The organism is Ensifer adhaerens (genome assembly GCF_028993555.1).
Lineage (GTDB): Bacteria > Pseudomonadota > Alphaproteobacteria > Rhizobiales > Rhizobiaceae > Ensifer > Ensifer adhaerens_I.
Map to the genome: position 1 here is coordinate 2,301,671 of NZ_CP118610.1, position 658,330 is coordinate 2,960,000.

The 658,330-nt window shown below is 62.6% G+C and carries 630 protein-coding genes, 3 tRNA genes, 2 rRNA genes, 2 other RNA genes and 2 riboswitches (2 of these 639 cut by a window edge); of the genes, 269 read left to right on the top strand and 368 right to left on the bottom strand.

Features of this window, described 5'->3' with window-relative positions; genetic code table 11:
- From PWG15_RS11320 to PWG15_RS11330, 3 genes are all read left to right on the top strand, one after another.
- Window positions 1-2,057, top strand: partial view of an ATP-binding protein gene (locus PWG15_RS11320; protein WP_425536698.1) — the 3' portion only. It extends 16 nt beyond the left edge of the window; the window shows 2,057 of its 2,073 coding nt (coding positions 17-2,073); its start codon lies beyond the left edge, outside the window; the stop codon is at window positions 2,055-2,057.
- 158 nt (window positions 2,058-2,215) lie between these two features.
- Entirely contained in the window at window positions 2,216-2,911 is a 696-nt protein-coding gene (locus tag PWG15_RS11325; RefSeq protein WP_275019877.1) for a class I SAM-dependent methyltransferase, read from the top strand.
- A gap of 127 nt (window positions 2,912-3,038) precedes the next feature.
- Window positions 3,039-3,440, top strand: coding sequence for a VOC family protein (locus tag PWG15_RS11330; RefSeq protein WP_275019878.1), 402 nt, complete (start codon window positions 3,039-3,041; stop codon window positions 3,438-3,440).
- Window positions 3,441-3,460: 20 nt separating this feature from the next.
- On the opposite strand, the gene miaA is transcribed toward PWG15_RS11330, so the two are convergent.
- On the bottom strand, window positions 3,461-4,372 hold the full coding sequence (miaA, locus tag PWG15_RS11335) for a tRNA (adenosine(37)-N6)-dimethylallyltransferase MiaA (RefSeq protein WP_275019879.1): 912 nt from the start codon (window positions 4,370-4,372) through the stop codon (window positions 3,461-3,463).
- On the opposite strand from miaA, the gene serB reads away from it, so the two are divergent.
- Window positions 4,371-5,258, top strand: a complete 888-nt coding sequence (serB, locus tag PWG15_RS11340) for a phosphoserine phosphatase SerB (RefSeq protein ID WP_275019880.1) — start codon at window positions 4,371-4,373, stop codon at window positions 5,256-5,258. The two genes, miaA and serB, sit on opposite strands and share 2 nt — an antisense overlap.
- The gene (locus tag PWG15_RS11345) at window positions 5,255-5,830 is read left to right on the top strand and encodes a GNAT family N-acetyltransferase (protein ID WP_275019881.1); all 576 of its coding nucleotides are present in this window, start codon (window positions 5,255-5,257) and stop codon (window positions 5,828-5,830) included. The genes serB and PWG15_RS11345 overlap by 4 nt, the downstream gene beginning before the upstream one ends.
- Before the next feature lie 299 nt (window positions 5,831-6,129).
- On the opposite strand, the gene PWG15_RS11350 is transcribed toward PWG15_RS11345, so the two are convergent.
- The 10 genes from PWG15_RS11350 to PWG15_RS11395 form a co-directional block, all read right to left on the bottom strand.
- On the bottom strand, window positions 6,130-7,026 hold the full coding sequence (locus tag PWG15_RS11350; protein ID WP_275019882.1) for a LysR substrate-binding domain-containing protein: 897 nt from the start codon (window positions 7,024-7,026) through the stop codon (window positions 6,130-6,132).
- A gap of 622 nt (window positions 7,027-7,648) precedes the next feature.
- Window positions 7,649-9,115, bottom strand: coding sequence for a DegQ family serine endoprotease (locus tag PWG15_RS11355; protein WP_275024405.1), 1,467 nt, complete (start codon window positions 9,113-9,115; stop codon window positions 7,649-7,651).
- 365 nt (window positions 9,116-9,480) lie between these two features.
- Window positions 9,481-9,867 (bottom strand): ACT domain-containing protein, encoded by a 387-nt coding sequence (locus PWG15_RS11360; RefSeq protein ID WP_113536086.1) that lies wholly within the window; start codon window positions 9,865-9,867, stop codon window positions 9,481-9,483.
- 6 nt (window positions 9,868-9,873) lie between these two features.
- On the bottom strand, window positions 9,874-10,059 hold the full coding sequence (locus tag PWG15_RS11365) for a DUF2065 domain-containing protein (protein ID WP_113536087.1): 186 nt from the start codon (window positions 10,057-10,059) through the stop codon (window positions 9,874-9,876).
- Between the two features lie 7 nt (window positions 10,060-10,066).
- Window positions 10,067-10,990, bottom strand: coding sequence for a protease modulator HflC (gene hflC, locus PWG15_RS11370; protein ID WP_275019883.1), 924 nt, complete (start codon window positions 10,988-10,990; stop codon window positions 10,067-10,069).
- Window positions 10,987-12,096, bottom strand: a complete 1,110-nt coding sequence (hflK, locus tag PWG15_RS11375) for an FtsH protease activity modulator HflK (protein ID WP_275019884.1) — start codon at window positions 12,094-12,096, stop codon at window positions 10,987-10,989. The genes hflC and hflK overlap by 4 nt, the downstream gene beginning before the upstream one ends.
- A 156-nt stretch (window positions 12,097-12,252) precedes the next feature.
- Window positions 12,253-12,789, bottom strand: a complete 537-nt coding sequence (locus tag PWG15_RS11380; protein ID WP_275019885.1) for a dihydrofolate reductase — start codon at window positions 12,787-12,789, stop codon at window positions 12,253-12,255.
- Entirely contained in the window at window positions 12,782-13,387 is a 606-nt protein-coding gene (locus PWG15_RS11385) for a glutathione S-transferase (protein ID WP_275019886.1), read from the bottom strand. Before PWG15_RS11385 ends, PWG15_RS11380 begins: the two co-directional genes overlap by 8 nt.
- Before the next feature lie 159 nt (window positions 13,388-13,546).
- On the bottom strand, window positions 13,547-14,341 hold the full coding sequence (locus PWG15_RS11390) for a thymidylate synthase (protein ID WP_275019887.1): 795 nt from the start codon (window positions 14,339-14,341) through the stop codon (window positions 13,547-13,549).
- Window positions 14,342-14,548: 207 nt separating this feature from the next.
- Window positions 14,549-14,857, bottom strand: a complete 309-nt coding sequence (locus tag PWG15_RS11395; RefSeq protein ID WP_065375037.1) for a DUF2853 family protein — start codon at window positions 14,855-14,857, stop codon at window positions 14,549-14,551.
- Between the two features lie 146 nt (window positions 14,858-15,003).
- Here PWG15_RS11395 and ssrA point away from each other — a divergent pair.
- The 5 genes from ssrA to PWG15_RS11420 all read left to right on the top strand — a co-directional run bounded on the left by ssrA (window position 15,004) and on the right by PWG15_RS11420 (window position 17,740).
- Window positions 15,004-15,362, top strand: a transfer-messenger RNA (tmRNA) gene (gene ssrA, locus PWG15_RS11400).
- A gap of 131 nt (window positions 15,363-15,493) precedes the next feature.
- Window positions 15,494-16,006, top strand: a complete 513-nt coding sequence (locus PWG15_RS11405; RefSeq protein ID WP_275019888.1) for an SspB family protein — start codon at window positions 15,494-15,496, stop codon at window positions 16,004-16,006.
- A 124-nt stretch (window positions 16,007-16,130) separates the two neighbouring features.
- Window positions 16,131-16,343 carry a DUF4169 family protein gene (locus PWG15_RS11410; RefSeq protein ID WP_275019889.1) on the top strand — a complete coding sequence of 71 codons (213 nt, stop codon included), beginning with the start codon at window positions 16,131-16,133 and terminating at the stop codon, window positions 16,341-16,343.
- Window positions 16,344-16,536: 193 nt separating this feature from the next.
- Window positions 16,537-16,773: a ribbon-helix-helix domain-containing protein gene (locus PWG15_RS11415; protein ID WP_275019890.1), complete on the top strand. Its 237-nt coding sequence runs from the start codon at window positions 16,537-16,539 to the stop codon at window positions 16,771-16,773.
- 178 nt (window positions 16,774-16,951) lie between these two features.
- Window positions 16,952-17,740 carry a hypothetical protein gene (locus PWG15_RS11420; protein WP_425536699.1) on the top strand — a complete coding sequence of 263 codons (789 nt, stop codon included), beginning with the start codon at window positions 16,952-16,954 and terminating at the stop codon, window positions 17,738-17,740.
- A gap of 128 nt (window positions 17,741-17,868) precedes the next feature.
- Here the strand turns inward: PWG15_RS11420 and PWG15_RS11425 are convergent, their stop codons facing one another.
- The 4 genes from PWG15_RS11425 to tet all read right to left on the bottom strand — a co-directional run bounded on the left by PWG15_RS11425 (window position 17,869) and on the right by tet (window position 26,481).
- Window positions 17,869-19,203 (bottom strand): TadE/TadG family type IV pilus assembly protein, encoded by a 1,335-nt coding sequence (locus tag PWG15_RS11425; protein ID WP_275019891.1) that lies wholly within the window; start codon window positions 19,201-19,203, stop codon window positions 17,869-17,871.
- A gap of 364 nt (window positions 19,204-19,567) precedes the next feature.
- Complete coding sequence (locus PWG15_RS11430) at window positions 19,568-23,302, bottom strand: AsmA family protein (RefSeq protein ID WP_425536757.1); 3,735 nt, start codon at window positions 23,300-23,302, stop codon at window positions 19,568-19,570.
- 346 nt (window positions 23,303-23,648) lie between these two features.
- A complete protein-coding gene (locus tag PWG15_RS11435; protein WP_275019893.1) occupies window positions 23,649-25,055 on the bottom strand; it encodes an FAD-binding oxidoreductase in 1,407 nt (468 codons plus the stop codon).
- 202 nt (window positions 25,056-25,257) lie between these two features.
- On the bottom strand, window positions 25,258-26,481 hold the full coding sequence (gene tet, locus PWG15_RS11440; protein ID WP_275019894.1) for a Tet(A)/Tet(B)/Tet(C) family tetracycline efflux MFS transporter: 1,224 nt from the start codon (window positions 26,479-26,481) through the stop codon (window positions 25,258-25,260).
- 80 nt (window positions 26,482-26,561) lie between these two features.
- Here tet and tetR point away from each other — a divergent pair, with 80 nt between their 5' ends.
- Window positions 26,562-27,179: a tetracycline resistance transcriptional repressor TetR gene (gene tetR / locus PWG15_RS11445; protein WP_275019895.1), complete on the top strand. Its 618-nt coding sequence runs from the start codon at window positions 26,562-26,564 to the stop codon at window positions 27,177-27,179.
- A gap of 171 nt (window positions 27,180-27,350) precedes the next feature.
- Window positions 27,351-27,785: an anthrone oxygenase family protein gene (locus tag PWG15_RS11450; protein ID WP_275019896.1), complete on the top strand. Its 435-nt coding sequence runs from the start codon at window positions 27,351-27,353 to the stop codon at window positions 27,783-27,785.
- A gap of 26 nt (window positions 27,786-27,811) precedes the next feature.
- Here PWG15_RS11450 and PWG15_RS11455 read toward each other — a convergent pair whose 3' ends face one another.
- Window positions 27,812-30,877, bottom strand: a complete 3,066-nt coding sequence (locus PWG15_RS11455; protein ID WP_275024407.1) for an efflux RND transporter permease subunit — start codon at window positions 30,875-30,877, stop codon at window positions 27,812-27,814.
- A gap of 107 nt (window positions 30,878-30,984) precedes the next feature.
- Entirely contained in the window at window positions 30,985-32,169 is a 1,185-nt protein-coding gene (locus tag PWG15_RS11460) for an efflux RND transporter periplasmic adaptor subunit (RefSeq protein ID WP_275019897.1), read from the bottom strand.
- Between the two features lie 317 nt (window positions 32,170-32,486).
- Between PWG15_RS11460 and PWG15_RS11465 the strand changes: the two genes are divergently transcribed.
- The 6 genes from PWG15_RS11465 (at window position 32,487) to PWG15_RS11490 (ending at window position 41,004) form a co-directional block, all read left to right on the top strand.
- Complete coding sequence (locus PWG15_RS11465; protein WP_275019898.1) at window positions 32,487-33,308, top strand: cyclase family protein; 822 nt, start codon at window positions 32,487-32,489, stop codon at window positions 33,306-33,308.
- Window positions 33,309-33,366: 58 nt separating this feature from the next.
- On the top strand, window positions 33,367-33,774 hold the full coding sequence (locus PWG15_RS11470) for a carboxymuconolactone decarboxylase family protein (protein WP_275019899.1): 408 nt from the start codon (window positions 33,367-33,369) through the stop codon (window positions 33,772-33,774).
- Window positions 33,775-33,907: 133 nt separating this feature from the next.
- Window positions 33,908-36,373, top strand: a complete 2,466-nt coding sequence (locus tag PWG15_RS11475) for an ATP-dependent helicase (protein WP_275024408.1) — start codon at window positions 33,908-33,910, stop codon at window positions 36,371-36,373.
- 104 nt (window positions 36,374-36,477) lie between these two features.
- Window positions 36,478-36,879 carry a YkvA family protein gene (locus PWG15_RS11480; protein WP_275024409.1) on the top strand — a complete coding sequence of 134 codons (402 nt, stop codon included), beginning with the start codon at window positions 36,478-36,480 and terminating at the stop codon, window positions 36,877-36,879.
- Between the two features lie 588 nt (window positions 36,880-37,467).
- Window positions 37,468-39,159, top strand: coding sequence for an adenylate/guanylate cyclase domain-containing protein (locus PWG15_RS11485; protein ID WP_275019900.1), 1,692 nt, complete (start codon window positions 37,468-37,470; stop codon window positions 39,157-39,159).
- Between the two features lie 594 nt (window positions 39,160-39,753).
- Window positions 39,754-41,004: an adenylate/guanylate cyclase domain-containing protein gene (locus PWG15_RS11490; RefSeq protein ID WP_275019901.1), complete on the top strand. Its 1,251-nt coding sequence runs from the start codon at window positions 39,754-39,756 to the stop codon at window positions 41,002-41,004.
- Between the two features lie 64 nt (window positions 41,005-41,068).
- Here PWG15_RS11490 and PWG15_RS11495 read toward each other — a convergent pair whose 3' ends face one another.
- From PWG15_RS11495 to PWG15_RS11505, 3 genes are all read right to left on the bottom strand, one after another.
- Window positions 41,069-41,530: a GNAT family N-acetyltransferase gene (locus PWG15_RS11495; protein ID WP_275019902.1), complete on the bottom strand. Its 462-nt coding sequence runs from the start codon at window positions 41,528-41,530 to the stop codon at window positions 41,069-41,071.
- Between the two features lie 59 nt (window positions 41,531-41,589).
- Window positions 41,590-42,225, bottom strand: coding sequence for a cysteine hydrolase family protein (locus tag PWG15_RS11500; RefSeq protein ID WP_275019903.1), 636 nt, complete (start codon window positions 42,223-42,225; stop codon window positions 41,590-41,592).
- Between the two features lie 164 nt (window positions 42,226-42,389).
- Window positions 42,390-43,058, bottom strand: a complete 669-nt coding sequence (locus PWG15_RS11505) for a phosphoribosyltransferase (RefSeq protein ID WP_275019904.1) — start codon at window positions 43,056-43,058, stop codon at window positions 42,390-42,392.
- A 394-nt stretch (window positions 43,059-43,452) separates the two neighbouring features.
- Between PWG15_RS11505 and PWG15_RS11510 the strand changes: the two genes are divergently transcribed.
- Window positions 43,453-44,697 (top strand): GGDEF domain-containing protein, encoded by a 1,245-nt coding sequence (locus tag PWG15_RS11510; protein WP_275019905.1) that lies wholly within the window; start codon window positions 43,453-43,455, stop codon window positions 44,695-44,697.
- 157 nt (window positions 44,698-44,854) lie between these two features.
- Window positions 44,855-45,352, top strand: coding sequence for a CreA family protein (locus tag PWG15_RS11515; protein ID WP_275019906.1), 498 nt, complete (start codon window positions 44,855-44,857; stop codon window positions 45,350-45,352).
- A gap of 245 nt (window positions 45,353-45,597) precedes the next feature.
- Here PWG15_RS11515 and PWG15_RS11520 read toward each other — a convergent pair whose 3' ends face one another.
- The 3 genes from PWG15_RS11520 to PWG15_RS11530 all read right to left on the bottom strand — a co-directional run bounded on the left by PWG15_RS11520 (window position 45,598) and on the right by PWG15_RS11530 (window position 48,710).
- Window positions 45,598-45,900 carry a hypothetical protein gene (locus tag PWG15_RS11520; RefSeq protein ID WP_275019907.1) on the bottom strand — a complete coding sequence of 101 codons (303 nt, stop codon included), beginning with the start codon at window positions 45,898-45,900 and terminating at the stop codon, window positions 45,598-45,600.
- A gap of 240 nt (window positions 45,901-46,140) precedes the next feature.
- Window positions 46,141-46,605 (bottom strand): chemotaxis protein CheW, encoded by a 465-nt coding sequence (locus tag PWG15_RS11525; protein WP_113540693.1) that lies wholly within the window; start codon window positions 46,603-46,605, stop codon window positions 46,141-46,143.
- 2 nt (window positions 46,606-46,607) lie between these two features.
- The gene (locus PWG15_RS11530; protein ID WP_275019908.1) at window positions 46,608-48,710 is read right to left on the bottom strand and encodes a methyl-accepting chemotaxis protein; all 2,103 of its coding nucleotides are present in this window, start codon (window positions 48,708-48,710) and stop codon (window positions 46,608-46,610) included.
- 368 nt (window positions 48,711-49,078) lie between these two features.
- Here PWG15_RS11530 and PWG15_RS11535 point away from each other — a divergent pair, with 368 nt between their 5' ends.
- From PWG15_RS11535 to PWG15_RS11550, 4 genes are all read left to right on the top strand, one after another.
- Window positions 49,079-49,237 carry a hypothetical protein gene (locus PWG15_RS11535; RefSeq protein ID WP_275019909.1) on the top strand — a complete coding sequence of 53 codons (159 nt, stop codon included), beginning with the start codon at window positions 49,079-49,081 and terminating at the stop codon, window positions 49,235-49,237.
- A 232-nt stretch (window positions 49,238-49,469) separates the two neighbouring features.
- A complete protein-coding gene (locus PWG15_RS11540; protein ID WP_275019910.1) occupies window positions 49,470-50,069 on the top strand; it encodes an SCO family protein in 600 nt (199 codons plus the stop codon).
- Between the two features lie 160 nt (window positions 50,070-50,229).
- Window positions 50,230-51,105: a 50S ribosomal protein L11 methyltransferase gene (locus PWG15_RS11545; RefSeq protein ID WP_275019911.1), complete on the top strand. Its 876-nt coding sequence runs from the start codon at window positions 50,230-50,232 to the stop codon at window positions 51,103-51,105.
- A gap of 744 nt (window positions 51,106-51,849) precedes the next feature.
- Window positions 51,850-53,685, top strand: coding sequence for an aminopeptidase P family protein (locus tag PWG15_RS11550; protein WP_275019912.1), 1,836 nt, complete (start codon window positions 51,850-51,852; stop codon window positions 53,683-53,685).
- Between the two features lie 78 nt (window positions 53,686-53,763).
- Here PWG15_RS11550 and PWG15_RS11555 read toward each other — a convergent pair whose 3' ends face one another.
- The 4 genes from PWG15_RS11555 to panC all read right to left on the bottom strand — a co-directional run bounded on the left by PWG15_RS11555 (window position 53,764) and on the right by panC (window position 56,704).
- Window positions 53,764-54,078 carry a branched-chain amino acid transport AzlD family protein gene (locus PWG15_RS11555; protein ID WP_275019913.1) on the bottom strand — a complete coding sequence of 105 codons (315 nt, stop codon included), beginning with the start codon at window positions 54,076-54,078 and terminating at the stop codon, window positions 53,764-53,766.
- A gap of 2 nt (window positions 54,079-54,080) precedes the next feature.
- Window positions 54,081-54,797 carry an AzlC family ABC transporter permease gene (locus PWG15_RS11560; protein ID WP_275019914.1) on the bottom strand — a complete coding sequence of 239 codons (717 nt, stop codon included), beginning with the start codon at window positions 54,795-54,797 and terminating at the stop codon, window positions 54,081-54,083.
- A 208-nt stretch (window positions 54,798-55,005) separates the two neighbouring features.
- A complete protein-coding gene (gene panB / locus PWG15_RS11565; protein ID WP_275019915.1) occupies window positions 55,006-55,827 on the bottom strand; it encodes a 3-methyl-2-oxobutanoate hydroxymethyltransferase in 822 nt (273 codons plus the stop codon).
- Between the two features lies 1 nt (window position 55,828).
- A complete protein-coding gene (panC, locus tag PWG15_RS11570; protein ID WP_275019916.1) occupies window positions 55,829-56,704 on the bottom strand; it encodes a pantoate--beta-alanine ligase in 876 nt (291 codons plus the stop codon).
- A gap of 249 nt (window positions 56,705-56,953) precedes the next feature.
- On the opposite strand from panC, the gene PWG15_RS11575 reads away from it, so the two are divergent.
- Window positions 56,954-57,253, top strand: a complete 300-nt coding sequence (locus tag PWG15_RS11575) for a hypothetical protein (protein ID WP_275019917.1) — start codon at window positions 56,954-56,956, stop codon at window positions 57,251-57,253.
- Between the two features lie 310 nt (window positions 57,254-57,563).
- On the opposite strand, the gene PWG15_RS11580 is transcribed toward PWG15_RS11575, so the two are convergent.
- From PWG15_RS11580 to PWG15_RS11590, 3 genes are read right to left on the bottom strand one after another with little or no spacing between them, the layout of a single operon-like run.
- Window positions 57,564-58,541 carry an aldo/keto reductase gene (locus tag PWG15_RS11580; protein WP_275019918.1) on the bottom strand — a complete coding sequence of 326 codons (978 nt, stop codon included), beginning with the start codon at window positions 58,539-58,541 and terminating at the stop codon, window positions 57,564-57,566.
- 15 nt (window positions 58,542-58,556) lie between these two features.
- Entirely contained in the window at window positions 58,557-60,029 is a 1,473-nt protein-coding gene (locus tag PWG15_RS11585) for an MFS transporter (protein WP_275019919.1), read from the bottom strand.
- Between the two features lie 8 nt (window positions 60,030-60,037).
- A complete protein-coding gene (locus PWG15_RS11590) occupies window positions 60,038-60,442 on the bottom strand; it encodes a (R)-mandelonitrile lyase (RefSeq protein WP_275019920.1) in 405 nt (134 codons plus the stop codon).
- A gap of 135 nt (window positions 60,443-60,577) precedes the next feature.
- Here PWG15_RS11590 and PWG15_RS11595 point away from each other — a divergent pair, with 135 nt between their 5' ends.
- A complete protein-coding gene (locus PWG15_RS11595) occupies window positions 60,578-61,471 on the top strand; it encodes a LysR family transcriptional regulator (protein ID WP_275019921.1) in 894 nt (297 codons plus the stop codon).
- Here the strand turns inward: PWG15_RS11595 and gcvA are convergent.
- A complete protein-coding gene (gcvA, locus tag PWG15_RS11600) occupies window positions 61,459-62,355 on the bottom strand; it encodes a transcriptional regulator GcvA (RefSeq protein ID WP_275019922.1) in 897 nt (298 codons plus the stop codon). The two genes, PWG15_RS11595 and gcvA, sit on opposite strands and share 13 nt — an antisense overlap.
- Window positions 62,356-62,553: 198 nt before the next feature.
- Between gcvA and PWG15_RS11605 the strand changes: the two genes are divergently transcribed.
- Window positions 62,554-63,960, top strand: coding sequence for an amidase (locus PWG15_RS11605; protein ID WP_275019923.1), 1,407 nt, complete (start codon window positions 62,554-62,556; stop codon window positions 63,958-63,960).
- A 1-nt stretch (window position 63,961) separates the two neighbouring features.
- A complete protein-coding gene (locus PWG15_RS11610; RefSeq protein WP_275019924.1) occupies window positions 63,962-65,203 on the top strand; it encodes an MFS transporter in 1,242 nt (413 codons plus the stop codon).
- A gap of 146 nt (window positions 65,204-65,349) precedes the next feature.
- Here PWG15_RS11610 and PWG15_RS11615 read toward each other — a convergent pair whose 3' ends face one another.
- Window positions 65,350-65,709 carry a hypothetical protein gene (locus tag PWG15_RS11615; RefSeq protein ID WP_275019925.1) on the bottom strand — a complete coding sequence of 120 codons (360 nt, stop codon included), beginning with the start codon at window positions 65,707-65,709 and terminating at the stop codon, window positions 65,350-65,352.
- Window positions 65,710-65,967: 258 nt separating this feature from the next.
- Here PWG15_RS11615 and PWG15_RS11620 point away from each other — a divergent pair, with 258 nt between their 5' ends.
- Together PWG15_RS11620 and PWG15_RS11625 are read left to right on the top strand one after the other, a co-directional pair.
- A complete protein-coding gene (locus PWG15_RS11620) occupies window positions 65,968-66,375 on the top strand; it encodes a VOC family protein (RefSeq protein WP_057253499.1) in 408 nt (135 codons plus the stop codon).
- A 206-nt stretch (window positions 66,376-66,581) separates the two neighbouring features.
- Window positions 66,582-67,235: a CatB-related O-acetyltransferase gene (locus PWG15_RS11625; protein ID WP_275019926.1), complete on the top strand. Its 654-nt coding sequence runs from the start codon at window positions 66,582-66,584 to the stop codon at window positions 67,233-67,235.
- Window positions 67,236-67,271: 36 nt separating this feature from the next.
- Here PWG15_RS11625 and ligA read toward each other — a convergent pair whose 3' ends face one another.
- The 10 genes from ligA to aqpZ all read right to left on the bottom strand — a co-directional run bounded on the left by ligA (window position 67,272) and on the right by aqpZ (window position 80,399).
- The gene (ligA, locus tag PWG15_RS11630; protein ID WP_275019927.1) at window positions 67,272-69,425 is read right to left on the bottom strand and encodes an NAD-dependent DNA ligase LigA; all 2,154 of its coding nucleotides are present in this window, start codon (window positions 69,423-69,425) and stop codon (window positions 67,272-67,274) included.
- A gap of 118 nt (window positions 69,426-69,543) precedes the next feature.
- Complete coding sequence (locus tag PWG15_RS11635) at window positions 69,544-70,074, bottom strand: 2'-5' RNA ligase family protein (protein WP_275019928.1); 531 nt, start codon at window positions 70,072-70,074, stop codon at window positions 69,544-69,546.
- Between the two features lie 195 nt (window positions 70,075-70,269).
- Window positions 70,270-71,943 carry a DNA repair protein RecN gene (gene recN, locus PWG15_RS11640; protein ID WP_275019929.1) on the bottom strand — a complete coding sequence of 558 codons (1,674 nt, stop codon included), beginning with the start codon at window positions 71,941-71,943 and terminating at the stop codon, window positions 70,270-70,272.
- Window positions 71,944-71,979: 36 nt separating this feature from the next.
- Complete coding sequence (locus PWG15_RS11645; RefSeq protein WP_275019930.1) at window positions 71,980-72,846, bottom strand: outer membrane protein assembly factor BamD; 867 nt, start codon at window positions 72,844-72,846, stop codon at window positions 71,980-71,982.
- A gap of 174 nt (window positions 72,847-73,020) precedes the next feature.
- Window positions 73,021-73,974 carry a UDP-3-O-acyl-N-acetylglucosamine deacetylase gene (gene lpxC, locus PWG15_RS11650; protein ID WP_275019931.1) on the bottom strand — a complete coding sequence of 318 codons (954 nt, stop codon included), beginning with the start codon at window positions 73,972-73,974 and terminating at the stop codon, window positions 73,021-73,023.
- A gap of 332 nt (window positions 73,975-74,306) precedes the next feature.
- Complete coding sequence (gene ftsZ / locus PWG15_RS11655; protein ID WP_275019932.1) at window positions 74,307-76,103, bottom strand: cell division protein FtsZ; 1,797 nt, start codon at window positions 76,101-76,103, stop codon at window positions 74,307-74,309.
- 105 nt (window positions 76,104-76,208) lie between these two features.
- Complete coding sequence (gene ftsA, locus PWG15_RS11660; protein ID WP_113540714.1) at window positions 76,209-77,540, bottom strand: cell division protein FtsA; 1,332 nt, start codon at window positions 77,538-77,540, stop codon at window positions 76,209-76,211.
- A complete protein-coding gene (ftsQ, locus tag PWG15_RS11665; protein ID WP_275019933.1) occupies window positions 77,537-78,487 on the bottom strand; it encodes a cell division protein FtsQ in 951 nt (316 codons plus the stop codon). The genes ftsA and ftsQ overlap by 4 nt, the downstream gene beginning before the upstream one ends.
- Window positions 78,475-79,401 (bottom strand): D-alanine--D-alanine ligase, encoded by a 927-nt coding sequence (locus PWG15_RS11670; RefSeq protein ID WP_275019934.1) that lies wholly within the window; start codon window positions 79,399-79,401, stop codon window positions 78,475-78,477. The genes ftsQ and PWG15_RS11670 overlap by 13 nt, the downstream gene beginning before the upstream one ends.
- Before the next feature lie 311 nt (window positions 79,402-79,712).
- A complete protein-coding gene (gene aqpZ / locus PWG15_RS11675) occupies window positions 79,713-80,399 on the bottom strand; it encodes an aquaporin Z (protein WP_275019935.1) in 687 nt (228 codons plus the stop codon).
- Window positions 80,400-80,719: 320 nt separating this feature from the next.
- On the opposite strand from aqpZ, the gene PWG15_RS11680 reads away from it, so the two are divergent.
- Window positions 80,720-82,030 (top strand): MFS transporter, encoded by a 1,311-nt coding sequence (locus PWG15_RS11680; protein WP_275019936.1) that lies wholly within the window; start codon window positions 80,720-80,722, stop codon window positions 82,028-82,030.
- 200 nt (window positions 82,031-82,230) lie between these two features.
- On the opposite strand, the gene PWG15_RS11685 is transcribed toward PWG15_RS11680, so the two are convergent.
- The 18 genes from PWG15_RS11685 to PWG15_RS11770 all read right to left on the bottom strand — a co-directional run bounded on the left by PWG15_RS11685 (window position 82,231) and on the right by PWG15_RS11770 (window position 102,073).
- Window positions 82,231-82,815 (bottom strand): hypothetical protein, encoded by a 585-nt coding sequence (locus PWG15_RS11685; RefSeq protein WP_275019937.1) that lies wholly within the window; start codon window positions 82,813-82,815, stop codon window positions 82,231-82,233.
- A gap of 191 nt (window positions 82,816-83,006) precedes the next feature.
- Window positions 83,007-83,981: a UDP-N-acetylmuramate dehydrogenase gene (murB, locus tag PWG15_RS11690; RefSeq protein WP_275019938.1), complete on the bottom strand. Its 975-nt coding sequence runs from the start codon at window positions 83,979-83,981 to the stop codon at window positions 83,007-83,009.
- 2 nt (window positions 83,982-83,983) lie between these two features.
- On the bottom strand, window positions 83,984-85,393 hold the full coding sequence (murC, locus tag PWG15_RS11695) for a UDP-N-acetylmuramate--L-alanine ligase (protein WP_275019939.1): 1,410 nt from the start codon (window positions 85,391-85,393) through the stop codon (window positions 83,984-83,986).
- Window positions 85,390-86,514, bottom strand: a complete 1,125-nt coding sequence (gene murG, locus PWG15_RS11700) for an undecaprenyldiphospho-muramoylpentapeptide beta-N-acetylglucosaminyltransferase (protein WP_275019940.1) — start codon at window positions 86,512-86,514, stop codon at window positions 85,390-85,392. Before murG ends, murC begins: the two co-directional genes overlap by 4 nt.
- Before the next feature lie 3 nt (window positions 86,515-86,517).
- Entirely contained in the window at window positions 86,518-87,672 is a 1,155-nt protein-coding gene (gene ftsW, locus PWG15_RS11705) for a putative lipid II flippase FtsW (RefSeq protein ID WP_275019941.1), read from the bottom strand.
- 100 nt (window positions 87,673-87,772) lie between these two features.
- The gene (gene murD, locus PWG15_RS11710; RefSeq protein WP_275019942.1) at window positions 87,773-89,164 is read right to left on the bottom strand and encodes a UDP-N-acetylmuramoyl-L-alanine--D-glutamate ligase; all 1,392 of its coding nucleotides are present in this window, start codon (window positions 89,162-89,164) and stop codon (window positions 87,773-87,775) included.
- A gap of 7 nt (window positions 89,165-89,171) precedes the next feature.
- On the bottom strand, window positions 89,172-90,272 hold the full coding sequence (gene mraY, locus PWG15_RS11715) for a phospho-N-acetylmuramoyl-pentapeptide-transferase (protein WP_275019943.1): 1,101 nt from the start codon (window positions 90,270-90,272) through the stop codon (window positions 89,172-89,174).
- 251 nt (window positions 90,273-90,523) lie between these two features.
- Window positions 90,524-91,963, bottom strand: coding sequence for a UDP-N-acetylmuramoylalanyl-D-glutamyl-2,6-diaminopimelate--D-alanyl-D-alanine ligase (locus tag PWG15_RS11720; protein ID WP_275019944.1), 1,440 nt, complete (start codon window positions 91,961-91,963; stop codon window positions 90,524-90,526).
- A complete protein-coding gene (locus PWG15_RS11725) occupies window positions 91,963-93,426 on the bottom strand; it encodes a UDP-N-acetylmuramoyl-L-alanyl-D-glutamate--2,6-diaminopimelate ligase (protein ID WP_275019945.1) in 1,464 nt (487 codons plus the stop codon). Before PWG15_RS11725 ends, PWG15_RS11720 begins: the two co-directional genes overlap by 1 nt.
- Before the next feature lie 66 nt (window positions 93,427-93,492).
- Complete coding sequence (locus PWG15_RS11730) at window positions 93,493-95,241, bottom strand: peptidoglycan D,D-transpeptidase FtsI family protein (protein WP_275019947.1); 1,749 nt, start codon at window positions 95,239-95,241, stop codon at window positions 93,493-93,495.
- A complete protein-coding gene (gene ftsL / locus PWG15_RS11735; RefSeq protein ID WP_275019948.1) occupies window positions 95,241-95,627 on the bottom strand; it encodes a cell division protein FtsL in 387 nt (128 codons plus the stop codon). The genes PWG15_RS11730 and ftsL overlap by 1 nt, the downstream gene beginning before the upstream one ends.
- Window positions 95,628-95,633: 6 nt before the next feature.
- Window positions 95,634-96,659 carry a 16S rRNA (cytosine(1402)-N(4))-methyltransferase RsmH gene (rsmH, locus tag PWG15_RS11740; RefSeq protein WP_275019949.1) on the bottom strand — a complete coding sequence of 342 codons (1,026 nt, stop codon included), beginning with the start codon at window positions 96,657-96,659 and terminating at the stop codon, window positions 95,634-95,636.
- Between the two features lie 14 nt (window positions 96,660-96,673).
- Window positions 96,674-97,114, bottom strand: coding sequence for a division/cell wall cluster transcriptional repressor MraZ (mraZ, locus tag PWG15_RS11745; protein ID WP_057253455.1), 441 nt, complete (start codon window positions 97,112-97,114; stop codon window positions 96,674-96,676).
- A gap of 587 nt (window positions 97,115-97,701) precedes the next feature.
- An RNA gene (rnpB, locus tag PWG15_RS11750) (RNase P RNA component class A) lies at window positions 97,702-98,102 on the bottom strand.
- A 104-nt stretch (window positions 98,103-98,206) separates the two neighbouring features.
- Window positions 98,207-99,397: an NAD(P)/FAD-dependent oxidoreductase gene (locus PWG15_RS11755; RefSeq protein WP_275019950.1), complete on the bottom strand. Its 1,191-nt coding sequence runs from the start codon at window positions 99,395-99,397 to the stop codon at window positions 98,207-98,209.
- 455 nt (window positions 99,398-99,852) lie between these two features.
- On the bottom strand, window positions 99,853-100,380 hold the full coding sequence (locus PWG15_RS11760; protein ID WP_275019951.1) for a lytic transglycosylase domain-containing protein: 528 nt from the start codon (window positions 100,378-100,380) through the stop codon (window positions 99,853-99,855).
- 224 nt (window positions 100,381-100,604) lie between these two features.
- The gene (locus tag PWG15_RS11765; protein ID WP_275019952.1) at window positions 100,605-101,369 is read right to left on the bottom strand and encodes an N-acetylmuramoyl-L-alanine amidase; all 765 of its coding nucleotides are present in this window, start codon (window positions 101,367-101,369) and stop codon (window positions 100,605-100,607) included.
- Window positions 101,366-102,073, bottom strand: coding sequence for a J domain-containing protein (locus PWG15_RS11770; RefSeq protein WP_275019953.1), 708 nt, complete (start codon window positions 102,071-102,073; stop codon window positions 101,366-101,368). Before PWG15_RS11770 ends, PWG15_RS11765 begins: the two co-directional genes overlap by 4 nt.
- Window positions 102,074-102,504: 431 nt before the next feature.
- Here PWG15_RS11770 and PWG15_RS11775 point away from each other — a divergent pair, with 431 nt between their 5' ends.
- From PWG15_RS11775 to PWG15_RS11785, 3 genes are all read left to right on the top strand, one after another.
- A complete protein-coding gene (locus PWG15_RS11775) occupies window positions 102,505-103,722 on the top strand; it encodes a pyrophosphate--fructose-6-phosphate 1-phosphotransferase (RefSeq protein ID WP_275019954.1) in 1,218 nt (405 codons plus the stop codon).
- A 134-nt stretch (window positions 103,723-103,856) separates the two neighbouring features.
- Window positions 103,857-104,492, top strand: a complete 636-nt coding sequence (locus tag PWG15_RS11780; RefSeq protein WP_275019955.1) for a LysE family translocator — start codon at window positions 103,857-103,859, stop codon at window positions 104,490-104,492.
- 116 nt (window positions 104,493-104,608) lie between these two features.
- Window positions 104,609-105,655, top strand: a complete 1,047-nt coding sequence (locus PWG15_RS11785) for a lytic transglycosylase domain-containing protein (protein WP_275019956.1) — start codon at window positions 104,609-104,611, stop codon at window positions 105,653-105,655.
- 44 nt (window positions 105,656-105,699) lie between these two features.
- Here the strand turns inward: PWG15_RS11785 and PWG15_RS11790 are convergent, their stop codons facing one another.
- Window positions 105,700-107,052, bottom strand: a complete 1,353-nt coding sequence (locus tag PWG15_RS11790; RefSeq protein ID WP_275019957.1) for a serine hydrolase domain-containing protein — start codon at window positions 107,050-107,052, stop codon at window positions 105,700-105,702.
- Window positions 107,053-107,270: 218 nt separating this feature from the next.
- On the bottom strand, window positions 107,271-108,821 hold the full coding sequence (locus PWG15_RS11795; protein ID WP_275019958.1) for an EAL domain-containing protein: 1,551 nt from the start codon (window positions 108,819-108,821) through the stop codon (window positions 107,271-107,273).
- A gap of 175 nt (window positions 108,822-108,996) precedes the next feature.
- Here PWG15_RS11795 and PWG15_RS11800 point away from each other — a divergent pair, with 175 nt between their 5' ends.
- The 5 genes from PWG15_RS11800 to PWG15_RS11820 all read left to right on the top strand — a co-directional run bounded on the left by PWG15_RS11800 (window position 108,997) and on the right by PWG15_RS11820 (window position 114,673).
- Window positions 108,997-110,247 (top strand): BtaA family protein, encoded by a 1,251-nt coding sequence (locus PWG15_RS11800; protein ID WP_275019959.1) that lies wholly within the window; start codon window positions 108,997-108,999, stop codon window positions 110,245-110,247.
- Between the two features lie 4 nt (window positions 110,248-110,251).
- Window positions 110,252-110,920 carry a class I SAM-dependent methyltransferase gene (locus PWG15_RS11805; protein WP_275019960.1) on the top strand — a complete coding sequence of 223 codons (669 nt, stop codon included), beginning with the start codon at window positions 110,252-110,254 and terminating at the stop codon, window positions 110,918-110,920.
- A gap of 247 nt (window positions 110,921-111,167) precedes the next feature.
- The gene (locus PWG15_RS11810) at window positions 111,168-111,953 is read left to right on the top strand and encodes a glycoside hydrolase family 25 protein (RefSeq protein WP_275019961.1); all 786 of its coding nucleotides are present in this window, start codon (window positions 111,168-111,170) and stop codon (window positions 111,951-111,953) included.
- Window positions 111,954-112,208: 255 nt separating this feature from the next.
- Window positions 112,209-113,438 carry a lytic murein transglycosylase gene (locus tag PWG15_RS11815; protein ID WP_275019962.1) on the top strand — a complete coding sequence of 410 codons (1,230 nt, stop codon included), beginning with the start codon at window positions 112,209-112,211 and terminating at the stop codon, window positions 113,436-113,438.
- Window positions 113,439-113,734: 296 nt separating this feature from the next.
- Window positions 113,735-114,673, top strand: a complete 939-nt coding sequence (locus PWG15_RS11820; RefSeq protein ID WP_275019963.1) for a DMT family transporter — start codon at window positions 113,735-113,737, stop codon at window positions 114,671-114,673.
- A 626-nt stretch (window positions 114,674-115,299) separates the two neighbouring features.
- Here the strand turns inward: PWG15_RS11820 and metF are convergent.
- The 4 genes from metF to PWG15_RS11840 form a co-directional block, all read right to left on the bottom strand.
- The gene (gene metF, locus PWG15_RS11825; protein ID WP_275019964.1) at window positions 115,300-116,250 is read right to left on the bottom strand and encodes a methylenetetrahydrofolate reductase [NAD(P)H]; all 951 of its coding nucleotides are present in this window, start codon (window positions 116,248-116,250) and stop codon (window positions 115,300-115,302) included.
- A gap of 2 nt (window positions 116,251-116,252) precedes the next feature.
- Complete coding sequence (locus tag PWG15_RS11830) at window positions 116,253-117,272, bottom strand: ArsR/SmtB family transcription factor (protein WP_275019965.1); 1,020 nt, start codon at window positions 117,270-117,272, stop codon at window positions 116,253-116,255.
- Window positions 117,273-117,502: 230 nt separating this feature from the next.
- Complete coding sequence (gene ettA / locus PWG15_RS11835) at window positions 117,503-119,152, bottom strand: energy-dependent translational throttle protein EttA (protein WP_113540747.1); 1,650 nt, start codon at window positions 119,150-119,152, stop codon at window positions 117,503-117,505.
- A 173-nt stretch (window positions 119,153-119,325) separates the two neighbouring features.
- On the bottom strand, window positions 119,326-120,108 hold the full coding sequence (locus PWG15_RS11840; RefSeq protein WP_275019966.1) for a ribonuclease T2: 783 nt from the start codon (window positions 120,106-120,108) through the stop codon (window positions 119,326-119,328).
- A gap of 186 nt (window positions 120,109-120,294) precedes the next feature.
- Here PWG15_RS11840 and PWG15_RS11845 point away from each other — a divergent pair, with 186 nt between their 5' ends.
- The 3 genes from PWG15_RS11845 to PWG15_RS11855 all read left to right on the top strand — a co-directional run bounded on the left by PWG15_RS11845 (window position 120,295) and on the right by PWG15_RS11855 (window position 123,907).
- Entirely contained in the window at window positions 120,295-121,230 is a 936-nt protein-coding gene (locus PWG15_RS11845; protein WP_275019967.1) for an alpha/beta fold hydrolase, read from the top strand.
- Between the two features lie 11 nt (window positions 121,231-121,241).
- The gene (locus tag PWG15_RS11850) at window positions 121,242-122,195 is read left to right on the top strand and encodes a DMT family transporter (protein WP_275019968.1); all 954 of its coding nucleotides are present in this window, start codon (window positions 121,242-121,244) and stop codon (window positions 122,193-122,195) included.
- A 65-nt stretch (window positions 122,196-122,260) separates the two neighbouring features.
- Window positions 122,261-123,907 carry a thiamine pyrophosphate-binding protein gene (locus PWG15_RS11855; RefSeq protein ID WP_275019970.1) on the top strand — a complete coding sequence of 549 codons (1,647 nt, stop codon included), beginning with the start codon at window positions 122,261-122,263 and terminating at the stop codon, window positions 123,905-123,907.
- 58 nt (window positions 123,908-123,965) lie between these two features.
- Here the strand turns inward: PWG15_RS11855 and PWG15_RS11860 are convergent, their stop codons facing one another.
- From PWG15_RS11860 to PWG15_RS11870, 3 genes are all read right to left on the bottom strand, one after another.
- Window positions 123,966-124,319 (bottom strand): cupin domain-containing protein, encoded by a 354-nt coding sequence (locus tag PWG15_RS11860; RefSeq protein WP_275019971.1) that lies wholly within the window; start codon window positions 124,317-124,319, stop codon window positions 123,966-123,968.
- A gap of 62 nt (window positions 124,320-124,381) precedes the next feature.
- On the bottom strand, window positions 124,382-124,720 hold the full coding sequence (locus PWG15_RS11865) for a protein tyrosine phosphatase family protein (RefSeq protein WP_057253408.1): 339 nt from the start codon (window positions 124,718-124,720) through the stop codon (window positions 124,382-124,384).
- 102 nt (window positions 124,721-124,822) lie between these two features.
- Window positions 124,823-125,668: a DUF4432 family protein gene (locus PWG15_RS11870; protein ID WP_275019973.1), complete on the bottom strand. Its 846-nt coding sequence runs from the start codon at window positions 125,666-125,668 to the stop codon at window positions 124,823-124,825.
- Between the two features lie 164 nt (window positions 125,669-125,832).
- Here PWG15_RS11870 and PWG15_RS11875 point away from each other — a divergent pair, with 164 nt between their 5' ends.
- Together PWG15_RS11875 and PWG15_RS11880 are read left to right on the top strand one after the other, a co-directional pair.
- Window positions 125,833-127,260, top strand: a complete 1,428-nt coding sequence (locus PWG15_RS11875; RefSeq protein WP_275019974.1) for a L,D-transpeptidase family protein — start codon at window positions 125,833-125,835, stop codon at window positions 127,258-127,260.
- Between the two features lie 504 nt (window positions 127,261-127,764).
- Window positions 127,765-129,054 carry an NAD(P)/FAD-dependent oxidoreductase gene (locus PWG15_RS11880; protein WP_275019975.1) on the top strand — a complete coding sequence of 430 codons (1,290 nt, stop codon included), beginning with the start codon at window positions 127,765-127,767 and terminating at the stop codon, window positions 129,052-129,054.
- A gap of 695 nt (window positions 129,055-129,749) precedes the next feature.
- Here PWG15_RS11880 and PWG15_RS11885 read toward each other — a convergent pair.
- The 8 genes from PWG15_RS11885 to PWG15_RS11920 all read right to left on the bottom strand — a co-directional run bounded on the left by PWG15_RS11885 (window position 129,750) and on the right by PWG15_RS11920 (window position 140,199).
- The gene (locus tag PWG15_RS11885) at window positions 129,750-131,270 is read right to left on the bottom strand and encodes a globin-coupled sensor protein (protein ID WP_275019976.1); all 1,521 of its coding nucleotides are present in this window, start codon (window positions 131,268-131,270) and stop codon (window positions 129,750-129,752) included.
- Between the two features lie 462 nt (window positions 131,271-131,732).
- Window positions 131,733-132,452 (bottom strand): AAA family ATPase, encoded by a 720-nt coding sequence (locus tag PWG15_RS11890; protein WP_275019977.1) that lies wholly within the window; start codon window positions 132,450-132,452, stop codon window positions 131,733-131,735.
- A 190-nt stretch (window positions 132,453-132,642) separates the two neighbouring features.
- Entirely contained in the window at window positions 132,643-133,389 is a 747-nt protein-coding gene (locus tag PWG15_RS11895; RefSeq protein ID WP_275019978.1) for an AAA family ATPase, read from the bottom strand.
- A gap of 240 nt (window positions 133,390-133,629) precedes the next feature.
- Window positions 133,630-134,775 (bottom strand): iron-containing alcohol dehydrogenase, encoded by a 1,146-nt coding sequence (locus tag PWG15_RS11900; protein WP_275019979.1) that lies wholly within the window; start codon window positions 134,773-134,775, stop codon window positions 133,630-133,632.
- Window positions 134,772-136,157 carry an aldehyde dehydrogenase family protein gene (locus tag PWG15_RS11905; protein WP_275019980.1) on the bottom strand — a complete coding sequence of 462 codons (1,386 nt, stop codon included), beginning with the start codon at window positions 136,155-136,157 and terminating at the stop codon, window positions 134,772-134,774. Before PWG15_RS11905 ends, PWG15_RS11900 begins: the two co-directional genes overlap by 4 nt.
- A gap of 86 nt (window positions 136,158-136,243) precedes the next feature.
- Window positions 136,244-137,608, bottom strand: coding sequence for a glutamine synthetase family protein (locus PWG15_RS11910; protein ID WP_275019981.1), 1,365 nt, complete (start codon window positions 137,606-137,608; stop codon window positions 136,244-136,246).
- Between the two features lie 150 nt (window positions 137,609-137,758).
- Window positions 137,759-139,312 (bottom strand): amino acid permease, encoded by a 1,554-nt coding sequence (locus PWG15_RS11915; protein WP_275019982.1) that lies wholly within the window; start codon window positions 139,310-139,312, stop codon window positions 137,759-137,761.
- 113 nt (window positions 139,313-139,425) lie between these two features.
- Complete coding sequence (locus tag PWG15_RS11920; protein ID WP_275024410.1) at window positions 139,426-140,199, bottom strand: N-formylglutamate amidohydrolase; 774 nt, start codon at window positions 140,197-140,199, stop codon at window positions 139,426-139,428.
- Window positions 140,200-140,374: 175 nt separating this feature from the next.
- On the opposite strand from PWG15_RS11920, the gene PWG15_RS11925 reads away from it, so the two are divergent.
- From PWG15_RS11925 to PWG15_RS11950, 6 genes are all read left to right on the top strand, one after another.
- Window positions 140,375-141,253 (top strand): MurR/RpiR family transcriptional regulator, encoded by an 879-nt coding sequence (locus PWG15_RS11925; protein WP_275019983.1) that lies wholly within the window; start codon window positions 140,375-140,377, stop codon window positions 141,251-141,253.
- 204 nt (window positions 141,254-141,457) lie between these two features.
- The gene (locus tag PWG15_RS11930; protein WP_275019984.1) at window positions 141,458-142,564 is read left to right on the top strand and encodes an ABC transporter substrate-binding protein; all 1,107 of its coding nucleotides are present in this window, start codon (window positions 141,458-141,460) and stop codon (window positions 142,562-142,564) included.
- Between the two features lie 185 nt (window positions 142,565-142,749).
- Window positions 142,750-143,631 carry an ABC transporter permease gene (locus PWG15_RS11935; protein ID WP_275019985.1) on the top strand — a complete coding sequence of 294 codons (882 nt, stop codon included), beginning with the start codon at window positions 142,750-142,752 and terminating at the stop codon, window positions 143,629-143,631.
- Window positions 143,628-144,410 (top strand): ABC transporter permease, encoded by a 783-nt coding sequence (locus tag PWG15_RS11940; RefSeq protein ID WP_275019986.1) that lies wholly within the window; start codon window positions 143,628-143,630, stop codon window positions 144,408-144,410. Before PWG15_RS11935 ends, PWG15_RS11940 begins: the two co-directional genes overlap by 4 nt.
- 11 nt (window positions 144,411-144,421) lie before the next feature.
- Window positions 144,422-145,483, top strand: a complete 1,062-nt coding sequence (locus tag PWG15_RS11945; protein ID WP_275019987.1) for an ABC transporter ATP-binding protein — start codon at window positions 144,422-144,424, stop codon at window positions 145,481-145,483.
- 121 nt (window positions 145,484-145,604) lie between these two features.
- A riboswitch (FMN riboswitch) is annotated at window positions 145,605-145,755 on the top strand.
- Between the two features lie 91 nt (window positions 145,756-145,846).
- Window positions 145,847-146,320, top strand: a complete 474-nt coding sequence (locus PWG15_RS11950; protein WP_275019988.1) for a 6,7-dimethyl-8-ribityllumazine synthase — start codon at window positions 145,847-145,849, stop codon at window positions 146,318-146,320.
- A 350-nt stretch (window positions 146,321-146,670) separates the two neighbouring features.
- Here PWG15_RS11950 and PWG15_RS11955 read toward each other — a convergent pair whose 3' ends face one another.
- From PWG15_RS11955 to PWG15_RS12045, 19 genes are all read right to left on the bottom strand, one after another.
- Complete coding sequence (locus PWG15_RS11955) at window positions 146,671-147,954, bottom strand: low temperature requirement protein A (protein WP_275019989.1); 1,284 nt, start codon at window positions 147,952-147,954, stop codon at window positions 146,671-146,673.
- A 265-nt stretch (window positions 147,955-148,219) separates the two neighbouring features.
- The gene (locus tag PWG15_RS11960; RefSeq protein WP_275019990.1) at window positions 148,220-148,663 is read right to left on the bottom strand and encodes a D-erythrulose-4-phosphate isomerase; all 444 of its coding nucleotides are present in this window, start codon (window positions 148,661-148,663) and stop codon (window positions 148,220-148,222) included.
- A gap of 43 nt (window positions 148,664-148,706) precedes the next feature.
- Window positions 148,707-149,474, bottom strand: a complete 768-nt coding sequence (locus tag PWG15_RS11965) for a triose-phosphate isomerase (RefSeq protein WP_275019991.1) — start codon at window positions 149,472-149,474, stop codon at window positions 148,707-148,709.
- The gene (locus tag PWG15_RS11970; protein ID WP_275024411.1) at window positions 149,471-150,250 is read right to left on the bottom strand and encodes a DeoR/GlpR family DNA-binding transcription regulator; all 780 of its coding nucleotides are present in this window, start codon (window positions 150,248-150,250) and stop codon (window positions 149,471-149,473) included. Before PWG15_RS11970 ends, PWG15_RS11965 begins: the two co-directional genes overlap by 4 nt.
- 106 nt (window positions 150,251-150,356) lie before the next feature.
- Window positions 150,357-151,289: a sugar phosphate isomerase/epimerase family protein gene (locus PWG15_RS11975; protein ID WP_275019992.1), complete on the bottom strand. Its 933-nt coding sequence runs from the start codon at window positions 151,287-151,289 to the stop codon at window positions 150,357-150,359.
- Between the two features lie 14 nt (window positions 151,290-151,303).
- A complete protein-coding gene (locus PWG15_RS11980; protein ID WP_275019993.1) occupies window positions 151,304-152,149 on the bottom strand; it encodes a TIGR01459 family HAD-type hydrolase in 846 nt (281 codons plus the stop codon).
- Complete coding sequence (locus PWG15_RS11985; RefSeq protein WP_275019994.1) at window positions 152,146-153,432, bottom strand: FGGY-family carbohydrate kinase; 1,287 nt, start codon at window positions 153,430-153,432, stop codon at window positions 152,146-152,148. The genes PWG15_RS11980 and PWG15_RS11985 overlap by 4 nt, the downstream gene beginning before the upstream one ends.
- Window positions 153,429-154,481: a class II aldolase/adducin family protein gene (locus PWG15_RS11990; protein WP_275019996.1), complete on the bottom strand. Its 1,053-nt coding sequence runs from the start codon at window positions 154,479-154,481 to the stop codon at window positions 153,429-153,431. Before PWG15_RS11990 ends, PWG15_RS11985 begins: the two co-directional genes overlap by 4 nt.
- 11 nt (window positions 154,482-154,492) lie before the next feature.
- Window positions 154,493-156,028, bottom strand: coding sequence for a glycerol-3-phosphate dehydrogenase (locus tag PWG15_RS11995; RefSeq protein ID WP_425536758.1), 1,536 nt, complete (start codon window positions 156,026-156,028; stop codon window positions 154,493-154,495).
- Window positions 156,029-156,040: 12 nt separating this feature from the next.
- The gene (locus PWG15_RS12000; RefSeq protein WP_275019998.1) at window positions 156,041-156,703 is read right to left on the bottom strand and encodes a class II aldolase/adducin family protein; all 663 of its coding nucleotides are present in this window, start codon (window positions 156,701-156,703) and stop codon (window positions 156,041-156,043) included.
- A gap of 10 nt (window positions 156,704-156,713) precedes the next feature.
- Entirely contained in the window at window positions 156,714-157,751 is a 1,038-nt protein-coding gene (locus tag PWG15_RS12005) for a 2-hydroxyacid dehydrogenase (RefSeq protein WP_275019999.1), read from the bottom strand.
- Entirely contained in the window at window positions 157,748-159,325 is a 1,578-nt protein-coding gene (locus PWG15_RS12010; RefSeq protein ID WP_275020000.1) for an FGGY-family carbohydrate kinase, read from the bottom strand. The genes PWG15_RS12005 and PWG15_RS12010 overlap by 4 nt, the downstream gene beginning before the upstream one ends.
- Window positions 159,325-160,449: an ABC transporter ATP-binding protein gene (locus tag PWG15_RS12015; RefSeq protein WP_275020001.1), complete on the bottom strand. Its 1,125-nt coding sequence runs from the start codon at window positions 160,447-160,449 to the stop codon at window positions 159,325-159,327. The genes PWG15_RS12010 and PWG15_RS12015 overlap by 1 nt, the downstream gene beginning before the upstream one ends.
- Window positions 160,446-161,564 (bottom strand): ABC transporter ATP-binding protein, encoded by a 1,119-nt coding sequence (locus tag PWG15_RS12020; RefSeq protein WP_275020002.1) that lies wholly within the window; start codon window positions 161,562-161,564, stop codon window positions 160,446-160,448. The genes PWG15_RS12015 and PWG15_RS12020 overlap by 4 nt, the downstream gene beginning before the upstream one ends.
- Before the next feature lie 3 nt (window positions 161,565-161,567).
- Window positions 161,568-162,425 (bottom strand): carbohydrate ABC transporter permease, encoded by an 858-nt coding sequence (locus PWG15_RS12025; protein ID WP_275020003.1) that lies wholly within the window; start codon window positions 162,423-162,425, stop codon window positions 161,568-161,570.
- A gap of 11 nt (window positions 162,426-162,436) precedes the next feature.
- Window positions 162,437-163,360 carry a carbohydrate ABC transporter permease gene (locus PWG15_RS12030; RefSeq protein ID WP_275020004.1) on the bottom strand — a complete coding sequence of 308 codons (924 nt, stop codon included), beginning with the start codon at window positions 163,358-163,360 and terminating at the stop codon, window positions 162,437-162,439.
- Window positions 163,361-163,545: 185 nt separating this feature from the next.
- A complete protein-coding gene (locus PWG15_RS12035) occupies window positions 163,546-164,988 on the bottom strand; it encodes an extracellular solute-binding protein (RefSeq protein ID WP_275020005.1) in 1,443 nt (480 codons plus the stop codon).
- Between the two features lie 117 nt (window positions 164,989-165,105).
- A complete protein-coding gene (locus PWG15_RS12040) occupies window positions 165,106-166,071 on the bottom strand; it encodes a sugar-binding transcriptional regulator (protein WP_275020006.1) in 966 nt (321 codons plus the stop codon).
- Between the two features lie 232 nt (window positions 166,072-166,303).
- Window positions 166,304-167,074, bottom strand: coding sequence for a helix-turn-helix transcriptional regulator (locus tag PWG15_RS12045; protein WP_425536759.1), 771 nt, complete (start codon window positions 167,072-167,074; stop codon window positions 166,304-166,306).
- A 219-nt stretch (window positions 167,075-167,293) separates the two neighbouring features.
- On the opposite strand from PWG15_RS12045, the gene PWG15_RS12050 reads away from it, so the two are divergent.
- The 5 genes from PWG15_RS12050 to PWG15_RS12070 all read left to right on the top strand — a co-directional run bounded on the left by PWG15_RS12050 (window position 167,294) and on the right by PWG15_RS12070 (window position 172,342).
- Window positions 167,294-168,376, top strand: coding sequence for an ABC transporter ATP-binding protein (locus tag PWG15_RS12050; protein WP_275020008.1), 1,083 nt, complete (start codon window positions 167,294-167,296; stop codon window positions 168,374-168,376).
- A gap of 68 nt (window positions 168,377-168,444) precedes the next feature.
- Window positions 168,445-169,605, top strand: coding sequence for a polyamine ABC transporter substrate-binding protein (locus PWG15_RS12055; protein ID WP_275020009.1), 1,161 nt, complete (start codon window positions 168,445-168,447; stop codon window positions 169,603-169,605).
- Between the two features lie 286 nt (window positions 169,606-169,891).
- Window positions 169,892-170,758 (top strand): ABC transporter permease, encoded by an 867-nt coding sequence (locus PWG15_RS12060; protein WP_275020010.1) that lies wholly within the window; start codon window positions 169,892-169,894, stop codon window positions 170,756-170,758.
- The gene (locus PWG15_RS12065) at window positions 170,758-171,576 is read left to right on the top strand and encodes an ABC transporter permease (protein WP_029742634.1); all 819 of its coding nucleotides are present in this window, start codon (window positions 170,758-170,760) and stop codon (window positions 171,574-171,576) included. Before PWG15_RS12060 ends, PWG15_RS12065 begins: the two co-directional genes overlap by 1 nt.
- A 4-nt stretch (window positions 171,577-171,580) precedes the next feature.
- Window positions 171,581-172,342: an SDR family NAD(P)-dependent oxidoreductase gene (locus PWG15_RS12070; protein ID WP_275020011.1), complete on the top strand. Its 762-nt coding sequence runs from the start codon at window positions 171,581-171,583 to the stop codon at window positions 172,340-172,342.
- Between the two features lie 7 nt (window positions 172,343-172,349).
- Here PWG15_RS12070 and PWG15_RS12075 read toward each other — a convergent pair whose 3' ends face one another.
- Window positions 172,350-173,153, bottom strand: a complete 804-nt coding sequence (locus tag PWG15_RS12075) for a class I SAM-dependent methyltransferase (protein ID WP_275020012.1) — start codon at window positions 173,151-173,153, stop codon at window positions 172,350-172,352.
- Between the two features lie 163 nt (window positions 173,154-173,316).
- Window positions 173,317-174,906, bottom strand: a complete 1,590-nt coding sequence (locus PWG15_RS12080; protein WP_275020013.1) for a winged helix-turn-helix domain-containing tetratricopeptide repeat protein — start codon at window positions 174,904-174,906, stop codon at window positions 173,317-173,319.
- 110 nt (window positions 174,907-175,016) lie between these two features.
- Here PWG15_RS12080 and PWG15_RS12085 point away from each other — a divergent pair, with 110 nt between their 5' ends.
- Entirely contained in the window at window positions 175,017-175,460 is a 444-nt protein-coding gene (locus tag PWG15_RS12085) for a cupin domain-containing protein (RefSeq protein ID WP_275020014.1), read from the top strand.
- Window positions 175,461-175,496: 36 nt separating this feature from the next.
- Here the strand turns inward: PWG15_RS12085 and PWG15_RS12090 are convergent, their stop codons facing one another.
- The 6 genes from PWG15_RS12090 to PWG15_RS12115 form a co-directional block, all read right to left on the bottom strand.
- Window positions 175,497-177,155: a thiourocanate hydratase gene (locus PWG15_RS12090; protein WP_275020015.1), complete on the bottom strand. Its 1,659-nt coding sequence runs from the start codon at window positions 177,153-177,155 to the stop codon at window positions 175,497-175,499.
- Window positions 177,156-177,627: 472 nt separating this feature from the next.
- A complete protein-coding gene (locus tag PWG15_RS12095; protein ID WP_275020016.1) occupies window positions 177,628-177,957 on the bottom strand; it encodes a TfoX/Sxy family protein in 330 nt (109 codons plus the stop codon).
- A 12-nt stretch (window positions 177,958-177,969) separates the two neighbouring features.
- Entirely contained in the window at window positions 177,970-179,067 is a 1,098-nt protein-coding gene (locus PWG15_RS12100) for a thiohydantoin desulfurase (protein WP_275020017.1), read from the bottom strand.
- A 1-nt stretch (window position 179,068) separates the two neighbouring features.
- Window positions 179,069-180,349, bottom strand: coding sequence for a Zn-dependent hydrolase (locus PWG15_RS12105; RefSeq protein WP_275020019.1), 1,281 nt, complete (start codon window positions 180,347-180,349; stop codon window positions 179,069-179,071).
- Window positions 180,346-181,725: a hydantoin-5-propionate amidohydrolase gene (locus PWG15_RS12110; protein ID WP_275020021.1), complete on the bottom strand. Its 1,380-nt coding sequence runs from the start codon at window positions 181,723-181,725 to the stop codon at window positions 180,346-180,348. Before PWG15_RS12110 ends, PWG15_RS12105 begins: the two co-directional genes overlap by 4 nt.
- A 29-nt stretch (window positions 181,726-181,754) precedes the next feature.
- Window positions 181,755-183,293: an aromatic amino acid lyase gene (locus PWG15_RS12115; RefSeq protein ID WP_275024412.1), complete on the bottom strand. Its 1,539-nt coding sequence runs from the start codon at window positions 183,291-183,293 to the stop codon at window positions 181,755-181,757.
- 219 nt (window positions 183,294-183,512) lie between these two features.
- Here PWG15_RS12115 and PWG15_RS12120 point away from each other — a divergent pair, with 219 nt between their 5' ends.
- Entirely contained in the window at window positions 183,513-184,739 is a 1,227-nt protein-coding gene (locus PWG15_RS12120) for a LysR family transcriptional regulator (protein WP_275020023.1), read from the top strand.
- Between the two features lie 48 nt (window positions 184,740-184,787).
- Here PWG15_RS12120 and PWG15_RS12125 read toward each other — a convergent pair whose 3' ends face one another.
- The gene (locus tag PWG15_RS12125; protein WP_275020025.1) at window positions 184,788-185,759 is read right to left on the bottom strand and encodes a GlxA family transcriptional regulator; all 972 of its coding nucleotides are present in this window, start codon (window positions 185,757-185,759) and stop codon (window positions 184,788-184,790) included.
- A gap of 108 nt (window positions 185,760-185,867) precedes the next feature.
- Here PWG15_RS12125 and PWG15_RS12130 point away from each other — a divergent pair, with 108 nt between their 5' ends.
- The 9 genes from PWG15_RS12130 (at window position 185,868) to PWG15_RS12170 (ending at window position 197,973) form a co-directional block, all read left to right on the top strand.
- Window positions 185,868-186,770, top strand: coding sequence for a 3-dehydrocarnitine:acetyl-CoA trimethylamine transferase BcoG (locus PWG15_RS12130; protein WP_275020027.1), 903 nt, complete (start codon window positions 185,868-185,870; stop codon window positions 186,768-186,770).
- Window positions 186,771-186,787: 17 nt separating this feature from the next.
- Complete coding sequence (locus tag PWG15_RS12135; RefSeq protein ID WP_275020030.1) at window positions 186,788-188,281, top strand: carnitine 3-dehydrogenase; 1,494 nt, start codon at window positions 186,788-186,790, stop codon at window positions 188,279-188,281.
- Between the two features lie 138 nt (window positions 188,282-188,419).
- Window positions 188,420-189,580 (top strand): acyl-CoA dehydrogenase family protein, encoded by a 1,161-nt coding sequence (locus PWG15_RS12140; RefSeq protein WP_275020032.1) that lies wholly within the window; start codon window positions 188,420-188,422, stop codon window positions 189,578-189,580.
- 7 nt (window positions 189,581-189,587) lie between these two features.
- Window positions 189,588-191,645: an acetate--CoA ligase family protein gene (locus tag PWG15_RS12145; protein WP_275020034.1), complete on the top strand. Its 2,058-nt coding sequence runs from the start codon at window positions 189,588-189,590 to the stop codon at window positions 191,643-191,645.
- Between the two features lie 5 nt (window positions 191,646-191,650).
- Entirely contained in the window at window positions 191,651-192,433 is a 783-nt protein-coding gene (locus PWG15_RS12150) for a carnitinyl-CoA dehydratase (RefSeq protein ID WP_275020036.1), read from the top strand.
- A gap of 387 nt (window positions 192,434-192,820) precedes the next feature.
- Complete coding sequence (locus tag PWG15_RS12155) at window positions 192,821-194,410, top strand: ABC transporter substrate-binding protein (protein ID WP_275020038.1); 1,590 nt, start codon at window positions 192,821-192,823, stop codon at window positions 194,408-194,410.
- A complete protein-coding gene (locus PWG15_RS12160) occupies window positions 194,410-195,525 on the top strand; it encodes an ABC transporter permease (RefSeq protein WP_275020040.1) in 1,116 nt (371 codons plus the stop codon). Before PWG15_RS12155 ends, PWG15_RS12160 begins: the two co-directional genes overlap by 1 nt.
- Window positions 195,522-196,349: an ABC transporter permease gene (locus PWG15_RS12165; protein WP_275020042.1), complete on the top strand. Its 828-nt coding sequence runs from the start codon at window positions 195,522-195,524 to the stop codon at window positions 196,347-196,349. The genes PWG15_RS12160 and PWG15_RS12165 overlap by 4 nt, the downstream gene beginning before the upstream one ends.
- Window positions 196,342-197,973, top strand: a complete 1,632-nt coding sequence (locus tag PWG15_RS12170; protein ID WP_275020044.1) for an ABC transporter ATP-binding protein — start codon at window positions 196,342-196,344, stop codon at window positions 197,971-197,973. The genes PWG15_RS12165 and PWG15_RS12170 overlap by 8 nt, the downstream gene beginning before the upstream one ends.
- Before the next feature lie 139 nt (window positions 197,974-198,112).
- Here the strand turns inward: PWG15_RS12170 and PWG15_RS12175 are convergent, their stop codons facing one another.
- Window positions 198,113-198,370, bottom strand: a complete 258-nt coding sequence (locus PWG15_RS12175; protein ID WP_275020047.1) for a DUF1127 domain-containing protein — start codon at window positions 198,368-198,370, stop codon at window positions 198,113-198,115.
- Between the two features lie 148 nt (window positions 198,371-198,518).
- Between PWG15_RS12175 and PWG15_RS12180 the strand changes: the two genes are divergently transcribed.
- Window positions 198,519-199,949 carry a LuxR C-terminal-related transcriptional regulator gene (locus tag PWG15_RS12180; RefSeq protein WP_275020049.1) on the top strand — a complete coding sequence of 477 codons (1,431 nt, stop codon included), beginning with the start codon at window positions 198,519-198,521 and terminating at the stop codon, window positions 199,947-199,949.
- 57 nt (window positions 199,950-200,006) lie between these two features.
- On the opposite strand, the gene PWG15_RS12185 is transcribed toward PWG15_RS12180, so the two are convergent.
- Both PWG15_RS12185 and PWG15_RS12190 read right to left on the bottom strand, forming a co-directional pair.
- Window positions 200,007-200,348 carry a PAAR domain-containing protein gene (locus PWG15_RS12185; RefSeq protein ID WP_275020051.1) on the bottom strand — a complete coding sequence of 114 codons (342 nt, stop codon included), beginning with the start codon at window positions 200,346-200,348 and terminating at the stop codon, window positions 200,007-200,009.
- Between the two features lie 58 nt (window positions 200,349-200,406).
- Window positions 200,407-201,201 (bottom strand): helix-turn-helix domain-containing protein, encoded by a 795-nt coding sequence (locus PWG15_RS12190; protein ID WP_275020052.1) that lies wholly within the window; start codon window positions 201,199-201,201, stop codon window positions 200,407-200,409.
- A 209-nt stretch (window positions 201,202-201,410) separates the two neighbouring features.
- Between PWG15_RS12190 and PWG15_RS12195 the strand changes: the two genes are divergently transcribed.
- The 7 genes from PWG15_RS12195 (at window position 201,411) to PWG15_RS12225 (ending at window position 209,023) form a co-directional block, all read left to right on the top strand.
- Complete coding sequence (locus PWG15_RS12195; RefSeq protein WP_275024413.1) at window positions 201,411-202,967, top strand: ABC transporter substrate-binding protein; 1,557 nt, start codon at window positions 201,411-201,413, stop codon at window positions 202,965-202,967.
- A gap of 131 nt (window positions 202,968-203,098) precedes the next feature.
- Window positions 203,099-205,093, top strand: a complete 1,995-nt coding sequence (locus PWG15_RS12200) for a CocE/NonD family hydrolase (RefSeq protein WP_275020054.1) — start codon at window positions 203,099-203,101, stop codon at window positions 205,091-205,093.
- Window positions 205,094-205,211: 118 nt separating this feature from the next.
- On the top strand, window positions 205,212-205,706 hold the full coding sequence (locus tag PWG15_RS12205; RefSeq protein ID WP_275020055.1) for an HPP family protein: 495 nt from the start codon (window positions 205,212-205,214) through the stop codon (window positions 205,704-205,706).
- Window positions 205,703-206,269 carry a TetR/AcrR family transcriptional regulator gene (locus tag PWG15_RS12210; protein ID WP_275020058.1) on the top strand — a complete coding sequence of 189 codons (567 nt, stop codon included), beginning with the start codon at window positions 205,703-205,705 and terminating at the stop codon, window positions 206,267-206,269. Before PWG15_RS12205 ends, PWG15_RS12210 begins: the two co-directional genes overlap by 4 nt.
- 169 nt (window positions 206,270-206,438) lie before the next feature.
- Complete coding sequence (locus tag PWG15_RS12215) at window positions 206,439-206,903, top strand: SRPBCC domain-containing protein (protein ID WP_275020060.1); 465 nt, start codon at window positions 206,439-206,441, stop codon at window positions 206,901-206,903.
- The gene (locus PWG15_RS12220; RefSeq protein ID WP_275020062.1) at window positions 206,896-208,494 is read left to right on the top strand and encodes an MFS transporter; all 1,599 of its coding nucleotides are present in this window, start codon (window positions 206,896-206,898) and stop codon (window positions 208,492-208,494) included. Before PWG15_RS12215 ends, PWG15_RS12220 begins: the two co-directional genes overlap by 8 nt.
- Before the next feature lie 109 nt (window positions 208,495-208,603).
- Entirely contained in the window at window positions 208,604-209,023 is a 420-nt protein-coding gene (locus PWG15_RS12225; RefSeq protein ID WP_275020064.1) for a GFA family protein, read from the top strand.
- Between the two features lie 22 nt (window positions 209,024-209,045).
- On the opposite strand, the gene PWG15_RS12230 is transcribed toward PWG15_RS12225, so the two are convergent.
- Window positions 209,046-209,447, bottom strand: coding sequence for an ACT domain-containing protein (locus tag PWG15_RS12230; protein ID WP_275024414.1), 402 nt, complete (start codon window positions 209,445-209,447; stop codon window positions 209,046-209,048).
- A gap of 154 nt (window positions 209,448-209,601) precedes the next feature.
- Between PWG15_RS12230 and msrA the strand changes: the two genes are divergently transcribed.
- Complete coding sequence (gene msrA, locus PWG15_RS12235) at window positions 209,602-210,324, top strand: peptide-methionine (S)-S-oxide reductase MsrA (protein WP_275020066.1); 723 nt, start codon at window positions 209,602-209,604, stop codon at window positions 210,322-210,324.
- Between the two features lie 42 nt (window positions 210,325-210,366).
- Here msrA and PWG15_RS12240 read toward each other — a convergent pair whose 3' ends face one another.
- The gene (locus tag PWG15_RS12240; protein WP_425536760.1) at window positions 210,367-211,281 is read right to left on the bottom strand and encodes an alpha/beta hydrolase; all 915 of its coding nucleotides are present in this window, start codon (window positions 211,279-211,281) and stop codon (window positions 210,367-210,369) included.
- A 160-nt stretch (window positions 211,282-211,441) separates the two neighbouring features.
- Here PWG15_RS12240 and PWG15_RS12245 point away from each other — a divergent pair, with 160 nt between their 5' ends.
- The 10 genes from PWG15_RS12245 to PWG15_RS12290 all read left to right on the top strand — a co-directional run bounded on the left by PWG15_RS12245 (window position 211,442) and on the right by PWG15_RS12290 (window position 221,549).
- Window positions 211,442-212,350, top strand: a complete 909-nt coding sequence (locus PWG15_RS12245) for a LysR family transcriptional regulator (RefSeq protein ID WP_113540408.1) — start codon at window positions 211,442-211,444, stop codon at window positions 212,348-212,350.
- A gap of 160 nt (window positions 212,351-212,510) precedes the next feature.
- Window positions 212,511-213,671: an ABC transporter substrate-binding protein gene (locus PWG15_RS12250; RefSeq protein WP_275020071.1), complete on the top strand. Its 1,161-nt coding sequence runs from the start codon at window positions 212,511-212,513 to the stop codon at window positions 213,669-213,671.
- A 249-nt stretch (window positions 213,672-213,920) separates the two neighbouring features.
- Window positions 213,921-214,919, top strand: coding sequence for an ABC transporter ATP-binding protein (locus PWG15_RS12255; RefSeq protein WP_275020073.1), 999 nt, complete (start codon window positions 213,921-213,923; stop codon window positions 214,917-214,919).
- Window positions 214,916-215,866 carry an ABC transporter permease gene (locus PWG15_RS12260; RefSeq protein WP_275020074.1) on the top strand — a complete coding sequence of 317 codons (951 nt, stop codon included), beginning with the start codon at window positions 214,916-214,918 and terminating at the stop codon, window positions 215,864-215,866. The genes PWG15_RS12255 and PWG15_RS12260 overlap by 4 nt, the downstream gene beginning before the upstream one ends.
- Window positions 215,856-216,668: an ABC transporter permease gene (locus PWG15_RS12265; RefSeq protein WP_275020076.1), complete on the top strand. Its 813-nt coding sequence runs from the start codon at window positions 215,856-215,858 to the stop codon at window positions 216,666-216,668. Before PWG15_RS12260 ends, PWG15_RS12265 begins: the two co-directional genes overlap by 11 nt.
- A gap of 24 nt (window positions 216,669-216,692) precedes the next feature.
- Complete coding sequence (locus tag PWG15_RS12270; protein ID WP_275020078.1) at window positions 216,693-218,120, top strand: gamma-aminobutyraldehyde dehydrogenase; 1,428 nt, start codon at window positions 216,693-216,695, stop codon at window positions 218,118-218,120.
- Window positions 218,121-218,183: 63 nt separating this feature from the next.
- The gene (locus PWG15_RS12275) at window positions 218,184-218,678 is read left to right on the top strand and encodes an ester cyclase (protein ID WP_275020079.1); all 495 of its coding nucleotides are present in this window, start codon (window positions 218,184-218,186) and stop codon (window positions 218,676-218,678) included.
- Between the two features lie 241 nt (window positions 218,679-218,919).
- On the top strand, window positions 218,920-219,675 hold the full coding sequence (fhuF, locus tag PWG15_RS12280) for a siderophore-iron reductase FhuF (RefSeq protein ID WP_275020081.1): 756 nt from the start codon (window positions 218,920-218,922) through the stop codon (window positions 219,673-219,675).
- Window positions 219,676-219,714: 39 nt separating this feature from the next.
- On the top strand, window positions 219,715-220,818 hold the full coding sequence (locus tag PWG15_RS12285; protein WP_275024415.1) for an ABC transporter substrate-binding protein: 1,104 nt from the start codon (window positions 219,715-219,717) through the stop codon (window positions 220,816-220,818).
- 206 nt (window positions 220,819-221,024) lie between these two features.
- The gene (locus PWG15_RS12290; protein ID WP_275020083.1) at window positions 221,025-221,549 is read left to right on the top strand and encodes a hypothetical protein; all 525 of its coding nucleotides are present in this window, start codon (window positions 221,025-221,027) and stop codon (window positions 221,547-221,549) included.
- Window positions 221,550-221,666: 117 nt separating this feature from the next.
- Here PWG15_RS12290 and PWG15_RS12295 read toward each other — a convergent pair whose 3' ends face one another.
- Complete coding sequence (locus PWG15_RS12295; RefSeq protein WP_275020086.1) at window positions 221,667-222,251, bottom strand: isochorismatase family protein; 585 nt, start codon at window positions 222,249-222,251, stop codon at window positions 221,667-221,669.
- Window positions 222,252-222,365: 114 nt separating this feature from the next.
- Here PWG15_RS12295 and PWG15_RS12300 point away from each other — a divergent pair, with 114 nt between their 5' ends.
- Window positions 222,366-222,809: an Lrp/AsnC family transcriptional regulator gene (locus PWG15_RS12300; protein WP_275020089.1), complete on the top strand. Its 444-nt coding sequence runs from the start codon at window positions 222,366-222,368 to the stop codon at window positions 222,807-222,809.
- A gap of 29 nt (window positions 222,810-222,838) precedes the next feature.
- On the opposite strand, the gene PWG15_RS12305 is transcribed toward PWG15_RS12300, so the two are convergent.
- From PWG15_RS12305 to PWG15_RS12320, 4 genes are all read right to left on the bottom strand, one after another.
- Window positions 222,839-224,071, bottom strand: coding sequence for an aromatic ring-hydroxylating oxygenase subunit alpha (locus PWG15_RS12305; RefSeq protein WP_275020091.1), 1,233 nt, complete (start codon window positions 224,069-224,071; stop codon window positions 222,839-222,841).
- Between the two features lie 439 nt (window positions 224,072-224,510).
- The gene (locus tag PWG15_RS12310) at window positions 224,511-226,055 is read right to left on the bottom strand and encodes a trimethylamine methyltransferase family protein (RefSeq protein WP_275020092.1); all 1,545 of its coding nucleotides are present in this window, start codon (window positions 226,053-226,055) and stop codon (window positions 224,511-224,513) included.
- Window positions 226,056-226,120: 65 nt separating this feature from the next.
- The gene (locus tag PWG15_RS12315; RefSeq protein ID WP_275020094.1) at window positions 226,121-228,568 is read right to left on the bottom strand and encodes a GcvT family protein; all 2,448 of its coding nucleotides are present in this window, start codon (window positions 228,566-228,568) and stop codon (window positions 226,121-226,123) included.
- Window positions 228,565-231,012, bottom strand: coding sequence for a GcvT family protein (locus PWG15_RS12320; protein ID WP_275020096.1), 2,448 nt, complete (start codon window positions 231,010-231,012; stop codon window positions 228,565-228,567). The genes PWG15_RS12315 and PWG15_RS12320 overlap by 4 nt, the downstream gene beginning before the upstream one ends.
- A 124-nt stretch (window positions 231,013-231,136) precedes the next feature.
- Between PWG15_RS12320 and PWG15_RS12325 the strand changes: the two genes are divergently transcribed.
- Window positions 231,137-232,012, top strand: a complete 876-nt coding sequence (locus PWG15_RS12325) for a LysR family transcriptional regulator (protein ID WP_275020098.1) — start codon at window positions 231,137-231,139, stop codon at window positions 232,010-232,012.
- Here the strand turns inward: PWG15_RS12325 and PWG15_RS12330 are convergent.
- The 4 genes from PWG15_RS12330 to PWG15_RS12345 are packed head-to-tail and all read right to left on the bottom strand — an operon-like array spanning window position 232,009 to window position 234,556.
- The gene (locus PWG15_RS12330; RefSeq protein WP_275020100.1) at window positions 232,009-232,680 is read right to left on the bottom strand and encodes an amino acid ABC transporter permease; all 672 of its coding nucleotides are present in this window, start codon (window positions 232,678-232,680) and stop codon (window positions 232,009-232,011) included. The two genes, PWG15_RS12325 and PWG15_RS12330, sit on opposite strands and share 4 nt — an antisense overlap.
- Window positions 232,681-232,701: 21 nt before the next feature.
- Window positions 232,702-233,517 carry a transporter substrate-binding domain-containing protein gene (locus tag PWG15_RS12335; RefSeq protein ID WP_275020103.1) on the bottom strand — a complete coding sequence of 272 codons (816 nt, stop codon included), beginning with the start codon at window positions 233,515-233,517 and terminating at the stop codon, window positions 232,702-232,704.
- Window positions 233,518-233,531: 14 nt separating this feature from the next.
- Window positions 233,532-233,831 (bottom strand): GYD domain-containing protein, encoded by a 300-nt coding sequence (locus PWG15_RS12340; RefSeq protein WP_275020105.1) that lies wholly within the window; start codon window positions 233,829-233,831, stop codon window positions 233,532-233,534.
- Between the two features lie 59 nt (window positions 233,832-233,890).
- Window positions 233,891-234,556: a cysteine hydrolase family protein gene (locus PWG15_RS12345; RefSeq protein WP_275020107.1), complete on the bottom strand. Its 666-nt coding sequence runs from the start codon at window positions 234,554-234,556 to the stop codon at window positions 233,891-233,893.
- 127 nt (window positions 234,557-234,683) lie between these two features.
- Between PWG15_RS12345 and PWG15_RS12350 the strand changes: the two genes are divergently transcribed.
- Window positions 234,684-235,610, top strand: a complete 927-nt coding sequence (locus tag PWG15_RS12350) for a LysR substrate-binding domain-containing protein (protein WP_275020110.1) — start codon at window positions 234,684-234,686, stop codon at window positions 235,608-235,610.
- On the opposite strand, the gene PWG15_RS12355 is transcribed toward PWG15_RS12350, so the two are convergent.
- The gene (locus PWG15_RS12355) at window positions 235,594-237,285 is read right to left on the bottom strand and encodes an alpha/beta hydrolase (RefSeq protein ID WP_275020112.1); all 1,692 of its coding nucleotides are present in this window, start codon (window positions 237,283-237,285) and stop codon (window positions 235,594-235,596) included. The two genes, PWG15_RS12350 and PWG15_RS12355, sit on opposite strands and share 17 nt — an antisense overlap.
- Before the next feature lie 157 nt (window positions 237,286-237,442).
- On the bottom strand, window positions 237,443-237,901 hold the full coding sequence (locus PWG15_RS12360; RefSeq protein ID WP_275020114.1) for an Lrp/AsnC family transcriptional regulator: 459 nt from the start codon (window positions 237,899-237,901) through the stop codon (window positions 237,443-237,445).
- 126 nt (window positions 237,902-238,027) lie between these two features.
- Between PWG15_RS12360 and PWG15_RS12365 the strand changes: the two genes are divergently transcribed.
- Window positions 238,028-239,311 (top strand): cystathionine gamma-synthase family protein, encoded by a 1,284-nt coding sequence (locus tag PWG15_RS12365; protein ID WP_275020115.1) that lies wholly within the window; start codon window positions 238,028-238,030, stop codon window positions 239,309-239,311.
- Window positions 239,312-239,410: 99 nt separating this feature from the next.
- On the opposite strand, the gene PWG15_RS12370 is transcribed toward PWG15_RS12365, so the two are convergent.
- Both PWG15_RS12370 and PWG15_RS12375 read right to left on the bottom strand, forming a co-directional pair.
- Window positions 239,411-239,761, bottom strand: a complete 351-nt coding sequence (locus PWG15_RS12370) for a VOC family protein (protein ID WP_275020117.1) — start codon at window positions 239,759-239,761, stop codon at window positions 239,411-239,413.
- 127 nt (window positions 239,762-239,888) lie between these two features.
- Window positions 239,889-240,509: a TetR/AcrR family transcriptional regulator gene (locus PWG15_RS12375; protein ID WP_275020119.1), complete on the bottom strand. Its 621-nt coding sequence runs from the start codon at window positions 240,507-240,509 to the stop codon at window positions 239,889-239,891.
- Between the two features lie 82 nt (window positions 240,510-240,591).
- Here PWG15_RS12375 and PWG15_RS12380 point away from each other — a divergent pair, with 82 nt between their 5' ends.
- From PWG15_RS12380 to PWG15_RS12390, 3 genes are read left to right on the top strand one after another with little or no spacing between them, the layout of a single operon-like run.
- A complete protein-coding gene (locus PWG15_RS12380) occupies window positions 240,592-241,428 on the top strand; it encodes a crotonase/enoyl-CoA hydratase family protein (protein ID WP_275020121.1) in 837 nt (278 codons plus the stop codon).
- Window positions 241,429-241,460: 32 nt separating this feature from the next.
- Window positions 241,461-241,823: an ArsR/SmtB family transcription factor gene (locus tag PWG15_RS12385; protein ID WP_275020123.1), complete on the top strand. Its 363-nt coding sequence runs from the start codon at window positions 241,461-241,463 to the stop codon at window positions 241,821-241,823.
- Window positions 241,820-242,386 (top strand): SRPBCC family protein, encoded by a 567-nt coding sequence (locus PWG15_RS12390; protein WP_275020125.1) that lies wholly within the window; start codon window positions 241,820-241,822, stop codon window positions 242,384-242,386. The genes PWG15_RS12385 and PWG15_RS12390 overlap by 4 nt, the downstream gene beginning before the upstream one ends.
- A 69-nt stretch (window positions 242,387-242,455) precedes the next feature.
- Here the strand turns inward: PWG15_RS12390 and PWG15_RS12395 are convergent, their stop codons facing one another.
- Window positions 242,456-242,935: an anthrone oxygenase family protein gene (locus tag PWG15_RS12395; protein ID WP_275020127.1), complete on the bottom strand. Its 480-nt coding sequence runs from the start codon at window positions 242,933-242,935 to the stop codon at window positions 242,456-242,458.
- Window positions 242,932-243,762, bottom strand: coding sequence for an NAD(P)H-binding protein (locus PWG15_RS12400; RefSeq protein WP_275020129.1), 831 nt, complete (start codon window positions 243,760-243,762; stop codon window positions 242,932-242,934). Before PWG15_RS12400 ends, PWG15_RS12395 begins: the two co-directional genes overlap by 4 nt.
- A gap of 104 nt (window positions 243,763-243,866) precedes the next feature.
- Between PWG15_RS12400 and PWG15_RS12405 the strand changes: the two genes are divergently transcribed.
- The 3 genes from PWG15_RS12405 to PWG15_RS12415 all read left to right on the top strand — a co-directional run bounded on the left by PWG15_RS12405 (window position 243,867) and on the right by PWG15_RS12415 (window position 246,032).
- Window positions 243,867-244,559, top strand: coding sequence for a TetR/AcrR family transcriptional regulator (locus tag PWG15_RS12405; protein WP_275020130.1), 693 nt, complete (start codon window positions 243,867-243,869; stop codon window positions 244,557-244,559).
- Window positions 244,558-244,819, top strand: a riboswitch (cobalamin riboswitch). Its footprint overlaps the gene before it by 2 nt.
- Before the next feature lie 41 nt (window positions 244,820-244,860).
- Entirely contained in the window at window positions 244,861-245,037 is a 177-nt protein-coding gene (locus PWG15_RS12410; protein WP_034791966.1) for a CbtB domain-containing protein, read from the top strand.
- A 197-nt stretch (window positions 245,038-245,234) separates the two neighbouring features.
- Complete coding sequence (locus PWG15_RS12415) at window positions 245,235-246,032, top strand: CbtA family protein (protein WP_275020138.1); 798 nt, start codon at window positions 245,235-245,237, stop codon at window positions 246,030-246,032.
- A 51-nt stretch (window positions 246,033-246,083) separates the two neighbouring features.
- Here the strand turns inward: PWG15_RS12415 and PWG15_RS12420 are convergent, their stop codons facing one another.
- Entirely contained in the window at window positions 246,084-246,932 is an 849-nt protein-coding gene (locus PWG15_RS12420) for a (2Fe-2S)-binding protein (protein ID WP_275020140.1), read from the bottom strand.
- Entirely contained in the window at window positions 246,929-248,236 is a 1,308-nt protein-coding gene (locus PWG15_RS12425) for a glucoamylase family protein (protein ID WP_275020142.1), read from the bottom strand. Before PWG15_RS12425 ends, PWG15_RS12420 begins: the two co-directional genes overlap by 4 nt.
- A 158-nt stretch (window positions 248,237-248,394) precedes the next feature.
- On the opposite strand from PWG15_RS12425, the gene PWG15_RS12430 reads away from it, so the two are divergent.
- The 3 genes from PWG15_RS12430 to PWG15_RS12440 all read left to right on the top strand — a co-directional run bounded on the left by PWG15_RS12430 (window position 248,395) and on the right by PWG15_RS12440 (window position 250,432).
- Entirely contained in the window at window positions 248,395-249,189 is a 795-nt protein-coding gene (locus PWG15_RS12430) for a DUF1194 domain-containing protein (protein WP_275020144.1), read from the top strand.
- 202 nt (window positions 249,190-249,391) lie between these two features.
- Window positions 249,392-250,108 carry a GntR family transcriptional regulator gene (locus PWG15_RS12435; RefSeq protein WP_275020146.1) on the top strand — a complete coding sequence of 239 codons (717 nt, stop codon included), beginning with the start codon at window positions 249,392-249,394 and terminating at the stop codon, window positions 250,106-250,108.
- A gap of 84 nt (window positions 250,109-250,192) precedes the next feature.
- Window positions 250,193-250,432 (top strand): DUF982 domain-containing protein, encoded by a 240-nt coding sequence (locus tag PWG15_RS12440; protein ID WP_275020148.1) that lies wholly within the window; start codon window positions 250,193-250,195, stop codon window positions 250,430-250,432.
- Between the two features lie 120 nt (window positions 250,433-250,552).
- On the opposite strand, the gene PWG15_RS12445 is transcribed toward PWG15_RS12440, so the two are convergent.
- On the bottom strand, window positions 250,553-251,569 hold the full coding sequence (locus tag PWG15_RS12445) for a glycoside hydrolase family 26 protein (protein WP_275020150.1): 1,017 nt from the start codon (window positions 251,567-251,569) through the stop codon (window positions 250,553-250,555).
- 168 nt (window positions 251,570-251,737) lie between these two features.
- A complete protein-coding gene (locus PWG15_RS12450) occupies window positions 251,738-252,091 on the bottom strand; it encodes a hypothetical protein (protein ID WP_275020152.1) in 354 nt (117 codons plus the stop codon).
- Between the two features lie 1,792 nt (window positions 252,092-253,883).
- Between PWG15_RS12450 and PWG15_RS12455 the strand changes: the two genes are divergently transcribed.
- The gene (locus PWG15_RS12455; RefSeq protein ID WP_275020154.1) at window positions 253,884-254,759 is read left to right on the top strand and encodes a glycosyltransferase family 2 protein; all 876 of its coding nucleotides are present in this window, start codon (window positions 253,884-253,886) and stop codon (window positions 254,757-254,759) included.
- A 130-nt stretch (window positions 254,760-254,889) separates the two neighbouring features.
- Window positions 254,890-255,756 (top strand): hypothetical protein, encoded by an 867-nt coding sequence (locus PWG15_RS12460; protein ID WP_275020156.1) that lies wholly within the window; start codon window positions 254,890-254,892, stop codon window positions 255,754-255,756.
- Window positions 255,757-257,181: 1,425 nt separating this feature from the next.
- Here PWG15_RS12460 and dgt read toward each other — a convergent pair.
- Together dgt and PWG15_RS12470 are read right to left on the bottom strand one after the other, a co-directional pair.
- Complete coding sequence (gene dgt / locus PWG15_RS12465) at window positions 257,182-258,648, bottom strand: dGTP triphosphohydrolase (protein ID WP_275020158.1); 1,467 nt, start codon at window positions 258,646-258,648, stop codon at window positions 257,182-257,184.
- Between the two features lie 19 nt (window positions 258,649-258,667).
- Window positions 258,668-258,862, bottom strand: a complete 195-nt coding sequence (locus tag PWG15_RS12470; RefSeq protein WP_275020160.1) for a hypothetical protein — start codon at window positions 258,860-258,862, stop codon at window positions 258,668-258,670.
- A 356-nt stretch (window positions 258,863-259,218) separates the two neighbouring features.
- On the opposite strand from PWG15_RS12470, the gene PWG15_RS12475 reads away from it, so the two are divergent.
- Window positions 259,219-260,220, top strand: a complete 1,002-nt coding sequence (locus PWG15_RS12475; protein WP_275020162.1) for a S49 family peptidase domain-containing protein — start codon at window positions 259,219-259,221, stop codon at window positions 260,218-260,220.
- A gap of 105 nt (window positions 260,221-260,325) precedes the next feature.
- Here the strand turns inward: PWG15_RS12475 and ligD are convergent, their stop codons facing one another.
- Entirely contained in the window at window positions 260,326-261,330 is a 1,005-nt protein-coding gene (gene ligD / locus PWG15_RS12480) for a non-homologous end-joining DNA ligase (RefSeq protein WP_275020164.1), read from the bottom strand.
- A gap of 1,914 nt (window positions 261,331-263,244) precedes the next feature.
- Here ligD and PWG15_RS12485 point away from each other — a divergent pair.
- Both PWG15_RS12485 and PWG15_RS12490 read left to right on the top strand, forming a co-directional pair.
- Window positions 263,245-263,427, top strand: a complete 183-nt coding sequence (locus tag PWG15_RS12485) for a hypothetical protein (RefSeq protein WP_275020165.1) — start codon at window positions 263,245-263,247, stop codon at window positions 263,425-263,427.
- A 548-nt stretch (window positions 263,428-263,975) separates the two neighbouring features.
- Window positions 263,976-264,473, top strand: coding sequence for a hypothetical protein (locus tag PWG15_RS12490; RefSeq protein ID WP_275020166.1), 498 nt, complete (start codon window positions 263,976-263,978; stop codon window positions 264,471-264,473).
- A gap of 165 nt (window positions 264,474-264,638) precedes the next feature.
- Here PWG15_RS12490 and PWG15_RS12495 read toward each other — a convergent pair whose 3' ends face one another.
- The 4 genes from PWG15_RS12495 to PWG15_RS12510 are packed head-to-tail and all read right to left on the bottom strand — an operon-like array spanning window position 264,639 to window position 266,222.
- Window positions 264,639-264,971 carry a phage holin family protein gene (locus PWG15_RS12495; protein WP_275020168.1) on the bottom strand — a complete coding sequence of 111 codons (333 nt, stop codon included), beginning with the start codon at window positions 264,969-264,971 and terminating at the stop codon, window positions 264,639-264,641.
- A 1-nt stretch (window position 264,972) separates the two neighbouring features.
- Window positions 264,973-265,218, bottom strand: a complete 246-nt coding sequence (locus PWG15_RS12500) for a hypothetical protein (protein ID WP_275020171.1) — start codon at window positions 265,216-265,218, stop codon at window positions 264,973-264,975.
- Window positions 265,115-265,333 carry a hypothetical protein gene (locus tag PWG15_RS12505; RefSeq protein ID WP_275020173.1) on the bottom strand — a complete coding sequence of 73 codons (219 nt, stop codon included), beginning with the start codon at window positions 265,331-265,333 and terminating at the stop codon, window positions 265,115-265,117. Before PWG15_RS12505 ends, PWG15_RS12500 begins: the two co-directional genes overlap by 104 nt.
- Window position 265,334: 1 nt before the next feature.
- Window positions 265,335-266,222, bottom strand: coding sequence for a chitinase (locus tag PWG15_RS12510; protein WP_275020175.1), 888 nt, complete (start codon window positions 266,220-266,222; stop codon window positions 265,335-265,337).
- 69 nt (window positions 266,223-266,291) lie between these two features.
- Between PWG15_RS12510 and PWG15_RS12515 the strand changes: the two genes are divergently transcribed.
- Window positions 266,292-266,414, top strand: a complete 123-nt coding sequence (locus tag PWG15_RS12515; RefSeq protein WP_275020177.1) for a hypothetical protein — start codon at window positions 266,292-266,294, stop codon at window positions 266,412-266,414.
- Window positions 266,415-266,421: 7 nt separating this feature from the next.
- Here the strand turns inward: PWG15_RS12515 and PWG15_RS12520 are convergent, their stop codons facing one another.
- From PWG15_RS12520 to PWG15_RS12555, 8 genes are read right to left on the bottom strand one after another with little or no spacing between them, the layout of a single operon-like run.
- Window positions 266,422-266,961, bottom strand: a complete 540-nt coding sequence (locus PWG15_RS12520) for a hypothetical protein (RefSeq protein ID WP_275020179.1) — start codon at window positions 266,959-266,961, stop codon at window positions 266,422-266,424.
- Window positions 266,962-266,975: 14 nt separating this feature from the next.
- Window positions 266,976-268,331: a hypothetical protein gene (locus tag PWG15_RS12525; protein WP_275020181.1), complete on the bottom strand. Its 1,356-nt coding sequence runs from the start codon at window positions 268,329-268,331 to the stop codon at window positions 266,976-266,978.
- Window positions 268,332-268,343: 12 nt separating this feature from the next.
- Window positions 268,344-269,864, bottom strand: coding sequence for a hypothetical protein (locus tag PWG15_RS12530; protein ID WP_275020183.1), 1,521 nt, complete (start codon window positions 269,862-269,864; stop codon window positions 268,344-268,346).
- Entirely contained in the window at window positions 269,864-272,611 is a 2,748-nt protein-coding gene (locus PWG15_RS12535) for a phage tail tip fiber protein (RefSeq protein ID WP_275020185.1), read from the bottom strand. Before PWG15_RS12535 ends, PWG15_RS12530 begins: the two co-directional genes overlap by 1 nt.
- Window positions 272,612-272,619: 8 nt before the next feature.
- The gene (locus PWG15_RS12540; protein ID WP_275020188.1) at window positions 272,620-273,024 is read right to left on the bottom strand and encodes a DUF6950 family protein; all 405 of its coding nucleotides are present in this window, start codon (window positions 273,022-273,024) and stop codon (window positions 272,620-272,622) included.
- A gap of 3 nt (window positions 273,025-273,027) precedes the next feature.
- A complete protein-coding gene (locus PWG15_RS12545; protein WP_275020190.1) occupies window positions 273,028-273,621 on the bottom strand; it encodes a DUF2163 domain-containing protein in 594 nt (197 codons plus the stop codon).
- Window positions 273,618-274,271, bottom strand: coding sequence for a hypothetical protein (locus PWG15_RS12550; RefSeq protein WP_275020192.1), 654 nt, complete (start codon window positions 274,269-274,271; stop codon window positions 273,618-273,620). Before PWG15_RS12550 ends, PWG15_RS12545 begins: the two co-directional genes overlap by 4 nt.
- On the bottom strand, window positions 274,271-276,154 hold the full coding sequence (locus PWG15_RS12555; protein ID WP_275020195.1) for a phage tail tape measure protein: 1,884 nt from the start codon (window positions 276,152-276,154) through the stop codon (window positions 274,271-274,273). Before PWG15_RS12555 ends, PWG15_RS12550 begins: the two co-directional genes overlap by 1 nt.
- An 88-nt stretch (window positions 276,155-276,242) precedes the next feature.
- Here PWG15_RS12555 and PWG15_RS12560 point away from each other — a divergent pair, with 88 nt between their 5' ends.
- Entirely contained in the window at window positions 276,243-276,551 is a 309-nt protein-coding gene (locus PWG15_RS12560) for a zinc ribbon domain-containing protein (RefSeq protein WP_275020197.1), read from the top strand.
- On the top strand, window positions 276,548-276,859 hold the full coding sequence (locus PWG15_RS12565; protein WP_275020199.1) for a hypothetical protein: 312 nt from the start codon (window positions 276,548-276,550) through the stop codon (window positions 276,857-276,859). Before PWG15_RS12560 ends, PWG15_RS12565 begins: the two co-directional genes overlap by 4 nt.
- Before the next feature lie 18 nt (window positions 276,860-276,877).
- Here the strand turns inward: PWG15_RS12565 and PWG15_RS12570 are convergent, their stop codons facing one another.
- The 19 genes from PWG15_RS12570 to PWG15_RS12660 all read right to left on the bottom strand — a co-directional run bounded on the left by PWG15_RS12570 (window position 276,878) and on the right by PWG15_RS12660 (window position 292,322).
- Window positions 276,878-277,129 (bottom strand): phage tail assembly chaperone, encoded by a 252-nt coding sequence (locus PWG15_RS12570; protein WP_342457052.1) that lies wholly within the window; start codon window positions 277,127-277,129, stop codon window positions 276,878-276,880.
- Entirely contained in the window at window positions 277,126-277,527 is a 402-nt protein-coding gene (locus PWG15_RS12575) for a hypothetical protein (RefSeq protein ID WP_275020201.1), read from the bottom strand. The genes PWG15_RS12570 and PWG15_RS12575 overlap by 4 nt, the downstream gene beginning before the upstream one ends.
- A 12-nt stretch (window positions 277,528-277,539) precedes the next feature.
- Window positions 277,540-277,950 carry a phage tail tube protein gene (locus PWG15_RS12580; protein WP_275020203.1) on the bottom strand — a complete coding sequence of 137 codons (411 nt, stop codon included), beginning with the start codon at window positions 277,948-277,950 and terminating at the stop codon, window positions 277,540-277,542.
- A gap of 33 nt (window positions 277,951-277,983) precedes the next feature.
- Window positions 277,984-278,448, bottom strand: coding sequence for a hypothetical protein (locus PWG15_RS12585; RefSeq protein WP_275020205.1), 465 nt, complete (start codon window positions 278,446-278,448; stop codon window positions 277,984-277,986).
- A 1-nt stretch (window position 278,449) separates the two neighbouring features.
- Window positions 278,450-278,743 carry a hypothetical protein gene (locus PWG15_RS12590; RefSeq protein ID WP_275020206.1) on the bottom strand — a complete coding sequence of 98 codons (294 nt, stop codon included), beginning with the start codon at window positions 278,741-278,743 and terminating at the stop codon, window positions 278,450-278,452.
- A 1-nt stretch (window position 278,744) separates the two neighbouring features.
- Window positions 278,745-279,074, bottom strand: coding sequence for a head-tail joining protein (locus PWG15_RS12595; protein ID WP_275020208.1), 330 nt, complete (start codon window positions 279,072-279,074; stop codon window positions 278,745-278,747).
- Complete coding sequence (locus tag PWG15_RS12600) at window positions 279,071-279,514, bottom strand: hypothetical protein (protein ID WP_275020210.1); 444 nt, start codon at window positions 279,512-279,514, stop codon at window positions 279,071-279,073. Before PWG15_RS12600 ends, PWG15_RS12595 begins: the two co-directional genes overlap by 4 nt.
- A gap of 81 nt (window positions 279,515-279,595) precedes the next feature.
- A complete protein-coding gene (locus PWG15_RS12605) occupies window positions 279,596-280,624 on the bottom strand; it encodes a major capsid protein (protein WP_275020212.1) in 1,029 nt (342 codons plus the stop codon).
- 28 nt (window positions 280,625-280,652) lie between these two features.
- Window positions 280,653-281,009: a head decoration protein gene (locus PWG15_RS12610; protein ID WP_275020214.1), complete on the bottom strand. Its 357-nt coding sequence runs from the start codon at window positions 281,007-281,009 to the stop codon at window positions 280,653-280,655.
- A gap of 4 nt (window positions 281,010-281,013) precedes the next feature.
- Entirely contained in the window at window positions 281,014-281,568 is a 555-nt protein-coding gene (locus tag PWG15_RS12615) for a hypothetical protein (RefSeq protein ID WP_275020216.1), read from the bottom strand.
- A 24-nt stretch (window positions 281,569-281,592) separates the two neighbouring features.
- On the bottom strand, window positions 281,593-282,501 hold the full coding sequence (locus PWG15_RS12620) for a S49 family peptidase (RefSeq protein WP_275020218.1): 909 nt from the start codon (window positions 282,499-282,501) through the stop codon (window positions 281,593-281,595).
- Complete coding sequence (locus tag PWG15_RS12625; protein WP_275020220.1) at window positions 282,498-284,219, bottom strand: phage portal protein; 1,722 nt, start codon at window positions 284,217-284,219, stop codon at window positions 282,498-282,500. Before PWG15_RS12625 ends, PWG15_RS12620 begins: the two co-directional genes overlap by 4 nt.
- Window positions 284,216-284,452 (bottom strand): gpW family head-tail joining protein, encoded by a 237-nt coding sequence (gene gpW / locus PWG15_RS12630; RefSeq protein ID WP_275020222.1) that lies wholly within the window; start codon window positions 284,450-284,452, stop codon window positions 284,216-284,218. Before gpW ends, PWG15_RS12625 begins: the two co-directional genes overlap by 4 nt.
- An 8-nt stretch (window positions 284,453-284,460) precedes the next feature.
- Window positions 284,461-286,506: a phage terminase large subunit family protein gene (locus PWG15_RS12635; protein WP_275020224.1), complete on the bottom strand. Its 2,046-nt coding sequence runs from the start codon at window positions 286,504-286,506 to the stop codon at window positions 284,461-284,463.
- Window positions 286,503-287,165, bottom strand: a complete 663-nt coding sequence (locus PWG15_RS12640) for a hypothetical protein (RefSeq protein WP_275020226.1) — start codon at window positions 287,163-287,165, stop codon at window positions 286,503-286,505. Before PWG15_RS12640 ends, PWG15_RS12635 begins: the two co-directional genes overlap by 4 nt.
- 144 nt (window positions 287,166-287,309) lie before the next feature.
- A complete protein-coding gene (locus PWG15_RS12645; RefSeq protein ID WP_275020229.1) occupies window positions 287,310-288,056 on the bottom strand; it encodes a hypothetical protein in 747 nt (248 codons plus the stop codon).
- A gap of 170 nt (window positions 288,057-288,226) precedes the next feature.
- Window positions 288,227-289,021 carry a hypothetical protein gene (locus PWG15_RS12650; RefSeq protein WP_275020231.1) on the bottom strand — a complete coding sequence of 265 codons (795 nt, stop codon included), beginning with the start codon at window positions 289,019-289,021 and terminating at the stop codon, window positions 288,227-288,229.
- A gap of 276 nt (window positions 289,022-289,297) precedes the next feature.
- The gene (locus PWG15_RS12655) at window positions 289,298-291,091 is read right to left on the bottom strand and encodes a DNA primase family protein (protein ID WP_275020233.1); all 1,794 of its coding nucleotides are present in this window, start codon (window positions 291,089-291,091) and stop codon (window positions 289,298-289,300) included.
- A gap of 1 nt (window position 291,092) precedes the next feature.
- Complete coding sequence (locus PWG15_RS12660; protein WP_275020234.1) at window positions 291,093-292,322, bottom strand: DUF7146 domain-containing protein; 1,230 nt, start codon at window positions 292,320-292,322, stop codon at window positions 291,093-291,095.
- 83 nt (window positions 292,323-292,405) lie between these two features.
- Here PWG15_RS12660 and PWG15_RS12665 point away from each other — a divergent pair, with 83 nt between their 5' ends.
- Window positions 292,406-293,710: a DUF6161 domain-containing protein gene (locus PWG15_RS12665; protein ID WP_275020236.1), complete on the top strand. Its 1,305-nt coding sequence runs from the start codon at window positions 292,406-292,408 to the stop codon at window positions 293,708-293,710.
- 8 nt (window positions 293,711-293,718) lie between these two features.
- On the opposite strand, the gene PWG15_RS12670 is transcribed toward PWG15_RS12665, so the two are convergent.
- Genes PWG15_RS12670 through PWG15_RS12680 form a run of 3 tightly spaced genes read right to left on the bottom strand, consistent with a single transcriptional unit; the run spans window position 293,719 to window position 294,939 of the window.
- Window positions 293,719-294,042, bottom strand: coding sequence for a hypothetical protein (locus PWG15_RS12670; protein ID WP_275020238.1), 324 nt, complete (start codon window positions 294,040-294,042; stop codon window positions 293,719-293,721).
- Window positions 294,042-294,554, bottom strand: a complete 513-nt coding sequence (locus tag PWG15_RS12675) for a hypothetical protein (RefSeq protein WP_275020240.1) — start codon at window positions 294,552-294,554, stop codon at window positions 294,042-294,044. Before PWG15_RS12675 ends, PWG15_RS12670 begins: the two co-directional genes overlap by 1 nt.
- A gap of 13 nt (window positions 294,555-294,567) precedes the next feature.
- Complete coding sequence (locus PWG15_RS12680; protein ID WP_275020242.1) at window positions 294,568-294,939, bottom strand: hypothetical protein; 372 nt, start codon at window positions 294,937-294,939, stop codon at window positions 294,568-294,570.
- Window positions 294,940-295,037: 98 nt separating this feature from the next.
- On the opposite strand from PWG15_RS12680, the gene PWG15_RS12685 reads away from it, so the two are divergent.
- Window positions 295,038-296,084 (top strand): hypothetical protein, encoded by a 1,047-nt coding sequence (locus PWG15_RS12685; protein ID WP_275020244.1) that lies wholly within the window; start codon window positions 295,038-295,040, stop codon window positions 296,082-296,084.
- Window positions 296,085-296,131: 47 nt separating this feature from the next.
- Here the strand turns inward: PWG15_RS12685 and PWG15_RS12690 are convergent, their stop codons facing one another.
- The 4 genes from PWG15_RS12690 to PWG15_RS12705 all read right to left on the bottom strand — a co-directional run bounded on the left by PWG15_RS12690 (window position 296,132) and on the right by PWG15_RS12705 (window position 297,442).
- A complete protein-coding gene (locus tag PWG15_RS12690) occupies window positions 296,132-296,311 on the bottom strand; it encodes a hypothetical protein (RefSeq protein WP_275020246.1) in 180 nt (59 codons plus the stop codon).
- Window positions 296,308-296,586 carry a hypothetical protein gene (locus PWG15_RS12695; protein ID WP_275020248.1) on the bottom strand — a complete coding sequence of 93 codons (279 nt, stop codon included), beginning with the start codon at window positions 296,584-296,586 and terminating at the stop codon, window positions 296,308-296,310. Before PWG15_RS12695 ends, PWG15_RS12690 begins: the two co-directional genes overlap by 4 nt.
- Window positions 296,587-296,590: 4 nt before the next feature.
- A complete protein-coding gene (locus PWG15_RS12700) occupies window positions 296,591-297,091 on the bottom strand; it encodes a hypothetical protein (protein WP_275020250.1) in 501 nt (166 codons plus the stop codon).
- A gap of 141 nt (window positions 297,092-297,232) precedes the next feature.
- Window positions 297,233-297,442 carry a transcriptional regulator gene (locus PWG15_RS12705; protein ID WP_342457039.1) on the bottom strand — a complete coding sequence of 70 codons (210 nt, stop codon included), beginning with the start codon at window positions 297,440-297,442 and terminating at the stop codon, window positions 297,233-297,235.
- Between the two features lie 82 nt (window positions 297,443-297,524).
- Here PWG15_RS12705 and PWG15_RS12710 point away from each other — a divergent pair, with 82 nt between their 5' ends.
- The 7 genes from PWG15_RS12710 (at window position 297,525) to PWG15_RS12740 (ending at window position 301,703) form a co-directional block, all read left to right on the top strand.
- A complete protein-coding gene (locus PWG15_RS12710) occupies window positions 297,525-298,220 on the top strand; it encodes an XRE family transcriptional regulator (RefSeq protein ID WP_275020252.1) in 696 nt (231 codons plus the stop codon).
- Window positions 298,221-298,626: 406 nt separating this feature from the next.
- Entirely contained in the window at window positions 298,627-298,863 is a 237-nt protein-coding gene (locus tag PWG15_RS12715) for a hypothetical protein (protein WP_275020254.1), read from the top strand.
- A 1-nt stretch (window position 298,864) separates the two neighbouring features.
- On the top strand, window positions 298,865-299,056 hold the full coding sequence (locus PWG15_RS12720) for a hypothetical protein (protein WP_275020256.1): 192 nt from the start codon (window positions 298,865-298,867) through the stop codon (window positions 299,054-299,056).
- Window positions 299,057-299,059: 3 nt separating this feature from the next.
- Complete coding sequence (locus tag PWG15_RS12725) at window positions 299,060-299,740, top strand: hypothetical protein (protein WP_275020258.1); 681 nt, start codon at window positions 299,060-299,062, stop codon at window positions 299,738-299,740.
- A 5-nt stretch (window positions 299,741-299,745) separates the two neighbouring features.
- Window positions 299,746-299,985, top strand: coding sequence for a helix-turn-helix transcriptional regulator (locus tag PWG15_RS12730; protein WP_275020259.1), 240 nt, complete (start codon window positions 299,746-299,748; stop codon window positions 299,983-299,985).
- A complete protein-coding gene (locus tag PWG15_RS12735) occupies window positions 299,895-301,091 on the top strand; it encodes a tyrosine-type recombinase/integrase (protein ID WP_275020261.1) in 1,197 nt (398 codons plus the stop codon). Before PWG15_RS12730 ends, PWG15_RS12735 begins: the two co-directional genes overlap by 91 nt.
- Before the next feature lie 9 nt (window positions 301,092-301,100).
- Entirely contained in the window at window positions 301,101-301,703 is a 603-nt protein-coding gene (locus PWG15_RS12740) for a hypothetical protein (protein ID WP_275020263.1), read from the top strand.
- Window positions 301,704-301,760: 57 nt separating this feature from the next.
- On the opposite strand, the gene PWG15_RS12745 is transcribed toward PWG15_RS12740, so the two are convergent.
- Window positions 301,761-301,836, bottom strand: a tRNA-Ile gene (locus tag PWG15_RS12745).
- A 257-nt stretch (window positions 301,837-302,093) separates the two neighbouring features.
- On the opposite strand from PWG15_RS12745, the gene PWG15_RS12750 reads away from it, so the two are divergent.
- Window positions 302,094-302,834 carry an SIMPL domain-containing protein gene (locus tag PWG15_RS12750; RefSeq protein WP_275020265.1) on the top strand — a complete coding sequence of 247 codons (741 nt, stop codon included), beginning with the start codon at window positions 302,094-302,096 and terminating at the stop codon, window positions 302,832-302,834.
- 497 nt (window positions 302,835-303,331) lie between these two features.
- Here PWG15_RS12750 and PWG15_RS12755 read toward each other — a convergent pair whose 3' ends face one another.
- The 5 genes from PWG15_RS12755 to PWG15_RS12775 form a co-directional block, all read right to left on the bottom strand.
- The gene (locus PWG15_RS12755; RefSeq protein WP_275020267.1) at window positions 303,332-303,718 is read right to left on the bottom strand and encodes a hypothetical protein; all 387 of its coding nucleotides are present in this window, start codon (window positions 303,716-303,718) and stop codon (window positions 303,332-303,334) included.
- A gap of 365 nt (window positions 303,719-304,083) precedes the next feature.
- Complete coding sequence (locus PWG15_RS12760; protein ID WP_275020270.1) at window positions 304,084-304,443, bottom strand: hypothetical protein; 360 nt, start codon at window positions 304,441-304,443, stop codon at window positions 304,084-304,086.
- 42 nt (window positions 304,444-304,485) lie between these two features.
- The gene (locus PWG15_RS12765; protein ID WP_275020272.1) at window positions 304,486-304,890 is read right to left on the bottom strand and encodes a ketosteroid isomerase-related protein; all 405 of its coding nucleotides are present in this window, start codon (window positions 304,888-304,890) and stop codon (window positions 304,486-304,488) included.
- A 97-nt stretch (window positions 304,891-304,987) separates the two neighbouring features.
- Window positions 304,988-305,410, bottom strand: coding sequence for a secondary thiamine-phosphate synthase enzyme YjbQ (locus PWG15_RS12770; protein WP_275020274.1), 423 nt, complete (start codon window positions 305,408-305,410; stop codon window positions 304,988-304,990).
- 125 nt (window positions 305,411-305,535) lie between these two features.
- Complete coding sequence (locus PWG15_RS12775) at window positions 305,536-305,889, bottom strand: DUF1428 domain-containing protein (protein WP_275020276.1); 354 nt, start codon at window positions 305,887-305,889, stop codon at window positions 305,536-305,538.
- A gap of 153 nt (window positions 305,890-306,042) precedes the next feature.
- Here PWG15_RS12775 and PWG15_RS12780 point away from each other — a divergent pair, with 153 nt between their 5' ends.
- The gene (locus PWG15_RS12780; protein ID WP_275020278.1) at window positions 306,043-306,495 is read left to right on the top strand and encodes a VOC family protein; all 453 of its coding nucleotides are present in this window, start codon (window positions 306,043-306,045) and stop codon (window positions 306,493-306,495) included.
- Window positions 306,496-306,589: 94 nt separating this feature from the next.
- Here the strand turns inward: PWG15_RS12780 and PWG15_RS12785 are convergent, their stop codons facing one another.
- A complete protein-coding gene (locus PWG15_RS12785; RefSeq protein ID WP_275020280.1) occupies window positions 306,590-307,159 on the bottom strand; it encodes a transglycosylase SLT domain-containing protein in 570 nt (189 codons plus the stop codon).
- 93 nt (window positions 307,160-307,252) lie between these two features.
- On the opposite strand from PWG15_RS12785, the gene PWG15_RS12790 reads away from it, so the two are divergent.
- Window positions 307,253-308,062: a DUF2066 domain-containing protein gene (locus tag PWG15_RS12790; protein ID WP_275020282.1), complete on the top strand. Its 810-nt coding sequence runs from the start codon at window positions 307,253-307,255 to the stop codon at window positions 308,060-308,062.
- 28 nt (window positions 308,063-308,090) lie between these two features.
- Here the strand turns inward: PWG15_RS12790 and PWG15_RS12795 are convergent, their stop codons facing one another.
- Both PWG15_RS12795 and rpoD read right to left on the bottom strand, forming a co-directional pair.
- Window positions 308,091-308,384, bottom strand: a complete 294-nt coding sequence (locus PWG15_RS12795; RefSeq protein WP_275020284.1) for a GYD domain-containing protein — start codon at window positions 308,382-308,384, stop codon at window positions 308,091-308,093.
- A 192-nt stretch (window positions 308,385-308,576) separates the two neighbouring features.
- Window positions 308,577-310,634: an RNA polymerase sigma factor RpoD gene (rpoD, locus tag PWG15_RS12800; protein WP_275020286.1), complete on the bottom strand. Its 2,058-nt coding sequence runs from the start codon at window positions 310,632-310,634 to the stop codon at window positions 308,577-308,579.
- A gap of 718 nt (window positions 310,635-311,352) precedes the next feature.
- Between rpoD and PWG15_RS12805 the strand changes: the two genes are divergently transcribed.
- A complete protein-coding gene (locus PWG15_RS12805) occupies window positions 311,353-311,811 on the top strand; it encodes a GyrI-like domain-containing protein (protein ID WP_275020289.1) in 459 nt (152 codons plus the stop codon).
- Between the two features lie 37 nt (window positions 311,812-311,848).
- On the opposite strand, the gene tdh is transcribed toward PWG15_RS12805, so the two are convergent.
- The 3 genes from tdh to recQ all read right to left on the bottom strand — a co-directional run bounded on the left by tdh (window position 311,849) and on the right by recQ (window position 316,163).
- Window positions 311,849-312,883: an L-threonine 3-dehydrogenase gene (gene tdh, locus PWG15_RS12810; protein WP_275020291.1), complete on the bottom strand. Its 1,035-nt coding sequence runs from the start codon at window positions 312,881-312,883 to the stop codon at window positions 311,849-311,851.
- Between the two features lie 11 nt (window positions 312,884-312,894).
- Window positions 312,895-314,082, bottom strand: coding sequence for a glycine C-acetyltransferase (locus PWG15_RS12815; protein WP_275020292.1), 1,188 nt, complete (start codon window positions 314,080-314,082; stop codon window positions 312,895-312,897).
- A gap of 203 nt (window positions 314,083-314,285) precedes the next feature.
- Entirely contained in the window at window positions 314,286-316,163 is a 1,878-nt protein-coding gene (gene recQ, locus PWG15_RS12820; RefSeq protein WP_275020293.1) for a DNA helicase RecQ, read from the bottom strand.
- Window positions 316,164-316,365: 202 nt separating this feature from the next.
- On the opposite strand from recQ, the gene PWG15_RS12825 reads away from it, so the two are divergent.
- Window positions 316,366-317,205, top strand: coding sequence for a glycosyl transferase (locus PWG15_RS12825; RefSeq protein WP_425536700.1), 840 nt, complete (start codon window positions 316,366-316,368; stop codon window positions 317,203-317,205).
- Between the two features lie 55 nt (window positions 317,206-317,260).
- On the opposite strand, the gene dnaG is transcribed toward PWG15_RS12825, so the two are convergent.
- A complete protein-coding gene (dnaG, locus tag PWG15_RS12830) occupies window positions 317,261-319,273 on the bottom strand; it encodes a DNA primase (RefSeq protein WP_275020294.1) in 2,013 nt (670 codons plus the stop codon).
- A gap of 213 nt (window positions 319,274-319,486) precedes the next feature.
- Here dnaG and PWG15_RS12835 point away from each other — a divergent pair, with 213 nt between their 5' ends.
- Window positions 319,487-320,392, top strand: coding sequence for a hypothetical protein (locus PWG15_RS12835; RefSeq protein WP_275020296.1), 906 nt, complete (start codon window positions 319,487-319,489; stop codon window positions 320,390-320,392).
- Window positions 320,393-320,399: 7 nt separating this feature from the next.
- Here PWG15_RS12835 and PWG15_RS12840 read toward each other — a convergent pair whose 3' ends face one another.
- The gene (locus PWG15_RS12840) at window positions 320,400-320,849 is read right to left on the bottom strand and encodes a GatB/YqeY domain-containing protein (protein WP_275020297.1); all 450 of its coding nucleotides are present in this window, start codon (window positions 320,847-320,849) and stop codon (window positions 320,400-320,402) included.
- A gap of 325 nt (window positions 320,850-321,174) precedes the next feature.
- Here PWG15_RS12840 and carA point away from each other — a divergent pair, with 325 nt between their 5' ends.
- Window positions 321,175-322,380 (top strand): glutamine-hydrolyzing carbamoyl-phosphate synthase small subunit, encoded by a 1,206-nt coding sequence (gene carA / locus PWG15_RS12845; RefSeq protein ID WP_275020299.1) that lies wholly within the window; start codon window positions 321,175-321,177, stop codon window positions 322,378-322,380.
- A gap of 110 nt (window positions 322,381-322,490) precedes the next feature.
- Here carA and PWG15_RS12850 read toward each other — a convergent pair whose 3' ends face one another.
- On the bottom strand, window positions 322,491-323,381 hold the full coding sequence (locus PWG15_RS12850; protein WP_275020300.1) for a LysR substrate-binding domain-containing protein: 891 nt from the start codon (window positions 323,379-323,381) through the stop codon (window positions 322,491-322,493).
- Window positions 323,382-323,494: 113 nt separating this feature from the next.
- Between PWG15_RS12850 and PWG15_RS12855 the strand changes: the two genes are divergently transcribed.
- Window positions 323,495-324,256, top strand: coding sequence for an SDR family oxidoreductase (locus tag PWG15_RS12855; RefSeq protein WP_275020302.1), 762 nt, complete (start codon window positions 323,495-323,497; stop codon window positions 324,254-324,256).
- 93 nt (window positions 324,257-324,349) lie between these two features.
- Window positions 324,350-324,655 carry an XRE family transcriptional regulator gene (locus PWG15_RS12860; RefSeq protein WP_275020304.1) on the top strand — a complete coding sequence of 102 codons (306 nt, stop codon included), beginning with the start codon at window positions 324,350-324,352 and terminating at the stop codon, window positions 324,653-324,655.
- A 128-nt stretch (window positions 324,656-324,783) separates the two neighbouring features.
- Here the strand turns inward: PWG15_RS12860 and PWG15_RS12865 are convergent, their stop codons facing one another.
- Both PWG15_RS12865 and PWG15_RS12870 read right to left on the bottom strand, forming a co-directional pair.
- Complete coding sequence (locus PWG15_RS12865; RefSeq protein ID WP_275020306.1) at window positions 324,784-325,986, bottom strand: pyridoxal phosphate-dependent aminotransferase; 1,203 nt, start codon at window positions 325,984-325,986, stop codon at window positions 324,784-324,786.
- A 219-nt stretch (window positions 325,987-326,205) separates the two neighbouring features.
- Window positions 326,206-326,457, bottom strand: coding sequence for a DUF7660 family protein (locus tag PWG15_RS12870; protein ID WP_275020307.1), 252 nt, complete (start codon window positions 326,455-326,457; stop codon window positions 326,206-326,208).
- A gap of 310 nt (window positions 326,458-326,767) precedes the next feature.
- Between PWG15_RS12870 and PWG15_RS12875 the strand changes: the two genes are divergently transcribed.
- The 3 genes from PWG15_RS12875 to PWG15_RS12885 all read left to right on the top strand — a co-directional run bounded on the left by PWG15_RS12875 (window position 326,768) and on the right by PWG15_RS12885 (window position 331,051).
- Window positions 326,768-329,122, top strand: a complete 2,355-nt coding sequence (locus PWG15_RS12875) for a marine proteobacterial sortase target protein (protein WP_425536701.1) — start codon at window positions 326,768-326,770, stop codon at window positions 329,120-329,122.
- A complete protein-coding gene (locus tag PWG15_RS12880; protein WP_425536702.1) occupies window positions 329,094-329,780 on the top strand; it encodes a class GN sortase in 687 nt (228 codons plus the stop codon). The genes PWG15_RS12875 and PWG15_RS12880 overlap by 29 nt, the downstream gene beginning before the upstream one ends.
- An 83-nt stretch (window positions 329,781-329,863) precedes the next feature.
- Window positions 329,864-331,051, top strand: a complete 1,188-nt coding sequence (locus tag PWG15_RS12885; protein WP_275020311.1) for a PQQ-dependent sugar dehydrogenase — start codon at window positions 329,864-329,866, stop codon at window positions 331,049-331,051.
- A 12-nt stretch (window positions 331,052-331,063) separates the two neighbouring features.
- On the opposite strand, the gene PWG15_RS12890 is transcribed toward PWG15_RS12885, so the two are convergent.
- The gene (locus PWG15_RS12890) at window positions 331,064-331,495 is read right to left on the bottom strand and encodes a hypothetical protein (protein WP_275020313.1); all 432 of its coding nucleotides are present in this window, start codon (window positions 331,493-331,495) and stop codon (window positions 331,064-331,066) included.
- Between the two features lie 90 nt (window positions 331,496-331,585).
- On the opposite strand from PWG15_RS12890, the gene PWG15_RS12895 reads away from it, so the two are divergent.
- The 3 genes from PWG15_RS12895 to PWG15_RS12905 all read left to right on the top strand — a co-directional run bounded on the left by PWG15_RS12895 (window position 331,586) and on the right by PWG15_RS12905 (window position 333,994).
- Window positions 331,586-332,482 carry a DMT family transporter gene (locus tag PWG15_RS12895; protein ID WP_275020315.1) on the top strand — a complete coding sequence of 299 codons (897 nt, stop codon included), beginning with the start codon at window positions 331,586-331,588 and terminating at the stop codon, window positions 332,480-332,482.
- A 703-nt stretch (window positions 332,483-333,185) separates the two neighbouring features.
- Window positions 333,186-333,401: a cold-shock protein gene (locus PWG15_RS12900; RefSeq protein WP_057253168.1), complete on the top strand. Its 216-nt coding sequence runs from the start codon at window positions 333,186-333,188 to the stop codon at window positions 333,399-333,401.
- Window positions 333,402-333,547: 146 nt separating this feature from the next.
- Complete coding sequence (locus PWG15_RS12905) at window positions 333,548-333,994, top strand: BA14K family protein (protein WP_275020320.1); 447 nt, start codon at window positions 333,548-333,550, stop codon at window positions 333,992-333,994.
- A gap of 170 nt (window positions 333,995-334,164) precedes the next feature.
- On the opposite strand, the gene PWG15_RS12910 is transcribed toward PWG15_RS12905, so the two are convergent.
- Both PWG15_RS12910 and PWG15_RS12915 read right to left on the bottom strand, forming a co-directional pair.
- Window positions 334,165-334,806: an MBL fold metallo-hydrolase gene (locus tag PWG15_RS12910; RefSeq protein WP_057253164.1), complete on the bottom strand. Its 642-nt coding sequence runs from the start codon at window positions 334,804-334,806 to the stop codon at window positions 334,165-334,167.
- A 172-nt stretch (window positions 334,807-334,978) separates the two neighbouring features.
- Window positions 334,979-335,143: a hypothetical protein gene (locus PWG15_RS12915; protein ID WP_275020324.1), complete on the bottom strand. Its 165-nt coding sequence runs from the start codon at window positions 335,141-335,143 to the stop codon at window positions 334,979-334,981.
- A gap of 148 nt (window positions 335,144-335,291) precedes the next feature.
- On the opposite strand from PWG15_RS12915, the gene PWG15_RS12920 reads away from it, so the two are divergent.
- Complete coding sequence (locus PWG15_RS12920; RefSeq protein ID WP_425536703.1) at window positions 335,292-335,915, top strand: DUF1236 domain-containing protein; 624 nt, start codon at window positions 335,292-335,294, stop codon at window positions 335,913-335,915.
- Window positions 335,916-336,267: 352 nt separating this feature from the next.
- A complete protein-coding gene (locus tag PWG15_RS12925) occupies window positions 336,268-336,534 on the top strand; it encodes a hypothetical protein (RefSeq protein WP_275020326.1) in 267 nt (88 codons plus the stop codon).
- Between the two features lie 180 nt (window positions 336,535-336,714).
- Here PWG15_RS12925 and PWG15_RS12930 read toward each other — a convergent pair whose 3' ends face one another.
- Window positions 336,715-337,605, bottom strand: a complete 891-nt coding sequence (locus PWG15_RS12930; protein WP_275020328.1) for a branched-chain amino acid aminotransferase — start codon at window positions 337,603-337,605, stop codon at window positions 336,715-336,717.
- A 270-nt stretch (window positions 337,606-337,875) separates the two neighbouring features.
- Here PWG15_RS12930 and PWG15_RS12935 point away from each other — a divergent pair, with 270 nt between their 5' ends.
- From PWG15_RS12935 to PWG15_RS12950, 4 genes are read left to right on the top strand one after another with little or no spacing between them, the layout of a single operon-like run.
- Window positions 337,876-338,352 carry a MarR family winged helix-turn-helix transcriptional regulator gene (locus tag PWG15_RS12935; protein ID WP_275020330.1) on the top strand — a complete coding sequence of 159 codons (477 nt, stop codon included), beginning with the start codon at window positions 337,876-337,878 and terminating at the stop codon, window positions 338,350-338,352.
- 55 nt (window positions 338,353-338,407) lie between these two features.
- Complete coding sequence (locus PWG15_RS12940; RefSeq protein ID WP_275020332.1) at window positions 338,408-339,109, top strand: response regulator; 702 nt, start codon at window positions 338,408-338,410, stop codon at window positions 339,107-339,109.
- Window positions 339,110-339,141: 32 nt separating this feature from the next.
- Window positions 339,142-340,524, top strand: coding sequence for an ATP-binding protein (locus PWG15_RS12945; protein WP_275020334.1), 1,383 nt, complete (start codon window positions 339,142-339,144; stop codon window positions 340,522-340,524).
- A gap of 56 nt (window positions 340,525-340,580) precedes the next feature.
- The gene (locus PWG15_RS12950) at window positions 340,581-341,084 is read left to right on the top strand and encodes a tetratricopeptide repeat protein (protein ID WP_275020336.1); all 504 of its coding nucleotides are present in this window, start codon (window positions 340,581-340,583) and stop codon (window positions 341,082-341,084) included.
- A gap of 3 nt (window positions 341,085-341,087) precedes the next feature.
- Here the strand turns inward: PWG15_RS12950 and PWG15_RS12955 are convergent, their stop codons facing one another.
- The 6 genes from PWG15_RS12955 to PWG15_RS12980 form a co-directional block, all read right to left on the bottom strand.
- Window positions 341,088-341,651 carry a protein-tyrosine phosphatase family protein gene (locus tag PWG15_RS12955; RefSeq protein ID WP_275020338.1) on the bottom strand — a complete coding sequence of 188 codons (564 nt, stop codon included), beginning with the start codon at window positions 341,649-341,651 and terminating at the stop codon, window positions 341,088-341,090.
- Window positions 341,652-341,656: 5 nt separating this feature from the next.
- Window positions 341,657-341,998, bottom strand: a complete 342-nt coding sequence (locus PWG15_RS12960) for a tRNA-binding protein (protein ID WP_223725101.1) — start codon at window positions 341,996-341,998, stop codon at window positions 341,657-341,659.
- 37 nt (window positions 341,999-342,035) lie between these two features.
- Entirely contained in the window at window positions 342,036-342,995 is a 960-nt protein-coding gene (locus tag PWG15_RS12965) for a LysR family transcriptional regulator (RefSeq protein WP_275020342.1), read from the bottom strand.
- Between the two features lie 351 nt (window positions 342,996-343,346).
- Window positions 343,347-344,165: a pyrroline-5-carboxylate reductase gene (gene proC / locus PWG15_RS12970; protein ID WP_275020344.1), complete on the bottom strand. Its 819-nt coding sequence runs from the start codon at window positions 344,163-344,165 to the stop codon at window positions 343,347-343,349.
- 2 nt (window positions 344,166-344,167) lie between these two features.
- Window positions 344,168-344,668: a type III secretion system chaperone family protein gene (locus PWG15_RS12975; protein WP_043618087.1), complete on the bottom strand. Its 501-nt coding sequence runs from the start codon at window positions 344,666-344,668 to the stop codon at window positions 344,168-344,170.
- 448 nt (window positions 344,669-345,116) lie between these two features.
- Window positions 345,117-345,377 carry an accessory factor UbiK family protein gene (locus PWG15_RS12980; RefSeq protein WP_275024421.1) on the bottom strand — a complete coding sequence of 87 codons (261 nt, stop codon included), beginning with the start codon at window positions 345,375-345,377 and terminating at the stop codon, window positions 345,117-345,119.
- 214 nt (window positions 345,378-345,591) lie between these two features.
- Here PWG15_RS12980 and lgt point away from each other — a divergent pair, with 214 nt between their 5' ends.
- The 7 genes from lgt to PWG15_RS13015 all read left to right on the top strand — a co-directional run bounded on the left by lgt (window position 345,592) and on the right by PWG15_RS13015 (window position 352,354).
- Window positions 345,592-346,431: a prolipoprotein diacylglyceryl transferase gene (gene lgt / locus PWG15_RS12985; RefSeq protein ID WP_275020350.1), complete on the top strand. Its 840-nt coding sequence runs from the start codon at window positions 345,592-345,594 to the stop codon at window positions 346,429-346,431.
- A gap of 59 nt (window positions 346,432-346,490) precedes the next feature.
- A complete protein-coding gene (locus tag PWG15_RS12990; protein ID WP_275020352.1) occupies window positions 346,491-347,594 on the top strand; it encodes a class I SAM-dependent methyltransferase in 1,104 nt (367 codons plus the stop codon).
- 150 nt (window positions 347,595-347,744) lie between these two features.
- Entirely contained in the window at window positions 347,745-348,539 is a 795-nt protein-coding gene (gene pgeF / locus PWG15_RS12995; RefSeq protein WP_275020354.1) for a peptidoglycan editing factor PgeF, read from the top strand.
- Between the two features lies 1 nt (window position 348,540).
- Window positions 348,541-349,692 carry a M24 family metallopeptidase gene (locus tag PWG15_RS13000; protein ID WP_275020356.1) on the top strand — a complete coding sequence of 384 codons (1,152 nt, stop codon included), beginning with the start codon at window positions 348,541-348,543 and terminating at the stop codon, window positions 349,690-349,692.
- Window positions 349,693-349,872: 180 nt separating this feature from the next.
- Complete coding sequence (locus tag PWG15_RS13005; protein WP_275020358.1) at window positions 349,873-350,691, top strand: hypothetical protein; 819 nt, start codon at window positions 349,873-349,875, stop codon at window positions 350,689-350,691.
- A 207-nt stretch (window positions 350,692-350,898) separates the two neighbouring features.
- Complete coding sequence (locus PWG15_RS13010; RefSeq protein ID WP_057253136.1) at window positions 350,899-351,831, top strand: ribose-phosphate pyrophosphokinase; 933 nt, start codon at window positions 350,899-350,901, stop codon at window positions 351,829-351,831.
- Between the two features lie 91 nt (window positions 351,832-351,922).
- A complete protein-coding gene (locus PWG15_RS13015; protein ID WP_275020361.1) occupies window positions 351,923-352,354 on the top strand; it encodes a hypothetical protein in 432 nt (143 codons plus the stop codon).
- Between the two features lie 74 nt (window positions 352,355-352,428).
- Here PWG15_RS13015 and PWG15_RS13020 read toward each other — a convergent pair whose 3' ends face one another.
- Window positions 352,429-353,457, bottom strand: a complete 1,029-nt coding sequence (locus PWG15_RS13020) for an aldo/keto reductase (RefSeq protein WP_275020363.1) — start codon at window positions 353,455-353,457, stop codon at window positions 352,429-352,431.
- Window positions 353,458-353,573: 116 nt separating this feature from the next.
- Here PWG15_RS13020 and PWG15_RS13025 point away from each other — a divergent pair, with 116 nt between their 5' ends.
- Both PWG15_RS13025 and PWG15_RS13030 read left to right on the top strand, forming a co-directional pair.
- Window positions 353,574-354,479 carry a LysR family transcriptional regulator gene (locus PWG15_RS13025; RefSeq protein WP_275020365.1) on the top strand — a complete coding sequence of 302 codons (906 nt, stop codon included), beginning with the start codon at window positions 353,574-353,576 and terminating at the stop codon, window positions 354,477-354,479.
- Window positions 354,480-354,593: 114 nt separating this feature from the next.
- Entirely contained in the window at window positions 354,594-355,295 is a 702-nt protein-coding gene (locus PWG15_RS13030; RefSeq protein WP_275020367.1) for an NYN domain-containing protein, read from the top strand.
- A gap of 9 nt (window positions 355,296-355,304) precedes the next feature.
- Here the strand turns inward: PWG15_RS13030 and PWG15_RS13035 are convergent, their stop codons facing one another.
- The 3 genes from PWG15_RS13035 to PWG15_RS13045 all read right to left on the bottom strand — a co-directional run bounded on the left by PWG15_RS13035 (window position 355,305) and on the right by PWG15_RS13045 (window position 358,701).
- On the bottom strand, window positions 355,305-355,703 hold the full coding sequence (locus PWG15_RS13035; protein ID WP_275020370.1) for a DUF779 domain-containing protein: 399 nt from the start codon (window positions 355,701-355,703) through the stop codon (window positions 355,305-355,307).
- 159 nt (window positions 355,704-355,862) lie between these two features.
- Window positions 355,863-357,371: an aldehyde dehydrogenase gene (adh, locus tag PWG15_RS13040; RefSeq protein WP_275020372.1), complete on the bottom strand. Its 1,509-nt coding sequence runs from the start codon at window positions 357,369-357,371 to the stop codon at window positions 355,863-355,865.
- Window positions 357,372-357,744: 373 nt separating this feature from the next.
- Window positions 357,745-358,701, bottom strand: coding sequence for a helix-turn-helix domain-containing protein (locus PWG15_RS13045; protein WP_275020373.1), 957 nt, complete (start codon window positions 358,699-358,701; stop codon window positions 357,745-357,747).
- 248 nt (window positions 358,702-358,949) lie between these two features.
- Between PWG15_RS13045 and PWG15_RS13050 the strand changes: the two genes are divergently transcribed.
- The 6 genes from PWG15_RS13050 to PWG15_RS13075 all read left to right on the top strand — a co-directional run bounded on the left by PWG15_RS13050 (window position 358,950) and on the right by PWG15_RS13075 (window position 366,265).
- The gene (locus tag PWG15_RS13050; protein WP_275020375.1) at window positions 358,950-360,131 is read left to right on the top strand and encodes a benzoate/H(+) symporter BenE family transporter; all 1,182 of its coding nucleotides are present in this window, start codon (window positions 358,950-358,952) and stop codon (window positions 360,129-360,131) included.
- 155 nt (window positions 360,132-360,286) lie between these two features.
- The gene (locus tag PWG15_RS13055; RefSeq protein WP_275020377.1) at window positions 360,287-360,895 is read left to right on the top strand and encodes a 50S ribosomal protein L25/general stress protein Ctc; all 609 of its coding nucleotides are present in this window, start codon (window positions 360,287-360,289) and stop codon (window positions 360,893-360,895) included.
- Window positions 360,896-361,156: 261 nt separating this feature from the next.
- Window positions 361,157-363,541 (top strand): putative bifunctional diguanylate cyclase/phosphodiesterase, encoded by a 2,385-nt coding sequence (locus PWG15_RS13060; RefSeq protein ID WP_275020379.1) that lies wholly within the window; start codon window positions 361,157-361,159, stop codon window positions 363,539-363,541.
- Window positions 363,542-363,635: 94 nt separating this feature from the next.
- Window positions 363,636-364,370: a substrate-binding periplasmic protein gene (locus tag PWG15_RS13065; RefSeq protein WP_275020380.1), complete on the top strand. Its 735-nt coding sequence runs from the start codon at window positions 363,636-363,638 to the stop codon at window positions 364,368-364,370.
- Window positions 364,371-364,437: 67 nt separating this feature from the next.
- Window positions 364,438-365,157: an aminoacyl-tRNA hydrolase gene (gene pth / locus PWG15_RS13070; protein WP_275020382.1), complete on the top strand. Its 720-nt coding sequence runs from the start codon at window positions 364,438-364,440 to the stop codon at window positions 365,155-365,157.
- A gap of 70 nt (window positions 365,158-365,227) precedes the next feature.
- The gene (locus PWG15_RS13075; protein WP_275020384.1) at window positions 365,228-366,265 is read left to right on the top strand and encodes a squalene cyclase; all 1,038 of its coding nucleotides are present in this window, start codon (window positions 365,228-365,230) and stop codon (window positions 366,263-366,265) included.
- On the opposite strand, the gene PWG15_RS13080 is transcribed toward PWG15_RS13075, so the two are convergent.
- On the bottom strand, window positions 366,262-366,891 hold the full coding sequence (locus PWG15_RS13080) for a TetR/AcrR family transcriptional regulator (protein ID WP_275020386.1): 630 nt from the start codon (window positions 366,889-366,891) through the stop codon (window positions 366,262-366,264). The genes PWG15_RS13075 and PWG15_RS13080 overlap by 4 nt on opposite strands.
- A 118-nt stretch (window positions 366,892-367,009) precedes the next feature.
- On the opposite strand from PWG15_RS13080, the gene PWG15_RS13085 reads away from it, so the two are divergent.
- Window positions 367,010-367,564, top strand: coding sequence for a GFA family protein (locus PWG15_RS13085; protein ID WP_275020388.1), 555 nt, complete (start codon window positions 367,010-367,012; stop codon window positions 367,562-367,564).
- Window positions 367,554-367,856, top strand: coding sequence for a DUF6958 family protein (locus tag PWG15_RS13090; protein WP_275020390.1), 303 nt, complete (start codon window positions 367,554-367,556; stop codon window positions 367,854-367,856). The genes PWG15_RS13085 and PWG15_RS13090 overlap by 11 nt, the downstream gene beginning before the upstream one ends.
- A 43-nt stretch (window positions 367,857-367,899) precedes the next feature.
- Here PWG15_RS13090 and clpS read toward each other — a convergent pair whose 3' ends face one another.
- Together clpS and PWG15_RS13100 are read right to left on the bottom strand one after the other, a co-directional pair.
- On the bottom strand, window positions 367,900-368,211 hold the full coding sequence (clpS, locus tag PWG15_RS13095) for an ATP-dependent Clp protease adapter ClpS (RefSeq protein WP_275020391.1): 312 nt from the start codon (window positions 368,209-368,211) through the stop codon (window positions 367,900-367,902).
- A 194-nt stretch (window positions 368,212-368,405) separates the two neighbouring features.
- Window positions 368,406-368,972, bottom strand: coding sequence for a hypothetical protein (locus tag PWG15_RS13100; protein ID WP_275020393.1), 567 nt, complete (start codon window positions 368,970-368,972; stop codon window positions 368,406-368,408).
- Window positions 368,973-369,159: 187 nt separating this feature from the next.
- Here PWG15_RS13100 and ychF point away from each other — a divergent pair, with 187 nt between their 5' ends.
- Window positions 369,160-370,263 carry a redox-regulated ATPase YchF gene (gene ychF, locus PWG15_RS13105; RefSeq protein ID WP_104667533.1) on the top strand — a complete coding sequence of 368 codons (1,104 nt, stop codon included), beginning with the start codon at window positions 369,160-369,162 and terminating at the stop codon, window positions 370,261-370,263.
- A 39-nt stretch (window positions 370,264-370,302) separates the two neighbouring features.
- Here ychF and PWG15_RS13110 read toward each other — a convergent pair whose 3' ends face one another.
- Window positions 370,303-371,409, bottom strand: coding sequence for a hypothetical protein (locus tag PWG15_RS13110; RefSeq protein ID WP_275020399.1), 1,107 nt, complete (start codon window positions 371,407-371,409; stop codon window positions 370,303-370,305).
- A 177-nt stretch (window positions 371,410-371,586) separates the two neighbouring features.
- Here PWG15_RS13110 and PWG15_RS13115 point away from each other — a divergent pair, with 177 nt between their 5' ends.
- The 3 genes from PWG15_RS13115 (at window position 371,587) to PWG15_RS13125 (ending at window position 372,905) form a co-directional block, all read left to right on the top strand.
- Window positions 371,587-372,039 (top strand): MaoC family dehydratase, encoded by a 453-nt coding sequence (locus PWG15_RS13115; protein WP_275020401.1) that lies wholly within the window; start codon window positions 371,587-371,589, stop codon window positions 372,037-372,039.
- Window positions 372,039-372,509, top strand: a complete 471-nt coding sequence (locus PWG15_RS13120; RefSeq protein ID WP_275020403.1) for a MaoC family dehydratase — start codon at window positions 372,039-372,041, stop codon at window positions 372,507-372,509. Before PWG15_RS13115 ends, PWG15_RS13120 begins: the two co-directional genes overlap by 1 nt.
- A 183-nt stretch (window positions 372,510-372,692) precedes the next feature.
- Complete coding sequence (locus PWG15_RS13125) at window positions 372,693-372,905, top strand: hypothetical protein (protein WP_275020405.1); 213 nt, start codon at window positions 372,693-372,695, stop codon at window positions 372,903-372,905.
- 54 nt (window positions 372,906-372,959) lie between these two features.
- Here the strand turns inward: PWG15_RS13125 and PWG15_RS13130 are convergent, their stop codons facing one another.
- On the bottom strand, window positions 372,960-373,502 hold the full coding sequence (locus tag PWG15_RS13130; RefSeq protein WP_223725125.1) for an adenine phosphoribosyltransferase: 543 nt from the start codon (window positions 373,500-373,502) through the stop codon (window positions 372,960-372,962).
- A 194-nt stretch (window positions 373,503-373,696) separates the two neighbouring features.
- Between PWG15_RS13130 and PWG15_RS13135 the strand changes: the two genes are divergently transcribed.
- A complete protein-coding gene (locus PWG15_RS13135; RefSeq protein ID WP_223725126.1) occupies window positions 373,697-373,882 on the top strand; it encodes a DUF1059 domain-containing protein in 186 nt (61 codons plus the stop codon).
- An 89-nt stretch (window positions 373,883-373,971) separates the two neighbouring features.
- Here PWG15_RS13135 and PWG15_RS13140 read toward each other — a convergent pair whose 3' ends face one another.
- Genes PWG15_RS13140 through PWG15_RS13150 form a run of 3 tightly spaced genes read right to left on the bottom strand, consistent with a single transcriptional unit; the run spans window position 373,972 to window position 376,480 of the window.
- Window positions 373,972-375,231 (bottom strand): CCA tRNA nucleotidyltransferase, encoded by a 1,260-nt coding sequence (locus PWG15_RS13140; protein WP_275020410.1) that lies wholly within the window; start codon window positions 375,229-375,231, stop codon window positions 373,972-373,974.
- Window positions 375,228-375,860: a CoA pyrophosphatase gene (locus PWG15_RS13145; protein WP_275020412.1), complete on the bottom strand. Its 633-nt coding sequence runs from the start codon at window positions 375,858-375,860 to the stop codon at window positions 375,228-375,230. Before PWG15_RS13145 ends, PWG15_RS13140 begins: the two co-directional genes overlap by 4 nt.
- Window positions 375,857-376,480 carry a DUF1285 domain-containing protein gene (locus tag PWG15_RS13150; RefSeq protein ID WP_275020414.1) on the bottom strand — a complete coding sequence of 208 codons (624 nt, stop codon included), beginning with the start codon at window positions 376,478-376,480 and terminating at the stop codon, window positions 375,857-375,859. The genes PWG15_RS13145 and PWG15_RS13150 overlap by 4 nt, the downstream gene beginning before the upstream one ends.
- 171 nt (window positions 376,481-376,651) lie before the next feature.
- Between PWG15_RS13150 and PWG15_RS13155 the strand changes: the two genes are divergently transcribed.
- Genes PWG15_RS13155 through PWG15_RS13180 form a run of 6 tightly spaced genes read left to right on the top strand, consistent with a single transcriptional unit; the run spans window position 376,652 to window position 384,394 of the window.
- Window positions 376,652-377,665 (top strand): AAA family ATPase, encoded by a 1,014-nt coding sequence (locus PWG15_RS13155; protein WP_275020416.1) that lies wholly within the window; start codon window positions 376,652-376,654, stop codon window positions 377,663-377,665.
- Window positions 377,666-377,668: 3 nt separating this feature from the next.
- Complete coding sequence (locus PWG15_RS13160; RefSeq protein WP_275020418.1) at window positions 377,669-378,589, top strand: DUF58 domain-containing protein; 921 nt, start codon at window positions 377,669-377,671, stop codon at window positions 378,587-378,589.
- Window positions 378,586-381,411, top strand: a complete 2,826-nt coding sequence (locus PWG15_RS13165; protein WP_275020419.1) for a DUF4159 domain-containing protein — start codon at window positions 378,586-378,588, stop codon at window positions 381,409-381,411. The genes PWG15_RS13160 and PWG15_RS13165 overlap by 4 nt, the downstream gene beginning before the upstream one ends.
- A gap of 10 nt (window positions 381,412-381,421) precedes the next feature.
- The gene (locus tag PWG15_RS13170) at window positions 381,422-383,491 is read left to right on the top strand and encodes a hypothetical protein (protein WP_275020421.1); all 2,070 of its coding nucleotides are present in this window, start codon (window positions 381,422-381,424) and stop codon (window positions 383,489-383,491) included.
- Entirely contained in the window at window positions 383,488-383,961 is a 474-nt protein-coding gene (locus PWG15_RS13175) for a GNAT family N-acetyltransferase (RefSeq protein WP_275020423.1), read from the top strand. Before PWG15_RS13170 ends, PWG15_RS13175 begins: the two co-directional genes overlap by 4 nt.
- Before the next feature lie 10 nt (window positions 383,962-383,971).
- Window positions 383,972-384,394, top strand: a complete 423-nt coding sequence (locus PWG15_RS13180; RefSeq protein WP_275020425.1) for a GNAT family N-acetyltransferase — start codon at window positions 383,972-383,974, stop codon at window positions 384,392-384,394.
- A 2-nt stretch (window positions 384,395-384,396) separates the two neighbouring features.
- Here the strand turns inward: PWG15_RS13180 and PWG15_RS13185 are convergent, their stop codons facing one another.
- Window positions 384,397-384,942, bottom strand: coding sequence for a GNAT family N-acetyltransferase (locus PWG15_RS13185; RefSeq protein WP_275020427.1), 546 nt, complete (start codon window positions 384,940-384,942; stop codon window positions 384,397-384,399).
- Between the two features lie 259 nt (window positions 384,943-385,201).
- Between PWG15_RS13185 and PWG15_RS13190 the strand changes: the two genes are divergently transcribed.
- Complete coding sequence (locus PWG15_RS13190; protein WP_275020429.1) at window positions 385,202-386,179, top strand: glutathione S-transferase family protein; 978 nt, start codon at window positions 385,202-385,204, stop codon at window positions 386,177-386,179.
- A gap of 9 nt (window positions 386,180-386,188) precedes the next feature.
- Here PWG15_RS13190 and PWG15_RS13195 read toward each other — a convergent pair whose 3' ends face one another.
- Window positions 386,189-386,698 carry an NUDIX domain-containing protein gene (locus PWG15_RS13195; RefSeq protein ID WP_425536704.1) on the bottom strand — a complete coding sequence of 170 codons (510 nt, stop codon included), beginning with the start codon at window positions 386,696-386,698 and terminating at the stop codon, window positions 386,189-386,191.
- A gap of 70 nt (window positions 386,699-386,768) precedes the next feature.
- On the opposite strand from PWG15_RS13195, the gene PWG15_RS13200 reads away from it, so the two are divergent.
- A complete protein-coding gene (locus PWG15_RS13200; RefSeq protein WP_275020431.1) occupies window positions 386,769-387,671 on the top strand; it encodes a metallophosphoesterase family protein in 903 nt (300 codons plus the stop codon).
- 234 nt (window positions 387,672-387,905) lie between these two features.
- Window positions 387,906-388,457, top strand: a complete 552-nt coding sequence (locus PWG15_RS13205) for a tetratricopeptide repeat protein (protein WP_275020434.1) — start codon at window positions 387,906-387,908, stop codon at window positions 388,455-388,457.
- Between the two features lie 96 nt (window positions 388,458-388,553).
- Here the strand turns inward: PWG15_RS13205 and PWG15_RS13210 are convergent, their stop codons facing one another.
- Complete coding sequence (locus PWG15_RS13210) at window positions 388,554-389,405, bottom strand: DUF3313 domain-containing protein (protein ID WP_275020436.1); 852 nt, start codon at window positions 389,403-389,405, stop codon at window positions 388,554-388,556.
- Between the two features lie 381 nt (window positions 389,406-389,786).
- Between PWG15_RS13210 and PWG15_RS13215 the strand changes: the two genes are divergently transcribed.
- A complete protein-coding gene (locus PWG15_RS13215; RefSeq protein ID WP_275020438.1) occupies window positions 389,787-390,305 on the top strand; it encodes an RNA polymerase sigma factor in 519 nt (172 codons plus the stop codon).
- Window positions 390,306-390,308: 3 nt separating this feature from the next.
- Window positions 390,309-391,136 (top strand): anti-sigma factor family protein, encoded by an 828-nt coding sequence (locus tag PWG15_RS13220; RefSeq protein ID WP_275020440.1) that lies wholly within the window; start codon window positions 390,309-390,311, stop codon window positions 391,134-391,136.
- A 246-nt stretch (window positions 391,137-391,382) separates the two neighbouring features.
- Here PWG15_RS13220 and leuA read toward each other — a convergent pair whose 3' ends face one another.
- Complete coding sequence (gene leuA / locus PWG15_RS13225) at window positions 391,383-393,092, bottom strand: 2-isopropylmalate synthase (protein ID WP_275020443.1); 1,710 nt, start codon at window positions 393,090-393,092, stop codon at window positions 391,383-391,385.
- Window positions 393,093-393,503: 411 nt separating this feature from the next.
- Window positions 393,504-394,091 (bottom strand): ATP-dependent Clp protease proteolytic subunit, encoded by a 588-nt coding sequence (locus PWG15_RS13230; protein WP_275020445.1) that lies wholly within the window; start codon window positions 394,089-394,091, stop codon window positions 393,504-393,506.
- Window positions 394,092-394,330: 239 nt separating this feature from the next.
- Between PWG15_RS13230 and PWG15_RS13235 the strand changes: the two genes are divergently transcribed.
- A complete protein-coding gene (locus tag PWG15_RS13235) occupies window positions 394,331-394,909 on the top strand; it encodes a HupE/UreJ family protein (protein ID WP_275020447.1) in 579 nt (192 codons plus the stop codon).
- A gap of 11 nt (window positions 394,910-394,920) precedes the next feature.
- Complete coding sequence (locus tag PWG15_RS36545) at window positions 394,921-395,442, top strand: chloramphenicol phosphotransferase CPT family protein (protein WP_425536705.1); 522 nt, start codon at window positions 394,921-394,923, stop codon at window positions 395,440-395,442.
- 15 nt (window positions 395,443-395,457) lie between these two features.
- Here PWG15_RS36545 and queF read toward each other — a convergent pair whose 3' ends face one another.
- The 3 genes from queF to PWG15_RS13255 all read right to left on the bottom strand — a co-directional run bounded on the left by queF (window position 395,458) and on the right by PWG15_RS13255 (window position 398,604).
- Entirely contained in the window at window positions 395,458-395,922 is a 465-nt protein-coding gene (gene queF / locus PWG15_RS13245; protein ID WP_275020450.1) for a preQ(1) synthase, read from the bottom strand.
- Between the two features lie 136 nt (window positions 395,923-396,058).
- Window positions 396,059-396,976: a cation diffusion facilitator family transporter YiiP gene (locus PWG15_RS13250; RefSeq protein ID WP_275020452.1), complete on the bottom strand. Its 918-nt coding sequence runs from the start codon at window positions 396,974-396,976 to the stop codon at window positions 396,059-396,061.
- A 125-nt stretch (window positions 396,977-397,101) separates the two neighbouring features.
- Window positions 397,102-398,604, bottom strand: coding sequence for an MFS transporter (locus tag PWG15_RS13255; protein ID WP_275020454.1), 1,503 nt, complete (start codon window positions 398,602-398,604; stop codon window positions 397,102-397,104).
- 248 nt (window positions 398,605-398,852) lie between these two features.
- Between PWG15_RS13255 and PWG15_RS13260 the strand changes: the two genes are divergently transcribed.
- Window positions 398,853-399,779: a LysR family transcriptional regulator gene (locus tag PWG15_RS13260; RefSeq protein WP_275020457.1), complete on the top strand. Its 927-nt coding sequence runs from the start codon at window positions 398,853-398,855 to the stop codon at window positions 399,777-399,779.
- 103 nt (window positions 399,780-399,882) lie between these two features.
- On the opposite strand, the gene PWG15_RS13265 is transcribed toward PWG15_RS13260, so the two are convergent.
- The 3 genes from PWG15_RS13265 to PWG15_RS13275 form a co-directional block, all read right to left on the bottom strand.
- Window positions 399,883-402,072 carry an anthranilate synthase gene (locus PWG15_RS13265; protein ID WP_275020459.1) on the bottom strand — a complete coding sequence of 730 codons (2,190 nt, stop codon included), beginning with the start codon at window positions 402,070-402,072 and terminating at the stop codon, window positions 399,883-399,885.
- A 112-nt stretch (window positions 402,073-402,184) separates the two neighbouring features.
- Window positions 402,185-402,229, bottom strand: coding sequence for a trpE operon leader peptide TrpLE (trpLE, locus tag PWG15_RS13270; RefSeq protein ID WP_178385070.1), 45 nt, complete (start codon window positions 402,227-402,229; stop codon window positions 402,185-402,187).
- 124 nt (window positions 402,230-402,353) lie between these two features.
- Window positions 402,354-404,459, bottom strand: coding sequence for a TonB-dependent receptor, heme/hemoglobin family (locus PWG15_RS13275; protein WP_275020460.1), 2,106 nt, complete (start codon window positions 404,457-404,459; stop codon window positions 402,354-402,356).
- 399 nt (window positions 404,460-404,858) lie between these two features.
- Here PWG15_RS13275 and PWG15_RS13280 point away from each other — a divergent pair, with 399 nt between their 5' ends.
- Window positions 404,859-405,773 carry an extensin-like domain-containing protein gene (locus PWG15_RS13280; protein ID WP_275020462.1) on the top strand — a complete coding sequence of 305 codons (915 nt, stop codon included), beginning with the start codon at window positions 404,859-404,861 and terminating at the stop codon, window positions 405,771-405,773.
- Window positions 405,774-405,802: 29 nt separating this feature from the next.
- On the opposite strand, the gene PWG15_RS13285 is transcribed toward PWG15_RS13280, so the two are convergent.
- Complete coding sequence (locus PWG15_RS13285) at window positions 405,803-406,255, bottom strand: thioesterase domain-containing protein (RefSeq protein ID WP_275020464.1); 453 nt, start codon at window positions 406,253-406,255, stop codon at window positions 405,803-405,805.
- 260 nt (window positions 406,256-406,515) lie between these two features.
- Between PWG15_RS13285 and PWG15_RS13290 the strand changes: the two genes are divergently transcribed.
- The gene (locus PWG15_RS13290) at window positions 406,516-407,025 is read left to right on the top strand and encodes a DUF1993 domain-containing protein (RefSeq protein WP_275020466.1); all 510 of its coding nucleotides are present in this window, start codon (window positions 406,516-406,518) and stop codon (window positions 407,023-407,025) included.
- 92 nt (window positions 407,026-407,117) lie between these two features.
- On the opposite strand, the gene PWG15_RS13295 is transcribed toward PWG15_RS13290, so the two are convergent.
- The 8 genes from PWG15_RS13295 to PWG15_RS13330 form a co-directional block, all read right to left on the bottom strand.
- Complete coding sequence (locus tag PWG15_RS13295; RefSeq protein ID WP_275020467.1) at window positions 407,118-408,797, bottom strand: formate--tetrahydrofolate ligase; 1,680 nt, start codon at window positions 408,795-408,797, stop codon at window positions 407,118-407,120.
- Between the two features lie 171 nt (window positions 408,798-408,968).
- Entirely contained in the window at window positions 408,969-410,195 is a 1,227-nt protein-coding gene (locus PWG15_RS13300; RefSeq protein WP_275020470.1) for a DUF2333 family protein, read from the bottom strand.
- A gap of 3 nt (window positions 410,196-410,198) precedes the next feature.
- On the bottom strand, window positions 410,199-411,488 hold the full coding sequence (locus tag PWG15_RS13305; RefSeq protein WP_275020472.1) for a DUF6638 family protein: 1,290 nt from the start codon (window positions 411,486-411,488) through the stop codon (window positions 410,199-410,201).
- 19 nt (window positions 411,489-411,507) lie between these two features.
- Complete coding sequence (locus PWG15_RS13310) at window positions 411,508-413,424, bottom strand: AAA family ATPase (protein WP_275020475.1); 1,917 nt, start codon at window positions 413,422-413,424, stop codon at window positions 411,508-411,510.
- Between the two features lie 2 nt (window positions 413,425-413,426).
- Window positions 413,427-414,575, bottom strand: a complete 1,149-nt coding sequence (locus PWG15_RS13315) for a hypothetical protein (RefSeq protein ID WP_275020478.1) — start codon at window positions 414,573-414,575, stop codon at window positions 413,427-413,429.
- A gap of 58 nt (window positions 414,576-414,633) precedes the next feature.
- Window positions 414,634-415,722: a coiled-coil domain-containing protein gene (locus tag PWG15_RS13320; protein ID WP_060606673.1), complete on the bottom strand. Its 1,089-nt coding sequence runs from the start codon at window positions 415,720-415,722 to the stop codon at window positions 414,634-414,636.
- Between the two features lie 166 nt (window positions 415,723-415,888).
- Window positions 415,889-416,275: a c-type cytochrome gene (locus PWG15_RS13325; RefSeq protein WP_425536706.1), complete on the bottom strand. Its 387-nt coding sequence runs from the start codon at window positions 416,273-416,275 to the stop codon at window positions 415,889-415,891.
- Between the two features lie 106 nt (window positions 416,276-416,381).
- Window positions 416,382-416,969 carry a thymidine kinase gene (locus PWG15_RS13330; protein ID WP_275020487.1) on the bottom strand — a complete coding sequence of 196 codons (588 nt, stop codon included), beginning with the start codon at window positions 416,967-416,969 and terminating at the stop codon, window positions 416,382-416,384.
- A 244-nt stretch (window positions 416,970-417,213) separates the two neighbouring features.
- Between PWG15_RS13330 and PWG15_RS13335 the strand changes: the two genes are divergently transcribed.
- The 6 genes from PWG15_RS13335 to PWG15_RS13360 all read left to right on the top strand — a co-directional run bounded on the left by PWG15_RS13335 (window position 417,214) and on the right by PWG15_RS13360 (window position 422,671).
- Complete coding sequence (locus PWG15_RS13335) at window positions 417,214-418,170, top strand: choline ABC transporter substrate-binding protein (protein WP_275020489.1); 957 nt, start codon at window positions 417,214-417,216, stop codon at window positions 418,168-418,170.
- Between the two features lie 83 nt (window positions 418,171-418,253).
- The gene (gene choW / locus PWG15_RS13340) at window positions 418,254-419,099 is read left to right on the top strand and encodes a choline ABC transporter permease subunit (RefSeq protein ID WP_113535522.1); all 846 of its coding nucleotides are present in this window, start codon (window positions 418,254-418,256) and stop codon (window positions 419,097-419,099) included.
- On the top strand, window positions 419,096-420,145 hold the full coding sequence (choV, locus tag PWG15_RS13345) for a choline ABC transporter ATP-binding protein (protein ID WP_275020493.1): 1,050 nt from the start codon (window positions 419,096-419,098) through the stop codon (window positions 420,143-420,145). The genes choW and choV overlap by 4 nt, the downstream gene beginning before the upstream one ends.
- Before the next feature lie 95 nt (window positions 420,146-420,240).
- Window positions 420,241-420,984 (top strand): HugZ family pyridoxamine 5'-phosphate oxidase, encoded by a 744-nt coding sequence (locus PWG15_RS13350; protein WP_275020495.1) that lies wholly within the window; start codon window positions 420,241-420,243, stop codon window positions 420,982-420,984.
- Window positions 420,985-421,103: 119 nt separating this feature from the next.
- On the top strand, window positions 421,104-421,448 hold the full coding sequence (locus PWG15_RS13355) for an ArsR/SmtB family transcription factor (RefSeq protein ID WP_275020497.1): 345 nt from the start codon (window positions 421,104-421,106) through the stop codon (window positions 421,446-421,448).
- Window positions 421,449-421,636: 188 nt separating this feature from the next.
- Window positions 421,637-422,671 (top strand): Gfo/Idh/MocA family protein, encoded by a 1,035-nt coding sequence (locus tag PWG15_RS13360; protein ID WP_275020499.1) that lies wholly within the window; start codon window positions 421,637-421,639, stop codon window positions 422,669-422,671.
- A 40-nt stretch (window positions 422,672-422,711) separates the two neighbouring features.
- Here the strand turns inward: PWG15_RS13360 and PWG15_RS13365 are convergent, their stop codons facing one another.
- Together PWG15_RS13365 and PWG15_RS13370 are read right to left on the bottom strand one after the other, a co-directional pair.
- Window positions 422,712-423,800, bottom strand: a complete 1,089-nt coding sequence (locus PWG15_RS13365) for a Gfo/Idh/MocA family protein (RefSeq protein WP_275024423.1) — start codon at window positions 423,798-423,800, stop codon at window positions 422,712-422,714.
- Window positions 423,801-423,962: 162 nt separating this feature from the next.
- Window positions 423,963-426,215 (bottom strand): glycoside hydrolase family 9 protein, encoded by a 2,253-nt coding sequence (locus PWG15_RS13370; protein ID WP_275020500.1) that lies wholly within the window; start codon window positions 426,213-426,215, stop codon window positions 423,963-423,965.
- A 274-nt stretch (window positions 426,216-426,489) separates the two neighbouring features.
- Between PWG15_RS13370 and PWG15_RS13375 the strand changes: the two genes are divergently transcribed.
- The 3 genes from PWG15_RS13375 (at window position 426,490) to PWG15_RS13385 (ending at window position 430,527) form a co-directional block, all read left to right on the top strand.
- Window positions 426,490-427,815 (top strand): omega-aminotransferase AptA, encoded by a 1,326-nt coding sequence (locus PWG15_RS13375; protein WP_275020503.1) that lies wholly within the window; start codon window positions 426,490-426,492, stop codon window positions 427,813-427,815.
- Window positions 427,816-427,945: 130 nt separating this feature from the next.
- Entirely contained in the window at window positions 427,946-429,643 is a 1,698-nt protein-coding gene (ade, locus tag PWG15_RS13380; RefSeq protein ID WP_275020504.1) for an adenine deaminase, read from the top strand.
- A gap of 92 nt (window positions 429,644-429,735) precedes the next feature.
- Window positions 429,736-430,527, top strand: coding sequence for a hypothetical protein (locus PWG15_RS13385; protein ID WP_275020505.1), 792 nt, complete (start codon window positions 429,736-429,738; stop codon window positions 430,525-430,527).
- Window positions 430,528-430,534: 7 nt separating this feature from the next.
- Here the strand turns inward: PWG15_RS13385 and aac(6') are convergent, their stop codons facing one another.
- Both aac(6') and PWG15_RS13395 read right to left on the bottom strand, forming a co-directional pair.
- Window positions 430,535-430,999, bottom strand: coding sequence for an aminoglycoside 6'-N-acetyltransferase (aac(6'), locus tag PWG15_RS13390; protein WP_275020508.1), 465 nt, complete (start codon window positions 430,997-430,999; stop codon window positions 430,535-430,537).
- Window positions 430,999-432,633 carry a beta-galactosidase BglA gene (locus tag PWG15_RS13395; protein WP_275020510.1) on the bottom strand — a complete coding sequence of 545 codons (1,635 nt, stop codon included), beginning with the start codon at window positions 432,631-432,633 and terminating at the stop codon, window positions 430,999-431,001. Before PWG15_RS13395 ends, aac(6') begins: the two co-directional genes overlap by 1 nt.
- Window positions 432,634-432,798: 165 nt before the next feature.
- Here PWG15_RS13395 and PWG15_RS13400 point away from each other — a divergent pair, with 165 nt between their 5' ends.
- Entirely contained in the window at window positions 432,799-433,716 is a 918-nt protein-coding gene (locus tag PWG15_RS13400; protein ID WP_275020513.1) for a sugar kinase, read from the top strand.
- 17 nt (window positions 433,717-433,733) lie between these two features.
- On the opposite strand, the gene der is transcribed toward PWG15_RS13400, so the two are convergent.
- The 3 genes from der to PWG15_RS13415 all read right to left on the bottom strand — a co-directional run bounded on the left by der (window position 433,734) and on the right by PWG15_RS13415 (window position 436,933).
- The gene (gene der, locus PWG15_RS13405) at window positions 433,734-435,167 is read right to left on the bottom strand and encodes a ribosome biogenesis GTPase Der (RefSeq protein ID WP_275020515.1); all 1,434 of its coding nucleotides are present in this window, start codon (window positions 435,165-435,167) and stop codon (window positions 433,734-433,736) included.
- Window positions 435,168-435,498: 331 nt separating this feature from the next.
- Complete coding sequence (locus PWG15_RS13410) at window positions 435,499-436,167, bottom strand: tetratricopeptide repeat protein (protein WP_275020519.1); 669 nt, start codon at window positions 436,165-436,167, stop codon at window positions 435,499-435,501.
- 178 nt (window positions 436,168-436,345) lie between these two features.
- On the bottom strand, window positions 436,346-436,933 hold the full coding sequence (locus PWG15_RS13415; protein WP_275020521.1) for an NnrU family protein: 588 nt from the start codon (window positions 436,931-436,933) through the stop codon (window positions 436,346-436,348).
- Window positions 436,934-437,158: 225 nt separating this feature from the next.
- Here PWG15_RS13415 and PWG15_RS13420 point away from each other — a divergent pair, with 225 nt between their 5' ends.
- Window positions 437,159-438,166, top strand: coding sequence for a polysaccharide deacetylase family protein (locus PWG15_RS13420; RefSeq protein ID WP_275020523.1), 1,008 nt, complete (start codon window positions 437,159-437,161; stop codon window positions 438,164-438,166).
- Between the two features lie 21 nt (window positions 438,167-438,187).
- Here PWG15_RS13420 and sbmA read toward each other — a convergent pair whose 3' ends face one another.
- The 5 genes from sbmA to glpK all read right to left on the bottom strand — a co-directional run bounded on the left by sbmA (window position 438,188) and on the right by glpK (window position 444,663).
- Window positions 438,188-439,447 (bottom strand): peptide antibiotic transporter SbmA, encoded by a 1,260-nt coding sequence (gene sbmA / locus PWG15_RS13425; RefSeq protein ID WP_275020527.1) that lies wholly within the window; start codon window positions 439,445-439,447, stop codon window positions 438,188-438,190.
- Between the two features lie 164 nt (window positions 439,448-439,611).
- Complete coding sequence (locus PWG15_RS13430) at window positions 439,612-440,811, bottom strand: MFS transporter (protein WP_275020530.1); 1,200 nt, start codon at window positions 440,809-440,811, stop codon at window positions 439,612-439,614.
- A gap of 288 nt (window positions 440,812-441,099) precedes the next feature.
- A complete protein-coding gene (gene map, locus PWG15_RS13435; protein WP_275020532.1) occupies window positions 441,100-441,849 on the bottom strand; it encodes a type I methionyl aminopeptidase in 750 nt (249 codons plus the stop codon).
- 101 nt (window positions 441,850-441,950) lie between these two features.
- Window positions 441,951-443,009: an LLM class flavin-dependent oxidoreductase gene (locus tag PWG15_RS13440; RefSeq protein WP_275020534.1), complete on the bottom strand. Its 1,059-nt coding sequence runs from the start codon at window positions 443,007-443,009 to the stop codon at window positions 441,951-441,953.
- A gap of 166 nt (window positions 443,010-443,175) precedes the next feature.
- Window positions 443,176-444,663 carry a glycerol kinase GlpK gene (glpK, locus tag PWG15_RS13445; protein ID WP_275020536.1) on the bottom strand — a complete coding sequence of 496 codons (1,488 nt, stop codon included), beginning with the start codon at window positions 444,661-444,663 and terminating at the stop codon, window positions 443,176-443,178.
- 258 nt (window positions 444,664-444,921) lie between these two features.
- On the opposite strand from glpK, the gene PWG15_RS13450 reads away from it, so the two are divergent.
- The 3 genes from PWG15_RS13450 (at window position 444,922) to xdhB (ending at window position 449,666) form a co-directional block, all read left to right on the top strand.
- Window positions 444,922-445,698, top strand: coding sequence for a 3-hydroxybutyrate dehydrogenase (locus tag PWG15_RS13450; protein WP_275020538.1), 777 nt, complete (start codon window positions 444,922-444,924; stop codon window positions 445,696-445,698).
- A gap of 153 nt (window positions 445,699-445,851) precedes the next feature.
- Window positions 445,852-447,327 (top strand): xanthine dehydrogenase small subunit, encoded by a 1,476-nt coding sequence (gene xdhA, locus PWG15_RS13455; RefSeq protein ID WP_275020540.1) that lies wholly within the window; start codon window positions 445,852-445,854, stop codon window positions 447,325-447,327.
- Between the two features lie 2 nt (window positions 447,328-447,329).
- A complete protein-coding gene (gene xdhB / locus PWG15_RS13460; protein WP_275020542.1) occupies window positions 447,330-449,666 on the top strand; it encodes a xanthine dehydrogenase molybdopterin binding subunit in 2,337 nt (778 codons plus the stop codon).
- 18 nt (window positions 449,667-449,684) lie between these two features.
- On the opposite strand, the gene PWG15_RS13465 is transcribed toward xdhB, so the two are convergent.
- Window positions 449,685-450,023: a hypothetical protein gene (locus tag PWG15_RS13465; RefSeq protein WP_275020544.1), complete on the bottom strand. Its 339-nt coding sequence runs from the start codon at window positions 450,021-450,023 to the stop codon at window positions 449,685-449,687.
- Between the two features lie 12 nt (window positions 450,024-450,035).
- On the opposite strand from PWG15_RS13465, the gene PWG15_RS13470 reads away from it, so the two are divergent.
- The 4 genes from PWG15_RS13470 (at window position 450,036) to PWG15_RS13485 (ending at window position 454,823) form a co-directional block, all read left to right on the top strand.
- Window positions 450,036-450,950 (top strand): LysR substrate-binding domain-containing protein, encoded by a 915-nt coding sequence (locus PWG15_RS13470; protein ID WP_275020546.1) that lies wholly within the window; start codon window positions 450,036-450,038, stop codon window positions 450,948-450,950.
- Window positions 450,951-451,022: 72 nt separating this feature from the next.
- Window positions 451,023-452,261: a urate hydroxylase PuuD gene (puuD, locus tag PWG15_RS13475; RefSeq protein ID WP_275020549.1), complete on the top strand. Its 1,239-nt coding sequence runs from the start codon at window positions 451,023-451,025 to the stop codon at window positions 452,259-452,261.
- Window positions 452,258-453,571, top strand: a complete 1,314-nt coding sequence (gene guaD, locus PWG15_RS13480; RefSeq protein WP_275020551.1) for a guanine deaminase — start codon at window positions 452,258-452,260, stop codon at window positions 453,569-453,571. Before puuD ends, guaD begins: the two co-directional genes overlap by 4 nt.
- A 115-nt stretch (window positions 453,572-453,686) precedes the next feature.
- Window positions 453,687-454,823, top strand: coding sequence for an alpha-hydroxy acid oxidase (locus PWG15_RS13485; protein WP_113535677.1), 1,137 nt, complete (start codon window positions 453,687-453,689; stop codon window positions 454,821-454,823).
- Between the two features lie 261 nt (window positions 454,824-455,084).
- Here the strand turns inward: PWG15_RS13485 and uraH are convergent, their stop codons facing one another.
- The 4 genes from uraH to puuE all read right to left on the bottom strand — a co-directional run bounded on the left by uraH (window position 455,085) and on the right by puuE (window position 457,537).
- A complete protein-coding gene (gene uraH / locus PWG15_RS13490) occupies window positions 455,085-455,447 on the bottom strand; it encodes a hydroxyisourate hydrolase (RefSeq protein WP_275020554.1) in 363 nt (120 codons plus the stop codon).
- Window positions 455,448-455,510: 63 nt separating this feature from the next.
- Window positions 455,511-456,008, bottom strand: a complete 498-nt coding sequence (locus PWG15_RS13495; protein WP_275020556.1) for an ureidoglycolate lyase — start codon at window positions 456,006-456,008, stop codon at window positions 455,511-455,513.
- Window positions 456,009-456,104: 96 nt separating this feature from the next.
- Window positions 456,105-456,608, bottom strand: a complete 504-nt coding sequence (gene uraD / locus PWG15_RS13500; RefSeq protein ID WP_275020558.1) for a 2-oxo-4-hydroxy-4-carboxy-5-ureidoimidazoline decarboxylase — start codon at window positions 456,606-456,608, stop codon at window positions 456,105-456,107.
- Window positions 456,608-457,537 carry an allantoinase PuuE gene (gene puuE, locus PWG15_RS13505; RefSeq protein WP_275020560.1) on the bottom strand — a complete coding sequence of 310 codons (930 nt, stop codon included), beginning with the start codon at window positions 457,535-457,537 and terminating at the stop codon, window positions 456,608-456,610. Before puuE ends, uraD begins: the two co-directional genes overlap by 1 nt.
- A 192-nt stretch (window positions 457,538-457,729) precedes the next feature.
- Between puuE and PWG15_RS13510 the strand changes: the two genes are divergently transcribed.
- Entirely contained in the window at window positions 457,730-458,218 is a 489-nt protein-coding gene (locus PWG15_RS13510; protein ID WP_275020563.1) for an NUDIX domain-containing protein, read from the top strand.
- Here PWG15_RS13510 and PWG15_RS13515 read toward each other — a convergent pair.
- Window positions 458,187-458,987 carry a DUF1045 domain-containing protein gene (locus tag PWG15_RS13515; protein ID WP_275020565.1) on the bottom strand — a complete coding sequence of 267 codons (801 nt, stop codon included), beginning with the start codon at window positions 458,985-458,987 and terminating at the stop codon, window positions 458,187-458,189. The genes PWG15_RS13510 and PWG15_RS13515 overlap by 32 nt on opposite strands.
- A gap of 268 nt (window positions 458,988-459,255) precedes the next feature.
- On the opposite strand from PWG15_RS13515, the gene PWG15_RS13520 reads away from it, so the two are divergent.
- Window positions 459,256-459,645, top strand: a complete 390-nt coding sequence (locus tag PWG15_RS13520) for a PRC-barrel domain-containing protein (RefSeq protein WP_275020567.1) — start codon at window positions 459,256-459,258, stop codon at window positions 459,643-459,645.
- 81 nt (window positions 459,646-459,726) lie between these two features.
- Here the strand turns inward: PWG15_RS13520 and PWG15_RS13525 are convergent, their stop codons facing one another.
- On the bottom strand, window positions 459,727-460,869 hold the full coding sequence (locus PWG15_RS13525) for an NAD(P)/FAD-dependent oxidoreductase (RefSeq protein ID WP_275020570.1): 1,143 nt from the start codon (window positions 460,867-460,869) through the stop codon (window positions 459,727-459,729).
- Window positions 460,870-460,908: 39 nt separating this feature from the next.
- On the opposite strand from PWG15_RS13525, the gene mnmD reads away from it, so the two are divergent.
- The gene (gene mnmD, locus PWG15_RS13530; protein ID WP_275020572.1) at window positions 460,909-461,625 is read left to right on the top strand and encodes a tRNA (5-methylaminomethyl-2-thiouridine)(34)-methyltransferase MnmC2; all 717 of its coding nucleotides are present in this window, start codon (window positions 460,909-460,911) and stop codon (window positions 461,623-461,625) included.
- A gap of 164 nt (window positions 461,626-461,789) precedes the next feature.
- Window positions 461,790-463,376 (top strand): trimethylamine methyltransferase family protein, encoded by a 1,587-nt coding sequence (locus tag PWG15_RS13535; RefSeq protein WP_275020574.1) that lies wholly within the window; start codon window positions 461,790-461,792, stop codon window positions 463,374-463,376.
- Between the two features lie 63 nt (window positions 463,377-463,439).
- Here the strand turns inward: PWG15_RS13535 and PWG15_RS13540 are convergent, their stop codons facing one another.
- Together PWG15_RS13540 and PWG15_RS13545 are read right to left on the bottom strand one after the other, a co-directional pair.
- Window positions 463,440-463,889, bottom strand: coding sequence for a host attachment protein (locus PWG15_RS13540; RefSeq protein WP_275020575.1), 450 nt, complete (start codon window positions 463,887-463,889; stop codon window positions 463,440-463,442).
- Window positions 463,890-464,016: 127 nt separating this feature from the next.
- Entirely contained in the window at window positions 464,017-464,691 is a 675-nt protein-coding gene (locus tag PWG15_RS13545) for a helix-turn-helix transcriptional regulator (protein WP_275020578.1), read from the bottom strand.
- Between the two features lie 148 nt (window positions 464,692-464,839).
- Between PWG15_RS13545 and PWG15_RS13550 the strand changes: the two genes are divergently transcribed.
- The 3 genes from PWG15_RS13550 (at window position 464,840) to PWG15_RS13560 (ending at window position 468,119) form a co-directional block, all read left to right on the top strand.
- Entirely contained in the window at window positions 464,840-465,139 is a 300-nt protein-coding gene (locus PWG15_RS13550; RefSeq protein ID WP_275020579.1) for a hypothetical protein, read from the top strand.
- A 33-nt stretch (window positions 465,140-465,172) separates the two neighbouring features.
- On the top strand, window positions 465,173-466,273 hold the full coding sequence (locus PWG15_RS13555) for a DNA alkylation repair protein (protein WP_275020581.1): 1,101 nt from the start codon (window positions 465,173-465,175) through the stop codon (window positions 466,271-466,273).
- A 295-nt stretch (window positions 466,274-466,568) separates the two neighbouring features.
- Window positions 466,569-468,119 carry a DEAD/DEAH box helicase gene (locus PWG15_RS13560; RefSeq protein WP_275020582.1) on the top strand — a complete coding sequence of 517 codons (1,551 nt, stop codon included), beginning with the start codon at window positions 466,569-466,571 and terminating at the stop codon, window positions 468,117-468,119.
- Between the two features lie 111 nt (window positions 468,120-468,230).
- On the opposite strand, the gene PWG15_RS13565 is transcribed toward PWG15_RS13560, so the two are convergent.
- The 3 genes from PWG15_RS13565 to PWG15_RS13575 all read right to left on the bottom strand — a co-directional run bounded on the left by PWG15_RS13565 (window position 468,231) and on the right by PWG15_RS13575 (window position 470,694).
- Window positions 468,231-469,109, bottom strand: a complete 879-nt coding sequence (locus tag PWG15_RS13565; RefSeq protein WP_275020583.1) for a DMT family transporter — start codon at window positions 469,107-469,109, stop codon at window positions 468,231-468,233.
- A gap of 178 nt (window positions 469,110-469,287) precedes the next feature.
- Entirely contained in the window at window positions 469,288-469,743 is a 456-nt protein-coding gene (locus PWG15_RS13570; protein WP_275020584.1) for a GyrI-like domain-containing protein, read from the bottom strand.
- An 81-nt stretch (window positions 469,744-469,824) separates the two neighbouring features.
- Window positions 469,825-470,694, bottom strand: a complete 870-nt coding sequence (locus tag PWG15_RS13575) for a LysR family transcriptional regulator (protein WP_275020586.1) — start codon at window positions 470,692-470,694, stop codon at window positions 469,825-469,827.
- Window positions 470,695-470,775: 81 nt separating this feature from the next.
- Here PWG15_RS13575 and PWG15_RS13580 point away from each other — a divergent pair, with 81 nt between their 5' ends.
- The 4 genes from PWG15_RS13580 (at window position 470,776) to PWG15_RS13595 (ending at window position 475,274) form a co-directional block, all read left to right on the top strand.
- The gene (locus PWG15_RS13580; protein WP_275020588.1) at window positions 470,776-471,861 is read left to right on the top strand and encodes a YeiH family protein; all 1,086 of its coding nucleotides are present in this window, start codon (window positions 470,776-470,778) and stop codon (window positions 471,859-471,861) included.
- A gap of 236 nt (window positions 471,862-472,097) precedes the next feature.
- Window positions 472,098-473,492, top strand: coding sequence for a circularly permuted type 2 ATP-grasp protein (locus PWG15_RS13585; RefSeq protein ID WP_275024424.1), 1,395 nt, complete (start codon window positions 472,098-472,100; stop codon window positions 473,490-473,492).
- A gap of 3 nt (window positions 473,493-473,495) precedes the next feature.
- The gene (locus PWG15_RS13590) at window positions 473,496-474,434 is read left to right on the top strand and encodes an alpha-E domain-containing protein (RefSeq protein WP_275020591.1); all 939 of its coding nucleotides are present in this window, start codon (window positions 473,496-473,498) and stop codon (window positions 474,432-474,434) included.
- Window positions 474,435-474,449: 15 nt separating this feature from the next.
- Window positions 474,450-475,274, top strand: coding sequence for a transglutaminase family protein (locus tag PWG15_RS13595; protein ID WP_275020592.1), 825 nt, complete (start codon window positions 474,450-474,452; stop codon window positions 475,272-475,274).
- Window positions 475,275-475,709: 435 nt separating this feature from the next.
- Here the strand turns inward: PWG15_RS13595 and araD are convergent, their stop codons facing one another.
- From araD to chvE, 6 genes are all read right to left on the bottom strand, one after another.
- On the bottom strand, window positions 475,710-477,455 hold the full coding sequence (gene araD / locus PWG15_RS13600; RefSeq protein ID WP_275020594.1) for an L-arabinonate dehydratase: 1,746 nt from the start codon (window positions 477,453-477,455) through the stop codon (window positions 475,710-475,712).
- A gap of 53 nt (window positions 477,456-477,508) precedes the next feature.
- A complete protein-coding gene (locus PWG15_RS13605) occupies window positions 477,509-478,942 on the bottom strand; it encodes an aldehyde dehydrogenase family protein (RefSeq protein WP_275020596.1) in 1,434 nt (477 codons plus the stop codon).
- Between the two features lie 58 nt (window positions 478,943-479,000).
- On the bottom strand, window positions 479,001-479,996 hold the full coding sequence (araD1, locus tag PWG15_RS13610) for an AraD1 family protein (RefSeq protein WP_275020598.1): 996 nt from the start codon (window positions 479,994-479,996) through the stop codon (window positions 479,001-479,003).
- A gap of 168 nt (window positions 479,997-480,164) precedes the next feature.
- Window positions 480,165-481,373, bottom strand: a complete 1,209-nt coding sequence (gene mmsB, locus PWG15_RS13615; protein WP_275020600.1) for a multiple monosaccharide ABC transporter permease — start codon at window positions 481,371-481,373, stop codon at window positions 480,165-480,167.
- Entirely contained in the window at window positions 481,373-482,908 is a 1,536-nt protein-coding gene (mmsA, locus tag PWG15_RS13620; RefSeq protein WP_065773433.1) for a multiple monosaccharide ABC transporter ATP-binding protein, read from the bottom strand. The genes mmsB and mmsA overlap by 1 nt, the downstream gene beginning before the upstream one ends.
- A 99-nt stretch (window positions 482,909-483,007) precedes the next feature.
- On the bottom strand, window positions 483,008-484,075 hold the full coding sequence (chvE, locus tag PWG15_RS13625; protein WP_077960110.1) for a multiple monosaccharide ABC transporter substrate-binding protein: 1,068 nt from the start codon (window positions 484,073-484,075) through the stop codon (window positions 483,008-483,010).
- Between the two features lie 277 nt (window positions 484,076-484,352).
- Between chvE and PWG15_RS13630 the strand changes: the two genes are divergently transcribed.
- The gene (locus tag PWG15_RS13630; RefSeq protein WP_275020607.1) at window positions 484,353-485,333 is read left to right on the top strand and encodes a LysR family transcriptional regulator; all 981 of its coding nucleotides are present in this window, start codon (window positions 484,353-484,355) and stop codon (window positions 485,331-485,333) included.
- 98 nt (window positions 485,334-485,431) lie between these two features.
- Window positions 485,432-485,881 (top strand): hypothetical protein, encoded by a 450-nt coding sequence (locus PWG15_RS13635; protein ID WP_275020609.1) that lies wholly within the window; start codon window positions 485,432-485,434, stop codon window positions 485,879-485,881.
- A gap of 3 nt (window positions 485,882-485,884) precedes the next feature.
- On the opposite strand, the gene PWG15_RS13640 is transcribed toward PWG15_RS13635, so the two are convergent.
- Window positions 485,885-486,139, bottom strand: a complete 255-nt coding sequence (locus tag PWG15_RS13640; protein WP_275020611.1) for a hypothetical protein — start codon at window positions 486,137-486,139, stop codon at window positions 485,885-485,887.
- Between the two features lie 336 nt (window positions 486,140-486,475).
- Here PWG15_RS13640 and iolG point away from each other — a divergent pair, with 336 nt between their 5' ends.
- Entirely contained in the window at window positions 486,476-487,468 is a 993-nt protein-coding gene (iolG, locus tag PWG15_RS13645; protein WP_275020613.1) for an inositol 2-dehydrogenase, read from the top strand.
- Window positions 487,469-487,559: 91 nt separating this feature from the next.
- Here iolG and PWG15_RS13650 read toward each other — a convergent pair whose 3' ends face one another.
- Together PWG15_RS13650 and PWG15_RS13655 are read right to left on the bottom strand one after the other, a co-directional pair.
- The gene (locus tag PWG15_RS13650) at window positions 487,560-489,920 is read right to left on the bottom strand and encodes a bifunctional diguanylate cyclase/phosphodiesterase (protein WP_275020614.1); all 2,361 of its coding nucleotides are present in this window, start codon (window positions 489,918-489,920) and stop codon (window positions 487,560-487,562) included.
- 129 nt (window positions 489,921-490,049) lie between these two features.
- A complete protein-coding gene (locus PWG15_RS13655; protein WP_275020616.1) occupies window positions 490,050-491,264 on the bottom strand; it encodes an ROK family transcriptional regulator in 1,215 nt (404 codons plus the stop codon).
- Between the two features lie 347 nt (window positions 491,265-491,611).
- Here PWG15_RS13655 and xylF point away from each other — a divergent pair, with 347 nt between their 5' ends.
- The 5 genes from xylF to PWG15_RS13680 all read left to right on the top strand — a co-directional run bounded on the left by xylF (window position 491,612) and on the right by PWG15_RS13680 (window position 496,289).
- Window positions 491,612-492,649 (top strand): D-xylose ABC transporter substrate-binding protein, encoded by a 1,038-nt coding sequence (gene xylF / locus PWG15_RS13660; RefSeq protein ID WP_275020618.1) that lies wholly within the window; start codon window positions 491,612-491,614, stop codon window positions 492,647-492,649.
- 228 nt (window positions 492,650-492,877) lie between these two features.
- The gene (locus PWG15_RS13665; RefSeq protein ID WP_275020620.1) at window positions 492,878-494,203 is read left to right on the top strand and encodes a sugar ABC transporter permease; all 1,326 of its coding nucleotides are present in this window, start codon (window positions 492,878-492,880) and stop codon (window positions 494,201-494,203) included.
- Window positions 494,204-494,215: 12 nt separating this feature from the next.
- Window positions 494,216-495,001, top strand: coding sequence for an ATP-binding cassette domain-containing protein (locus PWG15_RS13670; protein WP_034793927.1), 786 nt, complete (start codon window positions 494,216-494,218; stop codon window positions 494,999-495,001).
- A 197-nt stretch (window positions 495,002-495,198) separates the two neighbouring features.
- A tRNA-Arg gene (locus tag PWG15_RS13675) sits at window positions 495,199-495,275 on the top strand.
- 318 nt (window positions 495,276-495,593) lie between these two features.
- Complete coding sequence (locus tag PWG15_RS13680) at window positions 495,594-496,289, top strand: alpha/beta fold hydrolase (protein WP_275020632.1); 696 nt, start codon at window positions 495,594-495,596, stop codon at window positions 496,287-496,289.
- A 480-nt stretch (window positions 496,290-496,769) separates the two neighbouring features.
- Here PWG15_RS13680 and PWG15_RS13685 read toward each other — a convergent pair whose 3' ends face one another.
- The 7 genes from PWG15_RS13685 to PWG15_RS13715 all read right to left on the bottom strand — a co-directional run bounded on the left by PWG15_RS13685 (window position 496,770) and on the right by PWG15_RS13715 (window position 502,310).
- The gene (locus tag PWG15_RS13685) at window positions 496,770-497,324 is read right to left on the bottom strand and encodes an OmpA family protein (RefSeq protein WP_275020634.1); all 555 of its coding nucleotides are present in this window, start codon (window positions 497,322-497,324) and stop codon (window positions 496,770-496,772) included.
- A complete protein-coding gene (locus tag PWG15_RS13690; protein ID WP_275020635.1) occupies window positions 497,321-497,998 on the bottom strand; it encodes a L,D-transpeptidase in 678 nt (225 codons plus the stop codon). Before PWG15_RS13690 ends, PWG15_RS13685 begins: the two co-directional genes overlap by 4 nt.
- A 406-nt stretch (window positions 497,999-498,404) precedes the next feature.
- Entirely contained in the window at window positions 498,405-498,725 is a 321-nt protein-coding gene (locus PWG15_RS13695) for a hypothetical protein (protein WP_275020637.1), read from the bottom strand.
- A gap of 223 nt (window positions 498,726-498,948) precedes the next feature.
- Complete coding sequence (locus tag PWG15_RS13700; protein WP_275020639.1) at window positions 498,949-499,419, bottom strand: aminoacyl-tRNA deacylase; 471 nt, start codon at window positions 499,417-499,419, stop codon at window positions 498,949-498,951.
- A 209-nt stretch (window positions 499,420-499,628) separates the two neighbouring features.
- On the bottom strand, window positions 499,629-500,399 hold the full coding sequence (locus PWG15_RS13705; protein ID WP_275020642.1) for a cephalosporin hydroxylase family protein: 771 nt from the start codon (window positions 500,397-500,399) through the stop codon (window positions 499,629-499,631).
- Window positions 500,392-501,459 (bottom strand): class I SAM-dependent methyltransferase, encoded by a 1,068-nt coding sequence (locus PWG15_RS13710; protein ID WP_275020643.1) that lies wholly within the window; start codon window positions 501,457-501,459, stop codon window positions 500,392-500,394. Before PWG15_RS13710 ends, PWG15_RS13705 begins: the two co-directional genes overlap by 8 nt.
- Window positions 501,460-501,482: 23 nt before the next feature.
- Window positions 501,483-502,310 (bottom strand): NAD-dependent epimerase/dehydratase family protein, encoded by an 828-nt coding sequence (locus tag PWG15_RS13715; protein WP_275020646.1) that lies wholly within the window; start codon window positions 502,308-502,310, stop codon window positions 501,483-501,485.
- Between the two features lie 253 nt (window positions 502,311-502,563).
- On the opposite strand from PWG15_RS13715, the gene rfbC reads away from it, so the two are divergent.
- A complete protein-coding gene (gene rfbC / locus PWG15_RS13720; RefSeq protein ID WP_275020648.1) occupies window positions 502,564-503,097 on the top strand; it encodes a dTDP-4-dehydrorhamnose 3,5-epimerase in 534 nt (177 codons plus the stop codon).
- A 53-nt stretch (window positions 503,098-503,150) separates the two neighbouring features.
- On the opposite strand, the gene PWG15_RS13725 is transcribed toward rfbC, so the two are convergent.
- A complete protein-coding gene (locus tag PWG15_RS13725) occupies window positions 503,151-503,999 on the bottom strand; it encodes a glycosyltransferase family 2 protein (RefSeq protein WP_275020650.1) in 849 nt (282 codons plus the stop codon).
- 313 nt (window positions 504,000-504,312) lie between these two features.
- On the opposite strand from PWG15_RS13725, the gene rfbF reads away from it, so the two are divergent.
- The 4 genes from rfbF (at window position 504,313) to PWG15_RS13745 (ending at window position 508,303) form a co-directional block, all read left to right on the top strand.
- The gene (gene rfbF / locus PWG15_RS13730) at window positions 504,313-505,080 is read left to right on the top strand and encodes a glucose-1-phosphate cytidylyltransferase (protein WP_275020652.1); all 768 of its coding nucleotides are present in this window, start codon (window positions 504,313-504,315) and stop codon (window positions 505,078-505,080) included.
- Window positions 505,077-506,144 (top strand): CDP-glucose 4,6-dehydratase, encoded by a 1,068-nt coding sequence (rfbG, locus tag PWG15_RS13735; RefSeq protein ID WP_275020654.1) that lies wholly within the window; start codon window positions 505,077-505,079, stop codon window positions 506,142-506,144. The genes rfbF and rfbG overlap by 4 nt, the downstream gene beginning before the upstream one ends.
- 8 nt (window positions 506,145-506,152) lie before the next feature.
- Complete coding sequence (locus tag PWG15_RS13740) at window positions 506,153-507,385, top strand: class I SAM-dependent methyltransferase (RefSeq protein WP_275020656.1); 1,233 nt, start codon at window positions 506,153-506,155, stop codon at window positions 507,383-507,385.
- A gap of 180 nt (window positions 507,386-507,565) precedes the next feature.
- On the top strand, window positions 507,566-508,303 hold the full coding sequence (locus tag PWG15_RS13745) for a glycosyltransferase family 2 protein (RefSeq protein ID WP_275020658.1): 738 nt from the start codon (window positions 507,566-507,568) through the stop codon (window positions 508,301-508,303).
- A gap of 179 nt (window positions 508,304-508,482) precedes the next feature.
- Here the strand turns inward: PWG15_RS13745 and PWG15_RS13750 are convergent, their stop codons facing one another.
- Genes PWG15_RS13750 through PWG15_RS13775 form a run of 6 tightly spaced genes read right to left on the bottom strand, consistent with a single transcriptional unit; the run spans window position 508,483 to window position 514,867 of the window.
- Complete coding sequence (locus tag PWG15_RS13750; protein WP_275020660.1) at window positions 508,483-509,250, bottom strand: ABC transporter ATP-binding protein; 768 nt, start codon at window positions 509,248-509,250, stop codon at window positions 508,483-508,485.
- Window positions 509,247-510,080 (bottom strand): ABC transporter ATP-binding protein, encoded by an 834-nt coding sequence (locus PWG15_RS13755; protein ID WP_275020662.1) that lies wholly within the window; start codon window positions 510,078-510,080, stop codon window positions 509,247-509,249. The genes PWG15_RS13750 and PWG15_RS13755 overlap by 4 nt, the downstream gene beginning before the upstream one ends.
- The gene (gene nikC, locus PWG15_RS13760; protein ID WP_275024425.1) at window positions 510,077-510,982 is read right to left on the bottom strand and encodes a nickel transporter permease; all 906 of its coding nucleotides are present in this window, start codon (window positions 510,980-510,982) and stop codon (window positions 510,077-510,079) included. Before nikC ends, PWG15_RS13755 begins: the two co-directional genes overlap by 4 nt.
- A 35-nt stretch (window positions 510,983-511,017) precedes the next feature.
- Complete coding sequence (locus PWG15_RS13765; RefSeq protein WP_275020664.1) at window positions 511,018-512,079, bottom strand: ABC transporter permease; 1,062 nt, start codon at window positions 512,077-512,079, stop codon at window positions 511,018-511,020.
- Between the two features lie 42 nt (window positions 512,080-512,121).
- Window positions 512,122-513,762: an ABC transporter substrate-binding protein gene (locus tag PWG15_RS13770; protein WP_275020666.1), complete on the bottom strand. Its 1,641-nt coding sequence runs from the start codon at window positions 513,760-513,762 to the stop codon at window positions 512,122-512,124.
- Window positions 513,763-513,811: 49 nt separating this feature from the next.
- The gene (locus PWG15_RS13775; RefSeq protein WP_275020667.1) at window positions 513,812-514,867 is read right to left on the bottom strand and encodes a dipeptidase; all 1,056 of its coding nucleotides are present in this window, start codon (window positions 514,865-514,867) and stop codon (window positions 513,812-513,814) included.
- Between the two features lie 286 nt (window positions 514,868-515,153).
- On the opposite strand from PWG15_RS13775, the gene PWG15_RS13780 reads away from it, so the two are divergent.
- Window positions 515,154-516,428, top strand: coding sequence for an alpha/beta hydrolase (locus PWG15_RS13780; RefSeq protein ID WP_275020669.1), 1,275 nt, complete (start codon window positions 515,154-515,156; stop codon window positions 516,426-516,428).
- A 200-nt stretch (window positions 516,429-516,628) separates the two neighbouring features.
- On the opposite strand, the gene PWG15_RS13785 is transcribed toward PWG15_RS13780, so the two are convergent.
- From PWG15_RS13785 to PWG15_RS13810, 6 genes are all read right to left on the bottom strand, one after another.
- Window positions 516,629-517,672: a Gfo/Idh/MocA family protein gene (locus tag PWG15_RS13785; RefSeq protein ID WP_275020671.1), complete on the bottom strand. Its 1,044-nt coding sequence runs from the start codon at window positions 517,670-517,672 to the stop codon at window positions 516,629-516,631.
- Window positions 517,673-517,677: 5 nt separating this feature from the next.
- Entirely contained in the window at window positions 517,678-518,463 is a 786-nt protein-coding gene (locus tag PWG15_RS13790; protein ID WP_275020673.1) for a ThuA domain-containing protein, read from the bottom strand.
- 106 nt (window positions 518,464-518,569) lie between these two features.
- On the bottom strand, window positions 518,570-519,598 hold the full coding sequence (locus tag PWG15_RS13795; RefSeq protein ID WP_275020675.1) for an ABC transporter ATP-binding protein: 1,029 nt from the start codon (window positions 519,596-519,598) through the stop codon (window positions 518,570-518,572).
- Between the two features lie 12 nt (window positions 519,599-519,610).
- Window positions 519,611-520,441: a carbohydrate ABC transporter permease gene (locus PWG15_RS13800; RefSeq protein WP_275020676.1), complete on the bottom strand. Its 831-nt coding sequence runs from the start codon at window positions 520,439-520,441 to the stop codon at window positions 519,611-519,613.
- A complete protein-coding gene (locus tag PWG15_RS13805) occupies window positions 520,441-521,427 on the bottom strand; it encodes a carbohydrate ABC transporter permease (protein WP_275020678.1) in 987 nt (328 codons plus the stop codon). The genes PWG15_RS13800 and PWG15_RS13805 overlap by 1 nt, the downstream gene beginning before the upstream one ends.
- Window positions 521,428-521,602: 175 nt before the next feature.
- Complete coding sequence (locus PWG15_RS13810; RefSeq protein WP_275020680.1) at window positions 521,603-522,865, bottom strand: ABC transporter substrate-binding protein; 1,263 nt, start codon at window positions 522,863-522,865, stop codon at window positions 521,603-521,605.
- A 362-nt stretch (window positions 522,866-523,227) separates the two neighbouring features.
- On the opposite strand from PWG15_RS13810, the gene PWG15_RS13815 reads away from it, so the two are divergent.
- On the top strand, window positions 523,228-524,250 hold the full coding sequence (locus PWG15_RS13815; protein ID WP_275020682.1) for a substrate-binding domain-containing protein: 1,023 nt from the start codon (window positions 523,228-523,230) through the stop codon (window positions 524,248-524,250).
- 19 nt (window positions 524,251-524,269) lie between these two features.
- On the opposite strand, the gene PWG15_RS13820 is transcribed toward PWG15_RS13815, so the two are convergent.
- Together PWG15_RS13820 and PWG15_RS13825 are read right to left on the bottom strand one after the other, a co-directional pair.
- Window positions 524,270-524,611 carry a DMT family transporter gene (locus tag PWG15_RS13820; RefSeq protein WP_058320832.1) on the bottom strand — a complete coding sequence of 114 codons (342 nt, stop codon included), beginning with the start codon at window positions 524,609-524,611 and terminating at the stop codon, window positions 524,270-524,272.
- 17 nt (window positions 524,612-524,628) lie between these two features.
- Complete coding sequence (locus PWG15_RS13825; protein ID WP_275020685.1) at window positions 524,629-525,189, bottom strand: TetR/AcrR family transcriptional regulator; 561 nt, start codon at window positions 525,187-525,189, stop codon at window positions 524,629-524,631.
- 141 nt (window positions 525,190-525,330) lie between these two features.
- On the opposite strand from PWG15_RS13825, the gene PWG15_RS13830 reads away from it, so the two are divergent.
- Together PWG15_RS13830 and PWG15_RS13835 are read left to right on the top strand one after the other, a co-directional pair.
- A complete protein-coding gene (locus PWG15_RS13830) occupies window positions 525,331-525,723 on the top strand; it encodes a group II truncated hemoglobin (RefSeq protein WP_275024426.1) in 393 nt (130 codons plus the stop codon).
- A 6-nt stretch (window positions 525,724-525,729) separates the two neighbouring features.
- Window positions 525,730-526,098: a DUF423 domain-containing protein gene (locus tag PWG15_RS13835; protein WP_275020686.1), complete on the top strand. Its 369-nt coding sequence runs from the start codon at window positions 525,730-525,732 to the stop codon at window positions 526,096-526,098.
- Window positions 526,099-526,192: 94 nt separating this feature from the next.
- Here the strand turns inward: PWG15_RS13835 and PWG15_RS13840 are convergent, their stop codons facing one another.
- The 5 genes from PWG15_RS13840 to PWG15_RS13860 all read right to left on the bottom strand — a co-directional run bounded on the left by PWG15_RS13840 (window position 526,193) and on the right by PWG15_RS13860 (window position 529,078).
- Window positions 526,193-526,507 (bottom strand): heme-degrading protein HmuQ, encoded by a 315-nt coding sequence (locus PWG15_RS13840; protein WP_275020688.1) that lies wholly within the window; start codon window positions 526,505-526,507, stop codon window positions 526,193-526,195.
- Between the two features lie 222 nt (window positions 526,508-526,729).
- Window positions 526,730-526,999 (bottom strand): hypothetical protein, encoded by a 270-nt coding sequence (locus tag PWG15_RS13845; protein WP_275020690.1) that lies wholly within the window; start codon window positions 526,997-526,999, stop codon window positions 526,730-526,732.
- Between the two features lie 28 nt (window positions 527,000-527,027).
- The gene (locus PWG15_RS13850; RefSeq protein ID WP_275020692.1) at window positions 527,028-527,441 is read right to left on the bottom strand and encodes a DUF2325 domain-containing protein; all 414 of its coding nucleotides are present in this window, start codon (window positions 527,439-527,441) and stop codon (window positions 527,028-527,030) included.
- A gap of 208 nt (window positions 527,442-527,649) precedes the next feature.
- Window positions 527,650-528,564, bottom strand: a complete 915-nt coding sequence (locus PWG15_RS13855) for a cell envelope integrity protein TolA (RefSeq protein WP_275020694.1) — start codon at window positions 528,562-528,564, stop codon at window positions 527,650-527,652.
- Window positions 528,565-528,640: 76 nt separating this feature from the next.
- Window positions 528,641-529,078 (bottom strand): hypothetical protein, encoded by a 438-nt coding sequence (locus tag PWG15_RS13860; protein ID WP_275020696.1) that lies wholly within the window; start codon window positions 529,076-529,078, stop codon window positions 528,641-528,643.
- Window positions 529,079-529,286: 208 nt separating this feature from the next.
- Between PWG15_RS13860 and hemP the strand changes: the two genes are divergently transcribed.
- The 7 genes from hemP to PWG15_RS13895 all read left to right on the top strand — a co-directional run bounded on the left by hemP (window position 529,287) and on the right by PWG15_RS13895 (window position 534,535).
- Window positions 529,287-529,466, top strand: a complete 180-nt coding sequence (hemP, locus tag PWG15_RS13865) for a hemin uptake protein HemP (protein ID WP_275020697.1) — start codon at window positions 529,287-529,289, stop codon at window positions 529,464-529,466.
- Window positions 529,467-529,476: 10 nt separating this feature from the next.
- Complete coding sequence (locus PWG15_RS13870) at window positions 529,477-530,538, top strand: hemin-degrading factor (protein WP_275020699.1); 1,062 nt, start codon at window positions 529,477-529,479, stop codon at window positions 530,536-530,538.
- A gap of 21 nt (window positions 530,539-530,559) precedes the next feature.
- Entirely contained in the window at window positions 530,560-531,510 is a 951-nt protein-coding gene (locus PWG15_RS13875; protein ID WP_275020701.1) for a heme/hemin ABC transporter substrate-binding protein, read from the top strand.
- Window positions 531,497-532,615, top strand: a complete 1,119-nt coding sequence (locus PWG15_RS13880; protein WP_275020702.1) for a FecCD family ABC transporter permease — start codon at window positions 531,497-531,499, stop codon at window positions 532,613-532,615. Before PWG15_RS13875 ends, PWG15_RS13880 begins: the two co-directional genes overlap by 14 nt.
- An 8-nt stretch (window positions 532,616-532,623) precedes the next feature.
- On the top strand, window positions 532,624-533,415 hold the full coding sequence (locus tag PWG15_RS13885) for a heme ABC transporter ATP-binding protein (protein ID WP_275020705.1): 792 nt from the start codon (window positions 532,624-532,626) through the stop codon (window positions 533,413-533,415).
- A 200-nt stretch (window positions 533,416-533,615) separates the two neighbouring features.
- The gene (locus PWG15_RS13890) at window positions 533,616-533,981 is read left to right on the top strand and encodes an ElaB/YgaM/YqjD family protein (RefSeq protein ID WP_275020706.1); all 366 of its coding nucleotides are present in this window, start codon (window positions 533,616-533,618) and stop codon (window positions 533,979-533,981) included.
- A 122-nt stretch (window positions 533,982-534,103) separates the two neighbouring features.
- Window positions 534,104-534,535 carry a hypothetical protein gene (locus PWG15_RS13895; RefSeq protein ID WP_275020709.1) on the top strand — a complete coding sequence of 144 codons (432 nt, stop codon included), beginning with the start codon at window positions 534,104-534,106 and terminating at the stop codon, window positions 534,533-534,535.
- Window positions 534,536-534,574: 39 nt separating this feature from the next.
- Here PWG15_RS13895 and PWG15_RS13900 read toward each other — a convergent pair whose 3' ends face one another.
- From PWG15_RS13900 to PWG15_RS13910, 3 genes are all read right to left on the bottom strand, one after another.
- Window positions 534,575-536,077, bottom strand: a complete 1,503-nt coding sequence (locus PWG15_RS13900) for a sensor histidine kinase (RefSeq protein ID WP_275020710.1) — start codon at window positions 536,075-536,077, stop codon at window positions 534,575-534,577.
- A gap of 214 nt (window positions 536,078-536,291) precedes the next feature.
- Window positions 536,292-536,846, bottom strand: coding sequence for an RNA polymerase sigma factor (locus tag PWG15_RS13905; RefSeq protein ID WP_113535624.1), 555 nt, complete (start codon window positions 536,844-536,846; stop codon window positions 536,292-536,294).
- A gap of 8 nt (window positions 536,847-536,854) precedes the next feature.
- Window positions 536,855-537,049 (bottom strand): NepR family anti-sigma factor, encoded by a 195-nt coding sequence (locus PWG15_RS13910; protein WP_058320782.1) that lies wholly within the window; start codon window positions 537,047-537,049, stop codon window positions 536,855-536,857.
- 135 nt (window positions 537,050-537,184) lie between these two features.
- Here PWG15_RS13910 and PWG15_RS13915 point away from each other — a divergent pair, with 135 nt between their 5' ends.
- Window positions 537,185-537,979 carry a response regulator gene (locus PWG15_RS13915; protein WP_275020715.1) on the top strand — a complete coding sequence of 265 codons (795 nt, stop codon included), beginning with the start codon at window positions 537,185-537,187 and terminating at the stop codon, window positions 537,977-537,979.
- Between the two features lie 469 nt (window positions 537,980-538,448).
- Here the strand turns inward: PWG15_RS13915 and PWG15_RS13920 are convergent, their stop codons facing one another.
- The 9 genes from PWG15_RS13920 to PWG15_RS13960 form a co-directional block, all read right to left on the bottom strand.
- A complete protein-coding gene (locus PWG15_RS13920; protein ID WP_275020716.1) occupies window positions 538,449-540,032 on the bottom strand; it encodes an FGGY-family carbohydrate kinase in 1,584 nt (527 codons plus the stop codon).
- A 146-nt stretch (window positions 540,033-540,178) separates the two neighbouring features.
- On the bottom strand, window positions 540,179-540,847 hold the full coding sequence (locus PWG15_RS13925) for an HAD family hydrolase (RefSeq protein WP_275020718.1): 669 nt from the start codon (window positions 540,845-540,847) through the stop codon (window positions 540,179-540,181).
- Window positions 540,848-540,954: 107 nt separating this feature from the next.
- Entirely contained in the window at window positions 540,955-542,439 is a 1,485-nt protein-coding gene (locus PWG15_RS13930; RefSeq protein WP_275020719.1) for a mannitol dehydrogenase family protein, read from the bottom strand.
- A 41-nt stretch (window positions 542,440-542,480) separates the two neighbouring features.
- On the bottom strand, window positions 542,481-543,254 hold the full coding sequence (locus tag PWG15_RS13935; protein WP_275020721.1) for an L-iditol 2-dehydrogenase: 774 nt from the start codon (window positions 543,252-543,254) through the stop codon (window positions 542,481-542,483).
- Window positions 543,251-544,252: an ABC transporter ATP-binding protein gene (locus PWG15_RS13940; protein ID WP_275020723.1), complete on the bottom strand. Its 1,002-nt coding sequence runs from the start codon at window positions 544,250-544,252 to the stop codon at window positions 543,251-543,253. The genes PWG15_RS13935 and PWG15_RS13940 overlap by 4 nt, the downstream gene beginning before the upstream one ends.
- Window positions 544,253-544,263: 11 nt before the next feature.
- The gene (locus PWG15_RS13945; protein ID WP_275020726.1) at window positions 544,264-545,094 is read right to left on the bottom strand and encodes a carbohydrate ABC transporter permease; all 831 of its coding nucleotides are present in this window, start codon (window positions 545,092-545,094) and stop codon (window positions 544,264-544,266) included.
- Window positions 545,095-545,099: 5 nt separating this feature from the next.
- Window positions 545,100-545,972, bottom strand: coding sequence for a carbohydrate ABC transporter permease (locus PWG15_RS13950; RefSeq protein WP_104668038.1), 873 nt, complete (start codon window positions 545,970-545,972; stop codon window positions 545,100-545,102).
- Window positions 545,973-546,126: 154 nt separating this feature from the next.
- The gene (locus PWG15_RS13955) at window positions 546,127-547,437 is read right to left on the bottom strand and encodes an ABC transporter substrate-binding protein (protein WP_275020728.1); all 1,311 of its coding nucleotides are present in this window, start codon (window positions 547,435-547,437) and stop codon (window positions 546,127-546,129) included.
- A 199-nt stretch (window positions 547,438-547,636) separates the two neighbouring features.
- Window positions 547,637-548,590: a sugar-binding transcriptional regulator gene (locus PWG15_RS13960; protein ID WP_275020730.1), complete on the bottom strand. Its 954-nt coding sequence runs from the start codon at window positions 548,588-548,590 to the stop codon at window positions 547,637-547,639.
- Between the two features lie 203 nt (window positions 548,591-548,793).
- Here PWG15_RS13960 and PWG15_RS13965 point away from each other — a divergent pair, with 203 nt between their 5' ends.
- The gene (locus PWG15_RS13965; RefSeq protein WP_275020731.1) at window positions 548,794-550,155 is read left to right on the top strand and encodes an NAD(P)-dependent oxidoreductase; all 1,362 of its coding nucleotides are present in this window, start codon (window positions 548,794-548,796) and stop codon (window positions 550,153-550,155) included.
- Window positions 550,156-550,173: 18 nt separating this feature from the next.
- Window positions 550,174-551,487 carry an NAD-dependent dihydropyrimidine dehydrogenase subunit PreA gene (gene preA / locus PWG15_RS13970; protein ID WP_104668042.1) on the top strand — a complete coding sequence of 438 codons (1,314 nt, stop codon included), beginning with the start codon at window positions 550,174-550,176 and terminating at the stop codon, window positions 551,485-551,487.
- 90 nt (window positions 551,488-551,577) lie between these two features.
- Here the strand turns inward: preA and PWG15_RS13975 are convergent, their stop codons facing one another.
- Window positions 551,578-552,600 carry a zinc-dependent alcohol dehydrogenase family protein gene (locus PWG15_RS13975; protein WP_275020733.1) on the bottom strand — a complete coding sequence of 341 codons (1,023 nt, stop codon included), beginning with the start codon at window positions 552,598-552,600 and terminating at the stop codon, window positions 551,578-551,580.
- 108 nt (window positions 552,601-552,708) lie between these two features.
- Here PWG15_RS13975 and PWG15_RS13980 point away from each other — a divergent pair, with 108 nt between their 5' ends.
- From PWG15_RS13980 to PWG15_RS13990, 3 genes are all read left to right on the top strand, one after another.
- Window positions 552,709-553,608, top strand: coding sequence for a LysR family transcriptional regulator (locus tag PWG15_RS13980; RefSeq protein ID WP_275020735.1), 900 nt, complete (start codon window positions 552,709-552,711; stop codon window positions 553,606-553,608).
- Window positions 553,609-553,870: 262 nt separating this feature from the next.
- Window positions 553,871-555,547, top strand: coding sequence for an adenylate/guanylate cyclase domain-containing protein (locus PWG15_RS13985; protein WP_275020738.1), 1,677 nt, complete (start codon window positions 553,871-553,873; stop codon window positions 555,545-555,547).
- Between the two features lie 150 nt (window positions 555,548-555,697).
- Window positions 555,698-556,627: a DMT family transporter gene (locus PWG15_RS13990; RefSeq protein ID WP_275020740.1), complete on the top strand. Its 930-nt coding sequence runs from the start codon at window positions 555,698-555,700 to the stop codon at window positions 556,625-556,627.
- A 12-nt stretch (window positions 556,628-556,639) separates the two neighbouring features.
- On the opposite strand, the gene rutR is transcribed toward PWG15_RS13990, so the two are convergent.
- A complete protein-coding gene (rutR, locus tag PWG15_RS13995; RefSeq protein ID WP_275020742.1) occupies window positions 556,640-557,293 on the bottom strand; it encodes an HTH-type transcriptional regulator RutR in 654 nt (217 codons plus the stop codon).
- Window positions 557,294-557,576: 283 nt separating this feature from the next.
- Here rutR and PWG15_RS14000 point away from each other — a divergent pair, with 283 nt between their 5' ends.
- Both PWG15_RS14000 and hydA read left to right on the top strand, forming a co-directional pair.
- Window positions 557,577-558,827, top strand: coding sequence for a Zn-dependent hydrolase (locus PWG15_RS14000; protein WP_275020744.1), 1,251 nt, complete (start codon window positions 557,577-557,579; stop codon window positions 558,825-558,827).
- 82 nt (window positions 558,828-558,909) lie between these two features.
- A complete protein-coding gene (hydA, locus tag PWG15_RS14005; protein WP_275020746.1) occupies window positions 558,910-560,364 on the top strand; it encodes a dihydropyrimidinase in 1,455 nt (484 codons plus the stop codon).
- 93 nt (window positions 560,365-560,457) lie between these two features.
- On the opposite strand, the gene PWG15_RS14010 is transcribed toward hydA, so the two are convergent.
- Window positions 560,458-560,871 carry a cupin domain-containing protein gene (locus PWG15_RS14010; protein WP_275020748.1) on the bottom strand — a complete coding sequence of 138 codons (414 nt, stop codon included), beginning with the start codon at window positions 560,869-560,871 and terminating at the stop codon, window positions 560,458-560,460.
- 121 nt (window positions 560,872-560,992) lie between these two features.
- Here PWG15_RS14010 and PWG15_RS14015 point away from each other — a divergent pair, with 121 nt between their 5' ends.
- The 9 genes from PWG15_RS14015 to PWG15_RS14055 all read left to right on the top strand — a co-directional run bounded on the left by PWG15_RS14015 (window position 560,993) and on the right by PWG15_RS14055 (window position 571,291).
- Window positions 560,993-561,784: an ABC transporter ATP-binding protein gene (locus PWG15_RS14015; protein WP_275020749.1), complete on the top strand. Its 792-nt coding sequence runs from the start codon at window positions 560,993-560,995 to the stop codon at window positions 561,782-561,784.
- A complete protein-coding gene (locus PWG15_RS14020; protein ID WP_275020751.1) occupies window positions 561,774-562,238 on the top strand; it encodes a GNAT family N-acetyltransferase in 465 nt (154 codons plus the stop codon). The genes PWG15_RS14015 and PWG15_RS14020 overlap by 11 nt, the downstream gene beginning before the upstream one ends.
- Window positions 562,235-562,570, top strand: a complete 336-nt coding sequence (locus PWG15_RS14025; protein WP_275020753.1) for a hypothetical protein — start codon at window positions 562,235-562,237, stop codon at window positions 562,568-562,570. The genes PWG15_RS14020 and PWG15_RS14025 overlap by 4 nt, the downstream gene beginning before the upstream one ends.
- A 2-nt stretch (window positions 562,571-562,572) precedes the next feature.
- A complete protein-coding gene (locus tag PWG15_RS14030) occupies window positions 562,573-563,457 on the top strand; it encodes an ABC transporter permease (RefSeq protein WP_275020755.1) in 885 nt (294 codons plus the stop codon).
- Window positions 563,454-564,323: an ABC transporter permease gene (locus PWG15_RS14035; protein WP_275020757.1), complete on the top strand. Its 870-nt coding sequence runs from the start codon at window positions 563,454-563,456 to the stop codon at window positions 564,321-564,323. Before PWG15_RS14030 ends, PWG15_RS14035 begins: the two co-directional genes overlap by 4 nt.
- A gap of 96 nt (window positions 564,324-564,419) precedes the next feature.
- Window positions 564,420-565,412 carry an ABC transporter substrate-binding protein gene (locus PWG15_RS14040; RefSeq protein WP_275020759.1) on the top strand — a complete coding sequence of 331 codons (993 nt, stop codon included), beginning with the start codon at window positions 564,420-564,422 and terminating at the stop codon, window positions 565,410-565,412.
- Window positions 565,413-565,929: 517 nt separating this feature from the next.
- Window positions 565,930-567,117 carry an efflux RND transporter periplasmic adaptor subunit gene (locus tag PWG15_RS14045; protein ID WP_275020761.1) on the top strand — a complete coding sequence of 396 codons (1,188 nt, stop codon included), beginning with the start codon at window positions 565,930-565,932 and terminating at the stop codon, window positions 567,115-567,117.
- A gap of 14 nt (window positions 567,118-567,131) precedes the next feature.
- The gene (locus PWG15_RS14050; protein WP_275020763.1) at window positions 567,132-570,449 is read left to right on the top strand and encodes an efflux RND transporter permease subunit; all 3,318 of its coding nucleotides are present in this window, start codon (window positions 567,132-567,134) and stop codon (window positions 570,447-570,449) included.
- 161 nt (window positions 570,450-570,610) lie between these two features.
- Window positions 570,611-571,291, top strand: a complete 681-nt coding sequence (locus PWG15_RS14055; protein WP_275020765.1) for a Crp/Fnr family transcriptional regulator — start codon at window positions 570,611-570,613, stop codon at window positions 571,289-571,291.
- A 39-nt stretch (window positions 571,292-571,330) separates the two neighbouring features.
- Here the strand turns inward: PWG15_RS14055 and ureG are convergent, their stop codons facing one another.
- From ureG to PWG15_RS14130, 15 genes are all read right to left on the bottom strand, one after another.
- Window positions 571,331-571,942, bottom strand: a complete 612-nt coding sequence (gene ureG, locus PWG15_RS14060) for an urease accessory protein UreG (protein ID WP_275020768.1) — start codon at window positions 571,940-571,942, stop codon at window positions 571,331-571,333.
- A gap of 26 nt (window positions 571,943-571,968) precedes the next feature.
- Entirely contained in the window at window positions 571,969-572,640 is a 672-nt protein-coding gene (locus tag PWG15_RS14065) for an urease accessory protein UreF (RefSeq protein ID WP_275024427.1), read from the bottom strand.
- The gene (ureE, locus tag PWG15_RS14070) at window positions 572,633-573,106 is read right to left on the bottom strand and encodes an urease accessory protein UreE (RefSeq protein ID WP_275020770.1); all 474 of its coding nucleotides are present in this window, start codon (window positions 573,104-573,106) and stop codon (window positions 572,633-572,635) included. The genes PWG15_RS14065 and ureE overlap by 8 nt, the downstream gene beginning before the upstream one ends.
- 2 nt (window positions 573,107-573,108) lie before the next feature.
- Window positions 573,109-573,405: a putative quinol monooxygenase gene (locus PWG15_RS14075; RefSeq protein WP_275020772.1), complete on the bottom strand. Its 297-nt coding sequence runs from the start codon at window positions 573,403-573,405 to the stop codon at window positions 573,109-573,111.
- A 171-nt stretch (window positions 573,406-573,576) separates the two neighbouring features.
- Window positions 573,577-574,116 (bottom strand): peroxiredoxin, encoded by a 540-nt coding sequence (locus PWG15_RS14080; protein ID WP_275020773.1) that lies wholly within the window; start codon window positions 574,114-574,116, stop codon window positions 573,577-573,579.
- A 290-nt stretch (window positions 574,117-574,406) separates the two neighbouring features.
- Complete coding sequence (locus tag PWG15_RS14085; RefSeq protein WP_275020774.1) at window positions 574,407-575,078, bottom strand: TIGR02117 family protein; 672 nt, start codon at window positions 575,076-575,078, stop codon at window positions 574,407-574,409.
- A gap of 16 nt (window positions 575,079-575,094) precedes the next feature.
- On the bottom strand, window positions 575,095-576,807 hold the full coding sequence (ureC, locus tag PWG15_RS14090) for an urease subunit alpha (protein ID WP_275020776.1): 1,713 nt from the start codon (window positions 576,805-576,807) through the stop codon (window positions 575,095-575,097).
- 3 nt (window positions 576,808-576,810) lie between these two features.
- Window positions 576,811-577,455 carry a Urease operon accessory protein gene (locus PWG15_RS14095; protein WP_425536707.1) on the bottom strand — a complete coding sequence of 215 codons (645 nt, stop codon included), beginning with the start codon at window positions 577,453-577,455 and terminating at the stop codon, window positions 576,811-576,813.
- A gap of 3 nt (window positions 577,456-577,458) precedes the next feature.
- Entirely contained in the window at window positions 577,459-577,878 is a 420-nt protein-coding gene (locus PWG15_RS14100; protein ID WP_275020778.1) for a lysozyme inhibitor LprI family protein, read from the bottom strand.
- Complete coding sequence (locus PWG15_RS14105; protein WP_275020780.1) at window positions 577,875-578,180, bottom strand: urease subunit beta; 306 nt, start codon at window positions 578,178-578,180, stop codon at window positions 577,875-577,877. Before PWG15_RS14105 ends, PWG15_RS14100 begins: the two co-directional genes overlap by 4 nt.
- A gap of 10 nt (window positions 578,181-578,190) precedes the next feature.
- Complete coding sequence (locus tag PWG15_RS14110; RefSeq protein ID WP_275020782.1) at window positions 578,191-578,445, bottom strand: DUF1272 domain-containing protein; 255 nt, start codon at window positions 578,443-578,445, stop codon at window positions 578,191-578,193.
- Between the two features lie 55 nt (window positions 578,446-578,500).
- The gene (locus PWG15_RS14115; RefSeq protein WP_275020784.1) at window positions 578,501-578,803 is read right to left on the bottom strand and encodes an urease subunit gamma; all 303 of its coding nucleotides are present in this window, start codon (window positions 578,801-578,803) and stop codon (window positions 578,501-578,503) included.
- A 122-nt stretch (window positions 578,804-578,925) separates the two neighbouring features.
- On the bottom strand, window positions 578,926-579,759 hold the full coding sequence (locus tag PWG15_RS14120; RefSeq protein ID WP_275020787.1) for an urease accessory protein UreD: 834 nt from the start codon (window positions 579,757-579,759) through the stop codon (window positions 578,926-578,928).
- Between the two features lie 175 nt (window positions 579,760-579,934).
- Complete coding sequence (locus PWG15_RS14125; RefSeq protein ID WP_275020790.1) at window positions 579,935-580,909, bottom strand: 2-hydroxyacid dehydrogenase; 975 nt, start codon at window positions 580,907-580,909, stop codon at window positions 579,935-579,937.
- 141 nt (window positions 580,910-581,050) lie between these two features.
- Window positions 581,051-582,076 carry an alpha/beta fold hydrolase gene (locus PWG15_RS14130; protein ID WP_275020791.1) on the bottom strand — a complete coding sequence of 342 codons (1,026 nt, stop codon included), beginning with the start codon at window positions 582,074-582,076 and terminating at the stop codon, window positions 581,051-581,053.
- 197 nt (window positions 582,077-582,273) lie between these two features.
- Here PWG15_RS14130 and PWG15_RS14135 point away from each other — a divergent pair, with 197 nt between their 5' ends.
- Window positions 582,274-582,723 (top strand): MarR family winged helix-turn-helix transcriptional regulator, encoded by a 450-nt coding sequence (locus tag PWG15_RS14135; RefSeq protein ID WP_275020794.1) that lies wholly within the window; start codon window positions 582,274-582,276, stop codon window positions 582,721-582,723.
- A 198-nt stretch (window positions 582,724-582,921) separates the two neighbouring features.
- On the opposite strand, the gene PWG15_RS14140 is transcribed toward PWG15_RS14135, so the two are convergent.
- The 12 genes from PWG15_RS14140 to PWG15_RS14195 form a co-directional block, all read right to left on the bottom strand.
- Complete coding sequence (locus PWG15_RS14140; protein WP_275020796.1) at window positions 582,922-584,040, bottom strand: branched-chain amino acid ABC transporter substrate-binding protein; 1,119 nt, start codon at window positions 584,038-584,040, stop codon at window positions 582,922-582,924.
- A gap of 116 nt (window positions 584,041-584,156) precedes the next feature.
- The gene (locus tag PWG15_RS14145; protein ID WP_275020798.1) at window positions 584,157-584,501 is read right to left on the bottom strand and encodes a DUF6867 family protein; all 345 of its coding nucleotides are present in this window, start codon (window positions 584,499-584,501) and stop codon (window positions 584,157-584,159) included.
- 24 nt (window positions 584,502-584,525) lie between these two features.
- On the bottom strand, window positions 584,526-585,251 hold the full coding sequence (locus PWG15_RS14150; RefSeq protein WP_275020800.1) for an ABC transporter ATP-binding protein: 726 nt from the start codon (window positions 585,249-585,251) through the stop codon (window positions 584,526-584,528).
- Window positions 585,248-586,135, bottom strand: a complete 888-nt coding sequence (locus tag PWG15_RS14155; RefSeq protein WP_275020802.1) for an ABC transporter ATP-binding protein — start codon at window positions 586,133-586,135, stop codon at window positions 585,248-585,250. The genes PWG15_RS14150 and PWG15_RS14155 overlap by 4 nt, the downstream gene beginning before the upstream one ends.
- Window positions 586,135-587,520 carry a high-affinity branched-chain amino acid ABC transporter permease LivM gene (gene livM / locus PWG15_RS14160; RefSeq protein ID WP_275020804.1) on the bottom strand — a complete coding sequence of 462 codons (1,386 nt, stop codon included), beginning with the start codon at window positions 587,518-587,520 and terminating at the stop codon, window positions 586,135-586,137. Before livM ends, PWG15_RS14155 begins: the two co-directional genes overlap by 1 nt.
- A 4-nt stretch (window positions 587,521-587,524) precedes the next feature.
- Window positions 587,525-588,427: a branched-chain amino acid ABC transporter permease gene (locus tag PWG15_RS14165; protein ID WP_275020806.1), complete on the bottom strand. Its 903-nt coding sequence runs from the start codon at window positions 588,425-588,427 to the stop codon at window positions 587,525-587,527.
- A 92-nt stretch (window positions 588,428-588,519) separates the two neighbouring features.
- Window positions 588,520-588,747: a hypothetical protein gene (locus tag PWG15_RS14170; RefSeq protein WP_275024486.1), complete on the bottom strand. Its 228-nt coding sequence runs from the start codon at window positions 588,745-588,747 to the stop codon at window positions 588,520-588,522.
- Window positions 588,719-591,145 carry a GcvT family protein gene (locus tag PWG15_RS14175; RefSeq protein WP_275020808.1) on the bottom strand — a complete coding sequence of 809 codons (2,427 nt, stop codon included), beginning with the start codon at window positions 591,143-591,145 and terminating at the stop codon, window positions 588,719-588,721. Before PWG15_RS14175 ends, PWG15_RS14170 begins: the two co-directional genes overlap by 29 nt.
- A gap of 253 nt (window positions 591,146-591,398) precedes the next feature.
- On the bottom strand, window positions 591,399-591,953 hold the full coding sequence (locus PWG15_RS14180; RefSeq protein ID WP_275020810.1) for a sarcosine oxidase subunit gamma: 555 nt from the start codon (window positions 591,951-591,953) through the stop codon (window positions 591,399-591,401).
- Between the two features lie 10 nt (window positions 591,954-591,963).
- A complete protein-coding gene (locus PWG15_RS14185; RefSeq protein WP_275020812.1) occupies window positions 591,964-594,921 on the bottom strand; it encodes a sarcosine oxidase subunit alpha family protein in 2,958 nt (985 codons plus the stop codon).
- A complete protein-coding gene (locus PWG15_RS14190) occupies window positions 594,918-595,196 on the bottom strand; it encodes a sarcosine oxidase subunit delta (protein WP_275020814.1) in 279 nt (92 codons plus the stop codon). The genes PWG15_RS14185 and PWG15_RS14190 overlap by 4 nt, the downstream gene beginning before the upstream one ends.
- A 74-nt stretch (window positions 595,197-595,270) precedes the next feature.
- Window positions 595,271-596,521 (bottom strand): sarcosine oxidase subunit beta family protein, encoded by a 1,251-nt coding sequence (locus PWG15_RS14195; protein WP_275020816.1) that lies wholly within the window; start codon window positions 596,519-596,521, stop codon window positions 595,271-595,273.
- A gap of 232 nt (window positions 596,522-596,753) precedes the next feature.
- On the opposite strand from PWG15_RS14195, the gene cysQ reads away from it, so the two are divergent.
- Window positions 596,754-597,530, top strand: coding sequence for a 3'(2'),5'-bisphosphate nucleotidase CysQ (gene cysQ / locus PWG15_RS14200; protein WP_275020818.1), 777 nt, complete (start codon window positions 596,754-596,756; stop codon window positions 597,528-597,530).
- Window positions 597,531-597,553: 23 nt separating this feature from the next.
- On the opposite strand, the gene PWG15_RS14205 is transcribed toward cysQ, so the two are convergent.
- Window positions 597,554-597,940: a response regulator gene (locus tag PWG15_RS14205; RefSeq protein WP_275020819.1), complete on the bottom strand. Its 387-nt coding sequence runs from the start codon at window positions 597,938-597,940 to the stop codon at window positions 597,554-597,556.
- A gap of 304 nt (window positions 597,941-598,244) precedes the next feature.
- Here PWG15_RS14205 and PWG15_RS14210 point away from each other — a divergent pair, with 304 nt between their 5' ends.
- Window positions 598,245-598,757: a Dps family protein gene (locus tag PWG15_RS14210; RefSeq protein WP_275020821.1), complete on the top strand. Its 513-nt coding sequence runs from the start codon at window positions 598,245-598,247 to the stop codon at window positions 598,755-598,757.
- A 78-nt stretch (window positions 598,758-598,835) separates the two neighbouring features.
- Here PWG15_RS14210 and PWG15_RS14215 read toward each other — a convergent pair whose 3' ends face one another.
- Window positions 598,836-599,591, bottom strand: coding sequence for a Crp/Fnr family transcriptional regulator (locus PWG15_RS14215; protein WP_275020823.1), 756 nt, complete (start codon window positions 599,589-599,591; stop codon window positions 598,836-598,838).
- Window positions 599,592-599,779: 188 nt separating this feature from the next.
- Here PWG15_RS14215 and PWG15_RS14220 point away from each other — a divergent pair, with 188 nt between their 5' ends.
- Both PWG15_RS14220 and PWG15_RS14225 read left to right on the top strand, forming a co-directional pair.
- On the top strand, window positions 599,780-600,637 hold the full coding sequence (locus PWG15_RS14220; protein ID WP_275020825.1) for an SDR family NAD(P)-dependent oxidoreductase: 858 nt from the start codon (window positions 599,780-599,782) through the stop codon (window positions 600,635-600,637).
- Window positions 600,638-600,830: 193 nt separating this feature from the next.
- On the top strand, window positions 600,831-602,387 hold the full coding sequence (locus tag PWG15_RS14225) for a VOC family protein (RefSeq protein WP_275020827.1): 1,557 nt from the start codon (window positions 600,831-600,833) through the stop codon (window positions 602,385-602,387).
- A gap of 172 nt (window positions 602,388-602,559) precedes the next feature.
- Here PWG15_RS14225 and PWG15_RS14230 read toward each other — a convergent pair whose 3' ends face one another.
- From PWG15_RS14230 to speB, 11 genes are all read right to left on the bottom strand, one after another.
- Window positions 602,560-603,123: an NADPH-dependent FMN reductase gene (locus tag PWG15_RS14230; RefSeq protein ID WP_275020829.1), complete on the bottom strand. Its 564-nt coding sequence runs from the start codon at window positions 603,121-603,123 to the stop codon at window positions 602,560-602,562.
- Between the two features lie 153 nt (window positions 603,124-603,276).
- A complete protein-coding gene (locus PWG15_RS14235; RefSeq protein ID WP_275020831.1) occupies window positions 603,277-604,230 on the bottom strand; it encodes a ring-cleaving dioxygenase in 954 nt (317 codons plus the stop codon).
- Between the two features lie 181 nt (window positions 604,231-604,411).
- Window positions 604,412-605,191: a carbon-nitrogen hydrolase family protein gene (locus PWG15_RS14240; protein ID WP_275020832.1), complete on the bottom strand. Its 780-nt coding sequence runs from the start codon at window positions 605,189-605,191 to the stop codon at window positions 604,412-604,414.
- Window positions 605,188-605,988 carry an ABC transporter permease gene (locus PWG15_RS14245; protein WP_057249008.1) on the bottom strand — a complete coding sequence of 267 codons (801 nt, stop codon included), beginning with the start codon at window positions 605,986-605,988 and terminating at the stop codon, window positions 605,188-605,190. The genes PWG15_RS14240 and PWG15_RS14245 overlap by 4 nt, the downstream gene beginning before the upstream one ends.
- Window positions 605,985-606,839, bottom strand: coding sequence for an ABC transporter permease (locus tag PWG15_RS14250; RefSeq protein WP_275020837.1), 855 nt, complete (start codon window positions 606,837-606,839; stop codon window positions 605,985-605,987). The genes PWG15_RS14245 and PWG15_RS14250 overlap by 4 nt, the downstream gene beginning before the upstream one ends.
- A complete protein-coding gene (locus tag PWG15_RS14255; RefSeq protein ID WP_275020839.1) occupies window positions 606,836-607,873 on the bottom strand; it encodes an ABC transporter ATP-binding protein in 1,038 nt (345 codons plus the stop codon). Before PWG15_RS14255 ends, PWG15_RS14250 begins: the two co-directional genes overlap by 4 nt.
- A gap of 119 nt (window positions 607,874-607,992) precedes the next feature.
- Window positions 607,993-609,072, bottom strand: a complete 1,080-nt coding sequence (locus PWG15_RS14260) for an ABC transporter substrate-binding protein (RefSeq protein WP_275020842.1) — start codon at window positions 609,070-609,072, stop codon at window positions 607,993-607,995.
- Window positions 609,073-609,179: 107 nt separating this feature from the next.
- Window positions 609,180-609,827, bottom strand: a complete 648-nt coding sequence (locus PWG15_RS14265) for an amino acid ABC transporter permease (RefSeq protein ID WP_275020844.1) — start codon at window positions 609,825-609,827, stop codon at window positions 609,180-609,182.
- Entirely contained in the window at window positions 609,824-610,492 is a 669-nt protein-coding gene (locus tag PWG15_RS14270; protein WP_275020846.1) for an amino acid ABC transporter permease, read from the bottom strand. The genes PWG15_RS14265 and PWG15_RS14270 overlap by 4 nt, the downstream gene beginning before the upstream one ends.
- Before the next feature lie 59 nt (window positions 610,493-610,551).
- Window positions 610,552-611,346 (bottom strand): transporter substrate-binding domain-containing protein, encoded by a 795-nt coding sequence (locus tag PWG15_RS14275; RefSeq protein WP_275020848.1) that lies wholly within the window; start codon window positions 611,344-611,346, stop codon window positions 610,552-610,554.
- Window positions 611,347-611,438: 92 nt separating this feature from the next.
- Window positions 611,439-612,500, bottom strand: a complete 1,062-nt coding sequence (gene speB / locus PWG15_RS14280) for an agmatinase (RefSeq protein WP_275020850.1) — start codon at window positions 612,498-612,500, stop codon at window positions 611,439-611,441.
- Between the two features lie 223 nt (window positions 612,501-612,723).
- On the opposite strand from speB, the gene PWG15_RS14285 reads away from it, so the two are divergent.
- On the top strand, window positions 612,724-613,770 hold the full coding sequence (locus PWG15_RS14285) for a LysR substrate-binding domain-containing protein (RefSeq protein ID WP_275020852.1): 1,047 nt from the start codon (window positions 612,724-612,726) through the stop codon (window positions 613,768-613,770).
- Between the two features lie 18 nt (window positions 613,771-613,788).
- Window positions 613,789-614,967: an aminotransferase gene (locus PWG15_RS14290; protein ID WP_275020854.1), complete on the top strand. Its 1,179-nt coding sequence runs from the start codon at window positions 613,789-613,791 to the stop codon at window positions 614,965-614,967.
- 77 nt (window positions 614,968-615,044) lie between these two features.
- On the opposite strand, the gene PWG15_RS14295 is transcribed toward PWG15_RS14290, so the two are convergent.
- The 7 genes from PWG15_RS14295 to PWG15_RS14325 form a co-directional block, all read right to left on the bottom strand.
- Window positions 615,045-615,890, bottom strand: coding sequence for a DMT family transporter (locus PWG15_RS14295; RefSeq protein ID WP_275024429.1), 846 nt, complete (start codon window positions 615,888-615,890; stop codon window positions 615,045-615,047).
- Window positions 615,891-616,087: 197 nt separating this feature from the next.
- The gene (locus PWG15_RS14300; protein ID WP_275020856.1) at window positions 616,088-617,521 is read right to left on the bottom strand and encodes an aldehyde dehydrogenase family protein; all 1,434 of its coding nucleotides are present in this window, start codon (window positions 617,519-617,521) and stop codon (window positions 616,088-616,090) included.
- A gap of 16 nt (window positions 617,522-617,537) precedes the next feature.
- Entirely contained in the window at window positions 617,538-618,272 is a 735-nt protein-coding gene (locus PWG15_RS14305) for an MBL fold metallo-hydrolase (protein ID WP_275020857.1), read from the bottom strand.
- Between the two features lie 4 nt (window positions 618,273-618,276).
- Window positions 618,277-619,377, bottom strand: coding sequence for an ABC transporter ATP-binding protein (locus PWG15_RS14310; protein WP_275020859.1), 1,101 nt, complete (start codon window positions 619,375-619,377; stop codon window positions 618,277-618,279).
- Window positions 619,374-620,165, bottom strand: coding sequence for an ABC transporter permease (locus PWG15_RS14315; RefSeq protein ID WP_275020861.1), 792 nt, complete (start codon window positions 620,163-620,165; stop codon window positions 619,374-619,376). The genes PWG15_RS14310 and PWG15_RS14315 overlap by 4 nt, the downstream gene beginning before the upstream one ends.
- 2 nt (window positions 620,166-620,167) lie before the next feature.
- Entirely contained in the window at window positions 620,168-621,052 is an 885-nt protein-coding gene (locus PWG15_RS14320; protein ID WP_275020862.1) for an ABC transporter permease, read from the bottom strand.
- 108 nt (window positions 621,053-621,160) lie between these two features.
- The gene (locus PWG15_RS14325; RefSeq protein ID WP_425536761.1) at window positions 621,161-622,255 is read right to left on the bottom strand and encodes an ABC transporter substrate-binding protein; all 1,095 of its coding nucleotides are present in this window, start codon (window positions 622,253-622,255) and stop codon (window positions 621,161-621,163) included.
- Window positions 622,256-622,373: 118 nt separating this feature from the next.
- Between PWG15_RS14325 and PWG15_RS14330 the strand changes: the two genes are divergently transcribed.
- On the top strand, window positions 622,374-622,991 hold the full coding sequence (locus tag PWG15_RS14330; protein WP_275020865.1) for a TetR/AcrR family transcriptional regulator: 618 nt from the start codon (window positions 622,374-622,376) through the stop codon (window positions 622,989-622,991).
- Window positions 622,992-623,043: 52 nt separating this feature from the next.
- On the top strand, window positions 623,044-623,436 hold the full coding sequence (locus PWG15_RS14335) for a YybH family protein (protein ID WP_275020867.1): 393 nt from the start codon (window positions 623,044-623,046) through the stop codon (window positions 623,434-623,436).
- A gap of 11 nt (window positions 623,437-623,447) precedes the next feature.
- Here the strand turns inward: PWG15_RS14335 and PWG15_RS14340 are convergent, their stop codons facing one another.
- The 4 genes from PWG15_RS14340 to PWG15_RS14355 all read right to left on the bottom strand — a co-directional run bounded on the left by PWG15_RS14340 (window position 623,448) and on the right by PWG15_RS14355 (window position 627,573).
- Window positions 623,448-623,597, bottom strand: a complete 150-nt coding sequence (locus PWG15_RS14340) for a hypothetical protein (protein ID WP_275020869.1) — start codon at window positions 623,595-623,597, stop codon at window positions 623,448-623,450.
- Between the two features lie 125 nt (window positions 623,598-623,722).
- Window positions 623,723-624,637 (bottom strand): transglutaminase-like domain-containing protein, encoded by a 915-nt coding sequence (locus PWG15_RS14345; protein ID WP_275020871.1) that lies wholly within the window; start codon window positions 624,635-624,637, stop codon window positions 623,723-623,725.
- A 258-nt stretch (window positions 624,638-624,895) separates the two neighbouring features.
- Window positions 624,896-626,209 (bottom strand): NAD(P)/FAD-dependent oxidoreductase, encoded by a 1,314-nt coding sequence (locus tag PWG15_RS14350; protein WP_275024430.1) that lies wholly within the window; start codon window positions 626,207-626,209, stop codon window positions 624,896-624,898.
- Window positions 626,206-627,573, bottom strand: coding sequence for a glutamine synthetase family protein (locus PWG15_RS14355; protein ID WP_275020873.1), 1,368 nt, complete (start codon window positions 627,571-627,573; stop codon window positions 626,206-626,208). Before PWG15_RS14355 ends, PWG15_RS14350 begins: the two co-directional genes overlap by 4 nt.
- 223 nt (window positions 627,574-627,796) lie before the next feature.
- Between PWG15_RS14355 and PWG15_RS14360 the strand changes: the two genes are divergently transcribed.
- Entirely contained in the window at window positions 627,797-628,489 is a 693-nt protein-coding gene (locus tag PWG15_RS14360) for a GntR family transcriptional regulator (RefSeq protein ID WP_275020875.1), read from the top strand.
- 333 nt (window positions 628,490-628,822) lie between these two features.
- Entirely contained in the window at window positions 628,823-629,926 is a 1,104-nt protein-coding gene (locus PWG15_RS14365; RefSeq protein ID WP_275020876.1) for a M24 family metallopeptidase, read from the top strand.
- A gap of 80 nt (window positions 629,927-630,006) precedes the next feature.
- Here the strand turns inward: PWG15_RS14365 and PWG15_RS14370 are convergent, their stop codons facing one another.
- Complete coding sequence (locus PWG15_RS14370) at window positions 630,007-630,261, bottom strand: hypothetical protein (protein ID WP_275020878.1); 255 nt, start codon at window positions 630,259-630,261, stop codon at window positions 630,007-630,009.
- A gap of 145 nt (window positions 630,262-630,406) precedes the next feature.
- Between PWG15_RS14370 and PWG15_RS14375 the strand changes: the two genes are divergently transcribed.
- The 12 genes from PWG15_RS14375 to PWG15_RS14430 all read left to right on the top strand — a co-directional run bounded on the left by PWG15_RS14375 (window position 630,407) and on the right by PWG15_RS14430 (window position 642,050).
- Window positions 630,407-631,123, top strand: a complete 717-nt coding sequence (locus PWG15_RS14375; protein ID WP_275020880.1) for a FadR/GntR family transcriptional regulator — start codon at window positions 630,407-630,409, stop codon at window positions 631,121-631,123.
- Window positions 631,120-632,292, top strand: coding sequence for a PLP-dependent transferase (locus tag PWG15_RS14380; protein ID WP_275020882.1), 1,173 nt, complete (start codon window positions 631,120-631,122; stop codon window positions 632,290-632,292). The genes PWG15_RS14375 and PWG15_RS14380 overlap by 4 nt, the downstream gene beginning before the upstream one ends.
- A 68-nt stretch (window positions 632,293-632,360) precedes the next feature.
- Window positions 632,361-633,623: an ABC transporter substrate-binding protein gene (locus tag PWG15_RS14385; protein ID WP_275020884.1), complete on the top strand. Its 1,263-nt coding sequence runs from the start codon at window positions 632,361-632,363 to the stop codon at window positions 633,621-633,623.
- A 149-nt stretch (window positions 633,624-633,772) separates the two neighbouring features.
- On the top strand, window positions 633,773-634,708 hold the full coding sequence (locus PWG15_RS14390) for a carbohydrate ABC transporter permease (RefSeq protein ID WP_275020886.1): 936 nt from the start codon (window positions 633,773-633,775) through the stop codon (window positions 634,706-634,708).
- Between the two features lie 4 nt (window positions 634,709-634,712).
- Window positions 634,713-635,546 carry a carbohydrate ABC transporter permease gene (locus tag PWG15_RS14395; protein ID WP_275020889.1) on the top strand — a complete coding sequence of 278 codons (834 nt, stop codon included), beginning with the start codon at window positions 634,713-634,715 and terminating at the stop codon, window positions 635,544-635,546.
- A 9-nt stretch (window positions 635,547-635,555) separates the two neighbouring features.
- Complete coding sequence (locus tag PWG15_RS14400; RefSeq protein WP_275020890.1) at window positions 635,556-636,623, top strand: ABC transporter ATP-binding protein; 1,068 nt, start codon at window positions 635,556-635,558, stop codon at window positions 636,621-636,623.
- A gap of 203 nt (window positions 636,624-636,826) precedes the next feature.
- Window positions 636,827-637,213 carry a c-type cytochrome gene (locus tag PWG15_RS14405; protein ID WP_275020892.1) on the top strand — a complete coding sequence of 129 codons (387 nt, stop codon included), beginning with the start codon at window positions 636,827-636,829 and terminating at the stop codon, window positions 637,211-637,213.
- A gap of 241 nt (window positions 637,214-637,454) precedes the next feature.
- Window positions 637,455-638,297 carry a cytochrome c oxidase subunit II gene (locus tag PWG15_RS14410; protein WP_275020894.1) on the top strand — a complete coding sequence of 281 codons (843 nt, stop codon included), beginning with the start codon at window positions 637,455-637,457 and terminating at the stop codon, window positions 638,295-638,297.
- Between the two features lie 157 nt (window positions 638,298-638,454).
- Window positions 638,455-640,230: a cytochrome c oxidase subunit I gene (ctaD, locus tag PWG15_RS14415; protein ID WP_275020895.1), complete on the top strand. Its 1,776-nt coding sequence runs from the start codon at window positions 638,455-638,457 to the stop codon at window positions 640,228-640,230.
- The gene (locus tag PWG15_RS14420) at window positions 640,227-640,931 is read left to right on the top strand and encodes a cytochrome c oxidase subunit 3 (RefSeq protein WP_275020897.1); all 705 of its coding nucleotides are present in this window, start codon (window positions 640,227-640,229) and stop codon (window positions 640,929-640,931) included. The genes ctaD and PWG15_RS14420 overlap by 4 nt, the downstream gene beginning before the upstream one ends.
- Before the next feature lie 12 nt (window positions 640,932-640,943).
- Complete coding sequence (locus PWG15_RS14425; RefSeq protein ID WP_275020899.1) at window positions 640,944-641,666, top strand: heme-copper oxidase subunit III family protein; 723 nt, start codon at window positions 640,944-640,946, stop codon at window positions 641,664-641,666.
- Window positions 641,667-641,675: 9 nt separating this feature from the next.
- The gene (locus PWG15_RS14430) at window positions 641,676-642,050 is read left to right on the top strand and encodes a cytochrome C oxidase subunit IV family protein (RefSeq protein WP_275020901.1); all 375 of its coding nucleotides are present in this window, start codon (window positions 641,676-641,678) and stop codon (window positions 642,048-642,050) included.
- 48 nt (window positions 642,051-642,098) lie between these two features.
- On the opposite strand, the gene PWG15_RS14435 is transcribed toward PWG15_RS14430, so the two are convergent.
- The 7 genes from PWG15_RS14435 to PWG15_RS14465 all read right to left on the bottom strand — a co-directional run bounded on the left by PWG15_RS14435 (window position 642,099) and on the right by PWG15_RS14465 (window position 649,886).
- On the bottom strand, window positions 642,099-642,857 hold the full coding sequence (locus PWG15_RS14435; protein WP_275020903.1) for an ATP-binding cassette domain-containing protein: 759 nt from the start codon (window positions 642,855-642,857) through the stop codon (window positions 642,099-642,101).
- 11 nt (window positions 642,858-642,868) lie between these two features.
- The gene (locus PWG15_RS14440) at window positions 642,869-644,068 is read right to left on the bottom strand and encodes an alanine racemase (RefSeq protein WP_275020905.1); all 1,200 of its coding nucleotides are present in this window, start codon (window positions 644,066-644,068) and stop codon (window positions 642,869-642,871) included.
- A gap of 11 nt (window positions 644,069-644,079) precedes the next feature.
- Window positions 644,080-645,060 carry an ABC transporter permease gene (locus tag PWG15_RS14445; RefSeq protein WP_275020907.1) on the bottom strand — a complete coding sequence of 327 codons (981 nt, stop codon included), beginning with the start codon at window positions 645,058-645,060 and terminating at the stop codon, window positions 644,080-644,082.
- A gap of 147 nt (window positions 645,061-645,207) precedes the next feature.
- On the bottom strand, window positions 645,208-646,272 hold the full coding sequence (locus PWG15_RS14450; RefSeq protein ID WP_275020909.1) for a substrate-binding domain-containing protein: 1,065 nt from the start codon (window positions 646,270-646,272) through the stop codon (window positions 645,208-645,210).
- Between the two features lie 58 nt (window positions 646,273-646,330).
- The gene (locus PWG15_RS14455) at window positions 646,331-647,392 is read right to left on the bottom strand and encodes a substrate-binding domain-containing protein (RefSeq protein WP_275020911.1); all 1,062 of its coding nucleotides are present in this window, start codon (window positions 647,390-647,392) and stop codon (window positions 646,331-646,333) included.
- 26 nt (window positions 647,393-647,418) lie between these two features.
- Complete coding sequence (locus PWG15_RS14460; protein WP_275020913.1) at window positions 647,419-648,675, bottom strand: M20 family metallopeptidase; 1,257 nt, start codon at window positions 648,673-648,675, stop codon at window positions 647,419-647,421.
- Window positions 648,675-649,886, bottom strand: a complete 1,212-nt coding sequence (locus PWG15_RS14465; RefSeq protein WP_275020915.1) for an ROK family transcriptional regulator — start codon at window positions 649,884-649,886, stop codon at window positions 648,675-648,677. Before PWG15_RS14465 ends, PWG15_RS14460 begins: the two co-directional genes overlap by 1 nt.
- A 357-nt stretch (window positions 649,887-650,243) precedes the next feature.
- Between PWG15_RS14465 and PWG15_RS14470 the strand changes: the two genes are divergently transcribed.
- Window positions 650,244-652,805 carry a GcvT family protein gene (locus PWG15_RS14470; RefSeq protein ID WP_275020917.1) on the top strand — a complete coding sequence of 854 codons (2,562 nt, stop codon included), beginning with the start codon at window positions 650,244-650,246 and terminating at the stop codon, window positions 652,803-652,805.
- Window positions 652,806-652,890: 85 nt separating this feature from the next.
- On the opposite strand, the gene PWG15_RS14475 is transcribed toward PWG15_RS14470, so the two are convergent.
- Together PWG15_RS14475 and PWG15_RS14480 are read right to left on the bottom strand one after the other, a co-directional pair.
- Window positions 652,891-653,820 carry an aldo/keto reductase gene (locus PWG15_RS14475; protein WP_275020918.1) on the bottom strand — a complete coding sequence of 310 codons (930 nt, stop codon included), beginning with the start codon at window positions 653,818-653,820 and terminating at the stop codon, window positions 652,891-652,893.
- 222 nt (window positions 653,821-654,042) lie between these two features.
- Window positions 654,043-654,831 (bottom strand): SDR family NAD(P)-dependent oxidoreductase, encoded by a 789-nt coding sequence (locus tag PWG15_RS14480; RefSeq protein ID WP_275020919.1) that lies wholly within the window; start codon window positions 654,829-654,831, stop codon window positions 654,043-654,045.
- Between the two features lie 96 nt (window positions 654,832-654,927).
- On the opposite strand from PWG15_RS14480, the gene PWG15_RS14485 reads away from it, so the two are divergent.
- Window positions 654,928-655,488: a TetR/AcrR family transcriptional regulator gene (locus tag PWG15_RS14485; RefSeq protein ID WP_275020920.1), complete on the top strand. Its 561-nt coding sequence runs from the start codon at window positions 654,928-654,930 to the stop codon at window positions 655,486-655,488.
- 246 nt (window positions 655,489-655,734) lie between these two features.
- Here PWG15_RS14485 and PWG15_RS14490 read toward each other — a convergent pair.
- The 3 genes from PWG15_RS14490 to PWG15_RS14500 all read right to left on the bottom strand — a co-directional run.
- Window positions 655,735-655,811, bottom strand: a tRNA-Met gene (locus tag PWG15_RS14490).
- 286 nt (window positions 655,812-656,097) lie between these two features.
- Window positions 656,098-656,212: ribosomal RNA gene (gene rrf / locus PWG15_RS14495) — 5S ribosomal RNA — on the bottom strand.
- A gap of 133 nt (window positions 656,213-656,345) precedes the next feature.
- Window positions 656,346-658,330, bottom strand: a 23S ribosomal RNA gene (locus PWG15_RS14500); it runs 812 nt beyond the window's last position.

Below are 658,330 nucleotides of genomic sequence, written 5' to 3' on the forward strand. Positions count from 1 at the left end.
CCGGGGTTTTTGCGTTGCTAAACAATGAACTTCATTCCTCCATCCGCGCAGGCGAGCAGGATCGCCGTGACGACCTGAAGCCTGGCAACCGGTTCCTGGGGCGGGTCGTCGCGTGCAACGGCGCACGCGCCACCATCGCTGCCGTCGCCGAAAACGGCGAAACGTCGCTGACCGAGCTCTGGTCCGTCGGGCGGCTGATCTCGATCTCCGTCGGCAGAAACCGTGTCGTGGCGCTGGTCTATTCCATGCAGACCGTCTCCGACGAATGGGGCGAGGACGCCAACAACACTTTCCGCATCGAAGTCGAGCTGATGGGCGAGGTCCACAAGGGGGCCGATGGACGCGAGACGTTTTCCGCCGGCATCAGCCAATATCCCTATCTCGGCGCGCTCGTGCACCGCATTCGCGCGGCCGACCTTGCCCGCATCTACGATTCCGGCCGCAACGATAGCTGCATCATCGGCAAGCTCACGCAGGACGAGAGCCTCGACGCGACGATCCACGTTCCCTCGATGCTGGCCAAGCACTTCGCCATTGTCGGCACGACCGGTGTCGGTAAATCGACCGCTGTCACGCTGCTGCTCAACAAGGCGATCGCCTCGGATCCGAAGTTGCGCGTGCTGATCCTCGACCCGCACAACGAGTTCGCCGCCGCCTTCCCGGAGCTTGCGGTCGTCATCGACACCGACACGCTCGACCTGCCCTTCTGGTTCTTCCGCCTCGAGGAATTCGCCGAGGTGATCTTCCGCGGCCGCCCGGCACCGCCGGACGAGCTCGACATGCTGCGCGACATCATTCCCGAAGCGAAGAAGGCTTTCCGGGGTGGCGAATCCGGTCTCATGCGGCGCCAGACAGAGAAAAGCTCGATCACCGCGGATACGCCGGTGCCCTACCGCATCGCCGATCTCCTGGCGCTGATCGACGAGCGCATCGGCCGGCTCGAGGGCCGCAACGAGAAACCGCATCTGCGCTCGCTGAAGGTCAAGATCGTCTCGGCGATCAACGATCCGCGCTACCATTTCATGTTCTCCTCGAACACGATCACCGACACGATTCAGGACACGATCGCCAAGATCTTCCGCATTCCCGGCGATGGAAAGCCGATCGCCACCTTCGAGCTTGCCGGCATTCCCTCGGAAGTCGTCAATTCCGTCGCTTCGGTGCTCTGCCGCATGGCCTTCGAAATCGGCCTGTGGAGCAATGGCGGCATTCATATGCTTGTCGTGTGCGAAGAGGCGCACCGCTACGTGCCGGCCGATCCCTCGCTCGGCTTCCTGCCGACCCGCCAGGCGATCGCCCGCATCGCCAAGGAAGGCCGCAAATACGGGGTCTCGCTCGGCGTCATTACCCAGCGCCCCGGCGAGCTTGACCCGACAATCCTGTCCCAGTGCTCGACGGTCTTTGCCATGCGGCTTGCCAACGACCGCGACCAGGAGATCATCCGTTCGGCCATTCCGAACTCTTCGACCTCGACCACCAGCTTCATCTCCTCGATCGGCAACGGCGAAGCGATCGCCTTTGGCGAGGCCGTCGCGGTGCCGATGCGCATGCGTTTCAATCGTATCGCCGAAGAGCGCCTGCCGCGCGCCCACGGTATCGTCGACCGGATCGACGAGGATGCGCCGCCGACCGTCGATCTGCGTTCGATCGTCAGCCGCATGCGGTCGATCAACGGGCCGGATATTTCCGGCTTCCAGCAGAGCTACATAGCCGCAACGACCGGCAGCGAAGAGCGACTGTGGGACAGCGAACTTGGCGCCACAGCTGCGAGCGAGGCGGAGCATGGCTTCGCCGACGCGGCGCTTGCTGCCGAACCCTACCGCCCGGACATGCTGCCGCGCAGCACCATTTCCCCCAATCCCGAGCTGGAGCGCTTCAACCAGATCCGTGAGCAGCTTCTGAACGAAAAGCCCGCGGCCGGGCAGCCCGCGCCTCGCTTCGGGGCGGCGCCCACAACGCACGGTTCGCCGCCCGCTGCGGGCGATCGACCGCGCGAAGGGTCACTCCGGGAAAGCCTGCTGAAGCGGCCGCTCGGCAGCATCATCCGCAAGACTTAAGGCGCGCGCGGTCTTTTAGATTCTCCCCATGCACTTCCGGAAAAGTCCCGGCGCGATACCGGCCTTGCCAGCGGAATCGCGCCGCCGCTAGAGTACCGGTTTTGATTGTCTGGTGACCCGGCCGCTCATCCAGAGATGAGCCCGCGCGGAGGAAGATCTTGCCCGAGAATGACTATGATGCGTTTGCGGCCGCCTATGATGCCGACAACGAAAACAACGCCTGGAATGCCTATTACGAGCGGCCGGCCGCCCTTGCGCTCGTCGGCGACGTCACGGGGTTGCGGGTGCTGGACGCCGGCTGCGGTGGTGGCGCCCACGCCGCGGCGCTGCTGGAGCGCGGAGCGACGCTCACCGGCATCGACAGAAGTGCCGGCCTGCTCGAAATCGCTGAGCGCCGTCTGGAAGGCCGCGCGCGCCTGTTGGTTGCCGATCTGAGCGAACCGCTGCCCTTTGAGAATGACGCCTTCGACATCGTGCTTGCGTCCCTCGTCATGCACTACCTCCACGACTGGTCGGCCCCTCTCCTGGAGTTCAATCGCGTGTTGAGGAACGGCGGTCGCCTGGTCTTTTCGACACATCACCCGTTCATGGATCATCAACTCTCCGGCCACGACAACTATTTCGAGACCTACAGCTTCGACGACACCTGGGAGCGCGGCGGCAGGACCATCGAAATGCGCTTCTGGCATCGGCCGCTTCATGCCATGATCGACGCGCTCACATCGGCCGGGTTTCGCATCGAGACGATCAGCGAGCCGCAGCCGGATCCGCACGCCCGCACGCTCTTTCCGGAGGCGTACAGGAGCCTGACGACCAGGCCGCGTTTCCTCTTCTTCTCGGCGGCGAAGGCATGAACGCGGCGGTCGCAAGGGTTCTTGGAATGCCACGGAACCTTTGCAGCGCCCCGTCGTTGGTCTGTGTGTTCCTGCAGCGCATTCCGTTGGCGTGTGTTCAAACAGGCAGAGAGAGCGGGAGGCCGCGATGGTCGCAAGTGTTACCCCCTTCTTGATGTTCCAGGATGGCGTGGCCGAGGCAGCCATGGCCTTCTACATCTCGCTCTTCCCGAATGCCGAGGTACTGGAGATCGAGCACTATGGCCCGGGCGAACAGGGTGCTGAAGGCAGCATCAGGGTCGCGCTCTTCCGGCTCGGCGCTCAGAGGGTCAGGTGCATCGACAGCCCGGTCAAGCACGCCTTCGGTTTCACCCCGTCCTTCTCCTTTTTCGTCGAATGCCAGAGCGAGGACGAGATCATCACCCTCGCGACCATGCTGGCCGAAGACGGCGCGGTGCTGATGCCGCTCGACAACTACGGTTTCAGCCAGCGCTTCACCTGGATCAACGACCGCTTCGGCGTGTCCTGGCAGCTGAATTTGGCCGACTGATCGGCCCAAACGCCGAGCGCTCAGAGCACTTCGTCGGCGCGCTCGATGCGCTGCCAGCTCTCGTCGAGTTGGTTGCGAAACCAGGTCATCTGGCGCTTGGCATATTGCCGCGTTGCCGCAGCGCCCATTTCGATCACCTCGGCCTCGTCGAGTTCGCCCCTGAGAAGAGCCGCAATCTGGCTGACGCCGATCGCCTTCATGAGGGGCATTTCCGGCGAAAGCTCGAGCGAAAGCAGCGTGCGCACTTCGTCGATCGCGCCACCTGAAAGCATCAATTCGAACCGGCGATTGATGCGGTCGTGCAGAAGTTTGCGCTCCGGCAGCACCACGTATTTTTCCGCCCGGTCCGGATCGACGATCATCGGGCCGTTCTGCTTTTGGAAGAAGCGGATCGGCTTGCCGGTCGCCTCCACCACCTCGAGCGCCCGGACGATCCGCTGGCCGTCGCCGACGTTCAAGGTCGCGGCCGTCTCCGGATCCTTGGCCTCGAGCGCGCGATGCAGGGCTTCGGGCCCATCCGCCTTCAGCCGTTCGCGCAGCCGCTCGCGGATCGCGGCCGGGATTTCGGGCATGTCCGAGAGACCACCGGTCAACGCCTTGAAATAGAGCCCGGTGCCGCCGACGAAGACCGGCAGCCGGCCTTCCTGCCTGAGCCTCGCAACAAGCGCTTGCGCATCGCGCAGCCAGGCGCCCGTAGAATAGGCTGATGCCGCCGGCACGTGGCCGTAGAGACAGTGCTCCACGCCCCCCATATCCTGTTCATCCGGCCGCGCCGTCAGCAGCCGCAGCGTGTCATAGACCTGCATGCTGTCGGCATTGACGACCACGCCGTCATGCCGACGCGCCAGTTCGACCGCAAGCGCAGACTTGCCGCTGGCGGTCGGCCCGGTTATCAGGATCGCGTCGCTCTCGGTATCAAGGTTGTTGTCCATGGCTCTCGTTGCCACGCTTATCGCCAATCCGTCAAATCCTGTTCTGACGCCAGCACTCGCGGAAGCCGCCGCTGACGCCGTCAAGGCGTCCGGCCTCTACTGGCTGGCAGATGGTGTTGCCTGCGACATCGCCTTGACGGACGGCACGGACCCGGATGCGGCGGAAGCGCTGCTGCGCGGTGTAATCGGCAGTGCGCCGGTCGATGTCGCCGTGCAGGACGCCGAAAGCCGCCGCAAGCGGCTTTTGATCGCCGACATGGATTCGACCATGATCGGCCAGGAATGCATCGATGAACTGGCCGCCGAAGTCGGCCTCAAGGACAAGGTGGCGGCCATCACGGCGCGCGCCATGAACGGCGAGATCGCCTTCGAGCCGGCGCTGATCGAGCGCGTCGGACTTCTGAAGGGCCTGCCGCTCGGCGTCGTCGACGAAGTGATCGCCAGGCGCATCACGCTTACACCTGGCGGGCGCACGCTGATCGCGACCATGAAGAGCAAGGGGCACTACACCGCGCTCGTTTCCGGCGGTTTCACCGTATTCACCGGACCGATTGCCGAAATGCTCGGCTTCGACGAGAACCGCGCCAACACGCTGATCGCCGAAGCGGGCATCCTCACCGGCGAGGTCGCCGATCCCATTCTCGGCAAGCAGGCCAAAGTCGATGCCCTCATCGACATTGCCGGCCGCCTCGGCATCTCGACGGACGAAGCCCTTGCCGTCGGCGATGGGGCCAACGATCTCGGCATGATCCAGCTTGCCGGCACCGGTGTCGCGCTTCATGCCAAGCCCGTGGTCGCCGAACAGGCCAAGGTTCGCATCGACCACGGCGACTTGACCGCCCTCCTCTATCTCCAGGGCTATCGCAAGACGGATTTCGTCGGATGATCATCTCCGAGACCGAGCGGCTGCGTATCCGGACCTGGAAGGAGAGCGATCGCGATCTTTTTCACGAGATCAACAGCGATCCCGAGGTCATGGAATTCTTTCCCTTCCGCCGCAGCCGCGCGGAAGCCGACGCGCTGTTCGATCGTGTCGGCCGCGGCATCGCCGAGACCGGTCTCGGTTTCTTCGCGATCGCGCTGAAGGCCGACGATCAGCCGATCGGTTTCTGCGGCCTCGCCTTGACCGACCTGGAGCCGCATTTTCCCAACGGCACGGTCGAGATCGGCTGGAGGCTCGCCACACCCTACTGGGGCCAGGGCTATGTCACGGAAACGGCCTTCGATCTGCTGCGCTACGGTTTTGAGCAAAAAGGTCTGAGCGAGATCGTCTCCTTTGCCGTCGCCGCCAATGCCCGCTCGACCGCGGTCATGCAGCGGCTCGGCATGCGCCGCGACCCGAGCCGCGACTTCAACCACCCCCGCGTGCCCGCCGACCATCCGAAGCTTATCCGCCATGTGCTTTATGCGATCAGCGCCGAGGAATGGCGGCAGCAGCGCGCGGCGGCGGCGAAGTAACCGCCTCCGCTCATGGGCTGCCCCATCATCCACACGGTGAGGCCCCTTCTTCCGCAGCGATTGAAGTGCCCCTCACCCCGCAAGCGGGAGGAGGGACGCAAGAGGCAAGCTTGGCGATCACACTGAGCCGGCGCTTTTTGGCGGCATCTTGTCCGCATAATTCTCCTTGACGGCCCGCTATGGCGGCGCGGCATAGTCGGCCTTCGGTCCGGTCAGCGCCGGCGCTCTTTGCCTCTCCGCTTGGCCGGGAGAGACATCCGGCAGGACAGTGAGGGGCCGGTCGCAAGCGCGATGCAAATTTACCGCCCTGCACCCGGATAGCTCCGCCCGATCCAGTCGACGAAAGCCTGCGCCGCATCCGACAGCGTATCGAAGCGTCGCGCCACGAGAAAGAACGCCCCATAGGGCACGGAGACGTCAAAGGGTTGCACCAACCGCCCGGCGGCAACATCGTCGCGCGCATGGTCGCGGTCGATCAAGCCGACGCCGCTTCCCCTGAGCGTGGCCTGCAGCACCATCGAGCCATCGGCAAAGATGGCGCCACGGTCAAACTTCACGGGTGCGGCGCCTGCGGCGGCAAACCACTCTTCCCAGAGCTGCCGGCTGTCCTCATGCAAAAGCGCGTGCTGCTTCAGATCCTCGGGCCGGTCGAGAGGCGATCCGGCAGCGGCGAGCGCCGGTGCGATCACCGGTATCATCTCGACCTTCGCCAGCGGCCGCACTTCCACCCGCGGCCAGCGGTCGGTGGTCAGGCTGTGGCGAATGGCGATGTCCGCTTCGCCGCTGCGAAACTCGGAAAGCCGCGGATCGGCATCGATCACCAGATCGATCTCCGGATGCTCTTCCTGGAAACCCTGCAGATGCGGCACCAGCCAGCAGCCGGCAAAGGAAGGCTCGGCACTCACCTTCAGCGTCTGCGAGAGCCGCCGCCCCGAAAGCGCGTCCAGTCTCTCGCCCACCATATCGAAGGCTGCCGTCAAAGTGCCAAGCAGCGCCCGGCCATCAGCCGTCAGCCGAACGCTGCGGTGATGCCGTTCAAACAGCGGCCGACCGATCAGATCCTCGAGCTCGCGCACCTGCCGACTGATCGCCGCCTGCGAGACGAAAAGCTCGGCGGCAGCCAGCGTGAAGCTCTCCAGCCGCCCGGCCGCCTCGAAACTCCGCAACGCTGTCAGGGGCAGACGGCCGCGCTTCATGCATAACCTCAAGTCATCCGAAGTCGACAGTAAACTCGTTTGAGGGATGCGGGCAAGTGCGATGAAATACAGGACAGAAAGGAGGTGCGGCCATGCTGACGATCATCGAAATCCTGTTCGAAGCCCTGCGGTTGGCGACCTTCCAGCCAGCACGCAAGTCGCCCCACCCGCCTGCCTCGGCGACAGCAAGTGATCACTGTTGATCACCGCATCGGTGCAGTCACCGGGCCTTCCGTTTGCGATCTGCCCCTCGCCTCGGGTTTAACCCGAGGACTAACCCTCTCCCGCTTGCGGGGAGAGGGAATGAGGACCGTCGCTCGACCTGTGTTCGGAGCGGCACGCGGAATAGAAGAGACTGAGAAGCGCGTACGTCAACGTCCGGTCTCCCTGTTTGGTGGGGAGACGGTGCCGGCAGGCGGATGAGAGGCTTCCCTCACGCCGCAGATGAGGCGCGGAGTTCGGCGCAATTGAAGATGGCAAACGCCTGAATCAAAACCTGAAGAACCGGAATCGACTTTTCAGCCGAACGGGCGATGCATCTGAAGAGATTCCGGAAATCCCGTCACACACCAGTGCGCTGCGACACCCGAACGATGCCGCAGTCGCATCTCGGAAATCTGGCCTACTCCACCCGCACGGTGACGAAACGCAGTTCGCCGGTCTTGCTGGAGAGCATCAGGAGCGCGTTGCGGCGGCCGTTCGATTTGAGCTCCTCCACCCGGTCGGCAACGTCGCCGGGCGTGTCCATCGCCTCCTGGCCGACCTCGACGATGACGTCGCCCGGCTCGACACGGCGCTCTGCCGCTGCCGAATTCGGCGAGACCTCGGTGATGACGACGCCGTCCACGTCTTCGGCAATGCCGTATTTCTTGCGCGTCTCCTCGTTCAGCGTCGCAAGCTTCATGCCGAGCACGACATCGGTCGCAGGCAGCGGCGCAGCTTCGGGCTTGTCCGGCTTCTGCGTCTCATCTTTGGTTGTCGCCGCCGGCGCGGCGGCGACCTCATCACCATCTTCGAGGCGACCGAGCGTCACCTTGACCGTCTGCTCCTTGCCGTCACGCACCACCACCACGTCGACCGCCTTGCCGACAGGGCTTTCGGCGACGGCACGCGGCAGGTCACGCATTTCCGTGACGTCGCGACCATCGAACTTGATGATGACGTCACCGGCCTTGATCTCGCCATGCGCAATCGGTCCGCCCTCGATGATGCCGGAGACGAGCGCGCCGTGCGGCGTCGCCATCTTCAGGCTCTCGGCGATATCGTCTGTAACCGGCTGGATACGGACACCGAGCCAGCCGCGCCGGGTCTCGCCGAAATCCTTGAGCTGCAGCACGACATTGGCGGCAAGCTCCGTCGGCACCGAGAAGCCGATACCGATCGAGCCGCCCGAGGGAGAGATGATCGCGGTATTGATGCCGATCACCTCACCCTGCATGTTGAAGAGCGGCCCGCCGGAATTGCCGCGATTGATCGCCGCGTCCGTCTGGATGAAGTTGTCGTAGGGGCCGGCATTGATGTTGCGGCCGCGGGCCGAGATGATGCCGACGGAGACCGAGCCGCCGAGGCCGAAGGGATTGCCGATCGCCATCACCCAGTCGCCGATGCGCATCTTGCGGGAATCGCCGAAGGGCACCGCCTTCAGCGGCGTCTTCGGCTCCACCTTCAGCACGGCCAGGTCGGTCTTGGTGTCCTTGCCGACGAGCTTGGCCTTCAGCTTGCTGCCATTGGCAAAGTTGATCTCGATATCGTCGGCGCCTTCGATCACGTGATTGTTGGTGACGATGAAGCCCGTCGGATCGATGACGAAGCCGGAGCCGAGCGAATCGACGGTGCGCTGGCGGTTACCGCCCTGGCCGCCCTGTCCTTTGAAGAACTCGTCGAAATAGGGCTGGTAGGGCGAGCCCTCCGGCACCTGCGGTGCCGGCGCATCGTCATCGTTCTTGACCTTCTGGGAGGTCGAGATGTTGACGACCGCATCCAGCAGCCCGGCGGCGAGATCGGCAACGGACGCGGGACCATTCGTCGGCGGGCGTATGGCGGTGTTCTGGGCGAGCGCCGTATTGCTGAAAACAAGCGCGCTTGTCAGCGCCAGGGCGCCCAAGGTGGTGCCAAGCGAGTGAGCTCGGGATTTCGTTCGCGTGGACAAGTCGCTTAAGCTCCTCTCGCTGTTCGATGGTCGACCACGTCTCTTGGCCGCCACCTCTGCTGCATACGGCGCCGGACGCCATAGCACTTTGATTCTTCGCACAATTTTGCGTCAACCGAAACCGGCAAGAGCGCTTATGCGGCAGGAACCGTCGACGCAATCTGCAAATCGCGCGACTTTCGATTTTCACCTGAAGATAAGGCGGAATTCGGAAGCGTCCACACACGATTTCCTGATCCCCGCGCAGAGAACTGCGAAAGGTTGGAAGGTACCGGCTGCGCGTTCTTGGAAGGAGGCGCGACGTGTCAGGTCGTCAGGTCGTGCCCGTGGTCTTTCAGGGCCTGCACCGCCTTGTCGAGATCGGAACCGGCGACGAAGACATAGTCGGTGCTGAAGGTCGAATTGGCGAAGACGCCGACGCCGGCAGCCGAAAGCGGCCTGAGCACGGACGAAAGCACGCCGGGAACATCAAAGGCAAAGTGCTGTTCGACGCGGAAGCAGCGCCAGCCGAGCGAACTCTGGACGCTGGAAGGCACGCGGGCGGCTCGGCAGACCAGCGTCATCTCCTCGCGGGAGCTCGACACGGTCCAGAAGCCTGGCCCCGGCAACCATTCGGGTATGCTGGAGCCGATATTGAGGCGGGTGATGGCGTATTCGGCATCGACCAGCCGGATCAGCAGTTTATGTGGCATTTCGCATTATCCTCGAAGCAACCATACAAGTCCGACCCCGGCAGCCACGGAAACGAGCCCCGCCAGTCGAAGCTGATGTTCGGGGACATACGGCAAACGCTTCGCCATTTCCACCAAAACCAAAGGGGCCAGTGCGTACACCAGCCCCTCGATGATCAGGAAGAATGCGATTCCCGTCAGGAAATCTGACATCGCCCGCCTAGTTCCCGGTTGTTGCTTGCGGCGCCGCGGCAGCCGGAGCAGTGCCTTCGGAGTCGTTGAAGAAACGGAAGAATTCCGAATGCGGCGACAGCACCAGCGTCGTGTCGGGGCTGCCGATCGACTGGGTGTAGGCCGACATCGAGCGGTAGAATTCGAAGAACTTCGGATCGCGCGCAAAAGCGTCGGCGAAGGTCCTCGTCCGTTCGGCTTCGCCCTCACCGCGCAGGATTTCCGAATCGCGCTGGGCGTCGGCGACGATCTCGACGACCTGACGGTCGGCGATGGCGCGGCGGCGCTGGCCCTCTTCGTTACCGCGGGCGCGGATGAGTTCGGCTTCCGCCAGACGTTCGGCCTTCATGCGGTCGTAGGTCTGTTGCGAAACTTCCTGCGTCAGGTCGGTGCGGCGGATGCGGACGTCCTCGATGTTGAGGCCGAGCGACTCGGCGTCGCCTTTGAGGTCGGCGCGAACTTCACGCATCATCGATGCGCGCTCGTCCGACAGCGCCGCCTCGAAGCCACGCAGACCGTAGACGCGTCGCAGAGACGCATCGAGACGGGTCCTGAGGCGCGACTCCGCAGCGTCGCGATCGCCCGAAACGGTCTCGCGGAAGCGGCGGGGATCGGCGATCTTGTAGACGACGAAGGCGTCGACTTCATAGAACTTGCCGCCCGAAACCTGGACACGGATGTTGTCGAGGTCAAAGCGCAGCGCCTGGTCTTCGACATACTGGACACGGTCGGCATCCATGAAGGCGAAGGGCAGCTTGAAGTAGAGGCCCGGCTGGCTCTTGACGTCCTTGATCTGACCGAAGCGCACGACGATTGCCTGCTGGCGCTCGTTGACCACGAAGACCGAGGAATAAATACCGACGAAGACGACGGCGAGCAGGATCAGGATAACGGAGGTACGGTTGTTGATCACTGTGCTGCTCCCGAGACTGCTGCGGCACCCGACGTGGTCGGACGGCCGATTTCATTCAGCGGCAGATAGGGCAGAACGCCCTGCCCGTTCTTCTCGTCGAGGATCACCTTCTTCGACTTGCCGAGAACGCCCTGCATTGTTTCGAGATAGAGGCGCTTGCGGGTCACTTCCGGCGCCTTGGAATATTCGTCGTAAACCGAGATGAAGCGCTGCGCTTCACCTTGTGCTTCCTTGACGACACGGTCCTTGTAGGCCGCTGCCTCTTCGCGGATCTGCGCACCCTGACCGCGGGCCTTGCCGAGCACCTGGTTGGCATACTGGTTGGCTTCTTCGACGAAACGGTCTTCGTCCTGTTCGGCACGCTGCACTTCGTCGAACGCATCGGCCACTTCGCGCGGCGGGGCTGCGTCTTCGATCGCGACCGTGTTAACGGAAACGCCGGCACCGTAGGTGTCCATCGTCGCCTGGATCGTGCTCTTCACGTCGGCAGCGATCGCCTGACGGTTGTCGCGGAAGATGTCCTGTGCCGGACGGCGGCCAACCACTTCGCGCATGGCGCTTTCGGCCACCTGCTGCAGCGTGTCGGACGGGTTCTCGACGTTGAACAGATAGGCTCTGGGATCGGTGACCGAGTAGAGCACCGAAAACTGCACGTTGACGATGTTCTGGTCGCCGGTCAGCATCAGGCCGGAATTCGCCTGGCCGCTGGCGCGCCCACCGATATTCTGCTGCTGCTCGGTGATCTTGACGAACTCGACGGTCTCGAATGGCCAGAAATGATAGTGCAGGCCGGGCATCGAGATCTCGTCCTTCGGCTTGCCGAAGCGCATCTCGACGCCACGCTCGTCCGGCTGGACGGTGTAGATCGAGTTGATCAGGATGAAGCCGACGATCAGCAGGCCGACAATGGCGAAGACGCCGCCGTTGAAACCGCCGGGAACGACGTTCTTAAGCTGGTCCTGGCCACGGCGGATGATCTCTTCCAGATCCGGCGGGCCGCCCTTGCCGCCGCGCGGCCGGTTTGGCCCCTGGCCCCAGGGCCCCTGATTGCCGCCGCCGCCGCCGCCCCATGGGCCGCCGCCGCCATTCTGATTGCTCCAGGGCATCAAAACCTCTCTGTTGAATACTTCCCACGCCAAACGGCCGCGCCACCGCACGGTCGTTTATGATGTGAAACCGTTATAGGTATCACCCGCACCGCTTTCAACGCGATAGGCCCGAGTTCACCGTAAATGGTTCAAAATAGTTGGCGATCCGGCGCGTCAGGCTGTCGCACGCCGCCTGAAGGTGACGAAATGCATGGCATGACTGTCCTTTTCACCCTGCGGCAGGTCCTCTTCGAACACCTTCTCGAAGACCTGCGCGTCGATATCAGGGAAGCGCGTATCGCCGTCGACCTCCGCCTGAACCTCGGTCACATGCAGGATGTCGGTTACCCCGATCGCCTGGCGATAGATCTCGCCGCCGCCGATAACGCAGATCTCATCGGCGCCGGTTGCCGCCGCCTCGCGGTTGGCAAGCGCGATCGCCGCATCGAGCGATGGCACGACACGAGCGCCTTCGGCGACAAAATCCGTGTTGCGGGTGATGACGATGTTGGCGCGGCCCGGCAGCGGCCGCCCGAGCGAAGCCCAGGTCTTGCGCCCCATGATGACCGGTTTGCCGATCGTCAGCGCCTTGAAGCGCTTGAGATCGGTCGAAAGCCGCCAGGGCAGATCGCCGTCACGGCCGATGACGCCGTTGGCGGCAACGGCGACGACGATCGATATCTTCGGATGGGTGCTCTTCGTTTCAGTCATGGAACCCGTTCGGTTTGCTGTCGATTTCCCTTGCCCGGTCATAGGCTGCCCGATCGGTCACCACGCGGATGTAGCGATCGACCACCGCGCTCTCCGGCAGGATCTTGCGCATCCATTGCAGCGCGCTTGCAAGCAGCAGGTCGGCCGCACTCATCGTCTCGCCGAGCAGATAGGTCCGGCGGGTGAGTACGTCGATCACATGCGCGCACATCTCGCTGTAAAGCCGCGCCTGCGCCGGATTGTTGATGGTGGCGCCGGAGATATGCGCGAGCGCTGTCGGCTCGATCACGCCGGCATAATAGGCAAGCCACGAGAGATAGGCGCCGCGCTCCTTGTGTCCCGGCGGCCGGCCGAGGCTGCAAGCGGGATAGAGGTCGGTCAGATATTGCACGACCGCCGCCGACTCCCAGATCACCGCGCCGTTGTGAATGAGTGCCGGCACCTGCTTGTGCGGATGCGGATTGTTGTCATCAGGCTCGCCGGAGCCATCCCAGCGGCGGATCGACACGTAGCGGATCTCGTATTCGGCACCCAGTTCCTCGAGCAGCCAGACGATACGCGACGACCGCGACAGGGGCGCATGGATCAGTGTGAGCATCATACCTCCCTTGAGGGCCAGCCCTCCCCGGTCACTCTTTGCCGCAGCGTCGTCAATTGACCTCACGGCCACGCCCGTGCCGTTCCGCAACGCTGATAACGAGTCTCGCTGCCCACGCCGGGACGTCGCTTGGCCGCGGACGGATCCGCGCCGCGTGCCTTAGACGGCGATCGGCGCCTTGATCGTTGAATCAGCTTCGTAGCCGATGAGCGTAAAGTCTTCGAAGCGGAAAGAAAACAGGTCCTTCACGTCAGGATTGATTTCCATCCGCGGCAACGCCTTCGGCGTGCGGCTCAGTTGCAGCCGGGCCTGTTCGAAATGGTTGTGATAGATGTGCGCATCGCCGAGCGTGTGCACGAAATCGCCGAGCTTGAGACCTGCCACCTGCGCCACCATCATCGTCAAAAGCGCATAGGACGCGATGTTGAATGGCACGCCGAGGAAGATGTCGGCGGAACGCTGGTAAAGCTGGCAGGAAAGCTTGCCGTCGGCCACATAGAACTGGAACAGGCAATGGCAGGGCGGCAGCGCCATCTCGTCGACCAGCGCCGGGTTCCAGGCAGAAACGATGTGGCGGCGCGAGTTCGGATTCGTCTTCAGGCTTTCGACGAGGCCTTCGATCTGGTCGATATGGCGCCCGTCTGGCGCCGGCCAGGAGCGCCACTGGTAGCCGTAGACCGGGCCGAGATCGCCGTTCTCGTCGGCCCATTCGTCCCAGATGGTGACGCCGTTTTCCTTGAGGTAGCGGATATTGGTATCGCCCTTCAGGAACCAGAGCAGTTCATGGATGATCGAGCGCAGATGCAGCTTCTTGGTCGTCAGGACCGGGAAGCCCTCGGAGAGATCGAAGCGCATCTGGTGGCCGAAGACCGAACGCGTGCCCGTTCCCGTCCGGTCGCCCCGGTCGGTTCCGTTGGTCATCACATGGTCGAGAAGGTCGAGATATTGCTGCATGGTCTGGCGCCGCCGATTCGTACTTTCCTCAAATTTAGGACGAAGCCGGCGGCGAACCAATGACCAAGGGACGATTATCCCGGATAATTCGGCTGCCCTAGAGGGGATGAGGAAAAGTGCGCGCGCTTTTCCGCCCGCATCCCGCTCCAACCAGGCGAAGCGATCACGTTTATGGTTTTGGGTCGATCGACCCAAAACCATCGTGATCTACAGCGCTTGCAGCTTCCCGAGGTTCTTCGCCACCAGGTAATAGAAGGTAACGCGCGACTTGGAGCGATCGGCAGACATCTCCTTGACCGTGGCGGCAATCGCCGTATCCGCGTCGGCACCGCTGATGCCGAGCTTCTTCTCGCACCATTTTTCCTTGACCCGCTCGAGTTCCTTGGGATCCGTCGCCGAAACGAGCGAGGAATCCTTGTTGCGAAGCGCAATGCCAAGGTGACGCACGATCTTGTTGACGATCGCCTCGTCGGCGCCGCTGTCGTATTTCTGCACATCTGCGAGGTAGTCCGTCATGAAGCCTCCAGGTTGCTTTGTTTCGCGAAACTGCGGCCCGACATTACCGGCCGCATGCAGCAGCGGGAGTTTTTCATGGCTGTCGGTCAAGTCAAGGCGGTTCGGCGGACACCCGACCCGGGACAAAGTCATATAACCGCTACATCCCCCTTTTCTTGGAGACCGGAAAGACCTATATGAACGGTGCCGTCTTCGGGCGGCTATGGCAATAAACGGGCGATGAAATAAACCCATTGGACCCGGGGGCGGTACCCGGCGCCTCCACCAAAAACCGATCCCTGGCGATCGGCTTTTGATGGGGGCGAAATAGGATCGACAAGGGCGTAAAGATCGACTTTTTGCTCGGCATTGTACCACCGTTATCGGGCTAAACTTATAGTTGCAAACGACAACTATGCTGAAGCACGTCTCGCTGCTTAATCGCGGTGCGACACTTCAAATCAAGTCCTTCCGGGTAGCACCGTAAGGCGGGGTCCGAAGGCACCTGGCAACAGAAGCCTTCACCTTCTCCCCCGCCTCGAAATGGTCTATAGATGCTCAAATAATTGACTCGTCCCTAGTGGATGGGTGATGAAAAGTGACGGCGTTAGCCGGCAGCAAGCAGTAAGATTGAGTTCGAGGAAAGACGGGACACTCATGGGCCAGGACCACATCCGCTACGACATTCTGGCACAGGACGCGCTCCGCAGCGTCATCCGCAAGGTCTTGACCGAGGTCGCCACGACAGGCCATCTGCCGGGCGAACACCACTTCTTCATCACCTTTCTGACCGGCGCGCCGGGCGTACGCATCTCGCAGCACCTCAAGGCGAAATATCCCGAACAGATGACCATCGTCGTCCAGCACCAGTTCTGGGAACTGAAGGTCACCGAGACTGGCTTCGAGATCGGGCTTTCCTTCTCCGACACCCCGGAACGCCTGGTGATCCCGTTCAACGCCATCCGCGGTTTCTACGACCCCTCGGTCAATTTCGAACTGGAGTTCGATGTCGCCGCCGGCGAGGAGGAGGAAGTGGAATCGGCAGAAATCACCGCCTATCCGGTTCCGGAAGAAAACGGCGAAGCCACGGCCAAGGAAGACAAGCCTACCGAACCGAAGAACGGCGGTGGCTCCGTCGTTTCGCTCGATTCCTTCCGCAAGAAGAACTGATCACCACCGGCTGCACGCTCCCTCCGGTCGCAGACGATCAGGGAAGCAGGAACGTGCGGCCACGCGAAGTGCTACAGCGACCTTTGCGCGTTGAAGGCGCGCTGCGCTGAAGGAGCATCGGATCATGACCGGCGACGTCGTCAATCTGCGCCAGTTCCGCAAGCGCCGTGAGCGCACGGAAAAGGAAAGGCAGGCCGAACAGAACCGTATCTCCTTCGGCCGAACCAAGGCCGAAAAATCCCTGACGAAAGCGCTGAACGACAAGGCCGAGACCCGCCTCGACCAGGGCCGTATCGAGCCGCCGACCAAGGACGAAGGCGGCGACAGCAAGGACTGAGCCGCCCTCCCCGAAGAAAACGATTCCGGAGCAAGGACTTGCGGCCGCTTTCAGAATCGAATTGCCAGGCAGTTGAATCGATCCTTCAGCCGCGTGTGGCAACTTTCCGCCCGAATCCCGCTCCAACCTGCTGCAGTCGATTCCATTTTCGGGGCGCTCCGCCCCAAAGTCATTTTGATCCAGAGACCGGACAATGATCCGCAAGCACTCCGCGACCCTGCACGGCCACCGCACCAGCTTCTCGCTCGAGGATGCCTTCTGGCAGGAGTTGAAAGAGATCGCTGTGGCAAGGGCTATGCCGCTTGCCCAGCTCATCGCCGAGATCGACGACGAGCGCAGCCCCGACAGCAACCTTTCCTCGGCCCTGCGGGTCTATGTGTTCGAATGGCTGAAATCGAAGATCGTGCCATCGTCGCGCGACGAGACCTGACTGCGAAAAATCGCCTAGCGGACACGGCCAAACTGTGTGCAGTCTGCAACAGCACAACCCGTTTCTTCCCTCATCAGCCCGCATCGTCGGCTGAAATCAGTTGTTTTCGAACAAACTTATATAAAAATGTCCTGATCGGGAGGCGGTTCATGCCGCTGTCTCACAGCGGGGGCGTTTCATGAGTATCACTACGCGACTGGGCCTTGCGGCCTGCCTGAGCCTGGTACCCTTTCTCTCAGCCAACGCGGCAGACATCACGCCGCTGATGGCCCCAGCCGCACCGGTCGAAGAAACCGAGAGTGGCTGGCAGTTCACCGTCGCCCCGTATTTCTGGATTGCCGGGCTCTCCGGCGATACGGCGCAGTTCGGTCTGCCGACCGTCCATATCGATTCCGACTTCAGCGATATCTGGAACAATCTCGACTTCGCCGCCATGGCGACCGCCGAGGCGCGCAACGATCGCTTCAGCATCTTCGGCGATCTGATCTATACGAAGCTTTCCGGCGACGGGAAGGCGCGCGGAATTCTCACCGACACGGTGGATGTCGATTCCGAGACCTTCGCCGGGCTCATCGCCGTCGGCTACACGGTGTTCGAGGACCAGCAATCGCATCTCGACGTCGTTGGCGGCGTGAAGATCTGGTCGGTCGATACCACCATCTCCTTCCATGGCGGACCGCTCAACGGCGTCAGCCGCGACGACAGCAAGACCTGGGTCGACGGTTTGGTGGGCCTGCGCGGCAACTACTTTTTCACGCCGGAAATCTATTTGACGGGCTGGGGCATGGTTGGCGGCGGCGGCGCCGACATCGACTGGGACGTCGGCCTTGGCCTCGGTTACCGCTTCAACGACACGATCTCGGCGATTGCCGGCTACCGTGCACTCGGCGTCGACTACGACAATGACGGCTTTATCTTCGATGTGGTGCAGCAGGGCCCAATTCTCGGCCTTTCCATCCGCTTCTGAAGCGTTCTCAAGAAAAAGAACCCGGTTGTCATGCAACCGGGTTTAAGAGGTGGTGATCCAGTCGTCACGCTTGTCAGCACTTCTCGCAACCGTCGTATTCGACGTCAAACAGCACGATTGGTCGCAGACTATCTGACCAGGCGAATTGCGCCCGGATTGTTGATGGTGTTGTTGGCAAGCGCCGCCTTGCAATCCAGTTTGAAGCTGCTGTTGCCGATCATGGTGATCTCCTGCGCGACGATGCGCACGCATTCGCCGCCGGTGGAGCCGTTGCCGGCATACTGGATCTCTTTCGATGCCGACATGTAGATGATGCCGGCAAGCGACGAGGCGCTGTTGCCGTTGATTGTCGCCGGCGCCGTATTGTTCCTGGCGGCAACGATTGCGAAACCTGCCCACTCACCGGTCAGCGATGGCGTGACCTTGAAGGTCGAGCCGCCGTGAATGTCGAGCTCGGCGCCGTTCATCAGAAAGAAGGTGACGCCTTCGCCGGTTATCACGGACTGGCTGGTGAATTTCAGCGCGCCGCCGTCGATGATGTAGGAGCCCGGCCGCAAAAGGACCTTGCCCTTGATCTCCAAGCCGCCGTAAGTGCCGGGTTTCAGTTCGACCGTATAGCCTGCGGGTGCGTTGTTCGGCGTTTTGCTCGTGCCGTTGCAATTGCCATTGCCGCCGCCGCCCGCAACGAAGTTCTGTCCGCATCCGGCGAGGTTCACCCAGCTCCCCGTCGTCGGCATTTTCTTTGACAGAAAGGGGTCGGGGATTGGCGGTACATCTTCCACCGCCTTGCCGCAGGCGAGTTCGAGATGGGCAAGCGTCGCCGAGACCTTGCCCGTGGCATAAAGACACTCGGCCTTCAACGTGGCCGAACCGCTGAGATAGATCGACTGTGTGTCGCTCGAATCCGACGTGATCGTACAGCCTGACGTATCGACGCTGGCACTGCCGCTCACTTCGAAGGCCCGGGTTGCGGTCGGGTGGAGTGCCAGAATGCACGCCTCCCTGCCCGGCATGCGCGCGGCGACGCTTTCTCGATTGATCGTATAGGGTCGAAGGCCCCAGAACAGTGGAGCGTATTTGAGCGCATAGGTCGTCGTCGCCGTGCTTTCGACGCCAGCGGTGCCGAAAGCAACCTTGATCGCCTGCGTCTCGACCGGCGTCGAGCCCCCCGATCCGATCTCGTCTATGATCTCCGGTATGCCGAAGTTGGCGAAGAAGGTGTTGTTCGCCAGATCCTTCGCCTTGGCTTCATCCTCCCCTTCGCCATACGACTTGACCGCGGAAAAGGCAGCCGCATCGAGCGCGGCCTGCATCTTGGCGGATTCGAGATTGATGCGGGCGAGATTGATGGCGATGGAAGCTCCCGTGAACAACGGTAGCATCACCAGAGCAGTCATGACGGCAAAGTTGCCGTTTTCGTCCTTAAGGATGCGGACGAGCGTGTTCTTCAGATTGCATAGCATCTTGTTTGTTGCCCCCTCAACAGATCACGACGACTTCGGAGCCCCGTGGCCCCAAAGCAAAAGATGTCATCGATTCCAATGAGTTGGAGCTAGACGTCGCCAGCAGGCCACGCCTCGCCCTGCGCTCCAAAACAGTTCGCTAATTTAGCGATCATTCGTAGCGAAAGAGCTTCTGAAATTGTTAAACTTTGTCGCATCCGGTCCGGCGCTGGGGATAATCCCCAGCGAAAACCGGAAGCATCGCTGAGATCCGGGCGGCGAGCACATTTGCGGATGTATTGGGCCTTGCCACGCATGCCGGACCCGCACGGGCGCAAGCGCAAAAGGCGCTGCCAAGGCGAGGCGATCCGGATCTGAATGTCGGCTATTGCACCGTGACGTCGGGCAGCACGTCGAAGTCCAGCTTCTGGCCAGATGGCCGCCCCGTGCCGCCCTGGGCATCGTCGGGACTACTCTGAGGCAGGATCGGCTGCTGTTCCGGGCCGGCGCCTCGTACCCGTGCCGGTCCCTGCTGCGCCCCACGGGCAGCTTCGGCCTGCCGTTCGGCTTCGGCCCTGCGCTCCGCCTCGGCCTTGCGTTCGGCCTCGGCGCGCGCTTCCACTTCTGCCTTGACGCGGGCCGCTTCCGCAGCCCCGGCAGCACGCCGGCGCTCTTCGGCAATGGCACGTTGCCGTTCCAGCCCGCGTGCTTCCGCCTTCGCCTTGTAAAGTGCCACTTCACGGCGCAGCCGCTGCTTTTCCAGCACGTTCGCCTGCAGGATCTCGACCCGGCGACGCTCGCGCTCGAAGGCGCGCAGCGACAGGAAATTGGCCAGGTCGGCAACGTCGAGGCTGACGCCCGGCGCCTCCAGCAGCCCGGCATAGCCGATGCGAACACGCGGTTCGCTACCGGCGAGCGCATCCTCGCCGGGCCGGAAGGTCAGGTCGATGCCGCCATCGATCCGGCCGGCCGCCAGGTCAAGCGCAGCTCCGCCCATGAAGGTGGCGTTGCCATCGCCAGCCGTAACGTTCTGCGCCCTCAAGACGCCGCCGGCGACGCTGAAGGGTGCCTTGACGACGCCAACCACCGATTGCCCCGAGAACACCGCTGCCTCCGCCGCGCTGCGAATGCTATCGGCGGAGATCTGGGTCTTCTGGCCGTCGGCGGCGGCAATCAGTTGCGGCAGAGCCGCACTGTTGATGCCGTTCAGCGTCATGCCGTTGAAAGTCGCGGTACCGGAACCGCTTGCCGAATGGGCCATCGCCTCCGGTGTTGCACCGGATGCTTCCAGAGCGACAGAAAGGTCGAACGTCCCGGTCGCCACCGGTGCGCCGGCATGGGTCCAGCCCGCCTGGGTCAGGTCGCCGCCCTTGACGTCGAGGCGCGAGCGCAGGAACCCGGAGCCGTTGGCGTTTCCGACCTGCACTCGGCCCGCAAGCTTGCCCCCCAGCCAGTCGCCGGTGGCATCGGTCAGCGAAAGCTCGTCGCCCTTCCATTCCATCTTGCCGGCAAAGCTGGTGACAGCCCCATAGACGCCCGGCCAGAACTTTCCGGCCTGCACATCGAGTGCCACGTTGAGACCCGTCCAGGCCGGCTGCGCAAGCGCGCCCTTCGAGAACGCGCCGTTCGCATCCTCGACCGGACCCAGGATGCCCTCGCCCAACCAGGCAAGATCGAGCGTGTCGAGTGTGATCTGGCCGGTGGCGGCGCCAGGCGTCTTGCGGTCGACCGTCAGGGTGCCGGTAAAGCCGTTGCGGTCCGCCTTGCCCTCGACCGCCGTCAACGCGATCGCTTCGGGGCTGGCGGCGACATCGGCCGAGATCGTCAGTGGCAGGCCGCTCCCCATCTGCGGCAGCGCGACCCCCTGCAGCAGCAGGTAGGGCTCCAGATCCTGGGTCTGGAGCGTCACCTTGGCCTGCCCCTCGAGGAAGTGATCGCGGGAAAGATCGACATTGCCCTTGGCGGCCAGCGACGACTTCTCGGTGGTAAACGTCACCGTGCCATTGGCCTTCGAACCTTCGGTGCTTTGCAGCTTGACCGAGAGAATGCCGTTGGCATCCGCATCGAAAGGCAAGGGATCGAAACCGGTCTGCCCGAGCAGCAGGCGCGTTTCTGGATTTTCGAGCGTCGCTTCGAGCAGGATGGCCTTGCCGGTCAACGCCTGCGCCATGTCAGGCGCCTGGTAGCTGGCTGCAATCTTGGTGCCGTTGGCCGTGCCGAAGATGCCGAAGGTCGCCGGCGCATTGCCTTCCTTGTTGCCGGCCGTCAGCGTCACGTCGAATGCGGCGTCGCTATAATAGGGGCCGGCCTTGATCAGCTGCCTGAGCGCCGGGTGGTTGACAGCGTGCCGGCCGATCATTTCCAGGAACGGCGTCAGGTTCTTGGCGGCAAGCTTCATCTTCGCCGAGACGACGGGCTTTTCCAGGTCGCCGCTGGCCCGGCCGGAAAAGGCGAGCTGCGCACCGGCCAGCGAACCGATCGCCACCCGTTCGGCCTGGAGCTGGCCGTTCTTCAGCGTCAGCACCGCCTGCACGTCCTTGGCTTCTTCACCGAAGGCGGAGAACTCGTCGGCCGAAAGGTCGGCGGCGATCGCGTGCTGCAGCAGCGTGTCGGTGGAGGCGTCGCCAGCCACCAGTCCGGTCAGTGCCTGAAGCGCCCCGAAATCGATGCGGTTGCCCTTGAGCTGCAGCGAGATGTTCGGCTGCTGCTCGGCAAAGGATTGCCGTTCGAGTCGGCCCTTCAGGCTCGCCTCACCGGCCGCCAGTTCGAGGTTTTCGAACTGCTGCAGCGTATCGGTCAGGTTCACCTTGGCCGAAAAGCCGGCGGTCTTCAGCTTGCGGATCGCCGGATCGACTGAGCCCGCCAGCCAGTTCGCAAGGCCGGAGGGCTGGTTGGAGGCAAGCAGCAGGTCGCCGCGGAAGCTGCGCTGTCCCTTGAGGTTCAGCCGCCCCGTGGCCTCGAGCTGGGTGCGCCCCGGCAGGAGCGCCACGACATTGTCGATCACCCAGCCGGCGCCGTCAGGCTGCACGTCGATGCGCACGTCGCGCACCGTCGTATCACCGACCACGATCGCCGGCAGCTTCAGGCTGGCGCGGCCCGGCACCTGCGGAATGGGAATCTCGGCCGCAATCGCCAGCATCGCATCCAGCCGCTGACGCATGGAAATCGCCGGATCGCGGCCGGTCTTGGCGTTGCGATTGGGGCCGATGCGGCTGACGTCGATCTGCTGGCCATCGGCAATCAGCAGGAACTTCTGGTCCTTGCCGGTATCGAGCGTTGCCTCGCCGGTCACCACATAGGGATCATCCGTCGCGCCGACCTCGAAGCGATAGTCGGGAACGCGGATGCTTTCGTTGGTAAGCTGGAAATCACCGTTGATGCGCAACGGCGCCCGCGCATCATCCTTCTCCTCGCCCTGCCGGTTTTCCGTCAGGGTGAAGCGGCCGCTGTAAACCGGCTTGAAGTCGACGATCTTCAATGCGCCGTCGGTCTCGACGCCGAAGGGGCGCTTGTCGGGCGTTACCCGCGCCTTGAGGCTGAGTGCGCCCGCTGCGTCGACTTCGTTGCTGGTAAAGGAGAAGCTGCCGACTTCGCCGTCGAGCGCCGCACGCCCCTCCACTTTCCAGGGTCCGGTCAGCGAACGGGCCGAGACGTCGGCGGCAAGCCCGCTCACGCGGCGGGTGCGGCCTGTCTGCTCGTCGATAAACTCGATCTGGCCATTGGTGATCTCGACGTTTTCAAGCACGACGGTCTTGGCCGGGATCGAAGTGCGGCGACCGCGGGCCCAGTCGAGCGTGCCGTCCGGCAGCAGCCTTACCTTGGCCTTCGGCCGATCGAGGCGCATGTCGAAGATCAGCGCCTCGCCGCTCAGGAAGGGGGCCAGTTCCGCAGCCATGGAAAACTGCGCCACCTGGATCAGCGGCTCGCCGTCATCGCTGGCGCCGACGCGCACGTCGTTGAGCGTCACCGTCGGGAACGGGATCAGCCGCGCATCGACGCTGCCATGCACGACGACAGGCTTGCCCATGATGCGGCTTGCTTCGCGCTCGAATTCCTTGCGAAAATCCGTCCAGTCAATGAACCACGGAGCGATCAGCGCCGCGAAGAGCGCAACGACCACAAGTCCACCGACAGCAAGCAATATTCGCGAAAGCACCGTGCCTACATTCCATCCAGTTCATCGGCGCATATGTGCGCCGCATGTCAGTTTGCGCGCCAGAGATTGGCGCCTGCAGCGCTGCGCGTCCTATCCGACGTGCAAGGGGGCGCGGCAGCACTTTGAAGTCCTGCATGTTCCTCGCCTCAAACCGGAAACGATCCAAGGAAACACGCAGTCCCGCTCTCATTTTCCGCATATTTCGGCCAGGGTCGATTCCGACTTCAGAACTATGCAGTAGCACACTTTGGCGCTGGCGCATTGCCCGAAAAATTGGGCCAAAAGCTGACGCGCGCCACGGGTTTCCGCCTCAGGCGAAGATCTTGCCCGGGTTGAAGATATTGTCCGGATCGAGCGAACGCTTGACCTGCCGCATGAGGTCCAGCGCATCACCTAGCTCGGCTTCCAGAAACGGCATCTTTCCCTGGCCGATGCCGTGTTCGCCGGTGCAGGTTCCGTCCATTTCGAGCGCCCGGGCATTCAGCCGCTCGACGAATGCCTCGGCACGCGCCACGTCGGCCGCGTCCTTGTCGTCAAACAGCAGGCCGACATGGAAGTTGCCGTCACCGGCATGGCCGACGATCGGCGCGGTCAGCCCGTGGGCGGCGCTGTCTTCCTGGGTCGCCACGACGCAATCGGCCAGCCTCGAGATCGGCACGCAGACGTCGGTCGACAGGATCGCCGCACCCGGGATCAGGCTCTTCTGTGCCCAATAGGCATTGTGCCTGGCCTTCCAGAGCCGTGCCCGCTCCTCCGGATTGGTCGTCCACTGGAAGCCCGAGGAGCCGAACTCCGAGGCGATTTCGCCAAACTGGCGCGATTGTAGTTCGACGCTCTCGGCGTTGCCGTGAAACTCGACGAAGAGCGTCGGCGTTTCGGCATAGGAGAGACTGGAATAGCTGTTGCAGGCCTTCATCTGCAGCGCGTCGAGAAGTTCGATGCGCGCCACCGGAATGCCCGACTGGATGGTGAGGATCACCGCGTTGCAGGCGTCTTCGATTGTCGGGAACGGGCAGACGCCGCCGGAAATCACCTCCGGTATGCCCTGCAGCCTGAGCGTGATCGAGGTGATGATGCCGAGCGTGCCTTCGGCGCCGACGAAGAGCCGCGTCAGGTCATAGCCCGCCGAAGACTTGCGCGCCCGGTGGGCCGTGCGGATCTCGCGCCCGTCTGATGTCACCACCGTCAGTGCCAGCACATTGTCCTTCATCGTGCCGTAGCGCACCGCATTGGTGCCCGAAGCCCTGGTCGAGGCCATGCCGCCGATCGAGGCGTTGGCGCCGGGATCGATCGGGAAGAAGAGACCGGTGTCGCGCAGATAGGTGTTGAGCTCCTCACGGGTGATGCCCGGCTCGACCCGGCAGTCGAGATCCTCGGCATTGACCTCCAGCACCTTGTTCATGCGGGCAAGATCGACCGAGATGCCGCCATTCGGCGCGTTTATATGGCCTTCGAGTGAGGAGCCGGTGCCGAAAGGAATGAGCGGCACCTTGTGGCGGGCGGCGATCTGGACGATCTCGCGCACATCCTGTGAGCTTTCGGCAAAGACGACGCCGTCGGGAAGCTGTGCCGGAATGTAGGTGGTGGTGTGGGCGTGCTGGGCGCGGATCGCCTCGCCCGTCTGGAACCGATCGCCGAAGCGGCCGGCCAGTTCTTCCTTCGCCGCCTTGATGCCGGCCTCGTTCCTCACGCCAGCTCTGATCGCCTTCAATGCCACGGAAAACGCCCTTCCTGTTGCATGCGCCGCCCTCCCGAAGCGGTGCTTCGGAAGCGCAGTCATTTCAAGGCGCTACTGTGCAAATCGGAATCACTTTGTCCAGACGCTCGCGCCCTTCATTGGCAGGCTAGCGCAGGAAAACGCCTGACGTGAGACCGGAGTGTCACAGGACCGTATGACAGGGTGGAAAACAGTGGGCCTTTCAGCGCGGCAGGCGCCTCAGCGCCGGCACGCAGAGGAGATAGAGCGCAATGCCCGCAACCCAGACCCAGCCGTCCCAGGAGGCGAGCGTCAGCGAATAGAGGCCGATGAAGAGCAACGGCCCGACGATCGACGCCAGGCTGGTGAGGCTCGCAAGCGCGCCCTGCAGCCGGCCCTGCCCCTCCTCGTCCACCGTGCGTGACAGCAGCGCCTGCAAGGCGGGCGAGCCGATGCCGCCGGCGGCGAGCAGCAACATGATCGGCAGCACCATCCAGCTTGCCGTGGCGAGCGCCAGCAGCCCATAACCGAGACTGTCGAGCAGGATGCCGAGCTGCAGCGCGCGGCGCTCGCCGAGGCGTGCTGCCGCCGGCCCGGAGATGACACCTTGCGCCACGGCATGCAGCAGACCGAAGATGGCGAGCGACAGGCCCGTCATCCGCGCATCCCAGCCGAACCGATGTTCGCCGAAGATCACCCAGAGCACGGCCGGCACCTGACCGACGAGCTGCATAACGAAGAATACGGTGACGAGCCGCATGAGAAGTGGACCGCGCAGGGTCTGGCGCAACCCCGCCAGTGGGTTGAATCCACCACCGGCAGCGACGCTCGCCGGGCCCATTCGACGGCTCTCCGGAAGGAAAAACAGGGCGAAGAGAAAACCGAAGCCGTTCATGACGGCGGCAGCGGCGAAGGGTGCATGCAAGCCAACCGAGCCTAGCAGCCCGCCGACGATCGGCCCCGCAATCATGCCGACCCCGAAACAGGCACCGAGCGTTCCGAAGTGCCGCGCCCGCTCCTCGCCTTGCGTCGTGTCGGCGATCGCCGCCCCGGCGACGGCGCCGGTCGCTCCCGTGATGCCGGCAATCATGCGGCCGAGATAGAGCACCGCCAGGCTCGGCGCCGTTGCCATGATCGAATAGTCGACCGCCGCACCGGCGAGCGAGATGATGAGCACCGGACGGCGACCATAGCGGTCGGAGAGAATGCCGAGCACGGGTGCGAAGGCAAACTGCATCACGGCATAGAGCGAGACCAGGATGCCGTAGTGCCCGGCGACCTCATCGGCATGAGTGAGGTTGCGCAAGAGACCCGGCAGCACCGGCATGACGAGGCCGATGCCGAACGCGTCGAGCGACCCCGCCGCAAAGAGCACCCAGAGCGCCTTGCGCCCTGCCCTCACGCCGCTTGCAGGCGGCGTTCCGCCGTCCGTCTTTTCAAGCGTCATCTTCGATTCCTTATCATTGATAAATTAATGCACAGGAAACTTATCAATGATAAATTGTCAAGCGACAGATGGAGCCGGACATGACGAAGCTGCAACGGGACGCCGTGGTGCGCACAGCACTGACATTGCTGAACGAGGTGGGACTGGACGGCCTGACGACCCGGCGGCTCGCCGAGCGGCTGGGCGTGCAGCAGCCGGCGCTTTACTGGCATTTCAAGAACAAGCAGGCGCTGATCGCAGCACTCGCCGAAGCGATGATGGCCGAGAACCACGATCGCTCGGTGCCGCAGCCGGACGAGGACTGGCGGGAATTCCTGACAGCAAACGCCCGCAGCTTCCGAAAGAGCCTGCTTGCCTACCGCGACGGCGCCCGCATTCACGCCGGCACCCGGCCAAGCGCATCGCAGATGACTGCAGTGGAAGCGCAGATCCGCTTGTTGCACGCAGGAGGGTTCGCGCCGGCCGACGCCGCCTCCGCGCTGCTCGTGATCAGCCACTATGTCGTCGGCGCGGTGCTGGAACAGCAGACCGCATTGGAAGCGGCCGAAGGAAAGGCCGATGCCGAAACAGCAACCGTGGAGACGGCACCACTCCTTGCAGCCGCCATGGAGGAACTCGACAGAAGCGGACCGGACGCGACCTTCGAATTCGGCCTCAGCACGATCATCGAGGGCTTGGCACCGCGGCGCGAGAGCTAGGCGACCCGCCGGACGAAATCAGTGCGGAAAGCGATTCAACTTCAAGGCACTGCCAGCGAAATCGGAATCAGTTTCAGAAGATCCGGACCCACCTATGAGGGTGAAAGCGCAGAAAACACCTGCTCAATTGCCGGCGTTGGATTATCATGTTGGGGTGAAGGGAGAGAGGCAATGCTGGGTCTCACCGCTTTGCTCACCGCGTCGATCTTTTTCGGCGCCGCCGTCTACATCAATCTGGTCGAACAGCCCGCAAGGCTCCATCTCGACGATCGCGCCGCGCTGGCGCAATGGGTTCCTTCCTACCGCCGCGCCTTCGAGATGCAGGCGACGCTCGCCCTTCTCTCGGGCCTGCTCGGCGCGGCCGCCTGGGGAAGGACCGGCCATGTTCTCTGGGGCATGGGGGCCGCGATCATCATCCTGAACTGGCCCTATACGCTGCTCTTCGTCATGCCGGTCAATCGCAAGCTGGAGGCAACGCGGCCGGAGGAGACCGGGGAAGAAAGCCGCAGCCTGCTCAAGCGCTGGGGCAGGCTCCACGCCGGCCGAACCGCGCTCGGCGGGCTGGCGGCAACGATTTTCCTCATTGCCGCCTGGCTCGAAATGTAGCGTAGGACTGACCGTCAGCTACCGACTTAGTGCGCCTCCAGCGCCGCTGCCGCGTCCATCTCCTCGTGCAGCTTGCGCTCTTCGTCCGCATGCGGCTTGGTAAAGCGGGCAATGACGAGATAGGCGACCGGCGTCAGGTAGAGCGTGACGATCACCGCAAGACCAAGACCACCGACCAGAACCCAGCCGAGCGCGATGCGGGCTTCGGCACCCGCTCCGCTTGCGAGCACCAGCGGCACCGCGCCGACGATGGTAGCGATCATTGTCATCATCACAGGGCGGAGGCGGATGTTGGCGGCGTTCTCGATCGCCGAGCGCACATCCTGGCCGCGGTCGCGCAGCTGGTTGGCGAATTCGACGATCAGAATGCCGTTCTTCGCCATGATGCCGACAAGCATCACGAGACCGATCTGGCTGTAGATGTTGAGCGTGTTGCCGGTCATGATCATCGCAAAGACTGCACAGGCAAGGCCGAGCGGCACCGTCGACATGATGATCAGGCCGCTGACGAAGCTCTCGAACTGGGCGGCCAGCACCAGGAAGATGATGACGAGGGCAAAGCCGAAGGTGACAAACAGGCCGTTGGCGTTTTCGTTGAGCGTTGCGGCTTCGGCAAGCGGCATGATGCGCGAGCCCGGCGGCAACAGCGGTTCGGCCATCTGCTCGACCATGGTCAGCGCCTCACCGAGCGCCAAGTCCGATTTCAGGCCCGCCGAAAGCGACACTGCGCGAAGCTGCGATTCCCGCGACAGCTGCGGCGCCACCGCCATCTCCTCGACGCTGGCGATCGTCGACATCGGCACGATCTTGCCGTCACCGGCCTTCAGGAAAATGTTCTGCAGGTCGGTCGGGTCGTTGACCGGATTGGTCGAGGACAGAAGCTTCACCGGATAGGATTCGCCGTCGACATAGACGTCGACGACGCTGTTGCCGTCGAGCATGGCCTGCAGCGCCCAGGCAAGGCCGCCGATATCGACGCCCATGTCGGAGGCACGCTCGCGGTCGATGGTAATCGAAAGCTGCGCCTGGTTGGCCTCATAATTGAGCCGCACGTTCTCGAAGCGGCCGCTGTCTTCCATCTGGCGCACCAGCTTTGCCGCCGCATCGCCGAGCTTGTTGTAGTCGTTGCCGACCAGCGCCACCTGCAGGCCGCTGCCGGCGCCGCGAATACCGAGGCTGTTCGGCTGCATCGCAAAGACGCGCACCGAAGGAATGCGCCCCGTCACCTTGTTGATATCGGCGACGATCTGCTGCTGGCTGCGGTCGCGCTTGTCCCAGGGAGCCAACGTCAGCACCATGAAGCCGCTGTTGACCGAACCGCCCTGCCCAGAGATCGAGAAGATGTTGTCGATCTCGCCGGATTTCACCAACGGCTGCAAGCCGTCCTCGATGCGGCGCATCTGGGCCTGGGCGTATTCGAGCGAGACACCCTGCGGAGCGTTGATGCGCATCATGATCTGCGAACGGTCTTCCGTCGGCGTCAGCTCCGATTTCAGCGTCAGGAAGCCGGCAGCCCCCATGGCGGTGAAGAACCCTGCGACGACGAAGACGATCAGCGGCGAGTTGAGGCAGGCGCGCAGCGTCACCCGGTAGAAGCCGGCTGCCCGCGCGCCGAACCGCGCCATCGGCCCCGGAACGGTGTGCGTTTCCTTGGTCAGCATGCGCGAGGCAAGCATCGGGCAGAGCGTCAGCGACACGAAGGATGACAAGAGGATCGCGAAGGCGAGCACGAAACCGAATTCGCGGAAGAGACCGCCGGTCTGCCCCGGCAGGAACGACAGCGGCACGAAGACGGCGGCAAGGGTCGCGGTCGTTGCCAGCACCGCGAAGAACACTTCGAGCGTGCCGTGCACGGCTGCCGCCCGGGGGCCAAGCCCCTCGGCGCGCCGGCGCACGATGTTCTCGAGCACCACGATCGCATCATCGACCACGAGACCCGTCGCCAGCACGATCGCAAGCAGCGTCAGGATGTTGATCGAGAAGCCTGCGAGATAGATCGCCGCCACCGTGCCGATCAGCGCGATCGGCATGCTGATCGTCGGAATAAGCGTCGCCCGCCAGTCGAGCAGGAACATGTAGATGACCAGCGTCACGATGAAGACGGCGACGATCAGCGCGATCTCCACCTCATGGATGGCGCCGTTGATGAAGACGGCATCGTCGCTGGTGATCCGGAGCTGCGTGCCCTCGGGCAGGATCTGCGTCTGGATCGTATCGACGACCTTGCGCACGCCCTCGGAGATATCGACGGTGTTGGACTGCGCCTGGCGGACGATGCCAAGACCGATGCCCTGGCGGCCGTTGGAGCGCAGTGCTGTCGTGCCGGTATCGGGACCGAGCGTCACGGTGGCGACGTCGCGCAGGCGCACATTGTTGACGAGGATCAGGTTTTCGAACTGCTCCGGCGTCTGCAGGTCAGCCGTGGCGCGCACCGAGATGTCCTGGCTGGCGCTGGTGAGCTTTCCGGCCGGAACGTCGTAAGAAGCGTTGGCAAGCGCCGTCCTGAGGTTTGCCACCGTCACCCCGCGCCCGGCGAGCTTCGCCTGATCGAGGTCGATGCGGAAGATCTTCTCCTGGTCGCCGTAGACGGCGACATCGGCAACGCCTTCGACGGCCGCCAGCCGGTCGCTGATCTCGTTTTCGACAAGCAGCGTCATGTCTTCCATCGACATCGTGTCGGAGGTGAGCGCGAGGCGCATGATAGGCTGGCTGTCGGCATCGGCCTTCACGATGCTCGGCTCGTCGACGTTGTCGGGCAGTTGGTTACGCACCCGGCCGAGCGCGTCGCGAATGTCGTTCGAAGCCTGGCCGATATCGGTGGTGTCGGAAAACTGCAGCGTCACCCGGCTGCGGCCAAAGGACGAGGTCGACGAGATGTCGCGAATGCCCTGGACGCGCGACACGGCACCCTCGACCACCGAGGTCACCTCGCGGTCCATCGTCTCAGGTGCTGCACCATCAAGCGTGGTCGTCACCGAAATCACCGGCTGATCGACCTGCGGCAGTTCGCGGATTTCGATACCGTTCCAAGCCGCAAGCCCGGCAACGACGATCAGCGTGTTGACGACGAGCGCAAAGATCGGCCTGCGGATGAAGAGTGCGGTGAAGCCGGTCTTGCCGCGCTCGCGGGCGGACGTTTTGCCTCCTGCGCTCCCGTGGCTTCCGCTTCCATGGCCACTTGCCTGACTGTCGCCCCCGCTCACTTGGTTTCCTCCGCGACCTTCTGGGCCTGGTCCTGCTTGCGCTCGCGGCCGGCGATGCGCACATCGCCGCCATCGCGCAGGCGCTGCACGCCCTCGGTCACGATCTCGTCGCCTTCGTTAAGGGCCGCGTCGACAAGTACCTTGTCCGGATTGCGCTGGATGATCTTCACCGGCACCTTTTCGCTCTTGTCGCCGGCAACGCGCCAGATGTAGGAGCCTTCCGAGCTCCACTGGATCGCCAACGGATCGACCGTCGGATAGGTGTCGCCGTCAAACGCGACGGTGACGGAGAAGGACATGCCCGCCCTCAGCCTATCGTCGGGGTTTTCGAGCCGCGCCCGCACGCGCAGCGTGCGGCTTGCCTGGTCGAGACGGTTGTCGATCGCATGGATCGCGCCGTCGAGCTGGTTTGCCGGCTGGGCGATCGCAAAGGCGGTGACCGGCTGGCCGACGGTGATCTTGTTGGCGAAGCGCTCCGGCACCCAGAAATCGACGAGGATTTCCGAGCGGTCGTCGACGACAGCGATCGGCGCCGTCGTCGTGACGTAGTCGCCAACATTGACGGTGATGATGCCGACGACGCCCTTGGAGGGTGCAACGATGTCGCGGCGTTTCAGGTCGAGCTCGGCGGTCTTCAAGGCCAGTTCCGCTGTCTGCATGGCGATTTCCGCGTCGCGAACCTCGACGGCGGTCACCGCCCGTGCCGTGCTGAGGTTGCGATAGCGCTCGACCTTTTCGCGCGCGCTGTCGCGGTTCAGCCGCGCCTGGTCGGCGGCAATCTTCTGGTCGTCGCTGTCGAGCCTTGCTATCACCTGGCCCTCGGCCACCCTGTCGCCGGAGCGCACGAGAATTTCGGTGAGATTGCCGGTTGCCGTCGGCGTGACGGTGACGGAATGGATCGCTTCGCCGTTGCCGATCGCGTTCAGCCGGTCGTTGACGATGGATGTGCCCGAAGGCCGGACCATGACGAGGATGGCATTGTTGCCGCCCTGGCCGCGGCCATTGCCGCGCTCGCCGCCCTGGCCGCCACCGGAGCCGGGCTTCGACAAGGCATCGATCAACGGGTGAGAAACGCCGATAGCGGCGAGCGTTTCACCTGCGCCGGGCACGAACCGCACCCAGACGGTTGCGCCCACGAGAAGCACAGCGGCGCTTACCGCAAGCTGTTTCCAAACCCGCATTCAAGTCTCCAGATTAAGCATAAAACACGCCCCAGCGCGGCGCGGCCGGCGGTTCGTTCCGATTGCGCGAAGTATCCCTGTTCGCGCGCGCCGGGGCAATGACGGAATGCCATCATTACGCAATTGTAATAAAAGCGAATTTGGTGGCGGCATGATGACGCGCGGAGCAATTGTGCCGCAGCTTTCAGCGTGAACCGCACTTTGCTGCATAAGCCGGCATTTACAGCGGCCTCGGTCGCGCTATCCTGCAACCGCCGGCCGCTTTTTCGAGCGGTTTCGCCGTCTGGTTTTCAATTTTCTGGAAGGGGAGAAGAACGATGTGCGATGCCTGTGTGATGGAAACGGTCAAGGCGCGCATGCTGTCGCGCCGCAACTTCTTCAAGGCGGCAGCGGTTGGAACCGCGGGGCTTGCCGCGGCAAGCGTCGGTGCGGCACCGCCCGCCCTGGCTCAAGGGCACGGGAGCGTCACCGATCTCACCCACGAACTGCACGAGGATTTCCCGACCTTCTTCGGCCAGCAGCAGTTCTTCCGCGAGGAAAAGTTCAACTACGCCAAGGACAAGTTCAACCTGTTCGAGCTCAGGGTGAACGAACACACCGGTACCCATGTTGACGCGCCTCTGCACTTTTCGGCCGATGGTCTCTCGGTTGCCGAACTCCCGGTCGAAAAGCTGGTCGTGCCGCTCGTGATCGTCGATATCCGCGCGAAGGCTGAGGCCGACGCCGATGCACAGGTCACGCCCGATGACATCAAGGCCTGGGTCGCCACCAATGGCGAGATCCCGGAAAACGCCTGCGTCGCCATGCTCTCGGGCTGGGGTGCCCATATGGGCACGGACAAGTTCCGCAATGTCGATGGCAACGGCAAACTGCACTTCCCTGGCTTCCATGTGGAGGCGGCGAAATATCTCATCGAAGAGAGCAAGGCTGCCGGCATCGCCGTCGATACGCTTTCGCTCGATCACGGCCCCTCCCCGGATTTCGCCACACACTATGCCTGGCTGCCGGAGGGCCGCTGGGGACTGGAGGCCGCCGCCAATCTCGACAAGCTGCCGGCCAAAGGCGCAACGCTCATCCTCGGCGCGCCGAAGCACCGCGGCGGCACCGGCGGCCCGGCGCGCGTCTTCGCCCTTGCTTGATCCATCTTCTTCAATCCGGCGGCGCAGGGCCGCCGGCAACACCCTTTAAGGGAAAACCATGAGCACCGTTACCCCGCCGAAGAACCCGGAAACCGACCCGCGCGTGAAAGCCGTGTTCGACGATATCCGCGCGACGCGCAAATCCGATTTCATCAACAATATGTGGCTGTGGCTCGCCTTCGATCCGGACCTGCTGGAGCAGACCTGGCGCGACGTCAAGGCGGTGATGGCGACACCTTCGGCGCTCGATCCGCTGGTCAAGGAGATGCTCTATATCGCCGTTTCCGTGACCAACGGCTGCGGCTACTGCGCCCATTCCCATACGGCGGCGGCGAAGGCGAAAGGCATGAGCGATGCCGAGCATGCGGATCTGCTGCGCGTCATCTCGCTTGCCGCCCGCACCAACCAGCTGGCGACGGCGCTACAGGTGCCGGTTGATACCGTGTTCGACAGGACGGCAGACTAAACGACGGTGCCAAGAATAAGCGGTCTCGAAATCGCCTGTCTTTCCACAGGCTTGGTGCGTCCGGCGCAGAAAACGGAATAAAAGAAGAACATCCTTTCTGGCCTTTCCCCACCGAATCACTACATTGAGCCGCATGATGAGTGGTTTCGACGACATTCCCTTCTTCGACGAGGAGCCGGCGCCGCGCAAGCAGCCACCAGCCTCCGGAGGTGTTCCTGCTGCCGGCGGTATCGCCGCACGCGCCATGGCCGCGCGCGATCGCGCCCAGCCGCGCCCGGATTATCTTTCCGGCCTCAATCCGGAACAGGCGGAAGCCGTCGAGACGTTGGATGGTCCCGTGCTGGTTCTCGCAGGTGCGGGCACCGGCAAGACCAGGGTGCTCACCACCCGCATCGCCCACATCCTTTCCACCAACCGCGCCTTCCCTTCGCAGATCCTGTCGGTGACCTTCACCAACAAGGCGGCGCGCGAGATGAAGGAGCGCATCGGCGTGCTCGTCGGCCATGCGGTCGAAGGCATGCCCTGGCTTGGCACCTTCCACTCGATCGGTGTCAAGCTGCTGCGCCGCCATGCCGAGCTCGTCGGCTTGCGTTCCGACTTCACCATTCTCGACACCGATGACGTGGTGCGGCTGATCAAGCAGCTCATCCAGGCCGAAGGCATCGACGACAAGCGCTGGCCCGCCAAGCAGTTCGCCGGCATGATCGACGGCTGGAAGAACAAGGGGCTTGATCCCGCCCAGATCCCCGAGGGCGATGCCCGCGCCTTTGCCAATGGCAAGGGCCGCGAGCTATACGCCGCCTACCAGAACAGGCTGTTGACGCTGAACGCCTGCGACTTCGGCGACCTGCTGCTGCATCCGATCCGCATCTTCCGCATGCATGCGGATGTGCTGAAGGACTATCACGACAAGTTCCGCTACATCCTCGTCGACGAGTACCAGGACACCAACACCGCGCAGTACATGTGGCTGCGGCTGCTCGCCCAGCGTCCCAAGGGCGTGCCGCAGAACGTCTGCTGCGTCGGCGACGACGACCAGTCGATCTATGGCTGGCGCGGCGCGGAAGTCGACAATATCCTGCGCTTCGAGAAGGATTTCCCGGGCGCCAAGGTGATCAAGCTCGAGCGCAACTACCGCTCGACTGAACATATCCTCGGTGCTGCCGGCCATCTGATCGCCCACAATGAGGGCCGCCTCGGCAAGACGCTCTTTACCGACCGCACCAATCCGGATGACGAGAAGGTGCAGGTGCACGCCGCCTGGGATTCCGAAGAGGAAGCCCGCGCCGTCGGCGAGGAGATCGAGCAGCTCCAGCGCCAGAAGCACAATCTGAACGACATGGCGATCCTGGTGCGCGCCTCGTTCCAGATGCGCGAGTTCGAAGACCGCTTCGTCACGCTCGGCCTCAACTACCGCGTCATCGGCGGCCCGCGCTTTTACGAGCGCCTCGAAATCCGCGATGCCATGGCCTATTTCCGCCTCGTCTGCCAGCCGGCCGATGATCTCGCCTTCGAGCGCATCGTCAACACGCCGAAACGCGGGCTTGGCGACACCACCGTGCGCACGCTGCACGACTATGCCCGCGCCCGCGACATTCCGATGCTGGCGGCCGCCTCCGAGATCATCGAGACCGACGAGCTGAAGCCGAAGGCGCGCAAGGCCCTCTTCGACGTCGTCACCGATTTCCGCCGCTGGCAGACGCTGCTTGAAACCACCGTTCACACCGAACTTGCCGAACAGATCCTTGAGGAAAGCGGCTACACCGACATGTGGAAGGCCGACAAGTCGGCCGAAGCCCCCGGGCGGCTCGAAAACCTGAAGGAACTCATCCGCTCGATGGAAGCCTTCGAGAGCCTGCGCGGCTTCCTCGAACACGTTGCCCTCGTCATGGATGCCGAGCAGAACGAGAATCTCGACGCCGTCTCGATCATGACGCTGCACTCGGCCAAGGGCCTGGAGTTCGATACCGTCTTCCTGCCCGGCTGGGAGGAAGGCCTCTTCCCGCACCAGCGCGCGCTCGACGAGGGCGGCCGCTCCGGCCTTGAGGAAGAACGCCGCCTTGCCTATGTCGGCATCACGCGGGCCAAGCACCGCTGCCACATCTGGTTCGTCTCCAACCGCCGCATCCACGGCCTCTGGCAGTCGACCATGCCGTCGCGCTTCCTGGAGGAGCTGCCGCTCGCCCATGTGGACGTCGCCGAAAACGAGCAGTCCTATGGCGGTTACGGTCGCGGCGGCTACGGCCAGTCGCGCTTCGACAAGGCCGATCCGTTCCAGAACACGTATTCGACCCCCGGCTGGAAGCGCGCCCAGCAGCACCGTTCCGACGCCACCCGCGACAACTGGGGCACCCGCTCCGGCCACGCGGTCGAGCGCATCGGCTACGGCGAAAGCGGCCCGCGCGGCCGCACCATCGACGGCGAGCTGGTGGCAAAATCGACGGCCACCGAACCTTCACGCTTCTCGATCGGCGACCGCGTCTTCCACATGAAGTTCGGCAACGGCAACATCGCCGCCATCGAAGGCAACAAGCTCACCATCGACTTCGACCGCGCCGGCCAGAAGCGGGTGCTGGACGGGTTTGTCGAGAAGGTGTGAGTAGACCTGGCCGCTCTTTCCGTTCCTTTGAAGAAGAACGCCAGGGGCAGTTAATCCTCCGATTGTGAGGAATGCACTCGGCCTGACGGAACGAAACGATGTCCATGCACGCCTCTCCCCCTCGCGGCATCCAGAGCGTCAAGCAGTGGGCGCGTCAGTTAAAGCGAGACGTAGTGGCGCTTTGGTTCGCTGCCCGGGACCCTCGCACCCCGCTGTCGGCAAAGCTTGTCGCGGGGGCGGTGGCCGCCTATGCCCTTTCGCCGATCGACCTCATCCCCGATTTCGTCCCGGTGCTAGGGTATCTCGACGATCTGCTCATCGTCCCGCTTGGTATTCTGCTGGCGATACGGCTTGTGCCTTCGCCGCTCATGCAGGAATTCCGCGCGCGGGCTGCAGCCGCTGAAAATCGCCCGACGAGCCGAGGCGGCCTCATCACGATCATATGCATCTGGCTTTTGACGGCCGCCCTGACGGGCTGGCTGGTGTGGGATTTACTCTCTGCCTAACCCACTGGCTCGCTGCGGAACGAGGTCCACCAGGATTGCAGCCAGGTATGGCGCCAGACTTTGACGGCGGAGATTAGCAAAAATCACCGCGAGCAACGGCAATCGGAACTCGGTACCGCTCAAACCGATGCGGCGCTGTGTAGCAAATGCCACCAAAGAACAGCGATGTGGCATTGGCGGCGTTGCGCCAAAAGCAGACATCTGGTCCGCGGAGAGCGGTGACCGATATGGGGCCGGAAGCTGACTGTCGCTTCGGGCTGCGAATCTTCCTAAGCGGACATTCAGGTTGACGTTCGTATCGTCGCGATGTGACCCTTTCAAGACGTTTGCCTGCGACGACATGAAGGTCACGAACTGGCCCAACTGCGACATGGTTGGATGCGTAGGTCGACCCTGAGTAGCCATATGGCCAGCTGGCGAATTACCGGAGAACCCGAGCCTGTGGTACATTGTGAGCGACTGTGACGCTGGTCGCGCCCGCCATGCGGCGTGACCACCACCCCAGGGTATGACAGTCAATCGGACTTCGCCATGGACCGCAAGCTTGCTGCCATTCTCGCCGCGGACGTCGTGGGTTACTCGGCCCTCATGGAGGCGGACGAGGCGGGGACCTTCGACCGGCTGAGGGCGGGGCGCAAGGAACTGTTCGAGCCCGAGATAGCCCGTTACCGCGGACGAGTGTTCAAGCTGATGGGCGATGGGATGCTGGCCGAGTTCGGTTCGGTGATCAATGCAGTCGAATGCGCGGTCGCCTTGCAGCGCGGGCTTGCCGAGCGCAACGCCAGCATCTCCGAAGACAAGCGGTTCGAGGTTCGCATCGGGATCAACCTCGGAGAAGTGATCGTCGAAGGAGACGATCGCTACGGCGAAGGCGTCAACGTGGCAGCCCGTCTGCAGCAACTCGCCGAGCCTGGTGGCATCTGTGTCTCGGAGAAGGTAACGAGGGAAGTCGAGAAGAAGCTTGCGTTCGGCTTCGAACCCATGGGCGAGCAACGAGTCAAGAATATCGCGGAGCCGATATCCTGCTTCCGCGTAACCCTGCAGATTCCGGAATCGGCTCAATCTGATCAAACGTCGCAGAAACCACCCAAATTGCCCGACAAGCCGTCGATTGCCGTCCTGCCATTCCAGAACATGAGCGGCGATCCGGAGCAGGAGTATTTCTCGGACGGACTCACCGAGGACATCATTACCGAATTGAGCCGGTTCAAGAGCCTGTTCGTCGCCGCACGCAACTCGGCGTTCCAGTACAAGGGAAAGTCGCCGAACATCCGGTCGGTGGGCCGTGAACTCGGCGTGCGCTATGTGGTCGAGGGCAGCGTGCGCAAGTCCGGCAACCGGGTGCGGATCACGGCGCAACTCATCGACACCGCGACCGGCGGTCATCTCTGGGCGGAACACTACGATCGCGATCTAGCCGACTTCTTCGCCGTGCAGGACGAGGTCGTTCATACCATTGCAGGCGTTGTACCGGGGCAAATCAACCGTGTCGCCGTCGAGGAGATCAAGAGCAAGCATCCGGCAAACCTGACCGCCTACGACCGGGTGCTGCGGGGGCGTTGGGCATTCAATCACTGGAGCGAAGGTCTGGCCAAGGCCCGCGACTGGTTTGAAGGGGCAATCGCTGCCGATCCCGAATCCGGGCTGGCCCATGCCTGTCTCGCCAATACGTATTCACTCGGCGTTTTCGTTCTCGGGCTTTCACCGGACGACGCACTCGCCCGCGCTCGCGAGCACGCCGAGCGCGCCACCGTGCTCGATCCGGCCAACGCCCAGGTCAACGCCTATGCCGCGTGCACTTACACGCTGTGCGGCGACAGCGGGCGTGCGGTATCCCATGCCAAGCACGCAGTGGCCCTCAACCCGAACGATTCGAGATCGCTGAATGCCCTGGGACAGGCATTGGCCTACGCGGGCGACAAAGAGGGAGCCCTGGAGTGGTTTGCCCGGTCGGAAAAGCTCGATCCCTATTTGCCCGACGACGATCGGCTCGATTTCATCTGCGATTGCCACTACATGCTTGGCAACTATGACAAGGTGGTTGAAATCCATCGAAACTACCAGGCGGTTCCGGCAGGACTGTTCCTGATTCTCGCCGCGGCCCATGCCCAGCTGGGGCAGATGGAGGCCGCAAAGGATGCCCTTTCCAAGTATGAGCGCGATCGTCCCCGCGAGCATGACGCGGCAACCATGGCCAGGTACCAGGCTCGCATGTGCGCCAAGCCCGAGGATCGCGACCGCTGGTTGGAAGGCTATCGCAAGATCGGCCTCGACGTATGAGCGCCTTCCGCCGCCTCGCCGCCGTGGTAGGGTACTCGCACCTCAGGCCGACACGGGGGCGCGAAGCCGTCAGCCAGTAGCCGGACCATCTATGCCCGTTATGGGCCAAAAGTTGCCATTGGTGGCATTGGCCACATAATTCCGAACCGCTGCGACCACCGAGCACACCAATAATCACTCCTCCGCCGAATGCGGCCGGCGCGTTACGTGTAGCTCAGTTTGTCGGCGGAGGTTTCCGACGAGCTTCGCGAACTGGCCACAGGGATCACAGCTCTAGGCCTAAAGTCGATAGGCTCCCCTGCCAATACACCAAGCCCCCCGACCTCCCCGCCACCTTGTTGCAAAGCGCCATCGCTCCTTCTCGTTGGCATCGTCCGTCTGCCAGTTGACGCGCGGCGAACCAGCGGCTCCGCAGCCTCATAGACGCCCGCGATCTCGCCCATCCGCATCCCTCCTCACGTGCACTCCCCAGTGACCGCGCAACCATCGATCTCATGGCGCCGAACGGCGAAGTGCACTAATAATTGCAGGCACAATTCTCGCGTTTGAACGAAACCTTGTAGCGATCTCCCTCGACGCGAAGTGGTTGGAGACATGTCCTGGACGAGCGCTGTTCGCGGCCTGCTGGAAGTAGGCGCTTCAAATGCTGCCGAGGGTGACCGCGAAGGCATTCTCGTCGCGAATGTCGCGGCGTGCGTGATCGTCGTTACCACCACCAGTTTTGCCCTCATCTACGCGCTCCACGGCGAGCCTAGTCTGGTCCCGCTCGTTTACGCCAATCTCGCCCTGGCGGCAGCGGCAGCACTGACGCCCCTCTTTCATCGGTTCGGGCGCGTCGCGTCAGCACTCTGGGAATTCGGGATCTGCGTCGCGATTCTCGTGTGGATCGCCTCCTATGTCGGCAGAGACTCGGGCGTCCTGTTGACCTTGCTCGGCGTGACGCCGGTCGCCTTTGCAATCCTTGGATTTGAGAATATCGCCCTGGTGGCGGTCTTGAGCGCCACCGCCACGATCACGGTCATCGCGGCTTCCATCGCGTTCCCGGAAGCGCGGTCAGGTGTCTATGACGCGAGCGGCTTCCTGCAGCTCATCTATTCCTCTTCGATCGTCACCCTCACCCTGATGTGCTTCGCCACGATCTACTATGCCTTCCACCTGGCGAGAGAAGCACAGGGGCGGCTGGCCCGCCTCATGGCATCGATCATGCCGGACGAGATCGTGGCGCGCCTGCTCAGAAACGAGCGGGAAACGGTCATCGACGAATTCGAGCACGCGACCGTGGTCCTGACGGACATCGTCCAGTTCGTGAGCCTGTCAAACAGCCTGGGACCGGAAAGGACGGTAAACCTGCTCAACGAACTGTTCAGCGAGTTCGATCGTCTGGCGGCGGCGGCCGGTGTTGAGAAGATCAAGACCATCGGCGATGCCTATCTTGCCGTGGCTGGCGTGCCCGTCCAACACCCTGCCCCCGAAAAGGCGGCCGCTTCGTTCGGCTTCGGCGCCATCGCCGCGGCGGGCGAGATCGGCCAACGCTACGGTGTCATCCTGAGGCTTCGCGTCGGCATGGCATCGGGATCGGTAACCGCCGGCGTGCTCGGGCGAACGAAATACGCCTATGACGTCTGGGGTGCGCCGGTGAACCTTGCCGCGCGCCTGGAAGCGATCGGCAGGCCCGGCTGCATTACAACGACCACGGAGATCAGGCGCCGCCTGAACGAGGACTTCCAGTTCGAATGCTCGGGTCGTGAAGACATCAAGGGCTTCGGCTCGACCGAAATCTGGAACATGCAGTTGCCGCCCCCCGGTGTTGCCGAAATCGGCACGCTGGCGCAGGCGGATATGTGAGGTGCCGCATCGCTCTGCTGCACCGTCGCACGGCCCTAATGCATGTCGCGCAAAAGTGCGCGGCTCAGACCATCTTGCGATAGACGAGAAATCCCGACTTCTCAGCCACCTTGTCGTAGAGCGCCATCGCTGTCTCGTTGGTCTCGTGCGTCTGCCAATAGACCCGCGGCGATCCGGCTGCCCGCGCCGCCTCGTAGACGCCCTCGATCAGCGCCCGCCCGACACCCTTGCCGCGGGCTTTCGTGTTGGTGAAGAGGTCCTGCAGATAACAATTCGGCTGGATCGCCGTCGTGCTGCGGTGAAAGAGATAATGGGTGAGCCCGATCAGCCGCCCCTCACTCTCGGCCACCAGCGCATGAACAGGCTCGTAGGCGTCGAAGAAGCGCGACCAGGTCATGGCGGTGATTTGGGGATCGAGCGCGGTTTCGCCGGAGCGGCCGTAAAAGGCGTTGTAGCCATCCCAGAGCGGGAGCCATTGATCATAGTCGGCCTTGGCAAGCGGGCGGATGCGAAGATTGTCGGTCATTACTGGTCCTGTGGTCGATTGGATGGAGGGGCGTGGCTGGTTGGAGGGGGACTGGCGCCCTAACGCTTGGTCATCGCTGCTGTAATTGCCTGAACATCGGTCATGATCGCGTCGCCCATGAAGACGATGTTTTCCATCGAGCGCTCGCCGGCCTCGTGATGCCCTGCCCCGCAGGCGTCGCGAACGACGATGGGCACGAGGCCGAGATCGGTGGCGTGGCGCACGGTCGGGTCGATGCCGATCTCGGTGGCAATGCCGCAGATGGCAAAGGAGGTGAGCCCGAGGTCGCGCAGGATCATGGCAAGCGGTGTGCCCTCGAAGGCGGAGAACGTGATCTTGTCGAGGATGGCCTCGTCCTCGCGAGGCTGAAGCTCCGGCACCAACTCGAAGCCCGGCGTGCCGCGCAGGAACCAGGGGTGCACCGCATCCGGATCATCGGTCCGCTGCCACGCCATCGCCTGGCGCATCTGGAAGGCGCCCATCAGCGGCTTGGGCATCGAGAGATGCCTGAGGAAAATCACCGGGAACCCACCGGCCCGCGCTGCGTGAAGCACCTTCAGCACCTCGCCGGTGATCTCGGCGCCATTCTTCATCTGCCTGGTGATGCCCACCTGCATGTCGTAGACGACGAGCGCCATGCGCTCCGGACGGCAGAAATCCTCGAGCGTCTTTCCAATTTCCAATTTCGCGGCCATAGCCTCTCCTCGGGGTCGCCTCCTCCGGCGCCCACCCCACCAACATCTCGCGCCGGGAATGTGGCGCGCGAGGCCCGCCGTTGCAATATGGTCGAGCGCGCTTCATGCAACTATTCGGACAGGTCCCGGCGATCAAGGCAACCGACGCGCCAACGTCGATGCCTTCAACGCTCGTCCCCCGGCCGTGCCTTCTTCATCAAGGCGATCACCTCCTCATCGCTCGTCTGCTCGAAGTCGCGGTAATGCAGGCCGACGGCGCGGAAGGCAAAGGGGGTGGCGAGGCAGATGATGCGGTCGACGGAACTGTGCAGCTCGGTGATTTCGCTTTTCGGCGCTACCGGAACGGCAAGAATGAGGCGTCGTGGGCCTGCCCGGCGCAACGCCCTGATCGCCGCGCGCACGGTCCCGCCGGTGGCAATGCCGTCGTCGACGAGGATCACGTCGCGATCCCTGGGCGAGATCGGTTCGCGATCGCCGAAATAGAGCGCGCGGCGACGCAGGATTTCGGCGTGCTGGCGTGTGGTCTCCGCCTCCAGATAGCCCTTTGCCGGACGCACAAGCCGGATCGCCTCGCGGTTGAGAACCAGTTCGGGCTCCTCGCCGTCGACCAGTGCGCCGAGCCCGAACTCCGCGTGCCCCGGCGCGCCGATCTTGCGCACGATCAGGATGTCGAGCGGCGCGCCGATGCGCACCGCAATCTCATAGGCAACCGGCACGCCGCCGCGCGGCAATGCCACCACCAGCGGATCGACAAGCGTCTCGTCCTCGATCACTTCTGCGAGCTGCCGTCCGGCATCCGCCCTGTCTTCGAAGAGCCATGTTCCCGTAAACACTTCATCTCTCCCAGGTTCCACCGTCAACCGCGACCCCGCTCCGTAGACGAGAAGGAATTTGGCCCGCAGACGCTGGATGCGGAAAGCCCGGTCGGGTTCCTTCGCCGTCCGGTGCTTCCCGTCAGGGTGTCCAGGTCGTCTCGCGCGGCCCTCGCATCAGCCAAAGGACAGCTATCGATCTGTCATCCGGACGTGCCTGAAGGCGTGTGCAATCCGTCATCTGCCGGTTGCCGGGGTACCGCTGTGAACAACCGTACCAATCCTGACCAATCGGTAAAATTGCAGCGGATTTCGCCGGGTTTCGTTAAGGCGCCCTCGCTACCAATTGGCGCTTGCATATCTGGCTGAGACGCAAGCCGCCTTTGTTGATTTTAGCACGACAGGCCGTTTCGAAATGAGCTTTCTCCCTGCCATATCGATCATCGCCCTCCTGGCGATGCTCCCGGTCCTGATTTCGCTGCGCGCCTCGATGGTCGAGGGCGGCACGGAGTTCGCCGCCGCCTGTGCGGTGGCCAGTGCCGCGACCCTGTTCATGATGCTCTCCGAGTTTCCGGCGCTGCAGCCATTGTCCATCATCGGCTTCGTTTTCCTGGCCGGCGCGTGCCTGCTGGTGCTTTGCGGCTTTCACCACGCGCTCGGCGTTCAAAGGCGCACCTCGACGTCGCTTGTCGCGGCCGCCTCGATGGCGTTCGTCGCGCTGTTGATCGCCGCATTCGGCGCACAAAATGCCACCTTGCACGCGCTCTCCGTCATCGGCATCACCACCGCCTTCGTGCTGATCATCGCCGTCTGTTCGCAGCACCGGCGCCAGGCGCCCGGGCCGGTGGAGCGGCTCTGCGTCATCGCCTGTGCGGCAACCGGCTGTTCGACGCTGCTAGCGGTCACCGTGTTTTCGCCCGCCGTCCACGCAACCGCACCGGTCCCACCGACACCCGTCAGCTGGGATTTCGCCTGTGCCGTGATGCGCTACTTCTACCTGCCAGCGCTGTTCCTGGGCGTGATCCTGATGATCCAGAACCGGGTGATCACCGACCTCAAGACGGCGATCGCCCGCGATGAGCTGACCGGCGTTCTGTCGCGGCGCGCCCTGCTCGATCTCGGTCAGCGCGCCCTTGCCACCAGCCTCGCGCGGCAACAGCCGGTATCCTTTCTGCTGCTCGATCTCGACTACTTCAAGCAGATCAACGATCGCTATGGCCACGCGGTCGGCGATGCCGCCCTCGGCCACTTCGCCGGCACCGTTGCCGCCTGTCTCACCGGCCGCGGTACGCTCGGGCGCATCGGCGGCGAAGAGTTCGGCATCGTCCTGCCCAATTGCACGGAGGACGCCGCCTTTGCGCTTGCCGAGGAGATCGGCCGCGTCGTGCGCGACACGCCGATCGGCCGTTTCGACCGGCCGATCCGGCTGACAGTGAGCATCGGCCTTGCCGAAGCCGTGCCGGGCGACACGATCAGCGACATCATGATCCGCGCCGACATGGCGCTCTATGATGCCAAGGCCGACGGACGCGACCGCTGCACCATTGCCGGTCGCTTCCAGCCGGACGCAAGCGCCCGGGCGCTCACCGGCGCAGCCGCGCAGCTGCGCGCTGCCGATAGCCGAAGCTTCGAGCCGCAGCTGCTGCGCGATACCGGGTGACCCCCCGGCTTGTAATGCCGCTTCCCGAACCTATGTGAGCTTGGCCCAGTACCTGCCTCCGTGGACCGCAGCCGGTCCACGGAGGCAGGTAGCCATTCTAAACGCTTCGGCGACCTCTCACGCGTCACCGTGACGCCCGTCGCTGCAGGAGGACATCATGTTGCGTGCCGTTCGTGCTCTCTTTGTTGCCAGTCTCGCCGGCTTTGCGGCGACCGCCTTGCCAGCCCGCGCCGAAACGGTCGGTGAGGTCGGCGTCGACTGGCTCGGAAACGATATCATGATCGATGCCGTCACCGACCCGAAGATCAAGGGCGTCACCTGCCACGTCACCTATTTCGACCGCAGCGTCATCGACAGGCTGAAGAACGGCAACTGGTTCGAGGACCCGTCGAACAACTCGATCGCCTGCCGGCAGACAGGCCCGATCGAAATCGGCGATATCGAGCTGTCGAAGGAAGGCGAGGAAGTGTTTCGCTCAGGGCTGTCGCTTGTCTGGAAGAACCTGCTGGTCACACGGATTTACGATCGCAAGAACGATACGCTGATCTATCTCGCGCATTCGCGTGAACTGACCGACGGATCGGCGAAGATGTCGATCACCACCATTCCGCTCTACGGCCAGACGGTGACCTGGCAGAATGGAAAGCCGCAGTAGGCACCGCCCTGCCGATTGCGTCAGCCTGCAAGGATGTCCGTCGCAAAGGTGCGAAGCGCCCGCCTCTTCACGGACGCTTCCGAAACTCATCAGAGCGGAACAGGGCGAAGTCTCTGGGAGCACCCTATCCCGCTTCAACGTGCTTAGAGCGCCGTGCGTTCGCATGAACGCACAAAGGACGCTCTAGTACTTTGATTCTAGGCCATCTTTCCGCCTCCAGTGACTCCACTTGAGAGCGGGATGCTCTAGTAGGAGTTCGGCGGTACGATGCCCTGATAGTAATCGCCATCACCGCCCTGATAGCCGCCGAAAGGCTGACGTTCGCGATAGACGGGGGTCGGCGTAGCGGTTCTGCTGATGCTGCCCGTCGACATCGTATCAACCGGCGCGGCATACCGGTTCGTCATCGGCATGGCCTTGCGCGTGTTCTGCGTTCCGGGAGGATTGTTGGCGTCGATGCCCTGATAGTAGCTGTCGGCCAGAGCCGGACCGGCCATCAACATCGTTACGGAGAGCGCGGCTACGAGTTTCCTTACAGAGATTGTCATGAGTTCAACTCCTGTTGTCGGGACTGAGCACCCGGCCTCCGTTCGGGCACTCAGCAACAACGGTAAATTAGTACAAGTATTCTGGCGCGCCACATGACGTTTTGTCACAATGGCATCGCCCAAGCGTGAAGATCATTGCCGAAGTTTAACTTGACCGGCGCGATCCACTACCTGCCGAAACGCAAAACACCCCGGCGGAGAACCCACCGGGGTGCCTGTCAATTCTGTCTGTGGTCGAGCTCAGGCGGCCTGGGCCAGTTCGTCGGCAATGACCGTGTCGAGATTGAGGAAGCAGACCATCGTCTTTTCGAGCGCGACGATGCCGCGGCAGAAGGCACGCTGCGCTTCCGGAATGATCTCCGGCGCCGGCTGCAGTGCTTCGCTCTTGATCGTCATCATGTCCGAGACCTGCTCGACGAGCAGGCCGACGAGCTTGCCGGCGATGTCGGTGACGATGATCGCCGAGCGTTCCGACGGCTCTGTCATCTTCATGCCGAGGCGTGCTGCCATGTCGATGACCGGGATCACCGCGCCGCGAAGGTTGATGAGGCCGAGCACATAAGGCGGCGTATGCGGCATCGGCGTTACCGGCGCCCAACCGCGGATTTCGCGGATCGCCATGATATCGATGCAGAATTCCTGATCACCGAGATGAAACGACACGATTTCGAGATAGGCACCGGACTGCTTGATTGCGTTGGTCATGATCAGAATTCTTCCCAGTTCTCACCGGAAGCCGTCGTCGACGGCACAGAGCCCGGTTTGTTGCCGAATGCGCCCGCCAGCTTGCCCATCAGGGCCTTTGCGGGAGATGGAGTTGGAAACGAAGCCATTTTGGCGCTGCCGATCTTGCGCAGAGGGACCGCTTCGCTGGTACCCTTGGCGACCGGCCGTTGAACGGCGGAAGCCGACGGTGTTTTCGCCTGCACCGGCGTAACTGCCGCCCTTGACGGTTGCGCCACCGGCGCCGGCGCCAAGGTGGGCATTGCGCGCTGCATCGTGTGGCCCTCGCGGAACTGGCCGACGAGGCCCGTCAGGCGCTCGGCGTCCTGCGCCAGCGTGTGGCTCGACGCGTTGGTCTGCTCGACCATGGCGGCGTTCTGCTGCGTCATCTGGTCCAGCTGGCCGACAGCCGTGCTGATCTCGTTGAGGCCGGTCGACTGTTCGCGCGCGGCCATCACGATCGACGTCATGTGTTCGTTGATGCGCGCCACGTCGGCGCCGATCCGGCCGAGGGCCTCGCCCGTCGCCTGGACGAGCTTGACGCCACTGCCGACCTCGTTGCCGGAGCGGCTGACCAGCGCCTTGATATCCTTGGCGGCACCGGCGGCACGCTGCGCCAGTTCGCGCACTTCCTGTGCCACGACCGCAAAGCCCTTGCCCGCTTCACCGGCACGCGCCGCCTCGACGCCGGCATTCAGCGCCAGAAGGTTGGTCTGGAAGGCAATCTCGTCGATGACATTGATGATCTTGCCGATCTCGTTCGAGGCACCTTCGATCCGCGCCATGGCAGCGATCGCCTCGCCGACGATGCGGCCGGACTCTTCCGCATTGGTCCGTGTCTCGTCGACCATGCGGCTTGCCTCTTCGGCGCGCTGGGTCGCGGTGCGGACCGTGACGGTGATTTCGTCGAGTGCTGCCGACGTCTGCTCCAGCGATGCGGCCTGCCGCTCGGTGCGGCGCGCCAGGTCGTCGGCGGCCGAGCGCATCTGGCGGCCGTTCGATTCGATCGAAAGTGCGTTCTCCTTGACGCTCGAAAGCACCACGCGCAGCCGCTCGACCGTCTGGTTGAAGTTCTGGCGAAGCTGATCGAGGTTGCCGTCGAAGGGCCGGTCGATCGCGACGGCAAGATCGCCGTCGGCAAGCTGCGTCAGCGCACGACCGAGATTGTCGATCGCCGCCTGGATGCGGCGCACCGCCTCCTCGCGCTCGCTCTGCTGCTCTTCGCGCTCCTTCTCGATTTCGCGACGGCTGAGTGCGGCACTCTGTTCCAGCGACTGCTTCTCGATGGCCGAAAGACGGAAGAGATCGACCGAGCGCGCCATCGCGCCGATTTCGTCGCCGCGGTCGAGTGCCTCGACCTTGGTCGAAAGATCGCCGTTCTGGATGCGCTGCATGCCGTTGCGCAGGCCGAGGATGCCGGCGCGCAGGGTGCTGCCGTGGAACCAGAGCAGGTAAAGCAGCGTCGCCATTGCCAGCAACCCGGCCGCCACCTGAAGCTGGAACGCCTTGTCGGACACGGTGCGCGCCTCGGCAACGCGCGTCTGCACCAAATCGGTCGCCGCTTCGGAAAGTCCGGTCAGGGCCGTGGCGACCCGTTCGCCGGCACCGTCGATCGCATCGTCGATCTTGCCGAAGTCGTCGGCCGAAGCCTTGCCTTCGATAAGCGTCTTCAGGTCGGCACCGATCGCCTTGCGCAGTTCTGCGACATCGGCGTCGAAGGTCGAAAGCACTTCGCTGCGCCCGAGCAGCGTGGCGAGCGCCTTGATATCGGTCGATTTCGTCTCGAGCAATTTCAGGATCTGGGCGATGCTGGCGGCGCGTGCCGGCTGGATCGCGCCCTCTTCCCTGTCGATGATGCTGTCCATCGCGTTGAGCACGAGATTGGTCGTCGCCAGACGGACCTCATCGACGGTCGTCAGCCCGTTCTGCGCCGCGATCGCGCCCTGCAAGGCGCTGTTGGCCTGGCTGCCCTGGTACCAGCCCACCCCAAGCACTGAGCCAAAGCCGACAAAAGCGGCACCGGCAAGGGTCGCCAGCCGCTGGCTCACGGAAAGATTGCGTTTCAGGGAAGGAGATGTGGCAGTCATAGGGAGTCCATGGTCACGGATCCGCGTGAAGCGGAGTCCTCCTACGATCGATACGGAAAACCGGGGCCGACAGAGCCGGCTGACCTCATGTCATATCGGAGCGCGAACACTCCTCCCGCGTAGAAAAACAGTGTCAAACAGACCTTAAACATTCGCTAAGGCGGCCGCCCAATCCCCAGCGGAAGCAGTTATTTCAATATTTGCGCATATGCGCTGCAAGCTCCGGTTTCCCGGCATTTGCGGCCACAATCGACGGGAAGCACAGGCGCGGTTTTCCACCGTTTCCAGTACCGACCAAACACACCGGCGACCGCACCTGGTAAATCGCCCGGCTTCCCCTTGCCGCGCGAGATGTTATGATCGTCCGCATGAACACGAAGACCCAGCGTTCGATCCGCCTTCCCCTTGCCGCAACCCTTGCGGCTGCGATCGCGGTTGTGCTCCTGCTCGCCTTCCGCGGCTGGATGGAAAATGGCGCCGAAATGTTCCTGGCGCTTGCCCAGTCCGGCCTTTCCTGGTGCTTCTAGCGCGATCGAGCGCCTTTGAGGCGCGCGCGCCCTCCGCGTAAGCTTCGCCCCTCACCCTAAGCCTCTCCCCTCTTGCGGGGAGAAGGAGGCCGTCAGGCCGGACGAGTGCCGCCGACGAGCGCCACCACAACCTGCGGCAATTGTCCCATTTGCGCGGCCCCTGTGAAGGCGGTATCAAGGGCCGATCAACCGGACATGGCCGTCCTCGGCCCCAACAAAATCGGTAGCACGCATGAAAACCATCCGCATCGTCCTCTGGGCCGCCGTCGTCGTCATGGCGGGCATCCTCGGCTGGCTGACCTACGAAATGACCCAGTCGAAGCAGCAGGCCGCCGCCGGCCCCTTCGGCGTGCCCTTCACGCTGGTCGCCCAGGACGGCAAGGAAATCACCGAGAAGGCCTTCACCGGCAAGCCGACGGCGCTCTTCTTCGGTTTCACCCATTGCCCGGAAGTCTGCCCGACGACGCTGTTCGAGTTGAACGGCTGGCTGGAAAAGGTCGATCCCGAGGGCAACAAGCTGCAGGCCTATTTCATCACCGTCGATCCCGAGCGTGACACGCCCGAAATCCTTGGCCAGTACGTCTCCAACGTCTCCAAGCGCATCACCGGCATTTCCGGCCCCGCCGACAAGGTGATGGAGATGGTCAAGGGCTTCCGCGTCTACGCCAAGAAGGTGCCGGTCGACGCAGCCCAGCCGAATGGCGACTACACCATGGACCACACGGCCTCCGTTTTCCTGCTCGATGCCAACGGCCATTTCTCCGGCACAATCGCCTATGAGGAAAACCCGGAAACCGCGGTCAAGAAGCTGGAAAACCTGACCAAGGGCTGAACCCCGTCGATCGCGATGTGACGTTGCAAGCGCCGGCCCTGCCCGGCGCTTTGCCTTTGTGGGGCAATCGTGATAGCGCACAGCGCACGATTGCCGTGCCCGACGCACCGCCATGGCGGCCTGATGCGGGCGGCGGATTTGCCAGCCGAAGGACAGAGCCTTGAGCGAGATCAGACTTTTCGTCACCACCACCGAGAAGCAGGCGGAAGCCGTACTCGACCGCCTGAGCGAGGTCTTCGGCGAAGAGGACTTTGCCATCGGCACGACGGAAGTCGACGAGAAGCGCGACGTCTGGGAAGCCTCGATCTATATGATGATCATCGACGAGGCGGGTGTGAGCGAACGCCTCACCGAGGCGCTTGCCGCAGACTTCGCCCATCTTCCGATCGAGCGCGAAGTGCTGCCGGACATCGACTGGATCGCCAAGTCGCTGGAAGGCCTGGCGCCAGTGCGCGCCGGCCGCTTCGTCGTGCACGGCTCGCATGACCGCGACAAGGTGAAGACCGGCGAGATCGCCATCGAAATCGACGCCGGCCAGGCCTTCGGCACCGGCCATCACGGCACGACTGCGGGCTGCCTCGAGGTGCTCGCCTCCGTTGCCCGCACCCGCACCGTGCGTAACGTGCTCGACCTCGGCACCGGCAGCGGCGTGCTGGCGATTGCCGCCTGGAAGCTGATGCACGTGCCGGTGCTTGCCACCGACATCGACCCGATCGCCACCCGCGTCGCCGAAGAAAACGCCCGGGTCAACGGCGTCGTCACCGGCATGACCTTTGCCACCGCGCCGGGCTTCCATTCGACCGCCTTCAGCACCAACGGCCCGTTCGACCTCATCATCGCCAACATCCTCGCGCGGCCCTTGATGAAGATGGCGCCGCAGCTCGTCGCCAACCTCGCTGCCGGCGGCTCGGTCATTCTCTCGGGCATTCTCGCCGAACAGCGCTGGAAGGTGCTCGCCCACTACAACGGCCAGCACCTTCGCCACGTGCGCACCATCTGGCGCAACGGCTGGGTGACGATCCACCTGGAGAAGTGAGGGCGGGTCCGGCGCAGCAGACCCCGCCGTCCGGGACAACCCGACCTGATCTTCCTCACTGAAGAGACAGCCCCCTCGTCCGCCTGCCGGCACCTTCTCCCCGCCCGTGGGGAGAAGCGACGCGTGGCAACGCGCCACCCACAGATCAGGCGCCGCCCCCCGACGTTGCCGTCGGGCAGGTCGTCTCGGCCGCCTGCGGGGAGAGGGTTAGGGTGAGGGGCAATCTTTTGGAATGCAGCTGACGCTAACAGAAACCAAAACAAATCCGGAAAACGAAAGGCCGCCACGTCTATCATGACGGGCGGCCTTTCGAAACAAAGGCGATGCCAAGGGCATCGCCTGCTGGCTGGCTTTTGGCCAACCATGCCCGCGAGCCTGAGGAGGAGGAGTGCTCGAGCGGGCGTCTACTGTTCCGAAGCTGACCACCCTTGAGGGAGGAGGAGAACAGAGTGACCAACTATTCTCGGAACCGCAGCTTTTTGAACCACCGGATGTTCGTCCGTGTTCGTTGAGGCGGCTTATAAACTATTATTCCGATAGAGAAAGGGTTTTCTTGGCATGGGTGCCATGCGCTGAGCGCATATGTATGATAGATGGGCAATTGCCCTCTCATCGCACTGCAACCAGAAGCGTCACTGCGTATGGGATCGCAGGATATCGCCTCTTTCCCGGCAAGGGCGATTTCCGCTAACATGGGCCCATGTCTTTCCCGCGGTCTACCGCTCACTCTACCGGAATTCCCTCATGTTTCAGTCTTTTGAAGTCACCTCCACGCCGCAGTTCGGCAAGGAGCGCACCGAAGCCCTGCGCGCGTCCTTCGCAGCTCTCGGCATCGACGGCTTTCTCGTACCGCGCGCCGACGAGTTCCAGGGCGAGTACGTGCCCGCTTCGTCCGAGCGCCTGTCCTGGCTGACCGGCTTTACCGGCTCGGCCGGTGTCGCGCTCGTTACCCGCCGTGAGGCCGTGGTGTTCGTCGACGGACGTTACGTCACCCAGTTGAAGGAACAGGTCGACGGCCAAGTCTTCACCGGTGGCGATCTCATTGGCGAGCCGCCGCATCTCTGGCTCGAAAACCATGCGGCCAAAGGCTTCAAGCTCGGCATCGATCCCTGGCTGCACACCGGCGCCGAAGTCCGCAGGCTGGAAAAGGCGCTGGCGGTCATTGGCGGCTCGCTCGTCTTCCTCGACCATAACCCGCTCGACAAGATCTGGGCGAACCGTCCGGCCGCCCCGCTCGGCAAGGTCGCCATCCAGCCGATCGAGCATGCCGGCGAACTCGCAAAGGACAAGATCGCAAGAATCGCATCGGGCCTTTCCAAGGCCGATGCCAGCGCCGTGGTGCTGACCGACCCCTCCTCGGTCGCCTGGACCTTCAACATCCGCGGCAGCGACGTGCCGCACACGCCGCATCCGCTCGCCCGCGCCATCATCCATGCCGACGGCCGCGCCGAGATCTTCCTCGACAAACGCAAGACCGGCATCGAGCAGGAAGCCTATCTCACCCAGATCGCCGAGATCGTCGCGCCCTCGACCTTCGACGATCGCCTGGCAGCACTCGGTGCCGCCGGCGCCGCGGTCATGCTCGATCCGGACCTCGCCTCTTTCGCCATCTCCGAGCTCATCCGTTCAAAGGGCGGAAAGGTGGTCGAAGCGGTCGATCCTGCCCGCCTGCCCCGTGCCCAGAAGAACAAGGCCGAGATCGAAGGCTCGACCCGCGCCCACCTGCAGGATGGCGCCGCCATGGTCGAGTTCCTCGCCTGGCTCGATAGCCAGCAGCCGGGCACCGTCACCGAGATTGCCGCCACCAACCAGCTGGAAGCCGCCCGCGCCACCGTCGGCGAGCGCATGCAGAACCCGCTGAAGGATATCTCTTTCGACACGATTTCCGGCGCCGGCGCGCATGCGGCAATCATGCACTACCGCGTGACGACCGCCACCGACCAGCCGATCGAAGCCGGCACCATGTTCCTGATCGATTCCGGCGCGCAGTACATCAACGGCACCACCGACATCACCCGCACGGTGGCAATTGGAGCCGTACCGGAAGAGCAGAAGCGCTTCTTCACTTTGGTGCTGAAGGGCATGATCGCCATCAGCCTGGCTCGCTTCCCGAAGGGTTCGCGCGGTGTCGATCTCGATCCGCTCGCCCGCATCGCGCTCTGGAAGGCAGGTGCCGACTACGCCCACGGCACCGGCCACGGCGTCGGTTCCTATCTCTCGGTGCATGAGGGCCCGCAGCGCATCGCGCGGCTTTCGACCCAGGAGCTGCTGCCCGGCATGATTCTCTCCAACGAGCCCGGCTACTACCGCCCCGGCGCCTTCGGCATCCGCATCGAGAACCTCGTTGTGGTGCAGGACCCGGCAATGGTCGACGGCGGCGATCTGCCGATGCTCGGCTTCGACACGTTGACCTTCTGCCCGATCGACCGCCGTCTGGTGCTGCCGGCGCTTCTGACCGACGAGGAACTCGGCTGGCTCAACGCCTACCATGCCGAGACGCGCGAAAAGCTGCTGCCGCTTCTCGCGAGCGACGAAACCCGCAACTGGCTGAAGGCCGCAACGGAAGCGCTTTCACGCTGAGTCAGGCAGGACGCTGAAATGAAAACGCCGCGCTCTTGAGGGCGCGGCGTTTTGCATTTCCGGTCTGATGCGTGTGGTTCACATCACCACGTGGCGGATCACCATCACCACCACCCAGCCGATGACAAGCATGCGCAGCGTCGAGAGGTTGAGGCCGAGCGCAACGGCGAAGGCGACGAACATGGCGATTGTCACGTCGAGCCCACCATAGACGAAGGCGGGTGCGACCAGCGTCGTCAGGACCGCCGCCGGAACGGCGTTGAGGGCTGCTTCCAGTCGCGGCGGAATCTGCTTCATCTGGGTGATCAGGATGTAGCCGCCGACGCGCGTCAGGAAGGTCGCAGCTGCCGCCGCGATGATCAGGTAGATGAGGTTGAGGTGTTGCGGATCCATGCTCACGCCTCCTTTTGGACGCCGGTCGGCGCCGGTGCCTGATTGGTCGGCGGCAGGCAGGCGGCAAGCAGGATGCCGGCAAGCGCGCCGATGCTCACATGCCAGGGCGAGCCGACGAAATGCATACCGGCGACGGAGGCGAGTCCCGAGACGGTGACGATCGGCAGGAAGCGGTCACGCTTGCGGAAGCCCATGACCAGCCCCATGAAATAGACTGGCAGAAGCACGTCGAGACCGATCGCCTTGGGATCGCCGATCATCTGCCCGAAGATCGCGCCGACCAGCGTGTTGATGATCCAGGGAATGTAGATGACGAGGCCGAAGCCGAGATACCAGGCAAAGGTGATCGGCAGGCCGCGCTCGCCGCGTTTTTCGGTCTCGGCATATTGCGGATCGACCAGCAGGAAGAAGGCGAGGAATTTTTGCCCGAAGGTGAAGTGCCGGACATATTTGGCGATCGACGCCGAATAGAGCACGTGGCGGAAGTTGACGGCAAAGACCGAGAGCACCACCAGCCAGGGCTGGACATGGTTGCCGAAAAGCTCGATGCCGACCATCTGGCTGGCGCCGGCATAGACGGTCGCGCTCATGAATACCGCGTCGGCAATGGTGAAGCCGTTGTCGACCGCAAGCGCTCCGAAGAGCGCGCCAAAGGGCGACGCCGCGAGCATGATGGGAAAGCCGCCGCGTACGCCTTCCCAGAAATCGTTTTTTGTCATGGAAACCTCCGCCGGCCGAGGCGATGAAGCGCTATGCGGCCGGTGCCGGACTGATAGGCGCTTGCGCCCCCGGCAACAATTCAAATGCGCTGATACATTGATTGAATTTTATGATGCCTTGGCGAACGAGGCTTGAACAAAAGGCGCACCGATCGGGAAAACCGGTGCGCCTTGTCTGTAAATTTCAACGGCCGGCCGGACTGGCGTCCTACTTCTTGACTTGGAACGTGTGCTCGATGCCGGGGAAGGTGCGCGCCTTCACTTCGTTGGCATAGTCCTCGGCCGCCCTGGAGATCGCCGGCGCGAGTTCGGCGAAGTGCTTGACGAAGCGCGGCTTGAAGTCGTTGAAGAGGCCGAGCATGTCGTCGGAGACGAGGATCTGGCCATCGCAGGCCGGCGACGCGCCGATGCCGATCGTCGGCGAGCGGAGTTCCGCGGTGATCTCGCGGGCGACCGGCTCGACCGTGCCCTCGATGACGATGCCGAACGCTCCGGCATCGTCGATCGCCTTGGCGTCGCGGCGGATCTTGGCCACTTCCTTGTCGTTGCGGCCAACCGAGCGGTAGCCGCCGGTCGTATTGACCAGCTGCGGCATCAGGCCGACATGACCCAAAACTGGAATGCCGCGGCTGACGAGGAACTCGACCGTCTCAGCCATCTCCGCGCCGCCTTCGAGCTTCACCGCACTGCAGCCGGTTTCCTTCAGAATGCGCGCGGCACTGCGGAACGCCTGTTCCTTCGATTCCTGATAGGAGCCGAAGGGCATGTCGACGACGACGCAAGCGCGCTCCGCCCCGCGCATGACCGCCTGGCCATGGGCGATCATCATCTCGAGCGTCACGCCGACCGTCGTGTCGAGACCGTAGAGCACCATGCCGACGGAATCGCCGACCAGCAGAAAGTCCACATGCGGATCGAGCAGCCTTGCGATCGGCGTCGTATAGGCGGTGAGGCTGACGATCGGGCGTTCGCCCTTCAGCGCTTCGATATTGGCAGGGCTGAGGCGACGCTTGGCGGTCTGCACGCTCATGTCAGGCAACCTTTGAAAGGAACGCGGATTTCGGGGCGATCACGCGGTTGTCGAGCAGCTTGGTCGTGCCGAAGCGGACGAAGAGCAGGAGCAGAACCGGTCGGTCGCCGATGGTCTCGATCGTTTCCAGAGTCTCGGGATCGCGCACGGCAACGACCTCGGGCTTGGCCAGCGGCTCGCTTGCCAGAAACTCGGTGACGGCCTTTTCAAGCGCCGCCACGTCGCTGATGCCGGATGCGACGAGACGCGCAGCTTCGTCGAGCGCCATCGGCACGATCGCCGCGGCGCGGCGCTCGTCGGCCGAGAGATAGACATTGCGCGACGAGCAGGCCAGGCCATCGGCCTCGCGCACCGTCGGCACGCCGATGACGGTGACCGGCTGGGCAAGGTCTTCCACCATGCGGCGGATGATCTGCAGCTGCTGGAAATCCTTCTCGCCGAAATAGGCGCGCCCCGGCTGGACGATGTTGAAAAGCTTGGTGACGACGGTAGCAACACCGGCGAAATGGCCAGGACGGACCGAGCCTTCGAGCTCGCTGCCAAGCGTCGGCACGTCGACGACCGTTTCCATCGGCCGCGGATACATGTCGGCAACGCCAGGCGCGAAGAGATAGTCGACGTTCCCCGCTTCGAGCATAGCCTGGTCGCGGGCGAGGTCGCGCGGATACTTGGAGAGGTCTTCGTTGGCGCCGAACTGCAGCGGGTTGACGAAGATGCTGGCAACGACGACGTCGTTTTCCTCGCGCGCACGCCGCATCAGCTCCATATGGCCGACATGCAGATAGCCCATGGTCGGCACGAAACCGACCGTCTTGCCCGCCCGCCTGTGTTCGGCAAGCGCTGCGCGTAGCTCGGTTATCGTGGTGAAAGTCTTCATCTCCGGACCCTCCAATCCGCGCCGGCGCCTGCCCTTTGGGGATGCTGGCGCGCTACCCTCGGGGACAGCGACGACCCTGCTCCGAGAAAAGGCATTTGCACAAAATTCGGCTGCAATCCTCTATCTTGTGCAGCGCAAAAAAACAATCGGATTGATGACAGCTTGATGACGCCTGGTCGCGCTTGACTTCGCTCTGCGGCCTGTCACGGTGGTCCGGCGACACGATTGCAACCCACGCTGGAGACCGAGATGAAAACCGCACTGCGCCTGTTTGGCATCGTGGTCGCGGCACTGGCTTTTGCTGGTGCGGCCGAAGCGAAGATCCCGCTCATCAACGCCAGCTGCCCCGGCAAGATCGAGGTCCACGCCGACGAAGGTGGCCCGGTCTATATCAATGGCAAGGAAGCCAAGCTGAAGGTGTTCAACGAGAACTATTACGAGGTGCATGGCGCCGGCGTCACCATATCGCTGAGCATCAATCCGGATGGCTCGCCCAGCGTGTCCTACACCGGCAAGGGCGGCGCCAATGGTGTCTGCACGCTGAAGTAACTGGCAAGGCGCGAGGTACTTCCCTTCTACCAAGCGCCTCTCCCAAAGCCCCCACGATGGCTGCTTGGCGCTAATGGCGCCTCCTTCTCCCCTCATCCTCGCCCTCATGGCGGGGATCCAGCGACCCGACGTCGGTCGGGTCAAAGGACCTCTCAGCCCAAGGACTTGGGCTGACTCCGCAGCTCCAACGGAACTGCTAGAGATTCCCGTGACGAGCACAGGAATGGGGGAGGATGCTACCGGCCCAGATCCCCCTCTTCGCCGAGGAAGGGGGCGCCAGTTCAACAATCCGCAGCCCCTAGTTCTCGGCCTACTTCCCGACCCGCTGCTGCAGGTGCTGCGGATAGCGGGCGCCCTGCACCTCGACGGCGGAAAGCGCGGTCTGGATATCGCCCAGTTCCTCGGCCGTGAGGGTGACACCAGCCGCCCCCAGGTTTTCCTCCAGCCGATGCCGCTTCGTTGTCCCCGGGATCGGCACGATCCAGGGCCTTTGCGCCAGCAGCCAGGCAAGCGCGATCTGCGCCTTGGTCACGCCCTTGGCATCGGCAATCGCGCCCAAAAGATCGACCAGAGCCTGGTTGGCCCGTCGCGCGTCGGCTGAGAACCGCGGCACGATCATGCGGAAATCGCTTTGGTCGAAGGTCGTGTTCTCGTTGATCGCGCCGGTCAGGAACCCCTTGCCGAGCGGGCTGAAGGGCACGAAGCCGATGCCGAGTTCTTCCAGCAGCGGCAGGATCTCGGCTTCCGGCTCCCGCCACCAGAGCGAATACTCGCTCTGCAACGCCGTCACCGGCTGCACCGCATGGGCGCGGCGGATCGAGGAGGCGCCCGCCTCCGACATGCCGAAATGCCCGACCTTGCCCTCGGCGATCAGTTCCTTGACCGTGCCGGCGACATCCTCAATCGGCACGTTGGGATCAACGCGATGCTGGTAGAAGAGATCGATCCGATCGGTTCGCAGCCGCTTCAACGCCGTTTCGGCCACTTCACGGATGCGCTCCGGCCGGCTGTCCATGCCCTGGCTGACATCGCCGTTGACGAAGCCGAACTTGGTGGCGATCACCACCTCACCGCGGATCGGCGCCAGCGCCTCGCCGACCAGATCCTCGTTGCCGGTATAGGCCTCGGCGCTGTCGAAGAAGGTGACGCCCAGTTCATGGGCTGCGCGAATGAGCTTGATCGCCTCAGAGCGCTCCGTCGCCGGACCGTAACCGTAGCTGAGGCCCATGCAGCCAAAGCCGATGGCCGAGACTTCGAGAGTGCTTTTTCCAAGCTTGCGTTTCTGCATTGTGATGCTCCTTGATCAGGCCGCGAGGTCTTGCGAAACCGAGCGGCAATTCTGGCAGGCGAGCGAACGGTCAGTTGCCGGACGCTCTACCCGCCTTGCGGTGTGTGGCCGAACGATCAGCGCGACGACGGCAAGTGCTGCCGCCAGCAGGATCGTGCAGCCGATGAGGACATTATCGACCCGGTGGGCGAGCAAGGCACTGCCAGCAAGTCCATCGGCGCCGCGTGCTGCGACGGCGACCAGCACGCTGAGGCCGAGCGAGTTGCCGAGCTGGTGGGCGACGTTGACGACACCGCCGGCAGCCCCCGCGTCTCCCGGCGCAACACCGGCAATGCCGGCAACTGTCAGCGGGCTCAGCGTGAAGCCCTGGCCGAGCCCGATCAGCATCAAGGGCGGTGCCATGCCGAGGAGAAAGGAGGTCTCGGCCGAGATCTGGCTGATCCACAGCATGCCGATCAGCGCCGAAATCAGACCAAAGCCCAGCAGGCGCTGATTGCCGAAGCGAGGCACGAGCCGCGGCACCGAGATCGCCGCGACGAAGTTGACGAGCGTTGCCGGGATGAAGGCAAGCCCGGAGGCCAGCGGATCGAAGTCAAGAACGCCCTGCAGATACTGGGTGAAGAAGAAAAAGAACCCGATCATCGCCGCCAGGAACAACACCCGCGCCAGATAGGCCCCGACCCGCTCGCGGCTGGCAAAGAGCCTCAGCGGCATGATCGGCTGCCGAGCGCGCCGCTCGTTGACGACGAAGACGGCAAGAAGCAGAAGGCCGAGCGCAAGGGCCGCGAGCGTCAGCGGATCATGCGCCCCCTCCTCCGCCGAGCGCACGATGCCATAGACGAGCGCCGTCATGCCGAGGGTCGAACTCACCGCGCCGGCGAGATCGAATTCGCCGGTGCGCCGCTCCGTCTCGCCGACATACCTGCGCGCCGCGAGCATCAAGGCGATGCCGATCGGCAGGTTGATGAAGAAGCCGACCCGCCAGCTGAGCCAGCCGGCGAGCAGTCCGCCAAGCACCATGCCGAAGCTGGCGCCGATGCCGGCGACCGAGCTGTAATAGGCAACCGCCCGCGTGCGCTCCGGTCCCTCGGCAAAATGCGTCTGGATCAGCGCCAGCGTGGCGGGCGCCAGGATTGCCGAACCGAAGCCCTGCACGGCGCGTGCGCCAAGCATCCACGCCGGCGATGGCGCAAAGCCGATCACCACGGAGGCGGCTGTGAAGATCGCAAGCCCGGCCATGAACAGGCGGCGCCGGCCGAGAATGTCGCCGGCCCGCGCCCCGAGCAAAAGGAAGCCGCCGAAGGCCAGCGTATAGGCGCTGTGCACCCAGGAAAGCCCGGCATCGCTGAACTGCAGCTCGTCGCGGATCTTCGGCAGGCCGGTGATCACGATCGAGATGTCGAGCACGATCATCAGGTAACTGACGATGATGATCGCCAGGATCGCCGTCTTGCGGGTAGATAGGTTCTTAACCGACGTGACGTCCATGGCGGTGCCTATTTCGCCTCCGCGCCATACTGCGCGTCCGTTACCTTCTCCATCCAGTCGACCGCCTTGCCGTCGAGCGATTCCTGAATGGCGATATGGGTCATGGCCGTCGTCGGACCGGCGCCGTGCCAGTGCTTCTCGCCGGGTTCGAACCAGACGACGTCACCCGGCCGGATCTCCTCGATCGGCCCACCCGCCCGCTGCACGCGGCCGAAGCCGGAAACGACGATCAGCACCTGGCCAAGCGGATGCGTGTGCCAGGCGGTGCGGGCGCCGGGCTCGAAAGTGACGGCATTGCCGGCGGCGCGCGCAGGGTCGCGCACCGGAAACAGCGGGTCGATACGCACGGTTCCGCTGAACCAGTCCTGCGGACCTTTGGCCGAGGGTTGCGAGCCGCTTCTTCTGATCTCCATGAATTCTCTCCTTGGCAAGCCGGGGCGCAGACCTGTCAGTTCGCCACCTGTTCTGTTGCTGTGCACAATCTAGCGATGGCCGCCGCCTGCGATTAGATGGTATAAACGGCATGGACCTATGAGAAGGATTCATGAATGCTGCGCGAGAATATCAACGACCTCCTCGCCTTCTCGGCCGTAGCGCGCGAGCGCAGCTTCACGAGGGCCGCCGCCCAGCTCGGCGTCTCACAATCGGCCCTCAGCCACACCATGCGTGCGCTCGAAGCCCGGCTTGGCGTCCGACTGTTGACCCGCACCACCCGCAGCGTCTCTCCGACCGAGGCCGGTGAACGGCTGCTTGCCACTCTCGTTCCGCATTTCGAGCAGCTGGAAACCGAACTGACGGCGCTGAGCGAGATCAGGGACAAGCCGGCAGGCACGGTGCGCATCACCACCGCGGAACACGCGGCCGAGACCGTTCTCTGGCCGAAGCTTGAAAAGCTGCTGCCCGATTACCCTGATATCAAGGTCGAGATCATCATCGACTATGGCCTCACCGACATTGTCGCCGAGCGCTATGACGCCGGCGTTCGGCTGGGCGAACAGGTCGCCAAGGACATGATTGCCGTGCGCATCGGGCCGGACATGCGCATGGCCGTCGTCGGCACGCCGGGATATTTCGCGGAACATCCCAAGCCCGTCGTTCCCCAGGACCTGACGCAGCACCGCTGCATCAACCTGAGACTGCCCACCTATGGCGGCATCTATGCCTGGGAGTTCGAAAAGGAGGGTCGAGAACTGAAAGTCCGTGTCGACGGACAACTTGTGTTCAGTCGCCTGTCGCACCGGCTGACCGCCTGTCTCGCCGGCTTCGGTCTTGCCTTCGTGCCGGAGGAAACGGCGCTCACCCACATCGCCGACGGCCGCCTTATCCGGGTGCTCGAAGACTGGTGCGACCCGTTTCCCGGCTACCACCTCTATTACCCCAGTCGCCGCCAGTCCTCACCCGCCTTTGCAGTGCTGGTCGAGGCGCTGCGCTATCGCGGGTGAGTGCTCGAAGCACTCGATCGGACGGCATCGAGAACCCACTCTCGAAACGCTGCAATCTTCGGCTGCTCGGCATTTGCTTCCGGATAGACGAGATAGTAGGCAAAGGCCTCGATATGCGTCTCGCCGGCCAACTGGATCAGGCGCCCCGCTTCGATCTCCGGCGCCACCATCGCGGCGGGAAGCAAGCCTGCGCCAAGACCTGCAAGCACCGCCTGCTGGAGCAGAGCCGTATCATCGAAGGAAGGTCCGGTCGGCAGCGTCGCCTCGGCCAGGTTGTTTGCCTGCAGCCACAGGCTCCACCCCTTCCTGTCCGCGTCCTGCACCTTGGGCCAGGCCACCAACGCAGCAGGGCTTGCCGGCTGCCCCAGGCGCTCGACCAGCAAAGGCGCGGCGACAGGCACCATTTCCACCGCCAGAACGTGATCGCTGCGAAGCCCGGGGTAGTGACCGTAGCCATGGCGGAAAGCAACGTCGACGCCGGCGCGCGAAAAATCGACGAGCGCATTGCTGGTGACGACCTGCAGATCGATCTGCGGATGCGCATCGCGAAATGACGCCATGCGCGGCACAAGCCAGGCGGAGGCAAAGAACGACGTGGCGCTGACGGTAAGGACGCCGCTGTCCGCCGAACCGACGACACGCTTCGATGCCTCGGAAATCTGACGAAAGGCGTTGCGCACCGGCGGCAGGTAATCCCGCCCCGCATCAGTCAGGAAGATGCCGCGGTTCACCCGGACGAACAGCCGCACACCGAGATGCTGCTCCAGCACCTTCAGCATCTGGCTGACCGCACCCGGCGTGACGCACAGCTCCCCGGCCGCGTCCTTCACCGAAAGATGACGGGCGGCCGCTTCGAACGCCCGCAGCGCATTCAGAGGGGGCAACTTCGCCTCTATCATTTAGATATTCTAACTCGAATTCCACAGAATTTATGGTTTGTTCTTTGTCATTCTAACCGGGATATTCGATCGAAAGCAATCGCATTGCATCGGACAGAACTCACGTTCGACATAAGCAAATCTGATGCGATTGAGACGCGTAAACCCGCTGATGTGAACGGTTCATCCAGGAGAACGACAGACATGAAGAGCGACGCCGCCAGCCTTGCCTATCTCGGCCTGACAGAGGTTGGAGCCTTGATCAGAGAGCGGTCCGTTACCGCGAAAGAGGTGGTCGAAGCACAGCTTCAGCGGATCGCTACGCTCGACAAGGATCTGAACAGCTACGCGCTCGTGCTTGGCACGTCTGCCCGCGCGCAGGCCGATGAGGCAGACAGGGAAATCGCCGCAGGGCGGCATCGCGGCCCGCTGCACGGCGTGCCGATCGCCGTCAAGGATCTGTTCTGGCTGAAGGGCGCGCCGACGGCCGCAGGCACCACCGTCCACGGCGCTTTCGTGCCAAGTGAGGATGCAACGGTCGTGCGGCGCCTGCGCGAAGCGGGTGCAGTACTGATCGGCAAGACGCAGCTGACCGAAGGCGCCTATTCGGATCATCACCCCTCGGTGACGCCTCCGAGAAACCCCTGGGACAGCGCCTATTGGCCGGGCATTTCTTCGAGCGGCTCGGGCGTGGCAACGGCGGCGGGTCTTTGCTATGGCGCGCTCGCCTCCGACACCGGCGGCTCCATCCGCTGGCCGGCGGCGGCAAACGGCGTCACCGGGCTGAAACCGACCTGGGGCCGCGTCAGCCGTCACGGCACCTTCGCGCTTGCCGCCTCGCTCGATCACGTCGGAACCATGGCACGCAATACGCTCGATGCCGCCACCATGCTTGCCGCGATCGCCGGCAGCGATCCGCGCGACCCGACCGCCCTTCAGGATTCGGTTCCCGACTATCGCGCCGCCGCCGACATGGGCGTGCGTGGTCTGAGAGTGGGCATCGACCAGGCGTGGAACAGCGCTGACGTCGATCCCGAAACACAGGCCGCCCTACAGGAGGCCCTGCGCGTCCTGGCAGATCTCGACGCACAGATTCTTGAAGTCCGGTTCCCCGACGTGCCCCAGATCGTCGCCGACTGGGTATCGAACTGCGCGGTCGAAGCCGCTGTTGCGCACGAGACGAGTTTTGCGGCGCACAGGGAACAATATGGCGCGGTGCTCGCCGGCGTCATCGAAACCGGCCGCGCGCTTTCCGGCATCGACTACCAGAAAATCCTTTTGCGGCGCGCGGCGTTTCGCGGTGAAGTCGACGCGCTCTTTTCCTCGATCGACCTGCTGCTGACCCCTGTCCAGCCATTCGCGCCGCTGACGCTCAAGACCATCGCGACACTCGGCGAACAGCCGGAACTGATCACCAGGCTGCAACGCTACACCTGCCCGTTCGACATGAGCGGGCACCCGACGCTGACCTTCCCCGGCGGCTTCAGCAACACCAGCATGCCGATCGGACTTCAGCTTGTCGCAGGGCGCCTGAAAGAGGCCAACCTTGTGGCGGGCGGCGCGGCCTTCCAAACGGCAACATCCTGGCATCAGCGCCATCCGGAGATCTGACATGCGCACCGACACATCGAACAAAGGCGTCTTCTATGGCTGGGTGGTCGTCGCCGCCGCCTTCACCGTCACCTTCGTCGGCTTCGGCAGCGCCTATACGTTCAGCGCATTCGTCGAGCCGCTGCAGCGAGACTTCGACGCATCGCGCGGCTCGGTTTCGCTCGTCTTCTCGCTGGCGGGTTTCCTCTATTTCGGGCTGGGCATCGTCTCCGGCCCGCTTGCCGACCGTTGGGGCGCGCGGCGGCTTGCCATGCTCGGCATGCTCCTCGTCGGCCTCGGCCTTGCGCTCGCCAGCCAGGCGCGCAGCATCGCCGAAGTCTACGCCGCCTACAGCCTCGGCATCGGCCTTGGCGTTGGGCTTGCCTATGTGCCGGTGATCGGCACGGTGCAGCGCTGGTTCGTGGCGCGCCGGGGGCTGGCCTCAGGGCTTGCCGTCAGCGGCATCGGCGTCGGAACGCTGGTCATGCCGCCGCTCGCCACCTGGCTGGTTGCCTCGCTCGGCTGGCGCGAAACCTATCTCGTTCTCGGCGCGCTCGCGGCCCTCCTCGGCATCGGCATGTCCACCCTGATTGTTGACAGTCCGAAAGACCGCGGCACGGGTCCGGACGGCGCCCCGATCGCCATACAGGCAACGGCAAAGGCCCCGTCCGGCGTCCCCATGCGCGAAGCCATCCGCACCCGGCGCTTCATCGGCCTTTATGCCGCCTGCCTGCTCTCAGCCTTCGGCGTCTTCGTGCCCTTCGTGCATCTGGTGCCCTATGCTCTCGACCACGGCCTTACCCAGGCTTCCGCCGTGATGCTGCTTGGAACCATCGGTGTTGGAAGCACGCTCGGGCGCTTCCTCCTCGGCAGCCTCGCCGACCGCATGGGCCGACAGGTCTTCCTCGTCGCCATGTTCGCAGGCATGGCCGCCTCCCTCGCCTTTTGGGCTTTTGCCGGCAGTTTCCTGCCACTCGCCATCTTCGCGCTCACCTTCGGCGTCGTTTATGGCGGATGGGTCGCCATTCTGCCCGCCGTGGTGATGGATTATTTCGGCGGACGCCACGTCGGCAGCATCATCGGCGCGCTCTACACCAGCGTTGCCATCGGCACGCTCGTCGGGCCGAGCGCAGCCGGCTTTGCCTTCGATTTCAGCCACAGCTACACCCTGCCGATCCTGGCGGGCGCGTTGGCAAACGGACTGGCGACGGTCATTGCGATGGCGACGGTACGATCACCGGCAGCACCGATGCTTGCGAACTGACCGGATGCCGCCGCCCGGTCGGTGTTCCACGCAGCAGAGGAATCCAAGGGCGGAGAAGAATGGTCGGGCCGTTCCGGTGCCGCCACCAGTCCTCACGGCCTCTGCGGTGGCGGCGGACGTGTTGTCTGTTACGGGGTGAGCGACACCTAGTCGAAATCGAACAGATCGCCGAGAGCCTGACCTCCGATCTCGTTCGAAGAGTGCCAGGAGACCCAGATCGGCTCTGAGAGCACCCCATGATCGACCAGCGCCTTCAGAACGAGCTGAGCAAGTTGTTCCGGTTTGGACACGAGCCTTCGTTCGCTGACGAAGCAATCGAGCCGGGTATGCGGGTGGACGCCCTCGGCGGGAACCGCAGGACGTGAGACGTAAAACCGCGCAACGGTTGTGGAAACTGAGCCCGCCCCGCGTGCGTTGCGCACACTGTGATAAACCTCCCCGTGTTGCAGGGAATTCCTGTCGCCACCTTTCAGATAGTACTCGGAGGAAAGGTCAATCTTGGTCATGATCCAGCGGCTCGCATCTCAAACGCATTTCCGTACCTTGCGTAGATTCGCCGTAGGTGCCCTCACAATCAAGCGCCGATGGCCCTCGTCACGAACTTGCCGAGCCCTTCGCCGGCGATCTCAGCCGAACACCCTTTAATACCCGGGGTTGCGCCCCACATCAGCCGGGCTCAAAAAAACTTTGAGCCCGTGTCGGATTCGTCGGTCGGCATTCGTCCTTCGTTCGTAAAACACAAAATCCATTCCAAGGAGCATTTCATGCGCATGATTTTCGTGAACCTGCCGGTCAAGGATCTGAAGGCTTCGCGCGCGTTCTTCGCCGCCCTCGGCTTCACCTTCAACGAGCAGTTCTCCGACGACACCGCCGCCTGCACGGTGATCTCGGACAATATCTTCGTCATGCTTTTGACCGAGCCGAAGTTCCGCGACTTCATCACCGGTGAGATCAGCGACGCCCGGAAAGGCACCGAAGTCATCACCGCGCTTTCGGCCGGAAGCCGCGCCGAAGTCGACGACATGCTCGCCAAGGCACTCGCCGCCGGCGCCAAGCCCTGGAAGCCGGCGATCGACTACGGCTTCATGTACGGCATCTCCTTCCAGGACCTCGACGGTCACGTCTGGGAATTCATGTGGATGGACCAGGAAGCAGCCCAACAGCAAGGCTGATGAACCCAGGCAAAGCCACTGGCCAGCGCCCGCCGCCGAAAGCGGCGGGCGTTTTTGTGTGGTCGAATGATCGCAGCACCGGCCAGAAGCACCCGCCGGCATCCGATTTGAGGCGAAACTGCTCGAAAAATCCGATAGTTGGGAGCGGATACGAATAGCGAGCGAGCCGTAGCTTGCGCTTGCAAGCATGCAGATTGAGGAACCCCATGTCGAGCGACGTCGAAGCCAAGCACTGGTCGAAGGTCGAGCTTCTGCACGAGACCGTGCGTAACCCGAATATCCACGTGCGTGGCACCAACAGCTACTACAGCAACGCCTGGACCGGATCATTCGAAGAGAGCGTCGTTCGCTACCTCTATGGCGACGACTACAGCCTCAAGGCCTGGGAGCCGCAATGGCCGATCGACCAGCTGCGGATCGGCGACTATGTCGCGATCGGCGCGGAAGCGGTGATCCTGTTGGGTGGCAACCACACCCACCGGACTGATTGGGTGAGCCTCTACCCGTTCCTGGACATGATTGGCGAAGCTTATATCGGCAAGGGCGACACCATCATCGGTGACGGCACCTGGATCGGCATGCGCGCCATGATCATGCCGGGCGTCACCCTTGGTGAAGGCGCAGTCGTCGCTTCGGATGCGATCGTAACCAAGGATGTTGCGCCCTATACCATCGTTGCCGGCAATCCGGCCCGACCGGTTCGCCAACGGTTCCCCGGGGCCGATATCGAGACGCTGCTCGCACTCGGCATCTACCGGTGGGAGAAGTCGAAATTCGACGCGCTGCGTCGCTTCATCTGCGGCGGCGACATCGCCGCGCTGAAGACCGCATCCGAAGCCTACGACACCGAGCGGGCGTAACCACGCCGCCCGCCCATCGCGCCTGATCGGCGGGCATCACCCGCCAACCAGCGCCAGCCACTCGTCCTCGTCCATGGTCTGGACGCCGAGTTCGCGGGCCTTGTCGAGCTTCGATCCCGCGCCCGGGCCGGCAACGACGATATCGGTCTTCTTCGACACCGAACCCGCCACCTTGGCGCCGAGGCTTTCCGCCTTGGCCTTGGCTTCGTCGCGCGTCATCTTTTCGAGCGAGCCGGTAAAGACGACGGTCTTGCCTGCAACCGGGCTGTCGCTCGCGACCGGCGCTTCCGCCGCCTCCGGCGTTACCTCGGAGAGCAGCCGGGTGACCACCTCGAGGTTGCGCGGCTCCTTGTAGAACTCGACGATGGCGCGGGCGACGACCTCACCGATGCCGTCGATGCTGTTCAGCTCGTTCCAGGCGTCACCGGTGAAGGTCGAAGCCTCGCTCATCGCCGTGCCGAAATGCTCGTAGTTGCCGTAGGAACGCGCCAGCAGCTTCGCCGTCGTCTCGCCCACATGGCGGATGCCGAGCGCGTAGATGAAGCGGTGAAGTGCGATGGAGCGGCGCGTGTTGATCGCCTCATAGAGCTTGCGTACGCTGACCCGGCCGAAGCCGTCGATGTTTTCAAGCTTGGTGAGCGACGCCTCCTGGCGCTTCTCCAGCGTGAAGATATCAGGCGCCGTGCGGATCATCAGCGTCGGGTCTTCGCTTTCGAAGAAGAACTCGATCTGCTTCGAGCCGAGACCCTCGATGTCGTAGGCGTTGCGCGAGACGAAGTGCTTCAAGTGCTCGACGGCTTGGGCGCGGCAGACGAAGCCGCCGGTGCAGCGGCGCACCGCATCGACCTTGCCGGTCTTCTCGTTGATGTCGCGCACCGCATGGCTGCCGCAGACCGGGCATGTGGTCGGGAAGCGATAGGGCTCGGCGCCCTCTTTGCGCTCGTCCATCACCACATCGACGATCTGCGGGATGACGTCGCCGGCGCGCTGGACGATCACCATGTCGCCGATGCGGATGTCGCGGCCCTCGCGGATCGCCTCGCCCGAATTGCCAAGCCCCTTGATGTAATCCTCGTTGTGCAGCGTCGCATTGGTAACGACAACGCCGCCGACGGTGATCGGCTCCAGCCGTGCCACCGGTGTGAGCGCGCCAGTGCGCCCCACCTGGATGTCGATCGCCGTCAGCCGGGTAAACGCCTGCTCGGCCGGGAACTTGTGCGCGGTTGCCCAGCGCGGCGAACGTGAGCGGAAGCCGAGGCGGGACTGCAGGTCGAGCCGGTCGACCTTGTAGACCACGCCGTCGATATCGTAGTCGAGATCCGGCCGCTCGCGCTCGATGTGATGATAGTGTTCGAGCAGTGCGTCGGCCGAAATCAGCCGCTGCATCAGCGGGTTGACCGGGAAGCCCCAGGCCTTGAACACATCGACCATGCCCATCTGGGTGTCGGCAGGCATCTCCGAGATCTCGCCCCAGGCATAGGCGAAGAAGCGCAGCTTGCGGCTTGCCGTCACCTTGGCGTCGAGCTGGCGGAGCGACCCCGAGGCGGTGTTGCGCGGGTTGACGTAGAGCGGCTTGCCCTGCGCTGCCATTTCGGCATTGAGCGCTGCAAAGTCGGACTTCGCCATGTAGATTTCGCCGCGCACCTCGACGACATCGGGCGCCCCCGCCGGCAGCGTCTGCGGGATCATGCCGATGGTGCGGATGTTGGCGGTGACGTTTTCGCCGGTCGTGCCGTCGCCGCGCGTCGCGGCCGTTACCAGCCGGCGGTTCTCGTAGCGCAGCGACATCGACAGGCCGTCGATCTTCGGCTCCGCGGTAAAGGCAATGGAATTGTCGGGAAGTTGCCCGAGGAACCGGTAGACGGACGCTACGAAATCACGCGCGTCTTCGTCGGAAAACGTGTTGTCGAGCGACAGCATCGGCCGGGCGTGAACGACCGGCTGGAAGGTGACCGAAGGTGCCGCCCCCACCTTCCTCGATGGGCTGTCCTCGCGGATGAGTGCCGGAAAGCGCGCCTCGATCGCATCGTTGCGCCGCTTCAGCGCATCATAATCCGCGTCCGAAATCTCCGGCGCATCCTCACCGTGGTAGAGCGCATCGTGCCGGGCAAGCTCGGCGGCGAGAAAGGCGAGTTCCCCTGCGGCTTCCGTTTCGGTGAGATTCTCGACGGGTTTCAGTTCATTGGCCATACGCGACGACTCCGGATTCGGAGTCGTTTTGTAGAGCAACCGGTGAGAAAGAAAAGAGCGCGGCATACAGACACAACCAGCTTGGCGAGAACGCGGGCAGCGTCGTCACGACGACCGGTCACACCAGTGCCAGCCTCTTTTCGTGTAGAACGTTAACCGGCGGAAATTGCACACAGTCGCAAGCGTCGAAGGTGAGTGAAAAGTCGATCCGCTTTTGCAACGCCCATTTGATCGCCGCGTCCGACGCTGCCGCCGGTATCGTTGCCGCAATCGTGCAATGCGGCACCCAACTGGCTGGTCGATAGTGTTCGTGGCAGTTCGATGGATCTATCTCTTTGTGCACGCCGGCATGCGCTTCCAAAAGCTCATCCGTCACTTCCGGCTTTGCCCAAAGGATCAACGAATTGCTTCTGAAGAAACGGACCGCCGAGAAGCTCAATGTCACGGCGGATCGGGCCAAGAAAACCCGATCGACAACCTCGGCCAATAACCCTGTTGGGCAGGTTTGGTACAGTGCAAGTGTCAGATGCGGCGGATAGTTCAACGCCTGCATGGATGGGGCAGCTTCAAATGCCGCAGCTTCATCCCAGAGCTGGCGAACAGGCGCGCCGGTCTCGTTCGAACACCTCAGTACTATCCCATAAGCCATTGCTTACCCCGTATACCGAGCCACGACGCCCCCTATACGGATTGCATTTGATACGGAATACCGACCGAAAACAACCATTGCTGGTGGCTGTCTGTCGCCGCTGTTCTCACATGTCGAAACTCACGTCTCCACATAAAACACCCCACAGAGACACGCACGTGACCGGGTGGCACTCTGGCGAGGAAGCATTGAGCCCTAGCCGTTGCCCGCCAGCAGGCGCGCTGCAGCCGCCCTCGCCTCTTCGGTGATCGAGGCGCCGGCGAGCATGCGAGCGATTTCCTCTGTGCGCGCCTTGTCGTCCATGCGGGCAACGCGGGTCGCGATCGTCTCGGCCTTTTCGGCCGAGGGACCCTTGGAGATCAGGAGATGCGTTGCGGCCCGTGCTGCCACCTGCGGTGCATGGGTGACGGAAAGCACCTGCACGGTGCCCGAAAGCCGCTTCAGCCGCTGGCCGATGGCATCGGCCACCGCACCGCCGACGCCGGTGTCGATTTCGTCGAAGACGAGCGTCGGCGCCGAGCCGCGATCGGCAAGCGCCACCTTCAGCGCCAGCAGGAAGCGCGAGAGCTCGCCGCCCGAGGCAACCTTCATGATCGGCCCTGGCCGCGTGCCAGGGTTCGTCTGGACATGAAACTCGACGAGGTCGATGCCTTCCGCCGTTGCCTGCGCCGGATCGCTCTGAACTTCCACCATGAAGCGTGCGCGTTCGAGCTTCAGCGCCGGCAGTTCGGCCATGACGGCGGCGGAAAGGGCCGAGGCCGTGCGGTGGCGCTTTTCCGAAAGCGAGCGCGCCGACGCGTCGAAGGCTGCCTTGGCAACGCCGACCTGACCTTCGAGCTGCTTCAGTTTTTCCTCGCCGGCATCGAGATCGGCAAGATCAGAGATCATGCGCACGGCAAGTGCCGGCAGTTCGGCGACCGGCACGGAGTATTTGCGGCTGGCGGCGCGCAACGCAAACAGCCGCTCCTCCACCCGCTCCAGCTCTTTCGGGTCGAATTCGGTGTTGCGCAAGGCGCGCTCGACGGCCATCTGCGCGTCGGAAAGCTGGTTCAGGGCACCGTCGAGCAGTTCCACCGTCTCTTCGAGCAGTCCCGGCGCCTCCTGGCTCTTGCGCTCGAGACGGCGCACCAGCGAGGCGATCAGCGGAACCGGCGAGGCGTTGCCGTTGAGGAACTCCGAAGCCTCGTTGATGTCGCCGGCGATGCGCTCGGACTTCATCATCCGCGCCCGCTTTTCGGCAAGCTCGTCCTCTTCGCCGTCACGCGGGCTGAGCTTTTCCAGTTCCTCGACCGAGGAACGCAGGAAATCCGCCTCGCGCGCGGCAGCCTCGACGCGTTCGCGATGCTTCTTCAGACCGCGCTCGGCATCTTTCCAGGCGCGATAGAGGTTGCCGACATGGTGCGCCTCTTCGGAGGTGCCGCCGAACGCATCGAGCAGCGTGCGGTGCGCGTCGATGTCGACAAGCGCCCGGTCGTCATGCTGTCCGTGGATTTCGACGAGCGTCTGCCCGAGCTGGCGCATCAGCTGGACGCTGATCGGCTGGTCGTTGACATAGGCCTTGGTGCGGCCATCAGCGGACTGGACACGGCGGAAGATCAGGTCGCCATCATCATCGATGCCGTTCTCGTGCAGCATCAGCCGCGCCGAATGCCCGATGGGCACGTCGAACACCGCCGTCACCTGGCCCTTGTCGGAGCCGTGGCGCACCAGCGAACCGTCGCCGCGGCCACCAAGGGCCAGCGACAGGCTGTCGAGCAGGATGGATTTGCCAGCGCCGGTCTCACCGGTCAGCACCGAGAGCCCGGCGTCGAACGCCAGATCAAGCCGTTCAATCAGGACGATATCGCGGATCGAAAGCTGGGCGAGCATCCGGGTTCGTATCTTCCTTGACGGGCGCCGACGGGATCAGGCGCCGATGAGGTTCTTGGCAGCGCGCGAAATCCAGGAGTTGCCGCTTTCACGCGGCTCCAGGCCACCAGACTGCAGCAACTTGAAGGAATCGGCGTACCACTGGCTGTCCGGATAGTTGTGGCCGAGAACGGCGGCAGCAGTCTGCGCCTCTGCGGTCACGCCCATCGCGAAATAGGCCTCTGTCAGACGCGCCAGCGCTTCTTCCACCTGGTTGGTGTTTGGATACTGCTCGATGACGACGCGGAAGCGCGACACGGCTGCCAGGTATTCCTTGCGCTCGAGATAATAGCGGCCGACCTGCATTTCCTTGCCGGCGAGCTGGTCGCGGGCAAAGCGGATCTTCGACTTGGCGTCATCGACATATTCGGAGTCCGGATAGCGATCGACGACAGCCTGCATGGCCTCGATCGCCTTCATTGCCGGCTTCTGGTCCTGCGTTACAGCGGGGATCTGCTTGGTATAGGCCAGCCCCTGGATGTACTGCGCATAGGCCGCGTCTTCCGACTGCGGATAAAGATTGAGGTAACGACCGGTGGCGTTGATCGCCTCCTGGTACTGCCCGTTTCGGTAGGAAACAAAGGCGTTCATGACCAACGCCTTGCGGGCATATTCCGAGAACGGATGCTGGCGGTCGAGCGCTTCGAACTTGCGCGACGCTTCCGTCGTCTTGCCGGCATTGAGGTTGGCAAGGCCCTGATTGTAGAGCACTTCCGGCGGATCGGTTTCCGCCGTCAACTTGGTGATGTCGATATCCGGATCGTTCTGGCAGGCGGTAATCAGGGCGCTGCCGGCAATGGCCGCGACGATCACGGCGGCGACGCGCGCTGACTTTCTCAGATCAACAGAAACTGCAAGAACCATCGGATATTCCCGTTCCACTCTGCGGGCATGGACCCCGCCAGACATGCGCTTTTAGAGCAAGTTACCTTGAGACCGCAACGTCATGATCGGTGATTCATGCAAATTTGTGGCGGCCCTATCATGAAAATGCCGGCCTTTCGGCCGGCGACTGGAGGAGATGATGACTTTTCTTAGTTATGCGGACCAGGGCGCAAAGCCCGGAACTGCAACAGCAACCATATCGCGCGCGCGGGTGCGCTGACGCGGGGTCGCCGTTTCGACCACTTCGTAGGCGGTCGGATCGCTGAGAAGCGCTTTCAGCGCGTTTGCGTTCATCTTGTGACCACCGCGATAGGAGCGGTAGCAACCGATGAACGGCGCGCCGGCGAGCGAGAGATCGCCGACCGCATCGAGCGTCTTGTGGCGAACGAACTCGTCCGTGTAACGCAGGCCCTCGACGTTGATCACCGTGTTATCGTCGGAGATGACGACGGAGTTTTCGAGCGAGGAGCCGAGCGCGAAGCCGGCAGCCCAGAGGCGCTCGACATCACGCATGAAGCCGAAGGTGCGGGCGCGCGACAGTTCGTTCTTGAAGACGGACGGTGTCATATCGCCCTTCCAGGCCTGGCGACCGATCAGCGGGCAATCGAAATCGATCTCGACCTCGAAGCGCATGCCGTCATAGGGCGTGAACTCCGACCAGGACGCACCCGATTCGATGCGCACCGGCTTGACGATGCGGATGTAGCGACGCTTGACCGCAAGGGCGCGAACGCCCACCTGCTCGATCGCGTCGATGAAGGGTTCGGAGCTGCCGTCCATGATCGGCATTTCGGCGCCGTGAACTTCGACCGTCAGGTTGTCGAGGCCGAGCGCATAGATCGCAGCCATCACGTGTTCGATCGTGGCGATCGAGGTGGCGGGCGACATGCCGAGAACGGTGCAGAGATCGGTGTTGCCGACCTGCGATGAAACCGCCTTGTATTCACTGACCCGGCCGTTGGCGAGAACGCGCTGGAACACGATGCCCGCATCGGCTTCCGCCGGATGGAAGGTGATCGACACTTCCGCACCCGAGTGAACGCCAATTCCCTTCAGCGTTACCGGGCTTGCAATCGTCGTCTGAAACCCGAGCAATTCGATTCCCATTCTCGTCACTTTCAATACCTGTGGCCGTAGGCCAAAATCTGCTGGCGGACGCAGCGATCAAGGGCACAAACAAGGCGCCCGAGAGTCTCGGAGCAAAATCCGATCCTCTGCGTTTCGAACAGACAGCGCTTGATCGAATCGCATGCGTCCCCAATTCCGACCTTGAAAATAGGAGTTTGGAGGCACCATTCCAAATCACTGTTCGTTTCGCTTTGTTACGTATTTACGACGGTCCGTAACATTGGACCAAGCATCTGAAATAATGAAGAAAATGCAAAAATGCCCGGGCAGTTGCCCGGGCATTCGGCAAGGTGAAGGAACGGGCCTTCCAATCAGTTCGACTGACGGCGCAGGAACGCCGGGATTTCGAGCTGATCATCTTCGTGCGGGCGCGCCTGCTGCGAAACGCGACCGTGATCGTCAAGCTGGCCGCGACGCGGCGCATAGAGGCTCGCTTCCGGCGAGAGCGGCCGGCGCTGCTGGGAAGCAGCAGTCGGTGCGGAAGCCGTCATGTCGGCGGCCGCCGGGGTCTGTTCGCGGTCACGCAGGCCGAGCGAGCTGGTGATACGGTTGAGGAGACCCATCGGGCCACGCTCTTCCGCGATCGGGGCAGCTGGCTGCGCGCGGCGGTCCATCTCGGCCTTCACAACCGGCGGAAAGTCTTCGACCTTCGGCATGCGAACCTGTTCCGGCTGCTGGCGCATGACCGGAGCAACGGGCTCCTGGCGCATGACCGGCTGCGGCTGAGGCTGGACCTGAACCGGCTGCATCTGCGGCTGCGGCTGCGGCTGGCGCATGACCGGAGCGGCCTCTACCGGTGCTGCACCGGCGAAAAGCTTGCTCTGGGGACGGAAGTTCTCTTCATGCGCCGGCTGAACCGGGGCCGAAGCCTGTGCCTGGGCCGCGCGGGTCGCGATGTCCAGTTCCCGCTCCATTTCGGCTTCGCGGATGGCAGCTGCGATCTGGTCGGCGGTTGCCTGCGGCTGTACCGGCTGCTGCACCGGCTGGGCGACCGGCTGCTGCATTACCGGCTGGTGAACCGGGGCCGGCTGGTGCTGGGCGACCGGCTGGTGCTGCGGGGCCGGAACGGCGGCCGAGGGGCGAACGACAGGCTTGGCTGCTACCGGACGAAAGTCGGCGGAACGACCCGCCACCTCCGCGGCCGTACGGTCGATGCCGGTGGCAACGACCGAGACGCGGATCAGGCCTTCGAGTTCTTCGTCGAAGGTCGCGCCGAGGATGATGTTGGCATCCGGGTCGACTTCTTCGCGAATACGGGTTGCGGCTTCGTCGAGTTCGAACAGCGTCAGGTCACGGCCACCGGTGATCGAGATCAAGAGGCCCTGGGCGCCCTTCATCGAGGTTTCGTCGAGCAGCGGGTTGGCGATCGCGGCTTCGGCAGCGGCCAGTGCGCGGCCTTCGCCAGAAGCTTCGCCGGTGCCCATCATGGCGCGGCCCATCTCACGCATCACCGAGCGGACGTCGGCGAAGTCGAGGTTGATGAGGCCTTCCTTGACCATGAGGTCGGTGATGCAGGCAACGCCCGAGTAGAGAACCTGGTCGGCCATCGCAAACGCGTCCGCAAAGGTCGTGCGGTCGTTGGCAATGCGGAAGAGGTTCTGGTTGGGGATGACGATCAGGGTGTCGACCGACTTCTGCAGTTCGGCAATGCCCTGGTCGGCGAGACGCATGCGGCGCGCGCCTTCGAAATGGAACGGCTTGGTGACGACACCGACCGTCAGGATGCCCTTGTTGCGGGCGGCCTGGGCGACGATCGGAGCTGCACCGGTACCGGTGCCGCCACCCATACCGGCGGTGACGAAGCACATATGAGTGCCGTTCAGGTGATCGATGATCTCATCGATGCACTCTTCGGCGGCCGCGCGGCCGACTTCCGGCTGCGAACCGGCACCGAGACCTTCGGTAACGGCAACACCCATCTGGATGATGCGTTCAGCCTTGGTCATGGTCAGTGCCTGGGCGTCGGTGTTGGCGACGACGAAATCGACGCCCTGGAGGCCTGCAGTGATCATGTTGTTGACGGCGTTGCCACCGCCACCACCCACGCCAAAGACGGTGATGCGCGGCTTCAGCTCCGTGATATCCGGCTTCTGCAAGTTGATAGTCATTGTACCCGTTCCTTCTGTTTTCTGGCCGCCTTGCCGAGCCGGCCAAATCTTTCAAAGTCCTAGTTTGTCTTCACCCGGCCCCGTCCCTGTCGGTACCGGACACACTCAAAAGCTCTCTTTCAGCCACTGGCCCATGCGGGCGATGCGACCGTTGCCGGCGCCGAGCGCCGAGAACATGCCGCCGTGGGAGGCATGGGTCTCAAGGTCGGCGACCTGCGGATAGATCATCAGGCCGACCGCCGTGGAGAAGGCCGGTCCCTTGGCAGCCGCCGGCAGCCCGGAAACCCCGAGCGGACGGCCGATGCGAACATTGCGGGCGAGGATGCGGCGCGCCGCTTCCGGTAGGCCCGTCAGTTGGCTTGCGCCGCCCGTCAAAACGATGCGCTTGCCGACGATCGGGCTGAAGCCCGACCGCTGGATGCGATCGCGGATGAGTTCCAGCGTCTCTTCGATGCGGGCGCGCACAATGCGCGAGACAAGCGCGCGCGGCACGTGCGTCGGCTGGTCGCGGTCGTCTTCACCGATCGGCGGAACCGAGACGATGTCGCGCTCATCGGCGCTGTTGGGGAGCGCCGAGCCGTGCACGACCTTCAGCCGCTCGGCATCTTCGATGCGGGTCGAAAGACCGCGCGCGAGATCCGTCGTCACATGGTGACCGCCCAGGCTGACGGCGTCCGCGTGAACCAGCTTGCCTTCGGCAAAGACCGAGATCGTCGTCGTGCCACCGCCCATGTCGATCGCCGCGCAGCCGAGTTCGACTTCATCGTCGACGAGAGCGGCAAGACCGCTGGCATAGGGGGTCGCCACCATGCCCTCGACCGAGAGGTGCGCGCGGTTGACGCAGAGTTCGAGGTTCTTGAGCGCCGCGCGCTCGGCCGTCAGCACATGCATGTCGACGCCGAGAACGTCACCAAACATGGCGAGCGGATCACGGATGCCGCGCTCGCCATCGAGCGAGAAGCCCGTGGGCAGCGAGTGCAGGATGGCGCGGTCGGAACGCAGCGACTGCTGGCCGGCGGCCGAGAGCACCTTGCGCAGATCGTTGGCGTCGACTTCCTGGCCACCGAGATCGATCGTCGCGGTATAGACGTCGCTCTGCAGCCGACCGGCCGAAACGTTGACGATCATGCTGTCGATGGTAAGGCCGGCCATACGCTCGGCCGCATCGACCGCGAGCCGCACGACGCTTTCGACCGCATCGAGATCGGCGACGACGCCGTTCTTGACGCCCCGCGACTTCTGATGGCCGATGCCGATGATTTCGACATTGTGTGTGCGGTTCGGCAGGATCTGGCTTTCGGCGCGCGGCGTCAGCCGGCCGATCATGCAGACCACCTTGGTCGAACCGATATCCAGAACCGAGACGACGTGAGACCGCTTCGAAGAAAGCGGCTTCAGGCGCGGCAGGCCAAAGCTGGAGGACCCGAACAAACTCATATCCGCCCCTCTTTCTTCTTTTCGGTCTCCTGCGCCTTCAGCATTTTGTCCCTCGCCTTCAAGGCAACTTCGCGCCGGGTGACTGCACCCGGCGTCAACTGAACTGTGGTTCGATCCTGCAGCCTCAGATCCACGGCAGCGATGTCGCGCTCCAGGAGCTGATGCTGGCTTTCCATGTCGGAGAGCACCTGCATCGCCTGGGCGACGTCGTGCTCCGGCAACTTGACGATGATGCCGTTGTCGAGGCGCAGGTCCCAACGGCGACCGGCGACGCGAACGAAGGCCCTCACCCGCGAGCGGATCTCCGGCCAGCGGGAAAACTCGTCGTAGAAATCGGCAGCGGCCGTTTCGGCGTCGCGGCCGACGAAGAGCGGCAGGGCTGCAAACTTGTTGTCGCGCAGCGGTGCAATCACGCTGCCGCTGCGCTCGATCAGCGAAAGATCGGAGCCGTGCTGCCAGATGCCAAAGGCCTTGCGTTCGGTGAGGTTGACCTCGATCGTGCCGGGATAGACCTTGCGCACCGTCACACCCTGAACCCAGGGCATTTCCGCAATCAGCTTGCGGGCCTCGGCGATATCGAGCGCCACCAGCGACGTCGTGCCGTCAAGACCCAGCTGCTGGAGGATGTCGATCTCTGACGTCTGGTCGTTGCCGGAAACCTTCACGTCTTCGATTGCAAACCCCGCGGCCGTGGTCGAGGCCTGCGCGAAGTTCTGCGTATGACCGCCGAGCGACATGCCGTAGAAGCCGGTGGCGGCAAAAAAGGCGAGCGCCGAGATCGTGCCGGTATGGGCCGGAAAGCGAATGCGGCCAGCACCAAGGCTGACGAAGAAGCGCACGACACGGCGGAGCGGACGCGGCAGTACACGGCCGCCGTCCACGTCGACGGCTGCATCGCCATCGAGGTGACGAACCCTCTTGCCCCTTCTGCCCCTCAACGCAAACACGACGCTTCCTCCACCATCCAACTCAAAAACTCACCGAAACTGTAGCCGGCATGTGCCGCCATCTCGGGCACCAGGGAGGTAGGCGTCATGCCGGGCTGGGTGTTGATTTCCAGCCAGATCAGCTCGCCCTCATCGGAGGAACTGTCATCGAAACGAAAGTCGGATCGGCTGACGCCCCGGCAACCGATTGCCTGATGCGCCTTCAGAGCGAGTGTTTGTATTTTTTGGTAAATATTTGGTGAAATCTGTGCCGGAATGACGTGGCGGGAACCACCTTTTACGTACTTGGAGTCGTAATCGTAGAAGGCATGCCCTTGCGGGATGATTTCGGTTACGCCAAGGGCCTTGTCGCCCATGACACCACAGGTCAATTCGCGTCCGGCGACATAACGTTCGACCATGATTCGGTCGCCATATCGCCATTCGCTCGAGGTCACCACCTGCGGCGGATGCGACTGATCTTCCTTGACGATGACGACGCCGAAGCTCGAGCCCTCACGAACCGGCTTGACGACATAGGGCGGCTTCATCGGATGCTTCGGGCCGAAAGCGTGGCGATCCATCACCTGCGCGTCAGCAACCGGAATGCCGGAGGCGGCCGCAACGTGCTTGGCCTGCGCCTTGTCCATGGCAAGCGCCGAGGCGAGCACGCCGGAGTGCGTATAGGGAATTTCCAGATATTCGAGGATACCCTGGATCGTGCCGTCCTCGCCGAACGGACCGTGAAGAGCATTGAAGGCAACGTCCGGCCGCAGTGCCGCGAGCACCTCAGCCACATTGCGATCGACATCGATTCGGGTGACGCGATAGCCGGCAGCCTCCAGGGCATCCGCACAGGCAGCCCCGGACGACAGGCTAACCGGTCGCTCCGAAGAAAATCCGCCCATCAGGACAGCCACATGCTTGCCGCTCATTCAAACCCCCAGACAATACGCCACTATCGCAAGGTTTCCTTGCGTCTGGCTGATTCCGGTCCCCGCGAGTCACCGGTGCCATTGGGATCAGTAGAACGTCATTAAGGTTAACGAAGCGTTTACTTTCGTTAACCTTAGTCAGGAAACGAAACACGCGCCGCCTGTGTACTTGCGCGGGCGAAAACGCATTTTAGCGAGAGATCAAAGGGTTGCGAAGCAATCCTGAATCGAATGCATAACAAGCAAAAAAAAAATGTAAAACCCGCTGCGCAGGGCAGCGGGTTCGTTGCCTGAACGCATCTGAACCTTGATCAGTCGTCGTCGCCGACGATCTTCCAGACGATGCCGGCGATTGCCGCACCGACGATCGGCGCCACCCAGAACAGCCACAATTGCTGAATGGCCCAGCCGCCGACGAAGAGCGCCTGGCCGGTCGAGCGGGCAGGATTGACCGACGTGTTCGTGATCGGGATCGAGACCAGGTGAATAAGGGTGAGCGCCAGGCCGATGGCGATCGGTGCGAAGCCGGCCGGCACGCGGCCATGGGTGGAGCCGAGGATGATGAACAGGAAGAAGAAGGTCAGCATCACTTCGGCGACGAGTGCTGCGGTCAGCGAATAGCCGCCCGGTGAATGCTCAGCGAAGCCGTTGGCCGCGAACCCGCCGAGCTCAAAACCGGCTTTGCCGCTGGCAATCAGATAGAGCACGGCGGCAGCGGCAATCGCGCCCAGCACCTGGGAGATGACGTAGCCGACGAGCTTGTGAGACGGAAATTTGCCGGCAACCATCAGCCCAACCGAAACGGCCGGATTGAAATGCCCGCCAGAAATGCCGCCGACGGCATAGGCCATGGTGAGTACGGTGAGACCGAAAGCAAAGGAAACGCCGAGCAGGCCGATACCGACCTCTGGAAAAGCAGCAGCCAGCACCGCACTGCCGCAGCCGCCGAAAACGAGCCAGAATGTACCAAGAAATTCCGCAGAAAGCCTTTTGAACATGCATTTGCTCCTGAAAAACGAAGCCGATCGCTTCGGTTGCCGAGAGTTTGCCACAATTTGATTCTGGTCAAGCCGGGTTGTCCGGCAGAGCCGAGCGCCCGCAAAAGGCGAGAATGCGTCGCTGCAGGCCCACATTTGCCTTAAGAAAAGGCAAGCCAAGACCCGTTTCAGGAGAGCTATGCGCTGACGGAATATTGCTGCGCGCGACGCCGTAATCGTTCGCATTTCTTACGAATTCGGGGTTTCGTCATGCCGAAACTTGCGTTAAGACGCCCGCAACCGCCTCCCAAGACGGCCTTATATCCATAGGAACTCTGATAATGACAGACGCGACAACCTCCCTGTCGCCGAAGGACAATGCATCGAAGCACGCGGCAGTGAACTCTCCTGCCCGGGTGCTGTTCGCAAGCCTCGTCGGCACGACCATCGAATTCTTCGACTTCTACGTTTACGCCACCGCTGCGGTGCTGGTGTTCCCGCACCTGTTCTTCCCGACCGCCGACCCGACCTCGGCGATGCTGCAATCCTTCGCGACCTTCTCGATCGCCTTCTTTGCCCGCCCATTCGGCGCCGTGGTCTTCGGTCACTTCGGCGACAAGGTCGGCCGCAAGGCGACGCTGGTGGCGGCACTGATGACCATGGGCATTTCCACCGTCGTCATCGGCCTGCTGCCGACCTATGCATCCATCGGTGTTGCAGCACCGCTGCTCCTGGCGCTGTGCCGCTTCGGCCAGGGCCTCGGCCTTGGCGGTGAATGGGGCGGCGCCGTGCTGCTCGCCACCGAAAACGCGCCCGAAGGCAAGCGCAGCTGGTACGCCATGTTCCCGCAGCTCGGCGCCCCGATCGGCTTCATCCTTTCGGCCGGCACCTTCCTCATCCTCGGCGAAGTGATGAGCGACGAAGCCTTCCTCGCCTGGGGCTGGCGCGTGCCCTTCATCGCCAGCATCCTGCTTGTCGCCGTCGGCCTCTATGTCCGCCTGAAGATCACCGAAACGCCCGAATTCCAGAAGGCGGTCGACAAGCACGAGCGCGTGCAGGTGCCGATCGCCGAGATTTTCCGTTCGCACAAGCGCAGCCTGGTGCTCGGCACCTTCGTGGCACTCGCCACCTTCGTGCTCTTCTACCTGATGACGGTGTTCTCGCTGTCCTGGGGCACGGCGAAGCTCGGCTACTCGCGTGAGCAGTTCCTGGTCGTGCAGATGACCGGCGTCGTCTTCTTCGGCCTGATGATCCCGGTTGCCGGCATCCTTTCGGACCGGTTCGGCCGCCGCCTGGTGCTGATCCTCACCACCATCGGCATCGGCGTCTTCGGCCTCTTCATGGCACCGTTGCTTGCGGGCGGCCTTGGCGGCGCCTTCCTGTTCTCGATCATCGGCCTCGGCCTCATGGGCCTGACCTATGGCCCGATCGGCGCAGCGCTCGCCGCCCCCTTCCCGACCTCGGTGCGCTACACCGGCGCCTCGATGACCTTCAACCTCGCCGGCATCTTCGGCGCGTCGCTGGCGCCTTACATCGCCACCTGGCTCGCCACCAACTACAGCCTGGAATATGTCGGCTACTACCTGCTGGCCGCCGCCGCCATCACGCTGCTTTGCCTGGTGCTGTCGACGGAAGAAGAGGTCTCGGCCTGATATCGGACTGGCTGTGCAACGCGCGGCCGCCAATAAACAGGAAGGGCCGCAGCGGCAACGCTGCGGCCCTTCATTTTTCGCCGGCTCATTCGGGAGTTTCCAGCCGTCGGCCTAGCCTGAATTAGCTCCGCTGGCGATGGCTGCATGCCCAACGGATGAGCGAAAGCGTCCCAGCACCGGACGGCCCCCTGTAAGCCAGTTCACTGTGCCCCCAAGAGGTCTGGATCCTCGCCGCAGTCGCCAGTCATTGCGCAACTTGAGCCGATCTGACGCGCAGTCTTGGGAAGTCGGGCAACCAGCTCGCAACGATGCATTGATTCAGCAAAAAGGCTATCGACTTGTGTGCCGTCGATCACGATCACGCCGTTTCGAATAGCTGGTTGAATGCCCTTCGAGATCGATATTGCAATAAGCCTGATTGCAATATTGGCGTAGTGGCATGGTCCCATAGAAAGCCCGATCCGCTGCCAGTTGGGGTCCGTTGCCAAGGTGACTGTTAGCCCCTCCGGCCGGTCGTAGACCTTGGCCATAAGGTCCAGGAAATCGCCGTCCTTCACCTGGATCTGCTCGGCCAATTTGGTGAGTTCGACCCGGTCGCCTGATTTCACGAAGTCGGCAATCTTGGCTTCGAGAGGTTGCGCTTCAGCACCGTCAGCAAGCGAAGCCACAGCAGCTTGCAGCCGAACCTCATCCATAGCCTGGGCCGGCACAAAGAGTGCGAAATTGACCAAAAGAACGCCAAAAAGGAGCGACTTCGCGTACGATCGTTTCAGCAGGTAACTCACTAGGCCTTCTCTCCCTGGTCGCCATAGCTGTATGTACGAGACAGCACACTCCGCCAGAAAGTAGAGAGCTGTTGAATGGATGCTCGGGTCAGGCACGCGCATGACAGAGTGTGAACGAACACGACTACCCCAAAAGCAAAAGGGCCACAGCGTCTTCGCTATGGCCCTCCGCAATCATTTCTCAAAGCCGTTCAGGCGATGCCGCGGCCGAGGAATTCCTTGATCTCGTAGCCCGGCATGAAATTGCCGATGCGCTTGATCTCCCATTCGAGCCGGACGCCCGAATGTTCGAGCACCTGCTGGCGCACGGTCTCGCCGAGATATTCGAGCTCGTAGCCGGTCGCCTGTCCGGTATTGATCATGAAATTGCAGTGCAGCGGCGACATCTGCGCGCTGCCAACCATGAGCCCCCGGCACCCCGCCTCGTCGATCAGCTTCCAGGCCGAGTGGCCCTCCGGGTTCTTGAAGGTCGAACCGCCGGTCTTTTCGCGGATCGGCTGGACCGTCTCGCGATGTTGGCGCACGGCATCCATGTCGGTGCGGATCTTGTTCTTGTCCTCGGCGTAACCTTCGAAGACCGCGTGGGTGAAGATCAGGTCCTTTGGTGCCGACGAATGACGATAGGCGTAGCCCATGTCGGCATTCGACAGCACATGCTGGTTGCCCTGGCGATCGATGGCATGGACTTCAACCACACGCTCACGGGTCTCCGTGCCGTTGGCGCCGGCGTTCATGCGCAGCGCGCCGCCGAGCGAGCCGGGAATGCCGTAGAAGAAGTAGAAGCCGCCGATGCCGTGATCGAGCGCCATGGCCGCGATGTTCTTGTCCGGGCAGATGGCACCGGCCTTGATGCGATTTTCGCCGACGAGCTCGAGATCGCCGAAGCCTTTGGCCGAGAGACGGATGACGACGCCCGGAATGCCGCCGTCTCGCACGAGCAGGTTCGAGCCGACGCCGACCACCATGACCGGCACTTCGGCCGGAACCAGCTTCAGGAAGGTGACGAGATCATCCGTGTCGTGCGGCTGGAACATCAACTCGGCAAGGCCGCCGGCGCGGAACCAGGTGACACGATCCATCGGTGCATCGGGCGTGATGCGGCCGCGCACGGCGCTGACACCATTTCCGAGCGATTCCAGTAGTTTCTGACCGTTGACCTGTTTCATGCTCAAATTCCTGAAATATCCGCGAGTTCCTTGGGCAGGGCAGCCGCCCAGTAGGTGATGCTGCCAGCCCCCAAGAGAACCACAAAATCGCCGGGCTGTGCAATCTTGCTGACAACCGGTGCGATTGCTTCCGCACCGGAGACGTAACGGGCGTCACGATGACCGCCGGCCTTGATGCGATCCACCAGCTCCTCGGCCGTCGCGCCCGGGATCGGCTCTTCGCCGGCCGCATAGACCGGCGCGATCAGGATCGTGTCGGCATCGTTGAAGCAGGCGGAGAATTCCTGGAACAGGCTCGAAAGACGGCTGTAGCGATGCGGCTGGTGCACGGCGATGATTCGGCCCTGGCAGGCCTCGCGCGCGGCCCTCAAGACCGCCTTGATCTCAACCGGATGGTGGCCATAGTCGTCATAGACGCGCACGCCGTTCCATTCGCCGGTCAGCGTGAAGCGGCGCTTGACGCCGCTGAAGGAGGCAAGGCCCTTGGCGATCGCTTCCGGGCTGATGCCGAGGCGCTGTGCAACTGCAATCGCCGCGGTCGCGTTCGATACGTTGTGGCGCCCGGGCATCGGCAGGCGCAGATCCTTCATCGGGATCACCTGGCCAGTGCGGCGACGACGGATCTCGATGTCGAAGATCGAAGTGCCGTTCTCCATGCGGATGTTGTGGAAGCGCACGTCGGCCTGCGGGTTTTCACCGTAGGTGACGACCTTGCGGTCCTCGATCTTGCCGACCATGGTCTGCACTTCCGGGTGGTCGAGGCAGAGCACGCCGAAGCCGTAGAAGGGCACGTTCTCGACGAACTGGCGGAAGGCCGCACGCACCGCGTCGAAATTGCCGTAGTGGTCGAGATGTTCGGGATCGATATTGGTGACGATGGCCACGTCGGCCGGCAACTTCAGGAAGGTGCCGTCGGATTCGTCGGCCTCCACCACCATCCACTCGCCCTCGCCCATGCGGGCATTGGTGCCATAGGCATTGATGATGCCGCCATTGATGACGGTCGGATCAAGGTTGCCGGCTTCGAGCAGCGCCGCGACCATGGAGGTCGTCGTCGTCTTGCCGTGCGTGCCGCCGATTGCGATCGCGTTGCGGAAGCGCATGAGCTCGGCGAGCATTTCGGCGCGGCGCACCACCGGCAGGAACTTTTCCCGCGCGGCGATCAGTTCCGGATTGTCCTTCTTGATCGCGGTCGAAACGACGATCACTTCGGCGTCGCCGAGGTTTTCAGCCTTGTGGCCGACGAAGACCTCGATACCCTTGGCGCGCAGGCGCTGCACATTGGCGCTGTCGGCCTGGTCGGAGCCCTGCACGCGGTGGCCGAGATTGTGAAGAACCTCGGCGATGCCGCTCATGCCGATGCCGCCGATACCGATGAAATGGACCAGCCCGATGGTTTTCGGCATTTTCATGAGCGTGTTTCCCTGAATTTCTCGACTGTCAAACCGCTGGCAATAGCCTCTACGAGGGATGCAAGCAAGCTTGCTGCATCCGGCTTGCCGGTTTCGCGGGCGTTTGCGGCCATCTGGGCGAGCGATTGCGGGTTGCCGATCGCGTCCTTGAGGATGCCGGCGAGACGGTCTGCGGTAAGCTCGCTCTGCGCGATCACCCGCGCGCCGCCCTTGGCGGCAAGCGCTGCGGCATTGGCCGCCTGGTCGTGGTCGAGCGCGTAGGGATAGGGCACCAGGATCGCCGGACGGCCGATGACCGAAAGCTCCGAAACCGTGGAGGCGCCGGAGCGGCAAATGACGAGTTGCGCGCCCGCGATACGCTCGGCCATGTCGGTGAAGAATGGCGAAACCTCGGCCGGAACGCCAAGCTGCTGATAGGTCGCGATCACGCCGTCCCTGTCTTCCGGCCGCGCCTGCTGCGTCACCTTGAACCGCTGGCGAACGTCGTCCTCGAGCCGGCAGATCGCCTGCGGGACCGCCTTGGAGAAATACTGCGCGCCCTGGCTGCCGCCGAAGACGACAAGATGGAACGGCGCGGCGCCGCTGGCGACGGCATAGGGCGAATTGGCGGCGGCCAGCACGGCCGGTCTCACCGGATTGCCGGTTGTCACGGTCTTCGCCGCAAAGGCGCCGGTGCCCTCGGGCAGGAAACCGCCGGCAATCGCCTTGACGCGCGAGGCCAGCGCCTTGTTGGCACGGCCCATGACCGCATTCTGCTCGTGGATGATCGACGGCACGCCCATGCCGGTGGCGGCCAAGAGCGGCGGCACTGTCGGATAGCCGCCGAAACCGACGACGGCCTTGGGCTTCAGCCGCGCGATCAGCTTTCGCGCCGCGCGCATGCCGGTCCACAGCGTCCACAGCGATTTTGCCACGCTGATCGGGTTCTTCGAGCCGATCGTCGCCGAGGGCACCACATGCACCTCGTCGGCCGGGAACTTGCCGGCATAACGCTCGGCGCGGCTGTCGGTGACGAGATGGACCGAATAGCCGTTGGCCTTCAGTTCGTGGGCCAGCGCCTCCGCCGGAAAGAGATGGCCGCCGGTACCGCCGGCTGCGAGCAGGATGATGCCTTTAGTCATATTTTACTCCGCCGGCACGCCAATGCCGGACCGAAACAGGCTGCGCTCCACGGCGCGCTTCTCCGGACGGTGACGGGTCAGCGCCAGGATGAAGCCGGCGGTGACGCAGATCGCCACCATGGACGAGCCACCATAGGAGATCAGCGGCAGGGTCATGCCCTTGGCCGGGAGCAGTTCGAGGTTCACGCCGATGTTGATCATCGACTGGATGCCGATCTGGAGAACCAGGCCGGCAACCGCGAACCGGTTGAAGTCGTTGCGTTCGCGGAATGCATGATTGAGGCCGCGCATCACCAGGAAGGCGAAGATCATGACGATCACCATGCAGAAGACGATACCGAATTCCTCGGCCGCAACGGAAAAGACGAAGTCGGTATGGCTGTCCGGAATGATGCGCTTGACGATGCCTTCGCCGGGTCCCCGGCCGAACCAGTCGCCACGAATGATCGCCTCGCGCGCCGTATCCATCTGGAAGGTATCGCCCTCGCCGGTCAGGAACTTGTCGATACGCGCGGCCACGTGCGGCAGCATCGTATAGGCGACGAAGAAGCCGCCGAGCGCCGCACCACCAAGCAGGATGATCCAGAGCCAGGGCATGCCGGCCATGAAGAACATGCCGCCCCAGACCGCGGTCGTCAGGATCGTCTGGCCAAGGTCGGGCTGGGCGACGAGCAGGGCTGCGACGATGCCGAAGAGCAGGATGGCAAAGAGATTGCCGGGGATTTCCGGCTGGCGCGCATGTTCGGAGAAGAGCCACGCGCAGACGACGACGAAGGCCGGCTTCATGAATTCCGACGGCTGGATCGAGATGCCGGCGATCGAGAGCCAGCGCATCGAACCCTTCACCTCCTCGCCGATGAAGAGTACCAGCACCATCATCGCGAGCGATCCGCCGAGAAGCAGGATCGCAGCGCGCCTGACCTGGCGCGGCGAGAGGAAGGAGATGCCGACCATCACCACCAGTGACGGCAGCAGGAAGAGCGCGTGGCGCTTGACGAAGTGGAAGCTGTCGAGGCCGATGCGCTCGGCGACGGCGGGGCTTGCGGCGAAGGACAGCATGAAACCGACGCCCATCAACAGGATGAAGGTCGCCAGAAAGAACCTGTCGATCGTCCAGAACCAGTCGGCCACGGGGCCACGTTCGGCTCGGCTTACCATCTTGTCAGTCCCCTTCTCCGGCGCCGTTCGCGCCCCACGTCCGAAACCCCGGTATCATCACCGCCCACCGCGCGCCGGATGGCGCGCCGCACCGGCAGCGTCAGATCAGCATCGTCACGCCATCGATCGCGCGCACATGGCCGACGAAGGCATCGCCGCGCACTTCGAAATTCTTATACTGGTCGAAGCTTGCGCAAGCCGGGGATAGCATCACCGCCGAGGCGCCGGCTTCGTCCTTGCCTGCCTCTGCCGCCGCATGTGCCACCGCCTGCTCCAGCGTGCCCGAAATCTCGTAAGGAACCGCCTCGCCGAGCGTTGCCGCAAAGGCGGGAGCCGCCTCGCCGATCAGATAGGCCTTGACGATCTTCGGGAAGAACGGCGCAAGCGTCGTGATGCCTCCCTCCTTCGGCAGACCGCCGGCAATCCAATAGATCCGCTCGTAGCTCGAAAGCGCCGGTGCAGCGGCATCGGCATTGGTCGCCTTGCTGTCGTTGACGAAGACGACCGCACCCTTGCGGCCAACCGGCTGCATGCGGTGCTTGAGGCCCGGGAAGCTCGTGAGCCCATCGCGGATCTCCGCCGCGCTGACGCCGACCGCAAGGCAGGCGGCGATGGCGGCTGCCGCGTTCTGGGCGTTGTGACCGCCGCGCAGCGTCTGGATGCCGTCGAGATCGACGAACAGGCTGGACGTGCCGCCCTCCGCCTTCAGGATGCGCGAGCCCTCGGCGTAAAAGCCGCTTGCGAGCACGTGACGGCGCGAAATGCGCACGACCCTGGTACCAGCCCGCTCGACACGATCGGCAATCAAGGCAGAGAAACTATCATCGACGCCGACAATCGCCGTGCCGCTGCCGGCAACGAGGCGCTCCTTGATGTCGGCGTAATGCTGCATCGTGCCGTGGCGATCGAGGTGATCGGGCGTGAGGTTCAGGAGAATACCAGCCGTCGGGTTCAACGTCGGCGCCAGGTCGATCTGGTAGGACGAGCACTCGACCACATAGAAGCGGCCGACCTTGGGCGGATCGAGCGTGAGGACCGCCGTGCCGATATTGCCGCCGAGCTGGGTGTCGCGACCGCTCTGCTTCAAGATATGCGCGATCAGCGCCGTCGTCGTCGACTTGCCGTTGGTGCCGGTAATCGCGATGAACGGGCAATCGGGCGCATGCGCGCGGCGCTCGCGCACGAAGAGCTCGACGTCACCGATGATCTCGACAGCCGCCGCATGGGCGAGATCGACCGTCCAGTGCGGCTTCGGATGGGTGAGCGGCACGCCCGGTGAAAGCACGAAGGCGGCAAGGCCGGACCAGTCGACCGTGCGCAGGTCCGCCGTCGGCACGCCGGCAGCAGAAGCCTTGGCGACGCTATCCGGATTGTCGTCCCAGGCGGTGACTTCGGCGCCGCCGGCGACCAGTGCCTCAGCGGTTGCGAGCCCCGAACCGCCGAGACCGAAGAGAGCGACTTTCCTGCCCTTGAAGGTGGTGACCGGGATCATCGTCCGCTCACCGCAGCTTGAGGGTGGAGAGGCCGACCATCGCCAGGATGACGGCAATGATCCAGAAACGGATCACGACCTGGCTTTCGGTCCAGCCCTTCTTTTCGAAGTGGTGGTGGATCGGCGCCATCAGGAAGACGCGGCGGCCGGTGCGCTTGAACCAGAAGACCTGGATGATGACCGACAGCGTTTCCATGACGAAAAGGCCGCCGATGATGACCATGACGATCTCGTGCTTGACGGCAACGGCAACGGTGCCGATCAGGCCGCCGAGTGCCAGCGACCCGGTGTCGCCCATGAAGATCGCGGCCGGCGGCGCGTTGAACCAGAGGAAGCCGAGGCCGGCGCCGATGACGGCGCCGAGGATCACGGCAAGCTCGCCCGTGCCGGGCACGAAATGGATCTGCAGGTAATTCGCAAAGACCGCGTTACCCGCGAGATAGGCGATCAGGCCGAAGGCGGCGGCGGCGATCATGACCGGTACGATCGCAAGGCCGTCGAGACCATCGGTCAGGTTCACGGCATTGCCGGCGCCGACGATGACGAAGCCGCCGAACAGCACGAAGAAATAGCCGAGATTGAGAATGAGGTCCTTGAAGAAGGGGAACGTGACCGAGGAGCCGAAGGTCGAGCCGGCCGAACCGCTCGAGAGCGCTGCCTGCATCATGAAGAAGACGGCGATCGCCGCGATCACGAATTCGAAGCCGAGGCGCGCCTTGCCGGAAAAGCCCTTGTCCGACTGCTTGGTGACCTTGAGGTAATCGTCATAGAAGCCGATGGCGCCGAAACCGAGGGTGACGAGCAGTGTCGAGACGACGTAGACGCTGGAAAGGTCGGCCCAGAGCAGCGACGAGACGACGATGCCGGCCAGAATCATCAGGCCGCCCATGGTCGGCGTGCCGGCCTTCTTGAAATGCGTCTGCGGCCCGTCGGCGCGGATCGGCTGGCCCTTGCCCTGGCGGATGCGCAGCGAGGCGATCATCGCAGGGCCGAACAGGAACACGATCATGGCCGAGGTGAAGAGCGCCGCGCCGGTGCGAAATGTGATGTAGCGAAATAGATTGAAAAACTGAAAGTGGTCCGCCAGTTCCACGAGCCAAATGAGCATAAGGGACCTTTCCCCAAAGGTTTCCTGCACAATCCCTCAAATCGGAATCGATTTAAGGACGAAATTATGCAGCCGTTTAAAATGTTACAGCGACCTTTGCGCGTCCTGTAAGACGCGCGGCGCTGTGTAATCAGAACGTCGTCCAACAGAATCATCTGAAAAACGATACGCGCATGCATGCGAAAGTGTTAGGGCGCGCCACCTAACTCCAGGCTGTATCCACCGCGCCCATCATGGGCGGTGTCGCCGGCTTATTCCTCGGCTTCGGGTCCCTCGGCATTCGCTGCCGGATAGGTCTCGATCAGCGCCTGCACGATCTTTGCGCAGCCGGTCCCCTTCGACGACTTGATCATGACGACATCACCGGGCGCGACCGCGGCCAGTGCATAGGACTTCAGGTCCTCGACGCTCTCGCGATAGATCACCGAAACCTCGGGCGGCAGTGCATCACGCAGGTGCGCCATCAACGGCCCGGCGAGCCAGACATCGGTGATGCCCGCTTCGACGAGCGGGCGGGCGAGTGCGGCATGCACCTCGACGGCGTGTTCGCCCATCTCCAGCATGTCGCCGAGCACGGCGATGCGACGGCCGCCGACCGGCGGCTCACTGTCGCGAAGCAGCGCGATCGCCGCCCGCATCGAGCTCGGATTGGCATTGTAGCTTTCATCGATCAGCTTCAGCGTGCCGGTGCCGATCGCCAGAGTATGGCGTCGCCCCCTGCCCGTTTCGGCTTGCATGGTCGCAAGAGCCGAAGCCGCAAAGTCGAGATCGCCGCCGGCAAGCTTGACTGCTGCGAGAACTGCGACCGCGTTCTCGGCAATGTGCCGTCCGGGCGCGCCGATCGCCACTTCCAGCGTGCGACCGCCGATGCCGGCCCAGAGAACGGAGCCTTCCGGACCACCGCTGAATTCGACCAGGCGGAACTCGGCCTTGGGATTGGCGCCGAAGGAATGGATGTGGCTGACGCCGGCTGCAGCCGCGGCGTTTTCCAGCAGCTTGTATTGGGGGCTGTCGTGAATGATCAGCGCATGGCCGCCATTGACCACACCTTCGAAGATCTCGGCCTTGGCCTCGGCGATCTCGTCAAGGCTCTTGAAGTTGCCGAGATGGGCGGCGGCGATGCTCGTCACCATAGCCACATGCGGGCGCACCATGGCAGTCAGCGGCCGGATCTCACCCGGATGGTTCATGCCGATCTCGAAGATGCCGAAGTCGGTTGCTTCGGGCATGCGCGCAAGCGTCAGCGGCACACCCCAGTGATTGTTGAACGAGGCGACCGAAGCATGCACGCGGCCCTGCGGCTTGAGCACATGGCGCAGCATCTCCTTGGTGGTCGTCTTGCCGACAGAACCGGTGACGGCGATGATCTTGGCGGCGCTGCGGTCGCGCGCCGCGCAGCCGAGACGGATCATCGCCTCGAGCACATCGTCGACGACGATCATCGGCGCATTGAGGCGCCCGAGGGCCGGAAGCTTGCCTTCGCTGACGACCAGCACTGCCGCGCCATTGGCAAGCGCGATGCCGGCATAGTCGTGACCGTCGACACGATCACCCTTGATCGCAAAGAAAGCTTCGCCCTTGCCGATCGAGCGGCTGTCGATGGAGATCCCGCTGATGCCCTCCGGCAGATTGCCCATCGGCCGACCGTTCATCGCGGCCAGGAGATCGCTGCTTGTCCAGAGCCAGTTCATCACAAACCTCCCAGGGCCTTGCGGACCTCCGCATGGTCCGAGAAGGGTAGCGTCACGGAACCGACCGTCTGCCCCTCCTCGTGCCCCTTGCCGGCAACGATCAGCGTGTCGCCGGTCTTCAGCATGCCGACCGCGGTGCGGATCGCCTGGGCGCGGTCGCCGATCTCGATCGCGCCCTTGGCAGCAGTCATGATTTCGGCACGGATCACCTCGGGAACCTCCGAACGCGGATTGTCGTCGGTGACGATCGTCACATCGGCGAGCCGTGTGGCGATCTCGCCCATGATCGGGCGCTTGCCCTTGTCGCGGTCGCCGCCGCAGCCGAACACCACGACGACGCGGCCAGTGGTGAACGGGCGCACCGAGGCCAGCACGTTTTCAAGCGCATCGGGCTTGTGGGCGTAGTCGACATAGGCAAGCGCGCCGTCCTTGGTCTGGCCGACCAGCTCGAGGCGGCCGGAGGCGCCCTGCAGCTTTTCAAGCGCCGAGAAGGCAGCCTTGGCGCTGATGCCGGTCGACATGGCAAGACCCGCCGCAACGAGCGCGTTCGCCACCTGGAAATCGCCGGCGAGCGGAATGTGGATTTCGAAGATGTCGTCGCCGACATGGACTTCCGCCGACTGCTTGTGGCGGAAGTGCTCGACGCGCTTCAGCGAGATGAAGTCGCCCTTGCGGCCGACCGTGCGCACATCGAGCTTTGCCTTGCGGGCAGCCGCGATCGCCTGGTCCGACCACTGGTCGTCGGCGAAGATCACCGCCGGCGCACCCTTCGGCAGCAGGGCGTTGAACAGCCGCATCTTGGAGGCCATGTAGTGCTCGACCGTCGGATGGTAGTCCATGTGGTCGCGGCCGAGATTGGTGAAGGCGGCAGCCGAAAGGCGCACGCCGTCGAGACGGCTCTGGTCGAGGCCGTGGCTGGAGGCTTCCATCGCCGCATGGGTGACGCCGGCATCGGCAAGCTCGGCCAGGAGCTTGTGCAGCGACACCGGGTCGGGCGTCGTCAGCGAACCGTAGTCGTTGCGGCCGGGGGCGACGACGCCTGTCGTGCCGATCATCGCGGCTGCGAAGCCCGAATACGCCCAGATCTGGCGGGTAAAGGAGGCAACCGAAGTCTTGCCGGCGGTACCGGTCACGGCAACCATGGTTTCCGGCTGGCGGCCGTAAAAGGCGGCAGCGGCGCGCGCCAGGAAAGCGCGGGGTTCAGAGAGCTTCAGCATCGGTACCGATGCGGCATCGACGTCCGAGCCCGCTTCGGTGACGACAGCGACCGCGCCGCGCTTCAGTGCGTCGGCGATGTAGCTGCTGCCATCGGCCTTGCTGCCCGTAACCGCGACGAAGAGATCCCCTGGCTGAACCTGCCGACTATCGGCCGTCAGTCCGGCAACGTCGATATCGGCGGCAGCGCCGCTCAGTTGCGCCGAAAGTTCCGGGAAGTTCGATCCCGCCAGCTCTTTGATCTTCATGAACGCACGTCTCGCATCGATTTCGATCCGCAAGAATCGCGAATCGTCCGCTTTCTCATTTCATGTCTAATAAGACACAAGCAAGGCAGAACCGTCTTCTCCAAACTTTGGTTCGACACCCAGCAGCGGCGCGGAGCGGCTGATGATGTCGCGAACCATGGGAGCCGCGTTCGAGCCTGCCGTGCGCCCGCCACCCTCGCCGGTCTTCGGCGCGTCGATGAAGGTCAGCACGATGTATTTCGGGTTGTCGATCGGGAACGCCGCCAGGAAGGCGTTGAAGTTCTGGTCGCTGGCGTAGCGGCCGTTGACCACCTTGTCGGCCGTGCCGGTCTTGCCGCCGACGTTGAAGCCCGGCACCAGCGCCCGCTTGCCCGAGCCGGCAATGCCGTTCCAGCGCAAGAGGAAGCGCATGTCGTCGCTGGTGCTCTTCTTGACCACCGGCGTGGCGACTGCGTTGGCCTGCTCCTCGGTGCGCGGCAGGAAGGTCGGCTCGATCAGCTTGCCGCCGTTGACGAGTGCAGCACCCGCAACCGCCGTCTGCAGCGGCGTCGTCGAGACGCCGTGGCCGAAGGAGATGGTGACCGAGTTGATCTTCTTCCATTCGCGCGGCTGCGTCGGGGATTTCACTTCCGGCAACTCGGTCGGCAGTTTCGACAGCAGGCCGAGGCGCGTCAGGAATTCCTTGTGGCCGGGGATGCCGACGAGGTCGGCGATCTTGGCGGTGCCGATGTTCGACGAATACTGGAAGATTTCCGGAACCGTGAGAACGCGGCGCTTGCCGTGGAAGTCCTTGATGGTGAAGCCGCCGATGCGGATCGGCGCCGAGGCGTCGAAGCTGTCGTTCAGCGTCACCTTGCCGGAATCGAGCCCCATGGCGATGGTGAAGGTCTTGAAGGTGGAGCCCATTTCGAACGTGCCGTTCGACATGCGGTTCATCCAGCCTTCTTCCGCCCCTTCGGCCGGCTTGTTCGGGTCGTAGTCGGGAACGGACGCCATCGCCAGGACTTCACCGGTGTGGACATCGAGCACGACGGCACCGGCGGCTAGCGCCTGATAGTTCTTCATGCCGGCGTCGATGACGTCACGCACGATATTCTGAACGCGCACGTCGATCGACAGCTTCACCGGCTCGAGCTTGGCGTCGCTGGTCATGCCGATCGCGGCAAGGTCGGCCAGCCCCTGGCTGTCGATATAGCGTTCCATGCCGGCAACGCCGCGGTTGTCGATGTTGACGTGGCCGAGGATGTGCGCGGCGGTGTGCCCGCCGGGATAGAAGCGGCGCTTTTCCGGACGGAAGCCGACGCCAGGAATGCCGAGCGCCAGAATCTCGCTCTGCTGCTTCGGCGTCAGCTGGCGGCGCAGCCACTGGAAGCGCGATTTCGACTTCAGCTTGTTGTAGATCTCGCGGGTATTGATGTCAGGCAATACCGTCGCCAGCCGCTCCACCGCCTCGTCGGCATCGACGATCTTGTGCGGCTCGGCATAGAGCGAAACGGTGCGGATGTCGGTTGCGAGGATTTCGCCATTGCGGTCGAGAATGTCCGGTCGCGATGCCATCAGGTTGTCGGCGCGGCCGATGCTGGAAACCGTTTCCGGCTGCGCCATGCCGTATTGCACGAGGCGGCCGCCGATGACGGCGTAGACGATGCCGAAGCTCGCGATCACGATGGCGACGCGGTTCTTCGCCTGGTTGGTGGTCTTCTTGCGCGTCCCCTGAAAGGTAACGTTGAGGCCGCTTTCCGCCGGTCGGTTGTTGCCGCCTGCCGAGAAATGCGCCTTGCTCTTCAATACCATGATGCGGGAGAGAAACGACATCAGCGCGCCACCGAGCCAGTTGCCATGTTATCGGTCTTGTTGATGATGGCCGCGACACCGTCCTTCGCAGCCTTTTCGTCTTCAGGCACCGGCAGATCCGCCTTCAGCATCGGCAGCTCCTTCGGTTGAGCGAGCTGCGTCGAAGGTGTCGGCGCCAACTGCAGATCGGCACCGAAAGCACCAACCAGACGCTCCAGCCGGTTCGGCTGCGTCAAGAGCGCCCAGTCGGCGCGCAGCAGGTCGATCGTGTCTTCTTCAAGCTTGATCGCCACGTCGAGCTTGCGGACTTCCTCAAGCTTGTTTTCGGCACGGTGCTTGATCGTATAGGTCACTGTCGCGGCGGCCGTCATGACGACGATCAGAACGATATCGAGCGTTCGAAGCATGTCTTGTCAGCCCCCCAACCGTGCAAGGCTTGCCAGTTCCGGCAGATTGAAAATGGATAGATCGTTTCCCGGCGACGCGGCCTGCGTGCGGATCCCGGCGCGCAGCTTTGCAGAGCGGGCGCGCGGATTGAGGGACGCTTCTTCCTCGCTGGCTGCCACCATAGGCTTGCCAACTGGCGTGAAGGTTGCGGCGCGCGCGGAAACCATGGGCAGGTGGCGGGAGCCGCTGGCCTTACCGGAACGATCCTGGAAGAACGCCTTGACGATCCGGTCCTCGAGCGAATGGAAGGTCACGACGACGAGACGACCGCCAGGCTTCAAGGCCTTTTCGGCGGCAAACAGCGCCTGAGCCAGTTCGCCGAGTTCATCATTGACGAAAATGCGCAGCGCCTGGAAGACCCGGGTTGCCGGATGAATCTTGTCCTTCGCCTTGCGCGGCGTCACCACCTCGATCAGACCCGCGAGATCGCGGGTCGTCTCGAACGGCTGCTCGGCACGGCGCTTCTCGATCGCACGCGCGATACGGCCCGCCTGCTTTTCTTCGCCGAGAAAACCGAAGATGCGGATGAGATCGGACACCTTGGCGCGGTTGACGACATCGGCCGCCGAAACGCCGGAGGCCGACATGCGCATATCGAGTGGCCCCTTCTTCTGGAAGGAAAAGCCACGCTCGGCCTCGTCGATCTGCATCGAGGAAACACCGATGTCGAGCACGACACCGTCGAGCCCACCATCGGGCGCATGGGCGGCAAGCTCGGAAAACTGCGCATGGATGAGCTTCAGCCGGCCACCCCACTCGGCGACCTGCGTCTGGCCGGCAGCAATTGCCGTCGGATCGCGATCGAGCGCGATCACATCGGCACCAGCTTTGAGGATTGCGGAGCTATAGCCGCCGGCACCGAAGGTGCCATCGAGAATGACCTTGCCGGGCGCAGGCTCAAGCGCCGCAAGAACCTCCGACAAGAGGACGGGAATGTGACGAACCGGTCCGCCTTCGGCTTCAGGAATACCTCCGCCTTGTTCCGTCACCATTCCGCCTCTCCATTCTAGTCTGGACGCAACCCCCGTGATTTGCGCCCTTCCCGGGCCACCGCCTGTGCCTTGACAAAGGCTTGCGGCTCCCAGAGCTGAAAATAATCGCCCCGCCCGACGAACATCACGTCGGTCGAGATGCCGGTGAAGTCGCGGATGAAATCCGTCACCATCAACCGACCTTCCGGATCGAGCTTCACGAAGACGCCGCCCCCATGAACGAGCAGCGACATCTCGTTGGCCTCCGAGGAAAACGGATCCTCGGCCGCCATCTGCTTCTCGAACCGATCCAGGAGCTCCGGCCCGCCGACGCTGATCGCCGGAAAGACGAAATCCTGAAAACAGTATAGCTCCCGGACGCCCCCATCCGACAGCACGGAACGAAACGCCGAGGGAACGGAAACCCGCCCCTTCGCATCGATCCGATTGGCAGCATGTGACAAGAAGCGGTTCATAACGCGAAACGGCCGCCCAAGACTGACGGGCCACGATCATCGACCCGCGAGAACACGTAACCGCACACACAAGACAGCCTTGCCGAACATTGGAATGTCCGCCCACCCTCCGAAGCCGGAAGGCACTGGAATCTTGCGATGTTGGGCCGCGAAGCAGCCCCTGCGCAGTGCCATTATGGGATATCATGGGACCATATGGGCGTCAATGGGAATGGGTTCGTAAACAGCCGTCGGACTGATCAAATATTGATAGGTTGTTAAGTTTAACGAAGGGTTACGAAGAGACCCCCACCGTGCGGGAATAGGACGGCGGAACGGCTTCAAATCGTTGGAAAATCAGAATGTGAGGAAGAGCGCAGCAATGCCGTTGCGCAAAAGCGTTTACGCGTCATCGCATGCCAAGAAAGCGCAACAGCAACGACAAAACCGCCTAAAGCGGCTCCGCTGAATGCTGTGAAAATGGCGTGCGGATCAGCCTGATTTGCAAGACTTGATCCGCAAGTTCGAGCAAAGCGAAATCGCCACGATGAGGAGTGCTCTGCCGCGCGAGCTGAACGCGTGCCCCGCGCATTTGCACAGGGAGAGAAATCGCCAGTTGGCCTGTAAGCCGGGTTCTGTATGGCCCCGTTACCCGAGGGCAACGGAACGTGGCAGCCATTCATCTGGGACTGCGCTTGCACGCAGCCTCTTGCAACCCACCCGGATGACTGGCCCGGAAACAGGCTGGGCGCTTGCGCGCCCGCGTCATCCCTATTCGGTCTTGCTCCCGGTGGGGTTTGCCGTGCCGTCCATGTCGCCATGTCCGCGGTGGGCTCTTACCCCACCCTTTCACCCTTACTCCGGCAAGCGGAGCGGTTTGCTTTCTGTGGCACTTTCCCTGAGGTCACCCTCGCCGGACGTTATCCGGCACCGTGCTTCCGTGGAGCCCGGACTTTCCTCCCCCCGCGACCTTTCGGCACTTGCGGAGAGCGGCTGCCCGGCCAACTGGCAGGCGCTCCTTAACCCAGCGTGCCGCCCGGCGCCAGAAAAAACGGCAGGGTTTTTCGAGCCGCCAACAGGCAGATCGGGTCGGTGCGGCCTTGGCGCACCCGACTAACGGAACACGACGGAGAAATCCGCGCCGTATTCGGGCTCGTCGATCCACCCGTTGAGCACGAGGACCGCGCCGAGGCGGCCGATCTCGTCCGAGCTCTTTGCCGCCTGGCCGTTGCCGCCGGTAACGACAGCGATACGGCTCCCCTCTGCAAAGCCGATATAGGGCAGCCCGTGCCGGGTGAACGAAGTGACGCAGGGCGAAAAGTGAGTGGAGACCGGTTGCAAGCCGGGCATCACCTCGCCGAGCAGTCCGCCCAAATGCGCCGCCGCCGCCGCGCCGCCCGAGCCGCGGAACCATTGACGCACCGCCGGTTCGCCTTCGAGGATCCGGTCGGTCGGATCGCCGCCGATCTTGATGTAGTGCTTGCCGTCCGCGTAGCCGACCGGCGGCAGCAGGTAGTAGCTTCTCTCCTGCTCCGCCGCCGCACCGATGAGGGAGGGCATGCCCTGGAAATCTGGCAGATCCCGGCTCGCCACCTCGGCAAAGAACACGGTGCGCGCCTTGACGGTGAGATCGATCGGCCTCGGCAGCAGTGCTGCAGATATCGAGAACCCGCCGGCAGCAACGATCACCCGGCCCGCGGCGAACCGCTTTCCGTCGACGGTCGCGACAACCACGCAATCGCCCTCCTCCGCCACGGCCGCGACCTCGCTGCACACGATCCGGGCGCCCGCCTTCTCGGCACACACCGCTTGTGCCGCGACCAGAGCCCGCGGGTTGATGTAGCCGGCCCCACGCCTCTCGTGTACGCCGGCAGTGCCATCGGGGAAACGGAACCAGGGAAACCGCTGCGACAACGCCTCGCCATCGTAGAGCGGCGCCTCGACGCCAAGCGCGTCGCGCGCCTTCTCCACCTGCTCGATATAGTCGTAGGAAGATCCGGGCGCCGGCCCGGCGATCAGGCAGCCGACTTCATGGTAGAAGGTGATGCCGCTTTCGCCTTCGATTTCGCCGTAGCGCTCGATCGAGCGCCTGGCGAGCCGCGCCCAGACTGGATCGTCGTCAATCGTGCGGGTGATGCGGGCATTGTCGTAGTGGCTGGAAAAGACGCCGGGATGATTGACCCAGTCCGTCGGCTCGTCCGGGCCGATCAGCGCGACCTTGGCCCCTGAAAGGGCCAGGTGGCGGGCGGCTGCAGCCCCCATCATGCCCTTGCCGACGACAATGAAATCAAAGCTTTCCGACATGCCGTTCCTCATCCCTTTTGCTCAAGGGGAGATAGCATGCCGGAGCCGATATGGCACCACGATGGTTGTAGGAAATTCCGTATGCGCCGGAACGCGAGACCTGTCCGGCTACTGCGTGTCTCCTTAAATCGACCTCGATTTAAGGACAAAGACATGCAGAAAATCAAAGGGCTACAGCGACCTTTGCGCGTCTGATAAGACGCGCGGCGCTGTAGAGCATCCGCCATCGCCGGGCGCGGCTGGCGGATGAAGCTCTTCGCTGAGTGCATGCTTCCTGGATCGCACCGGATCGATTGCATGTTTCCTCCAACCGTATCCGGTTAGAGGACAAAACCATGCAGCAATTCAAAGTGCTGCAGCGACCTTTGCGCGTCTCAAAAAGACTCGGCGCTGAAGGGACGATGCGCGACGCTATGGCTGACCAAAGAACGCGCCGGCGCTTGTCATGCAGTCGATCAGTCGATGATGTCCTGGACCTTGCCGCAATAGCGCTTGGAAACCGGGTTCATGCGCTTGGCACCGTGGCCGGCATTGTACTTGAGAACCGTGCCGCAGGTCGTGCCACCGGACAGTTCATGCGCCATGGCAAGGTACTTCATGCCGAACTTGATGTTGGTTTCCGGATCGTAGAGACCCTTGGAGGAACCGGAATAGCCCATCATGCGGGCGGTGGAGGGCTTGATCTGCATCAGGCCGATTTCGCCGGCGCTGCCGCGTGCCTTGGGATTGAAGTTGCTTTCGACCTTGACGATCGCATGCGCCAGATCGATCGGAACGCCGTACTGCTTGGCGTAGGTCTTGATCAGACCCGTGTACTGGACGTTCTGGACGAGATCCGGCTTGGGATAGCCTGTGGTACGGGTGACGGACTGGATGGACGAGGTCTTGATGGTCTTATCGACACTCCCCGCATACGACGTACCCATCCCGGCGAAGAACATGCCAAGGCATGCCGCCACCGCAGCAACAGACGAAATTCTCATGTAGTTTGAATTCTCCGGTCTGGGGAATGGACCGAAGCGCACCCCGCTTCGAACCTCACTTCCCGATCGTTTCATTCACAGGAAGTGAGCGTTGCGCCCTGATGCTCCTGCAGTTCCAATGGGGCGGGAAATGAATGCCGCATCATGGTAAACATGTGGCAAAGCTAAAAAAACATGCCAAAAATATCTGCAGAAGTGCCGTTTTGACGAAAAAATCTTCCGCGTCAGGCGGTGAATCGCGGCAGTCCGGAGAGCAACCGGTGCAGCGTATCAAGGGTTGAGATGTCGGCGATGCCATCCACCCTTTGTTGTCGGAAGTGCCGCTGGAACGCGGCTATCGCGCCTTCTGTCTTCTCACAGAATTCGCCATTCACATCAATGCCATAGCCATAAAGGGACAGCATCGACTGGATGGCTTCCACCGGCTGGCCCTGGTCGCCGCGCTGGAAAAAGCGTCCGCCGCCGATCGGCGCCGGTTCGACCCAGTGTCCGACCCCTTCGCGATGAAGAATGTGCCAGGGAAATTTTTCTCCCGGGTCGACCTTGCGAATGGGGGCAATATCGCTGTGTGCGAGCACTCTTTCAGGCGCGATCGACCAGCGATCGCCGCAGTCCCGACACAATTCCACAACTGCTGCTATCTGTTTCTCCGGAAAGTCCGGCAGCCCGCCCGGGTGACCCGGGTTGGCGATCTCTATTCCGATCGAGCAGGAGTTGATGTCGGTCTCGCCCTTCCAATAGCTCTTGCCGGCATGCCAGGCGCGGCGCGCCTCCGGCACGAGCTGATCGACACGCCCGTCCTCGTGGACGAAGTAATGGCTGGAGACCTGGCTTTCCTCGCGACAAAGCCATTCGAGCGCCGAAGCGCCCGTCGGCATGCCGGTGTAATGCAGAACGATCATATCCGGCGCGCGCTGGTCGACGCGGTCGCCGAAATTGGGCGACGGCATGAAGCGTGCACCCGGATAGTCGCAGTATTTCGAGGTCATGCGGCTCGGCGTTCTTTCTCGATCGCCTCATAGGCGGCATTCAGCGCCGCCATGCGATCATTGGCGATCGCGTGGAATTCTTGCGGTACGCCGCGCGCAACCAGCATGTCCGGGTGGTTCTCGGAAACGAGCACCCGGTAGCGCCTGCGGATATCGGCGAAGTCATCCTTACGCGAAACACCGAGCACCTGATAGGGGTCACGGCCGTCACCATGGACATGACGGGCCATGATGCGTTCGAAATGTCCCTCGTCCATGCCGAAGATGTCTGCCACGCGCAAAAGGAAGGCGAGCTCGCGCTCATGCACCGCGCCATCCGACTTGGCGATGTGGAAAAGGCCGTCGACGATGTCCTCGAGGATCGGGCAGTTCTTTTCGCAGGACGAACACAGCGACGCCATCTTCTCCGCATAGGCCTCGTAACCGGCGACGTCCTGGCGCGCCAGATTATAGAGACGCGCGACATTCTGCGCCTGATCCGGCGGAAACTGGAAGATATCGCGAAAAGCCGCGACCTCGGCCTCGGTCACGATGCCGTCGGCCTTGGCCATCTTGGCCGAAAGCGCGATCATGGCGACCGAGAATGCCACCTTGCGCCGTGTTTCCGGATCGCCCTCGAACAGGGTACGCACGGCCTCAACCACGCCGGCAAGTGCATTGCCGGTGGCGGTAACGATCTTGAGGAGACTGTCCCAAAATGACATGCGAGGTTCCCTGTATCTCCACTCTATAGCATGGACCGATGTGGTGGCAAATTGCAAGCGGTGGACGGTCCGAACCACGAGGATGACGAATTTGTGATGGCCCCTCACTATTGTCAATCCATCGATTGGAACTTGCGACAACCAGCCGACGGAAAGCTGTTCCCGCGGGAACAGCCATTCAACTAAGAAGAAATGTCATTTCGGCCCGCAAAGGCGGCAATTCCGCCTTCTGCAATATCCGGCCTGCGCGCCGCGCCGGCGTCGCTCCCTGCGACAATCCGCGCCGGCCCGTCCTGCCCCGGCCTTCCGGCGCTCGATGGCTCCTTGCGCGGGCAGTTCGACACAACATCCACAGGGCCGTCATTTAATTTCCATCCGATTTGCGTTATGGAGGCCCCACCCATCGCATGCCAAAGTCCCGAGGAGGAAACATGGCCAAGAAAAAAGTCGCAATGCTGACGGCCGGCGGGCTCGCGCCCTGTCTGTCATCGGCGGTTGGGGGCCTGATCGAGCGCTACACCGACGTCGCGCCCGAGTATGAGCTGGTCGCCTATCGCTCCGGCTACCAGGGCGTGCTCTTGGGCGACCGCATCGAGATCACCCGCGACATGCGCGAGAAGGCGCATATCCTGCACCGCCATGGCGGCTCGCCGATCGGCAACAGCCGCGTCAAGCTCACCAACGCGGCCGACTGCGTCAAGCGCGGCCTCGTCAAGGATGGCGAGAACCCGCTGCGCGTCGCCGCAGAACGGCTGGCCAATGACGGCATCTCGATCCTCCACACGATCGGTGGCGACGACACCAACACGACGGCGGCGGATCTCGCCGCCTATCTCGGCGCCAACGGCTACAACCTGACTGTGGTCGGCCTGCCGAAGACCGTCGACAACGACGTCGTGCCGATCCGCCAGACGCTCGGCGCCTGGACGGCCGCCGAATACGGCGCCCGCTTCTTCGATAATGTCAGCAACGAGCAGAGCGCCGCACCGCGTACGCTGGTCGTCCATGAAGTCATGGGCCGCCATTGCGGCTGGCTGACGGCGGCCACCGCCCGCTCCTATGTCCAGGCGATCGACGACAAGGAGTTCGTCGACGGCTTCATGATGAACCGTCAGATGAAGAACATCGACGGGCTCTATCTGCCGGAGATGAAGTTCGACCTGCAGGGCGAAGCCGATCGCCTGCGCCAGGTCATGGACCGCACCGGCTTCGTGACGCTGTTCGTCAGTGAAGGCGCCTGCCTCGATGCAATCGTCGCCGAACGGGAAGCGGCCGGCGAAACGATCAAGCGCGATGCCTTCGGCCACGTGAAGATCGACACCATCAATGTCGGCAACTGGTTCTCCAAGCAGTTCGCAGCCCTGCTCGGCGCCGAGCGCGCGATGGTGCAGAAGTCCGGCTACTACGCCCGCTCCGCTCCGGCCAACGGCGACGACCTGCGCCTGATCCAGAGCATGGTCGACCTCGCCGTCGAAAGCGCGCTCAACAAGGTCTCTGGCGTCACCGGTCACGACGAGGACCAGGGCGGCAAGCTGCGCACGATCGAATTCCCGCGCATCAAGGGCGGCAAGCAGTTCGACACCTCGGTCAAGTGGTTCGGCGACGTGATGGACGTCATCGGCCAGAAGTGGCAGGCGCAGAAGCACTGACTTCAGGTATTCCGGCGAGTGCGGGTGCGTCCGCCACCGCCGACAACCACTGATTAGACGTTGACGGCTCCGCGTTTCCGTGGCTGGCTCGGCAAAATTGATTGCCGAGACCACCTCAAACGCGGAGCCTTTTCATGTCTTTCGAACATTGGTTTGCCTTTGCCGCAGCTTCTGCCGTGCTGCTCGCCATCCCAGGCCCCACCATTCTTCTCGTCATTTCCTATGCGCTCGGCCATGGCCGCAAGACTGCCGGCGCCACGGTCGCCGGCGTGGCCCTCGGCGACTTCACCGCGATGACCGCCTCGATGCTCGGCCTCGGTGCGCTGCTTGCGACCTCGGCGGCGATCTTCACCGTGCTGAAATGGGTGGGTGCTGCCTATCTCATCTGGCTCGGCATCAAGCTCTGGCGCGCGCCGGTTTCAGCCGGCGGCGAAGCCGACATCGAAACCACCCCCACCGAGCGGCCGCTGCGTATCTTCTTTCATACCTATGCGGTGACCGCGCTGAACCCGAAAAGCATCGTCTTCTTCGTCGCCTTCCTGCCGCAGTTCCTCGATCTCAGCCAGCCGCTCTTTACCCAGATGGCAATTTTCGAGCTCACCTTCCTGACGCTCGCGATCCTCAACGCCAGCCTCTACGCGGCCCTTGCGACCGCTGCGCGCAGCACGATTTCCAGGCCGAATATCCGGCGGATCGTCAACCGCGCCGGCGGTTCCATGCTCATTGGTGCGGGGCTTCTGACGGCGACGATGAAGCGCGCCACGGCGTGAAATACACCCTCGCGCTTGCCGCCGCCAGCCGCATAGGTTAATGGAGATTCACTCTTGGCGGCTGGCAACCGCTGATTTGCAGGGGCTACGGGGCCCAGAAGCACGAAAGTGACAGAATGGCGAAGTACCGTATTTCCCTTACCAAACAGACGTTTGGCGTGGCCGCTATACTGTCGGCGACCATCGTCTCGGGATGCTCAACGGTAGAGCACACGTCGCTTGAAGAACTGACGGCCGTGCAGACGGTCACCCCGCTCGCAAAGCCCGGCACTGAAATGACGGCCTACGCGCTGCCCACGCCTGACGGCGTGGCCACCGCGACGAGCGCTGCGCTGACGGCGCAGACGGCCGCCCAGGCATCGGGCATGGCGGTCACCTATCCGGTCGCGACTGACCTGGCGCAAGGTGCCGAAGCCGCCCCTTCGATGGTCGCGGTTCCCGCGACCAAGCCGGGCGACACCATGGCGCTTGCGATGGTTGCACCGACGACGCAAACCGGCGCCACGGCGGCGATCGCCGCGGCCGAAGCTCCGGCCTCGGCCGAGGCAATGCAGATGGCCGCAGTTGCCCCCTCTCCCGCAGCGATGAAGACGGCCCGCGTCCAGGACCTGCCGGTCTCGACGCTCGCGGTTGCCGCGGCGATGGAATCGGACTTCGACACCGGCGAGCCCGTCGGTCTCGAAACGCTGGTCGCCAACCGCATGATCGTTCCGACCGAGCGTCCGAAGACAGGCGTCATCGGCTCGACGGTCGCAGCCGTGGCCAGCGTCATTCCGGATTCAATGAAGCTCAGCAATGCGCCGACGAGCTCCCGTCCCGACCTCGACAAGCTGATCAAGTACTATGCCGACCTGAACGATATTCCGGTCGAACTGGTTCACCGCGTCGTCAAGCGCGAGAGCAACTACAATCCGCGTGCTTACAGCAGGGGCAATTACGGCCTTATGCAGATCCGCTACAATACCGCCAAGGGCCTCGGCTATGACGGCCCGGCGGAAGGCCTGTTCGACGCCGAGACCAACCTCAAATACGCGACCAAGTATCTGCACGGCGCCTGGATGGTGGCCGACAACCAGCACGACAGCGCGGTCAAGCTCTATGCCAGCGGCTACTACTACCACGCCAAGCGCAAGGGCCTTCTCGACGACCTCGGCATGAAGTGAGCTAAATCAGCACCGCTGATTGTCCAGACCGATCTACGAGGCGCTCAATCGAGCGCCTCTATTATTTTGGCGTTGAGCTTCTGCACGTCGTAGCCGAGGCGTGAGGGCGTGAGCCCCAGCCGGACCACCGCGAGCTTCAGCGACGGCACCAGCATGATCGCCTGGCCGTCATGGCCGAGCATCCAGAAGGCGTCCGCCGGGAAACTGCCGGAACCGGCGCGCACGCCGTTTTCTTCGAGCCACACCTGGCCCTGGCCATATTTGCCGCCAGAAGCCTTGGTCGGTGCGCGCATGAAGGCGACGTAATCCTTCGGCAGCATCGCCCTCCCCTTCCACACGCCATCCTGCAGCAGGAACTGTGCGAAGCGCGCCCAGTCCTGCGCTGTGGCATACATATAGGACGAGCCGACGAAGGTGCCGCTCGCATCGGTTTCGAGCACGGCGCTACTCATGCCCAAAGGGGCGAACAGTTGATCGTGCGGAAAAGCAAGGGCTTCTGCCGGATCGTCGAAGGTCCGCATCCAGATGCGCGACAGCAACGTGCTCGTGCCGCTCGAATAGCTGAACTTCGCGCTGGGATCTGATGTCAGCGGCTTGGCCGCCGCATAACCCGCCATATCCTTCTCCAGATAGAGCATGCGCGTCACATCGGTAACGTCACCATAGTTCTCGTTGAATTCGAGGCCGCTCTGCATACCCATCAGGTCGGCAAGCGTGATGCTGGCCCGTTTGTCGCCCGCCCATTCCGGCAGGAGCCCGGCGCGCGCCACGTCCATTTTACCTTCGGCCACACGCAGGCCGATCAGCGCCGCCGTGATCGATTTCGTCATCGACCAGCCGAGCAAGGGCGTCGAACGATCGAAGCCCTGGCCATAGGTCTCGGCGACCAGGCGGCCATCGCGGATGACGGCAATCGCCCGCGCGCCCGGACCGGCGAGATCGGCATCTTCGATAAGCTTCTGCAAGGTAGGATCGATCGCAGCGCCCTCACCTTCCGGCCAGGGAGTCTCGGAAGCAGGCGCAGCCACGGACGTCGCGGTCTTGATCGACAGCAGGCTCGTGCCGTCGCCATCCGGCAGGCTCGTACATCCTGCGCCCGGTCGATAGGCAGCAGTGCCCGCCGCTGCAAAGCCGAGAATCCGCGCGGTCACCATCTGTCTTTCCGGTTCAACGGCAACCTTGACCAGCTTCAGCAAGGGGTGTCCCGGCGCCTGGACATCATCGGCCAGCACCGACTGGGCATCCCGTTTCGCGATGAAGACATTGGAGCAGACGATCTTCGCGGCGTACCCATCACCGACCTTGAGCAATTCCGGCGGCGCGATCGCGAGCCAACCGAAGAGGGCGACAACACCCAGCCCCAGCGCCGCGCCTGATATCCTCAACATGCGTCTCATGCGTTCCCTCCGGCCGTCTCATGCATCCTTGGAGGGCCGCCCAAGGACAGAAACATGCAGCAATTCAAAGTGCTACAGCGCTGGCGCTGGTCCGATGGAACGCACGATCGCTGTCGAGTTGCAGAGAGAACCAGCATTTCGCGGACAGGAAAAGCCTGCAGACTGCAAATTTCCAATTTCCGGGGAATGGAGAGCCTGGAGAGCGCTGGGCCTCAGCCTTAGGCCGAGCGGCGCAGATCCGCCGCTTCGCCTGCCTCAAGTAATGCCGCCACATCCGTAAGCGCCGGCGATATCCACGGGCCGCGGACTTCCACGGCGCCGCTGGCCTGCGCGCAATCCATCTCGCTTTCCTTTTCGATGCCGCGCACCGCAATCGGCAGGCGCAGTACATGCCCGGTCTTGATCAGGCAGGCGAGCAGCGCAACGCTGCGTTCGCTGCCGTGGGTCGCCCGGATGGCGGTCAGATCGATGGTCACCTGGTCGGGCTGCAGTTCGGCAATCATGTTCAAGGGCAAGGATGAACCGGCGCCGCCGCCAAGCGCAATGCGCACACCCAGCGCCTGCAACCCCTGGAGATTTTCGGAAATCAGGGCGAGATCCTCTGTCGAAAAGTCCGCGGTGATCTCGATCGTCAGGCGTCCCGGCGGCAAGCTTGCTTCGGCGAGGCATTGGCCGACCTGCGCAACGAAGTCTCGATCCTTGAGTTGCGGAGCGAAGGGCGCGACGGTCAGCCCGGTCGGCGAAGCCCAGCGGGCAGCTTCTGCACAGGCCGCCTGAAGTGTCCAATAGCCGAGCACAAGCGCGCTCGTGCTCTGCTCCGACGGCTCGACGATGGTTTTCGCACTGATGACGCCGCGAAGCGGGTGCCGCCAGCGCAGCAGCGCCTCGAACGCGCGGATGGATCCGCTTGCCGTCCCGCCGATCGGCAGGAATTCGAGGAAGAATTCTCCGTCTTCGAGCCCGCGCGCCACATCGCGCTCGGCCTCCGCCCGCTGCCGGGCGGCATGGGTCAGTGTTTCCGAATGGAAGGCGTGGCTGTTGCCGCTCACCGCCTTCGCCTCGTAGAGCGCCAGATCGGCACGCTTCAGCACCTCGCCCGTCGCGGTATCGCTGCGCTCGACGAAGGCGATGCCGATGCTGCAGCCGGAAGCGACCCTTGCATCGCCGAGATCGAACGGCGCTTCGAACAGCGCCTTTACCCGCATTGCGAGTGTTTCCGCCTCGGCCTGCGATGATGCGCCAGCAGCTGTGAGCACGAACTCGTCTCCCCCCAGCCGGTAGATGGTCGCCTCTCCGGAAAAGGCACGCCTCAGACGCGCACCGAAGAGCGCCAGCAGCCGGTCGCCGGCATCGTGACCCATCGTATCGTTGATCGCCTTGAACCGGTCCAGATCGAGAAGGAGCAGCGCGTTGCGTTCGAAGGCGGCCCCTTCTGCGCAAAGCGCCTGGCGAATGTCCGCCTCCAGCGCCGCGCGGTTGGCAAGCCCGGTAAGTTTGTCGCGGTGGACTTCGTGGCGCAAGCGCCGCTCGGCGCGGCGCGCTGCATGCAACTCGTGTTCGAGGCGGCGCGAGTAGCGCCAGCGATAGAAAGATCCGCCGAGGAGGAAGGGCATGGCGCCAGCCGCAAGCATTGCCGGAACATCCCAATGCGATTGTTTTGCGAACACGGTTTCGGTCGCCAGCCACGCCGCAGAAACCAGAGCCCCCAATGCCGCGCCGGCAGCCGCAAATCGCTGCTCGGGCTTCGGCAGAAACGTTCTTAACATCATGTCGACGCCCCCGAATATAAGCCGGTGCTAGCACGCCAGGGTTTAATGATTTCTTATGGGTGAAAAATTGTATTGCGACCATCTGAGCGCGCGCTGGGGCTGTGGAAACCTCGTCATCAAAGTGTAGCGGAGTCACTTTAGAAGCGGCTAAGTTTCAACTGGATGACCGGCAGAGATGACCGAACTAGCCCCCGACGTTGGCTTTGGCAGAAAAAATCCGAAGCTGAAAAACGCCCTGCTCCAGCACAAGACCTTCTCCCTTGCCGGCCTTTCGGAACGTCTCTTCGGCCTGCTGTTTTCCGGTCTTGTCTACCCGCAGATCTGGGAGGACCCGATCGTCGACATGGAAGCGATGCAGCTCGGCCCGGAGCATCGGATCGTCACCATCGGCTCCGGCGGCTGCAACATGCTGACCTATCTGTCGGCCGGCCCGCGCAGGATCGACGTGGTCGACCTCAACCCGCACCACATCGCGCTGAACCGCCTCAAGCTCGCGGCCTTCCGCCACCTGCCGAGCCACAAGGACGTGACGCGGTTCCTGGCGACCCAGGGCACGGCCACCAACGTCCAGGCCTTCGATCTCTTCATTGCGCCGAAGCTCGACACGGCAACGCGCAGCTACTGGAACGGCCGCGACATGACCGGCCGCCGCCGCATCGGCGTCTTTGGCCGCAACATCTATCGCACCGGTCTGCTCGGCCGCTTCATCGCCGCAAGCCACCTGCTTGCCCGCCTGCATGGCGTCAACCCGGAAGAGTTCGTCCGGGCCGGCTCGATGCGCGAGCAGCGCCAGTTCTTCGACGAGCGCCTGGCGCCCCTTTTCGATCGCCCCGTCATCCGCTGGATCACCGGCCGCAAGAGCTCGCTTTTCGGGCTTGGCATCCCGCCGCAGCAGTTCGACGAGCTTGCAAGCCTCAGCAGCGAGAAGTCGCTCGCCGCCGTGCTGCGCCACCGCCTGGAAAAGCTTACCTGCCACTTCCCGCTGCGGGAAAACTACTTCGCCTGGCAGGCCTTCGGCCGTCGCTATCCGCTGCCGCACGAAGGTGAGTTGCCACCCTACCTCAATGCCCGCGCCTATGAGGCGATCCGCAACAATGCCGAGCGTGTCGAGGTTCACCACGCAAGCTACACCGAACTCCTGGCCAACAAGCCGGCCGCTTCCGTCGACCGCTACATCCTGCTCGACGCACAGGACTGGATGACTGACCAGCAGCTCAACGACCTCTGGACCGAGATCACCCGCACGGCGGATGCCGGCGCGATCGTCATCTTCCGCACGGCGGCAGAAGACAGCATCCTGCCCGGCCGCGTCTCCTCGGCCCTGCTCGACCAGTGGCATTACGATGCCGAAGCATCGGTCAAGCTCGGTGCCGAAGACCGCTCCGCCATCTACGGTGGTTTCCACATCTACCGGAAGAAGGCTTGAGCCGATGCCTGAGACCGGGATTTCGCACGCGCGGCGCATGGACCACATGTACCGCTACCAGCGGCACTTCTACGATCTGACGCGGAAATACTATCTCTTCGGCCGCGACACGCTGATCCGGGAGATGAACCCGGCCCCCGGTGCCTCTGTGCTCGAAGTCGGCTGCGGCACCGGGCGCAATCTGGCGCTCATCGGCCGCTGCTTCCCTTCGGCCCGTCTCTTCGGCCTCGACATTTCCCAGGAAATGCTGACCTCTGCCGACACGAAGCTCAACCGCAGCGGCAAGCGCCGCGCCGCGCTTCAGGTCGCCGATGCCACGGACTTCAACCCGGCCATCTTCGGCGAACGCGGCTTCGATCGCATCGTCATCTCCTATTCGCTATCGATGATCCCCGATTGGCAGAAGGCGATCGATGCGGCCATCGCCGCGCTCAATCCCGGCGGGTCGCTGCACATTGCCGATTTCGGCCAGCAGGAACGCCTGCCGGCAAGCTTCCGCCGGGCGCTGCACGGCTGGCTCGATCGCTTCCACGTCACACCACGCGCAAACCTGTTCGACGTGCTGCGCGAGAAGGCCCGAGAGAACGGCGGCGATCTCGAACGCCGTGCGATCGGCCGCGGCTATGCCTGGCTTGCGGTCTATCATCGTCCAGCCGTCGCAATCGCCGCCTGAAGCCGGGAACCAGTCGCGCAGACGGCCGCCCCTGCCTCACTTCGCCAGAGCGCGCCGAAATCACGAAGGGGACTTCGCGCTGGGGTAGAAGTCGGTGCGCTCCCACCCCACCTGCAATTCTCGCTTGAGCTAACCCAATTTTTACGATGATATGGTGAAGATGGGGTTCACGCCTCGCGGGGGAAATCACCGATATGGAAGCCATCGTGTGAGGCAGGATCGTCGCTCGTCTCTAGACAGGTACCTCATGCGCCGGCTTCTCCTGGCTCTACTGCCCATTGCCACTCTCCTTTCCGCCTGTTCCTCGACCGATTACGACCTGATGCAGACGGCATCGATCCCGCCGCGCTTCCAGGATACGGACCCGCAGGACTTCGGTGATCGCACGCCACAGCGCCACAACATTCACGGCATCGACGTTTCGAAATGGAATGGCGATATCGACTGGATGAAGGTGAAGAACTCCGGCGTCTCCTTCGCCTTCATCAAGGCGACCGAAGGCAAGGACAGGGTCGATACCCGCTTCAACGAATACTGGCAAAGGGCGCGCGCCGCCGGCATCCCCTACGCGCCCTATCACTTCTATTATTTCTGCTCGTCCGCCGACGAACAGGCCGACTGGTTCATCGCCAATGTGCCGAAGACCGCCGTCTACCTGCCGCCGGTACTCGACGTCGAGTGGAACGGCGAATCGAAGACCTGCCGCCACCGCCCGACGCCGGACGAAGTGCGCGTCGAGATGAAGCGCTTCATGGATCGCCTCGAAGCCCATTACGGCAAGCGGCCGATCATCTACACCTCGGTCGATTTCCACCGCGACAATCTCGTCGACCAGTTCAAGGAGCACCACTTCTGGGTGCGCTCGGTCGCCAAGCATCCGGGCGAAGTCTATGTCGAGCGCCGCTGGGCGTTCTGGCAGTACACCAGCACCGGCGTAATCCCGGGTATCGATGGCGCCACCGATATCAATGTCTTCGCCGGCTCGGCGAAAAACTGGAAGAATTGGGTCGCGGCGGTCTCACAGCCGAAGTAAGACCGCCATTCTTGCCGGCAGCTGCGGCAAGGCACCCCATTTTCTTCTTTCGGTCATAATGCTCTGAAAGAGCAACAGCAGATTTTACAGCGCCGCACGTCTGCAAGGATGCGCAAAGGTCGCTGTAACATTTTTGAACCGCCGCATGATTTGTCCCTAAATCGATGACGATTTATGGCGTTGTGCAGGCCTTCCAGCAATTTGGCTGTCCGTGGTGGTGTCTCCCGCACCCTGCGGCCAAAGAAAGGAATTATGATGATCCGGACTACCCGGCACGCCCTGGCCTCCGTCGCCCTCCTGGCACTTACCGCCTCCACCGCCTTCGCCCAGACCGCGACGCAGACGGGCACGCAGGCAGCAGCCCCGACGGTTGCCTGCGGCGGCGACCTCGGTGCGTTTCTTCAAGGCGTGAAGGCCGAAGCTGTCACCAAGGGTGTTCCGGCCGATGTCGCCGACCGTGCGCTTGCGGGTGCTGTCGTCAACGAGAAGGTGCTGAGCCGCGACCGCGCTCAGGGCGTGTTCAAGCAGACCTTCACCGAATTCTCCAAGCGCACCGTCAGCAAGTCGCGGCTCGATATCGGCCAGCAGAAGATGAAGGAATTTGCCGACGTCTTTGCTCGCGCCGAGAAGGAATTCGGCGTGCCGGCCCCGGTCATCACCGCCTTCTGGGCCATGGAGACCGATTTCGGCGCCGTTCAGGGCGACTTCAACACCCGTGATGCGCTGGTGACGCTGTCACATGACTGCCGCCGTCCGGAGATGTTCCGCCCGCAGTTGATCGCAGCGATTGAGATGGTCCAGCACGGCGACCTCGATCCGGCAACGACGACCGGCGCCTGGGCCGGCGAGATCGGCCAGGTGCAGATGCTGCCGGAAGACATCATCGCCTATGGCGTCGATGGCGACGGCGACGGCCACGTCAACCTCAAGAAGAGCTCGCCCGACGCGATCCTGACGGCCGCCAAGTTCATCCAGAGCCTCGGCTTCAAGGCCGGCCAGCCCTGGATCCAGGAAGTGAGCGTTCCCGAACAGCTGCCGTGGGAAAAGACCGGCCTGCAGCCGGGCATGAAGGCTTCGGACTGGTTCGCGCTCGGCGTCACGCCGCGCGACGGCAACACCGCCAACGGCAATCTCGAAGCCTCGCTGGTGCTGCCGCAGGGCCGCAAGGGCGTGGCCTTCCTCACCTACCCGAACTTCAACGTCTATCTCGAGTGGAACCAGTCGTTCATCTACACGACCTCGGCCGCCTACTTCGCAACCCGCCTCGCCGGCGCTCCGACCTATGAAGGCGGCAACCCGGAACCGGGCCTCGACGATGTCGGCATGAAGGAGCTGCAAACCAAGCTCCAGACGCTCGGCCACGACGTCGGCAAGGTCGACGGCATCCTTGGCTCCGGCACCCGCGCCGCGCTCCAGAAGGAGCAGCTCCGCCTCGGACGCCCGGCGGATGGCTGGGCGACGCTGGAACTCCTCAACGCCCTCTGAGTGAACTCGGACCACGGATGTGGCTCGTGCGCAGGATTTGTTGCCCCGGGGATCGGAACCGATCCCCGGGGTTTCTTGTATCGGCGGTCCAGGCACGATAACCGCCCGGGACCGCCCGCGCCCGCTTGCTCACGAACACGACAAGAACCGGGTGGTCCCGGCGCGGACACCGGGCTATGAAATGTCGTCAGATCGCAACCGGTCCGGGAATGTCGGGCGCAGCTTTTGCGCCACGCTCCCCATTCTCCGCCCGGACGAGGCTGGCAGGCGACCAATCACCACGGACAGGCACACCCATGAATGCGCGAACCACAGTCGACGGCCATCAGATGAGCGTTAGAACCTGGGCACTGCTCGCCCTGCTCGGTCTCATCTGGGGCGGGTCCTTCTTCTTCGCCCGCGTGGCCATTGCCCATGTGCCGCCATTCACGCTGGTGGTGCTGCGGTTGGGCCTCGCAGCACTTGCCCTGCATCTCTATATCCGCGGCCGGTTCGGCATCTATCAGGCGCTTTCCGGCCGCTGGCGCGAATTTGCGCTGATGGGGCTGATCAACAACGCCATTCCGCACGCCTTCATCTTCCTCGGCCAGACTGAGATCGGCGCCGGGCTGGCGGCGATCCTCAACGCCACGACGCCGGTCTGGACCGTCATCATCGCCAATATGGCGACCGAGGACGAAAAGCTGAGCTCCGGCAAGATCGGCGGCTGCCTGCTGGGGCTTGCCGGCACCGTGGTGCTGATCGGGCCGAGTGCGGTTGCGGGCCTCTTCGGCACCACGAGCGGCATTCCGCTCTGGGCGCTGCTGCTTCCGGTGCTGGCTGCCGTCAGCTATGGCCTTGCGGCAACCTACGGCAAGCGCTTCCGAAATCTCGCACCGCCGGTGACGGCCGCCGGCCAACTCACCGCATCGACGCTGATGATGCTGCCCGTTGCTGCCTTCACCGATGCGCCCTGGACCCTACCGATGCCGCCGATGGAAGCGATACTTGCCATCCTCGGCCTCGCGCTCGTCTCCACCGCCTATGGATACATCCTCTTTTTCCGGATCATGGCGGAGGCCGGCGCCACCAATGCCTCGCTTGTCACCCTGCTGGTGCCGCCAAGCGCGATCCTGCTCGGCTATCTCTTCCTCGGCGAAACGCTGCAGGCGGCCGATGTCGGCGGAATGGCACTGATCGCCCTTGGGCTTGCCGTGCTTGATGGCCGCATCCTGCGGCTCAAGAACGCCGCCTGAACGGGGAATCGGGGCGCCGAATTCGTGCCCTTCTGATGCGCTCACGCACGGTTACGGACGTTTATATTAACCTTGCAGAAGCAATTGTGAAAAAAATGTGGCAGCCTGAAAAAGATAAATATCTCAATATTATAGCCCTGTGAATAAGGCCGCCCTCCCTCACGGATTTCGCACTGCAGCACAAGTTTCGCTTTAACACATCGTGATTTCGCCCTATGTTTTAACGCGTCAACGCAGGGAGGGTCATCCATGGGCCTTACACATTCGCTGAATGTCCTCATGATCAGTGCAGCGTTCGTATTCGTGGCCACGATGCTCTTCATCTGATGAGCGGCCGCTGAGAGTCCAAACCGAATAGGGACTTAAATTTCCGGAAATCCATTTTGCAGCACCAAGGAAGCTAGACCGCCAAGAGAGCATAGGGTCTAATCGCTGCGACAGAAAAGAAAGCGCATGAAGGCAACCCTTCATGCGCTTTCTTGTTTTCGGATGTCTCTTGCCTGGATGGGTTACTGCATGTGTCCTTTAATCGTAGCCGATTAAAGGACACATGCAGCAATTCAAAGTGCTACAGCGACCTTTGCGCGTCTCATAAGACGCGCGGCGCTGTAGGTCGCCTCAGGAACTCAGGCCGCCGCTCCTGCCGCCACCGGGAGCCGCGCATCGGGGAGCAATACGCTCGGCTCCGCCGCGCCCCGCTCGAAGCCGACGAGATCCAGGACCGCCGTCACCAGGGGCGAACGGTTCATCGTGTAGAGGTGGAAATCGCGCACGCCGCGCCGGGCGAGATCGACGATCTGTTCGGCGGCGATATGGGTCGCCTCCTTGAAGCGCTCGGCCGGCTGATCCTCCAGATGCACGAGCCGGGTGACGATCGCCTCCGGCACGCTCGCGCCACAGAGGCCGGCAAATTTCTGCACTTGCGCCAGATTGTTGATAGGCAGGATGCCCGGCACGATCGGAATGTTGACGCCGGCGCGACGCACCCGTTCGAGGTAGCGCTCGAAATCGTTGTTGTCGAAGAAGAACTGGGTCAGCGCCCGGTTGGCTCCGGCATCGACCTTGCGCTTCAGCATGTCGATATCGGCAGCCACGTCAGGGCTCTCGGGATGCTTCTCCGGATAGGAGGAGACGGAAATCTCGATATCGCCGCCTCGAGCGCGGATCGCCCGCACCAGATCGGTGCTGCTCGCGTAGCCATCCGGATGCGGCTGATAGGTGCTGCCGATGCCGCCTTGAGGGTCGCCGCGCAGCGCCACGAAATGGCGGACGCCATAATCGATGTACTCGTCGATGACCGCATCGACTTCTGCCTTCGGTGCACCGACGCAGGTCAGGTGCGCGGCCGTATTGGCAAACCCCTTCTCCTCGATCATCCGCCTGACCGTCGTCAGCGAACGCGCCTTGGTCGAACCGCCCGCGCCATAGGTAACGGTCACGAAGGCGGGATCGAAGATGGAAAGATCTTCCGCCGTCTGGAAGAGCTGCGCTTCCATTTCGTCGGTCTTGGGAGGGAAATACTCGAAGGAGAGCCTCAGATTGCCACGCTCGGCCGGATAAAGCGTCTGTGCCGTCATTCTCAAACTCCCCCTGCATGAACGCGCGGCCGCGGCGTTTCATTCTCATTCACGGCGCGCCGATCGCGCGCCAGCCAGATCGTCACCGTCAGCTTTTCTTCCTCGGCCCCTTCCGGCGAAAGGTCCGTGGTCTTTTCGAGCACCAGGCCGGCCTTGGCGAGCCAATCGGCAATCGCCTGGTGCGAGAATCCGAGGCGCGCATGGGCATGCTCGTCGCGCAGATGTTCAAGCGCGTGCGGCGCGAAGTCGATGATCACGAGGCGACCGCCCGGCATCAGCATGCGCGCCGCTTCCGCGATCGCCGCCTCCGGCTCCTCGAGGAAGTGCAGCACCTGGTGAATGGTGACGAGATCGAAGGCCTGGCCGTCGAGCGGCAGGTTGAAGATATCGCCGTGCCGGATCGACGCCTTGGTGATACCGGCACGATCGAGGTTGGAGCGCGCAACGGCCAGCATGTCGCGGCTGGCATCGACACCGACGCCGCGGCGGTAGAGCCCTTCGAAGAGCTGCAGGATCCGCCCGGTGCCGGTTCCCAGATCAAGCAGGCTCTCGACAGGCTCGTCTCCGACCATCTCACGCAGCTTGGCCTCGACATCACGCTCACTGACATGCAGGCGGCGAAGCTCGTCCCAGCCGGCGGCGTTGCGGCTGAAATAGGCCTGCGCCTTCTCGGCCCTCGCCTTCTTCAGGGTGGTCAGCCGCGCCGCATCGCGCGAAAGCACGGCGTCGTCAGCAGACGCAGACGCCAGCATGGCCCGCACGAGCCCGACGCGGGCACCGTCCTGCCTGAGACGGAAATAGGCCCAGGCGCCTTCCTGATAACGGTCGATGAGCTCGACTTCGGCAAGCAGCTTCAGGTGCCGCGAAATACGCGGCTGCGACTGCCCGAGAATTTCGGTAAGATCGGTAACGGTAAGGTCGCCAGCGGCAAGCAAAGCGACAAGACGCATGCGGGTCGGCTCTCCCGCCGCCTTCAGCACGTCCACCAGCGCATCCAGACCGAGTTCTTTCTGAACTGCCATCACGATCCCCATCAACACATAAAGATATGTTTATGTGATTTGCGATGTCGGTGCAAGCGGATTTGCGCGGAGAGGCCAAACAATGGCGCTTGCGGAACAGGGCATGCAAAGGAAAACGGGCGGAGCCTGCGCTTCGCCCGTTCCCGCAACAATGGACTTTCAATTCCCGCCTTCGCGGCGTTGCCGCGATGGGTTGGGCGCCGCAAGAAAGGCGAGCGCCCTTGCCCTGATCAGCGCGTCAGGCGCTTGTAGGTGACGCGCTTCGGGTTGACCGAATCCGGGCCGAGGCGACGGATCTTGTCCTTCTCGTAGTCTTCGAAGTTGCCTTCGAACCACTCGACCTGGCTGTCGCCTTCAAAGGCGAGGATGTGCGTTGCCAGGCGGTCGAGGAACATGCGGTCGTGGCTGATGATAACGGCGCAGCCGGCGAAGTTTTCGAGCGCGACTTCAAGCGCTGCCAGCGTCTCGGTGTCGAGGTCGTTGGTCGGTTCGTCGAGCAGCAGAACGTTGCCGCCGGCCTTCAGCATCTTGGCAAGGTGAACGCGGTTGCGCTGACCACCCGAGAGGTTGCCGACCTTCTGCTGCTGGTCGCCGCCCTTGAAGTTGAAGGTCGAGCAATAGGCGCGCGAGTTCATCTCGTGCTTGCCGAGCTTGATGACTTCGGCGCCGCCGGAGATTTCCTCCCAGACGGTCTTGTTGCCGTCGAGCGCGTCGCGGCTCTGGTCGACATAGCCGAGATGGACGGTCTCGCCGATGCGGATCGAGCCACTGTCGGGCTGTTCCTGGCCGGTGATCATGCGGAAGAGCGTCGTCTTACCGGCGCCGTTCGGGCCGATGATGCCGACGATGCCGCCCGGCGGCAGCTTCAGCGACAGGCCGTCGATGAGCAGGCGGTCGCCATAGCCCTTGGTGACGCCTTCCATCTCGATGACCACCTGGCCGAGACGTTCGCCGACCGGAATGATGATCTGCGCGTCGCCCGGACGCTGGTTTTCCGCCGCGTTGACCAGTTCGTCGTAGGAGCGGATACGCGCCTTGGACTTGGCCTGGCGAGCCTTCGGGCTCGACGCAATCCACTCCTGTTCACGAGCAATCGCCTTCTGGCGGGAAGCCTCTTCGCGGCCTTCCTGCTGCATGCGCTTGGCCTTCGCAACGAGGTAGGCCGAATAGTTGCCTTCGTAAGGAATGCTGCGGCCGCGGTCGAGTTCGAGGATCCAGCCGGTGACGTTGTCGAGGAAGTAGCGGTCGTGGGTGATCATCAGCACGGCGCCCGGATATTCGCGCAGGTGCTTTTCGAGCCAGGCGATCGTCTCGGCGTCGAGGTGGTTGGTCGGTTCGTCGAGCAGCAGCAGGTCCGGCTGCGACAGAAGCAGCTTGCAGAGCGCAACACGGCGTTTTTCACCACCGGAGAGATTGGTGACTTCCGCGTCGCCCGGCGGGCAGCGCAGCGCTTCCATCGCCATTTCCACCTGGCTTTCGAGATCCCAGAGGTTCTGGCTGTCGATGATATCCTGGAGCTTGGCGCCCTCTTCCGCCGTCTCGTCGGAATAGTTCATCATCAGTTCGTTGTAGCGGTCGACGATCGCCTTCTTCTTGGCAACGCCTTCCATGGCGTTTTCAAGAACCGTCTTCGTCGGATCGAGCTGCGGCTCCTGCGGCAGGTAGCCGACGGTGGCACCCTCGGCGACCCAGGCCTCGCCGGTGAATTCCTTGTCGAGGCCGGCCATGATGCGCAGAACCGTCGACTTACCGGCGCCGTTCGGGCCGAGGATACCGATCTTGGCGTCCGGATAGAACGACAGATGAACGTTCTCGAGAACCTTCTTCGCGCCGTAGGACTTATTAAGTCCGGCCATATGATAGATGAACTGACGTGCCATGAGGGAATGCTCCGCAGGGAAAGGAAATTTGCCCGCTATGTAGGCGAATTATAGGAAGGGGGCAATGAGCAAAGGCGTTCACCCCGGCTTGTCCCCCCACCTATCCCATGCGGCTGCCCGCGTCGGCAGCGCACTGGCTGCCGTAGAACGGTGCCCGCGGAAGCGGGAGCGGGTCAGCTTCGCCCGGCCGTGTCGGCAATACCCTTGGCGCATTTGAACTCGGTCGGTCCCGCCGCCTGGATCAGCGGCGCGAGGCTCGAGGCCTTCATGACGTCGCCAGTGAGCCCGATCGTCAACCCGGTGATGATGTTGCGCCCCTGAACCGTCTGGCAGCGCATGCGCACCCGGTCGCCGGCGCCAGTGCCAAAACTCTGGTCGAACGCCTGCTTGATCGACTTCTCATCGAGCTCGGAGCCGATGCGCTGGCGAAAGAGCGCGCCGACTGCGGAGCGATTGAGTTCCTCCAGCATGCGCAGCTGCGCCAAGAAGTAATCGTCGACCGAGCCACTCTGGCAGGTGCCGCTGCGCAGCCACTGGTGCCGGTCGAGGCCCGATTGCACGCCGGGCATGGCGATCAGCAGCCGCGCCGCCGTGTCGTCGGCCATGGCGAGTTTCGGCAGTTCAAGCCAGCTGCCCTTGCGATCCTGCGCCCGTACATCGGCCGTTACCCCGCAATAGCTCTTGCGCAGCGGCCAGAGGCCATGCAGCGAGAGATTGGTGGCATCGAACCGCTCTGCCGTCTGGCTTTCGCATTCCTTGCGCTGCGGCCGGGTTTCGCAGAAGCCGGGCTGCCAGCTCACCGCCAGCACGTATTCCGTGCGGGTGGCCGCGCCTTCGGAAGACCCCTGATCCGCCGCTTCCTCGCCGGCGGCAAAGGCGGCTGGCGCAAGGAAAAGCGCCAACGCCGCCAGCATCCCTGCCATCGGACCCGATATCGCCTTACAGAAACTAACCATGGCATCCTCCCTCCGAAACAAAACAGGAACGAATATCGCTCAAAACGGGAAAATTGCAACTCTTAATTCATACGAGCGCACATTCGCTTGTGACCTCATGCGCAACGAGCAACAAGCGGCGATTGCCTTTGCCTTGCAAATCGATTTGATATCGGAATTGGTTTGTCGTTGTTGCCGGGGGAAATCGTGTTCGGGCAGGTGAAGACACATCAAAGCCCGACCGGAGCCACCTTGAGCTGGCGCCATTTCCCGGCGACCGCCGGTGCCCGCGGCATCCTCCTCATCAGCCACGGCCTTGCCGAACATTCCGGCCGCTATGCCCGCTTTGCCGAAGCGATGGCCGGCCACGGGTTCCACGTCTACGCCCATGACCATCGCGGCCACGGCGAGACGCGCGCGCCGGACGCCCAGCTCGGCATGTTTTCCAACCGCGAAGGCCTCGACAAGGTTTTCGCCGATATCCGGGCCGTCAGGACGATCGCAACCGCCGCCCACCCTGATCTGCCGGTTATCCTCTTCGGCCATTCCATGGGCGGGCTGATAGCGCTCAACGCCACCGAGACCGATCCCGGCCTCTACGATGCGCTCGCCGTCTGGAACTCCAATTTCCGTCCCGGCCTTGCCGGTCGCGGCGGCCAGATGATCCTCAAGATCGAGAAGGCTCTGAAAGGCTCTGACGTGCCGAGCCCGCTGCTCACCAAGCTTACCTTCGGCATGTGGGGCGGTGCCATCAAGGACCGCAAGACCGATCTCGACTGGCTCTCGCGCGACGATGCCGAGGTCGCGAAATACGCAGCCGACCCGCTCTGCGGCTTCGATGCGACGGTCTCGCTCTGGCTCGACCTCTTCCGCCTGTCCTTCGGCGGTGCCCGGCCCGAACGGCTGGCGCGGCTCCGGAAGGACCTGCCCATTCATCTCGTCGGCGGCAGCGCCGACCCCTCCACGGAGATGGGCGGCGCCATCCGCTGGCTCGGCGCCAAGATGAAAGCGGCCGGCCTGACCAATGTCACCGTCACCGTCTATGACGGCATGCGCCATGAAACCCTGAACGAACTCGGCCGGGAAAAGGCGACAGCAGACTTCGCCGCCTGGTGTTTACGCGCCGTCGAAAGCAGGCGCTGACCGGAAATATCATGGCCGACATGTCCCTTCAAAAGATCGCCACGGACCATAGCCGCATCTCCTTCGGGCTGACGCTGATGGTGATCTCGGTGCTCCTGTCGCCGTTGATCGATATCTTCGCCAAGCTGGCAATCGCCACCGTTCCCTCGGCCGAAATCACCGCAGTCCGCTTCCTGCTCCAGGTCGTCTTCATCCTGCCGATTGTTCTTGTCCGCGGCAGCCTCTTCGATCTCTCCTGGAAGAGGACCGGGCTCCATGCGTTGCGCGGCGGTCTTCTGGTCGTAACGATGCTCTCCTTCATCACCACGCTGAAGGTGATGGAGGTCGCCGACGCGATCGCGATCTTCTTCGTCGAGCCGATCATCCTGACGATCCTCGGCAGCATCTTCCTCAAGGAAACCATCGGCTGGCGGCGCTACACCGCCTGCGGCGTCGGCTTCTTCGGCGCGCTGCTCGTCATCCAGCCGAGCATGCAGGAGGTCGGCTGGATCGCGCTTTTGCCTGTTGTCGCCGCCTTCGGCCTTGCCGTGTTCCTGCTCGTCACCCGCATGGTGGCGCAGAACGAAGACCCGTGGTCGATGCAGTTTCACGCCGGCGTGTGGGGCGCGCTCTTCTGCCTCGTGCTCCTCTATTTCGGCGAAGGCAGCGGTTCCGGCATCTTCGACCCGGTCTGGCCGCAAGGGTATACCTGGTACTATCTGCTCGGCGTCGGCGTGACCGCCACCATATCAGGCGTGCTCGGCGTCTATGCCTATCGTGCGGCCCCTGCTTCGGTGCTGGCGCCGCTGCAATATCTGGAAATCGTTTCGGCAACGATCTTCGGCTGGCTCGTCTTCGGCGATCTGCCGGATGCGCTGAAATGGCTCGGCATCGCCATCATCATTGGCTCCGGCCTCTACATCATCTGGCGCGAGCGCCGCATACACAAGGACACCAGCGTCGCTGCGGTGTCGCCAGCAATCTGACAACAAAGCCATCTGAAAACAAAAGCCAATCTGAAAACAAAAGAAAGACCATCGGGAGGAAGATCATGAAAACTGGAGGCCAGCTCGTCGTCGACGCACTCGTCGCCAATGGCGTGAAACGCATCGCCTGCGTGCCAGGGGAAAGCTACCTGGCCGTGCTCGACGCGCTCTACGACACCGACATCGACGTGCTCGTCTGCCGCCAGGAAGGCGGTGCTGCGATGATGGCGGATGCCTGGGGCCGGCTGACCGGCGAGCCCGGCATCTGCATGGTGACCCGCGGCCCCGGCGCGACCAACGCTTCGGCGGGGTTGCATGTCGCAAGACAGGACTCGATCCCGATGATCCTCTTCATCGGCCAGGTCCAGAGCGATGCGCGCGAGCGCGAGGCCTTTCAGGAGATCGAATACCGCCGCGCCTTCACGGAAGTCGCCAAGTGGGTGGGTGAGATCGACGATCCCGCCCGCATTCCGGAATTCGTCACCCGCGCCTTCGCCGTCGCCACGTCCGGTCGCCCCGGCCCTGTCGTGCTGACGCTGCCAGAGGACATGCTGACCCGCAGCGCCGAGGCGCCGGCCGCCAAGCCCTACCAGCCGGTCGAGGGTCATCCGGGCCCGGCGCAGATAAAGCGGCTGGGCGAGATGCTGACCACCGCCAAACGGCCGATCGCCATCCTCGGCGGCACCCGCTGGACCGCGGAAAGTGTTGCTCAATTCCAGAGCTTCGCCGAGCGCTGGAAGCTGCCCGTCGGCTGCTCCTTCCGCCGCCAGATGCTGTTTGATCACCTGCATCCGATGTATGCCGGCGATGTCGGCATCGGCATCAACCCGGCGCTTGCCAAGGAGATCAAGGAAGCGGATCTCGTTCTGCTGCTCGGCGGCCGCTTCTCGGAAATGCCGTCCTCAGGCTACACATTGATGGATAGCCCCTACCCGCGCCAGACATTGGTGCATGTCCATCCTGACAGTTCCGAACTCGGCCGCGTCTACCGGCCGGAGCTGGCGATCGCCGCAAGCCCGAGCGACTTCGTCGCCGCCCTCGAAGGCCTTGCGCCCCAGGGCGAACCGGCCTGGTCCGAACGCACCGAGATCATGCACGCAGCCTATCTCAAATGGTCGACCCCGCCGGAGACCGGACCGGGTGCGGTGCAGATGGGGCCGATCATGAACTGGATCGAGGCGAACACCCCGCAGGATACGATCTTTACCAACGGCGCCGGCAACTATGCCACCTGGGTGCATCGGTTCCATCGCTTCCGCCGCTTTGCGACGCAGGCCGCACCTGCTTCCGGCTCGATGGGCTACGGCCTGCCGGCGGCGGTTGCCGCCAAGCAGCTTCATCCGGATCGCGAAGTCATCTGCTTTGCCGGTGACGGCTGTTTCCTCATGCACGGACAGGAATTCGCGACTGCCGTTCGCTACCGCCTGCCGATCATCACCGTGGTCGTCAACAACGGCATCTACGGCACTATCCGCATGCACCAGGAACGTGAGTATCCCGGCCGCGTCAGCGCCACCGATCTCACCAACCCGGATTTCGCCGCCCTCGCCCGCGCCTATGGCGGCCACGGCGAAACTGTCGAGAAGACGGAAGAGTTTGCCGACGCGTTCCTCAGGGCACGCGCCAGCGGCAAGCCGTCGATCATCGAGATCAAGCTCGATCCCGAAGCGATCACCCCGACGCGCACGCTGACCGATATCCGCAACGGCTGATCGATTGGGAAATGATTGCGACCGCTGCCAACTGCGGCGGTCGCAGGCGACCGTCGCCCTATTCTTCCAGCCATTCCGTCGAAAACGCACCGGCCTCATGCAGGTCGGTCGTCTCCAGACGCCCCGGCCCGAGATTCTCGAACTTGTGCGGCACGTTGGCCGGCGCCACGATGATCTGGCCGGCCTCCGCGTCGATCGTGCGATCGCCCACGGTGAACCGGGCACGGCCGACGCGCACGATGAAGGTTTCGGGATAGGGATGACGGTGAAGCTTCGGCCCGTAGCCGATCTCGTCCGTGGAAACGAAGATCACCGAGAGCCCCGCGCCATAGGCACCGCCCTCGAATTCGCCCTTCCACCGGTCGGGTTCATCTGCCCATTGCTCACGCGAAATGAGATGCGCTTCGGCCATGCCGATCCTCCACTGTCAGATGGAACGAAACGACCGAGCGCGAGAGTTTGGATTCGCCTGGCTCAGCCGCGGATATGCTGGGTCTGCTGGTAGACGGCCGTCGAGCGCGCGCCAGAACGGCAATAACCGAGCATCGGCCGCTGGAACTCGTCGAGCGCATCGACCATGCTCGTTACCGCGTCTGCCGTCACGCCCATCGGGCCGACGGGGATATGCTTGGTTTCGATGCCGAGCTCTTCGGCGCGTGCGGCAATAGAATCGAAGGTCGGCTGATCCGGCGCCTCGAAATCCGGGCGGTGGCAGACGATGGACTTGAAGCCGAGCGCCTTGATCTGGTCGAGATCCTCGACGGTGATCTGGCCGGAGACCGAGTATTCGTCGTTGATCTGGCGGATGTCCATGGTCGTCTTCCTCAGGAAATGTGGTGGCCTCTGATGTAGGCGCAGCACTTCTCCGCGTCAATTCAAAAGCCGCGCCTCGAAGGCCCGGGTTCTGAAGCTGGATCAGAGGACCGAGAAGGCGATCGCGTAGTCCCGCGCGTCGCCCGGCAGCAGCGGGATCAGTTCCTCGGCAGCCGCGAGATCCGGACGCCTGGCGATGCGGTGCGACACAGGCTCGATGCTGATCACATCGGCTTCACCGCGCTGGCAGCGCCACATCTGCAGGAACGGCAGCGTGTCGGCGCGAAACCGCACCTGGAGATTTCGGCCACCGAGACCGGCAAGGCCCGCAAGGGTGACGTCCGACCAGCCATCGGCGCCGGTGGTCGCGGGCAGGCAGAAGTGCGCGCTCTCGCCATTGCCGAAGCGCCAGGCGCACTCCCCGCCTTCAAGCGAGGTGCTGACGATGCGGGTGTCAGTCCCGAGCAGCCGGCCGCCGATGTTGAGGTGATACATCATCATCGGCGGAAAGGCCGAGGTCCCCGCGTTGACCACGCGATCCTCGAGCACCACTTCGTGCCGCCCGGCATCGATCCGCCACCGCCGCTCGATCCGCGCCTGCCCGCCATCGGCGAGCGCCACCGCGATCGTCGCCGTGCACGCGGTACCGTCGCTCGCCATCTCCGTATGGCTGACTGCTGATCCGGCCAGCGACCCATGCAGCGGGTAGCGCGCGCCTTCTGCTCCGCCCTCGATCGCTTCGGGGTGGCGGATGTGATCGGGGCCGCAGGTGAAGAGAAAGCCTGCAAGCGCCCGGTCTATTCGCGGGTCGCCGTCCGAGGGGATCGCAGCACCCGGCGACAGATCGACGCCATCGACAACAAAAGCGGCGATGTCGAGCGCCGAGAGGCGATCGAACAGCACATGATTCTCCTGGGCATCCCGAGGTTCTTCGAGCGTTCTCAACATGTCCTCTTCCTCAAATCGGCCGCAGAATCACTGCAATCACAAAGAGATGATAGCTGAGGAGAGAAGCATTTCACCGGTTGAAGCCCGGGACCGCGCCGCTTAGATAGAATTTAACCGCTTATTCATGATGAATTCATTTTTTTCACATTAACGTCGAAATCCAAATGTACCGCGCCACATTCACTACAATGAAAACAGGTTCTCACGTGACGTCAGCGACCCGCATAGGCCTCTCGCTTCTCGCCGCAGCCGGCTTTCTCGCCGTGGATTTGACGGCCGCTTTCGCGCAGGATTATCGCGGCAGAAATCGCTATGGCGACGACGTCATGCTGGTCACGCCCGAAGGCGAAATCCTCGATTACGTGCCGCGCGCCGATGAGGTGCAGACCATGCGCGACAGCCGCGGCCGTACGCTGCTGATCGACAGCTGGGGCAATGTGGTGGCGACCGTCGTGCCCAATCGCGGCCGACAGGGTGGTTATGGCGGCTATCGCCGCGAGGGCGATGTCGACATCTATTCGAACCGACGCTCCCGCGACACCGAGCGCGGCTACGGCTATTCCGAGCCTGGCGAAGTCACCGGCTCCATCCCCGATTACCGCGACGTGGTGCCGCCATCCACCGATGGCAACGACTTGCCGAACAGCCTGCCGGGCCTGATCGACGGCACCGAAGAGGCCGCGATCGATCCGAATGACGGCAATCCGATGCGCCCGTCGATGCCGCCGGCAATGTCGGTCAAGTCGAAGTCGCGCGCCGAGATCACCGCGCTGCAGGTCTTCCTCGACCGCGAGGGCTTCTCGCCCGGCGTGATCGACGGCAAGATGGGCTCGAACGTGACCAAGGCGATCGAGGCGTGGCAGCAATCGACCGGCGAGACGCTCGACCCCAACAACACCGAGGACATTCTCGAGCGGCTGCGCATGAGCGGCGGCATGCCGATCACCAGCTACACGATCACGGCTGCCGACGCTGCCGGCCCCTATGTCGCCTCGATCCCGGAGGATTACGCACATAAGGCGATGCTGCCGCATATGTCCTTCACCTCGACGACCGAAATGCTCGGCGAGAAGTTCCACATGGACGAAGCCTACCTGCGTGAACTGAACCCAGGTGTCGACTTCACCATCCCGGGCACCATCATCAAGGTGATCAATCCGGGTGCGAACAAGGCCGGCAAGGTCGCCCGCATCCTCGCCGACAAGGCGCGCAAGCAGGTACTCGCCTATGACGACGCCGGCAAGCTGATTGCTGCCTACCCGGCAACGATCGGCTCGTCCGATACGCCGTCGCCTTCAGGCACCGTCAATGTCGAGCGCATCGCGCTCAATCCGGGCTACACCTATAACCCGAAGATCAACTTCAGGCAGGGCAACAACGACAAGATCCTGACGCTGCAGCCCGGCCCGAACGGCCCGGTCGGCACCGTCTGGATCGCGCTCTCGAAGCCGACCTATGGCATTCACGGCACGCCCGAACCTTCGAAGATCGGCAAGACCCAGAGCCACGGCTGCGTGCGCCTGACCAACTGGGATGCGACCGAACTCGCCAAGATGGTCAGCCCCGGCGTCACCGTCGAATTCGTCGATTGAAGCCGTTGTCTGCGGCTACCGCATGTTTCTTTCGTCGTGACCGATTGAAGGACAAAACATGCGGCAGTTGCAAGCGCTGCAGCGACTTTCGCGTGTCCCGACAGGACGCGCGGTGCTGCAGGCCAACCGCCACGGCCGGAAGCATTTTTGCCTGCTTCCCCCAATTGGGTGAGTGACTTCCACCAAAAGGCGTAGAACATTGATATTGCCTGATTGACCGTCCACGGCAGGCACTTTTTAAAGGTGTATCGCCGAAGCAGGACGACGTTTCGGTAAAGATTTTTCAGACGTATAAATTTACAAGACCGCAGCTGCCGACGACCCAGCTGCGGTTTTTCTTAAGTAGCCCCTCCCGCACCGCGCCCCGATGCCTCCGGCCCTGCCCCGGCCTTGCATCATGACTTCATGAAACATTGTCATGAGAATTTTCTCCGCAATCGGCTATCACCGAGAGAACCCTGACCTATAGGCCGAACTTCCGGCCGCACTTGAAGGATTGCCGCGATGGCGACGGAGCGCACCCTGCCCAACCTCTGGCATGCAACGGCACCGGCCGCGCCCGAAACCAGGCCGCTCAGCCGCGACCTTGCGACCGATGTCGCGATCATCGGCGGCGGCTTCACCGGCCTCTCGGCGGCCCTGCATCTCGCCGAAAAGGGCGTGAAGGCGACGGTGATCGAGGCGAAGATGATCGGCTTTGGCGGCTCCGGCCGCAATGTCGGCCTCGTCAATGCCGGCATGTGGGTCAAGCCCGATGATCTCATCTCGACGCTCGGTCCGGCCGCCGGAAACCGACTGCTCACCGAACTCGGCGACGGCCCGTCGATGGTCTATGCCCTCGTCGAGAAACACGGCATGCCTTGCGAGGCTGTACGCAACGGTACGCTGCACATGGCCGTCGGCAGCGAAGGCGTCACGGAAATCAAGGATCGTGAAGCGCAGTGGCAAAAGCGCGGTGCGCCGGTCGAGGCGCTCTCTGCCGAACGCGCCCATGCGCTGACGGGTGCCGAAGGCTTTTCCGGCGCGCTGCTTGATCGCCGCGCCGGCACCATCCAGCCGCTCGCCTATGCCCGCGGGCTGGCCCGCGCTGCCCTTGCCGCCGGTGCCGAAATCTACACCGATACGCCGCTCACCGGTGCCGAGCGAAAGGGCGACAGCTGGGTTCTGAAGGCCGGCAACAGCGTCATCCGCGCCAAGCAGGTAATCCTTGCCACCAACGCCTATGGCGGCCTCTTCGCAGAAAGCCCGTGGCAGGCGCACACGCAGGAACTGACGATCCTGCCCTATTTCCAGTTCGCCACCAATCCGCTGCCGGACGCGGTCGCCAGCCGTATCCTGCCGGAACGCCAGGGCACCTGGGACACCGGCCTCGTCATGACCTCCTTCCGCATGGACCAGCAGAACCGGCTGATCTTCGGCTCGATCGGAAGGCTCGACGCGATCGCTGAAGGCACGCACCGCGCCTTTGCCGCCCGCTCAGTCCGCAAACTCTTCCCCTTCCTCGGCGATTTCCGCTTCGAATACTGGTGGGACGGCCGCATCGGCATGACCACCAACAACCTGCCGGCCATGCACACGCTCGCCCCCGACGTGGTCTCCGTCAGCGGCTACAACGGCCGCGGCATTGCGCCGGGTACCGTCTTCGGCCGTGCACTCGCCAACCATGTCACCGGCGAGGCTTCAGCGATCCCGCTTGCCGAAACGCCTGTAACACCGGACACCTGGCGTGGCGTAAAGTCGGCCTTCTACCACGCTGGCGCCCAGGCGAAGCACTTCATCGACCGGCGGTTTTGAGGGTATTCTAGGGGTGCTCAGGATCGGCAATGCCGACTGCGACCTCGACCGCGATCTCCCTTTCTTGGTCACCCGAGAGGAGAACGCGCGACTACTCTGGGGCAGTTCCGACAGGTGCGAAGTGACTCAGCGATAGGCTGTATGATCACTCTCGGCCCAAAGCAGACGTCAATCGCTCTCTCGAGACCATCCGCAAGTTCACGAAGGTCTATCCCTATGAGACCAAAAGGGTTGGTTCGTGATCCTTCGCTCTAAAGTCCGCTGGAGACCTTCTTCGACAAGTCCTGGCGGCCGGGCGAGATCGAAGTAGTGAAGTGAGGCGTTACCGACAGGGGGCGAATAGTGCCCGTGACCAAGCCGCCAGAGCGCGCGTTAGGTCACGGGGACTACGAGTTCTGGCCGCGAGGTCCGTAAGCTGGTGACGGCATACTTCTGGCCGAAAGCGCTGCGCTGCAGGCGCGGTGACCGCCTTTCAAAGCAGAAAAGTGCTTGGTGATTGCCGAACGTTTATCCGGCTTGCGTCATCAAAGAGGTTTGCCCCACGCCTCCTTCGTGATGTCCGCTGATGGCGCAAAGAAGCCCTCGCCCGTTCCGGAATTCGTCTCATTCGGTCGGCCCGCCTCGCTTCCCACAAACCAAAAACGCCCCGGATCATCCCTGACCCGAGGCGTGGTCTCACAAAACGCTAAGCTCGTTCACGCCGCCGCGCGATAGCTCGAACCTGCGCCGACCTGCACGTAACCCGACGTGCGGAACGCTCTAAGCCGCGTCGCGATCGTCTCAGCCTCGCCCGTCAGCGCCTGGCTCGCGGCATTGGCCTGCTCGACCATCGCGGCATTCTGCTGGGTGATCTGGTCCATCTGGGTGATGGCAGTGTTGACCTCCTGCAGACCGGTCGCCTGTTCGGCGGTGCTGGCGCGGATGGCGCCGAAGACGGAGCTGACTTCGACCACCTGGGCGACGATCTGCTGCAGCGACTGGGCCACCTGATTGACCGAGTTCACCCCGTCGTCCACCTGGCCGCGCGACTTGGCGATCAGCCCCTGGATGTCCTTGGCGGCTTCGGCGCAGCGTTGCGCCAGCGCGCGGACTTCGGAGGCAACAACGGCAAAGCCCCTGCCCGCCTCCCCGGCGCGTGCTGCCTCGATGCCGGCGTTGAGCGCCAGAAGGTTGGTCTGGAAGGCGATCTCGTCGATCACGTCGACGATGCGGGCAATGCTCGCCGACGACGTCTGGATCTCCTGCATCACCTCGATCGCGTGGCTGACGATCTCACCGCTCTGTTCGGCATTGGCGCGAGCGGCAACCACGGTCGAGTTCGCCTGGTTGGCGCCTTCGGCCGTCTGTTTGACGGTGCGTGTCACCTGTTCGACTGCTGCCGCGGTCTCCTCGAGGTTGGCCGCCTGGCGTTCCGTACGCTTTGCAAGGTCGTTGGCCGCCGCCGCAATTTCCTTGGCGCTGGTGTGGATCTGGCTCGCACCGGCTTCGATGCCGCCGATCGCGCGCGAGAGTTCACCGATCGCGTGGTTGAAGTTTTCACCAAGCTCCTGATAGGCGACCGGCAGATCCGAGCCGATGCGCGCGGTCAGGTCGCCGTCGGCGATCTTCTTCAAGGCGGCGCCGAAAGTCTTGCTGATGAGAGCGCGTTCGCCCGCAAGCACTTCTTCCTGCACGGCGCGCTGCTTGGTGACGTCGGATGCGTCCATATAGACGGAGATCGACAGATCCATGTCGAGGAAGACGCCCTTGACGAGGCTCGACAGCATGGCGCTCAGCTCTTCGGCCGAGGTGGTGCGGCGCGAGAACAGGCCAGCCTTCGGCCAATGCGCCCTAACGATTTCAGTGATCAGGTGCTCGGCGATCAGCGCATAGCCGCCGATGTACCAGCGCGGTTCAAGGCCGATGCGGGCATGCACCTGGCCGATCGTGCGGACCTTGGCGCTGTAATCTTCATTGAAGTTGGCGTCGGCGATATTGGCCCAGTGGCCGACCTGCGCACCCTTGGCGCGGTCGATATGGCTATCGGACGAAAAGAAGCGCTTCGTCTCGGGAGTCGCCTTCACCTTGCCATAGAATTTGTCGAGCGCCGGCTTCAGCTCCTTCTCGAGGATCGGCTTCAGCGCCTTGAGGCTCGCTCTGGCGGCATCATCGAGCGCCATGAAATTCAGACGACCGGCGACGTCCTGCGTGCCGGCAGCGGTGTGTTCCGTTTTCATGCGCGAACTTCCCTGCATGCTCTGCTGCATGTCGAGTTAAGGACAAAATCATGCAGCAGTTCAAAGTGATACAGCGGCCTCTGCGCGTCGCGCGCGGCGCTGTTGTGGATCATGGAGACAGGATCGACGGCGCAAAGCGTCTGAGATCATGGCCGCAGTCATGGCGGCAAATGCCCCGTTGCGATCATCGCGATGGGCAAGCTGTATCCAGGCTCTGTGATAGGGGCGCGTGGTAAAGGAAGCCTTACGGCCGACAGCCATTTCGCGAGGACCGGCATGGGACTCAACCGGAACTGACGAACGTCAATTCCGGTTGCGCCACAGAAATACGGCGGAAGCCTAGGGCGACCTCCCGGACAAAACTACGTTATTTCAATATTTTATGGATATTCCAGGCAAACCCTGGGGTGGATCTTCCCCAGGAAGCGGCAGTGCTACCGTGGATCACCCTGCGTCGAAACATCACGCCGCGCGGCGCGAAGCCCAGGACGGCATGCGCGCAGCCCACGAGCGGCGGGCCTTGACCGGCATCAACGCCTGCACTTCGCTCGCGAGAGCTGCCGCGTTCTCGCAGGCCTTGTCGAGATTGCTGACCCGGAGCGGATCCATCGAGTGCAGCGTACCGCCGCATTCGAAGATCTCGCGATAGGCGGCGCGCTCGACGATCGGCGTGTCGAGCACCGAGACGCCGCGTTCGGCAAGCATCGCCTTGATCGTCTGCAGCGCGCGCGTGGTGACAAGCGAATTGACGCGGGTGAGAACGACCGAATGGTTGATGCGAAGACCCGAGCGGTCCTGGATCTGGCGGATCAGCTCAAGAATTTGCACCGCACCCTTCGCGTCCATGGCACAGCCCTGCACCGGAATCAGCACCTGGTCGGAGATGGCAAGCGCCAGCGTGACGATCTGGTCCTTGGCACCCGCGAGATCGATGACGATGTAATCCGCCTCGTCCTTCATCTCGCGGATATGACACTCGAGCGAGCCGGGCGTGATGTGCGAAATGACCGTGAGGTTGGCGATATGGCCCGAGGCTTCGGCCCAACTGGTGATCCAGCGCTGCGGATCGGCATCGAGAACCACCACCCGGTGTCCCTGCCGCGCCAGCTCGGTTGACAGGATCAGCGCCGCGGTCGTCTTCCCCGCACCACCCTTTGCATTGGCGAAAGTGATGACCGCCATGATATTCCCCATTCTCTGCATGTTTCGCGCGAACCATTCGGCCATGGCCGGTGGTTCGCTTCTTAACGAAACCTTTCAGAAGATGGTTAACGAAACGGTAACGGCCGGACGTCAAACCTGACAGTGGGGTCGGGAAGCACCGCTTTGGCAGCGCCGTGACGCGTTCGAAAAAGGGGGCACCGATCCGGCTTCAGGCCGGCATCACGGCCGGCTCCGCCGTCCGCCGCGTGCGGTAGCACATCGACGAAAACGGCCCATGTCGCACCGCCTCGCCTGTCGGAGTGAGCAACCGCAGCACGTCATCCGCAAACGTGTGGGCGTTGGCCTGCGCCTTCGCGAGATTGCTGACCTTCGCGGGGTCGAGCGAATAGAGTGTGTGGCCTTCTTCGAACAGTTCGCGGAAAGCGGTACGTTCCACAAGCGGCGTATCGACAAGCCGGATGCGGCTTTCGGCGAGCAGCAGCTTGACCTTGCGCATTGCGCGCGTCGTCACGATCGGGTTGACGCGCGTCAGCAGCACGGCGTGGTTGATGTCGGCGCGCGCATTGTTCTCGATGTAACGGATCAGTTCGAGTACCTGGATGGCGCCGCGCGCATCCATGACGCAGCCCTGTACCGGAATCAGCGTCAGGTCGGAAAGGCCGATCGCCAGCGCGACCAGCACGTCGGCGGCACCCGAGAGGTCTATCACCACATGCTCGACCTGACCGCGCAAACGCCTGAGATGGTCGCTGAGGGTGGTCGTCGCTACCCCTGAGATGACACTGACATTGACATCGCTTCGACCGTGACGGAACCAGTCGGTCATGCACGCGAGCTGGTCGCAATCGAGAACCGCGACCCTTTCCCCCCGGCGGGCGAATTCGCAGGCCAGCAGCAAGGCTGCCGTCGTCTTGCCCGCGCCCCCCTTCGCATTCGCGAGGGAAATAATCGCCATCGGTCGACCCTAACTCAACTCAGGTCCGTGCGCTGACGGACCCATACATACGCACACCCTAATGGAAGCGTTTCAGATCGGGGTAAACGAAGCGTGAAGATCGCGTTCCACGGAACCAAATCGTAACAGTTCCGTGACAATTAGGTGACAAACCCGCTGCAATGGCAAGTGGTATTTTCGACCCACCTAAACCAAGGGGGATCTGGCGCCTCACAGGGGCGAGGCGCCAGAGACACTCTGTCAAATGCACTCGCGGAAGAGCTTCTTTGCAGCGTCCAGCGTCAGTTCGACCGGGTTGCCGCCGGCCGTCGGGTCGACGATCGCCATCTCGGACATTTCGTCAATGCGGTCCGTGCCGACGCCAAGTGCCGACAGCTTGTCCGGAACGCCGAGTTCCTCGCGCAGCTTCAGCACGTAGTCATAGAAGCCGTCGAAACCACCGGAAATGCCGAGATAGGCGGCGGCGCGCGCGATCTTGTCTTCGATCGCCGGGCGGTTGAAGCGCAGCACCGGCGGCATCACCACGGCGTTGGTCATGCCATGATGGGTGTTGTAGATCGCGCCCACTGGATGCGACAGCGAGTGGATGGCACCAAGACCCTTCTGGAAGGCAACGGCACCCATGGCGGCCGCACTCATCATGTTGGCACGTGCCTCGATGTCGGTGCCGTCCTTGTAGGCGCGGGGCAGGTATTCCTTGACGAGCCGCATGCCTTCGAGCGCGATGCCCGCCGACATCGGATGGTAGAAGGGCGAGGAATAGGCTTCCAAGCAATGGGCAAAGGCATCCATGCCGGTGCCGGCGGTGATCACTCTGGGCATGCCGACCGTCAGTTCCGGATCGCAGATCGTCACTGCCGGCAGGAACTTCGGGTGGAAGATCACCTTCTTCACGTGGCTGGCCGAATTGGTGATGACGCTGGCGCGGCCGACTTCCGAGCCGGTGCCGGCCGTCGTCGGCACGGCGACGATCGGCGCGATGCCCTCAACGCTCGCGCGCGTCCACCAGTCGCCGATGTCCTCGAAGTCCCAGACGGGCCGGGTCTGCCCGGCCATGAAGGCCACGCACTTGCCGAGGTCGAGGCCCGAGCCGCCGCCGAAAGCGACGACGCCGTCGTGGCCGCCATCCTTGAACGCCTTCACGCCGGCTTCGAGGTTGACGTCGTTCGGGTTCGGATCGACGTCGGCGAAAATCGCCCGGCCAAGGCCGGCGGCCGAGAGGATATCGAGCGCGTTCTGGGTGATCGCCATCGGCGCGAGGCCCCGGTCGGTGATCAGTAGCGGCTTCTTCATGCCCGCTGCCTTGCAGTGGTCGGCGAGTTCCTTGATCCGGCCGGCACCGAACTTGATTGACGTCGGATAGCTCCAGTTGGCGGTGATGGTCATGCGGTGACTTTCTTCAGATGGTAGGATTTCGGGCGGGTGAGGTTCTGGAAGCCGATGACCGAGAGCGAGCCGCCGCGGCCGGTTTCCTTGACGCCGGTCCAGCAGAGCGCCGGGTCGAGATAGTCGGCGCGGTTCATGAACACGGTGCCGGTCTCGATATCGGCGCCGATGCGCGCGGCGCGCTCGGCATCCCTGGTCCAGAGCGACGCGGTGAGCCCGTACTGGCTGTCGTTCATCAGTTCGATCGCCTGGCTGTCGCTCTTCACCTTCATGATGCCGACGGCAGGACCGAAGGTTTCTTCGCGCATGAAGGCCATGGAGTGGTCGACATTGACGAGAATCTGCGGTGCGAGATAGGCGCCGCCGTCATCCTGCGGGAAGAGCTTCGGATCGATCAACGCCTTGGCGCCCTTGGCAACGGCATCGGCGATCTGCTCGCGCACGGTCGCGGCAAAGCGCTTGTTGGCCATCGGCCCGAGCGTCGTTTCCGGATCAAGCGGGTTGCCGAGCTTGTAGTTGGAGACCCAGGCGACCGACTTCTCGACGAAGGCGTCATAGAGCTTTTCATGTACATAGATGCGCTCGATGCCGCAGCAGCACTGGCCGGAATTGTAGGTAGCGCCGTCCATCAGCGTGTCGACGGCGGCATCGAGGTCGGCGTCTTCCATGACGTAGCCCGGATCCTTGCCGCCGAGCTCGAGGCCAAGCCCGGTAAAGGTGCCGGCGGCAGCCCGTTCGATCGAGCGTCCGCCTTCGACCGAACCGGTGAAGTTGACGAAGTCGAAGCTCTTGGCGGCGATCAGCGCCGCTGATGTCTCATGGTCGAGGAAGATGTTCTGGAAGACGTCCGAGGGAACGCCGGCTTCGACGAAAGCGCGCACCATGCGCTCGCCGACGAGGATCGTCTGGCTCGCATGCTTGATGATGACGGTGTTGCCGGCCATCAACGCCGGAGCGACGGTGTTGATCGCGGTCATGTAGGGGTAGTTCCACGGGGCGACGACGAAGACGACACCGTGCGGCTCGCGGGCGATGCGGCGCTCGAAACGGTCGCTCTCCTCGATCACCAGCGGCTTCAGCGCATCGGCGGCAATCGTTGCGACATAGTTCGAGCGCTCGTTGAAGCCTTTGAACTCGCCGCCGTAGCGCACCGGCCGGCCCATCTGCCAGGCAAGCTCCGGCACAACTTCGTCGACCATCTCGTTGAGGCGGGCGACACCGGCAAGCACCAAATTGACGCGCTCGTCGAGAGGACGGCGCGCCCAGGCCTTCTGCGCCTGGCGGGCGCGGGAGACCACCTGTTTGGCCAGGTCCAGCGGCATCGCCGGGCGTTCTGCGTAGACTTCGCCGTTCACCGGCGAAATGCACTTGATCATGCTCATGATCGTCTTCCTGCTTTCATTGCGAATGATACGGTGGCCGCTCCGGTCAGGAACGGCCACCCTTGTGAATGGCAAGGCCTTGAGGATCAGGCCCGTTCGAAGCCGCGCGCGACCTCCCAGTCGGTGACGCGGCGGTCGTATTCTTCCTGTTCCCAGCGCCCTGCCCGCGCATAGTGCTCGATGACCTCGTCGCCAAAGGCTTCGCGCAGCATCTTGGATTCCTCAAGCGCAGCCGTGGCGTCGCGCAGCGTGCGCGGGATCTCGCGCACGTCCTTGCCGCCATAGGCGTCGCCGACGAAGGGCGCTTCCAGTTCCATCTTGTTCTCGATACCGGAAATGCCGGCGGCGATCAAAGCGGCAAAGGCGAGATACGGATTGAGGTCGGAGCCGCCGACGCGGCATTCGATACGGATCGCCTTGGTCTCCTCGCCGCACAGGCGATAGCCGGCGGTGCGGTTGTCCTTGCTCCAGACCGCCTTGGTCGGCGCGAACGTCCCGGCCATGAAGCGCTTGTAGGAGTTGATGTAGGGCGCCAGAAAATAGGTGATCTCGCTCGCATGGGTCAGCAGACCCGCCACATAGTGGCGCATCATCTCCGACATGCCGTATTTTCCGCTCTCGTCGTAGAACTTCGACGACTTGCCGTCGGCGCTCCAGAGCGACTGGTGGATATGCGAGGAGGAGCCGGCGGCAGAATAATTCCACTTGGCGAGGAAGGTGATGGCCTTGCCGCGCGACCAGGCGATTTCCTTGCAGCCGTTCTTGATGATCGCGTGCCGGTCGGCCATCGTCAGCGCGTCGGCATAGCGCACGTTGATTTCTTCCTGACCGGCAGACGCCTCGCCCTTGGAATTTTCGACCGGGATATCGGCGCCCTGCAGGCCGTTGCGGATTGCCCGCATCACGTCCTCTTCCTTGGTCGTCTGGAAGATATGGTAATCCTCGTTGTAGCCGCTGACGAGCTGCAGGTCGCGATAGCCGGACTGGCGCGCGTCATCATAAGACTGGTCGAACAGGAAGAATTCGAGCTCGCTTGCCATATAGGCCTTGAGCCCCATCTTCTCCAGCCGCGCCACCTGCTTCTTCAGGATCGCGCGCGGCGAATGCGGCACTTCCTCGTGGGTGTGATGGTCGAGCATGTCGCAGAGCACGAGTGCGGTGCCTTCGAGCCAGGGGATACGACGAAGCGTCGAAAGATCCGGCTTCATCGTATAGTCGCCGTAGCCCTTTTCCCAGCTCGTCGCCTTGTAGCCAGGAACGGTCTCCATCTCCATGTCGGTCGCAAGCAGGTAGTTGCAGCTATGCGTTTCCTTCCAGGCGCTATCGACGAAGAACTGCGCATGGAAGCGCTTGCCCATCAGCCGGCCCTGCATGTCGACCTGGCAGGCGAGCACCGTATCGATGCGCCCGGCGGCGACGTCTTGCTTCAACTCATCAAACGTATAGCTCATCAACTTCCATCCCATGTTTGGTCACGCGGCCGTTCCCTTGAGTGACGATATTTTGCGCCGCGTGAACGTGTTCCGTTCAGGTAACCGGACAGGTTCCGGCAAAAGAAAAGGCGGAAGTCGCGGTCGCGCTCCCGCCCATTGTGTCGTTGATCAGATCTGGCCGACGGCCTTTTCGGCAGCGGCGATTTCGGCCTGGCGGCGTGCCACTTCGTCGCCGATCGGCGGGCCACGGAAACGGCGTCTTTCGAGGCCGAACCAGATCACGCCGGTCAGCACCAGGAAGCCGACGGTCACATAGAGTGCCGGATCGTTCGGCGGCTGAACGCCGAGGATGAAGATCAGCACCATGGCGATGATCGAAAGCACGGCGAAGAGCTTGAACATGGCCTCGCCGAGGTTCCACGGCCCCATCTTGTCCCACTTCGACGTTCCCCAGGCGAAGAGGCCGAGCGTGATCGGGATCGCGAAGGAGAAGAACAGGAAGATGACCGTGCACGAAACGACGATCGTGTAGACCGGTGTCTCACCGACCTTCATGAAATCGAGCGAGGTGAACCAGACGAACAGGACCGACAGGATCGAGCCCGTCCAGATCGCGGCAACCGGCGTGCGGTAGTTCGGGCTCACCTTGGCAAGCGCCTTGGAGGCCGGCAGGCCGCCGTCACGCGAAAACGCGAAGATCATGCGCGACACCGAGGTCACCGTCGCCAGGCCGCACAGCCACTGGCTGACGAGGATGGCAAGGTAGAGGATGTCCTTGATGATGGGGCTTACCTGCGCATCCATCGCCCAGAAGAACACGTTCCAGCCCTGCTTGGCGGCTTCATCCATGTTCGGGATCATCAGCACGAACGAGCACAGCATGATGTAGCCGAACAGCGCCGACCACAGCACCGAGGAAACCATGCCGCGCGGCACGGAATGCGCGGCTTTCACCGTCTCTTCCGAGGTGTGCGCCGAGGCATCGTAACCGGTGATCGTGTAGATCGGCAGAAGCAGACCGAGCAGGAACACCCAGGTGCCCGAGGTCTCAGGCCAGACATTGCCGCCGGCTTCGCCGGAATAATTGGAGAAGGTGAAGAGACGGGCGATGTCGTAGCTGTCGGCAGCCGTGAGGCAGACGAGCGCCAACAGGATCGCCGTTGCGAAGATCAGGTAACCGGAGAAGTCCGTGAGCTTGGCGGTCAGCCCGATGCCCATGTGGTTCACGAGCGCCTGAGCGCCGGTGATGATCGCGAGGAAGACGATACGCGTCGTGATCGTGTCCTCCAGTGCGAAATAGGGCGTGCCGAAGGAACCCATGAAGAAATAGTAGGTGCCGACGTTGATTGCGCCGAGAACGGTGACGAGGCCGAGCAGGTTGAACCAGGCCGTCAGCCAGCCGGTGAAGCGATTGCCGAGGATCGAGCCCCAGTGATAGAGGCCGCCGGCCGTCGGATAGGCCGAGCTGATCTGCGCCATGGCAACAGCGAACACGAAGGAAATGAAGCAGCCGAGCGGCCAGCCGATACCGATCGCGGCGCCCCCTGCGCCAGCGGTCGCCTGGGCGAGCGAATTGATACCGCCCGAAAGAATGCAGATGATCGAGAACGACACCGCGAAGTTCGAGAACTGGCTCATGCGCCGCTCGAGCTCCTGGGCGTAGCCCATCGAGTGCAAGACACTCATGTCCTGCTTTTTGTCCAAATCACTGTAGTCTGACATTTTTCTTCCCCTGATTTCTTCAGACCAGGCCGCCCCATTGCGACTGGGTCCCATCAACCACCTGCCCCGGTGAACCGGCACAGGACCGCGGCCATGCCGCTCCCCAGGGTCTTTTATTGTGCTGAAAGTGCCGCTGCGCCCTTGCGGAGCAATCCTTCCAGATAGTCGGCCATGACCCTTTGGCCGATGTCGTTGCGAATGAGATCGTTGCGGATCTCGATCATCACATTCGGCAGTCCATTGCGGACGCCGTATTCGATCAGGCTATGGGTGACGCCGTCGGCCGGGCCGTAGGGCTCGTTGCGGCGAATGTCGTAGGCGACCTGGCCCCTCGTCGCGGCGGTCAGCATGTGGTCGGCAAGGCGGCTGTCCGCATCGTGCAGGATTCCGACCTCGACGGCCCGCTGCTTGCCGAAATAGACGGGCGTGAAACTGTGCATCGTCACCAGCACAGGTGGCCTGCCGGCGGCCTTGCGCTCGGAAACGAAGTGCGCGACGGAATCGTGGAACGGTCGATAGATCTCATCGACCCGCGCCTGCCGCTCGTCGTCGGTCATCGTCCGGTTTCCCGGGATCTCGTAGACTTCGCTCAGAACCGGCATCGCCGCCTCAGCCTCCGGCGGGCGGTTGCAATCATAGGCAAGCCGCGAGAAGCGCTGGTAGATCAGCGCCGCATCGAGCTTGGCGGCAAGAAGCCTGGCGACGGCAAGCGCGCCCGGGTCCCAGGCGATGTGGCTTTCGAGCGCCTGCTCGGTAAGCCCGAGGTTTCCCAGCCGCTCCGGAACCCGGCGTGAGGCGTGCTCGCAGACGAGCACGACGTCGCCCTTGCCTGCGGCGTTTTCGATCGCAACCGGATCGCCATCTGCTTCGGTCAAAAGTCGCGTCAACACCGGCATCCCCTCTTGCCCCGTTAGACGTTCGTTAATGAAAAGAATTCTTCAGAGATTGGCGAGTGTCAATCGAAATCTGAAACGATCTCTTCAAAATTGCGATTGACTCCAATTATGACAGCGATGTTTAATCTGTCACAAACCGGCTCTAGATCGGTTCAGGGGAGACAATTTGACCAGCAAGGCTGCATCCACGACGGTGTCGGATGTGATCACTGCCCACTTCACTGCGCTGACCCGCGCGGAGAAACAGTTGGCAGAGACGCTTCTCGACAATTATCCCGTCTCGGGGCTCGGCTCGATCACAACGGTCGCCGAGAACGCCGGTGTTTCGACACCGACCGTCGCACGCATGGTGCAAAAGCTCGGTTTCCGCGGTTTTCCGGATTTCCAGGCAAGGCTGCACCAGGAACTGGAAGCGACGATTTCCAATCCCATCACCAAGCATGACCGCTGGGCCGCCAATGCGCCCGGCACCCATACGCTGAACCGCTTCGCCGATGCGATCACCAGCAATCTTCGCGAGACGCTGACGCAGATCGAACCTCAGGATTTCGACGAGGCCGCCGCCCTCATCGCCGATCGCAAGCGCAGCATCTACCTGCTCGGCGGCCGTATCACTCACGCCCTTGCCGATTATCTCTTCACCCACCTCCAGGTTATCCGGCCGGGTGTCACCGAGATCGCCGCCAATGCCAGCGCCTGGCCGCACTACGTGCTCGACATGCGTCAGGGCGATGTTCTGATTCTCTTCGACATTCGCCGCTACGAGCAGGAAATGGTGACGCTCGCCAAGTCCGCCCGCGAGCGTGGCGTCGAGATCGTGCTCTTCACCGATCGCTGGAGTTCGCCGGTCGCCAAATCCGCCTCCCGGGTGTTCCGCTCGCAGATCGAGGTGCCCTCGGCCTGGGACAGTTCGGTGGTGATCCTGTTCTTGATCGAGGCGCTGATCGAGGCGGTGCAGACTTCGAACTGGGAAGAAACCCGGGATCGGATGAAGACGCTCGAAGGCCTTTTCGATTCCACCCGCATTTTTCGCAAACCTGTCTAGGAGAACTCGCCGACACGTTCACCGACTTTCATGCAGTTATGCGACAGTTGCCCGCCCGCTCAAAAAAACAAATGTTCTTCCAACGACATACGCGGCGCGAACGGAAAAACAGCTGTCACATTACTTTCATCGCATCTCTTTAACAGCCTAGCCGAAATCGACTGAAACCCCGCGAATTTGACTAAACCCATAAGGAGAACACCAGTGATTTCAAGAACCCAACGCCTGCTTTCGCTCTCCACCGCCATTTTCCTGGCGACGACCGCAATTGCCGCTGCCGAGCCGAGCGCCGAGCTCATCGCCGCCGCCAAGAAGGAAGGCATGCTGACCACCGTCGCCCTGCCCCACGACTGGTGCGGCTATGGCGACGTCATCGCGTCCTTCAAGGCCAAGTATCCGGAAATCCAGGTCAACGAACTGAACCCGGACGCAGGCTCGGCCGACGAAGTCGAGGCGGTCAAGGCCAACAAGGACAACAAGGGCCCGCAGGCTCCTGACGTTGTCGACGTCGGCCTCGCCTTCGGCCCGCAGATGAAGGCCGAAGGCCTGCTGCAGCCCTACAAGGTCTCCACCTGGGACGAGATCCCGGACAGCGTCAAGGACGCCGAAGGCTACTGGTACGGTGACTACTACGGCGTCATGTCCTTCCTCGTGAACAAGGACCTCGTAAAGGACTCTCCGAAGGACTGGACTGACCTCCTGAAGCCGGAATATGCCGGTCAGGTCGCTCTCGCCGGCGATCCGCGCGCCTCCAACCAGGCGATCCTCGGCGTTCTCGCTGCTGGTCTTGCCAAGGGCGCGAAGGCCGGCAAGGAAGCCGGTGAAACCGGTCTCGGCTACTTCGCCGAGCTCAACAAGAACGGCAACTTCGTTCCGGTCATCGGAAAGTCCGGCACGCTCGCCCAGGGCTCGACCCCGATCGTGGTTGCCTGGGACTACAACGCGCTCGGCTGGGCAAAGACGCTCAACGGCAACCCGCCGACCGAAGTCGTCGTTCCGGCCAGCGGCGTTCTCGCCGGTGTTTACGTCCAGGGCATCTCGGCCTACGCGCCGCACCCGAACGCTGCCAAGCTGTGGATGGAGCACCTCTATTCCGACGAAGGTCAGCTCGGCTGGCTCAAGGGCTTCTGCCACCCGACCCGCTTCAACGCCATGGTCAAGGCTGGCAAGGTTCCGCAGGCCCTGATCGACGCCCTGCCGCCGGCAGCAGCCTATGAAAAGGCCTACTTCCCAACGCTCGAAGAAGTCGACGCCAACAAGGCCGCCGTCACCGGTGGCTGGGATGCCGTCGTCGGCGCGAACGTTCAGTAAGCCTTTCCACAGACATGTCGCCCCGGCCGGTTTTCCGGCCGGGGCGACATGGGTTATTCCTAAGAAATTCAAGTCTTTGGACCGGGATGAGGACAGTGTGTGCGGGTTCCCGCCAGCATCCCGCTCCAGCTTGCAACTATCAATAACGCCCGCGTCGATAACGCGGCTTCAGGGGCGCGAACGGAATGTCATCTGCTAAACCCGACGCCAGCCCGCCGGCGCGTCGCCTACCGCTTCACTGGCTGGGCATACTGCCCTTTGCCGCCTTCGTAACGCTGTTCCTGTTATTGCCGACGATGAAGATCGTGGTCGGCGCCTTTCAGACGCCGGAAGGCGGCTTCACGCTGGCAAACATCCGGGGCCTGTTCACGCCTTCAATCCTTGCAGCCTACTGGATCTCGATCAAGATCAGCATCGCCTCGGCGCTCCTCGGCTGCCTGATCGGCTTTGCAATGGCGTCCGCCATCGTCTTCGGCGGGCTGCCGAAGGGTATCCGCGGACCGCTCCTGACATTCTCCGGCGTCGCTTCAAACTTTGCCGGCGTGCCGCTCGCCTTCGCCTTTCTCGCGACCCTTGGTCCGGTCGGTATCGTCACCGTGTTCCTGCGCTCGAACTTCGGCTTCGACTTGAGGATGCTCGGCTTCAACCTCCTGTCCTTCTGGGGGCTGACGATCACCTATCTGTTCTTCCAGATCCCGCTGATGATCCTGATCATCACGCCGGCGCTCGACGGCCTGAAGCGCGAATGGCGCGAGGCAGCCGAAATTCTCGGCGCGACCGGTCTCCAATACTGGCGCATGGTCGCCTTTCCGATCCTGCTTCCCTCGCTACTCGGCACGCTGGCGCTGCTTTTCGCCAACGCCTTCGGCGCCGTCGCCACCGCCATCGCGCTCACCGGCTCGTCGCTGTCGATCGTACCGATCCTGCTCTTTGCGCAGATCCGCGGCGACGTGCTCGGCAATCCGCACCTCGGCTATGCACTTGCCTTCGGCATGATCGTCGTTACCGGCATCGCCAATGCGATCTACATCTGGCTGCGCAGCCGCAGCGAAAGGTGGCTGAAATGAAGAAGATCTGGGCCTGGGGGGCCCTCGTTTTCGGCCTCCTCTATTTCACCCTGCCGCTCATCGGCATGACCAACTTTTCCTTGAAGATGCGCCGCGGCGAGTATTCCTTCGACGCCTATCAGAAGGTCTTCGCCGATCCGCGCTTCCAGGAGACCTTCACCTACTCGGTGATGCAGGCGCTGTTCACCATCGTCTTCGGCGTGCTGCTCGTCGTGCCGACGGCCTATTGGGTCCGTCTGAAGCTGCCGCGCCTGCGCCCGGTTGTCGAGTTCATCACGCTGCTGCCGCTGGTCATTCCGGCGATCGTCATCGTCTTCGGCTACATCCGGCTCTACAACACCTCGAGCTGGCTGCCACTGACGGGCTCGCTCACCGGCACCAACATCCTCCTGATGTTCGGCTATGCGACGCTTGCTCTGCCCTACATGTATCGTGCGGTGGATACGGGGCTGAGGACCATCGACGTCGCCACCCTGACCGAAGCCGCCCAGAGCCTCGGCGCCGGATGGGCGACGATCCTTGCCAAGATCATCCTGCCGAACGTGCTCGTCGCCGTGCTCTCCGGCGCCTTCCTGACCTTCGCCATCGTCATCGGCGAGTTCACCATGGCGGCGCTGCTCAACCGCCCGGCCTTCGGTCCGTACATGCAGCTTCTTGGCGCCAACCGCGCCTATGAGCCGGCAGCACTCGCCGTTATCGCATTCGGCATCACCTGGGGCTGCCTCGGCCTCATCCAGCTTGTCTCGCGCTTTCAAAAAAGCGCGCCTCCTAAGGCCTGAGGACCGCACCTATGAGCTTTCTGTCACTCACCAGCATCAAGAAGTCCTTCGGCCCGGTTCACGTCGTGCACGATTTCAACATGGACATCGAGAAGGGCGAATTCGTCTCCTTCCTCGGTCCGTCCGGCTGCGGCAAGACGACCGTGCTTCGCATGATCGCCGGCTTCGAGACACCGTCTGCCGGCTCGATCGTGATCAACGGCAAGGACCAGGGATCGCTGAAACCCAATCAGCGCAACATCGGCATGGTGTTCCAGGCCTATGCGCTGTTTCCCAACATGAACGTGCACGACAACGTCGCCTTCGGCCTGAAGATCGCCGGCACGGACAAGTCGGAGATCGACGCACGGGTGAAGCAGATGCTCGGGCTGATCAAGCTCGACCATCTGGCGGACCGCTTCCCCTACCAGCTCTCCGGCGGCCAGCAGCAGCGCGTGGCGCTTGCCCGCGCCATTGCGGTCAAGCCGCAGGTGCTCTTGCTCGATGAGCCGCTGTCGGCGCTCGACGCCAAGATCCGCGTGTCGCTGCGCGAAGAAATCCGGCAGATCCAGCAGCAGCTCGGCATCACCACGGTTTTCGTCACCCACGACCAGGAAGAGGCCCTGTCGATCTCCGACCGCATCGTCGTCATGAATGCCGGCCGCGCCGACCAGATCGGCACGCCCTTCGAGATCTACAACACGCCGTCGACGCGCTTCGTCGCCTCTTTCGTCGGCACGCTCAGCATCATCGAAGGCAAGGTGGCGGATCCGGCATCCGGCGCAGTGACGATCGGCAACCAGCAGATCGCATTGAAGGACCCGATTGCCGGCATGAAGGGCGGCGACAGCATTTCGCTGGCGCTCCGTCCGGAAGCCGGCTCGATCGCCGAAGGCGCCAAGGGCGATACGGCGCTTGCCGGCGAGGTCGTCTCGACGAGCTTCCTCGGCTCGGTCATCCGCACGCGACTTCGTGTCGGCGGTGACGTCATCTCCTTCGACATGTTCAACAATCCGGGCGTCGCCCCGCCGGTCTCCGGCGACAACGTTACGCTGCGGTTTGCCGCCAAGGACCTGCTGGTTATCCGCGAGTAGCAGATTTATGCCATCGGAACGATTTCTTCCGATGGCGTCAAACCCTGGAAAATTCTGTCGTGATTTCCAGCATTTTCGTCGCACCGTGCGTTTGACCACGCGCGGGCGAGCTATATAGTCGCGTTGTTCTCAGGGCGGGGCGAAATTCCCCACCGGCGGTAGCGAGGGAAACCTCGAAGCCCGCGAGCGCTTTGGAGCTCACGCTTCAGGGGTCAGCAGATCCGGTCGAATTCCGGAGCCGACGGTCACAGTCCGGATGGAAGAGAGCAAGCAGGAACGTGGCCCCGCGACGGGACCCCGCGCGCATGCATGTTCGCCCGACGGGATCATTGGAAAACGCCAAACCCTGAAAGGCTTGAGACCATGACCATTCTTTCCCACCCCGCCGCCAAGATCGCGATCGTCCGTGCCCGTTGGCACGCCGATATCGTCGACCGTTGCGTCGATGCCTTCGTCAAGCAATGGACAAAGCTCGGCGGCTCAGCCGCCGACGTCGAGATTTTCGACGTGCCGGGCGCGCTCGAAATCCCGCTGCATGCCCAGACGCTGGCAAAGACCGGCCGCTATGCCGCGATCCTCGGCACCGCCTTCGTCGTCGACGGCGGCATCTACCGCCACGACTTCGTCGCCGGCACCGTGCTCGACGGCATGATGCGCGTCCAGCTCGACACCAATGTTCCGGTGCTTTCCGCCGTACTGACGCCGCACAATTTCCAGGAAAGCGAGCCGCTGATCGCCTTCTTCCGCGAACACTTCGTCACCAAGGGCACCGAAGCGGCCAACGCCTGCGCCCAGATCCTCGACGCCCGCGCCAAGCTGGCGCTGATCAACGCCTGATCGGCAAGGCGGCTGCGCAACGCGCCGTCTCCGCGGCCGCCCCTCATCCGGCCTGCCGGCCACCTTCTCCCCGCGCGCGGGGAGAAGGGCACCTGTGGCGCCCTTGTCGCCCGAACGCACCCTTGGCTATCGAGAGAGACCGTCCACATCGGGTCAATCAGAGGCTCCTGACGACGAAAGAAGCTCGTCCCCTCTCCCGGGGAGAGGATCAGGGTGCGGGGCAAGGCTCTCCGAACGCTCCAGGCTCGCAGGTCGCACGACCACATACCCGTTGAATCAACCTCTGAACCACTTGAATCAAACCGGCAGCGCCAGCCGCCAAGCCCCTGTTCCAGCTCTCGAATTCTCTCCTACCGTACCGTCTTACCGTCCTGCAGACTGCGCTCCAGCGCCGCCATGCGGTGGCGGTGTCCAGCCGCCTCATAGCCGACGATGGTGACAACAGGCGCGAACATCAGGATGATCAGACACATCGCCATATCGAGCCCGGCCATCGCCGCAACGACGGACGCCGCCAGCACCAAGGCCGTGCCTGACAGCAGCCAGAGATGCAGCCGCTCCGTCTGCCGCAAGAGATAGGCGTACATCGCGTAGAGTAGTCCGATGTAGAACGCGACCGGCACGGCGACCGTCAGTACAGTCGCGACCGAACTGATGTGCGCCTTGTGCTCGATGTAATAGGCCGCCACGTGCAGGCCGGCGCCGGTGGCAACGATCGAGGCGAAGATCGGTATGTGGCCATAGCCCCAGACGAAGGACCGCTTGAGGCGGTGGTGGTGCAGCACCTCGGCGCTCGGCAAAAGGAAATAGATCCACCACATGCCGAACGTGAGCCCGGTGCCGGCAAGGCAGACGAGCGCGACATCGAGGTTCCAGCCCTCGCCCTCGACCACCGCCGAGATCGAGGCGACCGTGCCGACCACCCCCTCCCCGAGCGCGATGATCGCCAAGAGCCCGTAGCGCTCGGCGATATGGTGCGCATGCCAGGGTGTGCCGCCATAGCGCATCTCGGCAACATAGGGACCCAGCATCTCGATCGCCGTCAGCGCGACGACCATGGCAAAGGTCACCGCCAGCGAGAAGTCGAAGAAGATCAAGATGATCCAGCCAAGCTGAGCGACGCTGATCGCCCATACATAGGCCATGCAGGCCTCTCGCCGTGTCGGATCCTGCCGGCTGGCGCGCAGCCACTGGATGACCATCGCAAGGCGCATGACCACATAGCCGAGCACCATCACACCGTTGTTGAGATGCTCGCCCTTGTCGATCGATTCGAACATCGGCGGCAGGCCGATTGCGAGGATGAGCACGCCGACCATCTGAACCATGGTGACGCTGCGATAGATCCAGTCGTCCGTGTCGTAGGCCGATGCGAACCAGCTGAAATTGATCCAGGCCCAGCAGATGGCGAAGGTGGCAAAGCCGAAGCCGACCAGGCCGGCGCCAAAATGCCCCTCGGCGAAGAGATGCGCCAGCTGCGACGCCGCCAGGCTGAAGGCGATCACGAAGGTGAGATCGAACAGCAGCTCGAGCGTCGTCGCCGTCCTGTGATGCTCGTGGGTGTCGCGGCCGCTCATGCGCGCCACGTGGTGATGGCTGCTCGGATGCGGCTCAGTCGAGGTAGTTTCGCTCATGCGGTGACGCCCCTTTATTGACGATCCGCAAGCATATTCAAATATTTGCGGAAGCGTCGTCAAGGCAGGTGCAAGCCGGATGTTAAAAACGCCCGGCATCTCTGCCGGGCGTTTCGTCACGATGCCTGAGGGAGGATCAACGGGCGTCGCGATTTGGTGTTCAGGCCCTAGATCACGATGATTTGCGTCGGGACGACCAAATCATGAACGTGATCGATTCCCTGGTGAGAGCGGAATGCGGGCGGAAAACCGCACACACTTTTCCTCATCCCGCTCTAACGGAGTCGAGCCGGTCGATCGCCTCGACGTTGCCGGCCGAAGGACCACCCGGATCGAATTCGGACGCAAGCCAGGTATCGACGATCGACTTTGCCAGCTCCGGCCCGATGACGCGGGCGCCCATGGTGATGATCTGGGCGTTGTTGGATTTGGCCGCACGCTCGGCCGAATAGGTGTCGTGGGTCAGCGCCGCGCGAATGCCTGGCACCTTGTTGGCCGAAATGCAGACGCCGATGCCGGTGCCGCAGAACAGGATGCCGCGCTCGTTTTCACCGTCGACGACCGTCTGCGCCAGCTTCTGCGCGAGATCCGCATAGTAGCCGGACTGACTAAGGTCCACGACCTCCACATCGCTCCTGCCCGCCAGGTGGGCGGCGATGACATCCAGCAGGGGCTTGCCGGCGCTGTCTGCCCCGATTGCAATCTTCATGATTGTTCCTTTCCATTCTTCAGGAACTGCCGCGGCCGAAGGCTCAGATCGCCTTTGCAACCCGCTGCAGAATGTCGAGATAACCAGTGACGTCCCAGGCGGAGCGGCCGATGAAGAGACCGTCGATATGCGTCTCAGCGATCAGTTCTTCGCAATTGCCGGGATTGACGCTGCCGCCGTAGAGCACCGGCACACGCCGTCCGAGTGCGGCTTCCGCCACGTCGGCGATGCGCTTGTGGCGCTCGTTCGCATAGTCCGACGTCGCCGGAATGCCGTTGACCCCGATCGCCCAGACGGGCTCATAGGCAAGCAGGATCGTCGCCGACGCCGCCTCGCCGTCGAGAAGCGCCAGCGCGCCCTCGACCTGGCGCTTCAGCACCCGATCCGCCTCACCTGCCTCGCGTTCGGCAAGCGTCTCGCCGATGCAGATCAGCGGCACCAGCCCATGGCGCACGGCAGCCGCCGTCTTCAGGCCGACGGTGCGATCCGTCTCGCCGAAATGTTCGCGACGCTCGCTGTGGCCAAGCTCGACCACATCGAGGTTGCAATCCGCAAGCATCAGCGGCGACACCTCACCGGTCCAGGCGCCGGCATCGTCCCAATGCATGTTCTGCGCACCGACCTTGACGCTGGTTTCAGCAAGCCGCGCCTTGACCTCACGCACCGCCGTAAACGGCGGAATGACGAAGCGCTGGATGCGTTCGTCGCGCGACGCGTCGGCAGCCACAAGGCCGTCGGCAAAGGCCATCGCCTCCGCCAGCGTCTTGTTCATCTTCCAACTGGTGCCGACCCAGAGCCCGGACTTGCTCATGCTTTCTCCTTGCGACTATCGACCCTGACCAGCCGGATGCCCGCCTCTTCAAGCGGCGCGGCATGCTCCGCCGAAACTTCGGCGCCGGTCAGCACCGCGTCGAAGGCATCGAGCCCGGTCAGGAAATGGAGCGCCGAGCGCCCGAATTTGTCGTGGTCCACCAGCAGGTACTTGCGCTTCGCCGCTTTCACCATCAGGCGCTTGGCCTGCACCACCTCCTGGTCCTGGTGGAAGGCGGTCGTGCCCTCGATCGCCGAGCTCGACAGAAAGGCGATATCGACGCGCAGCGAGCGCAGCGCCTCGTCGGTAACGATGCCGAAGAAGCCGTTGAACTTCTTGCTGTACTGCCCGCCGAGCGCGATGACGTTGATGCCCGCCGCGCCCGAAAGGCCGGTGATCACGCCGAGATTGTTGGTGATGACCGTCAGCGGGCGGATGTCGCGGATGCACTCGGCGATCGCGCCGGTCGTCGAGCTGTCGTCGATCAGGATGCTCTGCCCCGGCTCGATCAGCGAGGCCGCATGCTCGGCGATCCGCCGCTTTTCGGCGGTGGCGATCTTCTCGCGGTAGCGGAAATCGCTTTCGAATTGCGGGCTCGACTGGATCGAGGCCCCGCCATGGACCTTGCGCAACAGACCGGCCTGCTCGAGGTCGTCGAGATCGCGATGCACGGTCATCTTGCTGACGCCGAAGCGCAGGGACAGGTCTTCGACAGAAGCGGTTCCCGCCTCCATCAGCACATCCATGATCGCCTGTCGCCTGTCTTCCGGCTTCATCGTCTCTGTCCCGATCACGCGCAGCCTCAGCCGCGCTCACAGTGAGAAGATAACACCTATTTGTGATATTTCAATTTTCCATGTGTGATTTTGTTATCTTTTAATGTTATTTCTGTGAATGATTAAAACCCGTATCGATGTGGGGCTCCCAGAATTCGACGGATTCCCGGATCATCTCGACGACGTTGTGATCGGTCGGCTCGCGCTCGCGGAAGGACAGCTCCAAGCAGATCTCGTTGTCGGTGCCGCCACCGGCCTTGACCGCGCCGATGAGCTTCTCCGGCGTGATGCGGCCGTCCCTGTTGTAGGCGGCGGTAAACGGCCAGTGGCCGCCCTTGTTCATCGACGACTGCTTGATGTGGATGATCGGCGAGCGCTCTGGGAACGCACCTGCCCAGGCATAGGGATCGATGTCGTCGGGGTTGTCGGAGGTGACGTCGCCGTGGTCGATGTCGACCATCATCTTCATCGGGATCGGCAGTCCTGCCTCGGCCAGCCGCCGGTCGAGCGCCCGGCACTCGGCGATCGTGTGACCGAATTCGCGGCCGACCGACATCGGCTCCCAGAAGACATAGGAAAGCCCCGCCGCCTTGCCGTGCTCGGCGACTTCACGCCAGCAATCGATGGCGATCCGCATCATCTCCTCACGCCGCGCGGGGTCGTCATAATCCTTCAGCGTAAAGATCGCGAACTGCGTCCCCATGCCGGAGGCGCCGAGCTCGGCGGAAATATCGGCAAAGGTCTTGAACCAGTCGACGTAGTAACGCCGCACGTCCGGGTCCGGATGGCCGAAATGGTTGAGCCGGCCATAGGGCCCGGTCATGCCCGAGGTAATCTTCACGCCGGTGCGATCCAAAGCCCTGCGAAACTGCCGGATGCTCTTGGCGATCGTCGCCGCCGGCCAGCCCGGATTGACGAATTCGTGGGTCAACTGCACGTAGCCGATGCGGATCTTCTCGGCGATCGTATCGATCAGGTCGTCAGGCTCGGCGAAGCGGTTGACCAGCGGATTGGTGTTGAGCGACAGCGTGAAGGCCACGACCTTACTCCCGGCTACCAGAGAAATTTCGGAAGGATGAAGTCGGGGCTGGCGCCATGTTCGGCAAAAAGCTTGCGGCGCTCCTCATCCGAGGCATGATCGAGTATCCCGGTCGTCACCAGCACGGAATGAAGCCCGGCGCTTGCTGCACCTGCGATATCGTGCTCGATGCTGTCACCGATCGCACAGACCCGTGCCGGGTCGGGGTGACCGAGGAAATCGAGGGCCGCGGCATAGATGTCGGCGAAGGGCTTGCCGATCCAGCGCACCCGGCCGCCAAGTTCCTCGTAAAGTTCGGCGATGCGGCCGGCACCGAACGCGGTCCCCGTCTTCGTCAGCATCACCTTGTCCGGATTGGTGCAGAGGCAGGGAATGCCGCGCTTGGCCGCCGGCGCCAAAAGCGCCTCGTAGTGGGAAAGCGGATGAACGTCACCCTCGCTCGCCGAGAGCAGCACGACATCGGCATCCGCGCCGCTGCCGGTGCGCTCAAGATCAAGCCCCTTGATTGGCGAGAGATCATTGTCGCGACTGATCAGCAGGCACCGGCGCGGCGTGCCTGTGCTGCCTGCATCGTCTCGTTTGAGGATCTGCCAGGCGACCTCGCCCGAGGTCAGGAACCAGTCCCAGCTGCCGGCGGCAAAGCCGATGTCGACAAGGCGGCGGTCGTTCTCCGCCGAGCGTTTTCCCGAATTGGACAGGATGACGATGCGCTTTCCGGCATCCTTCAGCCGCACCAGCGTTTCGGCCGCCCCCGGATAGGGCCCGCGCCCGTCGCGCAGCACGCCGAACTGGTCGATCAGGAAGGCGTCGTAACGGTCGGCGATCGCGCCAAGCCCGGCGATGGTTTCGAGACCGGTCACAGCACACCTGCCTTCCTGGCACCGGCGAGCGCAAGCCGCGCCGTGCCGGCGGCAGCCTCTTCGGAGAGAACCGACAACAATGGCACCCCGAGTTTGCGAGCACGGATCGCCGTCCAGGCGGCATTCTTGGCGCCGCCGCCGACGCTGCGCAGCGAACGGAGCGGCGGGCCGCCAAGTGCCGTCAGCCGCTGATAGGCAAGGCTCTCGACCCCGGCAATACCTTCGAAAATCGCCTTCAGGAAAGTGGCATCATCGGCCGGCCGCGGGCTCATGCGTGGCGGATAGTCCGGATCGGAGATCGGAAATCGCTCACCGGGTTTGATGAGCGGATAATAGTCGAGCCCAGCATCGACAGCCGGATCGATCTCCTCCGACAGTGCTGCGATCCGCTCTGGCGAAAAATGTTCGGCAAGAACCACGCCGCCCGTGTTCGAAGCCCCACCCGCAAGCCACATCTCACCGATGCGATGGCTATAGAGCCCGTATTCCGGGGCAAACAGCGGTCGGTCGGAAAGCAGCTTCACCGTGAGCGTCGTGCCCAGCGCGCTGACACCGTCACCCGGCTGCTCCGCCCCCGTTGCGAGAAACGAGGCGCACCCGTCCGTGGTGCCGGCAACGATCACCACATCGCCGGAAAGGCCGAAGGCTTCGGCCGCGGCCGGGCTGATCGTGGCGACCGGCGCACCGGCGGGCAGCACGTTCGGCAGCAGATCGACACGCGCGCCCGTCTTCTCGATCCAGTCTGGCCAGGACCGCGTTACCGGATCGTAGCCGGTCTTCAACGCGTTGTTTTCATCGGAGACATCGTAAAGCCCGCTGAAATGACCGGCGAGCCAATCCGCCTGATGGATCACGCGAAACGCACCCGGCACCATCTGGAAGACGAGAAATTTTGCAAGGCCGGATGTCGCACCATGCGCAGCGCTTTCGCGCGGCGCATGAGCAGAGACGGCATCGAGGAGCGCGCGGTCGGCAACCGGATCATTGTACATCATCGGTGTCGCCAGCGGCGCGCCGTTTTGATCGACCGGCAGCGTCGTGCCGGAAGTGCCATCGACCGCGACTGCTGCAACGTTCCGCCTGTCGATGCTCCCGAGCGTTTCCTCGAGGGCGGCCTGCACCGCCTTCCACCAGCCGATGGGATCGCGGTGATCCGCGGAGAAGGACGAGAGTTTCGCCGCGCCAGATGCGACCGCACGCCCATCCGCAGCCATAGCAACCGCCCGTGCACCCGAGGTACCGATGTCAATGCCAATAACAAGTTTGCGATCGTCACCGCTCATTGCAGCACCTGTCCGGCGCGGTTGAGCTGCTGGCGGTACTTCTCCGCATCCCAGCCGAGAAGTTCCGCGTTTTCGGCTTCCGTCAGGTAGCGCAGCCGCGCGTCCGCCGGAATGCGCGCTGTCACGTCGGCGAGGCACCGCGCCATCGCGAGGGCGCCGGCGGAAATCTCCTTCTGTACCAGCACGCCCTTGCCGGGGAAAAGCAAGAGAGGAGACAGGCTCTCGCCGGCCGCGCGCCGCTTCTCCTCGATCGACAAGGCAGTCTCTCCGGGAGCAGCGACCACGACGCCCTTGCCGAGAAAAATCACATGATCGGGATAGAGGCTGCCGCCGGCCGCAAGCCGGCAACTGTCGAGATCAGCGGCAACCGTGTGCAGGCAAGCATCTTCCGGCAGCCGATAGTCGCTATCGACAGCAAGCCGCGAAAGCGCGGCGAGATCGGCCGTCGGCGCTTGCCGCCGCTGCCCGGTCAGGCGGCGCGTGATGTCGGTCAAAAGGATCGACGCATCCGCAACAGTTTCTGCGGCGACGACGAGGCCATGGTTGCCGAGGACCAGCACTGACGTATTGTCCTGCAGCCGCTCGGCTATCGCCCTGGCAAGCGGCAATCCCGGCCGAGCATAGGGCACGAAGACATGTGGATAGCCGGCAAGCCGCTCGGCGGCGATTGCGGCACCATTGGTCTGGACTGCAGCCGCGATCGTTTCAACGCAATGGACGTGAACGATGACCCTCTGCGGCATCAGCGCATGCACCGTCGTCTCGATCGAGGGACGCAAACCGGACGGGTTCTGCGCGGCGATGACGAAATCCTGCGCCTTCTCCGTTGCCGGATCACCGCGCTCCAGCGCATCGAGCAACGGATCGAGCGCCACAGGCACCATCACGTCGCGCTGGCGGGCATGGGCGAGCCACAGGCCCGAGGCCTTGATCCAGAGCGCCCCGCCCTCCTTGATCGAGGTGTTGCCGCCCGCCCCCTGCACCAGCAGCGGGTCGGCCCCGACGCGGGCCGAAAGATCGAGAAGCGCTTCGAATTCCAGGCTTCGCATCCATGTCTCCTTCAAGCGGCCGCCTGCTGGCGTTCAAGCCAGTGAGTAAAGGCCTGCCGTTCAGCCGGCGTCATGTGCAGACCATGCTTTGTCCGGCGGTCGAGAATGTCGTCCGCCGTCAGCGCCCATTCGTTTTCGATGAGGAAACGCGCTTCGCGTTCGCGCAAATGCGGACCGAAAGCCGGCCCGAGATCGTCGAGCGATCCCGCTCCGGAAAGCAACGCATGCGCCCTGGTGCCATAGAGCCGCGCATAGTGCTTGACGAGATCGGTCGGCAGAAAGCGGTAGCGCGCCTTGAGATCACCCAGGAACTGCTCGAAATCGGCATCCGCCATGTCACCACCCGGCAGGTGCGCCGAAGCCGTCCAGGCCGGCCCCATCTTGGGGAAAAAGGGCTTCAAACGCTCCAGCGCGTGTTCGGAAAGCTTGCGGAAGGTGGTGATCTTGCCGCCGAAGACCGAGAGCAGCGGCGCCTGGCCATCGGCCGCATCGACCTCGAAAATGTAGTCGCGGGTGACTGCCGAAGGGTTCTCGGCATTGTCGTCGTAGAGCGGACGCACGCCGGAGAAGCTGTAGACAATATCGTCAGACGTAAGCTGCTGCTTGAAGTAGCGATTCACCGATTTCAGCAGATAGGCGATCTCGTTGTCATCGGCGACCACATCCTCCGGCCGCCCCTCATAGGGGATATCCGTGGTGCCGATCAGCGCCAGGTCGTTCTGGTAGGGATTGATGAAGATCACCCGCTTGTCCGGGTTCTGCACCAGATAGGCCTGTCGCCCCTCCCAGAATTTCGGCACGACGATGTGGCTGCCCTTGACCAGGCGCACGCTACGGCTGGAGTTCAGCCCGCCGATCCGGCCGATGACGTCGTTGACCCAGGGACCGGCGGTGTTGACGACGCACCGCGCCTTCACCTCGGTCTTCACGCCGGTGCGCGTATCGGTCATCTCGATATGCCAGAGCCCGTCCCGCCGGCGGATCGCGCTGCAGGCGGTGCGGGTCAGTACCCGGGCGCCGCAGGCGCGGGCGTCAAGTGCATTCAGGACGACGAGGCGTGCGTCATCCACCCAACAGTCGGAATATTCGAACGCCTTGCGGTATTCGCGCTTGATCGGCGCGCCCTCCGGCGCGGTCGAAAGGTCGAGGCTGCGCGTCCCCGGCAGGCGCTTGCGTCCGCCGAGATGGTCGTAGAGGAAGAGCCCTAGACGCACGAGCCAGGCCGGCCGATCTTCAGGGTTATGCGGCAGCACGAAACGCATCGGCCAGATGATGTGCGGCGCGGAGTTGAGCAACACTTCACGCTCGATCAGCGCCTCGCGCACCAGGCGAAACTCGTAGTACTCGAGGTATCGCAGGCCGCCATGCACCAGCTTGCCCGAGCGCGAACTCGTCCCCTGGGCCAGATCGTCTTTCTCGCACAAGAGAACCGAGAGCCCTCGCCCGGCGGCGTCGCGCGCGATGCCCGCGCCATTGACGCCGCCGCCGACGATGAACAGATCATATACTCCGGTCTCGGAACTCAACGCTGTCGCTCCTGTCGCCATCGCAGCCATGCCTCACGCCGCCTTCGTCTTGTCCTGCAGGCCATAGGTGGAGAAGGCCTCGATCACACCGGATATCTCGGCCTCCGACAGGATCACCGGGCCGCCGATCAGTAGCGTGTGATAATATTGCTTGGCGATCGTCTCGAGCTCGACCGCTGCCCACATCGCCTTCTCCAGGCTGGCGCCCGTTGCAATCATGCCGTGGTTCGCCATCAGGCAGGCGGTCCGGCCGTCGAGCGCCCTGAGCACGCTTTCGGAAAGCGCCTTGGTGCCGTAGCGCTCGTAGTCGGCGACGCGCACGTCACTGCCGCCGAAGGCCGCGATCATGTAATGGCAGGCCGGGATCGGCTTGCGGGCGATCGCCAGGATGGTCGAATACATCGCGTGGGTGTGCACGACCGCGCCGACTTCCGGTCGTGCCCGCAGGATATCCAGGTGGAACGGCCATTCGACCGAGGGTTTCTTCGGACCATCCCAGGCGCCGTATTCGCCGTCGATCGGCATGGCGACGATCATGTCCGCCGTCATCTCGCCATAGGGGATGCCCGAGGGCGTCACCAGCATGGTGTCGCCGTGGCGCAGGCTGATGTTGCCCGAGGTGCCCTGGTTGAGCCCGATGGCGTTCATGTGACGGCAATGGTCGACGATCGACTGGCGCAGTTCGCGTTCGCTCATGGCCGTCACCTCAACAAGGATGAACCGGCGGCAGGCCGGCGATATAGCGGCGGACTTCCTCGGCCGCCATTTCAGCGGCGAAGGTCACGGTGCGCACCGAGGCGCCGGCGATATGCGGCGTCAGCGTCACGTTCGGGAGCTGCAGCAACGGCCAGTCCTCCGGCACCGGCTCTACGGCAAAGGTCTCCAGCATCGCCGCCGAGAGATGCCCGTTCGCCAGGTTCTCGTAGAGCGCATCGTAGTCGCAGAGCGGCCCGCGCGCCGTGTTCACGAAGATCGCGCCCGGCTTCATCTTCGCAAAGGTCTCGGCATTCATCATGTTCCGGGTCTCCTCCGTGACGCGCGGATGCAGCGTGACGAGGTCGGAATGGGAGAGCAGAGTGTCGAGCGAGGCCTGTTCGACACCGGCATTGAGATCGTCGGCCGACAATTGCACATAGGGATCGTGCACCAGCACCTTGGTGCCGAAGGCGCGCAGCAGCCGCACGACCTTGGTGCCGATATTGCCGTAGCCGATGACGCCGACGGTCATCTCCGAGAGTTCGCGACCGGTGCGGTCGGCTCGGTAAAGATCGCCGCGCCATTCACCCTTGCGCAGCGCCTCATGGCCGGTGCGGATCAGCCGCGTTTCGGCGAGGATGGCGCCGAGCGTGAATTCGGCCACTGCGCTCGCATTGCGGCCGGGCGTGTTGACGACGCGAACCCCGGCGTCGCGCGCCGCCCCCATGTCGATGTTGACCGGGCCGCCGCGCGAAACCGCGACGAGCTTCAGACCGGGCAGTGCTGCCAGCATCCCCCGGGACAGTGGCGCCAGTTGCGTCACCAGGATTTCCGCGTCACCGATGAATTCGACGATATCCTCGGGCTTGCCGAGGTACTCCTTGAGCCCATCCATGCCTTCGACGGCATAGCCGTGCTCCATCGGCACATCCGGCCAGGGCAGCTCGAGCGTGCGGATGTCATGGCCGTTGCCGGTCGCCTCGACGATCTTGTCGCGGAATACGTCCGGCAGCATGAACCGGTCGCCGATAATGGCTATCTTCTTCATTTCGGTCTTTCCTGTTGGTTTCCGGCGTCAGCACTTTGGGAGAGTGCGTGCCAGACGGGTCTGAGCGCTGTTCGCGACTGCTGGTAGGCGGGGAAGAGATCGTCGTAGCGGCTGCTAAGCACCGGATCGGCGGCTTCCGCCGGTCGTTGATAGGGGGTGACCCAATCTCCAAGGCAATCGGCCATCGAGGGATAGATGCCGAGCGAGACGGCAGCGATCATCGCAGCGCCCGCGGCCCCCGCCTCTTCCCGCTCGCTCGTCTGGACGCTGGCGCCGAGCGCCGCTCCAAGGATGCGGCGGAGCGATGCGCTGCGCGCGGCACCGCCCGTCAGCCGGATACGCGACGGCAGCGGCCCCATTTCCGCGTAGCAATCGCGCGCCGCCATGGCGAGCCCGTCGAAGACCGCCTTCACCATGTCGGGAAAGCCGTGGGTGATCGAGAGGCCGACGAAGGACGCGCGCGCCGAAGCGTCGACGAACGGCCCTCGCTCGCCGGCATCCGAGATATAGGGCTGGAAGATCAGCGGCGTCTCCTTCGCCTCGGCCAGCCAGCCGTCGACGTGGGCGAGCAACTCGCTCTTGGATTTTTCGACGCCCATGCCCTTGAGCAGGCCTGATGCCACCGACAGGATCCAGTCGATATTGAGCGTCGCCGCCATGTTCGACTGCATCTGCGCATAGGTGCCCGGGATCGGCATGCACATGGTGTAGCCGGTCAGATCCCGGTTGAGCCGCACGTCGTCGGCGCCATTGGCAAGCCGCATGTGCATGCCTGTCGAACCGACGATCGAGCAGCCGGTATCCGTGCCGGGATCATAAAGCCCTGCGCCTAGCGCCGTGCAGACGACATCGACGTAACCGAGCACAACAGGCGTGCCCTCAATGAGGCCCGCAATGCGGGCCGCTTCGGCCGAAAGCAGGTGGTGGGTGGAGGCGCCGTCGACGATCTCCGGCAGCACGTGTTTCAGCTTTTCGAGGCCGAGGAAGGCGATGACGTCGTCGTTGTAGGTCCGGGTGCGGAAATTACCGAAGCTGAAATTCGCTTCGGACGGATCGGTCGCACGCTTGCCCGTCAGTTTGAAATACAGCCAGTCCTTGCAATGGAACGTCGTTGCGACGCCCGAGAGCATCTCGGGCGCATGGTCGCTCATCCAGCGCAGTTGCGGCCCCTGCTGGCAGGCGGCAAGCCCCGCGCCGGTGCTTTGAAAGCGGGCGATATCGCCGCAGTCGGCGCGCAGCCGCTCCACCGTTTCGCCGGCGCGCGCGTCGAGCCAGAGCCAGCCCTTGCCGACAGGCTCACCCGTCTTGTCGATCATCCAGGTGCCATCGCCCTGACCGGTGACCGCGATCGCGGCAACGCGGCCGGCGAGGTTTTCGATCTTGTCGGAGAGCTGCTTCAGCGTCGCAGCGGCGTCCACCCAGGTGCGTTCGAGATCCTGGACGCTGCCGGCACGGCCGACCGCCTCATAGGCGTTCGGCAGCGCCGCCATCGCGATCTGTCGGCCGCGGAGATCGAAGGCCACCGACTTGATGACCGACGTGCCCGCATCGATGCCGATGAGGATGTCCCGCATCAGGCAAGCTCCTGTCCATGGCTGATCGCCCGGCCGCTCTCGCCGTCAAAGACATGCAGGCTCGACGGATCGAGATGAATGCCGATCGGCTGGCCGACATCAAGCTCGGTGCGATCATGCTCGACCAGCACCATTGTCCCACCGGCAAAATCCGCCGCGATATGGGTCTGGTCGCCGAGCCACTGGTTGACGGCGACGCGGCCGGTCACGCCGTCGGCGCTGCGGCGCACCGAATAGGGACGGATACCGAGCACGACCTTCTGCCGCTTTACCAACGCATCGCGCACCGCATGCGAAAAATCGGAAGCCGGATATTCGAGCCGCACGCCATCCTTGAGGCCGAAGGCGACCTTGCTCTCCGAGCCGGAAACGCTGGCCTCGAAGACATTCATCGGCGGCTCGCCGACAAAGGTTCCGGTGAACAGATTGGCCGGCCGTTCCTTGATCTTCTGCGGCGTATCGAACTGCTGCAGCACACCGCCTTCCATGACGGCAATACGGTCGGCAAGCGCGTTGGCTTCCGTCTGGTCATGGGTGACGAGGATCGCCGTCAGCCCGCGCTCCTTGATGTAATGCTTGATGCGGCCTCGAAGCAGCGCGCGCAGCTGAGGCTCGAGCTGCCCCATCGGCTCGTCCAGCAGATGCAGGTTGGCATCGCGGATCAGCGCCCGGCCGAGCGAGGCGCGCTGCTGCTGCCCGCCGGAAATCGAGCTCGGGTAGCGCCCGAGAATGTCCTCGATTTCGAGCAGCTTGGCGATGCCCGCCACCTTCTCGTCGACGACGGCTTGCGAGAGCTTCGAGGCCTTGAGAGCGAAGGCAATGTTCTCGCGCACGGTCAGCGGCGGATAGAGCGAATAGCCCTCGAACGCCATGGCGACGTTGCGGCGCACAGGCGGCAGGGTGTGGACCGCTTTGGCTGCAAGCGAGATCGTGCCGCGCGAGACCGCCTCGAAGCCGGCGATCATGCGCAGCGTCGAGGTCTTGCCGCAGCCGGAGGAGCCGAGCAGTGCGATGATCTCACCCTTCCTGACATCCATGTTCAGCTTCTTCACGGCATGCACGCCGTAATCGACGGGGCCGTAGAACTTGTCGACGTCCTTGATCAAAAGAGCGGTGTCGGTCATGCCGCTTCTCCATTGCGCTTGGCTGCGATGTCGGCGCGCGGCAGCAAGGTGCCGCTCGTCTTGTCGAAGAGAAAGGCCTGGCTGCCATTCACGGCAATATGGGCAGGTCCCGTGGTCGGACCAGGCGTTCCGGCCGGTCGCGACACCAGGATTTCACGGCCACGGGCGGTGAGCGCCAGCGTCACGGTTTTCTCGTTGAGTGGGGTCTCCGCCTCCACCGTCACGGGAATTGCGCCTGACACTGCGGCATCGACAAAGCTGATCGCCTCCGGGCGCAGGCCGAGCACGCACGGACTGCCGACGACATCGGCGCCGTAATCGGCCAGCCGCACCCGGACATTCGACAGTTCGACGAAGACACCCTCGCCGCCGCGCTGCGGCGTAACCTCGAGCAGGTTTATGGTCGGATCACCGAAGAGCCGTGCGATCTCGATATCGGCCGGCGCGTTGTAGATTTCCTGCGGTGTGCCGATCTGGCGGATGCGGCCGGCCGCCATCACCGCGATCCGGTCGCCGAGCGCCATCGCTTCCTTGTAGTCCTGCGTGACGTAGACGACGGTGGCGCCTTGCGCTGCAAGCAACCGCGGCAGTTCCAGCCGCATCTCGAAGCGCAGCTTGGCATCGACGTTGCGCAAGGGATCGTCGAGGAGAAGCAGTGGCGGCGAGCCGACGAGCGCGCGGGCAAGTGCCGTGCGCTGCTTCTGGCCGTTCGACAGCGCCTTCGGGTGATGCGTCAGCACGTGGTCGATCTTGAGGAGCTTCGCGACCTTCTGCACGCCCGCCGCGATCTTCTCCTTCGACGATCGCGTTGCCGTCAAGGGGCTCGCGATGTTGTCGAAAGCGCTCATGTGCGGGAAGAGCGCGAAGTTCTGGAAGGCCATGCCGACACCGCGGTGCTCGGCATCGACATCGGTCATGTCTTCGCCGCCGATCAGCACCCGGCCCTCGTCCGGCTCGATGACGCCGGCCACCAGCCGGAGCAGCACGGTCTTGCCGGCGCCCGACGGGCCGAAGAGCACCAGACGCTCGCCATCGGCGACGTCGAGCATCAGGTCGTCGAGAACCGTCTGGCTCTTGTAGCGCTTGACGATGTTCTTCAGTTGCAGCGTGGTCATGAGTTACCCTTTCACCGCGCCGAGCGACAGGCCTTCGACGAGGTAGCGCTGGGCGTAGAGTGCAAGTGCGAGCGTCGGCGTGACCGAAAGCACGATGGCGGCCGCAATCTGTCCGTACTGGATGCCCGAGGAGGTGACGAAGGCGAGCGCGCCGACCGTCACCGGCTGCTTGTCGGCAGATGCCAGCACCAGCGCGAAGACGAAGTTGTTCCAGGCAAAGATGAAGGCGAGCAGACCGGCAGCGGCAATGCCGGGCCCGGCAAGCGGCAGCGCGATCTTGCGGAAGGTCGCAAACCAGGAATGGCCGGCGATGCGATAGGCATATTCAACGTCGGCGGAGATGTCCTCGAAGTAGCCGCGCACGATCCAGAGGATCAGCGGCAGGCAGATCAGCTGGTAGACCCAGATCAGGCCGAAGTAGGTGTTGGAGAGGCCGAGCCACTGGAAATACTGCGTCAGCGGCAGCAGAACCAGCAGCGGCGGCGCGAAGCGGAAGGAAAGCAGCGTGAATGCGATGTCTTCCGATCCCTTGAACTTGTGGCGGGCAAAGGCATAGGCCGCGGGCACACCGAGCACCAGCGACACCGCAACCGACGCCACCGAGAGGAAGATCGAGTTGCCGAGATTGCGCATGAAGGCGATGTCGAGCGTACCGGCCGCCGTCTGCAGCTTGCCGGTGATCAGCGCCGCATAGTTCGAAAGCGTCGGTGAGAACACGACAGACGGCGGGATCGCCAGGATCGTCTCATTCGTCTGGAACGACATCAGGAAGATCCAGAAGATCGGGAACATGAAGAAGACGACGACCAGCGTGAGGGCGAGACCGCGTAAGATCCGTTCGAGCGGAGACATGGTTTCCATTGGTCCCTCCCTTAAGCTTCGCCGCGAGCGCGTTCGCGCAGCCGCAGCCAGTTCTTGATGAAGACGTTGGACAGCGTGTAGGTGATCGCCCACAGGATGATCAGCAGTGCCGCCGACCGGCCGACATTGGTCGACTGGAAGAAGTTGAGATAGGCCTCGACCTGGAAGACGGTGAGCGTGTTGCCGGGTCCGCCCTGCGTCATCGCGTAGATGATGTCGAACTGCTGGATGCTGTCGAGCAGCCGGAAGAGCGTCGCCGTCAGGATATAGGGCGTCAGCATCGGCAGGGTGATGCGGAAGAACACGAAGCTGCGCGGCACGCCGTCAAGGGCTGCGGCCTCGAAAGGCTGCGTCGGCAGCGAACGCAGGCCGGCCAGAAGCAGGATCATGATGAACGGCGTGTAGACCCAGATGTCGACGAGGACGACGGTCAAGAGTGCCGTGTCCGGCGAGGACGCCCAGCGGAAATCATGCAGCCCGATCAGGCTCGCGAGATAGCTGAGGATGCCGAAGCTCGGATTGGTCATCAGCTTCCACATGAGCGCGGCCAGCGCCGGCGCGATCATCAGCGGCAGGAGCAGCATGATCGAGATGAAGTTGTTGACCGTCGAGCGCCGCTGCAACAAGAGCGCGATGCCGAGACCGAGCAGCAATTCCAGCGTCACGGTAATGCCGGCATAAAGCAGCGATACCTTCAGCGTGTTCCAGAAGGCCGGGTCGGTGAAGAAGTTGAGGTAGTTTTCGCCCCAGTTGAACTGGCGGCTCCAGGGCTGGCTCAGCCGGTAGCGCTGGAAGGAATAGATCACCGCCGTGAAGAACGGGATGAGGATGCCGATGCACACAAGCAGCGCCGGCAGGCTCAGCACGTAAGGAAGCATCTTCCTGCTGATCCTGAAACCGGAGGCCGGTCTGCGAAGGGTTTCTGTTGAAGCCATGTCGAGCTCCGTTCCTGAAGTCTTTAAAGAGCACGCGGCACGCGGGAGCCCTCAGGCGCCGCGCCAGTCCCTCGGCATCTCGGATTGATTTCGGTGCGACCTCAAGCGGATCGCAACAGGCCGGCTCAGCCGGCATCTCGGGATGCCCGGCGCTCGCAAGCGCCGGGCATCGCTTGGGAGGCCTATCAGCCGAGACCCGCCTCTTGGAGCTGGCGGTTGATGCTTTCTGCAAGCTGGTCGAGCCCTTCATCGATAGGCACCTGCTTGGCGACCATCTTCTGCAGCGTCGCCGCCCATTCGGTGGTGACGTCGAAGAACAGCGGCTGCGGTGTGAACTTGATGGAGGCGCCGGCGGCCGAGGCGTCGAACATTTCGACATAGCCCGGATACTTGCCGTTCAGCTTCTCGCGGAAGATCTCGTCCTTCCAGATCGACTGGCGAACCGGATCGACGAAGTCCATCTTGGTGGCACCGAACAGCGCATGTTCCGGACCGGAAGCCCACTGCAGGAAGTACCAGGTGGCGTCCTTGTCCTTGGAGAAGTTGGACATGGCCAGCGACCAGATCCAGATGTTCGGCGTCGAGGCCGTCGCCTCCGGGTTGGCGGCAAAGGCGGCATAGCCGAGCTTGCCGGCCATTTTGTTGTCGCCGCCGTTCATGAAGTAGCCTAGGCAATCGGCGTCGAAGATCATGGCCGATGCACCGGCGCCAAGGTCGGTGCCGACCTGGTACCAGGTATAGGTCGACCAATCCTTCGGACCGCTTTCCTGGATCATCTGCACGAACTTGGCGTGATAGGCCTTGGATTCGGCGGTGTTCATCGCCGCTGAAAGCTTGCCGTCGGCGCCGACGTTCAGATCCTTCTGGTTGAAGTTGGCGTAGCCCGACAGGAAGCCCGGATGGATCGTCGCCCAGGAGCGCGAGCCGCGCACACCGATGCCGTAGATGCCGCCGATGTCCTTCTGCAACTTGGCTGCAACCGAAATCATGTCGTCGAGGTTCTTCGGCAATTCGACGCCGGCCTTGTCGAACATCTCGCGGTTATAGGTGATGTTGTTCTGTTCGAACGCCCACGGAATGCACCATTGCTTGGCATCCGCCGAACCGAGTGCTCCGCCCGGCTGGCCGTTCCAGGCGCAGGAGTTCTTCACGCCTGCGAGGAAATCGTCCCAGTTGTAGTTGGGGTTGGTCTTGGTCGGGTCCTTGATCCATTCGTTGAGGTCGGCAATCCAGCCGGCCGGACCATAGGTCCAGGTCATGTAGGCACCGGTCATGAAGGCGTCGTATTCGGCCGAGCCGGACGAGAGCGCCGCGGTCACCTTGTCGAAATAGACATCTTCCGGGAACACGTCATAGGTGACCTCGATGCCGGTCAGGTCCTTGAAGGCCTGCAGGTTGGCGATCATCGCGTCAGCGTAAGGGTGCTTGTTCAAAAGCAGCTTCAGCGACTTTCCGGAATGCGCCTTCCAGTCGAAATCGGCGGCGAGCGCCCGGGTCGACATCATGTTGAACAACGTGCCGGCCGTGCCGGCCGTCAAGCCTGCCGCGCCCAATCCCTTGAGCATGCCGCGGCGGTCCACCTCCCCACGCAGGAATGCGCTGATGAGGTCCTTCTCCTTCTCGTACATTCGTCTTCTCCTCCGTTGCGGGTATGATTGCGACTGCCGGCTACCCCACCGGTATTCCTCCCTTTGGAGCAGACGGCAGATCCTCCCTGCCCTCCCATGCCCCGAATTCTCAGCGCCTCATGCGCCGTCCGCGGCAAGCGCCCGCGCAGTCCGCTCGTCGGTGATGAGCCCGCTCAAATGCCCGCTGGCGAGCACGGCGCGAATGGCCGGCACCTTGATCTTGCCGCCGGCAACGGCGACCGTGCGGCGGTTCTTCAGGTCGTCGCGGCTGAGCGTGAAGGTTCGGTCCGACAGCGCGGTCTCTACCGGCCGGCCGTTCTCGTCGAAGAAATGTCCGAGCAGTTCGCCCATCGCCCCGCCCTTCTGGATTTCCTCGATCTCGCTCATTTCGATCATGCCGGTCGAGACCAGCGACGCCTCGCGCTCGACGGTGCCGATGCCGACCATCAGCAGGTCGGCGGTCTTGGCGAGATCGAAGACCTCGCGCACGCCGCGCTGGCTGAAGAGCACGTCGCGATCCTCGACGGTGTTGGCGAAGAACGGCACCGGCATGACATAGGCCTCTGCTCCCGTGCGCTCGGCGAGCCGGTGGATCACGTCATGCGGGTTGGCCGAGAACTTGCGGGTAAGACCGCCGAGCAGCGAGACGAAGCGGGTGTTGCCGCTCGCCATGCGCGGCAGATATTCGACGCAGGCCGCAAGCGTCCGGCCATGGCCGACGCCGACCAGCGCCGTCTCGCCGCGTTCGATCTCGCGCTTCAGGAACTGCGCGCCGGAGATGCCGAGCGCCTTCAACGGCAGCTCGTCGGAATCGAAGTCCGGCACCACCTCGCAATAGTCGAGGCCATAGCGCGCCGAAAGCGCCTGTTCGAGCTCGACGCATTCGGAGACTTCGCCGTCGATATAGACCTTCACCAACCCTTCCTGGTTGGCCTTCATGATCAGCCGGTGAGCCTTGAGCGAGGTGAGGCCCAGGCGCTTGGCAACCTCCGCCTGGGTCAGGCCTCCGGCATAATGCAGCCAGGCCGCCCGCGTCGCCATGCTGGTCTCGTCGTCACGAATGCCTGTCCCACCAATCGTCATTGTCTCCACCCGGCTTTGTTGCGTTGCATGATATTTTTTGCAGCGCGTGATATTTTTATCCGTTGATGAAAGAAATTTCATGGCGTGAAAAAAATGTCAATAGCGATCGACAGCGCGATCGATCACGTTTGTGGAGGAATGGGATTTGGGAGAGCCGGCATCGACGGGCGTGGCGCGCGTCGGGGCACCGCTTTGGGCGAACATGCAGTGTGATGGGCGCGTTTTGGCGCGGCTACTGCCCGAGGTTTCTCAGATAGAGCGACAGCAATTGCGTCTGCGAGGAAATACCGAGCTTGCGATAGACGTTGCGGCGGTGAACTTTGACTGTGCCGGTGGAGATGCCGAGCCGGAGGCCGATCGATTCCGACGAATGGCCTTGCAGCACCAGTTCGATGATCGCGGATTCCCGTTCCGTGAGGTTCAGATGCTGCCAAACACCATCGGCCGGGGGATGCGTCGCCTTGCGCTTGCTGCGCCCGGTTTTTGCCAGCGCCGCATCGAACCGGCGGCCAAGCCCCCCCCAGTGGTGACGTACCAGCGCCGAGACCAGCGGCTCGACCTTCTTCAACAGGGCGAACTCAGCGGCGCTGAACGTGCCGGTCGCCTCGCGCCGCATCAGCGAGAGCACGACGGTAATCTGCTCGTCGACCGGCACGAAGAAGCCGACTTCCTCCGCGAGCCCCGTCTGCACATAATAGGTACGGTAGTATTCGCTCGAGAAGAACCGGTCGGGCGCAAGCTCCCGCATCCGCCACACACCCGGCTTGCCCTGCGACGCCGCGTGGTAGAACGGATCGAGCAGGTACGGTCCCGCCTGATAGAGGCTGACGAAGAGCACATGATCTTTGGCGTTGAAGGTGCTGAAGAGATCGATCGGCCGCTCCTTGCCGCGATAGGCGAAAACAACGACGTAGTCGAACGTCATCAGCGTCGACATCAGCTGGCGATAGGCCGTGCCGACGGCCTCGTCCTCCAGCGGCGTACCCGCCACCAGCGGCGCCATGGCCTGAAATAGTCCTTCGAGATCGACGCTCAAACCGCTCCCCCGGCCGATGCCAATTGGTTCAGGGTATACTCCTCACATAAGGCATATCGCGTTGAAATACCTCTCTCGGGGTATATACCGGCAGGGCGCGCGGTGACTAGGCTGCGTATCAATGACGGTGGAGCGCCGGGGCGGGAGATTCCTGGCGACATCCGAAAACAACCGCAGGGAACAGACGTGACATCCGCTTCGACGAACGACATCGAATTCCGTTCGGTCGCCAAACGTTATGGCGCCGTGACGGCCGTTTCCGACATCAATCTTGAAGTGCCGCGCGGCGCCTTCATGGCGCTTCTCGGCCCGTCGGGCTGCGGCAAGACCACGTGTCTGCGCATGATCGGCGGCTTCGAGCAGCCGAGCGAAGGCACGGTCTTCATCAGCGGCGAGCCGATGAACGGCGTCGCCGCCTACCGCCGCCCGGTCAACATGGTGTTCCAGCACTATGCGCTGTTTCCCCATCTCGATGTCGAGCAGAACGTTTCCTACGGCCTGAGGCAGATGCGCCCGCGCATCGCCAGTTCAGAGATTTCGCGCCGCGCCAAGGAAGCGCTGGAGATGGTGCGGCTCGGCGGCTTCGGCAAACGCCGCATCCACGAAATGTCCGGCGGCCAGCAACAGCGCGTGGCGCTTGCCCGCGCCATCGTCAACAAGCCGAAGGTGCTGCTGCTCGATGAGCCCTTGGCCGCCCTCGACAAGAAGCTGCGCACCGCCATGCAGATCGAGCTGCAGACGCTACAGCGCGAACTCGGCATCACCTTCGTGCTCGTCACCCACGACCAGGAAGAAGCGCTGTCGATGAGCGATTTCGTCTGCGTCATGAATGCCGGCCGCATCGTCCAGGTCGGACCGCCGCAGGAAATCTACGACCGGCCCGCAAGCCTGTTCGTCGCCGATTTCGTCGGCAAGACCAACCGCATCGATGCCACCGTCGACGGCGCTTCCTCGCTCGTCCTTGCCAACGGCGCCCGCTTTGCCGCCCCCGCCGTCAACGGCGCAAAAGGCGCGGCAACTGTGGCGCTCAGGCCCGAGGCAATCCGCTTGACGCGCAATGGCGCGGCAAGCGCGGAAGCGTTGGCCGGCACCGTCACCCACCGGATTTTCCTGGGCTCGGCGGTCGAATACTCCGTCGCGGTCGACGGGCTTGGCGACTTCCTGGTCACGGCCGACCGCCGCACGCTCGGCGACAGCGAGCTGGTCGAGCCCGGCGAAAAGGTCGGCCTCGCCTTCGATCCGAACGCGCTGCACGTCTTTCCAGCCTGAACTCTCCCGGTCTCACCACCGGTTCTGCCGCCTACGCATGAACGTCAAACGATAAAGGGAACAGCGTCATGAGCAAATGGTACAGAGAAAATGCCCCGATCACCGCCGATCAGCTCGCCGACGAACTGATGCGCCTGAAGCGCGGCTCGGTCACCCGCCGCCACTTCCTCGGCGTCACCGGCCTCGGGCTTGCAACCGCCGTGCTCGCCCGCCAGCCGGGCCTCTTCAATTCCACCGCCTTTGCCGGCGATCTCGGCACGCAGATGTCGATCGCCACCTGGCCGAATTATCATGACCCCGCCACCTTCGAAGCCTTCCAGGCAGCAACCGGCGTTGCCGTCGAGGTCAACGTCTTCGGCTCCAACGAGGAAATGCTCGCCAAGCTCCAGGCCGGCGGCACCGGTTGGGACCTCTTCGTTCCCACCAACTATACGATCTCGACCTATGTGAAGCTCGGCCTGATCGACGAGCTCGATATGTCCAAGCTTCCGAACTACGACGCCGCAACCGAGACAGCACGTTTCACCAACGAAGGCACCGTCGACGGCAAGACCTATGCCGTGCCGAAGAACTGGGGCACGACCGGCATTGCGCTGAACTCCAGCAAGATCAAGAAGCCCGTGACCAGCTGGAAGGACTTCTTCGAGATCGCCATGACCGAAGCAGACGGCCGCGCCATGGTGCATGACTACCAGCTGACAACCATCGGCAACGCGCTGGTCTCGCTCGGCTACTCCTTCAACTCGATCAAGCCGGACGAACTCGCCAAGGCCGAGGAGCTGCTGATCAAGGTGAAGCCGCATCTCTACGCCATCAACAGCGACTACCAGCCGTCGATGCGCGCCACCGATGCCTGGATGACCATGTGCTGGACCAATGACGGCGCCCAGCTCAACCGCGACATGCCGGAGATCCAGTTCGTACTCGGCAAGGACGGCGGCGAGATCTGGTCGGACTTCTACGCGATCCCGAAGAGCGCGGCCAACAAGGCGGCCGGCTACGCGCTGCTCAACTACCTGATGGCGCCGGAAAACGCCATGAAGGAGCACATCGCCAACGGCGCGCCGACCACCGACAGCCGTGTGATGAAGCTGCTGCCCGCCGATGTCACCGGCAACAAAATCGTCTATCCGGACGAGGCCTCGCTCACCCCGCTCGAATTCGGCGCTGCGGTCACCCTCACCGACCCTGGCCGCGCCGAACTGATGGCGCGCTTCAAGTCGGCTTGAGCGAAAAGCTGGCGTCTCCCGGCGAGGGAGCGCCCCTTCGACTGCGCCGTGAGGAAATTGCCCCTCATCCGCCTGCCGGGACCTTCTCCCCGTTCTGACGGGGAGAAGGGACAAGCGGCGGACTCCCCGCCCCCTCGCTTCTGCCGGAAGAGAGGGACCGAGCGCGCCGCAAGTCTCCTTCTCCCCACCTGCGGGGAGAAGGTGGCCGGCAGGCCGGATGAGGGGCCTCCCTCACCGGGCAGCAAGCGGCCGAAAATACGACTGAAACTCGAACGGATACCATTTCATGACCGCGGCAACGAACACGAAGAGAAACCTGGTAACGGCGGCGCTGGTGGCGCCGGCTGCGGCCTGGCTGATGATCTTCCTCGTGCTGCCCTTTATCGCCATGCTGGTCTTCGCCTTTGGCGAGCGCGCACCGGAAGGCGGCTATCAGGCGGCCTTCACCTTTGCCCAGTTCGCCAACCTGCCGACCCGTGCGGCGGCCTTCTGGAACACGCTGATCCTGGCACCGGTCGGCGCGCTCGCCTGCCTGCTGATCGCCTATCCGGTCGCCTACTACCTCGCGGTCAAGGCCAACCCGCGCTATCGGCTAATTCTGGTGTCGCTCGTCGTCGTACCCTTCTGGACCAGCCTGCTCGTACGCACCTACGCCTGGATGTACATCCTCGGCTCGCGCGGCATCCCGAACCTGCTCTCGATGATCGGCATCGAGGACGTCAGGATGCTGAACACGCCCGGCGCAGTGCTCCTCGGCATCGTCTACGGCTACCTGCCGCTGATGATCATGCCGATTTACGTGAGCCTCGAAAAACTCGACCGCCGGCTGCTTGAAGCCTCCGCCGATCTCGGAGCCAAGCCGGTCTCCACCTTCTTCGGCGTCACCCTGCCCTTGTCTCTGCCGGGCGTGATGACCGGCGTCGCACTCGTGACCATTCTGCTGCTCGGCGAGTATCTGATCCCGCAGTTGCTCGGCGGCGGCAAGGTGTTCTTCATCGGCAATGCGCTGGTCGATCTCTTCCTGCAATCGCGAAACTGGCCGTTCGGCTCGGCGATCGCCGTCACCCTCGTCGCCGTCGTCGTGGTGATCCTGATGGTGGCGATGCGCATTGCCTTCCGCGTCGCCGGCACAAGACAGGTGGATCTCGTCTGATGCGCGCCTTCATCTCCTCCGTTTACCTCTTCCTCTACGCCCCGATCGCGCTGGTCGTGCTGTTCTCCTTCAACGCCGGGCGCAACGCCAGCGAGTTCACTGGGTTTTCGACCGCTTGGTACGGCAAGGCGCTTGGAAACACCTTCCTCGTCTCGGCGCTGCAGAACAGCCTGCTGATCGCCTTTACCAGCGCCACGCTTGCCGCGATCTTCGGCACCATGGCCGCCCTTGGCATGGAGCGGATGGCGCCGCGCAACCGGGCGATCTTCGATGCGCTCTTTGCAGCCGCAATCGTCGTGCCCGGCGTCGTCATCGGCATCGCGACGCTGGTTGCCCTCGTCGCCGTCTTCTCCTTCGTCAATCCGGCGCTGGCAACGATCTGGCCCGGCGACCAGCCGCCGCAGCTCGGCCTTGGCTACGGCTCGATCATCGCCGCCCACGGCCTGTTTTCCATGGCGCTGGTGACGATGATCGTTAAGGCCCGCATCGCGAGCCTCGGCCGCGATATCGTCGAGGCATCGAGCGACCTTTACGCGACGCCGCTCACCACCTTCCGGCTGATCGTGCTGCCGCAAATCCTGCCCTCGATCCTCGCGGGCTTTCTTCTGGCCTTCACCTTCTCCTTCGACGATTTCATCATCGCCTTCTTCGTCGCGGGCTCGAAGACCACGCTGCCGATCTACGTCTTCGCCTCGATCCGCCGCGGCGTGACGCCCGAGATCAACGCGATCGCGACGCTGGTGCTCGTCGCCTCGCTGCTTCTGATCCTGACCGCCCGCATCCTGATGCGGGAAAAGAAAACGAAATCCGGGGAGTGAAACCATGATCCTGAAAGAGCGGGTCGCGATCGTGACCGGAGCGGGCTCCGGGATCGGTCAGGCGGGTGCGGCCATCATGGCGCGCGAAGGCGCCCATGTCGTCGTCGTCGACCGCAGCCTCGCGGCAGCCGCGACCGCCGTCGAGGCGATCGCCGCCAACGGCGGCAGCGCCGAGGCGCTGGCGATCGACGTGACGGACGACACGGCGCTTTCCGACGGCATTGCCGATATCCTCTATCGCCACGGCCGCATCGACATCCTGCACAATCATGCCGGCGCCCAGGTTGCGGGTGATCTCGAAGAGGTCGAGGTCGCGGGTTTCGATCGCTCGTGGAACCTCAATGTGCGCGCCCATTTCATGGCCGCGCGCCTCGTCATGCCGTCGATGCGGGCCGCCGGCCGCGGCGTCATCGTCAACACCTCCTCATCTTCGGGCGTGCTCTACGACCGCGAGATGATCGCCTATACGACGACAAAACACGCCGTCATCGCCATGACCAAGCAGATGGCCGGCGACTACGCCCGCCACGGCATCCGCGTCAACGCGCTCTGCCCCGGCTGGGTCGACACCCCCTTCAACGACCCTTTCATCGCGCAAATGGGCGGCCGCGGGGCAATCGAATCCTATATCCGCGAGAAGGTGCCGCTCGGCCGCTGGGCCAGCGTCGAGGAGATCGCCGAGTCGATCCTCTTCCTCGTTTCCGACCGCTCCTCCTACATGACCGGCCAGATCCTGGTGGTCGATGGCGGCGAGACGGTGGTGTAGCGAGCCGTTAGGACGGAACGATACCCCGGCAGGCCCACGCAACCGCCGCAAAGGACCGCGGCCCGTCCGGCTGGCCGGCTTCGTAGGCGGCGCGAATGGCCGCGTCGAGCTTCGTCCGCATCCCCGCATCCAGTGAGCCGACATACTTGCCGAGCGGCCCTTCGCCTGCGGCAATCGGCTCCCAGAAATCGGCGAAGGACTGATAGTCCATGCGGATCAGGAGCGAGGTCTGCCGGACGTCCGCGAGGCCATTCGCGACAAAGCTCTGCATCATCTCGCCCGGCCGCATCATCGGCTGGAAACAATAGCGACTGCGAACCTGCTCGGCATTGCCATCGAGCATCGCCGCCACATCGAGTACCATGCGCATGCCCGGCATGCCGCCGAAGTGATCCCAGACAGCGGCGGCAACGACGCCGCCCGGCCGTACGACACGGCGCATCTCGGCGACCGCCTTTCCCGATTCCGGCACGAAGTGCAGCACCAGCAGCGCCATCGCCCGGTCGAAGGATGCATCGGCAAAGGGCAGCGCGCAGGCATCGGCCTGCTGGACTTCGATCCGCGGATCGCTGTTCGCCTTGATCGTCGCCTCGACGAAGACGGGCGAGAAGTCGATCGCGGTAATCTCGCTGATATCGGCTGCATGCGGCAGCGCAAAGGTGAGGCTGCCCGTGCCGCAGCCGACGTCCAGCACCCGCTCTCCGTCGGCAACACCCGCAAAGTCGATGAATGGCGGCGCAAGCTGCCGGCTCCACCGACCCATCAACTGTTCGTAGCCGGCAGCACTCTGCACATTGAAGCTCGATGTCATGATCGCCTCCGGGCAGTGAGGCGTGCATTGTAACGTGTGGCAGGCGCGACACCAAGACACCGGCTCACCGCTCGAGCGCCGTCAGCAGAAACGGTGGAAGGTACGTCGTCAGATCGCCTGCGTGAGCGGGCGTGATTTTTGAGAATGGCAAGCAGCAAGGAAGTCAGGAAGGTTGAGGCGTCTGAAGCAAGTTGCCCGGGATTTGTTGCAACAATTCCGTCAATCGTTTCTGCCAATGCGGATTGCGCTGTCTTAGCGGCTCTAGAGCGTCGCCTGACACGTTCTCCATTTCGCTCATCAAGGCGCGCGATGATCGAGCCTCTGCAAGACGCCCGGCAGCCGCATAACAGCAGGCCAGCGTTTCTTGGACCGGCCGCCATCCGGGGCGCACCTTTTGGGCCTTCACGGCAGCAGCGAGCGCGTTTGTTCCATCGCCTGCAAACAGGTGGGCGAGCGCCAGAAAATTCAGCCAGACGAAGTTCTGCGGGTCATTGGCGTTCAACATGAGACCGTGTTCCAGCGACGCTATGGCACCGGACGCGTTCCCCCTGAACAGCTCCGCCATTCCCAGGACAAGATGGCCAAGGGCGAAACTCGGGCTGATCTCGATCGCCCTTTCGGCGGCAAGGACCGCCTGCTCGGGCGCATTCGCATACGCGCTGCAGATTGCCAACGCATAGTGTGTGTACGGGTTCTTTTCGTCGAGCCGAACGGCCGCCAGGGCAGCGTCCAAACCCTCCCTGATGTCCTTGGAAGCATGCTCGCTCCATTCATAGGCGACGATGCCTGCGCTCACGCGACCAAGCCAGAGATGCGCTTCGGCAAGCTCGGGATCAAGCCGACGCGCCTCCCTGAATAGCTCTCGCGCCATTAAGTGGGTCTGCTGGCCAACCTGGTGAAAATACCAGGTCCCCTGCCGCACGATCTCCCATGCCGTCAAATTTCCCGTGTGCCGCGACGCCGCGGGGAGTGACGCCGTCTTCAGCAGTTCTGGTTTAATCGCGCCTGCAACTCTCTCTGCGATGGCGTCTTGAACTGCGAATGCCTCTTCCATTTTCAGGTCGTACCGTTCGGCCCAGACCTGGCTGGCCGAGGTGGTCTCGACCAGTTGCGTGGAGACCCGAAGACGGCCGCCGGAGCGGCGCACGCTTCCTTCGAGCACGTAATCGACATCCAGGTCTCGGCCCACCTGCTTGGCACTCACCGACTTGTGCTTGTAGACGAAACTTGAATTGCGCCCGATGACTCGAAACCACCGAAATCTCGTGAGCGCGGTGATCACATCTTCGGTGATGCCATCGACGAGATACGACTGTTGCTTGTCACTGCTCAGATTCGCAAACGGTAGGACCACGATCGATGGTCTGCCCCGGTTCGCGGGCGAACTTGGCAGTGCCGGCGACGCATCAGCGGCAACCGGATGCAGGCTATTCACCCGGGCGGCAAAACGATACCCCGCACGCGGCACGGTGGCGATCCATTCGTTACCCTCCGGTTGAGGGCCCAGCATCTTGCGCAAGGCAGCGATCTGAACCGAGAGATTGCTCTCCTCGACGACAGCCGCGGGCCAGGCTGCTTCCATCAGCGCGGACTTGCTCACGACCTGCATCGACGCTCGCACCAGCGCGTGCAACAGCAACAAGCCCTTATGGCCAATCGCGACACGCCGCCCTTTACACGTCAGTGCGCCGCGCTGCATGTCGAGGATGAATGTCCCGAACGCGAACAGTTGCGGCTCGACGCTATCGGCCACGACGTCTTCGGAAGAATTCGGAACTTTTCGCCCTCCCATTCAGGACTCCAGCCGGTCTTCTTGCGATCCTTTGCGTAGGTCGACCAGACTACCACAGAGGAGACCGAAACATGACGATTTCAGAAGAACGAACCGACGCGCGTCCAGGCTTCTCGCGGGGCAAGGCCCTCGTATCCAAAGGGGACGCCGGTTACCAAGCTGAACAGGGGCCCGATTACCTGCCCGGCATTAGTGCAGAGTCAGTTGGCTCTACCGCACTGTGGCTCGGCATCGCTACGATCCCGCCCGGAAAGCGCACCAAGGCGCATGTGCATGAGCGCCACGAAACTGCCTTCTACATGTTGAGCGGTGAAGAGCTGGAACTATGGAGTGGCGATCAACTCCAGCACCGGGATGTGATGCACCCAGGAGACTATCTGTACATCCCCGCCAACGTGTTGCACGTGGCCGTCAATCGAGCTGCCCAACCAGCGGTATTTGTCGGGGCGCGCAACGAGCCAACCGCGCAGGAGAGCGTTGTTCTTTATCCTGAAATGGATTCCCGAGTGCCGTGACAGGTGTGAGACTGCTTAGAGCAAAGCCACAGGTCCTTACACCTTCACATGCCCGATGCCCTTGGTGGCGATCTCCTCGAAGCTCTCGTCATAGCCGGCATCGGCATAACGGATCACGCCGAGAGACGTATCGTTGGTGAGCGCATGGTCGAGCCGTTCGTCGGCCTCCACCGTACCGTCGGCAACGACCGTCACGCCGCAGCTCGTCATGTAGCCGGCATAACCACCACCACCGGAATGCACCACCACGAGGTCGGCCATCGAGGAGCAGAGCAGCATGGCGTCGAGAAGCGGCCAGTCGGCGATCGCGTCCGATCCATCCTTCATCCGCTCGGTCATGATGTTCGGATGCGCCATGGCGCCAGCATCGAGGTGGTCGCGGGAAAAGGCGATCGGCCCCTTGAGCTCGCCGGATGCCACCAGTTCGTTGACGCGCCGCGCCAGTGCGGTGCGCTCACCGTGGCCGAGCCAGGCGATGCGCGCCGGCAAGCCCTCGAAGGGGATATGCTCACGCGCAAGCCTGACCCAGTTGGTGACGATCCGGTTGTCCGGGAACATGTCCAGAAGCAGATTGTCGATGCGGGCGATGTCGCTTTCTTCGCCCGAAAGCGCCATCCAGCGGAAGGGGCCGATGGCGCGCGCAAAGAGCGGACGCAGATAGGCTTCGGTGAAGATCGGAATGTCGAAGGCGTTGGCAACGCCGCCCTCGCGCGCCTGGGTGCGGATGAGGTTGCCGTTGTCGAAGACTTCCGCGCCTTTCTGCTGGAAGTCGAGCATCGCCTTCACGTGCTCGACGATCGAGGCGCGGCTTGCCGCCATCAACTGCCCCTGGCCATCGTCGCGCAGCGACTTCACCTGGTCGAGGCTCATGCCCTTCGGCACATAGCCGTAGACGAGATCATGTGCCGAGGTCTGGTCGGTCACCACATCGGGCACGATGCCGCGCCGCGCGATCTCCGGATAGATTTCGGCCGCATTGCCGACGAGGCCGACGGAAAGCGCCCGCTTGTCCTTCACCGCCGCATCGATCATCGAGAGTGCCGCGTCGAGATCCGGCGCGATCTCCTGCAGATAGCCGATCTCCCGGCGTTTCTTCGCCCGTTCCGCATCGATATCGACGCAGAGGATCGCCGCCCCCGCCATGCGGCCGGCAAGCGGCTGCGCCCCGCCCATGCCGCCGAGCCCCGCCGTCAGCACGAAGCGGCCGGAGAGATCGCCGCCGAAGCGGCGCTCGGCGATGCGCATGAAGATCTCGTAGGTTCCCTGGATCACACCCTGGCTGCCGATATATTGCCAGGCGCCGGCCGTCAGCCCGCCCCAGCAGATCAACCCTTTCCGCTGCAACTCGTAGAACACTTCGGCCTTCGCCCACTGGCCGACGATGTTGCAATTGGCCATGATGACCAGCGGCGCCTTGGCATGGGTCTTCAACAGTCCCACCGGCTTGCCCGACTGGATGATCAGCGTCTGGTCCTCGTCCATCTCGATCAAAGTCTTGACGATGGCCCGATGCGCTGGCCAGTTGCGCGCCGCCTTGCCGAGCGCCGCATAGACGACGAGATTGTCCGGATCCTCGCCGACCGAAAGCACGTTTTCCAAGAGCCGCAGCAGCGCTTCCTGCCGCCAGCCCTTGGCGCGCAACTCAGGCCCGCCGGGGATCGGAAAGTTCGGGTGACGGGGATTGGCCTTGGGCATGGTGTCGTTCCTCTTTGTTGTGTCGGTGAGCGGTGTGGGCGGCCCTCTCACTTACGGCTGCGGGGTGGTTGCCCCTCTCATTCATGGTGGCGGAGGTAACGGCCTCCTCTGATTCATGGCGGCGGAGGTCGCTGCCCGTCTCGTTTATCGTGGCTGGAGTTCGCCGCCCCCTTGCATTTGTGCGTCGCAGGTGGCGGCCCCTCACGCTTGTGGTGACGGGCGACAACGGCCCCTCACCCTAACCCTCTCCCCGCTTGCGGGGAGAGGTGATCGCGTTGTGCTCGCCGCGCCGACCCACACCACCGCGACATTCCGAGTCCTGTAATGGCTGCGCAAATGCTCAGTACTTGCCACACGCTCTGCAGCTAGCCGCCGACCTCGTCCCCTCTCCCCGCAAGCGGGGGAGGGTCAGGGTGAGGGGCAAATCACCAACCCTCCTTGGTGAGGTGATGGCGAACCCGCCCGCACAAGTTCACTTCGGCGGCAACGTCTCCACGAACGCGATCGCCCCATCGAGCAGCCGCTTGCGCAAGCCATCGTCGCCATAGGCCTCCGCCCCTGCCCGCACCCAGCCGTGCATCGCTCGCCCGTTCATCACCATCAGCTCGATGTCGGGCAGATCGAGCGCCCAGCCGTCATTGCCCTTGCCGATCCGGACAAGCAGCGAACCCTCGCGCGCACCACAAAGCAGGTTGCCATGAAGCAGATAGGCCCAGCCGCCGAACATTGCCTTCTCCGAGAGCCCGGCGCGATCGCCGAGTTCTTCGCGGATCAGCTCTTCCAGTCCGGCATCGCGCGCCATCGCTCCGTCCCGTCAGGTCCGGCCGGAAAGCGCGTAGCGGGCAAGCTCGATGCCCATGGCTTTCTCCACCGAGGGGTAAACCGTCGGGTCGAGCACACTGGAGGACAGCGGGATCACCGTCTTCGGCACATGCAGAACGAAGATCTTCATGCCCACCTGCAACTGCCCGACGCTCAGAGGTTCGCCCTCCGGCGACAGCGTGGTGATGACGTCGGGGAAGGTCGCGAGCCTTTGGCCTTCCGCAGAGTCAACCGCCATATACTCGTTCATCACGTGCAATACCGTCGAGTCAGTGCCCTTCCCCAGCGTCACCGTGCCGATATCGAAGGCTTCCTTGGTGTAGACGACGGATTTGTCGGTGATCGTGCCTCCGGCAAGGATCGCGCCATTGGTGGTCTTGACGATCGCATCGATGATGGCGCTGCCGCCTCTGGCCTCGGCCGCAATGATCGCCTCGCCCAGCGCCAGCGCCAGCGAGATGCCGCCGAGTGCCGCGTTGTCCCGGACGTATGATGCGCGCACCGGATTGCGGCACGAGGCGATGAAGCCGCCCGACATGTCGGACGCGGTACGCAGGACCGGCGAGACCTTGGCGGTGGCGCCGCGCACCACCAGCTCGATGTAGCGGTTCTCCTCGCGGTTTCCGCCGACGGCCGTCTGGATCATCGGCTCGGGCGAGCCGGCAAGGCCGATCGAGCCCATGTCGCCGGTCGGATGCGCACGAATGTCGCCGACCGCGTCCACCACCTTGGTGCCGAGGATTGCCGAGGGCAGCCAGCCGTTGAGCGTCGAGGACTTGCCGTTCTGGCCGATGATCAGGCCCGAGAGCTTCTCGCCAAGCGCCTCCTGCAGAAGCTGCACCGCCTTGACGTAGTCGACGCCGCGCATTTCCCATGGCGTGGTCGAGGCCGGCGCACCGATGGCCGCCGCCGTCGCCACCCAGTCGTCGGCGTTAAGCTCGTCGATCGACACCAGTTCCGGCTTGCCGATCGAGACCGCGGCATAGCCGAGCATGCGCCCATGATCGGCCCACCCGCCACCGCCGGCGGCATAGACCGACCCGCCCTTGACCGCCGCCTCGACGTCCTTTTCCTTCAGTATCCGGCCCATGTCACACCTTCTCCTGCAATCTCTTATCGAGCCTCTTCACCGCGTCGAAGAGAACGGCGGCGCCAAGCGCGATGTCGTCGTTTTCGGCCCATTCCTCGGGCGCATGCGACCGTCCGCCGAGGCAGGGAATGAAGATCATCGCCGAGCGGGTGATGCGCCCCATCCAGGCTGTGTCATGCCCGGCGCCGGACGCCATGCGCCGGTGCTTCGCGCCGATCGCGTCGCAGCTGTCTTCCAGTGTCGAAAGCAGCAGCGCATCGCCCGGCGTCGGGTGGTTGTCGGAAATCACATTGGCGGGCGCGATCGCCACGCCCGATGCCTCGGCAACGCTCCCGCAAAGCGGCCCAAGCTCAGCGAGGAACCGCTCCATCTGCGGCCTGAGCTCGGCGCGGGCGTCGATCAGCAGCCGCACGCGCGACGGCACGACGTTGGCGGCATTCGGTTCGATCGCGAATTCGCCGACCGTCGCGGTGAAATGCCCTTCGCCTTTGGAAAGCTCTGTTGCCAGCCGCTCGATCTCCAGCACCAGCCGGGAGGCCGCGACCAGCGCATCGCGCCGGTGACCCATCGGCGTCGTGCCGGCGTGATCGGCCTGTCCCTCGACGATGATCTCGATGCGGGTGATGCCGGAGATCGCGGTGACGACGCCGATATCCAGACGGCCGGTTTCGAGCACCGGCCCCTGCTCGATGTGCAATTCCAGAAACGCCTTGATGTCCGAACGCTTCGAGCCCGACAGCCGCGACGGGTCGCCGCCGACTTCGACGATGCCCTGGCGCAGGCTCAAATCACCCTGCGTCCGGCTCAGCCAGCCATCCGGCAAAACGCCCGCCATGCCGCGGCTGCCGACGCAGGAGACGCCGAAGATCGACACTTCCTCGGCGAGGAAATCGACGATCTCCAGGTCATGATCGAGTTCGATGCCGTTATCGGTCAAGGCGCGTGCCACTTCGAGCGCCGCCGCCACCCCAGCAATACCGTCGAAACGGCCGCCATCCGGCACCGTGTCGGAATGGGAGCCGAGCAGGATGGTGCCGAGCGCCGACTTTTTGCCCTTGCGCCTGCCGATCAGGTTGCCGGCGGCATCGATCCGGGTTTCGAGGCCTGCCGCACGGAAGCGCCGGTCGAGAAAGGCGCGGCCTTCGAGGAAGAGCGGCGTGAAGGCGCGGCGCGTATAGGGCCGGTCCGGCTCGGTGATCCCCGCAAGGCCATTGACGATGCCGGCGATGCGGCTGGCATTCACAGGCAGATTGGTCGGGACATTTTGAGCAGCCTTGCTCATTTCGCCTCCTGCAAGGTCAAGGTCGGCAGCGGCCGGACAAATTGGCCGACGCCGGGTTCGGCCAGAACCTGCCGGCCATCGAAGGCAAGCCTTCCGCGCAGATACGTCGCCGATACCCGCCAGGGCAGCCGGATGCCGTTATAGGGCGACCAGCCGACGACGTTGTGACCGCTTGTCGCCGCATCATAGACATAGGGCTCGGGCGTCATGACGATGATATCGGCATCCTTGCCGGCTTCCAGCGCGCCTTTCTGGTGGTCGAGGCGGAAATGCCGCGCCGGGTTCAGCGTCATCAGTTCGGCTGCCCGCGTCAATGGGATGCCACGCTCCAGCGCACCCTTGACGAAAAGCGGCACCATGACTTCGAGACCGGGCACGCCCGAGGCATTGGCCAGCATGTCCGGATTGGTCTTGCGGTCTTCCGACCAGCTGACGTGATCGGTCGAGACCATCGTCACCGTGCCATCGGCCACGTGCCGCCAGAGCTTTTCCACCTCGGCGCGCGGCCGGATCGGCGGATTGATCTTGGCCTTGCCGCCGAGCCGGCGGACGTCGTTTTCCTCGTCGAGCGTCAGATAGTGGATGCAGCACTCGATCGTCGCGGCATGTCCTTGCGCGCGGTAAGCGGCAGCAATCTCATAGCCGCGGCCGAGTGAGCAATGCACCACATGCGCCGGGCATCCGGTGGCCGCACCCGTCTCGTAGATCTGGTTGGTGGCAAGAAGTTCCGTCAGAGGCGGACGCGACAGCCCATGGGCGCGGTAGTCGGTGATCCCGCCTGCCTTGACCTTGTCGATCGCGGCACGCACCGCCTCGTCATCCTCGTTGTGGACGCCGGCGGCAAGCCCGGTTGGCGCAATTGCCCGGAAGCAGTCTTCGAGAAGCGCGGCCGGAATGCGCGGAAAGCGTTTCGGATCGGTGCCGAAGGTGGAGAATTTGAAGGCGGCGACACCCGCTTCGACCATCTCGCCGATGCGCGCCGGCCCCTCCTCGGGATCAACGGTGCCATAGAGCGCGAAATCGACGCGCGCCTGCGGCCCTGCATGGTCGATCTTGCGGCGCAAAGCCTCAGCCGAGCAGACGAGATTGCCCTCGTCATAGGGCATGTCGACGATGGTGGTAACGCCGCCGGCCGCTGCCGAGCGGGTCGACCAGATGAAATCCTCCTGATTCTTCTGCGACAGCGAGTGCACCTGCGCATCGACCGCACCGGGTAAGATCAGCGCGTTGCCCAGATCATGCCGCTCGCGCGCCGCCGGTGCCGCCCCCTGCCCGACATGCACCACCTTGCCGTCGCGAACCGCCACATGGCCGCCCTCAACGATCCGGTGCGGGAGAACGACGGTGCCTTTCAGAACGAGATCGAAATCGGACATGCTGTTCTCCCAATTGGATCACGCGTGGGTTACTTTCCGAGCGCGAAGAAGTCGTCGAATTCCGGCATCGGCGCGGTGGCAACGAAGGAGCGCAACAGGTCGTGGCAGGTAAACGCGTCCTGCAGCGCCTCGATCTCCTTCGAGAGCGGCCGGTCCTTGAGATAGATAGGGCTGACCGAGCGGGTCTGGTCATAGGCGCGCTTGACGACGCCTTGCGGCTGGTCGCCAACGAGGTCGATCGCCTGGGCCGACAGCATCGCCTCGATGGCGGCGAGCTGACGCAGGTCGCGCACCTGCGTTTCCATGCGCTCGACGATCAGCGGCAGGAAGGTTGCTTCCTCTTCGAGACCACCGGCAACCACGATCGATTGCGCCGAAAGCGGTACGGCGAGCGACTGCACCCGCATGTAGAGCTCGACGGCAAGCTTCATCAGCGGGCCGAGCCCCGTTGCCACCTCGCCGGGCGCCACGAGATTGACCGAGAGATTGCGGCGCCCGCCGTTCGACAGCAGGATGCAACGGTTCAAGACGTTGCGTGCTGCATGCGAAAAGGCGATCTGCGCCGCTTCGATATAGAGCGTCGTCGTCAGCGGCAGTGACGCGCCGGAGGAATGGACCTGCCCGCCAAGCACGACGGGGTTGTCGTCGGAGAGATAGGTCTGCTCCATCAGCCGGCCGGCTGCGACCAGCAACGTATCGACGACCGCGCCGAACACCTGGGCCGTCATGCGCAGGCTCAAGGGATCGTGGATTGCCGTCGGCACTGGCCAGTCGGCAACGCCGGACTGACCATAGAGCCAGGAGCCGACCAATGCCTCGCCCCGGGTCGACAATGTCGCCGCCACCCGCCAGGGATCGGCGGACGCACCAAGCGCCAGCGACGACATCACGCCGGTGACGAGCAGCACACGGATCGCCGATGCCGCCTCGCGCAGGACGTTGGTGGCGGCGGCAAAGGCGATGGCATTGACGCTGAGCGCCGCCAGCGCGTCGCGCGGCTGCATGATGAAGGGATCCAGCCCCGCTTCGGCAAGCGCAGTTTCGGCCGAGACGAGCCGCCCCTGGTAATAGGCCTCGCCGACGCCCGTCAGCACCGAGGCGATCTGCCCCATCAGGCCGATGTCGGCGCAGCCCATCGAGCCGTGACGGCGCACGGCCGGAATGATGTCGGCTTCGAGCAGCGAAAGGAAAGCCCGGATCAGCTCCGGGCTGCAGCCGGTGTGGCCGCGCATCGCGGTGTTGACGCGGATGGCGATCGCCATCCGCACGATCGCCGGCGCGAAGAACTCGCCGGTTCCGAAATGGTGGGCGCGCACCAGCGAATTGTTGAATTCCGCGAGGTCACCGGCGGTCCACAGCCGGTCCTTCATCGAGCCGACGCCGGTGTTGGAGCCATAAACGGGCAGCCCCATCGCGATGCGGTCGGCGATTACCTTGTGGGCGGCGTCCACCCGCTCCATGCCGCCATCGTCCGCCACAGGCCGCGCCCGTCCTGCGCCGATTTCCCCGAGCGTCGCGAAGTCGAGCGGTTTCCCGCAGAGAACGATGGTTTTGACCTGTTGCAGCATGCCGGACACGAACCTTTCCGCGCGTCGCGCCTCGACCTCGAGACTGCCCGCGGATGCCTGGATTTACACGCAACCGCCGCTCGAAAACGTCCGGATGCTTGATGCATGCTATGCGCTTATCGCCCGCTCGTGCTATATCCCAAATCTGGAACAAGTGATGCCGGATTGTGGACACGCAATCGGCGCGCGTGGCCGCTCGTTCGGCAAGAGGACCGCCCGATGGACCTGGCAACGATCGTGATCGTCGATGCGGTACTGCGTGAAGGCGGTATCCGCGCGGCCGCAGTCCGCTGCCAGCGGGCGCCATCAAGCGTCAGCGCTGCGGTCAAGAGGTTCGAGCAGGCGGTCTCCATGCCCCTCTTCCGGCGAGAGGGTGCCGCTCTCATCCTCACACTCGAAGCCCGCACGCGTTCCACCGACATCGGACAGGCGACGGCCAAAATCGCGGCGATTCTTGCCGCGGTGGGCCGGGACGTGCCCGCGCCACCGATCGGCCTCGTGGCACTCGATCGATTCGTCCGGATCGCCCGCTCCGGCAGCATCCGCGCAACGGCCAAGGCGCTCAGCCTCGGCCAGCCGCAACTGACGCGCCAGATCGCGGATCTCGAACGCCATCTCGGCGTCCGGCTGTTCGAGCGATTTCATGGCGGCATCCTGACAACGGCAACCGCCGAGCGGATCATCCCTCTCGTCGAAGCGCTGCTCGATATCTGGGCGCGGCTGACGCATGCCTCTGCCGATCGCTTCCGCCGCGACGTTGCCACCTGGCGCCTCGGCGCCGTCATGCCGCTTGGTCCGGAAAGCGAGATCGCCCGCATGCTGGCGGCGCTGCTGGCCAACTGGCACCGCAGCCGCCCGCGCCAGCCATTGTTCATTTCCAGCACCACGGCCGACGAGCTCCTGGCCGGGCTTCGCAGCCGCCGCTTCGATGCGGCGCTGCTCGATGTCGCCGAAATTCCCGCCGATTGCGACGGACGGCTGGTATCGCAGACACCGCTGGTGCTGGCCGGCCCCGCGTCCGCCCTTTTCGAAATGGGCGGTGATCTGCCACGGCTGCTCGCCACCTGCCCGATCGCCGTGCCCAGCGTCAGGAGCGGTCTGCGGCGGGAAGCCGCGCGCTTCCTCGACGACACGCTTGATGAAGCCGAACGGCGGCGCATCACGCTGGTCGAGGTCGATTCCATTCCTGTCATCATCAACCTCGTCGGCCAGCACGGCTACCTCTCGGTGCTGCCGGAAACCTCGCTCTCCCGCATGCACAGCCCGCCGGCAATGATCCGACTGGGCGCCGCCTACCGGCAATCCCTGACGCTCGCCTGGCCGCGTGTTGCTCTTTCGGGCGAAATCGGCGACCTGATGATCTCCATGATGCGGGCGGGCGCACAGACCCAGGAACGGCCGTCCTCGGTGGAATCAGTTTCCGACCTTCCCGCACCAAAGCCCTGAAACGAATCCGCAAACCGCCCTTCTTGAATCACTGCGCGAGGAACGATCTCAGGTCTTCAGTTTCAGCCGCCGGCGGGTCTCGCTCGGGCTTTCGCGGTAATGCGCGCGGTAGCTGCGCGAGAAGGACGACGACGAATTGAAGCCGGAGATCGCGGCGATGTCGGCAAATTCCAGACGCGTCTCGATCACCTTGCGCCGCGCCGCATTGAGACGCAGCGCCAGGTAATGCTCGTGCGGCGCAACGCCCATCGTGTCACGAAAGAGGTCCTGCAGATGGCGCGTGCTGACGCCAATGCGACGGGCAAGCCGCGCCAGCGTCAAGGGCGCCTCCACCGTTTCCTCCATCAATTTCACGGCCGCGCCGACGCGCGGATCAAGGATGCGCATGTTGCCGATCGCCGGCATCTGCAGCAGGTCGCCGCGGGTGCGCTCCTGCTCGTAGATGAACAGGCGCGAGACTTCGAGCGCCAGCGAATAGCCATGCGCCCGACGAATGAGCTCCAGCATCAGGTCGAGCGTCGGCAGGGATCCGCCTGTGGTAATGCGCTTGCCGTCGATGACGAAGCGCTCGCGCACCATCGTCACCTGCGGATAGCTGGTGGTGAAGTCCTCGAAATCCTCCCAGTGGGTCGTCGCTCTGAAATTGTCGAGCAGGCTGGTTTCGGCAAGCAGCCAGGAACCCGATTCGATGCCGGCCATCAGTTCACGGTGCCGGGCGGTCTGCGACAGGAGCATCTTCAACTGCGAGGTGGCGCTGCGCTCCCAGTTGTAGCTGGAGAGGATGAAGAGAGGTGATGTCTCGCGCTGCGGCCGAAAGGCACCCGAGACCGGAATGGGAATGCCGCTCTTCGTCTCGATCGGTTCGCCATCCGGGCTGTAGATCGTCCAGTCGTAGAGCGGTCTCCCGGCGATGCGGTTGGCGGCGCGCATCGGCTCGATGACCGAGGCGACGAGGATCAGATTGGTCTCCGGCAGCACCAGGATATCGACGTGCTGCACCTGCGAAACGTTCTGATCCATGCCCAAACTTCTCCGCCCCATCGCCGATAATGTATAAGATGAAGCCGATAATGAAAAGCAGTGCAGTCTTTCTTGGCTCGTAATGGGGTCAATAAAAGGGAGACAGCAATGCCGCTCAGCATGAACCGCGAGGTATTCATCACCTGTGCCGTCACCGGCTCGGGAGACACCGTTTCTAAATCCAGCCACGTTCCGATCACGCCGAAACAGATCGCCGAAGCGGCGGTCGAGGCGGCCAAGGCGGGTGCTGCCGTGATCCACTGCCACGTTCGCGATCCGGAGACCGGCGCGCCGTCCCGCAGGCTCGATCTCTACCGGGAAGTGACCGACCGCATCCGCTCCGCCGATATCGACATCGTCTTGAACCTGACCGCCGGAATGGGCGGCGACCTAGTGTTCGGCAATGTCGAAAGCCCCCTGCCCGTCAACGAGAAATTCACCGACATGGCCGGCGCCACCGAACGCGTCGCCCATGTCGCCGAATGTCTGCCGGAGATCTGCACGCTCGACTGCGGCACCATGAACTTCTCGCTGGGCGATTATGTCATGACCAACACGCCGTCGATGCTGCGCGAAATGGCCCGCCAGATGACCGCCCTTGGCGTGCGCCCCGAAATCGAAGCCTTCGACACCGGCCACCTCTGGTTCGCCAAGCAGCTCGCCGAAGAAGGCCTGATCGAGGATCCGGTGCTGATCCAGCTCTGCATGGGCATTCCGTGGGGCGCGCCTGATGACCTCAACACCTTCATGGCGATGGTCAACAACGTGCCCGCCAACTGGACCTTCTCGGCCTTCTCGATCGGCCGCAACGCGCTTGCCTATCCGGCAGCGGCGGTCCTTGCCGGCGGCAACGTCCGCGTCGGCCTCGAAGACAACCTTTATATCGGCAAGGGTCAGCTCGCCACCAACGGCCAGCTCGTTGAAAAGGCCGTCGGCGTCATCGAGGGCATGGGCGCCAAGATCATCGGACCGAAAGAGGTCCGCGAGAAACTGAAGCTGACGAAGCGCTGAGCAGGGACAGAACAATCATGAGCTTTATCACCAAAGCAGCCTGTGTCGGCGGCGGCGTCATCGGTGGCGCCTGGGTGGCGCGCTTCGCGCTTGCCGGCATCGACGTAAAGATCTTCGATCCGCATCCGGAAGCCGAACGCATCATCGGCGAAGTCATGGCCAATGCCGAGCGCGCCTATGCGATGCTCACAATGGCGCCGCTGCCGCCGAAGGGAAAACTCACCTTCTGCAAGAGCATCGAGGAAGCGGTCGAAGGTGCTGACTGGATTCAGGAAAGCGTGCCGGAACGGCTGGAACTGAAGCGCGGCGTCATCACCAAGATCGACGCGGCCGCAAGGCCGGATGCGTTGATCGGCTCCTCCACCTCGGGTCTGCTTCCCTCCGATCTCCAGTCCGAGATGCACCACCCCGAACGCATGTTCGTGGCGCATCCCTATAACCCCGTCTACCTCCTGCCGCTGGTCGAACTCGTCGGTGGCAAGAAGACGAGCAAAGCGACGATCGAGCGCGCCATGTTGGGCGTCGAGCAGATCGGCATGAAGGGCGTCGTCATCGCCAAGGAGATCGAGGCCTTCGTCGGCGACCGCCTGCTCGAAGCTCTGTGGCGCGAGGCGCTCTGGCTGATCCAGGACGACATCTGCGATACCGAGACGCTCGACAACGTCATGCGTTACTCCTTCGGCATGCGCTGGGCGCAAATGGGCCTGTTCGAGACCTACCGCATCGCCGGTGGCGAGGCCGGCATGCGCCACTTCCTCGCCCAGTTCGGTCCGTGCCTCAAATGGCCGTGGACGAAGTTTACCGATGTCGTCGACCTCGATGATGCGCTGGTCGAAAAGATCGGCGCCCAGTCGGACGCGCAGGCCGCCGGCCGCTCGATCCGCGAACTCGAGCGCATCCGCGACGAAAACCTCGTCGGCATCATGCATGCGCTGAAATCAGGCAATGGCGGCGAAGGCTGGGGTGCGGGCAAGCTGCTCGCCGATTTCGAAGCCAAGCTCTGGGCGAACGCCAAGAAGCCGGAAGCCGACCTCGGCGACGTCAAGCCGCTGCGCATCGTCGACACCAAGGTCAGTGCTGCCTGGGTCGACTACAACGGCCACATGACCGAGCACCGCTATCTCCAGGTCTTCGGCGACACGACCGACGGCCTGCTGCGCCTGATCGGCGTCGATCTCGACTATGTGCGCGACGGCCACAGCTACTACACGGTCGAGACCCATATCCGGAACCTCGGCGAGGCCAAGCTCGGCGACGCCCTCTATTCGACCTGCCAGGTGCTCTCCTCCGATGAGAAGCGCCTGCACATCTTCTCGACGATCTACAACGCCGAGACCAACGAGGCGGTCGCAACCGCAGAACAGATGGCGCTGCATGTCGACAGCAAGGCCGGCAAGGCGGTGCCTGCACCGGCGCACGTGCTGAGCAAGCTCGCCGCCATTGCCGAAGCGCATGCGCAACTGCCGGCACCGGACGGTGTAGGCCGCTTCGTCGGCCAGAAGCGCGCCTGACCGCAACAGCGGCAGGCAACCAACAAGCAGCTTCGCCACCGGCGGCGGGGCTGCGCACCGCAAGGAAGGGAGGCTTGAGGAGGCATATCTCTTTTGCGGCATGGACGTCAGCGGCGCGAAAACGAGGGGTAGAGAACAATGAATTTCGCACTGACCGAAGAACAGCAGATGATCGTCGACACGGTCAGGAGCTTCGTCGAAACGGAAATCTATCCGCACGAGGACGAGGTCGAGCGAACGGGTATCGTGCCGCGCGAGCTTGGCCAGGAAATCGCCCGCAAGTGCAAGGAGATCGGTTTCTTCGGCTGCAACTTCCCCGAAGAAGTCGGCGGCGCCGGCCTCGACCACACCTCCTTTACCCTCGTCGAGCGCGAGCTTGGCCGCGGCTCCATGGGCCTCACCGTATTCTTCGGTCGCCCCTCGGGCATCCTGATGGCCTGCAATGCCGAGCAGCGCGAGAAGTATCTGCTGCCCGCGGTCAAGGGCGACAAGTTCGATGCACTCGCCATGACAGAGCCGGATGCCGGCTCCGACGTGCGCGGCATGAAGTGTTTTGCCCGCAAGGACGGCGACGACTGGATCGTCAACGGTACCAAGCATTTCATCAGCCATGCCGACATCGCCGATTTCGTCATTGTCTTCATCGCGACGGGTGAAGAGGACACGCCACGCGGCCCGAAGAAGAAGATCACCTGTTTCCTCGTCGACCGCGGCACGCCCGGCTTCGAGATCCGCAAGGGTTACAACTCCGTTTCCCACCGTGGCTACAACAACTGCATCCTGACCTTCGACGATTGCCGCCTGCCCTCGTCCCAGATCCTCGGCGAGGTGCACAAGGGTTTTGACGTCGCCAACGACTGGCTGTTTGCCACCCGCCTCACGGTGGCGGCAACCTCGGTCGGCCGCGCGCGTCGCGCCTTCGACTATGCGCTCAACTATGCCGCCGACCGCAAGCAATTCGGCAAGCCGATCGGCGCCAATCAGGGCGTCTCCTTCAAGCTCGCCGACATGATCACCGAGATCGACGCCGCCGATCTCCTGACGTTGTCGGCCGCCTGGCGGCTCGACAACGGCCTGCCGTCGAACCGCGAGATCGCGTCCGCCAAGGTCTTTGCCACCGAGATGCTTGCCCGCGTCACCGACGAGGCGATCCAGATCTTCGGCGGCATGGGCCTGATGGACGACCTGCCGCTCGCCCGCTTCTGGCGCGACGCCCGCGTCGAGCGCATCTGGGACGGCACATCGGAGATCCAGCGCCACATCATCAGCCGTGACCTGCTTCGGCCGCTGGGAGCGTGATCGGCCGATGACCCGCTCCCTCGACCGCCTGATCCGCCCGCGCTCGATCGCCGTCTTCGGCGGCAAGGAAGCGCGGCGCGTCATCGAACAATGCGACAAGATGGGTTTTACCGGCGAGATCTGGCCGGTGCACCCGCGCGAGGCCGAGATCCTCGGCCGCAAGTGCTACCGCTCCGTTGCCGAACTGCCCAGCGCACCGGATGCCTCCTTCGTCGGTGTCAACCGGCAGCTGACGATCGACATCATTCGCGATCTCTCTGCCCGCGGCTCAGGCGGCGCCGTCTGCTACGCCTCCGGCTTTCGCGAGGCGGCCAGCGAACTTGACGACGGCAACGACATGCAGGAGGCGCTGGTGCTGGCTGCCGGCGCCATGCCGATCGTCGGACCGAATTGCTACGGCTTCATCAACATGCTTGACGGCGCCCTGCTCTGGCCGGACCAGCACGGCATGCAGCGCGTCGAAAAGGGCGTTGCGATCCTGACGCAATCCTCCAACATCGCCTGCAACATCTCGATGCAGACGCGCGGCCTGCCGCTCGCCTATGTCATGACCGCCGGCAACCAGGCGCAGACGGGCTTGTCCGACATCGCCTGCGCCGTGCTTGAGGATCCGCGCGTCACCGCCGTCGGCCTGCATATCGAAGGCTTCGACAGCGTGGCCGCCCTCGAGCGGCTGGCGACGCGAGCACGCGAACTCGGCAAGCCCGTCGTTACGCTGAAGGTCGGCAAGTCGGAAGCAGCCCAGCTTGCCACCGTCTCGCACACCGCGTCGCTTGCCGGCAACGACCGTGTCTCCTCGGCGCTGCTTGCCCGCCTCGGCATCGGCCGCGTCGACACCTTGCCCGCCCTGTTGGAAACGCTGAAGCTGCTGCATGTGGCAGGCCCGCTCGACAGCCGCGACATTTCCTCGATGAGCTGCTCCGGCGGTGAGGCCTCGCTGATGGCGGATGCCGGCGAGCGCTACCGGGTCAACTACCGCCCGCTGCGCGACGAGCAAAAGAAGCCCCTGAAGGACGCGCTCGGCGAGATGGTGACCATCGCCAACCCGCTCGACTACCACACCTTCGTCTGGGGCAACCGCGAGAAGCAGACGACCGCTTTCACCGCCATGATGAAGGGCGGTTATGCGATCAATCTGCTCGTGCTCGACTTCCCCCGCCTTGACCGCTGCGACCCGGCCGACTGGGAGACCACCTGCCATGCGGTGATCGACGCGGCACGGGCGACCGGCGCCCGCGCCGGTATCGTCGCAAGCCTCGGCGAGAACATGCCGGAGGCAACCGCCCTCTTCCTGATGAAGGCAGGCGTCGTACCCTTCTTCGGCATCGAGGAGGCACTGGCTGCGATCGAGACCGCGGCTGACATCGGCGCTGTCTGGGCAAGGCCCGTCCCGCCGCGTCTGCTCGACGGCGGCGGTAGCGCCGCTGGCGAACCCATAACGCTCAGCGAGCATCAGGCCAAATTGGAGCTTGCTGCCGCCGGCCTCGCCGTGCCGAAGGGCAAGACCGCGGCAACCGCCGAAGAGGCCGCAGCGGCTGCCGAAGCGCTCGGTTTCCCGGTCGTGCTGAAAGGCCTCGGTGTCGCTCACAAGACCGAAGCGGGTGCCGTGAAGCTCAACCTTTCAAGCCGCGACGAAGTACACGCGGCGGCTGAGGCCATGGCCGCGGTCGCCTCGGGCTATCTGGTCGAGAAGATGGTCGCCAAACCCGTTGCCGAACTCATCATCGGCGCCATGCGCGATCCGGTCGCCGGCCCCGTGCTGACGATCGGCGCCGGCGGCATCCTCGTGGAACTGCTCGACGATTCCGCCATCCTGACGCTGCCGACGACGCCGGAAGCGATCCGCGAGGCGATCGGCGGGCTGAAGATCCACAAGCTCATCGACGGCTATCGCGGCGCTCCGGCCGGCGATTTCGCTGCATTGACCGACGCTGTCGCCGCAGCGGCATCCTATGTCGTTGCAAACGCTTCGAATCTCGAAGAACTCGATATCAATCCATTGATGGTGTTGCCGAACGGCCAGGGTGCCGTTGCCGCCGACGCTCTCATTCGCCGGAGGAACTGACCCTCATGACCGGACCGATCCTTACACGCCGCGAAGGCGGCATTCTCGAAGTCACGATCGACCGGCCGAAGGCCAATGCCATCGATCTCGCGACCAGCCGGGTGATGGGCGAAATCTTCCGCGACTTCCGCGACGACGACAGCCTGCGTGTCGCGATCATCACCGGCGCCGGCGAGAAATTCTTCTGTCCGGGATGGGACTTGAAGGCGGCTGCCGACGGTGACGCGGTCGACGGCGACTATGGCGTCGGCGGTTTCGGCGGCATGCAGGAGTTGCGTGACCTCAACAAGCCGATCATCGCCGCCGTCAATGGCATCTGCTGCGGCGGCGGCCTAGAGATCGCGCTTTCGACCGACCTGATCCTGGCCGCCGAACACGCCACTTTCGCGCTGCCCGAGATCCGCTCCGGCACGGTTGCGGATGCCGCCTCGATCAAGCTGCCGAAGCGCATCCCCTACCACATCGCCATGGACATGCTTTTGACCGGCCGCTGGCTCGACGTGGCCGAAGCGCATCGTTGGGGTTTCGTCAACGAGATCCTGCCGGCAAGCAAATTGATGGAACGCGCCTGGGAGCTCGCGCGCCTGCTCGAAAGCGGCCCGCCACTGGTCTATGCCGCGATCAAGGAAGTGGTCCGTGCCGCCGAGGGCGAAGCATTCCAAACGACCATGAACAAGATCACCCAACGACAGTTCAAGACGGTCGACGTTCTCTATTCGAGCGAAGACCAGCTGGAGGGCGCACGCGCCTTCGCCGAGAAGCGCGACCCCGTGTGGAAGGGTCGCTAAAGCGGGGTGAAGAATGTGGGCAGTTTTTTGCCCGCGTTACGCCTTGAGCAGTACCCGCCAACCCTTGGCGGCGCAGGCAACAGAGCCGGACAACCGGCATCGGGACGTGACGAGACGCGCGGGCAACATCGCGCGCCATTGAACACGCATCCATAAGCCTAGCTTATGGAAATAAATTGTAATTTAGGGCGTTACAAGAACCGTTCCAGCGATTACGCTTATCGATCTGAACGAGACGCGCCCGGTCGAAGGAAGGAGAAAAGGCACCCAGACCAGCAACAAGCGGCCGTCCGGGCCGATCCGAAAGCCATCGATACAATGGCGATACGCAGCAATCTCTAACAACCACAACGAACGGCGAATGCCGACACAGAAGGGAACAGGGGAATGAGCGATTACAAGGATTACCTCACACGACAGGTCATGCTCGGCAAGATGAACCGGCGCGAGTTTCTCGGCCGCGCGGCTGCTGCCGGCATTCTCGCCTCGACGGCCGGCACTTTGTTTGCCACCAGCGCTGCAGCGCAGGAGCCCAAGCGCGGCGGCCATCTGAAACTCGGCCTTGAAGGTGCAGCGGCCACCGACTCGAAGGACCCGGCCAAGGCACTGTCGCAGTTCATGTTCGTCGTCGGCCGCAACTGGGGCGACATGCTGGTCGAAAGCCATCCGACAACGGGTGCACCGGTGCCGGCGCTTGCCGAATCCTGGGAGCCGTCCGCCGACGCATCGACATGGACCTTCACCATCCGCAAGGGCGTGAAATTCCATGACGGCAAGGAACTGACGCTCGACGACGTCATCAAGACCCTGCAGCGCCATACCGACGAAAAGTCGGAGTCCGGCGCGCTTGGCGTGATGAAGTCGATCAAGGAGATCAAGGCCGACGGCGACAAGCTGGTGCTGGTGCTGACGGAAGGCAATGCCGACCTGCCGCTGCTTCTGACCGACTACCACCTGATCATCCAGCCCGGTGGCGGCATCGACAAGCCGGACGCGATGATCGGCACCGGCCCCTTCAAGGTCACGAGCTTCGAGGCCGGCGTTCGCGCCACCTTCGAGCGCAACGCCGACGACTGGCGGACGGACCGCGGCTACGTGGATTCGGTGGAACTGATCGCCATGAACGATGCGACCGCTCGCATCGCCGCCCTTTCGTCCGGCCAGGTGCACTACATCAACCGCGTCGACCCGAAGACGGTCAACCTTCTGAAGAAGGCGCCGACGGTCGAGATCCTGAACACGTCAGGCCGCGGCCACTACGTGTTCATCATGCATTGCAACACGGCGCCTTTCGACAACAACGACCTGCGCATGGCGCTGAAATATTCGATGGACCGCGAAACCATGGTCCAGCGCATCCTCGGCGGCTACGGCAAGGTCGGCAACGACTTCCCGATCAACGACACCTATGCCCTCTTCCCCGAAGGCATCGAGCAGCGGGCCTATGACCCGGACAAGGCGGCCTTCCACTACAAGAAGTCCGGCCACAGCGGTCCGGTCCTCCTGCGCACCTCCGACGTCGCCTTCCCGGGTGCGGTCGACGCGGCCGTGCTCTACCAGGAAAGCGCCAAAAAGGCGGGCATCGAGATCGAGGTCAAGCGCGAGCCGGGCGACGGCTACTGGACCAACGTCTGGAACGTCCAGCCCTTCTCGACGTCCTACTGGGGCGGCCGTCCGACCCAGGACCAGATGTACTCGACCGCCTATCTTTCGACTGCCGACTGGAACGACACCCGCTTCAAGCGCCCGGACTTCGACAAGCTCCTGCTCGAAGCCCGTGCCGAGCTCGACGAGGCAAAGCGCAAGGACATGTACCGTACCATGGCCATGACGGTGCGTGACGAAGGCGGCCTGATCCTGCCGATGTTCAACGACTTCGTGAACGCCTCCACCAAGCAGGTGAAGGGCTACGTGCACGATATCGGCAACGACATGTCGAACGGCTACGTCGCAACCCGGGTCTGGCTGGACGCATGATGATGGAAAGCGGACCGCTCACTGGTCCGGTTTCGACGGATGGAACCGCGGGTGCAACACACCCGCGGTCTGCCGAACTTTCCGGAGTACCAGCAAAACCCAACCCTGCCGCCAGCCAAAGCGAAATCGGTGGCACCTTCTGGCGGCGCTTCACCTTCCGTCGCCCTCTCGCGGCGCTGATCCTGCAGCGCCTCGGCTTGAGCGTCGGCCTTCTCTTTGCCGTATCTCTGATGATCTTTGGCGGCATCGAGGCGCTGCCGGGCGACTTCGCCACCACGTATCTTGGCCAGTCGGCAACGCCGCAGGCGGTTGAAAACATCCGCAAGGATCTCGGCCTCGACAAGCCCTGGACCGAGCGCTACCTCTCCTGGCTCGGCGGCGCCGTTCAGGGCGATTTCGGCACCTCCTGGGCCAGCAAGAACTCGGTCGGCGAGCAGATCAGCAAGCGGCTCGGAAACTCGCTGTTCCTCGCCTTCTTCGCGGCCTTCGTGTCTGTACCGCTCGCCGTCGGCCTCGGCATGCTGGCGGTGCAGTTCCGCAACCGGCTGCCCGACAAGATCATCAACGTCGTCTCGCTTGCGGCCATATCCCTGCCCGAGTTCTTCGTCGGCTATCTGCTGATCATGTTCTTCGCGGTCAAATACGGCGTCGCGACCTTCCCCGCGACCGTCTATGACAGCATGAGCTTCACCGAGCGGCTCTCGGCGATCGCGCTACCTGTCGCAACGCTCGTTCTCGTCGTTCTCGCCCATATGATGCGCATGACCCGGGCTGCGATCCTCAACGTCATGTCCTCGGCCTATGTCGAGACGGCGGAGTTGAAGGGCCTCGGCATGTTCCGCATCATCGCGCGCCATGCGGCTCCCAACGCCGTGGCGCCGGTCATCAACGTCATTGCGCTCAACCTTGCCTATCTCGTCGTCGGCGTCGTCGTTGTCGAGGTGGTCTTCGTCTATCCCGGCATGGGGCAATACATGGTGGATGCGGTGACCGTGCGTGACATGCCGGTCGTTCAGGCCTGCGGCCTGATCTTTGCCGCCTTTTACATCTTCCTGAACATGGCGGCCGACATTCTCGCGATCATCGCCAACCCGAGACTGAGGCATCCGCGATGAACCTGAGATCCATCCCCTTCAGCGCCTGGATCGGCATCGCCGGCATCGCGATTGCGATCTTCTGCGCCGTCTTTGCACCCGTCATCGCCCCCTTCGGCGAACGCGACGTCGTCGGCGACGTCTGGCTTCCGGCCGGCGGCGACTTTCTGCTCGGCACCGACAATCTCGGCCGCGACCTGCTCTCGCGTCTGATCTATGGCGCCCGTACCACGATCTTCGTGGCGCTGGCGGCAACCGTGCTCTCCTTCTCGCTGGGCATGCTCCTGAGCTTCACGGCGGCCGTCGTCGGCGGCTTCACCGACCAGCTTTTCTCCCGCTTCAACGACCTGATGATGGCGATCCCGACACTGATCTTCGCCCTCGTCGTTCTCGCCGTGCTGCCGCAGCATCTGTGGATCCTGATCCTGGTGATGGCGGTGCTCGACAGTACCCGCGTCTTCCGCATCGGCCGCGCCGTTGCGCTCGATGTCGCGGTCATGGAGTTCGTCGAAGCGGCACGGCTGCGCGGCGAAGGTTCGCTCTGGATCATCTTCCGCGAGATCCTGCCGAACACGCTGTCGCCGCTCTTGGCCGAGTTCGGCCTGCGCTTCGCCTTCTCGATCCTGTTCCTCTCCACCCTCTCCTTCCTCGGCCTCGGCATCCAGCCGCCGGCAGCGGACTGGGGCGGCATGGTCAAGGACAACAAGGACGGCATCATCTTCGGTATCTCGGCAGCGCTCATCCCGGGGGCCGCGATCGCCACACTCGCGATCTGCGTCAACCTGGTGGTCGACTGGCTGATGAAGAGAACCTCCAGCCTCAAGGGAGGACGCGGCGATGCCTGAGATGCTCTCCGTCAAGAACCTCAAGATCGAAGCGACCAGCTATCCGCCGGGCGAGCCGCCCAAGGTCGTCACCCTCGTCGAGGGCGTCTCCTTCGACGTTGAGAAGGGCAAGGTGCTCGGGCTTATCGGCGAGTCCGGCGCTGGCAAGTCGACCATCGGGCTTTCGGCGCTCGCTTACGGCCGCGGCGGCGTGCGCATCACCGGCGGCAAGGTCCTGCTCGACGGCAAGGACATCCTGACGCTCGACAGGAACGGCATCCGCTCCATCCGCGGCGCCCGTGTCTGCTACGTCGCACAGTCGGCGGCCGCCGCCTTCAACCCGGCCCACAGGCTCGGCGACCAGGTGATCGAGGCGTCGCTCCGCCACGGCATCATGAGCCGCGAGGAGGCAAAGAAGCGGGCGCTCTATCTCTTCCGAGTGCTGGGTTTGCCCAATCCCGAAACCTTCGGCGAGCGCTATCCGCATCAGGTCTCCGGCGGCCAGCTGCAGCGTGCCATGACCGCCATGGCGCTCTGCCCCAATCCGGAGCTGATCGTCTTCGACGAGCCGACGACCGCACTCGATGTGACGACCCAGATCGACGTACTGGCCGCAATCAAGCATGCGATCGAGGAGACGCATACGGCGGCACTCTACATCACCCATGATCTCGCGGTCGTCGCCCAGATTTCCGACGACATCATGGTGTTGCGCCACGGCAAGACAGTGGAATACGGCAGCACCCAGCAGATCATCGAGGCGCCGCGGGAAGATTACACCCGCGCGCTCGTCAGCGTGCGTCAGACCAAGCGTGATGAAGCGCCTGATCAGACCGGGACGCAGCTGAAGATCGAACATATCAGCGCCGGCTACGCCAATGGCTTCAAGGTGCTGCACGACGTTTCGATGCATCTACCGAAGGGGCAGACCCTGGCGATCGTCGGCGAAAGCGGCTCGGGCAAGTCCACCCTTGCCCGCGTCATCACCGGCCTTTTGCCGCCGACCGAGGGCCGCATCACCTTCGAGGGCAAGGAACTGCCGCGCGCCCTGAAGGGCCGCAGCAATGACGAGCTGCGCCGCATCCAGATGATCTACCAGATGGCGGATACCGCGATGAACCCGCGCCAGACGGTGCGCGACATCGTCGGCCGGCCGCTCTCCTTCTACTTCGGCCTGCACGGCCAGAAGAAGACGGAGCGGGTGAACGAGCTCCTGGACCAAATCGAGATGGGCAGCCGCTTCCTCGATCGCTATCCGGCCGAACTTTCCGGCGGGCAGAAGCAGCGCGTGGCGATCGCACGCGCCTTGGCGGCCAAGCCCGAGCTGATCCTATGCGACGAGCCGACCTCGGCGCTCGATCCGTTGGTGGCCGAAGGCATCCTGAATCTGCTTTTGAAGCTTCAGGAGGAAACCGCTGTTTCCTATGTCTTTATCACCCACGACATCGCCATCGTCCGTGCGATCGCCGACAGCGTAGCGGTCATGCACCGCGGCCGCCTCGTGCGCTTCGGGCCGAAGTCGAAGGTGCTGTCGCCGCCCTTCGACGATTATACCGACCTCCTGTTGAAGTCGGTACCGGAGATGGAGATCGGTTGGCTGGAGCGTGTCCTGAAGACGCGAAGGATGGAGAGCGCCGGAAACTAAGGGCGCCGAGGAAAATGCGCGTCGCCCGTTACAGGGCGAGATCGGAAGGGAAGCCGACCGTGTATGGGCGATCGGCTTCCCTGCCCCCAATGCCGCGTCAGGACGCGACCGGCGCATTCACGCTTCGCGTGAGCTCGCGTCAATGCTCCCAGAAATGCTTCTTCACCTCGCTATCGACCTGCTTTTCGGTCAGGCCGATATCATCGATCAGCTCCGGCGCATCGACCGCCATATGGGCAAGCTGGTCGCGGTAGTGCTGGCGATCGTCCCACATGGCAAACAGACGCTTTGGATGAAACCACCTGGTGATGCGGCCATCGCCGGGCTCGGACGTCTGTTCGACGTCCTCGGATACGGCGTGGTAGAAGTCGGACATGCCTGACAGTAGCTTGCTCATGGTCGTCCTCCCACGTGATGTTCAGCGCAAACTCTAGCCTCATAGGGCTATGCGGCAATCGCACATGTGCGGTGTTTTGCGTCCAGCATTTGTAGTATTTTGCTTAAGCCGCAGCAGAACGAACAGCTGGAACGACAAGGAGGCAGGTATGGCCCGCATCCTGACGCGTCGCTTTGTGCCTGCGGTCCTGTCGGATCGCGAGCGCGCGGTCGCCGAGCGCTTTGCTGCCGGCCTGACCTATCGCCAGATCGGCGAAGCGCTCTGCATCGCGCCATCGACGGTGCGTAGCCACCTTGCGACGATCTATGGCAAGCTCGGCGTTCGCAACAAGATCGAGCTGGCGTCGGAGATAGCGGGGCCACCGGAGGGAACGATCGAGGCGGCGGCCGAGCAAGGACCACCGGTCCTCGCCCTGTTCCCGATCGAAAGCCTCAACGAGGAGCAGCGCTGGAACCGGTTTGCCGACGGCCTGTCATCGGATATCTGCGTCGATCTTGCGCGTTACGCGGATGTGCCCGTCGTCGCCTTCCACACCATGAAGCAGTTGGGCAACCGTGCGGAGAGCTACGACGACCATGTCCAGGCCGTCGGCGCGACCTATGCGGTGACCGGCCAAGTGCGCGCCGACGAGCGACAGGTGCGGCTGACGATCCAGCTCTCGGAAACGCGCTCCGGCATGACGCTCTGGAGTGAGCGCTACGACCGGCCGATCGGTGACATACTCGCGCTTCAGGACGATTTGACGGAGGGCGTCGTCAACGCGCTGGCGGGCTGCTTCGGCAGGCTTGCCGCCCTTGGACGCAATGCGAGCCGCAAGAAGGCGCCCTCGAGCCTGCACTCCTACGATTATTACCTTCTCGGGGTCGAAGAGCTCAACCGGTTCAGCCCGGAGGGAAACGCCGCGGCGATCCGCCTCCTCAGGCGGTCGCTGGAATTGGACCCCGCACGGGTAAGGGCCTGGACCGAACTGGCCTATGCCCACGCCGTCCAGGCGTGCAACGGCTATGGCAGCGATCTTGATACGACCATCGGGAACTGGCGATCGGCGATCGAACAGGCCATCAGGCTCGATCCGACGAACCCGTTCGCCCACACCTGCCTTGGCGATCTCAAGGCCTGCATGGGTGATCTCAAGGGTGCGGCCGACGCCCAAGATGTCGCCTTCCGGCACGGCAAGCACAATGCCGACACGCTGGCGCTGCTCGCCGGAAGCAAGGCTTTGGTGGCCGGAGATCCGGACGAAGCACTATCGCTGATCGAAAAGGCGATGTCCCTCAATCCCCTGGCGCCGCCCTGGTACTACGGCATGCTCGGCCGCACCCTGTTCGTCGCCGGACGCCATGCGGAGAGCCTGTCGGCGCTGGGACGCAGTTCGCAGGAAGCGCCGAACACCCTCATGTTCCAGGCGATGGCCCAGGCGTTTGTCGGACAATCATCCGAAGCGGCAAGCACCGCGCTGAGGCTTAAGACCGAGTTTCCGCTTTTCTCGGTCGAACGCTTCATCGCCGGCTACCCGGTCACCAACCCTCCGGCCCTGCGGGCGGTGCAGGAAGGATCCCGGCTGGCAATGTTCGACTAGGCGGCAGACAACGTGGAGCACGCGGCCGAGCGGCCTCGGCAGAACTGTGGGCAGTACCTACTTCTGTCGGCAGTCGACGTCGCCCACCCTCTGCGCCGCCTCACCTTCAAAGGTCACCGTCGCCTCGGCCTTCGCCACGCAATCGCCCTTGGCGCCGCTGCCGGCACGGAAATGCACGACGGGCTGGCCCTCGATCATGATGCTTGGCACCACCTCGTAAAGTTCAGGCGGGCAATTGGCGACGTCGGAGAGCCTGAGCGCCGGCTGGCCGCCGATCATGACGCTGGAGGCGCCCGAAAGCGCGCAGGACGGGATCGGCGCCCACGCCTCGTCAGCCATCACGGACGGAGCCGGCACGGCAAACCAAAGGCAGGCGGTGACGGCCGCTACAGCTTTCATGACCTCTTCTCCAATTGTCCCCTTGCCGGTGCAACCATCGCACGGCCGCGCCCCCGCCTCAATATTCGCTCGGCACGGTCAAAAGCTCGGCACCGGGCGCATCGAGGAAAGCGCGGACCGTCTGCGGCATATGACGTGAGGCGAAGGACAGCACACCGCAGCGCGAGAGCATCTGGCGCAGGTCCGGCTGGGCCCCAAGAGATCGCCAGATCATCCGGGACGCATAGGGCAGGTTCTCCTTGCGCCAGGAGACACCCATGGTGGTGCCGCGCAGATAGACGCGCTGGTGCACCTCGAACGGCAAAAGGATCGTCTGCGCCAGCATCGGTTCGCGCCCGATGCTGCGCTCGGCGACGAAGATGCGGTTTCGCCAGAAGGTGACGAGACCGACATATTTCGAAAACTGCTGGATCTCGTTGGCAGGGTCGCGGATGCGCTCGATGGATTTGACCCGGATCGAGCCTGCCTCCTCGTAGATCCGGGCGCAGGAGCACACGACCAGCCCCGGCCAGGAGAGCGAAACATGGTAAGTCTGATAGTAGCCGATATGGCGCCTCAAGCCCGCGATGTCGCCGGGGAAGCCTTCGAGCAACAGGCTGGCATCCGAGCGATCGCGGTCCGGTCGCGTCATGCGCGCCTCGAACTGTTTTGCCGGCAGCGCGAAGTCTTCTGCCGCCAGTCCGAAGAAGCGGGCGATGCGTGCGACATTGTGCGCTGACGGCCGCGCTTCGCCACCGATGTAGCGATTGAACTGCTGCCGGTTGATGCCGATCTCGCGGCAGATCTGCGAGATCGAACGTCGTGTCGCGCAGGCGAACCTGAGGTTGGCCGAGAAGATTTCGATGTCCTGCACTGTGCTATCTGCCCTCACCCTGGCGCCAGCCGCCTTGACGCAAGCAGGCGGCGAAGGCGGCAGCGTAAAACCGCGTAAAAAAGCGTCAAGTCGCGAAATTGTGCACGCTCCTGCAGCCGCTAGGTTTTCCCGATAAACATTTCACCAAAGGGAACCCTAGAATGACCGAATTCACGAAGCGACCCGACGGCCTTCTCGTCCCCGCGAGCATGGCTTCGACCGGCATCAGCCGGCGCGGCTTTCTGGCGGGTACCGCAGCGCTTGGCCTTGCGGCCGGCCTCGGCGCAACGCTTGGCGCAAGCGACGCGCGGGCTGAGGAGCCGAAGCGCGGCGGCCATCTAAAGCTCGGTCTCAAGGGCGGCGCCACCACCGATTCGCTCGACCCGGCCACCTATAGCGGCTCGGTCCTGTTCGTCATCGGTCATCTCTGGGGCGATACACTGGTCGAATCCGATCCGAAGACCGGTGCGCCGCTGCCGGCCCTTGCCGAATCCTGGACCCCTTCGGCGGATGCGTCCGAGTGGACCTTCAAGATCCGCAGCGATGTCAGCTTCCACGACGGCAGCAAGCTGACGGTTGCCGACGTCGTTGCCACGCTGAAGCGCCATGCGGACGAAGGCTCGAAGTCCGGCGCGCTCGGGCTGATGCGCTCGATCAAGACGATCGAGGAAAAGGCAGGGGCGCTTGTGCTGACGCTGACCGAAGGCAATGCCGACCTGCCGCTGCTTCTGACCGACTATCACCTGATCATCCAGCCAAAGGGTGGCGTCGACAATCCGGCCTCGCCCATCGGCACCGGCCCCTACAAGCTTACGAGCTACGAAGCGGGTCTGCGCTCGACCTTCGAGAAGAACGCCGACGACTGGCGCTCGGACCGCGGTTTCGTCGACAGCGTCGAGATCATCGTGATGAACGACACGACGGCGCGCATTGCGGCGCTTTCCTCCGGTCAGGTTCACTTCATCAACAACATCGACCCGAAGACCGTGCCGCTCCTCAAGCGCGCGCCGCGCGTCGAGATCCTGCGTACCGCCGGCAAGGGCTTCTACAGCTTCCTGATGCATTGCGACACGGCGCCCTTCGACAACAACGACCTGCGACTTGCGCTGAAATACGCGATTGACCGTCAGGCCATCCTCGACCGGGTGCTCGGCGGTTTCGGCACGCTCGGTAACGACTATCCGGTCAACGGCAACTATGCGCTTGCACCCGAAGGCATCGAGCAGCGGGCCTATGACCCAGACAAGGCCGCCTTCCACTTCAAGAAGTCGGGCTACGACCGGTCGATCCTGCTGCGAACCTCGGACGCGGCCTTCCCGGGTGCCGCCGATGCGGCTGTTCTCTTCCAGGAAAGCGCCAAGAAGGCCGGCATCGAAATCGAAGTGCGGCGCGAGCCCGAGGACGGCTACTGGACCAACGTCTGGAACGTGCAGCCCTTCTGCGCCTCTTACTGGGGCGGCCGGCCGACGCAGGATTCGCGCTACTCGACGTCGTACCTGTCCACCGCCGAATGGAACGACACGCGCTTCAAGCGCGAGGATTTCGACAAGCTGCTGCTTCAGGCCCGCTCCGAGCTCGACGACGCAAAGCGCAAGGAGATGTACCACACCATGGCAATGACGGTGCGCGACGAAGGCGGCCTGATCCTGCCGGTCTTCAACGATTACGTGAACGCCGCTTCGGCCTCACTCAAGGGCTTCGTCGACGACATCGGCAACGACCTTTCCAACGGCTACGTCGGCAGCCGCGTCTGGTTCGACAGCTAGGCAATTCCAGCGAAAGTGCCGCGCGGTTTCGTATCCGGGATCGCGAACAGCAATGGAACAACTCCAGAAAATGCGGGACGCGATTTTGCGTCCCGTATTGCCCAAGAGAACAAAGAGATAGCTAGAACGACATGTCCGAACGTGAATTCACTGTGATCGAAAACGAATGGATCCGGCTGAAGGACGGCACCGAACTCGCCGCCCGCATCTGGATGCCCGCTGGCGCGGAAGCCGACCCGGTTCCGGCTGTGCTTGAATACCTGCCCTATCGCAAGCAGGGCGGCACCAGCCTGCGCGACGAATCCACCTATCCCGTCTTTGCCGCCGCCGGCATTGCCGGCGTTCGCGTCGACATCCGCGGCTCCGGCGAGAGCGAAGGCGTCATCGATGGCGAATATACGCCGCGCGAGCTTTCGGACGGCTGCGAGATCGTCGAATGGATCGCCGCGCAGCCGTGGTCCAACGGCAAGGTCGGCATGATGGGCATCTCCTGGGGCGGCTTCAACTGCCTGCAGGTCGCAGCCTTGAGGCCACCGGCACTGAAGGCCGTCATCTCGATCGCTTCCACCGTCGACCGCTACAACGACGACATCCACTACAAGAACGGCTGCCATCTCTCCGCCCAACTGTCCTGGGCGGCGACCATGCTCGGCTACCAGTCGCGCTCGCCCGACCCGGCGATCGTCGGCGACCGCTGGAAGGAAATGTGGCTGGAGCGGCTGGAGAACGAGCCCTTTTTCATGGAGGAGTGGCTGGAGCACCAGCGCCGCGATGCCTTCTGGCAGCACGGCTCGATCTCAGACGATTTCGACAAGGTCGCGATCCCGGCGCTCGTCATCGCCGGCTGGGCCGACGGCTATCGCAACACACCGCTGAAGGCGGTCGCGGGCCTCGGCGGCAAGGCGAAGGCTCTCATCGGCCCCTGGGTGCACAAATATCCGCATTTCGCCTTCCCGAAGCCGCGTGCCGATTTTCATGGCGAAGCGATCCGCTGGTGGAACCGCTGGCTGCGCGACGAGAAGAATGGCGCCGAGGAAGGGCCGCAGGTGCGTGCCTATATTCTCGACGGGCCACGCCCGTCGCTCCGCCGCGACAGCGATCCCGGCCGCTGGGTGGCAAAGGACGCCTGGGCATCACCGGAAATGCAGCTCTTCGGCATCTCCCATGATGGCCGGCTGACGCCCTCGTCCGGCGGTACCGGCGTCGGCGAGATCTACCTGAAATCGCCGCTCGATACCGGCACGGCATCCGGCGAGTACTTTACCTTGAAGCCCGACGCCGAAATGGCGGGCGACCAGCGCATCGACGATGCCGGCTCGCTCACCTTCGAGACGGCACCGCTGCTTGCATCCGCCGACTATCTCGGCCAGCCGACGCTGACAGTCGACGTCACCTGCCAGGCGCCAACGGCCAATCTCGCCGTCCGCCTCGTCGACGTACATCCGGATGGTACCGCGACCCGCGTCGCCTTCGGTGTCCTCAATCTGGCGCATCGCGACGGCAACGCCAGCCCGCGGGCAATGGAGCCGGGCCGCAAGACGCGGATCACGCTTGTGCTCGACGCCTGTGGCTATCGCTTCCGCCCGGGCAACCGCATCCGCGTGTCGCTCTCCACCTCCTACTGGCCGCTGATCCTGCCATCGCCCACCGATCCGGGTCTCACGATCGACACATCAAGCCTGTCGCTGGCGCTGCCCCTGCTCGGCGCGCACCGCGAGATCGTGGTGCACGAGCCGGAAAACCCAGATCCGCTGCCGAAGTACCGCGAACTGACACGCGGTACTTCGAGCCGCACCGTCGAGCGCGACATGACCCACGGCATGACGCACTATCGGATCTACGAGGATACCGGCCTCTCCGAGCATCCACAGACCGGCCTTTCAACGCAGGACATCCGCGATGAAACCTGGTCGATCGCGCCCGACGATCCGCGCTCGATGATCGGGACCTCGACCTGGACCTGCGTTGCCAAGCGTGACGGCTGGTCGGTGCGCACGGTTTCGACCTCGACGCTCCACTGCAGCGAAAGCGAGTGGATCACCGAGGCTGAAGTGGTCGCCTACGAAGGCGAAACGCGGATCTTCGAGAAGCACTTCAAGAAGCGCATCCCTCGCGATTTCATGTGAGGTTCGCCTGGAACGGGCCGGCGGTTGGCCGCCGCCGCGTCCAGTCCGGCAGCACCCTCTTGACTTCATTGGCGCGCCATTGTACCAATCGGTAAACACTTGACCGATTGGTACACACATGCGTCACTTCTTCTCGCGTCACCAGCCTCCCGTTCATATCAACCGCGGCCTCATCGCCGGCATCGGTGGCCTTGTCGCCATTGCCGCCGTAGGCGCGCTCACCAATCTTGTCGGCCATCCCATGCTGATGGCGCCCTTCGGCGCCAGCTGCGTGCTGATCTTCTCGGTCGCATCAAGTCCCCTGTCGCAGCCGGCCAATGTCGTCGGCGGTCATGTCGTCGCGACGCTCGTCGGCCTAATCCTGAGAGCGATTTTCCCCAACGAATGGTGGGCCGTCGCGATCGCCGTGGGCGCGGCAATCGCGCTGATGGCGGCACTGCGCATCACCCACCCCCCGGCAGGCGCCAATCCGCTCGTCGTCTTTGCCGCCGATCCCGGCTTCGAGTTCCTGCTCTTTCCGGTGCTGACCGGCTCGCTGATCCTCGTTGCCGTCGGCGCCCTCTTCCATCGCTTCGCCAAGGTGGAATATCCGCTGGTGAGGAAACCGGCATGAGCCGCATCGTCACTGAGCGAAAGGACGTTATCGCGACGCTCGCGGAGACCTTTCGCGAACATGGCTATGATGGCACGAGCCTCAGCCTGATCACCGAGAAGACCGGCCTCGGCAAGGGCAGCCTCTACCACTTCTTCCCGGGCGGGAAGGAGGAGATGGCCGAAGCCGTGCTTGGCGACATTGCAGCCTGGTTCCGCACCCACATCTTCGACGCGCTGCGCGACACGGAAAGTCCTGAGCAAGCGCTGGAGACGATGTTTGCCGGCGTCGACAGCTATTTCCGCCAGGGCCGCAGACTCTGCCTGATGGGGGTGATCGCGGCAAGCGGTGCCCACGACCGCTTCGCGCGCGAACTCAACGGTTACTTTTCCGATTGGCGCGCCGATCTCGCCGCAACGCTCGAACGCGCCGGTACGCCAAGGGCGGAATGCAACGCACTCGCCGAGGAAATCGTTGGCGGCATTCAGGGCGCGCTGATCCTCGCTCGCAGCCTCAACGACCCCGGCGCCTTCGGCCGGGTGCTTGCCCGGCTGAAGACGCGGTGCCTGCCCGCAGCCTCGTGAAAAGTAAGCGACGGCTAGGACCACTGTCCCTGCCCGCCAAATTGACAAAAATCAGATCGCCGTTTGACCCTGCCTTGACAAGCGCCTTTGCGCCCAGATATTAACCGACAAGTTAAATAACTATACGGTTAAAGGCTGGGCGCATTGGGGCGCCCTGGGAGGAGGCTTCATGACAGCGGCGACCGCGAACGCAACGCGCAAGGATATCGGACTGGAAATCGTGCGCGACTTCGAAGCGCCGGTGAGCCTCGTCTTCAAGGTCTGGTCGACGCCCGAGCACATGCTGCGCTGGTGGGGACCACGTGATTTCACGCCGCATTCGGTCAGCATGGACTTCCGTCCGGGCGGCGCGTGGCGCGCCTGCATCCGCTCGCCCGAAGGCCAGGACTACTGGATGAGCGGCGTCTATCGCGAAGTGCGCGAGCCGGAAAAGCTCGTCTTCACCTTCGCCTGGGATGAAGACGGCGCGCCCGGCGCCGACACGCTGATCACCGTTTCCCTCGCCGATATCGGCGGCAAGACGCGGCTGGTCTTCCAGCAAACACCATTCGAGACTGTCGAAGAGCGCGACTCGCACCAGGAAGGCTGGGGCGAGTGCCTCGAGCGGCTCAGGGACTTTGTCGAACATGTCTGAGATCGCAAACCCGCAAAACCTTTCTGCGCCCGGTCCGAAGGCGACCCGGCGCGAGTGGATCGGGCTGGCCGTGCTGGCCCTGCCCTGCATGCTCTATTCCATGGACCTGACCGTGCTGAACCTCGCGGTCCCGCAACTGACCGAGGAACTGAAACCCTCAGCCGCCCAGCTCCTCTGGATCATCGACATCTACGGCTTCATGGTCGCTGGCTCCCTGATAACAATGGGAACGCTCGGTGACCGTATCGGCCGCCGGCGCCTGTTGATGATTGGTTCGATCGCCTTCGGCCTCGCCTCGATCTTCGCCGCCTTTGCCTGGAACGCCGAGACGCTGATCCTCGCGCGTGCCGTGCTCGGCATCGCCGCGGCAACGCTTGCGCCCTCCACTCTCTCATTGATCCGCAACATGTTCCTTGACGACAGGCAGCGTACCTTCGCGATCGGAGTCTGGCTTGCCAGCTTCTCCGCCGGCGGCGCCATCGGCCCCGTCGTCGGCGGGCTCATGCTGTCGCAGTTCTGGTGGGGCTCGGTTTTCCTGCTGGCAGTCCCCGTCATGGTGCTGATCCTGGTTCTGGGCCCGATCCTGCTGCCGGAGTTCCGCGATCCCGAGGCCGGCCGGATCGATCTCACCAGCGCCGCCCAGTCGCTCGTCGCCGTGCTTTCGGTGATCTACGGCGTGAAGCACATCGCCGAGGCAGGGCTCGACACGACGGCGATCTTCTTCATTCTGCTCGGAATTGCCGTCGCGATCCTGTTTGCACGGCGCCAGCTCCGTCTTGCCGACCCCCTGATCGATCTGGCGCTGTTCAAGACGCCAACCTTCAGTGCAGCACTCGGCGTCAACATCCTCGGCATGTTCGTCGGCTTCGGCGCTTTCCTGTTCGTTGCGCAGTATCTGCAGCTGGTGCTCGGGCTTTCGCCTTTCGTTGCCGGCCTCTGGTCGGTGCCGACAGGCGTCGCGATGATCCTCGCCTCCATGGGGGTGCCGGTGCTTGCGACACGCTTTGCCGCTTCCAATCTGATCGCCTCCGGTTTCGTTCTGGCGGCCGTCGGTTTTGCGATCTGCACCCAGGTCGGCACAACGAGCAGCCCGCTGCTCGTCACGACAGGTCTCGTCATCCTCTGCCTCGGCTTCGCCTCGATCGGCACGTTGACGACGGACATGATCGTCGGTTCCGCGCCGCCGGAACGTGCGGGTGCGGCCTCGGCGATCTCGGAAACCAGCTTCGAATTCGGCGGCGCGCTCGGCATCGCCGTGCTCGGCAGCCTGCTGACCTCGGCCTATCGCGGCCGCATGGACGAGCTGGTGGTGACCGGATTGCCGGAAGAAACGATCGCGGCGGCACGACAGACGCTGGGCGGCGCTGTCGCGGTCGCATCCGGCCTGCCGCCGGCAGACGCCGAACGGCTGCTGACGGCGGCGCGCGGCGTCTTCACCCAGTCCTTCGCCTTCACAGCTTCGATCTGCGTGTTCCTTTCGCTCGCCACCGCGCTCATGGCCTTCCTGCTCCTGCGCAAGGCGAGCGACGACGGCACGGGCGGAGATCCTGCGCTCGTCGATAAGGCGTCGCCGTCGGCCAACGTCGGATAGCCCCGCGGCGCAAACTGCCGCGGCATCGATACGGAAACAAGGCAGCGCCTCGGCGCCGGCAATCCTGCCGGCGAAAGGTGACGCGCGTCCAGAATCAGGGAGGAAACCGATGAAGAAGCTCTATCGCGGCAGCTGCCATTGCGGCGCCGTTACCTTCGCATGCCAGCTCGACCTTGCCGAGGGCATCCGCCGCTGCAACTGCTCCTTCTGCGCCAAGACGCGCATGCAGAAGGCCTTTGCCCTTCGTGAAGAATTCGAGATCACCGCCGGCAAGGACAGGCTCACGAGCTACCGTGCCGACAATTCGAGCTGGATCGAGGGCGATGTCGACCATTATTTCTGCAGCCGGTGTGGCGTCAGGCCCTTCTCGCGCGGCTACCACAAGGACTTCCTCGGCCACTTCTACGCGGTCAACGTCGCCTGCCTCGACGGCGTCAGCGACGCGCAGCTCGCCGAAGCGCCCATCATCTACGAGAACGGCCGCGCCGACGACCATTTCAATGCACCGGAAGACACGCGCTTCATGTAGTCGCCCGGCGAGCTCTCGAAAATCAGGCGATCGTCAGGGAGCGCAGGGCTGCCAGTGCGCGCTCGGCATCCGCTTCCGGCACGAAGATGTGGTCGTGATAATAGGCAGCGATCACATTGGCGCTGATGCCCTCGCGCGTCAGCGCCGCCGAAACCGCCGCCGTCAGACCAACGGCCTCGAGTGCTGAATGCACGTTGAGCGTAATGCGCCGAAGCAGCGGACCGTAATCGAGCCCCGCCTCGTCGGCGGCATCGCGGGCAAGCACCAAGGTGAGCCCTTCATCCTCGCGATAGGTGGCGAGCGGTTCCAGCATCTGGTAGCGCGCGGCATCGCGGTAGGCGACCGTGCAGTAGACATAGGTCTGCGGAAACAGCACCGGGTTCATCGTCGCCAACAGCTTCGCGAGATCCGTTTCTCCGGCCATGTCATTTCCCTGCATTGAAACTCTTCTGCTCGTGAAGTGGTAGCGGATCGTCACGTTGGCGTGAAGCACGCGATCGCGATTTGACCATTGTCATTCCCATGAAAACATGAGGTCATCGAAGCCCGGGCATGACGTCCGGCGATGGGAGGAAGCGATGGCGCGTAGCAGCAAATCGGCACATATCTCGGGCAGACCCGTCGTCACCTTGGCAATCGCCTTCGCCGCCCTGCTGGCATCTGCACCGCTTGCCGCCGCCCAGGAACCGCCCGTGGTCATCCCCCCGCCATCGCTCGATGAGAAGGCAGCCGTGTCGACGGAGATTGCCGTCTTCGCCGGTGGCTGCTTCTGGGGCGTGCAGGGCGTCTTCCAGCATGTGAAAGGCGTCCGCAAGGCCGTCTCCGGCTATTCGGGCGGCACGGCCGCGACTGCCGATTACGAGACCGTGAGCGGTGGCAAGACCGGCCACGCGGAATCAGTGGAAGTGACCTACGATCCGCGCGAGGTCACCTATGGGCGGCTGTTGCAGGTCTTCTTCTCCGTCGCCCACAATCCGACACAGCTCAACTACCAGGGGCCGGATCATGGCACCCAGTATCGATCGGCCGTTTTTGCAGTGACGTCGGAGCAGAAGCGCATCGCCGATGCCTATGTGGCCCAACTCGGCAAATCAGGCGCCTACCCGGCAGCGATCGTGACGGAAGTCTCGCCATTCAAGGGCTTCTACGCAGCCGAGGACTATCACCAGGATTTCCTGACACGAAACCCGACCCATCCCTACATCGTCTACAACGACCTGCCCAAGATCGAGAACCTCCGGGCGCTCTTCCCGCAAGCTTTCCGGACAAACCCGGTGCTCGTCTTCAAGGCGAAGAGCTAAGCCCCTTTTTCTCGGTAGACCTCCGTTGCACTGTTTCCTGCGTCAACGGGTGCCGACGAGAACCGCCACACCTTCCGCCAGCCGCCGAAAACCTTCGCGCGCGCCCTCGCTCATGTGCCGGGCCCGAAGCCAGGCATGGATCATCTGCGGCTCCTCGCGGAAGGTGACGTTGACGCCGGCGGTCGCAAGCCGCGCCGCATAGATGCGGGCATCGTCGCGCAAGGGATCGAAGAAGGCACCGGTGATATAGCTCGGCGGCAGGCCCGAAAGGTCCTTTTCCGCCAGAGGTGCGGCGAAGGGATTGTCGGCGGGCGCTTGCAGAATCTTGCGATAATAGCTGGTGTCGGCGGTCGTCAGCCCCGGTGCTTCGGCCATTTCTTCATAGGAGCCCGAGACCAGATCGCCACCAAGGCCCGGATAGATCAACACCTGGCCGACAATGCCCTTGAGCCCTTCCGCGCGGGCCTTGAGCACTATACCCGCCGTGAGATTGCCGCCGGCACTGTCGCCGGTAACGACGACGGGACGGCCGTCGGACAGAAGCGCCTGAAGCGCTGTGTAGCAGTCATCGAAGGCCGCCGGCCAGACATGCTCCGGCGCGAGCCGGTAGTCGACCGACACCAGCTCGGCCTTGGCAAAATCCGCAAGCTCGGCGCAGATCGCATCATGGCTGTCGAGCGAGCCGACGACGAAGCCGCCGCCATGGATGTAGTAGATCCGGGTATTGGTCGAAACCGTCGCCGGCCGATAGCGCCGGACCTTAATGCGACCGTCGACAAGCGTATCCTCGCGGGTGAGCCCGGCCGGGCTCGGTGCATCGAATTCGGCGCAGAGCGCGTCATACCATTTTCGCTGCTGCTCGATCGAGGCATCGACCGCATCGGTCGGATAGAAGTCCTCGCAGCGGCGGTGAAAGGCGAGTATCCCCTCTTCCGTCGGCATCGGCCGCTTGGTCATCTGGTCCACGTCATCCTCCCGCTGCTCCGCTTCCGCTCGCAGCTTAGCATCGGCAATCCCGCTGCCTGTCCGAAAACCGACATGACAGGAAAAAATCAGCGATCGATCCGCTTGCGTTTCGGCGCTTGCCAGCCTCGCCCCGCACCTATTAACTCGCGCCATGGCCTTCACATTTCGACAGTTGCAGTATTTCGTCGCCGTCGCCGAACAGGGTTCGATCACCCGTGCGGCACAGAACCTCTCGATCTCGCAATCCTCGATCACCGAAGCGATCAAGGAGCTGGAAGGCGATCTCGGCGTCGAGCTCTTCGACCGGCATCCGCGCGGCCTGTCGATCACCCACAATGGCCACCAGTTCCTGCGCCACGCCACCAAGATCCTCGCCAATGTCTCCGACGCCCGGCGCAGCTTTTCCGACAGCCGCGAAGAGACCGGCGGCAAGCTCAATCTCGGTGTTACCTCGCTGGTTGCCGGTTACGTGCTCTCCGATCTGCTCGCCCGCTATCGCCGCGCCTGCCCCGGCGTCGAAGTCAGCGCCATCGAGGACAACGGCTCCTATCTCGAACATCTCTTGATCGGCGGCGAGCTCGACGTCGCCGTCATGGTCATCTCCAACCTGCGCGATCGCATGGCACTGCAGGCCGAAATCCTCGAAACCTCGCCCTATCGCCTGTGGCTGCCGATCGGACATCCCTTGGTCAGTGCCGACATCATCTCCGTCAGCGATATCGCCAAGGAACCGCTGATCATGCTGACGGTGGATGAAATCGAGGAGAACACCGGCAAGCTTTTGACCGCACTCGGCGCCCGCCCGCACGTGGCGTTCCGCACCCGGTCCGTGGAAGCGGTGCGCAGCCTGGTCGCAACAGGCGCCGGGATCGCACTGCTGCCGGATCTCGTCTACCGCCCCTGGTCGCTTGAAGGCGACCGCATCGAAAGCCGCGATGTTTCGGGCGCGCTCCCCGTCGTGCAGGTCGGCATGGTCTGGCGCAAGGGTTCCGGGCTGCCGCAATCGGCACGCGATTTCGTCGGCATCGCCGAGGCGCTTCGAAGCGCCCGCCCGCGCTAACCCGCTGGTTTTTCTTGCTTTCAGGCGATTTCACGAGTTTGATATCGGAAAATCCGAAAGCGTCATTCTGTTTAATGAATTTGCGAATACGGTGAAACCAAGGCACGCTTCATTCTGGGAACGAAGCCGCAAAACGCGGCTCAAAACTGGGAGAATTCAGATGAAGCAGATGCTCAAATCCTGCACGGCATTGACCCTGTCGCTCGGCCTTGTCGCCCCGGCATTCGCGCAGGAGCCGCTGAAGGAACTCGGCAAGGGTGAAGGCGAACTCTCCATCGTCGCCTGGGCCGGCTACATCGAGCGCGGCGAGACCGACAAGAGCTACGACTGGGTCACGGATTTCGAAAAGCAGACGGGCTGCAAGGTCTCGGTGAAGACGGCCGCCACCTCGGACGAAATGGTGGCGCTGATGAACGAAGGCGGCTTCGACCTCGTCACCGCCTCGGGCGACGCCTCGCTCCGCCTGGTTGCCGGCAAGCGCGTCCAGCCGATCAACACCGATCTCATCCCCAGCTGGAAGACCATCGACGAGCGCATGCAGAACGCGCCGTGGTTCACGGTCAACGGCGTGCACTACGGCACGCCCTATGTCTGGGGCCCGAACGTGCTGATGTACAACAAGGACGCCTTCAAGGGCGACGCGCCGAAGAGCTGGAACGTCGTCTTCGAGGAAATGAACCTGCCCGACGGCAAGTCCAACAAGGGCCGCGTCCAGGCCTATGACGGCCCGATCCACGTGGCGGACGCTGCCAACTACCTGATGGCGCACAAGCCGGACCTCGGCATCAAGGATCCCTACGAACTCAACGAAGATCAATACAAGGCGGCCCTCGAGCTGCTTCGCGGCCAGCGCAAGCTGGTCGGCCGTTACTGGCACGACGCGATGATCCAGATCGACGACTTCAAGAACGAAGGCGTCGTCGCCTCCGGCTCCTGGCCGTTCCAGGTCAACCTGATGGAAGCCGAAAAGCTCCCGATCGCCTCGACTATTCCGGAAGAAGGCGTGACCGGGTGGGCCGACACGACTATGCTGCACGCCGATAGCCAGCATCCGAACTGCGCCTATATGTGGATGGAGCACTCGCTGTCGCCGAAGGTTCAGGGCGACGTTTCCGCCTGGTTCGGCGCCAACCCGTCCGTCGGCGCAGCCTGCAAGGGCAACGAGCTTCTGACCGATGCCGGCTGCAAGACCAACGGCTACGAGGACTTCGACAAGGTCAAGTTCTGGAAGACACCGGTGACGAAGTGCGCAAGCCAGGGTGAATGCGTGCCCTATCACCGCTGGGTATCCGACTATATCGGCGTGATCGGCGGCCGCTGAGCCGTCGCGACATATCGCAAGCATTTGCCCCTCACCCTGACCCTCTCCCCACGTGGGGAGAGGGAATGCCCTCGGCCAATCCGCAGGGCGTGACCTTGAGGCAAGAGGCCCGCCGCACGTCCCCTTCGCCCCGCTTGCGGGGAAAAGGTGCCCGGCAGGGCGGATGAGGGGCCCTTCCCTCGCCGTGGGGATGAGGGGCGCTTCCCCTCACCGCGGGAATGAGGGGCCACACTTTCTGGAGTATCTTGAATGACCACCGCCGTTCTCTTCGACAATGTTTCCCGCCACTTCGGCGCCGTGCGCGCCGTCGATGGCGTGAACCTCGAGATTGCCGAGGGCGAGTTCTTCGCCATGCTCGGCCCCTCCGGCTCGGGCAAGACCACGTGTCTCCGCCTGATGGCCGGCTTCGAGCAACCGACCGGCGGCCATATCGAAATCTTCGGCGAAACGGCCGAGGGTGTTCCGCCCTACAGGCGCAGCGTCAACACCGTCTTCCAAGATTACGCCCTCTTCCCGCACCTTTCGATCCTCGACAATGTCGCCTACGGGCTGATGGTCAAGGGTGTCGGCCGCGAGGAGCGGCGCAAGGCGGCCGAAGACGCGCTCGCCATGGTCAAGCTGCCGGGCTACGGCACCCGCCGCCCCGGCCAGCTCTCCGGCGGCCAGCGCCAGCGCGTCGCGCTCGCTCGTGCGCTCGTCAACAAGCCCAAGGTTCTGCTCCTCGACGAGCCGCTCGGCGCGCTGGACCTGAAGCTGCGAGAGCAGATGCAGGAGGAACTGAAGAGCCTGCAGAAATCGCTCGGCATCACCTTCGTCTTCGTCACCCACGACCAGGGCGAGGCCCTGTCGATGGCCGACCGCATCGCCGTCTTCAACGACGGACGCATCCAGCAGCTCGGCCGCCCGGAAGACGTCTACAAGCAGCCAAAGACCCGTTTTGTCGCCGATTTCGTCGGCTCGTCCAACGTGCTGCCCGCCAAGCTTTGCCAGCGCCTCGGGTTGAAGGCGCCATTCGCCAGCTTGCGCCCGGAAGCGATCGCCATCGCAGCACCCGCCAATGGCGCGCTCAGCCTGACGGGCACCGTCGCCGCCCATAGCTTCCTCGGCGCCGTAAACCGCGTTGTCGTCGATGTCGATGGCGCCCGTGTCGCCGTCGCCAGCCCCGCAGCCCTTGCCGTCCCGGCCCTCGGCAGCCCCGTCACCATCAGCTTCGCCGCACACGAGCTGCACCCGATGGAGGACGCATGACCGCCTTTGCCGAACCCCTCGTCCTGCCCAAACGCCGCGGCCCCGCCGGCCGCCTGTCGGACTTCTTCTGGCGCCATCCGCATCTGCTTTTGACGCTGATGCTCGCGCCGCCGCTCCTCTGGCTCGGCGTCGTCTATCTCGGCTCGCTGTTTGCGCTGTTGCTGCAGAGCTTCTTTTCGATCGACGACTTCTCGGGCCTGATCAATTACGAATTCACGTTTGCGACCTATCGCCAACTCCTCAGCGAAACCAATCTCGATATCATCCTGCGCACCGTCCTGATGGCGGCGACCGTCACGCTCGCCTCCGCCGTCATCGCCTTCCCCATCGCCTATTATGCGGCGCGCTATGCGCAGGGGAAATGGAAGGTGCTGTTCTATCTCGGCGTCATGCTGCCGCTCTGGTCGAGCTATCTCGTCAAGATCTACGCCTGGAAGCTGATTCTTGCCAAGGAAGGCATCCTCACCTGGTTCTTCGAGAAGCTGCACCTGCTCTGGCTGCTCGACGCCTGGCTGGCGCTGCCCGTGGTCGGCGGCAACTCGCTTTCGGTCAGCTACACCGGCACCTTCATCGTCTTCGTCTATGTCTGGCTGCCCTTCATGATCCTGCCGATCCAGGCAGCACTCGAGCGCGTGCAGGGCAACCTGATCGAAGCCTCCTCCGACCTCGGCGGCACGCCGGCCCAGACCTTCCGCTACGTGCTTTTCCCGCTGGCGCTGCCCGGCATCGTCGCCGGTTCGATCTTCACGTTTTCGCTGACGCTCGGCGACTACATCATTCCGCAGATCGTCGGCTCGTCGCGCCTCTTCATCGGCCAGGCGGTCTATGCCCAGCAGGGCACCGCCGGCAACATCCCGCTCGCCGCCGCCTTTACCGTGGTGCCGATCGTCATCATGGGCGCCTATCTCTTCGTCGCCAAACGCATGGGGGCCTTCGATGCGCTCTGAACGCAACCGCTCGCCGATGGGCCTGAAGATCGCGGCCGGCGTCGGCCTCGCCTTCCTGCACCTGCCGATCCTCTTGATCTTCCTCTACGCGTTTACGACAGAGGAAAAGAGCTATCAGTTCCCGCCGCCAGGGCTGACGACGCAATGGTTTGCCGTTGCCTGGAACAGGCCCGACGTCTGGGCCGCACTGATGCTCTCGGTCAAGGTCGCCTCGATCGCGACCGCCGTCGCGCTGGTGCTCGGCACGCTCTGCGCCGCCGCCGTCAGCCAGACGCGCTTCTTCGGTCGCGAGACGGTCTCGCTGCTCGTCATCCTGCCGATCGCGCTTCCCGGCATCATCACCGGCATTGCGCTTCGCTCCGCCTTTTCGATGGCCGACATCCCCTTCTCGTTCTGGACCATCGTGCTCGGCCACGCGACCTTCTGCATCGTCGTCGTCTACAACAATGCCGTCGCCCGCTTCCGGCGGATTTCCGGCTCGCTGATCGAGGCATCGATGGACCTCGGCGCCGACGGCTTCCAGACCTTCCGCCACATCATCCTGCCGAACATCGGCACGGCGCTTCTGGCCGGCGGCATGCTCGCCTTCGCGCTGTCCTTCGACGAGGTGATCGTCACCACCTTCACCGCCGGCCAGCAGTCGACCCTGCCGATCTGGATGCTCGAAGAGTTGATCCGCCCGCGCCAGCGGCCCGTGACCAACGTGGTCGCCATGGCCGTGGTGCTCGTCACCTTCCTGCCGATCCTCGGCGCCTACTACCTCACCCGCGATGGCGACCAGATCGCCGGCGCCGGCAAATAACTCGACTTTCAAGGGAGAACAGACATGGACACCCAACTGCTGATCGGTTCGCGCTTCGAGGCCGGAACCGAGGCCGACGAACACATCCTGAACCCGCGGACGGGCGGCAAGATCGTCGACCTGCCGGAAGCCTCGCATGCTCAGGTCGAGGCAGCCGTCGACGCGGCCGAGCAGGCGTTTACCAGCTGGTCGCAGACCACGCCCGGCGAGCGCTCCAACTATCTCCTGAAAATCGCCGACGCGATCGAGAAGGATGCGGACGGTTTTGCAGCGCTCGAAGCGCTCAACTGCGGCAAGCCGATCAATGCGGTGAAGAACGACGAACTGCCGGCCATCGTCGACTGCTGGCGCTTTTTTGCCGGCGCGGTGCGCAACCTGCACGCGCCGACATCAGGTGAGTATCTGCCGGGCCACACCTCGATGATCCGCCGCGACCCGATCGGTATCGTCGGCTCGATCGCGCCCTGGAACTACCCGCTGATGATGATGGCCTGGAAGCTGGCGCCGGCGATCGCCGGCGGCAACACCGTCGTCTTCAAGCCGTCCGAGCAGACGCCACTGACGGCGCTGAAGCTCGCGCGCGTGCTCGCCGACATCCTGCCCGAAGGCGTGGTCAACGTCGTTTCCGGCCGTGGGGAGACCGTCGGCAACGCGCTGATCAACCACCCGAAGATCTCGATGGTCTCGATCACCGGCGATATCGCCACCGGCAAGAAGGTGCTGGCCGCTGCCGCCAAGACCGTCAAGCGCACCCATCTGGAACTCGGCGGCAAGGCTCCTGTCATCGTCTATGACGACGCCGATCTGGAAGCCGTGGTCAACGGCATCCGCACCTTCGGCTATTACAATGCCGGCCAGGACTGCACCGCCGCCTGCCGCATCTATGCCGAGGCCGGCATCTACGAAAAGCTGGTCGCCGACCTCACGTCGGCCGTCTCGACCATCCGCTACAACCTCGCCGACGACACCGAAAACGAGATCGGCCCGCTGATCTCGCGCCGCCAGCGCGACCGTGTCGCAAGCTTCGTCGAGCGCGCTGCCGACCAGAAGCACATCGAGATCACCACCGGCGGTGCCGCCGGCAGTTCGGACGGCTTCTTCTTCCAGCCGACGGTCGTGGCCGGCGCCACCCAGGAAGACGAGATCGTGCGCCGCGAAGTCTTCGGTCCCGTCGTCTCCGTCACCCGCTTTACCGGCAAGGACGATGCGATCGCCTGGGCCAATGACAGCGACTATGGCCTTGCCTCCTCCGTCTGGACCAAGGACATCTCCCGGGCGATGAAGGCGGCGTCCCGCCTGCAATACGGCTGCACCTGGATCAACACCCACTTCATGCTGACCAACGAGATGCCGCATGGCGGCGTCAAGCAGTCGGGCTACGGCAAGGACATGTCGGTCTACGCGCTCGAAGACTACACCGCCGTTCGCCACATCATGATCAACCACGGCTGACACCGCACTCAGGCGTGGTTCCGCAAAAGCATGCAAACAAAAACAAAACGGGAGGAGTTTGCCATGTACCGTCGTCAATTGCTTGTTGCTGCTGGGGCGCTTAGCCTCAGCGCCCTCGTGCTCACGCCGGCGGCCTTCGCCGCCGAGGCGGCACCGGATGTGGTCGCGGCCTATGTCGCGGCTTGGAACGCCCATGACTCGGCCAAGGCAGCCTCCTATTTCGCCGACGACGTGACCTACTACGACGCGTCCGTCGGCAAGCCGGTCACCGGGAAAGACGCCGCCAAGACCGGCGTCATCGACAATTTCCTGAATGCCGTTCCCGACGTCGCGTGGACAATGAAGGGCGATGCCATCGCCGCCGGCGACAAGGTTTCCTTCGAATGGGAATTCTCCGGCACCAACACGGGCGCCTGGAGCGATGGCACGGCCGCGACGGGCAAGAGCTTCAAGATCACCGGAGCCTCGGTCTTCACGGTCAAGGACGGCAAGATCGCAACTCAAAGCGATTATTATGACGCGCTCGGCTTCTACAAGCAGCTGGGCTTGATGCAATAGGCGGCGCACAGCCTGCGTTCCGACGCTTCAACGGCCGCAGGCTTCGGCTTGCGGCTTCCCGCGCCTTTTGCTCGCAAATCATGATTGCAAAACTCATAAATGACTTGCGTCGCGCAAAATCTTGAGTAACACGATCACCTTATGAGTTTCTGACCGCGCTCAGAAGGTGTTGCATGCTTGCGGGATGGCGTTCTTCCACGGCTGGGTTTTCGATCGGGCTTGCCCGGATGCGGATGACGTCATGACGGCTGCCGCTTCCGAACCGGTCGTCGCAACGGGCGGCCCCAAGGCGCTATCCGCCGCCTTTGCCGGCACCCATGCCTGGTGCAACGAGAAGATGGTGCTTTCGGATGAACTCTCCGACGGCGTGGCGCTGCCGGACTTCTTCGCTTCCGGCGCCTTCGACAGAGCGCTCGACATCTACACGGAAAAATCCGGCGCCAGCGACCGGCGCGCCGTCGCCTCCATGTGGTCGCTCTACTATTTCTCTAGCCTCACCATCCCCTATCTGGTGGCGCGCGTCCTTGACCATCAGGTGCTGCCTGTCACCTTCGATCGGATGAAAGTGGCGCTTGCCGAAGATGGCCTGCCCCGGACCTTCGGCGTCGCAACGTCGGGTGACTGGCAAGACACCGACGACGCCGATGTTTTCGCAACGCTTGGCCCCCTGATGCAGGGGCATCTGCGGGAGGTCGTCGGCTACCTCAAGTCCGTCGGCGGCATCGCCCCGAAACTCGCCTGGAACAATGCGCTCGTCTATATCGACTATGCGCTCAGGGCCTCCGGTATCGAGCCGCTGAACGCCCAGGCCGATGCGCTCATCGGCAGCAAATCCCTGCCGGACGGCACGCCCAACCCCTTCTTCGATTGCCTGCGCCACGAGGAAGACGACGGTGCCCGCGTCTGCCGGCGCAAGATCTGCTGCCTGCGTTATCTGCTGCCCGGCGTGCCAAGCTGCGGCAGCCTCTGCGCCCTTCCCAGCCAAAGGAACCAATAGGTTTTGATTTTTCGCCGCTTCTTCCCGGCCGCCCTGCGGCTGATACTCGTTCTCGCCACCACCCTGCTCTTTGCCTTGTCCGCCCGCACCGAAGGCCACTGGCCGATGACCGTTACCGATGCGGTCGGGCGTGAGGTGACGATCCCGGCAAAGCCCAAGGCGATCCTTCTCGGCAGCGGCTTCAATCTCGTCGCGCTGTCGCTGATCCATCCCGATCCGGTCAGCCTGCTGGCGGGCTGGTCCGGTGACATGAAGGGCGACAATCCGGAAATCTACGAGAGCTTCCGGCGGAAGTTTCCTGATATCGCCGATGTCCCGCAGATCGACGACGGAACCGGCCCGGGCCTGTCCTTCGAGACGCTGCTGACGCTGAAGGCCGACCTTGCCATCCTCGCCAATTGGCAGGCCGACACCGAACCCGGCAAGCGTGCCATCGACTATCTGACCGGCATCGGCGTTCCCGTCATCGTCGTCGACTTCAACAACGATCCGCTGACGAGCACGCCGCGCATGATGCGTCTGCTCGGCAAGATCTTCGAAAGGGACGAACAGGCGGAAGCCTTCGCCCGGTTCTACGAGGACAAGCTGGCGCTCATTCAATCACGCGTCGCCACCAAACCCGAGCCGCGGCCGCTGGTGCTGATGGACGCCTTCCCCCAGGCCGACCGCTGCTGCTGGGCCTATGGCACCGGCGGTCTCGGCGAATTCCTGACGATCGCCGGTGGCCGCAACATTGCCGAAGGCGTGCTCCCCCGACCGGGCGGCACGGTCAACGCCGAGGCGATCATGGCGGCAAACCCCGACATCTACATCGCGACCTCCTCGCCCGGCGGCAAATACGGCACGCTGTCGATCGGCCCCGGTGTCGGCGAGGACGAAGCGCAGCAGACGCTCGCCCGCACCATCGAGGCGCCCGCCCTGTCCAGCATCCGCGCCGTGCAGGAAAAGCGCGTCCATGGTCTCTGGAACTTCTTCAACGCCATCCCGCTCAACATCATCGCCGCCGAAGCCTTCGCCACCTGGATCCGGCCGGACCTGTTTGGCGATCTCAACCCGAAGAAGAGCCTTGCCGAAATCAACACCCGGTTCGCCGCGGTTCCGTTCGAAGGCACCTATTGGGTGGATCTGAAACCGGCGGACTAGTTTGCCGGCAAAAGGCCCATCATCGGCCAAATGGAACCATCGGCTGCTGCCTATGGTCGCGTGTTGTCAGCCGTCGGGCACCCTGTATAAGTGCCGTCACGGCCTCGACTATTGAGGGCAGAGACCGTCTAACGCTTTGATCGGCTGCATGGTTTCCCTCTTGCATCGAATCCGATTCAAGGAATGATGCGGTGAGGAGGATCCGGATGCTTTGGTTGATTGCGTTACCGCTGGGGCTCGTCGTTGTGTATCTGGCAGCACGCTTCAGCCGTTTTCGCCAATGGGCGGAACCGATCCTCTCGGTTGCCGTAGCGGTCGGCCTGCTCGTCGCCTTCATCATCTGGTTCAGCGACCGCGACGGCCGCAAGCCCGCAGCACCGGAGCCGGCCCAGACGACGCAGCCCGCGGGCCTGACCGCTGCCGACGTTGCGCTTGATGGCCTGACCTTCGAGCAAAGCCAGCCGGAACGAAGCTTCCGCCTGCGGGGCACGGTGACGAACAAGGGCCAGACCATGCTGGAATACTTCCGCCTCTCCGTCACGCTGGAGGATTGTCCCGACGATACCTGCCAGACGATCGGCGACGATGCGGCCCTCATTCTCGCCCGGGTGCCGGCCGGCCAGAGCCGGCCGTTCGAGACCTTCCTCACCTTTCCGAACCGCGAAGGCCAGAGCCTGATGGCGCCGAAATGGACGACCGAGATCGTTGAGGTTCGCGGCACAAACCGGTGAACAGCGGGTGCACTGCCCGGAATGCGACACAATTCCGGCGGAAACCCGCTTCACAGTTTATCAGGAATCGCTTGTAAATAGCGCGCGCTCGGCGATTCGACAGGAGAGTGGGATACTCTAGGCGGCGTCCGGACGGCGTAGGGCTTCGACGAAAGCAACTGTTGTCGTCACCTCGGCGAATTCGGCGCGCAAGGTCGCGATATGGGCTCGGTGGACGTCCCGTGCCGCGATTACCGTTCCATCTCCATCCGGCTGATCGAAGCAATCGCACGCATCCTCCACGAGGATCATGCGGTAGCCCAGATTGGCGCCGACGCGCACCGAGGTGGAGACACACATGTCGGTCGAGATGCCGAACGCAACAACTGTATCGACGCCGAGACGCCGAAGCCTGAGGTCGAGATCGGTGCCGATGAAGGCCGCGTTGACACTCTTGGTGACGAGTGGCTCGCCGGGTTGCGGCTCGAAGCCGGGCCGGAAGGCATTGCCGGACGCACCGTGTCCAAGCGTCGAGCCCGGCATGACGCTTTCATGGCGAACATGGATCACCGGCCGACCGGCCGCGCGCCAGGCGGCAAGCAGAGCAAGACCGTTCCGGTCGATATCGTGGTTCCATCGGCGCGGCCAGGGGGCGCTGTCGAAAGCCTGCTGCATGTCGATCGGCAGCAGCACGGCATTGTCGGGTACAACTGGTAATTTCATGGCAAAGCTCCTTCGTTGCGAGAAGGAAGCTATCTGTCCTATCGTCCGGTTTCACTGGACAAGATGGCGCCAAACCGGACAATCGTCCGGACATCGCACAAAAGGAGATACAATTTGACGGAACTCGACGACAAGGATCGGCTGCTACTGGCAGCGCTTCGCCAGGATTCACGCCAGAGTCTGGTGGCGCTTGCCCGACATGCCGGCCTCTCGCGCAGCGGCGTGCATGAGCGCCTGCGGCGCCTCGAAGCCAAGGGCGTCGTCGCCGGCTACACGATCCGTCTCGGTGTCGAGGACAAGAACCCTACGGTCAGGGCACTGGTCGCCATCAGTTTCCAGTCCGGCAAGAATTGCGACCACATCGTGCCGCACCTTTCCGCCATGCCGCCCGTCGTCACCTGCTGGTCGCTCGCCGGCACCACCGATCTGATGGTACTTGTTGAATGCGCCTCCAATGGCGACCTCGACACGATCCGTCGGCAGATTTCATTGATCCCGGGTGTCGCCACGGTGCAGACGCATGTGGCGCTCCGGACCCATTTCGATCGCAGGGATTAGAGGAACGCCTCGTTCAACGAGGCGCCGTATCAGACCGGCCGGCTGATCTCGTCGAGATACCAGTTGATGTAGCGCAGTTCGTTGTGCTCCATCGGCGCGATCGGGCCCGGCACGAAATAATGCGAGCGCACACCGCGCGACGTGTGCTCGATAATCGCCTTGTCTTCCTCGGTCGTCACCTTCCACAGCCACGTCAACCGGTCGAGATCGTAGTCCCGCCCCTCTTGCGCATCGGCGTCGACCAGCCAGATCAGCTCCATCTCCGAGGTCTCGGCCGTCTTCGGAATGAAGCGGTAGATCATGCCGTGGTCGGGATAGCAGACGAGGAAAGTGGTGCCGCCGAGATGGATCGACGTGACGCCGCCGTCGAAATCGGAAAAGCGGCCCATCAGCTTGCTCAGCGCCTGGCCATCCTTGCTGCCGGTCTTGGCACCGTCATAGAGCGGATAGCGGAAGGCGTGCACCGCCTCCTTGCCGGCTGCGGACGTCTGCCAGTGGTTGCCGGAGCCGACCTCGATGCCGAGCGCGCAAGTGCGCGCCTCCATCCGGGCATTCAACTCTTCGATCATGTGCAGCGGCTGCTCCAGCGCATGCGTCTGCGAATACTCGGGATGCGCCGGGCCGCAGTGGTAGCACTCGACATAGTTCTCGACCGCAAGCTTCCAGTTGGCATCGACAGGATAGGTCTGGCGATGCGCGATCTTCGCGGATCCCCAGCCATATTGCCCGCAGGTTGCGTGCAGCAGGTGCTCGACATCGGAAAAATCGAGCGGCTCCTCGGCAAAGGAAATGAAGATCAGGCCTTCGGCAACGCGCACATGGAGCTTCTTCAGCCCATGATCCTCGCGCTTGAAATCCTTCGGCATCAACCGTGCGGCCTTCAGCGCCCCGTCATTACCATAGGTCCAGGCGTGATAGGGGCAGACAAAGGCGCGGGCATTGCCCTTATCCTTGGTGCAGACCTCAGCACCTCGGTGGCGGCAGACATTGAGCATCGCGTGGATCTCGCCGCTCGCCGTGCGGGTGACGATTACCTGCTCGGACGCCATGCGAAAGACCTCGAAGTCGTTGGCGTTCGGGATCGTGCTCTCATGCGCGACACAATGCCAATGGCGGCGGAAGACGCGCTCCAAATCGCGCTCGTAGATCTTCGCGTCGAGATAGAAGGCGCGAACGAGCCCGTGGCCCGGGCGGTGAGCGGCAACCAGTTGGTCGATGCGATCGCCGGTGACAGTGGTCGTCTTGAGCTCCGAAACGAGCATGGGGATAAACTCCAACAATGGACCGGAAGGACCGCGTTCCGGCGCGCGTGTATTTCGTCTTCGCGGGTGCCGAGTGGCTCCCGTTTAATCGTTGGAGCGAGAACCCTCCCTCACCAGAACCCTCTCCTCGCGCGGGGAGAGGGGAAAGCACCTTCTGCGCCAGCCGGCTGCCCCATCGGCCGGCACTCGCAGCGCCGCGCAGCCCCCGGCCTCTTCTCTTGAGGCACGAAGGTGGCGGTCAGGCCGGATAAGGGGCGCTTCCCTCGCAGCGCCAAAGACGAGCAGCACCAAGCACTTGCGTCTCTCAAGGCACGGTCCATCGCTCGTGGGCTTCGGCCGACACCTCCGCCCGGCGCATTTCCTTGCAATCTGTAGAGGACGAGCGGCCAGACCTGGCCGCCCGTTGCCCTCGCCCCCGCGATCGGGGCGAAGCGTCAACTCAACAAAAGATCTGGAACTTCTCCCGGATCATCCGGTCGATCTCCGGCGCGATCACCGAGGGGGCCGCTTCGGCGAGAATCCGGTTCTTCTTCTCGATCGCCTTTGCCACCAGATCTGGACGGCCGATCTCGACCCATTCCTTCGGGCTCGTGCGGTCGGCAACGGCCGGATAGATGTACTCCGTCTGCATCAGCCCCAGCGTCTGCGGATGGCCGAGATAGTGGCCGGGGCCCTCCAGGCAGACCGAGCGCATGGTGTCGAGCGAAACCGAATCCTCGGTCACGTCGATACCGCGGATGCAGCGCTGCACCTGGCCCAAGAGATCGTCGCCGAGCACCAGCGATTCCAAGCAGAAGCCGAGCAGCGAGGCATGCATGCCGACGGCCTCGTACACCATGTTGAGGCCCGAGAGCCCGGCCATGACATTGGAGATCGCCTGCTCCCAACCGGCCTGCATGTCCGGCAGCTTGGCGTCGGCAATACCGGCCGCAGCGCCCCCGGGCAGACGATAGAACTGGTGCATCTGTGCGCAGCCCGCCGTCAGCAGTGCCTGTTCGCCGGAGCCGCCGGACATCGCGCCGGTGCGCAGGTCCGAAACGAAGGGCCAGGTGCCGAAGACGGCCGGATGGCCGGGCGACATGGCATTGACATAGACGACACCTGCCAGGCACTCGGCCACCGCCTGGACGATCGCGGTTGCGAGCGGCGCTGGTGCTGTCGCACCCGCCTGGCCGGCCGAGAGCAGCAGGATCGGCATCCCGGCACGGATGCACTTTTCCATGGTGATGCAGCTTTCCTCGGCAAACTTCATCGGCGGCACCACGAAGCAGTTCGAGTTGGAAACGAAGGGCCGCGCCCGCCACTTGTCCTCGCCGCCGGCAATCATGTGGATCAGATCGAAGCAGCCGTCGACATGCGAGGGATCGGAGAAGCTAGTGCCGACATGTTTGGTCGTACCGGCGCAGCAGGCATAGAGCGTGTTGACGTCCATCAGGAAGTTGTCGGCCACATCCCGGCAGACCATGGCGCGCTGGAAGAAATGCACGTTGTCGAGGTGATGAACGAGCTGTGCGGCGTTCAGCAGATCCTTGGCGGTGGATTCGCGATACTCGCGCTTCTCGACGTCGACGATGTGCACGGCAGCCCCGGCTGTGCCGTAGTAGACGCGGGTGCCGCTCAGTTCGAGATCCTGCTTCGGGTCGCGGGCATGAAGCGTGATGTCGCGTGCGGCGATCGCAAGCATGTCCTCGACCAGCGCGCGCGGAAAGCGGATCCGCCCGTCATCGCCGAGGATCGCGCCGGCACCGGTCATGATCTCGATGCCCGACTTCGGCGCGTTGGCAAGGCCGATCTGTTCCAGCGCATCGAGTGCCGCCTCGTGGATGCGCTTCACATTGGCATCGGTCAGCGGCTTGTATTGCCCGCCGGAAAGGCCCGGACGGACCGGCCGGATATTTTCGGCCAAGGGTGCTGCGCGCAGCGCCACCCGCGCCGCCCGTCCGCCGGACCGTCTCGAAGCCGCAACTGCACAATCGTCAGCCATCATCATCTCCCAATGGGGCTGGTGCCCCTCATCCACGCGGTGAGGGGCAGCCACAAATTCTCACCCTACATCCGCACCCGCTCGGCCCGCGGGTCGTACATCGGTTTCAGCGACGCCTCGGCCTTCACCCGTGTTCCGGCGATCTCGATCTCGAAACGCGAGCCAAGCACGTCGTCGGCGCTCTCGCCTTCCGACGGGACGTAACCGAGGCCGATCGCGCCGCCGAGGTGGTGGCCGTAATTGCCCGAGGTGATCGTGCCGACGATCTTGCCGTCGCGGACGATCGCCTCGTTGTGGAAAAGCAGCGGCTCCGGATCGGAAAGCCGGAACTGCACCATCCGGCGCGACAGCCCGCGATTGTGCTTGGCCAGCACCGCCTCGCGGCCGATGAAGTCGCCCTTGTCGGCTTTCACCGCAAAACCGAGCCCGGCTTCGAGCACGTGGTCTTCGTCGGTGATGTCGTGGCCGAAGTGGCGGAAGGCTTTTTCGATGCGGCAGCTGTCGAGCGTGTGGATGCCGCAGAGCTTGAGGCCGAGCCCCTCGCCCGCCGCTTCCAGCGCCTCGAACACATGCGCCGTCTGGTCGGTCGGGACATAGAGCTCCCAGCCGAGTTCACCGACATAGGTGACGCGGTGCGCCCGCGCGAGGCCCATTCCGACCTCGATCTCGCGCGCCGTGCCAAAGGGATGAGCGGCGTTGGAGAAATCGTTGGGGCTGACCTTCTGCATGAGGTCCCGCGCCTTCGGCCCCATGACGCAAAGCACGCTTTCGCCGGCGCCGACGTCGGTGATGACCACGAATTCGTCAGTGAGATGCTTGCGCAGCCAGGCCAGGTCGCGCTGCAGCGTGGCGCCGGGCACGACCAGCAGGAAGGCGGTTTCCGAGAGACGCGTCACCGTCAGGTCGCTTTCGATGCCGCCGCGGGCGTTCAGCATCTGGGTGTAGACGATGCGTCCCGGCTCGACGTTCATCTCATTGGCGCAGAGCCGCTGCAGGAAAGAAAGCGCATCGCGCCCCTCCACCCGGATCTTCCCGAAGGAGGTCATGTCGAACAGGCCGACGCCATTGCGGACAGCGAGATGCTCGGCCTTCTGGTTCTCGAACCAGTTCTGCCGTTTCCAGGAATAACGGTATTCGCGCTCCTGGCCCTCGTTCGCAAACCAGTTTGCCCGCTCCCAGCCGGCTACTTCGCCGAAGACGGCGCCACGGGCCTTCAGATGTTCATGCAGCGGCGAACGGCGTACGCCGCGGGCCGTTGCCATCTGGCGATAGGGGAAGTGGTCGGCATAGAGCAGGCCGAGCGTTTCCGAGACGCGGTCCTTCAGGTAGGCGCGGTTCTTCTGGAACGGCTGCGCCCGGCGGATATCCACCTCCCAGAGATCAAAGGGCGGCTCGCCGTCGTTCATCCATTGGGCGAGCGCCATGCCGGCGCCGCCGGAGGAGACGATGCCGATCGAGTTGTAACCGGCCGCCACCCAATAGCCCTTCACTTCAGGCGCTTCGCCGAGATAGTAGCGGTCGTCGGGCGTGAAGCTCTCCGGGCCGTTGAAGAAGGTGTGGATGCCCGCCGTTTCCAGCATCGGCATGCGGTTGACCGCCATTTCCAGGATCGGCGCGAAGTGGTCGAAATCGTCCGGCAGCTGGTCAAAACAGAAATCCTCGCGGATGCCGTCCATGCCCCAGGGCTTGGCCTTGAGCTCGAAGGCGCCGATCAGCATCTTGCCGGCATCCTCCTTGTAGTAGGTGCACTCATCCGGCACGCGCAGCACCGGCAGGCGCTTCAGCTCCGGGATCGCCTCGGTGACGATGTAGAAATGCTCGCAGGCATGCAGCGGCACGGTGACGCCGGCCTGCCGCGCGAACTCCCTGCCCCACATGCCGGCGCAGTTGACGACATGGTCGGTCTCGATCGTGTAGGTCTCGCCGTTCTGCTCGCAGGTGACACCCGTCACCCGACCGTCCTTCTTCAGCACCGACGTCACCTTGACGCCCTCGATGATCGTGGCGCCGTTCTGGCGTGCGCCCTTGGCCAGCGCCATGGCGATGTTGGCCGGGTCGCACTGGCCATCGAGCGGCAGATGCACCGCCGCCTTCACATCTGATGTATTGAGGTGCGGATACATCGCCTTCACTTCGTCAGGCGTGATCTCACGCACATCGACATTGAAGGCACGCGCAAGCGAGGCCTGCCGATAGATCTCCTCCTTTCGCTCGTCCGTCAGCGCCACCGTGATCGAGCCGTTCTGGCGCATGCCGGTGGAGATGCCGGTCTCGGCCTCGAGCTTGACGTAGAGGTCGGCCGAATATTTCGCGAGCCGCGTCATGTTCTGCGAGGCGCGCAGCTGGCCGATGAGGCCGGCGGCATGCCAGGTGGTGCCGGAGGTCAGTTGCTTGCGCTCCAGCAGCACCACGTCGGTCCAGCCGAGCTTGGCCAAGTGATAGGCGACCGAACAGCCGGACACGCCGCCGCCGATGATAACCGCGCGGGCTTTCGAGGGAATGGGCTTGCTCATGCACGCAGTCTTTCGTTGGAGGGATCCCAGAGCGGCTGGTCCGCCTCAACCGTCGCCTTGAAGCGGTCGCCGAAGATCTCGACCTCGATTTCCTTGCCCGGTACGGCAAGATCGGCCCTGAGCATGCCGAGCGCGATCGACTTGCCGACGCGGTGGCCCCAGTTGCCCGAGGTTGTCTCACCGACCACCTGACCGTCGGACCAGAGCGTCGACATGTAGGGCGCGTCGCAACCGTCGGCGGCGACCGTCAGCGTGACGAAGCGCTTGGAAACGCCCTGCTGCTTCTCCCGTTCCAGCGCCGCCTTGCCCTTGAAGCCCGGCTTGCCCCAGTCGACGAAGCGTTCGAGCCCGCCCTGCAGGATGGTGTAGTCGGTCGAAAGATCGCCCTTCCAGGCGCGGTAGCCCTTCTCGATGCGCAAACTGTCGAGGGCCTCCATTCCGAAGGGTTTGAGCCCATGCTTCTGGCCTGCCGCCCAGACGGCGTCGAAGATCGCAGCGGCATCGTCCACCTTGCTGTGGATCTCCCAGCCGAGTTCGCCGGCAAAGGAGACGCGCACCAGCTGGCAATAGCGCCCGGCGATCTGAGTGGTCTGGTGCGTGAGCCAACCCTTGGAAAGGTCCGCTTCGCTGACCTCGGAAAGGATCGCACGCGACTTCGGCCCGGTGAGAATCTGGCAGGAGAAGGACTTGGTCACGTCGTCGATGGTGAAGGCGGCGTTGTCAGGCCGATGCTTCGTCAACCATTCGAAGTCGTGCCACTGCGCCGTGGCCGCCGTGATCAGGAAGAAGAAATCCTCGTCGATCATCATCACCGACATCTCGGTGACGATCCGGCCCTTGTCGTCGGAGAAGTAGGCTAGGCCGATGCGGCCCGGCTTCGGTACGCGACCGGTGATGAGCCCAGAGAGCCATTCGGTCGCCCCCTCGCCCTTCACCCGGAAGCGCGAGAAGCCCGGCAGGTCGAGAATGCCGGCGGCATCGCGCACGGCCAGGCACTCCTCCTTGATGCGCTCCGCCCAAGGTCCTTCGCGTCCCCAGGTCTGCGTCGCCTCCTCGGACGTGTCGTCGCCGGGCTTGGCGTACCACATGGCACGCTCCCAGCCGTTATAGGGCTTGAACTGGGCGCCAAGCGCTGCGATGCGATCATGGATCGGCGACAGCTTCCTGCCTCGCCCGGCGGGCCAGTAATGCTTCGGAAAGTGCATCGCATATTCGTGGCCGTAGATCTCCATGCCCTTTGCGATGCAATAGTCCTGATCGGTATAATCGGTGTAGCGGCGCGGGTCGCAGGACCACATGTCCCACTCGGTCTGGCCCTCGGTGATCCATTCGGCGAGCACCTTGCCGGCGCCGCCCGCCTGGCAGATGCCGAAGGTAAAGACACAGGCCTCGAACGCGTTCGGCACGCCCGGCATCGGGCCGATCAGCGGGTTGCCGTCGGGCGCGTAGGGGATCGGGCCGTTGATGATCCGCGACAGGCCGGCCGTTCCGAGGATCGGCACGCGCTCGACCGCATCGTTCAGGTACCATTCCAGCCGGTCGAGATCGTCGGGGAAGAGCTGGAACGAAAAGTCTTCCGGCATCGGGTCGTCTGGTGTCGTCCAATGGGCGCGGCAGTTGCGCTCGTACGGCCCGAGGTTCATGCCGTTCTTCTCCTGGCGGAGATAGTAAGAGCTGTCGACATCGCGAAGCAGCGGCAGCTTGTGGCCCGCCTCCTTCGACCAGGCGGCAAGCTCCGGGATCTCGTCGAACAGGATGTACTGGTGGCTCATCACCATCATCGGCACGTCGCGGCCGAACATCTTGCCGACCTCACGGGCATAGTAGCCGGCGGCGTTGACGACATATTCGCAGCGGATCTCGCCCTGCGGCGTCGAAATCACCCATTCGTCGTTTTCGCGCCGTGCCCCAGTCACGGGACAGAAGCGAATGATCTTGGCGCCCATGTCGCGCGCACCCTTGGCGAGCGCCTGTGTCAGCTGCGCCGGGTCGATATCGCCGTCATAGGGATCGTAGAGCGCGCCGGTCAGTTCGTGCGTCTCAAGGAAAGGATAGCGGGCGCGCATCTCGTCGGGCGAGAGAATGTCGAGATCCATGCCCTGGTAGCGGCCCATGCCGACGACGCGCTTGAATTCCTGCAGCCGCTCCTTGGAGTGGCCAAGGCGGATCGAGCCGGTGACGTGGTAGTTCATCGGATAATCGACCAGCGCACCGAGGTCGCGATAGAGCGACGCCGAATAGCGCTGCATGTTCATGATAGACCAGGAGGACGAAAAGGTCGGCACGTTGCCGGCCGCATGCCAGGTCGAGCCGGCCGTCAGCTCGTTCTTTTCCAGAAGCACGCAATCGGTCCAGCCGGCCTTGGCAAGATGGTAGAGCGAGGAAGCACCGATCGCTCCCCCTCCGATGATCACGACGCGTGCGTGCGACGGCAAATTCGACATTAACTGTTCCCTCGTTTTGGCCGAATTCTTGCCGGGGAAGCAGGGCGCCATCAAGCGACGGAAACAGGCTTTATTGATCGACAAATTCGATTAGATTGAAGCGATTGCGGAGGGAGTACACGACATGCAGGTGGAGCTGATCGAGACCTTTCTCGACCTGATGGAAAGCCGCTCCTTCAACCGCACCGCCGAGCGGTTGAACATCACCCAATCCACCGTCTCGCACCGGGTGAAGGCGCTGGAAGCGCAGTTCAACCGCAAGCTCTTTACCCGCAACAAGGGTGGCACCGTGCCGACGGCCGCTGGACTGCGTTTCCTCGATTATGCAAAAGCCCTGCAGAACCAATGGCATGAGGCAACGCGCGCGGTCACCAGCGCCGGTGCGCTGGAGCGCTCCATGCGGCTCGGCATTCAACATGATCTGGCCGAGGCCTTTGCTGGCGAATGGATGGCGGCGATCAGGCAAGACCTGCCCGCAACCGAGGTTTATATGGAGGCCGACTACTCCAACCAGATGAACCGCGATCTCGGCGCTGGCGACCTCGATCTCGCCATCCTCTACACCCCCCACTATCTGCCCGATCTCTACTATGAACGGATCGGCGATCTGCATTACGTGCTGGTCAGCACCGAAGCGCGGGCTCTCGCCGATATCCGCTCGGAAACCTATATCCGATCGAGCTATTCGCCGACCTTCGACCGTGCCCACCGGCTGGCCCTGCCGCATCTTTCCGCCGCCCTGCTTTCAGCCGGCCAGAACATGGCGATCACCCGGTTGCTCTCGGCACTCGGCGGATCGGCCTATGTGACGGCGGCAACAGCGGAGCGGCTTTCAGCGGACGGATCTGCATTTCGTGTTCAGGATGCGCCGGTTATCGCCCAGACCGTCTATGCCGCGACGAGCCTTCGCACCCGCCACGCCCACCAGCACCGCAAGATCATCGGTGCCATGGGTGCGCTGCTTTCAACCTTGCCGGCACCGGGTTCGGAAACCCCTTAAGCCATGCGGCGCTGGATCAGCCGCTGCAGAAACATCAGGATCGAGACGATCGCGAGATAGTAGATCAGCGCTGCCGAATACCACTCGACGAAGCGGAAGCTTGAGGCGATCGCGTCGTTGACGACGGCCATGATCTCTCGCATCGAGATGACATAGGCAAGCGAGGTCAGCTTGATCAGGTTGATGAACTCGTTGACGAGCACCGGCATGACGATGCGCAGCGCCTGCGGCAGGATCACCAGGAAGAACGTCTGCCAGCGGTTGAGGCCAAGTGCGCGAGCGGCATCCGTCTGTCCCTGGCCGATGGCCGAAAGCGCCCCGCGCATCGCTTCGGCCATGTAGGCGGCAGTCACCAGGGTGAAGGCGATGAAGGCGGCGACGAAGGGCGTGTACCAGGGCGCCCGCGTCAGCCCCGGAAAGAGCTGCGGAGCGCCGTTCCAGACGATCAGAAGCACGAGGATCAGCGGTGACGAGCGGAACAGCCAGACATAGAGCTGTGCCGCCGTCCGCCTGACTGTCGCCATCGAGTTGAGCGCGACGGCCAGCGGCAGGCAGAGCAGGAACGACGCGGCCTGAACAAGGATGGAGAGCAGGATCGCAATGCCCGCTCCCTGCAGCATGACCGGCATGGTCAGGGCATCGAAAAACAGTCTGGTGTCGAAGTTCATGCCCTGCCCCCGCCTTCGAGATTAGGAGTCGTAGTCGACATCGAAGAGCGCCGGATCGAGGCCGTACTTTTTCGCGAGGTCACCGAAGAAACCCTTCTCCTTCAGCGCCTTGAGCCCCGCCTTGACGGCGGCCGCATCGGCGGCGTCGCGTCGGCTGTAGATGCCGTACTTGAAATCGGAGGCCCAGATACAGGGGAGCTGCAGGGCGCCATCGGAGCGCGAGGCGCGATAGGCGCCCTCGGCCTCTTCCGTTACCGTCGCATCGACCCGGCCGACCAAAACCTGCTGGTAGGCGGCCTGCTGCGTCGGATATTCCTGCACCTCGACCGGCGGCAACCCCTTGGCTGTCAGCGCCTCGTTCAGCGGCCCGATCCGCTCTTCCTTGTAGTAGGCGCCGGCTTCGAGCGCGATGACCTTGCCGCTCAGGTCCTCCGGCACCTTGATCGTGTTGCTGCCCACCTTTGTGACCATGGCGGTCGCCGATTTCATGTAGGGCACGCCGTCATAGGTCTCGCGCCGCTTGGCGTTGATGTAGATGCCGCTGACGATGACGTCGCAGCGCCCTGCCCCGAGCGTCGGTAGCAGGCCGGCAAATTCGGTGACTGTGTAGCTCACCTTCGCATTCCATTGCGCCGCCAGGGCCTCGGCGATCTCGATGTCGATGCCGGTCGGGGCTGCATCGGCCGGATGCGCCTTGAACGACAACGGCGGGAAGGCTGCCGTGGTACAGACGCCAAGCTCGCCGTCGGCGGCAAAGGCCGGGATCTCAGCCTGTGCGATACCGGCCGAAAAGAACGTGGTTGCAAGAAGGGTTGCGCAGGATGCCAGTCTGATCATCGTCATTCCCCTTATTATGCTGGTGAAACGCGGCCGACGATGTCGCCATAGGTATGGCTGTCGAAGGCCGGAAGGATGAGCGGGTCCACGAAGCCGTCACGCCGCGCCGTCAGCACGTATTGCATCATCGACGCATTGTCCGGCATCTCGAAAACCTGAACGAAATCATAGGGTCCGAGCGTGGCGTAGAAGGCGACCGAGCGGCCGCCGAGCGCGGCGACGCGATCCTCGCTCACCTTGCGCCGTGCGCCGCTATCGGCAAGCTCGGCCAGTCCCTTGGCGGTCAGTCGCATCAGCGAGATATATCTTTGCATGGGGCATCATTCCGTTGAAACGGTTGGCAAAAGGCTGGATTTTGAGTGTGCGGCGACGCTTAGCGCGTGGCCTTTGCAAAGCCGGCGATGACGGCGTCGCTGGTCGCGACCGTGCCGAAGATGCCGTTCTCGATCGAGATCATGTTGATCGCCGCCTCATGCGCCCACTGCTCGCCGCTGGCGCAGCAGTCCGAGATCGTCAGGCACTGGAAATTGCGGTCGCAGGCTTCGCGCAGCGTCGTGTGCACGCAGACATCCGTGGTGCAGCCGGTAAAGAGCATATGGGTAATGCCCTGCGCCCTGAGCACGTGCTCGAGGTCCGTGTAGGTGAAAGAGCTGTTGCAGGTCTTGTCGATGATGACGTCGGTCTCGGCAACATCAAGCTCGGGCAGCAACTGGAAACCGGGGCTGGAGCGCAACAGCACCTGCGTATTCTCCAGACCCGAGCGCTTGCGGCGCCATTTCTCGTAAGGCGTCATGTCTGCAAGGTCAGCGCGATAGCCCTGACGCGTGTGGATGATGAGACAGCCGGCTTGCCGTGCTGCCGCAATCACGCGATTGACCGCCGGCACGATGGCGGCAAGCGGCGCCGGGTCGTAGCCCATCGAGGCGAAGTAGCCGTTGGGCGAGCAGAAGTCGATCTGAAGGTCGATCACCATCAACGCGGTCTGTGACGGAACCAGCTTTCCGTCATAAGGAAAATCAAACGGTTGTGCCTCGATCATGGTGTTACTCCCTCTCTCCGCACCGATTCATAGGTGCAAAAATCGATTGGGAATAGCGATTTTTTATGCTTGATATTGTGCAGTTTAGCTAAACGATTTCGCGATCCGATCCTGGGGAGAATGACGGATGAAGGCGCTGCATTTCCTGCCCTATATCCGGGCATTCGAGGCGGTCGCGCGGATCGGATCCGTGCGCCAGGCAGCGGACGAGCTGGGCCTCAGCCCCGGCGCCGTGTCGTTGCAGCTGCGCCGGCTGTCGGAGACGACCGGGCTGACGCTGCTTGAAAAATCCGGCCGTAATATCCGGCTGACGGCGGCCGGGCGCGACTTCGCCCAGACGGTCTCCCACGCCATCGGCAATCTCGCTGCAGCCGTCGAGGACGGCACCGACCGGCGTCTCGAAAGCCAGAGGAGCAAGCTGACGGTCGCCTTGCCGCCAGCACTCGCCATTGCCTGGATGGCCGGCTTGCTGGTGCAGTTTGCCGGTGCCCGTGGCCTCACCGATCTCTCCATGCGTAATTGCATCCGGGCCAGCGACGTCGTCTGGGACGATGTCGATCTTGCCATCGTCTACGACAATCCGCCGTTCGACGGTCTGTGGTGGCAGGCGGTCAGCGACGTGAAACTGCGCACCGTCTGCTCGCCGCTGCTGTTCCCGCGTCTGGAAGGGCCCTTGCGCGAAAAGAAGCTTCGCGACGTGACGCTGCCGCATGAGGATGACGGCCGCGAATGGACGCGCTGGTCAGCCGCCTCGCGCATTTCGCTGGAAGGAAGCCGCAGTGTCCGGGTGCCCTCGGTCGCGATCGCCGTTGCGTCCGCCCTGCAGGGCCAGGGCATCGCGCTCGTCTCCGACGTGCTGACCCGTTCCTATCTCTTGGAAGGCCGGCTGATCCAGCCCTTTGCCACCGCCATCCCGGCGTCGGCGGGCTACTACCTGCTCTGCTCGACGGAAAAGGCGGAGGAGCCGCTGATCCAGGCCTTCGCCAACCAGATCGCCGCACACCTGCGCGGCGAACGATCGGCCAACAAGCCGCCGGTCAATAGCGGCCCTTGAGCTGTGTCTTCAGCCGCTCGGCATCGGCCTCGGTCACGCCTTCAGGTGCCATCACCTGCATCCAGGCGTCGATATAGTGTTCGGGCGCATAGACGTGGCCGTAGCCGATCGGCGACGTGGTCGCGAGCGCCATGTCGGCCAGCAGCTGGAACATGGTGACGACCGGGAACCAGCGAAGCGCGGGCGAAACGTCGGCACCACGCGGCGCCTTCATCCAGTCCGGCTCACGGTAGAAGGAATGGGGATCGAAGAAGGTGATCGGGTCGCTCGCATATTGCAGGTAGACGATGCGGACATTGCCCCACTGGGCGCCCGGAATGTTGAGCGCGTTTTCCTGGTTGGTGAAGCGGATCACCGAGCCATCGCGATAGAGCGGCCGCCATTCCGGTGAGCCGGGATTGCGATTTCGCGTGATCTGCAGCCAGGTCCTGGTCGGGAACGGCGAACCGACCCAGAGAGCGCCCTGGAACGGATCGCTGATGATATCGAAGGGATCGACCGAGCCCTGTGAGTTCATCGAGCCGAGACTGAGGCCATAGAGATAGAGCTTCGGCCGCTTGTCCCTGGGCAAGGTCGTCCAGTAGCCATAGACCGCATCGAACAGTGCATCGGCCGTTTCCGCGCCATATTCGGGCTCGACCAGCAGCGACAGCCAGCTTGTCAGATAGGAGTACTGCACCGCGACGCTCGCGACATCGCCCTTCAAGAGATATTCGAGCGAATCAAGCCCCGGCGGGTCGATCCAGCCGGTGCCGGTCGGCACGACGATCACAAGGTTGGTCCGCTCGAAGCCGCCGACGCGCTTCAGCTCTTCCAGCGCCAGCTTCGCCCGCTCCTTGGCGGTTTCGGCCGAGTTGAGCCCGGCATAGACGCGCAAGGGTTCCTTCGCTTCTCCGCCGAAGAAGCTGCCGATGTCCTTTGCCGCCGGCCCCGATGCGATAAACTGCCGGCCCTGCCGGCCAAGCTCGTCCCAGGTCATCAGCGACGCGCTGCTGCCGGTCTTCAAGGGATCGGCGGGCGGTGCGACGTCAGGGTCGATCAGGGCATCGAGCCGCTGGAACGAGCTGTCGGCCGCGTGCAGCGCGAAGCGGAAGATGACGCCGTCGACGGCCGACCAGAAGAGCGCAACGGCGGCAACGACGGCTGCGACCTTGGCCAGCGGCCGGGTCAGCACATATTCGAAACGACGGCTTAAAAACCGGAAGGTCAGCCGGAACAGACGAGCCAGCAGCACGATGGCGACGAAAACAAGGGCGGCGATCAGCCCGAGCTTGAAGGGTTCGGCGCTTTCGACCGGGTCGAGCCCCATGATCTGACGCACCGTGTTCTGCCAGTAGGCCGTGCGCCAGAGGAAGGCGAGCGCAACCGCAGTACAGCCGAGCGCTGCCAGAACCTTGACGATAAGCCCGGTGCGTCCACGGATCTCCGGCAGATCGAGCAGCGACCAGACCCAGCGCAACAGCACGCCGATCGCATAGCCGGCGCCGAGCGACATGCCGGATATCACCGCCTGCACCACATAGGGCCGAGGGATGAGGCTCGGTGTCAGCGACATCGCGAAAAAGAAGACGCCGACGATCAGCCCGGTGGTCGAGAACGATGCGAGCAGCGTCGAGAGAAAACGCGGCACCGGCCATTTCGATTGGCTCAGGTCCGTCTCTTGCAGGTGATCCACGGGCTTGCTCCTCTCCGGGACGTTCGGCACGACTGGCACGATCCGGAAGCACTGTCGCCTTCCGGTTGCGGCGCGTCAACCGTGACCAGGCAAGACTGGTTCGTGAGCAACTTGGAAGCGCACTGAGTCTAAGACCTTGAAATGACGGCGCTCCGGATCAGACCCGCCGCTCCTTGATCGTGTTCATGACGAAGCTCGTTTCGATCGAGGCGACGCATTTCAGCCGCGCGATCTTCTCCTTGATGAAGCGCTCGTAGTGATCGAGCCCGGCGCTCATCACCTTCAGCACGTAGTCGCGCGAGCCGGTCACCAGATGGCATTCGAGCACCTCGTCCCAGCCGCGCACCGCGTCTTCGAACATCACGATCTCATCCTCATGCTGACGACTGAGCCTGACGGTGGCAATCGCCGTCATCGTCCAACCGTCGATCGACGGATCGATCAGTGCCGTATAACCCCTGATGACGCCGGTTTCCTCCAGCCGCCGCAGCCGCCGCAGGCAAGGCGAAGCCGAAAGCCCGACCCGCTCGGCAAGCTCGTTGTTGGTGAGCCTGGCGTCGGCCACCAGCTCCTTCAAAATCCTGCGATCGGTCTCGTCGGCAATTTTCTGCGCCATATCTTTCCATTTCAGCCAAATCTTTGCGCAACTCAAGAACATGAAGCCGGAAATAGCAAGGATCGGTCCAAGCATCTGATATAATTTGCCTGTCAGTCGAGTCCGCTTCCCTTCAGGAGACAAGTCATGACCGCACCACACCCCTCCAAGACCCACATCGGAAACCACAAGCTGCATCCGGAAACCCTGATGCTAAATTATGGCTACGATCCGGAACTGTCGGAGGGCGCCGTCAAGCCACCGGTCTTTCTGACCTCGACCTTCGTTTTCCGTTCAGCCGAAGAGGGCCGCGACTTCTTCGACTTCGTTTCCGGCCGGAAGGAGCCGCCGGCAGGCGTCGGCGCCGGCCTCGTCTATTCGCGTTTCAACCATCCAAACAGCGAAATCGTCGAGGACCGCCTTGCCGTCTATGAGCGCACAGAGAGCTGTGCACTGTTTTCGTCCGGCATGTCGGCCATCGCCACCACCTTGCTCGCTTTCGTCAAGCCGGGAGACGCGGTGCTGCACAGCCAGCCGCTCTATGGCGGCACCGAAACGCTGCTGGCGCGAACCTTCCTCAATCTCGGCGTTGCCGCTGTCGGCTTTGCCGACGGTGTGAGTGAGGCGGCCGTCAGCGCGGCTGCCGAAGAGGCGATGGCCAAGGGCCGGGTCTCGGTGATCCTGATCGAGACGCCCGCCAACCCGACCAACAGCCTTGTCGATGTCGCCATGATCCGCCGCGTCGCCGATGCGATCGGGCGCAAGCAGGGCCACACGCCGATCATTGCTTGCGACAACACCCTGCTCGGCCCGGTGTTCCAGCGCCCGATCGAGCACGGCGCCGACATCTCGCTCTATTCGCTGACCAAATATGTCGGCGGTCATTCCGACCTGATCGCCGGTGCAGCCCTTGGTTCAAAGGCGGTGATGAAGCAGGTGAAGGCGCTGCGTGGCGCGATCGGCACGCAGCTTGACCCGCATTCCTGCTGGATGCTCGGCCGCTCGTTGGAAACGCTGTCGGTGCGCATGCAGAAGGCCGACGACAATGCCCGCATTGTCGCGGAATTCCTGCGGGAGCACCCGAAGGTCGAGCGCATCCACTACCTGCCCTTCCATGGCGAGGACACGCCCGTCGGCCGCGCCTTCAAGGCGCAGTGCACCGGCGCCGGCTCGACCTTCTCCTTCGACATCACGGGCGGCCAGGAGGCGGCCTTCCGCTTCCTCAATGCACTGCAGATCTTCAAGCTCGCCGTCAGCCTCGGCGGCACCGAATCGCTTGCCAGCCACCCGGCGGCCATGACCCATTCCGGCGTGCCGATCGAGGTGCGCCATCGCATCGGCGTGCTGGAATCGACGATCCGGCTGTCGATCGGCATCGAGCATCCGGATGATCTGGTCGCCGATCTCGCCAATGCGCTGACGCTCGCCTGACAAAAGGCGCTCTGCCGCTCGCCGGCGGCGGGGCGCCTCCTTTTGATCACCTTGAATGGGCACGACACTCTTCGACCGAGCCTGCGCCCCGGATGTGCATCAGTGCGTCAGGATATTGACGATGTTGCCGAAGGGGTCGCGCATGAAGAAGCGGCGCACGCCCCAGGGTTCGTTGGTGATCTCATAAACGATCTCGACCCCGGCCGCTCTCGCCCGCTGATAGATCTGGTCGACGTCGTCAACCTCGATCGAAAGCACCGGCACCGGTGTGTTGTTGCCACCCTCGCTGGCAATGCTCACCTGCGGCATCGCGGCTTTGCCCTCGGCGGCAAAGGTCAGGATCCAGCCGTGATCCATCACCACGTCGAGCTCCAGCAGGTCGCCGTAAAACGCGCGCGCCACCTGCGGGTCCGGGGCGTAGAGGTTGGAAACAATACGCTTCACGGTCATGGCTTTGCTCTCCCTCCTGCGAGCCGTAACGGAGGCCGCACGGCGCGCCTACTGGTTGTTCGGCTGTTAGCGGTACAGCCTATACTGCCCGCCAGTGACATTCGATTGAAGCGGAAATCGCATCGCTTCAGAATGAAGCCGACGCATGCTCCGACGACGCTTTCGCGCCGGAGGCGGCAAGTGCCACCTGCACCAGCGTCGCCGCTGCCTTGCCCGCCATTTCCATGTAGCTGGCATCCCGGTGCAGCAGCACCACGGCAAAACTGCCGTCGAGCAGCAGCAGGATCTGTTTTGCAAGCGTTGCGGGTTCGGATGCACCTGCTTCGGCAAAGGTCTCGGCCATCCACGCCTCGAACTTCTTTTTGTGGGCGGCCCCGATACGGATCGCCGGATGGCCCGGCATGTTGGCAAGTTCGGCCGAGGTCCGCAGGAAGCCACAGCCCTTCCATTTCGGGTGGCGCGCCGCCCGTGCCAGATTGACGAACATCGCCTCGACCTTGATCGGCAGATCCCCTTCCGCTTCGCCGTACCATTTCCGAAAGAGCTTGAGATTGGGCTGGTCGCGACCTTCGAGATAGGCGGCAATCAGTTCGTCCTTGCTCTCGAAATGATAGTAAAGCGTGCGTTTGGTCACGCCCGCCTCCTCGGCCACCGCATCGACGCTGACGGCGCGGATGCCCTCAGCATAGAAGAGTTTTGCCGCAGCGGCGACGATCGTGTCCCGGGTCGATTTCTCTGCTTGCGCCATCGCGATGTATACCGACTAGTGAATATACATGACATCCTCCTTCACCTAGCGTCTCCGTGTCAACACTTGCCGGAGAGCAACCATGTCCAACACCGTGCTGATGCAGATTTCCGAGGGCATCGCCCTGCTCACGCTCAACCGCCCACAGAAGCTCAATGCCCTGAACTACGAACTGATCGACTGGCTCCTCACCCTTCTCGACACGATCGAGGTCAACGACAAGGTTGGCGCTGTGATCATCACCGGCGCCGGCGAGCGCGCCTTTTCCGCCGGCGGCGATATTCACGAGTTTTCCGAAAGCGTGCGCCAAGGCGTGAACCCCGCCGTGCGCGATTTCGTCAGGCGCGGCCAGCGGTTGACGGCGCGGCTCGAGGCCTTTCCGAAGCCGGTGATCGCCGCCGTCAACGGTATCGCCTATGGCGGCGGCTGCGAGATCACCGAGGCCGTGCATCTGGCCATCGCCAGCGAACACGCCCGCTTTGCCAAGCCGGAAATCAAGCTCGGCATGCCGCCGACCTTCGGTGGGACGCAGCGGCTGCCACGCCTTGCCGGCCGCAAGCGCGCACTCGAACTGCTGCTGACGGGAGAGGATTTTTCGCCCGAGCGCGCCCTGGACCTGGGGCTCGTCAATGCGGTCGTCGCCCACGAGGACCTTATCCCCGCCGCCCGCGATTTGGCCAAGCGCATTATGCATCACTCCCCCCTCGCCGTTCGCTCAATCATCACGGCCGTGACCCGCGGCCTCAACATATCGATCGCCGAGGGCCTGCAGATGGAAAGCGAGCAATTTGCCCAGGTGGTGCCGACCGACGACCTTTCGGATGCGCTTGCCGCCTGGAAGGGACGACGCATCCATGAAGACGGCCCAAGCACCGACTTCTTCTCGTTACTCAGGAGAAACGTTCAACCTAACGGTTGACAATTGCGTCGACCGAAGAGATATTCAACAACATGGTTGAATATCAGAATGAACGTCTCGATGCCGTGTTCCACGCGCTTTCGGATCCGACGCGCCGCGCCATGCTCCAGAACCTTTCGCAAGGCGAGAGACTGGTCGGCGAGCTTGCGGCGCCCTTCTCGATCTCGCTGGCCGCGGCATCGAAGCACATCAAGGTGCTGGAAGGAGCAGGTTTGGTGCGCCGCGAAGTGAAAGGCCGCACGCATGTGTGCCGGCTCGATGCCGCGCCGATGCATGCCGGCATGGAGTGGATGCGCCACTACGAAGCCTTCTGGCGCAGCCGCATCGACGCACTCGAGGCACTGCTTCTCGCCGAAGACGCAACTGCTCAAACAGACCCGGAGGAAAAGCCATGACTTCGCGTTCCACAGCCTTTGCCAGCGCCGACTACGGCCGTGTCGTTGCGCCCGATGCGGTGCGCATCGAGCGCCTTCTGCCCGGCCCGATCGAGCGGGTCTGGTCCTATCTGACCGACGAAACCAAGCGCCGGCTCTGGATGGCATCGGGCACGATCGGCTCGACCGAGGGGGCTGCTGTCGAACATGTGTTCCGCCATTCGGAACTGACGACGGCCGACGACCAGCCGCCACAAAAATACGCCAGCCACGCCGGCGAGGTTCGCAATCACGGCCACATTCTCGCCTGGGAGCCGCCTCGCCTGCTCGCCTACAGCTGGAACGAGGAAACCGACACACCGTCGGAGGTCCGCTTCGAACTCAGCCCGCGCGGCGACAAGGTGCTACTCATGGTCACCCATACCCGCATCGCCAATCGCGGGATCATGACCAGCTTCTCTGCCGGCTGGCACGTGCATCTCGACCTGTTGCGCGATCTCCTGGAAGGAGAACCGCCCGCAGCCTTCTGGAGCAAGTTTACAGCGCTCGAACAGGAATACGACGCGCGGATCCCGAAAGGCTGACCGCCTGACACGAGAGGACTCCGCAGAGGATACGCCGGCAAGGATAGACCGCCTTGCCGACGCTTTTCGTCAAGCGCGGGCGAAGCCGAGGATGAAGAGCGCCAGTGACCCGATCGATGCGAAGGTACGCACGTGGTTCCACCAGACCCAGTCGGTCAGGTACCGCCCAAGCCAGAGGTCATTTGCCGCCTGCCCGGGAGCGGCGGCCCCAAGTGCGTCGTTCATCGGCACGTTGAAGACAATCGTCACCAGAAGCACGCCGACGACGTAGAAAATACCGCCTGCGGCCAGCAACCACCGGCCCTCGCCGCCAGAGAAGAAGGCGACGACGATAAGCGCCAGAGCAAGCAGCGCCGTGCCCATGAAGGCGCTGAGGAAGATCGGGTTCTGGATCACGACATTGATGGCGTTCATCGCGGCGATCCCCTGCTCCGGCGGCAGCCGCGACAGGGCCTGCATGATGCAGACCGAGAAGATGAAGAACAGTCCGGCCATCAGGCCGGAACCGATCGCGGCGGCAAACGCCAGAGCGGGGATCAGCGGGATCATGCGGCAATACTCCATACACCGGTTGCTGCGGTCTCCCGGGCGTAGGTTGCAAAGTCACGCGGACGCCGCCCAAGCACGCGCTCGACATCGGACGTCACACTCGAATTGCGCCCGTCGAGCACCGAGGTGAAGAGATAGCGGATGAGTTCGACATAGTCATCAGGCACACCGTCTGCCTTGAGCTGTGCGACGAAGTCGGCAATCGGCACAGACTGATAGGAGATCGGGCGGTTGGCAGCCGCGGCAATTTCGGCCACGGCGTCGGCAAAGGTCATGAGCCGTGGACCGGTCAGCGAATAGACCTTGCCGACATGGCGCTCGTCGAGAAGAGCTTCAACCGCGACGTCGGCAATGTCATCGCAGCTGACGAACGGCTCGGTAACTGTGTCCGCGGGCAGGAACACGGAACCGCTCAAGACGCCATCGGCGAGGAAGCCTTCGTCGAAGTTCTCGAAGAACCAGCTCGCCCGGATGATCGTGCACTCAGCGCCGGAAGCCTGCAGCGCACGCTCGGCCGCTTCCGCCTCGTCCTCGCCGCGCCCCGACAGAAGCACCAGCCGCTTGATGCCCGCACCGACGGCAAGGTTTGAGAACTTGCGGATGGTCTCGACGGAGCCCGGCACCGCCAGGTCCGGCTGGAAGCAGACATAGATACGATCGACATTTTCAAGCACCGGCGCCCAGGTCGCCTCGTCCGTCCAGTCGAAGGAGGGTGACGCCGAACGGGCGCCGATGCGCACCGCAACACCACGCTCCTGGAGACGCTCGGCAACGCGCCGCCCCGTCTTGCCGGTACCACCCAGAACCAGTGTGATCTTCTGAGACATCGTTTCCTCCTTAGGGCTCATCAATAAATGTGAGTATCGCTCACATTTGCAAATGTGATAAATCCTCGTATTTTAAGAGTCAAGACAAAATGTGAGCATTCCTCATGATTTCAGACGTAAGCCCGTCCGCAATCCCCGCCGAAGACGAGACCGCGTTGCGCCGGACACCCAGCCAGAAACGCAGCCGCGAGCGTGTCGAACAGATCCTCGCCTGCGCGACGGCGCTCATTCAGGAGAAGGGCAGCGACGCCATGCGCATGAGCGAAGTTGCTGAAAAGGCTGGAATTTCGATCGGATCGCTCTACCAGTACTTCCCCGACAAGGCGGCGATCGTGCGCACGCTGGCCGAGCGCTACAATGCGGTGTGCAACGAGTGCATCGGCGCTGAGCTCGCCAAGGTCACATCGCTCGAAGAATTGCGTGATGCCTTCTGCGTGCTGTTCGACATCTATTACGACATGTTCCTGGCCGAGCCCGTAATGCGCGACATCTGGTCGGCGATGCAGGCCGACAAGGCGCTGCGCGAGGTCGACCTGCTGCAAAGCCGCGCCGGCGGAAAGCTTCTTGCCGACGTCTGGGCCCGGCTTGTGCCCGATACGCCGCGCGAAACGATCGACAGTGCCGCCTTCCTGATCATGCATCTTGGCGACTGCACGATGCGGCTTGCCGTCTCGGTGGAGCGCCCGGAGGGTGACCAGATCGTCGAGGCCTATAAACGCATGATCATCCGCGATTTTGTCGCGGATGGACCGGGCGGCGGCGCAAGTCCAATTGACATCTTGGGGGTGCGCTCCTAATCATCTGAGATCGATTGGTTCCCGGGACGCGAACGTGTTTCGGGAGTAAACGGGAATGTGACGGATGGACCCAAGCTGGGCATTCAAATCACGGCCGACCCCGCGACTGTAGAACGACGTTGACCTGCCATTCCGGGGCGCCCCGGAAGAAGCCACTGGAAAGACCGCGAGAGGGCGGCCGGACTGGGAAGGCGAGGCAGATCCAGGGCTTCCCGCCCAGCGCCGTGAGCCAGGAAACCTGCCACTCGATGCGGGCATAGGGCCCAACCGGGAATTTCCCGATGCCATCACGGAGGTTGTCATGGCTACGTCTACCATTTCGAGCACCCCGCTCTCCCTCAGCGATCGTCTGACCGCTGGCGTCATTGCGCTTTTCATCGGCGCATTCCTCGTGTTCGGCGCCGGCCTTGCCAACTCGGCCGTGCTGCACGACACCGCACACGACACCCGCCATTCCTACGGCTTCCCTTGCCACTGACCGATGTGCCGGAACGTAACGCACGTTCCACATCGAAAAATCTGCGGACCTGAACGCATCCGGCCCGTGCCGGATGTTGGCGCATGCATTGTCCGGTTCATCCGGCACACGCCAGCCACCCGCAGAGCAGATAAAATGGGAAGGCTTGCAAACCACGCCGCAGCGCGTGGCTTTTGCCGTTATCGAGGGACTTCAAGATGATTGTCAGAACGCTTCTGGCCGCGATCGTGGCTGGAATGATTGCCGGTGTCTTCATGACCGGCGCCCAGGAACTTAGGGTCACGCCGCTGATTCTGCATGCGGAAGAATTCGAGGGCGAGGCTCCGGCGGCCACCGAACAGCCCGCGACCCAGCCTGGAACCACGCAGCCTGCCGCCGAGGGGCACGACCAGCATTCGTCGCTGAAGGCGGTTTCGCCGCTTTCCGCCATGCTCGACGCCCTGTCGCCGATCACCCCGGCCTACGCACATGAGGGCGAACACGAGGAAGGCGGCATCATGTTCGGCATGAGCCGCTTCTCCGGCACGCTGATCGCCAACCTCGTCACCGGCTCCGGCTTCGGCCTGCTTTTGGCCGGCGTCAGCCTGGTGATCGGCTACCCGATCACGCTCAGGAACGGTGCGCTCTGGGGCGCCTGCGGCTGGCTTGCCGTGCACATGCTGCCGGCAATCGGCCTGCCGCCGGAACTTCCGGGCTTTCCGGCCGCCGAACTCGGCGACCGCCAGACCTGGTGGCTGGTGACGGTGGCGCTTTCAGCCGTCGGCCTCTACCTCGTCGTCCTGCGCGAGGAGATCGTGTCGAAGGTCGTCGGCCTGGTGCTGATTGCCGCGCCCCACGTCTACGGCGCGCCGCAGCCGGTGGATATCACCAGCAACGTTCCGGCTGTGCTCGGCGCTGAATTTGCCGTTGCCGCCCTTGCCACCACGCTCGCCTTCTGGATCGTGCTTGGCGTCGTCTCCGGCTTCATCAACGAGCGTTTCGTCAAGGCGAACTGATCCGGCCGCCCCCTGCCCTCCGTGGGCAACTGAATAATCAGACGGCGGGGTTCAGGCCCCGCCGTTTTGCATGAGATGGGCTGCGAGCCGCGCGCGGCGATCGGCCGGCTCCAGCAGGACACAAGTATCGCAGAAGCTGCCGCCTTCCGTCCGGAAGTACAGGCAACAGCCGCAGCGGATCCGATACTGGCGCGACAGCCGCTCGCCGCCTGCCGGATCACTGGCAGTGATTTCCTCGTAACAGAGCTCCTCCGAGAACAGCCGCGAGCCCCGCCGCTTGACGATCGCCAGCGCCTCGGCCATGCCGCGCGCCTCATCGCCGAGCGCGCGCCCGAGCTCCAGGAAGGCGCCGGCAAGGGCATCCGCCGCCAGCCGCCACTGCGCCCCGGAGGAAAGCCCGGTGCGCTTCTTCAGCACCGTAATGATCGGCGCCAGATGAGCGGTGAAGCGGCGTTCAAAAGCGCTGATGCTGCCCACCTCCAACGGCCGTTCCAGCCGATCGAGGCGGAAATGGTAACGCTTGCCGACAACTTCCCGGTCTTGATGGAGCCGGCTCCAGTCTTCAAAGCGAATGCCGGCGATCTCGACCTGAAAACCCGCGCCAAGATGGAACGCGCCGAGAACGACGCTCAGTTGGCGGCCATAGAAGGCAATCAGATGCGCTGCCCGGATGCGGTCCGTCATGCCGATTGCGAAACAATCCTGATAGGCAAGGCCCGTCGCGATGCCTGCCCCGCCGTCCGCCCAGAAGGCCTCCGGGACGTCGAATGCGCTGTCAGCCGGGCCAAGCGAGACACCGGCGTCCGGAAACTGGGCCTGCAACCGCTCGACCACGGCCAGCGCCTGCGGCGGATTTCGCTCCACCGTCTGCGCCGTCCGCTGGTGGTCTCTCGAACTCATCTTGTCTCCGTCGCCAGCCAGCCGCCACTAAAACCCGCGCGCTGAAGACCACGCCGGATCGCAGGCAGGCTCCGTGTCAGCTCCCACACGAAGCCGCTTCGCCAGTTCTCGATCATCATCACGACGAGCCCTTGGTCAAGGCCGACGACGCGGTCATCGACCCACCCTTCCGGCCCATCGCCGGGAAGGCTCGGATTGAAGCCACCGGGAAAGCGCCCTTCTCTCAAAAGCCCGGGATAGGCGGCCGCGACATGGTCGAGGGCCGATAGTGACGCATCCGGCTCGAAAGGCAGACAGGCCACCGCTGCCCAGGGCACGAGCGTACCGTCATCCGGACCGAAGGGTGCGCCGCGATTGGCGTAACCCAAAAGCCGCTGCCAGCGTCCGTCCTTCAGGCGCAGCCGGCCGCGTGGCGCGTGGCAGGCACTGAGACCCCAGAGATGCCAACCATAGCCGGCAAACCGGCCGGGATTTCGCCGCGCATGGTCACGCTGAAACGCGATGGCGCGCCGGGTATTATCGAAGCAATCCGTGCCCTTCTCCCGCATCGACCGATCGCCGAGACCGCGAAGATCGAGCCATGCCTGTGGGAACAGGTGGATGAACAGCGGCGCCGCATGGAGATGAGGCTCGCCATTGGCCGCGATCCAGTCGTAGCCCTCCGCAAAGGCGGCGTAGTGCTCCGGCCCGATCGCATGATCACCTGCCCCGAGCGCCAGCACATGGAGCAGCAGCGCCTCGCTGTAGCCCCGCCAGCGGTGTTTGAGAAACCGCCCGGGCGGACGCCAACCCATCGTCAGTGTGTCACCCCTGTTCAATGCCCAACGCCAGTCGACCCGCGCATAGAGCTTTTCGGCAAGCATGCGAATCTCGCCTTCATCCGCATCCGTGCAGGAGAAATAGGCGGAAACCGTCAGCACGCCGGCTATCAGCAGCGCCGTGTCGACAGTCGAGAGTTCGCTCCGCCAGGTGCGCTCGCCGGTCCGCATGTCGAGAAAGTGATAGTAGAAACCGCGATGCCCGCTCGCCCGCTGGTCGCGAGACTGCGGGCTCTCGGCCAGGAAGCGCAGCACCGTCAAAACCCGTCCGATCGCCTCCCGGCGCGATATCCATCCGCGCTCGACACCGATGGGATAACAGGAAAGGCCGAAACCGGTCGCCGCGACGCTCGATGGCGCAGCCCGAAGCGACGTATCCGCGATCAGCCCGGTCACCGGATCGGCATGATCGAGAAAGTATCCGAACGCCGCCCTCTGCAGACTATCGATCTGAAATATATCGGTATTTTCCGTCGGCCTCAACATTCCGCTCTTCCGGACCCTGGCCCCAGTCACAAGCATTTCTGGGCAAGCCCCGGCAAAATCACTCTTTATTGAAGGCCAACTACACCCAAAGGGTCCCCGAAAGCCAATCCTGTGTTACATTCTTCTAATCTGACCGCGCGCAATGACTGGTTGAAGCGATGTTGAGCGTGTTGGCGTTGATCCTCTCATTGAGTGGCGGCCCGAGCCCATCGACCGCCGCGTCGACGGATGTCGATGTCGAACTGATCCTGGCCGTCGATATGTCCGGCTCGATGGATCTCGATGAGGCGCGCATCCAGCGCGCCGGTTACGTGGAAGCGCTCCGGCACCGCGATTTCCTCGATGCGGTCGCAAGCGGGCAACTGGGCAAGATCGCCATCGGCTATTTCGAATGGGCCGGCACGGTCAATGAATCTTCCGTCGTCGCCTGGCAAGTAATCTCCACCGCCGCCGACGCCGATGCCTTTGCCAAGCTGATCGAGGCGCGACCGGTCGGCACCCGGCGCGGCACGTCGATCTCGAATGCGATCACCTACGGTACGATGCTGATCGATTCGAACGCCTTCAACGGCATACGCCGGGTCATCGACGTCTCCGGCGACGGCCCGAACAATATCGGCCCGCCGGTCATTCCCGCCCGCGAGACGGCGGTCGCCCGCGGCATCACCATCAACGGGCTGGCGATCCTCATTCGCCCCTCGGTCTCGACCGGCCCGCTCGACCAGTATTACGCCGAATGCGTCATCGGCGGCCCCGGGTCCTTTGTACTGCCGGTGCACGAGCCGGAGGATTTTTCGATCGCAATTCGTCAGAAGCTGGTGCTCGAAGTCAGCGGCCTGCCGCCGCCGCCCACCGTCCGCCTGGCCGACGCCCTTCCGGCATCCGACTGCCTGATCGGCGAGAAGCTCAGGCCCGGTTTCCTAGACCGCGTCTATCCCGAACTCGACAAGTAACCCTCGCCCCCTGCAGCACCGTGCGTGCTATCAGACGCGCAATGCTCGCTGCAGCACTTTGAAGCACTGCATGTCTTGTCCTTAAATCCGATGCGCTTCAAGGAAACACGCAGTTGTCAGCGCGCAACCCCTACGCGTCAGATTGTCGTTTCCCTTCGCTTCGCCCGGCGATAAGATGGGATGTTGTTTCGCGGATCGATTCATGTCCTTGACCACCACGCCTCCACCGGCCGACATGGCCACCGACACCGATATTGGTAGTCAGCATATCCGCGACACCTTGCGCGATGCGATTGTCGAGCGGCGGCTTGCCCCCGGCACCAAGCTTTCGGAAAGCGATGTCGGCGAGCTCTTCAATGTCAGCCGTACACTGGTGCGCGCAGCCCTCCAGGCACTCTCCTACGAAGGCCTCGTCAGCGTCGAGAAGAACCGCGGCGCCTTTGTCGCCCACCCCTCGATCGACGAGGCACGCCAGATTTTCGCGACCCGCCGGCTGATCGAGCCCGGCGTCGTGCGGGCTGCAGCGCCGAATGTCGGGAAGGCCGAGCTCGCCGAGCTTCGGCGCATGCTGGCAGCGGAGCGGCAGCTCACCGAACAGCGCGGCCACTCGGCCCGCCGCGCCGAAATCAAGGCATCTGGCGATTTTCACCTGGCGCTCGCCGAGCTTAGTCGCAATGCCATCCTTCACCGTTTCATGGATGAACTCGTCGCCCGCTCCTCGCTGGTGATTGCGCTTTACGGCCAGTCCACAGTTTCGAGCTGCGGCCACAACGAACACGACGAGATCGTCAACGCGCTGGAACGCGGCGACATCGACGCGGCCGCCAAGATGATGGTCCATCATATCGACCACATCGAAGCCGACCTTGACCTTCGCACCCATAAGTCGAGCGACCTCAAGGCCGCACTCCAGCTTTAGAAAAAAGTCGGCAATCCGACGGAACCATTCCCGCGCCACAGCGTTGGCCTCGCGCTCGAAAAAGACTGAGAACGAGGAATGCAAATGAGCGAGAAGTTATTCGCCACTCCCATCCCCCTCCGATTATCCGCAAAACGGCAGACCGTCGTCAGAACGGTCTTCGAAGCCGTCGAGTTGCTGCGGCAATGGCCGGGGCGTCGCGGACGGGAGTACCGCGCGGCTCTCAGGCGCTGCCTGGACGCGCTGGATGGATTGACAAGCACGGACCGGGCCAGCCGCTGCTTTGCTGCCGCTGCCCGCGAATCGGGCCTGCTTCTGGCCTGACGTGGAGCCCCCAAGGTCCGTGGATCGGGTCTCTCACGATGCGCCGAAGGACGATCGGCGCATCGCTCTCCCAAAAAGCGCACGGAACAAGCGCGGCTGCACCTTTGACGAAACAGGCGATCAGTCGTCGAGTTCGGCCGCTTCCTTCGTCCGACGGTCGGCAAGCGCCTTCAGCGCTTCCTTGTCGAGACGCCAGTCCGGCGAGCCGTAGCGGAGCGGCCATTTGTAGGGCTCCTTGTCGTTGAAGAACACGACGGTGGTGAGTAGCGGAAAGGCCCGGCGATAGGTCTGCTGGTCAAGGATTTCCCTGTACCAGGCGCGCCTGTAGTCGGCCGAGCCGGAGACGCCGAGTTCAGCGATCATGACCGGTTTGCCGAAGCCCGCGACGCGCCGGTACTTTTCGCTCAGCGCTTCGCCGAAGCGACGCTCGCGGCCCCAATAGTCGACATCCATCTTCTGCAGGCCCCAGACGGGGATCCCGATCACATCGACGACGTCGTCGCCCGGATAGTAACCGGCGAGATTGCGGTGGCCCTTCGGCGACCAGACGAACCGCGCCTCCGGCGCCAGCGCCCGGCATTTGGCGACGAAGTAACGAAACGCCTTCTTGTAGCCTTCCTTGTCGCGACGCGCCCAGGGATAGCGGCCGTCGGGGTCCTCCATCTCGTGGCCCCAGCGCACATAGACCGGGCCATCGAAGGCGGCAGCGCGGGCACAGACGTCGCCGATCTCGCGATCGAAGCGACCGTTGCCGATATCGGCAAACAGCCTTTCGCCGCCGGCGCGCCAGTCGGCCGCGTGGGTATAGGGCTCGACCGAGAGCATCAGCGCCCGCCCCTGCCGCGCCGCGATCGCGATCTTGCGCTTCAACAGCGCCCTATCCGGCTTCTGCCAATAGACGAAGACGTGTTCGAGCTCGAGCGCATCGCTGTCTGCAACGGCGTCATGCGGATCGTAGACGCCGACGACGACCGCCCGCTCCCTCGCACTCTTTGTCGGCGGCGAGATAGCCGCAGTCATCAGCGCCCGGTCGATGCCATCGGCCGGATCATCCGCGCGCGCTGTCGGTGATCCGGCGGCGGCAACAAGCGCCAGCGTTCCCGCAACAAGGGCTGATCTCAAAAGTCTGGCGGACAACGCACATTCTCCGGCGGATCGTCTCGCGACGCCGCAAATGAAACCGGACACGTCACGCGTGCGGCGGTGAGAAGCTCACCGCCCAAAAGGGGATCGCCCCGATCCCCAAACGATCCGAGGCGGTCTCACCGCCCTGGAATTACGCAGACTTGAACAGAGACAGTCCCGCTAGAGCGAAGCTCTCAGGAAGCAGTGCGACGTGCGACCGAAGCCGCTCGGCGAGCAGATATAGGGAGCACGACCCAGATAGCTGGCCGCACTCTTCTTCACCGGCTTCGGCGCGACCACACCCTCGTCAGCCTCGGCGACCCGCAACTGCTTCTCTTCCTTGCGGATCTTCACCGAAGGGCTTGCATAGGCGCTGGAATGGCTCGACGAAAACAGCGGCGTTTCACCGATGACCGTCGACGAGCAGCCGGCGGACACGAGCAGAAGGCCAAGAATGGAAGCGGTCGGTACGAGATACTTGAAACCCGAAATGGTGGTTCGGCATTCGCCGGCACATGCGGTCTTATCTCGCATAAGCATCCTTTCGAATTAGCGGCTATTGCCGCCTGGTGCCTCCTTTGGGGGATATGGCGGCATTGTTCAACCCCCTCTCCATTATAAATTGCTTAAATTAACAAACTCTTTCTTAGGGTTTCTTCCAAGGGTTGCAGCTGAGGGCACTGACCCAAGCGCCAACGCGGCCGCAGATTGACCGCACACCACGCTCGGGAGGCAGCATCAGGATCGGGAAGACAAAGCAGAAAAACCAGATGCTTGCCCGGCAGAGAACGCGAAGGCGACGCGTGCTCCATCAGCCAGCCCGCCCACTCCACCGACCACTACGCCCGGTGGCAGATGCGACAACAGCAACGCCGGAGGGTTCGCAAGGAAAAATGCCGCACGAAAGCGGAAAATCGGCGGCAAGGTCGCCGCAAACGCCGCACCGACCGCTCAGGCGGCACGCCATGGAAACGCAAGCAGCGCCATATTCCTCATTTTTAGCTATCGCGCATTTACAGTTCCTTGACCTCTGACAGCCATTTTGGTGCCAGGCGCAACATGTTTGAGCGTATGCGCCCACTCCAAAACTGCCCGCGTCCTGCGGGCATTTTTTTGCCGTGCGCTGGCTTCGCCAAAAGTCCCGGAGCGTCCGTAGCTGCACGCACCTTCCTGCCCCTTGCCGACTTTTAGTCTTCTCCTTGAGATCGACCTCAGACCTAGGTCCGGTGCGCCCTCGCAAAGGTCCGAGCTGCGTTGCCCGTTCCGAACGCTTTCGCCATGTTGATTGAGCGCCACGCCCGAATCGGACTGCCCTCCGTCGTCGGCGCTAGCGATCCCAGAGCGCACGCCCCAGCCCCAAGCGATGAGGCGCTCTGGGATCCACCCACCCGCGGCACCTTTCCCGAAATCGTCCTGGCATTTCTGCGTTTGGCGACCCGCCTGGATCGCGGGCCTCCCGACCGAACGGGAGAACCTGAGATGAGCGAAACCAGCAGCGCCGGACGAAGGCGAGCAAAAATTCCCGCGTGCGAGGTCGTCCTAGTGGGTCCGAAGATGTTAAGGAAATCGTAAAAGATCAATCAGTTACCGAAAAGTTGGACAAAAATCGTTGTGCTGATCTTCTTATGTTTTCTGTTTGGTTCTGTCCCACAAATCGGCGCGAAATTCTCCGTCTGGCTATGAGTTACCTTCACAATCACTGAGGGAAATTGCGGCAACGCTAGAAGCGAGAAACTAGTTGTTGGAAGCGGTTTCTCTCTACACCTTTCAACCCTTTCCACTTCAGAAGAGCGCACTGGATGGACGAACTTAAGCGCACCCTCACCCGCGAAGAGCTTCATGAACTCGTCTGTTCAAGACCGATCCTGAAGCTCTCCCAGGAGCACTGTCTATCCGACAGGGCTCGGTAAGATCTGCGAGCGCCATCTCGTACCCACTCCCCCCGCGGGGCTACTGGGCGAAGCTGGAAACTGGACAGCCAGTCAAGAAGACACCGCTTCGAAGCGTGGAAAACAAGGATCTGCGCACGGTCCACATTGGACACCGAAGCAGATTAGCGAGATTATATTGGCAGCGCTGGCGTCTGCAAAGGCGGAACGAAAACCCACTGCCAAGGAACGCAAAAAGCAGGCTGAATCGCAAGTGCTCAATGCGAAGAGTTTCGAACTGCCCGATGTTGACCAGCCGATACATGTCTACCACCAGTCAATCGCTGCGACCGTCCAGAAGCTTCAGAAGGCAAAGCCCAGGTCACAGATTGCTCTTTTCAACACCCTAATATAACCAGACCTCAAATTAGGGGTTCCGGTGCCAGATGAAACTTGTAATGACCTTGTTGGTGAGGAATGAGGCCGACATTATTAAGGAGAACTTGGACTTTCATTTTCGCAAGGGCGTTGACCATGTTATTGCTACGGACAACGGCTCAACCGACGAAACCGTTGACCTGTTGCTGCCGTACATCCATTCGGGTGTTCTGACACTCCTTCACGAACCGGAAGACAATTACGATCAGGCCAAATGGGTCACGCGAATGGCCATGATAGCCGCGCGGGACATGGGAGCAGACTGGATTCTCAACAATGATGCGGATGAGTTTTGGTGGTGTGCGGACGATAGCCTGAAAGATCTTCTCGCGAACGCCCCCGGCAACGTCAGCTATCTTCCGCGGCAAAATATGTTGCCATCGCCTCGATGGGCGACCGGCAACCCGTTGGTCCATATGACATATGCCGTGGTCAAGCCGATCGATACGGGCTCGTCGTTACCGACACTGAACAGAATTGGGCGCAAAGCGATTGTGCGCTCCGAGGGGCTGCTATCCATCGGAATGGGCAATCACGATGCCAGTTTCAGCGTCGAAAAGGTTTTGTTCGATGCGCCAATAATCGGATTTCACTATCCTATTCGTAGCTTCGCCCAGTTTGAACAGAAAGTTCGCCAAGGCGGGGCAGCGCTTGAGCGAAACACCGAGTTGTCCCCGGCTATGGGCGCCCATTGGCGCCGTTGGTTTGACATGTATAAAGATGGTGAATTGCGCAGGGAGTACGAGCAGTTGGCACCTACAGCGCAGAAACTCAAGTCGCTTAGGGCTGGCGGCATCGTCGGGCAAGACAGAAGAGTTCTAAACGAATTTCTGTCGACCAAGGGGCCCGCGGTACGCGCCCTGTTAAAAGCGAAGAATAGATTTCAAACATTTTGATTGGCACTGATCGCTTGGCTGCCTATGCGAACCCTTGCAGCTTTGCATATTGACTGAGCCGCAAAAACGAATTTAGGGCTGGTGTAGTTCCGCTGATTGCGGCAACAAAACGCGAGGCGGGGGCTTCACAATGAACCTACTAACAGGGCTCGCCCGACTAATCCGGCGCGCCAAGGCACCGGACCTCGTTTCCTTTTGGCATGGTCCCATTGATGCAATGACTTACGGTTGCCTTGCTTCTTTCCCCTACTATGGCGCGCGCCTTCGCGTTTATTCCTACGATGACAGCATCCAAGTCCCTCCGGGGATTGACCTGGCTGACGCGCGCGAGATTTGCTCAGACGCGAGCTTAGTCGACCGTTACATAGTCGATGGAAAGGTTGAATTCTCGAAATTTTCCAATCTCTTCCGCTATTTGCTGGTCCAGAAAACAGGATGCTGCTGGGTCGACTGCGACTTTATTTGCTTAAGGCGCCCTGAATTTCAGAAACACGAGATGGCCTTCGGATATCAGTTGGGCAAAGACCATCCGGCAGCCATCAACGGAGCAGTGCTCAAGCTCCCGCGAGAGCACGCTGTGCTTACCGAGCTGATCGAGCATGCGCGCGGCGTCGTGGACCTGGACCAGCACTGGGGCGTTATTGGGCCACGGCTAATCACCCCGAAATTTAACGAAGCCGGTTTATCGAAGTTTGCAAGCTCGACGGTTGACTACTACCCGATATCGCATCTCCATTTCTGGAAACTGCTGCTGCCCGAAGAGCGAGAAAACGTCGAAGCCGCCACCCGTTCTTCCAAGCTACTGCACCTTTGGCATCACATGTTCGAAGTCGCAGGCTACAACAAGGAACTTGCTCCCCCCAAGGGGTCCTACGTATACGATGCATTGGAGCGCGTTGGCGCATTGCACCGCTTCAGTGGAGCTTACGATACCGATCACCTGAAGATACAGCTCAACGGCTGGCTGCCCGCAGAATCGAAGTTGCTGGGCAGCTAGGAGGCGACGGTCTTCTTCTCGGGAGGAACACGCATGTCAGAGGCGACCCGCTATGAGATGGAGATGAGCGAATGTCGCCAAGGGACCGCTCCTCTGAGAGCGCCCCGCCGACAGAGAGAGCGGTGTTGACCGTAACATCGCTGGTAAACGTCTTTTCCGCTAAAGAGCTTGGCAACCGAGCGACCGCGATTGTGCCCGTCGCTAGGTCGCTTGCGACCCAGAGGACGCCACCGCCGCGAGCCCAAGCGCTGGACGACGAAATAGCAGTCCACCCTTTCCACGGCAAAAGCGAACTGGCGCTGCAGGAAACTAGCACATCGCTCTGGAACAAAACGACGACAAAATTGCCCCACCGCCTCAAAAACCGAGACAAAAATCAGCAATAAAATCTAATAAATCAATATCTTAAAGGGGATATGTGGCCCGCCACAAACGTCTGAACTGACGCCTACCGTGAATCAAGCACTTAGCGTCGCGGCCACCACAACCAGTTAGACCAGCCGCCACATACCTTTGATCAGATGATCTCTCACCGCCACATTCCCTTGAACCTTGATACAGAGCCTGACAATAAAAGGAATAATCGCGGGGTCTTCTGCGAGCCACGATATCGACACTTCGTTTGAGGCCTTCGAAGCGAACGAGGCATTGGAAGAACTCGTTGCCTCTATCCGACATGATCTGGACGCGAGAAAGCCGCACGCGGCATTGGACAGACTTCACACATATTGCATGAAGCGGCTCGCATCGCTTTTGAGCAAGCACGGTGGCGGAAATGAAGAACTCGAGTCCCAAAGCGATGTCTTGGATTTCCGGGAAGCAGCCATCTCTCCGCGGGAAATATCAAAGACTCCGAAAGGTGGAAGGCCGTCAGCACCGCAAGCATGAAGTCGCGACGAATGCACATTTTCGATTAAATTTCAATTAGTTGATGGTGATTCAGATTTATGCCAATCACCCCTCACTGTGGAAAATCACTATTTTGTGAGTTGACGGATTTTCCCTAAAATCTCGCCTATCGTCCTCACTTCGGAACCACCTCGGGTCATCCCGTGGCGGTCTTTTTTTGCCTAAAGCGTTCAGATGTTGATGGCGGCCAATTCAGACGTTCGTGGCGCGCCAGAAGGTATTGGTGGGCCCGGAGGGCCTGCGAAGATCGAAAGAAATCAATTGGCTACCAGATCGGTTAGCCAACGCAGTTCAGCGAATGTTCTCGGTTTTTGGCGAACCCCAGAATGGTAGCGCTGGACCGTCTCACACCGTCCCCCCGCTTTTCGATCCGTAAATCTATCGCGTAGTGGTGGGGCCTGGAGCTATATGCGACAAGGAAAATGTATCGCATTTTGTGCTCCAATTGCCTGGAAAGGTGCAATCGGCACCCACCCGTCCCTTGACTAGTTTGGAGGGACTCTGAGAGCGGTTCGCCTATAAAGGCTTGTGCATTGTCATTCCGTTTGCGCCGAACAACCGGCTGTAAAACTCCACTGCATACCTGTCGGTCATTCCGGCGATGAAGTCACATATCGTCCGGTGGCGGTTCACGTCATCACCCTGTTGATAGACTTCGCGAAAATCCTTCGGCAGTAGACGGTCCCCACCGTCAGCCTTGATCGCATCGAAAATCTTGATGATAATATCTTTTCCTCGAAACTCTACGACTTGCAGCGCAGGATCCCGAATAACGGCTTCGTATGTAATGTTCTTCAGGACTTCGACTATAATGAAAGTCTCATACTCTAATCGCACATTGCTAAGTTGAGGATACTTTTCGTTAGGGATTACTTCAATTCCGTTTAGGAACATCTGTATCAACGAGGAAGTGAGTGCGGTGCGATGATAGCCGTTTTCTGCCATCAACTGTGATCGCTGCTGAGCATCAACCGCAAAGTACATTTTCTTTGCTTCTGGCTCAATGTCTCTATCTTTCAACAAGCGGCGGTCATCGGTACTGAAAGCGAAAACCTCAAAGAATACATAGTGCAATATTTGATGCACATCGCTTTGCGTTATCGACCCATCAGTCTCAGGGTACTGTTTCTTAATTCTAGAGTTGATGGTATTGACAACAGCCTCATATATCTTCGGATTTAGGGCAAACAGATCGAGAGGCCTCAGAAAGCCGCTCTTAAATACATCCTCAAGATCATATGTAGAGTACGCGATATCATCCGCGATATCCATAATTGTGCATTCGACGGTCTTGAATTTACCTTCGAAATCGTCGCCTACAACCGCCCTTTTTATATCTTCAACTATTAGGGCGTCACTCTTATAGTATCCCTTGACGACTTTATGCGGACCACTGGCCCGATCGTTCGCCCGTTCAGGGATGATCGAATCGTATTTAAGAATAGAAGCGAGGCTGCGGTACGACAGATCGAGCCCAGCGCGATCATCAGCGCCATCCTGCCCGAACGGACTATAATCGCCCGCTGTGGTCAGCGTAGCCTTTTTCTCAAGCCGCGTCAGAATGCGAAGCGTTTGAGCGTTGCCTTCAAAACCGCCATGATTTTTCATGCATTGGTCGAGAGCCTCTTCACCGTTGTGCCCAAACGGCGGATGGCCCAGATCGTGGGCCATGCCGGCAAACTCTACCAAGTCTGGTTGAATATTTCGGCCAGGCTCTTTGAAGAACTCATTTTCGTGATTCAGCCTGATGGCAATAGACTTTGCAATCTGCGCGACCTCCAAAGAGTGCGTCAAGCGATTGCGAAAGAAGTCGCCTTCGTGGCCAGGGAAAACCTGCGTTTTTCCTTGGAGGCGCCTGAAACTCGCGCTGTGAATTAGCCGAGCGTAGTCTCGACGCCAAGCGGTTCGGAATGTCTCTGAGCCACCGGCCTTTTCGAGGCCCGCAACGCGCCCCTCATCTTCAAGGGAATACAAAGGGCGCATTGTCTACTCTGCTCTACAATTACTTATGCTTGGATGTTACGAACATACCGGCTTCGGCAGCCTTGTCCTTAATGATTGTCCACCGCCCGGATGAAGCATTCTCGGCGGCATCCTTCAATGTGCGCAGTTCACGCATTACGGTACGGTAGATAGGATTGTTGTCGGTTTCAGTGGCTATTTCGCCCTTCGACCGTGACGCGGCTTGCTTCGTCATGAATCAATCTCCCTTCCCTGACGTTCCAACGCTAGGCTACACTCCTGGCCATTGGAAGCACTTTTCACTTACCTCGGCAGTTTGATCGCGCGTCGTGTAAATCGCGTTAACTACGTACGCACAATGCCCGACGCGTAATCAGGTTCCGACTAGTGGCCACAACGCGATACTCCGGAGCGCAAACGCACGTCAAGCGGCGCATTGCACGACAAATCGTCGCTGACGCAATCGACAGATGCTGGAACTCCTTCCGCCGCCGCAGCATCTATTCGATGAACATAGCGCGTGGACCATGTTGACGCGCGCGTGTTACGCACTAAAGATGCACCCGAGGATAGTGGCACAGGTGGGGCATTTTGATAGACGTAGTTGAGGCCGAGTTCGAGCGGTCGATAAAGGCTGTTGCCGAAACATATGATGCGGACATTTATCTTTATTCAGGCACCATAGATCACGCGGGATTTGGCAAAGTTGTAGAGGCTTTCGCACCCGGTGGGCGTACGAACGCATTGCTCATCTTGACCACGAATGGGGGGCTTGCCAACTCCGCCTATAAGATCTCGCGGTTCTTTCAATGCCAATATGAGCGCTTCATTATCTTCATTCCGAGTGTGTGCAAGAGTGCTGGAACTCTCCTCGCGATCGGAGGACATCAACTGCTGATGAGCACTTTTTCCGAGCTGGGCCCGCTTGACGTCCAATTGTACGAGCGTGACGAGATTAGCGCGCGAAAATCGGGCCTACTTAGCCACTCGGCTTTCGAAGCGCTGAAGTCGGAGACATTCGCTCTCTACGAACACTTTCTGCTCTCGATTAAGCAACGGAGTTCAGACAATATCAGCTTTCCGATCGCATCGGAGGTTGCCGGAGAGATGGCGTCAAAGGTCATGACACCCATTTTCGCCCAGATATCGCCATCGATACTCGGCAGTGACTATCGAGACCTGCAGGTCGCGATAGAATACGGCGACCGCCTCGCTTGGCATAGCGAAAACATTTCTCCTGTTGCGGTTCGGTTCTTAACGGAACAATATCCATCGCACGACTTTATTATAGACAAGCAGGAAGCCGAGAAATTATTCGATGAGGTCGACGGCCCGAGCCCTGAATTATGGACGCTGATTAAGCACCTGAAGGATTTCGTGTTCACCCCGCACGAACCAACTATTGTCATTAATCTTAACTCGTTTCTGGAGGTCGAGGAAGATGAGCAGCCAACTGACGAAAATGTCGCATCCTCAGCGGAAGAGGTCGACGGAGCCGGAATGGATGGTAGCGAAAACCCAGATCGCCCTAGGTCTAATAGAACGCGCAAGCAAAGACGTGGCCCTTCAGAACCTGATACGCCCGAGGAGTAGTGCCGAGCACTTTCGACATCACGAAAGCCTCTACGGGCTGGTCAAACACTGAACATGAAAACCCCGCCTCGGCGGGGTTTTTGTTCGTGCAATTTGTTGCACCGGTCACCGTTCCGCCGAGGCAGCGGACCCGATATCCTTCATCTCGTAAACTTCAGTTGGCCCCTCCATCTCCCTCACACCCTTGAACGAAGGGTGTCGAAGCTTTCCATCTTGTGTCCAGGCGCGATACTCGATGTCGGCCACCAGCAGCGGCCGCACGAAGACAGCGCCCTTTCGCTTCAGGGCAACAGGCGGCCGATCGACCGGGATCGCGTTTAGCAGCTCGCGGAGTATCGTCGATTCCTGATTACTCCAACCTGTGCCGCACCCTCCGACATAGGCGAGATCATCGCCCCTCCTCGCTGCGAGCAGCAGACGACCGATTGCCCCTGGCACCGTCGACGGCTCGTATCCTACGATCACAAAACTGTCGCGCCGCGCGCATTTGATCTTGAGCCATTCCGGCCGACGCTCCGATCGGTATGGCGCGTCCCGCCGTTTGGCGATGATGCCTTCAAGCCCGTGTTCGCACGCGACCCGGAAGAATTCGGCGCCGTCGGCGTGCATTTCCTCGGAGAACCGTATCGCGCCAGTCCTGCCGGCGACGATCGGCTCGAGCAAACGTCGGCGCTCCGCCAGCGGCAGTGACCGCAAGTCGTGGCCGTCCAGGTAGAGGAGATCGAAGGCATAGAAAATGATCTCGCTCGATTCATGCAGGCTCGGCTTCTTGCCGACCGCACGCTGCAGCAGCTCGAAATCCGATCGGCCATGGTCATCGAGAACGACCGCCTCGCCGTCGATGATCATGGAGGAATGGCCAAGTTGGCGCGCCTCTTCGACGATCGGGCCGAACTTCTTCGTCCAGTCATAACCGCCGCGCGTGATCGCCCTCACCTCTCCCGACTCGACATGGACGGCGAGCCGGTAACCATCCCACTTCACCTCAAAGGCCCACTCCGGTCCTTTCGGCGGCTTGTCAACGAGGGTCGCGACGCATGGCTCGACGCGCCGCGGCATCGGATCTGCCGGCGGAGCTGGTGGCGGCTTCTGCTTCGCTGTTCTGGCCATGCAGCCATTAACGCACAGTTCCGCGAAATCGTCTCATTGACTCTCGCGATCACGAGAACATAGTAAGAACATTCAAATGAGGTACCGAACATGAGTGACGAAGGCGGCCCAACAAAAAAGACCGAAAGTGGCCCTGTTACGCACCTCTGCGAACTTCCAGGCTGCAAGAAGTGGGGCGGCTTCGGCTTCGCAAACGGTAGAGCGGCGCCAAACTGGTACTGCTTTGAGCACAAGCCGGAATGGAAGAAGGCCAATGCCTAGAGGCGACGCCTGGTGGCTGTCCGAACTCGTCTTCAAGGTGCAGATCGAGTGCGAATGTGGGCTCAAGAAGCAGTACGACGCTAAAGCCCTCCTCGACCGGATCGGCGATGAGCGCATGCCCAGCCTACTCCCCCGGCTCGCGCGCGCAAACGGATGCACGAAGACGGAAAATCAGATCCGCGAGCGTTGCAAGCTTCATTACACCCACGCGCTCCCCGAGGAACAACCGCCCTCCCGACGGCTCCGGCCGGCAATAGCGCGGCGCCGGCCGGGAAACCCGAGGAAATCACCTTCGCCAATCTGCCGGAGTGGTATGACCTATTCTGCCACTGCAAGCGCTGCGGGCGCGTGCGCCGGATAGACCGGAATGACCTCGCGCGCCGGTTCGGCAAGGCTCAGTCGATCATGGCTCTGGAGCGACGCATGCGGTGCACGACGTGCCGAAACAGCGACGGCAATACGATCAAGGTTGGGAAGCTGAAGCGCTAGTGTTCAGCGATGAAACAAACGCGCTGGAACCAGTTGCCGCTACGACCGTTTACAGGAACGGCGCCCCGAGTGTCCCCTTCCCCCTACTTCGGGCCCTGTATATCAGCACACTCTCTCTTGGCCCCTTAGTCGCATTCGGGGCCATTTTTCTGAGCGAGCTGCAGCCGCAATCGAGTACTCACTCAAGGAACCACATCCCGCTCAACGAGTTTGAACTTCACAAGGAGTTCCGACGATGATTTTAATTCCGCCCAAGTTTGACTGCCGAGGAGGCGAAGGCTCTGACGCCTCAGGGCTGATCGCTTCCATCAGGTATGCGTTGGCTGCCGAGGCGCCGTTCGATACGCGAGGACTCTGCTTGAGGTCGCTTGGAACCATCGTGGTTATCGAAGGCCAAGTTACGGAGCCCGATGGCGACGACTTCGTTCGGCGGGTGGCTGAGGACATCGCCGGGGCAGATCGGGTCGTCGTGCGAGTTGGTTGCCCGCGGCCCTCTCAGTCGTAATTTCCGAACCGCTGCGGAACCTTTCCGCCTGATTTGCGTTCCAATTGTCTTGATCCCACAACCCCCGCTCGGGATCAATGCTTGCAGACGTCACTCTCCATCCCCAGAGTGAGATCCAAGAGTAGCCTCTGGCCTCGTCAAGCCCCCTCGACGAGGCCTTCATTTTTGCTCGACTCGAAATAAAGGAGCCTCCTCCGGGGTGGCGGAGGCTCCCTGGGGCTGTGCGCGACTACAAGCAATATATGCAGCCGCCCCTCATATGCTACGCCTCAGCGTTAACACCACAACTCATCCATTCTGGGTAAAAAGACAACTCCGACAGTGCGGAGGAACTACGCAACGCCCTCGGTAGGCCCCATCTAGCGGGGACACTGATGGCAGGTGGGGCCCAGAGGCGCCTTGATCGGGTCGATGATCAAGAGCATATTTAAAACTTGGGTCAGCGAAAAAGGTTCCTCCATCGGACCTCAGTCCCACAGAGACCTCGCATAGGTCTTAGTTTCGTTGTCGCGCGTCCTCCCAGCGTTAGTTTTCTTCTCAGCCCACGGCAGCACAGCCCTTAACTGCTTGGGCGGGCAACGACGCCGGAGCACGCGCCTTTCAGTTCAGCCAATGGACCGAACTCTGGTGCCGTTGTTCAATTGGAGGAGGAATTGCGAATGTACGAGCGATACACTTACGACGCGCCGGAGCGCAAGTTTACGACGGGCTTGCCAGTCGGCGTGATGCTTCTCTCGATGGTGGTGATCGCTGCTTACCTACTGTTCGGAGGCGCTTCAATCGACAGCAAGCAGACAACCTCCGTCGTCCTTCCCAAGTCCGCCGCGGACACCTCGCGATAGCCCAATGCCGATCGACACGGCTCTGGCCTCACAACGCCAGCACCTATTTTTTGAGAGTTGTCTCGGACTTAGGTCTGATACTTCCCCCCGCAAAGGTCCTAATCCGTTGTCGAGCCCAAACTCCTCTGCCATTGCTGGTTGAGTAATCAACCGGCACGCGATGACAGTAGATGACGTCTAATGAAATCCCGGATTTCGTGAATGAGTTGATCGCGGCTGGGTGCGAGATCACGGCCATTGGCCAGAAGATGTACGTGATAAGCGAGCCGAAGGCTTCCGCAACCGAAGAGGTTCGTCGGATAACAGAAAAATACGGCGACCGAGACCCAATCAGGCTGGAGATTGTGAACTACCTCTGGTCGATCGGCCGATACGTGGAGCTGGCGTCCGAATGCCCGCGGCACTGATGGCGGGGCTGGTTCGTGCGACTCCCTGGCGTTGCATTCTGGCCACATTGGCGCATACTTTCTTTATCGCCGGGCTGTTGATCAGGGCCCCGGCGGCTGGAAGATAATCCGCGCTTTCGCCCCAGTATAGGAGGTCGCGCGATGTCTTCCACGACCAGGCAAATGGCGCTTCTCCCTCATGAAATGAATGAGATCGATCAGATCTTTCAAGACGTCCTGCGCGAACGCGGGCTGTCGCGCGATTGCGAGACGGCAGAAGCTATCGCAAGACGGATTCTCAATTGTTATCAAAAAGGCATCCGTGAGAGTGCCGCCGTGAAATGCGAAATTGGCCTTGAAAGGCGCGCGCAAGCGAACGCGGGCATGGTCGACCAAGTCAATCCGGAGGTTTCCATGCAGGAGATTGCTGCCGGACCAACCGTCCAGATCAGCCCCGACGAACTCGATATGCTTCAACGGACATTCGACCGAGTGTGCATCTGGTGCAGCATTCCACGCTATGGCAAACGCGCCGAACGGTTGGCGTGGCATATTACCGATCAGTTCCGCAAAGGAATGACCGACGAGGCTGCCCTGTTCGATAGCGCCATGTGGTTAGAGAGGATTTCTGACAGCGCTCGCAATCGGCCGGACGCATAAGGCATGCTCCTACAGTCACTCGGCGGAACGTTTTTGGCGCCCATACGTTCCCGTATTGCCAGCGATTACTCCCGCTGCGCAACGAGGCCGGGCTCCAAGTACCTTAAGTCCCTATCTTGGAGCCCGTTGCACCACATCCTGTTAGGCCCCACATGACGTCGGGGCCTATTTTCTTTCTTCGAGCACCTTTGCCCCAAACCATCGCATGAAGAGCACTTCGGATCCGCGAGGCCCGAGGTAGGCGAGTGCGGCGATCATTCCCGTCGCCATCGGTTGGCCCAGAGCAAGCCAAGTCGCCAGCCCTTCGCCGATGAAGGCCATGCCGACAGCGATCGGCATCTCCCACAGCAGTTCCTTGCCAAAAAACTTGCGTCGCATCTTTCGCACCTCGTTTGTGTGCCACATGAGGCGACCGGAGAAGACCGCGATAAGGGTGGTCGCCGCGCCGCCGAACCAGGCATTGAGCAGCTCGATAAGAGACGTGTACTTTTCCTGCATGTCAGCGATTTTCCCCGTGTCGCTCGCATTCCGCCTTCGTCCAGATCGCCGCGGCACAAATGCCGACGGCGGTCCGATCTATTTTCCGCTGATCTTCGGGCGTCGCCCCTCGCGCGCCGATCAGGTCTGTTCCGACGATGCTTCTAAGGGCCGTCACACTCGCCGGCGCCGAAGTTCCACAGCCCGCCAGCATCAAGGCAGGAATCGTAATCAGTGCGCTTCGAATGAGCGCGGCTCGCCGCTTCATTGTTCTGCCTTTCAATCTTGGTGGTGACGGACTGCGCGCCGTCCTCGCGGATCTCGACAACGAGCCAGGTGAGACCGGCGAGCACGAGCCCGCCGATGACGATGCGCGGCCACATATCAGCGGGCCTGCACGCGGTTCACCGACCAGCGGCCGGTGAAGAACATGAAAAGCGCGATGGAGCCGATGACGATCAGCAGCGCGGCGATGCCGCCGGCGTAAGGATTGTTGACGCCGAGAACCGCAGAAAGGCCAGCGCCGCCAAAGAGGCCGCCAACGGTTGTCACCGCCGTTCCGCTCTTCGCCACCGGCACATCGTCAGCCTTCGCCGCTTCCGGCTTCACGTCCGGCAGCTCCGCCGACGTCCGCGACGCCTCGAGCGCGTCAAGGAAGTTCCGATAGTAGCCGGCGATCAGCTTCGCCTTGTCGGTCCCGTTGATGATGGCGCGCGCGCCGACAGGGTCATTGGCGACCTGATTGAAATAGTCGCCGAGCTTGTTGCCGGTGAAGAGCCCTTTGATCATGCCGTCGAAGAGGATGCGAATGGCCGTTGCCATCTCTGCAGCCTTCTCCGGCGTTTTGGCTAGGCCGAACTTTTCATAGTTCTCCAGGCCGGTGATCTGCGGCAGACCCCGGCCGCGATAGAGCCAGCCGTCGTTGGGCGCCTTGTTGCCCATCCGACCGCCATAGACCTTGTTCGCCAGCTTCTGCGGATTGCGGGCGAAGGGCGTTGCACTGGCGAGCGTCGGGAAGCGAGACGGCCAGACCTGAGTGAGACGCTCGGCTGAGTAGCTGAGGTTCTCGGTCACCGGCTGCATCGTGCCGCCGGTCTCGTGAAAGACGGTCGCCAACATGTAGGCGAGATGCCGGTTATCGATCACCTTGCCGGTCGACTGGCGCCGATCCCACTCGTCGAGGATGGCATTCATGCCATCGATCTGGGATTGCATCAGGCGGCCGCCGAAAGGCGCGCGCCTCGCATAAGCGAGGAACGTGGTTCTATTCATCGGATTTACCTCTTCGTTAGGAAAACAGGCCACCATCCCGCACGGCATGATGCCGGCAGGGGGAGCATGATGGGTTACGATTGGAATGGCGCTCGCGGGCGCCGCATGAAGATCGTGCGATTTGGAACGGCCGTCGCACTGGCGGCCTTACTGGTATCGGTCGCGGCTCAGGTGGTGACGCGAGCGATCTGAGCGCGATCTAGAGCTTCAACGCCGCGACCCACATCGCATCGAATTGTTCGGCCGAGATACCGAGCTGAGCCGCGATCGTCGTTAGCAACGGATGATCACGCTCGAAATTCCCCGCATATTGCCATTCGATCTTGGCTTCGTCTTTCTCTTGGCCATCCGGCATCGCGTCGAGCGCGGCGTCGACCTGGACGATGGAAAAGCCGTTCTTGACTAGCCCAAGACGAAGCTGACGCGCGGTGAGCGGGCCCCTGTTGGCGGCCGCCTCGCGCTCGGCCTCCTCGGTGGCGAACTTCACCATGGCCTCGGCGTGACGCGCGTCGGCATCGGGCAATTGGTAGGTTGACAGAATAGTGTCATCCGGTTCGGTCAACGCGATACCAGTCGCGAGCGCCGCCGCTTTTGCATCCCTCACAAATTCGTCACGCGCGCTATTGATGACACCGCGCAAAACTGACTCCAGCGTCCACTGCTGCAGATCAGCGGTGAACTTGTGATGGAACGCCTTTTCGTCGATCTCGCTAAGGTCAAGCTCAACAATTCTCTTCACTTCCAAACCTCCTTTTACGGGTGCAGCCACTGCGCCGTCAGTCGGGTGTTCCACCCGGTGAACAGAAACGGATTTGATGAAACTCGGTAGGCGAACCAGTCGTTGGGGGACATTCTGGTCAGGATGGTCATCGTCTGGGTCATGTACCCCGGCCCAAGAACCAGCGCGCCCAGGACGCCGGTCCCGTTGCGAAGAAGTTCAACCGCAGTTTGGACACCTGCCCCCTGCACCGATCCGGCTATGAACATGCTGATAAGATACCAGCCGTCGAGCGGTACATGCACAGCATTCCTGCCGTTCAAGCTACCCCCAAGGGAGAAGCCGCCGCGATTGAAGAGAAATCCGCCCTCGCTAACGCCTACGAGCGTGTTTCCACCCGCGATCGTTATGTCAGCGCCCATGTTCGTGCATAAGAGTGGGGTTTCAGGGGTATGAACGGCTCCGCTTTTTCGCTCGGCGACCATCGACGTACCCAAATACTGGTTCGCGTCGCCCCAGCGCATAAGGGCCATATCAGCGCCAACGTTGCCGCCGGGCTCACCGATTCCAAAGCCGCGCTTCACCCATGCCCAGCGATTGTAGGTTGCTCCAGCAACTACACCCGTTTGGAAGTACAACGCGCCGTCGGCGTTGGCTGCGCTGATGTTGTAGATAAGGTTCCCGGTGACGCTTCCCATTGAGGACAGGTTGCCTGTCGCGTGAACGCTGCCTGATACGGTCCCGCCGCTCGCCGAAAAGGCTCCGATCTTCGATCGTATGTCAGCAGCCCCAACGGTTGTAGCGTAATAGTCTGTCCAGACCTTGCCGAGTTGGACCGCATCAATCTGGGCGATTAACTGCCCTTCGGTGGAGTGCCATCCCAGCATGACGTCATTGCTGGCACCCATGTTCGCGCCGCCAGAACGACGCACCACCTTTGCAGCGGTGGCGAAGGTCGCATCGGTGGTGGCCGCCACCAGCGTTCGGCCGTAGCTGGTGAACGTCGCCCACGCCATAGCCGCATTGCTCGTTGCATAGGGCACTTTGTCGGCGAGCATCGACGGCCCGAGGGCATTCAGGGCGGACAGCGTCGCCGTGTCCAGCCGCGTGAGATAGGTCGCAAGCGCCTGCGCGTTCGCAACCGTCTGCTGCCCATAGGCCGTGTCGCGCATGATCGCATACGGATAGGTGCCGGAAGCCCCCTTCCATTTGATCGCGGCGGTGATCTGGGTGTTGCTATCCACAGAGAGGATAGGCAACGGATTGCCGTCCGCTTCTGCAATCAGGATGCCGCCAGCGATCAGCGCTGTTTGCCAGGCCGTTCCGATGCCAGTGATCACAGCGCTGCCGTTCGTCAGGGTGACGGTCCCTGCCGTGTAAGAAGTGGTCATGTTGGGAGCTTCCTAAGCTGGAATGCCGAAGATGTAGTAGCGAATGCCACCAGGCGCGTAGGCGCCCGAAGTTTGCCAGGTTCCGGGGCTGTCGCCGCGATTGTAGTAATCGCCGACGTTGCCGGCGAAGGTGTAGAACCGGGCATTGTTCGCCGTTAGTTCACAGAAAGTGCTTTCCCCGGCGTGGGCTTGGCCGTTGTAGGGATATTTCAGCCGCTTCACGAACGGCAGGCGCCACATCGCGCCCCACGACATCGGCAGGTTGTTCTGCCCGAGGCTCGCACCGTTTCCGGCGCCGTGGTGTGTGAGGTATTTCACCATCGGGAACATGCCGGTCCCATCAAAGGGGATGTCCGTGATGACACCGTTGCCGGCGCCGAAGGTGAAATAGCCTTCCTTCAGGATCTGGACCTGCGGCCAGCGAGTATCGATGACGATATCTGCCCAGCCCGGCGGATCTGCAGAGCCAGGACGAAGGAACTGTACGACACGCCCGCCATCTTGGAACTGCCGAAGTACCTTGTTAGACCCGCCAGTTGGACCGCTAACGTCCTCCATGTAGAGCATGAAGCGCGCCCGCATCGCCTTCGAGGCTTCGAAGCCGATCAGGCTTCCGTCAAACCAGTACTCTCCGCCGAAATCGAGGACTTGTGGGTTTGATGGATACATGATCGTAGCGCTGTCGTAGAAGTGAACGTCAAGCGCAACGGTGTCAGGCAAAGGGATGCCAGTCTGGTAGTAGCTCACCCCGGCAGGAAGCGCGAAGTCATCCGCAGCAATGACCTTCACCGGCATCTTTGAGGCATCAAAGGCCATTTGCTGAACGGTGGCGGTATCGACGTTGTAACCGGGTTTGGCGATTTTCAACGCGGTCGATGATATCTTGATGGTCTTCGTCCCGTTCGGCGCCAAGACCGGAGCGTCATCCGGTGCGACATTGTTCCCCGGCAAGTTCCAAACGTTCAAACGCTTGTCGCGCGATCTGAACTTGTTGAAAGCATCAATTCCGTCATTCGGCGTGACGATGACGGGCATCCCGTATGCGAAGTTCCCCAGATTATTGTTGAGAACCATGTTTTCCGCCCATCCCATTTGGGCGTAGTTCCCCACGGCATAGAAACCACCCTGACCACGGTAGTATTCGCCGCTGTCGGTCCAGGCGACCATCTGTTGATTATAGCGGTTGCTGCCACCCCCCTTCTTCGCTTTCACGTCGAAGAGGGGAACGTTGTACCGAAGCGTAGGGAACGCCGCATTGCGAAAGCCCCAGAGCGTTCCCTGAGGAACGGTCAGCGACATGTAAGTGAACGTCGCGGCATTGGCGCCCGGCGGATAGTATGTGACGCCGTTGCCAGCCTGGAAGGTGTTCACGGCCCAGATGTCACACAAGCTCGCCTGAATGCCGAGCTTGCTGTTGTAGAGGAACTTCCACCGCTCACTATCCGGCGTCGTGCGCGGATCGTCTGCGCTATTCTTCATGATTTTGATGCAGGCGGAACCCGAAGAATCGATGCCTATCATGGTGCGGACCATCAGCTGTAGAACTCCAGAGTTGCGAGATTGAGGTTGAAATCGACCTTGCCGTTTTCGGAAAGAAACCTTCCAGCGCGGATCAGTCCCGCGTTTAGGACATTCAGACGCAACGCACCGTTCTCAAAGACGAAAGGGAGAAACGTCGGGCTTCCGGGGTTCCAGACGACGAACTGATCGGCCTTGACTGCAAAGCGGGATTTGAGCACCCCGCCTTCCGTGTAGATCTCGACGTAGAAGCCGCTGTCCTTGAACGCGTCCGCAAGGTTCGCGCGCAGCATCACCGAGAAGCGCGAGGTGACGCCCGACTGATCGGCGGCCGCCTCGAACTTTACCAGCCCCTGCGCAAACCGGCCGTTGAGATCGGCGCTTACCCCGTTGACGCTGGTCGTTAGTGCGCTGTCGGCGTTCGCACGGGCTTGCTCCTCGGCAATCAACCGAGCGAGATTGTTCCCGACCGTCGATGTCAACACCGTCGTGTTCAAGGCCAAGGCGCTGTCGGCGTACGCGCGCGCCTGCGCCTCAGAGAAAATGGCCGCCTTGTTATCTGCGGCCGAGGCCTTCAAGGACGTGATGTCTGACGCAAGCGCTCCATCTGCGTTGACGCGAGCCACTTGCTCTTTCGTCACCTCAGCCCGAACGTCACCGATCTGCGCAAGCACGGTGGAGATGCGAGCCGCAAGCGCCTCATCCTCCCTTGCCCTGACCAGCGTTTCGTCGGCGATCTTCGCAAGCGATGAGCCGACTTGCGCCGTGATCTCGTGGCGCTGTGTCTGACCGAGGGCGCTTTCCACCATCCACGCGACGGCTAACTCTTCGATCCGAGGCCGGAAGAAATTATCCAGCTCGGATTGAATGTCTTCAAAGCGGCTTTTTACATCGTCGCGGACCTGACCGAGACCGACCTGCAGCGTGAGAGAGCCCGTAGCCGTCGCCGTTGTCCGCCAGGCGGTAAAGGTGCGGAGGCGATCGGGGTTCGTCTTGATCGTTGCCCGCGCGACATAGACCTTCTCCGAGATGATGTTTTTGGTGGTCCGGTACCGACCACCCTCCGGCTCGCCGCACAGGTCAGTGAACTCTTCGGCCGAGCCGTCGACGCGATAGACAAAGAGCACATCGGTAATCGTCGGATCATCCGGAGGGTCCCAGACGAATTCGAGTGCCGGAACGTCGAAGCCGTTGCCGCCTTGGATCATGCCGGCGTGCACATCGAAGTTCTGCACCGTGAAGAGCTGCGACGGATTGATCGGCGCGACCGGCGGGATGATCACCGGGCCAGGCGCGATATCGCCGTCATCATAGATATCGGGGCCGGTCTCGGTCAGCATAAATGTGAGCCGAAGATCCGCGTCGCATCGCCACCCGGAAACCATCCAGGACTTGCCCTGGTACGTGACCCACTCACCCTCCATCACCTTCAGGCCGACGCGACGGCTGACGGGCACCGTCGCGGTACCGCCCTTGCGGTTCTGGCGATAGCGGATGTTGAGCAGGTACTGCGCGATGTCGGCATCGGACACCTGCAGGAAGTCGATCGATGTCTGCCGCGCGCGCTTGTCGGCGGCGACGTCAGCGTTGACGACGATCGGCTTCAGGCTCTCCGGGTTCCACATCGAATCTGGTGAGGTGAACTGGCCCGAGAGATGGTTGAAGAGATCGAAAGCCGACTTGCGCGGCTGGCGCGGCTTCGGCCGATCACTCGGAATGTCCGCATCCGTGATCGTCAGGACAGGGATCTGCGGCGCGCCGACGACGACACCCGAGAGCCCGCGGCGGTTCAAGCCATAACCAGCCATCGCATCGTCAAAGGCCGACAGCGCCTCGGTGTGATCGGTCTCAGAATTGACCCAGAGCGAGCACTGATAGATCGGCTTGCCCTTGCGCAGCGTCCGGCAATAGTTGATCGCGACGAAGTAAGATGACAGGTCAAGCTGTCCGAGCGACTTGCCCTCGCCGATCAGGGTACGGCCGGAGCGCAAGCCCTTCAGGCCGAGCTGGTAGTTGAGACGATGCACTGCCGGGCTCAGCGTGTGCGCCCAGGTCGAAGGCGTATTTAGCCGCTGCGGGCCATTGCCGCCCGCCACTGTCGAATCTTTCGTCGGGTCATACTCGCGCAGACCGCGCAGCATCCACTCGATGTCCGGCCGCCCCCTACCCGCATCGCGGAAGAACTGCAGGTGATAGTAGCGATAGACGACGACATAGCAGAGGCCGGAGAGCCGGCTGGTTGCCTTCCATGAATTGCCAAGTGCCGCCGTTTTCGCGACAAGCTCAGCATCCGCCACCTGCCCCGAGCGACCATCGTAGAAACGGATGTCGATTGAGCTGTTGCCATCACCATCGATAAAGCCCTCGACGAAGTAGCGCGCAGCCTCGCCGCCCGCGACCGGCTTCGCGACCAGATTGTACTTCTGGCCATACATATAGATGTAGGGCTCGAGGCCATCACACCAGCCGTTCGCCAAGATGAAGACATCGGCATTCATCTTGTTGCCTTTGTCCCACTTGGCGTAGTAGGCGCGCTGACCCTTCGTCTTGCCGATGCCGTAGAGCGTGCTTGCAGGCACGTCGCCGCCCATCTGGACTTCGCCCTGAACGGCCGTGAACTTCTGCTTCTTCTGCTGCTTTTGGCCGAGCTTCGTCAGCCCCAGCTTCGCGCCGAACGCCAGCGCTCCACCCACAAGATTGCCAATAACAGTCGAGCCGAACAGGGCGCCAAGCCCTGTCGTGACCAACGAGAAAATTGCCATGGAAGGGATTACCCGAGATGGAAAGTCGCGACGACGTCGGAAAGGCCGTGGTCGCTACGGCCCCTCTCGGTTTTGGTGATGAAGCGATTGCCGATGCAGACACCGACGTGCTCGGCGCCATCAGCGAGGCGCAGGATGACCAGGTCGAAGTAGCGCGCCGAGGCGGCGCCATCCGCATCCTGTGCCAGCTCGGCCGACCAGAAGTCGACAAGGCTCGAAAATCCGCGCCGGCGGAGCGCTATATGCGCGCCCCTCAGGGTCTTATAGGCGTCCTGGTATTTCTCGACGAGCGAGGTGCTGTGCAAGGCATCCGCCATGGCGCAGCCGAGGTGGAAGCAATCGGCCGGGCCATAGGCATAGGGGGTCGACAGCTCACGCTCGAGCGTGGCCGATCCGATACGAAACCGCTCCATGGCTTATCTCGAAACCTGTCCCCATTCCTCGGGGATCGTGCCGACGGTCGCGACATATTCGAGCCCGGTGTCCGTCTCGTCATTGTCGAACTGCTGGTCACCGGAGCTTCGCTTGATCAGCGTCTGTCCTCGCGCCGAGCGGCCGGGCGGCTGTAGCTCGATCGTCAGCGTCAGCAATCCGGAGCCCTTCGCGTCGAGCGCGTCGTCGTTGAAGCTGATCCGGTCGATCTCATAGAGGTTCGAAACGAGAATGCCGACAACCTCATTGGTGTTCGGCACGCCGGCGAGGTGCGTGATGATGACGGGCGAGTTCGGGTAGTCATATTCCTCGATCTTCGCGACCGCATCGTCCGGGTCTGTGACCGGGATATTCGAGAACTGGATTGTCCGGGTCGTCACAGCGACGCCGACATCGCTGTTGATGTCGCCGGCCTCGAGGAATCTATTTGGCAGGTACTTCAGGCCGTTATAGGTGAACGGACGCCCGCCACGATGATAGCCGACCGTCTTGCCCGGCAGATCGAAGCGGATCAGGTCAAGCGTTACGAACTCGCCGCTTTCGACGATCGCCTCGACTTCAGGAGAAAGCACGCTCATGAGAAGAACAGCTCCGTAGCCGTGAACTGGACATTGTAGTTCGGCCAGGACTTCGGAAGGCTGTAGCTGCCCTCGTCCATCTCCATGATGCAGGCCGGTTTCTCGAAGTGGACCGTATTCCCTACGGCAAAGGTCTGGGTGTCGAGCGCGAAGCGGATCGACAAGGTGACGACGCCGGCGCCGTTGGCCGTCGCCGGCGCTGTGATCCGATGCAGCGAGCGCACCAGCGGCGATTTGCGCACCTCGACATAGTCGCCGAGCGACAGCTGAAAGCCAGCCGGCAGCCCGTTGACGACGATCGCCAGTGGGCTCGTGATCGACTGAAGTAGAGCGTCCCCTACGAAGGCGCCCCCGCCAGCCTTCACACCGGAAAGCGGTGTGTCGCCCTGGTAGGCGATCGGTCGAGGCCTCTGCGGATCGTAGCCGGCGAACACACCGCCATCGCTCGCCAGCATGTTGAAGGCGTCGAATGCCGCAACCTCGGCCGTCGTCAGCTTGCCCGCGGCATAGGTCGCCACCCAGAACGGCGTGCCGCGAAACAGCGTCTCGGTGCGCCGGCCGAGCATGCGCGAAGTGCTACGGGTGCGGATCGGGTCGAAGGAAATCGACGGACCATAGACGACGGCGGGAAGCGCGATCAGATCCGGCATCAGTAGTCCCCGCCGTTCTGGCGGAGATTTTCCCGCGCGGCCTCGTTTCGTTTCATCAACTGGACGGTCTGCCCGCTCGCCTGTTGCAGGATCTTGGCAACCAGACCCTCGCTCAGTTCAAGCTGGATAACGGTGCGGCTATCACCGCTATCCCCGTTCCCGTTGTCGCGGATCTTCGAAGGCGCGATGATCCTGCCGTGCTGGGTCGGCGCGAACAACTCGTCCTCGTATTCGTTTATCTGGTAGATGCGCCCTGGTGACACATCGCCACCGCCGGCTCGCGCTCCGCCCTTGAGGAAATCACCAAGGGTCGTATTGGGCACAAAGCTCGGGGAAAAAAGCCCCTTGTTGCCGCCGCCAAACCCGTCAGAGACCGCTTCGATCAATGAACCGAAGAGACCCTTGCCATTCGTCTGAACGTTGATCAGTTCCGTGAGCACCGCCGCCAACGCTTCCTTGAGATCGAAGGTTCCGTCGATGGCACGAGTAAGCTGATCATCGAGCGTGTCACCCACACGCTGCGCCGCATCGCGCATCCTGTCTTGCTGATCAATCAGCTCTTCCTCGGCCGCCATCTGCCGATACTTCTGGTCGATCAGCTTGGAGATTTCCTGCCCCTCTTTCGAGGCGTAGGTGACACCCGCTTCGCGCAGCGCGATCGTCCGCTCGCGTTCGATATCGGTCAGCCCCATCACCGCCAGCTCGTCGCGCAACGACTGGATGACGTTCTCGATCGCCTTCTGTTCTTTCTCCGCCTCGCTGGTCGCCTTGGATCGGCCGCCGCCTGAACTCTTCGACGAAGATGAACCGGAAGAAAACGCGTCCTCGATGCGCTGTTGCGCCATCGCGCCGCGCATGATGTCGGCGGCAGACTGTACTCGACCGCCCTTCGGTGAAGCTTTTTTTTCGGCGCTGTCCGCAATCCCTGCCCGCTTGTCGATAAGGCTCTGGATCTCGTTCATCTCCTTGTCGATGCGGGAGATTTCCGAGGCACTGTCGCGACCAAAGATCGAGAGGAAGCTGTCTTCAGTCGTACCCTTCATGCTCAGCGCTTTATCGCGCGCCTGCTTCAGCATGGACTGCCGATAGAGAAGACTGCCGGTCTGCTGCTGCTCGAATGCGCGGAAGGAATCTGTGAAGCTCATGAACGCGCCGGCGGCGTCGACGATCGCTGACTTCAGGTTCGTGCTAACCGTCGTCGCGATCAGATTGAACTTCCGGTCGATCTCCTCGGCCCGCGCGACCAGCTCTTTATCCATCACCAAGCCAAGGTCATGAGCCGCCTTGATCTGGTCTCGAATGCCCTCCTCGCCCAGCCTGATCAATTGAAGGAACTGTTCGCCGCCGGCCCCGCCGAACACCTCATCCAGAATGCGGATCTGCGCCGCCTTATCGAAGTCCTGCAGCTTACCGATGATCTCGGTAAACAGGGCTGATGGGTCCTTCAGCTTGTCTTTCAGCTTTTCCGCATTATAGCCGAGGCGCCGGAAGGCCTCGGCCGCTGAACCGCCTCCCGTCTCGATAAACTCATCGGCGCGCAGGTTCAGTTCCTTGAGGCCATCCGTCAGGCCATCGACGGCAACGCGGTTCTGTTCTGCCACGAATTTAAGTTCCTGGAAGGCCTCGATCCCGACGCCCGCACGACGAGCTTCTTCCCCTACTGCCGCTATTGCACTCGCGGCGTCTTTGACCACGGCAACCGCCGACGCAGAGATAATGCTGGCGCCTAGGCTCGCCGCACCGCCGATCATACCCTTGATCCGGTTGAAGGAGGCCGCAATGTCGGTCGCCGACGATTTGGAAAGAGCCCGGATACGAGCAAGGGCAGATTCGAACCCCTTCGGGTCACCGGAGATGGTGACGGGAATATCAGGACGGCTCATCGGAGACCTCGCTCAATTAACGGGAACACTCGACCTTTCCTCCCCATAGGACTATGAGAAGTTGCAAACGCGGCACGGGAGGAGCGCTATGGAATTGTTGGTTATCTGGATAATCTGCGGCTTTGTGACCGCGATCATCGGAGCTTCAAAGGGACGAAGCTTCGCTGGCTGGCTTATGATCGGCCTGCTTCTCGGAATTTTCGGCATCATCCTGGTTGCTTGCATGCCAGCCGTTGCCAACGACGCGCCAAGAACCCAACCGCAATACTCCGCCATCCGGGAGGAACCCCGCCTAGAGAAGAACTGCCCTGACTGCGGCGAAACCATCCTTGAAGTTGCGAAGGTATGCAAACACTGCGGCTACCGCTTCGACCATACACAGGCGCTCAAAGCATGAAGGGATTGATCGCTATATGCGTTGCGCTTGCCGTGATTTTGATCGTTTGGCTCGGCGGCATTCGCATCTTCGTCATTCAACCGATAGGCGCAATTCCAGAAGGCGTGACAGCGATCGTCGTCAACATCCGCGGCCTGAATTTCATCGACAGCCCGGATGCCTTTTGTGCCCGACAGGGTCAGCCCAACCTGATTTGCCGAGGCATGAGTGCGGCGCGCGTAGCGCAGGAGGGCACCGTCGTTCTCCGGCTCCCCTATAGTCAGGCGCTATACGATCTGAGCGGCGCGCCAGACTATGGACCCCAGTAGGGCGTGACAGGAGACGGGTTAGCCCTTCCGCGCCCCGATCACCTGGTGATTGGGATTGGTCTTCAGCGAAGGACGCACCCCATAAGCGGCCGCGGCGCGACGAACCTCCTCGCGAGAGATAAACGGCGCACCGCTGAGTTTCCCGGTAAGCCCCTCCAGTGCCATCTCAAATTCGGCGGCCGTCGCCTTCCAGAAGACTTCCGGCGACCAGCCGAGCAGCTTTGGAGAGGTGGCGACGCGAAACGCCGTCTTCAGATGGCCAGAGATCAGGAGGGGCTGACGGGCTTTCCCAGGACGGCATCCGACGCGATATCGTTCGCCGTCCGCTCATCGCGGCGGATGCGCCCCGCTTCGATATGGCCGGCAAGCGCGACCTCCACCGCGTCGCGCCAGCTTGCCTGGTCGGCGATCGAGATGTTGCTGTCGTCGAGGATCTTGGCAACCAGCGCGTCGAGCTGGTCGGCATCGTCAACGACAATCAGGCAGCGCACAGCACAGGCAACAGCCTTCGGCTCGAAGCCGAGGAGCCGGGCATAGATCTCGTCAATGGTTTTGGCGCCAAGCGCCTGAGACAACCGGGCAAGGCCCGAGAAGGTGACGGCGATGCGGAAGTCGATGGCGCCGATCTTGACCGACGCCTCGCCACGGATGGGATTTGCTGTTTCCACTGTCCGCCTCCGTCACACCGCCGGAACGAAGGTAATGACGCCGGTCATCGCCGCGCGGATATCCGCCTGAAGTTCGTTCGTCTTGTCGCCGGAGAACGTGATCGAAAGGAGCGCATCTCCTTCGAACGTGCCGACGCCCGGCACGGTCACCTGGTACTCCCTGACGACCTGGTTGATGGCGTCTGCCGCAACGTCCTTCATGACGGCGCTGCTGACGAAAGCGCCCTGTCCGCTGAAGCGGATGGACTGGATGCCGTACATCAGCGCGAGGGTGAGTTTTTCCCCGGGATCTGTGCAGTTCGGCTTGGTGATATCGATCTCCTCGTTATTGATTTCGAGGGACCGCTGTTCGGTGATGCAGGCAAGTGTGAAGGCGCCCGCAAGCGCAGAGCGGGCAAGGGTAAGCTGACGGCCGAGAGCCATGGCAAAATCCTCTGTTTGTCGTGAGGGGAAGCGCTAGAGCGCGAGCTGCTGCGGATCGGCGGCAAGCGTCTTGTAGTCGATCCGGTAATTGAGCGTGCCGGCACAGAGAGAGGTGCCGGTCTGCGGGTTCACGTAATGCCGCTCCGATTCGAGCAGAGCTTCGATCACGAGGCCGTCGAGTTCGATGGCTGCACCCATGGCCGCTTCGATCTCGACGCAGATGTCGTCGAACTCAAGCTCCGGATCGTTGTCGCGAAGATGGACCACGATCGAGAGCGGAAGACGACGATCGTAACCGTTCTCCCCATTCGGGCCCGAGCAAGGGCGGAGATCGGTGACTTCGTTGCTGTCCGACCATGTCAGTGTCAGCGCTGGCAAGCTTTCCTGCTTGATCGCTCCCTTGCGACCACGAACGACCTTGTCGGCATCGGAGAAGCGCTGGATGGCGACTAGCCGGGCCTTAACCGCATCGAAGATCCGGGTGCGAACGTGCGCCATCTCAGGCGATCTTCCTGCCCAGGTCGCGAAGCGCCTGACCGAGGATCTCGACCGAATAGCCAAGCGCCACGATCTGCTCGCGCGTCTTATGGTCGGCAAGGTGGCCGACGTCCGAGCGGATCGCCGAGCGCAGGCGCGACGGCAACTGCTGCCACGGCCGCTGGGTCATGGCGCCGACGGTCTTGCGCGCGGCACTCTTTTTGGCGCTTTCCTCAGTTTCAAAGAGCGCCTGGCAGATGTCCTCGATCGGGTTGATCGTGAGCGTCACTTCGGGCGCTGCCTGTTCCTGTTTCATGTCAGATATCTCCTGAAAGCGAGAGCTTGAGCATGGCCCGGGCGTCGTCGCTCACGTTGATGATGGGATAGGTCACGCCGTCGATCGCAACCGTGTCGCGCTGGCTTTCGAGGCCGGGAACGTCGGTCGCGGCAACGGAAAGAACATGCGTGGTGCCTTCGACCGCCTGGTCCGCTTCGTCGACCAGATCGACCCCGCGCCAGACGCGGAAGATGCCCCGAACAGCCTTCGGGCTGACGACGCCGGCGATAGTAAACACGGCATCGACGCTACCGAAGGCCTTCGCGAACTTCGGCCCCATGCGGGCGAAGATTTCGGGGCGCCGCGTCATTTCGTGATCAATTTTGCGACGTCGGCCTCGAGGGTCTTCACCTGACCCTGAAGAGCCTTGACCTGATCGGCGAGGACCTGGTTGTCCTTGCTCAACTGGTCGCTCTCGGTTTCAAGGCCCTCGTTCTGCTTCTGCAGCGCCTTGCTGTTCTCGATCGCCGTGTCTCGTTCGGCGGTCAGGCGGTCGACCTTGCCGAGCAGGTCGTCCCGCTCGCTGGTGAGCTTGGTGAACTCGTCACGGATTTTCGCGAGATCGGCATTCGAGGGCGACGGCCCTTCGGATACTTCCGGGCCGCCGGTGTAGTCGCCGAAGTTGATGCGAAGGTTCTTCACCTCGTCCTCGGACAAGCCGCTGGCGCCGACCGGGACAGGCTCACCCGGCTTGTAGACCTTCTTACCGAGGGTCACGGTAACATTGAACTGCTCTGTCTTCTTGCTCATCTGAGCCTCCAAATTCCGTCACGCTCCGCCGTCGCGAAGACGGCGGAGATGATCCGGGATGCTGTGGGTTTCAGGGATGGATCAGCGGACCAGCGCGAAGAGGCTGGCGTCGGGCTCCGGCATGATCGGCAGCGGGGCCGACTGCGTCTGCACGATCGTGCGCGACGGGTTCTTTTCCTTCCACATGTCCGGGAAGCGTTCGAGGGAGATCAGGGCGTCGTTGTCTAGAATAGCGCCATAGGCGAAGTGCCCCAAGAAGCCGAAGGGATCGAAGATGCCGACGCCGAACGAAGGCCAGAAGTTCTGCTTTGCCCCGCCAGCCGTGTAGGGCTGCGAATACTGGATGAAGGTCAGCTCGCCGATCGTGCCGAGAACGGTGTAGTACTTGTTCTCCGCGCCGGTCGAGACAGGACCAAGCTGCATGATGCCGCCGTCCTGGCGCCGGTTATCCAGCATCTCCTGGAAGCGAGGCGACTTTTTCAGGAGACCTCCGGCGCCCGGGCCCAGCAAGACTTCCCGAGCGTTAAAGCCGCCGGTGTCACCCAGCAACTGAGCCCACTTTTCAACGTCGTCCATCGGATCGACACCGGCCTCGCCCCAGCGGGCCGCTCCGGCGAGCGCGATCGTCAGCGCCGCATCGCGACCGTAGGCAATCGTCTGTGTCGGGTAGTCCTCGCCCTGCACGACGACCTGACCGGTGCGCAGTGCCTGCGAGCACATGAATTCTTCACGGCGGGTGATGCGCTGATCCTGGTCGTCGATGATTGTCGCGAGGTTGTATGCATAGCGCGACGCCGGCGTGTCGCGGCCGCCAATCGGCTCGCCCGGGATGCGGATCATGTTGCCGCGCGGACGCAACGTGTTCTGCGGCTTCACATAGGCGGGCGTAAAGCTGGTCGCCTTGAAGCCGCGGTTGGAGGAGTCCTTGCCCGGAACGTCCGGATGTACGAACGGAGCGAGTTCGCGATCGGGCAGGATTTTATCAAAAACGATCTCTTCCATGTCGGAAAGAACGGTCGTCGAGAAGTAGCGGTCGCGCAGGAAGGCCTCTGGCCGATCGCGAGGCGGCAGAACCTGAATGAGTTCTGCAGTGTTGAGAAGCATATCCATGTGTCAGGAACCTTTCAGGTCTTTGCCGTCACTTCAGCGTGCGGACGTAGAGCGGTGCGCCTGCCTTGCGGAAAGCGGCTTCTACGGTCGCGGCTGTGTGGCCAGCGCCAAGGATGAGTTTCGATGCATCGAGGCCGGCGCCCGCATAGGCGGGTGCAACGACGTCACCGGCGGTTGCGTCGCAGTCGATCGCGAGCACGAGGCCCGGCGTCTGCGAGCCGTCGGCTGCGGCCGAGGCGGACAGGATGTACTTGTCCGAAGCGGTGATGTTGCCGATCACGGCGCCGCGCTTCAGGTTCTGGCCGCTGGCGATCGTGATATTGCGGGTAACGACAGGCACGTCGGAGACGAGCAGATCGTTCGGGGCGAAGGTTGCTTCAGCCATTGGGTCAGGCTCCCTTGCGGTTACGGCCGTGGATGGCCTTGATGGTGTTGCCGATGCCGGCGATGACGGCCTGGCGCTCGGTAGTCTTGCCGCCGCCAGGGGTGCCCGCGCCGAGTTTCGGGGTCTTGCCCTTCATGCGGGCGCCAAGGCTGGAACCGCCACCGCCAGCAGATGAGAGCAGCGCGCCGGCTTCCTTGGCCGAGTAGAACTTCGAGCCGAAGGCCAATTCGTTCGCCAGGCCGGGATTGCTCTCGGCTTTCGGGTGCGTAAGGATCGAGCGGATGCGGCCCTGTTCAGCGCGACGGATCGCACTGGCAGAAGTGGTCTTGCCTTCGTCCGCCTCGTCCTCGTCGGTTTCGGCAGAAGTGTCTTCTTCCTCGGCGTCGGCCTCAGGGTCCGTCACGTCATCTTCGGCAGAGGTTTCATCCTCGGTGCCTTCGGCGGTTTCTTCTTCTTCGAATTCTTCCGGCCGTTCTTCTTCCAGCCGGGAGCCCTTTTTGCCGCTAATGGCGGCGAGCACGCTCCGCGTGAGCGCGCTAGTGCGCGTCAAGTTCGACATTCGTCGTCTCCGTATGATGGTGGGTTAGCCGGCTGTCCGGCTCAGTTCCGCTTCGAAGGCCGCAAGGACCTGCGAAGGACGTGCAACCGCGTCGGCGAGGCCGGCATCAACCGCCTTTTGTCCGCGATAGACCCGCGCCTCGGTGGCGAGCGCGGATTGCTGGGTGAGGCGGCCGGCGCGGAAGCGCGCAACGGTCGCCGCAAATTCGACCCGAAGCTCTTCGAGCTCGGCGAGTTCCTGTTTCAAGACATCTTCGGGGATGGCCTGATAGGGATTGAAGTCGGCCTTGTGTGCGCCAGCAGAAAGTATCGTGACGTTCAGACCTTCCTTTGCCAGCCAGGCGCTCATGTCGACATGCATGGAAATGACACCGATAGAACCGCAGATCCCGGTCTGAGGAATGACGACCTGTCGGGCCGGCGATGCACACAGATAACCGGCAGAGCAAGCATGATCGGTAAGCACTGCGATCGTCGGCTTCATCTGCGAAAGCTCGAAGATCTGCTCGGCGCAATCGAAGGCGCCAGTCACCTCGCCGCCAAAGCTGTCAACCTCTAGCACCACCGCCTTGACGTCGGCCCTCTCCATGCAGTCGCGAACCTGAAGCGAAATCGCTTCATAGCTCGTCATACCGCACGACTGGCCGATCCACTTGCCCTTGTTGACCAGAGAGCCCTCGATCTCGATCAGCGCAATGCCACGTTCGGACAACATCTTGGGACCTTTGTAGACGTCGTCTCCCCAATAGTCCTTCGCGTCCCGCAGCTTCTCGCCGATCAGGCCCATCTCTTCGCCACCCGCCACATGCGCGGCAACATCCGGCGCACCGAGGACCCGTGGCCCGAAGGCACGGGCAATGATGTCGCCCTTTGCAGGATGCAACATCAGCGGCGTACCGAACATGCGGCTGGCGATTTCGGGATAGTTCCTCATGCCGGCTTCCTTCTGGTAATCGCAGGGATGCCGACCGGGTGACGGCGGGCAGACTTGCGGCCGTTGACCTCCTCCTCGGTATCCTCGCCGGGTTCGCGGTCATCAGCCGGGTTCGCTCGGGGACGCGGTGGAGCGTCGGTCGGCCCCATGGGCAAGCCCAGTTTTTCATAGAAGCTGCGCTCGCGTGCCCGCTGCAGCGCGTCCATTTTCCAGTCCCGACCCTGCTCTGCCGATTCCTGCTGGAGCGTCGTGAGGTTGTTTTCGATGCGCTCGCCGGCAGCCTGCGCTTCGCGCAACGGATCAATCCAACCACGGCCAGGGCCGATCCAATCCGCATGGCACCACGCCGCCGGGTTCTGGTCGAACCGAACGGCGCCGGCGGGAAGTTCGATCAGGCCCTTGTCGAAGATCTCCTCAAGGAACGCACGATAGATCGGGGCCATGAACTGGGCTGCAAAACCACCCTTCTTCGCCGTCAGTCCGCGCCAGATTTCGAGCAGGGCCGCGCGTGCCGACGAGTAATTGACGTTGCTCCAGTCCATCGTCAGCTGCTCGTAGGTGATGCCGATCGCGCTCGCGACTTTGCGCAGCGCAGCATTCACGAAGGCCTCAAAATTCGCATTCGGATGCTCCGGCTTTGTCAGGGTCGCTTTCTCCCCCGGCTGGAGCATGTTGACGCGAACGCCGGGAAGGTCGATCGGGGCGGCGCTGTAATACGCCTTCTGCGCGTCCGACATCTCGCCGTAGACGCTCGCGACTTTCTGGGCCGACACGTCTTCACCCATGGCATCGAGAAACTCTTCCGGATCGAAGGGCGTCTCGATGAAGGCGGCCATGACTGCGTTCAATGCCGCCGCCTGGCTTTCGAAGTCCTCATAGTCCGTCGACTGTTTGATCGAGCGTATGATGGGCGCCCAGTCCGAAACCCCGCGCGTCATGCCGGCGCGCTTCTGTTCGAAGGCATGAACGACGATCGGGCGGCCCCATTCGGTTTCGCGCTCGACATATTCCCACTGCCACAATCCGGTGTTGCCGGCGAAGACTTCGCCGGGATGCGACTTGCGGAAATGATAACCCTGCGGTGCGCCGTAGCCGTTGATCACGACCCCGTCGCGCAGGAACTCGTCATCCATGCGCCCGTTCGGGTTCGAGCACCGTGCCGGATCGACGACATGAACAGCGGTCTGGAACAACGGGGCGTTGTCGTGCCAGACGATGACGCCCATCGCCTCGCCCTCAGGGCCGAACCGCTGACGGGCGGCAAGGCCGAGAATACCGGCCATCGTTTTCGTCCGCTCGGCATCGCACCACTTGTCGACGTCCTGCGTGTAATCGCGCCACAAGGCCTCGATCCTGTCGGAGATCGCATCGGCTTGTTCGAACGTCATGTTGAGAGAGACGTGGTTCGGCCTGGCGGCAAGCGTCCAGCCCGAACCGATGATGTTGTCAACGAGACGCGACGTACCGGCAGCACCCCAGCCGTCATTGCGGGCGACGTCGTTGAGACGATCGACCAGGTCGACGCGGTTCCACGACAACGCCGACTGGCCCGACCAGGTGCCCGGCCGCCATTTGGCAAGCGCCGGATGATCGCTGGCGGCACCCTGGTAGGCGGTCGACGCCATCATCCGGTTCTTCGACATCTGCACGCGGGCGGCCGCGCGCATGGCATCAGGCAGCGGCTTGTCATCCGGGCCGTAAATCGCAACATCGCTCATCCGAAGATCACCCCTCGGCTACGGGCCCGACCCATTCGACGCTGGCCAAGCTGTGCCTCAAGACTGCGCACGTACTGGCGCAGGTTCCCGGCATTGGCGGCGACATAGGTAATCGCCTCGCCGTTATAGTTCAGGCTGACTTCCGCGCGCCCGATCTCCAATTGGTGAAGTGCCTCGCGCGCTTCTGCGAGCCGCGCCTGCAGCACGGCGCTTTCCTGTTCGGTCAAAGCCATCTGAGATCCTAGCGATTGTTGCGCTGGCGAGCCCGCTCCGCACGCGCAAGCGCGGCGGCGAGCCGCGATGATGCTTCGGTTGGCGCCGTTTCTGCCGGCGTTACCGTTTTCACCTCAACCCGGTTGAGATGGTCTTCGAGGTCACCTTGCTGCGGCGCTTCGATCCGGCCGAGGCGGTCGGCGATTGCGTCCCACTCTTCGTCCGTCCAGTACGGCACGCCCCAGCGATACGCACCGGCAAGACTCTGGTTGAGCATGTCGATGATTTCGTTGCGGCGACCGTCGAGAAGCTTCCAGACATAGCGGACATGACCGCTACGGGTCTTCTTCTTTTCGGGGACGCGCGCTTCCGACGTCGCCTGGTGAAAGAAGTCGTCACCGAAACCGCGCGCGAAGCGAATGTAGCCGGCGCTTTCGGGATCGGTCTTTTTGTAGTCGCGATAGAGCCGCAGCTTGAACGCCGAGGCATTGAACGTGAAGAAGCGTGACGACCACTTCTGCTTTTTCGGCTTGCCGCGCCTGTCGTACTCTTTCGTCTGCACGATCGGCGGCGCGGCGTCTGTGTTGCCACCGCGAACCATGATGACGCGAGATTTCGGATGCTTGCGAACCCAGTTCCACACGTCGTCGGTGTATGCGTTGCCGTCGATCGCGAGACGATCGGCCAGGCGCTTGCGGCCCAGCTCATCAGTCCATTCCCGCTGCAACAGCTTGTCGAGCGCTGCCCGAACCTCAGGCTCCGAGATGTGGCCCGAGTGTTCCTTGTAGCCCGGCAGGTGACTTCCCGCCCGATTGTCGACCACGCCGTGATCGATGACGGCGCGGTATCGATTGCGGCCGTATCCGACGAGTAGCCATTCGACACGATCACCCTGAACGTCGAGACCGATTACCAGCGCAAGCGCTTCTGCCGGTACAACACCACGGCGGAAACCCTCTTCCTCGGCACGGTCGCGCAATACTTCCCAATCGACCGCTTTATTATCGGCCTCATAGGCGAGACCGAGCCAGTCGTTGAAGAACGTTTGATCGGCACCGGCGCCATTGTCCCGCTTCTCCGGCCCGCCCGCCTGCAGCGAGAGCCACTCGCGCGCCAGGTTTTCCCAGCGTTCGAACGGCGAATATGCCATCCAGATCCGGAATGAGCGATGGCGACGCGCCCGCTCGGGATACTTCGCAATCCACTTCGCGCCGTTCTCCGGCCGCACCATCCATTCACGATGATGCTCGTGGATCTCGCAGCCGCAACCGATGCAAACGAAGTGCGCATTTTCCGGATGCTCGGGATCGATGTGATCCCGCATGTTTTCCCAGCGCAGCCCCTGCAGCTCACTGCAGTGCGGGCAAGGAACGTAATAGCTCTCCTGCGTTCCCTCGCGATAGTTCGCCGTGATCTTGCATCCCGGCTCGACCATCGGCGTCGAGATCTTGAAGACCTTCGCGTTGAAGAAGGCCTTGCTGCGACTGTCCGCCTGGGCTTCCGGGTCGCCGGCCTCGTTCATCTGCCACTTGGCAAGGTCGTCTTGGACCTGCTTTCGCGGCGAGATCATCGACAGGCCTGCCGGCGAATTGGCGCCGGCCGCCTGGATGGCGCCGCGTCCGTCGATGCGCTCCTTGTAGAGCACCGAGTTGCTGGCATCACGGCTGTTCTGCGAGAACAGCTTGGCGACGGCCGGCATCTCCCGAACCAGCGGCATCAGTTTCGTCTTCGACCAGCGGGCGGCGTTCTCTTCCGTCGGGTGGACGTAGAGGAAATCGCCGGGCGCCATGTCGAGCGAGCCGAGCGTGAAGATGTTGGCGCAGATGGTGCCACCGATCTGCGCCGACTTCGCCAGGCTGACGATATTGCACGGGTCCTCTGGCGACAGCGCCTTGAGGATCTCCGAGAAGAATGGGACCAGGTCCTCGTTGTACGGGCCGGGATGGTCCGTGATGCGTTCCGAGAACACGATGTTCCGCTTGGCCCAGTCGAGATAGTCGACGGTTGGCGGCGGCTCGCAGATCTCGGCAAGAACGTCCAGTGCAAGCCGCGCCGGGTTGAAGAGCATCGTCATGGCTGCGCTTCGTCCTCGACATGCTCGGGTAACTCGGCGGCAGCCGTGGCGAAATCCTTTGAAGCGTTCAACCGAGACTGGCGGAACGCCTTGAGCAAGGCGTGCATCGCGTCGTGCATGGGAACGCCGAACTCGGCTGCCATCACCTTCGCCATGGTCGGGATGCTGAGCTCCATCACCTTGAACGCTTCGACTGCCGTCTTCACGATCTGCCGGCGTGCTTCCTCGGCCAGAACGTAGCGGCCGACTTCGAGTGCCTCTTCGCGCTCCAGCTGCGCCGTCTTGATCTGCTGCTGGCGAAGACGTTCGGCCGCCAACTTGTCGGCGACGTCGTCCTTGATCAGCAAATCCGGCTCGTCCGGAAACGACGATCGCGGAGCCATGGGAGACCGCACCCGTCCCGACAGATCCATCGCGGACTGCCGCATGGGTGTGTTCAACGCCGCCTGGCCATTTGCACCGAAGCGCTGTGACGGCTCCAACGTCTTCTGCAGCTGGCGCTGCGCGATGGCCGGTCGAATCTTTGCCGCCCTGCCCTCACCTTCGAGCGCCTCGCCGTAGATCTTGCCTTCGGCGATGTATTGCGAAATGCGCCCGGCGCTCACGCCAATGTGCGCGGCGAAGGCACCCTTCGTCATCGTGTCGAGAGAGACGTTCATTTTAGGGTTCGACTTTAGCCGCGCTCTTTAGTTTAGGCTCTGACTTTAGGCTTCAAAAAGTCGCTCAGACTGGGCAACCGCCGCGGTGCCAAATACCCGTAGGCCAGACTTCGCCAGGAAGGACCCGCGAACCGGGTTGACCGGTCATCGGGCCGTCCGAACCGCCCTTTCGAAGGCGGCGGCGAAGTGATCGTGAATGTTCGCAGTCACATAGCGCTCGACAACCTCGCGAAGGTGTAGGCGGACGCGGTACGCGCTCTGCGACACGAACAGTATGACCGGGAAGATCGCCTGTGTGGTCGGGTCTCGTTGGTAGACGCCCGGAAAGAGATGGCTCGGGCGTTTCGCGGCGAAGAACCGCGCGTTCTTGTAGTTCTTGTTCCGCTTGACCGATTTGTCGGAGCGGACGCGGGTAGCACCAGCGCCCCGATAATCGATCTGCAGGTCCGCCATGACACGGTTGAGAAACCCTTGCGTCATGTTGCCATATCGATCGAGAGGCGCGCGCTTGGCAGGAACGGCGACTTCGTTGCGCTTCATGGCGCCTCGGTCGATCAACTGCCGCTCAAAAGCCTTATGCGTGCGCATCCCGCCTTCGATCTGGGGTCCGAGGAACGCAGTTGCCGGCAACCCGCCCTTGGTTCGATCGCCAGTCACCACGACAGCGGCCTGCAAGTTCTGCCTGGTCGCCCTGTCATAGACCACACCACGCTTGGCATAGGGAGTAGGCCGATCAAACACGCGATCCATCTCGCGTTGGACTTCCAACCGCCCGCCCTTTGCTGTTTCGTTCAGCGTCAGCATGATCGCGTAGGGCAATTGCTTGCGCTCGACATCGCGCAAAGAACGCTCGAAACCCGACAGATCGAACTTGATGTGTGCGTCGATCATCGTGCGCCTGCCTTTGCCGCCATTACAGCGGCGGGGTTCATGGCCGCCTCCATCATCTGGAAAAGCAAAACCCGCCGAGCTTGCGTCCAGCGGGTTGAACCTGATCTTTTTTACTGTGGGCAAGCTATGTCAACTTTCTGCCGCGCGCAACAACATGCAGAAATTTCTATTTATCCAACGTTGTCAGTTGCTTGCGCAATTCCGACAGTCAAATTCCATGGTGCACGGATCGGGCGGAATGGCACCAGTTCATGCGAAGCGAGGCACTTCGGAGCCGAAAGGCGGAGGTGCAGCAGTTCAAGAGCAGACTGCCAAAGCTGCCAATCGAGGCGGGAAAGGATGTCGCCGCGGATAGAGCGATCAAGGCACCACTTGCGATAGGCGCCCTTGAAAGGCCGCTGGCGACGCTGGTCGAAGCCATTGTCTTCATACTCGTAGATCTTGCCGGTGCGATCCTTTGCCTTGCGCATGACAAACCAGGCCGGCTTGCCCCGATGCGAGACCATTACCGTCTTCGGGCCATCTGCATGCCAGGACGGACCACGGCCAAGCACAGCCGAGGTGACGACGAGGGACAGGATGTGTCGGCCGCTTAAGCGATCGGCGCGCTTGCGCTGCTCGGCAGCCAGCTTCTCGACCGCATCGGCGATCAGCCCCAGCTCATCGGACCAATCAGGGACAGGGTTCCACCCATCCGCAATCTCGAAACCCTCATGCGCCAACGCACGCACAGCATCACCAACCACAACCGCATCCGGGTTCGGCTCACCCTCGTAAACGAAGTTCGGGATCGCGCCGTAGACGTTCGGACTGCGGTCGACCATCGTTCCGAGTGCCGCCATCTCCAGCATGCCGCTCCAAGCGACGCTGTATCCTGGCCCAGCGTAAGTGCCGTCAGAGCCAACCTTGCCGAGTTCCTTCGTAAAAGCCCAGGTCAGGAGAGCTTCGATGGTTATTTTCTTCATCTTCAAATCCTTCTGACCAGTTCTGACCAGTAGATGACTAGTTGAATGTAGGGTTTTAGATATAGAAATCAGTTAGTTAGATCAGTCTGACGAGTTTACGTAGCATCACCCATGCTTTTCCCTCCGAACCTCCCCAACCCCATATATGTGAACGTGCGTAAACTCGTCACAACTCATCATCCCCATTGTTTTCATTGAATTTTCCGCCTTTGAGAATTCATCATCAACTCGTCAGAAACTGGTCAGAACTGACCCGGAATGAGGGGTTACGGGGAGCTATTCGGGCCACCGCTCGTCATGAGCGAACCGGCCAGGCGGTGGCTCGCGTGCGCCAGACGGCACGTTCTTGAGCCTGATGCCGTAGTAGACGACGCCGGTCGCGGTTCGCTCCTTGCGGAACTTCTTCGACATGACGCGGCCGAAGGCCGTGACGTTCATGGGCTTGCCGCCCTGGTCGACCGTGTCGTCGCAATAAGCCTGATAGAGGTCCTTGCCCTGTAGCTGGTCGGCATTTGCGTCCCGCTCGATGCATCGGCCGACAAAGCCCGCCGTGCGGTCCATGTCGTCGCGATACTCTTGCGTCGCCTTCTCGACCGCCTCCGGGATCACGAGGCCTTCGCGCAGGAAGATGTGCACGCCCTCAATCAGCCAGTTGAGGATACCGGGATGCTCGGGCTCGAACGATGACACGATCTCCTCAAACTCGCGCCGGTCCTCTTTGGCGATCTTGTTCGGCCAATGGATAACCGCCATGCGTCTCCAGATACCATCGTCGGTGCCCGTGATGCGGGGATAGCCGTTACCGCTCATGATGGCGATGAAGATTGGCAGGAAGTCGGTGTAGCCTGAGAAGAGGTCGCGCGCGGTGATCGTCTCGCCGCCCGTCAGCTCCTTCACGAGGTTCTCGCGAAGGTCCTCGCCCTCGGGCAACTCCTTGACGCGCAGGAGGCGCCGGCCATGCAGACGCGCAAGGTCAGGGCTGGCACTGCCGGATGATCCGCCTTCGCCGATCAAGCTCGTCGCCGGCAGCGTTACCGCGACATCGCCGAGCAGTCGGCAGAGTGTTTCCATGTAGACGGATTTGCCGTTGGCACCGTCACCGTAATGGAAGAACAGATATTGCACCGTGATGCCCAGCAGGCCGAGGCCGGAGCTAACCTGCACCAGGCGGCGGACATCCTTGTCCGGCAGCTTGCTGTCAATGAAGGCCATCCACTTCGGGCACTTCGCTTCCGGCCGGTATCGCACCGGAACGATATGGGTGATCATATCCCGTCGACGATGGCCCGGGATAACCTCGAGCGATGAATCTACGCAGGCGTCGATGTATTCCGGTGCATCCGGCGTCTCGCTCACACTTCTGTGACGCGGGTTCTTCCGCCGCTCGGTTTTCCGGTGAAAGACCAGCGTCGCATTCTGCACCGCCACCATCATCCGGTTTGCGTTGAAGTCGTTCGGCGAGCGCATGATATGCGGGGCGGCGCAGGAGAGCGCCGCCTGCATCTTCGCCACGTTCTTCGAGGTCACAGCGTGGTCGAGCCGGCGCTTGACGCGTTTGCCATGCGCCTCCTCGGCCTTCTCGGCCGCGATCGCGAGCCGTTTTTCCGTCGGGTTGCGATCCTCTTCCGGTTTCTTTCGTGCCTCGATCGCCTTGTCGATGAACATCTGCTCAAAGGCGTTCGGCTTGATGTAGGAAACCTCGCGAGCAATCCGATCGCCGAGCCGTTGAGCAATGGCCGTCGCCTTCGGCCCGCCATTGGAAACGTCCCAATGCGAACCGGTCCAGACGGCGAAGGCCGGCTGTTTTGCCTTCTCCTGCGCCAGGACGATGAAGTCCGTGCCGAAATGCGTGATCAGCCGCTTGCCATTGTCGGTGTCGGAGTGATCAAACTCGGCGCAATACTCGACGGCCGCTTCGTCCGGCTCCAGATCGGCCGATAGGTGAGCCGGCGGCTCGTCCGAAGGACCAAGAGGGGTTTCGGGGTTTTCAGGCTCCCGCTGCGCGGCGAATTCTTCCAGTTTTTGCGCCACGTCCTCAGGGAGGGTCGGTCGCTTCTTCCGTTCCGCCACGTCAATACCTCGTCATCAATGCTGAGAAATCCATGCCGACCGGTGGGCACCAGGTCTCGATCGTCCGGCCGTCTCGGGCCAGGCGCTTTTCGGCGCGCACCATCGCGGCCGCGGTAAAGATCGCTTCGCTGTCGCCGTCGGCGAGCAGCACGAGCTCGGCGACGTGATCAGCCACCTGCATGGCTTCATCGGGCGCCTGGTCGGCCTTAGGGACCGACCCCGCCACCATCACGCGCCTTTGCTTGCCTTTTTTGTCCGCCTTCGTCAGGCTCGGATGCGCAAAACGAGATTCCGGATCAGCCGGACCGGTCAGGTTGCCGAGGTCGCCGGCCGCGAAATAGAAGGTGTCCTGCCGGAACCGCTCGGCGCCGGCGATAGCAAGGCCGTTCTCGATGCCTTCACCGCCAACCCATCGCGTCGACGACATCAGGCCGAAAAGCGGGATCAGGGAGCCGCGTTTCGTGCCTCGCATCTTTTTCGTCGGCAGAGGCTCACCTTTGGCATCTTGGCCAAGATCCGGCCGAAACTTCGGCCCGTGGTTCATGTCGATCCATGTCTGGTGGCAACCGGTGACGTGCCCTTCCAGGTCGACGAAGGGCGCGACCATCGCGACGCCGACATGACGCGCGATTTCATGACCGCGATCGTCGCGTCCGTGCCAATAGGTGCAACGCCCATTGCTGCGCAGATAAGCGAACACCTCGGCCGGCATATCGTAACCGGTGCGTGCCTTCAGATAGGCGGCAACATCCGGATGCGGCTCGGCCGAGGCATTGAAGAAGATGCCGCGCGACTGCTTCACCTCGCGTTCGCGGTAGGCGTTGTCCTGCTTTTCGCGATCGGCGGCCGCGGCTTCGTTCTTCGCCTTCTGCGCCTCGATCCGCTGGCGCCGCTCGGCAATCTGCTCCTCGGTCTCGCGCTCGGCCTCATCCGGCAGCGCCTTGCCCAGAGCTTCGGCGCAAGCAGCCAGAAAGCCGGCGCGCGACCGCACGTCGATATGCCCGGCATGGGCAACGAGGCTGATCCCGTCTTTGCCGCCGATCCCGCAGTTTCGGCAGTTCCAAGCGCCCTTGATGCTGCTGATCGCAAACCGGTCCTTGCCCTGACAAACCGGACACGGTCCCGCGTGATTGCCCTTGAAGGTCGGCCCGACGAGGCTGAGCGCGATGGCAGCATCAACAACGGTCACGCCGCGGGCTTCTTCGATGAAGAGATCGATGGGCGCGCTCATTGCATTACCTTCCGGAGCAGCTTGAAGCACGATCGGGAAAATGCAATCTGCGGGAGAAGAGGCAACCTTCGCGGGGAGCGGGAATGGTAGATATATCCGAGATCGGGCAAGTGCCCTTGGTATTGGATCGAGCAAAGTGGGAGGTGATCCAACACTCCTTTGCACGTCGATCCCTTACCTCGGGCGGCAGTAAGCCAGACGTAGAAGCGCAAGGGTGGTCGTCTGCTCAGAAGTCGCTGCATGAGCGAGTCTTGGCGCTGGTGCACACCCTTGCTTCGAGTTCGGGACACAAGTCGGCAGCGCAAGGTGTTGCGACCGCGCTTAGAAGATACGTCGAAGAGACCGAGGCCCACAGAAGTTATCAAATTACCAAGAACTCTGATGGAACCGCGACTTTGGCAGGAAGTGTCGCGATACTCGACAGCCGAGACATTGAACAACTTTCTCAGGAACTGATCGAAAATCCCACCCGCTTGCGGAGCAACCCTAAGTTCGTCGATGACGCTATTGCTTCGGTCGTTCTCGCTTACGTCGAAGCCTTTCCGGGCAGAGGAACTCGCTTCAACTTTGATGGACACGCAGAACTCACGCTGGCGTTCCAACGCGCGCTGGCCCGATCGGAAATCTTCAACGTACAAGCCGAGGAAGAGGGCTCGAGCGTTTCGGAAATTGGCAAGATGAAGCTTCAACAGGCTTCCATCGAACAAAAGGTAGATGCCGCGAACAATGAATATGCGGAACTTAGGCGAACGCTTGATGCGCTGAGACTTGAAGAGCGCACGGTGACTGAGCGCGTTGCCAAAGCAATGGAGAACATCGAAAACCTCGATAACAAGGTCGATTCTGCATATCAGTCGTTGATCGAGAGCGTTGGTCTCAGAGAGACCGATAAACTCTGGCAAGAAGAGGCGAGGCGTTCCAAGTCTGAGTACTACTACTCGCTGTACATAATTCTTGGAGCGTTCATATTCCTCATTTTGTCGATAATACTCGGATCCGGCTACATTCTCGATGTCATTAAAAACATTGAAACGACTGCGGCGAGCCTGTCGCAAAACAACCAACATATAGCGGCCACCGCCTCGATAATCGGTCGAGTGGTAATCCTTACGCTCCCCATCGGCCTCATCGTCTGGGCGATCAAAATCGGTGTGCGCTTTAACGTCCGCTCCATGTTGTTGATGGATGATGCAAATCATCGCGTGGCGATGTTGAACACGTATCTGTTCCTGATCAGACAGAACGCGGCAACAATCCAAGATCGCGGCGCAATCTTGGAGGCGCTCTTCCGCCGAACGCCTGGCCATGGGCCGGACACGGTGGAAGCCCCCAACATGACCGATCTGATGAAATACGGCACTCAGATTGATAAACAGGCCGCGGGCTGACGATCTCATTACGCCCCCGCCATGATTGGGCGACGCTCGGCGCCGGCAAAGCGGAGCGGCGCCAGATCGTGATCGCTGGCCGCCCGAAAGTGGCCGCAGCGATCAAGGGACATGAGCGCAAGATAAAGCGGATGGCGGCCGGGCATCGGCCAGAACAGGCGGCCAAGGCTGATGAAGGCAGTGCCCTCATGCCAGCCGAGCAAGCCATACAAGGTGCTGATCAAGCGGATGCGGTTGAAGTTCGTTTCGACATCGATGCCGAAGGCTTGAGCCGTGCGGATGCATTCCGGCCGCGACGGCGCAACGACGAGGAGGATGTTCGGCCGCTCCATCACGCCGCCTCGCGCCAGCGGGTGAGCGCAGCTTCACCCTTGAGCGTCAGGCGCAGCACAGCCGGAACGCTCATACGGCCCTCGCGCAGCTGGTCGACATAGCCGCCATCGCGCATCTTCTGCAGGATCGACAGCATGGCCTTCTGGCGCAAGCCGATGGCGCGCGAAAGATTGGCATAGGTCACGGTGACGGTCTTGTCGTCGCCAGCCTCGATGTGACCAAGCAGCGCGATGCGGTACTTGCGGGCGAGCGTGCTGCGGTTCTCAACCGCCGCCTCGTCCTCGGCCTGGGCGCCACCCCGGAAGGGATTGTGGTTGAAATTGAGCACGATGGCGGAGCGGACAGCAGCGGCCGGCACGCGCATCATGTCGGCGACATCGGCAACCGCGATCCCGGCTTCAGCGGCCAGCAGGCAGAACTCGGTACGCTGGTAGGGCTCGAAGCGCGCGAAGTTGGCGGCGGTCACGAGACCCGGCTCGAAGAAACCTGTCTTGGCGACTTGCTTTCCCATGGTTCGGTTCCTTTCAGGTGAATTGCTGGACGAGGTTCGGGCGGGTAGCGGCGGCCGGCGGCGGCATGCCTGGGCGTTCGGGTTTGGCGACATCAGCGCCGCCCTTCCGCTTTGCAATCCAGGCGGAGAGGCCCTGCCAGTCGTCGTCGGAGAGGAAGACGATGCCGCCGAACATCCGGCGCTCACGCCAGGCAGATTCCTGCGCCGACGCACCGAGACCGAACCAGGCGCCGACGCACTTCGCGCCATTGGGAAGGCGGAGAATTTCGACAGGGTCACTAACGACGCGGCACCACTCCGGCGCATTGGTCGTGGCGCAACCGAGCGTCTCGCCGAGGGCGCGCTCCGGATTGTTGGTGATGATGAACAGGCGGATCTGGCTCATTTCGTCCCACCCAAACCTGTGGAGGGTAGTCGGGCAGACGCTGCTAAACGCTCAGTTGAATGATAGCTTTCAAGAAACAGGGGGCGAGGATAGTCGCAGTGCAAGAAATTGAGCAAAGCCGCCTTGGCGGGGATGGACCAAGAATTAGAGCCGAGACCTGGTTCGCTCTTGCTATTGCAAGCTTCATCATCACCATTTCGGCAGGAGCGTTTTTCGCCCTTTGGGTGTTCGATGCGGGCTCCGACGCGCTGATGGTACAGCGCGCCCAGGCGTTTACGCCGTTCGGCGCTGCCATGTTGGCTATCGTCACTTTTTGCACAGTTGCCTGGCGCGGGGTGCTGAATACGACTCAACTGCAGCAAACAGGCGAACAGCTGAACCAGTCTCGTCGGCAAAATGATGCGAAAGACGATGAGAACCTTGCGAAGCTGCTTATGGACGGCACGACGCTCATTGGTGAGGACAAAGAAACGCACATACTTGCCGGCGTTGCCGCCTTGTCCGCAGTAGTCTCCTCGCCCAAAGGCACATTCGCCCCCCAGGCGATGGACATCCTGGGGGGCGTCGTCAGATCCACGTACAATCTTGCAGATAAGCGCGATCTGTTTGAAGCTGCGAAGAGTGCAATGGACCTGGGCGTCGAATTGAAGCGCTATGGCACCCGTGATCTGGTCATTGACGTCTCTGGGGTTCAGGACAAGAACGGAGTGGCTATCAACGGCCTTCGCTCCATCAAGTATGTGGGTGCGAGATTCAGGCGCTGGCAGTTTGAGCAGTTTAAGAAGCCGTCGTCCGTACAGTTCAATTCTTGCCGATTTACTGACATCAGAGAGGTCAAGGTCGACATAAGGCAAAGCGGTTGCACGTTCGTCCGCTGCAAAATCAAGTCGTTTACAGAATTGACTATTTCTTACAACGAGTTTGAAGATTGCGACTTCTCCGGAGCAGTGCTTCGCCGCCCCCCCCGAACAGGTCGCCGGGGAGTGCCGTTCGCAAATCTGAGCGGCAAAGGGAACTTCTTCCGGGATGGGGAGGCGCCACAGGGCAGTGACGATATCGACTGGACTACAATTCTCACTGTCGCGCCGAAAACCAACAACGACGATGAACCTACCCTGCCCCTGGATGACCGAGTAGAAGCTTAACCAAGCGTTAAATGGATGCGGGAGCTCTCGCGGGGTTAACGGCATCATCACTGCGCCTTTCCGTCCATGAGGTCGGCAATGCGCTGCATGCTCGCCTCGACGTCGGCGCCATCGCGCCAGGCTTTCACCGTCTTGCGGATGGCGCGCAGAAGCTCCTTCCGCTGAAGGCCCTTTTCGGAGCGAAGGCGATCACGATCGCGGCGGGTCTGATGATGCGGATCGTTCATCGCGAGCCCTCCGCCTGCCATGGCGGCGTCACGCCAGCGATTGCATAGATGGCATCCGCCTCGTCGCGCAGGCGGGTCAGCGTCGAGAGGTTGTAGTCACCGGAGGCGAGCCCTCCGGCCGCGATAGCGTGCCGCTCGTCAGCCATGGCAAGCGCCTGGGCAACAGGCACCCTGCCCTGCCCTTCGCAACGCGGACACGTGCCGCTGATCCAGCCGAGCTTCCCGGCGCCCTTGCATCCGAGGCAGATGATTTTGATGACACGAGCCTTGGACATGGTCTCAGTCATCCTCGCCAACGACGCGAAGACCGGTGCGCTCGCCGCCCTTCGCCTTGATGGAGGCCAGCGCCGCGCGCATGTCGTTCATGGCGTTCTGCATGGAGGCCGCGATGCGGTCGATCGTCTGCGCTTCCGTCGGCGTCACGCGGCTGTCGGCAATTGCCATCGCCATCCCGTTCGCCAGCTCCGCTGTGTGCCGCAGCAGCTCGGAATGCGAGGCCATGACACAGACGTCAGCCACCCTGTCTTCGCTGGGATCGGAGAGACGGCGACCATTCACCTCGGCGAGAGCGCTGGTGACGAAAGGCCGGCCGCAATCACTCTCGAGCGCGACGACGGCGCCGAGCGGCATCAGCGTCGGGTCGTTGCCATCGTTCCACCGGCCGACCGTGCTCTTGCCGTAGTTGAAACGGGTCTCTACCCGCTTGATACCGCCGCAGGCCTCTATCAGGTCGCGTTGCGCCGCCTTCACGCGGAACATCCATGCTTCGGAAACGGACATCGGAACTCTCCAGTTTAGACAACGCAAAGGCTTCCCGCGCCGGGAATTTCCGGCGGGCTTTCCCGTGGTGGGAACGGTTCGAAAATGTGAATTTCAGTTCGTCAGCAGATCACGGGGGACCGCATGGCCAGGACAGCACCATCATTCAGCAGCCTCCGAGGGCGGATAGAAATCCGGCCGAAGTTCGTGACGCGAGACACCGCTGATGCGTTCAACGGAAAGGACACGGTTCACCGGTACGCGCCGCCATTGAAGAACAGCCGCCGGAGTAATGCCGAGTTTTCGCGCCAGTTCGCTCGCGCTTCCCACGCGATCGATCGCCAACGCCAGTGAAGGGTCAATCGTCATCATGCGCAGATATAAGCAGAACTTAGAAAGTTACACAAGTGATAATTACATAGACCAAGAAGGCGCAATTAAGCCAGTTATAAGCATGGCTAAAGGCGAACTCGCGATCCAAATCGGAACTGCTATCAGGACGGCGCGCAAACGCCGCGGCCTCGTCCAGCGCAACATTGCCGAGCATTTGGGGATTGATGTTGCCGCAGTCGGCATGTGGGAAGGCGGGCGCAATCTTCCAAGCACCGAGAATTTGCTAAGCGCTGCGCTCTTTCTTGGTATCAACCCGGTCGCCTTGGCCCGCGGCGAACTCGTCTACATCGATGGCACCGACGATCTCGCCGACGCCGAAATCATATCAGATCCAGCGCCGCCGCCGACTGGACCGATGGATGTAAAGCTGCTCGGCGTCAGCTATGGCGGCGATGATGGAGACTTCACGTTCAATGGCGAAGTCGCCGGCTACGTGCGCAGGCCGCCTGGCATCGCCTCATTGCACAACGTTTTCGCGCTGCACGTGCTGAGCGACAGCATGGTCCCGCGCTACGATCCAGGCGACATCATCTACTGTGGCGGACGCGACGCGGTACCCGGAGACCATGTGGTGGTCGAGATGTTCGGAGAAACCGAAGATCAGCCCGGCAAGTCGTTTATCAAGAGGCTCAAGCAGCGCACGACGAAGGAAATCATCGTCGACCAATACAACCCTGCCAAGGAAATAACCTTTGACCGGTACCAGGTCAAAAACCTTTGGCGCGTGATCCCACTGAAAGAACTGCTTGGTTTCTAAGAACCTCCGCTTCGGCGCGCATCCTATCCGCATCGTGGTTGAAGTACACCTGAACCGACACATTCTTTCCGGGCAGCCCGCTCTCACGACACGCTGAGCAACTGAATTTCTTCGCAACGACGGATAGCGCTGTGTGCAGGGTCACGCCGTGGCAGAGCATCTGTTCCGGTGTCCGCCACCGGTTGCGCCCGCAGTCCGCACACTCAATACCTAGCCGACTGGCCTGCCCCAACAAAACTCCCGCTGACATCGTCGCCGCACCTCACGTTCCCCATCTGTTCGCATAATTGATTCTTTACGATTGAGAGTCCAGAGCGAACCGACCTAAGTTTCGCTTATAATTTTCGCTTGCTAGTAAATGTAATTATCGCTTATATCTGTGAGCCTCAAAACGGAGGCTCCCGATATGATCCGAATTCAACGCCATTCCGAAACTGCCGCCGCCAAGATTGCCGCGGCACCTCGCTGCATTCGATCACTCGAAGAACGCCTGGCCGACGACATGCGCGAACTGGCCTTCTCCGGCCAGAACGCCAGCATCGAGACCTTGCAGCAGCGCGGCTGGTCCGAGCCGACACTGAAGCGCCTCCTGCCTGAAGCCGCAAAGATCGCGCGCCGTCAGTCCGTCCGCCAGGTCGCCTGACATGGACAATTACTTCACCCCCTTCGGCGGTCGCGCTGATCCTCCCAAGCAGATCACCCTGCGCGAACCGCCCCTCCGGACACGCCGCATCGTCGCGACCCTGTTCGCGATCAGCTGCGTGGCCGGAGGCTGGATGCTCAACGATGCGGTCGACGTTTTGGTGCGTGCCGTCGCCTCGTTTGAGTGGAGGTGACGGATGGCAGTCAGCACGCGCCTCGCTCCCCAGCCTGTCTGGTCCTTCGTTCCCGATGGATCGGTGATCGACATCGCCGCACCGGATGCCGCCGAAGTCTGCTTCCTCGAAATGGGCAACTCTCTCTCGAAGATTGCGCGCTTCGACGGCCGCAATCCCGGCCCGGCTCTTTCTGTCGCCCAGCATTCAGTGATGGGCGCGCACGCAATCATGAATGAGGGCGGCACCCGATGGGATGCCGCCCTGTTCCTGCTTCACGACGGGCACGAATACATCGTCGGCGACCAGTCGAAGCCGTCGCAGGAGCTTTACTCCTCGGTCGCCATCGATCTCTACGGCGAAGCCCGGATGCGCGACGCTGTCGCCACCTGCAAGGCCGCCTGGGATGAGGTGATTTATTTCGCGGCCGGCCTGCCAGGTCCCGAGGCCTGGACCCGAAAGCAGGCGAAGCTCGTCAAGGAAATGGACAATCGCATGTGCCGCGCCGAGGCGATCGCGCTCTTCGGTTCGCGCGCCGGCCACGAAATGCCGCCTTCCACCACTCCAAAGCTGACCGGCGCCGTCAAACCATGGGCACCGATGAAGGCTGAGGAGGAGTTCCGAAAACTGGCCTACCGCCTGATCGGTGAGGATCTCGTGCTCGAACGCGCCTCGATCGTCGCCACCAAGCGAGCACTGAGGTAAGGGTGATGGCGAAATCAGATCAAATTGCTTACGCCCCTCGCGGGCTTAGCCGTCCCGAGGCTGCACGCTACATTGGCGTTGGCGAGACGAAATTCGATGAGATGGTGGCTGATCGCCTTATGCCGCGCCCGAAGCGTGTCGGCGGTCGTGTGATTTGGGATCGTATCGCCCTCGATGTCGCGTTTTCCGCTCTCCCCGACGAAGGAAGCAACCGAATCGACGACTTATTGTCAGGACGTGCATAGGCGCATATCTTCCCGCCATGAGCGAAGACCAAGACCCCCGACCCTATCTCTCCTCCTACGAAGACCGCCACGGAAAGACCCGCTGGCGGTTTCGTCGCGCCGGCAAGACCATCCAGATCAAGGGCCTTCCCGGCCAGCCAGAATTCGAGGCGGCCTATCAAGCGGCGATCGAGGGTCGAGAATACAAACCGGCCCTGGTCATCAACTTGCCGGGCAAGGCTATCCCCGGCAGTTTCCGCGACGCGTGGAAACGCGTGCAGAAGACGCCAGAGTGGCTCGCCTTCGATCCCGCCACCAAAGACCAAAACATTCGCCTCGCTGACGAGTTCCTAAAACTTCGCGTGGTGGAGACGCATCCCGATGTCTGGGCTGACATGTTGGTGAAGGACGCGAAGCGGCGTCACATCAAAGGCATCATCGCCCATTTCAGCGGGACGCCCCACAAGGCGAAACACCTGCTGACGACGATCCGCAAGATGATCTATGTCGCCCTCGACGAAGAATGGATCGAGGCCGATCCGACATGGAAGATGAACTACCGGCCCGAGTACAAAGGCTGGCGGGCATGGACGGTTGAGGAGCGCGAAAAGTTCGAGGCCCGCTGGCCGCTCGGCAGCACACCCCGCACGGCCTATGGCCTGGCGCTCTGGCTCGGCAATCGTCGATCGGACGTCGCGCGCGTGCGATGGGACTGGTTCGACTTCCGCCGCGGCGTTGTGACGGTCAAGCAAAAGAAAGGCGACAAGGAGCTGACGCTTCCAATCACCCCCATGCTGCGCGAGATCGTCGAGCCGCTGGAGCGCAAGGGCGAATACGTGCTCATCACCGCCTATGGAAAGCCGTTCTCGGAAAAGTCCCTCACCGGCCGCATGGCCGACTGGACGAACAGCGCCGACATGCCGAAAGGCTGCACGCTTCACGGCCTCAGAAAAACGCTTGGAAAAATGCTGGCCGAGACCGGTGCGACGACTCGGCAACTCATGGATACTCTCGGCCATGACGATATCGCGCACGCTGAGTTGTACAGCCGCGAGGCCGAGCAACAGCGTCTAGCACGGGATGCAATGACGCGGCTAACCAAATCTCTCCAGCCTAGAAAGAAGTAGCGCCATCCCATGTCACAAAAGCTCGAAAAATGGATGGAGGATATTTTCCCAGGTCGCGACCAGATCTATGAAAAGTACAGCGACCTACCGCCGCGAGAGCTAGGCATTGTCGCGGCTTCTGTTCTCGATATTGCGCTAGCCGAATTACTTTCGCGGCGGTTGATAGACCATAAGAAAGAAATCGAATCATTCGTGGGGCTTGATGGCGACGGCCGGGCACCTTGCGGCACCTTTTCTGCTCGCATTCAGCTAGCCATCCTCACCGGCGTTATCATGCCAGATGACGGAGAGATCCTTCGATGCATTCAGAAAATTAGAAACATTCTGGCTCATCGAGTGAACGTCGATTTCCTGACCAAAGATGTCGTCACTCAGCTACGAAAGCTGCATGCCCGCCTTATCAACAAATACGTTGTCTTCAATGCTTCCGGCACGCTCTGCGTCTCTCCAACACCTCTAAAGGAGGTAGGCGATTCTCTCGGCAAAATCGCAGAGGCCGGCGAAGGCCTCCTGCTTGCTACTTTCTGCGTTTATCAGGCGTACTTCCACTCATTGCACGGTCAAATCAAGAGAATTGAGCGCTTGGAAGTACGGCGGGAGGTAGCTGGCTAACCGGCTGGCTAACCTGGCTGGCTAACCGCGTCCTAACCATCTGAAATCGTTGCATTTTGGTGGGCCCGGAGGGACTCGAACCCCCAACCAAGCGGTTATGAGCCGCCGGCTCTAACCATTGAGCTACAGGCCCACTCTGGATCTGCAGGCGTCCTCAAATCGTAATGATCCGAGGATAAGACATGCAGCAACTCTAAGTACTACAGCAACCTTTGCGTCTCTGATAAAAACGCGTGGCGTCGTAGCGATCCAGGTCCGCGAACCAATGGCAGTTCGCGGTGGCAATGGCTCTAGCGGAAAACCTTTTTGCGGACAAGCCATTGCCGCAATGCTCACACAATCGCCGGCCAAGAAGACGCCAGGGACGGAACAACCGGAGAGACATAGGCCATGATTTCCACACGCACTGCCCGCACGCTTTCGATCGCCGCTTTTGCCGCCGCTTTTGCCGGCGTAGCCGCCGCTCAGGCGCAGGAAACGGACAAGGACAAGGCGACCATCGTCGTTGCCGGCGAAGGCCGCGCGACCGTCGCGCCCGACATGGCGGTCCTGCAGCTGAGCGTCGTCAAGGACGCCAAGACCGCCCGCGAGGCGCTCGACGCCAACAACAAGACCATGGCCGAAGTGCTGAAGGCGCTGAAGGACGGCGGCATTGCCGATCGCGACCTGCAGACGAGCGGCTTCATGCTGAACCCGCAGTACAACTACCCGACCAATACCGATGGCGGCAACCGCGCGCCGGAACTGATCGGCTACCAGGTGACGAACGGCGTCAGCGTGCGCGTGCGTGACCTCGCCAAGCTCGGTGAAGTCATCGACAAGTCGGTCACTCTCGGCGTCAACCAGGGCGGCGGCGTACAGTTCACCAACGACAAGCCGGAAGCCGTCATCACCGAAGCGCGCAAGGCTGCCGTTGCCGACGCTGTGGAAAAGGCCAAGGTGCTTGCCGAAGCTGCCGGTGTCTCGATCGGCAAGATCCTCAACATCTCGGAACAGGGCTTCCGCCCCGAACCGGTCCCGATGATGCGCGCCGGCATGGCCAAGGAATATGCTGCCGACGCCGTTCCTGTCGCAACCGGCGAGAACAGCTACAACGTCACTGTCAACGTGACCTTCGAAATCAAGCAGTAAGTTTGGCAAACCCGCCGCAACCACGCGCGGGCTTCGCTCATTCCTCGCCCCCGGCGCCGGAGATCGGCACCGGGGGCGACGTGTTTTACGCGACACGTCGTGCGTGCGCCTGCGGATGATGACGGAGGGTACGAAGCAGGCGGCCGCTGTGGCGGCGGCTGGCCAACACACAGTGCGGCAACGGAAGCCTCCGGTTCGGCCTGAGTTCCGTCGTCTTCGCGCCCAAGACGAGCAGCCAGATATTGGCGCCAGAAGTGTGAGGCCCCGGGTCAGGTGTTCAGTCCGGGGAGATGATTGACGCACCATAGGCCGGATTTGGCCTTGAGGAGCGACTTCCCCCAAAACTGGCGGCATCCTGGGCGAGACGTCTCGCAGCTCGCAGCGCCGGGAGCGCCGCTCGTACCCCACAAAACAAAAAAGCCCCCCATGCCGAAGCATGAGGGGCCATTCTTCCGCCGGCCGGGGGAGACAAGGCGGGAAGATTTCAGGATCGACGCTTACCAGCGACCGATCGTCGGGCAGCCGCGGGCATTGGCGAAAACGATCGTTTGGCGGTAGCCGTGGCGGCGGCCTTCGACGACGACGCGGCGCGGCGTCACGTCGGCGACATAGGCGCGGCGCAGGCCGCGGTCGCGGGCCTTGTCGACGGCCATCCACGGGGCGCAGCCGCCGCGGCGATCACGATCCCAGTGGCGGTCACGGCCACGACCCCAGTCGCGTTCGTCACCGTAGCCGCCGTTGTAGTCGCGGTACTGCACATCGATACCGTCACCCGGGCCGAAACCAAATTCGATCGATTCGGCCGAAGCGGCGGAAGCTGCACCCAGCAGGCCAGTCAATCCAATGACGGCGGCGGCAGCGGCGTTAAAAAAGCGGTTCTTCATGGCATCTCTCCAAGCTTGAAGGGTTCAATGGGGCAATCACCGTCCCAAGCGATTGAGCAAAGAATAGGTTCCTGAAGCTGAACGACAGCGAAACCCGGCGTTCATGGGAGGTTCAGATTGCCGGAGCGTTATCCCGCCCCGCTTTGGCGCAGGATTCGCCCTGCACGGAAGGCGGACCGACGGAACGCTCATGATGATAAGGTACTGATAAGAATGGTTTATTGAGATCAACCCGCGCAACGACGCGGCTTGGAACGCAAGGAGCAAATCGGCCGCACGATCATGGCGTCAAAGGCAAATCAGGCTCCGCCAGGTCGGCCGCGCCCAATGAACGCGGAGGTATTTTCTGGTGTCGAGGGTGGTGGTCAGCCGATTCGCGGGCGGCAATAGGCATTGGCGAAGACGACTCGGCTGAAGTATCCGCGGCGCCAACCGACCACGACGACACGGGAATGGGTGACCCGCTCCACCCGGGCGCGATGGAAGCCCAGGCGCCAGGCCCTGCGTAGCGCTTCGCGCGACGAGCAGTAGCCGCGATGGCGAGCGAGATCGACGTCGCGACGCTCCATCGTCAGCGGCGCCATCGGCGCCGCAGCCTCCGCCGGCAGGCTCGCGAAGCTCGTCACGGCGAGCGCAATAGCCAGGATCTTCTCCTGGTCAACGCCAAACAACAATCCGGTGGGCAACCGGTGCCATGCCATAGGCAGCCGCGCACCTGCCACCATGAATTTCCGCCATTGCGCAATTCCTGCCATCCCGGGCCCTTGTCAACCAGCGAGCGCCCGTTCGAAAACGCGAATGTTGCGATAGTGGCTGAGGCGGGTAATGGCGCCGTCTTCGATCTCGAAGATCAGCACGCTTGGAATGGAATAGCTCTGGCCGGAGGCCGCGGGGAAGCCCTCCATGGTTTCGCGATAGGTGCCCCGCGCAGTCAGGTCCGCCGCCACCCGCTGGCCGAAGGCATCGCGCATCAACACCACATCGCCGAACTGTTCGTCGAAACGGCGCAGATAGTTCATCAGCCAGGCGCGCAAGGGATCAGCGCCGACGGTGCGCTGGCCGGTCATCGAATCGAGTTCGACATCCTCGTGGACGAGCCGCGCCAGCGCCTCGAAATCACGCTGGTTCAGCGCTTCGATGAAGCGATTGGCAATGGTCTGTGCATCCGTCATTGCTGTCCCTTTCAGGCACCGAGCGCCATCTCATGCTCTAACTAGAACGGATCCGGTTCCGGTCAATTGCGCCCTGTCACATCGATCGATGCGGCGGTCAGGCGCCAAGATGCAACACGATCTCGCGTCGGTGCGGCCGGTCGCGATGTTCGAAGAGGTAGATTCCCTGCCAGGTGCCGAGCGCCATGCGGCCACGGGCAACGGGAATGCCGAGCGAAACGGGCGTAAGCGCCGCCTTGATATGCGCGGGCATATCATCCGGCCCCTCCTGCGTGTGCACGACCCAGGTCATCGACGGATCGGAGGACGGCGGCACGAGGCGGCGAAAAAAGGCGTCGAGGTCGCGTCTCACATCCGGGTCGGCATTTTCCTGGATGAGAAGCGAGCAGGACGTGTGCCGGACGAAGACGGTCAAAAGCCCCTCTCCGTCCGTATTGGCCCGCACGAAGGCAGCCGCCTCGTCGGTGAACTCGTAAAGCCCCTGGCCGCGGGTGGAAATGGTGATGCTCGTCTGTGGCATGTCGATCTCCAGCGGGCAACTGCACCCGCCGCAAGGCGAGTGCAGCGCGTTGATTTGCCCAACGCTTCTACCGCCGGACCGTTCCCGGACCAAGGCAGGCCACCACAGGAAAAGGCACCGCGCGCCTACATTTCCAGGAAGGTCTGGAAGCCGCCATAAATCATGCGCTTGCCGTCGAAGACTTCCTTCCAGGCATCGCCCTGCAGCCGCGGATCGGCCATCACCCTGGCGACGATCGTGTCACGGTCGGCGCGGGACTTGTAGGCGATCCATGAGAAGACCACGGTCTCGTCGTCCTTGGCCTGCACGGAGCGGGGGAAGGACGTGACCTCGCCATAGGGCACGTCGTCCGCCAGGCATTCGTTGTAGGAGAGCGCGCCATATTCCATCCAGACATCGCCCGCCGCCTTGGCCATCGCCTTGTACGCCTCGATATTCGCCTTCGGCACGGCGACGACAAACCCGTCCACATAGGTCATTGAGAAATCCTCCTTAGTGCTTTCGACCACCATAGGACGCGTGGGGCGCAAAGGTTCCGACATGTCCGCCGATTTTTTTTCGAGCAGTACCTGTCGGAGCGGGCTCCACCCGTTCGTCCTTGATTGGTACCAATCACCACGGGAGACATATCCATGCAGAAGATCACGCCTTTCCTCTGGTTCGACGATCAACTGGAGGAAGCCATCGGCTTCTACACCTCCATCTTCCGCAACGCCCGCGTCAGCGACATCCAGAAGGGGCCTGATGGCAAAGCCTTCACCGCGAGCTTCGAACTCGACGGCCAGCACTTCATGGGGCTGAACGGCGGCCCGCATTTCAGGTTCAGCGAGGCGGTATCGTTCTTCGTGCGCTGCGCCGACCAGACGGAGGTCGACTATTATTGGAACCGGCTGCTTGAAGGAGGCACGCCGCAGCATTGCGGCTGGCTCAAGGACAAGTTCGGCCTTGCCTGGCAGATCATTCCCGACGCGTTGATGCGGCACCTCAGCGATCCCGACCCGGCACGCGCCGCCCGCGCCCAGCAGGCGATGATGGGCATGATCAAGATCGAGGTTGCCGAACTCGATCGGGCGGCAGCTGGCTAGACCAACTCCAGCGAACGCGTGAAACGGTTTGCGTCTGGAATTGCGTAAAAAACAGCTGGAGCGTTTCCACGCGCCCGTTTTGACCCGAAACGCTCTAGCTGCCGCAGCCGCGCAGTTGTCGGTTATAGAGCGAAGCCATGCCGGCCGCCCGCTTGGCGCCGGTCTTGGCCGTATCGCTCCAGTTGCCCCGCGTATAGCCGGCATGGCCGTGGTAGTAGGCAATGTAGAGCCGGTAGGCGTCGTTGAGCTGAATGCCGTTCTGCTGCGCGCTCTCGCGGTGATACCAGGCAATGAAGCGGATTGCGTCGCCGAAATCCGAGCGTCGTGCCGCCCAACGGCCGGTCTCGCTCTGGTAGCGCGCCCAGGTGCCGTCGAGCGCCTGGGAATAGCCGTAGGCGGTGGAGACGCGCGTCCAGGGGATGAATCCGAAGAGCTTGGTACGCGGTGGCCGCGCGTTATGGCGGAAGCCGGACTCGGTGTAGATCGTCGCCATCAGGATCGGCACGGGCACGCCGTATTCGCGCTCGGCGCTATAGGCGGCACGACGCCAATTGTTGAAAAGGCCATCTCGCTGCTCGAAAACCGCACAGGCATTCCGGGTGTCTCTCGGCACCGTTCCGCAGCCGGCCAGCAACAGGAGGACGACGACAAATACGCAACGCATCGCAGAACCTCGGGTTTCCGAGAGATTGATAAAGTGTAAACGTTAAGGATCCCTTTTGATTCAAAGGCAAACGATCGGGAGAACGGCATAGCGATGTCACGAATGCTGCTGCCACTCCTGTTCGCCGCGAGCCTTGGCGGTGCGGCAAACGCCGGCGACATCGACCGGCTTTATCAGAGCGATGCGATCGTAACCGGCACCGGCGAGGTCAACCGGCAGACCGGCTTTCGCGAATGCCTTGCCGAAGTCTTGGTCAAACTGTCCGGTGATCCGACGATCAAGGACGCGCCCGGCTTCGCAGCACTCGAGGCTGAGGCCGGCAGCTTCGTCTCGTCCTTTTCCTACCGCGACCGGCTCGAAGGTATCCCGATCCACGACGAACAGGGCACCCATGACCGGCCGCATGATCTCACCTGCCGCTATGCCCCGGCGACGCTCGATCCGCTTCTCGCAAAGCTTGGGCGAAAGCCGTGGCTTGCGCCTCGCCCCGTGATCGCCGTGTTGCTGGCGGTCGAGGATCAGAGGCGCCGTTTCGTGCTGGCGCGCGACGGCGATGAAAGCCCCTATATGGCGGATTCGCTGCAGGCGGCTGCGACGCCGCTCGCGCTTTCCGTCGTCCTGCCGGACAGGGCGATCGTCGCCGGCGAGCAACTGGACTTTGCCACGATGGCACAAGCAAGCCCGGAGCGGCTCGCCGAACTCGCGTTGCTCAGCAAGGGAAACGCCACGCTTGCCGGCACACTGGTCTGGTCCGATCAAGCGCGCGGCTGGATCGCAAATTGGCGGATGGTCTTCACCGGCAAAAGCTATGCGTGGCAGGTCAGCGGGGTCAGCTTCGACGACGCTTTCCGCAATGCGCTACGCGGAGCGGCACGCATCCTCTCGGGAAACGGGTCGCCCTGAGCAGCTTCAGCATTGCTGCCCGTTCAGCCTATCCGAGCGAGGCAATCAGTTCGCGATAGGCGGCCTCGGGAAATGCCTTGAGCGTGGTCGAGCGCACATTGCCGGCCATGCCGAGGTTCAGCGCGAAGCGTGCGGCGACGGCATCATCAGGCGCTTCGACGACGGCCACCATGTCATAAGTACCCATGGTCAAGAAGAAATGTTTGAAGGAGCCGCCCATGTCGGCGAGCATCTTCTTGGCCGCGTCGAGGCGCTTCGGCGACTCGCGCACATTCTTCACGCCCTGCTCGGTCCAGTTGAGGAGCACGACATAAGTGGTCATTTCACACCTCCACGGGGGCACGCTTCACGCCCGCGGTGCGATTGCTCCCGCGTCTCAGACGGGGTGCCCCAATTGCTCCGAAAGCGCGAATATACTCCTGGGCGCAGGGCCTCACAATAAATCGCTTGGGTGAGGCAGAAACGAAAAAGCCGGGCGATCTGCCCGGCTTTCCTGTTTCTCCGATGTCCCGACTTAGCTGTCGAGGAAGCTTCTGAGCTTCCTGGAGCGGCTCGGATGCTTGAGCTTGCGCAGCGCCTTCGCTTCGATCTGGCGGATACGTTCGCGGGTAACCGAGAACTGCTGACCGACTTCTTCGAGCGTGTGGTCGGTGTTCATGCCGATTCCGAAGCGCATGCGCAGCACGCGCTCTTCGCGCGGCGTCAACGAGGCGAGAACGCGGGTGGTCGTCTCGCGCAGGTTCGCCTGGATGGCGGCGTCGATCGGCAGCAGCGCGTTCTTGTCCTCGATGAAATCGCCGAGGTGCGAGTCTTCTTCGTCACCGACGGGCGTTTCGAGCGAGATCGGCTCCTTGGCGATCTTCAGGACCTTGCGGACCTTTTCGAGCGGCATGGCGAGCTTTTCGGCCAGCTCTTCCGGCGTCGGCTCGCGGCCGATTTCGTGCAGCATCTGGCGCGAGGTGCGGACGATCTTGTTGATCGTCTCGATCATATGCACCGGAATACGGATCGTACGGGCCTGGTCGGCGATCGACCGGGTGATCGCCTGACGGATCCACCAGGTGGCGTAGGTCGAGAACTTGTAGCCGCGGCGGTATTCGAACTTGTCGACCGCCTTCATCAGGCCGATGTTGCCTTCCTGAATGAGGTCGAGGAACTGCAGGCCGCGGTTGGTGTACTTCTTGGCGATGGAGATGACGAGGCGCAGGTTGGCTTCGACCATTTCCTTCTTGGCGATGCGCGCTTCGCGCTCACCCTTCTGCACCATGGAGACGATACGGCGGAATTCGGCGATCGAGATGCCGGTTTCGGTCGCGAGATTCTGGATCTCCTGGCGGATGTCGCGGATCGTCTGGTTTTCGCTCTTGGCGAATTCCTTCCAGCCCTTGCCGGCGAGATTGCTGATCGACTTCATCCAGTTCGGGTCGAGTTCGGCACCCGAATACTGCTCCAGGAACGAGTCACGCTTGACGCCGTAGCTTTCGGCAAGGCGCAGCAGGCGGCCTTCGTTCTGCATCAGGCGCTTGGAGATGTCGTAGAGCTGCTCGACGAGGCTGTCGACGCGGTTCTGGTTGAGCGACAGCGACTTGACCGCCTTGATCAGCTCGTCCTTGAGCTCCTTGTAGCGGCGCTCCTGGGCGGGCGACAGCGTGCCGGTGGCAGCAAGGCGGGCTTCCACCTGCTGGTCCTGCAGCTTGCGCAGCTTCTTGTAGGTCTCGGCGATGATGTCGAGGGTTTCCATGACCTGCGGGCGCAGTTCCGCTTCCATGGCGGCGAGCGAGAGGTTCGACTCGTCGTCGTCTTCCTCTTCTTCCTCGGCCGGCATGACATCGCCGCCGACATTGGTGATGTCGTCGTCGTTGGCGGCCGTGCGCACCTTGCGGGTCTTTTCCTTTTCCTCGGCAGCCTTCCGGTCGGCCTCGATCTTTTCGGGGCTCTGGAACTGCGGGGCAGCCTTGGCCTCTGGCCCGGAATAGGTGGTTTCGAGATCGATGATCTCGCGCAGCAGCGTCTGGCCCTCGTTCAGTTCGTCGCGCCAGATGATCAGCGCCTGGAAGGTCAACGGGCTCTCACAGAGACCGGCGATCATCGTCTCGCGGCCAGCCTCGATGCGCTTGGCAATCGCGATTTCGCCTTCGCGCGACAGGAGCTCGACCGAGCCCATTTCGCGCAGGTACATGCGGACCGGATCGTCAGTACGATCGGTCGGTTCCTTCTTCTTGCTGGTCGCAAGCGCCGTGCCGCCGGAAGGCGCGAGTTCGCCGCCTTCGCTCTCGCTGTCGTCGTCGCTGGCCTCGTCGTCACCGCCGCCGGCAGCCTCTTCGGCTTCCTCGTCCTCGATCACGTTGATGCCCATGTCGGACAGCATCGCCATCGTGTCTTCGATCTGTTCGGAGGTGACTTCCTCGGACGGAAGGACGGAATTGAGCTCGTCCATCGTCACGTAGCCGCGCTTCTTGGCGGCCTTGATCATCTTCTTGACAGCGTCGTCGGAAAGATCGAGAAGCGGACCGTCCGGAGCACCTTCGCGTTCTACGTCAGCTTCTTCGTTTTCTTTGACTTTGGTTGCCATTTAGTTCGTCGCTTTCCTTGTCGCAACCGGCGTGAGCCCGGTGCAAATGCCGCTCGAAGGTTCGGGCGCGCCGCGCACCCGCCACCGAATCATTTCCCCTGACGTAACGGGATGATGTTTAATTCCTGTTTAACCACGAGTACGATCGTGGCAAAGCGGGCAAGCTTCGACAGTCCTGCCACTGAAACGCCTCTGGCATGATTCCCTAACCGCCGTGTCATTTCGCCATTTCTTATTCGGAAATGGTGATTCCCAGAATTTTCGATCCCGTCAAGCATTTCCGCTGAAAAACCGGCTGATTCGGCAAAAATCACCGTTCCTATCGCTTTTTGGGGTTTATCAGCTTCCGCTGAAGATGTAGGCGCTGCCCGCCAAAAGACAAGGGTGCCCCCGATTTAATCGGCAAGGTCCCGTTGTGCCATATCCGCACCGCAACCAGAACTTCATCTTTCCCCTGCTCCTAAACCGAACGGCCGTCATATTTGACGATCCCGACCGCCTCCGGATCGCCCCCCGGCAGGCGACCACCCTCGTGATCTCCGGCCAAGATAGAGCGGCGATGCGTTCAGGCAAGCAAGGCGACACCACGGTGACGGGCACGCAAAACAATTCTCCGAACGGCCCATTTCCACCGAATGTTTGCAAGTTTATTCCGGTCTTTCGCTTGCGTCCGACCCGATCGCGGACGACCTTCGCCGCCAATCTCATGGAGGCTCGAATGCTCATCAAGGAAACCGACGCCATGCGCGTGCTAGCGATCGCACGGCGCCTCACCATTCCCGACATCAAAAGAGAAAGCGCCGCACTGGCGCCTGTCATCGAGGCGGAAATGGAACGCTCTGGCCTCGCACCCGCCGGCCCGTGGATCTTCATCGCGCAGAACCTGCCGAAAAACGCCAAGACCCTGTTCGACTGGCGCATCTGCCGCCCGGTCACAGGCGAAAACGCCTATCGCGGTGACCTTGAGCTGATCGATCTGGAGCCGATCATGGTCGCCTCCACGCTGCATCAGGGGCCGATGCGCAGCCTTTTCACCCAGGGCTACGCGCCGCTCGTCGAGGAAATCGAGATGAGCAGACACAACTTCTCCGGCGAGAGCCGCGAGATCTATCATCGCTGGGCGGGCCAAGGCGCCCGCTACCACGAGATTGAGATCCAGTTCGGCCTCGCCAACTGAGCCCGCCACGCATCACGCGTGCGGGCTCCCCTTTGGCCTACCAGTCCATCACCACCTTGCCGGAGTTGCCGGAGCGCATCGCCTCGAAGCCGTCACGGAACTCGTCGATGGTGATGCGGTGGGTGATGACCGGGGCAAGGTCGAGGCCGCCTTGCACGAAGGCGATCATCTTGTACCAGGTCTCGAACATCTCGCGGCCGTAGATGCCCTTGAGGTTGAGCATCTTGAAGATCACCTTGTTCCAGTCGATCTCGAAGCCGGCCGGCGCAATCCCGAGGATGGCGATCTTGCCGCCATTGTTCATCTTGTCGATCATGTCGCGGAAGGCCGGTGCGGCACCGGACATTTCCAGCCCGACGTCGAAGCCCTCGGTCATGCCGATCGCCTTCATCACGTCGGCCAGGTTTTCCTTCGAGGCGTCGACCACATGGTCGATGCCGACGCTCTTGGCGAGTGCCAGCCGCGTCGGGTTGATGTCGGTGATCACCACCTTGCGCGCGCCGGAACGCTTGGCGACCAGTGCCCCCATTATGCCGATCGGGCCGGCGCCGGTGACAAGCACGTCCTCGCCGACGAGATCGAAGGAAAGGGCGGTGTGCACGGCATTGCCGAACGGATCGAAGATCGCCGCGACCTCATCCGGAACGTCCTCCGGGATCGGCACGACGTTGTACTCCGGCAGGCAGACGAACTCGCCAAACGAGCCCGGGCGGTTGACGCCGACGCCGAGCGTGTTGCGACACAGATGCCCGCGGCCGGCACGGCAGTTGCGGCACTTGCCGCAGACGATATGGCCCTCGCCCGAGACCCGCTCGCCGACATGGTACTTGGTGACGGCCGAGCCGACCTCGGCGATCTCGCCCATGAACTCGTGGCCGACGACCATCGGCACCGGAATGGTCTTCTGCGCCCACTGGTCCCAGTTCCAGATGTGCACGTCGGTGCCGCAGATCGCCGATTTCTTCACCTTGATCAGCACGTCGTTCGGGCCGATCTCCGGCACCGGCACCCGCTCCATCCACAAGCCCACTTCGGCCTTCGACTTGACCAGCGCCTTCATCATGTTCGTCATCAGTCCCTCCCTCAGATCACGCCGAGGTCGCGACCGACCTCTTCGAAGGCGGCGATCGCCCGGCGCACGTCGTTTTCGCTGTGGGCCGCCGACATCTGCGTGCGGATGCGCGCCTGACCCTTCGGCACCACCGGGAACGAGAAGCCGATGACATAGACGCCCTTCTTCAGCATGCGCGCCGCCATCTCCTGCGCGAGTGCGGCATCGCCGAGCATGACCGGAATGATCGGATGGCCTTCGCCGGCAAGCGTGAAGCCGAGCTTCGACATCTCGCTGCGGAACAGGCTCGCATTGGCATAGAGCCGCTGCCGCAGCGCGTCGCCATTGTCGATCAGGTCGAAGACTTTCAGCGAGGCGGCGGCAATGACCGGCGCCAGCGTGTTGGAGAACAGATACGGACGCGAGCGTTGGCGCAGCCACTCGACCACCTCGGCCTTGGCCGAGGTGTAGCCGCCCGAGGCGCCGCCGAGCGCCTTGCCGAGCGTGCCGGTGATGATGTCGATCCGGCCCTCGACGCCGCAATGTTCGGCCGAGCCGCGGCCATGTCTGCCGACGAAGCCGACCGCGTGGCTGTCGTCGACCATGACCATGGCGCCATACTTGTCGGCGAGATCGCAGACACCACCGAGATTGGCGATGATGCCGTCCATCGAGAACACGCCGTCGGTGGCGATCAGCTTGAAGCGGCTGCCTTCGGCCTTCTTCAGCTCCTCCTCCAGCGCCGCCATGTCGTTGTTGGCGTAGCGGAAGCGCTTGGCCTTGGAGAGCCGCACGCCGTCGATGATCGAGGCGTGGTTGAGCGCGTCGGAGATGATCGCATCCTCTTCGCCAAGCAGCGTCTCGAACAGGCCGCCATTGGCGTCGAAACAGGAGGAATAGAGGATGGTGTCTTCCAGACCGAGGAACGACGAGATGCGCGCCTCGAGTTGCTTGTGCTCCTCCTGCGTGCCGCAGATGAACCGCACCGAGGCCATGCCGTAGCCATAACGGTCGAGCGCCTGCTTGCCGGCCTCGGCCAGTTCCGCGTTGTCGGCAAGGCCGAGATAGTTGTTGGCGCAGAAGTTGAGCACGCGCTCGCCCGAGGCGACCGCGATCTCACCCGCCTGTTTCGAGGTGATCACACGCTCCGACTTGTACAAACCGGCCGTCTTCAGGCCTTCGAGTTCGGAACGAAGATGGGACAGAAAGGCTGAAGTCATGGCACTCTCGCTCAAAGATAACATCGCGTGCCTGACGAGTATCATGACGGCTTTTGACTTGCAGCAAAATCCAGCGCGCCGGGGAGGCTGGCGCGAAAACGACAGGGCATTTCACGGCGCGATGGCAGCCGGTCATATTGTGTCGCCCAGGACGGCCGCTCAGAAAGATTCAATCGCCACCTCGATGCCCGTCCTGTCCGCCCTCACCCGTCCACATACCCGTCAATGACCGCCAGGAACGCTTCGCCATAACGCTCGCGTTTACTTTCGCCGATACCGGGAATGTCGAGCAGTTCGTCGAAACCGCGCGGGCGTTCCTTGGCAAGCGCAATCAGCGTCGCGTCGGGGAAGACGACATAGGGTGGAACGTTCAGGTCCTTGGCGATCGAGAAGCGCTCGGCGCGAAGCAATTCGAACAATTCGAGATCGGAGCCGGCAAGATCGGCGCGCTCGCGCTGCGAGCCCGACTTGGCGCCGCGCGCGGCTTTGCCCGAGGTCGGCCGGTCCTTGCGAAAGAGCACCTGACGTTCGCGCTTGAAGACGGCACGCGCGTCCGGTTCGAGCTTTATCGCGCCGAAGGCGGCGTGGTCGACGCTGATCAGCCCAGCCGCCAGCAACTGCCGAAACACCGATTGCCAGGTGCGGGCAGGAAGATCCTTTCCAGCGCCAAAGACCGGCATATCGACATGGCCGAAGCGCTCGGTCTTCTCGTTGACCGTCCCCATCAGCACGTCGACCACATGGCCTGTGCCGAAGCGCTCGCCGGTGCGATAGACCGCCGCCAGCGCCTTGATCGCCGCTTCCGTACCGTCCCAGGTCTCGACCGGCTTCAGACAGGTGTCGCAATGGCCGCAACGCCCGGGATGGGCTTCGCCGAAATGCGCGAGGATCGCCTGGCGGCGGCAGCCGGCAGTCTCGCAGATCGCGAGCAGTGCATTGAGCTTGCCGCGCTCGATGCGCTTGATGTCGTCAGCCGCCCCACCCTCGTCTATCATCCGGCGGCGCTGCAACACGTCGGCCATGCCATAGGCCATCCAGACCTCCGACGGCTGGCCGTCGCGGCCGGCACGGCCGGTCTCCTGATAGTAGGCCTCCACCGACCCCGGCAGGTCGAGATGGGCGACGTAGCGCACATCGGGCTTGTCGATGCCCATGCCGAAGGCGACGGTCGCGACGAGGCAGAGGCTCTCTTCCTTGAGAAACGCGTCCTGGTGCTTGTCTCTGAGCGTTCGGTCCATGCCGGCGTGATAGGGCAGCGCCCGGATGCCCTGGGCGTTCAGCCACTCGGCGGTATCTTCGACCTTGGCGCGCGACAGGCAGTAGACGATGCCGGACGCCCCCTTGAAGCGCGAAAGAAAACGCAGCAATTGCTGGCGCGGCTGGTCACGCTCGACGATCTCATAGGCGATGTTCGGCCGGTCGAAGCTGGTGGTGAAGACCTTGGCATTGGTCAGAGCCAGCCGCTCGACGATATCGTCACGTGTGTGCGGATCGGCAGTGGCCGTGAGCGCGATGCGCGGCACGCCGGGATAACGCTCCGCCAGCAACCCGAGCGCGCGGTACTCGGGGCGAAAATCGTGCCCCCATTGCGAAACGCAATGCGCCTCGTCGATGGCAAACAGCGCGATGCGGGCATCGCCGAGAAGATCGGCGAAACCATCGGTGACGATCCGCTCCGGCGTCACATAGAGAAGATCGAGCGTGCCGTCATAGATCTGCCGCCGCACGGCGATCGCTTCCTCGCGGGTCAGCGATGAGTTGAGGGCAGCCGCATTGACGCCGAGCTGCCTCAGCGCCTCCACCTGGTCGCGCATCAGCGCAATCAGCGGCGAGACGACCACGCCGAGCCCGGGACGGCAGAGCGCCGGGATCTGGAAGCAGAGCGATTTTCCGGCACCGGTCGGAAAGAGAACGACGGCATCGCCGCCGCCTGTCACGTGCTCGACCACGTCCTGCTGCTTGCCACGAAAGGCGGAATAGCCATAGACACGCTTCAGCACATCGAGCGGCGCCGGACCGGCGTCGTCGAAGAAATGGCTGGCAGCGCTTGCGGCGCGCTTCGCCCTTTCGACAAACTCCATCACGTCTCCTTCACGGGAATCACTGCTTGCAATCATCGCAAGATGCGGCCGCAATGCCATAGGCGTCAGGGCAAATGAAGAGAAAGTCGCAATTATCCCGCGCCATCAGCAGGCTTTTCAAGGTCGGGGATTGAGCCTTTTGCCAGCTTGACCTTGACAACGCACCAGTACTTTAGTGGCTCGCAAAAATCGGGAAGTCATTATGGCGAACATTCTAGCGGCGAGCGGCGGCGTCAAGCAGATCATCTGCATCAACTGGGGTACGAAGTACGGCGCTCCGTTCATCAACCGGCTTTATGCCATGGTCGCGCGCAATATCACCCCACCCTTCACCTTCACCTGTTTTACCGACAGTTTCGAAGGGCTGCGTCCGGAAATTCTCTGCGAGGACCTGCCGCCGCTCAACCTCGACGAGATGCCGACGAACACACCCGGCATCTGGCAGAAGTCGCGACTTTGGGGGCCGAAGCTTGGCAATCTCAAGGGGCCGGTTCTGTTTCTCGATCTCGACCTCGTCATCGTCGGATCGCTCGATTCCTTCTTCGAGGTTGGCGAGCCAGACGACGTGATCCTTGCCAAGAACCAGACGACGCCATTCGAGCGGCTGGGGCAAACGTCGCTGTTTCGTTTCCAGGTGGGCAAGCTCGTGCCGCTGCAGCAGAAGTTTACCGCCAACCCGCAAGGCATTGCAGACGAGTACCGATTCGAGCAACGCTTCGTCACGCGCAATGCGCCGGGCGGGGTGAAGCTGTTTCCGCGCCGATGGGTCCTGCACTTCCGGCAGGATTGCCACTGGACCTTCCCGCTGAACTACTTCTTCGCGCCGCGCCTGCCGGCCAATGCGCGTGTCGTGCTCTTCCCCCGCAGCCTGCTGCCACAGCACGCGATCGACGGGCAATACGGCTATCGCGGCCGCGTCGACACGCCGCTTGGGCATATTCGCCGTCTGTTCAACGGCGACCGCCGTGAGAAGAATCCGCTCCGCTACCTGCGCCACTATATCCGCCCTGCTCCGTGGGTGGCCGACCATTGGCGCGAATAGTCGGCGTCCTGTTAAGACCGGGCAGGACTTCAGCGTGGCAGCGTAAGTTTTCAGGCTAACGCGCTGCCGGCCCCTTCACGCGACCGGACAACACCCCGAAACCCTCGATGATCGCTTCCTGGTTCTCAAGCCGCGTGACTTCGAGCTGCACTTCCTGAAGCGTGCGCAGCAATTGCGGCACCACCTCGAGATCGCCCTCCTCCGTCGCATGCGCAAGCTCACGCTCGAGTTCGCGCCTCTGCCAGTGCAGTGCCTTGGACCGCTGGTGCAAGGCCAGCGCCTGCAGATAGCCTTCGCGGGCATCCTCGGGGGCTGCGGCCGTCGTCGCGGTCCAGAGCCGCGCATAGCGGATCTGCTGGTCGATCGCGCCGATGAGCGCGCCGAAGCCTTCCCCGCCCAGTTGTTCGACCAGCCCTTCACGCGTCAGGCGCGGCCCATGCGCGGCAGCAGCATTCAGCACCGCCGCCCAGCAGCGCTGCAGGTCACGGTGATCGAACTCGATCGTCGAGATCTCGTCGTACTCGTCGAACAGCAACTGCGGATGATTGACGATGGTGAGCGCCAGCACGCTTTCGCGCAGGAGCGGCGCGATCTGCTGCCCGCTGACAAGCGAGGATCGCGCCAGCCGATCGGAGATCGCCGTCGGTCCAGCTGCATTCGGCCCTTTTGGCCCGCCGGCACCGCGCGGCCCATTGCCTGGCCGGCCGCCACGCTCGAACGGGCGCCGCTCTCCCCGCCCCGCCCCTGACGATTGCAAGAACGCGTTCAGTCGGTCGCGCATGTCCTGGCCGTAGTGGCGGCGCACGCTTTCGTCGGCGATGACGGCGGTGACCTGCTTCAACCGCGCTTCGAGCTCGGCACGTTTTTCCGGTGTGTCGAACGATCCACCCTGTATCTCGCGCTGCCAGACCATGTCAGCAAGGGACCGCGCATTGGCGAGCACCTTGTCGAAGGGCGCGCGGCCCTCGTGGCGCACCAGATCGTCCGGGTCCTTGCCGTCGGGCAGCATGGCGAAGCGCACCGAGCGGCCAGGCTTCAGATGCGGCAGCGCGAGATCGACGCCGCGGTTGGCGGCACGAATTCCGGCACCATCGCCGTCAAAGCAGAGCACCGGCTGCGACGTCATCTTCCAGAGCAGGTCGAGCTGGTTTTCGGTGAGCGCCGTGCCGAGCGGCGCAACTGCGTTTTCGACGCCCGCCTGGTGCAGCGCGATCACGTCCATGTAGCCTTCGACGGCAATGATCGTTCCGGCGGCATCGTCCGGCCCGGCATCACCCAGACGGGCTGCCCCTTGCGAAGCCCGGCGCGCGCGGGCGAAATTGTAGAGCACGTTGCCCTTGTGGAAGAGCTCGGTCTCGTTGGAGTTCAGATACTTCGCCGGCGCATCCGGCGACATGGCCCGACCGCCGAAGGCAATGACCTTCTCGCGTGACGACAGGATCGGGAACATGATGCGGTCGCGGAAACGGTCGTAGGAAACCGGCACATCGGGCCCATGCACGACGAGGCCGCAGGCTTCGATCTGCTCCTTGCCGATGCCCTTGCCGGCTAGAAATTCCTTGAGCGCATTGCGGCTGTCCGGCGCAAAGCCCAAGCGGAAGGTCTCGATCGTGCGACCCGTCAGGCCGCGCTCGCGCAGATAGGCGCGCGCCTTGGCGCCGCCCGCGGTCTGGAGCTGATCCTCAAAAAAAGCCGTCGCCAGTTCCATGACGTCGAGAAGGCTGGTGCGTTCCTTTTCCCGTCGTTCGGCCTGCGGGTCGGGCTGCGGCATCGCAACACCCGCCATGTCGGCGATCTGCTGCACTGCTTCCGGGAAGCTCAGGCCTTCGAGATCGGTCAGGAAGCGAAAATGGTCACCGGAAACGCCACAGCCGAAACAATGATAGCGACCCTTGCGGTCCTCGCAGTGGAAGCTCGGCGACTTCTCCCCATGGAAGGGGCAGCAGGCCCAATAGTCACCGCGCGAGACATTGGTCTTGCGCCGATCCCAGGTGACGCGCTTGGCGATCACGTCCGAAATCGGCACGCGATCGCGTATCTCGTCAAGAAAGGATGGTGAAAAGCGCATGAAAACCTCTGGTCGATCCTCCATATAGGCGGCAAGGCCGCTGGACGCCACAACAGTGATCCGGCTTACCCGCAATTCACAGGACGGAAACGGGAATCACACCCATCAATGCAACCAAAAGACGTGGCCATAGCCTTCCAGAGACCAAAAGTAGCGCTTGACTCGCCGATGGCGAACAGCGTCAATTCGGTGTGCCGAATTGGAACACCCATCATGGCCATCGCCGCCAAAGCGCTCGCGTCCAGTCCCGTCTTCTTCAGCGCCGTGCTGGATTACGCCCGCGGCATGGTCTCCATGTATGGGGACAACCCGCGCCTCGCTTCGATCTTTGCCTCGCAGCAACGCTGGCTGATGGCCCAATCAGGCCTTGCCCTCCATCACGACCGCGATCCTGAAGATCTGTCGAGCGGCCTCTATAGCGGTCGTTTCATCAACTATGTCGTCGCCAACGATATCGCTAGCCGCAACACCGCGGCCTCCTTCGTGCAGGAGATGATCGCCTATCGCTTCGCGCAGTATACGCCGTCACCACCCACCAAGCGCAATCGGCCGATCGAGCCGACGGAAGCCGCGCTCGACTATGTCTCGAAATGGATGCTGGCGCACCTTGCCATTCTCGACGTGCTTGATGGACAGTCGCGCGTGGCAACGCTGACGGAGGACGCAACTCAGTTTGGCCGACTGCAGGCGGCGGTCGCCCACGCTCTCGTTGGAAACGACAAGGTCCGCCGTCCGGGTCCGACCTTTAATCTTTTCACCTGGGTTAATTCCGGCGGCGTGGTCATGGACGATCTGTTCTCGCGGATCAGAAGCTTCAACCCTGACGCCGACCGGCTGGCGATCGGTTCGGTTTCGCCCGGCGACCTCAGCGAGCGCTTCATGATCTCGAAGACGCACCTCAAGCGGATCTTCGACAAGGCGGCCCTGCTCGGCAGCATGGGTTGGGAGCGAACGCCCGGGCGCGGCAGCGTCTGGCTGTCCAAGGCCTTCATCCGGGAGTATTGGGATTATCAGGCGGAGAAGTTCGCGCTGATTGATCGCGCGTTCGAAAACGAAATCCTTGCGAACGCCGAGGGAGCGCCGCCCGTTACCTATGGACGGGCGTGCGCAGCTACTTGAACGAACTCTACTTGAGCAGTTCCTTCACGAGACCGGACGCCTTGGCGAAGTCCATCTGGCCCGGATAACGCTCCTTGAGCACGTTCATGCACTTGCCCATGTCACGCAGGCCGTGGGCACCGGTTTCCTGGATCACCGAGGCGCAGAGTTCGCGCACCTTCGCTTCCGGAAGCTGCGCCGGAAGGAACTGGTTGATGATCACGATTTCCTGGCGCTCCTGCTCGGCAAGCTCCGGCCGGCCGCCTTCGTCGTAGATGCGGGCCGACTCCTCGCGCTGCTTGATCATCTTGGCGAGGATCTGCAGGATATCGTCGTCGCTGACCGGGTCCTTGCCCAGGCCGCGATTGGCGATGTCCCGGTCCTTGATCGCCGCCTGGATCAGCCGCACGGTCGAGGTACGCCGTGTGTCCTTGGCTTTCAGGGCTTCCTTGAGGGCGTCTGCGAACTGGTCGCGCATGTCCATACTCCATGTCGAAACCGGCCCGCGGTGCTCCGCCCGGAACCGGTTCGAAATCATCATTGTTGTCGTCGTCTTAAACCAGTGTGACAGGCGCAATCAAACGGAATACGCAACCGCTTGAATTAAAAGGAATTTTATTTCCAGACAATTCACAGCGGCCGGTTGACCCGGAAGAGCGCTTTGGCTATTTTCCCGCACCTGCACGACATCGGCATGAGAGCACTTTCCGCGGGGATTCCGCGCGTCCATGCCTGAGCACATGAAATGGCGATCGACGGCCGGGCTTTCAAGCCCCGCTTCACGCCGCAACGGGATAGGAACGATGACCGCGACACCCGCATGGACCACTGAAAAACCAACCGCACTGCTCGTTCTGGCCGACGGCACCGTGATCGAAGGCAAGGGCATCGGCGCGACCGGCAAGGTGCAGGCGGAAGTCTGCTTCAACACGGCGCTGACGGGCTACCAGGAAATCCTCACGGACCCCTCCTATCTCGGGCAGATCGTCACCTTCACCTTCCCGCACATCGGCAACATCGGCGCCAATGACGAAGACATCGAAGACCTGACGCCGGCAGCACGCCACGGCGCGGTCGGCGTCATCTTCAAGGCCGACATCACCGAGCCGTCGAACTACCGCGCTGCCAAGCACCTCGACGCCTGGCTGAAGGCACGCGGCATCATCGGCCTCTGCGGCATCGACACCCGCGCGCTCACCGCCTGGATCCGCGAAAACGGCATGCCGAACGCCGTCATCGCCCATGACCCCCAGGGCGTCTTCGACATCGACACGCTGAAGGCCGAAGCCAAGGCGTGGAGCGGACTTGAAGGCCTTGACCTCGCCAAGGTCGCAACCTCGGGCCAATCCTCGCGCTGGGGCGAGCAGCCCTGGGTCTGGAACGAAGGTTACTCGACGCTCGGCGAAACGGACGCCGCCTACCACGTCGTCGCGCTCGACTATGGCGTCAAGCGCAACATCCTGCGTCTCTTTGCCGGCCTCAATGCCCGCGTCACCGTGATGCCGGCAACGACGAGTGCCGAAGAGGTACTCGCCCAGAAGCCGGACGGCATCTTCCTCTCCAACGGCCCAGGCGACCCGGCGGCAACCGGTAAATATGCCGTGCCGGTCATCCAGGACCTCCTGAAGAGCGATATCCCGGTGTTCGGCATCTGCCTCGGCCACCAGATGCTGGCGCTGGCGCTCGGCGGCAAGACCGAGAAGATGCACCAGGGCCACCACGGCGCCAACCATCCGGTGAAGGACCACACGACGGGCAAGGTCGAGATCGTCTCGATGAACCACGGCTTCGCGGTCGATTCGAAGTCGCTGCCGGAAGGCGTTGAAGAGACTCACATTTCGCTCTTCGACGGCACCAATTGCGGCCTGCGGGTTGCCGGCAAGCCGGTCTTCTCCGTCCAGCACCACCCGGAAGCCTCGCCCGGCCCGCAGGACAGCCACTACCTCTTCCGCCGCTTCATGAACCTCGTGCGCGAGAAGAAGGGCGAACCGGCATTGGCCGAGCGCTGAGCGCAATAATCATTCAGACAAAAGGCCCGCCTCGCGCGGGCCTTTTTGTTTGGCTGCACGGCGTCGGTCGATATCGCCAAGGCGGGGATGCTGCCCCTCGCCTTTGCGTGTCAACAGTCCGCGAGACGGTCGGCAATGAAGTCGACGACCGCCCGGACCGACGGCAGTTGCCCGCGCCGGTGCGGCATCAATAGCGTTGTCGTGACCAACCCCGCCAGCCAGTCGGGCAGCACCCGAACGAGGCTGCCATTTTCGATTTCGGCGCAGCAGAGCTTACGCGGCAGGGCGGTGACACCAAGCCCGGAAAGCGCCGCCTCGAGAAGGACACGCGATTCATCTGCGACGAAGCGTTGCTGCGGCTTCACCGCGACGGTGGCGTCGTCCGGATTGCGCAGCGTCCAGCCATCGCTCGCGAGCGAGGTGAGCAGGCCATCGTGGTCCTTGAGGTCGTCCGGCAGCGATGGCGCACCACGTCGGGCAAGATAGCCGGGCGCGGCAACCAGCCAGATGACCTCGGAGGCGACACGCCGCTGGACGAGACCTGAATCGGGCAAGGGTGCGAAATGATCGCGCACGGCAATATCGAAGCCTTCCTGCACAAGATCGACGAAGCGGTCGGTCGCATGCAGCGCTACCCGCATCTTCGGATAGGCGAGCGCCAGTTGCGGCAGCAGTCCCGAAAGCGTCATCTGCGCCGTCGGCACCGAAGCGGTGATGCGCACGGTTCCGCTCGGCTCTGCGAGCCTGCCCTTCACCACGGCTTCGGCTGCTTCCGCCTCGATCAGCATCGCGGCCGCGTGGCGATAAAAGTCCTCGCCGATCTCGGTTACCGTAAAGCGCCGGGACGTGCGGTTGATCAGTCGGACGCCAAGCTTTTTCTCCAGTTCCGCCACCCGCTTGCTGAGCGTCGATTTTGGCACGTTGAGCGCGCGCGCCGCCGGCGCGAAGCCCCTGTGGTCGACCACATGGGCGAAGACGATGAAGTCATTGAGATTGCGCATCGTGACTACTGTCTACAAACATGAACGATAGATCCATGAATGGCAATCTTTTGCCTCGTCGTCCACGGATTTATCTTTTCTCCATCAGAGTTCAAAACCAAAAGGACATCACGATGGGTATCTATCAAGGCAAGAAGGCAGTGGTTATCGGCGGCACGCATGGCATGGGGCTGGCAACTGTCGAACGCCTTGTCGAAGGCGGCGCAGAGGTGCTGCTCACCGGCAACAACGAAGCGAACCTTGCCAGGATCCAGGAGCGGTTTGGCGCACGCGTCCACGCGGTGAAGTCCGACATCACCGACATGAACGAGATTGCTGTCCTCGGCGCGACGGTCGGGCAGCGGCTCGGCGAGATCGACCTCTTGCACGTCAATGCAGGCACGTCGATCCTCGAACCCTTCGACCAGGTGAGCGAGGCCAGCTACGATCGCCAGTTCGCGATCAACACCAAGGGCGCCTTCTTCACCGTTCAGCGCTTGGCACCGCTGATCCGCGCGGGCGGCTCGATCGTTTTCACTTCATCGGTCGCCGACGACGGCGGTTATGCGGGGATGAGCGTCTATAGCGGCAGCAAGGCGGCGCTGGTCTCCTTCGCCTCGGTCTTTGCCGCAGAGCTGCTACCGCGCGGCATTCGCTTCAATTCGGTCAGCCCGGGTTTCATCGACACGCCAACCAAGGGTGTGGCCGGCATCACCGACGCCGAGCGCGCCGAGTTCAAGGCGCTTGGAAACAGTCTTACGCCGATGGGGCGAAACGGCACCGCCGACGAGGTGGCGCGCGCCGTGCTGTTCCTCGCCTTCGACGCCACGTTCACCACCGGTGCGCGACTGACGGTCGACGGTGGCCTCGGGCAGCAACTGACGCTTGCTGCCTGAGACTGCCGCCGGAGAGAGGGAGCGGCATCCGCCCCCCTCATCGGTTGACCCTTGGCCGGGCTTCGCGCATCCTCACTGCAACTGGAGGTGACGATGATTACAGGTCCACAGTGCCGCGCCGCCCGGGCGCTGATCGAAATCTCGCGAGAGATGCTGGCAAGCTTTTCCGGTGTCGATGAAGACACGATCCTCAGGTTCGAGCGCAAGTTGGAGACGCCCGCCGACGCGGTGATCCTGTCGCTGAAGCACGCGCTCGAAAATGCCGGTGCGGTGTTTCTGCCGGAGGGCGAACGCGGCATCGGCGTGCGGCTAAAGTTCACGCGCTCCGAGGCTCGCCGCCTCTCCATTCTGGAAAGCGAAGGTGGCGTCGTCGGCGACGACGAGGTTCCGGGCGCCTGAGGTTCCGTCCTGATTTCAACGCCTTGGTCGGCGCGCTTGAATCAGAATGGCCGCCCCTTGAATCACCTTGCGAACAAAAAAACCCGCCGTTGCCGGCGGGCTTTTTCATTGAATGTAATGCCTGAAGCTTACTTGCAGGCGGCGCAGAAGCGCTGGATGCGGCGGCAAGCTTCTTCGAGCTGTGCTTCCGAGGTCGCGTAGGAGATGCGGAAGTTCGGGCCGAGACCGAAGGCCGAACCGTGCACCACGGCGACGCCTTCCGATTCCAGCAGTTCCGACACGAAGTCTTCGTCCGTCTCGATGACCTTGCCCGACGGCGCAGTCTTGCCGATGAGACCGGCGCAGGACGGGTAAACGTAGAAGGCGCCTTCCGGCGTCGGGCACGCGATGCCCTTGGCCTGGTTCAGCATCGAGACGACCAGATCGCGGCGGCCTTCGAAGATCTTCTTGTTTGCGGGGATGAAATCCTGCGTGCCGTTCAGCGCCTCGACGGCAGCCCACTGCGCGATCGAGGTGGCGCCCGAGGTCTGCTGGCCCTGGATCATGTCCATGGCCTTGATGAGCTGCAGCGGGCCGGCGGCGTAGCCGATGCGCCAGCCGGTCATGGCATAGGCCTTGGAGACGCCGTTCATCGTCAGCGTGCGGTCATAGAGACCGGGCTCGACTTCGACCGGGGTCGCGAACTTGAAGTCGCCATAGGTCAGGTGCTCGTACATGTCGTCGGTCAGGACCCAGACATGCGGATGCTTCATCAGGACGTCCGTCAGCGCCTTCAGCTCGGCATGGCTGTAGGCCGCGCCCGAAGGGTTGGACGGCGAGTTGAAGATGAACCACTTGGTCTTCGGTGTGATCGCCTTTTCGAGATCTTCAGCCTTGAGCTTGAAGTTGTTTTCCTGCTTGGTCGAGACGGTGACCGGCGTGCCGCCGCAGAGCGCCACCATTTCCGGATAGGAAACCCAGTAGGGTGCCGGGATGACGACTTCGTCGCCTGCGTTCAGCGTCGCCATGAAGGCGTTGAAAAGAATCTGCTTTCCGCCCGTGCCGACGATCGTCTGGGCGGCGGTGTAGTCGAGGTTGTTCTCGCGCTTGAACTTCTTGGCGATCGCTTCGCGCAGTTCCGGAATGCCGGAAACCGGCGTGTACTTCGTCTCGCCGCGGTTGATCGCGTCGATGGCGGCCTTCTTGATATTGTCGGGCGTATCGAAGTCCGGCTCTCCGGCGCCAAGGCCGATGACATCGCGGCCTTTCGCTTTCAGCTCACGGGCTTTCTGCGAAACGGCGATGGTGGCGGAAGGCTTTACACGGGAAAGGGCATCGGCAAGGAAGGCCATGGGTGAAGGTCCTGATCGTTTCGAGACGAGGTGATCGCTACGGAACGTAAAAAGCCAGGCTCCATAGCGGTTAGGTCTATGTCGAAAGACGCCCGGTCTTGCAAGCGCCGGAAAGCCAAAAACGCCGGAAACGCGGGCAAAAAGCGTCACCATGACAAAGTTTCATGAGTACGATCAGCGTTGTCGATGACTTCGACGGCGCACCTCCAACCGCACACCCTATTCGTAGATCGCCGCTGAATGGAACATTCGAGCGATGTCTCGCCAGGTCAAGGATACCGCTTCCTGTTTTCCTTGGCTCCGCTCGTGATCCCCCATATCGCTGACCCACGCCTCCAGCGCTTTGAGAAAATCGTCCAGGTTGACGTTCTCCCAGTTCTCCGAGTCGTCACGCAGGCTTAGCCGCAACGCGCTAGCAAAGTCGCAGAACTCCTGACGGGTCTTAATCTTGCTGTAGTCGACGTCACTCATCTTTCACCTCACACTGAAGACGCTCTTCGGCAACGACCGAAGGCGTCTGGCAATGCCCATACTCGGTCGTCATTCGAGCGTTGCCAAAATGGAATTATGGCGGCCACTTGATCGACCACGAAACGTATCAGCCAGAAACGGTTCTTGATTGAGATTTATTCAAAAAAATCAGCGACGTTCGGCATTTTTCGAAATGCCATAATTTAGCCATCACAACTGTCGCGGACCGCCGCAATTCCGTCCTGCAACAGCCGGTTTCCGGGCCTTTTCTTCGATGATCCGAACACATTCGCATTACGGGGGTTATGCAATGTTTCTCGACGACGAAATTGCCTCTTCCAGGACAGGACGGAACGAAGCGCGCTGGGGCATGTACCTGGCGCTCGCAGCGCTTGCCGCCTGCATCCTGATGTTCATCGGCCTGATGACCCAGGCCGCCGCCGAAACGGCGGGCGCCAAGCCGCAGCAGATGGCGGGCTACGTTCGCCCCAACGACATTGGCACAGGCGCCCTGCTCTTCCCATCCAAGGAACCCGGCTATTTCGTCGAGGCGCCACGGCTTGCGACCGACGTTCAGATCGACGTCAACGGCCCGATCATGCGCACCCGCGTGACCCAGCGCTTCGAAAACCCGAGCAAGGGCTGGGTCGAAGGCACCTATGTCTTCCCCCTGCCCGAGGATTCGGCCGTCGATACGCTGAAGATGCAGATCGGCGACCGCTTCATCGAAGGCGAGATCAAGGCGCGCCAGGAAGCCAAGGAAATCTACGAGCAGGCGAAAGCCGAGGGCAAGAAGGCGGCACTGCTCGAACAGCAGCGCCCGAATATCTTCACCAACCAGGTTGCCAATATCGGCCCCGGCGAAACGGTGGTCGTGCAGATCGAGTATCAGAGCGCGGTCCGCCAATCGAACGGCCTCTACTCCCTGCGCTTCCCGATGGTGGTCGCGCCCCGCTACAATCCCGAGCCGATCGTTCAGACCGTCGATCTCGATAGCCGCACCGGCTATGCCGTCAGCGATCCAGTCCCTGATCGCGAAAAGATCGAAGCGCCGGTTCTCGACCCGAAGGCAAATGCGAAAATCAATCCGGTCACGCTGACCGTCAACCTCAAGGCCGGCTTCCCGCTCGGCGAGGTCAGGTCCGCCTATCACGACGTCGACATCGCCAACCTCGACGATCTCAGCCGCCGCATCGCGCTGAAAGGCGAAAGCGTGCCGGCCGACCGTGACTTCGAACTCACCTGGAAGGCGATCGAGGGCAAGAGCCCCTATGCCGGACTTTTCCGTGAGACGGTGGGGAACAAGACCTATCTGCTCTCCTTCGTCACGCCACCGGCAGCCGCAACCGATGCCGATGCCAAACCGGTCAAACGTGAGATCGTCTTCGTCATCGACAATTCCGGTTCCATGGCCGGCCCCTCGATGGAGCAAGCCAAGGAGAGCCTGGCGCTGGCCATTTCCAGGCTGAAGCCCGAGGACCGTTTCAACGTCATCCGCTTCGACGACACCATGTCGGTGCATTTTCCAGAACTCACCGAGGCGACACCGGACAAGCGTGAAAATGCCATTGCCTATGTCCGTGGGCTCACGGCCGATGGCGGCACGGAAATGCTGCCGGCGTTGGAAGCAGCCCTGCGCACCCAGGGGCCGGTTCAGGCCGGCGCGCTTCGCCAGGTCGTCTTCCTCACCGACGGCGCGATCGGCAACGAGAGGCAGCTCTTCGACGAGATCCAGAAGAACCGCGGCGACGCCCGCGTCTTTACCGTCGGCATCGGCTCGGCCCCGAACAGCCACTTCATGACCAAGGCCGCCGAATACGGTCGCGGTACGTTCACGCTGATCGGTTCGGAAAGCCAGGTGGCGACACGCATGGGCGAGCTTTTCACCAAGCTCGAAAGCCCCGCAATGACCGATATCTCCGCGAGCTTCGAGGCCGCGTCGGCAAGCGACATCACCCCGAACCCGATGCCCGATCTCTATCGCGGCGAGCCTGTCGTGCTGACCGCCGAACTCGACGGCACGGCGCCTCAGGGCAAGCTGCAGATCCTCGGCAAGGCCGGCGACCAGCCCTGGCGGGTCGAGATGGACATCGCCAAGGCTTCGACCGGCCAGGGCATCGCCAAGCTCTGGGCCCGCCGCAAGATCGACGACCTCGAAGCGAGTGCGGCGACGATCGCCGACCCCGCCACGCTCGACCAGCAGATCGAGACCGTGGCGCTTACCCATCACCTCGTCTCCCGCGTCACCAGCCTCGTCGCGGTCGACGCAACGCCGTCGCGCCCGGCCGGCGAACCACAAGCCGAAACCAGGCTGCCGCTCAACCTTCCGGCTGGCTGGGACTTCGGCAAGATCTATGGGGAACAGTCCGGCAAGGCCGTGCCCGAAAAGGTTGACGAACGTGACGCCGCGCTCGAAAGCCGAACCAAGCTGGCCATGGTGACGGCCGACCGGATGCTGGCGGCACCAACCGCGCGGGCGGCAGGCCTGATCGCAGAGGCCAACAACCAGGTCACCCTGCCGCAGACGGCGACGGAAGCGGACAAGCAGATCCTGATCGGCCTGATGCTCTTGGCCTTTGCCCTCCTCGCCGGCACGACCTTCGTCTTCTGGCGCGCGCCGATCGCCACCATCGTGCTTGCGGGAGTGCGCCGCCGTGGCCGCTGACAACGAAAGGCCCGAGCCACGCCCGGGCTTTCTCGCCCGCCTTTCGGCGGTCGAAACGATCGTGCTTGCTGTGATCGCGCTGATTGCCCTTGCCGGTCTCATGCTGATCGGCAAGGGCTTCTACATGAAGGCCAAGGCCGAAGTCTCGCAGGTGCTCCTGAAACGCACGTTCGAGGCACAGTTGCACGGCAACCCTGACGGTAAGCCCTGGCCCTGGGCAGACTTCCAGACCGCCGCCGAAATCACCGCGCCTCGATTGAACCGCTCGGCAATCGTGCTTGAAGGCGCGAGCGGCGAAGCGCTCGCCTTCGGTCCAGCCTGGCTGAAGACGACGCCGATGCCCGGCGATGAAGGCACCTCCGTGATCGCCGCGCACCGCGACACGCATTTCCGCTGGCTGAAGGACGTTAACCCCGGCGACCTCCTGGTGTTGACGCGCAAAGACGGCCGCCGGTTCCTGTTCCGGGCCGGCGAAAGCCGCGTCGCCCGCTGGGATGAGAGCGGCATCAACGCATCCGCCACCGGCCACCATCTTGCACTTGCCACCTGTTGGCCCTTCGATGCGATCGAACAGGGACCGATGCGCTACATCGTCAATACCGAACTCATCGGCGAACAGCGCCCGGTGCCGCTGACGACAGGCTCGATCTCGAAATAAACCGCTTTTGATCGGATGTGACTTGAACCGCTCCTTTTCCCGCCCCAGCTTGCCTGATGAACGAATCGGCCCGGAGAAGCGCAATGCGGCGAGCGGATGCAGGAACGTCGAAACAGGTAGGCACGCGGCGGCACAGCCCGGCACTCACAGCGCTTGTCGCTCTGGCCGCGATCGCCGCCCCTTCGGGCGCTCACGCCCAGGAAGCGCGTGAATTCCCGAGCCAGCACGGCACCCTGCGGGTGGAAACCGTGGCGACCGGTCTCGAACATCCCTGGTCTGTCGAGGCGCTTCTGGGCGGCGGCCTGATCGTCAGCGAGCGTCCCGGCCGACTGCGGATCTTGCGCGACGGCAAGGTGTCGAAACCGCTGAAAGGTGTGCCCAAGGTCGCCGCGCGCGGCCAGGGCGGCCTGCTCGACATCGCACTCGACCCTGGCTTCGCAGAGAACAGGACGCTCTACCTGACAATGGCCGCCAATGGCAAAGGCGGCTACGGTACCGCCGTCGTGCGGGCGAAACTCGCCAAAGACGAGAGCGGTCTCACCGACGTCAAGGAACTCTTCCGGATGAGCAAGTTCACCGGCAAGGGGCAGCATTTCGGTTCGCGCATCGCGATCGCACCCGACGGCAGCCTGTTCTTCGGCATCGGCGACCGGGGCGAAGGCGGTCGGGCACAGGACCCGCGTGATCATGCCGGCGCAATCCTGCATATCAATGCCGATGGCAGTGTTCCAGGTTCCAATCCCTATCGCGGCGGCACCGGGGGCCTGGCGGAGATCTGGTCGAAGGGTCACCGCAATCCGCAAGGGATTGCCTTCGACCCGAAGGACGGCACGCTTCTGACGGTCGAGCACGGCGCCCGCGGTGGCGACGAGGTCAACAATCCGCAGGCCGGCCACAATTACGGCTGGCCGGTCATCACCTACGGCAAGGATTATTCCGGCGCCGAGATCGGCGAAGGCACCGCGAAGGACGGCCTCGATCAGCCCCTCTTCTATTGGGATCCCTCGATCGCCCCTGGGGCGCTTGCCGTCTATCGCGGCAAGATGTTTCCCGAGTGGGACGGCGATCTCCTGGTTGCCGCGCTGAAGTACCAGCTTGTCGCACGACTGGAGCGCGACGACAGCGGCGCCATCGGCTCCGAAGAGCGGCTGTTCGATGGCGAGTTCGGCCGCATCCGCGATGTCGTCGTCGCGCCCGATGGCGCGCTGCTGATGGTGACGGACGAGGAAGACGGCGCCGTTCTTCGGGTCTCCAAAGGCGCGACGCAGTAACAATTCAGAGCTTCACGACAACTGGTCACGAAACTCCCGGCGGAACATGAACTTCAGCCCGGACCAGACTGCATCGACCGCGCAGACCTTCACATCGACGAGGCCGAGCGGCAGGAAGACGTCGCGCAGCACATCCTCCGTCAGTGTCGTCGGCACTTTCGACGCCTTCTTCGGCCAGGAAATCCAGAGCATGCCGTCGGGCCTGAGCCGGGCCGCGACCTCCGGAGCGAGCCCTTCCAATACGGTCCTCTGCGTCTCGAACACATGGATATAGTCGAAGCTGCGCCCAGCAGTCGGACTGAGCACGGTTTCGCACGTCGAGAAGCCGGAAAACTGCGTGATTTCGCCGAGCCCGGGCGGCACACCGAGAAGCAGCGCGGCCTTTCCATCCTTCAAACCCAGCTTGCGGGCAAGCGGCGTGCCGGAATATCCGCTGTCATTCATCGCCATCTCCGAGCGCCATGACGCCGACGATGAGCCTTGCCCGCCCAGAAGGCAACTGCTAGACGGCGCCTGTCCGAGGAGAGAACGAACATGCCCCGCATTCAGGCCAATCTGCTGCTGTTGATATCAGGCGCGATCTGGGGCGCCGGCTTCGTTGCGCAGTCGACGGCCATGGATGCGATCAGCCCGCTGTGGTTCATCACGCTCCGTTTCGCCATCGCGACGCTGGTTGCCATGCCCCTGGCCATCATCGAGACGAAGCGCGCGACCGAGCCGCTGCGGCTGACGACCGTGCGCAACTTCGTCTTCATCGGCCTTGCGCTTTTTGCCGGAGCGGCGACACAGCAATTCGGTCTCCTCGATACCAGCGTCACCAATTCCGGTTTCCTCACTGGTCTTTACGTCGTCTTCGTTCCGGTGCTGAGCGTCATCTTCCTGCGTCGCAAGCCGCACTGGGTCATCTGGCCGGGCGCGCTGATGGCGCTGTTCGGCATATTCCTGTTGAGCGGTGGCACCCTGTCGGCACTGACTGGCGGCGATTATCTGACGATCGTCTGTGCTCTGTTCTGGGCGGTGCAAATGCTGCTCGTTGGCCTTTTCGCGCCCAGCAGCGGCCGGCCGATGTTGCTGTCAATGACGCAGTTTGCCGTCTGCGCGGTGCTCGGCTTGCTCTTCGCCGTGTCAACGGAGCCGCTGAGCTTTGCGGCGATCGAAGGCGCGCTCTTCGAAATCCTCTATGCCGGCATCTTCTCGAGCGGCCTCGCCTTCATTCTGCAGGTGGTGGGCCAGCGCTATACCACGGCGCCGCAGGCGGCCATCTTCCTGTCGAGCGAGGCGCTTTTTGCCGCCCTCTTCGGTGTCCTGTTGCTCGGTGAGATCATCACCCCGATCGGTTATGCCGGCTGCGCGATCATCTTCGCGGCAATGCTTGCGGTCGAAATCATTCCCGAACTGACCAAATATCGGCGCGCGGAAGCTGCGGTCTGAAACTGGCGCTTGCGAGCGCAACCGACAGCGCGCCATGAACTATATCAGCGACCGGTCCAAACGCCGGACTGGCGCTTTACTTGCTATTGTACCCGGCAGCCAATTCGTTGCTTCGGCACCAGGGACGCGACAGGGCGCAATCGACCGGTCCAATTCAATACCTCTAGATTTTCTGCAAGAATCCAACGTAAGAAACGAGCGACGCGAGAAGCATCAAACATATCAGAGAGTTGCGAATGCCGGGCGATGCCGGCATTCAATGGGCCTTCTCGCGGCTGCATCGAAAAACAGCAAAAACCCACTCAAATTTGCGGCATTCATTTTCAAAAAGCTGTGATTTCAACAGCTTGCGATATATCTTGAAGGAAGGGCAACAACCGGCGAAATGACCGATTTTTGAGCAATGACAAGACGCAATACCACGCTCGAAAAGTTTTGCTTGCCAATTCAAAATAAACCCATCACTCTTACTCTGTTCGGGCAATCTGCGAACACGGGAAGATCTTGAAATAAAAGCGGGCCGGAGACGCAAAACTCCGGGCGGCCAGACCGGGAAGACGCATGAAAATGCAACTTCTCCAATGGCTGGCTGCGGTAACAGGACCCTTTCCTCAAACGTCGAGAACTGCCTGCCAACGCCCAATCGGGCAAAACTGCAATGCTGCCCGTCCGTCAAACGGGTGGAGAGAAAAGGACCTGACGCATGGCCGAAACTGGCACTGTAAAATTCTTCAACACCGACAAGGGCTTTGGCTTCATCAAGCCTGACAACGGTGGTGCAGATATCTTCGTACACATTTCCGCAGTACAGGCCTCCGGCCTGAACGGGCTGACGGAAAACCAGAAGGTGAGCTTCGACACCGAACCGGATCGCCGCGGCAAAGGCCCGAAGGCGGTCAACCTGCAGATCGCCGGCTAACGCCGACTTCTGCTGACAGATTCAAAGTTGAAGCCCGGCAGACTTGCCGGGTTTTTTTTGTTCAGGCTCGGTTCACAGTGGCGGCATTAACTTCCTCTCATCATGAAATCCGGATTGATCCGGTCCATGCGATAGGATTGAAGCTCATGAACAAGTTCGTCAAAGCCGCCGTTCTTTCGGTCGCCGCAGCCGCCATGGTCATCCCGACGTTCGGCGTTGCTGAAGCGGGCGGCCGTCACCACCACAACAATGACGATGCGTGGGCGGCTGGCGCAGCGGGCCTCGTCGCCGGCGCACTGATCGGCGGCGCGATCGCCTCGCAGCCCCGTTACAACAGCGGCTACGGCGAACGCGTCTACATCGATCCGGAACCGGAATACGACTATTACGAGCCGCGCCCGGTCTACCGCCCGCGCCCGGTCTACCAGGCCCGTCCGGTCGTCGTTGACAGCTACGGCGGCGGTTACCGCTCGCTCGAACCCTGGACGCCGACCTGGTACCGTTACTGCTCGCAGCGCTACCGCTCGTTCAACCCGGACAACGGCACCTTCCGCGGTTACGATGGCCGCAGCTACTTCTGCACCGCCGGCTGATCAGCGCCGCGGCAGCACTGAACAAGAAAACGCATGGCTCTCACGAGCCATGCGTTTTTTGATTCTACTGCATGTGTCCTTTAATCGTCGCAGATTGAAGGACAGCAACCTTTGCGCGTCTCATAAGACGCGCGGCGCTGTAGGCCGCTGATGCAGCTTGCTCGAGCGGATCAGAGCCCGCGCAGATACGGATTGGTGCGGCGCTCCTCGCCGATCTGCCCGCCCGGGCCGTGGCCGCAGATAAAGCCGACAGTGTCACCTAGCGGCAGAATCTTGTCGCGAATCGAATCGAGCAGTTGCTGGTGATTGCCGCCCGGCAGGTCGGTGCGGCCGATCGAGCCGTGGAAGAGAACATCGCCGACATGGGCGAAGTTCTGCGCCCGGTTGAAGTAGACGACGTGGCCGGGAGCATGGCCGGGGCAATGCAGGACCTCGAAGACGTGGTCGCCGAACGAAACGGTATCGCCCTCTTCGAGCCAACGATCGGGAATGACGTTCTGGACCTTCATCGCCAGTCCAAAACGCTCGGCCTGGCTCTCGAGCCGTTCGAGCAACGGCAGGTCATCCTTGTGCGGGCCGATGATTTCGAGCCCGAGCGCATCCTTCAATTCCTTGGCGCCGCCGGCGTGGTCGATATGGCCGTGGGTGATCCAGATTGCCTTCAGCGTGATGCCGTTCTCGCGAACCGTCTGCAGGATGAGATCGACATCGCCACCGGGATCGACGATCACGCCTTCCTTGGTCTCGCTGTCGAACAGCACCGTGCAATTCTGCTCGAAATGGGTAACCGGAATAATGCCCGCCTGTAACATGTGCGCCTGCCTCTATAGGATCTACTGCTTGTTTCCCTCGATCGTGGCCGATCGAAGGATAAGACATGCAGCAGCACTTCAAAATATTGCAGCGACCTTGGCGCGCCCGTCAGGACGCGCCTCGCTGTCGTATCTCTCCTATAGCGGCAATTGGCGTCGGTGACAGCGGCAATCAGCGCAGAACGGCGACTTGGCCGGTGGCGGGTTGCGGCGCCGGCCATTGCACCGTCGTCATCAGCAACGCCGAAATCGCCAGCTCCGCAGCAACCACGATCCGCACCACCGGCTTGAGGCTGCGGGCAGTGAAATTGTTCTGGTCCGGCTGAATATTCTGCATCGTCGTCCCTCTCCCGCCGCCTGTTCTCCTGGCTCATGGGCCTTGGCAGCGGGGGAAGAATGTCACGGCGTCACATTTCGTGACGTTCCCGGGGGAACATCCGCGCGCGCGGAGACGTTTCGCCCTCGTCAATAAGAGGAGAAAGATGATGGTGAAGCTTACCCGCCCCCTGTTGCGAGCCGCTGCGGCCGCGGGTTTGGTGTTGACGGTCGGCATGCCGGCCGCCTTTGCAGCCATGACCGCAACCACAGTCACGGACCTCAACATCCGCACGGGTCCGGGCCCCCAATATCCGACGGTGGGTCTTGCGACCCGCGGGAGCACCGCAGTCATCGACGGCTGCATCGAAGGCAGCAAATGGTGCCGCATCGATATCGATGGCGTGCGCGGCTGGGTCTATGCGCAGTATCTGACGACCGACTTCGACGGTTCGGCCGTCGTGGTTCAAGAACGTCGCGCCGACCTCGCCATTCCGGCAGTCACCTACGAGGCGCAACCCAATGATCCGGTGATCGTCAGGAGCGGCGATGAGTTGATCGGCCCGGTCGAAGAGATCGATCCGATCGTTCCGCCGGATACCGTGCGCACCTACGTTACGTCGAACCCCGGCGAGACGGTTTATCTCGACGGCGAGGTCGTGGTCGGCGCGGAGCTGCCGCAGACCGTCGCGGTCCAGCGCGTGCCCGACTATGACTACGACTATGTCAGCATCAACGGCCAGCCCGTGCTGGTCGAGCCGGCGACGCGACGCATCGTCTACGTCTATCGGTAAGCATTGATACTCCGGCGACCGGGCGGTCGCCGGAGTCCGAGGGCCTTCGGCAGACGCCTCTCCCACGGCATTGCCGCATGCACGAATCATTCGCTTCACGACGCGAAGACTGAAACCGATCCTTCTTAACGCCGGCGCACCCTTCTCCCTTTGGCGCCACGAAACGCCGATTTCAGCTGAAATCAAACCATTTCAATAGGCTAGGGTACGGTTGCCTGGGCGGTCATTTCATTCAACCTGGGCGGTCATTTCATTCAAATTGACAACAATCCAGATTCGGCTTCAACCTATCGGTGCCGGATCATCGGCTTTTAGTGGCCCGTCCACGACGAGCCACGACACGGAGGGATCAATGGAAGCATTAATGCCTATCATTACCCAATTGATCGCGGGGGCGGCCGGCGGCAACGCGGCCAGCGCAGTGTTGAAGCAGCAGGCATTCGGTGTCGTCGCACGGACCATCGTCGGCGCGATCGGCGGCCTGGGCGGAGGTTTCCTCATTCAGATGCTCGGCGGCGAAGCAGCCGCGACAGGCCTTGCCGTGCAGGCCATCGGCAGTCTCGTCGGCGGTGGCGTGCTGAGCGGTATTGTCGGGCAATTCCTCGGCAAGACGGCCTGAAACCGGCGATCATCTCCGTAGTAAGACAAAAGGCGGCCAATGGCCGCCTTTTCTGCATTCGAACCACTGCATGTTTCCCTCAATCGTAGCCGATTGAAGGACAAAACATGCAGCAATTCAAAGTGCTACAACGACCTTTGCGCGTCTCATAAGACGCGCGGCGCTGTAGGTGCGGAGCCGTTACTCGGCGGCCGCAGCAACCGGATAGACTTCCTTCATGTAGTCGTTCATCAGCGTTTCCGAAATCGTCGCCGGTGTGAAGCGATGGGGACCGATCTCGGAAACCGGCGTCACTTCGGCAGCGGACCCCGTGAGGAAGCACTCGCTGAAGCTCGGCAGTTCGTCCGGCATGATCGCCCGCTCGACAACCTCATAGCCGCGGCGCTTGGCAAGCTCGATGACCGTGCGGCGAGTGATGCCGTCGAGGAAGCAGTCCGGCACCGGTGTGTGGATGACGCCGTCCTTGACGAAGAAGATGTTGGCGCCGGTCGCTTCGGCTACCCGGCCGCGATAGTCCAGCATCATCGCATCCGCATAGCCCTTGGCTTCCGCCGCATGCTTGGAGATGGTGCAGATCATGTAGAGGCCGGCCGCCTTGGACTTCGAAGGTGCCGTCTGCGGATCTGGGCGACGGTACTCGGCGATGTCGAGGCGAATGCCCTTCAGCTTCTCGGCCGGGTTGAAGTAGCTGCCCCATTGCCAGATGGCGATGGCCACGTTGATGCGGTTGTTCTGGGCCGAAACGCCCATGCTTTCGCTGCCGCGCCAGGCGATCGGCCGCACATAGGCCTCGGAGAAGCCCTGGCGCTTCAGAAGCTCGACGCTCGCGGTATCCAGTTCTTCCACCGAATAGGGAATCTTGAAGCCGAGGATACCGGCCGACTGATGAAGGCGCTGGTTGTGCTCGTTCAGCTTGAAGATGCGTCCGCCATAGGCGCGCTCGCCCTCGAAGACCGCGCTCGCATAATGCAGGCCGTGGGTCAGCACGTGAATCTTGGCGTCCTTCCATGCGACGAACTCGCCGTTGAACCAGATTTCTCCGTCCAACTGATCAAAAGGAACCGCTGCCATGGTGTCATCCTCCGGCGCATATACGCCATTCTTAGTTGATTATCGTCCTGCTTTCAGTTTATCGGCAAACTGATTGAGGGAAAATTCAATTTCGTGATTTTGGATTTGCGATCGGAACGGCGCGGCATATCCTTTTGAAGGTGTTGCCAACGCCAAATGTCTCGCTTACCGAGCAAGGACGCTAATGGTGCGGTAAAAATATGTCAATAAAGCTGACGTATTTTTCCGAATGTTTCGCAAGTTGCAATCTGGCTGAAAGGAAATGACCGCGTGGCCGGCCAATCCAAAGAGAACACCCGGTATCTCACCGATGCCGCCGCCGATGATGACACGATCGATTTCGAAATCATCGAGCTGCTCTTCTTTGCCTATCGCGACTTCACCTCCGATCCCGACGCGATCCTTGAAAAGAGCGGCTTCGGACGGGCACACCACCGGGTCGTCCACTTCGTCGACCGCGAGCCCGGCATGACGGTCGCCGACCTCCTGGAGACGCTGAAGATCACCAAGCAGAGCCTGGCGCGCGTGCTCAAGCAATTGATCGATTCGGGCTATATCCGCCAGGAGACCGGCCCTGAAGACCGGCGCCAGCGCATGCTCTATACGACAGAGGAAGGCCAGGCGCTGGCGCGGGCGCTGGCCGAGCCACAGTCCCGCCGCATAGCCGATGCATTGGCAAGAACGGGTCCGGGCGCGCGGGAAACGGTCAAGCGCTTTCTCGCCGGAATGAAGAACGCCGAAGACTGACACGAGGCCCACCGCCGGCAGGCGGCTCGGAAGCCTGGAACCAGGGAAGCGTGGAATGACGACAAAAGCGACTGTCTCGGACGATGCGGCTCACCTTCTGGTCGTTGACGACGACCGGCGCATCCGCGACCTGCTCAACCGCTATCTGGTCGAACAGGGATTTCGCGTGACGACCGCGTCCGATGCGGACGAGGCGCGGCGCAAGCTCGTCGGCCTCGACTTCGATCTCCTGATCGTCGACGTGATGATGCCGGGCGAAAGCGGCATCTCGCTGACCCATAGCCTCCGGCAGATCAAGACCGTGCCGATCCTGATGCTGACGGCGCTGGCGGAATCGAATTCCCGCATCGAAGGCCTCGAGGCCGGCGCCGACGACTATCTGTCGAAGCCCTTCGATCCGCGCGAACTGGTCTTGCGCATCAACAATATCCTGCGCCGCAACCAGCCGGCCCAGGCGCCCAAGGTCGATCAGGTGATCTTCGGCCCCTACACCTTCTCGGTGGTGCGCAAGGAGCTTCGGCGCGGCGCCGATCACATCCGCCTCACCGACCGCGAGCAGGAGATCATGACGCTCTTTTCGCAGCGCGCCGGCGAAACCATCCCGCGCCACGAGCTGATCGGCGACGACGCCGAGGTCGGCGAGCGCACGATCGACGTGCAGATCAATCGCCTCCGGCGCAAGATCGAGGACGATCCATCCAATCCCGTCTGGCTGCAGACGGTGCGCGGCATCGGCTACCGGCTGAGCGTGGACTGAGATGGCAGTCCTTCCGATGAGTGCGGCGTCCCATGGCAAGCTTTGACGGCATAGAGCGCGGAGCGGCAGGCTCCAGCGACAACGCCTGGAGGCGCTTCACGCGCTGGCTGCGCCGCCGCCTGCCGATGGGTCTTTATGCCCGTTCGCTGCTTATCGTCATCATCCCGATGGTGCTCTTGCAGTCCGTCGTCGCCTTCATCTTCATGGAGCGCCACTGGCAACTGGTCACACAACGCCTGTCGGCCGCCGTGACCGGCGACATCGCCGCGATCGTCGACCTCATCGATACCTTCCCGGACGACCGCAACATTGCCGAAATCATCCGCATCGCCCGCGAGCAGCTCGACCTCAGCATTTCCGTCGAGCCGCCCGGCGAACTGCCGCCGCCTCGGCCGAGCCCGTTCTTCGAAATCCTCGACCAGATCCTCGGCGAAGAGATCTCCAACCAGGTCCGCCGCCCCTTCTGGATCGATACGGTCGGCAACTCCAAGCTCGTCGAGATTCGCATCAAGCTCGACGACGGCCGCATCCTGCGTGTCTATGCCCGGCGCAACCAGGCCTATGCCTCCAACACCCACATCTTCCTCGTCTGGATGGTGGCCGCATCGCTGGTGCTGCTGGCGATCGCGATCCTGTTCCTGCGTGGCCAGATCCGGCCCATCCTGGCGCTGACCAAGGCAGCTGAAAGCTTCGGCAAGGGCCAGAAGATCGACGACTTCGCGCCGCGTGGGGCCGACGAGATCCGCCGCGCCGGCCTTGCCTTCATCCAGATGCGCGAGCGCATCGAACGCCAGATCGAACAGCGGACCGCGATGCTGACCGGCGTCAGCCATGATCTCCGAACCATCCTTACCCGTTTCAAGCTGCAGCTGGCGCTCGCCGGTAACAACCCGGATCTCGACGGCCTGAACCAGGATGTCGAGGACATGCAGAACATGCTGGAGGGCTATCTCGCCTTCGCCCGCAGCGAGGCGGAGGAAGATGTCGGCCAGCTGAAGCTCAGCGACCTGATGACCCGGTTTGCGGCGGAAGCCGAACTGCTCGGCAAGACCCTGACCACATCCATCGAGGGCGAAGACGAGGTTCGTGTCCGGCCGAACGCCTTTACCCGCCTGGTCGCCAATCTTGCCTCGAACGCCTATCGCTACGCCAACACCGTCAACATCGACGCCCGCCACAGTGCCAAGTGGCTCACCATCACCGTTGACGACGATGGCCCAGGCATTCCCGAGCGCTCGCGCGAGGATGTGTTCAAGCCGTTCTTCCGTCTCGATGAAGCCCGCAATCTCGACAGTTCCGGCACCGGCCTTGGCCTCGCCATCGCCCGCGACATCGCCCGCAGCCACGGCGGCAACGTCACTCTTGGAGACAGCCCGCTCGGCGGCCTCAGGGCAACGGTGCGCGTGCCGGCTTGACGTCGCTGCGCTGACGGGCCACTGACTCGCCCGGGGAATGGACGAGGGAGCGCGCCGTGTCGAACGGTATCGACTGGGACGACTGGGAACGACGGCTGGCCGAGCTGTGGGCTGCCTTCGACACCGTCGACGCCATAACCTTCATCGCTCGCGTCGAGGCGCTTGCAGCCGAACTGCCGGCGGGGCACGCCATAGGCCTGTTCGAACGAGCCTCAGCGCAGGATTCGACCGGCCATGAGACGGAAGCCGAACCTCTCTATCGGCAGGCGCTGGAAAACGGCCTCAAAGGAATTCGCCGGCGGCGCGCAACCATCCAGCTTGCCAGCACGCTGCGCAATCTCGGGCGGGCCGGCGAAGGCGTCGCCTTGCTCACCGCCGAACGGAGCAAGCCGTCGGATGAACTCGACGATGCGGTTGCCGCGTTCCTGGCGCTTTGCCTGGTCGACGCCGGTCGCACGAAAGAAGCGGCCGCGCTTGCGCTCGGCAGCCTGTCGCGCCACCTCCCCCGCTATAATCGTTCGCTCAAGCGCTACGCCGAGACGCTTCTGGCTGACCAGTAAACGCTAACGCTTATAGATCGACGTCAGGCCACGCCGTTCGTTGAAGCGGTGCCAGGCGTCGATGCGGCGCGGATGGCGCGCGCGCATGGCATCAAGCGGCGCGAGCAGCTGCCCGTCGCGGCCAAGCGCCGCGTCGAGGATCTCGATGATCCGCCGGTTTGGCCAGGGCTTGCGGGTGATCGACAGCAGCGCCTGGAAGGCTTCATCCTCGCGGCCGGCGCCAAGCTGATGGGCGATCAGCCCATAGGCAAAAGCGGTGGATCGGCTGACGCCGGCGTGGCAATGCACGAGAATGCGGCTTGAAGCATCCTCGGCTGCGGGGCGCATCGTCTCGAACACTTCCAGGACCAGATCCGGAAAGTGCTGGGTGGCGGTCGGGTTTTCCTGATCGCGCATGCGCACGACCCGGTGGCTCGCCTCAGTGATGACGGGCACGTTGGCATCCGGCAATTCCGGATCGAGCAGAGACAGCACGTGGCTCGCGCGCCAGTCGCGCGCGGCATCGGCAGCGCGCCAGAGGCACGACACCTTGACGCGCTCGGGGATCAGTTCGAATGCAATGGTCATGGGGATCACATCAATTTTTTGCCGTTGGGGACCGGCCGTTCGGTGGCAGCCAGCACGATCGCGCCGGCCTCGTCTTCAAAGCCCAGCGTCAGCACTTCAGAGCGGACAGGCCCGATCTGACGCGGCGGAAAATTGACCACACCCAGCACCTGCCGCCCCACGAGATCTTCCGGACGATAGTGCACCGTGATTTGTGCCGATGACTTTTTTATGCCGATCTCAGGGCCGAAATCGATTTTCAGCTTGAAGGCAGGCTTGCGCGCTTCCGGAAAGGGTTCTGCCTCGACGATCGTGCCCACGCGAATGTCGACACGCTCGAAATCAGCAAATTCAATAGTTTCGGCCATGGCAATTCCCTTTGTGAAAAGTCCTCAGCCGCCGGGCTTAAAGCATCGGGGGAGATTCCGGAAGCGCACCGGCATCGGCAGGCTCCCCGTGAAATCTTGCCTCTTCCCAGGGGAGACGCGCGAACTGCTCGGCAAGGAAATCGACGAAGACGCGCACACGTGGCGACAGGAAACGCCGGTGCGGGTAGACCACGGTGATCGGCTCCGCCTCGGCGTAATTGCAACCGGTCAGAAGCGGCACCAGCAAGCCCGCCCTGATATCTCCGCCGACAAGGATTTCGGAGAGCCGCACGATCCCGATGCCCGCAAGCGCGAGCCGCCTCAGCGCCTCCGTGCTGTTGGCCTCGACGGAGCCACGAACGCGGATCGCATGCCGGCCGGTGCCATCCTGGAACTCCCAGACGTTGAGGCGGCCGTGGGCGGTAATGGCAAGGCAGACGTGCCGCTGCAGGTCGTCGGGTGTTCCGGGAACGCCGTGCCTTTCGAGATATCCCGGCGCCGCACAGATGACGCGGCGGTTTGATGCCAGGCGTCGCGTCACCAAGGTACTGTCGTTTTGCGCGGCAACCCGTATGGCGACATCCGCATCACCGTTCATGAGATCGACGATCGCGTCGCTGAAGTCGAGTTCCAGATCGATCGCGGGGAACCGCGCGATGAAATCAGGCAGCATGGGGACGATCAGGCGATGGCCGAAGGCGCTCGGCAGGCTGACCCGCAGACGACCGCGCGGCTCGGCGCCCGGCTGGATCGCGAACTCCGCATCCTCGATGTCGCCGAGGATGCGACGGGCCGATTCTGCATAGGCACTGCCTTCGCTGGTAAGGCTGATGCTGCGCGTCGATCGCTGCAGCAGACGCACGCCGAGGCGCGCCTCCAGTCGGCCGATGATCTTGCTGACCGCCGACGGCGTCATGCGCAGCCGCCGCGCGGCCGCCGAGAAATCCCCCTCCTCGACGACGGCGAGAAACACCGCCATGGCTTCCTGCCGGTCCATTCGATCTATTCCATATCGTCACAGATGAACGGAATTTAACATGGATTATCGCGGCAGACGATAGGCGGTAGCCTGGACCACAAATTCAGGCAGCCGAGCTTGAGGGGGTGCGCGAGATGGAAGAACAGCGGAATGACGTACCGGTGAGCTACCAGCTCCATTCTTTGGCGCGACGCCAGCGCAGCACCGCGATCGGCAACATGTGTCACCGGTCAGTCCGCGCGATCTGGAGGCTGCTGTTCAGCCGGCAATCGCGGCATGAACGTGATACATGCGCAGGCGCCTTCTCCACGCGCACGCCATAGGGCACTCCCCTTATCGGGGGCTTGCGGCGGCTGACACCTTGTGCGCTCAGCCAGCCAGTTCTTCCGCCCGCTTGCGCGCGGCTGCGATCGCCTTGTCGAACAGCGGCTGCATGCCGTCGTCAGCCATGAGAACGGAGAGCGCCGCAGCGGTCGTACCACCGGGCGAGGTCACGTTCTGGCGCAGCCGCGCCGCTTCGTCCGGGGACTGGTGCAACAATTCGCCAGCCCCCGCGACGGTTTCCCGCGCAAGCCGCATGGCGAGGTCCGCCTCGAGGCCAGCCTTGCGGCCCGCCTCCGCCATGCACTCGACGAGGTAGAAGACATAGGCCGGACCACTGCCGGAGACGGCGGTCACGGCGTCGATCTCCGCTTCTGTCCTGACCCATTCGACCGGACCGCTGACCTTGAGCAGATCGTGAACCTGGGCGCGCTGGGCTTCGCTGACGCGTGCATTGGCAAAGGCACCGGTAACGCCGCGGCCGATCATCGCCGGCGTGTTCGGCATGGCGCGAACCGTGGCAGCAGCTCCGAGATGCGTCTCGATGAAAGCGAGCGTCTTGCCGGCAGCGACCGAGACGATGACGGTATCCGGACCAACGAGCGACTTCAACGGCGGCAAGACGACGTCCATCACTTGCGGCTTGACCGCAAGGAAGATCACGCCAGCCTGAACGCCTGACGGCGCCGAGGTCGCATGTGTCACGCCATTGTCGGCAATGAGCTTGGCCATGGCCGGCGGCGGACCGGGGTCGACGACGAGCACGTCGGCACCCTTGACGCCGCTCTTCAGCCAGCCGGAAAGCATGGCGCCGCCCATGTTGCCGGCGCCGACGAGTACGATGGGACCGGAAGCGGCGTTCGCCATGATCAAGCCTCTCCAACCGTTTCGAACAGGACCGCATCGACCGCGCGCTGCGCGTCCATGCCGGACCAGACGACGAATTGAAACGCCTGATAATAGGATTCGCAAGCGTCGAGTGCGCTCGAAAGCAGGACTTCGACCTGCTGGTTGGTGGGCTCTGCCCCGCCGGCAAGCAGCAGCGACTGGCGGAAGATCACCACTTCCTCCTGGCGCCACAGGTCGAAGTGGCCCATCAGCACCTGCCCGTTGATATGGGAAAGCAGACGGATGACTTCGTTGACCCGGCTTTCGGGAACCTTGATGTCGAAGGCGCAGGCAAGGTGCAGAGCTTCGAACTCCTCCATCCAGGAGAAGGAAACGTGGTAGTCTGCCCACTTGCCTTCGACCGTCATGGCGATTTCGTCTTCGCCGGATCGTTCGAACGACCAGTCGTTATTGGCAGCCACGAACTCGATCATATCGACCGGGTTGGATTGGCGCTCGACTTCCATTTCCAAAAGGCTCATGCATCACCCTGCATAGGTGTGGAGCAGGCACGCATCATCACGCTCACAAGACGCAACGCTGCAAACCCAACACCGATTACAAACACACTATGATTGCTGAACTCACATCCATCCTGGCTGACTTACCCTGCCCGGAGCTTGCGTGGTTCGTTTCGAATCATCATTTAAAATCAGTGTATAATGGCGGAGTCAGGCTGCCAGCCCCCGGGCCGAAAAATAGCCGGGATGAATCGCGTCCACGTTGTCATTTGGATGAAGCGCTGGAGCTTAACCGACTCTGCCATAAGGGTTTTTTGGCAGTGTCCACAGGTGGAAAACTTTTCAGGTTTTATTAACCTGCCTTAACGCCGCTTCAATCGCCCCAGGATTAACGACAGCAAAACGCCCGCGAAACCAGTTCGCGGGCGAAGTAAAAACGCCGAAACACCGTTATTTCGGCGGAATCGCGTTACTTGCCGGCCTCGGCGAGGCGCGCTTCCAGAGCCTCAATGCGGGCGAGCAGCGCATCGTTTTCCTCGCGCGCCTTGATCGCCATTTCCTTGACCATCTCGAACTCCTCGCGCTTGACCACGTCGAGCGAGTTCAACGCACGTTCGGCCTGTGCGCGGAAGGCAGTCTCGACCTCGCGGCGCACACCCTGGGCGGCACCTGCGGCATCGGTCATCATCTTGGCAAAGTCATCCAGAATGCGGTTGGCGCCTGTGCTCATCGTCGCGATCTCCATTTCAGCCATCGCCTCGCATTGCGATGCGGTCATGAATTTCAGGTAGGATCAGCGGCGAGCGGATGCAAGGAAAATCACATGCCAGATCACGTCGCTGTGTCCGAAGCCCGCGCATCGGCGCCTTGACCCGGCGGAAATCGCTCGCCATGTTCCGCCGAAACGATCGGCCCCTGTACGAGAATAGGCACGAGAACATATCTTGGAAACTCTAGCGACCCGTCTCGCCATCCTTCCCTTTCCCGAAATCGACCCCGTCATCTTCCAGATCGGGCCTCTCGCCGTCCACTGGTACGGGCTCGCCTATGTCGCGGGCATCCTCATCGGCTGGTTCTATGCACGCCGCCTGGCGATGAACACGACACTCTGGCGCAACGAGACGCCCGCAGTCACGCTGCAGCAACTCGACGACTTCCTGCTCTGGGCCGCTGGCGGTATCGTTCTCGGCGGCCGCATCGGCTATATCCTCTTCTACGATCTCGGCTCCGTGCTCGCCAATCCGATCCGCGCCATTGAAATCTGGAACGGCGGCATGTCATTTCATGGCGGCTTCCTCGGCACGACGCTTGCGATGATCCTGTTTGCAGCCAAGAACCGGATCGCCCTCTGGAGCCTGTTCGATATCGTCGCGGCCGTCGTTCCGATCGGCCTGTTCTTCGGCCGTATTGCCAATTTCATCAATGGCGAGCTCTGGGGCCGTCTCTCCTCGATGCCCTGGGCCATCGTCTTCCCGACCGGCGGCCCCTTCGCCCGCCATCCGAGCCAGCTCTACGAAGCCGCACTCGAAGGCCTTGTGCTTCTCTGTGTGCTCGCCTGGTTCATCTACCGTCGCCAGGCGCTGAAGTCGCCGGGCCTCGTCACCGGCATCTTCGTGCTTGGCTATGCCTTGAGCCGCATTTTCGTCGAATTCTTCCGCGAACCGGACGCGCAGATCGGCTATCTTGTCGGCGGCTGGCTGACGATGGGCATGGTGCTCTCGCTGCCGATGGCGCTCGCCGGCATCTGGGCGATAACCCGGGCGCGCCGCGCGGCTGCCGCTTGAGAAGCGGACGAGGCAAGGTATGTGGCTTTCCGGCCGCTTACCGCTAACTGGACGAAGGCATGACGACACCACTTGCGGACAAGATCAAGGCGCTGATCAAGGCTCACGGGCCGATCAGCATCACCGATTATTTCTCGCTTTGCCTGGCAGACCCGGAGCACGGCTACTACCGGGTGCACGAGCCGTTCGGCAAGGAGGGCGACTTCACCACGGCGCCGGAGATCAGCCAGCTCTTTGGCGAGATGATCGGCGTCTTTCTCGTCCACGCATGGCAGCAGCACGGCAAGCCTGAAGATGCCGTGATCGCCGAGGTCGGCCCCGGCCGCGGCACGATGATGGCCGACATGCTGCGTGTGGTGCGCCGCCTCGCACCCGAACTCTATGCCTCCGCCGGCGTGCACCTCGTCGAAACCAGCGAGCGCCTGCGCAAGATCCAGTCCGAAACCCTTGCCGCCCATGGCAACAAGGTCGAGTGGCACGCAAGCTTCGAGACTTTGCCCGAAGGTTTCCTGCTGCTGGCCGCCAATGAGCTGTTCGATGCCATTCCGATCCGGCAATTCGTGCGCACCGCACAAGGGTTCCGCGAACGCATGGTCGGGCTTGATGCCGATGACGAACTGACCTTTGCCGCCGGCGTCGCCGGCATCGATCCGGACCTGCTGCCAACGCCGGCGCAAGGTGTCGCAGAAGGCACGATCTTCGAGATCGCCCCCGCCCGCGATGCTGTCATGTCCGCCCTTTGCGAACGGCTGAAGATCAGCGGCGGCACCGCCGTCATCATCGACTATGGCCATCTGGCGACCGGCTATGGCGATACGCTGCAGGCGGTGCGCGACCACGAATATGATCCGCCGCTCGCAAGTCCGGGTCGCGCCGATCTCACCAGCCATGTCGATTTCGAGCAACTCGCCCGCCGTGCGAAGACCGACAACGTGCAGATCAACGGCCTCGCCCACCAAGGCGATTTTCTAGTCGGCCTCGGTCTTCTCGACCGCGCCGCGGCCCTTGGCCGCGACAAGGACGCGCTCACCCAGGAAGGCATTCGCCAGGACGTGGAAAGGCTCGCAGGTGCAGGGGTCGGAAAGATGGGGGAACTCTTCAAGGTTCTCGCCGTCAGCAGTCCGCCGGTACCCCTGTCGCCCTTCCGCAAACCGAAGTCGTGACGCCTCTCCGGACGGCACTCCACCGTTCGGGAATTGACAGCCCAGCCGTCGCGGGTCAACATCGCGCCGGCAAATCAGCCGCCAGTCGCCGGGCCGCAGCGCGCCCCCAAACCCATTGAATTTCTTCATAAAGCAAAGGCAAATATACCGATGCAGCATGACGCCGCGCTTTCTCCCGTGCAAAGCTCGCTCTTCGGCGAGAGGGCCGGGCCGGCAATCGCCCACGGCTATTTCACCCGAAAGGGCGGCGTTTCCGAAGGGCTCTATCGCGGCCTCAATGTCGGCCTCGGTTCGAAGGACGAAAGAGCCCATGTCAACGAGAACCGCACCCGCGTCGCCGGCTGGTTTGGCGCGCCGTTGGAGCGCTTGGCGACGTTGCATCAGGTCCATTCCCCAGACGCCGTCATCGTTGACGGAACCTATGACGGCACGCGCGCCGAGGCCGACGCGCTGGTGACGGCGACACCGGGCATCGTGCTCGGCGTCCTGACCGCCGATTGCGGCCCCATTCTCTTTGCCGACGCGAAGGCCAAGGTCATCGGCGCGGCCCATGCCGGCTGGAAGGGTGCGCTCGGCGGCGTTCTTGAAAGCACGATCGACGCGATGGTCACGCTCGGCGCCCGGCGCGATCGCATCGTCGCCTGCCTCGGCCCGTCGATCAGCCGTCGCAACTACGAAGTCGGCGCCGAGTTCGTCGAGCGCTTCGTTTCGGCGAACGACAGCTACGCCTCCTATTTCAGGCCGTCCGACCGCGACGGCCACGCAATGTTCGATCTGCCGGGTCTGACGATCCGGCGGTTGACCGAAGCCGGCGTTACCGCCGAAAATCTCGATATCTGCACCTATGCCGACGAGGAGCGCTTCTTCTCCTACCGCCGGACGACACACAGGCAGGAACCGGACTACGGCCGACAGATTTCCGCCATTTGCATACGGGGGACCTGACATGGCGCTTCAATTTGCCCAGGAAGAATATGCAAGCCGTCTTGAGCGGCTGACGGAGAAGATGCGCGAAGAGAAGCTCGATGCGGTGCTGCTCTTTGCCCAGGAAAGCATGTACTGGCTGACGGGCTACGATACCTTCGGCTACTGCTTCTTCCAGACGCTTGTCGTGAAGAAGGACGGCTCGATGGTCTTGCTGACGCGCTCGGCCGACCTGCGCCAGGCACGCCACACCTCCAACATCGAGCGCATCGAGATCTGGGTGGACCGGGCCAATGCCGATCCGACCCTGGATCTCAAGAACCTGCTCAGCGAACTCGATCTGCTCGGCTGCCGCATCGGCGTCGAATACGACACCCACGGCATGACCGGCCGTGTCGCCCGCCTGCTCGACCGCCAGCTCCAGACCTTCGGCGAGCTGATCGACGCTTCGTACCTCGTCAGCCGCCTGCGCCTCATCAAGAGCGACGCCGAGATCGCCTATGTCGAGAAGGCGGCAAGCCTTGCCGACGATGCGCTCGATGCTGCACTGCCGCTGATCCGTCCTGGCGGCAACGAAGCCGCCATCCTCGCGGCGATGCAGGGCAGGATTCTCGCCGGCGGCGGCGACTATCCGGCCAACGAATTCATCATCGGCTCCGGCGCCGACGCGCTGCTTTGCCGCTACAAGTCCGGGCGTCGCGTGCTCGACAGCCAGGACCAGCTCACACTCGAATGGGCCGGCACCAGCGCCCACTATCATGCCGCGATGATGCGCACCGTCGTCATCGGCGAGCCGACCAACCGTCACCGCGAACTCTACAGCGCCTGCCGCGAAACCATCCAGGCGATCGAGATGGTGCTCCGTCCCGGCAATACCTTCGGCACCGTGTTCGACATGCATGCCAAGATCATGGACGAGCGCGGCCTTGCCCGTCATCGCCTCAACGCCTGCGGCTATTCGCTCGGCGCCCGCTTCTCGCCCTCCTGGATGGAGCACCAGATGTTCCACCTCGGCAACCCACAGGAGATCGAGCCGAACATGTCCTTGTTCGTGCACATGATCATCATGGATTCCGACAGCGGCACCGCCATGACCCTCGGCCAGACCTACCTCACCACATCAGACACGCCGCGTACGCTGTCGCGCTACGGCCTGGACTTCATTTCTGCTTAGGGAAATCCGCCTAGAATTGCTTTGAACTGGCAGACGACAGGAGACGGTTCAGAGCAATTCCAGGTGTGAAACGGTTTCCGTCCGGAATTGCGTGGTTTCGAAACGCTCGATCATTCCTTGTTTCGGCGAAACAAGGAAATGATCTGGGAAAACTGCCGCGACGAAACGGACGGTTTGAACATGCGAAAGCTCTCAACGCCCCTTCTTGGCCTTGGCCTTCTCGTTGCCCTGGCCGGCTGCAACAGCACCGACATGCTGACGCCGCAGGTCGACGTCGGCGCGGGAACCTTTCGCTCACCGCCTGTGACGCAATCCGACCTCGACTCCATGTCGGCACAGAGTGTGCCAGTACAGCGCGAACCCGTCAGCGAGACGACCGCCTACTCTCCTCAGCCGGCCCCTTTGAACACCCCGACGGCCTATGCCAGCGGGGATGCAACCTATACCGATCCGGCCGGCACGTTCGAAGCCCAGGCAAGCCGGCTCGCCGCCGGTTCCGAGCCCGTCCAGAACACGATCCAGAACCAGCCGACCCCAGTGGAACAGACGCCAGTGCAGCAGACGGCGGCCGCTGCCGAAGAGATCCAGAACCAGCCGAGCGTCGCTTCGCTGCCGAAGGCAAGTGCCGCCGCCAGCGGCACGATCCGGTTCCTGCCGATCATCGGCGCGCCAGTCCAGGCCGTCACGCCGCTCTCCAAGCAGCTTGGCGCCGAGGCGCGCGCGCACGGCCTGACGATCAAGGGCTCTGGCGATGCCAGCAGCGAACATATCCTCAAGGGCTACTTCTCGACGCTGAAGGACGGCGACAAGACCACCGTCGTCTATGTCTGGGATGTGCTCGACGGCAGCGGCAACCGCCTTCACCGGATTCAGGGGCAGGACTCCGTTCCCGGCGGCGGCACCGACTTGTGGAGCGGCGTGCCGGCGGCAACCATGCAGGGAATCGCGACGAAAACCATCAACGCCTACCTCGAATGGCGGCAATCTCAGGCCGGTTGACACAAAGTTTTTAGGATATTGGCCTTCGCGGCGCAGCATTCCCCTTGCATTCAAGTTCAGTCTCGCTAAAAAGCGGCCGATCAGCTCTGAACGGCGGCCATCCGCAAAGAATGTCCGCGATTGGAATGGCTCTCGGAATCTGCGCGGAACACACCGCTCCCGGAAAAGTACCGGACGGTGACCGCGCCAGCTCAAGGCGGTCCGTCAATGAAGGTTTTCGCAGGCAATTCGAACCGGCTGCTGGCCGAAGCGATCTGCAACTATCTCAACCTGCCTCTCGGCAAAGCAGCGGTGCGCCGCTTCGCCGATCAGGAGATCTTCGTCGAGATCGGCGAAAACGTGCGCGGCGAGGATGTGTTCATCATCCAGTCGACTTCTTTCCCCACCAACGATCACCTGATGGAACTGCTCATCATGATCGACGCGGTCCGCCGGTCCTCCGCTCGCCGCATCACCGCCGTGCTTCCCTATTTCGGCTATGCCCGCCAGGATCGCAAAGCAGGTCCGCGCACGCCGATCTCCGCCAAGCTCGTCGCCAACCTGATCACCGAAGCCGGCGCCGACCGCGTGCTGACGCTTGATCTTCACGCCGGCCAGATCCAGGGCTTCTTCGATATCCCGACCGATAACCTCTATGCGATCCCGATCCTGGCGCGCGACGTCAAGGAAAACTACGATCTCAAGAACGTCATGGTCGTTTCGCCCGACGTCGGCGGCGTGGTGCGCGCCCGTGCGCTGGCCAAGCGCCTCGACTGTCTGCTGGCAATCGTCGACAAGCGCCGCGACCGTCCGGGTGAATCGGAAGTCATGAACGTCATCGGCGACGTGAAGGGCAAGGACTGCCTGCTGATCGACGACATCGTCGATTCCGGCGGCACGCTCTGCAACGCGGCCGAAGCGCTCCTGAAGAACGGCGCGACCAGCGTCACCGCCTACATCACCCACGGCGTCCTCTCCGGCGGCGCGGTTGCCCGCGTCACCTCGTCGATGCTGAAGGAACTGGTCATCACCGACTCGATCCAGCCGACCACGGCCGTCCAGTCCGCCCACAACATCCGGGTGATCACGACGGCGGGCCTGCTCGGCGAAGCCATCAGCCGCACCAGCCAGGAAGAGTCAGTCTCGAGCCTCTTCGACTGAGATCACCGCAACACGCGAGTTCATGAAACGCCGGCGCCATGCGCCGGCGTTTTTCGTTAAGCGACCAGTAGCGCAATCGAGGCGAGTCTGAATGAGAGCTGCAACAATCTATGAGCACGCGGGCATGCTCTACGTTCACAGTTCATCAAAGACGACTGTAGGGCTTTGGATTCTCAATGCTCCAGTTTTGAGTATGGACAAGACTGATGTCGGAGAAGTGGGTCGCGCGATTAGGGAGTGCCTGGCAGCATCTTGCGAGAATGTCCCGCACCCGAGGTTGTTCACAAACCTATTCGATCCGGTGCTCGCCCTAGCGGGGGTGAAATCGGCCGGCGGGTTCTTGAAAACAGCGAAATGCGTAGAGGTCGAAACGAGCGGTGAGGCAACGGTAAGCCTGATCCCGACACGAAATGAGGGCATCAAGAGCGGGCTCGTTCCGCTACCGGGCAAGACGGTAAGCGTCATTGGTTCAGATGACGAGCTAGGTTCTGCAGCGATTGAGGCACTCGCAACATCGGAATGACGAGACAAGCTCGCGAATTCCCCCAAATTTACGCCGGCGCCAAAGCGCCGGCGTTTTTCGTTGCGGAGACGCTGCTACTTTCCGAGAGCCTGCACCAATGGCTGGTCGACAAGATTATCGATGAACCAGTTGGGATAAACCGGCATCGGCACGGTCTCGGCGTCGAGCGTCGCGATTTCCGCCTGCGTCAGGACGAGTTCGGCTGCACCGAGATTGTCCATGAGCTGATGCGGCTTGGAGGCCCCGAGCAACACGCTCGTCACGGTTTTCTTCGAAAGCAGCCACGCGATCGCCACCTGCGCCACGCTTGCCTCGTGATGATCGGCGATCCCGCGCATGCGTTCCACCAGCTTGAATCCCTGCTCCTTGTCGAAGGGCAGGATGTCGAAGCCGGAATAGCGGTTGTCCGGATCGCCGAGATTGTCGCGGGTGTACTTGCCCGAAAGGAAGCCCGATGCCAGCGGGCTCCAAACCGTGAGCCCCAGCCCGTAGCGCTGCATCATCGGGATGACATCGCGCTCCACGTCGCGGCCGAGCAGCGAGTAATGCATCTGGCCGTGGGTGAAGGGCGCCAGCCCTTTGGCCTTCTGGATCTCGGCTGCTGCCGCCACCTTCCAGGCCGACCAGTTGGAAAAGCCGATGTAACGCACCTTGCCGGCGCGCACGACCGCGTCGAGTGCCTCAAGCGTTTCCTCAAGCGGCGTGTGCGGATCCTCCTTGTGGACGATGTAGGCATCGATCCAGTCGGTCCCGAGACGCTTGAGGCTCTGATCGACCGACCAGAGGATATGGCGGCGCGAAAGACCGGCCTGGCCGAGCGGCGCGCCGGTGCGGAAGCCGACCTTGGTGGCGATCACCACTTCGTCGCGACGGGACTTTAGCGCCGCGCCGAGGATGCGTTCCGATTGCCCGGACGCATAGGCGTCGGCCGTATCGAAGAAATTGATGCCGGCATCCAGCGCCTGCCCGACGAGGGCATCGGCCGCTTCCGCATCGGTCTTGTAGACGGCGCCGATGCTACGGTCGCCGGCGGTGAAGGTCATCGCCCCGAAGGCAAGCCGCGAGACCACCAGACCGGTATTTCCAAGCGTCGTGTATTGCATGCCGATCTCCATTTGCAGCGAGACAGAATTGTCTTGCGGAGACCATGCCAAAATTGATTATTTCGAAAAACTGCCGCTATCTTTAAAGCTTCGGAAGAAAAACTTCACAATAGTCGATGCCAAACGCTTCATTCAACGGACTGACGGAATTTCTGGCGGTGGCGGAGCACAACAGCTTCACGGCGGCAGCAGCGACGCTTGGCGTCACGCCCAATGCCGTCAGTCAGACGATCCGGGCGCTCGAAGCCCGTGTCGGCCTCCAGCTCTTCGTCCGCACCACGCGGCGCGTCGCTCTCACTGAAGCCGGTAGCGCCTTCCTGAAACGCGTCCGCCCTGCGGCATCAGAGATTGCCGATGCTTACGAGCTGCTCGGAGACTTTCGCGACCGGCCGATGGGCAATCTGCGGCTGACGATACCGCGCTTGGCCATCCCGCTCGTGTTGACCCCGCTTTTGCCGCGATTCCGGCAGGCTTATCCCGATGTCTCCGTCGAAATCGCAATTGACGATGCAGCCGTCGACATCACCGAACAGGGTTTCGATGCCGGCATCCGCATCGGCGAAGCGGTCGAGAAGGACATGATCGCCGTCCGGCTGACGCCCGACATCACCTGGGCAGTGGTCGGATCTCCCGCCTATTTCACCAAGCATGGCCGACCAGGAACGCCCGAGGACCTCACCCACCACGAGGCGATCCGCTATCGCTACCCGGCATCAGGCACGATCTATCGCTGGGAGTTCGAGCGGGAGGGACGCGACTTCTCGGTCGACGTACCCGGCGGGCTGACGGTCAATGATTTCCAGATGCTCATGGAGATGGCCGAAGCCGGCGCAGGGCTCGCCTATCTCCCTGACCTTTCGGTGCGCGCTACCGTCGCAACCGGGCGCCTTGAGCGGGTACTTGAAGCCTACCTGCCGACCTCGCAGGGCCTCTTCATCTATTTCCCCGCCAAGGCCCAGACCCAACCGAAGTTGCGGGCGCTTCTCGATCTGGCGGCAAAGATCGTTCGGGAGCGAACGTAGGATCTCCTCTGGCAGCCTCCGCAACCACGCCTGAAACACAGGTACATTGACAATCCTAAAGTGCAGGCCGCATAAATTATCTAATTTAGATAAAAGACACATTCAGGTGTGAACATGGAACCTAGCTCTCCGGGGCAACGCAAGCGGCTGGCGATACTGATAGATGCCGACAACATTCGTTCCAAATTTTTGCCGCTTATCATTCGCGAAGCATCGGTCTTCGGCAACGTTTCCATCAAGCGTGTTTACGGAGATTTTGGCAGCGATGCGATGGGCGCCTGGCAACCGCTGCTCCATGAATTTGCACTCTTGCCGGTTCACGTCGCACCAGTCGCAAAGAGCAAAAATGCAACCGATATGAAGCTGGCGATCGACGCGATGGATATCCTGCATCGTGGGCAAGTCGACGGCTTCTGCATTGCGTCCAGCGACAGCGATTTCACCTCTCTCGCAAGCCGAATCCGCGAGGGCGGCTTGTCCGTCTACGGCTTTGGGGAAAAGAAGGCGACCAATCCCTATGTGAAATCTTGCGATCGCTTCTTTTACTGCGACCTTCTTCTTGAGGAAGGTGCAGAGGGCGAGTCAGGTAAGGCAACGAGGCTGCCTTTAAAAGAGATCCTGGCCGCAGTTGACGACACGTCGGGCGACGACGGATGGGCCCATCTCGGCGCAGTCGGCAGCGTGGTCAACAAACGCATGCCGGATTTCGATCATCGAATTTACGGCTTCAACAAACTCAGCACGCTGATCAAAAGTATTGCGTCGCTGGAGTACAAATCGAACGGCCGCACCTCGATCTACGTGAAGCGCAAATAGGCCGATCCCTCAGCGCCCACGAAAGACAACGGCGCAAGCCTCGCCGCCACCAAACAGGCGCGAGCGTGTGAGAAACCGTCTCTCCCGCCCATTGTCGAGCGAGAACATGCCGCCCCTGCCCGGCACCACATCGATGATCAGTTGCGTGTGCTTCCACACTTCGAACTGGCTGGCACTGATATAGACGGGTACGCCGCCGATTTCGCCGAGCTTCACGTCATTGTCTCCGACGATGTAATCATTGGCCGGGTAGCACATGGGCGACGAGCCGTCGCAGCAGCCGCCGGATTGGTGAAACAGGATATCGGGATGATCGCGCCGGATTTCTGCAATGAAATCGAGCGCCGCATCCGTCGCAAGTACGCGCGGCTCATTGAGCCCGATCGTTCCTGTGGCCTCGGCCGACATTGCAAGCCTCCCTGCTCCAACGCAGATTGTCTGGCATTGGCCGGCTGAGGCGCGGGTGGAGAGCACGCCTCAGCCGCCGGTCGAGCCAGGGAAAAGGTGGAGATTACCTTTCCTCCCGCTCGTGTTGCCTTCCCCGGCGGCGGGGAAGGCAAATCCCGATCAGAAGAAGCCGAGCGCCTTCGGGCTGTAGCTCACCAGCATGTTCTTGGTCTGCTGGTAGTGATCGAGCATCATCTTGTGGGTCTCGCGGCCGATGCCGGACTGCTTGTAGCCACCGAAGGCCGCGTGCGCCGGATAGGCGTGATAGCAATTGGTCCAGACGCGGCCGGCCTGGATTTCGCGGCCGAAGCGGTAGCAACGGTTGGCATCGCGGCTCCAGACGCCGGCACCGAGGCCATAGAGGGTGTCGTTGGCGATCTCCAGCGCCTCAGCTTCCGTCTTGAAGGTGGTGACCGAAACCACCGGACCGAAGATCTCCTCCTGGAACACCCGCATCTTGTTGTGTCCGCGGAAGACCGTCGGCTTGACGTAGAAGCCTTCGGCAAGCTCCCCTTCAAGCACGTTGCGACCGCCGCCGGTCAGCACCTCGGCGCCTTCCTGGCGGCCGATGTCGATATAGGAAAGGATCTTTTCGAGCTGCTCGCCCGACGCCTGCGCGCCGATCATCGTGGCGCTGTCGAGCGGATTGCCCTGGCGGATCGCCTCGACGCGCTTTATCGCCCGCTCCATGAAGCGGTCATAGATGCTTTCCTGGACGAGTGCGCGGCTCGGGCAGGTGCAGACCTCGCCCTGGTTCAGCGCGAACATGGCAAAGCCCTCGAGCGCCTTGTCGAAGTAGTCGTCATCCTCCGAAAGCACGTCGGCAAAGAAGATGTTCGGCGACTTGCCGCCGAGTTCCAGCGTCACGGGGATGAGGTTCTGGCTGGCATATTGCATGATCAGCCGGCCGGTCGTCGTCTCGCCGGTAAAGGCGATCTTGGCGATGCGCGGGCTGGTGGCAAGCGGCTTGCCGGCTTCAAGACCAAAGCCGTTGACGATGTTGAGCACGCCAGCCGGCAGGAGGTCGCCGACGAGATCGGCCCAGACGAGGATCGAGGCCGGCGTCTGCTCGGCCGGTTTCAGCACGACGCAGTTGCCGGCGGCGAGCGCCGGTGCCAGTTTCCACGCGGCCATCAGGATCGGGAAGTTCCACGGAATGATCTGGCCGACGACGCCGAGCGGCTCGTGGAAGTGATAGGCGACCGTGTCATGGTCGATCTCGCCGATCGAGCCTTCCTGAGCGCGGATGCAGGCGGCAAAGTAGCGGAAATGATCGATCGCAAGCGGAATGTCGGCCGCCATGGTCTCGCGGATCGGCTTGCCATTGTCGAAGGTTTCGGCCCGCGCCAGGAGTTCAAGATTGTCCTCCATGCGGCCTGCGATCTTCATCAGGATGTTGGAGCGTTCGGCAGCCGAGGTTCGGCCCCATTTCTCGCGGACGGCGTGGGCAGCGTCGAGCGCCAGCTCGATATCGGCAGCATCCGAGCGCGCCACCTGGCAGAGTACCCCGCCGGTCACCGGTGTCGTATTGTCGAAGTAGCGGCCGGCAACCGGCTCACGCCATTCGCCACCGATGAAGTTGCCGTACTTCTGCTTGAACGGGCTTTCGACGATCTTCTGATGCAGCATGGTCATTCCTCCCTGAAACCAGCAACTAGAGCTGTGAGAGGAAGGTGCGACTGAACGTTCGTCTTCGATAGTGAGGCGCGACCAGCAGCGACGCGATCTGTTTCAGAATTGAGACAGGGAAGCGGAGGCTGCTGTGCTGCGGCGCAGCAATTGGAATTCAGTGTCCTCCCCTGATCCCCTGCCGGAACCTTCTCCCCGCCACAACGGGGAGAAGGCACAAGCCGCATGCTCCCCGTTCCCAAAGCGACGCGCTCGCCAATCACCAAGGATCAGGGCCGATGCAATCGTGACGGTCGCTATAGGACACGTCCCCTCTCCCCACCTGCGCGGATAGGGTTAGGGTGAGGGGCAGCCTCCAGATAAGGTAGGCGTATCAGTTGACCTGGAGCCGCTTCATCTTGCGGTAAAGCGTGGCGCGGCTGATGCCGAGCAGTTCGGCGGCCATGGAGACATTGCCGTTGGCGCGCGAAAGCACCCGGCGAAGGGCGGCGCGCTCCGCATCGGGAAGTTCGGCAGCATCGCCTGACGTGTCTTCCCGAAGAAGGTCGGAGGCCGGGACCCCGGCGGCGATGCGCCGGTCGTCGAGATCCAGCCATTGCCGTGCGGCACGCGTAGCACCAAGCACGAGGTCGTCGCGGTCGACGGCAAGCAGCGCCGGCCCGGCACGGTCCACCGGTACCAGCACGATGCGCGCACCGGCGAAGGCACGCCGGAAAAGGCCAGCCTCGATGCGCGCGGCCGCATCACGAACCGCCTGCGACAGGATCGACATGGTGATCTCGGAGGCGTCGTCGCGGCAGGTGGAGATGTCGATGGCCGCCGCCAGTCGGCCGCGATGATCGCGGATCGGTGCGGTGGCGCAGCTCAAGCCGATGTTGCGACTGAGGAAATGCTGGTCGCGCTGGATGACGACAGCGCGCTCATCGGCGATCGCCGTGCCGATACCGTTGGTGCCCACACTCGCCTCGCTCCAGACCGTTCCCGACCAGAGCCCGACGCCGCGGAATTCGGCGTCGTCGCCGACCGCGCCACGCCTTTCCAGCGCAACGCCGTCATTGTCGGTGAGGAGCAGGCAGCAGCCCGCCTTGCCGACCGTGGCGAACAATCGGTCAAGTTCGATGCCAGCCTCCGCCAGAAGCTCACCCGAACGCTCGCGGACGGAGCGGAACTCGCCGTCCGGCAGCCGAAGCGGCGTACGCGCCTCCTCCGGCGCGAGCTTGTGCAGGGTCATGCAACGACGCCAGGAGGCGGCAACCGGCGAGCTCGCGGCAGCCGACGATTGATGCGCGACCCTGTAGACGTAATCCGAATGGTCTCTGACAGCAGGCATCGGCTTCCTCCCTGAAGCGTCGTCCGGCGAAGGCGAAAACGGCCGATCTCCCAAGCAGCCGTTCCGCAAGATGGCGCCACTATAGCCATCGATGTCGGCGAAGGTCCAGCCAGACGAAGGTTCGAAGGCGCGCACCCGTCAGTGAACTTGATCGGTGGATCACGCTGCCGATATCGACAGTTTGGCCGAATGTGCTACGCGGAAGGACACCATTGCCGCGACTCACCCACAATAGCCGGTTGCCCGCCATGCTTCGTGACTTTTCGCTTCAGAGCCTGTTCATGGGCCTCTTGATCGCCTTCGTCGGCTTCGCCAGTTCCTTCGCCGTCGTGCTGCACGGCCTGACCGGCGTCGGCGCCAGCGAAGCGCAGGCCGCCTCCGGGCTGATGGCGCTGTCGGTCTCCATGGGCCTCTGTGCGATCGTGATCAGCGCCGTCACGCGTCTGCCGGTCAGCATCGCCTGGTCGACACCAGGTGCTGCCCTCCTTGCCAGCGCCGGCGTCGTCGAAGGCGGCTTCAATGCCGCGGTCGGCGCGTTTCTCGTCTGCGGCCTGCTGGTGGTCATCGCCGGCCTCTGGAAGCCGCTCGGTCGTCTGGTTTCAGCCATTCCAGCGCCGCTTGCCAATGCGATGCTCGCCGGCGTGCTGCTCAGCCTCTGCTTTGCCCCGGTCAAGGCGATTGCCTTCAATCCCCTCCTCGGCCTGCCGATCCTCATCGTCTGGGCGATGGTGGGCAGCGTCAACAAGCTCTATGCCGTACCTGCAGCACTTCTTGCCTTCGTGCTCGTCATCGCCTTCGGCGTCGAAATTCCGGCAGGCTCCTTCTCCGCTCTATCCTCGGCGCTGGTGCCGACGGTCGAGTTCGTGACCCCACAGTTCAATGTCGCAGCCATGGTCAGCATTGCACTGCCGCTCTTCATCGTCACCATGGCCTCGCAGAATATCCCCGGCATCGCGGTGCTTAAGGTCAACGACTATCACCCCGCTCCCGGGCCGCTGTTTGCGACCACCGGCCTCTTTTCCATGCTGAGCGCGCCCTTCGGCGGCCACGCGGTCAATCTGGCCGCGATCACCGCCGCCATGTGCGCCGGCAGCGATTCCCACCCCGATCGCAACCGACGCTACTGGTCGGCGATCAATGCCGGCGCCTTCTACATTCTCTTCGGCCTGCTTGCCGGCGCCGTCACCACCTTCGTCAGCCTCGCCCCGTCCGTCCTGATCGAGGCCGTGGCCGGCCTCGCGCTCGTCGGGGCCTTTGCCAGTTCGGCCATGGCCGCCTTCACCGAGGCGAAGACCCGCGAAGCGGCCGCCATCACCTTCCTGGTGACGGCATCGGGCGTCAGTTTCGGCGGTGTTTCCGGAGCCTTCTGGGGTCTGATTGCCGGCGGGCTGATGCTGGCGCTCGCGCGCCTGACCGCGAAAAAGGCCTGAACCCGCGGCAAAGCTTGCATTTCAAGCCGATCTCGTCTATGCACCGCCCCGTCCGCGTAGACACCCTTGGAGGCAACGCGGATGAAGCCCTTGCGGCTTCGGTTCCTCCGCATGGCGGTTGAACTCTCCAGCATTAGACATAGAAAGGTCTATCCATGAGCCACGCATCCTACGAGCTCAAGGCCGAGACGCGCGAACGGGTTGGTAAGGGGTCCTCCCGTGAACTTCGTCGCAACGGTCTTATCCCGGCTGTCATCTACGGTGACAAGCAGGCCCCCCTTTCCATCGCACTCTCCACCAAGGAAGTGACGATGAAGATCCACGCCGGCGGTTTCATGACCACCGTCGCAACCATCGACGTCAACGGCGAAAAGATCCGCGTCCTGCCGAAGGACTACCAGCTGGATCCGGTCCGCGACTTCACCATGCACGTCGACTTCCTGCGCGTCTCCAAGGACAGCCAGGTTACCGTTGAAGTTCCGGTTCACTTCGAGAACGAAGAAAAGTCCCCGGGCCTGAAGGCTGGCGGCGTTCTGAACATCGTTCGTCACGAAGTCGAACTCAACGTTTCGGCCAACGACATTCCGGAATTCCTGAGCGTCGATCTCTCCGGCCTCAAGGTCGGCGACGCCGTTCACATCTCCAACATCAAGCTGCCGAAGGGCGCGACCCCGGTTATCACCGACCGCGACTTCACCGTTGCAACGATCGTTGCTCCGGCCGGTGGCGTGAAGGAAGAAGCCGAAGGCGAAGCAGAAGCCTGATTGGCTTTTGGGTGACTGGCGAAAAGCCGGTCCCACCGCACTTCATCGAGAGCCCGTCCCATTCGTTTGGGGCGGGTTTTTTGTATTGTCCACAGGCCTGTCGCCACACAGCCCCCGGCGCTGCATCTCATTATTTGTCACGAAGCGATTTCAGCAACATTTAAGGTTTTGATGATGTTCTGCTGGCGGGGAAACTGAGGTTCTGACTGAAGAGAATCCGAATATGAGATGCGTGGCAGCACCTTCTAAGGCGTGCATCCGATGATGCATTCCGTGGAGAACCGATTTATTGCAATTGTCTGTGGCGCAATGCTCGTATTCATTGCCCCGCTGCTCGTTCTCTTCCTGAGCATTTCCAGCGATCGCATCGCGCGCGAGCGTATTCACAACATCGAGCTGCTGATGGCGGCAAGCGCCGAAGCGCTGGGCAAGCCGATCTGGGACTTCGACAGCGACGGCATCAAGCACATCGCCCGTTCTCTGATAAATGGCACCGATATCCTCTCCGTCACTGTGCGCGACCAGACCGGCTCGATCCTCGCCCAGATGCCGTTGGGCGGCGCAATAACGAGCGCCAAGGACCGGATCCTCAGCCTGCCCATTTCCTATCAATCCGTAGACGGATTGAAGGAGGTCGGTCGCGTCGAGGTGAGAGTGCCGACGCCGGGCCTTCTGTCGCAATTCAGCAAGGACGAATTGGCGATCCTCGCCATCCTGCTCTTTGCCGTCGCGATCGTCTTTGCCGCCGCACTCGTCGGCAATCGCTTCACGGTGATGCGCCCGTTGATGCGCCTCACGGCTGCGATCGAGGCGACCCGCCGGCTCGGCTCGCGCCACCGGGTCGACTGGACCTCCGACGACGAAATGGGCGCGCTCGCCGCCAACTTCAACGAAATGCAGGACCGGCTCGAGCGCGAAGAGACGGAACTGAAAAACGCACACGAACGCGTCACCGATATCTACAACCTGACGCCGGCGATGCTGTTTTCGCTCGACATCGACGGACGCCTGCTCGCCGTCAGCGACTATTGGCTGCTGGCGACCGGTTACGATCGCGATGAGGTCATCGGTCGCGACTTCGTCGACTTCATCGATCTGCACTGGCACGAGACCTATCGCAGCCATGCCAAGACAATCGCAGTCGGCGACCATGAGATCCGGGAGGTCACCGTTCCTTTCCGCAAGGCGGATAGTGAACTGATGACGGTGCTGATCCAGGAGACGAAGGCGACCGGCGAAAGCAGCCTGTCGCTCTCCGTCATGACCGATGTCACGGCACTGAAGCAGGCGGAAAGCCGCAACCACACCCAGGCGATCACCGACCACCTGACCGGCCTGCTCAACCGCCAGGGGTTCGAAGCGGCACTCGACGACGCGATCCGGCGGGCCGACGAATGCGGCATGCAGCTTGGCTGCCTGTTCATCGATCTCGACCGCTTCAAGTGGATCAACGACAACTTCGGGCACGCGGCCGGCGACGAAGTGCTGCGCCACACGGTAGAGCTCATCCATGACGCGCTTCGCCCCGGCGACACCATGGCCCGCCTCGGTGGTGACGAATTCGCCATCCTGATCTCCGACCGGGACGCCTCGGCGCTCGCAAGCGAGATCGGCGAACGCATCGTCTCGGCCCTGCGCGAGCCCATGCAGATTGCCGGCAACGAACTCCTCGTCAGCGCCAGCGTCGGCATCTCGGTCTATCCGGCCCATGCGGAAAACGCCTCCGACCTCCTGCTCAAGGCGGATATGGCCATGTACGCGCGCAAACACGATGGCAAGAACGGCCTGCAGCTGTTCGACGCCAGCATGCTCGACGCGTCCCGCGAGCGCCATGAGATTGAACAGTGCATCGAAGCCGGGCTGAAGGACGACCACTTCGAGGCCTGGCTGCAGCCAATCGTCAGTCTTGCTGACGGGCAGATCGCCGGCTTCGAGGCGCTGATGCGCCTCAACCACCCGGAAAAAGGCCTGATGCCACCCGGCAAGATCATCGGCATTGCCGAGGAAACCGGCACGATCGCCCGCATCGGCGACCGCATCCTTGAAAAGGCGATCCGCCACCTGGCTGCAATCTCCGAGCTGGACGGCACGCAGAACACCTACCTCGCCGTCAATTTCTCGCCGCTGCAGTTCGAGCTAACGCTGCCGCACAAGCTCGCCGCCCTGCTCCTGAAGCATCACATTTCGCCAAGCCGGGTCGTCGTCGAGATCACAGAGGCCGTCCTCATGCTCGACAATCCGGAAGTGCACGCGGTGCTGAAGCAGCTCAACGAATTCGGTTGCCGGATCGCGCTCGACGATTTCGGCACCGGTTATTCGTCATTGAGCTACCTCAACCGTTTCCCGGTCGATATCGTCAAGGTCGACCAGTCCTTCACCCGTTCACTGAGCTCCGGCACCGCCGACATCCGGCGCAAGAGCCGCATGCTGATCAAGGGCATCCGCACCATCTCGCACCAGATGGGCTGCACCGTCGTCGCCGAAGGCATCGAGACGAAGGAGCAATGGCAACTGTTGCGCAAGCTGGGTGTCGATTGCGGCCAGGGCTATCTTTTCAGCCGACCGATGCAGATCGACAGCATGCTGAAGATGCTGGAAAGCGACTCGGAGGCAAAGACGGCGACGGCAGCAGACAGGCGGGCATGATGTTCGCCGCCAGCGGTCGCGATCCCGATGGAGGTTCGGGACGCGAAAGCACCGCGCGGACACCGCAAGGCAGACAGCAAAAAGAGGAAGGCACGTGAAGGCGCTGATCCCATTATTTTTCCTCGGTCTCTTCACGACCGCTGAGGCGCAGACGATCAAGTTCGTCACCGAGGAGTATCCGCCCTACAATTTTTCGACCGAAAACGGTCCGAGCGGCGCTGCGGTAGACCAGGTCAAGCTGATCATGGAGCGACTGAAACAACCGTATTCGATCGAGGTTCTGCCTTGGGCGCGGGCGTTCATGCTGGCCGAGACCGATCCTGCCTATTGCGTCTTCACCACCGGCCACGACGCCGAGCGCGACAAGAAATTCCAATGGGTCGAGCCTCTGCTGGTCGATCACATGGTCATGGTTCGCCACGCCGGCTCCAACATAGCGCCGGCTTCGTTGGAAGCGGCGCGCCAGTACACCGTGGGCACGCAGCGCGAAGACTTTTCCGCAACCTATCTCAGGGACCACGGCTTTCCGAAGATCGACTATGCCGCCAACCTCGATTCCAGCCTGAAGAAGCTGATCGCTGGACGTGTCGACCTGCTGATGACGTCCGAGAAGACCTTCCAGAGCATGCGCAGCGAAGGCAAGCCGGTCGAAGCGGCACTCGTGCTTGAAGGCAAGCTCTATGGCATTGCATGTCACCGTGACGTATCGCGCGCAGCCATCGCCGCAATGCAGCGCGAGCTTGACCGGTTGATCGGCAACGGCACCCAGGACGAGATCTTCAAGCACTACGGCCTCACACCGAATGCCAGCCTGCGCGCCGAGAAATAAGCGTTGACTTCCCTCGGGCACGATGATTTTGGATGGCCCCACCCCGAAATCATCGACGCGTGACGACATGCTGATCATCGTAGGGCTTGGCAATCCAGGTTCGAAATACGCCGCCAACCGGCACAACATCGGCTTCATGGCGGTCGACGTCATTCATCGCCGGCACGGCTTTTCCTCCTGGTCGAAAAAGTTCAAGGCCGAGATCGCCGAGGGCGACATCGCCGGCGAACGCGTCCTGCTGATGAAGCCGCAAACCTTCATGAACCTCTCCGGCGAGTCCGTCGGCGAGGCCATGCGCTTCTACAAGCTGCAGCCGAAGGATATCACCGTCATCTATGACGAACTCGACTTGCCGGCCGCCAAGGCGCGCATCAAGGTCGGCGGCGGCCATGGCGGCCACAACGGCATCAAGTCGATCGACGCCCATTGTGGCAAGGAATACCGCCGCCTGCGCCTCGGCATCGGCCATCCCGGCGTCAAGGATCTGGTGCACGCTCACGTGCTCGGCGACTTCGCCAAGGCCGACCAGACCTGGCTGGTGCCGCTGCTCGACGCCATCGCCGACAATGCCGATATGCTGGTTCGGGGCGAGGACTCTCAGCTTCTGAACAAGGTCGCGCTCGCGACCGGCGGCAAGCCGGAAGTGGAGAAGGCCGAGGCTCCGAAAAAGCAGGGCGCGCAATCGCACATCCATCAGGCGCGCAACTCGGCTCAGCCGAAGAAACTGCCGGCCACCGGCCCCATGGCTGACATGCTGAAGAAGATGTTCGGCTCGAAGGGCGACTAGCTTCCCGTTTGGGGAGCGAGCACTAGTTTTCGCTCAGGTCGGCTTTGAAGACCGGCCTGGAGCACGCCCTATGAGCCACCCGGTGATTGACTGGCTTCTCGCTTCGGATCCTTCGATCCGTTGGCAAGTGATGCGCGACCTGCTGGATGCCCCGGAACCCGTGTGGAGGGCCGAGCGCGCCAAGGTGGAGACCGAAGGCTGGGGTGCCAGACTGCTTTCGTATCAGGACGACGACGGCCAATGGGCGGGCGGCGCATTCATCCCGGCGGGATTTGACGCGAACGAATGGTCAGAGCGCGGCCAGCCCTGGACCGCCACCTGCTTTTCGCTGTCGCAGCTCAGGGAATTCGGCATCGACCCGTCGTCGGATCGGGCGAGAAGGACCGTCGAACTGATCGGTGCCAACTCTCGTTGGGACGAAGGCGGTCAGCCCTATTGGAAGGGCGAAGTCGAGGAATGCATCAACGGCCGAACCGTCGCTGACGGCGCCTATTTCGGTGTCGACATCTCACCCATCGTCGAAAGGCTCGTCACTGAACGCCAGGCCGATGGCGGTTGGAACTGCGAACGGGCGAACGGCTCGACCTGCTCCTCCTTCGCCAGCACCATCAACGTGCTCGAAGGATTGCTGGAGTTCGAAACGGCAACCGGCGGCACACCGCAGTCCAAGGCGGCACGCCGGACCGGCGAGGAGTATCTCCTCACGCGTCACCTCTTTCGCCGCCTGAGTACGGGGGAGCCCGCGAACAAGCGCTTCCTTTGCCTCTGCCATCCAAGCCGCTGGCACTACGACATCCTGCGCGCACTCGACTATTTCCGCGCGTCGCCCCTTCGGGCCGGAGCCCCGCCCGATCCGCGCCTCGGCGAGGCCATCGACCATCTTTGCTTTCGACGCGATGAGAACGGCACCTGGCCGCTCGACTGGAGCCCGCCCGGGCGCGTGTGGTTCGATATCGATGACGCGGCCGGCGCGCCCTCGCGGTGGGTGACGCTCAAGGCGATGCGCGTGCTCAAATGGTGGAATACGTCCGCACCGGTGAGCAAGGCACCTTGGCTCCCTCCGCATCAAACGGATTGCTGCGAACCCGAAAGAGACCTGAACGCCTAGGCGGCCCTATGCGCTGCCAGAAAGATGCGCACCGCTTCCGCGGCATGGGCCTGCAGGACCGCCGGTGTCGGAATGGCGCCGTCGCCGAGCAACATGGCGTCGTTCACCGGTCCGCCCATGACCAGCCAGTTGAAGAAACCGCCGGCGGCCTGCACATCCTTGACACGGATATCGCCCTTCTCGTCATAGCGCTTGAAGGCGGCCGCCAGCCGCCTGATCGAGCGCATCGGTCCACGCTCGTGCAAGGCTTCGCCGAGCTGCGGAAATCGCTCGACCTCGGCAATGACCAGGCGCCGCACCTGCATCAGCCTCGGCGTCATCACGATCGTCAGCAGCTGGGTGGCATAGTCGAGCAGGAATTCTTCGATCGGCTCGTCGCCATCCGGGTCGGCGACCTGTTCCTGGAACTCATCGCCTGCCCCGCCCGTCATGCTGCGCACGACTTCCAGAAACAGCGTCTCCTTGCTCTGGAAATGGGAATAGACGGTCTGCTTCGACACCTCCGCAGTCGCCGCGATCTCATCCATGTTGGTGCCGAGAAACCCGTGTTTCAGGAAGAGATCGCTGGCTGCACCGACGATCACTTTGCGGGTGCGCTCCATGCGCGTCTTTGCGCCGTTGCTCAAACCTGCCTCCCCTATCCGTACGTCACCAAATCACTGGATGCGCAGAATAGGCCAGTCGGATTGACAAATCAAACTGGACGGTCCAGTCTAGTCAGTGAAACGAGATCGGGAGAAGGTCATGGTGAAACCGCAAGCAAGACATCGGGTTGCCGCCTGCCGATGCGGGCTGGTTGCCTTTGAAGCCGTTGGCGAACCGATCGTCGGCGCCGCCTGTTACTGCACCAGCTGCCGCACCGCCGGCGAGCGCTTCGAGGCCCTGCCCGAGGCGTCGCCGGTGCTCGAAGCCGACGGTTCGACGCGCTTCGCCCTCTACCGCAAGGACAGGATCCGCTGCATCAGGGGCAGCGAGCTGCTGCGTGAACACCGGCTGACGCCCGAGGCGCCGACACGCAGGGTGATTGCGAGTTGCTGTAACGCCGCCATGTTCCTCGAATTCAAGGGCGGTCATTGGCTGAGCGTCTACAATCAGCGTTTCGCCCAGCACGAACAACCACCACTCGAAATGCGAACGATGACGAAAGACCGCAAAGCAGGCGTCGAGTTCGCCGACACGCTACCGAGCTACAAGACGCATTCCGGCCGCTTCATGTGGCGGCTGTTGACGGCCTGGGCGGCCATGGGATTCAAGGCACCCAGGATCGACTATGTGAAAGGCGAGGCCAATGGCACCTGAAGCTGGGAAGATCGAGATCGAAAACATCGTCTCTCCCGGCCACAAACACCGCGTCGACCGGGTGAAATACGAGGCAATGCGGGACGCCTTGCTCGCTGTGCTGCCGCGGGCCGCGCCGGGGCTGAGCGTTGCCGAAGCGAAGGAAAGGCTATTGCCACTGCTGCCGCAGAACCTTTTCCCTGCCGGCGCGAAGGCCGGCTGGTGGCTGAAGGCAGTTCAACTCGATCTAGAAGCCAAGGGCACGATCGCCCGGGTAGCGAGCAAGCCGCTTCGTCTGCACAAGAAGGCGTAAGGCAAGCCGGCGAACACCGGGCATCCTCAACGCCCGCCGCTCGTTATTCCTCTGGTTCGGTGGTGAAGAGCAGCGGAAAACCCGCTTCCTTGGCAAGATCGGTCGCCGCTTTGGCCTTGGTTTCCGCAATGTCGCGCACACAGACCACGACCACCGATGTGCCCATCTTGTGCGCCGTCATCATCACGCGGTAGCCGGCCTCCTCGCTCATATGGAACACGGCCTTGAGCACGCCGACGACGAACTCGCGCGGAGTGTAGTCGTCATTGAGCAGCATGACCTTGTAGAGCTTCGGCCGTTCGAGCTTCAGCTTGACCTTCACTTTGACTTTTCTGGCAACCTCGTTGTCACTCATCGGTACCACCCCGTTGATGACAGAAAGAACGGCACGAGCGCCACCGCACAAGTCCTTACATCGCAATCGATTTAAGGACAGAGCCATGCAGCGGATCTCAGTGCTACAGCGGAGCGAGCGTGTCTCTGAAATGGCGCACCGCCGTATGGGCACTATCCTACGGGCGAGCGCACCGATCAAGCAAAAGCCGACACTCAGCTGTCGCGCCGACGGCCGACGAACATCTTCGCCTCTGGGTCACACGAACGTGCCCGCTCCAGCGCCGCCTCCGCCGTCTGCTTGCGCGCAAGTACCGCGTGGAAAAAGCAGTGCACGAAGAGCGGCGCATCCGTCCCTTCGGGCGAGCCATCGGGAGCGACGTAGAGAGCTGCGCCACCCGCCCCGACAAAGGCATCGCCGTAGGCCTTGCCGCCGGTCTCGCAGCAGGTGCTGAGAACGATCTTGCCGTCGAGCCTGGCATGCTCGGCGACCACCGCAGGCGGCAGGCTGCCCTCGATCAGCATCGACGTATCGATATCCTCGATGTAGTCACCGAAGACGAAACCGTTCTCGTCGCCGTGGCCGCAGATGACCAGATGCTGGTGCACGAGTTCGCCGCCGCCGATCAGGGTCAGGAAATCCCCAGGTGTTCCCGGCAGGTGCAGCGTGACAACGGCGCCAAGGCTCTCCAGCATGGAGCGGATCAACAGGGCTTCCAACGTGTCGCCAATGTCGACGACGGCCACCGGCACGCGCGGGAACATGAATTTCTGATCGATCAATGCGGGCTCCTCAGACGTTTTGCCGCGACGAGACCGGCGGTTTTCTGAGCGCATATGCGGCCCAAATACAGCGCGTTCAACGGCGCAAGCCCCTTATTTACCGTGAACGGGGCCTCCGCCCTTGACCAGGAAGCGCCCTTCCCGCATAGCCACGCCAACTGAATTTCTAGGATACGGACGAGACCCCATGGGCTTCAAATGCGGTATTGTGGGACTGCCGAACGTCGGCAAGTCCACCCTCTTCAACGCGCTGACCAAGACGGCAGCCGCCCAGGCGGCCAACTACCCGTTCTGCACCATCGAGCCGAACACCGGCGAAGTGGCAGTGCCGGACCCGCGCATGCGCAAGCTCGCCGACATCGCCAAGTCGAAGGAAATCATCCCGACACGCATCTCCTTCGTCGATATCGCCGGCCTCGTGCGCGGCGCGTCGAAGGGCGAAGGCCTCGGCAACCAGTTCCTCGCCAACATCCGCGAGGTCGATGCCGTCGTTCACGTGCTGCGCTGCTTCGAGGATGACGACATTACCCACGTCGAGGGCCGCATCAACCCGGTCGCCGATGCCGAGACGATCGAGACCGAGCTGATGCTCGCCGACCTCGAGAGCCTGGAGCGCCGCACCGAGCAGACACGCAAGCGCGCCGTCGGCAAGGACAAGGATTCCATGGCGCAGCTTCCAATCATGGAAGCCTCGCTGAAGCTGCTGCAGGACGGCAAGCCGGTCCGCACGCTGCTTTCGACGCTCGACGCCGAAGAACTGCGCATCCTCCAGGGCCTCAACCTCCTGACGGCGCATCCGGTGCTCTATGTCTGCAACGTCGCGGAAAGCGATGCGGTCGACGGCAACGAGCACACCCGCGCGGTCGCCGAAATGGCTAAGGCGCAAGGGGCCGAAAGCGTCGTCATTTCGGCGGCGATCGAATCCGAAGTGGCCCAGTTGCCGGAAGACGAATCCAAGGAGTTCCTGAGCGCGCTCGGCCTCGAAGAAGCCGGTCTCGACCGTCTGATCCGCGCCGGCTACAAGCTGCTCGACCTCATCACCTATTTCACCGTCGGCCCCAAGGAAACGCGCGCCTGGACGATCCAGCGCGGCACCAAGGCACCACAGGCCGCCGGCGTCATCCACACCGACTTCGAGCGCGGCTTCATCCGCGCCAACACCATCGCCTACGAAGACTATATCGCGCTCGGTGGCGAAGTTGGCGCCAAGGAAGCCGGCAAGGCGCGCGACGAAGGCAAGGAATACGTCGTCCAGGACGGCGACGTGATCCACTTCCGCTTCAACACGTAAGGTGCGAAGCGCAACCGCGCCCCATACCTGATCGAAGTTTCACGGCGCGGCATGCAACCGCGCCGTCATCGTTTCCGGCAGCAGATCGATGACGATGCGGCGCAACCGCTGCCAGAAGATGCCGATGAACAGCACGGTCACGCCGACAATCGCAAAGGCGATGAAGACGTAGCTGTCGAGCGAAGCACCGGTCTTGCTCAGCATCGTCCACACCGCGCCCCCGAGCGACAGCAGCCCTGAAGTGACGAACGCACGACGGTCGATGACGAGCCCCACCAGCATGAAGGCCGCAACGATCAGGATCGCGGCAACCGCCTGGCCGAAGCCGGCCTGACCGTCCCACCAGCTGTCGCCGCCATTTGACAGGAAAACCAGGCCCATCAGTGCGTAGAGCAATGCAGGTGCTGCGGCCAGGTGCAGCCAGAAAGCGGTGTCGGAGCGCGCGGTCTCACGTTGTGGATCGGAAACGTCATAGCGCATGGCGGCGGCAAAAAGCCCCAAGGCTCCAACAAGAACGGTGAGTGCGAGAAGCATGAAATGGTCTTCGTTGGCAAGGTCGATCCCGAAGATCTTCTCAAGGGCAAGAAGGATCGCGACCACGCAGATGAGCGCGATCGAAACCATCAGACCGGCCAGCGCCAGCGGTACGCGATAGCGCCAGTAGAACAGGCCCAGCGGAACCGGGAACGCCGACAGGTAAGCGAGCGGAAAGACAAGCGGCTTCCAGGCATCGTCATGCTCGCCCACGAACCACAGTGACGTCGTCCCGACCCAGTGCACGAGCGCAATCGTCAGCGCCACTGACGGCAGTGCCAGCCGTTGGCGCCGCACCAGTATTTCGGCGAGGATGAGGATGACCGGCAGCGTTGCGAACGGACCACCGAGCCCCCAAAGGCCGATCAGCACGACAACGACGCCGATGGTGATCAGGATATCGTGAAATCCGCGCACGAACCGCGGCTGCTCGCTGTCTTCGGCTGCACGCGCATCGAGCGCAGCGTCGTGCCGTTCCGCGACGGCATCCGCCGCCGCCGGTCCGCAGATTATGCCGCGGTCCGCGAGAAACGCTTCCAGATCTCTCACCTGGCTCGCTGAGATGATCCCTTTTTCGGCTGCGCCCGCGAGCGCTCGGTTCAGTTCCGTCACGAGCTTTCCTCGATGAAACATTGGCGGATATGGCTACGTGGTTGCACGGACATGCGACAAGCGCAACCTGAAACCTTGACGGACACGCGATGCCGCCGCCGTCGCGCTCAAATGGATTCCGCTTCGAGAGATTATGCAGTAGGTAAGGCGCAGCAAATCAGACGGGACAACTCAAGCATGCTGTATTTCGAGGATTTTTCCGAAGGGCGGCGTTTCGACTACAAGCCGGTCGAGATGAAACCGGCGGAGATGATTGCCTTCGCCAGCGAATTCGACCCGCAGCCCATGCATCTCGATGAGGAAGCGGGAAAACGCAGCATTCTTGGCGGTCTTGCCGCTTCCGGCTGGCACACCAGCGCCGTCGGCATGCGCATGATGCTCGACGCCTTCATGGGCAATTCGACGTCTCAAGGGTCACCCGGCATCGACTTCATGGACTGGAGGAAGCCGGTCATATCAAGCGATATTCTCAACGGCTTCAGCCTCGTGCTCGAAGCGCGGCGGTCGAAATCGAAGCCCGATCTCGGCATCGTCAAATTCCGCAACGAGATCACCAACCAGGTGGGTGAACCCGTGGCAGTCTCCGAATGCACCGTTCTCTTTCGCTGCCGCGAAAAGGTGCATGCCTGATGATGACGATGGAAGAATTCTACGCCGCCAGGGCCAAGACCACCATCGGCAGCCTGACCTTTGCGGCCGAAGACATCATCCGCTTTGCCCGCAACTTCGACCCGCAGCCCTTTCATCTTGATGAGGAGGCAGCGCGGCATTCGCTGTTCGGCGGGCTGTGCGCCTCGGGCTGGCATACCTGTGCCGGATGGATGCAATGCTTCGTCAAGTTCTGGCGAAACGAGCAGCGCCGGCTTGCCGCCGAGGGCCTGCGCGCGCCGAACCTCGGCCCCTCGCCCGGCTTCCGCGACCTCAAATGGCTGAAGCCTGTCTATGCCGGCGACACGGTCACCTACTTCGTGACCTTCCTCGAGAGCCGCACGCTTGCCTCGAAACCCGGCTGGCGGATCAACACGATCCTGTGCGAAGGCGACAACCAGCATGGAGAGGCGGTAATCCGCTTCGAGAGCAAGGTGATCGAGTTCGTCTGACGCGGCGAGGCCGCCAGCCTTCGGCGCCACGCTTTCTTTTAGGAGGCGCCAAGGTCGCTGCAACGCAGCTCCTTAAATTCGCCGCTGACCAGGCGCAGACTTCCAGTCTGCAAGCAAGTCGCGCACCTCGGCCGCATTTCCGCGGCTTGAGGACAGCGATCCGCTCGTACCGGAGGAGCAGCCATGGAGAAAACCCATGTCCGCGAACTGGCGGACGAATATGTGCGTCTCGGCGGTCACCGTCGTGTCGTCATAGACGACAACGAGACATCGGTCAGAAGCTGGGAGGAAGAACCGCCGGAAGCCGAAAGCTTCTGGCGGAATGAAGTGGAAACACTTCCACTGGCAACACAGCGTGAAGTTCAGCTGATGTTGCGCACGATCAATCGGCTCTAGGGCGGAGACGAGAAAGGGGCGCAGCTTTCGCCCATACTCCACTCTGGTCCTTGATCAATGGCCTTCGAATTCGATCAGCGTGCGGACGTTGACGCCAAGCGCTTCGAGCTTCTTGCGTCCGCCGAGTTCGGGGAGATCGATGACGAAGCAGGCGGCGACGATATCGGCGCCCATCTGCTTCAGAAGCTTGGTGGCCGCTTCCGCCGTACCGCCGGTCGCAATCAGGTCGTCGACGAGGATCACCTTCTCACCCGGCTTGATCGCGTCCTTGTGCATCTCCATCTCGTCGACGCCGTATTCCAGGCTGTAGGCGATACGCACGGTGTCGTGCGGGAGCTTGCCCTTCTTGCGGATCGGCACGAAGCCGGAAGACAGCTGGTGCGCGATCGCGCCACCGAGGATGAAACCGCGCGCTTCGATGCCGGCGATCTTGTCGATCTTCGTGCCCGCATAGGGATGCACCAGCTCATCGATCGCGCGACGGAATGCGCGCGGATTGCCGAGCAGCGTGGTGATATCGCGAAACATCACACCCGGCTTCGGATAATCAGGAATGTTCCGGATGGCGGAGATCAGTTCCGATTGAACGGTGGTCATGGGCAAAAGGCCTTTGCGTCTCTTGTTACCGCAAACCCATAACACCATCGGCCCCGTTGTCTATAACGGTTTCTTCTCGCATCGGCGGCGGGAACAATTGGCCCCCCCTGGGGGTTGATGCTACTCTAATCGCGCGGTCGCCCGACCGGCACGCCGCGCTCTCGCATCAAGCTTTAGACAGGGAAGGAAGCACCATGCGCCTGTTTGAATGCGGTTCCCTCGTCCCGGGTTGCGAATGGCACACACGCGCCGACAACGATGCCGAAATCGTTCGCCGCGTCGTCGAGCACATGCGCGAAACGCACGGCGAGACGGTCATTCGCGAAAACATGATCGATAACATAAAGGCCCGGATCACCGACGAGTCCAAGGCGGCTTAAGCCGTCCCCATGGCGGCCTAAGCCATCCTCAAGGCGGCGTAGCCGTCCGGCCAAGAAGCGTTTGCGGACGAGGCGGCGTAGCCGTGCGATCAGCCCGGCTGCACCATGGCTTCGAGCCGGGCGACGAGATTTGCCCGGTCGAGATTGAAGTTGCGTTCGATCCAGAGGTTTTCCAGTTCGCCGAGGATCTCCCCCACTCTCGGGCCGGCCGGAACGCCGGCCTTCAGCACGTCTCCGCCATTCAGCGGGAAGCTCGGCCGCTTCCAGGCCTCGGCGCGCGCCAGCAGCCGGCGCAGTGCCGCGGTCTCGGACAAAAGCGCCGGGTCGCCTTCCGACTTGCGCCGCGCCGTTGCCAGCGCCAGCTGCAGCTGGACGACGATCCCCTCCACACCATGACGATAGAGCAACCGGTCGAAGGCCGTATCGACGGTGGTCGCCGGGACCGCCGGCGCCTTGGCCCAGCGGCTGAAATAGGCGGCTTCCGCCTTCGACAGACGCAGACGCTCCGCCATCGCCTCGAGCCGCTCTTCGTCCGGCGGCACGATCGCCGCCAGGCGCAGAAGCGGATCCGGTGCCCAGCCAAAGGCCCGCTCGGCGGTTACGATATCCGGGATCGCATCGATGCCCCATTTTTCCGATTCCGGCAAGATCTCGGTCAGCACACCGGCCTGGCGCATCCACAGCAGCGCCCGGCCCGGATCGGCGGCGGAAAACAGTTTCTTCGTTTCGGCCCAGACCCGTTCGGCCGAAAGCGTCTGAAGTTTCGAGCGCGCTTTGGCGCAGGCGCGTAAGCCATCGGCATCCGGCCGGCCGTTGCCGTAGTGGGCAAAGAAGCGGAAGAAACGCAGGATGCGCAGATAGTCCTCGGCCACCCGCTCAGAGGCATCGCCGATGAAGCGCAGCGTACGCGTCTCGATGTCCGACAGCCCGCCGACATCGTCGAACACCTCGCCGCGGTCGTTAGCGTAGAGTGCGTTGATGGTGAAATCCCGCCGTTCGGCATCCGCCTTCCAGTCGGTACCGAAGGCGACTTCCGCACGGCGCCCATCGGTCGAAACGTCACGGCGGAGCGTTGTCACCTCGTAAGGCGTCCCGTCGATGACGAGTGTCACCGTGCCGTGGTCGATGCCTGTCGGCACCACCTTGATGCCCGCCGCCTTCGCGCGCTCGGACACTTCCTCCGGACGCCAGGTGGTCGCCATGTCGATGTCGCCGGCCGGCAGCCCCATCAGGCTGTTACGCACCGCGCCGCCGACGACCCGGACCTCGCCGCCCTCGACATTCAGGACCTCGAAAACGCGGCGGAGAGAGGGCGATGAAAACCAGCCTTCGCCGGCAACGGAAGTCATGCATAGAGCCTTTCATAGAGCATGCGGAGAATACCGGCGGTGATACCCCAGATATTATGGTCACCATAGGGCATTCGGTAGAAATGCCGTTCCTCGCCCTGCCAATGCCCACGACCGCGGGCGTGATTGCTCGGGTTCATGAGGAAGGACAGCGGCACCTCGAAGACGCTTTCGACCTCGTCCGGATTGGCCATCAGCTCAAAGCCGGGCTTCACCACAGCCAGCACCGGGGTAATGCGAAAACCGGACATCGCCATGTAGTGCGGCAGCCGGCCTATGGTTTCGACGAAACGCGGATCGAGACCGATCTCCTCCTGCGCTTCGCGCAGTGCCGCCACTTCGACGGACCGGTCCTCGGGATCGACAGCCCCGCCGGGAAAGGCGACCTGGCCGGAATGCTTGCGCAGGCTCGCCGTGCGCTGGGTGAGGATGACGCTCGCATCATCGCCATCGTCGACGACGGGCACGAGGACTGCGGCATCCTTCAGATGCAGCGTCTCCAGATAGGGCACGATGCCCGGATTGAGCAGGAAGTCGCCATGGTCGCGCCACGAGGTTTCCACCGGCCCACCCATCTGGGTCAGCGCACGTCGACGGAACTCGTCAGCGGAGAAGAGATGCCGGTTCATCGCGACAGCGCTTCCAGCTCTGCCACCGGCATGATCGGGAAGACGGCACCGGCGGAGCGCACGCAGAACATCTCGGTGCCATCGACTTGAAGCGTCTCTCCGAGTTCGACGATGTCATACATGACCGGCCGCGACACCAGCGCCTCCAGGCGCCCGCGCACATGCAGATAGGGCTTCAATTCCCGGTTCTCGCCATGGATGACGAAACGCAGCGGATGCTCCGGTCCGGCTTCGACCACATCGCCGACATTGGTGCGGAATGTCAGCACCTGCCCCTCGTCCCCTTGCGTCACACTCATCTCGACGGCGACGAAGGGTGCATCGACGATGCGGATGCCGACCTTTTCCACAGGAGTCACAAGATAGGTGCGCCCGTCCTCGTCCTTGCGCAAGACGGTGGAAAACAGCCTGACCAGGGGCTGCCGGCCGATCGGCGTGCCCAGATAGAACCAGGTGCCGTCGGCGCGGATCTCCATGTCGATGTCGCCGCAGAATGGCGGATTCCAACGGTCCACCGGCGGCAGGCCGCGCACCTTTTCGCCAGTCTGCCCCGCAGCGCGCGCGATCAGTGCCGCCAGTCCGGCGGCATCGCCGGTTTGCTGAATTTCGGCTTCTGCCATTGTTCCGTCCCGTTTGACCCCGATTTTCAGATCGAGACCTTTGATATCTCACGAGATAGTGCGTCGGCGCCGACTTGTCAGCCGTCCGGCAGGGTCTAAATTGGAATTTGGCAACTGAAATCCCGGTATAGGGCGATTCGGTTTAACAACGGGCGACCGGGGAGTACGACCATGACTGTGATGAAGGGCGCGGCCGAGGCGATCGACGAGAAGGCGATTGTCGCAGCCGCCGAAAGCGCACTCGGTGAAATCGCCCGGGTGCGCGCCGAAGTCGGCAAGGTCATCTTCGGCCAGGAAAGCGTGGTCGAGCAGACCCTGCTCGCCGTGCTCTCCGGCGGCCACGCCCTGCTCGTCGGCGTTCCCGGTCTAGCCAAGACGAAGCTCGTAGCGACGCTCGGCACCGTGCTCGGGCTTAATTCCAGTCGCGTGCAGTTCACGCCGGACCTGATGCCCTCAGACATCCTCGGCTCCGAAGTCATGGACCAGGATTCGGCCGGCCATCGCTCGTTCCGCTTCATTCCCGGCCCGATCTTTACGCAATTGCTGATGGCCGACGAAATCAACCGCGCTTCGCCGCGCACGCAATCGGCGCTGCTGCAGGCGATGCAGGAGTATCACATCACCGTGGCAGGTGCGCGCAAGGACCTGCCGGCGCCCTTCCACGTGCTTGCCACCCAGAACCCGCTGGAGCAGGAAGGCACATACCCCCTGCCCGAGGCTCAGCTCGACCGCTTCCTGATGCAGGTCGATGTCGGCTATCCCGATTTTGCCGCCGAGCGGCAGATCCTGCTTGAGACCACAGGCGTCAGCGAAGCGACCGCCCACCCGGTCATCGATGCCGCACGGCTGCAGCAGATCCAGAGCCTCATCCGCCAGATGCCGGTCGGCGAAAAGGTGGTCGATGCGATCCTGTCGCTGGTGCGCTCCGCCCGTCCGGGCAACGGCAATGCCGCGACCGACAAGAATGTCGCCTGGGGCCCCGGGCCCCGCGCCGGCCAGGCGCTGATGCTCTGCGCTCGCGCTCGCGCGCTCTATGACGGCCGCCTGGCTCCATCGATCGATGACATCCTGGCGCTTGCCGAGCCCGTGCTTCAGCACCGCATGGCGCTCACCTTCGCTGCCCGCGCCGAAGGCATGACCGTGCGCGACGTCATCGCCGATCTGGTGAAACAGGCCAGAGGCTGACGAATGGCCACCGTCGGGCACATAGTCTCGCGTACTCCCGCTGGTGAAGTGCTTTCACGCGCGCAGCAGCGCGCCATGCTCGTTCCCGACTGCCTGGTCGAAGCGCGACGGATCGCCAACACCGTGATCTCCGGCTGGCATGGCCGGCGCAAGCGCGGCATCGGCGAAAATTTCTGGCAGTTCCGGCCCTATAGCGACGGCGAAAGCATGTCGCGCATCGACTGGCGCCGCTCGGCCCGCGACGACCACACCTATGTCCGCGACCGCGAATGGGAAGCAGCGCACACCATCTGGCTATGGGCGGATCTTTCCCCGTCGATGATGTACAAGTCGAAGCTCGGCGCCGTCTCCAAGGAAAGCCGCGCGCTGGTGCTGATGCTGGCGCTCGCCGAAATTCTCGCGCGCTCCGGCGAACGCATCGGTTGCCCCGGCATCATGGAGCCGATCTCGGCTCGCAACGCCGCCGAACGGCTGGCGACGGCAATCATGCTGAGCCCGCTTGCAGAGGGCCTCCCCGATACCGGGATGATCCGCAGCGCCAGCGATCTCGTGCTGATTGGCGATTTTCTCGACCCGGCGGAAAGGATCATGGACCGCCTCGGTCCGCTGGCACGACGGGGGTTGCGTGGCCACGTGGTCGAAATCGCCGACCCCGCAGAAGAGGTGTTTCCCTATAGCGGCCGGACCGAGTTCACCGATCCGGAGACCGGCGAGAAGCTGACGGCCGGCCGCGCCGAAGTTCTGCGCGAGGACTATCAGCGCGCCTATGTCAGCCGCCGTGACAGTCTGGGCGTAACCCTCCGCCACCTCGGCTGGACCTTCACCCCGCATAGAACCGACCGGCCCGCCTCCGAGGCGCTCGTCGCCGTGCACACCTATCTTTCCGGCATGCCCGGACGCGCGACGCACGGGGGCCAGCTATGAGCGGCTTGCCCTTCCTCTTTACCAATCCCGCCATCCTCGCCGCGCTGGTGGCCCTGCCGGTCATCTGGTGGCTGCTGCGCATGACGCCGCCACGACCTGCGGCCGAAGTCTTCCCGCCGCTGCGCATCCTGGCGTCCGTCATGAAGCGCGAGGAAACCCCGGCGCAAAGCCCCTGGTGGCTGACGCTGCTGCGCATGCTGATGGCCGCCGCGGTGATCCTGGCGATTGCCGATCCGGTGTTCAACCCGCGACAGAACACGCTTTCTCCCGCTGGCCCGCTGGCGCTCGTCATCGACAACAGCTGGGCGACGGTCTCCGACTGGGATCGGCGGGTCGAAGCCGCCAATGCGCTTATCGACGATGCGGAGGCGAAGGACCTGCCGGTATCGATCGTCTTCACCACCGACCGGCAGCACGATGCGACCCCGGCTTCCGCTGCCAGTGCGCGCGATCGCCTCGCTGCGGCGCAGCCGCAACCGCTACCAGCCGTGCGCGATCAAGCGCTCGCCGCCATGAAAGCAGCCCTCTCGGGCACGCCCCCCGGCACGCTTGCCTTCCTCAGTGATGGTATCGAGGCCGGGGACGGTCAGACGATGCGTCAGGTCACGGAGATTGGCGCTGCCAACGTCCGCCGGATCGAAGGCAATGCAGAAAGCGCCATCGCGCTCACATCCGCGACCAATGAAAACGAGGGCATGCGGGTCACGGCGTCGCGTTTGCCGCTTGGCGAACCGCGTGCCTATTACGTCTTTGCCCGCGACGCGCGCGGCACAGCCATTGCCGAAGGCGAACTCCGCTTCGGTGCAGGCGCCACGACGGCGAATGCTCTGCTGAAAGCCCCCTTCGAACTGCGCAACGACTTCGCACGTCTGACGATCGAGGGCCAGGCGACGGCCGGCGGTATCCACCTGCTCGACGATGGCAATCGCCGTCGTCGCGTGGCGCTGCTGAGCGGCGAGGTTCACCAGTCGCAGCCGCTGCTTTCGCCGCTCTATTACATCAAGCGGGCGCTAGAACCGCATGCCGACCTGATCGAGCCGCGGGAGGAAGCAATCGGCAAGGCGATTGCCGAGCTTCTCGCTCAAAATCCGTCGATCCTTGTCATGGCCGACGTCGGCCGGTTGCCGGACGAAAGCTATCCGCTGGTCACGCGCTGGCTGGAAAATGGCGGCATGCTCGTTCGCTTTGCCGGCCCGAGACTAGCGGGTGCGCCTGCCGACGATCCGCTCGTGCCTGTCGTGCTCAGGCAGGGCGAACGGTCTCTCGACGGCGCCCTCTCCTGGTCAGAGCCGCAGCCGCTTGCCGACTATCCGTCGTCCAGCCCCTTTGCCGGCCTCGAGCATCCGCGCGATGTCCTCGTCAAACGCCAGGTGCTGGCGCAGCCGACACCGGACCTGGCCGAACGGACCTGGGCCAACCTCGCCGACGGCACGCCGCTGGTCACGACAGCCGAACGCGGGCGGGGACGCATCGTGCTTTTCCACGTGAGCGCCGATCCGGGTTGGTCGAACCTGCCGATTTCAGGCTCCTTCGTCGACATGCTGCGCAGGTCCATTCAGCTTTCACGTGCCGGCGGCATTGCTGGCGACCAGACAAACAAGGCGCAGACCCTGCCACCCTATCGCCTGGTAAACGCCCGGGGAGAGCTGACCACGGAGACGGGCAGCGCCCGGCCGCTTGAAATCACCCCCGGAGTGGCGCCAACCGTTTCCGCAGACACACCGCCTGGCCTCTATGGCTCGGAAGAGGGTTTCGTTGCCAACAATCTTCTCCCCGACGGCGGCAGCCTCGCTCCGATCAGAGGCAATCTCGTCAGTGAACGCGCGGAAGGGCTGGAAGGCGTGCGCCCGTTCTCGATCCGGCCATATCTCTTCGGGCTTGCACTGATGCTTTTCCTGATCGACACGTTGATCGTGCTTTACATGGCGGGCGGCCTCACAGGATTGCGCCGCCGCACTGCCGGTGGCGCCGCCGCGGCAGCCGTGATTGCAACCCTTGGCCTCGCCACGCTTGGTGTTACTGCACTGGCACCCACGATTGTTCACGCGCAGGATAGTCAGCCCAGCGACGAAGAGACATTGCAACGCCTCGACACGACCCACCTTGCCTATGTCATCACCGGCGAGGCCGAGGTCGATCGATTGTCGGAACAGGGCCTGCTCGGTCTCAGCAACTACCTGACCTATCGCACAGCCCTGGAACCGGGGGCGCCTGTCGGCGTCGATCTGGAACAGGACGAGCTGGCGTTCTATCCGATTATCTATTGGCCGGTTTCGGCCACGGCGCCGATGCCGAGCAGCAGGGTGATGAGCCGGATCGACGCCTATATGCGCAACGGTGGGACCGTCCTCTTCGACACGCGCGACCAGTTTTCATCACTCACGCCTTCGGCGGCAGGTGACAGCCCCAATGTGCAGCGCCTTCAGGAAATGCTGAACGGCCTCGACATTCCACCGCTGGAACCGGTGCCCTCCGACCACGTGCTGACAAAGGCCTTCTACCTGCTTTCGAATTTTCCTGGCCGTTATTCCGAGAGCCAGTTGTGGGTGGAAGCCGCCCCCAATGATGCCGCGGAACAGAGCAACCGGCCGGTACGCGGCGGCGACGGCGTCACGCCGATCATGATCACCGGCAACGACTTCGCCGGCGCCTGGGCTGTGGACGCCAACGGCGCGCCGCTTCTGCCGACGGTGCCGCCGGACGAAATGCAGCGCGAATATGCCTATCGGGCGGGCGTCAACATCATGATGTACATGCTGACCGGCAACTACAAGTCCGATCAGGTTCATGTGCCGGACCTCCTCCAGAGGCTTGGGCAGTGAGGGCTGATCGATGACTTATGGTTTTGCTCCGCTGCTTCCGCTGGTGTTCTTCGTGCCGCTCCTGGTCGTCGCGGCGCTGTTGATCGCCTATGGCCTGTGGCGAAAGATACGCGGCGCCTGGCTGCGCGCCCTCGCCTTGGCCGCACTCGCCTTGGCGATTGCCAATCCGTCCATCTTCGTCGAACTGCGTGACCCGCTCTCGACAATCGTCGCAATCGTGGTTGACCGCAGCCAGAGCCAGCAGAATGGCGACCGCACCGAGCAGACCGATCGTGCGGTCGAGGGCCTGAAGGCGCGGCTGGCGGCGATACCTCTGATCGAGCCCCGCATCGTCGAGGCCAAGACCGATCCGGCGAGCGTTTCGCCGGCGACCAACCTCTTCTCCACGCTTGCAACCGCGCTCTCCGATGTTCCGCCGGCGCGCATCGGCGGCGCCATCTTCGTGACCGATGGCCAGATCCATGACGTGCCGGACGTCGCCCGCAAACTGGGCTTCGACGCCCCGGTTCACGGGCTCATCACTGGCAAGCCTGATGAATTCGATCGGCGTGTCGAGCTCATCAACCCGCCGCGCTTCGGCATCGTCGGTGAAGAGCAGAAGCTCTCCTTCCGGGTCGTCGATGACGGTGCCGCCCCTGGCGGAACCGCGGAAGTGAGCATCCGTCTCAATGGCAATGAAATCGCCCGGGAACGGGCCGAGCCGGGCACCGACGTCCCTTTCAGCTTCAAGGTCACGCGCGGCGGCAACAACGTGCTCGAGTTCGCGGTGGATGCGGTTCCCGGAGAGGTGACCACGACCAACAACCGTGCGGTCCACGTACTCGACGGCATTCGCGAAAACCTGCGCGTCCTGCTCGTATCCGGCGAACCTCACGCCGGTGAGCGCGCCTGGCGCAACCTGCTGAAGTCCGATGCGGCAGTCGATCTGGTGCACTTCACCATTCTGCGCCCACAGGAAAAGCAGGACGGCACCCCGATCAACGAATTGTCGCTGATCGCCTTCCCGACACGTGAACTGTTCGTCGACAAGATCAACGAGTTCGACCTGATCATCCTCGACCGCTACCAGCATCGCGGCCTGCTGCCGATCCTCTACTACGACAACATCGCGCAATATGTGGAGAATGGCGGGGCGCTGCTGATCGCCGCCGGCCCGGAACATGCCGGCGACGATTCGATCGCTGCAACGCCGCTCTCGGCGGTGCTGCCGGCCGCGCCCACGGGTGTCATGAACGAGAAGGCCTTCTTCCCCCGCCTGTCGGAGGAGGGAAAGAAACATCCGGTCACCCGTGGCCTCGAAGGTTCCGACAGCGAACCGCCGCACTGGGGCCGCTGGTTCCGTACGGTCGATGTCGACAGGCCGCAGGGCAACACGGTGATGGAAGCGGCCGACGGCAAGCCGCTGCTTGTGCTCAACCGTGTGGGCAAGGGCCGCGTCGCCATGCTGCTCTCCGACCAGGGCTGGCTTTGGGCGCGCGGCTTCGAAGGCGGCGGTCCGCATGTCTCGCTCTATCGCCGCACCGCCCATTGGCTGATGCAGGAACCTTCGCTCGAGGAAGAAGCGCTGACCGCGCGCGCCAGGGGCCGCACGCTGGAAATCACCCGCCAGACCATCGACGGCGACCCGGGTCCCGTTTCACTCGTCTCCCCCTCGGGTCAGAAGCAGGAAGTGAAGCTGACCGAGCGCCAGCCGGGTCTCTACTCGGCCGAACTCGCGACGACCGAGACCGGTCTGTTCGAGATGGCCAATGGCGAACTCACCGCACTCGCCCATGTCGGCGATCCCAATGCGCCCGAGTTCAAAGCAGCGATCTCGACCGAGGACAAGCTGCGCCCGTGGGCGGAAAAGACGAAGGGACTGGTGCGGCGTCTCGCAAGCGCCGACGGCCCGCTCGATCTGCCGACGGTCCTGCCGGTCAGGGGCTCGATCCGTTCAGCCGACGATCAGCGCCTTTCCATCCGCATGACGGACGAAACCGTGTTGAAGGGCATCAACTCGCTGCCGCTGTTTACCGGGCTTCTCGGGCTTGCCGCACTGCTCTTCCTGATCTCGGCCACCTGGTATCGCGAGGGACGATGACCGATCAGACCGTCGTCGTCCGCGACCTTCGCGACGCACCGCATTTCTTCGATGCAGTGGCTGACCGTATCTGGCGCGCCTGGTGGGAGCCGCATGGCTTTCCTCTGAGCCACATCACCGGTCTGCTTCAGCAAAGCCTCGCCGAAGAGGCAGAATCCCTTTGCCTGGTGGCCCATGTCGAAGATCGCTTCGTCGGCACCGCCTCGGTGATCGCCTCAGACCTTGAAGAGCGACCGGATCTCACCCCTTGGGTGGCGGCCGTGTGGGTCGACCCGCCGTTCCGCGGCGCGGGCATCGGCGGCGACATCGTGCTCAAAGCCGCCCACGCAGCGCTCGATACCGGCGCCGAGGCCGTTCATCTCTGCGCCCTCCCCGGCAAGCGGGCCTTTTACGAACGCCTCGGCTGGCGGCTCGACGAAAAGGACGTGGGCACGGATCGCCTCGACGTCTTCAGCATGCGCCGCGCGTGAAGGGTTTTCGATGTTCGAGGTAACGGACGCACCTCCGCCCGAAGCGCTGGAAGCGATCGGCAATGGCCTCACGGCCTTCAATGCCTCCGACGTCGGCCCTTCGGAGCGGCGACCGCTCGCCGTGCTCGTTGGCGGCCCCGAGGCGAAGGGGCAACGCGGCGGCCTGAACGGCTACACCGGCTGGGGCTGGCTCTTCGTGCAATGGCTGTGGCTGCCGGAGGACCTTCGTGGCCAAGGCCTCGCCGGAAAGCTGCTTCAGGCGGCGGAGGATGAGGCTCGACGCCGCGGCTGCCACAGTGCCTGGATCGACACTTTCAACCCGCAAGCCCGGCGCACCTACGAACGCCAGGGCTACGAGGCCTTCGGCGAACTGCCGGACTTCCCTATCGGCCGCACCCGGGTCTTTCTGAAGAAGTCGTTCGTCGCCAGCTAGTCTCAGACCGCGAGCAGCAGATCGAGCGGCACGACGGACGCCACCGCATCATCCCGCCAGCCGATGATGCCGGCAAGGCCGGCATGCACACCCTCGGCCATCGGCACGACGAGCACCCGCGCGGGATCGACCGGCCCCGGAAATTCGAGCGCACCGTAACGCACCTTCTCGAAACCGAGCGGCTGATAATAGGGCGGATCGCCAACGAGGATCACCGCTTCCGAGCCCTTCCGCCGGGCGGCCTCGACGGCGATGCGCACGAGCTCCCGGCCGATGCCCATGTTCTTGTGCGAAGGCCGGACTGCGAGCGGCCCAAGCAGATGGCCCTTGATCGAACCTGCCATCACAGCCGTCATCCTGACCGAAGCGATGGTCTCGCCGTTGTCGGCGCAGATGAAGGACAGCGACCGATCGTGCGGCCCCTGCTCGCGGATGCGGGCGGCCGCCCGGGCGAACCGACCGGGGCCGAAAGCTTCTTCGTTGATGATTTCGATGGCTGCGTCATGGGACGCGTCTTCGGTCAGGTAGACGAGATCGTGCTTTTTCATGGGATCGAGAAACCAGGCATGCGAACAGACATAGGGATGGCTTCGCCCGAGCCGGGCGTTGGCAGCATCAGCGTCGTCGCAGGTTTCCCGAGATCATCATCAGTGTGGTTTCTTCCAACACGAAAAAAAGTGTGAGATCGCCGATATCAGAAAATTGCCCGCTGTCAAAGCCTAAAACGCACTGTTCGGATTTCGCCATCTATCGGATGCCGCTGGAAACGCTATCTATGAGAGCAACGAACACGAAGGAGATCGTCCTATGGGCAGGTTGGTGGACGGCGTCTGGCAGGACGTCTGGTACGATACGGTGGCAACGAATGGCCATTTCAAGCGCAGCGCCTCGCAGTTTCGCAACTGGGTCACGGCCGCCGGATCGGCTGGCCCGAGCGGGGACGCGGGCTTCAAGGCGGAGGCCGGACGCTATCACCTCTATGTCTCGCTCGCCTGTCCCTGGGCGCATCGCACGTTGATCTTCCGCAAGCTGAAGAAGCTCGAGGACATCATCTCGGTTTCCGTCGTCGATCCGTTGATGCTCGCCCAGGGCTGGGAGTTCAAGGATGGCGGCATCGGCACCGGCGACCATCTCTTCGGATCGAAGGCGCTGTGGCAGATTTATACCCGTGCCGATGCCCACTATTCCGGCCGCGTGACCGTGCCCGTCCTCTGGGACAAGCATCAGAACACCATCGTCTCGAACGAGTCCTCCGAGATCATCCGGATGTTCAATTCAGCCTTCGACGGTCTCACCGGCTCGACGACCGACTTCTACCCGGAAGGGCTGCGCGCTGAAATCGATGCGCTGAATGCCGACGTCTACAACGACGTCAACAACGGGGTTTACAAGGCCGGCTTTGCCACCACGCAGGAAGCCTACGAGGAGAGCGCCGCGGCACTCTTTTCCCGGCTCGACAAGCTGGAGGAGCGCCTTGCATCGCATCGCTACCTGACCGGAAGCCGCCTCACCGAGGCCGACTGGCGCCTGTTCACGACGCTGGTGCGCTTCGACCCTGTCTATGTCGGCCACTTCAAGTGCAACATCCGCCGGATCGCCGACTATCCGAACCTTCAAGGGTACCTCAGGGAACTTTACCAGGTACCGGGGGTGGCCGAGACGGTCGACATGCGCCACATCAAGGAGCACTACTATCGCAGTCACACGACCATCAATCCGACCGGTGTCGTGCCGGTGGGTCCGGTGCTCGACCTCACCTCCCCGCATGGGCGTGACGCGCTTTAACCAGTAGCGCTACCAGTAAGGGTCAAAGCCGCTGCCGCTGGCCAGTTCGGCCAGCCGGCGGCGGGTGGCCGGCGTGGTATCTTCGGGCAGGGCGTCGAGCGCAAAGAAGCCGCTTGCAGCAATTTCCAGATCCGGCGCCTTCGACGCCGTCTGCCTGACTCCGTCGCAACGGTAGAAAATCACATGGTCGCGGCGGCTCGTGCGCCTGTTGTAGTAGACCTGCACCAGAACCGGCGGCACGGTTGCCTCAAGATTGCCCTCCTCGCGGATCTCTCGCAGCAGGCCGTCAACGGAAGCCTCGTCGCGATCAAGCCCGCCGCCTGGAAGGTGCCAGCCCGGCAGATAGGAATGGCGCACGAGAAAGACCCGGCCCTCGTCATCGAAACAGGCAGCGCGAACGCCGATCGTCATGCCGCGCGCAAGAGCGTAATAAACATGCGCAAGCCGCATCAGAAGCCGGAGATACCAGCGCCGCATCTCCGGTGGCCGTTCCTCGCTCAGTCGCCTCGTCCTTCCCATGTTTTCGGCCCCGCGCGATTCATCGGGCGACCTGATTCCCCTGGAGCGGAATATGCGCTAGACGGGGGCGATGTTCAAACTTGCCCACATCTCCGATGTCCATCTCGGGCCCCTGCCCGAGCTATCCCTCAGGGAGCTCGCGTCGAAGCGCATCACCGGTTTCGTCAACTGGCACCGCAACCGCAGCCGGCATCTCTTTACCGGCACGCTCGACACCCTGCTTGAGGATATCGAGAAGAAGGATCCTGACCATCTCGCGATGACGGGCGATCTCGTGAACCTCGCTTCATCGCGCGAAATCATCGCGGTGACCGAATGGCTGGAGGATGCCGGCAAGCCGGAGAACATTTCCATCGTGCCGGGTAACCACGACGCCTATGTGCCGGGCGCGTACGAAAAGACCACCCGCGCCTGGTATCCCTATATGCGCGGCGACGATGCGCCGGCTCACTGGCACGACCGGCATCATTGCTTTCCCTATATGCGGGTGCGCGGACCGGTCGCGTTGATCGGCTGCTCGACTGCGGTCGCGACGCCCCCCTTTGCCGCAAGCGGCTATTTCGGCCAACGGCAGGCACGCGCAACCGTCAACATGCTGCGGGCTGCCGGCGAAGCGGGCCTCTTTCGCATCGTCATGATCCACCACCCGCCAATCCGCGGCGCGACCTCGATGCACAAGCGCATGATCGGCATTCGGCGTTTCGCCGCGACGATTTCGTCTGGCGGTGCGGAGCTCGTCATCCACGGCCACACCCATCTCAACACCGTCTACTGGCTGAAAGGCCAGAATGCACCGGTCCCGGTCGTCGGCATCGCCTCGGCCTCGCAGGGCCCGGGCGGCCACAAGCCGCCAGCAGCCTACAATCTCTTCACCGTCACCGGCGAGCCGGGTAATTGGCAGCTGACGCGCGAACGCTATGCGCTGAGCGGTGACGCAACGACCGTGACACTCGCCGAAACGACGCGTTTCTGACGCCGTCAGGCGGCCACTTCGCAGAATAATCATCGCCCGGCGAATAATTTCCCGCATTCATGCGTCTTACCCCAGTCGTGCGCCGCCTGCTGGTGGCGCCCTCTGTCTTCTGGCATGCTGCGTGGGTGGATCGGCCTGATGGCGGCTCACCTCCTTTCGGCGCGTCAAGGACACGCGATCATTTTGAAACGACGCGCGGGCTTTCGAGGGCGTGCGCGAAGAACGGGAGATGGCATGATGTACCGGAAGAGCCTGCTTGGCGCCCTGATTGTGGCCGGCGCAACCAGCTTCATGGCGCAGGCCGTGATGGCAGCCGGCGAAGACACCAGCGAACCGCCAAAGAAGACCAAGACGACCAGCGAATGCACCGGTGGCAAGGTGTGGGACGCAAAGAAGAATTCCTGCGTCAACGCCAAGAAAAGCGATCTTAGCGACGATATCCTGTTCCAGGCCGCCCGCGAGCTCGCCTATGCCGGCCAGTACGAAAATTCCATCAGGGTGCTCGGCGCGGTCAAGGACCAGAAGAGTGCCCGCGTGCTCAACTATCTCGGTTATGCCAACCGCAAGGCCGGCCGCATGGAACTCGGCATGCAGTATTACAAGCGCGCGCTGCAGGCCGACGAGAACTACATTCTCGCGCGCTCCTACATGGGCCAGGCGCTGATCGAACAGGGACGCGTCCAGGAGGCACGCGTGCAACTCGTCGAGATTCGCGATCGCGGCGGTGAGAACACCTGGGCCTACCGCGCTCTGCTGCAGTCGCTCGGCGGCGTCCGCCAGTACTGACCACCCGGGAGCACGGGGCGGTGCCCGGCGCCGCCTCGGTGGCAGCGCCAAACTTCAGACCGCCGAGCGCGCAAGAGGCGCGCCGGCATTGGTTTTCTAGCCCTTTTTTGCGCCCCCGCTGGCGCCACTTGCAATGGGCGCGCCCTCGTTCTTCTTCTCCGACCATTCCGGCGGCAGACCGAGCGCGCCACCGGCGATGCCGCCGAGACCGGATCCTTTCCCGAAAACGGCGCAATCGGGATCGGTGGGCTTGCCGGTCACCGCATAGGCCACACTGTTCTTGACGTTCTTCATCGAAGGCAGTTCGAAATCGGATTTCATCGGGTCACCCGATTTTTCCAGCAACGCACTGAAATCGCCCGAAAAATCTCCTGCGAGCTCAAAGGCGTCGGCTGCCGTCGATGCGCGGGACCCATTGGTGAGGATGTTGGCACCGCGCGCCCACGTCAGCCCGGCGATCTGCTTGCCTCTCGCATCGAAAGCCTCCGCCTCGACGGCGAGACTTCCAAGACCGATCGGAATTCGCGGAACCGGAACGGGAGCGACCGCCGAGGTCACGGTCGACACGCCCGCAACAACGGCATTTGTCGATTTGACCTTGCTGATCACGGACCGCACGGCCATGTCCGCCGGCTTGGATATCGGCACGACATCGAATTGCGTACTCAAGGCTTCGCAGAGCGATCGGTCGATCGCCGTCGCCACCAGTTTCTTCTGCGGATCTCCGAGCTTGTCGAGATCGGCATTGGCCGCGAAGGTCGTCGGGATCACATGCACCGTCTTTACGTTCTTGGTCGAGGCGGCATCCACCCGATACTTCGTCTTGGTCACCATCCCGTCGCTGGCGACGAAATCCTTGTAGGACGATAGTGACCCAGTTTCCATGACCTGAGCGCTCTGGCATGCGGCAAGGCCCACAAGCAGCGGAACCACAGCACCTATGCGCATGGCCGTGGCGCCCCGCCGAAGCTGGGCTCGGCCCCATCGGCCACCCCCGATCCGTGCCGCGTTCATTCTCTCGCTACGATGCTGTCTGTTCATTGGCGTGTCCCCGACATCGACCTGCAGTTGTGCGATGAGGTCCAGCCAGATTCGGGCCGAACTTTGACGCGATCTCGGGGCGCCGGTGCAGTTTACGGTAACGAAACCCTTGGTTAACGGCCGCCGGCAAGCAAAAGCTTTTTGGGAAAAGACGCCATGAAGCAGCAGAATTTGCTTTCCGTTCCGGCGCTTCCCTTGCAGACTAAGGGGCAAATGTTTCATATCATCCGGCTCGTGCCTCGCACCGCGAATAAACGCACGATCCGGCACGTTTCATTTGGAAGAGCAATGCGTCCAGCGGCAGAAACGAAGGACTTCAGACGCGACTTGGTCAGTCTCCTGCCCAAATTGCGTCGGTTCGCGATGACGCTGACGCGCAACGCCAATGATGCCGACGACCTCGTCCAGGAAGCCTGCGAGCGCGCGATTACGCGCAGCCACCTGTGGAACGGAGAAGGCCGGCTGGAAAGCTGGGTCTATGCGATGACGCGCAACCTCTGGGTCGACGAGATCCGCAAGCGCAAGGTCCGCACCGGTAGCGGCACGGTCGATGCGCACGGTCAGGACGAACTCAGCATCGAGCCTTCGGCCGAAAAGGCCGTCTACGCCAACCAGTTGCAGAAGATGATCCTGTCGATGCCCGAAGGCCTGGCGAGCGTGTTCCTGCTGGTCAACGTCGAAGGCCACAGCTACCGCGAGACGGCCGATATCCTCGGCATTCCGATCGGCACTGTCATGAGCAGGCTGTCGACGGCGCGCCTGAGGCTCGCCGCCATGATCTCCGAGAATACCGAAAGGAGGGCCTGACCGTTGCAACAGACAAAGGGTCACGCACTCGAAGTTCGCCTATCCGCCTATATCGACGGCGAGATCGGTGAAGCGGAACGACATGAACTCGACGCGCTTCTCGCCCGCGACGACGACGCCAAGGCTTTGTTCGAAAAACTGAAAGCCGGCAGCAGCTTCGGGGATACGGCGTTTGAGGATTTTCTGCACGATCCCGTGCCGCTGGCCCTGGTGCGACAGATCAAGCAGGGTCCGGGCGTCAGCCCCAAAACCGAACGCGTGACGGCGACAGCCGCCAATGTCAGAAACGTGCGCATCTGGCCGCGCGTGCTTGCCGCATCGGTTGCACTGCTGCTGCTCGGCGGTTCGGCCGGCTTCGTCATCGGCACGGCAAACAATGTGGGCGAACCGGCAAAAGTGGCTGCGGCGCGGGGCTGGCTCGACGATATCGCCGACTACCACCGCATCTATTCGCGCCAGAAAGAGCACCTCGTCGAGGTTCCCGCCTCCGAAGCTCCCAAGATCGAAACCTGGCTTGCGTCGAGCGTCGGCGTTCCCTTCAGGATTCCGCAGCTTGGCGGCAAGGGCCTGACCTTCGAAGGCGCCCGTCTGCTGGTGGCCAATGGCAAACCGGTGGCACAGCTCGTTTACCGCAGCACTGAGGGCGAGATCTTCGCGATCTGCTTCCTGAAGACATCGACCGGCCCGCAATCGGACGATTTTGACGAGAGCATCCGCGATGATCTCGGCATGGTCTCGTGGCAGCGAGGTGGCGCCTCCTTCGTGCTCGTCGGCCCTTCCGCCCATGTCGGGATGCAGGATATCGCCGAGGCCGCCGCCGCGACGATCTAGGGCGATTTCAGGGAAGTGTGAAACGGTTTTCCGGTCGGAATTGCGCCGTTTTTCAAGCGTGAGCGCTACCGCATGTTTCCTTTAATCGTAGCCGATTGAAGGACAAAAACATGCAGCAATTCAAGGTGCTACAGCGACCTTTGCGCGTCTAATAAGACGCGCGGCGCTGTAGTCGAATTTCAGGCATGAAAAAGGCCGCACCGGATTGCCGGTGCGGCCTTATCGTATATTCGCCTGAAGCGCTGATCAGCCGCGCTTCATTTCCAGCACGCGGTTGGCGGCAGAAACGATCGCTTCGAGCGAGGCAGCAACGATATTGGTGTTGATGCCGGCGCCGAACAGCTTTCCGCCCGGATGCTCCATCTCGACATAGGCAATGGCCGCGGCGTTGGAGCCGTGCTGCAGCGAGTGCTCGGAGTAGTCCGCCACCGAGAGGTCGATGCCGAGATAGATCGACAGCGCGTTGATGAAGCCGTCGATCGGGCCGGTGCCCTTGCCTTCGATGCGCTTGACCTCGCCGTTGTCGGTGATCTCGGCTGCCACCACGCGCACGCCCTTGTGCTCGCCCACCGGATAGGTGTGGTGGTCGACGAACTTGATGCGCGCGCCCGGCTGCTCGACGTAGCGCTCGATGAAGCGCTCATGGATGCGCTTGGAGGGAAGCTCCTTGCCTTCCTCGTCGGTGATGCGCTGGATGTCCTCGCGGAACTCGACCTGCAGGTTACGCGGCAGGTTGATGCCGTAGTCTTCCTGCAGGATATAGGCGATGCCGCCCTTGCCCGACTGCGAGTTGATGCGGATGATCGCCTCGTAGGAGCGGCCGACGTCGCGCGGATCGATCGGCAGATACGGCACTTCCCAGAGCGGCTTGTTGGCGGTCTTGATCGCCTTCATGCCCTTGTTGATCGCGTCCTGGTGCGAACCGGAGAAGGCAGTGTAGACCAGTTCGCCGACGTAAGGGTGGCGCTCCGGAATGACCATCTGGTTGGAATACTCGTAGACTTCCTTGATCCGCTCGATGTCGGAGCAGTCGAGCTGCGGGTCGACGCCTTGCGTGAACATGTTCAGCGCCAGGGTCACCACGTCGACATTGCCGGTGCGCTCGCCGTTGCCGAACAGCGTGCCTTCGACGCGATCGGCGCCGGCCATCAGACCCAATTCAGTGGCGGCAATGCCGGTACCGCGGTCGTTGTGCGGGTGCAGCGAGATGATCAGGCTTTCGCGATTGTCGAGGTTGCGGCACATCCATTCGATCTGGTCGGCATAGATGTTCGGCGTCGCCATCTCGACGGTCGAGGGCAGGTTCAGGATCAGCTTGTTGTCGGGCGTCGGCTTGACGATCTCGGTGACCGCGTTGCAGATCTCCAGCGCCACTTCGAGCTCGGTACCGGTGAAGCTTTCCGGCGAATATTCGAAGCGATAGCCGCCGCCGGCCTTGGCCGCCATGTCGGTGATCATCTTGGCGGCATCGGTGGCGATCTGCTTGATGCCGGCGACGTCCTTGGCGAAGACCACGCGGCGCTGCAACTCACTGGTGGAATTGTAGAAGTGCACGATCGGCTGGTGGGCGCCTTCGAGCGCTTCAAAGGTGCGGGTGATCAGCTCGGGCCGGCACTGCACCAGCACCTGCAAGGATACGTCCTTGGCGACATTGCCCTCCTCGATGCACCAGCGGGCAAAGTCGAAGTCGGTCTGCGAGGCCGAGGGGAAGCCGATCTCGATTTCCTTGAAGCCCATGTCGAGCAGCAGCTGGAACATGCGGGCCTTGCGATCGTGGCCCATCGGGTCGATCAGCGACTGGTTGCCGTCGCGCAGGTCGACCGAGCACCAGATCGGCGCCTTGGTGATCGTCTTCGACGGCCAGGTACGCTCGGTGAGCGCTATCTGCGGGTAAGGCTGATACTTAACCGCCGCTTCCGGCATGCCGTTCTTGATGGAATGGGATTTCTGGATCATTGCAGCTTCTCTTCATCACTGAGCGCTCTGGCCGCATTGCCATAACCGATCGGAGACCGGATTGCGATGGCAAATGCCGCGGCGGGCGCGCCTTTGTCCTAAAACTCTATTGGGGGTCGAGGAGCATCCGCCGGCGTGGCTTTTCGGCCGCCGGGCGCTCCTCAGCGAACCCGGCAACCGCGAGTAAGGCCGAGAAGAAGAAGCGATGCGAAGGCGCGCGACGGCGCACGATTGTCATCGTGTCCGGCGGGGATCGAGGCGATCCGATATGCGTCAGCCTTGGTCATGGTCATTGGCTATACACGGCTTGCCGGAGAGGAGCAAGCGGCGCAATGCGCGAAGATCGCTCCAAAAGAAAAGGGCACCGGCGCGAAGCCGGTGCCCTCCATACCCATTCGGCAGAGAGCGATCTCAGATGTCCGCAGCCGAGGAGATGATGCGCGATACGAGACCGTAGGCCTTGGCTTCGTCTGCCGAAAGCCAGTAGTCGCGGTCCGTATCCTTGGCGATCTTTTCGACCGGCTGGCCGGTCGCATCGGCGAAGATCTTGTTCAGGCGGTCGTTCATCTTGATGATTTCGCGTGCCTGGATCTCGATGTCCGAAGCCATGCCACGGGTGCCGCCGGACGGTTGGTGCAGCAGGAAGCGGGTGTTCGGCAGGCAAATACGACGCTCCTTCGGGGCGCCGACATAGATCAGCGCGCCAGCGGAGGCGACCCAGCCGGTGCCGATGGTCCAGACCTTCGGCTTCACGAACTTGATCATGTCGTGGATGCTGTCACCCGATTCGACATGGCCGCCCGGCGAGTTGACGAAGATGCGGATGTCTTCGTCGCTGGCTGCGGCAAGCGCCACGAGCTGCGAGCAGACCTTCTGCGCCAGTTCCTGATTGATCGAGCCGTAGATGAAAATCGAACGCGACTTGAAAAGGTTCGCCTCCGTTTCCTTGCCAAGCGGCAATTCGGTCTTCTTGTCGTCCTCGTCGTCGTTGTCGTACATCCGTGTTTCTCCGGCGTCTCATGAAGTCTTCAGTCAAAGTCAGATAATGCGACTCGACCCCGAAGACAATGCAACAAACCGAAGCGGCGACAAAGCGGCAAGGCGCACTTCGCTTATGGTAAAAACACCTACCGCCAAATGCCGTATAGACAGGTGGACAAAGGCCAATAAGATCAACCGCGTCAAACACTCAAGAGTGGGGCCAACCTCCCAGGCCCCGCCGATCCATGGGGACACGCATGAACAGACGCATCCTGATCGCCGCCGCGGCGCTGGTGGCTTCCGCCGCACCGGCTTTTGCCCATCTCAATCCGGAAGAGCACGGCTCGTTTGCGGCCGGCTTCTCGCATCCGCTCTTCGGGCTCGACCATATCCTCGTCATGGTCGCCGTCGGGCTCTGGGCCGCCCAGATCGGCGGCCGGGCGCTCTGGATTGTGCCGACGGCCTTCGTCTCGATGATGGCGGTGGGCTTCGCGCTGGCCGTGGCCGGTGTCGGCCTGCCCTTCGTCGAGCCGGCGATCCTCGCCTCGGTCGTGGCACTCGGCCTGCTCGTCGCCATGGCCGTGCGTCTCGACACGGCCGCATCCGCTGCCATTGTCGGCATCTTCGCCCTCTTCCATGGCCATGCCCACGGCGGCGAACTCGGCAGCGCCGGGGCGCTTTCCTTCTCGGTCGGCTTCATCCTCGCCACCGCGGCCCTTCATGCGGCAGGCATCGGCCTCGGCATCGCGCTTCAGCGCCTCTCGGGTGGTGGCGTGCTTGCCCGCATCCTCGGTGGGGTGACGGCGCTCGCCGGCGCTGCCTTGATCTTCGGCTGAGATCAACAGGCGTGCAGCACGGACGCATCATCTTTCTGAACGGCACGTCGAGTGCCGGAAAGTCCACGCTGGCAAAGGCGCTCCGGGAAATCCTCCCGGAGCCCTTCTGCTACTATGCGTCAGACCAGCTTGCCGACGCCGGATTTCGGGTGCTCAAGCGTGGCATGCACCATGGCATGCGCGGCGAACGCGCGAGGTTCTTCGACGGATTTCATCGGTCGATTGCGGCTTTTGCCGAGGCTGGAAACGACCTGATCGTCGAGCACATCGTCGAGGAGCAAATTTGGGCAGAGGATCTCAGGATGCGAACCGCGCATCTCGATGTCTTCTGGGTCGGTATCCATGCGCCGATCGAAGAGCTCGAGCGTCGTGAGCGCGAGCGCGGCGACCGCACCGTTGGGGAAGCGCGCTTTCACCTCAAGACGCATGACCATTGCACCTACGATTTCGAGGTGGACACGCGCGACCCGACCGATCAGGTCGCCGCGCGCATCGTTGACCATTGGCTTAAGCGCCAGTCCCTGAGGGCTTAGCGACAACCTCGCGCCTTAGCCGCGACCGCGATAGGTCAGCACGCCCTGATCGGGCAACCACAAGCCCTCGGGCGGCTTGCCGGTCTGCCAAAAGACGTCGATCGGAATGCCGCCGCGCGGATACCAGTAGGCGCCGATCCGGAGCCAACGCGGCGAAAGCAGCGTTACCAGCCGGCTGGCGATCTCGATGGTGCAGTCCTCGTGGAAGGCGCCATGGTTGCGGAAGGAATGCAGGAACAGCTTCAGCGACTTCGATTCCACCAGCCACTCGTCCGGCACGTAGTCGATGACGATGTGGGCGAAATCCGGCTGCCCGGTCATCGGGCAGAGCGAGGTGAACTCCGGTGCGGTGAAGCGCACCAGATAGTCCTTGCCCTTGTTGCCGCTCGGCACCCGCTCCAGTACCGCCTCTTCCGGGCTCTGTGGCAGGTCGACCTTCGCGCCCAATTGCGAAAGGCCGGATACGTCAGTCTTGCTCATTTTCGTATGCTCCGTCGGTCCATTTGCGTTTTGGCCGCCCGCCATGGCTTATGCGCCAGCCGGCCCCGCTCTGTTTGCGGCCCTTAAATCAGAACTGCCTCAAGAAGGAAACCTTGTCACGGTTGAAGCGCTCTCGTCAGTGGCGCGCCGACGTCGTCTTGACGCGCACGCCGTGCGCCTTCTCGCCCTCGGGCTCCACATGGATCGCAATTCTTGCCCCCGGATGCACATCACGTATCGCATCCTCGATCCGGTCGCAGATGTCATGCGCCTCCCCGACCGGCATCGCCTCCGGCACCACCATGTGGAAATCGACGAAAATCGCCGGACCGGCCTGGCGGGTCTTCAGATCATGCACACCGAGCGAACCCGCGGCATTGGCGGCGATCGCCTGCTTGATCGCCTCTTCCTCTTCCCCCGAAACTGCCCGGTCCATCAAGCCGTCAATCGAGCGCGAGATCACCATCCATCCCTGGAACAGGATGTTGCAGGCGACGATGACGGCAAGCAGGGGATCGAGGATCGCGTAGCCGGTGGCAATCGCAAGGACGAGACCGATGAGAACGCCGATCGAGGTGACGACATCCGACAGGATATGGTGGCCATCGGCGCTTAGCGCCGGCGAGCGATGCCTGCGGCCGGCCGTGATCAGCACATAGGCCCAGATGGCGTTGATCACACCGGCAGCGAAGTTGATCGCGAGACCAAGAGCCGGCGCTTCCATCACGACAGGCGCCATGATCGCCGGCACCGCTTCCCAGACGATCAAAAGAGCTGCAACGACGATCAGCACCCCCTCGATCACGGCCGAAAAATACTCCGCCTTGTGGTGCCCGAAGGGGTGGCCGGCATCCGCCGGTTTGGCGGCATAACCGATCATCAGATAGGCGATGACGGCAGCGATCACGTTGACCGTGGACTCGAGACCATCGGACAGAAGCGCGACCGAACCGGTGAGCCACCAGGCGAGAAGCTTCAGCCCCAGCACGGCGAGAGACAGCGGAATGCCCCAGAAGGCAAGCCGCAGGACGGTCCGGTTGTCGGATGCAGACATCTTGATCATTCCCTATGCAGATGCAAACGAGTTGCAAACGCAAGCCCATTGAAACGCAAAACCGCCCGCGCGAATTTCGCGCAGGCGGTCCATGGCCAAGCATATGCTGGATTAAACGCCGCTTGTCAAAGCTTGGCTCGGCTGGCTCCGCCTTCTCCGCAGGCAATGACCTCCAGGGTCAACAGCTCGGCTTCGATTTCATCGCCGTCGGCGGCCTTGCTGCCCCGACCGATGAAGAGGAATACGACGGCTGCGGTCGCCACCGTGATGCCGGTCAGCAGCCAGAGCAAGGCACTGAACGCATCGCCATAGGCTTGCAGGAGCGCGGCATGCGATGTCTGCGGTGCAATTCGCGCTGCGTCCGCGAGGTTGCCGGTCACGACGCGCTGCGCCATCGCAGCGGCATTCGGACCGGCCCCGGGCCCCAGGTTCGAGGCTGTGAGCGCCGAGAGAACTGCGGTCACGATTGCGAGCGCTACGCCCTCCCCTGCAACGCGCGTGGTGCTGAAGATCCCCGTTGCCATCCCTGCCCGTTCCTTCGGCACGACGCTGACGGCAAGCCCGTCCATCAGCCCCCAGGGCAGGCTGATGCCAAGACCGATCAGCAACAGAGGTGCGAGCAGCACGGCCGGCTCGGAACCCACCGGAACCCGGCCCAGCCAGAGGAGCCCAACAGCCGAGATCAACAGACCCGTGCCGCAGATCGCCGCAGGCGTGAACCAGCGCGTCAAGAGGCCGGCGGCAATCGGCAAGACCAGGAGCGGCGCGGACATGGCGATCATCATTTGCCCGCCGGCGACAGCACTCATGCCTTCGATGCCGATGAACCGCACCGGAAGCAGGATGAGCAGGACGACGAAGCCGTAGGCCGGTGCGGCCGCAAGCAACTGCACACCGACGAAGCGTGGATAGCGAAAGAGCGTCAGATCCAGCATCGGCCGCGCGACCGAGCGTTCGATCCGCCAGAAGGCCAGAAAGAAGAGCACGGAAGCCGCGAACATGGCGATCACGAGCGGGCGGCCCCAGCCGCTTTCCGGCGCCTGCAGAATGCCGAAGGTGAGCGCAGTCAGCGCCGCGGTGAAGCTTGCAGCTCCCTTCCAGTCGAGGCCGATGGCGTCCGGATCACGCGTCTCCCGCAGGAAAACCGCGCCGAGCGCCAGTGCCAGACCGGCCAGGGCCACGACGAGCAGAAAGATCGCCGGCCACCCGAAGGCCTCGACCAGGAGGCCCGATGCGATGGGGCCGAAGGCGAGGCCCACGCCGAAACTCGCACCAACGAGGCTGAAGGCTCTCAGCCGCTCGTCTTCTTCGAACTCCTGGGCAAGCGAGGCCATGCCGCCGGAGAAGGCGGCGGCTGCCCCGGTCCCTTGAAGCGCTCGCAACACGTCGAACCAGACAATATTGCCGGAGAACGCCAGAACAGCCGAGAACAGCAGGAACGCGGCAAGACCTCCGAGGAAGACACGCTTGCGACCGAAACTGTCGGCAACGGCACCCGCCGCCATCAGCGAACTGCCGAAGGTCAGCATGAAGGCATTGGTGACCCAATTGAGCGCCACCGGATCGGCGCCGAGGCTGCGACTGATCGCCGGCAACGCCACCGCCGGTCCGGTAAAGGTGAGCGGCATCGTGGCCGCCGCGCAGCAAACCGAAAGGAGCACGAACCACCGTCCGCGCCCGTCTTTGAAATCATCTCTCATATTGTCCATCCGTTGGAACAAGGAGATACCCGCACAGGCTTCCTCAGAAACCTGCAGCTGGGCGTCCGCCACCTGGGTATCGATTGACGAATGAAGAATAGTTTCGCCATAATCGGCTGAGAACCATGCCAATTGGACAGGCATACCGGAGCATAACGCTCGAATAGGAGGCTGCAATGGACCGCTTGAGCGGATTGACCGCGTTCGTGCGTACGGCCGATCTCGGCAGTTTCGTCGCGGCCGGCCGCGTGCTCGGCCTGTCCGCTTCCGCGGTCGGCAAGGCAGTCACCGCGCTCGAAAAGCAGCTCGGCGTGCGTCTGCTGCAGCGCTCGACCCGTAGTATCCGGTTGACCGAGGAGGGACGCCTCTTTCACGAGCGCTGCCGCCGGATTCTCGACGACCTGGACGATGCAGAAGCTTCATTGGCCGAGGCGGTGGCCGTTCCACGCGGACGGTTGCGCGTCAGCGTGCCGATCGTCAGCTATCATCTGCTGTTGCCGGTACTGCCGGAGTTCGTGCGACGCTATCCCGAAGTCGAGCTCGACCTCGACTTCAACGACCGCATCGTCGATCTGATCGACGAGGAAGTCGATGTCGCCATCCGCAGCGGTGTGCTGCCGGATTCGCGGCTGATGACCCGGGCGCTCAGGCCGTTCCAGCTTCTGCTCTGCGCCGCTCCGGCCTATCTCGATCGGCATGGCACCCCCGAATGCCCCCGCGATCTCGACGGGCACCATGCCATCCGCTTCCGTTTTCCCAACAGCCGGAAGCTGCAGGATTGGCCGATCGCCGTGCCCGCAGGCGGACCCGGGCCGCAGATCAAGACGGTGCTCTACAGCAACAACATGGAGGCGCTCAGTGGCGCCGTGCTCGCCGGCCTCGGCATCGGCTGCCTGCCGGATTTTCTCGCCCGCCAGCTGCTCGGCGATGGCCGGCTCCGCACGGTGCTTGATGCCTACCTCGACGCGCCCGGACAGTTCCACCTCCTCTGGCCGTCAAACCGCCACTTGTCGCCAAAGGTGCGCGTGTTCGTCGATTTCCTGAGCGAGCGGCTCTTTGCCGACCGCTGCGAGCGCACGCCAGTCGTCGACACATCTCGGTAGGAACTAAAACGGGCCGCCTCCATGACGGAAGCGGCCCTTGGTTTCTTTCAGATCGTCAACTGTGTCCCCGCGCCGATATCGCCAGAACGGGACGCTCAAGCGTTCACGCCGCCTTGATCTTGGCGCGCTTGGCGAGATGCGCCACGACGTTCTCGATCATCCGCATGCCGGCGTCGCCGCCGAGCGTCATGATCGATTCCGGATGGAACTGCACCGCCGCCACCGGCTCCTTGGTGTGCTCGATACCCATGATCGTGCCGTCTTCGCTTTCGGCGGTGATCATGAAATCACCAGGCAGGCTCGAAGGATCGGCAAAGATCGAGTGATAGCGACCGACGGTCACTTCCTTGCCGAGACCGGAGAAGACGATGCCCGGCTCCAGCACCCGGATGCGCGACGGCTTGCCGTGCATCGGGATGGCGAGCTGGCGGAGATCCCCACCATAGGCCTCGGCAAGCGCCTGGAGGCCCAGGCACACGCCGAAGATCGGCAGGTCGCGGGCGCGCGCCTTCTTGATCGTCGCCTTGCAGTCGAAATCTTTCGGGTTGCCGGGGCCGGGTGAAAGCACGACGAGATCCGGCTTCACCCGATCGAAGATCTCTTCGGCCACCGGCGTGCGCACCGTCGTGACGGTCGCCCCCGTCTGGCGGAAATAGTTCGCAAGCGTGTGGACGAAGCTGTCTTCGTGATCGACGAGCAGGATGTTGACGCCTGCACCGACGGCCGCCACATCGCGGCTTGCCTTGCCGGCATTGGCGGATTTCGCATCGCGAATGGCAGCGATCATGGCGGAGGCCTTCAGTTCGGTTTCGGCTTCTTCTTCTTCGGGGCTGGAATCGTAGAGCAGCGTCGCCCCTGCCCTGACCTCGGCAATGCCGTCCTTGATCCGGATCGTGCGCAATGTCAGGCCCGTGTTCATGTCGCCGTTGAAGCCGACCATGCCGATCGCGCCACCATACCATGCGCGCGGGCTCTTCTCATGGCTTTCGATGAAGCGCATGGCCCAGAGCTTCGGCGCGCCGGTAACGGTCACGGCCCAGGCATGGCTCAAAAAGCCGTCGAAGGCGTCCATGTCATCGCGCAGGCGGCCCTCGATGTGGTCGACCGTGTGGATGAGGCGCGAATACATCTCGATCTGGCGGCGGCCGATGACCTTGACGGAGCCCGGAACGCAGACGCGGCTCTTGTCGTTGCGGTCGACGTCCGAGCACATGGTCAGCTCGGACTCGTCCTTCTTGGAATTCAAGAGCTTCAGGATCTGCTCGCTGTCGGCGATCGGATCGTCGCCACGCTTGATCGTGCCGGAGATCGGGCAGGTCTCGATGCGGCGACCGGAAACGCGAACGAACATTTCCGGCGAAGCGCCGACGAGATATTCCTGATTGCCGAGGTTGATGAAGAACGAATAGGGCGACGGATTGATCGCCTTCAGCCGGTTGGAGATCTCCGACGGCTTGCTCTCGCACCGCTCGAAGAACTTCTGGCCGGGTACCACTTCGAACAGATCGCCGCGGCGGAAGCTTTCCTTCGCCTTGACGACGAGTTCGGCATACTCGCCGGGCCGATGGTCGCCGTGTGGCGGAATGCTGTCGACTGTCTTGAAGGGCTCGCTGGCGATCTCTTCCGCCTTGCCTTCAGTCGTCTTGCCGTCCCTGGCGAAATCGTAGCGGTCGATCCAGGCCTTGGCGGCATAGTGGTCGACGACGAGGATCTCGTCCGGCAGGAACAGCACCATGTCGCGCTGGTCGTCCGGGCGCTTCAGCTTCAGGTCGATCGCGTCGAACTGGAAGGCGAGATCGTAGCCGAAGGCGCCGTAGAGGCCTAGGCTCGCGTCCTCGGCCGAATGGAAGAGGCTGGTGACGGCGCGCAAAACGCTGAACACCGTCGGCATCTTCGAGCGCTCTTCCTCGGTGAAGACGCGGTCAGGCTGGTTGATCGTCAGATCGAGGCGACGGCTGGTCAACACACCAAGTGTGATATCGGTAACGGACTGGAGGTGTTCGGCGATGATAGCCAGCAGCACTTCACCGCGGCCGTTATAGGCTTCGATCCAGAGCGAGCGACCGAAGGAAGAAATGCCGAGCGGCGGATCGACGACGGCCGTGTCCCAACGGGTGTAGCGGCCGGGATATTCATAGTTGGATGAAAACACCGCACCGCGGCGTTCGTCGAGCTTGTCCACATAGCTTGCGATCGCGTCCTGATAGGAGGCTTCACGCCGCCTGCGGGTCACCACGATGCCACCCTTTGTGGTGTAGCTCTCCGAGCCGTCTTCGAGAATTACCGTTGCCATTCGCCTCGCTCCGTATAAGCCCGGTCCTTGAGCGGCCTGAATATGAAAAAAGCCGCCTCGAAATCTCCGGGCGGCTTCATCTCTCAATCACGCATGACTGGTCAAGGCCGCTTCAGCGAGCCCACCACCAGATCGAAATGTTGCGTGCGTTTTCCATGGGCGAAAGTGTTAGCGTGGGTTCCGGCCCCGCGCAAGCCGGAAAACGACGGCAAACACGGCGGTTGCGGCAAAAAAAGAGGCGGCTCTTTCGAACCGCCCCGACTGGAGTTGAAGGTATTGTATCAGAACTTCGCCTTCGCCGTAACCAGGAACGTGCGGCCGCGGCCCGTATCGATCGTGCTACCGGCAATCGTGCTCGACGACGGCGTATAGGTCTTGTCGAAAAGGTTCGTCACCGTCGCCGTCACCTCGAAGCCATTCTCGAACTTGTAGTTCGCGAAGAGGTCGACAAGGCCATAGCCCGGAACGTTCGGCGGCGTGCGGTTGATCTCGCCGACGAATGCGCTCGACACGGCATAGAGCCGCGTGCCGACCGTCAGGCGCTGGTCGTCGAGGAAGCGGGCGCCGAGCGTCGCGCTGATGATGTTGTCAGGCAGATAGCTCTGCACGCCGAAACCGTTGACCTGCGACGGCAGGTTGCTGTCGGTGTAGGTGTAGGCCAGATCGCCGAAGACATAGCCGGCATCGTATGCCGCCTGCAGTTCAAAGCCCTGCACGGTCGAGGTGCCTGGATTGTTGACGAAGAAGATCTGGCGGCCGCCGCCGAGCAGCGCTGCGGTGATGTAGTTGTCGATGCGGTTGTGGAAGTAGTTGGCCTTCACACGCAGGCTGTCGCTGGCGTCGAGCAGACCGTCAAAGGTGAAGTTCGCGCCGATTTCCCAGCCCTTCGAGATTTCAGGCTCGAGGAACGGATTAGGGAAGAACGACTGGCCGGTCGTACCCGGGTGCGTGCCGCCGGCAAAGGTCTCGTTGACGGTCGGCGAGCGCGAGGTCTCGGCGTAGGTGACGTAGGGCTGGAACCAGTCCGTCGGATTGAGCGCGACGGTGACGCTCGGATTGAGATGGCCGTCGGACTTGTCGACCGTGTAGGGACCCGCCGGCAGGCCGATCGGGTTGCCCCGGACCACGGCGCCGGAGCCATCGAGGCTGAAGTGATCCCACCTGAGGCCGGCCGTCAGGTCGACGATGCCGTAGGTGAAGGTCGTGTTGCTGAAAACGCCGGTCGTGGCATTGGTGCCGCTGCCGTTGACGCCAGCGCCCGGCCGGGCCGTGCTGTTGATGACGTCATAGTCGTCGCGGAAGTATTCAACGCCGTAGTTCGCCCGGACGGCAACGTCGCCGAGATCGAACAGCGAGGTGTTCGAGATGTCGAAGCCCTTGCCCGTGTCGGTGATGCGGCGGCCGGCAGCCGTGCCACCACCACGAACATCGGTGTCGTACTTCATCTTAAGCCGGTTCCAATAGGCATTGGCCTTGAAGTCGATGAGTTCGTTGTCCGGCGTGTACGAATAGCTTGCCGAAGCGGTCTGGTTCTTCACGTTCTGGAAATAGGAGTTCGCGAAGAAGTCGTTGTCATAAGTGATGCCGGTGAGCTTGAAGGAATGATCCTGATCCGGGGTCACCTCGAACTTCAACAGGCCGGAAAGCAGGTCTTCCTCGGTGTAAGGCACCGTTACGCCGTTGCCGTTGTCGTAGTTGCCGGGATCAGCCTTGCTGATGCCGCCGAGCACCGAGAAGACGTCATTGAAGCGGTAGGCGCCGATCAGCGATTCCGACCAGCCGGCATCGTTGCTGCCATAGGTGGCCGAAGCGATACCGCCGTAGTTCTTCCCGTCCTGGATCAGGTCTTCGACGTCATAGGTCCTGAAGTTCACCGAACCGGCCAGTGCACCGCCGCCGACGCCGGTGACTGCACCGCGGGTGACGTCGATCTCGGAAAGGAATGCCGGATCGAAATAGGCAAAGCCCTGCGCTTCATGGCCGGTGAAACGGAAGTTCTGGCGCACACCGTCGATCATCATGTTGACGCGGCCGGAACCCTCGAAGCCGCGGATGTTGACGGCGACGCCCGGGTTCTGCGGGTTGTTGGCGGTCGAGGTGCCGGGAACGCCACGCAGCAGGTCGTCGGTCTCGAGACCGGATTGCAGGTCGATCTGGTCGGAGGTGACGACGCTGACCGGGGCGGCCTTGGCATAGGGGTCGGCGGTGCGCGAGCCCTTGGCAACGATCGGCGAGAGGTAGGTTTCGCCCTTCTTGGTCTCCTCGGCCTTTTTCTCTTCCGGCTTTGCCTGGGTGGTCGCGCTCTGGGCGAATGCGACGGTAGCGACTGAAATTGCAAGAGTTGTCGTGCAAGCCAACAGGGCCTGGCGACGATGCCGGGTGAGCATGGACCAATCCTTTGAGGTTCGAGGCCGGGCTTGCTGTTGAGCGGCAAACTCAAGGGGCTGGCTGGGCGCGTTCTGGGCGTTGCGACATGTCGTCGCCTCATTTATGCCGCATAAAAAACATGAGTATCTTTGTCAACATACAAAGATACTCCCCACAATTTGTGGGGTCGTGCCAATTCAAGGCGTTGCCGAACTGCAACGCTTTTGCCGGAGAGTTGGAGCGGAGAAGTAAAAAGCATGCAGATTTGCGGCGGCATCCCGCTCTAATTCATTGGAATCGGTCACGTTTATGATCTGGGCGGATTCCACCCAAATTATAGCAATCTCATGCAACCAGATCCGTTTCTGCGCGTTCCCTCCGCTCAAAGCTCGCAACGCGGGCAGTGAGAAAGGAACTGGATGCGTCGCTCTTTCCCATTGATCCTGCTGTCACTCCTGGTCCTCACCGGCGCCAGTCTGCCGAAATCCGGCCCCATCCCGACAGAAAAACCGCCGACGGATGCGGGAGCGGAAGAAGCTGCTCCAACACCCGACAAGAAGCCGGCGCCACCGGCGGGCGATAGCAAGGGCGCGACGGCGAAAGAGCCGACGACAGCCGACGGAAAACAGCCCGTACCGCAGGTAAAGCCGGCCGATGAAGACGAGCAATCGACAAAGGACAAGAAGCCGGCGACCGACGAAAAGGGCCAGCGTGCGGACGAGAAGAAGGATGCCAAGCCGGCGCCGATCGTCTATCCACCAGTCGAGGCCGAAAACGCTGCCGATCATGCCAAGTGCCTTACCGACCTGAAGGCGCTCGGCGCGACATTTGTCGAGGCCAAGCGCATCGACGATGGCAAGGGCTGCGGCATCGACAAGCCGCTGGAGATCACCAGCATCCTGCCTGACGTCACGCTCGCGCCGAAGGGCCTGATGCGCTGCGAAACGGCATTGGCGCTGGCACGCTGGACGAAGGAAACTGCCCAACCGGCTGCGGAGGTCGCCTTCGACAAGAACATCAAGATCAAGGCTCTGAACCAGGCATCGACCTACATCTGCCGCCTGCGCAACAATGCAACGTCCGGCAAGATCTCCGAGCATGCCCACGGCAACGCCGTCGATATCGCGTCCTTCACTTTAAGCGACGGGACGACGATCGCCATCCAGCCGCGTGATGAGGATGGCACGATGGACGGCGCCTTCCAGCGCGCGGTCACCGCTTCCGCCTGCCTCTACTTCAAGACCGTGCTCGATCCCGGCAGCGACGCCGCTCACGAAACTCATCTGCATCTCGACGTCATCGAGCGCCGCAACGATTATCGCTACTGCCGCTAGATGCGAATTCCCCCGGCTCGGATCGACATTCAATTGCCGCCATAGCCGAGGGCGACAAACTCGCCTTCAAAGCGCCCGGCCAACGCGTCGCCGTCAAGCAGGTCGGCAAGCACCACGGCCCGCGCCCTGCCCCGCCGTTCGAGCATCCGCAGAAAGCTCGGCCATTGCCCGGCATTCGCCAGCGACGACCGGGCCGCAAAGGCACCGGCAACCGGCTTTAGATAGTCCATCCGGTTGCTCTGAATCACCAGACGCGCCGCCACGCCGCTTTCGCGCAACCGCACATGCAGAAGCGACCAGGCCGAGAGGATCGTAAGCGCCGAGGCGCTGCCGCCGAACACCGTCTCGCGATGGTTGATGTTGGGCGCCAGGGGCGCCGAAAGCAGGACATGGTCGTGCGTTACATCCTCCACCTGAACCTGCATCGCCGCCGACAGCGGGATATGAGCGTGAAGATAGGCCTGCAAATCCTGTGGCGTCATCGCGATGTCCATGGTCCCTGTTGCAGCGGCTCGTGTCCTGTTGAACGCGCAAAGGCCGCTGCAAGACGTGCAGTGGTTGCCGATCAATGCACAAGACCGCCAGTCTTGGCCAGAGCCGGGGTCACGCGTTCCTGACCTGTCGCCAGATCCCGTTGGACGCAAAGATACCGGCTCGCGCGCCTTGCAGATTGCTCCCCGGATCCCAAATAAAGGCACGAGGAAATCCACCCGTTTTGCGCCCCGTTTCAAGGAAATTTGTCATGGCATTGACGATGTACCAGCTCTCCATTCCCGCACTCATTCGCGGCCTTGGTGTCCTCACCAAACTGCTCGACAAGGCCGAGGCTCACGCGCGCGACAACGGCGTCTCCCCCGATGATCTCGTCAATGCCCGGCTCGCGCCGGACATGCTCACGCTTGCCGGCCAGGTGCAGCGCGTCAGCGATACGAGCAAGGGTCTGGTCGGTCGCCTGACCTCGATCGAGGTGCCCCGGTTTCCCGACGAGGAAAAGACCCTGGGCGAGCTGCGCCAACGCATCGCCAACACCGTCGCTTTTCTTCAGACGGTGCGCCCTACCGATCTTGAAGACAGCGACCGCCGTGAAGTCGTCCTCAACTTCCCGACCCTGAAGGTGACACTCACAGGCGAAGAGTATCTGTTGAGGTTCGTCCTGCCGAACTTCTATTTCCACCTGACGACGGCCTACGACATCCTGCGCCACAAAGGCGTCTCGATCGGCAAGGCCGATTTCCTCAGCCTCACGGCCTAACTTCCGTTTCAGGAAGCAAAACAAGACAACGCCGCGCATCCGGCCGGATGCGCGGCGTTGTCTTGACCAAGCCAGTCGAGGAGCCAAGGCGCCTAGAACAGGCCCTCGATATAGCCCTGCTCGTTCAGGAAGATCTTCTCCGACGACGGCACCTTGGGAAGACCGGGCATGGTCATGATCTCGCCGGTGATGACCACGATGAAGCCGGCGCCGGCCGCAAGCCTTACCTCGCGGATCGGCACCGCATGGCCCGTCGGCGCGCCGCGCAGGTTCGGATCGGTCGAGAAGGAGTATTGCGTCTTCGCCATACAGATCGGCAGGCGGCCATAGCCCTGCTCTTCCCAGGTGCGCAGCTGGTCGCGCACCGTCTTGTCGGCGATCACCTCGCTTGCGTGGTAGATGTCCTTGGCGATCGTCTCGATCTTGTGGAACAGCGACATGTCGTCAGGGTATAGCGGCGAGAACTGCGAATGGCCGGCTTCGGCGAGTTCCGCAACCCTGCGCGCCAATTCCTCGATGCCGGCCGAGCCCTGGGCCCAATGCCGGCAGAGCACGGCTTCCGCGCCAAGCGTCGCGACATAATCCTTGATCGCCTGGATCTCGGCGTCGGTATCGGAAGTGAAGTGGTTGATCGCAACGACTACCGGCACACCGAACTTCTTGACGTTCTGCACATGGCGCCCGAGGTTGGCGCAGCCCTTGCGCAGTGCCTCCAGGTTTTCCTTGCCGAGATCGTCCTTCTTGACACCGCCATTCATCTTGATGGCACGAACGGTCGCGACAAGCACAGCTGCATCCGGCTTCAGCCCCGCCTTGCGGCACTTGATGTCGAAGAATTTTTCCGCACCAAGATCGGCACCGAAACCGGCTTCGGTGACCACATAGTCGGCGAGCTTCAACGCCGTGGTCGTCGCGATCACCGAGTTGCAGCCATGGGCGATGTTGGCGAAGGGCCCGCCGTGGACGAAGGCGGGATTGTTTTCCAGCGTCTGCACCAGATTCGGCTGCATCGCATCCTTGAGTAGCACCGCCATCGCGCCATCGGCCTTGATGTCGCGGGCAAAGACCGGGGTCTTGTCGCGGCGGTAGCCGACAATGATGTTGCCGAGCCGTTGTTCGAGGTCCTTGAGATCGGTTGCCAGGCAGAGGATCGCCATGACCTCGGAGGCCACGGTTATGTCGAAACCGGTTTCGCGCGGATAGCCGTTCGCCACACCGCCGAGCGAGCCGACGATATGGCGCAGTGCCCGGTCGTTCATGTCCATCACCCGTCTCCAGGCGATGCGTCGGACATCGATATTCTGCTCATTGCTCCAATAGATATGATTGTCGATCAACGCGGCGAGCAGGTTGTGCGCCGAGGTGATCGCATGGAAATCGCCAGTGAAATGGAGGTTTATGTCCTCCATCGGCACGACCTGCGCATAACCGCCGCCGGCTGCCCCCCCTTTGACGCCGAAGCAGGGCCCGAGCGAGGCCTCGCGGATGCAGACGATCGCCTTCTTGCCGATACGGTTGAGCCCGTCGCCGAGGCCGACCGTCGTTGTCGTCTTGCCTTCGCCGGCGGGCGTCGGATTGATCGCGGTCACCAGGATCAGGTGACCATTCTTTTTCTCGCGCTGTCGCGCAATGAAGTCGGCGCCGATCTTTGCCTTGTCGTGGCCATAGGGCAAAAGATCTTCCGCGGGAATGCCGAGTGCAGCCCCGATCTCCAGGATCGGCTTTTTCTTCGCCGCGCGGGCAATCTCGATATCGGACTTAACCTCCGTCATGACATGTCCCCTCCCCAGGGTCTCGTTTTCGTCCGCGCCTTCGAAGGCGCAGTTCGCGATGCCCGAGCGGGATGAGGAAACGTGCCTGCGGCTTCCGCCCGCATTCCGCTCTAACTCAATAAATCTGAAGGCGGCCGCCTCGATTGCGGCCACCCTCCTTGCCGTTCTGCCTTAGCGCGCGAGGATGTCACGCATCTCGACGATGTTGGAGCGTACTCGCAGCGTATAGAAGCCCATCGTCGCCAGATGCGTCGGCATGATCCAACCTGCTTCCTCGCCATTGGAGATGATCCATGGCTGGATGCGGAGTGCTGCGCGCAGCTGCTTGATCGTTTCCGTCCAGATCGGCAGCAGGCCGCGCTGGGCAACGACGTTGTCGAAGTCGGCGCCGGCGGCCGAGAGAATGCCGTAATAGCCGTAGAGCTGGCCATAGGCGAACCAGAAGCGGTCGTCGGCGCGCGTGTCGAACCAGCCGCCATTGTGGTTTTCCGAGCGCTCGCGCAGGATCGCCGAGGTGTTGCCAAGGTCATTGGCGACGCGGTCGAGGAACTCGACCAGGTTGTCGGAGCGGCCGTCGAAGATCGCCTCGCACTTGCTGAGCGTGGCGTTGAAGGACCTCAGATCCTTCATCGCCGCCCGATAGAAGCTCGGCGTCGGCGTTTTGGGGCCGAACGGGTTCAGGCCGAAATACCAGGTCTCCTCATCGAACTGCATGTTGCCGCGCGCGCTCTGCAGGGCGTTGTTGATGCCCGAGGTGCCACGCATACGACCGAGCGAATCGACGAGCTCCACCGACGTCCGGCGGATCGCCTGGTTGATGCCGCGCTGGAACGACGCCTTGTTGTCGAGCCAGGGCGTGTCGTCCCAGTCGAGCCCGAAGAAGCCGAGCTTGTAAAGCAGCATCGACGAGATCCAGGCATTCTCGTTGACATTGAAATCGATCAAATCAGCCGTGACGTCGACGATCGCCGAAGTCTGGCAGACCGTGCCGGCCGGCAGCTGGACGGCGGCCAGCGCCTCCGGCGTCGATTCCATCGGCTGCGTCGCCACGCCGGCGAGGTTATTGGCGGCACCGCCGGTCGTCGACTGACCGGTCGACGTCGTACTGGGACCGCTCATCGGCGAGCCGGCCGGCACCTTGCGTTCCGCCAGCTTGTAGCGGTCGACATAGTCTTCGTTGAAGTTCGTCCAGGCCTGGGTCTGCCAGATGAAGTAGCCGTAGAACAGGATCAGCCCGAGAAGAATGAGACCGATCGGTCCCTTGATGATCCAGCTGCGCTGCCGGTACCAGTTGCCCGCCGCGACGAAGGGCCAGAGCAGCCAGGCAACGACGAGCCCGATGCCCCGGCCGATCGCGGTAAAGACGCGCTGGAAAAACGCAACGATCGGATCGAACATGTCCTATTCCTCTCTGAGGCCGTAAAGCTTGTGGCGGAAGGCCGCCTTGTCTTTGAGATATGTGCCGGTCAGCGTCGCCACAACATATTCCTTGAAACGTTCGCTGTATTGTTCGTAGGCGTCGTAGAATCCCTGCTTGTCGAAGACGAAGCGCGAGACGAAATCACGAGGCACGAGCTGCGATATCAAACGGTTGACCAGCCACTGGTCAGCGTGTGCGGGTGCCGCACGCACCAGCATGAAGCGGTTTTCCGGTGCGACATCCTGCATCTTGATCGTGCCGGTCGCCGAGATCATGCGGATCATCTCCTGCAGGAACGGGTAGGCGCCGTCCCTGGCGACCGCTGCCGCATTGCGGTGCATCCAGGTCTGCAGCCAGATCCGGTCGGCATTGGCGAGATCCGCGGCCGGGTCGGTCTCGTGGATCAGGCCGCGCACGGTCATGTCGGCGCGATGCTGGTATAGCCCGGACTCTTCCACCCAGGAGGCCTGCGGCAGCTGCAGCCGCTTGGTCGAGGCGAGGAAATCATAGATACGCGCTGGGTCGTTGATGGCGATGTAGCTGACCTGCCAGGGCCTTGAGCGGCGGAAGCCGGGCACGGACGGGTCGCAGATGACCGTCGTCGTCTTGTCGTCCAGGAAAACGTAGACGCCGCCGAAGTGATTGGCCCAGAAGGCTTCGTGGCGGAAGACGAGCTGATCCGGGACCAGGGCGTTCTGGCGGATATCGCCGGTGAGCTTGGCGAGCTCGACCATGCGGCTGAGCATCTCGTCGTCGGCCCAGGCGGTCGGCACTTTCTTCAGCCGGTCGACCAGGCCGCGCAACTCGGCAGCCTTGCCGAGCATATCTTCTGCCGAGAGAACTCGGAACCGCACCTCGTTGATCGACAGCAGATCGTCGATGTCATCGACGATCGAAACCGAATCCTCGATCTCGCCGTAGAGCGCGTCCTTGATCGTGATCGCATTGATCGCGCGGCTGTTGGCGTTGAAGAACTCGTGCATCAGCGCCGCGGTGTTGGAGAAGCTGGTGTGCACCACCGGCAGCTCCGCCTGCTCCGGCGTCATGATGATGAAGCGGCGGTTGACCCGGTTCGGATCGAGATAGTCGCGATCCCCAAGCTCCTCGGCGATCTCGGGCGAAAAACCGGTCATGTCGATGCTGAACTTCGACAACGCCGTCGAGCGCAGTCCGAAGCCTTCGAGCGCCTTGTTGTAGCGCGCGATCAGATGCGGCTCGGCGATATCGAGCAGCCGCCCATAGATCAATTCGGCTTCAAGCAGACGTTTCATCGGTCAGCTCTTCTCATCATCACCCCTGCCACCGGCCATCGCGTTTCATCGCCTCGATCTCGCGGATCGCCTTTTCGCGCTGGCGCTCGCGGCGGATGATGTCGGTGACGGCGGCATCGTCTGATTTGTCGGTGTAGCGGAACTCGCTGTCGGCGTAGCGATTGATCTCCTGCAACACCATGTCGATCGTGATTGGGCCGCGCAGTGCCTCGATCATCGCCTTCTTCTCGTCGTAGCCCTTGTGCATGAACGAGCCGGCATCCTTGAACCAATCATCCGGCAATTCGACATCCATGGCCCGGAGCTTGATCGCATCGGTGATGTTCTTGATCGCCCGGCCGGTAAAGCGTGGTTCGGCCTCCTTGATCATGTGCAGGTAGGCGCCGACATCGGCAAGCGAGGCGATCGCGCCCCTCTCCTTCTCGTAGCGCTCCCAAACGGACACGAGGCCATCCTCCTTCGGCCGCGCGTGCTCGGCATAGGACTGGGCGACCGCGCGCTTGATCTCCTGGCCCTCGAACAGCTGATGCTCGCCGAGCGGGATCTTGTGGTTCTTGCCCACAAGCAGCGCGAAGATGTCGATATAGTCGTCTTCCGTCTGCGGCCCGTCGACCAGCCAGCGGGCGCCGGCGCGCTGGCGCAGCGCGTCATCGACATTCTCAGGATAGTTGGAGAACATGCCGAAGGTGCAGTTGCCGCGCACCACGGTCGAGGCGCCGGCGAAGCTCTCCATCAGCACCGCCGTCACTTCGTGCTGGCCGGCAGAGGCGCGATCGTCGGAACGCTTTGCAGCCACCTGGTCGACATCGTCGATCGTGCCGAAGCCGATCGCCCGCGGGTTGATGACGTTGTTGACGAATTCCTTGCAGTTCTGCCCGGACTTGCCCTGGTAGGAGGAGATCTGGTCGACGCCGAAATTCTCGTAATGGAAGGCGTAGCCGGCGATCTCGCAATAGTCGTTGAGCATGCCGGCGAGCATCTGGATAAGGATCGTCTTGCCGGTGCCCGGCATGCCATCGCCGATGAAGGTGAAGAGAAAGCCGCCGAGTTCGACGAACGGGTTCATCTGCCGGTCGAAGTCATAGGCCATCAGCATCTTGGCAAGCTTCAGCGCCTGGTACTTGGCAATATGGTTGCCGATGATCTCCTCGGGCTTCTTGAAGGTCATCACCAGAGGCTTGCGCTTCTGGCCAGGCGCCACGTCGAAACCGTTCAGCGTGAAATCGTCCTGATCGAGCCGGATATGCACATTCTCGAAGCTCTGCAGACCGGTGAAACGCGCCTTGCGCGCGATCAGCCCCTCGACCGCCACCCGCGAAAAGGCGCGTGCCCGCGCCGTCAGCGCCAAGTCGTCCGGTGCCCCGGCAATGCCACGGTCGAGCGCCGACACCAGGCTCTTCAGCGCATCCTGCGGCGTGTCGAACAGGAAATCGGGCTCGACCGCATCGTCAACCGGTTCGCCTTCACCGGCAAGCGTTGAGCCGACATAGGCAGCAAGCGTGAAAGCCGCGACATAGGCAGAGGCCGAAAGCAGCGCCTTGAACTGGTTCGCCTCGTCTCCGGCAAGCGGTGACGTCGCATTTTTCGCCTGCAACTGTTCCAGGCTCGTCTGGCGGGCAAAGACGTCGGCGACGGCGAGTGCGACCTGGATGCCGCGGCGCGTGCGGTAGAGCACCGCATGCTGGGCCGGCGACAACATCGGATCGCCCTGGCGCACCGACTGGATGGTCTTTGTCAGCTCGACCTCGCGCGTGCGGCGCTGGCCACCGGTCGACACCGTCGACACGAAGCGGCGGCCGGTGCCGGCAAGCGCCGTGCCGGCGGCAGGATCATCGCGCTCAAGGATGATGAGCTTGGTCACCAGACCCTGCGCCACTGCCTGATGCTTGGCGATCTCGTCCTCGTGCAGCGTCGTCAGCCCCGTGTTGAGTGTCATCGTCAAACCTCGCTCACGACCTGGTTTCCGGAAATGACGTGGACCTTGTAGTCGCCAAAGACCTGCTCCGCCTCGCCGGCGGCATAGAGCGCCTGGTAGGCGTCGTGTGGCACCAGCGCATGCTTTTCGTAGGACGAGACACCCATGCGCGTCGCCTCCAGGTTGGCAGTGTCGATGTGGAATTCCTCCTGCGCCGGCGTCGATGACCAGAAGCCGCGCTTGGCCGGGCGCTCAGACTTCGAGAAGACCTCCTGCACCGTCCAGGTCAAAAGCCAGGCATTCTCGACTTTACGCACCTTGGAGAGGATATCGTTGATGCGCGCGTTGTTCTCGGTGATCCCGGCCGAATAGAAGGGGCCGAGCACGATGCGACGCAGCTGCTTCGGGTGCAGCTCGTCAAAATCCTTGTCGAGATTGGTGGCGATCGTCACCGGCGTCAGCGAATAGCTGCTGTTCTTGGAGGCGAAATCGTCGAAGCGGCTGGCAAGCTCGGGATTGAGCAAACCGCCGACCGGTAATGGAATCTCCACCTGCGGATTGAGCTTGCCGTCCTCGGTCACCAGCATCTCGACGATCTTTTCGGAGGAATCCTCGATCGTGGCCATGTAGACCATCGGCAGGGTATTGGCACCGTCAAAGGCGCCCCAGCTCACGATGTAATAGGGACGCATGGTCTTGGAATTGACGGCGACGCGGATGGTCTCCGGCAGGATGAAGGGCGAGAAGATCTCACCCTTGCCGATCTGCTCCAGATAAAGCCGCTCGGCCATGCGCGTCTGCAAAGCCTCGGGAAAAGCCTTCTGCCTCAGGATGAAATCGACCATTTCATCACGCAGCGCATCGGCCGAGGGAATGTCGGCGAGCCGCTTTGCGGCCGTCTGGCGATCGTTCTCCAGTTCCAGCACGTTCTGGAACACCGGAAAGCCGCTCTCGGCGCGCGAAATCCGGAACTGGTCGACAAAGCCGATCCGGTTCTCCCAGCAATCGATCGAAGCTTTCAACCTGCTGAGATAGGGAACGATCACTTCGCCGACAACGGTGTTGCGATAAAGCGGCGAGTTGCGATCGCCGAGGAAGAGTTCGAGCCCGGCGAGTGCGGCGTGGATCGACGCGAAATACTGTGCGACAGCAGATGAAGCCGCGACTTTCATGCAAATCCCCGTGGCGCGTGCCGGGCGGCAAACTCGGTTCGGATCATGCGCTGGCCGTTCACTGCTTCACGTAGTTGGCAGTGTTGTGCTTGTCCATGACAGCCTGGAAGCGGCGGGCAAAGGCATCGTCTGCCAGCTTCTTGCGGCGCTGGATATCCTGCGTCGAAAGCATGTTCTTTTCATGCATTTCCAGGAGATCGCCGATGTGGCGCTGCGCTGCGGCACCGATGCCGGCCATCGTCTCTTCGGCCGCCGTATCGACCTGGCTGCCGAGCGTGTTGATCTTGTGGGCGACATCCTGCTGGGCGGCGGTCTTCAAGGAATCTTCGAGCGCCTTGTAGAGCACGATGCGTTGTTCGGTATCGATCGTCAGCTTGTTGATCAGCGTGTTCTGCGCGGCGATCTGGTTGTTGAGGGAATCGACGAAGGTCTGGAACATCGAGGTGTAGCGTTCGAGCGTCTGGCTCTCGGCGAGCAGTTCCTGCTCCTTGGCCTGCTTCTCGTTGTATTCGGTGGCAAGGGCCGAACGCTCGCCTTCAAGCTCGGTGCGGACCTTCTGCTCCGTGGAGGCGGCAATGCGGTTTTCGATGTCGAGAAGCAGCGGGTTCAGTTCCTCGATGCGTTTCTGCACGGCCTCGAGGTTTGCCATTGTGCCCTTGCGGCGCTCGATCACCTGGATCAGGCTCTGCTCCGAGGTCTTGTAGCGCTGATCGAGGATCGACTTCTGCTCCTTGAGGATGCCGACGATCATGTCGGACTTCGAAAGAAGCTCCTGCAGGTTGCCGGCCAGCGACATGTTGCGCACGCGGTCGGTGCGCATGCGTTGCATTTTCTGCTTGGAGAAGATGCCGATGAACTTCTCGTAGCCCGTATAGTTCTTCATGCTCTCGAATTCGGAGCCGAAGACATTGGTCGCATCCTCAAGGCCGATGATCAGGTCGGCGATGTTGGCTTCCATCACCTTCTGCTGGTTGATCACGTCCTGGATACGGGCGTTCTCGATGTCGAAGTTGACGTCGCCCAGCTTGGTCTCGGCCTTGGCGAATTGCTCCAGCACAACACCGGATTGCTCGAGCTTGCCGCGCATCTGTTCCACGACGCCCTTTGTCTTCTCGATCTCAGCGTCAAAATTCTGAAGAGTCGCCATGTCCTGCCCCTCGATCCATCGTGGCGCGATCCGCCAGCCCAGCCGAATTATTCAGCCTTCGATTGCAGTTATATAAAGGGTGTTTATGGAAAGAGAACAAGCCTGCCGCGGCGGCTTTTTTCAATCAAACGCTGCAGCGAAGTGCTTGAGAAATCGAAGGCATTGCCTATTTGGCGGCCGGCGGCGCCTTGAGATAGGCGATCACGTCGGCAATCTCCTGAGGCTTCTTGAGACCGGGAAAACTCATCTTGGTCGCGCCGACCATCGCCTTGGGGCTCAAGAGATATTCGCTGAGCGTCGCCTCGTCCCAGACGTGCCCTGCGGCGCCGAAGGCCTTCATCGCTTCGGAATAGTTGTAATCCGCGACCGACGCGGCCGGCCGGCCGACGACGCCCATCAGGCTCGGGCCGACGCGGTTTGTCGGCTCGCTCGCCGTGTGACAGGTCGCGCATTTGCGGAACACCGCCGCCCCCGCGGCCGCATCGCCACCGGCCTGCGCGGCCGGCGCTCCAAGACAGAGACTGAGGAGAAAGCCGGCAACCAGACGTGACATGAAAGACCTCATGGGGAGAAGTTCGGGCACAATGGCACCGCGAATGCGGCAATTCAACGGGCTGCAGCCACCTTCGCGCGCATCCTAAACGACGCGCTGCGTGCCCTTACTCGCAGCGCATCAGGTCGTCCCAATGGCGCCGGCAATAGGAGACATATTTCTCGTTGCCGCCGACATCGACCTGGGCCCCCTCGCGCACGACCTTGCCTTGACCATCGAGACGCACGACCATCGTCGCCTTGCGGCCGCAATGGCAGATGGTGCGCACTTCGCGCAGCTCGTCGGCGATCGCCAGCAGCGCCATCGAACCCGGAAACAGCTTGCCCTGAAAATCCGTGCGCAGGCCGTAGGCCATGACCGGAATGCCCATCCGGTCGGCGACGCGGGCGAGCTGCCAGACCTGCGCCTCATTGAGAAACTGCGCCTCGTCGACGAAGACGCAGGCGATCTCGCCGGCACCATCGGAATGAAGCGTTTCGATCAGGGTGTAGATGTCGTCATCGCCATCGAACGGAATGGCGTCGGAGGCAAGACCGATGCGCGAGGAAATGCGGCCTATCCCCGCCCGGTCGTCGTGTGCTGCGATCAGCATCACCACACGCATGCCGCGCTCCTGGTAGTTGTAGGAGGCCTGCAACAGCATCGTGCTCTTGCCCGCGTTCATCGTCGCATAGCTGAAATAGAGTTTGGCCATCTTCACCGCGTCCGGTTTCCGTCTCCCGGGTAATGGCGAGCCTTGCCCCGGAAGGCCAGAGCATGTTTGCGACACCCACAGTTTTTCGCCGGACTAGACCATTTCGTGGACATTGCGACATTCAGCGTCGCATCGTGCACCCCGTTAGCATATTGACGCAATACACTTCCTTCGACATCAAAGCGCTTGAATTCGCTATCCAATGGTGTTTGGCTAAAACAATAATAGAGGCAGGGGAACGACAATGAAAAAAGGACTCTCTCTCAAACTGATGCTCGCGGGCGCCGTTTCGGTCGTCGCCCTCACCGCTCAGCAGGCTGCAGCTGCCGAGCCGGAAAGCTGTGGCACCGTCCATTTCTCCGACGTCGGCTGGACGGACATCACTGCAACCACCGCGACGGTCTCAACCGTTCTCAAGGGCCTCGGCTACCAGACGGACATCAAGGTTCTCTCGGTTCCGGTCACCTACACCTCGCTCAAGAACAAGGACATCGACGTCTTCCTCGGCAACTGGATGCCGACCCAGGAGAACGACGTGCGCCCCTATCTCGACGACAAGTCGGTCGAATCCTTCGGCCCCAATCTGGTGGGCGCCAAGTACACGCTCGCGACCAACGCCAAGGGCGCTGAGCTCGGCATCAAGGACTTCAAGGATATCGCCACCAAGAAGGACGCGCTTGATGGCAAGATCTACGGCATCGAGCCTGGCAATGACGGCAACCGCCTGATCATCGACATGGTCGACAAGGACACCTTCAGCCTCAAGGGCTTCGAAGTGGTCGAATCCTCCGAGCAGGGCATGCTGGCGCAGGTCGCCCGTGCCGAAAAGGACGGCTCGCCGATCGTCTTCCTCGGATGGGAACCGCATCCGATGAACGCCAACTTCAAGCTGACCTATCTTTCGGGCGGCGACGACATCTTCGGCGCCAACTTCGGCGGCGCGGAAGTCTTCACCAACGTGCGCTCCGGCTACACCACCGAGTGCCCCAACGTCGGCAAGCTGCTCACGAACCTCAAGTTCTCGCTCCAGATGGAAAACGAGATCATGGGCAAGATCCTGAACGACGGGCAAGAGCCGGACAAGGCTGCCGAAGAGTGGCTGAAGGCCAATCCGACGGTTGTCGACCCGTGGCTTGCCGGTGTGACCGCCAAGGATGGCGGCGATGGGCTCGCCGCGGTCAAGGCCGCGCTCGGCCTCTGATCGGCATCAAGGCGGGGAAAAACCCCGCCTTTTTTCACCGCGTCATGCGCTTCTTTTTGACCTGACGAAACGGATCTACCTTCGTGGAATATCTGACCGATAACCGCATCCCCATTGGCGGCTGGGCCAAGGCGTTCGTCGACTGGCTGACGACGAACTTCGAGCTGTTCTTCGACCAGCTTGCCCGCTTCCTCTCCGGCGTTGTCGCCGTGCTGCTCTGGATTCTCCAGACCCCACACCCGCTGATCGTCGTTGCCGTGATCACGGCCGCCGCCTGGTGGTTCCGCCGCTCGATCGGCGTCACGCTGTTCACCGGCCTCGGCCTGCTCTTGATCATCAACCAGGGCTACTGGAAGGAAACGACGGAAACGCTGGCACTGGTGCTCGCCGCCAGCTTCGTCAGCATGGCCGTCGGCGTTCCGCTCGGCATCGCGGCTGCCCGCCGCGCCTGGGTCTATGCCATCATGCGGCCGATCCTCGACCTGATGCAGACGATCCCGACCTTCGTCTATCTGATCCCGGCGCTGATCCTCTTCGGCCTCGGCATGGTCCCGGGCCTGATCGCAACCGTGATCTTCGCGATCCCCGCGCCGATCCGCCTCACCCGCCTCGGCATCATCTCGACGCCGCCGTCGCTGGTCGAGGCCGCCCAGGCTTTCGGCGCCACGCCTGGCCAGGTGCTGCGCAAGGTCGAACTGCCCTTCGCCATGCCGCAGATCATGGCCGGCCTCACCCAGACGATCATGCTGTCGCTGTCGATGGTGGTGATCGCCGCCCTCGTCGGCGCCAACGGCCTCGGCGTTCCGGTTCTGCGCGCGCTGAACTCCGTGAACGTTGCCAAGGGCTTCGAAGCCGGCCTCTGCATCGTCATCCTGGCGATCATTCTCGACCGCCTTTTCCGCTCGTCCGACGAAGGAGAAGGCGCATGACCAACGCCGTCGTATTCAAGAACGTCGACATCATCTTCGGCAACAACCCGCAGATCGCGCTGCAGATGGTCGACCAGGGCAAGACCCGGGACGAAATCGGCGCCGAAACCGGCCTCGTGCTTGGCGTCGCCGGCGCGTCGCTCGAAATTACCGAGGGCGAGATCCTGGTGCTGATGGGGCTTTCGGGCTCCGGCAAGTCGACCCTGCTTCGCGCCGTCAATGGCCTCGCTCCTGTGGTGCGCGGCGACGTCGAGGTGAAGACCGCAAACGGTGCGCTCAATCCCTACCGCACCAATGCGAAATCGCTGCGCGATTTCCGCATGCACACGGTCTCAATGGTGTTTCAGCAATTCGCGCTTCTGCCCTGGCGGACTGTCGCCGACAATGTCGGCTTCGGGCTTGAGCTTGCCGGCATGCCGGACGCCGAGCGCAAGGCGCGTGTCGGCGAACAGCTCGACCTCGTCAACCTGACGAAGTGGGCGGGGCGCAAGGTCAACGAGCTTTCGGGCGGCATGCAACAGCGCGTCGGCCTTGCCCGCGCCTTTGCCACCGGCGCACCGATCCTGTTGATGGACGAGCCGTTCTCGGCCCTCGATCCACTGATCCGCACCCGGCTGCAGGACGAGTTGCTCGAGTTCCAACGGCGGCTGAAGAAGACCATCATCTTCGTCAGCCACGACCTCGACGAGGCGTTCCGCATCGGCAACCGCATCGCCATCATGGAAGGCGGACGCATCATCCAGTGCGGCACGCCGCAGGATATCGTCAAGAATCCGGCCAACCAGTATGTTGCGGATTTCGTTCAACACATGAATCCGATCACCATGCTGACGGCAAAAGACGTGATGCAGACCGGCGTCCAGCGCGGCGCAACAGTCGCGGGCGTGACCGCCACCGCCAAGCCGACGACACCGCTCGTCGATATTCTCGACGCCATGTCGCGCCAGCCGGGCAGCATTGGGGTCGTCGACAACGGTTCCGTCGTCGGTACCATCGACGCCCAGGATATCGTGCAAGGGTTGACGCGCCACCGCAACAAAAGTTGACGAACCCGCTCAACAAGCCAATAAAAGCCCGGAGGACAGCTCCGGGCTTTTTTCGTTTGGGAGCAATGATAGCATGGCAGGAAAGGTTCAAGGACATGAGCGACAAGCCGAACGTTTTGCGCGACACTGACGACGAGGCCCGCACCCTCGCCCGAACCCTCTTGCGTGGGGCACGCAGTGCTTCGCTCGCGGCGATCGAGCCTGACAGCGGCGGCTTTCCCTTCGTCAGCCGCGTGCTCGTCGGCATGGATGTCGACGGCGTGCCGGTCATTCTGATCTCCAGGTTGTCGACTCACACCCAGGCGCTGCTGGCCGACGTCAGGGCCTCGCTCTTGACCGGCGAGCCCGGTAAGGGCGATCCGCTGGCGCATCCCCGCCTCACGGTGCAATGCACCGCCGAACAGGTGACGCGCGACAGCGAGGCACATGCCCGCATCCGCGAGCGATTCGTTCGCCGTCACCCGAAGTCGAAGCTTTATGTCGATTTCCCCGATTTCGGGTTCTTCCGGCTGAAACCACTGCGCGCCAGCCTCAACGGCGGCTTCGGTCGCGCCTACGTCCTCACGGCGGAAGATCTGCTGATCGACACGCCAGCCATCGCCTCGCTCGCCGCGAAAGAGGCCAATGCGATCGAGCACATGAACGCGGATCATTCGGACGCCGTTCAGCACTATGCGGTCAAGCTTTGCAATGCACCGGAGGGCAATTGGAAGATCGTCGGTATCGACGCCGCCGGCCTCGATCTTGCAGATGGCGATCGGCTAAAACGCCTTGAATTCCCGGCACCTATCGAAGACAGTTCCAATTTACGGGCAATTTTGCGTGAACTTAACGGTTAATCGCAGGAGAGCTACCCCCATTTCTTGCAGTAGGTGGTTGCCCTTTTATGCATCACGACTAATTATCGTGCTTCGTCAACCATAACTACGTGTGATGTAATTTTCGCATGGAGCACGCAATGCAGCCACTTTCGCCTGAAAAACACGATGAAGCCGAGGTAGCAGCCGGTTTCCTCTCGGCCATGGCAAACCCCAAGCGCCTTCTCATCCTCGATTCCCTCGTCAAGGAAGAGATGGCAGTCGGCGCATTGGCCAACAAGGTTGGGCTGAGCCAGTCGGCTCTCTCCCAGCATCTTTCCAAGCTCCGCGCCCAGAATCTCGTCAGCACCCGCCGCGATGCGCAGACGATCTATTATTCGAGTTCATCCGACGCAGTCATGCGGATTCTTGGCACGCTTAACCAAATCTACGGCGACGAACAGAACGTCACCGCGGAAAAGACTCCGGTCCGCAAGTCGGCCTGATATTCGGTTCGCTCTGCGGACCCGTTCGAACAGCCCCACACGAGAAATCGCGCGGGGCTTATTCTTTTCCAGGGTATCGCAACAGGTCCGCAAAAGGCGACAGCCTCCCTCCCGCCGTTTACCGGGCCTTGAGACTTCCGCGGCACCATGCGCCCCGACAGATCAGCCTGAACAGCGGACATTAGGGAATGCGTGACAGGGTCCGTTGGGGCGTTGCCGGAACCGGCACAATCGCGAACAACTTCGCATCGGATTTCCGCTTCGCCGGAAACGCGACACTTGCTGCCGTTTCCTCCCGCAGCGCCGAAAAGGCCCAGGCTTTCGCCGCCCGCCACGGCGGCATCCGCAGCTACCACGATATCCAGGCACTGGCCGATGCCGCCGATATTGATGCCATCTACATCGCCTCACCCAATGCGATGCACCGGGACCATGCCGGCCTGGCTCTTGCTGCCGGTAAGGCTGTACTGGTCGAGAAGCCGCTGACCACATCGGTCACTGACGCGCGCGCCCTTGAAGAGGCGGCCGCCGCCGGCAGCACCTTCGCGATGGAAGCGCTTTGGACCTGCTTCCTGCCAGCAATCGCCAACGTTCGCACGCTCCTTCGCAATCAGAAGCTCGGCACCGTCAGGCATGTCCGGGCGGAACTCGCCTATGAGAAGCCTTTCGACCCAGGTAGCCGCTTCTTCGATCCGGCGCTGGGCGGCGGTTCCCTGCTTGATCTCGGCATCTATCCGATTGCGCTTTGCCTGAACCTCTTCGGTCGCCCAAAATCCATCGATGGCACCTGGAGAAGCGCGCCCACCGGCGTCGATGTTTCGGCAGACATAAGGCTCGCCTATGCCGGCTTTGATGCCGAACTCAGCTGCGGCTTTGATCGTGACGGCCACAACCGGTTTGTCATCGAAGGCGACCGCGGCACGCTTGTCGTCGACGCGCCGTTCCTGAAGGCAAGCCGCCTGTTCGGTGCCACCAGCGCCCCGGCGCGCAAACTGCTGGCATCGACAGGGCAAACCCTTTTCAAGGTCGCCCGGCGGCTCCGCCTGCCCGGCCTTGATCGCTTCGACCATGCGTTCCCCGGCAACGGTCTGCAATTCGAGATCGAGGCCGCCAGCGCGGCCATTCTGGAGGGTCGGCGCGAGCATGCGCTGATGCCGCTTTCCCACAGTATCGAAGCTCTGGAAATCATCGAGACGATCCGCGCCAAGGCACCCGCAAGCTGAACGCCTGCCCCCGCCACGCTGACGGCGCCTGCGGGAACGCCTAGAGATCGAGCGGACGATAGTTCCGCCAGCCGCTGTTGAGCGCGAGCACGACCTCGGTCAGATGTCGCGCTGTCGCACCGGAGAAAAATGGCGTTTCGCCCCGCGCGATCGCATCCGCCTGTACGGCGATCCCCCGCACGAAATCGATCTGCGACGGAAAGGCCGGAAGGGAGGGCCTGGACGAAGGCTTGGGGTAACGCGCCTTCGTTCCGGGATAGAGCCGGATGGGCAGCTTGCGCCCCATCTTCCACTCCAGCCAGTCGAGCCCGCGATGGACCAGCGAGCGCTTGGCGCCGAACGCCTCCACGTGAACGGGTGAGCGATTGTCCCAGAGATCGCGAACGACGATGGTCCCCTTGTCGCCGATAACAGTCAGCGACCGGTCGCGCGGCGCCGCCAGGCCGCAGGTGACACGCGCCGTGACACCCGAGCGGAAGGTCAGGCACCCCACCGAGAAATCAGGACCGAGCGCCAGCGCCTCCGTGCCTGGTCCCTTGTCCGGAAAGGTCAGGGCGGAAACCGCGCTGACTTCGGCAACCGGCCCGAAGAGCGAGACGAGCCAGCTTGCGGTATAGCCCGCATGCTCCAGCGTACAGCCCACCTCGAATTCGTGCACACCCGGCCAGCGGGCACCCGAGCGGCTGCGCCAGTCGCGCCAGTTCGCCTTGAAGACAGGGCCATCTTCCATCTCGGCGTAAACCAGCCGCGGCGTCCCGATCGCCCCGGCTGCAAGCAGGCTCGCACAGAGTGCCTGCGCATCGCTGAGGCCGTTGGCCGGCGCACCGGCAAGCACCAGCGCGCGCCCGCGGGCAAGTTCCGCCAGTTCACTCGCCTCCTCCACCGTCATCGCCAGCGGCTTCTCGCAATAGACGTGCTTGCCGGCGGTGAGAGCAGCGCGGTTGACGGCGTAGTGGCTTTCCGGCGTTGTCAGATTGACGACGATCGAGACGGCGGGATCGGCAAGCACCGCATCCAGCGACGCATAGGCCGAAACCTTCCAGTAGCGCGCAAAGGCGTCGAGGCGCTCCGCGTCGCGATCCCAGACGCCGACGAGCCGGAGCTGCGGATGGTTGGCAAGCGTCGTCATGTAATAGTCGGCGACAAAGCCGGTTCCGACAAAGGCTATCCCGGTCACGCTTTCAGTCTCCTACAGCAACTCCGGGAAAAGTGTGAAACGGTTCTCTGGCCGGAATTGCGTAATTTCAAACAGTTAGATTATTTCACTGTTTCCATGACACAGTGAAATACTCTAGCGCGCATCGGCAAGGAATGAGGCGACATAGACGAGCGGCGCATTCCAGTTGATGGCAATTTCATTGGACCCATAGGCCTCGATATCGTCGGCATAACATGTCTGCGGCGCACATCCCTTCAGGTGTTGCCGTGCGACGTCATCGACGAAGGTGGAATTCGGGCCGCCGGCGAGCGAACCAACCGGCGGGTTCGGCAGTTGCGGGTCACGCTGGTGCGCATACCAGCGACTATGCTGGTTCTTGGGTGCGCGCGTGCCATAGCCGGTGACGTAGGACAGCGCCATGGCATTGCGGCCGAAAATGTAATCCATGCCCTCGCGTGCGCCATCGAGAAAGCGCTTCTCGCCGGAGAGGTCGAAAGCGGCCGACAACACGATGATATTCTGCAGCATCAGCTGGTTCGAGCCCCAGTCGTAGCGCCGGCCATCCGGCCGGTAGACGACGCCGAAGGGCTCTGTCCGCTGCAACGTCAGGAAGTTCCGCGCTGCGGTAAGCACCGCGTTTCGGATCACGTCGCGCTCGTCGCCCGGCAACCCCGCGCCGTAAAGCGCCAATTGCAATCGCGCGAAGCCGGCGACATTGCGCCAGTCGAAGGCGCCACCGGGCGACAGCGCATCCGCCGTCCAAATCGGCGATGCCCGCAGCACGTAGAGATAGGCCTCGTCACCGGTCGTCAGATAAAGCTCGGTCGCCGCCCAGAAAAGTTCGTCCGCGACGCTGTCGTCGTCGTAGTCGCCGCCACCGCCAAGTCCGTCCGATTTTGGCGCGAGGAGTGCGGGATTGGCATTGGCGGCCACCCAGGCCTTGCGCGCAGCCGCGAGCAAGCGTGCCGAGAACGTCGGATTCTGATCCGCAAAAAGCCGGGCACCCTGGGCCGCGACGGCTGCTACATCGAGCGTTGCGGCTGTCGACGGGCGATAGAGCGCCCGTGGCTGCGGATCGTTGCTCGGCAGCATCGGCGCTTCGGTCCAGGCGGTGTCATGGACCTTGTGGTGCACCATGCCGGCAAGCGGCTCGCCATCCGGAACCATCATTCGCAACAGGAATTCGAGCTCCCAGCGGGCCTCGTCGAGAATGTCGGGCACGCCGTTCCCGCTTTCGGGAATGCGCGAGAGGCCGTCGCGCGTCACCGGTGAACCGGCGGCGTAGACGCGCCCGCGCTCGTAGGCGGCAAGCAGTTGCGCAGCGGACAGGGCGCCAGTCACGGCGTATTTACCGTGGTCGCCTGCGTCGTACCAACCGCCGGAAACATCCAGCCGATAGGAACAGGACCAGCCGCTGTAGAGTGCCTCGGCTTGCTTGCTGTCGAGGCACGAGACCGCCCTGTCGCCCTGGTTCGGCGCCACGCCGACATGGCCAGCAGGCCGGGCATAGGCCTTGCCGGCAATCGACGCCTTGATCTCAAGGCCGCTTCGCTGCGGGTAGAACCAGGACAGCGCATCGACGCGAAGACGATCGTAAAGATTGTCGCCGATCGAAAAGCGATCACTCGCCCAATCGCCGGACACGAGACGATAACCATCGCCGGCCGTTGCGAAGGATGAAAAATCCGCGATCTGCGTTTCGATACCCGCCGTCGGATCGAAACCGCTTGGCTGCGTCTTGCCCTTGCCGACGACCTTGTCCCTGGCGTCGAGCAACTGGAAATCGAAGGGGCGCTTCGCATCGGCAATGAAAGTCACGCGCTTCGGACCGCCGGTGAAGTAGCCGAGCTGATTGACGCGAATGGCAGGTCCCTCGGTCGCGCGCCTTGTGGTTTGCGAAACGGCGCCGGTCGCGACCAGCGACACGTCGTCAAGACAGATGCGACCGGCTTCCGCACCCCCCAGCGGCAGCACAAGCTGCGCCTCATCCGGTTCGGTTGCCTCGAACTCGACGGAGAACGGGCTGCCATCCGGCGACCCCTCCGTCGTAAACTCGGCAACGGCGGTCCAGGGATCTGTGGCCTGCTGCACCCTTACCGGGATCGCGCGCACCGGCCTGGCGGCAATCCTCGCCGACAGGCGATAGATGCGCCCGGGCACCAGCTTCAAACCGTTGACCCCAATGATCTGGCCCCAGACGTCTCCCCCGCCCTGGGTCTCCACGCAGAGCCGGCCGTCCTTCCGATCGAGTGCCAACCCGTCACTCGCCCAGAACGTGTCCTGCCCATTTTCGAAATGACCGTCGACGATCAATTCGGCAGCGACTGCCGGGCCCGGCAGGAAGAGCGCGACAATTGCCGCGTGTACTATCCCGAACCTCGACACGTCCCAGCCCCCGATTGGTCAAGCCGGGCCGCAGGTGCAAAAGCCCAATCGCAGGCGGCCATGGACCCGGCAAGGCATGGCAACGCAGCGTTGCCGCAAACAAGTTAAGCTAGAGAAAATTTCCAGTCAGAAGACAAAAAATCGCCACCCGGAAGGCTCTCTGTGCGGAGCTTCCGAGGCTTGACGCGTCCCGGGGCGCTGATAGTTTGACCAAAGGGTAAAAAATACGGGCGGCGAGCGCCGCCTGACGAAGAACAGACCGAGGAGAACTGGAATGTCGAACCGTCTCAACACCCCGAACGATTTGCGCGCCTTCTGGATGCCGTTCACAGCAAACCGGCAGTTCAAGAAGGAGCCGCGCCTGTTCGTCGGCGCCAAGGACATGTACTACACGACCCATGACGGTCGTACGGTGCTGGACGGAACGGCGGGTCTGTGGTGCGTCAACGCCGGCCATTGTCGCCCGAAGATCACCGAGGCGATCCGCGAGCAGGCGGGCGAACTCGACTATGCTCCGGCCTTCCAGCTCGGTCACCCCAAGGCCTTCGAACTGGCGAACCGCCTGGTCGACATCGCGCCCGAGGGCATGAATCACGTTCTCTACACCAACTCCGGTTCGGAATCGGTCGACACCGCACTGAAGGTGGCGCTCGCCTATCACCGCGCCAAGGGCGACGGCTCGCGCTTCCGGTTGATCGGCCGTGAGCGCGGCTATCACGGCGTCAATTTCGGCGGCGTCTCGGTCGGCGGCATCGTTTCCAACCGCAAGATGTTCGGCACGCTTCTGACCGGCGTCGACCACATGCCGCACACGCACCTGCCGGCGCAAAACGCCTTTACCCGCGGCGAACCGGAACATGGCGGCGATCTTGCGACCGAACTCGAACGCATCGTCACGCTGCACGACGCCTCGACCATCGCCGCCGTGATCGTCGAACCGGTGGCCGGCTCCACCGGCGTGCTGATCCCGCCGAAGGGCTACCTGCAGAAACTACGCGAGATCTGCACCAAGCACGGCATCCTGTTGATCTTCGATGAAGTCATCACCGGTTTCGGCCGCCTCGGCACTCCCTTTGCTGCCCAATACTTCGACGTGAAGCCCGACATCATCACCACGGCCAAGGGCCTGACCAACGGCGTTATCCCGATGGGCGCCGTCTTCGTCACCTCCGAGATCCATGATGCCTTCATGAATGGCCCGGAGCACATGATCGAGTTCTTCCACGGCTACACCTACTCGGGCAACCCGATCGCCTCTGCCGCAGCACTGGGCACGCTCGACACCTACAAGGAAGAAGGCCTGCTCACCCGCGCCGCCGAGCTCGCTCCCTATTGGGAAGAGGGCCTGCACTCGCTGAAGAATTGCCCCAATGTCATCGACATCCGCAATCTTGGCCTGATCGGCGCGATCGAGCTGCAGCCGATCGCAGGAGAGCCGACCAAGCGCGCCTTCTCGGCCTTCCTCAAGGCCTATGAGAGCGGCCTGTTGATCCGCACCACCGGCGACATCATCGCACTGTCACCGCCGCTGATCATCACCAAAGCCCAGATCGACGAGCTTTTCGGCAAGCTGCGCGCCGTTCTCAACAGCAACATCTGAGCGGCCAAGCGCCAACAATCTTGACCCTTTCCCCGGCGACGGGGGAAGGGTTACTCTTATCTGCCACACCGAACCTGGGCGCGATCACACCGACCGCACCGGGCGCGCCAAAGAAAACTGGAGTTGCCTCATGTCCGAAGCGCTGGAACGCTACATCGATCAGGGCGTCGGTCGGGAGCCCTCGGACATCGTCTTGAAGGGCGGGCGCTTCTTCGACCTCGTCACCGGCGAACTCGTCGCCTCGGACATCGCAATCTCCGGTGACCGCATCGTCGGCACCTTCGGCACCTATGAAGGCCGCGAGGAGATCGACATTACCGGTCGCATCGTCGTTCCCGGCTTCATCGACACGCATCTGCACATCGAATCCTCGCTTGTCACCCCGCACGAATTCGATCGCTGCGTCCTGCCGCTCGGCATCACCACCGTCGTCTGCGACCCGCACGAGATCGCCAACGTGCTCGGCACCGAAGGCATCCAGTTCTTCCTGGATTCGGCGCTCGAAACGATCATGGACATCCGCGTCCAGCTCTCGTCCTGCGTGCCGGCGACGCATCTGGAGACGTCGGGCGCCGATCTGCCGATCGAAAGGCTGCTGCCTTTCCGCCACCATCCGAAGGTCATCGGCCTTGCCGAGTTCATGAATTTCCCGGGTGTCGTGCACAAGGACCCGGTCTGCCTTGCCAAGCTGGATGCCTTCCAGGGCGCCCATATCGACGGCCATGCGCCGCTGCTTTCCGGCAAGGAATTGAATGGCTATCTTGCTGCCGGCATCCGCACCGACCACGAATGCACCTCGGCCGAGGAGGCGATGGAGAAGATCCGCAAGGGCATGCACATCCTCGTGCGCGAGGGCTCGGTCTCCAAGGACCTGCATGCGCTGATGCCGATCATTACCGAACGCCTGTCGCCATACCTGGCGCTCTGCACCGACGATCGCAATCCGCTCGACATTGCCGAACAGGGCCATCTCGATCACATGATCCGCACGGCGATATCAGCCGGTGTCGAGCCGCTGGCGATCTATCGCGCCGCCTCGATCTCAGCCGCCCGTGCCTTCGGCTTACGCGATCGCGGCCTCGTCGCTCCCGGTTGGCGCGCCGACCTCGTGGTGATCGACAGCCTGGAAAACTGCAAGGCCGAGACGGTGTTTTCCGGCGGCCGCCGGGTGACCGATGCGCTGTTTGCGACCCGAAACCCTGTTGAGCCCGTCGGCCTCGACAGCGTCAAGGCCGGCCACGTCCATGCCAGTGCGTTTGGTGTCCCTGTCACGGATGGCGATACGTCGGTCATCGGCGTGCTGCCCGGCAAGATCATCACCGAACACCGCCGCTACCGCCTGCCGGCTGTCGGCAACCAGACCGGCGTCGATCTCGGACGCGACATCATCAAGGTCGCCGTCATCGAGCGCCACGGCGTCAACGGCAACCATGCCAACGGCTTCGTGCAAGGGTTCGGATTGAAGAAGGGCGCGATTGCCTCGACCGTCGGCCATGACAGCCACAACATCTGCGTCGTCGGCGTCAGCGAAGAAGACATGGCGATCGCCGCCAACCGCCTCGGCGAGATCAAGGGCGGCTTCGTCGTCGTCGAGGACGGCAAGGTGACCGGAGAGATCGCGCTTCCGGTCGCGGGCCTGATGAGCCTTGAGCCTTACGAATCCGTCCGCGACACGCTGCACCATCTGAGGCACGCAGCTTTCGCGCTCGGAGCCACGCTGGAAGAGCCCTTCCTGCAGCTCGCCTTCCTGCCGCTGCCGGTCATCCCGCACCTCAAGATCTCCGACCGCGGGCTCGTCGACGTCGACAAATTCATGCTGATCGGCTGAGATACACAACCAGAATTAGAACTAGCTTCGATGCACTGGATTTTAACGAGTGCGCTAAGCGGCCTTTTGTGCCTTTCAGGCAGAATAGGTCCATGGAAGCCTTAGAAACAACATATGCTTCGAGCCGCGCGCCCCGAGCCTACCGTGCTTGGCCGACCTACGGGCCCTACTTGCTGTTTCAAACTGTTCCGTGGCTGCTGGTAGCGACCGTGCTGCGCAGCTACGTAAGAGTGATGCCCACTGGCCTCGCATTGCTCGGCATGATGCTCGTCCAGTTTGCGGTGCTGATCGCGTTTCTTCTTGCCAGCCAGAAAATGATCGAACTGGCAAAAGGATCGACGTCGCTCGCGCGACTGAGTTTCCGGGAGCAACTTGCCTTCGGCTGGCGCGTGATCTGGCGGTTTCTACTGCTATTTCTGCTCGCGACGTGCACCGCGAACTTTGCGGGCGTCGGCGAATTCCTGGCAGCTCGGCTCTGGCTCGGCTTCGACGGCATTGCGTTCCCCTGGCGGCAGGGCCTGCTCCAGCTATGGATCGCGATCATTGCGACCATGGCCTTCATGTTTGTCGTCGAAAAGGGGCAGGAGCGCGCGCCTCGCCTCCTCAGCGTCCTTCGCGAGATCGCGCTGCACCGGCGCCACCTGATGTGGGCACTGCTCTTCATCTCCCTGTTTCTGGTAATCGCAACGTTCGTGCAAGGGCAGATTGCCATCATGCTTGCGCCGGTATTCGACCGCCCCGAGGTCAGCCGGGTCAGGTATCTGGCGTATATCGCCCTAATCCTCGCGTTTTCCTATATCCGGCTTTGGGGCATCGTCGCGATCCTGACTTACGCTCTGCGTGCGTCGTATCGGCGAGGATCGCAAATGCCGGAGGCAGAATGACGGACGCTCAATTGTCCGCCGCAGCGGGCGACAGTTCCTTGCGGAAATAGACGACCCGCTCGGTCTCTTCAAAGCCAAGCGCCATATGCAGACTCTGGCTCCTGAGGTTGTCAGTCGCCGTGTCTGAGGCGAGTTCCTGGCATCCCTGGCTTGTCGCCCAGCGTTCGACGGCGACGATCAGCGCCCGCGCCACCCCGCGGCGCCGATAGGCGGGTAGGACATAGATGCCCTCAAGAAACGCTACCGGCGAGGTTTCGCACCCGTTGACATAGTCGCGGCGGATCGATGCCTCGGCGAAACCTGCGGCAACACCAGCCTCGTCCTCGCACAGGAACGACGCATAGCGGTCGCTTTCGGCAAGCGTGGATTCGACCTCGGCGCGATGCTCCGCCTCGGGCGTATCCGGCCAGAGCGCCAGACGCATCTCGACCCACCGGCCGATGGTTTCGCCATTCATCAACAATACGCGCATCAAAGCTTCCCGCAGAAGGCCGATAATCCGGCAACCTGGATGCTACCCGCTTCGAGGCGCGCCGGATATCCGGGCAAATCCAGGGGCTCCAGGCCAGCGGGGGCCAGGAACGCCTGCGGTTCGCGGGTGAGGTTGAAGACGAAGAGCAGGCGCTCGCCGTCTTTTTCGCGAACGAAAGCCAGAAGATCGCTGTTGCTGTCGAGGAAATGCATCGCTCCATCGTGCAGAACCGGTCGCGATCTGCGGAAGGCAAGCGTCGCCCGATAGTGGTCGAGCACTGTGCCCGCGCCTTCGGCGATGGCATCGACGGCCAGGCGGAGATGTTCCGCCGGCACCGGCAGCCAGGGCTTGCCGCCGGTAAAACCGGCATTGGCCGCCGCCTTTTCCCAGACCATTGGCGTGCGGCAGCCGTCGCGGCCCTTGTAGGAGGGCCAGAAGCGGATGCCATAGGGATCGCGCAGGTCTTCGAAGGCAAGCTCGGCCTCCGGCAGTCCCAGCTCTTCGCCCTGGTAGAGACAGATCGAACCGCGCAGACTGGCAAGCAGCGTGATCGCCAGCCGCGCCACGGTCTCACGCTCCGCCGCGCCGCGAGCGAAGCGGCTGACATGGCGCGTCACGTCGTGGTTGGAAAAGGCCCAGCAGACCCAGCCGTCGGTGACCGCCTTCTGGAAATTCTCGACGCAGCGGCGGATATGGGCCGCGGTGAAGTCCGGGCCGAGCAGGTCGAAGGTGTAACACATGTTGAGCTTGTCGCCGCCGCCGGTATAGGCGGCCACGGTCTTCAGCGAGCGGGCGCCATCACCCACCTCGCCCACGGTCATGCGGCCCTCGTAGCGGTCGAGCAGTGCCCGGAACCGCTGGAGAAAGGCGATATTCTCCGGCTGGCTCTTGTCGTAGAGATGGTCCTGCATGCCATAGGGGTTCACGTCGGGCGCATCGTTGCTGGTGGCGTCCGGATCGGGAACGAGCGGCGGGTTATCGCGCAGATGCCGGTCATGAAAATAGAAGTTCACCGTATCGAGGCGGAAGCCGTCGACGCCGCGATCGAGCCAGAAGCGGGCAGCATCGAGCACAGCGTCCTGCACATCCGGATTGTGGAAGTTGAGATCGGGCTGCGAGCCGAGGAAGTTGTGCATGTAGTATTGCTTGCGCACCCCGTCCCATTCCCAGGCCGGTCCGCCGAAGATCGACAGCCAGTTGTTGGGCGCCGTGCCATCGGGCTTCGGATCGGCCCAGACATACCAGTCGGCCTTGTCGTTCGTCCGGTTCGACCGGCTTTCGACGAACCAGGGATGGCGGTCGGACGTGTGCGAGATCACCTGGTCGATGATCACCTTGAGGCCAAGCCGATGCGCCTCGGCGAGCATCTCGTCGAAATCCGCGAGCGTGCCGAACATCGGATCGACGTCGCAATAGTCGGACACGTCGTAGCCCATATCGGCCTGCGGCGAGGTGAAGAACGGCGAGAGCCAGATCGCGTCGACACCGAGCGAGGCGATGTGGGGCAATCTGCGGGTAACGCCCTTGAGGTCACCGATGCCGTCGTCGTCCGTGTCCTGGAAGGAGCGCGGATAGACCTGGTAGATCACCGCGCCGCGCCACCAGTCTTCGCTCGATACCCTGAGAGACGCCATGAATGCCCCCTTGAAGACGATCCGTCGGACAAAGGTGTAGCGTTGCCCGGTCGATCAGTAAACGCCGATCGGTTCCGCCGCGAGGGCCAGCGGAAACAATCTCTTGCCGTAGGCGGCCGAGCCCCTTATCCCGTCTCAGGCGAAATCTTGTGAGGAGGAAAGTCGTTGGCCGGGAAGATGCTTGCGATCGGGGAGTGCATGGTTGAACTCATGCAGGCAGAAGGCGGACTGCTGCGCAAAGGCTATGCCGGCGACACCTTCAATGCCGCCTACTATGCTCGCCTCTTCATGCCTGCTGACTGGACCGTCGGCTATTGCTCCGCCGTCGGCACAGACACGGTCTCCGACGAGATGCTGGCCTTCATGGCGGAAAAGGCAATCGACACGTCAGCGGTGCGTCGGATCGAGAGCCGCTCGGCCGGGCTCTACATGATCCACCTGAAGGACGGCGAGCGCAGCTTTTCCTACTGGCGCTCCCACTCGGCGGCCAAGCTGCTTGCCGACGATGCCGATCATCTGAGAAGCGCGATCGAGGGCTCCGACCTCATCCTCTATTCCGGCATCACGCTGGCGATCCTGGCGCCCGACGCAGTGGAAACGCTGCTGTCGGAACTGCGCCGTGCCAAGGCTGCCGGAAAGCTGGTGGTTTTCGACCCCAACATCCGCCCGCGCCTCTGGGACGACGCCGAGCGCATGCGCCGGACGCTGACCGATGGCGCCCGCGCCGCAACCCTCGTCATGCCGAGCTTCGACGATGAGGTCACCCATTTCGGTGACGCTTCGATCGAGGCGACGATTGCGCGCTACAAGAGCCTCGGCGCTGCCAATGTCGTCGTGAAAGATGGCGAGAAGGGCGTCACGCTCGCCTTCGGCGATGCTGCGGCCGAACATGTGCCGGCGACGCCGGTCGAACGCGTCGTCGATACGACCAGCGCCGGCGACAGCTTCAACGGCGCGTTCGTTGCCAGGCTTGTCGCAGGCGACACGCCGGTAGAAGCCGCCGCCTTCGCGGCAAGTGTCGCTGCCGGCGTCATCGGTCACCATGGCGCGCTAGTTGCCAAAGAAAAGCTGCCTGCGGCCTGAGCCGAAGAAGGAAGCGCCTAACGGCGCTTCTTCGCCTTGGACTCGTAGGGGTTGTCGCCTGAGCGGAAGTGCATGCGGATCGGCACGCCCGGCAGGTCGAAGTCGTTGCGCAGGCCGTTGATCAGGTAGCGGACGTAGGATTCCGGCAGCGCGTCGGGACGGGTGCACGAGATCATGAAACCCGGCGGACGGGCTTTCACCTGCGTCATGTACTTCAATTTCAGGCGGCGACCGGACACGGCCGGTGGCGGATGCTGAATCGTCTGCGATTCCAGCCAGCGATTGAGCCGCGCGGTCGAGATGCGGCGGTTCCAGGTCTTGTCCGTCTCGATGATCGCCTGCATCAACCGGTCGAGGCCGTAGCCGGTGTGGCCGGAAATCGGCACGGCGCGGATGCCGCGCGCCTGCGGCAGGAGCCGCTCGGTCTTTTCGCGCAGATCGGCAAGTACCGCCTGCCAGTCCTCGACCAGATCCCACTTGTTGAAGGCAAGCACCGCCGCCCTGCCCTCACGCAGGACGAGATCGACGATCTGCAGGTCCTGCTTTTCGAAGGGGATGGTTGCGTCGAAGACGATGACAACAGTCTCGGCGAAACGAATGGCGCGCAGTGCGTCGGCAACCGAGAGCTTTTCGAGCTTTTCCTGAACCTTGGCCTTGCGGCGCATGCCGGCGGTGTCAAACATCTTGATGGTGCGGCCGCGCCAGTCCCATTCCACCGAGATGGAATCACGGGTGATGCCGGCTTCCGGGCCGGTCAGCAGACGATCTTCGCCGAGGAAGCGGTTGATCAGCGTTGACTTGCCGGCGTTCGGACGGCCGACGATCGCCACGCGCAGCGGCTTGGTCTCGTCATAGGCCGCCTCGGCCTCTTCCTCTTCGCCGTCTTCGTCCTTGAACGTCGGACGCAGATCGATGTCGGTCTCGGCGACGTCATCCTCCGGCGGGAAGGCCCGCTCTTCGCCGATCGCAGCAACGATCGCGTCACGCAGATCGAGCATGCCCTGCCCGTGTTCGGCCGAGATCGGGCAAGGCTCACCGAGGCCAAGCGTGAAGGCATCGTAGAAGCCGCCGTCGGAGCCGCGCGCCTCGGACTTGTTGGCGACGAGAACCACCGGCTTGCCGCGGCGACGCAGCATTTCGGCGAGCGTCTCGTCGGCCGGCGTCAGGCCGCCCTTGGCGTCGACCAGAAACAGCGACAGATCGGCTTCATCGATCGCAGCTTCGGTCTGCGCCCACATGCGGCCCTGCAGGGTGTCCGGAGCCGATTGCTCGAGACCGGCCGTGTCGATGATGCGGAAGCGCAGATCGATGAGCTTGGCATCGCCCGGCCGGCGGTCACGGGTAACACCCGGCGTATCGTCGACGAGCGCCAGCTTCTTGCCGACCAGACGGTTGAACAAGGTGGACTTGCCGACATTGGGACGCCCGACGATGGCGACGGTGAAGCTCATGGATCTATTCCGTTTCCGCTTGGAGCGCGAAAGCCGACTGGTCGGGTCGCGCTCAAATCCTGTTTTCCGCCGCATCCAGGCGGCGCCGGTTCCGCCAGGAACCGTTTCGATTGTTTCAGACAATTCCAGACGCAAAACCGCTTAAGCACTTTTGCTGGAATTGCTTGTCTGTCTTTCACAATTCCGGACGCAAAACCGCCTGAGCACGTTTGCTGGAACTGCTTTAAATGCTTTAGCGCACAACCCCAAGATCGAGATCGATTTTGGGATCATGCGCTGATTCGAAAGGGTCTTGCACCCTGTGCCCATCCACGGGGGATGGGCGAAAACCTTAGGCCTTGCCGCTGGCCGCAATCACGTCGAGCAGCATCTGGGCGCGACCGGTGATGTTGCGCGGGCTCTGCGTGTCGTCGACGATTTGCTGGAACCAGGTCTTCGCCTTGGCGTAGTCGCCGGCCTTGTAGGCTGCGAGACCAAGCGCTTCGCGGGCCGAGTGGCGCATGTTGTTCTGCGGCGTCGCAAGCTGCTCGACTTCTGCCGAGACCTGATCGTAGCTGCCAGCGTCAACGAGCAGATAGGCCGCACGCAGCCGCGCCGCTTCCTGGATGGCAGCCGGAACGCTGCCGTCCTTGCCGATGGCGGAGAATGCCTTCACTGCCGCGTCGGTTTCACCCTTCTGTGCCTGCAGCGTTGCGGCGCGCAGACGGGCCAGCACCGGATAGGCGCCGTAGCCGTCCTTTTCCAGCGCGTTCAAGGCGACAAGCGCCTCGTCCGTCTTGTTTTCCTTGGCGAGGTTGAGCGCCTGCAGGAAGGCATCGCCCGACTTGGAGGATGCCCCCTCCTGCCAGTAGTCGAACCCGACCTTGCCGATCGTGCCGAGAACGATAAGCACGGCGATCGCTGCGATGACACCGCCGAAACGCGCCCAGATGCTCTTCATCTGGTCGGAACGCAGTTCCTCATTGACCTCGCGGATAAAGCTGTCGTCTTGGTTCGCCATCTACTGCCCCGGCCTTGCGTGCCCACTGGTGCGCCGTTCGAACCGCCACCGACGGGAACAGCACACGATCTCAAACTTTTCGAGCATGTGCGGCACACCCCTTGAGGACATGCCACACTCTCATGGATTTTGCGCCTTCTACCCGATTTTGCGGCGCTTGTAAGGGGGCTGGCGTTATTTAGCCCATCACCACCGGCGCAACGCCGATCAACCACTCGTGAAGCTTCCAGACGAAGAGTACGTAGGCGACGAGACCGATGACGATGGCGAGCACATCGTTCGTCGATGACTTGAACACCGGCAGCACGCGCTCGCCTGCCCGCTCGCGGCGTTTCAGCGAGATGCGCAGGATCACCGCCCAGGCGAGAAACGAGCCGAACAGCAGGACGGAGGACGTCTCGCCATTCGCCAGCAGATGCGCCAGCGCCCAGATCTTGATCGACAGGACCTGCGGATGCTTGACCGCCACCGCAATTCGGCCCGCCGGCAGGAAGCCGGCTGCAAGAAAGACGAAGGCGAAGAGCATCAGGAGAAGCGCGATGTGGCGCAGGAACACCGGCGGATTGTAGAGCATGCCCGTTTCGCCGCGCGCCTGGCCAAAGCCATAGATGATCAGACAGAGGCCGATGAGGCTGAGGATTGCATAGATCCCCATCCAGGTGCCCTTGCCGCGACTCTCGATGATTCCGGCGCGAAAGCCGGGCGCGACCACGCGGATGAGATGCATGCCGAGAAAGATGATGATGCCGAGAACGAGTATCGCCATGGGGCCACCGCTTTGTTCGTGATACCGGACCGAGACAGCGCCGCGTGCCGGATCTGGCGCGCTTGAGTCGCTGTAGCTCTTTGATTTTCTATGTCATTCGCCCTTTGACCGATTCCGGTCCAGGTTGCTATGGAGTAGCCTTGATGGCGTCTTTTTTCCAGCCCGATCAAAGGATTGCCGCAATTTCGAACCATCTGCGACAAAAATTCATCGCTGCAGTTGATCATGATCCGTACATCCATCGCCCTTTCCCTTGCCCTGGTTCCTGCACTTTCGCGGGCAGAACCGGCGACGCCGGCCACCGTCCCCGCCGCTGACCAGCAACTCGTCATCGTTTCCTTCGATGGCGCGCACGACAACGCGCTTTGGGAAAAGAGCCTGGCGATGGCCAAGCGCACCGGCGCGCATTTCACTTATTTCCTTTCCTGCACCTTCCTGATGACGAGGACCGACGGCAAGGAGATCTACAGGCCGCCGGGCCAGAAGCCCGGCCGGTCGAATGTCGGCTTTGCCCAGAGCCGCGAGGAGATCGCAGCGCGTGCCGGCCATATCTGGCAGGCCCATCTTGATGGCCACGACATCGCCAGCCACGCCTGCGGCCATTTCGACGGCAAGGGCTGGAGCAAGGCGGACTGGCAAAGCGAGTTTTCGACCTTCGACACGGCGCTCGCTGATGCCTGGAAGAAGGCGGGCAAGCCAGAGGCCGAGCCCGCGGGCTGGGCAAAATTCGCCCGGACCGGCATCAAGGGCTTCCGTGCCCCCTACCTGTCCCTGAGCGATGGCCTGCTGCCGGCGCTGAAGGCGGCAAACTTCACCTATGACGCTAGCCTGGTGACCAAGGGACCGGGCTGGCCGACGAGCAAGGACGGGTTGCCGCGCTTTGGCCTGCCACTGATCCCCGAGGGACCGACGCAACGCCCGGTCATCGGCATGGACTACAATCTCTTTGTCCGCCACTCGATGGGTGTCGAGAACAAGAAGGACAGCGCCCGCTTCGAGGAGCGCACCTACGAGGCCTATCGCAAAGCCTTCGACCGCGAATATGGCGGCGACCGCATTCCCTTGCAGCTCGGCTTTCACTTCGTCGAGATGAACGGCGGCGCCTACTGGCGCGCCCTCGATCGCCTGCTCTCGGAAGTCTGCGGCAAGCCCGACGTTGCCTGTGTCAGCTATGCCCAGGCGCTGCCCGTCATCGAGCAGGCAAAAAAGAAGGCGGGTCGCTCCGCCTTCTGATTGCTACCTGTTTGGAATGGCTCAGGCCAGTTCCTCTTCACCACCAACCTCGATGAACTTCTTATCGATTTCGGGAAGTGGCTCATCATCGATCGTTGCTTCGAATGCGCGCAGACGTTTGTAGATCGACAGGAGCTCGACGATCGTCGGCCAGGACGAAACCAGATATTGGAACGACGAGGTGACCTGGCCGAAAGCGCCAGAGATCTGGTTCAACGCGCCGAGCGTGATCTTGCCGGCAATAATCGACGGCGCCAGGATCAGCAGCGAGAAGATATTGTTGATCTGCAAGTAAAAGATGCGCGCGATGTTAAAATAGAGATAGTGGAAGTAGAGCCGGAAATAGTTGCGGCGAACGTTTTCAAAGAGTTCGGCAACCGTCGGCGGCTGTGCACGGTCGGAATGATCTTCGCCGTAGACCAGTTCTTTGCGGTAGGCCGCCTCGACGCGCTGGTTGCGAAACTCCAGTCCGGGCAGTTTGATACCGACGACGGCGAGAAACACGGTACCGAACAGCGACCAGAGCACCGCAGCGGTAACTAGCGGATACGGAATGGCCCCGACGATCGGCAGCTCGGTGACGTTGGCGGATAGCCGGATCAGCACCGGCGTGAAGGCGATCAGCGTCATGACGCTATCGATCAGGCTGACGCCTAGACCTTCCACGGTCGTGGAAAAGCGCATGGTGTCTTCCTGCACACGCTGCGAGGCACCTTCGATGTGACGCAGTTTGCCCCAGTGGACCATGTAATACTCGTTCATCGCCGTGCGCCAACGGAAGATATAGTGGCTGACGAAGAAGCGGGTCATGACGGCGACGGCAACGGCAACGAGCGCGATCGCGAGGAAGACCGCGATTTCACCGTAGAACTCGTCCGCAGTAACGACCTTCGACTTGGAAACCGCGGCCTGGATCAGGTCCCAGAACGGGCCGTACCAGTTGTTGATGGCGACACTCACCTGCACCTGAAAATAAGTCACGAAGAGGATGAGAGCAGATCCGAGGATCGACCAATTCTGCCAGCGATGCGGTGAATAGACGTACCAGAAGGCCGCAAACAACCCGGTGACCAGCGCGAAGTAGATATAGAACCAGATGAAGGCCGGAGACCAGAAGGCAGAGATGCCGACTATCGGCGGCGCGTCCGATGGCAGGGGCGGCATGCCGAAGACGGCGCCCAGTTGCTCGCCTTCGCCATACCAGAAGGCGATGGCAATCAGCGACCAGACGACGAAGGAAATGAAGAAGAGCTTCGGCTTCGGGAAGAAGGATAGGAACAAGTGCGGCACTCTCGTTTCGGAGGAGGAGAACAACTCGCCTCCCGAAGCGCCGAAACTAGGGCAAAGCGCCGTCATCAACAATCGGGTAATGTAAACGTTACTGTTATTTCATCCGGGAGAGCCGTGGCGAACGGGGCCATTTTCGGCGCCACCAAGAGCAACCGTCAGCCCCTTAGCGCCGCGGAAATCCGCTTCAGTTCGGCAAGGATAACGCCGCCGCAAAGGAAGAGAACGACCGCGGCAATCAGGGTCGGTGCAGAGAAGCTGCCGGTCCGTTCCGCCAACCAACCGGCGACCAGCGGACCGATGATCTGGCCGATACCGAAGGCGGCCGTCATCAGCGCCAGTGCCTTGCGCGGGCTTTCCGGTGCGAGCTGCCGGCCGATCTGCAGGCCGTAGGCGGTGATCATCATGAATGTCGCACCGAGCATCAGGCCGCCGGCAAGCGGAGCGTACGGCAAGGGCAGGCCGACCGTCAGCACCAGGCCCACCGCCTCGACCAAAAGGCCGATCGCATAGACGCCGGCAAGGCCGAAACGCGGGACGGCAAAGCGCCAGAGATAGACGGACAACGCGGCGGCAAGGCCCGTCAGCAGCCAGGCGAGAAACTCGATGCTGTGACCGCCGCTCGGGTCGCGCGCCATGGCCACGAGGAAGGTGGCGGTGATCACGTAACCGAAGCCGAAGAGCGCGTAGGTGAACGTCACCACCGTCAGCGGCCGCGTCCAGCGAAGCGGCTTTTCCCGCACCGGGCCGGTGCCGGTGGAAGGAACGCCCGGCAGAATTGCGGCGACGACTATGGTTCCGATCAATCCAACCAGTGCCCCGGTGAACCAGTCGCCCATGGAGGTCGTCAAGCCGCCATGGCCGGCAAGCGGATTTGCCCAGACGCAGAGCGACGAAAATGCAATGCCGAGGCCGACCCCGCCAAAATGGACGGCAGGCACATGCTCCGATCGTGCAAGCAAGCCATGGCCAAGCACGATGCCGGAGACGAAGATCATCGCAAAGGCGCTGGCAAGCCCGGCAAGGAACCGGATAAGTGCCAGCACAAAGACGGAAGACGAAAGTCCCATCGCCGCCAAAAGCACCGTCGTGGCAACGAGTGCCGCAAGGCCGATCCGGCGTTCATGCCCATGAGCCCAGCCGTAGGCGGCAAGGATCGCACCGGCGAGATAGCCGACGAAGTTGGCCGAAGCGATGAGGCCGGCGTCACCGGGAGAAAGGCCGAGATCGCTCATCATCGCCGGCAGAATGGGCGTGTACGAGAAACGGCCAAAGCCCATGGCGACGGCCATGGCAATGGCGCCGGCGGTTGCCGTGGCGGAGATACTGGTTTGAAGCGGTCTGTCGAGCGTGGTCATGCCATTTTATTGCGCCGCAACACGAGAGATCACAAACGACAATAATTGAAGGACCTATTGAGAAAATCGAACGATGGCCGGAATTCCAATAAGCTCCAATAGGATGCACGCCTGAATCGTTTGACGCCATTGACCGGTACCAGACGAAGAACCGCCTCGCACCTTTTCCCGGGATTGATTTTCCCCCTCGCAATCCCCAACGGAAAACCGCTTCGCACTTTTCCTGGGATTGCTTTGAGACCCGCAATCCCGGACGGAAAACCGCTTCGCACTTTTCCTGGGATTGCTTTAGCCTGGCAGCGTCACCACCAGCGGCCCGCCGCGCGTGACGACGACGGTGTGCTCGTATTGCACCGTCGGCGCGCGCGGATCGCTGTAGAGCGTCCAGTCGTCGTTGCCGCCTTCGGCCCATTGCGCGCCCATGGACAGGAAAGGTTCGACGGTGAAGACCATGCCGTCGGTCATCCGGCGACGTTCGCGCGGATCCGGCCAGGTGGCGATCTCGGTCGGCTCTTCATGCAGCGAACGGCCGATGCCGTGACTGGCGAGATTAGTGACGAGCGAATAGCGGTTCTTGCGAGCGAAGTCGCCGATGGCGTTGCCGATCGCAGCCAGCGGCTGATCGGGGCGAACCTGCTTCAATCCCACCCACATCGCCCGCTTGCCGTCGCGGCAGAGCCGGTCGATCGCGGCGGTGACCGGCGGCACTGGGAACGACGCGCCGGTGTCGGCGAAGATGCCGTCCTTCTCGGCCGACACGTCGATGTTGACGAGATCACCCGCCTGGATCACCCGGCTGCCGGGAATGCCATGGGCGATTTCCTCGTTGACGCTGATGCAGGTGGCGCCGGGAAAATTGTAGCAGAGCTCGGGCGCGGAGCGCGCGCCGGCCTCTTCCAGCACCTTGCGGCCGATCGCATCCAGTTCCGCCGTGGTGATGCCGGGCTCCAGCGCCTCGCCCATCGCCTGCAGCGCATTGGCGCAGATGCGGCCGATTTCCTTCAGCCGTAGCAGATCTTCTTCGTTGTTGAGGGTCATGCGTGTCTCGCTTTCGCGCTCACATGTAGCGTGTCATTGCACGTTATGCCAGCACCGAGCGGAAGGCCGGGAGCAAGCCGCGCGCCCCGGCCTTCGAATGATCAGACGGCGACCGGTGCCGCGGTCTGCTCTTCTGCCACGGCCTTGCGCACCAAGGGTGCGACTTTGGTGCCGTAGAGCTCGATGCCACGCATGATCTGGTCGTGCGGCATCGGCCCGATCGCCATCTGCAGCAGGAAGCGATCGTTGCGGAAGAGCTTCCAGTTCTCGACGATCTTTTCCGCCACCGTTTCCGGGTCGCCGAGGAAGAGATTGCCATTCGGCCCGCGCGCCTGGTCGAAATGCGCCCGGTTCGTCGGTCCCCAGCCGCGCTCGCGGCCGATGCGGTTCATCACTTCCGCCTGCGGCCCGTAGAACTGGTCTGCGGCTAGGTCTGACGTGTCGGCAATGAAGCCATGCACGTTGATGCTGGTCTTCAGCCTCGTCGGATCCTGACCGGCCCGGCGCGCGGCTTCACGATAGAGATCGAACAGCGGCGCAAACCGCCGCGGCTCGCCGCCGATGATGGCAAGCGCCACCGGCAGGCCGAGCGCACCGGCACGCGCCACCGATTGCGGCGTGCCGCCAACGGCGATCCAGAGCGGCAGCACCTCCTGCAGCGGCCGCGGATAGACGCCGCGATCGTGGATCGCCGGCCGCATCTCGCCCGCCCATGAGACTTTCTCGCTCTCACGCACCGCCATCAGCAGATCGAGCTTCTCGGCAAAGAGCTGGTCGTAGTCGTCGAGCGACTGGCCGAACAACGGGAAGGATTCGATGAAGGACCCGCGGCCCGCCATGATCTCGGCCCGGCCGTTGGAGATCAGGTCCAGCGTCGAAAATTGCTGGAAGACGCGCACCGGATCGTCGGAGCTCAACACCGTCACGGCGCTGGTCAGCCGTATGTTCTTCGTCTTGGCGGCAGCAGCGGCCAGAATGACCGCCGGCGCGGAGGCCGCATAATCCGGACGGTGATGTTCGCCGAGCCCGAAAACGTCGAGGCCGACCTGATCGGCAAGCTCGATTTCTTCGATGAGGTTCTTGAGGCGGCGTTGCCCTTCCCTGCCCTTGTCCTGCGCATTCGGATCGACATCCGCGAATGTGTAAAGCCCGAGTTCCATGATGCCCGTCCTGTTTCTGTTTGCACAACAGATAGTTGGCGCGCGCGGGAGCAGCAAATGCTCATCCGGGAAACGCTGTGTTTCCCGGATGAGCATGAATGGAGCCTGTGTCGGATGATTGGCGGGAAACGGGCGATGGGGCGAAATCCGCCCTCCGTCTCAGCCCTTAGCTCAGGGTGCGTTTGACGGCATTGCGCCATCCCCTGAGTTTGGTCTTGCGTGTCTTCTCGTCCATGGCCGGTTCGAAGCGATAGTCCCGCGCCCAGGACTTGGCAAACTCTTCCTGCTTCGGCCAGACGCCAGCGCGGCTGCCGGCAAGCCAGGCGACGCCGAGCGCGGTCGTCTCCAGAATGACGGGCCTGTCGACCGGCGCATCGAGCAGGTCGGAGAGCCGCTGCATCGTCCAGTCGGAGGCGACCATGCCGCCATCGACACGCAGCACCGTTTCCTTGCCGTTGTTGCGCCAGTCCTTGTGCATCGCTTCCAGCAGGTCACGCGTCTGGTAGCAGACGGCTTCAAGCGCGGCGCGGGCAAACTCCGCCGGACCGGTATTGCGGGTCATGCCGAAGATCGCGCCGCGCGCATCCGGGTCCCAGTGCGGCGCGCCAAGCCCGGTAAAGGCTGGCACCAGATAGACTTCCTGCGTCGGATCGGCGCTTTCGGCCAGTGTTCCGGTGTCGGGAGCCGCCTTGATCACCTTCAGCCCATCGCGCAGCCACTGCACGGCGGCACCGGCAACGAAGATCGAGCCTTCGAGCGCATAGGTGGTTTCGCCGTCCAGCCGGTAGGCAATGGTGGTGAGCAGCCGGTTCTTGGAGCGCACCATGTCCTTGCCGGTGTTGAGCAGCGCGAAGCAGCCGGTGCCATAGGTGGATTTCAGCATGCCCGGCTTGAAGCAGGCCTGGCCGATCGTCGCCGCCTGCTGGTCGCCGGCAACGCCGAGGATCGGGATCGCCGCGCCGAAGATCGCCGGATCGGTGACGCCGAAATCGGCGGCGCAATCCTTGACCTCGGGCAGCATGGCGCGCGGAACCTTGAGGATCTTCAGCAGCTCGTCGTCCCAGGCATTCTCGGCAATGTTGTAAAGCAGCGTGCGCGAGGCGTTGGTCGCGTCGGTGACGAAAGACTGGCCGCCGGTCAGCCGCCAGATGAGGAAGGTGTCGATCGTGCCGAAGCAGAGTTCACCTTTGGATGCGCGGGCCTGTGCCCTGTCCACATTGGTCAAGAGCCAGTTGAGCTTGGTGCCGGAGAAATAGGGATCGAGCAGCAGGCCGGTCTTCCGGGTGAAGGTCTTTTCCAGCCCCTGCTTCTTCAGCCTGTCACAATAGGACGCGGTGCGGCGGTCCTGCCAGACGATCGCGTTGTGGATCGGATTGCCTGTCTCGCGATCCCAGACGACGACGGTCTCGCGCTGGTTGGTGATGCCGATGGCTGAAAGGTCGCCGGCGGTGATGCCTGCCTTGGCGATCGCCTCCTCGACGGTCGAAAGGACGGTCTGCCAGATTTCCTCGGGATCGTGCTCGACCCAGCCGGATTTCGGGAAATGCTGTTTGAATTCCTTCTGGCCGGCACCGGCGATCTGCTGCTTGCCGTCGAAGATGATCGCCCGGCTTGAGGTCGTACCCTGATCGATCGCGAGAATGTATCCGCTCATATGCCCCTCCCCGGCCACGCGCATATTTGTTCACCCGTCCTCGAGGGCGGGATCTCTCATTTCGAAAACTTCAATACGATGGCAAAACGAATGTCAAACGAAAACAAAACGCAACAAAGCGCTGCGTCACTCCCCGGCACGAACTCTGCGTCCGCAAGGTGAAAAACACAATTGTCAGCGCCGTCGTTTTACGCGTAGGCTGGCGCTGTTGCGCCGCAGCAAAGGCAGTCCGCGGCGCCGCAAAGGGAGAGAGAAGCAATGACGAAAACAGCGGTCATCACCGGTTCGACGAGCGGCATCGGGCTTGCGATCGCCAAGGCCTTCGCCAAGGGCGGCGCCAATATCGTGCTGAACGGCTTCGGCAGCCCGGACGAAATCAAAAAGGCAACGGACGAGGTCAGCGCGCTGACGAGCGGGACGGTCGCGTATCACGGTGCCGACATGACGAAGCCCGCCGAGATCGCCGACCTGATCACGACTGCGACTGAGCGCTTCGGCAGCGTCGATATCCTCGTCAACAATGCCGGCATCCAGTATGTCGAAAAGGTCGAAGATTTCCCGATCGAGCAATGGGATCGCATCATCGCGATCAACCTCTCCTCCTCGTTCCACACCATTCGCGCCGCCATTCCCGGCATGAAGGCGAAGGGCTGGGGCCGCATCATCAACATCGCCTCGGCTCACGGTCTCGTCGCCTCGCCCTTCAAGGCGGCTTACGTCGCCGCCAAGCACGGCGTTCTCGGCCTGACCAAGACCGTCGCTCTCGAGGTTGCCGAAAGCGGCATCACCGCCAATTCGATCTGCCCCGGCTACGTGCTGACGCCGCTTGTCGAAAAACAGATCCCGGACCAGGCGCGCACCCGCGGCATCACCGAGCAGCAGGTGATCAACGACGTGATGCTGAAGGGCCAGCCGACGAAGAAGTTCATCACCGTCGAACAGGTCGCAGCGCTTGCCGTCTATCTCGCCGGCGAGGACGCCGCACAGATCACCGGCACCCATGTGTCCATGGACGGCGGCTGGACGGCGCAATAGCGGACAGCATCGGGCACGATGGTAGCGCGCGCTTGCTGGCGCGCGCGCCGGCAGCATGGCGTGCAAAAGTCTGTTCGGCCCTTTGCTTTTCTGCATAACCACCTAAGATCAAAGTGATTTCAGGTAATGCAGCAGCCGTAGGGAATGAATGGCATGCCCCAGCCGAACGGAAGCATCAGCTTCATCCTCAACGACCGCGAGGTCGCGCTTTCCGATATCGCGCCGACCGCGACGCTGCTCGACTATCTGCGGCTCGATCGCCGGCTGACCGGCACCAAGGAAGGCTGCGCGGAAGGTGACTGCGGCGCCTGCACCGTGCTCGTCGGCCGGATCGCCGGCGACCGTCTCGTCTATGAAGGCGTCAATGCCTGCATCCGCTTCTTGGGCTCGCTGCAGGCAACCCATGTCGTCACCGTCGAGCATCTCGCCGGCCCGGACGGCACATTGCATCCGGTGCAGCAGGCGATGGTCGATTTCCACGGCTCGCAATGCGGTTTCTGCACGCCGGGTTTCGTTATGTCGCTTTTTGGCCTTTGGCTTGGCAACGACAACCCCAGCCGGGCCGACATCGAAAAAGCGCTGCAGGGCAATCTCTGTCGTTGCACCGGCTACGAGCCGATCGTGCGCGCGGCGGAAGCGGCAGCCAAGGCGCGGCCTTCCGAGCTCTTCGACCCGATCACCCGCGAACGTGAGACGATCACCGCCCGGCTGAGGGCTCTGGCACCGACAGAAACCATCACCGTTCACCAGGGCGAGCACTGTCTCATCGTGCCGGCCGACGGCGATGGCCTGGCGAAGGCCCTTGCCGACAATCCGGGTGCGACAGTCGTTGCCGGTTCCACCGATGTCGGCCTCTGGGTGACCAAGCAGATGCGGCCGATCAATCCGGCGATCTTCATCAACGGCATCGCCGAATTGCAGGGCATCGAAGAGACCGAGGCGGGCCTGACCATCGGCGCCGGTGTCAGCTACACCATGGCCTTTGCCGCCCTGAGTCGGACATTCCCCGGCCTTGGCCCGCTGATCAACCGCATCGGCGGCGAGCAGGTCCGCAACATGGGCACGATCGGCGGCAACATCGCCAACGGCTCGCCGATCGGCGACAGCCCGCCGCCCCTGATGGTGCTTGGCGCCACCGTGACCCTGCGCTCGACCAAGGGTCGCCGGACGCTGCTACTCGAAGACTTCTTCATCGCCTATGGCAAGCAAGACCGGCAGCCCGGAGAATTCGTCGAAAGCATCTTCGTGCCTCGCCTGCCGACCGAAGACCTTTTTGCCGCCTACAAGATCTCCAAACGCCGTGACGAGGACATCTCCGCTTTGCTCGGCGCCTTCCGTCTGTCGGTTGATGGTGGCGTGGTCCAGGCCGCTCGCATTGCCTTTGGCGGTATGGCCGCTACACCGAAACGCGCCACAAGCGTCGAGGCGGCGCTGATCGGCAAACCCTGGAACGAGGAGACCGTTCGTGCAGCGCAGGCTGCCTTCGAGACCGACTACCAGCCGCTTACCGACTGGCGCGCGACCAGCGATTATCGCATGCTGGCAGCGAAAAACCTCTTGATGCGTTTCTTCCTGGAAAGCGGCGGAGAGCCCGCACAGTTGGTGCGCTACGCCGCGGGAGAAAGATAGCCATGGACAAATCCACTTTCGAGGAACGCAAGGCGATCCGCGGCGAGATGCATGTCTCGCAGCGCCATGACAGCGCCCACAAACATGTCTCCGGCACCGCCGACTATATCGACGACATTCCCGAACCCACGGGTACCCTGCACGGCGCGCTCGGCATGACCGATCGGGCGCACGCGGAGATCACTGCGATGGATCTGTCGGCCGTCGCCGCCGTGCCCGGCGTCGTCTGCGTGCTGACAGCCAAGGACATGCCGCATTCCAACGACATCAGCCCCAGCCATCTGCACGACGAACCGGTGCTTGCCGATGGTCTCGTCCAGTTCCATGGCCAGCCGGCCTTCGCCGTAATCGCTGAAACCCGCGATATTGCCCGCCGGGCGGCAAGGCTCGCAAAGATCACGTATCGCGACCTGCCGCATTTCACCGACATTCTCGATACCGTTGCCCATGGCGGTGAACTCGTCACCCAGCCGCTGACCCTGCAGCGTGGCGATGCCGAAGCAGAACTGGAGAAGGCGCCACGGCGCTTGAAGGGCAGCATGCGCATCGGCGGCCAGGAGCATTTCTACCTCGAAGGCCATATCGCCCTTGCCATCCCTGGCGAGGACGACGAGGTCACCGTCTGGTCCTCTACCCAGCATCCGAGCGAGATCCAGCACATGGTCTCGCATGTGCTCGGCGTGCCCTCCAATGCAGTGACGGTAAACGTACGCCGCATGGGCGGCGGCTTTGGCGGCAAGGAGACGCAAGGCAACCAGTTTGCGGCACTCGCCGCTGTCGCGGCAAAGAAGCTCAATCGCGCCGTCAAGTTCCGACCGGACCGCGACGAGGACATGACCGCAACCGGCAAGCGTCATGATTTTCTCGTAGATTACGACGTCGGCTACGATGACGACGGCCGCATCCACGCGGTTCACGCCAACTATGCGGCCCGCTGTGGCTATTCGTCGGATCTGTCCGGTCCGGTCACCGACCGCGCGCTGTTCCATGCCGACAGCTCCTATTTCTATCCGCATGTGAAGCTCACGTCGCAGCCGCTGAAGACCAACACGGTGTCCAACACCGCCTATCGCGGTTTCGGCGGGCCACAGGGCATGGTCGGCGGCGAGCGTATCATCGAGGAGATCGCCTATCAGCTTAGCAAGGACCCGCTCGAGATCCGCAAGCTGAATTTCTATGGCGAGAAGGGTTCCGGTCGCGACATCACACCCTATCACCAGCAGGTGGAAGACAACATCATCGCTGAGATCGTCGCCGAACTTGAAGAGAGCGCCGACTATCAGGCGCGCCGGCAGGCGATCCTCGACTTCAACAGGACAAGCCGCGTCATCCGCAAGGGCATCGCCCTGACGCCGGTCAAGTTCGGAATCTCCTTCACGCTGACCGCCTTCAACCAGGCCGGCGCACTGGTGCATATCTACCAGGACGGCTCGATCCACCTGAACCATGGCGGCACCGAGATGGGCCAGGGCCTCTACATCAAGGTGGCCCAGGTGATCGCCGACAGTTTCCAGGTCGATCTCGACCGGGTGCGCATCACCGCGACGACCACGGGCAAGGTGCCGAACACTTCTGCGACGGCTGCCTCCTCAGGCTCGGACCTGAACGGCATGGCCGCTCATGATGCAGCGCGACAGATCAAGGAACGGCTGGTCGCCTTTGCCTGCGAGCGCTGGCAGACGACGCCTGAGAACGTCAGCTTCGTGCCAAACCACGTGAAGATCGGCGAAGAGCTCATCCCCTTCCCCGAATTCATCAAGCAGGCCTATGTGGGCCGCATCCAGCTTTCGGCCGCCGGCTACTACAAGACACCGAAGATCCACTGGGATCGTGCCAGCGGCCGCGGCACGCCCTTCTATTACTATGCCTATGGCGCGTCCGTTTCGGAGGTCTCGATCGACACGCTGACAGGCGAGTACATGGTTGACCGCGTCGACGTGCTGCACGATGTTGGCCGCTCGCTCAATCCGGCGATCGATATCGGCCAGATCGAGGGCGGCTTCGTGCAAGGCATGGGCTGGCTGACGACGGAAGAGCTCTGGTGGGACGACAAGGGCCGGCTTCGCACCCACGCCCCCTCCACCTACAAGATCCCGCTCGCCTCCGACCGGCCAAAGATCTTCAACGTCAAGCTTGCCGAATGGTCGAGCAACGTCGAGAAGACCATCGGCCGCTCCAAGGCGGTGGGAGAGCCGCCCTTCATGCTGCCGATCTCGGTTCTGGAAGCCTTGTCGATGGCGGTGGCGAGTGTCGCGGATTACCGCGAGTGCCCGCGCCTCGATGCCCCGGCAACGCCGGAGCGTGTGCTGATGGCCGTCGAGCGTCTGCGAAATCGCTGACGGCCATCAATCCCGCGTCTAGATCCGCGGCAGTTCATTGATGCTGAACAGACGGCGAGCATTGGCCATGGCCTCCTCGTCGTCGCGGTGCGGGTTATGAACATCCATGAAACCCATGTCTCTCTTGATATGATCGGAGAGAGCGTTGACATCGAGCATCGGCTTGGGGGCAACGAGGCCGCCGAACAGGGCGGCCATGAGCCGCGAAACCGGCTCAAATGAAAGAAGTGGTTTTCTTTCAGTACGTTCGAAAGTGTCGCAAGTCATTTCAGCACCTGTTTCGTCTTGGGAAGTTGACTTGAAGGATGCCGTGGAGGAGGATCGAAATCCAATCGAACATCCGTCTGCATGCATCAAGAGAACTTATCCATGAAGATGTCGAAGCAGTTTCCGCTGAATGCGCTGCGGGTCTTCGAGGCGGTCGCAAGGCTGGGCAGCTTCACCAAGGCCGGTGAAGAGCTGGGCATGACCCAGACCGCCGTCAGCTACCAGGTCAAGTTGATCGAGGAGAATGTCGGCGAGCCGTTGTTCCTGCGCCGCCCGCGACAGATTTCGCTGACCGACGTCGGCCAGCGCATGGCGCCGCGCGTGACCGAAGCCTTCGAAATGCTGCAGGAGGCCGTTTCCAATGCCCGCGGCGATATCGACAGTGCACTCCTGATCAGTTCGACGCCGACCTTCGCTTCGCAATGGCTCGCCCGCAACATCGGCAGCTTCCAACTGGCTCACCCAAAAATCGCCGTACGCCTGACGACGAGTGACTCGCTCACCGATTTTAGCCGCGAACCCGCCGATCTCGCGATCCGCTCCGGCGGCGGCGTCTGGCCCGGCCTCGACACCCATCCGCTGATGCGCGTCGAGTTTAGCCCGATGCTGAGCCCGGCGCTTGCCGCCACCATCGGCGGCGTGCACGAACCGCGCGACCTGCTGAAGCTTCGCATCATCGATGCCGGCGACCCTTGGTGGCCGATGTGGTTCAAGGCGGCCGGCGTCGACGATCCCGACCTCGAGGGGCGGCCGCACAGCCGGCTCGGCGCACAGACCTTCGAGGCGCGCGCGGCCGTCGCCGGCCAGGGCGTCGCCATCCTGACACCGGAATTCTATCCGGATGATGTGGCGCTCGGCCGCCTCTACCAGCCCTTTGATCTGCGCTGCAGTGACGGTTGCGACTACTGGCTCGCCTACCCGCATGCCCGCCGCAACACGCCGAAGATCCGGATTTTCCGCGACTGGATTCTCGGCGAACTCTGCCCGCCGCTGTTCCTGCAAGCAAATAGGGCTTGAGGAACTCAGAAGCCCCTTTTCCCTTCCGTCGTTTTTGCGCAAGGTGCAACGATTAAGACAAAGGGGATCTGAATGTACGAGTTCGCCATCGCCTGGGAATGGCTGGCCTTTGCCGTGCGCTGGCTGCACGTGATTACAGCCATCGCCTGGATCGGCTCATCCTTCTATTTCATCGCGCTCGACCTGGGTCTCGTGAAGCGCGACCACCTGCCCGTTGGCGCCTATGGCGAGGAATGGCAGGTGCATGGCGGCGGCTTTTATCACATCCAGAAGTACCTGGTGGCACCGGCCTCGATGCCCGAGCACCTCACCTGGTTCAAATGGGAATCCTACGTGACGTGGCTCTCGGGCTTCGCCATGCTCTGTATCGTCTACTACGGCGGCGCCGATCTCTTCCTGATCGATCGCCACGTGTTCGACATCTCCGCAACGACCGCGATCCTGATCTCGCTCGCTTCGCTCGGCATCGGCTGGCTGTTCTACGACCTCTTGTGCAAATCGCCGATCGGCAAGAACACCTGGGGGCTGATGGCGCTGCTCTATGTGGCGCTCGTCGTCATGGCCTGGGGCTATACCCAGGTCTTCACCGGCCGTGCCGCCTTCCTGCATCTCGGTGCGTTTACCGCAACGATCATGTCGGCAAACGTGTTTTTCATCATCATCCCGAACCAGAAGATCGTCGTTGCCGACCTGATCGCCGGCCGCACGCCGGATCCGAAGCTCGGCGCGCAGGCCAAGCAGCGCTCGCTGCACAACAACTATCTGACGCTGCCCGTCATCTTCTTCATGCTGTCGAACCACTATCCGCTGGCGTTTGCGACGGCGTTCAACTGGATCATCGCCGCCCTCGTCTTCCTGATGGGCGTCACCATCCGCCACTGGTTCAACACCACTCACGCCCGCAAGGGCAAGCCGACCTGGACCTGGCTGGTCACCGCCCTTCTCTTCATCCTGATCATGTGGCTTTCGACCGTGCCGAAGGTGCTGACCGGCGGCGAGAAGGCGGAAGTGGCCCCGGTCTTCAAGCGGTTCGCCGCCAATGCCCACTTCCCCGCCGTCAAGGACACGGTCTCCACCCGCTGTTCCATGTGCCATGCGGCGGAACCCGTCTATGAGGGCATCACCCAGGCGCCAAAGGGTGTCGTGCTCGAAAGCGACGCGGAGATTGCCGCCCATGCCCGTGAAATCTATATCCAGGCCGGGCGCAGCCATGCGATGCCGCCCGGAAACGTAACGGACATGACGACGGACGAGCGCCAGTTGCTGACAGCCTGGTTCGAAAGCGCCGTCGAGGAAGGCAAGACACGATGACCACCCTGATCCGCGGCCGACTCTTAAGCTTCCACCGCGCGCCGACGTCGATCGACGACAGCGCCGCCTACAGCTACGAGAGCGACGGCGCGCTTCTGGTCGAAGGTGGCCAGATTGTTGCCAGCGGCGCCTACGCCACCGTCAAGACCGGCGCACCCGAAGGTGTAGCGGAAATCGATCATCGCCCACACCTGATCGTGCCGGGCTTCATCGACACGCACCTGCATTTCCCGCAGATGCAGGTGATGGCCTCCTATGCCGCCAACCTCCTGGAATGGCTGAACACCTACACCTTCCCGGAAGAGTGCCGCTTCGTCGAGAGCGCCCACGCGGAGCGGATCGCCACCCGCTTCTTCGACGAGATGGTGCGTCATGGAACGACGACGGCGACCGCCTATTGCTCGGTGCACAAGGCGTCTGCCGATGCCTTCTTCGCCGAGGCGCTCCGTCGCGATATGCGCATGGTCGCCGGCAAGGTGATGATGGACCGCAACGCGCCGCAAGGGCTGCTCGACACACCGCAAATGGGCTATGACGAGACCCGCGCGGTCATCCGCGACTGGCACGGCAAGGGCCGCAATCATGTGGCGATCACCCCGCGCTTTGCCATCACCTCGACGCCCGAACAGATGGACGTCGCCAAATCGCTGGTGCGCGAATTCCCCGACCTGCACGTGCAGACCCATCTTTCGGAAAACCGCGACGAGATCACCTTCACCTGCGAACTCTATCCGGACGCCATTGATTATACCGACGTCTACGCCCGCTACGGCCTGCTCGGACCCAAGAGCCTCTTCGGCCACTGCATCCATCTGTCCGAGCGCGAGGCGGATGTGATGAGCGAGACCGGCTCGGTCGCCGTCTTCTGCCCGACCTCCAATCTCTTCCTCGGTTCCGGCCTCTTCCCGCTGCGCGCGCTTAGCCGCCGCGACAAGCCGGTGCGCACGTCGGTCGCCTCCGACATCGGCGGCGGCACCAGCTATTCCATGCTGAAGACGCTCGACGAGGCCTACAAGATCCTGCAGTTGCAGGGCGAGCGGCTGAACCCGTTCGACAGCTTCTTCATGATGACCCGCGGCAATGCCGAGGCGCTGTCGCTGGTCGACAAGATCGGAACCTTGGAAGCCGGCACCGACGCCGATTTCATCGTGCTCGACATGGCGGCAACGCCGGCGATGGCGCTTCGGGCCGAAGTGGTCAACTCTCTGGCAGACGAACTCTTCCTGCTGCAGACCATGGGCGACGACCGCGCCATCGTCGAAACCTATGTCGCCGGCAAGCCGGCGAAATCGACGCTCGCCGTCGTTTGACACGCCCAAGGCAGAGAGGTCAATAAAATTGACCTCTCTGCCTTCTGGCTATTAACAAGCCTCCGGCAAACATGGTAATGGCTCGTTCAATCTCCGTTGGACGAAGGCCGTTTCCATGACGCAAATCCTCGAAATCAGCGACCTCAAGGCTCTCGCCAAGCGCCGCGTGCCGAAGCTCTTCTTCGACTATGCTGACAGCGGCGCCTGGACAGAAGGCACCTATCGCGCCAACGAGGAGGATTTCGCCAAGGTGAAGCTGCGGCAGCGGGTGCTGGTCGACATGACCGACCGTTCGCTGGAAACGACGATGATCGGCCAGAAGGTGTCAATGCCGGTGGCGCTGGCCCCGACCGGCCTCACCGGCATGCAGCATGCCGACGGCGAGATGCTGGCAGCCCAGGCCGCCGAAGCCTTCGGCGTACCCTTCACGCTCTCGACCATGAGCATCTGCTCGATCGAGGACGTTGCCTCGGTCACCACCAAACCCTTCTGGTTCCAGCTCTACGTCATGCGCGAGCGCGAATTCGTGCTGAACCTGATCGACCGCGCCAAGGCGGCGAAATGCTCGGCACTGGTGCTGACGCTCGACCTGCAGATCCTCGGCCAGCGCCACAAGGACCTGCGTAATGGCCTGTCGGCACCACCGAAGATGACGCCGAAGCATCTCTGGCAGATGGCGACACGACCCGGCTGGTGCATGAAGATGCTCGGCACCAAGCGCCGCACCTTCCGCAACATCGTCGGCCACGCAAAGAGCGTCACCGATCTGTCCTCGCTCGGCGCTTGGACGGCAGAACAGTTCGACCCGCAGCTTTCCTGGAAGGACGTTGCCTGGATCAAGGAGCGCTGGGGCGGGCCGCTGATCCTCAAGGGCATTCTCGACCCTGAGGACGCCAAGATGGCGGCTGCGACCGGCGCCGACGCGATCATCGTCTCCAACCATGGCGGCCGCCAGCTCGACGGCGCCCATTCCTCGATCAGCATGCTGCCGCGCATCGTCGATGCGGTCGGCCACCAGATCGAAGTGCATATCGACGGCGGCATCCGCTCCGGCCAGGACGTGCTGAAGGCCGTCGCCATGGGGGCCAAGGGCACCTATATCGGCCGCCCTTTCCTCTATGGCCTCGGCGCCATGGGCAAGGAGGGTGTCACCAAGGCGCTCGAAATCATCCGCAAGGAGATGGACATCACCATGGCGCTCTGCGGCAAACGCAACATCAACGACGTCGACCGCAGCATCCTGGCGGAGTGAGAATCGGTAGGCTTCGCTTCAGGACACAACCGACAAGGCAGCTTGCGACCTGCCGCTCTGAGCAACCCTGTTTGATTAAAGCTCCACTCTCTCCGTGATGCCCGGGCTTGACCCGAGCATCACGCGTCGCGCCCCCGGCGCGGGGGATCCTCGGGTCAAGCCCGAGGATGGCTGGCGGAGAGATGTCGAGCGCAAATCAGAACTGCTCCACTCTGCAGATCAAGCTGGGACTCGTTATCCATTCAAGCGGAAGGCTCCGCCTCAGCTGCCGCGATAGGTCGAATACCCATAGGGCGAAAGCAGGAGCGGCACGTGGTAGTGGCTCGCCGGATCGGCGATGCCGAAGCGCAAGGGGATGCGGTCGAGGAAGGCGGGTTCCGGCAGCGTTGCGCCTGACCGGCGCAGATAGTCGCCGGCATGGAAGACCAGTTCGTAATTTCCGGCCATGAAGCCGATGCCTTCGACCATCGGCCCGTCGACGCGGCCGTCGCTGTTGGTGTGGACGGTGCGGATCAGCTGTCGCTCTTCGCCTTCCAGCCAGTAGAGATCGATGCGCAGCCCCTCGGCCGGCTTGCCGAGGGCAGTATCGAGAACGTGGGTCGTCAGGCGGCCGGTGCTGCTCATCGCTTGTCTCTTCTCACATGTTGACGAGGGCACGTGGGCCAAGGCCCGCGCGTACTCGTTCTTCTAGCTCGCGCTCTCGATGACGAAGGGCTCGTCGTAGAAGAACTCTTCGAGATTGTTGCCCGGCCCTTCGCGGTCGACAATGAGGAAATCGCTGACGGCGCCGACCGACATTAGCGGATGATGCCAGACATTGCGGCCGTAGTTGACCCCCTGTCGGCCGCTCGCCTGAAACACCCGCGGTGTGCCCGGGCGGCCGCTCTGATCCTCGGCGACGACCACGAGCCAGGGGCGATCGTCGAGTGGCGAAAAGCTCTGGCTGCCGAGCGGATGGCGCTCCATCATCGTCACCGCATAGGGGAAAGCGCGCGGCTGGCCGCGAAAGATATTGATGATGACATTGGCGCCTTCACCTACGACATCGGCGCGCGCCAGCCCGTGGAAACGCTCCGTGTTGCCGCCGTTGATGTAGCGCATCGTCGCCGGATCCGTTTCGATCACGGTTCCGAAGGGGGCGAAGGCTTCGCGCGTCAGCGGTTCGATCTTGAGCAGGCGCGACATCAGGCGTGGACCTCGCAGGGTCCCATGGTAATTGCAGATGTCGGCTCCAGTTCGACGGTCCTCCGAAGGAACGAGGACACGGATCGAACGGTATTGTCAGGCATTTTCGTCTCCAGGAAGCATCGACTGCAGCCGCAGGCGGGCGATTTTCTCCACCTGCGCGCAAGCGGTTTCAAATTCCTCTTCGGGCGAATTGTCAATGCGACTTTCGAAGGCGGCGAGAATCTGGCCCTTGGTCAGCCCCTTCACAGCGATGATGAAGGGAAAGCCGAATTTCTTCGTGTAGGCATCGTTCAACGCGGTGAAACGCTGATGTTCTTCTGATGTCAGCCGGTCGAGGCCGGCAGATGCCTGTTCCGCCGTCGAGTCTGCCGTCAGCTTGCCTGCCACCGCGAGCTTGCCGGCGAGATCCGGGTGGGCGCGCAACACCGCGAGCTTCTCGCGCGGCAACGCCGCACGAAAAGCCTGGCAGAGTGCCGAATGCACGTTGCCCGCCATCAGACCCGCCGCCGCGGCACGATCGAAGGCGCGTTCGGCGACCCAGGGCGAATGCTCGAACACGCCGCCGAAACGGGCGACGAAGGCGTCGCGGTCGGACATCAGAGCACCCCTTCCGGCTTGTGGTGCTGGTACCAGTGGTTGGCGATGTCGATGCGCCGCGGCACCCAGACCTTGTCGTGCGACATCACGTAATCGATGAAGCGGGCGAGCGCTGCGGCGCGGCCCGGACGACCGACGAGCCGGCAATGCAGACCGATGTTCATCATCTTGGCATCGCCCTGGCGACCTTCCTCATAGAGCACGTCGAACGTGTCCTTGAGATAGGTGAAGAACTGATCGCCGGAGTTGAAGCCCTGGTTCGTCGCAAAACGCATGTCGTTGGCATCGAGCGTATAGGGAATGATCAGGTGCGGCTTGTCGGCAGGCAGCCCCGGTACCCAATAGGGCAACTCGTCGGCGTAGGAATCGCACGAGTAAAGGAAGCCGCCCTCCTCCAGCACCAGCCTCAGCGTATTGGCCGAAGGCTTGCCCTGATAGATGCCGAGCGGGCGATCGCCGGTCAGTTCCGTATGCAGGCGGACAACCTCGCGGATATGCTCGCGCTCGACCTCCTCGGGAAAATCCTTGTATTCGAGCCAGCGCAGGCCGTGGCTGGCGATTTCCCAGCCGGCTTCCTTCATCGCCGCAACAGCCTCCGGGTTGCGCGCCATGGCGAGCGTCACACCGTAAACGGTGAGCGGCACGTTGCGGCTGGTGAACATGCGCCAGAGCCGCCAGAAACCGGCGCGCGAACCATATTCGTAGATCGATTCCATGTTGAGGTTGCGCTGCCCCTGCCAGGGCTGCGCGCCGACGATCTCCGACAGCAGACATTCGGACGCCGCGTCGCCATCGAGAATGCAGCTTTCACCGCCCTCCTCGTAGTTCAGCACGAACTGCACGGCAATGCGCGCATCGCCCGGCCAGTTTGCCTTCGGCGGATTGCGGCCGTAGCCAACGAGGTCGCGCGGATACTTAGTCTCAGACATCAAATCACCCTTCGATTTTTTTAGGAACGGTATCACCGCCGACCGGATTGTCGATACCGAAACGACGTGAGGCGAGGCAGCGGTAGCGTCAGGATCTGGCTAAAATCACTGGAAAGACTCGACTCAAGTCCAAGTTGAGGAAATATCTGAAACGACGTTAAAAGGATCGATAAATCGAGCGGCCTCGTCGAGATGAAATCCTACATTCAAACGCTTCGCGAAAAAGCCGGCACCGGCCTTCTCCTTTGCCCATCGGTGGCGGCTGCCATTCTCGATTCCGATGGCCGGATTCTGCTGCAGGAGAAGTCAAGCGGCGAAGGCTGGAGTTTGCCGGCGGGCGCAATCGAACCAGGCGAAACGCCGGTGGAGGCCATCATCCGGGAGGTGATGGAAGAAACGGGCTATCCGGTCTCGTTCGAAGCGATCCTGGGCGTGTTCGGTGGCAAAGAGTTTCGGCACACCTACCCAAATGGCGACCGTGTCGAATACGTGGTTACCCTGTTCAGGTGCCGGATCATCGGCCCTCAGACCCCGATCACCGACCGGGAAACAAAGTCGCTGCGCTACTTCTCGCAAGTGCACATGCCGCCACTGGGAGTGCCCTATCCATTAGCGCTCTTGTTTGGAGGCAACTCCGCTGCCGACACGCCTAACGATGCGCCATCAATGCCGCGACGATGAGCGGCAAGGGCCGGATCGATCCCGAACCGAGAGAGGGATCGGCGGCAACACGTTTGGCGCGATCGGCGCGTGCATTCGTGGAGATCTTGCCAAGCGGGTGCTGGGAATGTACGCGCAATGGTGCGCCGGCCTCCTGCTCGACGAAGAGGGCAAGGCTGCCGATGGCAAGCGGCGGCGCCAGGCAAGGCTCGAACAGGTCGCGAAGCGGCGCCTCGACCTGGCGCATCGCGTCCGACGCCAGCGGGCCAGTCAACATCATGTGGAAACGGTACTCGTCCATCACATGCGGATCGCCCCAGCGGTACAGATTGGAAAACTGCGGCGCAGTCAGACGATCGGGATCGGAGCGCTCGATCTCGTCTTCGCTGAGCGGTGCGCGAAAAGCATCGAACTCCTGGACGACATTGGCTGCCAACAGATGCATCGCGGTACTCGGGACTTGCGGCATCAGGCCGAAGCACCGGCCGATGCGGGCGACCTCCAGGCGGTCGATTTCGAACGGTGTCTGTGCTCCGGCGAAATGCATCAGCGCCTTCAGGAGCTGTGATTCCGTCATGTCCGGATGCAGACGAAACGCCGACATCATCACGGCATGGAAGCCGAAGCGGCGTGGCACGGCCGTATGGTAAGCGATTTCGGCAGAGCTCAGCCCTGCAACCGAAGGCATTTCCGTCGGTTCGCCGGAATAGACGTTGCGCCCAAGCCAGCTTGCGGCGACTGCGGAAAGCGGGTCGGCCATCGGCGGCGTAAAACAAATGGCGTAGCGCATGTCTGGCTCCGGTTATCCGTGACGAGCGGGATGAGGAAAATTGCCTGTGGTTTTCCGCCCGCTCCAATGCGATCGATTACGCTGATGATGGTCGATCCGACCCGGGATCATCGTGATCTATTGGCCGCGTCTTAGGTGATTTGCGTGACAGATTGACGAAGTGGACCGTGCAAAGCCATGCGATCCCGCCGCTTTTGCGGCGGATTTTCGGAACCATCCGGCCCAACGACCGTTCCCCAAAGGTAACAATCAAGGATGGAGAAGAAGCGTGAGCTATCACAACGCAAACCTGCAGGATGCCCGGATCAAGGAAACCCATGACCTGATCGCGAGCGACAAGGTTGAAGGCACGAAGGTCTATGGCTCCGACGACAAGAACATCGGCTCGATCGAGCGCGTGATCATCGAGAAGCGCAGCGGCCGCGTCGCCTACGCCGTGCTCGGCTTCGGCGGCTTCCTCGGCATCGGTGAGGACCACTACCCGCTGCCATGGGCCAAGTTGACCTATGACGAGAGGCTTGGCGGCTATCGCACTGATGTGACTCGCGATCAGGTCGAGCGCGCGCCGAAATACCACGGCACGGAGGAATACGACTGGAACGCGGAAAACGGTCGTCGCGTCTACGACTACTACGGCGTACCGCCCTATTGGATGTAAGATCGCACTTTCGAGCGCCCGAACGTTCGAGGCTCCGCTAGCGGCGGGGCCTTTTCTGCGCCCAATCCCAGAGATCCCTTCCTAGAGATGCTTCTCGCGAAGCGCCGCGATGTGGTTCCGGCACAGGAAGGACTCCGGCAGATCGAGCATCTGGGAACCGGCGATCTCGTCGACAACGAAACGCGCCAACCGATGCGCAATCCCGAAGCTCACCTTGAAGCCGCCGGTCAGTACGGAAATGTTCGAATGGTCAGGGTGCCGCCCGACCATGGGTTCGCGCCCCGCCGACTTTGGCCTGAGCCCGGCCCAACGCTCGACCACCTCCGCATCCGCCAGACGCGGTGCAAGCGATGCGGCGCGTCGAAGGAGATCGTCGAGCTGGTCGTCCGTGGACAATGGTTCGGCAAAGATGTTTTCGCTGGTGCTGCCGATCGCCACATGGCCATCGTCATGAGCGATGATGTAGACGCCGTCGGTGAAAATGACCGGCAGGCCTGGATCGACATCCGCCTTCAGGAGCGCCGCCTGGCCCTTGACCGCCATGCCGCTCGTCGCTTTCAGCGGCCCCGACACAGCATCGATCAACGGGAAACTGCCGATGCCGGCAGCGATGATGCAATGGTCGAAACTGAGCCGGCTGCCATCGTAGCGCTCGGCCTGGCCATGCGCCGGAAGGATGGCGCGCACGCCCGAGCCTTCATCGACCTGAACATTCTGGCGCTGCAACAAGGCGGCATGCAGGGCCGACAGCGTGCGGCGCGGCGACACCCGCGCGGCCAGCGTATCGAAAACGACGCCATGCGCCGTTGTCTCCGTGTCCGGCCAGCCCAGCGGGCCGTCCTCCTGGACATGCCAGAAGAATTGCCGGTCGCCCGCACGCCATTGCTGTCGGGCGTCCTCCTCGTGCCGGAGCGCAATGTCGCGCAGGTGCGGCTTGGCGAGCGGCATCAGCCGCCCGGTGCGCCGATAGCCGGTCGACACCCCCGCCTCTGCTTCGAGCGTCCCGATCTCCTCTTCGAGCGACACCAGCGCTTCGAACTGGAATTGTTTCTTGGCGTTCCAGCGGTCGGGCATATGCGGCATGAGCGCGCCCAGCAGGCCGCCGCTCGCACCGGCACCGATAGTCTGTTGCTCGACGAGCCGCACCTTCATGCCCTTGCGCGCAGCGGAAAGGGCGGCCCACAGCCCCATGATACCGCCGCCGACGATCAAAAGCTCGCTCATCGATTGACCTTCTCCGGCCGGCGGATTATCGCCTTTGCCATGACAGGACCAGCAGACCCGATCGACCCGCCAGCGCACCAAAACCTTGATTGGCACGAGGGCGATATGCCCTATTCCCGGGAGTTTGGCGATCACTTTTATTGCCGCACCGATGGGCGGCTGGAATGCGGCCACGTCTTCCTTTCGGGCAATGGCCTGCCGGATCGCTGGGTCGGTGCGGGCACCTTCCGCATCGGCGAACTGGGCTTCGGTACCGGGCTCAATTTCTGCGAGACATGGCGCCAGTGGAAGGCATCAGCTGGAGCCGGCGACCGTCTGCACTTCGTCTCATTCGAGCGTTTCCCGATGGCCGCCGACGAGATTTCCCGCGCGTTGAGCCACTGGCCGGAGATCGACGCGGAACGGCAGGCTCTGGTTTCCCGCTGGCCGACAAACCCCGACAGTGACGTCCGCATCGACTTTGAGGGCGGCGTCAGTCTCACGGTCGTCTGCGGTCCGGCGCTCGAAGGTGTCGCTCGCGCTGAACATCCGTTCAACGCCTGGTATCTCGACGGCTTCGCGCCCTCGCGCAATCCCGACATGTGGTCGGAAGAGCTGATGCGGCTCGTCTTCGAAAAGACCGCGCCCGGCGGCAGTTTCGCGACCTATGCGGCCGCCGGCTTCGTCCGTCGCAACCTCCAGGCTGCCGGCTTCGTCGTCGAGAAGCGCAAGGGCTTTGCCGGCAAGCGCGAGATGCTGCGCGGCGACCGCGCCTAGACGCGCTTGATTTCCGACGTGTCTTGAACGCTTGCGCCATCGCACTGCGAAAATGCGTCAGCGGGAACGATTTACTCCACAAGAGAACTGAACTGTCGCAAATGGCGGGCCATCACGCCTGCAAATCTGCGACACAACGCCATCGGCAACACGGTGGGTCCTTCATGAACGACGATCAGTTTCCCGATGCAGCAACCGGCGATGCGGCCTCGACGCCACTGGAGCGGCGACGCAGGCCAGGCGGCCGCGGCGCGGAGCGCACCCGCAAATCCGCAGGCGGGAAATACCTCAATCTTGTCAATACGCTGGCAAAGTCCACGGTGCTTTCGGACGATGCGCTTGAAGCAATCCATGACGCGTCGCTGACCATCCTCGAAGAGATCGGAATGGATATCATCCTGCCGGAAGCTCGCGACCGGATGAAGGCCGCGGGCGCCGACGTGACGCCGGGGACCGATCGCGTTCGCTTCGACCGCGGCCTGATCATGGAGATGATCGCGTCCGCCCCCTCCTTCTTCACGATGCATGCCCGCAACCCGGCACGCAACGTTCAGATCGGCGGCAACAATCTCGTTTTCGCCCAGATCGCCAGCGCACCTTTCGTCGCCGATCGCGACGGCGGTCGCCGCACCGGCAACCATGAAGACTTCCGCAAGCTGGTGAAACTCGCCCAGTCCTACGACATCGTGCACACGACCGGTGGCTATCCGGTCGAGCCTGTCGACCTGCATGCCTCCGTGCGCCACCTCGACTGCCTCTCGGATATGGTGAAGCTGACCGACAAGGTCTTCCACGCCTATTCGCTTGGGAAGCAGCGCAACACCGACGGCATCGAGATCGCCCGCATCGGCCGCGGCATATCGATGGAGCAGATGGAACGCGAGCCTTCGCTGTTCACCATCATCAACACCTCCTCGCCGCTCCGCCTCGACGGGCCGATGCTCCAGGGCATCATCGAGATGTCTTCCCGCAATCAGGTGGTGGTCGTCACGCCCTTTACATTGGCCGGCGCCATGGCCCCGGTGACGATCGCCGGCGCGCTCGTCCAGCAGAACGCCGAGGCACTCTGCGGCATCGCCTTCACCCAGATGGTCAGGCGCGGCGCACCCGTGATGTATGGCGGCTTCACCTCCAATGTCGACATGAAGACCGGCGCACCGGCCTTCGGCACGCCCGAATACATGAAAGCGGTGATCGCCGGCGGCCAGCTCGCCCGCCGATACAACATCCCCTACCGCACATCGAACACCAACGCCGCCAACACGCTCGATGCGCAGGCCGCCTACGAGTCCGCCCTGTCGCTCTGGGCTCTCACTCAAGGCGGCGGCAACTTCGTCATGCATGCGGCCGGCTGGACCGAGGGCGGGCTGACCGCTTCCTTCGAGAAGTTCATTCTCGACGTCGACATGCTGCAGATGGTGGCGGAATATCTGGCACCGCTCGATGTCAGCGAGGATGCGCTCGGCCTCGACGCCGTGCGCGACGTCGGCCCCGGTGGCCATTATTTCGGCACGCTGCACACGCTGCAGCGCTACGAGACCGCCTTCTATTCGCCCATTCTCTCCGACTGGCGCAACTTCGAGACCTGGACGGAAGCCGGACGGCCGACCACCTACGATCATGCCAACCGGATCTTCAAGCAGAAGCTGAACGAATACGAGCGCCCACCACTCGACCCGGCGATCGAAGAGGAGCTCGATGCCTTTGTCGCCAGACGCAAGACAGAGGGCGGCGTCCCGACCGATTTCTGACGGGACACCGTGTGTCAGCAGCACTTCGCGGCATCGAAAAGGCTGCGCCGCCTGGAGTTCGCCTCAGGGGAAGACCGCAGCCCGCGCCGTCGCGATCAGTTGGTCCGTCGACGACGCAACGCAGTTGCGGTCGACCTCCGCCACTGTCCGTTCCCGAACATGGGCGGATAGATGTTTCCTGAAATCGCCAAGCGTCCGGGGAGCGGCGCAAATCACCAAGCTGTCGAAGGCGCGCTCGGCGGCGTAGCTTTCCAGCCGTTCGGCGACATCGGCAACGAAGCGTTGCTGCTCCTCGCGAACGGGATCGCTCTTGTATTCCATCGCGGAGCGGCCGTGCCCGTCGGACGAATGCGACCGACCCGGCCTGTCAGCCATGATGTCCTGTACGCGCTTTGGTTCGGTATGAAAGGTTTCCTCTTCCGGCCGCTGGCGGTCCTCTTTCAAAAGGTTTACGCCCTTGACGATGCGCGCGGTGTTGCCGTCCGCGGCCAGTATCCATGTCCGGTTCTGCACGATTGTCTCCCAGTGAAAGGTGTGGATCGTGACGGGCCGAAGAGGCCCTTTATAGAAACGCGTGAGGCTCGGTTCGGTTCCGGAGCAGACACCGCCCGACACGATTTATTTGCACCTGAAACGACAATCACATCCGCGCGAGATACGCTTCGAAGCTGCGCTCCGCCATCGCCTCGTAGCGTTCCCGCTCGACGTGAACGGCACTGATCCTGTCGACGCGAAAATCGCGGAAGTCGGACCGCAGTTCGCACCAGCCCGTCAGCAGCCAGAAGTGGCCGAAGACGCTCAAGCCCAGCGGCCAGATGGTGCGCTCCGAATGTTCGTCCTTGAGGCTGTCATAGCTGAGCCGAAGCTTGCGACGTTCGGCGATCGCCTGGCGCAGGTCGCCGAGCAGTGCCGGCGGTTCCGGCTGCAGTGAGGAACGGAAGGCGCGAAGTGGTGCCGCCATCAGCCGCTGCCGATGTTCGGGCGGCAAGCCGTGGGCGATCTTCTCCATCGCCTCGCGCGCCGATCGGGCGAGGCGCCCGTCGCCGAGCATCTGCACCGCGCGGGCACCGAAGGCGAGCGCTTCAAGCTGCTCGAAGGTGAAGGCGAGCGGCGGCGCGTCGAAGGCCCCGCGCAGGAGATAGCCGACGCCGCGTTCGCCGTCGATCGGCGCTCCGGAAGCGATCAGATGCTCCATGTCGCGGTAAATCGTCCGCTGAGCCACCTCCATCTTCTCGGCGATCTCCCGCGCTGTCATCGCCCGGCCGGTCGCGCGCAGGAGCTGGATGATGCGAAACAGCCGGTCAGCGGGTCTCATGTGTGGCCTCCCTTCGCCATCCTGCCCCCACGTTTGAAAGGGCTATAGCGACCGTCCGGCAGGCACAAGCATGCGGCTGTCGACTATGGCCATAAGGCTGTCAGTTGCCCTATGCTAAATCAAGCTCCAACCGATATGGAGCATGAACATGACCAGCGATCACATCCTTGAGCTTGCCGTTTGCATCGTCCTCGACAAACCCGCCGCGACAGCCACGCGCCGCCGGGCGATGCAGGCCGTTTCCCGCTATCCCGGATTCGTCTCCTGGCGCGCCGTCGATTCCTGCGAGACCTCGGGCATGTTTGCAGACCTGGTCGAATGGGAGACACTGGACGCGGCCAAATCGGCCGGTGAGCGCGTTCGGGTCGACCCGGAGTTTGCGCCTTACGCGGCGACGATCAGCGCGGTAATGCTGGTGCAGCATTTCACCGATGGCCAGAAAATCTGAGCGGCAAGAAGAAGAGCGAAGGACCGACGCGCAATGGCCGAGCCACTGAAGAACCTGCTGCACCCCGGTGTCGTCACGGACATTGCTGACCGGATCACCCGCAACTCCAGCGCCTTCGATCGAGCGCAATTCCTGGAGCTCGCAGGCGATGGCCTCGAAATGCTGGAACTGATGCAGCGTTCGCTCAAGATCCGCGATGCCCTGGTCGAAACACTGCCGCAGCCGTTCCCTGAAGCCGCCGCCATCCTTTCGGCCTGCCTGCCCCGAGACGATGCGCCCGGCCTCACCGGCTGGGCATTGCTCCCCCTCAGCCAGTACGTCGCCTTGCGCGGTCTTGAGGATTTCGACCTGTCGCTATCGTTGCTGCGTACGCTGACACCACATTTCACCGCCGAGTTCGGCATACGCGTCTTCATCGATCGCGATCAGGATCGTGCCCTTGCGACCATCCGCTCGTGGACGCGTGACACCAACCATCACGTCCGGCGACTGGCGAGCGAAGGCACCCGGCCCCGCCTGCCTTGGGCGATGCGGCTGCCGAAGCTCATCCACGATCCGAAGCCGATCGTGCCGATCCTGACGGACCTTCTCGACGACCCCGAGGACTACGTGCGCCGCTCGGTCGCCAACAGCCTCAACGACATCGCCAAGGATCATCCGGACCTGGTCGCAGCCTTCGTTGCCGCGCATATCGGCGACGCATCGCCGGAGCGCAGCCAGTTGCTGCGCCATGCCTCGCGCACGCTCTTGAAACAGGGCCACCCGGATGCGCTTGGCAATTTCGGCTTCGCTCCCCCGGCCGGCATCAACGCCAGGTTTTCGCTTGATCGCTCCGAAATCGTGCTCGGTGAAAGCCTAGGCCTGCGCCTGGCCGTCAGTCATGACGCCAAGACGAGCCAGAAGGTGATGATCGATTACGCCGTGCACCATCGCAAGGCGAACGGCTCGACATCGCCCAAAGTGTTCAAATGGACGTCGGCAATGCTTGCCCCCGGCGCCTCGATCGAGATCGAAAAACGCCATGCGATCCGGCCGATCACCACCCGGCGCTACTATGCCGGCACGCACCGCATCGTCATCCTCGTCAACGGCCAGGAAGCGGCTGAAGCCGGTTTTGATCTGGCGCTGGAGTAGACCTCATTTCGCACCTGCGAAAAGATGCACCTTGACTTTTTCGCCCAAAACAACGACATGGTGCCCAGCGTCACCTTCCGGCCGCCGCGTGAGCGCGCCCTCGGCAACACAGAAAGCCGTGAAGAAGGAAAAGCGCACCCATACGCCGTAAGCGGCGACAGCACAGGCGCTTGACGACTTTTTTCTTAACCCACAAGTTCCCAATTCACGCGGGGTTCTTGACGCCGAACACCACCGGAACAGCAAGAATGCGGTTCCGGCGAATGCGTTTGGCGCCCCCAAAAGGTATATGCATTTGTCCACCTTTAAAGATCTCGGCCTCTCCCAGCACATCCTGGAGACCCTGTCCGCCAACGGCTTCGAAAAACCGACGCCGATCCAGGCACAGGCCATTCCGCTCGTGCTGAAGGGCAACGATCTCATCGGTCTCGCCCAGACCGGCACCGGCAAGACGGCCGCCTTCGGCCTGCCGATGATCGAAAAGCTCGTTGCCGAAAGCAAGCGTCCCGATCCGCGCAACATCCGCGCCCTGGTGCTCGCACCGACCCGCGAACTGGTCAACCAGATTGCTGCCAACCTCAAGCTCTTCGTCAAGAAGTCTCCGCTGAAAATCGGCGTTGTCGTCGGTGGCGTCTCGATCAACAAGCAAACCGAGCAACTCGCCCGCGGCGTCGACATCCTCGTCGCAACGCCGGGCCGCCTGCTCGATCTCGTCAACCGTAAGGCCGTGACCCTGACGCAAGGGCGCTACCTCGTGCTCGACGAAGCCGACCAGATGCTGGACCTCGGCTTCATCCACGACCTGCGCAAGATCTCCAAGCTCGTGCCGAAGACCCGCCAAACGCTGCTGTTTTCGGCCACCATGCCGAAGCAGATCGCAGAGCTCGCCGGCGAATATCTGACCAACCCGGTCAAGGTCGAAGTCACGCCTCCGGGCAAGGCCGCTGACAAGGTAGAACAGTATGTTCACTTCGTTCCCGGCAAGGACCTGAAGACGACCATCCTCAAGAAGACGCTGACGGAAAACCCGGACGGCCTGTCGCTGATCTTCAGCCGCACCAAGCACGGCGCCGAGAAGCTGATGAAGCACCTCGACCACGTCGGCTTCAAGGCTGCCTCGATCCACGGCAACAAGAGCCAGGGTCAGCGCGAGCGCGCGCTGAAAGCCTTCCGTGACGGCGAGATCCGCGTGCTGGTCGCAACCGACGTCGCCGCCCGCGGCATCGACATCCCGGGCGTCACCCACGTCTATAACTACGACCTGCCGGAAGTGCCCGATGCCTATGTTCACCGCATCGGCCGTACCGCCCGCGCCGGCCGCGACGGCATCGCCATTGCGTTCTGTGCACCGGACGAAATCCGCCTGCTGCGCGACATCGAGAAGCTGATGGGCATCTCGATCGCCGTCGCCAGCGGCGAAGCGCCGGTCGACCAGGCTCGTCCCGCCAAGGGCCGCGGCGGCCGTGGCAACAACGGCGCCGGCCATCGCAAGGGCAACGGCGGCGGCCAGCACCACAATGGCGGTCGTCCTCAGCGCCGTGAGCGCCCGGCCGGCGAGCCGGTTGCCGCCACCAGCGGCTTTACCGGCGACGACCTGTTGCGCGACGAGCGCCGTCCGCAGCGCCAGGAGCGCCGCGATCATGGCCATCCGCAGAACGACGGCCGTGGCGAAGGCAACCGCAACCACGAGGGCAAGAAGCACCACGGACGTCCCGGCCAGAAGCAGGGTGACCGTCGTGACCGCAACCATGGCGGCCGCAACGAAAACCGTGGCGGTGGCGAGCGTCGCGAAGGCGGCCAGGGCCAGCGCCGCGGCCACGGCGGCAACCGCGGCCACCAGGGCTGAAATCCGATAGCTTGATGATATCAACGGCGGGTCGTTTCGGCCCGCCGTTTCAGTTTTTGCTTACTCGCATGTCGTATCGCAAAACCGCCGCACACTTTTGCGCGACATGCTCTATGCCCGCTGCTTGCGGTTGGTGAGATAGACGCCCGCGACGGCGATCACCGTACCGATGACCATGGGCAGCGTCAGCGCTTCGCCGAAGAAGAGCCAGGCCTGCACTGCGGCAAGCGGCGGCACGAGATAGATCAGCGAAGCAGCGCGCGAGACCTGGCCTCGGCGGATGAGATAGAGAAGCAGCGCGATCGCCCCCATCGACAGCCCCAGCACCGACCAGGCCAGCGAAAGCACGATCTGGAGATTCCAGGTCACGTGCAGATCTTCCAGCATCAGCGCCAGCGGAATGGTGACGATCAGCGCGCCGAGATATTGAAGTGCTGCGATCGTGCGAATGTCGCCGCTCTGCAGGTGGCGCTTCTGGTAGAGCGTGCCATAGGTGACGGCTCCCATGCCGAGCACGTTGAGGACAACAGGCAGCATGTGGATCGGCGTCGCACCCGTGTCGATCGCCAGCACCTTCGGCAACACGGCAAGCGCGATGCCGAAGAAGCCGAGCACCAGACCGAGCTTCTGCTGCACGCTCAGCCTTTCGTCGATGACGAAGGCCGCCGCGACCGCCGTCATCAGTGGCTGCAGGCCGGCAATGATGCCGGAAATGCCAGCAGGCACCCCTTGCCCGATCGCCCACCAGACAGAGGCGAGATAAAGCCCGTGCAGGAACATGCCCGACACCACGGCGTGGCCGGCCATTGCGAAGGACCTCGGCCACCGCGCACCTGTGACGACGCAGAAGAGAATGAAAAGCACGATCGCCAGCGTGTAGCGCAGCACCAGGAAGGTCAGCGGGTCGGCATAGACGGCAGCATATTTTGCGACGACCCAGCCGGTCGACCAGAGCAGAACGAAGATGGCGGGAGCCAGACGGGCAAGCATGGGGGTATCCGGGCAAGGGGCAGATTGGCCGCCTACAGCCTGCTGCCCGAAGCAGCGCAAGATTGCTGTAATACTTTGATCTACCGAATGATTTCGGCCCAAATCCTGGTGATTTAAGCAATCCCGCAAGTAGATGCGGAAACGCTGATGGTCAAAGCAATTTTTCTGATGGAAAGGTTCAGCCGATCGGAACCATCAGCCGGAGAGAAGACAGCGACAGCGAGACGAAGCCGGGCTCATACTCCTCGCGGTAGTGCAATAGAGCCGTATCGACCGCATAGCCCTCGGCCGCAATCCAATCGAACATTTTCTGATAGTGCGCAAAGACGTCACCGCTTCCGGGATGATGCAGGGCGGTGACGAAGCGCATGGCCGGCAGGTCGACATGACCAGGGTGAACCGTTGTCTCGGCCCTGTCAGCGACATAACCGACGAGATAGCGAAAGCCGTCAGGGCGATCGTTCCAGGAAATGCCGACGAGGGCTGCATGGTCCCCCGGATGAAGGTGTTGATGGTGCCCCTGCATCTCGGCGATCAGCCGGCGAACGGCTCCGTCGGCCGCCTCTCCGAAGGTGCCTTCCCAAAACGAGCCGGCTATGCGCTCAGCCGGTCTTTCAACGATTTCGAACACCATGACCACCTCGTCAAACGAAAGATCCCGCACCTTCTGGCCGGCGACGCGAAGGCCGATCTCCGCTGCAAAACGGAATTTGGCTCAAAGCAGTTCCACGAAGGCGCGCGCCGCGTGGCTGAACTGCCTTTCGCGATGGGTCAAAAGCTCGAAATCGCGCTCCGCCAGTTCGAACGGCAGCTCGACCAGCCGGCCGCTGTCGACGAAGGGCTGGGCGGCAAGCCGGGAAACGGCCGTGACGAACGGACCGCTTTCGACCGCCGTCAGCACCGCCTCGTTCGAAGGCAACTCGAGCTCGATCTTCAATCCGTCGAACTCCGCTCCATGATCCCTCATCGATTGCAGGAACATTGCCCGTGTGCCGGAGCCCTGTTCACGCAGCACCCAGCGCGCGGCAAGCAGCATCTCCAGCTTGACCGGGGCGCCGACAAGCGGATGGCGTGGCGAAGCATAGACCGCGATGCGATCGACGGCGACGCAGCGATGGTCGAGCTTGGCGCCATCAACCCGGCCCTCGACGAAACCAAGCTGCGCCGTCCCTTCCTCCACCGCTTCGGCAACGACCGCCGTGTTGCGCACGGTCAGCTTCACATCGACCTGCGGATAGTCATGGGTGAAGCGGGCGAGACGCGCCGGCAGCCAGTAGCTTGCAACCGTCTGGCTGGCGGCGATCGACAGTTCGCCGCGGCGAAGCTGGGATAGATCGTTGAGGCAGGCGGTGGCAGCGAGCGCCCGGGCGAGCACCGCTCTTGCCTCCGGCAGGAAGACCTTGCCGGCATCGGTCAACGTCAAACCGCGGCCGACACGATCGAACAACCGCACGTCGTGCTGGGTTTCAAGCGCGGCGATCGCGGCGCTTGCCGCCGACTGCGTGACGTTCATCGCCTCGGCGGCTTTGGTCATGTGCAGGCGCTCGGCGACGGCGACGAAGATTCTAAGCTGATCGAGTGTCATGGCAAATCAATCGCAGAAACCGATCAAAATGACAAGAATAATCCGTTAGACTGATTCATGGATCGGCGTAGGTTGCACGCCATGTCCAGATCGCATCCCACATTCCGCTCAGCATTTTCCTCCGCTTCCTCCCGCCTGGCGTGCATTCTCCCAGGACTTTTTCTCTGCTGTCTCGTCGCACTTGCGGCCATCGGACTTGAATGGATCGAGTGGCGGTGGGCAGGTCGCGCATGGCTGGAGGCCCTCGTACTCGCCATCCTGCTTGGCGCCATCGTCCGCACGATCTGGACGCCTGGCGCCCGCTTCCTCGCAGGCATCCACTTCTCTGCCAAGGTTCTGCTGGAGACCGCCATCGTCCTGATCGGCGCCATGGTGAGCTTCAACGCAATCGCCGAAAGCGGGCCAACACTGCTTCTCACCATCGTCGCGATGGTTATCATGTCGATCGCCACCGGCTACCTGATCGCACGACTGCTCGGCCTGCCGAAGCGGCTCGCGACCTTGATCGCCTGCGGCAATGCCATCTGCGGGAACTCGGCGATCGCCGCCGTCGCTCCGGCGATCGGCGCTCGTGGCGAAGAGGTGGCGGCGGCCATCTCGTTTACCGCCATTCTCGGCATCGCCGTCGTCCTGTTGCTGCCCTTCCTCGGCGGCTGGCTCGGCATGTCGCCTCAGGGCTACGGCGTTTTTGCCGGCATGACCGTCTACGCCGTGCCGCAGGTTCTCGCCGCTGCCAGCCCCTTCAGTTCGCTCTCGGTCCAGGTCGGCACGCTCGTCAAGCTCGTGCGCGTGCTGATGCTTGGCCCCGTCGTCTTCTGCTTCTCTCTGATCGGTAACCGCGACGCTCAACCTGGACCCGTGCCGTGCCAAGGCCGGAAGGCGGGATCACGTCTCGCCACGCTCGCCCACTTCGTCCCCTGGTTCATTCTCGGCTTCCTGGCCGTCGCCATTGCCCGCAACAGCGGCGCGATCCCGGACCCGGTCGCAACGGGCGCCGTGAAGGTCTCCATCTGGCTGACCGTCATCGCCATGGCCGCGCTCGGCCTCGAGGTCGACATCCGCACGCTCGCCAATGCCGGTCCGCGCGCCAGTGCCGCTGCCCTGCTCTCGCTTCTAGTGCTCTGCATGCTGTCAGCGCTCGCGATCGCTTGTCTCGGCCTCGGTTAACACCGGAAAACGCGCGCCCAATTTTAGAGCATATGCATGTTTTGCAGCCGCTCGGCCGCTTCACCTTTCGGCGGCCGGATCCCGCTGCCCGGTTGTTGGGCAGTTTTTCCCGTGAACGAGCAAGCGGATCGACGCCAATTTTCTTTTCGGGCGACTGAGCACGCTTCTTGCATTGCAACCAGCGTTGTACTCAAATGGTCAAAAATAAGGGGACCACGCCTTTGGCATTTGACGAAATGATGAATGCGGACAGTAGTCCGCGCCAGCCATATTCGACCTATCATGATTGGTATGCCAGCCAGGACAAAAATCGGCTCATAGCGAAATCCAAGGAAGCCGAGAACATATTCCGGAAGACCGGCATCACCTTCGCGGTCTACGGACACGCAGACTCATCCGAAAAGCTCATCCCCTTCGACCTCATTCCCCGCATCATCTCCGGCCGCGAATGGCGCAAGCTCGCTCAAGGCATCGAGCAGCGGGTCATCGCGCTCAACGCCTTCCTCGACGACATCTACCACAAGCAGGAGATCATTCGCGCCGGCCGCATCCCGCGCGAACTGATCGAGAAGAACGTGGCGTTCCTGCCGCAGATGATCGGCTTCCGCCCGCCGGGCGGCGTTTACACCCACATCGTCGGTACCGACATCGTACGAACAGGCGAAGACCAGTTCTACGTTCTTGAAGACAATGCCCGCACGCCGTCCGGTGTCAGCTACATGCTGGAAAACCGGGAAACCATGATGCAGATGTTCCCGGAACTCTTCCATCAGAACCGTGTGCGCCCGGTCGAGAACTACCCCTATCTCCTGCGCCAGAGCCTGGCCTCACTCGCCCCTCCCGGCTGCACCGGCAAGCCGCGTGTCGCGGTGCTGACGCCCGGCATCTACAACTCGGCCTTCTACGAACACGCCTTCCTCGCCGACATGATGGGTGTCGAGCTCGTCGAAGGCTCGGATCTGCGCGTCATCGATGGCAAGGTGAAGATGCGCACGACCCGCGGCTACGAGGCGATCGACGTACTCTATCGCCGGGTCGACGACGATTTCCTCGATCCGCTCACCTTCCGGCCGGATTCGGCGCTTGGCATTCCCGGCATCATGGACGTCTACCGCGCCGGCAACATCACCATCGCCAATGCGCCCGGCACCGGCATTTCCGATGACAAGGCGATCTATTCCTACATGCCCGAGATCGTCGAGTTCTACACCGGCCGCAAGCCGTTGCTCGAAAACGTGCCCACCTGGCGCTGTTCGGAGCCGCAGAGCCTGAAATACGTGCTCGAACATCTGGAAGAGCTGGTGGTCAAGGAAGTGCATGGATCCGGCGGTTACGGCATGCTGGTTGGGCCGACGGCGACCCGGAAGGAGCGCGCGGTCTTCGCCGAGAAGCTGAAGAGCCGCCCCAACAACTACATCGCCCAGCCGACGCTTTCCCTCTCCACCGTGCCGATCCTCGTCAACAAGGGAATAGCGCCCCGGCACGTCGACCTTCGTCCCTATGTCCTGGTCTCCGACAAGGTTCAGATCATCCCCGGCGGCCTGACGCGCGTGGCGCTCAAGGCCGGTTCGCTCGTCGTGAATTCCAGCCAGGGTGGCGGAACCAAGGACACCTGGGTGCTGGAGGACTGAGAGATGCTGGGAAGAACTGCAAACGGCCTCTACTGGATGTTCCGCTACATCGAGCGGGCGGAGAACGGTGCCCGGCTGATCGATGCCGGCCTGCGCATGTCGCTAACGCGCAGCGAAGCGAGCGAAGACGACTGGGACGGCGTGCTGCAAAGCGCCGGTGTCCGCGAAAACTATGACGAGGTGCACGACAAGCTGACGAGCATCGACGCGATCGACTTTCTTTTGCGCGACCGCGCCAATCCGTCGAGTGTGATGTCCTGCATCGAGGCGGGTCGCCACAACGCCCGCATGGTGCGCACCGCGCTGACCCGCGAGACCTGGGAAGCCACCAACGAATGCTACCTCGAAATGAAGGCGATGCTCTCCAAGAAGGCGCGCCCGACCGACATGCCGGAGATCATCGACACGATCAAGCGCCGCGCCGGCCTGATCCGCGGTGCTTTCCACGGCACGATGCTTCGAAACGAGATCTTCAACTTCTCGCGCATCGGCACCTTCATCGAACGGGCGGACAACACCGCCCGCATCCTCGACGTCAAGTATTACGTGCTCCTGCCGGCGGTCGCCGCCGTCGGTTCGTCCATGGACAACGTGCAGTGGGAATCGATCCTGCGCTCGGTCTCGGCGCACCGCGCCTACGGCTGGGTCTATGATGCCGAGCTCCGCCCCGCCAACATCGCCGACTTCCTGATATCGAACGGCCGCATGCCGCGCTCTCTTGCCTATTGCTACGAGAAGATCGCCAGCAACCTCGGCTATCTCGAACGGGAGTATGGCGAGCGCCATGCCGCCCACGACACGGCCGACCGCACGCTCGCATCGCTGCGCAGTCAGTCGATCAAGGACATCATGGACCAGGGACTGCACGATTATCTCGAAGACTTCATCAGCCACAACAACCGTCTGGGACAGGAAATCTCCGACGGTTACCGGTTCAATTGAGCTCGGGAGGATGGCATGCACCTGAAGATCAGCCACACGACCGAATACCACTATGACGAACCCGTGCAATACGCGCTGCAGCGCCTGCGGCTGACGCCGCTGACCCAGACCGGCCAGACCGTTCTCGGCTGGCAGACGCTGGTCGATGGCGCCGCAATCGAGGTGAGCTACGACGACCACTTCGGCAACCGCGTTCATCTCGTCAGCGTCGACGGCGACCGCGAAGCGATCCGCATCACCGCCTCCGGCGAGGTTCATACGGAGGATCGCGCCGGCGTTTTCGGGCCGCACCAGTCCTATGTGCCGCTCTGGCTCTACGCCCGCGAAACGCCTTTGACCAAGGCGGGGAAACTCATCCGCGAACTCGCGAAATCCGCCGAGGGCGACACCGACCTTGCCCGCATGCATGCGTTGATGGAGACGATCCACAAGGCAGTCGAGTACGAGCCAGGCGAGACCCATGCGGAAACGACGGCCGAGGATGCGCTCGAAAGCGGCAGCGGCGTCTGCCAGGACCACGCCCACATCCTGATCGCGGCCGCCCGCTCGCTCGACCTGCCGGCGCGCTACATCTCGGGCTATCTGATGATGGAAGGCCAGCCGGATCAGACGGCGAGTCACGCCTGGGCCGAAGTGCATCTGAACGGCCTCGGCTGGGTCGGCTTCGACGCCGCCAACAAGATCTGCCCCGATGACCGCTACGTTCGCATTGCTTCCGGCCTCTGCTACCGGGACGCCGCACCGATCTCCGGCCTGATCCATGGCGAAGCCAAGGAAACGCTGAAAGTTTCGGTGACGGTCGAGCAGAAGCAAAGCCAGAGTCAGACGCAAAGCCAGTAGCACCGAGACGGGGCGGCGCCGGCGCCCCGTCGACACCGATCGGCCGATCGCGTGCGGCGTCAGACCGGAAAACAGTGACTCGATCTATCGGGAAGCACTCGCCTGCAGGATGCGGCAGAGAGCCACGAAGCCGCTGTCGTAGCTGCCAGCGACGACGTCGCGACAGCGCTTGATAAGTTTCAGCCGTTCACTACCCTGGCCCTAAGGAGACATTGGAAGATCGCGCCTGGTTGCGCTGTCGCGCGCTGGCGTCGACGGTTTCGCCGGGCGTAGACAATACGATGCGAAGACCCGTTCTGCGTGCGCTTCTTTTCGGAACAACTTGGTGGAGCGCACGGAAAAGCCGCACCGCCAAGCGATGCGGCTCATCCTTCCAGGACACTTGGCGGGTGCGGCGCTCGGTCCGCCCCCGCTTTGACCGCTCGGGCAGAACGGTCAGTGGCTGTCGCGGTTCATCGGGATTTCGGCGCCGCGCGGACCGACGAGGAAGTCGAGATCCGCACCCGTATCGGCCTGCATCACGCTCTTGACGTAGAGACCGGCATAACCGCCGGAAAGCGGCTTCACCGGCGACACCCAAGCGGCGCGGCGGCGGGCGAGTTCCTCGTCCGAAACATCGAGATGGATCGTGCGGGCCGGCACATCGACGGCAATCATGTCGCCGTTTTGCACCAGCGCCAGCGGGCCGCCGTCGGCGGCTTCCGGTGCCGTGTGCAGGATGACCGTGCCATAGGCGGTGCCGGACATGCGCGCATCGGAGATGCGGATCATATCGGTGATGCCCTTCTTCAAGACCTTCGGCGGCAGGCCCATATTGCCGACCTCGGCCATGCCCGGATAACCCTTGGGCCCGCAATATTTCAGCACCATCACGCAGGTCTCGTCGATGTCGAGATCGTCACGATTGATGCGGGCGTGATAGTCCTCGATGCTCTCGAACACCACAGCGCGGCCCTTGTGCTGCATCAGATGTGGCGAAGCGGCGGAAGGCTTCAGCACGCAGCCCTTCGGCGCCAGGTTGCCTCGCAGCACCGCGATGCCGCCCGACTTCGTCAGCGCCTTGTCGCGCGGCACGATGACGTCGTCGTTGTAGTTGACGACATCCTTGACGTCGTTCCAGATCGTGTCGCCGGTAACGGTCACGGCATCCTTGTGCAGGAGACCCATCTCGCCCACGGCCTTGATCACGACCGGCAGGCCGCCGGCGTAGTAGAACTCCTCCATAAGGTACTTGCCCGACGGCTGCAGGTTGACGATCGTCGGCACGTCGCGGCCGAGGCGATCCCAGTCGTCGAGGCTCAAGTCGACGCCGACGCGGCCGGCAAGCGCGAGCAGATGTAGCACGGCATTGGTCGAGCCACCGACAGCGCCGTTGACGCGGATGGCATTCTCGAAAGCCTCTTTCGTCAGGATATCCGAAGGCTTCAGGTCTTCCTTGACCATGTCGACGATGCGGCGACCGGAGAGCTGGGAGATCACCCGGCGACGCGCGTCGACGGCAGGAATGGCCGCATTGCCCGGCAAGGTCATGCCCAGTGCTTCAGCCATTGAGGCCATGGTCGAGGCCGTGCCCATGGTCATGCAACTGCCGGCCGACCGAGCCATGCCCTGCTCAGCATCCATGAATTCCGCCAGCGACATCTCGCCGGACTTCACCATTTCCGAGAACTGCCAGATCGCCGTGCCGGAGCCGACGTCCTTGCCGCGCCACTTGCCGTTCAGCATCGGGCCGCCGGAGACGAGAATGACCGGAATGTCGACGCTCGCTGCGCCCATCAACAGGCTTGGCGTGGTCTTGTCGCAGCCACCGAGCAGGACGACGCCATCGACCGGATTGCCGCGGATCGCCTCTTCGACATCCATCGCAGCGAGGTTGCGGAACATCATCGCCGTCGGGCGCAGCGTGCTTTCGCCGACCGAGAACACCGGAAACTCGACCGGGAAGCCGCCGGCCTCGTAGACGCCGCGCTTTACGCGCTCGGCAAGGTCGCGCAGATGCGCATTGCAGGGCGTCAACTCCGACCAGGTGTTACAGATGCCGATGATCGGCCGACCATCGAAGGTGTCGGCGGGCAGGCCCTGGTTCTTCATCCAGGAGCGATGCATGATGGCATTCTTGCCAGTGCCGCCAAACCAATCCTGCGACCGCAGCTTGCGCGGCCATTCAGCTTTCTTCTTCATCTCTTTCTTCCTTGTGCGGCCCGCGCACTCACGCGGGCCTGTGACGGCGCCCGCTAAGCGAGCGTGTAGGCCGTCTTGACGGTGGTGTAGAACTCGGCGGCGTAGCGCCCCTGCTCGCGCGAGCCGTGGGACGAGCCCTTGCGACCGCCGAAGGGCACGTGGAAATCGACGCCCGCCGTCGGCAGGTTGACCATCACCATGCCGGCTTCGGCATTGCGCTTGAAATGAGTTGCGTGCTTGAGGCTGGTCGTGGCGATGCCGGAGGAGAGGCCGAAGGGCGTGTCGTTGGCAACGCTGAGTGCCTCATCATAGTCCCTGACGCGGATGACGGCGGCGACCGGCCCGAAAATCTCCTCGCGGGAAATGCGCATCTGATTGGTCGCTTCGGTAAACAGCGCCGGCTGCAGGTAGAAGCCGGGCGTGTCGCGCTTCAGCAGCTCACCGCCAAAGGCGAGCTTCGCGCCTTCCTGGCGGCCGATGGCGATGTAATCGGTGTCCTGGTTGAGCTGGCTCTCATCGACCACCGGGCCGATCTGCGTGCCGGCCTTCAAGGCATCGTCGACGACGAGCCCCTTGATCCGCTCACCCATCGCGGCAACGAAGCGGTCATGAATGCCCTCGGTGACGATGATGCGCGAGGATGCGGTGCAGCGCTGGCCGGTGGAGAAGAAGGCGGAGTTGACCGCCGCTTCGACCGCAACATTGAGGTCGGCGTCATCGAGCACGACGAAGGGGTTCTTGCCGCCCATCTCCAGCTGGTACTTGCGGTTATGCTCGACGGATGCCATCGCGACGCGTTTGCCGGTGCCGGTCGAGCCGGTGAAGGTAATCGCGTGCACATCCGGGCTGTCGAGCATCGCCTGGCCGACGACCGAGCCCTTGCCCATGACGAGGTTCAACACACCCTTCGGCAGGCCGGCGCGGTGGAGAATGTCGACGATCGCCCAGGAGCTGCCGGGCACCAGCTCGGCCGGCTTGAAGACGACGGTGTTGCCGTAGCAAAGGGCCGGCGCGATCTTCCAGGCGGGAATGGCGATCGGGAAATTCCAGGGCGTGATGATGCCGACGACGCCGACCGGCTCGCGGGTGATCTCGACGCCAATGTTTGGACGCGCCGACGGCAGCACTTCGCCGGCCAACCGCAGGCACTCGCCGGCGAAGAAGTCGAAGATCTGGCTGGCGCGCACGGTCTCGCCAATCCCCTCGATAAGCGTCTTGCCTTCCTCGCGCGACAGCAACTTCCCGAGCTCGTCCTTGCGGGCGAGGATCTCGTCGGCGGTCTTTCTGAGGATCGCGTGGCGCTCGAGGATGCCGGAGCGCGACCAGGCCGGAAACGCCGCCTTAGCAGCGGCGATCGCCGCCCGCGCATCGTCGGCAGACGCACGGGCATATTCGCCAACCACGTCGTTGGTGTTGGACGGGTTGATGTTGGCAACCCCGTCGCCTCCGACCCATTCGCCGGCAATCAGGTTCTGGTGCAATGTCATGGCCTTGAGGCCTCCTTGATATCAGCGCGACGCCGCATGTCGCGGACCATGGATGCGGTCAGAGCTGGTGGACGGTGACCGGTTCGTCGGCGGCGATCGCGAGCGCGTTGCGCAGTGGCAGGCCGAAGCCCGTAGCTTCGATCTCGAACACGTCGCCTTCCTCGGTGCGGATGCCGTCGCCGAAGGACAGCGTCGCCGTGCCGAACATGTGGACGTGCACGTCGCCTGGCTGCCGGAACAGGCCGTATTTGAAATGGTGATGCTCGAGATTGGCGAAGCTGTGCGACATGTTGGCTTCACCCGACAGGAACGGCTTTTCCCACAGCACCTTGCCGCCGCGTAGAATGCGCGACATGCCGCGGATATCCTCCGGCGCGACGCCGATGCGGATTTCCGGACCGAAGCTTGCCTGCCGCAGCTTCGAGTGTGCGAGCCAGAGATAGTTGACCCGCTCGGTCTTGTGGTCGGAGAATTCGTTGGCAACGGCAAAGCCGATGCGGAACGGCACGCCCTTGTCGGAAATCACATAGATGCCGGCCATTTCCGGCTCCTCGCCACCGTCCTCGGCAAAGGCGGGCGAAACGAGCGCGGACCCCGGCGTTACCGCAGAAGTGCCGTTACCCTTGTAGAACCACTCCGGCTGCACGCCGGTTTCGCCGGTTTTCGGCTTGCCGCCCTCAAGGCCCATGCGGAACATTTTCATCGAGTCCGTCAGGGTTTCCTCGGCCGCCTCGCTGGTCTTCTTGTGCATGGCGTCGCGGGTAGCAGCCGAGCCCAAGTGTGTGAGCCCCGTGCCGGTCAGATGCAGGTGCGCCGGGTCCGGATGGGTGATCGGCGGCAGGAAGCGTCCCTCCGCATAGGCCTTGTCGAGGTCGACGGCGGCACCGAGACCCTTGGCCTCGATCGTCTCCTTCAGGCTGCGCCCGGCATTGGCCGCTTCCGACGCCAGCGCGTAGACGCTGGCAGCGCCCTTCACCACATGCGCGGTTTCACCCGGTGCACGCACCGCAACCACGATCGATCCATCTTCGTTCCTGATCTGCGAAATCAGCACGATGCTATCCTTCCTATCGTCTTGGGTCGCGATATCCGCCTTTTCAAGGCAAAAGCGTCCCCGTGGGTGGCTCTCGCCACCCAATTCCGGCGGTCGGAGCCGCCGATCCTGACAGCCACGGCTGCCGGTGAATGTTACTGGTTCGCGTCGGGTCTTATGGCTTTCCGCTCAACCCTTGTTCTTGTTGTAGACATCGAAGAACACGGCAGCGAGCAGCACGAGGCCCTTGATCAGCTGCTGGTAGTCGATGCCGATACCCATGATCGACATGCCGTTATTCATCACGCCCATGATGAAGGCGCCGATGACAGCACCGATGATCTTGCCGACGCCACCCGACGCCGAAGCGCCGCCGATGAAGCAGGCCGCGATCACGTCGAGCTCGAAGCCGACGCCGGCCTTCGGCGTTGCCGAGTTGAGGCGGGCGGTGATGATCATGCCGGCAAGGGCCGCCAGCACACCCATGTTGACGAAGGTGTAGAAGGTGAGCCGTTCGGTGTTGATGCCCGAAAGCTTGGTCGCCTTGACGTTGCCGCCCATCGCGTAGATGCGGCGGCCAATGGTCGAGCGCGTGGTGACGAAGGTGTAGAGCGCAATCAGCACTGCCATCGCGATCAAGACGTTCGGCAGGCCGCGATAGGTCGCAAGCTGGAAGCCGATGAACAGCGCCACGGCGGCAATCACCGCCATCTGCACCGCGAAGAAGATGAAGGGCTCGTTCTCGGTGCCGTGCTGCTCGTTGATCTTGCGGTCGCGAAGGCCCGCATAGATCGCGTAGCCGACGAGCGCGATGACCGCCACGAGGGCCACCATGTTCTGGATGGTCTCAGGCGCCGGGTTGAGGAAATAGAGGAAGTCCGGAACGAAGCCCGTGGAAAGAAGCTGGAACTCCTTCGGGAACGGGCCGATCGGGCGGCCGCCGAGCACCACATAGGTGAGACCGCGGAAGACCAGCATGCCGGCAAGCGTCACGATGAAGGACGGGATCTTCTGGTAGGCGACCCAGTAACCCTGCGCCGCCCCCATGATGCCGCCGACGATCAGACAGGCGGGAATGACGATGATGGCCGGCAGGCCCCATTTCACCAGCATGATCGCCGAGATCGCGCCGATGAAGGCGACGATCGAGCCGACCGACAGGTCGATATGGCCGGCGACGATGATCAGCAGCATGCCGAGCGCCATGATGACGATGAACGAGTTCTGCAGCACCAGGTTGGTGATGTTGACCGGCTTGAACAAGACGCCGTTGGTGACGAACTGGAAGAACAGCATGATCACCACGAGTGCGACAAGCAGGCCGTATTCGCGGATGTTGTTCTTGAGATAGTCCCCGATCGAGGGCTTGTTGTTTTGGGTGCTCGTATCGGCGACCATTAGTGTTTCTCCCCTGAACGCATGATGGCACGCATGATGGATTCCTGGCTTGCTTCCGCCTTCGAGAGCTCCGCAACGATGCGGCCCTCGTTCATGACGTAGATGCGATCGCAGGTTCCAAGCAGCTCCGGCATTTCCGATGATATCATCAGAATGCCTTTACCCTCGGCGGCAAGCTGGTTGATGATGGTGTAGATCTCATATTTCGCGCCGATGTCGATGCCGCGCGTCGGCTCGTCGAGGATGAGAACTTCCGGATTAGTGAACAGCCATTTGGACAGCACGACCTTCTGCTGGTTGCCGCCCGACAGGTTGACTGTTTCCTGATAGATCGAGTGCGAACGGATGCGCAGCTTTGAGCGATAGTCGGAGGCAACCTTCGCTTCCTTGCGGTCGTCGATGACGCCGCTCGACGCAACCGCCTTCAGATTGGAAAGCGTCGTGTTCTCTTTGATGTTGTTGATCAGCACGAGGCCGAGCTGCTTGCGGTCCTCGGTCACGTAAGCCAGGCCGGCATCGATCGCGCGCGGAATGGTGCTGACGTCGACCGGCTTGCCGCGCATCTTCACCTCGCCGGTAATCTTGTGGCCCCAGGATTTGCCGAAGAGGCTCATCGCCGTTTCCGTGCGCCCTGCCCCCATCAATCCGGCGATGCCGACGACCTCGCCGGCGCGCACGGTGAAATTGACGTCGTGCAGGAACTGCCGGTCGCGATGCTGCTGGTGGAAGACGTTCCAGTTCTTCACTTCCAAGAGCGTCTCGCCGATCTTGGGCTCGCGCGGCGGATAGCGGTCTTCCATGGCCCGGCCGACCATGCCCTTGATGATCCGGTCCTCGCCGATGTCCTCGCTGTGACAGTCGAGCGTCTCGACCGTGCCGCCGTCGCGCAGGATGGTGATCTGGTCGGCGACTTTGCGGATCTCGTTCAGCTTGTGCGAGATGATGATCGAGGTCATGCCCTGGGTGCGGAATTCCATCAAGAGCTTCAAGAGCGCGTCGGAGTCCGTCTCGTTGAGCGAGGCGGTCGGCTCGTCGAGGATCAAGAGCCGCACCTTCTTCGACAGCGCCTTGGCGATCTCGACCAGCTGTTGCTTGCCGACGCCGATATCGGTGATCAGCGTCGCCGGGCTTTCGCTCAAGCCCACCTTCTTCAGGAGTTCCTGCGTGCGGGCAAAGGTCTGCGGCCAATGGATCACGCCGTTGCTGGCGATCTCGTTGCCGAGAAAGATGTTCTCGGCGATCGACAGCAGCGGCACCAGCGCCAGTTCCTGGTGGATGATGATGATGCCGAGGTCTTCGCTGTCGGAGATGGTCGAGAAGCGGCGGGCTTCGCCGCCGTAATGAATCTCGCCCTCATAGGTGCCGGCGGGATAGACGCCGCTCAACACCTTCATCAGCGTCGACTTGCCAGCACCATTTTCGCCGACAAGCGCGTGGATCTCGCCCTCGCGGACCTTGAAGCTGACATTGTCCAGCGCCTTGACGCCCGGAAACGTCTTGGTGATGCCCCGCATTTCAAGAATGATATTGTCCATGTTCAGTCATTCCAGCGGCAGTCTTCAAGAGAGTACCGGCTCCGTCATCTGGATAAAAGGGCCCGCACGTCAGCACGGGCCCTCTCGCGCTCAAAAAGATCAGTTGTTGATCTGGTCTTCGGTGTAGTAGCCCGAGCTTACGAGCACGTCCTTGACGTTGGACTTGTCGACGGCAACCGGCTTCAGGAGGTAGGACGGAACGACCTTGACGCCGTTTTCATAGGTCTTGGTGTCGTTCACTTCCGGCTCCTTGCCTTCCATGATCGCATTGACCATGCCAACGGTGACCTTGGCGAGTTCGCGCGTGTCCTTGAAGATCGACGAATACTGTTCGCCGGCAAGGATCGACTTGACCGACGGCAGTTCGGCGTCCTGGCCGGTGACAACCGGCATAGCCATGTCGCCCGAGCCGTAGCCGACGCCCTTCAGAGCCGAGATGATACCGATCGAGAGACCGTCATAGGGCGACAGTACGCCATCGACCTTGGCGTCGGTGTAGTTCGACGACAGTAGGTTTTCCATGCGGGCCTGGGCAACGGCACCGTCCCAACGCAGCGTACCGACCTGGTCCATGCCCTTCTGGCCGGACTTGACGACGATCTTGCCGCTGTCGATCAGCGGCTGCAGGACCGACATCGCGCCGTCGTAGAAGAAGAAGGCGTTGTTGTCGTCCGGCGAGCCACCGAAGAGCTCGATGTTCTTGGGCTCGGTGGCGCCGTCGAGCTTGAGGCCCTGCACCAGCGACGTCGCCTGCTGCACGCCGACCTGGAAATTGTCGAAGGTGGCGTAGTAGTCGACGTTGCCCGAGTCACGGATCAGGCGGTCATAGGCGATAACCTTGACGCCTGCGTCGTGGGCCTTCTGCAGGATGTCGGAGAGCGTCGTGCCGTCAATGGCGCCGATGACGAGAACCTTGGCACCCTTGGTCACCATGTTCTCGATCTGGGCAAGCTGGTTCGGAATGTCATCGTCGGCGAACTGCAGGTCCGGGGTGTAGCCGGCTTCCTTGAACAGCTTCTCCATCGTCTCGCCGTCGGAAATCCAGCGGGTCGACGTCTTCGTCGGCATCGAAATGCCGACCGTGCCTTTGTCCTGCGCAAACACCGGCGCAGCGAACGACGCGATGGAGATCGCGGCGGCTGCGAGAAGCGAAGTCATCAATTTCATCAGTTCTCTCCCAAATAGGTTGAAGCCGGCAGGCTATGCCTTCCCGTCTATGCGCAGCAATCCGCCGCCCGAGATCTTGATCTCCGGGCCGCGGATCAAGGTGAAGGACGATCCTCCCCGCCTCGCATGCTCCCACACGCGCTGGCACATGAGCAAAAACTGGAATCAAAACATATAACTGTCAAATACAATATCGCTTTGAATGCATACCAAAAATGATATAGCACTTGCAAACAGTGTGATTTTTGAAAATCTTTGAAACCAGAGGGCATTGGAGATGCGCGATCTGAAAGCGAGCGCCACCGGAACGGCCGGCGAACTCTTCGATTCAGCACTCTTCCGCTCCGGCTTGAAGATCAGCCACCTCAGGCTGATTCTCGCGATCGACGACCACAGGCGCATCAGCGCTGCCGCGGAAGCCCTCGGAATTTCGCAGCCGGCAGCCTCGCGCATGCTGTCTGAAATCGAGACGATGCTGAAGGCGCCGGTCTGCGAACGCATTGCCCGGGGCGTCGAGCTGACGCCCTACGGCGAAGCCCTGGCACGTCGGGCGCGTACGATTTTTCTGGAGCTCCGGGAAGCCTCGCGCGAGATCAACGAGTTGAAGACCGGCAGCGGCGGCTCGGTCTCTCTGGGTTCCGTCACCGGCCCGGCGCTCAATCTCGCCGTCCCCGCCATTCGCCAGGTGATCACCGCCTATCCCGGCATCGAAATCAACGTCCAGATCGAAAACAGCAATGTGCTGGCAAGGGAACTGCTCGCCGCGCGCCACGATTTCATCATCGGGCGCATCCCCGACGATCAGCCGCCGCGGCTCTTCAACATGGTGGAGATCGGCTACGAGGAGGTCTGCCTGATCGTGCGCGATGGCCACCCGCTGCTCGACAAGCCCATGGTCGTCGCCGAGGACCTGCCCTCCTATGACTGGGTGTTCCAGCCACCTGGCACCCTGCTCAGGCGCGCGGTCGAGGATAGTTTCGTAGCAGCCGGCGTGAGATTGCCGGCGACCGTCATCAACACCTCGTCGATCATTCTGACGCTGTCGATCGTGCGCCACACCAATGCCATCGCGCCGGTAGCGCTCGACGTCGCCAACCTGATTGCCGGCAACGGCACACCGGCCGGCGAAATCCGCATCCTGAAGACCGAAATCCCCATCCGCATCAAACCTTACGGACTGATCACCGCTGAAGGTCGCGCGCTGCCGCCGAGCGCCAAGCTACTCTATGACCTGATCCTGAAGCAGGGCCGCGCGTGATCAGCCCGGCATGATCAGGATGATCAGCCCGGCATGATCGAAATGATCAGCCCGGGATAATCTCCGCCTGTCATGGTTCCGCTCCCATTGGAGGCGTCATGTTCGGAATGTCGGTGTTTCAGTCGGTGCTCGAACGGCTGAAGACGGAAGAGGAATACGAGCCGGATCCGGCCGAAGCGGCGCGTGTCACGACGCCGTACGCGCCGGTGTTTGCAGGCGCCCTTGCAGCCGAAAACGTCGGCGCGGCCTCCTTCGGCGCGGTCGAGCGTGCCTATCTCGATGCGGCTTTCGTCGAGCCGCCGCCTCCGCTGGCCATGCCCGACTATCTCAATCGCACCGGCCTTGCAGACGTGGCAGAAGAACTGGCGCTTGCCGACGGCGAAACACAGGTGACGCTCGCGGCAAAACGGCGTGCCTTCGCCGCCCTCAATCATCCGGATCGCCTGCCGCCCGCCTTCCGCACAAATGCGACCGTGCGCATGAAGCTCGCCAACATGCTGATCGACGAAGCCTCGCAGCAGGTACGCGCAATCAACCCGGCGCCGTGATCGTCAGCCCGCGGCGCCCCCCCCGTCGCTCTTGCCCTGTTCTTCGTCCGCGGCTTTTTCCTCGCTCTTTTCGCTCGGCTTGTAGAAGACCAGCAGTGCTGCCGAGGCATAGGCCGTCATCGCCAGGAAGATCATGCCCCACATCGCCTGTTCGCCCAGGAATTCGACCACCGTCCAGACGGCGCAGAAGGCCACGATCAGCAGGCGCACCCATAGCGGGCGGTAAAAGGGGTGGTCCGGGTCGATGAACTTGAGCATTCTGTCCTCTGGTGGCCTTATCCTGTGCGCTCCATTTACGGGATAATCGTTAGAGACAGCAAGTCCAGCGGCCCTCGGGGCCCTTGACGGACACAACAAAAATGGAATAAAAATTCCGAAATAGTCCACCTCGGCTACTTCGTTCCAAATGATTGGAAAGGCCAGGCGGGTGCGGAGGTACCAAGGGAGAGGCGCCGGCGCAGCGTTCCAACGCGCGATTTTTCGTGGCAATTCTCCGACCGATTCGCGGAAACAGTGTCCGCGGCGCCTTTGCGCGATGAGCGCCGATCATCACGCCCCTTCCCGGTCGCGAACCGGAATTCGAGAGAAACAGAGATGACAGTCAGATTTGGTCTTCTGGGCGCCGGGCGCATCGGCAAGGTTCACGCGAAAGCCGTCAGCGGCAATCCGGACGCCGTGCTCGTCGCCGTTGCCGACGCCTTCCCTGCCGCCGCCGAAGCCATCGCCAAGCAGTATGGCTGCGACGTGCGCACCATCGAGGCGATCGAAGCCGCCAAGGATATCGACGCCGTCGTCATCTGCACGCCGACCGACACCCACGCCGACCTGATCGAGCGCTTCGCACGCGCCGGCAAGGCGATCTTCTGCGAAAAGCCCGTCGATCTCGATGCCGAACGCGTCAAGGCCTGCCTGAAGGTGGTGGGCGAGACCAAGGCCAAGCTGATGGTGGGCTTCAACCGTCGCTTCGATCCACATTTCATGGCCGTCAAGAAGGCCATCGATGCCGGCAAGATCGGCGATGTCGAAATGGTAACGATCATCTCGCGCGATCCGGGCGCCCCGCCGGTCGACTACATCAAGCGTTCGGGCGGTATCTTCCGCGACATGACCATCCACGACTTCGACATGGCGCGTTTCCTGCTCGGTGAAGAGCCGGTGTCGGTGACGGCAACTGCAGCCGTTCTCGTCGACAAGGCGATCGGCGAAGCCGGTGACTATGACAGCGTGTCGGTCATCCTGCAGACGGCGTCGGGCAAGCAGGCAATCATCTCGAATTCCCGCCGCGCCACCTACGGCTACGACCAGCGCATCGAAGTTCACGGCTCGAAGGGCGTCGCCTCTGCCGAAAACCAGCGTCCGGTGTCGATCGAGATCGCCAACGGTGAAGGCTACACCCGTCCGCCGCTGCATGATTTCTTCATGACCCGCTACACCGAAGCCTATGCCAACGAGATCGAGAGCTTCATCGCCGCGATCGAAAAGGGCGCGGAAATCACGCCTTCGGGCAAGGATGGCCTCGCCGCCCTGGCACTCGCCGATGCCGCCGTGAAGTCGGTTGTCGAGAAGCGTCAGATCAGCGTCGCCTGAGGCTGCTGCCAGCGAAGCATAAAATGAAAAGGCCGGGCGCCAGACGCTCGGCCTTTTTCATGTCACCTATCTGGCAAACCGCGCAGGTGCCTCAGCCCTCGGCGCGCACCGGCGTCTTCTCCCATCGCAGCGCCTCCCGACCAGTGCTGGGGGCAGCACCCGGCCGGCCGGAGAGATAACCCTGGATCTGCAGACAGCCCTCCTCTGCCAGGATCTGCCGTTGCCGTTCGGTTTCCACGCCTTCGGTCACGACTGCGAGCTTGAGGCTGTGGCCGAGCGCGATGATCGCGCGGACGATCGCCTGTGCGGAGGGATCCTTTTCGAGGGCAGCGGTGAAGCTGCAATCGATCTTCAGCTTGTCGAAAGGGAAGGTCTGCAGGTTGCTCAATGAGGAATGCCCGGTGCCGAAGTCGTCCATGACGATCCTGACGCCGAGCACCCGCAGCCGAACCAGCACCGCCAGCACATCCTCGCGATTGTGCATCAACGCCGCCTCGGTAATTTCGAGCTCCAGCCGCCAGGGATCAAGGCCGGTCCGGCGCAATATGCTCGCGACTTGGTCGAAGAGATTGGGCAGAAGGAACTGGACCGGCGAGATATTGACGGAGATCGGCAGAGGTTCGTTCCATTTTGCGGCTTCCGCGCAGGCGTGTTCCAGAACCCACTCGCCTATCTGGATGATCGAGCCGCTTTCCTCCGCGATCGGGATGAACACGTCAGGGCCGATGAGCCCGCGCTGCGGATGGCTCCAGCGCAGAAGCGCCTCGTAGCCGATGATCCTGTCGCTCTGGACTTCGACCAGCGGCTGGTACTCGAGAAAGAACTGGCGACGGAGCACCGCATGGCGCAGGTCGTTTTCGATCTGCCGGCGGGTGCGAACCGCTTCATCCATCTCCCGGTCGAAGAAGCATGCGATGCCCTTGCCGCTCTGTTTGGCGCGGTAGAGCGCCGTGTCGGCGTTGTTGCGCAACTGATCTGCCGTCTGCCCGTCGACCGGATAGAGCGCAGCACCGATGCTGACGCCGACGGCGGTCGGATCGCGGTTGGTATCCATTTCCGCGGCAAACAGCGCCAGGATGCGGTCCGTCAATTGCCGCGCAGCCTCCGGCCGCTTGCCGCTCACCTGGATGATTGCGAACTCGTCACCGCCAAGTCTGGCAATCGTGTCCTGTTCCCCGGCCGCCTCGCGCAGGATATCGGCAACCTTCTTCAGGATGCGGTCGCCCTCGCCATGGCCGAAGATATCGTTGACCGCCTTGAAGCGGTCGAGGTCGAGGCAAAGGATCGCCAGTTCCTCCCCCCGCGCTGAGGCCGCCGCCAGCGTCTGGGCCAGCCTGCGATCAAAGAAGGCGCGGTTCGGCAGGTCGGTCAGCGCATCATGATGGGCCAGATGCTCGATCGTGCGCTCGGCTTCCTTCCGCGCCCTCAAGTCGCGCACGAAGATCACTTCGCATTCCCGCCCGCGATACTCGATCATCCTGCACATGAATTCGACCGGAATGGTACGGCCATCGGCATTCAGAAGGTCGATCTCGCCGGGACCATCGCCACGCCTGTGTCCCTCAAGCCCTTCCTCGCCGAAGACGAAGATCTCCGACGGGAGGCGCCCGGACAGATTGGAGAACGTCCGGCCGGTGAGGCCGGTGAAACGCTCGTTGGCTTCGACGATGACTCCGTCGAAAATGATCGCCATGCCTTCGAGCGAGGCGTTGGCGAGCCCTCTGAGATCGGTCAGGTGCCGGTCGACGAAGAGAGCTCCGAAGGCGAGCACGATCAATGTCGTGGAGGCGGCGATGACGCCGCCGGCGAGCCAGGCGGGATGAATGGTATCGGCAACGGCCACATCCGCCTCCGGCACCAGCGTCACGCCGCTCATCGACGTGAAGTGCATGGCGCAGATCCCCAGCACCAGCAGCAGCGAGGAGACGACCAGCCGCCGCATGCTGCGCAGTGCATGAAAGGCATGAAGCGCAGTGCCCGCCAGCAACGTTCCGGCGACAACGGCCAAGAGCGTCGCCCGCGGATCGTAGGCAATGTGCCCGTGGATCTCGATCGCCTGCATCCCGGCAAAGTGCATTGCCGCGACGCCAGCGCCCAGCACGAAGCCGCCGCAGGACATCGAAAGACGCGAACCACCGCCGAGGCCGATTGCGAAGGCGATCCAGGAGGCGGCGATGGCGACGATCACCGAGAGGGCCGTGCCCCAGAGGCCGTAAGCAACCGGCACGCCGCCATCATAGGCCAGCATCGCTATGAAATGCGTCGACCAGACGCCGACGCCGCAGGCAAGACCACTAGCGGCGACCCAGAGGCTACGCTGGCCGCCTTCGCTTCGCTGGGCGCGCAGCAGCAGCAACATCGTTGCAACGCTGCCTGCCAGGCAGACGATCGCGGCGGCCATGATAAGGCGCCAATCATGGCCGTCGCGTATGCAAGCAATCACTGAAAACATAAGCGTCTCCCGCGTCACGGTCACATTGACAAGGAGTCGCTAAATAACTGTAAATTGTACTGGCTTGGATGTTCGCCCTCGGCACAACCCCAAAAATGGTTGCGGCTGACGATGCACCTCGCCCGTGCGTCAAGAATGGCCGGTGGCGGCGACATCGGCGTCGATCACGCCCAGCGCCCGCTCCAGATGCCCCTCGAAGACGAGGCGTTGTTCGTCGAGCACGACCGATATTTCGGGAGCGCCCTGGAGACGGACTTGCATGGACTGCGCAAGTCCCTCCTCGATCCCCGGAAGCATGAGATCAAAATAGCGGATGCCAGGCCCGGTAACGTGCACAGGCATGCGCTCGTAAAGGCTCAGCATACGCGAGATGCCGTTGCCGAGCGCGATGCCCGCCTGGCGGAATGCGTAACCGGCCATGCGGTGACCCTGCCGGGCACTCGCAGCAATCTTGTCGAGTTCGGCGACCGGAACGAATTTGGCGGGAATGGTATCGGCCGGCACCTCGAAGGCGGCACGCAGAATTCCATAGAAGCCGGCCGCCGCCTCGATGCAGCCATAGGCGCCGCAGCGGCAAAGGCCGGCCGACGGCGCGTGCAGCATATGACCGAAGTTCGGCGCGCTTACATCCATCTCGCCGCTCTGGCTCTTGCGGGCAACGCCAAGGCCGATGCTATGACCGAGGGAGATCGCCGCAAGCGCCCTGAAGGCGCCCTCCGGCTTGCGCTCGGCTTGCGCTGCAAGCGCCTGCGCAACCAGCAGCGTCTCGTTGCTCAGCATGACTTTCGCCCGCCATTGCGGTGCGAGCAGTGCGCTGAAGTCCAGTTCTTCCCGCCCAAAGACCGGCGACCACAGAAGCCGTGCGGCCTCGTTATCGACCAGTCCCTTGCTGCTGATCGATACGGCGAGCACGCGATCCCGCTCCAGCCGTGAACGCTGCAGCAGACGTTCGAGCGCATCCACGAATGCGCGGGCGAAGGGGACCGTGCCGCGCTCGTCGTGATTTCGGGTTTCGTCGAAGCGGTCGAGAAGCGTGCCACCGTAATCGATCAGGGAGTACTGCACGATATCGGACGAGATCCTGACGACGACGAGATGGCCATGGTCCCGGCGCGGCGTAAAAAGCACCCGTGGCCGCCCTCGCCCGCCCTGAACCTGTTGCTCGGCCTTGGCGAGTATTCCTGCTTTTTCCAGCTCGGCCGTGATTGCCGAGACGGTCGCTGAGGCGAGCCCGGTTTCCGCCGAGATTTCCGTATGGGAAAGATTGCCGGCGCGCCTGAGCGCCGCAAGGACCAGCGCGCTGTTTTGCTGGCGCACGAGCTCAGTGCTGGACTTGGTCAGCATGAGACGTCCCTGTCAGTGGCGGATCCTTCGAACACATGCCCCTCCCAAAGCATCTGTTGAGCGGCAAGACAAGGCACGCACGGCCTTGTCGACAGCCTTGTGGCACCGATTTTCTCGACGGTCGAGAAACCACGGACGCGACCGCCCGCAAAGCCCCTTGTTGATGCCGCAACCACCGCGTTCACGCCGTGTTGACAGCCTCAAAAATCCATGACATTCATTTTCTCGACTGTCGAGAAAATAATTCCGCACGATCTAGCGGCACGATCTACGACAGCGTTGCAAGGCTGGCCAAGGATGGTGCGGGAGGTTCGCACGCTCGGCCGGCCCTCACTCGGGAGGATGAAATGAAATCCGTTTTGAAGCTGATGGCAGGCGTTGCCGTCATCGTTTCCCTGCATTCCGTTGCCCAGGCAAAGGACCTGGTCGTCGGCGTTTCCTGGTCCAACTTCCAGGAAGAGCGCTGGAAAACCGACGAAGCCGCCATCAAGGCCGCACTCGAAGCGTCCGGCGACAAGTACATCTCCGCTGATGCACAGTCGTCCGCCGCCAAGCAGCTGACCGACATCGAGTCGCTGATCGCCCAGGGCGCCAACGCCCTGATCGTTCTTGCCCAGGACAGCGACGCCATCGGCCCGGCAATCGAAAAGGCCGCCGCCGAAGGCATTCCGGTCGTCGGCTACGACCGCCTGATCGAAAACCCGGCCGCTTTCTACATCACCTTCGACAACAAGGAAGTGGGCCGCATGCAGGCCCGCGAAGTGTTCAAGGTGAAGCCGGAAGGCAACTACGTCTTCATCAAGGGCTCGTCTGCCGACCCGAACGCCGACTTCCTGTTCTCCGGACAGATGGAAGTGCTGAAGGAAGCCGTCGACGCCGGCAAGATCAAGAATGTAGGCGAAGCCTATACCGATGGCTGGAAGCCGGAGAACGCCCAGAAGAACATGGAGCAGTTCCTGACCGCCAACGACAACAACGTCGATGCGGTCGTCGCGTCCAACGACGGCACCGCCGGCGGCGCAATCGCTGCCCTCGATGCACAGGGCCTCGCCGGCTCCGTTCCGGTTTCGGGCCAGGACGCCGACAAGGCAGCGCTGAACCGCGTGGCACTCGGCACGCAGACCGTCTCGGTCTGGAAGGACTCACGTGAACTCGGCAAGCGCGCAGCCGAAGTCGCCGTCGAACTTGCCGGCGGCAAGAAGATGGAAGAAGTCGCCGGCGTCACCACCTTCAACGGCGGACCGAAGGGCGTGGCCATGCAGTCGGTCTTCCTCGCACCGTTGCCGATCACCAAGGACAACCTGAACGTCGTCATCGACGCGGGCTGGATCTCCAAGGCGGAAGCCTGCCAGGGCGTCAAGGGCGACGTGGCGGCTTGCAAGTAAGCCGCATCGGCAAAATCAAGCGCTGAGCTGAGACAAGCGCCGCAACGCACCCCGTTGCGGCGCTTGCACAAGGTGGTGACGCGGCGGACAATGCCGCATGCGCGACCGCCGCAGCTTAAGGGAAACGCTCGGCTTTTGCCGTCGCACCGGACTTGTCGCGTCTCTTTCGGCTCTTGGTGCCACCTGGCGCGACGACATCAACAACATAAGTGGGGGGAAGGCACGTCCATGGCCGACATCACACAAGGCAAGACACAGAGTGCACAGGCAAACCGTGCCCGTGTCGCGGACGAAAACCCGGTGAAGCGGTTCTTCCGCGCAACCGAAATCGACACCCGGCTGCTCGGCATGGTCGGCGCTCTCGTCATCATCTGGGTCGGCTTTCAGATCATGACCGGCGGCCTGTTCCTGACGCCGCGCAACCTGTGGAACCTGACGGTTCAGACCTCCTCCGTCGCCGTGATGGCGACCGGCATGGTGCTGATCATCGTCACCCGCAACATCGACCTCTCCGTCGGCTCCGTGCTCGGCTTCTGCGGCATGGTCATGGGCGTCATGCAGGTGAAATTCCTGCCGCAGTTCTTAGGCCTCGAACATCCGGCGATCTGGATCATCACGCTTGCCTGCGGCATCGCCGTCGGTGCTGCCATCGGCGCGCTGCAGGGCTCGATCATCGCCTTCCTCAACGTGCCCGCCTTCATCGTCACGCTCGGCGGCCTGCTCGTCTGGCGCGGCGCCACCTGGTTCGTGACCAGCGGCCAGACGGTTGCGCCGATGAACGCCACCTTCCGCCTCATGGGCGGCGGCACCGAAGGCTCGATCGGCGCCACGGCCAGCTGGATCGTCGGCATCCTCGCCTGCGTCGCCATCGTCGGCGCCATCCTCAACTCGCGCAAGCAGCGCAAGCGCTTCGGCTTCCCGCTGCGCCCGGTCTGGGCGGAATACTTCCTGTCGATCCTCGGCTGCGTGCTTGTGCTCGGCGCGATCTCGGTTGCCAACCACTACTATTGGCCGACCAACATCGCCCGCAAATACGCCGACGCCAACGGCATCGCCTGGCCGGACGGCGGACTGCAGATCTCGCACGGCATCGCCATTCCGGTGCTGGTCGCCATCGCCGTCGGCATCGTCATGACCTTCATCGCGACGCGTCTGCGCTTCGGCCGCTACGTCTTTGCTCTCGGCGGCAACCCCGAAGCAGCAGAACTCGCCGGCATCAAGACGCGCTGGGTCACCGTCAAGATCTTCACGCTGATGGGCATTCTCTGCGCCATCGCTGCGGCAATCTCGACCGCCCGCCTCAATGCGGCGACCAATGCGCAAGGCGAACTTGACGAACTTTACACGATCGCCGCTGCGGTCATCGGCGGCACCTCGCTTGCCGGCGGTGTCGGCACGATTGCCGGCGCCATGATCGGTGCGCTCGTCATGCAATCACTACAGTCGGGCATGGTGCTCCTGGGGATCGACAGTCCGTTCCAGCGCATCGTCGTCGGCGTGGTCCTCGTCGTTGCCGTCTGGCTCGACACCATCTACCGCGCCCGCGCCAAGTAAGGAGTACGATCCATGAAAGACCAACGCACTCCACTTGTGGAAATGAAGAACATTTCCATCTCCTTCGGCGGCATCCACGCCGTCGACAACGCCTCCGTCGATCTCTACCCTGGTGAGGTCGTGGCGCTTCTCGGCCACAACGGCGCCGGCAAGTCGACGCTGATCAAGATCCTCTCGGGCGCCTACAAGCGCGATGCCGGCGAGATCCTGATCAATGGCGAGGCTGCCGACATCAACAACCCGCGCGACGCCAAGAAATACGGCATCGAGACGATCTACCAGACGCTCGCCGTCGCCGATAATGTCGACGCCGCCGCCAACCTCTATCTCGGCCGCGAGCTCAGGACCCCCTGGGGCACGCTCGACGACGTGGCGATGGAGGCCAAGGCCCGCGAAGTGATGGGGCGCCTCAACCCCAACTTCCAGCGCTTCAAGGAACCGGTGAAGGCGCTTTCGGGCGGTCAGCGGCAATCGGTGGCGATCGCCCGCGCGATCCTCTTTGATGCCCGCATCCTGATCATGGACGAGCCGACGGCAGCGCTCGGGCCGCAGGAAACCGCGCAGGTCGGCGATCTCATCAAGCAGCTGAAGCGCGAAGGCATCGGCATCTTCCTGATCAGCCACGACATCCACGACGTCTTCGACCTCGCCGACCGCGTGTCGGTCATGAAGAACGGCCAGGTCGTCGGCCAGGCCCGCACCGAGGACGTCACCAAGGACGAGGTGCTCGGCATGATCATCATGGGCAAGGTGCCGCCAAAGGCGATCCCCGGCCCCGGCGCCATGCAGGTCGCCTGAACCTAAACTCGGCGGCGCACCTCAACGGCCCGCCGCCGAGCGTTTTCCACGAAACGGCAAAGCCGGGCGAGCGGTTGCATTTTCGGCAACAACTGCAAATTCCCCTGCGAACTCCGCCATTTCACCATTGATGCGGCGCCAAAGCTAAGCTATGAACCGCTTCACAGCCTGCTTCGGCGGCCTTGCCGCCAACGGATGCACCCGTAGCTCAGCTGGATAGAGTGTTGGATTCCGATTCCAAAGGTCACAGGTTCGAATCCTGTCGGGTGCGCCATTTCCGTCGAATCTACGATTTCCTGCGATCCGTTATGTTGGGCCACGCCGACAAGAATTCGTTGTCGCATGGAACGCGATACTCGGCGGCATTCGTCGTATCGGTCCATTAATCGTCTTGAACGCGTCGCGTTTGTTCCATGCGAAGGCAATAGCTCGCCGCCGATCACTTCGCCCGAAATAGCAAGTTTGAAAAACATCCGCAGCGGCTTAAACTCGCGGACCGAGCTTCCAGCAGAAAGCTCGTGCGCCCGTTCCTGACCTGCCAGCCGAACATACGGATGTCGTTCGGGAAAGCAGCTTCCCCTGGAGGTGTGGCATGCCAAATAGACCCAGCATTGTCTTCGCACATGGCCTGTGGGCCGACGGATCCTGTTTCAGCAAGGTCATCGAACTGCTGGTTGCCGACGGCTATGAAGCGATCGCGACACAAAACCATTTGAACACCGTTGCCGACGACGCCGCGGCGGTGCGGACATCGCTGGGCCGTGTGCACGGCCCGGTGGTCCTGGTCGGACATTCCTATGGAGGCACCGTCATCACCGCTTCGGGCACCGATGATCGTGTCAAGGCACTCGTCTATATCTGCGCACTGGCACCGGAGAACGGTGAAACGACGGCGGCCGACCAGACGAAATTCCCCCAGACCCCAGTCTTCCAGCATATCGAGCTGGCAGACGGCCGGCTGTTTCTTCGTCCTTCGGGTATCCCGGAATTCGCCGGAGATCTGCCTGAAGCGGAACAGAAGCTCGTATGGGCCACGCAGATGGGGCCGCTGGCGGACCTGTTCGATCAACCCGTTCCGGGTGCGGCGTGGAAAACAAAGCCGACATACTACATCGTCGGTAGCGAGGACCGGACAGTCCAGCCCGACCTTCAACGCTTCCTCGCCAAGCGCATGAATGCAAAGGTGACGGAACTGGCCTCCAGCCACGTCCCGATGCTGTCTCAACCCCGCCGCGTCTACGAGGTGATCCGCGAGGCCGCCGACGGTGTGCAGCGATCGGCCGGATAGTCTGCCTGCCGTTCCGTTCGATTTTTGACAGGCACTGGGCCAGTCAAGCGGGCGCCGTCGAATGACGGCGCCCGTATTTCCAAGAGTTTGGACGGCGCTTCGGGGAGTGGCTGTAGCCGCCCTCAGGATGCGCATGAACAGCGGCTTTCCGTCTTCCAGCGCTACGCCGGGGCGCGATCGCAGTCGGACATATCAACCACTTGCATTGGGAGCCCAAAACCATCGCTGTGCGGCTGCACGGAGACTGCGCCGTGATCCGCTATCGCGCGCAAGTTTGAAGTGATCTTCGGCGCGAACAAAGCGCCGCTCAGTGCCTATTGGCACACGGACACGTATGAATGCAGAGACGGGCAATGGGTGGTGGTCTGGTCACAGGCAACTGCCGTTCAATAGCGAACGGCCCACCTGTCCCTCAAGCCCTTGCCATGAACGCGAAGGGTCCAACTTCAGCTCGCGGAGAGACGCCGAGGCGACGCGCGATCAGAGCGCGTCGCGCTCCGTGCGCAGATTGGAGACGACGCGGCGGTTCTGCACCTTGCAGGAGCGCTCCGTGCAGTCGCGCACCTCGCGGTCGTTTCCATACCCCTTGGCCCACATCCGGTTGGGGTCCACACCCTTCGAGGCAAGATAGGCCATCGCCGCATCGGCGCGCTGCTGCGACAACGTCGTCATCTTTGATGCGGATCCGCTGTCGTCGGAAAAGCCCTGCAGCTTGACGAGCCAGCGCGGGTTGCTGTTCAGCCAGATCGCCTGCTTGTCCAGGGTTGCCTTGGCGACAGGATCGAGCGCAGCAGAGTCCTGCGTGAAGTAGGTTCGGCGGCCGACATTGAGGATGAAATCCTCTTCGGTGCCGGCCGAGACAGTCTCGAAGCCCGGCGCCGGATCGTCCGTTTTTCCGGTCATCGGCACCGCAGCCGGCTCTTCGACGGCGGCAATTTCGGTGGTGTTGCAGGCGGTCAGCGCCAGCAGAATGGCGGCAGCGGAAAGCAGCCTCGTCAGTCCGGTCATAGCAGGCTTCAAGGTGATATTCCTCATTCGACCGGAGTTGCGACCGGAGTTGCTTGGCTGACCTCGGGGGCCTTGTCGGCAATGTGCGGCAGGACCTGAACGGCGGTACCGATCGGGCAACGCTGGTAAAGATCGATCGCATCTTCGTTGAACATGCGGATGCAGCCGCTGGAGGCATCCTTGCCGATGCTGCCCGGCTCCAGCGTGCCGTGGAAGCGGTAGCCGGTATCGACGCCGTCGCGAAGCAGATACATGGCGCGCGGTCCAAGCGGGTTCTTAGGCGAACCGCCGTCCACGAATTCAGGCAACTCGGGGTGGCGTTCGCGCATCTCCGGCGGCGGGGTCCAGCGCGGCCAGAGCGATTTACGGTCGATGGTAGCGCGGCCGTACCACTTGAAGCCCTCTTTCCCGACGCCAACCCCATAACGGATGGCCGTCTTGTTCTCCATGATCAGGTAGAGAAAGTGATGCCGCGTATCAACGACGACGGTGCCGATCGGCTCGCTGCTGAAATACTTGACGACCTGGCGCCGCCACTTCGGGTCGATCTTGGTAAAATTGGTACTGCGGTAGGTCACGCCATTGTCGACGGCAGGGCCGGAAAAATAGGACGACGCGGCAGCGAAGACCGGTTTCTGGGCTGCGCCGGCGCCAAGCAGCGCCAAACCACCAAGCATAATATCCCTGCGGGTGCATTCCATCGGCAATATCCCCCGAAAAGCCAAGCAGCGAGCCGCAGTAAATCAGATTTTTCATTTGCCACAACGGAAAATTATCAGATACCGATTCTTTCAGTGACTGTTCTGCAAGAAGCGTTTCGCCGATAGTTGTAGATCATCTCGCGATTTTGCCTGCTCCGCAGGTCTGGAAGATGAGATCTATCCCCGGTTCGGTCGCCCCATGAGCAACACCGGCATGTGAGACTTGCGAATGCGCCATAACCGATTGGTTCTTCACAGTATTCGCAGCGATAGCACAGTGGCTATTGTCGATTGCCCCGATAATGGGTGCCCGCATTTGGGACATCTCCCTCGCAGCATCTTGGGTGAGCCAAGGCAGCGGTTATCGATCACGTCGCGTGCAATAGGCGCGATGCCGAGTGCTGCCCTAGTTGGCCCGGATGTCGCGCGCCTGGCCCGATGTTCTCAGTTCTTCGAGAGTCTTGCCAAGGCAACTTCCACCCTGTTCGGTGCCAACGGCCTTCGCCGCCCCGCTCAAGGTAATCGTCCCGGCGAAGTTGTCCGAGGCCATATAGGTCGCCGTGCCATCGGCCGTTACCTTCGAGAGGTAAAAGGCATGCTGCGTGCCCTTGTATTCGCAGGCGACAGCGAACGGAAACTGATCGAACAGATTGCCCTCCGCGAGGGCAACGGATCCGAAAGCCTGAGCGCTGGCTGCAACCAGCAGTACCGTCAGAGACTTGGACATTCTCGCAGAGCGTATGCGCACCATCGATCCCCCAACTCGGTATAGATAAGGTTTCCGTCGAACATGATGGTGACGCCAAGCTCCCGCTTTGACAAGCCCGGCAGACTGCGCTCGAACGCGGCAACGCTCGACCGCAGGTTGGCGGCCATCTCCGGCTCGGAAGAACGGCGCGCGGACGCCGCCGCCGGCGAACCATCGGCCTGGCAAATTCTCTGAGCGGCGGTCAGGCCGGGTGGCTGAAGCGGGCGATCTGCGCACCCTTCATCAGGTTGCGGAAGTTCGATCCGCTCATGTGCACCAGCGTCCTGTGGTCGCCGCCTTCGAAGTAGACGTCGTTGACGTCGCCCAGACTTTCGTCGAGCAACACCGGCACGTCATAGGCCGATCCGACGGGCGGCACCGCGCCGATGTCGCAATCGGCGAAGAGGTTACAAACCTCCTCTTCCGAAGCGAGGCCGAGCCGTCGGTCCATCACGTCCTGCAAGGTGGAGAGCTCAACCCGGTGCGTGCTCGGCACGACGGCGAGCACGTAGCCCATCTCGTGGTGCACGACCACGGATTTGGCAAGCCTGCTGCCGGGCACATGTGCCGCTCTCGCCGTCTGGCTGGTGGTGGCTGTGCGATGATGGGCGACGGTGTCATAGGCGACACCCGCACCATCGATATAGTCTTGAAGTTTTCTGGCGATTGTCATCGTCGACACCCCTTCTTCCGTGGTGGCGCGGAAAGATCATTGTCCTCCCATCCACCATGAAGTCAACGAGGGATGCCCCGCCCCCGATCACGGCGCACCGCCACCATCGGCACCAGTCGCCAGCGGACCCGCCGAACGTAAAACACCCACGTCCTCAGACGTGGGTGCTCAACCTGCCCTTGATGGGCAAACTATTGTGGACGCGCGACCTACGCCCGACGCTTCAGGAAGCCATCGGGCGCAACCGTGATCATCAGTTTCTGGTCGATAGAGTGGTCGATCTCGAATTCGGGATGCGTTTCCAGATACTTCCATACGGCCGTTTTCGGATTGTCGCCCTTGCCCCATGACCGATCGGGATAGGCTTCGGAAGGCAGATCCTCAACAACGGTATCGAAGACGACACAATAGCTGCCGACGCTCGTCAGCGGAGCGTAGGCTTCCAGCTCGGCGAGAACGTGGTCATGCGTATGGTTGCTGTCGAGGCAGACGAGGATACGCGAGTAGGGCTTTGCGAAAGCCTTGACCTGGTCGATAACCTCCTGCGCAATGCTCGAGCCCTGGATCATCTCGATCCGGGACGCCATCGGATGCGCCTCGATTGCCGCCCGGTTGTGCTCGCGGATATCGATGTCGATGCCCAGGACCTTCCTGGAAGACTGGCGCGGATCGAACGACGTTCCCGCCTCGATCGCATCCTGCATATCGAGCAGCGCGAGCATGGAGGCGCTGAGGATGAGCGAGCCGCCATGGGCAATTCCCGTCTCGATCACCAGATCGGGCCGCGTTGCCCAGATGATCTCCTGCATCGCCACCATGTCCTGCGGGTACTGGATGATCGGCCGGCCCATCCAGTGGAAATTGTAGGAGTACTTGGGACCTATGGATTGGCGAAGAAAATCCGCCGCGCTCTCATTGAGCGCACGGTTCTCGGCGATCGCCGAGATCCGGCCGGCCATCTCGTTTTGGAATTCAGTCATGGTCGACCCCTACATAAGCAAATGCGTTATCTGACATGGTTCTTATTTCATCGATGTAATTGCGGTTCATCACGTAGATGTTGGATCCCTTCGGCAGCGTCGGAAGCGCCTCGCCCGGAGAAAGGACCTTGAGCCCGGTCAGGGGCAGGTATTTTCCCTGCTTTGCCGGATTGATGTCAATGACCGCCTTGACCAGCAGGCCCGCCCGCATGCGCAGCAGCGAGAAGATGACGCCTTTCGAAGCGCCACCCCAGATGACTGCCGGTTCAGCTTCTGAGCCACCGATCGCGTCGAGCTTGCGCGTGAAATCCGCGGGCAGCTGGGCACGATCGTTTTCGTCCAGCATCGGCTGCCGCAGCGAATCGAGTTCCGCAACCACGAAAAGATACTGCCCGCCGAAGATCCGCCCGCTCGAAACGACCTTTCCGAACATCCGATGGAAATCGGACAGCCGGAAGTAATTGACGTGTTCGTAGAAGATGTCGAACCAGGCGCGATTGTTGCAGATCCAGTCAAAGCAGGGCACTTCGATGTAGATCTTTCCTCCCCCGCCATTGGCCTGTTTCAACTGTTCGAGAAACGAAACCGGGTTCGGGATGTGTTCAAGGACATGCCTGAGGATCAGACCCTTCGCCTCGATGCCGCTTCCGGGCTGGAAGTACTCGCGGCGAACACGCGGGTTGCTGCCTTCATAGGCCGGGTCGAAACCGGTGATATCGACGCCCTGCTCCAAGAGCAACTCCAGGAAGAGCCCCTTGCCGCAGCCGACTTCCACCAGTTCCTTATCGCCCATCGTGTCGTGAATGATGGCCGCGACATCATCGAGATGCTTTCGAAACAGTGGGCTGACGCCCTGTTCGTTCTGGTAGTTGGTATCGTAGATCATCAACTCCGGTCGAAAGGCGTCGTTGCGAACGAGCCCGGATTTGAGATCCTCGACGAGCCGCATATCACCGCGCGGCGAAGCAATGGCCTCTTCCGCCGTGTCGTACATTCTGTTCTGAAAAATCGGCAACCCTTGCTGCTCGTACAACAACCGCACCGTCTCTGTCGAAGTCATGCCTGCTTCCTTAGCCATATGCCTCACCTGACCCCCACCAGATATGGGGGATCGACCAGGTTTTCGGGCCTCCCACCAAAATTCAGGAGATCCCTTCTACCATACTCGTCGGCAATTCTTGTCGCAAACTCGCGGATGGTGACCGGCACGCCGGAGCAGATATTGACAGCCCCCTGGTGATCGCCGGCCGCGGTATCGACAATCATCTTTGCCGCCTCGCGCACATCGAGAAAATCGCGAACCTGATGTCCCTGCGTCAGATCTGCCTGACGCCCGGCGGCGAGCGCGTTTCTGAGATAGGGAACAAAACGCCGTTCATCCTCCCCTTCCCCATAGAGATAGAACAGCCGGCACCACGCGAATTCGACCTCGTTCTGTGGCAGCCACTGCGACAGCGCCATGTACGCTGCGGCCTTGGCGCCGGCATAGGGCGTCGTCGGCTTCAAGGGTGTATCGGTCGAAAGGAGACCCGCGGCAAGGTCATATTCGAAACACGTGCCGATGCCGACAAACCGGCGAACGCCGCTTGCGGCCGCGCATTTCGCCATCCTGAGCGTTCCAGTAAGGCATTCCAGATTTTCTGGAGCCACGAGATACTTCCCCGCTTCGACGTACCAGGCGAGATGAATGACCGTATCGATGCCCTTGAGCGCGTCCAGCCACCATTCGTCGGCTTCCGCGAAGAGGGATTTGCTCGACACGATGCGATCGAGCCCCGACAGCCCGCTCACCAGCGGTTCCTTGCCCTCCCGCACTATGGCAGTGACACTCACTCCGCGTTCCGCCAATTGGTGCAGGACGTGGCGGCCAACGAAACCGGTGACGCCCGTCACAAGGACCTTACTTGCCAATGCTTGCCATCCCTTCCCGGCAACGCCCAACGTTCCGCGCGTTCTAAGCCCCGCGCGCGCTGTTTCGCAAACGGTTTCTACGGGCTTTGGACGGACAAATATGAGAAGTAGCTTGTTCGGGGCTTTCCGCCGCCCCCATTTCAACCGCGATGCATCGTCGCTATGAACATATGGCGCTCTCTCTCTCTCTCTCTCTCTCTCTCTCTCTCTCTCTCTCTCTCTCTCTGACATCAGGCAAAGGACGCCCGGACACATGACTCGGTTCAATCGTATTCCCACCCCGCTCGCCGGGCTGACCCTTATCGAGCGAAAGCAGATGGGTGATGAGCGCGGCTTCTTTTCGCGCTTCTTCTGCCGCGAGGAACTTTCAGAATTTGGTGAAAACGGCACGATCGCCCAGATCAATCACACGAAGACCCAAATCAAGGGCGCCATACGGGGATTGCACTTCCAGCATCAACCGCATGATGAAATGAAACTGGTTTCATGCCTAGCGGGTGCCGTTTTCGACGTCGCCGTTGATATTAGGCCCGATTCTCCGACCTATCTTCAGTGGCATGGCGAAATTCTAAGCGCCGAGAATGCCCGTTCCCTGATGATCCCCGGCGGCTTCGCGCATGGCTTCCAGACGCTGACCGAAAACTGCGAACTGATCTATCTGCATGACAAGCCCTACGCACCACAGGCGGAAGGCGGGCTCAACCCGCTGGATCCACGCCTTGGCATTTCCTGGCCGCTGGCAGTCACCCAGATGTCGGAACGCGATCGCGCCTTTCCTCTGCTCTAGCGGCTCTCTACGCCTGGAGCATTCGTAGCGCGTTCGCATGAACGCGCCGCGCTCTAGAATATCCAGAAGAGCTTGTAGCGGGTTTTCCGGCGCGCATCGTTCCAGCACATGCGGAAGAACTTCATTCGGGTCAGCAAGCCAGCTTTCGGGAGGATGTGAACAAGCTTGTAGCATCCAAACGTGTATTTCAGCCGCTGCTGCAGCCGGTCGCGGAACGCCTTCGCCCCATATTTTTGCTCGGATCCCGAGCCTTCGACGAAATCATAGGTTGGCCCGGACACGTAGACGACAAGGTCCCGGGCGATAAACTCGGCGAGCACATAGGAAGCGGAGCACCAGGGATTGTTCAATTCGACCCACCGCCTCACTATGGTGTCGCGCGCACCGGAACGAAAGACGCCATAGATCCACTCTGCAGGGAACGTCAGGTTTCGCGGCACCTTCCCCTGTTCATAAGAGCTTCGAAAATCAATAACCGACGAAGCAGGATGTTTCATCTTCAGCGTGCTCTTGCCGATGACCTTGGTCGAACCGGCGGCCAGCATCCTGCCCTCGTCCAGGCGCAATGCACCCACAAGCGCGCCCAGGAAATCGGCTGACGAAAAATCGTCGCAAGCGCGCAGACAGAAGAACTTCCCGCTGGCCGCACCCAATTCAAACGCCTTGGTGAAGTTGTCCTGCGCGCTGAGATGGACCGAATTCCGGACAACCGAAAAGCGACTGTCCTTCTCGCAGAACGCCTGCGCTATGGACAGGGTATCGTCGGTTGAGCAGTTCTCCAGGATGATTGCCCGAAAGGCAGCGAAGTCCTGGTTCGCGATACATTCCAAGCTCTTCAAAAAGGTCTTCGCGCCGTTATACACGGGAAAGACCACCACCAGTTCTGCCTGCTCTGTCGTCATCGGCCGTCTGCACCATTTTTTGTCTAGGCCGTTGGTGACTAGACCTGCCACGACCAAAACGCAATGCGCAAGGCCCGGAGAGCCGAGCGACCGGGATCAGTCTGCCGACATCGGGCAATTGATTTAGGTGGCCAAATCGTGCATTGAACGCCGGCGTTTCCGCTCGCCCGTCGCGCCAAATGTCTGCTGTTCGCGCGCGGGTCCATCACCTGCCTTGCCAGGTGACGCGGCCCATCCCCGCGCAAGGTGGCGTGGGTATCCCAAGCGGAGAAATGCGTGGTGCGCACCGCACGCGCGGCTATGAGGCAGTTGCATGAAAGTCGTCATTCTTGCCGGTGGTTACGGCACGCGGATTTCCGAAGAAAGCCATCTCCGGCCCAAGCCGATGATCGAGATCGGTGGCCGGCCGATCCTGTGGCACATCATGAAGATCTACAGCCACTACGGCTTCAATGATTTCGTGATCTGCCTCGGATATCGCGGCTACATGATCAAGGAATACTTCTCGAACTACGTCCTGCACCAGTCGGATGTCACCTATGACATGGCGACGGGCGAGACCCTGTTTCATTCGAACAAGGCCGAACCCTGGCGCGTGACGCTGGTGGACACCGGAACGGATTCCTTGACAGGCGGGCGATTGAAGCGCGTCGCCGACCATCTTGGCGATACGTTCTGCCTGACCTATGGCGACGGTGTTGCCAATGTCGACATCAAGGCCCTGACCGAATTTCACCGCAGCCACGGCCGCGACGCCACCGTCACGAGCGTCGTTCCGCCGGGACGTTACGGCGCGCTCGCTATCAGCGACCACAAGGTTCAGAGCTTCATCGAAAAGCCGGCCGGCGACAACGGCCGCATCAACGGCGGCTTCTTCGTTCTCAATCGCTCGGTGCTCGATCGCATCGAAGGCGACCATGTCGCGTTCGAGTCCGGCCCGCTCGAGGGCCTGGCCCGTGATGGCCAACTGATGGCCTTTGCGCATGACGGTTTCTGGCGACCGATGGACACGCTGCGCGACAAGAACCAGCTCGAAGAACTCTGGCAACATGGTTCGGCGCCCTGGAAAGTCTGGTCATGAGCCGGCTTGCCAACCCCGCCTTCTGGGCAGGCAAACGCGTATTTCTGACCGGCCACACCGGTTTCAAGGGAAGCTGGGCGCGGCTCTGGCTGGTCCAGATGGGCGCTCGTGTTGCCGGTTACGCCTTGCCGCCCGCCGCTGAGCCGTCTCTGCACGCCCTGCTCGGGCCGAGCGAAACCGCAGGCGAACACCTCAACGATATCCGCGACGGCGATAAGCTCGCGACGGCCATCCGACAGTTCGACCCGGAAATCATCCTGCACATGGCGGCCCAGCCGCTGGTGCGCGAAAGTTACCGGACTCCGGCCGAGACCTTCGATGTCAACGTCATGGGAACGGTACGCCTGCTGGAGGCAGCCCGCACGGCACCCGCGGTCAAGACGATTGTCGTCGTGACCACCGACAAGGTCTACCGTAACGATGAAAGCGGCCGGCATTTTCCGGAAGATGCCGCGCTCGGCGGCCATGATCCCTACTCCGGCTCGAAGGCGGCCTGCGAACTGGTCGTTTCGACCTGGCGGGATTCGTTCCTGCGCGAGCGCGATACCCGGGTGGCGACGGCCCGCGGCGGCAATGTGCTGGGCGGTGGAGACTTCTCCGTTGACCGACTGGTCCCCGATATCGTCAGAGCTGCACTCTCGGGCGAGATGCTCGATATCCGCAGCCCGATGGCGACCCGGCCCTGGCAACACGTTCTCGACTGCCTCAACGGCTACTTTGTCTATGCCGAGGCACTGCACGAGCGCCGGACCGATGAGGCGTCGCTGAATTTCGGCCCCTCCCCTGCAGAGCGGCAGATCCCCGTGCGCGATGTCGCTGGCGCGATCCAGGCCGCCATGGGCCTGCCGACGGAGTGGCGAGACAACTCGTCGGAAGATCAACCCCGCGAGATGCACACGCTCGGCCTCGATCCCGCACTTGCGCTGAAGACCCTGTCCTGGACCGCGCGGCTCTCGCAGGATCAGGCGATCGCCTGGACCGCGCACTGGTATGACGGCTGGCGTCGTGGTGGCTCCGCCCGCGACCTGACGCTCGGCCAAATCGACGCTTTCATGAGAGGCTAACGACTTCGATGCCCCACAACTGCCGTTTCTGTTCCACGCCGCTCACGACCGTCGTTGCCGATCTGGGATCGACACCCTGGTCGAATTCGTTCCTGGAGCCGACAGAGGAAGCGATCGCGCGCGAACGCGCATTTCCGCTGAAGGCGATGGTCTGTTCCGAATGCCTGCTGGTGCAGACGACGGAAACCGTGCCGGCCGATGAGATCTTCACCGACGGCTACGCCTATCTCTCGTCGTTCTCGACAAGCTGGCTGGAGCACGCCCGCCGCTACGCCGACACCATGACCGAGCGTTTCGGACTCGGCAATACGTCGCAGGTCGTCGAGGTTGCCTCCAATGACGGCTACCTGCTGCAATACTTCGTCGCCAAGGGCGTACCCGTGCTCGGCGTCGAGCCCGCTGCCAATGCGGCACGGATCGCCGAAGGCCGCAAGGTTCCAACCGAGGTGGCCTTCTTCGGCCGGGAAACCGCGACAGCGCTCGTCAATCGCGGCATCCGCGCCGATCTGACCGCCGCCAACAACGTGCTGGCGCATGTGCCCGATATCGCCGATTTCGTCGGCGGCTTTGCCATCCTGTTGAAACCCGACGGCGTGGCGACGTTCGAGTTCCCGCATCTCCTGCGCCTCATGGAAGGCGTGCAGTTCGACACGATCTACCACGAACACTATTCGTATCTGTCGCTGGCCGCCGTCGAACGCATCTTCGCAAACGCTGGCCTGAAGGTCTTCGACGTCGAGGAACTCACGACCCACGGCGGTTCGTTGCGCGTCTTTGCCCAGCTTGCCACCGGCACGCGCGAAGCAACCGAAAGGCTCAAAGCCGTCCGCGAACAGGAAGCCGCTGCCGGTCTGATGCGGATGGAAACCTATGCTGCCTTCGACGCCCGCATCGCCGCCGTCTGCAAAGGGTTCAAGGAGTTCCTGGCGCGCGCCAAGGCCGAAGGCAAGACGGTGGCCGCCTATGGCGCCGCCGCCAAGGGAAACACTTTCCTCAATGTCTGCGGCGTGAAGCCGGGCGACATTGCCTTCGCCGTCGACCGCAACGATCTGAAGCAGGGCAAGCTGCTGCCGGGCACCCACATCCCGGTGCACGCCCCGTCCCACCTGCAGGTTGCGAAGCCCGATTATCTCGTCATCCTGCCGTGGAACCTGACCACGGAAATCGTTGCGGACAATGCTGCCATCCGCGCCTGGGGTGGACAGTTCGTCGTTGCAATTCCGGAGCTGAAAATCTTCTGATTTCCCAGCGCCGGGCGGAGGAAATGTGGACATCCTTCCGCCCGGACCCCACGCCGGGAAGCGAAAATCCGCAATGTTCATCGCCTTGGGTTGGTCTGCCCCAAATTTGACGTGTTCCGATTGAAACTCGGCGACGGCGTGGGTTCCAACAGTTGCAAATCAGCACCCCAAGGAGGTGCAATGTCCACTATTGACCTATGCCTTGTCGCCACCCGGCGACCGGATCTGCTTGCCCAGACGCTGGCCAGCTTCCGGGACAAGATCTTTCTCAGGCTCGAGCTGCGCGGCGCCTATCTCAACCTTGACCCAGTCTTCGGATCGCCCGACGATCAGAGCGCTTGCGTGGAGATCTTCCGCAGCCACTTCCCCGACGGCATCGTCTTCCAACCGGAGACCCCGGGCTTCTGCGCGGCTGTCGCGAGATTATGGTCAGCAACCAGCGCCGACTACATTTTCCACCTCGAAGACGACTGGATCGCCCTGAGGGAAATGGACGGAGATCTGCTGACCCCCTTTGCCGTCCCCGCGATCACCCAGGTGTCGTTCCATACCGCAGACCAGAACTGGGATATCCGTCGCAAGGGACACTTCCACCGGCGAAACGAGTATGCGCGCCTCCTCGGGATCAAGATCCCGCTGTTTCGCACTTTCCCGAAATTCACGACGTCTCCGTCCATCCTTCGCGGCGGTTTTGCGCGCCATTGCGCCGGGCTGATGGATTTTTCGCGTGACCCCGAGAAGCAGTTCTATTCCGGCGTCAACCCGGCAATGGAAACCTACGTCGCCCGGTCCAGGAACTACATCTTCTCGCCTGAGGCCCGCCCTGTCATCAAGGACATCGGACGGGAATGGCGCGAAAAACGCCGCATCCAGAAGGTGATCACCAACTCGACCTCGGTCTGGCGACAGAGCGCGTAAGCGCGCCTGACCTAGGCGCCGGTTCCTTCCGAAAGTGCATGCAAGCGGGACAGTCGCCCCGCTTGCGCTACTGCATGTTTCCTGAAATCCCATTCGATTTCAGGATAAAAACATGCAGCAATTCAAAGTGCTACAGCGACCTTTGCGCGTCTAATAAGACGCGCGGCGCTGTAGTACCGTTACACGGCCGGGGCAGCGTCCTTGCGCTGAAAGCCCTTGCTCGCCACCATCAGGCTACGCGTATACTCCTCGCCAATGCGCCCGGCGACGAGATCCGCGGACGACAGGTGCTCGACGACGCGCCCGCCCTGCATGACTGCCAGCCGGTCGCACATATGGGTGACGACGCCGAGGTCGTGGCTGACCATGATGAAGGTGAGCTTGTGGTCACGCCGCACCTGTTCCAACAGGTTGAGCACCTCCGCCTGAACCGAAGCGTCGAGCGCCGAGGTCGGTTCGTCGAGAAGCAGGATCGAGGGTTCGAGGATCAACGCGCGAGCGATCGCGACCCGCTGACGCTGGCCGCCCGAGAGCTGGTGCGGATAGCGGAACCGGAACCCGGATCCGAGCCCCACCTCGTCGAGCGCCTTCAGGATACGGCGCTCGCCGTCGGCAACACCGTGGATCGCCAGGGGTTCGAGCAATTGCCGGTCGATCGTCTGGCGCGGATGCAGCGAACCATAGGGATCCTGGAAAACCATCTGCACGGCGCGATAGAAGGCCTTGTCGCGCTTGGCCCCCTTGAGAACACGATCATGGACCCGGATGGTGCCGCCCGTGACCGGGGCCAGACCTGCGATTGCCCGCAGCAATGTCGACTTGCCCGATCCGGACTCACCGACGAGGCCGAAGGATTCGCCCGGCGCAATCTCGACGCTGACGTCGTTCAGCGCCTTGAACTCGTCATAGGTGACAGAGAGGTTCGAAACGGAAACGGCTGAGGTCATCGTGCCCACTCCGGCTTGCGGTCGAGAACCGGCAGCGGATGACGATCGGAGCCGATCGCCGGCATGCAGTTCAGCAAACCTTGGGTATAGGGATGTTTGGCGTTGGCGAGTTCCGACGCCGCCAGTTCCTCGACGATCCTGCCGGCATACATGACGATCACCCGATCGCAGAAGGACGAGACCAGGCGCAGGTCGTGCGACACGAAGATCAGGCCCATGCCGCGTTCGGCCACCAGCTTGTCGAGGATACCAAGCACTTCGAGCTGCACTGTCACGTCGAGCGCCGAAGTCGGTTCGTCGGCGATCAGGAGTTCCGGCCCGGCAACCAGCATCATCGCGATCATCGCACGCTGCCCCATGCCGCCCGAAACCTCATGCGGATAGAGATCATAGACACGCTTCGGATCGCGGATCTGCACCGCCGCCAGCATGTCGAGTGCCCTCTCCCGGGCTTCGCCGCGGCTGACATTCTCATGCTGCCTGAGCGTCTCGACGATCTGCCGACCGATGCTCATGACCGGGTTCAGCGAATACTTCGGATCCTGCAGGATCATCGCGATACGCTGCCCCCTGAGGTCCCGACGGACCTTCGGCGATGCCGAAAGCAAATCGATGCCGTCGAAGGTGAGTTGCTTTGCCGTCACCTGTGCATGGCCTGGCGTCAGCCCCATGATCGCCCGGCCCGTCTGCGACTTGCCGGAACCGCTCTCGCCGACGATGCCGAGACGTTCGCGGCCAAGCGTGAAGGAGACGCCGCGCACGGCCTCGACGAGGCCGGTGCGGGTCGGGAACGAGACCTTGAGGTCTTCAACCTTCAGAAGCGCACTCATTGGCCGCTCTCCCGGGGATCGAGCGCATCGCGCAGGCCATCACCGAGCAGGTTGAAGCCGAGGCTGACGATCAGGATCGCAATGCCGGGCATGGTCGCAACCCACCACTGGTCGAGGATGAAGCGGCGGCCCGACGCAATCATCGCGCCCCATTCCGGCAGCGGCGGCTGTGCGCCGAGGCCGAGGAAGCCGAGGCCGGCCGCCGTCAGGATGATGCCGGCCATGTCGAGCGTGACACGCACGATCAGCGACGACATGCACATCGGCATGACGTGACGGAAGACGATGCGAATGGGCGACGCGCCCATGAGCTGCACCGCCGAAATGTAGTCGGAGTTGCGCACCGTCAGCGTCTCGGCGCGGGCGATACGCGCATAGGGCGGCCAGGAGGTGATCGCGATCGCGATGACGGCATTCTCGATGCCAGGCCCGAGCGCTGCGACGAAAGCGAGCGCCAGGACCAGCTTCGGGAAGGCGAGGAAGATGTCGGTGATGCGCATCAGCACCGCATCGACCCAGCCGCCGGCATAGCCGGCGACCGCGCCGACGATCAGGCCGATCGGTGCGGCGATAACAGCGACGAGCAGCACGACGGCAAGCGTCAGCCGCGATCCGTGGATCAGCCGCGAGAGGATGTCGCGGCCGAGATCATCGGTGCCGAGCAGATAGCCGGGGGTTCCCGGCGGCATCAGCCGTGCATTGGCGAGATCGCCGATATAGGGCGAGTGCGGTGCGAGAAGATCCGCAAAGGCCGCAACGAAGACCAGCGCCAAGAGTATGAGCAGGCCGAGAACGGCGAGCTTGTTGGCAGCGAAGCGCTGCCAGGTCATGTAGGCGCGGCCGAGGCGAGCCTGGGTGCGCGACTGCGGACGATCGGACAGCAGCCATTCGCGGCGCGTCATGGGTCGTGTCGGGGGACGTGTCTGGGTAACGGTGCTCATCGCTGGCGCGTCCTCGGGTCGAGCGTCCGGTAGAGAAGATCGGACAGGAGATTGATGCCGATGAAGACCGAACCGATGATGATGGTGCCGCCAAGCACGGCGTTCATGTCGGCATTCTGCAGCGAGTTGGTGATGTAGAGGCCGAGGCCCGGCCAGGCGAACACGGTTTCGGTCAGCACCGAGCCTTCGAGCAGACCGGCATAGGAGAGCGCGATGACGGTCACGAGCGGCACGGCAGCGTTCCTGAGCGCATGTCCCCAGATGATCCGGGTCTCAGACAGGCCCTTGGCGCGCGCCGCAACGATGTATTCCTGCTGCAGCTCGTTGAGCATGAAGCTGCGGGTCATGCGGCTGATATAGGCGAGCGAGAAATAGCCGAGCAGCGAAGCCGGCAGGATGATGTGGCGGAAGACATCCCAGAGCACGTCCCATTGCCGCTGCCAGAGCGCGTCAAACAGGTAGAAGCCGGTGATCGGCGTGAACGTGTATTCGAAGACGATATCGATACGGCCGGGATAGGCGACCCACTTCATCCGCGCATAGAAGACGAGCAACGACAGAAGCGCCAGCCAGAAGATCGGCACGGAATAGCCGACAAGGCCGATGACGCGCACGATCTGGTCGGCGATACTGCCGCGCTTGACGGCGGCAAGCACCCCGAGCGGCACGCCGATCAGCGCGCCGATGAGCGTGCCGAGCGTCGCAAGCTCCATCGTCGCGGGAAACACCCGACGGATGTCGGTCATGACAGGATTGGTCGTCAGCACCGAAACGCCGAAATCACCGGTCAGCGCCTGACGGACATAAATGAAGAACTGTTGGTAGAGGGGCAGGTTCAGCCCCATCGCCTCGCGCGTCCTTTCCACGACATGCGTCGGCGCCCGGTCGCCGAGGACGGCCAGAACCGGATCGATCGGGATCACCCGGCCGATGAAAAAGGTGACGGCCAGGAGGCCGAGATAGGTCGTGACGACGACCACGAAAAAGCGCAGCACGGCTGCCGCAATCTTGCCGGGACGGGCGCGTTTGCGCCCGTCCACGGTCCCTGTTCCGCTCATGCTCAAGGGAACGATCCTTTCGGTTTATTCCTTCGAGACGGCTTATTCTTTTGTGATACCGGCGACGAAGTTGGTGTCGAAGCTCGGACCGAGCTTCAGGCCCTTGACGTTGCCGCGATAGCCGGCGACTTCGGTCTGCTGGAAGATGATGACGAACGGGCTTTCGCCGAGCACCGTCTTCTGCAGTTCCTTGTAGGTCTCGGCACGCTTGGCGCTGTCGCGCTCAAGCAGGGCGTCCTTGGTCTTCTTCGTCAGCTCCGGAACGTCCCAGGCGTTGCGCCAGGCGAGCGTCTTGTTCTTGCCTTCGTCGGAATTGTCGGGATTGCTGGTGAAGGTTTCGGCGTTGGAATTCGGATCGAAATAGTCCATGCCCCACTGACCGATATACATGTCGTGGTTACGGGCGCGGTACTTCGTCAGCGTCTGCTTGCCGTCGCCCGGGATGATTTCGAGCTTCACGCCGGCCTGGCCAAGCGTCTGCTGGAAGGATTCGGCAATGCCGGTGACCGGCTGGCCGTTGCGAACGTCCATGGTGACGGTGAAGCCGTCGGCAAGGCCGGCTTTGGCCAGCAGTTCCTTCGCCTTCGCAACGTCGAGCTTGTAGGGGTTCTCGTCGAGAGCACCCAGAACGCCCTTCGGCAGGAAGCTCTGGTGGATCTCGCCGATACCCTTGATGAGGGTCGAACCGATTGCATCGTAGTCGACCAGATACTTGAACGCTTCGCGCACTTCCGGCTTGGCGAGGTTGGCGTTCTTCTGGTTGAGGCTGATGTAGTAGACCGTGCCCTTCGGCGCATTCGTCGTGGCGAGGTCGGCATTCTTCGCGACGGCGTCGTAATCGCCCGGCTCGAGGTTGCGTGCAACGTCGATGTCGCCCGCTTCGAGCGCCAGGCGCTGGCCCGAGCTTTCCTTCATGTGGCGGTAGATGACGCGGGCGAGTTTCGCCTGTTCGCCGTAGTAGTTGTCATTGCGCTCAAGCACGATGACTTCGTTGGCGCGCCATTCGCGCAGCTTGAACGGGCCGGAACCGGCATAACCGGTCTTCAGCCATTCATTGCCAAAGTCGTTGTCGTACTTGAAGTCGTCGCTCGGCGTGACCGCCTTGACGTTTTCGAGCACGAGCTTCTTGTCGAGCACGGCGCCTACCGTCGCTGTCAGGCAGTTGAGCACGAAGCTCGGTGCATAGGGCTGGTCGACGGTGAAGACGAAGGTCTGCGCGTCCGCAGCCTTGGCCTTTTCCGTCACGTTGTCGCCGTTAAGGCCGAACTGCGTGAGGATGAAGGCCGGGCTCTTGTCGAGCTTGACGGCGCGCTCGAACGACCATGCGACGTCCTCGGCGGTCACCGGGTTGCCGGAGGCAAACTTCAGGCCGGACTTCAGCTTGAACGTATAGGTCAGGCCGTCGTCGGACACGGTCCAGCTGTCGGCGAGGTCGCCGACGACCTTGGTCGTGTCGTTGATGTCGAGCCGCACCAGCATGTTGTAGGTGTTGCCGGTGATTTCAGCCGCGGTCAGCTCGAAGGCTTCGCCCGGATCCATGGAAATGACGTCGTCGATCGCGAATGCCTCGACCAGCGTGTCCTTCGGCGTTTCGGCAAACGCCGGTGCGGTCGCGGCCATCACCATGGCCAGCGCCGCAGAAGCGGTCAGAAGACGAAGACGTCCATTGAGCTTGTGCATCATTTTTGTAAGTTCCCTCGTTTGCGCCCTTTCAGGCCCCTTCTTCATGGGTTCAGGCGGCCTCGTGCCAAGCCTGCCCCAGAACTCTCCACCAGTTCTCCCGGCATATCTTTGCCAGTTCGGCGTCACCATATCCGGCGCGTCTCAGCGCAGCGACGAGCGCCTGGCTACCTGCAGCGTCGGCGATCCCCTCAGGGATCGTCGCGCCATCGAAATCCGATCCGAGCGCCACGCATTCGATCCCCATGCGCTCGACCATGTAGTCGACATGGCGGACCATGTCGGAAAGCGGCGTGGCGGCATTTTCCTGCCCATCGGCGCGCAGCATCGTCGTCGCATAGTTGAGCCCGACGAGCCCTTTGCTTTCCCGGACGGCATCGAGCTGTCTGTCGGTCAGGTTGCGCGCAACCGCTGTCAGTGCATGGGCGTTCGAATGGCTGGCGACCAGCGGCTGGTGCGTGGTCTTCGCGACGTCCCAGAACCCTTTTTCGGTGATATGGGCGAGATCGATCAGGATGCCCAGCCGGTTGCAGGCGCGCACCAGTTCGAAGCCTGCATCCGTCAGTCCCGGTGCTGTGTCCGGCGACTTCGGATAGGAGAACGGCACGCCATGGCCGAAGGCGTTGTGGCGGCTCCAGACGGGACCGAGCGAGCGCAGTCCAGCGGCATAGAAGGTTTCAAGTGCCGAAAGATCAGCGCCGATCGCTTCGCAACCTTCCATATGCAGGACGGAAGCAAAGACGCCGGCCTCGACCGCACCGCGGATCTCGTCGGTCGAGCGGCAGAGCTTCCACGCCCCTGCCCGGTCGAGGCGAACGGCGATGTCGGCGAGCTCCACGGCAATCGCCAGCGACGGCAGATGCTCGAGGGGTGCAGAAAGCGGAGTTTCGTAGTGACCATTCTCATCCGGCGTCTGCAGGACCAGATCGCCCGAGGGGACGTAGATCGCCGAAATGCCGCCGATGAGGCCGCCCGCTTTGGCGCGGGGTGCATCGATGTGGCCCTGATCGATACCGTCGACGAACTCGCGCACCGGATCAAAGCCCTTTCGGGCGTTCTGCCACAGGCGCAGAAGCACGTCATTGTGGCCATCGAAAACCGCCTGCATTCCTGAATTCCTTCATCATTTCAGGGAGATCGAACGGGGCACCTACGGCCACGCCCGAAGAAAGATTGTCGCGATGCTAGTAAAAGGCCAAAGCCTTTTCAATGAATATCAGGGGGTTTTACCCAGGCCTGCCTGTAGCGAAATGTTGCATGATTGTCGCAGGCTCGCCGCCAAACGCAGGGTGCTGGACCTCCGAAGGTCCGCCAAGGGGTGAAAACATGCGATTTCTAATGCAAGGAGATGGCTCGGTTCGGATGATCGAACTGTCGCGCCGCATGATGCGGCAATGGGGGGTCGGTTGCTGCGTTCGTTTTCTCTCGCAGGCCCGAAGGGGCATTGGGGCCGGATCGCCGCGACACTCCTTCTGGCGGTAACCCTTGCAGCCTGCGCCGGCCGCCCCGTCGGCGTGCTGGTCCCCTCGGGAACGACGGGCGGTGCCTCCGAGGTCGACCTGATGGTCGCCACGACCCGTGCTCCCTCTGCTGAACCCGGCGTGCTCTTCAGCGGCGAGCGGTCAGACGAACTTTCGCTGACGGAAATCGTCGTTTCGATCCCGCCGGAAAAGAACCGCGAAGTCGGGCAGGTTCAATGGCCGAAGAAGCTTCCTGCCAATCCGGAGCGCGACTTCTCGACCGTCAGCGTCACGCCGCTGAAACAGGGCAACGACGTTCAGAGCTGGCTGAAGGGCAACCTTCCCAAGACCCGGCGCGTGCTGATCTTCGTTCACGGCTTCAACAACCGCTACGAAGACGCCGTCTACCGCTTTGCCCAGATCGTGCACGATAGCGGCACGGACGTCGCACCCGTGATCTTCACCTGGCCCTCGCGCGCCAGCATCTTCGACTATAACTACGACAAGGAAAGCACCAACTATTCGCGCGACGCGCTGGAGGAACTGCTTCGGCGTGCGTCGAGCAATCCGCAGGTTGGCGAAATCACCGTCATGGCCCATTCCATGGGGTCGTGGCTGACGGTCGAGGCACTACGCCAGATGGCGATCCGCGATGGACGCATTGCACCCAAGATCACCGACGTCATCCTGGCGTCGCCCGATCTCGACGTCGATGTCTTTGGCCAGCAGATCCGCGCCATGGGCGCAAAGCGCCCGAAGTTCGCGCTGTTCGTGTCGCGCGACGACCGGGCGCTGACGCTCTCCAGGCGCATTTCCGGCAATGTCGACCGCCTCGGACAGATCGATCCGACCGCCGAGCCCTACCGCACGCAGCTGGAACAGGCAGGCATCAGCGTGATCGACCTGACGGCGCTGAAGGGCGGCGACAAGCTGAACCACGGCAAGTTCGCCGAAAGCCCGGAAGTCGTACGCCTGCTCGGCAACCGCCTGATCGCAGGCCAGACCGTGACCGATTCCGACGTCGGGCTCGGCGAGCGCCTGGGTGCCGTCACGCTCGGCGCCACCCAGACGGTCGGCAGCGCGGCGAGCCTGGCAGTCTCGACGCCGATCATGATTTTCGACCCCAACACCCGCAAGAATTACAACGAGCAAGTGCGACGTCTCGGCCAGTCGGTGGAAAACACCGTCGGCGCAACCGTAACACCCTGATGTGCGGACCCTGCTGCGCAAATGCAGCAGTTCAAGGTGTTACAACGGCCCTAGCGTACCTTAGAAGACGCGGGGCACTGTACCGCATTCGGCGATCCGTGCTGCAAAACACGGATCGCCGAACGGGTCGACCGGGAGCTGAAAAATTAGAGCTTGAACGGGTCGGTGGGCGGCAATGAATTCGCCGCCCAACCAAAGCCTCAAACCGCAAGTTCGCGCCGTGAGGCTTCCGTCTCCATCGCGAGATCCAGCACCTTCTGCAGGTTTGCCGCATGGCGGAAACCCGGCTCCTCGGTCTTGCCCTCGCGAACGGCCTCCACGAAACGCTGGTAGTTCGTCGGGACGCCCCCTGCGTCGACGTCACGCCAGGTTGCGGTTTCGACATCGGCGCCGAGGCAGGCGCGCAGTGTCGAACCGTCGGGCGTGTGCACCACTTCGAGTGCGCCCTTGTCGCCGTGCAGCCTGAGCCGCAGTTCGTTCAGATGCCCGGTCGCCCAGCGGCTGGCATGGACGACGCCCATAGCGCCGTTGTCGAATTCGGCCGTCATGACGAAGCTGTCGTTGGCGTCGAGGTCGTATTCGCCGATGCGGTTGCCGGGTGCCTTGTCGAAGGTCTTCAGCCGCGCGAAGATTCGCGACGCGTCGGTGCCCGCACCGTAGCCGGCAAAATCGAGGATGTGGATGCCGACATCGCCAAGCACGCCGTTCGAGCCGTGCTTGGTCGAAAGCCGCCACAGCCATTGCGTTTCTGTAGCCCAATCGCCCCAGGCCTTCGAAACGAGCCAGCTCTGCAGGTATGACGCCTCGAGGTGACGCAGTTTGCCGACCTCGCCCGCAAGCACCATCGCCCGTGCCTTTTGCAAGGGCGCGACATTGCGATAGGTGAGATTGACCATGGTCACCAGGCCGGAGCGCTCTGCTGCGTCCGCCATCTCCGCCGCCTTGGCATAGCTCTCGGCAAGCGGCTTTTCGCACAGCACGTGCTTGCCGGCAGCAAGGAGCGCCAACGTCGTCGGGTGATGCGCCTTGTCCGGCGTCACGTTCGTCGCCGCATCGAACTTGCCCCAGGCGATAGCCTCGTCGAGCGAGGTGAAGGTGTCGGCAATCCCGTGCTTGTCGGCAAAGGCCTGGGCGCGCTTCGGATCCACATCGACGGCGCCGACCATTTCGACGCCTTCGATCTTGGCAAAGGCCTGGGCATGGCTGTTCGCCATGCCGCCGGTTCCAACTACAAGAAGACGCATGGCTCTCACCTGTATCCTGCTTCGCCGGCCTGGTGCAGCCTGGGGCCACGTTCGACGATCGGCTCCAGCGCCTTTTCGACCGGCACGTTCGGCGCATCGTGGATCGCCGTATAGCGGTTGTCGGCGTTGTAGGCCCACTTCACCGAATTGCGCAGAACCTTCTGCACATTGGCGTCGTGATAGGTCGGGTAGGTTTCATGTCCCGGGCGGAAGTAGAAGATGTTGCCGGCGCCGCGGCGCCAGGTGAGACCGGAACGGAACACTTCGCCACCGGCAAACCACGATATGAAGACGGTTTCGAGCGGCTCCGGCACGGAGAACTGCTCGCCGTACATCTCCTCGTTTTCAAGCACGAAGTTCTCGTCGAGACCTTCGGCGATCGGGTGGCGCGGGTTGATCGCCCAGACACGCTCGCGCTCGCCCGCCTCGCGCCACTTCAGCGCGCAAGGGGTGCCCATCAGGCGCTTGAAGATCTTGGAGAAGTGGCCGGAGTGCAGCACGATCAGGCCCATTCCTTCCCAGACGCGCTTGGCGACCCGTTCGACGATCTCGTCGCTGACCGCGCCGTGGTCCTTGTGGCCCCACCACAAAAGCACGTCGGTGTTCGCAAGGCGCTCGACGCTGAGGCCATGCTCCGGCTCCTGCAGGGTCGCGGTCGTCGCCTCGATGCCGGCTTCGGTGTTCAGCGCGGCTGCGATCGTGTTGTGCATCCCGTTCGGATAGATGCTACGGACGATCTCGTTGGTCTGCTCGTGGATATTCTCGCCCCAAACAACTGTTCTGATAGGCACGTTCAGTCTCCTTGGATGTTCGCCCTTCTCGGGCCTCTTACGATGGATGGGGCCGCCACGCGTTGGCGACCCCGAAGCTCAAACCGGTCGATGGGAGGTTTGCCAGTCAGGCTGCCCCTTTCATGGGAGTTCGGCCAAGCGCCAGCCCGGCCGCATCGAAGCGGTGGATGTTGTCGCCGACCGGTGAGATCTGCACCGTCTCGCCCGGCCGGTGAAGCGAAGTGCCGCCTTCGCGGACGATGACCGGTTCGCCGGCACCGATATCGAGATAGATGTAGCTGTCGGATCCCAGCATCTCGGAATGCACCACCGTTCCCGACCACCTGCCGTCGCTTGGCCTGATCTCCAGATGCTCAGCCCTGATGCCGATCGTGTGGGCATCGTAGGGCGCGGCAAGTGCGCCGGACAGAAAGTTCATCTTTGGCGAACCGATGAAGCCGGCGACGAAGATCGAGTTGGGGCTTTCGTAAAGTTCGAGCGGCGTGCCGATCTGTTCGACCAGACCATCCCGTAGCACGCAAATGCGATCGGCCAATGTCATCGCCTCGACCTGGTCGTGCGTGACATAGATCATCGTCGTCTTGTGCATGCTGCGATGCAGCTTGGCGATCTCGATGCGGGTGGCAACCCTGAGTGCGGCGTCGAGATTGGAGAGCGGCTCGTCGAACAGGAAGACCTTGGGATCACGCACGATCGCCCGGCCGATCGCTACGCGCTGCCGCTGGCCACCCGAGAGCTGCCGCGGCAGCCGCTTGAGATAGGGTGTCAACTGCAGCATCTCGGCCGCGGCCTCCACTCGTCTCTTGCATTGCTCCTTGTCCTTGCCGGCGAGCTGCATGCCGAAGGACATGTTCTCGAACACCGTCATGTGCGGGTAGAGCGCGTAGGACTGGAACACCATCGCGATGCCGCGCTTGGACGGCGTCAGCTGGTTGACCACCTGCCCGTCGAAGGAGAGCGTGCCCGACGTGATCTCCTCCAGCCCGGCGATCAGCCGCAGCAGCGTGGACTTGCCGCAGCCGGACGGCCCGACGAAGACCATGAACTCGCCGGCCCGGATGTCCATGCTGACACCCTTGATCACCTCGAAGGCGCCGAAGGACTTGCGGATGTTGCGCAATTGAAGTTCTGCCATGTTTTCCTCCCCTTATCCCTTGACGCCGCCGGCCGTGAGTCCGGAGATGATCCGTCGCTGAAAGATCAGCACGAGAACCACCAGCGGCACGGTGACGATGATCGATGCGGCCATGATGTTGCCCCACGGGACTTCGTACTCGCTGTTGCCCGAAAGCAGCGCGATCGCCACCGGCACCGTGCGCTGGCTGTCGGACGAGGTGAAGGTCAGCGCAAACAGGAACTCGTTCCAGGCGGCGATGAAGGCGAGCAGCCCCGTCGTTACCAGTGCCGGCCACATCAGCGGCATGAACACGCGGGTGATGATCACGAAGGGCGTTGCGCCATCGACGATCGCCGCCTCCTCGATTTCAACAGGCAGGTCGCGCATGAAGGTGGTCAGCACCCAGACCGTGAACGGCAGCGTGAAGATCATGTAGGAAAAGATCAGCGCCAAGGGCGTGTTGAAGATACCGACCGCGCGGATGAGTTCGAAGAGACCGGCAAGAACGGCAATTTGCGGAAACATCGACACCGACAGGATCGTCAGAAGCAGCAGCCCGCGCCCGCGAAACCTGACCCGCGCCAAGGCATAGGCGGCGGTGACCGCAAGCAGCAGCGAGATGCCGACAACAATGGTCGCGACCATCAGCGAGTTGGCAAGGTTGCGCAGGAAGCCGCTGCTGGTGACGATGCCGGCGTAATTGTCGAAGGAGATTTCGGTCGGCCAGTAATCGACCCTAAACAGCGCCGTTCCGGATTTGAAGCTTGTCAACACCGCGTAGTAGAACGGGAACACGGCCATGACGATGATGAGGGCGACGAGGGCGTAGAACGCCGTGCGCCTGGCAAGGGTTGCGACCATCAGCGCTCTCCTCCCTCGAGATTGACGCGGCCGAACCACATGTAGGCGACGGTGATCGCCGCGATGATCAGGAACAGCATCGTCGAGGCGGTGGCCCCATAGGCAAACTTGTCGAAGTCGAAGAGGTTTTCGCGCGCCAGCACCGACATTGTCTTCGTCTGGGCGTTGTTGGGCGTCAGCACGTAGATCAGGTCGAAGATGCGCAGCGCATCGAGCATGCGGAAGATCACCGCGACCATCAGCGCCGGCCGGATCAACGGCAGCGTCAGCCGCCAGAACACCTTCAGCGGATGAACGCCATCGATCCTGGCTGCCTCGTAGATATCCGTTGGCACCATCTGCAGCCCGGCGAGGATCAAGAGCGCCATGAACGGCGTCGTCTTCCAGACGTCGACGATCAGCACCGCGACCATTGCCGTCTCCGGATTGGCGGTCCAGGCGATCTTGTGACTGATCAGGCCGAGACCGAGCAAAAGGTCGTTCAAGATGCCGAACTGGTCGTTGAGCATCCAGGCCCACATCTTGGCCGAAACGATGGTCGGGATTGCCCAGGGGATCAGGATCGCCGCCCGCACCAGCCCGCGACCCGGGAAATGGGCGTTCAAAACCAGCGCGACGATCAGGCCGAGCACCGTTTCGATGGTTACCGAGACCGCCGAAAACTTCAGCGTGTTCCAGACGGCATTCCACCAGGCGGGATCGGCAAGAAGGCCGTTATAGACCGTGCGTCCGCTCTTGAGCGTGATCCAGCTCAGATAGTTCTTGAAGCCGACGAACTCGGCGCCCTCAAGATTGGTCAGCGACGCATTGGTGAAGCTGAAATAGACGGTGCGAATCAGCGGCCAACCAGCGACGAGTGCGAGCACCAGCAATGTCGGCGCGAGGAAGATCCAGGCGGAGCGGATGCGCTCGGCGTTGAGGTCGGAGCGGATCCGGGCCTGCGCACCGAGTGCGGAAGGCGGATCTGCGAGGGAAAGGTCGGTCATGTCTCTGCTCACCCTTGCCATTCGGCGTGCGGCCGAACGGTTGGCCCGAAAGGAACGATGCGGCTCCCGGCAATTCGAAAACGTTCGGAATTGTCTCGCTTGAAAGAGTGCATCGTTGGCGGCTGCTCGATAGAGCGAGGGGAGGCCCGGAAGCACTCCCCTCGCCCCGGGAGGATTACCAGCTGTCGCCCTTCATCTCGGTGAGCTCGACTTCGAGCAGTTCCAGGTTTTCCGCCGCCGTGCCGTTGCCGGACAGCGAGTTGTGAACCGCATTCCAGAACTTGGCGGAGACCTCGTTGTACTTGACCTTGGTAACGGCCGACGGGCGTGGCACCGCACTTTCGAAGATCGGCTTCCAGGCCGGCATGAACGGCTGAGCCTTGGCGACCTCCGCGTCGTCGTAAAGAGCGGCAATCGTCGGCAGGTTGGAAAGCTCGATCGCTCGGCGCTTCTGCACCTCGGCTGACGACAGGAACTTGACGAGCGCGATCGCCGCTTCCTGGTCGTCGGAATATTTGGAAACGGCGACGTTCCAGCCGCCGAGCGTCGAGGACGGCTGGTCGCCATCGGTCGCCGTCGGCAGCGGTGCTACCGCAAACTTGCCCTTGACCGCACTGTCGTCGCCATTGCCGAGCGCATAGGCATAGGGCCAGTTGCGCATGAAGACAGAATTGCCGGTCTGCCAGACGCCGCGCGATTCCTCTTCCTGATAGGCTAGCACGCCCTGCGGCGAGATCGTCCCGATCCACCCCTTGATGCGATCGACCGCAGCGGCTGCCTTCTCGTTGTTGATCGAGATCGTGCCATCCGGCTCGACGATCTGGCCGCCACCTGACGACTTGATCCATTCGAGCGCGTTGCAGGTCAGCCCTTCATAGGCATTGCCCTGGAAGACGTAGCCCCAGAGATCCGGTGTTCCGGCAGCGCGCTCCTTCTCCTGGATTTCCTTGGCGGTCGCCGCCAGTTCATCCCAGGTCTTCGGCGGCGCCTTGCCGTACTTTTCCAGCAGATCCTTGCGGTAGAAGAGCGCCGGCGCGTCGGTGAAGACAGGCAGCGCCACAAGCCGGCCATTGACCGTCTGCGAAGCGATGATCGACGGGAAGTGCTGGCCAACGACGTCCTTCGCCGCCTCCGTCAGGTCGACGAACTGGTCTGCCAGCTGCGGCGCCCAGACAACGTCGGTCTGGTAGACGTCGACATCCTTGTTTCCGGCGGCAAGCCACAGCCGGTACTGGCTGAACTGCTCGCTGCTCGACGGCGGCATGGTGACCAGGCTCACCTTGTGCCCGGTCTCCTTCTCGAAAATGTCGAGCTGCTCGCGGATGAAGTTCACGTTCTTGCCAGTCGTGTTGGCGGCGAGTGAGAGTTCGGCGGCGCTGGCCGTTCCGGCTGCAACGATCGCGGCGCAAAAACTCAGGGCATTGAGCATGGTTGTCATTGGGTCGACTCCTCCTGTTCCCCCTCCACCGCACGAACGCTCCTCGGCAAATTCGAAAGCGGTTTGGATTGAAAAAAGTTGGCAGAAGACGGAAAAACTGTCAATCCATGCGTCAGAAAAAGTCATTTTGCCGTGGATCTCTCAAAATAACTGTTTAATTTCAATAAAATAATGAAGGAGGAGACGTTTTGACTTCAGCTCGCAGAAACCCGTAAAATCAAAGGGGAGTTGCATTAATTTAAAACGGTTTGGTAAATTTCCATCGCGGTCGAAGGCGCAGGAGGCTCCCCACAAACAGATTGTTACCGGCAACGAAGGTGTATATTTCTGGGACCGGGCTTGGCTGAGGAAACGCATACCGAATGAAACTGAGGGAGTTCGCACAACAACTGGGCCTTTCGCCGACCACCGTCAGCCGGGCGCTGAGTGGCTATCCCGAGGTCAGCGAGAAGACGCGCAAGCGCGTGGCCGAAGAGGCAACTCGCCTTGGCTATCGTCCGAACATCAATGCCGTGAGGCTCGCCACAGGACGCGCGGGCGCTATCGGCGTCGTCATGGGGCGCTCCGGTGAATTCCATTTCTCCGAATTCATGGGCGGCTTGGCCGAGCGGCTCGGGACCGAGGATATCGACATCCTCGTCAGCCCGATGGATGACAAGAGCCCCACGGGCGAAATCCAGCTTTACAGCCGGCTTGCCGTCAGTGGTCGCGTCGATGCCGTGATCGTGCATTCTCCCGAACCGAACGACGAGCGCATCGCCCTTCTCCACAAGCTCGGCATGCCATTTCTCGTGCACGGCCGCTCCGATATCGACGTGCCGCATGCCTGGCTCGACATCGACAACGAAGGCGCGGTCCGCCGCGCAACCTCGCATCTCATCGACCTCGGCCATCGCCGCATCGCCATGATCAACGGCCGGCAGGGCCGAACCTTCTCGCTTCACCGCGACAAGGGCTATCGCGATGCGCTCGAGGCGCGCGGCATCCCGTTTGATCCACGCCTGGTTGCCCACGGCAATTTCACCGACGAACTCGGATTCCGTTTCGCACGCTCCTTCCTGGAACAGACGCCCCGCCCCACCGCCTTCGTCGCCGGCTCGATGATGACGGCGCTCGGCATCTACAGGGCAGCACGGTCGATGGGACTTGAGATCGGCCGCGAAGTCTCGGTCATCGCCCATGACGACGTGTTCCCCTACCTGACGGCGGAAAACATGGTACCGTCGCTTTCAGCGACCCGCTCTTCCATGCGCGCCGCCGGCGCACGCTCGGCCGATCTGGTGCTGCAGCTTCTCTCAGGCAAGCCAACCGAGGAGGTACACGAACTCTGGCCGGTGGAACTGATCCTGCGGGAATCGACCGCACCTCCTCCGGCAAGCCCCTGAGGACTGGCCGCCGACCGCCTCAGTGGAAGGTGGACTTGGAAAACAGGTTGAGCACAACCACGCCGGATATGATCAGGCCCAGCCCCAGGATCGCAGCAAGGTCGAGTTTCTGCCCAAAGGCGAAGTAACCGACGAGCGAAATCAAGACGATGCCGAGCCCGCTCCAGACCGCATAAGCGATACCCACGGGAATGAAGCGCAGCGTGTAGGACAGGAAGAAGAAGGCGATCGCGTAGCAGACCACCATGATCACCGTCGGCCCCAGCCGGGTGAAGTGCTGGGCCGCCTGCATCGCCGAGGTGCCGAGCACTTCAAAGACGATCGCTGCAACCAGGACGGTATAGAGCATAGCGGGGTTCATGACGGCCTCCATCCGGGTTACTGCGCCGAAAGCGCCTTGAGATTTTCAACAAGACCGGTCCGCGCCTCGGCATCGAGATCGTGACTCTGCATCAGATCTGCCAGCCAGACGCCGTCGCAGGCAAAGCGGGCAAGCACGCATCCGGTCGAGCCGTCCGTGTCTGCGAACTCCGTCGATCGCTTGCTGACCCAATCACGCCAGCGGCTCTTCAGATGCGGCTCGGCAATGAGCGCGATCGTCAGCATGCGCCAGCCTGGCACGTCGGTCGCCGGGTCGAGCGCGAAGCAGACGTCAATGTACGCGCGGGTAAAACGCCCCTTTTCCGCCGGATCGCACGCCATCGCCGCTTCGATCTCACGATCGAACCGCGTCACCAGGTCGTCGAACAGCCCGTCGAGCAGAGCGAGCTTGTTCGGGAAATGGTGCAACAGCCCACCCTTGCTGACGCCCGCCGCCTGCGACACGGCATCGAGCGTGATGCCCGCAACGCCCTGCTCATGCGAAAGGCGTGCGGCAACCTCCAGCAATTGCTGGCGCACCTGTTCCGGCTGCTTCTTGCGACGATGAGCTTCGGTCATGGCGCTATAAAGATACCGTCTGGACGGTTTGTCAAGAGAGATTGCGATCGACCGCGATGAAACGCCGCAAACCGGCGCTCTGAAAATCGTTGTCCACCCCGTCGCCGCGCGCTAGGACCGCAGGGAATGAAGGACGCGCGCATGGCGGAAACGGAAACCACGACCCTCTACGAAGCGATCGGCGGCGACCCGACGGTTCGCGCGCTCACCCACCGCTTCTACGAGCTGATGGACACGCTGCCGGAAGCCGCCCACTGCCGCGCCGTGCATCCGCCCGATCTTTCCGGCAGTGAAGAGAAGTTCTACGAGTACCTGACCGGCTGGCTTGGCGGACCGCCAGTTTACGTCGAGAAGCGCGGACACCCGATGCTGCGTCGCCGCCATTTCGTCGCCGAGATCGGGCCGGCGGAACGGGACGAATGGCTGCTTTGCTTCAGCCGTGCGCTTGAGGAAACGATCGCCCATCCGAAGCTGAGGCAGATCATTCTCGAGCCGATCACCCGCCTTGCCCTTCATATGCAGAACAAGGAATAACGTTACATGTCGCAGAGCGGATTTCGCGCAACGACGCTTTTTGTTGCCGGTTTGATGGGCCTGACCGGTGTTGTCAGCGCGGCCGCTGCTTCGCACGGCGACGATCCAAGATTGCTCGCCGGCATTTCGGCCATGTGCCTGGCACATGCCCCGGCTCTGGTCGCGCTCTACGCAGCCTGGCCGAGCTTTCGCACGGCGGCCGTTGCGGCCTTGCTGATTGCTCTTGGAACGGCGCTGTTCTCGGCAGACCTCGCCATGCGCCACGTTTCGGGTTCGGGCCTGTTTCCGATGTCGGCGCCGCTCGGCGGCACGACCATCATGGCGGGATGGCTCGCCGTTTCGCTCGGTGCCTTCCTGCCGCGAAAGACAGCCTAAGCAAAACGTTCCCCTCCCGGATGGGGCCATCCGGGAGGGGAATAGCATGTAAAGTCAAGACACTACGCGGCTGGTCGCGCGCGAGACTGCATGGTCAGGCGCCTTCGACAGCCGAAAATCCTTCGAACTTCGGCGGACCGAGATACATCGCCCTGTTCTCGCCGGCGTTTCTGTGCGCGGCGCGAAAATTCTCGGACTTCGTCCAGGCTGAAAACGAATCCCTGTCCTTCCAGACCGAATTCGAAACGAAGAGCGTATAGCCCTCCTCCGGCACGCTGTCGCCGCGCAGCAGGTGGAAGGAAACGAAGCCCGGCATCTCCGCCAGGCTGGAATCGCGCCCTTTCCACACGGCCTCAAAGGCCTCTTCCTGGCCGATAGCGATACGGAAACGGTTCATGGCGACGTACATTTTGGTCTCCCAGGTCAATTCACCGAAACCGTGAAATGATCCCTCTCGTTGAAGCGACGCAACCCGGGCCGAAACTGCTGCACACTTTTCCTGGGGTTGCTCTCTTACTGAAAGGCGCAAATCCGGACGGAAAGCCGCTTCGCACTTTTCCTGGAGTTGCTCACTTACCGAAAAGCGCAAATCCGAACGGAAAGCCGCTTCGCACTTTTTCTGGAGTTGCTCCTACGCGCTTTCCTTCTTGCGCGCCGCATCGTTTGCAGCCCTCGGAAAGGCGAGGATAGTGCCTTCCCTTGACTCCGCAAGGCCGAGCGGATCGCGCACCGGCGGGCGTGCCTGCCAGGTGGGAAACTCGGTGACGTTGGCATTCTCTTCGACCATGCGCGCGCGGCGCGTCAGGATCTCGTAGAGTTCAGGCACTAGGCCATCGCCATGCTGCGCCGCCAGCTTGTGCAGACCGATCATCATGCACAGGTCAGGACGTTCTTCGTTCATTGCAAACTCTCGTCTTGCCTTGGGAGGATTACCGCTCGTCGCGGCCGGTGGTCAGGTCCTGCAGTGCCCGCTCGAGGCTCGACTTCGAACCGTTGCGCAGCGGCACGAAGGCCTTGCCCCACTTCTTGCAACCGGTCTTCACGCGAAGACATGCGTCATGGCTGATGCAGTCGATCGGGCAGAAGACGCAGTCGACCGACGGCAGCACCCGGTCGATCCGCGAGACGGCTTCGCGCAGACCGCCATCATGGTGAAGCAGTTCGGCGCCGAAAGAGCTGGCGATTTCGCGTAAGTGCGCAACCTGACAATCGCGGCCACCGACATAGAGAAAACTGCGCCCTTCGAGCGTTGCCTTGCCGGCCTCCTGGCGGGCTTCGGCCGGTTCTGAGCCCGAACGACCCTTGCCATTCTTCGCCGCATTCTGGTGACGCTTGCCGCGCATGCAATCCTCTCCGCCTGATCGTGCGACAAGGACCCTTCAAGGGCAGCCGGTCGCATCGGGACATCATCTCGACACACGCCCTTCGGCTGCGTGACGAGGGCAACCTATTAAACTTGATAAACAGAGTAAAGTATAAACATGAGTTTTTTTATCATATATTTTTCGCCAATTTCGCACGAACGAACGAGCAGACGAAACCGCGTCCGCCTCAGCGGACGCTGGCAACCATTGGAACGATGAAGGATTTGGAGGCTGGCCCCCCGGCGGGAAAGGCCGGGAACGGCGCCGCATTGCGCACGGCATCCACGGCTGCTTCATCGATGGCGGGAGAACCGGAACTGCCGGCGACGTTTACCCGGGTCAATTCACCGTTGGCGGTCAACGTGAAGCGAACGGTCGCCGTGCCGGAAACGCCTTCGCGCCTTGCCGAAGACGGCACCTTGAACCTGCGCATGATCTTCCTGCGGACCTTGCCGTCATAATTTTCCATATTGGCGTTGCCGACCTCGGATGCGCGACTGTCACCGGTCGCGGCTGCGGCACTACCGCTCTCCTGACCGTCCTGCTTACCCTTGACCTGGTTCTGCGCCTGCTCGCCCTTGTCACCCGTCTTCTTGCGGGTCACTTTCTTCTTCTTGACCGGCTCCTTCTTCGGTTCCGGCTTCTCGACCTTTTCCTTCTTGGGCTCTTCGATCTCGGGCTTTTCTTCGGGCACCACGGTCTCGACGGGCGCGACGCTAGCCGTCACGACGGCCTCGGCGACCTGAAGGGTCGGCATCTCTTCAGCCGGCAGGATCACGTCAGCTTCGGTCGCGGTCAGATCATGCGGCTGTTCGGCAACGATTTCCTGAGTGGTCGACGTCAGATCTTCGACCGGCGATATCTCCTCCGGCTTGACCTCATCCGGAACGTCCTCGGTCGGCTCGACGATCTCCGCCGGATCGCCGGATTGTAGCGTCTCTTCAAAGGCATCGCCAAGGACCGCGACCTCGGTCGCCTCTCCGCCAAGCATGAGGGCATGCTCTTTTTCCGGGGGCCTTGGGCCAAACAGGGTAGCAAGCACGACGCCATGCGTTGCAAGCGAGATGATGGCGGCCCCAGCCCAGATGACGATACGCTTCATTGCAGCCTTACCTTCGCCGCACCGGGCGGCGCAAACTTCACGCTCCGAAAGAGCGATCCCAATCAGCCCCGTTCGTTCAGCCCTTGAGCTCCACCGCCGATTTCGAGCCGGTCTTGATCCCGCTCATGCAGGCGCCCGGCTGCACGCCGTCGCCGACGCAGGCCGGCGCATCGTTGATCAAGAGGCTCTTCACCGCATCGCAGTTTGTGCCGGGAAGATCGAACTGGCGGACCTTGGTCTTGCCGGCGGGCAGATCGCGGAAGTCGAGCACGGCCATGCGTTCGACCAGGCCCTTCTGGTCGAAGATCACGAATTCGAAGGAAACCTTGCTCAGCGATTGGGCGAACGCGTTGTCGGCGACGAAGGTGAGCTTGCAGCCTTTCTGCGATGGCGCGACCTCGTTGAGCTCGATTGTCAGACCTCCAGCAGCTGCCGCCTCCTGCGCATTGGCACCGCTTGCGGCAACGAAAGCCGCAAAGGCAAGGGAAACGATCGGGAGGCTGGAAAACTTCATAACGACACCACTCCAAAGGATCGAGCGCACCACCGAACGTCGTCAGCACGCCCTTGTCCACAAGCCGGCAACAACTAACTTGAGTTTATAAGTCCGGTATTGCGTCCATAAATAAATATGAGTAATGAAGTCAAGATAGTAAACGAATTGCACGGCAGGAAATGCTGGAAAAACAGCGCGGCCTGCCCTCTCGAAACGGCCAAACGCAGTGACCAACGACAGTAACCTTGCACGCCCATCCGAGCCGCCGATCCAGGCCGGGCGCGCGCAGCGGATTATCGAAAGTCGCGAACTTTTCGGCAGCGAAAACGAGATCCTCATTTCCCACGACGGCGCGATCTACCGCATGAAGATCACCCGCCAAGGCAAACTGATCCTGAACAAATAGGCAGATGAAAATGACCGAGAGCCTCCGCCCCACTCCTTCCGAAATCCGCGCCTATCGCGCCGAGAACCCGAAGATGCGCGAGCGCGACATCGCAGCTCAGCTCGGCGTTTCCGAGGCTGCTCTCGTTGCTGCCGAATGTGGGCTGACCGCGGTACGCATCGACGCCGACGCCAACCGCTTCCTGTCGCGCGTCGAGGAACTGGGCGAGGTCATGGCTCTGACCCGCAACGAAAGCGCGGTCCACGAGAAGATCGGCGTCTACGAGAAGATCACCACCGGCGACATGGCGAGCATCGTGCTCGGCGAGCAGATCGACCTGCGCGTCTTCCCGAGCGCCTGGGCACACGCTTTCGCCGTGACGAAAACCGATGACCAGGGTGAAGCCCGCAAGAGCCTGCAATTCTTCGACAAGTGGGGCAATGCGGTGCACAAGCTGCATCTGCGCCCGGCGTCGAACGTCGAGGCCTATGACAAGATCGTCGCGGATTTCCGCCTTGACGACCAGACGCAGGAATTTGCCGCTGACGCCAGCGTACCTGCCACCGACGACAAGCCGGAAACGGTGGTCGATGTCGTCGAACTGCGCGACCGCTGGACGAAAATGACGGACACGCATCAGTTCCACGGCATGCTGCGCAAGCTGAAGATCGGCCGTCGCCAGGCGCTCAGCAACATCGGCGAGGATTTCGCCTGGCAGCTCGACCCCTCCAGCATCGAAGCGCTGATGCGCGAGAGCGCCGAGACAGAACTGCCGATCATGTGCTTCGTCGGCAACCGCGGCATGATCCAGATCCACTCCGGCCCGATCGCCAAGATCGCGCCCATGGGCCCCTGGCTGAACGTCATGGACCCGACCTTCCACCTGCACCTGCGTACCGACCACATCGCCGAACTTTGGGCCGTGCGCAAGCCGACCGCCGATGGTCATGTCACCTCGATCGAGGCGCTCGACGCCAAGGGCGAGATGATCATCCAGTTCTTCGGCAAGCGGAAAGAGGGTCTCGCAGAACGTCCGGAATGGCGCTCCATCGCCGAGGGCCTGCCGCGTCTCGAAACGACTGTCGCCGCCTGAGGACAGGATAAGGACACTCCGATGATCAAGGGTCTCGACTTCCGTCGCCTTCGCCGCTGGGAACTGGCGCTTGCCGCCTTCGCCCTTTCGGCTCCCTTCCTGTTGCCGGCGGTGGCACCCGGTGCCCCCTCCTTCATCCGGCCGGCGATGGCCGAGGACATGCAGAAGGCCGACGTCTCGCGCGTCGTTTCGGTCGGCGGAGCGATCACCGAGATCATCTACGCGCTCGGCGAGGAAGGTCGCCTCGTCGGTCGCGATTCCACCAGCACCTACCCGGAAGCGGCAAAGGCGCTGCCGGATGTCGGCTACATGCGGCAACTCGCACCGGAAGGCATCATCGCCGCCAACCCGAGCGCAATCATCGCCGTCGAAGGCAGTGGCCCACCAGAGGCGCTCGCCGTGCTGAAAGAGGCGAATATCGCCTTCACCAGTGTGCCCGAAACATTCGACAAGGCTGGTATCCCCGCCAAGATCCGCGCCGTCGGCACCTTCCTCGGTGTCGAGGAAAAGGCTGAAGCCCTGGCAAAAAGCGTCGAGGCCGATCTCGATGCGGCAGTCGCCGAGAATGCCGCCAGTCCGGAAGCTGAACGCAAGCGCGTGCTTTTCATCCTGAGCACACAGGGCGGCAAGGTCATGGCCTCCGGTCAGGGAACCGCGGCCAACGGCATCATCGAGCTCTCGGGCGCCATCAACGCGGTCGGCACCTTCCCCGGCTACAAGGCGCTGAGCGACGAGGCGATCATCGAGGCCAAACCCGATGTCGTCCTCATGATGGATCGCGGCGGCGAACATTCCGCCAAGGCAGAGGAGCTATTCGCCCTGCCGGCGCTCAGCCTCACGCCAGCCGCAAAGAACAAGGCGCTGATCCGCATGGACGGCCTGCACCTGCTCGGCTTCGGCCCGCGCACTGCCAGCGCCGTTCGCGAACTGAATGCAGCCATCTACGGGAAGAAGGCCAATGCCTCGCAGTGAGGCATTGGACCGCGGCATGCGCCTGACCGCTTTTGCCGCCGACATCCGCAACGAATGGCGCTCGGGCAACCGCTCGCGGCTGGCGCGTCTCGTCATTGTCGCCCTGATCGCGTTTGCCATCGCGACCTTCGTCGGCTCGATCATGACCGGTGCGGCCGATGCGTCGCTCGCCAACGTCGGGCGCTGGATGATGGGCGAGGCCGACCAGGCCTTGAGCATCCGCGACCGCATCATCATTCTCGATATCCGTCTGCCGCGCGCCGTGCTCGGCATGCTCGTCGGCGCCTCGCTCGCCGTATCCGGCGTCGTCATGCAGGGTCTTTTCCGCAATCCGCTGGCCGATCCCGGTCTTGTCGGCGTGTCCTCGGGCGCAAGCCTCGGCGCCGTGCTGCTGATCGTGCTCGGAACCGCTGCCTTCGGGCCGCTCTTTGCGCTGTTCGGCTTCTACGCGCTGCCGGTCGCGGCCTTCATCGGTGGCCTCGTCACGACGCTGCTGCTCTACCGTATCGCCACCCGTGGCGGCCAGACGTCGATTGCCACGCTGCTGCTTGCTGGCATCGCGCTCGGAGCACTGACCGGTGCGGTCACCGGCGTTCTCGTCTTCAGGGCCGACGACAAGCAGTTGCGTGATCTCACCTTCTGGGGGCTCGGGTCACTCGCCGGCGCCAACTGGACGAAGATCCTCGCCGCCTCGCCGATCATCCTCGCTTCGCTCGCGGTTACCCCTTTCCTCGCACGCGGGCTGAATGCCATCACGCTCGGCGAAGCGGCCGCCTTCCACATGGGCATTCCCGTCCAACGCCTGAAAAACATTGCGATCGTCAGTGTCGCGGCGGCAACCGGCGCGTCCGTTGCGGTCAGCGGCGGCATCGGTTTCGTCGGCATCGTCGTTCCGCACCTCCTGCGCCTCGTCATCGGCCCCGATCATCGCTACCTACTGCCCGCCTCGGCGCTGCTCGGCGGCACGCTGCTGATCCTTGCCGATATGATCGCACGTACAATCGTCTCCCCGGCGGAACTGCCGATCGGCATCGTCACCGCCTTTATCGGCGCGCCGTTCTTCCTCTGGATCCTGCTGCGCGGCCGTTCGAACATGGGACTGTGAGCGAAGTCATGATCAACGTTTCCAATCTCTCGGTTCGCCTCGGTGGGCGACCCGTCATCCACGGCGTCTCGCTCGAGGCGCTGCCCGGCGCACTGACCGCGATCGTCGGCCCGAACGGCTCCGGCAAGACCACGACGCTGAAGGCGATCTCCGGCGAGCTTTCGCCGTCGAACGGGACGATCCGCATCAATGGCCGTGATCTGCGCGGGCTGAAGCCCTGGGAACTCGCGTTGATGCGCGGCGTGCTGCCCCAGTCGACGGTCATCTCCTTTCCCTTCACCGTGCGCGAGGTCGTAAGATTGGGCCTTGCCGCCGGTGCCAATGCGGATCCCGCCGCGCACGACCGGGTCACGGCCGAGGCATTGGAAGCGGTGGATCTAGCGGGCTTTGCCGGACGCTTCTACCAGGAACTGTCCGGCGGCGAACAGCAGCGCGTGCAGCTTGCCCGTGTCCTCTGCCAGATCACTGATCCGGTGGTCGACGGCGAGCCACGCTACCTGCTGCTCGACGAACCCGTCTCGAGCCTCGATATCCGCCACCAGCTCGGGATCATGCAGCTCGCCCGCAAGTTCTGTGAGCGCGGCGGCGGGGTCGTTGCGGTCATGCACGACCTCAACCTGACAGCCATGTTCGCCGACCGAATGGTGATGATGAAGGCCGGCAAGGTCCGCGCCAGCGGTGCACCCCGCGAGGTCCTGACCGACGAGACGATGGAAGCCGTCTTCGGCTGCCGCATGCAGGTGGGTGTCGCGCCGGCGCCGCATGTGCCGTTCGTCCTGCCGCAGACGGCCTCCCTCTGACGCCACGCCCGTGGATCCGGTAGGTGTCCATTGGCGCCTCCGGATTCTCGGGCCTCAACACCAAGATTTATCGAAACAATTTCCGCACTTGTGCGTTGTTCTCCCGAAGCGCCGGCAAGGGCCTCTAGTTGTGCCCGCCGGTTCCGTCAGACAGCGCCGACCGTTCGCGGCCGGCGCACTCGTGAAAGGGAGTAATCATCATGGCGCCAAGCCTCTTTTCCGGTTCAAGCTCGCGGTCGACCAAAAATGGCAAACTTGCCGATATCTCCGTCGAGGAGCAATTGAGCGAACTGCGCGATGACGTTGCAACATTGGTTGCCTTGTTGGCCGATCGTGGATCGGCGGCGTCTAAGCAGGCGCGCAGCAAGGCACAGGACGCCCGCGAACAGGCCGAAGCGAGCGTCAGCGAACTCCTGGCGAGCGGCGAAGAGTTGCTTGCCGAGCTGCGAGGCCGGTATGCCGGCACGGAAAAGCAGGTTCGACACGCGGTTCGCGAGCATCCGATCGCCACGCTCGGTGCTGCCGCCCTGATCGGGCTCGCCGTGGCTGCATTGCTTCGTCGCTGACCCGCAGTCGGTCGAATTGGAGCCGCGGGCATGAGCTCTCGGTCCGAGCGAGGGGAGGTCAAAGATTTTTCCGACCGATCCCGCTCCAGTTTACGAATGTCGATCACGACGGGGAGTAATGCATGGGACCATTGACGGCCGCCCTCGCCAGCCTCTTGGCCGCCGACATCGGCGCCACGGCCTCCCGCGTGAAGCGCAACGCAGCCCTATGGAGCGTCATAGGGCTGTTGCTCGCAACAGCCTATGTCTTCGCCCTCGCAGCCACTTTTCTCTATCTCAGTGCCCGCTACTCCCCGGTTGCGGCCGCCACCGCAATCGCCGGGGCGCTGGTCGTCACCGCGCTGGTGTTGATCGGCGTCCTCATCGCCCTGCAGAACCGGGACCGCAGGCGTCAGGAAGAACGCCGCCGTCGCACGCAAATGCAGACCAATCTGACACTGCTTGCCGCCGCCGGTATCTTGCGCAAAAACCCGCTTCTCGCGGTCGCGACGGCTGTTGCGATCGGCGCACTTCTCGGCACCGGCAAGCGACGCGGGCGCAAACACGACGACTGATACACCCGCAGCGAGCAGTGATGGGCGGGCGCGGCCTTGTTAAAGCGGAAGACGGATCAGCGCCGTGACCCCGGCGGGGAGATACTCCACCTTCACCGAACTGCCCAGCACCTTGTCGAGACTGCGCTCGATGAGGATGGAGCCGAAACCGCGCCGCTTTGGCTCGCGCACCGGCGGCCCGCCAACTTCGGTCCAGGTGAGATGAAGAACGGTGTCGCCGTCCTCGACGACGTTTCGCGCCGTCAACACCACCTTGCCTTTCGGCACCGACAGCGATCCGTATTTCACCGCATTGGTCGCAAGTTCGTGCAAAACCAACCCGAGGCCGACGGCCTGGTCGGGCCCGAGCGACACTTCGTCCTTGTGCAGTTCGACCTGCTCGGCATAGCAACTCACATGCGGCAGCAGTTGCTTGGCGATGAGGTCGGCAAGGCGGATGGTGCCCCACTCGTGGTCGGAGAGCAGACCATGCGCCTCGGAGATCGCCTGCAAGCGGCCAGCAAACGCAGTCATGAATTCGGCCGGGTCGCTCGTCTGGCGAAGCGTCTGGCGCGCGAGCGACTGCAGCATGGCAAGCGTGTTCTTGACCCGGTGGTTGAGCTCCTTCAGCAGGAGCCGGGTGCGCTGCACCGAGGCCTGCTGGTCGGTGACATCGATCGTCACGCCGATGAAGGTGAGCGGATTGCCTTTGGCGTCCCGGTCATGAACGCGGCCGCGGCCAAGCAGCCAGCGCCCGGTGTCGCCGATGCGGAACATGCCGTCATACTCGTCGTCGGCCTTCATCGCCTGGCGAAGCTTGGCGAAAGTCGCGCCGCGATCGTCGACATGGATCGCGCCGAAAATGTCCCGGGCACCGACCGAACTCTCGGCCGAAAGTCCGAACATGCGTTTCAATGCACTGTTGCCGGCGATCACACCTGAGCGGATGTCCCAAAGCCAACTGCCGATGTTCGCCGCTTCGAGCGCCATCGCGTGTCGCTGCTCCTCGCGCGACAGCGCGGCCTCTTTCAGCGCGCGCCGGCGCGCCTCGTCCTTGACCTTGAAGAGCGAGGCTGCAAGCGCCGCAAGGCGGCACAATTGGTGAATGAGCGGCTGCGGCACCTCAGCGCGCGGCTTGTCGTCGAACACGCAAACCGTGCCCACTGCCTGCCCGTCGAGCACGATGGGCGCTCCGGCATAGAAACGCAGAAATGGCGGCCCCTTGACCTGTCGATGGCGCGCAAACCGTGGATCGGTCGAAGTGTCGAGCACGACGAGGCTGGCATCGGCCACAGCCGTCACATGCGCGCAAAACGCCTCTTCGGCGGGAGCACGGGTCTCGTCGGTACCGACGGCCGCCTTGAACCACTGCCATTCACGGTCAATCAGCGTCACCAGTGCAATCTGGGCGTCGAAAAGCCCGGCAGCAATTTCGACGATCCCGTGGAAATCGCGATCCGGTACGGCCATGTCGGGCACGGTCGCATACAGAACGCCAAGACGCTCGGGCGCGTCCAGCAGCCTCGTCACGGGCGGATCCGTTTTCTCTGTCCTCACGCGCATACGGTCTCAATTCTCAATCTGAACAAGATGAGGAAACCATTGTCGATCTACCCACATCCCGCTCGATTCTGGAACGCCTCGCCCCAAAATCGTCATCCCTGCACATGCGTCAGTCGATGCCAGCCGTCACGGCGTGTTCCCCTTTGGGCTCAAGCCGCCAGTGAAAGCAGGACCCCGCCACTTTTGCAACGGTGTCCTGCCTGAAATTCTTTCCTCAGGAGACGAAGGCACGCGAGGTGATCGGAGCCGAGGTTTCATCCGGCCCGTAGTCGTTTTCACCCTTCACCTGCAGGATATCCTGCAGCCGCTGACGCGCGCGGTTGACCCGGCTCTTGATCGTGCCAAGGGCACAGCCGCAGATCGTCGCCGCCTCCTCGTAGGAGAAGCCGGAAGCGCCGACCAGGATGATCGCTTCGCGCTGGTCCGGCGGCAGCATGTCGAGCGCGCGCCGGAAATCCTGCAGGTCGAGCGAACCGTATTGTTCGGGATGATGGGCCAGCGACTCGGTGAAGTGGCCGTCGGTGTCCTGCACCTCGCGCCCACGCTTGCGCATCTGACTGTAGAGCTCGTTGCGCAGGATCGTGAAGAGCCACGCCTTCATATTGGTGCCCATCTCGAAATGGTCCTGCTTCGCCCAGGCCTTCATGATCGTGTCCTGCACCAGGTCGTCGGCACGGTCGTGGCGACCGATCAACGACATGGCGAAGGCACGCAGGCTCGGCAAGGCGGCAAGCATCTCTCGCTTGAAATCATTCTTTTCGGACGACATTCTGGCACTTACTCCCTGCCCTGCAGTGCCGATTGCTGCTCGGCTGCGTCGAGTTTTTCCAGAAGATCGAGAAAACGCGCGGGTATCGCCTCTTCCTGAACGGACTGATAGAGCGCTTTCAGCTTTGCTGCGATCTGCGCATTTGGGTCTTCTGTCCATAAGGTCGTGCCGGTAGTCCGCCCTGCCCCTGTTTTATATTTCATTGTCAATCTGTCGCCTTCGAGTGTCCATAGCCGCCATAACGCGGCAGAAAATTGAAATGTTCCCTCGCGGAACCTTTTTTTACGTCCGGCGTTCTCGCAACGTCACCGTAGAAAGATATTCGAGGGAGTTCCCCTATGACATTGTCCACGCGGATCGCACCGCTTCTGCCGTACCTGCGCCGCTACGCGCGCGCGCTGACCGGCTCGCAGACATCCGGCGACGCCTATGTCGCCGCCGTTCTCGAAGCGCTGATCGCCGACACGTCGATTTTCCCGGAAGCAAGCAATGATCGCGTTGGCCTGTTCAGGCTCTTCACCTCACTGTTCGGTTCCTCGTCCGTGCTCGTGCCAGAACCGGTCTCGCCCTTTGCCTGGGAAAAGCGCGCGTCGATCAATCTGGCAACCGTCTCGCCGCTTGCCCGCCAGGCTTTCCTGCTGGTCTCGGTCGAGGGTTTCCGTCCCGAGGAAGCCGCCGAGGTTCTCGACGTCTCCGCCGACAAGGTCGGCGGCCTTCTCGACCGCGCCTCGCAGGAAATCTCGCGTCAGGTCGCAACCGACATCATGATCATCGAGGACGAGCCGCTGATCGCCATCGATATCGAGCAGATGGTCGAGAGCCTCGGCCATCGGGTCACCGGCATTGCCCGGACCCGCGACGAAGCCATCGCCCTCTACAAGCGGACCCGGCCAAGCATGGTGCTTGCCGACATCCAGCTCGCCGACGGCAGCTCGGGCATCGACGCCGTCAACGACATCCTCAAGACCAGCGCCATTCCGGTGATCTTCATCACCGCCTTCCCGGAACGGCTCCTGACCGGCGAGCGGCCGGAACCGACCTTCCTGGTCACCAAGCCGTTCAACCCGGACATGGTCAAGGCACTGATCAGCCAGGCACTGTTCTTCAACGAATCGACCAAGGCGGCGGCCTGAGTGCAACCTGCATGTTTCCTTTGATCGCTACCGTTCAAAGGCAAGAACATGCAGGTAATTCAAAGGATAGCGGCGTTGCGTGTCCTAGAGGATCGCGACGCCGCAGTCCTGTTTGCCGTTTCGTCGAAGCGGCAAAATGACCGGACTTCCCGAAATCAACCGTTCCTGATTTTTGCGTGCGTTGCCGACGTTCCCACCTTAGCGCGGCCGCACTTGTATCTCGCTCGGCAAATTGCCGTCGTTTCGCATTTCCGCACATCGCATGGGCTTACCCCAGAAACACGACAGCCAGTGCCGAGGGAAGGCACTGGCTGGTATGTGCAACTCACTCGGGGAGTGTGAGTTGTAGGCCGGCGGTCTGCCTCCGGCGCGGCATTGGGGGCTATGCGCGCCACCGTCCGGTCGAAAACAGAATGCGCGACGGAGCAAAAGGTTCCATCCGGTCGCTCGGGAGGTTTCCACCTGCCGGTCACTGCATCCTGTCGAGTTCGTCACGGTGTCGATAGAGCGCCAGGAAGCGGCGATAATCGCGATCATAGCTATCGCGAACACGGGCATTCGGAAGGCGCTCGTGCCCCTCGGACGCCATCTCCTCCCCGGCGGCCGCGAGGTCGCGGTGGATGCCGCCGGCTACCGCCGCCGCCATCGCAGTGCCGAGCAGCACCGCATCCGGAGCCTGCGGCGCCACCACGCGGCAGCCAGTCACATCGCAGTAGAGTTCCATCAGAAGTGCATTGCGGACATGGCCACCAGTGACGTGCAGCGTGTCGAGCTGATAGCCGACCTCCCGCATCATCTCCAGGATGTGCCGGATGCCGAGCGCGATCGCGACACAGGTGCGCCAATAGAGCCGGCAGAGCGCGTCGAAGGAGGAATCGAGCGGCAGCCCGCTGATGACGCCGAGCCCATGCGGGTCGGCAAGCGGCGAACGGTTGCCGTGGAAATCGGGAAGCACATGCAGGCGATCGGCAAAGGCGGCCCCCTGTTCGGCGCGCAGTTCCTGCACCCGGGCGATGATCCGGCCATGGGTCTCTGCGGTCGGTTCAAGGCCACCACCATGCAGCCGCACGATGTGGTCGAGCAGAGCACCTGTCGCCGACTGTCCGCCCTCGATCAGCCAGGCGCCCGGAAGCACCGCTTCGTAATAGGGACCCCACATGCCGAAGCCAGGCTTCATGTCCTTGGAAAAGGCGACGATGCAGCTCGACGTGCCGGCAATCAGCGCCAGTTGCTTTTCGAGCTTCTCCGGCTTCCCGATGAACCCGCCGACGACGCCGAGCGCACCGGCATAGGCGTCGATCAGGCCCGGCGCAACCTGGCAGCCTTCGTCCAGTCCGAGCTCGGCGGCAGCCGCTGCACTCAGATAGCCGACCGAGCTTCCGATCGGCAGGCTTTCTTCCGGTAGCCCACCGCGTTCAAGCAAATCCTCAAGGCCGATCTTTGCGAGATAATCCGGCTGCCAGCCGCGCTTCTCATGCGCGAGATAATTCCACTTCGCCGTCAACGTGCAGCGCGAGCGGGCGGCGCTGCCGGTCGCCCGCCAGGAGAGGTAGTCGGCGAGGTCGAAGAAGAAACCCGCCTCGCTCCACTGTCCGGGCAGATTGCGTTTCAGCCACATCAGCTTCGGCATTTCCATTTCCGGCGACATGACACGTCCGGAGAAGTCGAGCACCGGATGGCCGGTCGACGTGCAGAAATCAGCCTCGGCCAACGCCCGATGATCCAGCCAGACGATCGTATCCCAGCGCGCCTCGCCCTTGCGGTTGACGGAGAGCGGCTTGCCTTCCCGATCGCGCACCACCAGCGAGCAGGTGGCGTCGAAGCCGATCGCAGCAATGCTCTCCGCGGCGATGCCGGCCTTATCCCTGGCCGCCTTGACCGCGCCGCAGACGGCACGCCAGATATCCTCGGAATCATGTTCGGCGTGGTTTTCTTCCGGCCGGTTCATGGCGATCGGCAGGTCGGCACGCGCAAGCAGCGTGCCCTTCCGGTCAAAAATACCGGCGCGCGCACTGCCGGTACCGACATCGACCGCAACGACGAATTCACGCATCAATGAAAGTCCCGCCCCCTGGATCACAACGACTTTCGGTCGGCTCGACCCAAAATCAAAAACGTGATCGATTTTCATTAGTTGGAGCGGGATGCGGGCCAAAATCCGCACACACTTTTCTTTGTCCCGCTCTCGTTCCGTCCCTGCTATCTGCCGACAAACTGTAACAATTCGCCCATGTCGTCAAACAGCACGTCGGGGCTGAGTTCGGAGAGACTTTGCCGATGCCTGTCAGTGCGCGCGTGGCTGCCGCCAGCAAAGGCGAAGACCCGCATGCCCGCCGCCTTCGCCGCTTCGATACCGGCCGGACTGTCCTCGACGACGACGCAATCCTTGGGCGCGAAACCCATTTCACGGCTCGCATGCAGGAAAAGATCGGGTGCCGGCTTGCCGTGCTTTACCATGGTGGCGGAGAAGATGTTGGGCTCGAAGAGGTCGATGAGACCGGTGACGGTCAGTGACAGGCGGATGCGTTCCGGCTGGCTCGACGAGGCGACGCAGCAGGCGCCCTCAAGCTGTTCTACCGCTTCGCGAATTCCTGCAATTGGCTGCAGTTCCGTGCGAAAACGATCATAAAGGCGAAGGCGCATGCCTTCGAGGAATGCGTCGTCGGTGGCGAGCCCGTATTCGTCATGCAGGATCGCCGACATGCTTTTCAGACTGCGTCCGAGAAAGCGCTCCGTCGCCTCATCGGTGGTCATCGAAACACCGGCGGAGGAGAGCACGTCCACAAGCACCTCCAGCGAGATCGGCTCGCTATCGACAAGCACCCCATCGCAATCGAAGATCACCAGCCTGGACGCAGCGTCCGCCATAACACCCTACCCCTTACAGCACCGCGCGACGTTCAAGGCGCGCCAAGGTCGCTCTAGCACTTTGAATTGGCGCATAGCTCGTCCCTGGAGCGATTCGATCCAAGGAATTATGCGGTGAGCTTGTCGTCCAGATAGAGCTGGAGCGTAGCGCGCGTACCCTTTTCCCAAAGGGTTTTCAATGCGTGGGCGAAACGTTGGCGGAAGAGATCGGAGCGCGCGACGTCGCCGAAGATATCGCTGAGCGCCAGGAAGACCATCGGATCGTCCTTGGCGGCAAGGGCGGCCCTGTTCAGCCGGTCGGCGCTCTGGTCGTTGAAGACGATCGCCTTGCCGCTGTCGGAGGTGCCGGCGAAGTAGCGGCACCACAATGCCGAAACCAGCGACAGGCCCACCACGTCCTCGCCGCGCGCCAGCCGGTCGGCCGTCGACGGCAGGATGAATTTCGGCTGCCGGTTGGAGCCGTCCTGCGCCAACCGCGGAATCGTGTCGCCGATCTTGGGGTTGGAGAAGCGCGTCTCGATCAGCTTGTAATAATCGCCGAGATTTGTGTTCGGCACAGGCGGAATGACCGGGATGATCTCGTCATGTTCGAGCTTGGCGAGGAAGGCGCGGATCAGTGGCTCCTCCATCGCCTCGTGCACGAAATGGATGTCGAGCAAGGCGGCAGGGTAAGCGATTGCCGCATGGCCGCCGTTGAGGATGCGGATCTTCATGTGCTCGTAGGGCGCGACATCAGGCACGAACTGGACGCCCACCTTCTCCAGCGCCGGCCGGCCGAGCGGAAAATGATCCTCGAGAACCCACTGCTTGAACTCTTCGCAGAAAACCGGCCAGGCGTCCTCGATGCCGTAGTCGTCGGCGACGATGCCGATCTCTCGCGCACCGGTCGCCGGTGTGATCCGATCCACCATGCCGTTCGGGAAGGCGACGTTGGCCTCGATCCAGTCGGCAAAGGCGGGATCGAAGAGCCGCGCGAGGCCCGCAACCGCCGCATGGGTGACTTCGCCATTGCCCGGAATGTTGTCACAGGACATCACAGTGAAGGGCGGGACATTCCGGTCCTTGCGGGCCTTCAGGCCGGCGACGATCAATCCAAAGACCGTCTTCGGATCCGCCGGGTTCTGGGCATCTGCCACAATCGCCGGATGGGTCGGATTGAAGACACCCGAGGCCGGATCGATGAAATAGCCGCCTTCGGTGATCGTCAGAGAAACGATGCGGATCGCCGGATCAGCGAGCTTGGCAACAATCGCAGCGACGTCGCCGGGTTCGAGATAGTCGATCATCGCGCCGGTGACATGGGCGCCGGTGCGGTTGTTGTCCTGCTCGACGACCGTCGTCAGGAAATCCTGCGCGGCAAGCTTGGCACGCATCGCCGCGTCCGAGGCCAGCACGCCAGCGCCGACGATCGCCCAGTCGCGGTCATGGCCGGCATTGAAGAGATCGTCGAGATAGACGGCCTGATGCGCCCGGTGGAAGTTGCCGACGCCGAAATGCACGATGCCCGCCGTCAGTTGCGACCGGTCGTAGCGCGGCACACCGGCTTTGGCCTTGATCGTGCCGAGGGCGGCAAGTGAGAGTTTGGTCGTCATGATCCCGTATCCTTTTCGCGGCTTCACCGGCTGGCGCAGGCTCAGCTCATCCAGTTGCCGCCATCGACGTTGTAGGTCTGCGAAACGACGTAGTCGCTCTCGGCCGAGGCGAGGAAGATCGCCATCCCGGTCAGGTCCTCGGCCGTTCCCATGCGGCCGAACGGCACTTCGGCACCGACCAGCCGCTTCTTTTCGCCAAGCGGGCGGTTCTCGTATTTGGCAAACAGCGCATCGACGCCGTCCCAGTGCTCGCCATCGACCACGCCGGGCGCGATCGCGTTGACGTTGATGCCGTGCTTGATGAGGCCAAGGCCGGCCGACTGGGTAAGGCTGATGACCGCCGCCTTGGTGGCGCAGTAGACGGCAACCAGCGCCTCGCCGCGCCTGCCCGCCTGGCTTGCCATGTTGATGATCTTGCCGCCCCTGCCCTGATCGATCATTTGCCGGGCGGCGGCTTGCATCGTGAACAGCGTTCCGGAAACGTTGATCGCAAACAGCCGGTCGTAGCTCTGACGGCTGATTTCGACGATCGGCGCAAGGTCGAAGAGCGCGGCATTGTTGACGAGGATATCGAGCCCGCCCGCCTGCCGGACGACGGCGGCAATCGCCTCGTCGATCGAGCCCTGTTGCGTCACATCCATCTCGACCGCATAGGCGCCGGCGCCGATCTCGGACGCCGTCTGACGCGCGCTCTCGACATTGATGTCAGCGATCGCGACCGTGGCGCCTTCGCGAATATAGGCCTCCGCAAAGGCACGACCGATCCCCCGCGCCGACCCGGTGATCAGCGCGCTTTTGCCTTCGAGCCGTTTCATCGAACTGCCAGCCCCTTGTCGTCGAACCGGTGCACACGCTGCGGATCGGGTGTCAGGAACACCCGGTCGCCATGGGTCACGGCGAAGTCGCCGCTGACCCGCGCCGTCACCGTGCCGACGTTGTCGACATTGACATGCAGGAAAGTGTCGGAGCCGAGATGTTCGGCAACACCGACCGTGCCCTGCCAGGTGCCGCTTTCCTTCGACAGCGCCAGATGTTCAGGACGGATCCCCATCGTATGCGCCTGATAGGCGGCGGCCGCAGCACCATTGACGATGTTCATGCGCGGCGAGCCGATGAAACCGGCGACGAACAGGTTGTCCGGCTTGTGGTAGAGATCGAGCGGCGAGCCCACCTGCTCGATACGGCCACGATTGAGCACGACGATCTTGTCGGCCATGGTCATGGCCTCGACCTGGTCGTGGGTGACGTAGATCATCGTCGTCTTCAGGTCCTGGTGCAGTTGGCTGATTTCCAGCCGCATGTTGACGCGGAGCGCCGCATCGAGGTTCGACAGCGGCTCGTCGAACAGGAAGGCCTTGGGCTGACGCACGATCGCCCGGCCGATCGCGACGCGCTGGCGCTGGCCGCCGGAGAGTTGACGCGGCTTGCGGTCGAGATAATCGGTGAGGTTCAGCACCCGGGCTGCATCCGACACCTTCTTGTCGATGACCGCCTTGTCCTCGCCCGCCATCTTCAGGGGAAAGGCGATGTTCGAGCGCACGCTCATATGCGGGTAGAGCGCATAGGACTGGAACACCATCGAGAGACCGCGCTGAGCCGGCGGCAGTTCGGTGGCGTTCTTGCCGTCGATGACGATGTCGCCATCGCTGACGTCCTCAAGGCCGGCGATCAGCCTGAGCAATGTCGACTTGCCGCAACCGGACGGTCCGACGAAGACGACGAACTCGCCGTTGTTGATGTCGAGATCGATCGACGGGATGACGGCATGGGCGCCGAAGACCTTCGATACCTTGCTGAGTGTAATGCTTCCCATTGTCGTATCCCTTATTTGACCGCGCCGAAGGTGAGGCCGCGCACGAGCTGCTTCTGCGAGAACCAGCCAAGTATGAGGATGGGGGCGATCGCCATGGTCGAGGCGGCCGAAAGCTTGGCGTAGAACAGGCCTTCGGGGCTCGAGTAGGAGGCGATGAAGGCCGTCAGCGGCGCTGCCTTGGCGGCACTGAGGTTCAGTGTCCAGAACGCCTCATTCCAGGCGAGGATGATGTTGAGCAGCAGCGTCGAGGCGATGCCGGGGATCGCCATCGGCGTCAGCACATAGATGATCTCCTTGGAGAGCGAGGCACCATCCATGCGCGCCGCTTCCAGGATCTCGCCGGGAATCTCCTTGAAGTAGGTGTAGAGCATCCAGATGATGATCGGCAGGTTGATCAGCGTCAGTACGATGACGAGCCCGGTGCGGGTGTCGAGCAGGCCGGTGTTGCGGAACATCAGGTACATCGGGACCAGCACGCCGACCGACGGCATCATCTTGGTGGAGAGCATCCACATCAGGACGTCCTTGGTGCGCTTGGTCGGCGAGAACGCCATCGCCCAGGCGGACGGAATGGCGATGATCAGACCGATCAGTGTCGAGCCGAACGAGATGACGACCGAATTCATGAAGTGCAGGAAGTAGTTCGAGCGGCTCTGCACCTCGTGATAGTTCTCCGTAGTCCAGTCGAAGAAGAACAAGGACGGCGGCGAAGCGATCGCCTCGGCCTCGGTCTTGAAGCTCGTCAGGAACGTCCAGAGGATCGGGAAGAAGATCAGGATGCCGATCGTCCAGGCGACGACCGTGACGATGATCTTTCTTTGGGTGGAGACGTTGCGTGCCATGGTTCTCAAGCCTCCAGCGTCTTGCCGATCATGCGCATCAGGAAGAATGCGACGATGTTGGCGAGGATGACGGCGATGATGCCGCCGGCCGATGCACCGCCCACGTCGAACTGCAAGAGAGCCTGCGCATAGACGAGGAAGGTCAGGTTGGTGCTCTGCGTGCCCGGTCCGCCATTGGTGGTGACCAGGATCTCGGCAAAGACCGAGAGCAGGAAGATCGTCTGGATGAGGATGACGACCGTAATGGCGCGGGAAAGATGCGGCAACACCAGATAGATGAAGCGGCTCCAGGCGCCGGCGCCATCCATTTGTGCTGCTTCCTTCTGCTCTTCGTCGAGCGACTGCAAGGCTGTCAAAAGAATCAGCGTCGCAAAGGGCAGCCACTGCCAAGCAACGATCAGGATCACCGACATTAGCGGAGCATTGGCGAGGAAGTCGAAGGGCTGCAGCCCGAAGAGCTTGGCGATCCACGCAAAGAGCCCGTTGACCGGGTTCATGAACATGTTCTTCCAGACGAGTGCTGCCACCGTCGGCATGATCAGGAAGGGCGCAATCACGAGAATGCGCACGATCCCCTGCCCGAACATCGGCTGGTCGAGCAGCAGTGCCAGCGCAATGCCGCCGACCACGGTGATGAACAGCACGCCGAGCACGATCGCGAGCGTGTTGAAGATCGCCTGGAAGAAGGCGGGATCGGTCAGGAAATACTTGTAGTTCGTGAAGCCGGCGAACTCTTCCATTCCCGGCATCAGTAGATTGTAGCGGAGGAACGAGAAATAGATCGTCATGGCCAAGGGAACGATCATCCAGGCCAGAAGTAGAAGCACCGAAGGCGCGATCATCAGCCGCGCGGCGGAGCGGGTGTGCAAGGTCGCCATGGCGTCCCCCCAAAGACGGAATTCAACGCTGTATCGAGAGCTGGTGCGGGCGCGCGCTTCTCCACGCGCGTTCCGCGTTGGTCTCCCGGTATTTGCCCGGGAGAAATACCGGGGCGCCGGCCATTCGCGGCCAGCACCCCGGGCCCTTGGGAGCCTATTTGATGTAGCCGGCCTTGGTCATCTCACGCTCGGTCAGCTGCTGGGCGCTGGCAAGCGCCTGGTCGACACTCATCTGGCCTGCGAGCGCTGCGGAGAACTGCTGACCGACCGCCGTGCCGAGACCCTGGAATTCCGGGATCGCCACGAACTGCACGCCGACATAGGGAACGGGCTTTACAGCCGGGTTCTTCGGGTCAGCCGCATTGATCGAGTCGAGCGTCATCTTCGCGAACGGCGCTGCCTTCTGGTACTCGGGGTTGGCGTAGAGCGAGGTGCGCGTGCCCGGAGGAACGTTCGCCCAGCCTTCCTTGTCGGCAACGAGCTTCAGATAGTCCTTGCCGGTTGCCCAGGAGATGAACTTCTCGGCAGAAGCCACCTTCTGCGAGCCGGCGGGGATCGCGAGGTTCCAGGCCCAGAGCCAGTTGCCGCGCTTGCCAAGACCCGTGTCCGGAGCGAGTGCGAAGCCGACCTTGTCGGCAACGGTCGATTCCTTCGGATTCGTGACGAAGGACGCCGCCACCGTCGCGTCGATCCACATGCCGCACTTGCCGGTCTGGAACAGCGACAGGTTTTCGTTGAAGCCGTTCGAGGATGCGCCGGGCGGTCCGGCGTCGTTCATGAGCTTGACGTAGAAGTCGAGCGCGTTCTTCCACTCCGGCTGGTCGAATTGCGGCTTCCAGTTCTCGTCGAACCAGCGGGCGCCAAAGGCGTTCGCGGTTGCTGTCAGGAAGGCCATGTTCTCGCCCCAACCGGCCTTGCCGCGCAGGCAGATGCCGTAGACTTCGGCGTTTTTATCGGTGATCTTGCGCGCCGCGTCGGCGATGAATTCCCAGGTCGGCGCGTCGGGCATGGTGAGGCCCGCTTTCTCGAACAGATCCTTGCGGTACATCACCATCGAGCTTTCGCCGTAGAACGGTGCCGCATAGAGCTTGCCGTCAATGGTGAGGCCCGAGCGGATTGCCGGCAGGAGGTCGTCGACATCGTAGTCGGCGCCCAGATTGTCGAGCGGCAAGAGCCAGCCCTGCTTTGCCCAGATCGGCACTTCATAGGTGCCGATCGTCATGATGTCATACTGGCCACCCTTGGTGGCGATGTCGGTCGTCACGCGCTGGCGCAGCACGTTTTCCTCAAGCGTAACCCACTCGAGCTGGATGTCCGGATTCTTGGCCGTGAAATCCTCCGTCAGCTTCTGCATCCGGATCATGTCGCCGTTGTTCACGGTCGCGATCGTCAGGGTTTCTGCTTGGGCCAGACCCGACAGTGCGACTGCCGAGCACGTGCCCAGCAGGAAAGTTCTCAAATTCATCGACTTCCTCCCAGAAGAAATTGAGCATTTGCCTCGCTCATGGGCAATTACTCACTTCCCGTGACAAAATGTCAATGCGCAATCGTTGCTGCGCCGCACACAGGAAGATTAGAGGATTGTTTTGATTGTCGATTTTTTCTTTACGCAAATGCGAAAGGCCGGCACATCGGCCGGCCTTTTCAAACGTTTCGTATTGCGATCATGCGTTGAGCAGATAGCTCGCAGTCGCCTCATCGGTGATGAGACCGTTGATGATTCCGCCCTTCACGGCCGCCCTCAGCGCTTCGTATTTCCGCCGGCCCTTGGCGAGACCGATCACCGACGCCTTGTCGCGCGAAGGCAGGGGAACTGAGGCCACGCGCTCGTTGAAGCTCCCGGAAAGCAGCGCCCCGTCATGGTCGAACATCCAGCCGCAGATCTCGCCCGCCGCCCCCGCCTTCGTGAGGTCGGCCATTTCATCTTGGCCCAGAAAACCATCCTGGCAGAGCGGCGCATCGGGTCCGAGTTCGCCGACGCCGACGAAGGCGACATTGGCTTCGGCGCCCAACTTCAGGGCCACCTGCACCAGGCTCTGGCTGTGCAGCACCTCGCGCTCCTCGGCTGAAGCGGCGAGCACCGGCAGCGGCATCGGGAAATGCCGCGCTTTCACCGCATCGGCCATGCTGAAGATGACATTGTAATAGGCGGCCGAACCGTCGAGCCCGATATTACCGGTCAAGGAAACGATGCGGTGCTGCGGACATTCCATCGGTGGCAACTGGTCGACCGCCGCTTTCAGAGTACGTCCGGTGCCGATCGCCAGTACCTGCGGTTCCGGCGACTTCAGCCAGCGCTCGATTTCGGCAGCCCCTGCCTCGGCGATGCCGACGGTGGTCGAGGTCGAACCCGGATCGCTCGGCACGACTTCCACGTATTTCAGCCCGTATTTGTCGCGAAGCCCCGCGGCGGCCTCCAGGCACGCAGCGATCGGATGATCGAGCCGGACCTTGATCAACCGCTCGGACATGGCAAGAGAAACGAGCCGCTGCGCCGACTGGCGCGATATTCCCATGACGGTCGCGATCTCGTCCTGGGTTCGACCGGCCACATAGTATAGCCAGCCCGCACGGGCCGCATCGTCAAGCCTGTTGTTCGCCTCGCCCCTGCGTGCCATGCCCGTTCTCCGTTCCCCTTGATTTGCTGCCACTAATTGCCCTTGCCTGTCAAACAGAGCGTCAGAACAAGCGGATGATGAACCTCCTCAAACACCCGGATCCCAAGGCTTTCCGGTCATTTCGATCTCAAACTTTTACCGTTTGATAAAAAAATAAAGCGTGTTACCGTTCCATCATCCTGAGAAAACATTGGGAGCCAAAAATGGGAACGACACAATCTGGGATCCTCGGCGGCCGCCTGCCGCTCGGGGAGTACGAGAGCAATTTCGCCGACCTGCATCCACCGCTCGACAAGCACGAGGCCCTCGTCGCTTCCGACCGCTGTTATTTCTGTCATGATGCGCCGTGCATGACGGCCTGTCCCACCTCCATCGATATCCCGCTGTTCATTCGGCAGATATCGACAGGCAATCCGATCGGATCGGCCAAGACGATCTTCGATCAGAACATCCTGGGCGGCATGTGCGCCCGCGTCTGTCCCACCGAAACGCTCTGCGAACAGGCTTGCGTTCGCAACACCGCCGAGGAGCGCCCGGTCGAGATCGGCCGCCTGCAGCGCTACGCGACCGATGTGGCGATGCGCGAGAACAAGCAGTTCTACACCCGCGCTGAAAGCTCCGGCCGCACGATTGCTGTCGTCGGCGCGGGGCCTGCCGGCCTTGCAGCGGCTCATCGCCTCGCGGTCAAGGGCCACGACGTGGTGATCTACGATGCCCGCCCGAAGTCGGGTGGCCTCAATGAATACGGCATCGCCGCCTACAAGTCGGTCGATGATTTCGCGCAGAAGGAAGTCGACTACGTACTGTCGATCGGCGGCATCGAGGTGCGCAACGGCCAGGCACTCGGCCGTGACTTCACCCTCGCCGATCTTTCGGAACAGTACGACGCCGTCTTCCTCGGCCTCGGCCTTGCCGGCGTCAATGCGCTGCGCCTCGAGGGCGAAAATGCCGAAGGCGTCGACGATGCCGTCGACTTCATCGCAGCCCTTCGCCAGTCGAAGACCAAGGCCGATATTCCCGTCGGACGCCGGGTCGTTGTTCTCGGCGGTGGCATGACCGCTGTCGATGCCGCTGTCCAGGCGAAGCTGCTCGGCGCCGAGGAAGTGACGATCTGCTACCGCCGCGGCAAGGAGCACATGAACGCCTCCGAGTTCGAGCAGGATCTGGCTGCCTCCAAGGGCGTCACCATCCGCCACTGGCTGCAGCCCAAGCGTATTGCCGAGAAGGACGGCAAGGTCGCCGGCATCGAGCTGGAATACACCGCGCTTGAAGACGGAAAGCTGACGGCGACCGGCGAAACCGGTATCATTGCCGCCGACCAGATCTTCAAGGCGATCGGCCAGAGCTTCCTCGGCGCCGGCCTCGGCGCGCTGCAGCTCGAAGGCGGTCGGATCGTTGCGGATGCCGAAGGGCGCACCTCGATCGACAAGGTCTGGGCCGGCGGCGACTGCGTGCTCGGCGGCGAAGACCTGACGGTCTCGGCCGTCGCCATGGGCCGCGACGCGGCTGAATCGATCAACCGGACGTTTGCCGCGGCCGCGCCGCGCGCGAGTGCCGTCGCTTAAGATCGGGAGGAGGAACCAATGGCTGATCTTCGCAACAATTTCGTCGGCATCAAATCCCCGAACCCGTTCTGGCTGGCATCCGCCCCGCCGACGGACAAGGCCTATAACGTCGAGCGCGCCTTCAAGGCGGGCTGGGGCGGTGTGGTCTGGAAAACGCTCGGTGAGGAAGGACCGCCGGTCGTCAACGTCAACGGCCCGCGCTACGGCGCGATCTGGGGCGCCGACCGCCGGCTGCTCGGCCTCAACAACATCGAGCTCATCACCGACCGCGATCTCTACGTGAACCTGCGCGAAATGAAGCAGGTGAAGATGAACTGGCCGGACCGGGCCTTGATCGCCTCGATCATGGTGCCCTGCGAGGAAGAGGCGTGGAAGGCGATCCTGCCTTTGGTCGAAGAGACCGGCGCCGACGGCATCGAGCTCAACTTCGGCTGTCCGCACGGCATGTCCGAACGCGGCATGGGTGCCGCGGTCGGACAGGTACCCGAGTATATCGAGATGGTCGTGCGCTGGTGCAAGCAGTACACGCGCATGCCCGTCATCACCAAGCTGACGCCGAACATCACCGACATCCGCAAGCCGGCGCGCGCCGCCAAGGCCGGCGGCACCGATGCCGTGTCGCTGATCAACACGATCAACTCGATCGTCTCGGTCGATCTCGACAACTTCGCCCCCAACCCGACGGTCGGCGGCAAGGGCACCCATGGCGGCTATTGCGGCCCGGCGGTCAAGCCGATCGCCCTCAACATGGTTGCCGAGATCGCCCGCGATCCTGAAACCTACGGCCTGCCGATCTCGGGCATCGGCGGCATCACCACCTGGCGCGACGCCGCCGAGTTCCTGGCGCTTGGCGCCGGCAACGTTCAGGTCTGCACCGCGGCGATGACCTACGGCTTCAAGATCGTCCAGGAGATGATCTCGGGCCTCTCCGACTGGATGGACGCCAAGGGCCACCGCAACCTCGACGACATCACCGGTCGCGCCGTGCCGAACGTCACCGACTGGCAGTATCTGAACCTCAACTACATCGCCAAGGCGAAGATCGATCAGGATGCCTGCATCAAGTGCGGTCGCTGCCACATCGCCTGCGAGGACACTTCGCATCAGGCGATCACGCAGTTCGTCAACGGCGTGCGTCACTTCGAGGTGATGGAAGACGAGTGCGTCGGCTGCAATCTCTGCGTCAACGTCTGTCCGGTCGAAAACTGCATCACCATGGAAGAGCTGCCGGTCGGCACGATCGACCAGCGTACCGGCAAGCCGGTTGATCCGAACTACGCCAACTGGACGACCCACCCGAACAACCCGATGGCCCGCCAGGCCGCGGAATAAGGAAGCCAGCGCGCGGACCGCTCGGATCGCACCTCAACCACTGAAAAACGCCGCCGGAGCATCAATCCGGCGGCGTTTTCTTGTCAGCGGTCAGAATTCGACTACGACCTTGCCGAACGGTCCGCGGTCGAGGTGGGCCAGCGCATCCTTGAGCCGCTCGAACGGATAGCGCGCATCGATAACCGGCTTGATCCCGGTGCGATCGATGGCCCTGACCAGATCCTCCAGCGCACGGCGATGGGCGACGCCGATGCCCTGGATGACAGGTGATTTCAACAGAACCGGCGTCACCGGCGCCGAGATCTCGGCGCCCTCGAATACCCCGATGACCGAGATCCTCCCTTGCACGGCCACAGCCTGCAGCGACTTGCCGAGATTGGCGCCGCCGGCGATCTCCAGGATATGGTCAGCACCACGATCGCCGGTAATCTCAAGGACGCGTTCTACCCAATCCTCTCTCACGCGGTCGATGCCGTGGTCGGCACCGAGGGCAAGCGCGCGCTCGAGCTTGTCCTGGCTAGCCGACGTGACGATGACCTCAGCACCATGCGCCTTGGCGATCTGCAGACCGAACAGCGATACGCCGCCGGTGCCCTGCACGACGACACGGTCTCCGGCCTTCGGATGGCCCTTCTCGACCAGCGCAAACCAGGCCGTCACTCCGGCGCAGGGCAATGTGCTTGCCTCACCGTCGTCAAGGCTAGCTGGCGCGGCGACAAACCAGTCCTCAGGGAATGCGACATACTGCGAAGCGACGCCCGGATTGAGGCCGCCAAGCGCAAACGACGTCGGATGACGCGCGGTCCCCGGCTTCTGACCATCGATCCAGGTGGGGTCGAAAACGGAAATCACCCGGTCGCCGGGCTGGAACCGTGTCACGCCCCGGCCGGTCCCTTCGACCACGCCGGCCATGTCGGACCCCGGCACGAAGGGGAAGGAAAGTGGCATGCCCATCCCATTTTCCAGAACCAGCTTGTCGCGGAAATTGAGCGACAGGGCGGTTGTGCGAACGAGCACCTCCCCGGGGCCGACCTCGGGAACGCGCCGCTCCGTAATTTTGAGGTTTTCCGCTCCAAACGCCTCGATCGTCCATGCCTTCATCAGTCTCGCCATCGTTCGTTCCTTTTCACCGGATTGGGCTGATGGAGAAACCATAGCGTTGAATTTATCTCTCCAGTTGCGATAAGAATTCACCATATTGGTTCTCTGAAGGATACAATTATGGAGCGATTGGGAGGGATTTCTGCCTTTGTCGAAGCGGCCGAGGCCGGTGGATTTTCCGCCGCAGCCGAGCGGCTCAACCTCTCGCGCTCAGCGGTCGGCAAGACGATTGCCAAGCTCGAACAGAGGCTTGGCGTTCGCCTCTTCCATCGGACAACCCGCACCCAGAGCCTGACTGCGGAAGGCCAATTGTTCTACGGGAGCTGCCTCAGGGCGCTTAGCGAAATCCGTACTGGCGAGGCGCTGCTGGAATCAGGCAAGCAGGAGATCCGAGGGCGGCTTCGCCTGTCCCTGCCTGTGGTTTTCGGGCGCCAATGCATCATGCCGCTGCTGTCGGAACTGCTCAGACAGCACCCGCTCCTTGAGCTCGACGTCAACTTCAGCGACCGAAGGGTCGATCTCGTCGAGGACGGCTTCGATCTTGCCATTCGCACCGGCCCATTGCCTGATGATCCGGATCTGATGGCGCGCAAGATTGCCGACCAGCCAATGACGGTCTGCGCCTCGCCTGCCTATCTCGAAACACGCGGCACGCCGCGCAGCATCGACGACCTCCTCGACCATCAGGCAATTCTCTACCGACGCAGCAGCGATGCACTTTCCTGGACTTTCCCGGTCAAGGGAGCGGCACCACGGCAGGTGACCCCACCGACACGGCTAAAGCTCGACGATCTCACCTCGATTGCCGACGCGGCGGCAGATGGTTTCGGCCTTGCCTGGCTACCGTGCTGGCTGGTGCGTGAGCATGTCACCTCCGGGCGGCTCGTCCGAATCCTCGCCGACGTGCCTGCCCTCTCCTTCGCAGCCCACGTGGTCTGGCCGCGCACGCAGTACATGCCGCCGAAACTTCGGCTGATGATCGACACGCTTGCCGAGCGTCTGGCGCCCTTGATGGAGTGATCGGCAGGCGGAGGCGACTTTCGCGGCAACCGTTCGTACTCAGACACCGAATCCCGCTGAATAGCGTTCTCCGCCGATAACGAACAGGACACGAAAACGAAACAGATTGTGTAAAAATGGTAAGTTGTCGGCCCGCACGATCTGGATAATAAGGGAGAACTCACACGGGGGTGCGCACCGTTCGGTCAGGGATCGGCGGCGCATCTTCCGACGGTTTTGAAACTGCGGCCGGACAAAGCTCCGGCAGAGCCGGACCTTCTGCTTGACGATCATTTCGGCCAACCGACGCAAGCGAATGCACCTCGTTTCCGGGGCTATACTCGGTTCGTTCGTGCTGGCCCATTTCCTCAACCATTCGCTCGGTCTCATTTCCATCGAAGCGATGGAAACCGCCCGCAAGGCCTTCAATCTCATCTGGCACAGCGTTCCCGGTACGGTGCTCCTCTATGGCGCCCTGCTGCTGCATTTCATCATGGCGCTCGAAAGCATTTACCGCCGGCAGACGCTCAGAATGCCGGCACGCGAGGCGCTGAAGATCATCTTCGGCCTCAGTTTGCCATTCTTGCTGATCGGCCACGTGACCGCCGCACGCGTCGAACCGCTGTTTACAGGCGTCGATACGGACTATCCGACGATGCTCAAGGCTTTGTGGTCGACCTCGACGAACGCCATCCGGCAGTCGACTGCCCTGTTGCTCGTGTGGGGCCATGGCTGCCTCGGCGCCTGGTTCTGGATGCGCGGCCGCGCCTGGTTCCCGCGCTATGAAATCCTGCTCTACACAGTCGCAATCCTCGTGCCGATCTTCGCCCTGCTCGGCTTCGTCAGCGGTGCCCGCTCGATCGAGAGCGACTATGAAGAACATGGCGGCTACGGCGACAGGGCCTACACCAAGCCGGCAGTCGACCTCACGCTTTTCGAGGATATCCGCCTTGGACTCTATATCGGTTTCGGCGGGCTGATCGGTGGCACGTTCCTGCTGCGGGCCATGCCGAAGGGCGGCCGCATCCGCGTGCGTTATCCCGACGGCCGGGTCGCCACTGTCAATCTCGGCTTCAGCGTGCTGGAAGCCAGCCGTGCCGCCGGCATCGCGCATGTCTCGGTCTGCGGCGGCCGCGGGCGCTGCTCGACCTGTCGCGTGCGCGTCATCCAGGGACTGGAGGACCAGCCCGCCCCCGAGGATGCGGAGCTTGCGACACTGACCCGTATCGGCGCGCCGGACAACGTCCGTCTCGCCTGCCAGTTCCGCCCCGTTCACAACGTGACCGTCGTGCCCATCCTCGACAGCGACAGCCTCGGCATCAAGAAACAGCTCGGACGCGAGGGCGGCGAGGGCCGGGAGCGACGGATCGCCGTGCTCTTCTGCGACCTGCGCGGCTTTACCAGCATCGCCGAACACAAGCTGCCCTTCGACACGGTGTTCCTGCTCAACCGCTACTTCGAGATGGTCGGCGAAGCGGTCGAGGATTCCGGCGGCGTCATCGACAAGTTCATCGGTGACGGGGCGCTCGCGATCTTCGGCCTCAAGAGTTCTTACACCGAGGCCTGCCGGCAGTCGCTTACCGCCGCCGAGCGGATATCGAAGGGCATCGACACGCTCAACCAAACCTTCCGCGGCGAACTCGACGAGCCACTGCGCATCGCGATGGGGCTGCATGCCGGCCCGGCCATCATCGGCGAGATCGGCTATGGCCAGGCGACGTCGCTGACGGCCGTCGGCGATACGATCAACACCGCGAGCCGGCTGGAAGGCCTCGCCAAGGAGCACGACGTGCAGCTCGCCGTCTCGGCCGAGCTCGTCAATCGGGCGGGCTTGGCAATGGAAGGACACGAGCGGCTGGACATCGGCCTCAGAGGTCGGCAGGCAACGCTTGAAACCTGGATCGTTGCGGATGCAGCCCACATCTCCGCAGCCTTGCAGCCAGTACCGTCGGATGCGTAGTGCAACCCCTTGAAAGCGTGAAACAGTTTTCACGTCCGAAGTCGCATACCTTCAAGGCATTGGATCTTTTCACGGTTTCAATGAAGCGCTGAAATGATCTAGTAGTAGGTATCCTTCCCGCCCTCGCGCCGACCCAATCCGGAAGCCCGCATGAAACAGGACGTATCCCCGAAAACCGCACACCAGGTTCATGCAAAGGGCATTGAGAAACTCAAGGCGCATCTGGCGATGATGACCTTTGCCGTCCTCATTGCCGGCTCCTTCTCTTTCGGCGGGCTCGCCACCCAGCATATGGGCGCCGGGCCGCTGACGCTCTGGCGCTACCTGTTGACCGTCGTGGTCCTTGGATTGCTCACCTTCGGCTATGCGCGTGTGCGCTTTCAATTCCCGAAGCAAGCGTGGCGCTTCGTAATCCTGGGCGGCCTGATCGCCGTCTACATGCTGACGATGTTCAAGGCGCTGGAATTCACCAGCCCTGTTTCGACGGGTGCGGTGTTCACCCTCATGCCGCTCTTGAGCGCCGGCTTTGCCTATCTGCTGCTCGGCCAGCGCACGCGCCCAGGGGTGCTTGCGGGTCTGATCATTGCGGCACTCGGCGCCGTCTGGGTGATCTTCCGCGCCAATATCCAGGCAATCCTTGCCTTCGACATCGGCCAGGGCGAGCTGATCTTCTTCGTCGGCGTGGTCTGCCACGCGATCTATGTGCCGCTGATCCGCAAGTTCGGCCGAGAGGAGAGCCCCTTCGCCTTCGGCTTCTGGGTCGCCGTCTTCACCGTTCCCTGGCTGCTGGTGCCGGGCGGCGTCGGCCTGGTCACGGCCGACTTCGCCAGCCTGCCACCAGTCGTCTGGCTCGCGGTCCTCTATCTGGCGGTGGTCACCACGGCGATCACCTTCCTGCTCCTGCAATACGCCTCGATGCGGCTGCCGGCATCGAAAGTGCTCGGTTACGGCTACCTCACACCGAGTTTCATCATCCTGCTCGAAGGCTTGCTCGGCCACGGCTGGACCAGCCTGCCGGTTCTCGCCGGCGCGCTTACCACCGCTTGCGGCCTCTTGCTGATGGCACTCCTGCCCGATTGATGAACGGAAGATCTAGACGGCCGGCTGTTCGCTCACCTGCAGCCCATCCACAAAGAGCCGCTCGAGGAAGCGCGCCGCATCCTCGAAACGCCCTTCGCCGGCATTGCCCTGGCCCAGAACGGCACGCACCTGCACATCGAAGTCGGCATAATGTTGGGTGGTCGACCAGATCGCGAAGATCAGGTGGTAGGGGTCGCATTTGGCGATCTTGCCGGCCTTGGCCCAGGCGCGGATCACCTCCGCCTTCTCGTCGACCAGCGCCTTCAAGGGCCCCTTGAGCTCGTCTTCGATGTGGGGTGCGCCCTGCAACACCTCGTTGGCGAAGAGCCGACTTTCACGCGGATAGTCGCGGGCCATCTCGAGCTTGCGGCGGATATAGCTGCGGATCTCGGTCACCGGGTTCCCCTCCGCATCGAATGCGCGCAGCGGATCGAGCCAGGTGTCGAGCACCCGGTCGATCAGCGCCCGGTGCATCGCTTCCTTGGTGCGGAAATAATAGAGCAGGTTCGGCTTCGACATGCCCGCCACGTCGGCGATCTGGTCGACGGTCGCACCGCGGAAACCGTTGGCCGAGAAGACTTCGAGCGCCGCTTCCAGGATGCGCTCTTCCTTCTCCTCCTGGATGCGTGTCCGCCTCTGGGTCCTGGCCGCTCTCGGTAGTACCATCTGTCCCCCTGGCGATCCCCGCGCGCCTCGCCGCGCAAAGACCGATCTGCCCAAAATCTGGTCTCGCCATCTTCTTGGGCAACAACTTCGTTTTTTTGTTTTTCCGGCTTGAGTGCCGCAATGGAAGCTGTAATGTTTACCAACCGGTCAAATTATCAGCCAGTTCACCGCCAAAGGCAACGGCTGATCGAAGGGCACCAGAAAAAACCAAGCCTGGATTTGACCAAGGGAACAGAAGGGCTCGCCGATTGAGGCAAAGCCCTGAAAAGATGAGGAGACCGCCGTGGCTGCACCTGGCGAGAACATGCGCGTCAATTCAGACCGCCTGTGGGATTCACTTATGGAGATGGCCAAGATCGGCCCTGGCGTCGCGGGCGGCAACAACCGCCAGACGCTCACCGACGAGGATGCCGAAGGGCGCCGGCTGTTTCAGTCCTGGTGCGATGCGGCAGGGCTCACCATGGGCGTCGACACCATGGGCAACATGTTCTTCACCCGGCCCGGCACCGACCCGGATGCGCTGCCCGTCTATGTCGGCTCGCATCTCGACACCCAGCCGACCGGCGGCAAGTATGACGGCGTACTCGGCGTGCTCTCGGGCCTCGAAGTCGTCCGCTCGATGAACGACCTCGGCATCAAGACCAAGCACCCCATCGTCGTCACCAACTGGACCAATGAGGAAGGCGCGCGCTTCGCGCCAGCCATGCTTGCCTCCGGCGTCTTTGCCGGCGTCCACACCCAGGACTTCGCCTATGGCCGCAAGGACCCGGAAGGCAAGACCTTCGGCGACGAGTTGAAGCGCATCGGCTGGGTCGGCGACGAAGAGGTCGGCGCCCGCAAGATGCACGCCTATTTCGAGTACCATATCGAGCAGGGGCCGATCCTCGAAGCCGAGGGCAAGGACATCGGCGTCGTGACCCACTGTCAGGGCCTGTGGTGGCTGGAATTCACGCTGACTGGCCGCGAGGCCCATACCGGCTCGACGCCGATGAACATGCGCGTCAACGCCGGGCTTGCCATGGCCCGTATCCTGGAAATGGTGCAAGGGGTGGCGATGGAAAACCAGCCGGGCGCCGTCGGCGGCGTCGGCCAGGTGTTCTTCTCGCCCAACTCACGCAACGTGCTGCCGGGCAAGGTGGTCTTCACCGTCGATATCCGCTCGCCCGACAAGGCCAAACTCGACCGCATGCGCGCCAAGATCGAGGCCGAAGCGCCGAAGATCACCGAGCCGCTGGGTGTCGGCTGTTCCATCGAGGCGATCGGCCATTTCGAGCCGGTCACCTTCGACCCGAAACTGGTGACGGCAGTGCGGAGTGCCGCCGAACGGCTCGGCTGCAGCCACATGAACCTCATCTCGGGCGCTGGTCATGACGCCTGCTGGGCCGCCAAGGTGGCGCCGACGACGATGATCATGTGCCCCTGTGTCGGGGGTCTCAGCCACAACGAGGCGGAGGACATCTCCAGGGAATGGGCCGGCGCCGGCGCTGACGTCCTCTTCCACGCCGTCGTCGAAACGGCCGAAATCGTCGAATGAGTTTGCGGGCGGGACGAAAGTTCCGCCCTTTTTCGTGGCGGCCGCCTGGGCGCCGGAAGCGCAATCGCGAGGATCAAGAACCATGAGCACTGTCATCAAGGGTGGAACCATCGTCACGGCCGACCTGACCTACAAGGCGGACGTGAAGATCGACGGCGGAAAGATCGTCGAGATCGGCCCCAATCTTTCCGGAACTGAGACGCTGGACGCGAGTGGCTGTTACATCATGCCCGGCGGCATCGATCCGCATACCCATCTCGAAATGCCTTTCATGGGCACCTATTCCTCGGATGATTTCGAAAGCGGCACGCGGGCTGCCCTTGCCGGCGGCACGACCATGGTGGTCGATTTCGCGCTCCCCTCGCCCAACCAGTCGCTGCTCGAAGCGCTGACCATGTGGGACAACAAGTCGACCCGCGCCAATTGCGACTATTCCTTCCACATGGCGATCACCTGGTGGAGCGAAAAGGTCTTCAACGAGATGGAGACCATCGTCAAGGACAAGGGCATCAACACCTTCAAGCACTTCATGGCCTATAAGGGCGCGCTGATGGTGGATGACGACGAGATGTTCTCGTCGTTCCAGCGCTGCGCCGCCCTCGGCGCGCTGCCGCTGGTGCACGCGGAAAACGGCGACGTCGTTGCCCAGCTCCAGGCAAAGCTGCTGTCTGAAGGCAACAACGGACCGGAGGCGCACGCCTATTCGCGGCCGGCCGAAGTCGAGGGTGAGGCGACCAACCGGGCGATCATGATCGCCGACATGGCCGGCTGCCCGGTCTATATCGTGCACACCTCCTGCGAACAGGCGCATGAGGCGATCCGCCGGGCCCGCTCCAAGGGCATGCGCGTCTTCGGCGAGCCGCTGATCCAGCACCTGACGCTGGATGAGACGGAATATTTCAACACGGACTGGGACCATGCCGCCCGCCGCGTGATGTCGCCGCCCTTCCGCAACAAGCTGCATCAGGACTCGCTTTGGGCCGGCCTTGCCTCCGGCTCGCTGCAAGTGGTGGCAACCGACCATTGCGCCTTCACCTCCGAGCAGAAGCGCTTCGGCGTCGGCGATTTCACCAAGATCCCGAACGGCACCGGCGGCTTGGAAGACCGCATGCCGATGCTGTGGACCCACGGCGTCAACACCGGCCGCATCACCATGAACGAGTTCGTGGCGGTGACCTCGACCAACATCGCCAAGATCCTCAACATCTACCCGAAAAAGGGCGCGATCCTCGTCGGCGCCGATGCCGACCTCGTCGTCTGGGATCCGAAGCGCACCAAGACCATTTCCGCCAAGAGCCAGCAATCGGCGATCGACTACAACGTCTTCGAGGGCAAGGAGGTCAAGGGCCTGCCGCGTTACACGCTGACCCGTGGCGTCGTCGCCATCGAGGAGAGCACGATCAAGACCCGCGAAGGCCATGGCGAGTTCGTCCGACGCGATCCGTTCCCGGCGGTCAGCTCGGCGCTTTCGACCTGGAAGGAAGTCACCGCTCCCCGCGCCGTCCAGCGCACCGGCATTCCGGCCACCGGCGTCTGAGGCCTTATGTTTCGCGGTTTGCATTTTTTCGCGCCGCTCTGTCCCACCGGACATGCCTCGCCACGTCGGCGAGGCGGTTCGGCGCGGAACGCATCAGGCAGGCACCAGCGCATCGAGCTCGGGCAGAAGCACGACGCTTTCCTGCTCGTTCGGGTCCGTGCGGGCGATCACAGCCGAACAGGGCGCGTCCGAAAGGTTTGCCGGCAGATGCGGCACTCCCGCCGGAATGTAGAACATCTCGCCCGCGCGTACGATGACGTGCTCTTCCAATCGCTCGCCGAACCAGGTGTGAGCCTCGCCCGACAGCACATAGATTGCCGTCTCGTGGCTCTCGTGCAGATGGGCTTTGGCCCGCGCTCCCGGCGGGATCGTCAACAGGTGCATGCAGATGCCGGTCGAACCGACTGTCTCCGCGGCAATCCCTTCGAAATAGCTGAGCCCCTGCTTTCCGGCGTAGCCGCTGCCGGGACACACCAACCGACACACAGGATTGGATGATCGAGACATGAGCGTTCTCCAGAATTCCCTGAAAAACCAGCAACAAGCGGCTCCGCATGCAAATCCGCGATTGCATGTTGCCGGTCCGGATAGCAGTCTGACACAGACCAGCCAGAATGAGTATTCACCGATGACGTCCAATACCGCATCCGTGGTTTCGGCCCGGGACCTCTGCCTGACCTTCGAGACCGCCGATGGCCCGGTCCACGCCTTGACCGGCGTCAATCTGGACGTCGCCAAGGGCGACTTCGTTTCCTTCATCGGCCCGTCCGGCTGCGGCAAGACGACGTTCCTGAGGGTGATCGCCGATCTCGAAAAGGCGACCTCCGGCAAGATCAACGTCAACGGCATGTCGCCGGAAGAAGCGCGCAAGCAACGCGCCTATGGCTACGTGTTCCAGGCGGCAGCGCTTTATCCCTGGCGCACGATCGAAAACAACATCGCCCTGCCGCTCGAGATCATGGGCTACTCCAAGGAAGAAAAGAAGGCGCGCATCGAGCGCACGCTCGAACTCGTCAACCTCACGGGCTTTGGCAAGAAGTATCCCTGGCAGCTTTCGGGCGGCATGCAGCAGCGCGCCTCGATCGCGCGTGCGCTGGCCTTCGATGCCGACCTGCTGTTGATGGACGAGCCCTTCGGCGCCCTCGATGAGATCGTCCGCGATCATCTGAATGAGCAACTGCTGAAGCTCTGGGCTCGCACCAACAAGACGATCTGTTTCGTCACCCACTCGATCCCGGAGGCGGTCTATCTCTCCACCAAGATCGTGGTAATGAGCCCGCGGCCCGGCCGGGTCACCGACGTCATCGAATCACCGCTGCCGCGCGAACGGCCGCTCGGCATTCGCGAGACGCCCGAGTTCCTCGAAATCGCCCACCGCGTTCGCGAGGGCCTGCGCGCAGGACACAGCTATGACGAATAGCGCCGTGATCCGCCCGGCCGAACGGACCGACATGGCCGCCTGCGCCGGCATCCTCAACCGATGGATCGACGCAACACCTTGGATGCCGCGCGTGCATGATCATGCCGATGTCGAACACTATTACGCCGACACGGTCTTTGCCGAACGCAGAGTGCTTCTGGCCGAGGACGCCGGTAAGATCGCCGGTTTCCTGTCGCTCTCCGACGATCACCACGTCACCGCGCTCTATGTGGACGCGTCGCATCGGGGAGCCGGCATCGGCACCCGACTGATCGAAGCCGCCAAGGCCCTGTCTCCGGACGAACTGAGCCTCTGGACCTTCGAACACAACCGTGAAGCCCAGCTCTTCTATGAGCATCAGGGCTTCGAAGTCGTGCGGCGCACCGACGGCGACAACGAGGAGCAGCTTCCAGATATCCTCTATCGCTGGCGGACCAAGGAGATACAGGCATGAACCTCGCCTATGCGCTCTGGATGCTGCTGGCAACGACGATCTTCCTCGGTGGCGCCACCGCCTCGCGCGCCTACGTCTCGAACAATCACCTCGGCATGCTCTTACTCGCTCTCGGGCTCTACGTCATCGGCAACATCATCATGGTGAAGCTGATGCGCGAAGGCGGTCTCGGGCTTGCCATTTCGCTTTCGGCGATCGTGCAGTTGGTGCTCGTCAACATCATCGCCTTTTCGGTCTTTGGTGAACGGCTGAGCCTCACCCAGGCCGCCGGTGTGCTTCTCGGCATCGTCGCCATGGGCCTGATGTTGTTGCCCGCAAGCGGAAAGGCCTGACCATGCAGGAACCAAGCTTCCTCAGGGACAAATTGCTGCCAGTCGGCACCGTCGTCCTCCTGTTGATCGCCATCTGGTACATCGCGGTCGTCTTCCTCAACGCGCCCTTCGAGCGCGACACCGCAGCGCGCGCAGGCACCGAGATCAGCTTCTCTGAGATCGTGCGCAACACCATGGCGCAGGAACGGCCGGTGCTGCCGGCACCGCACCAGGTGATCGCCGAGATCTGGGACACCACCTTCAACAAGCCAATCACCTCGAAGCGCAGCCTCGTCTACCATGCCTGGATCACGCTTTCGGCGACCTTGCTCGGCTTCGGCATCGGTGCAGCGCTCGGCATCCTGCTGGCGGTCGGCATCGTGCATAACCGCGCCATGGACCGCTCACTGATGCCCTGGGTGATCGCCAGCCAGACGATCCCGATCCTGGCGATCGCACCGATGATCATCGTCGTCCTGAACGCAATCGGCATCTCCGGCCTCTTGCCGAAGGCGCTGATCTCAACCTACCTCTCCTTCTTCCCCGTGGTTGTCGGCATGGTGAAGGGGCTGCGGAGCCCGGAGACGATCCAGCTTGACCTGATGCACACCTACAACGCCTCCTCGGCCCAGGCCTTCTGGAAGCTGCGCTGGCCCTCGTCGATGCCCTATCTCTTCACCTCGCTGAAGGTTGCCGTCGCCATCTCGCTTGTCGGCGCCATCGTCGGCGAACTGCCGACCGGCGCCGTTGCCGGCCTCGGCGCCCGTCTGCTGGCCGGCTCCTATTACGGCCAGACGGTGCAGATCTGGGCGGCGCTCTTCATGGCAGCAGCCCTTGCCGCAGTCCTCGTCATGATTGTCGGTTTTGCCCACACCGCCGTCCTGAAGCGCATGGGAGCCAAGCCATGAACCTGCCCGTTCTTGCCGCTGCGATCATTTTCTGGCTCGCCGCCTGGGCCTTCAACGAGTGGCTGGTGCGCCAGAACTTCCAGAGTGAAGCTGCCAAGGCCGCTGCGCGCTTTGCCGTGCCGTTGATCTTCGGCATCACGATCCTCGTCCTGTGGGAAGGCATCGTGCGTGGCTTCTCGGTCCCCTCCGTGCTGCTGCCGGCACCCTCCATGATCTGGCAGAAGCTGATCAACTCGCTGCCGACGCTCGGCGCCGACTTCCGCCAGACCTTCCTGAAGGCGGTGTTGATCGGCTATGCGCTCGGCTGCGGCCTCGGCTTCGCCGTCGCGATCCTGATCGACCGCTCGCCCTTCCTGCAGAAGGGTCTCTTGCCGCTCGGCAATTTCGTCTCGGCGCTGCCGGTCATCGGTGTCGCGCCAATCATGGTCATGTGGTTCGGCTTCGACTGGCAGTCGAAGGTCGCGGTCGTCGTGATCATGACCTTCTTCCCGATGTTGGTGAATACGGTCGCCGGCCTTGCCGCCGCCAGCCACATGGAGCGCGACCTGATGCGCACCTATGCCGCCTCCTGGTGGCAGACGCTCGTCAAGCTGCGCTTGCCGGCTGCCTGGCCGTTCATCTTCAACGCACTCAAGATCAATTCGACGCTGGCGCTGATCGGCGCCATCGTCGCCGAGTTCTTCGGGACCCCCATCGTCGGCATGGGGTTCCGGATTTCCACGGAGGTGGGACGCATGAATGTCGACATGGTCTGGGCCGAGATCGCCGTCGCGGCGGTGGCTGGCTCTGCATTCTACGGGGTGGTCGCTCTGATCGAGCGCGCCGTCACCTTCTGGCACCCTTCCATCCGAGGAGGGCGCGCCTGAAAACGAGCGGATCAAATCCGGGAAAAGCGGAAGGCGTCTTAGCGTCCGGAGTTGCGCAGTCGAAATAAAATGAAACAAAAACAAGAGGGAACTGACATGAACAAAAGACTTGCATCGCTTCTCGCCGCAGGCGTCTTTTCGCTCGCAGCGTTCCAGGCTGAAGCGGCCGAGAAGGTGACGCTGCAGCTGAAATGGGTGACCCAGGCGCAATTTGCCGGCTACTATGTGGCCAAGGATAAGGGCTTCTACGAAGAGGAAGGCCTCGACGTCGACATCAAGCCCGGCGGTCCTGATATCGCACCCGCTCAGGTGATCGCCGGCGGCGGCGCCGATGTGATCGTCGACTGGATGCCGTCTGCCCTTGCCACCCGCGAAAAAGGTGTCGCGCTCGTCAACATCGCCCAGCCGTTCAAGAAGTCGGGCATGATGCTCACCTGCCTCAAGGAAACCGGCGTCACCAGCCCCGACAAGTTCAAGGGCCAGACCCTCGGTGTCTGGTTCTTCGGCAACGAGTATCCGTTCCTCTCCTGGATGGCGCACCTGAAGATCCCGACGGACGGCGGCCCGAACGGCGTGACGGTCTTGAAACAAGGCTTCAACGTCGACCCCCTGATCCAGAAGCAGGCGGCCTGCATCTCGACCATGACCTACAACGAGTATTGGCAGGTGATCGACGCCGGCATCAAGCCGGACGACCTCGTCACCTTCAAGTATGAGGACCAGGGCGTGGCGACGCTGGAAGACGGTCTCTACGTGCTTCAGGACAAGCTGAAGGATGCGGCCTTCAAGGAAAAGATGGTCAAGTTCGTGCGCGCCTCGATGAAGGGCTGGAAATACGCCGAGCAGAACCCGGATGAAGCGGCCGGCATCGTGCTTGAGAACGATTCCACCGGCGCCCAGACGGAAAAGCACCAGAAGCGCATGATGGGCGAAGTTGCCAAGCTCACCGCCGGCTCGAACGGCGCGCTCGACGAGGCCGACTACAAGCGAACGGTGCAATCGCTGCTCGCGGGCGGCTCCGATCCCGTGATCTCCAAGGAGCCGGAAGGCGCCTGGACGCACGAAATCACCGATGCGGCGCTGAAGTAGACGATCGCTCGAACGTCAAAAGAGGGGCGCACGATCGTGCGGCCCTCTTCCGTTTTCTCGGCGGCCGTTCGCATCCGCCAAGTTGTCGCCGGGTACCGGGCGTGGGGGTGGCAACCCGACTGACAACGGCGCTACCCTTGCTTGCCATTGTCAAGATCGTGTCAAGATCGCAACCATAACCGCAGAACAGCTTGAATATTGAGGCACCATCGCTTCATGCACTCTTGTAAGCGTCAAGGGCCGAGATTACATAGGCCCCGATGTTTGTTGGAGGCAGGCATGGTGGAGGGCACCCTTTTCCCGATGCATTGCCTGCGGTAACCGGTCCCAGTTCCGCCCGCGTCTACGGTCTGATACCGTGCACGCGGAGCGCGAAATGAGGAAAGCGCAGTCTTCTGTCCCCGCGCAATCCGCCGGGACGAGATGTCGGCGTGATAAAATCGCCTGATTGCCCGTGGATCCTGCCGCAAGCGGTGATCCGCTCTATGTTGTTTCCATTGCCGGGACTGTGAAGCCGATGGCTCTAAAAGTACTGCCCGTTCTCAGCGTGTGCGCTGCGATGACCTTTGGATCGCTTTCGTCCGCCTGGGCGGAGGAAGCGGTGCAACCGAAGCCGACGCAAAGCTTGCCCTCCATCGTTGTCACCACGGCGGTCAACCAGTCGATCAGCGACCGCGTCGTTGCGACCGGCACGATCCAGGCGGTCGAGCAGGTCTATGTCGCCCCGATGGTCGACGGTCTCTCCATCCGTACGCTCAATGTCGATGTCGGCGACAAGGTCGAAGCCGGCAGCGTGCTCGTGGTCCTGAACGACGACGCGCTTCGCCTGCAAAAGAGCGAACTTGAAGCGTCGCTTGCCAAAGCAGAAGCCGGGCTTGCTCAGTTGAACGCACAGCTCAGCGAAACCAGGGCCAACGCGGACGAGGCCAAGCGTGTCAGCGACCGCGCCGCCGAACTCTCCAAGAACGGCACCGTTTCGACGGCCGAGGCCGACCGGGTGCGGGCGCTGGCGATTGCGACGCAGGCACGTGTCCTCTCGGCGGAACAGGCCGTCGCCGTCGCCAATGCCGATATCAAGGTGGCGGAAGCGCAGATCGACGACATCGACCTTCGCCTCGCCCGAACCGAGGTCAAGGCGCCTGTCGCCGGGGTGATCTCCGCCAAGAACGCCAAGGTCGGCGCGATCGCCACCGGCAATGGCGAACCGCTCTTCGCCATGATCCGCGATGGTGCCATCGAGATGAAGGCCGACGTCGCCGAAGCCGACATCATCAAGCTCGCTGTTGGCCAGCCCGCAGTCGTGACGCTTGCCGGCGGCAACACCAAGGTCGAGGGCACGATCCGCCTGATCGCGCCGACGGTCGACCCCGTCAGTCGCCTCGGAACCGTGTTCATCAGCCTGGCGGATACCGAGAAGGCACGCGCCGGCATGTATGCAAGCGCGCTGATCACCGCCGAACAGAAGCAGACAGTGGTTCTGCCGCAAACCGCCGTTACCAATGAGAACGGCCGCACAATCGTCCGCAAGGTCGAAAACGGCGTCATCCGTATCCTCCCGGTCAAGACGGGGATTTCCGACGGCAAGTTCATCGAAGTCCTCGAAGGCCTGAAGCCTGGCGAGGAAGTGGTGGCTAGGGCCGGAGCCTATGTGCGCGACGGCGACCGTATCAACCCCGTCAAGTCCGCTGCACCAGCGACCAACTGACAGGAACCGTGACCATGAACTTCTCTGCCTGGTCAATACGCAATCCGATCGCTCCGATCCTCTTCTTCGTCGTGCTGATGGTGCTGGGCTACCAGTCCTTCGTGTCGCTGCCGATCACCCGCTTCCCCAATATCGACGTGCCGATCGTCTCGATCAGCGTTGCGCAAAGCGGCGCGTCGCCGGCCGAGCTTGAAACACAGGTCACCAAGGAGATCGAGGACGCGGTCGCCAGTGTCACCGGCGTCGACCATATCCAGTCGACGATCAATGACGGCACGTCGACGACCGCCGTCATCTTCCGCATGGAAGTGCCGACCACCCAGGCGGTGCAGGACGTCAAGGACGCGATCGACCGCATCCGCAGCGACCTGCCGACCTCGATCGAGGAGCCGATCGTCTCCAAGGTCGATGTCGAGGGCCAAGCGATCCAGACCTTCTCCGTCTCCGCCCCCGGCATGTCGCTGGAAGAGCTCTCCTGGTTCGTCGATGACGTCATCAAGCGCGAGATCCAGGGCAAGAAGGGCATCGGCCGTGTCGACCGCTATGGCGGCGCCGACCGCGAGGTTCGCGTCGAGCTCAACGAAGACAAACTGAATTCGCTCGGCATCACCGCCGCCGACGTCAACGGCCAGCTGCGCCGCATGAACATGGACCTCGGCTCCGGCCGCGGCCAGGTCGGCGGCAGCGAGCAGGCGATCCGCACGCTCGGCGACCGGCGTAACGTCGACCAGCTCGCCAATACGATGATCTCGGTGCCGAGCGGTCGCTTCGTGCGCCTCTCCGATCTCGGCACGGTCACCGACACCTATGAGGAGCCGCGCTCGTTCTCGCGCTTCAACGGCAATCCCGGCGTGACCTTCGCGGTCTTTCGCGCCAAGGGCGCCAGCGAAGTCAGCGTCGCCGAGACGGTCTCAAAGTCGCTCGAAATGATCCGTGCGGCGAACCCCGACGTCACCATCGAGATGGTCGACGATTCCGTCTACTTCACCTACGGCAACTACGAGGCGGCGCTGCACACGCTGATGGAAGGCGCGCTGCTCGCCGTCATCGTCGTCATGCTTTTCCTGCGCAACTGGCGCGCCACGCTGATCTCGGCCGTGGCACTGCCGCTGTCGGCGATCCCGACCTTCTGGGTCATGGATCTGCTCGGCTTCTCGCTGAACCTTGTCAGCTTCCTCGCGATGACGCTCGCGACCGGTATCCTAGTCGACGACGCGATCGTCGAGATCGAGAACATCGAGCGGCACATCCACATGGGCAAATCGCCCTATCGCGCCGCGATCGAGGCAGCGGATGAGATCGGTCTGGCGGTTATCGCAACGACCTTCACGATCATCGCGGTCTTCGTGCCCGTATCCTTCATGCCGGGCATTCCGGGCCAATACTTCATCCAGTTCGGTCTGACTGTTGCCGTTGCAGTGTTCTTCTCGCTGCTCGTCGCCCGCCTGATCACGCCTGTCATGGCTGCCTACCTGATGCGCCCCGCAGATGCTGGTGCGGGTCACCACGGCAATGACGGCTTCATGATGCGCAACTACACGCGCCTCGTGCAGATCACGACCAAACATTGGTACACGCGTTACCTGACGCTGCTTGCCGCAATCGCCTTCTCGGTCGGGTCCGTCTTCGCGTTGATCCTCTATGTTCCGGGCAGCTTCCTGCCGCCGGAAGACGCATCGCGCGTCAGCCTGTCGATCGAGCTGCCGCCGGACGCCATGCTCGAGGACACCGACCGGACCACCACCGAGATCTACAACCGGATCAAGGGTATCGAAGGGGTCGACAACATTTTCGTCCTCGGCGGCGCCTCGCCGAAGGGCGATCTGGAGCTGCGCCGAGCCACGGTGACGGTGCTTCTGAAGAAGCTCGACCACTCGCTCGTGAACAGGGTCGTCAATGATGTCATCGGCCGCACGCCGCTGATCGGCCCTTACCTGCCGAAGATGGCCCCGGCTGGTCGCATCATCCCGCAGTCGCAGATCGAGAAAGAGATCTTCGCCCGCGTCCGCGACATACCGGATGTCCGGGTCATCAAGCTCAACGACCGCGGTGAGCGCGATCTCGCCTTCAACCTGCTGTCCAAAAGCGAGGCCGATCTCGACCAGGCGGTGGCGACGTTGGAAGGCAAGCTGCGGAGCGATCCGCTGCTGGCCAATGTCAGCCCGGACGGGGCGCTTCCGCGTCCGGAACTGCAGATCCGTCCGCGTGACGAGCAGATGTCGCGCCTCGGCATCACCACGGCGCAGATCTCCGAAGTGATCCGTGTGGCGACCATCGGCGATATCGATGCGGCTTTGACAAAGATCGCGCTCGACGGTCGTCTGATCCCGATCCGTGTGCAGATCAACCGTGATTTCCGCACGGACATCGCCGCGATCCGCAACCTCAAGATCACCACGGCCTCGGGCACGACGGTGCCGCTCTCGAGCGTCGCCGACATCAACTATTCGGAAGGCCCGAGCTCGATCAAGCGCTACGACCGCAACCGCGTCGTGACGCTAGGGGCGGATCTGCCGGTCGGCGTCGCTCTGAATACCGCCTCGGACCGCTTCAAGCAGATCGCCGGTCAGGCCGGCTTGCCGAAGTCCGTTGAGTTCCTCGAAAGCGGTGACGCTGAAGTTCAGGCGGAGATGCAGCAGAGCTTCGGCAACGCCATGTTGCTCGGCCTGATGCTGGTTCTTGTCGTGTTGATCCTGCTCTTCAAGGATGTGATCCAGCCGTTCACCATCCTGTTCTCGCTGCCACTTGCCATCGGCGGCGTCGCCGCGGCTCTGATCCTCACGCAGAACGCGCTGTCGATGCCGGTTCTGATCGGCATTCTGATGCTGATGGGCATCGTGACGAAGAATGCGATCCTGCTCGTCGATTTCGGTATCGAGATGATGCACCACGGCATGGATCGGCAGATGGCGATGATCGAAGCGGGCCGCAAGCGTGCCCGCCCGATCATCATGACCTCGATCGCCATGTCGGCGGGCATGTTGCCCTCAGCGCTCGGCGTCGGCGAAGGTGGTTCCTTCCGCGCGCCGATGGCGACTGCCGTGATCGGCGGTATCATCGTCTCGACGGTGCTGAGCCTTGTGATCGTCCCGTCGTTCTTCCTGATCATGGACGACCTCTCGCGGCTGCTCGCCCGCATCTTCGGGCGCTTCGTCGGCCAGAAGGACGAGGAGAACTTGCCGCTCGACCGCGAAGCCTTGACGGGTCTGGTGCACGAGCAGAGCAAGACGATCGAAGGCCTGGAAGACCGGCTGAAGATGCTGGAATCGGACCAGACCAAGGGACGATCCGGCAGCAAGGTCATCAACCACCCGGCGCTCGCCGCCGAATAGGCCGGCGGCCGAAGCGACGCTTCGCCCGGAACCGCCACAATTCAAGAAAGAGCCCGCGCCCTGCAAGCGCGGGCTTTTTGTGATTCTTATTTGATCGAGGTCAAACCACGTTCCACCAAGCTTTATTAACTTGCACTTGGGTTTTACTCAGGACGGGTGTGATGAAGACGTTGCGATTGAACTCGAACGATAGGGCGGTGCTGCTCGGCTCTTGCTTCTTCGAGAAGCTGCCGATGGCGGCGACGAACGCAATTCTGGACGATGTGGTGGTTTCGACCCACGAAGAGCACGATATCCTCTTTGGCCACGGCGAGCCGCTCGATCACGTATTCTTTGTTCTTTCCGGCCTGGTACGTCTCTACCGGTTGGGCAAGGACGGGCGCGAGGCAGATATCGCCGTGTTTCCGAGAGGCGAGCTCTTCGGTGAAAGCGCCATGTTCCTCGGAAACCGCGCCACCGCCAACGCCCAGACGATCGAGACGACGATGCTCGCCCGTATCGACAGCCGCAAGCTGCGCAGGCTCGCCGAGCAGACACCCGAAATCGCCGACGCGCTGATGCAGCTCCTGTGCCGACACGCGCAGATGGCGGAAGACTGCCTCGCGGAAGATCGGTTGCTGACGGCCCCGCAACGCGTCGCGAGCTATATTCTCGGGAACTGCCCGGACGGCATCACGAACTTTTCCTTCCGCCTGCCCTTCCAGAAGAATGTGCTGGCCGGCAAGCTGGGCCTGGCACCGGAAGCCCTGTCGCGCGCCTTCTCGGCACTTCGCCGCTCGGGCGTCACAGTCAAGGGCCGCGTGATCGAGATCCACGACCGGCAGGCGCTCGAACGCTTCTGACGCGCCGACAAAGGTTTGGCTGTCCGAAGCCCGCAAGCGTCACAACCCACCGTGCAGCGTCAGGAAATCGACGATCCGGTTGACGCCGTCGCCGCGTTTCATGTCCGTGAACACGAAGGGCTTTTCCGCCCGCATCCGGGTCGCGTCCCGCTGCATCACGTCGAGATCGGCTCCGACATAGGGGGCAAGGTCCTTCTTGTTGATCACAAGCAGATCCGACTTGGTGATGCCCGGCCCGCCCTTGCGCGGGATTTCCTCGCCCTGGCAGACGGAAATGACATAGATCGTCAGATCAGCAAGGTCAGGTGAAAAGGTCGCAGCAAGGTTGTCGCCACCGGATTCGATGAAGACGACGTCGAGGTCGGGAATGCGCCGGTTGAGGTCGGCGATTGCCTGAAGATTGATCGTGGCGTCTTCGCGGATCGCCGTATGCGGGCAGCCGCCGGTCTCCACACCGACGATGCGATCGGACGGCAGGGCCTGCATGCGCACCAGTGCTTCGGCATCCTCCTTGGTATAGATATCGTTGGTGACGACGGCGACGGAATATTTCTCCCGCATCGCCTTGCACAGCTTGTCGGTCAGCGCCGTCTTGCCCGAGCCCACCGGCCCACCGATGCCGATGCGAAGGGGACCGTTCTTCGATGCCATCTGTCTGTCCTTTCGAGGGCCTCTTCCTAGGATCGGAAGAGCCGAGAATGCAGGGTTTCGTGTTTCAAAGCCGAAATGTCCGCCATGATCGTGGCCGAGCCAAGATCGTCGAGCGAGGCGGCGACGGCTCGCTTTGCGGTAGCCGCGATGATCGGCTCCAGCGCCGCGATCACGCCCACGCCGTCACGCTGGCCGGTCACGCCGCAGCGGATCGCCACCGAAACGGCGTTCGAAACGGCAGCGTTGAGAAAGGCGGCAAGCGCAGGCTCAAGACCGGTAGCATGAGCACCGGCGACGGCACCGACAGCCACGGGATAGGCTGCCATCTCATTGAGCGCATCGAATACCGAATGTGGCCACGACCGGGCCGCCGCCAGAAAGGCCTGGCCTTGCTGCATGGTTTCGGTGTGCCGTTCGCGGCTTCCTGCTAGGGCTTCGGCCAGTTCTGCGACCGCAGCGAGCCGACCAGCATCACCCGACGCTCGATAGCTCTCGGCAAGAAGCAGTGCATCGTTCCAGCCGGAGCCGTGGCAGATGACTGTCTCCAACCAGGAGCGAAGCTCCACCTCGTCCGTCACCAATTGATCGTGAACTGCCTGTTCAAGCCCGCTGGAATAGGCGAAAGCACCGACCGGGAAGGCCGGGGACATCCAGGTCACCAGGCGAAGCAGAGCCTGCGTATCGACCCGCTCAGCCATGATCGTGATGGCTGTGGCCATGGTTGTGACCACCGGCGTGGTAGGCGCCCCGCAGCGGCTGGAAGGGTTCCGAAACCTCCGTCACCTCCGCACCCAGGCCTTCGAGCATCTGGCGGATGACCGGATCGCGGCCAATCAGGACGCGACTGGTCTCGATCTGCGCCGGCAGATGGCGATTGCCGAGATGCCAGGCAAGCTCGATCAGATGCAGCGGATCGCGCGGGCGGATCTCATAAAGCGCCTCGGGTGCCGCAAGGATCCGGATATAGCCGCCGCCTTCAAGCACCAGCAGGTCGCCGTCGGCCAGCATCACGGCTTCCTTGAGGTCGAGCATCACCACGTCGTCGTTCTCAAGATGTAGCAGCTTGCGCCGCAGATGCCGCGCGTCGTGCGCAAGCGTCACGCTGTGAAGCGGCGCCTTGTCCTTCGGACCAGGAGACAAAACCTCTGTCGAGCGATACGGCATCTTCAGAGCACCTCGACTTTGTCCGGTGTCACAAGCTCGATGCGCGCTTCGATGAGCAGGTTCGCCATGGCCGCCTGGAAGGCTTTCAGATGCGGCTCTTCGAAATGCGCATCGACAGCCGCCTTGTCCTTCCAGGTCTCGACGAACACCAGCGCGTCCGGATCACCGGGCTTTCGATAGAGGTCGTAGGTGATGCAGCCGGCCTCGCGGCGCGTCGCCTCGATCAGCGGTTCCGCAAGGACGACCACGTCATCTCCCTTGCCCTTGTGCGCGGTCAGGTAGGCGATAATGTAAACCATTGAACCCTCGATATCTTTTTGGCCTGACAGTGTATCAAGAAATAGCCTCGGCGCCAGTCGGAGCGCGGGTTTTCGGGCGGTCAACACGCCCGCCTCGAACAACAAAAAGCCCGAAGACCGGATCCGATCTTCGGGCTCTCTCAATTCAGGAACGGGTACGTTCTTGTCGCATTACGCAGCGAGCTTCTCGGACTTCAGCGCCTCGAGAATGTTCTGCGGCGAGGAAACGCCATAGGGGTCGCTGTCGCAATTGTCGGAATAGCCTTCTTCCTCGAACCACTGCTCTACGACGCCGTTGTTGATGACGGCGGCGTAGCGCCAGGAGCGCATGCCGAAGCCGAGATTGTCCTTGGCAACCAGCATGCCCATCTTGCGGGTGAACTCGCCCGAACCGTCCGGGATCAGCTTGACGTTTTCAAGGCTCTGCGACTTGCCCCAGGCATTCATGACGAAGGCGTCGTTGACCGAGATGCAATAGATCTCGTCGATGCCTTCGGCGCGGAAGTCAGCGGTCAGCTTTTCGAAATCGGGCAGCTGGTAGGTCGAGCAGGTCGGCGTGAACGCGCCCGGCAGCGAGAACAGCACGACGCGCTTGCCAGCGAAGTAAGCGTCGGAGGACACGTCCTCCCAGCGGAACGGGTTCGGGCCGCCAACGGCCTCGTCGCGAACGCGGGTGCGGAACGTTACAGCGGGTACTTTTCTGCCAAGCATCGTCATCTCCTTTGGATCACGATGAAATTGGATCGGCTCGACCCAAAATCATACGCGATCACATCCATCAAGTTAGAGCGGGATGCCGGCGGAAAACCGCAAACACGTTACCTCACCCTGCGCTCATACGGCTCTCGGTCGGCAAGTCTTGGGAGGGTTTCTGACAACCGAGAACAATCAGCCGCTTTCCTATCGGATATTGCGCTGCGGCGCAGCACGAAAGGCCCCGATTCACATGCGAGCATGGCAGCCATGCGATGACCGCATGGCTGCTGTTCAATGCGAAGACCTCAATTGTGGATGCGCAAGGATAGTCCGAGACTTGGCGGAACCGGGTTCCACAGACCGGTTCTCAAGCCCGCCTCGCGGAGCGCCCGCGCTGTCCATGTGTTGCAGCCGAAAAGCGCGTTGAAACTGCCTTCGGCTTCGAAGAAGCGGTCATTGCCATTATAGGAGTAGCCGTCTATCGGCAGCACAGCGCCGGCGTCGCGTGCAAAACTCTTGGCAATGAAGCCAAGCAGTCGTTCATATCCCGCTGCGTCCAGTTCGAGGCCGGCAACGGAGGCTTGCGGTTCGACGATCCGGCCGGCGATATCCACATGCATGACCGAGCGATCGAGCGTCAGCGCCTTGAAGACCGGCATGGCCTTCAGCTCCGACCAGGTCGGCGTTTCCAGATAGAAGGAACGCCCGCCCCAGCCGAAAATCAGCCATTGTGCCTGCGAGTGCGCCAACGGCACGCCAGCCGCTTCGATGAAGCCGAACCGCGCCCTCGTCTCCTCCGTCAAGGGCACGGCGATATCCGTATGGATAGGGCCTGAAAGTACCAGAATACGCGTCCCCGCTGCTCCGGCCGCAGAGGCGGAAACAGGCAAGAGCGGCCGCGGCAGCAGCGTTCCGAAAACGACCGCGAGCACTGCAGCCAGCAGGCCGCAGAAGACCCATTTCAGGCCGCGCTTCATCCTATGCCTTGCTCGCTCAGAACAGGAAGTAGCGCTGTGCCATCGGCACGACCGTCGCCGGCTCGCAGGTCAGAAGCTCGCCATCGGCGCGCACCTCGTAGGTTTCCGGATCAACCTCGATATGCGGTAGCAGGCTGTTGTGGATCATCGACGCCTTGCCGATGCCGCCACGGGTGTTCCTGACCGCAACGAGCTGCTTGGCAACGCCAAGCTTGGCGGCAAGCCCTGCATCGAGCGAGGCCTGAGACACGAAGGTGACGGAAGAACTCGTGCGGTTCTTGCCGTAGGCGGCAAACATCGGCCGGTAATGCACCGGCTGCGGCGTCGGAATGGAGGCGTTCGGGTCGCCCATCGGCGCCATGGCGATCGAGCCGCCGAGAAGCACGAAGTCCGGCTTCACCCCGAAAAAGGCCGGGTTCCAGATGACGATATCGGCACGCTTGCCGACCTCAAGCGAGCCGATCTCGTGGCTGAGACCATGGGCGATCGCCGGATTGATCGTGTATTTGGCGATGTAGCGCTTCACCCGGAAATTGTCGTTGTCGCCGGTTTCCTGCGGCAGCGGCCCGCGCTGGCGCTTCATCTTGTCGGCGGTCTGCCAGGTGCGGATCGCCACCTCGCCGACGCGGCCCATGGCCTGGCTGTCAGACGAGATGATCGAGAAGGCACCGATGTCATGCAGGATATCCTCGGCGGCGATCGTTTCCTTGCGGATCCGGCTTTCGGCAAAGGCGATATCTTCGGGGATCGACGGCGACAGGTGATGGCAGACCATCAGCATATCCAGGTGTTCGGCAAGCGTGTTCTTGGTGTAAGGCCGGGTCGGATTGGTCGAGGACGGAATGACATTCGGCTGGCCGCAGATCTTGATGATGTCCGGCGCATGGCCGCCGCCCGCCCCTTCAGTGTGGAAGGCATGGATCGTGCGGCCCTTGATCGCAGCGATCGTGTCCTCGACGAAGCCACTCTCGTTCAGGGTGTCGGTGTGGATCATCACCTGCACGTCGTACTCGTCGGCGACGCCGAGGCAGCAATCGATCGCCGCCGGCGTCGAGCCCCAGTCCTCGTGCAGCTTCAGCGACGTGGCACCGGCAAGCACCATTTCCGCCAGCGCCCCGGGCCGCGACGCATTGCCCTTGCCGGCAAAGGCGATGTTCATCGGGAAGCCATCGGCCGCCTCGATCATGCGGGCCAGATGCCAGGGGCCTGAGGTGCAGGTAGTGGCAAGCGTGCCATGTCCCGGCCCCGCGCCGCCGCCGAGCATGCAGGTGAGGCCGCTCACCAGCGCCTCCTCGATCTGCTGCGGGCAGATGTAGTGGATGTGGCTGTCCATGCCGCCAGCGGTGACGATCTTGCCTTCGCCGGCAATCACTTCCGTTCCCGGGCCGACGACTATGGTGACGCCGGCTTGCGTATCCGGATTGCCGGCCTTGCCGATCCCGGCGATCCGCCCCTCCTTGAGACCGATATCGGCCTTGACGATGCCCCAATGGTCGACGATCAGCGCATTGGTGATGACCGTGTCGACCGCACCTTCGGCGCGTGTCGCCTGGCTCTGCCCCATACCGTCGCGAATGACCTTGCCACCCCCGAACTTCACCTCTTCGCCATAGGTGGTGAAGTCCTTCTCGACCTCGATGAAGAGCTCGGTATCCGCAAGCCGCACCTTGTCGCCGACCGTTGGGCCGAACATGTTGGCATAGGCCGCGCGCGACATCTTGTAAGGCATGGTTCAGGCTCCTTGGGACGAAGAAGAAAGTGGATGGAGGCGGCGAAGGCGGCCGCCTGCTGCCAGCGCGTCGACATAGCGGCGCTCGGCATCAAAGGGGTGCCACTCCCAGCCGACATGGCCGAAGCCGGCAAGAACGACGTCGTCATCGGCTGTCGCGATATTGGACAGGATGTCGGCGATGACGATCAGGCCGCTGGACGGAACGACGTAGGGATTGGGCGAGAAGCCGGCGAGATCACGATCCAGCTGGTCATGCACCGCCGCGGACACGATGCGGACATGGCGGCCTGTCGAGCGGCTGAAGCTCTCGAAGCCGACGGTATAGTCGTCACAGAAATCGTCGAGATCCGGATGCGTTTCGGCAAGACCGACCCGCATCGCGGCAAACTTCGCACCGGAGCGGACGCACCAGATTTCGCGCGCCTGACGCACGGGCGCGCTCGTCTTCCAACGGCCGCCGCCGAGCATGGCGAGCCCCGGGCGGCCAGTGTTGCAGACGGCGACGATATCGGTCTTGTGGCCACCGGAACCGACGGAACGGCAATCGTTGAAACGCACGACAATATCGGCAGCGTCGATCGATACGGAAGCTCCGTCAGGCACTTCGCCATTGCCCACGATCATGATGGTACGGCTGCCGCTCAAGGTCTAGTTTCCGTCAGGCTCGACAATGGCCTGGAGTTCCTTCGTCCGGGCTCTCGTCAACTCGGTGAGGCAACCGGAAACAAGCATCGGCTCCATCGAGCCCCCGCGGGCTTCGAAGCCCGAAAGCTCGCACTGACCGTCCCGGTAACCGATCCAGGCGCGCTGGGCCTTCTTCAGTGCCTCTTCCGCACCAACGTAGTTCGCATCGATCTCGGCAAGCTCCTTGTCCTGCGCCTTTGTCGCTGCGAGTGCCAGCTTATAGACCTTGTTCAGTTCCGCGTCGGCCGCCTCATAGTCCTTGTTGGCGCAGATATTCATGTCCATCTGCGTGACGGCGTTCTGGCAGTCGACCTTGTCTTCCTGCGCCAAGGCCGGCACAAGCGGCAAAACGACAGCGACGGCAAGTACAGCGAGGCGGTTCATAGCTTACCCATCACTTGCTGGCGGAAGCCATAGACTTCGCGCTTGCCGGAAAGAGGGATCAGCGTCACCTGGCGCGTCTGGCCGGGCTCGAAACGCACAGCTGTGCCAGCCGGTATATCCAGGCGCCGGCCGTAGGCGGCCTTCCGGTCAAACTGCAGCCCGGCATTGGTTTCGGCGAAATGGTAGTGGCTGCCGACCTGAATCGGCCGATCGCCGGTGTTCGCAACCTCGATGGTTGTCGTGTCGAGGCCGGCATTGAGCTCGAGCTCTCCGGCGGCGGCGATGATTTCTCCTGGGATCATGGTTCTCTCCTCAAGCCGCCTTCGCACCGGCGCAGCTCAGTGGCTTCAGCACCCGCTCAGTGGAGGCCGGGTATCTTTCAAGCAGGGCGGCCGGACGCACCGGGCGGCGCGTGAATTCGCCGCCGCAATTCGGGCAGGTGCCATCGAGCTTTCCATCGACACAATCGACGCAGAAGGTGCATTCGAAGGTACAGATCATCGCCTCGCGGCTATCCGGCGGCAGATCCTTGTCGCAGCACTCGCAATTGGGGCGCAAAGCCAGCATGCTTGCCTCCTGGAGGGGTGGACGGATACGGCCGGAAAGGCCGCGCTTCCCTCGTTTAGCGGATCGGTTCGTGAACGGTGACGAGCTTGGTGCCGTCGGGGAACGTCGCTTCGATCTGGATGTCGTGGATCATCTCGGGGATGCCCTCCATCACCTGCTCGCGCGTCAGCACCTGCGCCCCCGCCTCCATCAGTTCGGCCACCGAGCGCCCGTCGCGGGCACCTTCGACGACGAAATCAGTGATCAGCGCGATCGCCTCTGGGTGGTTGAGCTTCACACCGCGCTCCAAGCGCCGCCGCGCGACCATGGCCGCCATCGAAATCAGCAATTTGTCCTTTTCGCGTGGGGTAAGATTCATGCGTCGCCACCGGTTGTTCGTGAAGCAATTCCCAGGAAATCTGCGAAGCGGTTTTCCGTCAGGAACTGCGAAGTTTCAACGTGTTAGATCATTTCACTGTTTCAAGAAAAACATGAGATGACCTAGAGAACCCAGACTTTCGGCACTGTCTTCTGCTTACGCAAGCGCGAAATAATGGGGATGAGGATTTTTCTGAGCGCGAACCCGTCCGACGCCACGAAGCGGGCAACCAGCTTGTCGCGGCCATCGACCTGAAAATGGCTTAGACCGACACCAGCCTCGCCATCGACGAGCGATCGAAGACGCGGCAACAGGGGCTCGCAATCAGGGCCGACATAGAGGAGCGTGGCAAAGGCGGCCCCGCCATCAAGCACCGCCCGGCGCTGGCCAAGGCTGGCGACCTCTCCGGCAAGCGCCAGATTGTCCGCATGCAGCAGCTTTCCTTCGATCCGAACGCGCCAGCGATCGCGAAAGAGCCCGGCATGCACCGCCTCCCCCATCGCCTTGCGGCCGAGCAGAACCGCTTCCACCGCCAGGAACGTCGCGTCCGCGGCAAGTTCCACGTCCAGCGAACGCGACAGCGAAGCACGGTCGAAGAGGATCGTTTCCTGCGGCAGCCAATCGACGCGCGCGCCCGCGGCCACCTCGATACGCGTGGCCACCCCGACGGTATCGGCGCTCGCCTTGTAGATCTTCTCGCAGGCCTGTGTCGTCACAGTCACATCGGTTCCGGCCCCTGCCGCAACCTCCCACCCCATGCGGTCACCGCCGGTGAGGCCGCCGGAGGAATTGATCAGCACCGCTTCCATGGAGGTGTCGAAGGTCTTCGGCAGCCGGATCTTGGCGCAGCCCTCTTGATAAAGCTCGGCAATGCGGCTCTGGCCGAGCGCCATCTTGGCGACCAGCCGACCCTTCCCCCAGGCCCGTTGCGGAGCGATGCTTGCTGCCTTGTTCATGTTTCGACCGCCGAGCGGTACCCTTCGATTCCTGGCGCCGTACCTGATGGGCCGATCACCTTACATTCGCGATATCGTCTGCATCGCGGCACGACAAGTCAAGTTATTGTTTTGCAAAGAAAATCGCCAGAGTGCTGCATTTCCGTGCAAGCGCTGCGCGAAAAACAGGCAGCCGCTACGCCACCCGATCCGGCGGCTCGCGGCCCTCGAAGAAGGTGGTGACGTTGTCGACCACCTTCATGCCCATGGCAACACGCGTTTCCTCCGTGGCACTGCCGAGATGCGGCAGCAGCACGACATTTTCAAGCTTGCGCAGACGCTCCGGCACATTCGGTTCCGCCTCGAAAACATCGAGGCCGGCACCGCGGATGACACCATTTTCGAGAGCGGCAACCAGAGCCGCTTCATCGATGACATCGCCGCGCGCCGTATTGACGAGGTAGGCACCCGGTTTCATCAGGGCCAGGCGTTCCGCATTGATCAGATGCCGGTTTTCCCCGCCACCCGGGCAATGCAGTGACACGAAATCCGCCACCTTCAAGACGTCTTCGACCGTGTCGAGCTGGCAGGCGCCATAGCGACTTGCCTCCGCCGGGTCAATGCGCGAGCGGTTGTAGAAGACGACATCCATGTCGAAGCCGAAATGACAGCGCTTGGCCATGGCCTTGCCGATGCGGCCGAAGCCGATGATGCCAAGTGTTTTGCCCGTGACCTTGCTGCCGATCATGTGGGTCGGTCGCCAGCCGGTCCATTCGCCGGCGCGGACCTGTCGCTCGCCCTCGCCCGCCCGGCGGGCGACCGAAAGCAGCAGCGTCATGGCAATGTCGGCGGTGCAATCGGTCAGGACACCAGGCGTATTGGTGACGACAATATTGGCGGCCTTGGCGGCCGCGACATCGATATGGTTGTAGCCGACGCCATAATTGCCAAGGATCTTCGCCCTCAGGCCGCCGCCGGCAAAGAGTTCGACCGGAAGCCGATCGGATACGGTTGGGAGAACGGCATCATAGGTTCGAAGCGCCTTGGCCAGCCTTTCGGCCGTCATCGGCACGTCGCGTTCGTTCAGGGTGACATCGAAGCGCTCGGCAAGCACCTGTTCCACCGCCGTCGGCCAGCGGCGGGTGACAAGAATGCGGGGTTTCGAGCTCATGACTGCCTCCGGAACAGAATCGTCGGGAGATAGTGCACGAAACGGCGCGACGCGACAGCTATCTCGACGGGCGAAACACCTATCATGAAAAGCAAAGAAGAGGCGCCGTTACCGGCACCTCTTCCCTTGACTTCAAACACATCAGGCCTTGGCGAAGGCGAGCAGGTCGGCGTTGAGCTGGTCCTTGTGCGTATCGGTGATGCCGTGCGGCGCGCCGGCATAGACCTTGAGCTCGGCATGCGGGACGAGCGTCTTGGAGGCTCTGGCGGCCGCGTCGATCGGCACGATCTGGTCGTCGTCGCCGTGGATGATCAGCGTCGGTACGTCGAACTTCTTCAGGTCCTCGGTGAAGTCGGTCTGCGAGAAGGCGACGATCGAGTCATAGGTGTTCTTGTGGCCGCCCATCATGCCCTGCAGCCAGAAACTGTCGATCATGCCCCGGGAAGCAACCGCACCCGGGCGGTTGAAGCCGAAGAACGGACCCGAGGCGATGTCGCGGTAGAGCTTCGAGCGATCCTTGAGACTGGCCGCCTGCAGGCCGTCGAACACCTCCTTCGGCAGGCCGCCGGGGTTGTTGTCGGTCTTGACCATCAGCGGTGGCACCGCCGAGATCAGCCCGGCCTTGGCAACGCGGCTAGTTCCGTGGCGGCCGATATAGCGACTGATCTCGCCGCCACCGGTGGAAAAGCCGGCAAGGAAGATGTCCTTCAGATCGAGCGCGTTGATGAGATCGGCGAGATCGTCGGCATAGTGATCCATGTCGTTGCCGTCCCAGGGCTGCGACGAGCGGCCATGGCCGCGGCGGTCATGGGTGACGACGCGGAAGCCATTGTTGGCGAGATGGAACGCCTGCGCTTCCCAGCTGTCCGACGACAGCGGCCAGCCGTGGCTGAGCACGACGACCGGACCATCCTTGCGACCCCAGTCCTTGTAATAGATCTCGACGCCATCGCGGGTGATGATGCGGCTGCCCGAAATCCCCGCCGCTTGCGAACCGGCGCCGACCTGGTTGGCCTGATTGGCGCTTGCCGCTGATGCTTCGGCGGCCCTGGCCGGGCTGTTGATGGCCGATACGGCTGCAGCGGTCGCCGCAGCGCCAAAGGCGGCCGAAAGGACATCACGGCGGGAGATGCTGGTGGTTTCGGTCTTACTGACTGCCTTGCTCATGGAAACGCTCCTTCTTCCCTGCGGTCACGCCGCATTGACAATAGATAACTAGCGATTAAATCGTGTGCGACATATGTAGATTTATATCGCTATCGATTAAATCGTGCACAAAGCATTATATTGCGACCGGATGCCTGTCAATGCCTTGCGATTATATCGTGAGCGATTTATTTTTGAGCATGGGACAGGAGAAGAACATGGCTGCCACCGAGAACGATAACGACGAGATGCTGACGCTCGACAGTTTTCTCTGCTTTGCGGTCTATTCCGCAAACCATGCCTTCACGCGCATCTACAAGCCGCTGCTGGAAGAGCTCGACCTCACCTACCCGCAATATCTCGTGATGGTGTTGCTATGGGAGAAGGACGACCAGACCGTTGGCAGCCTGGGCGAACGGCTCTTCCTGGAATCGAGCACGCTGACTCCAATGCTCAAGCGCCTCGAGGCCGCCGGTTATATCGCCCGCGTGCGGGACAAGTCAGACGAGCGCCAGGTCCGGGTGCAATTGACCGACCTGGGCAAGGCACTGCGCCAGAAGGCGGTCGATGTGCCGCGCGGCCTCACCGCGGCAACAAAACTCGGCGCCGATGACCTCCAGCGAATGCGTGCCGAGGTCTCGTCGCTGAGAGACACTTTGCTGAAGTAGCCGATCGCCGCGCGCCAAAACCCCATCGCCAGATGAACGCGGAAGGGATGCTTTAGCCCGTTGCTTCCAGCCGTCTTTCCGCTTCCGGCGGCCCCACGTGAGAGCGGGGTTCTCGCCGCATCGCCCAAGAGACCAAAAGAAAAGCCCGGCGATCGCTCGCCGGGCTCAACAGATCGGACGTAAGGTCCGAAATCAGAACTACTGGTTCTGGAAGTAGGTGTACTTGCCGTCGTCGCCCTTCTTCCAGGTGTACATGACGTAGTCCGGGCGGGTGATGTCGCCCTTTTCGTTATAGCCGAGTTCGCCGATCGCGGTCTTGAACGGACCCTTGGCCTTGATCGCTTCGGCAACCGCCTGCGCATCGGTCGTGCCGCCAGCCTTCGCAGCTTCGGCGATGACCTGGAGAGCGGCGTAGGAATAGAGCGTGTAGGCTTCCGGTTCGAAGCCGGCAGCGCGGAACTTCTCGACGAGTTCCTTGGAAGCCGGGTTCTTGCGCGGATCCGGCGCGAAGGTCATCAGCGTGCCGTCAACGGCGTCGCCGGCGATCGAGGCCAGTTCGTTCGAAACGATACCGTCACCCGACATCATCGTTGCTTTCAGGCCCTGGTCCTTCATCTGGCGCATGATGAGGCCGGCCTCGGTGTGCAGACCGCCCCAGTAGACGACCGAAACGCCGGCTTCCTTCATCTTGGCGATCAGTGCGGAGAAGTCCTTGTCGCCGATGTTGACACCTTCATAGAGGGCTTCGGTCAGGCCGGCTTCGTTCATCGATTTCTTGGTTTCATCGGCAAGGCCCTGGCCATAGGGGGTCTTGTCGTGAATGACGGCGATCTTCGCGTCCTTGAAGTTGGCAGCGAGGTAAGCGCCGGCAACCGCACCCTGCTGGTCGTCACGGCCGCAGGTGCGGAACGTGTTCCACAGGCCGCGCTCGGTGAACTGAGGGTTGGTCGCAGACGGCGTGATCTCCAGGATGCCGTTTTCGGCATAGACTTCCGATGCCGGGATCGACACACCGGAGTTGAAGTGACCAACGACGAACTTCACACCGTCAGCGACGAACTTGTTGGCGACCGAGATGCCCTGCTTCGGGTCCGAAACGTCGTCGCCGAGCACAAGCTTGATCTGTTCCCCGTTGATACCGCCGGCGGCGTTGATGTCGGCAGCGGCCTGTTCGGCACCTTTCTGGAGCTGCGCACCGAAGGCGGCGTTCGGGCCAGTCAGCGGGCCGGCGACACCAACGAGAATATCAGCCCAGGCGCTGCCGCTGAAGGCGACCATCGCCGTCAGCGCAACGGCCGACAGAAGAGATTTTTTCATTCTTGTTACTCCCAAATATCCGAGCGGGTCTCGTTACCAACCTGCGCAATGCCCACCATAGTTGCGCCGGTGTTTCCTTCGCACCGGCCGCGGCGGACCGGCGCGCGCTGTTCCCTTTATTTGGTCTTCCAGGAGAAGGGTGAAGCCTTCTCGTAGAGCCAGTAGTAGATTTTGGTCATTTGCTTGGTCCGATAGTACCGGAAAGCTACGGCAGCAAACAACAAAAGCACGATCGTGTCCACGATATAGTATTGCAGGCTGAACATCGTGCCGGCGAAGAGGGCGTGATGGATGAAACGGATCGCCAGCCCGAGCAACGCAACGTAGAGCAACAGGCGTGGCATGCCTTCCCAGCTTTCGGCCACGCTCTTGCCCGTGCGCCAGGCGGTCCAGCCGCCAAGCACGCAGCTTATGAAAAGAAACTGCCAGATCGACGCTTCTTCGTAGAGAATTCCCTGCATGTCACTTGCTCCAGATGCGGCCGATCAATGACGGCCGCCTTCGAGATAGGCCGCGCGCACTTCCGGATTGGCGAGCAGATCCCTGCCGCTGCCGCTCATCGTCACCCGTCCGTTGACCATCACATAGCCGCGGTCCGAAAGCTTGAGCGCACCGAAGGCGTTCTGCTCGACGAGGAAGACGGTCAGGCCTTCCTCCTTGTTGAGTTTCTTGATCGCTTCGAAGATGCCCTTGACGATCAGCGGCGCGAGACCGAGCGACGGCTCGTCGAGAAGCAACAGCTTCGGCCGGGCCATCAGCGCGCGGCCGATCGACAGCATCTGCTGCTCGCCGCCGGAAAGGGTGCCACCGCGCTGCGTCTGGCGCTCCTTGAGCCGGGGAAAGAGCCTGAAGATCTTTTCCACGTCCTCGTCGAAATGCTTCAGGTTGTCGAGGCTCGCCCCCATCTGCAGGTTTTCGAAAACCGTCATGCGCGGGAAGATGCGGCGGCCTTCCGGCGACTGGGCAATCCTCATACGCGCGATTTCGTGGGTCGGCAGGCGCGTGATGTCATGGCCGTCGAACATCACCGTGCCGGTGCGCGCCTGCGGGCTGCCGCAGATCGTCATCATCAATGTCGACTTGCCGGCGCCGTTGGCACCGATCAGCGAAACGATTTCTCCGCGATGGACCTCGACATCGACGCCGCTCAGCGCCCGAATGTTGCCGTAGTAGGTTTCGACGGCTTTCACTTGCAGCAGCGGCGCAGTCATTGCTTGGTGCCTCCCTGCCCGCCTTCGATTTCCTCGATTTGTTCGATCACCTGTTCAACCTCTTCATCCTCGACACCCAGATAGGCCGCGATGACCCTTGGATCGTTCTTCACGAAATCCGGGGTGCCGTCGGAGATCTTCTGCCCATATTCGAGCACGACGACATGGTCCGATATCTCCATGACCACGGACATGTCATGCTCGATCAGCAGGATGGAGGTGCCGGTGTCGCTGCGGATGCCCTGCAACAGTTCATTGAGGGCATGCGATTCGCGCGGATTGAGGCCAGCCGCAGGCTCATCGAGGCACAGCAACTCCGGTCCCGTGCACATGGCACGAGCAATCTCCAACCGCCGCTGCGCGCCGTAGGGCAAGTCCCCGGCCGGGTCGTCTGCCCGGTCGATCAGCGATGCCTTTTCGAGCCAATGCTTGGCGAGTTCAGTCGCCTCCCTGGAGGCCTGCCGGTAGGCAGGAAATCCAAGGAGCCCGAGCACGGTATAGCCCGACGCCAGCATCAGCTTGTTGTGCTGCGCGACCAGCAGGTTCTCGAGCACGGTCATGCCGGAGAACATCCGGATGTTCTGGAACGTACGCGCCACCTTTGCATGTTTGGTGATCTCGAAGTCCGGCAGCCGCTCGAGGAGATACTCCTTGCCGGACTTCTGCTTCATCGTGATCATGCCCATCGTCGGCTTGTAGAAGCCGGTGACGCAGTTGAACACCGTGGTCTTGCCCGCTCCGTTCGGGCCAATCAGCGCGGTTATGTCGCCGCGATAGGCTTCGAACGAGAAGTCGTTGATGGCCATGAGACCGCCGAAGCGCATCGACAGGTGCTCAACCTTGAGAATGGGGTCTTTTGTCATTGTCGTTGTCTCGCGGGCCATCAGCCGTGCCCTTCTTTGGTGAAGCTGCCGGAGACTGCCTTGCGTTCGCGCAGGAAGGCTGTCGGTTCGCGCGATCCGACAAAGCCGCGCGGCTTCCAGACCATGACGACGACCATGGCCAGGCCAAAGATCAGCATGCGGTAGAGTTCAGGGGTGAAGTCCTCTCCGAAGATGGTCTTCAGGAAGGAAAGTTCGCGCAGGATTTCGGTGCCGCCGATCATCACCACCGCGGCGACTGCGATACCGGTGAGCGAGCCCATGCCACCGAGAACCACGATGGCCAGAATGACCGCCGATTCCAGGAAGACGAAGGATTCGGGCGACACGAAGCCCTGGCGCACCGCGAAGAACGAGCCGGCGATACCGCCGAACATCGCACCCGTCGCAAAGGCGGTGAGCTTGGTCGTCACGGTATTGATACCGAGCGAGCGGCAGGCGATCTCGTCCTCGCGCAGCGCTTCCCAGGCGCGGCCGATCGGCATGCGGCGCAGCCGGATCGTGACGAAGGCCGTCAGCAGGCAAAGGCCGAGGATCAGATAAAACAGGAAGATCTTGTAGTAGGCCGACGATATCGGCAGGCCCATCAGTGCCGCGAAACCGTCCTTCGAGGCATCAAACTTGATGCCGAAAAGAGTTGCCTTGGCGATGCCGGATACGCCGAACGTACCCTTGGTCACTTCGGTCCAGTTGATCAGCACAAGTCGGATGATTTCACCGAAGGCAAGCGTCACGATCGCCAGATAGTCACCGCGCAGACGCAGCACCGGGAAGCCGAGGATTGTGCCCCAGCACGCGGAGAGGATGCCGGCGACCGGCAAGAGGACCCAGAAAGACAGGCCGAAATAGGTCGACAACAGAGCGTAGGAGTAGGCGCCGACCGCATAAAAGGCGACATAACCCAGGTCCAGAAGACCGGCCAGACCGACCACGATGTTCAGGCCCCAGGCCAGCATCACGTAGATGAGGATCTGGATACCGAAGTTGTCGACCCACTTCAGCGAGCCCTGGACGCCGAAGATCGTGACGATGATCGGCGGATAGACGAGCAGGAACGCAATCGCGATCTTCGAGAAGTTGCGGCTGAAGAAGGTTTCCTCCTTCGCCACGTCCTCGGCTTCGGCCTTGGCGGCCTTGCGGCGGGCCAGTGCCGGCTGGACATAGGCAACCATCACGAACCGGCCGACAGCCGCAACGATCACGAAGATCGCCAGCAGCCCCCAGCGTTGATTGAGGATCAGTTCGTTGCGGATGTTCTGGTCGGACTTGAGACCGACGAACAGCACGAAAAGACCGAGGGAGATCAGGCCCGCGAAGACAGCCTCGCGCAGGGCCCGCGCCGTCACGTCAGTGCCGGCGCTTGCAGTTGTAGAAGCAATGTTTGCCATGGAATTATACCTTCTCGACTTCCGGTCGTCCGAGAATGCCAGACGGCTTGAAGATCAGGACGATGGCGAGAATGGAGAAGGTCGCGACGTCCTTGTAGTCGATGGTGAAATAGGCCGACCAGAGGGACTCGATGAGCCCGATCAACAGTCCGCCGAGAACAGCGCCCGGCAGCGATCCGATGCCGCCGAGAACGGCCGCGGTGAACGCCTTGACGCCAGGGACGAAACCGTCGGTGAAGACGACGACGCCATAGTACATCAGATACATCGTGCCGGCGACGGCGGCGAGCGCCGCACCCATGATGAAGGTCACCGAGATGGTGCGATCGACGTCGACGCCGAGCAGGGCCGCCATCTTGCGATCCTGTTCGGTTGCACGCTGCGCACGTCCGAGTGGCGTCTTGTTGACGATGTACCAGAAGATCGAAAGCAGGATCGCCGTGATGATGATGATGATGATCTGCTTCAGCGAAATGGTAATGCCGAAGACGTCATAGACCGAGGAAACGAGCGGCGGGATCGGCTTGTTGCGCGGGCCCTGTGTCACCTGGATGAAGTTCGACAGCGCGATCGACATACCGATCGCCGTGATCAGTGGCGCAAGACGGAACGAACCGCGCAGCGGCCGGTAGGCCACCTTCTCGATCGTCCAGTTCCAGAGCCCTGCGGTCAGCATGCCGACGATCATCATCAGCAGCAGCGCAAGTACAACCGGGACGCCCCCGATGAATGTTGTGAGAATCAGAAAGACAATCAATGCGGCGAAACCGCCAAGCATGAAGATATCGCCGTGGGCGAAGTTAATCATGCCAATGATGCCATAGACCATGGTATAACCAATAGCGATCATACCATAAATAGACCCAAGAGTCAGCCCGTTGACGAGCTGCTGGACGAAATACTCCATCAATCTTCCCCTGGACCAGATCCTTAAAGGTCCGGTCTCTTGTTTTTTGAGCTCATTGTTGAGCGCTGTGTTTGGTCGATTCCATACCTCTTTCAAACGAAAAGGAAAGCTAAAAAACGCGGGATCGGCAAAATCTTCATCGATAAAATCGATTTGGCGCTTTTAAAGCCAGAAAAATCAAATTTTCCGCAGCTTTCGCCCGCGAAATCATCAACTTTAGTCGTAAATCCCCGAGGGGTCCGCTTGCCGGTATGGTCACCAAATGGCCAGACCGGCGCACTGCTTCGCTGCTCAGGTGCGCATCCGTTGCCCATTTGCATCGAACAAGGGATTCGGCTGCGGACGTGCCGGCAAGATCTCGCCGAGCAGTTCGATCGACCAGCCATCGCTGCGATCGGCGATCTCCTTCGGCACGTAGCCCATGGCCACCGAGACACCGCTCGTGTGTGCGTAGCCACCCGATGTCACCCACCCGCGCACGACGCCGTCGAGATAGATCGGCTCGTCGCCGATGACGTCGGCATCCCTAGCTTCGACGACGAAGGTCCTCAGGCGCAGCGCGCCACCATCCGCCTTCTCCTTCATTGCCGCCGCCTTGCCGATAAAGTCCGCACCCTTACCTGTCGCAACGAAGCGGCCGAGACCGGCCTCGACCGGGCCATAAAGCGGGCGGTACTCGCGCGCCCAGCTACCGAAGGATTTCTCGACGCGCAGCGCATTCAGCGCCCTGAGGCCGAACAACCGGATCCCGGACGCTGCCCCCTTCTCCATCAGCAGCTCGAAGAGATAGCGCTGGTACTCGGGCTTCATCCATATCTCGTAGCCGAGATCACCCGTGTAGCTGACACGGCCGACGATGGCGGGTGCCATCCCGAGGTCCATCCGCCGGATGTCCATGAACGGGAACGCCGTATCAGAAACGTCGAGGTGGGTGAGGCCCGCAAGCACGTCACGCGCCTTGGGCCCAGCGATCGACAGGCCCACCAATTCCAGCTTCAAGGCCTTCAGCGAAACTGACCCATCCTCGGGCAGATGCGCCTCGAACCAGCGCATGTGGTAATCCTCGGCGATGCCCGAGCCGATCAACAGGAAATCTTCCTCCCCGAGCTTTGCCAGCGTGAAGTCGCCGATCAGCTTGCCGTCGTCCTTCAGCATCGGCGCCAGCGTCATGCGCCCCACCGCAGGGATGCGGCAGGCGAGCAACCGGTCGAGCCAGGCTTCGGCGCCCTTGCCGGTGATCGCATATTTGGCAAAGCCCGAGGTTTCCATCAGGCCGACGCCCTCGCGCACGGCACGGGCTTCCGCGCCCACCGTCTCGAAATCCGTCGAGCGCCGCCAGGAGAAGGCGTCCTTCACGCCTTCGGGCGCGAACCACAACGGCGTTTCGAGACCGTAGGAGGCGCCGAAGACGGCACCTGCCGCCTTGAGCTGGTCGTAGATCGGCGTCGTCAGCAGCGGCCGCGCACCCGGCAGTTCCTCGTTCGGATAGCGGATCGAGAAGCGGCGCGAATAGTTTTCGCGCACCTTGGCATTGGTATAGGCAAGCGTCGCGAAATCGCCGTAACGGGAAACGTCCATGGCAAAGACGTCGAAGCCGGGGTCGCCATGGATCATCCAGTTGGCAAGCGCCAGTCCGACGCCGCCGCCCTGACTGAAACCGGCCATGACGGCGCAGGCCGACCAGAAGTTCCTGAGGCCCCGCACCGGACCGACCAGCGGGTTGCCATCAGGCGAGAAGGTGAAGGGACCGTTGATGATCTTCTTGATGCCGGCCCTGTTGAAGGCCGGGAAGTGCCGGAAGCCCACTTCGAGCTCCGGCGAAATGCGGTCGATGTCCTCGGCCAGCAGTTCGTGGCCGAAGTCCCAGGGTGTCGAGATCGGCGACCACGGGCGGCAGGCCTTCTCATAGGTGCCCATCAGCATGCCGTTGCGCTCCTGGCGCAGATAGATTTCGCCGTCGAAATCGACGCAATGCATCAGTTCCTTGCCGCGCGTCTGGTTGAACTCGATCACCTCGAGCATGTCCTCGGTGATGAGATACATGTGCTCCATGGCGAGCACGGGCAGTTCGAGGCCGACCATGCGGCCGACTTCGCGCGCCCAGAGCCCGGCAGCATTGACAACGTGCTCGGCGATGATTTCGCCCTGGTTGGTGATCACCCGCCAGGAGCCATCCTCGCGCTGCACCAGGTCCTCGACCTTGGTGTGCAGGTAGATCTCGGCCCCATTCTTCTTGGCCGATTTGGCATAGGCGTGCGTCGTGCCATAGGGATCGAGATGCCCCTCGACCGGATCGAAGACCGCGCCGACGAACTGGTCAGGATCGAGCAACGGCATCAGGTCGTGCGCTTCCTTCGGCGTCAGCAGCTCGGCCTCGAGCCCCATGTAGCGGCCCTTGGCAAGAATCGACTTCATCCAGTCGAAGCGCTCCTTGGTGGCTGCAAGCATCATGCCCGACGTCATGTGCAGGCCGACATCCTGGCCGGAGAATTCCTCAATCTCCTTATAGAGCTCGACCGTATATTTCTGCAGCTTGGCGACGTTCGGGTCGCCGTTGATCGTGTGCATGCCGCCGGCCGCATGCCAGGTCGAGCCGGACGTGAGCTCCGATCGTTCGAGCAGGACAGCATCGGTCCAACCGAACTTCGTCAGGTGATAGAGCACCGAGCAACCGACGACACCGCCTCCGATAACGACGACCTTGGCATGGCTTTTCATGCGTACACTCCGTCTTCCCATGCTCCTGCCGGAGGCATGGCCAAATTGTCAGGAAGAAAATCAAGCACGGCGACCGCTTGCCTTCGGGACAAAGGCACAGGCGGCGAGTGATGGCAGCCTAGTCAGAAAGGCGGCGCCGATAAAGACACGGCTGCGAAGGACGCTTGTCCATTTCCGCCGTTTGCTGGCGGATCGGCGACCCATTTGCGGCATTTCATGCCGCATTTGTTTTCGGCCTCTCGAAAGAGACCGTTCAGTCTGAGAAGGCGGCTGTGAGATCGAACGCCTGTCCCATCCGCATCAGGTCATCGAAGAGCGATTCCGCATAGCTTCGCGGCACGATCAGTTCAAAAGTATCCTCGTCCGTCCGGGCGATATTGACCGGGACGTGGCCGCACAGGACGTTGGCAGCGCCGCCAAGCGAAAAGGTCGCGGGATGAAGATCGACACCGATACCCTTGGCAAGGATGCTGCGCACGTTCGAGCCGGCGAGCCGGAAGACCACACGCCCATCGCTTTGGTCGACGACATAGGCGCGGCTGTCGCACAGCTCTTCCAGGCGACGCACGAGCCCGCTCGGCGCCTCCACTTCGGAGACCACCAGCCATTCCCCGGGGCCTGAAAAACGTAGCGAGAGCTCGGGCACCGAAGCAATCGCCTGCCGCACAGCCTCCTCCTGCCCGGCACGGGCAAGAACCGTCGCCACCGTACGCCAGTGGCCGACCAACAGGTGATCGGCGGCTGCGGGTGTCGGCGCAGAGCGCAGTTTCTGTTCCAGTGCATGGCGGTTGTTATAGTCGCGAACCATCACCGCCTCCTCAGGCCTTCAGTTTCATGTTTTGCGGATCGACGAAGACCGGATCGCAGACCTCGGCCACGATCTCCTGATCGCGCAGCTTGTCAAAAACGATGACCTTCTCGCCGTAGCGCTCGCGTCCCGACTTCAGGAAGGCGAGCGCAATCGCGTGCCCGAGCACGGGCGAGAACCCGGCCGAGCTTACCCAGCCCTGATCGTTGAGCGTCGAAGGCTTCGTTCCTTCCTTCAGCAGATGGGCGCCGGCGCGTATGTCCTTGTCGGTATCGACGGGCTTCAGCCCGACGAGCTGCATGCGATCGGCCGCCGTCAACCCGTAGCGCGTCGACAGCCGCTTGCCGACGAAGTCGGCTTTCTGCATCGACAGCATCCGGCCGAGCCCGGCGTCGTCGGGTGTCACGCGGCCATCGAATTCGGCATGCGTCAGCAGTCCCTTTTCCAGCCGCAGCACGTTGAGCGCCTCGACGCCATAGGCACAGATATCGTGGGGTCGGCCGGCCTCCATGATCTGGTCCGCCACCGCTTCACCGTAACCGGCCGGTACCGCCAGTTCGAAGGCCAGCTCCCCGGAGAAGGAGATGCGGAAGATCCGTGCGGACACGCCATTTTTCAGAACGATCTTCCGGGCCGATAGGAAGGGAAATGCGCCGTCGGAAATGTCGCCGTCGACAATCTGCTGCAACACCGCGCGGGCCTTCGGGCCGGCAATCGCCATCTGCGCCCATTGATCGCTCGAGGAGGTGAAGCGGACTTCGAGCTCCGGCCAGAGCGCCTGGGCGCAATATTCCATGTGCGCCATGACCGGGCCGGCCATCGCCGTCGTCGTCGTCACGAAGAAATGGGCCTCGTCGAACCGGCTCACCGTGCCGTCGTCGAAAACGAACCCGTCCTCGCGCAGCATCAGCCCGTAGCGCGCCTTGCCGACCGGAAGCTTCAGGACCGGGTTGCAGTAGAGCCGGTTGAGGAACTCCGCGGCGTCAGGGCCGAAAACTTCGATCTTGCCGAGCGTCGAGACGTCGCAGAGGCCGACATTGGCTCGCACGTTCAGTACTTCGCGATCGACGCTTTCGCGCCAGGACTTCTCGCCGGCACGCGGGAACCAGGCAGAGCGATGCCAGAGCCCCGCCTCGACGAAGGTCGCACCGTTCTTCATCGCCCAGCCATGCAGCGGCGACTTTCGTGCCGGCGCCGCATGCTGGTCGCGAGCCATTCCGGCAAGCGCACCAAAGGAAACCGGTGTGTAGAACGGCCGGAACGTCGTGGTGCCGACTTCGGCCGGACCGACGCCGCGCATGCCGGCAAGAATGCCGACGGCGTTGATGTTGGAAAGCTTGCCCTGATCGGTCGCCATGCCGTTGGTCGTATAGCGCTTGGCATGCTCCACATGGCCGAAGCCTTCGCGAAGCGCGAGACCAAGATCCTTCGCGTGCACATCGTTCTGGAAATCGACGAAGGCCTTCGACTTGGCGCCCGGCACATACCAGAGCGCCGTGAAGGAAGAGGCTTCTTCACCATCGACAACCGGCATCGTTGCCGCGATGGAGGTGAAACCGAGATCCGCCGCAATCGCTGCGGCCTTTGCTGCACCATCAGACAGGCAGGCGGCCAGCTTATAGATACCGTTGGCAGCGCCGACGGGACGCAGACCACCGCCGACATCGGGGGCAGCGAATGCCTTCAAGTCCTCCGACCAGACCGGTCTTGCGCCACGCTGGCAGGCAAGATGCACGACCGGGCTCCAGCCGCCGGACATGCCGAGCGCATCGCAGGCGATCAGTTCCTCGAAGCCGGAGCGCTCGACGACGATACCCTTGAGGCGCTGTCTTCCCTTGGTATCGACGATCGAGGCCGAACGGATGACCCTGATACCATCGGGCGCCTGATCGCCCGCTTCCGCCCTGGCGTCGACGATCGCTGTGATCGCTATTCCCTTCGCAGAAAGTGCCCGCGCCGTGCGATAGCCGCCGCTGCCGCTGGTGAAGATCGCGACCGCCTTGCCGGCGGCCACGCCGTAGCGTTCGGCATAGGTGGTCATGGCACCGGCCATCATCACGCCAGGGCGATCATTGCCGCCGAAGACCAGCGGGCGTTCCTCGGCACCGGTTGCCATCAGCGCGCGCTTGGCAACGATGCGCCAGACGCGTTCGCTCACAAGCTTCGACGACGGCTCGGCGACGTGCTTCTGCACGCGTTCGACCGCGCCGAAGACGTTATCGTCGTACCAGCCGAAAACCGTGGTGCGCGAAAGCAGCGTGACGTTGGGCAGTGATTGCAGTTCCGCGACCGTGCGGTCGGCGAAGATGGAAGCCGGTGCGCCGTCGATCGTCTCTCCGGTGGAAAGCAGCGAACCGCCGAGCCGGAAATCCTCGTCCGCGACGATAACGCGGAGGCCGGCGCGGCCGGCCGTCAGCGCGGCCATCAGACCGGACGGACCGGCACCGACAACGAGCAGGTCGCAGAAGGCCCAGGATTTCTCATAGGTCTCGGGATCGCGCTCCAGCACGGCCCGGCCGAGGCCGGCGGCGCTCCGGATGAAGGGCTCGTAGACCCGCTCCCAGAACTGCTTCGGCCACATGAAGGTCTTGTAGTAGAAGCCGGCCCCGAGGAAGGGTGACAGCAAGCCGTTGACGGCTCCGACATCGAAGCCGAGCGACGGCCAGCGGTTCTGGCTTTTGGCCGTCAATCCGCCGTAGAGTTCAGCGACGGTCGCCTTGGTGTTCGCATCGGTACGGGCACCGGAGCCGATGGTGACGAGCGCGTTCGGCTCGGAAGGGCCGGCGCTGACGATGCCGCGCGGCCGATGGTACTTGAAGCTGCGGCCGACAAGCAGCTTGTCGTTGGCAAGCAGCGCCGAGGCGAGCGTATCGCCGGCAAAGCCGCGCAATGGACTGCCGTCGAAGGTGAAGCTCAGGGTTTTGCTGCGATCGACGAGGCCGCCGGAGGATAGACGATAGCCGGTCATTGCTCCGCCCTCCGCACAAACTCGGCGGCATCGACGACGGAATAGACCGCGTGTGTGGCCGTATCACGCTCGACGACAAGGAAGCGGCGACAGCCGGCGACGTGATGCCAATGCTCCAGGGTGCGCCCGCGCGGATTGGCGCGCACATACACATAGTCGTGCCAGGCTTCGTCCGTATCCATCGGCTCCGGGCGACCGCGTGAGGCGTCGCCGCGGATCGTAAATTCTTCCTTCGGTCGGACCCCGCAATGCGGGCAGGTAATCAGGCTTGCCATCGTCGTCCATGTCCTGAAGCCGCGCTTCGGCTTCCTGTTCATTTCATGCGGGGCCGGGCTCCGGCCGCGTGCTGTCAGTGAAGGTTGGGCTGCGGGCCGGCACCGGCCTCGTCGACGGCATAGCCGCGGGCGAAGCGATCCAGCCTGAGGGCACGCGCCACTGGATGGGTATCGTTCTTGGCGATCAGGTGGGCGAAACAGTAACCGGAGGCGGGCGTCGCCTTGAAGCCGCCATAGCACCAGCCGCAATTGAGGTAGAGGTTGTCGATCGAGGTGCGATCGATGATCGGCGAACCGTCCATGCTCATGTCCATGACGCCGCCCCAGGCGCGCAGCACCCGAACGCGTGACAGGCCGGGGATCATCGTCACCCCCTCCTCCATCACGTGTTCCGCCGTCGCGAGATTGCCGCGCTGGGCGTAAGAAGAATAGCCATCGATCTCGGCTCCGAAGACGAGGCCGCCCTTGTCCGACTGCGAGATGTAGAAGTGGCCGCCGCCATAGACGATCACGTGGTCGATGCAGGGCTTCAGCCCCTCGGTCACGAAGGCCTGAAGCACATGGCTTTCGAGCGGCAGCTTGAGGTCCGCCATTTCGCCGACGCGAGAGGTATTGCCGGCCGCAGCCAGCGCCAGCTTGCCGCAGCCGATGAAGCCCTTGGTGGTCTCGACGCCCATGACGACACCGTTTTCACGGCGGATGCCGGTGACTTCGCAATGTTCGATGATGTCGACGCCATGCTGGTCGGCACCGCGCGCATAGCCCCAGGCGACCGCATCGTGCCTCGCCGTGCCGGCGCGCCGTTGCAGCAGTCCACCGAGGATCGGATATCGCGCGTGATCGTAGTTGAGGAAGGGGATCATCTTCTTCAACTGTTCACGCTCGATGAGTTCGGCCGCCACCCCCTCCATCCACATCGCGTTGCCGCGCCGGACATAGGCGTCGCGCTGGCCGTCGCTGTGGTAAAGCATGATGACGCCGCGCTGCGAGAGCATCACATTGTAGTTGAGGTCCTGCTCCAGCCCTTCCCAGAGCTTCATCGAAAACTCGTAGAAAGGCTCGTTGCCGGGCAACATGTAGTTGGAGCGCACGATCGTCGTGTTGCGGCCGACATTGCCGGAACCGAGATAGCTCTTCTCCAGCACCGCGACGTTCTTCACGCCGAATTCCTTGGCGAGGTAATAGGCGGTCGAAAGACCATGCCCGCCACCACCGACGATGATGACGTCATAGTGCGGTTTCGGCTGCGGCTGGCGCCATTGCGGCTTCCAATTCAGGTTTCCGGAAAGGGCGTTCCTGACGAGCGAGAAGGCGGAATAACGCATGAAGGCATCCAGTTCAGTTGCGTCGGCACATTTGCACAGCCGTGAGGCGGAAGCAAAGACGCAAGCCTGTCGCAGATGCAAAAAACCATTCGCCGGCTCAGCAGGCGTCCTGCTGCCGGGCGGAACGGATCGATGTTAGTCTTGAGTAGAATGCACCTACCGCCAAAAGCATTAGGTACCTTCCCGTTCTCAATATGCTATGGGCTTGATGACAGACGGAAAGTTGGGGCGAATGCTGGAAATACTGCAACAATCGGCGATATCAGCGGGTCGGGCCATTCTCGACATCTATAACGCCGGCCCGGAAGTCACCTACAAGCCGGACTGTTCGCCGGTCACCGACGCCGATGCCTGCGCCGAGCGCATCATCCTGGCGGACCTCGCCCGCGCCTTTCCGGACGTTCCTGTTGTTGCCGAAGAGGCGGTCGCCGCCGGCTTCGTGCCTGACATCGCCGGAAAATCCTTCTTCCTTGTCGATCCTCTCGATGGCACGAAGGAATTCATCGGCCGGCATGACGACTTTACCGTCAACATCGCATTGATCGAAAACGGCGCGCCCGTGGCCGGCGTCGTCTATGCACCAGCGCTCGGCATCCTCTATGCGGCGAACCACGGCAAGGCCGTGAAGGCGGTCATCGACGAGACCTTCCGCCTCGACCATGAGACGATCATTGGTTGCCGCAGCTGCGGCGATCGCATGGTGGGTCTGGCGAGCCGTTCGCACAACAGCGCCGAGACCTTGGCCTACCTCACCGAGCACGGCATAGCCGACTACACAGCGGTCGGTTCGTCCCTGAAATTCTGTCTTCTCGCCGAAGGGCTCGCCGACGTCTATCCGCGCTTCAGCCGCACGATGGAATGGGATACGGCCGCGGGCGATGCCATCCTTCGGGCAGCCGGCGGCGAAACGCTGACGATGGACGGTGCGCCGCTCACCTACGGCAAGCGCAATCAGAAGGACGACAGCGATTTCGCCAACCCCTGGTTCGTTTCCCGCGGCAAGCCGTAGCCGCCTTTCGGCCGAGCCGGCGCCTACGCCTCGCCCTTCTGCGTCCCAGCGGCGATCAATTGGCCAATGGTCCTTTCATTGAAAGGTTTGTCGATCCGCGGAATGTGCCTGAGATAAACTGGGAAAAGCTCCACATCCCCATATCCGCTCGTAAAACCGAACGGCAGGCCGCGGGCAAGCATGACGTCGGCTACGCCGAAGCTCGTGTGATCGCCGAGATTGGCATCGAGAATCGCAAAATCAAAGGTCTGCAGGGCCAGAAGCTCCATCGCCTGGTCCGCATTTGTGGCGATCGTGACCTGCGGGATCCCGAGCGAAGCCAGGATCTCCTCGGCATCCATGGCGATGATGAAATTATCCTCTATGACGAGAACGGTCCGGATAAGCGGAGAAACGTCAGGCATTCCCATGCACTCCATCTTTCACTTGGGGCAAAGCTGCCCCGTTCGTCTCCGCGCCTCGTTGGAATGGTGAAGTGGTCGAGACCTTTTCCTGTGACGCGAATCGGGGCGGAGAACCTTCACGCGTTCTGGGGTGCGCGGCTGCGCGGACACGCCGAGCTTAAGTCTGCTCGCCCTACCCTGGCATTTAAAAAAGACATGTGGCGGCTGCATATGCGACCGGAACAACCGCCCCGCCGCAGCGTTCAACACAAGCGGCCGCCCCCCTGCCGCATTCGCTCGACGTTTTCAAAGACAGAACTGGAGCAGGAGAATGAAACAGACAGCTGCCGTGCTGAAGCCCAAGGTCAGGGACGAGGAATTCGATATCGGCCTGACCAAGGCCTACCGCCAACAGATGGCCGCAGCGCTTTCCGATATCCTGGCCGACACCTACAAGCTGGTGATCAAGAGCCACATCTACCACTGGAATGTGGTTGGCCCGCTCTTCAAGCCGCTGCACGAACTGACCGAAGAGCACTACAACGCGTTGTTCAAGGCGACCGACATCATCGCCGAACGCATCCGTGCGCTTGGTCATCCTGCCCCGGCAAAACTTGCCGAAGCCAAGACGTTCGCGCCCAGTGCGGACTCGGTCAATCACACGACAGCGGCCGAAATGGTGGCAGACCTGATTGCCGATCACGAAGCGGCTGCACGCCGCATGCGCGAGGCCGGCACCAAGGCTGATGACAACGGCGACCTCGTCACGACAGACATGCTGACCGAACGCCTCGACTTCCATGAAAAGGCACTATGGATGCTGCGCGCGATCATCGCCGCCTGATCCGATCGGAGCATGGCATCGATGCGGCGACGTGCGCCGCATCGGAAAGGAAAGCATAAGACGCCTTTCGACGGCATGTCAGATGAAGGGCCGCTTGGGTTCATTGAGCCCTTCCCAGCCAGAGATCGCAAGCAGTCCGTCGATATCGCGGACATTGCAGCCCTTGTCCGCCCAGCGGATCAGGTCGCGCTCGGCCAGCTTCTTCAACGTCTTGTTGGTATGGACGATCGAAAGACCCAGCGTATCGGCCACATGCTGCTGGGTGACCGGAATGGCCACGCGACTGCCGCTGAAAAGATCGAGCGCCTTTGCGCGCTGGTAGAGAAAGGCAAGCAGGTAGGCGGCCCGCTCCAGCGCCGAGCGGCGGCCGATGCTCAAGAGGTTCTCATCCAGAATGCGCTCCTCGCGTGCTGCTATCCAGGTAAGGTCATAGGCGAGCTCGGGATAGTTGGCGAACAGGCGGCTCAGCTTGCCGCGTTCGAAAACGCACAGCGTGACGGGCGACAGCGCTTCGATCGAATGCTGCATCTCGCCCATCAGGCTGCCTTGCAGGCCGATCAGGTCGCCCGGCATCACATAATTCAGGATCTGGCGGCGCCCGTCATCGAGCATCTTGTAGCGAAAGCCCCAGCCGGAAAGCACCGTGAAGAGGTGGGCGCTATGCGCACCTTCGACGAGGATGGTTGCGCCGCCATCGACCGCGAGTTCACCGGTCTTGAATTGCGAAACGAAGGCTAGCTCCTCGTTCGTAAAGGCGCGGAAATGATCGAGCTTGCGCAAGGGACAGCTTTCACAAGGCGTGCGTTTTTCGTTTCGAGTTGCCGTTCCGTTCATCGTTCCATCCGCGAAAATGTCTTCGGCCGGGTGTTCAATACAAAACTGCAAGTAGCGCCCGTGCTATCAGGGACAAGGGACGCCATTGAAAACACATGGTTTTCAGGAGCATCTCGCCAAGACGTCAATGGACAGGCGGTCTTTGGCGCCCTATCTCTTGCACGCGATCCCGCCACAGGAGTTCCGTCATGTCGCATCCTGCCTTCGCCACCAACAATCTTGCCGTTATCACCGGCGCCGCTTCCGGCATCGGTCTGGCCGCCGCCCGCCACTTCGCCTCGCTCGGCATGCGCGTCGTGCTCGCCGACCTTGCGGGCGAGAAACTGGAGAAGGCAGCAGCCGAAGTCGCGGCGCTCGCGACCGCGGGCACGGCGTCCGTCGCAGCGATCGCGACCGACGTATCTCGCATCGACCAGATCGAAGCTCTCGAACGCACGGCGCGCGAGCGGTTCGGCGACGTTCACGTGCTGATGAACAACGCCGGTATCCAGCCCGGCAGCGCGATCCTCGGACCCTTGGTCGCCTGGGAGGCAACTCTCGGCGTCAATCTCTGGAGCGTGATCAACGGGTCTCGCGTCTTCGCGTCCGCAATGATCGCTCACGGCAAGCCGGCCGTCATCATCAACACCGGCTCGAAGCAGGGCATCACCACACCGCCCGGTGACCCCGCCTATAATGTCTCCAAGGCAGGCGTGAAGGTCTTCACCGAGGCGCTCGAACATGAGCTGCGCAACACGACGGGAAGCCAGGTTCACGCTCACCTGCTGATCCCCGGCTTCGTCTACACCGGGATGACGGGTGGTGGCCGCACGGAAAAGCCCGCCGGCGCCTGGACCTCGGAACAGACGGTCGAGTTCATGATGGAGAGCCTGGCACGCGGCGACTTCTACATCCTTTGCCCGGACAACGACGTGCCGCGCGCAACCGATGAGCGCCGCATCCTCTGGGCTGCCGGCGACATCGTCGAGAACCGGCCGCCGCTATCGCGCTGGCATCCGAAATATGCCGACGCCTTCAAGGCGTTCCTGGAGAAGAACCGCGACTGATCTCTGCTGCACAATTCCTTAGATCGGCATCGATTTAAGGGTGAAAATATGCAGCTTTAAAGCGGTACAGCGTCCTTAGCGCGTCTTGAAAGACGCGCGGCGCTGTAGCCCGTAAACACAGCGTTCTCGCCAGCGCTTCTGGCGCCGGCGCGACGCTTCGTGTTTTGTGAGGCAAATCAATGAGGAAATGACAATGACGAGCGGCATCCACCACATCACCCTGATTGCCCGGAAGGTCCAGGCGAACGTCGATTTCTATGTCGGCTTCCTGGGGCTGAGACTCGTCAAAAGGACCGGCGGCTACGAGGATGCCAACCAGTTGCACCTCTTCTACGGTGATGCCGAGGGATCGCCCGGGTCGCTCGTCACCTTCCTGATGTGGGAGGATGGCGGACGCGGCCGGGTGGGTCACAGCCAGCCGAGCGAGATCGCCTTCGCCATTCGGCCGGAGAGCATCGGCTTCTGGCTGACCCGCGCGCTGCAATTCAACATCGCGACATCAGGGCCGTCGCAGGAGTTCGGCGAACCCGTGCTGCGCCTCAAGGATCCGGATGGCGTCATCGTCAAGCTCGTCGGCACTGAGGCAGTCTCGGCCACGGCCCCCTGGAGCGCGCGCGATATTTCGGAGGAAGATGCGATCCGTCGCCTGCGCGGCGCGACGATCCTCACCGAAAAACCGGAAGAATCCGTTCGCTTCCTGAAAACCCATTTCGGCTACAGCGAAACGGCCTCCAACGACACGATCCGTCGCCTGACGTCCACCTCTGGCGACGTCATCGACGTACGCGATGCGACCGGCTTCTGGACGTCGGCGCCCGGAACTGGAACGATCGACCACATTGCCTTTCGTGCTCCGGATCGCGCCGCCGTGGAACGGGTGCACGGCGACCTGCAACGCGATGGCGCGGGCGCCATCAATGCGCATGACCGCAAATACTTCTATTCTCTCTACGTACGCGAACCCGGCGGCTCACTCTACGAACTGGCAAGCGACGTGCCCGGTTTCATGGTCGACGAGCCGAAGGAAACGCTCGGTACTGAACTCTTCGTGCCTGCGCATTTCAGCACTGCCAGGGAAGAAATGCTGCTCGCCATGCCGCAGTTCGCGCTGCCGGGAGAACCGCGGCTGACCGAACGCGACCTGCCCTTCGTGCATCGCTTCTACCATCCGGAGACGCTTGACGACCGCACCTTCATGCTGCTGCACGGCAGCGGCGCCAATGAGACACAGCTCCTGCACCTGGCCCACCAGGTCGACCGGCAAGCGACACTCGTCGGCATTCGCGGCCGATCGAACGAGGAAGGAACGCCACGCTGGTTCCGCCGCTATTCGCCGACGACCTTCGACCAGAGGGATGTGCGCTCGGAAGCCGAAGCCTTCGCCGCCTTCGTTGAAGGCGCCCGCGATGGCTACCGCATCGACCTCGAGAAAACCGTGTTCATCGGCTACTCCAACGGTGCAAACCTGCTGGTGGCCATGATGCTCCTGCACCCGGGACTTCTTCGCAATGTCGTGCTGATGCGCTCGATGCTCGTGCTCGACGACGTGCCGCCGCCGGATCTCTCGGGCACGAACATCCTGCTGCTGACGGGCCAACATGACAGCTATGGCGAATTCGCGCCGCGCCTGAAGGCGGAGCTTTCCCGCACCGGTGCGAATCTGGCAACGGTCGAACTCGACATGGGGCATGAGATCGGCGCGCCGGATATTGCGGCGATACAGAAGTGGCTGGAAGAAAAGGGGCTCTGAGGGGCCTCAGGGCGTGTCTTGCGCGCGCCTCCGGGAAAGCCAGCCGCTCCCTTTCTCCGTCATGCTCGGGCTTGACCCGAGCATCCACACCCAACACGGGAGGCTCACGGATTTTGGATCCTCGGGTCAAGCCCGAGGATGACTGGAGCGGCCTTGGCACGCCATTGGCAGTCTACCAAGCCCGCTCAGCCGCCGCAAAATCCGCGAACGCCTTGACGAAGGCGGCAAGCCGATCGCGCGCGGCCTCATCCGTCAGCTTGCCCTCGGCATCAAACAACGTATCGGCCTTGGGCAACATCAGCCGCTTGCCCGACCAGAGCTCGGCACCGAGCGTGTGCATGACCGGCAGCCAGGCGTTCTGGCTGAGGATGGTGCCGAAATTGCCGGGCGACGTGCCGGCAAGCGCAAAGGGTCGGCCGCGAAACACCTTGGCGATATCGGCGGACGGCCGGCTCATCCAGTCGATCGCGTTCTTGAACACGCCGGGGATGGAGTTGTTGTATTCGGGCGTGAACAGGATAACGCCATCGGCAGCCATCACCTTGCGCTTGAGCGCTGTCACCGCCTCCGGAACACCGCTCTCGGCCTCGAGATCACCGTCATAAAGCGGAATGCCGTGCAGCGTCGCGGTCTCGAACTCGATCCCTTCAGGCAGGTCTCCGGCTGCCGCCCGCATCAGGCCGGTGTTGAACGATGCCTTGCGCAGGCTGCCGGATATGCCGAGGATTTTTGTCATTGCATCTGATCCCTTCAATCTGCGTGTCGCTCGATGCGTCCGCTTCGAACGCATAACGCTTGTGCCATCATCATGGGTTCGCGCCGATCTTTAAACAGGATCAGTGAGATAAGAAGAAAGAAGCCGGGGAAATCCCCGGCTTCTTCGTCACGTTTATCTGAGTGGCTTCAGGCGCGCCTCGATCTGGGCCCGCTTCGGCTCCAGGAACGGCGGCAGCGACAGGCTCTCGCCGAGCGTCTCCATCGGTTCGTCGACCGCAAAACCGGGACCGTCGGTGGCGATCTCGAAGAGAACGCCGTTCGGCTCACGGAAGTAGAGCGAGCGGAAGTAGAAACGCTCGACCTCGCCGCTCGACGGCAGGTGGAAACCGTTGAGCCGCTCTGTCCATTCCGTTAGCGCCGCATTGTCAGGGGCGCGGAAGGCGACGTGGTGCACGGCGCCGGCACCCTGGCGAGCGATCGGCAACCCCGGCTGGACGGCGACGTGCAGTTCCGCCGCAGGACCGCCCTCGCCCATTATGAACACATGGACCTCGCCCTGGCCGTCCGGCGACGGATAGGTGCGTGCCTCGCTCATGTTCATCACATGCGTCAGGACAAGCTGCGTGTTGGTGATGTCGGGCACGCTGATGGTGATCGGTCCGAGGCCCTTGATCTGGTGCTCGGCCGCAACCAGGCTTTTCTCCCAAGGGTGCGAAGGCTCAAGTCCGCCGTCATCGATCAGCCGGAACCGCTGGCCCTCGCCATCCTCGAAGTCGAGCGAGACGCGGCCATCGATCTCGACGACGTCGCCCGCTGTGACCTTCAGGTCATCGAAGCGATGCTTCCACCATTGCACGCTCGCAGCACTGCCAACCCGAAGGCCCGTGCGCGAGATGCTGTGCGTGCCGCGCCCCTCGGGCCCGACAGGCCAGTCGAAGAAGGTCAGGTCGGTTCCGGGCGTGGCGCGCCCATCGGCATAAAAGAGGTGATAGGCGGTGGTGTCATCCTGGTTGACGGTCTTCTTGACCAGTCGCAGCCCGAGCACCTCGGTATAGAAGTGCAGGTTTTCCGGTGCGTTGGCGGTGATCGCCGTCAGGTGATGGATCCCGGTCAGTTGCAAGCTCATGATTGCCTCCAAAGCGTGGCATTACTGTTGAGCACAATATGGGATGGCGCATCGTTTCCGACAGTGGATCAATAAAGAACGGAACGTTCCTGTTGAGCGAACAATCCTCAGGTATCGTCGCTGACAAAATCATCCGCTTCATGGTTGCCGCCAACGGGATCGGGCAGCAACCCGCGTCGCCTCAACGTCGATTGAGATCGCCGAGATAGGTGTTTTCAAGGCGGGAGATGGCATAGACCGACGGGTCGATATCGACGAGCAACAGGGTTTCCTGCCCCGCCCCCGCCTTGGCGAGCAACTGGCCGTCGGGTGCTGCGATGCGCGACAGACCCGCGAAGGAGAACAGCGGGTCCGAACCGTGATGATTGATATAGGCGACGAACACTTGATTTTCGAAGGCGCGTGTCTGGATCATGTGCTCGGCGATGAAATCGCCGGACCAGCCGGCCGGTAGTGCCGTCGGCACCAGCACGGCCTCTGCACCGGCGAGCGCCAGCCGTCGCACGTTCTCGGGAAACTCGACGTCGTAGCAGATCAGCATGCCGCAGGTGACGCCGCGATGCACGAAGAGCCGGGTCGACGGTTCCGGCGCCCGGAAGATCGCGCGCTCGTAATCGCCGTAGAGATGGGACTTGCGATAGACGACCGGTGCAGTTTCGCCGTCGACATAGACGGCGCTGTTATAGACGTCCTTGCCGTCACGCTCGGCAAAGCCGGCGATAACAGCAATGCCGGTCTCTACCGAAATCGCCTTGAGGCGTTGAACGATCGCACCATCAGGCGCTTCGGCAAGCGCCGCTAGCGCCTCGCCGGCGCCGTAGCCGGTGACGCCGAGTTCCGGCGTCATCAGCAGCGTCGCCCCTTCAGCCGCGGCTTCCGCCGCAGCACGTGCGATCCGGTCGAGATTGGCAGCGACATCCCCCGCCACCGATTGCATCTGGAGGGCGGCGAGCTTCATCATTTTCCATCCGACGACATGGCGCCGAGCAGCTTCGGCAGGTCGCCGAAGCGGGCGACGAGGCCGAAGATCACCGCAGCCGTCGTGACGAAGAGAACCGTCACCGACGCCATGGTCGGCGTATAGCCGTAGCGCAGCGCATTGAAGATCTTGATCGGCAGGGTTTCGACCGTGAAGCCGACCGTCATGTAGGCAACGATGTATTCGTTGAGCGACAACACGAAGGCGAAGGCATAGCCGGAGACGATATAGGGCAGGATCAAAGGCAGCACGACGGTGCGGAAGATCGTGCGCTCGTCGGCCCCCATGGTCGAGGCTGCCTCGACCAGCGAGCGATCGATCGAGGTGAAGCCGAGCGACAGCGTCACCAGCGGCAGCGTCACGAAGAAGATCGCGTGGCTGACGACCGCCGTCCAGGGCTGGCCGTAAAAGCCGACCGTCGCCCAGAAGGTGAGCATGCCGAGCGCGGTGATGACGGGCGGCAGCGTGAACGGTGCGACGCCGAGAAGCTGGAAGATGTTCGCCCAGGGCGCAATCCGGCGCCACAGGAACCAGGAAAGCGGCAGGGCGATCGCAACCGCAAGTGCTGCCGAAAGCACGGCGAGCGTTACCGAGGCGAAGAGCGCATTGCGCCATTCCGGATTGAGGAAGATCTCGCCGTACCAGGAGAGCGAAAAGCCCTGCGGCGGAAAGGCGAGCGTCTGCTTCTGGTTGACCGAGACGCCGGCAACGACGATCAGTGGCAGCGACAGGAACAGACCGATCAGGAAGAAATAGGCCTTGCGGAAGATCGAGGTCATGCCGCTTCTCCCTTGCGTCCGGCAATCACGGTGAGCGCCACGAGCCCCAGCGTCACGAGCACGAGGAACACGGCCATGGCGGCCGCGAACGGCATGTTCGACTGGTAGATCGCCTGGTCGGTGATCAGCACCGACAGTGTCCAGTGCTGCGGCCGGCCGAGAAGCTGCGGCAAAAGATAGGAGCCGAGCGCGAAGATGAAGACCATGATCAGGGTAGCGGTAATGGTGTTGCGCAGCGCCGGCACGACCACCGTGAAGAAGGCCTTGAGCGGCGAGGCACCGAGCGTGCGAGCCGCTTCCGTCAGCGTCGGATCGAGGCGGACGAGCGCCGGGAAGAGCACCAGCACCGTATAGGGGAAGGCTTGGTAGACCATACCGGTCAGAACGGCGCCGAAGCTCGGCGTCAAAGCCTTGGCCTCGGCCATGATGCCGAGCGCGACCAGAATGTTGGTGATGCCGGCGGTGCGCGAAAACAGCGTCGACCAGGCAAAGCCGATAATGACTTCCGAGAGCGACAGGATCGACAGCAGCGCCACCAGCCAGACCACCTGCACCTTCCGCGCCATGCGCGTCAGCATGTAGGTGAAGGGCAGCGCAAGCACGACGCAGCAGATCGCAACGGTGATGGCGAGCATCAGCGAGAAGCCGAGCACCCCGCCGAAGAAGACCGAGAGGAAGCGGGCGTAATTGTCGAAGACGAAGGCCGGCGTATAGAAGCCGCCCTGCTGGCGCTGGAAGAAGCTGACGGCGATCATCGTGCCGAAGGGCACGACGAAGAAGATCGTCAGCATCGCTGCGGGAAAGAGGAGCGGCGCGTAATCGCCAAGGGTCTGGGGCGGTTCGCGTCTCATTTCTTCAGCACCACGCAGACATCGGGAGTGAGCGCGATGCCGACCTCCTGGCCGACGGAAACGTCGGGCCGGGCGCGCGGCGTGGAGACGGCGACGATCTGGCGGCCGGCGATGTCGACGAAGGTTTCGATCGTGCCGCCGAGATCGCGCACGAAGGTGACCTTACCGGTGAGCGCTCCGGCGCCAGGGGCCGTCAGATGCACGTCTTCGGGGCGGACCGACAGCGTGCCCTTGTTGGAGCCGGCCGGCAGGTTAAGGCCAGGGACGACATGACCGAGCACCTCGGCGCGGCCGGCGCTGTCGGCCTGAACCTCGAGCAGGTTGGTCTGGCCGATGAAGTCGGCGACGAAGCTGTCGGCCGGGCGGCGATAGATCTCGATCGGCGACGCGGCCTGGCGGATTTCGCCGCCGCTCATGACGACGACGGTGTCGGCCATGGTCATCGCTTCGCGCTGGTCGTGGGTGACGACGATGGTGGTGATGCCGAGCTGCTGTTGCAGCTGGCGCAGTTCCACCTGCATTGCCTCGCGCAGCTTGGCGTCGAGTGCCGACAGCGGTTCGTCGAGCAGGAAGAGTTTCGGCGAGATCGAAAGCGCCCGGGCAATCGCCACGCGCTGACGCTGGCCGCCCGAGAGCTTGGCGACCGGACGGTCGGCATAGCCGGAAAGATGGATCATCGCGAGGAGTTCGTCGACGCGCTTCTTCTGGTCTTCCTTGGCCACGCCGCGGATACGCAGCGGATAGGCGATGTTTTCGCCGACAGTCAGGTGCGGAAACAGCGCTAGCGACTGGAACACCATGCCGAGATTGCGCTTGTGCGTCGGAACCCGAGTGATGTCCTCATTGTCGAGCCGGATTGCCCCGCCGGTCGGCAGATCGAGGCCGGCGATCATGCGGAGCAGCGTGGTCTTGCCGCAACCGGACGGTCCGAGCATGCAGACGAAGGTGCCGTGCGGCACGGTCAGGTCAACATTGTTGACGGCCCTGAAGGCTCCGAATTCCTTGACGACGTTTTGAAGGGCAAGTCCGGACATTGTGTCTCCGCGAGGATGGTCCCCTCCACCTCATGGAGGGGTTCAGGCGGGGAGTTGCCGGTGGCCCCTCCCCGTCGTTACGCTTCTTGTTCTCCCCGGTTGCCGGGGAGCCGTCAGGATCAGCCGACGATCAGCTCGGTCCACTTCTGGTTCAGCCAATCCGACTTGGTCTGGTAGAGATCGTAGCGCGGGATGATCGGCTCGATGTCGGACGAAACGGCTGCGAACTCCTTGTCGGTGAGATCGGTCACCTCGCGCTTGACGGTCGGCGACGTTCCGACCTTGCGCGACAAGGTCGCCTGGATCGAGGGCTGGCACATATAGTCGATGAAGATGTGCGCCTCTTCCGACTTCTGCGAGGCACGCGATAGCGCCCAGCAACCGGAATCCTGAATGCCGCCTTCCTTCGGGAAGGTCGAGCGCACCGGATGGCCGTCGGCGGCGGCAAGGCCGGTCACGTCATGATAGTACTGGCCCATCGGAATTTCGCCCGACTTCAGCGACTGCTCGAACTGGGCTTCGTCGCGGTACCACAGGCGAACATTCGGCTTCACCTCGGCAAGCTTGTCGAACGCCTTCAGCAGACCCTCTTCCGTGTCGAGCGCATTGGTGCCGCCCATGAAGGTCTTGGCCGTCACTTCGAGCAGGAAGGAGTTGGAGACGAGTGCGAGCAGGCCCAGCTTGTCGGCGTTTGCCGGATCCCAGAAGGCCGACCAGGAGGTCGGTGCTTCCTTGTAGACGTCGGTATTGGTCACCAGCGTGATGTACCAGGAGACGGCACCGATACCGGCAATGCGGCCATCCGGATACTTGTTGACGAAGCGATCGAGAAGGTTCGAGGCGTTCTTGATCTTGGCGGTGTCGAGCGGCGTCCAGAGGTCGGTCGACTGGCCCTTCAGCATCGCCACCTGCGACATCATCGAGACGTCGGCCGGGGCCTGGCCGGCGCGAGCGGCCTGCTCGAGCTGGACAAGCCAGGCTTCACCGGTCGGCTCCGCAATCGACTCGACCGCGATGCCCGTCGCCTTGGTGAATTCCGGGAAGATGTTCTTGTCGAACGAATCCTTGAAGTAGCCGCCGTAGACGCCGACCTTCAGCGACTTGTCCTGCGCGCGAAGGATCGAAGGCATTGCCAGCATCGAGGCGCCGGCAAGACCGGCACCGAGCAGCGTCCGGCGTTTGATGGGAGTGGTGATCATTCTCGTTCTCCTTTGTTTCGGCGTTGCCCGCCTCGTTCCCTGTTGTATTTGATTCCTTACATGTTTTTAGTCTCGGGCGCGATCAGCTCGCGCCCAAAATCCATAGCCTAATGCGCCGGCGCCCGCCGCTCGAGCATGCGCGCATATTGTGTCAGCGGATAACACAGCACGAAGAAGATCACCGCGACCAGCCCATAGACCGTGAAAGGTTCGAAGGTGGCATTATTGATCGCATTGGCGGTTCTGAGAAGCTCTTCGAAACCGATGATCGAGGTGAGCGCGGTGCTCTTGATCAGCTGCACGAGGAAGCCAACGGCGGCCGGCCGGGTGATGGCGAAAGCCTGTGGCAGGATGACGAGCCGCAGCTCCTGCAGGCGATGCAGCCCGAGGCTCGCGCCGGCGTCCCACTGCCCGCGCGGCAGCGCTTCCACCCCGCCGCGCCAGATCTCGGCGAGATAGGCGCTGGCATAAAACGTCAGGCCCAATGCCGCCGCCGTCCACGGCTCGATCCGAAACCCGAGCATCGGCAGGCCGAAGAACATCAGGAACAGCTGCATCAAAAGCGGCGTGCCCTGAAAGAGCGCGATGTAGCCGGAACCAAAGCGGCGCAGCCAAGGGCGTTCGGAGATGCGGGCGGCGAGCATCGCAAGCCCGACCGCAGCACCACCGGCAAAGGCGACGATCGACAGAAGCACCGTCCAGCGGGTGGCAAAGATCAGGTTGCGCAGGATATCCCAGAAGGTGAATTCGATCATGACACGCCCGCTCCAAGCACTCGGCGGCCGCCAGCCACAAAGAGCCGCCGCACGGCCATCGACAGGCCGAGATAGATCAGGGTTACGACGAAATAGGTTTCGAACGAGCGGAACGTCCGTGCCTGCAGCAGGTCTGCCTCATGCGCCAGCTCGCGCACGGCGATCTGCGAGACGACGGCCGATTCCAGCATCATGATGATCACCTGGCTGGTGAGCGCCGGGAAGATCACCTTCAACGCCTGCGGCAGGATGATCTTGACGAAGACCTGCCGCGGTTTCAGCCCGAGTGCAAACGCCGCTTCGCTCTGCCCCTTCGGCACCGCGTCCAGTCCGGCGCCGACGATCTCGGTCGTATAGGCTGCCATGTTGAGCGTCATTGCGACGATGGCCGCAACGATCGGGTCAAGCCTAATGCCGAGGCTCGGCAGGCCGAAATAGATGAAGAACAGCTGCACCAGAAACGGCGTGTTCCTGACGACTTCGACATAGACGGCCACCGCCTTGCGCAGCACCGTATAGCGGCTGCGGCGGGCGGCGGCGAAGAGAATGCTGATCAGGATGCCGAGCACCGTGGTGCAGGCGATCAGGAACACGGTCATGGCGGCGCCATGGGCGATCGCACCCGCGGCATCCTTGAGCCAACCGAAGCTGAGGCCGTAGCCCATCGTCGCAACCTTTCCTCAAGCGGGCCGCGAGGGGATTGCCCTCGCGGCCACCAGGGCTGTTAGTCCTTGAGGTTCTCGGGGTTGAGCGGCGTCTTCAGCCAGGACTCGGAGCTTGCGTTCAGCTTGCCATCGGCGAGCATCTTGGCGACCACGTCGTTGACCGCGGTCTTCAGGCCCTCTTCGTTCTTGTTGAGGCCGATATGCGACGGCGAGGTCAGAAGCTGGAACTTCTGCTCCGGCTTCAAGGCTTCCTGCCGCGCCAGCACCTGGGCGCCGACGTCGTTGCCGACGACCATCAGCTGCGTCTGGCCGGAGATGAAGGCCTGGATCACCGCATTGTAGTTGTCGAAGCGCTGGATGTCCGCATTGGCCGGTGCCGCTTCGGTGAGCGAGGTGTCTTCCAGCGTGCCGCGGTTGACGGCGATGGTCTTCTCCGCAAGGTCTTCCTTGCCGGCGACCTTCAGCTCCGCCGGGCCGATCACCGCGATGTAATAAGGGGCGTAAGCCGCAGCGAAGTCGATCACCTCGGCGCGTTCCTTGGAGAAGCCGACGCTCATCAGGATGTCGACGCGCTTGTCGTTGAGATAAGGAATGCGGTTCTGGCCGGTTACGCTGACGAGGTTGAGCTTGACGCCGAGGCTATCGGCAATCTGCTGCGCCACGTCGACGTCATAGCCCTTGATGCTCATGTCGGCGCTGGCCGAGGAGAAGGGCGGGAAGTCGGAGAAGATGCCGACATTGATCTGGCCGGCCGATTTGATATCGGCGAGCGCATCGGCCTTGGCGATGCCGGCGGCAGCCCCGAGCATCAGGGCGGCGGCGAAAGCTGTCTTCAGTTTCGAATGGATCGTCATTGGTATTCCCCTACCCGGAAGCTTTGTGATTGTGACGTCTGGTGGTCGGCTGCCGTTTCCGGTCCGGCAGCCGACAAACCTGTTGTCCGTCGTCAGGCGGACTTGCCCGTGATCGCCGGGCTGAAGACCATGAGGCTCAGGATCTCGAAGAGCACCTGGGCGCCGGCATGGGCCGTGTTGGTGGTCGAGTCGTATTGTGGCGCAACTTCCACGACGTCGCCGCCGACGAGATTGATGCCCTTGAGGCCGCGGATCAACTCTAGTACCTCGCGGGTCGTCAGACCGCCGACTTCCGGCGTACCGGTGCCAGGTGCGAAGGACGGATCAAGGCTGTCGATGTCGAAGGAGAGATAGGTCGGGCCATCGCCGACGATCTTCTTCGCCTTCTCGATGATCGCGGGAATGCCGAGACCGGTCACTTCCTCCGCATGGATGACAGTCATGCCGGACTCGTAGGAGAACTCCCAGAGATATTCGGCCGAGCCGCGAATGCCGATCTGCACCACGCGGGTCGGGTCGAGCACGCCGTCGAGTACGGCGTTGCGGAACGGGCCGCCGTGGTGGAACTTGGTGAGATCGTAGGCACCGCCGGTGTCACAGTGGGCGTCGATGTGGATCATGCCGACCGGACGTTCCCTGCCGACCGCCTTCAGGATCGGATGGGTGATCGAATGGTCGCCGCCGACCGAGAGCGGCAGAACGCCGGCATCGACGATCTGGTTGATGCGCTTTTCGATATCCTCATGGCTGAGCTCCAGCCGGTAGCGGCTCTGGAACGGCACGTCGCCGATGTCGGCGACACGGAGTTCCTGCACCGGGGTGCAGCCGAGCACGTGGTTGTAGGGGCCGATGCGCTCGATCGAACGCAGCGCCCGCGGTCCGAAGCGCGAGCCCGGGCGGTTGGTGACGCCGAGATCCATGGGAATGCCGACGATCGCCACCTGCAGATTGCCGAAATCCGGATTCTCCGCGTCAACCGGCATATGCGGCGCGGTGAGGAAGGTCGGGATGCCCGAATAGGGCGCAAGCCGCGTGCCGCTCTTGTTGAAGATCTTGTCGGCAACCTTGCGGAAGGTCGGATCGAACAGCTCGCCGCCGTGGCTCTCGCCGTATTTCGCCTTCAGTTCGGCAAGCTTGTTGTCGTTCCAGGCCATTGGTGTGGTCCTCCGTCATCCATAGCCCGGGCATGCGCTTGAAAGCGCCACAGATTTCTCACTGCGGATGAAGCCGGTTCGTCCGGCGCGATCATGTTCCCCAGGCGTTTTCGCCTTTGTTGATGAATATTAGGCGGCAAATCCTCTGGAAAATCAATTGACATTGTTATAGCGTTTCGTGTGAGAAAAATTCACATTCTGAAATCTGCCGGAACCCGACGATTTGTCCAGCCGCCTGCCTCCCTTGAACCCTTTGCGCGCCTTCGAAGCGACGGCGCGGCGGGGCTCCGTATCGGCTGCCGCGCGCGAACTGAACGTCACCCATGGCGCGATCAGCCACCAGATCCGGGCGCTGGAACTCTCGGTCAAAGCGGCCCTGTTCGAGCGTGGCGGTAAGCGGCTGAAGCTGACGCCGCAGGGCGCACTGCTTTTGCCGGCCGTCACCCATGCCTTTGCCGAGATTGCGGCGGCAACCGCGGCGATGACACGGCCGACGACGAGCGGCGAACTCCGGATCACCTGCGTCCCGGCGCTGCTTTCCTTCTGGTTGATCCCGCGGCTGCATCTCTTCACCGAACAATATCCGGACGTGCGGCTGACGCTGATCGCCTCCAACGACGAAGCCTATCTGCATTCGCCCGATGTCGACGTCTGCCTGATCTATGGCGACGGCAACTGGTCGGGCGCCTGGGCCAAGCTCTGGAGCCGGCTGGAGCTCTTCCCGGTCGTCAGTCCGACGCTGCTCAACATGCGGCCCTTGCGCTCGGTGCGCGACCTGCGCGACCACGTGATGCTGCATGGCGACGACGGCCGCGAGTGGAACACCTGGCTGGCGGCGGCCGACGCCAGCGACCTGCAACGCGGCCAGCAGCATTTCATGAGCGACGCACGGCTTTCGACCGAGGCAGCACTTCACAACCAGGGCGTCGCGCTCGGCGACACCATTACCGCTGGCAGCCTGATCGCGCGCGGCGAGCTGATCGCGCCCTTCGACCTGACGGTGCCGGCCAACGACGCCTTCTTCGTCGCCTGCCGCAACGAGGTACTGGCCGCACCGATCGTGCGCATTTTCATCGACTGGATGTTCGCGGCACTCGAAAGCGATCCGATGCCGGAACTCCAGACTTCGGCGCGCACGATTATTCGCAGCCGCACCTCGAAATCCGAGCCGACAGATCGTAAATCGGGCAAGGACAACTTTCAGCCGGTCTCGGCGCCGAGCAGTGCCCGCCGCACCGATCGCCCGCAGAAACGCAAAGCCAAGGCCTAACCTACAGGAATACCCGCCATGCCGCATTTCAATCCGCTCGTCGAAAAGCTCTCGCCGCCGCCAGTTCCCTCGGTGTTGGCCTGGGCGAAATCCTACGACGGTTCCCGTGGCCCGCTCATCGACCTGTCACAGGCCGTGCCCGGCTATCCCGCGCATCCGGACATGCTTTCCTGGCTCGGCGAAGCCGCCGCGTCCACGGCCTATACCGGCTACGGCGCGATCGAGGGCGAAGCGGTGCTGCGTGACGCCTACGCCGCCCATGTCGCCGAGCTTTACGGCGCGACGGTGGCGGCCGACAACATCCACATCACCTCGGGCTGCAACCAGGCTTTCATCTGCACGGCAATGGCGATCGCCGGCGCAGGCGACACGATCCTGATGACCAACCCCTATTACTTCAACCAGGAAACGACGCTGTCGATGCTCGGCATCAATGTCGAGCTCGTACCCTGCGACGCCGGCGCCGGCTTCTTGCCCGAAGTCGACGCGATTGCCGCAGCGCTTCGGCCGGGCATCCGGGCGCTGGCACTCGTCTCGCCGAACAATCCCACCGGCGCGGTCTATCCGCCGGAGCTGCTCGCCCGCATCCACGAGGCCTGCCGCGCCAAGGGCGTGTGGCTGATCCTCGATGAGACCTATCGCGACTTCCTGCCTGACGCGTCCGCAGCACCCCACGGGCTTCTGGCAAGCGAAGGCTGGCAGGAGAGCTTCATCGGCCTCTACAGCTTCTCCAAGTCGTTCTGCATCCCCGGTCATCGTCTGGGCGCCATCACCGCCGGCCCTGCCGTCATCGAACAGGTGACGAAGATCATGGACAACCTGCAGATCTGCGCGCCGCGCTCCGCCCAGGCGGCCGTTGCCAAGGCCATTCCGGCGCTTGCCGAGTGGCGCCAGGCCAATCGCGCCGAGATCGCCGCGCGCGCCGATGCGCTCAGGGACGTCATGAGCCGGTTGCCGAAATGGAAGCTGCAGGCGGTCGGCGCCTACTTCGCCTATGTCCGCCACCCCTTCCCCGATATCGACTCGCAATTCATCGCCGAAAAGCTCGCAAAGCTCGCCGGCGTCGTCTGCCTGCCGGGCGACTATTTCGGCGAGGGCCAGGAGAACTATCTGCGTTTTGCCTTTGCAAACGCCGACGCCGATACGATCCGCAAGCTCGAGGAGCGGCTGGCGAACTTTACGCCGCCAGGCCTCTGAGACCTTGAAGTAACGCAGTTCCGGACGGAAACCGTTTCACACTTTTCCTGGAATTGCGTTGGGGAAAGCGCGCGGCGTTATCCACGCCGCGCGATCAGGATGCCGACAAGAACGATCGCGCCGCCGATCGCCTGCATCAGGCCGACCGGTTCGGCAAGCAGGATCCAGGCGAGGATCGCCGCCACGACCGGCTGCAACAGCAGGGTCAGCGAGGAAAAGGCGGGCGGCAGATAGGCGAGCGCGTAGGTGATCGCCACCTGCCCGCCGGCGTGGCTGACGAAGGCGAGCCCGAACAGCATCGCCCAGCCGAATGCGGTCGCCGGGAAAAGCGACGCCTCGAAAAATGCCACCATCGGCAGCATGCAGATTGCTGCAGAAGCGGTGCTCCAGATCATGATGCGTACGGTGCTGAACAGGCTGCGCAGTCGGCCGATCGCCAAGATATAGCCCGCGTAGAACATCGCCGCGACGACCGCAATGCCATCACCGACGAGGTTGCCATCAGCAAGCGCCATCGGCCCGCCCTTCAGGGTCACCACGCCGGCTATCGCGGTCGCGAGACCAAACGCAAAGATGGCGCTGACGCGCGAGCGAAACAGCAGCCAGCTTGCAAGCGTCACGAAGACGGGCGCAAGGTTGGCAAGCAGCGTCGCATTGGCGACCGACGTCTTGGTCAGCGCATAGTGCCAGGCCGCGAGATCGATGGCGAGAAACACGCCAGGCAGGATCAGAAGCGCATATTCCGAGAGCTTTTGCGGTCGCCGGTCGTTGGTGCCCTCGCCACGGAACCAAGTCCAAGTAAGCAGCGGGATCAGCGCCAGCGCCACGCGCCAGAAGGCGGTCGCCATCGGCCCCACCTCCGACAGCCGCACGAAGATCGGCGAACCACCGATCGCAGCGCCGCCGATCAGAAGTGCGGCCATGGCGAGACGATGATGGGCTTGGGAATGAGATGTTTGGGTCACGGGAGATATCCGGATTGCAGTCGTCTGGGCAGGAGCCGACGAGCTAGCAGATACCGGTTGCCGGTGACAGTGCTTGTGCGCCGAAGCGTGAACGAAAAGCGGCCGCCGCAGAGTGCGACGGCCGGGTTCTAATTCTTGCTATTCTGCTTCTCTGCTCAGGCAGCGTCCGGAACGTGTACGGTCTTCACTTCGAGGAAGTCTTCCAGACCGAACATGCCGCCTTCACGGCCGTTGCCCGACTGCTTGTAGCCACCGAACGGGCTGCCATAGCGGTGCGGTCCGCCGTTGATGTGCACCATGCCGGCGCGCAGGCGTGATGCGACGCGCTCGGCCCGCTTCGGGTCACCCGTCTGCACGTAGGCGGCAAGACCGTAATTGGTGTCGTTGGCAACCGCGATCGCTTCCTCCTCGGTGTCGAAGGGGATGATCGCAAGCACCGGTCCGAAGACTTCCTCGCGGGCGATGCGCATGTCGTTGTTGACGTCGGCAAAGATTGTCGGCTTGACGAAGTAGCCGGTTTCGAAGCCCTCCGGCTTGCCGGCACCGCCGACGAGCAGGCGCGCGCCTTCGGCGATCCCCGCCTCGATCAACGCCTGTACCCGGCCGAACTGGACGTGGCTGACGAGCGGACCGATATGGCTGCCTTCCTGCGTCGGGTCGCCGACCTTGGCCTCACGGCCGACGCGCTTGGCGATCTCGACCACCTGTTCGTAGACGCTGCGCTCGACCAGCATGCGGGTCGGCGCGTCGCAGGACTGGCCGGAATTGTTGAAGCATTCGAGCACGCTGCCGGTGACGCGGTCTTCGAGATCCGCATCCGCAAAGACGATGTTCGGCGACTTGCCGCCGAGCTCCAGCGTCACGCGCTTGACGGTCTCGGCCGCATCCTTGCTGACGGCGATACCGGCGCGCGTCGAGCCGGTAAATGACATCATGTCGATATCGGGATGCTTCGACAGGGCCGCACCGGCGTTGATGCCGTCGCCGTTGACGAGGTTGAAGACGCCGGCCGGGAAGCCCGCCTCATCGATCATCTCGGCATAAAGCATGGCGTTGAGCGGCGTGAACTCGCTCGGCTTCAACACGCAGGTCGAACCGGTCGCAAGCGCCGGCACCACCTTCAGCGCGATCTGGTTGATCGGCCAGTTCCACGGCGTAATCAGGCCGCAGACGCCGATCGGCTCACGCAGGATCACGTCGCCGTTCGGCAGCCGGTCGCGGCTTTTCAGGCGCTTCAGCGCGTCAATGAAGCCCTGCAGGTGGCCGACGCCGACATCGGCCTGCTGTTCGCGGGTCATGGTCTTCGGCGCGCCGAGTTCCATTGTGATGGTATCGACCATCTCGTCATAGCGACGCTTGTAGACGGCAAGCAGCTTTTCGAGCAGCGCCAGGCGCTCCTCGACGCTGGTCAGGCTGTAGCTGGCAAAGGCCTTCTTGGCGGCGGCAACAGCGCGGTCGATGTCCGCGGCCGTGCCCATCGAGATGACAGCGATGGGCTTTTCCGTCGCCGGGTTCAGCACCTCGAGGTCGTTGGCGACGATGGGGTCCACCCAGGCGCCGTTGATGTAGAACTTGCGTTTGTCGAGCATTCGCTCCTCCTTCCCGTCAGTTTGTCTTTTGTTTTTCAGCGAGCCAGTGCCGGATCAGCGCTTGATAACGCTCGCCCGAGAAGCTCGGAAAATGTCCGCCGTGAACGATACGCGCGGGTATCGTAAGCAGCCGTTCCATCGACGCCAGATAGTCGTCGGCATTGGAATGATAGGTGTCCTCGATCAGCGGACCGTCGTAGAGGATGTCGCCGGAAAACAGCACTCCGGTCTTAGCCTCGAAGAGTGCGATGCCGCCTGGCGAATGACCGGGCGTGTGGATCACTTCGAAGACACGGTCGCCAAGATCGATATGGTCGCCATCCTCTAGCAGCCGTGTCGCCGGCGCCGCCCTCACCGCGTAGGTGGTGGACGCATAGGGCTCGGGCGGCAGCGCATCGAAGATTTCATCGGCGGCATAGGGCTCGGCAAGCGTATTCTTGCGCGTCGGGCTGCCAAGCAGCTGCGCCTCCGCGGCGTGCACGCAACGGCACTCGAACTCGTGGTGGCAGCCGATATGGTCGAAATGGGTGTGGCTGGCGACGGCGGTCAGCGGACGCTCGGTGACGAGCGGCACCCATTCCGTCAATGACACGACGCCCATGCCGCTATCGACAAGCATGTCGCGGTCGCGACCGCGCACATGCCAGATGTTGCAGCGGTAGAACTCCTGGATATAGGGCTCGTCGATGGCAGTGACGTCATCGTCGAGCCGCCTGACGCGATACCAGTCCTTGGGGGCAATTCTCTGCATGGTGCTACGCATGTCCGCCTGTCGCGGGCAAGGCTACGACGTCGGCAGCGCGCACCGCAAGTGGCACGATCTCGCCTTCGCGCACGCTTGCCGATTGCGGCAGATGCGCCACCAGCGCCCGCGTGTCCGTGGCGCAGGGCTGCAGATGGCAGCGATAATGCGTGCCGAAGAAGGCACTGCCGGCAACCCTTGCCTCGCCGAGCGCCACCGTTGGCCCCTCGGCCTTGTCATCGGCGCGGAAATGCTCCGGCCGGATCGTCAGCGTGATCCGGTCGCCGGCCTTTGGCGCGGATGCCGTGAAGTTCTTCGCCGGCAGTGCCAGGCTGCCGAGTGGCGTTTCGACATGGGCGGAGCTTGCGTCCGCCGCCGCAACGCGGCCGGAAACGAAATTGACCTCGCCCATGAATCCTGCCGAAAACAGCGAGCGCGGGCGCATGTAGATCTCCGACGGCGGGCCGAAGTCCTCGATCCGGCCCTGATTCATCACCACGATGCGGTCGGCGATCGCCATCGCCTCCTCCTGATCGTGGGTCACATGCACGAAGGTGGTGCCGACCCGCTTCTGGATCGCCTTCAACTCGTCCTGCATCTGGCGCCGGAGCTTGAGATCAAGCGCGCCGAGTGGTTCGTCGAGCAGAAGCACATCCGGGTCGACGGCCAGCGCGCGGGCGAGCGCCACGCGCTGGCGCTGGCCACCCGAGAGTTCGTGTGGCCGCTTGCCGGCCGAAGCCTTCAGACCGACGAGGTCGAGGAAGCCGAGCGCCTTTTCGTCCCGCTCGGCCTTGGCAAGACCGCGCATCCTGAGCCCAAAGCCGACATTGTCGACGAGGCGCATGTGCGGAAACAACGCGTAGTCCTGGAACATTGTCGTCGTCGGGCGCTTGGCCGGCGCCACATAGGTCATGTCCTGCCCGGCAATCGTCACGCGGCCGGCGCTTGGCGACTGAAAGCCGCCGAGGATCGACAAAAGCGTGGTCTTGCCGCAGCCCGACGGTCCGAGCAGCACGATGAACTCGCCGGCGCGGATATCGAGGGAGACGTTGTCCAGGGCCGTGAAGGCGCCGAAGATCTTGCTGACGTTTTCGATCGAGACGGAAGCGGTCATTGTTTTTTCGTCCTTCCGAACAGGGAAAGCTCAAGGATGAGGAGCACGGCGACGGAGGCGAGGAACACCAGCGAGCCGATGGCATTGGTCTTGGGGTTGAGGCCGGAGCGCAGCATGCTCCAGATCTCGACCGGCAGCGTCACGTCGAAGCGCGACAGCAGGAAGGCGATGATGAATTCGTCCCAGCTGAAGGTGACGGAAAGGAAGAAGGCGGCGAGGATCGACGGCATCAGCATCGGCGCCGTCACCAGCGCCATCACCTTGAAATCGTTTGCGCCGAGGTCCCGCGCCGCCCGCTCGATGTTGATGTGGTGATCGCCCATCGAGGCGTAGATGATGGCAAAGCAGAGCGGCAGGTTGATCACCACGTGGCCGACGCCGACCGTCATCAGCGACAGCGGAATATGCAGCGCGTTCATCAGCGACAAAAGGCCGAGCGCGATGATCAGGTAGCTGACCGTCATCGGCGCGATCAGCAGGCCGCGCTGCAGCGCCGAGCCCGGCAGCTTGTAGCGCGCCAGCGCATAGGCCGCGAGGAAGCCGAGCAGCACCGAGATGACCGAGGAGACGAGCGCCACGACCATCGAGTTCCCGAGCGCCGCCATCAGCTTTCGGTCGGCGAAAACCGCCTCGTACCATTGCAGCGAGAAACCGTTGAACGGCGGCACCGGCAGGCGGCCGTCCTGGAAGGAAAACAGCACCAGCACGGCGACCGGCAGGAAGATGAAAGCGTAGACGAGGACCAGATAAGTCCAGGACAGCACGCTTGCGGAAATCTGGCGCAGCATCGTCAGGCCCTCTCGATCTTCAGCCAGCGGGCGCAGGCGAGATAAGCAACGGTGACGGCCAGCATCAGGACGATCGACAGTGCCGCCGCCATCGGGAAATCCGCCCGGCGGCCAAGCTGCAGCATGATGATCTGCGGCAGCACCAGCTCGTTGTTCCCCCCGAGGATCTGCGGCGTGACGTAGTCGCCGATGCAGAGCACGAAGGTGAGGAAGGCGCCGGTCACGATGCCCGGCAGCGTCAGCGGCAGCACCACGTGCCAGAAGGTCTGGAAGGCATTGGCACCGAGGTCGGCGGCCGCCCGGCGGTAGTTCGGCGACAGCTGGATCAGGTTGGAATAGATCGTCAGCGTCAGGAGCATGACGAAGAAATGCACAAAGCCGATCACCGTCGCGGTGCGGGTGCTGGCAAGCTCCAGCGGCTCGGAAATCAGGCCAATGTTCAGGAACAGTTGGTTGATGACGCCATTCTTGGAGAGCACCAGCAGCCAGGAATACGAACGCACCACATAGGAGGTCCAGAACGGCAGGATCGCCAGGATCAGCGCCATGCGCTGCAGCCGCTTCGGCACCCGCTCGGCGATGATCCAGGCGAGCGGATAGGCAAGCAGCACCGAGATCACCGTCACGATGATGGTGATCTCGAGCGAATTGACGAGCCCCTGGAACAACGCGTTCTCCGAGAAGAAACGCGTGTAATTGTCGAAATTCCAGACGCGGACGAGGTCCCGCCCTTCCCGCTTCCAGAGGCTCATCGCCGCCATGAAGGCGAAGGGCACGACGAAGAAGGCGATGGTCCACAGCAGCGCCGGGGCAACGAAACCCCACGCCTTCCGGCGGTCGGCGTCTTCAAGCGCTGTCGCTGTTACAAGGGTTCCGGCGTCTGCCATGGCTATCCCGGGGCTCAAAGGTTGCGGGCATAGTTTGCCCTCGCACCGCCGCAGCGGCTTACAACGAAGATCAGGCGGGCGCGGCGCTGACCGCACCCGCCCCCATCGTTACTGCTGCAGCATTTCCGTCCAGGCGTCCTGGAACTGCTGGTCGAGTTCGGCCGACGGGATCGGATAGAGCTGCGTCTTCTTCAGGTATTCGGCCTGCTCGTTGAAGCGCAGGGCGGTCTTCTGCTGGTCGTTCAGGAATTCGCCCGCCTTGGCATTGGCCGGCATCGCCCAGTAGCACGACGACGTCGCAAGCCGCGCCTGGCCCTCGGGGCTCAGGATGTATTGCACGAACTTCAGCGCCAACTCCTGCTTGGTCGAATCCTTCATGACGCCGATCGACTGTGCCCAGCGCACCGCGCCCTGCTCGGGAATGGTCCAGTCGAGGCTCGGTTTGTCGGCTGAAAGAACTGCCGTGATCCACTCGCCGCCGCCGACGAGAATGTCGACTTCGCCGGTCGCGAGTGCCGTCTGCGACGAGACGACGTCGCTCACCTGCTTCGACACGGCACGCATCGCTGCGAGCTTTTCCTTGATCGCAGGCATGTCCGCATCGGTAAGCTCGGAGGTCTTCTTGCCGAGACCAAGCCCGACGAGACCGATCATCGGCAGGTAATAGTCATAGAGCGCGATGCGGCCCTTGTACTTGTCCGACCAGATGACCGACAGGTCCTGCATGTCCTTCGGATCGACCTTGGTCTTGTCGTAGGAAATCGTGTTGTAGCCGAACTTCTCGGTGACGGCGTAGGTCTTGCCGTCCTTGGTGTTGTTGGCCTCCATGCGCACTTCCGGGAAGATATCGGCAGTCGGCAGCGCATTGGCCGGCATTTCGGCCAGGAGATCGAGATCGATGGCGCGGTGCACGTCGACACCGTCGATGACGAGCACGTCCCAATCACCCGGCTGCGACTGATCGAGGATCGAAAGCCCTGCCCCGGTGCCTTCATAGACCTTCACGTTGACCTTGACGTCGTTGGCCTTCTCGAACGGCTCCAGGAGCGCCGGATCGGTATGGTCGCACCAAACGAGCGCATTGAGCTCTTCCTGGGCAAAGACCGGTGCGGGAGCTGCCATCGTCGACAGCGCGGCGATCGCGACTGCGGCCGTGGAGGAGAAAAAACGGCGCAGGCGCGCACCGTCACGAACTGACTGCATCATGCTGTTGCCCTCTTGTTTTGACGCTCGTTTCGGCGTCTTCAAAAAAAGATTGAATGAATTCATTTTTTAAGTCAATCTCAATTTTGAACGAATTCATAATTTGGGGAAACACCAGATGACCGGACTGCGCGCACGGCAAAAAGCCGATCGGAACCAGCGTATTCTCGACGCCGCCGCCGTGCTCTTTCGCGAAGTCGGTTATGACAGTGCGCGCATCGAGGACATTGCCGAGCGCGCCGAGGTCTCGGTTGGAACCTTCTACAACTACTATGAAAACAAGGGCGACATCCTGCTGGCCACCGTATCGATGGAAGTCGAGGAGGTGCTCGCCGCCGGCCGCTCTATCGTCGACAATCCGCCCGCCTCCGTCATGGGCGCGCTGGACGCGCTGATTGGCGAGTATTACGACCACTCGCTCTACTATCTCAGCAAGGAGATGTGGCGCACCGCCATGGCGATCGCCATCCAGCAGCCGGAAAGCCCATTCAGCAAGCGCTACACCGAACTTGACCGGCGGCTTTGCGATCAGATCTCAACCCTGATCCTCAAGCTGAAGGCCAAGGGTGTCGTCGCGCTCGATATCGACGCCGAGGCGGTCGGCGAGATGTTCTTCAACAATCTCAACATGATGTTCACCGAGTTCGCCAAGCGCGAGCCGATGACGCTCGATGACCTGAAGGCACGCGTTTCACGCCAGAACCGGCCGCTGGCGACGCTCATCGCAGCGCGCTGACCAATCCAAAACACGACCGGAACAAACCGCCCCGGACAAAAGAGGGAACACCATGAACGATCTCGAGCAGTCGGTGCTTCAGGCCGCCGACCGGTTGGTCACAGCCTTCGCAAGCCATGACCGTGCCGCCTATTTCTCGGCCTTCGCGCCAGACGCTACCTTCATCTTTCACACGCTCGATCGGCCGCTCCTCAGCCGGGCGGCCTATGAGGCGGAATGGGCCCTTTGGGAGGAACGGGACGGCTTTCGCGTGCGCACCTGCCGGTCGAGCGAACGACATGTCCAGGCGGTGGGCGATGTCGCGGTCTTCACGCACCGCGTCGAGACCGAGCTTGAATTCAATGGCGAACCGACGACGGCGGACGAGCGGGAAACGATCGTTTTCCAGCGGGCATCGTCAGGCGATTGGATCGCCGTACACGAGCACCTGTCGCGCCAGAGCTAAATCGAAAAAGATCAGAAGGCGCCAACGACGACGGCGCTGACGAAGGAGAAAGCGGCCACGATCGCAATTGCGTGAGGGACCAGATGGACGAACGAGCGGCGCCCGGGCGCAGACGCATAAAGCGCGTATCGGGAATGTGCCATCGGCCTCGAAGCGTTCATCGCGTCTCTCCGTCACGTGCGGACATCGCCCGCCTTCTCTCTCGTTCTCCTATATTCTCGATTGAGTTTATAGATATTATTTTCCTCTAAATGCGCATGTCGTAAAAAATCGGTTCGGCGCGTCGTCAATGGCGGTTGCGGTCGCGGTCTTGAAGGTGTTTCGACCAGGTTTCGCTGAACCACGGGGTCAGCAACGAAACATCGGAACCACGGTGCGAGCGCGTAAGCGCGCTGTCCGCTTCGACGCAGGTCCAGACGGTGAAGGCGGTCAGTTCGTGTTTGCCGAAGGTCTGGATCAACGGAATGTCGGCCGCGTCGCGGCCACGGGCAACGGCAATGCGTCCTGCCCGCCGCTGATTGTTCTTGGCATCGAACGTATGCCAGCGATCTCCAAGAAAGACTTCGAACCAGGCGTTGAAATCCATCGGCGCCGGATTGTCGCTCTTCGGGATGTCGGCCATGTAGCCGTTCACGTAGCGCGCCGGCATGTTCATGCAGCGGCAGAAGGTGATGGCCAGATGCGCATAATCACGGCTGACGCCGACGCGATCCTCATGGGCTTCGAGCGCCGTGCGCATCGCTTGGGCATAGCCGTAGCTGAAGACCAGCCTCTCATGCACATAGTCCGAGATTGCCTGAACGCGCTCCCAGCCTGCCGGCACATCGCCGAACAGACGCCAGGCAAGCGTCCCCAGCCGGTCCGTTTCGCAGTAACGACTGGCGGCGAGATAGGGCAGCCATGCCGCAGGAAGGTTTTCAACAGGCACCGCCTCTGCCAATGGATCTGAAGCATCCAGCTTGCCATCATCCTCGATGACCGCATCATAGGACAGCTTGAAATCTCCACCCGGCACCGTCATCCGGAAGCACGTGTTGCCGTGCGGATCGGTGATCTGTTCCATCTTCACGAGCGGCGAAGACACCGGGCCGTGTTCGCGGCGAAGGGTCCCTCGCCGCTCCGGCACCACGGAAAGATAGGTCATCATCGGTGTCGGTTGCGGACAGCGAATGCCGATTTCATAGCCAAAGCGCACGAACATCTCGGGGCCTCCCAGGATATCAATCGGGGGGCGACGAGCCCCCTGGTTGCGGCGCGCGAAGCGCGGGCCGCATGCCGGAGACGCAACAGGCCATAACCCTTCATCGGGCGAGCCGATGGCGCAGAAGATCGATAGTACCGCATCGGGATAGGCGGGCGTAATCACATTTCGCCCAAGTCCGACCACGGACCGCCACACACGCAGCGGTCCGTCGCTCGAAAACGTCCGCGGCACCGGATTGTTCCTGGCGAATTGCCCTTAGAGACCGACCGCATCCTTGAACTGGTACCACCAGGAACCGATCGTCGAATATTGGGCACGGAACATGCGGCCGCCCGGGAACGGATACCACGGCAGCTTTTCAAAGACGTCGTAACGCGTGGTGTCGCCATCAATTGCCTCGGCGAGCGTGCGGCCGAAGAGGTGCGAGCCAGTGACGCCGTGGCCACTATAGCCGTGGGCGAAGTAGGTATTGCTGCCGATCCGGCCCATCTGTGGCACGCGGGTGAAGGAGAGTGCGAAATTGCCACTCCAGGCGTGGTCGATCTTCACCCCCTTCAGCTCAGGGAACACCTTTTCGAGATTGGGCTTCAGCTTCGCAACCACATCGGCAGGATCGGTACCGCCGTAGACGGTGCCGCCGCCGAAGATCATGCGTTTGTCTGCCGAAAGGCGGAAGTAGTCGAGGATGTAGCGCACGTCTTCGACGCACATGTCGCTCGGGATCAGCGAATGGGCCAGCTCTTCGCCAAGCGGCGCTGTGGTGATCATCTGCGTCGAAACAGGCATGACCCGCGAGACAAGTTTCGGCACCGCGTCGCCGAGATAGGCGTTGCCGCAGAGCACGACGATGCGCGCCGAAACCTCACCGCCTTCGGTATAAACGTTCGGCCTTGCTGCCTCGTGGTCGACCCGCGTCACCGGCGACTGTTCGTAGATCGTGCCACCAATGCTTTCGAAGGCGCGCGCCTCGCCGAGCACGAGGTTGAGCGGATGCATGTGCCCACCGGTCGTATCCAGCATGCCGCCGCAATAGGCATCCGACTTCACGAGCTTGGCAAGCGCCGCACGGTCGAGGAGCTGGTGATCATCCATGCCGTATTTGCGCCAGAGTGCCTGCTTGGCTTCGAGTTCCTGCATGTGCGCCGGGGTGTAGGCGGCGTAGATATTGCCCGGCTTCAGGTCGCAGTCGATCTGATATTGGCTGACAAGACGGCGGATGATCTTGCCGCCCTCCTGCACCAGCCCGCCGACGAAGCGCGCCGCATCCTCGCCATAGCGGCGCTGGATGGTGGCAAGGCTGGCATTGAGGCCGTTGACGACCTGACCACCATTACGGCCCGAGGCCCCCCAGCCGACCTGAGCACCTTCGATGACGACGACCTTGTAGCCCTTTTCCGCAAGGTGGATCGCGGTCGACAGGCCGGAGTAGCCGGCGCCGACGACACAGATGTCGGTCTCGACGCGGCCCTGCAACCGGACCGGCGTGCGGACGATGTTACGGGAGGCAGCGTAGTAGCTGGTCGGGTAGCTGCCGTCGCCGGCATAGGATTTCTGTTTCGTGAGCATCAGACAATTTCCAGATAGGCGCTGAATTCGTAGTCCGTGACCTGCTCGGCAAAGCCTGCGATCTCCTGGCGTTTGCAGGCGATCAGCATCGAGCGCAGCACGGGATCGAAGATTTCGGCGGCAATCGGTCCTGCCTCGAAGCTATCGACCGCTTGCCCCCATTCCGAGGGAATTTTGGGCAATTTCTCCGCTGCATAGGCACGACCGGAAACCGGCGCCGGCGGCTTCCACTTGTTGCGGATGCCGACCAAGGCAGCGCCGAGGATCGCGGCAATGACGAGATAGGGATTGGCATCCGCGCCGGCGACGCGGTGCTCGATGCGGCGCGCGGCGGGATTGCCGCCGGGAATGCGGATCGCCGAGGTGCGGTTCTCGTAGCCCCAGCAGACGGCCGTCGGCGCGTGCGTATCCGGCCGCAGGCGCCGGTAGGAATTGAAGTGCGGCGCAAACAGCAGCGTCGTTTCGGCCATGCCGCGCAGCAGCCCGGCAACAGCATTCTTCAACATCGGCGAACCCTCGTCGCTACCGTCGTTGAAGACGTTGTTGCCCTCTTCGTCGAGCAGGCTGAAATGGATATGCAGGCCGTTGCCCGAACGCGTGCCGTAAGGCTTGGCCATGAAGGTCGCAGCGAGCCCGTGCTTGCGCGCCACACCCTTGACGATACGCTTGAAGAAGATGGCGTCGTCGGCCGCCTTCAGCGGATCGTCGGTGTGCAGCAGATTGATCTCGAACTGTCCGATGCCGTTTTCGGCGATCGCCGCGTCCGCCGGCACGTTCTGCCGGGCGCACTCCTTGTAGACGTCGGAGAAAAACTCACCGAAATCGTCGAGCTCGTCGATTGACAGGATCGCGTCGGAATCGAGCCTCTTGCCGGTATAGGGCGAGATTGGTGGCACAGCGCTGTCGGGTTCCGGGTCGATCAGATAGAATTCTAACTCGGTCGCAACGACGGGGCGAAGGCCGAGTTCCTGATACTCGCGCACGACCGCCGCCAGCGCCTGGCGCGGATCGGCCAGGAACGGCTTGCCGTCTTCGAGCTGTAGCCAGAGCGGCACCAGCGCGCTTGGTCGCGAGGTCCAGTTGACGGGCAGCGCGCCGCGGCCGGTAACGCCGCAGATGCCATCGCGGTCGCCGCTCGCAAACACCTGCTCGCTGTTGATGATGTCCTCACCCCAGACGTCAACCCCGACGATCGAGAGCGGCATGCGGATGCCACCGCCGAGCACCTTGGCCGCCTGCTCCACCGGCACGCGCTTGCCGCGCATGATGCCGTTGAGGTCGCAGACAACCGCCTGGATGCTTTCTATCGGCCCGTTTTGCTCGAGCCATGCCTTGAATGCGCTGGGATCTTCCGCGTCGAGCGACATATCGCAAATCTCTTTTTGTGATCACATTTTCAGAAATTTGACACAACTCAGGAATTGGAGTCAAGCGTGAGCGATGCTATTAGGCGTTTGAGGTAGAGCGGGGCGCCGGAAAGTGTATGCAGGCTCCTTCCGCATTCCGCTCGCCATCGTGAATATTGATCGCAATGACTTCGGGTCGACCCGACCCCAACTCATCGTGATCCGGCCAGAAGGACAGGCGTACTTGAAACCCCTCGTTTTGCCGCCACTTGCCAGACCCGACGGCATGACCACGCATGACTACGCTTTCAACCGGCTCAGGCAGGCGATCATGGTCGGCGCCTTCCGGCCCGGCACCTCGGTCACCATCCGCGGCCTTGCCGAGGCGCTCGAAAGCAGCCCGACGCCGGTGCGCGAGGCGCTGCGACAACTGACCTCGATCGGTGCGCTGCAGTTCCTCGAAAACCGCCGGATCGTCGTGCCGCATATTACGCCCGCCCGTTTCGAGGAGCTGATCTTGCTCCGCATCGCGCTCGAAAGCCATGCCGCGCGCCGAGCTGTCGCCCACCTCTCCGAGCGCCAGATCGAGCAGATCGCAGCGATCGATGACAGCATCGAGACCGAGATCCGCAGCGGTGACAAGGTGGCGGCGCTGATCGCCAACCAGGCGTTTCACCGTATGATCTATACGGCCAACCCCGATGCGGTCGCCATGCCGCTGATCGAGAGCGTCTGGCTACAGCTCGGCCCCATCCTCGGCATCGCCATGGAACACGTCACCGAGCTCTATGTAGTGGACCGGCATCGGGAAGCGATCGAGGCGCTCAGGCGGCGCGATGAAGAGGCCGTGGCCAACGCGATCGCCGCCGACATCCGGGAGGGGATCGGCGGTTTCGACCAGCAGGCGGTCGCGCGCCTCCTGCGGTTGGCGGCCTGAGTTGGCGGCATGAGATATCGCATAAATTTTAGTGTGACTAAAATTCCGTATTGACAACGCCCGGACGCGGCACCAAAGTCGAACAAATACAGATGCATAGCAACGGGAAGCGGCCAGCCTTCCGGACCTATGCTTGTGCATTCGAGGGGGAGGAGTCCGCTTGGAGAGCCAGAGATTTTCAGCCCGGGGCACCACCTGCACCGGCCCTCAGCATTCCCCGTAAACGCGCATCACGCCGATCCGCCCGGCGACCCCATTCCGTCCGTCGATGAGCGCTGCCGCCGGGTGAGCGGCGAGCGCATCTCATGTCCTCAAGCCAGAACTGGAAACACCATGAACGAACTCACCAAGAGCCGTTTTGCAGCCCTCCGCCGCAAGATGGCCGAAAGCAAGGTCGGCCTCGTCGCGCTCGCGCCGGGATCGCACATGGATTGGCTGATCGGCTACCACCCGCATCCGGACGAGCGGCCCTGCCTGCTTTTGATCGGCCCGGAAAAGGAAGCCTTCCTGATGCCGGCACTCAATGCCGAAGGAACGCGCGAGCACACCGACATCGAGTTCCACAACTGGGCCGATGACGTAGGACCGAGCGACGCTCTGACGTCGGCCCTCGCCGATGTCGACGCCGCCGCACCAGGCCGCGTCGTGCTCGACGAGACCATGCGCGCGGATTTCGCGCTGCTGCTGATCGACGCGCTGCCCACGGATACCGCCCGCGAGTTCACGCCGGCGACGCTCGGCGCTCTGCGCATGCGCAAGGACAAGAGCGAATACGCGCTTCTGAAAATGAACGCCGGCATTGCCGACCGTGCGATGCAGGCGGCGTTTTCGAAGATCCGCCCGGGCATGACCGAGAAGGAACTGGCCGCCGAAATCCGCGGGCACTTCGCCTCGGAAGGTGCGGCACCGGCCTTCTGGATCGTCGGCGCCGGCGGCAATGGCGCCTTCCCGCATCACTCGGCGAGCGAGCGGGTGATCGAGGAAGGCGACGCCGTCGTCATCGACATCGGCGGCCGCAAGCAGGGCTTCCCGAGCGATATCACTCGTATGGCGATCGTCGGCCGTGCACCTGAAGGCTACGGCCAGATCCACACGATCGTCGAAAGGGCTGTGCAGGCGGCACTGAAGGCGGCTCGCCCGGGCGTTCTCGCCAAGGACGTCGACGACGCAGCCCGCAAGGTGATTTCGGATGCAGGCTACGGCGAGTATTTCGTCCACCGCACCGGCCACGGCATGGGCATCGACGGGCATGAGCCGCCGTACATCACCGCGACCTCTGAAACCGTGCTGGAGGAAGGCATGGTCTTCTCCATCGAGCCCGGCATTTATCTCCCCGGCCGCTTCGGCATCCGGCTCGAAGACATCGTCATTCTGCGTGAGGACGGGCCGGAGGTTCTCTCTTCCCTCCCCCGCGACGTTCACGTCGCCAAGGTCTGATCAAACAACGTCTGATCAAAGTTGCGGCGCCCTCGGGCGCCGCTTCTCTCTGTCCGGTTCGCTTGGCAGCAGAGCAGGGCCTACTGGGTCGGCCGCTTGCGAGATCTCGTCGTGTTGCCGGCAGAACCATCCTTACCGGGACGTTGGCTGTAGGCCGGCTCCCGCTGTTCGACCGGCGGCAAGATCCAGTAGTGGCCATAGGGTTTGCGCTGGATCCCCTCGTAATATTCGAACTTTCTGGTGCGCATCTGCGCTCCCGCATCGCCCGCGACAGCCATCACGGCAAAGAGCCCGCCCAAGATGGCGGTAGCGAATAGACTTCCTGATTTCATCATCTTCAAGCTCCTTGCCTCCTGTCTACGCCTGAGGCGCGACAGGTCAATGGTCGTCCACGTCCATCAGTTACCACTTGACGACCTCCCTCGCCTTATCCATAGTGCTCAGATGTCAGACCAATTTGGCCTCTGGGGAGGGCGCCGAATGAGTGAACCGGCAAGAGCAGCACTGATGCCCCTGCCCCCGGCCGATCGGGCCCAGCAGGTTATTGCCGCGTTGGCTGACTACATCGAACAATCGGGACTGAAGCCTGGCGAACGCCTGCCGGCCGAGCGCGAACTGATGACGGCGCTCGCCGTCGGCCGCTCCACCATCCGCGAGGTCATCCGCCACTTCCAGGCGCTTGGCGTGGTCGAGGCGCGCAAGGGCAGCGGCACCTATCTCCTGCGCGCGATCTCGGGCGCCACCGTCCACATGCCACTCACGCTCGACGCCGCCCACCTGCGCGACGTGCTGTTGATGACGCTAGAAGTCCGCCGCGGCATCGAGGTCGAGGCGAACATGGTCGCCGCGCGCCGGCGGACCGATGATGACCTGAAGATCATTGAAATCAAGCTCAACGAGATGGAGCGGGTGCACATCGCCAAGGGCACCTCAGGCCCGGAAGACCTCGCCTTTCATCTCGCAATCTACGACGCCACCCACAATCCGCTCTTCCGCCAGTTGCTCGAACAGATGCGCGAGGCCTTCGAGCGCTTCTGGGAAGAGCCTTTCGACCGGTCGGACTTCGCCCGCCGCTCCTTCCCCTTCCACCGCACCCTCTTCAACGCGATCGCAGCCCAGGACCCTGACGCTGCGCGCGAAGAAACGCTGAAAATCCTCGCGATCGTCGAGGAAGACATCAAGGAAATGTCCAAATGACCAACGGCCTCGATCCGTTCGACCACGCCTCGCTGATCGTCGCGCACGACGAAGGCCACGCCTTCGATGCCGTCGTGCCGCCGATCGTGCAGACCTCGCTCTTCACCTTCAAGGACTACGACGACATGGTCGCCTCCTATCGGGGCGAGCGCGTGCGGCCGATCTATACCCGCGGCCTCAACCCGACGGTGCGCATGTTCGAGGAGATGCTGGCGAAGCTCGAAGGCGGCGAGGACGCGATCGGATTTGCGAGCGGCATGTCGGCGATCTCGTCGACCGTGCTCTCCTTCGTAGAACCCGGCGACCGCATCGTTGCCGTCAATCATGTCTATCCCGACGCCTTCCGCCTGTTCGGCACGCATCTGAAGCGCATGAAGATCGAGGTGACCTATGTCGACGGCCGCGACGAGGAAGCCGTCGCGAAAGCCCTGCCCGGCGCCAAGCTCTTCTACATGGAAAGCCCGACAAGCTGGGTGATGGACACCCACGACGTCGCCTCCCTTACCCGTCTTGCCAAGGACCAGGGCATCATCACCGCGATCGACAACAGCTGGGCAAGCCCGATCTTCCAGCAGCCGATCTCGCTCGGCGTCGACCTCGTCATCCATTCCGCATCGAAATATCTCGGCGGCCACTCGGACGTCGTTGCCGGGGTCATCACCGGTTCGAAGGAACTGATCGGCCGCATCCGCTCGGAAGCCTATCCCTATCTCGGCGGCAAGCTCTCACCTTTCGATGCCTGGCTCCTGATCCGGGGATTGCGCACCCTGCCGATCCGCATGAAATCGCACGAGCGCTCAGCACTTGAAGTCGCGCGGCGGCTGCAGGCCCATCCGCTGGTCGAGACCGTCTGCCACCCGGGCCTTGGCAACACGCTGCCGCCGGGCCTTTCCGGCACCTCGGGCCTCTTCTCCTTCATCTTCCGCGAGGGCGTCGACGTCCGGCGCTTCGCCGATCATCTCGAACTCTTCAAGCTCGGCGTTTCCTGGGGCGGACATGAAAGCCTCATCGTGCCGGGCGAAGTCGTACTGTCGCAGAAAGCACAGCCCAATTCCGCGGCCGCCTTCGGCATCTCGCCGCGGTCGGTACGGCTCCATGTCGGCCTGGAGGGAACGGAGGCCCTCTGGAGCGATCTCGAAGCGGCGCTCGCCGTCGCTTCGACAGGCTGACAGGAGCGGGATTGAGATCCCGCTCTCCCACTTTGAACCAAAACCAACGAAGAAAAGAGGGAACAGAAATGAAGAAACTGATCACTGCCACGCTTCTTGCCACCCTGATGGCTGGAAGCGCGCTCGCCGACACCAAGCTGAAGCTGGTCGAGGTCATCACCAGCCCCGAGCGCACCGAGACGCTGAAGTCGATCGTCGCCAAGTTCGAGGCCGCCAACCCCGGCACGTCGGTCGAGATCATCTCTCTGCCCTGGGGCGAGGCCTTCCAGAAGTTCGCCACCATGGTTTCGGCCGGCGAGCTGCCTGACGTGATGGAAATGCCCGACACCTGGCTGTCGCTCTATGCCAACAACGGCATGCTAGAAAGCCTCGAGCCCTATCTCGCCAAGTGGGAGCACACGGGTGGTCTGACGGAACGCACGCTCGAGCTCGGCCGCGATATCAACGACACCGCCTACATGCTGCCCTACGGCTTCTATCTGCGCGCCATGTTCTACAACAAGAAGCTGCTGTCGGAAGCCGGCGTCAGCGAGCCGCCGAAGACCATGGACGATTTCGTCAAGGCGTCGGAAGCCGTCTCCAAGCTTCCGGGCAAGTCCGGCTACTGCCTGCGCGGCGGTCCAGGTGGCCTCAACGGCTGGGTGATGTTCGGCGCGACCATGGCCGGCAGTAATACCTTCTTCAACGAAGACGGCACCTCGACCATGAACAGCGAAGGCTGGGTCAAGGGTCTCACCTGGGTGATCGATCTCTACAAGAAGGGGCTGGCGCCGAAGGACAGCGTCAACTGGGGCTTCAACGAAATCGTCGCCGGTTTCTACAGCGGCACCTGCGCCTTCCTCGACCAGGATCCGGATGCGCTGATCGCGATCGCCGAGCGCATGAAGTCGGAAGACTTCGGCGTCACCACCATGCCGAAGGGTCCGAGCGGCAAGGCGTTTACCACCATCGGCTTTGCCGGCTGGTCGATGCTGTCGAAAAGCCAGAACAAGGACCTCTCCTGGAAGCTGATCGAAACGCTCGAAGGGCCGGAAGGCAACATCGAGTGGAACAAGCGCACCGGCGCCCTGCCTGTACACAAGTCGGCCGAGAAGGATCCCTTCTACGCAAGCCCGCAGTTCAAGGGCTGGTTCGACGAACTCGCCGACAAGGATGTCGTGCTGACGGTGATGCCGACCTACCTTGAGGAATTCGCCTTCTTCAAGGATTCGCTTGCCATCAAGACGACCCAGGAAGCGCTGCTCGGCGACATCACGCCGGAAGAACTCGCCACCCAGTGGGCCGACTACCTCACCAAGGCGCAGCAGAAGTTCCTCGCGAGCAAGAAGTAAGCCTGTGGCCGGTGGCGGTTCGCCGCCATCGGCCCTCATGATCTTGAGCGGAATGACGTGTGCGCGGTCTCCGTGCGCATCCCGCTCCGACTGACGAAAACGAGGCACGTCGAAAAAAACCGGCGGCCACACAGGGGAAATTTCGATCGATGGCCTATGTCGCCCGCCAAAGCGGCCTGCCGGCAAGCAGGACGCCGCTGAAGAAGCGCATCGCCGATGGCGCCGCGCCCTATCTCTATAGCGCGCCGGCGCTGATCCTGATCGTCACCGTGATGCTGGTGCCGCTGGTGCTGGGCGTTTCCTACGCCTTTCGCGATATCCAGCTGCTGAACCCGTTTTCCGGCGCCTATATCGGCCTTGATCATTTCCGGGCTTTGTCCGAGGACCAGGCGTTCTACCGGGCGCTGCGCAACACGCTCTGGTGGACCGGCGCTTCGGTCTTCTTCCAATTCATCTTCGGCCTGATCCTGGCACTGTTGCTCGACAAGCCTTTCTACGGCCGTGGCCTTGCCCAGGCGCTGGTCTTTCTTCCATGGGCGGTGCCGAGTTTCCTTGCCGGTCTCAACTGGGCCTGGCTGTTCAATCCGGTGGTTGGTCCCCTGCCGCACTGGTTCTATGCGCTTGGGCTCATGAGCGAGCCGTCCAATATCCTGTCCGACCCGCAGCTTGCCATGTGGGGGCCGATCATCGCCAATGTCTGGTGGGGCATACCCTTCTTCGCGATCACGCTGCTTGCCGCCCTCCAGGCGATCCCGCGCGACCTCTATGAGGCCGCCAGCATCGACGGCGCCGGTCCGGTCCAGCGGTTTCTCTCGATCACACTGCCGTTCCTGGCGCCGACCATCGCCATCACCATCCTCTTGCGCACCGTCTGGATCTCCAACTTCGCCGACCTGATCATCGTCATGACCAATGGCGGGCCGGCCGATCGCACCCAGATCGTCGCCAGCTACATTTTCACCCAGGCCTTCAAGCGGCTGGATTTCGGTTACGCCTCGGCGATCGCGCTCGTGCTTCTGGCACTTTTGCTCGCCTATTCGATGCTGATTGTCATCCTGCGCCAATGGCTCCTGAGCAAGGATTGAACCGATGCGCGCCAAACCGCTTTTCCTCATGATCGCGCATCGGCTGGCAATCCTTGCCTACATCGCATTCGCGCTGTTCCCGCTCTATTGGCTGCTGAAGGTCGCGGTCACCCCGAACGACCTGCTCTACTCGGAAGGCATTCGAATGTGGCCGTCGCGCGCCAGCCTCGAGCATTTCGATTTCGTGCTGCGCCACAGCGCCTTTCCGGTGTTCTTCAAGAACAGCCTGATCGTATCCGGCTCCACCGCCGTCATCGTCACCATCCTCGCCTCGCTCTCGGGCTACGCCCTGTCGCGCTTCAATTTCCGCGGCAAGTACTGGCTGGTGGCGCTGATGCTTCTGACGCAGATGTTTCCGCTGGTCATGCTGGTCGCCCCGATCTTCAAGATCCTCTCGCCGCTCGGCCTGACGAATAGCTTGACCGGCCTCATCATCGTCTACACTGCCTTCAACGTGCCTTTTGCCACCTTCCTGATGCAGTCCTTCTTCGACGGCATTCCGAAGGACCTGGAAGAAGCCGCGATGATCGACGGTGCCACCCAGTTCGTCGCCTTCCGCCAGATCATCCTGCCGCTCACGCTGCCGGGCATTGCCGCCACACTCGGCTTCGTCTTCACCGCCGCCTGGAGCGAGCTTCTGTTCTCACTGATGCTGATCTCCGGCAACGATCAGGCGACCTTCCCCGTCGGATTGCTGTCCTTCGTGTCAAAGTTCTCCGTCGACTTCGGGCAGATGATGGCCGCCGGCGTGCTCGCGCTCATCCCCGCCTGCCTCTTCTTCCTGCTCATTCAACGCTATCTCGTCCAGGGCCTCACGGCCGGCGCGGTCAAAGGCTGAGGATTACCCATGGCTTCCATCGATATCGCCAACATCCAGAAATCCTACGGCATCCACCCGGTACTGCACGATGTGGATCTCAAGATCGGCGACGGCGAGTTCGTCGTGCTCGTCGGCCCGTCCGGCTGCGGCAAGTCCACGCTTTTACGGATGATCGCCGGGCTCGAAAGTGTCACCTCCGGCGAGATCCGGATTGCCGGCAAACGCGTCAACGAACTCGCACCGAAGGACCGCGACATCGCCATGGTGTTCCAGTCCTATGCGCTCTACCCGCATATGTCGGTCGCCAAGAACATGAGCTACAGCCTGAGGCTCCGGAAGACCGCCAAGGAAAAGATCGCGAGCGTCGTTTCGGGTGCCGCCGCCAAGCTCGGCCTCGATCCTCTGCTCGAACGGCGGCCGAAGGCACTTTCGGGCGGCCAGCGCCAGCGCGTCGCCATGGGCCGCGCCATCGTGCGAGAACCCAAGGCGTTTCTCTTCGACGAACCGCTTTCGAACCTCGACGCCCGTCTACGCGAGCAGATGCGTGCCGAAATCAAGAAGCTGCACAAGGATCTGGGCGCCACCTCGATCTACGTCACCCACGACCAGATCGAGGCAATGACCCTCGCCGACCGGATCGTTGCCATGAACGGCGGCTTCGTGCAGCAGGTCGGCAGCCCGCTCGACCTCTACGACCGGCCGGCCAACCTCTTCGTCGCCGGCTTCATCGGCTCGCCCGGCATGAACTTCTTCGAGGGCACCTACCGAAACGGCACCGCCCCACGCTTCGAGACGGAGGGTGGCGTCACCATCCCGGCACAGCAGCATCCGGCTCTGTCTGAAGGTGCCCGCGCGACGCTTGGCATTCGCCCCGAGCATGTGGAGATCGGCGTGGAAGGACCGGATACGCTGAAGGCCAATGTCGACCTGGTCGAGCCGACCGGCTTCGGCATCATCCTGCACCTCTCCTTCGGCCGCGCCGGCTTCAAGGCCTTTACCAACGACCGCAAATTCCTGAGCGCGTCGGGCTCGCTTCCCGTACGCCTGCCGGTTGAGCGGCTGCACTTCTTCAATGCCGAAGGCAACCGCGTCTGATCGCCGGCACCGGCCCTGGTGAAAATTTAGGCGCAGCCGGCGACCTGCCGGCTGCGCCGGTTGACTTCCGCAAGGCGAGGCGTACCGTCGTCCTGTCGCAAGTATCAACCGCCGTGGCGCCAACTTAAGAGAAGCAAGCACCGCCAAACGACAGATTGACGATAGCCTTCCTTGCCTGCGCCCGGCGATTTTGAGGAAGTGTCATGCGAATTCTTGTTGTTGCCCTTGCCTTTTCGACAACGATGCTCTGTCCGTTTGCAGCCTTCGCGCAAGAGGGCGACGCCGCAGCCGGAGCCACCGTCTTCAAGAAATGCGCTGTCTGTCACGTTGCTGACAGCGATACCAACAAGGTTGGGCCATCACTCAACCATCTGTTCGGGCGAACGGCCGGCACCCATGCCGACTTCAGCTACTCGCCGGCGATGATCGACGCCGGCAAGGGTGGGCTCGTCTGGGATGAGGCGCATCTGCGCGACTATCTGCACAATCCAAGGACCAAGGTGAAGGGCACGAAAATGGCCTTCGCCGGGCTCAAGGACGACACGGACATTTCCAACCTCATCGCCTACCTCAAACAGTATTCGCAGTAGGCTGAAAAGACTAAAGGCAACCGCCGCTCGCACGGAAGCGGCGAATTGCGGCTATTCGACGTTCGTGCAATAATTGCAGGTACAGCGCCGCGCGTCCTGTCAGACGCGCAAAGGTCGCTGTAGAACTTTGAATTCCTGCACGTTTTTGTCCTTTGATCGGCGACGGCCAAAGGAAACATGCAGCAGGCTCTACGGATTGCGTATTCATGCCCACAGCCGCCAGCGGCGAGGAGGGACAGAAATGGCCGTGGTAGTTATTCTGGTTTTGTTGGCCGTCGGGTCGGTGTTGTTCCATCTGTTGAGCCCATGGTGGTGGACGCCGATCGCGTCCAATTGGAATTACATAGACAATACGCTCATCATCACCTTCTGGATTACCGGCGTCGTCTTCGTCGCCGTCGTGCTTTTCATGGCCTATTGCGTCCTGCGCTTTCGGCACCGACCGGGAAATCGGGCGGCCTATGAACCGGAAAACCGGAAGCTCGAAGGATGGCTCGCCGGCGGCACCACGCTCGGCGTCGCCGCCATGCTGACCCCCGGCCTCTTCGTCTGGCACCAGTTCGTGACCGTCCCCGATGGTGCATCCGAGGTCGAAGTCGTCGGCCAGCAATGGCTGTGGAGCTTCCGGCTCCCCGGCGCCGACGGCAAGCTCGGAACGTCGGAGACCCGCGACATCACGCCTGAGAATTCTCTCGGCCTCAACCGCAACGACGCGGCAGCTCTCGACGACGTCGTCGTCGAAGGCGGCGAGCTGCATCTGGAAGTCGGCAAACCGGTCAAGATGCTTTTGCGCTCGGTCGACGTGCTCCATGATTTCTACGTGCCGGAGTTCCGCGCCAAGATGGACATGGTACCGGGCATGGTCACCTATTTCTGGCTGACGCCGACCCGCACCGGCACCTTCGAGGTGCTTTGCGCAGAACTCTGCGGCGTCGGTCACCCGCAGATGCGCGGCACCGTCGTCGTCGACACTGCCGAGGACTATCAGGCCTGGCTTTCGCAACAGACCACGTTCTCGCAATTGCAGGCAAAGGCAGAAACGAAGGAAACGGCGCAGGCAGGAAATGCCGCCCCGGCGCAGTAGGAGGCGCCCCGACGGCCAAAGCGGGATGAGGAAAAGTGCGCGCGGTTTTCCGCCCGCATCCCGCCCGTGAGCGAAAGCAACTCCACGGTTCACAGTCCGGAGTTGCGTGTTTCAAAGCGTTGGATCGAAATGATCCGGTGTTGGGAGGTTCTCGCAGATGGTCGATATCCGGCACGGTACGGGCGAACAGATTGGCCCCGCGGAAGTGGAGGACGTGGAGCTTTATCATCCCCATAGCTGGTGGACGCGCTACGTCTTCAGCCAGGATGCCAAGATCATCGCCGTGCAATATGCCTCGACCGCGATCGCGATCGGCATGGTCGCGCTGGTGCTCTCCTGGCTGATGCGGCTGCAGCTCGGCTTTCCCGGCGCCTTCGCCTTCATCGACGCCGAGCGCTATTACCAGTTCATCACCATGCACGGCATGATCATGGTGATCTATCTCCTGACCGCCCTCTTCCTCGGGGGCTTCGGCAACTACCTGATCCCGCTGATGCTCGGCGCGCGCGACATGGTGTTTCCCTATGCCAACATGCTGAGCTACTGGCTCTATCTGCTTGCCGTGCTCGTGCTGGTCGCAAGCTTCTTTGCCCCCGGCGGGCCGACAGGTGCGGGCTGGACGCTCTATCCACCCCAGGCGGTGCTGTCAGGCACGCCCGGCGGCAAGGACTGGGGCATCATCTTGATGCTCTCCTCGCTCATCCTCTTCGTCATCGGCTTCACCATGGGCGGGCTCAATTATGTGGTGACCGTGCTGCAGGGCCGCACGCGCGGCATGACGCTGATGCGCATGCCGCTCACAGTCTGGGGCATCTTCACCGCAACCGTCATGGCGCTGCTCGCCTTCCCAGCCCTCTTCGTCGCCTGCGTCATGATGCTGTTTGACCGGGTCCTCGGCACCAGTTTCTTCATGCCGGCGATCGTGGAAATGGGTGAACAGCTGCAGCACGGCGGCGGCAGCCCGATCCTGTTTCAGCATCTCTTCTGGTTCTTCGGCCACCCGGAAGTCTACATCGTGGCGCTGCCAGCCTTCGGCATCGTGTCGGATCTCATCAGCACCCACGCCCGCAAGAACATCTTCGGTTACCGGATGATGGTCTGGGCCATCGTCATCATCGGCGCGCTCTCCTTCATCGTCTGGGCGCACCACATGTATGTCAGCGGCATGAACCCCTATTTCGGCTTCTTCTTCGCGACGACCACGCTGATCATCGCCGTACCGACGGCGCTCAAGGTCTATAACTGGGTGCTGACGCTGTGGCGCGGCGACATCCACCTGACGCTGCCGATGCTCTTTGCGCTCGCCTTCATCGTCACCTTCGTCAATGGCGGGCTGACGGGCCTCTTCCTCGGCAACGTCGTTGTCGACGTACCGCTTTCCGACACGATGTTCGTGGTTGCCCATTTCCACATGGTCATGGGTGTCGCGCCGATCCTCGTCATCTTCGGCGCGATCTATCACTGGTATCCGAAGATCACCGGGCGAATGCTCAACCAGACCCTCGGGCAGCTTCATTTCTGGGTCACCTTCGTCGGCGCCTATCTGATCTTCTTCCCGATGCACTATCTCGGCCTGATCGGCATGCCGCGCCGCTACTATGAAATGGGCGAGACCGCCTTCGTCCCGGCTTCCGCCCACACGCTCAACGAGTTCATCACCATCATGGCGCTGATTGTCGGCGCCGCACAGATCGTCTTCCTCTTCAACCTGATCTGGAGCATCCGGCACGGCCGCGAGGCCGGCGGCAACCCCTGGCGGGCAACGACCCTCGAATGGCAGACACCGGAAACGCCGCCACGTCACGGCAACTGGAAGGAACTGCCGGTCGTCTACCGCTGGCCTTATGACTACAGCGTGCCGGGAGCGGCCGAGGACTTCATTCCGCAGAACCAGCCAGGCTCCGCAGGTCATGCGCCGGAGGGTGCCTCATGAACGTCACTCTCATCTTCCTGGCGGTGATCCTCGCGATCGCCGGCTGGTGGCTCAGTCGGCAACGGCTGTTCTCGAAACCCTGGCTGGAGGTCGGCCACGCCCACGACCCCCGCCCGCACGGCCGGCCTTCGATCCCGCCCGCGAAAATCGGCCTCGGCGTCTTCCTCGCCGTCGTCGCTGCACTCTTCTCGCTGTTCATCAGCGCCTATTTCATGCGCATGGCATCGACCGACTGGTGGTCGACGCCGATGCCGAAAATCCTGTGGCTCAACACCGCCATTCTCGGTCTCGGCAGTCTGCTTCTGCATGCGGCACGCGTCACGGCCGAACAACGCCGCGACGAGGCGAGCCGGACGGCGCTGATCGCCGCTCTCGCTTCAGGTCTCGCCTTCCTCGCCGGCCAGATGTTTGCCTGGCGCGAGCTGACCGACGCCGGCTTCCTGCTCGCCGACAATCCGGCCAACAGCTTCTTCTACATGATCACAGGCATGCACGGCCTGCACATCCTCGGCGGCCTCTTCGCGCTTACGCGGGTGATCCTGAAAACCTGCGCCGGGCCGATCGGCGAAAAAGCCGTGCTGTCGATCACGCTTTGCGCCACCTACTGGCATTTCATGCTGGCCGTATGGCTGGTGCTTTTCGCGCTCTTTTCCGGCTGGGCCAACGACTTCGTCGAGCTCTGCCGGCAACTCTTGACCTGAGGGAGCCAAGGCATGTCCGCCGAGACACATTCGCCTGTCAGAGAGCCGCTCCACCGCCCAGCGGGACTTGCGGGTTTCGCCGCCGACTGGGCCTCCGACCAGCGGACGTTCAAGAACGTCTCCTGGGGCAAGGCGATGATGTGGATCTTCCTACTCAGCGATACCTTCGTCTTCGGCTGCTTCCTCATCGCCTACATGTCGGCGCGCATGTCGACCGCCGTTCCCTGGCCCAATCCGAGCGAGGTCTTCGCGCTGCATATCGGCGGCACAGACGTGCCACTGATCCTGATTGCCATCATGACCTTCGTGCTGATCACCTCCAGCGGCACCATGGCCATGGCCGTCAATTTCGGCTACCGGCGTGATCGCAAGAAGACCGCCCTGCTCATGGTGTTGACCGCCCTTTTCGGCGCGACCTTCGTCGGCATGCAGGCCTTCGAATGGACAAAACTGATCACCGAAGGCGTGCGTCCCTGGGGCAACCCGTGGGGAGCTCCTCAATTCGGCTCGACCTTCTTCATGATCACCGGGTTCCACGGCACCCACGTCAGCATCGGCGTGATCTTCCTGCTGATCATCGCCCGCAAGGTCTGGCGCGGCGACTTCGACACCGAACGGCGCGGCTTCTTCACAAGCCGCCGGGGACAATACGAGATCGTCGAGATCACCGGCCTCTACTGGCACTTCGTCGACCTCGTCTGGGTTTTCATCTTCGCATTCTTCTATCTGTGGTGAGGCATGGCCATGACAGAAACGACGGTACACACCCACGCGGCACCGACGACAAAAGCGGCAGGCCACGCACAAACGCACCAGCAGCACCCGATCGGTCTCTACCTGGTCGTCTGGCTGCTGCTCTTCGTGCTCAGCACCTTCTCCTACCTCGTCGACTATGTCGGGCTGCAGGGCTATCTCAGATGGTCGCTGATCCTGCTCTTCATGGTGCTGAAGGCAGGTCTCATCGTCGCGATCTTCATGCACATGGCATGGGAGCGGCTGGCGCTGATCTACGCGATCCTGTTACCGCCGCTGCTGGTGCTGGTCTTTGTGACGCTGATGGTCTCGGAATCGCACTACGTGCTCTTCACCCGCCTCACCTTCTTCGGCGCGGCACCCTGATTGCCAAACGGCGCCGCCAACAGATGGCGCCGTTCAGTTCCTTGTCCTTCAGTGCTGCTGCAGCCCGGTGATCATCGCAATGATCTCGTTCTTGTCGGTCTTGGCCGTCTCGCGAATACCGATCTGCTTGCCGCGGCGCAAAACGCAAATGCGATCCGACAGCTTGAAGACCTGATCGAGGCTGTGGCTGATGATCAGCACGCCGATGTTGCGACGCTTCAGCGATTCGACGATCTCCTCGACCTTGGCGGTCTCGGCGACGCCAAGGGCTGCCGTCGGCTCGTCGAGCAGGATCAGCTTGCTTGCCCAGTGAGTTGCACGCGCAATCGCCACGCCCTGGCGCTGGCCGCCCGAAAGGTCACGGATCGTCGCATGCGCCGAGGGGATGCGGACATCCAGTTCCTTCACCAGCGTCTCGGTCTCGGCAATCATGCGGCGACGATCGAGCAGGCCGAAACGGTTTGTCGGTTCGCGGCCGAGAAACATGTTCATGTAGACCGTCTGCTGGTCGGCAAGCGCCAGATCCTGGTAGACGACCTCGATGCCATGGGCGCGCGCCATGGTGGCATTCGACATTGCCACCGTCTGGTTCTCGATAGTGATCGTGCCCGAGGTCGGCGTATGCACGCCGGAGATGATCTTGATCAGCGTCGACTTTCCGGCGCCGTTGTCACCGACGAGCGCGACGATCTCCCCCGGGTGGACGTCGAGCGAGAAGTTTTCGATGGCAGTGACGCCGCCAAAGGTCTTGCGGATGTCCTTCAGCTTCAGCACCGGCTCGCGTGCGGAATTCGCGTTCATGGTCATGACGTCGCCCCTCAAACCGGCCAGGCCGCGGTTTCGCCGAAACCGTTTTCGATCGTTTCCACCTTCGGTGTACGCTTGGAGATGCCGGAAACGCCGACAACATAAGCCCGCGTGACGAAGGCCTGGCCGCGGAAGCCGAACACGGCCGTGTCGCCGGGCTTCGGTGCTGCGGTACCGCTGGCATCGATCATCGCGTAGTAGTCGATCGCCGATGGCGGCGGCACTTCGACGCTTCGAAGCGCCGATGCCAATGTGGTCGGCTCGGCTGAGACGATCGCCTTGACGTCGTAGTCCGGGAAGATCGGATCGATGTAGAAGCCCCCGCCGAAGCAATAGGCCTTGCCGCCGGAGAGATGCGAGACCTCGGTGAGATAGAGCACCGCCGGCAGCTCCGGCAGATCCTCCATCACATGCAGCGCCGTTGTGCCATGCAGGCCGTTGCCCGGTTCGCACTGGGTCGCACCCGCTTCGGCCAGCGCCGCCAAAAGGACGCTGGAGGTCGTTCCGGGCGCGTTCACCTCGATGCCTTTGCGGCCAGCCCTCGCAAGCGCCTCGGCGGCCTTCGAAAGCGTCGCAAGATTGTGTGTCGGCAGCACCTTGCGGCGTTCATGATCGAAGAGCAGAGCTGGAAAGGTGGTGATGCCGGCAAAACGACCGCCGTCGAGCGCATCGAGCCGGTCGGCAACCGCGGCGACGTCAGCGGCGTCGAAGCCGCCTTCATGGCCGCGATAGAACGTGTCGCCTTCCGCCCGGATGCGGGCCAGCAGGTCCTGCCGGTAGCCGGCGGCCTTCGCGCCGGACGCAGCCTCCCCGGCCTTCTCGTCATTGAACACCGTCCAGTAGTCAGGCCGGAATGTTTTCGCTGCAGCGGCTGCCTCGTGGCGTGCAATCTGCTGCAGATGGCCGAGATGGCCAACCTTCAGACCGGCCTTGTGGGTGGCGCGGGCGCAGGCCATGTCGACGGCAACCGAACGGTCGATGCCGCCGCGCATGACCGCGTCACAGAAGGAGCTGGAGCGGCCGACCTGCTTGGTCATGGCAAAGATCTTCAGGCCGAGACGGCGCGCCTCGTCGCTCAAGACCTTGGCGTTGGCCTCGACCGCATCGAGGTCGAGAACATAGGCGTTTGCCGGGATCTTGCCCTGCTGATGCAGAGCCATCGCCGCTTCGATGAAGGCCGGGTTGCGGCGGCGCAGAACGTCGAGAAACATGAAATCCTCCTTCAGCGGGACTTTTCGCGCAGCGACACGGCGACCGCAGCGAGGATGATGAGACCGCGAACGATCATCTGGTCGGAAACGGAAAGGCCCATCAGGATCAGGCCATTGTTGAGCATGCCCATCATCAGCGAGCCGACAAGCGCGCCGATGATCGTGCCCTTGCCGCCATTGAGCAGCGTGCCGCCGACGATGACGGCGGCAATCACCGTCATCAGGTCGGTCTCGCCAAGTGTGTACTTGGCGGCCTGCAGGCGGCCGGCGTAGAGCAGACCGGCAAGCCCCGCGAGGCCGCCGCTGATCATCAGCACGGCGAGCCGGATGCGCGGCACGCTGATGCCGGAAACGCTGGCCGCCCGGCTGTTGTCGCCAGTTGCCAGCACATGGGCGCCGAAGCGTGTCTCGCGGTAGATGATATGCCCGCAGACAACGGCGACTACGGTCCACCAGATCAGCGACGGCACACCAAGGAACGAGCCCGAGCCGAAGAAGCCGGTAAAGGTGCTGTCGGTCACAGGAATCGAGCGCAGGTTCGTCATCGAGCGGGAGACACCGGCAAAAAGTCCGAGTGTCGCCAGCGTCACCAGAAACGACGGCAGCTTGACATAGGCGACGAGCACGCCGTTCAGAAGACCGATAAGAAGCCCGGCACCAATGCCGACGACGACGCCGGCGGCGAGGCCATAGTCGTTGACGGTCACCGCCGCCGCCAGCGCCGAGACGGCAACCGTCGAACCGATCGACAGGTCGATCTCCCCCGCCGACATGACGAAGACGAGGCCGATCGCCATGATCGTCACCGGCGCGGTCTGCAGCATGATGTTCGACAGGTTGCGAACGGTCAGAAAGCCGCTGTCCTTCAAGACGATGGCAAAAAACAGAAAGATCGCCAGGAAGCCGAGATAGACGACGTATTGCTGCAGGTTGAGGCGATTGACGAGGCTGGCCGGCTGGCCGCTCGCGCTGGAATGGGCACTGGACATCATTCTTCCTCCGAAGGCAGGGAGGTAATCCCCCTGCACTACGGCGCCGCGCGTCTCGGTGGACGTGCAATGGCCGCCGTAGCACTATGAAAAAGCTGCAAGTATTGTCCCAAGGCGACTACGATCTAAGGACGCATGCAGCAGGCATCATCACTTCATCGCATCCGCGATCGTCGCGGGGACGTCCTTGTTGAGGGACTTCTTCCAGCCGTCGGCAACCGTAGCCTTGGTGACGGCAAGCGAGTTGACCACCAGGAATGGCTCGGCCTTCTTGCCGACCAGCGAGCCCGCCGCGGCACGCGCTGCGGTGACACCGATATTGTAGGCCTCATCGGCGACCAGGGCGGCGATGTTTCCGCCCTTGACCATGTCGAGCGCTGCCGGTTCGTTGAGGTCGAGCGTCACGATCTTGGTGTGGCTATTGCCGGCGCCACGCAGCGTCGAAAGCACGCTCAGCGCCGGCTCGGCCCAGGTCACGTAGATGCCGTCGAGATCCGGGTTCTGGGTGATCATCCCTTGCGCGATCTCTTCGCTGCGGGCGGGATCCGCCATGCCAGCCTCGGCGACGATCTTCATGTCAGGGTAGTCCTGTTCGATCGTCGACTTGAAAGCGCCGTCACGCTGGTTGGTCACGTAGAAATCGGCGTCGTGATAGATGTAGCCGAGCTTGCCCTTGCCGCCGAGCGCATCCGCCATGGCGACGGCAGCCTTGTTGCCCATCTGGAAAAGGTCGTCGGAAACGATCGTCACATAGTCCTTGCCGTGTTCGTATCCGGCCGGCGAATTGTCGATGAAGGCAAGTTTGACGCCGGCGGTGCGCGCCGGATCATAGACGACGGCAGCCGTCGCCGGATCGACCGGCAGCGACAGGATGATCGACGGCTTCTTGGCAAGCACCGTCTCGACGTCGGCCTTCTGGCGCGCGGCGTCGAAGCCGGCGTCGGTCTGTGCCACCACCTCGATACCGAGCCGCTTGAACTCGTCATGGGCGCCGCTGTTGACGGCGTTGGTGTACTCGCTCATCTCGTGCCAGACGAGTGCGGCGGTAAATTTGCCGTCCTTGATCTGCTGCTCTTCAACTGATGTCAGCGCGAATGTGCCGGCGGGCGTCGGCGCCTCGCCGTGTGGCCCCGTGGTCTTGCCATCGGCGGCATAACCCGACGTCGCGGCAAAGACCGTAGCCAGCAACGCGAAATGTCTCACTGCCTTGTGCATATCTGCCTCCCTTAGGATGTTGCCGCCGGAAGCGTCCTCTCTCCCGGCGGCCATCGGATTACTTGGCCGCGTCGAGCACCGATTGCGGTGCATCGCGGTTCAGCGACTGCTTCCAGCCTTCGGCGACATTTTCCTTGGTGACCGTCAGAGCCGGTGCGACGACGAACGCCGGGGTCTGCTGCCCGAGCAGCGACTTAAGGCCAGCCGCTGCCATCGCCCGTCCGAGCTCATAGGCCTTGTCGGCAACGAGTGCCGTGACGTTGCCGCCCTTGACCATGTCGAGCGCGACGGGTTCGGCGAGATCGAGGGTCACGATCTTGGTCTTGGTATTGCCGCTCGCGCGCAAGGCGGAAAGCACGCCATCGGCGGGCTCGGCCCAAGTCACATAGATGCCGTCAAGGTCAGGGTTCTGCAGCAGCATGGCGCTTGCCAGTTCCTCGGCGCGGGCCGGATCGGAGATGCCCTGCTCGGCCACGATCTTGATATCCGGATAGTCCTTCTCGATCGTCGACTTGAACGCCTGGTCGCGCTGGTTGGTCACGTAGTAGCTGGCGTCGTGAAAGATGTAGCCGACCTTGCCCTTGCCGCCGATCGCTTTCGCGAGAGCATCAGCCGCCTGCTTGCCCATCTGGAAGAGATCGTCGGTGACAATCGAGGCGTAATCCGTGCCTTGCTTGTAGCCGCTCGGCAGATTGGAAAGGAACACGAGCTTGCTGCCGTCGGTGACGGCCTGGCGGAAGGCTTCGGCCGAGGTCACCGGATCGAGCGGCAGGGCCAGGATCACATTCGGCTTGGCGGCAAGCGCCGTTTCGATGTCGCTGCGCTGGCGGGCAGCGTCAAAGCCGGCATCCGTCGTCACTGCGATCTCAACGCCGGCGCGGGCAAACTCGTCCTTGGCCCCGGCCGAAACGGCATTGGTGAAGTCAGACGAGGTGTGCCACAGCAGCGCCGCCTTGTAGCCCTTGCCCTTAAGCGCGCCGATATCTGCATCGGTCAGCGCCACGTCGGCACTCGGCGTTGCGCTCTCACCGGACGGACCGACCGTCTGGGCGGAAGCGGCACCTACGGCAAGCACGAAACCGCTGACGAGCGCAGCAGCCATCAATTTCTTCAGAAGCATTGTCGTTCTCCCTCTTGTTTAGCAGTTCAGTCCATGACGCCGCAGTAGCGGGCCATGAAGGCGGCGAAACCGACGACGCCGGCGAGGTATTCCTCGACCTCGACCCGCTCCTCGTAGGTATGGCAATTGCGGATATCGCCGGGCGCGCAATAGACGGCGGGTATGCCGAGGCGATTGACGAAGAACGGCGATTCCGACCAGAAAGGAGCGCCTTCGATCACGCCGCGACCGCCCATGGCTTCGGCCATGGAAGCCGACAGAGTGCCGACTTCCGCTGCCGTCTCGTCGATCTCGGCCGCCGTGCCGCCGAGCGCATGGTCGCGGCCGGCCGGATAGGAAAACTCGACCGTGATCTGCGGATCGGTAATCGACGAGCGAACCGCCGCTTCGATCTCGGCCGCCGCCGTGTCCAGCGATTCACCGGGCAGGAGCTTACGGATCAGCGACAGGGTGCAGCGCTCGGGCACGGCGATATAGCCGCCGCCTGCGAGACCCGTGATCAGAAGGAAACTTCGGCCGATCAGCTTGTGTTCGGCTCGTGCGGCAATCTCGTCGGAATGCTTCCAAAGCGCCGACATCGCCGCATGGCTGGCGCGTAGCGCGTCCTTGCCGAGTTCGGGAACGCCGAAATAGGCTGATTTGCCTGTTATGGTGATGTCGGTGATGAAGAAGCCGATCTGCGCCGGATAGACAGAAAGCCGCGTCGGCTCGACATAGACGACAAAATCCGGTCGTGCGATCTCGCCGCCCTCGATACGGCCGACCAGATCCTTGATGCCGGCTGAAACGCCGGTCCCCGGCTGGCCGCTTTCCTCATCGCCGACAAAGGCAAAGGCCACGTCACCTGCCAGCTCAACGCCGGCCTTGTCGAGCAGCGACAGCGCCGCAAGCGACGCACAGATGCCGGCTTTGAGATCGCCCGAGCCGCGACCCCAGACCGCGCCGTCGATGATCGGTGCTGCAAAAGGATCCTCGCGCTCGGTGCCTGCCCAATGCTCGCGCCAGCCGTCGACATGCACCGTGTCCGTATGGCCGATAAACAGCAGCCGCGGCCCCTTGCCCGCACCCTTGCGCTCCGCCCACACGTTCGGACGTCCCGGCAGAAACTCAGCAGTCGTCAACCCGTCGAGGCCAAGACGCTGCATTACGTCGGCCAGATAGGAAACAACGTTCGCCTCGTTGCCGGTAATGCTTTCGCGCCCAATCGCGCCGCGAAACAACGTAACCGCCGCCTCGCGGTCGAGTTCCCTGCGCAATCGTTCGACCAAACCATCCGTCGTCATCAAATCGCCTCCCGAAGTGCATTCACGTTCGCTCGCGGCAGCGAGATCCGGCCGTCAGGCGCATCAACCCCGAACAGGGTGTTGTGCAATTGGCCAAGCCCGATCGCTGCCGCTCCGATGATCGCGGCACGCGCCCCGAGTTCGCCCGTTTCGACATTGACCGGATAGGGAAAGCACTGCGGCAGGAAGGCCTTCACGCGCGAAAGCATCTCCGGACGCAGCCCGATCGACCCGCCGAGTATGACCTTCTGCGGGTTGGCAATTGCGGCAATCGCGGCAACACCGGCCGCCAGGAACCGCGCCGTTTCGTCCAGCACTGTCAGGGCCGCCGCGTCGCCCGCTTCCGCGTTCGCAAAGATAGTAGGCACCGCAACAGTCTTGCCCGAAAGCTTCGCATAGCGCTCCGCCATGCCATGCGAAGCGACGGCCCGCTCAAAGGCGCCGGTGCGCAGCGATTCCGCCTCGAAAGGATCGGCGCCGAGCGGCAGGAAACCCATTTCACCGGCTGCATTGCTGACGCCGCGCACCAGATGGCCACCGACCATCAGTCCGCTGCCGACACCGGTGCCGAGCGCCACATAGGCGAGATTATCGATCCCCTGCCCCTGACCCAGCCAGTTCTCCCCGAGAACCGCGAGATTGACGTCGTTTTCGAGCATGGCGCCGAAGCCGAGCACCTCCTCGAAGGCGCCGACGACGTCCATCGTGTCGAAGCCGGCGATGTTCGGTGCAAGCAGCACCCGGCCGGTCTCGCTGCAGGGGGCACCGGGAACGCCGACCACCGCAAGCCGGATCTTCTCGCGGGCGATCTTCTGCCGATCGGCCGCCTCAAAGGCCATGGCGGCGATCTGCTCGACGACGAAGCGACCACCGCGCGGATCGGTCGGCGCGGTATCTTCGGCAAAGATCTGGCAGGCGAGATCGGTGATCGCTACGCGCACCTTGGTGCCACCGAGGTCGACAGCGATGATGAAGGCGGCGTCACAAACCAACTCGTAGGTGACGGCCGTGCGCCCGACGTGACCGCTGGTGCGCCCCGTCTCCTGAACCCACCCCTCCTCTTCGAGGCCGCGGACGATCTCGGAAATGGTCTGCTTGGAAAGGCCGGTCTGCTTGGAAATCGACGCACGCGAAATCGGCCCGCCCTGAACGATCGCCTCCATGACGGAGCGCTGAGAGAACTTCCGGGAGATGCGCAGACTGTCGTTCACGAGGACCTCTTTTAATTCGTTCTGTTACCGAACTTATTAACATCAGCCATCGCTGTCAATCTTGCCCGATGGGATTATCTTTCGTGGCGGACGCAGCGATTACAGGAGAAGGGGCCGATGGCGATGGCGCATTCGGATGCGCGCGGATTTGCGATATGATAGAGAAAACCACGTCCGCGCCTGAAGGCGCTTTCTCTCACGAAATCAGTGGCATGACCGTCCTGACCGCCCTACTATCCCGACCCGCAAAATGCTTGGCTTTGGTCGTGCAGTTTGATGAGAATGTCGTAGACAGGCTGTAGTCGGGACGTATCACGCCCTAATATCCGGCATCCAATCCAACTAGGGTCGCAATCAATGGCAGAGTTTCCGCAAAAGGCGAAAGTCGTAATCATCGGGCTGGGTGGCATCGTCGGTGCCTCGATCGCACACCACCTGATCGAGCGCGGCTGGGACGACATCGTCGGCATCGACAAGTCAGGCGTGCCGACCGATATCGGCTCGACCGCGCACGCCTCGGACTTCTGCTACACCACCAGCCACGACTATCTGTCGGTCTGGACGACGCAGTATTCGATCGATTTCTTCGAGAAGATGGGCCATTACGCCCGCATCGGCGGCCTGGAGGTCGCACGCACCGGCGACGACGTCTGGATGGAAGAGATCAAGCGCAAGCTGTCTTCCGCCAAGGCCTTCGGCACCCGCGCCCATTATGTCTCGCCGGCCGAAATCAAGAAGATGTTCCCGCTGATCGAGGAAGATCAGGTCATGGGCGGCATGTTCGACCCGGATGCCGGCCTCGTCATCCCGCGCTCGCAGACGGTTGCCGGCAAGCTCGTCGATGCGGCGGAAAAGTCCGGCAAACTGCAGGTCTTCGGCAACACGCCGGCAAAGTCGCTGATCGTCGAGAACGGCCGCATCAAGGGCGTCGTCACCCATCGCGGCACGATCATGGCCGACCATGTCATCGTCTGTGCCGGCATCTGGGGCCGCCTGATTGCCGAAATGGTCGGCGAGGACCTGCCGGTGATGCCGGTCGACCACCCGCTGACCTTCTTCGGCCCGTACAACGAGTTCGAAGGCACCGGCAAGGAAATCGGCTTCCCGCTTCTGCGCGACCAGGGCAACTCCGCCTATATGCGCGACACCGGCGACCCGAAGACCACCGAGGGTGGCCAGATCGAGTGGGGCTACTACGAGACCACCAATCCGCGCCTCTGCCATCCGCGGCACATTCTCGAAAAGCACGAGGCGCGCCTGTCGCCGTCGCAGCGCGATCTCGAGATGGAGCAGATCATCGAGCCGCTCGAACGAGCCATGGAACTGACGCCGATCCTCGGCGAGCTCGGCTATAACGAGAGCCACTCCTTCAACGGCCTGCTGCAGGTCTCGGCTGCCGGCGGCCCCTCCTGCGGCGAGAGCCAGAAGGTGCGCGGCCTCTGGTACTGCGTCGCCATCTGGGTGAAGGATGGCCCCGGCTACGGCAAGCTGATCGCCGACTGGATGACCGATGGGCGCACCGAGATCGACCATGCCTCGATCGACTATTCCCGCTTCTATCCGCACCAGCTCGAGGAGAAGTTCATCGAGGGCCGCTGCTTCGAGGCGGCGCAGAAGATCTATTACCCGGCCGTGCACACGCGCGAACCCTATGCCACCGGCCGCGACGTCAAGCGCTCGCCCTTCTACGAGCGCGAGAAGGAACTCGGCGGCTACTTCATGGAACTCGGCGGCTGGGAGCGTGCCCACGGCTACGCCGCCAACGAGCATCTGCTCGAAAAATACGGCGACCGCGTGCCGGTGCGCGAGAACGAGTGGGACAGCCGCCATTTCTGGCGCGTTTCCAACGCCGAACACCTGGCGATGAGCGAGGATTGCGGCATCGTCAACCTCTCGCATTTCCACATGGTCGACATCGAAGGCCCTGACCATGTCGAGCTGCTGGAGTGGCTCTGCGCCGCCAAGATCGGCGGCGACGGCAATATCGGCAAGGGCATCTACACCCACTTCCTCGACGACGAGGGCATGGTTCGGGCCGACTTCACCGTCTTCCGCATGGCCGACCGCTGCCGTCTGGTGAACGGCGCCGATGCCGGACCGCGCGACTTCCAGTACATGCGCCGTGTCGCCGAAGACCGCGGCCTTGACGTCACCATCACCGACGTCTCGGAGAAGTTCATCACCATCGGCATCTGGGGGCCGAACGCCCGCGAAACGCTGAAGAAGGTGGTTGCCGATCCCTCGGGCCTCGATATCGAGAACTTCGCCTTTGCCGCGATCAAGCCGATCGAGATCGCCGGCAAGAAAGTCTCCGCCTTCCGCATCTCCTATGTCGGCGAGCAGGGCTGGGAACTGCATATGAAGTACGAGGATGGCCTGGCCGTCTGGGACGCGCTGCGCGCAACCGGCGTCATGGCCTTCGGCGTCGAAACCTATGCCAACTCGCGCCGCATGGAAAAGAGCCTGCGCCTGCAGAACGCCGACCTCCTCACCCAGTACAACCTGATCGAGGCCGATCTGGCGCGCCCAAAGGTCAAGGACGTCGACTTCCGCGGCAAGGCGAAGCACCTCGAATACAAGGCACGCGAACACCAGCCGGCCATGCTCTGCACCCTCGTCTTGACGGAAAACACCGACAGGAACGGCATCAAGCGCTACCCGGTCGGCACCCTGCCGGTGATCGATCCGGAAACCGGCAGGGTGCTGGTCGACGAACTCGGCCGCCGCTCCTACACCACCTCGATCGCCTTTGGGCCGACGATCGGCAAGAACATCGCGCTTGCCTATCTGCCCTGGTCGCATTGCCAGGTCGGCCGCAAGCTCAACGTCGAGTACTTTGCCGAGACCTACCCGGTCGAAGTCGTCGGCGTCGGCTACAAGCCGCTCTACGACCCGGAAAACCTGAAGCCGCGCAGCTGATCACGCTGCATCGGAGACGAAACACAAAAGGCCCGCTCGGATCCGAGCGGGCCTTTTGATTTGATCTGACGCATCAGCGTAACCGTCAGGGCAGAACATGGCCTGCAGCAGTGAACAGACGATACCAGTCCTCGCGCGACAGTGTGATATCCGCGCCAGGCGCGATGTCGGCCAGCCGCTCGGGGCTGGTCGTTCCCAAGACCACCTGGATGTTGGCCGGATGCCGGGCGATCCAGGCGTAGGCGATGGCCGACGGCGACACCGCATATTTGCCCGAGAGTTCGTCCAGCGCGCGGTTGAGCTCCGGGAAATTCTTCTCGTCGCCGACGAAGACACCGCCGAAGAAGCCTTGCTGGAACGGCGACCACGCCTGCAGCGTCATGCGGTTGATGCGTGAATAGACGACGACTTCGCCGTCACGATCGATCGACTGCTCGAGACCTGCCATGTTCGCGGCAATGCCGAAGGCGACGGACGGAGCATGCGCGATACTGAGCTGGATCTGGTTGGCAACAAGCTGCTGGCGCACGGCTGTCTTTAGAAGATCGATCTGCCGTGGCGTATGGTTGGACACGCCGAAATGCCGGACCTTGCCGGCTGCGTGGAGTTTGTCGAACGCATCAGCCACCTCCTCCGGCTCCACCAGCGCATCCGGACGGTGCAGCAATAGAAGGTCAAGGTAGTCAGTCTTCAGCGCCGCAAGCGACCGATCGACGGACTTAAGGATATGATCCCTGGAGAAATCGAAATAGCCGCGCCGGATCCCGCATTTGCTCTGGATCACGATCTGCTCACGCTCGGCAGGCTTCAGTTGGAGTGCGTCACCGAAGCGACGCTCGCACGCATGAAGCTCGCCGCCGTAGATATCGGCGTGATCAAAGACGTTGATGCCGACGTCGCGGGCCTTGCCGTATAGCCGGCGAATGGCATCGTCACTGAGATCGACGATCCGCATCAGCCCGAAAACGGCGGATGAAACGGAGAGATCAGTTGTTCCCAGGTTGAATTTTTTCATCGGCTTGTACCATCAGTGGCTCGGAGGAAGTCTTATATTCGCAGCCAGAAGCGTCGCGAATCTCGGCTCTTCAATCTCTAGCAGCCTGAAAGCACTTGGCAAACGGCTGGGCGATCGCGCCCGCACGGCCGATGAGTGCAACGAGTTCTAGTTCAGCCTGGCGGCGGCTTTCGCTCCCCGGCCGCCGGAGCGAGGTGACCCCGCTCCGGTACTTCGTGCCGATCAGGCTGCTGATCGATAGCGCTCTGCCGGCAAAGACTGGGCAAAATTCGGCAGCATCGCCTGGCGCGCCACGTCAAGCGCATTCCATTGGTCGGCATCCGGTAGCGGCGGAATGGTTACGAGCTCACGACGATCGTAGCCCACCAGTGCCGCATCGACCAGATCGCCCACCTCCATCACACCTGCGAGCGTATCGACGTCCACACCGGTGTGGTCCCAGATTTCGGTGCGCGTCGCCGCCGGTAGCACCGCCTGGACATAAACGCCCTTGGGCGCGAGCTCGACATTCAGCCCCTGAGAGAGGAACAGCACAAAGGCCTTGGTCGCGCCGTAGACCGTGGCGCCCATTTCCGGTGCGAGACCAACGACGGAGGCGATGTTGATGATCGCGCCCTCGCCTCTCTCGGCAAATCCGGGTGCGGCGGCATGGGCAAGCCTGGTGACGGCCGTGATGTTGAGTGCGATCAGCTTGGAAATGTCGTCATTCCTCTGCTGCAGAAAGCCGCGGGGAATAGACGTGCCGGCATTGTTGACCAGTACACCGATACGGCGATCCTCGCCCAGGCGTTGTTCGATCCTGGCGACATCTCGCTCGTTCGTCAGGTCGCCTGGCAGCACCTCGACTTCGACGCCAGTTTCGTTCCTCAGACGTGCGGCCAAGGCCTCAAGGCGTTCCACATTGCGCGCGACGAGGACGAGGTCGTGACCGCGCTGCGCGAAACGCTCGGCATAGACGGCGCCAATGCCGGTGGAGGCGCCGGTTACAAGGACGCTAGGCTTCTCGCTCATCGATTGTGCTCCTTTGGTTATTCATGATGCTCATCATGTATTTGGATATATGATGTACATCATGTATAATGTCAATGGATATTTTAGGAGATGATGATGCGGGTGAGCCGGAAGCAGGTCGAAGAAAACAGGCAAACCATCCTGGAGGCGGCCGGGCGCTTGTTCCGGGAGCGCGGCTTCGAGTCCGTTACCGTGACGGACGTCATGAAAGCGGCCGGGCTGACGCATGGCGGCTTCTATGGATACTTCAAGTCCAAGGATGATCTGATTGCCCAGACGCTGGCGGGACTGCAACCGGAAGCCGCGCCAGGTCCCGTCAGTCTTGCAACCATTGTCGAACGCTATCTATCGCCGGAACATCGCGACGACTTTGGCAATGGCTGCGCGATCGCGGCGCTGGCGCCGGAGGTGATCCGCCAGTCCGGAGGCGCGCGCTCGGAGATGACCGCGGCACTCAAGCACCGCCTCTCGCGGTTCGTCCGCGTGGCACCGGGAGATGATGACGCTGACAGGCGCCGTGCAGCGATCGGCAGTTGGTCGGCCATGGTCGGGGCCCTGATCCTGGCCCGAATGTCTGACGACCCGGCTCTTTCGGACGAGATCCTTGTCGAGACGCGTGCGTGGTTGACCGAGCAGCAGGGGGTTTCCGACACCTAGAGTCACAGCGACGGCTGCACGGCATCCGGTAGCACGTGCAGAACGGCGGCCGCCCCCTACCCTCGAAGGAGAGGTTTAGGCCACAGGACAGCAACGGCGCTCACTCGTGTGGTGAGGGAGGTGATTGCTGCGGGGATGGGGCAATTCCGTCGTTGATGAGGGAGGTGACAATTCAAGGGACGGATGGTGTGCTTTAACGTCAAAAAGCCCGCGGACGTTTTTGTCTGGCGGGCTTTTTGTTTGATTTGGTTGCGGGGGCAGGATTTGAACCTGCGGCCTTCAGGTTATGAGCCTGACGAGCTACCGGGCTGCTCCACCCCGCGCCATCTAGGTAAACCGCGAAGCGGTTTATCCGGTCAGCGCAAATCCCTATGGGATTTGTCGCGGTAATGTAAATCCCGAAGGGATTTATGGTCTCTGCCGAGCAAATTGCGAAGCAATTTGTCTCGCGTAAGGAAGGCACTTACCGGGTTTTGCGAAGCAAAATCCCGTTGTTTGTCTCGGTCTAGCAAAACAAAAGGGCCGCTTGAGGGCGGCCCGTGTTCGGCTGGGCCGAGGGATGAAGAGAAGATGATCGTTTGATTTCCGGATTTGTCTTGCGATTTGCAGACCTGGCAGCGACCTACTCTCCCGCGTCTTAAGACGAAGTACCATCGGCGCTGGGGCGTTTCACGGCCGTGTTCGGAATGGGAACGGGTGCAGCCACCCCGCCAGAACCACCAGGTCGGCAAAGCGCAAGATTTGCGCTTAGCTTAAGCGCAAACCGGATGAGAAGCTGGTGAGTTCGTTTTGCGAACTCGTTTTGTCTTTGAACACGTCTTGTGATGCACATCTAGTGATGAGCATGAGCAATGGGAACGATCAAGCCAATCGAACGATTAGTACTGGTAAGCTTCATGCGTTGCCGCACTTCCACACCCAGCCTATCAACGTGGTCGTCTTCCACGGTTCTCAAGGGAATACTCGTTTTCAGGTTGGTTTCCCGCTTAGATGCCTTCAGCGGTTATCCATTCCATATATAGCTACCCTGCTATGCCCTTGGCAGGACAACAGGTCCACCAGAGATATGTCCATCCCGGTCCTCTCGTACTAGGGACAGATCCTGTCAATATTCCTACACCCACGGCAGATAGGGACCGAACTGTCTCACGACGTTCTGAACCCAGCTCACGTACCGCTTTAATTGGCGAACAGCCAAACCCTTGGGACCTGCTCCAGCCCCAGGATGCGATGAGCCGACATCGAGGTGCCAAACAACCCCGTCGATATGGACTCTTGGGGGTCATCAGCCTGTTATCCCCGGCGTACCTTTTATCCGTTGAGCGATGGCCCTTCCACGCGGGACCACCGGATCACTATGACCGACTTTCGTCTCTGCTCGACTTGTCAGTCTCGCAGTCAGGCGGGCTTATGCCATTGCACTCGACGACCGATTTCCGACCGGTCTGAGCCCACCATCGCGCGCCTCCGTTACTCTTTCGGAGGCGACCGCCCCAGTCAAACTACCCACCATACACTGTCCCGGATCCGGATGACGGACCGCGGTTAGACATCCATGACGATAAGGGTGGTATTTCAAGGATGGCTCCACAAGAACTGGCGTCCCTGCTTCAAAGCCTACCACCTATCCTACACATGCCGACACGAATGCCAGTGTAAAGCTATAGTAAAGGTGCACGGGGTCTTTCCGTCTGACCGCAGGAACCCCGCATCTTCACGGGGAATTCAATTTCACTGAGTCTATGCTGGAGACAGCGGGGAAGTCGTTACGCCATTCGTGCAGGTCGGAACTTACCCGACAAGGAATTTCGCTACCTTAGGACCGTTATAGTTACGGCCGCCGTTTACTGGGGCTTCGATTCAGAGCTTGCACCCCTCCTCTTAACCTTCCAGCACCGGGCAGGCGTCAGACCCTATACGTCGTCTTGCGACTTCGCAGAGCCCTGTGTTTTTGATAAACAGTCGCTACCCCCTGGTCTGTGCCACCCCAAAAGACTTGCGTCCATTGGGGTCACGCTTCTTCCGAAGTTACGCGTGCAATTTGCCGAGTTCCTTCAGCATAGTTCTCTCAAGCGCCTTGGTATACTCTACCTGACCACCTGTGTCGGTTTCGGGTACGGTCTATAATGGTGGAGCTATTTCCTGGAACCGCGTCCCCGCCCGGACAATCCAATAAGTCCGAACAAGTTAAGCGATCCGTCACTACCACCAGGCCCACGAATATTAACGTGGTTCCCATCGACTACGCGTGTCCGCCTCGTCTTAGGGGCCGGCTAACCCTGCTCAGATTAACTTTAAGCAGGAACCCTTGGTCTTTCGGCGAGAGGGTCTCTCACCCTCTTTATCGTTACTCATGTCAACATTCGCACTTCCGATACCTCCAGGACCCCTCACGGGTATCCCTTCACAGGCTTACGGAACGCTCCGCTACCACACGTCTTGCGACGTATCCTCAGCTTCGGTGCATGGCTTTAGCCCCGTTACATTTTCGGCGCAAAGACCCTTATTTAGACCAGTGAGCTGTTACGCTTTCTTTAAATGATGGCTGCTTCTAAGCCAACATCCTGGTTGTTTTGGGATCCTCACATCCTTTCCCACTTAGCCATGACTTGGGGACCTTAGCTGGAGGTCAGGGTTGTTGCCCTTTTCACGACGGACGTTAGCACCCGCCGTGTGTCTGCCGACTAGTACTCCTCGGTATTCGGAGTTTGGTTAGGATCAGTAAGACGGTGAGTCCCCATAGCCCATCCAGTGCTCTACCCCCGAGGGTATTCGGTCGACGCTCTACCTAAATAGATTTCGCGGAGAACCAGCTATTTCCGAGTTTGATTGGCCTTTCACC

Bases quoted from the DNA above. Each gene is read 5' to 3' on its own strand.
- PWG15_RS12965 (WP_275020342.1), bottom strand. From the start codon at position 342,995: ATGGACCGGCAGGAAGCCATGGCGGTGTTTCTCGCCGTCGTCGAGGAG.
- PWG15_RS11405 (WP_275019888.1), top strand. From the start codon at position 15,494: ATGGGCCAGGACCACATCCGCTACGACATTCTGGCACAGGACGCGCTC.
- PWG15_RS13310 (WP_275020475.1), bottom strand. From the start codon at position 413,424: ATGACACTCAACACGGGGCTGACGACGCTGCACGAGGACGAGATCGCC.
- guaD (WP_275020551.1), top strand. From the start codon at position 452,258: ATGACCACCCTGATCCGCGGCCGACTCTTAAGCTTCCACCGCGCGCCG.
- recN (WP_275019929.1), bottom strand. From the start codon at position 71,943: ATGCTCGCCCAGCTTTCGATCCGCGATATCGTCCTGATTGAACGGCTT.
- PWG15_RS11815 (WP_275019962.1), top strand. From the start codon at position 112,209: ATGATCCGGACTACCCGGCACGCCCTGGCCTCCGTCGCCCTCCTGGCA.
- PWG15_RS14305 (WP_275020857.1), bottom strand. From the start codon at position 618,272: ATGCAGAGAATTGCCCCCAAGGACTGGTATCGCGTCAGGCGGCTCGAC.
- PWG15_RS14080 (WP_275020773.1), bottom strand. From the start codon at position 574,116: ATGCTTGGCAGAAAAGTACCCGCTGTAACGTTCCGCACCCGCGTTCGC.
- PWG15_RS13845 (WP_275020690.1), bottom strand. From the start codon at position 526,999: ATGAACGAAGAACGTCCTGACCTGTGCATGATGATCGGTCTGCACAAG.
- PWG15_RS13940 (WP_275020723.1), bottom strand. From the start codon at position 544,252: ATGGGAAGCATTACACTCAGCAAGGTATCGAAGGTCTTCGGCGCCCAT.
- PWG15_RS13685 (WP_275020634.1), bottom strand. From the start codon at position 497,324: ATGAGGAATATCACCTTGAAGCCTGCTATGACCGGACTGACGAGGCTG.
- PWG15_RS11820 (WP_275019963.1), top strand. From the start codon at position 113,735: ATGAATGCGCGAACCACAGTCGACGGCCATCAGATGAGCGTTAGAACC.
- PWG15_RS12040 (WP_275020006.1), bottom strand. From the start codon at position 166,071: ATGACGATTGGTGGGACAGGCATTCGTGACGACGAGACCAGCATGGCG.
- adh (WP_275020372.1), bottom strand. From the start codon at position 357,371: ATGCTGCATCAGAAGATCGTCGAAAGCCCGTTCAAGCAGAAGTACGGC.
- PWG15_RS12945 (WP_275020334.1), top strand. From the start codon at position 339,142: ATGGCAAGCTTTGACGGCATAGAGCGCGGAGCGGCAGGCTCCAGCGAC.
- PWG15_RS11775 (WP_275019954.1), top strand. From the start codon at position 102,505: ATGGCCAAGAAAAAAGTCGCAATGCTGACGGCCGGCGGGCTCGCGCCC.
- ftsW (WP_275019941.1), bottom strand. From the start codon at position 87,672: ATGGTAAGCCGAGCCGAACGTGGCCCCGTGGCCGACTGGTTCTGGACG.
- PWG15_RS12305 (WP_275020091.1), bottom strand. From the start codon at position 224,071: ATGCTCGTTTCGGAGCTCAAGACGACCACTGTCACCGGCGATCGCATC.
- ligA (WP_275019927.1), bottom strand. From the start codon at position 69,425: ATGGCCAATGAACTGAAACCCGTCGAGAATCTCACCGAAACGGAAGCC.
- PWG15_RS12910 (WP_057253164.1), bottom strand. From the start codon at position 334,806: ATGTTACAGGCGGGCATTATTCCGGTTACCCATTTCGAGCAGAATTGC.
- PWG15_RS12615 (WP_275020216.1), bottom strand. From the start codon at position 281,568: ATGTCGAACTTGACGCGCACTAGCGCGCTCACGCGGAGCGTGCTCGCC.
- PWG15_RS12255 (WP_275020073.1), top strand. From the start codon at position 213,921: ATGACCACCGCCGTTCTCTTCGACAATGTTTCCCGCCACTTCGGCGCC.
- PWG15_RS12930 (WP_275020328.1), bottom strand. From the start codon at position 337,605: ATGGCAGCGGTTCCTTTTGATCAGTTGGACGGAGAAATCTGGTTCAAC.
- PWG15_RS12725 (WP_275020258.1), top strand. From the start codon at position 299,060: ATGGCAGTCAGCACGCGCCTCGCTCCCCAGCCTGTCTGGTCCTTCGTT.
- PWG15_RS12085 (WP_275020014.1), top strand. From the start codon at position 175,017: ATGACGATTTCAGAAGAACGAACCGACGCGCGTCCAGGCTTCTCGCGG.
- PWG15_RS13470 (WP_275020546.1), top strand. From the start codon at position 450,036: ATGAAGATGTCGAAGCAGTTTCCGCTGAATGCGCTGCGGGTCTTCGAG.
- PWG15_RS13385 (WP_275020505.1), top strand. From the start codon at position 429,736: ATGGAAGCCTTAGAAACAACATATGCTTCGAGCCGCGCGCCCCGAGCC.
- PWG15_RS11805 (WP_275019960.1), top strand. From the start codon at position 110,252: ATGCCTGAGACCGGGATTTCGCACGCGCGGCGCATGGACCACATGTAC.
- PWG15_RS14320 (WP_275020862.1), bottom strand. From the start codon at position 621,052: ATGGCAGACGCCGGAACCCTTGTAACAGCGACAGCGCTTGAAGACGCC.
- PWG15_RS14400 (WP_275020890.1), top strand. From the start codon at position 635,556: ATGGCTTCCATCGATATCGCCAACATCCAGAAATCCTACGGCATCCAC.
- PWG15_RS11770 (WP_275019953.1), bottom strand. From the start codon at position 102,073: ATGTCATTTTGGGACAGTCTCCTCAAGATCGTTACCGCCACCGGCAAT.
- leuA (WP_275020443.1), bottom strand. From the start codon at position 393,092: ATGATCCAGAAATCCCATTCCATCAAGAACGGCATGCCGGAAGCGGCG.
- PWG15_RS14010 (WP_275020748.1), bottom strand. From the start codon at position 560,871: ATGTCTCGATCATCCAATCCTGTGTGTCGGTTGGTGTGTCCCGGCAGC.
- PWG15_RS13905 (WP_113535624.1), bottom strand. From the start codon at position 536,846: ATGTCGTCCGAAAAGAATGATTTCAAGCGAGAGATGCTTGCCGCCTTG.
- PWG15_RS14015 (WP_275020749.1), top strand. From the start codon at position 560,993: ATGACGTCCAATACCGCATCCGTGGTTTCGGCCCGGGACCTCTGCCTG.
- PWG15_RS13635 (WP_275020609.1), top strand. From the start codon at position 485,432: ATGTTCGGAATGTCGGTGTTTCAGTCGGTGCTCGAACGGCTGAAGACG.
- PWG15_RS11790 (WP_275019957.1), bottom strand. From the start codon at position 107,052: ATGAGACGCATGTTGAGGATATCAGGCGCGGCGCTGGGGCTGGGTGTT.
- PWG15_RS13680 (WP_275020632.1), top strand. From the start codon at position 495,594: ATGCCAAATAGACCCAGCATTGTCTTCGCACATGGCCTGTGGGCCGAC.
- PWG15_RS12535 (WP_275020185.1), bottom strand. From the start codon at position 272,611: ATGGCAATTTTCTCGTTGGTCACGACAGGGCTTGGCGCCCTGTTCGGC.
- PWG15_RS14250 (WP_275020837.1), bottom strand. From the start codon at position 606,839: ATGAGACGCGAACCGCCCCAGACCCTTGGCGATTACGCGCCGCTCCTC.
- PWG15_RS13090 (WP_275020390.1), top strand. From the start codon at position 367,554: ATGGCACCTGAAGCTGGGAAGATCGAGATCGAAAACATCGTCTCTCCC.
- PWG15_RS11990 (WP_275019996.1), bottom strand. From the start codon at position 154,481: ATGCGAAGCCTGGAATTCGAAGCGCTTCTCGATCTTTCGGCCCGCGTC.
- PWG15_RS12370 (WP_275020117.1), bottom strand. From the start codon at position 239,761: ATGACCGTGAAGCGTATTGTTTCCAACCTCTACGCCCCGGACCCGCAG.
- PWG15_RS13885 (WP_275020705.1), top strand. From the start codon at position 532,624: ATGATCAACGTTTCCAATCTCTCGGTTCGCCTCGGTGGGCGACCCGTC.
- PWG15_RS12245 (WP_113540408.1), top strand. From the start codon at position 211,442: ATGGCCTTCACATTTCGACAGTTGCAGTATTTCGTCGCCGTCGCCGAA.
- PWG15_RS11915 (WP_275019982.1), bottom strand. From the start codon at position 139,312: ATGTCAGACTACAGTGATTTGGACAAAAAGCAGGACATGAGTGTCTTG.
- PWG15_RS12175 (WP_275020047.1), bottom strand. From the start codon at position 198,370: ATGAGCAAGCTACTGTCAGGCATGTCCGACTTCTACCACGCCGTATCC.
- PWG15_RS13335 (WP_275020489.1), top strand. From the start codon at position 417,214: ATGAAAAAAGGACTCTCTCTCAAACTGATGCTCGCGGGCGCCGTTTCG.
- PWG15_RS12450 (WP_275020152.1), bottom strand. From the start codon at position 252,091: ATGCGAGATAAGACCGCATGTGCCGGCGAATGCCGAACCACCATTTCG.
- PWG15_RS12625 (WP_275020220.1), bottom strand. From the start codon at position 284,219: ATGAGCGATGTTGCGATTTACGGCCCGGATGACAAGCCGCTGCCTGAT.
- PWG15_RS11515 (WP_275019906.1), top strand. From the start codon at position 44,855: ATGTTGCGTGCCGTTCGTGCTCTCTTTGTTGCCAGTCTCGCCGGCTTT.
- msrA (WP_275020066.1), top strand. From the start codon at position 209,602: ATGGCGCGTAGCAGCAAATCGGCACATATCTCGGGCAGACCCGTCGTC.
- PWG15_RS12140 (WP_275020032.1), top strand. From the start codon at position 188,420: ATGAATTTCGCACTGACCGAAGAACAGCAGATGATCGTCGACACGGTC.
- PWG15_RS12525 (WP_275020181.1), bottom strand. From the start codon at position 268,331: ATGACCACTTCTTACACGGCAGGGACCGTCACCCTGACGAACGGCAGC.
- PWG15_RS12345 (WP_275020107.1), bottom strand. From the start codon at position 234,556: ATGATCGAGGCACAACCGTTTGATTTTCCTTATGACGGAAAGCTGGTT.
- PWG15_RS13260 (WP_275020457.1), top strand. From the start codon at position 398,853: ATGGACCGCTTGAGCGGATTGACCGCGTTCGTGCGTACGGCCGATCTC.
- PWG15_RS14240 (WP_275020832.1), bottom strand. From the start codon at position 605,191: ATGATGAAGCTCGCCGCCCTCCAGATGCAATCGGTGGCGGGGGATGTC.
- PWG15_RS11620 (WP_057253499.1), top strand. From the start codon at position 65,968: ATGCGCATGATTTTCGTGAACCTGCCGGTCAAGGATCTGAAGGCTTCG.
- PWG15_RS13325 (WP_425536706.1), bottom strand. From the start codon at position 416,275: ATGTCACGTCTGGTTGCCGGCTTTCTCCTCAGTCTCTGTCTTGGAGCG.
- PWG15_RS13155 (WP_275020416.1), top strand. From the start codon at position 376,652: ATGACTGTGATGAAGGGCGCGGCCGAGGCGATCGACGAGAAGGCGATT.
- PWG15_RS13570 (WP_275020584.1), bottom strand. From the start codon at position 469,743: ATGGTGTTCGAAATCGTTGAAAGACCGGCTGAGCGCATAGCCGGCTCG.
- choV (WP_275020493.1), top strand. From the start codon at position 419,096: ATGACCAACGCCGTCGTATTCAAGAACGTCGACATCATCTTCGGCAAC.
- PWG15_RS13800 (WP_275020676.1), bottom strand. From the start codon at position 520,441: ATGGTCGCAACCCTTGCCAGGCGCACGGCGTTCTACGCCCTCGTCGCC.
- PWG15_RS14230 (WP_275020829.1), bottom strand. From the start codon at position 603,123: ATGACAAAAATCCTCGGCATATCCGGCAGCCTGCGCAAGGCATCGTTC.
- PWG15_RS13275 (WP_275020460.1), bottom strand. From the start codon at position 404,459: ATGCTCACCCGGCATCGTCGCCAGGCCCTGTTGGCTTGCACGACAACT.
- PWG15_RS13055 (WP_275020377.1), top strand. From the start codon at position 360,287: ATGAGCCACGCATCCTACGAGCTCAAGGCCGAGACGCGCGAACGGGTT.
- ureE (WP_275020770.1), bottom strand. From the start codon at position 573,106: ATGCCGTATCGCTCGACAGAGGTTTTGTCTCCTGGTCCGAAGGACAAG.
- PWG15_RS14125 (WP_275020790.1), bottom strand. From the start codon at position 580,909: ATGAGCTCGAAACCCCGCATTCTTGTCACCCGCCGCTGGCCGACGGCG.
- PWG15_RS14100 (WP_275020778.1), bottom strand. From the start codon at position 577,878: ATGAACCGCCTCGCTGTACTTGCCGTCGCTGTCGTTTTGCCGCTTGTG.
- PWG15_RS12365 (WP_275020115.1), top strand. From the start codon at position 238,028: ATGACCGCACCACACCCCTCCAAGACCCACATCGGAAACCACAAGCTG.
- pth (WP_275020382.1), top strand. From the start codon at position 364,438: ATGCTGATCATCGTAGGGCTTGGCAATCCAGGTTCGAAATACGCCGCC.
- PWG15_RS14120 (WP_275020787.1), bottom strand. From the start codon at position 579,759: ATGAACAAGGCAGCAAGCATCGCTCCGCAACGGGCCTGGGGGAAGGGT.
- PWG15_RS12740 (WP_275020263.1), top strand. From the start codon at position 301,101: ATGTCACAAAAGCTCGAAAAATGGATGGAGGATATTTTCCCAGGTCGC.
- PWG15_RS11670 (WP_275019934.1), bottom strand. From the start codon at position 79,401: ATGAGCGGCAAGCATGTGGCTGTCCTGATGGGCGGATTTTCTTCGGAG.
- PWG15_RS14055 (WP_275020765.1), top strand. From the start codon at position 570,611: ATGAAGACGTTGCGATTGAACTCGAACGATAGGGCGGTGCTGCTCGGC.
- PWG15_RS11985 (WP_275019994.1), bottom strand. From the start codon at position 153,432: ATGAGCGGTGACGATCGCAAACTTGTTATTGGCATTGACATCGGTACC.
- PWG15_RS12035 (WP_275020005.1), bottom strand. From the start codon at position 164,988: ATGTACGAGAAGGAGAAGGACCTCATCAGCGCATTCCTGCGTGGGGAG.
- PWG15_RS12215 (WP_275020060.1), top strand. From the start codon at position 206,439: ATGACAGCGGCGACCGCGAACGCAACGCGCAAGGATATCGGACTGGAA.
- queF (WP_275020450.1), bottom strand. From the start codon at position 395,922: ATGAGCAAGACTGACGTATCCGGCCTTTCGCAATTGGGCGCGAAGGTC.
- PWG15_RS14470 (WP_275020917.1), top strand. From the start codon at position 650,244: ATGGCAGAGTTTCCGCAAAAGGCGAAAGTCGTAATCATCGGGCTGGGT.
- PWG15_RS14035 (WP_275020757.1), top strand. From the start codon at position 563,454: ATGAACCTGCCCGTTCTTGCCGCTGCGATCATTTTCTGGCTCGCCGCC.
- PWG15_RS14275 (WP_275020848.1), bottom strand. From the start codon at position 611,346: ATGACGATCCATTCGAAACTGAAGACAGCTTTCGCCGCCGCCCTGATG.
- rfbG (WP_275020654.1), top strand. From the start codon at position 505,077: ATGAGCCGGCTTGCCAACCCCGCCTTCTGGGCAGGCAAACGCGTATTT.
- PWG15_RS13230 (WP_275020445.1), bottom strand. From the start codon at position 394,091: ATGTACGACAACGACGACGAGGACGACAAGAAGACCGAATTGCCGCTT.
- PWG15_RS13815 (WP_275020682.1), top strand. From the start codon at position 523,228: ATGAAACTGAGGGAGTTCGCACAACAACTGGGCCTTTCGCCGACCACC.
- PWG15_RS12760 (WP_275020270.1), bottom strand. From the start codon at position 304,443: ATGGTGGCAGGTGCGCGGCTGCCTATGGCATGGCACCGGTTGCCCACC.
- PWG15_RS12225 (WP_275020064.1), top strand. From the start codon at position 208,604: ATGAAGAAGCTCTATCGCGGCAGCTGCCATTGCGGCGCCGTTACCTTC.
- PWG15_RS13665 (WP_275020620.1), top strand. From the start codon at position 492,878: ATGGCCGACATCACACAAGGCAAGACACAGAGTGCACAGGCAAACCGT.
- PWG15_RS12265 (WP_275020076.1), top strand. From the start codon at position 215,856: ATGCGCTCTGAACGCAACCGCTCGCCGATGGGCCTGAAGATCGCGGCC.
- PWG15_RS12895 (WP_275020315.1), top strand. From the start codon at position 331,586: ATGCCCCGCATTCAGGCCAATCTGCTGCTGTTGATATCAGGCGCGATC.
- speB (WP_275020850.1), bottom strand. From the start codon at position 612,500: ATGGCCTGGAACGACAACAAGCTTGCCGAACTGAAGGCGAAATACGGC.
- PWG15_RS13805 (WP_275020678.1), bottom strand. From the start codon at position 521,427: ATGACCGACCTTTCCCTCGCAGATCCGCCTTCCGCACTCGGTGCGCAG.
- PWG15_RS11940 (WP_275019986.1), top strand. From the start codon at position 143,628: ATGAAGAAGATCTGGGCCTGGGGGGCCCTCGTTTTCGGCCTCCTCTAT.
- PWG15_RS14210 (WP_275020821.1), top strand. From the start codon at position 598,245: ATGAAACAGACAGCTGCCGTGCTGAAGCCCAAGGTCAGGGACGAGGAA.
- PWG15_RS14375 (WP_275020880.1), top strand. From the start codon at position 630,407: ATGAGTGAACCGGCAAGAGCAGCACTGATGCCCCTGCCCCCGGCCGAT.
- PWG15_RS12715 (WP_275020254.1), top strand. From the start codon at position 298,627: ATGATCCGAATTCAACGCCATTCCGAAACTGCCGCCGCCAAGATTGCC.
- preA (WP_104668042.1), top strand. From the start codon at position 550,174: ATGGCTGATCTTCGCAACAATTTCGTCGGCATCAAATCCCCGAACCCG.
- PWG15_RS13140 (WP_275020410.1), bottom strand. From the start codon at position 375,231: ATGACTTCCGTTGCCGGCGAAGGCTGGTTTTCATCGCCCTCTCTCCGC.
- PWG15_RS12205 (WP_275020055.1), top strand. From the start codon at position 205,212: ATGCGTCACTTCTTCTCGCGTCACCAGCCTCCCGTTCATATCAACCGC.
- rutR (WP_275020742.1), bottom strand. From the start codon at position 557,293: ATGGTACTACCGAGAGCGGCCAGGACCCAGAGGCGGACACGCATCCAG.
- PWG15_RS11590 (WP_275019920.1), bottom strand. From the start codon at position 60,442: ATGGAGATCAGAAGAAGCGGCTCGCAACCCTCGGCCAAAGGTCCGCAG.
- PWG15_RS13305 (WP_275020472.1), bottom strand. From the start codon at position 411,488: ATGAAACGTCTGCTTGAAGCCGAATTGATCTATGGGCGGCTGCTCGAT.
- PWG15_RS11720 (WP_275019944.1), bottom strand. From the start codon at position 91,963: ATGAACTGGCTCTGGACAAGCAGCGATCTCCTGGCCGCGATGAACGGT.
- PWG15_RS13535 (WP_275020574.1), top strand. From the start codon at position 461,790: ATGAACGACGATCAGTTTCCCGATGCAGCAACCGGCGATGCGGCCTCG.
- PWG15_RS11910 (WP_275019981.1), bottom strand. From the start codon at position 137,608: ATGAGCTATACGTTTGATGAGTTGAAGCAAGACGTCGCCGCCGGGCGC.
- PWG15_RS12455 (WP_275020154.1), top strand. From the start codon at position 253,884: ATGACCTTGTTGGTGAGGAATGAGGCCGACATTATTAAGGAGAACTTG.
- PWG15_RS13415 (WP_275020521.1), bottom strand. From the start codon at position 436,933: ATGGCGATACTCGTTCTCGGCATCATCATCTTTCTCGGCATGCATCTC.
- PWG15_RS12425 (WP_275020142.1), bottom strand. From the start codon at position 248,236: ATGTTGAGGCCGACGGAAAATACCGATATATTTCAGATCGATAGTCTG.
- PWG15_RS13630 (WP_275020607.1), top strand. From the start codon at position 484,353: ATGCGCGATCTGAAAGCGAGCGCCACCGGAACGGCCGGCGAACTCTTC.
- PWG15_RS11520 (WP_275019907.1), bottom strand. From the start codon at position 45,900: ATGACAATCTCTGTAAGGAAACTCGTAGCCGCGCTCTCCGTAACGATG.
- ctaD (WP_275020895.1), top strand. From the start codon at position 638,455: ATGGTCGATATCCGGCACGGTACGGGCGAACAGATTGGCCCCGCGGAA.
- hflK (WP_275019884.1), bottom strand. From the start codon at position 12,096: ATGCCCTGGAGCAATCAGAATGGCGGCGGCGGCCCATGGGGCGGCGGC.
- PWG15_RS13145 (WP_275020412.1), bottom strand. From the start codon at position 375,860: ATGAACCGGCATCTCTTCTCCGCTGACGAGTTCCGTCGACGTGCGCTG.
- PWG15_RS13215 (WP_275020438.1), top strand. From the start codon at position 389,787: ATGCGTCCAGCGGCAGAAACGAAGGACTTCAGACGCGACTTGGTCAGT.
- PWG15_RS13320 (WP_060606673.1), bottom strand. From the start codon at position 415,722: ATGGCGACTCTTCAGAATTTTGACGCTGAGATCGAGAAGACAAAGGGC.
- PWG15_RS14130 (WP_275020791.1), bottom strand. From the start codon at position 582,076: ATGAGCAAGGCAGTCAGTAAGACCGAAACCACCAGCATCTCCCGCCGT.
- PWG15_RS12350 (WP_275020110.1), top strand. From the start codon at position 234,684: ATGAAGGCGCTGCATTTCCTGCCCTATATCCGGGCATTCGAGGCGGTC.
- ureG (WP_275020768.1), bottom strand. From the start codon at position 571,942: ATGGCATCGAAGAACGGTCCCCTTCGCATCGGCATCGGTGGGCCGGTG.
- PWG15_RS13525 (WP_275020570.1), bottom strand. From the start codon at position 460,869: ATGAGCGAGCTTTTGATCGTCGGCGGCGGTATCATGGGGCTGTGGGCC.
- PWG15_RS12990 (WP_275020352.1), top strand. From the start codon at position 346,491: ATGACGACACCACTTGCGGACAAGATCAAGGCGCTGATCAAGGCTCAC.
- PWG15_RS12660 (WP_275020234.1), bottom strand. From the start codon at position 292,322: ATGAGCGCGCCCATCGATCTCTTCATCGAAGAAGCCCGCGGCGTGACC.
- PWG15_RS13555 (WP_275020581.1), top strand. From the start codon at position 465,173: ATGGCCGAGCCACTGAAGAACCTGCTGCACCCCGGTGTCGTCACGGAC.
- PWG15_RS12375 (WP_275020119.1), bottom strand. From the start codon at position 240,509: ATGGCGCAAGCAGAGAAATCGACCCGGGACACGATCGTCGCCGCTGCG.
- PWG15_RS12360 (WP_275020114.1), bottom strand. From the start codon at position 237,901: ATGGCGCAGAAAATTGCCGACGAGACCGATCGCAGGATTTTGAAGGAG.
- PWG15_RS12680 (WP_275020242.1), bottom strand. From the start codon at position 294,939: ATGAGCCAGATCCGCCTGTTCATCATCACCAACAATCCGGAGCGCGCC.
- PWG15_RS14030 (WP_275020755.1), top strand. From the start codon at position 562,573: ATGCAGGAACCAAGCTTCCTCAGGGACAAATTGCTGCCAGTCGGCACC.
- PWG15_RS12320 (WP_275020096.1), bottom strand. From the start codon at position 231,012: ATGTCGAATTTGCCGTCGCACGCACGCGTCGTGATCATCGGAGGGGGA.
- PWG15_RS13870 (WP_275020699.1), top strand. From the start codon at position 529,477: ATGACCGAGAGCCTCCGCCCCACTCCTTCCGAAATCCGCGCCTATCGC.
- PWG15_RS12765 (WP_275020272.1), bottom strand. From the start codon at position 304,890: ATGACGGATGCACAGACCATTGCCAATCGCTTCATCGAAGCGCTGAAC.
- PWG15_RS14330 (WP_275020865.1), top strand. From the start codon at position 622,374: ATGACCGGACTGCGCGCACGGCAAAAAGCCGATCGGAACCAGCGTATT.
- PWG15_RS13755 (WP_275020662.1), bottom strand. From the start codon at position 510,080: ATGAGTGCGCTTCTGAAGGTTGAAGACCTCAAGGTCTCGTTCCCGACC.
- PWG15_RS12490 (WP_275020166.1), top strand. From the start codon at position 263,976: ATGTCTTCCACGACCAGGCAAATGGCGCTTCTCCCTCATGAAATGAAT.
- PWG15_RS12505 (WP_275020173.1), bottom strand. From the start codon at position 265,333: ATGTGGCCGCGCATCGTCATCGGCGGGCTCGTGCTCGCCGGTCTCACC.
- PWG15_RS11420 (WP_425536699.1), top strand. From the start codon at position 16,952: ATGAGTATCACTACGCGACTGGGCCTTGCGGCCTGCCTGAGCCTGGTA.
- PWG15_RS11885 (WP_275019976.1), bottom strand. From the start codon at position 131,270: ATGAAAACGGAACACACCGCTGCCGGCACGCAGGACGTCGCCGGTCGT.
- PWG15_RS12635 (WP_275020224.1), bottom strand. From the start codon at position 286,506: ATGACGATGCTCTTCAACCCGGCGCGGCTTGCACTGGACGTTCTTGCC.
- lpxC (WP_275019931.1), bottom strand. From the start codon at position 73,974: ATGGGAATCGAATTGCTCGGGTTTCAGACGACGATTGCAAGCCCGGTA.
- PWG15_RS11875 (WP_275019974.1), top strand. From the start codon at position 125,833: ATGTACCGCGCCACATTCACTACAATGAAAACAGGTTCTCACGTGACG.
- PWG15_RS13925 (WP_275020718.1), bottom strand. From the start codon at position 540,847: ATGGCGGACGCTGCGTCCAGGCTGGTGATCTTCGATTGCGATGGGGTG.
- PWG15_RS12920 (WP_425536703.1), top strand. From the start codon at position 335,292: ATGGTGAAGCTTACCCGCCCCCTGTTGCGAGCCGCTGCGGCCGCGGGT.
- PWG15_RS12790 (WP_275020282.1), top strand. From the start codon at position 307,253: ATGTCACGAATGCTGCTGCCACTCCTGTTCGCCGCGAGCCTTGGCGGT.
- PWG15_RS13280 (WP_275020462.1), top strand. From the start codon at position 404,859: ATGCGTCGCTCTTTCCCATTGATCCTGCTGTCACTCCTGGTCCTCACC.
- PWG15_RS13205 (WP_275020434.1), top strand. From the start codon at position 387,906: ATGATGTACCGGAAGAGCCTGCTTGGCGCCCTGATTGTGGCCGGCGCA.
- PWG15_RS12090 (WP_275020015.1), bottom strand. From the start codon at position 177,155: ATGCCCAAGGCCAATCCCCGTCACCCGAACTTTCCGATCCCCGGCGGG.
- PWG15_RS12485 (WP_275020165.1), top strand. From the start codon at position 263,245: ATGTACGAGCGATACACTTACGACGCGCCGGAGCGCAAGTTTACGACG.
- PWG15_RS12270 (WP_275020078.1), top strand. From the start codon at position 216,693: ATGGACACCCAACTGCTGATCGGTTCGCGCTTCGAGGCCGGAACCGAG.
- PWG15_RS13965 (WP_275020731.1), top strand. From the start codon at position 548,794: ATGGGAACGACACAATCTGGGATCCTCGGCGGCCGCCTGCCGCTCGGG.
- PWG15_RS14245 (WP_057249008.1), bottom strand. From the start codon at position 605,988: ATGACCTCGATCTTCCGCAAGGCCTATTTCTTCCTGATCGGTCTGTTC.
- PWG15_RS13300 (WP_275020470.1), bottom strand. From the start codon at position 410,195: ATGTTCGATCCGATCGTTGCGTTTTTCCAGCGCGTCTTTACCGCGATC.
- PWG15_RS11625 (WP_275019926.1), top strand. From the start codon at position 66,582: ATGTCGAGCGACGTCGAAGCCAAGCACTGGTCGAAGGTCGAGCTTCTG.
- PWG15_RS13850 (WP_275020692.1), bottom strand. From the start codon at position 527,441: ATGCGCGGCAAGCGTCACCAGAATGCGGCGAAGAATGGCAAGGGTCGT.
- PWG15_RS12785 (WP_275020280.1), bottom strand. From the start codon at position 307,159: ATGCGTTGCGTATTTGTCGTCGTCCTCCTGTTGCTGGCCGGCTGCGGA.
- PWG15_RS13945 (WP_275020726.1), bottom strand. From the start codon at position 545,094: ATGGCACGCAACGTCTCCACCCAAAGAAAGATCATCGTCACGGTCGTC.
- PWG15_RS13515 (WP_275020565.1), bottom strand. From the start codon at position 458,987: ATGCGCTACGCCATTTGTTTTACGCCGCCGATGGCCGACCCGCTTTCC.
- PWG15_RS13190 (WP_275020429.1), top strand. From the start codon at position 385,202: ATGGGCAGGTTGGTGGACGGCGTCTGGCAGGACGTCTGGTACGATACG.
- PWG15_RS13990 (WP_275020740.1), top strand. From the start codon at position 555,698: ATGAAACAGGACGTATCCCCGAAAACCGCACACCAGGTTCATGCAAAG.
- PWG15_RS13185 (WP_275020427.1), bottom strand. From the start codon at position 384,942: ATGAAAAAGCACGATCTCGTCTACCTGACCGAAGACGCGTCCCATGAC.
- PWG15_RS13750 (WP_275020660.1), bottom strand. From the start codon at position 509,250: ATGACCTCAGCCGTTTCCGTTTCGAACCTCTCTGTCACCTATGACGAG.
- PWG15_RS12150 (WP_275020036.1), top strand. From the start codon at position 191,651: ATGACCGGACCGATCCTTACACGCCGCGAAGGCGGCATTCTCGAAGTC.
- PWG15_RS12295 (WP_275020086.1), bottom strand. From the start codon at position 222,251: ATGAAATTACCAGTTGTACCCGACAATGCCGTGCTGCTGCCGATCGAC.
- PWG15_RS12420 (WP_275020140.1), bottom strand. From the start codon at position 246,932: ATGAGTTCGAGAGACCACCAGCGGACGGCGCAGACGGTGGAGCGAAAT.
- PWG15_RS11895 (WP_275019978.1), bottom strand. From the start codon at position 133,389: ATGGCGATTATTTCCCTCGCGAATGCGAAGGGGGGCGCGGGCAAGACG.
- PWG15_RS12585 (WP_275020205.1), bottom strand. From the start codon at position 278,448: ATGGCGCACGTTCGCACCCGGATCTTCGATGCGGTTAAGGCCCGGCTA.
- PWG15_RS13745 (WP_275020658.1), top strand. From the start codon at position 507,566: ATGTCCACTATTGACCTATGCCTTGTCGCCACCCGGCGACCGGATCTG.
- PWG15_RS12645 (WP_275020229.1), bottom strand. From the start codon at position 288,056: ATGATCGACGCACACATCAAGTTCGATCTGTCGGGTTTCGAGCGTTCT.
- PWG15_RS14105 (WP_275020780.1), bottom strand. From the start codon at position 578,180: ATGATCCCAGGAGAAATCATCGCCGCCGCCGGAGAGCTCGAGCTCAAT.
- PWG15_RS11360 (WP_113536086.1), bottom strand. From the start codon at position 9,867: ATGCCACATAAACTGCTGATCCGGCTGGTCGATGCCGAATACGCCATC.
- PWG15_RS12110 (WP_275020021.1), bottom strand. From the start codon at position 181,725: ATGTCCGATTTCGATCTCGTTCTGAAAGGCACCGTCGTTCTCCCGCAC.
- PWG15_RS12530 (WP_275020183.1), bottom strand. From the start codon at position 269,864: ATGGTCCGCACCATGATAGGCATCGATTCTTCGGGTTCCGCCTGCATC.
- PWG15_RS14370 (WP_275020878.1), bottom strand. From the start codon at position 630,261: ATGATGAAATCAGGAAGTCTATTCGCTACCGCCATCTTGGGCGGGCTC.
- araD (WP_275020594.1), bottom strand. From the start codon at position 477,455: ATGAAGAAGAAAGCTGAATGGCCGCGCAAGCTGCGGTCGCAGGATTGG.
- PWG15_RS13650 (WP_275020614.1), bottom strand. From the start codon at position 489,920: ATGTTTTCAGTGATTGCTTGCATACGCGACGGCCATGATTGGCGCCTT.
- PWG15_RS14225 (WP_275020827.1), top strand. From the start codon at position 600,831: ATGACGAGCGGCATCCACCACATCACCCTGATTGCCCGGAAGGTCCAG.
- PWG15_RS12650 (WP_275020231.1), bottom strand. From the start codon at position 289,021: ATGAAGAAAATAACCATCGAAGCTCTCCTGACCTGGGCTTTTACGAAG.
- PWG15_RS12690 (WP_275020246.1), bottom strand. From the start codon at position 296,311: ATGAACGATCCGCATCATCAGACCCGCCGCGATCGTGATCGCCTTCGC.
- PWG15_RS12775 (WP_275020276.1), bottom strand. From the start codon at position 305,889: ATGACCTATGTGGACGGGTTTGTCGTCGCCGTGCCGAAGGCGAATATC.
- PWG15_RS14340 (WP_275020869.1), bottom strand. From the start codon at position 623,597: ATGAACGCTTCGAGGCCGATGGCACATTCCCGATACGCGCTTTATGCG.
- PWG15_RS13820 (WP_058320832.1), bottom strand. From the start codon at position 524,611: ATGAACCCCGCTATGCTCTATACCGTCCTGGTTGCAGCGATCGTCTTT.
- PWG15_RS12230 (WP_275024414.1), bottom strand. From the start codon at position 209,447: ATGGCCGGAGAAACGGATCTCGCGAAGCTGTTGGCGACGATGAACCCG.
- PWG15_RS13115 (WP_275020401.1), top strand. From the start codon at position 371,587: ATGCTGTATTTCGAGGATTTTTCCGAAGGGCGGCGTTTCGACTACAAG.
- PWG15_RS13375 (WP_275020503.1), top strand. From the start codon at position 426,490: ATGTCGAACCGTCTCAACACCCCGAACGATTTGCGCGCCTTCTGGATG.
- map (WP_275020532.1), bottom strand. From the start codon at position 441,849: ATGACCCTCAACAACGAAGAAGATCTGCTACGGCTGAAGGAAATCGGC.
- PWG15_RS12020 (WP_275020002.1), bottom strand. From the start codon at position 161,564: ATGACCACGCTGCAACTGAAGAACATCGTCAAGCGCTACAAGAGCCAG.
- PWG15_RS11535 (WP_275019909.1), top strand. From the start codon at position 49,079: ATGAACACGAAGACCCAGCGTTCGATCCGCCTTCCCCTTGCCGCAACC.
- PWG15_RS13235 (WP_275020447.1), top strand. From the start codon at position 394,331: ATGAACAGACGCATCCTGATCGCCGCCGCGGCGCTGGTGGCTTCCGCC.
- PWG15_RS13045 (WP_275020373.1), bottom strand. From the start codon at position 358,701: ATGCCTGCTGTCAGAGACCATTCGGATTACGTCTACAGGGTCGCGCAT.
- PWG15_RS13160 (WP_275020418.1), top strand. From the start codon at position 377,669: ATGGCCACCGTCGGGCACATAGTCTCGCGTACTCCCGCTGGTGAAGTG.
- murB (WP_275019938.1), bottom strand. From the start codon at position 83,981: ATGAAACAGGTCAACGGTCAGAAACTACTGGAATCGCTCGGAAATGGT.
- PWG15_RS13795 (WP_275020675.1), bottom strand. From the start codon at position 519,598: ATGGCAGAACTTCAATTGCGCAACATCCGCAAGTCCTTCGGCGCCTTC.
- PWG15_RS13255 (WP_275020454.1), bottom strand. From the start codon at position 398,604: ATGCCGCTCACCTTTACCGGACCGGCGGTGGCGTTGCCGGCGATCAGT.
- PWG15_RS12210 (WP_275020058.1), top strand. From the start codon at position 205,703: ATGAGCCGCATCGTCACTGAGCGAAAGGACGTTATCGCGACGCTCGCG.
- PWG15_RS12430 (WP_275020144.1), top strand. From the start codon at position 248,395: ATGTTGAGCGTGTTGGCGTTGATCCTCTCATTGAGTGGCGGCCCGAGC.
- PWG15_RS12595 (WP_275020208.1), bottom strand. From the start codon at position 279,074: ATGACGCGGCGCCCCGAAATCTTCGCCCGCATGGGGCCGAAGTTCGCG.
- rpoD (WP_275020286.1), bottom strand. From the start codon at position 310,634: ATGGCAACCAAAGTCAAAGAAAACGAAGAAGCTGACGTAGAACGCGAA.
- chvE (WP_077960110.1), bottom strand. From the start codon at position 484,075: ATGAAATTGATGACTTCGCTTCTCGCAGCCGCCGCGATCTCCATCGCG.
- PWG15_RS11460 (WP_275019897.1), bottom strand. From the start codon at position 32,169: ATGCGGGTTTGGAAACAGCTTGCGGTAAGCGCCGCTGTGCTTCTCGTG.
- PWG15_RS13900 (WP_275020710.1), bottom strand. From the start codon at position 536,077: ATGCGCGTGAGGACAGAGAAAACGGATCCGCCCGTGACGAGGCTGCTG.
- PWG15_RS11575 (WP_275019917.1), top strand. From the start codon at position 56,954: ATGAAAACCGCACTGCGCCTGTTTGGCATCGTGGTCGCGGCACTGGCT.
- PWG15_RS12460 (WP_275020156.1), top strand. From the start codon at position 254,890: ATGAACCTACTAACAGGGCTCGCCCGACTAATCCGGCGCGCCAAGGCA.
- PWG15_RS13035 (WP_275020370.1), bottom strand. From the start codon at position 355,703: ATGTCGGCCGAGGCCACAGGAACGATCGGGCTCAATGAGCCGCGCGTA.
- PWG15_RS13365 (WP_275024423.1), bottom strand. From the start codon at position 423,800: ATGACGACGCTTGCCAACCATCCGCAGCTCCGGCTCGTCGGCGTCTGG.
- PWG15_RS12795 (WP_275020284.1), bottom strand. From the start codon at position 308,384: ATGACCACTTATGTCGTGCTCCTCAACTGGACCGAGCAGGGCGTGAAG.
- PWG15_RS14460 (WP_275020913.1), bottom strand. From the start codon at position 648,675: ATGACGACGGATGGTTTGGTCGAACGATTGCGCAGGGAACTCGACCGC.
- PWG15_RS11905 (WP_275019980.1), bottom strand. From the start codon at position 136,157: ATGAGCATGATCAAGTGCATTTCGCCGGTGAACGGCGAAGTCTACGCA.
- fhuF (WP_275020081.1), top strand. From the start codon at position 218,920: ATGACGGCTGCCGCTTCCGAACCGGTCGTCGCAACGGGCGGCCCCAAG.
- PWG15_RS12590 (WP_275020206.1), bottom strand. From the start codon at position 278,743: ATGAAACAGGAACAGGCAGCGCCCGAAGTGACGCTCACGATCAACCCG.
- PWG15_RS14315 (WP_275020861.1), bottom strand. From the start codon at position 620,165: ATGCTGCGCCAGATTTCCGCAAGCGTGCTGTCCTGGACTTATCTGGTC.
- xdhA (WP_275020540.1), top strand. From the start codon at position 445,852: ATGCCCCAGCCGAACGGAAGCATCAGCTTCATCCTCAACGACCGCGAG.
- murG (WP_275019940.1), bottom strand. From the start codon at position 86,514: ATGACTAAAGGCATCATCCTGCTCGCAGCCGGCGGTACCGGCGGCCAT.
- PWG15_RS12940 (WP_275020332.1), top strand. From the start codon at position 338,408: ATGACGACAAAAGCGACTGTCTCGGACGATGCGGCTCACCTTCTGGTC.
- PWG15_RS12855 (WP_275020302.1), top strand. From the start codon at position 323,495: ATGGGTATCTATCAAGGCAAGAAGGCAGTGGTTATCGGCGGCACGCAT.
- PWG15_RS11585 (WP_275019919.1), bottom strand. From the start codon at position 60,029: ATGGACGTCACGTCGGTTAAGAACCTATCTACCCGCAAGACGGCGATC.
- PWG15_RS12330 (WP_275020100.1), bottom strand. From the start codon at position 232,680: ATGAACTTCGACACCAGACTGTTTTTCGATGCCCTGACCATGCCGGTC.
- PWG15_RS13935 (WP_275020721.1), bottom strand. From the start codon at position 543,254: ATGAAACGGCTCGAAGGCAAAAGCGCGCTGATCACCGGGTCGGCGCGG.
- PWG15_RS11350 (WP_275019882.1), bottom strand. From the start codon at position 7,026: ATGAAGCGCGGCCGTCTGCCCCTGACAGCGTTGCGGAGTTTCGAGGCG.
- murD (WP_275019942.1), bottom strand. From the start codon at position 89,164: ATGATCCCGGTCACCACCTTCAAGGGCAGGAAAGTCGCTCTCTTCGGT.
- PWG15_RS12495 (WP_275020168.1), bottom strand. From the start codon at position 264,971: ATGCAGGAAAAGTACACGTCTCTTATCGAGCTGCTCAATGCCTGGTTC.
- dnaG (WP_275020294.1), bottom strand. From the start codon at position 319,273: ATGCGCTTTTCACCATCCTTTCTTGACGAGATACGCGATCGCGTGCCG.
- PWG15_RS13135 (WP_223725126.1), top strand. From the start codon at position 373,697: ATGCGCCTGTTTGAATGCGGTTCCCTCGTCCCGGGTTGCGAATGGCAC.
- PWG15_RS12865 (WP_275020306.1), bottom strand. From the start codon at position 325,986: ATGGCCTTCCTTGCCGATGCCCTTTCCCGTGTAAAGCCTTCCGCCACC.
- PWG15_RS11800 (WP_275019959.1), top strand. From the start codon at position 108,997: ATGACCGAACTAGCCCCCGACGTTGGCTTTGGCAGAAAAAATCCGAAG.
- PWG15_RS13875 (WP_275020701.1), top strand. From the start codon at position 530,560: ATGATCAAGGGTCTCGACTTCCGTCGCCTTCGCCGCTGGGAACTGGCG.
- PWG15_RS11955 (WP_275019989.1), bottom strand. From the start codon at position 147,954: ATGAGCGAAACTACCTCGACTGAGCCGCATCCGAGCAGCCATCACCAC.
- PWG15_RS11385 (WP_275019886.1), bottom strand. From the start codon at position 13,387: ATGCTCACACTGATCCATGCGCCCCTGTCGCGGTCGTCGCGTATCGTC.
- PWG15_RS11870 (WP_275019973.1), bottom strand. From the start codon at position 125,668: ATGTTGAGAACGCTCGAAGAACCTCGGGATGCCCAGGAGAATCATGTG.
- PWG15_RS13395 (WP_275020510.1), bottom strand. From the start codon at position 432,633: ATGGCGTCTCTCAGGGTATCGAGCGAAGACTGGTGGCGCGGCGCGGTG.
- PWG15_RS12540 (WP_275020188.1), bottom strand. From the start codon at position 273,024: ATGGAGCGGTTTCGTATCGGATCGGCCACGCTCGAGCGTGAGCTGTCG.
- PWG15_RS12195 (WP_275024413.1), top strand. From the start codon at position 201,411: ATGGCTTCGACCGGCATCAGCCGGCGCGGCTTTCTGGCGGGTACCGCA.
- PWG15_RS13700 (WP_275020639.1), bottom strand. From the start codon at position 499,419: ATGACAATCGCCAGAAAACTTCAAGACTATATCGATGGTGCGGGTGTC.
- PWG15_RS12055 (WP_275020009.1), top strand. From the start codon at position 168,445: ATGAGCAAATGGTACAGAGAAAATGCCCCGATCACCGCCGATCAGCTC.
- PWG15_RS11785 (WP_275019956.1), top strand. From the start codon at position 104,609: ATGGCGAAGTACCGTATTTCCCTTACCAAACAGACGTTTGGCGTGGCC.
- PWG15_RS12395 (WP_275020127.1), bottom strand. From the start codon at position 242,935: ATGATCCCGCTGATCCCCGCTCTGGCGTTTGCCGCCGCGATCGGTTCC.
- PWG15_RS11380 (WP_275019885.1), bottom strand. From the start codon at position 12,789: ATGACTGAAACGAAGAGCACCCATCCGAAGATATCGATCGTCGTCGCC.
- glpK (WP_275020536.1), bottom strand. From the start codon at position 444,663: ATGAGCGGATACATTCTCGCGATCGATCAGGGTACGACCTCAAGCCGG.
- PWG15_RS13835 (WP_275020686.1), top strand. From the start codon at position 525,730: ATGTCGCAGAGCGGATTTCGCGCAACGACGCTTTTTGTTGCCGGTTTG.
- PWG15_RS12670 (WP_275020238.1), bottom strand. From the start codon at position 294,042: ATGGAGCGGCCGAACATCCTCCTCGTCGTTGCGCCGTCGCGGCCGGAA.
- PWG15_RS12755 (WP_275020267.1), bottom strand. From the start codon at position 303,718: ATGAAGAACCGCTTTTTTAACGCCGCTGCCGCCGCCGTCATTGGATTG.
- PWG15_RS12975 (WP_043618087.1), bottom strand. From the start codon at position 344,668: ATGAGCCTTTTGGAAATGGAAGTCGAGCGCCAATCCAACCCGGTCGAT.
- PWG15_RS12390 (WP_275020125.1), top strand. From the start codon at position 241,820: ATGACTTCGCGTTCCACAGCCTTTGCCAGCGCCGACTACGGCCGTGTC.
- PWG15_RS14045 (WP_275020761.1), top strand. From the start codon at position 565,930: ATGGCTCTAAAAGTACTGCCCGTTCTCAGCGTGTGCGCTGCGATGACC.
- PWG15_RS14145 (WP_275020798.1), bottom strand. From the start codon at position 584,501: ATGCAGGGAATTCTCTACGAAGAAGCGTCGATCTGGCAGTTTCTTTTC.
- ettA (WP_113540747.1), bottom strand. From the start codon at position 119,152: ATGGCACGTCAGTTCATCTATCATATGGCCGGACTTAATAAGTCCTAC.
- PWG15_RS11510 (WP_275019905.1), top strand. From the start codon at position 43,453: ATGAGCTTTCTCCCTGCCATATCGATCATCGCCCTCCTGGCGATGCTC.
- PWG15_RS11935 (WP_275019985.1), top strand. From the start codon at position 142,750: ATGTCATCTGCTAAACCCGACGCCAGCCCGCCGGCGCGTCGCCTACCG.
- PWG15_RS12750 (WP_275020265.1), top strand. From the start codon at position 302,094: ATGATTTCCACACGCACTGCCCGCACGCTTTCGATCGCCGCTTTTGCC.
- PWG15_RS13920 (WP_275020716.1), bottom strand. From the start codon at position 540,032: ATGCGTGAATTCGTCGTTGCGGTCGATGTCGGTACCGGCAGTGCGCGC.
- PWG15_RS14310 (WP_275020859.1), bottom strand. From the start codon at position 619,377: ATGACCGCTTCCGTCTCGATCGAAAACGTCAGCAAGATCTTCGGCGCC.
- PWG15_RS11415 (WP_275019890.1), top strand. From the start codon at position 16,537: ATGATCCGCAAGCACTCCGCGACCCTGCACGGCCACCGCACCAGCTTC.
- der (WP_275020515.1), bottom strand. From the start codon at position 435,167: ATGAGCTTCACCGTCGCCATCGTCGGGCGTCCCAATGTCGGCAAGTCC.
- PWG15_RS13175 (WP_275020423.1), top strand. From the start codon at position 383,488: ATGACCGATCAGACCGTCGTCGTCCGCGACCTTCGCGACGCACCGCAT.
- PWG15_RS12695 (WP_275020248.1), bottom strand. From the start codon at position 296,586: ATGTCCAAGGCTCGTGTCATCAAAATCATCTGCCTCGGATGCAAGGGC.
- ftsA (WP_113540714.1), bottom strand. From the start codon at position 77,540: ATGAGTTTGTTCGGGTCCTCCAGCTTTGGCCTGCCGCGCCTGAAGCCG.
- PWG15_RS11490 (WP_275019901.1), top strand. From the start codon at position 39,754: ATGTCCTGGACGAGCGCTGTTCGCGGCCTGCTGGAAGTAGGCGCTTCA.
- PWG15_RS12340 (WP_275020105.1), bottom strand. From the start codon at position 233,831: ATGCAAAGATATATCTCGCTGATGCGACTGACCGCCAAGGGACTGGCC.
- tet (WP_275019894.1), bottom strand. From the start codon at position 26,481: ATGACGCTTGAAAAGACGGACGGCGGAACGCCGCCTGCAAGCGGCGTG.
- PWG15_RS12870 (WP_275020307.1), bottom strand. From the start codon at position 326,457: ATGAGTGACGTCGACTACAGCAAGATTAAGACCCGTCAGGAGTTCTGC.
- nikC (WP_275024425.1), bottom strand. From the start codon at position 510,982: ATGACGCGCCGCGAATGGCTGCTGTCCGATCGTCCGCAGTCGCGCACC.
- PWG15_RS13210 (WP_275020436.1), bottom strand. From the start codon at position 389,405: ATGCGCATAGGTGCTGTGGTTCCGCTGCTTGTGGGCCTTGCCGCATGC.
- recQ (WP_275020293.1), bottom strand. From the start codon at position 316,163: ATGGAGTTTGTCGAAAGGGCGAAGCGCGCCGCAAGCGCTGCCAGCCAT.
- PWG15_RS12410 (WP_034791966.1), top strand. From the start codon at position 244,861: ATGGCTACGTCTACCATTTCGAGCACCCCGCTCTCCCTCAGCGATCGT.
- PWG15_RS11760 (WP_275019951.1), bottom strand. From the start codon at position 100,380: ATGAGAATTTCGTCTGTTGCTGCGGTGGCGGCATGCCTTGGCATGTTC.
- PWG15_RS12600 (WP_275020210.1), bottom strand. From the start codon at position 279,514: ATGAGCAAGAAGACAGAGCAGTTCAATGTTACCGTGACCCTCGGTAAG.
- PWG15_RS12045 (WP_425536759.1), bottom strand. From the start codon at position 167,074: ATGGCGCCGCTGGTGGCGGGTACGCCGCTGGAGGACGAGGCCGTCGGC.
- PWG15_RS12555 (WP_275020195.1), bottom strand. From the start codon at position 276,154: ATGAGCCGTCCTGATATTCCCGTCACCATCTCCGGTGACCCGAAGGGG.
- PWG15_RS12500 (WP_275020171.1), bottom strand. From the start codon at position 265,218: ATGAAGCGGCGAGCCGCGCTCATTCGAAGCGCACTGATTACGATTCCT.
- PWG15_RS13575 (WP_275020586.1), bottom strand. From the start codon at position 470,694: ATGACACTCGATCAGCTTAGAATCTTCGTCGCCGTCGCCGAGCGCCTG.
- PWG15_RS14445 (WP_275020907.1), bottom strand. From the start codon at position 645,060: ATGATGTCCAGTGCCCATTCCAGCGCGAGCGGCCAGCCGGCCAGCCTC.
- metF (WP_275019964.1), bottom strand. From the start codon at position 116,250: ATGACGGCACAGACGCTTTATCCGGCCGAGCGTGGCAATCTGAGGCTC.
- PWG15_RS11680 (WP_275019936.1), top strand. From the start codon at position 80,720: ATGACAGACGCGACAACCTCCCTGTCGCCGAAGGACAATGCATCGAAG.
- PWG15_RS12130 (WP_275020027.1), top strand. From the start codon at position 185,868: ATGCCGCTCAGCATGAACCGCGAGGTATTCATCACCTGTGCCGTCACC.
- PWG15_RS12840 (WP_275020297.1), bottom strand. From the start codon at position 320,849: ATGCGCGACCAGTTCGCAGACGCCCTCAAGGAAGCCCTGAAAGCCAAG.
- PWG15_RS14215 (WP_275020823.1), bottom strand. From the start codon at position 599,591: ATGAACGGAACGGCAACTCGAAACGAAAAACGCACGCCTTGTGAAAGC.
- PWG15_RS12385 (WP_275020123.1), top strand. From the start codon at position 241,461: ATGGTTGAATATCAGAATGAACGTCTCGATGCCGTGTTCCACGCGCTT.
- PWG15_RS12850 (WP_275020300.1), bottom strand. From the start codon at position 323,381: ATGCGCAATCTCAATGACTTCATCGTCTTCGCCCATGTGGTCGACCAC.
- PWG15_RS14175 (WP_275020808.1), bottom strand. From the start codon at position 591,145: ATGAAAAGCCATGCCAAGGTCGTCGTTATCGGAGGCGGTGTCGTCGGT.
- PWG15_RS12640 (WP_275020226.1), bottom strand. From the start codon at position 287,165: ATGAACGTCTCTCTCGACACGATGACGAAGGGTGCCTTCGCCGCGCAC.
- mraZ (WP_057253455.1), bottom strand. From the start codon at position 97,114: ATGAACCGCTTCTTGTCACATGCTGCCAATCGGATCGATGCGAAGGGG.
- PWG15_RS13010 (WP_057253136.1), top strand. From the start codon at position 350,899: ATGAAGGTTTTCGCAGGCAATTCGAACCGGCTGCTGGCCGAAGCGATC.
- PWG15_RS12120 (WP_275020023.1), top strand. From the start codon at position 183,513: ATGGACCTGGCAACGATCGTGATCGTCGATGCGGTACTGCGTGAAGGC.
- PWG15_RS13860 (WP_275020696.1), bottom strand. From the start codon at position 529,078: ATGAAGTTTTCCAGCCTCCCGATCGTTTCCCTTGCCTTTGCGGCTTTC.
- PWG15_RS14485 (WP_275020920.1), top strand. From the start codon at position 654,928: ATGCGGGTGAGCCGGAAGCAGGTCGAAGAAAACAGGCAAACCATCCTG.
- PWG15_RS13960 (WP_275020730.1), bottom strand. From the start codon at position 548,590: ATGGCACGCAGGGGCGAGGCGAACAACAGGCTTGACGATGCGGCCCGT.
- carA (WP_275020299.1), top strand. From the start codon at position 321,175: ATGACCGCGACACCCGCATGGACCACTGAAAAACCAACCGCACTGCTC.
- murC (WP_275019939.1), bottom strand. From the start codon at position 85,393: ATGAAAATGCCGAAAACCATCGGGCTGGTCCATTTCATCGGTATCGGC.
- PWG15_RS13020 (WP_275020363.1), bottom strand. From the start codon at position 353,457: ATGCAATACACGACGCTTGGAAATACCGGTCTGGTGGTCTCGCGGCTT.
- PWG15_RS11395 (WP_065375037.1), bottom strand. From the start codon at position 14,857: ATGACGGACTACCTCGCAGATGTGCAGAAATACGACAGCGGCGCCGAC.
- PWG15_RS12415 (WP_275020138.1), top strand. From the start codon at position 245,235: ATGATTGTCAGAACGCTTCTGGCCGCGATCGTGGCTGGAATGATTGCC.
- PWG15_RS14425 (WP_275020899.1), top strand. From the start codon at position 640,944: ATGTCCGCCGAGACACATTCGCCTGTCAGAGAGCCGCTCCACCGCCCA.
- rfbC (WP_275020648.1), top strand. From the start codon at position 502,564: ATGACTCGGTTCAATCGTATTCCCACCCCGCTCGCCGGGCTGACCCTT.
- PWG15_RS11840 (WP_275019966.1), bottom strand. From the start codon at position 120,108: ATGGTTAGTTTCTGTAAGGCGATATCGGGTCCGATGGCAGGGATGCTG.
- PWG15_RS13785 (WP_275020671.1), bottom strand. From the start codon at position 517,672: ATGCGTCTTCTTGTAGTTGGAACCGGCGGCATGGCGAACAGCCATGCC.
- puuE (WP_275020560.1), bottom strand. From the start codon at position 457,537: ATGTCTGAGACTAAGTATCCGCGCGACCTCGTTGGCTACGGCCGCAAT.
- PWG15_RS11960 (WP_275019990.1), bottom strand. From the start codon at position 148,663: ATGAAGATTGCAATCGGGGCAGACAGCGCCGGCAAGCCCCTGCTGGAT.
- PWG15_RS14440 (WP_275020905.1), bottom strand. From the start codon at position 644,068: ATGTTTCTCGACGTTCTGCGCCGCCGCAACCCGGCCTTCATCGAAGCG.
- PWG15_RS11500 (WP_275019903.1), bottom strand. From the start codon at position 42,225: ATGGCCGCGAAATTGGAAATTGGAAAGACGCTCGAGGATTTCTGCCGT.
- PWG15_RS11965 (WP_275019991.1), bottom strand. From the start codon at position 149,474: ATGAGCAAGTCCGGGCTCTGGGTCGGCACCAGTTGGAAGATGAACAAG.
- PWG15_RS11995 (WP_425536758.1), bottom strand. From the start codon at position 156,028: ATGGCGACAGGAGCGACAGCGTTGAGTTCCGAGACCGGAGTATATGAT.
- PWG15_RS13410 (WP_275020519.1), bottom strand. From the start codon at position 436,167: ATGGCGAACCAAGACGACAGCTTTATCCGCGAGGTCAATGAGGAACTG.
- uraD (WP_275020558.1), bottom strand. From the start codon at position 456,608: ATGTCCGACCGCGACGCCTTCGTCGCCCGTTTCGGCGGCGTGTTCGAG.
- PWG15_RS12510 (WP_275020175.1), bottom strand. From the start codon at position 266,222: ATGAATAGAACCACGTTCCTCGCTTATGCGAGGCGCGCGCCTTTCGGC.
- ureC (WP_275020776.1), bottom strand. From the start codon at position 576,807: ATGCCTTACAAGATGTCGCGCGCGGCCTATGCCAACATGTTCGGCCCA.
- PWG15_RS13780 (WP_275020669.1), top strand. From the start codon at position 515,154: ATGGGGGGTCGGTTGCTGCGTTCGTTTTCTCTCGCAGGCCCGAAGGGG.
- PWG15_RS12100 (WP_275020017.1), bottom strand. From the start codon at position 179,067: ATGGGCCGGATACTGAAGGAAAAGGACGTCGAGGCGGCGGTCAAGGGC.
- PWG15_RS14235 (WP_275020831.1), bottom strand. From the start codon at position 604,230: ATGAGCTTGCAACTGACCGGGATCCATCACCTGACGGCGATCACCGCC.
- PWG15_RS12860 (WP_275020304.1), top strand. From the start codon at position 324,350: ATGATTACAGGTCCACAGTGCCGCGCCGCCCGGGCGCTGATCGAAATC.
- PWG15_RS13250 (WP_275020452.1), bottom strand. From the start codon at position 396,976: ATGTCTGCATCCGACAACCGGACCGTCCTGCGGCTTGCCTTCTGGGGC.
- mraY (WP_275019943.1), bottom strand. From the start codon at position 90,272: ATGCTCATTTGGCTCGTGGAACTGGCGGACCACTTTCAGTTTTTCAAT.
- PWG15_RS14450 (WP_275020909.1), bottom strand. From the start codon at position 646,272: ATGCACAAGGCAGTGAGACATTTCGCGTTGCTGGCTACGGTCTTTGCC.
- PWG15_RS14195 (WP_275020816.1), bottom strand. From the start codon at position 596,521: ATGCGTTATTCCGCCTTCTCGCTCGTCAGGAACGCCCTTTCCGGAAAC.
- PWG15_RS13775 (WP_275020667.1), bottom strand. From the start codon at position 514,867: ATGCAGGCGGTTTTCGATGGCCACAATGACGTGCTTCTGCGCCTGTGG.
- PWG15_RS12380 (WP_275020121.1), top strand. From the start codon at position 240,592: ATGTCCAACACCGTGCTGATGCAGATTTCCGAGGGCATCGCCCTGCTC.
- PWG15_RS11900 (WP_275019979.1), bottom strand. From the start codon at position 134,775: ATGACCATCACCGCCAACTGGAGCTATCCGACGTCAATCAAGTTCGGT.
- PWG15_RS12780 (WP_275020278.1), top strand. From the start codon at position 306,043: ATGCAGAAGATCACGCCTTTCCTCTGGTTCGACGATCAACTGGAGGAA.
- PWG15_RS13895 (WP_275020709.1), top strand. From the start codon at position 534,104: ATGGGACCATTGACGGCCGCCCTCGCCAGCCTCTTGGCCGCCGACATC.
- proC (WP_275020344.1), bottom strand. From the start codon at position 344,165: ATGGCGAACGCCGCTTCCGGTCCCATCGTACTCGTCGGCGCCGGCAAC.
- PWG15_RS13350 (WP_275020495.1), top strand. From the start codon at position 420,241: ATGAGCGACAAGCCGAACGTTTTGCGCGACACTGACGACGAGGCCCGC.
- PWG15_RS12620 (WP_275020218.1), bottom strand. From the start codon at position 282,501: ATGAGGAACTATCCCGAAATCGCCAGCCGCATGTTCGGTACGCCGCTG.
- PWG15_RS13565 (WP_275020583.1), bottom strand. From the start codon at position 469,109: ATGCTTGCCCGTCTGGCTCCCGCCATCTTCGTTCTGCTCTGGTCGACC.
- PWG15_RS11890 (WP_275019977.1), bottom strand. From the start codon at position 132,452: ATGGCGGTCATCACTTTCGCCAATGCAAAGGGTGGTGCGGGGAAGACG.
- PWG15_RS14430 (WP_275020901.1), top strand. From the start codon at position 641,676: ATGACAGAAACGACGGTACACACCCACGCGGCACCGACGACAAAAGCG.
- PWG15_RS13050 (WP_275020375.1), top strand. From the start codon at position 358,950: ATGCTTCGTGACTTTTCGCTTCAGAGCCTGTTCATGGGCCTCTTGATC.
- PWG15_RS13025 (WP_275020365.1), top strand. From the start codon at position 353,574: ATGCCAAACGCTTCATTCAACGGACTGACGGAATTTCTGGCGGTGGCG.
- PWG15_RS14140 (WP_275020796.1), bottom strand. From the start codon at position 584,040: ATGAAAAAATCTCTTCTGTCGGCCGTTGCGCTGACGGCGATGGTCGCC.
- livM (WP_275020804.1), bottom strand. From the start codon at position 587,520: ATGGCAAACATTGCTTCTACAACTGCAAGCGCCGGCACTGACGTGACG.
- PWG15_RS12915 (WP_275020324.1), bottom strand. From the start codon at position 335,143: ATGCAGAATATTCAGCCGGACCAGAACAATTTCACTGCCCGCAGCCTC.
- PWG15_RS14170 (WP_275024486.1), bottom strand. From the start codon at position 588,747: ATGCAAATGGGCAACGGATGCGCACCTGAGCAGCGAAGCAGTGCGCCG.
- PWG15_RS11855 (WP_275019970.1), top strand. From the start codon at position 122,261: ATGAAAACTGGAGGCCAGCTCGTCGTCGACGCACTCGTCGCCAATGGC.
- PWG15_RS13510 (WP_275020563.1), top strand. From the start codon at position 457,730: ATGAAATCCTACATTCAAACGCTTCGCGAAAAAGCCGGCACCGGCCTT.
- mmsB (WP_275020600.1), bottom strand. From the start codon at position 481,373: ATGGTCGCCGATACGAGCACCCAAAACAACAAGCCCTCGATCGGGGAC.
- PWG15_RS11495 (WP_275019902.1), bottom strand. From the start codon at position 41,530: ATGACCGACAATCTTCGCATCCGCCCGCTTGCCAAGGCCGACTATGAT.
- PWG15_RS14260 (WP_275020842.1), bottom strand. From the start codon at position 609,072: ATGATCACCACTCCCATCAAACGCCGGACGCTGCTCGGTGCCGGTCTT.
- PWG15_RS12260 (WP_275020074.1), top strand. From the start codon at position 214,916: ATGACCGCCTTTGCCGAACCCCTCGTCCTGCCCAAACGCCGCGGCCCC.
- PWG15_RS14300 (WP_275020856.1), bottom strand. From the start codon at position 617,521: ATGCTCGACAAACGCAAGTTCTACATCAACGGCGCCTGGGTGGACCCC.
- PWG15_RS12610 (WP_275020214.1), bottom strand. From the start codon at position 281,009: ATGGCTGAAGCAACCTTCGCCCCGAACGATCTGCTCGTCTCCGACGTG.
- PWG15_RS13360 (WP_275020499.1), top strand. From the start codon at position 421,637: ATGCGTGACAGGGTCCGTTGGGGCGTTGCCGGAACCGGCACAATCGCG.
- PWG15_RS14390 (WP_275020886.1), top strand. From the start codon at position 633,773: ATGGCCTATGTCGCCCGCCAAAGCGGCCTGCCGGCAAGCAGGACGCCG.
- gpW (WP_275020222.1), bottom strand. From the start codon at position 284,452: ATGGCTTTGACCGAACAGGAAAGCGCCGTGCTGCAGGCGCGGCTCGCA.
- panC (WP_275019916.1), bottom strand. From the start codon at position 56,704: ATGAAGACTTTCACCACGATAACCGAGCTACGCGCAGCGCTTGCCGAA.
- PWG15_RS12900 (WP_057253168.1), top strand. From the start codon at position 333,186: ATGGCCGAAACTGGCACTGTAAAATTCTTCAACACCGACAAGGGCTTT.
- mmsA (WP_065773433.1), bottom strand. From the start codon at position 482,908: ATGGACAATATCATTCTTGAAATGCGGGGCATCACCAAGACGTTTCCG.
- PWG15_RS13005 (WP_275020358.1), top strand. From the start codon at position 349,873: ATGCGAAAGCTCTCAACGCCCCTTCTTGGCCTTGGCCTTCTCGTTGCC.
- PWG15_RS12335 (WP_275020103.1), bottom strand. From the start codon at position 233,517: ATGATCAGACTGGCATCCTGCGCAACCCTTCTTGCAACCACGTTCTTT.
- PWG15_RS12890 (WP_275020313.1), bottom strand. From the start codon at position 331,495: ATGAATGACAGCGGATATTCCGGCACGCCGCTTGCCCGCAAGCTGGGT.
- PWG15_RS13825 (WP_275020685.1), bottom strand. From the start codon at position 525,189: ATGACCGAAGCTCATCGTCGCAAGAAGCAGCCGGAACAGGTGCGCCAG.
- PWG15_RS11645 (WP_275019930.1), bottom strand. From the start codon at position 72,846: ATGGTTCTTGCAGTTTCTGTTGATCTGAGAAAGTCAGCGCGCGTCGCC.
- PWG15_RS14480 (WP_275020919.1), bottom strand. From the start codon at position 654,831: ATGAGCGAGAAGCCTAGCGTCCTTGTAACCGGCGCCTCCACCGGCATT.
- PWG15_RS13830 (WP_275024426.1), top strand. From the start codon at position 525,331: ATGGCGGAAACGGAAACCACGACCCTCTACGAAGCGATCGGCGGCGAC.
- PWG15_RS14355 (WP_275020873.1), bottom strand. From the start codon at position 627,573: ATGTCGCTCGACGCGGAAGATCCCAGCGCATTCAAGGCATGGCTCGAG.
- PWG15_RS11485 (WP_275019900.1), top strand. From the start codon at position 37,468: ATGGAGGCGGACGAGGCGGGGACCTTCGACCGGCTGAGGGCGGGGCGC.
- PWG15_RS13765 (WP_275020664.1), bottom strand. From the start codon at position 512,079: ATGAGCGGAACAGGGACCGTGGACGGGCGCAAACGCGCCCGTCCCGGC.
- PWG15_RS11580 (WP_275019918.1), bottom strand. From the start codon at position 58,541: ATGCAGAAACGCAAGCTTGGAAAAAGCACTCTCGAAGTCTCGGCCATC.
- PWG15_RS14385 (WP_275020884.1), top strand. From the start codon at position 632,361: ATGAAGAAACTGATCACTGCCACGCTTCTTGCCACCCTGATGGCTGGA.
- miaA (WP_275019879.1), bottom strand. From the start codon at position 4,372: ATGGACAACAACCTTGATACCGAGAGCGACGCGATCCTGATAACCGGG.
- PWG15_RS13595 (WP_275020592.1), top strand. From the start codon at position 474,450: ATGCACCTGAAGATCAGCCACACGACCGAATACCACTATGACGAACCC.
- PWG15_RS12010 (WP_275020000.1), bottom strand. From the start codon at position 159,325: ATGCGGGACATCCTCATCGGCATCGATGCGGGCACGTCGGTCATCAAG.
- PWG15_RS13605 (WP_275020596.1), bottom strand. From the start codon at position 478,942: ATGACATTGCACCAGAACCTGATTGCCGGCGAATGGGTCGGAGGCGAC.
- PWG15_RS12825 (WP_425536700.1), top strand. From the start codon at position 316,366: ATGGCGAACATTCTAGCGGCGAGCGGCGGCGTCAAGCAGATCATCTGC.
- PWG15_RS12240 (WP_425536760.1), bottom strand. From the start codon at position 211,281: ATGACCAAGCGGCCGATGCCGACGGAAGAGGGGATACTCGCCTTTCAC.
- PWG15_RS14085 (WP_275020774.1), bottom strand. From the start codon at position 575,078: ATGAAGCGCGGCCTGAAATGGGTCTTCTGCGGCCTGCTGGCTGCAGTG.
- PWG15_RS12030 (WP_275020004.1), bottom strand. From the start codon at position 163,360: ATGGCTTCAACAGAAACCCTTCGCAGACCGGCCTCCGGTTTCAGGATC.
- PWG15_RS13030 (WP_275020367.1), top strand. From the start codon at position 354,594: ATGGAACCTAGCTCTCCGGGGCAACGCAAGCGGCTGGCGATACTGATA.
- PWG15_RS12310 (WP_275020092.1), bottom strand. From the start codon at position 226,055: ATGGCTGACGATTGTGCAGTTGCGGCTTCGAGACGGTCCGGCGGACGG.
- PWG15_RS12070 (WP_275020011.1), top strand. From the start codon at position 171,581: ATGATCCTGAAAGAGCGGGTCGCGATCGTGACCGGAGCGGGCTCCGGG.
- PWG15_RS11755 (WP_275019950.1), bottom strand. From the start codon at position 99,397: ATGTCGGAAAGCTTTGATTTCATTGTCGTCGGCAAGGGCATGATGGGG.
- PWG15_RS11475 (WP_275024408.1), top strand. From the start codon at position 33,908: ATGATGAGTGGTTTCGACGACATTCCCTTCTTCGACGAGGAGCCGGCG.
- PWG15_RS14345 (WP_275020871.1), bottom strand. From the start codon at position 624,637: ATGTTCGTGCGCTTTGGCTATGAAATCGGCATTCGCTGTCCGCAACCG.
- PWG15_RS14265 (WP_275020844.1), bottom strand. From the start codon at position 609,827: ATGATCGAATTCACCTTCTGGGATATCCTGCGCAACCTGATCTTTGCC.
- xylF (WP_275020618.1), top strand. From the start codon at position 491,612: ATGAAATCCGTTTTGAAGCTGATGGCAGGCGTTGCCGTCATCGTTTCC.
- PWG15_RS11605 (WP_275019923.1), top strand. From the start codon at position 62,554: ATGAAGAGCGACGCCGCCAGCCTTGCCTATCTCGGCCTGACAGAGGTT.
- PWG15_RS13125 (WP_275020405.1), top strand. From the start codon at position 372,693: ATGGAGAAAACCCATGTCCGCGAACTGGCGGACGAATATGTGCGTCTC.
- PWG15_RS14335 (WP_275020867.1), top strand. From the start codon at position 623,044: ATGAACGATCTCGAGCAGTCGGTGCTTCAGGCCGCCGACCGGTTGGTC.
- PWG15_RS13150 (WP_275020414.1), bottom strand. From the start codon at position 376,480: ATGGCAGAAGCCGAAATTCAGCAAACCGGCGATGCCGCCGGACTGGCG.
- PWG15_RS11765 (WP_275019952.1), bottom strand. From the start codon at position 101,369: ATGACCTCGAAATACTGCGACTATCCGGGTGCACGCTTCATGCCGTCG.
- PWG15_RS11530 (WP_275019908.1), bottom strand. From the start codon at position 48,710: ATGACTGCCACATCTCCTTCCCTGAAACGCAATCTTTCCGTGAGCCAG.
- PWG15_RS11345 (WP_275019881.1), top strand. From the start codon at position 5,255: ATGATCATCTCCGAGACCGAGCGGCTGCGTATCCGGACCTGGAAGGAG.
- PWG15_RS13355 (WP_275020497.1), top strand. From the start codon at position 421,104: ATGCAGCCACTTTCGCCTGAAAAACACGATGAAGCCGAGGTAGCAGCC.
- PWG15_RS12675 (WP_275020240.1), bottom strand. From the start codon at position 294,554: ATGGGAAAGCAAGTCGCCAAGACAGGTTTCTTCGAGCCGGGTCTCGTG.
- PWG15_RS11950 (WP_275019988.1), top strand. From the start codon at position 145,847: ATGACCATTCTTTCCCACCCCGCCGCCAAGATCGCGATCGTCCGTGCC.
- PWG15_RS13315 (WP_275020478.1), bottom strand. From the start codon at position 414,575: ATGAAAGTCGCGGCTTCATCTGCTGTCGCACAGTATTTCGCGTCGATC.
- rfbF (WP_275020652.1), top strand. From the start codon at position 504,313: ATGAAAGTCGTCATTCTTGCCGGTGGTTACGGCACGCGGATTTCCGAA.
- PWG15_RS13545 (WP_275020578.1), bottom strand. From the start codon at position 464,691: ATGAGACCCGCTGACCGGCTGTTTCGCATCATCCAGCTCCTGCGCGCG.
- PWG15_RS11795 (WP_275019958.1), bottom strand. From the start codon at position 108,821: ATGATGTTAAGAACGTTTCTGCCGAAGCCCGAGCAGCGATTTGCGGCT.
- PWG15_RS11970 (WP_275024411.1), bottom strand. From the start codon at position 150,250: ATGAAGCCGGAAGACAGGCGACAGGCGATCATGGATGTGCTGATGGAG.
- PWG15_RS14270 (WP_275020846.1), bottom strand. From the start codon at position 610,492: ATGGGCTACGGCCTCAGCTTCGGTTGGCTCAAGGATGCCGCGGGTGCG.
- PWG15_RS14180 (WP_275020810.1), bottom strand. From the start codon at position 591,953: ATGGTTCGCGACTATAACAACCGCCATGCACTGGAACAGAAACTGCGC.
- PWG15_RS12185 (WP_275020051.1), bottom strand. From the start codon at position 200,348: ATGAAAGCTGTAGCGGCCGTCACCGCCTGCCTTTGGTTTGCCGTGCCG.
- PWG15_RS12170 (WP_275020044.1), top strand. From the start codon at position 196,342: ATGCCTGAGATGCTCTCCGTCAAGAACCTCAAGATCGAAGCGACCAGC.
- PWG15_RS13670 (WP_034793927.1), top strand. From the start codon at position 494,216: ATGAAAGACCAACGCACTCCACTTGTGGAAATGAAGAACATTTCCATC.
- PWG15_RS12545 (WP_275020190.1), bottom strand. From the start codon at position 273,621: ATGAGCGTGCTTTCTCCTGAAGTCGAGGCGATCGTCGAAAGCGGCGAG.
- PWG15_RS13290 (WP_275020466.1), top strand. From the start codon at position 406,516: ATGGCATTGACGATGTACCAGCTCTCCATTCCCGCACTCATTCGCGGC.
- PWG15_RS14365 (WP_275020876.1), top strand. From the start codon at position 628,823: ATGAACGAACTCACCAAGAGCCGTTTTGCAGCCCTCCGCCGCAAGATG.
- PWG15_RS12015 (WP_275020001.1), bottom strand. From the start codon at position 160,449: ATGACCGACACCGCTCTTTTGATCAAGGACGTCGACAAGTTCTACGGC.
- PWG15_RS12160 (WP_275020040.1), top strand. From the start codon at position 194,410: ATGATGGAAAGCGGACCGCTCACTGGTCCGGTTTCGACGGATGGAACC.
- PWG15_RS12565 (WP_275020199.1), top strand. From the start codon at position 276,548: ATGAAGGGATTGATCGCTATATGCGTTGCGCTTGCCGTGATTTTGATC.
- PWG15_RS13585 (WP_275024424.1), top strand. From the start codon at position 472,098: ATGATGAATGCGGACAGTAGTCCGCGCCAGCCATATTCGACCTATCAT.
- PWG15_RS13980 (WP_275020735.1), top strand. From the start codon at position 552,709: ATGGAGCGATTGGGAGGGATTTCTGCCTTTGTCGAAGCGGCCGAGGCC.
- PWG15_RS14110 (WP_275020782.1), bottom strand. From the start codon at position 578,445: ATGCTGGCTTTGCGCCCCAATTGCGAGTGCTGCGACAAGGATCTGCCG.
- PWG15_RS11540 (WP_275019910.1), top strand. From the start codon at position 49,470: ATGAAAACCATCCGCATCGTCCTCTGGGCCGCCGTCGTCGTCATGGCG.
- PWG15_RS14075 (WP_275020772.1), bottom strand. From the start codon at position 573,405: ATGGTTTACATTATCGCCTACCTGACCGCGCACAAGGGCAAGGGAGAT.
- mnmD (WP_275020572.1), top strand. From the start codon at position 460,909: ATGACAGGACCAGCAGACCCGATCGACCCGCCAGCGCACCAAAACCTT.
- PWG15_RS12885 (WP_275020311.1), top strand. From the start codon at position 329,864: ATGCGGCGAGCGGATGCAGGAACGTCGAAACAGGTAGGCACGCGGCGG.
- PWG15_RS13975 (WP_275020733.1), bottom strand. From the start codon at position 552,600: ATGGCGAGACTGATGAAGGCATGGACGATCGAGGCGTTTGGAGCGGAA.
- PWG15_RS12805 (WP_275020289.1), top strand. From the start codon at position 311,353: ATGCTCATCAAGGAAACCGACGCCATGCGCGTGCTAGCGATCGCACGG.
- PWG15_RS11830 (WP_275019965.1), bottom strand. From the start codon at position 117,272: ATGGCAGTTCAGAAAGAACTCGGTCTGGATGCGCTGGTGGACGTGCTG.
- puuD (WP_275020549.1), top strand. From the start codon at position 451,023: ATGTACGAGTTCGCCATCGCCTGGGAATGGCTGGCCTTTGCCGTGCGC.
- PWG15_RS12180 (WP_275020049.1), top strand. From the start codon at position 198,519: ATGGCCCGCATCCTGACGCGTCGCTTTGTGCCTGCGGTCCTGTCGGAT.
- PWG15_RS14040 (WP_275020759.1), top strand. From the start codon at position 564,420: ATGAACAAAAGACTTGCATCGCTTCTCGCCGCAGGCGTCTTTTCGCTC.
- PWG15_RS13440 (WP_275020534.1), bottom strand. From the start codon at position 443,009: ATGGAACTCGGGCTTTACACATTCGCGGATGTCGATCCGAATGCGCAG.
- PWG15_RS11330 (WP_275019878.1), top strand. From the start codon at position 3,039: ATGGTCGCAAGTGTTACCCCCTTCTTGATGTTCCAGGATGGCGTGGCC.
- PWG15_RS11555 (WP_275019913.1), bottom strand. From the start codon at position 54,078: ATGGATCCGCAACACCTCAACCTCATCTACCTGATCATCGCGGCGGCA.
- PWG15_RS12115 (WP_275024412.1), bottom strand. From the start codon at position 183,293: ATGCTGCAACAGGTCAAAACCATCGTTCTCTGCGGGAAACCGCTCGAC.
- PWG15_RS13550 (WP_275020579.1), top strand. From the start codon at position 464,840: ATGACCAGCGATCACATCCTTGAGCTTGCCGTTTGCATCGTCCTCGAC.
- PWG15_RS12200 (WP_275020054.1), top strand. From the start codon at position 203,099: ATGTCCGAACGTGAATTCACTGTGATCGAAAACGAATGGATCCGGCTG.
- PWG15_RS14050 (WP_275020763.1), top strand. From the start codon at position 567,132: ATGAACTTCTCTGCCTGGTCAATACGCAATCCGATCGCTCCGATCCTC.
- PWG15_RS13580 (WP_275020588.1), top strand. From the start codon at position 470,776: ATGTCCAGATCGCATCCCACATTCCGCTCAGCATTTTCCTCCGCTTCC.
- PWG15_RS14405 (WP_275020892.1), top strand. From the start codon at position 636,827: ATGCGAATTCTTGTTGTTGCCCTTGCCTTTTCGACAACGATGCTCTGT.
- PWG15_RS14115 (WP_275020784.1), bottom strand. From the start codon at position 578,803: ATGAATCTTACCCCACGCGAAAAGGACAAATTGCTGATTTCGATGGCG.
- aqpZ (WP_275019935.1), bottom strand. From the start codon at position 80,399: ATGTTCAAAAGGCTTTCTGCGGAATTTCTTGGTACATTCTGGCTCGTT.
- PWG15_RS12730 (WP_275020259.1), top strand. From the start codon at position 299,746: ATGGCGAAATCAGATCAAATTGCTTACGCCCCTCGCGGGCTTAGCCGT.
- PWG15_RS11465 (WP_275019898.1), top strand. From the start codon at position 32,487: ATGTGCGATGCCTGTGTGATGGAAACGGTCAAGGCGCGCATGCTGTCG.
- PWG15_RS14025 (WP_275020753.1), top strand. From the start codon at position 562,235: ATGAACCTCGCCTATGCGCTCTGGATGCTGCTGGCAACGACGATCTTC.
- PWG15_RS13120 (WP_275020403.1), top strand. From the start codon at position 372,039: ATGATGACGATGGAAGAATTCTACGCCGCCAGGGCCAAGACCACCATC.
- PWG15_RS12440 (WP_275020148.1), top strand. From the start codon at position 250,193: ATGAGCGAGAAGTTATTCGCCACTCCCATCCCCCTCCGATTATCCGCA.
- PWG15_RS13330 (WP_275020487.1), bottom strand. From the start codon at position 416,969: ATGGCCAAACTCTATTTCAGCTATGCGACGATGAACGCGGGCAAGAGC.
- tetR (WP_275019895.1), top strand. From the start codon at position 26,562: ATGACGAAGCTGCAACGGGACGCCGTGGTGCGCACAGCACTGACATTG.
- PWG15_RS12580 (WP_275020203.1), bottom strand. From the start codon at position 277,950: ATGGCTCTCGGCCGTCAGCTTACCCTTGCCCGCTCTGCGCTTGCGGGC.
- PWG15_RS14065 (WP_275024427.1), bottom strand. From the start codon at position 572,640: ATGGCTGAGCGGGTCGATACGCAGGCTCTGCTTCGCCTGGTGACCTGG.
- xdhB (WP_275020542.1), top strand. From the start codon at position 447,330: ATGGACAAATCCACTTTCGAGGAACGCAAGGCGATCCGCGGCGAGATG.
- PWG15_RS11615 (WP_275019925.1), bottom strand. From the start codon at position 65,709: ATGACCAAGATTGACCTTTCCTCCGAGTACTATCTGAAAGGTGGCGAC.
- PWG15_RS14380 (WP_275020882.1), top strand. From the start codon at position 631,120: ATGACCAACGGCCTCGATCCGTTCGACCACGCCTCGCTGATCGTCGCG.
- PWG15_RS13655 (WP_275020616.1), bottom strand. From the start codon at position 491,264: ATGCTGACCAAGTCCAGCACTGAGCTCGTGCGCCAGCAAAACAGCGCG.
- PWG15_RS14165 (WP_275020806.1), bottom strand. From the start codon at position 588,427: ATGGAGTATTTCGTCCAGCAGCTCGTCAACGGGCTGACTCTTGGGTCT.
- PWG15_RS12275 (WP_275020079.1), top strand. From the start codon at position 218,184: ATGTACCGTCGTCAATTGCTTGTTGCTGCTGGGGCGCTTAGCCTCAGC.
- PWG15_RS14135 (WP_275020794.1), top strand. From the start codon at position 582,274: ATGGCTGCCACCGAGAACGATAACGACGAGATGCTGACGCTCGACAGT.
- PWG15_RS14455 (WP_275020911.1), bottom strand. From the start codon at position 647,392: ATGCTTCTGAAGAAATTGATGGCTGCTGCGCTCGTCAGCGGTTTCGTG.
- PWG15_RS12435 (WP_275020146.1), top strand. From the start codon at position 249,392: ATGTCCTTGACCACCACGCCTCCACCGGCCGACATGGCCACCGACACC.
- PWG15_RS12700 (WP_275020250.1), bottom strand. From the start codon at position 297,091: ATGTCCGTTTCCGAAGCATGGATGTTCCGCGTGAAGGCGGCGCAACGC.
- PWG15_RS11595 (WP_275019921.1), top strand. From the start codon at position 60,578: ATGCTGCGCGAGAATATCAACGACCTCCTCGCCTTCTCGGCCGTAGCG.
- PWG15_RS13955 (WP_275020728.1), bottom strand. From the start codon at position 547,437: ATGAATTTGAGAACTTTCCTGCTGGGCACGTGCTCGGCAGTCGCACTG.
- PWG15_RS13015 (WP_275020361.1), top strand. From the start codon at position 351,923: ATGAGAGCTGCAACAATCTATGAGCACGCGGGCATGCTCTACGTTCAC.
- PWG15_RS13880 (WP_275020702.1), top strand. From the start codon at position 531,497: ATGCCTCGCAGTGAGGCATTGGACCGCGGCATGCGCCTGACCGCTTTT.
- PWG15_RS12955 (WP_275020338.1), bottom strand. From the start codon at position 341,651: ATGACCATTGCATTCGAACTGATCCCCGAGCGCGTCAAGGTGTCGTGC.
- PWG15_RS12960 (WP_223725101.1), bottom strand. From the start codon at position 341,998: ATGGCCGAAACTATTGAATTTGCTGATTTCGAGCGTGTCGACATTCGC.
- PWG15_RS12605 (WP_275020212.1), bottom strand. From the start codon at position 280,624: ATGGATATGCTTCTCAACACTGCAGAACTCATTCAGGTTCTGCCGCCT.
- PWG15_RS13180 (WP_275020425.1), top strand. From the start codon at position 383,972: ATGTTCGAGGTAACGGACGCACCTCCGCCCGAAGCGCTGGAAGCGATC.
- PWG15_RS13705 (WP_275020642.1), bottom strand. From the start codon at position 500,399: ATGACTGAATTCCAAAACGAGATGGCCGGCCGGATCTCGGCGATCGCC.
- PWG15_RS13810 (WP_275020680.1), bottom strand. From the start codon at position 522,865: ATGACAACCATGCTCAATGCCCTGAGTTTTTGCGCCGCGATCGTTGCA.
- PWG15_RS14410 (WP_275020894.1), top strand. From the start codon at position 637,455: ATGGCCGTGGTAGTTATTCTGGTTTTGTTGGCCGTCGGGTCGGTGTTG.
- PWG15_RS13430 (WP_275020530.1), bottom strand. From the start codon at position 440,811: ATGACCACGCTCGACAGACCGCTTCAAACCAGTATCTCCGCCACGGCA.
- PWG15_RS12065 (WP_029742634.1), top strand. From the start codon at position 170,758: ATGCGCGCCTTCATCTCCTCCGTTTACCTCTTCCTCTACGCCCCGATC.
- PWG15_RS11865 (WP_057253408.1), bottom strand. From the start codon at position 124,720: ATGGACATCCGCCAGATCAACGACGAATACTCGGTCTCCGGCCAGATC.
- PWG15_RS12155 (WP_275020038.1), top strand. From the start codon at position 192,821: ATGAGCGATTACAAGGATTACCTCACACGACAGGTCATGCTCGGCAAG.
- PWG15_RS13265 (WP_275020459.1), bottom strand. From the start codon at position 402,072: ATGGCAACGGTAATTCTCGAAGACGGCTCGGAGAGCTACACCACAAAG.
- ftsL (WP_275019948.1), bottom strand. From the start codon at position 95,627: ATGCTTCGAACGCTCGATATCGTTCTGATCGTCGTCATGACGGCCGCC.
- PWG15_RS12095 (WP_275020016.1), bottom strand. From the start codon at position 177,957: ATGGCGCGCGATGCCGGACTGGAAGAGCTGATCCGCGAAGAACTCGGC.
- PWG15_RS11450 (WP_275019896.1), top strand. From the start codon at position 27,351: ATGCTGGGTCTCACCGCTTTGCTCACCGCGTCGATCTTTTTCGGCGCC.
- PWG15_RS12000 (WP_275019998.1), bottom strand. From the start codon at position 156,703: ATGAGCGAACGCGAACTGCGCCAGTCGATCGTCGACCATTGCCGTCAC.
- PWG15_RS12145 (WP_275020034.1), top strand. From the start codon at position 189,588: ATGACCCGCTCCCTCGACCGCCTGATCCGCCCGCGCTCGATCGCCGTC.
- PWG15_RS13710 (WP_275020643.1), bottom strand. From the start codon at position 501,459: ATGACTTCGACAGAGACGGTGCGGTTGTTGTACGAGCAGCAAGGGTTG.
- PWG15_RS13930 (WP_275020719.1), bottom strand. From the start codon at position 542,439: ATGACGACCAAACTCTCACTTGCCGCCCTCGGCACGATCAAGGCCAAA.
- PWG15_RS12770 (WP_275020274.1), bottom strand. From the start codon at position 305,410: ATGCCACAGACGAGCATCACCATTTCCACCCGCGGCCAGGGGCTTTAC.
- PWG15_RS14475 (WP_275020918.1), bottom strand. From the start codon at position 653,820: ATGAAAAAATTCAACCTGGGAACAACTGATCTCTCCGTTTCATCCGCC.
- hydA (WP_275020746.1), top strand. From the start codon at position 558,910: ATGAGCACTGTCATCAAGGGTGGAACCATCGTCACGGCCGACCTGACC.
- PWG15_RS13085 (WP_275020388.1), top strand. From the start codon at position 367,010: ATGGTGAAACCGCAAGCAAGACATCGGGTTGCCGCCTGCCGATGCGGG.
- PWG15_RS11945 (WP_275019987.1), top strand. From the start codon at position 144,422: ATGAGCTTTCTGTCACTCACCAGCATCAAGAAGTCCTTCGGCCCGGTT.
- PWG15_RS11425 (WP_275019891.1), bottom strand. From the start codon at position 19,203: ATGCTATGCAATCTGAAGAACACGCTCGTCCGCATCCTTAAGGACGAA.
- PWG15_RS14420 (WP_275020897.1), top strand. From the start codon at position 640,227: ATGAACGTCACTCTCATCTTCCTGGCGGTGATCCTCGCGATCGCCGGC.
- PWG15_RS11410 (WP_275019889.1), top strand. From the start codon at position 16,131: ATGACCGGCGACGTCGTCAATCTGCGCCAGTTCCGCAAGCGCCGTGAG.
- PWG15_RS12405 (WP_275020130.1), top strand. From the start codon at position 243,867: ATGATTTCAGACGTAAGCCCGTCCGCAATCCCCGCCGAAGACGAGACC.
- PWG15_RS12905 (WP_275020320.1), top strand. From the start codon at position 333,548: ATGAACAAGTTCGTCAAAGCCGCCGTTCTTTCGGTCGCCGCAGCCGCC.
- PWG15_RS11525 (WP_113540693.1), bottom strand. From the start codon at position 46,605: ATGACCAACGCAATCAAGCAGTCCGGTGCCTATCTCGAAATCGTGTCG.
- PWG15_RS13060 (WP_275020379.1), top strand. From the start codon at position 361,157: ATGATGCATTCCGTGGAGAACCGATTTATTGCAATTGTCTGTGGCGCA.
- ade (WP_275020504.1), top strand. From the start codon at position 427,946: ATGTCCGAAGCGCTGGAACGCTACATCGATCAGGGCGTCGGTCGGGAG.
- PWG15_RS11880 (WP_275019975.1), top strand. From the start codon at position 127,765: ATGGCGACGGAGCGCACCCTGCCCAACCTCTGGCATGCAACGGCACCG.
- PWG15_RS12980 (WP_275024421.1), bottom strand. From the start codon at position 345,377: ATGAGCACAGGCGCCAACCGCATTCTGGATGACTTTGCCAAGATGATG.
- PWG15_RS11610 (WP_275019924.1), top strand. From the start codon at position 63,962: ATGCGCACCGACACATCGAACAAAGGCGTCTTCTATGGCTGGGTGGTC.
- PWG15_RS11365 (WP_113536087.1), bottom strand. From the start codon at position 10,059: ATGTCAGATTTCCTGACGGGAATCGCATTCTTCCTGATCATCGAGGGG.
- PWG15_RS12290 (WP_275020083.1), top strand. From the start codon at position 221,025: ATGCTTTGGTTGATTGCGTTACCGCTGGGGCTCGTCGTTGTGTATCTG.
- PWG15_RS14220 (WP_275020825.1), top strand. From the start codon at position 599,780: ATGTCGCATCCTGCCTTCGCCACCAACAATCTTGCCGTTATCACCGGC.
- serB (WP_275019880.1), top strand. From the start codon at position 4,371: ATGGCTCTCGTTGCCACGCTTATCGCCAATCCGTCAAATCCTGTTCTG.
- PWG15_RS12515 (WP_275020177.1), top strand. From the start codon at position 266,292: ATGGGTTACGATTGGAATGGCGCTCGCGGGCGCCGCATGAAGATCGTG.
- PWG15_RS13690 (WP_275020635.1), bottom strand. From the start codon at position 497,998: ATGGAATGCACCCGCAGGGATATTATGCTTGGTGGTTTGGCGCTGCTT.
- PWG15_RS12470 (WP_275020160.1), bottom strand. From the start codon at position 258,862: ATGACGAAGCAAGCCGCGTCACGGTCGAAGGGCGAAATAGCCACTGAA.
- PWG15_RS12720 (WP_275020256.1), top strand. From the start codon at position 298,865: ATGGACAATTACTTCACCCCCTTCGGCGGTCGCGCTGATCCTCCCAAG.
- PWG15_RS14205 (WP_275020819.1), bottom strand. From the start codon at position 597,940: ATGGGAATGCCTGACGTTTCTCCGCTTATCCGGACCGTTCTCGTCATA.
- PWG15_RS13200 (WP_275020431.1), top strand. From the start codon at position 386,769: ATGTTCAAACTTGCCCACATCTCCGATGTCCATCTCGGGCCCCTGCCC.
- PWG15_RS11810 (WP_275019961.1), top strand. From the start codon at position 111,168: ATGCGCCGGCTTCTCCTGGCTCTACTGCCCATTGCCACTCTCCTTTCC.
- PWG15_RS12025 (WP_275020003.1), bottom strand. From the start codon at position 162,425: ATGGAAACCATGTCTCCGCTCGAACGGATCTTACGCGGTCTCGCCCTC.
- PWG15_RS14190 (WP_275020814.1), bottom strand. From the start codon at position 595,196: ATGGCAAGCCTGATTACCTGCCCGCATTGCGGGGTCCGACCGAAGGAA.
- PWG15_RS13740 (WP_275020656.1), top strand. From the start codon at position 506,153: ATGCCCCACAACTGCCGTTTCTGTTCCACGCCGCTCACGACCGTCGTT.
- PWG15_RS11850 (WP_275019968.1), top strand. From the start codon at position 121,242: ATGGCCGACATGTCCCTTCAAAAGATCGCCACGGACCATAGCCGCATC.
- PWG15_RS12400 (WP_275020129.1), bottom strand. From the start codon at position 243,762: ATGTCTCAGAAGATCACACTGGTTCTGGGTGGTACCGGCAAGACGGGG.
- PWG15_RS11560 (WP_275019914.1), bottom strand. From the start codon at position 54,797: ATGACAAAAAACGATTTCTGGGAAGGCGTACGCGGCGGCTTTCCCATC.
- pgeF (WP_275020354.1), top strand. From the start codon at position 347,745: ATGCAGCATGACGCCGCGCTTTCTCCCGTGCAAAGCTCGCTCTTCGGC.
- PWG15_RS12875 (WP_425536701.1), top strand. From the start codon at position 326,768: ATGTTTCTCGACGACGAAATTGCCTCTTCCAGGACAGGACGGAACGAA.
- PWG15_RS12835 (WP_275020296.1), top strand. From the start codon at position 319,487: ATGGCCATCGCCGCCAAAGCGCTCGCGTCCAGTCCCGTCTTCTTCAGC.
- PWG15_RS13495 (WP_275020556.1), bottom strand. From the start codon at position 456,008: ATGTCGCGCCTGCTCAAGATCGAACCGCTGACGCGCGAAGCCTTCGCC.
- PWG15_RS13855 (WP_275020694.1), bottom strand. From the start codon at position 528,564: ATGAAGCGTATCGTCATCTGGGCTGGGGCCGCCATCATCTCGCTTGCA.
- PWG15_RS13285 (WP_275020464.1), bottom strand. From the start codon at position 406,255: ATGACGCCACAGGATTTGCAGGCCTATCTTCACGCTCATATCCCGCTG.
- PWG15_RS13890 (WP_275020706.1), top strand. From the start codon at position 533,616: ATGGCGCCAAGCCTCTTTTCCGGTTCAAGCTCGCGGTCGACCAAAAAT.
- PWG15_RS13420 (WP_275020523.1), top strand. From the start codon at position 437,159: ATGATCCGTACATCCATCGCCCTTTCCCTTGCCCTGGTTCCTGCACTT.
- PWG15_RS14295 (WP_275024429.1), bottom strand. From the start codon at position 615,890: ATGGCCGCACTTCTGATCGGCGGCGCTGCGATCGGTGGTTCGCCGATC.
- PWG15_RS14255 (WP_275020839.1), bottom strand. From the start codon at position 607,873: ATGTCCGGACTTGCCCTTCAAAACGTCGTCAAGGAATTCGGAGCCTTC.
- PWG15_RS13170 (WP_275020421.1), top strand. From the start codon at position 381,422: ATGACTTATGGTTTTGCTCCGCTGCTTCCGCTGGTGTTCTTCGTGCCG.
- PWG15_RS12105 (WP_275020019.1), bottom strand. From the start codon at position 180,349: ATGAGCAAGGCTGCTCAAAATGTCCCGACCAATCTGCCTGTGAATGCC.
- PWG15_RS13075 (WP_275020384.1), top strand. From the start codon at position 365,228: ATGAGCCACCCGGTGATTGACTGGCTTCTCGCTTCGGATCCTTCGATC.
- PWG15_RS11550 (WP_275019912.1), top strand. From the start codon at position 51,850: ATGTTTCAGTCTTTTGAAGTCACCTCCACGCCGCAGTTCGGCAAGGAG.
- PWG15_RS12560 (WP_275020197.1), top strand. From the start codon at position 276,243: ATGGAATTGTTGGTTATCTGGATAATCTGCGGCTTTGTGACCGCGATC.
- uraH (WP_275020554.1), bottom strand. From the start codon at position 455,447: ATGAGCAGCACCGGCCGCCTGACGACCCACGTTCTCGATACTGCCCTC.
- PWG15_RS12815 (WP_275020292.1), bottom strand. From the start codon at position 314,082: ATGACTTCAGCCTTTCTGTCCCATCTTCGTTCCGAACTCGAAGGCCTG.
- PWG15_RS13295 (WP_275020467.1), bottom strand. From the start codon at position 408,797: ATGACGGAGGTTAAGTCCGATATCGAGATTGCCCGCGCGGCGAAGAAA.
- PWG15_RS12705 (WP_342457039.1), bottom strand. From the start codon at position 297,442: ATGATGACGATTGACCCTTCACTGGCGTTGGCGATCGATCGCGTGGGA.
- PWG15_RS11635 (WP_275019928.1), bottom strand. From the start codon at position 70,074: ATGGCTTATGGGATAGTACTGAGGTGTTCGAACGAGACCGGCGCGCCT.
- panB (WP_275019915.1), bottom strand. From the start codon at position 55,827: ATGAGCGTGCAGACCGCCAAGCGTCGCCTCAGCCCTGCCAATATCGAA.
- PWG15_RS14185 (WP_275020812.1), bottom strand. From the start codon at position 594,921: ATGACCGGCTATCGTCTATCCTCCGGCGGCCTCGTCGATCGCAGCAAA.
- PWG15_RS11730 (WP_275019947.1), bottom strand. From the start codon at position 95,241: ATGTCGTTTCTCTCCCGCATCATGGTATTGAAGAGCAAGGCGCATTTC.
- iolG (WP_275020613.1), top strand. From the start codon at position 486,476: ATGACAGTCAGATTTGGTCTTCTGGGCGCCGGGCGCATCGGCAAGGTT.
- PWG15_RS12005 (WP_275019999.1), bottom strand. From the start codon at position 157,751: ATGAAGAAGATAGCCATTATCGGCGACCGGTTCATGCTGCCGGACGTA.
- PWG15_RS13450 (WP_275020538.1), top strand. From the start codon at position 444,922: ATGACGAAAACAGCGGTCATCACCGGTTCGACGAGCGGCATCGGGCTT.
- PWG15_RS12165 (WP_275020042.1), top strand. From the start codon at position 195,522: ATGAACCTGAGATCCATCCCCTTCAGCGCCTGGATCGGCATCGCCGGC.
- PWG15_RS13840 (WP_275020688.1), bottom strand. From the start codon at position 526,507: ATGTACGTCGCCATGAACCGTTTCCGTATCGCTATCGGCCAGGAAGAG.
- PWG15_RS13640 (WP_275020611.1), bottom strand. From the start codon at position 486,139: ATGCTCAAGTTCATCGACCCGGACCACCCCTTTTACCGCCCGCTATGG.
- PWG15_RS13950 (WP_104668038.1), bottom strand. From the start codon at position 545,972: ATGGCGACCTTGCACACCCGCTCCGCCGCGCGGCTGATGATCGCGCCT.
- PWG15_RS13130 (WP_223725125.1), bottom strand. From the start codon at position 373,502: ATGACCACCGTTCAATCGGAACTGATCTCCGCCATCCGGAACATTCCT.
- PWG15_RS12060 (WP_275020010.1), top strand. From the start codon at position 169,892: ATGACCGCGGCAACGAACACGAAGAGAAACCTGGTAACGGCGGCGCTG.
- PWG15_RS11480 (WP_275024409.1), top strand. From the start codon at position 36,478: ATGCACGCCTCTCCCCCTCGCGGCATCCAGAGCGTCAAGCAGTGGGCG.
- PWG15_RS13485 (WP_113535677.1), top strand. From the start codon at position 453,687: ATGACGCAAATCCTCGAAATCAGCGACCTCAAGGCTCTCGCCAAGCGC.
- cysQ (WP_275020818.1), top strand. From the start codon at position 596,754: ATGCTGGAAATACTGCAACAATCGGCGATATCAGCGGGTCGGGCCATT.
- PWG15_RS12315 (WP_275020094.1), bottom strand. From the start codon at position 228,568: ATGAGCAAGCCCATTCCCTCGAAAGCCCGCGCGGTTATCATCGGCGGC.
- PWG15_RS14435 (WP_275020903.1), bottom strand. From the start codon at position 642,857: ATGACCATGAACGCGAATTCCGCACGCGAGCCGGTGCTGAAGCTGAAG.
- PWG15_RS13695 (WP_275020637.1), bottom strand. From the start codon at position 498,725: ATGTCCAAGTCTCTGACGGTACTGCTGGTTGCAGCCAGCGCTCAGGCT.
- dgt (WP_275020158.1), bottom strand. From the start codon at position 258,648: ATGCGCCCTTTGTATTCCCTTGAAGATGAGGGGCGCGTTGCGGGCCTC.
- PWG15_RS13195 (WP_425536704.1), bottom strand. From the start codon at position 386,698: ATGGGAAGGACGAGGCGACTGAGCGAGGAACGGCCACCGGAGATGCGG.
- PWG15_RS14150 (WP_275020800.1), bottom strand. From the start codon at position 585,251: ATGACTGCGCCGCTGCTGCAAGTGAAAGCCGTCGAAACCTACTACGGC.
- PWG15_RS11780 (WP_275019955.1), top strand. From the start codon at position 103,857: ATGTCTTTCGAACATTGGTTTGCCTTTGCCGCAGCTTCTGCCGTGCTG.
- PWG15_RS12550 (WP_275020192.1), bottom strand. From the start codon at position 274,271: ATGCCGGATCTGATCGCGCTTCCCGCCGTCGTCTATGGTCCGTCGATT.
- PWG15_RS12710 (WP_275020252.1), top strand. From the start codon at position 297,525: ATGGCTAAAGGCGAACTCGCGATCCAAATCGGAACTGCTATCAGGACG.
- PWG15_RS13590 (WP_275020591.1), top strand. From the start codon at position 473,496: ATGCTGGGAAGAACTGCAAACGGCCTCTACTGGATGTTCCGCTACATC.
- PWG15_RS11725 (WP_275019945.1), bottom strand. From the start codon at position 93,426: ATGAAGATCAAAGAGCTGGCGGGATCGAACTTCCCGGAACTTTCGGCG.
- PWG15_RS13725 (WP_275020650.1), bottom strand. From the start codon at position 503,999: ATGACGACAGAGCAGGCAGAACTGGTGGTGGTCTTTCCCGTGTATAAC.
- PWG15_RS12325 (WP_275020098.1), top strand. From the start codon at position 231,137: ATGCAGGTGGAGCTGATCGAGACCTTTCTCGACCTGATGGAAAGCCGC.
- PWG15_RS11470 (WP_275019899.1), top strand. From the start codon at position 33,367: ATGAGCACCGTTACCCCGCCGAAGAACCCGGAAACCGACCCGCGCGTG.
- PWG15_RS14290 (WP_275020854.1), top strand. From the start codon at position 613,789: ATGCCGCATTTCAATCCGCTCGTCGAAAAGCTCTCGCCGCCGCCAGTT.
- PWG15_RS13915 (WP_275020715.1), top strand. From the start codon at position 537,185: ATGACATTGTCCACGCGGATCGCACCGCTTCTGCCGTACCTGCGCCGC.
- PWG15_RS13000 (WP_275020356.1), top strand. From the start codon at position 348,541: ATGGCGCTTCAATTTGCCCAGGAAGAATATGCAAGCCGTCTTGAGCGG.
- PWG15_RS11860 (WP_275019971.1), bottom strand. From the start codon at position 124,319: ATGGCCGAAGCGCATCTCATTTCGCGTGAGCAATGGGCAGATGAACCC.
- PWG15_RS12125 (WP_275020025.1), bottom strand. From the start codon at position 185,759: ATGGATCAGAACGTTTCGCAGGTGCAGCACGTCGATATCCTGGTGCTG.
- PWG15_RS14155 (WP_275020802.1), bottom strand. From the start codon at position 586,135: ATGGCCCGCGAGACAACGACAATGACAAAAGACCCCATTCTCAAGGTT.
- PWG15_RS12925 (WP_275020326.1), top strand. From the start codon at position 336,268: ATGGAAGCATTAATGCCTATCATTACCCAATTGATCGCGGGGGCGGCC.
- PWG15_RS14325 (WP_425536761.1), bottom strand. From the start codon at position 622,255: ATGCAGTCAGTTCGTGACGGTGCGCGCCTGCGCCGTTTTTTCTCCTCC.
- ychF (WP_104667533.1), top strand. From the start codon at position 369,160: ATGGGCTTCAAATGCGGTATTGTGGGACTGCCGAACGTCGGCAAGTCC.
- PWG15_RS12075 (WP_275020012.1), bottom strand. From the start codon at position 173,153: ATGACATCGAGCTTCAATGTGCAGAGTGCTGCCGGCTACGAACAGTTG.
- ftsZ (WP_275019932.1), bottom strand. From the start codon at position 76,103: ATGACTATCAACTTGCAGAAGCCGGATATCACGGAGCTGAAGCCGCGC.
- clpS (WP_275020391.1), bottom strand. From the start codon at position 368,211: ATGAGTGACAACGAGGTTGCCAGAAAAGTCAAAGTGAAGGTCAAGCTG.
- tdh (WP_275020291.1), bottom strand. From the start codon at position 312,883: ATGACGAACATGATGAAGGCGCTGGTCAAGTCGAAGGCCGAAGTGGGC.
- PWG15_RS11390 (WP_275019887.1), bottom strand. From the start codon at position 14,341: ATGCAGCAATATCTCGACCTTCTCGACCATGTGATGACCAACGGAACC.
- PWG15_RS12135 (WP_275020030.1), top strand. From the start codon at position 186,788: ATGAGCTTTATCACCAAAGCAGCCTGTGTCGGCGGCGGCGTCATCGGT.
- PWG15_RS13770 (WP_275020666.1), bottom strand. From the start codon at position 513,762: ATGATGCACAAGCTCAATGGACGTCTTCGTCTTCTGACCGCTTCTGCG.
- rsmH (WP_275019949.1), bottom strand. From the start codon at position 96,659: ATGGTGACGGAACAAGGCGGAGGTATTCCTGAAGCCGAAGGCGGACCG.
- PWG15_RS12220 (WP_275020062.1), top strand. From the start codon at position 206,896: ATGTCTGAGATCGCAAACCCGCAAAACCTTTCTGCGCCCGGTCCGAAG.
- PWG15_RS12250 (WP_275020071.1), top strand. From the start codon at position 212,511: ATGAAGCAGATGCTCAAATCCTGCACGGCATTGACCCTGTCGCTCGGC.
- PWG15_RS12665 (WP_275020236.1), top strand. From the start codon at position 292,406: ATGGTAGATATATCCGAGATCGGGCAAGTGCCCTTGGTATTGGATCGA.
- PWG15_RS13910 (WP_058320782.1), bottom strand. From the start codon at position 537,049: ATGAAATATAAAACAGGGGCAGGGCGGACTACCGGCACGACCTTATGG.
- PWG15_RS14395 (WP_275020889.1), top strand. From the start codon at position 634,713: ATGCGCGCCAAACCGCTTTTCCTCATGATCGCGCATCGGCTGGCAATC.
- PWG15_RS14020 (WP_275020751.1), top strand. From the start codon at position 561,774: ATGACGAATAGCGCCGTGATCCGCCCGGCCGAACGGACCGACATGGCC.
- ligD (WP_275020164.1), bottom strand. From the start codon at position 261,330: ATGGCCAGAACAGCGAAGCAGAAGCCGCCACCAGCTCCGCCGGCAGAT.
- PWG15_RS13165 (WP_275020419.1), top strand. From the start codon at position 378,586: ATGAGCGGCTTGCCCTTCCTCTTTACCAATCCCGCCATCCTCGCCGCG.